This window comes from Neisseria dentiae (assembly GCF_014055005.1).
Lineage (GTDB): Bacteria > Pseudomonadota > Gammaproteobacteria > Burkholderiales > Neisseriaceae > Neisseria > Neisseria dentiae.
This window is the reverse complement of the sequence record NZ_CP059570.1, coordinates 461,373-1,384,118: the sequence shown is the minus strand read 5'-3', so window position 1 is coordinate 1,384,118 and position 922,746 is coordinate 461,373. Positions and strand designations below refer to the sequence as shown.

At 54.7% G+C, this 922,746-nt stretch carries 831 protein-coding genes, 15 tRNA genes, 66 pseudogenes and 1 CRISPR repeat array (2 of these 913 running past the window's edge); of the genes and pseudogenes, 520 read left to right on the top strand and 392 right to left on the bottom strand.

What is annotated here, in order from left to right:
• From H3L92_RS06560 to H3L92_RS06545, 4 genes are all read left to right on the top strand, one after another.
• Positions 1-420, top strand: the 3' end of a protein-coding gene (locus H3L92_RS06560; RefSeq protein WP_085366281.1) for a Na/Pi cotransporter family protein. It extends 1,368 nt beyond the left edge of the window; the window shows 420 of its 1,788 coding nt (coding positions 1,369-1,788); its start codon lies off the left edge, out of view; it ends in the stop codon at positions 418-420.
• 258 nt (positions 421-678) lie between these two features.
• The gene (gene tilS / locus H3L92_RS06555; protein ID WP_085366282.1) at positions 679-2,019 is read left to right on the top strand and encodes a tRNA lysidine(34) synthetase TilS; all 1,341 of its coding nucleotides are present in this window, start codon (positions 679-681) and stop codon (positions 2,017-2,019) included.
• A 76-nt stretch (positions 2,020-2,095) separates the two neighbouring features.
• Complete coding sequence (gene rpoE / locus H3L92_RS06550; RefSeq protein WP_085366283.1) at positions 2,096-2,695, top strand: RNA polymerase sigma factor RpoE; 600 nt, start codon at positions 2,096-2,098, stop codon at positions 2,693-2,695.
• A 4-nt stretch (positions 2,696-2,699) separates the two neighbouring features.
• Complete coding sequence (locus H3L92_RS06545) at positions 2,700-3,287, top strand: sigma-E factor negative regulatory protein (RefSeq protein WP_085366284.1); 588 nt, start codon at positions 2,700-2,702, stop codon at positions 3,285-3,287.
• A gap of 244 nt (positions 3,288-3,531) precedes the next feature.
• Here the strand turns inward: H3L92_RS06545 and iscA are convergent, their stop codons facing one another.
• The 5 genes from iscA to iscR form a co-directional block, all read right to left on the bottom strand.
• Positions 3,532-3,852 carry an iron-sulfur cluster assembly protein IscA gene (gene iscA, locus H3L92_RS06540; RefSeq protein ID WP_085366285.1) on the bottom strand — a complete coding sequence of 107 codons (321 nt, stop codon included), beginning with the start codon at positions 3,850-3,852 and terminating at the stop codon, positions 3,532-3,534.
• Between the two features lie 83 nt (positions 3,853-3,935).
• Positions 3,936-4,178, bottom strand: a complete 243-nt coding sequence (locus H3L92_RS06535) for a recombinase RecA (RefSeq protein ID WP_085366286.1) — start codon at positions 4,176-4,178, stop codon at positions 3,936-3,938.
• Between the two features lie 71 nt (positions 4,179-4,249).
• Entirely contained in the window at positions 4,250-4,633 is a 384-nt protein-coding gene (iscU, locus tag H3L92_RS06530; protein ID WP_085366287.1) for a Fe-S cluster assembly scaffold IscU, read from the bottom strand.
• 132 nt (positions 4,634-4,765) lie between these two features.
• Positions 4,766-5,980, bottom strand: a complete 1,215-nt coding sequence (locus H3L92_RS06525; protein ID WP_085366288.1) for an IscS subfamily cysteine desulfurase — start codon at positions 5,978-5,980, stop codon at positions 4,766-4,768.
• Positions 5,981-6,009: 29 nt separating this feature from the next.
• A complete protein-coding gene (gene iscR / locus H3L92_RS06520; RefSeq protein WP_085366289.1) occupies positions 6,010-6,459 on the bottom strand; it encodes a Fe-S cluster assembly transcriptional regulator IscR in 450 nt (149 codons plus the stop codon).
• A gap of 206 nt (positions 6,460-6,665) precedes the next feature.
• On the opposite strand from iscR, the gene H3L92_RS06515 reads away from it, so the two are divergent.
• From H3L92_RS06515 to hisB, 8 genes are all read left to right on the top strand, one after another.
• Entirely contained in the window at positions 6,666-7,835 is a 1,170-nt protein-coding gene (locus H3L92_RS06515; protein WP_085366290.1) for an alpha-hydroxy acid oxidase, read from the top strand.
• Positions 7,836-8,093: 258 nt separating this feature from the next.
• On the top strand, positions 8,094-10,295 hold the full coding sequence (locus H3L92_RS06510) for a TonB-dependent hemoglobin/transferrin/lactoferrin family receptor (RefSeq protein WP_085366291.1): 2,202 nt from the start codon (positions 8,094-8,096) through the stop codon (positions 10,293-10,295).
• A gap of 72 nt (positions 10,296-10,367) precedes the next feature.
• Positions 10,368-11,408 (top strand): ChuX/HutX family heme-like substrate-binding protein, encoded by a 1,041-nt coding sequence (locus H3L92_RS06505; RefSeq protein ID WP_085366292.1) that lies wholly within the window; start codon positions 10,368-10,370, stop codon positions 11,406-11,408.
• Between the two features lie 81 nt (positions 11,409-11,489).
• Positions 11,490-12,278 carry a heme/hemin ABC transporter substrate-binding protein gene (locus H3L92_RS06500; RefSeq protein WP_085366293.1) on the top strand — a complete coding sequence of 263 codons (789 nt, stop codon included), beginning with the start codon at positions 11,490-11,492 and terminating at the stop codon, positions 12,276-12,278.
• Positions 12,279-12,528: 250 nt separating this feature from the next.
• Positions 12,529-13,470, top strand: coding sequence for a FecCD family ABC transporter permease (locus H3L92_RS06495; RefSeq protein WP_085366294.1), 942 nt, complete (start codon positions 12,529-12,531; stop codon positions 13,468-13,470).
• A 111-nt stretch (positions 13,471-13,581) separates the two neighbouring features.
• On the top strand, positions 13,582-14,328 hold the full coding sequence (locus tag H3L92_RS06490) for an ABC transporter ATP-binding protein (RefSeq protein ID WP_085366295.1): 747 nt from the start codon (positions 13,582-13,584) through the stop codon (positions 14,326-14,328).
• A gap of 338 nt (positions 14,329-14,666) precedes the next feature.
• Positions 14,667-15,746 carry a histidinol-phosphate transaminase gene (gene hisC / locus H3L92_RS06485; RefSeq protein WP_085366296.1) on the top strand — a complete coding sequence of 360 codons (1,080 nt, stop codon included), beginning with the start codon at positions 14,667-14,669 and terminating at the stop codon, positions 15,744-15,746.
• Positions 15,747-15,846: 100 nt separating this feature from the next.
• Complete coding sequence (gene hisB / locus H3L92_RS06480; protein ID WP_085366297.1) at positions 15,847-16,788, top strand: imidazoleglycerol-phosphate dehydratase HisB; 942 nt, start codon at positions 15,847-15,849, stop codon at positions 16,786-16,788.
• Between the two features lie 259 nt (positions 16,789-17,047).
• On the opposite strand, the gene H3L92_RS06475 is transcribed toward hisB, so the two are convergent.
• Positions 17,048-17,569: a hypothetical protein gene (locus H3L92_RS06475; protein ID WP_245945478.1), complete on the bottom strand. Its 522-nt coding sequence runs from the start codon at positions 17,567-17,569 to the stop codon at positions 17,048-17,050.
• 166 nt (positions 17,570-17,735) lie between these two features.
• Positions 17,736-18,479, bottom strand: coding sequence for a pseudouridine synthase (locus tag H3L92_RS06470; RefSeq protein ID WP_085366298.1), 744 nt, complete (start codon positions 18,477-18,479; stop codon positions 17,736-17,738).
• A gap of 159 nt (positions 18,480-18,638) precedes the next feature.
• Here H3L92_RS06470 and H3L92_RS06465 point away from each other — a divergent pair, with 159 nt between their 5' ends.
• Both H3L92_RS06465 and H3L92_RS06460 read left to right on the top strand, forming a co-directional pair.
• Entirely contained in the window at positions 18,639-19,448 is an 810-nt protein-coding gene (locus H3L92_RS06465; RefSeq protein ID WP_085366299.1) for a DUF6683 family protein, read from the top strand.
• A 165-nt stretch (positions 19,449-19,613) separates the two neighbouring features.
• The gene (locus H3L92_RS06460; RefSeq protein WP_085366300.1) at positions 19,614-20,450 is read left to right on the top strand and encodes a phosphatidylserine decarboxylase; all 837 of its coding nucleotides are present in this window, start codon (positions 19,614-19,616) and stop codon (positions 20,448-20,450) included.
• Positions 20,451-20,535: 85 nt separating this feature from the next.
• On the opposite strand, the gene H3L92_RS06455 is transcribed toward H3L92_RS06460, so the two are convergent.
• The 4 genes from H3L92_RS06455 to ygfZ all read right to left on the bottom strand — a co-directional run bounded on the left by H3L92_RS06455 (position 20,536) and on the right by ygfZ (position 23,268).
• Positions 20,536-21,336, bottom strand: coding sequence for an IS3 family transposase (locus H3L92_RS06455; protein ID WP_085366301.1), 801 nt, complete (start codon positions 21,334-21,336; stop codon positions 20,536-20,538).
• Positions 21,333-21,689: a helix-turn-helix domain-containing protein gene (locus H3L92_RS06450; RefSeq protein WP_115336329.1), complete on the bottom strand. Its 357-nt coding sequence runs from the start codon at positions 21,687-21,689 to the stop codon at positions 21,333-21,335. Before H3L92_RS06450 ends, H3L92_RS06455 begins: the two co-directional genes overlap by 4 nt.
• A gap of 100 nt (positions 21,690-21,789) precedes the next feature.
• Complete coding sequence (locus H3L92_RS06445) at positions 21,790-22,386, bottom strand: DUF4442 domain-containing protein (RefSeq protein WP_245945477.1); 597 nt, start codon at positions 22,384-22,386, stop codon at positions 21,790-21,792.
• Between the two features lie 24 nt (positions 22,387-22,410).
• The gene (gene ygfZ, locus H3L92_RS06440; protein WP_085365977.1) at positions 22,411-23,268 is read right to left on the bottom strand and encodes a CAF17-like 4Fe-4S cluster assembly/insertion protein YgfZ; all 858 of its coding nucleotides are present in this window, start codon (positions 23,266-23,268) and stop codon (positions 22,411-22,413) included.
• A 398-nt stretch (positions 23,269-23,666) separates the two neighbouring features.
• On the opposite strand from ygfZ, the gene H3L92_RS06435 reads away from it, so the two are divergent.
• A complete protein-coding gene (locus tag H3L92_RS06435) occupies positions 23,667-24,590 on the top strand; it encodes an AEC family transporter (protein WP_085365976.1) in 924 nt (307 codons plus the stop codon).
• 447 nt (positions 24,591-25,037) lie between these two features.
• Here the strand turns inward: H3L92_RS06435 and H3L92_RS06430 are convergent, their stop codons facing one another.
• Entirely contained in the window at positions 25,038-25,598 is a 561-nt protein-coding gene (locus tag H3L92_RS06430) for a YagU family protein (protein ID WP_085365975.1), read from the bottom strand.
• A 301-nt stretch (positions 25,599-25,899) separates the two neighbouring features.
• Positions 25,900-26,466: a dCTP deaminase gene (dcd, locus tag H3L92_RS06425; RefSeq protein WP_085365974.1), complete on the bottom strand. Its 567-nt coding sequence runs from the start codon at positions 26,464-26,466 to the stop codon at positions 25,900-25,902.
• Between the two features lie 21 nt (positions 26,467-26,487).
• Here dcd and H3L92_RS13265 point away from each other — a divergent pair, with 21 nt between their 5' ends.
• On the top strand, positions 26,488-26,652 hold the full coding sequence (locus H3L92_RS13265; protein ID WP_115336328.1) for a lipoprotein signal peptidase: 165 nt from the start codon (positions 26,488-26,490) through the stop codon (positions 26,650-26,652).
• Positions 26,653-26,698: 46 nt separating this feature from the next.
• On the opposite strand, the gene H3L92_RS06420 is transcribed toward H3L92_RS13265, so the two are convergent.
• A complete protein-coding gene (locus H3L92_RS06420) occupies positions 26,699-27,598 on the bottom strand; it encodes a recombination-associated protein RdgC (RefSeq protein ID WP_085365972.1) in 900 nt (299 codons plus the stop codon).
• 120 nt (positions 27,599-27,718) lie between these two features.
• On the opposite strand from H3L92_RS06420, the gene H3L92_RS06415 reads away from it, so the two are divergent.
• Positions 27,719-27,794, top strand: a tRNA-Glu gene (locus H3L92_RS06415).
• A 314-nt stretch (positions 27,795-28,108) separates the two neighbouring features.
• Complete coding sequence (gene pnp / locus H3L92_RS06410; protein WP_085365971.1) at positions 28,109-30,232, top strand: polyribonucleotide nucleotidyltransferase; 2,124 nt, start codon at positions 28,109-28,111, stop codon at positions 30,230-30,232.
• A gap of 299 nt (positions 30,233-30,531) precedes the next feature.
• Here pnp and H3L92_RS06405 read toward each other — a convergent pair whose 3' ends face one another.
• Entirely contained in the window at positions 30,532-31,302 is a 771-nt protein-coding gene (locus tag H3L92_RS06405) for an MOSC domain-containing protein (protein ID WP_085365970.1), read from the bottom strand.
• A gap of 174 nt (positions 31,303-31,476) precedes the next feature.
• On the opposite strand from H3L92_RS06405, the gene H3L92_RS06400 reads away from it, so the two are divergent.
• The 6 genes from H3L92_RS06400 (at position 31,477) to H3L92_RS06375 (ending at position 35,462) form a co-directional block, all read left to right on the top strand.
• A tRNA-Thr gene (locus H3L92_RS06400) sits at positions 31,477-31,552 on the top strand.
• 106 nt (positions 31,553-31,658) lie between these two features.
• Positions 31,659-32,444, top strand: a complete 786-nt coding sequence (panB, locus tag H3L92_RS06395) for a 3-methyl-2-oxobutanoate hydroxymethyltransferase (protein WP_085365969.1) — start codon at positions 31,659-31,661, stop codon at positions 32,442-32,444.
• 60 nt (positions 32,445-32,504) lie between these two features.
• The gene (gene panC, locus H3L92_RS06390) at positions 32,505-33,341 is read left to right on the top strand and encodes a pantoate--beta-alanine ligase (protein ID WP_085365968.1); all 837 of its coding nucleotides are present in this window, start codon (positions 32,505-32,507) and stop codon (positions 33,339-33,341) included.
• A gap of 391 nt (positions 33,342-33,732) precedes the next feature.
• Complete coding sequence (locus H3L92_RS06385; protein WP_085365967.1) at positions 33,733-34,728, top strand: DnaJ C-terminal domain-containing protein; 996 nt, start codon at positions 33,733-33,735, stop codon at positions 34,726-34,728.
• A 3-nt stretch (positions 34,729-34,731) separates the two neighbouring features.
• Entirely contained in the window at positions 34,732-35,004 is a 273-nt protein-coding gene (locus tag H3L92_RS06380; RefSeq protein ID WP_085365966.1) for a chaperone modulator CbpM, read from the top strand.
• A gap of 182 nt (positions 35,005-35,186) precedes the next feature.
• The gene (locus H3L92_RS06375) at positions 35,187-35,462 is read left to right on the top strand and encodes a helix-turn-helix domain-containing protein (RefSeq protein WP_085365965.1); all 276 of its coding nucleotides are present in this window, start codon (positions 35,187-35,189) and stop codon (positions 35,460-35,462) included.
• A 285-nt stretch (positions 35,463-35,747) separates the two neighbouring features.
• On the opposite strand, the gene recX is transcribed toward H3L92_RS06375, so the two are convergent.
• From recX to H3L92_RS06360, 3 genes are all read right to left on the bottom strand, one after another.
• On the bottom strand, positions 35,748-36,206 hold the full coding sequence (gene recX / locus H3L92_RS06370) for a recombination regulator RecX (protein ID WP_085365964.1): 459 nt from the start codon (positions 36,204-36,206) through the stop codon (positions 35,748-35,750).
• A 238-nt stretch (positions 36,207-36,444) separates the two neighbouring features.
• Entirely contained in the window at positions 36,445-37,155 is a 711-nt protein-coding gene (locus H3L92_RS06365; RefSeq protein WP_085365963.1) for a phosphoglycolate phosphatase, read from the bottom strand.
• A 412-nt stretch (positions 37,156-37,567) separates the two neighbouring features.
• Positions 37,568-38,440, bottom strand: coding sequence for a YicC/YloC family endoribonuclease (locus H3L92_RS06360; RefSeq protein ID WP_085365962.1), 873 nt, complete (start codon positions 38,438-38,440; stop codon positions 37,568-37,570).
• A 101-nt stretch (positions 38,441-38,541) separates the two neighbouring features.
• Here H3L92_RS06360 and rph point away from each other — a divergent pair, with 101 nt between their 5' ends.
• From rph to H3L92_RS06345, 3 genes are all read left to right on the top strand, one after another.
• Positions 38,542-39,288 (top strand): ribonuclease PH, encoded by a 747-nt coding sequence (rph, locus tag H3L92_RS06355; protein WP_085365961.1) that lies wholly within the window; start codon positions 38,542-38,544, stop codon positions 39,286-39,288.
• A gap of 64 nt (positions 39,289-39,352) precedes the next feature.
• Positions 39,353-40,534, top strand: a complete 1,182-nt coding sequence (gene coaBC / locus H3L92_RS06350; protein ID WP_085365960.1) for a bifunctional phosphopantothenoylcysteine decarboxylase/phosphopantothenate--cysteine ligase CoaBC — start codon at positions 39,353-39,355, stop codon at positions 40,532-40,534.
• 208 nt (positions 40,535-40,742) lie between these two features.
• Positions 40,743-40,985, top strand: coding sequence for a hypothetical protein (locus tag H3L92_RS06345; RefSeq protein ID WP_143824337.1), 243 nt, complete (start codon positions 40,743-40,745; stop codon positions 40,983-40,985).
• A gap of 505 nt (positions 40,986-41,490) precedes the next feature.
• On the opposite strand, the gene H3L92_RS06340 is transcribed toward H3L92_RS06345, so the two are convergent.
• From H3L92_RS06340 to H3L92_RS06335, 3 genes are read right to left on the bottom strand one after another with little or no spacing between them, the layout of a single operon-like run.
• Entirely contained in the window at positions 41,491-42,303 is an 813-nt protein-coding gene (locus H3L92_RS06340; protein WP_211276415.1) for a LysR family transcriptional regulator, read from the bottom strand.
• Positions 42,304-42,414: a LysR family transcriptional regulator gene (locus H3L92_RS13020; RefSeq protein ID WP_211276414.1), complete on the bottom strand. Its 111-nt coding sequence runs from the start codon at positions 42,412-42,414 to the stop codon at positions 42,304-42,306. It lies immediately after the preceding gene.
• A 15-nt stretch (positions 42,415-42,429) separates the two neighbouring features.
• Positions 42,430-42,720: a YciI family protein gene (locus H3L92_RS06335; RefSeq protein ID WP_085365980.1), complete on the bottom strand. Its 291-nt coding sequence runs from the start codon at positions 42,718-42,720 to the stop codon at positions 42,430-42,432.
• Between the two features lie 215 nt (positions 42,721-42,935).
• Here H3L92_RS06335 and H3L92_RS06330 point away from each other — a divergent pair, with 215 nt between their 5' ends.
• From H3L92_RS06330 to H3L92_RS06305, 6 genes are all read left to right on the top strand, one after another.
• Positions 42,936-43,784, top strand: a complete 849-nt coding sequence (locus H3L92_RS06330; protein ID WP_085365959.1) for an aldo/keto reductase — start codon at positions 42,936-42,938, stop codon at positions 43,782-43,784.
• Between the two features lie 130 nt (positions 43,785-43,914).
• The gene (locus tag H3L92_RS06325) at positions 43,915-44,268 is read left to right on the top strand and encodes a nuclear transport factor 2 family protein (protein WP_158088149.1); all 354 of its coding nucleotides are present in this window, start codon (positions 43,915-43,917) and stop codon (positions 44,266-44,268) included.
• 26 nt (positions 44,269-44,294) lie between these two features.
• Complete coding sequence (locus tag H3L92_RS06320) at positions 44,295-44,876, top strand: NAD(P)H-binding protein (protein ID WP_085365957.1); 582 nt, start codon at positions 44,295-44,297, stop codon at positions 44,874-44,876.
• Between the two features lie 24 nt (positions 44,877-44,900).
• The gene (locus H3L92_RS06315; protein ID WP_085365956.1) at positions 44,901-45,341 is read left to right on the top strand and encodes a nuclear transport factor 2 family protein; all 441 of its coding nucleotides are present in this window, start codon (positions 44,901-44,903) and stop codon (positions 45,339-45,341) included.
• Between the two features lie 26 nt (positions 45,342-45,367).
• Positions 45,368-46,189, top strand: coding sequence for an SDR family oxidoreductase (locus H3L92_RS06310; protein WP_085365955.1), 822 nt, complete (start codon positions 45,368-45,370; stop codon positions 46,187-46,189).
• Positions 46,190-46,235: 46 nt separating this feature from the next.
• Entirely contained in the window at positions 46,236-47,342 is a 1,107-nt protein-coding gene (locus H3L92_RS06305) for an alpha/beta hydrolase (protein WP_085365954.1), read from the top strand.
• A 311-nt stretch (positions 47,343-47,653) separates the two neighbouring features.
• On the opposite strand, the gene H3L92_RS06300 is transcribed toward H3L92_RS06305, so the two are convergent.
• The 5 genes from H3L92_RS06300 to H3L92_RS06280 form a co-directional block, all read right to left on the bottom strand.
• A complete protein-coding gene (locus tag H3L92_RS06300; RefSeq protein ID WP_245945476.1) occupies positions 47,654-49,153 on the bottom strand; it encodes a class I SAM-dependent DNA methyltransferase in 1,500 nt (499 codons plus the stop codon).
• On the bottom strand, positions 49,153-50,700 hold the full coding sequence (locus H3L92_RS06295) for an RNA/DNA-binding domain-containing protein (RefSeq protein ID WP_085365953.1): 1,548 nt from the start codon (positions 50,698-50,700) through the stop codon (positions 49,153-49,155). Before H3L92_RS06295 ends, H3L92_RS06300 begins: the two co-directional genes overlap by 1 nt.
• Entirely contained in the window at positions 50,697-52,163 is a 1,467-nt protein-coding gene (locus tag H3L92_RS06290; protein ID WP_085365978.1) for a restriction endonuclease subunit S, read from the bottom strand. The genes H3L92_RS06295 and H3L92_RS06290 overlap by 4 nt, the downstream gene beginning before the upstream one ends.
• 2 nt (positions 52,164-52,165) lie before the next feature.
• Entirely contained in the window at positions 52,166-55,009 is a 2,844-nt protein-coding gene (locus H3L92_RS06285; protein WP_085365952.1) for a type I restriction endonuclease subunit R, read from the bottom strand.
• Positions 55,010-55,164: 155 nt separating this feature from the next.
• Positions 55,165-56,085, bottom strand: a complete 921-nt coding sequence (locus tag H3L92_RS06280) for a LysR family transcriptional regulator (protein WP_085365951.1) — start codon at positions 56,083-56,085, stop codon at positions 55,165-55,167.
• Positions 56,086-56,192: 107 nt separating this feature from the next.
• On the opposite strand from H3L92_RS06280, the gene H3L92_RS06275 reads away from it, so the two are divergent.
• From H3L92_RS06275 to H3L92_RS13260, 4 genes are all read left to right on the top strand, one after another.
• Positions 56,193-57,257, top strand: a complete 1,065-nt coding sequence (locus H3L92_RS06275) for an alpha/beta hydrolase (protein ID WP_085365950.1) — start codon at positions 56,193-56,195, stop codon at positions 57,255-57,257.
• Between the two features lie 103 nt (positions 57,258-57,360).
• Positions 57,361-58,335, top strand: a complete 975-nt coding sequence (locus H3L92_RS06270; RefSeq protein WP_245945475.1) for a cupin domain-containing carboxymuconolactone decarboxylase family protein — start codon at positions 57,361-57,363, stop codon at positions 58,333-58,335.
• Between the two features lie 163 nt (positions 58,336-58,498).
• Positions 58,499-58,888, top strand: a complete 390-nt coding sequence (locus H3L92_RS06265) for a transposase (protein WP_085365949.1) — start codon at positions 58,499-58,501, stop codon at positions 58,886-58,888.
• A 366-nt stretch (positions 58,889-59,254) separates the two neighbouring features.
• Entirely contained in the window at positions 59,255-59,695 is a 441-nt protein-coding gene (locus H3L92_RS13260; protein WP_245945474.1) for a hypothetical protein, read from the top strand.
• Between the two features lie 431 nt (positions 59,696-60,126).
• Here H3L92_RS13260 and H3L92_RS06255 read toward each other — a convergent pair whose 3' ends face one another.
• From H3L92_RS06255 to H3L92_RS06240, 4 genes are all read right to left on the bottom strand, one after another.
• The gene (locus H3L92_RS06255) at positions 60,127-60,990 is read right to left on the bottom strand and encodes a phosphoribosylaminoimidazolesuccinocarboxamide synthase (protein WP_085365948.1); all 864 of its coding nucleotides are present in this window, start codon (positions 60,988-60,990) and stop codon (positions 60,127-60,129) included.
• A gap of 374 nt (positions 60,991-61,364) precedes the next feature.
• The gene (locus H3L92_RS06250; protein ID WP_085365947.1) at positions 61,365-62,267 is read right to left on the bottom strand and encodes a metal ABC transporter solute-binding protein, Zn/Mn family; all 903 of its coding nucleotides are present in this window, start codon (positions 62,265-62,267) and stop codon (positions 61,365-61,367) included.
• 94 nt (positions 62,268-62,361) lie between these two features.
• The gene (locus H3L92_RS06245) at positions 62,362-63,237 is read right to left on the bottom strand and encodes a metal ABC transporter permease (RefSeq protein ID WP_085365946.1); all 876 of its coding nucleotides are present in this window, start codon (positions 63,235-63,237) and stop codon (positions 62,362-62,364) included.
• Positions 63,238-63,386: 149 nt separating this feature from the next.
• Positions 63,387-64,115 (bottom strand): metal ABC transporter ATP-binding protein, encoded by a 729-nt coding sequence (locus H3L92_RS06240; protein ID WP_085365945.1) that lies wholly within the window; start codon positions 64,113-64,115, stop codon positions 63,387-63,389.
• 308 nt (positions 64,116-64,423) lie between these two features.
• Between H3L92_RS06240 and H3L92_RS06235 the strand changes: the two genes are divergently transcribed.
• The 4 genes from H3L92_RS06235 to H3L92_RS06220 all read left to right on the top strand — a co-directional run bounded on the left by H3L92_RS06235 (position 64,424) and on the right by H3L92_RS06220 (position 67,652).
• Complete coding sequence (locus H3L92_RS06235) at positions 64,424-64,723, top strand: DUF2288 domain-containing protein (protein ID WP_085365944.1); 300 nt, start codon at positions 64,424-64,426, stop codon at positions 64,721-64,723.
• Between the two features lie 10 nt (positions 64,724-64,733).
• The gene (locus tag H3L92_RS06230) at positions 64,734-65,273 is read left to right on the top strand and encodes a glutathione peroxidase (protein ID WP_085365943.1); all 540 of its coding nucleotides are present in this window, start codon (positions 64,734-64,736) and stop codon (positions 65,271-65,273) included.
• A gap of 30 nt (positions 65,274-65,303) precedes the next feature.
• A complete protein-coding gene (locus H3L92_RS06225; protein WP_085365942.1) occupies positions 65,304-66,356 on the top strand; it encodes an NADP(H)-dependent aldo-keto reductase in 1,053 nt (350 codons plus the stop codon).
• A gap of 168 nt (positions 66,357-66,524) precedes the next feature.
• On the top strand, positions 66,525-67,652 hold the full coding sequence (locus H3L92_RS06220; protein ID WP_085365941.1) for a M14 family metallopeptidase: 1,128 nt from the start codon (positions 66,525-66,527) through the stop codon (positions 67,650-67,652).
• Positions 67,653-67,826: 174 nt separating this feature from the next.
• Here H3L92_RS06220 and serC read toward each other — a convergent pair whose 3' ends face one another.
• From serC to H3L92_RS06190, 7 genes and pseudogenes are all read right to left on the bottom strand, one after another.
• The gene (serC, locus tag H3L92_RS06215) at positions 67,827-68,930 is read right to left on the bottom strand and encodes a phosphoserine transaminase (RefSeq protein ID WP_085365940.1); all 1,104 of its coding nucleotides are present in this window, start codon (positions 68,928-68,930) and stop codon (positions 67,827-67,829) included.
• A gap of 238 nt (positions 68,931-69,168) precedes the next feature.
• A complete protein-coding gene (ubiA, locus tag H3L92_RS06210; RefSeq protein WP_085365939.1) occupies positions 69,169-70,086 on the bottom strand; it encodes a 4-hydroxybenzoate octaprenyltransferase in 918 nt (305 codons plus the stop codon).
• Positions 70,076-70,288: pseudogene (locus H3L92_RS13255) on the bottom strand (lipoprotein signal peptidase). The gene ubiA and the pseudogene H3L92_RS13255 overlap by 11 nt, the downstream one beginning before the upstream one ends.
• Positions 70,289-70,333: 45 nt before the next feature.
• Entirely contained in the window at positions 70,334-70,864 is a 531-nt protein-coding gene (locus H3L92_RS06200) for a chorismate--pyruvate lyase family protein (protein ID WP_085365938.1), read from the bottom strand.
• A 117-nt stretch (positions 70,865-70,981) separates the two neighbouring features.
• Positions 70,982-71,137: pseudogene (locus H3L92_RS13250) on the bottom strand (lipoprotein signal peptidase).
• Positions 71,138-71,170: 33 nt separating this feature from the next.
• Positions 71,171-71,848 (bottom strand): CPBP family intramembrane glutamic endopeptidase, encoded by a 678-nt coding sequence (locus tag H3L92_RS06195; protein WP_158088148.1) that lies wholly within the window; start codon positions 71,846-71,848, stop codon positions 71,171-71,173.
• Positions 71,849-72,171: 323 nt separating this feature from the next.
• Positions 72,172-74,409 (bottom strand): nitric-oxide reductase large subunit, encoded by a 2,238-nt coding sequence (locus tag H3L92_RS06190; protein WP_085365936.1) that lies wholly within the window; start codon positions 74,407-74,409, stop codon positions 72,172-72,174.
• Positions 74,410-74,788: 379 nt separating this feature from the next.
• On the opposite strand from H3L92_RS06190, the gene nirK reads away from it, so the two are divergent.
• The 5 genes and pseudogenes from nirK to H3L92_RS06165 all read left to right on the top strand — a co-directional run bounded on the left by nirK (position 74,789) and on the right by H3L92_RS06165 (position 80,368).
• Positions 74,789-76,285, top strand: a complete 1,497-nt coding sequence (gene nirK, locus H3L92_RS06185) for a copper-containing nitrite reductase (RefSeq protein ID WP_085365935.1) — start codon at positions 74,789-74,791, stop codon at positions 76,283-76,285.
• A gap of 247 nt (positions 76,286-76,532) precedes the next feature.
• Positions 76,533-77,285 (top strand): formylglycine-generating enzyme family protein, encoded by a 753-nt coding sequence (locus H3L92_RS06180; protein WP_085365934.1) that lies wholly within the window; start codon positions 76,533-76,535, stop codon positions 77,283-77,285.
• A 168-nt stretch (positions 77,286-77,453) separates the two neighbouring features.
• Positions 77,454-79,139 carry a choline/carnitine O-acyltransferase gene (locus H3L92_RS06175; protein ID WP_085365933.1) on the top strand — a complete coding sequence of 562 codons (1,686 nt, stop codon included), beginning with the start codon at positions 77,454-77,456 and terminating at the stop codon, positions 79,137-79,139.
• Positions 79,140-79,417: 278 nt separating this feature from the next.
• Positions 79,418-79,643, top strand: a pseudogene (locus tag H3L92_RS13710) (IS481 family transposase); the annotation flags it as partial.
• Between the two features lie 46 nt (positions 79,644-79,689).
• Positions 79,690-80,368, top strand: a pseudogene (locus H3L92_RS06165) (IS1595 family transposase).
• A 279-nt stretch (positions 80,369-80,647) separates the two neighbouring features.
• Here H3L92_RS06165 and H3L92_RS06160 read toward each other — a convergent pair.
• Positions 80,648-81,604, bottom strand: a complete 957-nt coding sequence (locus H3L92_RS06160) for a peptidylprolyl isomerase (RefSeq protein WP_085366712.1) — start codon at positions 81,602-81,604, stop codon at positions 80,648-80,650.
• The gene (locus H3L92_RS06155; RefSeq protein ID WP_085366711.1) at positions 81,601-83,928 is read right to left on the bottom strand and encodes an LPS-assembly protein LptD; all 2,328 of its coding nucleotides are present in this window, start codon (positions 83,926-83,928) and stop codon (positions 81,601-81,603) included. Before H3L92_RS06155 ends, H3L92_RS06160 begins: the two co-directional genes overlap by 4 nt.
• A gap of 71 nt (positions 83,929-83,999) precedes the next feature.
• On the opposite strand from H3L92_RS06155, the gene amgK reads away from it, so the two are divergent.
• The 26 genes and pseudogenes from amgK (at position 84,000) to H3L92_RS06030 (ending at position 107,641) form a co-directional block, all read left to right on the top strand.
• Positions 84,000-85,004, top strand: a complete 1,005-nt coding sequence (amgK, locus tag H3L92_RS06150; RefSeq protein WP_085366710.1) for an N-acetylmuramate/N-acetylglucosamine kinase AmgK — start codon at positions 84,000-84,002, stop codon at positions 85,002-85,004.
• 355 nt (positions 85,005-85,359) lie between these two features.
• On the top strand, positions 85,360-85,644 hold the full coding sequence (locus H3L92_RS06145; RefSeq protein WP_085366715.1) for a hypothetical protein: 285 nt from the start codon (positions 85,360-85,362) through the stop codon (positions 85,642-85,644).
• A gap of 245 nt (positions 85,645-85,889) precedes the next feature.
• Complete coding sequence (locus tag H3L92_RS06140; protein WP_085366709.1) at positions 85,890-86,936, top strand: ABC transporter permease subunit; 1,047 nt, start codon at positions 85,890-85,892, stop codon at positions 86,934-86,936.
• A 56-nt stretch (positions 86,937-86,992) separates the two neighbouring features.
• Positions 86,993-88,015: an ABC transporter permease gene (locus tag H3L92_RS06135; protein WP_085366708.1), complete on the top strand. Its 1,023-nt coding sequence runs from the start codon at positions 86,993-86,995 to the stop codon at positions 88,013-88,015.
• A gap of 97 nt (positions 88,016-88,112) precedes the next feature.
• Positions 88,113-88,511 carry a phosphoribosyl-AMP cyclohydrolase gene (hisI, locus tag H3L92_RS06130; protein ID WP_085366707.1) on the top strand — a complete coding sequence of 133 codons (399 nt, stop codon included), beginning with the start codon at positions 88,113-88,115 and terminating at the stop codon, positions 88,509-88,511.
• Positions 88,512-88,555: 44 nt separating this feature from the next.
• Positions 88,556-88,879 (top strand): phosphoribosyl-ATP diphosphatase, encoded by a 324-nt coding sequence (locus H3L92_RS06125; protein WP_085366706.1) that lies wholly within the window; start codon positions 88,556-88,558, stop codon positions 88,877-88,879.
• A 135-nt stretch (positions 88,880-89,014) separates the two neighbouring features.
• Positions 89,015-89,338 carry a histidine triad nucleotide-binding protein gene (locus H3L92_RS06120; RefSeq protein WP_085366705.1) on the top strand — a complete coding sequence of 108 codons (324 nt, stop codon included), beginning with the start codon at positions 89,015-89,017 and terminating at the stop codon, positions 89,336-89,338.
• A 55-nt stretch (positions 89,339-89,393) separates the two neighbouring features.
• Positions 89,394-89,600 (top strand): Sec-independent protein translocase subunit TatA, encoded by a 207-nt coding sequence (tatA, locus tag H3L92_RS06115; protein WP_085366704.1) that lies wholly within the window; start codon positions 89,394-89,396, stop codon positions 89,598-89,600.
• 3 nt (positions 89,601-89,603) lie between these two features.
• Positions 89,604-90,149, top strand: coding sequence for a Sec-independent protein translocase protein TatB (gene tatB / locus H3L92_RS06110; protein ID WP_085366703.1), 546 nt, complete (start codon positions 89,604-89,606; stop codon positions 90,147-90,149).
• A 7-nt stretch (positions 90,150-90,156) separates the two neighbouring features.
• Entirely contained in the window at positions 90,157-90,915 is a 759-nt protein-coding gene (tatC, locus tag H3L92_RS06105) for a twin-arginine translocase subunit TatC (RefSeq protein WP_085366702.1), read from the top strand.
• Positions 90,916-91,269: 354 nt separating this feature from the next.
• Positions 91,270-91,644 (top strand): DUF2069 domain-containing protein, encoded by a 375-nt coding sequence (locus H3L92_RS06100; protein ID WP_085366714.1) that lies wholly within the window; start codon positions 91,270-91,272, stop codon positions 91,642-91,644.
• Positions 91,637-93,466 (top strand): PglL family O-oligosaccharyltransferase, encoded by a 1,830-nt coding sequence (locus tag H3L92_RS06095; RefSeq protein ID WP_085366701.1) that lies wholly within the window; start codon positions 91,637-91,639, stop codon positions 93,464-93,466. Before H3L92_RS06100 ends, H3L92_RS06095 begins: the two co-directional genes overlap by 8 nt.
• Before the next feature lie 181 nt (positions 93,467-93,647).
• Positions 93,648-94,325 (top strand): two-component system response regulator MisR, encoded by a 678-nt coding sequence (gene misR / locus H3L92_RS06090; RefSeq protein WP_085366700.1) that lies wholly within the window; start codon positions 93,648-93,650, stop codon positions 94,323-94,325.
• A gap of 19 nt (positions 94,326-94,344) precedes the next feature.
• Entirely contained in the window at positions 94,345-95,721 is a 1,377-nt protein-coding gene (locus H3L92_RS06085) for a HAMP domain-containing sensor histidine kinase (protein WP_085366699.1), read from the top strand.
• Between the two features lie 458 nt (positions 95,722-96,179).
• Positions 96,180-96,443 carry a DUF4212 domain-containing protein gene (locus tag H3L92_RS06080; RefSeq protein WP_085366698.1) on the top strand — a complete coding sequence of 88 codons (264 nt, stop codon included), beginning with the start codon at positions 96,180-96,182 and terminating at the stop codon, positions 96,441-96,443.
• A gap of 4 nt (positions 96,444-96,447) precedes the next feature.
• Entirely contained in the window at positions 96,448-98,217 is a 1,770-nt protein-coding gene (locus H3L92_RS06075; RefSeq protein ID WP_085366697.1) for a sodium:solute symporter family protein, read from the top strand.
• 207 nt (positions 98,218-98,424) lie between these two features.
• Positions 98,425-98,955 carry a hypothetical protein gene (locus H3L92_RS06070; RefSeq protein WP_085366696.1) on the top strand — a complete coding sequence of 177 codons (531 nt, stop codon included), beginning with the start codon at positions 98,425-98,427 and terminating at the stop codon, positions 98,953-98,955.
• 110 nt (positions 98,956-99,065) lie between these two features.
• Positions 99,066-100,076: a tetraacyldisaccharide 4'-kinase gene (lpxK, locus tag H3L92_RS06065; protein ID WP_085366695.1), complete on the top strand. Its 1,011-nt coding sequence runs from the start codon at positions 99,066-99,068 to the stop codon at positions 100,074-100,076.
• Positions 100,077-100,098: 22 nt separating this feature from the next.
• Entirely contained in the window at positions 100,099-100,629 is a 531-nt protein-coding gene (locus H3L92_RS06060; RefSeq protein WP_158088170.1) for a DUF2059 domain-containing protein, read from the top strand.
• Between the two features lie 20 nt (positions 100,630-100,649).
• Complete coding sequence (locus H3L92_RS06055) at positions 100,650-100,832, top strand: Trm112 family protein (RefSeq protein ID WP_085366693.1); 183 nt, start codon at positions 100,650-100,652, stop codon at positions 100,830-100,832.
• Positions 100,829-101,593: a 3-deoxy-manno-octulosonate cytidylyltransferase gene (gene kdsB / locus H3L92_RS06050; protein ID WP_085366692.1), complete on the top strand. Its 765-nt coding sequence runs from the start codon at positions 100,829-100,831 to the stop codon at positions 101,591-101,593. Before H3L92_RS06055 ends, kdsB begins: the two co-directional genes overlap by 4 nt.
• 297 nt (positions 101,594-101,890) lie before the next feature.
• Positions 101,891-102,649, top strand: a complete 759-nt coding sequence (locus H3L92_RS06045; RefSeq protein ID WP_085366713.1) for a sulfite exporter TauE/SafE family protein — start codon at positions 101,891-101,893, stop codon at positions 102,647-102,649.
• A 188-nt stretch (positions 102,650-102,837) separates the two neighbouring features.
• Entirely contained in the window at positions 102,838-104,382 is a 1,545-nt protein-coding gene (locus H3L92_RS06040) for an ABC transporter ATP-binding protein (RefSeq protein ID WP_085366691.1), read from the top strand.
• Positions 104,383-104,461: 79 nt separating this feature from the next.
• Positions 104,462-104,791, top strand: coding sequence for a thioredoxin TrxA (trxA, locus tag H3L92_RS06035; protein ID WP_085366690.1), 330 nt, complete (start codon positions 104,462-104,464; stop codon positions 104,789-104,791).
• 410 nt (positions 104,792-105,201) lie between these two features.
• Positions 105,202-105,331: pseudogene (locus H3L92_RS13505) on the top strand (signal peptidase); the annotation flags it as partial.
• An 81-nt stretch (positions 105,332-105,412) separates the two neighbouring features.
• Entirely contained in the window at positions 105,413-107,641 is a 2,229-nt protein-coding gene (locus tag H3L92_RS06030; RefSeq protein WP_115336367.1) for a DNA internalization-related competence protein ComEC/Rec2, read from the top strand.
• A 70-nt stretch (positions 107,642-107,711) separates the two neighbouring features.
• Here H3L92_RS06030 and H3L92_RS06025 read toward each other — a convergent pair whose 3' ends face one another.
• Positions 107,712-107,918, bottom strand: a complete 207-nt coding sequence (locus H3L92_RS06025) for a hypothetical protein (protein ID WP_085367192.1) — start codon at positions 107,916-107,918, stop codon at positions 107,712-107,714.
• A gap of 338 nt (positions 107,919-108,256) precedes the next feature.
• On the opposite strand from H3L92_RS06025, the gene H3L92_RS06020 reads away from it, so the two are divergent.
• The 7 genes and pseudogenes from H3L92_RS06020 to H3L92_RS05995 all read left to right on the top strand — a co-directional run.
• A complete protein-coding gene (locus H3L92_RS06020; RefSeq protein ID WP_158088186.1) occupies positions 108,257-108,421 on the top strand; it encodes a helix-turn-helix domain-containing protein in 165 nt (54 codons plus the stop codon).
• Positions 108,385-109,266: pseudogene (locus H3L92_RS06015) on the top strand (ComEC/Rec2 family competence protein); the annotation flags it as partial. The gene H3L92_RS06020 and the pseudogene H3L92_RS06015, both read left to right, overlap by 37 nt.
• 161 nt (positions 109,267-109,427) lie before the next feature.
• Positions 109,428-110,546 carry an endonuclease/exonuclease/phosphatase family protein gene (locus H3L92_RS06010; protein ID WP_085367194.1) on the top strand — a complete coding sequence of 373 codons (1,119 nt, stop codon included), beginning with the start codon at positions 109,428-109,430 and terminating at the stop codon, positions 110,544-110,546.
• Between the two features lie 89 nt (positions 110,547-110,635).
• Positions 110,636-110,983, top strand: a complete 348-nt coding sequence (locus tag H3L92_RS06005) for a helix-turn-helix domain-containing protein (protein ID WP_085366539.1) — start codon at positions 110,636-110,638, stop codon at positions 110,981-110,983.
• A pseudogene (locus H3L92_RS06000) lies at positions 110,980-111,640 on the top strand (IS3 family transposase); the annotation flags it as partial. The gene H3L92_RS06005 and the pseudogene H3L92_RS06000, both read left to right, overlap by 4 nt.
• Positions 111,619-111,705, top strand: coding sequence for a hypothetical protein (locus tag H3L92_RS13705; RefSeq protein ID WP_372338528.1), 87 nt, complete (start codon positions 111,619-111,621; stop codon positions 111,703-111,705). The pseudogene H3L92_RS06000 and the gene H3L92_RS13705, both read left to right, overlap by 22 nt.
• A 97-nt stretch (positions 111,706-111,802) precedes the next feature.
• Positions 111,803-111,895, top strand: a pseudogene (locus H3L92_RS05995) (IS3 family transposase); the annotation flags it as partial.
• A 72-nt stretch (positions 111,896-111,967) separates the two neighbouring features.
• Here the strand turns inward: H3L92_RS05995 and grcA are convergent.
• A complete protein-coding gene (gene grcA, locus H3L92_RS05990) occupies positions 111,968-112,354 on the bottom strand; it encodes an autonomous glycyl radical cofactor GrcA (RefSeq protein ID WP_085364708.1) in 387 nt (128 codons plus the stop codon).
• A 277-nt stretch (positions 112,355-112,631) separates the two neighbouring features.
• Here grcA and H3L92_RS05985 point away from each other — a divergent pair, with 277 nt between their 5' ends.
• The gene (locus H3L92_RS05985; RefSeq protein ID WP_085364709.1) at positions 112,632-113,969 is read left to right on the top strand and encodes an anaerobic C4-dicarboxylate transporter; all 1,338 of its coding nucleotides are present in this window, start codon (positions 112,632-112,634) and stop codon (positions 113,967-113,969) included.
• Between the two features lie 227 nt (positions 113,970-114,196).
• On the opposite strand, the gene H3L92_RS05980 is transcribed toward H3L92_RS05985, so the two are convergent.
• From H3L92_RS05980 to H3L92_RS05965, 4 genes are all read right to left on the bottom strand, one after another.
• Entirely contained in the window at positions 114,197-115,414 is a 1,218-nt protein-coding gene (locus tag H3L92_RS05980) for an aspartate kinase (protein ID WP_085364710.1), read from the bottom strand.
• Positions 115,415-115,640: 226 nt separating this feature from the next.
• On the bottom strand, positions 115,641-117,644 hold the full coding sequence (rep, locus tag H3L92_RS05975) for a DNA helicase Rep (RefSeq protein WP_085364711.1): 2,004 nt from the start codon (positions 117,642-117,644) through the stop codon (positions 115,641-115,643).
• Between the two features lie 341 nt (positions 117,645-117,985).
• A complete protein-coding gene (locus H3L92_RS05970; RefSeq protein WP_085364712.1) occupies positions 117,986-118,924 on the bottom strand; it encodes a YheT family hydrolase in 939 nt (312 codons plus the stop codon).
• Positions 118,924-119,571, bottom strand: coding sequence for a phosphatase PAP2 family protein (locus H3L92_RS05965; RefSeq protein WP_085364713.1), 648 nt, complete (start codon positions 119,569-119,571; stop codon positions 118,924-118,926). The genes H3L92_RS05970 and H3L92_RS05965 overlap by 1 nt, the downstream gene beginning before the upstream one ends.
• Before the next feature lie 845 nt (positions 119,572-120,416).
• Here H3L92_RS05965 and fdnG point away from each other — a divergent pair.
• Genes fdnG through H3L92_RS05950 form a run of 3 tightly spaced genes read left to right on the top strand, consistent with a single transcriptional unit; the run spans position 120,417 to position 125,047 of the window.
• Positions 120,417-123,470, top strand: a complete 3,054-nt coding sequence (fdnG, locus tag H3L92_RS05960; protein WP_085364714.1) for a formate dehydrogenase-N subunit alpha — start codon at positions 120,417-120,419, stop codon at positions 123,468-123,470.
• Positions 123,471-123,482: 12 nt separating this feature from the next.
• A complete protein-coding gene (gene fdxH / locus H3L92_RS05955; protein ID WP_085364715.1) occupies positions 123,483-124,397 on the top strand; it encodes a formate dehydrogenase subunit beta in 915 nt (304 codons plus the stop codon).
• Positions 124,397-125,047, top strand: coding sequence for a formate dehydrogenase subunit gamma (locus tag H3L92_RS05950; RefSeq protein WP_174222540.1), 651 nt, complete (start codon positions 124,397-124,399; stop codon positions 125,045-125,047). The genes fdxH and H3L92_RS05950 overlap by 1 nt, the downstream gene beginning before the upstream one ends.
• Before the next feature lie 58 nt (positions 125,048-125,105).
• Here the strand turns inward: H3L92_RS05950 and H3L92_RS05945 are convergent, their stop codons facing one another.
• Positions 125,106-125,903 (bottom strand): 3-hydroxybutyrate dehydrogenase, encoded by a 798-nt coding sequence (locus H3L92_RS05945; protein WP_085364717.1) that lies wholly within the window; start codon positions 125,901-125,903, stop codon positions 125,106-125,108.
• Positions 125,904-126,025: 122 nt separating this feature from the next.
• Between H3L92_RS05945 and mmsB the strand changes: the two genes are divergently transcribed.
• Together mmsB and H3L92_RS05935 are read left to right on the top strand one after the other, a co-directional pair.
• Positions 126,026-126,949: a 3-hydroxyisobutyrate dehydrogenase gene (gene mmsB / locus H3L92_RS05940; protein WP_085364718.1), complete on the top strand. Its 924-nt coding sequence runs from the start codon at positions 126,026-126,028 to the stop codon at positions 126,947-126,949.
• Positions 126,946-127,095: pseudogene (locus H3L92_RS05935) on the top strand (lipoprotein signal peptidase); the annotation flags it as partial. The gene mmsB and the pseudogene H3L92_RS05935, both read left to right, overlap by 4 nt.
• Positions 127,096-127,747: 652 nt before the next feature.
• Here H3L92_RS05935 and H3L92_RS05930 read toward each other — a convergent pair.
• A complete protein-coding gene (locus tag H3L92_RS05930) occupies positions 127,748-128,539 on the bottom strand; it encodes an IclR family transcriptional regulator (RefSeq protein ID WP_085364719.1) in 792 nt (263 codons plus the stop codon).
• 207 nt (positions 128,540-128,746) lie between these two features.
• Between H3L92_RS05930 and H3L92_RS05925 the strand changes: the two genes are divergently transcribed.
• The 8 genes from H3L92_RS05925 to H3L92_RS05890 all read left to right on the top strand — a co-directional run bounded on the left by H3L92_RS05925 (position 128,747) and on the right by H3L92_RS05890 (position 138,147).
• Positions 128,747-130,138, top strand: a complete 1,392-nt coding sequence (locus tag H3L92_RS05925) for a GntP family permease (RefSeq protein ID WP_085364720.1) — start codon at positions 128,747-128,749, stop codon at positions 130,136-130,138.
• A 37-nt stretch (positions 130,139-130,175) separates the two neighbouring features.
• Complete coding sequence (locus tag H3L92_RS05920; protein WP_085364721.1) at positions 130,176-131,336, top strand: iron-containing alcohol dehydrogenase; 1,161 nt, start codon at positions 130,176-130,178, stop codon at positions 131,334-131,336.
• Positions 131,337-131,480: 144 nt separating this feature from the next.
• Positions 131,481-132,980, top strand: a complete 1,500-nt coding sequence (locus H3L92_RS05915) for a CoA-acylating methylmalonate-semialdehyde dehydrogenase (RefSeq protein WP_085364722.1) — start codon at positions 131,481-131,483, stop codon at positions 132,978-132,980.
• 231 nt (positions 132,981-133,211) lie between these two features.
• Positions 133,212-134,705, top strand: coding sequence for a DegQ family serine endoprotease (locus H3L92_RS05910; protein ID WP_085364723.1), 1,494 nt, complete (start codon positions 133,212-133,214; stop codon positions 134,703-134,705).
• A 180-nt stretch (positions 134,706-134,885) separates the two neighbouring features.
• On the top strand, positions 134,886-135,971 hold the full coding sequence (nagZ, locus tag H3L92_RS05905; RefSeq protein WP_085364724.1) for a beta-N-acetylhexosaminidase: 1,086 nt from the start codon (positions 134,886-134,888) through the stop codon (positions 135,969-135,971).
• A 294-nt stretch (positions 135,972-136,265) separates the two neighbouring features.
• The gene (locus H3L92_RS05900; RefSeq protein WP_085364725.1) at positions 136,266-137,057 is read left to right on the top strand and encodes a polyamine aminopropyltransferase; all 792 of its coding nucleotides are present in this window, start codon (positions 136,266-136,268) and stop codon (positions 137,055-137,057) included.
• A 43-nt stretch (positions 137,058-137,100) separates the two neighbouring features.
• On the top strand, positions 137,101-137,433 hold the full coding sequence (locus H3L92_RS05895; protein ID WP_085364726.1) for a (2Fe-2S) ferredoxin domain-containing protein: 333 nt from the start codon (positions 137,101-137,103) through the stop codon (positions 137,431-137,433).
• Between the two features lie 54 nt (positions 137,434-137,487).
• Positions 137,488-138,147, top strand: coding sequence for an alpha/beta hydrolase (locus tag H3L92_RS05890; protein WP_085364727.1), 660 nt, complete (start codon positions 137,488-137,490; stop codon positions 138,145-138,147).
• A 119-nt stretch (positions 138,148-138,266) separates the two neighbouring features.
• Here H3L92_RS05890 and H3L92_RS05885 read toward each other — a convergent pair whose 3' ends face one another.
• The gene (locus tag H3L92_RS05885) at positions 138,267-138,617 is read right to left on the bottom strand and encodes an energy transducer TonB (RefSeq protein ID WP_085364918.1); all 351 of its coding nucleotides are present in this window, start codon (positions 138,615-138,617) and stop codon (positions 138,267-138,269) included.
• 587 nt (positions 138,618-139,204) lie between these two features.
• Here H3L92_RS05885 and dapF point away from each other — a divergent pair.
• From dapF to H3L92_RS05860, 5 genes are all read left to right on the top strand, one after another.
• Positions 139,205-140,053, top strand: a complete 849-nt coding sequence (dapF, locus tag H3L92_RS05880) for a diaminopimelate epimerase (protein WP_085364728.1) — start codon at positions 139,205-139,207, stop codon at positions 140,051-140,053.
• Positions 140,053-140,709 (top strand): DUF484 family protein, encoded by a 657-nt coding sequence (locus tag H3L92_RS05875; protein WP_085364729.1) that lies wholly within the window; start codon positions 140,053-140,055, stop codon positions 140,707-140,709. Before dapF ends, H3L92_RS05875 begins: the two co-directional genes overlap by 1 nt.
• Positions 140,710-141,312, top strand: coding sequence for a hypothetical protein (locus H3L92_RS05870; RefSeq protein WP_085364730.1), 603 nt, complete (start codon positions 140,710-140,712; stop codon positions 141,310-141,312).
• 124 nt (positions 141,313-141,436) lie between these two features.
• Positions 141,437-142,369 (top strand): cysteine synthase A, encoded by a 933-nt coding sequence (cysK, locus tag H3L92_RS05865; RefSeq protein WP_115336325.1) that lies wholly within the window; start codon positions 141,437-141,439, stop codon positions 142,367-142,369.
• A 136-nt stretch (positions 142,370-142,505) separates the two neighbouring features.
• Complete coding sequence (locus tag H3L92_RS05860) at positions 142,506-143,015, top strand: prokaryotic membrane lipolipid attachment site family protein (protein WP_085364919.1); 510 nt, start codon at positions 142,506-142,508, stop codon at positions 143,013-143,015.
• A 72-nt stretch (positions 143,016-143,087) separates the two neighbouring features.
• Here the strand turns inward: H3L92_RS05860 and H3L92_RS05855 are convergent, their stop codons facing one another.
• Positions 143,088-143,453 (bottom strand): YkvA family protein, encoded by a 366-nt coding sequence (locus H3L92_RS05855; protein WP_085364732.1) that lies wholly within the window; start codon positions 143,451-143,453, stop codon positions 143,088-143,090.
• Between the two features lie 254 nt (positions 143,454-143,707).
• The gene (locus tag H3L92_RS05850) at positions 143,708-144,688 is read right to left on the bottom strand and encodes a malate dehydrogenase (RefSeq protein WP_085364733.1); all 981 of its coding nucleotides are present in this window, start codon (positions 144,686-144,688) and stop codon (positions 143,708-143,710) included.
• A gap of 575 nt (positions 144,689-145,263) precedes the next feature.
• On the opposite strand from H3L92_RS05850, the gene sdhC reads away from it, so the two are divergent.
• The 10 genes from sdhC (at position 145,264) to lpdA (ending at position 156,324) form a co-directional block, all read left to right on the top strand.
• Positions 145,264-145,641, top strand: coding sequence for a succinate dehydrogenase, cytochrome b556 subunit (gene sdhC, locus H3L92_RS05845; RefSeq protein WP_085364734.1), 378 nt, complete (start codon positions 145,264-145,266; stop codon positions 145,639-145,641).
• On the top strand, positions 145,635-145,982 hold the full coding sequence (gene sdhD / locus H3L92_RS05840) for a succinate dehydrogenase, hydrophobic membrane anchor protein (protein WP_085364735.1): 348 nt from the start codon (positions 145,635-145,637) through the stop codon (positions 145,980-145,982). Before sdhC ends, sdhD begins: the two co-directional genes overlap by 7 nt.
• Positions 145,979-147,742: a succinate dehydrogenase flavoprotein subunit gene (gene sdhA, locus H3L92_RS05835; protein ID WP_085364736.1), complete on the top strand. Its 1,764-nt coding sequence runs from the start codon at positions 145,979-145,981 to the stop codon at positions 147,740-147,742. The genes sdhD and sdhA overlap by 4 nt, the downstream gene beginning before the upstream one ends.
• A 23-nt stretch (positions 147,743-147,765) precedes the next feature.
• On the top strand, positions 147,766-148,470 hold the full coding sequence (locus tag H3L92_RS05830) for a succinate dehydrogenase iron-sulfur subunit (RefSeq protein ID WP_085364737.1): 705 nt from the start codon (positions 147,766-147,768) through the stop codon (positions 148,468-148,470).
• A gap of 1 nt (position 148,471) precedes the next feature.
• Entirely contained in the window at positions 148,472-148,720 is a 249-nt protein-coding gene (locus tag H3L92_RS05825; RefSeq protein WP_085364738.1) for an FAD assembly factor SdhE, read from the top strand.
• A 92-nt stretch (positions 148,721-148,812) separates the two neighbouring features.
• Positions 148,813-150,096 carry a citrate synthase gene (gltA, locus tag H3L92_RS05820; RefSeq protein ID WP_085364739.1) on the top strand — a complete coding sequence of 428 codons (1,284 nt, stop codon included), beginning with the start codon at positions 148,813-148,815 and terminating at the stop codon, positions 150,094-150,096.
• Positions 150,097-150,302: 206 nt separating this feature from the next.
• Positions 150,303-153,137 carry a 2-oxoglutarate dehydrogenase E1 component gene (locus H3L92_RS05815; protein WP_085364740.1) on the top strand — a complete coding sequence of 945 codons (2,835 nt, stop codon included), beginning with the start codon at positions 150,303-150,305 and terminating at the stop codon, positions 153,135-153,137.
• Positions 153,138-153,201: 64 nt separating this feature from the next.
• On the top strand, positions 153,202-154,395 hold the full coding sequence (gene odhB / locus H3L92_RS05810) for a 2-oxoglutarate dehydrogenase complex dihydrolipoyllysine-residue succinyltransferase (RefSeq protein ID WP_085364741.1): 1,194 nt from the start codon (positions 153,202-153,204) through the stop codon (positions 154,393-154,395).
• 79 nt (positions 154,396-154,474) lie between these two features.
• Complete coding sequence (locus H3L92_RS05805) at positions 154,475-154,744, top strand: hypothetical protein (protein ID WP_085364742.1); 270 nt, start codon at positions 154,475-154,477, stop codon at positions 154,742-154,744.
• 149 nt (positions 154,745-154,893) lie between these two features.
• Positions 154,894-156,324, top strand: a complete 1,431-nt coding sequence (gene lpdA, locus H3L92_RS05800) for a dihydrolipoyl dehydrogenase (RefSeq protein ID WP_085364743.1) — start codon at positions 154,894-154,896, stop codon at positions 156,322-156,324.
• Between the two features lie 130 nt (positions 156,325-156,454).
• On the opposite strand, the pseudogene H3L92_RS13595 reads toward lpdA, so the two are convergent.
• Positions 156,455-156,648: pseudogene (locus H3L92_RS13595) on the bottom strand (lipoprotein signal peptidase).
• Positions 156,649-157,128: 480 nt separating this feature from the next.
• Between H3L92_RS13595 and H3L92_RS05795 the strand changes: the two are divergent.
• The 7 genes from H3L92_RS05795 to H3L92_RS05765 all read left to right on the top strand — a co-directional run bounded on the left by H3L92_RS05795 (position 157,129) and on the right by H3L92_RS05765 (position 163,041).
• Complete coding sequence (locus tag H3L92_RS05795) at positions 157,129-158,565, top strand: circularly permuted type 2 ATP-grasp protein (protein WP_115336324.1); 1,437 nt, start codon at positions 157,129-157,131, stop codon at positions 158,563-158,565.
• Complete coding sequence (locus H3L92_RS05790; RefSeq protein ID WP_085364744.1) at positions 158,562-159,155, top strand: hypothetical protein; 594 nt, start codon at positions 158,562-158,564, stop codon at positions 159,153-159,155. The genes H3L92_RS05795 and H3L92_RS05790 overlap by 4 nt, the downstream gene beginning before the upstream one ends.
• Before the next feature lie 193 nt (positions 159,156-159,348).
• Positions 159,349-160,155, top strand: a complete 807-nt coding sequence (locus H3L92_RS05785) for a transglutaminase family protein (protein WP_085364921.1) — start codon at positions 159,349-159,351, stop codon at positions 160,153-160,155.
• 144 nt (positions 160,156-160,299) lie between these two features.
• Positions 160,300-161,034, top strand: a complete 735-nt coding sequence (locus H3L92_RS05780) for a proteasome-type protease (protein WP_085364745.1) — start codon at positions 160,300-160,302, stop codon at positions 161,032-161,034.
• A gap of 123 nt (positions 161,035-161,157) precedes the next feature.
• Entirely contained in the window at positions 161,158-161,622 is a 465-nt protein-coding gene (locus H3L92_RS05775) for a Fur family transcriptional regulator (RefSeq protein ID WP_085364746.1), read from the top strand.
• Positions 161,613-162,536, top strand: a complete 924-nt coding sequence (locus H3L92_RS05770) for a CobW family GTP-binding protein (protein WP_085364747.1) — start codon at positions 161,613-161,615, stop codon at positions 162,534-162,536. Before H3L92_RS05775 ends, H3L92_RS05770 begins: the two co-directional genes overlap by 10 nt.
• Before the next feature lie 178 nt (positions 162,537-162,714).
• Positions 162,715-163,041 carry a YegP family protein gene (locus H3L92_RS05765; RefSeq protein WP_085364748.1) on the top strand — a complete coding sequence of 109 codons (327 nt, stop codon included), beginning with the start codon at positions 162,715-162,717 and terminating at the stop codon, positions 163,039-163,041.
• 329 nt (positions 163,042-163,370) lie between these two features.
• Here the strand turns inward: H3L92_RS05765 and H3L92_RS05760 are convergent, their stop codons facing one another.
• The 6 genes from H3L92_RS05760 to hpnD form a co-directional block, all read right to left on the bottom strand.
• Positions 163,371-164,327 (bottom strand): hypothetical protein, encoded by a 957-nt coding sequence (locus H3L92_RS05760; RefSeq protein ID WP_143824296.1) that lies wholly within the window; start codon positions 164,325-164,327, stop codon positions 163,371-163,373.
• A complete protein-coding gene (locus tag H3L92_RS05755; RefSeq protein WP_085364750.1) occupies positions 164,308-164,871 on the bottom strand; it encodes a hypothetical protein in 564 nt (187 codons plus the stop codon). The genes H3L92_RS05760 and H3L92_RS05755 overlap by 20 nt, the downstream gene beginning before the upstream one ends.
• Positions 164,872-165,279: 408 nt before the next feature.
• On the bottom strand, positions 165,280-166,116 hold the full coding sequence (gene serB, locus H3L92_RS05750) for a phosphoserine phosphatase SerB (protein ID WP_085364922.1): 837 nt from the start codon (positions 166,114-166,116) through the stop codon (positions 165,280-165,282).
• Positions 166,117-166,255: 139 nt separating this feature from the next.
• Positions 166,256-166,975 carry an SDR family oxidoreductase gene (locus tag H3L92_RS05745; RefSeq protein WP_085364751.1) on the bottom strand — a complete coding sequence of 240 codons (720 nt, stop codon included), beginning with the start codon at positions 166,973-166,975 and terminating at the stop codon, positions 166,256-166,258.
• Positions 166,976-167,167: 192 nt separating this feature from the next.
• Complete coding sequence (gene hpnE / locus H3L92_RS05740) at positions 167,168-168,493, bottom strand: hydroxysqualene dehydroxylase HpnE (RefSeq protein WP_085364752.1); 1,326 nt, start codon at positions 168,491-168,493, stop codon at positions 167,168-167,170.
• Positions 168,490-169,341 (bottom strand): presqualene diphosphate synthase HpnD, encoded by an 852-nt coding sequence (hpnD, locus tag H3L92_RS05735; RefSeq protein WP_085364753.1) that lies wholly within the window; start codon positions 169,339-169,341, stop codon positions 168,490-168,492. Before hpnD ends, hpnE begins: the two co-directional genes overlap by 4 nt.
• A gap of 164 nt (positions 169,342-169,505) precedes the next feature.
• Between hpnD and hscA the strand changes: the two genes are divergently transcribed.
• The 10 genes and pseudogenes from hscA to H3L92_RS05685 all read left to right on the top strand — a co-directional run bounded on the left by hscA (position 169,506) and on the right by H3L92_RS05685 (position 177,039).
• Complete coding sequence (gene hscA / locus H3L92_RS05730) at positions 169,506-171,368, top strand: Fe-S protein assembly chaperone HscA (protein ID WP_085364754.1); 1,863 nt, start codon at positions 169,506-169,508, stop codon at positions 171,366-171,368.
• A 250-nt stretch (positions 171,369-171,618) separates the two neighbouring features.
• The gene (fdx, locus tag H3L92_RS05725; RefSeq protein ID WP_085364756.1) at positions 171,619-171,960 is read left to right on the top strand and encodes an ISC system 2Fe-2S type ferredoxin; all 342 of its coding nucleotides are present in this window, start codon (positions 171,619-171,621) and stop codon (positions 171,958-171,960) included.
• A 195-nt stretch (positions 171,961-172,155) separates the two neighbouring features.
• Positions 172,156-172,906 (top strand): annotated as a pseudogene (locus tag H3L92_RS05720) (IS5 family transposase).
• 95 nt (positions 172,907-173,001) lie between these two features.
• Positions 173,002-173,611, top strand: a pseudogene (locus tag H3L92_RS05715) (IS1595 family transposase).
• A gap of 37 nt (positions 173,612-173,648) precedes the next feature.
• Positions 173,649-174,554 (top strand): oxygen-dependent coproporphyrinogen oxidase, encoded by a 906-nt coding sequence (gene hemF, locus H3L92_RS05710; protein WP_115336321.1) that lies wholly within the window; start codon positions 173,649-173,651, stop codon positions 174,552-174,554.
• 178 nt (positions 174,555-174,732) lie between these two features.
• On the top strand, positions 174,733-174,957 hold the full coding sequence (locus H3L92_RS05705) for a sulfurtransferase TusA family protein (protein WP_085364758.1): 225 nt from the start codon (positions 174,733-174,735) through the stop codon (positions 174,955-174,957).
• Positions 174,958-174,968: 11 nt separating this feature from the next.
• The gene (locus tag H3L92_RS05700; protein WP_085364759.1) at positions 174,969-175,565 is read left to right on the top strand and encodes an NMCC_0638 family (lipo)protein; all 597 of its coding nucleotides are present in this window, start codon (positions 174,969-174,971) and stop codon (positions 175,563-175,565) included.
• Positions 175,566-175,652: 87 nt separating this feature from the next.
• Positions 175,653-176,690, top strand: coding sequence for a dihydroorotase (gene pyrC, locus H3L92_RS05695; RefSeq protein ID WP_085364760.1), 1,038 nt, complete (start codon positions 175,653-175,655; stop codon positions 176,688-176,690).
• A gap of 182 nt (positions 176,691-176,872) precedes the next feature.
• Positions 176,873-176,949 (top strand) — tRNA-Arg (locus H3L92_RS05690).
• A 15-nt stretch (positions 176,950-176,964) separates the two neighbouring features.
• Positions 176,965-177,039, top strand: a tRNA-Glu gene (locus H3L92_RS05685).
• A 163-nt stretch (positions 177,040-177,202) separates the two neighbouring features.
• On the opposite strand, the gene xseA is transcribed toward H3L92_RS05685, so the two are convergent.
• Positions 177,203-178,558: an exodeoxyribonuclease VII large subunit gene (gene xseA, locus H3L92_RS05680; protein ID WP_085364761.1), complete on the bottom strand. Its 1,356-nt coding sequence runs from the start codon at positions 178,556-178,558 to the stop codon at positions 177,203-177,205.
• A gap of 237 nt (positions 178,559-178,795) precedes the next feature.
• Between xseA and H3L92_RS05675 the strand changes: the two genes are divergently transcribed.
• From H3L92_RS05675 to lolD, 4 genes are all read left to right on the top strand, one after another.
• Positions 178,796-180,055, top strand: coding sequence for a glutamate-5-semialdehyde dehydrogenase (locus H3L92_RS05675; RefSeq protein ID WP_085364762.1), 1,260 nt, complete (start codon positions 178,796-178,798; stop codon positions 180,053-180,055).
• A 329-nt stretch (positions 180,056-180,384) separates the two neighbouring features.
• A complete protein-coding gene (gene greA, locus H3L92_RS05670; protein ID WP_085364923.1) occupies positions 180,385-180,861 on the top strand; it encodes a transcription elongation factor GreA in 477 nt (158 codons plus the stop codon).
• A gap of 483 nt (positions 180,862-181,344) precedes the next feature.
• Positions 181,345-182,595 (top strand): lipoprotein-releasing ABC transporter permease subunit, encoded by a 1,251-nt coding sequence (locus tag H3L92_RS05665; protein ID WP_085364763.1) that lies wholly within the window; start codon positions 181,345-181,347, stop codon positions 182,593-182,595.
• Positions 182,588-183,271 carry a lipoprotein-releasing ABC transporter ATP-binding protein LolD gene (gene lolD, locus H3L92_RS05660; RefSeq protein WP_085364764.1) on the top strand — a complete coding sequence of 228 codons (684 nt, stop codon included), beginning with the start codon at positions 182,588-182,590 and terminating at the stop codon, positions 183,269-183,271. The genes H3L92_RS05665 and lolD overlap by 8 nt, the downstream gene beginning before the upstream one ends.
• A 161-nt stretch (positions 183,272-183,432) precedes the next feature.
• On the opposite strand, the gene H3L92_RS05655 is transcribed toward lolD, so the two are convergent.
• Genes H3L92_RS05655 through H3L92_RS05645 form a run of 3 tightly spaced genes read right to left on the bottom strand, consistent with a single transcriptional unit; the run spans position 183,433 to position 185,936 of the window.
• The gene (locus tag H3L92_RS05655; RefSeq protein ID WP_085364765.1) at positions 183,433-184,662 is read right to left on the bottom strand and encodes a beta-ketoacyl-ACP synthase; all 1,230 of its coding nucleotides are present in this window, start codon (positions 184,660-184,662) and stop codon (positions 183,433-183,435) included.
• Positions 184,656-185,384, bottom strand: a complete 729-nt coding sequence (fabG, locus tag H3L92_RS05650) for a 3-oxoacyl-ACP reductase FabG (protein ID WP_085364766.1) — start codon at positions 185,382-185,384, stop codon at positions 184,656-184,658. Before fabG (H3L92_RS05650) ends, H3L92_RS05655 begins: the two co-directional genes overlap by 7 nt.
• Positions 185,385-185,435: 51 nt before the next feature.
• Positions 185,436-185,936 carry a hotdog family protein gene (locus tag H3L92_RS05645; protein WP_085364924.1) on the bottom strand — a complete coding sequence of 167 codons (501 nt, stop codon included), beginning with the start codon at positions 185,934-185,936 and terminating at the stop codon, positions 185,436-185,438.
• 116 nt (positions 185,937-186,052) lie between these two features.
• On the opposite strand from H3L92_RS05645, the gene H3L92_RS05640 reads away from it, so the two are divergent.
• The 36 genes and pseudogenes from H3L92_RS05640 to yfaE all read left to right on the top strand — a co-directional run bounded on the left by H3L92_RS05640 (position 186,053) and on the right by yfaE (position 222,015).
• On the top strand, positions 186,053-186,799 hold the full coding sequence (locus H3L92_RS05640) for a beta-ketoacyl synthase chain length factor (protein ID WP_085364767.1): 747 nt from the start codon (positions 186,053-186,055) through the stop codon (positions 186,797-186,799).
• A complete protein-coding gene (locus H3L92_RS05635; RefSeq protein ID WP_085364768.1) occupies positions 186,796-187,554 on the top strand; it encodes a lysophospholipid acyltransferase family protein in 759 nt (252 codons plus the stop codon). The genes H3L92_RS05640 and H3L92_RS05635 overlap by 4 nt, the downstream gene beginning before the upstream one ends.
• Complete coding sequence (locus H3L92_RS05630; RefSeq protein ID WP_085364769.1) at positions 187,551-187,808, top strand: phosphopantetheine-binding protein; 258 nt, start codon at positions 187,551-187,553, stop codon at positions 187,806-187,808. Before H3L92_RS05635 ends, H3L92_RS05630 begins: the two co-directional genes overlap by 4 nt.
• An 11-nt stretch (positions 187,809-187,819) precedes the next feature.
• Positions 187,820-188,077: an acyl carrier protein gene (locus H3L92_RS05625; protein ID WP_085364770.1), complete on the top strand. Its 258-nt coding sequence runs from the start codon at positions 187,820-187,822 to the stop codon at positions 188,075-188,077.
• A 73-nt stretch (positions 188,078-188,150) separates the two neighbouring features.
• Complete coding sequence (locus H3L92_RS05620) at positions 188,151-188,690, top strand: COG4648 family protein (protein ID WP_085364771.1); 540 nt, start codon at positions 188,151-188,153, stop codon at positions 188,688-188,690.
• A 42-nt stretch (positions 188,691-188,732) separates the two neighbouring features.
• Positions 188,733-190,451, top strand: coding sequence for an ApeI family dehydratase (locus H3L92_RS05615; protein WP_245945473.1), 1,719 nt, complete (start codon positions 188,733-188,735; stop codon positions 190,449-190,451).
• A gap of 320 nt (positions 190,452-190,771) precedes the next feature.
• A complete protein-coding gene (locus tag H3L92_RS05610) occupies positions 190,772-191,506 on the top strand; it encodes a glycosyltransferase family 2 protein (protein ID WP_085364926.1) in 735 nt (244 codons plus the stop codon).
• Positions 191,499-192,443 (top strand): lysophospholipid acyltransferase family protein, encoded by a 945-nt coding sequence (locus tag H3L92_RS05605; protein ID WP_085364772.1) that lies wholly within the window; start codon positions 191,499-191,501, stop codon positions 192,441-192,443. Before H3L92_RS05610 ends, H3L92_RS05605 begins: the two co-directional genes overlap by 8 nt.
• Complete coding sequence (locus tag H3L92_RS05600; protein WP_085364773.1) at positions 192,436-192,873, top strand: acyl-CoA thioesterase; 438 nt, start codon at positions 192,436-192,438, stop codon at positions 192,871-192,873. Before H3L92_RS05605 ends, H3L92_RS05600 begins: the two co-directional genes overlap by 8 nt.
• A gap of 27 nt (positions 192,874-192,900) precedes the next feature.
• Complete coding sequence (locus H3L92_RS05595) at positions 192,901-193,494, top strand: LolA family protein (RefSeq protein ID WP_085364927.1); 594 nt, start codon at positions 192,901-192,903, stop codon at positions 193,492-193,494.
• A 341-nt stretch (positions 193,495-193,835) separates the two neighbouring features.
• Entirely contained in the window at positions 193,836-194,747 is a 912-nt protein-coding gene (locus H3L92_RS05590) for a flavodoxin family protein (protein ID WP_085364928.1), read from the top strand.
• A 5-nt stretch (positions 194,748-194,752) separates the two neighbouring features.
• Positions 194,753-194,895: pseudogene (locus tag H3L92_RS13240) on the top strand (lipoprotein signal peptidase).
• Positions 194,896-194,921: 26 nt separating this feature from the next.
• On the top strand, positions 194,922-196,091 hold the full coding sequence (locus H3L92_RS05585) for a beta-ketoacyl-ACP synthase III (RefSeq protein WP_085364774.1): 1,170 nt from the start codon (positions 194,922-194,924) through the stop codon (positions 196,089-196,091).
• 2 nt (positions 196,092-196,093) lie between these two features.
• Positions 196,094-196,507, top strand: a complete 414-nt coding sequence (locus tag H3L92_RS05580; protein ID WP_085364775.1) for a DarG family dialkylresorcinol biosynthesis protein — start codon at positions 196,094-196,096, stop codon at positions 196,505-196,507.
• Positions 196,508-196,578: 71 nt separating this feature from the next.
• Complete coding sequence (gene darH / locus H3L92_RS05575; RefSeq protein ID WP_085364776.1) at positions 196,579-197,574, top strand: BtrH-related acyltransferase DarH; 996 nt, start codon at positions 196,579-196,581, stop codon at positions 197,572-197,574.
• A 4-nt stretch (positions 197,575-197,578) separates the two neighbouring features.
• Positions 197,579-198,469, top strand: a complete 891-nt coding sequence (locus tag H3L92_RS05570) for an ABC transporter ATP-binding protein (protein ID WP_085364777.1) — start codon at positions 197,579-197,581, stop codon at positions 198,467-198,469.
• Positions 198,466-199,719, top strand: a complete 1,254-nt coding sequence (locus H3L92_RS05565) for an ABC transporter permease (RefSeq protein WP_085364778.1) — start codon at positions 198,466-198,468, stop codon at positions 199,717-199,719. The genes H3L92_RS05570 and H3L92_RS05565 overlap by 4 nt, the downstream gene beginning before the upstream one ends.
• Positions 199,720-199,786: 67 nt before the next feature.
• Positions 199,787-200,077, top strand: a complete 291-nt coding sequence (locus H3L92_RS05560; RefSeq protein WP_085364779.1) for a phosphopantetheine-binding protein — start codon at positions 199,787-199,789, stop codon at positions 200,075-200,077.
• Entirely contained in the window at positions 200,074-201,108 is a 1,035-nt protein-coding gene (locus H3L92_RS05555) for a beta-ketoacyl synthase N-terminal-like domain-containing protein (RefSeq protein WP_085364780.1), read from the top strand. The genes H3L92_RS05560 and H3L92_RS05555 overlap by 4 nt, the downstream gene beginning before the upstream one ends.
• Complete coding sequence (locus H3L92_RS05550; RefSeq protein ID WP_372338532.1) at positions 201,096-201,737, top strand: hypothetical protein; 642 nt, start codon at positions 201,096-201,098, stop codon at positions 201,735-201,737. Before H3L92_RS05555 ends, H3L92_RS05550 begins: the two co-directional genes overlap by 13 nt.
• Before the next feature lie 16 nt (positions 201,738-201,753).
• Positions 201,754-204,096, top strand: a complete 2,343-nt coding sequence (locus tag H3L92_RS05545; RefSeq protein ID WP_085364782.1) for an MMPL family transporter — start codon at positions 201,754-201,756, stop codon at positions 204,094-204,096.
• A 53-nt stretch (positions 204,097-204,149) separates the two neighbouring features.
• A complete protein-coding gene (locus H3L92_RS05540; protein ID WP_085364929.1) occupies positions 204,150-205,388 on the top strand; it encodes an NAD(P)/FAD-dependent oxidoreductase in 1,239 nt (412 codons plus the stop codon).
• A 65-nt stretch (positions 205,389-205,453) separates the two neighbouring features.
• Positions 205,454-205,948 carry a hypothetical protein gene (locus H3L92_RS05535; protein WP_085364783.1) on the top strand — a complete coding sequence of 165 codons (495 nt, stop codon included), beginning with the start codon at positions 205,454-205,456 and terminating at the stop codon, positions 205,946-205,948.
• 73 nt (positions 205,949-206,021) lie between these two features.
• Positions 206,022-207,227 (top strand): beta-ketoacyl-ACP synthase, encoded by a 1,206-nt coding sequence (locus H3L92_RS05530; RefSeq protein WP_085364784.1) that lies wholly within the window; start codon positions 206,022-206,024, stop codon positions 207,225-207,227.
• 232 nt (positions 207,228-207,459) lie between these two features.
• Positions 207,460-209,538, top strand: coding sequence for a carbon starvation CstA family protein (locus H3L92_RS05525; protein ID WP_085364785.1), 2,079 nt, complete (start codon positions 207,460-207,462; stop codon positions 209,536-209,538).
• Positions 209,539-209,646: 108 nt separating this feature from the next.
• Positions 209,647-210,500 (top strand): IS630 family transposase gene (locus H3L92_RS05520; RefSeq protein ID WP_115336320.1). Its coding sequence is split into 2 segments (ribosomal slippage): positions 209,647-209,962 and positions 209,962-210,500, totalling 855 coding nucleotides; the frame shifts between segments, so codons are not numbered across the junction.
• 6 nt (positions 210,501-210,506) lie between these two features.
• Positions 210,507-210,635 (top strand): annotated as a pseudogene (locus H3L92_RS05515) (CstA-like transporter-associated (seleno)protein); the annotation flags it as partial.
• A gap of 361 nt (positions 210,636-210,996) precedes the next feature.
• Positions 210,997-213,069 carry a carbon starvation CstA family protein gene (locus H3L92_RS05510; RefSeq protein WP_085364787.1) on the top strand — a complete coding sequence of 691 codons (2,073 nt, stop codon included), beginning with the start codon at positions 210,997-210,999 and terminating at the stop codon, positions 213,067-213,069.
• A complete protein-coding gene (locus tag H3L92_RS05505; protein WP_085364788.1) occupies positions 213,059-213,265 on the top strand; it encodes a YbdD/YjiX family protein in 207 nt (68 codons plus the stop codon). The genes H3L92_RS05510 and H3L92_RS05505 overlap by 11 nt, the downstream gene beginning before the upstream one ends.
• A gap of 175 nt (positions 213,266-213,440) precedes the next feature.
• Positions 213,441-213,516, top strand: a tRNA-Asn gene (locus tag H3L92_RS05500).
• Between the two features lie 450 nt (positions 213,517-213,966).
• Complete coding sequence (gene ilvE / locus H3L92_RS05495; RefSeq protein WP_085364790.1) at positions 213,967-214,965, top strand: branched-chain-amino-acid transaminase; 999 nt, start codon at positions 213,967-213,969, stop codon at positions 214,963-214,965.
• A gap of 116 nt (positions 214,966-215,081) precedes the next feature.
• Entirely contained in the window at positions 215,082-216,572 is a 1,491-nt protein-coding gene (gene cls / locus H3L92_RS05490) for a cardiolipin synthase (protein WP_085364791.1), read from the top strand.
• 717 nt (positions 216,573-217,289) lie between these two features.
• A complete protein-coding gene (gene nrdA / locus H3L92_RS05485) occupies positions 217,290-219,569 on the top strand; it encodes a class 1a ribonucleoside-diphosphate reductase subunit alpha (RefSeq protein WP_085364792.1) in 2,280 nt (759 codons plus the stop codon).
• A 90-nt stretch (positions 219,570-219,659) separates the two neighbouring features.
• Entirely contained in the window at positions 219,660-220,334 is a 675-nt protein-coding gene (locus H3L92_RS05480) for a hypothetical protein (RefSeq protein ID WP_085364793.1), read from the top strand.
• A gap of 103 nt (positions 220,335-220,437) precedes the next feature.
• Positions 220,438-221,571, top strand: coding sequence for a class Ia ribonucleoside-diphosphate reductase subunit beta (nrdB, locus tag H3L92_RS05475; protein WP_085364794.1), 1,134 nt, complete (start codon positions 220,438-220,440; stop codon positions 221,569-221,571).
• Between the two features lie 147 nt (positions 221,572-221,718).
• Complete coding sequence (yfaE, locus tag H3L92_RS05470) at positions 221,719-222,015, top strand: class I ribonucleotide reductase maintenance protein YfaE (protein ID WP_085364795.1); 297 nt, start codon at positions 221,719-221,721, stop codon at positions 222,013-222,015.
• A 156-nt stretch (positions 222,016-222,171) separates the two neighbouring features.
• Here the strand turns inward: yfaE and H3L92_RS05465 are convergent, their stop codons facing one another.
• Positions 222,172-222,618 (bottom strand): hypothetical protein, encoded by a 447-nt coding sequence (locus tag H3L92_RS05465; protein WP_085364796.1) that lies wholly within the window; start codon positions 222,616-222,618, stop codon positions 222,172-222,174.
• A gap of 227 nt (positions 222,619-222,845) precedes the next feature.
• Positions 222,846-223,055 carry a hypothetical protein gene (locus H3L92_RS05460; RefSeq protein ID WP_085364797.1) on the bottom strand — a complete coding sequence of 70 codons (210 nt, stop codon included), beginning with the start codon at positions 223,053-223,055 and terminating at the stop codon, positions 222,846-222,848.
• 78 nt (positions 223,056-223,133) lie between these two features.
• Between H3L92_RS05460 and pepD the strand changes: the two genes are divergently transcribed.
• Entirely contained in the window at positions 223,134-224,582 is a 1,449-nt protein-coding gene (pepD, locus tag H3L92_RS05455) for a beta-Ala-His dipeptidase (RefSeq protein ID WP_085364798.1), read from the top strand.
• A 417-nt stretch (positions 224,583-224,999) separates the two neighbouring features.
• Here the strand turns inward: pepD and H3L92_RS05450 are convergent, their stop codons facing one another.
• The 10 genes and pseudogenes from H3L92_RS05450 to H3L92_RS05405 all read right to left on the bottom strand — a co-directional run bounded on the left by H3L92_RS05450 (position 225,000) and on the right by H3L92_RS05405 (position 237,992).
• Positions 225,000-226,436, bottom strand: a complete 1,437-nt coding sequence (locus H3L92_RS05450) for an acyl-CoA dehydrogenase family protein (protein WP_174222538.1) — start codon at positions 226,434-226,436, stop codon at positions 225,000-225,002.
• A 136-nt stretch (positions 226,437-226,572) separates the two neighbouring features.
• Complete coding sequence (gene dusA / locus H3L92_RS05445) at positions 226,573-227,571, bottom strand: tRNA dihydrouridine(20/20a) synthase DusA (RefSeq protein WP_085364800.1); 999 nt, start codon at positions 227,569-227,571, stop codon at positions 226,573-226,575.
• Positions 227,572-227,785: 214 nt separating this feature from the next.
• Positions 227,786-228,421: pseudogene (locus H3L92_RS05440) on the bottom strand (IS1595 family transposase).
• A gap of 126 nt (positions 228,422-228,547) precedes the next feature.
• Positions 228,548-231,280 (bottom strand): M16 family metallopeptidase, encoded by a 2,733-nt coding sequence (locus tag H3L92_RS05435; protein WP_158088133.1) that lies wholly within the window; start codon positions 231,278-231,280, stop codon positions 228,548-228,550.
• Between the two features lie 259 nt (positions 231,281-231,539).
• A complete protein-coding gene (locus H3L92_RS05430) occupies positions 231,540-232,199 on the bottom strand; it encodes a MarC family protein (RefSeq protein ID WP_169710481.1) in 660 nt (219 codons plus the stop codon).
• Between the two features lie 198 nt (positions 232,200-232,397).
• Positions 232,398-233,447, bottom strand: a complete 1,050-nt coding sequence (gene rodA, locus H3L92_RS05425) for a rod shape-determining protein RodA (protein ID WP_115336365.1) — start codon at positions 233,445-233,447, stop codon at positions 232,398-232,400.
• Positions 233,448-233,500: 53 nt separating this feature from the next.
• Positions 233,501-235,561 carry a penicillin-binding protein 2 gene (mrdA, locus tag H3L92_RS05420; protein WP_085364803.1) on the bottom strand — a complete coding sequence of 687 codons (2,061 nt, stop codon included), beginning with the start codon at positions 235,559-235,561 and terminating at the stop codon, positions 233,501-233,503.
• On the bottom strand, positions 235,561-236,061 hold the full coding sequence (mreD, locus tag H3L92_RS05415; protein WP_085364804.1) for a rod shape-determining protein MreD: 501 nt from the start codon (positions 236,059-236,061) through the stop codon (positions 235,561-235,563). Before mreD ends, mrdA begins: the two co-directional genes overlap by 1 nt.
• Positions 236,054-236,908: a rod shape-determining protein MreC gene (gene mreC, locus H3L92_RS05410; protein ID WP_085364805.1), complete on the bottom strand. Its 855-nt coding sequence runs from the start codon at positions 236,906-236,908 to the stop codon at positions 236,054-236,056. The genes mreD and mreC overlap by 8 nt, the downstream gene beginning before the upstream one ends.
• Positions 236,909-236,951: 43 nt before the next feature.
• On the bottom strand, positions 236,952-237,992 hold the full coding sequence (locus tag H3L92_RS05405; protein WP_085364806.1) for a rod shape-determining protein: 1,041 nt from the start codon (positions 237,990-237,992) through the stop codon (positions 236,952-236,954).
• A gap of 256 nt (positions 237,993-238,248) precedes the next feature.
• Here H3L92_RS05405 and gatC point away from each other — a divergent pair, with 256 nt between their 5' ends.
• The 3 genes from gatC (at position 238,249) to H3L92_RS05390 (ending at position 241,357) form a co-directional block, all read left to right on the top strand.
• Positions 238,249-238,539, top strand: a complete 291-nt coding sequence (gatC, locus tag H3L92_RS05400; RefSeq protein ID WP_085364807.1) for an Asp-tRNA(Asn)/Glu-tRNA(Gln) amidotransferase subunit GatC — start codon at positions 238,249-238,251, stop codon at positions 238,537-238,539.
• 71 nt (positions 238,540-238,610) lie between these two features.
• On the top strand, positions 238,611-240,059 hold the full coding sequence (gatA, locus tag H3L92_RS05395) for an Asp-tRNA(Asn)/Glu-tRNA(Gln) amidotransferase subunit GatA (protein WP_085364808.1): 1,449 nt from the start codon (positions 238,611-238,613) through the stop codon (positions 240,057-240,059).
• Between the two features lie 113 nt (positions 240,060-240,172).
• Positions 240,173-241,357: a PQQ-dependent sugar dehydrogenase gene (locus H3L92_RS05390; protein WP_085364809.1), complete on the top strand. Its 1,185-nt coding sequence runs from the start codon at positions 240,173-240,175 to the stop codon at positions 241,355-241,357.
• A gap of 1,186 nt (positions 241,358-242,543) precedes the next feature.
• On the opposite strand, the gene adhE is transcribed toward H3L92_RS05390, so the two are convergent.
• The 4 genes from adhE to mfd form a co-directional block, all read right to left on the bottom strand.
• Positions 242,544-245,159 (bottom strand): bifunctional acetaldehyde-CoA/alcohol dehydrogenase, encoded by a 2,616-nt coding sequence (gene adhE, locus H3L92_RS05385; protein ID WP_085364810.1) that lies wholly within the window; start codon positions 245,157-245,159, stop codon positions 242,544-242,546.
• A gap of 510 nt (positions 245,160-245,669) precedes the next feature.
• Complete coding sequence (locus H3L92_RS05380; protein ID WP_085364811.1) at positions 245,670-246,323, bottom strand: hypothetical protein; 654 nt, start codon at positions 246,321-246,323, stop codon at positions 245,670-245,672.
• 153 nt (positions 246,324-246,476) lie between these two features.
• Positions 246,477-247,181 (bottom strand): putative phage abortive infection protein, encoded by a 705-nt coding sequence (locus H3L92_RS05375; protein WP_245945472.1) that lies wholly within the window; start codon positions 247,179-247,181, stop codon positions 246,477-246,479.
• A gap of 106 nt (positions 247,182-247,287) precedes the next feature.
• Positions 247,288-250,758, bottom strand: a complete 3,471-nt coding sequence (gene mfd, locus H3L92_RS05370) for a transcription-repair coupling factor (protein WP_085364812.1) — start codon at positions 250,756-250,758, stop codon at positions 247,288-247,290.
• Positions 250,759-251,011: 253 nt separating this feature from the next.
• On the opposite strand from mfd, the gene cas10 reads away from it, so the two are divergent.
• The 14 genes from cas10 to aroD all read left to right on the top strand — a co-directional run bounded on the left by cas10 (position 251,012) and on the right by aroD (position 265,131).
• A complete protein-coding gene (gene cas10, locus H3L92_RS05365) occupies positions 251,012-253,690 on the top strand; it encodes a type III-A CRISPR-associated protein Cas10/Csm1 (protein WP_085364813.1) in 2,679 nt (892 codons plus the stop codon).
• Positions 253,690-254,100 carry a type III-A CRISPR-associated protein Csm2 gene (gene csm2 / locus H3L92_RS05360; RefSeq protein WP_211276401.1) on the top strand — a complete coding sequence of 137 codons (411 nt, stop codon included), beginning with the start codon at positions 253,690-253,692 and terminating at the stop codon, positions 254,098-254,100. The genes cas10 and csm2 overlap by 1 nt, the downstream gene beginning before the upstream one ends.
• A gap of 14 nt (positions 254,101-254,114) precedes the next feature.
• Positions 254,115-254,825, top strand: coding sequence for a type III-A CRISPR-associated RAMP protein Csm3 (gene csm3, locus H3L92_RS05355; RefSeq protein WP_085364815.1), 711 nt, complete (start codon positions 254,115-254,117; stop codon positions 254,823-254,825).
• A 5-nt stretch (positions 254,826-254,830) separates the two neighbouring features.
• Positions 254,831-255,772, top strand: a complete 942-nt coding sequence (gene csm4 / locus H3L92_RS05350) for a type III-A CRISPR-associated RAMP protein Csm4 (RefSeq protein ID WP_085364816.1) — start codon at positions 254,831-254,833, stop codon at positions 255,770-255,772.
• Between the two features lie 40 nt (positions 255,773-255,812).
• Entirely contained in the window at positions 255,813-257,474 is a 1,662-nt protein-coding gene (gene csm5, locus H3L92_RS05345) for a type III-A CRISPR-associated RAMP protein Csm5 (RefSeq protein ID WP_085364817.1), read from the top strand.
• An 82-nt stretch (positions 257,475-257,556) separates the two neighbouring features.
• A complete protein-coding gene (cas6, locus tag H3L92_RS05340; protein WP_115336319.1) occupies positions 257,557-258,504 on the top strand; it encodes a CRISPR system precrRNA processing endoribonuclease RAMP protein Cas6 in 948 nt (315 codons plus the stop codon).
• 82 nt (positions 258,505-258,586) lie between these two features.
• Positions 258,587-258,971: a CRISPR direct-repeat array (repeat unit 32 nt; unit sequence GACACAAAAAAGCCCCATCAACACGGGGATTG).
• Between the two features lie 440 nt (positions 258,972-259,411).
• A complete protein-coding gene (gene cas2 / locus H3L92_RS05335; RefSeq protein ID WP_085364819.1) occupies positions 259,412-259,735 on the top strand; it encodes a CRISPR-associated endonuclease Cas2 in 324 nt (107 codons plus the stop codon).
• A 58-nt stretch (positions 259,736-259,793) separates the two neighbouring features.
• Positions 259,794-260,480, top strand: coding sequence for a CRISPR-associated endonuclease Cas1 (gene cas1, locus H3L92_RS05330; protein ID WP_085364820.1), 687 nt, complete (start codon positions 259,794-259,796; stop codon positions 260,478-260,480).
• A gap of 85 nt (positions 260,481-260,565) precedes the next feature.
• Complete coding sequence (locus H3L92_RS05325) at positions 260,566-260,919, top strand: CRISPR-associated endonuclease Cas1 (RefSeq protein ID WP_158088134.1); 354 nt, start codon at positions 260,566-260,568, stop codon at positions 260,917-260,919.
• Complete coding sequence (cas2, locus tag H3L92_RS05320) at positions 260,894-261,169, top strand: CRISPR-associated endonuclease Cas2 (RefSeq protein WP_085364822.1); 276 nt, start codon at positions 260,894-260,896, stop codon at positions 261,167-261,169. Before H3L92_RS05325 ends, cas2 (H3L92_RS05320) begins: the two co-directional genes overlap by 26 nt.
• A 580-nt stretch (positions 261,170-261,749) precedes the next feature.
• Entirely contained in the window at positions 261,750-262,040 is a 291-nt protein-coding gene (gene csx16, locus H3L92_RS05315; protein ID WP_085364823.1) for a CRISPR-associated protein Csx16, read from the top strand.
• A gap of 26 nt (positions 262,041-262,066) precedes the next feature.
• Positions 262,067-263,182 (top strand): Card1-like endonuclease domain-containing protein, encoded by a 1,116-nt coding sequence (locus H3L92_RS05310; protein WP_085364824.1) that lies wholly within the window; start codon positions 262,067-262,069, stop codon positions 263,180-263,182.
• Positions 263,172-264,284, top strand: coding sequence for a CRISPR-associated ring nuclease Csm6 (gene csm6, locus H3L92_RS05305; protein WP_085364825.1), 1,113 nt, complete (start codon positions 263,172-263,174; stop codon positions 264,282-264,284). Before H3L92_RS05310 ends, csm6 begins: the two co-directional genes overlap by 11 nt.
• A gap of 91 nt (positions 264,285-264,375) precedes the next feature.
• Entirely contained in the window at positions 264,376-265,131 is a 756-nt protein-coding gene (gene aroD / locus H3L92_RS05300; RefSeq protein WP_085364826.1) for a type I 3-dehydroquinate dehydratase, read from the top strand.
• A 53-nt stretch (positions 265,132-265,184) separates the two neighbouring features.
• Here the strand turns inward: aroD and H3L92_RS05295 are convergent, their stop codons facing one another.
• From H3L92_RS05295 to H3L92_RS05285, 3 genes are all read right to left on the bottom strand, one after another.
• Complete coding sequence (locus tag H3L92_RS05295; RefSeq protein WP_085364827.1) at positions 265,185-265,865, bottom strand: TetR/AcrR family transcriptional regulator; 681 nt, start codon at positions 265,863-265,865, stop codon at positions 265,185-265,187.
• A gap of 111 nt (positions 265,866-265,976) precedes the next feature.
• Positions 265,977-267,014 carry a UDP-N-acetylmuramate dehydrogenase gene (gene murB / locus H3L92_RS05290; RefSeq protein WP_085364828.1) on the bottom strand — a complete coding sequence of 346 codons (1,038 nt, stop codon included), beginning with the start codon at positions 267,012-267,014 and terminating at the stop codon, positions 265,977-265,979.
• Entirely contained in the window at positions 267,014-268,393 is a 1,380-nt protein-coding gene (locus H3L92_RS05285; protein ID WP_085364829.1) for an MATE family efflux transporter, read from the bottom strand. Before H3L92_RS05285 ends, murB begins: the two co-directional genes overlap by 1 nt.
• A gap of 76 nt (positions 268,394-268,469) precedes the next feature.
• Between H3L92_RS05285 and H3L92_RS13235 the strand changes: the two are divergent.
• The 7 genes and pseudogenes from H3L92_RS13235 to H3L92_RS05255 all read left to right on the top strand — a co-directional run bounded on the left by H3L92_RS13235 (position 268,470) and on the right by H3L92_RS05255 (position 275,265).
• Positions 268,470-268,673: pseudogene (locus H3L92_RS13235) on the top strand (lipoprotein signal peptidase).
• Positions 268,674-268,770: 97 nt separating this feature from the next.
• Positions 268,771-269,928, top strand: coding sequence for an 8-amino-7-oxononanoate synthase (gene bioF / locus H3L92_RS05280; RefSeq protein ID WP_115336318.1), 1,158 nt, complete (start codon positions 268,771-268,773; stop codon positions 269,926-269,928).
• Positions 269,918-270,700 (top strand): malonyl-ACP O-methyltransferase BioC, encoded by a 783-nt coding sequence (bioC, locus tag H3L92_RS05275; RefSeq protein WP_085364831.1) that lies wholly within the window; start codon positions 269,918-269,920, stop codon positions 270,698-270,700. Before bioF ends, bioC begins: the two co-directional genes overlap by 11 nt.
• A 285-nt stretch (positions 270,701-270,985) precedes the next feature.
• Positions 270,986-272,434, top strand: a complete 1,449-nt coding sequence (gene gtfA / locus H3L92_RS05270) for a sucrose phosphorylase (RefSeq protein WP_085364832.1) — start codon at positions 270,986-270,988, stop codon at positions 272,432-272,434.
• A gap of 358 nt (positions 272,435-272,792) precedes the next feature.
• Positions 272,793-273,848: a sulfate ABC transporter substrate-binding protein gene (locus H3L92_RS05265; protein WP_372338540.1), complete on the top strand. Its 1,056-nt coding sequence runs from the start codon at positions 272,793-272,795 to the stop codon at positions 273,846-273,848.
• Positions 273,849-274,114: 266 nt separating this feature from the next.
• Positions 274,115-274,468, top strand: a complete 354-nt coding sequence (locus H3L92_RS05260) for a helix-turn-helix domain-containing protein (protein ID WP_115336317.1) — start codon at positions 274,115-274,117, stop codon at positions 274,466-274,468.
• Positions 274,465-275,265: an IS3 family transposase gene (locus H3L92_RS05255; protein ID WP_115336316.1), complete on the top strand. Its 801-nt coding sequence runs from the start codon at positions 274,465-274,467 to the stop codon at positions 275,263-275,265. The genes H3L92_RS05260 and H3L92_RS05255 overlap by 4 nt, the downstream gene beginning before the upstream one ends.
• A 79-nt stretch (positions 275,266-275,344) precedes the next feature.
• Here the strand turns inward: H3L92_RS05255 and H3L92_RS05250 are convergent, their stop codons facing one another.
• A complete protein-coding gene (locus H3L92_RS05250) occupies positions 275,345-276,709 on the bottom strand; it encodes an L-serine ammonia-lyase (protein WP_085364835.1) in 1,365 nt (454 codons plus the stop codon).
• 167 nt (positions 276,710-276,876) lie between these two features.
• Between H3L92_RS05250 and nth the strand changes: the two genes are divergently transcribed.
• From nth to H3L92_RS05230, 4 genes are all read left to right on the top strand, one after another.
• Entirely contained in the window at positions 276,877-277,512 is a 636-nt protein-coding gene (nth, locus tag H3L92_RS05245) for an endonuclease III (protein WP_085364836.1), read from the top strand.
• 367 nt (positions 277,513-277,879) lie between these two features.
• A complete protein-coding gene (locus H3L92_RS05240) occupies positions 277,880-278,503 on the top strand; it encodes a CDP-alcohol phosphatidyltransferase family protein (protein ID WP_085364837.1) in 624 nt (207 codons plus the stop codon).
• A 347-nt stretch (positions 278,504-278,850) separates the two neighbouring features.
• Positions 278,851-279,531 (top strand): lysophospholipid acyltransferase family protein, encoded by a 681-nt coding sequence (locus H3L92_RS05235; protein ID WP_085364838.1) that lies wholly within the window; start codon positions 278,851-278,853, stop codon positions 279,529-279,531.
• Positions 279,528-280,496 carry a phosphatidate cytidylyltransferase gene (locus H3L92_RS05230; RefSeq protein WP_085364839.1) on the top strand — a complete coding sequence of 323 codons (969 nt, stop codon included), beginning with the start codon at positions 279,528-279,530 and terminating at the stop codon, positions 280,494-280,496. Before H3L92_RS05235 ends, H3L92_RS05230 begins: the two co-directional genes overlap by 4 nt.
• A 247-nt stretch (positions 280,497-280,743) precedes the next feature.
• Here the strand turns inward: H3L92_RS05230 and mutL are convergent, their stop codons facing one another.
• Together mutL and lolA are read right to left on the bottom strand one after the other, a co-directional pair.
• Entirely contained in the window at positions 280,744-282,732 is a 1,989-nt protein-coding gene (mutL, locus tag H3L92_RS05225; protein WP_085364840.1) for a DNA mismatch repair endonuclease MutL, read from the bottom strand.
• Between the two features lie 97 nt (positions 282,733-282,829).
• The gene (gene lolA, locus H3L92_RS05220; RefSeq protein WP_085364841.1) at positions 282,830-283,447 is read right to left on the bottom strand and encodes an outer membrane lipoprotein periplasmic chaperone LolA; all 618 of its coding nucleotides are present in this window, start codon (positions 283,445-283,447) and stop codon (positions 282,830-282,832) included.
• Between the two features lie 220 nt (positions 283,448-283,667).
• Between lolA and H3L92_RS05215 the strand changes: the two genes are divergently transcribed.
• Positions 283,668-284,492: a ferritin-like domain-containing protein gene (locus H3L92_RS05215; RefSeq protein WP_085364842.1), complete on the top strand. Its 825-nt coding sequence runs from the start codon at positions 283,668-283,670 to the stop codon at positions 284,490-284,492.
• Positions 284,493-284,800: 308 nt separating this feature from the next.
• Here the strand turns inward: H3L92_RS05215 and H3L92_RS05210 are convergent, their stop codons facing one another.
• Entirely contained in the window at positions 284,801-286,183 is a 1,383-nt protein-coding gene (locus H3L92_RS05210; RefSeq protein ID WP_085364843.1) for a phosphomannomutase/phosphoglucomutase, read from the bottom strand.
• Positions 286,184-286,322: 139 nt separating this feature from the next.
• Entirely contained in the window at positions 286,323-287,168 is an 846-nt protein-coding gene (locus H3L92_RS05205) for a 23S rRNA (adenine(2030)-N(6))-methyltransferase RlmJ (protein WP_085364844.1), read from the bottom strand.
• A gap of 204 nt (positions 287,169-287,372) precedes the next feature.
• Here H3L92_RS05205 and alaS point away from each other — a divergent pair, with 204 nt between their 5' ends.
• Positions 287,373-289,997, top strand: coding sequence for an alanine--tRNA ligase (alaS, locus tag H3L92_RS05200; RefSeq protein WP_085364845.1), 2,625 nt, complete (start codon positions 287,373-287,375; stop codon positions 289,995-289,997).
• 83 nt (positions 289,998-290,080) lie between these two features.
• Positions 290,081-290,662 (top strand): hypothetical protein, encoded by a 582-nt coding sequence (locus H3L92_RS05195; RefSeq protein ID WP_085364846.1) that lies wholly within the window; start codon positions 290,081-290,083, stop codon positions 290,660-290,662.
• Positions 290,663-290,950: 288 nt separating this feature from the next.
• Here the strand turns inward: H3L92_RS05195 and H3L92_RS05190 are convergent, their stop codons facing one another.
• On the bottom strand, positions 290,951-291,226 hold the full coding sequence (locus H3L92_RS05190) for a hypothetical protein (protein ID WP_147286736.1): 276 nt from the start codon (positions 291,224-291,226) through the stop codon (positions 290,951-290,953).
• A gap of 475 nt (positions 291,227-291,701) precedes the next feature.
• Here H3L92_RS05190 and H3L92_RS05185 point away from each other — a divergent pair, with 475 nt between their 5' ends.
• Positions 291,702-292,712 carry a 2Fe-2S iron-sulfur cluster-binding protein gene (locus H3L92_RS05185; protein WP_085364848.1) on the top strand — a complete coding sequence of 337 codons (1,011 nt, stop codon included), beginning with the start codon at positions 291,702-291,704 and terminating at the stop codon, positions 292,710-292,712.
• A 155-nt stretch (positions 292,713-292,867) separates the two neighbouring features.
• Positions 292,868-294,064 (top strand): acetate kinase, encoded by a 1,197-nt coding sequence (locus tag H3L92_RS05180; RefSeq protein ID WP_085364849.1) that lies wholly within the window; start codon positions 292,868-292,870, stop codon positions 294,062-294,064.
• Positions 294,065-294,156: 92 nt separating this feature from the next.
• On the opposite strand, the gene pstS is transcribed toward H3L92_RS05180, so the two are convergent.
• From pstS to H3L92_RS05160, 4 genes are all read right to left on the bottom strand, one after another.
• Positions 294,157-295,254: a phosphate ABC transporter substrate-binding protein PstS gene (gene pstS, locus H3L92_RS05175; protein ID WP_085364850.1), complete on the bottom strand. Its 1,098-nt coding sequence runs from the start codon at positions 295,252-295,254 to the stop codon at positions 294,157-294,159.
• A gap of 384 nt (positions 295,255-295,638) precedes the next feature.
• A complete protein-coding gene (phoU, locus tag H3L92_RS05170) occupies positions 295,639-296,340 on the bottom strand; it encodes a phosphate signaling complex protein PhoU (RefSeq protein WP_085364851.1) in 702 nt (233 codons plus the stop codon).
• A gap of 125 nt (positions 296,341-296,465) precedes the next feature.
• Positions 296,466-297,338 (bottom strand): segregation and condensation protein A, encoded by an 873-nt coding sequence (locus tag H3L92_RS05165; RefSeq protein WP_085364852.1) that lies wholly within the window; start codon positions 297,336-297,338, stop codon positions 296,466-296,468.
• On the bottom strand, positions 297,335-298,126 hold the full coding sequence (locus H3L92_RS05160; RefSeq protein ID WP_085364853.1) for a tRNA threonylcarbamoyladenosine dehydratase: 792 nt from the start codon (positions 298,124-298,126) through the stop codon (positions 297,335-297,337). Before H3L92_RS05160 ends, H3L92_RS05165 begins: the two co-directional genes overlap by 4 nt.
• Before the next feature lie 136 nt (positions 298,127-298,262).
• On the opposite strand from H3L92_RS05160, the gene H3L92_RS05155 reads away from it, so the two are divergent.
• Positions 298,263-298,730 carry a universal stress protein gene (locus tag H3L92_RS05155; RefSeq protein ID WP_085364854.1) on the top strand — a complete coding sequence of 156 codons (468 nt, stop codon included), beginning with the start codon at positions 298,263-298,265 and terminating at the stop codon, positions 298,728-298,730.
• A 243-nt stretch (positions 298,731-298,973) separates the two neighbouring features.
• On the top strand, positions 298,974-300,038 hold the full coding sequence (locus H3L92_RS05150) for a 2,3-butanediol dehydrogenase (protein ID WP_085364855.1): 1,065 nt from the start codon (positions 298,974-298,976) through the stop codon (positions 300,036-300,038).
• Between the two features lie 565 nt (positions 300,039-300,603).
• Here the strand turns inward: H3L92_RS05150 and H3L92_RS05145 are convergent.
• The 4 genes and pseudogenes from H3L92_RS05145 to H3L92_RS05130 form a co-directional block, all read right to left on the bottom strand.
• A pseudogene (locus H3L92_RS05145) lies at positions 300,604-301,224 on the bottom strand (IS1595 family transposase).
• Between the two features lie 99 nt (positions 301,225-301,323).
• The gene (gene ribBA, locus H3L92_RS05140) at positions 301,324-302,415 is read right to left on the bottom strand and encodes a bifunctional 3,4-dihydroxy-2-butanone-4-phosphate synthase/GTP cyclohydrolase II (RefSeq protein WP_085364856.1); all 1,092 of its coding nucleotides are present in this window, start codon (positions 302,413-302,415) and stop codon (positions 301,324-301,326) included.
• Positions 302,416-302,425: 10 nt separating this feature from the next.
• Entirely contained in the window at positions 302,426-303,115 is a 690-nt protein-coding gene (pnuC, locus tag H3L92_RS05135; RefSeq protein ID WP_085364857.1) for a nicotinamide riboside transporter PnuC, read from the bottom strand.
• A gap of 454 nt (positions 303,116-303,569) precedes the next feature.
• Complete coding sequence (locus H3L92_RS05130) at positions 303,570-304,529, bottom strand: acetyl-CoA carboxylase carboxyltransferase subunit alpha (RefSeq protein ID WP_085364858.1); 960 nt, start codon at positions 304,527-304,529, stop codon at positions 303,570-303,572.
• 347 nt (positions 304,530-304,876) lie between these two features.
• On the opposite strand from H3L92_RS05130, the gene H3L92_RS05125 reads away from it, so the two are divergent.
• The 5 genes from H3L92_RS05125 (at position 304,877) to rplI (ending at position 306,871) form a co-directional block, all read left to right on the top strand.
• On the top strand, positions 304,877-305,278 hold the full coding sequence (locus H3L92_RS05125; protein WP_085364859.1) for an RNA-binding S4 domain-containing protein: 402 nt from the start codon (positions 304,877-304,879) through the stop codon (positions 305,276-305,278).
• Between the two features lie 203 nt (positions 305,279-305,481).
• The gene (gene rpsF / locus H3L92_RS05120) at positions 305,482-305,859 is read left to right on the top strand and encodes a 30S ribosomal protein S6 (protein ID WP_085364860.1); all 378 of its coding nucleotides are present in this window, start codon (positions 305,482-305,484) and stop codon (positions 305,857-305,859) included.
• An 8-nt stretch (positions 305,860-305,867) separates the two neighbouring features.
• Positions 305,868-306,164 carry a primosomal replication protein N gene (gene priB / locus H3L92_RS05115; RefSeq protein ID WP_085364861.1) on the top strand — a complete coding sequence of 99 codons (297 nt, stop codon included), beginning with the start codon at positions 305,868-305,870 and terminating at the stop codon, positions 306,162-306,164.
• A gap of 5 nt (positions 306,165-306,169) precedes the next feature.
• Positions 306,170-306,400 (top strand): 30S ribosomal protein S18, encoded by a 231-nt coding sequence (gene rpsR, locus H3L92_RS05110; protein WP_003678863.1) that lies wholly within the window; start codon positions 306,170-306,172, stop codon positions 306,398-306,400.
• An 18-nt stretch (positions 306,401-306,418) separates the two neighbouring features.
• Positions 306,419-306,871 (top strand): 50S ribosomal protein L9, encoded by a 453-nt coding sequence (gene rplI, locus H3L92_RS05105; protein WP_085364862.1) that lies wholly within the window; start codon positions 306,419-306,421, stop codon positions 306,869-306,871.
• Positions 306,872-307,217: 346 nt separating this feature from the next.
• On the opposite strand, the gene H3L92_RS05100 is transcribed toward rplI, so the two are convergent.
• Positions 307,218-307,781 (bottom strand): YceI family protein, encoded by a 564-nt coding sequence (locus tag H3L92_RS05100; RefSeq protein WP_085364864.1) that lies wholly within the window; start codon positions 307,779-307,781, stop codon positions 307,218-307,220.
• Between the two features lie 371 nt (positions 307,782-308,152).
• Here H3L92_RS05100 and H3L92_RS05095 point away from each other — a divergent pair, with 371 nt between their 5' ends.
• The 4 genes from H3L92_RS05095 (at position 308,153) to H3L92_RS05080 (ending at position 311,353) form a co-directional block, all read left to right on the top strand.
• Positions 308,153-309,112, top strand: coding sequence for a glutamate/aspartate ABC transporter substrate-binding protein (locus tag H3L92_RS05095; protein ID WP_085364865.1), 960 nt, complete (start codon positions 308,153-308,155; stop codon positions 309,110-309,112).
• Positions 309,113-309,189: 77 nt separating this feature from the next.
• Positions 309,190-309,936: an amino acid ABC transporter permease gene (locus H3L92_RS05090; RefSeq protein WP_085364866.1), complete on the top strand. Its 747-nt coding sequence runs from the start codon at positions 309,190-309,192 to the stop codon at positions 309,934-309,936.
• Between the two features lie 14 nt (positions 309,937-309,950).
• A complete protein-coding gene (locus tag H3L92_RS05085) occupies positions 309,951-310,613 on the top strand; it encodes an amino acid ABC transporter permease (RefSeq protein ID WP_245945471.1) in 663 nt (220 codons plus the stop codon).
• Positions 310,610-311,353 (top strand): amino acid ABC transporter ATP-binding protein, encoded by a 744-nt coding sequence (locus H3L92_RS05080; RefSeq protein ID WP_425451630.1) that lies wholly within the window; start codon positions 310,610-310,612, stop codon positions 311,351-311,353. Before H3L92_RS05085 ends, H3L92_RS05080 begins: the two co-directional genes overlap by 4 nt.
• 336 nt (positions 311,354-311,689) lie before the next feature.
• Here H3L92_RS05080 and H3L92_RS05075 read toward each other — a convergent pair whose 3' ends face one another.
• The gene (locus tag H3L92_RS05075; RefSeq protein ID WP_085364933.1) at positions 311,690-312,256 is read right to left on the bottom strand and encodes a peptidylprolyl isomerase; all 567 of its coding nucleotides are present in this window, start codon (positions 312,254-312,256) and stop codon (positions 311,690-311,692) included.
• A gap of 238 nt (positions 312,257-312,494) precedes the next feature.
• On the opposite strand from H3L92_RS05075, the gene argB reads away from it, so the two are divergent.
• Positions 312,495-313,391 carry an acetylglutamate kinase gene (argB, locus tag H3L92_RS05070; RefSeq protein ID WP_085364868.1) on the top strand — a complete coding sequence of 299 codons (897 nt, stop codon included), beginning with the start codon at positions 312,495-312,497 and terminating at the stop codon, positions 313,389-313,391.
• 288 nt (positions 313,392-313,679) lie between these two features.
• Here argB and H3L92_RS05065 read toward each other — a convergent pair whose 3' ends face one another.
• The gene (locus H3L92_RS05065; RefSeq protein WP_372338521.1) at positions 313,680-314,108 is read right to left on the bottom strand and encodes a Spy/CpxP family protein refolding chaperone; all 429 of its coding nucleotides are present in this window, start codon (positions 314,106-314,108) and stop codon (positions 313,680-313,682) included.
• 222 nt (positions 314,109-314,330) lie between these two features.
• Here H3L92_RS05065 and rpe point away from each other — a divergent pair, with 222 nt between their 5' ends.
• Positions 314,331-315,014 (top strand): ribulose-phosphate 3-epimerase, encoded by a 684-nt coding sequence (gene rpe / locus H3L92_RS05060; RefSeq protein ID WP_115336315.1) that lies wholly within the window; start codon positions 314,331-314,333, stop codon positions 315,012-315,014.
• A gap of 425 nt (positions 315,015-315,439) precedes the next feature.
• Here the strand turns inward: rpe and H3L92_RS05055 are convergent, their stop codons facing one another.
• Entirely contained in the window at positions 315,440-315,973 is a 534-nt protein-coding gene (locus H3L92_RS05055) for an inorganic diphosphatase (protein ID WP_085364870.1), read from the bottom strand.
• Positions 315,974-316,157: 184 nt separating this feature from the next.
• Here H3L92_RS05055 and dnaB point away from each other — a divergent pair, with 184 nt between their 5' ends.
• The 6 genes from dnaB (at position 316,158) to H3L92_RS05025 (ending at position 321,243) form a co-directional block, all read left to right on the top strand.
• Positions 316,158-317,567: a replicative DNA helicase gene (gene dnaB / locus H3L92_RS05050; protein ID WP_085364871.1), complete on the top strand. Its 1,410-nt coding sequence runs from the start codon at positions 316,158-316,160 to the stop codon at positions 317,565-317,567.
• 270 nt (positions 317,568-317,837) lie between these two features.
• Positions 317,838-318,509 carry a GspH/FimT family pseudopilin gene (locus H3L92_RS05045; RefSeq protein ID WP_085364872.1) on the top strand — a complete coding sequence of 224 codons (672 nt, stop codon included), beginning with the start codon at positions 317,838-317,840 and terminating at the stop codon, positions 318,507-318,509.
• A gap of 61 nt (positions 318,510-318,570) precedes the next feature.
• The gene (gene pilV / locus H3L92_RS05040; protein WP_115336314.1) at positions 318,571-319,302 is read left to right on the top strand and encodes a type IV pilus modification protein PilV; all 732 of its coding nucleotides are present in this window, start codon (positions 318,571-318,573) and stop codon (positions 319,300-319,302) included.
• 18 nt (positions 319,303-319,320) lie between these two features.
• On the top strand, positions 319,321-320,277 hold the full coding sequence (locus H3L92_RS05035) for a PilW family protein (protein WP_245945469.1): 957 nt from the start codon (positions 319,321-319,323) through the stop codon (positions 320,275-320,277).
• Complete coding sequence (locus tag H3L92_RS05030; RefSeq protein ID WP_085364874.1) at positions 320,253-320,771, top strand: pilus assembly PilX family protein; 519 nt, start codon at positions 320,253-320,255, stop codon at positions 320,769-320,771. Before H3L92_RS05035 ends, H3L92_RS05030 begins: the two co-directional genes overlap by 25 nt.
• Before the next feature lie 7 nt (positions 320,772-320,778).
• The gene (locus H3L92_RS05025) at positions 320,779-321,243 is read left to right on the top strand and encodes a PilX family type IV pilin (protein WP_085364875.1); all 465 of its coding nucleotides are present in this window, start codon (positions 320,779-320,781) and stop codon (positions 321,241-321,243) included.
• A 440-nt stretch (positions 321,244-321,683) separates the two neighbouring features.
• On the opposite strand, the gene leuD is transcribed toward H3L92_RS05025, so the two are convergent.
• The 3 genes from leuD to leuC form a co-directional block, all read right to left on the bottom strand.
• Positions 321,684-322,325: a 3-isopropylmalate dehydratase small subunit gene (gene leuD / locus H3L92_RS05020; protein ID WP_085364876.1), complete on the bottom strand. Its 642-nt coding sequence runs from the start codon at positions 322,323-322,325 to the stop codon at positions 321,684-321,686.
• Between the two features lie 75 nt (positions 322,326-322,400).
• On the bottom strand, positions 322,401-322,535 hold the full coding sequence (locus H3L92_RS05015; RefSeq protein ID WP_085364877.1) for an entericidin A/B family lipoprotein: 135 nt from the start codon (positions 322,533-322,535) through the stop codon (positions 322,401-322,403).
• Between the two features lie 129 nt (positions 322,536-322,664).
• On the bottom strand, positions 322,665-324,071 hold the full coding sequence (gene leuC, locus H3L92_RS05010) for a 3-isopropylmalate dehydratase large subunit (protein ID WP_085364878.1): 1,407 nt from the start codon (positions 324,069-324,071) through the stop codon (positions 322,665-322,667).
• A gap of 241 nt (positions 324,072-324,312) precedes the next feature.
• Between leuC and gshA the strand changes: the two genes are divergently transcribed.
• The 5 genes from gshA (at position 324,313) to mnmM (ending at position 328,787) form a co-directional block, all read left to right on the top strand.
• The gene (gene gshA, locus H3L92_RS05005) at positions 324,313-325,656 is read left to right on the top strand and encodes a glutamate--cysteine ligase (RefSeq protein ID WP_085364879.1); all 1,344 of its coding nucleotides are present in this window, start codon (positions 324,313-324,315) and stop codon (positions 325,654-325,656) included.
• A 294-nt stretch (positions 325,657-325,950) separates the two neighbouring features.
• Positions 325,951-326,991 carry a zinc-dependent alcohol dehydrogenase family protein gene (locus H3L92_RS05000; RefSeq protein ID WP_115336313.1) on the top strand — a complete coding sequence of 347 codons (1,041 nt, stop codon included), beginning with the start codon at positions 325,951-325,953 and terminating at the stop codon, positions 326,989-326,991.
• Between the two features lie 319 nt (positions 326,992-327,310).
• Positions 327,311-327,562, top strand: coding sequence for a hypothetical protein (locus H3L92_RS04995; protein ID WP_085364881.1), 252 nt, complete (start codon positions 327,311-327,313; stop codon positions 327,560-327,562).
• Positions 327,563-327,852: 290 nt separating this feature from the next.
• Positions 327,853-328,137, top strand: a complete 285-nt coding sequence (gene hfq, locus H3L92_RS04990) for an RNA chaperone Hfq (RefSeq protein ID WP_085364882.1) — start codon at positions 327,853-327,855, stop codon at positions 328,135-328,137.
• Positions 328,138-328,214: 77 nt separating this feature from the next.
• The gene (gene mnmM, locus H3L92_RS04985) at positions 328,215-328,787 is read left to right on the top strand and encodes a tRNA 5-(aminomethyl)-2-thiouridylate-methyltransferase MnmM (RefSeq protein ID WP_085364883.1); all 573 of its coding nucleotides are present in this window, start codon (positions 328,215-328,217) and stop codon (positions 328,785-328,787) included.
• A gap of 290 nt (positions 328,788-329,077) precedes the next feature.
• Here mnmM and H3L92_RS04980 read toward each other — a convergent pair whose 3' ends face one another.
• Entirely contained in the window at positions 329,078-329,335 is a 258-nt protein-coding gene (locus tag H3L92_RS04980; protein WP_085364884.1) for a hypothetical protein, read from the bottom strand.
• Positions 329,336-329,609: 274 nt separating this feature from the next.
• On the opposite strand from H3L92_RS04980, the gene azu reads away from it, so the two are divergent.
• Complete coding sequence (azu, locus tag H3L92_RS04975) at positions 329,610-330,176, top strand: azurin (protein ID WP_085364885.1); 567 nt, start codon at positions 329,610-329,612, stop codon at positions 330,174-330,176.
• A 129-nt stretch (positions 330,177-330,305) separates the two neighbouring features.
• A complete protein-coding gene (locus tag H3L92_RS04970; protein WP_085364886.1) occupies positions 330,306-331,343 on the top strand; it encodes a hypothetical protein in 1,038 nt (345 codons plus the stop codon).
• A gap of 31 nt (positions 331,344-331,374) precedes the next feature.
• Here H3L92_RS04970 and H3L92_RS04965 read toward each other — a convergent pair whose 3' ends face one another.
• The 3 genes from H3L92_RS04965 to H3L92_RS04955 all read right to left on the bottom strand — a co-directional run bounded on the left by H3L92_RS04965 (position 331,375) and on the right by H3L92_RS04955 (position 332,356).
• Positions 331,375-331,995 (bottom strand): NAD(P)H-hydrate epimerase, encoded by a 621-nt coding sequence (locus H3L92_RS04965; RefSeq protein WP_085364887.1) that lies wholly within the window; start codon positions 331,993-331,995, stop codon positions 331,375-331,377.
• Between the two features lie 148 nt (positions 331,996-332,143).
• Positions 332,144-332,230, bottom strand: a tRNA-Leu gene (locus tag H3L92_RS04960).
• 39 nt (positions 332,231-332,269) lie between these two features.
• Positions 332,270-332,356, bottom strand: a tRNA-Leu gene (locus tag H3L92_RS04955).
• A gap of 87 nt (positions 332,357-332,443) precedes the next feature.
• Between H3L92_RS04955 and rnr the strand changes: the two genes are divergently transcribed.
• The gene (gene rnr, locus H3L92_RS04950) at positions 332,444-334,837 is read left to right on the top strand and encodes a ribonuclease R (RefSeq protein ID WP_085364888.1); all 2,394 of its coding nucleotides are present in this window, start codon (positions 332,444-332,446) and stop codon (positions 334,835-334,837) included.
• An 87-nt stretch (positions 334,838-334,924) separates the two neighbouring features.
• Here the strand turns inward: rnr and H3L92_RS04945 are convergent, their stop codons facing one another.
• The gene (locus H3L92_RS04945; RefSeq protein WP_085364889.1) at positions 334,925-335,281 is read right to left on the bottom strand and encodes a helix-turn-helix domain-containing protein; all 357 of its coding nucleotides are present in this window, start codon (positions 335,279-335,281) and stop codon (positions 334,925-334,927) included.
• A 242-nt stretch (positions 335,282-335,523) separates the two neighbouring features.
• Here H3L92_RS04945 and H3L92_RS04940 point away from each other — a divergent pair.
• From H3L92_RS04940 to H3L92_RS04910, 7 genes and pseudogenes are all read left to right on the top strand, one after another.
• Positions 335,524-337,160 (top strand): annotated as a pseudogene (locus H3L92_RS04940) (NAD-dependent malic enzyme).
• A gap of 64 nt (positions 337,161-337,224) precedes the next feature.
• A complete protein-coding gene (locus H3L92_RS04935; RefSeq protein ID WP_085364890.1) occupies positions 337,225-337,482 on the top strand; it encodes an AEC family transporter in 258 nt (85 codons plus the stop codon).
• Positions 337,483-337,680: 198 nt separating this feature from the next.
• A complete protein-coding gene (locus tag H3L92_RS04930) occupies positions 337,681-338,295 on the top strand; it encodes an AEC family transporter (RefSeq protein ID WP_211276402.1) in 615 nt (204 codons plus the stop codon).
• A 178-nt stretch (positions 338,296-338,473) separates the two neighbouring features.
• Positions 338,474-339,499, top strand: coding sequence for an FUSC family protein (locus tag H3L92_RS04925; protein ID WP_085364891.1), 1,026 nt, complete (start codon positions 338,474-338,476; stop codon positions 339,497-339,499).
• A gap of 228 nt (positions 339,500-339,727) precedes the next feature.
• On the top strand, positions 339,728-340,963 hold the full coding sequence (locus H3L92_RS04920) for a chloride channel protein (RefSeq protein ID WP_115336312.1): 1,236 nt from the start codon (positions 339,728-339,730) through the stop codon (positions 340,961-340,963).
• A 233-nt stretch (positions 340,964-341,196) separates the two neighbouring features.
• Positions 341,197-343,041 carry a SurA N-terminal domain-containing protein gene (locus H3L92_RS04915; protein ID WP_085364893.1) on the top strand — a complete coding sequence of 615 codons (1,845 nt, stop codon included), beginning with the start codon at positions 341,197-341,199 and terminating at the stop codon, positions 343,039-343,041.
• Positions 343,042-343,444: 403 nt separating this feature from the next.
• Complete coding sequence (locus H3L92_RS04910; RefSeq protein ID WP_085364894.1) at positions 343,445-344,023, top strand: NAD(P)H-dependent oxidoreductase; 579 nt, start codon at positions 343,445-343,447, stop codon at positions 344,021-344,023.
• A 202-nt stretch (positions 344,024-344,225) separates the two neighbouring features.
• Here H3L92_RS04910 and H3L92_RS04905 read toward each other — a convergent pair whose 3' ends face one another.
• Complete coding sequence (locus H3L92_RS04905; protein WP_085364895.1) at positions 344,226-346,352, bottom strand: lytic transglycosylase; 2,127 nt, start codon at positions 346,350-346,352, stop codon at positions 344,226-344,228.
• Between the two features lie 211 nt (positions 346,353-346,563).
• Here H3L92_RS04905 and H3L92_RS04900 point away from each other — a divergent pair, with 211 nt between their 5' ends.
• The 5 genes from H3L92_RS04900 (at position 346,564) to H3L92_RS04880 (ending at position 352,183) form a co-directional block, all read left to right on the top strand.
• A complete protein-coding gene (locus tag H3L92_RS04900) occupies positions 346,564-347,244 on the top strand; it encodes a class I SAM-dependent methyltransferase (RefSeq protein ID WP_115336311.1) in 681 nt (226 codons plus the stop codon).
• A 320-nt stretch (positions 347,245-347,564) separates the two neighbouring features.
• Positions 347,565-348,152 (top strand): LemA family protein, encoded by a 588-nt coding sequence (locus H3L92_RS04895; protein ID WP_158088135.1) that lies wholly within the window; start codon positions 347,565-347,567, stop codon positions 348,150-348,152.
• Positions 348,153-348,690: 538 nt separating this feature from the next.
• Positions 348,691-350,016: a paraquat-inducible protein A gene (locus tag H3L92_RS04890; protein ID WP_085364898.1), complete on the top strand. Its 1,326-nt coding sequence runs from the start codon at positions 348,691-348,693 to the stop codon at positions 350,014-350,016.
• A complete protein-coding gene (gene pqiB, locus H3L92_RS04885) occupies positions 350,016-351,665 on the top strand; it encodes an intermembrane transport protein PqiB (RefSeq protein ID WP_372338520.1) in 1,650 nt (549 codons plus the stop codon). The genes H3L92_RS04890 and pqiB overlap by 1 nt, the downstream gene beginning before the upstream one ends.
• Positions 351,665-352,183: a PqiC family protein gene (locus H3L92_RS04880; RefSeq protein ID WP_085364900.1), complete on the top strand. Its 519-nt coding sequence runs from the start codon at positions 351,665-351,667 to the stop codon at positions 352,181-352,183. The genes pqiB and H3L92_RS04880 overlap by 1 nt, the downstream gene beginning before the upstream one ends.
• A gap of 644 nt (positions 352,184-352,827) precedes the next feature.
• Here H3L92_RS04880 and H3L92_RS13590 read toward each other — a convergent pair.
• The 9 genes from H3L92_RS13590 to H3L92_RS04835 form a co-directional block, all read right to left on the bottom strand.
• Positions 352,828-352,959, bottom strand: a complete 132-nt coding sequence (locus H3L92_RS13590) for a transposase-like zinc-binding domain-containing protein (RefSeq protein WP_372338519.1) — start codon at positions 352,957-352,959, stop codon at positions 352,828-352,830.
• A gap of 134 nt (positions 352,960-353,093) precedes the next feature.
• Positions 353,094-354,629 (bottom strand): amidophosphoribosyltransferase, encoded by a 1,536-nt coding sequence (gene purF, locus H3L92_RS04870; RefSeq protein WP_085364903.1) that lies wholly within the window; start codon positions 354,627-354,629, stop codon positions 353,094-353,096.
• Between the two features lie 16 nt (positions 354,630-354,645).
• A complete protein-coding gene (locus H3L92_RS04865) occupies positions 354,646-355,143 on the bottom strand; it encodes a CvpA family protein (RefSeq protein ID WP_085364904.1) in 498 nt (165 codons plus the stop codon).
• Entirely contained in the window at positions 355,143-356,363 is a 1,221-nt protein-coding gene (locus H3L92_RS04860) for an SPOR domain-containing protein (RefSeq protein ID WP_085364905.1), read from the bottom strand. Before H3L92_RS04860 ends, H3L92_RS04865 begins: the two co-directional genes overlap by 1 nt.
• A gap of 12 nt (positions 356,364-356,375) precedes the next feature.
• The gene (gene folC / locus H3L92_RS04855) at positions 356,376-357,662 is read right to left on the bottom strand and encodes a bifunctional tetrahydrofolate synthase/dihydrofolate synthase (protein ID WP_085364906.1); all 1,287 of its coding nucleotides are present in this window, start codon (positions 357,660-357,662) and stop codon (positions 356,376-356,378) included.
• 83 nt (positions 357,663-357,745) lie between these two features.
• Positions 357,746-358,168, bottom strand: a complete 423-nt coding sequence (locus H3L92_RS04850) for a protein YgfX (protein WP_085364907.1) — start codon at positions 358,166-358,168, stop codon at positions 357,746-357,748.
• A 1-nt stretch (position 358,169) separates the two neighbouring features.
• The gene (locus H3L92_RS04845) at positions 358,170-358,529 is read right to left on the bottom strand and encodes a hypothetical protein (protein ID WP_085364908.1); all 360 of its coding nucleotides are present in this window, start codon (positions 358,527-358,529) and stop codon (positions 358,170-358,172) included.
• Positions 358,530-358,647: 118 nt separating this feature from the next.
• Complete coding sequence (locus tag H3L92_RS04840; RefSeq protein ID WP_085364909.1) at positions 358,648-360,324, bottom strand: cation acetate symporter; 1,677 nt, start codon at positions 360,322-360,324, stop codon at positions 358,648-358,650.
• Positions 360,325-360,326: 2 nt separating this feature from the next.
• On the bottom strand, positions 360,327-360,644 hold the full coding sequence (locus H3L92_RS04835; protein WP_085364910.1) for a DUF485 domain-containing protein: 318 nt from the start codon (positions 360,642-360,644) through the stop codon (positions 360,327-360,329).
• A 310-nt stretch (positions 360,645-360,954) separates the two neighbouring features.
• Here H3L92_RS04835 and H3L92_RS04830 point away from each other — a divergent pair, with 310 nt between their 5' ends.
• On the top strand, positions 360,955-361,845 hold the full coding sequence (locus H3L92_RS04830; RefSeq protein WP_085364911.1) for a LysR family transcriptional regulator: 891 nt from the start codon (positions 360,955-360,957) through the stop codon (positions 361,843-361,845).
• A gap of 294 nt (positions 361,846-362,139) precedes the next feature.
• Positions 362,140-362,297, top strand: a pseudogene (locus H3L92_RS13230) (lipoprotein signal peptidase).
• Here H3L92_RS13230 and tadA read toward each other — a convergent pair.
• The gene (gene tadA / locus H3L92_RS04825; protein ID WP_085364936.1) at positions 362,281-362,997 is read right to left on the bottom strand and encodes a tRNA adenosine(34) deaminase TadA; all 717 of its coding nucleotides are present in this window, start codon (positions 362,995-362,997) and stop codon (positions 362,281-362,283) included. The pseudogene H3L92_RS13230 and the gene tadA sit on opposite strands and share 17 nt — an antisense overlap.
• 202 nt (positions 362,998-363,199) lie before the next feature.
• Between tadA and H3L92_RS04820 the strand changes: the two genes are divergently transcribed.
• The 8 genes and pseudogenes from H3L92_RS04820 (at position 363,200) to H3L92_RS04785 (ending at position 372,043) form a co-directional block, all read left to right on the top strand.
• On the top strand, positions 363,200-364,039 hold the full coding sequence (locus H3L92_RS04820) for an amino acid ABC transporter substrate-binding protein (RefSeq protein ID WP_085364937.1): 840 nt from the start codon (positions 363,200-363,202) through the stop codon (positions 364,037-364,039).
• Between the two features lie 22 nt (positions 364,040-364,061).
• Positions 364,062-364,745, top strand: coding sequence for an amino acid ABC transporter permease (locus H3L92_RS04815; protein WP_158088136.1), 684 nt, complete (start codon positions 364,062-364,064; stop codon positions 364,743-364,745).
• 8 nt (positions 364,746-364,753) lie between these two features.
• On the top strand, positions 364,754-365,509 hold the full coding sequence (locus H3L92_RS04810; RefSeq protein WP_085364913.1) for an amino acid ABC transporter ATP-binding protein: 756 nt from the start codon (positions 364,754-364,756) through the stop codon (positions 365,507-365,509).
• Between the two features lie 1,058 nt (positions 365,510-366,567).
• Positions 366,568-367,182: a DUF4230 domain-containing protein gene (locus tag H3L92_RS04805; RefSeq protein ID WP_085364914.1), complete on the top strand. Its 615-nt coding sequence runs from the start codon at positions 366,568-366,570 to the stop codon at positions 367,180-367,182.
• 24 nt (positions 367,183-367,206) lie between these two features.
• Positions 367,207-367,701, top strand: a complete 495-nt coding sequence (gene tpx / locus H3L92_RS04800; RefSeq protein WP_085364915.1) for a thiol peroxidase — start codon at positions 367,207-367,209, stop codon at positions 367,699-367,701.
• 103 nt (positions 367,702-367,804) lie between these two features.
• The gene (gene recD / locus H3L92_RS04795) at positions 367,805-369,574 is read left to right on the top strand and encodes an exodeoxyribonuclease V subunit alpha (RefSeq protein ID WP_085364916.1); all 1,770 of its coding nucleotides are present in this window, start codon (positions 367,805-367,807) and stop codon (positions 369,572-369,574) included.
• Between the two features lie 243 nt (positions 369,575-369,817).
• Complete coding sequence (locus tag H3L92_RS04790) at positions 369,818-370,999, top strand: acetylornithine/succinyldiaminopimelate transaminase (protein WP_085364917.1); 1,182 nt, start codon at positions 369,818-369,820, stop codon at positions 370,997-370,999.
• A 293-nt stretch (positions 371,000-371,292) separates the two neighbouring features.
• A pseudogene (locus H3L92_RS04785) lies at positions 371,293-372,043 on the top strand (IS5 family transposase).
• Positions 372,044-372,257: 214 nt separating this feature from the next.
• On the opposite strand, the gene H3L92_RS04780 reads toward H3L92_RS04785, so the two are convergent.
• From H3L92_RS04780 to H3L92_RS04775, 3 genes and pseudogenes are all read right to left on the bottom strand, one after another.
• Positions 372,258-372,503, bottom strand: a complete 246-nt coding sequence (locus tag H3L92_RS04780; protein WP_085365625.1) for a hypothetical protein — start codon at positions 372,501-372,503, stop codon at positions 372,258-372,260.
• Positions 372,488-372,634: pseudogene (locus H3L92_RS13585) on the bottom strand (IS5/IS1182 family transposase); the annotation flags it as partial. The pseudogene H3L92_RS13585 and the gene H3L92_RS04780, both read right to left, overlap by 16 nt.
• Positions 372,635-372,777: 143 nt before the next feature.
• Positions 372,778-374,697: a sigma-54-dependent Fis family transcriptional regulator gene (locus H3L92_RS04775; RefSeq protein ID WP_085365626.1), complete on the bottom strand. Its 1,920-nt coding sequence runs from the start codon at positions 374,695-374,697 to the stop codon at positions 372,778-372,780.
• A 284-nt stretch (positions 374,698-374,981) separates the two neighbouring features.
• Here H3L92_RS04775 and iscX point away from each other — a divergent pair, with 284 nt between their 5' ends.
• The 8 genes from iscX to H3L92_RS04735 all read left to right on the top strand — a co-directional run bounded on the left by iscX (position 374,982) and on the right by H3L92_RS04735 (position 384,096).
• A complete protein-coding gene (iscX, locus tag H3L92_RS04770; protein ID WP_085365627.1) occupies positions 374,982-375,176 on the top strand; it encodes a Fe-S cluster assembly protein IscX in 195 nt (64 codons plus the stop codon).
• A gap of 161 nt (positions 375,177-375,337) precedes the next feature.
• Positions 375,338-376,330, top strand: coding sequence for an asparaginase (locus H3L92_RS04765; protein WP_085365628.1), 993 nt, complete (start codon positions 375,338-375,340; stop codon positions 376,328-376,330).
• Between the two features lie 301 nt (positions 376,331-376,631).
• Positions 376,632-377,408, top strand: coding sequence for a (S)-ureidoglycine aminohydrolase (gene allE, locus H3L92_RS04760; RefSeq protein WP_085365629.1), 777 nt, complete (start codon positions 376,632-376,634; stop codon positions 377,406-377,408).
• A gap of 63 nt (positions 377,409-377,471) precedes the next feature.
• A complete protein-coding gene (locus H3L92_RS04755) occupies positions 377,472-378,500 on the top strand; it encodes an aspartate/ornithine carbamoyltransferase family protein (protein WP_085365630.1) in 1,029 nt (342 codons plus the stop codon).
• Positions 378,501-378,620: 120 nt separating this feature from the next.
• A complete protein-coding gene (locus tag H3L92_RS04750; RefSeq protein ID WP_085365631.1) occupies positions 378,621-380,045 on the top strand; it encodes a YfcC family protein in 1,425 nt (474 codons plus the stop codon).
• A gap of 74 nt (positions 380,046-380,119) precedes the next feature.
• Positions 380,120-381,484, top strand: coding sequence for an allantoinase AllB (gene allB, locus H3L92_RS04745; RefSeq protein WP_085365632.1), 1,365 nt, complete (start codon positions 380,120-380,122; stop codon positions 381,482-381,484).
• Positions 381,485-381,560: 76 nt separating this feature from the next.
• Positions 381,561-382,490 carry a carbamate kinase gene (gene arcC / locus H3L92_RS04740; RefSeq protein ID WP_085365633.1) on the top strand — a complete coding sequence of 310 codons (930 nt, stop codon included), beginning with the start codon at positions 381,561-381,563 and terminating at the stop codon, positions 382,488-382,490.
• Positions 382,491-383,040: 550 nt separating this feature from the next.
• Entirely contained in the window at positions 383,041-384,096 is a 1,056-nt protein-coding gene (locus tag H3L92_RS04735; RefSeq protein ID WP_085365634.1) for an AraC family transcriptional regulator, read from the top strand.
• Here the strand turns inward: H3L92_RS04735 and H3L92_RS04730 are convergent.
• Complete coding sequence (locus H3L92_RS04730; RefSeq protein ID WP_085365635.1) at positions 384,086-384,292, bottom strand: hypothetical protein; 207 nt, start codon at positions 384,290-384,292, stop codon at positions 384,086-384,088. The two genes, H3L92_RS04735 and H3L92_RS04730, sit on opposite strands and share 11 nt — an antisense overlap.
• A 45-nt stretch (positions 384,293-384,337) precedes the next feature.
• Here H3L92_RS04730 and H3L92_RS04725 point away from each other — a divergent pair, with 45 nt between their 5' ends.
• On the top strand, positions 384,338-385,801 hold the full coding sequence (locus tag H3L92_RS04725) for an NCS1 family nucleobase:cation symporter-1 (RefSeq protein ID WP_085365636.1): 1,464 nt from the start codon (positions 384,338-384,340) through the stop codon (positions 385,799-385,801).
• Positions 385,802-385,864: 63 nt separating this feature from the next.
• On the opposite strand, the gene H3L92_RS04720 is transcribed toward H3L92_RS04725, so the two are convergent.
• From H3L92_RS04720 to ccoG, 4 genes are all read right to left on the bottom strand, one after another.
• Positions 385,865-388,144 (bottom strand): NADP-dependent malic enzyme, encoded by a 2,280-nt coding sequence (locus tag H3L92_RS04720; protein WP_085365637.1) that lies wholly within the window; start codon positions 388,142-388,144, stop codon positions 385,865-385,867.
• A 364-nt stretch (positions 388,145-388,508) separates the two neighbouring features.
• Positions 388,509-390,377, bottom strand: a complete 1,869-nt coding sequence (locus H3L92_RS04715; protein WP_085365638.1) for an NAD(P)-binding protein — start codon at positions 390,375-390,377, stop codon at positions 388,509-388,511.
• Positions 390,378-390,681: 304 nt separating this feature from the next.
• Positions 390,682-391,248, bottom strand: a complete 567-nt coding sequence (locus H3L92_RS04710; protein WP_085365639.1) for a FixH family protein — start codon at positions 391,246-391,248, stop codon at positions 390,682-390,684.
• The gene (gene ccoG / locus H3L92_RS04705; RefSeq protein ID WP_085365640.1) at positions 391,245-392,669 is read right to left on the bottom strand and encodes a cytochrome c oxidase accessory protein CcoG; all 1,425 of its coding nucleotides are present in this window, start codon (positions 392,667-392,669) and stop codon (positions 391,245-391,247) included. The genes H3L92_RS04710 and ccoG overlap by 4 nt, the downstream gene beginning before the upstream one ends.
• Positions 392,670-392,856: 187 nt before the next feature.
• Here ccoG and H3L92_RS04700 point away from each other — a divergent pair, with 187 nt between their 5' ends.
• Positions 392,857-394,158: an aminotransferase class I/II-fold pyridoxal phosphate-dependent enzyme gene (locus H3L92_RS04700; RefSeq protein WP_245945468.1), complete on the top strand. Its 1,302-nt coding sequence runs from the start codon at positions 392,857-392,859 to the stop codon at positions 394,156-394,158.
• A 111-nt stretch (positions 394,159-394,269) separates the two neighbouring features.
• On the opposite strand, the pseudogene H3L92_RS04695 reads toward H3L92_RS04700, so the two are convergent.
• The 4 genes and pseudogenes from H3L92_RS04695 to gmk all read right to left on the bottom strand — a co-directional run bounded on the left by H3L92_RS04695 (position 394,270) and on the right by gmk (position 398,123).
• A pseudogene (locus H3L92_RS04695) lies at positions 394,270-394,914 on the bottom strand (IS1595 family transposase).
• A 148-nt stretch (positions 394,915-395,062) separates the two neighbouring features.
• The gene (locus H3L92_RS04690) at positions 395,063-397,216 is read right to left on the bottom strand and encodes a RelA/SpoT family protein (protein ID WP_085365642.1); all 2,154 of its coding nucleotides are present in this window, start codon (positions 397,214-397,216) and stop codon (positions 395,063-395,065) included.
• 18 nt (positions 397,217-397,234) lie between these two features.
• Positions 397,235-397,441: a DNA-directed RNA polymerase subunit omega gene (rpoZ, locus tag H3L92_RS04685; RefSeq protein WP_085365679.1), complete on the bottom strand. Its 207-nt coding sequence runs from the start codon at positions 397,439-397,441 to the stop codon at positions 397,235-397,237.
• A gap of 64 nt (positions 397,442-397,505) precedes the next feature.
• Positions 397,506-398,123 (bottom strand): guanylate kinase, encoded by a 618-nt coding sequence (gene gmk, locus H3L92_RS04680; RefSeq protein ID WP_085365643.1) that lies wholly within the window; start codon positions 398,121-398,123, stop codon positions 397,506-397,508.
• A gap of 124 nt (positions 398,124-398,247) precedes the next feature.
• Here gmk and H3L92_RS04675 point away from each other — a divergent pair, with 124 nt between their 5' ends.
• A complete protein-coding gene (locus H3L92_RS04675) occupies positions 398,248-398,814 on the top strand; it encodes an adenine phosphoribosyltransferase (protein ID WP_085365644.1) in 567 nt (188 codons plus the stop codon).
• Positions 398,815-398,903: 89 nt separating this feature from the next.
• Here H3L92_RS04675 and H3L92_RS04670 read toward each other — a convergent pair whose 3' ends face one another.
• The 4 genes from H3L92_RS04670 to rlmB all read right to left on the bottom strand — a co-directional run bounded on the left by H3L92_RS04670 (position 398,904) and on the right by rlmB (position 402,994).
• Positions 398,904-400,001 (bottom strand): hypothetical protein, encoded by a 1,098-nt coding sequence (locus H3L92_RS04670; RefSeq protein ID WP_085365645.1) that lies wholly within the window; start codon positions 399,999-400,001, stop codon positions 398,904-398,906.
• A gap of 489 nt (positions 400,002-400,490) precedes the next feature.
• Positions 400,491-401,441 (bottom strand): SPFH domain-containing protein, encoded by a 951-nt coding sequence (locus tag H3L92_RS04665; protein ID WP_115336363.1) that lies wholly within the window; start codon positions 401,439-401,441, stop codon positions 400,491-400,493.
• Positions 401,442-401,484: 43 nt separating this feature from the next.
• Positions 401,485-401,901: an NfeD family protein gene (locus H3L92_RS04660; RefSeq protein WP_085365647.1), complete on the bottom strand. Its 417-nt coding sequence runs from the start codon at positions 401,899-401,901 to the stop codon at positions 401,485-401,487.
• Positions 401,902-402,247: 346 nt separating this feature from the next.
• Positions 402,248-402,994: a 23S rRNA (guanosine(2251)-2'-O)-methyltransferase RlmB gene (gene rlmB, locus H3L92_RS04655; protein ID WP_085365648.1), complete on the bottom strand. Its 747-nt coding sequence runs from the start codon at positions 402,992-402,994 to the stop codon at positions 402,248-402,250.
• A gap of 320 nt (positions 402,995-403,314) precedes the next feature.
• Here rlmB and H3L92_RS04650 point away from each other — a divergent pair, with 320 nt between their 5' ends.
• Positions 403,315-404,574, top strand: coding sequence for a multifunctional CCA addition/repair protein (locus H3L92_RS04650; RefSeq protein ID WP_085365649.1), 1,260 nt, complete (start codon positions 403,315-403,317; stop codon positions 404,572-404,574).
• A 50-nt stretch (positions 404,575-404,624) separates the two neighbouring features.
• On the opposite strand, the gene H3L92_RS04645 is transcribed toward H3L92_RS04650, so the two are convergent.
• The 8 genes from H3L92_RS04645 to rluD form a co-directional block, all read right to left on the bottom strand.
• On the bottom strand, positions 404,625-405,107 hold the full coding sequence (locus H3L92_RS04645) for a GNAT family N-acetyltransferase (RefSeq protein ID WP_085365650.1): 483 nt from the start codon (positions 405,105-405,107) through the stop codon (positions 404,625-404,627).
• A gap of 177 nt (positions 405,108-405,284) precedes the next feature.
• Positions 405,285-405,890: a recombination mediator RecR gene (gene recR / locus H3L92_RS04640; protein WP_085365651.1), complete on the bottom strand. Its 606-nt coding sequence runs from the start codon at positions 405,888-405,890 to the stop codon at positions 405,285-405,287.
• A gap of 117 nt (positions 405,891-406,007) precedes the next feature.
• Complete coding sequence (locus H3L92_RS04635) at positions 406,008-406,961, bottom strand: nucleoside hydrolase (RefSeq protein ID WP_085365652.1); 954 nt, start codon at positions 406,959-406,961, stop codon at positions 406,008-406,010.
• 36 nt (positions 406,962-406,997) lie between these two features.
• Positions 406,998-407,693, bottom strand: coding sequence for a DUF6973 domain-containing protein (locus H3L92_RS04630; RefSeq protein ID WP_085365653.1), 696 nt, complete (start codon positions 407,691-407,693; stop codon positions 406,998-407,000).
• Between the two features lie 137 nt (positions 407,694-407,830).
• Positions 407,831-408,331, bottom strand: a complete 501-nt coding sequence (gene hscB / locus H3L92_RS04625) for a Fe-S protein assembly co-chaperone HscB (protein WP_085365654.1) — start codon at positions 408,329-408,331, stop codon at positions 407,831-407,833.
• Between the two features lie 82 nt (positions 408,332-408,413).
• Entirely contained in the window at positions 408,414-408,866 is a 453-nt protein-coding gene (nudB, locus tag H3L92_RS04620; RefSeq protein WP_174222549.1) for a dihydroneopterin triphosphate diphosphatase, read from the bottom strand.
• Positions 408,867-410,240: a mechanosensitive ion channel family protein gene (locus H3L92_RS04615; protein ID WP_372338525.1), complete on the bottom strand. Its 1,374-nt coding sequence runs from the start codon at positions 410,238-410,240 to the stop codon at positions 408,867-408,869.
• A 231-nt stretch (positions 410,241-410,471) separates the two neighbouring features.
• Positions 410,472-411,590 carry a 23S rRNA pseudouridine(1911/1915/1917) synthase RluD gene (gene rluD, locus H3L92_RS04610; RefSeq protein WP_085365656.1) on the bottom strand — a complete coding sequence of 373 codons (1,119 nt, stop codon included), beginning with the start codon at positions 411,588-411,590 and terminating at the stop codon, positions 410,472-410,474.
• Here rluD and H3L92_RS04605 point away from each other — a divergent pair.
• From H3L92_RS04605 to gatB, 4 genes and pseudogenes are all read left to right on the top strand, one after another.
• The gene (locus H3L92_RS04605; RefSeq protein ID WP_115336308.1) at positions 411,589-412,398 is read left to right on the top strand and encodes an outer membrane protein assembly factor BamD; all 810 of its coding nucleotides are present in this window, start codon (positions 411,589-411,591) and stop codon (positions 412,396-412,398) included. The genes rluD and H3L92_RS04605 overlap by 2 nt on opposite strands.
• 582 nt (positions 412,399-412,980) lie before the next feature.
• A pseudogene (locus H3L92_RS13745) lies at positions 412,981-413,034 on the top strand (hypothetical protein); the annotation flags it as partial.
• Positions 413,030-413,113, top strand: coding sequence for a hypothetical protein (locus H3L92_RS13740; RefSeq protein ID WP_500797078.1), 84 nt, complete (start codon positions 413,030-413,032; stop codon positions 413,111-413,113). The pseudogene H3L92_RS13745 and the gene H3L92_RS13740, both read left to right, overlap by 5 nt.
• 96 nt (positions 413,114-413,209) lie before the next feature.
• Positions 413,210-414,655, top strand: coding sequence for an Asp-tRNA(Asn)/Glu-tRNA(Gln) amidotransferase subunit GatB (gatB, locus tag H3L92_RS04600; protein WP_259345794.1), 1,446 nt, complete (start codon positions 413,210-413,212; stop codon positions 414,653-414,655).
• A 386-nt stretch (positions 414,656-415,041) separates the two neighbouring features.
• Here gatB and H3L92_RS04595 read toward each other — a convergent pair whose 3' ends face one another.
• The 3 genes from H3L92_RS04595 to H3L92_RS04585 all read right to left on the bottom strand — a co-directional run bounded on the left by H3L92_RS04595 (position 415,042) and on the right by H3L92_RS04585 (position 417,384).
• Complete coding sequence (locus H3L92_RS04595) at positions 415,042-415,533, bottom strand: peptidylprolyl isomerase (RefSeq protein WP_085365659.1); 492 nt, start codon at positions 415,531-415,533, stop codon at positions 415,042-415,044.
• Between the two features lie 153 nt (positions 415,534-415,686).
• The gene (gene trxB, locus H3L92_RS04590; protein ID WP_085365660.1) at positions 415,687-416,634 is read right to left on the bottom strand and encodes a thioredoxin-disulfide reductase; all 948 of its coding nucleotides are present in this window, start codon (positions 416,632-416,634) and stop codon (positions 415,687-415,689) included.
• A gap of 192 nt (positions 416,635-416,826) precedes the next feature.
• The gene (locus H3L92_RS04585; protein WP_085365661.1) at positions 416,827-417,384 is read right to left on the bottom strand and encodes a hypothetical protein; all 558 of its coding nucleotides are present in this window, start codon (positions 417,382-417,384) and stop codon (positions 416,827-416,829) included.
• A 140-nt stretch (positions 417,385-417,524) separates the two neighbouring features.
• On the opposite strand from H3L92_RS04585, the gene H3L92_RS04580 reads away from it, so the two are divergent.
• The 6 genes from H3L92_RS04580 (at position 417,525) to H3L92_RS04555 (ending at position 421,461) form a co-directional block, all read left to right on the top strand.
• On the top strand, positions 417,525-417,947 hold the full coding sequence (locus H3L92_RS04580) for a gamma-butyrobetaine hydroxylase family protein (protein WP_085365662.1): 423 nt from the start codon (positions 417,525-417,527) through the stop codon (positions 417,945-417,947).
• 14 nt (positions 417,948-417,961) lie between these two features.
• Positions 417,962-418,699 (top strand): bifunctional demethylmenaquinone methyltransferase/2-methoxy-6-polyprenyl-1,4-benzoquinol methylase UbiE, encoded by a 738-nt coding sequence (ubiE, locus tag H3L92_RS04575; protein ID WP_085365663.1) that lies wholly within the window; start codon positions 417,962-417,964, stop codon positions 418,697-418,699.
• 232 nt (positions 418,700-418,931) lie between these two features.
• The gene (gene pncB, locus H3L92_RS04570) at positions 418,932-420,149 is read left to right on the top strand and encodes a nicotinate phosphoribosyltransferase (protein WP_085365664.1); all 1,218 of its coding nucleotides are present in this window, start codon (positions 418,932-418,934) and stop codon (positions 420,147-420,149) included.
• Positions 420,150-420,354: 205 nt separating this feature from the next.
• Positions 420,355-421,101, top strand: coding sequence for a 3-oxoacyl-ACP reductase FabG (fabG, locus tag H3L92_RS04565; protein ID WP_085365665.1), 747 nt, complete (start codon positions 420,355-420,357; stop codon positions 421,099-421,101).
• 195 nt (positions 421,102-421,296) lie between these two features.
• Positions 421,297-421,372, top strand: a tRNA-Val gene (locus tag H3L92_RS04560).
• Positions 421,373-421,384: 12 nt separating this feature from the next.
• Positions 421,385-421,461 (top strand) — tRNA-Asp (locus H3L92_RS04555).
• 247 nt (positions 421,462-421,708) lie between these two features.
• Here H3L92_RS04555 and H3L92_RS04550 read toward each other — a convergent pair.
• The 3 genes from H3L92_RS04550 to dalD form a co-directional block, all read right to left on the bottom strand.
• A complete protein-coding gene (locus tag H3L92_RS04550; RefSeq protein WP_085365666.1) occupies positions 421,709-422,995 on the bottom strand; it encodes an MFS transporter in 1,287 nt (428 codons plus the stop codon).
• 127 nt (positions 422,996-423,122) lie between these two features.
• Positions 423,123-424,592: a xylulokinase gene (gene xylB, locus H3L92_RS04545; RefSeq protein WP_085365667.1), complete on the bottom strand. Its 1,470-nt coding sequence runs from the start codon at positions 424,590-424,592 to the stop codon at positions 423,123-423,125.
• 288 nt (positions 424,593-424,880) lie between these two features.
• A complete protein-coding gene (gene dalD / locus H3L92_RS04540; RefSeq protein WP_085365668.1) occupies positions 424,881-426,248 on the bottom strand; it encodes a D-arabinitol 4-dehydrogenase in 1,368 nt (455 codons plus the stop codon).
• Between the two features lie 400 nt (positions 426,249-426,648).
• On the opposite strand from dalD, the gene aroA reads away from it, so the two are divergent.
• From aroA to H3L92_RS04520, 5 genes and pseudogenes are all read left to right on the top strand, one after another.
• Positions 426,649-427,941 (top strand): 3-phosphoshikimate 1-carboxyvinyltransferase, encoded by a 1,293-nt coding sequence (gene aroA / locus H3L92_RS04535; RefSeq protein ID WP_085365669.1) that lies wholly within the window; start codon positions 426,649-426,651, stop codon positions 427,939-427,941.
• Positions 427,942-428,088: 147 nt separating this feature from the next.
• Entirely contained in the window at positions 428,089-428,856 is a 768-nt protein-coding gene (locus tag H3L92_RS04530) for an endonuclease/exonuclease/phosphatase family protein (RefSeq protein ID WP_085365670.1), read from the top strand.
• 119 nt (positions 428,857-428,975) lie between these two features.
• Positions 428,976-431,255, top strand: coding sequence for a Tex family protein (locus H3L92_RS04525; RefSeq protein WP_085365671.1), 2,280 nt, complete (start codon positions 428,976-428,978; stop codon positions 431,253-431,255).
• An 85-nt stretch (positions 431,256-431,340) separates the two neighbouring features.
• Positions 431,341-431,618 (top strand): annotated as a pseudogene (locus tag H3L92_RS13010) (IS1595 family transposase); the annotation flags it as partial.
• Positions 431,557-431,976: pseudogene (locus H3L92_RS04520) on the top strand (integrase core domain-containing protein); the annotation flags it as partial. The pseudogenes H3L92_RS13010 and H3L92_RS04520, both read left to right, overlap by 62 nt.
• A 116-nt stretch (positions 431,977-432,092) precedes the next feature.
• Here the strand turns inward: H3L92_RS04520 and H3L92_RS04515 are convergent.
• The gene (locus tag H3L92_RS04515) at positions 432,093-432,362 is read right to left on the bottom strand and encodes an HU family DNA-binding protein (protein ID WP_085365672.1); all 270 of its coding nucleotides are present in this window, start codon (positions 432,360-432,362) and stop codon (positions 432,093-432,095) included.
• 188 nt (positions 432,363-432,550) lie between these two features.
• A complete protein-coding gene (gene lon / locus H3L92_RS04510) occupies positions 432,551-434,998 on the bottom strand; it encodes an endopeptidase La (RefSeq protein ID WP_085365673.1) in 2,448 nt (815 codons plus the stop codon).
• Between the two features lie 404 nt (positions 434,999-435,402).
• Between lon and H3L92_RS04505 the strand changes: the two genes are divergently transcribed.
• From H3L92_RS04505 to H3L92_RS04485, 5 genes are all read left to right on the top strand, one after another.
• Positions 435,403-435,675: a YbeD family protein gene (locus H3L92_RS04505; RefSeq protein WP_085365674.1), complete on the top strand. Its 273-nt coding sequence runs from the start codon at positions 435,403-435,405 to the stop codon at positions 435,673-435,675.
• Between the two features lies 1 nt (position 435,676).
• Positions 435,677-436,300: a lipoyl(octanoyl) transferase LipB gene (gene lipB / locus H3L92_RS04500; RefSeq protein ID WP_085365675.1), complete on the top strand. Its 624-nt coding sequence runs from the start codon at positions 435,677-435,679 to the stop codon at positions 436,298-436,300.
• Between the two features lie 74 nt (positions 436,301-436,374).
• Positions 436,375-437,160 (top strand): metallophosphoesterase family protein, encoded by a 786-nt coding sequence (locus tag H3L92_RS04495; protein WP_085365676.1) that lies wholly within the window; start codon positions 436,375-436,377, stop codon positions 437,158-437,160.
• Positions 437,157-438,143, top strand: a complete 987-nt coding sequence (gene lipA / locus H3L92_RS04490) for a lipoyl synthase (RefSeq protein ID WP_085365677.1) — start codon at positions 437,157-437,159, stop codon at positions 438,141-438,143. The genes H3L92_RS04495 and lipA overlap by 4 nt, the downstream gene beginning before the upstream one ends.
• A gap of 47 nt (positions 438,144-438,190) precedes the next feature.
• Positions 438,191-439,156 (top strand): tRNA dihydrouridine synthase, encoded by a 966-nt coding sequence (locus H3L92_RS04485; RefSeq protein WP_085365678.1) that lies wholly within the window; start codon positions 438,191-438,193, stop codon positions 439,154-439,156.
• 177 nt (positions 439,157-439,333) lie between these two features.
• Here the strand turns inward: H3L92_RS04485 and H3L92_RS04480 are convergent.
• Positions 439,334-440,013: pseudogene (locus H3L92_RS04480) on the bottom strand (IS1595 family transposase).
• 176 nt (positions 440,014-440,189) lie between these two features.
• On the opposite strand from H3L92_RS04480, the gene dinB reads away from it, so the two are divergent.
• Together dinB and H3L92_RS04470 are read left to right on the top strand one after the other, a co-directional pair.
• Entirely contained in the window at positions 440,190-441,251 is a 1,062-nt protein-coding gene (gene dinB / locus H3L92_RS04475) for a DNA polymerase IV (protein ID WP_085366779.1), read from the top strand.
• A gap of 135 nt (positions 441,252-441,386) precedes the next feature.
• Positions 441,387-442,277, top strand: a complete 891-nt coding sequence (locus tag H3L92_RS04470; RefSeq protein WP_085366780.1) for an NAD(+) kinase — start codon at positions 441,387-441,389, stop codon at positions 442,275-442,277.
• Positions 442,278-442,347: 70 nt separating this feature from the next.
• On the opposite strand, the gene frdD is transcribed toward H3L92_RS04470, so the two are convergent.
• The 9 genes from frdD to folB all read right to left on the bottom strand — a co-directional run bounded on the left by frdD (position 442,348) and on the right by folB (position 449,694).
• On the bottom strand, positions 442,348-442,698 hold the full coding sequence (gene frdD / locus H3L92_RS04465; protein WP_085366781.1) for a fumarate reductase subunit FrdD: 351 nt from the start codon (positions 442,696-442,698) through the stop codon (positions 442,348-442,350).
• 12 nt (positions 442,699-442,710) lie between these two features.
• Entirely contained in the window at positions 442,711-443,103 is a 393-nt protein-coding gene (locus H3L92_RS04460; protein WP_085366782.1) for a fumarate reductase subunit C, read from the bottom strand.
• A 1-nt stretch (position 443,104) separates the two neighbouring features.
• Positions 443,105-443,848, bottom strand: coding sequence for a succinate dehydrogenase/fumarate reductase iron-sulfur subunit (locus tag H3L92_RS04455; protein ID WP_085366783.1), 744 nt, complete (start codon positions 443,846-443,848; stop codon positions 443,105-443,107).
• Positions 443,845-445,617 (bottom strand): fumarate reductase (quinol) flavoprotein subunit, encoded by a 1,773-nt coding sequence (gene frdA / locus H3L92_RS04450; protein ID WP_085366784.1) that lies wholly within the window; start codon positions 445,615-445,617, stop codon positions 443,845-443,847. The genes H3L92_RS04455 and frdA overlap by 4 nt, the downstream gene beginning before the upstream one ends.
• A gap of 402 nt (positions 445,618-446,019) precedes the next feature.
• On the bottom strand, positions 446,020-446,514 hold the full coding sequence (locus H3L92_RS04445; protein WP_085366785.1) for an acyl-CoA thioesterase: 495 nt from the start codon (positions 446,512-446,514) through the stop codon (positions 446,020-446,022).
• 37 nt (positions 446,515-446,551) lie between these two features.
• Positions 446,552-447,616, bottom strand: coding sequence for a magnesium/cobalt transporter CorA (gene corA / locus H3L92_RS04440; protein ID WP_085366797.1), 1,065 nt, complete (start codon positions 447,614-447,616; stop codon positions 446,552-446,554).
• Between the two features lie 131 nt (positions 447,617-447,747).
• On the bottom strand, positions 447,748-448,311 hold the full coding sequence (locus H3L92_RS04435; protein WP_372338534.1) for a hypothetical protein: 564 nt from the start codon (positions 448,309-448,311) through the stop codon (positions 447,748-447,750).
• Positions 448,312-448,578: 267 nt separating this feature from the next.
• On the bottom strand, positions 448,579-449,202 hold the full coding sequence (locus H3L92_RS04430; protein ID WP_085366786.1) for a flavin prenyltransferase UbiX: 624 nt from the start codon (positions 449,200-449,202) through the stop codon (positions 448,579-448,581).
• A 141-nt stretch (positions 449,203-449,343) separates the two neighbouring features.
• Positions 449,344-449,694 (bottom strand): dihydroneopterin aldolase, encoded by a 351-nt coding sequence (gene folB, locus H3L92_RS04425; RefSeq protein WP_085366787.1) that lies wholly within the window; start codon positions 449,692-449,694, stop codon positions 449,344-449,346.
• A 61-nt stretch (positions 449,695-449,755) separates the two neighbouring features.
• On the opposite strand from folB, the gene plsY reads away from it, so the two are divergent.
• The 4 genes from plsY to lepB all read left to right on the top strand — a co-directional run bounded on the left by plsY (position 449,756) and on the right by lepB (position 454,932).
• The gene (gene plsY / locus H3L92_RS04420; protein WP_085366788.1) at positions 449,756-450,388 is read left to right on the top strand and encodes a glycerol-3-phosphate 1-O-acyltransferase PlsY; all 633 of its coding nucleotides are present in this window, start codon (positions 449,756-449,758) and stop codon (positions 450,386-450,388) included.
• Between the two features lie 61 nt (positions 450,389-450,449).
• A complete protein-coding gene (locus tag H3L92_RS04415; RefSeq protein WP_085366789.1) occupies positions 450,450-451,955 on the top strand; it encodes a patatin-like phospholipase family protein in 1,506 nt (501 codons plus the stop codon).
• A gap of 200 nt (positions 451,956-452,155) precedes the next feature.
• Positions 452,156-453,949, top strand: a complete 1,794-nt coding sequence (gene lepA, locus H3L92_RS04410; RefSeq protein ID WP_085366790.1) for a translation elongation factor 4 — start codon at positions 452,156-452,158, stop codon at positions 453,947-453,949.
• Complete coding sequence (gene lepB / locus H3L92_RS04405; RefSeq protein WP_085366791.1) at positions 453,949-454,932, top strand: signal peptidase I; 984 nt, start codon at positions 453,949-453,951, stop codon at positions 454,930-454,932. Before lepA ends, lepB begins: the two co-directional genes overlap by 1 nt.
• A 99-nt stretch (positions 454,933-455,031) precedes the next feature.
• Here the strand turns inward: lepB and H3L92_RS13225 are convergent.
• The 5 genes and pseudogenes from H3L92_RS13225 to lptF all read right to left on the bottom strand — a co-directional run.
• A pseudogene (locus H3L92_RS13225) lies at positions 455,032-455,758 on the bottom strand (IS30 family transposase); the annotation flags it as partial.
• A 165-nt stretch (positions 455,759-455,923) separates the two neighbouring features.
• Positions 455,924-456,000 (bottom strand) — tRNA-Asp (locus tag H3L92_RS04395).
• A gap of 12 nt (positions 456,001-456,012) precedes the next feature.
• Positions 456,013-456,088, bottom strand: a tRNA-Val gene (locus H3L92_RS04390).
• A 144-nt stretch (positions 456,089-456,232) separates the two neighbouring features.
• On the bottom strand, positions 456,233-457,303 hold the full coding sequence (gene lptG / locus H3L92_RS04385) for an LPS export ABC transporter permease LptG (protein ID WP_085366792.1): 1,071 nt from the start codon (positions 457,301-457,303) through the stop codon (positions 456,233-456,235).
• Complete coding sequence (gene lptF, locus H3L92_RS04380; protein ID WP_085366793.1) at positions 457,300-458,412, bottom strand: LPS export ABC transporter permease LptF; 1,113 nt, start codon at positions 458,410-458,412, stop codon at positions 457,300-457,302. Before lptF ends, lptG begins: the two co-directional genes overlap by 4 nt.
• 238 nt (positions 458,413-458,650) lie before the next feature.
• Here lptF and H3L92_RS04375 point away from each other — a divergent pair, with 238 nt between their 5' ends.
• The 3 genes from H3L92_RS04375 to efp all read left to right on the top strand — a co-directional run bounded on the left by H3L92_RS04375 (position 458,651) and on the right by efp (position 462,248).
• Positions 458,651-460,075 (top strand): leucyl aminopeptidase, encoded by a 1,425-nt coding sequence (locus H3L92_RS04375; protein WP_085366794.1) that lies wholly within the window; start codon positions 458,651-458,653, stop codon positions 460,073-460,075.
• A gap of 393 nt (positions 460,076-460,468) precedes the next feature.
• Positions 460,469-461,644: an elongation factor P maturation arginine rhamnosyltransferase EarP gene (earP, locus tag H3L92_RS04370; RefSeq protein ID WP_085366795.1), complete on the top strand. Its 1,176-nt coding sequence runs from the start codon at positions 460,469-460,471 to the stop codon at positions 461,642-461,644.
• Between the two features lie 43 nt (positions 461,645-461,687).
• A complete protein-coding gene (gene efp / locus H3L92_RS04365; protein WP_085366796.1) occupies positions 461,688-462,248 on the top strand; it encodes an elongation factor P in 561 nt (186 codons plus the stop codon).
• A gap of 90 nt (positions 462,249-462,338) precedes the next feature.
• Here the strand turns inward: efp and H3L92_RS04360 are convergent, their stop codons facing one another.
• The 6 genes from H3L92_RS04360 to H3L92_RS04335 form a co-directional block, all read right to left on the bottom strand.
• Positions 462,339-463,139 carry an IS3 family transposase gene (locus H3L92_RS04360; protein WP_115336306.1) on the bottom strand — a complete coding sequence of 267 codons (801 nt, stop codon included), beginning with the start codon at positions 463,137-463,139 and terminating at the stop codon, positions 462,339-462,341.
• A 343-nt stretch (positions 463,140-463,482) separates the two neighbouring features.
• Entirely contained in the window at positions 463,483-465,201 is a 1,719-nt protein-coding gene (locus H3L92_RS04355) for a flotillin family protein (protein ID WP_085366838.1), read from the bottom strand.
• A 54-nt stretch (positions 465,202-465,255) separates the two neighbouring features.
• A complete protein-coding gene (locus H3L92_RS04350; protein ID WP_085366837.1) occupies positions 465,256-465,924 on the bottom strand; it encodes a YqiJ family protein in 669 nt (222 codons plus the stop codon).
• A 50-nt stretch (positions 465,925-465,974) separates the two neighbouring features.
• Positions 465,975-466,934, bottom strand: coding sequence for a tetratricopeptide repeat protein (locus tag H3L92_RS04345; RefSeq protein ID WP_085366836.1), 960 nt, complete (start codon positions 466,932-466,934; stop codon positions 465,975-465,977).
• 17 nt (positions 466,935-466,951) lie between these two features.
• Complete coding sequence (locus H3L92_RS04340) at positions 466,952-467,611, bottom strand: PspA/IM30 family protein (RefSeq protein ID WP_085366835.1); 660 nt, start codon at positions 467,609-467,611, stop codon at positions 466,952-466,954.
• 17 nt (positions 467,612-467,628) lie between these two features.
• Positions 467,629-468,132: a hypothetical protein gene (locus H3L92_RS04335; protein ID WP_085366834.1), complete on the bottom strand. Its 504-nt coding sequence runs from the start codon at positions 468,130-468,132 to the stop codon at positions 467,629-467,631.
• 124 nt (positions 468,133-468,256) lie between these two features.
• On the opposite strand from H3L92_RS04335, the pseudogene H3L92_RS04330 reads away from it, so the two are divergent.
• Positions 468,257-468,394, top strand: a pseudogene (locus H3L92_RS04330) (IS1595 family transposase); the annotation flags it as partial.
• Positions 468,395-468,518: 124 nt separating this feature from the next.
• On the opposite strand, the gene pth reads toward H3L92_RS04330, so the two are convergent.
• Positions 468,519-469,094 (bottom strand): aminoacyl-tRNA hydrolase, encoded by a 576-nt coding sequence (pth, locus tag H3L92_RS04325; protein ID WP_085366833.1) that lies wholly within the window; start codon positions 469,092-469,094, stop codon positions 468,519-468,521.
• A gap of 28 nt (positions 469,095-469,122) precedes the next feature.
• On the opposite strand from pth, the pseudogene H3L92_RS13220 reads away from it, so the two are divergent.
• Positions 469,123-469,263 (top strand): annotated as a pseudogene (locus H3L92_RS13220) (lipoprotein signal peptidase); the annotation flags it as partial.
• Positions 469,264-469,305: 42 nt separating this feature from the next.
• Here the strand turns inward: H3L92_RS13220 and H3L92_RS04320 are convergent.
• The 3 genes from H3L92_RS04320 to H3L92_RS04310 all read right to left on the bottom strand — a co-directional run bounded on the left by H3L92_RS04320 (position 469,306) and on the right by H3L92_RS04310 (position 470,750).
• On the bottom strand, positions 469,306-469,587 hold the full coding sequence (locus H3L92_RS04320) for an RnfH family protein (protein ID WP_085366832.1): 282 nt from the start codon (positions 469,585-469,587) through the stop codon (positions 469,306-469,308).
• Positions 469,580-470,011: a type II toxin-antitoxin system RatA family toxin gene (locus H3L92_RS04315; RefSeq protein WP_085366831.1), complete on the bottom strand. Its 432-nt coding sequence runs from the start codon at positions 470,009-470,011 to the stop codon at positions 469,580-469,582. Before H3L92_RS04315 ends, H3L92_RS04320 begins: the two co-directional genes overlap by 8 nt.
• A gap of 64 nt (positions 470,012-470,075) precedes the next feature.
• The gene (locus H3L92_RS04310) at positions 470,076-470,750 is read right to left on the bottom strand and encodes a sulfite exporter TauE/SafE family protein (RefSeq protein WP_085366830.1); all 675 of its coding nucleotides are present in this window, start codon (positions 470,748-470,750) and stop codon (positions 470,076-470,078) included.
• A gap of 185 nt (positions 470,751-470,935) precedes the next feature.
• Between H3L92_RS04310 and lysM the strand changes: the two genes are divergently transcribed.
• From lysM to H3L92_RS04280, 6 genes are all read left to right on the top strand, one after another.
• Positions 470,936-471,412 carry a peptidoglycan-binding protein LysM gene (lysM, locus tag H3L92_RS04305; protein WP_085366829.1) on the top strand — a complete coding sequence of 159 codons (477 nt, stop codon included), beginning with the start codon at positions 470,936-470,938 and terminating at the stop codon, positions 471,410-471,412.
• A 294-nt stretch (positions 471,413-471,706) separates the two neighbouring features.
• Positions 471,707-472,756, top strand: a complete 1,050-nt coding sequence (locus tag H3L92_RS04300) for an NAD(+)/NADH kinase (protein ID WP_158088175.1) — start codon at positions 471,707-471,709, stop codon at positions 472,754-472,756.
• Between the two features lie 405 nt (positions 472,757-473,161).
• A complete protein-coding gene (locus H3L92_RS04295; protein WP_085366827.1) occupies positions 473,162-474,142 on the top strand; it encodes a thiamine pyrophosphate-dependent dehydrogenase E1 component subunit alpha in 981 nt (326 codons plus the stop codon).
• 39 nt (positions 474,143-474,181) lie between these two features.
• Positions 474,182-475,201, top strand: a complete 1,020-nt coding sequence (locus H3L92_RS04290) for an alpha-ketoacid dehydrogenase subunit beta (RefSeq protein ID WP_085366826.1) — start codon at positions 474,182-474,184, stop codon at positions 475,199-475,201.
• 78 nt (positions 475,202-475,279) lie between these two features.
• Complete coding sequence (locus H3L92_RS04285; RefSeq protein WP_085366825.1) at positions 475,280-475,597, top strand: biotin/lipoyl-containing protein; 318 nt, start codon at positions 475,280-475,282, stop codon at positions 475,595-475,597.
• Positions 475,598-475,702: 105 nt separating this feature from the next.
• Positions 475,703-476,482: an acetoin reductase gene (locus H3L92_RS04280; protein WP_085366824.1), complete on the top strand. Its 780-nt coding sequence runs from the start codon at positions 475,703-475,705 to the stop codon at positions 476,480-476,482.
• 121 nt (positions 476,483-476,603) lie between these two features.
• Here the strand turns inward: H3L92_RS04280 and H3L92_RS04275 are convergent, their stop codons facing one another.
• Entirely contained in the window at positions 476,604-477,650 is a 1,047-nt protein-coding gene (locus H3L92_RS04275) for a Gfo/Idh/MocA family oxidoreductase (RefSeq protein WP_085366823.1), read from the bottom strand.
• A gap of 305 nt (positions 477,651-477,955) precedes the next feature.
• On the opposite strand from H3L92_RS04275, the gene rbfA reads away from it, so the two are divergent.
• Entirely contained in the window at positions 477,956-478,327 is a 372-nt protein-coding gene (gene rbfA, locus H3L92_RS04270) for a 30S ribosome-binding factor RbfA (protein ID WP_085366822.1), read from the top strand.
• A gap of 71 nt (positions 478,328-478,398) precedes the next feature.
• On the top strand, positions 478,399-479,298 hold the full coding sequence (gene truB, locus H3L92_RS04265) for a tRNA pseudouridine(55) synthase TruB (RefSeq protein ID WP_085366821.1): 900 nt from the start codon (positions 478,399-478,401) through the stop codon (positions 479,296-479,298).
• Positions 479,299-479,705: 407 nt separating this feature from the next.
• Here truB and H3L92_RS04260 read toward each other — a convergent pair whose 3' ends face one another.
• A complete protein-coding gene (locus tag H3L92_RS04260; protein ID WP_085366820.1) occupies positions 479,706-480,140 on the bottom strand; it encodes a hypothetical protein in 435 nt (144 codons plus the stop codon).
• Positions 480,124-481,440: a homoserine dehydrogenase gene (locus tag H3L92_RS04255; RefSeq protein WP_085366819.1), complete on the bottom strand. Its 1,317-nt coding sequence runs from the start codon at positions 481,438-481,440 to the stop codon at positions 480,124-480,126. Before H3L92_RS04255 ends, H3L92_RS04260 begins: the two co-directional genes overlap by 17 nt.
• A 120-nt stretch (positions 481,441-481,560) precedes the next feature.
• Here H3L92_RS04255 and H3L92_RS04250 point away from each other — a divergent pair, with 120 nt between their 5' ends.
• Positions 481,561-481,935: an Mth938-like domain-containing protein gene (locus tag H3L92_RS04250; protein ID WP_085366818.1), complete on the top strand. Its 375-nt coding sequence runs from the start codon at positions 481,561-481,563 to the stop codon at positions 481,933-481,935.
• A 42-nt stretch (positions 481,936-481,977) separates the two neighbouring features.
• Here H3L92_RS04250 and H3L92_RS04245 read toward each other — a convergent pair whose 3' ends face one another.
• Positions 481,978-482,667, bottom strand: coding sequence for an IS1595 family transposase (locus H3L92_RS04245; protein WP_115336305.1), 690 nt, complete (start codon positions 482,665-482,667; stop codon positions 481,978-481,980).
• A 168-nt stretch (positions 482,668-482,835) separates the two neighbouring features.
• Here H3L92_RS04245 and H3L92_RS04240 point away from each other — a divergent pair, with 168 nt between their 5' ends.
• Both H3L92_RS04240 and H3L92_RS04235 read left to right on the top strand, forming a co-directional pair.
• Positions 482,836-483,189, top strand: a complete 354-nt coding sequence (locus H3L92_RS04240) for a helix-turn-helix domain-containing protein (protein WP_115336199.1) — start codon at positions 482,836-482,838, stop codon at positions 483,187-483,189.
• Positions 483,087-483,986, top strand: coding sequence for an IS3 family transposase (locus H3L92_RS04235; protein ID WP_115336201.1), 900 nt, complete (start codon positions 483,087-483,089; stop codon positions 483,984-483,986). The genes H3L92_RS04240 and H3L92_RS04235 overlap by 103 nt, the downstream gene beginning before the upstream one ends.
• An 80-nt stretch (positions 483,987-484,066) precedes the next feature.
• Here the strand turns inward: H3L92_RS04235 and H3L92_RS04230 are convergent, their stop codons facing one another.
• From H3L92_RS04230 to H3L92_RS04215, 4 genes are all read right to left on the bottom strand, one after another.
• The gene (locus H3L92_RS04230; protein WP_085366916.1) at positions 484,067-484,402 is read right to left on the bottom strand and encodes a YbaB/EbfC family nucleoid-associated protein; all 336 of its coding nucleotides are present in this window, start codon (positions 484,400-484,402) and stop codon (positions 484,067-484,069) included.
• A 439-nt stretch (positions 484,403-484,841) separates the two neighbouring features.
• Positions 484,842-487,025, bottom strand: a complete 2,184-nt coding sequence (gene dnaX / locus H3L92_RS04225; protein ID WP_085366917.1) for a DNA polymerase III subunit gamma/tau — start codon at positions 487,023-487,025, stop codon at positions 484,842-484,844.
• A gap of 11 nt (positions 487,026-487,036) precedes the next feature.
• On the bottom strand, positions 487,037-488,116 hold the full coding sequence (gene mltB, locus H3L92_RS04220; protein WP_085366918.1) for a lytic murein transglycosylase B: 1,080 nt from the start codon (positions 488,114-488,116) through the stop codon (positions 487,037-487,039).
• A 139-nt stretch (positions 488,117-488,255) separates the two neighbouring features.
• Positions 488,256-488,816 carry a pseudouridine synthase gene (locus tag H3L92_RS04215; protein ID WP_085366919.1) on the bottom strand — a complete coding sequence of 187 codons (561 nt, stop codon included), beginning with the start codon at positions 488,814-488,816 and terminating at the stop codon, positions 488,256-488,258.
• 249 nt (positions 488,817-489,065) lie between these two features.
• On the opposite strand from H3L92_RS04215, the gene icd reads away from it, so the two are divergent.
• The 4 genes and pseudogenes from icd (at position 489,066) to H3L92_RS04195 (ending at position 491,842) form a co-directional block, all read left to right on the top strand.
• Entirely contained in the window at positions 489,066-490,304 is a 1,239-nt protein-coding gene (gene icd, locus H3L92_RS04210) for an NADP-dependent isocitrate dehydrogenase (protein ID WP_085366920.1), read from the top strand.
• A 79-nt stretch (positions 490,305-490,383) separates the two neighbouring features.
• Complete coding sequence (tam, locus tag H3L92_RS04205) at positions 490,384-491,154, top strand: trans-aconitate 2-methyltransferase (RefSeq protein ID WP_085366921.1); 771 nt, start codon at positions 490,384-490,386, stop codon at positions 491,152-491,154.
• Between the two features lie 18 nt (positions 491,155-491,172).
• A pseudogene (locus H3L92_RS04200) lies at positions 491,173-491,612 on the top strand (GNAT family N-acetyltransferase).
• 136 nt (positions 491,613-491,748) lie between these two features.
• A tRNA-Ser gene (locus tag H3L92_RS04195) sits at positions 491,749-491,842 on the top strand.
• Positions 491,843-491,872: 30 nt separating this feature from the next.
• Here the strand turns inward: H3L92_RS04195 and H3L92_RS13580 are convergent.
• Both H3L92_RS13580 and H3L92_RS04190 read right to left on the bottom strand, forming a co-directional pair.
• Positions 491,873-492,094 (bottom strand): annotated as a pseudogene (locus H3L92_RS13580) (IS1595 family transposase); the annotation flags it as partial.
• A gap of 49 nt (positions 492,095-492,143) precedes the next feature.
• Positions 492,144-492,362, bottom strand: a pseudogene (locus H3L92_RS04190) (IS481 family transposase); the annotation flags it as partial.
• A 122-nt stretch (positions 492,363-492,484) separates the two neighbouring features.
• On the opposite strand from H3L92_RS04190, the pseudogene H3L92_RS04185 reads away from it, so the two are divergent.
• Positions 492,485-492,930: pseudogene (locus H3L92_RS04185) on the top strand (transposase); the annotation flags it as partial.
• 199 nt (positions 492,931-493,129) lie between these two features.
• Here H3L92_RS04185 and H3L92_RS04180 read toward each other — a convergent pair.
• From H3L92_RS04180 to H3L92_RS04150, 7 genes and pseudogenes are all read right to left on the bottom strand, one after another.
• Positions 493,130-493,575: pseudogene (locus H3L92_RS04180) on the bottom strand (transposase); the annotation flags it as partial.
• A gap of 109 nt (positions 493,576-493,684) precedes the next feature.
• A complete protein-coding gene (locus H3L92_RS04175) occupies positions 493,685-494,425 on the bottom strand; it encodes a toxin-antitoxin system YwqK family antitoxin (RefSeq protein ID WP_085366923.1) in 741 nt (246 codons plus the stop codon).
• A 1-nt stretch (position 494,426) separates the two neighbouring features.
• On the bottom strand, positions 494,427-495,776 hold the full coding sequence (locus H3L92_RS04170; RefSeq protein ID WP_085366924.1) for an aldehyde dehydrogenase family protein: 1,350 nt from the start codon (positions 495,774-495,776) through the stop codon (positions 494,427-494,429).
• A gap of 377 nt (positions 495,777-496,153) precedes the next feature.
• Complete coding sequence (locus tag H3L92_RS04165) at positions 496,154-497,869, bottom strand: proline--tRNA ligase (RefSeq protein ID WP_085366928.1); 1,716 nt, start codon at positions 497,867-497,869, stop codon at positions 496,154-496,156.
• Between the two features lie 388 nt (positions 497,870-498,257).
• A complete protein-coding gene (gene pgeF / locus H3L92_RS04160) occupies positions 498,258-499,040 on the bottom strand; it encodes a peptidoglycan editing factor PgeF (protein WP_085366925.1) in 783 nt (260 codons plus the stop codon).
• Between the two features lie 184 nt (positions 499,041-499,224).
• Positions 499,225-499,878: a YecA family protein gene (locus H3L92_RS04155; RefSeq protein WP_085366926.1), complete on the bottom strand. Its 654-nt coding sequence runs from the start codon at positions 499,876-499,878 to the stop codon at positions 499,225-499,227.
• A gap of 76 nt (positions 499,879-499,954) precedes the next feature.
• Complete coding sequence (locus H3L92_RS04150; RefSeq protein WP_085366929.1) at positions 499,955-500,734, bottom strand: TrmH family RNA methyltransferase; 780 nt, start codon at positions 500,732-500,734, stop codon at positions 499,955-499,957.
• Positions 500,735-500,747: 13 nt separating this feature from the next.
• Here H3L92_RS04150 and H3L92_RS13215 point away from each other — a divergent pair.
• Both H3L92_RS13215 and leuB read left to right on the top strand, forming a co-directional pair.
• A pseudogene (locus H3L92_RS13215) lies at positions 500,748-500,915 on the top strand (lipoprotein signal peptidase).
• A gap of 112 nt (positions 500,916-501,027) precedes the next feature.
• Complete coding sequence (gene leuB / locus H3L92_RS04145) at positions 501,028-502,098, top strand: 3-isopropylmalate dehydrogenase (RefSeq protein WP_085366927.1); 1,071 nt, start codon at positions 501,028-501,030, stop codon at positions 502,096-502,098.
• Positions 502,099-502,137: 39 nt separating this feature from the next.
• Here the strand turns inward: leuB and H3L92_RS13210 are convergent.
• Positions 502,138-502,235 (bottom strand): annotated as a pseudogene (locus H3L92_RS13210) (lipoprotein signal peptidase); the annotation flags it as partial.
• A gap of 212 nt (positions 502,236-502,447) precedes the next feature.
• On the opposite strand from H3L92_RS13210, the pseudogene H3L92_RS04140 reads away from it, so the two are divergent.
• A pseudogene (locus tag H3L92_RS04140) lies at positions 502,448-503,311 on the top strand (integrase core domain-containing protein).
• Here the strand turns inward: H3L92_RS04140 and H3L92_RS04135 are convergent.
• From H3L92_RS04135 to H3L92_RS04125, 3 genes are all read right to left on the bottom strand, one after another.
• Positions 503,278-504,054 carry a ferredoxin--NADP reductase gene (locus tag H3L92_RS04135; protein ID WP_085365557.1) on the bottom strand — a complete coding sequence of 259 codons (777 nt, stop codon included), beginning with the start codon at positions 504,052-504,054 and terminating at the stop codon, positions 503,278-503,280. The pseudogene H3L92_RS04140 and the gene H3L92_RS04135 sit on opposite strands and share 34 nt — an antisense overlap.
• A gap of 310 nt (positions 504,055-504,364) precedes the next feature.
• Positions 504,365-505,783 carry a threonine synthase gene (thrC, locus tag H3L92_RS04130; RefSeq protein WP_085365556.1) on the bottom strand — a complete coding sequence of 473 codons (1,419 nt, stop codon included), beginning with the start codon at positions 505,781-505,783 and terminating at the stop codon, positions 504,365-504,367.
• Positions 505,784-505,873: 90 nt separating this feature from the next.
• Positions 505,874-506,230, bottom strand: a complete 357-nt coding sequence (locus tag H3L92_RS04125) for a hypothetical protein (protein WP_372338537.1) — start codon at positions 506,228-506,230, stop codon at positions 505,874-505,876.
• A 216-nt stretch (positions 506,231-506,446) separates the two neighbouring features.
• On the opposite strand from H3L92_RS04125, the gene H3L92_RS04120 reads away from it, so the two are divergent.
• Positions 506,447-507,757, top strand: a complete 1,311-nt coding sequence (locus H3L92_RS04120) for a replication-associated recombination protein A (protein ID WP_085365554.1) — start codon at positions 506,447-506,449, stop codon at positions 507,755-507,757.
• A gap of 164 nt (positions 507,758-507,921) precedes the next feature.
• On the opposite strand, the gene H3L92_RS04115 is transcribed toward H3L92_RS04120, so the two are convergent.
• The gene (locus H3L92_RS04115; RefSeq protein ID WP_085365553.1) at positions 507,922-509,154 is read right to left on the bottom strand and encodes an MFS transporter; all 1,233 of its coding nucleotides are present in this window, start codon (positions 509,152-509,154) and stop codon (positions 507,922-507,924) included.
• Positions 509,155-509,365: 211 nt separating this feature from the next.
• Between H3L92_RS04115 and H3L92_RS04110 the strand changes: the two genes are divergently transcribed.
• A complete protein-coding gene (locus H3L92_RS04110; protein WP_085365552.1) occupies positions 509,366-510,769 on the top strand; it encodes an SLC13 family permease in 1,404 nt (467 codons plus the stop codon).
• Positions 510,770-510,953: 184 nt separating this feature from the next.
• Here H3L92_RS04110 and H3L92_RS04105 read toward each other — a convergent pair whose 3' ends face one another.
• The 7 genes from H3L92_RS04105 to H3L92_RS04075 form a co-directional block, all read right to left on the bottom strand.
• Positions 510,954-511,703, bottom strand: coding sequence for an ABC transporter permease (locus H3L92_RS04105; protein WP_085365551.1), 750 nt, complete (start codon positions 511,701-511,703; stop codon positions 510,954-510,956).
• A 54-nt stretch (positions 511,704-511,757) separates the two neighbouring features.
• Entirely contained in the window at positions 511,758-512,216 is a 459-nt protein-coding gene (locus H3L92_RS04100) for a DMT family transporter (protein ID WP_085365550.1), read from the bottom strand.
• Positions 512,217-512,568: 352 nt separating this feature from the next.
• Positions 512,569-513,735: an ABC transporter substrate-binding protein gene (locus H3L92_RS04095; RefSeq protein WP_085365549.1), complete on the bottom strand. Its 1,167-nt coding sequence runs from the start codon at positions 513,733-513,735 to the stop codon at positions 512,569-512,571.
• 69 nt (positions 513,736-513,804) lie between these two features.
• Positions 513,805-514,644, bottom strand: a complete 840-nt coding sequence (locus tag H3L92_RS04090; protein ID WP_169710485.1) for an ABC transporter ATP-binding protein — start codon at positions 514,642-514,644, stop codon at positions 513,805-513,807.
• A gap of 140 nt (positions 514,645-514,784) precedes the next feature.
• Positions 514,785-515,888 carry an acyl-CoA dehydrogenase family protein gene (locus H3L92_RS04085; RefSeq protein WP_085365548.1) on the bottom strand — a complete coding sequence of 368 codons (1,104 nt, stop codon included), beginning with the start codon at positions 515,886-515,888 and terminating at the stop codon, positions 514,785-514,787.
• A 316-nt stretch (positions 515,889-516,204) separates the two neighbouring features.
• Entirely contained in the window at positions 516,205-516,753 is a 549-nt protein-coding gene (locus H3L92_RS04080; RefSeq protein WP_085365547.1) for a carboxymuconolactone decarboxylase family protein, read from the bottom strand.
• Positions 516,754-517,070: 317 nt separating this feature from the next.
• Positions 517,071-518,135, bottom strand: coding sequence for a histone deacetylase family protein (locus H3L92_RS04075; RefSeq protein WP_085365546.1), 1,065 nt, complete (start codon positions 518,133-518,135; stop codon positions 517,071-517,073).
• Positions 518,136-518,313: 178 nt separating this feature from the next.
• On the opposite strand from H3L92_RS04075, the gene yajC reads away from it, so the two are divergent.
• The 3 genes from yajC to secF all read left to right on the top strand — a co-directional run bounded on the left by yajC (position 518,314) and on the right by secF (position 521,466).
• Positions 518,314-518,607 carry a preprotein translocase subunit YajC gene (gene yajC / locus H3L92_RS04070; protein WP_085365561.1) on the top strand — a complete coding sequence of 98 codons (294 nt, stop codon included), beginning with the start codon at positions 518,314-518,316 and terminating at the stop codon, positions 518,605-518,607.
• Between the two features lie 67 nt (positions 518,608-518,674).
• Positions 518,675-520,525 (top strand): protein translocase subunit SecD, encoded by a 1,851-nt coding sequence (gene secD, locus H3L92_RS04065; protein WP_085365545.1) that lies wholly within the window; start codon positions 518,675-518,677, stop codon positions 520,523-520,525.
• Between the two features lie 5 nt (positions 520,526-520,530).
• Positions 520,531-521,466 (top strand): protein translocase subunit SecF, encoded by a 936-nt coding sequence (gene secF, locus H3L92_RS04060; protein WP_085365544.1) that lies wholly within the window; start codon positions 520,531-520,533, stop codon positions 521,464-521,466.
• A gap of 505 nt (positions 521,467-521,971) precedes the next feature.
• On the opposite strand, the gene H3L92_RS04055 is transcribed toward secF, so the two are convergent.
• Entirely contained in the window at positions 521,972-523,600 is a 1,629-nt protein-coding gene (locus tag H3L92_RS04055) for an ABC-F family ATPase (protein WP_085365543.1), read from the bottom strand.
• A gap of 216 nt (positions 523,601-523,816) precedes the next feature.
• On the opposite strand from H3L92_RS04055, the pseudogene H3L92_RS13575 reads away from it, so the two are divergent.
• Both H3L92_RS13575 and gap read left to right on the top strand, forming a co-directional pair.
• A pseudogene (locus H3L92_RS13575) lies at positions 523,817-524,011 on the top strand (transposase); the annotation flags it as partial.
• 439 nt (positions 524,012-524,450) lie between these two features.
• On the top strand, positions 524,451-525,479 hold the full coding sequence (gene gap / locus H3L92_RS04045) for a type I glyceraldehyde-3-phosphate dehydrogenase (protein WP_085365542.1): 1,029 nt from the start codon (positions 524,451-524,453) through the stop codon (positions 525,477-525,479).
• Positions 525,480-525,960: 481 nt separating this feature from the next.
• On the opposite strand, the gene H3L92_RS04040 is transcribed toward gap, so the two are convergent.
• From H3L92_RS04040 to H3L92_RS04030, 3 genes are all read right to left on the bottom strand, one after another.
• A complete protein-coding gene (locus H3L92_RS04040; protein WP_085365541.1) occupies positions 525,961-526,860 on the bottom strand; it encodes a pirin family protein in 900 nt (299 codons plus the stop codon).
• A 70-nt stretch (positions 526,861-526,930) separates the two neighbouring features.
• Complete coding sequence (locus tag H3L92_RS04035) at positions 526,931-528,799, bottom strand: monovalent cation:proton antiporter-2 (CPA2) family protein (protein ID WP_085365540.1); 1,869 nt, start codon at positions 528,797-528,799, stop codon at positions 526,931-526,933.
• A 279-nt stretch (positions 528,800-529,078) separates the two neighbouring features.
• Complete coding sequence (locus tag H3L92_RS04030; protein WP_085365539.1) at positions 529,079-531,352, bottom strand: TonB-dependent receptor; 2,274 nt, start codon at positions 531,350-531,352, stop codon at positions 529,079-529,081.
• 314 nt (positions 531,353-531,666) lie between these two features.
• On the opposite strand from H3L92_RS04030, the gene H3L92_RS04025 reads away from it, so the two are divergent.
• The 6 genes from H3L92_RS04025 (at position 531,667) to phoR (ending at position 538,388) form a co-directional block, all read left to right on the top strand.
• Positions 531,667-533,436, top strand: coding sequence for an ABC transporter ATP-binding protein/permease (locus H3L92_RS04025; RefSeq protein ID WP_085365538.1), 1,770 nt, complete (start codon positions 531,667-531,669; stop codon positions 533,434-533,436).
• A gap of 219 nt (positions 533,437-533,655) precedes the next feature.
• On the top strand, positions 533,656-534,612 hold the full coding sequence (pstC, locus tag H3L92_RS04020) for a phosphate ABC transporter permease subunit PstC (protein ID WP_085365537.1): 957 nt from the start codon (positions 533,656-533,658) through the stop codon (positions 534,610-534,612).
• 10 nt (positions 534,613-534,622) lie between these two features.
• A complete protein-coding gene (gene pstA, locus H3L92_RS04015) occupies positions 534,623-535,474 on the top strand; it encodes a phosphate ABC transporter permease PstA (RefSeq protein WP_085365560.1) in 852 nt (283 codons plus the stop codon).
• A gap of 94 nt (positions 535,475-535,568) precedes the next feature.
• Positions 535,569-536,324: a phosphate ABC transporter ATP-binding protein PstB gene (pstB, locus tag H3L92_RS04010; protein WP_085365536.1), complete on the top strand. Its 756-nt coding sequence runs from the start codon at positions 535,569-535,571 to the stop codon at positions 536,322-536,324.
• A 49-nt stretch (positions 536,325-536,373) separates the two neighbouring features.
• On the top strand, positions 536,374-537,078 hold the full coding sequence (gene phoB, locus H3L92_RS04005) for a phosphate regulon transcriptional regulator PhoB (RefSeq protein WP_085365535.1): 705 nt from the start codon (positions 536,374-536,376) through the stop codon (positions 537,076-537,078).
• Positions 537,075-538,388 carry a phosphate regulon sensor histidine kinase PhoR gene (gene phoR / locus H3L92_RS04000; protein WP_085365534.1) on the top strand — a complete coding sequence of 438 codons (1,314 nt, stop codon included), beginning with the start codon at positions 537,075-537,077 and terminating at the stop codon, positions 538,386-538,388. The genes phoB and phoR overlap by 4 nt, the downstream gene beginning before the upstream one ends.
• A gap of 96 nt (positions 538,389-538,484) precedes the next feature.
• On the opposite strand, the gene H3L92_RS03995 is transcribed toward phoR, so the two are convergent.
• The 3 genes from H3L92_RS03995 to H3L92_RS03985 all read right to left on the bottom strand — a co-directional run bounded on the left by H3L92_RS03995 (position 538,485) and on the right by H3L92_RS03985 (position 541,401).
• Positions 538,485-538,772 (bottom strand): hypothetical protein, encoded by a 288-nt coding sequence (locus tag H3L92_RS03995; RefSeq protein WP_085365533.1) that lies wholly within the window; start codon positions 538,770-538,772, stop codon positions 538,485-538,487.
• Positions 538,773-539,068: 296 nt separating this feature from the next.
• Positions 539,069-540,412 (bottom strand): AGE family epimerase/isomerase, encoded by a 1,344-nt coding sequence (locus H3L92_RS03990; RefSeq protein WP_085365532.1) that lies wholly within the window; start codon positions 540,410-540,412, stop codon positions 539,069-539,071.
• A 125-nt stretch (positions 540,413-540,537) separates the two neighbouring features.
• The gene (locus H3L92_RS03985; protein ID WP_085365531.1) at positions 540,538-541,401 is read right to left on the bottom strand and encodes a cation diffusion facilitator family transporter; all 864 of its coding nucleotides are present in this window, start codon (positions 541,399-541,401) and stop codon (positions 540,538-540,540) included.
• Between the two features lie 162 nt (positions 541,402-541,563).
• Between H3L92_RS03985 and H3L92_RS03980 the strand changes: the two genes are divergently transcribed.
• Both H3L92_RS03980 and H3L92_RS03975 read left to right on the top strand, forming a co-directional pair.
• A complete protein-coding gene (locus H3L92_RS03980; protein WP_085365530.1) occupies positions 541,564-542,190 on the top strand; it encodes a LysE/ArgO family amino acid transporter in 627 nt (208 codons plus the stop codon).
• A gap of 376 nt (positions 542,191-542,566) precedes the next feature.
• The gene (locus H3L92_RS03975; protein WP_085365528.1) at positions 542,567-543,055 is read left to right on the top strand and encodes a lipoprotein; all 489 of its coding nucleotides are present in this window, start codon (positions 542,567-542,569) and stop codon (positions 543,053-543,055) included.
• A gap of 470 nt (positions 543,056-543,525) precedes the next feature.
• On the opposite strand, the gene H3L92_RS03970 is transcribed toward H3L92_RS03975, so the two are convergent.
• Together H3L92_RS03970 and H3L92_RS03965 are read right to left on the bottom strand one after the other, a co-directional pair.
• On the bottom strand, positions 543,526-545,124 hold the full coding sequence (locus tag H3L92_RS03970; RefSeq protein ID WP_085365527.1) for a peptide chain release factor 3: 1,599 nt from the start codon (positions 545,122-545,124) through the stop codon (positions 543,526-543,528).
• Positions 545,125-545,352: 228 nt separating this feature from the next.
• Positions 545,353-546,012 (bottom strand): cytochrome b/b6 domain-containing protein, encoded by a 660-nt coding sequence (locus tag H3L92_RS03965; protein ID WP_085365526.1) that lies wholly within the window; start codon positions 546,010-546,012, stop codon positions 545,353-545,355.
• A gap of 112 nt (positions 546,013-546,124) precedes the next feature.
• Between H3L92_RS03965 and H3L92_RS03960 the strand changes: the two genes are divergently transcribed.
• The 4 genes from H3L92_RS03960 to H3L92_RS03945 all read left to right on the top strand — a co-directional run bounded on the left by H3L92_RS03960 (position 546,125) and on the right by H3L92_RS03945 (position 550,240).
• Positions 546,125-547,030, top strand: coding sequence for an NAD(P)H-hydrate dehydratase (locus H3L92_RS03960; protein WP_085365525.1), 906 nt, complete (start codon positions 546,125-546,127; stop codon positions 547,028-547,030).
• Between the two features lie 168 nt (positions 547,031-547,198).
• A complete protein-coding gene (locus H3L92_RS03955; protein WP_085365524.1) occupies positions 547,199-548,080 on the top strand; it encodes a cupin-like domain-containing protein in 882 nt (293 codons plus the stop codon).
• A 178-nt stretch (positions 548,081-548,258) separates the two neighbouring features.
• Complete coding sequence (locus tag H3L92_RS03950; protein ID WP_372338529.1) at positions 548,259-548,777, top strand: C40 family peptidase; 519 nt, start codon at positions 548,259-548,261, stop codon at positions 548,775-548,777.
• A 266-nt stretch (positions 548,778-549,043) separates the two neighbouring features.
• A complete protein-coding gene (locus H3L92_RS03945) occupies positions 549,044-550,240 on the top strand; it encodes an amino acid aminotransferase (RefSeq protein WP_085365522.1) in 1,197 nt (398 codons plus the stop codon).
• 230 nt (positions 550,241-550,470) lie between these two features.
• Here the strand turns inward: H3L92_RS03945 and H3L92_RS03940 are convergent, their stop codons facing one another.
• Positions 550,471-551,349 (bottom strand): LysR substrate-binding domain-containing protein, encoded by an 879-nt coding sequence (locus H3L92_RS03940; RefSeq protein ID WP_085365521.1) that lies wholly within the window; start codon positions 551,347-551,349, stop codon positions 550,471-550,473.
• Positions 551,350-551,602: 253 nt separating this feature from the next.
• Here H3L92_RS03940 and H3L92_RS03935 point away from each other — a divergent pair, with 253 nt between their 5' ends.
• Positions 551,603-552,274 carry an FMN-dependent NADH-azoreductase gene (locus H3L92_RS03935; protein ID WP_085365520.1) on the top strand — a complete coding sequence of 224 codons (672 nt, stop codon included), beginning with the start codon at positions 551,603-551,605 and terminating at the stop codon, positions 552,272-552,274.
• A gap of 579 nt (positions 552,275-552,853) precedes the next feature.
• Here the strand turns inward: H3L92_RS03935 and H3L92_RS03930 are convergent.
• The 3 genes and pseudogenes from H3L92_RS03930 to H3L92_RS03925 all read right to left on the bottom strand — a co-directional run bounded on the left by H3L92_RS03930 (position 552,854) and on the right by H3L92_RS03925 (position 555,234).
• Positions 552,854-554,098 carry a DUF1479 domain-containing protein gene (locus H3L92_RS03930; protein WP_085365519.1) on the bottom strand — a complete coding sequence of 415 codons (1,245 nt, stop codon included), beginning with the start codon at positions 554,096-554,098 and terminating at the stop codon, positions 552,854-552,856.
• A gap of 193 nt (positions 554,099-554,291) precedes the next feature.
• A pseudogene (locus tag H3L92_RS13195) lies at positions 554,292-554,456 on the bottom strand (lipoprotein signal peptidase).
• 64 nt (positions 554,457-554,520) lie between these two features.
• Complete coding sequence (locus tag H3L92_RS03925; RefSeq protein ID WP_085365518.1) at positions 554,521-555,234, bottom strand: IclR family transcriptional regulator; 714 nt, start codon at positions 555,232-555,234, stop codon at positions 554,521-554,523.
• A gap of 111 nt (positions 555,235-555,345) precedes the next feature.
• Between H3L92_RS03925 and H3L92_RS03920 the strand changes: the two genes are divergently transcribed.
• Complete coding sequence (locus H3L92_RS03920) at positions 555,346-556,254, top strand: AEC family transporter (RefSeq protein ID WP_085365517.1); 909 nt, start codon at positions 555,346-555,348, stop codon at positions 556,252-556,254.
• Positions 556,255-556,605: 351 nt separating this feature from the next.
• On the opposite strand, the gene gyrA is transcribed toward H3L92_RS03920, so the two are convergent.
• Complete coding sequence (gene gyrA / locus H3L92_RS03915; protein WP_085365516.1) at positions 556,606-559,404, bottom strand: DNA gyrase subunit A; 2,799 nt, start codon at positions 559,402-559,404, stop codon at positions 556,606-556,608.
• A 476-nt stretch (positions 559,405-559,880) separates the two neighbouring features.
• Here gyrA and H3L92_RS03910 point away from each other — a divergent pair, with 476 nt between their 5' ends.
• On the top strand, positions 559,881-560,483 hold the full coding sequence (locus H3L92_RS03910; RefSeq protein ID WP_085365515.1) for a CNP1-like family protein: 603 nt from the start codon (positions 559,881-559,883) through the stop codon (positions 560,481-560,483).
• A 70-nt stretch (positions 560,484-560,553) separates the two neighbouring features.
• Here H3L92_RS03910 and H3L92_RS03905 read toward each other — a convergent pair whose 3' ends face one another.
• Positions 560,554-560,928: a hypothetical protein gene (locus H3L92_RS03905; protein WP_218019564.1), complete on the bottom strand. Its 375-nt coding sequence runs from the start codon at positions 560,926-560,928 to the stop codon at positions 560,554-560,556.
• Positions 560,929-561,048: 120 nt separating this feature from the next.
• On the opposite strand from H3L92_RS03905, the gene H3L92_RS03900 reads away from it, so the two are divergent.
• The gene (locus H3L92_RS03900) at positions 561,049-561,819 is read left to right on the top strand and encodes a sulfite exporter TauE/SafE family protein (protein ID WP_085365514.1); all 771 of its coding nucleotides are present in this window, start codon (positions 561,049-561,051) and stop codon (positions 561,817-561,819) included.
• Between the two features lie 96 nt (positions 561,820-561,915).
• Here H3L92_RS03900 and H3L92_RS03895 read toward each other — a convergent pair whose 3' ends face one another.
• Both H3L92_RS03895 and H3L92_RS03890 read right to left on the bottom strand, forming a co-directional pair.
• On the bottom strand, positions 561,916-562,215 hold the full coding sequence (locus H3L92_RS03895) for an AzlD family protein (RefSeq protein ID WP_085365513.1): 300 nt from the start codon (positions 562,213-562,215) through the stop codon (positions 561,916-561,918).
• Entirely contained in the window at positions 562,212-562,934 is a 723-nt protein-coding gene (locus H3L92_RS03890) for an AzlC family ABC transporter permease (protein WP_085365558.1), read from the bottom strand. Before H3L92_RS03890 ends, H3L92_RS03895 begins: the two co-directional genes overlap by 4 nt.
• A 202-nt stretch (positions 562,935-563,136) precedes the next feature.
• Between H3L92_RS03890 and cysT the strand changes: the two genes are divergently transcribed.
• From cysT to H3L92_RS03875, 3 genes are all read left to right on the top strand, one after another.
• Positions 563,137-563,973 (top strand): sulfate ABC transporter permease subunit CysT, encoded by an 837-nt coding sequence (gene cysT / locus H3L92_RS03885; protein ID WP_085365512.1) that lies wholly within the window; start codon positions 563,137-563,139, stop codon positions 563,971-563,973.
• A 100-nt stretch (positions 563,974-564,073) separates the two neighbouring features.
• A complete protein-coding gene (gene cysW, locus H3L92_RS03880; RefSeq protein ID WP_085365511.1) occupies positions 564,074-564,934 on the top strand; it encodes a sulfate ABC transporter permease subunit CysW in 861 nt (286 codons plus the stop codon).
• Positions 564,931-566,004, top strand: a complete 1,074-nt coding sequence (locus H3L92_RS03875; RefSeq protein ID WP_085365510.1) for a sulfate/molybdate ABC transporter ATP-binding protein — start codon at positions 564,931-564,933, stop codon at positions 566,002-566,004. Before cysW ends, H3L92_RS03875 begins: the two co-directional genes overlap by 4 nt.
• 73 nt (positions 566,005-566,077) lie before the next feature.
• On the opposite strand, the pseudogene H3L92_RS13190 reads toward H3L92_RS03875, so the two are convergent.
• Positions 566,078-566,236, bottom strand: a pseudogene (locus H3L92_RS13190) (lipoprotein signal peptidase).
• A 258-nt stretch (positions 566,237-566,494) separates the two neighbouring features.
• Between H3L92_RS13190 and H3L92_RS03870 the strand changes: the two are divergent.
• From H3L92_RS03870 to H3L92_RS03850, 5 genes are all read left to right on the top strand, one after another.
• On the top strand, positions 566,495-568,126 hold the full coding sequence (locus H3L92_RS03870; RefSeq protein ID WP_085365509.1) for an ABC transporter substrate-binding protein: 1,632 nt from the start codon (positions 566,495-566,497) through the stop codon (positions 568,124-568,126).
• Positions 568,127-568,272: 146 nt separating this feature from the next.
• On the top strand, positions 568,273-569,286 hold the full coding sequence (locus H3L92_RS03865) for an ABC transporter permease (protein ID WP_085365508.1): 1,014 nt from the start codon (positions 568,273-568,275) through the stop codon (positions 569,284-569,286).
• Between the two features lie 102 nt (positions 569,287-569,388).
• Positions 569,389-570,297, top strand: a complete 909-nt coding sequence (locus H3L92_RS03860; RefSeq protein ID WP_085365507.1) for an ABC transporter permease — start codon at positions 569,389-569,391, stop codon at positions 570,295-570,297.
• Positions 570,297-571,292, top strand: a complete 996-nt coding sequence (locus H3L92_RS03855) for an ABC transporter ATP-binding protein (RefSeq protein ID WP_085365506.1) — start codon at positions 570,297-570,299, stop codon at positions 571,290-571,292. Before H3L92_RS03860 ends, H3L92_RS03855 begins: the two co-directional genes overlap by 1 nt.
• On the top strand, positions 571,292-572,281 hold the full coding sequence (locus H3L92_RS03850; RefSeq protein WP_085365505.1) for a peptide ABC transporter ATP-binding protein: 990 nt from the start codon (positions 571,292-571,294) through the stop codon (positions 572,279-572,281). The genes H3L92_RS03855 and H3L92_RS03850 overlap by 1 nt, the downstream gene beginning before the upstream one ends.
• Positions 572,282-572,427: 146 nt before the next feature.
• Here the strand turns inward: H3L92_RS03850 and waaF are convergent, their stop codons facing one another.
• A complete protein-coding gene (gene waaF / locus H3L92_RS03845; RefSeq protein ID WP_085365504.1) occupies positions 572,428-573,438 on the bottom strand; it encodes a lipopolysaccharide heptosyltransferase II in 1,011 nt (336 codons plus the stop codon).
• A 157-nt stretch (positions 573,439-573,595) separates the two neighbouring features.
• Between waaF and H3L92_RS03840 the strand changes: the two genes are divergently transcribed.
• Entirely contained in the window at positions 573,596-573,934 is a 339-nt protein-coding gene (locus H3L92_RS03840) for a cupin domain-containing protein (protein ID WP_085365503.1), read from the top strand.
• On the opposite strand, the pseudogene H3L92_RS13185 reads toward H3L92_RS03840, so the two are convergent.
• A pseudogene (locus H3L92_RS13185) lies at positions 573,897-574,091 on the bottom strand (lipoprotein signal peptidase). The gene H3L92_RS03840 and the pseudogene H3L92_RS13185 overlap by 38 nt on opposite strands.
• A 63-nt stretch (positions 574,092-574,154) precedes the next feature.
• Positions 574,155-574,379 (bottom strand): HP1242/YdcH family protein, encoded by a 225-nt coding sequence (locus tag H3L92_RS03835; protein WP_085365502.1) that lies wholly within the window; start codon positions 574,377-574,379, stop codon positions 574,155-574,157.
• A gap of 200 nt (positions 574,380-574,579) precedes the next feature.
• Between H3L92_RS03835 and H3L92_RS03830 the strand changes: the two genes are divergently transcribed.
• On the top strand, positions 574,580-575,320 hold the full coding sequence (locus tag H3L92_RS03830) for a nitroreductase family protein (protein WP_085365501.1): 741 nt from the start codon (positions 574,580-574,582) through the stop codon (positions 575,318-575,320).
• 86 nt (positions 575,321-575,406) lie between these two features.
• On the opposite strand, the gene H3L92_RS03825 is transcribed toward H3L92_RS03830, so the two are convergent.
• Together H3L92_RS03825 and H3L92_RS03820 are read right to left on the bottom strand one after the other, a co-directional pair.
• Positions 575,407-575,628 (bottom strand): hypothetical protein, encoded by a 222-nt coding sequence (locus H3L92_RS03825; RefSeq protein WP_143824321.1) that lies wholly within the window; start codon positions 575,626-575,628, stop codon positions 575,407-575,409.
• Between the two features lie 77 nt (positions 575,629-575,705).
• Positions 575,706-576,384 (bottom strand): annotated as a pseudogene (locus H3L92_RS03820) (IS1595 family transposase).
• Between the two features lie 526 nt (positions 576,385-576,910).
• Here H3L92_RS03820 and H3L92_RS03815 point away from each other — a divergent pair.
• Positions 576,911-577,662 (top strand): IS5 family transposase gene (locus tag H3L92_RS03815; RefSeq protein WP_115336360.1). Its coding sequence is split into 2 segments (ribosomal slippage): positions 576,911-577,244 and positions 577,244-577,662, totalling 753 coding nucleotides; the frame shifts between segments, so codons are not numbered across the junction.
• Between the two features lie 64 nt (positions 577,663-577,726).
• On the opposite strand, the gene H3L92_RS03810 is transcribed toward H3L92_RS03815, so the two are convergent.
• Positions 577,727-579,520 carry an assimilatory sulfite reductase (NADPH) flavoprotein subunit gene (locus H3L92_RS03810; protein ID WP_085366328.1) on the bottom strand — a complete coding sequence of 598 codons (1,794 nt, stop codon included), beginning with the start codon at positions 579,518-579,520 and terminating at the stop codon, positions 577,727-577,729.
• A gap of 411 nt (positions 579,521-579,931) precedes the next feature.
• Between H3L92_RS03810 and H3L92_RS03805 the strand changes: the two genes are divergently transcribed.
• From H3L92_RS03805 to H3L92_RS03790, 4 genes are all read left to right on the top strand, one after another.
• Positions 579,932-580,984: a sulfate ABC transporter substrate-binding protein gene (locus H3L92_RS03805; protein ID WP_085366327.1), complete on the top strand. Its 1,053-nt coding sequence runs from the start codon at positions 579,932-579,934 to the stop codon at positions 580,982-580,984.
• Positions 580,985-581,329: 345 nt separating this feature from the next.
• A complete protein-coding gene (gene cysD / locus H3L92_RS03800) occupies positions 581,330-582,244 on the top strand; it encodes a sulfate adenylyltransferase subunit CysD (RefSeq protein ID WP_085366326.1) in 915 nt (304 codons plus the stop codon).
• A gap of 350 nt (positions 582,245-582,594) precedes the next feature.
• Positions 582,595-585,462 carry an excinuclease ABC subunit UvrA gene (uvrA, locus tag H3L92_RS03795; protein WP_085366325.1) on the top strand — a complete coding sequence of 956 codons (2,868 nt, stop codon included), beginning with the start codon at positions 582,595-582,597 and terminating at the stop codon, positions 585,460-585,462.
• Positions 585,463-585,645: 183 nt separating this feature from the next.
• On the top strand, positions 585,646-587,337 hold the full coding sequence (locus tag H3L92_RS03790; RefSeq protein ID WP_085366324.1) for an AIPR family protein: 1,692 nt from the start codon (positions 585,646-585,648) through the stop codon (positions 587,335-587,337).
• A gap of 952 nt (positions 587,338-588,289) precedes the next feature.
• Here the strand turns inward: H3L92_RS03790 and infB are convergent.
• The 4 genes from infB to H3L92_RS03770 all read right to left on the bottom strand — a co-directional run bounded on the left by infB (position 588,290) and on the right by H3L92_RS03770 (position 593,332).
• Positions 588,290-591,079: a translation initiation factor IF-2 gene (gene infB, locus H3L92_RS03785; protein ID WP_085366323.1), complete on the bottom strand. Its 2,790-nt coding sequence runs from the start codon at positions 591,077-591,079 to the stop codon at positions 588,290-588,292.
• An 11-nt stretch (positions 591,080-591,090) separates the two neighbouring features.
• Positions 591,091-592,587 (bottom strand): transcription termination factor NusA, encoded by a 1,497-nt coding sequence (nusA, locus tag H3L92_RS03780; protein WP_085366322.1) that lies wholly within the window; start codon positions 592,585-592,587, stop codon positions 591,091-591,093.
• 30 nt (positions 592,588-592,617) lie between these two features.
• Complete coding sequence (gene rimP, locus H3L92_RS03775; RefSeq protein ID WP_085366321.1) at positions 592,618-593,049, bottom strand: ribosome maturation factor RimP; 432 nt, start codon at positions 593,047-593,049, stop codon at positions 592,618-592,620.
• A gap of 64 nt (positions 593,050-593,113) precedes the next feature.
• Positions 593,114-593,332 (bottom strand): hypothetical protein, encoded by a 219-nt coding sequence (locus tag H3L92_RS03770; RefSeq protein ID WP_143824353.1) that lies wholly within the window; start codon positions 593,330-593,332, stop codon positions 593,114-593,116.
• Positions 593,333-593,537: 205 nt separating this feature from the next.
• Between H3L92_RS03770 and H3L92_RS03765 the strand changes: the two genes are divergently transcribed.
• The gene (locus tag H3L92_RS03765; protein ID WP_085366319.1) at positions 593,538-594,884 is read left to right on the top strand and encodes a DEAD/DEAH box helicase; all 1,347 of its coding nucleotides are present in this window, start codon (positions 593,538-593,540) and stop codon (positions 594,882-594,884) included.
• 465 nt (positions 594,885-595,349) lie between these two features.
• Here H3L92_RS03765 and H3L92_RS03760 read toward each other — a convergent pair whose 3' ends face one another.
• Positions 595,350-596,312 carry a cation diffusion facilitator family transporter gene (locus H3L92_RS03760; RefSeq protein ID WP_085366318.1) on the bottom strand — a complete coding sequence of 321 codons (963 nt, stop codon included), beginning with the start codon at positions 596,310-596,312 and terminating at the stop codon, positions 595,350-595,352.
• A gap of 169 nt (positions 596,313-596,481) precedes the next feature.
• On the opposite strand from H3L92_RS03760, the gene cueR reads away from it, so the two are divergent.
• Positions 596,482-596,871, top strand: a complete 390-nt coding sequence (gene cueR, locus H3L92_RS03755; RefSeq protein WP_085366317.1) for a Cu(I)-responsive transcriptional regulator — start codon at positions 596,482-596,484, stop codon at positions 596,869-596,871.
• An 894-nt stretch (positions 596,872-597,765) separates the two neighbouring features.
• On the opposite strand, the gene H3L92_RS03745 is transcribed toward cueR, so the two are convergent.
• Positions 597,766-598,290: an RDD family protein gene (locus tag H3L92_RS03745; RefSeq protein ID WP_085366330.1), complete on the bottom strand. Its 525-nt coding sequence runs from the start codon at positions 598,288-598,290 to the stop codon at positions 597,766-597,768.
• A 144-nt stretch (positions 598,291-598,434) separates the two neighbouring features.
• On the opposite strand from H3L92_RS03745, the gene H3L92_RS03740 reads away from it, so the two are divergent.
• Positions 598,435-600,345, top strand: a complete 1,911-nt coding sequence (locus H3L92_RS03740) for an ATP-binding cassette domain-containing protein (RefSeq protein WP_085366316.1) — start codon at positions 598,435-598,437, stop codon at positions 600,343-600,345.
• 111 nt (positions 600,346-600,456) lie between these two features.
• A tRNA-Ser gene (locus tag H3L92_RS03735) sits at positions 600,457-600,547 on the top strand.
• Positions 600,548-600,759: 212 nt separating this feature from the next.
• Here the strand turns inward: H3L92_RS03735 and H3L92_RS03730 are convergent.
• Positions 600,760-601,290, bottom strand: a complete 531-nt coding sequence (locus H3L92_RS03730) for a pyridoxamine 5'-phosphate oxidase family protein (protein ID WP_085366315.1) — start codon at positions 601,288-601,290, stop codon at positions 600,760-600,762.
• Between the two features lie 192 nt (positions 601,291-601,482).
• Positions 601,483-603,003: an acetaldehyde dehydrogenase ExaC gene (gene exaC, locus H3L92_RS03725; protein WP_085366314.1), complete on the bottom strand. Its 1,521-nt coding sequence runs from the start codon at positions 603,001-603,003 to the stop codon at positions 601,483-601,485.
• A 915-nt stretch (positions 603,004-603,918) separates the two neighbouring features.
• Between exaC and H3L92_RS13700 the strand changes: the two are divergent.
• The 4 genes and pseudogenes from H3L92_RS13700 to H3L92_RS03710 all read left to right on the top strand — a co-directional run.
• A pseudogene (locus H3L92_RS13700) lies at positions 603,919-604,045 on the top strand (IS1595 family transposase); the annotation flags it as partial.
• A gap of 46 nt (positions 604,046-604,091) precedes the next feature.
• Positions 604,092-604,217: pseudogene (locus tag H3L92_RS13695) on the top strand (IS1595 family transposase); the annotation flags it as partial.
• Positions 604,218-604,413: 196 nt separating this feature from the next.
• Positions 604,414-604,716 (top strand): annotated as a pseudogene (locus tag H3L92_RS03715) (DUF2834 domain-containing protein); the annotation flags it as partial.
• Positions 604,717-604,773: 57 nt separating this feature from the next.
• Positions 604,774-604,956 carry a glutathione S-transferase family protein gene (locus H3L92_RS03710; RefSeq protein WP_085366312.1) on the top strand — a complete coding sequence of 61 codons (183 nt, stop codon included), beginning with the start codon at positions 604,774-604,776 and terminating at the stop codon, positions 604,954-604,956.
• A gap of 385 nt (positions 604,957-605,341) precedes the next feature.
• On the opposite strand, the gene H3L92_RS03705 is transcribed toward H3L92_RS03710, so the two are convergent.
• Positions 605,342-605,962 (bottom strand): bifunctional 4-hydroxy-2-oxoglutarate aldolase/2-dehydro-3-deoxy-phosphogluconate aldolase, encoded by a 621-nt coding sequence (locus tag H3L92_RS03705; protein ID WP_085366311.1) that lies wholly within the window; start codon positions 605,960-605,962, stop codon positions 605,342-605,344.
• 96 nt (positions 605,963-606,058) lie between these two features.
• The gene (gene edd / locus H3L92_RS03700; RefSeq protein ID WP_085366310.1) at positions 606,059-607,888 is read right to left on the bottom strand and encodes a phosphogluconate dehydratase; all 1,830 of its coding nucleotides are present in this window, start codon (positions 607,886-607,888) and stop codon (positions 606,059-606,061) included.
• 424 nt (positions 607,889-608,312) lie between these two features.
• On the opposite strand from edd, the gene zwf reads away from it, so the two are divergent.
• The 12 genes and pseudogenes from zwf to H3L92_RS03640 all read left to right on the top strand — a co-directional run.
• On the top strand, positions 608,313-609,758 hold the full coding sequence (gene zwf, locus H3L92_RS03695; protein WP_085366329.1) for a glucose-6-phosphate dehydrogenase: 1,446 nt from the start codon (positions 608,313-608,315) through the stop codon (positions 609,756-609,758).
• A gap of 87 nt (positions 609,759-609,845) precedes the next feature.
• Positions 609,846-610,544, top strand: a complete 699-nt coding sequence (gene pgl, locus H3L92_RS03690; protein WP_085366309.1) for a 6-phosphogluconolactonase — start codon at positions 609,846-609,848, stop codon at positions 610,542-610,544.
• A complete protein-coding gene (locus tag H3L92_RS03685; RefSeq protein ID WP_085366308.1) occupies positions 610,525-611,589 on the top strand; it encodes a glucokinase in 1,065 nt (354 codons plus the stop codon). The genes pgl and H3L92_RS03685 overlap by 20 nt, the downstream gene beginning before the upstream one ends.
• Before the next feature lie 159 nt (positions 611,590-611,748).
• Entirely contained in the window at positions 611,749-612,612 is an 864-nt protein-coding gene (locus H3L92_RS03680) for an SIS domain-containing protein (RefSeq protein WP_085366307.1), read from the top strand.
• Positions 612,609-614,270: a glucose-6-phosphate isomerase gene (gene pgi, locus H3L92_RS03675; RefSeq protein ID WP_085366306.1), complete on the top strand. Its 1,662-nt coding sequence runs from the start codon at positions 612,609-612,611 to the stop codon at positions 614,268-614,270. The genes H3L92_RS03680 and pgi overlap by 4 nt, the downstream gene beginning before the upstream one ends.
• A 192-nt stretch (positions 614,271-614,462) precedes the next feature.
• The gene (locus tag H3L92_RS03670) at positions 614,463-615,683 is read left to right on the top strand and encodes a sugar MFS transporter (protein WP_115336301.1); all 1,221 of its coding nucleotides are present in this window, start codon (positions 614,463-614,465) and stop codon (positions 615,681-615,683) included.
• Positions 615,684-616,004: 321 nt separating this feature from the next.
• Positions 616,005-616,148, top strand: coding sequence for a hypothetical protein (locus H3L92_RS13175; RefSeq protein ID WP_245945464.1), 144 nt, complete (start codon positions 616,005-616,007; stop codon positions 616,146-616,148).
• A gap of 245 nt (positions 616,149-616,393) precedes the next feature.
• A complete protein-coding gene (gene htpX, locus H3L92_RS03660) occupies positions 616,394-617,236 on the top strand; it encodes a protease HtpX (protein ID WP_085366304.1) in 843 nt (280 codons plus the stop codon).
• A 97-nt stretch (positions 617,237-617,333) separates the two neighbouring features.
• Positions 617,334-617,681 (top strand): helix-turn-helix domain-containing protein, encoded by a 348-nt coding sequence (locus H3L92_RS03655; RefSeq protein ID WP_085366303.1) that lies wholly within the window; start codon positions 617,334-617,336, stop codon positions 617,679-617,681.
• Positions 617,678-618,478: an IS3 family transposase gene (locus H3L92_RS03650; RefSeq protein ID WP_115336300.1), complete on the top strand. Its 801-nt coding sequence runs from the start codon at positions 617,678-617,680 to the stop codon at positions 618,476-618,478. Before H3L92_RS03655 ends, H3L92_RS03650 begins: the two co-directional genes overlap by 4 nt.
• A 207-nt stretch (positions 618,479-618,685) precedes the next feature.
• Positions 618,686-618,763: pseudogene (locus H3L92_RS03645) on the top strand (IS1595 family transposase); the annotation flags it as partial.
• 115 nt (positions 618,764-618,878) lie between these two features.
• A pseudogene (locus H3L92_RS03640) lies at positions 618,879-619,410 on the top strand (IS1595 family transposase); the annotation flags it as partial.
• Between the two features lie 146 nt (positions 619,411-619,556).
• On the opposite strand, the gene H3L92_RS03635 reads toward H3L92_RS03640, so the two are convergent.
• The 4 genes from H3L92_RS03635 to H3L92_RS03620 are packed head-to-tail and all read right to left on the bottom strand — an operon-like array spanning position 619,557 to position 622,049.
• On the bottom strand, positions 619,557-620,756 hold the full coding sequence (locus H3L92_RS03635) for a molybdopterin molybdotransferase MoeA (RefSeq protein WP_085366894.1): 1,200 nt from the start codon (positions 620,754-620,756) through the stop codon (positions 619,557-619,559).
• Positions 620,753-621,334, bottom strand: coding sequence for a molybdenum cofactor guanylyltransferase MobA (gene mobA / locus H3L92_RS03630; RefSeq protein WP_085366893.1), 582 nt, complete (start codon positions 621,332-621,334; stop codon positions 620,753-620,755). Before mobA ends, H3L92_RS03635 begins: the two co-directional genes overlap by 4 nt.
• 2 nt (positions 621,335-621,336) lie before the next feature.
• Complete coding sequence (locus tag H3L92_RS03625; protein ID WP_085366892.1) at positions 621,337-621,798, bottom strand: molybdenum cofactor biosynthesis protein MoaE; 462 nt, start codon at positions 621,796-621,798, stop codon at positions 621,337-621,339.
• Between the two features lie 2 nt (positions 621,799-621,800).
• Positions 621,801-622,049: a MoaD/ThiS family protein gene (locus tag H3L92_RS03620; RefSeq protein WP_085366891.1), complete on the bottom strand. Its 249-nt coding sequence runs from the start codon at positions 622,047-622,049 to the stop codon at positions 621,801-621,803.
• Between the two features lie 455 nt (positions 622,050-622,504).
• Between H3L92_RS03620 and modA the strand changes: the two genes are divergently transcribed.
• The 4 genes and pseudogenes from modA to H3L92_RS03605 all read left to right on the top strand — a co-directional run bounded on the left by modA (position 622,505) and on the right by H3L92_RS03605 (position 624,886).
• Positions 622,505-623,257 (top strand): molybdate ABC transporter substrate-binding protein, encoded by a 753-nt coding sequence (gene modA, locus H3L92_RS03615; RefSeq protein ID WP_085366890.1) that lies wholly within the window; start codon positions 622,505-622,507, stop codon positions 623,255-623,257.
• Positions 623,258-623,373: 116 nt separating this feature from the next.
• Positions 623,374-623,528 (top strand): annotated as a pseudogene (locus tag H3L92_RS13170) (lipoprotein signal peptidase).
• A gap of 36 nt (positions 623,529-623,564) precedes the next feature.
• Positions 623,565-624,239 carry a molybdate ABC transporter permease subunit gene (gene modB / locus H3L92_RS03610; RefSeq protein ID WP_085366889.1) on the top strand — a complete coding sequence of 225 codons (675 nt, stop codon included), beginning with the start codon at positions 623,565-623,567 and terminating at the stop codon, positions 624,237-624,239.
• Positions 624,239-624,886: a sulfate/molybdate ABC transporter ATP-binding protein gene (locus H3L92_RS03605; RefSeq protein WP_085366888.1), complete on the top strand. Its 648-nt coding sequence runs from the start codon at positions 624,239-624,241 to the stop codon at positions 624,884-624,886. Before modB ends, H3L92_RS03605 begins: the two co-directional genes overlap by 1 nt.
• A 145-nt stretch (positions 624,887-625,031) precedes the next feature.
• Here H3L92_RS03605 and H3L92_RS03600 read toward each other — a convergent pair whose 3' ends face one another.
• From H3L92_RS03600 to hda, 4 genes are all read right to left on the bottom strand, one after another.
• Positions 625,032-625,619, bottom strand: coding sequence for a uracil-DNA glycosylase family protein (locus H3L92_RS03600; RefSeq protein WP_085366897.1), 588 nt, complete (start codon positions 625,617-625,619; stop codon positions 625,032-625,034).
• An 85-nt stretch (positions 625,620-625,704) separates the two neighbouring features.
• Entirely contained in the window at positions 625,705-626,028 is a 324-nt protein-coding gene (gene cutA / locus H3L92_RS03595) for a divalent-cation tolerance protein CutA (RefSeq protein ID WP_085366887.1), read from the bottom strand.
• 15 nt (positions 626,029-626,043) lie between these two features.
• Positions 626,044-626,715 carry a histidinol-phosphatase gene (locus H3L92_RS03590; protein ID WP_085366886.1) on the bottom strand — a complete coding sequence of 224 codons (672 nt, stop codon included), beginning with the start codon at positions 626,713-626,715 and terminating at the stop codon, positions 626,044-626,046.
• Positions 626,712-627,374: a DnaA regulatory inactivator Hda gene (gene hda, locus H3L92_RS03585; protein WP_085366896.1), complete on the bottom strand. Its 663-nt coding sequence runs from the start codon at positions 627,372-627,374 to the stop codon at positions 626,712-626,714. The genes H3L92_RS03590 and hda overlap by 4 nt, the downstream gene beginning before the upstream one ends.
• Positions 627,375-627,570: 196 nt before the next feature.
• Between hda and H3L92_RS03580 the strand changes: the two genes are divergently transcribed.
• Complete coding sequence (locus tag H3L92_RS03580) at positions 627,571-628,221, top strand: DedA family protein (RefSeq protein WP_085366885.1); 651 nt, start codon at positions 627,571-627,573, stop codon at positions 628,219-628,221.
• A 113-nt stretch (positions 628,222-628,334) separates the two neighbouring features.
• Here the strand turns inward: H3L92_RS03580 and H3L92_RS13165 are convergent.
• From H3L92_RS13165 to H3L92_RS13570, 7 genes and pseudogenes are all read right to left on the bottom strand, one after another.
• Positions 628,335-628,528, bottom strand: a pseudogene (locus H3L92_RS13165) (lipoprotein signal peptidase).
• A gap of 41 nt (positions 628,529-628,569) precedes the next feature.
• Positions 628,570-630,330 (bottom strand): fructose-specific PTS transporter subunit EIIC, encoded by a 1,761-nt coding sequence (locus H3L92_RS03575; protein ID WP_085366884.1) that lies wholly within the window; start codon positions 630,328-630,330, stop codon positions 628,570-628,572.
• Between the two features lie 170 nt (positions 630,331-630,500).
• Positions 630,501-631,427 (bottom strand): 1-phosphofructokinase, encoded by a 927-nt coding sequence (gene pfkB / locus H3L92_RS03570; protein ID WP_085366883.1) that lies wholly within the window; start codon positions 631,425-631,427, stop codon positions 630,501-630,503.
• Positions 631,428-631,430: 3 nt separating this feature from the next.
• Positions 631,431-634,292, bottom strand: a complete 2,862-nt coding sequence (gene ptsP, locus H3L92_RS03565) for a phosphoenolpyruvate--protein phosphotransferase (protein WP_085366882.1) — start codon at positions 634,290-634,292, stop codon at positions 631,431-631,433.
• A 570-nt stretch (positions 634,293-634,862) separates the two neighbouring features.
• On the bottom strand, positions 634,863-636,122 hold the full coding sequence (locus H3L92_RS03560) for an RsmB/NOP family class I SAM-dependent RNA methyltransferase (RefSeq protein ID WP_085366881.1): 1,260 nt from the start codon (positions 636,120-636,122) through the stop codon (positions 634,863-634,865).
• A gap of 155 nt (positions 636,123-636,277) precedes the next feature.
• Positions 636,278-636,430: pseudogene (locus H3L92_RS03555) on the bottom strand (IS1595 family transposase); the annotation flags it as partial.
• Positions 636,423-636,494, bottom strand: a pseudogene (locus tag H3L92_RS13570) (IS1595 family transposase); the annotation flags it as partial. The pseudogenes H3L92_RS03555 and H3L92_RS13570, both read right to left, overlap by 8 nt.
• 104 nt (positions 636,495-636,598) lie before the next feature.
• Between H3L92_RS13570 and H3L92_RS03550 the strand changes: the two are divergent.
• A pseudogene (locus H3L92_RS03550) lies at positions 636,599-637,264 on the top strand (IS1595 family transposase).
• 38 nt (positions 637,265-637,302) lie between these two features.
• Here the strand turns inward: H3L92_RS03550 and H3L92_RS03545 are convergent.
• Positions 637,303-638,053, bottom strand: a pseudogene (locus tag H3L92_RS03545) (IS5 family transposase).
• 256 nt (positions 638,054-638,309) lie between these two features.
• Between H3L92_RS03545 and H3L92_RS03540 the strand changes: the two are divergent.
• The 4 genes and pseudogenes from H3L92_RS03540 (at position 638,310) to H3L92_RS03525 (ending at position 641,479) form a co-directional block, all read left to right on the top strand.
• Complete coding sequence (locus H3L92_RS03540; RefSeq protein ID WP_085367203.1) at positions 638,310-639,692, top strand: alpha/beta hydrolase family protein; 1,383 nt, start codon at positions 638,310-638,312, stop codon at positions 639,690-639,692.
• A gap of 322 nt (positions 639,693-640,014) precedes the next feature.
• Positions 640,015-640,167: a TetR/AcrR family transcriptional regulator gene (locus H3L92_RS03535; RefSeq protein ID WP_211276436.1), complete on the top strand. Its 153-nt coding sequence runs from the start codon at positions 640,015-640,017 to the stop codon at positions 640,165-640,167.
• Between the two features lie 39 nt (positions 640,168-640,206).
• Positions 640,207-641,059 (top strand): annotated as a pseudogene (locus H3L92_RS03530) (IS630 family transposase).
• A gap of 42 nt (positions 641,060-641,101) precedes the next feature.
• Positions 641,102-641,479 (top strand): hypothetical protein, encoded by a 378-nt coding sequence (locus tag H3L92_RS03525; protein WP_085367206.1) that lies wholly within the window; start codon positions 641,102-641,104, stop codon positions 641,477-641,479.
• A 101-nt stretch (positions 641,480-641,580) separates the two neighbouring features.
• On the opposite strand, the gene H3L92_RS03520 is transcribed toward H3L92_RS03525, so the two are convergent.
• The 3 genes from H3L92_RS03520 to H3L92_RS03510 are packed head-to-tail and all read right to left on the bottom strand — an operon-like array spanning position 641,581 to position 642,930.
• Positions 641,581-642,249 (bottom strand): HXXEE domain-containing protein, encoded by a 669-nt coding sequence (locus tag H3L92_RS03520; RefSeq protein ID WP_085367205.1) that lies wholly within the window; start codon positions 642,247-642,249, stop codon positions 641,581-641,583.
• Entirely contained in the window at positions 642,249-642,518 is a 270-nt protein-coding gene (locus tag H3L92_RS03515; RefSeq protein WP_143824385.1) for a hypothetical protein, read from the bottom strand. Before H3L92_RS03515 ends, H3L92_RS03520 begins: the two co-directional genes overlap by 1 nt.
• Positions 642,519-642,549: 31 nt before the next feature.
• On the bottom strand, positions 642,550-642,930 hold the full coding sequence (locus tag H3L92_RS03510) for an HXXEE domain-containing protein (RefSeq protein WP_147286735.1): 381 nt from the start codon (positions 642,928-642,930) through the stop codon (positions 642,550-642,552).
• Positions 642,931-642,961: 31 nt separating this feature from the next.
• Here H3L92_RS03510 and H3L92_RS03505 point away from each other — a divergent pair, with 31 nt between their 5' ends.
• Together H3L92_RS03505 and H3L92_RS13735 are read left to right on the top strand one after the other, a co-directional pair.
• Positions 642,962-643,318, top strand: coding sequence for a helix-turn-helix domain-containing protein (locus H3L92_RS03505; RefSeq protein ID WP_115336299.1), 357 nt, complete (start codon positions 642,962-642,964; stop codon positions 643,316-643,318).
• Between the two features lie 107 nt (positions 643,319-643,425).
• Positions 643,426-643,548 (top strand): annotated as a pseudogene (locus H3L92_RS13735) (IS3 family transposase); the annotation flags it as partial.
• Between the two features lie 115 nt (positions 643,549-643,663).
• On the opposite strand, the pseudogene H3L92_RS13155 reads toward H3L92_RS13735, so the two are convergent.
• Positions 643,664-643,842: pseudogene (locus tag H3L92_RS13155) on the bottom strand (lipoprotein signal peptidase).
• A gap of 11 nt (positions 643,843-643,853) precedes the next feature.
• Here H3L92_RS13155 and H3L92_RS03495 point away from each other — a divergent pair.
• Positions 643,854-644,261, top strand: a complete 408-nt coding sequence (locus tag H3L92_RS03495; protein ID WP_160149160.1) for an IS3 family transposase — start codon at positions 643,854-643,856, stop codon at positions 644,259-644,261.
• Between the two features lie 196 nt (positions 644,262-644,457).
• On the opposite strand, the gene H3L92_RS03490 is transcribed toward H3L92_RS03495, so the two are convergent.
• On the bottom strand, positions 644,458-645,357 hold the full coding sequence (locus tag H3L92_RS03490) for a LysR family transcriptional regulator (RefSeq protein WP_143824328.1): 900 nt from the start codon (positions 645,355-645,357) through the stop codon (positions 644,458-644,460).
• Positions 645,358-645,458: 101 nt separating this feature from the next.
• Between H3L92_RS03490 and H3L92_RS03485 the strand changes: the two genes are divergently transcribed.
• Both H3L92_RS03485 and ycaC read left to right on the top strand, forming a co-directional pair.
• Positions 645,459-646,139 (top strand): hydrolase, encoded by a 681-nt coding sequence (locus H3L92_RS03485; RefSeq protein WP_085365746.1) that lies wholly within the window; start codon positions 645,459-645,461, stop codon positions 646,137-646,139.
• An 88-nt stretch (positions 646,140-646,227) separates the two neighbouring features.
• A complete protein-coding gene (gene ycaC, locus H3L92_RS03480) occupies positions 646,228-646,860 on the top strand; it encodes an isochorismate family cysteine hydrolase YcaC (RefSeq protein ID WP_085365745.1) in 633 nt (210 codons plus the stop codon).
• A gap of 72 nt (positions 646,861-646,932) precedes the next feature.
• On the opposite strand, the gene H3L92_RS03475 is transcribed toward ycaC, so the two are convergent.
• A complete protein-coding gene (locus H3L92_RS03475; protein WP_085365744.1) occupies positions 646,933-647,364 on the bottom strand; it encodes an organic hydroperoxide resistance protein in 432 nt (143 codons plus the stop codon).
• A 127-nt stretch (positions 647,365-647,491) separates the two neighbouring features.
• On the opposite strand from H3L92_RS03475, the gene H3L92_RS03470 reads away from it, so the two are divergent.
• The 5 genes from H3L92_RS03470 to H3L92_RS03450 all read left to right on the top strand — a co-directional run bounded on the left by H3L92_RS03470 (position 647,492) and on the right by H3L92_RS03450 (position 650,953).
• Entirely contained in the window at positions 647,492-648,367 is an 876-nt protein-coding gene (locus H3L92_RS03470) for an AraC family transcriptional regulator (protein WP_085365754.1), read from the top strand.
• 67 nt (positions 648,368-648,434) lie between these two features.
• Positions 648,435-648,971, top strand: coding sequence for an NADPH-dependent FMN reductase (locus tag H3L92_RS03465; RefSeq protein ID WP_085365753.1), 537 nt, complete (start codon positions 648,435-648,437; stop codon positions 648,969-648,971).
• Between the two features lie 49 nt (positions 648,972-649,020).
• Positions 649,021-649,278 carry a DUF2789 family protein gene (locus H3L92_RS03460; protein WP_115336297.1) on the top strand — a complete coding sequence of 86 codons (258 nt, stop codon included), beginning with the start codon at positions 649,021-649,023 and terminating at the stop codon, positions 649,276-649,278.
• Positions 649,279-649,435: 157 nt separating this feature from the next.
• Complete coding sequence (locus tag H3L92_RS03455) at positions 649,436-650,056, top strand: glutathione S-transferase family protein (protein WP_085365743.1); 621 nt, start codon at positions 649,436-649,438, stop codon at positions 650,054-650,056.
• A gap of 240 nt (positions 650,057-650,296) precedes the next feature.
• Positions 650,297-650,953, top strand: coding sequence for a LysE family translocator (locus H3L92_RS03450; protein ID WP_085365742.1), 657 nt, complete (start codon positions 650,297-650,299; stop codon positions 650,951-650,953).
• 298 nt (positions 650,954-651,251) lie between these two features.
• Here H3L92_RS03450 and H3L92_RS03445 read toward each other — a convergent pair whose 3' ends face one another.
• Complete coding sequence (locus tag H3L92_RS03445; RefSeq protein WP_158088146.1) at positions 651,252-652,034, bottom strand: tetratricopeptide repeat protein; 783 nt, start codon at positions 652,032-652,034, stop codon at positions 651,252-651,254.
• A 181-nt stretch (positions 652,035-652,215) separates the two neighbouring features.
• On the opposite strand from H3L92_RS03445, the gene radA reads away from it, so the two are divergent.
• The gene (gene radA, locus H3L92_RS03440; RefSeq protein ID WP_085365740.1) at positions 652,216-653,595 is read left to right on the top strand and encodes a DNA repair protein RadA; all 1,380 of its coding nucleotides are present in this window, start codon (positions 652,216-652,218) and stop codon (positions 653,593-653,595) included.
• A gap of 115 nt (positions 653,596-653,710) precedes the next feature.
• Positions 653,711-654,100, top strand: a complete 390-nt coding sequence (locus H3L92_RS03435) for a hypothetical protein (RefSeq protein WP_147286734.1) — start codon at positions 653,711-653,713, stop codon at positions 654,098-654,100.
• 67 nt (positions 654,101-654,167) lie between these two features.
• On the opposite strand, the gene H3L92_RS03430 is transcribed toward H3L92_RS03435, so the two are convergent.
• From H3L92_RS03430 to H3L92_RS03420, 3 genes are all read right to left on the bottom strand, one after another.
• Positions 654,168-654,587 carry a hypothetical protein gene (locus tag H3L92_RS03430; protein WP_085365738.1) on the bottom strand — a complete coding sequence of 140 codons (420 nt, stop codon included), beginning with the start codon at positions 654,585-654,587 and terminating at the stop codon, positions 654,168-654,170.
• A gap of 109 nt (positions 654,588-654,696) precedes the next feature.
• Positions 654,697-655,698: a DNA polymerase III subunit delta gene (gene holA, locus H3L92_RS03425; protein ID WP_085365737.1), complete on the bottom strand. Its 1,002-nt coding sequence runs from the start codon at positions 655,696-655,698 to the stop codon at positions 654,697-654,699.
• Positions 655,698-656,177, bottom strand: a complete 480-nt coding sequence (locus H3L92_RS03420) for an LPS-assembly lipoprotein LptE (protein ID WP_085365736.1) — start codon at positions 656,175-656,177, stop codon at positions 655,698-655,700. Before H3L92_RS03420 ends, holA begins: the two co-directional genes overlap by 1 nt.
• Before the next feature lie 61 nt (positions 656,178-656,238).
• Between H3L92_RS03420 and H3L92_RS13150 the strand changes: the two genes are divergently transcribed.
• The 5 genes from H3L92_RS13150 to H3L92_RS03400 all read left to right on the top strand — a co-directional run bounded on the left by H3L92_RS13150 (position 656,239) and on the right by H3L92_RS03400 (position 659,498).
• Complete coding sequence (locus tag H3L92_RS13150) at positions 656,239-656,397, top strand: lipoprotein signal peptidase (RefSeq protein WP_085365735.1); 159 nt, start codon at positions 656,239-656,241, stop codon at positions 656,395-656,397.
• Positions 656,398-656,605: 208 nt separating this feature from the next.
• Positions 656,606-657,550: a tRNA 2-thiocytidine(32) synthetase TtcA gene (ttcA, locus tag H3L92_RS03415; protein WP_085365734.1), complete on the top strand. Its 945-nt coding sequence runs from the start codon at positions 656,606-656,608 to the stop codon at positions 657,548-657,550.
• 136 nt (positions 657,551-657,686) lie between these two features.
• Complete coding sequence (locus H3L92_RS03410; protein ID WP_085365751.1) at positions 657,687-658,007, top strand: HLGFF motif protein; 321 nt, start codon at positions 657,687-657,689, stop codon at positions 658,005-658,007.
• Entirely contained in the window at positions 658,007-658,201 is a 195-nt protein-coding gene (ccoS, locus tag H3L92_RS03405) for a cbb3-type cytochrome oxidase assembly protein CcoS (protein WP_085365733.1), read from the top strand. The genes H3L92_RS03410 and ccoS overlap by 1 nt, the downstream gene beginning before the upstream one ends.
• Positions 658,191-659,498 carry an MFS transporter gene (locus H3L92_RS03400; RefSeq protein WP_085365732.1) on the top strand — a complete coding sequence of 436 codons (1,308 nt, stop codon included), beginning with the start codon at positions 658,191-658,193 and terminating at the stop codon, positions 659,496-659,498. The genes ccoS and H3L92_RS03400 overlap by 11 nt, the downstream gene beginning before the upstream one ends.
• A 560-nt stretch (positions 659,499-660,058) precedes the next feature.
• Here H3L92_RS03400 and ppsA read toward each other — a convergent pair.
• A complete protein-coding gene (ppsA, locus tag H3L92_RS03395) occupies positions 660,059-662,446 on the bottom strand; it encodes a phosphoenolpyruvate synthase (protein WP_085365731.1) in 2,388 nt (795 codons plus the stop codon).
• A 529-nt stretch (positions 662,447-662,975) separates the two neighbouring features.
• Here ppsA and ppsR point away from each other — a divergent pair.
• The 3 genes from ppsR (at position 662,976) to H3L92_RS03380 (ending at position 664,871) form a co-directional block, all read left to right on the top strand.
• Positions 662,976-663,794 carry a posphoenolpyruvate synthetase regulatory kinase/phosphorylase PpsR gene (gene ppsR / locus H3L92_RS03390; protein WP_085365730.1) on the top strand — a complete coding sequence of 273 codons (819 nt, stop codon included), beginning with the start codon at positions 662,976-662,978 and terminating at the stop codon, positions 663,792-663,794.
• Between the two features lie 122 nt (positions 663,795-663,916).
• Complete coding sequence (locus H3L92_RS03385; protein ID WP_085365750.1) at positions 663,917-664,156, top strand: ribosome alternative rescue factor ArfA; 240 nt, start codon at positions 663,917-663,919, stop codon at positions 664,154-664,156.
• 76 nt (positions 664,157-664,232) lie between these two features.
• A complete protein-coding gene (locus H3L92_RS03380; protein ID WP_085365729.1) occupies positions 664,233-664,871 on the top strand; it encodes a tellurite resistance TerB family protein in 639 nt (212 codons plus the stop codon).
• 263 nt (positions 664,872-665,134) lie between these two features.
• Here the strand turns inward: H3L92_RS03380 and H3L92_RS03375 are convergent, their stop codons facing one another.
• A complete protein-coding gene (locus H3L92_RS03375; protein WP_085365728.1) occupies positions 665,135-666,091 on the bottom strand; it encodes a bile acid:sodium symporter family protein in 957 nt (318 codons plus the stop codon).
• A 155-nt stretch (positions 666,092-666,246) separates the two neighbouring features.
• On the opposite strand from H3L92_RS03375, the gene H3L92_RS03370 reads away from it, so the two are divergent.
• From H3L92_RS03370 to H3L92_RS03355, 4 genes are all read left to right on the top strand, one after another.
• The gene (locus tag H3L92_RS03370) at positions 666,247-666,564 is read left to right on the top strand and encodes a hypothetical protein (protein ID WP_085365727.1); all 318 of its coding nucleotides are present in this window, start codon (positions 666,247-666,249) and stop codon (positions 666,562-666,564) included.
• Positions 666,565-666,633: 69 nt separating this feature from the next.
• Positions 666,634-667,665 carry a Holliday junction branch migration DNA helicase RuvB gene (gene ruvB, locus H3L92_RS03365; RefSeq protein WP_085365726.1) on the top strand — a complete coding sequence of 344 codons (1,032 nt, stop codon included), beginning with the start codon at positions 666,634-666,636 and terminating at the stop codon, positions 667,663-667,665.
• 173 nt (positions 667,666-667,838) lie between these two features.
• Complete coding sequence (gene bioA, locus H3L92_RS03360) at positions 667,839-669,128, top strand: adenosylmethionine--8-amino-7-oxononanoate transaminase (RefSeq protein WP_085365725.1); 1,290 nt, start codon at positions 667,839-667,841, stop codon at positions 669,126-669,128.
• A gap of 13 nt (positions 669,129-669,141) precedes the next feature.
• A complete protein-coding gene (locus H3L92_RS03355; RefSeq protein ID WP_085365724.1) occupies positions 669,142-669,675 on the top strand; it encodes an NUDIX hydrolase in 534 nt (177 codons plus the stop codon).
• A gap of 428 nt (positions 669,676-670,103) precedes the next feature.
• Here H3L92_RS03355 and trmB read toward each other — a convergent pair whose 3' ends face one another.
• Both trmB and cysI read right to left on the bottom strand, forming a co-directional pair.
• A complete protein-coding gene (gene trmB / locus H3L92_RS03350; RefSeq protein WP_085365723.1) occupies positions 670,104-670,817 on the bottom strand; it encodes a tRNA (guanosine(46)-N7)-methyltransferase TrmB in 714 nt (237 codons plus the stop codon).
• 107 nt (positions 670,818-670,924) lie between these two features.
• Positions 670,925-672,694 (bottom strand): assimilatory sulfite reductase (NADPH) hemoprotein subunit, encoded by a 1,770-nt coding sequence (gene cysI / locus H3L92_RS03345; protein ID WP_085365722.1) that lies wholly within the window; start codon positions 672,692-672,694, stop codon positions 670,925-670,927.
• A gap of 226 nt (positions 672,695-672,920) precedes the next feature.
• On the opposite strand from cysI, the gene H3L92_RS03340 reads away from it, so the two are divergent.
• The 20 genes and pseudogenes from H3L92_RS03340 to H3L92_RS03250 all read left to right on the top strand — a co-directional run bounded on the left by H3L92_RS03340 (position 672,921) and on the right by H3L92_RS03250 (position 690,562).
• A complete protein-coding gene (locus tag H3L92_RS03340; RefSeq protein ID WP_085365721.1) occupies positions 672,921-673,901 on the top strand; it encodes a PhoH family protein in 981 nt (326 codons plus the stop codon).
• A 109-nt stretch (positions 673,902-674,010) separates the two neighbouring features.
• A complete protein-coding gene (locus H3L92_RS03335; RefSeq protein WP_085365720.1) occupies positions 674,011-674,607 on the top strand; it encodes an LURP-one-related family protein in 597 nt (198 codons plus the stop codon).
• Between the two features lie 391 nt (positions 674,608-674,998).
• Positions 674,999-676,327, top strand: a complete 1,329-nt coding sequence (urtA, locus tag H3L92_RS03330; protein WP_085365719.1) for an urea ABC transporter substrate-binding protein — start codon at positions 674,999-675,001, stop codon at positions 676,325-676,327.
• Positions 676,328-676,430: 103 nt separating this feature from the next.
• The gene (gene urtB, locus H3L92_RS03325; RefSeq protein ID WP_085365718.1) at positions 676,431-678,068 is read left to right on the top strand and encodes an urea ABC transporter permease subunit UrtB; all 1,638 of its coding nucleotides are present in this window, start codon (positions 676,431-676,433) and stop codon (positions 678,066-678,068) included.
• Complete coding sequence (urtC, locus tag H3L92_RS03320; protein ID WP_085365717.1) at positions 678,065-679,192, top strand: urea ABC transporter permease subunit UrtC; 1,128 nt, start codon at positions 678,065-678,067, stop codon at positions 679,190-679,192. Before urtB ends, urtC begins: the two co-directional genes overlap by 4 nt.
• A complete protein-coding gene (gene urtD, locus H3L92_RS03315) occupies positions 679,189-679,998 on the top strand; it encodes an urea ABC transporter ATP-binding protein UrtD (protein ID WP_085365716.1) in 810 nt (269 codons plus the stop codon). The genes urtC and urtD overlap by 4 nt, the downstream gene beginning before the upstream one ends.
• A 111-nt stretch (positions 679,999-680,109) precedes the next feature.
• A pseudogene (locus H3L92_RS13145) lies at positions 680,110-680,541 on the top strand (ATP-binding cassette domain-containing protein); the annotation flags it as partial.
• 136 nt (positions 680,542-680,677) lie between these two features.
• A complete protein-coding gene (locus H3L92_RS13140; protein WP_245945462.1) occupies positions 680,678-680,818 on the top strand; it encodes a hypothetical protein in 141 nt (46 codons plus the stop codon).
• Between the two features lie 69 nt (positions 680,819-680,887).
• On the top strand, positions 680,888-681,190 hold the full coding sequence (gene ureA, locus H3L92_RS03305) for an urease subunit gamma (RefSeq protein WP_085365715.1): 303 nt from the start codon (positions 680,888-680,890) through the stop codon (positions 681,188-681,190).
• Between the two features lie 13 nt (positions 681,191-681,203).
• Positions 681,204-681,902 (top strand): glutamine amidotransferase, encoded by a 699-nt coding sequence (locus H3L92_RS03300; protein WP_085365714.1) that lies wholly within the window; start codon positions 681,204-681,206, stop codon positions 681,900-681,902.
• Positions 681,903-681,971: 69 nt separating this feature from the next.
• Positions 681,972-682,796, top strand: a complete 825-nt coding sequence (locus tag H3L92_RS03295) for a PhzF family phenazine biosynthesis protein (protein ID WP_085365713.1) — start codon at positions 681,972-681,974, stop codon at positions 682,794-682,796.
• Positions 682,797-682,845: 49 nt separating this feature from the next.
• Positions 682,846-684,900, top strand: a pseudogene (gene ureC / locus H3L92_RS03290) (urease subunit alpha).
• Positions 684,901-684,979: 79 nt separating this feature from the next.
• Entirely contained in the window at positions 684,980-685,480 is a 501-nt protein-coding gene (ureE, locus tag H3L92_RS03285) for an urease accessory protein UreE (protein ID WP_085365712.1), read from the top strand.
• On the top strand, positions 685,470-686,156 hold the full coding sequence (locus tag H3L92_RS03280) for an urease accessory protein UreF (RefSeq protein ID WP_085365711.1): 687 nt from the start codon (positions 685,470-685,472) through the stop codon (positions 686,154-686,156). Before ureE ends, H3L92_RS03280 begins: the two co-directional genes overlap by 11 nt.
• A 174-nt stretch (positions 686,157-686,330) precedes the next feature.
• Positions 686,331-686,885 carry a HupE/UreJ family protein gene (locus H3L92_RS03275; protein WP_085365710.1) on the top strand — a complete coding sequence of 185 codons (555 nt, stop codon included), beginning with the start codon at positions 686,331-686,333 and terminating at the stop codon, positions 686,883-686,885.
• A 189-nt stretch (positions 686,886-687,074) separates the two neighbouring features.
• Positions 687,075-687,710 (top strand): urease accessory protein UreG, encoded by a 636-nt coding sequence (gene ureG / locus H3L92_RS03270; RefSeq protein WP_085365749.1) that lies wholly within the window; start codon positions 687,075-687,077, stop codon positions 687,708-687,710.
• Positions 687,711-688,072: 362 nt separating this feature from the next.
• The gene (locus tag H3L92_RS03265) at positions 688,073-688,591 is read left to right on the top strand and encodes an urease accessory protein UreD (RefSeq protein ID WP_085365709.1); all 519 of its coding nucleotides are present in this window, start codon (positions 688,073-688,075) and stop codon (positions 688,589-688,591) included.
• Positions 688,592-688,624: 33 nt separating this feature from the next.
• Positions 688,625-688,897, top strand: a complete 273-nt coding sequence (locus H3L92_RS03260; RefSeq protein ID WP_085365708.1) for a hypothetical protein — start codon at positions 688,625-688,627, stop codon at positions 688,895-688,897.
• 274 nt (positions 688,898-689,171) lie between these two features.
• Complete coding sequence (ridA, locus tag H3L92_RS03255) at positions 689,172-689,558, top strand: deaminase RidA (protein WP_085365706.1); 387 nt, start codon at positions 689,172-689,174, stop codon at positions 689,556-689,558.
• A gap of 173 nt (positions 689,559-689,731) precedes the next feature.
• Positions 689,732-690,562: a symmetrical bis(5'-nucleosyl)-tetraphosphatase gene (locus H3L92_RS03250; protein WP_085365705.1), complete on the top strand. Its 831-nt coding sequence runs from the start codon at positions 689,732-689,734 to the stop codon at positions 690,560-690,562.
• A 424-nt stretch (positions 690,563-690,986) separates the two neighbouring features.
• Here H3L92_RS03250 and H3L92_RS03245 read toward each other — a convergent pair whose 3' ends face one another.
• The 3 genes from H3L92_RS03245 to H3L92_RS03235 all read right to left on the bottom strand — a co-directional run bounded on the left by H3L92_RS03245 (position 690,987) and on the right by H3L92_RS03235 (position 693,069).
• Complete coding sequence (locus tag H3L92_RS03245) at positions 690,987-691,961, bottom strand: class 1 fructose-bisphosphatase (protein WP_085365704.1); 975 nt, start codon at positions 691,959-691,961, stop codon at positions 690,987-690,989.
• 216 nt (positions 691,962-692,177) lie between these two features.
• On the bottom strand, positions 692,178-692,543 hold the full coding sequence (locus tag H3L92_RS03240) for a hypothetical protein (RefSeq protein WP_085365702.1): 366 nt from the start codon (positions 692,541-692,543) through the stop codon (positions 692,178-692,180).
• A 205-nt stretch (positions 692,544-692,748) separates the two neighbouring features.
• Positions 692,749-693,069: a LysR substrate-binding domain-containing protein gene (locus H3L92_RS03235; RefSeq protein WP_085365701.1), complete on the bottom strand. Its 321-nt coding sequence runs from the start codon at positions 693,067-693,069 to the stop codon at positions 692,749-692,751.
• A gap of 8 nt (positions 693,070-693,077) precedes the next feature.
• Here H3L92_RS03235 and H3L92_RS13135 point away from each other — a divergent pair, with 8 nt between their 5' ends.
• Positions 693,078-693,209 carry a hypothetical protein gene (locus H3L92_RS13135; RefSeq protein ID WP_259345792.1) on the top strand — a complete coding sequence of 44 codons (132 nt, stop codon included), beginning with the start codon at positions 693,078-693,080 and terminating at the stop codon, positions 693,207-693,209.
• Positions 693,210-693,369: 160 nt separating this feature from the next.
• Here the strand turns inward: H3L92_RS13135 and H3L92_RS03230 are convergent, their stop codons facing one another.
• On the bottom strand, positions 693,370-694,278 hold the full coding sequence (locus tag H3L92_RS03230) for an NmrA/HSCARG family protein (RefSeq protein WP_085365700.1): 909 nt from the start codon (positions 694,276-694,278) through the stop codon (positions 693,370-693,372).
• Positions 694,279-694,368: 90 nt separating this feature from the next.
• Between H3L92_RS03230 and H3L92_RS03225 the strand changes: the two genes are divergently transcribed.
• Complete coding sequence (locus H3L92_RS03225) at positions 694,369-694,749, top strand: winged helix-turn-helix transcriptional regulator (RefSeq protein ID WP_085365699.1); 381 nt, start codon at positions 694,369-694,371, stop codon at positions 694,747-694,749.
• A gap of 113 nt (positions 694,750-694,862) precedes the next feature.
• Here the strand turns inward: H3L92_RS03225 and H3L92_RS03220 are convergent, their stop codons facing one another.
• The 3 genes from H3L92_RS03220 to H3L92_RS03210 all read right to left on the bottom strand — a co-directional run bounded on the left by H3L92_RS03220 (position 694,863) and on the right by H3L92_RS03210 (position 696,776).
• Positions 694,863-695,252 carry a VOC family protein gene (locus H3L92_RS03220; protein WP_085365698.1) on the bottom strand — a complete coding sequence of 130 codons (390 nt, stop codon included), beginning with the start codon at positions 695,250-695,252 and terminating at the stop codon, positions 694,863-694,865.
• 231 nt (positions 695,253-695,483) lie between these two features.
• Positions 695,484-695,759: a TfoX/Sxy family protein gene (locus H3L92_RS03215; RefSeq protein WP_085365697.1), complete on the bottom strand. Its 276-nt coding sequence runs from the start codon at positions 695,757-695,759 to the stop codon at positions 695,484-695,486.
• 156 nt (positions 695,760-695,915) lie between these two features.
• On the bottom strand, positions 695,916-696,776 hold the full coding sequence (locus H3L92_RS03210; protein WP_085365748.1) for a LysR family transcriptional regulator: 861 nt from the start codon (positions 696,774-696,776) through the stop codon (positions 695,916-695,918).
• Positions 696,777-697,001: 225 nt separating this feature from the next.
• Between H3L92_RS03210 and H3L92_RS03205 the strand changes: the two genes are divergently transcribed.
• Genes H3L92_RS03205 through H3L92_RS03195 form a run of 3 tightly spaced genes read left to right on the top strand, consistent with a single transcriptional unit; the run spans position 697,002 to position 698,648 of the window.
• The gene (locus tag H3L92_RS03205) at positions 697,002-697,232 is read left to right on the top strand and encodes a DUF2798 domain-containing protein (RefSeq protein ID WP_085365696.1); all 231 of its coding nucleotides are present in this window, start codon (positions 697,002-697,004) and stop codon (positions 697,230-697,232) included.
• Positions 697,229-698,218, top strand: coding sequence for a zinc-binding alcohol dehydrogenase family protein (locus H3L92_RS03200; protein ID WP_085365695.1), 990 nt, complete (start codon positions 697,229-697,231; stop codon positions 698,216-698,218). Before H3L92_RS03205 ends, H3L92_RS03200 begins: the two co-directional genes overlap by 4 nt.
• A gap of 19 nt (positions 698,219-698,237) precedes the next feature.
• Entirely contained in the window at positions 698,238-698,648 is a 411-nt protein-coding gene (locus H3L92_RS03195; protein ID WP_085365694.1) for a nuclear transport factor 2 family protein, read from the top strand.
• 155 nt (positions 698,649-698,803) lie between these two features.
• Here the strand turns inward: H3L92_RS03195 and H3L92_RS13130 are convergent, their stop codons facing one another.
• The 12 genes and pseudogenes from H3L92_RS13130 to H3L92_RS03135 form a co-directional block, all read right to left on the bottom strand.
• A complete protein-coding gene (locus H3L92_RS13130; protein ID WP_245945461.1) occupies positions 698,804-699,022 on the bottom strand; it encodes a carboxymuconolactone decarboxylase family protein in 219 nt (72 codons plus the stop codon).
• Between the two features lie 303 nt (positions 699,023-699,325).
• Positions 699,326-700,711: a Re/Si-specific NAD(P)(+) transhydrogenase subunit beta gene (gene pntB / locus H3L92_RS03185; protein WP_085365692.1), complete on the bottom strand. Its 1,386-nt coding sequence runs from the start codon at positions 700,709-700,711 to the stop codon at positions 699,326-699,328.
• 67 nt (positions 700,712-700,778) lie between these two features.
• On the bottom strand, positions 700,779-701,309 hold the full coding sequence (locus H3L92_RS03180) for a lytic enzyme (RefSeq protein WP_085365691.1): 531 nt from the start codon (positions 701,307-701,309) through the stop codon (positions 700,779-700,781).
• A 55-nt stretch (positions 701,310-701,364) separates the two neighbouring features.
• A complete protein-coding gene (locus H3L92_RS03175; protein ID WP_085365690.1) occupies positions 701,365-702,582 on the bottom strand; it encodes a Tle-like phospholipase domain-containing protein in 1,218 nt (405 codons plus the stop codon).
• Between the two features lies 1 nt (position 702,583).
• A complete protein-coding gene (locus tag H3L92_RS03170) occupies positions 702,584-703,261 on the bottom strand; it encodes a hypothetical protein (protein WP_085365689.1) in 678 nt (225 codons plus the stop codon).
• A gap of 75 nt (positions 703,262-703,336) precedes the next feature.
• A complete protein-coding gene (locus H3L92_RS03165) occupies positions 703,337-703,651 on the bottom strand; it encodes a hypothetical protein (protein WP_085365688.1) in 315 nt (104 codons plus the stop codon).
• Between the two features lie 2 nt (positions 703,652-703,653).
• The gene (locus H3L92_RS03160) at positions 703,654-704,331 is read right to left on the bottom strand and encodes a hypothetical protein (RefSeq protein ID WP_085365687.1); all 678 of its coding nucleotides are present in this window, start codon (positions 704,329-704,331) and stop codon (positions 703,654-703,656) included.
• Positions 704,332-704,693: 362 nt separating this feature from the next.
• On the bottom strand, positions 704,694-705,113 hold the full coding sequence (locus H3L92_RS03155) for a hypothetical protein (protein WP_085365686.1): 420 nt from the start codon (positions 705,111-705,113) through the stop codon (positions 704,694-704,696).
• 66 nt (positions 705,114-705,179) lie between these two features.
• Positions 705,180-705,371: pseudogene (locus tag H3L92_RS03150) on the bottom strand (proton-translocating transhydrogenase family protein); the annotation flags it as partial.
• An 11-nt stretch (positions 705,372-705,382) separates the two neighbouring features.
• The gene (locus H3L92_RS03145; protein WP_085365684.1) at positions 705,383-706,261 is read right to left on the bottom strand and encodes a hypothetical protein; all 879 of its coding nucleotides are present in this window, start codon (positions 706,259-706,261) and stop codon (positions 705,383-705,385) included.
• A 16-nt stretch (positions 706,262-706,277) separates the two neighbouring features.
• Positions 706,278-706,706 (bottom strand): hypothetical protein, encoded by a 429-nt coding sequence (locus H3L92_RS03140; RefSeq protein WP_085365683.1) that lies wholly within the window; start codon positions 706,704-706,706, stop codon positions 706,278-706,280.
• Between the two features lie 3 nt (positions 706,707-706,709).
• Positions 706,710-708,251 (bottom strand): Re/Si-specific NAD(P)(+) transhydrogenase subunit alpha, encoded by a 1,542-nt coding sequence (locus H3L92_RS03135; RefSeq protein ID WP_085365682.1) that lies wholly within the window; start codon positions 708,249-708,251, stop codon positions 706,710-706,712.
• Positions 708,252-708,499: 248 nt separating this feature from the next.
• Between H3L92_RS03135 and gloA the strand changes: the two genes are divergently transcribed.
• Complete coding sequence (gloA, locus tag H3L92_RS03130; RefSeq protein WP_085365681.1) at positions 708,500-708,910, top strand: lactoylglutathione lyase; 411 nt, start codon at positions 708,500-708,502, stop codon at positions 708,908-708,910.
• A gap of 104 nt (positions 708,911-709,014) precedes the next feature.
• Here gloA and H3L92_RS03125 read toward each other — a convergent pair whose 3' ends face one another.
• The gene (locus tag H3L92_RS03125; protein WP_158088145.1) at positions 709,015-709,191 is read right to left on the bottom strand and encodes a hypothetical protein; all 177 of its coding nucleotides are present in this window, start codon (positions 709,189-709,191) and stop codon (positions 709,015-709,017) included.
• Positions 709,192-709,248: 57 nt separating this feature from the next.
• Here H3L92_RS03125 and H3L92_RS03120 point away from each other — a divergent pair.
• A protein-coding gene (locus tag H3L92_RS03120; protein WP_115336200.1) for an IS630 family transposase occupies positions 709,249-710,102 on the top strand; the annotation gives its coding sequence in 2 pieces (ribosomal slippage) (positions 709,249-709,564 and positions 709,564-710,102; 855 coding nt in all).
• Here H3L92_RS03120 and H3L92_RS03115 read toward each other — a convergent pair.
• A complete protein-coding gene (locus H3L92_RS03115; protein ID WP_115336295.1) occupies positions 710,090-710,848 on the bottom strand; it encodes an EamA family transporter in 759 nt (252 codons plus the stop codon). The two genes, H3L92_RS03120 and H3L92_RS03115, sit on opposite strands and share 13 nt — an antisense overlap.
• Positions 710,849-710,992: 144 nt before the next feature.
• On the opposite strand from H3L92_RS03115, the gene H3L92_RS03110 reads away from it, so the two are divergent.
• A complete protein-coding gene (locus tag H3L92_RS03110; RefSeq protein WP_085367096.1) occupies positions 710,993-711,454 on the top strand; it encodes an Lrp/AsnC family transcriptional regulator in 462 nt (153 codons plus the stop codon).
• A gap of 72 nt (positions 711,455-711,526) precedes the next feature.
• Here H3L92_RS03110 and H3L92_RS03105 read toward each other — a convergent pair whose 3' ends face one another.
• Positions 711,527-711,727, bottom strand: coding sequence for a hypothetical protein (locus H3L92_RS03105; RefSeq protein ID WP_085367095.1), 201 nt, complete (start codon positions 711,725-711,727; stop codon positions 711,527-711,529).
• A gap of 309 nt (positions 711,728-712,036) precedes the next feature.
• Here H3L92_RS03105 and glyA point away from each other — a divergent pair, with 309 nt between their 5' ends.
• Complete coding sequence (gene glyA / locus H3L92_RS03100) at positions 712,037-713,287, top strand: serine hydroxymethyltransferase (protein ID WP_085367094.1); 1,251 nt, start codon at positions 712,037-712,039, stop codon at positions 713,285-713,287.
• Positions 713,288-713,391: 104 nt separating this feature from the next.
• Here glyA and H3L92_RS03095 read toward each other — a convergent pair whose 3' ends face one another.
• The 4 genes from H3L92_RS03095 to H3L92_RS03080 form a co-directional block, all read right to left on the bottom strand.
• Positions 713,392-714,558, bottom strand: a complete 1,167-nt coding sequence (locus H3L92_RS03095) for a sugar transporter (RefSeq protein WP_085367093.1) — start codon at positions 714,556-714,558, stop codon at positions 713,392-713,394.
• A 105-nt stretch (positions 714,559-714,663) separates the two neighbouring features.
• Positions 714,664-715,077, bottom strand: coding sequence for a YidB family protein (locus H3L92_RS03090; protein ID WP_115336294.1), 414 nt, complete (start codon positions 715,075-715,077; stop codon positions 714,664-714,666).
• A gap of 184 nt (positions 715,078-715,261) precedes the next feature.
• Positions 715,262-715,717, bottom strand: a complete 456-nt coding sequence (ruvX, locus tag H3L92_RS03085) for a Holliday junction resolvase RuvX (RefSeq protein ID WP_085367091.1) — start codon at positions 715,715-715,717, stop codon at positions 715,262-715,264.
• On the bottom strand, positions 715,710-716,258 hold the full coding sequence (locus H3L92_RS03080; protein WP_085367090.1) for a YqgE/AlgH family protein: 549 nt from the start codon (positions 716,256-716,258) through the stop codon (positions 715,710-715,712). Before H3L92_RS03080 ends, ruvX begins: the two co-directional genes overlap by 8 nt.
• 332 nt (positions 716,259-716,590) lie before the next feature.
• Between H3L92_RS03080 and nadE the strand changes: the two genes are divergently transcribed.
• From nadE to H3L92_RS03060, 4 genes are all read left to right on the top strand, one after another.
• Positions 716,591-717,388, top strand: coding sequence for an NAD(+) synthase (gene nadE, locus H3L92_RS03075; RefSeq protein WP_085367089.1), 798 nt, complete (start codon positions 716,591-716,593; stop codon positions 717,386-717,388).
• A gap of 160 nt (positions 717,389-717,548) precedes the next feature.
• Positions 717,549-718,328 carry a peroxide stress protein YaaA gene (yaaA, locus tag H3L92_RS03070; RefSeq protein WP_085367088.1) on the top strand — a complete coding sequence of 260 codons (780 nt, stop codon included), beginning with the start codon at positions 717,549-717,551 and terminating at the stop codon, positions 718,326-718,328.
• An 81-nt stretch (positions 718,329-718,409) separates the two neighbouring features.
• Positions 718,410-718,499, top strand: a tRNA-Ser gene (locus H3L92_RS03065).
• Between the two features lie 23 nt (positions 718,500-718,522).
• Positions 718,523-718,612 (top strand) — tRNA-Ser (locus tag H3L92_RS03060).
• Positions 718,613-719,025: 413 nt separating this feature from the next.
• On the opposite strand, the gene H3L92_RS03055 is transcribed toward H3L92_RS03060, so the two are convergent.
• Together H3L92_RS03055 and H3L92_RS03050 are read right to left on the bottom strand one after the other, a co-directional pair.
• The gene (locus H3L92_RS03055; protein WP_085367086.1) at positions 719,026-719,493 is read right to left on the bottom strand and encodes a DUF3465 domain-containing protein; all 468 of its coding nucleotides are present in this window, start codon (positions 719,491-719,493) and stop codon (positions 719,026-719,028) included.
• A gap of 181 nt (positions 719,494-719,674) precedes the next feature.
• Positions 719,675-720,484: a hypothetical protein gene (locus tag H3L92_RS03050; protein WP_085367085.1), complete on the bottom strand. Its 810-nt coding sequence runs from the start codon at positions 720,482-720,484 to the stop codon at positions 719,675-719,677.
• 255 nt (positions 720,485-720,739) lie between these two features.
• Here H3L92_RS03050 and H3L92_RS03045 point away from each other — a divergent pair, with 255 nt between their 5' ends.
• The gene (locus H3L92_RS03045; protein WP_085367084.1) at positions 720,740-720,991 is read left to right on the top strand and encodes an NGO1151 family protein; all 252 of its coding nucleotides are present in this window, start codon (positions 720,740-720,742) and stop codon (positions 720,989-720,991) included.
• A gap of 121 nt (positions 720,992-721,112) precedes the next feature.
• Positions 721,113-721,898: a basic amino acid ABC transporter substrate-binding protein gene (locus H3L92_RS03040; protein WP_085367083.1), complete on the top strand. Its 786-nt coding sequence runs from the start codon at positions 721,113-721,115 to the stop codon at positions 721,896-721,898.
• 531 nt (positions 721,899-722,429) lie between these two features.
• On the opposite strand, the gene H3L92_RS03035 is transcribed toward H3L92_RS03040, so the two are convergent.
• On the bottom strand, positions 722,430-722,603 hold the full coding sequence (locus tag H3L92_RS03035; protein ID WP_158088181.1) for a hypothetical protein: 174 nt from the start codon (positions 722,601-722,603) through the stop codon (positions 722,430-722,432).
• Between the two features lie 60 nt (positions 722,604-722,663).
• On the opposite strand from H3L92_RS03035, the gene H3L92_RS03030 reads away from it, so the two are divergent.
• Positions 722,664-723,415, top strand: a protein-coding gene (locus H3L92_RS03030) for an IS5 family transposase (protein WP_115336293.1) whose coding sequence is annotated in 2 segments (ribosomal slippage) — positions 722,664-722,997 and positions 722,997-723,415 — 753 coding nt in all. Because the reading frame shifts where the segments join, the coding sequence is not laid out codon by codon here.
• 364 nt (positions 723,416-723,779) lie between these two features.
• On the opposite strand, the gene H3L92_RS03025 is transcribed toward H3L92_RS03030, so the two are convergent.
• Positions 723,780-724,193, bottom strand: a complete 414-nt coding sequence (locus H3L92_RS03025) for a hypothetical protein (RefSeq protein WP_085366354.1) — start codon at positions 724,191-724,193, stop codon at positions 723,780-723,782.
• A gap of 33 nt (positions 724,194-724,226) precedes the next feature.
• Positions 724,227-726,254 (bottom strand): excinuclease ABC subunit UvrB, encoded by a 2,028-nt coding sequence (gene uvrB, locus H3L92_RS03020; RefSeq protein ID WP_085366355.1) that lies wholly within the window; start codon positions 726,252-726,254, stop codon positions 724,227-724,229.
• 125 nt (positions 726,255-726,379) lie between these two features.
• On the opposite strand from uvrB, the gene H3L92_RS03015 reads away from it, so the two are divergent.
• The gene (locus H3L92_RS03015; protein ID WP_085366356.1) at positions 726,380-726,715 is read left to right on the top strand and encodes a general secretion pathway protein GspG; all 336 of its coding nucleotides are present in this window, start codon (positions 726,380-726,382) and stop codon (positions 726,713-726,715) included.
• Between the two features lie 15 nt (positions 726,716-726,730).
• A complete protein-coding gene (locus H3L92_RS03010; RefSeq protein ID WP_085366357.1) occupies positions 726,731-726,991 on the top strand; it encodes an NF038104 family lipoprotein in 261 nt (86 codons plus the stop codon).
• A gap of 292 nt (positions 726,992-727,283) precedes the next feature.
• Here H3L92_RS03010 and H3L92_RS03005 read toward each other — a convergent pair whose 3' ends face one another.
• The 11 genes and pseudogenes from H3L92_RS03005 to H3L92_RS02945 all read right to left on the bottom strand — a co-directional run bounded on the left by H3L92_RS03005 (position 727,284) and on the right by H3L92_RS02945 (position 740,609).
• Complete coding sequence (locus H3L92_RS03005) at positions 727,284-727,814, bottom strand: hypothetical protein (RefSeq protein WP_085366384.1); 531 nt, start codon at positions 727,812-727,814, stop codon at positions 727,284-727,286.
• A gap of 97 nt (positions 727,815-727,911) precedes the next feature.
• Positions 727,912-728,076 (bottom strand): hypothetical protein, encoded by a 165-nt coding sequence (locus H3L92_RS03000; protein ID WP_158088159.1) that lies wholly within the window; start codon positions 728,074-728,076, stop codon positions 727,912-727,914.
• A gap of 58 nt (positions 728,077-728,134) precedes the next feature.
• The gene (locus H3L92_RS02995; protein ID WP_115336292.1) at positions 728,135-730,060 is read right to left on the bottom strand and encodes an ATP-binding cassette domain-containing protein; all 1,926 of its coding nucleotides are present in this window, start codon (positions 730,058-730,060) and stop codon (positions 728,135-728,137) included.
• Between the two features lie 125 nt (positions 730,061-730,185).
• Positions 730,186-731,667, bottom strand: coding sequence for an anion permease (locus H3L92_RS02990; protein ID WP_085366359.1), 1,482 nt, complete (start codon positions 731,665-731,667; stop codon positions 730,186-730,188).
• Positions 731,664-733,055: a citrate lyase holo-[acyl-carrier protein] synthase gene (gene citX, locus H3L92_RS02985; RefSeq protein WP_085366360.1), complete on the bottom strand. Its 1,392-nt coding sequence runs from the start codon at positions 733,053-733,055 to the stop codon at positions 731,664-731,666. The genes H3L92_RS02990 and citX overlap by 4 nt, the downstream gene beginning before the upstream one ends.
• A gap of 3 nt (positions 733,056-733,058) precedes the next feature.
• Positions 733,059-734,582 (bottom strand): annotated as a pseudogene (gene citF, locus H3L92_RS02980) (citrate lyase subunit alpha).
• A 3-nt stretch (positions 734,583-734,585) separates the two neighbouring features.
• The gene (locus H3L92_RS02975) at positions 734,586-735,464 is read right to left on the bottom strand and encodes an aldolase/citrate lyase family protein (RefSeq protein WP_085366361.1); all 879 of its coding nucleotides are present in this window, start codon (positions 735,462-735,464) and stop codon (positions 734,586-734,588) included.
• Positions 735,461-735,754 carry a citrate lyase acyl carrier protein gene (citD, locus tag H3L92_RS02970; RefSeq protein WP_085366362.1) on the bottom strand — a complete coding sequence of 98 codons (294 nt, stop codon included), beginning with the start codon at positions 735,752-735,754 and terminating at the stop codon, positions 735,461-735,463. Before citD ends, H3L92_RS02975 begins: the two co-directional genes overlap by 4 nt.
• Positions 735,751-736,785 (bottom strand): [citrate (pro-3S)-lyase] ligase, encoded by a 1,035-nt coding sequence (gene citC / locus H3L92_RS02965; RefSeq protein ID WP_085366386.1) that lies wholly within the window; start codon positions 736,783-736,785, stop codon positions 735,751-735,753. Before citC ends, citD begins: the two co-directional genes overlap by 4 nt.
• A gap of 1,136 nt (positions 736,786-737,921) precedes the next feature.
• Positions 737,922-739,925, bottom strand: coding sequence for an ATP-dependent zinc metalloprotease FtsH (ftsH, locus tag H3L92_RS02950; RefSeq protein WP_085366364.1), 2,004 nt, complete (start codon positions 739,923-739,925; stop codon positions 737,922-737,924).
• Positions 739,926-739,988: 63 nt separating this feature from the next.
• The gene (locus H3L92_RS02945) at positions 739,989-740,609 is read right to left on the bottom strand and encodes an RlmE family RNA methyltransferase (RefSeq protein ID WP_085366365.1); all 621 of its coding nucleotides are present in this window, start codon (positions 740,607-740,609) and stop codon (positions 739,989-739,991) included.
• Between the two features lie 110 nt (positions 740,610-740,719).
• Here H3L92_RS02945 and yhbY point away from each other — a divergent pair, with 110 nt between their 5' ends.
• Positions 740,720-741,001 carry a ribosome assembly RNA-binding protein YhbY gene (gene yhbY / locus H3L92_RS02940; RefSeq protein ID WP_085366366.1) on the top strand — a complete coding sequence of 94 codons (282 nt, stop codon included), beginning with the start codon at positions 740,720-740,722 and terminating at the stop codon, positions 740,999-741,001.
• A 112-nt stretch (positions 741,002-741,113) separates the two neighbouring features.
• On the opposite strand, the gene H3L92_RS02935 is transcribed toward yhbY, so the two are convergent.
• Complete coding sequence (locus H3L92_RS02935) at positions 741,114-741,557, bottom strand: DUF4149 domain-containing protein (RefSeq protein ID WP_085366367.1); 444 nt, start codon at positions 741,555-741,557, stop codon at positions 741,114-741,116.
• A gap of 158 nt (positions 741,558-741,715) precedes the next feature.
• Here H3L92_RS02935 and H3L92_RS02930 point away from each other — a divergent pair, with 158 nt between their 5' ends.
• Positions 741,716-743,296, top strand: coding sequence for a YdgA family protein (locus tag H3L92_RS02930; RefSeq protein ID WP_085366368.1), 1,581 nt, complete (start codon positions 741,716-741,718; stop codon positions 743,294-743,296).
• Positions 743,297-743,386: 90 nt separating this feature from the next.
• Here H3L92_RS02930 and folE2 read toward each other — a convergent pair whose 3' ends face one another.
• Positions 743,387-744,160 carry a GTP cyclohydrolase FolE2 gene (folE2, locus tag H3L92_RS02925; protein WP_085366369.1) on the bottom strand — a complete coding sequence of 258 codons (774 nt, stop codon included), beginning with the start codon at positions 744,158-744,160 and terminating at the stop codon, positions 743,387-743,389.
• Positions 744,161-744,393: 233 nt separating this feature from the next.
• On the opposite strand from folE2, the gene H3L92_RS02920 reads away from it, so the two are divergent.
• Positions 744,394-745,560: a trans-sulfuration enzyme family protein gene (locus H3L92_RS02920; RefSeq protein ID WP_085366370.1), complete on the top strand. Its 1,167-nt coding sequence runs from the start codon at positions 744,394-744,396 to the stop codon at positions 745,558-745,560.
• 190 nt (positions 745,561-745,750) lie between these two features.
• Here H3L92_RS02920 and H3L92_RS02915 read toward each other — a convergent pair whose 3' ends face one another.
• Positions 745,751-746,482, bottom strand: coding sequence for a phosphoadenylyl-sulfate reductase (locus tag H3L92_RS02915; RefSeq protein WP_085366371.1), 732 nt, complete (start codon positions 746,480-746,482; stop codon positions 745,751-745,753).
• On the opposite strand from H3L92_RS02915, the gene H3L92_RS02910 reads away from it, so the two are divergent.
• Entirely contained in the window at positions 746,481-746,681 is a 201-nt protein-coding gene (locus tag H3L92_RS02910) for a hypothetical protein (protein WP_085366372.1), read from the top strand. The two genes, H3L92_RS02915 and H3L92_RS02910, sit on opposite strands and share 2 nt — an antisense overlap.
• A gap of 163 nt (positions 746,682-746,844) precedes the next feature.
• On the opposite strand, the gene H3L92_RS02905 is transcribed toward H3L92_RS02910, so the two are convergent.
• The 5 genes from H3L92_RS02905 to gloB form a co-directional block, all read right to left on the bottom strand.
• A complete protein-coding gene (locus H3L92_RS02905) occupies positions 746,845-747,366 on the bottom strand; it encodes a single-stranded DNA-binding protein (protein ID WP_085366373.1) in 522 nt (173 codons plus the stop codon).
• Complete coding sequence (locus tag H3L92_RS02900) at positions 747,366-748,751, bottom strand: MFS transporter (protein ID WP_085366374.1); 1,386 nt, start codon at positions 748,749-748,751, stop codon at positions 747,366-747,368. Before H3L92_RS02900 ends, H3L92_RS02905 begins: the two co-directional genes overlap by 1 nt.
• Positions 748,752-748,826: 75 nt before the next feature.
• Entirely contained in the window at positions 748,827-749,453 is a 627-nt protein-coding gene (locus tag H3L92_RS02895; protein WP_085366375.1) for a lytic transglycosylase domain-containing protein, read from the bottom strand.
• Between the two features lie 71 nt (positions 749,454-749,524).
• Complete coding sequence (locus H3L92_RS02890; protein ID WP_372338522.1) at positions 749,525-752,809, bottom strand: DNA translocase FtsK; 3,285 nt, start codon at positions 752,807-752,809, stop codon at positions 749,525-749,527.
• Positions 752,810-752,985: 176 nt separating this feature from the next.
• Positions 752,986-753,744 carry a hydroxyacylglutathione hydrolase gene (gene gloB / locus H3L92_RS02885; protein ID WP_085366376.1) on the bottom strand — a complete coding sequence of 253 codons (759 nt, stop codon included), beginning with the start codon at positions 753,742-753,744 and terminating at the stop codon, positions 752,986-752,988.
• 95 nt (positions 753,745-753,839) lie between these two features.
• Here gloB and H3L92_RS02880 point away from each other — a divergent pair, with 95 nt between their 5' ends.
• From H3L92_RS02880 to H3L92_RS02845, 8 genes are all read left to right on the top strand, one after another.
• Positions 753,840-754,523 (top strand): energy-coupling factor ABC transporter permease, encoded by a 684-nt coding sequence (locus tag H3L92_RS02880; protein WP_085366377.1) that lies wholly within the window; start codon positions 753,840-753,842, stop codon positions 754,521-754,523.
• A gap of 433 nt (positions 754,524-754,956) precedes the next feature.
• Positions 754,957-756,459, top strand: coding sequence for an exopolyphosphatase (gene ppx / locus H3L92_RS02875; protein WP_372338523.1), 1,503 nt, complete (start codon positions 754,957-754,959; stop codon positions 756,457-756,459).
• A gap of 91 nt (positions 756,460-756,550) precedes the next feature.
• Positions 756,551-757,183, top strand: coding sequence for a pyridoxamine 5'-phosphate oxidase (gene pdxH / locus H3L92_RS02870; protein WP_085366380.1), 633 nt, complete (start codon positions 756,551-756,553; stop codon positions 757,181-757,183).
• Between the two features lie 238 nt (positions 757,184-757,421).
• A complete protein-coding gene (serS, locus tag H3L92_RS02865) occupies positions 757,422-758,717 on the top strand; it encodes a serine--tRNA ligase (RefSeq protein WP_085366382.1) in 1,296 nt (431 codons plus the stop codon).
• A 353-nt stretch (positions 758,718-759,070) separates the two neighbouring features.
• On the top strand, positions 759,071-759,511 hold the full coding sequence (locus H3L92_RS02860) for a DNA polymerase III subunit chi (protein WP_115336288.1): 441 nt from the start codon (positions 759,071-759,073) through the stop codon (positions 759,509-759,511).
• A 521-nt stretch (positions 759,512-760,032) separates the two neighbouring features.
• Positions 760,033-760,305 (top strand): FeoA family protein, encoded by a 273-nt coding sequence (locus H3L92_RS02855; RefSeq protein ID WP_085366915.1) that lies wholly within the window; start codon positions 760,033-760,035, stop codon positions 760,303-760,305.
• Between the two features lie 89 nt (positions 760,306-760,394).
• Positions 760,395-762,272, top strand: a complete 1,878-nt coding sequence (feoB, locus tag H3L92_RS02850; protein WP_085366914.1) for a ferrous iron transport protein B — start codon at positions 760,395-760,397, stop codon at positions 762,270-762,272.
• A complete protein-coding gene (locus H3L92_RS02845) occupies positions 762,272-762,415 on the top strand; it encodes a FeoB-associated Cys-rich membrane protein (RefSeq protein WP_085366913.1) in 144 nt (47 codons plus the stop codon). The genes feoB and H3L92_RS02845 overlap by 1 nt, the downstream gene beginning before the upstream one ends.
• Positions 762,416-762,624: 209 nt before the next feature.
• Here the strand turns inward: H3L92_RS02845 and aspA are convergent, their stop codons facing one another.
• The 6 genes from aspA to bamJ all read right to left on the bottom strand — a co-directional run bounded on the left by aspA (position 762,625) and on the right by bamJ (position 768,242).
• The gene (aspA, locus tag H3L92_RS02840; protein ID WP_085366912.1) at positions 762,625-764,043 is read right to left on the bottom strand and encodes an aspartate ammonia-lyase; all 1,419 of its coding nucleotides are present in this window, start codon (positions 764,041-764,043) and stop codon (positions 762,625-762,627) included.
• Positions 764,044-764,180: 137 nt separating this feature from the next.
• The gene (locus H3L92_RS02835) at positions 764,181-764,990 is read right to left on the bottom strand and encodes a sulfite exporter TauE/SafE family protein (RefSeq protein WP_085366911.1); all 810 of its coding nucleotides are present in this window, start codon (positions 764,988-764,990) and stop codon (positions 764,181-764,183) included.
• Between the two features lie 34 nt (positions 764,991-765,024).
• Positions 765,025-765,780: a CDP-diacylglycerol--serine O-phosphatidyltransferase gene (pssA, locus tag H3L92_RS02830; RefSeq protein WP_085366910.1), complete on the bottom strand. Its 756-nt coding sequence runs from the start codon at positions 765,778-765,780 to the stop codon at positions 765,025-765,027.
• A gap of 234 nt (positions 765,781-766,014) precedes the next feature.
• Positions 766,015-766,635 (bottom strand): thermonuclease family protein, encoded by a 621-nt coding sequence (locus H3L92_RS02825; RefSeq protein WP_085366908.1) that lies wholly within the window; start codon positions 766,633-766,635, stop codon positions 766,015-766,017.
• A gap of 13 nt (positions 766,636-766,648) precedes the next feature.
• Positions 766,649-767,338, bottom strand: a complete 690-nt coding sequence (locus tag H3L92_RS02820) for a Sir2 family NAD-dependent protein deacetylase (protein WP_085366907.1) — start codon at positions 767,336-767,338, stop codon at positions 766,649-766,651.
• Positions 767,339-767,453: 115 nt separating this feature from the next.
• Complete coding sequence (bamJ, locus tag H3L92_RS02815; RefSeq protein ID WP_085366906.1) at positions 767,454-768,242, bottom strand: BamJ family beta-barrel-assembly machinery protein; 789 nt, start codon at positions 768,240-768,242, stop codon at positions 767,454-767,456.
• A 345-nt stretch (positions 768,243-768,587) separates the two neighbouring features.
• Between bamJ and H3L92_RS02810 the strand changes: the two genes are divergently transcribed.
• The 4 genes from H3L92_RS02810 (at position 768,588) to nusB (ending at position 771,081) form a co-directional block, all read left to right on the top strand.
• The gene (locus H3L92_RS02810; RefSeq protein WP_085366905.1) at positions 768,588-769,457 is read left to right on the top strand and encodes a DMT family transporter; all 870 of its coding nucleotides are present in this window, start codon (positions 768,588-768,590) and stop codon (positions 769,455-769,457) included.
• 231 nt (positions 769,458-769,688) lie between these two features.
• Positions 769,689-770,012: a DUF2185 domain-containing protein gene (locus H3L92_RS02805; protein ID WP_085366904.1), complete on the top strand. Its 324-nt coding sequence runs from the start codon at positions 769,689-769,691 to the stop codon at positions 770,010-770,012.
• A 71-nt stretch (positions 770,013-770,083) separates the two neighbouring features.
• A complete protein-coding gene (gene ribH, locus H3L92_RS02800) occupies positions 770,084-770,560 on the top strand; it encodes a 6,7-dimethyl-8-ribityllumazine synthase (RefSeq protein WP_085366903.1) in 477 nt (158 codons plus the stop codon).
• 95 nt (positions 770,561-770,655) lie between these two features.
• Positions 770,656-771,081: a transcription antitermination factor NusB gene (gene nusB / locus H3L92_RS02795; protein WP_085366902.1), complete on the top strand. Its 426-nt coding sequence runs from the start codon at positions 770,656-770,658 to the stop codon at positions 771,079-771,081.
• Between the two features lie 282 nt (positions 771,082-771,363).
• On the opposite strand, the gene tkt is transcribed toward nusB, so the two are convergent.
• Positions 771,364-773,352 carry a transketolase gene (gene tkt, locus H3L92_RS02790; RefSeq protein ID WP_115336287.1) on the bottom strand — a complete coding sequence of 663 codons (1,989 nt, stop codon included), beginning with the start codon at positions 773,350-773,352 and terminating at the stop codon, positions 771,364-771,366.
• 249 nt (positions 773,353-773,601) lie between these two features.
• Positions 773,602-774,249, bottom strand: a complete 648-nt coding sequence (locus H3L92_RS02785; protein WP_085366900.1) for a fumarylacetoacetate hydrolase family protein — start codon at positions 774,247-774,249, stop codon at positions 773,602-773,604.
• A gap of 360 nt (positions 774,250-774,609) precedes the next feature.
• Here H3L92_RS02785 and cysG point away from each other — a divergent pair, with 360 nt between their 5' ends.
• From cysG to hemE, 5 genes are all read left to right on the top strand, one after another.
• Positions 774,610-776,013 (top strand): siroheme synthase CysG, encoded by a 1,404-nt coding sequence (cysG, locus tag H3L92_RS02780; RefSeq protein ID WP_115336285.1) that lies wholly within the window; start codon positions 774,610-774,612, stop codon positions 776,011-776,013.
• Positions 776,014-776,154: 141 nt separating this feature from the next.
• Entirely contained in the window at positions 776,155-776,868 is a 714-nt protein-coding gene (locus H3L92_RS02775) for a uroporphyrinogen-III synthase (protein WP_085366898.1), read from the top strand.
• A 281-nt stretch (positions 776,869-777,149) separates the two neighbouring features.
• Positions 777,150-778,427, top strand: a complete 1,278-nt coding sequence (locus H3L92_RS02770; protein WP_174222547.1) for a uroporphyrinogen-III C-methyltransferase — start codon at positions 777,150-777,152, stop codon at positions 778,425-778,427.
• Positions 778,424-779,650, top strand: coding sequence for a heme biosynthesis HemY N-terminal domain-containing protein (locus H3L92_RS02765; RefSeq protein ID WP_085365808.1), 1,227 nt, complete (start codon positions 778,424-778,426; stop codon positions 779,648-779,650). Before H3L92_RS02770 ends, H3L92_RS02765 begins: the two co-directional genes overlap by 4 nt.
• Before the next feature lie 96 nt (positions 779,651-779,746).
• Positions 779,747-780,808: a uroporphyrinogen decarboxylase gene (gene hemE / locus H3L92_RS02760; protein WP_085365807.1), complete on the top strand. Its 1,062-nt coding sequence runs from the start codon at positions 779,747-779,749 to the stop codon at positions 780,806-780,808.
• A 167-nt stretch (positions 780,809-780,975) separates the two neighbouring features.
• Here hemE and H3L92_RS02755 read toward each other — a convergent pair whose 3' ends face one another.
• Complete coding sequence (locus H3L92_RS02755; RefSeq protein ID WP_085365814.1) at positions 780,976-781,743, bottom strand: TatD family hydrolase; 768 nt, start codon at positions 781,741-781,743, stop codon at positions 780,976-780,978.
• A 716-nt stretch (positions 781,744-782,459) separates the two neighbouring features.
• Between H3L92_RS02755 and H3L92_RS02750 the strand changes: the two are divergent.
• Positions 782,460-782,582 (top strand): annotated as a pseudogene (locus H3L92_RS02750) (IS1595 family transposase); the annotation flags it as partial.
• 72 nt (positions 782,583-782,654) lie between these two features.
• A pseudogene (locus H3L92_RS02745) lies at positions 782,655-783,323 on the top strand (IS1595 family transposase).
• Positions 783,324-784,126: 803 nt separating this feature from the next.
• On the opposite strand, the gene H3L92_RS02740 reads toward H3L92_RS02745, so the two are convergent.
• The 7 genes from H3L92_RS02740 to metZ form a co-directional block, all read right to left on the bottom strand.
• Entirely contained in the window at positions 784,127-785,272 is a 1,146-nt protein-coding gene (locus H3L92_RS02740) for an iron-containing alcohol dehydrogenase (RefSeq protein WP_085365806.1), read from the bottom strand.
• A 287-nt stretch (positions 785,273-785,559) separates the two neighbouring features.
• The gene (locus H3L92_RS02735) at positions 785,560-786,813 is read right to left on the bottom strand and encodes an aminopeptidase P N-terminal domain-containing protein (protein ID WP_085365805.1); all 1,254 of its coding nucleotides are present in this window, start codon (positions 786,811-786,813) and stop codon (positions 785,560-785,562) included.
• Between the two features lie 70 nt (positions 786,814-786,883).
• On the bottom strand, positions 786,884-787,267 hold the full coding sequence (locus tag H3L92_RS02730) for a VanZ family protein (protein WP_085365804.1): 384 nt from the start codon (positions 787,265-787,267) through the stop codon (positions 786,884-786,886).
• Complete coding sequence (locus H3L92_RS02725) at positions 787,268-787,474, bottom strand: dioxygenase (protein ID WP_085365803.1); 207 nt, start codon at positions 787,472-787,474, stop codon at positions 787,268-787,270.
• Positions 787,475-788,190: 716 nt separating this feature from the next.
• Entirely contained in the window at positions 788,191-789,057 is an 867-nt protein-coding gene (gene folP, locus H3L92_RS02720; protein WP_085365802.1) for a dihydropteroate synthase, read from the bottom strand.
• A gap of 232 nt (positions 789,058-789,289) precedes the next feature.
• Entirely contained in the window at positions 789,290-789,496 is a 207-nt protein-coding gene (locus H3L92_RS02715; RefSeq protein WP_085365801.1) for a DUF2788 domain-containing protein, read from the bottom strand.
• A gap of 54 nt (positions 789,497-789,550) precedes the next feature.
• Complete coding sequence (gene metZ / locus H3L92_RS02710; RefSeq protein ID WP_085365813.1) at positions 789,551-790,720, bottom strand: O-succinylhomoserine sulfhydrylase; 1,170 nt, start codon at positions 790,718-790,720, stop codon at positions 789,551-789,553.
• Positions 790,721-791,029: 309 nt separating this feature from the next.
• Between metZ and H3L92_RS02705 the strand changes: the two genes are divergently transcribed.
• The 3 genes from H3L92_RS02705 to H3L92_RS02695 all read left to right on the top strand — a co-directional run bounded on the left by H3L92_RS02705 (position 791,030) and on the right by H3L92_RS02695 (position 792,736).
• A complete protein-coding gene (locus H3L92_RS02705; protein ID WP_085365800.1) occupies positions 791,030-791,632 on the top strand; it encodes a Slam-dependent surface lipoprotein in 603 nt (200 codons plus the stop codon).
• Positions 791,633-791,663: 31 nt separating this feature from the next.
• Positions 791,664-792,083 carry a DUF2846 domain-containing protein gene (locus tag H3L92_RS02700; RefSeq protein ID WP_085365799.1) on the top strand — a complete coding sequence of 140 codons (420 nt, stop codon included), beginning with the start codon at positions 791,664-791,666 and terminating at the stop codon, positions 792,081-792,083.
• 68 nt (positions 792,084-792,151) lie between these two features.
• Positions 792,152-792,736 (top strand): hypothetical protein, encoded by a 585-nt coding sequence (locus tag H3L92_RS02695; protein WP_085365798.1) that lies wholly within the window; start codon positions 792,152-792,154, stop codon positions 792,734-792,736.
• 86 nt (positions 792,737-792,822) lie between these two features.
• Here the strand turns inward: H3L92_RS02695 and H3L92_RS02690 are convergent, their stop codons facing one another.
• The 5 genes from H3L92_RS02690 to surE form a co-directional block, all read right to left on the bottom strand.
• Entirely contained in the window at positions 792,823-793,689 is an 867-nt protein-coding gene (locus H3L92_RS02690; RefSeq protein ID WP_085365797.1) for an ATP-binding protein, read from the bottom strand.
• A 54-nt stretch (positions 793,690-793,743) separates the two neighbouring features.
• A complete protein-coding gene (locus H3L92_RS02685) occupies positions 793,744-794,217 on the bottom strand; it encodes a carboxymuconolactone decarboxylase family protein (protein WP_085365796.1) in 474 nt (157 codons plus the stop codon).
• Between the two features lie 99 nt (positions 794,218-794,316).
• Complete coding sequence (locus H3L92_RS02680; protein ID WP_085365795.1) at positions 794,317-795,291, bottom strand: peptidoglycan DD-metalloendopeptidase family protein; 975 nt, start codon at positions 795,289-795,291, stop codon at positions 794,317-794,319.
• Between the two features lie 129 nt (positions 795,292-795,420).
• On the bottom strand, positions 795,421-796,080 hold the full coding sequence (locus H3L92_RS02675; RefSeq protein ID WP_085365794.1) for a protein-L-isoaspartate(D-aspartate) O-methyltransferase: 660 nt from the start codon (positions 796,078-796,080) through the stop codon (positions 795,421-795,423).
• On the bottom strand, positions 796,080-796,832 hold the full coding sequence (surE, locus tag H3L92_RS02670; protein WP_085365793.1) for a 5'/3'-nucleotidase SurE: 753 nt from the start codon (positions 796,830-796,832) through the stop codon (positions 796,080-796,082). The genes H3L92_RS02675 and surE overlap by 1 nt, the downstream gene beginning before the upstream one ends.
• A 49-nt stretch (positions 796,833-796,881) precedes the next feature.
• On the opposite strand from surE, the gene H3L92_RS02665 reads away from it, so the two are divergent.
• Positions 796,882-798,132, top strand: a complete 1,251-nt coding sequence (locus H3L92_RS02665; RefSeq protein ID WP_310648958.1) for an FAD-dependent monooxygenase — start codon at positions 796,882-796,884, stop codon at positions 798,130-798,132.
• A 374-nt stretch (positions 798,133-798,506) separates the two neighbouring features.
• Here H3L92_RS02665 and H3L92_RS02660 read toward each other — a convergent pair whose 3' ends face one another.
• Both H3L92_RS02660 and H3L92_RS02655 read right to left on the bottom strand, forming a co-directional pair.
• Positions 798,507-799,379, bottom strand: a complete 873-nt coding sequence (locus H3L92_RS02660; RefSeq protein ID WP_085365792.1) for a pirin family protein — start codon at positions 799,377-799,379, stop codon at positions 798,507-798,509.
• A gap of 51 nt (positions 799,380-799,430) precedes the next feature.
• Positions 799,431-799,664 carry a DUF896 domain-containing protein gene (locus H3L92_RS02655; RefSeq protein WP_085365791.1) on the bottom strand — a complete coding sequence of 78 codons (234 nt, stop codon included), beginning with the start codon at positions 799,662-799,664 and terminating at the stop codon, positions 799,431-799,433.
• Between the two features lie 287 nt (positions 799,665-799,951).
• Between H3L92_RS02655 and H3L92_RS02650 the strand changes: the two genes are divergently transcribed.
• Together H3L92_RS02650 and H3L92_RS02645 are read left to right on the top strand one after the other, a co-directional pair.
• Positions 799,952-800,314 (top strand): winged helix-turn-helix transcriptional regulator, encoded by a 363-nt coding sequence (locus H3L92_RS02650; protein ID WP_085365790.1) that lies wholly within the window; start codon positions 799,952-799,954, stop codon positions 800,312-800,314.
• A gap of 271 nt (positions 800,315-800,585) precedes the next feature.
• A complete protein-coding gene (locus tag H3L92_RS02645; protein ID WP_085365789.1) occupies positions 800,586-801,839 on the top strand; it encodes an acetate kinase in 1,254 nt (417 codons plus the stop codon).
• Between the two features lie 248 nt (positions 801,840-802,087).
• Here H3L92_RS02645 and H3L92_RS02640 read toward each other — a convergent pair whose 3' ends face one another.
• The 4 genes from H3L92_RS02640 to H3L92_RS02625 form a co-directional block, all read right to left on the bottom strand.
• Positions 802,088-803,080 (bottom strand): ornithine carbamoyltransferase, encoded by a 993-nt coding sequence (locus H3L92_RS02640; protein WP_085365788.1) that lies wholly within the window; start codon positions 803,078-803,080, stop codon positions 802,088-802,090.
• 269 nt (positions 803,081-803,349) lie between these two features.
• Entirely contained in the window at positions 803,350-804,459 is a 1,110-nt protein-coding gene (locus tag H3L92_RS02635) for a methyltransferase (protein WP_085365787.1), read from the bottom strand.
• Positions 804,460-804,846: 387 nt separating this feature from the next.
• Positions 804,847-805,641, bottom strand: coding sequence for an enoyl-ACP reductase FabI (gene fabI / locus H3L92_RS02630; RefSeq protein ID WP_085365785.1), 795 nt, complete (start codon positions 805,639-805,641; stop codon positions 804,847-804,849).
• Positions 805,642-805,751: 110 nt separating this feature from the next.
• Complete coding sequence (locus H3L92_RS02625) at positions 805,752-806,108, bottom strand: arsenate reductase (protein WP_085365784.1); 357 nt, start codon at positions 806,106-806,108, stop codon at positions 805,752-805,754.
• A gap of 115 nt (positions 806,109-806,223) precedes the next feature.
• Between H3L92_RS02625 and H3L92_RS02620 the strand changes: the two genes are divergently transcribed.
• Positions 806,224-806,859 carry an SEN1982 family lipoprotein gene (locus H3L92_RS02620; protein ID WP_143824331.1) on the top strand — a complete coding sequence of 212 codons (636 nt, stop codon included), beginning with the start codon at positions 806,224-806,226 and terminating at the stop codon, positions 806,857-806,859.
• Between the two features lie 143 nt (positions 806,860-807,002).
• On the opposite strand, the gene H3L92_RS02615 is transcribed toward H3L92_RS02620, so the two are convergent.
• From H3L92_RS02615 to H3L92_RS02600, 4 genes are all read right to left on the bottom strand, one after another.
• Entirely contained in the window at positions 807,003-807,650 is a 648-nt protein-coding gene (locus H3L92_RS02615) for an HAD family hydrolase (RefSeq protein WP_085365782.1), read from the bottom strand.
• Between the two features lie 252 nt (positions 807,651-807,902).
• Complete coding sequence (gene hemC, locus H3L92_RS02610; protein ID WP_085365781.1) at positions 807,903-808,847, bottom strand: hydroxymethylbilane synthase; 945 nt, start codon at positions 808,845-808,847, stop codon at positions 807,903-807,905.
• 39 nt (positions 808,848-808,886) lie between these two features.
• Entirely contained in the window at positions 808,887-809,312 is a 426-nt protein-coding gene (locus tag H3L92_RS02605) for a hypothetical protein (protein ID WP_085365780.1), read from the bottom strand.
• A gap of 99 nt (positions 809,313-809,411) precedes the next feature.
• On the bottom strand, positions 809,412-809,591 hold the full coding sequence (locus tag H3L92_RS02600) for a hypothetical protein (RefSeq protein WP_085365779.1): 180 nt from the start codon (positions 809,589-809,591) through the stop codon (positions 809,412-809,414).
• A gap of 190 nt (positions 809,592-809,781) precedes the next feature.
• Between H3L92_RS02600 and ybeY the strand changes: the two genes are divergently transcribed.
• Together ybeY and H3L92_RS02590 are read left to right on the top strand one after the other, a co-directional pair.
• Positions 809,782-810,285, top strand: coding sequence for an rRNA maturation RNase YbeY (gene ybeY / locus H3L92_RS02595; RefSeq protein WP_085365778.1), 504 nt, complete (start codon positions 809,782-809,784; stop codon positions 810,283-810,285).
• A gap of 18 nt (positions 810,286-810,303) precedes the next feature.
• Positions 810,304-811,134 (top strand): CorC family transporter, encoded by an 831-nt coding sequence (locus H3L92_RS02590; RefSeq protein WP_085365777.1) that lies wholly within the window; start codon positions 810,304-810,306, stop codon positions 811,132-811,134.
• Between the two features lie 170 nt (positions 811,135-811,304).
• Here H3L92_RS02590 and glyS read toward each other — a convergent pair whose 3' ends face one another.
• From glyS to glyQ, 5 genes are all read right to left on the bottom strand, one after another.
• Positions 811,305-813,365: a glycine--tRNA ligase subunit beta gene (gene glyS, locus H3L92_RS02585; protein WP_085365776.1), complete on the bottom strand. Its 2,061-nt coding sequence runs from the start codon at positions 813,363-813,365 to the stop codon at positions 811,305-811,307.
• Positions 813,366-813,416: 51 nt separating this feature from the next.
• On the bottom strand, positions 813,417-814,001 hold the full coding sequence (locus H3L92_RS02580; protein WP_085365775.1) for a virulence RhuM family protein: 585 nt from the start codon (positions 813,999-814,001) through the stop codon (positions 813,417-813,419).
• Between the two features lie 119 nt (positions 814,002-814,120).
• Positions 814,121-816,889, bottom strand: coding sequence for a glycosyltransferase (locus tag H3L92_RS02575; RefSeq protein WP_085365774.1), 2,769 nt, complete (start codon positions 816,887-816,889; stop codon positions 814,121-814,123).
• 95 nt (positions 816,890-816,984) lie between these two features.
• The gene (gene msbA, locus H3L92_RS02570) at positions 816,985-818,835 is read right to left on the bottom strand and encodes a lipid A export permease/ATP-binding protein MsbA (protein WP_085365773.1); all 1,851 of its coding nucleotides are present in this window, start codon (positions 818,833-818,835) and stop codon (positions 816,985-816,987) included.
• Positions 818,836-818,911: 76 nt separating this feature from the next.
• Complete coding sequence (glyQ, locus tag H3L92_RS02565; RefSeq protein WP_085365772.1) at positions 818,912-819,817, bottom strand: glycine--tRNA ligase subunit alpha; 906 nt, start codon at positions 819,815-819,817, stop codon at positions 818,912-818,914.
• A 270-nt stretch (positions 819,818-820,087) separates the two neighbouring features.
• Here glyQ and H3L92_RS02560 point away from each other — a divergent pair, with 270 nt between their 5' ends.
• Positions 820,088-820,744: an OmpA family protein gene (locus H3L92_RS02560; RefSeq protein ID WP_115336283.1), complete on the top strand. Its 657-nt coding sequence runs from the start codon at positions 820,088-820,090 to the stop codon at positions 820,742-820,744.
• 128 nt (positions 820,745-820,872) lie between these two features.
• On the opposite strand, the gene putP is transcribed toward H3L92_RS02560, so the two are convergent.
• Positions 820,873-822,369 (bottom strand): sodium/proline symporter PutP, encoded by a 1,497-nt coding sequence (putP, locus tag H3L92_RS02555; RefSeq protein ID WP_085365770.1) that lies wholly within the window; start codon positions 822,367-822,369, stop codon positions 820,873-820,875.
• 10 nt (positions 822,370-822,379) lie between these two features.
• Positions 822,380-822,547, bottom strand: a pseudogene (locus tag H3L92_RS13125) (lipoprotein signal peptidase).
• Positions 822,548-822,785: 238 nt separating this feature from the next.
• On the opposite strand from H3L92_RS13125, the gene lgt reads away from it, so the two are divergent.
• The 6 genes from lgt to H3L92_RS02525 all read left to right on the top strand — a co-directional run bounded on the left by lgt (position 822,786) and on the right by H3L92_RS02525 (position 828,982).
• Positions 822,786-823,643, top strand: coding sequence for a prolipoprotein diacylglyceryl transferase (gene lgt, locus H3L92_RS02550; protein ID WP_085365811.1), 858 nt, complete (start codon positions 822,786-822,788; stop codon positions 823,641-823,643).
• A 68-nt stretch (positions 823,644-823,711) separates the two neighbouring features.
• Positions 823,712-824,296 carry an aminodeoxychorismate/anthranilate synthase component II gene (locus H3L92_RS02545; protein WP_085365769.1) on the top strand — a complete coding sequence of 195 codons (585 nt, stop codon included), beginning with the start codon at positions 823,712-823,714 and terminating at the stop codon, positions 824,294-824,296.
• Between the two features lie 46 nt (positions 824,297-824,342).
• Positions 824,343-825,374, top strand: a complete 1,032-nt coding sequence (gene trpD / locus H3L92_RS02540; protein ID WP_085365768.1) for an anthranilate phosphoribosyltransferase — start codon at positions 824,343-824,345, stop codon at positions 825,372-825,374.
• A gap of 319 nt (positions 825,375-825,693) precedes the next feature.
• A complete protein-coding gene (gene trpA / locus H3L92_RS02535) occupies positions 825,694-826,488 on the top strand; it encodes a tryptophan synthase subunit alpha (protein WP_085365767.1) in 795 nt (264 codons plus the stop codon).
• Positions 826,489-826,514: 26 nt separating this feature from the next.
• A complete protein-coding gene (accD, locus tag H3L92_RS02530) occupies positions 826,515-827,384 on the top strand; it encodes an acetyl-CoA carboxylase, carboxyltransferase subunit beta (RefSeq protein WP_085365766.1) in 870 nt (289 codons plus the stop codon).
• Positions 827,385-827,608: 224 nt separating this feature from the next.
• Positions 827,609-828,982 (top strand): calcium-binding protein, encoded by a 1,374-nt coding sequence (locus H3L92_RS02525; RefSeq protein WP_085365765.1) that lies wholly within the window; start codon positions 827,609-827,611, stop codon positions 828,980-828,982.
• A 512-nt stretch (positions 828,983-829,494) separates the two neighbouring features.
• Here H3L92_RS02525 and H3L92_RS02520 read toward each other — a convergent pair.
• From H3L92_RS02520 to H3L92_RS02505, 4 genes are all read right to left on the bottom strand, one after another.
• Positions 829,495-830,826, bottom strand: a complete 1,332-nt coding sequence (locus H3L92_RS02520) for a DUF3482 domain-containing protein (protein ID WP_085365763.1) — start codon at positions 830,824-830,826, stop codon at positions 829,495-829,497.
• Positions 830,827-830,959: 133 nt separating this feature from the next.
• Positions 830,960-831,952: a restriction endonuclease gene (locus H3L92_RS02515; RefSeq protein WP_085365762.1), complete on the bottom strand. Its 993-nt coding sequence runs from the start codon at positions 831,950-831,952 to the stop codon at positions 830,960-830,962.
• 22 nt (positions 831,953-831,974) lie between these two features.
• Positions 831,975-832,316 (bottom strand): hypothetical protein, encoded by a 342-nt coding sequence (locus H3L92_RS02510; protein WP_085365761.1) that lies wholly within the window; start codon positions 832,314-832,316, stop codon positions 831,975-831,977.
• A gap of 47 nt (positions 832,317-832,363) precedes the next feature.
• Positions 832,364-833,719: a DUF2868 domain-containing protein gene (locus H3L92_RS02505; RefSeq protein ID WP_174222535.1), complete on the bottom strand. Its 1,356-nt coding sequence runs from the start codon at positions 833,717-833,719 to the stop codon at positions 832,364-832,366.
• A gap of 391 nt (positions 833,720-834,110) precedes the next feature.
• Between H3L92_RS02505 and H3L92_RS02500 the strand changes: the two genes are divergently transcribed.
• Complete coding sequence (locus tag H3L92_RS02500) at positions 834,111-835,115, top strand: hypothetical protein (RefSeq protein ID WP_245945460.1); 1,005 nt, start codon at positions 834,111-834,113, stop codon at positions 835,113-835,115.
• A 267-nt stretch (positions 835,116-835,382) separates the two neighbouring features.
• On the opposite strand, the gene H3L92_RS02495 is transcribed toward H3L92_RS02500, so the two are convergent.
• Positions 835,383-836,093, bottom strand: a complete 711-nt coding sequence (locus tag H3L92_RS02495; protein WP_085365760.1) for a M23 family metallopeptidase — start codon at positions 836,091-836,093, stop codon at positions 835,383-835,385.
• Positions 836,094-836,312: 219 nt separating this feature from the next.
• Between H3L92_RS02495 and H3L92_RS02490 the strand changes: the two genes are divergently transcribed.
• Together H3L92_RS02490 and H3L92_RS02485 are read left to right on the top strand one after the other, a co-directional pair.
• Positions 836,313-836,792 carry an FxsA family protein gene (locus H3L92_RS02490; RefSeq protein WP_085365759.1) on the top strand — a complete coding sequence of 160 codons (480 nt, stop codon included), beginning with the start codon at positions 836,313-836,315 and terminating at the stop codon, positions 836,790-836,792.
• A gap of 181 nt (positions 836,793-836,973) precedes the next feature.
• Positions 836,974-839,187, top strand: coding sequence for a RelA/SpoT family protein (locus tag H3L92_RS02485; protein WP_085365758.1), 2,214 nt, complete (start codon positions 836,974-836,976; stop codon positions 839,185-839,187).
• Positions 839,188-839,574: 387 nt separating this feature from the next.
• On the opposite strand, the gene murI is transcribed toward H3L92_RS02485, so the two are convergent.
• Positions 839,575-840,387 carry a glutamate racemase gene (murI, locus tag H3L92_RS02480; RefSeq protein WP_085365757.1) on the bottom strand — a complete coding sequence of 271 codons (813 nt, stop codon included), beginning with the start codon at positions 840,385-840,387 and terminating at the stop codon, positions 839,575-839,577.
• A 233-nt stretch (positions 840,388-840,620) separates the two neighbouring features.
• On the opposite strand from murI, the gene tsaE reads away from it, so the two are divergent.
• Together tsaE and H3L92_RS13500 are read left to right on the top strand one after the other, a co-directional pair.
• Positions 840,621-841,091 (top strand): tRNA (adenosine(37)-N6)-threonylcarbamoyltransferase complex ATPase subunit type 1 TsaE, encoded by a 471-nt coding sequence (gene tsaE, locus H3L92_RS02475; protein WP_085365756.1) that lies wholly within the window; start codon positions 840,621-840,623, stop codon positions 841,089-841,091.
• Positions 841,079-842,380, top strand: a complete 1,302-nt coding sequence (locus H3L92_RS13500) for an N-acetylmuramoyl-L-alanine amidase (protein ID WP_115336281.1) — start codon at positions 841,079-841,081, stop codon at positions 842,378-842,380. The genes tsaE and H3L92_RS13500 overlap by 13 nt, the downstream gene beginning before the upstream one ends.
• Positions 842,381-842,581: 201 nt before the next feature.
• On the opposite strand, the gene ftsB is transcribed toward H3L92_RS13500, so the two are convergent.
• From ftsB to guaB, 3 genes are all read right to left on the bottom strand, one after another.
• Positions 842,582-842,857, bottom strand: coding sequence for a cell division protein FtsB (gene ftsB / locus H3L92_RS02465; RefSeq protein ID WP_085367060.1), 276 nt, complete (start codon positions 842,855-842,857; stop codon positions 842,582-842,584).
• A gap of 10 nt (positions 842,858-842,867) precedes the next feature.
• Positions 842,868-844,154, bottom strand: coding sequence for a phosphopyruvate hydratase (eno, locus tag H3L92_RS02460; protein WP_085367059.1), 1,287 nt, complete (start codon positions 844,152-844,154; stop codon positions 842,868-842,870).
• 331 nt (positions 844,155-844,485) lie between these two features.
• Positions 844,486-845,949: an IMP dehydrogenase gene (gene guaB, locus H3L92_RS02455; RefSeq protein ID WP_085367058.1), complete on the bottom strand. Its 1,464-nt coding sequence runs from the start codon at positions 845,947-845,949 to the stop codon at positions 844,486-844,488.
• 263 nt (positions 845,950-846,212) lie between these two features.
• Here guaB and H3L92_RS02450 point away from each other — a divergent pair, with 263 nt between their 5' ends.
• The 8 genes from H3L92_RS02450 to H3L92_RS02415 all read left to right on the top strand — a co-directional run bounded on the left by H3L92_RS02450 (position 846,213) and on the right by H3L92_RS02415 (position 856,053).
• On the top strand, positions 846,213-846,653 hold the full coding sequence (locus H3L92_RS02450) for a DUF4124 domain-containing protein (protein WP_085367057.1): 441 nt from the start codon (positions 846,213-846,215) through the stop codon (positions 846,651-846,653).
• Positions 846,654-846,932: 279 nt separating this feature from the next.
• Positions 846,933-847,937 (top strand): S49 family peptidase, encoded by a 1,005-nt coding sequence (locus H3L92_RS02445; RefSeq protein ID WP_085367056.1) that lies wholly within the window; start codon positions 846,933-846,935, stop codon positions 847,935-847,937.
• Positions 847,938-848,037: 100 nt separating this feature from the next.
• On the top strand, positions 848,038-849,432 hold the full coding sequence (gene hrpA, locus H3L92_RS02440; protein WP_085367055.1) for an ATP-dependent RNA helicase HrpA: 1,395 nt from the start codon (positions 848,038-848,040) through the stop codon (positions 849,430-849,432).
• A 70-nt stretch (positions 849,433-849,502) separates the two neighbouring features.
• Positions 849,503-850,684, top strand: a complete 1,182-nt coding sequence (locus H3L92_RS02435; protein ID WP_245945459.1) for a PIN domain-containing protein — start codon at positions 849,503-849,505, stop codon at positions 850,682-850,684.
• Between the two features lie 229 nt (positions 850,685-850,913).
• Complete coding sequence (locus tag H3L92_RS02430; RefSeq protein WP_085367054.1) at positions 850,914-851,441, top strand: REP-associated tyrosine transposase; 528 nt, start codon at positions 850,914-850,916, stop codon at positions 851,439-851,441.
• A gap of 78 nt (positions 851,442-851,519) precedes the next feature.
• Positions 851,520-854,405, top strand: a complete 2,886-nt coding sequence (locus H3L92_RS02425; RefSeq protein ID WP_085367053.1) for a DUF3418 domain-containing protein — start codon at positions 851,520-851,522, stop codon at positions 854,403-854,405.
• A 271-nt stretch (positions 854,406-854,676) separates the two neighbouring features.
• The gene (gene vapB / locus H3L92_RS02420; RefSeq protein WP_085367052.1) at positions 854,677-854,871 is read left to right on the top strand and encodes a type II toxin-antitoxin system VapB family antitoxin; all 195 of its coding nucleotides are present in this window, start codon (positions 854,677-854,679) and stop codon (positions 854,869-854,871) included.
• Between the two features lie 81 nt (positions 854,872-854,952).
• A complete protein-coding gene (locus H3L92_RS02415; protein WP_085367051.1) occupies positions 854,953-856,053 on the top strand; it encodes a hypothetical protein in 1,101 nt (366 codons plus the stop codon).
• Here the strand turns inward: H3L92_RS02415 and H3L92_RS02410 are convergent.
• Positions 856,054-856,907, bottom strand: a protein-coding gene (locus H3L92_RS02410) for an IS630 family transposase (RefSeq protein WP_115336207.1) whose coding sequence is annotated in 2 segments (ribosomal slippage) — positions 856,054-856,592 and positions 856,592-856,907 — 855 coding nt in all. Because the reading frame shifts where the segments join, the coding sequence is not laid out codon by codon here. It lies immediately after the preceding gene.
• Between the two features lie 82 nt (positions 856,908-856,989).
• On the opposite strand from H3L92_RS02410, the gene H3L92_RS02405 reads away from it, so the two are divergent.
• The 3 genes from H3L92_RS02405 to H3L92_RS02395 all read left to right on the top strand — a co-directional run bounded on the left by H3L92_RS02405 (position 856,990) and on the right by H3L92_RS02395 (position 858,449).
• A complete protein-coding gene (locus H3L92_RS02405; protein WP_143824354.1) occupies positions 856,990-857,421 on the top strand; it encodes a hypothetical protein in 432 nt (143 codons plus the stop codon).
• On the top strand, positions 857,421-858,062 hold the full coding sequence (locus tag H3L92_RS02400) for a hypothetical protein (RefSeq protein WP_143824355.1): 642 nt from the start codon (positions 857,421-857,423) through the stop codon (positions 858,060-858,062). Before H3L92_RS02405 ends, H3L92_RS02400 begins: the two co-directional genes overlap by 1 nt.
• Before the next feature lie 150 nt (positions 858,063-858,212).
• Positions 858,213-858,449 (top strand): MGMT family protein, encoded by a 237-nt coding sequence (locus H3L92_RS02395; protein ID WP_115336280.1) that lies wholly within the window; start codon positions 858,213-858,215, stop codon positions 858,447-858,449.
• Between the two features lie 311 nt (positions 858,450-858,760).
• Here the strand turns inward: H3L92_RS02395 and H3L92_RS02390 are convergent, their stop codons facing one another.
• Positions 858,761-859,153: an MFS transporter gene (locus H3L92_RS02390; protein WP_143824356.1), complete on the bottom strand. Its 393-nt coding sequence runs from the start codon at positions 859,151-859,153 to the stop codon at positions 858,761-858,763.
• Between the two features lie 268 nt (positions 859,154-859,421).
• Here H3L92_RS02390 and H3L92_RS02385 point away from each other — a divergent pair, with 268 nt between their 5' ends.
• The gene (locus H3L92_RS02385) at positions 859,422-860,021 is read left to right on the top strand and encodes a plasmid pRiA4b ORF-3 family protein (RefSeq protein WP_085366333.1); all 600 of its coding nucleotides are present in this window, start codon (positions 859,422-859,424) and stop codon (positions 860,019-860,021) included.
• Positions 860,022-860,342: 321 nt separating this feature from the next.
• On the opposite strand, the gene ppc is transcribed toward H3L92_RS02385, so the two are convergent.
• Positions 860,343-863,048, bottom strand: a complete 2,706-nt coding sequence (gene ppc, locus H3L92_RS02380; RefSeq protein ID WP_085366334.1) for a phosphoenolpyruvate carboxylase — start codon at positions 863,046-863,048, stop codon at positions 860,343-860,345.
• A gap of 234 nt (positions 863,049-863,282) precedes the next feature.
• On the opposite strand from ppc, the gene H3L92_RS02375 reads away from it, so the two are divergent.
• The 6 genes from H3L92_RS02375 to prpC all read left to right on the top strand — a co-directional run bounded on the left by H3L92_RS02375 (position 863,283) and on the right by prpC (position 869,289).
• Complete coding sequence (locus tag H3L92_RS02375) at positions 863,283-864,254, top strand: IS30 family transposase (RefSeq protein WP_085366335.1); 972 nt, start codon at positions 863,283-863,285, stop codon at positions 864,252-864,254.
• 154 nt (positions 864,255-864,408) lie between these two features.
• Positions 864,409-864,909 (top strand): cyclic pyranopterin monophosphate synthase MoaC, encoded by a 501-nt coding sequence (moaC, locus tag H3L92_RS02370; protein ID WP_085366336.1) that lies wholly within the window; start codon positions 864,409-864,411, stop codon positions 864,907-864,909.
• A gap of 20 nt (positions 864,910-864,929) precedes the next feature.
• Positions 864,930-865,679 (top strand): HesA/MoeB/ThiF family protein, encoded by a 750-nt coding sequence (locus H3L92_RS02365; RefSeq protein WP_085366337.1) that lies wholly within the window; start codon positions 864,930-864,932, stop codon positions 865,677-865,679.
• A 438-nt stretch (positions 865,680-866,117) separates the two neighbouring features.
• On the top strand, positions 866,118-866,783 hold the full coding sequence (locus H3L92_RS02360; RefSeq protein ID WP_085366352.1) for an isochorismatase family protein: 666 nt from the start codon (positions 866,118-866,120) through the stop codon (positions 866,781-866,783).
• A 390-nt stretch (positions 866,784-867,173) separates the two neighbouring features.
• The gene (gene prpB, locus H3L92_RS02355) at positions 867,174-868,049 is read left to right on the top strand and encodes a methylisocitrate lyase (protein WP_085366338.1); all 876 of its coding nucleotides are present in this window, start codon (positions 867,174-867,176) and stop codon (positions 868,047-868,049) included.
• An 85-nt stretch (positions 868,050-868,134) separates the two neighbouring features.
• Positions 868,135-869,289: a bifunctional 2-methylcitrate synthase/citrate synthase gene (gene prpC / locus H3L92_RS02350; RefSeq protein WP_115336279.1), complete on the top strand. Its 1,155-nt coding sequence runs from the start codon at positions 868,135-868,137 to the stop codon at positions 869,287-869,289.
• A 111-nt stretch (positions 869,290-869,400) separates the two neighbouring features.
• Here prpC and ushA read toward each other — a convergent pair whose 3' ends face one another.
• Positions 869,401-870,999, bottom strand: a complete 1,599-nt coding sequence (ushA, locus tag H3L92_RS02345; protein ID WP_085366340.1) for a bifunctional UDP-sugar hydrolase/5'-nucleotidase UshA — start codon at positions 870,997-870,999, stop codon at positions 869,401-869,403.
• Between the two features lie 330 nt (positions 871,000-871,329).
• A complete protein-coding gene (locus tag H3L92_RS02340; protein WP_115336278.1) occupies positions 871,330-873,789 on the bottom strand; it encodes a Tle-like phospholipase domain-containing protein in 2,460 nt (819 codons plus the stop codon).
• A 236-nt stretch (positions 873,790-874,025) separates the two neighbouring features.
• On the opposite strand from H3L92_RS02340, the gene glgB reads away from it, so the two are divergent.
• From glgB to H3L92_RS02315, 5 genes are all read left to right on the top strand, one after another.
• Entirely contained in the window at positions 874,026-878,420 is a 4,395-nt protein-coding gene (glgB, locus tag H3L92_RS02335; protein ID WP_115336277.1) for a 1,4-alpha-glucan branching protein GlgB, read from the top strand.
• Positions 878,421-878,491: 71 nt separating this feature from the next.
• Positions 878,492-880,471: a glycogen debranching protein GlgX gene (glgX, locus tag H3L92_RS02330; RefSeq protein WP_259345791.1), complete on the top strand. Its 1,980-nt coding sequence runs from the start codon at positions 878,492-878,494 to the stop codon at positions 880,469-880,471.
• A complete protein-coding gene (glgC, locus tag H3L92_RS02325; RefSeq protein ID WP_085366344.1) occupies positions 880,468-881,829 on the top strand; it encodes a glucose-1-phosphate adenylyltransferase in 1,362 nt (453 codons plus the stop codon). The genes glgX and glgC overlap by 4 nt, the downstream gene beginning before the upstream one ends.
• Before the next feature lie 94 nt (positions 881,830-881,923).
• On the top strand, positions 881,924-883,366 hold the full coding sequence (glgA, locus tag H3L92_RS02320) for a glycogen synthase GlgA (protein ID WP_085366345.1): 1,443 nt from the start codon (positions 881,924-881,926) through the stop codon (positions 883,364-883,366).
• A gap of 246 nt (positions 883,367-883,612) precedes the next feature.
• Complete coding sequence (locus H3L92_RS02315) at positions 883,613-886,093, top strand: glycogen/starch/alpha-glucan phosphorylase (RefSeq protein ID WP_085366346.1); 2,481 nt, start codon at positions 883,613-883,615, stop codon at positions 886,091-886,093.
• Positions 886,094-886,557: 464 nt separating this feature from the next.
• Here the strand turns inward: H3L92_RS02315 and H3L92_RS02310 are convergent.
• From H3L92_RS02310 to adk, 4 genes and pseudogenes are all read right to left on the bottom strand, one after another.
• Positions 886,558-887,308, bottom strand: a pseudogene (locus H3L92_RS02310) (IS5 family transposase).
• 83 nt (positions 887,309-887,391) lie between these two features.
• On the bottom strand, positions 887,392-889,041 hold the full coding sequence (locus H3L92_RS02305) for a glycosyltransferase family 2 protein (protein ID WP_085364938.1): 1,650 nt from the start codon (positions 889,039-889,041) through the stop codon (positions 887,392-887,394).
• A gap of 107 nt (positions 889,042-889,148) precedes the next feature.
• A complete protein-coding gene (gene rnc / locus H3L92_RS02300; RefSeq protein ID WP_085364939.1) occupies positions 889,149-889,871 on the bottom strand; it encodes a ribonuclease III in 723 nt (240 codons plus the stop codon).
• 159 nt (positions 889,872-890,030) lie between these two features.
• The gene (adk, locus tag H3L92_RS02295; protein WP_085364940.1) at positions 890,031-890,678 is read right to left on the bottom strand and encodes an adenylate kinase; all 648 of its coding nucleotides are present in this window, start codon (positions 890,676-890,678) and stop codon (positions 890,031-890,033) included.
• A gap of 201 nt (positions 890,679-890,879) precedes the next feature.
• Here adk and recA point away from each other — a divergent pair, with 201 nt between their 5' ends.
• Positions 890,880-891,944, top strand: a complete 1,065-nt coding sequence (recA, locus tag H3L92_RS02290) for a recombinase RecA (protein WP_085364941.1) — start codon at positions 890,880-890,882, stop codon at positions 891,942-891,944.
• Positions 891,945-892,021: 77 nt separating this feature from the next.
• Here the strand turns inward: recA and H3L92_RS13110 are convergent, their stop codons facing one another.
• Positions 892,022-892,183 carry a lipoprotein signal peptidase gene (locus tag H3L92_RS13110; protein WP_085364942.1) on the bottom strand — a complete coding sequence of 54 codons (162 nt, stop codon included), beginning with the start codon at positions 892,181-892,183 and terminating at the stop codon, positions 892,022-892,024.
• Positions 892,184-892,216: 33 nt separating this feature from the next.
• Here H3L92_RS13110 and trpE point away from each other — a divergent pair, with 33 nt between their 5' ends.
• Together trpE and H3L92_RS02280 are read left to right on the top strand one after the other, a co-directional pair.
• Positions 892,217-893,692, top strand: a complete 1,476-nt coding sequence (gene trpE, locus H3L92_RS02285; protein ID WP_085364943.1) for an anthranilate synthase component I — start codon at positions 892,217-892,219, stop codon at positions 893,690-893,692.
• Positions 893,693-894,102: 410 nt separating this feature from the next.
• Positions 894,103-895,239: a 5-(carboxyamino)imidazole ribonucleotide synthase gene (locus H3L92_RS02280; protein WP_085364944.1), complete on the top strand. Its 1,137-nt coding sequence runs from the start codon at positions 894,103-894,105 to the stop codon at positions 895,237-895,239.
• Positions 895,240-895,362: 123 nt separating this feature from the next.
• Here the strand turns inward: H3L92_RS02280 and H3L92_RS13105 are convergent.
• From H3L92_RS13105 to argH, 3 genes and pseudogenes are all read right to left on the bottom strand, one after another.
• Positions 895,363-895,566 (bottom strand): annotated as a pseudogene (locus H3L92_RS13105) (lipoprotein signal peptidase).
• Between the two features lie 86 nt (positions 895,567-895,652).
• Positions 895,653-896,573: a GTPase Era gene (era, locus tag H3L92_RS02275; RefSeq protein WP_085364945.1), complete on the bottom strand. Its 921-nt coding sequence runs from the start codon at positions 896,571-896,573 to the stop codon at positions 895,653-895,655.
• Positions 896,574-896,638: 65 nt separating this feature from the next.
• The gene (gene argH, locus H3L92_RS02270; RefSeq protein ID WP_085364946.1) at positions 896,639-898,036 is read right to left on the bottom strand and encodes an argininosuccinate lyase; all 1,398 of its coding nucleotides are present in this window, start codon (positions 898,034-898,036) and stop codon (positions 896,639-896,641) included.
• Between the two features lie 45 nt (positions 898,037-898,081).
• Here argH and H3L92_RS02265 point away from each other — a divergent pair, with 45 nt between their 5' ends.
• Positions 898,082-899,119, top strand: a complete 1,038-nt coding sequence (locus tag H3L92_RS02265) for a sensor histidine kinase (RefSeq protein ID WP_085364947.1) — start codon at positions 898,082-898,084, stop codon at positions 899,117-899,119.
• Between the two features lie 149 nt (positions 899,120-899,268).
• The gene (gene ypfJ, locus H3L92_RS02260) at positions 899,269-900,105 is read left to right on the top strand and encodes a KPN_02809 family neutral zinc metallopeptidase (protein ID WP_085364948.1); all 837 of its coding nucleotides are present in this window, start codon (positions 899,269-899,271) and stop codon (positions 900,103-900,105) included.
• A gap of 419 nt (positions 900,106-900,524) precedes the next feature.
• On the opposite strand, the pseudogene proX reads toward ypfJ, so the two are convergent.
• The 8 genes and pseudogenes from proX to glmM all read right to left on the bottom strand — a co-directional run bounded on the left by proX (position 900,525) and on the right by glmM (position 908,725).
• Positions 900,525-901,372: pseudogene (gene proX / locus H3L92_RS02255) on the bottom strand (glycine betaine/L-proline ABC transporter substrate-binding protein ProX).
• Positions 901,373-901,482: 110 nt separating this feature from the next.
• Positions 901,483-901,680 (bottom strand): hypothetical protein, encoded by a 198-nt coding sequence (locus H3L92_RS02250; RefSeq protein ID WP_169710482.1) that lies wholly within the window; start codon positions 901,678-901,680, stop codon positions 901,483-901,485.
• A gap of 2 nt (positions 901,681-901,682) precedes the next feature.
• Positions 901,683-902,714 (bottom strand): glycine betaine/L-proline ABC transporter permease ProW, encoded by a 1,032-nt coding sequence (gene proW, locus H3L92_RS02245; RefSeq protein WP_085364949.1) that lies wholly within the window; start codon positions 902,712-902,714, stop codon positions 901,683-901,685.
• A gap of 183 nt (positions 902,715-902,897) precedes the next feature.
• The gene (gene proV, locus H3L92_RS02240; protein WP_085364950.1) at positions 902,898-904,103 is read right to left on the bottom strand and encodes a glycine betaine/L-proline ABC transporter ATP-binding protein ProV; all 1,206 of its coding nucleotides are present in this window, start codon (positions 904,101-904,103) and stop codon (positions 902,898-902,900) included.
• A 421-nt stretch (positions 904,104-904,524) separates the two neighbouring features.
• Positions 904,525-905,139, bottom strand: coding sequence for a hypothetical protein (locus tag H3L92_RS02235; protein ID WP_143824300.1), 615 nt, complete (start codon positions 905,137-905,139; stop codon positions 904,525-904,527).
• A 201-nt stretch (positions 905,140-905,340) separates the two neighbouring features.
• On the bottom strand, positions 905,341-906,309 hold the full coding sequence (gene speB / locus H3L92_RS02230) for an agmatinase (protein ID WP_085364952.1): 969 nt from the start codon (positions 906,307-906,309) through the stop codon (positions 905,341-905,343).
• Positions 906,310-906,519: 210 nt separating this feature from the next.
• Positions 906,520-907,206 carry a DedA family protein gene (locus tag H3L92_RS02225; RefSeq protein ID WP_085364953.1) on the bottom strand — a complete coding sequence of 229 codons (687 nt, stop codon included), beginning with the start codon at positions 907,204-907,206 and terminating at the stop codon, positions 906,520-906,522.
• Between the two features lie 157 nt (positions 907,207-907,363).
• The gene (gene glmM / locus H3L92_RS02220) at positions 907,364-908,725 is read right to left on the bottom strand and encodes a phosphoglucosamine mutase (protein WP_085364954.1); all 1,362 of its coding nucleotides are present in this window, start codon (positions 908,723-908,725) and stop codon (positions 907,364-907,366) included.
• Between the two features lie 144 nt (positions 908,726-908,869).
• Between glmM and prmB the strand changes: the two genes are divergently transcribed.
• From prmB to H3L92_RS02200, 4 genes are read left to right on the top strand one after another with little or no spacing between them, the layout of a single operon-like run.
• Positions 908,870-909,769: a 50S ribosomal protein L3 N(5)-glutamine methyltransferase gene (gene prmB / locus H3L92_RS02215; RefSeq protein ID WP_085364955.1), complete on the top strand. Its 900-nt coding sequence runs from the start codon at positions 908,870-908,872 to the stop codon at positions 909,767-909,769.
• 45 nt (positions 909,770-909,814) lie between these two features.
• Entirely contained in the window at positions 909,815-910,663 is an 849-nt protein-coding gene (locus tag H3L92_RS02210) for a hypothetical protein (protein ID WP_085364956.1), read from the top strand.
• Positions 910,664-910,679: 16 nt separating this feature from the next.
• Entirely contained in the window at positions 910,680-911,681 is a 1,002-nt protein-coding gene (locus H3L92_RS02205; protein WP_085364957.1) for a hypothetical protein, read from the top strand.
• 51 nt (positions 911,682-911,732) lie between these two features.
• Complete coding sequence (locus tag H3L92_RS02200) at positions 911,733-912,254, top strand: hypothetical protein (RefSeq protein ID WP_085364958.1); 522 nt, start codon at positions 911,733-911,735, stop codon at positions 912,252-912,254.
• Positions 912,255-912,540: 286 nt separating this feature from the next.
• Here H3L92_RS02200 and ppk1 read toward each other — a convergent pair whose 3' ends face one another.
• The 3 genes from ppk1 to H3L92_RS02185 form a co-directional block, all read right to left on the bottom strand.
• On the bottom strand, positions 912,541-914,598 hold the full coding sequence (gene ppk1 / locus H3L92_RS02195; protein WP_085364959.1) for a polyphosphate kinase 1: 2,058 nt from the start codon (positions 914,596-914,598) through the stop codon (positions 912,541-912,543).
• A 140-nt stretch (positions 914,599-914,738) separates the two neighbouring features.
• Positions 914,739-915,344 carry a nitroreductase family protein gene (locus tag H3L92_RS02190; RefSeq protein ID WP_085364960.1) on the bottom strand — a complete coding sequence of 202 codons (606 nt, stop codon included), beginning with the start codon at positions 915,342-915,344 and terminating at the stop codon, positions 914,739-914,741.
• Between the two features lie 58 nt (positions 915,345-915,402).
• Positions 915,403-915,801: a DoxX family protein gene (locus H3L92_RS02185; RefSeq protein ID WP_085364961.1), complete on the bottom strand. Its 399-nt coding sequence runs from the start codon at positions 915,799-915,801 to the stop codon at positions 915,403-915,405.
• 108 nt (positions 915,802-915,909) lie between these two features.
• Here H3L92_RS02185 and H3L92_RS02180 point away from each other — a divergent pair, with 108 nt between their 5' ends.
• Entirely contained in the window at positions 915,910-916,797 is an 888-nt protein-coding gene (locus tag H3L92_RS02180) for a LysR family transcriptional regulator (RefSeq protein WP_085364962.1), read from the top strand.
• A 280-nt stretch (positions 916,798-917,077) separates the two neighbouring features.
• Here H3L92_RS02180 and rpsO read toward each other — a convergent pair whose 3' ends face one another.
• From rpsO to H3L92_RS02160, 4 genes are all read right to left on the bottom strand, one after another.
• Positions 917,078-917,347: a 30S ribosomal protein S15 gene (gene rpsO / locus H3L92_RS02175; protein WP_085364963.1), complete on the bottom strand. Its 270-nt coding sequence runs from the start codon at positions 917,345-917,347 to the stop codon at positions 917,078-917,080.
• A 196-nt stretch (positions 917,348-917,543) separates the two neighbouring features.
• On the bottom strand, positions 917,544-917,945 hold the full coding sequence (locus tag H3L92_RS02170; protein WP_085364964.1) for a hypothetical protein: 402 nt from the start codon (positions 917,943-917,945) through the stop codon (positions 917,544-917,546).
• 68 nt (positions 917,946-918,013) lie between these two features.
• On the bottom strand, positions 918,014-918,886 hold the full coding sequence (locus H3L92_RS02165; protein ID WP_085364965.1) for a DUF1853 family protein: 873 nt from the start codon (positions 918,884-918,886) through the stop codon (positions 918,014-918,016).
• A 58-nt stretch (positions 918,887-918,944) separates the two neighbouring features.
• Positions 918,945-919,754 (bottom strand): RNA methyltransferase, encoded by an 810-nt coding sequence (locus H3L92_RS02160; protein ID WP_085364966.1) that lies wholly within the window; start codon positions 919,752-919,754, stop codon positions 918,945-918,947.
• A gap of 172 nt (positions 919,755-919,926) precedes the next feature.
• Here H3L92_RS02160 and H3L92_RS02155 point away from each other — a divergent pair, with 172 nt between their 5' ends.
• The 3 genes from H3L92_RS02155 to H3L92_RS02145 form a co-directional block, all read left to right on the top strand.
• Positions 919,927-920,715 carry an inositol monophosphatase family protein gene (locus H3L92_RS02155; protein ID WP_085364967.1) on the top strand — a complete coding sequence of 263 codons (789 nt, stop codon included), beginning with the start codon at positions 919,927-919,929 and terminating at the stop codon, positions 920,713-920,715.
• A 475-nt stretch (positions 920,716-921,190) separates the two neighbouring features.
• A complete protein-coding gene (adhP, locus tag H3L92_RS02150) occupies positions 921,191-922,234 on the top strand; it encodes an alcohol dehydrogenase AdhP (protein WP_085364968.1) in 1,044 nt (347 codons plus the stop codon).
• 97 nt (positions 922,235-922,331) lie between these two features.
• Positions 922,332-922,746 carry the 5' portion of an S-methyl-5'-thioinosine phosphorylase gene (locus tag H3L92_RS02145; RefSeq protein WP_085364969.1) on the top strand. 299 nt of this gene lie beyond the right edge of the window, so the window shows 415 of its 714 coding nt (coding positions 1-415); the start codon lies at positions 922,332-922,334; its stop codon lies off the right edge, out of view.

The window sequence follows — 922,746 nt, the reverse complement described above, 5'->3', positions numbered from 1 at the left end:
ACCGCTTATACGGCGGCGTTTCAAATGGTGGAAATTGTTAAAGAAAGCAAACACTTGCAGAAAAACATGCAGCTGCATCTGCAAAAGCCCGATTCGCCCGTGTTCCGCGACTATATGCGCCTGCGCCGCCATCTGTTTAAAACGCTGGTGCTCTTCCGCCGTATCAGCGCGCTGACTGCGTATTCCGAAGCCTGGTTCGAGCAGGCGGCGGTATTGGCAAAACATATCGACACATTGGAAAGTTTCCGCGCCCGCACGCTGGTAAAACTGCGTAAAAAAGAAATCGGCGGTTGGGAAACCTCATCACTGATGAACGACATCAACTATGCCCGCCGCATCGGTTTGGGTGTGCAGGAAATCATCAATATCATGGGTTCGGAAGCCGCCCCAAAAGAACAGAAAGAAGCGGCATTTGTGTAAAATACAGGCCGTCTGAAACGTTCAGACGGCCTGAGACCTTTGCAAAAATATCTTTAAGACCGTATGAAATGCTTAAATTCCGTCATTCCCGCGTAGGCGGGAATCCAGCGTTCAAGATATTAATTATTTTATTTCAATAACTTACAAAAAACGACTGGATTCCCGCCTATGCGGGAATGACGATAATCGGATGTTTCAGACGGCCTAAATGAATTTTGCAAAGGTTCCGGTCTTTTCTTTCCACCACAATTCCAACCCATGAGCAAACCCCTTCATCCCTTATTGCAGCGTCTGGCCGCCGCCTGGCCGCACGATTTCCCCGCCGGCATCCGCATCGAAGCAGGTTTGAGCGGCGGTCTGGATTCGGTGGTGCTGCTGCACGCCCTTTCCGCCCTGCAACAGCGTTTCGGCTTTGCCTTAACAGCCGTGCATGTGCATCACGGTTTGAGCGGGCGGGCCGACGAATGGGCAGACTTCTGCCGCAGCCTGTGCCGGCGGCTGAACGTGCCGTTGCGGGTGGAAAAAGTAACCGTGGCGGAGAACAGCCGCTTGGGCATCGAAGCAGAAGCGCGCAAGCAGCGTTACCGCGTGTTTTCAGACGGCCGCTGCGACGTGCTGGCATTGGCGCACCACCAAGACGACCAAGTGGAAACCTTTATGCTGGCCGCGTTGCGCGGCGGCGGCCTGCGCGCGCTGTCGGCCATGCCCGGGCGGCGGGCGCTGAACGGGCAGATTCAGGTTTGGCGGCCGCTCTTGGCAGAGCCGCGCGAAACGTTGGAAAACTATGCCGCCGAACACGGCTTGGCTTATGTGGAAGACGGCAGCAATCGCAACCCCGCGTTTTTGCGCAACTGGCTGAGGCACGAGGCGCTGCCGCAATGGCGCAGCCGCGTGCCGCATTTAGACCGCCACATCGTCGGCAGCATCCGCGCGCTGCAAAACGAGCTGGCCGTGTTAAACGAAATCGTGGCGCAGGATTACGCCTATGTTTGCGAAACGGGCGCATTCAGCATCGCGCGCTGGAAAACCCTGAGCGAAGCGCGCCGCCGCCAACAGCTTCTGCACTACGCCAAACAGCAGGGTTTGGGCGTGCCCGCGCCGGAGAGCCTCGCCGACTTTTCACGGGTGTTGGGCACGATGCAGGCCGCGTCGGCCGAATGGCCGCTGCCGCAGGGAAAAATCCACGCCTACCGCGACACCCTGTTTGCACAAAAAACAGGCTGGCAAAACGCGTTGCCGTGGCTGGCGCAGGAGGGTGTTTTGAGAGGCCGTCTGAAAAATATTCTGCCTGAAAACGGTTTTACCCTTAAACCGCATTCGTTCGGAATCCGTGAGGAATTGTTAAATGAAGAATGCATGATTCGGGCTGCAAGTGCCGATGATGTGATTCAAACTACCGTTGGTCGTAAAAATGTTTGGAAAATTTTACAAGAATACAAAGTTCCCCCGTTTGCAAGGCGCTGCTGGCCGGTGGTGGCCGATGCCGGCAACCGCTGCGCGGCTATTGCCAATATCCGGGTTAGCGTTCATCATGGCAGCCCGAACGGGGCTATCCCTGTTTTTGATAAATTTAATTGCTTTGTTTTGGAACCAAAGTGAAGGTAAAGTGTCTGAAGCTTACAACGCGCACGCTTTACCTTTTCTGTGTTTGTAATCTGGTTATTAAGGGTTGAGCATGAATGATCGTAAAATCGATCAGGCATTGGTAGAGCGGGCGCAAAAAGGCGAACATAAAGCGTTCGAACTCCTGGTGTCGAAATACCAGCGCCGTCTTACCCGTTTGTTGTCCCGCTTCATCAAGGACGAACACGAGGTGAACGATGTTGCGCAGGAAGCTTTGATAAAAGCCTACCGGGCATTGCCGAATTTCCGCGGCGAGAGCGCGTTTTACACGTGGCTTTACCGCATCGGCATCAACACCGCCAAAAACTACTTGGTTACTTCAGGCAAACGGCCTTTCGTGAGCGCCGATGTTGCCAACGATGAAGGGGATATTCTCGATTTGGCCGACCAGCTTGCCGACGACCATACGCCGGAAGCCGAGATGATGAATCGGGAAATATTGGAAACAGTAGAGGCGGCTATCTCCAAACTGCCCGACGATTTACGGAAAGCCATCTCCCTGCGGGAAATGGAAGGTTTGTCTTACGAGGAAATTGCTCAGATTATGGACTGTCCCATCGGAACCGTACGCTCGCGCATTTTCAGAGCACGCGAGGTAATCGCCAAAGATTTAAGGCCGTTGCTGGACACGTCTGAAGACCAAAGGTGGTAATAAAATGAACCAAAACAAAGACTATGAATTTGTCTCTGCCGCCATGGACGATGATGATTTGTCGGAAGAAGCACTAGATAAATTATTGTCTGACAGCGAAGCACAGCAAAAATGGCATGAATACCATTTGATCCGCGATTGCTTGCAGCGCGCGAAACCTGCCGTACACAAAGAGAACGTATTCGTTGCCGAAGAGAGCATCAAAGTTGCCGTACAAACGGTTGCCGCGAAGCAGCTCGACCGCAGCGCGGAGCATGCCCGCCGCCCTGCGGCCAACCATGCCTTTAAAGGCTTTGCCGTGGCAGCCAGCGTGCTGGCGGTAGCGGTGGGCGTGTGGCAGTTCTGGCCGCAAACCAACAGCGGTGCGGCGGCCGTGGCCGAAAAAGCCGAGCCTTCGGGACAGTCGGAAATCGTTTCGGTGGGCGGCAAAACCGCACCGGCCAAAAACGATGCGGTAGCCAACGCCGAAGCACAAGGCACGGTAGTGCCCAACGCAGCCCGCGCCAATCAGGCGGCCGGCGCCGCCGAAAAGCAAAGCGCCGTGAGGGTGGAAAAACTGCCCGAAACCGGAGCGGCCAGCGCAGCCAAATAATCCGCCCGGCAACAGGTAATCATACAGGCCGTCTGAAAAAGTTTTCAGACGGCCTGATGCTTTTCAAAAATCAAAAGTTTTAAATCTTTTGTTATTTGGCTTTAAACCGTGGTTTCCAACTGAAAGGCGGCAGGGCGTTTAGTGAAACCGCTCAAGTTTTTCATAACCGTTGCGTGATACCCGGGCAAGCCGGATTATGGCGCATGTTTTTTCTTGGGTTGGCTCGCTATACACCGCTTGCCTGCTAAACATGGAAGCTTTCGCCGCAGCCGCATTCGTCTTTCACGTTGGGGTTTTGGAACTTAAAGCCTTCCTGCAAGCCTTCTTTGGTGTAGTCGAGTTCGGTGCCGTCGAGGTAAACGTGGCTTTTGGGGTCGACAAACACTTTCACGCCGAAGCCTTCGAATACCAAGTCTTCGGGCTGCACGTCGTCAACAAATTCCAAAGTGTAAGCCATGCCGGAGCAGCCGCTGGTTTTCACGCCCAAGCGGATGCCTTCGCCTTTGCCGCGTTTGGTGAGAAAGGTTTGGATATGGTTGGCGGCTTTTTCGGTTAGGGTGATCATTGTCTTTATCCTTGTGATGCCAAAATATTGCAGGTTATGCGTCAGCCGGGCAACGGTTTAAACGGGCGGGTATATAGCAAGCCCTAGGCTTCGGTTTGCCGTTTCGCCCAAGCTACCGCGGCAGCGACGGCGGCTTTGGCCTGCGGGCTGTTTTTCCAGCAGCTCGAACCGGTTAGGGTCGCGCCTTGTTGCAAGATATCTTCAGGGTTGGCAGCGGCAAGGGCGGATACATCGTCCAAACCCATTTGCTGCAAACGCTGCAACACGGTTTTGCCTATGCCTTTTTCGGCCAATAGGGATTGGGTTTCCGTTTCGGTAAAGGGCATGGTGCTTCCTTTTTGAAACGTGTTTTCAGACGGCCTTGCGTGTTTTCAGCCGTTGCAGGCCGTCTGAACGGTTAAACGCCTTTTTTCTTTTTGTAGTCGGAAACGGCGGCTTTAATCGCGTCTTCGGCCAGAATCGAGCAGTGCACTTTCACGGGCGGCAGCTCCAGCTCTTCGGCGATTTCGCTGTTTTTGATGGACAGCGCTTCGTCGAGGCTTTTGCCTTTCACCCATTCGGTAATCAGCGAAGAAGAGGCGATGGCCGAGCCGCAGCCGTAGGTTTTGAACTTCGCGTCTTCGATAACGCCTTCGTCGTTCACTTTGATTTGCAGTTTCATCACGTCGCCGCAGGCGGGCGCGCCGACCATGCCGGTGCCGACCGATTCGTCGTTTTTGTCGAACGAGCCGACGTTGCGGGGGTTTTCGTAGTGATCGATCACTTTGTCGCTGTATGCCATGATGTGGGTTCCTTGTGTGGATTATCGGTTAGTCGGTTTCTTTTGCTTCATTTAAGGCCGTCTGAAAGGAATTCAAGACGGGAGCGGTTGGGTTGTTACGCCCAATGTTTCAGACGGCCTCGCGCATCAATCTCAATGTTCCGCCCATTCTACGGTATTCAAATCAATCCCTTCTTTAAACATTTCCCATAAAGGCGAGAGTTCGCGCAGTTTGCCGATTTTCGATTTGATCAGTTCGGCGGCGAATTTCACTTCTTCTTCGGTGGTCATGCGGCCGAAGGTGATGCGCAGGGAAGAGTGGGCGAGTTCGTCGTTGCGGCCGAGGGCGCGCAAAACGTAGCTGGGTTCCAATGAAGCGGAAGTACAGGCGGAGCCGCTGGATACGGCCAGCTCTTTCACGGCCATAATCAGGCTTTCACCTTCGACGAAGTTGAAGCTTACGTTGAGGTTGGTGGGCACGCGCCGTTCCAAATCACCGTTGATATACACTTCTTCGATGCCTTCGATGCCTTTTAGGAACAGCTCGCGCAGTTTGAGGGCATGGGCGCGGTCTTGTTCCAATTCTTCGCGGGCGAGACGGAAGGCTTCGCCCATGCCGACGATTTGGTGGGTGGGCAGGGTGCCCGAGCGGAAGCCGCGCTCGTGGCCGCCGCCGTGCATTTGGGCTTCGAGGCGCACGCGTGGTTTGCGGCGCACATACAGGGCGCCGATGCCTTTGGGGCCGTAGATTTTGTGGGCGGAAAGGCTGAGCAGGTCGACTTTGGCGGCTTCGACGTCAATCGGGGTTTTGCCGGCGGCTTGGGCGGCATCGACGTGGAAGATGATTTTGTTTTCGCGGCAGATTTCGCCGATGGCGGGAATATCTTGAATCACGCCGATTTCGTTGTTTACCCACATCACGGAAATCAGAATGGTGTCGTCGCGGATGGCGGCTTTGAGTTCGTTTAAATCAATCAGGCCGTTTTCCTGCACGCCCAGATAGGTTACTTCAAAGCCCTGACGTTCGAGTTCGCGCATGGTGTCGAGCACGGCTTTGTGTTCGGTTTTCACGGTGATGAGGTGTTTGCCTTTGCTTTTGTAAAACTGCGCCGCGCCTTTGATGGCGAGGTTGTTGGATTCGGTGGCGCCGCTGGTAAACACGATTTCTTTGGCGTCGGTGTTAATCAGTTTGGCGATTTCGGCGCGGGCGTTTTCTACGGCTTCTTCGGCCGTCCAGCCGAAGCTGTGGCTGTTGGAGGCGGGGTTGCCGAACTGTTCGGTTAAATAAGGAATCATTTTGGCGGCCACGCGCGGGTCGACGGGGGTGGTGGCGGCGTAATCGAGGTAAATCGGGGTTTTGATGGTCATGGTTGGGTTCTTTCTTGATTTATGGGTTTTTAATGAATGTGGGTGTGGGTGAAGTCCACCACTTGGGCATGGCCGGCGCTTTTGCGGTCGATAATGTGTTGCAGGGTAATGCTGCTGAGGTAGTTGTGGATGGTTTTGTTTAGGTTTTCCCACAGTTCGTGGGTGAGGCAGGGCGAGCCTTTGTGGCAGTCGGCCTTGCTGCTGCATTGGGTGGCGTCCAGGCAGTCTTCGGCGGCGGCGATGATTTGGGCGATGTTGATTTCGGTTGCGGGGGCGGCGAGAACATAGCCGCCGCCGGGGCCGCGCAGGCTTTCCACCAGCTCGGCGCGGCGCAGCTTGCTGAAAAGCTGTTCCAAATAGGAAAGGGAAATATGCTGCCGCTCGCTGATGGCGCTAAGCTTCACGGCGCCGTTTTGGGCGTTGAGCGCCAAATCTATCATGGCGGTAACGGCAAACCGCCCTTTTGTGGTGAGTCGCATGGCAGTTATTGGTATTGTGGTGGTTGTGTTTGGCGGATTGTCTAATATCTGAGTGTTTTAGTCAAGTATATGTTTTCAGACGGCCTCGGGCGTTTGATATATCCGGCAGCTTGGTGTAAATTGATAAAGGTTCTCAAATGGCGGTCGAGTTAAGGCCGTCTGAAAAGTATAAATAAATCAACATGGTTTTTAAGGTGGAGACTAAGATGAAACGTGATTTGAGCAAGATGACCTGCATCGAAGACCTGCGCCGCGTTGCCAAGCGCAAGGTGCCGAAAATGTTTTACGACTATGCCGATTCGGGTTCGTGGTCGGAAACCACTTACCGCGAAAACACTTCGGATTTCAAAAACATAAAGTTCCGCCAGCGCGTGCTGGTGGATATGGAAGGCCGCAGCTTGGCCACCAAAATGATCGGGCAGGAAGTGAAAATGCCGGTGGCCATCGCGCCGACGGGCTTTACCGGCATGCAGCATGCCGACGGCGAAATTCTGGCTGCCCGCGCCGCCGAAAAATTCGGCATACCGTTTTCGCTTTCCACCATGTCGATTTGTTCGATTGAGGATGTGGCCGAAAACACGAGTGCGCCGTTTTGGTTTCAGCTTTATGTGATGCGCGACCGCGAGTTTATGCAAAACCTGATTAAGCGCGCGCAGGCGGCGAATTGTTCGGCGCTGATTCTCACCGCCGATTTGCAGGTGCTCGGCCAGCGCCACAAAGACATCAAAAACGGCCTTTCGGCACCGCCGAAACCCACCCTCGCCAACTTAATCAATCTGGCCACCAAGCCCGAATGGTGCCTGAAAATGCTCAACACCGAGCGGCGCACGTTCCGCAACATCGTCGGCCATGCCAAAAACGTGGGCGATTTGTCGTCACTTTCTTCGTGGACTTCCGAGCAGTTCGAGCCGCGCTTAAGCTGGGACGACGTTGCCCGCATCAAAGATTTGTGGGGCGGCAAGCTGATTATCAAAGGTATTATGGAGCCGGAAGACGCCGAGCTGGCCGTGAAGAGCGGGGCAGACGCAATCGTGGTTTCCAACCACGGCGGCCGCCAGCTCGACGACACCGTTTCCACCATCAAAGCCCTGCCCGATATTGTGGGCGCGGTGGGCAGCAACATCGAAGTGTGGCTCGACAGCGGCATCCGCAGCGGGCAGGATATCCTCAAAGCATGGGCGCTCGGCGCGCGCGGCACCATGATAGGGCGGGCCTTCCTTTACGGCTTGGGCGCATACGGCGAAGAGGGCGTAACCCGCGCGCTGGAAATTTTATATAAAGAAATGGATATTTCGATGGCGTTTACCGGCCACCGCGATATTCATCATGTAAACAAAGATATTCTGGTAAAAGGCACTTATCCCGAAGCGGATTGAGTATCGGATAGTGAAGTTGCCGGGCAGGCCGTCTGAAAAGATTTTTTCAGACGGCCTGTTTGTTTGGCAAAGCGGCAAACGGCGATGTTTTAGGCTTTTTGATGCCGTATTTTTACATTACAAAACTTGTCTTTTTCATAAATTAAATATATAAATACGAACCATTATCACTTATTTTGATAGGAAGGCCGTCTGAAAAAGAGGTGGCGGCTACCAATCAGGCTGTTTTAAATTATTGATTTATCTTGAGGAAAAGACATGAAGTTAAAACCTGCCGCCTGCGCCGTGGTGCTGGCTTTTGCCGCGCCTGCGCTTTATGCCGAAAGCGTGCGGCCCGAAACCGCCGAATTGGAAACCATTACCGTAACCGCCGACCGCAACGCGCAGAAGCTCGACCTCGCCGCGCCGAATGTGGCGGTGGTGTCGCGGCAAACCCTGAATCAGGCTGCGGCTGCGAATCTGGATGATGTGTTTTTATACGAGCCGGGCGTGTGGGTGCCCTCCGACAACACCCGCCGCGGTAACGCGGGCGTAAATATCCGCGGCATCGACGGTAACCGCATCCTGATGATGGTGGACGGCGTGCGCCTGCCGGAGGCGTATGCGGGCGGCGGCAGCAACGGTGCGATTTCAGGCCGCGATCTGGTAGAACCCGATACGCTTAAGCAGGCGGACATTGTGAAAGGGCCGTATTCCGCGCTCTACGGCAGCGATGCGCTGGGCGGGGTGGTGAATCTGGCTACTTATTCGCCACGCGATTTCGTCGATGCCGACAAGCCTTATCACTTCGGCCTGAAATACGGCTACCGCAGCCGCGACAACAGCCATGGTGTAACCGCCACGGCGGCGGGCTACACCGAAAACGCCGAGGGCCTGCTGATGCTTACCCGCCGCCAAGGGCATGAAACCAAAAACAAAGGCAGCGTCGATACGCGCGACAGCCGCCGCACCAAAAACAATCCGCAAGACAACAACGGCTACAATATTTTGGCCAAAGGCAATATCGGCAACGAAAACCACCGTCTCGAAGCCGTGTTCGAGCAGTTTTACCGCAAAAACGAAACCGAGTTGCTCAACACGCTGGGCAGCAGCAGCGTGGTGCGCGGCCCGACCACGGTTACCACCACGCAGAGCCTGGCCGAAGCGTATGATTCCGCCCGCCGCCAACGCTTCGGCTTGGGCTACCGTTATATGGGCGGAGGCCGTCTGAAAGAAGCCGAAATCATGCTTTACCGCCAGCAGCTCAAAGCACAGGACGATGCGGTGAACACGAGCGAAACCGCGATTAACGGCCGCACCGTCGGCAGCGGCGTGCGCTATTCCGATTATGGTTTCGACCAAACCGCCAACGGCATCAGCAGCCGCGCGGTAGCGGAGTTCGATACAGGCCGTTTGAAACACACCGTGGTGGCGGGGGCGGAATTCAAACACGTCGACACCGAGCGCAGCCGCGACAGCACCACCGTCAACTCAGACGGCAGCACCAGCAAAAGCTATGCCGGCAGCCTCTATCCCAATAAAACCTTCCCCGACAGCAAACGACGCACCTTCAGCGTGTATGCGCAAGACAGCATCGCCTTTGCCAACGGCGTGGTGCTCACGCCCGCGTTGCGCTACGAATACGAAAAGCTGAAGCCGCAAATCGACCAAGCCTATCTGAACGCCAATCCCGAAAGCCTGCCGCAAAACTTCAGCGACAGCGCCATCACGCCCAGCCTGCGCTTAAGCTGGCCGATGGGCGACGCGTTTACCGGTTTCGCCACCTATTCGCAGGGCTTCCGCACGCCGCCGTTCGATTCGGCCACCATGTCGTTTTCCAACACCCAGCACGGCTACCAAATCGTGCCCAACAATAATCTGAAATCGGAGCGTTCCAACAGCTTTGAATTGGGTTTGAAATACAAAGGCGAAAACAGCAAGGCGCAAGTAACCGCGTTCTACAACCGCTACCGCGACTTCATCAACCGCCAACTCATCGGCACCGAAAACGGTGTGCTGGTGTATCAATACGGTAATCTCGACAAAGTGAAAACCTACGGTATCGAAGCGGCCGCTTCCCACCGTTTGAATGATGCCTGGCACCTCAACGGCAGCATCGCCTGGATGCGCGGCGAAGACGGCGAAGGCAAGCCGCTCGACACCGCCTATCCGCTCAACGGCGTGCTCGGCTTGGATTATGTGCAGGAAAAATGGGGCGCAGGCGCCAAACTGCGCTGGGCGGCCAAGCAGAAACGCGTGAGCGACGAAAGTTTCTTCAAAACGCCGGGCTACGGCGTGTGGGACATCGGCGCGTGGTACAAACCGGTAAAAAACGTCGAATTGGGGCTGAACCTCTACAACCTCGGCAACAAAAAATACTGGCAGCACGTTGACGTGGCCGGCATGGCCGATACCGGCGTGATGGATTTGTACAGCATGAGCGGCCGCAACGTGGCGGCCACGGTGCAGGTGAAGTTTTAACGGCAAACCGTTTTTTCAGACGGCCTTTGCGGTATGGAACAGGCCGTCTGAAAACATGAAAGGAAACAACTGATGAACCTCTGGCAACAATACCAAGCCAACAAAGCCGGCAAACAAGGCGTTTATTTTCCCCGCGAAGGCGCGGCCGAACTGGGCGTGAGCGAAGGCGCATTGATAGCCGACGCGCCCGAAAGCGTTTACCTCGGCGGCAAAGAAAACATCCGCGACATCGTATTGAAACTGCACACCTTGGGGCGGGTGCAGTGCGTGGTGCGCAACAGCGTGTGCGTACACGAAAAACAAGGCGTGTACGAAAACGTGAGCATGGCGCCCACTTCCGGCATCGCCCTCAATATCGGCGGCATCGACCTGCGCATCTTCCCCGCGCGCTGGCATCATACGCTGGCCGTTACCACCCGCGACGGCGGCAAGGTTTCGCGCTCGGTGCAGTTTTACGACGAATTCGGCGTGGCGGTGCAGAAAGTGTTTTTAAAAGAAGAGGGTAAAGAAGCCGAATGGCAGGCGCTGCTGGCCGCTTTCGGCCGCAGCGGCAAGCCCGCGTTCCAAAGCGGCGGGCTGCCGCCCGTGGAAGCCGCCGCCGCATTAACGCCCGAAAAAGAAGCCGCGTTTCAAGAGCGTTGGAACGAACTGAAAGACGTGCACCATTTCGGCGGCCTGCTCGAAACCTTCAATCTCGACCGCCAAACCGCCTACCGCCACGCCCCCGCCGGCACCACCCGTCTGCTCACGCAAGAAGCATGGCAGCAGGTGCTGGAGCAGGCGAAAGAGCAAGGCTTGGAAATCATGATTTTCGCCGGCAACCGCGGCATCGTGCAGATTCAAACCGGCAAAGTGCACAACCTCGTGCGCGCCCGCGGCTATCTGAACATTCTCGACGGCCAAGAAGAAGGCTTCAGCCTGCACCTGAAAGACGACGAAATCGCCGAAACCTGGGTGGTGCGCCGCCCGATACGCGACGGCTTCGTTACCTGCGTAGAAGGCTTCGACAGCCGCCGCAAAACCGTGATTCAGATTTTCGGCAGACGGCAGGAAGGCGAACCCGAGCTAGCCGCTTGGCGGGAAATTACCGACGGTTTGTTGCAGGCCGTCTGAACGGCACAACCCGAAACCAACTTTTCAGACAGGCCTTTGCACCGGACATGCCTGTCTGAAAAAGCAAAGGAAAGCATACCCATGAAAAAATACTTGTTCGCCGCCGTTTTACTTACCGCCCTGCAAACCGCGCAGGCACAGCGCATTGTGGTGCTGTCACCCGATGTGGCCGATATTGCCGTGGCGCTGGGCGCGGCCGGTGAAATTGTCGCCCGCGACCAAACCAATCAGAATCCCGCGCTGAAAAACAAACCGAACATAGGCATTTACCGCCAGCTCTCGGTCGAACCGATTATCGCCGCCAAACCCGATTTGGCGGTCGGCTCGTGGATGGTGCAGCCTGCCGCGATTTATGAGCGCCTGAAAAACGCCGGCATCCGCGCCGTCAACATTGCGCCAAACGACAGCATCGCCGCCTATCTGCAAAGCATCCGCACGCTGGGCAGGCTGGTTAACAAAACCGCCCAAGCCGATGCGCTGGCAAACAAATGGCAGGCCGAAATGAAACAGCAGCCCGCCAGCGGCAAGCGTTATCTGTTCAGCTACGACGGCCGCATCGCGGCGGGGCGCAACACCGCCGCCGACGAAATCATCCGCCGCGCCGGCGGCACCAACGCCGCCGCCCATATCGACGGCATGAAACCGCTCAACCGCGAAGCGTGGCTGGCCGCCAAACCCGATGTGATCGTGATTGCCGGCCACAACGCCAAAGTTATCGGCGGCGTGCAACAGTTTGCCGCGCGCCCCGAAGTGGCCGCCAGCCCCGCCGCCAAAAACGGCAGAATTTACCTGTGGCCGGCCAACGATATGTTCCGCTATGGTTTGGATACGCCGCAAGTGGTGAGAAAACTGCATGATTTGGCCAAATAACCATCAGGCCGGGAGCTTTATAAAAAGGCGCCTCCCCCCTGAAAATGTTTTTATCCCGTCATACTCGTGCCCAACCCGAGTATCTGTATATTTCTTTTGAAACCAAAAGATGCCCGGGTCAAGCCTGAGTATGACGTAGGGGTTTGAAGATGTTGCAAGGAATTTGGCAAAGGTTCCAGGCCGTCTGAAGACCCTGTCGAAGGTATTCAGACGGCCTGTTAATCCGCTATTTACCCATTATTTCAATATCATGAAACCCGTTCCCTTGATGCTCGCTTTAACCGCCACCGCCGCCTTAATCTGGTTCTGCGCCGGCATCGGTTTTGGCGAATGGCAAATGCCGCACCAAGCGGACGAAACCGTGCGCGCCATCCGCCTGCCGCGCGTGTGGGCGGCGTTGCTGGTCGGCGCGGCGCTGGCGGCGGCGGGGGCGGCTTTGCAGGCGCTGTTTGAAAACCCGCTGGCCGACCCCAGCCTGATCGGCACCTCCGGCGGCGCGGCCTTGGGCGTGATCTGCGTGCTGGCTTTCGGCATCGGCGGCATCGGCGTGCCGCTGGCGGCATTTGCCGGTGCGCTGGCGGTGTGCCTGCTGATTCTGGCGGCGCATAAGCTGCTGGGCGGCGGCACGCTGGGTTTGCTGGTGTTGGGTTTTGTGTTGAGCGCGTTTTCGGCGGCGCTGGTGAGCCTGATTCTGTTTTTGTCCGACGATTTGGTGTTGCGCAGCGCCACCGTTTGGTTGTCGGGCAGCTTGGCCGAAGCGGGTTTTACGCCACCCGCTTATGCCGCAGGCGCGATGCTGGCGGGTTTGGCGCTGCTGTTGGGTGCGGGCAGAAAGCTGGATATTCTGATGCTGGGCGAAGACACCGCCGTGAGCATGGGCATCTCTGTGGCGCGCGTGCGCCTGCAAACGGTGGCCGGCGCTGCCTTGCTCACCGGCGCGGCGGTGTCGCTGTCGGGCATAATCGGCTTTCTCGGCATGATGATTCCCAATGTGCTGGCGCAAACGGTGGGCGGGCGGCGCAGCAAGCTGATGGTGCTGTCGGCCTGGCTCGGCGCGGTATTCTTGTTGGCGGTGGACAGCGCCGCCCGCTGGTTTGCCTATCCGGTGGATTTGCCGGTGGGCATCGTGATTGCGCTGCTGGGCGGGCCGTTTTTTATGTGGCTGTTTCTGCGGCCGTTGCGCGGCAGTTGAGGCCGTCTGAAAAGATTCAGAATACCCGTCATACTCGGGCTTGACCCGAATATCTGTCTGTTTCTTATAGAAAAAGAAAATTTCATTATTTATTCCCCAATCCAACCGATTATGGACAACATCTCTTTCGCCATCCGCAACCTAACCGTTTCCGCGCGCGGCAAAACCCTGCTGTCGCTGGCCGGGCTGGACATTCCGCACGGCTGCCATACCGCCGTCATCGGCCCCAACGGCGCGGGCAAATCCACCTTGCTCAAAGCCTTGATCGGGCAAGCAGGGCAAGGGGAGATTACGTTGTTCGGCCAGGCCGTTGCCCCGCAGTTGAAACAGGGCAAGGTGGCCTGGGTGGGGCAACATGGCAGCTACCGGATGCCGCTTACCGTGCGCGAATACATCACCTTGGGGCAGAAAAACAGCGGCAAACTGTTTCAGACGGCCGCCACACTGCCGCCCGAAGCGCAGGCGCTGCTCGAAGATTTCGATCTTGCCGCGTTGGCCGGCAAACGCATCCACGACCTTTCCGGCGGTGAACAGCAGCGCGCCAACATCGTGCGCGCCCTGCTGCAAAACGCCCCCGTGCTGCTGCTCGACGAGCCGTGCAACCACCTCGATATCCGCCACCAACACAGCCTGATGCGCTATCTCAACCGCCACACGCAGCGTTTCAGCGCGCTGATGGTGCTGCACGATTTGAACCTGGCCGCGCAATATGCGCAGCACATCGTGTTGTTAAACCAAGGAAAACTGGTGGCGGCCGGCACGCCCGAAGCCGTGATGCGGCCGGAGTTGCTGGCCGAAGTGTATCAATGGCCGATACGGCGTGTTTGCGGCGGCGGGCAGGTTTATTTCGGCAGTTAAGGCAGCTGGAAAGCTATAAGCAGGCCGTCTGAAACTTTCAGACGGCCTGAAACCTTCACCAAACCTATATCAGTTTTTAAAAAAACCGCCCCACAACGGCAAACAAACATTTTTCAGCTTCAAACAGGTTTCGCCAAACCACCGTATTGTTAATGTTTGCGGCGGTTTTTGCCTGTTTTTAAAGGTTTCTTTAAGCAAACCTGTGCAAAAATCAAATAAAACATTAACTGTTGATAAATAAACCATGTTATATTTAGCGAAAATTTATGCAGAAAGCCTGAATATCTGCCGGACGCATATTGCTAAAGCTGCGCACCGGCTTACACAGAAGCCACGATATGACTGCCGTTTCCGATTTGATCCGTTCCGATATTAAAGCCTTAACCGCCTATCAGGTGGCCGATTTGCCCGAAGGTTTTATCAAACTCGATGCGATGGAAAGCCCTTACCATCCGTTTGCCGACGATGAAGCATTATTAAGCGAATGGTTATGTTTGCTGAAAAAAGCACCGATACATCTTTATCCCAATCCTGCAACCAGCGGCCTTCAGGCGGTTTTGCGCGAAGCGTTCGGTATTCCGCAGGCGGCCGAAATCGCGCTGGGTAACGGTTCCGACGAACTGATCCAGCTGATTACCATGCTGCTGGCCAAGCCCGGCGCAGCCATGCTGGCGGTGGAGCCGAGCTTCGTGATGTATAAACACAATGCCGCTTTGTTCGGCATGGATTATATCGGTGTGCCGTTGAACGAAGATTTCACGCTGAATCTGCCGGCGGTGCTGGATGCCGTTGAAACGCATAACCCCGCGCTGGTTTTTATCGCCTATCCGAACAACCCTACCGGAGTGGGTTTTAAGCGCGAGGAAGTGGAAGCCGTTATCCGCGCGGCCAAGGGTTTGGTGGTGGTGGACGAAGCTTACGGCGCGTTCAGCGGCGACAGCTTTCTGCCGCAGGCGGGCAGTATTGAAAATCTGGTGGTGATGCGCACCATCAGCAAAATCGGCTTTGCCGGCCTGCGCGTGGGCTATGCCTGCGGTTGTGCGGCGGTGATGCGCGAATTGGCGAAAATCGTGCCGCCCTACAATATGAACCAATTGTGTTTGGCAACGGCGAAATTCGCCCTGCAACATGCGGACAGAATCGTGCGCACCACCGCAGCCCTGAAAGCCGAGCGCGAGCGCCTGTTTCAGGCGTTATCCGCCATAGGCCGTCTGAAAGCCTTTCCGAGCGAAACCAATTTCATTACCGTGCGCGTGCCCGATGCCGACGGGGCGCACGAAACCTTAAAGCAAAATAAAATATTGGTGAAAAAACTGCACGGTTCCCACCCGCTGCTGGCCCAATGCCTGCGCCTTACCGTAGGCTCGCCGCAGCAGAACGATGCGGTTTTAAAAGTTATCCGCAGTTTATATGCTTAAAAAGCCGTTTGATAATGTTTTCAGACGGTATACCGGTTCGGCGTTAACGCGTTAACCCGATTTCGTTAAACAAATATTGTTTGAATAGAAGGTTTAAATGATGAACAAAACCCAACTCCACCTGCACAACCTGCAACTGCTGGTTAAAGAAGCCGGCTCCATGGCCGAATTGGCCCGCCGCTGCGGTTATGATAATTCCGCCTCGCTCTCGCAAATCAAACGCCGCTTGGAGCAGCAAATCGAAGACGAAAACGGCCGCGGCATCCGCCCCTCGCTGTTGGCGAAGCTCGAAGCCGGCATGGGCAAACGCAAAGGTTGGATGAACCGCGAACACGATCCCGAAGAAGAGCAACGCCGCAAAGAAGCCGCCGCCGCCCGTGCAGCGGCAGCCGAACAGGCGGCATTCTCCGCGCCTGCGCCCGCGCTTGATTTCAACCATGCCGAAGGCCGTGTGGCCGTGGTTAGCCGCAACACCTGCGAAACCCAAATTACCGTGGCAATCAATCTCGACGGAACGGGTAAAAGCCGCTTCGATACCGGCGTACCTTTTTTGGAGCATATGCTCGACCAAATCGCCCGCCACAGCCTGATCGATATCGACATCACCTGTAAAGGCGACCTGCATATCGACGACCACCACACCGTGGAAGACATCGGCATCACTTTCGGCCAGGCATTAAAACAGGCGTTGGGCAACAAAGCGGGCATCCGCCGCTACGGTCATGCCTATGTGCCGCTCGACGAAGCCTTGAGCCGTGTGGTCATCGATTTGTCCGGCCGCCCCGGCTTGGTTTACAACATCGAATTCACCCGCGCCTTGATCGGCAGGTTTGATGTGGATTTGTTCAGCGAGTTTTTCACCGGCCTGGTCAACCACAGCATGATGACGCTGCATATCGACAATTTAAGCGGCAAAAATGCCCACCACCAAGCCGAAACCGTGTTCAAAGCCTTCGGCCGTGCCTTGCGCGCAGCGGTAGAGTTCGACCCGCGCATGGCCGGGCAGATGCCTTCCACCAAGGGTACGCTCACCGAAGAATAAACGGCCTGAGATCTTTGCAAAATTCTTTTAGGCCGTCTGAAACACCCAATTATCGTCATTCCCGCCTGCGCGGGGGTAGCGTAGCGGACTTGCAAAGCTAATGACGAGATACGAATGTTTTCAGGTTTGAATTGGTTTTTTTGCAAAGGTCTCGGTTTGGCCTGCCGATGCGAAAGCATCGGGCAAGTTGCCGTTTGAATGAAACAAGGCCGTCTGAAAAAAATTTTTCAGACGGCCTTGTTGCCAACCAGAGCAACGGTTAGTGGATGCTGCCTTTCAGCACCACGCGGCTGTTCCAAGTGCCGATGTGGCATTCGTATTGGTTGCCGCCGACGGTTTGTTTGTCGAAGTAGCTGGTCACGCGCACGGATCTTTTACCCTCGCGGGCAGCGGTGGATTGGAAGCGTTTCACCGTGTTCAAAAACGCGCGCTGGCAGGTTTCTTCAGGGGTTTTGCCTACGGCGTTGGCCACTTGGCGGGATACCAGCGTTTTGCCGCCGGGGTTGCCGTAAGACACGGAAATATTGGCATCCAACACCTCTTTGGCTTCGGCGGAATTCAATGCGGCCGAAGCTGAGCACATATAACCGTCGTTTTTGCCTTTGTTATTGATTTTACGGCCTTCGCCGATGCTGCGGCAGTTGCTGCCCGCTGCGGCTTTTTCGGCTTTGGTTTGTTTCGGTTGGGTGGAAGCCTGTTGCGAAGTGCCGCTGCCGGAGCAGGCTGAAAGTGCCAAAGCTACGGAGCAGGCCAGCAACAGGGCGGAAAGATGTTTAGCCATAAAACGTTCCTTTTCGGTAAATGAAATGCTTTAGAAATGGGGTGTAACGGTGTAAAGCTGTGTAATTGTACTTTATATTGTTTGAATACACCAAGCTTTAACGGGTGGTTTTTCAGACGGCCGCGGGCGGGCGTGAAACGGCCTGATTATGTTTTCAGCATGATGATTAAAAGGTTTCGTCGTGCCGCAGATAGCGCCATTTGCCCGGCGGCAGCCTGCCCAGTTTCACTTTGCCCATGCGGATGCGCTTGAGACCGGTTACGCGCAGGCCGACCAGCTCGCACATACGGCGGATTTGGCGTTTTTTGCCCTGTTTTAGCACAAAGCGCAGCTGGTCTTCGTTTTGCCATTCCACCTTGGCGGGTTTGAGCTTTTCGCCGTCCAGGCTTAAGCCGTGGTTGAGCAGTTTTAAGCCTTCTTCGTCCAACTTGCCGCGCACGCGCACGAGGTATTCTTTTTCGCTGCCGCTGTTTTCACCGATAAGCTGTTTGGCGATGCGGCCGTCTTGCGTGAGCACCAACAGACCGACCGAGTCGATGTCCAAACGTCCGGCAGGGGCGAGGCCGAATTTGTGTTTCTCGCTGAATTCGATACGGCTGTCGTCGCCTTCCCAGCGGTTTTCGGGGGTAATCAGCTCGGCGGCGGATTTATAGCCTTTTTCGGCCTGCGCGCTTACATAGCCGACGGGTTTGTTGAGCAGTATCGTTACCCGCTGCGCCTGTTTTTCGTGTGCCTGTTTGTTGAGGTCGATGCGGTCGGCGCGGGAAACTTTCTGGCCGAGCACGGCGGTTTTTCCGTTTACTTTCACCCAGCCCTGCTCGATATAGCCGTCGGCTTCGCGGCGCGAGCAGAGGCCGAGTTCGGCCATGCGTTTGGAAAGGCGTAGGGTTTCTTGCGGGGAGTTGGGCATTTCGGACGGCCTGTTCGGTAAAAATGGTTATTTTATTATAGCCGAGAAGCAGTTGCCGTTTTTTGTTTTCAGACTGCTTGCTCTCTTTACACCCTGCGTAGGTTACGCTAGACTGAAAAAACTTCTTATTTTATAACATATTGTTTACAAGGAGTTTTTATGTCTTTCAGGCTCAAACCTTATTTGCTTGCCGCTGTTTTGGCTTTTGTGCCATTGGCGAGCATCCAGCCGGCGCATGCCTTTGATTATGGTTACATGGCAGACAACTATTTTGCCACTTACCATATAGATAATGCTTTTCAAAGAAATCTTTGGGAAAATCAAGAAAAATACGGCACAGGTTATAAAAACGCCAAAAAAAGCAGTAAAAAAACCACCCCAAGTTCCGGTAGCACCGGCAGTAAAAGTAGCAATAAGGCCGATAATAACAGCACCGCTCATCGCTATATGCACTCTTCCGGCATTAGCAACCAAGTTAATAACCAAATGATCGCAGCAATGAAAAGCGATTTACGATCTCAAGGCAAACTAAATAGCCAAACTGAAAGCCAGCTAAACCAGCTTGCTAAAGCCAATCTTATTGAAGGTGTAAAGAATTCATTAAAATCAGATAGTTATGAGCAAAATAGCCTTGCTACGGCGATGGCGTATTGGGTAGTAGTCAATTATGGTATCAGTCAGCAAAAAGACTTGGCAAAATTAAAAGCGCACGGCATGGTAGCACAGCTACAAAGCGCCATTGGGAGCGACTCTGGCTTATCTTCGCTCAATAATAGTGAAAAACAAAAAATGGCAGAAATGCTATATTGGGCAGGCAGCCTGCAAATGGCAATGTATCTGGAAGCTCTGCAATCAGGTAATCATAAATATATTAATCAAAGTGTTAATGGTGCAAAGCAGGCACTTGGCAAAATGGGTATTAGCGCCAGCCAGATTGGCCATGGTAGCAGAGGCCTTGAGTTTCGTTAAATTAAGAACCAAAAAGGACAAACTTGGCTTTGTCCTTTTTATTTTGTCAAAAATACATGTAAGTTTAATGGTAATCTTGGCGGTAATTTGAAAATTCACGTTCTATATACCGTTATCGGCTATAATCCGAAACCCTTTACAGACAGACAACACAGAGGAAGCGCTATGTCCCGTTTTTACCCGCACCCGATTATCGCCCGCGAAGGCTGGCCGTTTATCGGCGGCGGCCTGATTGCCAGTGTTTTGATAACTTTGTGGGCCGGTTGGTGGTCGCTGCCTTTCTGGCTGTTTACCGTGTTTGCGTTGCAGTTTTTCCGCGATCCGGCGCGCACTGCGCCGCAGGATGCGGATGCGGTGTTAAGCCCGGTTGACGGCCGCATTGTGGTGGTGGAGCGTGCACCCGATCCTTACCGCCAAGTGGAATCGCTGAAAATCAGCGTGTTTATGAACGTGTTTAACGTGCACTCGCAACGCTCGCCCATCGACGGCACGGTAACGGCGGTGGAATACACGCCGGGCAAGTTTGTAAACGCCGATTTGGACAAGGCCAGCACCGAAAACGAGCGCAATGCCGTTTTGGCCACCACCCGCAGCGGCCGCGAAGTAACCTTCGTGCAGGTGGCGGGCCTGGTGGCGCGGCGGATTCTGTGTTACACGCAGGCGGGCGACACCTTGCGCCGCGGCGAGCGTTACGGCTTTATCCGCTTCGGTTCGCGCGTCGACGTTTATCTGCCGGCCGACGCGCAGGCGCAGGTGGCCATCGGCGACAAAGTCTGCGCCACCGAAACCATCTTGGCGCGCCTGCCGTTAACCGCACCGGAAGCGGTTGAAACGCAGCCCGCCGCAGCAGCAGCAACGGTTGCGGCCGACATTGCGGACTATCGTGTGCAAGCGGAAGTTACTGCAACGGAAGCTTTGCCCCGCGCCGAAGTGGCGCAAACCGACATCGAAGCCTCTGACGAGAAAGTGCGTCAAGCGGTTGAGAAAGAGTTTGGCGCTTAACGCTTTAAAACAGGATTAAAATGTTCAACAGGCCGTCTGAAAGTGTGAACTGTCCCCCAATACTTGGACAAGTTAAGAATCTTTCTCAAACAGCCTTTTCAAGCTGGGTTCTGTAGCCGACAGGACTCAGCTTTTTCAAGTTTAAACTAATCCGTTCATGATTGTAGTAATGTATGTAATCATCTATTACCTCCGTCAGCTCCGCCACCGACAGCGCACCTTCCTGATAGAAACTCTCCGTTTTCAGTGTACCGAAAAAACTCTCCATCGGCGCATTGTCCCAGCAATTACCTTTGCGCGACATACTTTGCACAATCCCTTTCTCAGCCAATTTCGTTCGATAAGCCTCGGTGCGGTAAAGCACACCCTGGTCGGAATGCAGCAGCGGCGTTTGGCCTTTCAGACGGCCGAATGCTTGGTCCAACATTTGCGCCACCATTTTACTGTTTGCTCTGCGGCCTAAAGAATAGGCCACAATCTCCCGATTAAACACATCCAATATCGGCGATAAGTACAGCTTCCCGTCTGTGCATTTAAACTCCGTCACATCGGTCAGCCATTTGTCTGCCGGTTTGCCGGCGGTAAACTCTCGATTGAGAATATTGTCCGAAGCCTCTCCTACTGCTTGCGGACGGTAGGTTTTTTTACTGCGGACTTTGGCTTTTAGTCCCAACAAACCCATAATGCGCTGCACTTTCTTTTTGTTCCACGACAATACGGCGGCAATCCGCCGATGACCGTAACGGCCTTTGTGTCGGCGATAGACTTCACTCACTGCGGTTTTGGCCGCCGCATCGGGATCGGCTTTGCCGATATGGTAATGAAAGCTGCTTTTGGGAATGCCGGCACTGTGCAGCAGATATTTCAGCGGGTGTTTCGCCCTCAACGTTTGAACGGTTTCGCAGCTTTGGCGGCGTTCTTTTCGTTGAGGGCTTTCATGTGCTTTAGGTAGTCGTTCTCCGCCCTCATGTAACGTAACTCTTCAATCAGTTCCGTCTGGGTTTTTTCGTGGTCGGGTTTGTCGACGATAAACGGGTTTTTGCGTTTGGTCTTCATAGTCTTCATAAACGTAGCCTGCGGGTGTTGAAGTGCGGCAATACCGCCTTGCCGATAGGCGGCTATCCAACGGCGCAGGTGGGTGCGTGAGACGTTGAAGTGCTCTGCGGTGCGCTGTTGGCTGTGCACTTGGTGGTAATGGAGTACGGCTCGGTATTTGAAGTGTAGGTTATATTTGGACATAAGAAAACTGCACCTTTTAAAGTTGGAGGGGGTGTCCAATTTTTGGGGTGCAGTTCAGTATTTTTGCAAAGGTCTCGGCCTGAGTTTTTGTTCTGCCTGATCAGGCAGCTTCTTTTTTCGGCCTGAACGTGGGTTTCAAACGGATATAAAGCGTGCGCTTGGCAATGGCGACGGTTTCGCCGTTTTTATCGAATACGCGCACGGGGATTTCGGGCAGGTATTTTTCGCCGGTTTTGGTGTGTTCGTAAATATCGTGCAGCATTTCGTCGGTGATGCGGCATTCGATAAACACCGCGCCGCGGCCGGGTTTGATAAAGTCGATATGGGCGGATTTGTCCCACACATAATACCGTTTGCCTATCATGCCGTTGAGCATGGCCGAGTAGGATGCGTCGGTTAGGGCGAACAGGCTGCCGCCGAATTGCGCACCGTGTACGTTGCGGGTGCTCGACCAGTCTTTCAGGGTGGCCTTCATATAGCGGAAATCGTCGGAAAGCTCGGTGATGCGGATGCCGCTGAAAAAAAGCGGTGGCCAAAAGTTCAGCATCAGGCGCGTCCAGCGGGCGCTGTCGGTGCGTATTCTCATTTGAAACATGGTGATGGTGCGGTTGGGAGCGGGTTGCGGGTAGTTGGAACGGTTTGGGTTTTCAGACGGCTTGCGGATATGCGGGCATCGTTCCCGTTTTTTGAAATACAAAATACCCAAGCCGTCTGAAAAAACTTATTCGCTATCGGTTTTAAAAAATACTTTGCCGGTTTGCAGCGCGTTGCCGTCGGCATCGGTTAAAGGCGTTTTTGCGGCGGAGAATTTAATCACCGCCAAACTGATGCTGCCGCTTGCGGTTAAAGCGCTGTTGATGATGATGCCGGCCTCTTCGCCGCCGCTGTGTACCGCCACGCCGGCCGCTTCGAGCGAGGAGCTTTCGAGCACGGCCAAACCGCGCTTGACTTGGCCGCGGTATTGGGCGCGGGCGATGATTTCCTGCCCGGGGTAACAGCCTTTTTTGAAATGCACACCGCCGATGGTGTGCTGGTTGAGCATTTGGGCGACGCAGCTTTCGCTGGTGGCGGCGCTGATCCACGGATAACCGCTTTCGATTTCGTGCAGGTTCCAGACGTTTTCAGCGGCGGCGTCGTATGCGGGCAAATCTGCCGCCGCGCCGATTTTCAGACGGCCTTGATGGGGCAGCATAATAGTCCACACGCCGTTGTTTTCTTCTGCGGCAAATGAGAGGGAAGGGCCGGCGGCGGGGTGCGGCGGGGTTTGCGGCGGCAGTTCGCAGGCAGCGGCAAAATCCGGCAGCGGCTCGAACACGGCTTTGGCGCGCAAAACAAACATACGCAAGCGTTTGGTTACGGTTTCGGCCAAATCGGCAGCCGTGGCCAGCAGCAAATCGTCGCCGCGGTTGAGCACCAGCATATTGGCAATCACGCGGCCTTTTGGGGTGTTGTAGGTGGCGTAACAGGCCGAACCGGGTGGCAGATTGTTGATATCGTTGGAAAGCTGGCCGTGCAGAAAGGCGGCGCGGTCGTCGCCGGCAACGCGGATCAGGCTGAAAAACGGTAAGCGGGTTTGCATGGCGGAAATCCTTTGTGTGTGCAGCCTGTATTTTAACTGCTGCGCTGTGCGGCTTAAAGGGGGCGGGCTGTTTTATCGCCTGAGATCTTTGCAAAAAACCAATTTAAACTTGAATAGGTTTATGCCTCGTCATTCCCGCCTACGCGGGCATGACGATGGTTGAATATTTCAGACGGCCTAAACGACTTGCAAAGGCTCAGCCTTTCAAAATAAAAATGATACCGCGCTGTTCCGCCTTTCTGCTGCCGCGGCCTTGCCTGATTTTTATTTTGCAAGGCTGTATCACCGTGAGCGCGAAAAAATCTTTGTTTGCCGATGCCTTATTTAAACGACTGTCATAACCGCGCTCTGTTAAAATAGGGCAGATTTCCTGCGTTTTCAGACGGCCCGGTCAGCTTATGTTTGCCATTCTTTCTATCACCGCTCCGGTGTTCATTATTATCGGCATGGGTTATTTTGCCGCCCGTTTCGACTTTTTCACCCGCGAACAGTTTGCGGGCATGGGCAAGTTTGTCGTCCGCATCGGTATGCCGATGCTGGTGTTTTCGGCGATTGCCACGCGCCCGATTGCCGATGTGCTGAAAGCCGATTACCTCTACGGCTATGCGCTGGCATCGCTGCTGGCGTTTCTGGCGGGCTGGCTGGTGAGCCGCCGGCGCGGGCAGGATAAGGTGTTGGCGGTGCTCAACGGTTTGGGCACGGGTATGTCGAACACGGGCTTTATCGGCTACCCGCTGCTGCTGATGGCGGTGGGCGCACCCGCCGGTGTGTTTTTCGCCATGAATGCGCTGATTGAAAATATTCTGATTCTGCCGCTGATGTTTGTGTTGATCGATCTGGCTAAGGGCGGCCATGCCGATATTACCGCCACTTTGCTGCGCATTGCCAAAAACCTGCTGAAAAATCCGATTATTATGGCGCTGTTGATTGCGCTGGTGTTTGCCGTCGGCAATATCCATGTGCCGGCGGTGCTGGAAAAACTCAGCGCCATGCTGGCTTCAGCCACTTCGCCGCTGGCGCTGTTTGTGATCGGCAGCAGCCTGTATGGCTTGGAAATACGCGGCAATATCAAAGACATCAGCTTTATCGCGGCAGGCAAGCTGCTGCTGTTTCCCGCGTTGGTGGTGGTTTGTTTGCGGCTGTTCGGTGCCGATAAAGACACGCTGTTTGCCGGCGCATTGCTCGCCAGCGTGCCGATGGCCAGCATGTATGCCATTTTCGGCCAGCAATACGGTTTCGAGCGTCAAACCGCCGCCGCAATGCTGGCGGTAACGATTATTTCGTTTTTTTCGGTGTCGCTGGTTTTGCTGCTGGGGCATTGAAATATCCTCCCGGCTTTCTTTCAGACGGCATAAAATTGCGGTAAGCCTTTGGCAGATGTGGGTTTGCTGCTTTTGTCCGTTTTGTCAACCGGTTGGATTTCTTTATCCACACAGGCCGTATCGGATGAAACGACCGCTGCCGCCTGAATGCTTGACAACTTAAAAATCATCATAACTTTTTGATAAATATAAACTTTAAATTTGGGCTTAAATTTTGTGCAATCATGGCCGAAGCCCGATTTTTCGGGGAAAATAAGCTGATTTCACAAACTTTCCACAAAGTTATCCATAGCTTTTGTGGGCAAGCCGTAAAGGCTTGATTGGGTTTGTGTTTAAATTTTTGTCATAAAAAATCAAGGGGAAAAAGCAAAACCGTTTGTCTTGGGCGGGTGGCAAAAAAAGCGGGCTGAAGCCCCGCTTTTTTACATTAGCCTTAAACTGCCGGGGTTAACGTTCCGCCCAGTCGCCCTTAATCGGCCGCGCATAATAAGCCAGCACGGCAATCATGCACACTTCGATGGATACCGACCAATAAATATGGCCGAGAAATTCGCTGATGTGTTCGGCCGCGTTGAGGTTCCACATCCAGCCTACCGCGCCGTCGGCATAGGCGGGATTACGGAAGCCGAACATCGGAATCAGCAGCCCGTGCATCACCACGGTAATCAGAATGCCGTAAAACGCGCCGTACCACAGGCGGATTTTCGGCCAATACACCGAGCCCCACACGTAAACAAAGGCGAACACAAAGCTGAACAGCCAGTGGTAAAGCGTTACCGCACCCAATACGCTGTTGCCCTGATACACATAATCGAGCGAATGCTGGTTGAAACCGAGCCAGCCCAGCCATGCGTCGATATTGGCGCCCGGCGGCGAAATTTCGCCGGGCATGCGCGGCGGCATATTCACTTCGGAACCCCATTTCACCAGAGAGCTGAAAAAGCCGCCGATCAGGGTGGTCCAGAGAATCACTTTGCGGTTGGTTGGGGAAGCGCATAATTTGGTCATGTTGAAAGTCCTTTTTTGGTAATTATTCTCATTTGAGACTGTTCAAGAAAAATAAGTTTCCATGCGAGGCCGTCTGAAAGCGGGAAGATGCCGATTGTTTAATCTAAAGCAAACAGAAAAGCATGGCGGCCCGACAGCGGGATAAAAAAGCGGCGCCAACCGAAACACCGGTAGGCGCCGCTTTTGCGAAGGGTTATTGGGCAGCTTAAAACGCTTCGTTTACGCCCGAATCCAGATTGGGAGTGAAGCGGAATAACTATTTTCAAGTTGGGGCCGGGTTTGCGCAGGCTTTGGTGCGCGCTCAGGTTTTCGGCAGGGTAACGCCGGTTTGCCCCATATATTTGCCGTTGCGGTCTTTATAAGAGGTTTCGCACACTTCGTCGCTTTCGAAAAACAGCACCTGCGCCACGCCTTCGCCGGCGTAGATTTTGGCGGGCAGCGGGGTGGTGTTGGAAAACTCCAGCGTAACGTAGCCCTCCCATTCCGGCTCGAACGGGGTAACGTTTACGATGATGCCGCAGCGGGCGTAGGTGGATTTGCCCAAGCACACGGTTAACACGTTGCGGGGAATGCGGAAATATTCCACCGTGCGCGCCAAGGCGAAAGAGTTGGGCGGGATGATGCAGCAGTCGTCTTCTACCGTAACGAAGTTTTTCGGGTCGAAGTTTTTCGGGTCGACGATGGTGCTGTTGATGTTGGTGAAAATCTTGAATTCGTTGGCGCAGCGGATATCGTAGCCGTAGCTCGACGTGCCGTATGAAATGATTTTGCGGCCGTCGATTTCTTTCACCTGGTTAGGCTCGTAAGGTTCGATCATGCCGAACTCTTCGCTCATGCGGCGTATCCATTTGTCGGATTTGATGCTCATAAGTTCTCTCAATCTTGTTGGTTGCACAGGCCGAGACCTTTGCAAAGCCCCCATCTGTGGCGCATTTCTGCGTTGTGCGCTGCTCGCTCGCTTGCCTATCCACTTGATATGTCTGCGCTCGCTGTGCTGCTACGCCTTGAACTGCATCCACATCTGGGTTTTTTGCAAAGGTCTCGTGCCGTCTGAAAACGTATTCTACCGTTAAACGTGCGGTTTTTCAGACGGCCACGTTTTATTCCTGCCAGCCGCCCAAATAGCCCGCCAGCTCTTCCAGCATGGTACTTAACGATTCGGTCATCAGAATCTGCGAGGCGAAAGCCAGGCTGGCTGCGTCGTCGCCGTGGCCTTCGGCTTCTTCCTGCAATACGTCGAGATACTGGATGCGCTTGAGCGTGAAGTCCTGCGTGAACACGAATGCAATCTGTTCGCGCCACACCAAACCCAGTTGGGTAACGGTTTTGCCGTTTTTAACGTGTTGGACCACTTCGTCGGCGGTTAAATCCTGCTTCGACACTTTCACCACCGGCGCCACATCGCCGGTGCCTTTCAGCTCGCAGTCGCTGTCCAGCTCGAAACCGCCCTCGGCGGCACCCTGCAACAGCCAGCTTGTCATCAGGCTGCCCGGCGACTGTTTGGTGTTGGGCAGGTTCGCTTCCAAACCGCCCAGCGCTTCGCGCAGCTTGGTGAGCATGCCTTCGGCTTTGGTTGCGGAAGCGTTGTTCACAAACAGATAACCGTGCTTGGTATCGAAAACGGCCTGCGTGCGGCTGCTGCGGGTAAAGGCACGCGGCAGCAGATCATCGGTGATCTGTTCTTTTAATTCCTGTTTTTCCTTGCGGCCCACATTGCGGGCCTCGGCGTTTTGAATCTCGGCCACGCGTTCTTCCAAGATATCGCGGATCACGCCGGCAGGCAGCACTTTTTCTTCTTTTTTCAGCGCCACGCGCCACGTGTAATCGGCGGGAAACACTGTTTCGGGCGAAAATGAAACCGGCGCGGCAAAGCCCTCGCTGAACCAGTCCAAACCCGAGCAGGGAGCGAACTGCGCTTCGGCCAGTTTGTCCGCCAGCGTTTCAAGCTCGGGCAGTTTGTTTTTGTTTAAGGGGTAAAAGCTGATTTGTTTGAACCACATGGCATTTCTCTGAAGTGAAACCGCCGCATTATACAGCAGGCAAAGGCCGTCTGAAAGGTTGCGCCGGCCTGCCCGATTGACAAGCGCAAACGGCATCGGTATAGTGCGCGCTTCGGTTACGCGCCCATCGTCTAGAGGCCTAGGACACTGCCCTTTCACGGCGGCAACCGGGGTTCGAATCCCCGTGGGCGTGCCAGTCTGCCCAAATCCGCCAGGCACCGGATAGCGTTTTTTAAAAGCCCTGCAAACCATGCGGGGCTTTTATGCTTTTTACCGAATGTTCCGCCGCCTGAAAAAATACGGCGGCGCATCTTGTATCATCTTTATACTGTTTGGATTCCGAGCCTTTTAACGTTATAATCGCTTTTTTTCAGACGGCACCGGCAGGCCGTCTGAAAAAATTTCATAACCAAACCCGGCCGAAGCCCGCCTGAAACCCTAACCATGCACATATAAGATGTGTGCATCATTAGTGTTTTAGCGGCGGCGGCCCTAACCGAAAGGCATAGAATGTTTAACAAACACGTTAAAACCTTCCAATACGGCGAGCAAACCGTAACCATCGAAACCGGCGAAATCGCCCGCCAGGCCGCTGCGGCGGTAAAAGTGTCGATGGGCGACACCGTCGTGCTGGTGGCCGTTACCGCCAATAAAGACGTTAAAGAAGGCCAAGATTTCTTCCCCCTCACCGTAGATTATCTCGAGCGCACCTACGCCGCAGGCAAAATCCCCGGCGGTTTCTTCAAACGCGAAGGCAAACAGAGCGAAAAAGAAATCCTCACCAGCCGCCTGATCGACCGCCCCATCCGCCCGCTGTTCCCCGAAGGCTTCTACCACGACATCCAAGTGGTGGCGATGGTGGTTTCCGTTGACCCCGAAATCGATTCCGACATCCCCGCCATGATCGGCGCATCGGCCGCGCTCGTGTTGAGCGGCGTGCCGTTTGCCGGCCCCATCGGTGCCGCCCGTGTGGGTTATGTGAACAACGTTTACGTGCTCAACCCCACCAAAGCCCAGCTTGCCCGTTCGCAAATGGATTTGGTGGTGGCCGGCACGCAGAAAGCCGTGCTGATGGTGGAATCTGAAGCGCGCGAGCTGCCCGAGCACGTGATGCTGGGCGCGGTGGTGTACGGCCACGAGCAGATGCAGGCCGTGATTAACGCCATCAACGAGCTGGCCGACGAAGTGAACCCCGAAGTATGGGATTGGCAGGCTCCCGAAACCGATACCGCGCTGGTGGAAAAAATCCGCGAAATCGCCGGCGCCACCATTTCCGAAGCGTTCAAAATCCGCCAGAAACAAGCCCGTTCGGCCAAGCTCGACGAAGCATGGGCGGCAGTGAAAGACGCGCTGGTTACCGAAGAAACCGACACCTTGCGCGCCAACCAAATCAAAGGCATCTTCAAACAACTGGAAGCCGACGTGGTTCGCGGCCAGATTCTCGACGGCCAGCCGCGCATCGACGGCCGCGACACCCGCACCGTGCGCCCCATCAACATCCAAACCGGCGTGTTGCCGCGCACCCACGGCTCCGCCCTGTTTACCCGCGGCGAAACCCAGGCGCTGGCCGTTGCCACTTTGGGCACCTCGCGCGACGAGCAAATCATCGACGCCTTAAGCGGCGAATACACCGACCGCTTTATGCTGCACTACAACTTCCCGCCGTATTCCACCGGCGAAGTCGGCCGTATGGGCGCGCCCAAACGCCGCGAAATCGGCCACGGCCGCCTGGCCAAACGCGCGTTGGTGGCCGTGCTGCCTTCTCCCGAAGAGTTCAGCTACACCATGCGCGTGGTTTCCGAAATCACCGAGTCTAACGGCTCTTCTTCTATGGCTTCCGTGTGCGGCGGCTGCCTGAGCCTGCTCTCGGCCGGCGTGCCCCTGAAAGCACACGTTGCCGGCATCGCCATGGGCCTGATTCTCGAAAACAACAAGTTCGCCGTATTAACCGACATTTTGGGCGACGAAGACCACTTGGGCGATATGGATTTCAAAGTGGCCGGCACCACCAACGGCGTAACCGCGCTGCAAATGGACATCAAAATCCAGGGCATCACCAAAGAAATCATGCAGATTGCTCTGGAGCAGGCCAAAGAAGCGCGTATGCACATTCTGGCGCAGATGAAAGAAGCGGTTGACGGCCCGCAAGAGCTGTCCGCCCATGCCCCGCGCCTGTTTACCATGAAAATCCACCAAGACAAAATCCGCGACGTAATCGGCAAGGGCGGCGAAACCATCCGCGGCATCACCGCCGAAACCGGCACCGAGATCAACATCGCCGACGACGGCACCGTAACCATCGCCGCCACCACCGCCGAAGCGGGCGAAGCGGCGAAGAAACGTATCGAAGAAATCACCGCCGAAGTAGAGGTGGGCAAGGTGTACACCGGCACGGTGCTGAAACTGCTCGACAACAATGTCGGCGCCATCGTTTCGGTGATTCCCGGCAAAGACGGTTTGGTGCACATCAGCCAAATCGCCCACGAGCGCGTGCGCAACGTGAGCGACTACCTGCAAGTGGGCCAAACGGTAAACGTGAAAGCGGTGGAAGTGGACGACCGCGGCCGCGTGCGCCTGTCTATCAAAGCCCTGTTGGAAGCCCCAGCACAAGCGGCCGCCCCCGCCGAGGAATAACGGGTTAACCGCTTAAGTGTGGCTCAGGCCGTCTGAAAATGTTTTCAGACGGCCTGTTGTTTTGCAGAGCACTTATAGTAAAACCATTTGCTTGGCAACCGTTTCGTCATGCTCGGGCTTGTAAAGCTAATGACGAAATCAAACATTTCAAACGGCCTGAAGGCAGTTTTGCAAAGGTCTCAAAAAGCTATTCGGGTCAAACCCGGATACGGCGAAAGTGCTGTCAACGTATCGCACAGGTGCGGAGCATGCTGCACGGTTTCGGGCGCGGCGGCGGGTTTGCTAAGTTTTCAAACTGCCTACGCCAGCACTTCCACCTTGTCGCCCACGGTCACGCTGCCGGTGTCCAGCGCCACCATGTTCACGCCGAAAATGGCTTTGCGGGTTTTGGCCAACGTTTTCAGCGGTTGCTGTTGCGGATGTTTTTCGCCGCTGGCCAAATCCACCGTGGTCATCACGCAGCGGGTGCAGGGCTTGAACAGTTCGAATGCCACCGGGCCAACGGCGATGCGTTGCCAGCCTTCTTCTTCGTAAGCCTTCGTGCCGTCGAACACCAAGTTGGTGCGGAAGCGGCGCATTTCTACGGGCGTTTCCAAACTGCCGTTGAGTGCCTGCAACGAAGCCGTGTTAGCCAGCAGGTAAGGTGCGCCGTCGGCAAACGACAGCGGTGTTTGCGAATAGCCCAATATGCGTGCGCTGCTGCCGCCCAGCCAGTTCAAACGGCAGGGTGTGCCGATTTTGCCGCTCAGCCAGGCATCGGCGCGTTCGTCGCCGTGGTGTGCGGCAAAGGTGTCTTTCCAAACCGAAACTTCGCCGGTGCGGTTGAAATGGTTATGGTAAACGGTGAGGCTGCCGCCGTCGGGCGCGGTTAGTTTGAGGCCGTCTGAAACCGGCTCGGCCTGCCAAAGCAGCAGCTGCGGAAACTGCCGTGCGGTAATGAAGTGCCCGTCGGGCGAGCTGAGCAGCCATTCCCTGTCGTGCGGCAGCCCTTCGGGGCGGATTTCGGCGCGCTCCGTTGAAATGCCGCGCATCGATTTAACCGGATAATAAGTGATTTCGACCAGTTTCATAACGGTGCCTTTCAAATCGGAAATATTTGCCGCCAATCATACATGATTTGCAGCGCTTCAGGCCGCCTGAAAATAATTCACCAACAAAACAATATCTTTAAAAAGTTTTTTCAGAGCCGCTGCAAAAGCGCTTGCCAAAGCCAGAGAAGGCGGGCATAATACGCGCTTCTTTCAGCCGGTATAGCTCAGTTGGTAGAGCAGCTGACTTGTAATCAGAAGGTCCCGAGTTCGACTCTTGGTGCCGGCACCACATTAAAAACAGCCTGACCCCAGCGGTTGGGCTGTTTTGCTTTGGTTGCATTTTGCCGGAAAAACCCCATAATATGCCCCGTCTTAACCCAGAGGCCGTCTGAAACATGATTACCGTCAACACCCTGCAAAAAATGAAAGCCGAAGGCGAAAAAATCGCCATGCTCACTGCCTACGAAGCCAGCTTCGCCGCGCTGATGGATAATGCCGGCGTAGATGTTTTGCTGGTGGGTGATTCGCTCGGCATGACCGTGCAGGGGCAGCAATCCACTTTGCCCGTTAGCCTCGGCGATATGTGCTACCACACCGCCGCTGTGGCACGCGGCACAAAAAACGCTATGATTATCAGCGATTTGCCGTTCGGCACTTATCAACAGAGCAAAGAGCAGGCGTTTGCCGCCGCGGCAGAGCTGATGGCTGCCGGCGCGCATATGGTTAAGCTCGAAGGCGGCGTGTGGATGGCCGAAACCACCGAATTTTTGCAGTTGCGCGGCATTCCCGTGTGCGCCCATATCGGTTTAACGCCGCAGTCGGTGCACGCTTTCGGCGGCTATAAAGTGCAAGGCAAGGGCGACAAAGCCCAAGCCCTGCTCAACGATGCCGAAGCGCACGACAAGGCCGGTGCGGCGCTGGTTTTGATGGAATGCGTGCCCGCCGCTCTGGGCAAACAGGTAACCGAAAGCGTGCGCTGCCCCACCATCGGCATCGGCGCGGGCGCGGATTGCGACGGCCAAGTGCTGGTGATGCACGATATGCTGGGCGTGTTTCCTGGCAAAACCGCCCGTTTCGTGAAAAACTTTATGGAAGGGCAAACCAGCATCCAGGCAGCCGTGGCGGCTTATGTGGCGGCGGTGAAAAACAAAACCTTTCCCGCAGCCGAACATACGTTCTAATTTTTTCAGACGGCCTTTCTGAACGCTTCAGGCCGTCTGAAAGTTTTTCAGGAAAACCCTATGCAAATCATCCACACGATTCACGAATTGCGCGAGTGGCGCAAAAACGCCGGAACGGTTGCCTTCGTGCCGACCATGGGCAACCTGCACGAAGGCCATCTGGCATTGGTGCGCGAAGCCAAAAAACGCGCCGGCAACGTGGTGGTGAGCATTTTCGTCAACCGCCTGCAATTCGGCCAGGGTGAAGATTTCGACAAATACCCGCGCACCTTGCAGCAGGATGCCGCCAAACTGGAAAACGAAGGCGTAGCCGTGGTGTTCGCGCCCGACGAAAAAGAGCTGTATCCCAATGTGGAGCAGCGTTACAACGTGGAGCCGCCCAACCTGCAAAACGAATTGTGCGGCAAATTCCGCCCCGGCCATTTCCGCGGCGTGGCCACCGTGGTGACCAAACTGTTCAACATTGTGCAGCCCGATGCGGCCTGTTTCGGCAAGAAAGACTACCAGCAGCTGGCCGTGATTAAAGGCTTGGTGGAAGACCTCAACATCAACATCGACATCGTGCCGGTGGATACCGGCCGCGCTTCAGACGGCCTCGCCCTTTCCAGCCGCAACCAATATTTAAGCGAACAGGAACGCGCCGAAGCCCCCCGCCTTTACCGCGAACTGCGCGCCATCGCCGATGCCGTCCGCAGCGGCAACCTCGCTTATGCCGTGCTCGAACAGACCGCCGCGCAACGCCTCGGCGAAGCCGGCTGGACGGTCGATTACATCGAAGTGCGCCGCGCCGACGATTTGAGCGTTGCCCACGCGGGCGACAAAAACCTGGTGATACTCGCCGCCGCGCGTTTGGGCGGCACACGCCTGATCGACAACATCGAAGTGCATTTGGGCTGATTTATAGTGGCTTAAATTTAAAATAGTACAGCGTTGCCTCGCCTTGCCGTACTATCTGTACTGTCTTCGGCTCGGCGCCTTGTCCTATTCTGAATTTAAGCCACTAGATCCGCCCGCAATCGAAAGGCCGTCTGAAAACTTTTCAGACGGCCTTTCGATTATTTTTGTGCGCCCGCTCTTGATTTTCCGTTTAGTATCATTATAGTGGATTAAAATAAGAATGCCGAAGTAGGGTAAAACGATTCTTTAGCATATCGCCCAATTGCAAGTTTGAATGCAGTTATTTCATTTCGGAGTTTTTATTTGAATTCACTATACTTCAAAATCTATTAAAAGCACCGCCTTCCGGGGCGGGCGCGTGAACAACATTGACACTGAACAGAAAGCAATTATGGCAACCGAAAAAAATTATTACGAAATACTCGGCGTGTCTAAAGAAGCGGATATTGCCGAAATCAAAAAGGCCTACCGCAAACTGGTGCGCCGATACCACCCCGACGTCAGCAAAGACCCCGACGCCGACCAAAAAACCAGCGAAATCAACCTCGCCTACAACACCCTGAAAGACCCGGAAAAACGCGCCGAATACGACGAAATGCTCGCCAACCCGTTTAAAGCGCGCCAACAGGCCGGCGCGGGGCAGGGCGGGTTTGAAGGTTTCGGCGGATTCGAAGGCGGCTTCAACCCGGGTGCAGACGGCTATCAGTATTACCATTTCGACAGCAGCCGCTTCGGCGACGGCCAGCCTTTCGGCAGCGGCGACTTCCGCTTCGACGACATCTTTTCCGCTTTCGGCCAAGCACAGCAGCGCCGCGCGTCGCGCCCGAGCGGCCCCGTGCAGGGCGAAGACCAACACGCCGAACTCAGCATAGACATTGCCGCTGCCTATGCAGGCAGCGAGCGCAGTTTGAGCATTGATATGCCCACGCTCAACGCCGACGGCCAAATGGCCTACGAGCGCAAAGCCCTGCATGTGAAAATTCCCAAAGGTATCGGCGAAGGGCAGCAAATCCGCCTGCGCGGCCAGGGTTTGCCCGGATTTAACGGCGGTGCCAACGGCGATTTGTATTTGAAAGTGCGCTTTCACGAATCGGAAAACCTATATGTGAAAAACGGCAAAGACGTTTACCAGCGCATCGACGTGATGCCGTGGACGGCGGCAGCCGGCGGCAAAATGGAGGCGGCCACCCCCGCAGGCCGTTTGAACATCAATATTCCCGCCAACAGCCGCACCGGCCAAAACCTGCGCCTGAAAGGCAAAGGCATTCCGGCCAAAGAAGCGGGCGATTTGTATTTGACCGTCAATATCGTGCTGCCGCGCGCCGACAGCGAAGCCGACCGCGCCGCCTGGCAGAAACTGGCGGAACATTACGGAGTGAAAGGATAAACCATGAACCAAGAATACGATGTGCAACTCACCTTCAACGAAATCGTCCGCGCCTGCAACGACGACCGCGATTGGGTGGTGAGCGTGATTGAAGAAGAAATCATTTCCGTGAGCGGCCGCCCCGACGAAGCCTTGTTCAGCGGCTTCCAACTCGCCCGCCTGCGCCGCGCCCGCCGTATCAGCCGCGATTTTGAAGCCAGCATTCCCGCCACCGCGCTGATTATGCAGCTGTTAGACGAATTGGAAAGCCTGCGCAAAAACCGTTCCGGCCAATAAGCATTTGGCAGTAGAGGGCAAATATCGGGAAACTGATAAAAACTGCTGCAAGGCGGCGGGTTGTCGCGGTGGCGGTTTTTTTATCGGGCGTGCAGATGGGTTTGCCCGGTTTCAGGCGGGCGTATTGATTTTTTCTGATAGTGAAGTAAAATCCGTGAAAGCAAATTCACAAAGGAAACATCATGAGCAACAAACTGACCGCACCCGCCGAGCTGCCCGCAGAAGAAGATTTGCGCGCCGTGCTGGCCTACAATATGCGCCTTTTCCGCGTGAACAAAGGTTGGTCGCAAGAAGAGCTGGCGCGCCGGTGCGGGTTGGACCGCACTTATGTTTCGGCGGTGGAACGCAAACGCTGGAATATTGCGTTGTCTAACATCGAAAAAATGGCGCTCGCCCTCGGCGTGCCCGCCTACCAGTTGCTGCTGCCGCCGCAGGCGCGGCTGGATATGATGGGGTAGGGCGGCTGAGTGCGGTTGTCGGCTGTAAAGGCAATTCAGGCCGTCTGAAACATTTCAGACGGCCTAAACGACTTGCAAAGGTCTCGGCCTGTGGTTTTTACAAGCCGTTTCGGTATTTTAAAGTTTTGCGTCATGCTCGGGCTTGACCCGGGCATCTGTTATTTCTTTTGGAACAATAAGATACTCGGGGCAAGCCCGAGTATGGCGGCGGTTGGATGTTTCAGACGGCCTTAAGGCATTTTTGGCAAAGGTTTCGGCTTGAATAATATTTTGCAGGCGTTGGCGTTATTCCCATTCTTCGTCATCGTTCCAGCCGTTTTTCAAAGCGGTTTGAATGATGTCCGTATCGAAACCGCGATAGGCGAGAAAGCGCGCCTGTTTTTGTTTTTCTTTCAAATCGGCGGCGGGGGCTTTGAACTTTTTGCGCAGCACGGCCACGGCGGTTTGCAGTTCGCTGTCGCGGTCGGGCAGGAAACCGCGGGCGGTGTTTTCGCTCACGCCTTTGGCCTGCAAGGCCTGTTGCAGGCGCAGGCGGCCGTGTTGGCGGCTTTTGCTGTGCACGTAGGTTTCGGCGAAACGCTCGTCGGACTGCCAACGGCGTTCGGCCAGCTCGTTTAAAAGCTGCTCGAGTTCTTCTTCGCTTTCGGCGTGCGGGGCGAGCTTGCGTTTGAGTTCGGCGCGGCTGGTTTCCCGGCGGGAAAGAATGTCGAGGGCGCGGGCGCGCAGGGATTTTTGCGGTTTCATTGCTGGTTGGAAAAGGGTTTTTCAGGAATGTTTGAGGCCGTCTGAAAAGGATTTTTTCAGACGGCCTGAGGTTTTTGCAAGCAGTTTTGGCCGTCTGAAATACCCGGCCGCCGTGATATTCGGGCTTGACCCGGGTATCTCTATTTCTTTCGAAACAGCAAGATGATCGGGCCAAGCCCGAGTATGGCGCAGGGGTTTTAAAATGCCGGCATAACTTGCAAAGGTTTCGGCCTCAACGTTATTCGTCCTGCGCTTTTTGCGGTTGCAGGTTTTCGTAGATTTCGGGCAGCGAGCCGATCAGCCAGTCGGGTTTGGTGGCAGGCTCTTGCGAGAGCAGGGTCATGTCGCCGTAGCCGAAGGTTACGCCCACGCTCAGGCAGCCGGCGGCTTTGGCGGCGAGGATGTCGTTGGCGGAATCGCCCACCATCAGCATATCGGCGGGGGCGATGCCGAGCACTTCGGCGGCGTGCAGCAGCGGCAGCGGGCTGGGTTTTTTTTCGGGCAGGCTGTCGCCGCCGAGGATCAGGCTGAAATAATCGGCCAGGTGCAGCTGTTTCAGCAGCTCGGCGGCCAGCACTTCGTTTTTGTTGGTGATCACCACCAGCGGAATGCCCAGCGATTTGAGCAGGCTCAAGCCGGCTTCGGTTTCGGGATAGGGGCGGGTGAACACGCTCAGGTGTTCGCGGTAGTAGCGGATGAAAAAGGTAAATGCCTGCTCCCAGCGGTTTTGGTCTACTTGGCCGTCGCGGCTGTCGGTGAGCACGCGGTGGACGAGGTTGGCGAGGCCGTCGCCGACGTAGCTTTCCACGGTGTGTTCGGGCAGCGGCGGCAGCCCCATGTGTTCGCGGGTGGCGTTGGCAGCGGCGGCGAGGTCTTGCACGGAATCGCAGAGCGTGCCGTCCAAATCAAAGGCAACGGCTTGAACGTGTTCGATGGCGGGTGTGGTCATGGCGGTTTGCGGTGGAGTGGAAAAGGGAATGGAATTGTAGCACAGGGCGGGTAGGGCGGAACGGCTGCGGGCGGGTTGTTTTTGAAAGGTCTCAGGCCGTCTGAAAATGATTTTCAGACGGCCTGAGACCTTTGCAAAATTCTTTTAGGCACCTTAAAACACTTGCGTCATGCTCGGGCTTGACCCGAGCATCTGTTTGTTTTAGAAGCAAAAGAGATACTCGGGTCAAGCCCGAGTATGACGGAATATCATACATTCAGGATTAAAACGGCTTTTTTGCAAAGGTCTCGGCCTGTATGGGTTTGCAGAATCTCTGGTTTTATGTGGAAAACACAGCCGTCATGCTCGGGCTAAGCCCGGGCATGACGGCAAATAAATATGATAAAAAAAACAATGAATCAGGAGCAAGCGTTTATTCGATATTCTGCACCTGTTCGCGCATCTGCTCGATCAGCACTTTCAATTCCACCGATGCCTGCGTGCATTCGGCGGCGATGGTCTTGCTGCCCAGCGTGTTGGCTTCGCGGTTGAGTTCCTGCATCAGAAAATCCAAACGTTTGCCCACGCTGCCTTTGGCGGTGGTAACGATGCGGCGCACTTCGCCGATGTGGGTGCGCAGGCGGCTGAATTCTTCGTCGACGTCGGACTTTTGCATAAACAGGGTGAATTCCTGTTGCAGGCGGTCGTTGTCGATGGTTTCCACCGCTTCTTTCAGACGGCCTCTCACTTTTTCCATATGCGCTTCGAGCAGGTTGGGGAAAATGCCGCTTAAGTTGTTGATGATGTTTTCCATTTCGTCCAGGCGGCTCAGCAGGTGCTGCGCCAGTTTTTCGCCTTCGCGCCCGCGGGCGGCGGCAAAATCGTTTAAGGCTTGGTTTAACAGTTGCTGCACGGTTTGGGCGAAGGCTTCTTCGTCTTCGTTTTGGCTGGCGAGCACGCCGGGAAACTTCAAAATATCGGCCACGGTGAGCTTGCCCAAGCCTTCGTGTTTTTTGCGCCATTTTTTGTTGATCCCGGCCAGTTGCGCCACCAAATCCTGATTCACGCTCAGGCTTTGCGCGCCTGATGCGATGTCTTGAACCTGGATGCGGCACTCGAGCTTGCCCCGGGCGGCGCGGGCGGCGATGCTTTCGCGCAGGCTGCTTTCGAGATGGCGCAAATCGTCGGGCATACGGAACTGCACGTCGAGATAGCGGTGGTTGACGGCGCGCACTTCCAAGTTGATGCGTTTGGCGCCGCATTCGCCTGCGGCGTTGGCAAAGCCGGTCATGCTGTGGATGGTCATGGTGTTTTACTCCGTGTGGTGTTTGCGAGTGAAATCGGCCGAAATATACCATATCTGCGCATGTTATAATCCGCGCGTATCGAATTTGAGGAATAAAACCGATGACTGCCTACACCCGCACTTCGCGCGCAGCCGATGCTTTGCGCGAAATCCGCATCACCCCCGATTTTCTGCCCCATGCCGACGGCTCGGTGTTAATCGAATGCGGTAACACCAAAGTAATCTGCACCGCTTCGATTGACGAGAACGTGCCGCCGTTTCTGCGCGGCAAAGGGCAGGGCTGGGTAACGGCGGAATACGGTATGCTGCCCGCATCCACCGCTTCGCGTATGCGCCGCGAGGCTGCGGCGGGCAAACAGAGCGGGCGCACTCAGGAAATCCAGCGCCTGATCGGCCGCTCGCTGCGCGCGGTGGTGGATTTGGAAAGCCTGGGCGAGCGGCAGATTTTAATCGACTGCGACGTTATCCAAGCCGACGGCGGCACGCGCACCGCCAGCATCACGGGTGCGTTTGTGGCCTTGCAGATGGCGGTGGATAAACTATTGGCGGCGGATATGCTGCTGCACAACCCCGTGCGCGAAGCCGTGGCGGCTGTGTCGGCCGGCGTGGTCGGCGGCGTGCCGCTGCTGGATTTGGATTACCCCGAAGATTCCGGCTGCGAGAGCGATGTCAATATGGTGATGACGGCTTCGGGCAAAATCATCGAAATACAGGGCACGGCGGAAGGCGCGCCGTTCAGCATGGAAGAATTGGGCGAGCTGGTGCGGCTCGGGCAGAAAGGCGTGGCCGAACTCGTGCAGCACCAGCAGCAGGCTCTGGCGTCTGCCGCAGCCGCTTCCGAGCAATAAGGCCGTCTGAAAAAGTTACCGGCCGTTTTTCAGACGGCCTTTCACACCAAAACAAAACCCAATCATGAGCAAACACATCCTACTCGGCATCAGCGGCGGCATCGCCGCCTACAAATCCTGCGAACTCGTGCGCCTCTTGAAAAAACAAGGGCACAGCGTAACCGTGGCGATGAGCCGCGCGGCGGCGGAATTCGTATCGCCGCTCACTTTCCAAGCCTTGAGCGGCAACCCCGTGCTGGCCGAAACCCACGGCGGCGGGCAAGGCGGCAACGGCATGGCGCACATCAACCTCACCCGCGAAGCCGATGTATTTCTGATTGCGCCCGCCACCGCCAACACCATCGCCAAAATCGCAGGCGGCATTGCCGACAACCTGCTCACCAACCTGGCCGCCGCCCGCAAATGCCCGCTGGCCGTCGCCCCCGCCATGAATGTGGAAATGTGGTCCAACCCCGCCAACCAACGCAACATCGCCCGCCTGATTTCAGACGGCATCACCGTGTTCCAGCCCGCCGAAGGCGAGCAGGCCTGCGGCGAAACCGGCATCGGGCGCATGCCCGAAGCAGCCGAGCTTGCCGACCTGCTGCCCGATATGTGGACACCCAAATTATTGCAGGGCAAAAAAGTGTTGGTAACGGCGGGCGCAACCTTTGAAGCCATCGACCCCGTGCGCGGCATCACCAATATTTCCAGCGGCCGGATGGGCATGGCGCTCGCCCGCGCCTGCCGCGCCGCCGGGGCGGAAGTTACCCTGATTTACGGCCAGATTCAGACGGCCCTGCCCGCAGGTTTGGCGCACGCCGAACAGGCCGTCAGCGCTGAGGCCATGTACCGCGCGGTGATGAACCGCATCGGCGGCCAAAACGTTTTCATTTCGGTGGCGGCGGTAGCGGATTACAAAGTGAAAAACAGCAGCGCGCAGAAAATCAAAAAAAACACGGGCGGCGAACCGCCACTTATCGAGCTGGAAGAAAACCCCGACATCCTCGCATCGGTGGCGAAGCTGCCCGAACCGCCGTTTTGCGTGGGCTTTGCCGCCGAAAGCGAAAATGTGCTGGAACACGCCCGCGCCAAGCGGGTGAAAAAAGGCATTCCCATGCTGGTGGCCAACGATGTGGCAACGGCGATGGGCAAAACGGTCAACCGCATCACCATCATCACCGAAACGGGCGAAACCGCGTTTCCCGAAATCGGCAAACGGCAGGCGGCGCAAGCAGTTGTGGAACGGTTGGCAGGGCTGCTCTGAAGCCTGTTTCCAAACCCCGCAGGATCGGTGCTTAAGAATACTCTAGCATAAAAATATATTTAAAATCAATAATTAAAGTTTGTCAATATAAAGTATCGGAGAGTCAAAACGTTTAAATCTCAAAACTTTCCTATCATCGGCTTTGTCGGAAACAGTACCGTAAACGGAATTACGTTTTTCATTTGATTCACATGATTAAAGGAGTTTGATGATGAAAGCTTTGACAGAGCATAAATTGCAGTATGTTTCAGGTGGATTTTCAAGCCCTGGTTGGGGAGCTGCGGTCGGTGGAGCAATCGGTGGAGGTTTAGGAAGTTATGCGGGGCCTATTGGGTCTACAATAGGTGGTTTGACGGGAATGGCAATAGGTCATTGGTTTGAACACCCAGTAGAGTATATTGAGTATGTAGAAGGTTATCGTACTGGTGGTTATACTCCTATTGTTTATTAAGTGTTAGAAAAAAACATGATATTGACGGCATTTATAATATCGGGTTTTTTTGCCGAGTGTTCTGGCATACCGTGCGGTTTACAAGCTTACCGATTGACCTGATTTTATATATGTTGATACCTTTGCAAAACCTGAAAATATTCAGAAACCTTTCATCCGTCATTCCCGCGCAGGCAGGAATGACGGATTTAAACTTTCTGTCATTTCTAAATATTTCTGAAACCGATAGATCCAGATTCCCGCCTGCGCGGGAATGACGGAAATCAGGTTTTTCAGGTGGTGTTGAATTTTGCAAAGGCCTCAATCTTTAAAAAAGCCCCGGGCCGTCTGAAAAGTTTTTCAGACGGCCCGGGGCTTTTTTAACGTCGGTTCGCTCCTGAAAATATCTGTATCCCGTCAAGCTCGAGTATGACGCAGAGGTTTTAAGAGGCTGAAAGGATTTCTGTAAAGGCTTCGGCCTGAAGTCATTGCAAAATTCAAAAATACCGCCAAAAACTTCTTTTCGCTATTCCCGCAACGTCGCCACCAGCGCTTTGAGCAGCGGCGAATTCATACGGCGGTTGGGGTAATACAAGTAATAACCGTCGTAGCGCATCGCCCAATCGTCGAGTACGCTCACCAAGGCGCCGCTATCGAGTTCCTGCCGCACGATTTCGTCGAACAGCCAAACCAGCCCCTGTCCGGCCAAGGCCAGATTTTTCAGCACTTCGCTGCTGTTGGCCAGCACGCGCCCTTGCGGGGCAAACAGCACTTTCGCACCGCTTTCGGGGTGGCGGAACTCCCATGACAGCACGCCGCCGGAAGTGGGCAGGCGCGTGGAATGGCAGGCGTGGGCGGCCAAGTCATCCGGCTGTTGCGGCACGCCGTGGCGGGCAAAATAATCGGGGCTGCCGACCACGCGCAGGTACAGCGGGGGCGAAATGCGCACCGCCACCATATCTTTGGCCACATCGCCGTCAAGGCGGATGCCGGCATCGAAACGCTCGGCAACAATATCGACGAAGCGCAGCTCGCTGACCAACTCCATTTCCACTTCAGGATGCGCGCCGATAAATGCCTGCAATTTGTCGCGCAGCACATGGGCAAAGGCATGGCTGTTGCCGTTGATGCGCAGGCTGCCGCGCAGGGTGTTGCGGAAGCTGCCTAGATTGTCGATGCTGGCATCAACCGCTTCAAACAGCGGCGAGAGTTCGGCATAAAGCTGCTCGCCCGCGCCGGTAAGCGAAATGCTGCGCGTGGTGCGGTGAAAGAGCTTGATTTGCAGGCGCTCTTCAATCGCGCGGATGGCATGGCTTAACGCCGAGGCGGAAACGCCCATCTACGCGCCCGCTTTGGTAAAGCTGCCGGTTTGCGCCACCATTAAAAAGGCGCGCAGGTCGTTGAGGTTTTCTTTCATGGCGATTGGTAGTTTTTTGAGGTGATCGGGCATTTGGGGCAGCGGGATTTACAGCTCCCGATATTGCACCAAATCCGCCGCGGTTTTCGAGGGCAGGAATTCGGTGATTTCATATTCCGCCACGTTTGCCTGGTGGAAAGGATCTTCTTGAACAATTTTCTGCACTTCCGCCAAGCTGCCCGCTTTGGCAATGATGATGCCGCCGTTGCGCGGTTCTTTGCTGCCGGATAACAAGAACATGCCGTCTGCATAATACTTGTCCAGAAATTGGCGGTGTGCTTGCAGATTCGCTTCGATATCGGCTATCGGCCGGATGTAGGTTAAGGCAATAATAAACATTTGCGGGTGCTCGGAATGTTGTGAAAACATTGTTATTGTAAGGCGAAACTGCCGGTTTGCACTACCATCAGGAAGGCGCGCAGGCGGTTGAGGTTTTCTTTCATGGCGGTGGGATTACTGAAAAAAATTCACAAGGCCATGCGATTTTACCCCGCTAATCAACGCCGGAAAACAGGTTTACAATGCAATCTGTTTTTAGCAGAAAGGATAAGCCCATGAAAACCGCAACCCTCAACAACGGCATTACCATGCCCATGCTGGGCTTCGGTGTGTACCAAATCGCACCGGAGCAAACCGAAGCGGCCGTGGTCGGCGCATTGCAAAGCGGCTACCGCCTGATCGATACCGCCGCCGCTTATGGCAATGAAGAAGCCGTGGGCCGCGCCATCCGTGCCAGCGGTGTGCCGCGTGATGACGTGTTCATCACCACCAAGCTGTGGGTGCAGGATGCCGGTGAAGCCGCCGCCGCCAAAGCCATCGACACTTCGCTGCAAAAACTCGGCTTGGATTATCTGGATTTGTATCTTATCCACCAGCCGTATGGCGATGTACATGGCGCATGGCGGGCAATGGAGGCGGCAGTACAAGCCGGCAAAATCCGCGCCATCGGTGTTTCCAACTTCCACCCCGACCGTGTAATGGATCTGATGCTGCACAACCGCATCGTTCCGGCCGTTAATCAAATTGAAACGCACCCGTTTTACCAGCGCGAAAGCGAGCTGGCATTTCATCGCGAACACGGCATCCTTACCCAATCTTGGGCATCGTTTGCCGAAGGGCAGAACGATATTTTCAAGCATCCCGTGCTGTCGGCCATCGCCGCCAAACACGGCAAAAGCGTGGCGCAAGTGATTCTGCGCTGGCTCAACCAGCGCGGCATTGCCGTCATCCCCAAATCGGTTACTCCCGCCCGCGTGCTGGAAAATGCGCAGATTTTCGATTTCGAGCTGGATGCGCAAGATATGGCACAGATTGCCGCGCTCGACACCGGCAAAAGCCTGTTTCTGGATCACCGCGACCCCGAGCGGGTGAAATGGTTGAGCGGCATGAAGATTCACGATTAAGCGTATCAACCTTTCAGACGGCCTGAAGCGGTTTGAGGCCGTCTGAAAACAAGGAGGTCTCATGCGACATCTACTTATCAGCACAGCGCTCGTTTTATTCTCCCCAGCCGTTTTTTCCCAAGGAAACACCATGTCTGCCGAGCAGTTTTACCACGCCATGAACCACGCCATGCTGCAAGCGGACACCGCCGCCATTGCGCGCATGACCACCGCCGACTTCACCCTGACCCACATCACCGGCTACCGGCAATCCCGCGCCGAATGGTTGCAGCAGATTGAAAACGGCCAAATGCGCTATTTCAACATGGCAGAGGAAAGTGTTCAGGCTAACGTAAAGGGTGATACCGCCCGCGTTATCGGCCGCAGCCGCACCGCCGCCCATATCTGGGGCGCGCAAGGCACCTGGCCCTTGCAACTCGATTACCAACTGGTGCGGGAAAACGGCCAATGGAAAGCGCGCCAAGCCGTGGCCACCACTTATTGATTGATCATTGTCAACGGAAAAGCAAAATGAAAAATATCCTCATCCTGGGTGCCGGCGGCAGCCTTGCCAAACAGGTTATCCCGGTTTTATTGGCCAACCCGGAGCACCATTTAACGCTGTTTGTCCGCAATGCCGCCTCGGTGCGCCCATTTGCCGGCGAGCGCGTGCGCGTTGTGGAAGGCGATGTGCTGAACGCAGCGCAATTAAGCGCCGCAATGCAGGGGCAGCATGTGGTGTATGCCGGCCTTTCAGGCAACCTGAAAGCCATGGCGCAAAACATCGTGCAGGCGATGAAAGAAAACAGCGTCAAGCGCTTGATTTTTATCAGCTCAATGGGTATTTATGGCGAAACAGGCGAAGATCACGGCGCAGTTTTGGAGCCTTACCGCCAATCTGCCCAAGTGGTTGAGCAATCGGATCTGGACTTTACCCTTCTGCGCCCCGCCTGGTTTACCAACGATGCGGAAGTGGATTATGAGCTGACTTACAAAGGCGAAGCCTTCAAAGGCCACAGCGTTTCACGCAAAAGCATTGCCGATTTTATTGGCAAATTGGTGCAAAACGAGACATTGGGCATTCGCCAAAGCATCGGCATTGCCAAAGTTTGATTTTTTCAACAGAAAGGAAAAGCGATGAACACGAACCAACTGATTGAACGCCAAGCCCTGAAAGACTTGGTGGACACCTTCTCCAACCTGGCCGATGAAAAACGCGTGGCCGAGCAAATGCCCTTGTTCACCCCCGATGCCCAAGTCAACACCTATATCGGCGGCAAACTGTTTGCCGAAGCCAAAGGCAGGGAAGAAATCGAACAGGTTTTCAGCAGCTTTCTGGCGCAGTTTCACAGCGTTTACCACCTCAACGGCCAACACACCGTGACCTTCCGCAGCGAAACCGAAGCCGAGGCCATCAACTATTGCGCGGTAAAACTGGTGGGCGAGCAAGACGGCAAACAGGTTTTGCAAGACCACAGCGTGCGCTATCAAGATACTTATGTGAAGCAAGGCGGCCAATGGCTCATCAGCCAACGCATCGCCAATTTCATGATCAGCGAAACCCGTGTGATCGGCTGAACATCTCTGGCCGTTAGGAGAGCGCCATGAAACCTGTTAACGTCATCATCGGCAGCGGCGCGATTGCGCAAGCCATTGCCCGCCGCATCAGCATCGGCAAACATATCCTGTTGGCAGACATCAAACCGGAAAATGCCGAACAGGCTGCCAAAACCTTGCGCGAAGCAGGTTTTGAATGCAGCACCGCCGCGGTAAATGTGGCCGAGCGCGAATCGGTAGCCGCTTTGGCGCAAACCGCCCAAGCCTTGGGTGATGTGGCGGGTGTGGTGCATACGGCGGGGCTGTCGCCTTCGCAAGCCGCGCCGCAAGATATTTTGCGCGTGGATTTGTATGGCGCGGCGCTGGTGTTTGAATATTTCGGCGACATCATCGCGCCGCAAGGCGCCGCCGTTGTGATCGGCTCGCAATCTTCCCTCCGCTTGAAAGTGGACGAACTCACGCAACAGCAGGCCGACGATTTGGCCTTGCTGCCTGCCGAAGAGTTATTGAATCTGCCCTTTGTGCGCGCTATTGACGACAGCTTGCGCGCCTACCAAATCGCCAAGCGCGGCAACGCCCTGCGCGTGCAGGCCGAAGCCGTGCGCTGGGGCAAACGCGGCGCGCGCATCAACTGCATCAGCGCCGGCATCGTGTTCACACCCTTGGCCTATGACGAACTCACCAGCCCCGAACGCGGCGCGTTTTACCGCGACATGCTGGCCAAAGCCCCCGCCGGACGCGGCGGCACGCCCGACGAAATAGCCGCCTTGGCGGAATTGCTGTTTGGCCCCAGCGGCGGCTACATCACCGGCAGCGACATTCTCATCGACGGCGGCGCCACCGCGTTTTACAAATACGGCGGACAATAAAACCGAAGTTTAGGCCGTCTGAACAACCCGCAAAGGAAGAAAACCCATGAAAAAAACCTTATTGCTCGCCGCCTTATCCCTCGCGTTGGGCGCCTGTGCCCAAAGCGGCAACGGCCGCCTCACGCTGGCGGAACAAGGCAGTTTCGCCGTCGGCGGTACCGTAAAAACCAGCGAAGGCCGCTACGATGCCAACCCCGCCGCCTTAAAAGGCAACAACAACGACTTCTGGAACGTTTATCAGGCTTCCACCCAAGCCGGCGGCCAAACCCTGCACGGCGACCACGCCGCCGTGTTCTACCAAATCCCCGAACGCGCCCGCAGCCTGCCGCTGGTGTTCCTGCACGGCTACGGCGGCTCCATGCGCGCTTGGCAGACCACGCCCGACGGCCGCGAAGGCTTCCAAAACATCTTCCTGCGCAAACGCTACCCCGTGTATCTGGTTGACCAGCCGCGCCGCGGACAAGCCGTCCGCAGCACAGTTGGTTCTGAAATCAAAGCCACCCCCGACGATCAATTCTGGTTCGCCCAGTTCCGCATCGGCAGCTACCCGAACTTCAACCAAGGTGTAGCGTTTCCGCAAGATCAAGCCGCGCTGCAACAATTCTTCCGCACCATCACCCCCGACACCGGCCCCACCGATGCCGCCGCGATTACCGGCAGCATGGGCGCGCTGTTCGATAAAATCGGCGGCGGCATTCTGGTTACCCACTCCGCCGGCGGTGCGTTCGGCTGGCTGATTGCCGGCCAAAACCCCAACGTCAAAGCCGTGGTGGCCTACGAGCCGGGCAACTTCCCCTTCCCCGAAGGCGAAGTGCCGCCGGTGATGGAAAACCGCTTCGGCAACATCGCCCCGATGAAAACCGACGCCGACACCTTCCGCCGCCTCATACAAATCCCGATTGTGATCTACTTCGGCGACTTTATCCCCGACGCTCCCGATGGCACTCAAGGCGGCGACCAATGGTATATGCGCATGAAACTGGCGCAAGATTGGGTAAACACCGTCAACAAACACGGCGGCAAAGCCACGCTGGTGCACCTGCCCAAAGTGGGCATCAAAGGCAACACCCATTTTCCGTTCAGCGATTTGAACAACCAACAAGTGGCCGAACATCTGGCCGGCTGGTTGAAAGATCAGGGTTTGGACAAATAAGGCTTTCAGACAGGCCTATCCCATGCCTGTCTGAAAATATTCGGAACACACGTTATATCCGGGTTGAGAGCTTTGCAAAATTCTTTTCGATAACTTAAAACATTTGCGTCATACTCGGGCCTGACCCGAGTATCTGCTTTTCCTTCCAAAACCAAAAGATACTCGGGGCAAGCCCGAGTATGACGACGGTTGGGTATTTCAGACGGCCTTATTTTGATTTTGCCGATTGCGGGCAAACAGATTTGGCAAAACATCATGCCTGTCTGAAAACAGATGCTTTGTTTTCAGACAGGCATGTTCCATGAATTTCCTTATCCGCCCAACTGCGCCGCCACGCTGCGGAAATTCACCAAAGCCGCTTCGATATTTTCAATAATCTCATCGGCCAAAATATCAGGCTCGGGCAAATTATCCAAATCGGTTAGGGAATGGTCTTTGAGCCAGAAAATATCCAAGCTGGTTTTTTCGCGTTTATTGATTTCATCGATGCTGAATTTGCGCCAGCGCCCGTCAGGATTGGTTTCGGCGTGGTAGGTTTCCGTGCGTTGAAAGCGGTTTTCAGGGCAATAACAGGCGATAAAATCCTGCAAATCCGCCAGCTGCATCGGTTTTTTCTTCAAGGTGTGGTGCACATTGGTACGGTAGTCGTACACCCACACTGCTTGGGTAACCGCTTTTTCCTGAGCCGGGTGGTTATCAAAAAACAGCACATTCGCTTTCACGCCGTTGGCGTAGAAAATGCCGGTCGGCAAACGCAAAATGGTGTGCAAATCCGTCATCTGCAACAATTTCTTACGCACCGTCTCACCTGCGCCGCCTTCAAACAGCACATTATCGGGCACCACCACTGCCGCGCGTCCGTTGTTTTTGAGCATGGTGTAAATATGCTGCAAGAAATTCACCTGTTTGTTGGAAGTGGTGGCCCAAAAGTCTTGGCGGTTATAAACAAAATCTTCGCTTTCCGCTTCTCCCTCGGCATTGGTGACGGTTATGCTGCTTTTTTTGCCGAACGGCGGATTGGCCAACACCAAATCCGCTTTGCGCTCGCTTGGCGCCACCAAAGAATCATCGGAGCTGATCGGGCTTTCGCCATCCATTTCGCCGATGCCGTGCAAAAACAAATTCATCAGGCACAAACGGCGCGTATTGGCAACAATTTCATTGCCAAAGAAGGTGCCGTTTTTTAAGCGTGCTTTTTGTTCGGCATTTAAATCGCCGTGTTTTTCCAAATAGCCATATGCGGCTAACAAAAAACCGCCCGTGCCTGCGGCAGGATCGGCAATCACGGTGTCGGCTTGTGGGCGCACGCATTGCACAATGGCTTCAATCAATGCGCGCGGGGTAAAGTATTGTCCTGCACCTGATTTGGTATCTTCAGCGTTTTTTTCCAAAATGCCTTCGTAAATATCGCCCTTCACATCCACGCCCAAGCGTGTCCATTTGGTTTCGTCTATCATCGCTATCAGGCGGGATAGTTTGGCTGGGTCTTGGATTTTGTTTTGCGCCTTAGCAAAAATTTGCCCCAGCAAGCCTTTTTTCTGGCTTAAATCACGCAATAATGCAAGGTAATGGCTTTCCAGATCGGCGCCGGTGCGGCCGGTGAGGCTTTTCCAGTTGTATTCGGCGGGAATGCCGACATCACGGTTATAAGGGGGCTGGCTGTATTCAAATGCCATTTTCAAGAAAATCAGATAGGTAATCTGCTCCAGATAATCGCCGTAGCTTACGCCGTCGTCGCGCAGCATATGGCAAAAGCTCCATACTTTTTGCACAATGGCGTTTGGTGTTGGGTTGTGTGGTGTGGTCATCATCAGTTTCTCTTAAATGTTGCCAATAATTTTTTGCCTTGGTCAGTCAAGCGGTATTTTTGATTGCGGCTGTTGGGTTTGTCGGGAACCGTCATTTCAATCAGATTCAGCGATAAAGCAGGCTGTATGTATTTGTTCCTAAAATACGTTGAATGAGATATGGCTAATTTTTCTCTTAATGCTTTGGCACTGTCTTCACAATTTTCCAGACGTTCCAACATCAAAATAACTTGGTCACTAACTTGGTCACTAACTTGGTCACTAACTTGATCGGTTTTCGTTTCACCAGATAAAACAAAAGCCTCGTGAATCGGCAGCCGAATCATAAAATAAGTACGTTCTTCATCGGATTCAAAAACAGGCATGGGCGAGCCGTTTTCCTGCATCACCCGCAAAATGGTCGGAACACCAGTCGAACGGCCTTCGGTCAGTTCCAATTCTTTCAAAAATTCGCCGATTCTGCGGTTTCGATAACGGCGGCTGACCGCCCTGCCTGCCTGTAATGTTTCCATTCTGATGGAACGGTCGGGGCCGGGGTAGCTCAAAATCAGGATTTCGTGCGGATCGATGCGCACTTCTATCGGCTCGCGCAATTCATAAGAGCGGTGATACACCGCATTTACCAATGCCTCTTCAATGGCTTCAAAAGGAAAATTGAAAAAACGCCTTGCTTCGGCTTGATTGGGCAGCTTAACCACTTTTTCCTGCACATAATTGTTTTTAATAAAATTCAAAGCATCTTTGGTCATTTGCCCCAAAGGGCCTTGAAACACTTTTTCTTCAAAATGCCCGCCGCCTGCGCCTTGGGGAAAATACACCACATCAATTTGGCTGTAAGGAAAGAATTTTTCCGGCCGGCTGTTGAAAAACATCAGCCCGACATTTTTCGGAAACAGCGCCTCGGGCGTGCCGCCTGCGATATTCATCCGCACGGCAAGTTCTTCAATGCTCAAATTTTTGGCAATCGGCGCCAAATCGCTTTTCACGTCTTTGAGGAATTCGCGGATTAAATGCGGCTCCAAGTCATCCAAAGTTGCCGAAATATGCAAGCGGTCGTCAAAAGGCACTTTATTGGCCAGACCGATCAATTCCTGTTCATCCGCCCCGGTGGCCACAACCGTGCTGGTGTGCTTGCGGATATAGTAAGCCCATTCTTTATGGTCTTTTGCCAAACTTTTTTTGGCTTTGTAAGGGCGCACTTCGCCGCCTGCCGCCCACAAAACCAAAATGCTTTTGCCTTGGATTTCATAAACCGCAGTCAAGGTGTTGAACGCAGGCTGAATGGCACTGCGTTCAATATTCAAAAGCTCTTTTTGAATGCGGTCGATTTCATCCGCTGACAAACCCACGGGCGGCAGTTGCGGCATGCCGTTTTCTTCCCGCACACCGATGACCACATAACCGCCGCCCAAATTATGAAAATCGTTGGCAAAGGCGCAGAGGGTGTGCAAAACGCTTTCGGGATTCCAGCCCTCCTTATATTCCACCCGTTCGCTTTCGATGGTGCGTTTTCTCAGCAAATCATGGATATTGATCGGCAGTTTATTCATGATTTATTCCCGAAAAGGCTACCTGAAAGGCCGTCTGAAAAGTCATCCGAAAGCCTGCCTGAAAACGCTGCTTTCAATACCGCCTGTTTAAGCAGTTCGGCCTGTTTGAGTTGTGTGGCAAGCTCGGCGGCCAGTTGGTCGCAAGCGGTGAGTTTGCTTTCCAAGATGGCAACGATTTGGGTTTGTTCGGCTAATGAGCAAAGTGGAATATTTATGTCCTTAATACGTTCTTGACCAATATTTCTCATAGAATCCTGATTACCACTGCTTTTATCCATAATTTGTTTTCTTCCGTCAGAAGAACGTAAATAGTACAAAACATATTCTTTTAAAATTTCGGTAAAATCAATACGTAGAGTTTTATCGCTCAGCATGATGTTTTTGTTTGTTTTTTTAACAATTACACATGCACCAACTAGCTCAATAGTATTTGCTCGGCTAAATAAAAAATCTCCAGTTTTAATGAAAAAATCAGGGTTTATCATATTTTCATTGAAACAAGTTTTGGTTTCATTTTCATCATATTCCCCCCATGTAACAGCACTTACCTTGGCTACACCAATTTCGTTATCCGCTGGTGGTCTTTCTTCACATTTAAAACTTTTACCAGCCTGAATATCTTGAATAAAATTCCCCAGTTTTATCACACCCCACCCATTTGGCAAATCTGAAAAATTTCCTTCAAATTTAACCGCTTGTGTAGGTGCTTTGGGTTTACTCGGCTTTTTTCCTTGTGTGCCTGTTTGTTCCCATTGTTTAACGGCAGTTTGCCAATCGGCAAGCTGCCTGTCGTGGTGTTGTTGGCGGGCCGTCTGAATTTGGGCGAGCAGTTCTTTTTCGGACGGCAAGCTGTCGGCGTGTTCCAACCGCCATTGTTTGGTGAGTTCGCCGTTAAAGGCGTTTTTGAGCAGGGCTTGGCGATATTGTTTGAGCTGCTGCCCGGCGGTTTTCAGACAGGCTATGCCCGCATCGATTTCGGCAAACAGGCTTTCGATTTTATCGACGATGGTTTGTTGGGTTTCAAGTGGAGGAATATTGACTAATGTCGCTTCAAATTTCCCTTTTGTAACATGAACCATTCCTGAACCATGTGCTTTGGTATAAAGTTCATTGGTAATATTATTAAGTAAATAATAAACAAATGTTTTATCTACATTTTCTTTTGGCAATACTTTAAAGATATGCTGATTTAAGAAAGCATTCTCGCCTTTCCAAATATATGCTCCAAGCGATGCAGACCATGCAAAAAGCAAATCTCCATTTTCAATATGATATTTTTTCTCGATATTTCCAACATAGTAGTTATATTCGGCATTCGGGTTATTTAAATTTTGAATACGAATAATAGGTGTACCAGCCTTACTCCATTCGGTTGGTTTAAAGGCTCGACCATTAATATAAGTGGCAATTTCTCCTAAAGTTGATTTTTCCCACCCTTGCGGTAATGGTATTTCTGTTGTCATCTTTATGCTGTCCATTGTCGGTTAATCTCGTCTAACAGGGTGTCAAAATCCCGGTCGTTGGCGGCGATGGCGCTTAATACGTCATAGGCTTGCCCCAAGCCGCCGTGTTGGTTAAACGGGGTGAGTTCAAAGTCGTTTTCTTCAATGGCAAACGAGGTGATGAGGTGTTCCCGTATCATGGCCAGCCAGTGCATTTGTTCTTCGCTCAGCGGTTTGTCGGCGCGGGCGTTGTGCTCAAATGTCCATTTTTGGAAATTTTTGCGTACGGTTTTGGCAAACGGGGTGATGGTGTTATCGATGCCCGCCACGCGGCGGATCAAGCTCACCAAGGCGGTTAATTCGCTCTCCGCCTGCTCGTTTACTTTGTCCAGGCGGGCATAGGCCTGCCAAATATGGCTCAATGCCAGTTTCGGCTTGGCTTTTTTGATGGCGGTTGCCAGCTCTTTGATCATGGCCAGGCTTAAGGCCTGGCGTTGGTAGGGCTGGTTGTAAAAAATTTGCAGGGCGGTGATTTGGTCTTTGTGTTCGTCTATCCATTGGGCGAAGCTTTGGGTAAGGGCTTCGTCGTTATCCGCCCAGCCTGCGTGGGTGATTTCATCGATTTCGTGGTCAATTTTCTGCTCGTTTTGTTTGCGGATTTCATCCAGGGTGGTGATAAGTTCCATGGAAAGCGCTCGGGTGGCGGCTTTCACGCGTTGTTTCTGTATCTGCAAAACGGTTGGTTCAGACGGCGTTTCGTCAAGGGAAATGCCTTCTTGCTCGCAGGCTGCCTGATGGATTTCGTCGGCATTGATGGCGTGGAACAGGTCTTTGACCAGTTGTGATAAAGGAATGCCGCCGGTGATTTGGGCAATGTGTTGCTGCTGTTCGCTATCCAGCTGTTTGTTCAAACGGACCAGGCGTGCCGCCAGCGAGCTGATGCTGTCGCTGTCGAACGCGCCGCCGAACACCACGGCTTTGCCCAAATCGGAGAAGCTGACCGAACGCTTGGTGTCCAGTTGCTGGCTGGCGGTTTTTAAGGATTTGGTTACGCCGATGGCATCGACAATCACATAATGGGTTTTGGCCGTGCGGGCCGACGGGCTGACTTTTTGCAGGCCGTCTTTATCCAGCGTGCGGGTGCCGCGCCCTTTCATTTGCTCAAAATAGTTGCGGCTTTTCACATCGCGCATAAACAGCAGGCATTCGAGCGGGCGCACGTCGGTGCCGGTGGCGATCATGTCGACGGTAACGGCAATGCGCGGGTGGTAGCTGTTGCGGAAGTTGGCCAACACGGCTTTCGGCTCTTCGCCCTCTTCGATGATTTCGCCGTGTTCGTCCACAATATCGTCTTTGGCTTTATAGGTGATTTTTTTGCAGAATTCGTTGCCTTGTCCGAATTCTTCGCGCACCATTTTGATGATGTCGTCGGCGTGGCTGTCGTTTTTGGCAAAAATCAGGGTTTTGGGCACTTCTTGGCGGTTGGGGAAGATAACGGGCAAATGGTCGCGGAAAGTGCGGATAATGGTGCGGATTTGGCTGGGGTTGACAATGTCCCGATCCAGTTGTTTGGCGGTGTAGGTTTCGTCGGTGTCTTGCTGCTGCCAGCGTTTGCGACGGGTGGTGCGCTCGCGGTGCTCCACCAGTTCTTCGGCTTTGAATTTGCCGCCCTTCTCGCTGATTTTGGTGTTGATCAAATACACTTCGTTGCCCACATTCACGCCGTCGGCCACGGCTTGTTCGTGGCTGTATTCGCTCACTACGTTTTGGTTGAAAAAGCCGAAAGTTCGGTTATCGGGGGTGGCGGTTAAACCGATCAGATAGGCATCGAAATAATCCAAAACCTGCCGCCACAGGTTGTAAATGGAGCGGTGGCATTCGTCGATAAAGATAAAATCGAAAAATTCCGGCGGCAAATCGGGCTGATAGGCTACGGGTAACGGTTCTTTCAAGCGGTTTTCCCATTCTTCCAGCCCGATGCTGTCGTCGGGAATGTCCAGCTCTTTGCCTTTCAGCAGTGAATACAGGCGCTGAATGGTGCAGATGCACACTTCTACGCCTTTGGGAATATGCGGCGATTTGATGACTTGGGTGTTGTAGAGTTCGGTAAATTTGCGGTTGTCGCCGGGCGGGGTAAACACCAGCATTTCTTGCTCGGCCTGTTCGCCCAAGTTAACGGTGTCGACCAAAAACAAAATGCGCCGCTTGCCGGTGTATTTCAGCAGGCGGTGCATAATGCTGATGGCGGTATAGGTTTTGCCGGCGCCGGTGGCCATCTGAATCAGGGCGCGGGGCAAATCTTTTGCCAAAGAAGCCTGCATGTTTTCAATGGCGGTTAACTGGCAATCGCGCAGTCCCAGTTCTGATGCCGGCAAACGGTTGGGGTTGAGCGCGGGCATGGCTTTTAATTTGGCGCGCAGGGTGTTTTTGCCTTCATTCGCCCATTTTTGCAGGGTTTCGGGGCGGTGGAAGTGGAATACTTCGCGGGCGCGCGGGGCGGGGTCGTTGCGGTTGGTGAAATGGGTAACCACGCCGGTGCTTTCATATAAAAAGGCGATTTCGGCCTGAGAAATGTTTTTCAGTTCGCTATCGGCATAGCGTGCGCTCTGCTCTTCAACCGTGTTGAGCTTGTGGCCGAAGTTTTCCGGCTTGGCTTCAATCATGGCCACCGGCTCTCTGTCTACAAACAGCAGGTAATCCACCGGCCCGGTTGCGGTGGGATATTCGCGCACCGCCACCCCCAAACCGGCATTGGGGTTGTAGCTGTTTACCGTTTGAATCATCCAGCCTGCCTGCTCCAGCTTTTGGTCGATAATGTCGCGGGCTTGTTGTTCGGGATGCTGGTTGTAGAAAATTGGCCGGGTCATGAGTGTTTTCCTCAATGAGCAGTATGGTTATGAATTTCGTGAAAAAGCGGTGAAATTATATCGCAACATGAGTGGTTTAACGGAACGGTTTGTTATTCTTGCCCGGGTTTTCTATAACGGATGCCGGTTAGTGGTTTTATGCCTGTCTGAAACTTTCAGACAGGCATTTTGTTTTTAACCGCCGGGAAATAGCGCTGCAATATCTGTGTTAATAAATCGAACACCAGCAACACCCGTTGCGGCGTGATGCTGTGGTAGGGGCGGTAAAGATACAGTTGCCAAGTTTGGCGGGGAATGTCGGGCAGCAGCTCGATCAGCTTGCCGGCGGTTAATTCGCTCTGGCAGATGCCGTCTAAAATAAACGCGCACACCCTGCCCGATAAGGCGGCCAGCTCGCTGTAACCGTCGGTGGCGGCCAAGGCGGGGCGGCGGGGGATGAAGTTTTGCTGTTCGTTGAAATACCAGCCCCAAGGGCGGCCGGTTTCCTGATTGATTTGGCTGCTCAAAGGATAGCGCCGCTGCAAATCTTCCAGATTTTCAGGCAGCCCGCAGCGTGCGGCCAATTCGGGCGCGGCAACGATGCGCTGGCGCATTTCGGTAATCGGGCGCACCACCCAATCGGGTTCGGGCGAGAGGCCGACGCGCACGCCCATGTCAATTTGGTGTTCCGTGAGCTTTAGGCGCGCGCTGTCGGCATACCATTCCAGCACGATGTCGGGATAATCGCGCAATTGTTGGCACAGTTCGCCCAAAATTTCCGCGTAAAAAGGCAGCCTCGGCAGGGTAATGCGCACCACGCCGGCTAAATGGTCGTCGTTGCGGGCATGGTCGGTAAACAGCAGCTCGGCATCTTCCAGCAATTGTTTCGCCCGCGGCAGAAACTGTTCGCCAAACGCCGTTAAACGGATGGTGCGCGAATTACGTTTGAACAGCACTTCGCCGACGGCGCTTTCCAATTCGGCAATCATGCGCGACACCACTTGCGGCGAAACCGATAAGCGCACGGCCGTTTCGCGGAAATTCAGCGTTTCGGCGGCGACGCAGAAATGGCGCAGCGCTTCCAATTTATTTAACATTATTGTTACTGTTTTTGGAATGTTGCATTCCTTGATCGTTCATTGTATCAGAACGAACAGAGGGCTAGAATGACCCTATCTTTTTTACAACCATAGGAAACCCCATCATGAATTTCGCCAAATTATCTTCACCTTTCGTTTTAGCCGCCGCCCTTGCCGGCGTTTCAGGCAGCGTGGCCGCCGCCGATTACCGCAACAACCCGTTTACCTTGGTGTACGACGGCGCCATCCGCCAAAACGAAGCGGGCAAGGTCAATATCCGCCCCGTTTCCTACACCGTCAACGGCATCAAAATCGCCGCCAATGTGTATACGCCGGCCAATTTCAACCCGAATAAACAGTATCCTGCGATTGTGGTTGCCCATCCCAACGGCGGCGTGAAAGAACAGGTGGCGGGCTTGTACGCGCAAAAATTGGCGGAGCAAGGCTATATTACGATTGCCGCCAATGCCGCTTATCAAGGCGCGAGCGGTGGCGAGCCGCGCCAAACCGACAAACCGTTTAACCGCATTAACGATGTTCACGGCATGGTGGATTTCATTAGCCAATTCAAAGGTGTAGATACCAAGCGTATCGGTGCATTGGGCATTTGCGGCGGCGGCGGTTACACCTTTGCCACCGCGCAAAGCGACAAACGCATTAAAAGCGTGGCAACGGTTAGCCTGTTCAATACGGGCTTAATCCGCCGTAACGGTATGAATGACAGCGCGGTTGCCACCATTCAAGAGCGTTTGGCAAAAGCCAGCCAAGCACGCAATCTGCTGGCAAAGGGTGAAGTGCAATATGAAGCCAATGCCGATTTAACCAAAATCACCGATGAACAAATCGCCCAAATGCCCGCGGGATTATATCGTGATGGTGCAGAATATTATGGCAAAACCCATTTCCACCCCAATTCAACGCCACGCTACACCACAGAAAGCTTATTGGATTTGATGACATGGGATGCAACCGACCAAGCCGAATTGATTGACCAACCCTTATTGATGATTGCAGGTTCGGCAGCCGATACGCGCTACATGACGGAACAAGCTTTTGCCAAGGCCACCGGCACGAAAAACAAAGAGTTGGTTTTGATTGACGGCGCAAGCCATATCGAAACCTATTGGAAACCCGAATATGTGAAACAAATCAGCGCGAAATTAACGCAGTTCTTCGGCAAAACCTTATAGCTCTTTTTCAGACAGCCTAAACGCTGCCTGAAATTTTGGAGACAATCAAATGAAAAAAACGTTGTTATTTTCTACCGTACTTGTCTTAACCAGTTTGCCAGTCTTGGCGGAACAAACGGTTACATCTTATAACCAACATCAATGGACAGCCGCACCGCGCGAACATTTTTCAGGTGCGGCACGTTTTGCCAGGCTGCCTGAAATCCCGAATAGTCCAAATGCTTCAGCGATTGTAGAGTTTGAAGCGGGCGCCATCACCGATTGGCACACCCATTCGCACGGGCAGTATTTAATCGTTACCGAAGGCGAAGGGCGCACGCAGGAATGGGGCAAACCGGTTCGAATCATCAAAAAAGGCGACGTGGTGTGGTGTCCGCCCAATGTCAAACATTGGCACGGCGCGGGCGAGCACACCGCCATGAGCCATATCGCCGTCAGCCCGCAAGCTGCCGACAACAAACCCACTTGGCTGGAGCGCGTGCAACTGCCGCCCACCGCCGCACCCGATATGGCAAAACACCGGCAAACCACGCCGCTTTCCGCCAAACAGCTCGCCATCGTGCCGATTGCCGCCCTGTCTGCCGCAGGCGATAGCGGCCGTCTGAAAACCGCCATCGAACGCGGTTTGGAGCGGGGGCTGACGGTGAACGAGATTCAGGAAATCTTTACCCACCAATCCGCCTACGCCGGCTTTCCGCGCGCGCTCAACGGCATGAACACACTGCAAGCCGTGCTCAAAGAGCGGCAGGCGCGCGGCATCCGCGACCCGCAGGGCAAAGCCGCCGCTACACCGCCCGACAACACCGACTACTACGCACTCGGCCGGCAAACCCTGCAAACCTTGGGCTCGCCCGCCGCCGACAGCGTGATTGCCAGTCACGAAGGCATAGACCGCGCCCTCAAAGCGCATTTGTTCGGCTACCTGTTCGCCCGCGACAACCTGAATTACGTTAACCGCGAGCTGGGTTACCGTTTCCACCATCGCCGCGCTGGGCAAGGCAGACGCCCAACTACACTCACATTTGGGCATCACCCAACGCTTGGGCGTGAACAATCAACAATTGCAGCGCGTGTTTGATGTGTTGGCCAAAGAATACGACCCGCAAGCGGCCGAACAGGCGCGGCGGGTGTGGGCGGAGCGTGCAAAATAAAAGCGCGGTGCGAAAAATCAGGCCGTCTGAAAGTTAGGGTTGCTTTCAGACGGCCTGATACCTTTGTGAAATCCGAACCAAGCCGAGACCATTTCAGACGGCCTAAAAACCATTCCGGCAGTCGGCAGTCTGACCGCCGCTATACTCACAAACTACCTTTTAAGCGGCAAATTCAAAAACGCAAATCAATTTACCGCATTCGCCGGCTTGAATCCCCAAGCAAAAGAATTAGGCAAAAGCGTAAAAGGCAAGGTCAAACTAACCCGATACGGAAACAGGCGGCTGCGCTCCGCTCTCTTCATGCCCGCAATGGTAGCCTTAAGACGCGGCTATTTCTCCGCGCTCGTAAACCGTCTAAAAGCCAAAAACAAACCGCCGATGGTGATACTTGTTGCCATCATGCGCAAATTGGCCGTTATCGCATTTCACCTTTACAGAAAAGGCGAAAAGTTCGATTCCGAACGCTACAAAGCCGCGTAAAGCTAACGCAAAATAACAAAGCGGGTTTTGCTGGAAAGTCAAGCAAAACCCGCTTAATATCGTCATATCTGCGCAAAATGACACACTTAAGTATCAAGTAAAAACAAATACATACAAAAAATATGTAAAATGCTGATTGAATCTTAAAGTGTTATCTTTGCAACAATATCCTTTTGCACCTCCCAAAGCATCAAACGTAACGGCACCAGAAATGGCAAGCAGCATTATCAATACAAAGTTTGTCTGAAATTTTTTGATGGCGACAGATACTTCAATCCTGACGAATTATGGCGGCTCTACGGTAAACAGACCTCGTAACAACTTGCTGACTACTCCCATTACAGTAGCAAAACCATCAGTCGCCATTTGAAAAAAGTTGCCGCAAGAAAACCGGTTTGCCACCCTAAATACGTTACCATCTATTTCGGCAGAAGTTTTGGCATTACGGTTCTGTATGACAGAGCCAGTAATCAAGCCTTGTTGGTCGACGAAGTCAAATATGCAACCAACGCGTTATATCTCGAAGCAATTCATAGAATCAAGAGAAAAGGCATAACAATACAAAGTATTACCCATGATGGCGGACAGTGCTTGATGCAGATGTTTCCCAATATACCGATACAGTTGTGCCAGTTTCATCAACTGAAAACCATCAACAGCTATCTGACCCGCAAACTGAAACAAGCAGTACAAGATTTGAAAGCAACTGCATTGACTCTGAAAAGCAGTATCCGCACGCAATTTCAAAATGCACTAAGATGCTGTTTTGAGCAGTATAAAAACCTACTAAACGAGCGTACTGTATAACCCTGAACCGGGTAAATCTCATTACACTCACAAGCGGCTAAGAAGTACGTTTAACAGTCTGAAACGAAATATGGATTATCTGTTTACTTTCGAACAAGTTTGTCGAGCCGAACATCCCAAAAACAAGCAATTCGCTTGAGAGGGGACTTTAGTGATATGAAGCGGAAATTACGGTACTATCAAGGCATGAGAAAAGATAATAAAATTAGGTTCCTTAAAGATTATCTTCCTGTTAGATAAGCCTGAGTAACACCCAAAATGTCCCTTAGGAAGGTGTTACTCCAATAATAGCACCCATTTTGTCCCTTACGCCTGATTACACTATCTACATCAATCAGTATCAAAAATTTTGAGTTTTTGTTGAGATTAAAAGCCGTCTAGGTAGGGTTCCCTGACAGCTTTTTGTTGTTTGGTATTTTAAAATTGATATATTAATCCTGTGTGAGCAGGTTCAGCGCTTCGCGGTATTTTTCCACCGTTTTGCGGATGATTTCATCGGGCACTTTCGGTGCGGGTGCCTGTTTGTTCCAGCCGCTTTGCTCCAGCCAGTCGCGCACGAACTGTTTGTCGAACGAGGGCGGATTGGTGCCGACGCGGTATTGGCCGGCCGGCCAAAAGCGGCTCGAATCGGGCGTAAGCACTTCGTCCATCAGCGTCAGCGTGCCGTTTTCGTCGAGGCCGAACTCGAATTTGGTGTCGCAGATGATGATGCCGCGGGTTTCGGCGTATGTGGCGGCTTCGGTGTAGAGCTGAATGGCTTTGCGGCGCACTTCGGCGGCCAGCTCTTTGCCGATGATGGCTTCGCATTCTTCAAAGCTGATGTTTTCGTCGTGATCGCCCACGGCGGCTTTGGTGGAGGGGGTGAAAATCACTTCGGGCAGCCGCTGCGCCTCCTGAAGGCCTTCGGGCAGTTTGATGCCGCACACGGTGCCGGTTTGCCGGTAGTCTTTCCAGCCGCTGCCGGCCAGATAGCCGCGCACGATGGCTTCCACTTTAACCGGCGTGAGCTTTTTGGCGATCACGGCACGTTTTTCCAACGCACGCGCTTCGTCTTCCGGCAGCACGTCGTAAACAGTGTCGCCCGTGAAGTGGTTGGGCATGATGTGGGCGAGTTTGCCGAACCAGAAATTGGAAATCTGGGTGAGGATTTCGCCTTTGCCGGGAATCGGGTCGTCGAGAATCACATCGAAGGCGGAAAGGCGGTCGGAAGCGACCATAAGCATACGTTTTTCGTCGATTTCGTATAAGTCGCGGACTTTGCCGGAATAGATTTTTTTCAGGCTGATGGCAGACATGGCTTTTTCCAAGAATGAATGGCTTGCGGGGCAGCTATTTTAGCTTAAATCGGCAGGGCGGGGGGATTCCTGTTGGGAAGGTTAGGTTGTTTATACTTTTTATGTCGAACCGTTTTTATTTTTGCTGAAATGATTGTTTTGTGATTGTTGAGCATTCTCAATAGTCACACGGAATTACCGTGCTTATTGGCATTCTTGACAACTCTCAAAAATCCCAACATGGATTTTCATGCAAAAAATGAAAAGTGTAAGTAACGATAGAGTTTTCTATATAAAAACAATATATTATATATTTGAAAATAGAAGGCCGTCTGAAAACAAACAGTGCGGTATTTGTTTTCAGACGGCCTGAACGGTTGCCTACCAAACAAGGTTTATTTCATGGCATCGCTCAATGCGCGCACGTTGTAGCGGTACATATTCACATAGCTGTTGGCAGGGGCGTTTTTGCTCAGCGCGTCGGAGTAGAGCTTGCCGCTGGGCTTCACGCCGGTTTCTTTGGCGATGCGGTCAACCATGCGGGTGTCTTTGATGTTTTCGGCAAACACGGCTTTGATGCCTTCGCGTTTGATCTGGCGGATGATGGCCGCCACCTGTTTGGCCGACGGTTCGGCAGAGGTGTTCACACCCTGCGGGGCGATAAAGCGGATGTTGTAGCGTTTGCCCATATAGGCGAAAGCGTCGTGGCCGGTGAGCACTTTGCGTTGGTTTTGCGGGATGGCGGCAAACGATTTCTGTGCGTCGGCGTGGAGTTTTTTCAGTTCGCCCTGATAGGCGGTAAGGCGTTGGCGGTAATAGGCCGCGCCTTGCGGGTCGGCTTTGATCAGGGCGTTGGCAACGTTTTGGGCGTAGGTTTGCATCAGCACGGGGTCGGTCCAAACGTGGGGGTCGTATTCGCCGTGATCGTGGTCGTGGCCGTGATCATGGTCGTGCGCGTGGCCGCCTTCGGGGGCTTTGAGGGCGGAGATGCCTGCCGCTGCTTCGGCATAGGGCACTTTGCTTTGCTTCACGGCGCGTTGCACGTCGCCGCCCTCGAGGCCCAAACCGTTCATCAGCACCAGTTTGGCGCTGCGGATTTTTTTGATGTCGCCGCTGGTGATGTGGTAGGCGTGCGAATCTTGGTCGGGGCCGACCAAATTCTGCACGGCCACGCGCTCGCCGCCTACTTGTTTGGCAACGTCGCCCAAAATGCTGAAGCTGGCGACCACGTTCATGGGGGCGGCGTAGAGGCTGCCGGATACGAGTGCGGCAATCAGGCCGGTTTTCCAATGTTTCATCTTAAAACTCCTTTTGATATAACGTAACAAACAAAGCGGTGGTTAAAGCATTTTGAAAACAGCAGGTTGAGGCCGTCTGAAAACTATTTGGCCATCAAGCCCGGCGGTGTTTTTTGTGGCGCAGCCATTTCGGAATGATGCCGCCTTCCAAACCGAGCAGCACCGAAACCAGATAAAACGCGCCGCACCACAAAATAATCGCGGGGCCGGAAGGGATTTCGATGTAATACGAAAACAGCAGCCCGCCGAAGCCGCACACCAGAGCGGTTAATACCGCCAGCAGCAGAAGCATACCCATATTTTTCGCCCACAGGCGCGCGGTGATGGCGGGCAGCATCATCAGCCCCACCGACATCAGCGTGCCCAAAGCCTGAAACCCCGCCACCAGGTTCATCACCACCAGCACCAGAAACAAAACGTGCCAGAAGCCGCCTTTGCCGTTTACCGATTTTAAAAACAGCGGGTCTATGCTTTCGAGCACCAGCGGGCGGTAAATCACGGCCAATGCCACGATGGTAACGCTGGCGGCTGAGGCAATCAGTTGCAGCGCGGGCAAATCCACGGCCAGCACCGAGCCGAACAGCAGGTGCAGCAGATCGACGCTGCTGCCGTTTTTGCTTACCAGCACCACGCCGATGGCCAGGCTGCTCAAATAAAAGGCAGCGAAATTGGCGTCTTCTTTCAGCGAGGTGAAGCGGCTGGCCAAACCCGCAAGCAGCGCCATCAGCATACCCGCCGCAAAGCCGCCCGCACTCATAACGGGCATACTCAATCCGGCAAACATATAGCCGACGGCGGCACCGGGCAGCACGGCGTGGCTTAAGGCGTCGCCGATCAGGCTCATGCGGCGCATCACCAGAAACACGCCCACCGGCGCGGCGCTGAACGCGAGGCACACCACCGATGCGAGCGCATAGCGCATAAAGTCGAATTCGGCAAACGGCCCGATGATTAATTCGTAAAGATTCATGTTGGAAAGCAGAAGCCGTCTGAAATATCAGGTGGCGGTTTATCGGATATGGCGGGTGGTTTTCAGACGGCCTGAAGGCAGTTTTGCAAAGGTCTTGGCCCGAATTTGTTTGAGGCCGTCTGAAAGCAGGTTTTGCAAAAGCTTCGAAATCAGGCCGTTTCGCACCAATCTGCCGTTTCATGCCGCTGCATGGCGGCGTTGGCCTGTTGCAGAAAGGTGTCGGTTAACACTTTCTCGGTGGCGCCTTCGGCGATTTTGTCGCGGGCAATCAGCAGCGTTTCGGGAAAATACGCCCGCACCTGCTCGTAATCGTGCAGCACCGCCACAACAGACTGGCCGCTGCCGTGGCAGCGCCGCAAAACATCGAGCAGGGCATAAGTGGTTTTGGCGTCCACCGCGTTAAACGGTTCATCGAGCAGCAGAAATTTCGCATTCTGCGCCAACATACGCGCAAACAAAACGCGCTGGAACTGGCCGTTGGAAAGATGGGCAATCTGGCGGTCGGCAAAATCGGCCATTTCCACCCGTTCCAATGCTTCCGTCACCCGTTTGCGCTGCGCGGCGTTCACCCGTCCGAAAAAGCCGATTTCATACCACAGTCCCATTGCCGCCAGCTCAAACACGCTGATGGGCTGGCTGCGGTCGATATCCGACTGCTGCGGCAGATAGGCGATGTCTTGGCGGCGCAAACCGACATGGCGCACGGTGCCGGTGTCGGCTTTGAGCAAGCCCATCACCGCCTTGAGCAGAGTGGATTTGCCCGCACCGTTGGGGCCGAAAACGGCGCACATACAGCCGTCGGCGAACTCGGTGTTCAAATGGTGGACGGCCGGCCGGCGGCGGTAGCTTACGGTGAGGTTTTCAACCAGAATGCTCATGCCACCGCCCAGAAATAAGCGCCCCACAGCAGGGCGAGGGCGGCGGCGGCCAGCAGCAGGCGCTGGGCGAGGCCGGCGAGTAAAATGGAATTCATGCTTAACAATCTTTCAGACGGCCTTATCTTTATGCGCAAGGCTGAAAAGCGCAAATGATACTGTATAACATTCTATTTGTAAAACGCAGGCAACAAGTCTCTGCCGAAACGCCCTGTATTTTGCGAAGGCTTCAAAAGGCCGTCTGAAACAGAAAGGCGGCCGCAAATGGCGTACAATAGCCTCCAACCGTTTCAACATTCTCAGGGAAAAGCATGAACGACAACCTGCTCAACGACAAACTCAACCTCGAAACCGCCCGCATTTCATGGAACGAGCTGCAACCGCATTTCGCACGCGGCGCGGCGGTGTATGTGAGCGCCGATCTGGATCTGATTCAAACTGCCCGCCTGATGGCCGACGACGATGCCGCCGCATTGGGCGAACTGATGAAGCAGGGCAGGTTCGGTGTGGTTAGCGAAGAGCAGGCGCACCGCTTTCTGGCCGCCAACCAAGCCATGTGGGCGGTGGTGGTGGCGCCGTGGGTGCTGGTGCAGCCCTGCACCGGCGAATGAAAGGATAAACATGACCGCCCGACTCTATGATTTCGTGATGAAAGACGCACAAGGCAACAACGTGGCATTGTCTGCCTATGCCGGCAAAGTGCTGCTGATTGTCAACACCGCCACACGCTGCGGCCTCACCCCGCAATATAGCGAACTGCAAACCCTTTATGCCCGCTATGCCGGGCAGGGTTTGGAAATTCTCGATTTCCCCTGCAACCAGTTCCGCAATCAGGCGCCCGAGACCGGCAGCGAAATCGAGCAGGTGTGCCAAACCAAGTTCGGCACGCAGTTTAAGATTTTCGGCAAAATCGATGTGAACGGCGCCGATGCCCACCCGCTCTACCGCTACCTGAAAGCGCAGCAACCGCACGACAGCGGCGGGGGCGGCATAAAAGGCGCCCTGTTGAAGCTGGCCGCACTCGGCAGCAAGCGCGAAGCGGGCGATATCGAATGGAACTTCACCAAGTTTCTGGTTGACCGCAACGGCAGGGTTGTAAACCGCTTCGCGCCCGCAGTTGCCCCGCTTTCGATAGAAGGCGAAATCAAATCATTGCTTTAATTCACCATAAATCAAACGAAAGGAAACCCTATGGAAAAGCGCGAACTCGGCAAAAGCGGCATCATGGTCAGCAAAATCTGCTTGGGCACCATGACCTGGGGCGAGCAAAACACCGAAGCGCAGGCGCACGAACAGCTGGATTATGCGCTGGCCAACGGCGTAAACTTTATCGACACCGCCGAAATGTATCCCGTGCCGCCGTGCCAAGAAACCTACACCCGCACCGAACAATATATCGGTAACTGGATCAAGCGGCGGGGCAGGCGCGATGATTTCGTGCTGGCCAGCAAAGTCGCCGGCCCCACCGGAGCCAATAACCTCGACAGCTACATCCGCGGCGGCAACGATTTTTCGCGCGCGCAGATTATCGAAGCCTGCGAAGCCAGTCTCAAACGGCTCAACACCGATTATCTCGATTTATACCAGCTGCACTGGCCGGAGCGGCAGGTAAACTTTTTCGGCAAACTCGGCGTGTCGGCGCTGGCCGAAAACGAACGGTTCACGCCGATAAACGAAATTGTCGATACCTTGGGCGAACTGGTACGGCAGGGGAAAATCCGCGCGTTCGGATTATCCAACGAAACCCCGTGGGGCACGATGCGCTATCTGAACCGGCACGAAGCAAACCCCGAACTGCCGCGCGCCGTCTCGGTGCAAAACCCCTACAACCTGCTCAACCGCAGCTACGAAGTGGGCATGAGCGAAATTTCACTGCGCGAAAACATTCCGCTGCTGGCTTATTCGCCGCTGGCCTGCGGCGTGTTGAGCGGAAAATACCGCCACGGCGCCATGCCGGAAAACAGCCGTTTGGCCTTATTCGAGCGCTTCAAACGCTATACCAAGCCGCAAGGTTTCGCGGCGGTGGAACGCTACGCAAAAATCGCCGAAGACGCCGGTTTGAGCCTCACCGCCCTGTCGCTGGCCTTCGTAACCGGCAGGGCTTTTGTGGCCAGCAACATCATCGGCGCCACCACGTTGGAGCAATTGCGCGAAAACATCGCCAGCGCCGAAGTGGTATTGCCGGACGACGTGCTCGAAGCGGTGGATGCCGTACACGCCGAAATCAGCAATCCCTGTCCTTAAAACAAGCCCGGGTATGATTGGCAATAAGGCGGGGGAAACCTTTGCAAAATCCGTTCAGGCCGTCTGAAAAGGTTTCAGACGGCCTGTTTGCTTCTTAAAGACATCAAACACCAAACGGTTTAAAATAACCGCTTCGAGTCTGCCTACCAAGCCTAAACAGGAATCCACATGAAAATCAGCACCCAGTTCGATGCCGGCGCCGTAACCGTAATCGATGTGGAAAACCCCGCCGATATCCGCCTGCAACTGCGCCCCGACAACGCCTCCGATTTCGCCCAATGGTTTTATTTCCGCCTACAGGGCGCGGCTTATCAGAATTGCGTGATGCACTTTGAAAACGCCGCTTCCGCCGCCTATCCCGCCGGTTGGGAAGACTATCAGGCCGTGGCTTCCTACGACCGCCAAAACTGGTTCCGCGTGCCTACCCGCTACGAAAACGGCGTGCTTACCATCGAACACACGCCGCTGTCCAACAGCGTGTATTACGCCTATTTCGAACCGTATTCCTACGAGCAGCACCTCAACCTGCTCGGCGACGCGCAAGGCAGCGGGCTGTGCCAGATAGACGACTTGGGCAGCACCGTGGAGGGCCGCGACATCAACCTGCTCACCATCGGCAATCAGGCCGCCAGCGATTTGAAAGTGTGGGTAACCGCCCGCCAGCACCCCGGCGAAACCATGGCCGAATGGTTCGTAGAAGGCCTGCTCGCGCGCCTGCTCGACCCGCAAGACCCCACCGCCCGCGCGCTGCTCGACCAAGCCACGTTCTACATCGTGCCCAATATGAACCCCGACGGCTCCGTGCGCGGCAACCTGCGCACCAATGCCGCCGGCGCCAACCTCAACCGCGAATGGCAAAACCCGACTGTGGCGCGCAGCCCCGAAGTTTATTATGTGCGCGAAAAAATGCTAGAAACCGGCGTGGATTTGTTTTTAGACATCCATGGCGACGAAACCATACCTTTCGTGTTTGTGGCGGGCACCGAAGGCGTGCCCTCGTATAACGGCCGCATCGCCGAACTGGAAACCCGCTTCAAAAACGCCTTCGCCGCCGCCAGCCCCGATTTCCAAGACGAACACGGCTACGCGAAAGACGCGCCCGGCCAAGCCAATATGACCATGGCCACCGCCTGGGTGGGCGAACAGTTCAAATGCCTGGCCTACACGCTGGAGATGCCGTTTAAAGACAACGACAACCTGCCCGACGACGACTTCGGCTGGAACGGCCAACGTTCGCTGCGTTTGGGCGAAGCGGCGCTTTCCGCTATTTTGAGCGTGTTGCCGCAGCTGCGTTAACGGTATGGCGAACCAACTTAATAAAAAACACGCCCGTTATGCCCGGGTCAAACCCGCTAATGGCAAAGCTGTTATCAAACAAGTGGTTTTGTTATAGCAGTGTTTGGGCGTGATTCGCAAAACATCAGGCCGTCTGAAAACATTTCAGACGGCCTGAATCCATTTAAGGCTCAATCAGCCGTAGCGGCGTTGGAAATCCTGCATAAAGCCAACCAGCGCTTCCACGCCTTGCAGGGGCATGGCGTTGTAGATACTGGCGCGCATTCCGCCCACCGATTTATAACCCTGCAACAGTTTCAGGCCGGCGGCGTCGGCTTCCTGAACGAAGCGTTGGTCAAGATCGGGGCTTTGCGTGCCGAACACCACGTTCATTTTCGAGCGGGCGCCGGGGCGGATGTTGTTGATGTAGAAACCGCCGCTGCTGTCGATGGCGTTGTAGAGTTTGGCGGCCTTCAGCGCGTTTACCGTTTCTATCTGCGCCACGCCGCCTTGCGCCAGCAGCCAGCGGAACACCAGCCCGGCGATATAGATGGGATAAGTGGCGGGCGTGTTGTGCATACCCTGGCGGTTGATGTGGGTTTGGTAGTTCCACACGTCGGGCACGCGCTCGGAGCAGCGCTCGAGCAGGTCTTCGCGGATAATCACCACGGTTGCGCCTGCCGGGCCGATGTTTTTCTGCGCACCGGCGTAAATTACGCCGAAATCGCGCACGTTGATGCGGCGCGACAAAATATCGCTCGACATATCGCAAACCAGCGGCGGCATATCTGCACCCGGCCGGGGCAGTTCGCCGTATTGCAGGCCGTTTACGGTTTCGTTGCTCGCGAAATGCACGAAAGCCGAGTGCCGGTCGATATCCCAAGTGTTTTCGGGCGGCAGGTCAAGATAGTCGAGCGCCTTGCCGTCGGCCGCGAGATGGATTTCGGCGTCGGAAAGCTTGCCCATCTGTTTGTGTGCCACCGACGACCAATTGCCCGTTACCACCGAATCCACCCGTTTGAATCCGTTGGCGAAGTTCATCACCACCATATTGAACTGCGAGCTGGCGCCGCCTTGCAAAAACAGGATTTTATAGTTGTCGGGAATATCCAGCAGCGTGCGCAAATCCTGCTCGGCATGGTGGAGGATGCTCATGAACACATCGGAGCGGTGGCTCATGCTCATCACGGGAAAGCCGGTGCCGTTGTAATCGAGCATTTCATTTTGCGCGGTGCGCAGCACCGCATCGGGCAGCACGGCGGGGCCGGCGGAAAAATTATAAACGGGAGTGGGTAACATATTGATGTGCCTTGAAAAGAAAACCTAATCGGGTAATGCGGGCATGATGCGGCGCAATTGCCGGCTTTGGAAAACCTTCATGAGCGCCGCTTTCCGGCATACGGTTCCGCCGGCCGGAACGCCCGATTCTAGCCCGTGGCGGGGTGTTCCGCAAGGCAGGTTGAGACTTTTGCAAAATTACCTTCAGACGATCTGAACGAATTTTGTAAAGGTCTCAGGTTGGTTTTAGAAAGTGTTTTCAGACGGCCGAATAAAGCGACAGCCACAGATAATGCCCGGCAATGCCCAAAAACCAAGCCAGGCCGATGCGGTTGTTTTCTAAAAACGTGCGGAAACACACCCAGCGGTCGCGGGTTTTGATTTGGCGGTATTGCTGCATCTGCCAGTAAACCGTGAGCGGTAGCACGATCCAGAAAGGCCAGGTGGCGCCGATTTGCCAGCCCAGCACCGCCATCAGCGCGCTGAACCAGAAATGGCAGAGCATGATGGCCGACACGTCGTGGTCGCCGAAAGTGATGGCCGAGGTGCGGATGCCGAGCTTGAGGTCGTCTTCTTTATCGGCCATGGCGTAGATGGTGTCGTAGGCGAGCGTCCACAACACATTGGCGGTGAACAGCAGCCAGGCCAGCGGCGGAACGGTTTCGGTTACGGCGGCAAACGCCATCGGTATGCCGAACGAAAACGCCAGCCCCAGATAAAACTGCGGCAGCGGGAAAAAGCGTTTGGTGAAAGGGTAGCTCACTGCGAGAAACAGCGCGGGCAGGCTCATCAGCCAGGTCAGGCGGTTGAGCGGCAGCAGGCACAGGGCGGCCATCAGGCAGAGTATCAGCGCCAGCAGTATGGCTTCTTCGGTGGAAACCAAGCCGCGTGCGAAAGGCCGTGTTTTGGTGCGCTCTACCGCGCCGTCGATGCCGCGGTCGGCAAAATCGTTGACCACGCAGCCTGCGCTGCGCATCAGAAAGGTGCCGGCGGCGAAGGCCAGCAGAATGGTGAAATCGGGCATGCCCTGCGAGGCAATCCACAACGCCCAGAAAGTGGGCCACAGCAGCAGCAAAGTGCCGATGGGCTTTTCGATACGCATCAGCCGGCTGTAAATCACCAGCCTGCCGACCACATAGCGGGGCAGAAATTTCAGGAGCAACCGTTTAATGTTCATGTGTGATAGTAACTTTAATTATAAATTCAACCGATACAGATAAAGCCGCTTGTTTCCAAACGACCAGAGACCTTTGCAAAACCGTCAGATGTGGATGCAGTTCAAGGCGTAGCAGCGCAGCGAGCGCAGACATAACATGGAGTTAGGCAAGCGAGCGAGCAGCACACAACGCGGAAATGCGCCGCAGATGGCGGTTTTGCAAAGGTCTCAGCCTGTATCGTGGAGGCGATTATAGTCTAATTCTATCTCATTCATCAGCCGATTGAACAAAACTTTGCAGCGCGGGCAGAAAGCATTCGGCCAGCCCGAGCGTTTCGCCCTGCCAGTCAAACAACGAGCGGCGCGCCACTGCGGCATGGCCGTCGAAACCCGCCAGCGGATAGTGCGGCGGCAGGGCGGTATATTCAAACGGCGAACGCGTTAAAGGCAGCGAACCGTCGAACAGCCGCTCGCCGAGCGGGCGTGTGCCGCAGTCGAGCAGGCCGAGCCAGTTGGCCGACGTTTGCCGGCACAGGCTGCGCGCCCATACGACGGGTTCGCCGTCCAAACACAGCAATACGTCGCGGGCAAACCAGTTTTGTGCGGCACTGTTTTGCAGGCCGTCTGAAAAAAGGCGGTCGAAGCCGCTGCTTCCCAAATGCAGCAGGCGCACGGAGAAACCGGCATTCAAACCGCGCAAGGCGGCGGTGAGCGACTGCGCCTGCATCACGGCGGCTTGCGGCGGGAAAAGGGAAATATTTTCGGGCAGGCGGGGCTGCCATATCAGGTGGTTATCCATATCCGATATTATATAGCGGAAAAGTTTGTTTTTGGCACGGGCGGCAGGCTGTGGGCGGTATGCGCTTGCGGCCCGGGTTGGAGCCGGCAATCAGGCCGTCTGAAAGATTGGTTGCTTTCAGACGGCCTGATATTTGAGACTTTGCAAAAATCTCTGATACGGATGCAGTTCAAGGCGTAGCAGCGCAGCGAGCGCAGACATATCAAGCAGATAGGCAAACGAGCGGGCAGCGCCCTAAAGGGCATAAACACACAACGAAGAAATACGCCGCAGATGGGGAAGGTATCGGCTTGTTGCGCAAACCTGTCAGCCCCACAATGCCCACAACAGCCCCGATAAGCCCAAGCCGAACAGGTCGAAAACCGAATGCGCCAGCATAAACGGCACCAGGGTTTTGATTTTTCTTCGGAAGAGTATGTAAACCAAGCCCAACACGGTAACGGTGGCTGCACCTGCCAGCCCTTGATAGGTGTGGAAGGCGAAACGCACAAGCAGGCTGAAAGGCAGCGCGTAAATCAGGTTTTTGCGGGGAACGGCGTAAACCAGCCCCAGGAAAAACAGCTCTTCGTAAAAGCCGTTCAGCAGCGAAAAGGCCAAGAGCGGCAGGGAGAGATGCCACTGATGGTTAGCGGCTTGTGCGGCGGCTTCCGCCGTTTGGGGGAAATCGTAATGGTGGGGCAGAACGATGCTGTGCAGATATTGGTAAATATCGGCGGCCAGCCCCGCGCAAACAATCAGCAGCACAACAAGCGGCAGGGTGCGGCGGCCGGCGGAAAAATCCAAAGCTTTGAAATCAAACCGCCGCAGACGCAGATACAGCCAGGCGGCTGCCAGTAAAACCAGCTCGATAATGATGCTGTTGTAGTTGTCGCGGTCGCTGAAGGTGAGCGCGGCATAATCAGGCGCGGCGTAGCCGCTTTGCAGTATGCCCAGATAGCCGTAGAGCGAGGCGGCGGTGGCGTAGCCGAAAAAAATCAGGCTCAAAACGATAAGGTCGGCGAAGTTTATAGTGAATTCAAATAAAAACTCCGAAATGAAATAACTGCATTCAAACTTGCAATTGGGCGATATGCTAAAGAATCGTTTTACCCTACTTCGGCATTCTTATTTTAATCCACTATAAATGGAGTGTTTTGGGTTTTTCCGTCATTTTCTGTTTTCTTGATTGGGTTTCAAACGATCGTTTAACGTTTGATTAGACGGAGAGGCCGTCTGAAAACTTACGCGGGCATTTTCAGACGGCATCCTGCAAAAAAGGCCGTCTGAAAAAATTCAGACGGCCTTTGCGGGTGTTGGGGCGAAACGGTTTATTTGCTGCGGGCAAACACCATTTTCGTTGCCTGCCACGATACGCAACACGCGCCGCCGATAAAGATCAGGTCGGCAATGGTGCGCACCCAGCGCAGGGTGTCGAGCAGTTCCTGCTGCATAAAGCCTTCGCTGCGGGCATACCACAAGCCCTGCGTGATGCTGGCATAGGCCTGAATCACGCCCACCGGCAACAGGCTGATCACAATCATCAGCACCAGGCCGCTGTTTAAGAGCCAGAAGCCCCAAGTCATCAGGCTTTCGTTAAATTCGGCATTCGGCTTGATGTAGCTGGCCACCAACAGCACGAAGCCCAGCGCCAAGAAGCCGTACACCCCGAACAAGGCCGCGTGTGCGTGCACGGCGGTGGTGTTCAAACCTTGCAGGTAGTAGAGCGAAATCGGCGGATTAATCAGGAAGCCGAACACGCCCGCACCCACCATGTTCCAAAACGCCACGGCAACGAAGCACATCAGCGGCCAGCGCAGGCGTTTCGCCCACGGGGCGGCATTTTGGTAAGACCAATGCTCGTAAGCCTCGCGGCCGAGCAGAATCAGCGGCACAACTTCCAAAGCCGAAAACGATGCGCCCACCGCCATCACGGGCGTGGTGGTGCCTGAAAAATAAAGGTGGTGGAAAGTGCCGGGTACGCCGCCCACCATAAACAGGCTGGCGGAAACCAGGGCGGTAACGGTGGCGGTGCGTTGCGACACCAAACCCATATTGTAGAAAACGAAGGCCAGCGCGGCGGTGGCGAACACTTCAAAGAAGCCTTCCACCCACAGGTGCACCACCCACCAGCGCCAGTATTCCATAATGGTGAGGCTGGTGTGTTCGCCGTAAAACAGGCCGGGCGCATAGAACAGGCCCACGCCGGCCATCGAAGCCACGAAAATCGCGAGCATGTTTTTATCGGTTTTCTGTTTGAAGGCGTTTACGGTGCAGCGCAGCATCAGGAACAGCCACAGCAGCAGGCCCACCATCAGCAGAATCTGCCAGAAGCGGCCCAAATCGAGATATTCGTAGCCCTGATGGCCGAACCAGAAATTCAGGTGCGCGGGCAGCGCGTGGCTCAGTGCCAAAAAGTTGCCGCCGTATGAGCCGAGCACTACGATAAACAGGGCAATGTATAAGAAGTTTACGCCTGCACGTTGGAATTTCGGGTCTTTGCCGCCGTTGATAATCGGTGCCAGAAACAGGCCGGCGGTGAGAAAGCCGGTGGCAATCCAGAAAATCGCCGATTGGATGTGCCAAGTGCGCACCAGCGCATAGGGGAACCATTGCGAGATGTCGATGCCGTAAAACTGTTGGCCTTCAACGGTGTAGTGCGCGGTCAGGCCGCCCAGCAACACCTGCGCCACAAACAATGCCACGGTTAAAAACACATATTTGCCCAAGGCTTTTTGCGACGGGGTGAGCTGCACTTTAGACAAAGGGTCTTCAGACGGTGCGGCCGGTTCTTCGTCGTGCTTTTTCAAAAACGAGAAGCCCCAAACCAACAGGCCGATGCCCAGCAGCAGAAACACGATGCTGGCAAACGACCACATATAGTTTTCGGTGGTCGGCACATTGTTCACCAAAGGCTCGTGCGGCCAGTTGTTGGTGTAGGTGGCGTCGTGATCGGGGCGGTTGGTGGAAGATGCCCAAGCCGTCCAGAAGAAGAAGTTGGTGACTTTTTGGCGCGCTTCTTCGCTTGGCAGCGTGCCGTTTTTCATGGCAAACGCTTCGCGGGTTTTAATCATCGACGGGTCGTCGCCGTAGAGCGTGATGTAATAGGGCGCAACACGTTTAACCGCTTCGATACGCGTGTCGGAAAGCACCACCTGGTCCTGCGCGTTTACGCGGCCGCCGTTGCGGTATTCTTCGGCCATACGTGCTTGCAGGTTGGCTTGCATGCCTTTGTCCAAATCGGCATATTTTTTGCCGTGTTCTTTTTCGGCGGCGATGTCGAGCCAGGCTTCAAGTTCGCGGTGCAGCCAGTCGGCCGTCCAGTCGGGGGCTTGGTAAGCGCCGTGGCCGAGTATCGACCCCAGCTCCATGCCGCCCGTGCTCTGCCAGGCCGATTGGCCGGCCAACACGTCGTCTTTCGTGATCAGGGTTTGCCCCGATTCGCTCACATAAGCCTGCGGAATCGGCGGCACCTGCCGGTAAACCTCGACACCCAAATAGCCGAGTATGGAGAAAGTAACCGCCAGCACCGCAATCAGCGAATACCAGAGCTTTTTGTACTGTCCCATTTTTTGTGCTCCTTCTTCTGGTTGGAAGTGGTTTTTAAAAATTCATAAAATATGAATGTTAAAATTGTAGCACGGGTTGGTGAAAAATAAACACTATATCGCCGAAAGGAAACAGAGATTTTCACTAAATAAAAGATAAATATGGATATATGTCAAAAAAGCATGGGTGTTTTGCAGCTAGGGGAGGGGGATTTTCTAGTTATAAAGTATGATATTTTTTGAAAAACACTAGGTATAAAGCATGATTATGTTTTGTAATATTCATACAAATTGAATCAATTGATGTAAATCAACATCAAGCCGGCGGGCTTCTCACATAATTTCCCCAACCCTAAAACCGCTTGATAAAAAGCGGACATTTCTAAAAAAGGAACCCGCCATGAAACGCCACGCTTTAGCTGCTCTGATTGCATCATTGTTTGTTCTCGCCGCCTGCGGCCAGCAGGCAGCCGACCAATCTGCCGGCAAGCCCGCAGAGGCTTCTGCCGCTTCCGCCCAAAAAGCCGATGCCCAAACCCCACAGGGCGAGCTGCCGGTGATTGAGGCGGTGCTCACATCCGCCCCCAACGTGCCGCCGCCCGTTAACCGCGACTATCCCGCCAAAGTGGTGGTGAAAATGGAGGTGATCGAAAAAGTGATGCCCATGGCCGACGGCGTGGACTATAAATATTGGACGTTCGGCGGCGACGTGCCGGGGCAGTTTATCCGCGTGCGCGAGGGCGACACCGTGGAGGTGCAGTTTTCCAACCACCCCACCTCCACCGTGCCGCATAACGTAGATTTCCATGCCGTTACCGGCCCCGGCGGCGGTGCCGAAGCCACATTTACCGCACCCGGCCACACTTCCACGTTCAGTTTCAAAGCCCTGCAACCCGGCCTGTATATCTACCACTGCGCCACCGCGCCGGTGGGTATGCACATTGCCAACGGTATGTACGGCCTGATTTTGGTGGAGCCTAAAGAGGGCCTGCCGAAAGTGGATAAAGAGTTTTATGTGGTGCAGGGCGATTTCTACACCAAAGGCAAATACGGCGAAACCGGCCTGCAACCTTTCGATATGGAAAAAGCCATCAAAGAGCAGCCCGACTATGTGGTGTTTAACGGCCATGTGGGCGCGATTGCGGGCGACAAGGCTCTGAAAGCGAAAGTGGGCGAAACCGTGCGTATGTATGTGGGCAACGGCGGCCCCAATCTGGTGTCGTCGTTCCACGTTATCGGCGAGATTTTCGACAAAGTGTATGTGGAAGGCGGCAAGCTGATTAACGAAAACATCCAAACCACGCTGGTTCCCGCAGGCGGCTCGGCGATTGTGGATTTCAAATTAGATGTGCCCGGCAGCTTCACATTGGTCGACCATTCCATCTTCCGCGCATTCAACAAAGGCGCGCTCGGCCAGTTGAAAGTGGAAGGGCCTGAAAACAAGGAAATCTATTCAGGCAAAATCAGTGATGCCATCTACCAGCCTGAGGGCGGCGCCATCCAAACCGTGCCGTTAACGCCCGAAGAAGAGCAGAAAGTGAAAGCCGGCCCCGCCAAAGCTGCCGGTAAAGACGACCAAATCAAGCTCGGCAAAGCCGTGTATAACGCCAACTGCATGGCCTGCCACGGCGCGGAAGGCAAAGGCGTGGAAGGCGCGTTCCCGCCGGTGGCCAATTCCGACTATCTGAAAGCCGACCCCAAACGCGGCATACACGCCATACTCAAAGGCGTGAGCGGCAAAATCACCGTTAACGGCAAAGACTACAACAGCGTGATGCCCGCCGTGGCGCTGAACGACGAAGATGCCGCCAACGTGTTAACTTATATTCTCAACAGCTTCAACAACGGCGGCGGCCAAATCCATGCGGCCGATGTAGCCAAAGAGCGCGGCAAATAAACATCAAGGCCGTCTGAAACGGTTTCAGACGGCCTTTGCCGCCGATATCCGACAAACAGCCAAACCAATTGGCTTAATAACAGTTCGTCATACTCAGGCTTGGCCCGAGTATGACGTATATACGTTTCCTTAAGTTGTTAACTATAGTGAATGCACTATAAACCGATAACATTTCGTTTTCATGCTTTCAGACGGCCTTGTTAATTCTTAAAAGGCCGTCTGAAAAAAAACACCACGGAGCACTGCCATGAACACCGCACCACTGCTCGCCGCCATGCTGCTGATTGCCGCAGGCACGGCGGCCGCCGCCGAAATGGCCAAAGTGAACGGCGGCCGATACCGCCCGCTCTACCTGAAAAAAGAAACGCCCATGATCAGCGTGAAAGCGTTTCAGCTCGACACCCTGCCCGTTACCAATGCCCGATTCGCCGCCTTCGTGCAAAAACACCCGAAATGGCAGCGCGGCAGAGCAAGCAGCAAACAGGCCGAGCCGGGTTATCTGCGCCATTGGGTAAAAAGCGGCAACGGTTATGCGCCGCTCAAAAGCGATTTGAACAAACCCGTTACCAACGTTTCATGGTTTGCCGCCCACGCCTACTGCGCCGCCCAAGGCAAACGCCTGCCCACCATCGACGAATGGGAGTTTGCCGGCCAGGCTTCCCAAACCCGCATCAACGGCACGGCCGAACCGGGCTATAACCGCACCATTCTCGATTGGTATGCCGAAGGCAGCCGCAAAGGCTTGCGCGATGTCGGCCAAAGCAAACCCAATTATTGGGGTATTCACGATATGCACGGCCTGATTTGGGAATGGACTGAAGACTTCAACAGCAGCCTGCTCACTTCCGCCTCGGCGGCCGGCAGCAATATGTTTTGCAGCGGCGCATCGGCAGGCTCGGCCGACCCGAGCGACTACGCCGCCTTTATGCGCTACGGCATCCGCACGAGTTTGCAGGCCAAGTTTGTGCTGAACAATCTGGGTTTCCGCTGCGCCAAATAAAGCCAAACGGCGTATCACCCGATTCGTTTCTGCTTAAAGTTTCAGACGGCCTTTGAGGCCGTCTGAAAGCATTTGTAGGCTGTTTTTAATAAAAACCGGGCTTACCAATATAACTACTTTCCGCTACAATCCGTTCAATATCATGCATTTATGCCAAAGGAGAAAACCATGCCGCAACAGCCCGTGCTGCCCGTGCCCGACCTTGCCGAAACCTGCGCCCGCTACCTCAGGCAGGTGAAACCGCTGCTTAACGACGAAGCCTATGCCGCCGCAACCGCTTCCGTGCGGCAGTTCCAAGCCCGCAGCGCGCGCAGCCTTCAGGCCGCTTTGCAGGATTTTGCCGGGCAATCGGAAAAAAGCTGGCTGATTGACGCATGGCTGGAAAGCTATTTGAAAATCCGCACACCGCTGCCTTTGGCGAGCAATGTCGGCTTCAACATCCAAACCCTCGGCAAAGATTTGGGCGGATGGGTCGCCGCGCTGGCCGCCGTGTGCGCCGACTACCACCACGGCCGCATCAGCGCGCCCGTAACGCCGCAGGGCACGCCCGTGTGTATGGCGCAATGGCAGATTCTGCGCGGCGCGGCGCGGGTGCCGCAAAACGGTTGCGACACCTTCCGCATCGCCGACGCCCCGAGCCGGCATATCGGCGTGCTGCACAACGGCTTTTATTACCGCATTACCGCGCTCGACGACAACCACGAAGCCTACCACCCCGATACTTTCCAACAGGCAATCGCCCAAATTCTGGCCGACACCGCCGAAAACCCGTTCCCCGTGGCCGTGCCGTGTTATCTCGGCGGCAACCAAACCGCCCGCATCTATAAAGCCCTGCGCAGTAAAGACGACAACACCGAACTGGCTGATTACCTCGAAACCGACCTGTTCCACATCAGCATTTACCACGAAGAAAACCTGAGCGCCGACGAAGATTTGGCGCGCGCCACGTTTGCGCCGCAGCAAAACATCTGGTGCTACAAACCGACCACCTTCTGCTACAACACCGCCACTAACCGCCTGTTTCTGCATTGCGAACACACATGGGAAGACGGCGGTGCATTGAAAGGCATCGTTACGCTGGCGGCGGAAAAAACCGGCGCCAAAGGCCGCAAAACCGCCCCCGCCATCAGCCGCCACGCCTGGCATTTAACGCCCACCCAAAAGAAACGCTGGCCGCAATGGCAGCAGGATTACGCCGCCAAAGCCCGAAAAATGCGCGTAAAAAGCACCGTTATCCCGTTTAACGGCAACAGCGTGCCCAAAGGCGTGAGCCATGATGCGCTGATGCAGTTTCTGCTGCAATACGCCCAATTAACCACCTACGGCGACATCCGCAACACCTACGAAGCGGTGGACGCAAGCCATTTCGCCCACGGCCGCACCGAATGCGTGCGCCCCGTGTCGGAAGAATCGCTGGCGTTTGTGGCTTCGCTGTTGCAGGAAAAGCCCGCACAAACCCTGCTCGATGTCGCGCTGGCCGAACACAAAGCGCGGGTAAAGGCCGCCAAGATGGGGCAGGGTGCCAACCGCCACCTGCTCGGCCTGCAACTGACGGCCAAACGCAAAGGCAGCCGCCTGCCCGCCTTTTTCAAAAGCGCGGGTTATCAAACCTTCTGCACCGATTTCCTTTCCACTTCAACTTTGGGCGACGATGCCGTAACCGTCAACTTCGCCTTCGCCCCCACATCGCCGGGCGGCTTGGGCATCAACTACACGCTGATGCAGAAAGGCTGGCTGTTTACCGTGAGTTACCCCGAAGCGCAGGAACGCGAAGTGGCGATTTTTCTCGAAGCCCTGAAGCAGGGCGGCGGGCGGCTGCTGGCGTTTTTCAATCCGCCGCCGCAGGCAGAATGACGGCACCGGTTTGAAACAGGCCGCAACTTTTGCCGCATTCGTTCAGGCCGTCTGAAAAGTTTATGTACCGCCATGCGCGGACATCCACTACTTCTTTCGGGGCTTAGGAAGAAAATTTAACACGATGATATATTTCTCGATACGTATTATAGAAAATCTTAGGAACGTCGTCAGAAGATTTGTGAAGCGGATTTTTGAGGAAAAATCCGCAGATGCCAGGTAATAAAGGTGTCGCCAAGTTTCTGCTGCGCGATGTGGTTGGCTGCCGTCCGTAAACGATAGAGTATGTTTATCCCGATAATGGGGTTGAGTACAAAGGTAGTGCCAACCACCAGTTTGGCATCGCCTGTTATGCGAACAATATCGGGCAGAGGTTTACCCGTGTTGCTCTTCCACCAACCAACGGTGAGTCGGAATGGGTAATCCACACGCTGATGGGAATGTTGCACGATAAGGGAAGGATTTGGAACACTGGCAAAGGAGTTGTGCCGTTTTGTTAATTATGGGGCTTAGGAAGCAAAATCAGCAAAAATGATGATAAGCTTCTGATATGCCTATTAAAAACAAGTACCAAAAGTTCAGCAAAATTACCGAATCAAAATTCCGCCAAATCCTGCGCTTTTCGCACTTGATTTGACCGCTTCTGATACCGCCAGGCTCACCGGCATCAGTACCCGAAGTGTCAATAATCTGTTTCTCAAACTGCGTTGCCGTATGGCTGCTGAATGTGAACGGCAAACTCCCTTTGCCGGGGTGGTCGAACTGGACGAATCCTACTTCGGCGCCAAACGCATTCGCGGTAAACGCGGGCGGGGAGCGGGAGGCAAAACCATTGTTTTCGGCATCTTAAAACGGAACGACAAAGTCTATACCGAAATCGTGCCGAATACCTCGAAAGCTACGCTGCAACAGGCTATCCGAGGCGGGTTGCTGTTGAAAGTGTCATCAATACCGACGACTGGCGTGGCTATCACGGCTTGGTCGATATGGGCTATGAAAAGCACTTCCGGGTACATCATGGTGCAGACGAGTTCACCCGGGGTGCGCAATACATTAACGGCATCGAGTCGTTTTGGGGTTATGCCAAAAACCGCTTGGTTAAATTTAACGGTGTATCGAAACAGACTTTTTATTTACACTTAAAGGAAACCGAATTTCGCTTCAATCACAGGCATGATGATCTGTATAAAGTCTTGCTTAAAATACTGCGAAATCGACCCTTGGGCTAATTTTGCTTCCTAAGCCCCTAATTATACAATACGCTCAAACCGTATAGCAGTCTGAAAAAGGGGGACGCCTTTCGAGGTGTTGCAGACCTATTTTTTCCAACCTGTTGTGTAAACAACGCGGTTATTTATAAACACCTTCGAATGGTGCAGTACACCCCAATCGGAATGAATCAGTACCTCTCTTTAGACACTGTAGTTGAGCATAGCGACTACATTATCTTAGCGATAGGTATTTCAGACGGCCTTCATATATTGTGGTTGTTTCGGTATCAAGCCAGCTTAGCGGCGGATTTCTACATAAGAGGTTTCGTGCAGCTCTTTGAGCAGGTTAACGGTGGCCTGCTCGGCTTTTTGGCGGGCGATATACTGGCGCACGGCTTCGCGCTGGCGCTCTTCAGGCGTGCCAGCTTCGCGCACGTCGTTCAGCTTGATGATGTGCCACCCGAATTGGCTGCGCACGGGGCGGCTTACTTGGCCGGGTTTCAGGTTGTGCACGGCGTTTTCAAATTCGGGCACCATTTGGCCGTCTGAAAACCAGCCCAAATCGCCGCCGTTGGCCGCGCTGCTGTCTTGCGAATATTGGCGGGCGAGTGCCGAAAAGTCAGTGCCGCTGCGCGCTTGGTTGTAGATTTTGCGGATGCCGCTCTCGGCGGCTTTGGCGGCGTTGGCGTTTTCGGCTTTCAGCAGGATGTGCTGGGCGCGGTATTGGCGCAGCGGTTCGCCTTGCGGCAAGGGTGTGCCTTGCTGTTTGGCGTGGGCGATCATGCTGTCCACTTCGGCATCGCTCACGCGGCTTTGCTGCATCACGGCCTGCTGGCGTACTTTTTGGGTGATGATGCTGTCGGCAATGCTGCGGCGCATGGCTGCTTTGCTCACGCCGCTTTTGGCGGCTTGGGCATAGAGGCCTTCGACGGTGGTTTTGCGGGATTGGGCGATGTCGCTTAAGGCGGCGTCGATTTCGGCGTCGCCGGCGGTGATGTTGCGGCGTTTGCCGGCCTGCACGATCAGTGATTGGTTAATCAGCTGCTGCAACACTTGGGTGCGCAACTCGGTTTCGTTAACGTTTTTGCCCAAGCGGCTGCGGGCCTCGGCCATGCCTTGGCGCACGTCGCGCTGGGTAATCACTTCATTGCCGGCAACGGCGGCGATGCCGTCCACCTGTTTGACTTCGGCGGCTTGTGCGGTTTGCAGCGCCAAACCGAGGGCGGCAGCTAGCATCAGGGGTTTGAAATTCATTGGTTTACCTCGTTGGTTTTGCTGTAGCCGGGAACGGCCAAGCGCAGTTTTTCAAAGGGGTTGTTGCCGATATTGCTCAAGTCTTTCAATTGCAGGTTGAAGAATACGGCGTTTTTGGTGCTGTTGAGGCCGGTTACGTAACGTTGGCCGACGATGCTGGCGCCCCAGCAGCCGCAACCGCTTTTGTATTCGATGCCGGCGAGCATTTCAATCGGTTTTCTGCCTTGCAGCTCGTAGTTGTAGCGGGCGATGGCGTAAAGGTTTTTGGCAATCGGCCATTGGGCGGCCAAGTCGATTTGGCGGATTTTGTCGTAGAAATATACGCCGTCGTCTTGCAGGTAGATTTTTTCGTTGCGGCCGTATTTGTAGCGAGCACTCAACACTTTGCCGGGTTCGGGGTTGTAGAGCAGGGCGGTTGAATAGCTTTCGGCGCGGCTTTCGTTTTGGTTGTAGTGGATATCGACATCCATGCGGATGCTGTCGGTGATTTTGCCGTTGGCAAACGCTACCCAGTCGGAACGGTTGCGCGGGTAGCGGCCGATGCTGCCGTCGAGCTGCACGTTATCGTTTTTCAGGTAAAACTTCTGGCCGATACCGGCGCGGAACAGTTCTGCGCCGTTGCGGGGGTTGAGGAAGCGGGTTTGTACGGCGGTGGAAATGCTGTTGGCCGAGTTGACGCGGTCGTTGCCCGAATAGAGGTTTTCGCGGAAAAGCTGGTCGTAGCTGAAGCTGTTTTCGGAGGTGTCGAAATTGGGCAGGTCGTTTTGCGACTTGGTGGGGATATAGTTGTAAAACAGGCGCGGTTCCAGCGTTTGGATGTAGTCGCTGCCTAAAAACGAGGTTTTGCGCTCGAAGGTCATGCCGCTGTCAACGTTGAAAACCGGCAGGGTAAGGCTGGCGGTGCGGGAAGGGGTGTTGCCGAATTCTTCCAAATCGTAATAGGCCGAGTGCACGCCGATTTTCGGGCGGATATAGCCCCATGAGTTGTGGAAATCCCATTTTACGCTGGGTTTGACAACCACGCGTTTGCCCGATTGTTTGCTGTCGTGGTCGAAGCGCGTGAACTGGCCGAACAAATCTACCTGTGCGTTGCCGATGTTTTTGCTCCAAGTGCCTTGCAGGCGCGGCATGATGGCGTAGGGTTCGTCTTTATAGCCGTAGATGTTGGCCAGCGTTTGGTATTTCTGCACGGTGAAGTGGCCGTTGAGCGCGCCGCCCCACAGGGTGTCGTTGTAGTTCAGCCAAACTTGGCGGTTGAGGTTGACGTTGGCGGCGATGTCGTCTTGGCCGTAGAAATCGCGGTAGTAGTCGTTGTCGGAAACGCGGTTATAGTCGATGCCGCCGCTGAGCTTCGAAGTGAATTGCTGGTTGTGGTTGAACCTGAATTGGTAGCGGTTGTTGTGTTCGCTTTTGCGGTCGTCGGGCATCCAAGTGCCTTCAACCTGGCCGGCGTATTTCGGTTGCAGGTAGCGGAACTGGCCGCCGATGCGCGCGCCGCGGCTGCCGATAACGCCGGGGGTGATGGTGGCGTCGTAATTGGGCGCGAGGTTCATATAATAGGGCAAATCCAGCTCGAGGCCGTCTGAACCGAGGCCGACGGTGGGCACCAAAAGGCCGCTTTTGCGGTTGCCGTTAAGCGGAAAATCAGCCCACGGCGTGTAGAGAACCGGCACGCCGCCGAACACCAGCGAAGCGCCTTTGGCCACGCCGATGCCGGTGTTTTGGTCGGCTTCGATGCTTTTGGCTTTGATATACCAGCTTGCGTCGCCGGGTTCGCAGGTGTTGAATTTGGTGTTGATTAATTTGTAGCGGCCGTCGCCCTGCATTTCGGCCGATTCGCTCACGCTTTGCAGGCGGCGGCCGTTTTGCTCGCTTTCCAAACGGGTGTTGTGTGCGGTGCCGGTGCGTTCGGCCAGGTTATATTGCACGTTTTCGCCGGTAACGGTGGTGCCGTTTTGGTAGAGCACGAAGGTGTTACCGGCGGTAACGGTTCCGGCGGTTTGGTCGTAATCCACCCATTGCGCGTTTAATATCTGGTCGTTTCGCTCGATAATCACATCGCCTTCGGCACGCACTTTTACGTTGGTTTGGCCTTTTACCAAATCGGCGGTTACGCGGGTGTAGTCGGCGGGCAGCGGCTCGCCGCCGCTGCGTTTGATCTCGGGCACGGCGTGTGCCGCCGCTGTGTTTTTCAGTTTTTCGGGGATGCAGTTCAGGCAGGTGCTGCCCAGCGACAAGCCGTCGGCGGCCTGTGCCGAAGCCGCCGCGCCGAAGCCTACGCTCAGGGCGACCACCACCGGTTTTAATGAAAATAAACGAGCCAAAGTCTCACCTTAAATCGGTTTTGCCAGTTAGAATAGCGGCTATTCTAACCCGAAAAATCAAAAAAACCATCATGCAACGACAAACCGAACTGAAAAACTGGCTTGAAACGGTTTACCCGAACCGGATTTTTGAATTGAGTTTTGCCGCCGCCGATGCGGATTTCCGACGTTATTTCCGTGCCGCTTTTTCAGACGGCGGCACGGTTGTCTGCATGGACGCCCCTCCCGATAAAATGAGCGTGGCGCCTTATCTGAAAGTGCAAAAATTATTTGACATGATAAACGTGCCGCAGGTTCTGCATGTTGACGAAAAACTCGGCTTTATGGTGTTAAACGATTTGGGCAGCACCACTTTTTTAACGGCCATGCAGCAGGCGCGCAATGAAACGGCCGATAAGGCGCTGCTGCTCGAAGCCATCGACGAATTGGTGGTTTTGCAAAAAAACAGCTGCCCCGGCCTGCTGCCCGAATACGACCGCGAGGTGATGCTGCGCGAAATCAACCTGTTCCCCGAATGGTTTGTGGCCAAAGAGTTGGGCAAAACCCTGAATTTCAAGCAGCGCGAATGGTGGAACCAAACGGTTGAAACGCTGTTGCCGCCCCTGTTGGCGCAGCCGCAGGTGTATGTGCACCGCGACTATATCGTCCGCAACCTGATGCTGGCCGAAGGCCGCCCGGGCGTGCTGGATTTTCAAGACGCGCTCTACGGCCCGATTGCTTACGATTTGGTGTCGCTGCTGCGCGATGCCTTTATCGAGTGGGAAGAAGAATTCGTGTTGGATTTGGTAATCCGCTATTGGGAAAAGGCGCGCGCCGCCGGTTTGCCCGTGCCGGAGCAGTTCGACGAGTTTTACCGCTGGTTCGAATGGATGGGCGTGCAGCGCCACCTGAAAGTGGCGGGCATTTTCGCGCGCCTCTACTACCGCGACGGCAAAGACAAATACCGCCCCGAAATCCCGCGCTTTTTAAACTACCTGCGCCGTGCTTCGCGCCGCTATCACGACTTGGCGCCGCTGTATGCGCTGCTGGTGGATTTGGTGGGCGACGAAGAGTTGGAAACGGGCTTTACCTTCTGATTGCCTGAGACCTTTGCAAAAATACCTTAAGGCCGTCTGAAATGCTTGGATTTCGTCATTAGCTTCGCAAGTCCGCTGCGCGGAAATGACGGGAAATAAATTTTTTGTGATAGTTTTTTAATTTTGCAAAAGCCTCTGCCTGAAAATTGTTTTCAGACGGCCTTTACGAATATAAACGGGCCGTCTGAAATTTTTGTTTAAAATGAAAGCGGTATCCCGAAAACTTATGTAAACCTGCACCAGATTGCAACAGAGCAGCGTAAAAAACACCCCGCCGCTTGCCGCCGCCGCCGTTTGCCCCTATTCTGCATACACCGGCGTATGTATCGCGCCATTATCCAAAGGAAACACTTCCATGAACAAAACCAAATTCTTTGCCTTGTCTGCCGTTGCCGCGCTTGCCCTTAGCGCCAATGCTTATGCGGCCAAAGAAATCAAAGTAGCTTCTAACAACACACCTTACACTCAAGACAACGTGCAGAAACTCGCCGCCACCGCCGTGAGCATGGGGGTGAAAGAGCCGGTTAACCTGAATCTGGCCGGCGGCAGCCTCACCGTTTCCGGCAGCAGCGCCACCAAGTGCGTATTCAAGGTGGGCAACGGCGACAGCCCGAAAATCCAAGGCGTAAACTGCAAATAACGGCTTGCGGCTTTCGCACCGTTTGTTTTCAGAATCCGGCCGCAGCGTGTTCAAGCGCTGCGGTTTTCCGTTTTCAGACGGCCTTAATCTTGATAAGATGCCCGCATTTTCCAAACCGTTATAGCGGATTAACTTAAATTTCGCTACGGCGTTGCTGCGCCTTGCCGTACTACTTGTACTGTCTTCGGCTTGCTGCCTTGTATCGAAAATTAATTGAATCCGCTCTATTTATAAAGAGACGCGCGATGTGGCGTTATATTTTCCAGCGTTTGCTACTGCTGGTGCCCACACTGTTGGGCATTCTGGCGGTAACGTTTGCCGTTATCCAATTCGTGCCCGGCGGGCCAGTGGAGCAAATGGTGCAGCAGCTCACCCAAACCGGCGCGGGCGGCGAAACGGCTGCGGCGGGCGGCATGCTCAAAAGCGGCGGCCGCCTGAGCGCGGAGGATATGGCTGCGCTCAACGCCCTATACGGTTTCGACAAACCGCCGCTCACGCGCTTTATCGAGATGGTCGGCCGCTTCGTGCGTTTTGATTTGGGCGAGAGTTTTTTCCACCATCAAACCGTGTTCGAGCTGGTGAAAGAAAAAATGCCGGTGTCGATGAGCTTGGGTTTGTGGACGTTTTTTCTCACTTATTTCATCTGTATCCCCTTGGGCATTGCCAAAGCCGTGCGCGACGGTTCGCGGTTCGACGTTGTGTCGGGCGCGGTGGTGTTGGTCGGCTATACCGTGCCGCCGTTCGTGCTGGGTTTGGTGCTGCTGGTATTTTTCGGCGGCGGCAGCTTTTTCGCCTGGTTTCCGCAGGGCGGTTTGGTGGGCGACGATTGGGAAACGCTCGGCACGGCGGCCAAAATCAAAGACTATCTCTGGCATATGGCGCTGCCGGTTACCGCTTCGGTGGCGGGCAATCTGGCGGTGATGACGGTGCTCACCAAAAACGTGTTTCTCGAAGAAATCCGCCGCCAATATGTTTACACCGCCCGCGCCAAAGGCCTGCCCGAGCGGCAGATTTTGTGGAAACACGTTTTCCGCAACGCCATGATCCCGCTGGTTACCGGTTTTCCCGCCGCCTTTATCGGCGCGTTTTTCACCGGCAGCCTGCTGATAGAAACCCTGTTTTCGCTCGACGGCTTGGGGCTGCTTTCTTACGAAGCGGTGATGAAGCGCGATTATCCGGTGGTGATGGGCACGCTGTATGTGTTTACCCTGATGGGGCTGCTGGCGAAACTGCTGTCGGATATTTCATATTCCTGGGTTGACCCGCGCATCCATTTCGGCGGGCAGAAATAAACCGCAGGCCGTCTGAAACGCTTTCAGACGGCCTATCGCAACCATACCAACACACCATGCAGAAAATATTCTCTTCCCAAGTCTGGCAGGCATTCAAACAGCACAAGCGCGGCTGGCTGGCGTTGCGCCTGCTCTCGGTGCTGTTTGCCGTGGCGCTGCTGGCGCCCGTGTGGAGCAACGACAAGCCCTTATGGGTGAAATACGAGGGCCGCTATTATTTTCCGCTGGCCAACACCTATAACGAAACCGAGTTTGGCGGCGACTTCGACACCCCGGCCGATTATTTCGACCCGCTGGTGCGCCGCAACATCACCACCGGCGGCAATTATGCCGTGTATCTGCCCAACCCCTATGCCGCCAACACCTTAAACGAATTCGACACGCAGCCCGATCCGGCCGGGCCGTCTGAAAGGCATTGGCTCGGCACCGACGACCGCGGCCGCGATGTGCTGGCGCGGCTGGTGTACGGCTTTCGCGACTCGCTGCTGTTTGCGCTGGCGCTCACCGCCGTAACCACCCTGATCGGCGTGGCGGCTGGCGCGGTGCAGGGCTATTTCGGCGGACGGGTCGATTTGCTGATGCAGCGCTTTCTCGAAATCTGGGGCGGCCTGCCCGAGCTTTACCTGCTGATTATTTTGTCGTCGTTTTTCAACCCCGGCCTGCTGGTGCTGCTGGTGATTCTGTCGCTGTTCGGCTGGATGGGGCTTTCGGATTACGTGCGCGCCGAGTTTCTGAAAAACCGTCAGGCCGATTATGTTTTGGCCGCCAAAAGCATGGGCGTTTCCAACGGCCGCATCATGTGGCGGCACATCCTGCCCAACAGCCTCACGCCCGTGCTGGCGTTTCTGCCGTTCCGCATTTCCGGCGCGGTGCTGGCGCTCACCAGTTTGGACTTTTTAGGCTTGGGCGTGCCCGCTTCGCAAGCCAGCTTGGGCGAACTTTTGGCGCAGGGCAAAGACAATCTCGACGCCTGGTGGATAGGCTTATCCGCCGTGGGCGCGCTAACGGTGATGCTGCTGCTGTTGGTGATGATAGGCGAGGGGCTGCGCCATGCGTTTGATGTGCGGGCGAGGGCGTAGTTTTTCAGACGGCCTGAAGGCAGTTTTGCAAAGGTCTCGGCCTGAGAAAAAGCAAAATAATTCTGAAATATTGTGAAAAACGGAAGGAACATAAACTATGTCGCAAGCATTATTGGAGGGCGTGAAATTCGACGCCAACGGTTTGGTTTGCACCATCGCGCAAGACGCGCAAACCCTGCGCGTGCTGATGGTGGCGTGGATGAACGCCGAAGCCCTGCAAAAAACCGCCGAAACGGGTTTTGCCCATTATTACAGCCGTTCGCGCAAAAAACAGTGGATGAAAGGCGAAGAATCGGGGCATACACAAAAAGTTTGCGAACTTAGGTTAGACTGCGACGGCGATGCGGTGGTGATGCTGATCGAACAGGCGGGCGGCATTGCCTGCCACACCGGTCGCGAAAGCTGCTTCTATCGCGTGTGGCGCGACGGTGCATGGCAAACGGCGGATGCGGTGCTGAAAAGCGAAACGGAAATTTACGGCAAACCGCACGGTTGAGGCCGTCTGAAACATCAATATTTTCCTTGAAACGGAAGAGAGAAATGACCGAGCAAGTGCTGATTGAAATCCAAAACGTGATTGATTCGCGCAAGGGGCAAAACCCCGAAACATCTTATGTTGCCCAGCTTCTGCACAAAGGCGGCGACAAAATCCTGAAAAAAGTGATCGAAGAGGCGGGCGAAGTGCTGATGGCCTCGAAAGACGGCGGAGGCGAGCATTTGGTGTATGAAGTGGCCGATTTGTGGTTTCACACGCAGGTGCTGTTGGCGCACCACGGCCTGCGGGTGGAGGATGTGGTTAACGAGCTGGCGCGCCGGCAGGGCCTGTCGGGGCTGGCGGAGAAAGGCGCGCGGCAGGAAAGCTAACGCCGCGCGGCGGTTTAAAAATAGCTTCGGGTGTTGAAACTGTATTACAATCCGTATTCTTGTGAGATGCAGGCCGTCTGAAAGTCTGTTTTCAGACGGCCTGTAATTCTTTCAAAAATAATTGGAGTATCTCTGATGACAGACTGTATTTTCTGCAAAATCGCCGCCAAAGAAATCCCCGCATCGGTGGTGTATGAAGACGGCGAAATGTTGTGCTTCAAAGATATCAATCCCGCCGCCCCCGTGCATTTGCTGCTGATTCCGAAAGTGCATTTCGATTCGCTGGCACACGCGCAGCCGGAGCATGAGGCGCTGTTGGGCAGAATGATGATGAAAGTGCCGCAAATCGCCGAAGCGGCAGGTTTGACCAACGGTTTCAAAACCCAGGTCAACACCGGCAAAGGCGGCGGGCAGGAAGTGTTCCACCTGCATATCCATATTTTGGGGCGGCCTGCCTAAAGCGCGCGGGGCCGTCTGAAACATTATTGAAGCAATTGAAATTAAAGGATTAACAATGGGCAGCTTTTCTATTTGGCACTGGGTGATTGTGCTGGTGATCGTGGTTTTGGTGTTCGGCACCAAAAAACTGCGCAATGTCGGCAAAGATTTGGGCGGCGCGGTACACGATTTCAAACAGGGCCTGAACGAGGGCAACGAAGCCGGCCAAGCCAAAAAAGACGATGTGATCGAGCATCAAAAAGACGACAACAAATCGGCCTAAACCATGTTTGACTTCGGCTTTAGCGAGCTTTTGCTGATCGGTGCGGTGGCGTTGGTGGTGCTCGGCCCCGAGCGGCTGCCCAAGGCCGCGCGCATGGCGGGCAATCTGGTCGGCCGCGTTCAGCGCATGGTCGGCAGCGTGAAGCAGGAATTGAGCGCGCAGGTGGAAATGGAAGAGCTGCGCAAAGCCAAGCAGGAATTCGAATCGGCCGCCGAAAATATCCGCACCGAAATCGGCAGCGTGGGCGACAGCGCGCAAAGCAGCCTGAACGGGATTTCGAGCGGCCTCAAACCGTGGGAGCGCGTGCCCGAACAGCGCACGCCCGCCGATTTCGGCGTGGACGAACACGGCAGGCCGCTGGCCGGTGCGGATTCGCCCGAAGCGGGGCGGAAAGCGGCCTGGGCATCTTATCTAACGCCGTCTGAAAACCCCGCATCTGTCGGCGGCGGTTTTCAGACGGCCTCTCTGCATAAACAGGCGATGCGGCGCAAACGCGATATGCGCCCGCGCCACCGCCCCAAACCGCAGTTGCGCGTGCGCAAGAAGTGAGTGAACGGTGTCTGAAATCGAACAACCCACCCAACCGCTGGTTGAGCATCTGATCGAACTGCGCCGCCGCCTGATGTGGATTGCCGCAGTGATGTTGCTGTGCTTCTTCGGCCTGATGCCGTTTGCGCAGAAGCTCTATACCTTTGTGGCGCAGCCGCTGATGGCCACGCTGCCGGCCAACACCAGTATGATTGCCACCGATGTGATTGCGCCGTTTTTCGTGCCGGTGAAAGTAACGCTGATGGCGGCGTTTCTGCTGACGCTGCCGCACACGCTCTATCAGGTGTGGGCGTTTGTGGCGCCCGCGCTTTATCAAAACGAAAAGCGGCTGGTGATGCCGCTGGTGTTTTCCAGCGTGGTGCTGTTTTTCGGCGGCATGGCGTTCGCTTATTTTCTGGTGTTTCCGGTGGTGTTTAAATTTTTGGCGGGCGTAACGCCGTTGGGCGTGAGCATGGCCACCGATATCGACAAATACCTTTCTTTTGTGTTGGGGATGTTTGTGGCGTTCGGCACTACGTTTGAAGTGCCGGTGGTGGTGGTTTTGCTCAACCGTATGGGCGTGGTGTCGGTTACGCAATTGAAAGCCGTCCGCCCGTATGTGATTGTGGGGGCGTTTGTGGTGGCCGCCGTGATTACGCCGCCCGACGTGATTTCGCAGGTGTTGCTGGCTGTGCCGCTGATTCTGCTTTATGAGGCGGGATTGTGGTTCTGCCGCTTTGTGAAACCCGTGCAGTTGCGGCAGGAAGCGGAAACCGCCGCCGATTGATGTGTTTGGGGCCGTCTGAAAAGTTTTCAGGCGGTTTGGTTTATCGTGTTTTGTTTATGACATAAAACTAAAAACATAAGGTTTTTGGGCAGGCGGGAATTTTTCTGCCCGAAAGCAAACTAATCTGATTAGGCCGTCTGAAAATCAAACGAACCGGGACCTTTGCAAAACTTCTTAAGGCCGTCTGAAACGCTGTTTTTCGTCATTCCCGCCTGCGCGGGGGCGCAGCGGACTTGCGAAGCTAATAACGGTAAATAAACTTTTTGTGATGGGTTTTAATTTTGCAAAGGTTTCAAGCCACGAATTTTTCAGACGGCCCGACTGGAACGCCGAATGATGTTGGAAACTAAAATAATGAATGCACAACAATCCGCCGCCGGTAAAAGTTGGCCGCATAAGTTGGCCGTGGCCAGCCTGCTGGCGCTGGTTTTTATCAGCCTTGCCTGGGAATTGTGGCTGGCGCCGCTGCGGCCGGGCGGCTCTTGGCTGGCGGTGAAGGCACTGCCTTTGTGCCTGCCGCTGGCCGGTATTCTCAAGGGCAGGGTTTATACTTTTCAATACAGCAGCCTGCTGGTTTTGCCGTATTTTGCCGAAGCGGTGGTGCGCCTGTTTGATGCTTCGGCAGCCAGCCGCGCCTGTGCGGGGGCGGCGCTGCTGTGTTCGGCAGCGTTCTTCGTTGCCTGTTTGGCTTATGTGAAACAACAGCGTAAGGCGGTTGGGAATGTTTAGAGAGATTTCGTTTTCAGACGGCCGCGAAACGGTGTGGACCATGCGTTTGTGGCCGTTGTGGTTTTGCTTTGTTTGGATTTGCGTGGCGCCGTTTGTGTCGCTTTACCGCGTGGGGCCGCTGTCGAGCTTCTATCTCGAAGCCGGCTCGCTGGCCGGTGCGGTGATGTTGCTGCTGTTAACGGCATTGTCGGGCCGTTTGAACGTGAAAGTGCCGGCGGCGGGCGTGTATTTTCTGGCGCTGGCGGCGTTTTGGTGGTTACAGGCGCGGGTGATGGGGTTGCTTTACCCGGGCATGAACGACATGGTAACGGCATCGTTTGTGATTCTGGCGCTGGCGGCATGGGCCTGCCGGGGCTGGGTGGCCGCATTCGGCCAAGAGCGGGTGGTGTCGGTGTTGGCGTGGGTTTTGTTCGGCGGTGCGCTGGTGCAGGCGGCGGTGGTGCTGTTGCAGTTTACCGGCTGGGCATCGGCGGAAATGTTCCACGGCATAGTGGCCTACCGGGGCGTGCGCGAAATCAGCGGCCAGCTCGGGCAGCGCAACCATTTGGGGCATTATCTGATGTGGGGCACGCTGGCGGCGTCTTATCTGTGGGCGCAGCGCAGAATACCCGGCTGGCTGGGTTTTCTGGCGGTGTTGGTGCTAACCTCGGCTTTGGGTTTGGTGAACTCGCGCACGATTTTCACTTATGTTATCGGTGTGGGGCTGCTGCTGCCGTTTTGGCGGATATTGGCAGGGCGCGAAGCCAACCGCATCGTGTTGGTGATGCTGTTCACGCTGGTGATGACGGTGGCGGTGCAGTTCGGCATCAGCCCGCTGCTCGATTTGTTTTCGGGCGTGCAATACGACACGGCGCTGGAGCGTGTCGAAGGCAGCAGTTTCGGTGGTTCCGCCCGCGAGGTGGAGTGGCGTAAGGCTTGGGCGGTGTTTTTGTCGGCGCCGTTATGGGGGCGCGGTTGGGGCAGTTATGCGCTGCAAGGTTTTTTGGCACATGCCGAAACGGGGCAGTTTACGCCCAATCATCTGAACGTGCTGTTTACCCATTCGCACAACCTGTTTTTCCAATTGCTGGCCGAAACGGGTTTGCTTGGAACGCTGGCCGTGGCGCTCGGGTTTGCGGCGGTTGTGTGGCGTATGGTAAAGCGGCCTGCAAACGCTGCTTCGCTGCTGCTGCTGGCGATGATGACCGTATCGCTTTGCCACAGTATGCTGGAATACCCACTCTGGTATATTTATTTCCTCACCCCGTTCGCCTTAATGATGAGCTTGTCGCCCGCGCGCGAAAGCGATGTTTCAGACGGCCTGCAATCGGTTAAAAGACACAATATCGGCGGCGCGGTGCTGGCAGTGTTTTTGTTGGTGGGCATCGTCCGCCTGGGCTTCGTTTACACCGATCTGACGGCCTTCGACCGCCAGCCCAAAGGCGAAACCGTGGCGCAGGCGGCAGAAAAAATCAACGGCCTGAACCGGATTGCCGAAACCGAACCCATGCTGCGTTATTACGCCCAATTGTCGCTGATCCGCCGTGCCAACCCGGCCGACGAAGTTTTGCAGCCGTGGGCGGAAGAAGCCGCATCCGAAGCCCTGCTGTTCCGCCCGTATTCCAACGCTTATCAGGCGGGGCTGTACAGCTACCGTATGGGCAAAGAGGCTGAAGCGCGCGAATGGCTGCGCAAAGTTTATCTTTATTATCCGTTTATGATGCCGCATTATGCGGAAAAGATACGCAGCAACGGCATCCTGATGCCGCTGGAAGCGCAGATCAAAGCAGCCTGTAAAGAATTTAATGAAAAATATCCTAAAGAAAAACAATGTGATATTTAAAAATTTACTGCTCTGTAAACAGGCCGTCTGAAATGTAAAGGCCGTCGGCCGCATTGCAAAAAAGCGCAAAAGCATAGAAACACACGCTATCAACAAAGGCGATTTGCATGTTAAGATTCGCAGCATATCCAACGGCCGCCCGAGCAGGCGGCTGCCACAGCAACCATATAAAGGACAGACCATGAGTCGCGTATTATTGGTAGATGATGATGCTTTGTTAACCGAGCTGTTAACCGAATACCTAACGGCCGAAGGTTTGAGCGTACACAGCGTGCCCGACGGCGAAGCCGGCGTGCAGGAAATTTTATCCGGCCAATACGATGTTGTCGTGTTGGACTCTATGATGCCGAAAATGAACGGTTTGGACGTTTTGAAAAACGTGCGCAACCAAAGCACCGTTCCCGTGATTATGTTAACCGCCAAGGGCGACGATATCGACCGTATCATCGGTTTGGAAATGGGTGCCGACGATTATGTGCCCAAGCCCTGCACCCCGCGCGAACTGTTGGCCCGCATCAACGCCATTCTGCGCCGCGCACAGCAATCGGGCGAACAGACCAGCAGCCCCAACAGCATTTCGGTGAGTGATGTCGTGCTGTATCCGGCCAAGCGGCAGGCAACAATCAAAGACACGCCGCTGGAGCTGACCAGCACCGAATTCAACCTGCTCGAAGTGCTGATGCGCCACGCCGGCCAAGTGGTGAGCAAAGAAACCCTGTCGGTTGAAGCGCTCGACCGCAAACTGGCCAAGTTCGACCGCAGTATCGACGTGCACATTTCCAGCATCCGCCACAAATTGGGCGACGCCTCCCTGATTCAAACCGTGCGCGGCTTGGGTTACCTGTTTGTGAAAAACTGATGAAAAGATAAACAGCTAAATGAAACTGTTTCAACGCATATTCGCCACGTTTTGCGCAGTAATCATCTGCGCCATATTCGTGGCGAGTTTTTCGTTCTGGCTGGTTCAGAACACCATAGCCGAAAACCAATTCCAACAACGGCGCACCATTGAAACCACCCTGATGGGCAGCATTGTTTCCGCATTCAAAGTGCGCGGAGAACAGGGGGCGCGCGAAATTCTGAACGAGTGGAAAGAAAACCCCGTTGCGCACAATGTGTTTGTGATTACCGGCGACGAAGAAAAAGATATTCTGAACCGCCAGGTAGAAGAAAAAATGATTAAAGAGGCGCGCAAATTTGCCATCGACAACCCCAATTCGGAATTGGCACGCATCGAGTTTGACCGTTGGGGCGAAGAATATCTGTTTTTTATCCGCAACTGGGACAACCAGCAAATCCAGCGCCTGCCCAGCCCGCTGTTCATACCCGGCCTGCATCTGAAACCGATTTGGCACGAATTTATCATTCTTTCGTTTATCATTTTGGTAGGTTTGCTGTTGGCCTATATTCTCACCAACAACATCATCAAACCCATCCGTGTGTTGGGGTTCGGCATGAACCGCTTGGCTGCGGGCGATTTGGAAACCCGTATTGCCCAGCAGATGGACGACCGCGACGACGAGCTTTCGCAACTTGCCGGCCAGTTCGACAAAATGGCGGCCCAATTGCAGAAACTGGTTGCCAAAGAACGCCACTTGCTGCACCACGTTTCCCATGAAATGCGCTCGCCGCTTGCGCGTATGCAGGCGATTGTCGGCCTGATTCAGTCGCAGCCGCAAAAGCAGGAGCAGTATTTGAAGCGCTTGGAGGGCGAGCTGACCCGTATGGATACGCTGGTAGGCGAGTTGCTGACGCTTTCGCGTTTGGAAACATCGAATATGTCTTTAGAAAAAGACAATCTGGCACTGGTGCCGTTTTTCACGCAATTGGTGGAAGATAGCCAGGCTGTTGCAGAACAAAACGGCCAAAAAGTATTGCTTGAAATCGAAAAAGTGCCGGAAACCGCGCAGTTGCATGCCAATGAGGGTTTTCTCTACCGCGCTTTCGACAACGTTATCCGCAATGCCATGGCCTACAGCCCCGAAGGCAGCACGATTAAGGTGTTTTTGCATCAAGATGCCAAAAACTGGTTGGTGGACGTTACCGATAACGGCCCGGGCGTAGACGAAATGCAGCTGCCGCATATTTTTACTGCGTTTTACCGTGCCGACAGCAGCGCACACAAACCGGGCACCGGTTTGGGCTTGGCGATTACCCAGCACGTTATCCATCAGCACTGCGGTAAAATCATAGCCGAAAACATACGCCCCAACGGTTTGCGAATGCGTTTTATCTTGCCGAAGCAGGGTAAGTAAACACCGTTGGAATCCACACGTAAAAGGCCGTCTGAAAATATTTCAGACGGCCTTTTACGCAATATTATGCCGGAAGTGCCGCATCATGCCGGTTGTTGTGTTTTGTAATTTTTATGTAATTTTATTATTTTTTTAAATCAAGATGTTGTATCTGAATATCGAATTTATTTTTGGATTTGATAAATTTTGCTTATGCTTTTTTATTTATTCTTAATAAATTAATGATTTTAATATATATTATTTATTTAAAAATCAATAAATTAATATAAAAAATGAAGGATTTGTAAAGAAGTGTATTGCAATGGGTTTGATCTATGCTATTCTGCACCTGAAACTACATGGAGTAACAACTTGTGGTTTGTTTCAAATAGCTGATGTTGCCCGAAAATTTAAGCATTTTTCGTCATATCGGCTCTTTATCTAAGAAGAAATCTGAAAAAAGCAAGGAGGAAACAATCATGTCCACCGATAAACATGATGCCGCCGGTTACTGGAAAGCGAACGTCCGCATTATTATGACCTGCCTGATTGTTTGGGCTATATGTTCTTACGGGTTTGCCATTATATTGCGCCCCGCATTGGCAGGCATTCAGATAGGCGGTTCGGATTTGGGCTTCTGGTTCGGCCAGCAAGGCTCTATTCTCACCTTCATCGCCATTATTTTCTTTTATTCGTGGAGAATGAATAAGCTCGACGAAGAATACGGCGTACACGAGGAGTGAGACCATGAGCCAATTTGTGATTAACCTGATTTTCGTGGGTGCGTCTTTTGCGTTGTATTTCGGTATTGCGATTTGGGCGCGCGCCGGCTCGACCAAAGAGTTCTACGTTGCCGGCGGCGGCGTGCATCCCGTGTTAAACGGCATGGCAACCGCGGCCGACTGGATGAGCGCGGCTTCGTTTATTTCGATGGCAGGTTTGCTGGCGATGACCGGTTACGGCGCTTCGGCCTACCTGATGGGCTGGACGGGCGGTTATGTGCTGCTTGCCCTGCTGCTGGCTCCTTATCTGCGTAAATTCGGCAAATTTACCGTGCCCGATTTTATCGGCGACCGCTTCTACAGCCGCACCGCCCGTTTGGTGGCCGTTGCATGTTTGCTGATTGCTTCGACCACTTACGTTATCGGCCAGATGACCGGCGCCGGTGTAGCGTTTTCCCGCTTCTTGGAAGTAAGCAACACAACCGGCCTTTTGATTGCCGCAGTGGTGGTGTTGTTTTACGCCGTGTTGGGTGGTATGAAAGGGATTACTTATACGCAGGTTGCGCAATATGTGGTGTTGATTATTGCCTATACCATTCCTGCGGTATTCATCTCTTTCAATTTAACCGGTAATCCGATTCCGCCGTTGGGTTTGTTCGGCACAGACACCGCTTCGGGTGTGCCGCTGCTGCAAAAACTCGATTTGCTGGTAACCGATTTGGGCTTTGCGGCCTATACCGCAGATGTGCCCAATAAATTGAATATGTTCCTGTTCACTTTGTCGCTGATGATAGGTACCGCCGGTTTGCCGCACGTGATTATCCGTTTCTTTACCGTGCCGAAAGTATCCGATGCGCGTTCGTCTGCCGGTTGGGCGTTGGTGTTTATCGCGTTGCTTTATACTACCGCTCCCGCAGTAGGCTCGATGGCCCGCATCAATTTGATCAATACCGTGTATCCGAACGGCGTGAAAGAGCAGCCCCTGAGCTACGAAGCCCGCCCCGAATGGATGAAAAACTGGGAAACCACCGGTTTGCTGAAGTTTGAGGATAAAAACAGCGACGGCCATATCCAATACTACAACGACAAATCCGCAACTTTTGAAGCCACTGCTTCAGAGCGCGGCTGGCAGGGTAACGAGCTGACCGTGAATAACGACATTCTGGTATTGGCCAACCCTGAAATCGCCAACCTGCCGGGTTGGGTTGTCGGCCTGATTGCAGCGGGCGGTTTGGCGGCTGCACTTTCCACCGCAGCAGGCTTGCTGTTGGCAATTTCTTCAGCCGTGTCGCACGACCTGATTAAGAAAACCCTCAAACCCGATATTTCGGAAAAAGGCGAACTGATGGCAGCCCGCGTATCCATGACGCTGGCGATTGTGGTGGCCACCTGGTTGGGCATCAACCCGCCCGGATTTGCCGCACAAGTGGTGGCGCTGGCATTCGGTATTGCAGCCGCTTCTATCTTCCCCGCCTTGATGATGGGTATTTTCTCGAAACGCATCAACAGCGCGGGCGCAACCGCCGGTATGCTGGTAGGCTTGATTTCCACCTGCGTATATATCTTCCTGTATATGGGCTGGTTCTTTATCCCCGGCACCAACAACTTTGAAAATGTGGAAGCCAACTGGTTGTTCGGTATTTCACCCTTGTCGTTCGGTGCGGTAGGTGCGATTCTCAACTTTGTCGTGGCGTTTGTGGTTTCTTCCGCAGGCAAAGCGCCGCCGCAAGACGTACAGGATTTGGTGGAAAGCGTTCGCTATCCGCGCGGTGCCGGACAGGCCATCGACCACTAAATCTCGCTTTATCGGGCTTCTTTCGGGAAGCCCGAATTTTTCCTGATATGGCGAGGAAACCCGTTCCCGCACAAGGCGCAGCAACACTGGAGCAGAAATAAAGTTTTTTCACTATATAATATCGAAACATTTTCAGGCGGGGCTTTTGTATGGCCGCCAAGATTAAAAATACCGGGCGGAATATCCCGCCGAATTAGAGAGCACATCATGATTTGGGAACTCATTGCCACAGTTTTCGCAGGCTTGGGCGCCGCCGGCATCGTATTAGGCCTGCGTGTTCTGTTTAAAAAATTACCGAAATGGCTGGTGCCCGCCGGCGCAGGCTTGGGTATGCTGCTGTTTCAGATATACAGCGAATACACATGGTACGGCCACACCCGCTCGTTGCTGCCGCAAGGCACGGTTGTGGTGGCTGAAATAAAAGAAACCGCTCCCTACAAACCCTGGAGCTACTACAAACCGCAAATATTGCGCTTTGTGGCAGTGGACACCGGCAAACTGCTGGCGGTTAACGACGATAAAAATATCATACAGGCCAACCTGTATTTTTTCGAACGGCGCATGAGCGCCCACACCTGGCCCGTGCTGGTTGACTGCCAAAAACGCCTACAGGCCAATATCCGCACAACCCGCAACGGCATCCCCGAACCGGGCGAGTGGGGCAAAACGGAATATACTGAAAAAATTGCCCAAGCCGTATGCGGTAAAACAGTTTCGGCTGGTGGTGCGGTGTCTTAAAATGCAGGTTATGGTGTCTTGAAATGCAGGTTATTTAGAGAAACCGGCAAAATCATTTACCGTTATAGCGGCATATTTGTCTTTCAAATATATTCAACAAGGCCGTTTGAATGCCCAAACTCCATCAAATCATCGAACGCCACTGGCAGCAGCCCAATCCGGTTTTGAGCGTGCTGCTGTGGCCTTTTTCGCGCCTGTTTCAGACGGCCTCGGCCATACGCAGGCGGTTATATTCGGCGGGCCGTCTGAAAAGCGAAAAACTGCCCGTGCCGGTGGCGGTGGTGGGCAATATCCACGCAGGTGGGGCGGGTAAAACGCCGGTGGTGTCGGCGCTGGTAAAAGGCTTGCAGGCGCGCGGCATCAAGGCGGGCATTATCAGCCGCGGCTACGGGCGCGCGGGTAGTGGTGTTTATGTGTTGCAACCCGGCAGCACGGCGGCGGAAGCGGGCGACGAACCTTTGCTGCTCCACCGCCAAACCGGCGCACCCGTTGCGGTTGGCAGCAGCCGGGCGCAAGCGGGCAGGGCGCTGCTGGCGGCGCACCCCGACATCCAACTGATTATTACCGACGACGGCCTGCAACATTATGCTTTGCAGCGCGATTTGGAAATCGTGGTGTTTCCCGCCGCCGATGCGGGCCGGCGCAGTTTGGATCTGTTGCCCAACGGCGGCCTGCGCGAGCCTTTGGGCCGCCTGCAAACGGCGGATGCGGTGGTGTTGAGCGGCAGCACGGGCAGGGAAGAGGCGGCGCACCTGCATGAAAACATATTTTACAGCCGCTTGCAGGCAGGAAAAATCTACCGCTTCAACCGCCCGGGCGAATATCTGGATACAGGCCGTCTGAAACATCTGCGTGTGGCGGCGGTGGCGGGCATTGCCAAGCCCGAACGCTTTTTCAACACCCTGCGCGGCCTGGGTATCGCATTGGCCGAAACGCGCGCGCTGCCCGACCATGCCGCTTTGTCTGCCGCCGATCTGCCGCAGGCGGATGTGGTGCTGGTTACCGAAAAAGATGTGGTAAAACTTTCAGACGGCCGGTGGGAAAACGTGTGGGTGCTGCCTGTTTGTGCGATAATCGAGCCGGATTTGGCGGCTTTTGTTGCAGGCCGTCTGAAGATTTGAACTGGAAAAAAGGATGATAAACATGAAAACCCGATTGATGTGTGCGGCGGTATTGTGTGTGGCGGCAGGTTTGGCTCAAGCCGCGCCTGCCAGCAAGGCTTCGGTAGAAAAACTGTTTGACGTGCAGAATTTCGACAAAATGATGGACGACACCGCCAAGGCCATGCCGGCCGCCGCCGCTGCGTCGGTGCAGCAGTCTATGCCCGATGTTCCGGCAGATAAACGCCAAAAAGTGCAAAGCATCATCAACCGTTATATGAGCGACTATATGCGCGAAGTAGGCGAGAAAAGCACCCGTGCCGAAATCCGCCGTGTGGCGGTGGAAGGCGTGCAGAAAGTTTACACGCAGGAAGAAGTGGATGCGATGATTGCGTTTTACGGCTCTCCCGTAGGCCGCTCGATCACCGCCAAAATGCCTCAATACCTCGAAGCGACCATGACCCCGATGATGAACGTGATGCAGTCGAAAATGCAGGCGTTCCAGCAGAAAAACGGCGCGAAAATGCAGCGCGAAATCAATCAGGCCGTTTGCGGCAAAAACACTTGCCAATAAACAGGAAAGCCGACCCCGCTATGGAAAAGAAATTTCTAGATATTCTCGTGTGCCCCGTATGCAAAGGCAGCTTGGAATACAAACAAGACAAGCAGGAATTGTGGTGCCGCCAGAGCAAACTTGCCTATCCGATTAAAGACGGCATTCCTTTCATGCTCGAAAACGAAGCCCGCGAGCTAACCGAAGAAGAGCTGCACGCATGAGCGCGTTTACCGTTTTGATTCCCGCACGGCTGTCGTCGTCGCGCCTGCCCGAAAAAGCGCTGGCCGACATCCACGGCAAGCCCATGGTGGTGCGCGTGGCGGAGCAGGCGGCCAAAAGTGCCGCCGAACGCGTGATTGTGGCTACCGACCATGCCGACATCGAAGCCGCCTGCCAAACGCACGGCATCGCCAGCGTGATGACCGCCGCCACACACGAAAGCGGCACCACCCGTTTGGCCGAAGCCGCCGCCAAGCTCGGCCTGCCGCCGGATACCGTAGTGGTGAACGTGCAGGGCGACGAGCCGCTGATTAACCCGCAGTTAATCGACCGCACCGCCGCGTTGTTGGTGGAAAACCAAGTGCCGATGGCCACCGCTGCGCATCCCATTCGCGATTTGGCCGAATTTCTCAACCCCAACTGCGTGAAAGTGGTGTTGAACGCCGCCGGCAACGCGTTATATTTCAGCCGCGCGCCGGTTCCCTATCCGCGCGATGCGATGGCCGCTTCCTCCCAAGCCCTGCCTGCGGGCTTTTCCCCTTTGCGCCATATCGGCATTTATGCCTACCGCGCCGGCTTTTTGCAGCAATACGCCGGCCTGGCCGTGTCGCCGCACGAAACCGACGAATCGCTGGAGCAGTTGCGCGTGTTGTGGCACGGCTATCCGATTGCGGTGGAAATCACCGAAACCGCGCCCGCCGCAGGGGTGGACACCGCCGAAGACTTGGCGCGCGTGCGCTCGGTGTTTCAAGAATATGCCTGATGGCGCGGGTGCGGTTTGGATCGGGTAATCACCAATAACGGGTAAGGCCGTCTGAAAAGTTTTAACAACAGGCGGGATTTTTGCGGGTTATTCCGACACGCCCTAAAATACCCGCGTTATGCTCGGGCTTGGCCCGGGCATCTTTTGTTTTCCAGCCAATACCGGTAAGGCGGAATATCCGGGTCAAGCCCGGCCCAAACCAATTATGCAAAGGCCTCAGGATGGCGCGGCAGACTTTCAAGGCGGATGGCGGCAGATAAACTTCGGGTAATTATTTGGATTTTAAAAGTTTGCAATATGGATTTAACCCTGTGGCACTATCTGGCTGTTGCTGCGTTGGGCATCGTGGCCAGCATCATCAATATTTTGGCTGGCGGCGGTTCCAACCTGATTCTGCCTTTGCTGATGGCGTTCGGCTTGCCGCCCGATATCGCCAACGGCAGCAACCGCGTCGGCATATTTTTCCAATCGTTGGCCGGTATCCGCGGCTTCAGAAAAGCGGGCGCGCTGCCCACCCACGATTTGCGCGGGATTTTGCTGCCGATGGTTGCGGGCGGGCTGGCCGGCTCGGTGTTGGCTTCGGTGCTGCCCAATGAAATTTTGAAGCCGGCGCTGCTGGCCTGCATTCTCGGCGTGGCTACCTTAACCTTTCTCAAGCCGCAATTGTTGCTGCCGCCCAAAAACGCGCAAGAGAAAAAAGTGGCCGAAACGCGCGGAGCGTCGGCGTTGCTGTTTGCAGTCGGCATCTACGGCGGCTTCGTGCAGGCCAGCACCGCGTTTTTGCTGCTGCCCGTTTTGGCCGGCTTGCTGCACTACAACCTGCTGCGCGCCAATGCGTTGAAACTTGTGTGCACGCTGGCGTTTACCGTGGTGGCGCTGGCCGTGTTCATCGCCAGAGGGCAGATTTGGTGGGACGTCGGCCTGGTGTTGGCGGCAGGCAATGCCGCCGGCTCGATGATAGGCGTGAAGATTGCACTGAAACTCTCGCCCGACGTTTTGCGCAAGATTCTGTTTGCGATGACGGTGGTGGCGGTAGCGGCGGCTTTTTTGAAATAGCCCTTTGGACAGCCCGGCTTTTTCCGGCAAATAACACTTGAAACCTATAGTGAATCCAATTAATTTTCAGTACAAGGCAGCAAGCCGCAGACAGTACAGATAGTACGGCAAGGCGCAGCAACGCTGTAATGGAAATTCAGTGGATTCACTATATCCGGCACAAACGGCCGTCTGAAAAAATAATACTTATGAACCCAATTCTCGAAATCGACAACCTGAATGCGTTTTTCCCCGGCCGCCAAGTGCTGCACGGCATCAATCTGGCGGTTCGCGAGGGGCGCAAGCTGGCGCTGGTGGGGGAAAGCGGCAGCGGCAAAACCGTGCTGGCGCAGGGCATCATGCGGCTGAACCCCGCCGTGTCGTTAACAGGCCGTCTGAATTTCAACGGCGAAAACCTGCTCGATAAAAGCCCGCGCCAATTGCAGAAATTGCGCGGCAAAGAAATCGGCATGGTGTTCCAAGAGCCGATGACGGCGCTCAACCCGGTGATGCGCGTGGGCAAACAGATTGCCGAAGTGCTGTCGCTGCATCTGGGTTTGAACGCCAAACAGGCATGGGCGCGGGCGGTGGCGCTGCTGGCCGAAACAGGCATACAGCATCCCGAAGAAAAAGCCTCTGCCTACCCGTTTCAGCTTTCGGGCGGGCAGCGGCAGCGGGCGATGATTGCGATGGCGGTAGCAGCCGGGCCTAAGCTTTTGATTGCCGACGAGCCGACCACCGCGCTCGATGTGGCGGTGCAGGCGCAGATTCTCGATTTGCTCTCGCGCTTGCAGGCCGCCCATAACATGACGCTGGTTTACATCAGCCACGATTTGAACCTGGTGCGCCGCTTTGCCGACGACGTGGCAGTGATGCGCCATGGGCGGATTGTCGAGCAGGGGGCGGCCGCGGAAGTGTTCGCCAACCCGCAGCACGAATACACCAAAATGCTGCTTAACGCAGGTGCGGTGCGGCAGGTTCAAACGCTGCCGGCCGGCGCGCCGACGGTGTTGGAAGCCGAAAACATCAGCGTGGCCGTTCCCGAGCGCGCGGGCTGGTTTAAAAAGCGGCACAAAACCCTGCTGGCGCCCGTGTCGTTTGATTTGAAGGCAGGCGAAACGCTGGGTGTGATCGGTGAGAGCGGCAGCGGCAAAACCACGCTGGCCAAAGCCGTGATGCACTTAATGGAAAGAGAGGGCCGTCTGAAAATCAACGGCGAAACATGGAACAACCAATCGCGCAAAGCCGTGCAGATGGTGTTTCAAGACCCGTTCGGCGCGTTCAACCCGCGCATGAACGTGTTTGAAATCGTTTCGGAAGCCTTAAGCGTGCATGCGCCCGACACGGATAATGCCGAAATGCGCCGCCGTGTGGTGGAAGTGTTGCAGCAGGTGGGTTTGCCCGACGACATTCTCGAACGCTATCCGCACGCATTTTCCGGCGGGCAGCGGCAGCGGCTGGCGATTGCGCGCGCCATCATCGTGCGGCCGCAGGTGTTGGTGCTCGACGAGCCGACCAGCGCGCTCGATGTGCAGTGGCAGCAGCAGATTCTTGAATTATTGGCCGGTTTGCAGCGGCGGCACGGCTTGAGCCTGATAATCATCAGCCACGATCTGGCCGTGATACGCGCCCTGTCGCACCGCGTGATGGTGCTCAAAGACGGGCAGGTGGTGGAGCAGGGTGTGTTGGAGGAAGTGTTTGCCAAACCCGATGCCGACTATACACAAAAACTATTGGCGCACGCAGGCTCTTGAAATTTTGCCGTTCAGGCCATATGCTACACCACGTTAATTAACCGAATGAACCTTCATTCACCGTAAAGAGGAACACACTATGAGCAGCAACTTAATCGTACACGCTACCGATGCGAGCTTCGAGCAAGACGTATTGAAATCCGACGTGCCCGTATTGCTGGACTTTTGGGCGCCGTGGTGCGGCCCCTGCAAAATGATTGCACCGATTCTCGACGAAGTGGCCGCCGAATTCGAAGGCCGTCTGAAAGTGGTGAAAATCAACATCGACGAAAACGAGCAAACCCCGTCGCAATTCGGCGTGCGCGGCATCCCCACGCTGATGGTGTTTAAAAACGGCCAAAATGTTGCCACCAAAGTGGGTGCGCTGGCCAAAGGCCAACTGGTTGCGTTTGTAAACGCCTCGATTTAAAGCGGTTTAAACGTTTTAAATTTGTTTTTGACAAAAGGCCGTCTGAAAATTTTCAGACGGCCTTTGCCGTATAGCCGATCAGTTTAAGAAACGCACATACGTCATACTCGGTCTTGACCCGGGTATCTTTTTGGTTTTCAGAAATTGAGGTCTTTGCAAAGGTCTCAGGCCGTCTGAAAATGTTTAAATCCCGTCATTCCCGCGTAGGCGGGAATCCAGACGCTTGGCATTCAAATATTTGTTTAATCAACACTTTAATTCTTCCATCTGGATTCCAGCCTACGCGGGAATGACGGAAATCAGGTTTTCAGGTGGTGTTAAATTTTGCAAAGGTCTCAAATTTTCCAAGAAAGTGAGATGCTCGGGCTAAGCCCGAATATAACGGCCGGGACCTTTGCAAAACCCCCCATCTGCGGCGCATTTCCGCGTTGTGCGTTTACTGCCCGCTCGCTTAGCCTTGTATTTGATATGTCTGCACTCGCTGCACTGCTACGCCTTGAACTGTATCCACATCTGGAGGTTTTGCAAAAGTCTCGGTCATTGGTTTTTTCAGACGGCCGATTGCCGGCAGCCTGCACGGTTTATATAATACCTTTATTTATTATTTTATATGAAACCACTATGCCGAAACCGTGGCTGCCTTTATGGGCGGCGGGCGTTGCCGCTTCGTTCGCCCTGCCTGCCGTACCGTCGTGGACGGTATTGGCGGCGGCATGGCTGTGCCTGCTGGCGTTGGCTTGGCGGCTTCGGGCGGCGGCTTGGCTGCTGCTGTGCTTGAGCGGCGCTTTATACGGCATCTGGCGCACACAGTCGGCGCTTGATAAGCAATGGCCGCTGTTTCAGACGGCTTCGGTGCCGTTAACAATCGAAGTGGCGGATTTGCCGCAGCGCGACGACAAACGGGTGCGCTTTACCGCAAAAGCGGTGGACGGCGGCGGGCGGCATTACCGCTTGCAGTTATCCGACTACCAGTTGCGCGACTGGCCGGCAGGCAGCCGCTGGCGCGTGCAGGCGCGGGTGCGGCCGCCGGTGGGCGAGGTAAACCGCATCGGCTTCAACCGCGAAGCGTGGGCGTTGGCGGGCGGTATCGGCGGCGTGGGCACGCTCGGAAAAGAGCGGCGGGCGCTGGCAGGCGGCGGGCCGCCGTTGCTGCTGCGGTGGCGGGAACATATCAGCCACCGCTGGCAGAACACCGATACGCACGGGCGGGATTTTTCAGACGGCCTCGGCCTGATGCGGGCATTGAGCATAGGCGAGCAGTCGGCTTTGAGTGGGCAAGCGTGGCAGTCGTTCCGGCCGCTGGGATTGAACCATTTGGTGAGCATTTCCGGCCTGCATGTGAGCATGGTGGCGGTGTTGGCGGGCTGGCTGGTGAAACACGGGCTGCGCGTGTTGCCGTTCGTGCCGAAAACGCCGCGCCTTTGGGTGTTGGCGGCAGGCTTGTCGGCGGCGGTGTTTTATGCGGGTTTGGCGGGGTTTTCGGTGCCGACCCAACGCAGCGTGCTGATGCTGCTGGCGCTGGCGTGGGCGTGGTGGCGGGGCAGCGGTGCGTCGGTGTGGAGGGGCTGGTGGCAGGCGCTGGCGTTGGTGTTGCTGTTTGACCCGGCTGCGGTTTTGGGGGCGGGGTTTTGGCTGTCGTTCGGTTTGGTGGGGGCGTTGTTGTGGGCTTCGGCAGGCCGCCTGAGCGAGCGCGGCCTGCGGGTGGCGGTGCGCGCGCAATGGGCGGTAAAGGTGGTGTCGGTGGTGGCGCTGGGCAGCCTGTTCGCTTCGCTGCCGCTGTTGAGTCCGTTGGTGAACGCGGCGGCGATTCCGTGGTTTTCGTGGGTGCTGGTGCCGCTGGCGCTGGCCGCTTCGCTGCTGCCGTTTGCCCCTTTGCAGTGGCTGGCGGCTGCGGCGGGCGAATATACGCTGCGGCTGGTGCAATGGGTGGCGCAAAGCGCTCCCGAATATGCCGTGGCGGCCGCCCCGCCGCTGTTGCTGCCGCTGGCGGCGATGGCGGCGTTAATCGTGCTGCTGCCGCGCGGTTCGGGTTGGAAGCCGTTGGCGTGGCTGGTGTTGGCGGGTTTTGTGTTTTACCGCCCGAATGTGCCGCAACAAGGCCGCCTGAACGTTACCGTGTGGGATGCGGGGCAGGGTTTGTCGGTGTGGATGCAAACCCGCAACCGCAACCTGCTGTTCGACACCGGCACCGAAACGGCGGCGGCCGCACAGATTCTGCCCAATTTGAATGCCGCGGGCGTGCGCCGTTTGGATATGCTGGTGTTGTCGCACCACGATGCCGACCACGACGGCGGTTTCGCAGCCTTGGCGCAGGCCGGGAAGCCGCGTGAAATTCTGGCGGGGCAGCCGCAGTTTTACCCGCAGGCAGCGTTTTGCGAAGAAAAACAATGGCAATGGGACGGTGTGCATTTCGAGCTGTTGAGGCCGTCTGAAAACGAAACGGCGGAGGATAACGACCGAAGCTGCGTTCTGCGTGCGGTGGCGGGCGGGCAGGCTTTGCTGGTAACGGGCGATTTGGGGCGGCGCGGCGAGCTGGCGCTGGTGGAAAAATACGGTGCGGGTTTATACAGCCAAGTGCTGGTGCTGGGGCATCACGGCAGCGATTCTTCGTCGGCAGGCGCGTTTCTCAATGCCGTGTCGCCGCAATACGCCGTTGCTTCCAGCGGCTTTGCCAATGCCTACCGACACCCCGCCGCAGCCGTGCAAAACCGTGTGAAAGCACACGGCGCGGCATTGTTGCGAACGGATTTGTCGGGCGCGCTGGTGTTCGAGTTGGGCGGCGGGGAAGATGTGTTTCTAGGCCGTCTGAAAACAAGCAAGCCTTATTGGCAGAAGAAGCCGTTTGAATAAACAACCTGTATTTTCATCCTTTCGGGCAGGCCGCATAGGATGGAAATACTGGTTGTTTATTGCCGGTTGGTTACCGGTTTTTTTCTATGTAATCAGGGCTGTAAGGGCAGAACCTTAAAGGCATAAGGGGCGGGCATTTACTGAGCCACCAATCCCACCAAGATGGTTTCACGGTATTTTGGCTTTGGACGGCCGTGCTGCCGGAAGCAGCCGAACCGGCGGCATAAACATTAGCGGCCAACATCAGGCCCAATAAAAGGGCGGACAGTTTTTTCATCACTTATTCCTTTCGTTAAAACGATTAAACAAAAGCGCGGCTTCAAGCGGCGCGTACGGGTTAGTGCAAATACTTTATTGAAGAGTTCGGAGGTATGAAAGTATTTTTAGTATATGGGAATTATTTTATAGATAATAAATATCAATGATTTGTCTTGAAGTTAGGCTGTTTGGTATTTGTCGGAGTGAAAATGCCGAAGGAATGGCGTGAAAACTTAAAATGAAAATAAATGTAAAGTTGTAATGCTGTACTTTTAAAAGCAAACAAGAGCCGTCTGAAACTGAACTGCACTCCAAAAGTTGGACACCTCCTCCAACTTTAAAAGGTGCAGTTTTCTTATGTCCAAATATAACCTACACTTCAAATACCGAGCCGTACTCCATTACCACCAAGTGCACAGCCAACAGCGCACCGCAGAGCACTTCAACGTCTCACGCACTCACCTGCGCCGTTGGGCAGCCTGTTCGCTTCGCTGCCATTGTTGTTGCCGCTGGCGGCGTTAATCGTGCTGCTGCCGCGCGGTTCGGGTTGGAAGCCGTTGGCGTGGCTGGTGTTGGCGGGTTTTGTGTTTTACCGCCCGAATGTGCCGCAACAAGGCCGCCTGAACGTTACCGTGTGGGATGCGGGGCAGGGTTTGTCGGTGTGGATGCAAACCCGCAACCGCAACCTGCTGTTCGACACCGGCACCGAAACGGCGGCGGCCGCACAGATTCTGCCCAATTTGAATGCCGCGGGCGTGCGCCGTTTGGATATGCTGGTGTTGTCGCACCACGATGCCGACCACGACGGCGGTTTCGCAGCCTTGGCGCAGGCCGGGAAGCCGCGTGAAATTCTGGCGGGGCAGCCGCAGTTTTACCCGCAGGCAGCGTTTTGCGAAGAAAAACAATGGCAATGGGACGGTGTGCATTTCGAGCTGTTGAGGCCGTCTGAAAACGAAACGGCGGAGGATAACGACCGAAGCTGCGTTCTGCGTGCGGTGGCGGGCGGGCAGGCTTTGCTGGTAACGGGCGATTTGGGGCGGCGCGGCGAGCTGGCGCTGGTGGAGAAATACGGCGCGGGTTTATACAGCCAAGTGCTGGTGCTGGGGCATCACGGCAGCGATTCTTCGTCGGCAGGCGCGTTTCTCAACGCCGTGTCGCCGCAATACGCCGTTGCTTCCAGCGGCTTTGCCAATGCCTACCGACACCCCGCCGCGGCCGTGCAAAACCGTGTGAAAGCACACGGCGCGGCATTGTTGAGAACGGATTTGTCGGGCGCGCTGGTGTTTGAATTGGGCGGTGGGGAAGATGTGTTTCGAGGCCGTCTGAAAACAAGCAAGCCTTATTGGCAGAGGAAGCCGTTTGAGTGAAGGCAGCAAGGTGTTTCAGACGGCTTGAACGATTGGCAAAAGCCTTACAGTGCTGGCCTGTTTGGTTGCAGAATAAAAAAGCATTCGCTACTATCGGGTGAACTTGTTTGAGCGCCTACCGTTTTGAATCCTAAATTTTCATCCCGTTTTGGGTTAGGTTTATGCCCGAGTTTTCATTTACCGACTGGCTGCTGTTTGCCCTGTTGTGCGTGCCGGTTTTGGCCACGCTGCTGCCGCTGGTGAACCACAACCATTGGTCGTTCCGCATTTTTGATTTTCCGCGCCCGCAGATTGCCGCCGTGAGCCTGTTGTGCGTGGTGCTCAACTATGTTTGGCAGCAGCACGAGCATTGGCTGTTTGTGGTGTTTGAGATATTGAATCTGGGCTGTTTCGCCTACCAGCTGAAAGAAATATCCGCTTATACGCGGTTGTCGAAAACCGAGGTTTTGCGTTATCGCGGCGAAGACAACGGCCGCACCGTGTCGCTGATTACCGCCAATGTTTTAACCGGCAACCGCCGCTCCGACCTGCTGCTCGGGCAAATCAGCCGCTACCGCCCCGATGTGGTGCTGACGCTGGAGAGCGATGATTGGTGGGAGCGGCAGCTTGCCGTGTTGGAGCGGGAGCAGGGCTACGGCTACACGGTGAAGATTCCGCTCGACAATCTTTACGGTATGCACTTATACAGCCGCCTGCCTTTGCGGAATGTGGAAGTCCGCCATTGGGTTGCCGAAGACATTCCCTCGATTGCCGCCGAAATGCAGTTGCGTTCGGGCGAATGGATACGTATCTATTGCCTGCACCCGATGCCGCCCAGCCCCACCGAGGCAGACACTTCCACCGACCGCGATGCCGAGCTGCTGCTGGTGGGCAAGGAAATCGCGCAAAACAACCATTTGGTGCTGGTGTTCGGCGATTTGAACGATGTGGCTTGGTCGCGCACTTCGCGCCTGTTTCAAAAAATCAGCGGCTTGTTAGACCCGCGCAAAGGGCGTGGGCTGTTTAGCACGTTTCATGCCGGTTATCCGCTGTTCAGATGGCCGCTCGACCATATCTTCCACAGCAGCGATTTTATGATGGGCGAAATCAAAGTGCTGCCCCACATCGGCTCGGATCATTTTCCGGTGTACGGCAAGTTCCAATTTGCGCCGGAGGCCGAAGCCGTGCAGGAAAAAGAAGCGGCCGACGCCGAAGAAAAGCAGGAGGCGCGTGAAAAAATCGCCGAGGCGGAGCCGGTTAAGGAAGTTGTGCGGGAAAAATACACCGATAACGGCGGTTAGGTTTGCAAAGATAACAGGCCGTCTGAAAACGTTGAACTGCACCCCAAAAATTGGACACCCCCTCCAACTTTAAAAGGTGCAGTTTTCTTATGTCCAAATATAACCTACACTTCAAATACCGAGCCGTACCCCATTACCACCAAGTGCACAGCCAACAGCGCACCGCAGAGCACTTCAACGTCTCACGCACCCACCTGCGCCGTTGGATAGCCGCCTACCGGCAAGGCGGTATCGCCGCACTCCAACACCCGCAGGCTGCCTCTATGAAGACCAAACGCAAAAACCCGTTTATCGCCGACAAACCCGACCACGAAAAAACCCGGGCGGAACTGATTGAAGAGTTACGTTACATGAGGGCGGAGAACGACTACCTAAAGCACATGAAAGCCCTCAACGAAAAGAACGCCGCCAAAGCTGCGAAACCGTTCAAACGTTGAGGGCGAAGCACCCGCTGAAATATCTGCTGCATAGTGCCGGCATTCCCAAAAGCAGCTTTCATTACCATATCGGCAAAGCCGATCCCGATGCGGCGGCCAAAACCGCCGTGAGTGAAGTCTATCGCCGACACAAAGGCCGTTACGGTCATCGGCGGATTGCCGCCGTATTGTCGTGGAACAAAAAGAAAGTGCAGCGCATTATGGGTTTGTTGGGACTGAAAGCCAAAGTCCGCAGTAAAAAAGCCTACCGTCCGCAAGCAGTAGGAGAGGCTTCGGACAATATTCTCAATCGAGAGTTTACCGCTGGCAAACCGGCAGACAAATGGCCGACCGATGTGACGGAGTTTAAATGCACAGACGGGAAGCTGTACTTATCGCCGATATTGGATGTGTTTAATCGGGAGATTGTGGCCTATTCTTTAGGCCGCAGAGCAAACAGTAAAATGGTGGCGCAAATGTTGGACCAAGCATTCGGCCGTCTGAAAGGCCAAACGCCGCTGCTGCATTCCGACCAAGGTGTGCTTTACCGCACCGAGGCTTATCGAACGAAATTGGCTGAGAAAGGGATTGTGCAAAGTATGTCGCGCAAAGGCAATTGTTGGGACAATGCGCCGATGGAGAGTTTTTTCGGTACACTGAAAACGGAGAGTTTCTATCAGGAAGGTGCGCTGTCGGTGGCGGAGCTGACAGAGGTAATAGATGATTATAGTGAATTCAAATAAAAACTCCGAAATGAAATAACTGCATTCAAACTTGCAATTGGGCGATATGCTAAAGAATCGTTTTACCCTACTTCGGCATTCTTATTTTAATCCACTATACATACATTACTACAATCATGAACGGATTAGTTTAAACTTGAAAAAGCTGAGTCCTGTCGGCTACAGAACCCAGCTTGAAAAGGCTGTTTGAGAAAGATTCTTAACTTGTCCAAGTATTGGGGGACAGTTCACGTTTTCAGACGGCCTGTTTTGCTGTGTGAAATTACAGGCTGTTGGTGAAGGTGCGGGTAATCACGTCGCGTTGCTGCTCGGGTGTGAGCGAGTTGAAACGCACGGCATAGCCGGAAACACGGATGGTCAGCTGCGGATATTTGTCGGGGTTGGCAACGGCATCTTCCAAGGTTTCGCGGGTTAACACGTTCACGTTCAAGTGTTGGCCGCCTTCCACTTTCGGGCGGGCGGTGATGTCCACCGGCACTTCTTTGTAGGAAACTTCGCCCAAAGCAGACAAAGCCACTACGTCGTCTTCGCGGTATTTGCCGCCTTTAACGCACAGGCAGCGCACTTCTTGGGTTTCGTCGTCCAACAGCCAGAAAGAGTTGAGCAGGTCCGCATCGGTGCTGCGGGTGATTTGGATACCTTTGATCATGGTTTATCCTTTCGTTCAGGGTGGGTGTTGAAAAATTACGTTTAAGCATTGTATACCCCGTGTCTGAACGGATTTTGACTTAAGTCAACTTACAAAATACTACACCCGCTGAATTGAAATTATTTCAAGCAGGTGTTTAATGTATTGTTTTGCATATTTTATTTGAATTCCGTTCAGACGGCCTGCATAACCAACCCGCTTGATTAAAGCAGTTTCCAGCCGTTTGAAACTATGTTACAAATAAAGCTTAATATTTATCAGATTATTCAGGTGGATAATGGACATTTCTTTATTACTGCAACTGGCCGTTTTGCTGGGCGCGATTTTTCTCGGCGTGCGCTTGGGCGGCCTGGCTATCGGCTACACCGGCGGTTTGGGTGTGGCGGTGCTGGCGTTGGCCTTGGGCATGGATCCGGGCAAGGTTCCCTACGACGTGATTCTGATTATTATGGCGGTAATCTCCGCCATTGCCGCGCTGCAACTGGCGGGCGGTTTGGATTATCTGGTGCGCGCCGCCGAACGCCTGTTGCGCAGAAACCCGAAAAACATCAACTTCTTGGCACCCACGGTTACTTATTTTCTCACCATTCTCGCCGGCACGGGGCACACGGCGTTTTCGATGATGCCGGTGATTGTGGAAGTGGCCAAAAGCGAAAACATCCGCCCCAGCGCGCCGTTGAGCATCGCCGTGGTGGCTTCGCAGATTGCCATCACCGCTTCGCCCGTGAGCGCGGCGGTGGTGTTTATGAGCGGCGTGCTCGAGCCTTTGGGCGTGAGCTACCCCAAACTGCTGCTGGTGTGGCTGGTTACCACTTATGCGGCCTGTATGCTGGTGGCGCTGCTGATTAATTTGTTCGGCAATCTGGATTTGTCGAAAAGCAAGGCTTACCAACAGCGTTTGGCCGAAGGTTTGGTGCAGCCGCACAACGTGGGCGAGCGCGAAGCGCTGCCTGCGGGCGCGCGCAAGTCGGTGTGGATTTTCTTCGGCGGCGTGGTGGCGGTGGTGCTGTATGCCTGTGCGATTTCGCCTGCCGTGGGCTTGATTGAAAAACCTGTGCTGCCGCGCGACGGCGCGATTATCAGTTTTATGATGATTATCGCCAGCCTGATTGTGATGTGCTGCAAGCTCGATACCGGCAAACTGCTGGATATGAGCACGTTTAAATCGGGCATGGCCGCCTGCGTGTGCGTGCTGGGCGTGGCCTGGCTGGGCGACACGTTTGTGAGCGGCCATATCGATGCGGTTAAAGAAACCGCTTCGGCGCTGGTAGGCAATTATCCGTGGCTGTTGGCGGTGGCGCTGTTTTTCGCCAGCATGCTGCTGTATTCGCAGGCGGCAACGGCCAAAGCCATTATGCCCGCCGTGATTCTGGCGCTGGGCATCACGCCGGAAAACAATTCGCAAGTGTATATTCTGGTGGCCAGTTTCGCCGCCGTATCGGCTCTGTTTGTGTTGCCCACTTACCCGACCCTGCTCGGTGCGGTGCAGATGGACGACACCGGCAGCACGCGCATCGGCCGTTTCGTGTTCAACCACTCGTTTCTGATTCCCGGCGTATTGGCGATTGTGTTTGCCGTGGCTTTGGGTTTTGTGGTGGCGCCGTTGGTGCTGTAACCGGATAGGGTGGAAAGGTCGTCTGAAATACCGCTTCCGTCATGCCCGGGCTTGACCCGAGTATCTTCTTTTTGTGGCGGAAGAAATAACAGATGCCCGGGTCAAGCCCGGGCATGACGCAGATGTTTTAATATGTGGTATGAATTTTTCAAAGGGTTTAAGCACGAACAGAAAGGCCGTCTGAAAATATTTCAGACGGCCTTTTGACAGTAAAATCAAGCTGTAAATCAGGCCAGCTCGAATGCTTTGTGCAGCACGCGGGTGGCCAGTTCCATGTATTTTTCGTCGATCAACACGGAAACCTTGATTTCGGAAGTGGAAATCATCTGGATATTGATGCCTTCTTCGGCCAGCGTGCGGAACATTTTCGAGGCCACGCCCACATGCGAGCGCATGCCCAAGCCCACGATGGAAACTTTGCATACGGTGTCGTCGCCGTCAACCTCGGTGGCGCCGAGGCTGTCTTTGAGGCCGTTGAGGGATTCCAAAACGGGTTTGTAGTCGCCGCGCGGCACGGTGAACGAGAAATCGGTGGTGCCTTCGGCGCCTACATTTTGGATAATCATATCCACTTCTACGTTGGCGGCGGCCACCGCGCCTAAAATCTGATAGGCCACGCCGGGTTTGTCGGGCACGCCGCGCACGTTGATGCGGGCTTGGTTTTTATCGAATGCGATACCGGATACGGCAGCTCTTTCCATGTTGTTGTCCTCTTCAAAGGTAATTAATGTACCGTTGCCGCCTTCCTGAAGGCTGCTCAATACGCGCAGGCGCACTTTGTATTTGCCGGCGAATTCTACCGAACGGATTTGTAAAACTTTCGAGCCTAAGCTTGCCAGCTCGAGCATTTCTTCAAACGTGATGGTGTCGAGACGGCGGGCTTCGGGCACCACGCGCGGGTCGGTGGTGTAAACACCGTCGACGTCGGTGTAGATTTGGCATTCGTCGGCTTTGAGGGCGGCGGCCAGCGCAACGGCCGAGGTGTCGGAGCCGCCGCGGCCGAGGGTGGTGATGTCGCCTTTGCCGTTAATGCCTTGGAAACCAGCCACGATTACCACACGGCCTTCTTTCAAATCGGCGCGCATGGCGGCATCGTCGATATCTTCGATACGGGCTTTGGTGTGCGATGCGTCGGTTTTCACGGCCACCTGCCAGCCGGTGTAGCTCTTGGCCGGCACGCCGATGTCTTTTAAGGCCATGGCCAAAAGGCCGATGGTAACTTGTTCGCCGGTTGCCAGCACCACGTCGAGTTCGCGCGGGTCGGGCAGGTCTTGCATTTCGTGTGCCAATGCCACCAAACGGTTGGTTTCGCCGCTCATGGCGGACACCACCACAACAACGTCGTGCCCTTCGGCGCGGGTTTTGGCAACACGTTTGGCTACGTTTTTGATGCGTTCGGCGGAACCTACCGAGGTGCCGCCGTATTTTTGTACGATTAACGCCATTTTTTCGTGCTTTCTTGATTGGGATTTAGGGGTGCAACGGCAGAATCGTTGCGGCTTGGAAAATGTGTAACATTATTACCTATTTTTACGCCCGAAAACAAGGCTGCCGGCGGGATTAACCGGTGTTTTGTGGTGCGGCCGCCGCTTGTTTTGACACGCGTCAAAGCAGGGCAGGCCGTCTGAAATGTTTCAGACGGCCTGAACAACTTGCAAAGGTTTCGGCCAGTTATTCTTTTTTGGCTTTAGCCGCCAGCATGGCCTGCAATCCGGCCAGGTTGCTTCGGCCTTCTTCTTTGCTCACGATGGGTTCGCCGCCTTTTCGGCCCAAGATTTTCAAGTCTTCCTGCGGCATTTCGTCGATAAAGCGGCTGGGTTCGGGAAACTGCCAGGTGCCCTGGCGTTTGCGTTTGATGCAGTGGGTGAGCGTGAGCTGGCGTTTGGCGCGGGTGATGCCCACATACATCAGCCGCCGCTCTTCTTCAATGTTGCTCTCTTCGATGCTGTCGGCGTGCGGCAGCATGCCTTCTTCGCAGCCCACCAAAAAAACATACGGGTATTCCAGCCCTTTGGAGGCGTGCAGGGTAGAGAGTTTCACCGCGTCTGCTTCTTCTTCGTTTTTGCCTTCCAGCAAGGTCATCAGGGCGATGGTTTGGGCGATTTCGATGATGTTTTTGCCGTCTTGCTCGCCTTTTTTCGCGAGCCAGCCGGTTAAGTCGCACACGTTGCGCCATTTGATTTCGCCGGCTTTGCCTTCTTCGCTGTTTAATAGGTGCGCTTCGTAGCCGATGTCGGCGAGCAGGTTGTTGATGAGTTCGCCGGCATCGTCGTGTTCGGCGCGGGCGCGGTAGTTTTCCATCAGCGTCATAAACTGGTGCAGGTGTTCGCGGTTGGCGGCGGCGAGTGCGGACTGCGCCTCTTCGTTTAAGGCGGCCTCATAAAGGCTGCACCCGCGCTGTTGGGCATGGGCGTTGAGCTTGCCCAACGTGGCCTCGCCGATGCCGCGTTTGGGCGTGGTGGCGGCGCGCAGGAAGGCGGGGTCGTCGCTGGGGTTGGCCAAGAGGCGGATATAGGCGAGCACGTCTTTGATTTCGGCTTTGTCGAAAAAGCTCTGTCCGCCGGAAAGTTGGTAAGGCACGCGCGCGCTGCGCAGGGCTTCTTCAAACACGCGTGCCTGATGGTTGCCGCGGTAGAGCACGGCGAAATCGGCATAGCGGGTTTTGTCGCCGCCCACCAGCTTTTGTTTCACAATCTGCCCCACCACCCATTCGGCTTCGTGCTGTTCGTGCTGGCAGGCCACGATTTTGATGTGTTCGCCCATGCCGAACTGCGACCACAGGGTTTTTTTAAACAATTTGGGGTTGTTTTCGATCACTTTGTTGGCCACTTTGAGAATCCGCGCGGTGGAGCGGTAATTCTGCTCGAGCTTGATCACTTTCATCTGCGGATAGTCGGCCTGCATTTGGCGCAGGTTTTCCATGTTTGCGCCGCGCCAGGCGTAGATGGATTGGTCGTCGTCGCCCACGGCGGTAAACATGCCTTCGGCGCCGGTTAAGAGTTTCATCAGGGTGTATTGGCAGGCGTTGGTGTCTTGGCATTCGTCCACCAGCAGATAGCGCAACCGCAGCTGCCATTTGTGGCGCACTTCGCTGTTTTGCTGCAACAGCAGGGCGCTCAGGCGGATTAGGTCGTCGAAATCCACCGCCTGATAATGCTCCAGCGTGGCCTGATAGCCGGCGTAAACGGCGGCCATTTGCCTGTCCCATTCGTTTGAGGCCGTCTGAACAATGTCTTCGGGCGTTTTCAAATCGTTTTTCCACAACGAAATCTGGTGCTGGGTTTTGTATAAGGCTTCTTTGCCGGTGCCGCCCAATAATTCGTTGATGATTTTGGCGCTGTCGGTGCCGTCGAGTATCGAAAAATTCTTTTTATAGCCGATGTGCGGCGCTTCTTCGCGCAGAATGCGCATGCCGAGCGAGTGGAAGGTGCAGATGGTTAACCCGCGTGTGTGCTTTTTCGGCAGCATCTTGCCCACGCGCTCCTGCATTTCGCGGGCGGCTTTGTTGGTGAAGGTGATGGCCGCCACATGATGCGGCGCATAGCCTACGTCGGTAATCAGATGCTTGATTTTTTGGGTGATTACGCCGGTTTTGCCGCTGCCTGCACCCGCCAGCACAAGCAGCGGCCCGCCGAGATACTTTACTGCCTGAAGTTGCTGGGGGTTGAGTTTCATGGAAGATGGGCCGTCTGAAAAAAGAGGCGGGATTATAACATTGCACGGAAACCTTGAAGGCCGAGACCTTTGCAAAATTCTTTCAGGCACCTTAAAACACTTGCGTCATGCTCGGCCTGAGACCTTTGCAAAATTTGTTGGGATTGCCTGAAATGCCTTTTCTTCGTCATTCCCTCGTAGGGGGAATCCAGATGGTAAAGTTAAATTATTGATTAAACAAACACTTGAGTGTAAACGTCTGGATTTCCGCCTGCACTGGAATGACGGATTCAAACGTTTCAGACGGCCTTTTAAGGCATTTTTGCAAAGGTTGCGGCCTTTGTTTTTGTTTGGCATAACGGTTAGGCGTTTTGTTCGAAATAGCTTAAAACCGTTTGCGGCATCCAATCGAGGCTGCCTCTGCCGCGGCCGCTTACAAAGGCGCAATGTCCGCCGCAGGTGGGTTGCAGCAGGGTAACCTGCGGGGAAACCTGGGCGGTGTTTGGCAGGGCGATGCTCGGCAGGAAGGGATCGTTGACGGCGTTCAGCAGCAGGGTGGGCACGGTGATGTGCGGCAGCAGCGGTTTGCTGGAGGCGCGGCGGTAGTAGTCGTGGCGGTCGGCAAAGCCGTGAAGCGGGGCGGTGAAAGCGTCGTCGAAATCGCCAAGCGTTTTGCAGCGGTTTAACAGGTCGGCATGGAAGCCGGTGGCGCGTGCTTTGGGCAGCAGCGAGTCGAGAAAATAGCGGGTGTAGAGCAGGCGGGTTAGGCCGTGGTCGAAGCGGGCGCCGGCGGCGGTTAAATCGACGGGGGCGGAAACCACGGCGGCGGCCTGTGGTATGGCCGATCGCCCTTGTTCGCCCAGGTATTTGGCCAGCGCGTTGCCGCCGAGCGAAACGCCTGCGGCGTAGATACGGGGATAGCGTTCGGCCAGCGTTGCGAGCATAAAGCCGATTTCGGGGCTGTCGCCCGAGTGGTAAAACACGGGGGCGGTGTTGGGCACGCCGCCGCAGCTGCGGAAATGCGCCACCACGCCGTGCCAGCCTTTGGCCTGAACCGCCTGCATCAGCGCTACGGCGTAATGGCTGCGGCTGCTGCCTTCCAAACCGTGAAACAGCACCACCAGCGGGGCGTCGGGGTTGGGGCTGTCGATAAAGTCGTAGGCGGTTAGGGTTTGGCCGGTGCTGTCGGGCAAGAGTTCGCGGCGGTAGGCGGGCGGCGGCTGTTGCAGGGTTTTGGCATAAAGGGTTTCGATATTGCCGTTACGCAGCCAGCGGGGTGTGTGCAGCGGGGGCAGGTTCATTATGGTTTTCCGGGGAGTTTGCGGAATAAAACGAGATAGAGGCCGATAACGGTGCTGGTGCCGGTTATCCAGCCGACCAGCACGTCGGTGGGGTAGTGTACGCCTAAAACTATGCGCGACAAACCCATCAGCAGGGCAAAAGTTACGGCGGCGGCAATAATCGGCACGCGGCGGGGCGATTGCCAGTAAACCAGCACCAACATGGTGGCGAAGGCGGCGGCGAAGGTGCTGTGGCCGCTGGGGAAGGAGGCGTTGGTTTCTTCGATAATGCGCGGCCAAAATTCGGGGCGGGGACGGTTGAAAAACTGTTTGGCGGCAAACATCAGGGCGGTGGGCAGGGCGGCCGCGAGCAGGGCGAACACGGCATAGCCGCACTGTTTTCGCAAAAACAGCCAAACCGCAAACACTATTACCAGCGGCGCGGCAACGGTGGTTTTGCCGATATGGTGCAGCACAACCGCCACGGGCGTAAATGCGCTGCCGATGTTGTGGTGCAGCCACAGCATAAATGGCTGTTCGAAATAGAAGCGGTCTTTATCCCAAACGTCTTCGGCGATGAATCCGGCAATCACCAGCGGAATCAGTATGCCGAAGAAGAGCAGCAGCAATAAGGGAAGGGAGGGGCGGTAGGCGCGTAATGGCAGCATGGTGGGCAGAGGCCGTCTGAAAAAGGCTGTATTGTATAGATTGGCTGCGGTTTCAGGCAAACCGCGGTTGCGGGCGGGATAGGGCTAAGCGATAAACGGTTGGCGGCTTTGCGGGAGGTTAAATGTGAATATGGGTTAAATTTGGTTTACCCTTCTAATTATATTGATTTATTTTCTTGTTTATTGATGATAACTATTGTAATTTTCAGAGTGGAAAGTTAAGTAAAGGTAAAGAAATGTTATGAATTTGTTGGTATGATAGGCATACGGTTTTTACAACAACGATAAGCCGCCGTTGGCAGCAGACACGGCGGTTCACAATTATACGGAGGTTTTTATGTCTGTTTTCTTTCTGCAAATCATCATTCTGATAGGCTGCGCATCACTAGTTACTTTGGCTGCGTTGTGGCTGGCCGAGCGGGATTCTTTTTAGGGCGCGTCGCGACAGGCTTGTAAAGTGGTTTTCGAGGAAAAACCCGCAGATGCCGGGCAAAAAGCACAGCAGGATTGAACATCTTGCGCGCATTTTAGCTTCGCAAGTCCGCTGCGCTGCCTAACGCCGCAGATGCGGGTTTTAACCAAAATACCGCCGCAATGCTGTCGGCGATACGACCTAATTAAACTGTTAATGTTTTTTCGAGGCCGTCTGAACAATCCGTTTCAGACGGCTTCTGCCGTTGCAGACGTTCAAAATAAAATAGACGGTTGTGATTCAAATGGCTTACAATCCGCTACATCAAACCACACAACAAAACACTACAACCAAAGTAGTAGATAACGAAAGCAGTAGCAAAATAAAAAAGGCCGTCTGAAAAAAAACGGCGGCCGGCCAAAAGGAACACAACATGAAAGTAACCAGACGGCAGTTTTTCAAGGTAACCGCTGCCGGCGCAGGTGCGTCGGGTTTGGCGGTAATGGGCATGATGCCCGCAAACGCATGGGCGGAAGTGCGCCAGTATAAGCTGACCCGCGCCACCGAAACCCGCAACAACTGCACTTATTGCTCGGTGGGCTGCGGCACGCTGCTTTACAGCTTGGGTGACGGCGCCAAAAACGCCAAAAAGAAAATTTTCCACATCGAAGGCGACCCCGACCATCCGGTCAGCCGCGGTTCGCTCTGCCCCAAAGGTGCATCGCTGGTGGATTTCGTCAACAGCCCCAACCGTGTGCTTTACCCCGAGGTGCGCGAGCCGGGCACCAACGAATGGAAACGCATTTCCTGGCACGACGCGCTCACCCGCATCGCCCGCCACATCAAGGCCGACCGTGATGCCAACCTGATTGTGCAAAACGAAAACGGCGTTCCCGTACACCGTCTGCCCACATTGGGCATGCTGACGGCTTCCGCCTCTTCCAACGAAACCGGTATTCTCACGCAAAAATGGATGCGCTCGCTGGGCATCGTCGCCACCGACGCTCAGGCCCGCGTTTGCCACGGCCCCACCGTGTCCGCGCTGGCCTCCACTTTCGGCCGCGGCGCGATGACCAACACTTTCGTCGATATCCAGCACGCCGATTTCATTATGGTGATGGGCGGTAATGCCGCTGAAGCCCACCCCGTCGGCTTCAAATGGGTAATCGAGGCGAAAAAGAAAAAAGGCACCAAGCTGTTTGTGGTCGACCCGCGCTTCAACCGTACCGCCGCCGTAGCCGATTTCTACGCCCCCATACGTTCGGGTAGCGACATTGCCTTTTTGGGTGCATTAATCAACTGGCTGATTGAAAACAATAAAATCCAGTGGGAATATGTGAAAGCCTATACCAATGCCAGCTTTATCGTGGCCGAAGGCTTCGATTTCGACGAAGGTATGTTTTCAGGCTATGAAGAGTCTAAGAAAAAATACGACAACGAAACCTGGTATTACGAGTTGGACGCCAACGGTTACGCCAAAACCGATCCCACGTTGGAGCACCCCCGCAGCGTGTGGCAGCTGCTGAAAAAGCATTATTCGCGCTACACGCTCGATATGATGACCACCATCTGCGGCACCACCAAAGAAGATTTTCTCAAAGTAGCCGAAGCATGGGGCGAAATGGCGGCACCGAACAAGGCCGGCACCATTCTCTATGCGCTGGGCTGGACGCAACACACCACCGGCAGCCAGATTATCCGCACCATGGCGATGGTTCAATTATTACTGGGCAATATCGGTATGTCGGGCGGCGGTGTGAACGCTCTGCGCGGCCACTCCAATATCCAAGGTTTGTCGGATTTGGGCCTGCTCTCCACCATGCTGCCGGGCTATCTGGTTCTGCCCAACGAAACCAACCACCCCACCTTTGCCGATTATTTGGAAAAGCAAACCCCCAAAGCGCTGCAACCCGGCCAGATGAACTACTGGCAGAACACGCCCGCATTTTTCGTGAGCTTTTTGAAGTGGATGTACGGCGACAACGCCACCAAAGAAAACAACTGGGGCTACGATTGGCTGCCCAAGTGGGACAAGATGTACGACATCCTGCAAATGATTGATTTGATGTATCAGGGCAAGGTAAACGGCCTGTTGGTGCAGGGTTTCAACGCGCAGGGTTCGTTCCCCGACGCGCACCGCGTAACCGAAGCGTTTTCCAAGTTGAAATTCATGGTGGTGATGGATCCGCTCGACACCGAAACCGCCACTTTCTGGCAAAACCACGGCGAAGCGCACGATGTCGATCCCGCCAAAATCCAAACCGAAGTGTTCCGCCTGCCTACGCCGTGCTTTGCCGAAGAATCGGGTTCGATTGTGAACTCTTCGCGCTGGCTGCAATGGCACCACCCGGGTGCCGAACCGCCCGGCGAAGCGCTGCCCGACTTGGACATTTTGGGCGAACTGCACCTGTTGCTCAAAGAAATGTATGAAAAAGAAGGCGGCACCGCGCCCGAGCCGATTACCAAACTCTCTTGGAAATACGCCAAGCCGCACGCGCCTACGCCCGAAGAAATGGCAAAAGAATCCAACGGCTATGCGCTGGCAGACATCAAAGACAAAGACGGCAACGTTATCCGCAAAAAAGGCGAGCTGCTCGACGGTTTCGCCCAACTGCGCGACGACGGCACCACCGAGTGCGCCACCTGGATTTTCTCAGGCTCGTGGACGCAGCAGGGCAACCAGATGGACCGCCGCGACAACACCGATTCAGGATTGGGCAACACGCCCAAATGGGCATGGGCTTGGCCCGCCAACCGCCGCATTCTCTACAACCGCGCTTCATGCGATCCCAGCGGTAAACCGTGGGATCCGAACCGCGTGCTGATTCATTGGGACGGCAGCAAATGGACGGGTGCCGACGTGGCCGATTTCAAAGCCGATGCCGCGCCGGACTCCGGCATGAACCCGTTTATCATGAACGAAGAGGGCGTGGGCCGTTTATTCTGCGCCCGCAAATTGGTGGACGGCCCGTTCCCCGAACACTACGAGCCGCTCGAATCGCCCATCGGCACCAACCCCTTGCACCCGAAAGTGGTGCAGGCACCCGCCATGCGCCTGTTCGACAGCGTGAAAGACCGTATCGGCACGCATGAAGAATTCCCTTATGTCGGCACCACCTACCGCCTGACCGAGCATTTCCAATTCTGGACCAAATCGGTGAAGCTGCTGATGATTGCCCAACCCCAGCAGTTTATCGAAATCAGCGAAGAGCTGGCGAAAGAGAAAGGCATTCAGAAGGGCGATTGGGTAAAAGTCAGCTCTAAACGCGCATGGATTAAAGCCAAAGCCGTGGTAACCAAACGCATGAAACCGCTTACCATCAACGGCAAAACCGTGTATCAGGTGGGTATTCCGCTGCACGGCGGCTGGGTGAATGTGTCGGGTGAAAAGCAGTTTTTGGTGAATTCGCTCACGCCTTTCGTCGGCGACTGCAACACCCAAACGCCCGAATACAAAACCTTTTTGGTTAACATCGAAAAAGCATAAGGAACGGAAAACATGGCTCTGCAATCATTAGACATCAAACGCCGTTCCGCCACGGCCGAAATCACGCCGCCGCCGGGCGTGCGCCGCCCGACGGAGGTGGCCAAGCTGATTGACGTAACCACCTGCATCGGCTGTAAAGCCTGCCAAGTGGCCTGTTCGGAATGGAACGATATCCGCGACGACATCGGCACCAACCACGGCGTGTACGACAACCCGATCGATCTGACCGCCAAAAGCTGGACGGTGATGCGTTTTTCGGAAGTGGAACAAAACGGCAAGTTGGAATGGCTGATCCGCAAAGACGGCTGCATGCACTGCGCCGACCCCGGCTGCCTGAAAGCCTGCCCGTCGCCCGGCGCGATTATCCAGTATCACAACGGTATCGTGGATTTTCACGAAGAAAACTGCATCGGCTGCGGCTACTGCATTTCGGGTTGCCCGTTTAACATTCCGCGCATCAACAAGCAGGACAACCGCGCCTATAAGTGCACACTGTGTTCCGACCGCGTGGCCGTCGGCCAAGAGCCGGCCTGCGTGAAAACCTGCCCCACTGGTGCGATTCAGTTCGGTGCCAAGGAAGACATGAAACAGGTGGCGCAGGAGCGCATCAAAGATTTGAACAACCGCGGTTATAAAAACGCCGGCCTGTACGATCCCGAAGGCGTAGGCGGCACACATGTGATGTATGTGCTGCACCATGCCGACAAACCCGAGCTTTACCACGGCCTGCCGAATAATCCGGCTATCAGCACCACCGTAAAACTGTGGAAAGGCCTGCTCAAGCCGTTGGCCACCATCGGCATTGCCGCCGCCACCTTAACCGGATTCTTCCACTACATTACCGTAGGCCCCAGCAAAGCCGAGGAAGAAGGCACCGAGGTAATCGGCAAAGACGGTAAAACCCTGCATGGCGAGGAGGATGCATAATGAAAGAAAAACTGATTCAGCGCTATAACCGCAGCGAGCGCATCAACCACTGGATTGTGGCCATCTGCTTCGTGCTGCTGGCGATTTCCGGTTTGGCGTTTTTCTATCCCGCCTTTTTCTGGCTGACCGGCGTATTCGGCACCCCTCAATTGGCGCGGATTATCCATCCATTTGTAGGCGTGGTAATGTTTATCGGCTTTTTCGTGCAGTTTTTCCGCTATTGGAAATACAACTTTATCGATAAAGAAGACGTAAAGTGGATGAAATCTGTAGGCACCGTGCTCAAAGGGCATGAAGTGGGCGATACGGGTAAATACAACGGCGGCCAAAAAGGCATGTTTTGGCTGATGACCGGCTGCATGATTGTTTTACTGTGCACCGGTATCATCGCATGGCGGCCCTATTTCGCCGAATTGTTCCCGATTCCGGTTATCCGTTTGGCTTTGCTGTTTCACGCATGGGCGGCCTTGATTCTGATTGCCGGCATCATCGTGCACGTTTACGCCGCTTTCTGGGTAAAAGGCACGATACGGGCGATGGTGGAAGGCGTGGTTACCCAAACGTGGGCGAAAAAGCACCACCCGCGCTGGTATCGCGAAGTGATGGTAAAAAACGAACAAGCACAAAAAGCGGGTAAAAAACCGGAGTAACTTCCCGTTGAGTTTGGGTTTCGGTGAAACAAAGCCTTCCTGTGTCGGAAGGCTTTGTTTATTTCATCCCCCAACCGTGGCTGGCAATAAAAGATTGTCCGGTAAAAACATTGGTCGGGAATGACGCGAGAAATAAAGCGAGCTGGGCGATATCGGCAGTAGTGGTGAATTCGCCGTCAACCGTGCTGCCCAGCATGATGTTTTTAATCACCTCTTCTTCACTGATTCCTTTGGCCTGGGCCTGTTCCGGAATCTGTTTTTCTACTAGGGGTGTTTTGACAAAGCCCGGGCAAATCGCATGGGCGCGGACGCCGTGTTGCGCTCCCTCTTTCGCCAATGCGCGGGTTAAGCCTAATAGGCCGTGTTTGGCGGTGATGTAAGGCGCTTTGTAGAGACTGGCTTCGTGGGAGTGTACCGAACCCATATAAATCACGGTGCCGCTACCTTGCGGATACATATATTTCAAGGCAGACCGGGTTGTGAGGAAAGCGCCGTTCAAGTGGATATCGAGCATGCGCTGCCAATCGGAAAAAGACAGTTGGTCGATAGGTGCAATAATTTGGATGCCGGCATTGGAAATCAAAATATCCAAACGGCCTGTGGCAGACACCAGCCGGTCGGTAGTTTGTTGTACATCGGATTCGCTGCATACATCCGTTTCTAATGCAATAGCCCGCCCTCCCTGCGATTGGATAGCCTCAACCGTTTGTTGGGCGGCTGCCAAATTGATATCGGACACGCCCACATATGCACCTGCACGGGCATATTGTTCGGCAATGGCGCGCCCGATACCGCCTCCTGCGCCGGTAATTAAAGCTGTTTTGCCTTGTAGGCAATAGGTTTTATTAGAATTCATGGCGGTTCTCCTTCGTGTTATTCAAAATTTGTGATTTTAATCATAAAGTAATACAATTTGTATCATTTAGCAATTATTGTAGGATTGCTATGTAGTAATTTAAATATACAGGAGAAACAGAAATGAATACGAAAGCCAAACACATTGCTTTTATCGGATTGGGCAATATGGGAGCGCCGATGGCGGTTAATTTGTTGAAACACGGTTATATTGTCAGCGTGGTGGATTTGAATGCAGACGCAGTGGCTGCTTTGGTTGAGGCAGGTGCACGGGACGGCGGTTCTGCTCAAGAAGCGGCTGCTGTGGCGGATATCGTGTTAACAATGCTTCCTGCCGGCGAACATGTGAAAAGTGTGTATTTGGGCGCCGAAGGGCGGCAGGGGGTGTTGGCAGTTTTGCCGGAAGGTGCTTTTGCCATCGATTGCAGCACGATTGCCGCCGAAGATGCCCGTTTAGTGGCAGCCGAAGCTGCCAAGCGCGGTATTGCTTTTGCTGATGCGCCGGTATCGGGCGGTATAGCCGGGGCGGCGGCAGGCACGCTTAGTTTTATGGTGGGGGCGGAAAGAGAGCATTTCGAACGCATATTGCCGCTGTTGCAGGCGATGGGGAAAAATATTTTCCATGCCGGCGGGCACGGGGCCGGCCAGGTGGCTAAAATCTGCAACAATATGCTGTTGGGTGTGTTGATGGCGGGTACGGCCGAAGCGGTGGCATTGGGGGTGCAAAACGGGCTGGATCCGGCGGTATTGTCGGACATTATGGCGAAAAGCTCCGGGGGCAACTGGGTGTTAAACGGTTATAACCCCTATCCGGGCGTGATGCCGAATGCACCGGCTGGTAGGGCCTACCGCAATGGGTTTATGAGTAAACTGATGCTGAAAGACTTGCGTTTGGCAGAAGAGTTGGCGCGGCATACGCCGCAAGATACGCCGATGGGCGGGCAAGCACGTTTGCTGTATGAACGGTTTGCCGCCGAAGAGGGTAACGCAGATTTGGATTTTTCAGCCGTGCTGGGGTTGTATCTGCCTCAGGTGTTGCCTGAATGATATGGAGACCTTTGCAAAACCCCCATCTGCGGCGCATTTCTGCGTTGTGCGCTGCTCGCTCGCTTGCCTATCTATCTGATATGTCTGCGCTCGTTGCGCTGCTACGCCTTGAACTGCATCCTCATCTGGGGGTTTTGCAAAGGTCTCATATGGCGAAAACTTTATTTTCAGACGGCCTCATATCGCGGATTAGCTTAACTTTCGCTACGGCGTTCATCCATTCCAGCAACTGTGCGCCGGTGAATTATCCCGCGCGTATGGATGGAAGCGCCCGGATGCCGGCGAAACCAGCAAACGGGTGTTATGGGGGCGGAGGAAAAAGCCATTGCTGTAAGGAAATGGCAAAAACAAGAAAATGCCTGTCTGAAAATATTGGTTTATATATTTTCAGACAGGCATTTTATATCGCACCTAACTTGCTAAGGCGCTGATTCAATAGTAGAGTTTTTTGCCGATGTGGAATTTTGTTTGAACCAATAATATCACCGGGGATTTACCATGTTTTTCGGTTTTGAAACATTTGATGTAACAGTTTCAGGAGCAACAATCCATGCATCCCTGCCTGCGTGGGTATGACGGTGGTTGGGTATTTCAGACGGCCTAGGGTCTGTCGACAATTAACGCAACGGCGGTGTTTTTGGCCAAAAAAAACCGTCTGCGGCGTTAAAAATGCTCGCAAGGCGTTCAACCTTGCTGTGCTTTTTGCCTTGCATACGCGGTTTTTGCCTTAAAAAACCGCTTCGCCGGTTAATTGTCGGCAGACCCTAGACAATTTGTAAAAAGGCATCGGGCTTTGATTCAGATTGATTTTTTCAGGCTGTTATGTGTTTCAGACAGTAGGGCGCTGATTTCTTTGGCCGCCTGCTGCATATCAGGCAGGAAGGCAAGCAAATCGGGCAGGCTTTTGCGGATAGTGGGTGCGTGCGTATAGAGTCCGCCGACAAACTGGCCGCCTTCATCGTAAATAGGCACGGCGAAACCCACCATGCCGGCGATGAATTCTTCGTTATCCGTGCCGTAGCCGCGCTGTTCGGTTACTTTGACGTCCTGCTCCAGTTCGGATGCGCCTGATAAGGTGTTTTTTGTCATGCGCGTCAGTGGAATATGGGTTAATAGCTGGCGGCGTTTGCTTGTGGGCAGCGTGCTGAGATAGAGCTTGCCGCCTGCGGTGCAGTAGAGCGGGACTTGGGTACCGCTGGGCAGATAAACCTGTAAAGGCCAGTTGGTTTGCACGCGGTCGGTGTAGGACATCATGCTGCCGTTTGGCACGGTAATACCGCAGGTTTCGCCTATTTTGGCCGACAACGAAGACAATACCGCTTCGCGGCTCAATTTATAGTGTTTGTTTTGCCAAATGTTTACGCTTAAACGCAGCGCACGGATACCGGGAACGATACCGCCTTGAATATCTTGTTGGATGAATTGCTCGCTTTCCAAAAGCTGTAACAGGCGGTGCAGGCTGGGTTTGGGGATATGCAAATCACGGATTAAATCCTGCGGCACCGGCGGTCTGCCGGCAGAGGCCACCGCTTCGATAATTTCTAATACGCGGGTGATGGACGAACCGCGGTCACGGTTGCTTTCAGACATATTTTCAGTATTCCAATCAATGATATAAGTAAAAACAATATGCTTAAATTGTATATTTTTAGCCTTATAAATCAATTATATAACAAATAATTTGATTGAAGCCATCAGAAAATTCCATTTCATTTTTCCGTTTTGTTGAATTAATTTATAAAACGATACAATTTGTATCAAAATACAAATAATATTAATATACAGAGGAGATGTGATATGTTGAGTTTGACAGGCATCATATTATCGCTGCTTTTGCTGATGTATCTGGCCTACCGCGGTGTCAGCGTGTTGATTCTGGCGCCTATCCTTGCCATGTTGGCGGTATTGTTCAGTGCGCCGAGTAATGAACTTTTAGGCACTTACACGCAGGTTTTCATGCAGGGCATGGGCGGATTTGCGATTAAGTTTTTCCCTATTTTTTTGTTGGGCGCAGTATTCGGCAAGCTGATGGAAGATTCGGGTGCGGCGCACAGCATTGCTTATGCGCTGGTTGAGAAGTTTGGCAAGCAGAAGGCTTTGCTTTCGATTATCGTGGCTTCGGCGGTGCTCACTTACGGCGGTGTGTCGGTGTTTGTGGTGACCTTTGCCGTGTATCCGATTGCGGCTGCGCTGTTTCGCGAAATCAATATTCCGAAGCGATTGATTCCCGGGGCGATTGCCGTGGGGGCGCTCACGTTCACTATGACGGCGATGCCGGGCACGCCTTCGATTCAGAATGCGATTCCGATGCCTTATTTTGAAACCGATGCTTTTGCCGCACCGGGCTTGGGCTTGATTGCCGGTGTGATTATGTTTGCCGGCGGGGTATGGTGGATGCAGCGCCGTCTGAAAACCGCGTTATCGGCGGGTGAGGGTTACGGCGAGCATCATGATGCCAATATCAAAGAGCAGGATTTCAAACATTTGCCGACTCTGCTTCAGGCTTTGGCACCGATTGTAGTGGTTATCGTGTTGAATTATGTGTTGAGCAAATTTTTATTCCCCGTTATGGATACGGCTTATCTGGCCGATAAGAAGTTTGGTGGTACGTCGCTGAGCGCGGTATCGGGTTTGTGGGCGATTATCGTGGCCTTGCTGGCAGGTTGTTTGATGTTGGTGTTTGCCAACATGAAATATTGGCGCAACCTGAAAAAATCGGTGAACGACGGTGCGATGGGTTCGCTCCTGCCGATTTTCAACACCGCATCCGAAGTGGGTTACGGTTCGGTCATTGCCACTTTGGCCGGTTTTGTGATTTTGCGCGATTTTATGGTCGGTTTGTCGCCGAACAATCCGCTGGTTTCCGAAGCGATTGTGATTAACGTGATGGCGGGGATTACCGGTTCGGCCTCGGGCGGCATGAGTATCGTGTTGAACGTGATGGGCGAAACCTATATGCAGATGGCGCAGCAATTCGGTATTTCGCCCGAGTTGATGCACCGTGTGGCATCGATTGCTTCCGGCGGATTGGATGCGCTGCCCCATAACGGCGCGGTGATTACCATGTTGGCGATCTGCGGTTTAACCCATAAAGAATCTTATCTGGATATCTTCATTGTTGCCGTGGTGGTACCGCTATTGGCTTTAGTGGCGGTGATTACGTTCGGTACGATGTTCGGCTCGTTTTGAAGGCTTTCAGACGGCCTAAATTAAGAAGGAGAAACAAATGAGCATTCAATCCATTGTTTTGCCCCGCATGATGCAGATCGGCAGTGGGGCTTGCGAGAAACTGCCGGAATTTGTGCGTGCGGTGGGCGGCAGCAAACCGCTGCTGGTTACCGACAAAATGATGGTGCAGTTGGGTTATGCGGAGCAAGTGCTCTCTGTACTGCGTGAGGCGGGTATTGAGGCAGACGTGTATGACGATACTGTTCCCGAGCCGACGGCATCGTCGATTATGGGCGGCGTGGTGATGGTGCAAAACGGCAGTTACGACGTGGTGATTGCATTGGGCGGCGGCAGCCCGATAGACAGTGCCAAAGCGATTGCCGTGATGGGCAAATTCGGCGGCACGATACGCGATTATTGCTTTCCGCGTTTGGTCAGCGAAAAAGGCTTGCCGCTGATTGCCATACCCACCACGGCGGGTACCGGCTCGGAATGCACCAAAGTGACGGTGATCACCGACGAAGCCAACAGCGAAAAATTATTGTGCGTCGGCACCGCTTTTATGCCCACGGCAGCCATTATCGATTACACCTTAAGCCTCAGCGTGCCGCCGCGTACCACCGCCGACACCGGTATCGATGCGCTCACCCATGCCATCGAGGCGTATGTCAGCCGCAAAGCGGGTTTATACAGCGACAGCCAGGCCTTGGCGGCCATGAGCCTGATCGGCCCCAATCTGCGCACGGTGTATCACGACGGTGGCAACCGTGCCGCACGCGAGGCCATGATGTTGGGTTCGACGCTGGCAGGCATTGCGTTTAATAACGCATCCGTGGCGTTGGTGCACGGCATGAGCCGCCCGATCGGCGCGTTTTTCCATGTGCCGCACGGCTTGTCGAACGCGATGCTGCTGCCCGCCGTAACCGCTTATTCCATTCCGGCGGCGGCCGAGCGTTACGCCGACTGCGCCCGAGCCATCGGCGTGGCCGCTGCCGGCGACGACACCGATACCGCCAACGGCAAGCTGCTCGATGAATTGGTTGCCTTGAACCGCGAATTGAAAGTGCCGACTTTGGCCGAATTCGGCGTGCAGAAAGCCGATTTCGATGCGGTGGTGGAAACCATGGCCGAGCAGGCACTGGCTTCAGGTTCGCCCGGCAACAATCCGCGCATTCCCGCTAAAGAAGAAATCGTTGCCATTTACCGCGAGCTTTGGTAGCTACAGTTTAATGCAAGCTGCCGAAAGTAGGTTTCCGGTTCAGACAGGCATTTCGTTTGTTCAGACGGCCTTCATCAATATCAGGCCGTCTGAAAAGAACAAGCATTTCGATTTATATATTTTGATTTTTAAAGGAGAAATATCATGACACACATTGTCGGCCACTTTATCAACGGCAAAATCATCAACGATACCGCCCACACGCAAGATGTTTACAATCCTTCCACCGGCGAAGTCAGCAAGCAAGTGGCGTTGGCGGGCAAAGCCACGGTAGAAGAAGCCGTTGCCGCCGCGCAGGCCGCGTTTCCCGAGTGGCGCAAAACACCGGTGATGAAACGCGCGCGCATCATGTTCCGCTATAAAGAGCTGCTGGAGCAGAACCGCGACAAAATCTGCGAATTAATCGGTTCGGAACACGGCAAAATCGTACACGATGCCGCCGGCGAATTACAGCGCGGCATCGAAAATGTGGAATTCGCCTGCGGCGCACCCGAAATGCTCAAAGGCGAATACAGTAAAAATGTCGGCCCCGACATCGATTCTTGGAGCGACTTCCAACCCTTGGGCGTGGTGGCCGGCATCACCCCGTTCAACTTCCCGGCGATGGTGCCGCTGTGGATGTTTCCGCTGGCCATCGTCTGCGGCAATACTTTCGTGTTGAAGCCGTCCGAGCGCGATCCGAGCGTATGCCTGTTTTTGGCGCAACTGATGCAGGAAGCCGGTTTGCCCGACGGCGTGTTGAACGTGGTGAACGGCGGCAAAGAAGCGGTGGATACCCTGCTGACCGACAACCGCGTACAGGCCGTCAGCTTTGTCGGTTCCACCCCGATCGCCAAATACATCTACGCCACCGCCACCGCCAACGGCAAGCGCTGCCAAGCGCTCGGCGGCGCGAAAAACCATGCCATCGTGTTGCCGGATGCCGATTTGGACAATGTGGTCAATTCCCTGTTGGGCGCAGCATTCGGTTCTTCCGGCGAGCGCTGCATGGCCTTGTCGGTAGCGGTGGCCGTGGGTGACGAAATCGCCGAACGCATGGTGGCCGGTATCAAAGAAGGCATGAAAACCATGAAAGTCGGCCCGTTTTCCGACAAATCCAACCATTTCGGCCCGCTGATTACCGCCGCGCACAAAGCCAAAGTGGAAGGTTACATTGCCAGCGCCGAAGAGCAGGGCGCCACCATCGTGGTGGACGGCCGCAACCCCAGCGTACCCGGCTATGAAAACGGCTTCTACCTCGGCGGCACGTTGATCGATCACGTTACCCCCGATATGGTGAGCTATCAGGAAGAAATCTTCGGCCCGGTGTTGCAGGTAGTGCGCGTGAAGACCATGCAAGAGGCGATGGATCTGATCAACAACCACATCTACGGCAACGGCACCTGCATCTATACCCGCGACGGCGAAGCCGCCCGCTATTTCGCCGACAATATCCTGGTGGGCATGGTCGGCGTCAACATCCCGCTGCCCGTGCCGGTGGCTTACCACAGTTTCGGCGGCTGGAAGCAATCGATGTTCGGCGATTTGGGCACATACGGCCCCGACGGCACCCGTTTTTACACCCGCCGCAAAACCGTTACCCAACGCTGGCCGACTTCCGAAGTACGCGAAGGCGCGGTGTTCTCCATGCCCACTTTAGGCTGAGCCGCTGCCACGTGGCCGTAGGCCGCAATTAATATAATGTAACAGGCCGTCTGAAAAAACGGGTTCTGCACAACAAACGCAGCTGCCGTTGTTTTCAGACGGCCTTCCGATAAGGCTGTTTCGGGCAGGTAAAATAAAGGGGGCTGCATCGCAACCGCCGTGCAGAAGCGGCCGTTTTCGTTTACAATCCGCCTATCCAAACCCAACGGAACAGTTTTAAGAGGAAACGCCGTGAACACAACGCCAAAATACATCGCCTTGCTGACGGCTTCGGCCTTGGCTTTGAGCGGCTGCGACAAAATCGACAGCTTTTTCGGTAGAGACGGAAAGCCGCAAGACGATTTGGTGCAGAAAGTAGAAACCAAAACCGATGACGGCAAGGTGCAGATGCTGTTGCCCGACTTTACCAAGCTGGTGGAGCAGGAAGGGCAGACAGTTGTCAATATCCAAGCCACCAAAGCGCCGGCGAGCAGGCAAAACAGCGATAACGGTATGGATTTGAACCAGTTTCCCGACAATGATCCGTTTTACGAGTTTTTCAAACGCCTCGTGCCCAATATGCCCGAAATGCCGGAGCAAGACGACGAGGGCGAGCTGAATTTCGGTTCAGGCTTCATCATCAGCCCCGACGGCTATATCCTCACCAATACCCATGTGGTGGGCGGCATGGCCAATATCAAAGTGGTGTTGAACGACAAACGCGAATATTCGGCCAAATTAATCGGTTCCGACCAGCAGTCTGATGTGGCGCTCTTGAAAATCGATGCCGCCGATTTGCCGGTGATTAAAGTGGGCAACGCCAAAGATTTGAAACCGGGCGAATGGGTGGCCGCCATCGGTGCGCCGTTCGGCTTCGACAACAGCGTTACCGCAGGCATTGTGTCGGCCAAAGGCCGCAGCCTGCCCAACGAAAACTACACGCCGTTTATCCAAACCGATGTGGCCATCAACCCCGGCAATTCGGGCGGCCCGCTGTTTAACCTGCGTGGGCAGGTGGTGGGCATCAACTCGCAGATTTACAGCCGCAGCGGCGGTTTTATGGGCATTTCGTTCGCTATTCCGATTGATGTGGCCATGAACGTGGCCGAGCAGCTGAAAACCACCGGCAAAGTGCAGCGCGGCCAATTGGGCGTGATTATTCAGGAAGTTTCCTATGATTTGGCCAAATCGTTCGGCCTCGACAAGGCTTCCGGCGCCCTGATTGCCCGTGTGCTGCCCGGCAGCCCGGCGCAACGTGCGGGCTTGCAGGTGGGCGACATCGTGCGCAGCGTGAACGGTGAAGAAGTGCGCCAATCAAGCGATTTGCCCGTGATGGTGGGTGCGATGCCGCCTGGCAAAGAAGTTACTCTCGGCGTGTGGCGCAAGGGCAAAGAAAGCACGGTGAAAGTGCAGCTCGGTGCCAACGGCCAGGATACCGAAATGAGCGAGGAGCAGGCGTCCGACCCCTCATACACGCCGGAAGGCCAAACCTTTACCATTGAAAACACGGGCTTAACCCTGCAAACGCGCTCGGCCAACAACGGCAAACGGCTGGTGGTGGTGAAAGCCGAAGGTGCCGCCCAGCGTGCCGGCCTGAAGCGTGGTGACGAAATTCTGGCGGTGAGCCAAATCAATGTGGAAGACGAATCCACATTCCGCAGCGCGCTGGAGAGCACCGGCAAAACCGTGCCCCTGCTGGTGCAGCGCGACGGCAGCACGCTGTTTTTGGCGTTAAACCTGCAATAAGCCTGCACATTTGTTTTCAGACGGCCTCAATGCAGCAGGCCGTCTGAAACGTTTCCGGCCGTCAGGCATATTTCTGCGGCCTTAAACCACATCTGCCCGCGGCGGCTTTACCAAAACTTTGAGGCCGTCTGAAAACTGCGGCAGCCCGAACCGATTTACCTTATCTTTTATGAGATTAGTATGACCCAACCCGTTATTCCGCGCGGCCCGGTGATGGCCGATGTGCACGCTTTCCGCCTTAGCGAAGAAGAAAAGCAACGCCTGCTCGACCCGGCTGTGGGCGGTGTGATTCTGTTCCGCCGGAATTTTGAAAATATCGAACAGCTCAAAGCCTTGGTCGGCGAAATCAAGGCCCTGCGTTCGCCCGAGCTGGTAATTGCCGTCGATCACGAAGGCGGGCGCGTGCAGCGTTTTATCAACGGCTTTACCCGCCTGCCCGCGATGGACGCGCTCGGTGCGGTTTGGGACAGCGAAGGCCCCGAAGCGGCCAAAGCGCGCGCGGAGCAGGTGGGTTGGGTGTTGGCTGCCGAATTGAGCGCGTGCGGCATAGACTTATCGTTTACACCCGTACTTGATTTGAACTGGGGACAGTGCGCCGTTATCGGCAACCGCAGCTTCCACTGTGATGCCGGAGTGGTGGCCGAACTGGCGCTGGCGCTGCAAAAAGGCTTGAACCGCGGCGGCATGAAATCGTGCGGCAAACATTTTCCCGGCCACGGCTTCGTAGAAGGCGACAGCCACCATGTGCTGCCGCAAGACGACCGCACGCTGGCAGACTTGGAAGCCGCCGATATATTGCCGTTTAGAAAAATGAGCGCCGCCGGCATGGCCGCCGTGATGCCCGCGCACGTGGTGTATCCGCAGGTTGACAGCCTGCCCGCAGGTTTTTCCGCCAAATGGCTGAAAGAAATCCTGCGGCGGGAAATCGGCTTTAACGGCGTGATTTTTTCAGACGACCTCACAATGGAAGGCGCAGTGGGCGCAGGCGGTATCAAAGACCGCGCCCGTTTGTCGTTTGAAGCGGGGTGCGACATCGTGCTGGTGTGTAACCGCCCCGATTTGGTTGACGAATTGCGCGAGGATTTCGTTATCTCCGCCAACCCCGATTTGGCTGCCCGCTGGCAATATATGGCGAACACTTTGAGCGCCGGCGAGGCTGCTGCTATGATGCAGACGCCCGAATTTAAAGCTGCCCAACTGGCTACCGCACAACTGGCCACGCCGAAAGACACGGAAGGCGGCGTGAAAGTGGGCGAGGCGTTTTAGGACGTGTTGTCAGAAGGCTTGTAAAGCGGATTTTTGAGAAAAAATCCGCAGATACTGCTAAGGCGCACTTTAGTTTTAAGGCATTGTTATCCGCCGGTTGGCATATGTTTGAGGCCGTCTGAATCTTTTCAGACGGCCTCAAACAATCAACCTGATATAAATCCCGCCTCTTTCCGAATAATCATAACCTTAAGGATTAATTGCCCACATTTACCGTTGTGGCCGTCTGAAACACCGTTCCAACGCGTCCGAACTGTATTAAAATAACGCTCTTTTCCTACATTCCACCGCTTTATGGCACACCACCCTTACCGCCGCCTGCGTGCGCAGCAATCCGAACTGCCGGAGGTGGGTATTTCCGAATCCGGCAACATCCGCTCGCTGCATTTGGGCAGCGCCACCGTGCAAAGCTCGATGAACCTTGATCATCCCGCCGAGCTGGTGCTTTCATACAGCCGCGCCATGATGGGCTGGCTGCTGTTTGTCGAACAGGCGCCTGCACACATCACCCAAATCGGCTTGGGCGGCGGCTCGTTTGCACGCTGGATAGATGCCTACCTGCCCGATACGCGCCAAACCGCCGTCGACATCAACCCGCAGGTTATCAATGTGGCGCGCAGCCTGTTCGAGCTGCCGTTTGAAGACGAACGTTTCGAAATCATCGAAGCCGACGGCGCCGAATACATCAAAACCCTGCGCGGCGGCACCGATGTGGTGCTGGTGGACGGCTTCGACGGCCTGCAAATCGTTGATGCGCTGGTGGAAGAGCCGTTTTTTGAAAACTGCCGCCAAGCATTGTCGGCAAACGGCATCTTCGTAACCAACTGGTGGAGCGGCGACCGCCGCTACCGCCGCTTCGTCGAACGCCTGCTGGGCGTGTTTGAAGGCCGCGTGTTGGAGCTGCCCGCAGAAAGCCACGGCAATGTTGCCGTGATGGCATTCCAAAGCAGCCCGAAAGAGCAAAACCTCGACAAACTGAAAAAGCGCGCCGACAAACTCAGCACGCAATACGGTTTGGATTTCAAACGGATGTTGTCCGAATTGAAAGCCAACAATCAAAACAACGGCAAGCATTTTTATCTGTAAGGCCGTCTGAAAACTTTCAGACGGCCTCCGAAGAAAGACACCCATGAGCTATTTCCAACGCCACCTGTTTATCTGCACCAACGCCCGCCGCGACCCGTGCAAACAAAGCTGCAACGATAACGGCGAAGCCGACGCCGCCGTCGATTTTATCAAGGGCAACGCCAAAAAAATGGATCTGATCGGCCCCGGCAAACTGCGCATCAGCAGCACAAGCTGCCTGGGGCGCTGCGAATCCGGCCCGGTGATGGTGATTTATCCAGAAGCCCGCTGGTACACTTATGTGGACGAAGAAGATTTGCAGGAAATTCTCGAACAAGATTTGGCAGGCGGCAAAGCCGTTAACCGCCTACTGGTCGATCAACCGGAAAACGGCTGATTGCGCCCGGATTTTCAGACGGCCAATACACGATAGAGATTACCAGACATCATTATGCTGAAACCCATTAACCAACTGCATATCCCCGGCCCTGCGGGCATACTCGAAACCATTTACCTGCCGGCGCAAGGGCAGGGGCGCGGCGTAGCCGTAATCAACCATCCCAACCCGCTGCAAGGCGGCACCAACACCAACAAAGTGATACAGACCGTGGCAAAAGCTTTGAGCATGCTCGGTTTCCACTGCTATCTGCCCAACCTGCGCGGCGTAGGTAACAGCGAAGGCAGCCACGACTACGGACGGGGCGAAGCCGACGACTGCGTCGCCGTTATCGACTATGCCCGTGCCAAACACCCCGAAGCCGCGCTGTTGGCCATCAGCGGTTTTTCGTTCGGCGGTTATGTTTCACTGTTTGCGGCGCAACGGCGCGAGCCGAATTTGCTGTTATTGGTTGCCCCTGCCGTCAACCATTATGAAAACCGCGAACCTGCTGCTCCCGATGCGTCCAAAACCTTGTTGGTTCATGGTGAAACCGATGAAATCGTGGGTTTGGAAAAGGCTTTCAAATGGGCGGCACCGCAGGATATTCCCGTGTTGGTTTTGCCCGAGTCTTCACACTTTTTTCACGGAAAACTGATTGTTTTGCGCGAAACCCTGCTGCGTTTTGTGCCTGTGGTTGTGGGCGGCAGGCAGGCCGATGGTGTTGCCGGCTAACGGTCGGAGGCCGGTTTGGAGAGATTTCTAAAAGGTTTCTGCTATTGGATTGCAGCAACAACGGAAAAGGCGCGCCTGTTTTGAAGGCGCGCCTTTTAAGGGGATACGGAACCCATACTTTATTTGGTTAAACCTGCGTGTTGCACCGGTGCGTTTTTGCTGAAGTTGATTTCTTTAATCACGCTCAGGTCGATCGAATCGCCGTTCATGGTTGCGGGGCGCAAATATTGCGTTTCCATCCAGTCGACTGCTGCGGCATCGATGCTGGCGGAACCGCTGCTGCGCACCACGCGGGCGTCGCTCACATTGCCTTCGGCATTGATGGTGATGCGCATGGCTAAGTTGCCGCTGATCGGCGCGGCGGCGTCGGAAGCTTTGTGATGGAAAGTAACGCCTTGGGCGAAAGCGGCTTGGGCGCCGGCCAGCATGGCGAAAGCAGCCACGGTAGAAAGAGCACGTTGGATTTTCATAATTTTGTCCTTGTTGTAATACGTTTCGTAATGTGTTTGGCCATCTTGCAGCATAAAATGGTGGTTGGCTGGCCTTTTTGATGGGAAAAGCATTGAGAAATATAATATTGCAATATTTTCTGCTTTTCTTGTTATGTATTTTGCATGCTTGAAAAAAATAATGCAATAAGAAAATGCAAGATGAATGGAAAATTTTTTAGATAATCGGTTTGTTTGAGATGGTGGTGATAGTTTTATCCGGGTTTGATTGATGGTGTGGCGATAAGGCCGATAACGATGAATCTTATTAAAATTATTTAAAAACAGTATGATATGAAAATGGTTGTTGCAGTATGCCATTTTTTTGTGCCTGTAAACTTAGCACTACCGTTTATCTGAATAAAATTCCGATTGTCTCTTATATGCAACTGTCAATTTTTATTTTCGGTTGAAAACAACGGCCGGAAACCGAAAAAACGTTGATATGAGCCCTATTTCGTTTACGCATCTGTTTTTGTGGTTGCAGGTAACAGCAAAAGCAGATGGTTTGGTGTAGAATCGTCGCCTACGCTTTCAGACGGCCTGAAACAGGGCAGGGAAGGATAATGATGAAAACGCTGAAATTTACCAAAATGCACGGTTTGGGCAATGATTTTATGGTTATCGACGGCATCAGCCAGCCGTTTGAGCCGGAAAACGCACCGCTGACCAAATGGGCCGACCGCCACACGGGCGTGGGTTTCGACCAGCTGTTGCTGGTGGAGAAAGCGCATTCCGATGCGGTGGACTTCCGTTACCGTATCTTTAATGCCGACGGTAGCGAAGTCGAGCAGTGCGGCAACGGCGCGCGCTGCTTTGTGCGCTTTGTGGTAGATAAGGGCTTGACCGATAAGCAGGAAATTGTGGTGGAAACTGCGCGCGGCATTATTCTGCCCCGTTTGGCAGAAAACGGCTTGGTCAGTGTGAATATGGGCAAGCCCCATTTCATGCCGTCTGAAATTCCTTTTATACCGGCGGCGGGAGAGGCTGCCGATGCGTTAACGCATATTATTTTAGTGGGGCTGGAGTCGGTTCCCGTCAGCTGTGTCAGCATGGGCAATCCTCATGCCGTGATTGTGGTGGACAGCGTGGAAACCGCACCGGTAGAGCAATGGGGTGAAGCGATTGAGTCGCACGAACAATTTCCCGAACGGGTGAATGTGGGCTTTATGGAAGTGGTTGACAGCGGCCACATCCGTTTGCGCGTGTATGAGCGCGGTGCAGGGGAAACACAGGCCTGCGGCACCGGCGCATGTGCGGCGGCGGTGGCGGGCGTGAGGCTCGGCCTGCTGGAGGCAGGCAAGCAGGTGCGTGTGAGCCTGCCGGGCGGCGATTTATATATTTCTTGGCAAAACGGCGCCGATGTGATGATGACCGGCCCGGTGGAAACCGTGTTTGAAGGCGAGTTGCAATACTGATGAATAAAGAAAATGTTTTGGCGTTTTTAAGGGAGCATCCGGATTTTTTGGCAGAACATGCCGACGAACTGGGTGTACGCCTGCGTGATGAAAAAGTCCGCTCTTTTGCCCAAGCGCAAGTGGCGGCTTCGCAACTGAAAATCGAAAAAATGGCTTCCCAGCTGAGAACCATGCTGGCCGATTCAGAGGCAAACCGCACGACCATGCTGCGCCAGTTGGCATTGGATGTGCAATTGCTGGGGGCAAATACGGCCGGCCAATTGATTCATGCCTTATACCGTTCGTTGCAGGAAGATTTCGGCCTGCAACAGTTTGTGCTGAAAATTGCCGTCAAACCGAAAAACAAAGCGCGTATTCCCGATGAGGCCGCCGTGTCCGGTAACACCAAAGTAAGCGCGGAAATCGTCGGGCTTAAAAAGCCGTTGTTAGGCAATAAGATAAGCAAAGAAATGCAGGCATTGCTGCCTGATGATTGCAATACGGTTGCGGAAAGTTTTTTGCAGTTGCCTATTCCGATAGGCGGCGGAACAGGTGCGGTGCTGCTGGCGGCTGATGCCGACGTTAACCGTTTTGCCGAAGGTTTGGCTACCGAATCTGTCGAATATATGGCGGCGGCCGTGGGTGCGGCGCTGTCGCGGATTATGGGTTATCGTTAAATGGCCGGTTGGGATGTGTGGATTTCGGCCGTTTATATCGCCGTGTTTTTCACCGCTGTTTTTAAAGCGGGAGAATTCCAATGGTTGTGGGGCAGCGTGTTGTTGTGGATAGGGTTCGGTGTTGCTGGCGCACGCCTTCTGCCGGGCGTGTGGGGTATCACCCATTTGGCTCCGCTTTATATCCCCCATTTCTATATTACGCTGGCCAGCCTGTTTTTCTTTGTGAACCATTGGAAAAGGGCGCCCGAAAAAAAGATGTGGCAGGCCGAAAATGCCAACGGCTTTATCAGTTTGTTTGCGGTGAGCGGTATGCTGATGAGCATCGTATTCACCGCATTGGTTTTGATGGTGTACAGCCGCTTTCCGGGAGGTATCACACCTTATGTGCTGCCCGCACTGTTGCAGCTTTACGCACTCAAACCGGCCTATTGGTTCGGCATGCAGGGGGTGATTATGGTGGTTTTCTACCTGCACCGCAAAGTTATAGCGGGCGAAGCGGCAAACCGTTTCAGCAGCCGCCAGCTGCAACTGGGTTTGTTGCTGGCATTATTGTGTCAGACGGCCTGTGTAGTTGCCGCATTGTCGGATATCCGCTACGGCTAAGCGCTGCACGGCTCAGCTTACAACCAAAAGTTATAAATTAAGAAAGATATGGTATTGGTTTTTCAGACGGCCTGAATTTAATATGCCGGTTGTCAATATCCCCCAATCTATCAGGAGCAGAATGATGAACATTGCACACAGCATTACCGACTTAATCGGCAACACCCCGCTGGTTGAGCTGAACCGCCTCACCGAAGGCTTGCCCGGCCGCGTTGTGGCCAAGCTGGAGTTTTTCAACCCCGGCAGCAGCGTAAAAGACCGTATTGCCGCCTCAATGATCGATGCGGCCGAAAAAGCCGGCAAAATCAATAAAGACACGGTTATCGTAGAAGCCACCAGCGGCAATACCGGTATCGGTTTGGCTATGGTGTGCGCCGCCCGCGGCTACAAACTGGCCATCACCATGCCCGAGAGCATGAGTAAAGAGCGCCGTATGCTGTTGCGCGCATTCGGTGCCGAACTGATTCTGACCCCTGCCGCAGAAGGCATGGGCGGTGCGATTGCCAAAGCTCAGGCTTTGGTCGACGAAAACCCCAATACTTACTTTATGCCGCGCCAATTCGATAATGAAGCCAACCCGCAGATCCACCGCGAAACCACCGCCGAAGAAATTTGGCGCGATACCGACGGTAAAGTGGATATTTTCGTGGCCGGTGTAGGCACGGGCGGTACGATTACCGGCGTGGGCGAAGTATTGAAAGCGCGCAAACCCGAAGTGGAAATCGTTGCGGTGGAGCCGGAAGCTTCGCCCGTATTGAGCGGTGGTGAAAAAGGCCCGCACCCGATTCAGGGTATCGGTGCAGGTTTTGTGCCCAGCATTCTGAACACCGGCATCTACGACAGCATTATTAAAGCATCCAACGAAGCTGCATTTGCAACAGCCCGAGCCATGGCCGAGAAAGAAGGCATTTTGGTTGGTATTTCTTCGGGTGCAGCCGTGGCGGCCGCGTTGGAGCTGGCTAAAAAGCCTGAAAATAAAGACAAACTGATTGTGGTGCTGATTCCTTCTTACGGCGAGCGTTATCTTTCTACCCCGCTGTTTGCCGACTTGGCATAAAAACCACAGTAAATTCATATCAAAAGGCCGTTCAGACGGCCTTTTTTACAGCTTTCGTTTGATACTCCGGATGGGGGCGGAAAAAATAACGACCGCTTGTCATTCATTATTGGATTATCTGTTAAATCTGATTATAATGTGCCGCATGAAAAAGCATATCCCCCTCCTATTCGTATTGGCTGCATTGGCAGGTTGTGAAACCATTTACCTTCCTTCTTTAAAAGAAGTGCCGGTTAAACCCACCAATGTTAAAAAAGAGCCTGCTAAAAAACAAACGGCAAAAGCCCCGTACCGTTTGGCGGAAAGCCATTGGACGGATGTGTCGAAAATCCGCGACGAGGCAACACGTTTGAGTTATCAGGTCAGCCAGGGCCAGATTACCAAAGTTCAGGCGGCGCAGTATCTCAACCGCTTCCGCATCCAGCAGGTCGGCAGAAACTCTGTGGATGACAGCATGTATGAGGTTTACCTGCGTTCGGCCGTGGATAGCCAGCGCGGAGCCATCAGCAGCCAGCAATCCAAGCTGTATGTTCAGAATGCGTTGAGAGGCTGGCAACAACGCTGGCCGAATATGAGCAATAAACCTTCCAATCCCGCATTTACCAACTTCCTGATGGAAGTGATGGATATGCGCCCATTGGAGTAATTCAATAAAAATACCTTACAAGGCCGTCTGAAAAAATTTTCAGACGGCCTTTAAGCTTTTCAAAATCACATATCAGCGCAACAACAGTTTTTCGGTTGCCAAGCGCGCTTTTTCACGGATTTCATCGGTGAGATGGCTTTTCATCTGCGCATACACTAAGGTAATCACCGCAATATCGTCACTAAACCCCAAAGGGCCGAGCAAATCGGGAATACTGTCTATCGGGCTGAAAAAATAAACTAATGCGCCGAGAATAATCATTTTCGTCCGCTTGGGCGTGGCAGGATCTTTAAACAGAAAATAAAGAGCGTAAAGCTGTCTAACTGCCGGAGCTCCCAGTCTGCCTGCAAAGCGTGCGAGTTTTCTCAGAAAACCCGGTTCGTCTAATTTTTTTCGGCGGAACTTGGGAATAAACTCTTCAGGGGAGGGGCGGTTCATATTTAACATCCTCTATACACGATAAGGGTTTTGCCAAGGCGGCTTTGCGGCCTCAACAAAATACTAAATGGTGGAAGTTACGCTGATTACAAGGGTTGGGGCAGGTGAAGTACATGTAAAATATTGAAATATGGTTGTTCGGCACACGATACGGTATGGTTTCGTTATATTTCTAAAAGTTTGGTTTATAAAAAAGCCGTCTGAAAATATTTCAGACGGCTTTTTTGGTAGAGAGGAAAATAAACTGGTAAGGATTAAGACAGCAAATGGGCAACGCCGGCTTTTTCTTCTTCCAGTTCTTTCAGGGTGATGTTGATGCGCTCACGGCTGAAATCGTCGATATCCAAACCTTCAACTAATTTGTATTCGCCGTTTTCGCAAGTTACGGGGAAGCCGAACATGGTGCCTTCGGGAATACCGTAAGAGCCGTCAGACGGAATGCCCATAGTTACCCATTTGCCGTTGGTACCCAACACCCAATCGCGGATGTGGTCGATGGCAGCATTGGCGGCCGAAGCGGCGGAAGAAAGGCCGCGTGCTTCGATAATGGCTGCACCGCGCTTGCCCACGGTAGGCAGGAACACATCGGCATTCCAGGCTTGGTCGTTAATCATATTCTTAACGCTGTCGCCATTGATGGTGGCGAAACGGTAATCGGCATACATGGTGGGCGAGTGGTTGCCCCATACGCACAATTTTTCAATGGCCGAAACCGGTTTGCCGGTTTTTTCTGCGATTTGGCTCAAGGCGCGGTTATGGTCGAGGCGCAGCATGGCGGTAAAGTTTTTGGCGGGCAGATCGGGTGCCGATTTCATGGCGATATAGGCATTGGTGTTGGCCGGATTGCCTACAACCAATACTTTAACGTTGCGGTCGGCCACTTTATTCAAAGCAGCGCCTTGCTTGGTAAAGATTTCGGCGTTCGCCAGCAGCAAATCGGCACGTTCCATGCCTTTGCTGCGGGGGCGCGAACCAACCAGAATGGCAACTTGGGCATCTTTAAACGCAACCTCAGGATCATCGGTAGTGAACATGTCGGCCAAGAGCGGGAATGCGCAATCTTGCAGTTCCATCATCACGCCTTTCACGGCGTTTTGGGCTTGCGGCAAGTCCAGCAATTGCAGAATGACGGGCTGGTCTTTGCCCAGCATTTCGCCGCTGGCGATGCGGAACAGTAAAGCATAACCGATTTGGCCGGCAGCGCCGGTTACGGCAACACGAACGGGTGACTTCATACCAAAACTCTCCTGAGTGATTTGTGATTGTAAAAAACAACGTTTGGCAAGTGGTTTTCAGACGGCCTTTATTGTTTGAGACCGTCTGAAAACGGTTTGGGATGCCGAAACGCAGGTTGGCGGATATGCCGGAAATATCTTCATGGCTGAAAACGCAAGCAGCTCCTTCCGGCCTCGAGGCTATTATATTCCGTTATCCGATTCAGGCGGTATCATACCAAAATTATCTAACGGGGCAATAGAATTTTGTAATCGGATGAAATTATTTTGTTATCAGGTGAAACAACTGCCGTTTTATGTCTGATTGTCGGCCGTTGCAGGGGAGTGGGAAGCATTTTAATGCAGATAAAAATAAGAAAGAAATGAAATTTTCTCTGCCAAAACCGCTTTAAAACAGATGTTTGTTAAACAGGTTGTTAAATTTTATTAAAAAACTGTCTTTCGGGGCTAGCCAACTGTGGGCAAACCATGTAAATTACGCCGTGACGTAGTTTCATGTAGCCGATTTCAGCAAAAAGCTGAGGGCTGCTTCAGGTTTTGAGTTTTTGAGAAATTCTGTGAAAGAGGATATTGAAATGCAGACGAAACAGCGCCCTGTATTCCTAGAAATCCCCAATATCAGGTTGCCGATACCCGGGATCGTTTCCATTCTGCACCGCATCAGCGGGGTCATTCTTTTTGTGAGCCTGCCTTTGCTGTTGTGTTTCTTGGCCGGCACGCTGAGTCGCGAAGCCGCATTTGAAACCTACCGCTCCGTGGTGTCCAATCCTTTGGTTAAACTGATGCTGATCGGCTTGTTGTGGGCATATCTGCACCACTCTTTGGCCGGTATCCGTTTCTTGTTGTTGGATGCGCATAAAGGTTTGGAACTTCAAACCGCCCGTGCGACTGCAAAAGCCGTTTTCGTGGCGGCTTTGGTATTAACTGTGGTAATAGGAGCATGGTTATGGTAGACCGCAAACTGGCCGGTGCCCATTACGGCTTGCGCGATTGGGCAATGCAGCGTGCTACGGCTGTTATTATGCTGATTTATACCGTTGCATTCATTATCTTCTTGTTGGCATTGCCCGGTGATTATGAGTCGTGGCAGGCATTTTTTGCACAAACATGGGTGAAGGTGTTTGCCCAAGTTACTTTTGTTGCATTATTTCTGCATGCTTGGGTAGGTATCCGCGACTTGTGGATGGACTATATCAAGTCTTTCGGCCTGCGTCTGTTTTTGCAGATTGCCACCATCGTGTGGTTGGTCGGTTGCTTGGTTTATTCGGTTAAAGTAATTTGGGGTATCGTATGAGTTTTCCTGTTCGCAAATTTGATGCTGTTATTGTCGGTGGCGGGGGTGCCGGTTTGCGCGCTGCACTGCAACTGTCTAAATCGGGCTTGAATACCGCTGTTTTGTCTAAAGTATTCCCCACACGTTCGCATACGGTTGCTGCACAAGGCGGTATCTCGGCTTCTTTGGGTAATGTGCAGGAAGACCGCTGGGACTGGCATATGTATGACACCGTAAAAGGTTCCGATTGGTTGGGTGACCAAGATGCCATTGAATTTATGTGCCGCCGCGCCCCCGAAGCCGTTATTGAATTGGAGCATATGGGTATGCCGTTTGATCGCGTGGAAAGCGGCAAAATCTATCAGCGTCCTTTCGGCGGCCATACTGCCGAGCACGGTAAGCGCGCGGTAGAGCGTGCCTGCGCCGTAGCAGACCGTACCGGCCATGCCATGCTGCATACGCTCTATCAGCAAAACGTGCGCGCCAATACCCAATTCTTTGTGGAGTGGACCGCGCTGGATTTGATTCGCGACGATAACGGTGATGTGGTTGGTGTAACCGCGATGGAAATGGAAAGCGGCGACGTTTATATTTTCCATGCGAAAGCCGTGCTGTTTGCCACCGGCGGGGCCGGCCGCATCTATGCCTCTTCAACAAATGCCTTTATGAATACCGGCGACGGTTTAGGTATTTGCGCGCGCGCAGGTATTCCGTTGGAAGATATGGAGTTTTGGCAATTCCACCCCACCGGCGTAGCCGGGGCGGGTGTGCTGATTACCGAGGGCGTGCGCGGTGAGGGTGGCATTCTGCTGAATGCAGACGGCGAGCGCTTTATGGAACGTTATGCGCCGACTGTAAAAGACTTGGCTTCGCGCGATGTGGTTTCGCGTGCGATGGCGATGGAAATTTATGAAGGCCGCGGCTGCGGTAAAAATAAAGACCACGTACTCTTGAAAATCGACCATATCGGTGCAGAGAAAATCATGGAAAAACTGCCGGGTATCCGTGAGATTTCCATTCAGTTTGCCGGCATCGATCCTATCAAAGACCCGATTCCCGTTGTGCCGACTACGCACTATATGATGGGCGGTATTCCCACTAACTATTTGGGTGAAGTAGTCGTACCTAAAGACGGTAACCCCGAAACAGTAGTAAACGGCCTGTACGCAGCCGGGGAGTGTGCCTGTGCATCGGTTCACGGTGCTAACCGCTTGGGCACCAACTCGTTACTGGACTTGGTGGTATTCGGTAAATCCGCCGGCGACAGTATGATTGAATACATCAATCAGCAAAACGGTTGGAAAGAATTGCCCGCCGATGCAGGGCAACTGACCAAACAACGTTTGGATCGTCTGAACAATCAAACCGGCGGCGAAAATGTGGATGCCTTGCGCAACGAGCTGCAACGTACCGTTCAACTGCACGCCGGCGTATTCCGAACCGATGCCATTTTGAAAGAAGGCGTTGAAAAAGTTTTGAAAATTGCCGAACGCGTAAAAAACACCGAAATCAAAGACAAGAGCCAAGTTTGGAATACGGCGCGTATCGAAGCTTTGGAGCTGGATAACCTTATCGAAGTAGCCAAAGCCACTTTGGTTGCTGCCGAAGCCCGCAAGGAGTCGCGCGGCGCCCATGCTTCGGACGACCATCCTGATCGTGATGACGAAAACTGGATGAAACACTCTCTGTTTTACACGGCAGACAACAGTTTGGCCTACAAACCGGTTCACACCAAACCATTAACCGTTGACTATATCGAACCGGCCAAGCGCGTTTACTAAAAAGAACATAAGGAACACAGCACATGGAAAAAGTACGTTTTCAGGTGTACCGCTACAATCCTGATGTAGATGCTAAGCCGTACATGAAAGATTATGAGCTTGAAATCGAACCTACCGACGTAAAACTGCTGGATGCTCTCGTGAAGCTGAAAGCAATGGACGATAGTTTGTCGTTCCGCCGTTCTTGCCGCGAAGGTATTTGCGGTTCAGACGGCATGAATATCAACGGTAAGAACGGTTTGGCCTGCTTAACGGATATCCGCAGTTTGAAACAGCCTATCAAACTCCGCCCGTTGCCAGGTTTGCCGGTAATCCGAGACTTAATTGTTGATATGACGCAGTTTTTCAAACAATACCATTCTATCAAGCCGTATGTGGTCAATGATACGCCGGCCCCTGACCGCGAACGCCTGCAAACCCAAGAGGAGCGTAAAGAGCTGGACGGCTTATATGAATGTATTTTGTGTGCCTGTTGTTCAACGGCGTGTCCGTCTTTCTGGTGGAACCCCGATAAATTCGTAGGACCGTCAGGCTTGCTGAATGCTTACCGCTTTATTGCGGACAGCCGTGACACGATTACCAATGAACGTTTGGATAATTTGAACGATCCCTACCGGTTGTTCCGTTGCCACACGATTATGAACTGCGTTGACGTATGCCCGAAACACTTGAATCCGACTAGGGCTATCGGTAAGATTAAAGAAATTATGTTGAAGCGAGCGGTTTAATATGCCTGTTTTCGACGAAGCTGCCAAACGCAGAATCCGTTATCAAACCCGTCGTGGGCTGCTTGAGCTCGATATTGTGCTTGGGCGGTTCATGGATAAAGAATTCCAGAATCTCAGCGATGAGGAACTGGCGGTATTTGTGGATATTTTGGAATTACCCGACCAAGAGTTTTTGGCTCTGGTTAACCAAAAAGAAGAAACAACCGATGCCCGTTTTCTTCCTCTTCTGGAAAAAATCAGGGGAGCCTGAGTGTTATCGGGCCGTCTGAAAACCGCAGGACCGGGTTGCGTAAATTCAATGCGCCGAGTCTGATCCCAATAGAAAAATATAAGGAGTAAGAGATGTCCAAAACAGTAAAATTGCAGGCCGAAGGTAAAGATACGCTGGAATTGCCGGTGTTGGAAGGTACTTTAGGCCCGGATGTGGTCGATATCCGTACCTTCACCAAAGGTACCGGCATGTTTACGTTTGACCCCGGTTTTGTGTCTACTGCCAGCTGCGAATCGAAAATCACGTTTATTGATGGCGATAAAGGCCAGCTCTATTACCGCGGTTATCCGATTGAACAGTTGGCTGAAAGCAGCGACTATTTGGAAACCTGTTACCTGCTGATTTACGGCGAGTTGCCGACAGCGGAGCAAAAAGCTAAGTTTGAAGATACCGTTATGCACCACACTATGGTGCACGAACAGTTAACGTGGTTCTTCCGCGGTTTCCGCCGCGATGCCCACCCGATGGCCATGATGGTAGGTGTAGTGGGGGCTTTGTCGGCATTCTATCAGGACAGCTTGGAAATTTCAGATCCCGAGCATCGCAAGATTGCCATTTACCGCCTGATTTCAAAAATTCCGACAATTGCGGCCATGTGCTACCGTTATTCAAACGGTCTGCCGTTTAATTATCCACGCAACGACCTTTCTTACACGGCAAACTTTATGCACATGATGTTTGCCACCCCGTGTGAGAGCTACACGCCGAATCCGGTATTGGTTCGTGCACTTGACCGCATCTTTATTTTGCATGCTGATCACGAACAAAACGCCTCCACCTCTACCGTGCGTTTGGCCGGTTCTTCAGGTGCCAATCCGTTTGCGTGTATCGCTGCCGGTATTGCCAGCTTGTGGGGACCTGCCCACGGCGGTGCAAACGAAGCTGTGCTGAAAATGCTTGATGAAATCGGCGATGTATCCAATGTTGCGGCCTTCATGGAAGGTGTGAAAGAGCGTAAATACCGCTTGATGGGTTTCGGCCACCGCGTTTACCGCAATATGGATCCGCGTGCGAGCATTATGCGCGAAACGTGTTATGAAGTGCTGAAAGAGCTTGGTTTGGAGGACGATCCGCAATTCAAGCTGGCTATGGAATTGGAACAAATCGCGCTGAACGATCCTTATTTTGTTGAGCGCAAACTGTATCCGAATGTAGACTTCTATTCAGGTATCGTGTTGTCTGCATTAGGTATTCCGGTTTCTATGTTCACTGTTATTTTTGCGTTGGCGCGCACCGTCGGCTGGATTTCCCATTGGCATGAAATGATTAGTGATCCGAATCAGAAAATCGGCCGCCCGCGCCAGTTGTATACAGGTGCAGCACGCCGCGACTTCGTTCCTGTTGATAAGCGTTAATAACGGTGTGTCCCGTAAATTTAAATATGAACGGTTTAGGTTTTCGGGATATGCTTTGTAATTAAATTACTTGAAAATCAACATAGAAAACATTAGCAAACTTAAAATGCAAAGAGTAGAATAAACGTATTTTCAGACGGCCTTGGGCTATGTTTTGAAAATAAGAAATTCTACTCTTTATTTTATACAGGCAAAGGGCAATCCCCATGATGGAAGACAAGCTCAATTTTTCATATTTATTTGGTTCAAACGCACCTTATATTGAAGAGTTATACGAAAATTTCCTAAATGATCCGAATTCTGTGGATGATAAATGGAAACAATATTTTAGCGACCTTGCTGCACAACCGGGAGCGGCAGAGCGCGATGTTCCGCACCGCCCGATTCAGGAATCATTCGCCAATCTGGCTAAAAACAGGGCAACCGCTGCCATTTCGGGCGGTTTGGATGAAAGCATGATGAAAAAGCAGGTCGGCGTTTTGCGCATGATGTCTGCTTACCGTATCCAAGGCGTAGGCGCGGCACAGCTTGATCCGCTCCAGCGTATGCCTCCCAGAAATATTGACGCCTTAGATCCCAAGTTCCACGGTTTGGATGCTGCCGATATGGCGGTACAGTTCAGCGTGGGTGAAGGAGACTTTGCCGGCAGCGATAAAATGACCCTGTCTGATATTGTCAGCAAGCTGAAACAGACTTATTGCGGCCATATCGGTATTGAATATATGTATATCGCCAATACCGAAGAGCGCCGTTGGATTCGCAATTATTTTGAAGGTTCTTTATCCGCGCCCAAATTTGATGTCGATGAGAAGCGTTATATTCTCAAACAATTAACTGCGGCAGAAACTTTGGAGCGTTATCTCCATACCAAATATGTCGGCCAAAAACGCTTTTCGGTTGAGGGCGGTGAAAGCTCGATCGTAGGTTTGAACTACCTGATTCAGAATGCCGGAAAAGACGGCATCGAAGAAGTGATTATCGGTATGGCACACAGGGGCCGTCTGAATGTGTTGGTGAACACATTGGGCAAAAAACCCGGAGATTTGTTTGCGGAATTCGAAGGCCGTGCGGCAGCCACACTACCCAGCGGCGACGTAAAATACCACATGGGCTTCAGTTCGGATATCGCTACGCCCAACGGCGCAGTACATGTTACGTTGGCATTCAACCCTTCTCACCTTGAAATCGTTAATCCGGTGGTAGAGGGTTCTACGCGGGCGAAACAGCGCCGTCGCGGTGAAGGCGGCCAAAACCAAGTGTTGCCGGTATTGATTCACGGTGACTCTGCCTTTATCGGCTTGGGAGTCAACCAAGCAACGTTCAATCTCTCCAAAACACGCGGCTATACCACCGGCGGCACCATCCACTTGGTTATCAACAACCAAATCGGCTTTACCACATCCGATACCCGCGATGTGCGATCTACCGTGTATTGCACAGATATTGCCAAAATGGTGGAAGCCCCCGTATTCCATGTGAACGGCGACGATCCGGAAGCCGTATGCTTCGTGGTGCAGGCGGCCTTGGATTACCGCAAGCAATTCAATAAAGACGTTGTGATCGATTTGGTTTGTTACCGCAAGCTCGGCCATAACGAGGGCGACGATCCCACGCTGACCCAGCCGATGATGTATAAAAAGGTTGCCAAGCATCCCGGCACGCGCGCGCTGTATGCCGATAAACTGCTGGCTGAAGGCGTGATTAAGGCGGAAGAGGCCGAAGGATTTATCCAAGCCTATCGTGATGCTTTGGACAAAGGCGAGCATGTCGAGCAGACACGCCTCACCGACTATGAAAGCAAACACCGTGTAGATTGGTCAAAATACCAAGGCCAAGACTGGCGCGAGCAAGTGGAAAGCGGCTTGTCGGCGGCGGATATCCAACGCTTGACTGACAAATTTACCGAAGTGCCCGAAGGCTTCGCCTTGCACAACACCGCAAAACGCGTATTGGAAGCGCGTAAATCAATGGCGGCGGGCGAACAACCGATAGATTGGGGTATGTCGGAAACGCTGGCATATGCGGCGCTGGTAACCAACGGCACGGGCGTGCGTATTTCCGGTGAAGATTCGGGGCGCGGCACATTCTCACACCGCCACGCGGTATTGCACGACCAAAACCGCGAAAGAAGCGATGCCGGCGCTTATATTCCGCTGCGACATATGGCGGAAAACCAAGCGGATTTCTTGGTGATCGATTCTATTTTGAACGAAGAAGCCGTTATGGCCTACGAATATGGCTTTGCCTGCTCGGCACCCGATAAACTCACCATTTGGGAAGCGCAGTTCGGCGACTTTGCCAACGGTGCGCAAGTGGTTATCGACCAATTTATTTCTTCAGGCGAAACCAAATGGGGCCGCTTGTGCGGGTTGACCACCATTCTGCCGCACGGCTATGACGGACAAGGCCCAGAGCACTCTTCGGCACGTTTGGAGCGTTGGCTGCAATTGTGTTCCGAGCAGAACATGCAGATTGTGATGCCGTCTGAAGCATCGCAGATGTTCCATATTTTACGCCGCCAAGCTTTGCGTTCATACCGTAAGCCTCTGGTAATCTTCTTATCTAAACGCTTGTTGCGTTTCAAAGATTCGATGAGTCCGCTGGAAAACTTCGCCGAAGGTTCGACCTTCCGTCCGGTTATCGGCGACACGGTCGAGCGCGCCGACAACGGCAGCGTGAAACGCGTTATTCTGTGTGCCGGCCAAGTTTATTACGATTTGGCGGCAGGCCGTGCGGAGCGCGGGCTGGAAAACGATGTTGCCATCGTGCGTGTGGAACAGCTGTATCCGTTCCCGTATGAAGAGGTTCAGGCAGAGCTGGCAAAATACCCCAACGCCAAAGATGTGGTGTGGGCGCAGGAAGAGCCGCGCAACCAGGGTGCTTTCCACCAATTGCGCCACCGTATCGAAAAAATCTTGGACGAACAGCAGAAGCTGGGTTATGCAGGCCGCCCGGCCAGCGCGTCGCCGGCAGTCGGCTATATGAGCAAACACGTTGCCCAGTTGAAACAGCTGGTTGAAGATGCAATGACTTTAAACTAAACCATTTAAGGCCGTCTGAAACCGATTCGATTATTCAGACGGCCTCACACCACCGGAGAATAAAATGATTGTTGAAGTAAAAGTACCCGTTTTGTCTGAAAGCGTATCCGAAGGCACTTTGATGTCTTGGCATAAAAAAGTGGGCGAATACGTTGAACGCGACGAAATCCTGATTGATGTCGAAACCGATAAAGTCGTATTGGAAGTGCCGTCGCCGCAAGCGGGTGTTTTGGTTGAAATTGTTGCCCAAGACGGCGAAACCGTTGTGGCCGAGCAGCTGCTGGCCAAAATCGATACCGAAGCCAAAGCCGAAGCCGGTGCTTCCGCACCGGCAGTAGAGCAAGCCGCCGCTCCCGCCGCACAAGCTCCTGCTTCCAATACGCAAGCCGGCGTAGCGATGCCGGCGGCTGCCAAACTTGCTGCCGAAAAAGGCGTGGATATCGGCAGCGTGCAAGGCTCCGGCCGTGACGGCCGGGTGTTGAAAGAAGACGTGCAGAATGCCGCTGCCGCTCCCAAAGCCGCAGCAGCAGCCCCTGCCGCTCCGGTGCCCGCCGGAGTGCGCCCTGAGCAGCGTGTACCGATGAGCCGCCTGCGCACCCGCGTAGCCGAGCGTTTGCTGGCTTCCCAGCAAGAAAACGCGATCCTTACCACTTTCAATGAAGTAAACATGAAGCCGGTAATGGATTTACGCAATAAATACAAAGAAAAATTTGAGAAAGAACACGGCGTTAAGCTGGGCTTTATGTCGTTTTTTGTAAAAGCCGCCGTGGCCGCGCTGAAAAAATATCCGGTTGTCAACGCTTCTGTAGACGGCAACGATATCGTTTACCACGGGTATTTCGATATCGGCATCGCCATCGGCAGCCCACGCGGTTTGGTTGTGCCGATTCTGCGTGATGCCGACCAAATGAGCATTGCCGACATTGAAAAAGCCATCGTTGATTACGCCGTAAAAGCCAAAGACGGCAAAATCGCATTGGAAGATTTAACCGGCGGCACATTCAGCATCACCAACGGTGGTACATTCGGTTCAATGATGTCCACGCCCATCATCAACCCGCCGCAGTCTGCCATTCTGGGTATGCATGCCACCAAAGAGCGTGCCGTGGTAGAAAACGGCCAAGTGGTGGTGCGTCCGATGATGTATTTGGCGCTTTCTTACGACCACCGCATCATCGACGGCCGTGAAGCCGTGCTGACTTTGGTAACCATTAAAGACTTGTTGGAAGATCCCGCACGCCTGTTGCTTGATCTGTAATTCGCAAAACCTACGGTTTTCAGACGGCCGGATGCGAAAGGCCGTCTGAAAACCGTTACAGCTGAATATTGAAAGAAAGATGAAATATCTGTTTCTTTTATCCGCATTGGCTTTAAGCGCCTGTGCGGCAACCCATCAGGAAGAATACTTGGTATCGGCCTATGACGGTAAAGGGCGCTTGCTCAGCAAGCGTGTACAATTAGGCAGCAACAAAGCAGGCGTGCCGTTGGCGCGCGACACTTTGTGCAAAATACACCCGAGAGCCGTTATCCGCGTGCATACAAAAGGTAGCAAACAGCTTGCCGGAGATTTCAAACCTTATTCGTGCAGTTTGAGGAAAGAAATTTGAAAACATACGGCAATTTCCCGGAAATATCCGGTTTGTTTGGCCGGTTTGCACCATTGGTTTTGGTTTTCGGAAACTTCTTCGATAATCAGGCCGTCTGAAAGCCTATGGTTTCAGACGGCACCATACAGATAAAGAGAAAGGGATTAAACATGTCTCAGTTTGACGTAGTCGTTATCGGCGCAGGCCCCGGCGGTTATATCGCCGCAATCCGTGCTGCGCAACTCGGTTTCAAAACCGCCTGTATCGATGCGGGCGTAAACAAAGCGGGCGATGCGCCGGCTTTGGGCGGCACCTGCCTGAATGTGGGCTGTATTCCCTCCAAAGCTTTGTTGCAGTCTTCAGAGCATTACCATGCCGCGCAACATGATTTTGCCGAGCACGGCATCACCGTCGGCAACGTGAAATTCAATGCTGCCAAAATGATCGAGCGCAAAGATGCCATTGTTACCAAACTTACCGGCGGTATTAAGTTTCTGTTTCAAAAAAACAAAGTGGAAAGCCTGTTTGGTAAGGGCTCGTTGAAGGGCCGTAACGGCGATTTATGGCAGGTTGAAGTCGATAACAAGGGTGAAAAAACCGTGGTGGAAGCCAAAAACGTGATTATCGCCACCGGTTCCGTGCCGCGCCCGCTGCCGTTGATTGACATTGACAACGTTAACGTGCTGGATAACGAAGGTGCATTGAACCTGACTGCCGTGCCGAAAAAACTGGGTGTAATCGGTTCAGGCGTAATCGGTTTGGAAATGGGTTCGGTTTGGAAGCGCGTAGGCTCCGAAGTAACGATTCTCGAAGCCATGCCCACGTTTTTGGCTGCGGCCGACCAGCAAATCGCCAAAGAAGCCTTCAAAATTTTCACCAAAGAGCAGGGCTTGGTTATCGAGCTGGGCGTGAAGCTAAATGAAATCAAAAACAACAAAAAAGGCGTAACCGTTGCTTATGAAGTTGGCGGCCAGGCCAAAGAAGAAACGTTCGACAAACTGATTGTTTCCATCGGTCGCATCCCGAACACCGAGGGCTTGAATGCCGAGGCCGTGGGTTTGGAAAAAGACGAGCGCGGCTTCATTAAAGTGGACGATGAATGCCGCACCAATCTGCCCAATGTTTGGGCAATCGGCGACGTGGTACGCGGCCCGATGCTGGCGCACAAAGCCAGTGATGAGGGTGTGGCCGTGGCCGAGCGCATCGCCGGCCAGAAGCCGCATTTGGATTTCAACACCATTCCGTTCGTTATCTACACCGACCCTGAAATCGCGTGGGTCGGTAAAACCGAAGAGCAGTTGAAAGCGGAGGGCGTAGACTATAAAAAAGGCACTTCGGGTTTTGCCGCCAACGGCCGCGCTTTAGGTTTGGGCAAGGCCAAGGGCACGGTGAAAGTGTTGGCCGATGCCAAAACCGACCGTATTCTCGGTGTACACATGATTGGCCCGATGGTGAGCGAGTTGGTTGCCGAGGGCGTAACCAGCCTCGAGTTTAAAGCCAGCAGCGAAGATATCGCCCGCATCGTTCACGCCCACCCGACTTTGTCGGAAGTGCTGCACGAAGCTTCTTTGGCGGTGGACAAACGCGCTTTGCACGGTTGATATACGGTTGAGGCCGTCTGAATCTTTCAAGTTAGGGTGTAAATTCTTACGGAAGCCCTATTTTTAAAACACACCATACTCGGGCATTGCCCGAGTATTTTTATAGCCAGAAAGAATATAGCGGATTAACTTAACGTTCGCTGTATCGTTGCTGCGCCTTAGCCAAAGAGAACGATTTTGTAAGCCGAGACCTTTGCAAAACCCCCGATGTGGATGCAGTTCAAGGCGTAGAAGAGCAGCGAGTGCAGACATATCAAATACAAGGCTAAGCGAGCGGGCAGTACCCCAAAGGGTATAAACGAACAACGCAGAAATGCGCCGCAGATGGAGGCAAAGGTCTCAAGCCGCTAAAGTGGTAACAGAATCGGTTTCTTACTACTTGTACTGTCTGCGGCTTGTTGATTTGTATCTAAGTAATTGAATCTGCTATATAAAGAGAAGATTGGTTCAACTAACTGTGAATAAACCGATGTTCCAAGCATGGGTACAGCTGGCGGCAGCATATGATTATCAAGATATTATTGTTAACAATTTTACCTTAAATTGTGAACAATTTAATAAAGAAACTATATTTCAATTATATTTATATTAATTTATTTATATTGCTTAATTTTATTAAAAAATAGAATAAAATTAAATAAAATCAAAAATAAAGATATTATATTATTAATATAATATTTATTTAAGTTTGAAAAAATTTATACAAATCAAAGTATATTCATTTTAAATGTTAAAAAAATATATTTAATTTTTACAAAAATAAACAGCAGAATAAGCAAACAGCCTAATCACTAAAGGTGAAATATGAATACATTGTCTTCTGCTCTTTATGATGAATTATTCTCTTCAGACGGCACTGCCCGCCGAGGCTGCGAGCATGTGGCGGAGTGGCTGGCAGGTAATAAGCCGGGTGATATTGCCACCTTAAACCAGCAGGCGCTCACGATGTTTTACCGCAAAGGCGTAACGTTTACCGTTTATAGCGAAGCGAGCAATATCGAGCGCGTTATTCCTTTCGATATTATTCCCCGCATCATTGCCGCCGACGAATGGCGTGCGCTTGAAGCAGGCTGTGCCCAGCGCATCCGTGCGTTGAATATGTTTATTCACGATATTTACCACGAGCGCCATATTATCCGCGCGGGTTTGGTGCCGGCCGCCCAAATTATGGTTAATGATTGTTACCAGCCGTGGATGTACGGTATCAATTTACCCCATCCGATTTATGCGCACATCAGCGGTATTGATTTAATCCGCCACGGCGACGGCCAGTATTACGTTTTAGAAGACAACCTGCGCACGCCGTCGGGCGTATCGTATATGCTCGAAGGCCGCAAAATCAGCGAGAGCCTGCTGCCCGATGTGTTCGGCGCCCAAAAGGTGCTGCCGGTGGATCATTATCCGCAAATGCTGAAAGAAAATCTGGTTGCGTGCAGCGGCAAAGACGACCCGAATATCGTGGTGCTTACCCCGGGTCGCTATAACAGCGCATATTACGAACACGCTTTTCTGGCACGCGAAATGGGTGTGCCGTTGGTTCACGGTTACGACTTGCTGGTGGAAGATAATTATGTGTATATCAAAACCGTTACCGGGCGGCAGCGTGTCGATGTGATTTACCGCCGTTTGGACGACCCTTTCTTAGACCCTCTGGCATTCCGTCCTGATTCTATTTTAGGTGTTCCCGCGCTGATGTCGGCCTATCGTGCCGGCAATGTGGTGATTTGCAATGCGCCGGGCACGGGTGTTGCCGACGATAAATCGGTTTACCCCTATGTGGGCGATATGATTCGCTTTTATCTTTCCGAAGAGCCGATTCTGCATAATGTGCCCACTTACCAGTGCCGTAAAAAAGAAGATTTAAGCTATGTGTTGTCGCACTTGCACGAATTAGTGGTAAAAGAAACCCAAGGTTCGGGCGGTTACGGTATGTTGGTCGGCCCAAAATCCAGCAAGCAGGAAATCGCCGATTACCGCAAGCGCATAGAAGCAGACCCCGACGGTTTTATCGCGCAGCCGACTTTGGCGCTTTCCACCTGTCCGACCTGTGTGGAAGAAGGTATCGCACCGAGGCATATCGACTTGCGCCCGTTTGTGTTGAGCGGCCCCGACAAAGTGCGTATCGTGCCCGGCGGCCTGACGCGCGTGGCATTGCACGAAGGCTCGCTGGTGGTCAACTCCTCGCAGGGAGGCGGGGTGAAAGATACCTGGATTGTTGAAACGGAAGGAGAACCGTTATGACCTTGCTGCTTTCTACCGCACACAATCTCTATTGGCTGGGCCGCTATATGCGCCGCGCACAAGAATTGCCCAATCTGGTTTTGAAACACCGCAATCCCGGCCAGATGAACCTGCTGGGGTGGCCGGTGGACGATGAAAACGAAGCACAGGTGTGCGAATACTTATATGAACAGGCTCTGCCCGAATTGTTTAACCGCATCAATGATAACGTTCAGGCCGTGCGCGCCGTGGTTGACGGTGATGCTTCCGAGCTGTTTAACCAAGCGCGCCGTTTACAGCAGGCGGGCAGCGTCCGCGCGGCCGGTTTCCAATTGTGGGCATGCAGCAGCGTGATGATGGAACAAAGCCCGCTGGTTACCCAATTTTGGCAATTGGGCGATTATGTGGAAATGCTCGACCAGCGGATCCGCATGGAAACCGCCGAAAGCCGCCATTACCGCTATTTGGCGCAAGTGGTTACCAATCTGCCCGACGGCACGGCGTGGGACAAAATCAAACAGCAGATTCAGGCATTGGTGTTCACCACCAACGGCAGCCAGTTTTACCTTTGGCGCGACCGCTTGGATCAAATGTTTGAAGACGGTGTGTGATTCAGACGGTCTCAGGTGTACGCACTGGGATAAAAAAGAAGAATAAGCGGTTTGTTTGAATTTATATAGCGGAAACCGCCGGAACGGAAGGAACAAAGCATGAAGCTGGAAATCGACCACAGCACACAATATAGTGAATTCAAATAAAAACTCCGAAATGAAATAACTGCATTCAAACTTGCAATTGGGCGATATGCTAAAGAATCGTTTTACCCTACTTCGGCATTCTTATTTTAATCCACTATATTTTTACGAAACGCCGGTGAAAAAAAGCATACAGATGCTGCGCGTTACCCCGCAAACCCTTGCGCACCAGCGGGTATTGTCGTGGCAGCTTACCCTGCCGCGTTACGGCCAAGAAATTTTCGACGGCTTCGGAAACTTCTGCACCGTGTTAAACGTTAACCAGCCGCACCAAGTGCTGAACATACACGCACAAGGCGTGGTGGAAATCGACGACACCAGCGAATACAACAGCGACACCCGTATTCCGGTTGATATTTTCATCAACAGCACCGATTTAACACGCATCAACCCCGAAATGCTGGAATTCGCACACAAACACACCAACGGGCAGGCCAACCGCACCGCACTCAGCCGCTTGAGCTTGGCGGTATTGGAGCATATGCCATACACACCCGGCAGCACCCATGTCGCCACCAGCGCCGCAGAAGCCTTTGAAAAGCGCTTGGGCGTTTGCCAAGACCATACCCATGTGTTTTTAAGCTGTGCCCGCGCATTGGGCGTACCCGCACGCTATGTTTCCGGCTATCTCTACACCGCAGAAGACGGCCACCTGGCCAGCCACGCATGGGCGGAAGCCTGCTTGAACAACCACTGGTTTGTGTTTGATATCAGCAACCAGCTCTACCAACCCATACAGCACGTTCAGCTTGCCGTGGGGTTGGATTACAACGACGCCGCCCCTTTGCGCGGCATGCGTCAGGGCGGCGGGCAGGAACACATGGAATGCCTGGTTCGCGTGCGCATAATGGAATAAAAGTAGAATGCCGGCACGCAACACGCCAACATACAGGCTTGTTTTTTGCTGTTTTTTCAGACGGCCTTATATTAAAATAACGCGCTTTATCACGCCGCCGAGCCCGAGGCCGGCGGCATTGTTTCACCGCAACACGGAATCATCATGACTTACTGCGTCGCCTTACGCCTGCAAGACGGAATGGTTTTTGCAGGCGATACCCGCACCAACGCCGGTATCGACCACATTTCCACCTTTAAAAAGCTCTACACCTTCGGCAAAGACGGCGAGCGCAGCATCATGCTGCTCACTTCCGGCAATCTGGCCACGTCGCAGGCCGTTGTGAAAATGCTCGAAAACGGCATTTTGCAAGGAACCGAGCCCAACCTGCTCGATGTGCCGACCTTATTCGATGCCGCACAACTGGTGGGCGATTTGGTCAGCAAAGTCGCCCGCACCACCCAAACGCGTGCCTACACCCAAGAAGGATTCGGCAGCAATTTTCTGCTGGGCGGGCAGATTAAAGGGCAGCAAACCGAGCTTTATCATATTTATTCGGAAGGAAACTGCATCAACGCCACCGAAGACACCCCCTACCTGCAAATCGGCGAAGCCAAATACGGCAAACCCATACTCGACCGCTCGCTCAACTACCGCAGCAGCCTCGAAGATGCCGTGCGCGCGGTGTTGGTGTCGTTTGATTCCACCATCCGTTCCAACCTTTCGGTGGGTTTTCCCATCGATCTGATTGTTTACCGCAACGACACCTACACCATGCCCGCAGGAATCCGCGTTACGGAAAACGAACCCTATATGAATAACATCCGCAGCCAATGGTCGGCCGGCCTGAAAGCCATTTTGCAGCAGTTTGAAGAACCGCCTGCCGATTATTTCCGCTAACGTGGCGGCAAAGGCAAAAGGCCGTCTGAAACGCAAGTTTTCAGACGGCCTTTCACTTCTAACGGATAACGCAGTTATAATATAACCTATCCCCTTAAGATTAAGGCCGTCTGAAAGCCGCTTATGACCACGAAACAGAAAATCCTTGCCCAAGCCAAGCACGACGGCGTGCAGGTAACCGCATTGCGCGAACAGGTGCTGGATATTATTTTGCAGCAAACCGGCGTGATTAAAGCCTATAACGTGCTCTCGCAAATGCAGCAGCAGAGCGAAAGCGTGGTCGCCCCGCCCACCGCCTACCGCGCCTTGGATTTTTGGGCGGAGCAGGGCGTTTTGCACAAAGTGGCGGCGGTAAACGGTTATGTATTGTGCAGCCACGCGCAGCACGATTGCAGCGACCACTGCCACGGGCACGGCGAAGCCGCCCACCACAGCGCCTTTATTTTGGTGTGCACCGAATGCGGCGCAGTCGACGAACAAACCCTCAGCCAAGAATGGGCGGCTTTGCGGGCAGGCGTGGCCGCCAGCGGCTTTGTGCTGAAAGAAGAACACGTTGTTTTAACAGGAACCTGCAAAAAATGTCAGTAAACAAAACCAAAGTGCACCTGATTTCGGGCTTCTTGGGCACCGGCAAAACCACCGCCCTCAAAAGCCTGATGGAGCAAAAAGACCCTAACGAAAAATGGGTGATTATCGTGAACGAGTTCGGCGAAATCGGCATCGACGGCGCCGTATTGAGCGATAACGGCATTCCCGTAGCCGAAATCGCCGGCGGCTGCTTATGCTGCACCGCCGGCGCACAATTGGGCACCACCGTGCAGAAAATGCTGCGCGACGCCCAACCCGCCCGCCTGATGATAGAAGCCAGCGGCCTGGCACACGCCGCCAGCGTGATTGACGATTTGAAAGTCAAACCCCTGCAAGACCAGCTCGAAATCGCCACCGTGTTTACTGTGGTCGATCCGCGCCAGTTCATCAATCCCGATTATGCGCAACAGGCGCTTTATAAAGACCAAATCGGTGTGTGCGACGTTTTGGTGGCGAGCAAAACCGATTTGTGCACCCCCGAAGAGCTGGAGCAGTTCCGCGAAAATGCCGCCAAGCTGTTCCCACCCAAAGCCAAGGTGGTGGAAGTGGAAAACGCCCGCATGGATATCGCCTGGCTCGATATTCCCGTTATCGAAAAACCTCGCTACCGCATCAAAGCGCTACCCGACAATACAATGGGTTTTCAGTCGCAAGGCTTTACCTTTCCCGCCGGAAAAGATTTCGACGGCGAGAGGCTCACCAATTTCTTCAACGACTTACCCAAGTTTACCGAAGGTTTGGTGCGCGCCAAAGGCGTGTTTCAGGTGATGGGCACCTGGGTGTGGCTCAACTGGGTGGACGGCAAATGGGGCGCCAGCCAGGTTTCGTGGCGGCGCGACAGCCGTTTCGAGCTGATTGCCAAATCATTTGATGCCGATTTAATCGAAAAAAAACTGAACGAAGCGCTCGAATAATTTTTCAGACGGCCTCTCGAAAAACCGGCAGAGGCCGTCTGAAAGAAGCGGCCCGAATTCCCCGCAGCGCGGGGCGCGGCAAGCGTATTGACAAGCGGGCAGGGCGGTAATTATAGTAAGCGCCTAAGAGCATTTACCCTAAACCAAACTGTTGATCTAAATAGAAAAGGAGACTGCAATGGCAACTTTTGAGTTGAAAAAAAGCGATTCCGGCGAATTCCACTTCAATTTTGTGGACGGCGACGACAAAACCATTCTGCGCAGCGAGCAATACGGCAGCAAGGCTTCGGCGCAAAACGGTATCGAATCAGTGCGCAACAACGCAGGCAACGATGCCCGCTACGAGCTGAAAACCAGCGCCTCGGGCAAACTTTATTTCAACCTGAAAGCCGCCAACGGCCAGGTTATCGGCACCAGCATGATGTATGCCGACGAAGCCGGCCGCGAAGCAGCCATTGCCGGCCTGAAAAGCAGCGCCGCCCAAGCAAGCGTGGTGGAGGGCTAACGAACCGGCGGCGTTTTTAAAAGCCGAATAATAGAAAAACCGCACTTTTTCCGAATCGGATGAAAGTGCGGTTTTTCTTTCAGACGGCCTGTATGTAGAAAATTCTAGCGTTGTTTATACTTTTCGTTTTTTGCTTGAAGACCCATTTGGGGATTTTTGAGGGTTGTCAAGAATGCCGAAAGGCACGGCGAAGCCGCGTAGTTCTTGATAGTCCTTAAAAAGCACGAAACAATCATTTCGGCAAAAAAATAAAAGCCGATTGGCAGAAAAAGTGTAAATAACCCGACCTTTTCTAACAGTTTCTTTGATTCATTATCACTCCTTATCCATCACATCGACATACCGCGGCCCCGGGACTGCTGCATGGCCATCATCATTTCCTGCTCCCTAAGCTCATTATCGTAATCTTGAACCGACTGCATAAACCGTTCGGCATCTTCAGCCGTAACGGGATTATTTTCGAGATAGGCCAGAAACGGGTTATATTCTTCGGCGGTTTGCAAAGGCTTTTCCTGATCCGGCGCATTGTGCGCATATAGTGTTTCCTGCGCTGGTTGGGGTTCGTTCTGCATGTAGTAGGGCACATCGTGCCGATTCGGCGCAACCTTATCCCAAAATTTCTCCAAGTTTTCGCCGTCTTTCAATATATGCGTTTTACCCTCGAATCTGACGCTGATATCGCTGCGGCTGTGTTTGGCCATTTGTTCCAAAAAATCTTCGATTTGCTTGTCGGGCATCAGCAGCGGGTTGCCGTCGAAACTTTTCCCGGCCAAACCGATATGTGCCAACCCCTGGCCGGCGAAATCGATGCAGCTGTTGGTAAAAACATTGTAGTGGGTATCATGGTTTCTCGGCGGTTTGCCCGGATAATCGATACCGCCCAAACCCAAAAAACCGTTCTGGGGCGCTTCGGTCGAACGGAAGCCTGCGATTTTTCCAGTGGCGGCCAGTTTGGGATAGGCTTGCAGCCTTTCAAACTGTTCTTTGGTAATCTTTACGGTAATCGAGTGGATATAATGGCCGTTGTCTTCTTTGTAGTCGTTCCAGTCGGTTAAGCTGAGATTGTCTTTTCCTGCTATTTTTTTATCTCTCCCTGGTGACCAGCCTGCACTAAACAGTTCTTTCTGTCCAGATTCTCTCGCTTCCAGCCATACATGGCCGACTGAAGAAGTGCCGATTTTTCCAGTCTTTGGGTCAACATAAGTTGTTCCAGGCGGAGCAAATTTAACAGTTACAGTATATTCCGACATTTCTGTTTCCTTTCGGTTAGTAAATAAATGGCTCATAAGGCCAAATAACAATAAATGTTCTTACCACTCCGGCCTTTTTTAAATAATCTTTAATTTCAGGGGTGCTGGTATCTTTAAAATCGCAGCGATAGGTGCCGTAAGGCAGTCTAAAGCCCCCCAGTCCACTACTCCATGTCATAGAATCAGGACTATGGGGTTTATGCTCGTGAAGTGCCCACCCGCCTCCTAAATACAACTCATCTTTTTTAGAATATTTTCGTTGAAAAAATACGGTTTCTTTACCGTTTTCAATACGGTAACAGGTTGTTGAGAATGAGAAAGGAATTTCTTTGTTTGTTTTATAATCAATCGATTTGGCGTAATTGATATATTCAATAATCAAAAACATTGCGTAAGGCTTATCAATCCAAGAGCGGACGGGATAGCTGATCTGTTTACCCTCTCCCATAGGAAAATCGATTTCGGGATGGTGGCCGATGTCTTGCGACCCCCAAACCCGAAGCAAATCACATTGGGCTAGGGCAAGCACTGCGGCAATGGCAAGAACGAATGCAATCCGTTTTTTGGTGAAGAGTTTCATAAGCTGATTTTTCCTGATTTCGGATGAACATAAGCTGTCCCCGATGAGGCAAATCTAACGGTTACGGTATATTCGGGGCTGTCCTAGATAACTAGGGACATTCGAATTCAATCTGTAGAAAATTCTAGCGTTGTTTACACTTTTCGTTTTTTGCTTGAAGACCCATTTGGGGATTTTTGAGGGTTGTCAAGGATGCCGAAAGGCACGGCGAAGCCGCGTAGTTCTTGATAGTCCTCAAAAAGCACGAAACAATCATTTCGGCAAAAAATAAAAGCCTATTGGCATAAAAAGTGTAAACAACCCGACCTTTTCCAACATTTTCAGGCCGTCTGAAAAACCAACCGTCGTCAAGCACGGGCATGACGATTCAGATTGAAAATACGGGCTTTAACCCACCGTCCGCACCCGTCAGCGGAACCAGCCGCGAACGGCTTCGAGGCCGCCGAAATTGATGCAGGCGTCGGCGTGTTGCTGTGCTTTCGGTTTGGCGTGGTAGGCAATGCCCGTGCCGGCCTCGAGCAGCATGGGAATATCGTTGGCACCGTCGCCCACCGCAACCACCTGGTGCGCGGCCAGCCCCAGTTTTTCGCGGTATTCGGCCAACAGTTCGGCTTTGGCTTGGGCATCAATGATTCTGCCGGTGAGTTTGCCGGTTAAGAGGCCGTCTGAAATTTCCAATACGTTGGCGTGCTGGTATTCGAAACCCAGCCGCTGTTGCAGGCGTTCGGTGAAAAACGTGAAGCCGCCCGACACCAGCAAAAACGCCACGCCGTGCTTTTTGCATTCGGCCAGCAGGTATCCGGCTCCGGGCGAAAGTTGCAGTATCTGCTCGTAAACCTGCTGCAAAACCTGTTCGTTCAAACCTTCCAGCAAGGCAACGCGGCGGCGCAGCGACTGCTCGAAATCCAATTCGCCGCGCATGGCCTGCTCGGTGATTTCGGCCACCTGCGTTTTGAGGCCGACTCCGGCGGCGATTTCGTCCACGCATTCGATGGTAATCAGGGTGGAATCCATATCGCTCACAATCAGCCCCAAATCGGCAAAGGCCAAATCGGGCAGGACGGCATGGTCGATGCGTTGGCGGTTCAGCTCTGCGGCGGCGGTTTCGGGCAGCCGGAAAGTTTCGGAAACGGGAATACGCAAAACGCTGCCGTTTGCGGCGGCAGGCGGCAGCCCCAAGGTGTTTAAAACGCTTAAATCGCATTGCGAAAGGGCGGAGTGCTGAAGAACGAGTACGCGCGGCATCATGGTTCGGAGAAGTGGTTGGTGGAAAGCGGGATTATAAAAGAAATCGCTGCGGCCGTCTGAAAAGCGGGCGGCGTTCAGACGGCCTCAAGATAGTTTTGCAAAGGCCGCGGCCTGTGTTGCAGCAAGCCCGGCACGGCTACAGATACACGATTTCGCCGCTGCGGCCTTTGCTCTCTTCGCTGCTCCACCACACAAACTGCGGCATGATGTCTTCGTAGTTTTTGCGCTCGCTGCGGGCTTCGCCGGGGTGGGTTTTCATGCGCTGGGGCGAGTTGACGGCGCCGGGCACCAACACGTTGGCGCGAAGGTTGGGAAAGCGCGACCATTCGTCGGCGGCCACTTTGCACAAATAGTTCAGCGCGGCTTTCGACGCGCCGAAACCGCCCCAATAGGCTTTCGGGTCTTCGCCGTGGCTTTCGCCCACGAAAATCACCGAAGCGTCGGGCGATTCTTTCAACAGCGGGAGAAAGGCGCGGGTCAGCCCCATCGGGGCGACGGTGTTGATGCGGTATTGGTTTACCCATTCGGCCACGGTTTGGAAGTCGAGCGGCGAGAGGGCGTAGAAATAGCTGGCGCAATGCACGATGCCGTCGAGGCGGTTGCCGGTGGCCTCGGCAATGGTGGCGGCGAAGCGGTCGAACTCGGCTTCTTCGGCGGTGAGCAGGTCGAAGCAGATGGCAAACGGCTCGGGGCCGCCGGCGGCTACGATGTCGTCGTATACTTTTTCGAGCTTTTTCTGGTGACGCGCCACCAGCACGACGGTGGCGCCGGCGGCGGCATAGGCTTTGGCCACCTGCTCGCCTATGCCTTGCGATGCGCCGGTTACCAGAATGATTTTGTTTTGCAAGGGGTTCATGCGGAATCCTTTTTTGTTTGGGTGTTGCGGTATTTTTCAGACGGCCTGTGTTGGTTTGGACAGTTGAGCGTTTCAAAGGGGGCAAACCGCAGGTTTGCACACCGGTTATGTGTTTGGTTTGTTTAGTGTAGCTGCTGCAACACGCCCGCACAATTATCAAATTCGTTAAGGCCGTCTGAAAACAAACAGGCGTTAAAAAGCGTTTTTGATGCCGCAGCAATCGTTGTGGCACACATCCGCCGCGCTCAAGCCCGATTGCACGGCGGCTTCGAGGGTGGAAGGGTAGCGCGGGTGCAGGTAGTCGCCTGCGGGGTAGATGCGGCGGCGGTGCAGCCACGATAAATCGGGCAGGGTGCGGGCAACGGTTGCGGCGGCGGTGGCGCGCTGTTCGGTAATCACGCGGGCGGCCAGCGGTTCGCCGAGATAGGGGCAGAGCGTTTTCAAATCGGCGTGCACGCGCGCTGCCCATTCTTCGGGTTTCAGACGGCCGATAAGGTCGGACAAGCTGATAACGGCGGCGGTTTCGTTGGCGGGCAGGCCGAGTGCGCCGCGGTGGATAAACCATTGCGCCGTGCCTTCGGCCAGGCCGGTAAGCGGGGCGGGCAGGTGCACGGTTTCGGCGTAGCGCAGGTAAACGGTGGTGATGGCGTGGTAGCGGATGGCGTTGAAAGCCGACAGCACGGCAGCGGGCGTTTCAGACGGCATCAGCGCGGCCGCATGGTAGGGGGCGACGGCGAGCACGGCGGCATCGAAGGATTGGCCGTTTACCGCCACACGGCCGTCCGGCAGATTGGCCAGCCGCGCCACCCGCGCTTCCAAATGCACGGTTGCGCCGTGTTCGGCAAGGAATGCCAGCGCGGGTTCGGCGATGATGCTGCCCAAATCCTGCTTGGGCAGCAGATAATCGCTGCCTTCCTTGCTTGACCATACGCCGTCTTGCAGCACGTTGCACAGCGTGCGCAGGCCGGCGTGTTCGAGCGGTGTGTTGAGTGCGCCCCACACCAAAGGCTGCCAGAAGTTGCCGGTAAGTTTGCGCGAAACGTTGCGTTCGCGCAGCCACTCGGCCGTGCTGATGTCGGGCAGCGGCGAGGCGTGGTATTGCTGCAAGGCGTGCATATCGTTGAGCAGCCTGATTTTTTCGCCGAAAAGCAGGTTGCGGGCTTTGAGCAGGCCGAAGGCGATATGCAGCGGCGCGGGCAGGGAGGCCGCCTGAAACTGCAAGCCGTCGGCCAGATGCCATTGCAGCGGCAACCGCAAAAAGGCATCTTGTTCGCGCACGCCGATCAGCTGCATCAGCGAGAGCAGGCCGTGGTAAGCGCCGATCATGATGTGCTGGCCGTTGTCGAGAAAGCTGAACCCGGCTTGGTTGCCCGCGAGCATACGCGCCCGCCCGCCCGCCTGCTTGCCCGCTTCAAACAGGCTCACGTCGGCACGGCCGGCCAGCCGGGCGGCGGCGGAAAGGCCGGCCCAGCCTGCGCCGATCACGGCGATTTTCGGGCGGTGTGCGGTGGGTTTCATGGGTTAAATCCGAACAGCCAGGTTTTCAGGGCAATGCGCTTTTTGCGCGGCGAAGGGATGGAGATTTTGTATTGCAACACATGTTGGGCACCGTCGCGCTCGATTTCGTTCAGTAAAGCAAAGTAAATGCTGCCCATCACCAGGCCGACCTTTTGGTTTTTGCGCTCTTCGCGCGGCAGCAGCGCCACGGCTTCGCGGTAGGTTTGGCGGGCGCGTTCGATTTGAAACGCCATCAGCTCGGCAAATTCGGGCGTGGGCGTGCCTTGCAGAACGGTTTGCGCGGGCACGTTGAAGTGCTGCAATTCTTCGGTGGGCAGATAAATGCGGCCGTTGCGCGCGTCTTCGCCCACATCGCGGATGATGTTGGTTAATTGCAGGGCAAGGCCCATTTTGTCGGCATAATCCAGCGTTTCGGGGCGGGAAAAGCCGAGTATGCGCGTAATCAGCCGCCCCACCACGCCCGCCACGCGGTAGCAGTAAAGCTGTAAATCTTCAAAGCGACCGTAGCGCGCCTGCTCCAAATCCATCTGCATGCCGTTGATGATTTCTTCTAATTCGTTGTGCGGCAGCGAAAAATCGCGCACAATGGTTTTCAGTGCCCGGCAGACGGGGTGTTCGGGCGTTTGGCCGTCTGAAAAAACTTTTTTTAAATCGGCCCGCCACCAGTTGAGCGTGGTTTGGGCAACGTGCGGCTCGGAGCAGCCGTCCACCACATCGTCAAGCTCGCGGCAGTAGGCGTATAAAACCGTCATCGCGTTTTGCTTGGGCTGCGGCAGAAAACGGAAACCCGCCAAAAAGCTGGATTTACTTTCGGCGGCTTTTTGGCGGCAATATTCAAGCGGCTGCACGGCGGTTCCTGATTGGTTATTCGAATAAGGCGGGATTGTAGCGGGAAACAGGGGGGAGAACAATTTAAGCACCCGTATTCCCGACAAAATCACTCAACTACCCGCGCCAAATCTGCTAAAATACGCGCCGATTAAAAATAGATTACTCAAAAGGCACACAAAACATGGCACTTCTGCAAATCGCCGAACCCGGAATGTCGGCCGCACCGCACCAGCACCGTTTGGCCGTGGGCATCGATTTGGGCACCACCAACAGCCTGGTCGCCACGGTAAAAAGCGGCAGCGCCGCGTGCATTGCCGACGAACAAGGCCGCGTAACCCTGCCTTCGGTGGTGCGCTATTGCGAAGAAGCGCGCACCGAAACCGGCTACGACGCGCTCAAAGCCCAAAAAATCGACCCGCTCAACACCATTTCGTCGGCCAAACGCCTAATCGGCCGCACGCTGGCCGACCTGAAGCAAGACAGCCATTATCTGCCTTACCGCTTCGGCAGCAACGAACGCATTATCGAAATGCAAACCCGCCAGGGCGCGAAAACGCCGATAGACGTTTCCGCCGAAATTCTGCGCGCCCTCAAAACACGCGCCGAAAATGCCCTCGGCGGCGAGCTTACCGGCGCGGTGATTACCGTGCCCGCCTATTTCGACGACGCCCAGCGCCAAGCCACCAAAGATGCCGCGCGCCTGGCCGGTTTGAACGTTTTGCGCCTGCTCAACGAGCCGACCGCCGCCGCCATCGCCTACGGTTTGGACAACGCCTCCGAAGGCACGTTTGTGGTGTACGACCTCGGCGGCGGCACGTTCGACGTATCCGTGCTGCAATTGTCGAAAGGGTTGTTCGAAGTGAAAGCCACCGGCGGCAACAGTGCGCTGGGCGGCGATGATTTCGACCACCGCCTGTTCTGCCACCTGCTCGAGCAAAACAAGCTCTCACAGCTTAACGAGCAAGACAGCCAACTGCTGTTAAGCCTCGCCCGCGCCGCCAAAGAAGCCCTAACCACCGACAACAGCACCACCATTCAGGCAGCACTTTCAGACGGCCGCAAGGTCGACAGCACCATTACCCGCCAAGAATTCCAAAACCTTACCCAACACTTGGTGGCCAAAACCATCGAGCCGGTAAAACAGGCGCTGAAAGACGCCGGCGTAACCAAAGCCGCCATCAAAGGCGTGATTATGGTGGGCGGCGCCACCCGTATGCCCCATGTGCAGCAGGCCGTCGCCACCTATTTCGGCCAAACCCCGCTCAACAATCTCAACCCCGACGAAGTGGTGGCGCTGGGCGCCGCCATGCAGGCCAACGTGCTGGCGGGCAACAAAAACGACGGCGAATGGCTGCTGCTCGACGTTACCCCCTTGTCGCTCGGCCTCGAAACCTACGGCGGATTGGTTGAAAAAATCATTCCCCGCAACAGCACCCTGCCCACCGCCCGCGCACAGGAATTCACCACCTTTAAAGACGGCCAAACCGCCATGACCATCCACGTGGTGCAGGGCGAGCGCGAGCTGGTGGCCGACTGCCGCAGCCTCGCCAAATTTACCCTGCGCGGCATTCCGCCGATGGTGGCGGGCGCCGCGCGTATCCGTGTAACCTTCCAAGTGGACGCCGACGGCCTGCTTTCCGTGTCTGCCCGCGAACAATCCACCGGCGTGCAGGCGCAAATCGAAGTGAAACCTTCCTACGGGCTGGACGACGAAACCATCACCCGTATGCTGAAAGAGAGCATGGCCAACGCTTCCGACGACATGGCCGCCCGCGCCCGCGCCGAAGCCGTGGTGGAAGCCGAAGGCTTAACCGCAGCGGTGAAAGCCGCGCTCGAACTCGACGGCGACCTGCTCGACGAAAACGGCCTGCACGCCGTTCAGACGGCCGTTGCCGAGCTGGAAAACCAAATGCAGACCGGCAGCGCCGAAGCCATCCGCGCCGCCGTATCCGCCCTCGGCCACGCCACCGACGATTTCGCCGCCAAGCGCATGAACCGCAATATCCAGCGCGCGCTGGCGGGTAAAAACGTGGAAGAACTTTGACGGTTTCAGACGGCCCCGAAAGAAATATAGTGAATCCACTTACTCCGTTACGGCGTTGCCGCGCCTTAGCTCAAAGAGAACGATTTTGTAAGCCGCTGAAGCGGCAACAGAATCGGTTCCGTACTATCTGTACTGTCTTCGGCTTGCTGCCTTGTACCGAAGTAAGTGGATTCACTATATCATTAAGCCTTTACAGGCCGTCTGAAAACCTTATTCAATCAAAAATATCACCAGAAAGAACCGACACACCATGCCGAAAGTAACCGTACTCCCCCATGCCGAACTTTGCCCAGAAGGCAAAACCATAGAAAACGCCCCGCAAGGGCAAACCATCTGCGACCTGCTGCTCGACAACGACATCGAAATCGACCACGCCTGCGAAAAATCCTGCGCCTGCACCACCTGCCACGTTATCGTGCGCAAAGGCTTCGACAGCTTGGAGGAGCCGAGCGAAATCGAAGAAGACCTGCTCGATCAGGCATGGGGCTTGGAGGCCGAATCGCGTCTGAGCTGCCAGGCCAAAGTGGCGGATGAAGATTTGGTGGTGGAAATCCCGAAATACACCATCAACCATGCCCGCGAACACCATTAACCGAGGGCATCAACTGTTCATGGTATTGTGGAAATAGGTTAAGAAGAAACATGAGTGAAAGTATCAAGTGCCTATTATTTTTGAAATGGTGAAAAGGTGATCGAATGAAGTTCAGGTATAATGCAATATCGCGGATACATATATTATAGGCTCTAGGGTCTGTCGACATTCAAGTTTTCAGTGTATCCTATCCTCATGACCAGATATATTCTGACCGATGCACAGTGGGCAAAAATTGAGCCTTTATGCCAAGGAAAAGTTGGCGATGCCGGCCGAACCGCTGTCGATAACCGATTATTTATAGAAGCCATACTATGGATTATCCGTACCGGCAGTCCTTGGCGCGATCTGCCCGAAGAGTTCGGTAATTGGAAAAGTATCCACAAACGCTACCGCAGATGGGTCTTGGCCGACCGTTTTCATGATATTTTTGAAGAACTGAACCGTGATCTCGATATGGAGTATGTCATGATTGACGGCACAATTGTCAAAGTTCACCGCCACGGTCAGGGTGCAAAAGGGGGACTCTAAATCAGGCCATCGGCCAATCCAAAGGCGGGATGACGACCAAGATTTTGGCTATGGTGGATGCTTTGGGGAACCTGATTGACTTCAAACTGATGCCTGGTCAGCGCAATGACATTTGCGGCGTAGAACCGCTGATTAAAGAAAAGGAATTTGATGCTTTATTGGCGGATAAAGCCTTTGATGCCGACTGGCTGGTCGAAGAGTTGACCGAAAGGGGGAGTAAGGTGGTTATTCCGCCGCGTAACAACCGCAAATTGCAGCGGGAACACGACAAGATGATGTATTGCTGGCGACATTTGATTGAGAACTTTTTTGCAAACTCAAAGAATTCAAAAAGATTGCGATGCGCGCAGAAAAAACCGACCAATCTTTTGCTGCCAATATTTACCTTGCTGCTGCCGTATTGAAATTAAGGTAAACTTGAATGTCGACAAACCCTAGGGAAATTCAAATTCAGTTAGAATAATCCCTATGAGAAAAAGCCGTTGAAGCCACTACAAACAAAACAAACTCATCGAACTATTTGTAGCAGGCGTTACAGCACGGACAGCTGCCGAACTGGTTGGTGTAAACAAAAATACTGCCGCCTATTATTTTCATCGTCTGTGATTACTCATCTATCAAAACAGCCCGCATTTGGAAATGTTTGATGGCGAATGTAGAAATTGATGAAAGTTATTTTGGCGGGCAACGCAAAGGCAAACGCGGACGCGGTGCTGTCGGCAAAGTCGCTGTATTCGGTCTTTTGAAACGCAAAGGCAAAGTTTATACGGTTACCGTGCCGAATACACAAACAGCTACGTTACTGCCGATTATCCGCGAACAAATAAAGCCGGATAGCATTGTTTATACTGATTGCTACAAAAGTTATGATGTACTTGATGTGGGTGAATTCCGCCACTTTCGTATCAATCACAGTATACATTTTACAGAACGACAAAATCACATTAATGGGATTGAGAACTTTTGGAATCAGGCAAAACGACATTTACGTAAGTTTAACGGTATTCCCAAAGAGTATTTTGAGCTGTATTTAAAGGAGTGCGAATGGCGTTTCAACAACAGTGAAATAAAGTCTCAAATTTTTATTTTAAAACAATTAGTAAAGAACGATTTATCCTAGTTATCTAGGACAGCCACAAATAATTTAAGGAACCATCATGCACACGGAATCGGTATTGCCCTTGTTGCAAAACCTGCAACACCAAATCTGCGCGGCGCTCGAAGAAGAAGACGGCGGGGCGCGTTTTATTGCCGATTGCTGGCAGAGCAAGCTCGGCACGGGCGAGAGCAGGGTGATGAAAAACGGCGCGGTATTCGAGCAGGCGGGGGTGAATTTTTCGCATGTGAAAGGCGGCGCCATGCCTGCTTCGGCCACCGCGCACCGCCCCGAGCTGGCGGGTGCGCCGTTTGAGGCGGGGGGCGTGTCGCTGGTGATTCACCCGAAAAACCCCTATGTGCCCACCAGCCATGCCAACGTGCGCTTTTTTATTGCTTATCCTGAAGGCAGGGAGCCGGTGTGGTGGTTCGGCGGCGGCTTCGATTTAACGCCGTTTTATCCGTTTGAAGAGGATATTCTGCATTGGCACCGAACCGCAGCCGCCGTGTGCGCCCCGTTCGGCGGCGAAGTTTATCCGCAATACAAACAATGGTGCGACGAATATTTTTATCTGAAACACCGGGGCGAAACACGCGGTGTGGGCGGCTTGTTTTTCGACGATTTGAACCGCTGGCCGTTCGACACCTGCCTGAACTTTATCCGCGCCGTCGGCGAAGGCTACATCGAAGCTTATCTGCCGATTGTGGCGCGCCGCAAACATACGGTATTCGGTGAGCGCGAGCGCAATTTCCAGCTTTACCGCCGGGGCCGTTATGTGGAGTTTAATCTGGTGTGGGACAGGGGCACGCTGTTCGGCCTGCAAAGCGGCGGGCGCACGGAGAGCATTTTGATGTCGATGCCGCCGCTGGTGCGTTTCGAATATGCCTATACGCCTGAAGCAGGCTCGCCCGAAGCGCGTTTGAACGACTTTTTAAAGCCGCGCAACTGGCTGGCCGAGCTGGCTTAAATCCGATATTTATAGTGGCTTAAATTCAACACGTGCAGCGTTGCTCCGCCTTGCCGTACCGCCTGTACCGCCTGCGGCTTGGCGCCTTGTCCTATTTTGAATTTAAGCCGCTATAAAGTTTAAGCAAACGCCTTGTGCAGCGTATAATAATGCCCGACCCGAAAACGAGCTTCCCATTATGAACGCACAAACTTTAGACGTAACCGGATTGAAATGCCCGCTGCCGATTCTGCGCGCCAAAAAAGCGCTGGCGCAGATGCAGGCCGAAGATATTCTTACCGTATTGGCCACCGACGGCGGCGCGCCCGACGATTTCGCCGCCTTTTGCCGCCAAACCGGCCATGTGCTGTTGGAATCTTCCGAATCCGGCGGCGTGTTCAAGCTGGTTGTCAAACACAAATAAGGCCGTCTGAAATGAACACCGTTGTTTTCCGCCTGCTGCCGCCCGTGTTTGCGGTTTTGCTGGCTGCCTGCGGGCAGAGCGGCGTTGCGCCGGAGCAGGCGGCCGCTTATTCCGCCGAAGCCGTGCGGCTGTTCGCACAAGGTTGTGTCGCGCACGGCGGCAATGCGCAGCGCACGGCAGCATGGGCGCGGCAGCACAACTTGCAGCCTTTAAGTGCCGAAGCCGTGAAAAAACTGCCGGCGGGCATGATGGAGCCGGACGCGCAAGCCGTGTGGCAAACAGAGCGCAACGGTGCTGTGTTTTACCTCAGCACCGCGCCCGCTTCGTGCAGCGTTAAAACCGCCGTTGCCGACGAAGCCGCCGCCCGCCGCGATGTTGTGGCGATGGCCGAACAGGGCGGGGAAGGGGCGGCGGCGCGGTTCCGTTCGGAAAACAGCGTTTCCTCGCCGTTTCCTTTCCGTCAATTGGTTTATACCCGTTTGGATTCCGGCAGCAGCGAAGAAATCCTGCTGACCGCCAACACGTCGCCTTCCGGGCATGTGCCCGCGCAACTGGCGCTCCATCTCAGCCGCCGGCCGCTGGGGTTAAACCCGGTTGTGAATCCGTAACGGCATCAGGCCGTCTGAAAAAGTTTCAGACGGCCTAATGCAATCAAAGTATCTAAATATTATTGAATACAGAAACAAAGGAATATCATGCAAACCTTAACCATTATCCAGCCCGACGATATGCACCTGCACCTGCGCGACGGCGAAGCCCTCAAAGCCGTGCTGCCGTTTACCGCCCGCCAGATGGGGCGCGCCGTGATTATGCCCAACCTGAAACCGCCGGTGGTCAGCGTGGCCGACGCGCTGGCCTATAAACAGCGCATTTTGGCCGCCCTGCCCGAAGGCAGCACTTTCGAGCCGCTGATGACGCTCTACCTCACCGACAAATCCACGCCTGAGCTTGTGCGCGAAGCCAAAGCCGCCGGTATTGTCGCGTTCAAACTCTATCCCGCAGGCGCAACCACCAATTCCGATTCGGGCGTAACCGACTTGTTCAAACTGATTCCCGTTTTGGAAGAAATGGCTGCGCAGAACATTCTGTTTTTGGTGCACGGCGAAGTTACCGACCCCGAAATCGACATTTTCGACCGCGAAGCCGTGTTTATCGAGCGCGTGATGAAGCCTGTGTTAGAAAAAGTGCCCGGCCTGAAAGTGGTGTTCGAGCATATCACCACCGCCGACGCCGCCCGCTTGGTTATGGAGGCGGGCGACAACGTAGCCGCCAGCGTTACCCCGCAGCACCTGCTGCTCAACCGCAACGACTTGCTGGTGGGCGGCGTGCGCCCGCACCATTACTGCCTGCCCGTGCTCAAGCGCGAAAGCCACCGCAAGGTATTGGTGGCGGCCGTAACCGGCGAAAAATCGCACAAATTCTTTTTGGGCACCGATTCCGCGCCGCACGCCCAATCCGCCAAAGAAAATGCCTGCGGTTGCGCGGGCATGTTCAGCGCCGCCACCGCCATCGAGCTATACGCCGAAATTTTTGAAAACGCCGGTGCGTTAAACAAACTCGAAGCCTTCGCCTCGAAAAACGGCGCCCGCTTCTACGGCCTGCCCGAAAACCCGCGCACCATCACACTGGTGAAACGCCCCCAGCAGGTTGCACCCAAAGTGCCGTTCGGCAACGGTGATGCGCTGGTGCCGATGCGGGGCGGAGAAAGCGTAAGCTGGACGGTGGAATATTAAAAAGTTTTCAGACGGCCTCAAGCCACAGTTTGGGCTGTCTAAAAAACTTTTATTGAGGCAAATTAAATTCGATATAAAATCAAAAAAATAGATTTTTTTTTAGAAAAACCGCTGGACAAACAAACCGTGTTGCCATATTATTCGCGTTCTTGATTCACGGCAAACACGAAGCGGTGAAGCACGCACCCGTAGCTCAGTTGGATAGAGTATCTGGCTACGAACCAGAGGGTCGGGCGTTCGAATCGCTCCGGGTGCGCCACAAATTATTTTATCCGCGCCCATCGTCTAGCGGTTAGGACATCGCCCTTTCACGGCGGTAACCGGGGTTCGATTCCCCGTGGGCGTGCCATATTTTCCAAGCCCTTCGGGATATCCGAAGGGCTTGGTTTTTGCTTTTCCGTTGTGCCGCGCAACGACAGTAATGGGATGTTTCAGGCCGTCTGAAACATCCCATTACCGTCATACCCGGGCTTGGCCCGGGTATCTCTGTTTTTTCAAAACAATGAACGGATTTACGAATAATCAAACAAATCAGGCTGTGCCGTTTCGCCGGTAACGCGCACATCGGTTGCGCCGTCGGCAAATGTGATGTGCAGCTTCTGCCCTTGTTTCAAGGCCGCCGCGCTGCGGATGACTTGGCCGCGGCTGTTTTTCACCACCGAAAAGCCGCGTTCGAGAATATGCTGCGGCGACACCGCTTCGAGCAAGGCGGCCTGTTTTTCCAACAGTTGCCGGCGGTTGGCGAGCAGGTTGTGCCAATGCTGCTTTAAGGCCGTCTGAAAACTTTGCACATCGCGCGCAGCGCCGGAAACATCGGGGCACAGGTGGGCCAGCTGCTGTTGTTGGCGGGCAAACCGTTGTGCGTGGAAACGGTGGTTGTTTTGCATGGCAAAGCGCAGCGATTGCGCCAGCGTGTGCAGTTGAGCGCGCTGCTCGTTTAGTTTCTGCTGCGGGTGGCGGATTTGGCGGGCGAACCAGTCGGTTTTCTGGCTGGCATCGTAATAACGCTGCTGCAAAGCGGTTTTCAGACGGCCTTGCGCCTGCGCCAGTTTGTGCAGCGATTCCAAGCGGTTGGGGCTGACCAGCTCGGCTGCGCCGGTGGGTGTGGGTGCGCGCACGTCGGCAACGAAGTCGGCCAGCGTGAAGTCGGTTTCATGTCCGACACCGCTGACCACCGGAATCGGGCAGGCCTCGATGGCGCGCACGACGATTTCTTCGTTAAACGACCACAAATCTTCAATGCTGCCGCCGCCGCGGCACACAATCAACACATCGGCTTCATTGCGTTGGCCGGCCGCTTGAATGGCTTGGGCAATCTGCAATTCGCTGCCTGAGCCTTGTACGGCGGTAGGATAAATAATAACGGGGATTTCCGGCGCGCGCCGTTTCAGGGTGGACACCACGTCGCGCAGAGCCGCGGCCGCCAAGCTGGTTACAATGCCGATAACACGCGGATGGGCGGGCAGCGGCTTTTTGCGTTCTGCCGCAAACACACCTTCTGCTTGCAGCTTGGCTTTCAGCTTTTCATAGGCTTCGTAAAGCTGCCCCAAGCCTTTGAGCCGCACTTCGTTCACGGTAATCTGAAATTCGCCGCGTGCTTCGTAAATGCCGATTCTGCCGGTCAGTTCGATGTGGTCGCCTTCTTTCAGCGGGGCGGGCAGTTTCGCCGCCGTGCCTTTAAACATGGCGCAACGCACCTGTGCGCGGCTGTCTTTCAGCGAGAAATAATAATGCCCGCTGGCGGCGCGGGTGAGGTTGGATACTTCGCCCGCCACCCACAGGCCGAACAGGTTTTCTTCCAGCAGGCTTTTGGCTAAGGCGTTCAGTTCGGATACGGAAACGGCGGCAGGGGCGAATAGTTCGGACATGGCGGGGCGTTTTGAAAAAGTTAGGGCGGCATTATATAGCGAATCGGTTTTTTTCTATACCGCAAGGCAGATGCGGCGGCGCGGCAAAAAATAATACCGCTTGAAATCGCGTTCAGACGGCCTTATAGTGAAACCCCGCCAAACTGCCGTTTGCATCCGGTTTGGCAAAGATTCGGGCCTGCCGACGATGCGCCCGAAGCCGTGCCACCGCAACTTTACCGTTAACGCCGAGCCATTATGCAGAACATTCACGATTACGTCCGCCAAACCGCCGCCGCCGCCAAACAGGCTTTTTATGACATGGGCGCTGCCACTACGGCGCAGAAAAACGCCGCGCTGCTACGCATGGCCGAATTGATCCGGCAGCACAGCGCGGAAATTATCACCGCCAACGCGCAAGATATGGAGCAGGCCGCCGCCAAAGGCTTGGAGCCGTCGATGCTCGACCGTTTGAAGCTGACCGAAAACGCGGTTGAAAATATGTGCGAAGGCTTGCGCCAAGTGGCTGCTTTGCCCGACCCCGTGGGCGAGATGGACGAATTCCGCCTGCGCCCCAACGGCCTGCAAATCGGCAAAATGCGCGTGCCTTTGGGCGTGATCGGCATGATTTACGAATCGCGCCCCAACGTTACCATCGACGCCGCCGCCTTATGCCTGAAGTCGGGCAACGCCTGCGTGTTGCGCGGCGGCAGCGAGGCTTTTCACAGCAATATGGCCATTGCCAAACTGATCACCCAAGCCCTGCGTGAAAACGGCCTGCCCGCCGATGCCGTGCGCCTGATTGAAAACACCAGCCGCGAAAGCGTGGGCGCGATGCTGCAAAGCCCCGACTTAATCGACGTGATTATCCCGCGCGGCGGCAAATCGCTGGTGGCGCGCATCAGCGCGGAGGCACGCGTGCCCGTGATCAAACATCTCGACGGCATCTGCCATGTGTATATCGACCGCGCCGCCGACGTGCAAAAAGCGCTGGACATTGCCTTTAACGCCAAAACCTCGCGCTACGGCACCTGCAACACCATGGAAACGCTGCTGGTGCACGAAAGCCGCGCCGCCGAAATCCTGCCGCCGCTGGCCGAAAAATATGCTGAAAAAGGTGTGGAGTTGCGCGGCTGTACCCGCACGAGGGCCATTCTGCCCGGTATTCAGACGGCCTCAAGCGAAGACTGGGACACCGAATATCTCGCCCCCATACTGGCGGTTAAAGTGGTGGACAGCCTGGCCGAAGCCATTGCCCACATCAATACCCACGGCAGCCACCACACCGACAGCATCGTTACCGAATCCTACACCGATGCGCAAACCTTCCTGCGCACGGTTGACAGCGCCAGCGTGATGGTAAACGCCAGCACCCGCTTTGCCGACGGTTTCGAATACGGCTTGGGCGCGGAAATCGGCATTTCCACCGATAAAATCCACGTGCGCGGCCCCGTCGGCCTGCACGGGCTGACCTCGCAGAAATGGGTGGTGCTGGGCAACGGCCAGGTTCGCGGATAAAGCATAACGGGCCGCCGCGCAGGTTTCAGACGGCCGGTTCGGCCTAAACCCTTGCCGGCTTTAAAACGCTTGCGCCGTATTTCGGAAATGCCTTTTTGCGCGGGCGTTTCAAACCGTGCAACACATTTTCCCGACAAACGCGGAAAACTTTGCCCGCGCGGTTGTTTTTAGATACAATCACGCTTTCACAAATGATTTTCGAGCAAGCCGCCGTTTTTTGGCGGCTTGTATTTTTATTTGCGGAAACAGCGGTTATGTTGAAAGGTTATGCCGCTGTTTTCCGGCCAGTATTTCTACGGCTGAACAGCCGTTTTACGGAGAATAGATCCATGCAGAAAATTCCGTTAACCGTGCGCGGTGCAGAATTGTTAAAAGCAGAGTTGCAACATCTGAAAAGCGTTGCCCGCCCCGAAGTGATTGAAGCGATTGCCGAGGCGCGCTCGCACGGCGATTTGTCGGAAAACGCCGAATACGAAGCGGCCAAAGAACGCCAAGGCTTTATCGAAGGCCGTATTTCGGAAGTGGAACACAAACTTTCCATCGCCCACATCATCAACCCCGCAGAAATCCATGCCGAAGGCAAAGTGGTGTTCGGCGCGACGGTAACGCTGGAAGATTTGGACACCGAAGAGCGCGTGCGCTACCAAATCGTCGGTGAAGACGAGGCCGACATCAAAGAAAACAAAATCTATGTAGGCTCGCCCATCGCCCGCGCCCTGATTGGAAAGGAAGAGGGCGACGTGGCCGAAGTGCAGGCCCCGGGCGGCGTGCGCGAGTATGATATTGTGCAGGTGGAGTATATCTGAGTCGATAGAAACCTTCGGGTTGCATTCAGGCCGTCTGAAAACCACGCCGCTCCGAAACCGGGCCGCGGTTGTTTTCAGACGGCCTGAAGCCTTTGCAAGTTTGCAGCATGGAATCTTTGCAAAATTCAAATGACCATCTGATAAAGCTAATGGCGGGTTTTAAGTATTTCAGACGGCCTTAGGGCAGGCCGTCTGAAATATCCAACCGTCGTCATACTCGGGCTTGACCCGAGTATCTGGTATTTCTTTTGAAACAAAAAGATGCCCGGGTCAAGCCCGGGCATGACGCAAGTGTTTTCGTGAGCTGAGGCCTTTGCAAAAATATCTTCCAGGCTTTTGAGCGGCATTCGGTCGGGGTTTGCAGCCCCCGCTTTAGCGCAATCGTGCGTTTATTGGCAAAGCGGCTACCCTTCTTAAAGAAGTTTAGCGGTAAATAAGGTACAATGCGCGCTTATTTTAATTGGATAAAGGGTGCTTTTGCACATGGCTTCTTTAGAAACTTGGATCGGTTTGCGTTACCTCAGGGCCAAAAAGCGCAACGGTTTTATGTCGTTTATTACCATGATTTCGATTGCGGGCATTGCGTTGGGCGTAACCGCGCTGATCGTGGTGCTGTCGGTGATGAACGGCTTTCAGAAAGAAATCCGCGGCCAGCTTCTGAACGTGGCGCCGCACGCCGAAATCGGCTATTACGACACCGGCAACGGCGAGAGCTGGCAGAGTTTGCGCGGCTTTGTGAAAGGGCGCAAAGAAGTTTTGGCAACCGCCCCTTATGTTGCCGATCAGGCGTTGCTGGCCAACTCGGGCGAAGTACGCGGCGTGCAGCTTCGCGGCGTGTTGCCCGAGGAAGAAAAAAACGTGGTGGATTACGGCAAAGATATGCCGGTGGGCAGCTTCAACGATTTGAAGCCCGGTGAATTCGATATTATTCTCGGCGAAGGTTTGGCCGAGGCGCTCGGCGCGGAAAAAGGCGGCAAAGTTACCGTGATTACGCCGGAAGGCAACGTTACCCCCGCCGGCGTGGTGCCGCGCCTGAAGCAGTTCAACGTGGTGGGTATCGTGAAAACGGGCGTGTACGAAGTGGATAACTCGCTGGCGATGACGCACATCAAAGACGCCCAAGTACTCTACCGTTTGGGCGACGGCGTGGGCGGTTTGCGCATCAAACTTGCCGATCCGCAGAATGCGCCCGCGTTTACCCGCGATTTGGTTCCGCAGGCGCAGAAAGACAAAGTGTGGGCGCGCGACTGGACGTTTTCCAACCGCAGCTATTTTGAAGCGGTGGAGCTGGAAAAACGTATGATGTTCATCATCTTAACGCTGATTATCGCCGTGGCGGCGTTTAATTTGGTGTCGTCGCTGGTGATGGCCGTTACCGAAAAACAGGCCGATATCGCCATTTTGCGCACGCTGGGCCTGCCGCCTGCGGGTGTGATGAAAATCTTTATGGTGCAGGGTGCGTTTGCCGGCTTTTTCGGCACCCTGATCGGCGTGGTTTGCGGCGTGCTGCTGGGTATGAACGTGGGGCGTATCGTGGCGTTTTTTGAAGATTTGTTCGGTATGCAGCTGATTAACTCGCAGATTTACTTTATCGACTACCTGCCCAGCGACGTGAATCCCGACGATGTGCTGGTGATTGCCGCCATCTCGCTGGCGCTGGCCTTTATCGCCACGCTGTATCCGAGTTGGCGGGCGGCGAAAACCCAACCTGCGGAGGCTTTGCGTTATGAATAATATTGTGTTGGGCTGCAACGGGGTGGCTAAAAGCTATAACGACGGCGCGTTAAACGTGCAGGTGCTCAACGGCCTTAATCTGCAAGTGGCCGAGGGCCAAAGCGTGAGTATTATCGGTGCTTCGGGCAGCGGCAAATCGACGCTGCTGCACATACTCGGCGGCTTGGATATGCCCACTTCGGGCAGCGTGAACCTGATGGGCAACGATTTGGGCAAGCTGAACCAGAAACAGTTGGGCGATTTGCGCAACCGTTATTTGGGTTTTGTGTATCAGTTCCATCATCTGTTGCCCGAGTTTTCGGCGTTGGAAAACGTGATGATGCCGCTTTTAATCGGCAAAAAAATAAAAGCCGAAGCCGAAGCGCAGGCAGCGGAAATGTTGGAAAAAGTCGGCTTGAAAGCGCGTATGCTGCACCGTCCGAGCGAACTTTCCGGCGGCGAACGCCAGCGCGCCGCCATTGCCCGTGCGCTGGTTACCCGCCCCAAATGCCTACTGGCCGACGAGCCGACCGGCAACCTCGACCGCAAAAACGCACAAAACGTGCTGGATATGATGTTGGCGCTGAAAAGCGAGTTGGGCACCAGCTTGGTTGTGGTTACCCACGACGACGAATTGGCCGCCCGCTTCGACCGTGTGATGACCATGACCGACGGCCGTTTGGCGGATAAGTTGTAACGGCGCGGCAAAACGGCCAATGATTCCGCCCTGCTTGAAACGGCTTCAGGCAGGGCGGATTTTTTGGATGTTGCAAAAGTTTTAGCTTGAGACCTTTGCAAAAATACCCTGAAGGCCGTCTGAAATAATTTTTCAGACGGCCTGCAACCTTTGTATAACAATCAGCCGCGCCAGCGTTTGAACACCAGCGAAGTGTTCACGCCGCCGAAAGCGAAGTTGTTGTTGACCACATAATCGGTGCGGATTTCGCGCCCTTCGCCGCGGATGTAGTCCACACCGCCGCATAACGGGTCGATGTTGTCGAGGTTGACGGTGGGGGCGAACCAGCCACTGTTCATCATTTCGATGGAAAACCATGATTCGAGTGCGCCGCAGGCGCCGAGGGTGTGGCCGAAGTAGCTTTTTTGCGAACTGAGCGGGATTTGGCCGAACAAGGCGGCGGTGGCTTGGGTTTCGGCGATGTCGCCCTTTTCGGTGGCGGTGCCGTGGCCGTTGACGTAGCCGACTTGGTCGGGCGTGATGTTTGCGTCTTTGAGCGCCATTTCCATACAGCGCTGCATGGTGGCTTGTTGCGGTTGGGTGATGTGGGCACCGTCGCTGTTGGCACCGTAGCCGACGATTTCGGCGTAGATTTCGGCACCGCGCGCAAGGGCGTGTTGCAGCTCTTCCAATACCAACATGCCTGCCCCTTCGCCGATAACCAAGCCGTCGCGGGCGGTGTCGTAAGGGCGCGGGGTCAGTTCGGGTTCGTTGTTGCGGCGGCTGGCGGCATAGAGCGAGTCGAACACATAGACTTCAGAGGGGCAGAATTCTTCGCTGCCGCCGCCCAGCATCATATCGATCAGGCCGTATTTGATGGCTTCATAAGCGTAGCCTATGCCTTGGCTGCCCGAAGAGCAGGCGCTGGAGGTGGGGATGATGCGGCCGGTGAGGCCGAAAAAGATGCCGATATTGGCGGCGATGGTGTGCGGCATCATGCGCACATAGGTGTTGGCGTTGAAGTTGCGCGAGTTGCCGTGCAACACCAAATCGCCCATCACGCCCACGTCTTTGGTGCTGCCTACCGACGAGCCGGCGGCAACGCCCATGCGGCCGTCTTGGATGCGCCCGTCGCCCAACAAGCCGGCATCGGCCAGCGCCTGTTCGGCTGCATCGACGGCCATTTGGGTGCCGCGGCCCATGCCGCGCAGTTGTTTGCGCGTCCAATGTTCGGGGGCGCGGTAGCTTTCTACCGGCGCGCCCAGCCGTGCTTCCAGTTCGGGAAACTGTTCCGCCCAATCCATGATTTTTACGGCATTGCGGCCGCGCTCGAAGCCTGAACGGACGCTTTCCCAATCGCGCCCGAAGGCGGTGACGGCTCCTATGCCTGTTACCACTACCCGTCTCAACACAAACCTCCGTTCACCGCAATCACCTGCCGCGTGATATAGGCGGCTTTTTCGTCCATCAGAAACCGTACCGCGTGCGCCACTTCTTCGGGCGTGCCCATGCGGGCGGCGGGCGTGGCTTTTAAAATTTCTTCTACCGGCACGTTGCCGTCAACGATTTCGGTGCCGATCAGGCCGGGCGCCACGCAGTTGACGGTGATTTTACGCTTGGCAAGCTCCACCGCCAGCGCTTTGGCCGCGCCGATAAGGCCGGCCTTCGAGGCGCTGTAATTCACTTGGCCGCGGTTGCCGGTCAGGCCGGAAACCGATGCCATACACACGATGCGGCCGGCTTTGCGGCGGCGTATCATCGGCATCACCACCGGATGCAGTACGTTATAAAAGCCGTCGAGGTTGGTGCGCAACACGGTGTCCCAATCGTCGTCTTCAAAGGCGGGGAAGGCGTTGTCGCGGGTGAGGCCGGCGTTGAGTACCACGCCGTAATAGGCACCGTGCCGTTCGATGTCGGCGGCCAATACTTCGCGGCAGGCGGCGCGGTCGGCGATGTCGAACTGCAACACGCGCGCCTGCCTGCCCTGTTGGCGGACGGCTTCGGCCACGGTTTCGGCTTCGCTGCGGCGGCTGCGGCAATGTACAACGATATCGTAGCCGTCGGCCGCCAGCGCCAGCGCGATGGCTTTGCCTATGCCGCGGTTGGAGCCGGTTATCAGAATGGTTTCGTTCATGCGTTTTCTTTCGGTTGTGTTTGAGGCCGTCTGAAAAAAGTGCAACCGTTTTCAGACGGCCTGATTGTCTTGATTATTTTGATGCGGGCTGTAAACGTTCAGCGAAGCCTGCGCCAGCAGCCCGTCGGCCGGCAGCGTGTGTTTTTCGTTTTCGGGTGCGTCGGTCCAGTAGAGCGAGCAGTCGAACACGCCGAAGCCGGTGGCATCCATCACCGATTCCCGCACTTTGACCAGCAGCCGGGTGTGTACGGGAATGCTGTCGGCAAACAAATCCAACTTGCGCGTGCCCAACAGAAAGCCCAGCCTAACCGGCCTGCCGGCGTTACGGGCGTGGCAGCCGGTTAGCGCGCCTATGCCTTGCGCCATGATTTCCATGCCCAAAAAGCAGGGCAGGCGGTTGTTTTGCAGCAGGATATGATCCGGGCCTACCGTGGCGGTTGCGGTTAAGTGTTGTTCGCCGTAATCGGTGATGCTGTCGAGCAGCACCATGCGGCCGCTGTGCGGCAACAGTGGGGCGACGGCGGTAATGGGGCAGGTGAGGGGCACATTCATAAGCATATTTAAGACAACATCATTTCAGGACTGGATAAAGCCGATTATATTGCATTGCTGTTTTTTGGTAATCCCTTAGGTTAAAATGGGCGGAATTTTATTTGTCGGAAATCGTGATGAGCCTCACCGAACACTGCCGTTTTTCTTTCGATATCGCCGCATGGCAGGCTTCGTCGGACCGTGTGGCGGGTTTGGATGCCTGGCGGCAGTGGGCGGCAGACGCTTCTTTTTCAGACGGCCTGCCCGATTATAAACCCGAGCTGGCTTTTTTGCCTGCTATGCAGCGCCGGCGTTTGGGCAAGGCCGCGCGCTTGGTGTGCGATGCGGCATGGAATCTGGCCGAACAATACCCGGCCGCCCCGCTGGTGTTCGCTTCGCACGACGGCGAATTGAACCGCAGTTTCGAATTGTGGCTGGAATTGATGAAAACCCAAACCGTATCGCCCACGTCGTTCGGTTTGTCGGTGCATAACGCCCAAGCGGGGCAGTGGTCTATGCTGCGCAAGGATATGGCCGAAAGCACCGCGCTGGCAACAGGCGGCGACGGCTTGGAAACCGCGCTGGCCGAAGCCTGCGCCCTGCTGCAAGAAGGTAGGGAGCAGGTTTTAGTGGTGTTGGCCGACGACCCGCTGCTCGAAGAATACGCCGTAACCGCCGAGCGGGCGCCCATGACTTATGCGCTGGCTATGGTGGTGCAGCCCGGAAGGCAATACACGCTGTCGCTTTTTTCCGACAACACGCCTGAAGCCGGCAGCATGCCGTATTGGGGCGCATTAGACTGGATACGCTTTATGCTTTCAAACAGCACGCAAGAAACCAGGCATTTCGGAACACGCCGCTGGCTGTGGCAGAAAACCTCATGAAAACATTAGATTATTACCGCCGTTTTTTCGCCACGCTGTTCGGGTTTGTGCTGTTCGGCGTGGTGGGCGTGCTGTTTAAAATCGTGTTGCTGCCCTACACCTTGAAAAGCACGCGCAACGACATACCCCGCCAAATGCAGGCGCGGCGGCTGATCGGCGGCGTTTGGAAATGGTTTGTCGGTTATCTAACGTGGTCGCGCGTGTTGAGCGTGAACTTCAACGGCTTGGAAAAACTCGGCAGGCCGGGGCAACTGGTGTTGGCCAACCACCCCTCTCTGCTGGATGTGGTGCTGCTGGTCAGCCATGTGCCCGAAATCAACTGCATCGTGAAAAAAGATTTATTGGGCAACCCGGCCATGAAAAGCCAGATTCTCGCTACGGGTTATATTCCCAACGACGAATCGCTGGAAATGATGGAAGAGGTTGACGCAGTATTGAAAAGCGGCCAGAGCCTGCTGATTTTCCCGGAGGGTACGCGCACGGGCTGGGACGGCCAGATCAAGTTACACCGCGGCGCCGTTTCCATCGGGTTGCGTAGTGCCGACACCATTACCCCCGTGTGTATCAAAATGAATCCGCCCAATTTTAAAAAAAGCCAGCCGTGGTATAAAATCCCACCCCGTACCATTCATTACGAAATCACGGTAGGCGACGACATCAACCCGCAGGAGTGGCTGGCCGAAAAACCGCTGCCCATCGCCGCACGGCGGTTAAACGCTTATTTACAAGATTATTTTATGCGAGAAACGACATGACTTTAGAAACCCAAATAAAACAAATGATTATCGACAGCTTAGGCTTGGAAGACATCACCGCCGACGACATCGAAACCGATGCCCCCCTGTTTGGCGACGAAGGCTTGGGTCTGGATTCGGTAGATGCCTTGGAGCTTGGCCTGGCCGTTCAGAAAACTTTCGGTTTCCAGCTCGACGGCGAAAAAGACAATCTGCGCGACCATTTCGCCAGCGTGCAAACCTTGGCCGACTTTATCCGCAGCCGCCAAGTGTGAAGGAGCCGGCAATGACCGAACAAGAAATCCGCACCATCCTCACCGATGCCCTTGTCAACCTGTTTGAAATCGAATCCGAGCGCATCATGCCCGAAACCAATCTTTATGAAGATTTGGAAATCGACAGCATCGACGCCATCGATTTAATCGACCACATCAAGCGCGAAACCGGCCGCAAGCTGCAAGCAGAAGATTTCCGCAGCGTGCGCACCGTTGAAGACGTGGTGCAGGCCGTGCTGCGCAAAGACGCAGGTTCGGCACAACAGTAACACCCGCGGCCGTTTGAACCTGCCTGCATTTTCAGACGGCCTGATTCCTGCCTTTTTATAAGGCCGTCTGAAAATGAAAACCTCCGGCCGGATTTTTTTGGCGCTTATCAGCATTTTCTACCCGTTGTTGTGGTATTGCGGCCGCGACAACGGTATCTTTTTATGGCTGGCCGCCGCCATGTGCGGCCTGTGGCTGATACGTGCCGCCGTGCAGAAAACCCGCGCCCAGCGTGCCGTTTCGCTGCTGTTGGCTGCCTTTTTCGCCGCCGTTATCGTTTTCAGACGGCCTGATTCGATGTATTGGTATCCCGTTGCCGTTTCCCTGCTGATGCTCGCCGTGTTCGGCGCGAGCCTGTTTGCCGAACAAACCCTGATCGAACGCCTCGCCCGCCTGCAACACCCGAACCTGCCGCCCGAAGGCGTGCGCCACACCCGCCGCGTTACCCGAATCTGGTGCGGATTTTTCATTTTCAACGCCGCCGCCGCTGCGCTGTTGGCATGGTCGGGCAAACACGACTGGTGGGCGCTTTATACCGGAATCATCTCGTATGTTTTGATGGGCGCATTATTTGCGGGGGAATGGGTGTATCGGAAAACGGTGTTGAAAGTTTGAGGCCGTCTGAAAAAAACACATTACCCAATAACGAAAATTTAAATGATGAAATCCCCACTCACCCAAACCCTATCCCCAAACCTGTCGCAACACGTTTTAATTGCCGCTAACCCCGATTGGACGCGCGCTTATTTTCAGCGTGCCGTTTTCCATCTTTCAGGCCGTCTGAAAGCGCACAACGTGCAAACCGCCGCGTTGTGGTTTGAAGACGCCGCGCTGTTCGCCTGCGCGGTGCTGGCCGCATGGCACGCGGGGGCGCGGGTGTTGCTGCCGCCGAATCTGGCGCGGGAAAACGCACAATGGGGCGGTAAGGCAGACGTTTGGCTGACCGATGCGCCGCATGAAAAAGCGTTTTCAGACGGCCTCGGAAACCAGGTTTGGGATATCCGCACCTTGTTGGAAGCCGTGCCGCCCGAAACCGGAACGCCGGCCGATTGGCAGATTGCCGCAGATTCGGAAGCCTGTCTGAAAACATCCGGCTCCAGCGGAGAAGCGCAGATTATGGTGAAAACCGCCGCGCAGATGGAGGCCGAGGCGGTTGCGCTGGCCGAGGCCGTGCCGTTTGCGTGCGAAAACCCCGTTGTTGTCGGCAGCGTCAGCCCGCAGCATATGTATGGCTTCACTTTCCGTTTCGCGCTGCCGCTCACGATGGGCTGGACGCTCGATAGGCCGCAGAATGTGTATCCCGAAACCCTGCTGGCCGCGGCCGCTGCTTATGAAAAAACGCTGTGGATTGCCAGCCCGGCGGTGCTGAACCGTTTGGGCGAAGCGCGCAACTGGCAGGCCTTGCAGGGCAGAGTGGCGGGCATCGTGTCGGCCGGCGGCGTGCTGCCCGAAGCCACTGCCGATTTGTTGGAACAACACGCCGTGCGGCCTTTTGAAATCTACGGCAGCACCGAAACCGGCGTGATCGCCTCGCGCCGGTTGGGGCGGGCATGGCAGCCGTTTGCCGCCGTTGCCGTCGGCCAAAGCGAAGAAGGCGCCTTGTGGGCTGAATCGCCGTGGACGGCGGGCCGCTTCCAAACCGCCGATTTAATCGAGCCGCAGGCGGAGGGCTTTTTATTGCTCGGCCGCCGCGACCGCATCATCAAATTCGAAGACAAACGCGTGTCGCTCAACCAAATCGAACACGACCTGCTCGCCCACGAATGGGTGGCCGATGCTTTCTGCGCCCCGCACCCGCAGCATAAGCGGGTGGCCGTGTGGGCGGCGCTGAATGCCGCAGGCATCGAAGCCTTGCGGGACAAGGGCCGGGCACAGGTGGCCGCCGCGCTGAAAACGCACTTGGCCGCCACACAGGACACCGTTGCCCTGCCGCGCTACTGGCGGTTTGCCGCAGAGCTGCCGCGCAACGCACAATCGAAAATCACCGCCGCCGATTTTCAGACGGCCTTCACGCAGGCGCAAACCGCGCCCGAATGGCGGGAATGCCTGTCTGAAAACCCCGCTGTTTACTGCTTCGAAGGCCGCGTGCCGCTAGATTTGGCGTATTTCGGCGGCCACTTCGCCAATTTTCCGCTGGTGCCCGGCGTAATCGAATTGCAGTGGGTGCGTGATTTGGCCGCGCGCTTCGACTGGGGCCGCCGCAGCATCGTGCGCGTGGAAAACCTGAAATACCAGCAGTTCGTGCGCCCGAACGACACCGTGTCTGCCGAGCTGAAATACGATGCCGAAAAAGGCAAACTGACGTTTAAGCTGGAAAACGGCGAAGCGGCATGCGCTTCGGGGCGGATTGTGTTTGGGGCGTTTGAGGCCGTCTGAACAATATAATGTTCTGCAAATCTACTCTCTCCCTTGTGGGGGAGGGTTGGGGAGAGGGCAAAACGGTAGCTGTTTTGATCATACCGTTTCCGATTATCGAGCAAGCGCAGTAGGTCGGGCATTTATGCCCGACACAACCCGCAGTCAAGCAAAAGTCGGGCATAAATGCCCGACCTACGGAAACTGTGGGGGAGGGTTGGGGAGAGGGCAAAACGGTAGCTGTTTTGATCATGCCGTTTCCGACTGTCGGTAAGCCTTTCTCATAACCCTATAAATAATGTATTTTTCAGACAGGCATTGTAGATAAACAAAAAATGGATATAAAAACCCTGGCGCTTATCCCCCACTACAACCACCCGGCCACCATCGTCCGGGTGGCCGAAGCGGTGCGCGCTTTCGGTTTGGACGTATTGATCGTTGACGACGGTTCGCGTGCGGACTGCAAGCCGGTGTTGGAAGAAACAGCGCGGCGGCAAGGCGTGGCGGTGCTGTACCGCGCGGCCAACGGCGGCAAGGGTGCGGCGGTGAAAGACGGTTTGGCTTATGCCGAACAACACGGCTACACCCATGTGTTGCAGGTGGATGCCGATGCGCAGCATTGTTTGGACGACACCGCCAAGCTGCTGGCCGCCGCCGCGCAAAACCCCGAAGCGGTGGTGTGCGGCTGGCCGCAATACGGCGCCGATGCGCCCAAAGCACGGCTTTACGGCCGCAAAATCACCGATTTTTGGAATATGGTGCACACTTGGTCAACCGACATCAAAGACGGCATGTGCGGTTTCCGCCTCTATCCGCTCGCCGTCGCGCTGGCCGTGGTGCGCGAAGAGCATGTGGGCGAGCGCATGGATTTCGACACCGAAATCTTAATCCGCCTCTATTGGCGCGGGGTGAAACCGGTGTGGGTGAAAACGCCGGTGCAATACGCCGAGGGCGGCGTGTCGCATTTCCGCGCTTTTGAAGACAATGTGTTAATCAGCAAAATGCATGCCCGCCTGTTTTGCGAAATGGTGTGGCGGCGCACTTTCGGCAAAAGGCCGTCTGAAAACCATGAATAAACCGACTTCCGATTCCGAACACTGGGCGGCGCAAAACGAACGCGGCAACCGTTTGTTTTTGGGCATCACCACGCTGATGGTACGCCATCTGCCCGCGTGGCTGATGAACCCGTGCATCTGGTTTGTGGTGCTGTATTTTTACGCCACTGCGCCCAAGCAGCGGCGCAATATCGCGCGCTATCAGGCAAGGCTTCAGACGGCCTTTCCCGATGCCGTGCTGCCGCAGCGGCTGCCCGTGTTCCAACAGTTTGTGGCGTTCGGCGGGGCGGTGTGCGACCGCTTCGCCGTGTGGCAGCGCAAAATCCGCTACGAAGATTTGGTATTGGAAGACCCGGACGACGTGTATGCGCTGGTGGGCGACCGCAGCCTGCGCGGGCAGATTTTCGTTTGCTCGCACGTAGGCAATGTGGAAGTGTGCCGCGCGCTGGTGTCGCACCATCAGGGTTTCAAGCTCAACGTGCTGGTGCACAGCCGCCATGCCGAAGCCTTTAACGAAGCGCTGCAAAAAGCCGGTGCCGACCGTATCCAGACGATACAGGTAACCGATTTGGACGCGGCGCTGATGATGGAGTTGCACCGCCGCATCGATGCGGGCGAATGGCTGGCGGTGGCCGCCGACCGCGTGCCGGTGCGCGGCGAAAAAACCGTGCCGGTATCCTTTCTCGGCAGCCCCGCCGATATGCCGCAGGGTGCCTGGCTTTTGGCGGGGCTGCTGAAAACCCGCGTGCACACGCTGTTCTGCATCAAGCAAAACGGCCGCTACCATCTGAAACTGGGCCGTTTTTTAGACGCAACCGACTGGAAGCGGGGCGGGCGCAACGCCGCCGTGGCCGCCGCCGCACAGCGTTTTGCCGATGTTTTGGCGCAGGAATGTGCGCGAAACCCGCTGCAATGGTTTAATTTTTACGATTTTTGGAACGACGCAAACAATGGCTAAACATATTTATTGCCGCCACAGTATAGAATTGGAAGTGCCTTTTTTCGATGTTGACGCGATGTACATCGTGTGGCACGGCCATTATGTGAAATACCTCGAAGTGGCGCGCTGCGCCTTCTTGAGCGCCATCGGCTACGACTACAACGAAATGGGCAGGCAGGGTTTCAGCTGGCCGGTGGTGCAGATGAACCTGAAATATGTGAAACCCGCGCGCTTCGGCCAGCATATCCGCGTGGAAGCGGCGGTGGTGGAAATCGAAAGCTGCCTGCGTATCGACTACACCATTTCCGACAGCGAAAGCGGCGCGAAACTCACCAAAGCCTCCACCACCCAAGTGGCGGTGTCGCTCGAAAACGGCGAAATGCAGTTTCAAACGCCGGAAAGCTGGCTCTCCGCCGTGCAACGCCATCCCACGTTTGAGGCCGTCTGAAAAACCAACGGAAAGATACACATGATGATCAAAAAATGGCTGCTTGCCGCAGCACTCACGCTTACCAGCCCGCTTTTGTGGGCGTTTTCCACCGCCGAGTTGTCGCAAACCCTGCAAAAACCCGCCAACGTGCAGGGTGCGTTTACTCAGGAGCGCCATCTGAAATCGCTTACCAAGCCGATGACCACCACCGGCCAATTCGTGCTGGTGCCCAAAAAAGGGCTGTTGTGGCATATGCAGAAACCGTTCGACAACCGCCTGCGCGTGCGTGCCGACGGCATTATGCAGTGGAACGGCAAAAGCTGGGTTCAACCCAACCAGAGCAAAATGAGCGGCCAAAACCGCCAAATCAGCCTGTTTCTCGACCTGCTCGGCGGCAATACGCAGGGCTTGGAAAAGCAGTTTGACTTGCAGCTCTCCGGCAGCCAGCAAAAATGGACGCTGCGCCTGAACCCGAAAACCGCGCTGATGAAGCAGATTTTCAACCACATCGACATCAGCGGCGACAGCGTGGTGCGCCGCATCGAATTGAGCGAAAAACAGGGCGACCGCACCGTGATGCGCTTCAACCAGGTTCAAACAGGCCAAGAGTTGGATGCGTTTGCCAAGCAGGCGCTGTGAAGCGGTCGGCAACACCGCGCCGTTAGTTTTTCTGATTATTGAAATGTGAAAATGTTGTTTTGCCATTGTCGGATGCCGTCTGAAAAAATAGTTTTTCAGACGGCATGATTGCGTTAATTCGGTTAAAATAAGTTTCTAAATTTTAGAGCGTGTAGTCAGAAAGCGTTGCGGCGGTGTTTTTGGTTAAAACCCGCAACTGCTGCGTTAAAAATGCTCGCAAGATGTCCAATCTTGCTGTGCTTTTTGCCTTGCATCTGCGGATTTTCCCTCAAACAACCGCTTCGCAAGCTTTCTGACTACACGCTAAGAAAATACCTGAAAAAGTTGAGATGGAAGCCGACGTGAAAAAAGTTTTGCTGGTGTATTATTCGCAAACCGGCCAACTGGGCCGCTTGGCGCAATCTTTTGCCGAACCGTTGCGGCAAAGCGCGGGCATCCGTTTGGACTGCGTCAATCTCCGGCCGCAGCGGCCTTATCCGTTTCCGTGGCCGTTTTGGCGGTTTTTCAACACCTTTCCCGAAACCGTGCACTTGCAGCCCGAGCCGATCGAAGCGCCGGACATTCCCGGTGAAGATTACGATGTGGTGGTGGTGGCCTATACCGTGTGGTTTCTGTCGCCCGCGCAGCCGGTTACCGCCTTTTTGCAGCGTGCCGAAACGAAAAAGCTGTTGGACGGCAAACCCGTGGCCACCTTAATCGGCTGCCGCAATATGTGGCTGACGGCGCAGGAAAAAATGAAAACCCTGCTGGCGCAAAACGGCGCCAAACTAATCGGCAATATTGTGAAAATCGATGCCTGTAACAGCGCGGCCAGCTTTATCACCACGCCCGCGTGGCTGTTAACGGGCAACAAACAATATTTCCGCGCGCTGCCGGCGGCGGGCATTGCCCCCGAAGAATTGGCCGATGGCGCGCGTTTCGGAGCCAAGCTGCGCGATGCGCTGGTTTCGGGCCGGGCCTTAGACGAAACCGTGTTTCAGAATATGGGTGCCGCCAGGGTAAACGAAAAACTGATTTTCAGCGAAAAAGCGGCCGGCCGCAGTTTTTATCTGTGGGGCAAACTGCTGATGGCGGCCGGGCGGGTGTCGCCGCTGCTGCGCCGCGCACTGCTGGCGTTTTATATCGTTTTTCTGATTACGCTGATTTTAACCGTGATACCCGTGAGCGCCGTTGTCAAACAATTGCTCAAACCGTGGCTGCGCGGCTGGTTGGGCAGGCAGAAACGGTATTACAACTTGCCTTCGGGAGAATGAAACCTTTGCAAAAAAGCCATCTGCGGCGCATTTCTGCGTTGTGTGCTGCTCGCTTGCCTAACTTCAAGTTATGTCTGCGCTCGCTGCGCTGCTACGCCTTGAACTGCATCCACATCTGACTCTTTTGCAAAGGTCTCTGGCCGTCTGAAACCCTATTGATTTTAAAGATAAAATATGAATCCAAACCACACACTGCGAAACGTTTATATCAACCGTGCCGCTGCCTTTCTGCCCAATGCGGCGGTGGGCAACGACGAGATGGAAGCCGTGCTCGGTATGGCCGGCGGGCTGCCTTCGCGCGTGCGCAAAATGATTTTGCGTTCCAACGCCATCGAAACGCGCCATTACGCCATCGACCCGGTTACACGCGAAGCCACGCACAGTTGCGCCGAGCTGGCGGCGGAGGCGGTGAAACAACTCTTTGCGCAAGGCACCGATCCCGCCCGGGTAGGCAGTTTGGCCTGCGCCACCTCTTACCCCGACCAAACCATGCCCGGCCACGGCGTGATGGTGCACGGCCTGCTGCCCGAAACGGGCGCCTGCGAGGTGGTGAGCGCGGCGGGCGTGTGCGTGGCGGGCATGGCGGCGATGAAACACGCCTACCATGCCGTGCGCACCGGCGAACACGCCCATGCCGTGGCCGCCGCTTCCGAAGCCGCTTCGGCCATTATGCGCGGCGAAGTATTCCAAAGCGAAACCGACTATCAAAAGCTGGCCGATGCCAAACCCGAAATCGGTTTTGAAAAAGACTTTTTGCGCTGGATGCTTTCCGACGGCGCCGGCGCGGTGCATTTGAGCAGCCGCCCCAACGAAACCGGCATAAGTTTGAAAATCCATTGGATCGAGCTGCTTTCCTACGCCCACGAAATGCCTGCCTGCATGTATGCCGGCGCCGAAATTTCAGACGGCCTCTTTAAGGGCTGGAAAACGTTTGATAGCGATTATTGCCGCCGGCACAGCCTGATGGCGGTGAAGCAGGACGTGAAGCTGCTCAACGAAAACATTATCCGCTACACGGTGGAAAAACCGCTTGCGCAAATCGCCGCCAAACACAGCTTGAAAGCAGAGGATATCGACTGGTTTCTGCCGCATTATTCGTCGGGCTTTTTCCGCGACAAGCTGGCTGCCGGGCTGGAAAACATCGGTTTCGGCATCGGGCAGGAAAAATGGTTTACCAACCTGGCCAGCAAAGGCAACACCGGTTCGGCATCGATTTATATTATTTTAGAAGAGTTTATGCGCACGTTTAAGTTGGAAAACGGCCAGAAAATCTTATGCTACATTCCCGAGAGCGGGCGCTTTTCCACCTGTTTTATGCTTTTGGAAGCAGTAGAGGCCGTCTGAAAATGGACGTAAAAGACATTCCGCAAGACAACAGCAAGTCTTACCACGGGCAGCGAAAAATCATCTACGGCACGCGCGACGGGCATTACGAAGCCGCCACCAGCACCGGCTGGCAAGACGAATTCTACGCCACCGAAATGGCCGTGGCTGAGCTGGACGGGCAAACCCGCGCCGCCCGCGAAGCCGTGGCAGCCGGCGCTTATTCGCCGCTGTATTACCATATGTTCCGCTTCCGCCACGACGAAACCAGCCTGGCAATGGCCGCCGGCGTATGGAAATGGCAGCTGCGCCGCCACCTGCGCCCCGAAATATTCGCCAAGCTGCCCGAAAAAACCTTGCAGAAATACGCCGGTGCGCTGCGCATCAGCATAAGCGAACTCAAGCGCACCGATGCCGGCTCGCCGATTGAAGAATAACAAACAGGCCGTCTGAAAACCGGTAAACAATATTCCGCTTTCAGACAGGCCTCAAGGCTTTAACCAATATTATGAACGACTTCCCCCACCAACACACCGCCCATTGCGAAAGCGGCGTGATGTCCGCCCTGTTGAACTACCACGGGCATGCGCTCAACGAAGCCTTGATTTTCGGGTTGGCCCGCGGGCTGACTTTTGTGTATATGCCGCTGATCAAGCTCGCCGGTATGCCGTTGGTGTCTTACCGCATTGCGCCGCGCGGCATCATCAAAAACACCTGCAAAACGCTCGGCCTGAAACTCGATATCCGCAAATTCGCCGACGAGCATTCGGGGCAGGTGGCGCTGGACGAAGCGATTGCGGCGGGGCAGCCCGCAGGCTTGCAGGCTTCGGTGTTTTGGCTGCCTTATTTTCCGCCGCATATGCGCTTTCATTTCAATGCCCACAATCTGGTGGTGTACGGCAAAGAAGGCGGCGACTACCTGCTCAGCGACCCCGTGTTTGAAACCGTGCAGCGCTGCGCCGCCGAAGATTTGCAGCGGGCGCGCTTTGCCAAAGGCGCGCTGGCGGCCAAAGGCATGATGTACACGCTCTCGGGCAACAGGCCGTCTGAAAGCATTGCCGCCGAACTGCCCGCCCTCATCCGCACCGCCGTGCGCAAAAACGCCAAGCATATGCTCGCACCGGTGTTTTTCGTGGGCGTGAAAGGCATACGCACGGTGGCGGCGAAAATCGAATCGCTGCCCGAAAAGCAATCCGCCAAATATCAGAAACTGTTTCTCGGCCATCTGGTGCGCATGCAGGAAGAAATTGGCACCGGCGGCGCGGGCTTCCGCTATATCTACGCCTACTTTCTCGAACAGGCCGCTGAAATCTGCCGCGAACCGCGCTTTCAGACGGCCTCCGAACAAATGACCGCCATCGGCGACGAATGGCGCACCTTCGCCAGCCTGTGCGTGAAACAGTGCAAACAGCCGTCTGAAAACGGCTGCCGCGAAACCGCGGCCTTTTTGCGCACGATTGCCGATAAAGAAGAAGCGCTGTGGAAAAGTTTGAAGGCCGTCTGAAACCATGATTCAAATCCAATCACTCTCCCACCGCTATCCCGGAGCAGATGCCGATGCGTTAAGCGGCGTGTCGCTAGATATCGGAAAAGGCGAATGCTGGGGGCTGCTCGGCCACAACGGCGCGGGCAAAACCACGCTGATGTCGCTGTTGGCCGGTTTGCAGGAAGTGCAGCGCGGCAATATTCTGTTTAACGGCAAACCCATGCGGCGCATGAGCCGCGCCGAGCGGCAGAAAATCGGCCTCGTGCCGCAGGATTTTGCGTTTTACCCGCAGTTGAGCGTGTGGGACAACCTGCTGTTTTTCGCCTCGCTCTACAAAATGCGCGACAAAGGCCGCCTGAACGCCTTGCTGGCGCAAACCGATTTAACCGCGCACAAACACAAAGCCGCCAAACACCTTTCCGGCGGCCTCAAGCGCCGCCTGAATTTCGCCATCGGCCTGATTAACGCGCCCGAATTGGTGTTTCTCGACGAAATCACCGTGGGCATCGACCCGCAGTCGCGCCGCTTTATTCTCGACAGCGTGGAAGCGCTCACCCGCAGCGGCGTTACCGTGGTTTACACCTCGCACTATCTGCCCGAAATCGAGCAGCTTTGCAGCAAAATCGCCCTGTTGCAGCAGGGGCGGTTGGTTTATCAGGGCGGTTTGGGCGAACTCTTGGCCTCGCAAACGCAGCGCGTGCGCTTTATCACCGACCCCGCGCTGCCGCCTGGGCAGCTGGCCGCATTGCAGGCACAACCGGCCGACGGCCGCGGCATGATGGAAACCGCACTCGATGCGGCCGAAGTGTATGCCGCGTTGCAGCAAAGCGGCGTGCAGATACGTTATTTCCAACAGGGGCACGGCACGCTGGAAGCCTTTTATCTCGACTTTTTGCGTCGGGAGGCCGCATGATCGCCGCCTCGCTGTTGAAAGAAATCAAGCTGTTAAGCCGCGATCTGCATGGGTTGGCGGTGTTGTTTGTGATGCCCATCGCCTTTATGCTGATTATGTCGCTGGCGTTGAGCCGCGACGAAGACCCGCAAAGCGGCAGCCGCATCGCGCTGGTGGGCAAAGCGGGCGACAGCGTCAACACCGCTTTTGCCGCCGCCCTGCAAAAAGAGCAGATGGCAGTGAGCCTGATGCCGTCTGAAAAACTCAAAGAAGCGCAGCAGGGGCTGCACGAAAAGCGTTTCCAGCTGGTGCTGCACAACCCCAACCGGGCAGATGGAAAACTGGCCGAGAGCCTGCCGCTGGAGATTTATGTGCCGCCCGATACCGAGCCTTCCTGGCTGGCGGCGGTAAAAGGCGTGCTGCGGCAGCACTACACCGAAACGCGCCTGAACGCCTACTTCGACGACAACAGTGGCATCAGCATCGACAATAAGCAGCTGCCTAAACGGGTGCGCGACGATATTCAGAAAAAAGTCGATGAAAAAAACGCCGGGCAGTTCGATGCCGTGTCGGCCTTTTTGAAGCAGACCATGCTGCGGGAGCATTATCTGAGCGCGGCGGGCGCGGCGGTGGCCAAACCGAACGCCGTGCAGCACAGTGTGCCGGCCTGGCTGATTTTCGGTATGTTTTTCATTATGATACCGTTATCGAACGTGATGGCGCTGGAGCGGCAGACCAACACCATCACCCGCCTGCGCCTTGCCCGTGCCGGTGCGGCGGGCTTGGTGGCCGCCAAACTGCTACCCTATTTTCTGATTAACCAGTTGCAGTTTGCCGGCATGCTGCTGCTCGGCCGCTACCTGTTGCCCGAAATCGGCGTGCCGGCGCTGCTGTTAAACGGCAGCTGGCCGCTTTACGCGCTGCTTTCCGCCGCCGTGAGCGCCGCTGCTTTGGGCTATGCGCTGTTGGTGAGCGTGGCGGCGAAATCCACCGAACACGCCGTGGTGCTGGGCGGCGGCGGCGTGATTCTGATGGCGGCCGTCGGCGGCATTATGGTGCCCGCCCATGTGATGCCCGAGGTTATGCAGCAGGCTACCTGGTTTTCGCCGATGTCGTGGGGGCTGAAAGCCTTTCAGGAACTACTGCTCAACCGCAGCGGTTTAACCGGCATCGCGCTTTATCTGCAATTATTGGCGGGGTTTGCCGCCGCAACGCTGCTGTTGGCGGTGTGGCTGTATCGGCGGCAGTTGCAGACGCAGGTGCGGTTTTAAACTAAAAAGGCCGTCTGAAAACAGGCGCAGTATGTTTTCAGACAGGCTCTAAAAAACGGAAAACATTATGTCGTACACCTTTACGCTGGCGCCCGAAGCGCTGGAAACCGAATTGAAAAAGCTGATTTTGGAAACCTCGGGCAAAGCCGACGAAATCGACTTGGCCGATTTTGCCGACGATGCGGTTTTGTTCGGCGACGGCAGCCCAGTCGGCTTGGATTCGCTCGATGCGCTGCAAATCGCCGTGGCCTTGCAGCAGTATTTCCAAGTGCGGCTTCAGGGCGACCGCATGGTGCGCAAACACATGACGACGGTGCGTGATTTGGCCGCCTTCGTGCGTTCGGAGCACGGCGCATGACTTATCTTTGCGGGCAGGCGGTTACGTGCGCGCTCAATCCGCAAAGCGGCTGTGCACGGCAACAGCCAGAAACGCTTGGCTTCACCTTTCTGCATCAGGCGCAGCAGGCGAAATATTACCGTGCCTTTGCCGAAACCAGCCTGAGCCGCGCCGACGTTGCCGATTTGGCCGAAGCGCATTTGCGCCGCGCCGCAGAGAGTGCCGGCTGGCCGTCTGAAAGCTGGCACCATGCGCCGGTGTTTATCGGATCGAGTTCGTATTTGATGTCGGAGTGCGAAAACCTTTATTCCGACCAAAACGCATCCGGCCATAATCTGCTTTATCTTGCCCGCGATTTGCAGGCGCGCAGCGGCAACCCCGATATTTTCAGCATCGCCACCGCCTGCACATCGTCGGCGCACGCCCTGATTCAGGCGCATAACCAACTCTCGGCGCCCGGCTCTCGGCGCGTGTTCGTGCTCGGCTTGGAAAGCCTCAACCGCCTCACCCTGCTGCATTTTCACAGCCTGAACCTGTTTGCCGAACACTACCGGCCCTTCGGCGGCAACGGCCTGATTTTGGGCGAAGGCATGGCCGCGCTGGCGTTGTGTGCCGACAAGCCCGCCGGTTCCAACCTGCGCCTGCGCTCCTGCGCCGCCAACACCGGCAGCGGCAGTTTGGTGCAGAGCGACGGCGGGGCGCAGGAAGCGCTGATCCGGCGGGTGTTGGCTGCCGCGCAAACCGATGCCGCCGCCGTGCGCGCCGTCAAAACCCACGGCATCGGCACCGCCGACAGCGACGCGGCCGAATGGCAAGCCCTACATAATGTGTTCGGCACCCCGCCGCCCCTGTTGGCGTTCAAACCCCAAACCGGCCACACCCTTGGTGCCGCCGCCGCAATCGAAACCGCCTTGCTGGCCGAAGCCCTGCATAAGGGTGAAGGTGCAGACAGCAACGGGCGGCGCATTGGGTTTTCAGACGGCCTTTATTTAAGCAACCACTTCGGCTTCGGCGGCAGCAACACCGCCATGGTATGGCAATGGACACGGTAACCCGCAATATAAACATCACCGCCGCCGCCCGTTTCGACAGCGATCCGTCGGTTAGCGGCAAAACGCTCAAACAAGCCTTGCAGCAGCAAACCGGCATCGATGGCCGCCGTTTCAGCCGCTTAAGCCTGCTCGCCGCGCTCGGTGCCTGCAACCTGCGCAGCCGTGCCGCCGTGTGCGAAGACTGTGCGGTTTATGTGGCTACGCCGTTTTCGTCGCCGTCGCTGTTTGAAAAAATGACCGATAACGTGCTCAACCACCATGCCGCCATGCCGTTCGATTTTATTGCCAACCTGCATAACGCCCCCGCTTTCCACGCCGCCCAGGCGCTCGGCAGCCGCGGCGCATCGCTGGTGCTGGCGGCAGACAACCGCCCCGAATCATGGACGCAGATTCTGCGCCTTGCCGCCGCCAGCCTGCACGCAGAACGCCGGATTGCCGTGGGCTGGTGTTACGAACAGCCCAAAGGGCAGGGCGGCTGGGAGGGCAGCATATGGGTTTTGTTGGAATATGCCCGCGGGCAGGGGCAACAAGGGATTGCCGACCCGTTAAACATCACGCAAACCCCGGGCGCAAACAGCACATACTGGCAAGGCGTTGCCGATTGGCTGCAACGGCTTGAGGCCGTCTGAAAACAGGAGGAAGCCCATGCACCTTACCATACGCCGTATTTACACCGCATTGATGGTATTACTGCTTGGTTTTGCGGTTTACAGCGTGGCCGCCACGCAATGGCTGCAAACCGACCTCACCGCTTTACTGCCGCAGGAAGAGCGGCCGGATGTGTTGTTGCAGGCGGCGGATAAGGCGGTGGAGGCGCAGTTGAATTCGCAGGTGGTGTTGCTCGCGGGCAGCACCGATGCGGAAAAAGCGTTTCAGACGGCCTCGGAAATCGCCGCTTTATGGCGCAAAAGCCAAGTGTTTGCCGCGGTGGACAGCAGCGTTTCGCCCGATTTGGAAGCGGTACGCGCCGACGTGCGGCGTTTGGGGCTGGCGGTGCTGCCGCCCGAGCAGCGGCGGCTGTTGTTTGAAGAGCCGAAGCGTTATTTTCAGGAACGCGCCGAAGCGGCGGTCAACCCGTTTGCCGCCCCTTCGCCTTTGCCGCTGGAGCAGGATTGGCTGGGTTTCGGCCGTTTCGTCACCGAACGCGCCCAACCGCAGAGCCGTTTGCAGTGGAACGCCGACAACGGCATGCTGTTCACCGAAGACGATAGCGGCAAAACTTGGGTGTGGTTGCGCGGCAAACTGCCCGAAGCCAACAACCTCGCCAACGGCAGCGATAATCTGTTGCCGCTGTTGCAGCAAAGCCGCGGGCTGGCCGCGAAAAACGGGGTGGAAACGTTAAGCGCGGGCGGGGCGGTGTTTGCCGCCGCCTCGAAAGCGGCCGCCGAGCGCGAAAGCCGGCTGATGAGTGCGGCCGGTTTGCTGCTTACCTTTGCGCTGTTGTGGTGGGTGTTCCGCAGCGTGCGCGTGTTTTGGCTGGCGCTGCCGCTGGCGGCGGGTATGCTCGCCGGGCTGGCGGCGGCTTTACTGATGTTCGGCCAAGTGCATATCCTCACCATCGTGATCGGCACCAGTTTGGTGGGGATGTTGGTGGATTTTCCGCTGCATTGGCTGGCGCCTTCGGTGTTCGGCACGGTGGCACACCGTTATGCGCGTTCAGACGGCCACGATTGGCAGGCCGAACCTGCCATGCGCCATGTGCTGCCCACGTTTGCCGTGAGCCTGCTGATAACGGTGGCGGGTTATGCGTTTCTGTGGTTCACGCCCTTGCCGGTGTTGCGGCAGACGGCGGTGTTTTCCGGTTTTGCGCTGTTGGGCGCGTTCGGCGCCACCGTGTTGTGGCTGCCGCCGCTGTTTGCGCGCTACCAAGCTAAAAGCGTGCCGTTTACCGACCTGGTGGAACGGCTGTATGCCTTGTCGGCGCGCATGAAAATCCGCCTGCACCGCCGCGGCTGGTGGCTGGTGGGCGGCATACTGCTGGCGGTGGGGCTGTGGCGCAGCAACTGGCACGACGATATCCGCCAATGGGTGAATATGCCGCCGGCGATGCTGGCCGAAGCGCAGAAAATCGGCGAGCTTTCCGGCACCGATTTCGGCAGCCGTTATCTGGTGGTGGAAGCCGGCAGCGAAGATGAATTGTTGCAGAAAAACGCCGAAGTCGGCCGCGTTTTGCAGCCGTTGGCGGCGCAGCAGAAACTGGCCGGCATCCAGTCGCTCGACCAATGGCTGCTGCCGGCGGCAGAGCAGCAGAAACTGCAAAACCGCCTGCGCGAATTGGCGAAGCTGCCGGAAAACTGGCAGCCGATGCGCGAAATCGGCGTGCCTCGCCAAGCCGTGCGCAATGCTTTGAACCAAGCCGCCGCCTTGCAGCCGCTCACACTTTCAGACGGCCTCAAACCCGCGCTGGCCGAAGCCTGGCGGCCGCTTTATTTGGGTGAGGCCGCCCCCGGCCGTTTCGCCTCGGTTATCCGCCTGAACGGCTTAAACGATGGGGCGGCGGTTCAGGCGGGCATCAAAGGCTTGGCAGGCGTGCATTGGGCAGACAAGCGCAGCCATCTGAACGAATTGTTCCACCACACCCGCAATCAGGCGGCCTGGCTGAAACTGGCTTCTTATGCCCTGGCCTTGCTGCTGTTGTGGTGTATGTTCGGCATCAGGCGAGGCATCACGGTGCTGGCGGTGCCGCTGGCCGCCGCCGTGGCCACGGTGGCGGTGCTGGGCTGGGCGGGCATTCCCGTCAGTCTGTTCGCCATGTTCGGCCTGCTGCTGGTTTCCGCCATCGGCGTCGATTATGCGGTTTATGCCGTCGCCGCCAAACATATCGCTCCCGCACGTTTGGGCGGTATGCTGCTGGCGGCGCTCACCACCGGCATTTCGTTCGTGCTGCTGGGCATGAGCAGCACGCCCGCCGTAGCGGCCTTCGGCATCACCGTGGCGGTGGGCACGGTGTTGAACCTGTGGCTGGCGGGTTGGCTGTTGAAAGATTAATTTGAAGAATGTTTTTAAAATTAAAATGTTGTATTGTTAATTGGGAATCAAAAATGAATCATCAATTCGATATCGCCGTGATCGGCGCAGGCCCTTCCGGCTCGGTGGCGGCGGCCTTGCTCAACAAAAAAGGCTTCAAAGTGTGCGTGCTGGAAAAGCAGCATTTTCCGCGCTTCGTTATCGGCGAGAGCCTGTTGCCGCACTGTATGGAAATGCTTGAAGAAGCGGGCTTTTTAGCAGCGGTAGAAGCCGAGCCTTCATTTCAGTTTAAAAACGGCGCGGCGTTCACTTGGGGCAGCCGCTACACTTATTTCGATTTCACCGATAAGTTTTCAGACGGCCCGGGCACCACGTTTCAAGTACGCCGCGCGTTGTTTGACAAGATTCTGATCGACGAAGCGGCCAAACAGGGTGTGGAAGTGCGTTTCGGCCACGGCGTCACCGCGTTTGACGGCAGCGGCGAGGAGGCGGTGTTAAGCGTGGAAACCGACGGTGGCGAAACCTATCGCCTGAACGCCCGTTTCGTGCTCGATGCCAGCGGCTATGGCCGCGTGCTGCCGCGCCTGTTGGACTTGGAAACGCCTTCCGACCTGCCGCCGCGCATCGCCCACTTCACCCACATCGAAGACAACATCACCAACCCGAAATTCGACCGCAACAAAATCCTGATCACCACCCACCCGCAGCACCGCGACGTGTGGTTGTGGACGATTCCGTTCGGCGACAACCGCTGTTCCATCGGCGTGGTCGGCACGCTCGACAAACTGGCCGGCGATTCGGAAACCGTGCTGAAAAAATTTGCGCTCGAATGCCCGATGCTGGCCGAAGTGCTGGAAAACGCGGTGTGGGAAAACGAATTCCCGTTCCGCAGCATACAAGGCTATTCGGCCAACGTGAAATCTTTATACGACAAGCGTTTTGCGCTGTTGGGCAATGCTTCCGAGTTTCTCGATCCGGTGTTTTCGTCGGGCGTAACCATCGCCATGCACTCGGCCAAACTGGCGGCCGACCTGCTGGCCAAACAGCTGAGAGGCGGCGAAGCCGACTGGCAGCGCGAGTTTGCCGAACCACTGATGCAGGGCGTGGATACGTTCCGCACTTATGTAACGGGCTGGTATGATACCCGCTTCCAGGACGCCATTTACGCGCCCGACCGCAGCGCCGACATCAGCCGCATGATTTCGTCGATTCTGGCGGGCTATGCGTGGGATACGGCCAACCCGTTCGTGGAAAAACACGCCCGCCGCTTAGACGCGCTTGCCGCGATGGTGGGCAGGCAGGCGCTGGTTTGATGCGTTTTGTTTAACCGGCCTGCGGCCTGAAAACCGTTTCAGGCCGTCTGAAAGAGGAGTTGGATATGAACAAACACCTGATTGCCTTAACCGCCGCATTCGTGCTCGCCGCGTGCAGTAGCGGCGTGCCCAAACCGCAAACGCTGCCGCAGTTTCAAAGCGGCGGCGGCTGGTTCCAGCTCGAGCAGCGCGATGCCGCAGGCAATGTTGTTCAAAGCAGCCTGCTGGCGGTAGAGCAGGGGGCAGACGGCGTGCGCTTCGTGCAAACCGATCCGCTGGGCGCGCCGCTGTCGCGGCAGGTGTTAAGCAAAAAAGGCTGGCGCAACGACGGCTTCGTGATGCCCAACGCCTCCGCCCGCCGCCTGTTTGCCGCCATGCTGCCGCTGTTTGCCGCCGACGGCGCGGCGGTTTACCTGGGCTTGCAGCGCAGCCGTGCCGAAAACGGCGAATGTTTCAGCCAAAAGGGCCGCACATTGTGGTGTAGCGCGCAAACCGGGAACGGCTGGTTGGTAACGTTTCCCGACCAAACGAAATGGTCGGTGGTGCCGATTCGGGACTAATCCGCCGTTTGCACGGCGGCCGTTATGCGCCGCACCGTGCCGGACGATTATCTGACCAATTAAAAATATATATATGAACACACCCGTTTATCTTTCACCTCCCGCCGTCACCAGCGCATTGGGCGACGGCTTGGCCGGGCATATCGATGCCCTGTTGAACCCTGCCGCCGGTTCGCCGTTAACGTTTTCCGACCGATGGGTTAACGGCAAAACCTATGCTTTCGGGGCGGTTCAACACGGGCTGCGGCCGTTTCCGCAAGATTTGCCCGCCTTGTTTTGCAGCCGCAACAACCAGTTGCTTTGGCACGCGCTGGCGCAAATCGAACCGCAAATCGAGGCAGCCAAAGCACGTTTCGGTGCGGGGCGGGTAGCCGTTGTGTTGGGCACTTCAACCAGCGGCGTAGATGAAAACATCGAAATGTTCCGGCAGGTGTCGCAGGGTGCGGCGTGGCAGGAAGTAACGTTCAAGCAGGCGCAGCAGCGAATGGATGCGCCTGCGGAATTCGTGGCCGAAGTGTACGGCCTGAAAAACCTGAATTATGTGGTTTCCACAGCCTGCACATCGGGGGCGCGTGCCCTGATCAGCGCCGCCCGCCTGCTGCGCGCGGGTTTGTGCGATGCCGTGGTGTGCGGCGGGGCGGATACGCTGTCGCCGTTAACCATCAACGGCTTCGCTTCGCTGGAAGTGCTCTCGGACGGGCTGGCCAATCCGTTTTCGGCCAACCGCGACGGTATCAATATCGGCGAAGCCGCCGCCGTATTCGTGATGACGCGCGAAGCAGGTTTTTCTAACGGCCTGCCGCTGCTCGGTTACGGCGCCAGCAGCGATGCCTATCATATGTCGTCGCCCCGTCCCGACGGTTTGGGCGCGGTGCAGGCATTTCAAACGGCCTTAACTCATGCCGGCGTGCGTGCGGTCGACATCGGTTGGATCAACCTGCACGGCACCGGCACGCAGCATAACGACAGCATGGAAAGCATCGCCGTGAACGAAGTGTTCGGCAGCACCACGCCTTGCACCTCCACCAAACCGCTTACCGGCCACACCCTAGGCGCCGCCGGCGCGATTGAGGCCGCCTTTCTCTGGGGTATGGTCAGCCGCGAATACAACCCCGAGGGCAGGCTGCCGCCGCAATTGTGGGACGGCACGGCCGACGAAGCCCTGCTGCGCATCGGCCTGACCGGCCGCGAAAGCCGCTGGCCGCACGGCCGCCGCATAGGCGCCAGCTCGTCGTTTGCTTTCGGCGGCAGTAATGCGGTAGTTATCATCAGTGAATAATATTTGACGGATAATTAAAAGTAGAAAAAAGTGTTTTGTTAAGATTTCAACCTGTTTGATATAAAGCAACAACCTGCAACATAGTGCGGAAAAGCGCGCATCCTTATTTTATGAATATGTTAATATTTCGCGTAATTTAAAAAACAGTTAAATAAATTTTCATTTTTATCTGATTGAATTTTTTATTTAGTTTTATTTTATGTTGAAATTGTTAATCTAGTAAGGAAGCGCCATGAAACAGCTGAAAACGTTTCTAATTTGGGGCTTGGTGGTATTGGTTGGCGTTGCAGCCTTTACCACACTGGCCCTGCATCGCGGCGAACATGTGAATGTGGTGTGGATGATTGTTGCCGCTGTGTCTGTATATTGTATTGCTTACCGGTTTTACAGCCTTTACATCGCAAAAAACATCCTTGAGCTGGACAGCGAGCGTATGACGCCGGCAGAGCGCCATAACAACGGTGTGGATTATGTGCCTACCCGTAAGGGCGTATTGTTCGGCCACCACTTTGCCGCCATCGCCGGCGCGGGGCCGCTGGTCGGCCCGGTGCTTGCCGCGCAAATGGGTTACCTGCCCGGCACGTTGTGGATTATCTTCGGCGTGGTATTGGCCGGTGCGGTGCAGGATATGATGGTGCTGTTTGTGTCGATGCGCCGCGACGGTAAATCGCTCGGCGACATTGTGAAGCAGGAACTCGGCACCACTGCCGGTATTATTGCCTCTATCGGTATTTTGATGATTATGATCATCATCACTTCCGTGCTGGCGCTGATTGTGGTGAAGGCACTAACCCACAGCCCGTGGGGCACGTTCACCATTGTCGTTACCGTGCCGATTGCGCTGACCATGGGCATTTACAGCCGCTATATCCGCCCCGGCAAAATCGGTGAAATCGCTATTGTCGGCTTTATCGCCCTGATGCTGGCGGTGATTTACGGCGATGTGGTGGCGCAAAGCTCTATCGGGCACTGGTTTGACCTCAATGGCGTGCAACTGGCTATTTTTATGATGGCCTACGGCACCATTTCTTCTTTGCTGCCGGTATTGCTGTTGATGACCCCGCGCGACTTTCTTTCTACTTTCCTGAAAATCGGCACGATTATGGTGCTGGCGTTTGGCATTATCATAGTAGGGCCTGAGCTGCGTATGCCTGCCGTAACGCACTTCATCGACGGCTCCGGCCCGGTGTTTTCCGGCAAGCTGTTTCCTTTTCTGTTTATCACCATCGCCTGCGGTGCCGTTTCCGGTTTCCATGCCCTGATTTCTTCAGGCACCACGCCGAAAATGGTTGAAAACGAAACCCATGTGCGCATGATCGGTTACGGCGGCATGTTGATGGAAAGCTTTGTGGCGATTATGGCGCTGGCCGCTGCCGCTTCGCTCGACCCCGGCGTATATTTCGCCATGAACAGCCCCACCGCGCTGATCGGAACCGACCCGGCCACGGCGGCGCAAGCCATCACCACCCATTTGCAGATTCCGGTTGATGCTGCCACGCTGGCCAATACGGCACGCGAAGTGGGCGAGCATACCATTCTTTCCCGTGCGGGTGGTGCTCCTACGCTGGCGGTGGGCATGGCACATATCATGAGCCGTTTGATTCCCGGCGAAACCATGATGGCTTTCTGGTATCACTTTGCGCTGTTGTTCGAAGCATTATTCATTCTTACCGCCGTTGATGCCGGTACCCGCGTATCACGCTTTATGTATCAGGATTTGCTCGGTATTTTTATCAAACCGTTGGGTAATTCCGGCAATATTCCCGCCAACTTGGTTGCTACCGTGCTGGCCGTGGGTTCGTGGGGTTATTTTCTCTACACAGGCGTAACCGATCCGTTGGGCGGCATCAACTCATTATGGCCTCTGTTCGGCATCGGTAACCAGATGCTTGCCGGTATTGCTTTGATTATGGTGAGCGTGGTGTTGGTGAAAATGAAAAAAGACCGTTTTGTGTGGGTATCGCTTATCCCGGCTCTCGGCCTTTTGGTAGTTACCACCGTGGCGTGCCTGCAAAAACTGTTTGAATCTGATACGCGCGTGAGCTTTATCGCCCATGCGGCGCAATATCGCGAAGCCGCCGCAGCCGGAAAAATTTTGGCGCCGGCCAAAGATCTGGCGCAGATGAATCAGATTGTGCTTAACGATTATGTCAATTCCGGCCTGGCGGTGGCGTTTCTCGCCGTGGTGCTTTTTATCGCGGTTTACGGTTTGAGAGTGGCCTTGAAAGCGCGGAAAGTTGCCTGGCCTACCGCTAAGGAGGTTCCCGCAGTTTACCGCAACGAGGTGCAAACCCATGAAGCACAAAGCTGATAATGCAGGCCGTCTGAAAGCCTTTTGTAAAAAGATTCGTATTTTCGCCTACTATAGTGAATTAAAATAAGAATTCCGAACTTTACTCCCCCTTACCAGCAGAAAAAAATGGCCTACCCGATAGAACTCCGACAAAAAGCAATCGAATATTACCGGCAATGCCAAAATGCAAGCCAAGTCTGCCGTGTATATGGTATCAGCGACAAAACGCTGAGCAGTTGGCTGCGACTCTATGAACAAACAGGTTCACTGGCGCATCAAGTCAAAGGTGGTAATGCCACAAAAATAGACAGGCAACAGCTTTCAGACTATCTCGAACAGCATCCTGATGCCTACCTGCACGAAATCGCAGAACATTTAGGGTGCAGCGCCCCAAATGTCAGCTACCTGCTCAAAGTCATGGGCATCACACGAAAAAAAAGACCACCACATACAAAGAACAAAAACCCGAACAAGTAGCCGCTTATCAACAAGCATTGAGCCAATATACTGACTATCAAGCAGTTTTTCTTGATGAAACAGGGTTCGACACCTTTTTTTACCGCCCTTACGCTTACTCGAAAAAAGGCGTACCCGTCAAAGCACAAATCAGCGGCAGAAAATACCAACGTATTTCATTGGTTGCGGCACAAATCCAAGGTAAAGGCAGCCTGATTGCCCCCATGACCTATTGTGGCACCATGGACGGCAGCCTGTTCGAAGCATGGTTTGAGCAAATGCTGCTGCCCGAACTGACGGAGAGATCCGTCATCATTATGGACAATGCCCGTTTCCACCGTATGGCGGTTTTGACTGAAATGGCGCAGAAGCAGGGACATAAAGTATTGCCCCTTGCTCCTTATTCACCCGAGCTTAATCCGATTGAAAAGGTATGGGCGAATATTAAAAAGCATTTGCGGAAAGTTTTACCTGCCGTGGGAGATTTTATGACTGCACTGCTACGTAGTTCTTATTTTAATTGACTATATATGGCAGGCATTCCGGATTACGATTATTACGTTATGCAGCAGCGTAGGCATAACTCCGCCGCTCCGGTGATGACCGAATCCGAGTTTCTCGACTATTGCCACAACAGGCGTAACGGCCGCTGCTGTTAATGCTGGTTCATGCCGAACAAACACCTCGCTGGATGCGGGGTGTTTTTTTGCCGCGTATTTTTCATTGCTGCTTTATGAAACCGTCGGCTGCGGATACTGTTTTCAGACGGCCTCGGCAAACATCAAATTATTGTCTCGCAATATTTCTGTGGCATTTTAGTTTTAGCAGGGTTTTATTCATTTCGATTTTGACCTGACTCAAACAGGCTACATTTCTTTTTGTTAAAACCCCACATCATTTTGTACAAATATGTTAGTCTTGCGCTGCTTCATAAAATATTACATCACATTACATTTTTATTAACGAGCTTCCAAGTTTTAAATTTATTTTATCCACTCTCAACAACCCCGTGAGGTCTTTATGAAACAGCTTAAATCGTTTCTACTGTGGGGCATTGTGGTATTGGTCGGTTTAGCCGCATTTACCACATTAGCCCTGAGTCGCGGCGAGCAGGTTAATGCGGTATGGATGGTTATCGCCGCCGTTTCCGTTTACTGCATCGCCTACCGTTTTTACAGCCTGTATATTGCCAAAAACGTAGCGCAACTCGATGCCAACCGGCTTACCCCTGCCGAGCGGCATAACGACGGTTTGGACTATGTGCCCACCCATAGAGGCGTATTGTTCGGCCACCACTTCGCCGCCATCGCCGGTGCGGGACCGCTGGTCGGTCCGGTGCTTGCCGCACAAATGGGTTATCTGCCCGGCACGCTGTGGATTATCTTCGGCGTGGTATTCGCCGGTGCCGTTCAAGATATGATGGTGCTATTCGTGTCGATGCGCCGTGACGGCAAATCGCTGGGCGATATCGTAAAACAGGAGCTGGGCACGGTGGCCGGCGTGATTGCATCCATCGGTATTCTGATGATTATGGTTATCATCATGGCCGTGTTGGCGCTGATTGTGGTCAAAGCGCTGGTACACAGCCCGTGGGGCACATTTACCATCGCCGCCACCATTCCGATTGCACTGTTTATGGGTATCTACACCCGTTACATCCGCCCCGGCAAAATCGGCGAGATTTCGATTGTCGGCTTTATCCTGCTGATGTGCGCGATTGTGTTCGGTGAAGACGTGGCGCAAAGCTCGTTTGCCCATATTTTCGATATGGACGGCGTGCAGCTCACTTGGGCCATTATGATTTACGGCTTCGTAGCCGCCGTATTGCCGGTTTGGCTGCTGCTGACCCCGCGTGATTATCTTTCCACCTTCCTGAAAATCGGCACGATTATCGCATTGGCTATCGGTATCGTGATTGTCGGCCCCGCTTTGCAGATGCCGGCGGTAACCAAGTTCATCGACGGCACCGGCCCCGTATTCTCGGGCGACCTGTTTCCCTTCCTGTTTATCACCATCGCCTGTGGTGCCGTTTCCGGTTTCCATGCCCTGATTTCTTCAGGCACCACGCCGAAAATGGTTGAAAACGAAACCCATGTGCGCATGATCGGTTACGGCGGCATGTTGATGGAAAGCTTTGTGGCGATTATGGCGCTGGCCGCTGCCGCTTCGCTCGACCCCGGCGTATATTTCGCCATGAACAGCCCCACCGCGCTGATCGGCACCGATGCCGCCAATGCCGCACAAGTGATTACCAACCAGTTGGGCTTCCCCGTGCAAGAAGCCACCTTGCTGCAAATGGCGAAAGACGTGGGCGAGCATACTATTCTTTCCCGCGCAGGCGGTGCCCCCACATTGGCGGTCGGCATGGCCAATATCATGAGCCAGCTGATTTCCGGCCCCGGCATGATGGCTTTCTGGTATCACTTCGCACTCTTGTTTGAAGCGCTGTTCATCTTAACCGCCGTTGATGCGGGCACCCGCGTGGCGCGCTTTATGATTCAAGATTTAGGCGGCATTTTCATCAAACCTTTCGGTAATACCGACAGCCTGCCTGCCAACCTGATTGCCACCTTGATGGCCGTAGGCTTGTGGGGATACTTCCTTTACACCGGCGTAACCGATCCCTTGGGCGGCATCAACTCTTTATGGCCGCTGTTCGGTATCGGCAACCAAATGCTGGCCGGCGTGGCGTTGATTATGGTGAGTGTGGTGTTGGTGAAAATGAAGCGCGAACGCTATGTATGGGTGTCGTTGGTGCCCGCACTGCTGCTGCTGTTTGTAACCTGCTATGCCAGCTTGCAAAAACTGTTCCACAGCGATCCGAAAATCGGTTTCTTGTCGCACGCGGCCAAATTCAACGAAGCCGCTTCGCGCGGCGAAGTGCTGGCTCCCGCCAAAGATCTCGCCCAAATGAGCCGCATCGCCTTCAACGACTATGTAAACTCAGGTTTGACCGTGATTTTCCTGTCGGTAGTGGTAATCGTGGCCGTATACGGATTGCGTGTTGCCCTGAAAGCGCGTAAAGTGGCTTGGCCCACCGCCAAAGAAGTTCCGCCTGTTTACCGTAACGAGGTTCAGCAAAATGAATCCTAACCTGTTGCAACGCATCAAGCGTGCTTGGAAAACCGCCCGCCTTACCGCCGGCCTGATGGCCGGAATGCCGGACTATCAAAACTATGTGGCCCGGCAACGCAAGCATAACCCCAATGCACCGGTGATGACTGAGTTGCAGTTTCAAGATTATTGCAGCAAGCGCCGCAGCGGTGCTTCCGGCGGTCGTTGTTGCTGAATAATCTTTGGTTGGAAAAACACCCCGCACGGTTTTGTTCGGGGTGTTTTTTTCAGACGGCCTGCAACTGGCATCGTTTAAATGTTTTTACAATTCAATTTATTGATATTTTCAGTGAAAAAAACGGCGTAAAAATATTGACACTTTCCAAAGTCGCGCTATAATGCACGCTTCTTCCCCGATAGCTCAGTCGGTAGAGCGACGGACTGTTAATCCGCAGGTCCCTGGTTCGAGCCCAGGTCGGGGAGCCAAATAAAAAACCGCCCAAGTGATTTAAACTTGGGCGGTTTTGCTTCATCTGCTTTTGGCAAAAGTATTAGAGCGTGTTGTCGAGGGCGTTGCGGTGGTGTTTTGGTTGGAATCCGCATCTGCGGCATTAAAAATACGCACAAGATGTCCAATCTTGCTGTGCTTTTTGCCCGGTATCTGCAGATTTTTCCTCAAAAATCCGCTTCACAAGCCTGTCGGTGGTTTAACCTAATCGTTGCCTGTTTTGAGATACTCGGATCAAACCGGAGAATGACTTATGGTTTTTCTTGGGTTGGCTGACTATACTTGAAATTTCGTTTGTTTCGTTTTCAGACGGCCTTTTTCTCAGCGTGTCTGCAATATCATGCTTACGGGGCTTGCCAAGCGGGCAGCCAAAGAGTATTTTTCATATTTTTTCATATATAACCATCAACCACCCGAAAGTATCCATCATGGCAAGAGAAGTTCCCGCCGTATTCGGCAGCGTTTTCCATAAAGATATGCCGGTATTGGCTTTTGAAAACGGCGCATGGCAGGGCGTGCGCTGGCAGCCTTCCGATAATTTGCAACTGACCCCCGGTGCGCACTGCCTGCATTACGGCAGCGAATGCTTCGAGGGTTTGAAGGCCTTCCGCCAGCAAGACGGCAGTATTGTGTTGTTCCGTCCCGATGCGAATATCGCCCGTATGCAGCAGAGTGCGAAACTGTTGAGTCTGCCCGTGCCTGAAACCGAGGCTTTTCGCAATGCCTTGATCGAACTGGTGGCGCGCGCCGCTGATGAAATCCCCGATGCACCCGCTTCGTTGTATTTGCGCCCGACTTTAATCGGCACCGATCCGGTTATCGGTAAGGCGGCGGCCGGTTCGGACAATGCCGTTCTATATATTTTGGCCTCTCCGGTGGGCGATTATTTTAAAGCCGGTTCGCCGATGAAGCTTTTGGTGGAAACGGAGCATATGCGCTGTGCCCCGCATATGGGCCGTGTGAAATGCGGCGGCAACTATGCTTCGGCGTTGCCGTGGGTAACCAAAGCACGCGAAGAACACGGTGCGCACCAAGTGCTGTTCTGCCCGAACGGCGACGTGCAGGAAACGGCGGCGGCAAATTTTGCTTTGATTAAGGGCGATGAAATCATCACCAAGCCGTTAACCAGCGAATTTTTGCACGGTGTAACCCGCGATTCGGTGTTGAAAGTGGCGCGCGACATGGGCTATCAAATCAGCGAGCGCAATTTCACCGTAGAAGAGCTGCGTGAAGCTGTGGAAAACGGTGCGGAAGCGATTCTAACCGGCACGGCGGCGGTGATCTCTCCGGTTACTTCTTTTGTGATAGGCGGCAAAGAAATCGCCGTTGCCGGCCAAGAGCGCGGCACCGCCATCCGTAAAGCGGTTACCGATATCCAATACGGCCTGGCCGAAGACCGTTACGGTTGGTTGGTTAAAGTGGCATAAGGTTTGTTGGCATAAAGCGGCCGTCTGAAAAATACCAAACTTTCAGACGGCCTTTTGGTCTGTGTAGCAGGCATCAGGCCGTCTGAAACCATCAACGCAACCCGAATGATTAATTAATGAATAATATTCAAATTCCCTGGGGGCAGATTCTGCTCTATCTGCACACCGCCGCCGCATTGGCCTGCGTGGTGCGCGTGCTTTACAAACAACGCAACACCGGCACGGCGTTTGCGTGGCTGATTATCCTGTTTATGTTTCCGCTGTTCGGTGTGATTGCCTATCTGATGTTGGGCGAACCGCGCCTCGGTTTGGCGCGTGCCAAGCGGGCGGCTGAGATGAACCGCTTCTACGGCGAGTTTGCCGAGCGTTATCTGGCCGATATCGATTTAGACGTTACCAACGACATCCGCCCGCGTTACCGGGGTATTGCCAAAGTGGCTGCGGATGCCACCGGCTTGGGTGCCACCCGCAACAACGCCATGACGCTGCTTTCCACCACCGACGAAATCGTTGATGCCATGTTGGCCGATATACGCGCGGCCGAACAGTCGTGCCTGTTGGCGTTTTACATCATCGACCCGCAGGGCAGAATCGAAACGCTGCTCAATACGGTAATCGAAGCGGCAGAGCGGGGGGTGGATTGTGCGGTGTTGGCCGATGCGGTGGGCAGCCACGGATTTTTCAACAGCGGCTGGGTAGAAAAACTGCGTGCTGCCGGCATCGAAGTACACGCTGCGCTGCCGGTGGGGCCGATGCACACGCTGTTTACCCGCAGCGATTTGCGCAACCACCGCAAGATTTTGATTGTCGATAAAAAAATCGGTTACACCGGCAGCTATAATCTGGTTGATCCGCGTTTTTTCAAACAAAACTCGGGTGTGGGCGAATGGGTGGACGTGATGATGCGCTGCACCGGCCCGATGGTGCTGGAAATGACGGCCGTGTTTTATGCCGACTTGGCGGTAGAAAATGATGGCAATCTGGCCAGCGTGCAGCAATATTTGAGCGGTTACACCGAGATTATCCCCGCCATGCTGCCCGACAAAATGCGCGCAGGCAATGTTGCCGCCCAAGTGATACCATCGGCGCCGGACCAGGGTGAACGGGTAATCTACGAGACCATTATCAGCGCCATTTATTCCGCCACCCGCAAAATCGTCATCACCACGCCGTATTTCGTGCCCGACGATCCGCTGCTGATGGCGCTCACCACCGCCGCCAAGCGCGGGGTGGACGTTACCCTGATATTGCCGGCCAAAGTAGATTCGCTGATGGTGCGCTACGCATCGCGCGCCTATTACCCCATGTTGTTGAAAGCGGGGGTGAAAATCGCCCTGTTTGAAGGCGGGCTGCTGCACGCCAAAACCATGACCATCGACGAGGGCTACACGCTCTTCGGCACGGTGAATATGGATATGCGCAGCTTCTTTCTGAACCTTGAAATCAGCCTGGCGGTTTACGATAAAACCATCACCGGCCAGGTGATTGATTTGCAGCAGCAATATCTGGGCAGCAGCCGTTATGTGAGCATAAAAGGCTGGCAGCAGCGCGCCAGATGGTGGGGGCTGGTGGAAAACACCGTGCGCCTGATGAGTCCGTTGTTGTGATGCAGAAATGATATTGAGGGTGAGACCTTTGCAAAATTTGTTTGGGTCATTTGAAACACCCGATTATCGTCATTCCCGCGTAGGCGGGAATCCGGTCTTTTAAAATTAACTGATTTTGGATTTCAATGGCTTGTGAAAACTACACTGGATTCCCGCCTACGCGGGAATGACGAGATACACACGTTTTCAAGTTTAAATTGGTTTTTTGCAAAGGTCTCAGGCCGTCTGAAAACACGTTGCGCAGAAACTACGCAACGTGTTTTCAGACGGCCTCAAGTTTGGTTAACAAGTGCAACACTGATGCTATATAAAGTGTAAATTAACATTTATTTACAAACTGGCGCCCTGTATAGATAGCATGAAACCGATTCTGTTGCTGCCGTAGCAGCTTACAAAATCGTTCTCTTCGAGTTAATCATTTTGTTTCGTTATATACTTTTGCACGGCCGGTTTGCAGCAGGGCAGGGGGCTTGTTGCGAGACATTCTTATCGCCAGGCAAGATATTGTTTTGCGGCGGCAAACTGTTTTTGAGGGGGCTTCAAGCACAAACCGACAAGCGGATTCGTTCTCGGCGTGTGCGGTTGTAATGGGTGGGCAGAACGTCATCGCAAGCGGCTTGTCAAGACTGGTAGTGTTTTTTGAAATACAGTATATTGTGTCTCTCTCAACGCAACACTACCGTATCTTGTGTTTTTGCCCAATTTTAGGATAAGCCGATGAACGCACCCACCAACCTGAAAGTAACCAAGCGCGACGGGCGTTTGGAAGAAATAGACCTGTATAAAATCCACCGCGTGATCAACTGGGCGGCGGAAGGGTTGAATAATGTTTCCGTATCGCAGGTGGAGCTGAAATCGCATATCCAGTTTTACAACGGCATCCGCACCGACGACATCCACGAAACCATCATCAAGGCCGCAGCCGACCTGATTTCTCAGGAAACGCCCGATTACCAATACCTGGCCGCCCGCTTGGCGATTTTCCACCTGCGCAAAATCGCCTACGGCCAATTCGAGCCGCCCCACCTTTACGACCATGTTGCCAAGCTCACCGAAGCAGGCAAATACGACCGCCACCTGCTGGCCGATTACAGCCGCGAAGAGTTCGACGAACTGAATGCCTATATCGACCACGATCGCGATATGGCCTTTTCTTACGGCGCAGTCAAGCAGCTCGAAGGCAAATATCTGGTGCAAAACCGCGTTACCCGCCAAATCTACGAAACCCCGCAGTTTCTGTATGTATTGGTGGCGATGTGCCTGTTTGCCAAATACCCGAAAGCCACCCGCCTCGATTATGTGAAACGCTTTTACGATGCCGTTTCCACCTTCAAAATTTCCCTGCCCACGCCGATTATGAGCGGCGTGCGCACGCCCACGCGCCAATTTTCGAGCTGCGTGTTGATCGAGTGCGACGACAGCCTCGATTCCATCAACGCCACCACCAGCGCCATTGTGAAATACGTTTCCCAACGCGCGGGCATCGGCATCAACGCCGGCCGCATCCGCGGTTTGGGCAGCGAAATCCGCGGCGGCGAGGCGCAGCACACCGGCTGCATCCCGTTCTTCAAAATGTTCCAGGCCGCCGTTAAATCCTGCTCGCAAGGCGGCGTGCGCGGCGGTGCGGCCACCTTGTTTTACCCCTTGTGGCATATCGAAGTGGAAAGCCTGCTGGTGCTGAAAAACAACCGCGGCGTAGAAGACAACCGCGTGCGCCATCTCGATTACGGCGTGCAGATTAACCGTCTGCTCTATACCCGCCTGATTAAAGGCGGCGACATCGCTCTGTTTTCACCGCACGAAGTGCCCGGCCTGTATGACGCCTTTTTCGCCGACCAAGACGAGTTCGAGCGCCTCTATACCCAATACGAGCAAGACCCCGCCGTCCGCAAGCGCGTGGTGCCCGCCACCGAGCTGTTTTCGTTGTTGATGCAGGAACGCGCCGGCACCGGCCGCATCTACATCCAAAACGTCGACCACTGCAACACCCACAGCCCGTTCGACCCGAAAGTGGCACCGGTGCGCCAGTCCAACCTGTGTTTGGAAATCGCGTTGCCGACCAAGCCCTTAAACGACATCAACGACGAAAACGGTGAAATCGCCCTGTGCACCCTGTCGGCCTTCAACCTCGGCGCGCTGGAAAACCTGAACGAACTCGAAGGCTTGGCCGATTTGGCCGTGCGCGCGCTGGATGCCTTGCTCGATTATCAAGACTATCCCGTCAAAGCCGCCTACCACGCCACCATGAACCGCCGCACGTTAGGCATCGGCGTGATCAACTACGCCTATTATCTGGCCAAAAACGGCGTGAAATACAGCGACGACTCCGCCATCGCCTTAACCCACCGCACTTTTGAGGCGATTCAGTATTACCTGCTCAAAGCTTCGGTGCAACTTGCCCAAGAATTCGGCGCCTGCCCGGCGTTTAACGAAACCACCTACGCACAAGGCAAACTGCCCGTCGACACCTACAAAAAGGATTTGGACACCATCTGCCAAGAGCAGCTGCATCTCGATTGGGAGGGTTTGCGTGCCGACATTGTCAAACACGGCCTGCGCAACTCCACCCTAACCGCACTGATGCCGTCTGAAACCAGCTCGCAAATCGCCAACGCCACCAACGGCATCGAGCCGCCGCGCGGACTGGTTTCGGTAAAAGCCTCGAAAGACGGCATTTTGAAACAGGTGGTGCCCGAATTCGAGCGCCTGAAAAACCAATACGAATTGTTGTGGCAGATGCCTTCCAACGACGGCTACCTGAAACTCGTGGGCGTGATGCAGAAGTTTGTCGATCAGGCCATTTCCGCCAATACCAGCTACGACCCGCAACGCTTCGAAGGCGGCCGCGTGCCGATGAAGCAGCTGCTGAAAGACCTGCTCACCGCCTACAAATTCGGCCTGAAAACCCTGTATTACCATAATACCCGCGACGGTGCCGACGATACTCAGACCGATATCCAAGATGACGGCTGCGTGGGCGGAGCATGTAAGATTTAAGCAAAGGGAAAGATTTCAGACGGCCTTTGAAATTGAGAGGCTGTTTAAAAGGAAAATTTAATTATTTCAACAATTTAAAAAGATAGAAAAATGTCGAAGCCAAAGATTAGTTTAAATAAACTAGGTGAGTATTTAGATGCTACGCCATCTCGCCGTAGAAGAATAATTCAAGACCAACAAAATCCAGAGCCATTTATTACCACTCGTTATCAAGATGCAAGAGAGGGTATCATTAATTTTATTGCTGGGGGAATGGTTGATGACGCAAAATTATTAGAATCTGCACAGGAGTTAAGAGAAAATCACTACCCCACTCCTTTTGTTCAGCAAGATAAGAGAGCCTCGGCAGAAGCAATGGAGCAATTCTTAGATATTGCAGACAATATTGATATAGATGGATTAAGAGTTGAGAGAATAGACAAAACACAATCATCCATTATGGAAGTGGCAGGAGTAGATGTTTCTATTCGTCCCGATGCTATCTTAAAAGATGAAAAAACAGGTCGAATAAAGGGGGCGATTAAACTTCATTTTTCTAAAACACATCCCTTGAATGAAAAGTCAGCAGGCTATGTTGCAACTACGCTGAAAGTATATTTAGAAAATGAAAATAAGGAATCAACTATTGATCCCAAAAAATGTTATTTAATTGATATTCCTACTGCTAAAGCTACAACTGCTTCCAAAGCTCATAAGAAAAAGATGAATGATGTCGAAGCTGCTTGTGAAGAAATTGATGCTAGATGGAAAAAAGAAGAGGCATAAATATTGGAAGTTATCTTTAAAATGAATGTAAGTTCAATTTATTTTTTAGATAATGTTACTTTGTTTTAAAGAGAATCCTATCATGTCCTGCGAACACCTAATTATGTCATACAGCACATTCAGCAAAGAAAAAAACAACGCTTTAACCGAGCCGATGTTTTTCGGCAAGCCGGTGAATGTGGCGCGTTATGACCAGCAGAAATATGAAATTTTTGAAAAGCTGATTGAAAAGCAGCTGTCGTTTTTCTGGCGGCCGGAAGAAATCGATGTGTCGCGCGACCGTATCGATTACCAAAACCTGCCCGAGCATGAAAAGCATATTTTTATCAGCAACTTAAAATACCAAACCCTGCTCGATTCGATTCAGGGGCGCAGCCCCAATGTGGCGCTGCTGCCGTTGGTGTCGATTCCCGAACTGGAAACGTGGATTGAAACCTGGAGCTTCAGCGAAACCATCCACTCGCGCAGCTATACCCATATTATCCGCAATATCGTCAACGACCCGTCGGTGGTGTTCGACGATATCGTCGATAACGAATACATCATCGCCCGCGCCGAAGATATTGCCTGTTACTACGATGATTTGATCGAATACACGCAGTATTACAACCTGTTCGGCGAAGGCGAGCACCGTTTCGACGGCAAAACCGTGCGCGTGAGCCTGCGCGAGTTGAAGAAAAAATTGTATTTGTGCCTGATGTGCGTCAACGTGCTGGAGGCCATCCGCTTTTATGTGTCGTTTGCCTGCTCGTTCGCTTTTGCCGAGCGCGAGCTGATGGAGGGCAACGCCAAAATCATCAAACTGATTGCGCGCGACGAAGCCCTGCACCTTACCGGCACACAGCATATGCTGAACCTGATGCGCAGCGGCGCAGACGATGCGGAGATGGCGGAAATCGCTGCCGAGCTGGAGCAGGAATGTTTCGAGCTGTTTAAAAAAGCCGCCTTGCAAGAGAAAGAATGGGCGGAATATCTGTTTAAAGACGGCTCGATGATCGGCCTGAACAAGGAAATTCTCAGCCAATACGTTGATTACATTACCAATCTGCGTATGCAGGCGGTAGGTTTGAAACCGGCGTTTGAAAACGCCACCCAAAACCCGATTCCGTGGATTAACGCGTGGCTGTCGTCCGACAACGTGCAGGTAGCGCCGCAGGAAGTGGAAATTTCGTCTTACCTGATCGGGCAGATTGATGCCGAGGTGAATGCCGACGATTTGGGCGATTTCGAGCTTTAACTTCCACCACAACAAACAGGCCGTCTGAAAACCTGCGGATTGTGCCGTGGATGTTCAGACGGCCTGAAACCTTTTTCAACTTTTTCAAATTGATTGAGGCCGTCTGAAAACAATGCGGCAAACAGGCCACACACAAACGGATTTTTTATGGTTTTAATCACCACACGCGATAAGAGTTTCGAGCTTCGGCAGGGTGAAACCCTGCTGGAGGGGCTGGAGCGTACCGGCCACGAGGTCGAATACCAATGCCGCAGCGGCTATTGCGGCTCTTGCCGCATGAAAATCGTGTCTGGCAGGGTGGAATACGATAACTTTCCGCTGGCGTTTGTCGCGCCGGGCGAAATCCTGCCGTGCTGTTGCCGCGTAACCGAAGCGGTGGAAGTGGACTGCGGTATGCGCGTGCAGGAACCGGATTTGTTTGATGTGGATTTGTTTGAGGAATAGTTACAGGCACGGGGCTTTGCAAAACCCGAAACTTTTGCCGAATCTGTTTGATATGCCGCTGCCTTTCCTGCTATCTTTTTGTTTCTAAAAAAATTTAAGCGGCGCTTTGCAGCACCGCTTAAATTTGCAGCCTTTCAAGAGCCGGCCGGTTTGCCTTTAGCGAGAGGCCTCGGGGGTGGATTCGTCGGTTTTATCCAGTGCATCAAGTTTTTGCTGCGCTTCGCTAACCGCCGCTTCAAGGCTTTGGATGCGTTGTTGGTAGCGCACATAATTCCGTTCGTTGCCGTAGCGCACCTGTTTGCCGTCTTCCAGCGCTTTTTGTGCTTGTTCGAGCTGCCGTTGAGCGGCTTGGCGCTGTACTTGGCCGGCAGGGCGGTTCTCGGGGCGGCTTTCCTGTGCGGGCGCTTGCGGTTGGACGGCGGGTGCAGGTGAGGCCGAATAAAGGCCGACTCTGCCGATGTCTGCTTTTTGGCAGTTGCCGCCGGGGTTTTGCGTGTAAACGCGCTGACCATTTTGAATGCACTCGTAAACCGTGGCGGCTTGTGCAGATAATGCGCCGGCAAAGAGCAGGGCGGCGGCAAGCAGGCGGGTAATATTGTTCATGGTTTGTTTTCCGTAACGTGAAGTGTGCAGTATGCCGTCTGAAAATCAAACGGGCAAGACCGGCGCGCGTTATATGGCGGCTTAAATTTAAAATAGGACAAGGCGACGAAGCCGCCGCAGACAGTACAGATAGTACGGAACCGATTCTGTTGCCGCTTCAGCGGCTTACAAAATCGTTCTCTTTGAGCTAAGGCGAGGCAACGCTGTACTATTGTAAATTTAAGCCACTATAATGCCTGCCGCAGCCAAAACCACCACACAGCCAGCAACGCCAGCACCATCAATATATTGCCGGCAATCACCGCGCGCCAGCGGCGTTCAGCGGGGCGCCCGTTTTGCGGCCTGCGTGTGCGGCGTACATAAAAAAACGGGCTGAGCAGAATGGAAACCGCCGAAATCAAAATCACTGCCGCATAATAAATTTTTTCACGTTCCATTATCGTCCTCCGTTTTCAGCTCATTATACGGCAGGGCCGTCTGAAACCCACTTTGTTTCGCTATAGAAGGATTGATTGATGCCTATCCGACAACTTTCCCCGCAACCTGTTTGGCAATGGTTTGCCGATATCTGCACCGTGCCGCATCCCACCTACCAAGAAGCCGCGCTGGCCGCTTTGATTATGGAGCGCGCACGGGCCAAAGGGCTGGGGGCGCGCCAAGACGAAAAAGGCAATATTTATTTGCGCAAACCGGCCTGCGGTGAGGGCATGGCTGCAAAAAGCGGGGTGATTTTGCAGGCGCACATCGACATGGTGGCGCAGAAAACACCCGAGTCGGCACACGATTTCAGCCGCGACCCTATCCGACCCCGCATAGAAGGCGGTTGGGTATATGCCGACCAAACCACGCTCGGTGCCGACAACGGCATCGGTGCGGCCATGGCGTTGGCGGTGGCCTTCGCTGATGATATTCTCCACCCGCCGCTGGAAGTGTTGCTGACGGTGGAAGAAGAAACCGGCATGGGCGGCGTGCGCGCCGTGCGTGCCGATTATTTGCAGGGGTGCTATCTGCTCAATCTCGACAGCGAAGAACACGGCAGCATTTATCTGGGTTGCGCCGGCGGCCGCGATGCCGAGTTGACGCTGCCGTTGATGCAGCAGGCTGCGGCGGGGCAACGCTGGCGCATCACCGTGGGCGGCATGCTCGGTGGCCATTCGGGCATCGATATCCACCGCGGCCGCGGCAATGCCGTCAAACTGTTGGCCGACACGCTCAAACGCCTTTCAGACGGCCTTGACGACTGGCAGTTGGCCGCATTGCACGGCGGCCGCCTGCGCAATGTGATTCCGCGCGAAGCCTGCGCCGAAATCGTGCTGCCGCCGCAACAGGCCGGTGCGATGCATACATTGCTGGCCGAAGCCGAGCAGCAGGCGCGCGCAGAATTGGGCGCACACGGCGGCAAGCTGTTTATCCGTGCCGAAAACATTGCGCATGACGGCTTTGCGTTCAGCACCGAAAGCGGCCGCCGTGCCGTGGATTTACTGTGCGCCTTGCCCGACGGCGTTATCCGCTGGAGCGACGATTTCGCAGGCGTGGTCGAAACCTCGATCTGCCTGAGCGTGGCCGGCACCAACGCAGAGCAGCTGCACGTTTGCCTGCTGATGCGTTCGTTGTTGGAAACACCGAAAAACGCCCTGAGCCGCCAACTGGCCGCCATTGCGGCTTTAAGCGGCGCCGGGCTGCTGCTCGGCGGCGATTACCCCGGCTGGAAGCCCGATGCTTCGTCGAAACTGTTAGCCGCCGCCCAGCCCGTGTTTGCCGCCCGTTTGGGGCACGAGCCGAAAACCGAGGTGCTGCACGCCGGTTTGGAATGCGGCCTGATGCAGCAGCGCCTGCCCGATGTGGAAATGATTTCTTTCGGCCCCACCATAGAAGGCGCACACACACCGTGGGAACGTGTGGAAACCGCCACGGTGGGTGAATGCTGGGAAATTTTGTTGGGCATATTGGCAAAAGGCGTTTGATGCCGATAGAAACAGTGTGATAAGCATCGAGGCCGTCTGAAAGGGTTTTTCAGACGGCCTCGGTGCTTTTGATGTATGTTTCGCTATATAGTGAATTCAAATAAAAACTCCGAAATGAAATAACTGCATTCAAACTTGCAATTGGGCGATATGCTAAAGAATCGTTTTACCCTACTTCGGCATTCTTATTTTAATCCACTATATATGGAGACTTTTGCAAAAATACCGTAAGGCCGTCTGAAATGCTTAGATTTCGTCATTCCCGCGTAGGGGGGGAATCCAGCTTTAAAACTATCAAGTATTTTATTTCAATAACTTATGAAAAAAAACGCCTGGATTCCCGCCTACGCGGGAATAACGGCAGGGAAGTATTTGCCGCATATTGGAAAAATTTTGCAAAGTGGTTCCGCCACCGTTTTACACGCCAAGCTCTTGGCAATCCAGCATATCTTTGCGCACGTCGGTTAACAGCAGGGCGGTGGCATCTTGGCTGTCGGCCTGCGCCCACACAAACAGCCGGGCGATGATTTTGCCGAGGAATACTTTTTCGGCGGCGTCGGCCTCGCCCAAGCGGTGTTGTTGCAGAAAACCGGCAATGTCGGCAGGCACTTCGCTGCGTTCGGGCAGGCGCACGGCGGTGAAGCGGTGGTCCGACAGCAGGCGTTGCAGCAGGGTTTGGTTTTTATCGGGTTTGATGCCTTGCGCTTTTTCCTGATGGGTGGCGCGGACGAACTGATCGTAGATTTCGGCATACAGCATATCGTTCGGCCCTTCGAAAATGGTGAAGGGGCGGATGTCGATGGCGATATTGCTGGCAGGGTGGCCGCTCTCGAAGCCTTTGGCGCCGAGCAGTTTCTGCAAAATCTGCGCCGCGCCGTAGGTGTATTCGGTGGCCAGCGTTTTGATGATGTTGGCTTCCATCAGCTGATGGGCAACGGCCTGATCAGGGGCGACGTGGCGGCAGGTGAAGCGGTAGAGCAGTTGCGAAACGGCGTGGCGTTTCATGATTTGGCGGCGCTCGTGATCAACGAATTTAATATCGTTCACCACGAAGCGGCGCAGGTTTTCGATGATGTATTCCATCACGCCGTGGGTCATGCCCACCAGTTGCAGGCGGCTGCGGATAAAGATGTTTTGAAAGGCGCGCAGGCCGGCGGCTTCGTTTTCCGAGAGTTTCATCACGCAACCGGCGGGTATGGCCGCATCAATGCGGTTGACCGCATAGCGCACCGCGCGCAAGCCTTCCGATTTCAGGGTTTCATAATCGATATATTGCTTGGGAACCAGCAACAGATTGATGGTTTTCGATAATTTTCCGTTTTTGCGCTCTTTGGCGGCCACCAGCAGAAAGTCGCTTTGCGAGTTGCCCTGCCAATATTTGACGGCGTGCACATAAACGGTGCCGTTATCCTGATATTCGTAATAAGACTGCATTTCGCGCGCAATGGCAGCGCCTGATGTTTCAGGCTCGGTGATGGCCAGGCCGCCGCCTTCGCCGTTGAAAATCAAATCAAGGCCGGTTTCGATTTGCTGCGGGTTGCCGAACTCGATTAAAGGCTGCAAAACCAGCGCGCCTTCGATGCCGGTGCGCAGGGTAACGGGCACGCCGTAATGCCCGGCGATGCGCAACACTTCTTGAATTTCAAACTGGTTGCTTTTTCTGCCGCCGTGCCGCTCGGCCAAAAACGGCAGCAACAACCCCGCACGTTTCAGCTCGAGCCATTTGTTTTCGGGCAGATAGTGCATCAGGTTAAGGCCGTCTGAAAAAATGCGTTTGAAAGCCGCTTCGATATGTCGTAAAAAATCAGCCGTATCCATATGAACCGGCTGGTTTGCCAATGTGCTGTGTGCCATATATCCTCTTAGTGCGATATTTTTTTAGAGTAAATCACCTAAGATTTATAACATATTCTCAGGTGGTTGACAATCATCAGCGTGTTTGTCGGCGGCATCCGGCTGTAAAAATTATGGCAGGCGCAGGGCAGGGCGGTTAATCCAACCCGTTGGCTTTCGCCACCTCCCGCCACGCTTCGAGAATCAGGCTGCCGTCGTTGTTTTTCAACAGCGAAGCATCGGAAAGCATACGCCGCCACACGCGTGCGTTTTTCAGGCCGTGCATCAGGCCGAGATAATGGCGGGCGGTGTGGCGGAGCGTGGCGCCGTTGCCGGATCGGATATGCGCGCGGCTGTAACGGAACAGCTTTTCCACCAAATCGGCATAGCCAACGGGTGCCTCGCTGCCGCCGTAAAACAGCCTGTCCCATTCGCGCATCACCATCGGGTTATGATAGGCTTCGCGGCCGACCATCACGCCGTCAACGTGTTCCAAATGCGCGGCGATTGCTTCGTTGGCGGTGATGCCGCCGTTGATGATGATTTCCAAATCGGGAAAATCGCGTTTGAGGCGGTAAACATAGTCGTATTTCAGCGGCGGCACTTCGCGGTTTTCTTTCGGCGAAAGGCCGTCGAGCCAAGCGTTGCGGGCATGGACGATAAAAGTGGTGCAGGCCGTCTGAACGGAAAGCGTGCCCACAAAATCACGCACGACGGCATATTCGTTTTGGCGGTCGATACCGATACGGTGCTTAACGGTTACGGGAATCCGCACCGCATCCTGCATGGCGTTAAGGCAGTCGGCCACCAGTGAGGTTTCGTTCATCAAGCAGGCGCCGAACGCGCCTTTCTGCACGCGCGGGCTGGGGCAGCCGCAATTGAGGTTGATTTCGTTGTAGCCGTAAGCCTCGCCCGCTTTGGCCGCTTGCGCCAAATCGGCCGGCTCGCTGCCGCCCAATTGCAGGGCAACCGGCTGCTCGCCTTCGTTAAACTTTAAAAAATGATCTTTATCACCGTGGATAATGGCGCCGGCATTGATCATTTCGCTGTAAAGCCAAGTGTGGCGCGTGATCTGGCGGGCCATATAGCGGTAGTGGGTATCGGTCCAATCGAGCATGGGCGCGACGGAAAGGCGGCGGGGCGGTAGGGCGGTCATGGTGGGAGAGTGGGTTTAAAGTGCGGCATTATAAGGGTTTTTGGGATATTTGAGGCCGTCTGAAAGGCAAGAGCAGAAAAATCGAGCTAATCCTTGAAAGGCTTAGATAGCTAACAGTTGTTTTAAATGTTTTTTGAATGGACCTACCCACCCAAGATAGTCTCTATTTTTATTTAGGAATTGACGTAGACTAGCCCTAAATACCACATCAAGTTCACAGAATTTTTAACTGTTCTTTTGGTATACCGAAGGTTAAAACGAAATTCATATTCTTTCAAGAATAACGGAAAAGATTGACGATCAATTCCATTATATTTTCGTAGAACGCGCTTTGCCTGATTCCAGAAATTTTCAATGTCGTTAATATGGTTTTGACGGTCTGCGACGCTCTGTGAATGATTGATACGATGATGGGTAAACTCACTCACATCAAGCACATCATAGCTTTTATAACAGCCCGTATAGACAATTCTATCAGGCATGATTTTTCGTTTAATAACAGGAAGCAAAGTGTCTTTCTTGGTGTTTTCAACTGCGATAGTAAAGACTTTGCCATTACGTTTTAGAATACCAAAGACAGCAACTTTACCCGTAGCTCCGCGACCGCGTTTGCCTTTACGTTGTTCGCCAAAATAACTTTCATCCAGCTCAACGGAACCATCAAAAACTTCGTCTGCTTGAAGCTCCAGATAGTAGGCGATAACTTGGCGGATTTTTCGGTAAAATAGCATGGCTGAGTTGGCTTGAATACCAAGTATATTGGCTGCTGTACGTGCTGTAACTTCCAATACAAAAAATTGGATCAATTTTCGCTGTGTAGATTTACTATGTTGCAATGGGTTATCTTCATTTTCTGAGCGTAACCTAATTGCTAATCTATGCCAGTCCCTTTATTCATTTTGCGTAAAATGCTTGGGTAGGCTATTTGCAATTATTACATCATTCAAAATTTTTATGCTTTTTTATAAAATTATAACTATTCTATTTGTACCGGGTCCACCAGCAGCACGCGTGCGTTCGGGGTGTGCCACAGCAGTTTGGCGGTTTGGCGCAGGCGGGTTTGGATGATGGTCCGGTGCAGTTCGGGCAAGCGGCTGAGGTAGCGGGCATCACCATAGCGGCGGTGGCTGGCGGCCAGCCTTTCCAGCCAGATTTCGGGGTTTTGCTGCCGCTTCGCTTCTTGTTCGATAAACAGTTGTTGCAGGTTGTCGGCTTCGTTTTTGCTGATGTTTTCGGGCAGACGTTCCAACACCTGCTGGGCGGTTTGCCATGCTTCGGCCGCTTGGGCAGGGGGCGTGCTGAAAAACAGGTTGCTTTCTACGCGGTTATAAACGGGCTGCGGCAGGGCGGTGAACTTTACGCCGTAGGTGCTTTGGTTGCGGCTGCGCAGCTCGTCTTTCAGGCGGGCGTTGGCGAGGTTGACCAGCAGCGGAATCTGCTCGGAAGTATCGGGTGTCCAGTCGTAGAAGGGCTGCCAAGACCAAGCGTTGATGTCGGTGCCGCCGGTGTCGTTGATGGCGGCGCGGCGCAAAGTGGCGCCTGTTAAAAGTTCGGTCGGGCGGTTTTCGGCGGCGCGGCGCGGAATATCGGCCAGATATTGCACCAGCAGCGGTTTGATTTTTTCAGACGGCATATTGCTGACAACATAATACGTTGCGGGGGCCGAGGCCAGTTGCCGCCATTGTTGCAGCAGGGCGGTTTGGGTGAGCGCGCGGATTTCCCCGCTGTTTTGCGCGCGGCTTTCGGGGCGGCCGTAGCGCAGCAGTTCCAATTCCTGCTCTTGCCGCCCGGGCACGGATTGCAGGTAAACGGGGTGGCGCAGGGCGGCGGTTTCGAGCGTGCTTTGCCAGTGTTCGGCGGCAGGGTCGGTTTGGCGGCTGCGGTAAAGTTGCAGCAGGGCTTCGAACGTTTGCTGCGGCGCTTGGATATCGGTGGTTTGGCGGTCGCTTTCAAGGCGGTAGCGGTAAGCGATGCCTTGCTGTTGCTGCCATTGTTTGAGAGATTGGCCGCCGAAGTTGGCGGGGGAGGAATGGGAAACCACATCGGCCGCCAACTGTGCCTGCCACGCGCCGAGGCTGCTTTGTTGGTAGCCGCCGTCGGCCACGGCTCTGAAATAGATTTTGCCGCCCGCCACGGCTTTTTGCAGTAGCACGGCTTTGTCGCCGTTGCTAAATTGCAGGTAGCTGACTTTATTGTGGTTGTCGAAACCTTCCGACATCAGCCTGCCTTGCCCTTTGTGTTGCGGGAAAGCAGTTGTTGCGGTTACGGCGGTGTTTGCGGCGGTTGGGGCTGTTTCCGGCCGGTTGCGTTTGGATTCGGCTGCCGCCGGGGCAGGCCGGGGCGGTTGGCCGGCAAGGGCGGGAACGCCTTCGGGGGCTTGGATGATGGTGAGGCGGTCGGGTGCGTTCAGCCATTCGGCGATGCGTTTGTTAACGGCGGCGGCACTGATGCGGTAAAGCTGGCCGCGCTCGACGGCCTGGTTGTCGGGCGTGGGCACGGGCTTGCCGGCCAACACGGTGTCGTCGGCCAGTTGCACGATTTGCGGTAAGTCGTCGGGCAGTGCGGGCACGGTGCGCATATGGTTGTGCAGCACTTTGCGGTAGGCGGCGGTTTCTTCGTCGCCGGCGGGCTGCTGCCGGACGGCTTCGACGGCTTGGTGGAGCAGGTTGAGTGTTTCTTGCTGTGTATCTGCGGCGGCATCGGCATAAAAACCCAGCGAACCGGTTTGTTTGCCGATGTTGCCAAGTTTGAAAGAGACGGGCTGCCCCATGTTTTGCAGGCGGCGGCTGATGGTGTGGGCGGCGAAGTTGTCCAGCAGGCGGTGGTAATGGGCTAGGCTGCCGCTGCTTTGCGAGGGGGCGTTGTTGAAGCGGTAAACCAATGCTAGTTTGGTTTCGGTGTTGTCTTTATCGTGCACGCGGGCGGTGTGCGGTGCATCGGTGAGTTTGGGTTCGTATTCGCCGGCGGTGCGCTCGGGCAGGGTTGTGGGTTTCAGACGGCCTAAGTGCTCTTCGATGGCGGCTGCTGCTTTTTTAGGGTTGATGTCGCCAACCACCACCAACACGGCGTTGTTACTGCCATACCATGTGTTGTGGAAGCGGTTGGCTGTTTCTGCCTGCGCGTTTTCGATGGCGGTTTTGCTGCCGATGGGGGCATAGCGCGCGCTGCGCGAGCCGCTGTACAGCAGGGCGTGGTGTTGCCGGCTTAAGCGGTGTTGAAGGGTTTGCTGGCCGCGCCATTCGCTCAGCACCACTTGTTGTTCTTTGGCCCAATCGGCGGCGGAAAAGGTTTGCGGGGTGAGAATCTGCCGGTAAACGGCTAAAGCGTCTTTAAGCTGCCGCCTGCCGTAGGGCGGCGTGAGCATGTAGCGGGTGTGGTGGTAGCCGGTTTGGGCATTGTAGTGCCGCCCCATCTGCCAGCCTTCGGCATTGAGGTAACTGCCCAAGCCTTGCGGAAACGCGGGAGAGCTTTGGAACACCATGTGTTCGGTGATATGGGCGATGCCTTCTTCGCCGTCGTTTTCGTCGGCGGTGCCTGCGTTGATTTGCAGGCGCAGCACCAGGCGGCGGTCGGCGGAAGGCACTTTGAAAATATGGTAGGCCAAGCCGTTGCCGAGCCTGCCTTCGATATATTCGGCCCGGCCTGCGCACGCAGCGGCGGCTGTGAAGAGTGCTGCGGCGAACAGCAGCAAACGCGAAAGTAAGAGCATATTGTAATGTGTCGGTTTAAAGCCCGGCGGCATACGGCGGGGCGGTATTTTTATAGGTTTGCGCGGCACGGATGGATTGCCGATGGCAAATATGGTTGCTTTGAACTGCCTTAAACTGCATCTACATCCGGCTTTTTTGCAAAGACCTCATTATGCCTGTTTTTAATTATATTGAATACACAAGGCCGTCTGAAAACAAGAAATTGCAGTTTTCAGACGGCCTGATACAACCAATTAACCAACATTTCTGCCTGCAGCATCAGGCACTCAGCTGCGGAAACAGGGCTTTCAGGCCGGCCACGATGATTTCCACCGATACCGCGGCCAGCAGCATCCCCATGATGCGGTTGAGAATGGTGAGGCCGGTGTCGCCCAGTTTTTTGCTCACACGGGCGGCGGCCATCAGCACGATATAGCAGATCAGGCTGATAATCAGGCCGGCCGCCAAAATAGACAGGGTGTCTTTATAGTGTTTGGCGGCCGAAGCATAAATAATCACGGTGGAAATGCCGCCCGGGCCTATCATCATGGGAATCGCCAGCGGCACCACGGCGATGGCGCCGATATTCTGCATTTGTTTGGGGCGGATGGTGATGTCGTTGTTCTCATCGGTGCCGACATCGGGTTTGGCAGGGTTGTTGCCCTGATTCATCATCGAAATGGCAATGAGCAGCACCAAAATGCCGCCGCCCACCTGAAACGCGCCGACGCTGATGCCGAACAGCCGCAGCATCACGCCGCCGGTGAGGGTGAAGGCGGTGATGGCGATCAGCACGGTGAGCGAAGCCATCTGCGCCACTTTGCGCCGCTCGCGCGTGCTCAGGTTGCGGGTGAGGTCGAGATAGATCGACAGCGCGCCGAAGGGGTTGATCAGCACCATAAATGCCAGAATCAGTTTGCCGATTTCCATGCCTATCATGGGGTTTTCCTTCTATTTGTTGGGTGGCTTAAAAATTTGACAAAGCAAGGCGGCAAGCCGCAGATGGCACAGATACGGCAATGCGAACCAATGCAGTGTCAGTTTGAATTTAAGCCGCTATATCGGGTGGAAACGCTTTCAGACGGCCTCCGGAATGCAGAGGCCGTCTGAAAAATATTTAAACGGGTTTGTTGTTTGTCAGCGCCGCTGGTTGCTGATGCCCATCAGCAAAGCCAGCACCACCATAATCGACAGCGTGGCGGTGCCGCCGTAGCTCACCAGCGGCAGCGGCACGCCCACCACGGGCAGAATGCCGCTGACCATGCCCATGTTGACGAAAGCATAGCAGAAAAACGTCATCGTGAGTGCGCCTGCCAGCGTGCGGCTGTATAGCGTGGGGGCTTTGGCGGCGATATAGAGGCCGCGCCCGAGTATCAGCAGATAAATCACCAGCAGCAGGATATTGCCGATTAGGCCGAATTCTTCGCCGTAAACGGCGAAAATAAAGTCGGTGGTGGCTTCGGGGATATAGTCGAGATGGGTTTGCGTGCCGTTGAGCCAGCCCTTGCCCCAAACGCCGCCCGAGCCGATGGCTATCATCGACTGCAAAATATGGTAGCCCGCGCCGAGCGGGTCTTTGGTGGGGTCGAGCAGGGTGAGCACGCGCGTTTTCTGATAATCGTGCATGCCGTAGTTCCAAATCAGCGGCAGCGCGGCCACAAAACCGATAACGGCGGCAAAAATCACTTTCCACGGCAGCCCGGCAAAAAACACCACAAACAGCCCCGAAGCCATAATCAGAATGGCGGTGCCGAGGTCGGGCTGTTTCAGAATCAGCGCGCCCGGCACCAGCACCAGCGCGATGGCGGCCAGATAGTGATACCAGCGCAGCGACATTTCATAACGCTGGAAAAACCACGCCACCATCATCGGCAGGCCGATTTTCATGATTTCAGACGGCTGGATGCGCACCACGCCGATATCGAGCCAGCGTTGCGCGCCGTTGACGGTAACGCCGAAAAAATGCACGCCCAAAAGCAGCACCACGCCGGCGATATACATGGGCGGGGCGAACACCGCCAGCGTTTGCGGGTGGGTTCGGGCGATAAACCACAGCAAAACGAAACCCAATACGGTGTGCAGGGTTTTGCTTTCGAGTTGGCCGATGTCTTGGCCGTCGGCGGAATAAAGCAGAAACAGGCTCATGATGTAAACCGCCAGCATGGCGTAAAACAGCCACGGATCCATGGGCTGCCATATGGCGCGTTTGATTCTGCCGGGCAAGGTGTCTTCGTTGATATTCAAGGTGCTGCTCCTGAGGCCGTCTGAACGCTGCCGGCAACGCCGTAGGCTTGTTGGAACACCGATGCCGCAGGCAAAGAGGCGGGGGCACCGGTTACGGTTTGCGGGGTGTTTTCCTGCTGCACGGCGGAAGCGTCGGCGGGTTGGACGGCGCCGGCCGGGGCTTGGCCTGCCTTCAGGGTGAGCAGGTAATAGTCGGTTAAGCTGCGCGCCAACGGTGCGGCGCTGGCGCCCCAGCCACCGTTTTCCAGCAGCACGGCAATGGCGATTTGCGGTTTTTCCACCGGCGCGAACGAAATAAACCAAGCGTGGTCGCGGTGTTGTTCGGCCAGCGCGGCGGCGTTGTAGCGCGCGCCCTGTTTGATCTGCACCACTTGTGCGGTGCCGGTTTTGCCGCCCATGGTGTATGGCAGGCCGTGGCCGATGCGGTAGGCGGTTCCGCCCGGTTGCAGCACTTTGGCCATCGCTTGCTTAACGTATTCGAAATTGCTCTGTTTGAACGGAATGCTGCGTTCGGGTTTGGGGTCGATCAGCGTGATCTCGCGCCGCTCGTGGTTGAGCAGCTCTTTAACCAGATGCGGGCGGTACACCACGCCGTCGTTGGCGAGCGAAGCGGTGGCGTGCGCCATTTGCAGGGGCGTGTAGGCGTTATAGCCCTGGCCTATGCTCACCGAAACCATTTCGGAAGGATGCCACTCGCGCGCTTTCGGGTCTTTCGATTTGGCGAAACGTTTGGCTTTCCATTCGCGCGAGGGCAGAATGCCTTTGTATTCGTTGGGCAAATCAATGCCGGTGGGCGAACCCAAACCGAATTCGGCCAGATAAGGGTCGGTTTTGTCGATACCCAGCTCGTAGCCCAAGCGGTAGAAAAACGTGTCGGACGACACTTGAATCGCTTTGCTCAGGTTGGCCGAGCCGTGGCCGCGGCGCACCGAATCGCGGAACAGGTGGCGCGAGCCGGGAATGCTCCACGCACCGGGCGCGGGCACCACCGTGGTTTGGGTGATTTTGCCGCTTTCGAGCAAGGCCATGCCCATAAACGGTTTGAAGGTGGAGCCGGGCGGATACAAACCCTGCGTAACACGGTTGATGAGCGGGCGCTGCCAGTCTTCGTTGAGCGCTTTCCAGGTGTCGCTGTCGATACCGTCGATAAACAGATTGGGGTCGAACGAGGGTTTGGACACAAACGCCAGCACGCCGCCCGTTTGCGGATTGAGGGCGACAATCGCACCGCGCCGGCCGTTCATCAGGCGGTCGGCTTCTTGCTGGAGGCGGATATCCATGGCCAGCCGCAGCGTTTGCCCGGTTTTGGCGGGCACGGTTTTCAACACACGCACCACATGGCCGTAAGCATCTTTTTCCACTTCCTGATAACCGGGCGCACCGTGAAGCTGGCGTTCGTAAAAACTTTCCAAGCCCGACTTGCCGATGTGGGTGCTGCCGCGATAGAGCGAAACAAGGTCTTCTTCTTCAAGCTTTTTCTGGTCGCGGTCGCTGATGCGGCCGATGTAGCCGAGAAAGTGCGCCGTTAATTCGGGATAACGGTAGTTGCGGAACGTGCGCGCGTTGATTTCCACCCCTTTGAAACGGTAGAGCTGGGCGGAAAGGCGGGCGGCTTCGTCGGGTTGCAGTTTGAGCTTGAGCGGAATGTTTTCAAAAGAGCGGTATTCGGCGCGGAATTTTTTAAAGCGTTTCAAATCGCCGGCGGTGATGTCTACATATGCCCGCAAAGCTTCGATGGTTTCGTCTATTTTGCCTTCGATTTCGCCGGGCACGATTTCGAGCGAATAGGCGGGATAATTGCTGGCCAGCACCACACCGTTTGCATCGACGATTTCCCCACGTATCGGCGGGGTGGGCACCAAAGAAATGCGGTTGGTGTTGGCTTGTGCCACATATTCGTGATGTTTGAACACTTGCAGATACACAAACCTGCCCAAAAGCACCGCAAACAAAACCACCATCAAGGCAAACGCCAAGGCCAGCCGCAACACAAAATCGCGTTGCCGGCTGGCCACATCGTGATCGTGGCCGGTGTATTGGTAGAGGTTGTTATCCATCAGCGTAAACGGCGGGAATTAAGCAGACCGAGCATGATTTTGCTCAACAAAGGCCACAGCAGCGCACCGACGAACGGTGCGGCAAAGCCCTGCCAGTCGGCAAAGCGGTGATCGTGCATCAGGCGCACCAAGGCCATCACCGCCTGATTGCAGAGCAGGGCGCCCAACACCGCTATTGCCTGTATGCCGTGGCTGTGTACCATAATCTGCCGTTGCCGCTGCTGCACCAAAAACACCATCACCATATATGACAAAGCATGCTGGCCGAGCGGCGCAGCGGTGCCGACATCGGCCAGCAGCCCCACGGCAAACGCCGTGCCCACACCAACCGATTGGGGTTTGTATAAAGCCCAATAAAGCAGCACCAGCGCGGTAAACTCGGGCAGCCAGAAAAATGTTTCAAACGGAAACGGCATAAAATCCAGCAACATGGCAAGCACGAAGCCGGATACGATAATGCGTTTGGGCACGCGGTTGTGGAACTCTTCGAAATCAGTCATGGCCGGGATTAAGGGCAGGGGGCTGTTGTTGCGGCAGCACCAACACATATTTGCTGCTTCTGAACCCCGAAAGCGGTTTCAGGCCGACGCGGTAATAAGGTGTGCCCGCTGCGCGGGAAACCTGTTCCACTTTGGCCACGGGAATGCCTTCGGGATAAACGCTGTCGAGGCCGGAGGTGAGCAGAAAGTCGCCGGGGCGCAAATCGGCATCGGCGGGAAAATAGCGCAGGCTGACTGCACCGCCGCTGCCGTAAAGCAGGCTGCGCACGCCCGTGCGCGCCACCATCACGGGCACGATGGTTTTGCTGTTGGTCAGCAGCGTTAACTCGGCGCTCAAAGGCTGCACCTGTGTAATCTGGCCGATTAAACCGTTTTGGTCGATAACCGCGTCGCCTTCTTTCAAGCCGCTGCGGCTGCCTTTGTTAACGATTAATTTGTCGGATAGCGGGTCTTTGCTGTTTGAAATCACTTCTGCGCCGCCGGTGATGCGGATGCCGCTTTGTTGCAGGCCGTAGAGTTTCTTCATTTCGGCCAGTTCGCGCGCTTGCAGCTCGGAACGGGCGGCCAGCAGTTTCAGACGGCCGTTTTCTTCGTTCAGGCGTTTGTTGTCGGCCACCAGCTCCGCCTGCGACTGCATAAACCCGCTCACATAACGGTAAAGGTTTACCGGCTGGTTGGCCAGCCATTGCAGCGGGTAAAGCGCCGTAGCCGCATAGCCTTTGGCGTGCTGCACGGCGGCATAGCGGTTGTCGAGCAGCATCAGCGCCACGCTGGCAATCGCCAGCACGATCAGCTTGCTTGCGGGTCTGACGCCTTTTTTGGCAAAGTTTAATGAAGGTTCGGACATATTTTCAGACGGCCTGCCTGCGGTTTGCAAAATCGGTATTGTATTAGGGATTGACCACAAAAATCGAATTCAGTTTGCCGATCATATCCAAAGCCTTGCCCGAACCGCGCGCCACGCAGGTGAGCGGGTCTTCGGCAATCATCACCGGCAGGCCGGTTTCTTCGGCCAGCAGACGGTCCAGCCCTTTGAGCAGCGCACCGCCGCCGGTGAGCACCAGCCCGCGCTCGGCGATATCGGCCCCCAGCTCGGGCGGCGTTTGTTCCAAAGCATTTTTCACCGATTGCACGATTTGGTTGAGCGGCTCGGTTAAAGCTTCCAGCACTTCGTTTGAGCTGATGGTAAACGCGCGCGGGATGCCTTCGGCCAAGTTGCGGCCTTTCACTTCGATTTCGTTCACCTCCATGCCGGGGAAGGCGGAGCCGATTTTGGTTTTGATTTCTTCGGCGGTAGCCTCGCCGATCAACATACCGTAGTTGCGGCGCACATAATTGATGATGCTCTCGTCAAACGCATCGCCGCCCACACGGATAGAGTGCGAATACACCACGCCGGAAAGCGAAATCACGCCCACTTCGGTGGTGCCGCCGCCGATATCCACCACCATGCAGCCGGTAGGCTCTTCAATCGGCAGGCCCGCGCCGATGGCCGCCGCCATCGGCTCTTCAATCAGGTTCACGCTCGATGCGCCCGCCGCCAAGGCCGAATCTCGGATGGCTTTGCGCTCCACCTGTGTCGAACCGCAGGGCACGCAAATCACGATGCGCGGTGCGGCGGCGAAGCGGCTGTTGTTCACCTTTTTGATAAACTGCTTGAGCATTTTTTCGGTAACGTTGAAATCGGCAATCACCCCGTCTTTCATCGGGCGTATCGCTTGGATGCTGCCCGGCGTGCGCCCCAGCATTTTCTTGGCTTCGGTGCCCACGGCCAAAATCGCGCTTTTGCCGTGCGCGGCATCGTTCTGCATGGCCACCACCGAAGGCTCGTCCAGCACGATTCCCTTGTTTCGGATATAAATCAAAGTGTTGGCCGTGCCCAAATCAATAGCCAGATCGTTGGAGAAATAGCGGGTGAGAAAGCGAAACATAGACATTTCCTGATGCAGATATATTTGTTAACGATAAAAGAGAATGGCGGCACGGCTTTTTCAGACGGCCTTTTATTATTAAAATGCCTGGGGAGTGTAGTCGACCTCACAAGCCTTCTGACTGTACGCCCTAGAAATCACCATGCCGAAAGATTGGGTTTCGGTTATAATCGCCTGCTAAGCGGAGCAATAACCGGATAAACGCGTAATAATACCCCAGTTTCGGTATTTGCAGAATTAATTTTAAGGATTTTTTATGGCACTCACCCTGAGCGATGTAGAGAAAATCGCCCATCTTTCCCGCCTGAGCCTTACCGAAGCGGAAAAAGCACAAAACCTGAAAGAATTGAATGACATATTTTCGTTAGTGGAAAAAATGCAAACGGTAGATACCGACGGCATAGAGCCGATGGCGCACCCGCACGAAGTTGCCTTGCGCCTGCGCGAAGATGCCGTAACCGAAACCGACCGCGCCGCCGAATACCAAGCCGTTGCCCCTGAAGTGCGCAACCGTTTGTATATCGTACCGCAGGTAATTGAAGAATAAATAGTTTTAATCTTTCAGACGGCCTTTCGTATCAAGGTTGAGGCCGTCTGAAAAAGTTTGGAAACAGCGAAATGACCGCCTACACCCTCAAACAAGCCAGCGAACTGCTGCAAGCCAAAAAAATCTCCGCCGTTGAGCTGGCGCAGGAATATCTGGCCGCCATCGATGCCAAAAACCCCGCCATCAACGGCTACATCACCTTAGACAAAGAAAAAACCTTGGCCGAAGCGAAAGCCGCCGATGCGCGCATTGCCGCCGGTAACGCCACCGCGCTGACCGGCGTGCCGGTTGCCTATAAAGACATTTTCTGCCAAACCGGCTGGCGCAGCGCCTGTTCCAGCAAAATGCTCGATAACTTTGTGTCGCCGTACACCGCCACCGTGGTGCAAAACCTGCTCGATGCCGGCATGGTAACGCTCGGCCGCACCAATATGGACGAATTCGCCATGGGCTCCACCAACGAAACCTCGTTTTACGGCGCCACCAAAAACCCGTGGAATTTGGCAAACGTGCCCGGCGGCTCGTCCGGCGGTTCCGCTGCCGTGGTCGCCGCCCGCTTGGCGCCCGCCGCGCTCGGTTCCGACACCGGCGGCTCCATCCGCCAGCCCGCCTCGCACTGCGGCATTACCGGCATCAAACCCACCTACGGCATTGTTTCCCGCTTCGGCATGGTCGCCTATGCCTCCAGCTTCGACCAAGCCGGCCCGATGGCGCAAACCGCCGAAGACTGCGCGATTTTGTTAAACAGCATGGCCGGTTTCGATACGCACGATTCCACCAGTTTGGAGCGCGAAAAAGAAGACTATACCCGCGATTTAAACCAACCGCTCAAAGGCCTGAAAGTCGGCCTGCCGAAAGAATATTTCGGCGCGGGCAACAGCGCAGATGTTCAGACGGCCCTGCAAAACACGATTGATTTGCTCAAGGCACAAGGCGCCGAAATGGTGGATGTGAGCCTGCCGCAAACCGAGTTATCGATTCCCGCCTATTATGTGCTTGCATCAGCCGAAGCCAGCACCAACCTCTCCCGCTACGACGGCGTGCGCTACGGCCACCGCGCCGCCCAGTTCGGTGATTTGGAAGAAATGTACAGCAACACCCGCGCCGAAGGCTTCGGCAGCGAAGTGAAGCGCCGCATCATGATCGGCACTTATGTGTTGAGCCACGGCTATTACGACGCTTATTACCTGAAAGCGCAAAAACTGCGCCGCTTGGTGGCCAACGATTTTCAGACGGCCTTACAGCAATGCGACGTGATTCTTGCCCCCGCTGCGCCGACCACCGCGCCCAAACTCGGCAGCGATATCCACGACCCGGTGCAAATGTATTTGAGCGACATCTACACCATCGCCGTCAACCTCGCCGGCCTGCCCGCACTGGCCCTGCCTGCCGGCTTCGGCTCGGACGGTCTGCCCGTTGGCGTGCAGTTAATCGGCAATTATTTTGCCGAAGCCAAGATTTTGGGCGTAGCGCATCAGATGCAGCTGAATAGCGATTGGCATAGCAAAATGCCTGTCTGAAACAATGTAAACAGTCTGAAAAAACAGTTAATTGAAGTTGGATTAGCTGCGAGCCGTAGGCATAATCCAATAAAATATTTTTCAGACGGCCAACGTTGAAGAAAGGAAACGCCATGTTTGCCCCGAAACGCTTGGGTTTGCCCCTTTGCTTATTATTGAGCGCAACTGCCTGCGCCGAATCGGCCAGCAGTCAGCAAAGCGCCTCAAACACCGCGCCTGCGGCAATATCGGCCACGCAAGCGGTAAAAGCCAACCCGCAGCCAAGCGGTAAAAAGTGGCAATGGCAAACCGTGGCACAGGGGTTGAACCATCCGTGGGCATTGGCCTTTTTGCCGGACGGCCGTTTTTTGGTGAGTGAGCGCAGCGGCAATCTACGCATCATCGGCGCACAAGGGCAAATCGGTGCACCCATTGCCGGCTTGCCGAATATCGACGTCGGCGGGCAGGGCGGTTTGCTGGATGTGGTGTTAGACGAACAATTCGCCCAAAACCGCCGCCTGTATTTTTGCTTCAGCGAAGCAGGTGGCAGCGGCAACAGCACTGCCTTGGCGGAGGCCAAATTATCCGCCGACAACCGCCGCTTGGAACAAGTGAAAACCCTGTTTAGCCAGCGGCCGAAAATCGACAGCAGCGCCCATTTCGGCTGCCGCATCGTGCTCACACCGCAGCATATTTATTTAGGGCTGGGCGACCGTTACAGCCAAAAAGATCAGGCGCAAAAACTCGATAACCACATTGGCAAAATCGTGCGCTTAAACCGTAACGGCGGCACGCCGTCGGATAATCCGTTTGCCAAACAAAATGCCGCTGCCGAAATCTGGAGCTACGGCCACCGCAATATCCAAGGCATGACTGCCGACGCCCGCGGCCGCTTGTGGACCAGCGAACACGGCGCACAAGGCGGCGACGAAATCAATCTGATTGAAGGCGGTAAAAACTACGGCTGGCCGGTGATTACATACGGCACCGATTACGGCGGCGGCAAAATCGGCGAGGGCATCACCGCTAAAGCCGGTATGGAGCAACCGCTGTATTACTGGAATCCGTCTATCGCCCCGTCCGGTCTGACCTTTGTCGGCAGTAACCCCTACGGCAGCGACTGGCAGGGCAATCTGTTGGCAGGTTCCCTGAAATTCGGCTACGTCGCCCGCCTGAAACTCGATAACACCCGCGTGTCGGGTGAAGAAAAAATCGAAGTCGGCGAACGTGTACGCGACGTGCGCCAGGCACCGGACGGCTTTGTGTACGTGTTAACCGACAGTGGCAATGGCAAATTGTTAAAATTGCTGCCGCAATAAATTATTTCAAATAGACATTGATTAATTATAGGAGCTTAGACGGAATTTGGGCTCGGTAATTTTGCTAAATTTTTGATGCTTGTTTTTTTTATTTCATTTCAGAAGCTTATCACTATATTGGGTAATTTGCTTCCTAATCCCCTAGCTAAATATATTGACAGCTATCCCTTGATTAAACTTCAGTCAAATATTGAGTTGGCAGCCCATCTAACAATTCATTGACCAGCAAAAGACCCATCATATTTATGATTGTGGCATCCTCCCCGCTTATCCGCTGCTGGCCATGTTAAAATCCGTATTGCTCAGGTAGTACGGCACAGTTTCTTCGATCCTAAATTAGAACGATGTTTGACTACCCGAGACTTTTGCAAAAAACCAATTCAAACCTGAAAACATTTGTGTTTCATCATTCCCGCACAGGCGGGAATCCAGTCTTAAAACCATCAAGTGCTTTATTTCAATAGCTTACAAAAAACGACTGGATTTTAACCTACGTGGGAATGACGATAATTAGATAATTAGATAATTAGATGTTTCAGACGGCCTAAACGAATTTTGCAAAGGTCTCCACCCGTTTAGATTTTTACTGCTTCTGTGATTTTGATGACATCAACTTACCCATCAACAGCATTCTTTGCCGCTTCAGTAACTGGCTAGCATAAGACAATACCTTAGCCCTATTATCGGATCTGATTAAATACCGACTCGCCGAAAAAGGCCTGAAAGTTAAGAAAGCTTCGGCAGCGGTGAATGATACAATCATTATTCAAACTACAGGAGCAAACAACGTCATGCTGTCGAGGTGAATGAAAGCGAGAAACCACACCGAGCAAAAATAAAGATGCACGTTGGATCCAGAAAAACAACAAGCTCACCATCGATTACAAGAAGTATAACCAGTACTAATGCGGAAGGCTACATAGTGGAAAAGTTATATGTTATTTCAACGAACGTTTACGAATGCCATTATTCTTGAAATGGGAATAGCCGTTGTAGTTGGCGAAACAGTTTGTATAAAGGTTATGGTCGTCTGAAATGCCCGGTTGACGTCATACTCAGGTCAAGCCCGAGTATGACATGGACCTCTCTTTAAGTTGATAGGCTATAAAACGCATCACCATGCATTAAACAACAGGCCGTCTGAAAAGATTTTTTCAGACGGCCTGTTGTTTAATGCGTTAACGCATTATTCGCCGTAATAAGCCTTGGTGAGGATTTCTTCCATATCGGCCACCATGGGCAGGCGCGGGTTGGCGGGTGAGCATTGGTCTTCGTAGGCCATGAGCGCCAGCTCTTTGCGGGCGGCGATAAAGGCTTTTTCGTCAATGCCTTGCTCTTTGAACGACATTTTAATACCTACTTTGCGTGCCAGCTCGTCGCAGGCTTTGGCAAACGATTCCACGCCTTCGGCCGGTGTGCTGCACGGCAGGCCGAGGGTGCGGGCGATTTCCTGGTATTTCACGTCGGCTTTGTAGTAGTTGTATTTCGGCCATGTGGCGGTTTTCTGTGGGCGCGTGCCGTTGTAGCGGATAACGTGCGGCAGGAAAATCGCGTTGGTGCGGCCGTGGGTGGTGTGGAATTTGCCGCCCACTTTGTGCGACAGCGAGTGGTTGATGCCCAAAAACGAGTTGGCAAAAGCCATGCCGGCGATGGTGGAGGCGTTGTGCATACGTTCGCGGGCTTCGGGGTCGTCGGCGCCGTATTTGTAGGAGCGTTCCAAAAATTCAAACACGAGCTTGATGGCTTGCAGCGCCAAACCGTCGGTGAAGTCGTTGGCGAGCACCGAAACATAGGCTTCCACCGCGTGGGTGAGCACGTCCATACCGGTGTCGGCAGTAACGCTGGCCGGCACGGTCATGGTGAACGAGGGGTCGACGATGGCGATGGTGGGCGTGAGCGAGTAGTCGGCAATCGGGTATTTTTTGTCGCCGTCGCTGATCACGGTGAACGGCGTTACTTCGGAGCCGGTGCCCGAGGTGGTGGGAATGCCGATAAATTTGGCTTTACGGCCCAATTCGGGGAAGCGGAACGCGCGTTTGCGGATATCCATAAACTTCTGAACCAAATCTTCGAAATCAACCTGCGGTTGTTCGTAGAAGAGCCACATGGCTTTGGCCGCATCCATCGGCGAGCCGCCGCCCAGCGCGATAATGGTGTCGGGCTGGAAGCTGCGCATCAGGTCGGTGCCTTTATACACGGTTTGCACGCTGGGGTCGGCTTCCACGTCGGTAAACAGCTGCACGGTAACTTTGTTTTTGCGCAGATTGAGCTGGCGGGTGATTTTATCGACAAAACCCAAATCCACCATGGAGCGGTCGGTAACGATCATCACTTTTTCGCAATCTTTCATGTCTTGCAGATATTGGATGGAATCGCGTTCGAAATAGATTTTGGCGGGCACTTTAAACCATTGCATGTTGTTTCTCCGACGGCCTACTTTTTTGATATTTAACAGATTTACGGCGTTAACGTTGCCGCCCACGGAGTTTTTGCCGTAAGAGCCGCAGCCTAAGGTCAGAGAGGGCAGAAACGCGTTATAAACATCGCCGATGCCGCCGAACGAAGAGGGTGAGTTCCAAATCACGCGCAGGGCTTTCACGCGCTCGCCGAAGGTTTTCACCAGCTCTTTGTCGGCGGTGTGGATGGCGGCGGAGTGGCCGAGGCCGTCGAATTCCACCATTTCTTCGGAGAATTTCAAACCTTCTTCGGTGGTTTCGGCTTTGAGCATGGCCAGCACGGGTGAGAGTTTTTCGCGGGTTAACGGCTCTTTGGGGCCGACTTCGCGGCATTCCACCATAATGATGTTGGTTTTTTCGGGCACTTTGAAGCCGGCCTGTTCGGCAATCCAGGCGGCCGATTTGCCCACCACGGCCGCATTGAGTTTGGCACCGCCGCAGTTGGCACTGTTGGCTTTCACGCCGAAGATGAACTCTTCGAGCAGCGCTTTTTCTTTTTTGTTGGCGAAATACACGCCGTATGATTTGAATTCGTCGGCCAGCTCGTTATAAATTTCTTTATCGGCAATCACGGCCTGTTCGCTGGCGCAGATCATGCCGTTGTCGAATGCTTTCGACATCACGATATCGTGGGCGGCCTGTTTGATGTTGGCGGATTTTTCCACATAGGCCGGAACGTTGCCCGCCCCCACGCCGAGCGCGGGTTTGCCGCAGGAATAGGCCGCTTCCACCATCGCGTTGCCGCCGGTGGCCAAAATGGTGGCCACGCCGGGGTGTTTCATCAGCGAAGATGTGCCTTCCATCGAGGGTTTTTCAATCCATTGCACACAGTTTTCCGGCGCGCCTGCGGTGATGGCGGCATCACGCACGATTTGCGCGGCGTGGGCGGAACATTGCTGGGCGGAAGGGTGGAAAGAGAAAATAATCGGATTGCGGGTTTTCAGCGCAATCAGGGCTTTGAAAATCGTGGTAGAAGTGGGGTTGGTGGTGGGGATGATGCCGCAGATAACGCCCACCGGGTCGGCGATTTCGGTGATGCCGGTTACGTCGTCTTCGCTAATCACGCCCACGGTTTTCAAATCGCGCAGGCGGCGCACCACGTTTTCGCAGGCAAACAGGTTTTTGGTGGCTTTGTCTTCAAACACGCCGCGGCCGGTTTCTTCCACCGCGTGCATGGCCAGCACGCCGTGTTTGTCGAGCGCGGCAATCGAGGCTTTGGCCACGATATAGTCGATTTGTTCTTGATTGAGCGTGCGGAACTGCTCCAGCGCAACCAAACCTTTCTCAACCAAACGGTTGACCTCGGCTACGGCGGGGCTGACAGTGTTATCGGCAGGTGCGTTCATTATGTCTCTCCTGAAAAGAAGTAAGGGTAAAGTAATAAATTTTCATTGAGAGCAGTATAAGTAATATTGTTACAAATATTCTTGACTTACATCATGAAACACCATGCTTTGCGGCAGGGCTGGTTTTGATTGGTTTTTATGGTTTAAGCTGTTGAAATAAAAAATATTTGTTAATATATTTAAGAATAGGGGCGTATCGTTGGTTTTACCCTATAATCCGCGCTGCCGCCGATGGTTTATTCGGATTGAAATGAAATATGGCTGGCGTGTATCATAATTACATTTTGCTGAAGCAATCAGGACGAGACCTTTGCAAAATTTGTTGTGGCCGTCTGAAATGTCTATTTGCCGTGATACTTTTTGAATGTTGCAAAGGTTTCAGGCCGTCTGAAAGCTGTTTTCAGACGGCCCGGGCAGATTTTGGCGTGATGTTTGATTGCGGATTACGTTATTCCCGCCGGAGCAAACCGATGTGCGGGGCAGGTTCCGCCCGCTTTGCCGCCATGCGGCTTATGCGAAATCATCGGGATCCAAATTGATCGAAGCCGCATACTTTTGCAGCACCGCTTCCAAAACCTGCCGGTCGGCAGGGCGCAGTTCGCTGCGCTTGACGATATGCTCTTCGCGGTCGGTTTTCAGCGTAAGGCGTTTTTCCCGCGCCTTGAAACACAACTGCGCATAGGGCAGGCGGGCGGCTTTGCCGTTGGCGGCGGTTAGGGTGCAGCCTTCTTCGTCTAAAAAAATATGGCGGTAGTGCCGTTGCCCGGCAAACGTGATCAGCAGCGGAAACTCACTTTTTTCAAATGCTTGGAAATAAAGCGCATAGCCGAATTGCGGCTGCCGGCCGGCTTCGGCCGACAAGTATTTCTGCCTGCGCGAAATCAGATGGCTTTCGCCGTTGAACGACAACATTCCGCCCACCGGATATTGCGCTTCAAATGCCGCATCGTTCAGGTTTCCCTGCCGCGAAAACACGCCGGCGCAGCCGCTCGTGTCGGCGAAAAGCTGGGGTGCCAGCGGGTGGTTGTCGCTGTGGAACGACAGGCTGTAAGCCCCGCTGCCGCGCGTTTTTTTGCGGCTGCCGGAAACGGTTCGGAAAACCAGGAATGCGGAAACGGAAAGGATAACTGCGAGAAATACCGGATTGCCCCAAATGCCGCTCATATCGACGTTTCACCTTAAATATACGGACGGCGGCATTATAATAACGGCATTTTTATATCTCAACGGCATTGGTGCGAACGGATTTTCAGACGGCCTGAGCGGGTGGGGCAGGCTGTCTGAAAAAAGAAGAACAGTTAATGTTAAGAAAAATGGTTATGGCAAAACATTTTTTGCAGTTGTTTGGTATTTTTTTAGATAAATGCTTTTTCCGAATGCTTCTAGATTTATAAGCTCCCCTGAAAAAATATATTCTATCAATTTGCGTAATTCTATTGCTTTAAATATTAATTTTGGAAGGTTTTCTTCTGAATTGGAAATATATTGTTTATAAATCCATTCTTCGGTTATGGGTAAATGTTCGAAGAGTTTTGCCTCAATTATCAAGTTCGTATAATTAGGATAGTCGTTTTCATCTCTGAAACTGAGAGAATTAAATAAAACAAGAAAGAGAATCTCAGAAGAAATCAGACCGCGAACTAGCCCATAATATTCTTTTTTATCTGCATGGTGGATTTTTTCACTCAAACTAATCAGTTTCAATAACCGAAATAAGGTGATTAGGTATGGTTTAAATTGACTGTAACTATCAATTTTTTCTTCTACCTTATTGTTAAACTGGATATTATTTTCATGTGATATGCAACATTCAGATTCAGAGAAAATATCGATAATACTTTCATTTACTTCCTTCAATTCTGTAATCTCCAAGAGATTAAGCAATCTATTATGCTCATCTAATAACACTTTGAATAAGCTGTGAAACTCATTATTTTTCTGATTTTTATAGGTTAGAAAACTAAAGTAAATCAAACCTATGGCGGATGCAATTGTGCCTAAGGCAATCAACCAGTTTATCAAGTCATTTTCCTTTTAAATTAAAGTGTTGAAAAATTCAGCGTCATTTGTTTTTTGAAAAGTGGTAGTGAGTAATATCTACTTTGCTTTTTCAGACGGCCTTGCCGCTTTATTCCCCCGCCAGTTTCTTCAACACCGCTTTGACGGTGTGAATCCGCGTTTCCACATCGTCCGACACTGCGCCCACGCGCAGTTTGTCGGCGCCGGCCATGCGCCAGTTTTTGTTGCTCTGCATCAGCATGATGATGTCGGCGGGGTCGAGGTTGTGGTGTTTGCCGAAGGTGAGGGTAACGGCTTCGCCGGTGGCATCGATCGCATCAATGCCCATCGCTTTGGCGCTTAGGCGGATGCGGTGGCTTTCAATCAGGGTTTTTACCGGTTGCTCGGGCAGGCCGAAGCGGTCGACCAGCTCTTCGTGCACGGCGTTGATTTGGGCTTCGGTTTCGCAGGTGGCGAGGCGTTTGTATAAAACCAGCCGTTCGTGAATATCGGGGCAGTAGCTTTCGGGCAGCAGCGCGGGGCTGTGCAGTTTGATTTCGGTGGTTACGCCCAAGGGCGCGTCCAAATCGGGCTGGCGGCCTTTTTTGAGGTCGCGCACGGCCTGTTTGAGCATTTCGGTGTAGAGCGTAAAGCCGACCTGCATCATCTCGCCGCTCTGGCCTTCGCCGAGGATTTCGCCCGCGCCGCGGATTTCCAAATCCTGCATGGCCAGCGTGAAGCCTGCGCCCAGTTCGTCGGCGGCGGCGATGGCGTCGAGCCGTTTTTCCGCGTCTTTGGTGATGTATTCGGGCGTGAGCAGGTAGGCGTAGGCTTGGTGGTGGCTGCGGCCGACGCGTCCGCGCAGTTGGTGCAGTTGCGCCAAGCCGAATTTATCGGCGCGGTTGATGATGATGGTGTTGGCATTGGGAATATCGATGCCGGTTTCGATGATGGTGGAACAAAGCAACACATTGAATTTTTGCTGTAAAAAGTCGCGCATCACTTGTTCCAGCTCGCGTTCGCGCAACTGGCCGTGCGCCACGCCGATGCGGGCTTCGGGCAGCAGGGTTTCCAGCCGTTCGCGCATGTTTGCTATGGTTTCCACTTCGTTGTGCAGGAAAAAAACCTGCCCGCCGCGTTTGAGTTCGCGCAACACGGCTTCCTGCACGCTGCCTTCGCTGAACGGCTTCACGAAGGTTTTCACGGCCAAACGGCGGCTGGGCGCGGTGGTAATCAGCGAGAAATCGCGCAGGCCTTCCAGCGCCATGCTGAGCGTGCGCGGAATCGGCGTGGCGGTCATCGTGAGAATATCCACGTTGGCGCGCAGGCGTTTGAGCTGCTCTTTCTGGCGCACGCCGAAACGGTGTTCTTCGTCGATGATGACCAGGCCTAAGTTTTTGAATTGAATGTCGTCCTGCACCAGTTTGTGCGTGCCGATAACGATGTCCACCGTGCCGTCGGCCATGCCTTTGAGCGTTTCAGTGGTGGCTTTGCCGCTGTTGAAACGCGACAGACTGGCCACTTTGACAGGGAAATCGGCGAAGCGGTCGGCGAAATTCTGCGCATGTTGCTCCACCAAAAGCGTGGTCGGCGCGAGCACGGCCACCTGTTTGCCGCCCATCACGGCCACAAACGCCGCCCGCAGCGCGACTTCGGTTTTGCCGAAACCCACGTCGCCGCAAATCAGCCTGTCCATCGGCTTGCCCTGCGTCAAATCCTTGATGGTGGCGGCGATGGCGGCGGCTTGGTCTTCGGTTTCCTCGTACTCGAAGCCGTCTGAAAACGCCTGATAATCCGCTTCGTTGAACGCGAATTTGAAGCCCTCCTGCGCCGCGCGTTGGGCATACAGGTTCAGGAGTTCCGCCGCCGTGTCGCGCGCTTTTTCGGCGGCTTTGCGTTTGGCTTTCGTCCACGCGCCGCTGCCGAGTTTGTGCAGTTGTACATTTTCGTGTGCCTGACCCGAGTAGCGGCTGATTAAATGCAGCTGCGAAACCGGCACATACAATTGCGCCTCGCCCGCGTATTCGAGCAGCATCATTTCGGCAGGTTCGCCGCCCAAATCCAGCGTAACCAAACCCAAATAGCGGCCGATGCCGTGTTCTTCGTGGACGACGGGATCGCCGATGTTGATTTCGGCCAAATCGCGCAACAGGCCGTCTGAAACCTGCGCGTGTTTTTTGCGGCGCACATTGCGGCTTTTGGCGACGTATTGGTAGAGGTCGGATTCGGTGATAACGGCAATCGGTGATGTAGGTCGGGCATTGATGCCCGACGGGGTTGAGTGATCGGCATGGCCGGTGTCGTCGGGCATAAATGCCCGACCTACTGTGCCTGTCTGAAAGCCATACGCCAGCGGCGTCACCGTAATCGCCAGCGGCGCATCACTGCTTAAAAACGCCTGCCAGCCATCCACGCTTTTCGGTTTCAGGCCGTGTTGGGCGAAAAAACCGAGCATGGTTTCGCGCCGCCCCGCGCTTTCGGCGGTGAGCAGAATGCGGCCGTTAAAGGCCGTCTGAAAGTTTTGCAGCGCGGCAAGCGGCGTTTCGGACTGGCGGTTCACCGCCACATCGGGCAGCGCGTGGCGCTTGCCGTTCAAATCCGGCAGGATTTGGCCGTAGGCTTTCAGACGGCCTGCGAATTGGTCTTCGCTCAGATACAAATGCTGCGGCGGCAAAGGCGGGTAGGTTTCGTCGCCCTGCGCCATCGCAAAGCGCGATTTCACGTCCGCCCAAAAGCGCGAGGCTTCGGCGTGCACGTCGCCGATGCAGACAAACAGCGCCTCATCGCCGATATAGTCGAACACGCTGGCCAATTCGTTTTCAAAAAACAGCGGCAGATAATATTCCACCCCCGCGCCGAAATGGCCGTTGCTCACCGCCTTATACACGGCGGCGGCGTGGTGGTCGGCGTTGATTTCCTCGCGGAAACGGGCGCGGAAGATTTTTTGCGCGTCGTCGTCGGTGGGGAACTCATGCGCCGGCAACAGGCGGATTTCGGAAACCGGCGCGATGGTGCGCTGCGTATCGGGGTCGAAAGTTTTGATGCTGTCGATTTCGTCGCCGAACAAATCCAAGCGGTAGGGCAGCTCCGAACCCATCGGGAAAATATCCAAAATACCGCCGCGCATGGCGAATTCGCCCGAAGCCACCACGTTGGAAACATGGCTGTAACCCGCATCGACCAGATTGCCGCGCAAGGATTCGGCATCCAGCGTCTGCCCCGTTTTCAGCCAAAACGTGCGCCCGAGCAGAAACGACACCGGCGCGAGCTTCTGCATGGCAGTGGCCACCGGCACAATCAACACGTCGGCCAAACCGCTTTTCACCTGCCACAAGGCGGCCAAACGCTCCGACACCAAATCCTGATGCGGCGAAAAACGCTCATAGGGCAGCGTTTCCCAATCGGGCAGAAACACGGCGTTATCCTGCGGGCGGAAAAACTGCCACGCAATCTGCAGGCGCAACGCCTGCTCGACATCTTGCGTGAGAATCACTTTGAGCGGTTGTTCAGGCAGGCTTTGCGTTAACGCCCACGGCAGGCTGCCGCGGGTTAAATCCAGCCAGCGGGATTTTTGCGAAGGGGCGGGGACGGGGTGGTTCATGGTGGTATCGGCAGCAGTTTAGGCCGTCTGAAAGGTTTTCAGACGGCCTGTGGTTGAAAAGGATAGGGGGTGATTTTAACAGAACAAATAGGTAGTTAAGAAATTGAAATAAATACAAAGAATTATGTATTTGTTCACACAAATTTGTGCCTATACACAGAGCCCATAATCCTTGCTACAATTGCTTACAATGCATGACGAAAGTAAAAAGTTTGTTTAATAAAACAACCTGATTTAACAATAGGAAACATTTATGTTGAATTCAACCGCAAAAGTGGCTTTTGCTGCCTATTTGCACGATTTGGGCAAATTTGCAGAACGGGCGCGCTTGGATGTGCCGGCTGACAAGCTGCAAACCCATGTCCAACTTTATTGTCCCCGTTTGTTTGTTGACGGCAAACCGAGCCTGCAATATACGCACAAACATGCAGCCTATACCGCCTTGGCTTGGGATATTTTGGAACAGCACGTGCCGGATTTGGTTTGCGGCGATATGTATCCGTTTGCCGACAGGGTGCAAGGGGCGGATAAAACCGACTCCCTGCTCAATGCCTCCGCCATGCACCACAAGCCGGAAACCTTTCTGCAATGGATTATTGCCACTGCCGACCGGGTGGCTTCGGGCTTTGAACGGGAAACGTTCGAACGCTACAACCAAAGCGACGATACCGCACCGGACAACGGTAACCGGCAAACCGGTAAAAACCACTATCAGGCGCGCCTGTTAACATTGTTTGAACAAATCGCCGTTCACAGGCCGGCCAAGCCTTTGGGTAATGCCGATTTGGATTATTGCTATCCGCTCAAAGCCTTGTCGCCCGAATCAATTTTTCCGCAAAAGCGCGAAACGGGCGAGCCGGGCGACAACCAACGGGCGCAGGCAGAATATCAGGATTTGTGGCAAGAATTTTTGCAGGCATTGGAGGCCATCCCGGCTTCACACCGCCAAAACTGGGATTTATGGCTGGATCATTTCGATACCCTGTGGCAAACCTTCACCCATGCCATTCCTGCCGTAACCGCTTTCGATGTGAAGCCCGAAGTGTCTTTATACGACCACAGCAAAACCACGGCCGCACTGGCCGCCGCTTTGTGGCGCTGGCATGAAGCAAACGGGCAAACCGGTGATGAGGCAGCGCAGGCATTGAAAAGCCGCAGCGATTGGGATGAGCAGAAAATCCTGCTGATTCAGGGCGATTTTTTCGGCATTCAGAATTTTATTTTTGCTTCAGGCAGCCAAACCAACAAACGCGCCGCCAAGTTATTGCGCGGCCGCTCGTTTCAAGTGTCGCTGTTTGCCGAATTGGCGGCATTAAAAGTGTTGCGTGCCTGCGGCTTGCCGTCGGTTTCGCAGATTTTAAATGCCGCCGGCAAATTCATGATTGTGGCCCCCAATACCGCAGACGTACGCGCAGCGGTGGAAGCGGTGAAAGCCGAAATCAACGATTGGTTTATCCGGCACAGCTTCGGTCAAGTGGCCATGGGCTTATCGGCGCAGGCAGCAAGCTGTAACGATTTCACCGATAAAGAACGTTTTGCCGCGTTGGTCAAACAATCGTTTGCGGTGTTGGAACGAGCTAAGCTGCAACGCTTTAACCTGACCGCAGGCGCTCCGACCGTGTTAAACGCGGATTACGGCCAATGCGCCGCCGGCAGCGTGTGCAGCTACAACCAGCAGTTGCCCGCAGAAATCGAGGCAGACGGCAGGGCGGCGGCACGCTTGTCGCAAGACCAGATTACCTTGGGCAATCTGCTGGCCAAGCAAAACCGCATTCTTATTTTGCAAGACGGGGCAAGCGTCTATTCCGGCAGCGATACCGTCAAGCTGCGCCTGCCTGTGTTCGGTTTGCACATCGCCTTTACTGACGAAGAAGACATTAGTGGCAAATTCGGCACGCAGGCGGCCGACGGCACTTTATGGCGTTTTTGGGATTTCAGCCTGCCCAAGCAGCTTGGCGGCAGCGTTTGGAACGGCTATGCCCGTCGTTACATCAATGCTTATGTGCCCCATTTCAGCAACGGCGATGAATGGATGCAGGAAAAATACAGCCCTGTGCGTGAGGAAGAAGACCCAAACGAAATCCAAACCGGACAGCCGAAGACCTTTAACCATTTGGCCTGTGAAGACAGAACCGGTAAAGACGGGCGGCAGTTTATCGGCAAAGTAGCCATCGCCGCCTTAAAAGGCGATGTCGATAATCTCGGCACCATCTTCCAGAAAGGTTTGCAGGCACCTACTTTTGCCAAGATGGCGGCACTTTCCCGCCAGATGAACCACTTTTTCAGCTTATGGCTGCCTGCTTATTGTGCCGGACATTATCCGAACACCTATACCGTATTTGCCGGCGGCGATGATTTCTTTCTCATCGGCCCGTGGTTGCAAACGCAAAAATTGGCTGCCGATATGCGGGAGGCGTTTGGCCGTTATGTGGCCGGCAATGAGGAAATCAGCTTCAGCGCCGGTATTTACATCACCAAGCCCGGCCTGCCTTTGGGCAGATTATCTGCCGGAGCTGAAGAAGCTTTGGACGCAGCCAAAGGCGTATCCCACCCGCAATACGGGCAGAAAAACAGCCTCTGCGTTTACGGCACCAGTGTTTCATGGCATGAATGGTCCGCGATTGAAGCCGCAGCGGTAAGAATCGGTGAATTAAAAGATGCTTACGGATTAAGTACCGGTTTTATCTACGATATGTTGCAGTTCTGCGAAGCAGCGGGCCGGGAGCGAAACGGCGATATTGCCGCCGGTATGTGGCGCAGCCGCATGGCCTACCGCATCCGCCGTTATGTGAACGACAACAAAAAAATCAGCAGCAAAAACAATGCTTACGCCCAATTGACCGAAGCATTTTATCAAAACGGCATCGAGCGTTTGGAAGCGAAATACCGTATTCCTTTGTTTAATCATTTCTACTTGTTAAGGGCAAAATAATGGACTTGAACCGAATCAAATTAAATACCGAGCAGTTGCCGGTGGATATTTTCAGTACCGTGGCGCAAGAGGCGGCGGAGCATATCCAGCCGCAGCCCAATGAAAGAGGGCGGACAGCCGATACCAATAAATCCACCCAATTGCGCAAGTTTTACGACGAATTGGCCATGTGGCACGACAAGGTTTTTCAGGCAGCCGACCGTGCGGGCGAATACCAAAAAGCCGCACCGTTTATCCAGATGCTGAAAGCCAAGGCTGCTTATGCCCAAGGGCGTGGTCATGTTGATAAACATTTTGTCGAAATGTTCAACCGCATCATCGGCGAGATCAACAGCGCAGACAGCTTAAAAAACGCCAAACTCTTTTTCGAAGCCGTATTGGGTTTCCGCAAAGCCCACGAAGCCAAATAATTCAGGAGAACAACATGAAATTAGCAAACATTCATATTTTGGAAGCCAAGCTGGTGTTGCAAACCGGTTTGCATATCGGCGCGGGCGACAGCGAAATCCATATCGGCGGCATCGACAACAGCGTGATCAAACATCCGGTGAGCGGCGAGCCGTATATTCCCGGCAGCAGCATCAAAGGCAAAATCCGCAGCCTTTTGGAATGGAAAAGCGGTGTGGTGCAGGAAGCACCGCTGGGCAAGCGTGAATACGAAACCGCACAAGGGGCGGAGAAAACCGCCGTCAAACACATTTTGCAGCTGTTCGGCATCAGCGGCGACAGCCAAAGCGAAGCCTTGCAACAGGAAATCGGCCACACCCGGGTTTCATTTTGGGATTGCAGCCTGAATCAAGACTATGCAAAACGTTTGCGCAACGACAATCTGCTGTTTACTGAAGTGAAAAGCGAAAACCGTATTAACCGCATTGCCGGCACGGCAGAACATCCCCGCCAAACCGAACGCGTGCCCGCCGGTGCCGAATTCGATTTCAAATTAACGGTAAAAGAATTCGACGGTGACGAAAAAGCCCTGTTGGATACCCTGCTGCAAGGCTTAAAACTGCTCGAGTGGGACAGCCTCGGCGGCTCCGGCTCACGCGGTTACGGCAAAGTGAAATTCGAAGCCGTGTGCCTGAACGGAGAATCGATAGACGATCGTTTCAACACCATCCAACCCTTTGCGAAATAACGCCTATGCAAGCCTATAAACTGATCCTGCGCCCCGAAACCGCTTTCGGCACACCCTTGGTGGGCGACACACTGTTCGGCCAAATCTGCTGGGGCATCGTCGAGCAATACGGCACGGAAACACTAAAAAACTGCCTGCAAGGCTACACCGAAAACCGCCCCTTCCTGGTGGTTTCCGATGCCTTCCCCGAAGGCTTCCTGCCCTTGCCTGCATTGCCGTCCGACTATTGGCAGGAAGGAGCGGAAACCGACCGCAAAAAGCTGAAGAAAAAACAATGGCTGCCTGAAAGCGCATTGGGCAGCGACAGCCGCCTGTGGCAGCAGCAAGCCCTCAGCAGCGCCGACATCAGCCCGAATCTGGTGGGCAGCCACCGCCAGCCGCACAACAGCCTCAACCGCCAAACCCACACCACCGGTGCCGGCGGCCAGTTTGCACCGCACGAAAGCGAACAGATTTGGTATGGCAGCGGCAGCCTTTGGACGGTTTACTGCCTGTTGGATGAAGGCCGTCTGAAAAAAGAGCAGTTGCAGCAGGTTCTAGAAAATACCGGCCGAAGCGGTTACGGGCGCGACGCTTCAGCCGGTTTGGGAAAATTCAGCCTTGAAGCCTTTGAAGAGAGCGATTTGTTCCAATGCCATGCGGCCGGCAACGCCGTGTTCACCTTGGCCGCCTCTTGCCCGCAAGGCTTGGGCTACAACCCTGAGCGCAGCTACTACCACACCCAAACCCGCTTCGGTCGGCACGGCAATATCCAGGCACGCAGCAGCCGGCCGTTTAAACAGCCGGTGCTGATGGCGCAAACCGGCGCTGTGTTCAGCGGCACTGCGGCGGGCAGCCCCTATATCGGGCAGGGCATCGGCGGTGTTTCTCTCAGCCAGCCGCAAGCCGTGCACCAAGGTTATGCCCCCGCCTTGTTTTTTGATTTGAATACCGAAGCATTGAATTAAACCCCGCCGCCGTTTTCAGACGGCCGAAACGGAGCGCAGCATGAGCCAAGCTTTTTTAACCCCTTACCGCCTGTTTCTTACCCCGCTCTCGCCCATCCATTTGGGCAGCGGGGAAGACTACGAGCCGACCAACTATGTGATTTCAGACGGCGTACTCTACGCCTTTGATCCAGCCCAAGCTGCGTTAAACCCGCAGCAGCGCAGCGAATTGCAGGAAGCCGCCCAATCGGGAAAAATCGACCGCATCCAGCAATATTTCGACAAACACGCCCAAACCTTTGCCGACAGCGCCTATAAAGCCGTAGCGGTCAGCACAGCATTGGAAAACGAATATAAAGAGCGCATCGGTAAGGTAGCCAATCGTGAAACCGGCGGCAAAAATGTGTATAACCGTTTGGATATCGAGCGCACCATCGTCAACCCGATTACCCACCAGCCCTATATCCCCGGCAGCGCCTTCAAAGGCTGTTTGCGCACCGCTCTGTTGGAGCGCATGGTAGGCAAACACGCTCCGCAGCCGAAACCGACTTCACGCGATGCCGGCCGTTTTGAAAGCAACTATTTGGGCAGCTTCGCTTCAGACGGCCTGCGTCTGTTGAAAACCGCCGATTTTATGCCCGCCGGTGATGTGGCCACCCAAATCCAATACGCCACCAACCACAAAAAGAAAAGAGTAGTGAAAGACGGCAACACCGTTGAAGCCAAAGGCGCAACCGGACGGCGGGAAACCATCCAGCACGGCCAATACCGCGCCTTTGCCGCCACCTGCACCATCCAGCATTTATTGCTGCAACACCATCCGCATATCAAGCAGCCGCAAAAAAGCCTGCCTGAAAACCGCGTACAGCCCGAAAACCTGCAACAACTCGCCATCGATGCCAACCGCTACCACATCAAGCGCTTTGAGCAGGAATGCAGCCAATTAGAAGAACGCAACCTGATTGCCCCCGATTGGCTCCGGCATACCCGCAACCTGCTGGCGCAATTAACACCGCAACTGCAAAAAGGCAGCATGATGCTGGTGCGTTTGGGCAAACACGGCGGTGCCGAAAGCAAAACCATTGATGGTTTGGCACAGATCAAAATCATGCAGGGCAAAGGGCAGAAACCCGTTTTCGAACCCAAAACCAAAACCGTGTGGCTGGCCGCCCAATCCGCAGCCGAAACCCACGGCCTGCTGCCTTTCGGCTGGGCATTAATCGAAATCGACCCGCCAAGCGACAACCACGCCCTGCAACAATGGTGCGAACACAACAGCAGCCATTTGGCCGCCATCCGCGGCACCCAAGCCGCATTGGCCGAACGCAGGCAACAGGCCGCCGCCGCTGCTGCCGAGCTTCAGGCACAAGCACAGGCCGCCGAGCAGGAACGCATCGCCCAAGAGCAGCGCGAAGCCGCCGAGGCCGAGCGCCGCCAAACCGAGCTGGCCGCCATGAGCCCCGCCGAACGGCTGATTGCAGAATGGCTGGAACAATTGGCTGCCTTTGTTTACGACCCACGCAACCAGCAGGCTCACACCGAGCTCTATCAAAGCCTGTTGGCCGCGCTAAAGCAAGCCGCCGAAACCTTCGTCGCCGCCGAGCAGAAAACAGTTGCCGAAGCACTCAGCTTCAAAACCATGCAGGAAGTCCAGCCCAGCCTATTTGTCGGCAAGCGCGAAAAAGAAATCAAAGCCGTATTGCGCCGCTTGCGCGGCGAATAAAGCAAGCTCGGTTCTCGTTGGGAGAATGGGACGCAAGGCTACCTGAAACCTGATAGATAAACCAAATAAGGAACTGAACACCATGCACCACCAAGCCCTCAAGCTGCCCGCCGAGCTGCCCATCGCGCGCTACCGCCTCGACTTCACCCTCGAGAGCGAATTGCGGCTGCCCGAATATGCAGGCTCCACCCTGCGCGGCGTGTTCGGCCATGCCCTGCGCCGCGCCGCCTGCATGACCCGGCAGAAAGAATGCGGCGGTTGCCCCCTGCAAGAAAGCTGCCCTTACACCCGCCTGTTCGCCCCGGCCGCCGACGAACGGCTCAGCAGCAGCTTCAGGCAAACCCCGCCGCAGCCCTATATCATCGAAGCACCCGAAAACAAACAAACCGGTTACGATAAAGGCGAAACCTTTTCATTCGAAATGGTGCTGCTAGGCCGCGCCCGCCACCAGCTGCCGCTGATTGCCCATAGTTTCAAGCAGGCGTTCCAACACGGCGTAGGCCCCGCCAAAGGGCAGGGCATATTAAGCAATATCGCCGTCGAAACCCCGCATGGCTGGCAGAATATCTTTTCAGACGGCCATATCCAACCCCACCCGAACACCCTGATACTGCCCAAGAGCTATCCCGAAGCCTGCACCCTGCATATCCGCACCCCGCTCAGGCTGCAAAGCCAAGGCAGCGTGCTGGGCATCCACCGCATACAGGCAGGCATACTGCTGCGCCAACTGATGCGCCGCACCTCGGCTATCGCCACCCGCCATTGGGAAGCCCCCATCGAAGCCGATTTCGGCAAACTGGCCGCCGCCGCCGACCGCATACCCAACCATGCCAAGCTGCAATGGCAGGATTGGACGCGCTATTCCAACCGCCAGCAGCAGAAAATGACCTTGGGCGGCATTACCGGCACTTGGCGGTTCGACCATTTGCCTTTATCATTTGCCCAATTGCTGCATATCGGCCAATGGCTGCATATCGGCAAAGAAACCGTATTCGGCTTAGGCCGTTACACGTTGGCAGAGGTTAAATAATGATTAGCTTTGTAAAGAAGAGATTTGTTGGAAAACCCCTTTTCAACCGATTGATTTTGAAAGTGAAAGTTGCTGTCTGCTGGACACAAAAAAGCCCCATCAACACGGGGATTGAGAGTTACGAATAGTCAGTAATTGTTCAACTTGCTGCAGGACACAAAAAAGCCCCATCAACACGGGGATTGAGAGTTCTGCCTGCAAAGACAATTCTTCGAGAATTTCTGGACACAAAAAAGCCCCATCAACACGGGGATTGAGACCTTTGGCCACTTCCAGCATATCGTTGACGGTCTGTGGACACAAAAAAGCCCCATCAACACGGGGATTGAGACTTTTTTGCCTTTGTTTTTACTGCGCTTTTTTCGGACACAAAAAAGCCCCATCAACACGGGGATTGAGACTGATGTAGTTCGGTCGGGTGAGCAGCGCCCATTTGACACAAAAAAGCCCCATCAACACGGGGATTGGTTTTTCAAACAGGTGTTACTGTGTGTCTGAAATCTTTGCAAACATACTTTAAGGCCGAGACCTTTGCAAAATTCAAATTGCTATCTAAAAAATCTGAACTCCGTCATTCCCGCGTAGGCGGGAATCCAGACGCTTGGCATCTAAGTATTTGTTTAATCAATGCTTCAATATTTCCATCTGGATTCCCGCCTACGCGGGAATGACGGGATTTAAGCATTTCAGACGGCCTTAAGGTATTTTTGCAAAGGTCTCAGGCCGTCTGAAATGCTCCTTCGTTTGCCCGGGCTTGAGCCGGGCATCTTGTTGCTTTGAAAGAAATAGAGCTACCCGGGTCAAGCCCGGGTATGATGATGGCCGGGGGTGTTTCAGACGGCCTTCGGGTGTTTTGCATAGGTTTCAAGCTGATTAACGATGGCTTAAAATTCAAGGGGAATCGAAGATGGCGAAAAGGCATCTTTATCTGTTTGCCTACGATATTGCCGACATCCGCACGCAAAACCGGGTGCGGCGCATGCTCCGCGCTTATGCGGTGGGCGGGCAGAAATCTTTATTCGAATGCTGGTTAACGGCGGGCGAGTTGCGCATGTTGTGTGCAACGCTGCCGGCTATGCTGGCTGAAAACGACCGGCTGCATGTGTTCCGTTTAAACGAAACCGTGCCGCCGTTTTTTTTTCGGCTGTGCGAAAAGTTTGGCATTCGAGCCGTTTGTGATCGGTTGAGGGCGGTTTTGCAAAGGTCTCAAGGTCTCAATCAGAGAAAATAAAACTATTACTTAGGTAATCAATTGGTTGTAATATATAACGCATAAGGAGAACGGAAAAATGGTTACTTTGTTTGTTGATCGCAAGGGCTTGACGTTGCGTGCCGATAGCAGTGCGCTGGCTTTTTATGACGGGAATGAGCGGATGGGCACGGTGCCGCTCAAGCTGCTGGAGCGGGTGTGTATCCGGGGAGATTTGCAGCTTTCGGCCTCGGTGTTGGGCAAATTGGGCGAACACGGAGCAGGTGTGGTGGTGTTGAGCGGCAGAAAGCGGCAGCCGGTGTTGCTGATGCCGAATTTGAAGGTGGATGCGCAACGGCGGATGGCGCAGTTTAATCTGGCGCAGAATGCGGATTTTTGTTTGCGGCAGGCTAAAGGCTGGGTGGGCGGAAAAGTGGCTTCGCAAGCGGCTCTGCTGGAACGGTTTTCAACGAAAAGCGATGTGTTGCGGGCGCGTTTGCACCAACCGTGTTCGGTGTTGGCGGATGTGGCGGGAGAGATCGGCGCGGCGGCGGATACGGCCCGGTTGCGCGGCTTGGAGGGGGCGGCGGCCGCCCGTTATTTTGCGGCGCTGGCTTATGTGTTGCCGGATTCTTTGAATTTCAACGGCCGCAACCGCAGGCCGCCGGCCGATGCGTTTAATGCGGTTTTATCGCTGGGTTATACGCTCTTGCATTTCGAATTGGTGCGGCAGGTGTATTTAACGGGGTTGGATCCGTTTGTGGGGTTTTATAGTGGATTAAAATAAGAATGCCGAAGTAGGGTAAAACGATTCTTTAGCATATCGCCCAATTGCAAGTTTGAATGCAGTTATTTCATTTCGGAGTTTTTATTTGAATTCACTATATCATGGTATCGAACACGGGCGGGAATCGTTGGCTTGCGATTTGGTGGAGCCGATACGCCCGCTTTACGACGAATGGGCGGTTGCTTTGTTTGCCGACGGGGTGCTGCGTGCGGAGGATTTTTCGATGCGCGGCGGTGCGTGCGAAATGGGTAAGGCCGGCAGAATGCGCTTTTATGCGGCTTTTGAAACGGCGGCAAAATCATGGCGGCCGCAAATGCGCCGTTTATGCATGGATTTGCTTTCGGCCTTGGGTGGTGAGCTGGGGGATGAAAGCGGATGTTTTGCCGAATCCGAAATGGTGGCGGCGGAGGAAGATGATGCGCTGGCTGATTGCTTATGATATTGCCGACACCGCCCGCTTGCAGCGGGCATACCGTATTTTGTGCAACCATGCGCTGCCTTTGCAGAACAGTGTGTTTTTGTTGGCGGGCAGCGCAGAGGATTACCGGCAATGCTTGGATGAGCTGCTGCCGAAGCTGCATTCGAAACAAGATGATTTGCGCATTTATCCGTTGCCGGGCGGCGGTTTTTCCCGTTCTCTGGGCAAGGACGGTATGCCGGAAGGGGTTTATCTGGCTTTGCCGGAATAAGGCTTTTCCTTTTTTGTTGTTTCTATACAAATTTGTGCCTGATGAAATAGGCGCCAGGATTGGGAATAATACGCTCATTCGGATAAATGACTAAAAACCGAACCAAGTTATAGAGATGTGGTTGGTTATTTATAAGGAGGTGAACTCAAAAATGGATTGGGCAAAATTAGCACTTGAAGTGATCAAGGTCATTCTTGACCACACCACGCGCAAATAAGCGGGGCGCGGGCAGCCGGTGTTAAGGGCTGTAAGGCGCAGTAGTTTTGCTGCTGTGATTGGATTGTTGCAACAATAGAAAGGAGCATTATATGCATCCTATATTGGTAACGCTGCTAACCGCAGTTGCGGTTGCGGTGGCAGAAGCCGCTGTTGAGGCGGTAAAAGAAGCCTTAGAATAGTGGGGCTTCGCGGTAGGAGCGCCGTTAAGCTCCGCGCTCTATCAAGTAAAACGGATGGAGCGGTTAAAGCGGCAGGCGGGCAGTAGCCCGCCTGCTAAATTACAAGCGGTTTTTGTGATGTTTTAAATTTTACCAACCCCTTGGTTTGCGGGCCGGTTGGAAGCAATTGCAGAAATAGTTTTATGATATATTTTGTTTCGCGCCATGCGGGGGCGTTAGAGTGGATTTTGCAGCAGCCGCAATGGCGGGTAGACTGCTTTTTGTGCCATTTGGATCCGCAGGATATTCAGGCGGGTGATGTGGTGCTGGGCACGCTGCCGCTGCATCTGGCGGCGGAGGTTTGCGCGCGCGGCGGTATTTTTTATTTTTTAACACTGCCGCAGGAAGAGGCAGGGCGCGGTTCGGAATATTCGGCTGAGGATATGTCGGCGATGGGCTGCACTTTGCGCCGTTTCGAGGTGCGGGCGTTGTAATTTTGATCAATAAAAAGGGTGAATCGATGAAAAAATTTGATGTGCATGTGTGTTTGGTTTCGGATCAGGCGGTGCCGAATTTTTTGCCGGTGCTGGATAAGGATTTCCGCCCGCAGGAAGTGGTGCTGCTGGTAACGGAGCAGATGCAGGCCGGAGCGGATGCTTTGGCTGATGTGATGCGCAAAAGTTGCGGGGTAAAGGTGCGGCAACTGGCGGTGGCTGATGCTTATGATATGGCGCAGGTGGGTGAACGGGTGTTTGCGTTGTTGTGCGATATGGATAAGGATCAGGTGGCGCTGAATGTAACCGGCGGCACCAAGCTGATGGCAATTGCGGCGTTTGCGATGTTTAAAGAGGCGGGCTATCCGTCGTTTTATTTCACGGCAGACAGCAATGAAGTGCTGCTGCTGGATAATAACGAGCGTTTGTTGCTGCAACCGCCTAAAATCAAAATCGAAGATTATTTGACGCTGCACGGCTATCCGGCGCGGCATAAGCTGCAAAAGCAGCTGGCGCATCCTGAGTGGCTGCCGTTTGCGGAAGAGTTGGTGCGTGCACATGGCAGCTTGGGACCGGAGTTGGGTCGGCTCAATTTTGAAATTTCACAAACGGATAAGCGGGCATTGAAATGTAAAGTGCCTGCGCACAATATGCAGAATTTGCTGGATTTATTGGCAAAAAACGATTTGGCGCGGCAGCAAGGCGATTGCTTGGTGTTCGTTGATGAAGAGGCCAAACAATATGTGGCGGGCGGCTGGTTTGAGGATTATGTGTTTCAGACGGCCAAATCTTTGCCGGGTGTGCAGGATGTGGCGCTGAACGTGCAGATTGAAAATGCCAAAGAGCAGGTGTTCCAACACAATGAATTGGATGTGCTGCTGCTGGTGGATAATGTGTTGCATGTGTTGGAGTGTAAAACAGCCAATTTTGCCAAGCATGAGGATAAAGCCGAGGAGGCGCTGTATAAGCTGGAATCGTTGAAAAAACTCGGCGGCCTGAGAACAAAAGCGATGCTGCTGTCGTATCGGGAATTGACCGGAAAAATCCGTAACCGGGCGATGGGGGCGCAAATCGGGGTTATCGAACAAAAGGATTTGAGCGGCATGAAAACACTGCTGGAGAAATGGGCGAATGGCCGCTAAAAAAAGAATCTTGGTGGCAGTTACCGGTATGTCGCCGCAGATTGTGACGGAAACGCTGTATGCGCTCCATACGCAGCAGCAATGGCTGCCGCAGGAAGTGCACGTGTTAACCACGCAAACCGGTGCCGATAATATCGCCGCCTCTCTCTTGGGAGAGTGCGGTTTTTTCCGGCGTTTGTGCGAAGAATATGAATTGCAGGATATTGCTTTCGATAAGGATTTTATCCATGTGATACGCGATGAGAACGGGCAGCCGCTGGCCGATATCCGTTCGCCGCAGGAAAACAATCTGGCGGCGGATCAGATTGTACGCTTTATTCATGATTTGTGTGCCGACAGGCAAACCGAATTGCATGTGTCGATTGCGGGCGGGCGCAAATCGATGGGGTTTTACATCGGTTACGCGTTGTCGCTCTTCGGCCGCCGGCAGGATAAATTGTCGCATGTGCTGGTGGAAGAGGCTTTCGAACAGCACCGCGAATTTTTTTATCCGCCGCGCCAAAGCGTGTGGCTGGATACGGCCAAAGGCCGTTTGGATGCCTCGCAGGCGCAGGTGATGTTGGCCGATATTCCTTTTGTTCGTATGCGCGAAGGAATGCCGAAACTGCGGCTGGCCGATAACTGGAGTTTTTCTCAGGCGGTGGAATTAACGCAAAAGGGTTTGGGTGATTTTAATTTGCTGATCGACTGTCCGAGCATGAGCATTGTTTGCGGCAATATGGAGCCGATCAAGCTGGTGGAACGCGAATTCAGTTTTTATTTGGCGATGGCCGAATTCAAACGGGAAGGCGTTGTGTTGTGCAGGCAGAGAAACAGCCCCGATTACCAACGTTTGAAAGAGCGTTATTGGCAGCATTACTGCCGGTTTAAAAAAGAGCTGCAAGGAAGCGGCCCTCAGGCAAAGCGCCATCAGCAAGAGGTTTATCAAAATTTGGATATCGATGAAATCTGGAAAGAAGTGCCGACGCGGATTAAAAAGGTGTTGGTGCGTCATTTGGACGATTATGCCAAGTATTATCTGATTGCCAGCTCGGGATCGAGAAACTGCTTGAGCTATCAACTGGTAACAGATAAAAACAGAATCGAAATCCGGTATGGTTAGCGCGGATTATCAATGGTAGCCTTGGATTTATCGGGCTTTGCAAGGTTTGATACCGTTTGAAAACCGTTGTTTTATCATTTTAAGGAATAACATGAACACCGTAAAAATCAAAAATACCGTTTTGGGCGAGGGCAGCCCGAAAATCGCCGTGCCGCTGGTGGCAAAAGATTCAGACGGCCTGCAAGCGGCTTTGCAGGATTTGCAGGGTTTGAGTTTCGATGTGGTGGAGTTCCGCGCGGATTTTCTCGAGCGGGCGGCCGATGCGGGTTATGTGATGGATTGTTTGCGGCAGGTGCGCGAAGCGCTGCCCGATACGCCGCTGCTGTTTACGTTCAGGCGGGCGGAAGAGGGGGGCGAATGCCCGGTTTCTCAAGAGGTTTATTTTGCGCTGGTGCAGGCGGCCATACGTTCGGGCTTGGCGGATATCGTCGATATCGAGCTGTTTGCGGGCGATGCAGAGGTGAAGGAAACGGTGGCGCTGGCTAAGGCGCAGGGTGTGGCGGCGCTGCTGTGCAACCATGATTTTTATGAAACGCCGCCGAAAGAAGACATTATCGCGCGCCTGCAAACCATGCAGGATTGGGGGGCGGATATCTGCAAAATCGCTGTGATGCCGCAGTCGCCCGCCGATGTGCTGGTGCTGCTCGATGCCACGCAAACGATGTTCGGCCGATATGCGAAGCAGCCGCTGGTTACGATGGCGATGGGCAAAATCGGTGTGATCAGCCGTTTGGCGGGGGAAACGTTCGGTTCGGCGATGACGTTCGGCGCGGCGAAAAAGGCGTCGGCGCCGGGGCAGATAAATGCCAATGATTTGCGTGTGATTTTGAATATTTTGGCGGGCTGAGCCGCCGGTGGAAAGTTTGAGGCCGTCTGAAAAGGTTCAGACGGCCTTGTTATTTAATGCGCCAGCGCGTTTTGCTGCACGCATTCCGATTCGGGGGTGAGGTTTTTGATGGTTTGGTCGAATTCGGCCACATATTGTTCCAGCAGGTAGGGGCGCAGCAGGCTGAGGGTGCGGCCGATGCCGCGCACTTTGGAATCTTCGCTCAGTTTGGCGCGGCCGCGGATGGAGCCGTCGAAGTCGAACCAGTATTTGGTTACTATCCACATATTCACCGCCAGATCGTTCATGGCGGTTTCGTCGGCCTTGATGATGTTGAGGCCGTTGAGGCGGGTGAGCAGGTTGACCAGCAGCGGCGACACTTTGGCTTGGGTGAAGTTGTTGTGTTCGCCCAAAAGCTCGGCGCTGCGGGCGAGCAGGGTGTTGACATCGCTGAAGAGGAAGCGGTAGCGCCACATCACGTCGTAAATGCCCGACATATACCCCACGGCTTCGCAAACGCCTGCGGGCAGTTCGGCGTTTTGCAGGTAGCCGAGCAAATCGTCGCTGTAGCGTTTGAAAAGCTGCACGATGATTTCGTCTTTGTTGCGGAAGTGGTAGTAGAGGTTGCCGGGGCTGATGCTCAGGTGGGCGGCGATGTGGTTGGTGCTGATGTTGCGCTCGCCTTCTTCGTTGAAGAGAACGAGCGCGGATTCGATAATGCGCTGATATGTGTTTTGTTTGCTGTCTTTCGCCATGAGAAAACTCCTTATTACGGCGTTTTTATTAATTATATCGGCGGTGATTATATCAATAAAAAGTATTTATGCTCTAAAACTTCTTGTTTTTCAGACGGCCTGTGTGTGGTTTCACACATGAAAATCTGCCGGCAGCCAGTTGGGTTCCGCCTGCAAAGCCACGCCGAAGGCTTGCTGCACGGTGCGGCAGATGTGTTGCGCCAATGCGTAAACATCTTGTGCCTCTGCCTGTTGTTTGTTTACCAACACCAGCGCCTGTTTGTTGTGAACGGCCGCGCCGCCGATTTGGAACCCTTTGAGGTTGCAGCGGTCGATCAGCCAGCCTGCGGCCAGCTTGACGGAGCCGTCGGCCTGCGGGTAGTGCGGCATGGCGGGGTGCTGCGCCAGCAGTTTCTGCGCCGTTTCTGCATCTACCACGGGGTTTTTGAAAAAGCTGCCCACATTGCCCAGCGTTGCGGGGTCGGGCAGTTTGCCCGAGCGGATAAAGCACACGGCGTCGGACACGTCTTTAGCCGTGATTTTACGCCCCGCGCAGGCTTGTTCCACCACTGCGGCCAAGTCGCCGTAGCGCACATTGGGGCGGAAGGTTTCGCTTAGGGCGAACACCACGGCGGTAATCACATACCGCCCTTTGCCCGCTTGTTTGAACAGGCTTTCGCGGTAGGAAAAGCGGCAGTCGGCGTTATTAAGCGTAACAAACGTGCGGGTATCCAAATCGAAGCAGCGCACGCTGTGTATCACGTCTTTCACTTCCACGCCGTAGGCACCGATGTTCTGCACGGGCGACGCGCCCACGCTGCCGGGAATCAGGCTCAGGTTTTCCAGCCCGCTCAAGCCCGCTTCGAGCGTGTGCAGCACGAAATCGTGCCACACTTCGCCCGCCTGCGCTTCTATATAAACGAGGCCGTCTGAACGGGAAAGTTCGCGGATTCCCTTGTTTTTTACATGAACTACCAAACCTTGATAATCACGCATCAGCAGAATATTGCTGCCGCCGCCCAGCCACAGCACGCTTTCGCGGTCAAATGCGGGCAGTTTCACGATTTCGTATAGGTCGTTTTCATGTTCCAGCACCGCAAAATCACGCGCGCGGGCTTTGAGGCCGAACGTGTTGAGCGGGGTTAAATCCACATCGTGCATCACTTGCATCACAACATCCTTTTGCGCGCCGCTTCTCTGCGGCTGCACCATTCCAAATACCAAACCAGCAGCACCGCCGCCACCGAAAGCGACAGCACCAGCGCCGTCCAGAAACCATAAATGCCCATATCCAAGCCGTAGGCAAGCGCATAGCCGGGCAGCAGGCCGAAGCCCCAAAACGCCAGCGCGTGTATCAGCATGGGCACTTTGGTCATTTTATAGCCGCGCAGCGCATAAGAAGCCACGCATTGGGTGCTGTCGGCAAGCTGGAACACCGCCGCAAACAGCAGCACGGCGGCAGCAATGCCCAACACGGCGGCATCATCGGTGTACATACCCGCCAGCGGGTAGCGCAGCAGCACCAGCAGCACGGCGGTCAGCACGGCCAGCACCAAACCCAACACCAGCGACACGCCCGAAATATAACGCGCCCGCGCATATTCGCCGCGCCCGAGCGAATAACCCACCCGCACCGTGCCCGCCGCGCCCACGCTTTGCGGAATCATATAAATCACGCCGGTGAGGCTGATCACCACCTGCTGCGCGGCGATATAGTCTTCGCCCAACGGGGCAATCAGAAACACGATAAACGAAAACAGGCTCGCCTCGAGAAAAAACGACAAACCGATGGGCGCGCCCAGTTTCCAGATTCTGCCGAAAGCGCCGGCATTGGGGCGGCTGAAACGGGCGGTTAAACCGAAGCTGCGGAAATAAGGCTGTTTGGCCACATAAAGCCACAACACCGCTGCATTAAACCAAAACACCAGCGCCGTGGCCAAGCCGCAGCCCGCGCCGCCCAACGCCGGCATACCGAATTTGCCGTACACAAACATATAGTTGAGCGGAATATTCAGCAGAAACGCCAAAAAACTCACCACCATAATCGCGCGCGGGCGGTTGAGGCTGGAAGCATAAGCGTGCAGGGCGCGGTGCACCATCGCGGCAGGCATGGCCAAGCCCACAAACAGCAGATAATGCCCCATCATCCGCTCCACCTTGTCGCTCAGGCTCAGAAAATGCTGGAACAGCGGCACCGCCGCCCACAGCAGCAGCATGCCGATAACCCCCAGCATGATGCCGAACCAGATGCCCTGCCGCCCCGTTTCGCCCACTTCGGCGGTTTTGCCCGCGCCGAACAGATGGGCGATCATCGGGTTGAGTGCCGTCATCACCCCCAAAAAGGTGATATACACGGTGGCAAATGCGCTGCTGCCCAACGCCACCGCCGCCAAGTCGTCTTTACCCGCACCGCCGGCCATCACCGTATCGACGAAACCGATGCCCACCTGCGCCACCTGCGCCAGCAGCATGGGCAGGGCCAGCAGGGAGAGTTTTTTGATTTCTTTGTTGAAAACGGGAAAAGAATAGCGGTTTAAATCGAGAAGCATAGGTTCGGTTGTGTATAGGGCAGGGCGTGGCCGGAAATTTTAAGCGTTGTTAAAGTTTTCAGACGGCCTGAGACCTTTGCAAAAACCCCATCTGCGGCGCATTTCTGCGTTGTGCGTTTATGCCCTTTAGGGTACTGCTCGCTCGCTTGCCTATCTATCTGATATGTCTGCGCTCGCTGCGCTGCTACGCCTTGAACTGCATCCACATCCGGGGGTTTTGCAAAGGTCTCGGCCTTTACCCCATCGGACCGGCCGTCTGAAAATGCGGCGTGTAGTGTAACAAAAAAAGCCTCGTTTCGGGCGGATTTGCAATTGACAGGCCGTCTGAAACATTACACACTTTGCCGCTTTAAAACCGCCCGCAACGTTTGCCCGCAATGAACTGGAACACTCACCTGCAAGCCGCATTGGCAGCGCGCGCGCAAGCGCAGGCCTACCGCCGCCGCACCGTGCGCCGCGCCGGCACGCCGCCGCCTTATCTGGAGAGCGGCGGCGTGCGTTATCTGAACTTTGCGGGCAACGATTATCTCGGCCTCAGCCGCGATGCCGCCGTGATTGCCGCCTGGCAGCAGGCGCTGGCGGATTACGGCTGCGGCAGCGGCGGCTCGCCGTTGGTTTGCGGCCACACCGATGCCCACGAATATTTGGAAACGCAGCTTGCCGGCTGGCTCGGTTACGAACGCGCCTTGCTGTTTCCCAGCGGTTATGCCGCCAATCAGGCCGTGCTGCTCGGCCTGTTGGGCAAAGATGATGTGTTGCTGGCCGACAAATTCTGCCACGCCTCGATGCAGGAGGCCGCCGCCCTTTCCCCCGCCGTTTACCGCCGTTTCGCCCACCAACGCTACGAAGTGCTGGAGCAGCAGTTGGCCGCCGCACAGGGCAGGCGCGTGCTGGTGGCAAGCGAAGGCGTGTTCAGCATGGACGGCGACAAGGCCGACATAGGCCGTCTGAAAACCCTGTGCCGCCGATACGGTGCCTGGCTGCTGATCGACGATGCCCACGGCTTCGGCGTGTGCGGCCCGCAGGGGCGGGGCAGCGCGGCGGAAGCGGGCGAACAGCCCGATATTCTGGTGGTAACTTTCGGCAAAGCCGCCGGGCTGATGGGTGCGGCGGTATTGTGCAGCCACACCGTGGCCGAATATCTCGTTCAATTCGCCCGCCACCTGGTTTACAGCACCGCCTTTCCGCCCGCGCAGGCCGCCGCCTTATCCGCCGCCATCGGGCGCATTCAAGCTGCCGACGATTTGCGCGCCAAGCTGCAACGGCATATCCGTTTTTTTCAGACGGCCTTGGCGCAGGGCGGTTTGGCAGAACGCCTACTGCCGTCTGAAACCGCTATCCAGCCGTTTGTGTGCGGCAGCAACGAAAGTGCATTAGCCGCCGCCGAAGCATTGCGCAGCCGAGGTTTATATGTGCCGGCCATCCGCCCGCCCACCGTGCCGGCAGGGCGGGCGCAGCTGCGCATCACCCTCAGCGCCGCCCACGAAACCCGGCATATCGAAGCATTAGTAAAAGGTTTGCAAGATGCCGTCTGAAACCCCGCACAAACAGCAAATCGCCCGCGCATTCAGCCAGGCCGCCGCCACCTACGACACAGCGGCCGTCTTGCAGCGCGAAGTGGGCAGCCGCCTGCTCGCCATGCTCGAAGCGCGCTTTTCAGACGGCCTGCGCGGCAAAACCATACTCGACATCGGCGCGGGTAGCGGCTGGTTCGGCAAAGAGATGCAGGCGCGCGGCGCAACCGTTATCGCCCTTGATTTGGCCGAAGGCATGCTGCGCCACACCGCCCGCCACCGCCGCGCCGCTTTCTGCCTGTTGGCCGATGCCGAACGGCTGCCGCTGGCCGACAACAGCGTCGATGCCTGCTTCAGCAGTCTGGCCGTGCAATGGTGTGATCTTTCCGCCGCCGCCGCCGAGATGCGGCGCGTAACCCGCAACGGCGGCACGGTTGCCGCCGCCACCGTCGTCGAGGGCAGCCTGCACCAGTTGGGCGGCGCCTGGCGGGCGGCCGACAGCGACGCGCACACCAACCCGTTTCTCGGCGAGGCCGAAATCCGCCGCGCTTTCGGCTGCTTTGCGCACACCCAAACCGAAACCCGCACCCACACCCAAACCTTTGCCGATCTGCAAGACTTGCTTGGCAGCTTGAAAAACATCGGCGCCAATCACGTCGGCAACCGCGAAAACAAGGGGCTGACAGGTAAACGGCGTTGGCAGCGGTTTTGCGCGGCCTATGAAGCCCTGCGCCGCCCCGACGGCCTGCTGCCTTTGGATTACCGGATTGCTTATATATTGGCGGGCGACTGAAACCGTGCGGCAAACGGCAGGCCGTCTGAAAGAATATTTCAGACGGCCTGCCGCCATATCGGGGAATGAAACTACATATCAAGCCTTCGCCGCACCATGCGGATACGGCCGAAGTTTGTTTTACATCAATTAGTCTTGCCGGCTAACGTTTTCATTAAACTAAACTAATTGATTTCTGCCGAGAGTTTGATATGATGTGCCACAAAACTGACATCGGTGTCATACCCGCCGGGCGTGATGCGATAAAAGCGCAACCCAACGACATTTAACTACAGGAAGAAAATCATGCAAGTGAAAAACGAAGCCATGTTGATTACCTATGCCGACAGCCTGGGTAACAATCTGAAAGATTTGAAAAACGTGTTGGAAAAACACATGAAGGGCGTGATCGGCGGCGTGCACATCCTGCCGTTTTTCCCGTCTTCCGGCGACCGCGGTTTCGCACCGATGGACTACACCAAAGTCGACCCCGCATTCGGCGGCTGGGAAGACGTGAACGCACTGGCGAAAGATTACTACCTGATGTTCGACTTTATGGTAAACCACATTTCCGCCCAATCGCCTTATTTCCAAGACTTCCAACAGAAAAAAGACGATTCCGAATGGCGCAACCTGTTTATCCGCTATAAAGAATTCTGGCCGGGCGGCGAGCCGACCGAAGAGCAGGTGGATTTGATTTACAAACGCAAACCCCGCGCGCCTTACCGCATGGCCGAATTTGCCGACGGCACCAGCGAAAAAGTGTGGTGTACCTTCGATGAGCAACAGGTAGATTTGGACGTTACCCACCCCGTTACCAAAAAATTTATCAAAGACAACCTCGAATTTCTGAGCAAACAGGGCGCGGCGATTATCCGCCTTGACGCATTCGCCTATGCCAACAAAAAAATCGGCACCAACTGCTTCTTCGTGGAGCCGGAAATTTGGGAAACCCTGAAAGAATGCACCGATGTGCTCGACGCGCACAACGTTACCGTGCTGCCGGAAATCCACGAGCACTACACCATCCAGCTCAAAATCGCCGAGCATGATTATTACGTTTACGATTTCGCCCTGCCCATGCTGGTGCTGCACACCCTGTTCAGCGGCAATGTCGACCGCCTCGTGCATTGGATGGAAATCTGCCCGCGCAAACAGTTCACCACCCTCGACACCCACGACGGCATCGGCGTGGTGGACGTGAAAGACCTGATGACCGACGAAGAGTGCGAAGCCACCCGCGAAGCCCTCTACGCACAAGGCGCCAACGTGAAGAAAAAATATTCCAGCGCCGAATACAATAATCTCGACATCTACCAAATCAACTGCACCTACTATTCGGCTTTGGGCAACAACGACCAAGCCTATATTCTGGCGCGCGTGCTGCAATGTTTCGCCCCCGGCATCCCGCAAATCTATTACGTGGGCCTGCTCGCCGGCGAAAACGACATCGAATTGCTGGAAAAAACCAAAGAAGGCCGCAACATCAACCGCCACTACTATTCTTTGGAAGAAATCGACGAAACCGTGAAACGCCCCGTAGTGCAGCAGCTTTTCAACCTGCTGAAATTCCGCAACACCTCCAAAGCCTTCGACGGCGAGTTCTCCGTGAAAGCGTTGGGCGAAAAAGAGCTGGAAATCGTGTGGAACAATGCCGCCGAAGGCGTGTCGGCCAAACTGGTTGCCAACACCGGCGATAAAACCTTCACCATCACCGAAACCGTGAACGGCGAAAGCAAAGAAATCACGCTGTAAGCAGCACGGCAAACGTAAGGTAAAGGCCGTCTGAAAGCATTTCAGACGGCCTGAGGCCTTTGCAAAAAAGCCGCTTTAATCCTGAATATATTATATTTCGTCATACCCGGGCTTGACCCGAGTATCTCTTTTTCTTCTAAAACAAAAAGATGCTCGGGTCAAGCTCGAGCATGACGCAAGTGTTTTAAGGTGCTTAAAAGAATTTTGCAAAGGCCTCGGCCTTTTTATGTTTTCTGTGTTAGCTATATAACCAAATACAACAAGCATAAAACCAAGCATTCTTTCCTTTTTTCAGACGGCCTGTATAAAGTAGCGCCGTTAATATTCCCGCTAAGGAACCATCATGACCGCAACCCGCCTGTTTTCTTTCTCCGCACTGTTCGGAACCGCCCTGGCCCTGTCGGCCTGTTCGCCGAAAGCCGAAGAAAAGCCCGCCGCATCCGCTTCCGCCGCTGAAAACCAAAGCGCAACCGGCAACGGCATCAAGCTTCTGAACGTGTCTTACGATGTGGCGCGCGATTTTTATAAAGAATACAACCCGCTGTTTATCAAAGAATATCAAGCCAAACATCCGGGTGCCGAAATCAGCGTGCAGCAGTCGCACGGCGGCTCGAGCAAACAGGCGCTGGCCGTAGCCAACGGCTTGCAGGCCGATGTGGTTACCATGAACCAAACTTCCGATATCGAGCTTTTAGAGAAAAAAGGGCTGGTGAAGGCCGACTGGCGCAGCCGCCTGCCCGATAACGCCGTGCCGTTCACCAGCACCACCGTGTTCCTCGTGCGCAAAGGCAACCCCAAACAAGTGCGCGATTGGGCGGATTTGGCCAAAGACAACCTGCAAATCGTGATTGCCAACCCGAAAACCACCGGCAACGGCCGCTATGCCTTTCTCGGCGCGTTCGGTTACGCGCTCAAAGCCAATAACGGCGACGAAGCCAAAGCCAAAGAATTTACCGCCAAACTGCTGAAAAACGCCCCCGTGTTTGAAAACGGCGGCCGTGCCGCCACCACCACGTTCACCCAGCGCAACATCGGCGACGTGCTGATCACCTTTGAAAACGAAGCCAACCACGTGAGCCGCGTGCTGGCGCCCAACCAGTTTGAAATCGTGTATCCGAGCTACACCATTCTGTCGGAAAGCCCCGTGGCAGTAGTGGACGGCGTGGCGGAGAAAAAAGGCACCGAAGCGGCGGCGGCCGAATACCTGAACTATTTGTGGAGCGAACCGGCGCAGGAATTGGCCGCCAAACTCTACCTGCGCCCGCGCAATGCGGCGGTGCTCGAAAAGCATAAGGCCGACTTCCCCGCCATCGAAACCTTCAAACCCAACGATGTGTTCGGTTCGTGGGAGGAAATCATGAAGAAATACTTTGCCGACGGCGGTGTGGTTGATCAATTGTCGGCCAAGAAATAACAGAATTTTTATCGTAACCCAGAAAATAAAACAGGCCGCCTGAAACGTTTCAGACGGCCTAAACGACTTGTAAAGGTTTCGGCCTGATATTTTATGAAATTCAAATTGGCTTTAAAACAGTATGCCATACCCAGTTTGATTTTTCTTAAGTTGCTTGATTATATACAGGGTTCCAAGTCTTGGCTAAATAATAAGGCCGTCTGAAAAGGTGAACTGCACCCCAAAAATTGGACACCCCCTCCAACTTTAAAAGGTGCAGTTTTCTTATGTCCAAATATAACCTACACTTCAAATACCGAGCCGTACCCCATTACCACCAAGTGCACAGCCAACAGCGCACCGCAGAGCACTTCAACGTCTCACGCACCCACCTGCGCCGTTGGATAGCCGCCTACCGGCAAGGCGGTATCGCCGCACTCCAACACCCGCAGGCTGCCTCTATGAAGACCAAACGCAAAAACCCGTTTATCGCCGACAAACCCGACCACGAAAAAACCCGGGCGGAACTGATTGAAGAGTTACGTTACATGAGGGCGGAGAACGACTACCTAAAGCACATGAAAACCCTCAACGAAAAGGAAGCGGCCGCCGCCAAAGCTGCGAAACCGTCCAAACGCTGAGGGCAAAGCACCCGCTGAAATACCTGCTGCACAGTGCCGGCATTCCCAAAAGCAGTTTCTACTACCACACCGGCAAAACCGATCCCGATACGGCGGCCAAAACCGCAGTGAGCGAAGTCTACCGCCGACACAAAGGCCGTTACGGCCACCGGCGGATTGCCGCCGTATTGTCGTGGAACAAAAAGAAAGTACAGCGCATTATGGGTTTGTTGGGACTGAAAGCCAAAGTCCGCAGTAAAAAAACCTACCGTCCGCAAACAGTGGGAGAGGCTTCGGACAATATTCTCAATCGTGAGTTTACCGCCGGCAAACCGGCAGACAAATGGCTGACCGATGTGACGGAGTTCAAATGCACAGACGGGAAGCTGTACTTATCGCCGATATTGGATGTGTTTAATCGGGAGATTGTGGCCTATTCTTTAGGCCGCAGAGCAAACAGTAAAATGGTGGCGCAAATGTTGGACCAAGCATTCGGCCGTCTGAAAGGCCAAACGCCGCTGCTGCATTCCGACCAGGGTGTGCTTTACCGCACCGAGGCTTATCGAACGAAATTGGCTGAGAAAGGGATTGTGCAAAGTATGTCGCGCAAAGGCAATTGTTGGGACAATGCGCCGATGGAGAGTTTTTTCGGTACACTGAAAACGGAGAGTTTCTATCAGGAAGGTGCGCTGTCGGTGGCGGAGCTGACAGAGGTAATAGATGATTACATACATTACTACAATCATGAACGGATTAGTTTAAACTTGAAAAAGCTGAGTCCTGTCGGCTACAGAACCCAGCTTGAAAAGGCTGTTTGATAAAGATTCTTAACTTGTCCAAGTATTGGGGGACAGTTCACTTTCAGACGGCCTTTGGCTTGATAGGGGCGCGGCGCGTTCAGTTGCAGACTATCTTAACCGCCAGCCCGCCTTTCGAGGTTTCGCGGTATTTCGCGTTCATGTCTTTGCCGGTTTCATACATGGTTTCGATAACTTTATCCAAATCCACGCGCGGAGTGCCGGTGCGGCGCAAGGCCATTCTGGCGGCGTTGATGGCTTTTACCGAGCCGATGGCGTTGCGCTCGATGCAGGGCACTTGCACTTGCCCGCCCACGGGGTCGCAGGTTAAGCCCAGATTGTGTTCCATGGCGATTTCTGCGGCGCAGCATACTTGCTGGGGTGTTCCGCCGAAGATTTCGGCCAAGCCGGCGGCGGCCATGGAGCAGGCGACGCCCACTTCCCCTTGGCAACCGACTTCGGCGCCGGATATGGAAGCGTTCATTTTGTAGAGCGAGCCGATAATGCCGGCGGTAAGCAGATAGCGGTTGACCGTGTCTTGCGTAAGCGGGGCGACGAATTTGTGGTAATACATCAATACGGCGGGCACGATGCCGCATGCGCCGTTGGTGGGTGCGGTTACCACCCGCCCGCCGGCGGCGTTTTCCTCGTTGACGGCGAGGGCATACATATTGACCCAGTCGATAATCTGCATGGGGTCGTTTTGGAGCGATTGGTTGGCCGAAAGCCAGCGGTGCAGGCTGTTGGCGCGGCGAACGACTTTCAGCGGCCCGGGCAGCACGCCTTCGGCGGATAAGCCGCGTTCGATGCAGTCGGACATCGTTTGCCAGATGTATTGCAAATAGGCGTTCACTTCGTCTTTGCCGCGCAGGGCGGCTTCGTTGCGGAACATCAGGCTGGAAACCGAAATGTCGTGGTCGTTGCAGTGTTTTAAAATATCCGCCGCGCTGCGGTAAGGGTAAGGCACGTTAGGCGGTTCTTCTTGGGCCGAGTTAAAGCCGTTTTCGTTCACGATAAAACCGCCGCCGATGGAATAATAGGTTTGGCGGCAGATTTCGCGGTCGTCTGAAAAAGCGGTAAGGGTCATGCCGTTTTCGTGCAGCGGCAGAAATTCGTTGTGGAACACCATATCTTCTTGGTAGTGGAAGCGTATGCTCTGTTTGCCCAATGCGATTGCCAACCTGCCGCTTTCTTTGACTTCGGCGATAAATTTCGGAATCAAATCAATATCTACGTTGTCGGGCAGATAGCCTGCCAGCCCCATGATAATGGCGGTGTCGGTGCCGTGCCCGCGGCCGGTTAGCGAGAGCGAGCCGTACACTTCGGCACGGATGCGGTCGGTTTCGTGCAAAAGGTTTTGCGTGATCAATTCGTCGGCAAACTGTTTTCCGGCCTTCATCGGGCCTACCGTATGCGAGCTTGAAGGGCCGATGCCCACTTTAAACATATCGAAGATGCTGATCATGGTGTTTTGGGTTTCCGTATGTGTGTGTTATGTTTTTCAGACGGCCTCATGGCGCAATCATGGCGCGTTTCGCGGATTCTATCAAGCACGGCATAAGCAGATCGGATACGGCGCCGTTCCGATATATAATACCGCACCGCAATATCCCCGTAAGCCGCAGGCCGAACATGAACAAACTGATCCGCCAAGAAATTTTCGAGCGTTTCCGCACCGCCAATCCTCACCCCACCACCGAGTTAAACTTTAACAGCCCGTTCGAGTTGCTGATTGCCGTGCTGCTTTCGGCGCAGGCCACCGATGTGGGCGTGAACAAAGCCACGGCGAAACTTTTCCCCGTTGCCACCACGCCGCAGGCCATGCTGGATTTGGGTTTGGAAGGCGTGATGGAATACACCAAAACCATCGGCCTTTATAAAACCAAATCTAAACACATCATCGAAACCTGCCGCATTCTGCTGGATAAATACAACGGCGAAGTGCCGCAAACCCGTGAAGAGTTGGAAGCCTTGCCCGGCGTGGGGCGCAAAACCGCCAACGTGGTGCTGAACACGGCTTTCGGCCAGTTGGCGATGGCGGTGGACACGCATATTTTCCGCGTTGCCAACCGCACCAGAATCGCGCCGGGCAAAAACGTGCGCGAAGTGGAAGACAAACTGATGAAGTTGGTGCCGAAAGAATTTCTGCTCGATGCCCACCACTGGCTGATTCTGCACGGCCGCTACACCTGCAAGGCGCAAAAACCTTTGTGCGAACGCTGCATTATCAACGATTTGTGCGAATATCCGGCTAAAACCGTGCCGTAGCGTTTTATTGCCCGCAGGCCGTCTGAAAAATATTTTCAGACGGCCTGAGGCCTTTGTAAGTCGTTTAGGCCGTCTGAAACATCCGATTATCGTTATTCCTGCCTATGCAGGAATGACGGGACACAAACGTTTTCAGGTTTAAATTGGTTTTTTTGCAAAGGTTCCGGCCTGTTTGCCGCCGCAGAATTATAGGCGCGAACGGGTAGAATATGAAACATAGTGGCTTAAATTCAACACATACAGCGTTGCCTCGCCTTGCCGTACTTAATCTGTACTGTCTTCGGCTCGGCGCCTTGTCTGTGTTGAATTTAAGCCACTATAAAATAGCTTTCGCCCAAACCGCTTTTCTTTTTGAAAAACTTAATCTATGACTACCGAAAACCGCCGCCCGCTTTCTTCCCGCAACAGCCGTTTCGCCCAATCGTTTGCCCATTGGCTGGCGGCAAACAAAGTGCTCACGCCCAACCAGATTTCCTGCTTGGGCATGGTGTTTGCCGCCATCGGCGCGCTGCTGTTGGGTTTCAGCGCACAGCCGCTTGCCTGGGTTATTACGGCGGTGATGGTTCAGTTGCGTTTGTTGTGCAACCTGTTTGACGGCATGGTGGCGGTGGAGGGCGGTTTGAAAACGCCTGCGGGCGATTTGTTTAACGAACTGCCCGACCGTTTTTCAGACAGCGTGCTGCTGATTGCGCTGGGCTATGCGGCTGGCTGGCCGGCATGGGGTTGGCTGGCGGCGCTGCTGGCGGCGGGCACGGCTTATATCCGCGTGTTCGGCGGCAGTTTGGGGCTGCCGCAGAGTTTTCGCGGGCCGATGGCCAAGCAGCACCGCATGGCCGTGCTCACCGCCGCCTGCCTGCTAGGCACGCTGGAAATGTATTATTGGCAAAGCGTTTATGTGTTGCGTGTTGCTTTGTTGGCGGTGGCCGCAGGCAGTGCGCTGACGTGTTGTTACCGTATCCGCGATATGGTCGGATTGTTGAAAAACCGCTGACATCAGGCCGTCTGAAAGAAGCGGCGGCCGATTGTGTGTTCAGACGGCCTGAGACCTTTGCAAAACCCAAAAAAGTTTATCTGCCGTCATTAGCTTCGCAAGTCCGCTGCGCTATCCCCGTATAGGCGGAAATCCAGACGCTTGGAACCCAAGTATTTGTTTAATCGATACTTAAATTTTTCTATCTGGATTCCCGCCTGCGCGGGAATGACGAAATCAAACATTTCAGACGGCCCGAAGGCAGTTTGCAAAGGTCTCGGCCTTTAATTTCTGTATAACGGCATACGCGCCGATGCCGCAGCGGTAAAACGAAGATTTTGTATAGCGGGAATCCAAAAGGGAGAAACATGGAATTTCTGAAAAAACATCTTGCCTGGTTAACCGACCAGGGTTTGTGCCTGTTTGTGTCGTTTTTAACCGGCGTGAGGCCGAAAGCGGCAGGCAGCCTGGCTTTCAACCCCGAGAAAAAAGTGTATTACGCCAACCACGGCAGCCACGGCGATTTCGTGTTGGTGTGGATTTCGCTGCCGCGCCGCTGGCGTATGCGCGTGCGGCCGGTGGCCGGTGCCGACTATTGGCTGACCAACCGCCTGAAGCGTTTCATTATCAGGCGCGTATTCAACGCTCTGTTGATTCCGCGCAACGGCGGCAACCCGCAGGCGGTTACCGAACAGATGACCGAAGCGCTGCAAAACGGCGATTCGCTGATTATTTTCCCCGAAGGCACGCGCAACACCGATGACGATGTGGTGCTGTTGCCGTTTAAAAGCGGCATCTACCACTTGGCGGCGGCCAATCCCGATGTATGTTTTGTACCGATGTGGATCAACAACATCAACCATGTGCTGCCCAAAGGCACGTTTCTGCCCGTGCCGCTGCTGTGCGACGTGAACATAGGCGAAGCCGTGCGCCTGCATGAGGGCGAGGGCAAAGAAGCCTTTTTGAAACGCAGCCGTAATGCTTTGCTCTCGCTGGCGCCGCCCGAAAAACAGCAGGCGTGCCGACAACAAGAGGAGGGCGCGGTATGAATCCGTTTGTTTCCACCGTTTCGCCGCATATTCCGCCGCAGGCCGGCTGGATTTTCACGGGCATATTCGCCGTGCTGGTGTTGGCCAGCGTTATCGGGCAGTGGCTGAAACGCAAAAAAGGCACGGGCAACGCCACCATCGCCAACCTCAACGCCCGCGTGTATGCGTGGTGGGTGATGACGCTGGTGCTGCTGCTGGCTTTCTGGTTCGGCAAAACCGGCACCGTGATTCTGTTTTTTCTGATTTCGTTTGCGGCGCTGCGCGAGTTTCTCACGCTGGTTTATAAACGCCGCAGCGACTACAACGTGATGCTGGTGTGTTTTTATGTGTTGCTGCCCGTGCAATATTATTTCGTTTACACCGAATGGTACGGCATGTTTTCAATTTTTATTCCGGTTTACGGCTTTTTGCTGCTGCCGATTATCGCCAGCCTGAGCGGCAAAACCGAAGACTTTCTGCAACGCACCGCCAAAACACAATGGGCGGCGATGATTGCCGTTTTCTGCCTCTCGCACGTTCCGGCGTTGATGAACCTGCGCTTGGAGGGCTTTGCGCCCGGGCAAAACGTGTTGCTGCTGATTTTTATGATAGGCGTGGTGCAGTCGAGCGACGTTTTGCAATATATTTGGGGCAAAACCATAGGCAGGCGCAAAATCATGCCCGCTCTCTCGCCTTCCAAAACCGTGGCGGGCACGGTGGGCGGGATTGCCTCGGCCACGCTGCTGGCCGTGCTGATGGCGCCGATTACCCCGTTCACAGCCTGGCAGGCCGGCTTAATCGGTTTGATTATCTGCCTGATGGGCTTTTTCGGCGGCCTGGTGATGTCGGCCATCAAGCGCGACCACGGTGTAAAAGACTGGGGCAATATGATTCAAGGCCACGGCGGTATGCTCGACCGTGTGGATTCCATCTGTTTTGCCGCACCGGTGTTTTTTCATATCGTGCGGTATTTTTGGAACGGTTAGCGGACGTTATAAAAATGCGTTCAGGCCGTCTGAAAAGGTGATTTGAAGCTTTTCAGACGGCCTGAACGCATTTTGTATGGCGAATCCACACTTCGGCACAAGGCAGCAAGCCACCGGCAGTACAGATATAGTTAAACCACTTGTTTAGTAACAGTTTCGTCATACTCGGGCCAAGCCCGAGTATTGCGCGTGTGCTTTTTCTTAAGTGGATTAGATATAAAGACTGTTTCACAATTGCCGCTGCGGTTCATTGCCCGCGCAAAAACAACGCGTCCAATTCTTTCAGCGTAAGTTTCACCCAAGTGGGGCGGCCGTGGTTGCACTGGTTGCTGCGGGGGGTGTTTTCCATATCGCGCAACAGGGCGTTCATTTCGGGCAGGGTCAGGCGGCGGCCGGCGCGGATGGATCCGTGGCAGGCCATGGTGGAGAGGATTTGGTTTTCGCGCGCTTCGACTGCGCGGCTGCTGCCGACTTGGGCGATTTCGCGCAGCATGTCGCGGGCGAGGGCTGCCACGTCGCTTTTGCCGAGCATGGCGGGCACGGCGCGCACGGCGATGGTGTTGCCCCCCATGTCGGACAGCTCCAATCCGAACGGGCGCAGGGCTTCGCCGTGGTCGGCGAGGGCGGCGGTTTCTTCGTGGCTGGCCTGAAAGGTTACGGGCAGCAGCAGCCGCTGGCTTTGCAGGCTGCCGAGTTTTTCGCGCTGGGCTTTCATTTTTTCGTAGTTCACGCGCTCGGCGGCGGCGTGCATATCGATGAGCAGCAGGCTGTCTTCGGCTTGGGCGAGAATATAGATGCCCAGCAGTTGGGCGATGGCGAAACCCAAAGGGGGGCTGTTTCCGGCCTGCGCTGCTTCGCCGTTGCCGGTGTCGCGGGCGGTTTGGTGGCCGTCTGAAAAAGCAGGCGGCGCATTACCGCCGAAGCGCGCCTGCTCGAATTGGCTTAATTCGATGTCGTCGTCGGTTTCGGTGCGGCGGTAGAGTTCGGCATAGGTGTCGAGTGCGGCGCGGCTTTCCTGTAACGACAAGCCGCGCTGCGCGGGCGCACGGGCGGCGGAATAGGGTGCGGGTGCGGATTTTGCGCCGCCGAAGCCGCCAAAGGTTTGCTGTTGCGGTGCGGCTTGCAGGCCGCTTGGGGATGAACCGTGCGGGAACGATGTTTCCGAAAGGTTTTCCGGGCTTTCAGACGGCCTTTGGGTTGCCAGCCCCAAAATGCTGCCTGCGTTGCCGACGCTTTCGGTTTGGTCGGCGCGGGTGGCGGCCAGCGCTTTATCGAGCGTGTGGAACACGAGCTGGTGCACGGCCTGGCTGTCGCGGAAGCGGATTTCGGTTTTGGTGGGGTGCACGTTTACATCAACCGCTTCGGGCGGCAGGTCGAGAAACAGCACGAATGAAGGGGTAACGGCGTTGTGCAGCACGTCGCGGTAGGCTTGTTTGACGGCGTGCAGCATCACTTTGTCGCGCACGAAGCGGCGGTTGACGAAGCAGTATTGTTTGTCGGCACGGCCTTTGGCAAAAGTGGGTTTGGCGATGGCGCCGTAGAGGTGCATGGTGCCTGCGCCGCTGTCGATTTCGATGGAGGCCGTCTGAAAATCTTGGCCGACAATGGCGGCAATGCGCTCGTTTTGGCTCTGCACGGGGTATTTGAATACCTGTTTGCCGTCGCGCTTGAGCGAAAAGGCGATGTACGGGTGCGCCAGCGCGAGGCGCTCGAGCATGGTGGCGCAGTGGGCGTATTCGGTGTTTTCCGATTTCAAAAACTTGCGCCGCGCGGGGGTGTTGAAAAACAGTTCGGCCACTTCCACGGTGGTGCCGACGGGGTGGGCGGCGGCGGCGGGGCTGCTGAGTTTGCCGTCTTCGGCTTTCACTTGGTTGGCGTGTGCGCTATCGGGCGTGCGGCTGGTAAGTGTGAGGCGGCTCACCGAGGCGATGCTGGCCAGGCCTTCGCCGCGGAAACCCATGCTGGCAACGTGTTCCAAATCGCTGAGGGTTTGGATTTTGCTGGTGGCGTGGCGGTGCAGGGCGAGGGCGATATCGTCGGCGTGGATGCCGCTGCCGTTGTCGCTCACGCGGATTTGGCGTATGCCGCCGCCGGAAAGCTCCACTTCTACCGCCGTGGCGCCTGCGTCGATGCTGTTTTCAACGATTTCTTTCAGCGCGTTGGCGGGGCGTTCCACCACTTCGCCGGCGGCGATTTGGTTGACAAGATGATCGGGCAGGGCGGCGATGCGTTTCATGTGCGGCTTTCTGTTGCAAAGTTGGAACGGGTGGGCGGATTATAGCGCAAAGGCCGTCTGAAAACTTTCAGACGGCCTGAGAGGCGGTTGTTTGCGCTTAATTGCTCAACACGTCCACGCCTTTGGGTGGCGTGAAAGAGAACGCGCTGCGCGCGAGGTTGGGTTTCATGTTGACGTTGTTGAAGCGGATGGTGGTTTCGTTGCCGAAGCTGTCTTTCAACTGCATGGCGGCCAGCGCGTCGCCTTTGAAGCCGATGCGGATATATTGGTAGCCCGCGTTGTTTTTCTTGGGCAGCGCGCGCACATAATCGATGCCGCCGGCAGAGCCGTCTTCTTTCAGCGAATAGCTGCTGTCGAGCGCGGATTTGTTAGACAGAATCGCGGCGGGGCTGTCGCCTATGGTTTGGTCTTGCGATGATTTGGTTACCTGTGCCAGATCGACATCATAAAGCCAGATGGTTTTGCCGTCGCCCACAATGGTTTGCTTGTAGGGGCTGGTATATTGCCATTTGAACAGGCCGGGGCGCAGAATCTGGAACGTGCCGTTGGTGGTTTGGGTTTTCTTTTTGCTCTTTACGGTTTGGGTAAAGCTGCCGCTGATACCGTCGGCATCGGCGTTGAATTTTTTCAGCGCATCGATTGCGCCTGCGTGCGCGCTGCCGATGCCTAAGGCAAGCATAGCGGCGAAAGTGGCGAACATTTGTTTTTTCTGCATAGTGAAATATTCCTTTCAGGAAGAAAATCAATCTGATTCCCGCAGATTGGTAAGGCGTATCTTAAGCCTTCGGGCGGGAAATACAATACTTTGGTGTGCCGCAAAACGCGGCTTGTTCCTGTGTAAAGGCCGTCTGAAAACCTAAATGCTTATAGGCAGGCGCAAAACGGCCCGCTGTTTAACCTGAATTTAAAGCCCGTTTACCGTTATAATGTATCACATGAATACAACACAATCCGTTTTTCCCGCGCTTTTATCTGCGTTAAACGAATGCGATCCTGAAGCAAAATGCCGTTTAACCGATGAAATATCCGCCGCTTTTTCAGACGGCCTGCTGGATAACGCGCCCGCAGAAGCCCCCGAAGATTTCCGTTTCGCCGGACGACCGGCCAAGCCCCGGCTGGTGCCGGCCAATGCCGTGCGCCCGCGCAAAATGAATACGCCCGAAGGCTACGCGGCGATGCTGCACGCAATCTGCCACATCGAATTCAACGCCGTGAATCTGGCGCTCGATGCGGCCTACCGCTTCCGCACCCTGCCCGCAGCATTTACCGCCGACTGGATACGCGTGGCTCAAGAAGAGGCCGGCCATTTCAGGCTGATGCGCGCGCGCTTGCAGGCGCATGGTTTTGATTACGGCGATTTCGAGGCACACAACCATTTGTGGGACATGGCCTATAAAACCGCATTCGACCCGCTGCTGCGCATGGCCTTGGTGCCCCGTGTGCTCGAAGCGCGCGGGCTGGACGTTACCCCCGCCATCCGCGCCAAAGTGGAGCAGAAAGGCGATGCCGAAACCTGCGCCGTGCTGGATATTATCTACCGCGACGAAGTGGGCCATGTGCAAATCGGCAATCATTGGTATCAATATCTGTGCGCCGAGCGCGGTTTGGAACCGGTGGCATTGTTCCGCATGCTGATTTCGCGCTACGACCTGTTTATTTTCAGGGGTTATGTGAATATCGAAGCGCGCGAACGGGCGGGCTTCAGCCGTTTCGAGCTGGATATGCTGGAAGATTTCGAGCGCGGATTGGGGCGGGGATAAACGGAAACCGGCGGGTTTTGCATGATATTTTGAAAGCTTTGGAACCTTTGCAAAATTGTTCAGATATGCAGTAAATATTTCCCTGTCGTCATTCCCGCGCAGGCGGGAATCCAGACTTCAGATTTTCAGGAATATTTTGAGATTACAGCAACCCCAAACCTTTGGATTCACGCCTGAGCGGGAATGACGGCATGGGGTTTCTTAGTTGAATTCACTATAAAAATATTCAGGCCGTCTGAAAACTGCGCTTCGCTTGTTTTCAGACGGCCTGAAAGCCATATCAAACCGGTTATCGGTTTAAAACGGTTTTACAGCGGCCAATGCAGCGCGGGGTTGCTTTCGATCACGGCTTTAAACTGGTTTTGAATGCGGCCGATGGCTTCTTCGCTGTCGGCTTCGAAACGCAGCACCAACACGGGCGTGGTATTGGAGGCGCGCATCAGGCCGAAGCCGTCGGCGAACTCTACGCGCAGGCCGTCGATGGTGATGATTTCGGCGGCACCGTCGAATTTTGCGGTTTTCGCCAATTCTTCAATCACTTGGTGGCCGTTGCTGCCTTCGGGCAGGTCGATGTTGATTTCGGGGGTGGAAATGCTTTGCGGCAGGGCGTTGAGCACGGCGGAGGGGTTGTCGGAAGCGGATAGGATTTCCAACATGCGGCAGCCTGCATAAAGGCCGTCGTCGAAGCCGAACCAGCGCTCTTTAAAGAAGGTGTGGCCGCTCATTTCGCCCGCCACCAGCGCGCCGTTTTTCTTCATCGAAGATTTGATGAAGCTGTGGCCGGTTTTTTCCATAACCGGTTCGCCGCCGTGTTCGCGTATCCACGGTGCCAAGAGGCGGGTGGATTTTACGTCGAAAATCACTTTCGCGCCGGGGTTGCGGCTTAAGACGTCTTGGGCGAACAGCATCAGTTGGCGGTCGGGGTAGATGATGTTGCCTTCTTTGGTTACCAGGCCCAGGCGGTCGCCGTCGCCGTCGAAAGCCAGGCCGATTTCGGCATCGCTGTTTTTCAGCTCGTTAATCACGTCTTGCAGGTTTTTGGGCTTGGCGGGGTCGGGGTGGTGGTTGGGGAAGTTGCCGTCAACATCGCAGAAGAGTTCGGTTACTTCGCAGCCGAGCGCGCGGTAGAGCGTGCCTGCGAATGCGCCGGCCACGCCGTTGCCTGCGTCGGCAACGATTTTCATCGGGCGTTTGAGCTTGATGTGGCCGACGATGGTTTCGAGATATTGCGGGAAAATGTCTTTTCCGCTCACGCTGCCTGCCGCTGCGCCGCTGACGAAGCGGTCGTTTTCGATGGCGGCGAGCAGTTCCTGAATGGCTTCGCCCGCCAGCGTGTCGCCGCCGAGCATCATTTTGAAGCCGTTGTAGTCGGGCGGGTTGTGGCTGCCGGTAATCATCACGCCGCTGCCGCCGCATTCCTGAATGGCGGCGAAATAGAGCATGGGCGTGGCAACCATGCCGACGTTGAGTACGTCGATGCCGCTTTCGGTGAAGCCGCGCGAGATGTTTTCCATCAGCTCGGGGCCGCTGAGGCGGCCGTCGCGGCCGAGGGCGATTTTTTTGATACCTTGTGCGGCGGCGCGGGCGGCGATGGCCTTGCCGATTAGGTAGGCGGCTTCGTTGGTGAGGGTTTTGCCGACGATGCCGCGGATATCGTAGGCTTTGAAGATGTCGCGGGCGATGGTTGCCATGATTTTTCCTTTGTTGAGTTTTATAAACAGAAGCTTGGCCGATTGTAGCACAGCACGCTGAGGCCGTCTGAACGCATTTGGGCTTTGCTGCGTTTGTTTTCAGACGGCCTTTGATGTAGCTTAAGTTATCGGGCTGCGTTTATTTAACCGCATAATCCAGCACGAAGCGTGCGCTTTCGTCTTGCGCGAGCAGGGTGGTGAGGGCGGGCAGGGTTTCCTGCAACTGCTGTGCCAGCAGGTAGGGCGGGTTGATAACGAACATGCCGCTGCCGTGCATGCCGAAGCCGTCGGCGCGCGGCGCGTGCACATAAAGCTCGGCCTGCAAATAGTTTTCGGGCGAAAGTTTGCTTAGCTGCTGCGGCAGTTTGCGGCTCTCTTCGCGGCTCAGGCAGGGATACCACACTAAATAGCAGCCTGATTCGAAACGTTTTTGCGCTTCTTTTAAAGTGTGCGCCACGCGCGCGTAATCCTGTTTTTCTTCGTAGGGCGGGTCGATAAGCACCACGGCACGGCGGGTCGGGGGCGGCAGCAGGGAAATCAAACCCTGATAGCCGTCGGCCTGCATGATTTGGCCGCGCCTGCCCAAGCGGGCTTCCTGCATATTGTGCTGCAAATGTTTGAAATCGGCCGGATGCAGCTCAAACAGGCGCAGCTTGTCGGCAGGGCGGGTTAATGCCTGCGCTAGCCACGGCGAGCCGCAATAAAGGCCGGGCTGCGGCAGAATGCTTTTCAGACGGCCTGCAAACGCTTGCAGCGGCTCGGGCAGTTGCCGCGCCTGCTGCAAACGCCCGATGCCTTGTTTGTATTCGCCCACTTTCTGCGCTTCGCTGCCGCCCAAATCATACAAACCCGCGCCGCTGTGGGTGTCGATATACCAATAAGGCTTGTCTTTGCGGTTGAAATATTCGAGCGTGAGGTAGAGCACGAAATGTTTAAGCATATCGGCATGGTTGCCGGCGTGGAAAGCGTGGCGGTAGCTGAGCATGAAGAGGCCGTCTGAAAAGGTGGGAAAACGCGATTTTAAATGAAGCGGCCGCCAAGGGGTAGGCTCGGCGCGCGCCGTGCGTTTGAGTAGGCGCAGGGGCAAATCTGCGGTAAGATACGCAGGATTTTTTATTCAGTTTTTCAGACGGCCTGATGTTTCGTTTCGAGGCCGTCTGAAACCGTTTAACCCATTGCAGAAACCACTATGAAAACCGCAGAACTCCGCCAAAAATTCTTAAAATTCTTTGAAAGCAAAGGCCACCAGATTGTGCCTTCCTCTTCGCTGGTGCCGCACGACGACCCGACGCTGCTGTTCACCAACGCCGGCATGAACCAATTTAAAGACGTGTTTCTCGGCTTCGACAAACGCCCCTACAACCGCGCTACCACCGCGCAAAAATGCGTGCGTGCCGGCGGCAAACACAACGACCTTGAAAACGTCGGCTACACCGCCCGCCACCACACCTTCTTTGAAATGATGGGCAACTTCTCGTTCGGCGACTATTTCAAGCACGACGCCATCAAATTCGCTTGGGAATTCCTCACCAGCCCCGAATGGCTGAACCTGCCCAAAGAAAAACTGTTGGCCACCGTTTACGCCGAAGACGACGAAGCCTACAACATCTGGCTCAACGAAATCGGCCTGCCCGCCGAAAAAATCATCCGCATCGGCGACAACAAAGGCGGCCGCTACACCTCCGACAACTTCTGGCAGATGGGCGACACCGGCCCCTGCGGCCCCTGCACCGAGATTTTCTACGACCACGGCGAGCATATCTGGGGCGGCCCTCCGGGAAGCGCCGAAGAAGACGGCGACCGCTTTATCGAAATCTGGAACAACGTATTCATGCAGTTCAACCGCGACGAGGCGGGCAATATGAACCCGCTGCCCAAACCCTCGGTGGATACCGGCATGGGCTTGGAGCGCATGGCCGCCGTGATGCAGCATGTGAACAGCAACTACGAAATCGATTTGTTTGAAAACCTGCTCAAAGCCGCCGCCCGCGAAACCGGTGTGGCCTTCAGCATGGATATTCCCAGCCTGAAAGTGATTGCCGACCACATCCGCGCCTGCTCCTTCCTGATAGCCGACGGCGTGATGCCAAGCAACGAAGGCCGCGGCTATGTGTTGCGCCGCATCATCCGCCGCGCCGTGCGCCATGGCTACAAACTCGGCCAGAAAAACGCCTTCTTCTACAAACTGGTGCCTGATTTGGTCAAAGAAATGGGCGATGCCTACCCCGAGTTGAAAGAGCGTCAGGCGCAAATCGAAGAAGCATTGAAAAACGAAGAAACCCGTTTCGCCCAAACATTGGAAACCGGCATGGCTTTGCTGGAAAACGCGCTGGCCGATGACACCAAAACACTGGGCGGCGAGGTTATTTTCAAACTTTACGACACCTACGGTTTTCCCTACGACCTGACCGCCGACATCTGCCGCGAGCGCAATATCGATATGGACGAAGAAGGCTTCAACCGCGAAATGGAAGCCCAGCGCGCCCGCGCCCGCGCCGCGCAAAACTTCAAAGCCGACACCCAACTGGCCTACGAAGGGCAGGACACCGAATTCACCGGCTACACCGAACGCCAAACCGAAGCCAAAATCCTCGCCCTCTATAAAGGCAGCGAGCCGGTGGAAGAATTGGCCGAAGGCGACAGCGGCGCCGTGGTGCTCGACCGCACCCCGTTCTACGCCGAAAGCGGCGGCCAAATCGGCGATGTCGGCTATATTTCCGCCGGCGGCAACCGTTTCGAAGTGCGCGACACACAAAAAATCAAAGCCGCCGTACACGGCCAGTTCGGCATCGTGGTTTCAGGCCGTCTGAAAGTGGGCGACAGCATCACCGCCGAAATCGACAACGACATCCGCAACGCCAATATGCGCAACCACAGCGCCACCCACCTGATGCACCAAGCCCTGCGCGACGTGCTCGGCAGCCATGTCGAACAAAAAGGCTCGCTGGTAACCGCCGAAGTAACCCGCTTCGATATTTCACACCCGCAGGCTGTTAGTGCCGAAGAAATCGCCGAAGTCGAGCGCCGCGTGAACGCCGCCATTCTCGCCAACGTCGAAGTGAAAGCCGCGCTGATGAGCATGGAAGAGGCACAAAAAACCGGCGCCATGATGCTGTTCGGCGAAAAATACGGCGACGAAGTGCGCGTGTTGCAGATGGGCGATTTTTCCACCGAATTGTGCGGCGGCACCCACGTTTCCCGCACCGGCGACATCGGCCTCTTCAAAATCATCAGCGAAGGCGGCATCGCTGCCGGCATCCGCCGCATCGAAGCCATCACCGGCCTGAACGCCCTCAAATGGGCGCAAAGCCAAGAGCGCTTGGTGTGCGACATCATCGGCGAAGTGAAAGCGCAAACCGAAAAAGACGTGTTGGCCAAAATCCAAGCCCATGCCGCGCAAAGCAAAGCATTGGAAAAAGAATTGGCCAAAGCCAAAGCCGAACTGGCGGTACACGCCGGCGCCAAACTGCTGGACAACGCACGCGATTTAGGCGCAGCCAAACTGGTGGTTGCCCAAATCGACGCTGAAGCAGGCGCCCTGCGCGACATCGTTACCGACCTTGCAGGCAAATCCGACAACGCCGTGATCCTGCTGGCAGCGGTAAACGACGGCAAAGCATCGCTGTGCGCGGGCGTGTCCAAGCCGTTGACGGCAAAAGTGAAAGCCGGCGACTTGGTGAAATTCGTTGCCGAACAAATCGGCGGCAAAGGCGGCGGCCGGCCGGATTTGGCACAGGCAGGCGGAACCGAAGTGGGTAAACTGCCCGAAGCGCTGGATAGCGTAGCAGATTGGGTCGGCGGCAAGCTGGCTTGAATAGGAGGGTAATTGAATAGGCCGTCTGAAACTTTTCAGACGGCCTAATAGCTGTTTATTAAAAAATTTTATGGAGATAAACGATGGATCCCCTAGCTATTGCTGGTGCATTCGCTAATATCATTAGTTTAATTGGAATGTTTAAAGCTGAAAGACACCAGGCATCAGAAAATGAATATGAAGAATTTTTAGAATGGTTAGAGACTAATAGGCATACTGAAATTTTAGAGGCTATAAGTTCTAATAAAAATTTAGTTTCAGGTCTGGGAGAACTTCTAAATCAGAATCATCAAGAGTTACTGAACAAAATTTTGCAATTGGATAGTCTATTATTGCATTTAGCTTCCCATATAAATGGGTTTTCTCAACTCGCTAATGCTTTTCCTAGAAATAACTCAATTTCAAATCAAGCGATGTCTATCCTAAGGCAATTACATGAATCGGGAGGTAGTTTTTTCCTTGAGATTAAAACGATGGGAGGGCACCATTTTCAAATAATGGATAGGCAAGGAAATGGTAGAATTAAACTTGAGGAACCTAGATTTATTGAAGATGATTTGCGCCAATTATGTTCATTAGGGCTTCTTCACAAAGATTATAATGGGAAAGGAGCAAGACTATTTTACATCACAAGGTCGGCTGCTGAATTGTTTCCGGAAAGTTAATATCAAACCATTTTTATGAAAGCTTTTAAGTATCAGAATATTATAATAACTTTCTGTCTGAAAATAATTTCAATCATAAAGAGTAGATATTTTGTCGGGTTAGGCTTTTACCTTAACCCGACTTGCGGTGATTCTACTGTAACCCAACGCTAAACAGCCTCCGTCATACTCGGGCTTGACCCGAGTATCTTTATTGTTTCAAAGGAAATAGCAGATACTCGGGTCAAGCCCGAGTATGACGAAGAAGACATTTAAAAATATTTGTTGTAAAGCTTTCGGGTGTTTCAGCTAGCGTTTATCGCCATCATCGCCGTTATCGTCCTGATTATCGTCGCTGCGGTTGTTATCGTCGTCATCGCGGCCGTTATCCCGATTATCTCCGTTCCCATCATCATCGCGGTTGTCGTTGTTGCGATTCTCATCTCCATCATCGCGCTCGTCACGATCGTCGCTTTGCTGATACTGCGAGCCGTTGTCGCGGTCGGTTTCGTTATCGCCGCCGCAGGCGCCGAGGCTGAATAGGGCGGCAAGGCAGAGCAGCCAGAGTTTTTTGCTTGGGGTCATTTCGTTTCCTTTGTGTTTGTTGAAGGCAAGTTTTAACTGTGATAAAGGCGGTTTGGAAAAGTTCATTTTCCGTGGTTTGCTATCGGGCAGCAGTCTGAGACCTTTGCAAAAAAGCCAATTCAAACCTGAAAACGTTTGTATCTCGTCATTCCCGTGCAGGCGGGAATCCAGCCTTAAAACCATCAAGTGTTTTATTTCAATAGCTTATGAAAAAAACTGACTGAATTCCCGCCTGCGCGGGAATGACGATAATCGGATGTTTCAGAAGGCTCAAACGAATTTACAAAGGTCTCAGCCTGCCTGAACAGGTTGGCGGCAGATGTGGCTTGGGTGTTTTTTATAAAAGCAACCCCGCTCATGGTTTGTGTTTTATAATTCAGGCCGTCTGAAAACAAGCGAAGCGCAGTTTCTGCGATGTTCTAAAAGGTTTCAGACGGCCTGAGCCTTTTAAATTGATTTAATTTGATAAACGTTTATGTCTTATACCATTACCCTTGCTCCCGATAATGCCGCTTTTACCGCAGAAGCGGGGGAGCCCATTCTCAATGCCGCCAAGCGGCAGGGTTTGAATCTGCCGCATTCGTGCCAAAGCGGCATTTGCGGGCAGTGCAAAGCCGAGCTTGCCGGCGGCGAAGTGGCGCAGGGCGCGCATGCCGAGTTGGCGTTGAGCGCCGAAGAGGCGGCGCAAGGCAAGATTTTGATGTGTTGCGCGGTGCCGCAAAGCGATATTGTGCTGAAAGTGCCGGGCTATAACGGTGCGGCCATGCCGCCGGTTAAAACTTTCCCCGCGCGGGTGGCGTCGGTGGTTTACGGGCACGATGTGGCGGTGTTGACGCTGGCGCTGCCCAAAGCGCCGCCATTTGCGTTTTTGGCGGGGCAGTATATCGATATTTTGCTGAAAAACGGCCAAGTGCGCAGTTATTCGATTGCCAACAGCCCGGCGCAGCCCGAAAGTTTGGAGCTGCATATCCGCAAGCGCGAGGGCGGTTTGTTTTCGGGGATGCTGTTCGGCGAGGATGCGTTGGTTAAGGAAAAGGCGATTTTGCGCGTACGCGGCCCGTTGGGTACGTTTACGCTGCAAGAGGGCGGCAAACCGGCGATTCTGATGGCCACGGGCACGGGCTTTGCGCCTATCCGCAGCATTTTGCAGCAGATGGCGGAAAACGGCGACACGCGCGCGGTGCATCTTTATTGGGGCGCGCGGCACGAGGCCGATTTATACCGTTTGCAGGAAGCGGCGGATTTGGTTGCGCAGTTGCCCAACGCCCGCTTTACGCCGGTGCTTTCCCGTGCTGATGCGGGCTGGCAGGGGGCAACGGGGTATATCCAAGCCCATGTTGCGGCCGATTATCCCGATTTGTCGGGTTATGAGGTGTATGCCTGCGGTTCGTTGGCTATGATCGAAGGGGCGCGGCAACAGCTTGTGGCACAATGCGGCCTGCCTGCCGGCGCGTTTTTTTCGGACGCGTTTTCACCTGCGGTTTAACGGCTTCTGTTTTTGATATAGGTTATTTATTGTTTAATAAATACCGGCAAACCGCTTGGCGGCCGGCAAATTTTGGTAGAATGCAGCGTTTTATTTTCAAATGTTTCTTTAGCGGCGGCAGAGGCCGTCTAAAAACAGTGATTTAGGAGCGTAGTATGTCAGACAAACTGATTTTGGTATTGAACTGCGGCAGTTCTTCTTTGAAAGGCGCGGTATTGGATAACGACAGCGGCGAGGTTTTGCTGAGCTGCCTGGCCGAAAAACTGAACCTGCCCGATGCGTATATCACGTTTAAATCCAACGGCGAAAAGCGCAAAGTGGATTTAACCCGCCACCCCGACCACACCGGTGCGGTGGAAGCGCTGATGGAAGAATTGAAAGCCCACGGCCTCGACAGCCGCATCGCGGCGGTCGGCCACCGTGTGGTCAGCGGCGGCGAGCTTTACAGCGAATCTATCGTGATTACGCCCGAAGTGGTGGACGGCATTGAAAAATGTATTCCGCTGGCTCCGCTGCACAACCCTGCCAACTTATTGGGTATCCGCGCTGCGCAAAGCATCTTCAAAGGCCTGCCGAATGTGGCCGTGTTCGACACCGCTTTCCACCAAAGCATTCCCGAACACGCCTACACCTATGCCGTGCCGCGCGAGTTTTACCGCAAATACGGCCTGCGCCGCTACGGCTTCCACGGCACCAGCTACCGCTTTGTGGCCGACGAAACCGCCTGTTTCCTGGGTAAAGACAAAAACAGCCTGCGCATGGTGATTGCCCACTTGGGCAACGGTGCGTCGATTGCCGCCGTTGCCAACGGCGAGTGCCAGGACACCAGCATGGGCTTAACCCCGCTGGAGGGTTTGGTAATGGGCACCCGCAGCGGCGACGTTGACCCGAGCGTGTTCTCGTTTTTGGCCGAAAACGCCAATATGAGCATCACCCAGATTACCGATATGTTGAACAAAAAATCGGGCCTGCTGGGTATTTCGGAATTGTCTAACGACTGCCGCACCATCGAAGAAGAAGCGGGCAAAGGCCACGAAGGCGCGAAACTGGCGCTGGAAGTATTTGCCTACCGCTTGGCCAAATACGTTGCCTCTATGGCGGTTGCCGCCGGCGGTTTGGACGCTTTGGTGTTTACCGGCGGCATTGGCGAAAACTCCAATCTGGTCCGCAGCAAAGTGTTGGGCTATTTGGGCTTCTTGGGTTTGACCGAAGACAAACAGGCCAACGAAAACGCCCGTTTCGGCAATGCCGGCGTGATTACCGCTGCCGACAGCAAAGCGCTGGCGGTGGTGATTCCCACCAACGAAGAGTTGATGATCGCCCACGACACCGCCCGTTTGAGCGGCCTGTAATAAATACCCGGCGGCATCCGCCGGTAATAAAAAACCCTGCGTTAAGCAGGGTTTTTTATTGGCGTTGTGTTGCGTAAACCTGAATCCGGCCATCAATAAACAGCTTTGCCTTGGTTGTCGGTGATGGTTTTCCACTCGGCGCGCACCAACTCTTTTACGTTGTCGGGCAGCGGCACATAATCGAGTTTGGCGGCAGCTTCGTTGCCGTTTTTGTAAGACCAGTCGAAGAAGTCGAGCACGGCTTTTGCCTGCGCGGGGTTGTCGGCTTTTTTATGCACCAGAATAAAGGTGGCGGCAGCCAGCGGCCAGGCTTTTTCGGCGGGCTGGTTGGTTAGCACGAGGCTGAAACCGGGAATGCTTTTCCAATCCACGTCGGCCGCTGCGGCAAAGCTTTCCTGCGAAGGCTGCACAAATTTGCCGGCCGCGTTCTGCATTTGCACATGCGCCATATTGTTTTGTTTGGCGTAGGCATATTCCACATAGCCGATGGAGTTTTTCACACGGTTCACATAAGTGGACACACCTTCGTTACCCTTGCCTGCGGTGCCCGAATCCGAAGTGGGCCACTTCACGGTGTTGGCCGCGCCCACCGTGTCTTTCCATTTGGGCGACACTTGGCTCAGATAAGTGGTGAAGATAAAGCTGGTGCCCGAGCCGTCTGAACGGAATACGGTGGTAATCGGCGCGTCGGGCAACACCAGAGAGGGGTTTAAGGCTTTGATTTTCGGGTCGTTCCATTTTTTGATGTCGCCCAAATAGATGCCGGCCAGCACTTCGCCGGTGAGCTTCAGGTCACCCGCCACGATGCCGTCCACATTCACCACCGGCACCACACCGCCGATTACGGTGGGAAACTGCACCAAACCCTGTTTTTCCAACTCTTCGGCTTTCAAGGGAGAATCGGAAGCGCCGAACTGAACGGTTTTGGCGCTAATCTGTTTCACGCCGCCGGAAGAGCCGATAGACTGATAATTCACCTTGCCGCCGGTGGCCGCTTGGAAAGCCTGCGCCCATTGCACATAAACCGGCTGCGGAAACGATGCACCCGCGCCGGTAATGTTGAGCACGGCGTTTTCGGCGTTTGCCGCCGCGTTTTGCTGCTTGGCCTGCGGCGGGGTGGAATCGCTGCCGCCGCAGGCGGTCAGAACCAAGGCGGTGGCAGCGGCAACAGCTAGAATGCGGATTTTCATGCTTCTCTCTCTTTCTTTTGTTTAAAAGGTAAAGGTGTTGGTGTTTAACCGATGCGGGCAGTTTAAACCGCTTTTGTTTCAGCTTTATGACAGCGGCGGGCGGTTTTGTAAAAAAACCATTTTATAGCGGATAGATAAAGAGGCCGGGGCCTTTGCAAAACTTATTGAGGCCGTCTGAAATATTCAACCATCGTCATTCCCGCGTAGGCGGGAATCCAGTCGTTTTCGTAAACTATTGAAATAAAATACTTAATGGTTTAAAGGCTGGATTCCCGCCTACGCGGGAATGACGAGGCACAAACCTTTTCAGGGTTGAATTGGTTTTTTTGCAAAGGTCTCGGCCTGTTTGTGCATAAAGAAAAAGAAAATGAAAACCGTGCCGCATCAGCCCTGCAAATCGGCCTGAACCTGTTCGGGTGGGGTGTGGCGCACATAAATGCCGCGCACCAGATAAACCACGTGCTCGGCAATGTTTTTCGCATGGTCGCCCACGCGCTCGATGGCTTTGTTCATCATCATCACATCCATAAACGTGCCGATATTGCGCGGCTCTTCCATCATATAGGTGGCGAGCATACGCGATTGGTTGCGGTAGTCGGTGTCGAGTTTGCGGTCGGTATCGTTCAATTCGATTAAAGCCGCCGAGTCGAGGCGGGCGAATGCGTCGAGGGCGCGGCGTATCATCGGTGCCGTCATCGCAGCCAAACGGTGGGTATCGTAAAGCTGGTTTGGGGTGATGCGGCTGTGCGAAAACAATTCGTGCGCCAGCAGGGCGGTTTTTTTCAGCTCGTCGCCGATGCGTTCCAAATCCACAATCACGCGGATCACCGCCAAAACGAAGCGCAAATCGCCCGCGGCAGGCTGGCGGCGTGCAATGATGGTTTGGCAGTCGTCGTCGATGGAAACTTCCAGTGCGTTGATGGCGCTGTCGCAGTCTATCGCTTCGGTGAGCGCTTCCGTGTCGCCGCTCTCCAGCGCACCCAGCACTTTTTGCAGTTGCTGCTCCACCAGGCCGCCCATACGCATCACTTCGCTGCGCACGTTTTCCAGCTCTTGGTTGAAGTGTGAAGAAATATGCTCGCTCATGGTGTTCTCCAGAATAATAGGGTTTGCCGCGCAGGATAAAGCATTTTGATGACAGAATTTTTACAGCCGGTTTTCAGACGGCCTCGGGAGCAGCGTTATAAAACGGTATCGTTGTTTACAGCGGGTCAGTTTTCCGCTTTTTCAAACAGGCCGTCTGAAAGCGTTTCGCCGTTTTCCGGCTCTTGTGTGCCGCCGTCTTTCACATGGATTTCGATTTCGGTAAAGTTTTCGGGCTGCACGATACGCACCAAGCCTTCTTTGGCCAGCTCAAGGAGGGCGATGAAGTTCACCACCACATACACCGCGCCTTGCTCGGGCCTGAACAGCTCCGAAAAGCGGCAGGCGCCTTGGGTGTTGAGGCGGCGCAGAATGGCCGACATCTGCGCGCGCACGGATACGGCGTCTTGCACCACGGCGTGGCTTTTGGTGTGTTTGGCGCGGGAAAGTATGCCCAGCCACGCCTGGGTAAGGTCGGCGATGTGCACGTCGGGCAGTTTGGCTTCAACGGCGATTTCCAGCGGCAGGTAGGCCCAGGCAAAATCGCGGCCGGCGCGGGGCAGGGCGTCGAGGCCGGCGGCGGCGAGCTTCATCTGCTCGTAGGCCAGCAGGCGGCGCACCAGTTCGGCACGCGGGTCGGCTTCTTCGCCTTCTTCCGTGTTGTCGGGCTGCGGCAGCAGCAGGCGCGATTTGATTTCTATCAGCACCGCCGCCATCAATAAATATTCGGCAGCCAAATCAAACTGATAGGCTTCCATTTGGGCGATATAGTGCAGATATTGCTCGGTGATTTTAATCATTGGAATATCGAGCACGTCGATATTCTGCTTGCGGATCAAATAAAGCAGTAAATCCAGCGGCCCTTGAAAGCTGTGCAACACTACTTTCAGGGCATCGGGCGGGATAAACAAATCCTGCGGCACATCGGTAACGGGTTGGCCGAAAATCCACGCCACGGCGTTTTCAGACGGCCTTTGCAGGTTTTCTGCGGCGGCGGTCATTTTTTCGCTCCTATGTGTTCGATGGCGGCCTGCGCGCAATAAAGGCCGAACGGCGCGGTAACAAGCATGCTCGCGCCGTAGCCCGCGCACGACAAACCTTGCGGGGAGTTGCGGCCGTCTGAAAGATTATCGGTCGAACACGCTTCGGCCGTTTGCGGCGGGGTGATGTTTTCGGTGGAAAACACGCACGGCACGCGCATTTTTTCGCCGCCGCGCGGAAAGCCGTAGCGTTTGCGCAGGGTGTAGCGCAGGTTGGCCAGCAGCGGGTCGTGGGTGGCGCGGCTCAAATCGCCGGTTTGGATTAAAGCCGGGTTTTTCTGGCCGCCGGCGCCGCCGCTTACCACAAACGGCCGGCGGTTTTGCACGAAATAAGCCGCCATCGCCGCTTTCACGCGCACTTGGTCGATGGCGTCGATAACAAAATCGAAAGGCCGTCTGAAAATTTCGGTCAGGTTTTCTTCGGTAACAAAGTCTTCGATTTCGGTTACGCGGCAGGCGGGGTTGATTTGCAGAATGCGTTCGTGCAGCGCCGTTACCTTGGCCTTGCCGAATTCGGCCGTGAGCGCGGGCAGCTGGCGGTTGACGTTGGATTCGGCCACGTTGTCCAAATCCACCAGCGTTAATGCGCCGATGCCGCTGCGTGCGAGCGCTTCCACCGCCCACGAGCCGACGCCGCCCACGCCCACCACACAAACGTGCGCGGCGGCAAAGCGCTGCAATGCGGCTTCGCCGTAAAGGCGGGCGATGCCGCCGAAACGGCGGGAAGAAACGGAAGCGGTGTCTAGCATGATTCTGCCTTGTGATAAGTCAAACACAATAAAAAAAACGCTGCCAAAACGGCGCAGCGGTATTATACTTCAACGAAGCCGGCAAAAGTTGTGCTGAAATCCGGCGGGTTAACACCACCTCAACAAGGAGAAGACGATGTATAAACATTTGGTTGTTGCCGTTGACGGCAGTGCGACTTCCCTCAACGCTTTGAAGCACGCCGCCGACTTGGCAAGTTTCGGCAATGCGCGGCTGACTTTGGTTCACGTTGCCAACCCCGCCGAATATATGGCGCTGGCACCTGAATTTTTGCAGCATGAAAGCTACGAAGCCGCCGCGGTGGCACAGGGCAACGAAGTGCTGGATTTTGCCGAAAACAGCGCCAAAGAGCAGGGTGTGGCCAATGTGGTGAAACATCTGCTGGTGGCCAACAAAGGCGCGCGCGAAATGGCGCAGGAGCTGGTGGATTACGCCGATGCGCAAGGTGCCGACCTGCTGGTTTTGGGCACCCACGGCCGCAGCGGCCTGATGCACCTGCTGATGGGCAGCTTTGCCGAAACCGTGATGCGCCAAAGCCATCTGCCGCTGCTGATTATCCGCAGCACGGAAGACGAAGCGGAATAAGCCGCCCGATAATTCAGATTGAAAAACCGGAATCTGCCGCTTGCAAAGGCGCGGGTTCCGGTTTTTATTTCAGGCCGTCTGAAAAATATTCTTCAGACGGCCTGAAACCTTAACAAAATATAATCCGAATCAGCCAAAGTTAACAAAGCGGCGGGTGTGAGTGTTTCAAGTTAAAGGCGTATAATCTTCATCAGCCCTTGCGGCATACGATTAATCTTCTTCGCAAACAAAAGGAGTCCACCCATGAAAGCAGCCCGTTTTTACGATAAAGGCGATATCCGCATCGAAGATATTCCCGAGCCGACCGTCGAACCCGGCACGGTAGGCATCAAAGTGGCGTGGTGCGGCATTTGCGGCACCGACTTGCACGAATTTATGGAGGGGCCGATTTTCATCCCGCCCTGCGGCCATCCGCACCCGATTTCCGGCGAATCGGCCCCCGTTACCATGGGCCACGAATTTTCCGGCGTGGTGTATGCCGTGGGCGAGGGTGTGGACGATATCAAGGTAGGCCAGCATGTGGTGGTCGAGCCTTACATCGTGGCCGACGATGTGCCCACCGGCCCCGGCAGCAACTATCATTTGTCTAAAAACATGAACTTCATCGGCTTGGGCGGACGCGGCGGCGGCCTGTCTGAAAAAATCGCCGTCAAACGCCGTTGGGTACACCCGATTTCCGACAAAATCCCGTTGGATCAAGCGGCTTTGATCGAACCTTTGTCGGTAGGCCACCATGCGTTTGTGCGCAGCGGTGCCAAAGCGGGTGATGTCGCCTTGGTGGGCGGCGCAGGCCCCATCGGTTTGCTGTTGGCTGCGATTCTGAAAGCCAAAGGCTTGAAAGTGATTATCACCGAGCTGAGCGCGGCGCGTAAAGACAAAGCCCGCGAATCGGGCGTGGCCGATTATATTCTCGACCCCTCCCAAGTGGATGTGGTGGAAGAAGTGAAAAAACTCACCAACGGCGAAGGCGTGGACGTGGCTTTCGAGTGCTCCAGCGTGAATAAAGTGCTGGATACGCTGGTTGAAGCGTGCAAACCCACCGCAGTGGTGGTGATTGTGTCGATTTGGAGCCACCCGGCCACCGTCAGCGTGCACAGCGTGGTAATGAAAGAGCTGGATATCCGCGGCACGATTGCTTATTGCAACGACCATCAGGAAACCATCAAGCTGGTGGAAGAGGGCAAAATCAACCTCGAGCCGTTCATTACCCAGCGCATCAAACTCGACGAGCTGATTTCCGAAGGATTCGAGCGTTTGATTCACAACAACGAATCGGCGGTTAAGATTATCGTGAACCCGAATCTGTAAGCAGTTTGTACCTGAACAGGCGGGGGGTGGTAAATCCCCCGCGTCCTCTAAATTCCCATTCGCGGCTGATGCGGGAATTTAGAGGATTTATGAGTGATGTTTGTTGGAAATAGCCGCGTTGTTTACACAACAGATTGGGAAACATAGGTCTGTAATACCTCGGAAGGCATCCCCTCTTTCAGATCGCCATAAAGTGACAAATCTTACCTGTAGAAAATATTACCTTTTAGCGTTGCACTCTGTGTCCTAACTTAATCGGTGTTAGGTGGTAAAATTTGTTGGAAATCATCAACCTCGGGTTCATTGGTGATACAGATTTGCTGATGGTGTGGTTCGATGTTATTTTTATGGGTAAGCCTCCATATTTGTAGAAATTGACGGGGCAGTCGGTATTGGCGTTCATTTGCTATGTGTTATGCCGCTGTCTGTCGACATCAACTAGATATTGGCTTGCGAGATTTATATAGTTAAGACTCTAAATTAGCAGCTTTATGTAAATTTACTTTAAAATCATATAAATTTACTTTAAAAGCCTCCAAAGTTCGTGACTCAGTTCATCAGAGTTTCAGTTCCATCGCCATTCACATTCCTTCAGGTGCAAATCAAAGTTTTTGGTTAGGCCGTTGAATTTGGCGAGCCTTCGTTTGGTAAAACTCCAGAAGCTTTCAATACCATTGATGTGCCTGGTACTATCTGCAAACTCATTTTGTCCGTGATTGACGCGCAAATGTTTAGAGTAGCCGACATCGACCAAGCCGCCATAACCGCGCCAGCTATCAGAATAAATAACACTCTCCAGAGAGACCTTTCCCAATATAACAGCTTGAAGTGTTTGCTTTTTACAATCAGAAACGATTTCGGTATAAACCCTGCCGTCTCTTTCGAAAATACCAAAGACGGGTTGTTTAAGCGTTCCTCTGCCACGCTTTAACTTGCCATGGAAACCGCGCTGCCGTTTGGCACCAAAATAGCTTTCATCAATCTCTATGCTGCCGTATAACAGGTCTGTTTGCTCGCTTTGGTAGCGGTAAGCGGTATATTTCGTGCCTGAAAATGCTATACCAGTAGTTAATGGTATTGCGGTTGAAGCCTGTCAGCAAAGCGGTTTTTGAAGCTTCTATATCGACACAAAAATGCTTGATAATTTTTTGAGCTGATAGTCACTTAACTTGGTGTTATATTTCATTTTTCTAGTCTAACAGAGTTATTCTGCTAGGCTAGAGCCTAGTTAAAAAAGGCATAAGCTTGTACCTTATGGTAGTATGGGCCTTACTCTTTAATTTATTTATGCGTTTGCGGCTTCTTCAAAACCCGTTACTTCCAGCCCGAAGCCGGTTAACCCGTTCATGGAAGAGGGTTTGCCCATCACGCGCATTTTCTGCACGTTGAGGCCGGCGAGAATCTGCGCGCCGATGCCGTAGGTTTTTTTGTCCCATTTTTTCACTTGGAAGCTGTTTTTCGGCAGCGTGCGGTCGAGCAGGGCGCTGCCGTCTTCGGTGCGGTGCAGCAGGATAATCACGCCGCTTTCGGCCTGCCGGATGCGTTGCAGCGCGGCGGGCAGCGGCCAGGAGTGGTTGGGGTCGGCCTGAAGGAAGTCCATCACCGAAAACGGTTCGTGCACGCGCACGAGGGTTTCTTTTTCGGGGTGGATTTCGCCTTTCACCAGCGCCAGATGGGTTTCGCCCGACAGTTTGTCGACATAAACGTGTTGCTGGAATTCGCCCCACGGGGTTTGCACGGCGGTGTCGCCCATTTCTTCGAGCAGGCTTTCGGTGCGGCTGCGGTATTCGATTAAGTCGGCGATGGTGCCGATTTTGAGGTTGTGCTCTTCGGCGAACTTCATCAGTTCGGGCATGCGCGCCATGGTGCCGTCGTCGTTGAGGATTTCGCAAATCACGCCGGCGGGAATCAGGCCGCTCATCTGCGCCAGATCGACGGCGGCTTCGGTGTGCCCGGCGCGCACGAGCACGCCGCCTTTTTGCGAGCGCAGGGGGAAGATGTGGCCGGGCTGGACGATGTCTTCGGGTTTGACGGTAGGCGACACGGCCGTCTGAATGGTAAGCGCGCGGTCGGCGGCGGAAATGCCGGTGGAAATGCCGTGGGCGGCTTCGATGGACACGGTAAAGTTGGTGCCGTATTGGGCGCCGTTTTTCTGCGTCATCTGCGGCAGCTTGAGGCGGTCGACCAGCTCGTCGTTCATCGGCAGGCAAACGAGGCCGCGGGCGTGCTTAATCATGAAGTTGACGGCCTGCGGGGTAACGAATTGGGCGGCCATCACCAAATCGCCTTCGTTTTCGCGGTCTTCGGCGTCGGTGATAATCACCATTTTGCCGGCTTTGATGTCGGCGAGGATTTCGGAAATAGGGGAGATGTTCATTGGGTAACCTTTAGCGTTGCAGTTGCTGTAACCGGGACCAGTTGTAATAGCCGTAGAGCGAATTGAGCAGATACGCGCCGTACATCAGATACATGGAAGGGTTTTCCGCCCATAAAACGATAGACAAGATATTGAGCACAATCCATAAAGCCCATTGTTCGCGGTAGCGCAGAATCATCAGAAGCTGGGCGGCCACCACCAGCACGGTGGTTAACCCGTCCAAGCCCGCCGAGCTGCCCTGGTGGGCTTTGAGCACCTGCACGAAAGCGGCGGTGCCCAGCGCGATGGCGGAGAGCAGCACAACCCAGCCTTTGGCGCTGAGTTTTTTGGCGATAACCGCCTCGCCGCCGGCTTCCTGCTGCATATTGCTTTTCCACAGGAAGTAGCCGATAAACTGCGCGGGCAGGTAAACATAGAGCACGGTGTTCATTTCGCCGAGAAAGTTGGCTTTCCAGGCAACGTAGAAATAGCTGTAAGCGAAAATCAGGCCGAAGAAGTAGTTGCTGATTTTGCCTTTGCTCACGAATACCACGCAGATGATGCCGGAGATGCCGGCAATCATGGCCAGCCACGATTCAGGCTGTTGGGTGTAGGCCCAAATCTGGGCGATGAGAAAGGCGGCCAGCCAAAGCACTTCAAAGGGTTTCCAGCCGCCGAACAGCTCTTGCTTCAGCCCGCGGCAGATTGCGGCGTAATCCATTGCGTTATCCTCGTTGTGATTGATTTATAGGTGGTAAGTGGCCGTTATTGTAGCATTATTGCCCGGGAAAAGCGTTGGTCGGTAGGGTTTCAGACGGCCTGTTTTTATGGATGCAAATACTGTGATAGCAAATAATTCAATAAAGTGATCACAAGGCCGAGGCTTTTGCAAAAAAACCAATTCAAACCTGCAAATGTTTGCGTCTCGTCATTCCCCCGCAGGCGGGAACCTAGTCTTAATACAATTAATTATTTTATTTCAATATCTTATAAAAAAGCAACTGGATTCCCGCCTGCGCGGGAATGACGATAATCGGATGTTTCAGACGGCCTAGATGGCTTGTAATGTTTTAGTAAGGCAAATGCTGTGAATGCAAATACCGCTAAAAAGCAATCGAGGCCGTCTGAAAAATAAAGAGCAGGCATCGGGCCTGCTCTTGTTTTTATCGGGCGGTTTATTTTTCGGTAAACTGGCCGTAGGCCATGATGCGGTCGAAACGGCGGGTGAGCAGGTCGGCCATCGGCATATCTTGCGCGGTACGCAATTGTTCGGTGAGCACGTCTTTCACGCGTTTAGTGATTTCCGCGTGGTCGCGGTGCGCGCCGCCCAACGGCTCTTCGATGATGCGGTCGATCAGGTTCAGTTCGGCCAGGCGTTTGGCGGTGATGCCCAAAGCCTGTGCGGCATCGGGGGCTTTTTCGGCGGTTTTCCACAGAATAGACGCGCAGCCTTCGGGCGAAATCACCGAATAGGTGGAATATTGCAGCATGTTCACAAAATCGCCCACGGCAATCGCCAACGCGCCGCCGGAACCGCCTTCGCCGATGATGGTGCACAGAACGGGCACACGCAGTTTGGTTAATTCATACAGATTGCGGCCGATGGCTTCGGATTGGTTGCGCTCTTCGGCACCGATGCCGGGGTAGGCGCCCGGGGTGTCGATAAACGTCATCACGGGCAGGTGGAATTTTTCGGCCAGCTGCATCAGGCGCAGGGCTTTGCGGTAGCCTTCGGGGCGCGGCATACCGAAATTGCGGCGGATTTTTTCTTTGGTGTCGCGGCCTTTCTGGTGGCCGATCACCACGACGCTTTGGCCGTTGAAACGCGCCAGGCCGCCGATAATGGCATGGTCGTCGGCAAAATGGCGGTCGCCGTGCAGCTCTTCAAAATCGGTGAAAATGGCGTCGATATAGTCTTGGGTGTAGGGCCGTTGCGGGTGGCGCGATACTTGCGACACCTGTGCGGGGGTGAGTTTGTTGAAAATCGATTTGGTAAGGTCGGCGCTTTTCTTTTGCAGGCGGGTGATTTCTTCGGAAATATCCACGGCGGATTCGCCCTGCACAAAACGCAATTCGTCGATTTTTTTGGTTAATTCGGCGATAGGTTGTTCAAAATCCAGAAAAACGGGTTTCATAATTATGCTCTTGATTCAGTAGGATTCAAACGTAATGATACGCTAAGGAAAGGGCTTTGGCAGCATCTATCGTGAATCCGCTTACTCCGTTACGTCGTTGCTGCGCCTTGCCGTACTGGCTGCGGCTTGCTGCCTTGTACCGAAGTAATTGGATTCGCTATATCGTGAAATCTCCGAAGCTTTCGCGCTCCGGTTATACCGCGATATTCCGGCCGCCGCGCTTTCAGACGGCATCTGCTTTAGAAATTCCTGTTTATCGGCGGGAACCTGATTTAGTGCAAAAGCTCCCGATAGGATTGCGTATCTTATGCTAAACTCGGCCGCACATCAATCAATACGGCACTATTATGGACAATGCTCACGACAAAGCCGCCATGCGCCTCGATAAGTGGCTGTGGGCGGCACGCTTTTTCAAAACCCGCGCGCTGGCGCAGAAACACATCGAGCTGGGGCGGGTGCAGGTTAACGGGGCGAAGGTGAAAAACAGCAAAAACATCAGCGCGGGCGACGTGTTGGATTTAACGCTCAATTCGCTGCCTTATAAAATCAAGGTGTTGGCGCTCAACCACCAACGCAGGCCCGCGCCCGAAGCGCGTATGCTGTATGAAGAAGATCAGGAAACCGCCCGCCGCCGCGAAGAGCAGAAGCTGCTCGACCAGGCAAGCCGCGTCAGTGCGGCTTATCCCGACGGCCGCCCAACCAAGCGCGACCGCCGCCGGATCGACAAAATCAAACGCGGCGAATGGTAACTTTTTAGATGCATCTCAAATTATAGCCTGTTTTTAGCTAGTTTTTCCGTATGCACCGAGGCCGTCTGCGAAATGGAAATGCTATGTGTACTTTTTACGGCGGCTTGCTTTATCTTTGCAAGCCCGTTATAATCTCGCGCTTTCCAACCTTGCCTTCTGCTTTTCGCATGGCCGAAGGCTGTTTTAAACCGTAAGGAGATAACATGCGTCATTATGAGGTTGTGTTTATCGTTCACCCTGACCAAAGCGAGCAAGTGCCCGCCATGGTTGAACGTTATAAAACCATGATTACCGAAGCCGGCGGCAAAATCCACCGCCTTGAAGATTGGGGCCGCCGCCAACTGGCTTACCCGATCAACAAAATCCACAAAGCACACTATGTTTTGATGAACATCGAAACTTCGCCCGAAGTGGTTGATGAGCTGGAAACCGCTTTCCGCTTCAACGATGCCGTTCTGCGCCATCTGACCATCAAAACCAAACACGCCGTAACCGAAGCCTCTCCGATGCTGAAAGACGAGAAGTCTAAAAACCTGCTCGAAGGCGGCAGCGCGGCTAAAGAAGAAACCGCCGAAGCGTAATTTAAAGATTGGATAATCTTTTTACCCTTACCGCACAAATTGCCCGATGCGGCGAACTGCGATATACGCCCGCCGGCATTCCTGTTTTAGACATCGTGCTGGTGCACGAATCCTGGCAACGGGAAAACGGGCAGCAATGTTTGGTGAAGCTCGAAATGCCCGCCAAAATCATCGGTAAGGATGCGCCCAGTTGGCAGTACCGCGAACAAACCGTAGTCGAAGTAAGCGGTTTTCTGGCACAAAAAAGCCAGCGTTACAACAAACCGGTGCTGCGGATACAAAACATTAAAGAATATAAAGGTTAAACGACATGGCTCGTCAATCATTCAAACGTAGAAAATTCTGCCGTTTTACGGCTGAAAAAATCCAAGAAGTCGATTACAAACAAGTTGATCTGCTGAAAGACTTCATTTCCGAAAACGGCAAAATCATTCCGGCCCGCATCACCGGCACCAAGGCGCACTACCAGCGCCAATTGGCTACCGCTGTGAAACGCGCCCGTTTCCTGGCTTTGCTGCCTTACACCGACCAACATAAATAATTTACGGAGATTCACACCATGCAAATTATTCTGTTAGAAAAAATCGGTGGCTTGGGCAATCTGGGTGATGTTGTAACCGTGAAAAACGGTTATGCCCGCAACTTCCTGATTCCTTCGGGCAAAGCTAAACGCGCTACCGAAGCCAATATGAAAGAATTCGAAGCGCGCCGCGCCGAGCTGGAAGCCAAACAAGCCGAAATTTTGGCCGATGCCAAAGCCCGTCAGGAAAAACTCGACGGCCAAACCGTTACCATCGCCCAAAAAGCCGGTGTTGACGGCCGTCTGTTCGGTTCCGTTACCAATGCCGACATCGCCGCCGCCATCGTTGCTTCAGGTGTCGAAGCCGCCAAATCCAACGTACGCCTGCCCAACGGCCCGCTGAAAGCCGTAGGCGAATACGAAGTTGAAGTGGCGTTGCACACCGATGCCGTTGCAACCATCAACGTTACCGTAGTGGCTGCTGCCGAGTAAAAGGCTGTTTGATCACATATTATCGAGGCCGTCTGAAAAGTTTTCAGACGGCCTTTTATATTGTGTTGCGTGATTTCAAAAAATTACCGAAGCGGTATGGAAAACGATAGTGCTCCGAATATCATTGATCCGAAGCTTTTCAAAACTCATGCCGGTATTTTAAAGCCTTCGTGTTATGGCTGGGCTTGCCCCGAAATCTTTGTGTTGCAAAAGAATTTGATTTCGCAAAGATTTCTATCCGTGATGATTTTCATGTTATCAAAAACACGTCGGAATACCATGAATATTCCGACGTGTTTCACTTTTAAATCCGGCAGTGAAGAGGCCGTCTGAAAAGAGGCAACCGTTACTGCTTGGCTGCTTCGATTTGGATATTCAGCTTCACGTTTTTGCTCACGCCTGCCGAAACCAAATAATCCATACCCCATTTGGTGCGGTCGATAACGGCTTCGAAGTCGCCGCCGCATACTTCGGTTTTCAGCATGGGGCTTTGATAGCAGTTGAACTTCGTGGCTTTCAATGTAACGGGTGCGGTTTTACCCAAAAGCGTGAGGTTGCCGGTTACCGAACTGACTTTGTCGCCCTTGAAATTGAAGCGGGTGGATTGGAAGCGGATTTCCGGGTATTGGGCAACATTGAATAAATCGGCGCTTTTCAGGTGGTTGTCGAACTGGGTGTTGTTCGAGCTGATGGTATTGGCCGGAATTTTAATGTCGATGGAGCCGGTTTTCGCTTTGCGGTCAAACTGCATATCGCCGCTTAGATTATAGAAACCGGCGGTGTTGGTGCTGGTGCCGAAGTGGTCGATAGCGAAGCGGGCGTTGGCGTGGTTGCTGTCGATTTTATAGGCGGCAGCGGCGGCGGTGGCGGTTGCAACAGTTAAACAAAGAGCCAGCAGGGCTTTTTTCATGGCGGTCTCCAAAAAAAAAGGAAGTTTAAATGGGAACGGTTATCGTAACATAAAAAGGTTTGGGAAACGTTTCGTGTGGCTTGAGGCTCTGTTAACGCCTGTTTGATGATGGCCGGGGTTTAAAAGCGGCCGGTTGAGGTGGGTTATGGCCTATTAAAATTAATATTTTTATAAGTGTTTGTTATTAATTGAAATATTTAAATTTAAATTGGAATTCAAAAATTTTCTGGAAATTTATTTTTGTTAATAAGTGTATGATTGTTGACAATCGTTCGGGTGGTGTGAAACTATAGCTAAGGCTGCAAAGGCAGTAAAAGCCGCTGCGGATATTAACATTCTATTTTTATCTGAGTTTTCCAAGGAGTCACAACATGGCAACCAATACACTTAAACCGCTGGGCTTGGCTTGTTTGCTCGCATTGTCGCTGGCAGCCTGCGGCGGCGGTGACAAAACGGCTGGAGCCGCCCAAGAAGGTTCGTCGGCGCCGGATCAAGCAGCGGCAGGCAGCACGATCGATAAAATCAAGAAATCAGGCACCATTGTTTTGGGGCACCGCGATGCGTCGATTCCGTTTTCTTACATTGCAGACAATCCCAACCAACCCATCGGTTATGCCCACGATTTGCAGTTGAAAGTGGTTGAGGCGCTGAAAAAGAACCTTAACCTGCCTGATTTGAAAGTGCGCTACAACTTGGTTACCTCGCAAAACCGCATTCCTTTGGTGGTAAACGGCACGGTGGATTTGGAGTGCGGTTCGACCACCAACAATCTCGAGCGCCAAAAGCAGGTTCAATTTTCCAACAACTTCTTCGTAGTGGGAACCCGCTTGCTGACCGATAAAGCCACGGGCATCAAGGATTATGCCGATTTGAAAGGCAAAACCGTGGTAACCACGTCGGGCACCACTTCCGAGCGCCTGTTGAAGGAATACAACGATAAAAACAAAGCGGGCATCAATGTGATTTCGGCCAAAGACCACGGCGAATCGTTTTTGATGCTGCAAAACGGCCGTGCCCAAGCCTTTATGATGGATGATGTGCTGCTGGCCGGTGCGCGTGCGAAATCGGCTGATCCTGCCAAATGGGAAATCGTCGGCACGCCGATGTCGTATGAGAATTACGGCTGCATGATGCGCAAAGGCGATGCCGAGTTCCAAAAAGTGGTTAACGATACGCTCTCGGAAATGTTCAAATCGGGCGAAGTAAACAAGATGTATGCTCAGTGGTTCGAGCAGCCGATTCCGCCGAAAAACGTGAATATGGAATTCCCGATGTCGGATAAGATGAAAGAGATCATCGCCAATCCGAACGACAAAGCGGCCGACGAATAATCATGGCCGGTATCGTGTGAAACAGAAGAGGCCGTCTGAAACTGTTTTCAGACGGCCTCTCTCGGTAGGAACGTATTATGAATTATGTTTGGAACTGGGGCGTTTTGTGGGACAAAACGGGCATCGGTAATGAAATCTACCTCAACTGGGTGGTTACCGGCCTGCTGTGGCTGTTTGCCATCGGCGCGGTGGCTTGGACGATTGCGATGGTGTTGGGCACGCTCTTGGGCATTATGCGCACGCTGCCGCATAAAGGTCTCAACCGTATCGCTTCGGCTTACGTTACGCTTTTTCGCAATGTGCCTTTGCTGATCCAGCTTTTTATCTGGTATTACGTTATCCCCAACTTTTTCCCCGAAGGTTTGAAGCAATGGTGGTTTTTCGGTTTGGCGCCGAACACTTCGGCCATGATTTCGGCCAGCGTGGGTTTGGGCTTGTTTACCGCCGCGCGGATTTGCGAACAGGTGCGCACCGGTATTCAGGCCTTGCCCAAAGAGCAGGCGCAGGCGGCTTATGCTTTAGGTTTCCGCACCAAGCAGGTGTATCGGGAAATTTTGCTGCCGCAGGCATTTCGAACCATTCTGCCGCCGCTGGGTTCGGAGCTGACCAACTGCTTCAAAAACGCCTCGATTGCCTCGCTGGTGGGCGTTTCGGAATTGATTTCGCAAGTTAAAACCATTGCCGAATACACTCAGAGCAACCTAGAAATCTACACTTACGCCACTTTGATCTATATGGCGGTCAACGTCACGCTGCTGATGCTGATGACCCGTTTGGAACGCCGTCTGCGTGTGCCCGGTTTGATGTCGGAGGGTAATAAATAATGTTCGGATTGAGTATGAGCGAATTATCCGCCGCCATGCCCGGCCTGATGCAGGGCTTGGGCGTAACTTTGAAACTGCTGGCCTTCGGTGTGGTGGGCGGTATCGTTATCGGCACGCTTCTGGCTTTGGCGCGGCTGTCTAAATTCGGCTGGTTGTCGTTTCTGGCCAAAACCTATGTTAACTATTTCCGCTCCGTGCCGCTTCTGCTGGTGCTGATTTGGTTTTATTATGCCGTGCCGATGATATACAGCCTGATTACCGGCGATTATCTAACCATCGATGTGGCTTTCGCTTCCTGTGCGGTGGCATTTATGCTGTTTGAGGCCGCCTATTTTTCGGAAGTGGTGCGCGCCGGTATCCAGTCGATTTCCAAGGGCCAGTTTAACGCCGCCTATGCGCTGGGCATGACCTACGGCCAAACCATGCGCCTGGTGATCCTGCCGCAGGCATTCCGCAAAATGCTGCCGCTGATTTTGCAGCAGAGCATTATTCTGTTTCAAGACACCACACTGGTGGCGGCTATCGGCCTGGTGGATTTCTTCCGTGCCAATTATGTGCGTGGTGACCTGATGAACCTGCTGACCCCTTATATTCTGTTGGCCGGAGCCGTTTATTTCGTGATTAGCGCAGTGGCCATGTTCGGCGTGAAAAAACTGCAACAAAGGTTAAAAGTATGAGCAACAAACCCATGATTGATATTCAAGGCGTCAACAAATGGTATGGCGATTTCCAAGTGCTGACCGATTGTTCGACGTCGATTCAGAAAGGCGACGTGGTGGTGGTGTGCGGCCCTTCGGGCAGCGGCAAATCCACTCTGATCAAATGTGTGAACGGGCTGGAGCCGTTTCAGAAAGGCGATATCGTGGTGGACGGCACGTCGCTGGCCGACCCAAAAACCCATTTGCCCAAGCTGCGCAGCCGCGTCGGCATGGTGTTCCAGCATTTCGAGCTGTTTCCCCATCTTTCGATTAAAGACAATTTAACCGTGGCGCAAATCAAAGTGCTCGGGCGCAGCAAAGAAGAAGCCGAAAAGAAAGGTTTGGCCTATCTCGACCGCGTGGGCTTGAGTGCCCACGCACACAAGTTTCCCGCACAGCTTTCAGGCGGCCAGCAGCAGCGTGTGGCGATTGCCCGCGCACTGAGCATGGATCCGATTGTGATGCTGTTTGACGAGCCCACTTCCGCACTCGACCCCGAAATGGTGCAGGAAGTGCTGGACGTAATGGTGGGTTTGGCCAAAGAAGGCATGACCATGATGTGTGTTACCCACGAAATGGGCTTCGCCCGCCAAGTGGCCAGCCGCGTGATTTTCATGGATCAGGGCCGCATTGAAGAAGACACCACGTCCGAAGCCTTCTTCACCACCCCGCGCGGCGAGCGTGCGCAGCAGTTTTTATCGAAAATTCTGCACCACTGAGAGAATAGGCGTTTTCAGACGGCCTGAGATCTTTGCAAAATTGAAAAAACATTACAAAAAATTTATTTCCCGTCATTCCCGCCTACGCGGGAATCCAGTCGTTTTTTCATAAGTTATTGAAATAAAATACTTGATAGTTTAAAAGCTGGATTCCCGCGTAGGCGGGAATGACGGGAAATAAGCATTTCAGACGGCCTCAAGGTATTTTTGCAAAGGTCTCGGCCTGAACGACTTGCAAAGGGCAAGGCCGTCTGAAGTATCTACGCAAAACGAAAAGCGGGCAAAAAGCCCGCTTTTCGTTTTGCATGGGAAACGGCGCAATAAGCCGGAGTATGCCTATTTCACAATCGTTACGTTGCGGATAACCACGGGCTGCACGGGAATATTTTGATGGTAGGCTTGATCGGTGGTTTTCACTTTGGCGATTTTGTTGACCACGTCCATGCCCGAAACCACTTTGCCGAATACGGTGTAGCCGTAACCTTGAGTGGTTTTGCTTTTGAAATTTAAAAAGTCGTTGTCGGCCAAATTGATGAAAAACTGGCTGGTGGCGGAATTCGGATTGGCCGTGCGCGCCATGGCGATGGTGCCGACGGTGTTTTTCAGGCCGTTGTCGGCTTCGTTGGCGATGGCTTTTTCGGTGGCTTTTTGAGTCATGTCGGGCGTAAAGCCGCCGCCCTGAATCATAAAGCCGTCAATCACACGGTGGAAAATAGTGCCGTTGTAAAAGCCTTTATTGGCATAGTTGCTGAAGTTGGCCACGGTTTTCGGGGCTTTTTTTTCGTCCAGCGCCAGCTCGATTTTGCCCATATTGGTGTCGATAACCGCGCGGGTTTCGGCCTGTGCGGAAAAGGCGGCGGCCAAGGCCAGGCCGGCGAAGATGAGTTTGGATAATTTTTTCATAAGGCTTCCAAAAAAAATCAGATTGTTTGCGAACGGCGGCATTATCGTGGTTTTCTATGCAATTTGCAGTAACCGAAATGTAAAAAGGCCGTCTGAAAACGTGAATTGCCCCGTCTATTGGCCGGAATGCAACAGTACTTTTTTATTTTGAAAACAGGCCGGTTTTCGGGCCGTTAGCTTATTTTTTCGGATTGGTATAACATAGGCCGTCTGAAACCAATGATTCAAAGGGAAAATCATGAGTGATACGCAGCATATCAGCGCGGCGCAAAAGGCCGAAATCTTATCGGAAGCCCTGCCGTATATCCGCCGTTTTTCCGGCAAAACCATCGTTATCAAATACGGCGGCAATGCCATGACCGACCCGCAGCTGAAAGAAGGGTTTGCCAAAGATGTGGTGCTGCTGAAACTGGTGGGCATCAACCCGGTGATCGTGCACGGCGGCGGCCCGCAGATTAACGATATGCTCAACAAAGTGGGCAAAGAAGGCACGTTTGTGCAGGGTATGCGCGTTACCGACAGCGAAACCATGGATATTGTGGAAATGGTGCTGGGCGGCCATGTAAACAAAGAAATCGTGTCGCTGCTCAACCAGCACGGCGGCAAAGCCGTGGGCGTTACCGGCCGCGACAGCCATTTTATCCGCGCCAAAAAACTGTTTATCAACACGCCCGAGCGCAACGGTGTGGACATCGGCCAAGTGGGCGTGGTGGAAAGCATCGACTGCTCGCTGATTAAAAGCATCATCGCTTACGGCCATATTCCCGTGGTGGCCCCCATCGGGGTGGGCCGTAACGGCGAAGCCTTCAACATCAATGCCGATTTGGTGGCAGGCAAGCTGGCCGAAGAGCTGAATGCCGAAAAACTTTTAATGATGACCAATATCACCGGTGTGCTCGACAAAAACGGCAACCTGCTCACCAACCTTACCCCGAAACGTATCGACGATTTGATTGCCGACGGCACGCTCTACGGCGGTATGCTGCCGAAAATCAGCTCGGCGGTGGAAGCGGCGGTAAACGGCGTGAAAGCCACCCACATCATCGACGGGCGCGTGCCGAATGCGCTGCTGTTGGAAATCTTCACCGATTCGGGCATCGGCTCGATGATTTTGGGTGCGGAGCGGGAAGAATAGGGCAGTTGTGCTGAAAAAAGGCCGAGACCTTTGCAAAAATACCTTAAGGCCGTCTGAAATGCTTAGATTCCGTCATTCCCGCGTAGGCGGGAATCCAGATGGAAATATTGAAGCATTGATTAAACAAATACTTAGATGCCAAGCGTCTGGATTCCCGCCTACGCGGGAATGACGGAGTTCAGATTTTTTAGATAGTAATTTGAATTTTGCAAAGGTCTCAGGCCGTCTGAAAATTTTCAGACGGCCTTTTGCTCATTTGGGAAACAGTTTGATAGAAAAGGCGGTAAATTACCGCAGGCAGGCATTCAGCCAGTATTGCCGTTGCGACGGCGTGAGCAGTTTGTAAAAACGGTGTTGGATGGATAATTCGTCAACCGCAAAATCCATACCGGAAAGATAACGGTTTTCTACATAATCGCGCGCATCGTCGGCATTGAATTTGTCGCTGGAAAGGATTTTGATAATATCGCGGCGGCGGTTTTTGTTCACCCGTTCGTCTTTCCGCAAGGCTTTTTCGATGGCTTTTTTGTATTCTTTGCGGATACTGCGCAATTCGTTGGTTTGGGCATAGCTCAAACCCAACGGGCGCACATCGCAATTGGGGTGGAAATCGTCAAGGCGGGTCATCGGAGAGGCTTGGGCATAGGTTGCGCCCAAAAACAGCAGATAGCCGCCGAGCGCGGCAGCTTGCAGCAGAAGGTTAAACTTTATTGTGATAAGCATATTGTTTTCCCAAATTTCAATATTCGCAAAATATTAGCGGATATGTATGTGAAGCGCGGTATAATCACAGTTAACATTCGTTAATGACAAAGAAATTTTATTTAAAATTTGTTTTGAAAACAGTATATTGTAATTGCTGATATTGTAATCGGCGTGATTTGAACTTTTCAAATCAGAGGCCGTCTGAAACAAAAAACACTTGAAGGAAAACCAATCGTGCAACAGTTCCGTATCGCTCCGAGTATCTTATCGGCTGATTTCGCCCGTTTGGGCGAGGAAGTTACACGCGTTATCGAAGCGGGTGCCGACCTTATCCATTTCGATGTGATGGATAACCATTATGTGCCCAACCTTACTTTCGGCCCGATGGTGTGTGCCGCCCTCAAACCTTACAGCACCGTGCCGATAGACGTGCACCTGATGGTGGAGCCGGTGGACGATTTGATATTGTCGTTTGCCAAGGCCGGAGCCGACATTATCACGTTCCACCCCGAAGCAAGCCGCCACATCGACCGCAGCCTGAGCCTGATTAAAGATTCCGGCTGCCGGGCAGGGCTGGTATTGAACCCGGCCACGCCGGTTTATGTGTTGGAAAATGTACTCGACAGGTTGGATATGGTGCTGCTGATGTCGGTTAACCCCGGTTTCGGCGGGCAGAGCTTTATTCCGCAAACGTTGGTGAAAATCCGCCAAGTGCGTGATTTGCTCGATATGTATGAAGGTGAAAGCGGCAGAAAAATTGCGATCGAAGTGGACGGCGGCATTAAAACCGACAACATCGCCGCCGTTGCGGCGGCAGGCGCAGATACGTTTGTGGCCGGCTCGGCGATTTTCGGCCAGGCCGACTATAAAGCCGTTATCGATAAAATGCGGCAGGAATTAGCCTCGGCGTTTTCTTGAAGGTGTTGCGGAGTTATTCTTTCAGACGGCCTAAATCTGTTTGGGTATTTTGAGAGTGAGATCTTTGCAAAATACCTTAAAGGCCGTCTGAAATGCTTAAATTCCGTGATTCCCGCGTTGGCAGGAATCCAGATGGAAACATTAAAGTATCAATTAAACAAATGCTTGAATGCCTGGCGCCTGGATTTCTGCCTACGCGGGAATGACGGAGCAGGTTTTGTTAGTTGGCAGTGAATTTTGCAAAGGTCTCAGACTTTAAAAACCAAGCGATTTTTGCAGAGCTTCAGGCTGTTTAAATCCCAGTCGCGATGGGGCGCAAACGCTTGCAGGTTTGGTAATTCAATAAACAAAAAGATACCCGGATAATCCGGGTATCTTTCTTTAAGATTAAGGTTTGTTTTGCGGAGCCTGCCGCAGCATGGGTTTTAAGCCTGTTTGTTCCAACGTTCGATAGATTCTTTGATCACCGCTTTGGCTTCTTCCACGTCGCCCCAGTGCTCCACTTTGGTGGAGCCGGGTTTTTTCAGGGCTTTATAATTGTTGAAGTGGAACTCGATTTGCTTGATCAACTGCTGCGGCAGGTCGGCCAAGCTGTTGTAGGCGTTGCCGTTGTTGCGGTCGTCGGCGGGCACGCACACGATTTTATCGTCCACTTCGCCATCATCGACAAACTTCATCACGCCGATAATTTTCGCTTCTAAAAACACGCCGGTGGCCAAAGGCTGCTCGGTAACCAGCAAAACATCCAACTCATCGCCGTCTTCGTCGAGAGTTTGCGGGATAAAGCCGTAATTGGTGGGTTTGGCAAAGATCGCGGGTTCCACGCGGTCGAGCTGGAAAGCCGCCAGTTTGCGGTTCCATTCGATTTTATGGTTGCTGCCTGCGGGAATTTCGTTTACAACATTGATGATGCCGCCGTCCACATCGCCGGGGGTGAGGATTTTGTTGAAATCAGCCATGATGTTTCCTTTTTCAAATCGGTTAAAACGGGCGTGAGTATAGCACCGCTTGGCTGTTTATAGCGAAGAAACCTTGCTGCTTTAACCGCCGTTTGCCGCTTTTTTATTTTGAATAACTATCCAAACCGCCGCGCCGCGCCTTCGGCTATAATAAACGGCTTCCCCAAACGCTAAGGCCAAACCTATGAACGATTACACCGATATGATGCCGTCTGAAGACCGCGAAGTGAGCGCATTGTCGCTGCCGCCGCATTCTATGGAGGCGGAGCAATCGGTGTTGGGCGGCCTGCTGCTCGAAAACGCCGCGTGGGACAGAATCGCCGATGTGGTCGGCCCCGAAGATTTTTACCGCCACGAACACCGCCTGATTTTCCGCAGCATCGCCAACCTGATTAACGAAAGCCGACCCGCCGACGTGATTACCGTGCAGGAGGCTTTGGAGCGCAGCGAAGAGCTGGAGGCTGCGGGCGGGTTCAACTATCTGATTACCTTGGCGCAAAACACCCCTTCGGCCGCTAATATCCGCCGTTATGCCGAAATCGTACGCGAACGTTCGATTATGCGCCAGCTGGCCGAGGTGGGCACCGAAATCGCCCGCAGCGCCTACAACCCGCAAGGCCGCGATGCGGGGCAGCTTCTCGACGAAGCCGAAAACAAGGTTTTCCAGATTGCCGAGAGCACGGCCAAATCCAAGCAGGGCTTTTTGGAGATGCCTGCACTTTTGAAAGAAGTGGTCGAACGCATCGATATGCTTTATTCGCGCGACAACCCCGACGAAGTAACCGGCATTGCCACCGGTTTTATCGATTTGGACAAAAAAACCTCCGGCCTGCAGCCGGGCGACCTGATTATCGTGGCCGGCCGGCCGTCTATGGGTAAAACCGCGTTTTCCATCAATATCGCCGAGCACGTTGCGGTGGAATCCAAACTGCCCGTGGCCGTGTTTTCTATGGAAATGGGCGGCGCACAGCTGGTAATGCGTATGCTCGGCTCGGTGGGCAGGCTCGACCAGCACGTTCTCAAAACCGGCCGTTTGGAAGACGAACACTGGGGCCGTCTGAACGATGCCGTGGTCAAACTTTCCGATGCCCCCATGTTTATCGACGAAACCCCGGGCTTAACCGCGCTCGAACTGCGCGCCCGCGCCCGCCGCCTTGCCCGCCAGTTTAACGGCAAGCTCGGCCTGATAGTTATCGACTACCTGCAACTGATGGCAGGCTCCGGCCGCAGCGACAACCGCGCATCCGAGCTGGGCGAAATTTCCCGCTCCCTCAAAGCTTTGGCCAAAGAGCTGCAAGTGCCCGTTATCGCCTTATCGCAATTGAGCCGCACGGTGGAACAGCGCACCGACAAACGGCCGATGATGTCCGACCTGCGCGAATCCGGCGCCATTGAGCAAGACGCCGACCTGATTATGTTTATGTACCGCGACGAATACTACAATGCCGAAACCCAGTTTAAAGGTTTGGCAGAATGTATCATCGGCAAACACCGCAACGGCCCCACGGGCAAAGTGTTTCTCACCTTTATCGGCCAGTTCACCAAATTTGAAAATGCCGCCTATGTACCCGATGCTGCAATGATGGAAGATTGATACAGATTTCCGCCGCCAAGTAGGCGGATTTCATATTTTATTAGGTATGCCGCCGCGTTATCGTTTACAATAAGCAACGAAAATAAACAAAACTGCCAAAGAGCAGGGCCGAATAAACGGGGGCATGATTGCACAATCGCAGATTAAACACCCGTGGCTGGCCGCGGGTGTTTTTTATGGCATTACCGCTTAAATATTAACCGGCCTGTATCAGGCCGTCTGAAAAACTTAAAAAAACACATTACCCAAACAACGTCGTCAGGTTTGCTCATGCGTTCAAAATACCAAGGTTTCACCTTAACCGAGCTGTTGATCGTGATTGCTATCGTGGCAATTATGGCCGCAATAGCCTTTCCCAATATGAGCCAATGGATAGCCTCCCGCCGAGCCGCCAGCCAGGCGGAGCAGGTGGCCAATCTCCTGCGCTTCGCCCGCGGCGAAGCCGTCCGTTTGAATCTGCCGGTTTATGTTTGCCCCGCACAAATTAAAGTGGACGGCAATCCCGATCTCTACTGCAACACAGCCCATGCAGGCAAAGGCATGGTGGCATTTGCCGACACCAACAAAGACGGAAGTTATACGCGTAACACCGATATTGATTTGCGCACCGTTATTTTGAACGCACAAAACGAAGAGCGCACCAGCTATCAGTTCAATACCTACAACTTCAGCGGCACAAAACAAAACAGCAATACCGTGTGGGCATTTTACCCTAATGGAACATTCGGCCACGCCGCCGCCACAGACGGCACATTCACCATAGGCGGCGGTTTTGTCAAAATTGCCGTTACCGATGCCGCCGCAAAAGACGACAACACCAAAGCATCACGGGCTTCGATTTTGCTGATAGACAGCAGCGGCAGGGTGCGAAAATGCGAAAGCGGCGCAACAGAAACGATTGCCAAGCTGTGCAAATATAAAGATGAACAGCCGTCGCCTTAAACACAAAAGATACGGTTTCACCCAAGCCTTAACCCTTAAATAAAAACCGCATGGGGAAAATATGCGCAAAACCTTATACCCGAACCATTCACACGCAAACGCCGCAATCCGCACAGCAGCGGGCAGCAAAGGCCGTCTGAAACAAAACCAAAGCGGCATGACGCTGGTTGAAGTGCTGGTGGCCATGTTCGCATTGGCCGTCGGTGTGCTGGCATTGCTCGCCACCCAATTGCGCACCGTATCCAGCGTGCGCGAAGCCGAAAGCCAAACCGTTGTCGCCCAAGCCGTGCAGAACCTGATGGAAGGGATGCAGATTAACCCGACTTTGTCGGTAGAAGTAGGAGTAAATGGGGAGGAAACGGGCTGGGTTAGAAAAAGATATGATGCAATTATTACTGGAGCAAGGGCATTAAGTTATAGAAATTCGAGAATCAATAATAACACAGTGCGCAAATGTGCAACCAGTGGATGGTGCCAGCAAGATACGGCTACAAATATGGATAAAAGGGATTTGTTATTAGATCAATTGGGGCGTTTTGAAGATGCGTTAGCTCGAGCTTTGCCAAATGCGGATATTAAATACACCATTTGTAACGACACAACAGGTAGGGCGATGGCGATAGCGGCTAATGGTAGCACACAAACCAATTGTACAGGCGGGGATGGTGATCCTTTATTCATTAAAGTGCTTTGGCAGGTCGATACGGAAAAAGCAAATGAAAACACGTTAAACAGTAATGCAAGTAATAACAATAAGTTGGTCTATACTTATGAAGCACGTATGCCAAATTAATCGGATAAAAGAGTGAATATGAAAAACAAAAAATATTACCTACTGATTACGGGCACACAAAATATCAAGGGTTTCAGCCTGATAGAATTTTTGGTGGCCAGCGCATTAAGCATGATTGTATTGGTGGCCGTGAGCAAAGGTTATTTTACCGCCCGCCAATTAAATAATGCCGCCGACAGCCGTATGAACATACAGCAGGATTTGCGTAATGCTGCCAATATGGTGGTGCGCGATGCCCGCATGGCAGGTGGCTTCGGTTGCTTCAATATGATGGCCGATATTGAGAAACATACCGAAACTATAGGTAGCGGAAGTGCGGTAGTAGTAAAAGCCAAAAAGGGCAGCAGAACCATTAGTGATAAAAATACAAATACCTCCGGTAGTGAAGCTTTCAGATTGGAGAACGATGCCGATAACCTGATGCCTGTCCGCAGTATTGCTAGAGCTGATTTTAGTCCGGCAGGTTTTGCAGCTTCTTCTGATGCTTTGGTCTTTATCTATGGCAGTGAAAATCCTTCGGTAGGTGAACCTTTGGTGTTTAGCACATGCAACGCTTTGGTTCGACCGGCAGATGATAACCGGCCTGCGACAGCAACCATTAAGAGCGAATTGGGCGGAGCAACGGTAAACGATAGTGAAATTTCCGTTTTGCGTTATGCCGTACATGCGTACGCAACCGGCTCTATCGGCGGACAAACAGGTTTCTTCCGTTTCCAGTTGAATGGGGATTCATGGGGTAACCCCCAATTGTTGGTAAGTGGTGTTACAGGGGCAACTTTCAGATATCTCTATGTTAATAATTGTCCTGATGGGGCAGGGCATACTGAAACTTTCCAATACTCAACCGAGTTGAATAGGGTTCCTGCTTTTGTGCGCATCAATCTGAACGGGGGCGCAGCGAATGCCAATCAAATCTACACTATCGACGCAACAATAAGGGGAGGAAACACATGCGCCAACCGCAGCCTTTCATAACTTCTACACCCAAATCGGCACAGCAGGGTTTTTCACTGTTTATTGTGTTGATGGTGATGATCGTGGTGGCCTTTTTGGTAGTGAGTGTAACGCAATCGTATAACACTGAGCAGCGTATCAGCACCAACGATGCCGATCATAAATATGCCACGGCATTGGCTGAGGCCGCATTACGAACAGGTGAGAAGAAAATTGCTGACGATGATCTCGAGGCAAGCCAGTTCACGGAAGAGTGTGGAGAAGCTTTATGTAGTGTTGGTACAAAACCCGCTTGGGAGCGTGCTACCTGTGGAACTTCTAAAACTGAGTCATGCATAGATAATAGCAGCGGAACATTAGCAGCAAGAGAAGCTGCAAAATCTCCTCGTTACATTATTGAATATATTAGTCAGCAACCTGATGGTTCGGAAATCTACCGTGTAACTGCCAAGGCGTGGGGTAAAAACAGTAACACAGTTGTGATGTTGCAGTCTTATGTAGAAGCGGAGAAATAGGCGAAATATGAAATTAAAACGGCAAACACAAGGCTTTACCTTGGTTGAATTGATGATTGTGGTGGCCATTATCGGTATTCTCGCTGCAATCGCTTACCCGTCGTATAACCACTATATCGAACGCGGACATTTAACCGATGCTCACGCGGAATTGGTGGATATCAATAACAATATTAAAACCAAGCGGGTAAGTGAACCCGGTTCGCTATCTTCGCAAACCGATTTGGAAAGCCACATATCCGGATTATTTAAAGAACCGGATTTGGTTGCCCGCTACGATATAACCGTGGCTATGCCTGACGCAACCAAAAGTTCGCGCTACAGCTTGGTGGTTACGCCAAAAGCAAATAGCGGTTATACCTTGGCGTTGTGGATGAATAGTGTCGGTGAGGCTTACCGATGCCAAGATGCGGCCTCCGCACAAGCTTATCTCACCACAGGGAAATGTGAGCAGATTGGCGGTAAAAAATAGGGATAGATATTGAGTTAGGCCGAGACCTTTGCCAAATACGTTTTAATCCTGAATTTATTTATGTTTTGTCATACTCGGGCTTGACCCGAGTATCTGTTATTTCCTTTGAAACAACAAAGATGATCGAGTTGAGCACGAGCATGACGCAGAGGTTTTAAGATACTGAAAGGAATTTTGAAAAGGTCTCAGGCCGTCTGAAATATCAAGTTTTCAGACGGCCTGAAACTTTTACAACAATACCTTAAAATCATCTGAAATGCTTAAACCCCGTCATTCCCGCGTAGGCGGGAATCCAGTCGTTTTACATAAGTAATTGAAATAAAATACTTGATGGTTTTAAGGCTGGATTCCCGCCTACGCGGGAATGACGATAACTGGATACTTCAGACGGCCTCAAAGAGTTTTGTAAAGGTCTTGTTCTGCGTGTTTTATCTTAACAATCAAGCATTAAACAGCCATGGCTGTGAGGCTTTGCGTTTTTCTTCAAATGCTTTGATTTCATCGGCGTGTTGCAGGGTTAAGCCGATTTCGTCGAGGCCGTTTAACAGGCAGTGTTTGCGGTGTTCGGTAATGTCGAAAGTAAATGTTTGGCCGCTTGGGGTGGTAAGGGTTTGCTTTTCCAAATCGATAGCTAACCGATAGCCTTCGTTGGCTTCCACTTCTTTAAACAGTTGGTCGACTTCTTCTTCGCTCAACACAATCGGCAGCAAGCCGTTTTTGTAGCAGTTGTTGAAGAAAATATCGGCAAAGCTGGGGGCGATTACGGCGCGGAAACCGTAGTCGTCGAGTGCCCACGGGGCGTGCTCGCGCGAGGAGCCGCAGCCGAAGTTTTTACGGGTAAGCAGAATCTGTGCACCTTGGTAACGCGGTTGGTTGAGCGAAAAATCGGGGTTGAGCGGGCGTTTGCTGTTGTCCATGCCCGGCTCGCCGTGATCGAGATAGCGCCATTCGTCGAAGGCATTGGGGCCGAAGCCGCTGCGTTTAATGGATTTTAAGAATTGTTTGGGAATAATGGCGTCGGTATCGACGTTGGCGCGGTCAAGCGGGGCAACCAGTGCGGTGATTTGCGTGAATGCTTTCATGTTCGTACTTTCGGTTTGAAAAATACCCCCGCAGTAACAGCGGTTGCGGGGGTGAAGATATTTGATGCTGTTGAATTAGTGGGCGTGGCGGTCGGCGGATTGCTCAAGCTTGTCGCCGGCTTTGGATACGTCTTTACCGAAGCCTGATACAGTGTTACAGGCAGATAATAAAGCCATGGCGGCCAATGCGGCTAATACGAGTTTTTTCATGTTTTAAGCTCCTAATGGTTTGAAAGTACAATATGCATTACTGCACTTTATTATCATGCCAAAGTTTGTTCTAAAAAACAATTTTCCGAAACAGGCCGTCTGAAAGTTTTTCAGACGGCCTGCATATCTTTACAAACTGCGCACATCGGTAAAATGGCCGGCAACTGCGGCGGCGGCGGCCATTGCCGGGCTAACTAAATGGGTGCGCCCGCCATTGCCTTGGCGGCCTTCGAAGTTGCGGTTGGAAGTGGAGGCGCAACGTTCCTGCGGCGCGAGGCGGTCGGCATTCATGGCCAGGCACATCGAGCAGCCCGGTTCACGCCATTCGAAGCCGGCTTCGGTAAAGATTTTGTCCAAGCCTTCGCGCTCGGCCTGCTCTTTTACCAAGCCGGAGCCGGGCACCACCAATACGCGGCTGACGTTGGCGGCTTTTTGGCGGCCTTTGGCTACGGCGGCGGCTTCGCGCAAGTCTTCAATGCGGCTGTTGGTGCAGGAGCCGATAAACACCACGTCAACGGGGATTTGATTGAGCGGGGTGTCGGCGGCCAAGCCCATGTATTCCAGCGCACGCTCCATGCCGCTGCGTTTGACCGGGTCGGCTTCGTTGGCGGGGTTGGGTACTTTGCCGTTGATGTCGAGCACCATTTCGGGCGAAGTGCCCCAAGTTACTTGCGGTTCGATATCGGCAGCGTCGAACTCGTAAACTTTATCGAAAACCGCGCCTTCGTCGGACACCAGCGTTTGCCAGTAGGCCACGGCTTTTTCCCAATCTTCGCCTTTGGGGGCGAGCGGTTTGTTTTTCACATAATCGATGGTGGTTTGGTCGACCGCCACGATGCCGCTGCGCGCGCCGGCTTCGATGGCCATGTTGCACAGGGTCATGCGGCCTTCCATCGACAGGCTGCGGATGGCTTCGCCGCCGAATTCAACCGCATAACCGGTACCGCCGGCGGTGCCGATTTGGCCGATGATGTATAAAGCCACGTCTTTGGCGGTTACGCCGGGTTTCAGACGGCCGTTCACTTTAATCAGCATGGATTTGGATTTCTTGGCGGTAATGCATTGGGTGGCCATGGTGTGCTCGACTTCGGAAGTGCCGATGCCGTGCGCCAGCGCGCCGAATGCGCCGTGGGTGGAAGTGTGCGAGTCGCCGCACACCACGGTCATGCCGGGCAGGGTGGCGCCCTGTTCGGGGCCCATCACGTGCACGATGCCCTGGCCTTTGTCTTTAAACGGAAAATAAGCCAGTGCGCCGAATTCTTTGATATTGCTGTCTAGCGTATCGACTTGCAGTTTGGAAATCGGGTCTTGGATGCCTTTGTCCCAATCGTTGGTGGGGGTGTTGTGGTCGGCGGTGGAAACCACGCTGTCGATGCGCCACAGTTTGCGGCCGGCCATTTTCAGGCCTTCGAAAGCCTGCGGGCTGGTAACTTCGTGCACAAGGTGGCGGTCGATATAGAGCAGGACGGTGCCGTCTTCTTCTTCGCGCACAACGTGGCTGTTCCAGAGTTTGTCGTAAAGGGTTTGCGGTTTCATGGTTTGTGCTTTTGTTATCAAAGAAAATATCGCATGATGGTAGCGATTTGCGGGGCGGAATGCAAGCAAAATGTCTAAAAAAATTGTTTGGCGTGATTTTTGCCTAAATCGGTTAAAATTTTTAGACATTTTGTCTTGTTTATAACTTCGTATGCTATCGATAAACCATCTTGGTGCTTGTATAGGCCGTCTGAAAAACCTATCATGCGGGGGTTAATGATTTTTAATTTAGGTGGAAACCATGTCGCTGCCCGTGATGTCTAGCGCTTATATTGCACAACTTCAAGAATTTGAAAGAAAAATCTTAAGCAACCAAACCAAAATCGAAGCTTGGTTCCGCCAGCAGTGGGCGCAGCACAAGCCGCCGTTTTACGGGTCGGTCGATATCCGCAACGCCGGCTATAAAATGGCTTCGATTGATATGAACCTGTTTCCGGGCGGTTTCAACAACCTGAATCCGAATTTCATCCAACTGGCGGCGCACGCCGCGCAAGACGCGGTCGAGCGTTCCTGTCCGCAGGCCAAGTCGGTGCTGATTGTGCCCGAAAACCATACCCGCAATACGTTTTATCTGCAAAATGTGTATGCCTTGGCCAATATTCTGCGCTCGGCGGGCTTTGAAGTGCGCTTGGGCAGCCTGAACCCCGAAATTACCGAAGCCACCGAGTTTGAAACCGCATTGGGTGATAAAATTTTGCTCGAACCTTTGCAGCGCACCCGCGAACGCGTGCATCTGGCCGACGGCTTTTCGCCCTGTTTGGTGTTGTTAAACAACGATTTATCAGCCGGTGTGCCGGAAATTTTACAGGGTATCGCACAAACCGTGCTGCCGCCCCTGCACGGCGGTTGGACCACCCGCCGCAAAACCGCACACTTTGCCGCCTACGACCAAGTGGCCGCCGAATTTGCCGAACTGCTGGGCATAGACGTGTGGCACATCAACCCGTATTTCGAGCAAATCGGCGGCCTGGACTTTCAGGAACGCGAAGGTGAAGACGCGCTGGCCGCAGCGGTGGAGCGTATGTTGGCGAAAATCCAAGCCAAATATGATGAAAAAGGCATTACCGACAAGCCTTTTGTGATTGTGAAAGCCGATGCGGGCACATACGGCATGGGCGTGATGAGCGTGAAATCGGCCGACGAAGTGCGCGGCTTGAACCGTAAAAACCGCAATAAAATGGCCAAAATCAAAGAAGGCTTGGAAGTGAGCGAAGTGATTGTGCAGGAAGGCATCTACACTTATGAAACACTCGACGGTGCGGTTTCCGAACCGGTGGTGTATATGATGGACCGTTTCGTGATCGGCGGCTTTTTCCGCGTGCACGAAGGGCGCGCCAACGATGAAAACCTGAATGCGGGCGGTATGGTGTTTGTGCCGCTGAACCAGGCGATTCCGGTGGCGGGCGCGGAAGAGGGTAGCGAAGAGCGCTGCAAACGCGTGTTTGCCCAATGGGATTCGTTGGGCGTGCCGCAAACCAATTCCGCCAACCCGGATTGCGAGTGCAACCGCCTGTATGTGTACGGCGTGATGGCGCGCCTGTCGTTGCTGGCCGCTTCGCTGGAATTGGTGCAAACGGCCGGGTAGGGCAGTTTGATTAAAGCATTGTTGTATTGTTTTGTATTGTTTTAGGGGGCGTGTGGTCAGAAGGCTTGTGAAGCGGGCTTTAACCAAAAATACCGCCGCAACGCGGTCGACTACACTCCCAAATACTATGGGCAGGCCGTCTGAAATGTTCAGACGGCCTGTTTTATTATGTCGATTTTTTCTTGTTATAACATAACATATTGAATCTTTTATGATAAACTTGACGTATAGGCAAGTTTGCTCTATAAACGGAAGTGCAGTAACGTCCAATAAACAACTTTGAGAGGATAAAACATGAAAGCAATGGCTTATTACGGCGCGGGCGACATCCGTTTTGAAGAAAAACCCAAACCGCAAATCATCGACCCCACCGATGCAGTGGTGAAAATCGTGAAAACCACTATTTGCGGCACCGACTTGGGCATTTGGAAAGGCAAAAATCCCGAAATCGAACCGGGGCGCATTCTCGGCCACGAAGGCATCGGCATCGTTGAAGAAGTGGGTTCGGCGGTAAAAAATATTAAAAAAGGCGACAAAGTTATCATTTCGTGCGTGAGCAAATGCTGCACCTGCGACAACTGTAAAGTCCAGCTGTATTCGCACTGCCGCAACGGCGGCTGGATTCTCGGCTATATGATCGACGGCACGCAGGCAGAATATGTGCGCACGCCTTATGCCGACAACAGCCTGATCCCGCTGCCCGATAATGTGAACGAAGAAGTGGCGCTGCTGTTGAGCGATGCGTTGCCCACCGCCCACGAAATCGGCGTGCAATACGGCGATGTGAAGCCGGGCGACACCGTATTTATCGCCGGCGCAGGCCCCGTGGGTATGTCTGCATTATTGACCGCGCAGTTATACAGCCCCTCGGTGCTGATTGTGTGCGATATGGACGAAAACCGCCTGAAACTGGCTAAAGAATTGGGTGCCACCCACACCATCAACCCGGCCTCCGGAGATGTGGCCAAACAGGTTATCGATATCGTCGGCGAAGACGGAGTGGATGTAGCTATCGAAGCGGTGGGCATTCCCGCTACCTGGAATATGTGCCAAGATATTGTGAAACCCGGCGGTAATCTGGCTGTGGTGGGCGTGCACGGAGTGCCGGTTGATTTCAAACTGGAAAAACTGTGGATCAAAAACCTCACCATCACCACCGGTTTGGTTAACGCCAACACCACCGAAATGCTGATGAAAGCGATTTCGGCCAGTTCGGTGGACTATACCAAAATGCTCACCCACCGTTTTAAATTCAGCGAGCTGGAAAAGGCCTATGATGTGTTCAAACACGCTGCCGAAAACGGCGCGATGAAAGTGGTGCTGGTTGCAGACTAAGCTCTGCCCATCATAATGTGAAATCTGCTTGAGAGGCCGTCTGAAAATAAGGTTTCAGACGGCCTCGATTGTTTGCGCGGCTTGAATAAAGTTCACTGCCAAAACATTTTATTGTAAATAATTTGTTTTTTTAACACGCGACCGGCTTTGCGTAAAAAAATATTAGCATTTCCTTTCGATTTTTTGGAAACTTAATAAGGCGAAGCCACTCTGACTACACAATGCAGCTCATTCTGCATCTTTATGGCTTTATGCCGTTCATGCCTGCCCGTCCCTTCACGGGCGGCTGAAAACCATTTCAATTGAAAGGATTTGATTCATGAAAAAAGTATTAATCGCTGCCGCTTTTGCAACCCTGGCTCTGACCGCTTGTTCCAGCAACAAAGACAAAGCGCCCGAAACCGCTAACATCACCGTTGAGCAAGCTCTGCAAGAGTGCCAGCAAACCGTGGGCAACACCCAAGACCGCGCTGCTTTCGATGCCTGCATGAAAGACAAAGGCTTCGAGCGTCCGGCTGCTGCCGCTTCTGCACCTGCGGCTCCCGAAGCTCCTGCTAAACCTGCCAAATAAGAAGCACGTTTACGCTTAGGTTGAAAACGGCTGCCCGGGCAGCCGTTTGCTTTTGTGCCGGCGGCATAAAACAGGTTTGCCTGTTTAGACCGTCGGCATTTTATCGGAATATCTGCGTAACCGACTGAACTTTACCGCAGTATTGCTATCCTAACTAAAGGCTTTTCGGAAAAGGGCCGAAAACGTTTGCATATTCTTACCGAAATAAGGTTGGTAAAAAAACGCATTCAAGGCTACAATCGGCAGGTGTTTTCCCGAATATTTCAAAACCATAATAACGGAGTATAAAAATGACCGCTAAAGGGCAAATGTTACAAGATCCTTTTTTGAACGCTTTGCGTAAAGAGCACGTGCCGGTTTCCATTTATCTGGTAAACGGCATCAAACTTCAGGGGCAGGTTGAATCGTTCGACCAATATGTTGTGTTGTTGCGCAACACCTCGGTAACGCAAATGGTTTACAAACACGCCATTTCCACCATTGTTCCGGCACGCGCGGTGAGCTTGCAGCACGAACACAAACAATCTCAGGCCGCAGCCCCCGTTCAAGTGGAAACCCAACAGGCTGCCGAATAAGGCAGGCACAAAAAATACCTTACCGAATCCTACACGGTAAGGTATTTTTTATCACGCTGTTTTCAGACGGCCATTCGATGCTGTTAAACAATATTCTGCCTTTCACCCACGATTTGCTGCGCCGCAGTATCCGCCCCAGCGAAAGCGTGCTCGACGGAACCGCCGGCAACGGCCACGATACCTTGCTGCTGGCCGAGTGCGTCGGTGCGGAAGGCAAAGTGTGGGCGTTTGACGTGCAGCGGCAGGCATTGGTGCAAACCGCCGCCCGCTTGGCGGATGCCGGCATACAGGCGCAGGTGGAGTATGTGTGTGCGGGGCATGAAACATTGGCGGAATATATCGGCGAACCGTTGGCGGCGGCGGTGTTTAATTTCGGCTGGCTGCCCGGCGGCGATAAAACGTTAACCACCCAAGCCGACACCAGCATACGCGCCTTGAATGCCGCATTGGCGCTGTTGAAGCCGGGCGGCTTGCTGGCGGCGGTGCTCTATCCCGGCCACGATGCCGGATATAGAGAGGCAAATGCCGTGGAAGCATGGGCGGCAGATTTGCCACAACGGCAATATGCCGTGTTGAAATACGGTTTTATCAACCGCAAAAACCGGCCGCCTTATTTGTTGGCGGTCGAAAAATTGCAGACCGGAGTGTGAGCGGTATATATAGCCAGTTGATTTAAGAAAAATGACATACGCTATACTCAGTCTTGACCCGAGTATCTTGAGTTTCAGCAACATTGAGATACTCGGGTCAAGTCCGGGTATGACTGAACTGTTATGAAGTAAGTGGTTTTGCGATATACCCGTAAAGCCTTTCCGGCACCAAGAGGCCGTCTGAAGCGATTTTCAGACGGCCTTTGCTTTTATTTTGGAAGTTATTAAGGTTGCGTTAATTTAACTGCGGTTAAATGGTGCAACATTCAAGCCGTTTTGATTGAAAGCGGTTACAAACGGTTTTGGTGGTAGCGGTCGATCAGCTGTTTGGCCTGTGTTTGCGCTATGCCGAAATGTTTGGCCGTTTTGCGGATATTGTCCAACTCGGTTTCGGAGAGATTGGCTTCGAGCCACGGTTTGGTGGCGGCATGGCGGCATATCTGCTCGAAATAGGCTTTGCTGCGCGCTTTGCCGCGCGACCAAGCGAGCAGCGCCAGAAAAATGCAGAATGCGATTAAAACGGTGTTGGTAACGGCAAATGCAGACATGGATTTCTCGTGTGGGTTCAGACGGCCTCTTCGCGAATTATATAGCGGATCAACATTTTCCGGTATGCGGGAAACCGGTTCGTTATATAGCCGCTCTAAATATAGCCGGGCCGGCCGTTGCGGGCGTAAAACCACCGCCGTTAGGGAACTTGGTGCGTTTTCATTTGCCATATGCAAATAAACCCTGCCCGGCGGTACAAACAACGAAATATAGTGCGTCAACGGCAGTTTGCTGTTGGGGCGGAATAATGTGGATTTAACCAAAGGAACCATAATGAAAATTTATTTAGCTTTAATTTCTGCTGCTGCTTTAACTTTGTCGGCCTGTTCGCAAGAGCCGGCCGCGCCCGCCGCATCTGCTCCGGCCGGTTCGGCCGCTTCCGCCGAAGCGTCTGCGGCATCTTCACCGGCTGCATCTGATGCTGCGCCTGCCGCAGCTTCTTCTGCCGACACGGCCTGTCAAACGGTGATTGAGGCCGGCGACGATATGAAATACAACAAAACCGAAATCAACATCAGCAAAAGCTGCAAGGAATACACCATCACCCTGAAGCATATGGGCACCATGCCCAAAGCGGCCATGGGGCATGACCTTGTGATTGCGAAATCCGAAGATGTGGACGGCGTGGCCAAAGACGGTGCAACCGCAGGCGCTGAAAACGACTTCATCAAAGCAGGCGACGAGCGCATTATTGCCCACACCAAGCTGATCGGCGGCGGCGAAGAGGTCACGGTTAAAGTGGACACCGGCAAATTTTCAGCCGGCAACAAATATGAGTTTTTCTGCACCTTCCCCGGCCATTTGGCGATGATGCGCGGCACGGTGAACTTGGTTGATTAACCTGCGGAATACAAAACGGCCTGAGATTTTCGCAAGTTGCTCAGGCCGTTTTTTTGTGCCGGATATTTGCAGATTATTGCCGTGCGGTTATTATGGGGTACATCTTGCCGACCGAGGCCGTCTGAAAACATGAAAAGAGCGTTTATTTTAAGCGACTGCGAGCCGCCGCAATGCGAAGAAAAGCCTTATGCGCTGCTTACCGCCAACGTTACCAAAGGCCACCACTTCATCGCGCAGACCGAGCAGCGCCAGCATGCGTTCAACCGTCATGTTAACCCGCAAAACCAAAACGTTTACCGCTTCGCGCTTTCTATGTTTCAAAAGCCCTATAAAGGCTCGGCAGAAAGCGTGAACATCGAAAACAATCTCGAAGCCAACAATCTTTACACGCTGTCGTTTGTGGAAGGCAACGGCGGCAGCCAATACAATCTGGAAAACTGGTTCAGCCGCCACGAAAGCGGCTATGAAGACGCCTGCAACTTTCTGCGCACCGTGCGCAGCGGCAGGCAGCCGGCGCCGCAAGCATTATGGCGGGTGTTGCAGCTGAAATTGTTGGGTATTTTCCGCAACCCCTACAACCACAACACCCTGTTCGCCCACGGCCTGCACCAAGCCGTGTTGTCGCAACTGCCCGAAGTGGGCAGCGAGTTTGTTACCCTGATTGCGCAGCGGCCGCAGCCGAGGTTGGCGCGTATATTGAGCACGTTTGCATTTTCGCCCGAAGGCTACACCCGTTGGCTGGCCAATCTCTACGGCATGCTTAGCGACGGCGTGATGCAGCCTTCTTTGTTTGAACGGCTGTTCGGCGCATTGTTTACCGATCCGAATGCCGTGAAAATCGAGCTGTTCCGCTACGACGGCGAGCATGAATGCTGTTTCTTTGCCGACACCGGTTTCTGCCGGCAAATATCCGGCCAAACATTCACCGTGGGGGTGAGCATCGCCGCCGATATGTTTGCGGTGGTGCACATAGCCAGGCAGCATTGGCAGGCAGTAGCACAAAATTTCGCCGCCGATATTCCGCCGCCGCCGGCCGCCGAAATCTCGGTGTTCGACGGCAACCAGCACCAGCGAGTTACCTACAACCGCTTGTGCGTGCGGCAGGCGCGCGAAGCGGTGTACGGCAGAAGCAGCCGCAAAGAGGATTATTTGCGCGAATCAGCCTGAAACCGCAGGCAGGAAAACTTTTTCAGACGGCCTAAACAATATCTACGCACACAATTTCACCACATAATGCCTTGCCTGTTTCGCTGATGTGTGCGGGTTTGAAAGCGGCAAACGTATAAGTGATATCGGCGCGGAATGCCGAAGCATCTGCTTCGCCCGTGTCGCCGTTCAGGCCGGTAGGTATGTCCAACGCCACTTTCAGGCCGTCTGAAAGATTGAGCAGGCGGCAGACTGCGGCAACGGAATCGGGCAGGGTGCCGGCAAAGCCTGTGCCGAAAATGCCTTCGATAACCACATCGTAGGCCGTGTTCAGACGGCCTGCCGATATTTCGGCATCAACCAATCCGATACCGCTCAAACCGGCCAAGCGTTTGAGATTGAGTTCGGCCAGCGGCGATAAATTTCTGCCCAGCGCAAACGCAACGTCAACCTGCCAGCCGTGCTGCTGCAACACGCGCGCCATCACCAAACCGTCGCCGCCGTTATTGCCTTTGCCGCACACCACCAGCGCACGGCCGGCTTTCGGCAGGCGGCGCAGTAAATCGGCGGCGGCGCGCTGGCCGGCGTTTTCCATCAGTTGCTCGAAACTCGTGCCCGCATCCACGGCGGCCTGTTCGTAGCGGCGCATTTCGGCGGCGGTATAAACTTTCATGGCGTTGCTCCCTGTGAAAATAACCGAGGCCGTCTGAAAACGTTCAGACGGCCTCGGTATTGTAATATACGGTCAAGCGGTGTGTCGCAACCTTTGCGAACTGCGGGCAATAAAAAACCGGCATCAAGCCGGAGATTTTTTATTCGGATGGTGCCCAGGAGAAGACTCGAACTTCCACACCCGTGAGGATACTAGCACCTGAAGCTAGCGCGTCTACCAATTCCGCCACCTGGGCCAATCTGTTGTTGTAAAGCAAAGCAGGGTTGAAAACCTATGGTGCCCAGGAGAAGACTCGAACTTCCACGCCCGTAAGGACACTAGCACCTGAAGCTAGCGCGTCTACCAATTCCGCCACCTGGGCTTTGCTTTAATCTTTGCTTTCGGTTAAAGTGCTACCTGCAAAGAGATGTGCATTATATATTCAAATGAAAGATTGTCAATCATCAACATGAAGAAAAATACTAAGTTACTCAGTTTACGTGAGAAAGACCCGTTTTTGGCGCGCGAGCGCCAACGTTACGAGCACCCGCTGCCCAGCCGCGAGTGGGTTATCGAATTATTGGAAAGCGAAGGCGTGCCGCTGCAAATTGCCGCATTGGCGGGAAAACTGTCGATAACCGACGAAGAATACGAATTTTTCGAGCGCCGCATCAAAGCGATGGCGCGCGACGGCCAAGTGCTGATCAACCGCCGCGGCGCGGTGTGTGTGGCCGACAAATTGGCGCTGGTGAAATGCCGTGTCGAAGCGCATAAAGACGGCTTCGGTTTCGCCGTGCCGCTGGTTCCCACCGGAGAAGGCGACTTCGTGCTCTACGAGCGCCAGATGCGCGGGCTGATGCACGGCGATATCGTTACCGTGCGCCCCGCCGGCACCGACCGCCGCGGCCGCCGTGAAGGGCAGGTGCTGGATATCGTAGAGCGTGCCCAAAAACAAGTGGTGGGCCGTTTTTATGTGGAACGCGGCATTGCCATTTTAGAGCCGGAAGACCGCCGCCTCACCCAAAGCATCGTGCTCGAGCCTGAAGGTCTGGCCGAAATGAAGCCCGAATCGGGGCAGGTGGTGGTGGCCGAAATCGAGAGCTATCCCGACGGCCACCGCCCGGCCGTGGCCAAATTAATCGAAGTGTTGGGCGATTATGCCGACAGCGGCATGGAAATCGAAATCGCCGTGCGCAAGCACCAATTGCCGCACATTTTCAGCGAAGCCTGCCAACAGGCGGCCGCCAAGATTCCCGACCGCGTCCGCCCGCAGGATACCAAAGACCGTGTCGATTTGCGCAGCCTGCCGCTGGTAACGATAGACGGCGAAACCGCACGCGACTTCGACGATGCCGTTTATGCCGAAAAGCAAGGCCGCAATTTCCGTTTGGTGGTGGCGATTGCCGACGTGAGCCATTATGTGCGCCCCGACGACGCCATCGACAAAGATGCGCGCGAGCGCGCCACCAGCGTGTATTTTCCGCGCCGCGTGATTCCCATGCTGCCTGAAAACCTGTCGAACGGTATCTGCTCGCTCAACCCCGATGTGGAGCGTTTGTGTATGGTGTGCGATATGGTGGTAACGTATGCGGGCAACATCAAAGAATATAAGTTTTACCCCGCCGTGATGAAATCGCACGCGCGCCTCACCTACAACCAAGTTTGGAATTGGATAGAACAAGGCGGCGATTACCCGCACAAGGCGCAAATCGACACCCTATACAAACTGTTTAAGATTTTGCAGAAAAAACGCCATCAGCGCGGCGCAGTCGAATTCGAAAGCATCGAAACACAGATGATTTTCAACGATAACGGCAAAATCGAACGCATCGTGCCGGTTGTCCGCAACGATGCCCATAAACTGATTGAAGAGTGTATGCTGGCGGCCAACGTGTGCGCGGCAGAATTTCTATTGAAAAACAAACACGCTTCGCTGTTCCGCAACCATTTGGGCCCCACGCCCGAAAAACTTACCACCCTGCGCGAACAGCTCGGCCTGCTCGGCCTGCATCTGGGCGGCAGTGACAACCCCGCTCCCAAAGACTACGCCAAACTGGCCGAACAATTCAAAAACCGCCCCGATGCCGAACTCTTGCAAGTGATGATGCTGCGCTCGATGCAGCAGGCCGTTTACGAGCCGGACAACCACGGCCACTTCGGCCTGGCCTATGAAGCCTACACCCATTTTACTTCGCCCATCCGCCGCTATCCCGATTTAACCGTCCACCGTGCCATCAAAGCCGTGTTGAAGCAGGAAAAATATAAACCCGAATCATGGCAGGCGTTGGGTGTGCACACATCGTTTTGCGAGCGCCGCGCCGACGACGCCAGCCGTGATGTGGAAAATTGGCTGAAAACCTACTATATGCGCGACAAAGTGGGGGAAGTGTTCGAAGGCCGCATTTCAGGCATGGCGAACTTCGGTATTTTCGTTACGCTCGAAGGCATCCATATCGAAGGCATGGTGCACATCAGCGATTTGGGCGAAGACTATTTCAATTTCCGCCCCGAAATCATGGCCATGGAGGGCGAACGCAGCGGCGTGCGCTTCAATATGGGCGACCGCATAACCGTTAAAGTGGCGCGTGCCGATTTGGATACCAGCAAAATCGATCTCGCGCTGATCAGCGGTGGCGAAGTGCCGAAAAAACGTGGAAAAAGCAAAAAAACCGCCTTTCAGACGGCCCCGGCCAAAGAAGCCGCCAAAAGCCGCGGCAAAAGCGTAACCATTAAACCGAAAGCGGAAAAAAACGCCAAAACCGCCGCTAAAAATACTTCTAAAAATACTTCGGGCAGGAAAAAAACGGTGGCAACGAAAAGCAGCAAAGCAGACACCAAACGCAGCAGCAAAAATAAGGAATAGATTAGCGGTGTAGTATTAGAGGCCGTCTGAAAAACAAGCGTTGTTCTTGTTTTTCAGACGGCCTTCTGACAGGTATTCCTAACGTCATTACATCTGTGCCTGTTTGAGCCGCAGGGTAAAGCGTTCCAGAAAGTGCAGCATCAGTTCACGGTCGTGTTCGGCCAATTCCGACATCATCAGATGCAGATGATGGGTTTTGTCGAACAGGCGCGGGCTGCCGTCGGCGATGAGGTCGGCGGCGGTGCATTGGAAAATCTCCGCCAACTCCATTAGCCGCGCAACATTGGGCATAATCAGGCCGCGTTCCATGCGCGATACGGCTTCGTTGCCGATTTGCAGGATTTCGGCTACTTGCTCTTGCGTGTAGCCGCTTTGCTGGCGGTATTTGGCGATGGTTTTGCCGATGCGGCGGTTGATTTCGCTGTGGTTCAGATTGAGTTTCATGGCTCTGTCTCGTTCAACGTGAAAAGTTGGATATTCAACTCTCATGATTACCGGGTTAAGAACTTTAAAATACGTTTAACCACCTTTTAAGTTTGACTTGGCAAGCCTATAATCAATCGCGCCATATCGGTTCGGATTCGGCCAATCTTTTTTAAGATGGTGGAAATTTCTTTACGACATTGTTCTAGATTGTTCTAGCTCAACAATCTCTCTTAATCTCCAAATCTCAAAGGAGCTGCACCATGAGCAAAACCCCCGACATTCTCAAAAACCCCCTCACCAACCGCGGTACGGCATTCACTCAGGAAGAACGCGCCAAACTCGGCCTAACCGGACGGCTGCCCGCTGCGGTGGAAACACTGGATCAACAGGCGGCGCGCACTTACCGCCAGTTTTCCGAATACGAAAAGAATATTGAAAAATACATTTTTCTCGACCAGCTGCACAACCGCAACGAGGTGCTGTATTACAAGCTGATCACCGACCATCTGGCCGAAATGCTGCCCATCGTCTATGACCCGACCGTGGGCGAAGCGATCGCAGTCGCGCGGTGTATATCGACATCAACCACCCGGAAAACATCCGCGCCTCGTTTGAAACCTTGGGTTTGGGCGCGGACGATGTGGATTTGATCGTGGTTTCCGATGCCGAAGAAATCCTGGGTATCGGCGACTGGGGCGTGAACGGCACCGATATTTCCGTCGGCAAACTGGCCGTTTACACCGCCGCCGCCGGCATCGACCCCTCGCGCGTGATTGCGGTGAATCTGGACGTGGGCACCGACAACGAAGCGCTGCTCAATGATCCGGCCTATCTTGGCAACCGTCATGCCCGCGTGCGCGGCGAGCGCTACGACGCGATGATCGATGCCTATCTGAAAACCGCTTCCGAGCTGTTCCCCGATGCGCTGCTGCATTTCGAGGACTTCGGCCCCTCCAACGCGCGCCGCATTCTGATGCAAAACCGCGATCAGTATCGGATTTTCAACGATGATATGCAGGGCACCGGCGCGATTGTGATGGCCGCCGTCATTTCCGGTTTGAAAGTCACCAAACAGACATTTGCCGAACAGCGCCTGCTGGTGTACGGCGCCGGCACGGCAGGCACCGGCATGGCGGATCAGATCAGCGCGGCGATGGAGCGCGAAGGTTTGAGCCGCGAAGAAGCGAAAAAACGCGTGTGGCTGATCGATATCAACGGCCTGGTGACCGACGACATGCAGGATTTGCCCGACTACCAACAGGAATACGCACGCCCCGCCGCCGAAGTGGCCGCCTGGGCGCGTGAAAAAGGCAAGAACGGCGACAAAATCGGCCTGCTGGAAGCCGTGAAGCAAATCAAGCCCACCATTCTGATTGGCACCTCCACCGACCACGGCGCATTCAACGAAGCGGTGGTGAAAGCCCTGGCCGCCGGCGTGGAGCGGCCGATTCTGCTGCCGCTGTCCAACCCCACCGAGCGCATCGAAGTGATGCCGGAGGATGCGGTGCGCTGGTCGGACGGCAAGGCACTGATCGCTACCGGCATTCCCGTGCCGCCCGTGGCGTACAACGGCGTCAATTACCAGATCGGCCAAGGTAATAACGCCTTGCTCTATCCCGGCTTGGGCCTCGGGATCATTGTTTCCGGCGCCAAGCACGTGACCGACGGCATGCTGCTGGCCGCCGCCGAAGCGGTGGCCTCGCAAGTGAACCCCACCGATTTGGGGGCATCGCTGCTGCCGCCGGTCGATAACCTGCGCGCTTCTTCCGCCACCGTGGCGGTGGCGGTGGCCAAACAGGCGGTTAAAGACGGCGTGGCAAGCAAACAGTCCGACAACTGGGTGCAGGCCGTACAGGATGCCATGTGGCAGCCGGTGTATCCGAAACTGGATATTTAACACGCATCGAGGCCGTCTGAAACCTTTTCAGACGGCCTTATGGTTTGAGAGAAAGGAGACGGTCATGGCTTTTCTGACTTCCGTCGAAAGCATCCTCGCCATCGTGCTGGTGATCGCGCTGGGTTTTCTGCTGCGGCAGCAAGGCTGGTTTGCCGACAGCTTTGCCGGCAATATTTCCAAACTGATCATGAATGTGGCACTGCCAGCATCGATTTTTGTGTCGGTGCTCACTTATCTTAGCCGCGACAAATTGATGTCGCTCTCCGGCAGCTTGGTGTACGGTTTGATTTCCGTGATCATCGGTTATAGTGGATTAAAATAAGAATGCCGAAGTAGGGTAAAACGATTCTTTAGCATATCGCCCAATTGCAAGTTTGAATGCAGTTATTTCATTTCGGAGTTTTTATTTGAATTCACTATATCTTGCCGCCTGGCTGATGGTGAAGGTACTCAAAGTGCGGCGCGGGCGGCGCGGTGTATTCATCAACACGGTGGTCAACGCCAACACCATTTTATCGGCTTGCCGCTCAATATTGCCTTGTTCGGCAACGACAGCCTGCCGTATTTTTTGGTGTATTACGTGTTGAATACGGTGTCCACTTGGGCGTTCGGCGTGTTCCTGATTGCCCATGACAGCAGCGAGCCGCAGGCTGCGCAGCATAAGGCGTTTGACTGGAAAAAACTGCCGCCGCCGCCCTTGGCCGGTTTTCTGGTAGCGCTGGTGTTTTTGCTGCTGGAGATTCCGGTGCCCTCATTTGTACACAGCGCCTTATCCTATCTCGGCGGCGTGGTAACTCCCTTGTCGCTGATCTATATCGGCATCACGCTGTGCGATGCGGGCTTGCGCAGCATCCGTTTCGACCGCGACACCGTTGCCGCGCTGCTCGGCCGCTTCGTACTGGCACCGGTGGTGATGATTGCCCTGATTATCCTCGGTAAAGACTACGCGCCGCTGCCTGCCATGGAAGCACATACCTTAATTATCCAATCCGCCGTACCAGCCTTGGCGGTATTGCCGATTCTCGCCAACGAGGCCAAGGGCGATGTGGAATACGCCACCAATGTGGTTACCACCAGTACGCTGCTGTTTATGGCGGTGATCCCGCTGGTGGATTGGCTGTTGCGTTTTGTGTGAGTGCTTCGGGCATTCCGGTTTGGCGTGAGATTGGTTATACGATTCCATTAGTATCGCTATGGCTGTTTTTTCAGACAGGCATATATGCATATGTAATGCCTGTCTGAAAAAACGGCGTGTTCTGCCTTATGGCAGAAACCATCAAAACATATTCGAAATACGGTAGGCAACCCGAATCATGTGGACTTTTTTACGGCAGCGTTTGCAGCAGCACGGCTGGCCCGGGCAGATTTACTATCAGCAGGCATGGCTGGGTGCGCCTGCGCTGCTACTGGTATTGCTGCTGGCGGCGGAGTGGGACGACAAGGCGGTGATGGTGATGGCCGGTGCGGCGTTTTCCACCGCTTTCGGTGCAGCACACGCGCTGGGCCGTTTCCGCTGGGGCGCCATGGCGGCTGCCTGCGCCGGTATGGCGCTGGCGGGTGTCATCGGTTCGCTTATCGGCGGACACGGTTTGCCGGCGTTTGCCGTGGTGGCGCTGCTGACGGCGGTTTGCGCCGCCTTGAGTAGCTACAACAGCAGCTGGTGGTGGGTGACGCTGCAAACCGTCTGCGCCTATCTGATTGCGGGCTATTACCCGAGCGACTGGCAAGCTGCCTTGCAGCGCGGCGGTTTGATGTTGGCCGGCGGCGGCATACAGATTCTGTTTACCGCGCTGACGGCCCGATTTTTCACCCGCCATTCTCCGCCGCTGCCGGCCAAACCTGCGCAGCGGCTGCCGGCGAATATGTTGTGGCGTTTTTCGCTGGCTGCGGCCGTGGCGGTAACCGCCGCTTTGTGGATGGCGCGCCATATCGGTTTAAGCAACGATTATTGGGCGGCGATAGCCGCCGTGATGATTTTGCGTCCGGAAGCGGCTGCCACCGTCTCCCGCAGCCTGCACCGTATGATCGGCACCGTAGCGGGCTGCTCCTTGGCCACGCTCACGGTGTACCTGCTGCACGACAGCCTGCCGTTGATGATGCTGGCCACGACAGTGTCCGCCGCCACGGCCTTGGCCGTGCAGCGTGCCCAATACGCCTTGCTGACCGCCGCCATTTCCGCCACCATCGTGTTTCTGTTCGCCATCGGCCATGGCGATCCGTTGGCCGCCACCGAACACCGCATCGAAGCCACCCTGCTCGGCGGTGCGACGGCGCTGGTGTCAGGCTGGCTGTTCGGTATTCTGGGCCATAACGAAAAAGACAGGGACAGCGGCCAATAGCCGAACGGAACCGGTTTTACTCGGCAGCAATATCGGCCAGATAAAGAAACGGGTACTATGCTGAGGCCTCTGCAAACCGCCATCTGCGGCACATGGCTGTTGTGCGCCGCTACACCTTGAACGGCATCCGTATCTGGAGGTTTTGCAAAGGTTTCAGGCCGTCTGAAATGCCTGTCTGAACACGATTACCGAATATTGACAGCCCGTATCTCAAAGCGAAAGCCATTCATGACACTCAAACACCTGCCGCTGTTTTGTGCCGTTATTCTTACCGGCATCGCCGCCGGCTTGGGCGCTGCGGCACTGACCTGGTTGATCCACGGCATCGAATATCTGGCGTTCGGCCACAGCGAAGCACAATTGCGCATCGTTACCGAAGGCACCACGCCGCAACAGCGCATAATCGCCATGCTGGCGGGCGGCGTATTGGCGGGGGCCGGTTGGGCGCTGCTGCAAAGCAAAGGCCGCCCGCTGGCGGCAATCAGTGCCATGGTGGCGGGCAGCGGCAATGGCCGACGTCCCCCGCTGCCGGAAAGTATCGCACACGCCGTATTGCAGATTGCAGCGGTCGGCTGCGGCGCACCGGTCGGGCGCGAGGTGGCGCCGCGCGAACTGGGGGCGCTGTTCGCCACCCGTATTGCCGAACGCGCCGGTTTGGACGGCGAAACGCGGCGGGTGCTGGTGGCCTGCGGTGCGGCGGCCGGGCTGGCGGCGGTGTATCATGTACCGTTTGCGGGTGCCTTGTTTGCATTGGAAATTTTGCTGGGGGTGTTTTCCGCCTATTATGCCGCCATCGCGCTGGCGGTTTCCGCCGTTGCCGTATGGGTGGTGCGCATCGCGGTATCTTCCGAAACCTTTTACGAAGTCGGGCAAATGGGCGGTGGCAGCACCGAAATCGTGCTCGCCATCGTGATCGGTGCGGCTGTGGCGGCACCCGCCGAATGGTTCCGGCGTTCGGTCAAGCGTGCCGAACAGCGGCGATGCAGCGGCAAACGGCTATTGTGGACGCTGCCGGCGGCGTTTCTGCTGACCGCCGTAATCGCTATTTGGCTGCCGCAGATTTTGGGCAACGGCCGCTCCGCCGCGCAAACCGCCTACTGGGGAACCGGCTTGGGCGTTGCCGCCGCTTTGCTCATCGCCAAAACCGGCGTAGTTTTGCTCTGCCTGCGCAGCGGTGCCTACGGCGGCACGCTTACCCCGGGCTTGGCCATCGGTGCGCTCGCCGGCTTGTGCCTCGGCCTGTTGGGGCAGATGATTTGGCCAACGCTTGACCCGACCGCCGCCGCACTGGCCGGCTCGGCGGCATTTCTGGCGGTGTCGATGAACGCCCCGCTGACCGCGTTCGCACTGGTGGTCGGCTTTACCGGCCAAAATTTCGACGCCTATCTGCCGCTTTCCTTCGCCGTAGCCGCCGCGATGGGCGTTGCCCGTTGGATGCCGTCTGAAACGGTGCGGCAATGTTAAATATTGCGACAATTTCCAACATAATTAAGTAATTCAAAAAATATTCATTTTGTATTTTTAAGTTACATGTTTCTTGAAACTGGCATGTAAGGTTTATTTGCTCTTGAACATGGTGGTGTCGTCAATACATACACCGTTGGGGAGATTGCAGACTGCCGGGCGTTCTTTAAGCTGCACAGTACTTGCAAACGCTGTTACAATGCGCCTTTGCCTTATTATCTTGATTAAATGCCATGTTTGTAGCCGTAGAAAAATACAAAACACCCGCTAAAATTTTATTGGGCTTGATTGCACTGACTTTTGTTGGATTCGGTGTCAGCACCGTGGCCGCACCCGGCTCGGATTATATTGTTAAAGTTGGCGGCCAAAAGGTTAGCGAACACCAACTGAACACGGCCATGCAGAATATGCAGGCTGCCGGCGGCAGCGAATCGCGCGATGCGGTATTCAATGCGTTGGTGCAGCGTGCCTTGCTCACCGAGGGCGCGCGTGAAATGGGTATTTCCGTTTCGCAGGAGCAGCTTAAGCAGATTATTGTGGACGAACCCAGTTTTCACGACCAAAACGGTAAATTCAGTCAAAATATCTTCAACCAATATCTGAACCAGCGTCAAATGTCGGAAGACCAGCTGATTGAAGAAATCCGCAACGAATTTGCGGTAAACAATCTGATCAGCTTGGTTAATAACGGCAATCTGGTTAGCGATGCACAGGCCAAGCAGCTGATTATGGCCACGCAGGCCGAGCGTACCGTGCGTTCGGTATCATTCAGCTCCGAAGCGTTTGTGCAGCAAGTGAAAACAGACGATGCCGTGCTGAAAAAATATTATGATGCCAATAAAAAAGACTATGTGATTCCGCAAGCGGTCAAAGTGGAGCATGTGGCTTTGAATATTCAAGATGTGGCCAAACAGCAAACCGTGAGTGAAGAAGAGTTGAAAAAAGCTTTCGAGCAGGAAAGTGCATCAGCCAAACCCAAGCGCGAAATCGCCCATATTCTGTTTACCGTGCCTCAAGATGCACCTGAAAACGTGAGGGCAGCCGCTAAAGCAGAGGCCGAAAAAGTATTGGCCCAGCTTAAAGCCAACCCGTCTAAATTCGCCGCGCTGGCCAAACAGTATTCACGTGACGAGGCATCCGCCGCCAACGGTGGTAATCTGGGCTACTTGCCTCAAGACGGCGGGTTGCTGAAAGAATTTGAAGACCGTGCCTTTTCGCTCAAAAAAGGTGAGATCAGCGAAGTGGTTCAGACGGCCGCCGGCTACCATATCATCACCATTCTGAATATTCAGGACAAACCTTCATTCGAGCAGGAAAAAGCCCGTTTGGAAGCGGAGTTGAAACAGAAAAAAGCCGCAACAGCCTTTAACGAAGCCAAAGAAAAATTGGCCGAAGAAGCATTCAACAACCCCGGCAGCTTGGCGGAAGTGGCCAAGAAAACCGGCCTGAAGCTGCAAGCTCCCGCAGATTGGCTCACCAAAGAAAACGGTAAGGCCGCCGGCATGCCCGATAATCTGATTAATGCCATTTTCAGTGATGATGTGATGAAGAAAAAGCATAACTCGGAGCCGGTTACCGTTAATGAAGGTTTGGTGTGGGTGGTGCGTGCGAAAGAAGTTCGCGAGCAAAAAATACAGCCGTTTGAAGAGGCGAAAAATTTCGTGAAGGCAGACTACCTGCGCACAGAAGCCACCCGCTTAGCGGAAGCCAAAGCCAAACAGGTGCTGGCAGATGTACAAAAAGGTAAAGCCGCTGATTTGAAATGGTCACCGATTTCACAGTTGACTGCCGAACAGGCGCGCCAGTCTATGCCGCCAGAGGCTTATGCACAGCTGATTAAAGCCCGACCCGAAAACGGCAAGCCGGCTTATGTGTTGTTGTCGAACCTGCCTGCGCCGGTGTTGGTGGAGGTACAGGCTGTTAAAACACCTGAAAACATAACGGAACAATTAAAACCCGCCAAGCTGGCGTTGGCAGAAAGCCAAAGCAATGCTTCTTTCAGCGCATTGGTAAGTTATTTGGGCAGCACCATCAAGCAAACCCAAGGGGCGCAAAAAGTGAACCCCGAGCAACAATAAAAGAGGTATAAAGAGGTTGCAACGGTGCAACAAAGAGGCGGTAGTCAAACCGTCTCTTTTTTTGCCAAGAGTTTTCAGACGGCCTGAGCCTTTGCAAAAATATTTTCAGGCCGTCTGAAATGCTTATCCCGCGGTAATCCAGATGGAAATATTGAAGCATTGATTAAACAAATATTTGGATGCCAAGCGTCTGGATTCCCGCCTACGCGGGCATGACGGAAAATAAACTTTTTGGGGTTTTGCAAAGGTCTCAGCCTTAATATCGTTTCGCATAATACGGTTTATTGTCAAACACGATTAGCCAACTCGGAAAAATATTTTCATAATAACGACAGAATAAGCCGGCAGAAGTATTTGTTCAGACAGCCAAACGATTTACTTTAACTAGAAGGAGGGTTGAAATATGAATATCTTATTGTTAAATGGTGGTAAAGCGTTTGCCCATAGCCACGGCGAACTTAACCGAACCCTGCACGAAACTGCCTGTGCAACATTGGCTGCTATGGGGCATCAAGTGCGCGAAACCGTTATCGACCAAGGTTACGATATCGAAACCGAAGTTGAAAACTTTTTGTGGATGGATGCCGTTATCTGGCAGATGCCCGGCTGGTGGATGGGCGAACCGTGGATTGTTAAAAAATATATCGATGAAGTATTTACCGCCGGGCATGGCAAACTGTATGCCAGCGATGGGCGCCACCGCACCGACCCCACTAAAAACTACGGCAAAGGCGGTTTGCTGCAAGGTAAAAAACATATGTTGTCGCTCACTTGGAATGCACCCATTGAGGCTTTCAACGAACCTGCTGAATTTTTTGGCGGTGTTGGCGTGGACGGTGCTTATCTGCATTTCCATAAGGCTAACGAATTTCTCGGCGTCGAACCGCTGCCCACTTTCATCTGCAATGATGTGATGAAGGCACCGGATGTGCCGAAATTTATTGCCGATTACCAGGCACACCTGCATCAAGTGTTTTCTTGAAAACAGCTTTGTCCCGAATATCTGCTATTTTTGAAACAATGAAGATACTCGAATTGAGCCGTAGTATGGTATAGGGATTTTGTATGTCGGCATGAGTTTTAAAAAGGATTCAAGGTCTTATATGATGGGTCGTCTGAAAATAAAATACCCGATGAAAACCATCGGGTATTGTTTTGATTGTATGAGTTTATGTTAGCAGTAATCAGCTGCCCATCAGTTTCAACCGTTGACCCGGCGTAACCGTGCGGGTGTTGCGGTTCCAGCGGCGGATGTCGTTCACATCAACATTAAAGCGGCTGGCAATCGTGTTGAGCGTATCGCCTTTGCGCACGGTATAAGAAACGTTACGCACGGCGTTGCGCTGTGTGGAGGCGGCGGTTACTTTCAACACTTGGCCTTTGCGGATACTGTTGCCTTTGATATTGTTAACAGTAATCAAATCGGCTACGCTTAAGTTATAACGCTGGGAAATATTAAACAAGGTGTCGCCGGTTTCTACGCGGTGGGTGTTATTGGCCTGTTGCGCAGCTGCATTGGCTCGGGCCAATCGGGCTTCAGTGCGTTGTTGTTGTTTGGCGCGGCTGACAACAATACGGTCGACACGGGCTTTGTTGGCGGTTTCGTCGGCTTCCAGTTGGGCGAGTGTGTTTTTAATGCTGTTTGCAGCATTCAAACGCTGTTGCTCTGCATCATTAACCAGCGCCAGCAAAGGATCTTCGGATTGGGCTGCCTGAGGTGCGCGGTTGGGCAGGGTGGTGCCGTTTACTGCAACATCAGCAGGTTCGTCGGAAGGTGCCGGTTGCTCGGGTGCCGGTGTTGCGGAGGTTTGCGTGGGTAAGGGAAGCGGTTCTGCAATAGCTACTGTTGCGGTTTCAGGTGATTGAACGGCGGCAAGATCAACTTTTTCTATTTTAACGGAATCAGCTTTTGCAATTGCGGTATCCGCTTTTTCCGGAAGCTGGTTGGGCGCAACCAGTGAGGCTGCGATAGAAATCGGTGCGGGTGAGGCATTGCGTTTTTCTACGGCGGGTTTTGTTTGGTCTGTCAAAATGGCAATCGGAGCCGAGTTGGATTCGGCCACCTTGATATCCGAGCCGTTAATTTGTTTCAGCGAGGCCACGTTGGTGTTGTAGCTGTTCGGCAGCGGGCTGCTTTCGGTTTCGGCACGCACATAGTTGAATTCGTTACCGCCTTTAATGCTGTTTTTTGCCACCAAAAGATTACGGCCCGAATTGAGCGAATCGCTGTTGGTGTTGTTCAGGCGTTTGAGTTCGGCTACGCTCATGCCGGCTTCGGCGGCAATGCGGTTCAGGCTGGTTTTGCCGCCTGCGGTGTAAACATTCCAAGAAAGCAGCTCGTCGGATTTGGCATTGCGGTAATTTTTCTCGAATGTGGAAGTGGCGTGAGCCGGCAACAGCAGTTTGCGGTTGGCTTTCGGTACGAACACGGGGGCGTTAAATGCCGGATTCAGTGCCAAAAATTCACTTTCACTAATGTTTGCCAAGCGTGCGATAGCACTGGTGTCGATGGGTTTGTCGACATCTACGGCCTTGAAATAAGGTTTGTTTTCGATATCGCTCAAGCCCATGCCGAAAGCCTGAGGGTTTTTCACAATATTGCGCACGGCAAGAAGTTTGGGTACATAATTGCGGGTTTCGGCAGGCATCCGCAGGTTTTCATATACCGGTTTCAAGCCTTGCGCGCGTGCGCGGTTGATGGCGCGGCTGACGTTGCCTTCGCCCCAGTTGTAAGCAGCCAGTGCCAACGACCAGTCGCCGAACATACCGTGCAGATATTCGAGATAGTTTAATGCGGCATTGGTGGCGGCATAAACATCATGGCGGCCGTCATACAAGGCTGTGCGCTCCAAGCCGAAGTGGCGGCCGGTGGCAGGCATAAACTGCCATAAGCCCGATGCGCCGACATGGGATTTGGCTTTGGTAACGAACGCGCTTTCGATAAAGGGAAGCAGGGCGATTTCGGCGGGCATATTGCGCTTTTTCACTTCGTTCGCAATATGGTACATATAGGGTTTGCTGCGGTTGATGGTGCGGTCGAAATAGGCACGGCTGGCAGAAAATTTGTTTTCGTGGCTGCGCACCAAATCGGAATTGACTTCGGCCATACGGAAATCTTTGCGCATAGCATTCCACAAGCTGCCTGATGCAAGGTTGTTTTGGTTTCTTTGCTCTTGATCGAGTAGTGACGAATTCAAACGCATCATTGCCATACCTGCTATTTGACTGGAGGGGGCTGCGTGGGTGTATGCTGCACCTGAAACTGCCGATACGCCGGTAACGGCTAAGGCTATAGATTTTAGTTTGGCCATAGTCTTTATAAATTCCGGGATAGTGATTTTGAATGTAAGGGATAGTAATATTTTAAAGGCATGAAGTCAAGAAATTATCAGGAAATATCTGAAGTAATTGAAATGCTTACTGAATGAATCATATCGAGTGAAAGAATTTTTTCAGGTATATTTTATGTGCTGTTATGATTGTTTATCAATAAAATAAGGTTCGGACTGCGTGAATTTCGAAATGTTTGACAATTGGTTTTCAGAAACGGCTGCGGGCTGTTATATTGCTGATTGGGAAAGAGCTTTTTTTGATCGGTTTCCAGTCTGCAATGGTGTGCAGGTGGCTGTTCAGGCAGGCATGGGCGGTTGGCTGAAACCGCCCGGTGCATGGCTTTGCAACGCCCGTGATTTTCATATGGAGGCGGGTGTGTGGGCATGGGCCGATGAGTCGGTAGATATATTACTAATGCCGCACACGTTGGAATGCAGCGGTGTTCCCCATATTGCGCTTGCCGAGGCTTTCCGCGTGCTGAAACCGGAAGGGAGGATAGTGTTGACGGGGTTTAATCCTTATTCGCTATGGGGATACAGCAAATGGTTCGACGGCAGGTTGCTGCCTGCTAAAAAGTATTGCCTGCCTCTGCCGACTCTGAAAGAAAATGCAAAAGCGTTAGGTTTTGAAATCGCTTTCGGCCAGTTTATGGTTTATGTTCCGCCTTTTGAGCATGAACGGCTGCTACGGTTTTGCCGTTTTATGGAAACGGCAGGCAACCGTTGGTGGCCGCATGCCGCAGCGGTATATGGGTTGGTGTTGCATAAACATATGGCAGGAATGCATATATTGCCGGAATACGGACAAGCCCTTCAGGGTGGGCGCGAAATGATACTGGGGATGGCGAGAATAAAAAACCGCGCAGGATAACTTAAATAATATGCCGACCGGCCGTTGGTGTTGCCTGCATGCCGGTTTGGCGGCGTTGCAGCGTGAGGCCGTCTGAAAGTGTGGGCAGCCGTTTCATTGTTGTGCAGTAAAGGCATTATGGAAAACATAAGGGTAACCTGCAAACGGCTTAATGGTGTAAGAATACAACATTATCCGCCAAATTTATCCTTGCATAACTTAACATATGGATACATTTCTTTTGATTGGTTATAATTACAACGTTGATACTAAGAACAAATAAACAATAAAAAAGCCCGGTAATTACGCGGGGGGATAACCGATTAACAAGGATGTTTGTCATGGAACCGCTTCTCACTTTGCTTCTGATTGTTTTCTGCATGTTGCTGCCGATAATGGTTTATAAACGGTTGTTGGCCGGAAAAAGGCAATATCTCAAGGCTTTTTCACAAATTCAAATCCAGCTCAAACGCCGCCACGATATTATTCCTTCTTTGGTGGATGTTTCTAAAGATTATCTCAACCACACGCCTGCCGTTTTAAAGGCGGTAACTTCTGCCCGTGCCCGTGCAGAAGTGGTTTTGCTGGCTGCATCAGCCAATATTGATGAAAGCTCGCTTTCTTCTTTGGGGGCGGTGGAAACCGAGTTGAATGCGGCATTGCGCCATTTGCAGAGTGTGATTGAAAACTACCCCGAATTGAAGTCGGAGCCGGATATCCGCCGCTTAATCGAGGCGTTGGATAATGCCGAAAGCCGGGTGGCGGCGGCACGCCAAACCTATAATGATTCGGCCGCCTCCTACAACACCATGCGCCAATCGTTTCCGGCCAATGTGCTGGCCGGATTTCTCGGGCACAACAGAAACGCTGCTTTATTGAAATTTGAAGACAATACCGCTATCGGCATCAGCCCGCGTGTTTTGATGTAGTTTGCGACAACCGATTATCAAAGATAAAGCAAACCGCCGGTTTCATCTCAATATTAGGATGCCCGGCGGTTTTTGTTTGTATGGTGCGATTTCAGACGGCCTGATACCCCTAAGGAAGGCCGAGACATTTGCAAAACCCAAAAAAGTTTATTTTCCGTCATTCCCGCGCAGGCGGGAATCCAGATGATTGACATCCAAGTATTTGTTTAATAAATACTTAAAATTTTTCTCTCTGGATTTCCGCCTGCGCAGAAATGACGAAATCAAGCATTTCAGACGGCCTGAAAGCAGTTTTACAAAGGTCTCAGGCCGTCTGAAATGCTTAGATTTTCGCAAGCCCGTTACTCCATCCAAGTGTAGCGGACTTGCGAAGCTGATAACGGTAACCAAACTTTTGAGAGAACGGTGGCTGAGCCGGAATGCGAAGCCGATATGATTGTGCCCTTTTACACCCGTTATCCGAAAACACCGCACTTTATCGGCTATAATACGCGTTTCATTTTATTGTCGGCCGACGGAAAAGGCCGTCTGAAAAGCCGTGAAATTTGTTCGAAACTACCGCCGCTGGTGGCGTTATCACACGCTGCAACGTGATTCGGCACTGCCCGCGCATACGCTCGATTGCCCCGAGTGCGGGCAGCGTATGGCGCTGCCACGCTTGTGGCAGGGGCAGGAAGCGCATTGCCCGAACTGCGGTTACGAAGTGGTGGAGGTGGAGAAAAACCCCTATATCGCACCCTTGGCTTATGCAAGCGCTTCGTTGGTGCTGATGGCTTTTGTGTACAGCATGATGTTTGTTACGGTAACGATGGCGGGGGTAACTTCGATTCTGTCGCTGCCTGCTATGATGAAGCGCTTGGTGTTGCTGGATTTCGGTTTTCTGGCCGAAGTGATGTTCGTGCTGACTTTCGGTATGCCGCTGCTGTTTTTGTTGTTGTGTATCTATGTTTATTCGGCACTGTGGCGCGAAAAAGTGTATCCCGGCCTGCTGTATGCCACGCGCACGCTGGTTCGGCTGCGCCATTGGATTATGGTTGACGTGTTTTTTATTTCGACGCTGGTAGCCTATATCAAGCTCTCTTCCGTGGCGAAAGTGGAATTTGGGGCGGCGTTTTATCTGATGTTTGTGCTGGCAGTGATGTTGATCCGCACGTCGGTTTCGATTCCGCAACATTGGGTGTATTACAAAATCCACCGTATGTTGGGCAGGGATGCGGTTCAGACGGCCTCGGAAGACCGCATCTGTTGCAGCCGCTGCCTGTATTTCCGCGGGCGTGAAGAAGCAACCTGCGGGGTGTGCGGGGCGGACCTGTATGACCGCCGCCCGAAAAGTTTGAGCGTTTCCACTGCTTTTCTGATTGCGGCGATGTTGTTGTATGTTCCGGCAAACGTGTTGCCGATTATGATTTCCTCCAACCCGACCACGGTGCAGATCAACACGATTTTCAACGGTATCGTGTATATGTGGAACGACGGCGACAAGCTGATTGCGGTGATTATTTTCAGCGCCAGCATTCTGGTGCCGGGCGCGAAAATCGTGCTGCTGCTGGTGCTCAATATCAGCGCGCGCTACGGCCTGCCCGCCGGTGCGCGCACCATGCAGCGGCTCTACCGTTTCACAGAATCCATCGGCAAATGGTCGATGATCGATATTTTTGTGATTATCATCTTGATGAGTGCGTTCCATACCTATGTGGCACGGGTGGTGCCGGGGCAGGCAGCGGTGTATTTCTGCCTGGTGGTGCTGTTAACCATGCTGTCCGCCTATTTTTTCGACCCGCGCCTTTTGTGGGACAAAGCGCATTCTTTTGAACAATCTGCAAACAGGCCGTCTGAAAAGGTGCCGGCAAACCAACCTGAATGATGAGTAACGACAACAATAAACAACCTGCCCATCAGCCTGTTCCGGCTGTGGTGCGCAAAACCAACGTATTTACCTCGGTTATCTGGCTAATCCCGCTGATCGCCCTGATTGCGGGCGGCTGGCTGCTGATGAAGGACATCCGCAACCGCGGGCCGGAAATCACCTTGCTGATGGACAGCGCCGACGGTATCGAAGTGAACAACACCGTGGTGAAAGTGTTGAGCGTGGAAGTAGGGCGCGTAACCCGCATCCGCCTGCGCAGCGACCAAAAAGGCGTGGAAGTTACCGCCCGCCTGACCGCCGATGCGAAAGACATGATGCGTAAAGACACCCAGTTTTGGGTGGTGAAACCGCGTATCGACCAAAGCGGGATTTCCGGCCTCAATACACTGGTTTCCGGCTCGTATATCGCTTTCACACCCGGCAAAAGCGAAGAAACCGAAGAGCGTTTCGAAGTGCTCGATATCCCGCCGATCGCCGCCATCGGGCAAAACGGCCTGCGCCTGAAACTCATCGGCCTCAACGATAAAATGATAGGCGCCGGCAGCCCCGTGCTGTATGAAGATTTCAGCGTGGGGGTGGTGGAGAGCGCCGAATTCAACCCGCAAGACCAAACCGTTAACTACACTGTGTTTATTCAAAGCCCCAACGACAAACTGGTGGGCGAAAACAGCCAATTCTGGCTGCAAAGCGGCATCAATATCGAAACCACCGGCAACGGCATACGGGTAGATTCCGCGCCTATTCCCGCCTTGCTTTCGGGCGCCATCTCGTTTGCCGCGCCCACCGGCGGCGACAAAGGCAAACCCGCCGTAAATGACGACACCTTCGAGCTTTACAACAACCGCAGCGAAATCGACAACCTGCCGACCGAACGCTCCCTTTATTACACCGCCTTTTTCAAACAAAGCGTGCGCGGCCTGGTGAGCGGCGCGCCCGTGGAATACAAAGGCATCAATATCGGCGCCGTGGCCGACGTGCCTTATTTTGCCCAAAACGACAGCCTCAAACTGTTTGAAAACGGCTGGATTCCCGTGCGCATCCGCATCGAGCCCGAACGCATGGAGCTTAATGCCGATGCCCAAAGCCGCGAATATTGGCAAAACCAGTTTCAGACGGCCTTAAGCAAAGGCTTAACCGCCACTATTGCCAGCAACAACCTGTTAACCGGCAGCAAAATGATAGAGCTGGACGACAGGCCGTCTGAAAGCGCCAAACTCAAACCGTTTGCCGACTATAACGGCAACGTCGTTATCGCCACCCGCGGCGGCGGCCTCGACGATTTGCAGGCGCAACTGGGCAGCCTACTTGAAAAATTCAACAAACTGCCGCTGGAAAAAACCGTGGGCGAGTTGAACGGATCGCTGCGCGAGCTGAAGGCCACCCTGAATTCCGCCAACGCCTTAATCAGCAAGCCGCAAACGCAGAATATCCCCAACGAGCTGAACCAAACCCTGCGCGAGCTGCGCCAAACCCTGCAAGGCGTGTCGCCGCAATCGCCGCTTTACGGCGACGTGCAGAGCACTTTGCAGAGCATCGATAAAACCCTGAAAGATGCGCAGCCCGTAATCAACACTTTGAAAGAAAAACCCAATTCGCTGATTTTCAACAGCAACACCAAAGACCCGATACCGAAAGGAAGCCGCTGATGCGCAAATGGATAATGATAGGCGCGCTGGCCGCCCTGGGCGCGTGCAGCACCCCCGCAACCCAATATTTCACGCTGCCCGACAGCCAATACAGCCTCCCCGCCAAAAGCGGCAGCGAAATCGCCGTGCGTGTGTATCTGGCCGAGCCGCTCAATAACGGCGGGTTGGTTTATCAAACCGATGCCTATCATGTGAACTTCGCCCGCAACCATTTATGGGCAGGCTCGCTGGATAATGCGCTGGCATCCGGTTTCAGCAACAAACTCAACCGCCTCGGCGGCCGCCATATCTTCGTGCCGGCCGCAAGAAGCAGCAGTACGCAAATACTGAAAATTTATGTGGAAGCGTTTCAGGGCAGTTACCAGGGCAAAACATTGGTAAGCGGCTATGCCTTGTGGCCGAACGGACAAAGCCGCCCCTTCCATGTTGAAACACCACAAAACGGCGACGGTTACGCAGCCATGGTCGAATCGTTGAATCAGGGCTTGGAAAAGGCGGCTGCGGCGGTGGTTGATTGATAATAATTATGTGGGGCTGCTCTAAATTATCTAACCCACACCCGCATGGCAGCGTTTTTGGGTCTTCAATTCGCCAAATCTACCTTCTGGTATATTGGTCGTGTTCGGTGTATCTAATTCCCTATTTTGTTCAAAAATAAACAGATAAGCTAGGTTACATTTTAGGCTGCTATACGTGCCCCTTAATCTTTTGTGGGTACTATTTTTGTGTGCCGTCTTCATTGGAACTGATTTCGTTCAAGTAGTTTGTATGAGCGCCATATTATCGGCATGATTGGAAGGGGATATCGGAAAAGAGTTGGGCGATGTCTTTGAAGCCGTCTGCGGTCATGCTTTGAATACGTATGCTTTTTTCATGACGACGATTAAACCTGCTTCGTAAAGGGCAACTGTTTTATTGATGACGTGTTGTTTGTGGATTATGCTGCCGTTTAGTTGGCTCATGAAAATCATAACGCCGAATAATCTGCCGAAATAGGGGATTCATGATAAGGTTGGCAACGGACTTAAGGGGTTTGTCGGCAATTTAAGCTGCCTTGTTTGATACGCCGGTGGATTGTTTTGGTGCTGCATTGATAGCGTTTTGTGATTTGTGCACAGATTTGTTTGAGGTGGATGTATTCGTGCGGCAGAGATGGTTATTATCAAGCGGTTTGAGTGTGAAGGAATTTATGGCAGGCAGAACATTTATATCTTTGTCGACTGTTTTTACGGCCATATTTGATTAGGGTGTTTTGGTGGCAAAATGGGCATTTTGTGTTCATTGGCAAAAAAATCGCTGAAAGCCTTACATGGTAATGCTTTCAGCGATTTTTACCAACCCAAATGCCCATTTAATTCGAATGTTGCCAAAGGCCGTCTGAATGATATTTTTCAGACGGCCTTTTACCGCTTCTATATCGGCCAAAGGTTATTCATCGTCTTCCGAATGGTTGTTGATGCGTATCGCGGTGTGGACGGTGCCGGTGAGTGCGGCGGGCAGGGATTTGTCGGCGGAGAGTTTTTGCAGGTAGGCTTCGTCGATATCGCCGGTGGGGTAGCGGCCGCTGAAGCAGGAAGTGTCGAACGAATCGATGGCGGGGTTGAGTGATTTCACCACTTGTTCCAGCTCGGCCAAATCTTGGAAAACGCAGCCGTCGGCACCGATTTCGCGGGCGATTTCGTCTTTATCGCGGCCGTTGGCTATCAGCTCTTCGCGGGTCGGCATATCGATGCCGTACACGTTGGGGTAGCGCACTTCGGGGGCGGCAGAGGCGAAATAGACTTTGCGGGCGCCGGATGCGCGCACCATTTCGACGATTTCGCGGCTGGTGGTGCCGCGTACAATGGAATCATCTACCAGCAGCACGCTTTTGCCTTTGAACTCGGATTCCATCGGGCTGAGTTTCTGGCGCACCGATTTTTTGCGGGTGGCCTGGCCGGGCATGATGAAGGTGCGGCCGATATAGCGGTTTTTAATCAGCCCTTCGCGGTAAAGTTTGCCCAGATGATGGGCAAGCTCCATTGCGCTGGGGCGGCTGGTATCGGGAATCGGCATGATCACGTCGATATCGTCGATGGGCAGTTCACGCTTCACTTTTTCGGCCAGTGTTACGCCCATGCCCAAACGGGCGCGGTAAACGGAAACGTTGTCGATTACCGAATCGGGGCGGGCGAAGTAAACGTATTCGAACAGGCAGGGGCTGAGGCTGGGGTTTTCGGCGCATTGGCGGGAGAAAAACTGCCCGTCTAAAGAAATGAACACGGCTTCGCCGGGGGCGATGTCGCGCGCCAAATCGAATTCGATGGCATTAAAGGCAACCGATTCGGAAGCCACGGCATAGGCGGTGCGGCCGTCTGAAGCGGCTTGCGTGCCCAGCACCAGCGGGCGGATGCCGAGCGGGTCGCGGAAAGCCACCATGCCGTAGCCGGCTATCATGGCCACTACGCCGTATGCGCCGCGCACGCGTTTGTGAAGTTTGGCGACGGCGTCGAAAATATTATCGACGCTGAGCTGCGAAGCGCCGGAATCGGTTACTTCGCGGCGCAGTTCGTGGGCGAACACGTTGAGCAGCACTTCCGAATCAGAGCGGGTGTTGATGTGGCGCAAGTGTTTGTGGCACACGTTTTCATACAGCTCTTCGGTGTTGGTGAGGTTGCCGTTGTGCCCCAGCACGATGCCGAACGGCGAGCTGACGTAAAACGGTTGCGCTTCGGCGGTGCTGTCGGCATTGCCTGCGGTGGGATAGCGCACATGGGCGATGCCGGCGTTGCCTGTCAGGTCGCGCATATTGCGGGTGCGGAATACGTCGCGCACCATGCCTTTGCCTTTGTGCATATGAAAAATGCTGCCTTCCACGGTAACGATGCCGGCGGCATCCTGACCACGGTGTTGCAGCATTTGCAGGCCGTCATAAAGGCTTTGGTTTACAGGTTGGTAGGCTACCATGCCCAATACGCCACACATTTTTCTCTCCGAACATTTAAAGGGGTTGATACTGTATTTTATCTGCAACGGCACCCGGCAGATAGGGTACCGCGAACTGGGCCAGCGACTCGAAATAGCGGGCGCTGAGCGATTGGCGCCAGCCGTCGGTTTGCGGCAGGTCGGTAAACGAGCAGGCGATTACCGCCAGCGTAACCAGCAAAACACCTTTGAGCGCGCCGAATGCACCGCCGAGCAGGCGGTTGACGCCGCCCAAGCCCGCGGCTTGCGCGGCACCGGTGAGCAGCGAACGTAAAAAACGCTGCACCAGCCATGCAGCGGCAAACAGAACGATAAATGACAAAGCCACAGCCACAGGGCGCGACTCGAACGAGCGGAAAGCGATTTCCGAAAACGGCACGGCAAACATTTTGGCTGCGATAAACGCCACAATCCAAGTGATTAAAGAGGCCACTTCGGCGATCATGCCGCGCATCATCGAAACGATAATGCACAGGCCGATCAGGCCGAAGGCGAGCAGGTCGAAAGTTGCCATCAGGGTTGTCCGATTACGATGCCGTCGGCACCTTTTTTACGCAGCCGTTCCAAAGCCTTGCCGGCGGTTTCCCGGTCGGGGTAGTGGCCGGTGCGCACGCGGTAAACTTTGCCTTTGCTGGTTTCCACTTCGGTGATGTAGGCGCTCACGCCCGCATCGGCCAGCTTCTGCTGCATTTGTTTGGCTTGGTCGCGGTTGCTGTATGCGCCGGCTTGGATAATGGCTTTTTTGGAGGCGGGCTTGCCTTCTAAAATGGTTTTGGGATCACTTTTTTCAACCGATGTCTGCGCGGATTTGTTGTTTAAGGCGTCTTGTGCGGCTTTGCGGTTGGTTTCCTGCTGTTTTTTCTTGGCGGCTTCGGCGGCGCGTTTTTCAGCTTCGGCTTTGGCGCGGGCTTCTTTTTGCGCTTTCAGACGGCCTGCTTCCTGCTCGGCCAAACGGGCGGCTTTCTGGCGTTCGGCCTCTTTGGCTGCGGCCTGCTCGCGCGCTTTGCGTGCCTGCGCTTCCTGTTGGGCCTGCTGTGCCGCTGCTTTTTGCTGCTCTTGCTGTTTCAAACGTTCGGCGGCGGCTTTTTGCTGTGCCTGCCGTTTCAGGCGCTCGGCTTCGGCTTTTTTGGCGGCGGCTTTGCGTTCGGCTTCGGCATCGGGTTCGACGCGGTTGTTAATCACCACCACCGGCGGCGGGGCGGTTTCTTCGGGTTTGGGCTGCGGCTTGGGTTGTGGTTTAGGTTGGGGTTTGGGCGCTTCGGCCTGCACGGGTTTGGCGGCGGGTTTGGTTTCCGCCGCTTTTTTCTCGGCCGCTGCTTTTGCGGCTGCGGTTGCCGCGGCGGTTTGGGCGGCGGGTTCGGATACCGTTTGTTCTGCGGGTGCGGGTTGTGCCGGCGTTTGCGCGGGCGGGTTGGCAAGCGGGTTGTTCAGTTCGGTGGTTTCGGTGTCGGCCGGAGCGGGTTCCAACACGGCGGCGGGCGACAAATCGGAAGCATCGTCGGAAGAAGCGGCCTGATTGGCCAGCTCTACCTGCGGCGCAGTTTCCGATGCGGCTGAAGCGGCTTTTTCGATGCTGATGTTTTCGGCGGCTTCGTCTCCGCCGCCCCGGTTCAGAACATTGGCCAGCAGAATGCCTGCAAATATCACCAGCGCGGATGCGCCGACTAAGCGGCGGCGGTTTTTACGCTTCAGTTTTTCGTATTCGTTGAGTGAATGGAAACGGTTGTTTGACATGAATCTGCCTTGTTACAAAATGGCCATGACTTCGGCAACGGTGTGGAAAGAACCGAAAACGGTAATTCTATCATTTTCCCCGGCCTGCGCCAAAGCGGCTTGATAGGCCGCTTGAATATTTTCAAAGCTTTGCACGGCATCGATGCCGCAGCGGTTGAGTTTTTGCGCTATTTCTTCGCCACTCATGCCGCGCGGCAGATGCAGCGGGGCGATATACCATTGGTCGAACTGGTCTTTCACGATGTCGATAACGCCGTCTGAATCTTTGTCGGCCAGAATGCTGAACACGGCGGTGCGCTTTTCGGCGAAAGGTAGGGCAATCAGCCCCTGGCGCAGGGCACGCGCGGCGTGCGGGTTGTGGGCGACGTCGAGTATGGTGAGCGGCCGGCCGGGCAGCACTTGGAAGCGGCCGGGGTTGTGAACCAGCAGCAGCCCGCGCTTGATGGAGCCGATGTCGATGGGCAGGCGCGGGTTGAGGCATTCGATAACGGCCAGCGCGCAGGCGGCGTTGCCCAGTTGGTAGGCGCCGCGCAGGGCGGGCACGGGCAGGGCGTTGCGGTTGCGTTTGAGGCCGTCTGAAAGCCCCGATGCGGCGGTGGGATGGAAGTGGAACGACCATTGCTGCTGTTCCATGCGGCTGAAATCGAAATCGCGTTTGGCCAAGAGCAGGTTGGCTCCTATGCTTTCGGCGTGCCGGCGCAGCGATTCGGGCGGCGGGTTTTGGCCGCAAACGGCGGGTTTGCCGCTGCGGAACACGCCGGCTTTTTCGTAGCCGACAGCTTCGACGGTGTCGCCCAGAAACGATTGGTGGTCGAGATCGACGCTGGTTACGACGGCGCAGTCGGCATCGAAAACGTTTACCGCATCCAAACGCCCGCCGAGGCCGACTTCGAGCACCATCACATCAACGTTTTCGCGCATAAAAATATCGACGGCGGCCAGCGTGTTGAACTCGAAATAAGTGAGGGAAACACCGCCGCGCGCTGCTTCGATGCGCTCGAACGAGGCCGTAATCGTTTCGTCGCTTACAGGCCCGCCGTTGATGCAGATGCGTTCGTTGTATTTGAGCAGGTGCGGGCTGGTGAGCGTGCCGACTTTAAAACCGGCCTGCTTGTAAATCTGGGTGAGGAATGCGCACACCGAGCCTTTGCCGTTGGTGCCCGCCACCACCACCACGGGGCATTGCGGTTCGAGCCGCATGGTGTTTTTCACTTTGCCCACGCGCGCCAGACCCATGTCAATCAGCCCTGCGCTGTGGGCGGTTTCGAGATGCGATAACCAGTCGTTTAATGTTTTCATTTTGAAGGTGGTAAATGTGTGTGGAGGCCGTCTGAAAACAGGGAATGCGGAAACGATGTTTCAGACGGCCTTGAAAGGAAAGGTTAATCTTTAGGCTGCCCCCAGCGCGCCCAAACCAACAGGCGGCGGAAGCTTTCGCGCTCCGCCATGTCGGGCAGCACAAACTGCCACACCGTGCGGCCGCCCAAATCCCATCTCAAAAACAAGGCATAGGGCGAAACCAAGCTGCCCGGGCACAACACGGCTTCGAAAGCGGTTTGCGGCCTGCCGACAAACACCACCGCCCGCCCTTGCGGGCTGACGGCGATTTTGTGCACGGCATCGGCACGGCGCAGGCTTTGGTTGTGCCACGCCCAGCAAAAAGCGGCGGCCAGCAACAGCAAACCGATGATACGCACCGCGCCGTGAAACGCGCTAAGGCAGAGATAGGCCGCCCAAAGATGCAAAAACACCGTTAGGGTTTTGCCGGTGCGCGAAGGTTTGAAGGCCGTCTGAAAAGGGCGCATCTTACATCATATTGTCGAATACGGGGGTGATGTTCAGCTCGGCTTCTTCCATATCGAGCACCATGTCGTGAATTTCCACTTCGAAGTATTCCCAAAAGGCTTTCAGGCTCATATCGGTCGGCCATTGGCTGCGGGGGATGTCCCAACCGGAAATTTCGGCTTCGAAAATGGTTTGGTAGCGCTCGTCGAAATAGGAAACCACCGCTTCGGGTTCGTCGAACTGCGGCACGAGAAACACCGAGCAGTTGCTGCGGATTTGTTCCAGCGTTAAATCGGGCATATTTTCATCGGCCTGTTTGAGCCAGGCGAGAAAGTTTGCGGTGGGTTTCAGCACCACGGCGGTGCGGTCAACAAAATACATGGTGCGTCCTTACGGGTAAATTTCAGACGGCATTGTACTGAATATCGGCGGCAAACCGAAAGGCCGTCTGAAAAAATCTTTTCAGACGGCCTGTTGTATGCTTTGCAGCGGTTCGGGTTTAGTGGTCGCTGGCTTCCGCCGCGCCGATACCGGTCATGGAGCGCACGTATTGTGCTTCAAAACCTGCTTTATCAATCTCAGCCTGTTTCGATTTGTCGGTAACCGAGAAGAACCAAGCGGCGATAAAGGCTAACGGTATGGTAAACAGGGCGGGGTTGCTGTATGGGAAGATGGCTTCTTTGTTGTGGAGGACTTTTACCCATACGGTCGGGCCGAGGATAATCAGCACGAAGGCTACCAGCAGGCCTAAGAAGCCGCCGATAACCGCGCCGCGGGTGGTCAGGCCTTTCCAGAACATCGACAGGGCGAGAATCGGGAAATTGGCCGAGGCCGCCAGTGCGAACGCCAAGCCTACCATAAAGGCGACGTTTTGGTTTTCGAAGGCGATGCCCAACACGATGGCCATCACGCCCAAGCCCAAGGTGGCCAAGCGCGATACGCGCATTTCTTCTTCCTGCGTGGCTTTACCTTGGCGGATAACCGAAGAATATAGGTCGTGGCTTACGGCGGAGGCGCCGGAGAGGGTCAGGCCGGCCACCACGGCCAGAATGGTGGCGAACGCTACCGCGGAAATAAAGCCCAAGAAGAGGTTGCCGCCGAGTGCGCCGGACAAGTGAACCGCCGCCATATTGGTGCCGCCGATCATTTCGGCAACGGATTTGCCGTCTTGGATCATGGTGGTGAAGAACTGCGGGTTATCTTTGGTAACGAAGATAATCGCACCAAAACCGATGATGAAGGTTAAGAGGTAGAAATAACCGATAAAACCTGTGGCCACAAACACCGATTTGCGTGCTTCTTTGGCATCGGGCACGGTGAAGAAGCGCATCAGGATATGCGGCAGGCCGGCGGTGCCGAACATCAATGCCAAGCCCAGCGAGAGCGCATCAATCGGGTTGGAAACCAAGCCCCCGGGCGACATGATGGTGGTGCCTTTTTCGTGGATTTCGGTGGCTTTTAAAAACATGCCTTCGAGGCTGAAACCGGAGGCTTTCAAAATCATAAAGGCCATAAACGAAGCGCCCGAAAGCAACATCACGGCTTTGATGATCTGCACCCAAGTGGTGGCCAGCATACCGCCGAACAACACATAGGCCACCATCAGCGCGCCTACGATAACCACGGCGGAAGTGTAGCTCATGCCGAACAGCAGCTGGATCAGTTTGCCTGCGCCCACAACTTGGGCAATCAGGTAGAGAATCACCACCAACAGGGAGCCGCTGGCTGCAAACACGCGCACGGGGCCTTGTTTGAGGCGGTAGGCCACCACGTCGGAAAAGGTGAATTTGCCGAGGTTGCGCAAACGTTCGGCAACCAGAAACAACACGATGGGCCAGCCCACCAAGAAGCCGGTGGAGTAGATCAGGCCGTCGTAGCCGGTGGTGTAAACCATGGCCGAAATGCCTAAAAACGAAGCGGCAGACATATAATCGCCCGCAATCGCCAAGCCGTTTTGGAAGCCGGAAATACCGCCGCCGGCGGTGTAGAAATCTTTGGTGGACTTATTCTGCTTGGCCGCCCATTTGGTGATGAACAGCGTTGCGCCCACGAAAATCAGAAACATCACAATCGCCGAAATATTCAGCGGCTGTTTTTCCACATCGCCGGTTAAGGCGTCTGCCCAAACGCTGCCCGAAGCGAGCAGGGCTAAGGTGCCGGTTAAAAATTTATTCATGTTTATTCTTCTCCCTGAACTTCGCGGACAACTTCTTTGGTCATTTCTTCGAATTTACCGTTGGCGATGCTTACATAAATGCCGGTGGTGATAAATGAAAACACAATCACGAAAATGCCGGCGTAAATGCCCCAAGTGGTGATGCTGCCTTCGGACACGGGCTTGCCGAACATTTCGGGCGCGGTGCCGATCAGCCAGATGTAGGCCACATACATCACAAAAACAACAGCCGAAAAGCTCCAGCCTATCAATGCCTTCTGCTGCGCCATCTGTTTGAACTTCGGGTGAGAGAGCACTTGCTGTGCGGTTTGTTTATCCATTACTTTCTCCTTATACAGAACGCTTGTCGGTAAACGGGGGGGATTAGAAATGAAAAAACATTGCTATGGCTAATATTATTTTCTGATAGTATCAATCCGTCAGGCTGATAATGTGCCGGACAGAATTGATTTTAAAAGCAATAGCCTTGTCAGAAAAACCTTTCAGACGGCCTGCAAATATGCTAAAACATCATAATCAATGCATGATGCGGCGCAACGTCAGGCGGCGGTTATTTACAAAGTAATAAAGTAACGGCCGGAGAGGGGCGGGCGCCGGCAACGATTCCACCGACTTGTGCAGAAGAGAAATATGGACTACACCCAGCTTAAAACCTTTACCGAAGTTGCCCACATCGGCAACCTGACCCAGGCGGCGGAGCGTTTGCACCTGTCGCAGCCTGCGGTTTCCGCGCAAATCAAGTCGCTCGAAAAACGCTTGGACGTTACCCTGTTCAAGCGCACCACCAACGGCATGGCGCTCACCCCCGCAGGCGAAGTGTTCCTGCCCGAGGCAGAAGCCCTGCTGCAACACCACCACAAACTCGACTGTTTTGCCAAAACCCTTTCGGAACATTATGTTACCCATGCCGATTTAGGCCTTATCCACCCCGTTGCCCCCGATAAAATCACCGGCCTGACACAAAGCATTCTGAAGCAGGATCCGGATATCATGCTGCATATCCAATACGGCATGAGCGGCGAAATCGAGCAGCGCGTGTTAGACAAACAACTGCACGGCGGCTTTTTTCTCGGTCCCGTAACCCGCCGCAGCCTGCGCAGCCTGTTTCTCGGCGACATCCAATACTCGCTGGTCTGCCATGCGGGCGAAACCGGCCGCATCCGGGCCAACCTGCCCGGAAGTTTGGAAGAATATGCGTGGATTGAAATGTCGGTGGTGTCGAGCAGCCGCAAGCATATGCAGCAGTTTTGGCGCAAACACAAAATTTCGCCCAAGCAGCAGATTATCTGCGACTACCCGCAAACCATCATCGATTTGGTTTGCGAAGGCACGGGGCTGGCGATGATACCCGCGCAGAAAGCCGAAGCCGCACGTGCGGCGGGCAAGCCCATCGACATACTCGACGAATACCGCCAAACCCTGCCGCTGCACTTTATTTATCTCGACGAATTTGAAGAAGACCCCGTATTGAATCTGCTCAAAGGCTGTGTGGAAGAGGTTTGGGCGGATACGGTTGTCTGATACCGGAGCGGATATTTTTCAGACGGCCTGATTTAAGGCAGGCCGTCTGAAAAATGTTTCAATACTGCCCCGGGCTTAACCCCGGTAGCTATTTATAGTGGATTAAAATAAGAATGCCGAAGTAGGGTAAAACGATTCTTTAGCATATCGCCCAATTGCAAGTTTGAATGCAGTTATTTCATTTCGGAGTTTTTATTTGAATTCACTATATTCTTCAAGAAACAGTAATAAAAAACAGCAATACCCGGCTTGGTGCCGGGTATTTTATGTGAACGAAAGCGTAGGCTGAGACCTTTGCAAATCCCCCATCTGCGGTGCATTTCTGCGTTGTGTGCTGCTCGTAACTCCATGTTATGTCTGCGCTTGCTGCGCTGCTACGCCTTGAACTGCATCCACATCTGGGGGTTTTGCAAAAGGTCTCAGGCCGGCCTTTACCTACCGCCGGGCATTGAAAAACCGTTGCAGCAGTGCGCCGCACTCATCGGCCAGCACGCCGCCGGCAACCGCCGTGTGGCGGTTTAAGCGGATATCGCCGAACAAGTCCACCACGCTGCCGGCCGCGCCTGTTTTCGGCTCTTTCGCGCCGTAAACCACGCGGGCAACACGGGCTTGGATTAATGCGCCCGCGCACATGCAGCAAGGTTCGAGCGTAACATAAACATCGCAACCGTCGAGGCGGTAGTTTTGCAGCGCTTTTCCGGCGGCTTCCAACACACCGATTTCGGCGTGGCGGCTGATGTTGCAGCTGCCCACGCAGGTGTTGTGCGCCGCCGCAATGATTTCCCCGTTTTTCACCGCCACCGCGCCCACCGGGATTTCGCCCGCTGCGGCCGACTGCTCTGCCTGCGCCAAGGCAGCGCGCATAAAATCTTCCATTTCTGTTTGAGACGGAAACACCGCCACCGGCGGATGCCGCCGCACCGCTTCGAGCAAGGCCGCTTTTTCAGACGGCCCCAAGTCGTGCACACCGATGTCGCGTTCGGCGGCGGCGAGCTGCCATAACGTGCTGCGGGTAACAGTTAACCCGGCCGCTTTCAGCAACAGAAACGCACCGGCCGCGCCACGCGCCCGTATATCCGCCTGAGTGCGGATGCCGAGCGATTGCAGCGTTTGCAAAACTTTAGGGGCAAAGGGGGGATGGGTGAGCTGCATCATGGTTAAACCGTGGCCGTCTGAAAACAACGGCGATTGTACAACAGATGGCTGCGGGGATTGTGAACCGCCTTTTCAGACGGCCTGCCGCATATATAACGTTTGAGCCCGAAAAGCCTGACGGCATAGAAGCAAGCATTCTTTGTATTGGCACGGCGATTACCGTACAATGCGCGTTTTTACCAGCTTTTCAGGAAACATCATGTTGAAAAAATTCGTTCTCGGCAGCATGGCTGCATTTGTTTTGGCGGCCTGCGGCAACGAAGGCGCAAGCTCTTCCGCTTCGGCTCCCGCCGCGTCTGCCCCGCAAACCCAAGCGGCCGCCGGTTCGCTGTTGGAGCGCATCAATAACAAAGGCACGGTAACCGTGGGCACCGAAGGCACTTATGCGCCGTTTACCTATCACGACGAAAGCGGCAAATTAACCGGTTACGATGTGGAAGTTACCCGCGCCGTGGCCGAAAAACTGGGCATTCAAATCGAGTTTAAAGAAACCCAATGGGATGCCATGCTGGCCGGTTTGAAAGCAGGCCGATTCGATATGGTGGCCAACCAGGTGAGTCTGACCACGCCCGAGCGCCGCGCCACTTTCGACAAATCCGCCGATTACAGCTATTCCGGCCCGATGGCGGTCGACCGCAAAGACGACAACCGCATCAAAACGCTGGCCGACGTTAAAGGCTTGTCTGCCGCGCAAACCCTGAGCAGCAACTACGGCGAAATGGCGCAGAAAGCCGGAGCCAAAATTGTTCCGGTTGACGGCATGGCGCAAGCGCTGACGCTGGTGCAGCAGAAACGTGCCGACTTCACTTTCAACGATTCGCTGGCCCTGCTCGACTATATGAAGAAAAACCCCGATTCCGGCCTGAAAACCGCTTGGACGGCTTCTGCCGAAGAAAAACTGGGTGCAGGCTTTATCGTGAATAAAAACAACGACGAAGCATTGGCGAAAATCAGCGGTGCGGTGGAAGAGTTGCGCCAAGACGGCACGCTGAAAAAACTGGGCGAGCAATTCTTTGGTGAAGATGTAAGTGTTAAGTGATTTTTTAAGCGCCCTGCCGTTTATGACCGAAGAGCGCGCGGTTTTGGTCATAAACGCATTCTGGCCGATGGTGAAAGCGGGGTTTCTGTATTCGATTCCGCTGGCCGTCGTTTCTTTTGTCTGCGGCATATTGATTGCCCTCGGCGTGGCGTTGGTGCGGGTAGTGCCCGTGGGCGGCCTGTTTCACCGCCTGCTTTTGGGCGTGGTGCAGTTTTATGTTTCCGCCATACGCGGCACGCCCATGCTGGTGCAGCTGATGGTGGTGTTTTACGGCCTGCCCGCCATCGGCATCACCCTTGATCCGCTGCCCACCGCCGTTATCGGCTTTTCGCTCAATATCGGCGCCTATGCTTCCGAAACCATACGCGCGGCAATTTTGTCGGTGCCCAAAGGCCAATGGGAAGCCGGTTTTTCCATCGGCATGACCTATATGCAAACCTTCCGCCGCATCATCATGCCGCAGGCATTCCGCGTGTCTGTTCCGCCCTTGAGCAACACCTTCATCAGCCTGTTTAAAGACACTTCGCTGGCTTCGGTGGTGACCATCACCGAGCTGTTCCGCGTGGCGCAGCAGATTGCCAACGCCAGCTATGATTTCCTGCCCGTTTACATCGAAGCCGGCCTGATTTACTGGGTGTTCTGCTTCTTCCTCTTTATCGGCCAGACCAAACTCGAAAAACGGCTCGACCGTTACGTTGCCAAGTGAGCAAGCCCATGATCGAAATACGCAATATCCACAAATCGTTCGGCAGCAACGCCATTTTGCGCGGCATCGATTTGGATGTGGCCAAAGGCAGCGTGGTGGTGATACTCGGCCCTTCCGGTTCGGGCAAAACCACGTTCCTGCGCTGCCTCAACGCCTTGGAAATGCCGCAACAGGGCACGGTGGCTTTCGGCGGCAGCGAACCCCTGAAGATTGATTTCGCCCGTCATCCGTCGAAAAAAGACATTCTCGCCCTGCGCCGCAAATCAGGCATGGTGTTCCAGCAATACAATCTGTTTCCGCACAAAACCGCGTTGGAAAACGTGATGGAAGGCCCTGTGGCCGTTCAGGGCAAACCCGCCGCACAAGCCAGGCAGGCCGCTATGGTGCTGCTGGAAAAAGTGGGGCTGGGCGATAAAGCCGATCTTTATCCCTATCAGCTTTCAGGCGGCCAGCAGCAGCGTGTGGGCATCGCCCGCGCGCTGGCCATCCAGCCCGAACTGATGCTGTTCGACGAACCCACGTCCGCACTCGACCCCGAATTGGTGCAAGATGTGCTGAACACCATGAAAGAGCTGGCCAAAGAAGGCTGGACCATGGTGGTGGTAACCCACGAAATCAAATTCGCCATGGAAGTGGCCGACACCGTGGTGGTGATGGATAACGGCTTGATTGTGGAGCAAGGCTCGCCCGAAACTTTGTTCCGCCACCCGCAGCACGAACGCACCAAACGGTTTTTGCAGCAGATTAGGGTGGAAACCGAATAAGCCGCTTGTTTGATTGGAAAGGCCCTCTGAAAGATTATGAGCTTGTCCCTCCACACAAAATTTTAGGCACTGTTTTAAATTATTTCAGATGGCCTCAAAACTGCACCACTCACCGTTGTAATACCAGATATACTCCCGAAGTGGTTTGCCCAACTGCCTAACCGGAGGCAGTGCCTCCAAATCAAACACCCCCGTCTTCAGCACCGCACAGAAACCTCCATCGGTGCATTGTTCCTACAGTTTCCCCTACGCAGTATGCTTTGCGTCATCTGTGGTTTGGCCAAACTACCTCGATAATCGTGTATACGGTACAGTAGCCTTAGTCGGAGTGCGGTAGCAATTTCTCTCCGTTTAACTTGTGCACAGTTCAGTTGAGCATTTTCGTCATCATCTTGCTGTCGGACCATCGCGATAGTGAGAAGGCTCTCTGGTATTTTTCCATTACATGGCGACAAGCCTTTTCTAACGCGCTTTGGCCTTTAAACCCAACAGTTTCGTAATTCTTGCCGCTTTCTTCTCATTCCAGGATGAAACTGTAGTGATACGCCGGTTGTCGTAGTGGTTTTATTTCATTTGTATAATTTTACGCAGCTACTTTGTCGGCTTCGCCTTTGTTCAGACAATTCAAATTGTCGTAGAAACGGTTTTTGGGCAGCAGGGCAATGTGTAAAAGGTGCTTCAAGTAATGGTCGTTTCTCAGCTTTTGGGTGTTTTTGCTTTTTTTAAGGAATGGTTATTTTGTCTTTATTCAGCTTACGAGTATCCGATCGCTTCAATGCTACCTTTTTATAGGCGGTAATCCCACGTTAGAACTGAGTTCGGGAGATGTTGAAAAGATCGGCAGTACGCTGTTGACTTTTGAGTACGTTACTGCCCGACGACTTGGTATTGAAGCGGGGGCTATATTTATTTGCCCATAAGAAAACTACACCTTGGTTAGTTTGGAATTTGCCCTACTTTTTGGTGCGTGTTCATTTTCAGATGGCTCTAATATTGAAAATCCGATTGGAAACATTATATTGGGCGCTGTCAGCAAGTTTGATTAAGGTTTGGAACACATGAAAACGTTTTTCCGCACCGCCGCTGCGGTGTTGTTATTGCTGCTGGCCGTTGCCGCCGGCGTTTGGTACGGGGTTCGCAAACAGCCGCAGCAGGCGGCGCAGCAGCAGGTGCTCACGCGCGAGGGCGTGCTCACGCAAATCCAAAACCTCAACCGCTTGGAGAGCACGGCCTTCCACATCGACACCATTGTGAAAACCGAAAAGAAAGGCAACTGGTATGCGCTCTGGCAAGACGCGCAAACCGGCCTGTTTATGGCGCAAGGCAGGGTGCTGGCGGGTTTGGATTTAAGCAAACTCACCGCCGACAATGTGAACGTGGTTGACGGCAAAGTGATTATCAGCCTGCCGCCGGTGGAAGTTTTAGACGTCAACCTCGACAACATCGAAGTGTACGACATCAAAACCGGTTCGCTCGGCCTGCACCCCATCGATAAAAGCGTGTTTGCCGCCGTGCAGGAGCAGGCGAAAAAACAAGTGTTGGCAAGCGCCTGCAAAGCAGATATTCTTGAACACGCGCAGATTCAGGCGCAGCGCCAGCTTGAAACGCTGTTTGCACTCACGCAAACCAACGTGTCAATCTACCCCTCCGCTTTGCCGCCGTGCAAAGTTTGACTCTTCAAATACGAAAGGAAAGTTATGGCACAAGTAACCCTGCAAGGTAACCCCGTCGAAGTGGGCGGCGTGTTTTTACAACAAGGGCAAAGCGCGCCCGATTTCAGCCTGACCGCAGGCGATTTATCGGAAAAAGCATTGGCCGACTTTGCCGGCAAGCGCAAAATCCTCAATATTTTCCCCAGCGTCGATACCGGCGTGTGTGCGAAATCCGTGCGCACTTTCAACGAAAAAGCAGCCGGTTTGGATAATGCCGTGGTGTTGTGTGTTTCCGCCGACCTGCCGTTTGCCCAAGCGCGTTTCTGCGGCGCGGAAGGCATCGACAACGTGGTGATGCTGTCCACTTTCCGCAGCGGCTTCGCCCGCGATTACGGCGTGGCCATCGACAGCGGCGCACTCAAAGGGCTGACCGCCCGTTCGGTGGCGGTGCTGGACGAAAACAACCGGGTTCTGCACAGCGAACTGGTGGGCGAAATCGCCAACGAACCGGATTACGCCGCCGCTTTGGCCGTGTTGTGATGCGGTTTTAGATTCAGATGTAACAAGCAGGCCGTCTGAAAATTTCAGACGGCCTGAAATCTTCATTAAAATCCAATTGTTTATTTAATGCCGGAAGATTTTCATGCCGCAAGAAACCGCCGCCGATTTAAACCAAGCCGCCGCCGATGCCGCGATTGAACTATTGCAGCGGCACGCACCCGAAGAGGCCGCCACCGCCGTACCGTATGTGCGCAAACTGTTTGAAGCACTTTCAGACGGCCACGCCTTTATTTGGTTAAACGATGCCGACGTGGCGGCTTTGCGGCAGATTCCCGGCGTGGCGGGCGGCAGCGGTATGCCGCTGATACTCTCGGGCAAGCGGCTGTTTCTCGGCAGAGTGTGGCAGCTTGAGCGCGACTTGGCGCAGGAAATCGTGCGCTTGGCTGCGGCAAAAACCGAACCCGTCGACTGGATGCAGGCCGGGCAGAATCTGGCGCAATGGTTTGCCGGCGCAAACAGCGAAGGCCAGCGCGATGCCGCTGCACTGGCTCTGCGGCAACCGTTTATCTTAATCAGCGGCGGGCCGGGCACGGGCAAAACCACCACCGTGGCCAAACTGCTTGGGCTGTTGTGCAGCAACGGCGGCAGGCTGCCGCGCATCGCGCTGGCCGCACCCACGGGCAAGGCCGCCGCCCATATGGCGCGGGCGCTGCACCATGCTGCCGGCACTTTCGGGCTGCCCGACACCGTTCGCCGCCACCTGCTGCAACTCGAAGGCCAAACCGTACACCGCCTGTTGAAACTGCGTCCGCCGCAGATGCAGCCCGCCTTCCACCGCGAACAGCCGCTGCCGCTGGACGTGCTGGTTATCGATGAGGCTTCGATGCTCGACCTTGCCCTGATGCTGCAACTGCTGCGCGCCGTGCCTTCGGGTTGCCGCGTTATTCTGCTGGGCGACGAAAACCAACTGCCCTCGGTGGGTGCGGGCGCGGTTTTGGCCGAACTGGCGCAAGAAACCCTGTTAAACACGGCAACCGCGCAAGAGCTGTCGGCCATGCTGCCCCGGCACGGCTTTAAAGTTTCCGGCAACCCGCCGCCCTTGTCGGCAAATACTGCCCGCCTGCATTTCAGCCACCGCTTCGGCGACAACAGCGGTATCGGCTGCTTGGCACGCGCCATTGCGGCGGGAGACGCAGAAAACGCATGGGCGCAGTTCGCCTGCTTCCCCGACACGCTCGGCGTGCGCGAAGGCAGCCTCAAACAACAGGCCGAAGCCTTTTACGAACAACAGGCCGCTTATTGGCAGGCGGTGGTTTCTGGTGATGTTGAACAGGCATTCCGCCGCCAAACCGACACCGTGGTGCTGGCGGCTTGGCGCGAAGATGCCGCCGCATTCAACGAAGCCTACCGCCGCTGCCTGCATCGGCACGGCTTGGCGCGCGCCGACGCACCGTGGTTCGCCGGGCAGGTGGTGATGGTGTCGCGCAACGATTACGCGCTCGATTTATTTAACGGCGACATCGGCCTGATTCTGCCCGACCCCAGCCGCCCCGGCACGCTGGCCGCCTATTTTCCCGCCGCCGGCGGGCAGCGCACCGTGCCGTTAAGCCGCCTGCCCGCCCACGAAACCGCATTCGCCATCACCGTACACAAAAGCCAAGGGTCGGAATACGGCGAAGTGTGGCTGCTGCCGCCTTCCGCCCCGGACGGCAGCCCGCACGGCCTTAACCGCGCCCTGCTCTACACCGCCGTTACCCGCGCCCGCGAAAGGTTTGTATTCTGGGGCGGCCGCACCGCTTTTAAGACGGCCTGCGCCACACAGGAAAACCGCCGCAGCGCATTACGGGAAATGATTGCCAGAGAAACGGAAAAACAGGTCGGAACTTTGGTGCAATCCATGCCGTCGTTTTAAAACCTCTGCCTCATGCCCGCGCATGACGTCAGCCTGGCATTTCAGACGGCCTGAGCTGATTTTTCAAAGGTTTCAGGCCGTCTGAAAACAAAAAAGGCAGTTCGGACAACCCCAAAACCACGGCTTTTTTACCTGTACACATTCCGTTTTCGGCACGATTGCGGTAAGGTTACGGCTTCAATCAAATGACCGTGCAAACCGGCGTTTCAGGCCGTCTGAAACCCCCTCCGAAAGAACATCATCATGCAAAACTATCTCACGCCCAATTTCGCTTTTGCCCCGATTATCCCCGACCACGCCGCCGGAAGCCGCGTGTGGGATACCGAAGGGCGCGAATATATCGATCTGGCAGGCGGCATCGCCGTTAACGCGCTCGGGCACTGCCACCCGCAACTGGTTGACGCCCTCGCCCGCCAAGCCGCGAAGCTGTGGCATATTTCCAATATCTACACCACCGCACCGGCGCAAATGCTGGCGAAAAAACTCACCGAACACACATTTGCCGACAAAGTGTTTTTCTGCAATTCCGGTGCCGAAGCCAACGAAGCCGCCCTGAAACTGGCCCGCAAATACGCACGCGACCATTTCGGCGAAAGCAAAACCGAAATCATCGCCTGCGTAAACGCCTTTCACGGGCGCACGCTGTTCACCGTGTCGGTGGGCGGCCAGCCCAAATACAGCCGCGATTTCGCCCCGCTGCCGGGCGGCATCACCCATATCCCCTACAATGATGCCGATGCGCTTGCCGCCGCCATATCGGAAAAAACCTGCGCCGTGATTATCGAACCGGTTCAGGGAGAAAGCGGCGTTTTGCCTGCCGATGCCGCGTTTCTGCAAGCCGCACGCCGCCTGTGCGATGAAAACCACGCCCTGCTGGTGTTCGACGAAGTGCAAACCGGCATGGGGCGCACCGGCAAACTGTTTGCCTATGAACATTACGGCGTGCGCCCCGATATTCTCACCAGCGCCAAAGCCCTGGGCTGCGGCTTTCCCATCGGCGCCATGCTGACCACCGATGCCGTCGCCCCCAGCTTCGCCCCCGGCACGCACGGTTCCACCTTCGGCGGCAACCCGTTGGCGTGCGCCGTCGGCAATTGCGCCTTCGACATCATCAGCACGCCCGAAACCCTGCAAAACGCAGTCAACCAAGGGAAAAAGTTGCAAACGGCGCTGGCTCTGTTGGGAGAAGAAACCGGCGTGTTCAAAGAAGTGCGCGGCATGGGGCTGTTGATCGGCTGTGTGCTGGCCGACGGCTATACCGACCGCGCGGGCGAATTAACCCAAGCCGCGCTGAAACACGGCCTGATGATTCTGGTGGCCGGCAGCAACGTCATCCGCCTCGCCCCCAGCCTGCTGTTGAACGACGAAGACCTGCAAGAAGGCATGAAACGCCTGCGTGCGGCAGTCGCGTCGTGGCTGGGCTAACTGTTTTTTCAGTAATATCAGCCTATTGATTTTTTAAAATTTTCATGACTTTATTAAAAATTACTGGAAAAGGCTGGGTTGAGTATGCTTTTTATGCTGAATAACTTTTATTTTTACTGAAAAGATTATTGTGTGACTTTTGAGTATTTTCAAGAATTACGCAGCTTCACCGTACCTTTTGGCATGGTTTGACAATTCTCAAAAAGCCCCCAATTGGGCCTTTAAGCAAAAATAAAAAGTGTAAATAACGCTAGGGTCTGTCGACATTCAAGTTTTCAGTGTATCCTATCCTCATGACCAGATATATTCTTACCGATGCACAGTGGGCAAAAATTGAGCCTTTATGCCAAGGAAAAGTTGGCGATGCCGGCCGAACCGCTGTCGATAACCGATTATTTATAGAAGCCATACTATGGATTATCCGTACCGGCAGTCCTTGGCGCGATCTGCCCGAAGAGTTCGGTAATTGGAAAAGTATCCACAAACGCTACCGCAGATGGGTCTTGGCCGACCGTTTTCATGATATTTTTGAAGAACTGAACCGTGATCTCGATATGGAGTATGTCATGATTGACGGCACAATTGTCAAAGTTCACCGCCACGGTCAGGGTGCAAAAGGGGGACTCTAAATCAGGCCATCGGCCAATCCAAAGGCGGGATGACGACCAAGATTTTGGCTATGGTGGATGCTTTGGGGAACCTGATTGACTTCAAACTGATGCCTGGTCAGCGCAATGACATTTGCGGCGTAGAACCGCTGATTAAAGAAAAGGAATTTGATGCTTTATTGGCGGATAAAGCCTTTGATGCCGACTGGCTGGTCGAAGAGTTGACCGAAAGGGGGAGTAAGGTGGTTATTCCGCCGCGTAACAACCGCAAATTGCAGCGGGAACACGACAAGATGATGTATTGCTGGCGACATTTGATTGAGAACTTTTTTGCAAACTCAAAGAATTCAAAAAGATTGCGATGCGCGCAGAAAAAACCGACCAATCTTTTGCTGCCAATATTTACCTTGTTGCTGCCGTATTGAAATTAAGGTAAACTTGAATGTCGACAGACCCTAGGATTTTCCATAGCTTATTTAACCGATAGTTATGCCGTTACAGGCACTTGTTATGGAACCGTTTTCTGGATTTCAAACATTGGTGGGGTATCGCGACACGTTACGCCAAATGCTTCAGTTCTATTACCACCGCAAATGAAGCCAATCTCTTCGAGCCCCACTAATGTTCGAAATCCAAAAAACAGTTTTCTACTAAATGATGGTAACGGTACCGATAACGGTGGTCAAGAAACAGTTGTTCCTCTGATTAATTTTTAGCAGGACAACAGTGTCTATTTCCAAAGAAACCGCCAAATTCCTGATCGCATCAGTATCATAGGCCTTATCGGCCAACAGCTTGTCGGCTGCCGTATCTGCAATCAGTGCTTCGGCAAACAGACAATCTGCAACACTACCTTCGCTTAACACGAATTTTACCGCTATCCCGTGGGCACCCACTGCTAAATGCAGCTTGGTATTCAGCTCTCTTTTGTGCGGCTCATGCCTTCATTGCCGCCTTTGACTCCCACCACATGGGGATGAACTTTGATATGGGTGGCATCCAACATCAGCCACTCCATATCTTTTTCTCTCGAAAGGATGAGCATCTGTTTCGTTCAAATGCCTTGTTGCACTAACGGGTAAATGAGTGTGAATGGTGCTTTTAACCATAGTAAAATAAAGTCTCAATTAACTTGTTTTAAAACAATTGGTAAGAAAGGTTTTAGCTTGGTTATCTAGGGCAACTTTTTTTCAAATAGCGGTAAACGGTCATCCTGCTCACGCCTAAATCGCGGGCGAGGCGCGACACGCAGCCACCGGCGGCTTGCAAGGCGTTTTGCAGCGATGGGGGGTCTTGCAATATGGCTTTGCTGTTTTGCGTTTGTTCGGTTAGTGCCGACGGGTTTTCAGACGGCCTGTTCTGCGCATAGAGATAGTCGGGCAGGTCTTCGGGCTGAATCTGCGCGCCTTTGGCGCTGTGCAGGGCTACTTCCAAGGCGTTGGCCAGTTGGCGGATATTACCCGGCCAGCGGTGGCGGCGCATAACGTTCATGGCTTCGGCCGACACCGGTTTGGGCGTCAGGCCGTTATTGCGGGCAACGTGCCGCAACACCGTTTGCAGGGCGTAGTCGAAATCGTCGCGCTCGCGCAGGCTGGGCAGCACCACGTTGAGGCCGTTGAGGCGGTAATAGAGATCTTCGCGGAATTTTCCGGCGGCGATGTTTGCCTGCAAATCGTGGTGGGTGGCGGCGATGATGCGGATATCGACTTTTACCGCGTGAATCGAACCTACGGGCATCACTTCGCGTTCCGACAACACCCGCAGCAGGCGGGATTGCAGGTAAAGCGGCATATCGCCGATTTCGTCGAGAAACAGCGTGCCGCCGTCGGCAGCCTGAATCAGGCCGGTTTTGCCTTTGCGGTCGGCGCCGGAAAAGCTGCCGGGCGCGTAGCCGTAGAGTTCGCTTTCTATCAGGTTTTCGGGGATGGCGGCGCAATTGACGGCGATAAAGGGCTTGTCGGCACGGTTGCCGGAAAGATGGATGGCGCGTGCGAGCAGCTCTTTGCCGGAACCGGTTTCGCCGTTAATCAGCACCGGCACTTGGGTGTCGGCCAAGCCGGCCACACGTTGCAGGGTTTGGTTGAAACGGCTGTCGGGGCTGCACAGTTTGGCCAATTCGGGCGGCAGGGGCGTGCTGTTGCGGGATGGGGCGGCAGGTTTGCGCGGCGGCGGGGTGATGCCCACAAACAGGGTGAGTCCGTCGAAGCAGAGGGTGGGGCGCCGGTTTTGAATGCCGCACAGTTCGGGCAGGCTTTGGCCGAACAGCCGCTCGAAACCGTTGCCGATTAATGTTTGTCCGGATTTGCCGGCGTGGCGGGCAAACCATTGGTGGAAGGCGTGGTTGGCGCCGGTGATATTGCCTTCGTCGTTCACCGCCAGCAGGTATTCGGGGGTAACGTCGAGAAACTCGGCGGCATGGCCGAGGCGTATCAGCCAATCTTGCTTGTGGTTGCGGATAAAGGCGGCGGTTTCAATCAGTGCGGCAAAGTGTTTCACCAACTGCAACACCCAATATTGGCTCTGCTTGGCGGCCACGGGGGTGAGTGCCGACACATCCAGCACGGCGCGCAGGCGGTTTTGAGAGTCGAACACGGGTGCTGCGGTGCAGCTCAAACCGATATGGGTGGCATCGAAATGGTCGTTGCGGTGCACCACGGCAGGTTCGCCGGTTTCCAATACCATGCCCACCGCGCTGGTGCCGTTTTGCCGTTCGTGCCAGAGTGCGCCCAAATACAGGCCGGCCTGCTTCCAGGCCAAGCGGCCGCTGTCGCTGCTCAGCGAGTCGACCACCACGCCGTCGGCATCGGCCACCAGCACCACATAACCCATATCGCGGATTTGTTTCCACAGCGCTTGCAGGCCGTAACGGGCGATGTCGGTAAAATCGCCGATGGCTTCCTGATGCTCGCGCAAACGGCTGTCGGGCAGAATCAGCGCTTCTTTCATTTCTTCGGGGTTCAACCCGTGGCGGTGCACGCAGCGGCGCCACGATTCGGCGATACAGGTGTCGACACCCGAAAGCCGCAGCGGTTCGGTGCCGTACACATAATTGAGCACATCATTGATATGGCGGACTTGTTTGGCCAGCATCGGGCTTCTCCTCGGTTTGCAAAACTTCCTCTCAAGCCTGTGTTTTTATTATTTATCATGGTATTGTGCAATTATACTAAAACGAAAGTGTGCAGCCGTCTAGGGTGCGGAGGCACAGATTGGGTAAGGTTTGTGTAAGAATTGGCTGCGGTTGTGGAAACGGTAAGGCAGGTAACTTTATTCTGGCCAAAAAATCAGGCAAACGGTTGCAGGTGTGTATAAAATACAGCTTAACGCCGTTTTCAGACGGCCGCGCAGGTTAACGATAAAAAGGAACAAACAAGATGAAATGGACCGACACCCAACGCATAGCCGAAGAACTCTACGACAACCATCCCGACATCGACCCGAAAACCATACGTTTCACCCAATTGCGCGAGTTGATTCTCAACCTGCCCGATTTCGACGACGACCCCGCGCGCAGCGGCGAAAAAATCCTCGAAGCCGTGCAGCAGGCGTGGATAAATGAGGCCGAATGATTTTATCGGGGCCGTCTGAAACGCAGAAATGCTTTTTCAGACGGCCTGCACCGTTTCGATGCAAAATTTTGAAAAAACAACCGGTCTGGGGAACGTTTGCCGGCCAAAATTTTCAGCCGACTATGGCCGGCCGTTCCGGCACCGGACAAACAGGAAAACATATGCAGAATTTAAAATCCATTTTCGTGCTCTACACCGGCGGCACCATCGGCATGAGCCAAAGCGAGCAAGGCCTGCGCCCCGATACCGCGCTGGCCGGCAAAGCGTTGGTGCCGTTTGCCGACCGCTTCCGTTTCGACTGGCACTTATGCGATCCGTTAATCGACTCTTCGGCGGTTACGCTTGCCGATTGGCAAGGCTGGCTGCAACTTGCGGCAGAAAAAATCCCGCAATACGACGGCGTGCTGGTGCTGCACGGCACCGACACGCTGGCCTATGCGGCTAACCTGTTCGCACTCGCCTTGCAGGGTTTGGACAAACCCGTGGTGCTGACCGGATCGCAATGGCCTTACGATGCCGAAAACAGTGATGCACCGCTGAACCTCGCCACCGCCGTGGCCGCTTTCGAGCTGGATTTGCGCGAAACCGTGATTGCCTTCAACGGCAAACTGTTCCCCGCCGTGGGCAGCAGCAAAATCAGCACCGAAAGTGCGGCGGGTTTCGGCAACCCGCATTTCGGCGTGTTGGCGGAATGGTCGCCCGAACAAAATTGGCACAACGTGCGCATCAGGCCGTCTGAAAAAACAGCACAGGCTTTGCAGGTGCGCCCGTTGAGCGCGCAGGCCAAAGTGGTTTGCACCACCCTGATTCCCGGTTTTGCCGCACAAGCCTTTGCAAACGGCCTCGGCAGCAGCGGTGCAGATGCCGTGGTGCTGCAAAGCTACGGCCACGGCAACGCGCCCGCAGATGCCGGTTTTATCGAAGTCGTGCGGCAGTTCACCGCCAAAGGCGGCCTGCTGCTCAACATCAGCCAAGTGCAGCAAGGCAACGCCGCCGCCGTATATGCGCAGGGCAGCGCGCTGCGCCAAGCGGGCGTGGTGAACGGCGGCAAAGCCAATTTGGAAACCGCCGCCGTTTTACTGACGCTGGCGGTGAGCGGCGGCTGGCAGGCCGAACGCTTGCAGCAGGAACTGGTTGGTTTGGGGCTGGTGTAGTTTAATCAATATCTTGAGATAAGGCTGCCTTAAAAGGCCGTCTGAAAACAGGTATCCGCATGGCGGTGCGTCTGTTTTCAGACGGCCTTTTTGCGTGTGCGGGAATGACGGGGAATAAACTTTTGTGATGATTTTTAATTTTGCAAAGGTCTCGGCTTTGCTGCTTTTATTTGGTTTGATTGGGTTTGGCGCGCAAAGACAGTGGTTTGTCACGGCAAACTGAAGCCTGCGGGGAAGCAGGGGGCTATATTGGCGGCAACAATCATGTGATTGCCGTTTGTTATGAGTCAGGAGAACGAAAATGCCGGGTTATCCACAAGATATTTTACAAAACCGTTCGGTAGTCAAACACGGAAATTATGCGGTGATTACACCGCAGGGTCGGGTAATCAATGTGATTCCGGGAATCGAAGACTGCCAGATGACAATTTTGGCCACGCCGAAAATGGGTGCGAGTTTCGTCCAGTTAATCGGCCAATTGGGGGCAAATGCGAAAACCACACTGGCCTACGGCGCCAAGCCGCATGAAGAGGCCTTTATTTACCTGCTCGACGGCGAGGCCGAGCTGAAGGTAACGGTTGGCGGCGAAAGCCGCGCGCTGAAGCAGGGCGGTTATGCCTACGCGCCGCCCGGTGCAGGCATCGGTTTTGAAAACATCAATCATCAGGCGGGCCGCATTTTGCTCTACAAACAGCGCTACGTCGAACACCCGGTAGGGCTGAAGCCTTATACGGTGTTCGGCAACGTGCATGAGATGGAATGGGCCGACTACGACGGCATGGCCAATGTGCACATCAAAGACCTGCTGCCGGTCGAGCAGAATTTCGATATGAACATGCACATTTTGAGTTTCGACCCGGGTGCCAGCCACAACATCATCGAAACCCATGTGCAGGAGCACGGCGCTTATGTTTATGAAGGACAGGGCTGTTATCTGCTTGATGAAAATTGGTATCTGATTAAAGAGGAGGACTTTATCTGGTTCGGCCCTTATTGCAAGCAGGCATCTTATGCCGCCGGACGCGGCCCGTTTACCTATATCTACTCAAAAGACTGCCACCGCGATGTGGAAATTTGAAACAGACAGCAAGGCCGTTTGTAAAAACTTTCAGACGGCCGCCAACCTAAAGGAGCGTTTATCATGGCTTTAAATAAAGATTTCAAAACCCTGGATATTCGGGAGGCTCTTGCCGCAACCAATATGCGCGGTAAAAACATCACGTTTTTAGATGACTTCAAGCGCGAAGAAATTCTGTCGCTGTTTAAAGCGGCCGAAATGATGGAGCCGTTTTTGCGCACGGGGCTTAACCTGCTGAAGGGCAAGGTGCTCTATACCCTGTTTTTCCAACCTTCCACCCGCACCCGTTGCAGCCACGAAGACGCCATGCTGCGCTTGGGCGGCGGCGTGATTACCGAATCCGACCCGCAGCACAATGCCGCCGTGGCGAAAAACGAAAGTCTCTACGACACGCTGCGGGTAACGTCGGAATACGCCGATGTGATTGTGATGCGCCACCCCGACGATAAAGAAGCCTTAGGCGCATTAGACGAGTTGGGCGGCTATGTTTCGCCGGTGATTTCGGGCGGCTACGGCCACGTTACCCACCCGACGCAGGGTTTGCTCGACTGCTACACCTGCTGGCGCGCGTTCGGCGATTTGAGCAATGCCACGGTTGCCATTGCCACCCCCGATCTTTCGCGCGCGCGTTCCGGCCAATCGTTTGCGCTGGCGCTGGCTTCGATGGGAGCCAAGATTATCTACACCGGCACCAGCGAATTGCGCACGCCCGAAGTGGTGCGCAACAAACTCAAAGCGATGGGGGCGCATTTCGAGGAGCATTTCGACTTAACCGAAAAGCAAAACGAAGAGCTTTATGCGGAAAATGCGGTGGATTTGATTTATCTGCCGGGCTGTTCGGTGAAAAAAGACGACCCCAACCGCGAAGACTTCATGAAGAAAATGATGAATTATTATATTTCGCTCGATATGTTGCAGCGTATCAAAGCGAAAAGCGGCAAGGTAGTCGGCGTGCACCATTCTTTGCCGCGCAACCCGGGTGAATTTGATTTCAGCATCGACAACACCGAACACCAGTTGTATTTCCGCGCAATCGGTTTCTCGGTGGCGGTGCGGATGGCACTCTTGAGCGCGGTTGTGGGCGTGGATTAAAGGCTTTTCAGACGGCCTGAATGCCGGCGGAAGGCCGTCTGAAAACCGGATACCCAAACACCGGATCGGGGCAGCCCGAGAAGCGTGCTGTCTTTTCTATAAGATTGGAGGAGTTGTGTGATGGATACGCAAAAACCGAAAAAATCTTTCAAAATGCCCGATATTTATATCGTATTGGCGGTGTTTATTTTAGTGGTTGCCGCGCTGACCTATATTGTTCCGGCGGGCGAGTATGAACGGCAGACCATCGAAACTTCCCACGGTGTGCAAAACTTGGTGGTGGCGGGAACCTATCACCAAATCGAACAGCATCCTGTGGGGTTTATGGATTTGGTAACGGCCATTCCCGACGGTTTGAAGCGGGCGGCAGGCATCGTGTTTCTCACATTTATGGTGGGCGGCTGCATGGGTTTGATCAAACGCGCCGGCCTGATTGACATGGGTGTGCAGAAACTGAGCCGTGCCGTGGGCAACAAAGATATTCTGGTGATTCCGATTTTGATCACTATTTTTGCCGGTTTGGCTGCGTTTATCGGCGTGCCTGAGCTGTCGTTGGCTTATCTGCCGGTGTTGCTGCCGCTGTTTTACCGCTTGGGGTATGACGGCATGACTGCAACGGCGGTGGCGCTCTTGGGGCCGTGCATGGGCTTCACTTTCGGCCTGACCATTCCCGGCTCTGTCGGGGTGGGGCAGCAAATCGCCCAATTGCCGATTTTCTCCGGCTCGGCTTTCCGTGCGGTGGTGTTGGTATGCGTGGTGCTGATTGCCATTCTGTATGTGATGCGTTATGCCGTTAAAGTGAAGCGCAACCCCGAGTCGAGCCTCACTTATGAAAGCGACCGCGCCATCCGCGCCGCGATAGCGGAAGAAGAGGCTGAAAAAGGCGAGATGGTGTTCAGCGCAAGGCAGAAATATGCCGGTATTACCTGTATGGTGCTGTTTCCGATTGCCATTGCCATGATTTTGAAAAACAATTTGGGTTTCGAGGCCATCGGCGGGTTGTTTCTCTTTATCGGCATCGCCGCGGCCGCCGTTGCCGGCAAGTCGGCACAGCAGATTTGCGATGATGTGAATGCGGGTATGCGCGATATGATGGTGGCGGCGCTGTTGTGCGGTGTGGCCTCGGCCATTGCCGTGGTGATGGATAAAGGCGTGATTACCGATACTTTGGTGTTTTGGCTCGAAAGCATGATGCGTTCGGTGCCGCCTGAGCTTACCGCTATTGCGATTTTCTGGGAGCAGTCGCTGTTTAACTTTCTGATTCCCGGGGCCACCGCATTAACCGTGCTGACTATGCCGATTATTTCGCCCTTGGCCAGTTTGCTTGATATTTCGCAACAGGCGGTGGTGTCGGCCAACGCATGGGGCGGGCAGCTTACCGATATTTTCTTCCCCACTTCAGGTTTCTTTGTGGCCACTCTGGTGATTGCCAAGGTGGAATACGGCAAATGGCTGCGCTTCTATGCCCCGCTGATGCTGATACTCGGCCTGCTTGCCAGCGTTGCACTCTATTTCATGCAGTCTGCCGGTATTGGTGCGATGTAGGTTTTTGACCCGACAATCGAGTTTTCAGACGGCCTTGAAGCAATATCGGGCCGTCTGAAAAAAAGGAGATCGAAATGTATGATTTATTGATTAAAAACGGCTTGTTGGTTTTGCCGGAGCAAATGCTGCACGGCGATATCGCGGTGAAAGACGGAAAAATCGCCGCCATTGCGCCCAGGCTTGAGGGCGGCGCCGCAAAAACCGTCGATGCCCGCCACTGTTATGTGTTGCCCGGTATGGTCGATGTGCACATGCATATTTCCGAGCCGGGCCGGACCGAATGGGAAGGCTACGCCACCGGCACGCAGGCGATGGCGGCGGGCGGCACGACTTCCTATGTGGAAATGCCGCTCAATACCCTGCCGGCCACCATAGATTTGGCAAGCTTGGAAATCAAACGCCAAGCCGCAAAAGATCAGAATTATGTGGACTATGTGTTTTTCGGCGGGCTGGTGCCGCACAACCTCAACGATTTGAAAGCCCTGTCGCAGGCCGGCGTGGCGGCATTCAAAGCATTCGTTGCCACCTGCGGCTCCAACAAGCCCGGCGATTTTAAAGATGTGAACGACTACGAACTCTATACCGGTATGCAGATTCTGGCCGAAACCGGAGATTTGCTGGTGGTGCACTGTGAAAATGCCGCAATCACCGACGAATTGGGCAGAAAAGCCAAAGCAGAAGGCAAAACGCTGGTGTCGGACTATGTGGCCAGCAGGCCGATTTTCACCGAAGTCGAAGCTGTCCGCCGCGTGCTCTATTTTGCCGAACAAACCGGCTGCCGCGTGCATATTGCCCATTGCAGCTGCCACGAAGCCGTCGAAGCCGTGTTGGAAGCGCAGGCGCGCGGGGTGGATGCCAGCTTTGAAAGCTGCCCGCATTATTTATTGCTGGCCACCGAAGATTTGGATGCCATCGGCGCCAAGGCCAAATGCTCGCCGCCGATACGCGACAGGGCGCACCAGCAGAAAATGTGGCAATTGCTGGAAGCAGGTGTGCTCGACATCATCGGCTCCGACCATTCGCCGTGCACGCCCGATTTGAAAGCCGATCCGAACGCGTTTAAAGCCTGGGGCGGCATCAGCGGTTGCCAAAACAGCGTGGATGCCATGTTTGATGCGGCTGTGAAACAGCGCAACATCAGCCCCGTTACGCTGATGAACGCATTGGCTACCCGGCCCGCCAACCGTTTCGGTTTGATAGACAAAGGCGCACTCAGTTTGGGCAAAGACGGTGATATTGTGATTTTAGACCCCAATCAGTCTTACACGGTTACTGCCGACAAACTCTTGTATAAAAACAAAATCAGCGCCTATGAAGGTTGGGAAATCGGCTGCCGCATCACCCACACCTTTTTGCGCGGGCGGGAAATCTATACGCTGGAAGGCGGCATCGCCGGCGGCGCACAAGGCAAACCGGCGCGCCTGCTCAAACAGCTTTAACCTGTTCAGACGGCCTTTGGGCGTATGAAAGAACAAGAGAAAGGCCGTCTGAAATATTTTATGCAAAGGATTAACCATGAGAATCGTTATTGCATTGGGCGGCAATGCCCTGCTCAAACGCGGAGAGCCGTTAACTTCCGCCAACCAGCGCGCCAACGTGCGAACCGCCTGCGAACAAATCGCCAAAATCTATCCGGGCAACCAACTTATCATTACCCACGGCAACGGGCCGCAAGTCGGCCTGATGGCTTTGCAGAGCAATGCCTATAAAGATGTGCCCATGTATCCGCTTGATGTTTTGGGTGCGGAATCGGTCGGCATGATCGGCTATATGATCCAGCAGGAGCTGGTCAATTTCGTGCCCAAAGAGGCTTCGCTGACCACCGTATTAACCCAAACCGAAGTGGATCCCAAAGACCCTGCCTTCCAAAAGCCGAGCAAGCCCGTCGGCCCCGTCTACAGCAAAGAAGAGGCCGATGCTGTCGCCGCCGAAAAAGGCTGGACGATGGCCCAAGACAACGATAAATACCGCCGCGTTGTTCCCAGCCCGCTGCCCACGCGTATTTTCGGGCTTAAGCCGTTGAAAACCCTTATCGAGCACAACTATATATTGATTTGTGCGGGCGGCGGCGGGATTCCCACCTATTACGACGAATCGGGAAGATTGTGCGGTGCCGAGGCCGTGATCGACAAAGACTTGGCCACAGCTTTGCTGGCCGCTTCGGTAGAAGCCGATATGTTGGTTATCGCCACCGACATTGATGGTGTTTATCTTGACTGGGGCACGGAAAAACAGCGCCTTGTGCAGGCGGCAAACCCCGATGAAATCGAAAAAATCGATTTTGCCGCAGGCTCGATGGGGCCGAAAGTTCAGGCGGCGGTCAATTTTGCCCGTTCAACCGGCAAAACCGCGGTAATCGGTGCTTTGCGCGATATCGAACGTATTGCGGCGGGGGAGGCAGGTACGCGTATCAGTATGGCCGTAAACGGCATAGAATGTGTGTGATATAAGCGCTGGGTATAAAAGGGATATTTATTCAAGCATTAACGGCACATTACGGCAGGCCGTCTGAAGATATTTTCAGACGGCCTGAGACATTTGCAAAATTCAGTGCCAACTAACAAAACCTGCTCCGTCATTCCCGCGTAGGCGGGAATCCAGGTGTCTGGCATTCAAGTATTTGTTTGATTGATACTTTAATATTTCCATTTGGATTCCCGCCTACGCGGGAATGACGGTATTTAAGCATTTCAGACGGCCTTAAGGTATTTTTACAAAGGTTTCAACCGGAATAAATTTTGAAAGGTTGCGGCATAAGGTTTTAAACCTGCTTGGGAGAGGTTGTTTGGGATTTTTTTCTTTTGCGATTATTTTGTCATTTATTGTAAATAGGTAGCATAGTATGCTATTAATTTGCTAATTTTTATATATATTTTTTAATTTTTAAGCATATTTCGAATATTCGGCAAGGGTTTGCGCATATAATCGGTTAAAACGGAATATCGGATTTACATTTGTTTGGAAGGCTGGTACGGCAACCCGAAAAGGAGGGGCTATGGCTGCTGAAGCAAGTGAAACGGTGTGTACCAAAGTTACCGGGCACAGCGTTTTGGTGAGTTGGGTATCGTCTGTTTGCCAGACTGCGCGGGGTTACGGTGTCGATCCCGTTCCTTTGCTGATTGCTTCGGGATTGGATGCCAGGCTGCTACATATACCGGATGCGCGTTATCCCGTAGCAGGCGTGCGCCGCCTGTGGGACGGGTTGATTCAGGCTACCGGAGATCCTTTGTTCGGTTTGACCGTGGGCAAAGAAATCCAAGCGCCGGCATTGCAAGGCCTCGGGCTGGCCATGATTTCATGCGGTTCGCTGTCTGATCTGATGATGATTATGGTGCGCTATTGCAAGATTATTTCCACCACGATGAACATCAGTTTCGACCACCCGCCCGATCTGAAGGGAACCAAGCTGGTGTTGCGTTCCGACGGAGGCGCAGAGCCGATGAACTCGGCACGCTTGGCGGTGTTGGCGTTTATTTACCGGCAGGCGTGCAGTTTGTCGCAGCATTTGGTGCGGCCGCTGTCGGTTACTTTGTCTTTGGGCGTAAACAGTGATGCGGCCCGGCTCGATGATTATTTCCGCGTTCCCGTAAATTTGGGGTGTGAGAAAGATTCGATTTCATTTGCCTATGAAGACACCATCGAGCCTTATGCCGGCGCCAACCGCCAGCTGATGGATATCAATGCGGCGGTAGTGGGCCGTTATCTCAACCGCCTGAACAATATGGATATTGCCGACAGGGTGGATATGCTGATCAGGGAAGAGCTGCAAACCGGCGAGCCGAGGTTGTGCACGGTGGCAGACTTGCTCCATTTGTCGCCCCGCACGCTGCAACGGCGGCTGCGGGAAGAAGGCCATTCGTTTAACGGTTTGCTGGACAAGGCCCGCTATGAAATGGCTCACGATCTGTTGATGCACAGTGATTTGAGTATTACCGAAATCGGCTTCAGATTGGGCTTTTCCGATTTGAGCAATTTTATCCGTGCCTGCCACCGCTGGTTTGGCTGTTCGCCTGTAAAACATAGGGAAAACAGCCTGTTAATCAGCGTATAAAGCTCACTGAAGCTGCAAACGGCAAGAGCGGGATTGTTTTTTCAGAAACAATCCCGCTCTTGCCGTTTTGATATTGAAAGGCATACGGGGTGGCGCGGATTAACAGGTTGTTGTCGCAAGCTGACAGGGTGTAAGCCGCCCCGCTTTTATATAGTACAGGTAAGCGCATTTTAGCTGCAACGGTGGCTTTATCCATGCCGTTCGTGTTTTATTTGTGTATCGCTTTTGAAAAGGAATTGGTATGCCAGCCTACATCAAGAAGCTGAAATCGATAAAGCCGGATAACCCCAGGTTGTGTAACGATGATTTGCTGCCGGCCAAGCAAAATTGGAACTGGTATAACATTTTTGCGTTTTGGATGTCGGATGTGCACAGCGTGGGCGGTTATATTTTCGCCGGCACGCTGTTCGCGCTGGGTTTGACGTCATGGCAGATTTTGATCACGCTCGTTGCCGGTATTTCTATCGTGATGGTGCTTGCCAACTTGCTGGCCAAACCGAGCCAGTCGGCAGGTGTGCCTTACCCCGTGATTGCACGGATGTCGTTCGGCGTTTACGGTGCCAATATTCCGGCACTGTTGCGCGGCATTATCGCTATTGTTTGGTACGGCATACAGACTTACCTGGCATCGGTTGCCTTAACTATTATTCTGCTTAAGTTTTTCCCGCATTTGGCGGCGTGGCAGGAACCTTTGTTTTTAAATCTTTCCTATTTGGGATGGTTCAGCTTTTTCATTATGTGGACGGCGCAAACGGCTTTGTTTTTAATGAAAATGGAAGCCATCCGGGTGTTTTTGGATTATTCCGGCCCTGCTGTTTACATCGTGATGTTTCTGTTGATGCTGTGGATTGTGTATAAGGCCGGTTGGGAGAACATCAGTTTTTCGCTTTCTTCCGAAAAGCTCGACTTTTGGCGCACTATCGGCGCGATGCTGGTTGGTATGTCGCTGATTGTTAACTATTTTGCCGGGCCGACCTTGAATTTCGGCGACTTTTCGCGTTACTGCCGCAGTATGAAAGATGTGAGAATCGGTAATATATGGGGGCTGCCGGTTAACTTCACTGCTTTTGCTCTCACGGTAATCATCACCATAACGGGAACGCCTGTTATTTTCGGCCAAATGATTATCGACCCGCTGGGCATCGTAGCCAAAATGGATAATATCGGCATTGTGCTGTTGCTGGCGTTCACTTTTGTTACCGCAACGGTGGGCACCAATATTGTGGCGAATTTCGTTTCGGCCGCCAATGATATTTCCAACCTTTATCCCGGTCGCATCAGCTGGCGTATCGGGGGAATGATTGCCGCCGTTTTGTCTGTGATAATCACACCGTGGAATCTCTACAACTCGCCCGAAGTTATCCACTACACCATCGACCTTTTGGCCGGCACGCTCGGGCCGATGTACGGCATCATTTTGGTGGATTATTACCTGCTGAGGAAACGGGTGATCCAAGTTGATGATTTATTCGACGATTCACCCAAAGGCATTTATTGGTATCAAAACGGCTATAACCGTGCAGCGGTTAAATCCATGATTCCTGCGTCATGTCTCAGCATAGGCATCGTGCTGCTTGCCGATTTCGGGCAAGGCAACCCGATAATGCGTGCCATAGGCAGCTTGGCGCCTTTTTCGCTGGTGATCAGTGCCATAGTAGGCGGGGTTCTTTATTATCACCTCAGTATAAGAAACATATCTGAATAAAATATATAAACGGGGCCGTCTGAAAAATATTTTTCAGACGGCCCCGTTTATATCGGCAGCGGTTTACTGGCGTTGGGCATCTACCGCAGTCAGCGCAATCATGTTGACGATACGGCGCACGGTGGAAATCGGCGTAACGATATTCACCGGTTTGTTCATGCCCATCAGAATCGGGCCGACGGTGATGCCGTTGGTGGCGTTAACGCGCAGCAGGTTGTAGCTGATGTTGGCCGCTTCCACGTTGGGCATCACCAACAGGTTGGCCGAGCCGGTGAGCGTGGTTTCGGGGAAGATGCTCTTGCGCATTTCTTCGTCCATCGCCACGTCGGCCTGCATTTCGCCGTCGATTTCCAGTTCGGGGTCGGCCTGGCGGATAAGTTCGAGCGCGCGTTGCATTTTAACGGCGTCTTTATCGCGGCGGGAGCCGTAGTTTGAGTTGGAAACCAGCGCGGCTTTGGGTTTGATGCCGAAGCGTTTTATTTCGTTGGCGCACATCAGCGTGCCTTTGGCGAGTTGTTCCGCGTCGGGGTCTTCGTTGATGTAGGTGTCGGCGATGAAGAAATTGCCTTTGTTGGAAATCAGCGCGTTCATGGCAAAGGCGTGTTTTTCGGGGTTGTTGTAGCCGATAACTTCTTCAAAAATGCCGAAGTGGTCGTAGAAGCGGCCCATGGTGCCGCACAGCATACCGTCGGCATGGCCCAGGCGCACCATCAGCGCGCCGATGAGGGTGCTGTTGGCGCGCACGCGGCGGCGTGCCATTTCTTCGGTAACGCCTTGGCGTTTGCGCAGTTGGTAGTATTCTTTCCAGCTTTCTTCGAAATGCGGGTTTTCGATGATGTCGATAAGCTCGAAATCTTTACCCGGCTGAATCGTTAAACCTTGCGTCTGAATGCGCTCTTCTATGGTTTGGCGGTGGCCGACCAGAATGGGAAACGCCAGTTTTTGCGACACAACCTGCTGGGCGGCGTGCAAAATGCGCTCGTCTTCGCCTTCGGTGAGCACAATGCGCTTGATCTGTTTGCGTGCCTGGTTAAACACGGGGCGCATAAACAGGCTGGTTTTATACACGAACTGGGTGAGTTTTTCGATATAGGCTTCCATATCGGTAATCGGGCGGGTGGCTACGCCCGAATCCATGGCGGCCTGCGCCACGGCGGGGGCGATTTTGGCAATCAGGCGCGGATCGAAGGGTTTGGGAATCAGGTATTCGGGGCCGAAAGTCAGGTCGGCGTCGCCGTAGGCGCCGGCCACCTCGGCGCTGGATTCGGCCATGGCCAAATCGGCAATCGCGCGCACGCAGGCGAGCTTCATTTCTTCGTTGATGGTGGTGGCGCCCACGTCAAGCGCGCCGCGGAAGATGAAGGGGAAGCACAATACGTTGTTGACTTGGTTGGGGAAGTCGGAACGGCCGGTGCCGATAATGACATCGGGGCGGGCTTCCTTGGCTTCGGGCGGCCAGATTTCGGGGGTGGGGTTGGCCAGGGCGAACACGATGGGCTGTTCGTTCATGGTTTTGAGCATATCGGTGCTCAAAACGTTGGGGCCTGAGAGGCCGAGGAAGATGTCTTTGCCGGAAACGGCATCGCCGAGCGCGCGCTGGCCGTTGTCTTTAACGGCATAGCGCAGTTTGCTTTCGTCCATGCGTTCGCGGTCTTCGCGGGTGGCGAAAATCACGCCTTTTGAGTCGCACACGGTGATGTTTTCGCGTTTCATGCCGAGTGCCACCAGCAAGTCGAGGCAGGCAATCGCGGCGGCGCCGGCGCCGGAGCACACCAGGGAAACTTCTTCGATTTTTTTGCCGGTAACGCGCAGGGCGTTCAACACGGCGGCGGCGGTGATGATGGCGGTGCCGTGCTGGTCGTCGTGGAACACGGGGATATTGCAGCGTTCGCGCAGTTTTTTCTCGATATAGAAGCACTCGGGGGCTTTGATGTCTTCGAGGTTGATGCCGCCGAAAGTAGGCTCGAGCGAAGCGATGATTTCAACCAGTTTGTCGGGGTCGGTTTCGTTGACTTCGATGTCGAACACGTCGATGCCGGCGAATTTTTTAAACAATACGCCTTTGCCTTCCATTACGGGTTTGCCCGCCAGCGCGCCGATGTTGCCCAAGCCCAAAACAGCAGTGCCGTTGGAGATAACGGCCACGAGATTGCCGCGGGCGGTGTATTTGTAGGATGCGAGCGGGTCGTTGTAGATTTCCATACAGGGTGCGGCTACGCCCGGGGAGTAGGCCAGCGACAGGTCGTATTGGGTGGCCAGCGGTTTGGTGGGGGCGACTTGGATTTTACCGGGTGTGGGAAATTCGTGGAAATGAAGGGCGGCTTCTTTGATTAGTTCATCCATAATGTATCCTGACTGGGCTTGATAGGCCGTCTGAAAAAGGTTTTGCGGCTTTCAGACGGCCTGTTGTTCGAAAACGCAATGTTATCATGTTGCCGCGTGTAGCGCACCGTTTGTGTGGTTTGCGGCTTTGCCCGGTTTTCAACGGCAGCGGGAGCGGATAAAGATAAAGGCCGTCTGAAAGTTCAGACGGCCTGAGACCTTTGCAAAAATACGTTTTAACCCTGAATTTATTTAACCCGGGCTTGATACGGGTATCTGTTTTTTCTTTTGAAACAAAAGATGCTCGGGTCAAGCCCGAGCATGACGCAGAGGTTGTTAAGATGCTGAAAAGAATTTTGCAAAGGTCCCAGCCTTTGTAAAGCGGTTAACCTTTCAATACTTCGTTAACGGCGCGGTAGGCTTGGTCGACAGCGCCGTGCACATAGGGCATCCATGCGGCGTCGGAGCCGGCGATGAAGATGTTGCCCACGCGTTTCTGCATGGTTTCGGTGGCCTTCTCGGCGCTGCTGTCCGAATCGTACAGGCCGACCTGTTCGTAGCTGTAACCGTGCGCCCAGCGGTTGAGGGTAACGGCAACCAGCACGTCGTCGAGCTTTTCGCCTGCCACCGCGTAAATGCTGCGCAATTGGTCGAGCATTTCTTTTTCGAGTGCTTCGTAGTTTTGGGCAGCCAGATGGCGGCGGCCGGCTTTATACATTTCACGGGCGGTTTTGCCTGCGAAATCGGTTGCGATTTTCACCATGTGGATAATCATGGGTTCGTCGGCGGTTTGCGGGAATTGGTAGCCGCCCATGCTGACCGGATAGTCGAGCTTGATCAAACAGTAGGGCGCATCGGGAGCATAGAGCGAGTGCACGCCGAGTTTTTGGAATGCCTGCGAGTTTTTCACGGCCACTTTGCCGTAAATCATCGGCACTTTCACGTTGGTTTGGGCGGCGTTTTTTTGCGCTTCGGGCATTTGCGGAATCACGCGGGCGGCCAGTGCGCTGTGTCCGGCGAAAACGGCCTGTTTGGCCTGAACTTGTTTGAGGCTTCCGCCGCCGTGGGGCATATAGGCCACGGCCACGCCGTCGTTGTTGTTTTCCAGCAGCAGGGCGGTGCTGTTGAGGCGCAGGCGCACTTTGTTTTCGGGCGCATCGAGCTTGCTGTAGTCGAATTTGGCCAAAACGATGTCTTCCATGGTGTTGCCGGCGGCAACGGCGGGAATCATTTTGCGCACGAGCATACGGGCAATCGAGGCATTGCCGTCGGGAAAGTGGTAGATATACGGCTCTTCTTCGTGGCTGTCTTCTTCCAAGCCCAGATTCTGCACGCCGGGGTAGCCGTCGTCTAAGGCTTCCTGCACGGAAATGGCGTTAATCGCATGGCCCCAGTATTCGGAGCTGAGGTTTTTCAGGTATTTGAGCGCGCCTTCGGGCAGTTTGGCGTAGTTTTTCAGAAAGTCGTAATAGCTGGTTTCTTCGGCGGCTTCGGTGCGCTGGCGTTTGTTTTTGCCTTTGAAGTAATCGGCCGGGTCGGTGTAGAGCAGGGTGAGTGCTTGTTTGTCGGCATCGGTGAGTGGAAATTTTGCGATGATTTCTGCCGCGCTTTCTTCACCGGCTTCGGGCAGGCCGGCCACAACGGCATCTTTGCCGAAGGCGTCTTTGCCGAAAAATACGCCTTCTTTCAGCTGGCGGGTTTTTTCGTATAAATCTTGGTGGAAATAGGTTTCGAATTTGGTGTAGTCGATGCCTAAGTCTTTCAGCAGGGCGAGCGACTCTTCGGAATATTCGGATTTGGGCGAATCGATGGATTCGCTGCCTGCGTATGAAATCAGCAGGCGGCCGTCGACGGTGAACTCGTTGCGCTGGGCATGGCCGCCGAAATCGTCGTGGTTGTCGATTAACAGGATTTTGGCTTCGGGGCGCTGTTTTTGGTAGAGATAGGCTGCGGTCAGCCCGCTGAGGCCGGCGCCGACCACAACCAAATCGTATTGTTCGTCGGCTTTGCCGGGCAGGGTGTAGGTTTTCCCTTGCAGTGCCATGCTGTGGGCGGCGGTTTGCACGCCTTCGGAATCGCCGCGCAGGCCGAGCAGGGCGGGCGGATAGTAGGCGGCATTGACGGCACGGCCTGCGGTGGATGCGGATTCGGGAGAAAAAATGCGGTAGATTTTTTCGCAGCCGCCGAGCATCAGCGTGGAGGTAACGGCAGCGGAGCCGCCGAGAAAGGTGCGGCGGGAAATTTTGCGTTTCATAAAAAGTCCTGGTTGGTATGGCTGGTGTTGCAGAAAGAACGGTTAAGGCCGTCTGAAAACGGCTGGCGGTTGTTTACTTTTCAGACGGCCCAAGCGGCATGATTTGATTGCCAAGCGGTAGTGATTTTATCAAAGTTAGCCTTGATTGTGGATAATCTGTAAAAATAGCATTATCTTTGTTAAATATATGGCATAAAAATGTAAATGGAACATGAACCGAAAGGCCGTCTGAAAAATGTTTCAGACGGCCTTTCGGGGCGGGGATGAATTTGTTTTGATGCGGGCCGGAGCGGCCGTTGCGGGTTTATTGCGCGGCCGAAGCGGAAAGCAGTTTTTCCATCGGTTTCAGGTTGACGGCATTGCCTTGGCTCACCAGCCATTTGTCTTCCACGCGCCATTTTCCGCCGGCGTCTTCCACGCGCACATACCAGTGGTGGGTGGCGGGAAGGGGTTTGAAAACGGCGTTGTATTCGGCTTTGTCGCCCGATAGTGCGCCTCCTTGGGCGGGTTGCAGTTTCACGGTTTGGTCGTCGGCTTTTTTGGCCGGGTGCATCAGCACCAGGTTGAGCGGTTCCTGCGGGTTGAAGTTGCCGTTCACCAGTACTTTGGCGGCGTTTTTGTCGGGATTGATCAGCACTTGCGCGTGAATATTGCGTTTGAAGGCTTCTTCGTCGCGGTGCAGTTGCAGGTCGATGTGTTTGCCGTCTTTGTAGTAGTCGTCGCTTACCAAGTCGGCCGAATTGCTTTTGGCCAGATAAAAGGTGTAGATGGCGGCGAACACCACAATCACCGGTCCCGCCATCAGGAGCCACGGCCAGGGTTCTTTATACCAAACTTTTGATTTCTGCGATTGTTGGGGCACTTTGGTCATTCTCCGATAAACGATGCTTTTTCTGTGAGGGTGTGCGTGTCGCCATCAGCTTCCCGGTAGGTGAATTCGAATTCGATGGGGTGGCTGCCTTTGTCGGCGTATTCGGGTATGGTCGAAACCTGAACGGGCACGGTAATGGTTTCTTTGGGCGGCACTTTGATGCCGCCTGAAGGCAGGCCGGTGAGGGCGATTTCGTCGAAGCCGCTCACTTTGGCGGTTAGCACCTGTTCGTTTTCGCTGTCGTTGATGATGCGCAGGTTGTAGGCGTTTTCAAGCCAGCCTTGGTTGTTTTCGCGAACCATCACGCCGCGGTCTTTGATGATGTCCACGCTTAGGGTTTCGCGGGTGGAAATGCCGGTAATCATGGCAATCACGGCGGCGAACAATACGGTGCCGTAGCCGATAACGCGCGGGCGCAGCAGGCGTTTTTTGATGTCTTTGTCGGCATATTCGTGTGCGAGCACACTTTCGGTGGTGTAGCGTATCAGGCCGCGCGGGTAGTTCATTTTATCCATGATTTCGTCGCAGGCGTCGATGCAGGCGGCGCAGCCTATGCATTGGTATTGCAGGCCGTCGCGGATGTCGATGCCCACGGGGCACACCTGCACGCACATGGTGCAGTTGATGCAGTCGCCGAGGTTGGTTTCTTCTTTGCTGGCGGTTTTCTTGCGGGCGCCGCGCGGTTCGCCGCGCTCGGTGTCGTAAGAGATAATCAGCGTGTCTTTATCGAACATCGCGCTTTGGAAGCGGGCGTAGGGGCACATGTGCAGGCACACTTGTTCGCGCATTTGATGGGCAAACAACCAAGTCATGAAGCCGTAGAACGCGGCGGCAAACAGCGCGCCGCCGCTTGCTGTGAAGGTGAACACGGCGGGAACCAGCTCGCGTATCGGTGTGAACCAGCCGGCGAAGGTGATGCCCGTCCAGGCGCACACAGCGAAAATCAGCAGGTATTTGGTGGTTTTGATGCGGATTTTGCGGAAGTTCCATGGCTCTTTGTCGAGCTTCAAGCGTTTGTTGCGGTCGCCCTCAACAAGGTGGTCTATCCACAGCATGATTTCGGTGTAAACCGTTTGCGGGCAGGCGTAGCCGCACCACAAGCGGCCGGCGATGGTGGTCCACCAAAACAGGCCGAAGGCCGAAATAATCAGCAGCAGGGCCAGATAAATCAAATCGCCCATGCCGAGCGAAAGGCCGAAAATATAGAAATGGCGCTCGGGTATGTCAAACAAAACGGCTTGGCGGCCGCTCCAGTTGAACCACGGCACCACATAAAACACGAACTGGGTGGCCAGAATCATCAACAGGCGCAAATTGGCAAAACGCCCTTTGGCCATTTTCGGGTGGATGCGTTTCGCACTTTGGTAAAGTTGGATAACTTGTTCTTTAGGTTGGTTTGGGCCTTTGGGTGCGCTCGGCATGGCGGAGTTCCTCAGCTTGGTAATGGCTTGCGTTATTTTCGTTATGGCGCGGCATTATAACAGTTTCCGGTTTTCAGACGGCCTGAAAATAAGAAGAGGCCGTCTGAAAAAACTACCAATAAATGCTTGCCAACTTTCTGAAAATCCTTTAGATTAGTTTGAACTAGAACAAAAAGGATTTTGTATTGTGGAATTAAAACCCAAAGGCGGCACCGCTGTCAATATCGCCCAATCCATTGCGGGGCTTATCCGCGAAGAAGTGTGGCCTGCCGGCTACCGGCTGCCCACCGTGCGCAGCCTCGCGCAAGAGTTGGGGGTGAATCCCAACACCGTATCGGCGGCCTACAAACAATTGCGCGATGCAGGCATTATCGACACCGACGGCAGGCGTGGCAGTTTCGTGCCTGAAAAAACCGAAATCCTGCATACCGAAAGCGCCGTTCCCCAGGGCTTGGTGGATTTGGCCTCGGGCAATGTCGACCGCCGCCTGCTGCCCGAACTGCCCCTCGACCTGCTCAACGGCTACCATTTGGCCGCCGATGTGGGCAGCCACGGCGACAGCCCCGAGCTGATGGCGTTCATACGCAACTGGTTGCGGCAAAACACCGGCATCGAAGCCGATCTCATGCTGCTGTCAGGCAGTTTGGACATCATCGAACGCGCGCTCAGCCAGCGCTGTATGCCCGGCGCCAAAGTGTTGGTGGAAACCCCGTGCTGGCTGCCCCTGCTGCCCCTGCTCGCCAACTTGCGCCTTGAGGCCGTGCCGGCCGAAATGGATGAAGAAGGCGCAAAAATTCCCGAACACACAGATTTCAGCCAGATTTCAGCCGTTATCCTCACCGCCCGCGCACACAGCCCCACCGGTGTCTGTTACAGCCGCGAACGCTGGCAGGCATGGCAGCGTGTGCTGGCGCCGCACAAAACACTGGTGATTATCGACGACCATTGGGCGGCGCTCAGCTTGAAACCTTTCCACGGCATGGAAGGGTTTGCCAACGAATGGATATACAGCACCTCGACCAGCAAATTCCTCGGCACCGATATGCGCACCGCCGTTGCAGCAGGCAACGGCAACACCTTAAAAGCCATGAAAAAACGCTTTTCGCTGGGGCCGCGCTGGATCAGCAAACTGTTGCAGCATATCACGCTGCAATTGTGGCAGCGGCTGGGCGAGCGCGGGTTGGCCGGTATCGCCGCAAGCTACCAAACCCGCCGCCAAAAACTGATTGGCCGCCTGCAACGGCACGGCATCCATGTGCCCGGCCAACACGGCGAAGGCCAGCATATCTGGCTGCCGGTTCATAACGAAGCGCAGGTGATCCAGTTTCTTGCCGCCAAAGGCTGGGCGGTGCAAAGCGGTGCGACTTTCAATTTATCGAAACAAAGCGCGGTCCGGATTACGATAGGCAACCTGAGCGAGCATGATTGCGAAACGCTGGCAGACGACATTGCCGAAACCTTGTCGGCAAGCGGCAAGGCGGTTTATTGAGCGTGTAATGCAAAGTATTGAGAAAGGTCTTCTGAAATTAGTTTGTTTGAATCTGCTGTAAGCAGCAAATAGGCTAAATATGTATTTGTTATGGGGCTTAGGAAGCAAAATTCATTTTAAAGGGTCTTGCCGCAACATTTTCAATAGTACTTTATACAGATCATCATGTCGGTGGTTGAAGCGAAACTCGGTTTCTTTTAATGCAGGTAAAAGGTATGTTTCGGCACTCCATTAAACTGTACCAAGCGATGCTTGGCATAGCTCTAAAAGGATTCGATACCGTTGATATGTTGCATACCTCGAACAAACTCATTGTCGCCGCGATGCACTCTGAGAAATGTTTCGCAAAACCCATGTAGACCAATCCATGACAGCCCCGCCAGCCATCTGTATTGTTCACATTCTCGACCGTGATACGGCCTCTGATAACCTTTTGCAGCATTGCTTTGGAAGCATCGGGAACGATTTCGGTATAAACCTTGTCGCCTCATTTGAGGATGCCGAAAACGATGGTTTTACCGCCCGTTCTGCGTTCGCGTTTACTCGGGTGTGCTTTGCACCGAAATAGGATTTGTCTAATTCTGCGATGCCGTAGAAAGGCGTGTGCTGTTCGCATTCGTCAGCTAAGCGCCGGCGCAACTTCAGGTACAGGCTGTTGATGCTTCTGACACTGATTCCTGTCAGTTTGGCGGTATCGGAAGCGGTCAAATAGAAGGCGAAAAGCCGCAGGATCAGACGGAATTTGGGCTCGGTAATTTTGCTGAACTTTTGATACTTGTTTTTTTAATTTCATTTCAGAAGCTTATCACTATATTTGGTGATTTTGCTTCCTAAGTCCCAAATATATTAAGGCCGTCTGAAATCGATTTCAGACGGCCTAAGCAGTATATGCGGTATGGTGCCGTTAAACCCGCACGATGCGCTGCACCTGCGGGATGGCGTGCAGGGCACGGATAATATCGTTGAGCTGCTCGGTGTTTTTCACTTTCAGGAAGAATTTGAACTCGATAAATCCTTCCGTGCCGGGTTGTTTCTGCGGTGTTTCCACCGATTCGATATCGGCACCCGATGATGAAATCGCCTGAGCCATCGAGGCCAGCAGGCCGCGGGTATCGCGGGAGCCGACTACCAAAGTGGTGCGGAAACTTTGGTCGGTGATGCTTTCCCAATCGGCGTCGAGTTGTTGGTCCGGGTCGGCTTTCAGCATATTGGGGCAGGTGTCGCGGTGGATAACCAGCCCTTGGTCTTTGATCAGCAGGGCGCGGATGGCGTCGCCGGGCAGGGGTTGGCAGCATTGTGCCAAATGCACGCGGCCGGTTTCGGCACCGTTGATTTTAATCGGGCTTAAACGCACTTCGCCGCCGAAATGTTCGCCGGCCAGCTCGGCAATGTGCATGGCTACGGTAACGGGCAAGGTGTGGCCCATGCCGACGTTATAAAGCACGTCTTCAAATGTGGTTTGCTTGTTGTTGAGGTCTTCCAGATATTTTTCTTTAAGGCCGTCTGAAAGCAGGATATTTTGCGGCAGCAGGCTGGAAAGGGCTTTTTGCAGCAGGTTTTCGCCAAGCGTTACCGCATCTTTGCGGTTCATGTTTTTGATGTAGTTGCGGATGGCGCTGCGGGCGCGGCTGGAAACGGCGAAATTGAGCCAGGCCGGGTTGGGTTTGGCTTGTTCGGAAGTGATGATTTCCACCGAATCGCCGGTTTTGAGTTTGGTGCGCAGCGGCATCATGGTGTTGTTGATGCGGGCTGCCACGGTGCGGTGGCCGACGTCGGTGTGCACGGCATAGGCAAAGTCGATGGGGGTGGCGCCTTTGGGGAGTGCCAGAATTTTCCCTTTCGGTGTAAGGATATACACTTCGTTGGGGAATAAATCGACTTTAACGGCTTCAAAAAATTCCATGGCGTTGGCACTGCCGGCCTGTAGGTCGAGAATGTTTTTCAGCCAGCGGTTGGTGTGCAGTGTGGCTTGATCGACGGTGCTTTCGCCGGATTTGTAGATCCAGTGCCCGGCCACACCGCCTTCGGCCACGGCGTCCATTTCCCAAGTACGTATCTGCACTTCGATGGGCAGGCCGTAGGGGCCGACCAGTGTGGTGTGCAGGCTTTGGTAGCCGTTGCTTTTGGGGATGGCGATATAGTCTTTGAAACGGCCGGGCTTGGGTTGATACAGGCTGTGCAGGGCACCGAGTGCGGCATAACAGGCGGGAATGCTGTTCACAATCACGCGAAAGCCGTAAATATCCATCACATCGGCGAAACGCAGGTTTTTGGCCTGCATTTTCTGGTGGATGCTGTAAAGGTTTTTTTCGCGGCCTTTGATTTTGGCTTCGATGTTGGCATCAACCAAACGCACGCTGAAGGCACGCAATACTTTGCCGACCACGTCGCGGCGGTTGCGGCGGCTGGCCTTCATGGCTTTTTGCAGGGTTTCGTAGCGGCGCGGGTGCAGGTTTTGGAAAGATAAATCCTGCAATTCCTGATAGGCGTTGTTCAGGCCGATGCGGTTGGCGATTTGGGCATAGATTTCCAGCGTTTCCTGCGCGATGCGGCGGCGCTTTTCGGGGCGCATCGAGCCGAGCGTGCGCATATTGTGCAGGCGGTCGGCGAGTTTTACCACAATCACGCGCACGTCTTTGGTCATGGCCAGAATCAGCTTGCGGAAACTTTCGGCCTGATGCTCGGCTTGGCTGTTGTATTCGAGTTTTTCGAGTTTGGAAAGACCATCGACCATTTCGGCAATGGTTTCGCCGAATTCGGCGGCCATTTCGAGCTTGGTGACGCCGGTGTCTTCAAGCACGTCGTGCATCACGCCGGCGCACAGGCCCTGTATGTCCATATGCCACACGGCCAGTTGCGTGGCAACCGCCAGCGGGTGGGTGATGTAGGGTTCGCCGCTTTTGCGGGTTTGGCCGTCGTGGGCGTGAAAAGCGAAGGCGCAGGCTTTTTCAAGCTGTTCCTGCTCTTTGCCGTTCAGGTAGGAAGCCGTGCGGAACAGCAGGTTGCGGGCTTCGGCCGTTAACGGGTCGTATGGGGCGGTGGGTTGCGGCGCACGCATTCAGACGGCCTTGTGCGGTTATTTGCTGCGCTTGAGCAGCTCTACGCCGATTTCGCCGGCGGCGATTTCGCGCAGGGCGGTAACGGTGGGTTTGTTGTTGCGCACGTCGTCAACCAGCGGCGCGGTGCCGTTTTCAAGCTGGCGGGCGCGGCGTGCGGCGGTGAGGGTGAGGTCGAAGTGATTGGGGATTTTGGTAACGCAGTCTTCTACGGTGATTCGTGCCATTTTGTCGGATGCTTTCTCGTTATGAACGGTTAAAAAGAAAATAAGGGCATATTGTCGCTGTTTTTTAAGAATTTTCCAACAGGTTTTCAACAAACAGCCGTTGTGAGGATTGTTTGAGGCGGTGCGATTTGATGATGGAAAGCAAATCGGCTTCGGCCTCGGCCAAATCGTTGTTTACGACAACATAATCAAACAGAAACGCCTGCTCGATTTCGCGGCGGGCTTTGCTCAAACGTTTGGCCACCACTTCGGGGCTGTCGGTGCCGCGGCCGGTTAACCGTTCGGCCAAAACTTTAAACGAAGGCGGCAGAATAAAAATGCTGCACACATCGGGCCACACGCGGCGCACCTGTTCGGCGCCTTGGATGTCGATTTCCAAAATCACGTCGTAGCCCTGTTCGCGCAGCAGGTTCACACCTTCCACGCTGGTGCCGTAATAATTGTCGAACACTTTGGCGTGTTCGAGAAAGGCGCTTTCGCCGATTAATTTTTCAAACTCTGCGGTATCGACAAAATAATAATGGCGGCCGTGTTCTTCGCCCGTTCGGGGCGCGCGGGTGGTGTGGGAAACCGATACGCGGATATCGTCGTGGTGTTGGGTAAGGCGGGAAACCAGTGTGGTTTTGCCGGTGCCTGAAGCGGCGGAGATAATGAAAATATTGCCTTTGGAAGATGCTTGCATGGTAACGGGCCGAAAGGAAAAATTGCCGCTTATTATGCCACAGCGGCAGACGGGGCGACAACGGGCGCCAAGCTTTGCTACAATTATCGGTTTGTTGGTTACCGAAATTGAGGACAAGGTTGATATGTTGATTCATCCCGATGTGATGGGCGTGGGCAAGCTGTATGAAAAAATCCGCAAAGTGCCCGATTGGCCTAAAAAAGGCATTTTGTTTCATGATATTACGCCCGTATTGCAAAGCCCCGAATATTTCCGCCTGTTGGTGGACTTGTTGGTTTACCGCTATATGGGGCAGAAAATCGATGTGGTGGCCGGCTTGGATGCGCGCGGGTTTATCATCGGGGCGGCTTTGGCCTACCAGTTGAATGTGGGCTTTGTGCCTATCCGCAAGAAAGGCAAGCTGCCGTTTGAAACGCTGTCGCAAAGCTATGCGTTGGAATACGGTGAGGCAACGGTGGAAATCCATACCGATGCCGTTCAGAAAGGCGCGCGCGTGTTATTGGTGGACGATTTGGTGGCCACCGGCGGCACCATGCAGGCGGGCATTGAATTAATCCGCAAACTCGGCGGCGAAATCATCGAGGCGGCGGCGATTTTGGAATTTACCGACCTGCCCGGCGGCGCCAATATCCGCAACCGCGGTGTGCCGCTGTTTACGCTTTATCAAAACGAAGGTTCTATGCCTGCTTGATAACCTTGTTCCGGTATAAGTTTTTGAATGAAGTTAAGGCCGTCTGAAAATTTTTCAGACGGCCTTTGTTTGCAAAGCGTTATGCGGGCTTAGAATTTGTATTCGATTTGGCCGCGCACCACGTTTACGTCTTGCTTGTTGCTGCCGACGGTGGCGTTAACCTGTTTGCCGTGCAGGTAGAAAGCGTTGAGTTTGAAGTTTTTGTAGGGAACGTAGTTGAAGCCGATTTGCGCGCCTTGTACGTTTTTGCTGTAGTCCTCAACCGAAGAAATGCCCGACATCGCACCGACGCGGCGCAGATTGAAGAACACGTCGTAAGAGTTGCGGACTTCCCACTCGGCTTTTTTGAATCTCACGCCGGTAAAGATACCGTCGGGCGATACTTTTTTGCCCGCGCTGTCTTTCACGCCGGTGAGGTTGGAACGGCTGTAGGCGGCCATTGCGCTCCAGTCGTCGTTGATTTTCACATCGGCGCCGATTTCGCCGAAGATAGCGTTTTTACGGCTGTTATCAGGCTGTTTCACGTCGTTCAGGTAAACCGCAGTAGCGCCCACATTCACTTTGTCGGTTACGGGAATCATGGTTTGTGCAGACACCATCATTTCGCGGCGCACTTCCACGCCCCACGGGTTGTCGTTCAAGTGTTTGGTTACGCGGGCAACGGCCACTTTGGTGGGGTATTTGTAGTCGAAAAACAATTCCGCGCCGGTTACTTCGTTGTCTAACACGCGGCCGTATGAAGAGAATGCGCCGAATTTACCCACGCGGGCTTTGATTTTGTCGTGCACCGTGCCTTCGGCGTAGAGCTTGTTCATGGGCACATCGTGGTCGCCGTTGAACTTGCCGGTTTCCAAGTCGATTTGCGGCTCGATTTGGGTAACGATTTTCCAGTCTTTATAAACGCGGGCGGAAAACCACAAGTCGGCATTGAGATGGCTGGCGGTGTTGTTTTTGGCGTTGTCTTCAGTTGCATAGTTGGTGGCGGTGTCGCCGGAGTCGGCACGGACGCGGATGGTGCCGTGAATGCCGAAGCGGTCGGGGATAACGTTGTAATCGCTTGAGGCGCGTTTTGCACCGGCGTTCACATAATCATCGGTAGTGGCCAATGCGGCCGAAGTGTTTGCCGCCAAAGCAGGGGCGGCGAAGAGGGAAGCGCATACGAAAGGCAGGATTTTTTGGGGTTTCATATCATTTATTCTCCAAAGGTTGGGTAAACGGCTGCATCAGAATTATTAACAGGTGAAACACTTCCCCCGAAGTATTCCGAGCCTTGTTTATCAAGGCTTTTTACAGTGTGCAGTTGCTGTTTTTTGTTAAATGACATCGGTGTCATTTTTATAATTTAAAAAACGGTTGCGTTTTTAAACCGTTTTTTTAACTTTTTTATGGCGGCTATCGTATTGAAAACAACTGTCGCCCGTCAAGCGGTTTAACGGTTGGCAAAGCGGGATAGGGCGGCTTTATTGACTTGAATCAATGTAAAAAATTTTTCAATGTTATTTGCATATAAATATTGTTAAAAAAGACATAAAATTATTTTTAACTATTACAATACAGTTAAGTTGTATTGCAAAAATTGGTTGATAAGCAGTGCAATGATTTCTAGTACAAGGGGACATCGCCCCTGCTTTTTGGTTTGTTTCTTCAACCGATTGCTGTTTCCACAGCGCGGTGTTTTATTTGGCGGCTGTTTTGTTGCCCTCAACGATTTTCAAACCGGCGGCAACCAAACCGCCGATGTCGGCAATATTGGCGGGCATAATCAAGGTGTTGTTTTCTTTAGCCAGCTTGCCGAAGGCTTCTACATATTGTTCGGCCACTTTCAAGTTCACAGCTTCGCTGCCGCCGGGGTTTTGCAGGGCTGCGGCCACCGCGCGGATGGCGTCGGCATTGGCTTCGGCCACCAGCCGCAGGGCTTCGGCCTCGCCTTGGGCGCGGTTGATTTGGGCGATTTTTTGGCCGTTTGATTCGTTGATGGCGGCCTGCATTTCGCCTTCGGATTGTTGGATTTCCGCTTCGCGCTGGCCGCTGGCAAGGTTGATTTGTTCGATTTTGCGGCCTTCGGATTCGGCGATACGGGCGCGCTTTTCACGTTCGGCGGTGATTTGCGCCTGCATCGCGCGCAGAATTTCCTGCGGCGGCACGAGGTCTTTGATTTCGTAGCGCAATACTTTCACACCCCAAGATACGGCGGCTTCGTCGAGTGCGGATACAACGATGCTGTTGATTTCGTCGCGTTCTTCAAAAGTGCGGTCCAGTTCCATACGGCCGATAACCGAACGCAGGGTGGTTTGCGCCAGTTGGGTGATGGCGGAAATATAATTGCTGGAGCCGTATGAAGCGAGCTTGGGGTCGGTTACTTGGAAGTAGATGATGCCGTCAACGGTGAGCTGGGTGTTGTCGCGGGTGATACACACTTGGCTGGGCACGTCGAGAGGGATTTCTTTTAATGTGTGGCGGTAGGCCACGCGGTCGACAAAGGGTATCAGAATATTCAGGCCGGGGTTTAAGATTTTGTGGAAACGACCCAACCGTTCGACCACATAGGCTTCTTGTTGCGGCACCACGGTAAAGGCTTTGAAGCCGAACACGACAACGGCGATAAAAATCAGGATGGGAAAGCTGATGAAGATGTTGAAATCCATGGTTTTTCCTTTGGCTTAAGTTGGGTTAATGCAGGTTAATCAGCAGGATATTGCCGTTTTTGCCGGTGATGACGGCGGTTTGCGGTTGGGAAGCGGTTTGGGCATTGGCGGCTTCGGCCTGCCAAACGGAGCCGCGGTAGTGCACTTCATACATATTGCCGTGCAGGTGGCGGTTGATGTGCACGGTTTGGCCGATGTCCAAATCATTAAGCGATGCGTCGCCGTTTCCGGGGCGGCGGTGGCGTTTGATCCAGCGGTTTGCCCAAGCGATACCCACGGAGGCCAGCACGGCGGCGGTGATGATGCTGACGGTCAGGTTGTCAAACAGAAGGGCCGCCAAGCCCGCGCCGAATAGGGCGGCGCTGACCACCAGCAGGTAAATCGTGCTGACGAACAGTTCGAAAATCAGCACCAATGCCGCAGCAATAAACCAATATGTCATGGGGTTGCCTTTCTGTGGTTGGGATTTTTGTTGAACATAAGCCTGCCTGCCATAAAAATCAATGCTTTTGCAGCGGGAGGGCGAGTGATTCGTTAAAAGTTTACTTGGCTATCGCCCGGGCGTAAATATAACAAAACCATTTGTTTCAAACCGTTTCGTCATATTCGGGCTTAACCCGAGTGAAATTCAGGATACTCGGTTCAAGCCCGAGTATGACGTGTGTGCTTTTTATTAAGTTTATTCACGATAAGGTTTTCAGACGGCCTAAAGGCAAATACAAGGCCGTCTGAAAACAAAACGGCTTTCAGACGGCCTTGTATTCGGTTGGCAAACGCAACAGGCCGGTTTATCCGGCGGCCAACACGCGGCGGCGGCGGGTTTCGCTCAACACCATACCGGCGGTTACCGACACGTTCATGCTTTCCACCGTGCCGAACATGGGCACGGAAACCAGCATATCGCAATGCTCGCGGGTAAGGCGGCGCATGCCTTCGCCTTCGTTGCCCATCACCCAGGCGATGCTTTCGGGCAGCTCGGCGTGATACAGATCGGCCTCGCCGCCCATATCGGTGCCGACCACCCAGATGCCGTATTCCTTCAGCTCGCGCAGGGTGCGGGCGAGGTTGGTAACGGTGATGTAGGGTACGGTTTCGGCCGAGCCGCAGGCCACTTTGCTTACGGTGGCGTTCAGCCCTGCGCTTTTGTCTTTCGGCGCGATTACGGCGTGCACGCCCATGGCATCGGCGGTGCGCAGGCAGGCGCCGAGGTTGTGCGGATCGGTGATGCCGTCGAGCACCAGCAGCAGGGCGGGTTCGCGCAGGTTTTCCAAAACGTCTTCCAGATGAACGTGGTTTTTGGATGCGTCGATAAAGCCGGCCACTCCTTGATGGCGCGCGCCTTTGGCGATGGTGTTGAGGCGCTCGGCGGCGGCGAAGTGCACACGCACGTTTTCGGCGGCGGCTTTTTCCAACACTTCGCGCGTGCGCGCGTCTTGCCGGCCTTCCTGTATATAAAGTTCGGTGATGCTTTTGGGGTTTTGCCACAAACGGGCGTTGACGGCGTGAAAACCGTAGATAAGTCGCTGGTTGGCCATGGCTTTGCTTCTGCTAAAGATTAGATGCGGCATTATACAGGGTTTGCACACAGGCCGAGACCTTTACAAGTCGTTTAGGCCGTCTGAAATATCCGATTATCGTCATTCCCGCGCAGGCGGGAATCCAGTTTTTTAAAATTGACTGATGTTTGATTTCAATGGCTTGTGAAAATTACACTGGATTCCCGCCTGCGCGGGAATGACGAGATACAAACGTTTTCAGGTTTAAATGGGTTTTTTGCAAAGGTCTCAGGCCGTCTGAAAAGCAGGGCGGATTGTTATACAATCGGTTTTATTTTTTAGACGGCCTCACAAACACCATGCAGATTTACCTTGTCGGCGGCGCAGTCCGCGATACTTTGCTCAACCTGCCCGTTACTGACCGCGATTGGGTGGTGGTGGGGGCGGATGCCGAAACTATGATCAAGCGCGGTTTCCAGCCTGTGGGCAAAGATTTTCCCGTGTTCCTGCACCCCGAAACCCACGAAGAATACGCACTGGCGCGCACCGAGCGCAAAACCGCCAAAGGCTACGCGGGCTTTGCCTTTTATGCCGACAAAAACGTTACGCTGGAGCAGGATTTGCAGCGCCGCGATTTAACCATCAACGCCATGGCGCAAGATTCAGACGGCCTGATTATCGACCCTTTCGGCGGACGGCAGGATTTGCACGATAAAATCCTGCGCCACGTTTCGCCCGCTTTTGCCGAAGACCCCGTGCGGATTTTGCGCACCGCCCGCTTTGCCGCCCGCTACGGCTTCGAGGTTGCGCCCGAAACCATGACGCTGATGCAACAAATGGTGGAAAACGGCGAAGCCGACGCACTGGTGGCCGAACGGGTGTGGCAGGAACTGGCGAAAGGGTTGATGGAGCCGCAGCCGCGCCGCATGATGGAAATCCTGCGCGAATGCGGCGCTTTGAAAGTGTTGCTGCCCGAAGTGGATGCGCTGTTCGGTGTGCCGCAGCGCGCCGACTACCACCCCGAAATCGACAGCGGCATCCACACGCTGATGGTGCTGCAACGCGCCGCCGATATGGGGCTGACGCTGCCGGAGCGCTACGCTGCGCTGCTTCACGACTTGGGCAAGGCGCTCACGCCGGCCGACATCCTGCCCAAACACCACGGCCACGACCTTGCCGGCGTGGTGCCCGTGCGCACCGTCAACGCCCGCTGGAAAGTGCCGAAAGCCTGCGCCGAGCTGGCCGAGTTGGTTTGCCGCTGGCACATCATGTTTCACAGCGTCGGCGAGCTGAGGCCAAAAACCGCGCTGGATACCTTGAAAAAAGCCGACGCATTCCGCCGCCCCGAACGCTTTCAGACGGCCTTAAACGTATGCGTGGCCGACACGCAGGGCCGCCTGCACCGCGAAAACGAACCGTATCCGCAGCGCGCGCACTGGCTGGCCCTGCTTGCCGCCGCCAATGAAACGGACACCGCCGCCATCGCCGCCGCCTGCGCGGATAATCCGCAGAAAACCGCCGAAGCCATCGACAAGGCGCGTTTGGAAAAAATCACACCGCTTCAGACGGCCTATAAGCAGGCTTTGAGCCGGAACGGAAACAACGGCTCAGCGGTGTGAAAACGGTACGGTGGATTTTATAAATTTTGGATATGGTGCAGTAAAGCGGTTTAGAGATATTTGCGCATCAGTTCGCACTCAACCGTTACTTCGCGGTTTAGGGGTAAAACCGCGGAACCGAGCGATTCGTAGCCGTTGAGTTTGTAGAACGCTACTGAGTTGAGCGAAGCGTAGAGTTTGATGAAGCTCAGCCCTTCGCTTGCTGCCAGTGCTTCGGCGCGTTGCAGTAGAGCGGTGCCTAAGCCGTGGTTGTGCACGAAGGGGTGGACGTAAAGAGCGTCTAACTGTGCTTCTTTGAAATCGAGTTGGAAAAAGCCTTGAATGTGTCCGCGGTATTCCACTACCCATAAGGCTTTGTTGGGGTCGGCCATGGTGTCGAGATAGCCTTCGGGGTTGAGCAGCCGGCTCCATGCTTCGAGCACGCGGTTGTTGTAGCTGCGGGTGCAGGTGTATTGCACGGAATAACGGTGGGCGTTGTAGATATGTTCGCAGTCGTGCGGGGCGGCAGGGCGGAGTACGGTAATCAGGCTCATGGCGTATCGGGCGGTGGGTTTCAAACGGCCTGACGGTTGCGTTTGGGAGGCCGTTTGAACAGTCGGACAAAATGTGGGTTGCTGTGTGCGAACATACGGGATTTTTAACGGGAGATAAAGCGGTTTGTGCCGAACGCGGTATTTTTTGCACAAGCGGAAGGGCAAACGGTTTGTGGTTTACTCTTTGAGCATTTTCCGTTCGTAAACCGCTTGTGCAAGCGTGCCGGCATCGACATATTCCAGTTCGCCGCCCAGCGGGATGCCGCGTGCAAGGCGGCTGACTTTATAAGGCAGGTTTTTGAACAGTTCCGACAATACATAGGCGGTGGCGTCGCCCTCGGCGGTGAAGTTGGTGGCGATGATGATTTCTTCCACTTCGCTGTTTTGCAGCCTTTCTACCAGTTTGTCGAGGGCGATGTGGCTCAAATCCATGCCTTGTGCGGGGTTGACTTGGCCCATTAACACGAAATACAGCCCGTCGTGGCAGTTGGCGGCTTCCATGCCGGAAACGTCGGCAGGCATGTGCACAATCATCAGGCGGCGCGGGTCGCGGTTTTGGTCGGCGCAGATATCGCATAAGCCGCCTTCGCAAAAGGTGTTGCAGCGGGTGCAGTGGTGTACTTGTTTTAAGGCGTGTTGCAGGGCTTCGGCCAATTCTTGCGCGCCGCTTCTGCTGTGCTGCAACAGTTGGTAGGCCATGCGCTGGGCGGATTTGGGGCCGACATTGGGCAGAATTTTTAAGGCGTTGATCAGGCGGGTGAAAGCATCGGGGTTTTGGGGCATGGCTTTGTTATTGGCTGTGATCTGTTTTAAGGCCGTCTGAAAAAAGTTTTTCGCTCCGCACAAATCGCGTTTTGCTTGTTTTCAGACGGCCTACATTTTGATGTGTAAAAGAAAAGATTAAGGCAGTTCGCGGATGGAGTCGGCCAGTTCGCGGAACATTGCATCGGCATCAACATCGGTTACCCAATAGGCGTTGGCCGGTTTGCCGGTGGAGCCCCACCAGTCGACTACGCAGGCACCCATGGTCAGCTCACTCTGGGTTTCGACATCGACACGGCATGATTTGCCGCTGAAGAGTTCGGGGAATACGGCGCAGGCAATGGCGCAGGGATCATGTAACGGGCCGCCTTCGAGGCCGAACTTTTGGGTGTCGAAACGTTCGTAGCTTTGCAGGATGTTGGCCAAACGTTTGCCGTTGGTGTTGTTTTGCTTGCGCAAAACGTCCATACGCGGAGTGGTGATGCAGGCTTTGTGAGTAACGTCGAGCGGCAAAACAGTTATCGGTGCGCCGCTTTGCAATACAATCTGCGCGGCATGGGGATCAACATAGAAATTGAATTCGGCGGCAGGAGTAACGTTGCCTGCCTCGAAATAGTTGCCGCCCATCAGCACGATGTTTTTGATGCCGCGCACGATATCGGGAGCAAGGCTGATGGCTTGGGCGATATTGGTTAGCGGGCCGATGGGACAGAGGGTGATGCTGGCTTCTTCGGCCTTGCGCAGGGTGTCGATGAGATAGGGCACGGCGTGCACGGGTTGCAACGGGCATTGCGGGTCGTGCAGTTCGGCTCCGTCCAGCCCGGTTTTGCCGTGCACTTCTTCGGCGGTAACCAGCGGCCGCAGCAAGGGTTTGCCTGCGCCGGCATAAACGGGAAAACCGGTTTCGCCGGCCCAGTCGCAGATAATTCTGGCGTTGGTGGCGGTGTGGTGCAGGCTTACGTTGCCGGCTACAACGGTGAGCGCCATGAAATCTATCAGCCCGCGTTTGGCCAGCCCGTGCGCCATCAGAATGGCTGCGGCATCGTCTTGGCCGGGGTCGGTGTCGATAATCAGGCGGATTTTTTCGTTCATGGTCTGCTCCGTTGTTTTTTCGCCGCCCGCAGGTGTTTATCTGCTTTCTTGCTTGTTGCCGGCGGTTTGTGTTGCGAGGGTTTTGTCGTATTCCTGCTGTTCTTCGGCAGAGAATCCGTTTTCATTCAATATCTTCAGGCGGTTGGCCGCTGCCTGCTGCTCGGCGCGGCTGATCTTGGTTCGGCTGATGCGCCAAGAGGTGCGGCCTTTTTCGGTAACCGAGCGTGCCGTCCACAAGCCTTCTTTTTGGTAATGGTTGAGAACGGTTTGCGCCAGCGTTTTCATATCGGTATCGGGGTTGGCGGCACCTATGGTACGCCCGATGCGGTTGTTACGCAAATCGGCGGCTTGGTCGGCGGCTGCACGGCTGAAATATTGGATTTTGTTTTCGCGTATGGCGGTGTCGTCTTCATAGGCATTACCGATTTTTTCGGCAATTTCGGTGCCGAAGCGGGCGGTAATGGCGGCTTGCCAAAGTGTGTTGCGCACGGCATTAACCTGCGTGCCCAAACCTTCGCCGCCGTTGGCCCGGTTGTCGAGCCCGGTTTTGAGGGCGAAGCGGGCGGCATTGCCGGTGATATTGACGGCGTTTTCACCGGGCAGGCCGATGGCTTGCGCCGCTACCGGGTGGTTGGCCGCAAATTTGAGGATTTTGTTGCGGCGGCTCTCGTCGCTGTGAATCTGGCAGGCGGAGAGCAATAACACACTAATCAGTAAGCTAATCCGTTTCATGTTGTTTCTTTTATCAAAAAGGTTTAAGTGAGTAATGGGTAGGTTTAAGGTTGCGGCGGGTAAAGAGTTGCGCCGCAAAATCTGCATCTAAATCTACATCGTAGCGTTTTTTGTTTTTATGGTTTTCAGACGGCCTGTTAAGAGGCTGCCTGTATTTCTTGACGGAGTTTGTCGAGAAAGCGGCTTTGGCGGACCAAAGCGGCTGCTTCGTCGTGATTCTGCCGTGAAAAAGCAGCACGCAGGTGCTGTTGCAGGTTTTGCTGTTCGGCGGCAATTTCTTCATCAAGCTCTGCGAGTGCGGCTGTATTGCCGCCGGCACGAGCCTCTTCTAAGGTTTCGCGCCATTCCATCTGCTGCATCAGAAATTCGGGGGCGAAAGCGGTGTGTTCGGGAGCGTCGGCCTCGATGCCGTGTTGCTGTAGCAGATAGGCGGCGCGCTCGGTGGGGTTTTTTAAAACGCGGTAGGCTTCGTTTACGGCCGAAGCCATCATCACGGCCTGTTTTTGCTCGAATGCGGAGGCTGCCGCGTATTTGTCGGGGTGGAACCGGGCAGCCAGCGAGCGGTAGGTTTGCTCCAGCGTTTCGATGTCGATATCGAAAGAGGGTTCCAATTTAAATAAAGCAAAATGTTGGGTCATGAAAACTTTCAATTGAATCAAGCTTGTTTACAAACAAGTGCACCTTGATTTACATAACTTAAATTATCCCATAAAACCGATATTAAAACAAATGCTTATGCAGGTTTAAAATAGCAGCTCTATTTGAGGGCGAAAATACCTTTTCGGCTGCTTCGGCCAGCGGCAGCCAGGCATAGGCAGTATGCTCGGAAAGGCTGATTTTTATTGGGGTCTGCCGGCTTATTTCGGCGGAGAATATGTGCTCGGTATTATGCGTAACGCCTGCGGGGTAGCGGTGGCGCCAGTGGGGGTAGATTTCGTATTCGGTGCTTTCGTGCCAGTTGCACAATTGGCCGTCTGAAAGGTAAATTCCTGTTTCTTCTAAAACTTCTCGATTTGCGGCGGCTTCGGGCGTTTCGTTTGGCTCGAGGCTGCCGGTTACGGACTGCCAGAAATTTTTACAATCGGCGCGTTCGATAAGCAGCACGTTACCGTTGCCGTCGTGCAACACCACCAATACGGAAACGGGTATTTTGGGCGGTTTGGCTGTCATGATTCAGTCTCCATTGTCGAATGCCGCATCGGAGCGGGTGTCGGTTTGTGCTTTCAACGAGGCTTTCAAGATGGCGATATCGCTGGGGGTTTGTGCTTCGTTGAGAATGCGTACTTCGCGTTGCGGGTAGGGGAATTCTATGCCTTGTTCGTTAAAGCGTTGCCAGATGTCGAGCAAAATGGCTGAAAACAATACGGAAAAGCCGTTTTCCGGGTCTTTCACCCAAAAGCCGATGCGCAGATCGATGCCGTTTTCGCCGAAGCCGAGAATCACGGCGGTGGGGGCGGGAGAGGTGTCGACGCGCTCTTGTGCCGCGGCGGCTTCTTCCAAAACGGAGAGCGCTTTAGCCAAATCGGTATGGTAGGCCACCTGAATATTGAGGCTCTGCCATAAGGCCTTGCTGGTGTAGGATTCGTTGATAACGGTGGAGGTAACGAAGGTTTCGTTGGGAATCAGTGCTTCCGAGCCGTTGGCATTTTTAAGCACCACGAAGCGCGAGGTGATTTTGGTAACGTAACCGGTGAAGTTGTTAACCGTTAAGCGGTCGCCGGGGCGTATGGAGCGGTCGCCCAAAATAATGAAGCCGGAAATATAATTGCTGGCAACTTTTTGCAGGCCGAAACCGATGCCCACGCCCAATGCGCCGCCGAACACCGACAGCACCGTCAAATCTATGCCCACCAACGGTAACGCGATTAAGAAGGAAAGCACGATCATTACCGTGCTGATGATTTTGGTGAGCACGATGCGCAGGTTGATGTCGAGCCGCTGGCTTTCCATCAGCTTATTGTTGATGAAGCGCGCCAGCCACAGGGCGAACACCATAATTACGGCCACCCACAAGAGGCCGGTCAGCACGGTGTAGAGATTGAGTTTGGTTGAGCCTATGGGCAGTTCGACGGTTTTCATGGCGTCGATAATGATGTCTTCGATGCCTGAAACCCATAATACGAATGCCACCCACAATGCGGCGGAAAGAGAGCGTTCCAGCCAGTCGGTTACTTTGCTGGCGGGCAGGGCGGCGTGGACCACGGCCAATGCGAAGCGGATCAGAATCATCCAACGGGCGGCCATGGCTAAAAGTTGCAGCCACAGCGTGGTTTTGCCGGAAAGGCTCCAGAAATAAACGGCGCTGATGGCGCCTATCAGCATCAATACGGGCCACAGGATGCGTTGGCCGATATGGCGGATAACGCCCCAGCGCCTGCCGGCAACGGGGTGTTTTTTAATCCAATAGGCAGAGAGCCAGAATGTTGCCGCCATCACGGACAGCGTGATGCCGATTTCGAGCCAGCCTTCGGGGCGGTTGAAACTGCGTTCCAGCAATTGCGAGGTGAACTGATGGCGGGCAAACAGGCCGGAGATGAAGTGTGAAATCCCGCTGTTTTCCAGAAATTGCAGGCTGGTGTCGGACAGATTCGGCATGGCTTTTGAAGCGTGTAATGTTATGTGTATGAAAAAACGGTAGGTGGATTATAGCCTAAATTGTTGCGGCGGTTGCGGGTTGGAACGGATTCGCACCGACACTTTTTATTGTTAGAAAAACGTTCAGACGGCCTGAAGCTGCTGTATCAGGCCGTCTGAACGTTATGGGGGCGGTTATTTTATTTAATCGCGCACATAAACCACTTCAACATCATAATCGTCGTCGTTCCAATCATCGTTATCATTGCCGAGTTTTTCCTGCCATTCGGCTTCGTGGCTGAGCGAAGAATCCAACCCCGCTTCCAAACGCAATACCGACAACAGGTGGTACATATCTTTCGGAATCGGTGCTTCAAACGATACGGTTTCACCCGTGGCGGGGTGCTCGAAACTCAAACGGTAGGCGTGCAGAGCTTGGCGCGCCAAGCCTTTCACGGCTTCTTTGGCGGTGTCGGAGCAGGCGTGTCGCAGGTTGCCGTAAACGGGGTCGCCCGCCAGCGGGTGGTTGGCTTCGCGCATATGCACGCGGATTTGGTGGGTGCGGCCGGTTTCGAGCGAACATTCTATATAGCTGTGCGCCAGATAACGCTCCAGCACTTTCACATGGGTAACCGCCGGTTTGCCGCCGAATTTCACCACCGCCATTTTCAGGCGGTTGTGCGGGTCGCGGCCGATTAAAGTGTCGATTTTGCCGTCGAACGGCACGATGCCGTTGGCCACCGCGCGGTAAATGCGTTTGACCGTGCGTGCCTGCAACTGGCGCACCAGATGGTTTTGCGCAGGCAGCGTTTTGGCCACCACCATCAGGCCGCTGGTGTCTTTGTCCAAACGGTGCACGATGCCGGCACGCGGAATCTGACCCAGCTCGGGGCAGTGCGCCAGCAGGCCGTTGAGCAGCGTGCCCGTCCAGTTGCCGGCGGCGGGGTGTACCACCAAACCTGCGGGTTTGTTTAATACGATAACGGCAGCATCTTCATAAACGATGTCCAAATCCATGGGTTCGGGTGTAAACGCCAGGTTTTCTTCGCTCGGGCGCACCGTTACCGCGATATATTCGCCGCCTATCATTTTGTCTTTGGGTTGGGCCGGCTTTTCGTTTACCGTTACCGCGCCTTCTTTTATCCAAGCGGTCAGGCGGCTGCGCGAATAATCCGGCAGCAGTTTGGCCAATACCGCATCGAGGCGCATACCCGCCAAATCGAGGGGAACGGTTAAATTAATGCAAGTTTCTGCATCGGGGGCTGCCGTAAACCCCAAATCATCGTTATAATCGGCTTCATTTTCAAAGGAAGAGTTCTGCATGAAAAAAATTCTTTTAGTTGTTGCTTTAGGTTTGGCCTTGGGCGGCTGCGCCGGCACCAAAGGCACTATTGATAAAGATGCCCAAATCACTCAGGATTGGACGGTTGAAAAACTGTATGCCGAGGCTCACGACGAGTTAAACAGCAATAATTATACGCGAGCCATCAAGTTATATGAAATTTTGGAATCGCGCTTCCCCAACGGCCGTTATGCCCAGCAGGCGCAGTTAGACACGGCTTATGCTTATTATAAAGACGACGAGCCGGAAAAAGCGCTGGCTGCCGTCGAGCGTTTCCAACGCAACCACCCCCAGCATCCGAATATGGATTATGCCTTATATCTCAAAGGCTTGGTGTTGTTTAACGAAGACCAGTCGTTTTTAAACAAATTAGCTTCGCAAGACTGGTCTGACCGCGATCCGAAAGCCAACCGCGATGCCTACCAAGCGTTTGCCGAGCTGGTGGAACGCTATCCCAACAGCAAATACGCGCCCGATGCCACCGAGCGTATGGCGAAACTGGTGGATGCTTTGGGCGGCAACGAAATTGCCGTGGCCCGTTACTATATGAAGCGCGGCGCGTATTTGGCCGCAGCCAACCGTGCGCAGAAAATCGTCGAGCGTTATCAAAACACCCGCTTTGTGGAAGAATCGCTGGCGATTATGGAATCTTCTTACCGCAAAATGAACAAAACGCAATTGGCCGACGATACCCGCCGCATTTTGGCGCAAAACTTCCCCAACAGCCCTTATCTGCAAAAACCGTGGCATGAAAGCACCAGCATCCCGTGGTGGCGCTATTGGCGTTAAGTTTTGATTTAAAATATAGTAAAATTAAGAGAAGACAAGGAACAGAGCTGCAAACTGTAGATATAGAATAGTAAAGAAGTGGTTCTGTTGTCACTTTAGCAGCTTGAAAAATCGTTTTCTTTTACTATATTTATCAGACCACCTGAAAGTATAAGCTGCACCTTTATCCTGTTGAATCTTATCGTAACTGGATTAAAGATGCAGCTTTGTTTGTGCATGAATATAGTCTACTAGTTGATAATTTTATATTGGGAGCTTTGGAGTCATTTGCTTGAATACCCATTTGGGTATTTTGAGGGTTATCAAGAATGCCGAAAGGCACGGTGAAGCTCGTAGTTCTTGAGAATATTCAAAAATCACGAAACAATCATTTCAGCAAAAAATACAAGCCTTTTGACATGGAAAGTAGCTTGTATGAAAAGTATAAGCAACTCGACTTTTTCAACATCTCAGTGTAGCTGAATAACGCTTGGTATAAAAATACCGGTCTGATTGGATTTTTCAGCTAGCTTGAAAGAATTACTGTGAACAAACGCGAGCAGTTATTGGAACAGCAGCACACAATTACATCTATTACATCTTCTGTTTTCCGCATGGTTTGCCGACAAAAAACAGCGTGAAATTTTAATGTATCACAAACCAAGCGGGGGATTTGATAGAACATCATCCTGACGGTACTGAAAAAGTTATCAAATATGCAAAATATACAAAATAACTTGGCGATTTTTTTATTCATGCAAACTGAAGGGTGTCAAACGCTGCAAAAAAACTTGCGAAACACTTTTCAGACGGCCTGAACATTAACTTAATAATAGAAAGACCCACTATGACTTGGGAAACCGTAATCGGACTGGAAATCCACGTCCAACTGAACACGCAATCGAAAATTTTCAGCGGCGCATCGACCGCTTTCGGTGCCGAGCCGAACGCGCACGCCAGCGTGGTGGAGTGTGCACTGCCTGGTGTGCTGCCGGTGATGAACCGCGAAGTCGTTGAAAAAGCGATTAAACTGGGTTTGGCCTTGGATGCCAAAATCAATCAGAAAAACGTGTTCGACCGCAAAAACTATTTTTACCCCGATTTGCCGAAAGGCTATCAAATCAGCCAGTTGGATTTGCCGATTGTGGAACACGGCAAGCTGGAAATCGTGGTGGGCGACGAGGTGAAAACCATTAACGTTACCCGCGCGCATATGGAGGAAGATGCCGGCAAATCGGTGCACGAAGGCTTGAACGGTGCTACCGGCATCGACCTGAACCGCGCCGGCACGCCGCTGTTGGAAGTGGTGTCCGAGCCGGAAATGCGTTCCGCCGCCGAAGCGGTGGCCTATGCCAAAGCTTTGCACGGTTTGGTTACTTGGTTGGACATTTGCGACGGCAATATGGCCGAAGGTTCGTTCCGCATCGATGCCAACGTATCGGTGCGCCCCAAAGGCCAGTCTGAATTCGGTACGCGCCGCGAGATTAAAAACCTCAATTCGTTCCGCTTTTTGGAGCAGGCGATTAATTACGAGGTGGAAAGCCAGATCGAAATCATCGAAGACGGCGGTAAAGTACAGCAGGCTACCATGCTGTTCGACCCTGATAAAGGCGAAACCCGCGTGATGCGCCTGAAAGAAGACGCGCACGATTACCGCTATTTCCCCGATCCCGACCTGTTGCCGGTGATGATTTCAGACGGCCAGATGCAGGCGGCCAAAGCAGCGATGCCCGAATTGCCGAAAGAAATGGCCGCCCGTTTCGTGGCCGATTACGGCGTAAGCGACTACGACGCCCGCTTGCTGACCGCCACCCGCGCCCAAGCCGCTTTTTTCGAGCAGGCGGCGCAACAAAGCGGGCAGGGCAAATTAACCGCCAACTGGATGAACGGCGAGCTGGCGGCCACCCTAAACAAAGAAGGTTTAAGCCTGTCTGAAAGCCCGATTCAAGCCGACCGCTTGGCCGGCTTGGTGGCGAAAATCGCCGACGGAACCTTGAGCAGCAAACTGGCCAAGCAGGTGTTCGAAGCGATGTGGGGCAGCAATTTAAGCGCGGAAGCCATTATCGAACGCGACGGCCTGAAACAGATGACCGACACCAGCACCATCGAGAAAATCATCGACGAAGTGTTGGCCAACAACGCCAAGTCGGTAGAAGAGTATAAGGCGGGCAAAGAAAAAGCGTTTAACGCACTGGTCGGCCAGGTGATGAAAGCCAGCAAAGGCAAGGCCAACCCGCAACAGGTGCAGGAATTGATGAAGGCGAAATTGGCCGGTTAGCAGTTGGTAGGCTGTCTAAAAGATAAACTACTCTCCAAACAATTCCGGACACTGTTTCGAATTATTTCAAACGGTATCAAAACCTGATCCCAGTAGGCAGCTGGATCTTGCCAAATGCTTCATAAATTTTGTCTTGGGTGTAAGCGAGCCAAATGGCTTGGCGGTTATGCGATTCGTACCGCTTTTTCGTAGGTGATAATCCGGAGGTAGAGTTGTGTTCGGAAGATATTGAAAAGATCAACAGCATGCTGTTTGTCTTCGAGTGTAGCTCATATTGGCTAATGTAAGAAACTGCACCTCGGTTGGGTTGAAATTTGCTCAACTTCCGTGGTGCAGCGCAATCATTTCAGACGGCCTGTAGTTTTGCTCAAAGCCTTTCGGTTTATTTATACGATTTCCGCTTTAGTAATCACAACGCTGTCCACCGGCACATCGTCGTGGTAACCGTGGCGTTTGGTGGCCACGCCTTCGATGGCGTCCACAACGTCTTGGCCTTCAACCACTTTGCCGAACACGGCATAGCCCCAGCCGTGCAGGCTCGGTTCGGTGTGGTTGAGGAAAGTGTTGTCTTTGGTGTTGATGAAAAACTGCGAAGAAGCGGAGTGGGGCGCTTGGGTGCGAGCCATGGCGATGGTGTATTTGTCGTTTTTTAGGCCGTTCTGGGCTTCGTTTTGAATCGGATCGCGGCCGGGTTTTTCGTTCATGTTTTCGTCCATGCCGCCGCCTTGAATCATAAAGCCTTTAATCACACGGTGGAAAATCAGGCCGTCGTAAAAACCGTCTTTCACATATTGCTCGAAGTTGGCGGCGGTAACGGGGGCTTTTTCGTGGTCGAGTTCGATGCCGATGGTGCCGAAATTGGTATGCAGTTTGATCATGGGAAATCCTTTCAATCGATGATAGGCCGGGCTATTGGAAACATAATCCGGCAAAGCAAAGTGCCGGGTTGTCAACCCAACCTGTAAAATTTTGTGGCGAATGTCTAAACGGCGCGGGAACCGTCTGTTTCATTCAGACGGCCCGCAGGTTATTTAGTTCTGGCGGTCGAGCCAGCGTTCGGCATCCAATGCGGCTTGGCAGCCCGAGGCAGCGCTGGTGATGGCTTGGCGGTAGGTGTGGTCTTTCACGTCGCCGGCGGCCCATACGCCGTCGATATTGGTGAGACCGACGTTGTCGCCGCTGCCGCCTTTGGTCTTCAGATAGCCGGTTTCGTCCATGTCGAGCTGGCCTTTGAAAATATCGGTGTTAGGCTTGTGGCCGATGGCGATAAACACGCCTTGTACGGCGATTTCTTCGCTGCTGCCGTCGTTATATTTCAAACGTGCGCCGTTCACGCCCATATCGTCGCCGGTAATGTCTTCGAGCACGGCGTTCAATTTCAAGATGATTTTGCCTTCTGCAACGCGCTGCATCAGTTTGTCGACCATGATTTTTTCGGCGCGGAAGGTATCGCGGCGGTGGATCAGGGTAACAGTGTTGGCGATATTGGCCAGATAAAGCGCTTCTTCTACTGCGGTGTTGCCGCCGCCAACCACGGCGACGTCTTGTTTTTTATAGAAAAAGCCGTCGCAGGTGGCGCAAGCCGACACGCCCTTGCCCGCGAATTTTTCTTCGCAGGGCAGGCCGAGGTATTTGGCCGAAGCACCAGTGGCGATAATCAGTGCGTCGCAGGTGTATTCGCCCATATCGCCTTTCAGGGTGAACGGGCGGTTTTGCAGATCGACTGTGTGGATTTGGTCGAAAATCAATTCGGTGCCGAAACGCTCGGCATGCGCTTGGAAACGTGCCATCAGTTCCGGGCCTTGCACGCCGTCGGCATCGGCGGGCCAGTTGTCGACTTCGGTGGTGGTCATCAGTTGGCCGCCTTGGGCGATGCCGGTGATAATCACGGGTTGCAGGTTGGCGCGCGCGGCGTAAACGGCGGCGGTGTAGCCTGCGGGACCGGAACCTAAAATAATCAGTTTGTGGTGCTTGCTCATGGGTTTTCCTTACTTGAAAACGGTTGTGTAAACGGCTGGAATTGTACTATGAAACCGGTGCGGGGCAAGTGTGTGCCGTCTGAAAATGATTTGGTTAATCAATAGAATCCATAAATATAAAGTATCCGGATTGGAACGCAGCCGAATAAATATAGGCAAGGCCGTCTGAAACTTTTTCAGACGGCCTGTTGCTCAACGCCTGCGGAAACCGCCGCGGCGCACGGGCTGGCGGTGATTAGACGGTGCTTTGGTGGTTTGGCGGTAATTAGGCTGCGCGGCTTTGTTTTGCGCGGGTACCGACTTGGTGTTCAACTGCTGGCTGGTGCGTTGCTGCGCTTGGGCCGACTGGTAATAATTGGCTTGCGCACGCCGCACCGCAGGCGTGTCGGCACGGGCTTTTTGGAACTTGTTGGCCAATGCGTTGCCGATAAATGCGCCCGCAGCCGCGCCTACCAAACTTTGCAGCAGCCAGCTTCCGGTTGATTGGTCGTAAATATACTGCTGGCCGTCGGTGCCCGTTACCGGCTCGCCGTTGTTGCCGTTGGCCTGATATTCGGCGGGAATGGTGTCTTTTACCGCGCTGGCCGTCAGCTCGTAAACCGTGTTGTCTTGTTGCGCGTTTTGCTGGGCAAGCTGCTGTTGCAGCGCCTCGATTTGTTTTTGCTGCTGCTCCAATTGGGCTTGCGTATTGTCTTTGCAGGCGGCCAGCACCAGCGCGGAAATTACAGATAAGGCAATGATTCGTTTCATTATTCTTCCATTTAAAAAGAAAACAGGATAATGCAGGGGTTGCAGAATGTTAATATAGGGCAGGGCGGTACTTATTCAAGGCCGTCTGAAAGGTTTTATTTTACTGTTAAAATAGCGTTTTTCCACACCGAATCCAGCATATGAAACACGAAGCCCCCGAAGAAATCCGCCTGCAAAACAGCCGCGCCGCGCTCACCCTGGTTTATCGGGGCAACGCCAAAAGTCTGCCTGCCGAATTTCTACGCGTTTATTCGCCCAGCGCCGAAGTGCGCGGCCACGGCCCCGGCCAGGAAACGCTGCAAACAGGCAAAGCCTACGTAACCATTGCCGGTTTGGAGCCGGTCGGGCAATATGCCCTGAAAATCACCTTTTCAGACGGCCACGACAGCGGGCTTTACGACTGGGATTATTTATATAAATTAGCGCACGAATACGATACAATGTGGGCCGACTATCTGCGCCTTATCGAAGTGGCCGGCGCATCGCGCATACCCACCACCGCCGATGGAGCAGCGCCCGCACCGCAACACGGCTGCGGCAGCGGCGGTTGCGGCAAACACTAAAACAGGAATCTATAATGAGCGACAACAAAACCCACTTCGGCTACCAAACCGTAAACGAAAGCGAAAAAGCCGGAAAAGTAGCCGAAGTGTTCCATTCGGTAGCCAAAAACTACGACATTATGAACGATGTCATGTCCGGCGGCCTGCACCGCGTTTGGAAACACTTCACCATCAACACCGCCCGCCTCAACAAAGGCGACAAAGTGCTCGACATCGCCGGTGGCACGGGCGACTTATCGCGCGGCTGGGCGAAGAGGGTGGGGAAAGAGGGCGAAGTATGGCTTACCGACATCAATTCCTCCATGCTCTCGGTAGGCCGCGACCGCCTGCTCAACGAAGGCCTGATTCTGCCCGTATCGCTTGCCGACGCCGAAAAACTGCCGTTTCCCGACAATTATTTCAACCTGGTATCCGTAGCCTTCGGCTTGCGTAACATGACCCATAAAGACGCGGCCCTAAAAGAAATGTACCGTGTATTAAAGCCCGGCGGCACCTTGTTGGTTTTGGAATTTTCAAAAGTATTCAAACCTTTGGAACCGGCCTACGACTTATATTCGTTCAAACTGCTGCCGCTGATGGGCAAAATGATTGCCAAAGATGCCGACAGCTACCAATATTTGGCCGAATCCATCAGAATGCACCCCGACCAAGAAACCCTCAAACAAATGATGCTCGACGCAGGTTTCGACACCGTGGATTACCACAACATGACCACAGGCGTCGTGGCCTTGCACAAAGGTGTGAAATACTGATTTTTTTGAAATCCCAAATGAGCGGTTTGTTTGCAATTAAGGCCGTCTGAAAGCCCGAAGCAGGGTATTCAGACGGCCTTGTTATTTATTGCTACAACCGTACTATCTATAAAATTTAACATAATTACGATTATGAGAAATTATTTGGTGTTTGTGTAGAAAGCATGAATCCCCACAAAACCCTAAAAACATGATTTAATGGCAACCTGCCAACCAAACGGGAACCGTTCTCATGGCCCAACACACACCCATCATCCAATCGCTGCTCGACACCGATTTATACAAATTCACCATGTTGCAGGTGATTTTGCACCAATTTCCGCAAGCCCACGGCGTGTATGAATTCCGCTGCCGCAACAACGACCAAACCGTTTACCCGCTGGCCGAAATCCAAGCCGAGTTAGAGCAGGAGCTCGATTCGTTGTGCCGGCTGCAATTCAGCCAGTGCGAGTTAGACTATCTGCGCAGCCTGCGCTTTATCAAAAGCGATTTCGTCGATTATCTCGAACTGTTCCAGCTCAAACGCCGCTTCGTGCAGGTAGGCACCGACGATGAAGGCCGTTTGAATATCCGCGTCGAAGGGCCGATGATACAGGCAATGTTTTTCGAGATTTATATTCTCGCCATCGTTAACGAACTCTATTTCCGACGCCTCGAAACCCCCGAAGTTTTGGCCGAAGGCGAACGCCGCCTGCAAGCTAAAGCCGCCCTGCTTCAAGAGCTGGCCGCTTCGCAGAATCCTGCCGATCCGCCGTTTTTGATTTCCGACTTCGGTACCCGCCGCCGCTACACGCTCGCCTGGCAGGAACACGTTATCAAAACCCTTTACGCCGCTGTGCCCGAAGTGATGCGCGGCACCAGCAACGTCTATTTGGCAAAAAAACTCGGCATCACCCCTATCGGCACCATGGCGCACGAATTTTTACAAGCCTTTCAAGCGCTTGATGTGCGATTGCGTGATTTTCAGAAAGCCGCCCTTGAGAGCTGGGTGCGCGAATACCGCGGCGACCTCGGTATCGCCCTTACCGATGTGGTGGGCATGGATGCCTTTTTACGCGATTTCGATCTCTATTTTGCCAAACTCTTCGACGGCCTGCGCCACGACAGCGGCGACCCCTACGTTTGGGGCGACAAAGCCTACGCGCACTACAAAAAACTCAAAATCGACAGCCGCACCAAAATGCTCACTTTTTCAGACGGCCTCGATATCGAGAAATCATGGGCGCTGCACCAATACTTCAAAAACCGCTTCAAAACCAGTTTCGGCATCGGCACCAACCTTACCAACGATTTGGGGCATACCACGCTCAACATCGTATTGAAACTGGTCGAGTGTAACGGCCAGTCGGTGGCCAAACTTTCCGACAGCCCCGGCAAAACCATGACCGACAACGACACCTTCCTTGCTTATTTGCGCCAAGTATTCCAAGTGCCCGCGCCCGAACAATGAAAACGGCAAACCGGCCGTCTGAAAGATTTCAGGCGGTTTTTGCGTCTATACAGCCGGCAAACTTATTTTCGGCACCAAGCCAGAAACCCGCTGGCAGTTACGTAAATGAAAATAAGTTCACCGGCAGGCGGTCTCAAATAGATAAACCAATCTATTTATGATATAAGGCCGTCTGAAATCTCAAACCGACCACAAAGGAAACCACATGAGTTCACAAGATTTAAGTGGCAAAACCGCCCTCGTTACCGGCGCATCCCGCGGTATCGGCGCTGCGATTGCCGACACGTTGGCCGCAGCCGGCGCCACCGTTATCGGCACCGCTACCAGCGAAAGCGGCGCCCAAGTCATCAGCGAACGCCTCGCACAATGGGGTGGGCAAGGCCGCGCACTTAATGCCGCCGAACCCGAAAGCATCGAAAACCTGATTGCCGGCATCGAAAAAGAATTCGGCAAACTCGACATTCTCGTCAACAACGCCGGCATCACCCGCGACAACCTGTTGATGCGTATGAAAGAAGAAGAGTGGGACGACATCATGCAGGTTAACCTCAAATCCGTGTTCCGAGCCAGCAAAGCCGTGCTGCGCGGCATGATGAAACAGCGCAGCGGCCGCGTGATCAACATCACTTCCGTCGTAGGCGCCATGGGCAACGCCGGACAGGCCAACTATGCCGCTGCCAAAGCAGGCCTGATCGGTTTTTCCAAATCTATGGCACGCGAAGTCGGCAGCCGCGGAATTACCGTCAACTGTATTGCCCCCGGTTTTATCGACACCGACATGACCCGCGCCCTGCCCGAAGAAACCCGCAAAATGTTTGAAGCGCAAACCTCGTTGGGCAAATTCGGCGACGCGCAAGATATTGCCGATGCCGTGCTGTTTTTAGCCAGTGACCAGGCCAAATACATTACCGGCCAAACCCTGCATGTAAACGGCGGCATGCTGATGCCCTAACCCCACGCATGGCGGTTTGCCGCCGCCCTGCCCCGCACGTTTGGCGCGGCGGCAAGTTTGCAAAAAGCAAAATAAAATTGTTAAAAGTAATTTCTTTTAATTTTAACAATTTGCCTGAAAACACAAAAAAACGGCACTAAAACGCTTGCGCTGCGTACTGAATTTTGGTTTAATCACGTCTTCGCAACGCGACACGGGTGATTAGCTCAGTTGGTAGAGCGTCTGCCTTACAAGCAGAATGTCGGCGGTTCGACTCCGTCATCACCCACCAAGTTTCTTGCGCGGAGTGGTAGTTCAGTTGGTTAGAATACCGGCCTGTCACGCCGGGGGTCGCGGGTTCGAGCCCCGTCCACTCCGCCAAACCTATTCAGAAAAAAGCACCGATTTAATCGGTGCTTTTTCTTTGTATGGAATCTTTGCAAAATTCGCTCAGGCAAAAAAACATTTCCTAATAAAACCTGAATCCCGCCATTCCCGATTACGCGGGAAGGACGGGATTTAAGCATGTTCAGACGGCCTTAAGATATTTTTGCAAAAGTCTCATGCCGTTTGAAAAACTGCGGTGTGTGCTTCCGTATCAGGCTTTCTGCTCTGCGCCCTGCCCTATTTACGTATCGAACCCGGGCTGCTTCACTTTGATGAAATAAGTTACCGCAAAGGCAAACAGATACAGCGCGGTATAGGCGTAAACCACTCCGATAAAGCTGAAATACGGCAGCAAAACGGTGGCGATTGCGGGTGCGAGAAAGTTCGACAAACCGGCCGACAGGTTATACACCGAAATCGCCGCGCCTTGGTGCTTGGGTTCCAGGGTGGTGAAAATGGCGGTCATCGGCACGAATGCGGCCACAAACCAGCCCAGCAGGATGGCGGGAATCCAAGCCACCATAAATTCGGCGGTGCCGGCACCGTTTACGCCCGCTTCGGCGATGGTGTTGTAATACTGCGGGATATAGTAAAAACTCAGCGTCGAGAGTGCCATGCCGATGCAGCCGAACCAGCGCACCACTTTAATCCACCCCAATTTTTCGCCCACAATCCCCCAAAACACATTGGAAACCAGCGTGGTGGCGAAAAACACCGTCCAGATTTGCAGCCATTGCGAAGTGGTGAAGCCCAGCTCTTTGGTGAACATCATCGGCATAATCACGGCGAAGCCGAACAGCGAGAGCGTGTTGATAATCCGCACCCAGCTTGAAAACAGAATATTGCGGTTGGTAACCAGCAGGGTGATGGCGCGGCTGAGTTCGGAAAACTTCTGTTGGCGCGACAAACCGTGCATGGGCGAATAAGAGTTGACGTTACGCAGCATCACCAACGCCACCAAGCCGCCGGCAAAGCAAAACGCCAGCGCCAGCCACAGCGTACCCATTTCGCCCATCGCGGGAATGGTGAGGCTGGGGATAAAGCTGCCGAACACGCCGATACCCACCGAATAAGTGGTCCAAAACCAACCCATCGAGGGGCTGATTTGCGTGCTTTTCACGTTTTGAACGATCATCACGATAAACGAATACAGAAACAGCGGGTAGGCAAAACCGCGAATACCGTAAAACAGCATGATGAAAAAGTAGTTTTTACCGCCCAAGCCGAACACCAAAAACAGCACATGAAACACGCACCACATCACAAAACCCGCCAGCATGGCTTTGCGCGGGGTGACAATCTCGGCGAACACGCCGGAAATCCACGCGGCCAGTGCGGCGGCAAAACCGTAAACGGCGAAAGCCGAAGACGATTGCGCCTCGGTGAAGCCCAAATCGGTGATGTATTTCGACAAAAACGCCAGCTCGAAGCCGTCGCCCGTCATAAACAGCGCGATGGCCACATAGCCCCACAGCAGGTTTAGGGGCAGCCCCAGCCATTGCTTGGTTTCGTTTTCCAAATTGTTCATAAAAACCTCTTTTCTCTGAATGGGTGTAGGTAGTTAATACCTGTCTGAATGTTTCAGACAGGCTTTGTTGACGTTATTGTTGTAATGTGTTTCTTCAAGATTAAACGTATTTTCAGACAGGCATTGTTCAAGCGCCATGCGGTCTGAACGACAACTCGTTTCGGTATAAGGCTCCGAACTGCCGGTAGCGCGCAGCGAGATAATCCGCCTGCGCTGCATCGGGCGTATAGACACGGTCGGTTTCGGGCTTCAAGCACACTTCGGCTTCGCTTTTGCCGCACGCCAAAGCGGCCAGCCGCGCCGCACCGAGGGCGCCGCCGGTGGCGCCGCCTTTGTGGGTGATGATGTTTATTTTCAGAATATCGGCCAGAAGCTGCGCCCAAAACGGGCTGCGTGCGCCGCCGCCGAGCAGCGAGGCTGTTTGAATCCGGGTGCCGCTTTCCCGCAGCACGCGCACGCCGTCGGCGATGCCGAAAGCCACGCCTTCCACCACGGCATAACCCATAACCGCGCGGTTTGCGCTATGGCGTATGCCGTGGAAACTGCCACTGGCACCGGCATCGTTGTGCGGCGTGCGCTCGCCCGAAAGATAAGGCAGAAAAACCGGCGCGGAGGCTTTTTCTTCTGCGCTCAAGGCGGCGATTTCTTCCATCAGTTGCGCTTCCGGTACGCCGATAAGCCGGCAATACCAGCCCAGGCAGGCGGCGGCGCTGAGCATTACGCTCATTTGGTGCCAACGTTCGGGCAAGGCATGGCAGAAGCAGTGCACGGCGTTTTCGGGTGCGGGGCGGTAACTGTCGTTCACCACAAACACCACGCCGGACGTGCCCAAAGAAACAAACGCATCGCCCGCGTTCACCGCGCCCACGCCGACGGCGCTGGCGGCATTGTCGCCCCCGCCGCCCGCCACGATAACGTTTGCGGGCAAGCCCCATTGCGCCGCCACTTCGGGCAGCAGCGTGCCGCTGTTATGGCTGCCTTCGATAAGCTCGGGCATATGGTTGCGGCTGAGTTTGCAGGCGGCCAATACTTCGTCTGACCAATCGCGTTTGGCGGTGTCGAGCCACAGCGTGCCTGCCGCGTCGGACATTTCCGATATTTTCCTGCCCGTCATGCGCAGGCGGATATAGTCTTTCGGCAGCAGCACGGTTGCGGTTCGGGCGAAGATTTCCGGCTCGTGCTTCGCCACCCACAAAAGTTTGGGCGCGGTAAACCCGGGCATGGCCAGATTGCCGGTAATCGCGTGCAGGCCGGGCACGGCGGCTTCCAGCTCGGCGCATTCGGCTTCGCTGCGGGTGTCGTTCCACAAAATCACGGGGCGCAGCGCTTGGTTGTTTTCATCGAGCAGCACCGCGCCGTGCATCTGCCCCGATAAGCCGACGGCTTTTATCTGCCCCCAGGCAGCGCCGCTTTTTTCGCGCATGGCCGCCATCAAATCGTGTGTGGCCCGCCACCATTCATCGGCGCCCTGCTCCGACCAATGCGGCTGCGGGCGTTGAATGCTTAAGGATACGCCGTGGGTTTGCACGATATTGCCCGCTTCGTCGGTGAGCAGGGCTTTGATTTCGGACGTGCCGTAGTCGATACCGAGATACATATTTGCTCCTTTGTTTGTTTTTTTCAGACAGGCCTTAAACCTTTTCGAGTTACTCAAATGCCTTAAAAACACCTGCGTCATGCTCGGGCTTGACCCGGGCATCTTTGTTATTTTTCAATCACATCCAGCAAATCGCGATATTCGGGTCAAGCCCGAGTATGACGCAATCAGGCATTTCAGAATGCCTTATTAGTCTGAAAAAGTTTCGGCCTTCAGGCATAAAACAGGCCGTCTGAAAATGGTTTTTTACCGCTTAACCGGTAAAGTTTTTTCAGACGGCCTGTGCCGTTAAGCGATCAGTTTGCGCACTTCTTCCACCTGTTCGCGCAGCAGGGCTTCAAACTCGGGCTTGCCTGCCAATTCGCCGAACAGGGCTTGGTCGGCGGCAAAGGTTTTCACGGGGTCGGCCGACTCATACATCGCGTGTACGGCGGCTTCGTCGAGAATACCGTCTTGATAAGCAAAGGGCAGTTTGCCTTCGTGCCAGCGCTCCATAAACACGAAAAACAGCGCCGGCAGTTTGGCGGTAGCCGCGGGGCGTGCGCCCTGTTTGAAACGCTCGATCAGCGTGGGCTGGATTTGGGCGGGAATTTTGGAAAAACCGTCGGCGGCCACGCGCTGGTTGGTATCTTTGATATGGGGGTTGGTGAAACGGTCCAACACCACATCGCGGTATTTACCCAAGTCGATCAAATCGTTGCCGAGGCTGGTGATAACGTCTTCGGTAACGTAGTCGTGGGCGATTTTGCGCGCGGTTTCGAGATTGGTGCTGTCGTGGATATAGAGTTCGCCCAGCAGCGTGCCCATCCAGGCGATGGCGGCGTGCGGCACGTTGAGCACGCGGATTTTGGCTTCTTCGTAGGGAATCACCGATTCAACCAACTCCACGCCCACTTTTTCTAGCGCGGGGCGCACGTTGTCTTTGAAATTGTCTTCAATCACCCATTGGATAAAGGTTTCGCCCATCACCGGCGCTTGGTCGGCTATGCCCGTTTGCGCCTGAATGCGCGCGGGCAAATCTTCGGCCGGGCGCGGCACGATGCGGTCGACCATGGTGTTGGGGGTGGTTACGTTGTTTTTCATCCATTCGATGATGTCGTTTTGGCCGGTTAAACCGAGAAATTCGACCAAACCGTCGTGGAAGCGCTCGCCGTTGTGGCGCACGTTGTCGCAGCAGAGCAAGGTAACGGCGCCGTTTTCAAGCTGCATTCTTTTTTTGAGGATTTTGGCGATGATGCCGTAAATGGTTTGGTTGCCGCCTGCCAAATCGGCTTTCAGCGCAGGATCGGTTTGCACCAGTTTGAAATTGCTGTCGAGATAATAGCCCGCCTCGGTTACGGTGAAGGCAATCACTTTAACGGCTTCCTGAGCGCCCTCTTCGATCAGCGGCGCCAAATCGGCCTGCCACGGAATCAGCTTGCGGATCGACTTAATCACCTCATATTCGCGCTCGCCGCGCGGGCTGACGGTTTCGAGCACATATTCGCCGTTTTGCGCGGTGAGCGCTTCGATGGTGTGTTCGCTGTCGTTGCGGATATTGCCGGCCGCAATCGTCCAACTGTCGTCGCCCTGCTTGATTAATTCGTTGAGATACCATGCCTGATGGGCGCGGTGGAAACTGCCCAAGCCGATGTGAAGCCAAGTGTTTTTGCTCATGCCGCGTACTCCTTGTATAAATCGTATAAATATTCTAAACAAATAAAATGTTATTTACATCAATATGTTACAAATGCGTAACCATTGTTGCACGATTTGAAAACAAAAAACAAGCATTCTGCAAAATAAAGCGGGCACCCATGTTTGCGGCCGTCTGAAACGCCGCTTAGGCGGTTTGAGACCTTTGCAAAAACCTCAGATGCGGATGCAGTTCAAAGCATAGCAGCGCAGCGGGCGCAGACATAACATGGAGTTAGGCAAGCGGGCGGGTAGTGCCTTAAAGGGCATAAAGGCCTAACGCAGAAATGCGCCGCAGATGGTGCAAAGGCCTCAGGTTTTCCAACGGCCGCGATTCTTGGCATAATACGGCTTTCCCGTTTTCCCCGAAAAAGAACGCCCGATGACCGAATCCATCCGCCTGCCCGCCGCCGCCCTGAAACCCTCCACCGTTGCCCTGCCCGGCTCGAAAAGCATCAGCAACCGCACGCTGCTTTTGGCCGCCCTCTCCGACAACACCTGCGAAATCCACTCGCTGCTCAAATCCGACGACACCGACCGTATGCTCGAAGCACTGCAAGCGCTCGGCGTGAAGCTCGAATTTCTTTCAGACGGCCGTCTGAAAGTGCACGGCTGCGGCGGGCGTTTTCCCAACCAAAGCGCCGATTTGTTTTTGGGCAACGCCGGCACCGCCTTCCGCCCGCTTACCGCCGTTTTGGCCGTGCTCGGCGGCGACTACCACCTGCACGGCGTGCCGCGTATGCACGAGCGCCCCATCGGCGATCTGGTCGATGCCCTGCGCATTGCCGGTGCCGACGTGCGCTATCTGGGCAACGAAAACTACCCGCCGCTGCAAATCAACCGGCGCGCCGACAACGGCGTGCGCACGATTCCGATTAAAGGCAACGTGTCGAGCCAGTTTCTCACCGCGCTCTTGATGGCGCTGCCGCTCACCGGCGAGGCGTTTACCATAGAAATGGTGGGCGAGCTGATTTCCAAACCCTATATCGACATCACCCTCAAACTGATGGCGCAGTTCGGCGTAAACGTGGAAAACCGCGGCTACCGCGTGTTTAACATTCCCGCCGGCGCGCGCTACCATGCGCCGGAAAACGTTTATGTGGAAGGCGACGCTTCGAGTGCGTCTTACTTTCTCGCCGCCGGGCTGCTTTCCGGCCAACCCGTGCGCGTTACCGGCATCGGCAGAAACAGCATTCAGGGCGACGTGGCCTTCGCGCACGAGCTTGAAAAAATCGGCGCCGCCGTGGTTTGGGGCGACAACTTTATCGAGGTTTCCCGCCCCGCCGGCCAAGCCGTGCTGCCGTTCGATTTAGACGCCAACCATATCCCCGATGCCGCCATGACGCTGGCCGTGGTCGCCCTTGCCACGGGCGCGCCCTGCTCGCTGCGCAACATCGGCTCGTGGCGCGTAAAAGAAACCGACCGCATCGCCGCAATGGCGGCCGAGCTGCGCAAAGTGGGCGCCACCGTGGTTGAAGAGCCGGAAGCCATCCGCATCACCCCGCCCGCCGCGCTCACGCCGAATGCCGAAATCGACACCTACGACGACCACCGCATGGCGATGTGTTTTTCACTGGTGTCGCTGCTGGGCGTGCCGGTTGTTATCAACGACCCGAAATGCACGCACAAAACTTTCCCCACCTATTTCGATGTGTTCGCTTCGCTAAGAAAATAAACCGTTCAGCAAAAAGCAAAGGCCGTCTGAAAACCGTTTCAGACGGCCTTTGGCCCGCCTGCATTATGTAAAATCGGGTTTTTCAGACGGCCTGCTGATATATAATCAAATAATCAGACAAAACAACAAAAAAACGGAACACACATTATGACCCCCGCCCCCGTAACCATTACTTCTTACAATATGCACAAAGGCATGTCGGCGCTTAACCGCAAGGTTCAGGTCGGCAGCATGGCCGAAGCCCTGCAAAGCCTCAATTCCGACATTCTGTTTTTGCAGGAAGTGCAAGGCGAACACCAAAGCCGCCGCGCCAAACTGCCCGATTTCCCCCACCTGCCGCACTACGACATCATCAGCGAGCACCTTTCGTTTAACAGCAGTTACGGCAAAAACGCCATCTTTCCCGAGCGGCACCACGGCAACGCGATTCTCAGCCATATGCCCATCGACACCCGCCACAACCTCAACATCAGCGTCAACAAACTCGAGCAGCGCGGCGTTTTGCACTGCGAAATCCTGCCCGAAAACTGGAGCGTGCCGCTGGTTTGCCTGTGCGCCCACCTCAACCTGCGCGAACCCGACCGCTTAAAGCAATACCAAGCGATTTTCGACTACGTTACCCGCCAGGTCGACCCCGAAAGCCCGCTGATTATCGCCGGCGACTTCAACGACTGGCGCTACAAATCCGCCGTCTCGCTCGGCAACGCCCTGAATTTGCAGGAAGTGTTTGTCGACGAAAACGGCAAACGCCCCAAAACCTTCCCATCGCGCCTGCCGATTTTAAGCCTCGACCGCATCTACACCCGCAACCTCGAAGTGGTGGAAGCACAAATCCACCGCAGCAAACAATGGCAGCGCCTGTCCGACCACCTGCCCTTAAGCGTGAAAGTGCTGCCGCGCATCAAACAGCCGTAGCCTAAGCCCGCATCAAACCGAGGCCGTCTGAAATACTTTTTTCAGACGGCCTTTCCCTTTGCCAACCACCCTCAAAACCGCTATCCTTTCCCCTTTTTTTGCATTCCTGAAAAACCGCCATGAACATCATCCAAGCCATCGCTCAAGAACTCTCCGCCACCGCCGCCCAAATCACCGCCGCCGTAGAGCTGTTGGACGACGGCGCCACCGTGCCCTTTATCGCCCGCTACCGCAAAGAAGCCACCGGCGGCTTGGACGACAGCCAGCTGCGCACCCTCGCAGAGCGACTCACCTACCTGCGCGAACTCGAAGAGCGCAAACAAACCGTATTAAAAAGCATCGAAGAGCAAGGCAAGCTCACGCCCGAATTGCAGGCGGCCATCGAAGCGGCCGACAACAAAACCGCGCTCGAAGACCTCTATCTGCCCTACAAACCCAAGCGTCGCACCAAAGCGCAAATCGCCCGCGAAAACGGCCTGCAACCCTTGGCCGATTCATTATTGGCCGACCAAAACCAAGACCCCGAAGCCGCCGCGCAAGGCTATCTCAACGAACAAGTGCCCGACAGCAAAGCCGCGCTCGACGGCGCGCGCGCCATTTTGATGGAACAATTCGCCGAAGACGCCGAACTGATCGGCACTTTGCGCGAAAAACTGTGGAACGAAGCCGAAATCCACGCCCAAGTGATTGAAGGCAAAGAAACCGAAGGCGAAAAGTTCGCCGACTATTTCGACCACCGCGAAGCCGTGCGCAGCATGCCCAGCCACCGCGCGCTGGCCGTATTGCGCGGCCGCAACGAAGGCATTCTTCAGACGGCCTTAAAATACCAGCCCGACGAAACCCCGATTACCGAACAGAGCGACTACGAAAAAATCATCACCCGACATTTTCATATCAACAATAAAAACAAATGGCTGCGCGACACCGTGCGCCTCACTTGGCGTGCCAAAATCTTTCTCTCGCTCGAGCTGGAAGCCTTAGGCCGTCTGAAAGAAAACGCCGACACCGATGCGATTACCGTGTTCGCCCGCAATCTCAAAGACCTGCTGCTGGCCGCCCCCGCCGGCCGCCTCACCACCTTGGGGCTAGACCCCGGCTACCGCAACGGCGTGAAATGCGCCGTGGTCAGCGACACCGGCAAACTGTTGGACACCGTGATTGTGTATCTGCATCAAGAAAACAATATGCTCGCCACCCTGGCCAAACTCATCAAACAGCACGGCGTGAAGCTGATTGCCATCGGCAACGGCACCGCCAGCCGCGAAACCGACAAAATAGCCGGCGAATTGGTGAAAGCCATGCCGGAAATGAAGCTGCACAAAATCGTTGTCAGCGAGGCCGGCGCGTCGATTTATTCCGCCAGCGAACTGGCCGCCAAAGAATTCCCCGATCTCGACGTTTCCCTGCGCGGCGCCGTCTCCATCGCCCGCCGCCTGCAAGATCCGCTGGCCGAATTGGTGAAAATCGACCCGAAATCCATCGGCGTCGGCCAATACCAGCACGACGTCAACCAATCGCAACTGGCCAAATCGCTCGATGCCGTGGTGGAAGACTGCGTGAACGCCGTGGGGGTGGATGTGAACACCGCCTCCGCGCCGCTGTTGGCACGAATTTCCGGCCTCAACCAAACGCTGGCGCACAACATCGTCGCCTACCGCGATGAAAACGGCGCATTCGACAGCCGCAAAAAACTCTTAAAAGTGCCGCGCTTGGGCGAAAAAACTTACGAGCAGGCCGCAGGCTTTTTGCGCATCAACGGCGGCAAAGAGCCGCTCGACGCTTCCGCCGTCCATCCCGAAGCCTACCCCGTCGTCGCCAAAATGCTCGACGACTTGCACATCAAAGCCGCCGATTTAATCGGCAACCGCGAAAAAATCAAACAAATCAAACCCGCCGCCTACACCACCGAACAATTCGGCCTGCCCACCATCCTAGACATCCTCGCCGAACTCGAAAAACCCGGCCGCGACCCGCGCGGCGAGTTTCAGACAGCCACCTTTGCCGAAGGCATCAACGAAATCAGCGATTTGCAAACCGGCATGATTTTGGAAGGCGTGGTGAGCAACGTTGCCAACTTCGGCGCGTTTGTGGATATCGGCGTACACCAAGACGGCTTGGTGCACATCTCCGCCCTGTCGAACAAATTCGTACAAGACCCGCGCGAAGTGGTCAAAGCCGGCGACGTGGTGAAAGTGAAAGTGCTGGAAGTCGATGCCGCACGCAAACGCATCGCCTTAACCATGCGTTTGGACGACGAACCCGGCACGCAAGCCAAACGCAGCGACAGGCCGTCTGAAAACAACCGCAGAGGCGATAGCCGCAGCGCCAAACCGCAACGGCAGGAAAAAGCCCCCGCCAATTCGGCGATGGCGGATGCGTTTGCGAAGTTGAAACGGTAAGATATTAAAAAGGCTACCTGAAACAGTGGATAACGGTGTTTTTATTGAAGCTGACGTAGATTAGTAGTTAGGTTACGCTCAGAAAATGAAGATAACCCATTGCAACACAGTAAATCTACACAGCGAAAATTGCTCCAATTTTTTGTATTGGAAGTTACAGCACGTACAGCAGCCAATATACTCGGTATTCAGGCCAACTCAGCCATGCTGTTTTACCGAAAAATCCGCCAAGTTATCGCCTACCATCTGGAGCTTCAGTCAGACGAAGTTTTTGATGGTTCCGTTGAGCTGGATGAAAGTTATTTTGGCGGACAACGTAAAGGCAAACGCGGTCACGGAGCTGCGGGTAAAGTTGCTGTCTTTATTGCCACGATATTCCGACAACGGTGTGGAATATCATGGCAATGCGGAGCACCCGTTTGGCATTGCCTGTGTGCAAAACAACATAAGCCAAAAATTCACCCGTGTTACCCGGCCGCAAACCAATGGTAAAGCCGAGCGGGTTATCCGTACCTTAATGGAAATGTGGCATGACAAGCATCCGTTTAAGGATTCGGCACACCGGCAAAAAGAGTTATGTCGTTTTGTTAACTTTTATAACACCGTCAAGCCCCACAAGAGCCTGAAAGGCGACATCCCTTTTGAGGTTTTACAGGCTTCATTCCCAACCTGTTGTGTAAACAACCCGACCATTTCCTACACTGAAATCTTTTCAGGATAAGGTTTTCAAGGATTTTTAGCCCCCATTTTGTCTCTTACGCCAGATTTTGCTTTCGTTTAGCCTCTCCAAATAAAAAAGCAGGCATATGCCTGCTTTTGTTTTATATCCGCCGAATCTTACAGCGCGTCTTTCAGGGCTTTGCCTGCGCGGAATTTCGGGGTTTTGGCAGCGGCAATGGTCAGCGGCTCGCCGGTTTTCGGGTTGCGGCCTTGACGCTCGGCGCGCTCGCCAACGTAGAAAGTACCGAAACCTACTAAAGTTACGGTATCGCCTTTTTTCAGCGCGCGGGTTACGGCATTGGTCATACCGTCCAAAGCTTTGGCGGCGGCTGCTTTGGAAATATCTGCCTCTTGGGCGATGGCTTCAATCAGTTCAGACTTGTTCACAATAAGTCCCTTTCTATCGTTTGAAATAATGAAAGCCCCGATAATCGGGCGTTTGGGTACAGTTTTGTACATCTGGCGACTTTATAACAAGCCTAAAATCGCCGTGTCAAGCGAAAAGATGCGGAAGATTGCGCTTTTGCAGGCTTTCTTTACAACAACCGCATCTTTTACAACACATTCCTACAAATTCAATGTTTGGTTGCTTTTACGCTTGACTTGCTTTCAGGGTTCGACAATGCGGCCTCGGCGGTAGTTCCTTCGTTTTTCCACGGTTCGGGCTGGCGTTCCAAACCCAAGGCCAAAACTTCGTCTATCCATTTTACGGGGTGGATGGTCAGACCCTCTTTCACATTGTCGGGAATTTCTTCCAAGTCTTTCACGTTGTCTTTCGGAATCAGCACATGCTTGATGCCGCCGCGCAGCGCCGCCAGCAGTTTTTCTTTCAAACCGCCGATGGGCAGCACTTCGCCGCGCAGGGTAATCTCGCCGGTCATCGCCACATCGGCGCGCACGGGAATCTGCGTGAATGCCGATACCATCGCCAGCGTCATGGCGATGCCTGCGCTGGGGCCGTCTTTGGGCGTGGCGCCTTCGGGAACGTGCACATGGATGTCTTTTTTCTCGTAGAAATCCGGTGCCAGCCCGACGGTTTCGGCGCGCGAGCGTACCACGCTCCAAGCGGCGGAAACCGATTCTTTCATCACGTCGCCCAGTTGGCCGGTGCGGATGATGTTGCCTTTGCCGGGCAAGGCAACGGCTTCGATAGTGAGCAGTTCGCCGCCCACTTCCGTCCACGCCAGGCCGGTAACTTGGCCGATACGGTTTTCGTCTTCGGCCACGCCGTAGTCGAAGCGGCGCACGCCCAAGTAATCGTGGAGGTTTTTCTCGGTTACCTTCACGGTTTTGGTTTTCAGACGGCCTTTGGCGGCAGTGGTTTTCTTATCGGCGGCCAACGTAATCTGCATCACCACTTTGCGGCAGATTTTGGCGATTTCGCGGTCAAGCGAGCGCACGCCGGCTTCGCGGGTGTAGTAGCGGATAATATCGCGCACCGCACTTTCGGCGATTTCCAGCTCGCCCTCTTTCACACCGTTGCGCTTCATCTGCTTGGGCACCAGATACTGCATGGCGATGTTGATTTTTTCGTCTTCGGTGTAGCCGGACAAGCGGATGATTTCCATGCGGTCGAGCAGAGCCGGCGGAATGTTGAGGCTGTTGGACGTGGCGATAAACATCACGTCGCTCAAATCGTAATCCACTTCTGCGTAGTGGTCGGCGAACTTGTTGTTTTGTTCGGGGTCGAGCACTTCGAGCAGGGCGCTGGCGGGATCGCCGCGGAAGTCGCTGCCGAGTTTGTCGATTTCGTCGAGCAGGAACAGCGGGTTTTTTACGCCGGCTTTGGCCATGTTTTGCAGGATTTTACCGGGCATCGAGCCGATATAGGTGCGGCGGTGGCCGCGGATTTCGCTTTCGTCGCGCACGCCGCCCAAGGCCATGCGCACATATTGGCGGCCGGTGGCTTTGGCGATGGATTCGCCCAGCGAGGTTTTACCCACGCCCGGCGGGCCGACCAAACACAGAATCGGGCCTTTGATTTTGTCCATGCGTTTTTGCACGGCCAAATATTCCAAAATGCGCTCTTTGACTTTTTCCAAGCCGTAGTGGTCGGCATTGAGCACCAAATCGGCCTTGGCCAAATCTTTGCTCACGCGCGATTTTTTCTTCCACGGCAATTCCAGCAGGGTGTCGATGTAGTTGCGCACCACAGTCGATTCTGCCGACATCGGCGGCATCATTTTCAGTTTTTTCAGCTCGGAAAGGCATTTTTCTTCGGCCTCTTTGCTCATGCCGGCTTCTTTAATCTGCTTTTCCAACGCTTCGAGTTCGCCGCGTTCGTCTTCCTCGCCCAATTCTTTCTGAATCGCTTTTACCTGCTCGTTGAGGTAATACTCGCGCTGTGATTTTTCCATTTGGCGTTTCACGCGGCCGCGGATGCGTTTTTCCACCTGCATGATGTCGAGTTCGGCTTCAAGCTGGCCGAGCAGGTATTCCATGCGTTCGGCGATGCTGACCATGCCCAAAACATCTTGGCGCTGCTCGAGTTTGAGTTGCAGGTGGGCGGCAACAGTGTCGACCAGGCGGCTGTTGTCGGAAATGCCGTGAATGGTGCCGATAACTTCGGCGGGGATTTTTTTGTTCAGCTTGGCGAACTGGTCGAACTGCGACAGCAGGGTGCGGCGCAGGGCTTCCATATCGGGGTTGTCGGTGTCGGTGTCGTCGGCGAATTCCACATGCGAAACAAACAGTTCGCCGTTGTCTTCCACGCGCAGGGCGCGGCCGCGGCGTATGCCTTCCACCAGCACTTTCACGGTGCCGTCGGGCAGTTTCAACACTTGCAAAACTTGGGCCACCGTGCCCATTTCGTGCAAATCTTCGGCGCGCGGCTCTTCTTCGTTGGGGTCGCGCTGGGCCAACAGAAATACCGGCTCGTCGTTGGCCATGGCCAAATCGAGTGCGGCAATGGATTTTTCGCGCCCCACAAACAGGGGCAGCACCATGTGCGGGTAAACCACCACGTCGCGCAGCGGCAGGGTTGCCAGTGCGGCGTATTCCTCAAAATGTTTGTCTGTTGCCATATCTTTTCTCTATTCAAGTTGTTACTGCTATTTGTCGGATTGCCGCCCACATGGGGTTGGCGGCCCGCTATTTCAAGCCTTGAAAAAACAGCAAACGCTTATATCTTCAAAACACCTTTTCAGACGGCAGTATAATGGATTGCAAACAGTGGTTGCGTTAAAATATTGCCAGGGTCTGCTGATCATTAACCATCGAAGCGGTTTTTGAGGCAAAAACCGCGTATGCAAGGAGAAAAACGCAGCAAGGTTAGACACCTTGCGAGTATTTTCGACGCAGCAGACGTGGATTTCTGACCAAAAACCGACGATGTGTTAACTGTCAGCAGACCCTGGAAACGTATCAGGCCGTCTGAAAAGCGAAAAATTTTTTCAGACGGCCTGATTAGCCTTTTTAAGGAAACACCATGTCCGAACAAAACACTTCTTTAATCGAATTTCCCTGCAACTTCACCATTAAAGTGATGGGGGTTCAGCACCCCGAATTCGCTTCGTTGGTGCTTGCCTGCGTGCAAAAGCACGCGCCTGAAACCCAGGCGCACCACATCAGCGTGCGCCCGAGCAGCAAAGGCAATTATCTGGGCGCCACCGTGGAAGCAGCCAATGTGCAGAACCAAGAACAGCTCAACAATATCTACCGCGAACTCACCGGCCACGAGCTGGTGAAAATGGTGCTGTAACATGAAGACCGTGCACTTCGGCCTGGCTGACTACCAACCCGTGTTCGAGGCCATGAAAACCTTTAACGCCGAACGCACCGACCACACCGAAGACGAACTGTGGGTGGTCGAACACCCGCCCGTATTTACGCAAGGCTTGGCGGGCAAACCCGAACACCTGCTGCTGCACAGCAGCATACCCGTGGTGCAGATCGACCGCGGCGGCCAAATCACTTACCACGGCCCTGGCCAGCTGGTGGTTTACACGCTAATCGACTTCAAACGCCGCAAAACCAGTGTGCGCAATATCGTGAGCGCCCTTGAAAACAGCATTATCGCCACGCTGGCCGAATACGGCATCGCCGCCTCCGCCGACCCGCAACGCCCCGGCGTTTATGTAAACGGGCGCAAAATCGCCTCTTTGGGGTTACGTATTAAAAACGGCTCGGTGTATCATGGCCTGGCATTAAACGTTGATATGGATTTATCGCCCTTTTTGCAAATCAACCCCTGCGGCTACGCAGGCATGGAAATGGTGCAGATGGCCGACTTTCTCACCCCCTGCCCGCCGCTTGCCGAGGTGGCCGAAAAACTGACCGCCCATTTGCAGCAAAAATTGGAACCGCCGCCGGCAGAGGCCGTCTGAAAACCATCGCCTATAACAGTAACAGGCATATCCGGCCTCTTCCCGCCGCTGCTCCGAATATTGTTGAACCCGCCATGCGTTTAGCCCTGATTTCCGACATACACGGCAACCTGCCGGCCTTGGAAGCCGTTGCCGCCGACATCCGCCGGCGCGGCTGCGATGCCGTGGCCAATTTGGGCGACTGCCTTTCCGGCCCGTTGTGGCCGAAGGAAACGGCACAATTTCTCATGGCCGAAAACTGGCCGACGGTTGCAGGCAACCACGAACGCCAGCTGCTCACCCAGTCTGCCGCCAAACAAAGCCTGTCCGACCGTTTCGCCTCCCTGCAACTGGGGCAGCCGGAATGGGCGTGGCTGGCCGCCCTGCCCGCCATTATGCCGTTAGCCGAAGATATCCTGCTCTGCCACGGCAGCCCGCACGGCGATAAGGTTTATTTGATGGAATCCATCGTTAACGGCCGGACGGTTTTGTCTGCCGAAAAAGAAATCCGCCAACGCTTGGGCGATACCCGTGCCGCCGTTATCGCTTGCGGCCACACCCACATACCGCGCAGCCTCCATATCGACGATATGTTGCTGATTAACCCCGGCAGCGTCGGCCTGCAAGCCTATGAGGACGACCAACCGCCCCATGTGGTGGAAAACGGCTCGCCCCACGCGCGCTACGCCGTGATTGAAAAGCGGCAAAACACTTGGATAACCGAACATTTCACCATACCCTACCCCCACGGCGCGGCAGTTGCCAAAGCGCAAAAAGAACACCGCACCGATTGGGCTTATGCTTTACAATACGGCCGTACACCGCCGGCGCACACCCTGCCGGCCGGCACCCTAACCGTTAACCCGGAATATCAGCCATGAACAACGAAACCGTCAAATCAAACAACGCCCAAGGCGTCAAGCACAAAGGCGCCGCCAAAACCGCGCGCATCCCCATCAAAGTGGTGCCGCTGGAAGAAAAGCTCAAAAAGCCCGAATGGATACGCGCCAAACTGCCCACCGGCAAGAAATTTTTTGAAATCAAAAACATTCTGCGCGATCAAAAAATGCACACCGTGTGTGAAGAAGCCAGCTGCCCCAATATCGGCGAATGCTTCAGCAAAGGCACCGCCACCTTCATGATTATGGGCGACATCTGCACCCGCCGCTGCCCCTTCTGCGATGTGGGTCACGGCCGCCCCAACCCGCTCGACCCCGACGAACCGAAAAACCTGGCCGAAAGCGTGGCCGCCATGAAACTGCGCTATGTGGTCATCACTTCGGTTGACCGCGACGACTTGCGCGACGGCGGCGCCCGGCATTTCGCCGACTGCATCAGCGCCATCCGCGAAAAAAGCCCGCAAACCAAAATCGAAATCCTTGTGCCCGACTTCCGCGGCCGCCTCGACATCGCCTTGGACATTCTTTCCCGAACCCCGCCCGACGTAATGAACCACAACCTCGAAACCCACCCGCGTCTCTACAAACAGGCGCGCCCCGGTTCCGATTACCGACACTCGCTCGAACTCTTGCGCCGCTATAAAGAAATGCAGCCCGACATTCCCACCAAATCAGGCATCATGGTCGGCTTGGGCGAAACCGACGAAGAAGTGCGCGAAATCATGCGCGATATGCGCGCGCACAACATCGAAATGATTACCGTCGGCCAATACCTGCAACCTTCAGACGGCCACCTGCCCGTGTTGCGCTACGTTACGCCCGAGCAGTTCAAAGCCTTCGAACAGGAAGCCTACGAAATGGGCTTTACCAACGCCGCCATCGGCGCAATGGTCAGAAGCTCTTACCACGCCGACGAGCAGGCTTCGCAGGCTTTGCAGGAAGACGTTTTAAACGTTAATCTTTAAATCAAGCCGTTTAAAACATACGCTTTTTTCAGACGGCTTCTTCCGATATGCAGCTTATTCTCGCGCCCATGCAGGGCTTGGTTGACGATGTGATGCGCGACCTGCTAACCCGCATCGGCGGCTTCGACGAATGCGTGAGCGAGTTCGTGCGCATCACGCACACCGTGCATTCCCGCCCCACCTGGCTGAAATACGCCCCCGAAATCGCCAACCGCAACCTCACCCCCGCTGGCGTGCCCTGCACGGTGCAGCTTTTGGGCAGCGATGCGGCCAATATGGCGGCCAACGCGCTGGAAGCGGTGCGTTTCGGCGCCGGTAAAATCGACCTCAATTTCGGCTGCCCCGCCCCCACTGTCAACAAGCACAAAGGCGGCGCGGTATTGCTGAAAGAGCCGGAGCTGATTCACCGCATCGTGCGCACCCTGCGCGGCAGCCTGCCCGCACACATTCCCCTCACCGCCAAAATGCGCTTGGGGTTTGAAGACAAAACCCTCGCCCTCGAATGCGCCACAGCCATTGCCGAAGGCGGCGCCTGCGGCCTGACCGTACACGCCCGCACCAAAGTGGAAGGTTATGAGCCGCCCGCACATTGGGAATGGGTGAGAAAAATCCGCGATGCCGTTAACGTGTCCGTTACCGCCAACGGCGACGTGTTTACCCTGCAAGACTATCTCGACATCAAAACCGTGAGCGGCTGCAACAGCGTGATGCTCGGCCGCGGAGCGGTGATGCGCCCCGATTTGGCGCGGCAGATTAAGCAATACGAGCAAAGCGGCAGCGTGCGGGAAGCGGATTTTGCCGAAATCGCCGGCTGGATTAATCTGTTTTTCGATTTATGCACCGCCAAAGAAGCCAACAACAAATACCCCGCCGCCCGCCTGAAGCAATGGCTGGGCATGATGAAGCGCGCCTATCCGCAGGCGGAGGATTTGTTCGCACGCATCCGCACGCTGAAAGAAGCCGCCGACGTGAAACAGGTTTTGGAAGCATTCGAGTGGGAGCAGAAAGGTTGAAATTACTATTAAGATGAGAATTCAACATATCGAAAAACTGCTCTAGATAGTGTAGTAACAATATTTTTAACCACATCGCAATAATCTGGATTTCTATTGCCGCAGCAAATGAAGCCAATCTCTGCGCATAACGCAGCGATACCCTCACTAATATTTAAGGTGGCTTAGGAAGCAAAATTAGCCCAAGGGTCGATTTCGCAGTATTTTAAGCAAGACTTTATACAGATCATCATGTCTGTGATTGAAGCGAAATTCGGTTTTCTTTAAGTGTAAATAAAAAGTCTGTTTCGATACACCGTTAAATTTAACCAAGCGGTTTTTGGCATAACCCCAAAACGACTCGATGCCGTTAATGTGTTGTGCACCCCGGGCGAACTCGTCTGCACCATGATGTACCCTGAGGTGCTTTTCATAGCCCATATCAACCAAGCCGTGATAGCCGCGCCAGCCGTCGGTATTGATGACACTTTCAACAGCAATCCGCCCTCGAATAACCTGTTACAGTGTAGCTTTCGAGGTATCCGGCACGATTTCGGTATAGACTTTGTCATCCCGTTTTAAAATGCCGAAAACAATGGTTTTGCCTCCCGCTCCCCGCCCGCGTTTACCTCGGATGCGTTTGGCGCCGAAGTAGGATTCGTCCAGTTCGACCACCCCGGCAAAAGGAGTTTGCCGTTCACATTCAGCGGCCATACGGCAACGCAGTTTGAGAAACAGATTATTGACACTTCGGGTACTGATGCCGGTGAGTCTGGCGGTATCGGAAGCGGTCAAATCAAGTGCGAAAAGCGCAGGATTTGGCGGAATTTTGATTCGGTAATTTTACTGAACTTTTGGTACTTGTTTTTAATAGACATATCAGAAGCTTATCATCATTTTTGCTGATTTTTCTTCCTAAGCCCCTTATTTATATTTCGTCATATTCAGGTTTGGATCGAATATTTTGGGTTTCAGCAAATTTTAGGATACTCAAGTCAAGTCTGAGTATGATGCGTGTACTTGCTTGATTGACTATAGCTACATTTATTGACTCATGGAAACCCGCAAAATCATCCATATCGATATGGACGCGTTCTATGCTTCGGTAGAGTTGCGCGAACAGCCGCACCTGCGCGGCAAGCCTGTAGTGGTGGCGTGGGAGGGGCCGCGCTCGGTGATTTGCGCAGCTTCTTATGAGGCGCGGCAGTTCGGCCTGCGTTCGGCGATGGCGGTGGCGACGGCCAAGCGGCTTTGCCCGCAGGCGGTGTATATTCCGCCGCATTTCGATTTATACCGCCGCATTTCGCAGCAGATTCATGCGATTTTTGCGCGCCATACCGATTTAATCGAGCCGTTGTCGCTCGACGAAGCCTATCTTGACGTTACCCGGAATTTCCAAAATATCCCTTATGCCGGCGAAGTGGCGCGCATGATCCGTGCCGAAATCAGGCGGGAAACGGGGTTGACGGCTTCTGCGGGTGTGGCGCCGAACAAATTTCTGGCCAAAATCGCTTCCGACTGGCGCAAACCCGACGGCCAGTTTGTGCTGCCGCCGCAGAAGGTGGCGGCGTTTTTGGAAACGCTGCCGTTGGAAAAAATTCCGGGCGTGGGCAAGGTAACGCTGCATAAAATGCACGGGCTGGGTATGCGCACCGCCGGTGATTTGCGCCGCTTCGAGCGCGGCGAACTGCTGCACCATTTCGGCCGCTACGGCTACCGTTTATACGATTTGGCGCGCGGAAACGACAACCGCGAAGTCAAGCCCGGCCGCGAGCGTTTGCAGATTTCCACCGAAATCACGCTGCCCGAAGATTTGCCGCTGATTGAAGCGGCCGGGCATTTGCCGCATTTGGCCGAAGATTTGTGGCGGCAGATTGTTCGCAAAAAAGTGGCGGCCCGCAGCGTAACGCTCAAACTGAAAACGGCGGATTTCCGCATCATTACCCGTTCGCTGACTTATTCTTCCGCCCTGCCCGACCCTGCCGCGCTGTTGCAGGCGGCACACACCTTGCTGGCGCGGGTGCCGCCCCAAGCCGATGATGCGTTCCGCCTGATCGGTATCGGTGTCGGCCATTTGACGCCCGAGGGGCAGCAACGGCAGCTTTGGAACGATTAAGGCACGATTGAACCTTTTCAGACGGCCTTTGGCCGACCTGCCGCAGCGCAGATTGCCGTTTGAAACTACACGCACTTTCAGCGCGGCGGCAAAACCCGCTATAATCCGAAGTTCTTACTCAGTCCGCACTGTGCCATGATCAGCCAATTCAAACATATAGGCATCGTTACCCGCCCCCAAACGCCGCATATTCAGGAAACCCTGCACACGCTGGTGGATTTTCTGCACGAAAAAAAACTGGATATTTATCTCGACGAAGCCAGCCTGCGCGACGGCTCTGCCTGCACCGAAGATGCCGAACGCTGCCATATTCTCGACAAGGGCAGCCTCGGTAAAAAATGCGACTTGGTGGTGGTATTGGGCGGCGACGGCACGTTTCTGTCGGTGGCACGCATCATCGCCCCTTTCCGTGTGCCGGTTATCGGTGTCAACCAAGGGCATTTGGGGTTTCTCACCCAAGTGCCGCGCGAAAATATGACCCCGATACTCAACGGCATGCTCTCGGGAAAATATCTGCCCGAAGAACGTATTCTGCTCGAAACCACCCTGATACGCGACGGCGAGGCCGTTACCACTTCGCTGGCTTTGAACGATGTGGTGCTATCGCGCGGCGGCGCGGGCCAGATGATTGAATTCGAAGTGTTTATCAATAAAGAATTCGTTTACACCCAACGCTCGGACGGCCTGATTGTTTCCACCCCCACCGGCTCCACCGCCTATGCGCTTGCTGCCGGCGGCCCGATTATGCAGGCCAGCCTGCGCGCGTTCACACTGGTGCCCATCTGCCCGCAATCCATGACCAACCGCCCGATTGCCGTCGCCGACACTTGCGAAATCGAAATATTGGTTACCAAAGGCGGCGACGCCCGCGCCCATTTCGACGGCCAGTCGTTTATCGATATCCATACTTTCGACCGCATCAAAATCCACCGCTACCGCCATCCGCTGCGCGTATTGCACCCCACCGATTACCAATACTACAAAACCCTGCGCCAGAAACTGCATTGGGGCGAACAGTTGGTTTAACACACCATTAAACAAGCAGGCCGTCTGAAAATTTCAGACGGCCTGCTGCATTGCTTTTAGTCAAAAGGCCTTAAAACCAACCTTTGAATAAAGTAAACACAAACATCACCACGGCAAAGGCGTAAAAACCCAAACGGGTGCGGTTGCCCACATGAACATGCATATCATGCAGAATATAGTAGAAACGGTGTACGCCGTGCCACAAAATGGTAAATACCACGGCACACAACACCAGATACACCAATTTGTTGCTCACAAAACCGTGCACGCTGTCGTAAAAATCGGCTGGGCTGCCCAATATGCCGAACGGCAGCAGCAAGCACAGCACCACCAGCACCGGTGCGAGGATGAGGGCGGCAACGGTGCCGCCGGCGGAGAAAATGCCCCAATACAAAGGCTTCATGTGTTTGTTGCTCATCATTCTGCTCCTCTGTCAGGCCAATACGGCAACCAGTAACACCAACACCACGAACACGGCGGCAAACGCACCCCAACTGGCTTTCACCAGCACTGCGGCAGGCACGAATTTTTCGCCTTTCTGTATCGGCATCGCTTTGGGCACGGCTTCAAACCAGGTTTTGCTGTTGAAACAGGCGGCGGCAACGGCCAACAGGTTAAACAGCACCACCAGCGGGTTTGTCTGCATTTCCACCCAGCCAGCCCACGCATCAAAGCTGCCGGCCAACGAAGCCAAGCCGCAAAACAGGTTGAGGGCGGCAAATGCCACCGGCACGCTGGTCAGCTCGCGCAGCATATAGAGTTTGAAAAAGCGGTTTTGCATATACCAATTGGCCGGCTGCTTGGCGGTATAAGGTTTGCGGCTCATATTATGCCTCCTCTTTTTTCAGGTTGGACAACGCCCAAAACGGCACGGCGGCGGCTTTGGCCTGTTGGATGGCACCGGCGGGATCGACGTGTTTCGGGCACACTTCCGAGCAGTAACCCACAAACGTGCACGGCCAGATGCCGTTTTCGTTGTTCATCACTTTAAAACGTTCGACTTTGCCGGTATCGCGGTTGTCGAGGTTGTAGCGGTGCGCCAGCGCGGTGGCGGCAGGGCCGAGAAAATCGGCGTTCAAACCCACCTGCGGGCAGGCCTGATAACACAGCATACAATTGATACACATGGTGTATTGCTTGAATTTGGCCAGCTCGGCAGGCGTTTGGCGGTATTCCTTATCGGCCAGCGCACGCGGGTTTTTGTTGATGATATAGGGTTTGACCGACTCGAGTTTTTCGATAAACGGGTCGGCATCCACAATCAAATCTTTTTCGATGGTAAACTGATCGAGCGCACCCACGGTGATTTTGCCCGCCGAAGCATATTCGCGCACGAAAGTGGAGCAGGCAAGTTTGGGTTCGCCGTTGACCACCATGCCGCACGAGCCGCACACTTCCATGCGGCACGACCAGCGGTAGGCCAACTCCGGCTCGAAATCGTCTTTCACCAGCGCGAGTGCGTCCAGAATCGACATATCCTGCGTCCATTCGATATCGAACACCTGCGGCCACGGTTTTTCGTCGACACCGGGGCGGTAGCGCATCACTTCCAGTTTGATGGTATTGCTCATGATTTTTTCTCCCCTTCTGCACCGTAAACCCGTTTGGCAGGCTGCGATTTGGTGATTAACACGCTGCTGTATTCAATCTGCGGGGGTTCTTGGCCGCCGCGGTAGAAACTCAGGGTGTGTTTGAGGAAGTTTTCGTCGTCGCGCTCGGGGAAATCCAAACGCTGGTGCGCACCGCGCGACTCGGTGCGGGCATCGGCCGAATAAATCATCGCCTCGGCCACATCCAACAGATAACCCAGCTCGATGGTAGTGAGCCAGTCGGTGTTGTAGGTGTCGGAATGGTCGGTTACGCGCACATTCTGATAACGCGCTTTCAAATCGCGGATGGCGGCTTTGGCGCGTGCGCCGTTTTCGGCGCTGCGGTAAATGCCCACTTCGGCTTCCATCATCGTACCTAGCTCGCGGCGGATGTCGGCCGGTTTCTCGGTGCCGCCGGTGCGGTTTTTCAATTCGGCAAACGGTTGGTAAGCCTGCTCAGCCAACGCGGCGAACGCTTCGCGGCTCAAGCCGCTGCCGGCGGTTTGCGCGTGTTTCAGCGCGTCTTCACCCGCCACTTTGCCGAATACGCACAGCTCGGCCAGCGAATTGGAACCCAAACGGTTGGCACCGTGCAGGCCCACCGAAGAGCATTCGCCTACGGCAAACAGCCCTTTGATGCGGGTTTCGCAACGCTGGTTGGTTTCGATGCCGCCCATGGTGTAGTGCGCGGTCGGGCGCACCGGAATCGGCTCGTGCACGGGATCGACACCCACGAATTTCTGCGCCAGCGAGCGGATAAACGGCAGCCGCTCGTTGATGAAGTCTTCGCCCAGATGGCGCAAATCCAAATGCACCGCATCGCCGCGCGGCGTGCTGATGGTGCGGCCGGCTTTCCATTCGTGGTAGAACGCCTGCGACAGGCGGTCGCGCGGCCCCAGCTCCATATATTTGTTTTTCGGCTCGCCGATGGGCGTTTCCGGGCCTAAGCCGTAATCCTGCAAATAGCGGTAGCCGTCTTTGTTCACCAGAATACCGCCTTCGCCGCGGCAGCCTTCGGTCATCAGAATGCCCGAACCGGGCAGGCCGGTGGGGTGGTATTGAACAAACTCCATATCGCGCAGCGGCACACCGTGGCGGTAGGCCATCGCCATGCCGTCGCCGGTAACGATGCCGCCGTTGGTGTTGAAAGCAAACACGCGCCCCGCGCCGCCGGTGGCGATGATCACGCTTTTCGCCTGCACCGCGCGCACCACGCCTTCTTGCAGGCCGTAGCACAACACACCGGCCAATTCGCCGTTATTAATTAACAAATCAAGCGCAAAATGTTCGTCCAAGCGTTTGATGTTGGGATACTGCATCGAAGTTTGGAACAAAGTGTGCAGCATATGGAAGCCGGTTTTGTCGGCGGCAAACCAAGTGCGCGGAATCTTCATGCCGCCGAAACGGCGCACGTTGGCGCGCCCGTCCGGCAGGCGCGACCACGGGCAGCCCCAGTGTTCCATTTGAATCATTTCTTCGGTGGCGTGTTCCACAAAATACTGCACCACGTCCTGCTCGCACAGCCAGTCGCCGCCCGAAACGGTGTCGTTGAAGTGGTTTTCGAGCGAATCGTCGTCGCGCACCACCCCGGCCGAACCGCCTTCCGCCGCCACGGTGTGGCTGCGCATCGGATAAACTTTGGAAATCAGGTGAACGGTTTTGTCGGGTGCGGCGCGCGCGATTTCAATCGCCGCCCGCAAACCCGCACCACCTGCGCCCACAATCGCCACATCGGTTTGAATGATGTCCATATTGTCTGCCTTTTTTGTTGGTAGTCGGTTGTGTTATTAAACAACATTGTAAACAAATCCTGTAACCGCCTTTTGACAAAAGGCAAATTTAGCCGAATCTCGCCGGTTTTAACCGTAAAAAAGGCCGTCTGAAAAAACGGCCCTGTCAAAAAAGAAATAAAAATACGCACCAACCGGCGCCCTATAGCCAAACCAATTTAAAACAAGCACAAGGCGGCTGGCCGCAGCAGCACAAGCAATGCCGCAAGGTTAGCCAACGTTGCCATTATAGTGAATTCAAATAAAAACTCCGAAATGAAATAACTGCATTCAAACTTGCAATTGGGCGATATGCTAAAGAATCGTTTTACCCTACTTCGGCATTCTTATTTTAATCCACTATATTTTAAAGCGGGGCGGCTATTACTCCCCGCAGGCGTTGCAACCGGGCATACTGCCCGCTTGAAGGCGCAGGGCTTTGCGCTGTTCGGCCGCCTCGAAACGGCAGCGCTGCTGCTCGGTTTTCAATTCCAACGGCGGCACGGGCACGGGCTTGCCGTCTTCCACCGCCACCATGGTGAAATAACAGCTGTTGGTGTGGCGCACGGTGCGTTCGCGGATATTCTGCGCTTCCACACGTATGCCCACTTCCATCGAGGTGCGGCCGACATGGTTGACGCTGGCTAAAAAAGTAACCAGTTCGCCCACATAAATCGGCTCTTTGAAGGTAACTTTGTCCACCGAAAGGGTTACGCAGTAGTGGCCGCTGTAGCGGCTGGCGCAGGCATAGGCCACTTGGTCGAGCAGTTTGAGCAGGTCGCCGCCGTGCACGTTGCCGCTGAAATTTGCCATGTCGGGCGTCATCAATACCGACATCTGTAATTCATGTTGGAATTCTGTTGCAGAGTGTGTGTTCATATTGTGCTTTCTTGTATCTGAGGCCGTCTGAAAAAACCTACAGCCATTTTTTGCGTGAGAAAAAGGTTAACAGGCCCACAATCACCAAGGCCATCAGGCCGAGCACCATAAAATAGCCGTAACGCCAATGCAGTTCGGGCATATTGTCGAAATTCATACCGTAAATACCGGTGATCACGGTTAGCGGCATAAACAGAATGGTAATCACGGTCAACACGCGCATCTGCTGGTTCAAACGGTTGGATTGAAACGACAAATGCACGTCCATCATGCCCACAACGGTATCGCGCGAGGCATCCAAAGATTCGGTTAACTGCACGGTGTGGTCATACACATCGCGCAAATAAATGCCCGCTTCGCCCTGAAAAATGGTGAAATCGCCGTGTGCCAAACGGTAAAGTACATCGCGCAGCGGTTGCAGGGTGCGGCGCAGGCGCACGGCATCGCGCTTGAGGCGGTGGATGCGTCCGAGCAGCTCGTTGTTGTCGATGTTGGCGTTAAACAGGGTTTTGTCTATGGCTTCGACGCGGTGGTCGTATTGGTTGAGCGTGATGAAATAATCGTCTATCAGGCGGTCGATAATGCGGTAGGCGAGAAAAGCGGCGGGCTTGTTGCGGATATCGCAGCGGCTGTCGGCCATCTGCTTGCGGATGCTGCCAAACAACCCCAGCGGACGCTGTTGAAAGGTGAACACGAAATCTTGGCCTGCAATCAGGTAAACCTGATCCGATTGCAGCTTGCCTGCGGTGTATTGGTACACCCGCGCGGCAATAAAAACATAGTGGCCGTAATCCTCGATTTTAGGGCGCTGTTTGCGGCTGAGAATGTCTTCCAGCACCAAATCGTGAATCTCGTAAGGTGCCAGCAGCGGCTTGAGCACATTGATATCGTTGATGCCGACAAAATGCAGCCAGTTGGTTTCGCCGGCTGCGGGAACATGCAGCCCGGCCGCATCTTCCTGAGGCAGAAAATCTGCTTGGAAAAAACTGCCGGCCGAATAAACGGTTTGGTGCAGCGCGTGTTGCGGCACGTCGGAAATATCGCTGCGCGGCACCGCGCCTTCGGCGGGCGGAAAAAGTGTGGAAACGGTGGTATCGGTCATAATCGGTTGCATCATCAAAGGCCGTCTGAAAAACCGCGTGTTACGCCGTTACGGCAAAGCGGCTGTTTTATGCCTTTATACCCGCCCGGCCGGAAGATGTCGATTCCGATTAACTGCGGCTATGGTGCCTATCAAACACCGCCGCTTTTCAGGTGCGGCATGCCAAAAGCAGGCAGGCGGTTTTTCAATGCCAAACTGTTGGCAACGATGTTGCCGCAATCGCTCATGCTCAATTCGGTTTCGGCAATCAGCAGGTTGGCGGGGCGGCCTGCGTGCAAACTCATACGGATTTCGGCGGGAACAAACGGCAGTTTGTGGCGGGCGGCAAAAGCGGTGGCGCGGCGGTTGGCCAGTTTGAGCATAGGCGTGAGGGTAACGTCGAGATGAAAGCGGCGCACGCCCAAAACAATGATGCGGGCAGCGAACCAATCGGCTTCTTCGGTAAACACGTCCGGGCTGCGGCTGTCGAAATCATGGCGCATGGCGGCAATCAGTGTGGCAACGGTGCGGATTTGCGGCAACAATGCCTCGCTCACTTGGATACCGTCGGTTTGCGGCAGCCCGGTGGCGCATAAATCGCTGCGGTGGGTGTTGCCGTCAACAATCAGATGGCAGCGGTGCAAGGCGGCAGGTTGTGTTTGGGCGGTGTGTAAGGCGGCGGTTTTCATGTTTTGCTCCTGTTCGGTGTTTTTCATCTGTTTACAGGCGGCGGATTTTCAAAACCAACAAAAAGCCGCCTGAAAATTCGGGCGGCTCTGTTTCGCGTTTGCTTAAAGTTTATCTGGCATTTCAGACAAGCGCAAAAAAGTACCGCACGTTTGTGTGGTACCAATAAAAATAAGCAAAGGGGCGAATGTTTGAAGTGTTCATGGGCGGCAATTTAAAACAAAGCGTCGAGAATTGTCAATATCCATTGCGCAAATGCAGCAATCATGGCGATAAGTTGTTGTAATGCTTCCATTTTATTTTTCTCCCCATTTCGGCATCAGTGTATGCGGTATGCGCAACTGGTCGAGAATGCGCGCCACCACAAAATCCACCAAATCGGCAACCGACTGCGGGTGGTGGTAAAACCCGGGCGAAGGCGGCAGGATAACCGCGCCCAAACGGGCAAGGGCGAGCAGGTTTTCAAGATGCAGGGCCGACAGCGGCGCTTCGCGCGGCACCACCACCAGCGGGCGGCGCTCTTTCAGGCACACATCCGCGGCGCGTTCGATCAAATGGTCGGAAGTGCCGTGCGCCACCGCCGCCACAACACCCATGCTGGCCGGGCAGATAATCATGGCATCGGCAGGGTTGGTGCCCGAAGCCGGCGGCGCAAACCATTCGTCTTTGCCGAACACCCGCAATTGCTGCGCCGAAACGCCGTATTTTTCGCACAACAACGCCTGACAGGCGGCAGGCGACGAAGGCAGGGCAAGGTTCGCCTCCTGCTGCGCCACCACCTGCGCGGCTTGGGAATACAGCAACCACACGGTTTTACCGCTTTGCAGCAGGCACTCGAGCAGGCGGATGCCGTAGGGCATGCCCGATGCGCCGGTAAAGGCCAAGGTAACGGTTTGTATCGGATGCGGCTGGGTATTCATAGGCAGGAGAATCTGTAAAAGCGGTAAGTATAATTATAATACGGTGTTGTTTTCAGACGGCCGGCAAACTTAAAGAGCAGCCCGAGTATGGCGCACCGTGAAAATCGAGCAAAGGCCGTCTGAAAAACGGTTATTTTGTTTTCAATCGACGCTGCGTTCGATTTCCACACCCACTTCGCGCACATCGGGCAGAATGCCGGGTTTCACAATCTTCACCTTCACCCATTGTGCGCCGAAGTCGGACAACACCAAATCGGCAACGTGCTCCGCCAATGCTTCGAGCAGTAAAAAACGCTGGTTTTTCAGGCTGGCGCGCACGGCTTCGCACACGTCGGCATAATGCACGGTGTTGCTGATGTCGTCGCCGGCACCCGATTTTTCGGGCACACCGACAACCAGATCCAACAGCAGGGTTTGCGGCTGCTCGCGCTCCCAGTCATACACGCCGATCAAGGTTTCGGCTTTCATGCCGTGTAAAAAAATTTTATCCATTTTCAGTTGCGCTGTTTTCACGTTAAAATCAGTTTTCCATTCTAAAACAAAAGTTGCTGTAATGTTTAATTTCTTGGTTGTAACAGCCGGTTATGTAATCGGCTCGCTTTCTTTTGCGGTGATTGTGTCAAAATTTTACGGCATGGCCGACCCGCGCACCTACGGCTCGGGCAACCCCGGCGCCACCAATGTTTTACGCAGCGGCAAGAAAAAAGCGGCGGCCTTAACCCTGTTGGGCGATGCACTCAAAGGCTTGGTTGCCGTGCTGCTGGCAAAATGGCTGCAAGAGCCGCTCGGGCTGGACTCCGCTACCATTGCTTTGGTTGCCGTGGCCGCGCTGGTGGGGCATATGTGGCCGGTGTTTTTCAACTTCAAAGGCGGCAAAGGCGTGGCCACCGCTTTGGGTGTGCTGCTCGCATTATCATGGCCGACCGCTTTGGTTTGCGCCGCCGTGTGGCTGGTGATGGCTTTCGGCTTTAAAGTGTCTTCACTGGCGGCGCTGGCGGCCACCGTTATCAGCCCGCTGGCGGCTTATTTCTTTATGCCCTACCCTTCGTGGGTTTTGTCGACGGTTGTTATCGCCCTTTTGGTGCTTTACCGGCATAAAAGCAACATCAGCAACCTGTTGGGCGGAAAAGAAGGAAAAATCGGTGAAAAAGCAGCCGGGCAACAACCGGATAAAGAAAGCGAATAAAACCAAGTACAAAGCAGCCCGGGCTGCTTTTTTATATTTGATTCAAAGGATACGGAACGAAATGACGGGCAAGCATATGCGCTTTTCAGACGGCCTGAAAAAATATCTGGCCGCATCGGCCGCTTTTTTGATGTCGTCGTGCGCACTGGTGCAATACCAACCCCTGCAAACCATTCAAACCGTCGACACCGAAAAAGGCTACCGCCTCGAAAAAAACTTCGACAGCGCCAGAGCCGACGATACTTTCGTGGTGCTGATGTTTTCCGGCGGCGGCACGCGGGCGGCGGCTTTGGGCTATGGCGTGTTGGAAGAGTTGAACCGCCAGAAAATCAATTTCGGCGGCAAAGAGCAAAGCCTGCTCGAAAGCGTCGATTTGGTTTACGGCGTTTCGGGCGGTTCGGTGCTGGCGGCTTATTTTTCGCTGCACGGCAAAGAAACCGTTCCCGCGTTTGAACGCCGCTTCTTAAAGCAGAATTTCCAGCGCCAGTTTACCAAACAGGTATTTTCGTTTGCCAACCTGCCCCGCCTCACCTCGCCCGAATACGGCCGCGGCGACCTGCTGCAAGAACAGTTTGAAAACACCCTCTTTCGCGACGCCACGTTCGACGATCTCGACAAACGCCGCAAAGGCCCGTTTGCCGTTATTTCCGCCACCGATATGGCGGCGGGCAGCCGCTTGGATTTTATTCAGGAACACTTCGACGCCATGTGCCTGAACCTGTCCGATTTGCGCATCGCCCGCGCCGTGGCCGCCTCCAGCGCCGTGCCGCTGATTTTCAGCCCGATTACGCTCAACAACAACGGCGGCAACTGCGGCTATGTGTTGCCCGAACGCCTGCGATACACGTTAACCAACGACAAAGTGGGCAAATTGCAGCAGCAAACCCTCCAAGAGCTTACCCGCACTTACCACAGCCAATATAACGACAGCACCAAACGCCCGTATATCCACCTGCTCGACGGCGGCCTCACCGACAACCTCGGCCTGCGCGGCGTGTTGGATATCGTTGACACACGCTCCAGCGAAGCCCTGCAAAAACAAGTAACCGCAGAAAATATCCGCCGCATCGTGATTATCAACGTAAACGCGCAAAACCAGATTGCCAGCCGTATCGATCAATCGCCCGCCATCCCGGGCTTTGCCGACGTGGTGGCCGCCATCGTCGATATTCCCATCGACAAATATTCGCAGGAATCGCTGCGGCGCTTCCGCGCTTTTGCCGACCAATGGAACGAAAACGCCGCCAAACAGCCCGACGGCAAAAAGCGCAGTATGTATTTCGTGAGCCTCAATCTGCGCGATCTGCCCGAATCGCAGCTGCGTAAAAACGTGTTGAACATCCCCACCACGTTTTACCTGCCCCACAACGACATCAACGATTTGAAATCCGCCGCACGCGCCCTGTTGCAGCAATCCGGCGAATACAAGCGCCTGCTGGAAGACTTTTCGGCACAACCGGCACAGCCCGCCGAAAAAGTTTATCCGCCCGTGTGGTTTGTGGGCGAAGGGCCGCAACTGCCCGACAAAAACGCCAAAACCGATTATGACGCCCCGTGGGTACAATAACAACTGCTACCAATAAACAAGTTTAGTTTAGATCAAAAATAACTACTTCCATTTAAGCTACTTCCACTTAACATATAGCAAAATTAGCCGAAACCGTATTTTTCGGCTAAAATACGCAGCTATTTGATTTTCGTTTTGCCCGGTTGGACAAACCCTTTTCAGACGGCCTTCCAAGAATAACGAGCAGTATGTCTAACTCAATGAAAAACATCAGAAACTTTTCTATTATTGCCCACATCGACCACGGAAAATCCACGCTGGCCGACCGCTTTATCCAATATTGCGGCGGTTTGGAAATGCGCGAAATGAGTACGCAGGTGCTTGATTCGATGGACATCGAAAAAGAGCGCGGCATCACCATCAAGGCGCAAACCGCCGCCCTCAACTACAAAGCGCGCGACGGGCAAACTTATCTGCTCAACTTAATCGACACGCCCGGACACGTTGATTTTTCTTACGAAGTTTCCCGTTCGCTTTCCGCCTGCGAAGGCGCGCTGTTGGTGGTGGACGCTTCGCAGGGAGTGGAGGCGCAAACCGTGGCCAACTGCTACACCGCCATTGATTTGGGCGTGGAAGTGGTGCCCGTTTTAAACAAAATCGACCTGCCCGCCGCCGACCCCGACCGCGTGTCGCAGGAAATCGAAGACATCATCGGCATCGATGCCGTGGGCGCGGTGCAATGCTCGGCCAAAAGCGGCTTGGGCGTGGAAGACGTGCTGGAAGAAATCGTGGCCAAAATCCCTGCGCCGGAGGGCGACGAAGATGCGCCGCTGCAAGCCATGATCATCGATTCGTGGTTCGACAACTATGTAGGCGTGGTGATGCTGATCCGCGTGAAGCAGGGCCGTCTGAAACTGAAAGACAAAGTGCTGTTTATGAGCACCAAAGCCGAAACGCAGGTGGAGCAGTTGGGTGTGTTTACCCCCAAATCGGTGCCGAAATCCGAGCTGAAGGCCGGCGAAGTGGGCTTTCTGATTACCGGCATCAAGGAATTGCACGCCGCCAAAGTGGGCGACACCATCACGTTGTCGGCCAACCCTGCCGAGAAAGCGCTGCCGGGCTTCCAAGAAGTGCAGTCGCAGGTGTTTGCGGGGCTTTATCCGGTGGAAAGCCACGACTACGAAGCCCTGCGCGATGCGCTGGAAAAACTGCAATTAAACGATGCTTCGCTGAAATTCGAGCCGGAGGTGTCGCAGGCATTGGGCTTCGGTTTCCGCTGCGGCTTTTTGGGGCTGCTGCACTTGGAAATCGTGCAGGAGCGTTTGGAGCGCGAGTTCGATATGGACTTAATCACCACCGCGCCGACGGTGGTGTATGAGGTGCTGCTGAAAAACGGCGAAAAAATCGAAGTGGAAAACCCGTCGAAACTGCCTGATGTGGGCAGCATCGACACCATTTTCGAGCCGATTATCACCGCCACCATTCTGGTGCCGCAGGAATATGTGGGCGCGGTGATGACCCTGTGCAACCAAAAGCGCGGCGTGCAGAAGAATATGCAGTATATGGGCCGGCAGGTGATGCTCACCTACGATTTGCCCATGAACGAAGTGGTAATGGACTTTTTCGACAAACTCAAATCCACCTCGCGCGGCTATGCTTCGCTGGATTACGAGTTTAAAGAATTCCAGGCCGCCGATTTAATCAAACTCGACATTATGGTCAACGGCGAAAAAGTCGATGCCTTAAGCCTGATCGTGCACCGCTCCAACGCCGTGTTCCGCGGCCGCGAGCTGGCGGCGAAAATGCGCGAGCTGATTCCGCGCCAAATGTTCGATATTGCCGTGCAGGCCGCCATCGGCAGCCAGATTATCGCCCGCGAAACCGTAAAAGCCCTGCGCAAAAACGTACTGGCGAAATGCTACGGCGGCGACATTACCCGTAAGAAAAAACTCTTGGAAAAACAAAAAGCCGGTAAACGCCGTATGAAACAGGTGGGCAATGTGGAAATTCCGCAGAGCGCGTTTTTGGCGATTCTGCAAGTTGGGGACAAATAATGAGCAATACTTTGGTTTGGGGCGCGCTGGCCGCTTTGGTTTTGGGCCTGGTGCTGTATGCGACAAGCAGCAAATCGCGCGAAGAGGGCGGCGAGTGGAGCGGCGGCCTGCAATGGGGCTACCTGCTGATGATGGTGGGCGTGTTCGGCGTGTTGTCGGCATTTATGAGTTTCACCGCCGTGCTGCTGGTTTTCGTGTTGTTTACCGGCATTGTGTGGTTTATCCACAAAGGCCGTCTGAAAAAAAATCCGGCCGGCGACAGCAACCACTTCACCGATTATATGAGCGGGTTTTTCCCGATTATTCTGGTGGTGTTCGTGTTGCGCACTTTTGTGGCCGAACCGTTCCAAATTCCTTCCAGCTCCATGCGCCCAGGCCTGGTGGTGGGCGATTTTATTCTGGTTAATAAATTTTCCTACGGCATCCGCACGCCGATTATCAATAACGTGCTGGTTCCCACCGGCCAAGTGGAGCGCGGCGACGTGGTGGTGTTTAACTACCCCGAAGACACCAAAATCAACTACATCAAACGCGCCGTCGGCCTGCCCGGCGACGTTATCGAATATAAAGACAAGGTGTTGAGCATCAACGGCCAAACCGTCGAAGACCGTTCGACCGGCATTCAGAGCTATCAGGAAAACACGCCGCAATACGGCATGATTACCATCGAAGCCCAAGCCTTTCAGGAAACCATCGGCACACATCATTTCGAAGTGCTGAAAATCGCCGGCCAGCCGAGCTTTCTGCCGCAAGGCGTGCGCCCCGATTTCCCGCACCGCCAAAGCTGCGAATATGCCGAAGACGGCTCGTGGTTCCGCTGCACCGTGCCCGAAGGCCATTATTTTATGATGGGCGACAACCGCGACAACAGCGAAGATTCCCGTTATTGGGGTTTTGTGAGCGACAAGCTGATTGTGGGCAAAGCGTTCTTTATCTGGATGAACTTCGGCGACATCGGCCGCGTGGGCACCAGCATACACTAATTCTGAAAGAGATGATTACGCAAAGAGGTGTCTTTGATTAAATTTCAAGTATAACACTCAGGTAAGTCCGTTGGTATTTTCATTCAGTCCTTTCTCTCAAGAATGGTAAGGACAACAAAAATAAGTTTCCGCCGCCTATGCTTTGGCTATTTGGGTGTGCCTGTAAAATTCTTTGCCGTTATCCATAGTGATAATATGCTCCCCAGCTTTATATACCCTAACAGCATTGGCAGTATCTTGGCTTTGAAATTCTTCAATTTGCAGATGATGGTGTAGCGGGTGACCCGCTTAGCCAAGGTCAATAATGTGTTTTGTTGATCTTTGCCGATAATGGCGTCGCTCCCCCAATCGCCAATGCGAGATTTTTTGTCAATGATAGCCGGGTGCTTTTCTATACTGATGCTGTCAGGCATTTTTCCCTTGATCAATTTGCTGCCGTACTTTTTACGGTAAGGTTTGCCGCCTATTCTGAGATATTGCCACAGAGTTCCGCCATTGCTGTTGTCTTGGTGCAGACGGCGGTAAACAGTGCTGCGATAGAGCGTGATTGGGTGGTGTGTGTGAAGAATAAGATGTCGATGTTGTCGAATCAGCCAGGAATGGAGCTTATAGAGTTTCCGTTTGCTCTGTTTGTTTTGGCGGCTTCGCTGTTGGGTATTTTCAGCGTTGTATTACCCCTTTGAGACCAATGTTGTCTGATTTCGCGGCTGATGGTGCCTTTACGGCGGTCAAACTATTTGGTAATTTCGGTGATGGTGTGATGACGATAGAAGTAGAAGTATTGGATGTGGCATTCTTCATCTTGGTTCAGTTGTGTGTAGCTCATGGTAATCTTTCTTGTCAGGAAGCGGATATGCTACCCCGCATACTGGCTTTTTCTGTTGTGGAAAGTTGCACTTCACATCTAAATCCACTGCCGTCTGAAAGCGGATTCTAAAAACAGGCAAAGAAAAAAGCACCGATTAAATCGGTGCTTTTTTCTGAATAGGTTTGGCGGAGTGGACGGGGCTCGAACCCGCGACCCCCGGCGTGACAGGCCGGTATTCTAACCAACTGAACTACCACTCCGCGCAAGAAACTTGGTGGGTGATGACGGAGTCGAACCGCCGACATTCTGCTTGTAAGGCAGACGCTCTACCAACTGAGCTAATCACCCGTGTCGCGTTGCGAAGACGTGATTAAACCAAAATCCCGAAGCTTGTGCAAGCATTTTTTCGGCCTGACAAACCACTTTTTAACAAACCCATGAAATATAAAAAAATTACTTTTCAGACGGCCCGAACTTTACGGCCAACAATGTTTAACGCTTTTCCTGCCTGCGTATCAGATACACGCCCAAAACGGCAAACAGCATCGTCGGCAGCACGGCGGCGATAAACGGCGGGATACCGTAAAGCTGGCCGGTAAAGCCGAACAGCCGTCCGGCAAAGTGGAATGCTAAGCCTAAGCAGATGCCGCCGAACAGTTTCAGGCCCATATTGCCGCGGCGGGTGTTTTGCGGGGTAAACGCCAGCGCCACCAAAGCCATCACCAGTGCGGCGACGGGATACATCAGCTTGCGCCACCAGGCGATTTCGTAGAGCTTGGTTTGCTGCCGGTTGTTTTTCAGATGGCCTATATAAGTGGTTAATTCCGACACCGACATTTGCTCGGGTTTCACCAGCAACACGTCCAGCAGGCCGCGTTGCAGCCTGACCGGCCAGTTTTGTTCGGCCTGTGTTTCGGTGCGGACGGCTTCGCCGTCAAGCAGGCTGCGGCGCACGTTTTTCAGCTGCCAGCTGTTGTCCGGGTTGAGTGTTGCGGATTCAGCCTCCACCGCCTCGGCCAGTTGGAAGGCTTCGTTGTGCCGCCACACTTTCACGCCCAACAGGGTATGGTCGGGCAGCATTTCGCGCACGTTGATAATGTTGTTCTGCTCTTTCAGCCACAAACCCTGCGCGCCCGTGCTGATGCGGCCGCTGGTGGCGGTGGCTTTCATGTTTTCGGCGCTTTGACTCAGCGACGGCGCCAGCCATTCGCCCAAGGCGGCGGTGGCGACGGCGAAAATCAGGCCGAAGCGCAGCAAAACGGCAATCAGTTTCTTAGTGCTCATGCCGCTGGTTTTCATAACCGTGATTTCGCTGCCCGAAGCGAGCTGGCTCAGGGCAATCAGGCCGCCGATCAGCACCGCCAGCGGCATCAGGTCGTAAGCGTGGGCGGGCATCTGCATCAGCACATACTGCATCATTTTGGCGCCGTTATAGCTGCCTTTGCCGAGGTCGCCCACTTCGTTGATGATGTCGAAAAAACTGTAAAGCGCCAAAAAGGCCAGCAGCGCGTAAACCGTCATCACGCTGAGTTGGCGGATAAGGTAGCGGGTAATCAGCTTCATTTGGCACCGCCTTTCAAACTGAGTTTCACTGCGCGCCAGAAAGGCTGTGCGGGCATACTGCGCACGCGCAGCAGGATAACGGCGACGGCGGCAATCAATATGTGCATGGGCAGCATGCCGAGCCAGAAATTGAGTTTGCCGTCTTCCACCGCATTGCGCAGAAAGGTAAGGCCGTTTTGGTAAACCAGATACAGGCCGATGGCGATGAGGATGTTATAAGTGTGGCCCGTGCGCGGGTTGAAATAGGAAAGCGGCACGGCGAGTATGCTCAACAGCAGCACGCTGATGGGCAGCGACAGCCGCCACATCAGCTCGGCTTGGTATTGCGGGTTGCTGCTGCCGAATAGTTTTTCGGTGGGGATGGTGCGGCGGTGCGAAATCGGGTCGACGATTTTCGGCGTGGTGCTGATAATCAGGCTCAGATGCTCGAACGACACTTGGTTGTAGTCGGCCCGGCCGGGCGTGCCGCTGTAACGGTAGCCGTTGCTCAGCTCCAGCGTGCGTTTATTGTCTTTCAGGGAAAACGTGCCTTCTTTGGCGAAAACGATGTTGTCGTTGCCTTTATCGTCGGTTTCGCGCAAAAACAGGTTTTTCATGATGCCCGAATCGGTGTCGAAGGTTTCCACGAAATACACGCGCCCGTTGCGCTTACCCAGCGCGCGGAATTCGCCCGCCTCCACCAACGAAAGCTCTTGTTTCTGCTTTAGGATTTCGGCGTATTCGCGGCTGCGCAGCTCCGCCCACGGCATCACGAAAAGCTGCATCACCGCAATCAGCAGGGCGAACGGTACGGCAAACTGCAACACGGGGCGTATCCACTGTTTCAGCGCCAGCCCGCACGAGAGCCAAACCGACATTTCGCTGTCGCGCCAATAACGGGTCAGCACGGTGAGCGTGCTGATATAGGCGGTGAGCACCAGCAAGAGCGGCGTCATGCCGATAACCCAAAAGCCCACCAGCGCGGCCACGGCATCAATCGCCACGCGGCCGTCGGCGGCACGCCCCAGCAGGTTGATGGCCTGCGTGGACACCAGCACCGCCAGCAGCACCACGAAAATGCCCACGGCGGTGAAAGAAAGTTCTTTGATAAAATTTCGTTGATAAATCATAAAATAACCGCTTCGAATGGCGGGGTTGGGGGATATGGCGGAAAACCAAACGCAAACAACGGCGGCATGGGCTGCCGCACCGGCGGCAATTAAGTTTGCCGCCGCGGGGTTTCCCGAGGTTTCGGGCAGACCGATGATAGAGTACAATCAGGCCGATATGTTTCAGACGGCCTGTAAATATAAGTAAGGCCGTCTGAAAAAATTCTTTAGGGATAACCGCTCATCTAGGAGAATCAGCGTGGAATTTAGCACAAAAGCCGAAAAATTGCAGCCGGACACCGCCGGCGCCCTGCTTTATATTTGCGAAGAAGCCTGCCCGTGCAGCGAAAACAGCGATAACGAAACCGCCGCCCTGCTCTGCGGTTCGTTAGAAAAAGACCAGGCCTTTGCCGAAACCAAAGTTTCCGAAAACGGCGGCCTGAAAGCCGTGGCCGTGGTGCGCCTGCAAGACACCAAGCGCGAAACCGTGGCCAAAGCCGCCGCCGAAGCCGCCGCGTGGGCGCAGAAGCAGGAGCTGGTAAACGTTTGTCTCGCGCCGTTTAATCAAGAAGCCGCTGCTTTGGTTGCCGAAGTGTTCGCGCTGGCATTCGGCAACGCCGCCTACCGCTTCGACCGCTACAAAAAAGAAGCCAAACCGGCCAAGCTCGCTCGGGCGGAATTTTTCAGCGGGCAGCACAGCCAAGCCGTTCAGACGGCCTTAACCTTGGCCGACGCCCAATTATACGGCATGGCGCTCTGCAAAGATTTGGGCAACGCCGCACCCAATGAGTGCACGCCCGAATTCTTGGCCGAAACTGCCCGCAAACAAGCCAAAAAACTCGGCGTTACCGCTAAAATTCTCGGCAAAGACTACATTAAAAAACACATGGGTTCGTTTTGGTCGGTGGCCAAAGGCAGCAAACAGAAACCCTATTTAATCGAACTTTCCTATTTCGGCGCCGAAAACAAAGAAACCGCCCCGGTGGTATTGGTCGGCAAGGGCATCACTTTCGACACCGGCGGCATTTCGCTCAAGCCCGGCCTGAATATGGACGAAATGAAATACGATATGTGCGGCGCGGCCAGCGTTATCGGCACGTTTTGCGCCGCCGTCAAGCTCAAGCTGCCGGTCAACCTGATCGCCATCGTACCCACCTGCGAAAACATGCCTTCCGGCAAGGCCAACAAGCCCGGCGACATCGTCAAAAGCATGAAGGGTCTCACCATCGAAGTGCTCAACACCGATGCCGAAGGCCGCCTGATTCTGTGCGACGCGCTTACCTATGCCGAACAGTTCAAACCCAAAGCCGTGATTGACGTCGCCACCCTTACCGGCGCCTGTATCGTCGCCCTCGGCCATGGTGTCAGCGGCCTGATGGGCAACAATCAGGAGCTGGTGGACAGCCTGCTGGCCGCCTCGCGCGAAAGCGGCGACCAAGCCTGGCAGCTGCCGCTGTTCGACACCTATAAAGAGCAGCTCAAATCGAACTTTGCCGACCTGCCCAACATCGGCAGCCCCGGCGCAGGCACGATTACCGCAGGCACGTTTTTGTCGTATTTCACCGAAAGCTACCCGTGGGCGCACCTCGATATCGCCGGCACCGCGTGGAAATCAGGCAAAGACAAAGGCGCCACCGGCCGCCCCGTGCCGCTGTTGCTGAACTATCTCCGCCAGGTGAAGTAAACACCGTTAAATCAAACACAGCACAGGCCGTCTGAAAACAAAATGCAGTTTCCGTTTTCAGACGGCCTGTTTATATATGACAATAATATAAACCCAATCCCAATCAAGCCCTTAAAGCTTACTCACAAAAGCTGTGGATAACTGTGTGGAAAGTTTGTGAAATCCCCGCGTTTTCCCCGAAAAATCAAGCTTTGCATATTGCTGCACAAAAATTAAGCCCAAACAAAAAACGTTTATATATCAAATAAATAACCAATTCAAACAGTTGTCAAGCCCCTTATTCCGCATACTTGTCAATGCCGTAACTATTAATGTGGATAAAGAAAATATTTTCTTGACAAAACACCCCGAAGCGATAACCTCACGCCACGCAAAGATTTATCAAAACCCATCATGCCTTCCGAACACCAAACCTGCCCGCCTCCGAAAACCGAATCCGCACCCGTTTGCTGGATTTTCTGCACCGTTATCGACAACTTCGGCGACATCGGCGTGTCGTGGCGGCTTGCACAAATGCTCCGCAACGAGCTGGGCTGGCAGGTGCACTTATGGACAGACGACGCCGAAGCCCTGCGCGCACTCTGCCCCGATTTACCCGCCCCGCCCTGCGCGCACCAAAACATCTCCGTCCGCCTATGGAACCGCCGCCGCGCCGAACAGCTCGAATCCGCCCCGCCGCCCGACACCGTTATCGAAACCTTCGCCTGCGACCTGCCGCCAAACGTAACAACCGCAATAGCCGCAACCCGGCCGCTGTGGCTGAATTGGGAATACCTGAGCGCCGAAGCCAGCAACGAACGCCTGCACGCCCTCCCCTCGCCGCAGGCAAACGGCCTGCAAAAATATTTCTGGTTTATGGGCTTTACCGAAAAAAGCGGCGGCCTGCTGCGCGAGCGGGATTACGCCGAACGCAGCCAATTCGACACTGCCCAATGGCGCGCCCGCCTGATGCTGCCCGAAAAAACCGCCCCCGAATGGCTGCTGTTCGGCTACGAAAGCCCCGTTTGGGCCGAATGGCTGGATATGTGGCGGCAAAACGGCGAACCCGTCACCCTGCTGCTGGCCGGCGGGCAAATCACCGACAGCCTGAAAGCAGCCGCAGCCATTCCGCACCATGCCCTGCAACAGGCGGGCGATACGTTTCAGACGGCCTGCGTAACCCTAATCCGCATCCCCTTCGTGCCGCAACACGATTTCGACCGCCTGCTGCACCTTGCCGACGGCCTGATCGTGCGCGGCGAAGACAGCTTCGTGCGCGCCCAGTTGGCCGCCAAGCCCTTTTTCTGGCACATCTACCCGCAAGAAGAAGCGGTACATATCGAAAAACTGCACGCATTTTGGGATAGGGCCTACGCGTACTACCCCGAAGCCGTCCGCACCGCCCACCGGACGCTCTCAAACGAACTCAACGCTGCCGCCGCCCTTACCCCCGCGCAACGCCTGGCCGCCTGGCAAGCGCTGCAAAGCCACGCCACAAACTGGCAAAAAAGCGTGGCAGATTGGCAAAAACACCTGTTTTCACAGCCAAGCGCCATAGAAAAACTAGCCAAATTCAACCGACACCGCTAAAATAACGCGTTTTATTTTTCACTGAATACCGATTGGAAACACTATGAAAACCGCACAAGAACTGCGCGCCGGCAACGTATTTATGGTCGGCAACGACCCGATGGTGGTGCAAAAAACCGAATACATCAAAGGCGGCCGCTCTTCCGCCAAAGTGAGCATGAAACTGAAAAACCTGCTCACCGGCGCCGCCACCGAAACCATCTACAAAGCCGACGACAAATTCGACGTTGTCGTGTTAGCGCGCAAAAACTGCACCTACAGCTACTTCGCCGACCCCATGTATGTTTTCATGGACGAAGAATTCAACCAATACGAAGTTGAAGCCGAAAACATCGGCGACGCCCTGAAATTCATCGTCGACGGCATGGAAGACGTGTGCGAAGTAACTTTCTACGAAGGCAACCCGATTTCCGTGGAGCTGCCTACCATCATCGTGCGCGAAGTGGAATACACCGAACCGGCCGTTAAAGGCGACACTTCGGGCAAAGTCATGAAAACCGCCCGTTTGGTCGGCGGCACCGAAATCCAAGTGATGGCCTACGTTGAAAACGGCGACAAAGTGGAAATCGACACCCGCACCGGCGAATTCCGCAAACGTGCCTAAGGCTTGATTACCCCGGCCTGAAACAAGAGGTTTGGCCGTCTGAAAACATATGAACTGTCCCCCAATACTTGGACAAGTTAAGAATCTTTATCAAACAGCCTTTTCAAGCTGGGTTCTGTAGCCGACAGGACTCAGCTTTTTCAAGTTTAAACTAATCCGTTCATGATTGTAGTAATGTATGTAATCATCTATTACCTCTGTCAGCTCCGCCACCGACAGCGCACCTTCCTGATAGAAACTCTCCGTTTTCAGTGTACCGAAAAAACTCTCCATCGGCGCATTGTCCCAGCAATTACCTTTGCGCGACATACTTTGCACAATCCCTTTCTCAGCCAATTTCGTTCGATAAGCCTCGGTGCGGTAAAGCACACCCTGGTCGGAATGCAGCAGCGGCGTTTGGCCTTTCAGACGGCCGAATGCTTGGTCCAACATTTGCGCCACCATTTTACTGTTTGCTCTGCGGCCTAAAGAATAGGCCACAATCTCCCGATTAAACACATCCAATATCGGCGATAAGTACAGCTTCCCGTCTGTGCATTTAAACTCCGTCACATCGGTCGGCCATTTGTCTGCCGGTTTGCCAGCGGTAAACTCACGATTGAGAATATTGTCCGAAGCCTCTCCTACTGCTTGCGGACGGTAGGCTTTTTTACTGCGGACTTTGGCTTTTAGTCCCAACAAACCCATAATGCGCTGCACTTTCTTTTTGTTCCACGACAATACGGCGGCAATCCGCCGATGACCGTAACGGCCTTTGTGTCGGCGATAGACTTCACTCACGGCGGTTTTGGCCGCCGCATCGGGATCGGCTTTGCCGATATGGTAATGAAAGCTGCTTTTGGGAATGCCGGTACTGTGCAGCAGATATTTCAGCGGGTGTTTCGCCCTCAACGTTTGAACGGTTTCGCAGCTTTGGCGGCGTTCTTTTCGTTGAGGGCTTTCATGTGCTTTAGGTAGTCGTTCTCCGCCCTCATGTAACGTAACTCTTCAATCAGTTCCGCCTGGGTTTTTTCGTGGTCGGGTTTGTCGGCGATAAACGGGTTTTTGCGTTGGTCTTCATAGTCTTCATAAACGTAGCCTGCGGGTGTTGGAGTACGGCTCGGTATTTGAAGTGTAGGTTATATTTGGACATAAGAAAACTGCACCTTTTAAAGTTGAAGGGGGTGTCCAACTTTTGGGGTGCAGTTCAGTTTTTTTTCAGACGGCCTTTTATCGTTTTCAATCGAACAAGGCTTTATTCTCCCGCTTTCTTAGCAGATACACCCTGATTCAAAGCCTGCGTCAACCCGTTGATGTCGCCGCCGTTCAAGCCGAGCTCTTTCATCAAACCGTCCACCAGCGGCGCTTGGCTGCGGTAGCGCAAGGCGCTGTTAACCAATTGGTCGGATAAGCTGGCCTGCGCATTTTGGCCGTCTGAAACCTGTCCGTCGGCATTGCCGCCGAAGCCGCCCAAACCGTTGACTTGCAGGATTTTGATGTCATCGATATTTTCCATCGGGCGCACCGATTCGCGGATGATGTCCGGCAAGTGCTTCAGCAAAGCCAAGCGTACCTGCATTTCCACCTGCTCCACGCTCAATACGTTGGCCGCTTCGTTCACGGCGCGCGTACCCTCCGCATCCACCTTGTATTGCTGCTCCTGCGCTTGGGCCAGCAGCATTTTGGCATCGGCCTCGCCTTTGGCCTGCAAACGCTGTTTCTCCGCTTCGGCTTCGGCGGCAATGCGCACGGCTTCGGCCCGGTCTTGCGCCGCCAGTTTTTCGGCATCTGCGGCTACGGTCAACGCAATGGCGTCTTTTTGCGCGGCTTCCTGCGCGGCAATCAGTTCCACCGCTTTGGCACGCTCGGCACGCTCGGTTTCGCGTACGGTAATCACGCTTTCTTCTTCGCGGACGGCGGCGGCGCGGGCTTTGTCGGCTTCGGCTTTGGCTTCCGATTCGGCGCGGGATTTTTCGGCTACGGCGATGGCGCGGTCTTGCTCGGCCAACTCAATCGCTTTGCGGCGCTCCACTTCGGCCTGTTCGATGGCTTGGGCTTTGCGGATGTCTTCGTTTTTAATGTCGCGCTCGGCGAGGATGCGTTTCAAATCCACTTCGCGCTCGGCGGCGATTTTCGCTTCTTCGGCTTCGCGTTTTTTCGCCGCTTCCTGTTCGGCGATGCTGGCTTCCTGCTCGGCACGGCGCACGGCGATTTCGCGCTCTTGTTCCAATTTGGCGTATTCTTCTTCGCGCAAGATGTTCAGGCGGGTGCGCTCGGCCTCCAGGTTTTTGGTTTTAATCGCCAAATCGGTATCCTGCTCGATGTCGTTGCGCTTTTTACGGCGTACTTCGATGGTTTCTGTAAGGCGGGTCAGACCTTCCGCGTCAAACGCGTTTTGCGGGTTGAAGAATTTGAAATCGGTTTGGTCTAGGCCGGTAAGCGACACGGACTCCAACTCCAAGCCGTTTTTATACAAATCTTCGGAAACGAACTGCTGTACTTTCTGCACAAAATCCACGCGCTTCTCATGCAGCTCTTCCATCGCCATTTCCGCCGCCACCGCGCGCAGTGCGTCAACAAATTTGCCTTCTACCAGTTCTTTCAACTGCTCGGGCGACATGGTTTTCATGCCCAGAGTCTGCGCGGCCGTGGCAATGCTCTCGCCGGTGGGCTTCACGCGCACATAAAACTCGGCCATCACGTCTACGCGCATACGGTCGCGGGTAATCAAAGCCTGCTCGGCGGCACGGCGCACTTCCAGACGCAGGGTGTTCATATTGACCGGAATCACTTCGTGCAATACCGGCAACACCAATGCGCCGCCGTTCATAATTACTTTCTCGCCGCCGAAGCCCGTGCGCACGAACGACACTTCTTTGGTGGCGCGCCGGTAAAGGCGCGTGAGAATCAGGCCGAGGATAATCAAAACGACTAAGACGATGCCGGCAATGCTGGCGATGGTAATCAAACCCATGGTGTTTTCCTTATTGTATAAAAGTTGAAGAAAATAAAAATTTTTCAAACGGCCTCAATCCACCAGGCTGCCGCTGGGATTGTGAATCGCTTTGAACGTATTGCCCGACAGCGACACCAACAGCACCGCTTCGCCCTGTTTCAACACCGGGCCGTCTGAATCAGGCTCGGCCATCACATAATGCTGTTGGCCGTGGCCGTCTTTCACACGCACTTGGGCGGGGCTTCCCGCGCGCGCTTCTCCCAACACCACCACGCCGACGCGGCCGATCAGGCTGCTTTGCGTAACGGCAGTGGTTTCGTCTTTCGGCATGATTTGATACAGCCCCGCCGCCGCGGTACGTACTGCGGGCAGGCAAGCAAACCACACGGCCGCAGCCGCCGCCCAACCGTTCAGATAGCTGCCGAACACGGCATAAAAGGCCGTCTGAAAAAAATAGCCCAGCAAGCCAAACACAGCCAGAAACACCACCATCAACATCAGCAAAGGCACTTTGCCCACATACAGCCAGCTTAAAAAGCGGATAAATGCGCCCGCATCGGCGGCTTCCAGCCCCACTTCTGCGTGTGCGGTTTCGGTGAGGCTCTCGGGCAGCAGGTTGTCCACCCAATCGTTAATGCCGCCCATCAGCAGCGATGCAATTTCCAAAATGCCCAACATCAACATCAACATCAGGGCGATGCCGAAAATGCGGGTTTCAAGGGCGTTAATCAAATCCCACATGATTATTCCTTTTTTTGCTCCAAATAACGTTTCAGACGGCCTGTCCATTACTACAAATCCGCACCGGCTCCTTCCCCGACTACGGCCTCCGCCAAGCGGCGGTTATCGAGATGCCGCCATTCGCGGATATATTGCTCGGCTTCCCGTTTTTCGGCGTCACTTAAATAAGCTGCGTTCGGACGTTTCCCGAGCTTTGCCGCCAACCGCTGCCACCAGCCTGCCGCATCCCGCTCTCTCAACACCGCATCCAACGCTGCGCTGACGGCGGGATTGTAATATTCGTGTGCGCAGGAGCGCAGGCCGAAGCATGCCGCCAACTGTTTCATCGCCGCCGCTTCATACCGCGCGGCACGCCCCAGCCACCGAATGCCGGAACGGTGGTCCTGCGGCACATCGCCCCGGCTGTATAGCAACACGTTGGCCAACGCCCATTGCGCATAAACATGGCCTTGTTCGGCCCAAGGCTGCAAGGCCAGCCAAGTTTGCCGGTAATCGCCGCCGAAAGTTTCGGCCAAACACATGCGCAAATTCTCCGCCATATGGAAATCTACATATTGCGCGGCGGCACGCCCCATCCATTCGCAGCCGGTTTCATCATCGCGCCGCCCGCCTTTGCCCTCCAAATAAGCCACACCCAAATTGTTTTGGGCCCTCCAATATCCGGCTCGGGCCGCCGCTTCCAAAAAAGGCACGGCTTGCGGCCAGTCGCCGGCCCGGATATGGCTGCGTGCTGCGGCGTATTGCCCGGCTACTTCCGCCGATGCCGGTTGCGGTTCCTTTAAAACAACCGTTTGTCGGGAAGGTGCTGCTGTCTGCCGGCGTATTTCAGACAGCCTTTCCGTTTTCCAACCTTTATCCGCCGCCGCGGCCTGCCGCCGTTGGGGCGGCTCTTCGCGTTTGTGGTTACCGTAAATCAGGCCGGCGACGCTCAACACCAGCAAGATAATGGCGGCCGCCAGCCATTTACCCGCCGATTCCGGCATGGGGTTGTGATAAGGCGCATGCTGCATAGGAACGGCCTGCCCGCTTATTTCTGCTGCGCCTTCAAGGCGGCCAGCCTCTCGGCAATACGGTTGTTGCGGCTCAAATCCTCCAGCTCTTTCAGTTTCGCCAGTTGCGCCGCATCGCTGCTGCCGTGCACGGCATTCTGCCGGCCCATGATGCGGTCGAACGCATTACCGCTTTTTTCGGCGTCGCGGGCAATACGGCTCAAACCGCCCGCTTCCGCCGTCCCGCCCGTGCCCTGACGCGCAGCACGCCATTCCTGCAACTGCTGCTGCATCTCGCGCTTTTTAGCCTGCAAAGCAGCAATAAAACCTTCCAGCTCTTTTTCCTGCGCCGCACAATCTGCAATAGTGTTTTCCAACACCGGCAAACGCGCTTCGATGTCCATCTGCTCGGCGATGCCCGCTTCAGCCAAGTCATCGCGTCCGGCATTTACGGCAGCTTGCAGGTTGGCACCCAAAGCTTCGTGGCGGTTGCTTTCGTCGGCCATCTTTTTGGCAGCCAGATGTTTTTGCGCCAGCACCCTGCCCAATTCGGCGCGCACTTCGTCCACCGCCCGCTCGATTTCCCGAATGTTCTCATCCATCACCGCCTCCGGCGCCAAATTTTCCGCCGCATCCACAAGGGCGTGGAAACCGCCGCTCACCAAACGGCCAACCCTGCGTGATAATGTTTCGCTCATTTTTATTCCTTTCTTTTTCAGACGGCCTCATTGGCCTGTTTCACAATCTGCGCCAACCTCAAAGTGTTTTCCAACTGCTGCAATACGGTATCGTCGTAGGCCGCGCCCTTGCCCGTTACCGCCAGCTGCAACACGCTGTCGGCCAGCCGTACAATCCGCCGCATGGTTTCGCGCTCATATTGTTTTAGTGCTTCCAAATCGGCTTCCGCTGGCAAGTCCGCCGCCAATGTTGCCGCCAAATCCGGCAACAGCTCGAACAAACGCGCCAAAATATGGGAATGCACACCGTATTGTTTCTCGGCATACAGTACGCCGTGTTTGGCATTTTGAAAAAACTGTTCCATCGCATGCAAAGCCGCACCGTAATCGCGGGTCTGCGTATGGACCAACCGCGCCTGCCGCAACAATTCGCGGATTTTTTCAGACGGCGTATGCGCCCCTTCTATGTCCAATGCCGAAATAAAATCAGCATCTTCCTGAGAAATTCTTACGCTAACGGGAATTCGGTTGCCTGCATTCATTTTCGTTCAAATACTTTTGTATTCATTTGAATACAAATATACAATATAAATTTTAAAATGACAATAAATTTTTGAGGTTTAGGAAGCAAAATCACCAAATATAGTGATAAGCTTTTGAAATGAAATTAAAAAAAAGTATCAAAAGTTCAGCAAAATTACCGAGCCCAAATGCCGTCAGATCCTGCAGCTTTTCGCCTTCAATTTGACCGCTTCCGATACCGCCAAACTGACAGGAATCAGTGTCAGAAGCATCAACAGCCTTAGACCTTTGCAAAATACCGGCTACCCCTTCCGAATGGTTACCTGAACAATCAAGTAACCATTCGGAAGGGGTAGCCGGTATTTCGCAAAGGTCTCGGCCTGCTTTATCCGTCCAAACAAAACACTCACTTGCTGTGCAGAAACCGCACCGCTTCTTCCCACTCGCCCGACAAAACCAACGGCAGCCCTTGCAGGGATTTGGCGATGGCTTCTTCGATTGACTGCCTGTCTTCCGCACTGGGTTTGTTGAGCACATAGCCCACCACCAAATTGCGGTCGCCGGGGTGGTCGATGCCCAAACGCAGGCGGTAGAAATTCGGGGTGCCAAGCCTGGCTTGGATGTCTTTCAAACCGTTGTGGCCGCCGTTGCCGCCGCCGAGTTTGAAGCGGATGCGCCCGCAAGGGATGTCAAGCTCGTCGTGTACCACCAAGATTTCTTCGGGCTTGATTTTGTAAAAAGAGGCCAATGCGGCCACGGCTTGGCCCGAGCGGTTCATAAAAGTGTTGGGTTTCAAGAGCCATACGTCGCCTTCGGGGCGTGCCACTCTGGCGGTTTCGCCGAAGAATTTTTTTTCTTCTTTCAGCGCGGCCTTCCAAGCCCAAGCCAACTCGTCGATAAACCAAAAGCCCGCGTTATGGCGGGTTTGGGCATATTCGGCACCGGGGTTGCCCAGCCCTGCGATTAATTTGATTTGCGGCATATTTTATTGTTAAGGCCGTCTGAAACCTTTGCAAAACCGCCATCTGCGGCGCATTTCTGCGTTGTGTGCTGCTCGCTCGCTTGCCTAACTCCATGTTATGTCTGCGCTCGCTGCGCTGCTACACCTTGAACTGCATCCGCATCTGGCGGTTTTGCAAAGGTCTCTGCCTGAAAGAAACATTTCAGACGGCCTTTGTTTCCTATATAAAAAATCAGTTTTCTTTTTCTGCTTCCACCCGTTTGCGGCGGGCTTCTTTGGGATCGATAAGCAGGGGGCGGTAAACTTCTACGCGGTCTTTATCGCGCAGCACGGTGTGGTCTTTCACCGCTTTGCCGAAAATGCCCAACGGTGCGTTTTGCACGTCGGCTTCGGGAAATTCTTGTGCGATGCGGCTTTGCAGCACGGCTTCGCGGGCGGTTGTGCCCGCCGGCACGCGCAGGGTTTGGAGCAGTTGCTTTTCCGCCGTGCCGTAAGCGATTTCGATTTCAACCATAGCGGCGGTTGGCCTCTTTCACAAACGCGTCCACCAACGTGCCCGAAAGGTGGCTGAACACGGGTGAAATCAGGGTGGAAAGCAACGCGCTCGAAAAATCGTATTGCAGCTTGAATTCGATTTTGCAGCAGTCGTCGCCCAGCGGAATGAATTTCCATGTGCCGTGCAGGGCTTTAAACGGCCCTTCGAGCAGATTAATGTGGATTTCGCGGCCGGGCACATTGTGGTTGTGGGTGGCAAACGATTGCTGCACGCCCATATAATCCATAAACAGCCGCGCTTTCAGCTCGTTGCCGCTGCGCTCGATGATTTCGGTTTTGCTGTACCACGGCAGAAACTGCGGATAATCTTCCGCCCTGTCGACCAGCTCGAACATTTGTTCGGCGCTGTGCAGCACCAGCATATTTTTTTCTACGGTTTTCATGGTTTTTTAAGCGCGGGAAAAGTACGCATTATAATATAAATGAAATCTCAAAACGGCACACGTTTCAGACGGCCCGGAAAAACACCGCCAACTGCCACACCGCCCAAGCGGCCACCAGCAAGCCTGCCGCCAAACGCAGCGGCTTTTGCTGCAACACGTTTTTTAACTGCGCGGCAAACCAGCCCATCGCCAGCAGGTTGGGCAGCGTGCCCAGCGCAAAAGCCAGCATATACAAACCGCCCCGCCCCGCACTGCCGCTGCCCAGAGCATAGAGCGACGCGCTGTATACCAAACCGCACGGCAGCCAGCCCCACAGCATACCCGCGCCGAAACAGGCCGGCACGCTGCGTATCGGCAGAAGCCTGTTCAGCAGCGGGTTGAGCCGCTTCCACACCGGTTTGCCCAGCGATTCGACCCTCACCGCCCACGAAGACAAACCCGCCAGATAAAGCCCCAGCAGCAGCAGCAAAACATTGGCCGCCACAAACAGGCCGTTTTGCAGCCAGCGGGTTTGGTCGAGCGAAATCCCGATTTGGCCGAGCAGGCCCACCAGCACGCCGATCAGCACATAGCTGGAAATACGGCCGGCATTCAAGAGCACAATCAGCCAAAAACGGTTGATATGCGGCGGCAGTTGCAGGGCAAACGCGCTGCTTAATCCGCCGCACATGCCCACGCAGTGGCCGCCGCCGAAAAAGCCGAGCAGAAATAAGGTTAACAGGGTGATGTCGCCGTTCATGGCCGTTGGTTGGGGATAAAACACGCGCTATTGTAACAATATTGCCAAGAGGCCGTCTGAATTTGTAAAAGCGGGTAATATCTGCAACGGTTGGGCAGCAACTTTATCTTAAGCACGGCAATAATGCAGTATCATACTGCCGCCCGTTTACACGGATTTTCCAACCATATTTTTAGGAGCAAAACATGGGCTTATTCAGCTTCATTAAAAACGCCGGCGAAAAACTGTTCGGCAAAGACGAGCAGGAAGTAGCGGCAGCCGCTGCGGCCAATGTGGACGACCTCAACGCCAAAGCGGCGGCGGCCATCCAAAGCTATATCGAAAAACAGAATCTGGGCTTGAGCGGCTTGAGCGTAGCCTTCGACGGCGCCAGCGGCCAAGTAACCCTGAGTGGCAGCGCACCTTCGCAAGAATCCGCCGAAAAAGCCGTTTTGGCGGCAGGCAACGTAACCGGCGTTGCGGGCGTGCAAAACAACCTGCAATTCCCCGCCGCAGCCGAAGCGCAATATCACGACGTGGTGAAAGGCGACACGTTGTCGGCCATTTCTAAAAAATACTACGGCGATGCCAACAAATATATGAAAATCTTCGAAGCCAACAAACCCATGTTGAGCCACCCCGATAAAATCTACCCGGGCCAAAAACTGCGCATTCCTGAATAATCCGGTTTTACCCTGTCTCGTAAACAGGCCGTCTGAAACGTTCAGACGGCCTGAAATTTTGGAAACTGCAGTTTGGTCTCATTAATGCTTTCTTTGATAAGAATATCCATACATTTCACTGTCACACCTGTATCACCCCACCCTGTTACACCCTCGATTGTTACAGTAACACCTCCCTACCCCGCCACTGCCTAAATAATTATTTTCTATTTAAATTCAATAATATAATAAAATTTTAGCGTTATGGCACGCCGTTTGCTAAGAATCTGGCAAACCCTGTCAAAGGAGCGCGCCATGACCGTCCGAATCGGCATTATCGCCAACCCCGTATCCGCCCGCGACATCCGCCGTGTGATTTCCCATGCGGCGGGGCTGACGCTGGGCGAACGCGCCAATATGCTGCTGCGGATTTTGCAGGCACTTGCCGCCTGCAAAGTGGATGAAGTGCTGCTCATGCCCGAAATGGAAGGGCTGCGCCTGCATTTGGAACGGCAGCTGCCGGCAGCGGCGGAGGAGTCGCGCTACCCGCTGCCGCGCCTGCGCTGGCTGGATATGCCGGTGCGCACCAAAACCGAAGATTCGGTGCGGGCGGCGGAAATCATGCGGCGCGAAGGTGTGGCGGCTTTGCTGGTGCTCGGCGGCGACGGCACCCACCGTGCGGTGGTGAAAGGCTGCCGCGACATCCCCATCGCCGGCATTTCCACCGGCACCAACAATGCTTTCCCGCCGATGCGCGAAGTAACCGTAACGGCATGGGCGGCAGGGCTGTATGCCGCCGGCCGCGTACCCGACGAACACGCGCTGCGGCCCAACAAATGCCTGCATATCCGCACATTCGGTTCAGACGGCCTCGAAAAGCAAAACGATGTGGCGCTGATTGATGCGGCGGTGTTGAACGAGGCGATACTTGGTGCCAAAGCCATCAGCCAAACCGATACGCTGCGCACGGTGATTTCTACGCAGGCATCGATTGAAGCCGTGGGCTTGTCGGCGGTGGCGGCGGCTTTGCAGCCCGTAGGCCGCCATGACGCGGGCGGCCTGCTGATCGAGCTGGTGCCGGCCTACGGCACGCACGAACCGGCCGCCAAAACGTTCACCATTCAGGCGGTGCTGTCGCCCGGCAAGGTGGAAGACATCGAAATCGCTTCTTTCCGCCGTTTCAAAGCCGGCGAAGAATACCGCGTGAGCGGCCAAAACTGCCTGATTGCGCTGGACGGCGAACGCGAAATCGCCCTGCGCGAGCATGAATATGCCTTGATTTCGTTGCAGGAAAACGCGTTCTACACGCTGGATGTTCCTGCGATTTTGAAATATGTGTGCGCGCAAAAACTGCACGAGGTTTGAGGTTTTCAGACGGCCTGAGGCCTTTGTAAGCCGTTTAGGCCGTCTGAAAAAATAATGTTTAGAGAAGCAGCCGTTCCAACCGTTTTTATATTTTCAGGCTCTGCCGGGATAAAGCCCGATGGCTGCCCGGTTAAAACAACTGCCGCCCAACACGATATTTTTACACAAGGGAATCCAGCTAGGGCGTGTCGTCAGAAGGCTTGTGAAGCGGTTTTTTGAGGAAAAATCCGCAGATGCAAGGCAAAAAGCACAGCAAGATTGGACATCTTGCGAGCATTTTGAACGCCGCAGATGCGGATTTTAACCAAAAATACCGCCGCAACGCTTTTTGACTACACGCTCTAGGCCGTCTGAAGCCTTTTCAGACGGCCTCAAACAAAACCCCGTTGAACAAGGAGAAACACCATGAGCACCAAATTGCCTTTGGACAAAAACCAACTGCTCGACGTTTACCGCCGTATGAAAACCATACGCGATTTCGAAGAGCGGCTGCACGTTGACTTCGCGCGCGGCGACATTCCCGGCTTCGTGCACCTTTACGCCGGCGAAGAAGCCACCGGCACCGGCGTACTCTACCACCTGAACGATGAAGACCGCATCACCAGCACCCACCGCGGCCACGGCCACTGTATCGCCAAAGGGGTGGACGTAATCGGCATGATGAAAGAAATCTACGGCAAGCGCGACGGCGTGTGCCGCGGCAAAGGCGGCTCGATGCACATCGCCGATTTGTCGAAAGGCATGATGGGCGCCAACGGCATCGTGGGCGCGGGCGCACCGCTGGCCTGCGGCGCGGCGCTGGCGGCCAAATTCAAAGGCAACGGCGGCGTGGCGGTAACGTTCTGCGGCGACGGCGCGGCCAACCAGGGCACGGTTTTGGAAAGCATGAATCTGGCGGCCGTGTGGAACCTGCCGGTGATTTTCGTGGTGGAAAACAACGGCTATGCCGAATCCACCTCGCGCGACTACGGCACCGCCTCCAACAGCTTTGCCGACCGCGGCGTAGGCTTCGGCATCCCCGGCGTGGTGGTGGACGGCAACGACTTTTTCGCCGTGTATGAAGCTGCAGGCGAAGTTATCCGCCGTGCCCGCAACGGCGGCGGCCCGGCCCTGCTTGAGTGCAAAACCAACCGCTTCTACGGCCACTTCGAGGGCGACGCGCAAACCTACCGCCCCAAGGGCGAAGTGGAAGAATTGCGCGCCAACCACGACTGTATCAAGATTTTCCGCCAACGCGTTACCGAGGCGGGCGTGATTACCGATGCCGAACTCGACGCGGTAGATCAAGAAGTAGCCGCGCTGATCGAACGCTCGGTGCAGGAAGCCAAAGCCGCGCCGCCCTGCGAGCCGGAAGACCTGCTCACCGATGTTTACGTTTCGTACTAAGCGCAGCGTGTAAAAATTTCAAAATAGGAGAAACACATCATGTCCCGCCAATTAACCATGAAATTAGCGATTAACGAAGCCATCGACCAAGAGATGACCCGCGACCCCACCGTGATTATGATGGGTGAAGACATTGTCGGCGGCGCCGGCGCCAGCGGCGAACGCGACGCCTGGGGCGGCGTGCTCGGCCTGTCGAAAGGCCTGTATGCCAAACACGGCGACCGCCTGATCGACACCCCGCTTTCCGAAGCAGCCTACGTCGGCGCCGCCATCGGTGCCGCCACCTGCGGCCTGCGTCCGGTTGCCGAGTTGATGTTTATCGACTTTATGGGCGTGTGCTTCGACCAAATCCTCAACCAGGCCGCCAAGTTCCGCTATATGTTCGGCGGCAAGGCCGAAACGCCCGTGGTAATCCGCGCCATGGTCGGCGGCGGCTTCAGCGCGGCGGCGCAACACAGCCAGATGCTCACGCCCATGTTTACCCATGTGCCCGGCCTGAAAGTGGTGTGCCCTTCCAACGCCTACGATGCCAAAGGTTTGCTGGTGCAGGCCATCCGCGACAACGACCCGGTAATTTTCTGCGAACACAAGAGCCTTTACGCCTCTAAATCCGAAGTGCCCGAAGAGCTGTATGCCATCCCCTTCGGCCAGGCCAATATCGTGCGCGAAGGCAAAGACGCCACCATCGTTACCTACGGCATGATGGTGCCGCGCAGCCTCGAAGCCGCCCGCGCGCTCGAAAAAGAAGGCGTGGAAGCGGAAGTGATCGACCTGCGCACACTCTCGCCGCTCGATATCGACACCGTACTCAAATCGGTGGAAAAAACCGGCCGCCTGGTGGTGGTGGACGAAGCCAGCCCGCGCTGCAACATCGCCACCGATATTTCCGCCCAAGTGTGCCAGCAGATTTTCGGCGCGCTCAAATCGGGCATCCAGATGGTATCGCCGCCGCACGTGCCCGTGCCGTTCTCAAACGTGCTGGAAAAAATCTACCTCCCCGGCGGCAAGCAGATCGCCGATGCCGTGCGTAAAACCATGAATGCCGCCGCAACGGCATAACAACACTGCACAGGCCGTCTGAACACGGTTTCAGACGGCCTGCCGCAAATACACAACCCAGACCAGAAGGAGAATATTATGAGCAATATCAAACCCGTGATCATCCCCAAATGGGGCTTAACCATGGAAGAAGGCACCATCAGCGAATGGCTGGTCGATGTGGGCACGCCCGTTACCGTGGGCATGGAAATCCTGAACATCGAAACCGACAAACTCACCAACGCGGTCGAAGCCGCCGATGCCGGCGTGCTGCGCCGCATTCTGCACGGCGGCGGCGAAACCCTGCCCGTGAAAACCCTGATCGGCATTTTGGCCGACGCCGACACCAGTGAGGCCGAAATCGACGCCTTTATCGCCTCATGGGTGCCGCCCTCTGCCGACGAAGTCGACGAATAAGCCCGCACACCGCTTTCACAAACACAGGCCGTCTGAAAAACACCGGCGATATGCAGCATTTTCAGACGGCCTGAAATCTTTGCAAACCCAACAAGGAGAAACATCATGGCACAAAAAACCGCCGTTATCACAGGCTCGGCCGACGGCCTCGGCAAAGGCATTGCCGAACGCCTCGCCCAAGACGGTTTCAACATCGTTTTGTCCGACATCAACGCCGAAAAACTCGCCCAAACCGAGCAGGAATTCAAAAGCCGCAACCAGCCCGTTACCGCTTTTCATGGCAATGTGGCCAAGCGCGAAGACCAGTTTGCCCTCGTGCAGCACGCCGTTGCCGCTTTCAGCAGCATTGATGTGTTTATCAACAACGCCGGCATCGAAGAAGTGATGCCGCTCGAAAACGTAACCGAAGCCGATTTCGACCGCGTGTTCGACATCAACGTCAAAGGCGTGCTCTACGGCATTCAGGCCGCCGCCGAGCAGATGAAGAAACAGGGCGGCGACAAGGTTTACAAAATCATCAACGCGTGCAGCATCGCCGGCCACGAATCGTTCGACCTTTTAGGCGTTTACTGCGCCAGCAAATTTTCCGTGCGCGCACTCACCATCGCCGCCGCCAAAGAGCTGGCCAAATACAAAATCACCGTCAACGGCTACTGCCCCGGCGTGGCCGGCACCAAAATGTGGGAGCGCATCGACGCCGAAATGGGCAAACACCTCGGTCTGAAACCCGGCGAAGCCTTCGCCAAATTCTCGGCAGGCATTCTGATGGGCCGCACCCAAGTGCCGCAAGACGTGGCCGCGCTGGTGCATTATCTGGCATCGCCCGATTCCGACTACATGACCGGCCAATCGGTGATTATCGACGGCGGCATGGTTTACCGTTAAACCTGCGGTTTGCCTGTTGTTTGAACACGTTTGACACTTGCGTCATACTCGGGCTTGACCCGAGTATGGCGGAGCCAGATATTTCAGACGGCCTGCAAACCAAGCATCGATACAAACCAAATCAAACCTTCACCCGCGCCTTGCCTGCCGCACTCTGATAAGCCTTTTCCAGCAAATCCAAAACCTGCGCCACCTGCTGCGGTTTCACCGCCAATCCGGCGCCGTTAACCAGCACATCGTAAAGGTTGCGGTAAAACGCGCCGTAGTCGCCGCGTGCACCTTCAAAGCGTTGGCGGATCACGTTTCCTTCGGCGGTTTTCGTGTGCAGAATGCCCCATTGCTCTTCGGGTTCTCGGTTCCAATCACCCTCGGGCACCGCGCCCGCGCCCAGCAGGGTTTCCTGATTGTCGGCGTTCTGTTTCACATAAGAGCCGCGCTTGCCGTGCAACGCCATAAACGGCAGCGGTTCGCGCATATATTTGCCCGCCGTCAGCGAAACTTTTTTACCGTCGGGGTAATAAAACAGCATTTGAAAATTATCGTCGCTCACCGCGCCTTCGTGCTGGTAGCGCACGTCGGCATAGATTTCCTGCGGCAGGCCGAACAAATCCACCGCCATATCGGCCAGATGCGAGCCTAAGTCGTACACCAAACCCACGCCCGCCTCGCCGGTTTCTTTCCAGCCTTTTTGGTTTAAGCCCTCGGCGTAACGCTCGAAACGGATTTCGCAATCAACAATATCGCCCAACAGGCCGTCTGAAAGCAGCTGCTTGGCGGTTAGCGGCGCGGCGTCCCAGCGGCGGTTTTGATACACCGCCAGCACCACGCCCTGCTTATCGGCCAGCGCCGCCAGTTCGCGCGCTTCGGCTGCGGTGGCGCACAGCGGCTTTTCCACCACCACGTGCTTGCCCGCCAGCATGGCTTGTTTGGCAAACTCGAAATGAGTTTGGTTGGGCGTGGTAATCACGATTAAATCCGTATCGTCTGCCAATAAGCCGCTAAAATCGCGCACGATTTCGGCTTCGGGCAGCACTTCCTGCGCCGAGTTACCCGAACGCTGCAACACGCGCACCACTTCAAACCGCCCGTCCGCCCGCCAAAACGGCAGGTGGAACACTTTGGCGGAAAGGCCGAAACCGGCCAGGCCGATTCTGATGGGTTGATTCATGGCGAAGCTCCTGTTTTGTTGTTGAGTGTTATCCTAAGCCTACCGCTTTTTCAGGCCGTCTGAAAGAGAAACATAGTGGATCACATTTAAACTGATACGGCGTTGGCTCGCCTTAGCTCAAAGAGAACGATTTTGTAAGCCGCTGAAGCGGCAACAGAATCGGTTCCGTACTACCTGTACTGTCTGCGGCTCGCCGCCTTGTCTCAATTTAAATTTAATCCACTATAAGCTATAATGGCGCCGGTTGAATATCAGGCCGTCTGAAACTTTTTTCAGACGGCATCATTGATTTAAAGGATAAGTCCATGAGAAAACCCCAACGGGGCTACGCCCGCCAAGACCGCGTAAAAGAACAGATTATGCGCGAGCTGGCCGAGCTGGTGCGCAAAGGTTTGAAAGACCCGCGCGCCGGTTTCATCACCATCAACGATGTGGAAGTTACCCGCGATTACAGCCACGCCACCGTTTACTACACCGTGCTCGACGATGCCACCCGCGAAATCACCGAAGACGCGCTCGAACACGCCAAAGGCTATCTGCGCAGCGAATTGGGCAAACGCATCAAGCTGTTCCGCATACCCGAGCTGCATTTCAAATACGACGAATCGCTGGAACGCGGCATGAGCATCTCGCACCTGATCGATCAGGTTGCGGCGGAAAAACCGGTGGAAGACTGAACGGAAACCGCAACCGCCCCCAGGCCGTCTGAAACACCGCCCTTTCTCCGCAACACACACTAAAACCCCGTATGCACAAACCGCCCAAACGCCCCGTAAACGGCGTGCTGCTGCTCGACAAACCGCAAGGGCTGTCGAGCAACACCGCCCTGCAAAAAGCCCGCCGCCTCTACCGCGCCGAAAAAGCGGGGCACACCGGCGTGCTCGATCCGCTCGCCACCGGCCTCTTGCCCGTGTGTTTCGGCGAAGCCGCCAAATTCGCCCAATACCTGCTCGATGCCGACAAAGCCTACACCGCCACGCTGAAGCTAGGCGAAGCCACCGCCACGGGCGATGCCGAAGGCGAAACCGTTGCCACCGCGCCCGCAAATATCAGCCCGGCCGCTTTTCAGACGGCCTGCCGCGCGCTAACGGGCAAAATCCGCCAAGTGCCGCCGATGTTTTCGGCGCTGAAACACGAAGGCAAACCGCTCTACGAATACGCCCGCAAAGGCATCACCATCGAGCGCAAAGCGCGCGACATCGAAATCTATTCGATCAACATCCGCTCGTTCGCCCCGCCCGCCGCCGTGATTGACGTGCGTTGCAGCAAAGGCACCTACATCCGCACCCTCAGCGAAGACATCGCCAAACACACCGGCACCTTCGCCCACCTCACCGCCCTGCGCCGCACCGAAACCGCAGGCTTCACCATCGCCCAAAGCCACACCCTCGAAGCGCTCGAAGCCTTAAGCGAAGGCGAACGCGACACGCTGCTGCTGCCGTGCGACGCGCTGGTGCAACACCTGCCCGCAGCCGTTATCAGCGAACAAGCCGCCGATATGCTGCAAAAAGGCCAGCGCCCGCAGTTCGACGGCCAAACCGCCGCCCTGCCCTTGCGTATCTATCGCGAAAACGGCGCCTTCATCGGGCTGGCCGAACCGCACGAAGGCCGTCTGAAAGCGGTACGGCTGATGAATACGGCGCAATAGTTCGCCCTAAAACCGTTGAAAAATCCCAAAAAACGCCACAAAAGTTTATGTGCCGTTATCGCCGACCCGCTTACTTGGTAACCGTTTCTTCATGCCCGGGCTTGACCCGGGTATCTCCGCTCCTTTTCAAACAATAAGATGAACCGGTCAAGCCCGTGCATGATGCAGAGACTTCAAAAACCGACATAACTTGTAAAAGTTACAAGCCGCAACCTTTGCAAAAATACCTTCAGGCCGTCTGAAATGCTTAAATCCCGTTATTCCCGCACGGGCGGGGAATAACGGGATTCAGGTTTTAATTTGATTTTTAAATGTTCAGGCCGTCTGAAAGGTTTCAGACGGCCTGAGTGGGTTTTACAAAGGCTTCGGTTTCAAATTCCAGCCGGTTAAAGCCTCCGGTTTCCGCGTTATTTCGCCAATCCCGCCACGCACTGTTTGTCGCGTGCTTCAAAGGCTTCCGCACCGCCGAGCAGTTCGAGCTGTTCCTGCGGGCTGATTTTGCTGAGCGACTGAATCTGCTTGTCGCTCAGTTTTTCCAGCGGTTCGTCCCACATACAGACACAGTAGCTTTCGATAAGCTGTTCCGACTTTCCTTCCAAACCCGCGGCTTTCAAATCGGCCTGCCATTTTTCGGAAAAAGGCACGTTTTTCACGCACGAATCCACAATCGCCTGCTTGGCTTTGGGCTTCGACAGCGCGCAGTTGGAAAGCAGGCCGAAGCCGGCAAACAGCCCCAGCACCACAAACGCCCAAATGCGTATGGTGCGGATTTTGGCGCGGGCTTTGCGGCGCTGCTCGTCAGGCGTCGGTTCGCGCGCTGCGGGTTTATCCGTTGCGGCCATGCAGGCTCTCCATGCGGATCATCACCACCGGCGCATACACCACATCGAGCGCTTCAATGGCGGCAATGGCGGTTTTGATGTTTTTCTCAACCGTGCTGTGGGTCAGAATCACGATTTCGGCCAAGCTGCCGTCGAGCACGCCTTTTTGAATCAGCGCCTCGATGGAAACGTTTTCTTTGGCCAATAGGTTGGCGATCTGGCCGAGCACGCCCGGCTGGTCTTTGGCCTGCACGCGCAGATAATAGCTGCTGGTGATTTCGTCCATCGGCAGCATGGGTTGCGCTTTGACCTGGCTGGGCTGGAAAGCCAGATGCGGCACGCGGTTGCCGGGGTCGGCGGTAATCAGGCGGCAGATATCGATAATGTCGGCCACCACCGCGCTGGCGGTCGGCAGCGCGCCTGCGCCCGCACCGTAATACAGGGTTTCGCCCACCATATCGGCATCAACGCGCACGGCGTTCATCACGCCGTTTACATTGGCCAGCAGGCGGCATTCGGGAATCAGGGTGGGATGCACGCGCAATTCCACGCCTTTGTCGGTTTTGCGGGTGATGCCCAAAAGTTTCACGCGGTAGCCCAGCTCTTCGGCGTATTTGATGTCGCGGCTGTCGAGCTTGCTGATGCCTTCGAGATAGCAGGCGTTGAAGTTGACGGGCGTGCCGAACGCCAGCGCGCTCATAATGGTGATTTTGTGGCCGGCATCGTGGCCTTCGATATCGAAAGTCGGGTCGGCTTCGGCGTAGCCCAATTCCTGCGCTTTTTTCAGCACTTCGGCAAACGCGCTGCCTTTTTCGCGCATTTCGGTGAGGATGAAATTGCTGGTGCCGTTGATGATGCCCGCAATCGATTGGATATGGTTGGCCGCCAAGCCTTCGCGCAAGGCTTTGATAATCGGAATACCGCCCGCAACGGCCGCTTCAAACTGCACCATCACGTTTTTCTGCTCGGCCAGCGAAAAGATTTCGTTGCCGTATTCGGCCAAAAGTTTTTTATTGGCGGTAACGATGTGCTTGCCGTTTTCGATGGCTTTGAGCACCGCGTCTTTGGCCGCGCCGGTGCCGCCGAACAGCTCCACCACCACATCGACGTCGGTGCGCTGCACCAGCTCGAACGGGTCTTTCACAAAAGCGGCTGCGGGGCAGACGGTGCGGGCTTTTTCTTCGCTCGAATCGCACACGGCCGAAATATTGACTTCGCGCCCCAGGCGGCGGCTGATTTCTGCGGCGTTATCCTGCAACACGCGGGCGGTGCCGCTGCCCACGGTGCCCAAACCCAGAATCCCGATATTCACTGGCTTCATTCTGTCTCCTTAAGCCGTTGTATGTTAGTATTTTACAAAGCGCCAATGCTTGGCGAAAAGACCGTAATCCTACCTGAAAACGGCCTTTTCTGCATCTTTTTAACGGATTGGAGTTGCTCTATGCTGATTGAAGAAACACGCCCCGAAGGGCAGGCTGCGGTTACGGCTTATGCGCCGGGCAGAATCGAAATCGACGGACAGGTTTATACGCAGGCCGTCGTGCTCGCCGGCGGGCACATCGGCAGCCCCGCCAAAGCCGAACCCGCCGGCCTTTCGGCGGAAGATTTTTTTCAGACGGCCTCCGAACACGGCGGCCTGCCCGAAGTAGTGTTGGTGGGCACGGGCGAAAAACAGGTGTTTCTGCACCCGAAAACCGCCGCCCGATTGGCCGCCGAAGGCGTGGGTTTGGAATGTATGTCCACCGCCTCCGCCTGCCGCACGTTTATGATCCTGCAAAGCGAAGGCCGCAAAGTGTGGGCTTGGCTGTGGCCGTAATCGGTATATTCTATATAGTAGAAAAACTTATAGTAGAAAAACTTAGGGGCTTAAGCCCAAGGGTCGATTTCGCAATATTTTAAGCAAGACTTTATACAGATCATCATGCCTGTGATTGAAGTGAAATTCGGTTTCCTTTAAGTGTAAATAGAAAGTCTGTTTCGATACACCGTTAAATTTAACCAAGCGGTTTTTGGCATAACCCCAAAACGACTCGATGCCGTTAATGTGTTGTGCACCCCGGGCGAACTCGTCTGCACCATGATGTACCCGGAAGTGCTTTTCATAGCCCATATCGACCAAACCGTGATAGCCGCGCCAGCCGTCGGTATTGATGACACTTTCAACAGCAACCCGCCCTCGAATAACCTGTTGCAGTGTAGCTTTCGAGGTATCCGGCACGATTTCGGTATAGACTTTGTCGTCCCGTTTTAAGATGCCGAAAACAATGGTTTTGCCTCCCGCTCCCCGCCCGCGTTTACCTCGGATGCGTTTGGCGCCAAAGTAGGATTCGTCCAGTTCGACCACACCGGCAAAGGGAGTTTGCCGTTCACATTCAGCAGCCATACGGCAACGCAGTTTGAGAAACAGATTATTAACACTTCGGGTACTGATGCCGGTGAGTCTGGCGGTATCGGAAGCGGTCAAATCAAGTGCGAAAAGACGCAGGATTTGACGGAATTTTGATTCGGTAATTTTACTGAACTTTTGGTACTTGTTTTTAATAGGCATATCAGAAGCTTACCATCATTTTTGCTGATTTTGCTTCCTAAAACCCCTTTTCTCAACCTGTTGTGTAAACAACCCGACCATTTCCTACATCTCAGGCCGTCTGAAAAAGATTGAACTGCACCCCAAAAGTTGGACACCCCCTTCAACTTTAAAAGGTGCAGTTTTCTTATGTCCAAATATAACCTACACTTCAAATACCGAGCCGTACTCCATTACCACCAAGTGCACAGCCAACAGCGCACCGCAGAGCACTTCAACGTCTCACGCACCCACCTGCGCCGTTGGATTGCCGCCTACCGGCAAGGCGGCATCGCCGCACTCCGGCACCCGCAGGCTAACCCCATGAAGACCAAACGCAAAAACCCGTTTACCGCCGACAAACCCGACCACGAAAAAACACAGGCCGAACTGATTGAAGAATTGCGATACATGAGGGCGGAGAACGACTACCTAAAGCACATGAAAACCCTCAACGAAAAGGAAGCGGCCGCCGCCAAAGCTGCGAAACCGTCCAAACGCTGAGGGCAAAGCACCCGCTGAAATACCTGCTGCACAGTGCCGGCATTCCCAAAAGCAGTTTCTACTACCACACCGGCAAAACCGATCCCGATACGGCGGCCAAAACCGCAGTGAGCGAAGTCTACCGCCGACACAAAGGCCGTTACGGCCACCGGCGGATTGCCGCCGTATTGTCGTGGAACAAAAAGAAAGTACAGCGCATTATGGGTTTGTTGGGACTGAAAGCCAAAGTCCGCAGTAAAAAAACCTACCGTCCGCAAACAGTGGGAGAGGCTTCGGACAATATTCTCAATCGTGAGTTTACCGCCGGCAAACCGGCAGACAAATGGCTGACCGATGTGACGGAGTTCAAATGCACAGACGGGAAGCTGTACTTATCGCCGATATTGGATGTGTTTAATCGGGAGATTGTGGCCTATTCTTTAGGCCGCAGAGCAAACAGTAAAATGGTGGCGCAAATGTTGGACCAAGCATTCGGCCGTCTGAAAGGCCAAACGCCGCTGCTGCATTCCGACCAGGGTGTGCTTTACCGCACCGAGGCTTATCGAACGAAATTGGCTGAGAAAGGGATTGTGCAAAGTATGTCGCGCAAAGGCAATTGTTGGGACAATGCGCCGATGGAGAGTTTTTTCGGTACACTGAAAACGGAGAGTTTCTATCAGGAAGGTGCGCTGTCGGTGGCGGAGCTGACAGAGGTAATAGATGATTACATACATTACTACAATCATGAACGGATTAGTTTAAACTTGAAAAAGCTGAGTCCTGTCGGCTACAGAACCCAGCTTGAAAAGGCTGTTTGAGAAAGATTCTTAAATTGTCCAAGTATTGGGGGACAGTTCATATTTTTTCAGACGGCCTGTTTCCAAGCAAACCACCGCGCTTAACGGAAGAAATCGCCCATACCTGCGGGCAGGCCCTGGGTAAACACGCCCATGGTTTTGTTGGTGGTTTCTTCGGCCTTGTTGCCCGCATCGTTGATGGCGGCCAGAATCAGGTCTTCCAGCATTTCTTTATCGTCGGCGGCTTCCTGAATCAAATCCTGGCTGATGTCGATTTTGCGCACAACGTGGTTGCAGGTCATCACCACTTTCACCAAACCGTTGCCGGCTTCGCCGTCCACTTCGGTTTCGGCCAGCTTGGCCTGCGCTTTTTTCATGTTTTCCTGCATTTGCTGGGCCTGTTTCATCAGGCCGCCCAATCCGGCTTTTCCGAACATGGTGTGTACTCCTGTTTTAAAGTTTGGGATTAAAAAGTAAGTTTAAGTTTATAGTTAAACTACTTAATTCGGTAACAGTTGCGTCATATTTGGGTTTGACCCGGGTATCTTGCGTTTCATCAAGTTTTGAGATACCCGGGTCAAGCCCGGGTATGACGTCCGTTATTTTTCTTAAGTTGATTAACTATAGTTGTTTGCCAACTCAATTAAGGCCGTCTGAACGGTTTGGCAAGGCTTTCAGACGGCCTGATACCTTGGCAAAACCCGCAAAAGTCTTGACCGTCATTCCCGCGCAGGCGGGAATCCAGGCGTTTGGCATCCAAGTATTGGTTTAATCAATACGCCAATATTTTCATCTGGATTCCCGCCTGCGCGGGAATGACGGAATTTAAGCATTTCAGATGGCCTTAAGGTAGTTTTGCAAAAGCCTCAGCCTGCGTTATTCCTGCGCCTGTTTTAGTTCCAGCGTTTCCGGCAGCCATTGTGCCTCGAAAAGCTGCAAAATCTGCCGGGCGGCGGGGTCGGCTTCGAGCAGTTGCTGTGCTTGTTGGCGGCCTTCGATTTGCAGGCGGTTGCGGCGCATCACGGGGGTTTCCCAGCCTGCATCGTCGCGCCAGGCTTCGGTTTGCAGTTTCAGGGTTAAACCGTAGGCTTCGGCCAGCGTGTTTTGGATTTTATCCAGCCGCTCTTTGTTGGTGGTGGCGCGGGCCTCTTGGGTGAGGGCAAACACCAGCAGGCCGTTTTCGGCGTCGTAGCGGGTAAAGGCGGCGTTTTGGGCGATCATTTGCGCGGCGCCGAGTTTGACGGCCAGGCGTTTGGCAATCTGCGGCCAGTTTTCGGGTGCCAAATCGGGCAGTGCGGCAAAGGCGGCTTCGGCTTCCGTCTCTCCGTCCGCACCGCCGTCCTCCGCCGCTTCTTCCGTCTGCCCGGCTTCCGCGCCGAACATATCTTCTACTGGCAAATCGACGGGCGGCAGGGGGTAAGCATCGTCTTCGGGGAAATACGGCGGCTCGTCGGGATAATCCGCGCCGTTATCGTAAAAGCCGTGTCCGAAACCGGTTTCTTCAACAGAGGCCGTCTGAAAGGTGTTGTCGCCTGCACCAACCGCTTCTTCTGCAAAAACGGGTTCGGCGGCGGCGGCGGTGTCCTCCGACGGCAATGTTTCGTTTGTTGCGGAAACGGTGGAGAGCGGCCCGGCTGCTAGGGTGTCCGGTGTGGCAGGTGTTGCCGTTGCGGGTTCGGCCGTTTGCGTGTTTTCGGCAGCCGCAGCGGGCGGTTCGGATAATCCGGCGGATTCCGCCGTATCTTCCCACTGCGGCGTGTCTTCTGCCGGATAACCGCCGCTGCTTTCAGACGGCCTGTTTGCGTGGTGTGAGGCCGTCTGAACGGTTTCTTGAACAACATCGGCGGCCGTGTTTGAAACCGGGGTTTCAGACGGCCTGTCCGGCAGAATCAGGGGCTTTTTTGCGGCGGGTTCCGCGTATTCGGGGTTGTGCAGCTGCGTGCCTTCGATTACGCCGCCGGCATCGTGGGCTTTGGCGGCAATCGGGGCGAAGGCGAGCATACGCAAAAGCGTCATCACGAAGCCTGCGTATTCGTCGGGCGCGAGGCTCAAATCGTGTTTGCCGTGGATGGCGCATTGGTAATAAAGCTGAATCTGCTCGCCGCTCAGGTATTGCGACAGGCGCAGCAGGGTTTCGTGTTCGGGGTCGCCGGCAACGGCGGCGGGCACGGTTTTCGCCAGCGCCAAACGTTGCAGCAGCATGGCCAGCTCGCTTAAGGCGTTGTCGAAGCCGATGGCGCGTGCGGCCATTTCCTGCGCTTTCAGCAGCAGCGCTTCGCCGTCTTGGTTAACGATGCCTTGCAGCAGTTCGTAAAGATAGCGTTTGTCCACCGCGCCTATCATCTGGCGCACGTCGTGCTCGGTTACGCTGCCCGAACCCATGGCAATCGCTTGGTCGAGCAGGCTTAACGCATCGCGCATCGAACCCATGGCCGCACGCCCCAACAGTTGCAGGGCGGGCGCTTCGTAGGCAATCTGCTCCACCGTGAGCACGTGCGCCAAATGGTCGGCCACCTGCTGGGTGGTCATGTTGCGCAGCACAAATTGCAAACAGCGGCTCAGCACGGTAATCGGCACTTTGTGCGGGTCGGTGGTGGCAAGAATAAACTTCACATGCTCGGGCGGCTCTTCCAGCGTTTTGAGCATGGCGTTGAACGCGCTTTTCGAGAGCATGTGCACTTCGTCGATGATATAGACTTTGTATTTGCCGGCGGTGGGCGCGTATTGGGCGTTTTCGAGCACTTCGCGGATGTTGTCGATGCCGGTGTTGGAAGCAGCGTCGATTTCCAAAAGATCGACATAACGCCCCGCGTCAATCTGCGTGCAGCTTTGGCACACGCCGCAAGGCTCGCCGTGCGACGGCGTTTCGCAGTTCAGGCTTTTGGCGAGAATGCGCGCAATGGTGGTTTTGCCCACCCCGCGCGTGCCGGTAAGCAGATAGGCATGGTGCAGACGGCCTTCGTCGAGCGCGTTACGCAAGGCTTTGACAACGTGCTCCTGCCCGACCAGATCGGCGAAAGTTTTGGGCCGCCACTTACGGGCGAGAACTTGATAGGCCATAAATGATTGCTTTACAAACGGTAATTGTCGCTCACACCGTTGGCGATGTCGCGCACGGCGGTTACATACATGCGGCTGTGGTTATACTGCCAAACGGTGTAGAAATTATTCAAACCGATATAGTATTCATACACGCCCGGGGCGGTTTCGAGGCGGTAGAGCACGGCTTTTTCGTTGTCGTCCACCACTTCCTGCGGGGTAACGCCCAAGCGTTTCAAATCGCCCACGGTGCGGGTGAGCGCGGTTTTTTCGTCGATGATGTTTTGCAGCTCTTGGGTGATGGTGAGCGTAACCGGCACCACCATTTTGCCGTTGGTCTGCCAGCCGTGGGCTTTCATATAGTTGGCCACCGATGCGGCCACGTCGCCGATGTTGTTCCAGATGTCGCGGCGGCCGTCGCCGTCGTAATCGACCGCATATTTGCGGAAGCTCGAAGGCATAAACTGCGGCATACCCATCGCACCGGCATAGCTGCCTTGAAAGCCGAACACGTCGCGCCTTTCTTCTTTGGCCATCAGCAGAAATTCGTGCAGCTCTTTCTGAAAAAATTCGGCGCGGCGCGGGTAATCGAACGCCAGCGTGCTCAGCGAATCGGCCAGGCGGAAGCTGCCCATATTGGTGCCGTAATTGGTTTCGATGCCGATAATGGCCACGATGATTTCGGCGGGCACGCCGTAGCTTTTGGCCACGGCGTCAAGGGTTGCCTGATGCCGGGCGTAAAAACGCTTGCCGCCCGCAATTCTGGCCGCGCCCGAATTGCCGGTACGGAATTCATACCACGGGCGTGAGGTGCCGGGGCGGTTCATAATATTGATGATGTTGCCCTTGTAAATCACGCCGTCGAAAAAACTTTGCAGCTCGCCCGCCGAAAATTTGCCGCCGGCGGTTTCGTGGGATATAAATTTCTGCACGTTGGCATTGGCGTTAAACCCGCCCACAGCTACCGAATCGGCGGAATGGTCGAATACGGGGCGTTTGCCGACAGGCGGAACCGGTGTTTCTTTGGCGGAACCGGCGCGGCCGGTTTGAGTGTCGCTGCTGCATGATGCCAAAACCAATGCAGAAAGTGCGATCAGGGCGGTTTTTTTCATGAGTAATTCATTTTCTGTGTGTGAAAAATCAGGCGTGCAGTGTATCAAATTTACTGTGGCGGTTAAAGACAGAGCGGTTTTAGCACCCGTCTTTTTTTCAGACGGCCTTGATATGTGCCGGAGGCCGTCTGAAAAACATTCAAGGCATAGTTTTGCAAAACGCCCAAACGCCCTGCTCTATGCCCAGCTCGAACAGGTTCAGCCGCCCCACGGCCACCCGCACCAAACGCAGACAGGGATAACCCGCTTTAGCCGTCATCCGCCGCACTTGGCGGTTTTTGCCTTCGCTGATGGTGATTTCAAGCCAGAAATCAGGCACGGTTTTGCGTTCGCGCACGGGCGGGTTGCGCGGCCACAAACGGGCGGTTTCTTCAGGCTGCAAAATCCTGACTTTGGCAGGACGGGTAACGAACCCGCCCAAATCTATTCCTTTCTGCAGCATATCGAGCCGGGCTTCGTCGGGGCTGCCTTCCACCTGTGCCCAGTAGGTTTTTTCTTTGCCGTGCTTAGGTTCGGCAATCTGCGCCTGCAGACGGCCGTTATCGGTTAACAGCAATAAGCCTTCGCTGTCGGTGTCTAAACGCCCTGCGGGGTAAAAACCCGGCGCATCAATATAATCTTTCAGGCTCTTATGTGTTTCGTGCGGCGAAAACTGGCAGATTACGCCGTAGGGTTTGTTAAAGGCTATCAGGTTTTTCATGATTGTCGGCACCGTATTTGTCTGCAACCTTATTCTACCCGCTGCCGTGCCTTATCCGAAACCAATTGTTAACAGCCACTAGCACAAGAAGCAAAAATCAAGCATAATTCCCAAGCATTATGTGTGCGGAACCGTTTATATTTCCGTAGGCTTCCGAGGCATTGTGCCTGCTATGCTCCGCCAAACCGCAAGCGCAATGTCTCAAAACAAAACCGTCAAGAAAAAAACCCGTAAAAAACAGGAGACACCATGAGTCATATCAAAGTACCCGCCGAAGGCCAGAAAATCGTTCCCGGCCAAGCCATTCCCAACAACCCGATTATCCCCTTCATCGAAGGCGACGGCATCGGCGTAGACATCACCCCCGTTATGATTAACGTAATCGATGCGGCCGTAGCCAAGGCTTATGGTGGCGAGAAAAAAATCCACTGGATGGAAGTTTATGCCGGCGAGAAAGCCACCCGTGTTTACGGCGACAACGTATGGCTGCCCGAAGAAACGCTGGAAGCCCTGAAAGAATATTCCGTATCCATCAAAGGCCCGATGACCACCCCCGTAGGCGGCGGCATCCGCTCGCTCAACGTGGCGCTGCGCCAAGAGCTGGATTTATACCAATGCGTGCGCCCCGTGCGCTATTTCAACGGCGTGCCTTCTCCGCTGAAAGACCCGAGCAAAACCGATATGGTGATTTTCCGTGAAAACACCGAAGATATTTATGCCGGTATCGAATGGGAAGCCGAAAGCGAAGCCGCTAAAAAAGTGATCGCTTTCCTGCAAAACGAAATGGGCGTGAAAAAAATCCGCTTCCCCGCCACTTCAGGCATCGGCATCAAGCCCGTATCTAAAGAAGGCACCACCCGCCTGGTGCGCGCCGCCATCCAATACGCCATCGACAACGACCGCGACAGCGTAACTTTGGTACACAAAGGCAACATCATGAAGTTTACCGAAGGCGGCTTCCGCGACTGGGGCTACGAGCTGGCTCAAAAAGAATTCGGCGCCGAGCTGATCGACGGCGGCCCGTGGTGCAAATTCAAAAACCCGAAAACCGGCAAAGAAATCATCGTTAAAGACGCCATTGCCGACGCCTTCCTGCAACAAATCGTATTGCGCCCCGCAGAATACGACGTAATCGCCACCCTCAACCTCAACGGCGACTACATCTCCGACGCGCTGGCAGCCCAAGTAGGCGGCATCGGTATCGCCCCGGGCGCCAATATTTCCGACCAATACGCCGTATTCGAAGCCACCCACGGCACCGCGCCGAAATACGCCGGCCAAGATAAAGTGAACCCCGGTTCGCTGATTCTGTCTGCCGAAATGATGCTGCGCCATCTGGGCTGGAAAGAAGCCGCCGATTTGGTTATCGAATCCATGGAAAAAGCCATCGGCGACAAACAGGTTACCTACGACTTCGCCCGCCTGATGGACGGTGCCAACGAAGTATCCTGCTCCGCTTTCGGCAAAGCCATGATCGAACGCATGTAATCAAGCCGTCTGAAAAAGCCGTGCAGCATTTTCTGCACGGCTTTTTCTTTCACAATCACGCCACATAAAGGAAACGCCAATGGCCGATTGGAACCCCGAACTCTACCGCCGCTTCGAAGCCGAGCGCACCCGCCCGGCCGCCGAACTGCTGGCACGCATTGCCAACCGCCCCGTACGCCGTGCCGCAGATTTGGGTTGCGGATCAGGCAACAGCACCGACTTGCTGCTGCAAACATGGCCGCAGGCCGATATCTGCGGCATCGACAACTCGCCCGCCATGATAGCCGCAGCACAGCAACGCCTGCCCCAATGCCGCTTTGTCGAAGCCGACCTTATCCGGTGGCAAGCCGATGCCCCGCCCGACCTTATCTTCGCCAACGCCTCGCTGCAATGGACGGGCAACCACGAACGCCTGCTGCCCAGGCTCTTAGCGCAACTTGCCCCGAACGGCGTGCTGGCCGTGCAAATGCCCGACAACTTGGAAGAACCCGCACACCGCCTGATGCGCGAAACCGCCGCCCAACCCCGTTGGCGGCAAGCCATGGCTGCCCTGCAAAACCGCGATGCCCTACCCGATGTTTCCGCCTATTACGATATCCTCACCCGTTCCGGCTGCCGTGCCGATATCTGGCGCACCACCTATTACCATGTTATGCCGAGCGTGAAACACATCACCGAATGGTTTCAATCCACCGCCCTGCGGCCGTTTCTAAACCTGCTCGAGCCACACGACCAACAATATTTTTTAGCAGACTACACCGACGCCCTGCACCAAGCCTATCCCGTTCAGGCTGATGGCTGCGTGCTGCTGCCGTTTCCGCGTTTGTTTATCGTGGCCGAAAAAATATAATCTTTTCATTTAAAAACCATGACCGCTGCTGTTTTCCCTTTATCTCGCTACCCCCAACATATCGAGCCGCTGGCAAACGCTCTGTTCGCCGAGTGGCACGGCTTCGCCCCGTGGTCGTCGCTTGAAAAAATCCGTGCCTACTATCAAAAATGCCTGCGCGGCAACGATTTGCCGCAAGCATTCGTAGCAGTCGGCCCAAGCGGCGCCCTGCTCGGCAGCGCGGCCCTGAAACGCCATGACATCGCTTCGCTGCCGCAATACGAATACTGGCTGGGCGATGTGTTTGTGCTGCCCGAATACCGCGGCAAACCGGCATTCGCGAACTGTATCTCTACACGCCGGATATGCAGCCTTTATACGCCCGCCACGGCTGGCGCGAAATTGAAAAACGGCCGTATAATGGCGAAACCGTGAGCGTGATGAAACAGGCTCTATCCGGCCATACTGAGCTTAAATAAAGCCGGCTGCAACACGGCCAAAGCCCAATTAAAATGAATTTAAATGAAATTCAAAAACTTAATTTTCAGACGGCCTAAAAACCACCAACCTGCTTGACACCCCAAACAGACTTGTTTATAGTTCACGCTTCTTTACGGAGTAGTGGCTGAGAGGCTGAAGGCACACCCCTGCTAAGGGTGCATCTGGGCTAAAACCTGGATCGAGGGTTCGAATCCCTCCTACTCCGCCAAACAATTAGGCTCAACTCTCTCTTACCCAGTTATTTTAAAACACCTAATTGGGAATTTATTTCATTTGGTTAAAGCACCACTCATTCTTCTTCAAATGCAACTCGAAATAGACTCTCGAGAATGCCGTTCAATTTACACAAATGATATTTCGCCTGGCGTCCAAAGTTCTCAATCCCATTAATATGGTTTGGCCTGTCTGCAAAACTCATACTGCGATTGATACGAAAATAGGCAAATTCGCTGACATTTGGCATATTATATGTTGGAAATAGCCGCGTTGTTTACACAACAGGGTTTCGCATGACAGACGATGCCGAACGAATGGTTGACACTACCTTTGTACTCAGCTCCATTGTCGGAATAAACGCACTCTATCGTATACGGACAGCAGTCAACCATATCGCGCAGCAGAAGCTTGGCTGCACTGATTGCGATACGGTCAGAAAAAATGACTACATACAATTCGTGCGAAAAATCGTCAATGGCAACAAACAGATAATTCCGCTGATCGGTTACTTTGGTGTGTGTAGCAAAATCTAGCGTTGTTTACACTTTCATTTTTTTACTTGAATGCCCATTTGGTTTTTTTTGAGAAGGAGCTTAGGAAGCAAAATCAGCAAAAATGATGATAAGCTTCTGATATGCCTATTAAAAACAAGTACCAAAAGTTCAGTAAAATTACCGAGCCCAAATTCCGTCAGATCCTGCGGCTTTTCGCCTTCAATTTGGACCACTTCCGATACCGCCAAACTGACAGAAATCAGTGCCAGAAGCATCAACAAGCCTGTACCTGAAATTGTGCCGGCGCTTAACTGACGAATACAAACAGCACACGCCTTTCTGCGGCACCGTAGAATTAGACGAATCCTATTTCGGTGCAAAGCGCATCCGAGGTAAACTCGGGCGCGGAGCGGGCGGTAAAACCATCGCTTTCGGCATCCTCAAACGAGGCGACAAAGTCTATACCGAAATCGTGCCGGATACTTCGAAAGCTACACTGCAAAAGGTTATCAGAGGCCGTATCATGGTCGAGAGTATGATCAATATCGATGGCTGGCGGGACTATCATGGATTGGTCGACATGGGTTGAGACCTTTGCAAAATTCATTTAGGCCGTCTGAAACATCAGATTATCGTCATTCCCGCGTAGGCGGGAATCCAGTCGTTTTTTCGTAAGCTATTGAAATAAAATACTTTATGGTTTAAAGGCTGGATTCCCGCCTACGCGGGAATGACGGAATTTAAGCATTTCAGACGGCACTCAGGGTATTTTTGCAAAGGTCTCAACCCATGTCGACCAATCCATGATAGTCCCGCCAGCCATCGATATTGATCATACTCTCGACCATGATACGGCCTCTGATAACCTTTTGCAGTGTAGCTTTCGAAGTATCCGGCACGATTTCGGTATAGACTTTGTCGCCTCGTTTGAGGATGCCGAAAGCGATGGTTTTACCGCCCGCTCCGCGCCCGAGTTTACCTCGGATGCGCTTTGCACCGAAATAGGATTCGTCTAATTCTACGGTGCCGCAGAAAGGCGTGTGCTGTTTGTATTCGTCAGTTAAGCGCCGGCACAATTTCAGGTACAGGCTTGTTGATGCTTCTGGCACTGATTTCTGTCAGTTTGGCGGTATCGGAAGTGGTCCAAATTGAAGGCGAAAAGCCGCAGGATCTGACGGAATTTGGGCTCGGTAATTTTACTGAACTTTTGGTACTTGTTTTTAATAGGCATATCAGAAGCTTATCATCATTTTTGCTGATTTTGCTTCCTAAGCCCCTCCTTTAAAATGAATTTTTCTTCCTAAACCCCTTATTTTAATCAATTTTTATGTTTTCAAAGATTATTCAGAAAGCACATAACCGTCTTCATCCCAAACGGTTTTTTTAACCAGGCTGCCGTCTTGGTAAACTGCTTCTGATTTTTTCGCCCCGTTCGGATGCCAGTCGAGCATAATTCCGTTACGGCGGCCGTCGTCTAACGTGATTTCCGAAAGCAGCAGGCCGTCTTCGTTCCAGCTTACGATGTTAACGGGTTTATCGTCCTGCATCATCATTTCGGTTTTTGGTTTGCCGCTGGCATACCATTGTTTCCAAAAGCCGTTGGCCTTGTTGTTTTTAAATTGGATTTCGCTCTCTTTATTGCCGTTGCGGTAATAGCGTGCGCCTGTGCCTTCGCTTTTGCCTGCCACATACGGCATCACGGCTGATTTTTTGCCGTTGGGATACCAATTGGTCCAAACGCCGTCGGGCTTGCCGTTTTTATAGGCACCGCTCATTTTTTTCCGACCGTTGAAATGCCAAAGGGTCAGCGTGCCGTTATTGAGGGTGGGCACGAATATTTTGATTTGCGAGGCTGGCACTTGGTAGGGATCGGAATATTTTTTCATCGACGGGTAATAAAAATCCTGCGCCTGCGCCGTGCCGTCTTTGATTTCGTATTGGCGCACATAGGCTACCGCCGACATGGTGGCGGTAAGCTGCCCTTGTTGGTTGAAATAAATTTCGTGCATTTGCGCCGATACGGCCAGCGGAACGCCCGCTAACGCCAATGCCGTTAATCCTGTATGCCAAAACCGTTTCATATCATTTTTGCCAGTAAGATTTCACGTTTACAAATTCATATAAGCCGAATTCGGATAATTCCCTGCCGTAGCCCGAGGCTTTGACGCCGCCGAACGGCAGGCGCAAGTCGCTGCTGGTGTGCCGGTTGATGTAAACCGCGCCGGTTTGCAGCTTGGATGCAAACTGCCATGCTTTGGCGGTGTCTTTCGCATAAATGCTGGCGCCAAGCCCGAAAGGGGTGTCGTTTGCCAGCGCAATGGCGTGTTCTTCGCCTAAAGCGCGCAGAATAACGGCCACAGGGCCGAAAACTTCTTCGTGATATACGCGGCAGTTGTGGTTGACATGATCCAGCACGGTTGCCGGGTAAAACCAGCCTTTTTCGGTGCACTCGGGAATTTGGCCGCCGCATAAAACGCTGGCGCCGTTTACCAGCGCATCAAGCACTTGGCAGTGGATTTTTTCGCGCAAATCGCGGCGGTGCAGCGGCGCCAATGTGGTTTGCGGATCCATCGGATCGCCGATTTTCAATTTGGCGCATTCTTCGAGAAACAGCGGGATAAATTCGTCGGCCACCGCCTCGGTAACGATGATGCGTTTGGCTGCATTGCACGATTGCCCTGCATCGCGGAAACGCGAATAGCAGGCATCTTTTGCGGCTTGCGCCAAATCCGCATCGTTCATCACGATAAATGCGTTGCTGCCGCCCAGCTCCAATACGGTTTTTTTCATATACAGGCCGGCTTGTGCGGCCAAACGGCGGCCGATGTCGGTGGAGCCGGTAAAGGCCAGCGCATCGGTGCGGGCAACGGCATGGCGCACATCAGGTTCAGCCAGCCAGGCCACATCCAGCGGCAGATCTTTGCCCACCAGTTCAAACAGCGCTTCGGTTACCCTGCCGACGCTGGAGGCGGGTTTGACCATGCAGCCGTTGCCGGCGCACAGGGCGGGAACGGCAAAGCGCAACACCTGCCAAATGGGATAGTTCCACGGCATTACGGCCAGCACGATGCCCAAAGGCTCGAAACGCACCTGGCTCAAGGTGGCTTGCGTGGCAATCGTTTTGTGCGCCAGCAGCTCGGGGGCGAGATGGGCGTAATAGCGGACAAGCTCTACCGATTTGTCTAACTCGGCCTCGCATTCGCGCAGGCAGCGGCCGACTTCTTCGCAAATCATCACGGCCAGGCGGTCGCGGTTGGCGGCCAGTTTGTCGGCAAAATCCTGCAACAGCGCCGTGCGTTCGGTTACCATTAAGGCGGCGAATTCGCGCTGGCGGTGCTGTAGGCGGCGCAACTCGTATTCGAACTCTTCCATAGGCTGGGCGGATCGTTCGTATAGGGTTTTGCCACTGAGGATATGTGTGCTGCGAAACACGGTTTGCTCCGGAAAAATGCTGCTGCGCCCATGCGTTATATTGCCGCTGCGCAGCCTGTTGGTATTATATATTATAGTGGTGGACTTCGTATTTTAAAGGCATTTTCCGCAACGGCCCGGAAAATGTGTTTTAACGGTGTTTTGCGGATACAACCGGCGATTTGGTTACTTTCAAAACCATATAATGCAGGCAGAAATAGCGGATTAATTTAACTTTCGCGACGGCGCTGCCGCGCCCGGGCGCAGTGCTTGTGCTGCCTTGTATCGAAGCAACTCAAGCCACTATAAGTTTGCCCGCGATGGTGCCGCTGTGCATTGACATAGAATCTAGGCCGTCTGAAAATATTCAGACGGCCTAGCTTTAAACAACGGTGTTATCAGGCGTTCAGCGCAGCCAACACTTTGGCGGCGGCTTCTTTCACCGCTACGCTTTGCGCTTCGCCGTCGGTGCGGCGGGCGTATTCGACGGTGCCTTCCTTCAGGCCGCGGTCGCCGATAACGATGCGGTGGGGAATGCCGAGCAGCTCGGAATCGTTAAGCAATACGCCGGCGCGCTCGTCGCGGTCGTCGAGCAATACGTCGGTGCCTTGCGCCAGCAGTTCGGCGTAAAGATAATCGGCGGCTTCTTTCACGGCGTCGGATTTTTTATAGTTCATCGGCACGATCACCACTTGGAACGGCGCCATCGCGTCGGTCCAGATGATGCCGCGTTCGTCGTGGTTCTGCTCGATGGCGGCGGCCACGATGCGGGTGATGCCGATGCCGTAGCAGCCCATTTCCATGATTTGCGCTTTGCCGTTGTTGTCGAGAAAGCCGGCGTTCATGGCTTGGGAGTATTTGTCGCGCAATTGGAATACATGGCCGACTTCGATACCGCGCGCCAGTTTCAGACGGCCTTGTCCGCAGGGGCTGGGGTCGCCTTCCACCACGTTGCGCAAATCGACAAATTCCGGCTCGGGGCAGTCGCGGCCGAAGTTGAAGCCGGTGTAGTGGTAGTCGTCTTCGTTCGCGCCGATAATGGTGTCGGCCAGTTTTTCGCAGGCATAGTCGGCATAGACTTTACCTTTGAAACCGACGGGGCCGAGCGAGCCGCCGTTGGCACCGAAGGCCGTCTGAATGGCTTCGGGCGCGGCCATGGTTAACGGGGATTTCACGGCAGGCAGTTTTTCGGCTTTGATGTCGTTAAACTCATGATCGCCGCGCAACAGCAGCAGCACGAGTTCGCCCTCTTCTTCGCCTTCCACTACGATGGATTTCAGCGTGCGCTCAATGGGGATATTCAAAAATTCCACCAATGCGGCGATGGTTTTCACGTTGGGCGTGTGCACTTTGGTGAGGGTTTCTGCGGCGGCGGCGCGTTCGCCCGTTTGCGGCAGGGTTTGTGCCAGCTCCACGTTGGCGGCGTAATCGGAAGCGTCGCTGTAGGCAATCACGTCTTCACCGCTTTCGGCCAGCACTTGGAATTCGTGCGAGCCGGTGCCGCCGATGCTGCCGGTGTCGGCGGCAACGGGGCGGTAGTTCAGGCCCAGGCGGTCGAAAATACGGCAATAGGCATCATACATGGGCTGGTAGCCGTCGTTAACCAGCGATTCGTAATCGGTGTGGAACGAATAGGCATCTTTCATCACGAATTCGCGCGCGCGCATCACGCCGAAACGGGGGCGGACTTCGTCGCGGAATTTGGTTTGGATGTGGTAGAAGTTTTTCGGCAGTTGCTTATAGCTGGTGATTTCTTTGCGCACGATGTCGGTAATCACTTCTTCGCAGGTCGGCCCCATGCAGAAATCGCGCTCGTGGCGGTCTTTGATGCGCAGCAGCTCTTTGCCGTAAAACTCCCAGCGGCCGGATTCCTGCCACAATTCGGCGGGCTGCACCACGGGCATCAGCAATTCTACGCTGCCGGCGCGGTTCATTTCTTCGCGCACGATGTTTTCCACTTTGCGCAAAACGCGCAAGCCCATCGGCATCCAAGTATACAAACCCGAAGCGGCGGCTTTAATCAGACCGGCGCGTATCATCAATTGGTGGCTGGGCAACACGGCTTCGGCGGGGGCTTCTTTTAAGGTGGAAATGAAAAATCGGCTGGCTTTCATGATGTTTCGGCAGTTGGTTGGATAAAGAAAGCGGCATTGTACCGCAATGCCTGCGTTTTCGGCAGGCATTCGGCGGTTTTTCGCGTTAAACCGCAGGGCTGAAACCTTTGCAAAAATACCTTAAAGCCGTCTGAAAGCGAACAACCTTTTCAGACGGCCTAAGACCTTTGCAAAATTCAAATTGCTATCTAAAAAATCCGAACTCCGTCATTCCCGCGTAGGCGGGAATCCAGACGCTTGGCATCCAAGTATTTGTTTAATCAATGCTTCAATATTTCTATCTGGATTCCCGCCTACGCGGGAATGACGGGATTTAAGCATTTCAGACGGCTTTAAGGTATTTTTGCAAAGGTCTCGGCCTGTTATTGAAATATCCGCGCTTTTAAAACTACCGTTTTTCCAGCCAGATTACGCTGACCATGCGGCCGGTTTGGCCGTCGCGGCGGTAAGAGAAGAAGGTGTCGCGCTCCAGCACGGTGCAGCGGTTGCCGCCGTAAACCATGCCCACGCCTTCGTTTTGCAACACCAGGCGGGCAAGGCGGTAAATATCGGCCAGGTATTTACCGCCGCCGATCGGTTCGAAGGCTTGGCCGGCGGCGGGGTTTTGCGCGCAGAAAGCGTCGTAAACATCCTGCCCCACCTCGAAGGCTTCGGGGCCGATGGCGGGGCCGAGATAGGCCATGATTTCAACGGGCGGCACGTTCATGGCGGCAATGGTGTTTTGCAGCACGCCGCCTGCCAGGCCGCGCCAGCCTGCATGTGCGGCGGCCACCACCGTGCCTGCGCGGTCGCAAAACAGCACGGGCAGGCAGTCGGCGGTCATGCTGGCGCAGGCGGCGGTGCCGGTGGTGTCGAACGAGGCATCGGCATCGGGCGGTGAGCCTCCGATATGGTCGGCGGCGTTGACCACAACAGTGCTGTGGATTTGGTTGAGATACACCACCGGTACGCCGGTTTGCCGCCCGACTATTTCGCGGTTTTTCTGCACATGATCAGGGTTGTCGCCCACATGCGCGCCCACGTTCAGGCTGCGGTATATGCCTTCGCTTACGCCGCTGTTGCGGGTGGTGATCAGGGTTTTCACATTGGCGGGCGCCGGCCATTCGGCTTGGAAAAACGGGGCATCGCTGCGGTTGATGCCGATGGCGGCGTTTAAATCGAATCGGTTCATTAATGAAAGTCCGCTTGGTGGTGGGTTGGGCCGTCTGAAATGTTTTCAGACGGCCTGAGGCCTTTGTAAAATTCTTTCCGACACCTTAAAACACTTACGTCATACTCGGGCTTGACCCGAGTATGACGAAATATAAATAAATTCAGCATTAAAACGGATTTTTGCAAAAGTCTCGGCCTGATGTTTACTGCTCTTTGCCGCAGCAGGTTTTGTATTTTTTGCCGCTGCCGCACGGGCAGGGGTCGTTGCGGCCTATTTTGGCACCTTCGCGGCGCACGGTTTGCGGTTTGTTTTTCACGCTCTGCCAGTAGTAGTAAATATCCAGCAGCACATGGGGCAGCTCCGATTCGAGCTGGGTTAACTCGCGGTTGGTTAAGTGCAGCACCATTTCGCCGTTTTCGTCTTCGTCGTAGATGCCGCCCAAGGCCATGATGGGGTAGAACAAATCTTCGAATTCTTCGTCGTTGGCGGCCTCGAACCAGTCGGTGGGCACCACGTCGAGCGCATACAGATAAGCGTTGCACCAGGTGTGGAAATCGGGGTTGCCCGCTTCGTCGTCATACAGCCATAAGTCGGGCAGCATTCTGCCGTCGAGCTTCATGCGCATATCGAGCACCATCTCCAGCACCAGCGATTCGATTTCCTGCTCTTCGGCCGGGGTGAAAAGGTGTTCGCCGCCCATCACTTCGGGCAGCCATTCGCCGGTGTTCAGCTCGTCGGGGCCGGTTAACAGCGCCAACATATACGCCTGCACTTCGTCGCAGCGCATGGTGGCGCCGGTTTCCGCTTTGGGGTCGAGCAGCTGTGCGAGCCGTTGTTGTGAAGATTCGTCAAACATTATCAAGTATTCCTTGTGGGTGGTCCGGTTGTTCAGACGGCCTTTCTTCGGCGGGCAGGCCGTCTGAAAAATATAACTAAAGCCGTTGGCGCATCTGCTCAAACAAACACACTGTTGCCGCCATCGCCACGTTGAGCGATTCGGTTTGCCCCGCCATGGGTATTTTCACACAGCCGGTTACGCGCGCCAGCAATTCCGCGTTCACGCCGCTGCCTTCGTTGCCGAACACCCAGGCGGCGGGGAGGGTTAAATCCATGCCGTAAAGGTTGCGCTCGTTTGTTTCGGATAAAGCGGTTGCCCAAACGTTGCCGGCGTAGCCCGCGCACCATTGCGCCAAATCGGCGCGGTCAAACACATTCAGCAGAAAGTGCGCCCCCATGCCGGCGCGCAAAACTTTCGGCGACCACACATCGGCGCAGTCTTTGCCCAAAACCAGCTGCTTCACGCCGGCCGCCGCCGCGCTGCGCATGATGGTGCCGACGTTGCCCGGGTCTTGCACGCGGTCGAGCACCACGCAGTCGCCCTGCTGCGGCAATGCGCCGGATGCGGGAATTTCGATTAACGCCAGCACTTCTTCGGCTTCGGCAAGCCCGCTGATTTTCGAGAGCACGCCCGCCGATGCCAGCGTAATCCGGTTTTCGGGCAGCTGCGCCAGCAACGCCGCCACTTCGCTCAGATGCCGTTTGTTTTCAGGCACATAAACCTGAAGCGGCTCCCCGCCCGCCTGCAAATAAACCTGTAAAAGATGCACGCCTTCGATCACGGTTTGGCCGTGTTCGCGGCGGGTTTTGCCGTGCGCAAGCAGTTTTGCCGCGTGTTTGAGCTGTTCGTTGCGGGCGGAGGTAATCTGTTTCATAAGCGGCATTATAATGAGACCTTTGCAAAACCGCCATCTGCGGCGCATTTCTGCGTTGTGCGCTGCTCGCTCGCTTGCCTAACTTCATGTTATGTCTGCGCTCGCTGCGCTGCTACGCCTTGAACTGCATCCACATCTGACGGTTTTGCAAAGGCCTCATAATGTTTTTCAGACGGCATGAGGGTTTATCGGCACAAAGGCCGTCTGAAAACCTTGCGAACGGCAACATCTTTCCAATGAAAAACGGTACAATCAGGCCCGTTCAGCTAACCGATCGACAAAGGAAACCCGAAATGAGCAAACAAATCGTCATTCTGCCCGGCGACGGCATCGGCTCCGAAATCACCGCCCAAGCCGTGCGCGTGCTAGACAAACTGATTTCAGACGGCCTCGACGTGCAATACCAATACGCCCCCATCGGCGGCGCAGGCTACGACGAATACGGCCACCCCTACCCCGAATTCACCCAAAACCTGTGCCGCGCCGCCGATGCGGTGCTGCTGGGCGCGGTGGGCGGCCCGCAATACGACAACCTCGACCGGCCGCTGCGCCCCGAGCGCGGCCTGTTGGCCATCCGCAAAGACCTGAACCTGTTTGCCAACCTGCGCCCCGCCATTCTTTATAAAGAACTGGCCAACGCCTCCACCCTGAAACCCGAAGTGGTGGCCGGTTTGGATATTCTGATTGTGCGCGAACTCACCGGCGACATTTATTTCGGCGAACCGCGCGGCATCCGCACGCTGGAAAACGGCGAGCGCGAAGGTTTCAACACCATGAAATACAGCGAGGGCGAAATCCGCCGCATCGCCAAAGTCGCCTTTGAAGCCGCACAGAAACGTGGCAAGAAACTGTGTTCGGTGGATAAAGCCAACGTTTTGGAAACCACCGAGCTGTGGAAAGAGATTTTCAACCAAACCGCCAAAGACTACCCCGACGTGGAATTAAGCCATATGTATGTCGATAACGCCGCCATGCAGCTCGTGCGCGCGCCCAAACAGTTCGACGTGATCGCCACCGGCAATATTTTCGGCGACATTCTTTCCGACCAAGCCTCGATGCTCACCGGCTCCATCGGTATGCTGCCCTCGGCCTCCCTCAACGAAACCGGCAAAGGTTTATACGAACCTTCGCACGGCTCCGCGCCCGACATCGCCGGCCAAAACAAAGCCAACCCGCTGGCCACGATTCTGTCGCTCGCCATGCTGGTGCGCTACAGCCTGAACGACGAAGCACGCGCGCAGCAAATCGAACAGGCCGTGCAGAAAGTGTTGGAACAAGGCTGCCGCACCGGCGACATCTACGAAGAAGGCACGCGTTTGGTTTCCTGCTCCGAAATGGGCGATGCCGTGCTGGCGGCGTTGTAAGTTGATACGGCAAGATACCTCTGCCCCCCCCGGATGTGGGCGTAGCAGCGCAGCGAGTGCAGACATATCACACGATAGGCAAGCGAGCGAGCAGCACACAACGCAGAAATGCGCCGCAGATGGGGTTTTGCAAAGATCTCGGTAAATCAATTATTGTTTAGATACAATACAAAATAACAGGCCGTCTGAAAAACTTTTTCAGACGGCCTGTAAGCTTTGCAAAATTCCTTTCAACATCTTCAAATCTCTGCGTCATGCCCGGGCTTGACCCGGGCATCTTTTTGTTTCAACAGAGATAACATGTAGGAAAAGCTAGCGTTGTTTACAGTATTTGTAAAGACAATACTGCATGAACATCCATAAAAATACCCGGCTAACCCCGCATAACCGCCAGGCCATTTGGCGCGCTTATACACAAGACAAAATCAGTGTAACTTCGTTGGCACAACAATACCGTGTCAGCAGAGTAACGATTTACCGCATACTCAAAGCAGCCCGGTTGCGGCTGCTCACCCCGCAAAAAAGCACCAACAACCGCTTTAAACAAGCCAAATACGGCATGAAACGCCTGGCTAAAGTTGAGCGGGAAATCGAAGAGAAACTCAAAAAACAGGCAAAGCGTTACAACCAATCCTATCCCGGCGAAATGGTTCATTTCGATACCAAACGGCTGCCTTTGCTACAAAACCAAAAAGCAACCGACCCTCGGGATTATCTGTTTGTTGCCATTGATGATTTTTCCCGCGAGCTGTATGCTGCAATATTGCCGGACCGTACAGCAGCCAGCGCAGCCAAATTTCTTTTGCGCGATGTGATAGATTGTTGTCCCTATACCATCGAATGCGCCTATTCCGACAACGGTGTGGAAATCGTGGCAATGCGGAGCACCCGTTTGGCATTGCCTGTGTGCAAAACAACATAAGCCAAAAATTCACCCGTGTTGCCCGGCCGCAAACCAATGGTAAAGCCGAGCGGGTTATCCGTACCTTAATGGAAATGTGGCATGACAAGCATCCGTTTAAGGATTCGGCGCTCCGGCAAAAAGAGTTATGTCGTTTTGTTAACTTTTATAACACCGTCAAGCCCCACAAGAGCCTGAAAGGCGACCCCCCTTTTTGAGGTTTTACAGGCTTCATTCCCAACCTGTTGTGTAAACAACCCGATCATTTCCTACACGGATTATTGGTCCACAAATGCGCGTTCGATCAGATAATCGCCGCGTTGGCCCATTTTCGGCGAAACTTTCATGCCGAATTCGTCCAGCACTGCGCTGATGTCTTTCAGCATGGCGGGGCTGCCGCACAGCATGGCGCGGTCGTGTTCGGGGTTCATCATCGGCAGGCCGATGTCTGCGAACATTTTGCCGCTTTTCATTAAGTCGGTGATGTGGCCGCGGTGCGGGTATTCTTCGCGCGATACCACGGGGTAGTAAATCAGTTTTTCTTTGACCAGCTCGCCCAGGTATTCGTGTTCGGGCAGCTCTTTGGTGAAGCGGTCGTAATAAGCCAAATCTTTTTTGTAGCGCACGCCGTGCACCAGAATCACTTTTTCAAACTGGTCGTAAACTTCCGGGTCTTTGGTGATGCTCAAAAACGGGGCGATGCCGGTGCCGGTAGAGAGCAGGTAGAGGTTTTTGCCGGGGTTCAGGTCGCCGCAGATCAGGGTGCCGGTGGGCTTTTTGCTCACCAACACTTCGTCGCCCACTTTCAGGTGTTGCAGGCGGCTGGTCAAGGGGCCGTCGGGCACTTTGATGCTGAAGAATTCGAGGTGTTCTTCCCAGTTGGCGCTGGCCACGCTGTATGCGCGCATCAGCGGTTTGCCGTCCACCATCAGGCCCACCATCACGAACTGGCCGTTTTCAAAACGCAGCGAATCGTCGCGGGTGCAAGTGAAGGTAAAGTAGGAATCCGTCCAATGGTGTACGGAAAGAACGGTTTGGGTGTTGAACGCTGCCATTCGGATACTTTCTTTTGAGAACGATAAAAATGAAATACGGTTTCAGACGGCCTCAAGGCCGTCTGAAAAATCATTGTTTGAGACCTATGCAACCCCCCATCTGCGGCGCACTTCTTCGTTGTGTGTTTATGCCCTTTAGGGTACTGCTCGCTCGCTTGCCTAACTCTATGTTATGTCTGCGCTCGCTGCGCTGCTACGCCTTGAACTGCATCCATATCTGGGGGTTTTGCAAAGGTCTCTGTTTGATTAAAAATACGGCATTCTAAACAAAAACATTTCTCATCACAATGTTTGCCCGGCAGGGCGTTTTTCAGACGGCCTGATCCAAGGTTGTGCGGATAATGTTTTTCACCGCCTGCGCATCATTGGGCACCACGGTTACGCGCTGGGGCAGCTGCTCCAAGCCTGCAAGCGCGGCTGGGCGCGGCACGGCTACGCGGCCTACGGCTTCGTGTATGGTGTCTTCAAATTTGGCAGCCAGGGCGGTTTCGAGGCAGACGATGGTTTCGCCCGCTTCGCGTACTTCGCGCGCCACTTTCACGCCGTCGGCGGTGTGCGGGTCGATTAATTCGCCGTCGGTGCGGTAAACTTCGGCGATGGTCTCCAAGCGGTCGCGGTGGCTGCTTTTACCGGAGACAAAGCCGTATTTTTCGTGCGCTTCTTGCAGTTTCGCCGCCAAGTCGAAACCTTTGCCGCTGCCGACTTCTGCCCATAATGTTTGGATTTCCGCTGCGTTTCTGCCCATCAGGTCGAACACGAAACGCTCGAAGTTGGAGGCTTTGGAAATGTCCATCGAGGGGCTGGAGGTAACGTGGGTGTGTTCGGCGGTGCGCGGGCGGTAGGCGCCGGTTTTGAAAAATTCGTCGAGCACGTCGTTTTCGTTGGTGGCGACAATCAGGCGGCGGATGGGCAGGCCCATTTGGCGGGCGATGTGGCCGGCGCAGATGTTGCCGAAGTTACCGCTGGGCACGCAGAAGCTCACTTTTTGCGCGTTGTTTTCGGTGGCTTTGAAATAGCCGGCGAAGTAATACACCACTTGCGCCACGATGCGCCCCCAGTTGATGGAGTTGACGGTGCCGATGTGGTATTGCGCTTTGAAGCCGGCATCGTTTTGCACGGCTTTTACGATGTCTTGGCAGTCGTCGAACATGCCGTCAACGGCGATGTTGTGGATGTTTCCGTCTTGCAGGCTGAACATCTGCGCGCGCTGGAAGCTGCTCATTTTGCCGTTTGGCGAGAGCATGAACACATTAACGCCTTTTTTGCCGCGCAGGGCGTATTCGGCGGCGGAGCCGGTGTCGCCGCTGGTGGCGCCGAGAATGTTGAGCTGTTTGCCTTCTTTGGCCAGCACGTATTCAAACGCGTTGCCCAAAAACTGCATGGCCATGTCTTTAAACGCCAGCGTGGGGCCGTTGGAAAGCGCTTGGATTTTGATGCCGTCCGAAAGTGTGCGCACGGGCGTGATTTCGGCGCTGCCGAAAGTTTCGGCGGTGTAGGTGCGGTTGACGATATCGCGCAAGTCGGCGGCGGGAATATCGGTAACAAACAGGCTCATGATTTCAAACGCCAGTTCGGGATAGCTCAGGCCGCGCCATTTTTGCAGGGTCGCCCCGTCGATTTGCGGGTAGTGTTCGGGCAGCATCAGGCCGCCGTCGGGCGCAAGCCCCATCAATAATACTTCGCTGAACGGTTTGGGTGCGGTGGCTCCGCGGGTGCTGATATATTTCATGGTTCGGTTTCTTAAATAATCGGGTAAACGCCAAACGGCATCAAATGTTTTCAGACGGCCTGCTGCATATAAACAGGCCGTCTGAAAAGGTTAACGGTATAAACGTTTCATGCAGGCGGTTACGGTTTTGGCGGTTACCGAGGCCACGGCCTGCGTGCGGGTGGCGGGGTTGACGATCTGCACCATTTCGTTGGCGGTCATCTGGTTGGGGGCTTCTTCGCTGGCGCAGCCGCAGATTTTGTCTTCCCATTCCTGCTGCTTTTCGGCCGTCATCGCCAGCGCGATCATGCGCCATTCGTTGCGTTTGTTCAGTTCGGCGCGGCATTGGCTGTCCACCGCCGCCGTTATCAAAGAGTTGCCTACGCCCAAACCGCTGTTCATATTGCCGCCGGCGGTGCAGGCGGCGAGCAGTAAGGCAAACGGCAGTGCAATGATTTTTTTCATGATTTCCCTTTTTCAAACAAGTGGTAAAAATTCTTATCCGGCCGTTGATTTTCCCACACTCCGGGGCGAAACTGCCCATTGCAAAACATTGGGGGGAATATCTTCTGCGTTCGGTTTTCATCATCCGAAGGCCGTCTGAAACAAAACAGGTGTTATTGTACCGCATCGGGCTGCTGCTTACACGTTATAATGCGGGGAAACTTCGCAACGGAAACCGCCATGCTAGACCTGTTCTCCCGCCAGCCCGACGCCCCGCTCGCCGAACGCCTGCGCCCGCACTCGCTCGACGACGTTATCGGCCAGCAGCACTTAATCGGCGAAGGCAAGCCGCTGCGGGTGGCGGTGGAAGGCGGCAAGCCGCATTCCATGCTGCTGTGGGGGCCGCCGGGCGTGGGCAAAACCACGCTGGCGCGAATTCTGGCGCAGAGTTTCAATGCCCAGTTTCTGCCCGTGTCTGCCGTGTTTTCGGGCGTGAAAGACATCCGCGAAGCCATTCTGAAAGCCGAAACCGCTCTGCAACAGGGGCGCGCAACGATTTTGTTTGTCGACGAAGTGCACCGCTTCAACAAAGCCCAGCAGGATGCGTTTCTGCCCCATGTGGAAAGTGGCCTGCTTACCTTTATCGGCGCCACCACCGAAAACCCTTCGTTCGAAGTCAACCCCGCCCTGTTAAGCCGCGCGCAGGTGTATGTGTTGCAGCCGCTCTCGGCGCAGGATTTGCAGCAACTGATTGATAAAGTGCTCGCCCTGCCCGATTACCGAGGCTTTGCCATAAACGATGAAGCCCGCGAACTGTTGTGCAACACCGCCGACGGCGACGCGCGCCGGCTGCTGAATCTGTTGGAACAACTGCTGCGCGCCGCCGCCACCCGCCGCCTGAACGAACTCACTCCCGAGTTTCTCGCCGAAAGCCTGGGCGCGCAAATCCGCCGCTTCGACAAAGGCGGCGAGAGCTTTTACAACCAGATTTCCGCCCTGCACAAATCCGTGCGCGGCTCCCACCCCAACGCCGCGCTGTATTGGTTTTGCCGTATGCTCGACGGCGGCACCGACCCGCGCTACCTCGCCCGCCGCATCGTGCGCATGGCTTGGGAAGATATCGGCCTGGCCGACCCGCGCGCCATGCAGATTGCCAACGAAGCCGCCGCCACTTATGAGCGCTTGGGTTCGCCCGAAGGCGAACTCGCGCTGGCGCAGGCCGTGCTCTATCTGGCCGCCGCCGCCAAATCCAACGCCGGCTACACGGCCTACAACCAAATGCGCGATTTCGTGAAAAACAACGCCAGCGACGAAGTACCCGTGCATCTGCGCAACGCCCCCACCAAAATGATGAAAGAGCTGGGCTACGGCCGCGAATACCGCTACGCCCACGACGAGCCGCACGCCTATGCCGCAGGCGAAAGCTATATGCCCGACGGCCTGGCCGAGCCAGATTTCTACCAACCCGTGCCGCGCGGCCTCGAAATCAAAATCGGCGAAAAACTCGCCTGGCTCAAACAGCTTGATGACGAGGCAGGCAGTGGGCAGTGATGTTGGAATCCGGTCGGCATTCGAAGCCGAATATGATTCAAGTGTTTAAAAAACGATAAGGCTTTCAAAGGCTTCAGGCCGTCTGAAATAATATTTTCAGACGGCCTGAAGCCTTTATATGCCAATAATTTAAATTTCAGTTTATCCGGCACAACCGCTTATTGCTATGCACGCTGTACTTTGCTTTCGCGAATCGGCAGGTTCAATAACGCTGCCGCAGCGGCCAGCGCCATGTCGGCATACCACATCCAGCCGTAATCACCGAATGCCGTGATGGCCCAGCCGCCCAGATAGGCGCCGAAAAAGCCGCCGATTTGGTGCGACAACAGGGTTAAGCCGAACAAAGTGGCCAAATAGCGCACGCCGAAGAGTTTGCCGACGATGGCGGCGGTGGGTGGTACGGTGGCCAGCCATGTTAACCCCAGCCCTGCGGCGAACAGGTAAAACGTTACATCGGTGCGCGGCATGGCCAGATATGCCGCAATCAGCAGCGCGCGCGAGGCATACATCCAAAACAGCAGATATTTGCTGCGCCAGCGGCCGACCGCCCACCCCACCATCAGGCTGCCGACAACGTTGGCAAGGCCGATAATCGCCAACGACCACGAAGCCACGGCGGGCGGCAGGCCGCACAGCGCCACTTCGGAAGGCAGGTGCGTAACCAGAAAGGCGATATGAAAACCGCAGGTGAAAAAGCCCAAGTGCAGCAGGATATAACTGCGGTCTTTAAACGACTGCGCCAAAGCCTGTTTTAAGGTTTGGCCGCCGCTTGCCGCAGCAGCCGTCTGAACCGCAACCTCGGCATCGCCGCGCGTGAGCCAGCGCGAAACGGGAATCACCAGCAGGCTGATGGCCGCCAGCGCATACATCGCGCCGCGCCAGCCTGCGGCAGGCAGAAAAATCAGCCCCTGCACTATCGGTGCGAACAGAAACTGCCCGAACGATCCGCCCGCGTTCACAATGCCCGAAGCCGTGCCGCGCATCTGCGGCGGCACTTTGTTGGCCACTTGGCTCATCAAAATCGAAAAACTGCCCGCCCCGGCTCCAAACGCAACCATCACGCCCACCGTTAAAGTCAGCCCCCAAGTGGTGGGCAGCCACGGCACCAGCGCGCAACCGGCAGCCAGCAGCAGCGTTCCCCAAAAAATCACCGGCCACGCGCCGAAGCGGTCGGCGAGCGCGCCGGTCAGCGGCTGCGATACGCCCCACATCAGCTGCGTTACCGCCATCGCAAAGCTGATGCCGGTGATGCTCAAAGCGGTATCGCGCACCATGGGCTGCACAAACAGCCCCAGCGACATCCTGATGCCCATGGTAATCATCAGCACCGAAGCCGCCGCCAAAACCAGCAGCCACAAATAACGCAGGGTGTGCGGATGAGATTGGGTTGAATCCATGCTTTACACTTTCTGTCTGCCGCCGCAATATTGCGAAATAAGGGCGGTTATAGCGAAGGCCGTCTGAAAAAGCAAGGGCGCCGGCGTTTTGCCGGAAAGGTTTGTTTACAGATTCTTTACAGCTACATCGGCTTACACTTATACTGCCCTTCCAATCTCAACGCCCGGCAGGCACCCGCCGCCGATTTTCCAACAAACAGGAAACTACACCATGACTCCTGATAAAAACCGACCCGAAAATATCGAGTTGCTCAGCGCGCAGGCGCCGATAACCGATTTCAAAGGCCTGTTCACCGCCATTATCGCAGCCATCGTCAGCTTCGGTATCTACCATATCCTGCCCTACGACACCAACGCCAACAAAGGCATTGCCGTGTTGGTGTTTGTGGCGATTATGTGGTTTACCGAAGCGGTGCACATCACCGTAACCGCGCTGATGGTGCCGCTGCTGGCCGTGTTGTTGGGCTTTCCCGACATGGACATCAAAAAGGCCATGAGCAGCTTTTCCGACCCGATTATCTATATCTTTTTCGGCGGCTTCGCACTCGCCGCCGCCCTGCATATGCAGCGGCTCGACCGCAAAATCGCTGTGTGGCTGATTTCGCTTTCGCGCGGCAATATGAAAGTGGCGGTGCTGATGTTGTTTGTTGTAACCGCGTTCTTATCGATGTGGATCAGCAACACCGCCACCGCCGCCATGATGCTGCCGCTGGCCATGGGCATGATGGACCACCTGGATAAAGAAAAAGAGCGCAAAACCTTCGTGTTCGTGCTGCTCGGCATCGCCTACTGCGCCAGCATCGGCGGTTTGGGCACCATTGTGGGTTCGCCGCCCAACGCCATCGCCGCCAAAGCGCTGGACCTGGACTTTATGGGCTGGATGAAAATGGGCTTGCCCATGATGCTGCTGATGCTGCCGCTGATGCTGTTTTCGCTCTACATCATTTTGCGCCCCAATCTGAGTGAGCGCGTGGAAGTGAAAGCCGAACATATTCCGTGGACGCTGCACCGCGTGCTGGCCATGCTGATTTTCATCGCCACCGCCACCGCGTGGATATTCGGCTCTAAAATCAAAGACGTGTTCGGCATTTCCAACCCCGACACCGTTGTTGCGCTGACTGCCGCCGTTACCGTGGTGGTGTTGGGCGTGGCGCGCTGGAAAGAAGTGGCCCGCAACACCGACTGGGGCGTGCTGATGCTCTTCGGCGGCGGCATCTGCCTGAGCAACCTGATGCAGGTTTCCGGCGCCTCCGAAGCCATCGGCCAACAGGTTGCCACCACTTTTGCTTTGGCCCATCCGCTGATTGTGATTTTCATCGTGGCCACTTTCATCATCTTCTTAACCGAATTCACCAGCAACACCGCCTCTGCCGCGCTGTTGGTGCCGATTTTCGCCGGCGTGGCCACCCAGATGGGGCTGCCGAAAGAAGTGATGGTGTTTGTGATCGGCGTCGGCGCCTCTTGTGCCTTTATGCTGCCGGTTGCCACCCCGCCCAACGCCATCGTGTTCGGCACGGGGTTGGTGAAACAGAAAGATATGATGCGCGTGGGTTTGCTGCTGAATATTCTCTGTATATTCCTCGTTGCTTTGTGGGCCTACGCGTTCTACGCTTAATCCCTTGAAGTGATAACGAACAGGCCGTCTGAAGTGTTTTCAGACGGCCTGTTTGTTTTGTTGAAACCCCCGTATTGTTACTGTGCAAACCCGAAATCAAGTGCTTTTGCACAAACGGGATTCTTGAAGCCGGTAAGCCGCCATATTCCCGCCGATATCAGGGGCAGCCGACCGGCAGGTGCCGCTAACCGTGCTTCCACCAGTTGCCCAGTTTGCGCGAACCGCTGTCGAGCGCCCAGCCGATTAAGCCGATTAACACGATGGCGGCCATCAACTCCGAATAAGCCAAACGGTCGCGGGTATCGAGAATAAAATAACCCAACCCCTCGTTTACGCCCAGCATTTCGCACGGCACCAACACCACCCACACGATGCCGATGGCCAGCCGCAGGCCGTTCAGAATATCGCCGGTTACTGCGGGCAACATGATTTTAAACAGCATTTCGCCCTTGGTGGCCGAAAGCGAGCGGCCCAGCTCCAGCCACTGTTTGTTGATATTTTTCACGCCCGATGCGGTGTTGAGGATAATCGGCCACACAGCTGCAAAGGCAAGCAGGAAATAAATCGGCGCATCGCCGATACCGAACAGCATCACCACCACCGGCATCCACGAAAGCGGCGAAATCATGCGCAGAAACTGAAAAGCGGGGCTGGCGGCCTGCTCGGTTTTAGGCGACAGCCCCAATGCAAACCCCACCGGCACGCCGATTAGCAGCGCGAAAAACAAGCCCACAAACACGCGCTGCAAACTTGCCCAGATATGCGGCCACAACTGGCCGTCTGAAAGCAGAACGCCGAGATTGCCCAACGCCGGCGCGGGTGCGAGCAGGTTGGCCAGCGGCATATTCTGCGCCAACAGCACGGCGCCGGCCTGCCAAACGGCCAGCAAAGCCAGCAGCCCCAAGCCGCCGAGCAGATAGTTGTTTGACTTCATGGTTTTCCTTTTTTTCTAATGATATGTGTTCAGACGGCCTGCACGGCAGACTTTTCAGCCAAACAGCCGCCGGCCGAAGAAAAACAGCACCAACCCTGCCGCCATCACCAACAACCCTAAAAGCTGCCACACCTGCACCGGCCTGACAGCCATGCCGATTAAGCCGAAATGGTCGATTACTGCGGCCGTGAGCAGTTGGCCGACAATAATGAAAAACAGCATATTGGTAATGCCGAGCTTGGGGGCGAGAAACACGGTGGTAAACACAAACCCCGCACCCAGCACGCCGCCCAAATATTTCCATGCGGGCTGCTGCGGCATCTGCTGCCACGCGCCTGCCAAATCCGCTTTCAAGAAACACAAAGCCAGCAGCACAACCGTGCCTACCGCAAACGATATCATTGCGGCCACCAACGGCTGCATCAGCAAGCCTTTAGCCAATTGGCTGTTAATTGCGGCCTGCGAAGCCAAAGCCGCACCGGCGGCCAAGGCCATTAAAATAAAAACCGACATAACACTCCGATGTTGTAACCGAGCTTTGCAAAACTCATTAAGGCCGTCTGAAATATTTTATGCCGTCATTATCGGGCTTTACCCGATAATCCAGTATTTGCCACTCAGATAAAAAGCGGATATTTCAGAAATATCCGGTGCCGGATTGCCGGGTCAAGCCCGGCAATGACAGGCGAGTGTTACCGGAAGCCGTGTATTCGGGTTAAATTTTCAGACGGCTTTAATAAATTTTTCAAAGGTTTCAGATTAGGGCGTGTAGTCAGAAAACTTGTGAAGCGGATTTTTAAACAAAAACACCGCCGCAACGCGGCCGACTACGCGCCCTACCCTCAAGGCTTGCTGATTGCCCGCATCAAATCTCAAACACTTCTTTTCTGGCCAAACCCTGCAAGCCGAACGCCTGCATCATTTCAGACGGCCTTAGCGCCGCTTCCACAAAGCGCGTGTCAAACAGCTCTTTCGCCGCTTCGGCGGGGTTTAACGCCTGCAAAAACGTGTTCACGCCCGCCAAATGGGTTTGCTGCAACAGCGTAACCAGCATTTCGCTATACGATTGAAACGGGTAAGGCTGAAAATCGATGCGCTTCTGGTGCCAATCAAGATGCCTCACCGCGCCGTCGCGCTCATATCTGCCCCATGCCACCGGCTCGGGCTGTAACACGCTGCGCAACACATTTGCATCGTGCGGGGTGTATTTCTGCACACCCTGTTTGGCCAGCAGGTTGGCGGTTTCGACGCGGTGGTTTTTCGCCCATGCGGCGGCCTGCACCAGCGAAGTAACCACTTTTTGCACCCATTCGGGGCGGTTTTGGATATCGTGGTCGTGCATCATCGAAAGGCAGCAGGCGTGGTCTTTCCAAATATCGCCCGAAAAGCGCAGCACCCTGCCCACGCCTTTGGCTTCGGCCAGCGCGTTAAACGGCTCGGCCACGATAAAGCCCGCAATCTGCTTGGAAGCCAGCCCCGGCACCATATCCGAAGGCGGCATCACCGTCAGCCGCACCTGCCCTTGGCGCGGGTTTTTCTCCACCACCTGCAAACCGGCCTGCCGTATCATCTGCTGCACAATCACGTTGTGTATCGAATACCAAAACGGTATCGCCACCGTTTGCCCCTGCAAATCCTGCACGCTCCGGATATCGGGGCGCACGGTCAGCGCCGAGCCGCAGGTGTGGTTCCACATCAGCGCGCGCACGGGGGCGCGGCTGCCGTAGCGCATCCACACGCTCATCGGCGAGAGCACATGAATCAGGTTGACCTGCCCGCTTAAAAACGCTTCCACCAGGCTTGCCCAAGAGCGGAACAAAACGGGCTTCACGGTTTCCACGCCGTTTTGCCGGAACAGCCCCGTGCCGTGCGCCACCAACAGCGGCGTGGCATCGAGAATCGGCAGATAGCCGATGGTGAGCGGTGCGTCGGGGTCGGCGGAGGCACGTTTGGAACAGGCTTGCAGCAGCGGCAGGGCGGCAGCGGCGCCGAACAAGGCGGAAAGTTTGAGAAAATCGCGGCGGGTGTGCATAGGGTGTTCTTCACAAAAGCAGGTTGCGGTTTGATCGGGTTGGTGCGTTTTCAGACGGCCTTGCGGCGTTTAAATCACAAAATCCACCGTTTTCGCCTGCATGCTGTATTGCTGCGCGTGGTGCAGCGACTGCAAAATCTCACCGCGCATGGCGTTCATCTCCCACAGCTTGTCGTGGCGCGGGAAAGCGTGCTGCGGCTGCCAGGTACCGAGGATGCGGCCGGGGGTTTGGCCGATCAGCACAATGCGGTCGGATACCAGCAGGGCTTCATCGATGTCGTGCGTTACCATCACGGCGGCGGTTTGGTGGCGGCTCACGATTTCGCGCAGCAAATCCTGCATTTGCGCGCGGATCACTTCGTCAAGTGCGGAAAAAGGTTCGTCGAGCAGCAGCACCTGCGGCTGGCGCGCCAGCGCGCGGGCAAGGGATACGCGCTGCGCCATGCCGCCCGAAAGCGCGGCCGGAAACTGGTCGGCCGCATGGCTCAGGCCCACTTCGGCCAGCGCGTCTTCCACGCGGCTTTTCAGCTCGGCTTTGCCGATATGCGGCTGTTTTTTGAAGTCCAAGCCAAAAGCGACATTGTCGCGCACGTTCAGCCACGGCAGCAAAGAGGCCGTCTGAAACACAAAGCCTACGCGCGGGTGCGGTTTTTCTACGTTTTCGCCCAACAGCGAAACGCGGCCTTGCAGCGGGCGGTTCAGCCCCGCCAGCACGCGCAGCAGCGAAGATTTGCCCACGCCGCTGGGGCCGAGCAGGCTCACCAGCTCGCCCTGTGCCACGGTTAGGGAAAAATCTTGCAGAATGGTTTTCAGACGGCCCTGTTCTTGGTAGCCGAGGGAAAGGTTGTCAACGGAAAGTGCGGCGGTCATGGTTTTGCCTTGTGTGGTGTCGGGGGGCAGTTCGGTCATACTCGGATTTGGTCCGAGTATGACGTGTGTGCTTTATCAAACTAATTGACTTTATCTCTGCTTTGCAGGAAAGGAGTTTTGCCGGCCAGGCCGTCTGAAAAACATGGTTGATTGTTTTCAGACGGCCTGTTTGGATTGGTTCAAATCGAAAATTCGTCGCCGCCCATAAACTCCAAATCGCTGATTTCTTTGCGCAGGTGTTTCAATGCGGGGGTAACGATGGCAACGAACATGGCTTCGCGCAGGCGGCGCTGTACGGGGCTGGACATCAAATAGCCTTTTGCGCCGGCATGCAGGGCGGCCGATTGCGATGCGTCGAGGCACAGTTGCGAAGCATCGGCGCGGGTTTGCAGGGTTTCGAGCATATTGGCCTGGTTGAGGTAGGCTTCGTCGGCCAGTTTCATGGTTTTCGCCAGCAGGGCCTGATGGCGCTTTTGCAGCGCGTCGCGGCCGTGGTCTAAGAAATAATTGGTTTCGCTGCCCACGTCGGCCAGCGCGATTTCGTGCAGGCAGCCGTCGATAATGCCCGCACCGATGCCGATTTGCAGCAGGATAAAGCCCGCTTTGATGGTTTTGATAAAGTCGGCGAACTGTTCGGGCGCGGCCAAAACGTCTTCATGCGGCACGAAAACGTTGTCGAACTTAATCGCAAACGTGCGCGTGCCTTCCAGCGCGCAGAATTCGGGGCAGGCAATCAGCGACACGCCTTCGCGCGCGGCACCGGTGATAAACATCACATAGCCGCCGCCGGTTTGCGCGGTGTTCGCCCAGATATGGTCTTCGCCGAGATTGGACACCCACGGCAGCATGCCGTTTACAATGTAGCCGCCTTCGGTTTCCGCCGCCTGAAGCAGGTGTTCTTCGATGCCCGCCAAGTGTTTGACGGTGTTCGACATTCCTGTTCCCGCCAGCACCTTGCCGCTTAACACGTCGGGCAGGTAGCGTTTTACCGCCTGATTGGGCGTTTGGTGCAGATACCAGGCGCAGGCGGCCTGGCACCATGCCGAAAAGGCGGTGGCGCCGCAAGCCTTGCCGATTTCGCGCAACACGGCAATCTGCGCGCCCAAACCCAAACCGCTGCCACCTTCGGCCTCGCTACCCACGCAGGCAAAACCGCCCAGCCCGCCCGCTTTGCGCAGAAAGTCTTCGGGGTAAAGCCCTTTGCGGTCGATATCTTCCACCAAAGGAACAAGGTCGGTTTGCACGAGGTCGGCGATGTTTTGCAGCAGGGTTTCGCGGGACATGGGGTTCTCCGAAAAAGGAAATATGGGGGATAAGATAAGCCGGTGGGCAGGGTTTTGGCATTATCCGCCCGGGCCGTCTGAAAATACTTACAGCCAATCAGCTTGATAACAAGCATGCACGTCATACTCGGGCTTGACCCGGGTATCTCATGCCGCTGAAATCCAAGATACCCGGGTCAAGCCCGAGTATGACGAAACCGTTAGCAAACGGTTCGACTATAACAATAGATTTTTCAAAGCTTTCAGGCCGGGAACTTTGCAAAACTACCTTGAGGCCGTCTGAAAAGCTTTTCAGACGGCCTATCGTGCCTGCTTTTTAAGCGAAATCTTTCAACTCGGGATTGATTTCGGTTTTGGCCAGATTGTTGGTGTAGTTGCACAAAGTGGCCAGCGCCACACCCAACACCACTTCCACCGCCTGCTGCTGGTTGTAGCCTGCATCGAAAAAGGCTTGCAGCTCGGCATCGGAAACCGCGCCTTTGTTGGCCATCACGGCCACGGTAAACGCGGCCAGCGCGGAAAGTTTGGCATCGTCAAACGCGGCGGGGTCAACCGCGCGGCTGGCAGCAATCGCGTTTTCGGAAAGCAGTTTTTTCAAAGTGGCCAGTTTGGTGTGGCCTGCCACGCAGAAACCGCACTCGTTGGTTTTGGCGGCGATAATCTGCACCACCTCCACTTCGCCCGCACTCAGGCTGGTGGCGGCGTTGAGTTTGCCCACTTCCTGATAAAACGCCAGCGCCTCGGGCGAATTGGCCAAAACGCCGATTAAGTTCGGCAGAAAGCCGTTGTTTTTCAGCGCGGCTTCCACGCGCGGTTTGGCGGCTTCGGGAGCGGTTTCGACGGTGTGTACGGTTAAACGTGCCATGATTTTTTCCTTTTTGATATTGAAAATCAGGGCAGCACGGTAACAGAAAGTAACGGCAAAGGGAAATAAGTAGAAAAGCTTTAGATATAACGAAAAGTTATAAATTTATGCAATACCGGGCAATGCAATAAATATGATTAAAAATCAAACAGTAACTTCAGACGGCCTTAAGGTATTTTTGCAAAGGCCTCGGCCTGTATGCCGGGCTGGCCGTCTGAAAATACTAACGAGGCAAAGCCAATAAACGAAGGCAAAACGTTTAGCCCAAGCCGGCAAACAACAGAAATAAGCCAAAATGCAGCAACACCGCATCCGTTTTATTTTGTTTCGCCGTGTTTCTGCTTTTTCTCTTTCGAGCCGCGCTTCAAATGCCGGTCGTATTTAACCGCGCACTCAGGTTTACCCAGCCCCGCCAAAACATAAAGATGCGCGGCAGCCGACGCAGCCAGACTTTCCAGCGTGTAGCCGCCTTCAAGCACCGATACCACGCGGCCTTTGGCGCTCTCGGCAGACTGGATGATTTTGTGGGTCAGCCAGGCGAAATCGGCTTCATGCAGGTTCAAACGACCCGTTTCGTCTTGCTTGTGGGCATCGAAACCCGCCGACAGCAACACCAGCTCGGGCTTGAAGGCCTGCAAACGGGGCAGCCATTGTTCTCGAATCCTTGTGCGGAACACGCGGCTGCCGGTGTTCGGCGCGAAAGCAATGTTCACGCTGTTCGCTGCCGCTTCGCAACCGGCTTCTGGAAACGGATATAGCCCCTGGCCGAAGCTGTTTAAAAACAAAATGCGCGAGTCGTTTTTAAAGATTTCCGCCGTGCCGTTGCCGTGGTGCACATCGAAATCGATAATCGCGATACGTTGCAGGCGGAAATTGGCGATGGCGTGCATGGCGCCCACCGCTGTGTTATTAATCAGGCAGAAACCGCCGGCTTTGTCGGTTTGGGCGTGATGGCCGGGCGGGCGCGCGGCGCAGAAAGCGTTAAACGCCTCCCCTTTCATCACCATCTCCACGGCCTTCACCACCGAGCCGGCCGCATAACGTGCGGCGTGCAGCGATTCGTGGCTCATCACCGTATCATCGTCGAGGCGGTAGATTTTTCCGGCCGGCGGCTGCACCGATTCTAAAAAGCGCAGATACTTGCGCGGGTGAACCAAAGCCAACTGTTTGTCGGCCACCTCTGGCGCCTGCACGGCCTGCATCGCGCTTAAAATACCCTGTTTCTCAAGCTCCGCCTCGATGGCCGCTATACGCTGCGGCGATTCGGGATGGCTCGTGCCCGGCTCGTGCAGCAGAAACAGCGGATGGCTGATCCATGCCGTTTTGGCCTTGCGGCCGAACAGGCGGCGCAACTTGGTGCGTATGTGTTTGACGATATTCATTGCCGTGTTTCCCGTTATTCAATGCCGCAGCGTAGTTTTTCAGACGGCCTTTTGAGCAATTTATGGTTAATCCATACGGAAACTTCTTGGAAAAATCCGCCCTGCCCTTTAGAATAGCCTATTTCCGACGGCAATCCAAACGGTTTGCCGCCCGCCAACAATTTAAGGAATGGACAACATGATTGATTTTGCTTATGCCGCCGATGCCGCCCAACCCAATATGCTGATGCAGTTCGCCCCGCTGGTGCTGATTCTGGTGGTGTTCTACTTTCTGATTATGCGCCCGCAGCAAAAGAAATTCAAAGCCCACCAAGCGATGATTGCCGAGTTGAAACGCGGCGACAAAGTGATTTTGGCTTCGGGCTTCAAAGGCACGGTCAACAAAGTGGGCGAGCAGTTTTTCACCGTGGAAATCGCGCGCGGCGTGGAAGTTGAAGTGGAACGCAACGCCATCGCCAGCAAAGTCGAGTAAGCCCGCCGCCTTAAAAGCCGCCGCCTTCGTGCTGCGGCTGTTTGTATTTATAAAATAAAGGTTTAACATGAACCGTTATCCGCTTTGGAAATACCTGCTGATTGCCGCCACGATCATTTTGGGCATCATCTACACCCTGCCCAACCTGTTCGGCGAAACCCCGGCGGTGCAGGTATCCACCAACCGACAATCCATCATCATCAACGACCAAACCGAAGCGCGCGTGGCCGCCGCCCTCAAGGCCGCCAACATTCAAACCGACGGCATGTTTGTGGCCGACAATTCGCTGAAAGTGCGCTTCAAAGACACCGAAACCCAGCTCAAAGCCCGCGACGTAATCGAAAACACCATGGGCGAAGGCTACATTACCGCGCTCAACCTCTTGGCCGACAGCCCCGAATGGATGGCCAAAATCAAAGCCAACCCGATGTTTTTGGGTTTGGATTTGCGCGGCGGCGTACACTTTACCATGCAGGTGGACATGAAAGCCGCCATGCAGAAAACTTTCGAGCGTTATTCGGGCGACATCCGCCGCGAACTGCGCCGCCAGAAAATCCGCATCGGCACCGTGCGCCAAACCGAAAACAGCCTGATTGTGCCGTTTCAAGACAGCGCTGATTTACAGAAGGCGCTGCCGCAGCTGCGCAATTATTTCCCCGAAGCCACGCTGACCCCGCAGGGCAACAACTTAGTGTTGTCGCTTTCGCAGGAAGTGCTCAACAAAGTGCGCACCGACGCGCTCAGGCAAAACATTACCACCCTGCACAACCGCGTTAACGAATTGGGCGTGGCCGAGCCGGTGATTCAGCAGTCGGGTGCGGAACGCATCGTGGTGCAGCTGCCCGGCGTGCAGGACACCGCCAAAGCCAAAGACATTATCGGCCGCACCGCCACCTTGGAAGTACGCATGGTTTCCGACGATCCCGCCCAAGTTCAGGCGGCCTTGGCGGGCAACGTGCCGGCGGGTTACGAATTGCTTTACAGCGCAGGCGAGCAACCGCAGCCCACGTTGGTAAACAAACAGGTTGAGCTGACCGGCGACAACATCAACGATGCCCAACCCGGTTTCGACGAAATGGGCGCGCCCGCCGTCAACATTAACCTCGACAGCACCGGCGGCAATATTTTTGCCGACCTCACCGCTCAAAACGTGGGCAAACGCATGGCGATGGTGTTAATCGACCAAGGTAAAGCCGAAGTGGTTACCGCCCCCGTTATCCGCTCCGCCATCACCGGCGGCCGCGTACAGATTTCCGGCAGCATGAGTACCGCCGAAGCCAACGACACTTCGCTGCTGCTGCGCGCCGGCTCGCTGGCCGCGCCGATGGAAATCGTGGAAGAGCGCACCATCGGCCCTTCTTTGGGTAAAGAAAATATCTCCAAAGGCTTTAATTCAACATTGTGGGGCTTTGCCGTGGTGGCCGCCTTTATGGTGGTGTATTACCGCCTGATGGGCGTGTTTTCCACCATCGCGCTCACCACCAACATTCTCTTTCTGATTGCGATTCTGTCGGCGCTGCAAGCCACCTTGACGCTGCCCGGTATCGCCGCACTGGCTTTAACGCTGGGTATGGCGATCGACTCTAACGTGTTGATTAACGAGCGTATCCGCGAAGAGTTGCGTGCGGGCGTGCCGCCGCAGCAGGCAATCAACCTCGGCTATCAGCACGCTTGGGCAACCATTGTCGATTCCAATATCACTTCGCTGATTGCCGGTATCGCCCTGCTGATTTTCGGTTCCGGCCCCGTGCGCGGCTTCGCCGTGGTGCACTGTCTGGGCATTCTCACCTCGATGTATTCGTCGGTGGTGGTATCGCGCGCGCTGGTTAACCTGTGGTACGGCCGCCGCCGCAAACTGCAAAGCATTTCTATCGGCTCGGTGTGGAAACCCGAAACCGAAACGGCCGGTAAGGAGTAAGCAATATGGAATTATTCAAAATCAAACGCGACATCCCGTTTATGAGCTACGGCAAGCTCACCACGTTTATTTCGCTGGTAACCTTTATCGCGGCCGTATTCTTTCTGGTTACCAAAGGTTTGAACTTCTCGGTTGAGTTTACCGGCGGCACGGTGATGGAAGTGCAATACCAGCAAGGTGCCGACGTTAACAAGATGCGCGAACGGCTCGACACGCTCAAGCTGGGCGACGTTCAGGTGCAGGCATTGGGCACCAACCGGCATATTATGATCCGCCTGCCCAACAAAGAAGGCGTGCCTTCGGCCCAGTTGTCTAACAACGTGATGAACCTGCTCAAACAGGACAGCCCCGACGTTACCTTGCGCCAAGTCGAATTTATCGGCCCGCAGGTGGGCGACGAATTGGTAACCAACGGCCTGCTGGCATTGGGCATGGTGGTTGTCGGCATCATCATCTATCTTTCCATGCGCTTCGAGTGGCGTTTTGCCGTGTCGGCGATTATCGCCAATATGCACGACGTGGTCATTATTCTCGGCTGCTTCGCCTTCTTCCAATGGGAATTCTCGCTAACCGTGCTGGCGGGTATCCTTGCGGTGTTGGGCTACTCGGTAAACGAATCGGTGGTGGTGTTCGACCGTATCCGCGAAAACTTCCGCAAACCGCAGATGCGCAATAAAACCGTGCCGCAGATTATCGACAATGCCATCACCGCCACCATGAGCCGCACCATCATCACCCACGGCTCCACCGAGGCGATGGTGCTTTCGATGCTGATTTTCGGCGGCGCCGCATTGCACGGCTTTGCCATGGCCTTAACCATCGGCATCGTGTTCGGTATCTACTCTTCAGTGCTGGTGGCCAGCCCGCTGCTGCTGATGTTCGGCTTGAGCCGCGAAAATCTGGCCAAACCGCAGAAGCAGAAAGAAGAAGCCGTGGTTTAACGGTTTTCCAGTGTAAACCACAAAGGCCGTCTGAAAATATTTCAGACGGCCTTTTATTCTTTCTACAACCGAGACCTTTGCAAAATTCCTTTCGGCATCTTAAAACCTCTGCGTCATGCTCGGGCTTGACCCGGGCATCTTTTTTTTCAAAAAAATAACAGATACCCGGGTCAGGCCCGGGTATGACGAAACATAAATAAATTCAGGATTAAAACGTATTTTGCAAAGGTTTCAGGCCGTTTGAAATGCTTAAATCCCGTCATTCCTGCGTAGGCGGAAATCCAGATGGAAATATTAAAGCATCAATTAAACAAATGTTTGAATGCCCGGCACCTAGATTCCCGCCTACGCGGGAATGACGATAATCGGATGTTTCAGACGGCCTAAATGAATTTTGCAAAGGCCTCAATCCGCATCATTTTTCCAAACACTCATACCGCAGCCGGGCTTGGCCGAAGCATAGCGCAAGCGTTTAAAAGACCGGCACGGGCATTCGGCACAGGCGTTACACCAAGCCTTTTTTCTCCAGATAGCTTTCGTAGTCGCCCAGATAATGTTCGTAGCCGCCTTTGCCGTCCAGCTCGATAATCTGGGTGGCGAGCGAGGATACAAACTGGCGGTCGTGCGACACGAAAATCAGCGTGCCTTTGTATTTTTCCAGCGCCATGTTCAGCGATTCGATGCTTTCCATGTCCATGTGGTTGGTCGGCTCGTCCATAATCAGCACGTTGGGTTTCAGCAGAATCAGCTTGCCGTAGAGCATGCGGCCTTTTTCGCCGCCCGAAAGCACCTGCACCTGTTTCACCACATCGTTGCTGCCGAACAGCAAACGGCCGAGCGTGCCGCGGATAACCTGTTCGTCGTCGCCTTCCTGGCCCCATTGGCGCATCCATTCGGTCAGGTTCATGTCCACGTCGAAATCGTTTTCGTGGTCTTGCGGGTAATAGCCTACATTGGCTTTTTCCGCCCATTTGATGCTGCCCGCATCGGCGGTGAGGCCGTCTGAATATTGGCTGTCGAACGCGCCGGCCAACAGTTTCAGCAAGGTGGACTTACCCGCGCCGTTGGGACCGATAACCGCCAGACGCTCGCCGGCTTCGAGAATGAAATTGAGGTTTTTGAACAACGGGTTTTCAAAACGTTTGGTCAAACCTTCCACTTCCACGGCTTGGCGGTGCAGCTTGGATTTTTCGTCGGTTTCAAAGCGGATATACGGGTTTTGGCGGGTGGAGGGCTTCACTTCCACCATTTCGGCTTTGATTTTGTCGGCCTGTTTCAGACGGCTGGTGGCCTGGCGGGCTTTGGATTTGTTGGCCGAGAAGCGCGCCACGAATTCTTGCAGCTCTTGCAGTTTCTCTTTGGCCTTGGCGTTGTCGCGCATGGCGCGCTCGCGCGATTGGGCCGAAGCCAGCATATAGTCGTCGTAATTGCCCGGGTAGATGGTGATGCTGTTGTAGTCAACGTCGGCCATATGGGTGCACACTTCGTTTAAAAAGTGGCGGTCGTGCGAGATGATGATCATGGTCGAATCGTATTCGTTGAGCACGCCTTCGAGCCAGCGGATGGTGTTGATGTCGAGGTTGTTGGTCGGCTCGTCCAAGAGCAAAACGTCGGGTTTGGAAAACAGCGCCTGCGCCAGCAGCACGCGCAGTTTGAAACCGGGAGCGACTTCGCTCATTTGGGCGTTGTGCAGCGCCTCTTCGATGCCCACGCCGCTCAACAGCTCGGCGGCACGTGCTTCGGCGGTGTAGCCGTCGTATTCGGCGAACTTGGCTTCCAGCTCGGCCGCTTTCATGTAGTCGTCTTCGGTGGCCTCGAGGTTGGCGTAAATCGCATCGCGTTCGGTCATCGCCGCCCACATTTCGGTGTGCCCCATCATCACCACATCGAGCACGCGCATATCTTCGTAGGCGAATTGGTCTTGGCGCAGCTTGCCCAAACGCACGCCGTTTTCGATGGCCACTTCGCCGCTGGTCGGCTCCAAGTCGCCGCCGAGGATTTTCATAAAAGTAGATTTGCCCGAACCGTTGGCACCGATCAGGCCGTAGCGGTTGCCTTCGCCGAACTTCACAGACACGTTTTCAAACAGCGGCTTGGCGCCGAACTGCATGGTAATGCCGTTGGTAGAAATCATTTGATGTAAACCTTATTGCAAATGAAATGTAGAATTATAACACGAGACGTTCACAAAACTATTACTTGCCCTGTATTTTCAAATTGTAGATAATTAAAACATTTGTACTGTCGAGATTAGATAGCGTAGTCACAATCCGCACAACATGAGACTATCCTGCCCTCATCACCCTAAACAAGTACCTACCCACCAACATCAGACCATTAATGGTGCCTTATCGAAGCCCATTTACCCGGGTGCAAAGACAGCCGGGGCGATCAGGCAAGAGATAACAAGCAATTCATCAATGCCGTTTTCTGAATACTGCATACCGGCGTACCCTCGCGTGACCTGCCGCCCAATTACGGCGGCTGGAGTAACACTCAGTGCTGCTTCATCCGTTGGCGCAACAAAGGCATTTGGACGAAACTAGCGCTCAAAGGAGTAGCTGTTTTTTGTCCGCTATCTGTATGTTACCACCTGCTTGGTAGAAAACCACTTTTTGGATTTTAAGCGTTGGCGGAGTATTACCATGAGTTACGCGAAGAGATTGGCTTCATTTGTTGCGGCAATAGAAATCCGAATTATTGCGATGTGGTTGAAAATACTGTGACTACACTATCTAGATGTATTGAAGTTAAAACTAATCTCCCATCATTTCAGAAATAAAACAAACGATTTTTAATTGATTTCTAATGTAAGTTAAGCTGTTCTATCTAACTCTCAGGAAGCCCATTTTATTTCTTGTAATGATCTGTAACTTTACCTTGACTACACCGCACTACAACGCGGTATAATCCGCGTTTTCCGCAGCAGCGTTTCAGACGGCCTGCATATTTTCCAACACCGCTATTCACAAAAGGACTAAAAAATGGGCATTAAGATTGCCATCAACGGCTACGGCCGCATCGGACGACAAGTATTGCGCGCAATCTATGATTACAAACTGGAAAAACAACTCGAAGTCGTGGCGGTAAACGCCAGCGGCAGCCTCGAAACCAATGCCCATCTCACCAAGTTCGACACCGTTCACGGCCGCTTTGCCGCCGATGTTTCCTACGATGAAAACCACCTGATTATCAACGGCCGCAAAATCCCATTCTTTTCCACCCGCAACCCCGCCGAACTGCCGTGGGAACTCTTGGGTGTGGATTTGGTGATGGAATGCACCGGCGCGTTTACCAGCAAAGCCGCCGCCAAAGTCCATCTCGAATCGGGTGCCAAAAAAGTGCTGATTTCGGCACCTGCCGACGAAGACGTTGACGCCACCGTGGTTTACGGCGTAAACCATGATGTGCTCACGCCCGAAATGACCGTGGTTTCCAACGCATCGTGCACCACCAACTGCCTGGCTCCCGTTGCCAAAGCCCTGCACGAAGGCATCGGCATCAACAAAGGCCTGATGACCACCATCCACGCCCTCACCAACGACCAAACCGTTACCGACGTGCGCCACAAAGACCTGCGCCGCGCCCGTAGCGGCGTGGAAAACATGATTCCCACCAAAACCGGCGCGGCCAAAGCGGTGGGCTTGGTGCTGCCCGAATTGAAAGGCCGTTTGGACGGCCTGGCCATCCGCGTGCCCACGGTAAACGTTTCTTTGGTTGATTTGAGTTTCGAAGCGGGCCGCGACACCAGCGTGGCGGAAATCAACAGCATCGTGAAAGCCGCCTCCGAAGGCGCGATGAAAGGCGTGCTCGGTTACAACACCCTGCCGCTGGTTTCTATGGATTTCAACCACACCACCCAAGCCAGCAATTTCGACAGCACGCTCACCAAAGTAACGGCGGGCAATATGGTGAAAGTGTTCTCGTGGTATGACAACGAATGGGGCTTCAGCTGCCAGATGCTCAACACCGCCCGCGCGATGTTCGGTTTGGAAGTAACCCCTTTCGAGTGAACGCATTTCTCAGCCACTATAAAAAAACCTTGCGGTATTTCCGCAAGGTTTTTTTATTTGAAGGTTGAGGCCTTTGAACATCCGCAATGTTTTTTTCAGACGGCCAAAAACCTTTACAAGCTGAGACCTTTGCAAAATTCAAATTACTATCTGAAAAAACCTGAATTCCGTCATTCCCGCGTAGGCGGGAATCCAGACACTTGGCATCCAAGTATTTGTTTAATCAATACTTCAATATTTCCATCTGGATTCCCGCCTACGCGGGAATGACGGGATTTAAGCATTTCAGACGGCCTTAAGGTATTTTTGCAAAGGTCTCAAGCTATTTCGGCATCTTAAAACCTCTGCGTCATGCTCAGGCTTGACCCGGGCATCTTGTTGTTTTAAAGGGAATAACAGATGTTTGGGTCAAGCCTGAGCATGACGACAGTCGGATATTTCAGACGGCCTGAACGGCTTGCAAAAATTCCGTCCGCTTTGTTTAACGCAAACCTTGCGGCACTTCCGGTGCAACCAAACGTTTCAGCTTGGTGCCGCCCAAATCGATTTCCGCACCGAAACGGCTGCTGCCGCCGTTCCAGTCGGCCACGGCCTGTTGCAGGGCTTCGCGGCTGTCGGCAACGAAATTCCACCAAATCACGGTGGGGTGCGGCAGCGGCTCGCCGCCCAAGAGCATGATGTGGCTGCCGGCTTCGCCTTCGAGCGTAAACGATTCAGCACCGCCGGCTTCGATAAAGGCCAGCTCGTCAGCAGCAAAGGTCTGCCCGCCCACGCTGATGCTGCCGGCAATCACCAACACGCCGTATTCCCAACCGGCTTGTGCGGGAATGCTGATGCGTGCGGATTGGTCGAACTGCATATCCACGCCCACCAGCGGGCTGTGTTGGGCAGTGGGCGCGGTATGGCCGCCGAAGCTGCCGGTGGTGAGCACATGGTGCACGCCGTTTTCCTGCCATTCGGGCAGCTCGGGATAATGTTGGAAACCGGGTTCGATTTCTTGGTTCATCGGCAGCGCAATCCACAATTGCACGGCGTGTAATTCCTTGATGCCGTCGGGCGTTTGTTCGGTATGGGCGATGCCGCGCGCGCTGCCGGTGCCGGCGGTCATCAGGTTGACCTGCTTGGGGCGGATCAGTTGGCGGAAACCCAGGCTGTCCTGATGCCACACTTCGCCTGCCAGCATCCAAGTGAAGGTTTGCAGATTGGTGTGGGGGTGGGAGCCGACCTGAAGGCCGTCTGAATCTGCCGCGAATTCGGCGGGGCCTGCGTGGTCGAGAAAGCACCATGCACCGATGGTGCGGCGGCTGCCCTGCGGCAGCAGGCGGGCGACAGGGATACCGCCCACGTCTTTGGTTGCGGCGGTGAATTTTTCGATGTTCATCAATATTCCTTTCATATTTTCCGATGGCGTCAGGCCATGCGCGTATTGCCCGAGACCTTTATTTCAACGTTTATTTCAATGACGAGATTTTGTCGCTGTCCGTCATCTCGTCGGGCCATTCCACCACTTCGCCGCGCATCAGCGCCTGAATCATGGCGGCGGTTTCGGCGTCTTCCCGCTTCGATACCCTGAGCATATCCTCGTTTTGGAAGATGGCTTTTGCCGGATCATATATCGCTGCCGTTCTCGCCAAATGGGCGCGGTCGCGGTGGAAATAAAAGCGGCTGATTTCGTCGGCCTTGCCTTTTTCCATGCCCAACACTTCGAGCGCGGTGCGGCCGGTGCGCACGGCGGAATCGAAGGTTTCGCGCACGGCAACATCCACGCCGGCACGATGGAGCTTGAAGGTGTGGATACGGTCATAAGCGCGGGCGATGATTTTGAGGCCGGGATTGACCTTGCGGGCGAATTCGACAATATGCAGCGCCTGTTCTTTATCGTCTATCGCCACCACCAGCAATTGCGCCTTTTCGATGCCGGCGGTATACAGCAGCTCCGGCCGCGAAGCATCGCCGAAATAGGTTTTGACACCGTATTTGTTCATGCCGTCCACCATTACCGGGTCTTTGTCGATAATGGTCAGCGGGTAGCCGCACATATTCAAAATATCGCTGGTGATTTGGCCGAAACGCCCCATGCCGACCACAATCACCGCTTTTTGCTCGTGAATTTCATCGTTTTCGCGTTCCGCACCTTGCTGCTTCAGGCGCGGGGCGAGGTATTTGCCGTGCAGAATCAGAAACAGCGGCGTCAGCGCCATCGACAGCACCACAATCGCCGTCATATTGGCATTCACGGTGGCATCAATCACTTTCTGCGAAAACGCCGCCGAAAACAGCACAAAGGCAAATTCGCCGCCCTGCGCCATCATCACCGCACGCTCCGCCGCTTCGGCACGGCTGCTTTTCGCCGCCCGCGCCACAAAGTAAATCACCGCCGCCTTGGCCGCCATCAGAGCCAGCACGCCCGACACGATAATCTGCCAGTTTTGCGCCACCACATTTAAATCCAGCGCCATGCCCACGCCGAGGAAAAACAGACCGAGCAGCAGGCCGCGGAAAGGTTCGATGTCTGCCTCGAGCTGGTGGCGGAAACTGGATTCCGACAGCAGCACGCCGGCCACAAACGCCCCCATCGCCATCGACAGGCCGCCTTCTTCCATCAGCAAGGCCGCGCCCAGCACCACCAGCAGCGCCGCCGCCGTCATCACTTCGCGCGCCTTGGATTTGGCCAACACGCGGAACAGCGGGTTCAGCAACCACAAACCGGCCGCCACCAGCACCGCCACCGATAATGCCGCTGTGCCCAGCTTCAGCCACACCGAGCCGGTTTCGGCGGCCTGCGCCGGATCATGCGGCGCAAGGAAAGACACAATCGCCAGCAGCGGCACAATCAGCAAATCTTCAAACAGCAGAATCGACACCATGCGCTGCCCGCCGCGGCTGGCCAGCTCGTTGCGCTCGCCCAATACCTGCATCACAATCGCCGTAGAAGTGAGCACGAAACCCGAAGCGCAAACGAACGCCACCTGCCAGGGTGCATCGAAACCGAAAATGCCCACCAGCGTGAGCATAAAGGCGGCCAACACCACCTGCAAACTGCCCAAACCGAAAATCTGGCGGCGCAAGGCCCACAGATGCGAGGGGTTCATTTCGAGGCCGATAATAAACAGAAACATCACCACGCCCAATTCGGCAATATGGATAATCGCCTGCGGGTCGTCGAACAGTTTCAGGCCGAACGGGCCGATAACCAAACCCGCCGCCAGATAACCGAGTACCGAACCCAGCCCCAAGCGTTTGAACAAAGGCACGGCCACCACCGCCGAGCCGAGCAGGGCAACCATTTTAACCAGTTCGCCCGCACCTTCTGCTGCCATAAAATAGTCCGGAAAATAAAGAGATTGTTGAGATTGTTGGAATAAAAAAGCTGCATTTTACCCGACTTTGGCACGAATCGGCCGAAGCTTTTGCAAAACCTCAGGCCGTCTGAAATATCCAAACTGCCGTCATGCTCGGGCTTGACCCGAGCATGACGTGTATCCTGATTATTAAGTTAATTCACTATATGCGTTTCAGACGGCCTTTAAGATAGCTTTGCAAAAGTTACAGGCCGTCTGAAAAGATTTCAGACGGCCTGTCGGTTAATGCCGGTTAAATTAAAACTCCAGCTCGGCTTTCAGCCAATAGGTGCGCGGCATACCCAGCACGGCGAAGCTGCGGTCGTATTGGCCGCGCTGAACCTGCCAGTAGTTTTTGTTGAACAGGTTTTCCACCGCACCGCTAACCGTTAAAGCGTTTTTGCCGCCCAGTTTGGTTTTGTAGCGTGCGCCCACGTCCACCAGCGTGTACGACGGGAACGCGTAAGCCTTATCGGTGCGCTGGTAGGATTTGCCGAAATATTGGACATTGCTGCTCAAAGTCAAGCCCTTAACAAACGGCGTATCCCATTCGATGCCTGCTTTGGCGATTACGCGCGGATTAGCCACCTGCACGCCGCTCACCAGATTGTCGGCAGCATTCGGATAATCTTTCACACGCGATTGCAGATACATAATGCCGAAGCTCGGGCGCAAAGTTTGGTTTAACAGATTGGCATAAGCGTTGAACTCGATACCGCGGTTGCGCTCTTTACCCTGCTCTTTGCCGCTGTAAGCCAAACCTGCGGCACTCAAGGCGGCAAAATCGGTGCCGGTGGTGGTGGTGCCGCGCCAATAACCCGGGCGGGTGATTTGGAAAGCATTCAGCGTGGTAACGAAATCGCCCCAGTTTTTGCGCACGCCGATTTCAAACTGGCGGCTGACGCGCGGGTCGGCCATGGTTGCGTTGCCGTCATCATCTATGCGTAGTTCGGAAGGCTCCAAATCTTCCATATAGTTGCCGTAAACCACTAAATCAGGCGAAGGCACCCAAGCGGCCATGGCCATGGGGCTGAAGCGTGCGGCATCAACACTTCGCCCTTCTATTTTGTCTTCTTGGTCAACCATTTGATAGCGGCCGCCCAAAGTCAGGCGGTATTTGTTGCCGGCAAAGCCCAAGGTGTCGGATAAAGCAAAGCTGTTAACCTTGGTGCCGGTATCCAAGCTGGTGCTCATCGCTGTCGGGATAGTGGGGCTGTATGCCGCCAACTGCTCTTCAATACTGGTTGCGCCGTAAGGCGTAATCACGCGGCTGCTGCTGGCTGCACTTTGCGCGCTTTGCAGCGTGGTGCGGTTGCGGATGATGCGGTCGAATGCCGCACTCCAGTTGTGGCTTACCGGCCCGGTTTCAAATTCGCCGCGCGCTGCCAGATTCATGCTCAGGGTGCGGAAATATTGGTCGGTCATGCGGGCGCGGCCGGTGGTGTATTGCGTACCGTCGCAATTGTTTCCGCTCTGCGCACTTGTTGCCGTCGCGCTTGCGCAGGCGGTCGGCGAAATCAGTGTGCCGTAATAACGCGCTTTGTTGTAACCGATGCCGCCGGTGATTTGCACCGGTGCGTCAAGGTCATATTCAAACGTCAGCATATTGGTTTGGCCGACGGTATTCTGCCAGTTCCAGCTTGGTAACAGATTGGTTTTGCCGTCGGGCGCGTCAAACAGGCGGCCGTTGGCGTTTTGGATATCTTGAATACGGGCGCGGCCGCCGTTAACTTTGCGTTTGGAATAAATGGAATCGAACGCCACGCGCAGTTTTTCGCCACGGTAATCGGCATTGAGCGCGAATTCTTTGTTGTCTTCGCTAAAGCCGTCGCGCGGGGTGTCGCCGTGGCGCAGCTTGCCGTTCGCGCGCACGCCGAACTGCTTGTCGCTGCCGAAACGTTGGCCCAAATCGAATGTGCCTTGTGCGCGGCTGTCGCTGAACCAGCCCAAACCGATTTTGCGGTTGCCTTCGTCGGCGGCTTTTTTGGTTTCGATATTTACCGCGCCGGATACCGCGCCTTCGGGGTCCATGCCGTTTACGGCGGTGGACGCGCCTTTAATCAGCTGCGCCGAAGCCACCTGCACGCTGGACGTGCCCTGCGTGCCGTACATACCGGCCAGGCCGTTTACGCTGAATTGGCGCGCGTCTAACTGATAGCCGCGGAAATACAGGCCGGTGAGCGTGTTGCTCTCGCCGCCGAACTGCCATGTGGAAGCATCGTTTTTGGCGACGGCATCCACCAAAGTGCGCGCTTCGGTGTTGTTGAGGGCTTTTTCATCGTAGTTCACCACGGTAATCGGCGCGGTAAAAGCGTTGGCTTTGCCGAGCAGGCCCAAGTTCACGCGGTCGCGCAGGTCGCCGTCGCTGGCGATGGAATAAGATTTCGCCGCCCTGCCCTTTACCACCACGGTTTCGATTTCGGCATTTTCGGCTGCCGCCGGCGCAGCGGTCGCAGCGGTTGTATCGGCATAAGCCCATGCCTGCAAAACCAGCAAAGGCAGCAAGGCGATTTTATGTGTTTGTTTTTTCATGCGCATACTCTGTTAGGTTAGATAAAATTAAACAATAGATAAATCAATTTTGAGAATTATCTTCACTTGCATCATTTCGGCGTATTATAATTCGAAGTTATCGGAATATTAAAAAAACGGCTTTGTAAAATTTTTCAATCCGTTGTTTTTACTTCACAAATATTCTCGTTTATATTTACATTGTTTATCTTTTCAAACCTTATGACCGCCCACTTTCCCGCCACGGCATTACCTTGCGGCGGAAAATGTTTGCCGGCTATATAAAGGCCGTCTGAAACGTTTCAGACGGCCTTTCACGGTGCGCTTCAATCAATATGGAAAAATGGCAAATCGAACTCAACGACAGCCCGATGTGGCTGCTGCAAACCCTCGGCGGCGTGATGGCCTCTTTGGTGCTGATTGTTTTTCTGGCGGGCAAAACCCGTTTCGGCAAACAGTTTTGGTATATCCTGCGCCCCTGCATCGATAAAAAAAGCGGCGCCAAAACCGCGCTGACGGTTACGCTGATGGTGCTGCTGCTGCTCACCGAAATCCGCCTGAACGTTTTAAACACCTTTTTCTACAACGGCCTATACAGCGCCCTGCAAGATGCGAAAGCGCAGGCGTTTTGGTTTTTCGCGCTGATTAATGCGGGCGTGGTGCTGATGCGCACGTTCAACGGCATCGTGAACGATTTTCTCGATCAGGCGCTGGCGATTAAGTGGTCGGAAAAATTAAACGCCGTGCTCACCGAACGCTGGCTGGCCGATAAAAACTATTACCGCCTGCAAATGCGCCGCCACGCGCCCGACAATATCGACCAGCGTATCCAGCAGGATGCGCAGGAATTTATCGCTTCCACCATCGAATTTATCCGCGGCATGCTCAATTCGGTGATTTCGGCAATTGAATTCACCATCGTTTTATGGGGGCTGTCGGGCATTTTGAGCCTGTTCGGCTTTGAAATTCCGCGCGGCATGGTGTTTTTCGTGTTTGTATTCGTGCTGCTTTCCACCGTGGCGGCAATGTGGATAGGCAAACCGCTGATCCGCTACAACTACGACAACGAAAAACTCAACGGCGACTACCGCTATTCGCTGATCCGCGTGCGCGACCATGCCGAGAGCGTGGCGTTTTACAACGGCGAATGGCGCGAACGGCAGCAGCTTGGCGAACGTTTTGCCGCCATTATCCGTAACCGCTGGAAAATCGCCCGCCAAAGCGTTACTTTGAACGGTTTCAACGACCTGCTCACGCAAGGCGTGCAGCTTTTGCCGCTGATGCTGCAAGCCCCGCGCTTTTTTGCCGGGCAAATCAAAATCGGCGATATGCACCAAACCGTGCAGGCATTCAACCGCCTGCAACGCGCCTTATCGTTTTTCCGCAATTTCTACGAAGAATTCACCGCCTACCGCGCCCGTTTGGAGCGTTTGAGCGGTTTTCTCACCAGCGCCAACCAAATCAAACAAACCGGCACGCCGCAGGTTAACGAGGTTTCAGACGGCCTCTCGCTCGAAAACGTAACGCTCTACCGCCACAACGGCGGCGTGCTGCTGAACAACTTGAACGTGAATGTTAAAAGCGGCGACGCACTCTTGATACAAGGCCCCAGCGGCTGCGGCAAAACCTCGCTGCTGCGCACGCTGGCGGGCTTGTGGCCGTTCGGCAGCAGCGGCACCATCGGCCGCCCCGCGCACCGCGATATTCTGTTTGTGCCGCAACGCCCCTACACACCGCAAGGCAGCCTGCGCCAAGCCGTGTGCTACCCCGATATCGATCCGCACCACCCCGAACTGGCCGCCGCCATGCAGGCCTGCTGTCTCGGCCACCTCGCCGACAAGCTCGACAAGCCCGACGATTGGCAAAACCGGCTCTCGCCGGGCGAATTGCAGCGTGTGGCGTTTGTGCGCATTCTGCTCACGAAGCCGAAAATGGTGCTGCTCGACGAAGCCACCGCCGCGCTCGACGAACCGACCGAAGCCGCGCTTTACACGCTCATCCGCGAGCGCCTGCCCGAGAGCATTATCGTGAGCATCGGCCACCGCGGCACGCTGGCCGCCTTTCACAACCGCCGTATGTTTGTGGGCGAAGCGGCCTGCGGTTAAGGCCGTCTGAAATGCTTAAATCCCGTCATTAGCTTCGCAAGTCCGCTGCGCTGCCCCCCGCGCAGGCGGGAATAACGGGAAAAGTGTTACCGGACATTGAAACAGTTTTGCACAAGCCACAGGCCGTCTGAAACTTTCAGACGGCCTGTATTGTAATATTGCTGAAACATTACACCGCTATACTGCCTTTCATTCGTTAACTTCCTATGAAAACGCGTTATGGACGGGCTTCACCAAAAACTGAAACGCCAGCACCTGCTCGACACGCTGTTTGTGGGCACCACCCGCTTTTTCGCCCTGCTGGTTCTGGCGAGTTTGGGCGGCATTCTGATTTCGCTGGTTGTCGGTGCGCTGCCGAGTATGCGCGAATTCGGCTTCGGTTTTTTCACCTCGTCGGAATGGGATGCGGTTCAGGGGCACTACGGTGCGTTGGCGCCGGTGTACGGCACGCTGGTTACTTCGGCGATTGCGCTCTTGATTGCGGTTCCGGTCAGCTTCGGCATCGCCGTTTTCCTCACCGAACTCTGCCCCGCCTGGCTGCGCCGCCCGCTGGGCATCTGCGTGGAACTGCTGGCGGGCATTCCTTCGATTATCTACGGCATGTGGGGCTTGTTTGTGTTCGCCCCCGTGTTTTCCGAACATATCCAACCGTTTTTTATCGAAACCGTCGGCAGGCTGCCGGTGGTGGGCGCGCTGTTTCAGGGAGCGCCCATGGGCATCGGCCTGTTTGCGGCCGGGTTGATTCTGGCGATTATGATTATCCCGTTTATCGCTTCGGTGATGCGCGACGTGTTTGAAATCACGCCCACCATGCTGAAAGAATCGGCTTACGGTCTGGGCAGCACCAAATGGGAAGTGGTGCGCCACGTGGTGCTGCCCTACACCAAAACCGGTGTGGTCGGCGGCATTATCTTGGGTTTGGGGCGCGCGCTGGGCGAAACGATGGCGGTAACTTTCGTTATCGGCAACACCTTCAATATCAGCAGCAGCCTGTATAACTCGGGCGTGTCGATTACTTCCGCGCTGGCCAACGAATTTGCCGAAGCGGTTGATCCGCTGCATCTCTCTTCACTGCTCTATCTGGGTTTGATTCTGTTTGTGATCACCTTTGTGGTGCTGTGTATTTCCAAACTGATGCTGCTGCATATGCAGCGCAACGAAGGCAGCAAACACTAGGAGCATGGTTATGGAAAAATCCGCCAACAACCCCGTTTACCGCCGCCGCAGGCTGCTCAACCGCTTCAATCTAACCATGGCCTGGCTCACTATGGCGTTCGGCCTGTTTTGGCTGGGTTGGATTTTCTACACGCTGTTCTACGAAGGCTTCAACGGCTTGGGCACCGGCATTTTCCAACTCGACACGCCGCCGCCGGGCATGGCAGGCGGCCTGCGCAACGCCATCTGGGGCAGCCTGCTGATTACCTTAAGCGGCCTGTTTATCGGCACGCCGGTGGGGATTTTGTGCGGCATTTTTCTGGCCGAATTCGGCCGGCGCAGCAAACTGGCGGCAGCCACCCGTTTTATGAACGATATTCTGCTCTCTGCGCCTTCTATCGTAATCGGTTTGTTTGTGTACGGCCTGATTGTGGTGCCGCAGGGCCGTTTTTCGGGCTGGGCCGGTTCGGTTGCCTTGTCGCTGCTGGTGATACCCGTGGTGGTGCGCACCACCGAAAACATGCTGCGGCTGGTGCCCGACAGCCTGCGCGAAGCCGCTTATGCGCTGGGCACGCCGAAATGGAAGCTCGTGGGCATGGTTACGCTGCGCGCGGCCAAAGCCGGCGTATTAACCGGCGTGCTGCTGGCTTTCGCGCGGATTGCCGGCGAAACCGCGCCGCTGCTGTTTACCGCGCTGAACAACCAGTTTTTCAGCACCGACATGAGCCAGCCCATGGCCAACCTGCCCAACGTGATTTACCAGTTTGCCATGTCGCCCTACCAAGACTGGCACGAGCTGGCCTGGGCCGCCGCCCTGTTAATCGCCTTAACCGTGCTGGCCGCCAACATCGGTGCCAGAATATTGAGCGCCCGCAAACATTAAACCGGCTTTTCAGACGGCCTCTGCCTGCAACCGGCATTAAGGCCGTCTGAAAAAGCAAACACAGTTTTTAAAGATTAACAATAAGGATTCCGCCATGCAGGCCAAAATCACCGTGCGCAATTTCAACTTCCGCTACGGCAGCTTCCACGCCCTGAAAAACATCAATATCGACATCCCCGCCAACCGGGTAACCGCCTTCATCGGCCCTTCCGGCTGCGGCAAATCCACCTTGTTGCGCACCTTCAACCGAATGTATGATTTATACCCCGATATGCACGCCGAGGGCGAACTGCTGCTCGACGGCCGCAGCATCTTGGGCAAAGAAACCGATTTGAACCTGCTGCGCGCCAAAGTGGGCATGGTGTTTCAAAAACCCACGCCGTTTCCCATGAGCATCTACGACAACGTAACCTTCGGCGTGAAGCTGTATGAAAAATTAAGCCGCAGCGAATTGGACGACCGCGTAGAATGGGCGCTGAAAAAAGCCGCCCTGTGGAACGAAGTGAAAGACAAACTCAAACAAAGCGGCAACTCGCTTTCGGGCGGGCAGCAGCAGCGCCTGTGCATCGCCCGCGCCGTGGCCTGCAAACCCGAAGTGCTGCTGCTCGACGAACCCACTTCCGCGCTCGACCCGATTTCCACCGCCCACATCGAAGAGCTGGTCGGCGAGCTGAAAAACGACTACACCATCGCCATCGTTACCCACAATATGCAGCAGGCGGCGCGGGTGTCGGACTTCACCGCCTATATGTATTTGGGCGAAATGATCGAAGTGGGCGACACCAAACAGATATTCACCAAACCCGCCCGCAAAGAAACCGAAGACTACATCACCGGCAAATTCGGCTGATTGCGGCTTTCAGACGGCCGCCCGACCAAGTAAAACGAGGAGAAGCATCATGCCCCAAGTGAATATTCTGGCAATCGAAGACGAAGAAGCCATCGGCAGGCTGATCGGTTTCGTGCTGGAGCAGGCAGGCTTTCAAGTAACGGTGGTGCCCAGCGTAGAAAAAGCCCTGCCCCTTTTGGCCGCCGAACTGCCCGACATGGTGCTGGTCGACTGGATGCTGCCGGGCGCATCCGGCCTGCAACTGATCAAACAACTGCGCCAAAACACCCGCACGCGCGATTTGCCGATTATCCTGCTCACCGCCCGCGGCACCGAGTCCGACAAAGAACAAGGCCTGAACCTCGGCGCCGACGACTACGTTACCAAACCGTTTTCACCGCGCGAACTGATAGCCCGCGTCAACGCCCTGCTGCGCCGCCGCGCCCCGCAGAAAACCGAACAAACCATCGAAGCGGGCGGCTTAACGGTCAACCCCTCCGAACAAACCGCCAGCGCCAACGGCACCCCCGTTGCACTCGGCCCCAGCGAATTCAAACTGCTGCACTTTTTCATCACCCACCCCAACCGCGCCTACAACCGCCGCCAACTGCTCGATTTAGTGTGGGGCGACCATGTATTTGTCGAAGAGCGCACCGTTGATGTGCACATCAGCCGCCTGCGCCGCGCACTCGAAGAAGGCGGCGCAGGAAACTGCATACAAACCGTGCGCGGTCTCGGCTACCGCTTCTACACCGAAAGCGGCGAAACGCCATGAACCTGATACGCCGCCACCTGCTCGGCTTTGCCGCCCTGCTGCTGGCAGCCGCCATACCCGCCTATTTACTGGGCGGATTTGCCGCCGTCGGCGGCGTGTGGAGCCTGCTGCTGTTTGCCTACCTGCTGCTGCACTGGTTCCATTTGGTGCGCCTGATCCGCTGGCTCGCCAACCCCAAGCTGCGGCTGGTGCCGCGCGGCTACGGCATTTGGGACGACATCTTCAACACCCTGCTGTTGCAGGCCAAAAGCCGCAAAAAACGCAAACAGCAGCTCGGCCGCTCGCTGCAACGCTTCAACCGCGTTATCGACGCCATGCCCGACGGCGTGATTATTCTCGATCAGGAAGGCCGTATCGAGTGGATGAACCGCCTGGCCGCCGTACATCTGGATTTGGATTTTGAAAAAGACCAAAACGGCATCTTAAAAAACCTCATACGCACACCCGAATTCCACAGCTTTCTGCAACAACCGCTCGACGATACCCCGCCCACGCTGAAAATCCGCCTTTCAGACGGCCTCAAACCCCGCAGCGTGATGCTCACCCGCACCACCTTCGAAACCCGCCTCGAACTCTTGGTTACGCAAGACATCAGCGCCGCCGAACAACTTAACGAAACCCGTTCGGCCTTTATCGCCAACGTATCGCACGAACTGCGCACCCCGCTCACCGTTATCAGCGGCTTTCTCGAAACCCTCGCCGACCTGCCCGACCTGCCGCCCGGCGAGCGCGCCGAATTCATCGGCCTGATGCAGCAGGAAAGCAACCGGATGCTCAACCTGATTACCGACCTGCTCACCCTCGCCCGCCTCGAAAACAGCGGCGGCGGCGAAACACACAAACAAACCTTCAGCCTCTCGGAGCTGGCCGAACAAATCTGCGCCGAAGGCCGCGCCCTTTCAGACGGCCGCCACCAATTCCAAAGCCAGATAGCCGAAAACATTCTCGTTCACGGCACCGAAAGCGAACTGCACAGCGCACTAGGCAACCTGGTGGCCAACGCCGTGCGCTACACCCCGGAAGGCGGCAGCATCACCGTTTCGCTGCACGACAACGGCAGCAACGCCGAATTTTCCGTGCGCGACACCGGCCCCGGCATCACCCCCGAACACCTGCCCCACTTAACCGAACGTTTCTACCGCGCCGATGCCGGCCGCAACCGCAAAAACGGCGGCACCGGCCTCGGCCTCGCCATCGCCAAACACGCCCTCGCCAACCACCATGCCGTGTTAAACATCAGCAGCAGCGTGGGCGAAGGCAGCACGTTTTCAACAAAACTGGAAAAAGCCGAAGCAGTTGGAGAGCCGTAACGGTGTGGTTACTTTAAAAACCGATAAAAGGTTTGGCAAAATAACAGGCCGTCTGAAAATTTCAAACGGCCTGCCGGATTCCGCCTTTATCTTTAATTATTTGCCAAACGGCAGCCATATTCTGGCCAACACATACATCACCGCGCCGCCCCCGCCCAGCAGCACAAACAAAATGCCTTTCTTGCGCGCGTTCGGGCAAAACCAGTAAACGGCGAGGCTGAAGCTGAAAAACAGGGCGGCCACCACCCACACCAGCTGTTTGTCTTTGAAGCGGTTGAGCGTGTAGCTTTCGGTGATCATCACATACATCTGCCACAAAGCCGCCATACACATGCTGATCACGCCTGCGGGCAGAAAAATGATACCGAGCAGTTCTTTATTCATGATGCGGCCGTCTGAAATCTGAGAAATAAAGGCAGGATTATAAACCCTGCCGCAAACAAACCGGAAGCGGCCTGTTTTCAGACGGCCTGAAGGTGTTTTTGCAAAGGCCTCGGCCTGAGACTTTTGCAAGCCATGCCGCCATTTTAAAACCTCTGCGTCATGCTCGGGCTTGACCCGAGCATCTCTTTATTTCAAAAGAAATCTTTAGATACTCGGGTCAAGCCCGAGTATGACGGAACGGTTATCAAGTAAGTCGTCCGACTATACGGCTTCGGCAATAAACAACCGGCAACCCCTTATTTCACACTGTCGGGATGCTGCTTCACCGCTGCGGTGATGAAATGGCCGAACGGCAGCAGCGGCAGCAGCAGGCATTGGAAGGCGTGGTAAATATCGGGTTTGCCCGACCAAACGCTTTCGTCGGGCCGGTTTTCGGTGTCGAGCTGGTGATACCAGCGGCCATCGCCCTCCAGCAGATATTGCGCGGCATAGGCGGTGAAGGTTTCGTACCAATAAGAAAATTCACTGCCGAGTTCGGCTTCCACATAACCTTGCGCCGCGCCCAAACCGCCGATTGGGGCGTGGCCTGCGTTGATGCCCTCCAGCGCCACGCACGCGCCTATGCCTTCGCACAACACCCAGTGCATACGGTCGCGCACAATCGGGTTGCCTTCGAAATCGGTGGTGTAAACAAAGCCCGCCGCGCCGTCGCCGTGCCAGTTGTTGAGCGCCTGGCGGAACAGGCCGAAGGCGGTGGCGGAATAATCCGACGGGGTTTTCACGCCGTATTTGCGGTTCATCACCAGAACATGGCAGCCCAGGCGCGCCCACTCGAGCGCATGGCCGACCGTGGCGCCGTAGGGGCGGAACTGGTGCGCTTTGTCGTTTTCGTTGTAATCCCAAACCACGTTCCAGTTTTCGTCGAAATGCTCGGGAATGCGGTAGGCGTTTTGTTCGCAAAGGCCGAACACGAATTGCAGAATCGAATTGGCGCGCCCGAGCCAGCGTGCCGCACGTTCGTCGTCGGCGGCGATGCCCTGCGCCAGTTGCGCGTCGAATGCCGCCAGGCTGGCTTCGACGGTGTGCATATTGGCGTTTACGCCGCGATAGGGTTCGCTTTCGGAAAAGTCGCGTGAAAACGATTCGCGCATTTTGCCGGCGGCTTCGTCCCAAAAATAACGGTCGTGAACCGCGCTGATGGCGTCGAACAGCTCGTCTGCCCGCCTGATGCCCGCCAGCAGGCCGCTGGATGCGGCCAGCAGCACGAAAGCGTGGGCATAGGCGGTTTTCTGCGTGCCGGCTTCGGTGGGCACGGCCTGCCCGCCTGCACCGGGCTGATGCTCGAGCGCTTCGAAAAAGCCACCGTGTTTGCGGTCTTGAAAATGCTCGAGCAGCGCGTTGATGCCGTGTTCGGCCAACTCGCGGCAGCCTTCGATGCCCATCAGCGCGCCGATGCTGTAAATATGCGTCATGCGGCAGCTGATCCAGGTTTGCACGGGCTGCGACAAATCGACTTCGCCGTGTTTGTCGAGATAGCCGAAGCCGAACGGCACTTTCGATTTACGGGCAAATTCCAGCAGCGCCCTGCTTTGGCCGAGCAGCCATTGTTGGTGTTGCGGGTTGTGAAGCGGGGTAATCATGCGGTTTCTCCTGTTTGAGATAACGGTTGCGGGTTTTCGATTTTTCCTCTGATTATAAATAGGCCGTCTGAAAAGCGATAAGTTCACCCTTTTTCAGACGGCCTTGATGCTGCGCACAATCCGCTTCACACCGGGTCGGTGTGCACCAGCACTTCTGCGTTTTCAAACAGGGCGCGGATATTGGCCGCCACCGTTTTGGCCGTTTCGTGCGCCTCTTCGAGGCTGGCGGCGGCGCTCACGTCGATATGCAGCTGCACAAACACCTGCGCGCCCGACTGGCGGGTTTTCAAATCGTGCACCCCCCGCACCTGCGGCACCTTCAGTGCGGCCTCCCTGACGGCCTCGGTTTGTTCGCGCGACAGGGCTTTGTCCATCAGGGTGTTGACTGCTTCTTTGCCGATATCGAAGGCGCTTTTCAGAATCCAGGCCACCAAACCCAGCGCCAGCCAGGCGTCGGCCGAATGCCAGCCGTAAGACGCCATCAGCAGCGCCGCCAACACCACCGAATTGGACAGCAGATCGGTAACATAGTGCAGCCGGTCGGCGGCGATGGCCTGCGACGCCGTGCGTTTGAGCACATAGCGCTGAAACGCTACCAGCGCCAGCGTCATCACCACCGACACCACCATCACCGCAACGCCCCAGCCGGTGTGTTGCAAAGGCTCGGGCTTCATCAGGCGGCCGAAGGCGTTTAAAAACAGAAACACCGCCGAGCCGCCGATAAATGCCGACTGTGCCAATGCCGACAAGCCCTCGGCCTTGCCGTGGCCGAACGGGTGGTTTTCGTCGGCGGGCTGCAAGGCCAGACGCACCGCCAACAGATTAAGCGCGCTGGCGGCAAGGTCGGTGAGCGAATCGGTAAAACTCGCCAAAATGCTCACCGACCCGCTCAACAGCCAGGCGGCGGCTTTCAGCCCGACCAGCAGCAAAGCCGTGGCGGTGGAAGCATAAGTGGCGAGCTTCAACAAGCGTTCGCGCGAAAGTTCCATACAGCATCCCTTTGTTTCAAAACCGTGATGAAAGATTTTACACGCTTTGCGCTTAAGGTTTTCTGAATACGCGCAAGGCCGTCTGAAAACCGGCTGCACAATAGCCTGCCAACGGCGTTTCGGCGATAATGGCGCACTTTTTCCACCTTCTCAAAAAACCTTATGCACCCCTTTCTCACCGGACTGATGATCACCGGCGGCCTGATTGTCGCCATCGGCGCACAAAATGCGTTTGTTTTGAAACAAGGTTTGCTCAAACAACACGTAGCCTTGGTAGTATTTTTGTGCTGGCTGTGCGACGTGGTGCTGATTGCACTGGGCGTGTTCGGCACCGCCGCCCTGCTCTCGGGCAGCCCCACCGCTTCGGCGCTGCTGGCGCTGGCCGGCGGCCTGTTTCTGCTGGCCTACGGCGCAATGAACGTCAAGCGTGCCTGGCAGGGCGGCGGGCATCTGGCGGTCAACACCGGCAAACCGGCCGCCGTTTCCGCCCTGAAAACCGCCACCGCCACGCTCGCCCTCACCCTGCTCAACCCCCATGTGTATATCGACACGGTGGTATTAATCGGCGGCGCGGCTTCGCCTTTCGGCCAAACCGGCAAAATGCTGTTTCTGCTCGGCTCGGTAACCGCTTCGGCGCTGTGGTTTGTTTCGATCGGCTTCGGCGCGCGCCTGTTGCTGCCGCTGTTTCGCCGCGAACGCGTGTGGCAGATTCTCGACAGCCTGATTGCCGCCATGATGTTTTATCTGGCCTGGGGCCTGCTGCAACAGGCTCTGCCGCTGTTGTTTTGATGCGGCATATCCAAAAAAACCGAGGCCGTCTGAAATAAATGTTTCAGACGGCCTCGGGGCGTGTAGTCATAATGCTTGCGAAACGGTTTTTTGAGGAAAAATCCGCAGATGCAAGGCAAAAAGCGCAGAAGATTGAACATCTTTCGAGCATTTCAAACGCCGCAGATGCGGATTTTAACCAAAAATACCGCCGCAATGCGGTCGACTACATGCCCTAAAATATAAAAACCATATAAAATCAATATAATGAATTTATCCAAAGGTATGCTGAACCCTCATACTTTACCAACCATAACAATCCTATCGGGCAGAACCCGATATACTTACTGCCGTTCAACCGTCTGCCGCATTAACCGGTTTATTAAAGGATAAAACCATGAAACACATTCTGTTTGCCGCCACCCTCGCCGCCGCCCTGAGCGCCTGCACCGTAGGCACGCCCGGTATGTCGGTGGGCTTGGGCGTGGGCACCAGCATAGGCCGCCATGTCGGCTTGGGCACTTCCATCAATATCCCCGTCGGGCTGGACCGCACCCGCTCCGGCGGCAACACCAAAGACGGCGTAAACGTGGTGGAAGAGCAAATCGTTACCTATTTCGACGCCCAAGGCAACGCCCGCAACCAATCGGTTAAAGGCGGCTTTCACCGCCAGCTGATCAGCAAACGCAGCAACGAATACATCGTGCAGGATTTCTACAGCGACAACAACCAAAAACGCACCGACCCCTACACCCTGCCCCGTAACCGCCTGATGGATTTCCGCGCCCATCCCGAAGACGGCACGCTGACCACTTATGCCTACAACGGCAACGTGATGCAGCAGCAGGTTTTCAAAAACGGCAAGCTGGTGAACGCGAAATATTAATCCGGCGGCTTTTGCCCAACAGCAAGAGCATCAATGAAACAGGCCGTCTGAAAGCATTATCTTTCAGACGGCCTGAAACCTTTGCAAAAAACCAATTCAACCCTGAAAAGGTTTATACCTCGTCATTCCCGCGTAGGCGGGAATCCAGCCTTTAAACCATTAAGTATTTTATTTCAATAGCTTATGAAAAACGACTGGATTCCCGCCTACGCGGGAATGACAATGGTTGAATATTTCAGACGGCCTAAATGAATTTTGCAAAGGTCTCGGCCTGAAACCTTTGCAAAATTCTCCGGCATTTTAAAATCCTACGTCATGCTCGGGCTTGACCCGAGCATCTCATTGTTTCGAAGGGAAATACAGACACTTGGGTTGAGCACGAGCATGACGGCATTTGGATATTTCAGACGGCCTCAATGAATTTTGCACTTAAGGTATCTTTGCAAAAACCTCAGTCCGCCCCGTTAAACTCAAGCGTTCAGATTCACCGAATGCTCGCGCGTTTCGTGGAACACAATATCCGGCCAGCGTTCCTGCGTTAAATTCAGGTTCACACGGTTGGGCGCGAGATAGGCCAGATTGCCGCCCGCGTCCACCGACAAATTGGCCGCATTGGCTTTTTCAAACTCGGCCAGCTTCTTCTTATCGGCGCAAGACACCCAGCGCGCCGACCAGATCGAAGCGTTGTCGAACACCGCTTCCACGCCGTATTCGGCGGCCAAGCGCGAAGTCACCACCTCAAACTGCAACACGCCCACCGCGCCCAAAATCAAATCACCGCCGGAATGCGGTTTGAACACCTGCACTGCGCCCTCTTCGCCGAGCTGTTGCAAGCCTTTTTGCAGCTGTTTGATTTTCAGCGGGTTTTTAATGCGCACGCTGCGGAACAGCTCGGGCGCGAAAAACGGGATGCCGGTAAACGAGAGCTGCTCGCCTTCCGAAAAACTGTCGCCGATTTGGATATTGCCGTGGTTGGGAATACCGATGATGTCGCCCGCGTAGGCTTCTTCCACCAGCTCGCGGTCGTGCGACATAAACGTTACCACGCTGGAAGCGGCGATTTCGCGGTTGATGCGCAGGTGCTTCATTTTCATGCCGCGCTCGAATTTGCCGGAACACACGCGCAAAAAGGCGATGCGGTCGCGGTGTTTCGGATCCATATTCGCTTGGATTTTAAACACAAACCCCGAGAATTTTTCTTCAGACGGCTGCACCATGCGCACGGTGGCATCGCGCTCTTTCGGCGCCGGCGCCCAGTCAATCAGGGAATTCAAAATCTCTTGGATACCGAAATTGTTAATCGCCGAACCGAAAAACACCGGCGTGAGTCCGCCCGCCAGAAACTCTTCCAAATCAAACTCGTTCGAGGCGGCCTGCACCAATTCGATTTCGTCGCGCAACTGCTGGATTTCCAGCGGAAAGCGTTCGCTCAAAACCGGATTGTCGATGCCCTTGATAATGTCGAACTCGTGCGGCAGCCGCTCGCCGCCGGCCTCGAAGAGATAAATTTCGTCGTTCAGAATGTGATACACACCCTTGAAGTTTTTGCCCATGCCGATCGGCCAGGTAACCGGCGCGCAGCGGATTTTCAAAATATTCTCCACTTCGTCGAGCAGTTCCAGCGAATCGCGCACTTCGCGGTCGTATTTGTTCATAAAGGTAACGATGGGCGTGTTGCGCAGGCGGCAAACGTTTAAGAGTTTAATCGTTTGCGCCTCCACGCCTTTGGCCGCGTCAATCACCATCAAGGCGCTGTCCACCGCCGTTAACACGCGGTAGGTGTCTTCCGAAAAGTCTTGGTGGCCGGGGGTGTCCAAGAGATTGACGGTGTGGTCGCGATAGTCGAACTGCATCACCGAAGAAGCCACCGAAATGCCGCGCTGCTTCTCGATTTCCATCCAGTCGGAAGTGGCGAACTTGCCGCTTTTCTTGCCCTTCACCGTGCCCGCGCTCTGAATCGCACCCGAAAACAGCAGCAGCTTTTCGGTGAGCGTGGTTTTACCCGCATCGGGGTGGGAAATGATGGCGAAAGTGCGGCGGCGGCGCACTTCTTGTGGAATATTCGACATGGTTTCTTCTTACATACTAACAAAAAATTCAGGCCGCATGTTTCAGACGGCCTGTTCAGATAGGTTTAAAAAATAATAAATTGTACAAAAAAATATTTAATGCTTCAATGTTTGGAAACATAAAAGCAAATCCGCTCAAGAATCGCAGTATGAATACCAAATACACCTCGAGAAATATTACTGTTTTTGATTAGGATACTATTCCACATCACTGCATACACTTAACTATCAACCGATAAACAACACACACGCCACAACGGCGGCGGCAACAGCCAAAGCCGCCGCCAGTTTACCGCCGCCGGCAAACGCCAGCGCAGGCAGTTTGCCCTCGATTGATTTGTAGCCGGTGATCATGGGCTTAATCAAATCGTGTTTTTTCAGAAATTTATAAATGAAAATCGTGGCAACGTGTATGCCGATTAACCCCAGCAGCACATTGAAAAAGGTAACGTGCAGGGTTCGGAACGTGCCGCCCAAATCATCGCCTGCCAGGCTGTTCAGATAACCGCTGTTGGTAAACGTGTTTTCATCGTTGGCAAACAGACCCGTTGTTACCTGAAACAGCAGCGCCGCCAGCAGGGCCAGCACCATCAGCGCGCCCAGCGGGTTGTGGCCGGGTTGTTCGTTTTCGCTGATTTCACCTTTGAGATAGCGCACAATCTGCCCCGGAGCGCGCACGAAGTTGGCGAAGCGCGAGGTGTCGCTGCCCCACAAACCCCAGCAGATGCGGAACACAATCAGCCCCAATATCAGCAGCCCCACGCGCAAATGCCATATTAAAAGGTTGCCGCCCGTTTCTGCGCTATACCACATAAAGGCAACGGCCAACACCAGCGTCCAATGGAAAAGCCGCGTGGGCAAATCCCAAACTTTCAGTTTTTGCTTCATAATCTGCTTTCGTTTTTAGTATGATGGTTCGTGCCGTTTTCAGACGGCCCCGCGCGTTGCACAGGCCGTCTGAAAACTTTTTGCGATTGTAATAGATTTACGCACAGGAATCATGATGTTTTCCAGCCCTTACCAAAGTAAACGTTTCGACGCCCAGTTGGAAGCCGCCGCCCGCTTCCCGCAGCTTTTCGTGCCGCGCACGGCCGAGAGCCATAAAGGCACGCACGGCACGCTGGCGGTTATCGGCGGCGCGGCGGGCATGAGCGGCGCCGTGATTCTGGCCGCCGTGGCCGCCATTTATAACGGCTGCGGCAAAGTGTGGGCGGGTTTCAACCAAAACGCCCTGCCGCTGCCCGTTATTCCCGAGCGCCCCGAAATCATGCTTTCAACCGCGCCCGAGCTGCAAAAACGCGGCGACATCAGCGCCTGGGTGCTTGGCTGCGGTTTGGATTTGTGTGCAAACGCCCTCGCCGTGCTGCACACCCAGCTAATGCTTGCCGACGGCAACCCGCTGCTGCTCGATGCCGACGCCCTCACCCTGCTGGCCCGCCACCCCGAAGCAGCCGGGCAGGCCGCCCGCCGCGGCAACCTGATTCTCACGCCCCACCCCGCCGAAGCCGCCCGCCTGCTCGGCACCGCCACCGCCGAAGTGCAGGCAGACCGCGAACACGCCGCCGCCCGCATCAGCCGCCGGTTTAACGCCTACACCGTGCTCAAAGGCCCCCACACGCTGGTGTGCGCCCCAAACGGCAGCCTGCTCCACACCAACCGCAGCGGCAACCCCGGCTTGGCGGCTGCCGGCAGCGGCGATGTGTTGAGCGGCATCATCGGCAGCCTGCTGGCGCAAGGCATCGCGCCCGAGCAAGCCGTTTGCGGGGGTGTGTGGCTGCACGGTGCCGCCGCCGATGTGTTGAAAGACTCCGAAACCGGCGAAACCGGCATGCTTTCCGGCGAACTCGCACCCGCCGCCCGCTGGCTGCGCAACCGCATCACCGAAGCCTTACACCCCAACGGCTGAAGCCGCATGATGCTCATGCCGTCTGAAAATATTTTCAGACGGCCTCAAAGCCCTTCATCTTGATCTTAGGTAAAAACAACCGTTTTTTACCGTACCGGCAGTTTGCGCTGCCGTAAAATTTTAATAAAATCGCGGTTTTGATATTTTCAAGCAACCGAAAACAACAACATGGGCTTCAAACTCACCCCGATCGATGTGGTCGACACCATCAGCCGCGAAGAATTCCGCGAAAAATACCTCAAACCGCGCCGCCCGCTCGTAATCAGAAACATGAGCAAAAGCTGGCCGGCTTATGAAAAATGGTCGCTCGACTACATGAAAGAAGCCGTCGGCGACATCACCGTGCCGCTTTACGACAGCAGCAAAGCCGACCCCGCCGCGCCGATTAACGCCGCCAGCGCCGAAATGAAGTTCGGCGACTATATCGACTTAATCAAACGCGAGCCTACCGACCTGCGCATTTTCCTGTTCGACCCCATCAAACACGCCCCCTCGCTGCTCAACGATTACGTGTTCCCCAAAGACCTGATGGGCGGCTTTCTCGACAAATATCCCACCATGTTTTTCGGCGGCATAGGCTCCGAAACCTTTCTGCACTACGATATCGACATGGCGCACATCTTCCACACCCATTTCGGCCGCAAACACATTATTCTGTTTGACTACAAATGGAAAGAGCGGCTCTACCAAATCCCGTTCGCCACTTACGCGCTCGAAGACTACAGCGTAGAAGCCCCCGACACCGCCCGCTTTCCCGCACTCGAAGGCGTGGAAGGCATAGAATGCCATCTAGAATACGGCGACACCCTGTTTATGCCCACCGGCTGGTGGCACTGGATGAAATACCTCGACGGCTCGTTTTCCCTTTCGCTGCGCGCATGGGACGAAAGCTGGTCGGTCAAAGCCCACAGCGTGTGGAACCTCACCGTGCAGCGCAAATTCGACAACTTCATGAAAGCGCGCTACCGCCAACGCTATATGGGCTGGAAAGAGCAGCTCGCCGTCAAACGTGCCAACAAAGCCCTGGCAAAAGGGCTGCCGCGCCGCTGACAACATTGCGGCCTGCGCAATGCAATATCAGGCCGTCTGAAAACCCCGCCGGCAACTTTTCAGACGGCCTGCCGCTTATTAATCACTTATTGCACAGAAAAACATTTCCACACAAACCCAAACGCGCCGGCAGGCACTAAATCAAGTTACCACAGGCTAAGGAACCTTCATGCCCGATATCCGCCCTATTCTGCGCGCCGCCGCACTCGCCGCCGCCGCTTTCGCCCTCGCCTCGTGCGGCAGCACCTCCTCGCCGCGCAAACCCAAAACCCACGCCGCCAAAAGCGTGCAGCCCGTGCGCATCAAACACATCAGCCAAGAAGACGGCGGCCGCGAGCTGATTCTGCAAAGCATGGATTTGGTCGGCACACCCTATCGCTGGGGCGGTGCCACCGACAGCGGCTTCGATTGCAGCGGCATGATCCAATACCTCTACAAAAACGCCCTCAACGTCAACATCCCCCGCACCTCTCGCCAAATGGCCGAAGCCAGCAAAAAAATCAGCCCGGGCAAGCTCAAAAGCGGCGACTTGGTGTTTTTCAACACCTCCGGCCGCGGCATCTCCCATGTGGGGCTGTATATCGGCAACGGCGAATTCATCCACGCCCCGCGCTCGGGCAGCACCGTGCGCACCGAGCGGCTCGACAAACCCTATTACGCCCAGCGCTTTGTAAAAGCCGGCACGTTTTTCGATTAAGCGCGGCAGCAAAAAAGCAGGCCGTCTGAAACGTTTCAGACGGCCTGATGCTTTAGTTGATTGACTACAGCCACTCAAACCCAAGAAAAAATACACACGCCATACTCTGGCTTCGCCTAGGTATCTCATGTTGCTGAACTCAAGATACTCGGATCAAGCCCGGATATGACAGAACGGTTGCCAAACAAGTGGTTTAATTATATACAATTGTAAACCTCTGTCTCTTGTGCCAAAATCTTTGCCATTCACTCTGCAAAGGAAAAACCATGTTCCGACACATCGATTTCTACCCCGGCGATCCGATTCTGAGCCTGGTCGAAACCTATAACAACGACCCGCGCGGCCACAAAGTAAACCTCGGCATCGGCATTTATTTCGATGAAAACGGCAAACTGCCGCTGCTGGATTCTGTGCGGGCCGCCGAAACGAAACGTGCCGCCGCTGCGCAGCCGCGCCCCTATCTGCCGATGGAGGGTTTGGACAGCTACCGCCGGGCGGTACAGAAACTGCTGTTCGGCGACAACTGCACGGCATTGAAAGAAAACCGCATCGCCACCATCCAAACCCTCGGCGGCTCGGGCGCGCTCAAAGTGGGCGCCGATTTTCTGCACCGCTGGTTTCCCAAAGCCAAAGCCTATGTGAGCGACCCCACTTGGGACAACCACAAAGGCATTTTCGAGGGCGCGGGTTTTGAAGTCGGCACTTATCCTTACTACGATTATGAAACCGGCGGCGTAAAATTCGAGGAAATGCTGGCCTTTTTCTTAAGCCTGCCCGAGCACAGCGTGCTGGTGCTGCACCCCTGCTGCCACAACCCCACCGGCGTGGACCTGACACCCGCACAATGGGACGCGGTGCTCGAAATCGTGCAAACCCGCAAACTGATTCCGTTTATGGACATCGCCTACCAAGGTTTCGGCGAAAACTTCGACAGCGACGCCTACGCCATCCGCAAAGCCGTTATGATGGGGCTGCCGCTGTTTGTCAGCAATTCTTTCTCTAAAAACCTGTCGCTCTACGGCGAACGCGTCGGCGGCCTGAGCGTGGTATGCCCCAGCGAAGAAGAAGCCGCCTTGGTGTTCGGCCAGCTTAAGTTTACCGTGCGCCGCATCTATTCCAGCCCGCCCGCACACGGCGGCTATATCGCGGCAGACGTGATGAACACGCCCGAGCTGTTCGCGCAATGGGAAAGCGAGGTTTACGCCATGCGCGACCGCATCCGCGCCATGCGGCAGAAATTGTATGAAGTGCTCTCTGAAAAAGTGCCGGGCAGAAATTTCGACTATTTCATCACCCAACGCGGCATGTTCAGCTACACCGGACTTTCTCCCGAACAAGTGCAGCGCCTGCAAAGCGAATTTGCGGTTTATCTGGTCGCCTCCGGCCGCATGTGTGTAGCGGGGCTGAACGAAGGCAATGCAGGCTATGTGGCCGATGCGTTTGCCGCCGTATTGAACGGGTAAAATTCTGTTTGTCTGATGTGTAGAAAAATCTAGCGTTGTTTACACTTTTCATTTTTTGTTTGAAGACTCATTTGGGGATCTTGAGGGTTGTCAAGAACGCCAAAAGGCTCGGTGAAACCGCGTAGTTCTTGAGAATATTCAAAAATCACGAAACAATCATTTCAGCAAAAATAAAAGCTTTTGGGCATAAAAGTGTAAACAAACCGACCTTTTCCAACACCTAAAGCCTTTCAAACAACCGACTTCAGCAACCAGTTTTTCACTGTCTGCACCGCCGCGCCAACCTGCCGTTTGTCGGGCATACACACATAATAAAAGCGGCCGTGCAAAACCGGCTCCGCAACCACTTCCAACAAATTCAAACGCAATTCTTCGGCCAGCAGCGGCAGGCCGAGCAAGGCCACGCCATGCCCGGCCACCGCTGCCTGCACGGCATGCGTGCCGTCGGAATAACGGGTGCCGTGACGGAACAGCACCGGCGGCAATCCCGCCTGCTCCGCCCATGCCGGCCAATCGAACGCCTGCTGCTGCGGCAGATACCAGTTCATATGGATCAGCGGCCATTGCGCGGCATCTGCCGGCAGCTTCCGCTTCAGCCACGGCGCAGCCACCGGTGCGAAGCGTTCCTGAAACAGCGGCTCGGCCGTTGCGCCCGCAAACGTGCCGCCACCGTAGCGCACCGCCAAATCCGCCGTGCCGCCGTTCAAATCTGCCGCGGCATATGAGGCGTGAACGTGCAAATCGATTCCCGGGCAGGCCGTCTGAAAATCCGCCAGCTTCGGCACCAGCCATTTGGCGGCGAATTCCGGCGTTACCGACACCGTAACTTTGCTGCGGCCGCCGCTGCGGATGCGCTCGATGGCGGCGGAAATGCCGTCCAAACCTTCCGTTACCGCCGCCAGCAGCAGCTCTCCCTCGGCAGTCAATGCCACCGCGCGCACCCTGCGTACAAACAACGCACACCCCAAAGCCTCTTCCAGCGCACGGATACGGTGGCTGACCGCGGTAGCGCTCACCGATAAGGATTCGGCCGCCGCTTTGAAACTGCCCGAGCGTGCGGCAGCCTCGAATACATAAAGGGCATCGAGCGAAGGTAGGATTCTGGCCATCTATTTGATCAACTTAAGAAAAAGTACACACGTCATACTCGGGCTTGACCCGAGCATCTCAAGTTTCAGACAAGTTCGGGATACTCGGGTCAAGCCCGAGCATGACGGAACTGTTACGAAAATTTAATGGTTCTGCCATCACAACAGATGAATATAAGTTATTTATCGCTTGAGAATATATCGTTTGTTTGCCTGTTTGGCAAACCGGATAATACCCAAACAATCAAGTTATATTCATTTGAAAGGATTCATCATGACCACCCTGCTCCATCTTGATGCCAGCGCCCGCAGCGGCCTTTGCGGCACCGATGCACACGGCTCGCACACCCGCCGCCTGAGTGCGCGTTTTGTGCGGCAATGGCTGCAACACCGCCCCGACACCCGCGTGATTTACCGCGATGTCGGCCAAAACCCGCCTTCTCCCGTTAGCGGCGAATGGATACGCGCCGCATTCACGCCCGAAAACCGCCGCGATCAAACGATGCGCGAAGCTTTGCGCGAAAGCGATACCTTGGTTGACGAACTTTTGACCGCCGATTTGATTGTAGCCGGGGTGCCGATGTATAACTTCGGCCCGCCCGCCCAGTTCAAAGCATGGATAGACAACATCGTGCGCGTGGGCCGTACTTTCGGCTTCGACCGCAACCGCTCCGGCGATCCCTACTGGCCGCTGCTGGCGGGCATGGGCAAACGCGCGGTGCTACTGAGCGCACGCGGCGACTACGGTTACGACGGCGGCAAAATGTATGGCAAAAACCATGTCGAGCCTTCGGTATTCACCGCTTTAAGTTATTTGGGCATTACCGAACAGCACAGTATCGCCGTCGAATACGACGAATTTGCCGACGGGCGGCTGGCGCAATCGTTGGCAGACGCCGAAGCGGCAACCGACCGTTTGGCGGCCTTATTGGCGGCGGCAGTTTGAAAACTCCGGGCAGATTATTTGGCACGTTGTGAGCAGAATTTAAACCGGCAATCAAAAATAGCCCGGCCGGTAATTTTGTAAGCGTTTGATGTATTGATACCGTCTGAGCGGTTGCGGCCAAACGATCGGGGCTATATTTTTTTCAGACAGGCATTCTTTCAGACGGCCTATTCTTTCAGACAGGCATCCTAAAACCTTTGCAAAATTCCTGCCAACATCTTTAAACCTTTGCGTCATACTCGGGCTTGGCCCGAGCATCTCTCTGTTTCACAAGCAATAACAGATACTCGGGTCAAGCCCGAGTATGACGGAATCAAACATTTCAGACGGCCCAATGAGTTTTGCAAAAATATCAGGCCTGTCTGAAAACCAGAAAAACCGGTTTTCAGACAGGCCTGACACTTAGGGTCTGTCGACAATTAACGCAACGGCGGTATTTTTGGTCAAAATCCCCCGTCTGCGGCGTTAAAAATGCTCGCAAGGTGTTCAACCTTGCTGCGCTTTTTGCCTTGCATACGCGGTTTTTGCCTCAAAAAACCGCTTCGCCGGTCACGTCGACAGACCCTAGTTTCTACACCGCTATCTTTGCAGCTGCGCCCTACCCAACTCGGTTAAATCCGCCTCGGTGGCACGGCCTTTGAAAGTGGTTTCGAAGTCATCAGCAGCGAAATCCGGCGGTGATTTGCCCTCCACAAACGCGGCCCACTGACCGTCCAGATAGGCTTCGTTTTTCGGGCAGCGCGGCGCTACGCCGATATACATCACATTGCTGTCGAATTCGCCGTTATGCTCCGCTTTGACGGAATGCACCAGATCGCAATGCCAAAACACGCAATCGCCGGCTTCCATATCGGGAATCGGGCATTCGGCTTCCAACAAGAGGCCGTGCCATTGCTCGAAAACACCTAAGGCACGCTTGGGCTGCGCGCCGCAAAAATCGTCTTCGGCCACATCGTCCTGCAAGGCGCGCAGCAAGATATACGCCATGCCGTTGGCCACCGGCACCAGTTTCAGGGTTCCGCCGTGCGTGCGCTGCGGCGACAGCGAGGTCCAGCCTTGGAAGGTGCGGAAAATCGAGGCGTTGGCGGGCGATGGGATTTCGCGCACTTCGGTGCGGCCGTCGCCGTCGAACGGGTCGTATTCGCGCCAGTTGCCGTTGAACACGTTGCGGTAAACGTAGCGGAAATTTTCATCGAGCCAGCGTTCGATGGTGCCGCTGTCCACATGGGGCGACAGGCCCAGCGGTTTGGAACGCGGCGGGCGGCGGCGCACGCGGTCGGCATAAGAGATGATGTTGTCGGGGTCGAAATGCTGTTTGCCGCCGGATTCGGTTTTCCACAAGCCGTTGAGAAAGCATTGCACTTTCTTCATGCGCTCGTCCTGCCGCGCCAGCACCTGCGGTTTGCTCCAATAAACGCCGTAAATCTGCGGTTTGCCTTCGTTAAGCGTGCCGAAATAGTTGTCTTCGGCGGCGTTTTTCAGCGCTTCTTCAAAATTATTGCCGTCGAGATATTCGCCGATGTCGCGGTTCCATTGCTCGGTGGCGGCGCGGTCGAACACGCCGTGAACCACCACGCAGCCGCGCTTGCGGATATCGCTGATTTGTTCGGCGGTAATCTTGCCGTTAACAATATCGTCGGCCTGAAGCCGGGGAATCGGGTTGCCGCCTGCGGCCCGTATGGCTTTGATTTCCTCCACTTGCGCGCGGATGTCGGCTTCCACTTCGTCGAACACCCGTTTGTAATCGGGCAATGCGGCTTTCAATTGCTGTTTGGTTGCTTTGATGGTGGCGCCTACGTCGGCGGGCATTTCCATATGTGCCATCGGTTTTCTCCTTTAAAGATGGTTTTGGGTTTGTGTGTTTATATCAACAGCTCCGTCATACCCGGGTGAAGCCCGAGGATGACGCGAATGCTTTTTAATTGACCATATGCGTGTCGCACACGGCTTCAGATTACCGAAAAAGGCCGTCTGAAAAAACAGGCCTGTCTGAAAAACCGCTTAAAATTCGACATGGTCAAACTTTATGAGACCTTTGCAAAACCCTCAGATGTGGATGCAGTTCAAGGCATAGCAGCGCAGCGAGCGCAGACATAACATAGAGTTAGGCAAGCGAGCGAGCAGTACCCTAAAGGGCATAAACACACAACGCAGAAATGCGCCGCAGATGGGGGTTTTGCAAAGGTCTCTTATGTTTTCAGACAGGCTTATTCTTTCAGACGGCCAAATCCCTAACTGTTCGGGTTCTATTGGAAAGCCGCCACCCAACGCATGGCCTCTTCCGCCAAAGCAACCAAGCGCTTTTGAGGCAGGTTTTCCGCCGGCCCGGCCACCGAAACGCCCGCCACCGTTCTGCCGTTGCGCCGCAAGGGAAGCGCAAATGCGTTCAGCCCTGCTTCCGCCACTTCCAAATCCAAGGCGTAGCCGCATGCCGATATTTGCTGTAATTCCGCGCCTATTTGCGGCGGCAGCTTTTCCGCCCTTCTCAGGCTGTGGGCCATTTCGGGGATATTGGCCAGAAAAACCTTGCCCATGGCCGAAGTGGTCAAGCCTTCCCGCCGCCCGCGCGGGCTGACGCCTTTGAAATAATCGCCGCTGCCTAAAAAATCGATATACAGATAACCGCGGGTGCCGCAGGGCACGGCCAAATAAACATTTTCGCCGCTGCTCTGGTGCAGTTTTTCAACCAAAGCCCGAAAATGCAAACGCAGTTTTTCGTCTTCGTCCGACAAAAACTGGGCGATTTCGCGCAAACGCAGCCCCAATACATAATATTTGCCTTCCCGCCCGATGTAGCCGAGGGCGCAAAGCGTGTTCAGCAGACCGTGCAGCGTGGTTTTGTTCACCCCCGATTGTTCGGCCAAATCATTCAGGCGCACGCGCCCGCCCGCAGCGGCCACTTGTTCCAGCAGATACATCGCCCGTTCGACCGATTGGATATTGCGCGTTTCGTTTACCATTTTCCATCTCTTGCAAAAATTTATCCGGCATAGTCGGCTGTATTGTCCGCCCCCGCCGATTTGATTATAGTGGCTTAAATTCAAAAAACCTTATTCCCGGGAGAAACCGCCATGACCGCCTTAATCGCTACCGGCCTGATACCGCTGATTTTGTGCATCATCAGCGGTGTTTTGCTCAACCGCTACCGGTTTATCCCCCGTGAAACGTGGCTTTTCATCGACAAGCTGAATTATTATTTTCTGTTTCCCGCGCTGCTGTTTTCCAGCTTATCCGGCGCCGATATCGGGTTGGGCGTGTTTGAAAGCAGCCTGTTCGCCGCGCTCGCCATCGTCAGCCTGTTGGTTGCGGCGGTTTATCTTTGCAAATTTATTTTTAAAATCAATGAGAAAAATTTAGGCGTGTATGTTCAGAGCCTGATCCGCTTCAACACCTACATCGGGCTGGCCTTGAGCGCGGCGGCATTCCAAGAGCAGGGGCTGGCGCTGTTTTCGCTGATTATCGCGTTTTCGATTCCGCTGATAAACGTGTTTTCGGTATTGTCGCTCAGCCATCACCAACACGTTTCCGCCCGGATTATGGTGCTGAACATCATCAAAAACCCGCTGATTATCAGCTGCGTGGCGGCGCTGGCGTTTAACCTGCTGTCGCTGCCACTTTGGCAGGGGCTGCAAGACTTTATCAAACTGTTGGCCTCGGCCAGTTTGCCGCTGGGTTTGCTGTGTATCGGCGCCGGCCTGACTTTTATGGCCGATGAGAAAGACTATGCCCTAATCGCCGCCAACAGCCTGCTGCGCCTGACCGCCGCGCCGGCGGCGGCTTATCTGCTGTGCACATTCGCCGGTTTGGACGGTTTGGAACAACAGATTATCACACTGTTTTTCGCCCTACCCACCGCACCGAGCGCTTATGCGCTCACCAAAATGCTCGGCGGCAACCATGCTTTGATGGCCAGCATCATCAGCCTGCAAACCCTGTTGGCCATGGTAACGCTGCCGGTGGTGTTGTGGCTGGTTATTTGAGTAAAAACAAGACACATCAGCAACGTTAATATTGTGCAGACCTTTGCAAGCCGTTTAGGCCGTCTGAAAAACGATTTTCAGACGGCCTGGATACTGGCTGCCAGCCATCATTGAACTACTTACTTAGCAACCGTTAAACTGCTTACTTAGCAACCGTTCCGTTATACCCGAGCCTGACCCGAGTATCTCACTTTTTAAAAACTACTGAAAACCAACAAAATACTCGGGTCAAGCCCGAGTATGACGTGCATTACTTTTTCTTAGCTTGATTGACTGTAATAGTTATTGACATAAAAGGCCGTCTGAAAAACAAGTTTTCAGACGGCCTTGATTATCACTTCTGCTTACCGCTTACGCTTGCCCGTCATCACTGGCAACATCTTCGGCGGCAGATTCGGTTTCGGCGTTTTCACCATCGTTTTCCGCGCCTTCGCCTGCTGCCGGTACGTCTTCGTCTTCTTCCGGCTCGGCAATCCGCTCCAGGCTCACCAGCGTTTCGCCTTCGTCGAGGTTAATCAGGCGCACGCCTTGGGCGGCGCGGCCGGTTTCGCGGATTTGCTCGACTTTGGTGCGGATGAGCACGCCGCCGCTGGTAATCAGCATCAAATCGTCGCTTTCGTTTACCAACGTTGCGGCCACCAGTTCGCCGTTGCGCTCGCCGGTGTCGATGGCGATGATGCCCTGCCCGCCTTTGCCTTTGCGGCTGTAATCTTCAATCGGCGTGCGTTTGCCGTAGCCGTTTTGCGTGGCGGTGAGCACCTGCTGCTCGGTGTTGTCGGGCGCGGAAACCAGCAGGCTGACGATGCGGCCGCCTTTGGGCAGGCGCATACCGCGCAGGCCGCCGCTGCCGCGGCCGGACGGGCGCACGCCGTTGCCTTTCAGCACGGGCGCATCGGCGCCATCCGTTTCGTCGTGTTCGGTTTCGGCTTCCGCATCGAGGCCGTCTGAATCTTCGTTTTCCAAATCGTCGGCCTCGCCGTTGCGCTCGTAATATTCGTTAAAGCGGATGGCTTTGCCGAGGTTGGAGAACAGCATGATGTCGCTGGTGCCGGAGGTTTTGGCCACGCCCACCAGCGAATCGCCGTCTTTGAGGGCGATGGCCTTGATGCCTTGCGCGCGCACGTTTTTGAAGGCGGAAAGCTGCACTTTTTTCACCATGCCCTGCGCGGTGGCGAAGAATACGTATTCGTCTTCGGGGAACTCGCGAACGGCCATGATGGCGCTCACTTTTTCGCCTTCGTCCAATTGGATGACGTTGTTAATCGGGCGGCCACGGCTGTTGCGCCCGCCTTCGGGCAGTTTGTACACTTTAATCCAGTGGCATTTGCCGAAATTGGTGAAACACATCAGGTAATCGTGGGTGTTGGCCACAAACAGGGTTTCGATAAAGTCTTCGTCTTTGGTGGCGGCGGCCTGTTTGCCGCGACCGCCGCGGCGCTGCGCCTGATAATCGGTGGTGGGCTGGGTTTTGATGTAGCCGCCGTGGGTGAGCGTCACCACCATTTCGCGCGGCGGAATCAGGTCTTCGTCGGCAATGTCGCCGCCGAAGGGGTTGATTTCGCTGCGGCGCTCATCGCCGAAGTTGGTTTTGATTTCTTCCAGTTCTTCGTGAATGATGGCGGTGATGCGCTCGGGCTTGGCTAAAATATCCAGAAAATCAATAATCTGCCCCATGATGGTTTTGTAGTCGGCCACGATGGTGTCTTGGTCGAGGCCGGTGAGGTTGCGCAGGCTCATGCGCAAAATGGCGTCGGCCTGAATGTCACTCAGAAAATAGCCGCCGCTTTGCAAGCCGAGTCCGGCGGGCAAACCTTCGGGGCGCGCCATCTGCATATCCAAATCGGTGCGGGAGAGCATTTCGCCCACTAAGCCCGACTGCCACGGGCGCGACAACAGTTTTTCTTTGGCTTCGGGTGCATCGGCGGATTCTTTGATGAGCTGAATCATCTCGTCGATGTTCGACAAGGCCACCGCTTTGCCTTCGGCGATATGGCCTTCGTGGCGCGCTTTTTTCAGGCGGAACAGAGTGCGGCGGGTAACGACTTCGCGGCGGTGGCGCAGAAACTCGCTCAAAATCTGCTTCAGGTTCAACAGGCGCGGCTGGCCATCAACCAGAGCCACCATATTGATGCCGAAGCTGTCTTGCAGCTGGGTGAGTTTGTAGAGCTGGTTGAGCACCACTTCGGCGTTTTCGTTGCGCTTGAGTTCAATCACCACGCGCATGCCCGATTTGTCGGATTCGTCGCGCAAATCGGAAATGCCTTCCAGCACCTTGTCGCGCACCAGTTCGCCGATTTTTTCCACCAGTTTGGCTTTGTTCACCTGATAGGGGATTTCGTCGATGATGATGGCTTCGCGCTCGCCGTTTTTGCCGATAGGCTCGATGTGGGTTTTGCCGCGCATCACCACGCGGCCGCGGCCGGTTTTATAACCTTCGCGCACGCCGGAGAGGCCGTAGATGGTGGCGCCGGTGGGGAAATCGGGGGCTTTGATGATGTTGATGAGTTCGTCGATCTCGGTTTGCGGCTCGGCCAAGAGTTTCAGACAGGCATCGATGGTGTCGGGCAGATTATGCGGCGGAATATTGGTGGCCATGCCCACGGCGATGCCGGAAGAGCCGTTAACCAGCAAGGCGGGGAAACGGGTGGGCAACACCAGCGGCTCGCTTTCGCTGCCGTCGTAGTTGGGGCCGAAGTTAACGGTTTCTTCTTCGATGTCGGCCAGCATTTCGTGGGCGATTTTCGCCATGCGGATTTCGGTGTAACGCATCGCCGCCGCGCCGTCGCCGTCAACCGAGCCGAAGTTGCCCTGGCCGTCGACCAACACATAGCGCATCGAGAAATCCTGCGCCATGCGTACGATGGTGTCGTAAACCGCACTGTCGCCGTGCGGGTGGTATTTACCGATGACGTCGCCGACGATACGGGCAGACTTTTTATAAGCGCTGTTCCAGTTGTTTTTCAGCTCGTGCATCGCGTACAGAACGCGGCGGTGCACGGGCTTCAAGCCGTCGCGCACATCCGGCAGCGCGCGCCCCACAATCACGCTCATGGCGTAATCGAGGTAGCTTCTGCGCATTTCTTCTTCAAGGCTGATGGGGAGGGTTTCGAGGGCAAAATGATGGTCGTTGCGTGTGGTTGCGTCGGTCATGGCGGAATAGTGATTTCATAGAAAAAATTTTGCGGCATTTTAGCATAAAACACGCCTGAATTGGCGCGTTCGGGATATTTTGTATAACGCCGCTAGGGTCTGTCGACGTGACCGGCGAAGCGGTTTTTTGAGGCAAAAACCGCGTATGCAAGGCAAAAAGCGCAGCAAGGTTGAACACCTTGCGAGCATTTTAGCTTCGCAAGTCCGCTTCGCTACCTAACGCGCAGACGGGGGATTTTGACCAAAAATACCGCCGTTGCGTTAATTGTCGACAGACCCTAGGGCCGTCTGAAAAATTCCGCCTTTTCCGTGCGGATAACCTGCCCGCGCCTTTCAGACGGCCTTTTTCAAACGGCCTTCGCGGTCTGCAAGCATATGCTAAGCTGCGTAAAAAACGCCCGCCGCCGCCTGCCGCCGTTGCACCCGCCTGCCCTCCACCTTACAATGGCGGCTGTTTCCAACCCACGGAGAGCCTTATGCGCCGTATCCTGCTGCTTGCGCTGGCCGCAACCGCCCTGCAAGTTTCCGCTGCCCCGCGCCACGATAAAGACACCCTCGAAAACACCCGCTACCAAGAAAGCGAAGCCGACAAAGCGGCGCGCGAATTCAAAGAAGCCGATGTTGCCCTGCCCGCTTTTCCCGACACGAAAAGCAGCGGCTGGTTTGATATTTATGTGGGCAACGATTTCGGCAAACAGCCCAAAATCCTGCTCGACAGCATCAGCCGTGCGCCCGACGGCACTATCCGTTATGTGTTGAACGTGCAGTCGCAACAAGGGCACGACAATTTAACCGCCGAAGGCATCTACTGCTCGCCCACTTCTTTCGGCGGCGAGAGCAAACGTTCGTCGTATAAAGTGTTCGGTTACGGCGACCCGGTTAACAAACGCTGGATTGCACCGCGCAAAGGCGGCTGGAAAAACATCGGCTCGATTCTCAGCGGCGCCGACCCCGTCCGCGGCCCCCTGTTCCGCGCTTTCTGCGAAGACGGCACACCCGGCAGCCAACAGGCTTTGCAGCAGCGGGTTAGCGAGCGGGCGGGCAAATACTCGCCTTCTATGATTAACCGCAGCAAATAATCTGCAAAATTGCTCAGGCCGTCTGAAAACATTTTCAGACGGCCTGAGCAATTACCCGGGGTTTCAGCCGTCAATACGCTGTACACTTAATGTCGCTATCTCGGCAAAACATCTCGTTAAACTCTGCCAAACATTGCTTTTTAACGGATAATTTGGCTTTACCGCGATTTGTGCTTTCAGCTTTATAGGTTTCGGTAAAGGCGTTTAGCGTACAAACATAAACGGCGGATTCTTGGGATTTTTCTACCTGCGGAGCAATGATAACGGGAACGGAAACTTGGGCGGGCAGGCCGGACACCTGACTATTCCCAGGCAGCACCGCACACGAACTTAATGCCAAAATCAAACCCGAAACCAACGGAAAACGCAACATAGTTTGCTCCAAAATAAAAAAGATAGCCCGATATGAGAAATTATTGGAATTGTATAATAATCGAATTTTCATGACATAAAAATGACTCTTATCAAGAAAACTTGCACGGCATAAATAAAAAACCACCGAAAGCCTTTAGAATATCCTTTCTGCCAAATTCAAATAAATTCCATAAAAAGCATTGAAAACATCATGGATTTCCACCTTATCCCGCTTCTCGCCATCGGCTTTCTGGCCGGTCTGATGGATGCCGCGGTGGGCGGCGGCGGTTTGTTGCAGATTCCCGCCCTGTTCAACACCCTGCCCAACAGCGTGCCGGTTACTTCGGTGATGGGTATCAACAAATTCGCCTCGTTCAGCGGCACCTTCACCGCCTCGATACAGTTCGTGCGCAAAATCCGCGTGCCGTGGAAAATGCTGCTGCCCGCCGCCGTGCTGGCTTTTTTGGCTTCCTACAGCGGCGCCAAGCTGGTGGCCTATCTGCCCGTACACTACATCAAGCCGGCCATGCTGGCGATTATGGCGGTGATGTTCGTTTACACGTTTTTCAAAAAAGATTTGGGGCAGATTGCCCGCACCACGCAGCTTAGCCGCAAAGAAACCGCATGGGGGCTGTTTTTCGGCGCACTTATCGGTTTTTACGACGGCCTGTTCGGCCCCGGCACCGGCAGCCTGCTGGCGTTTGTGTTCGTGCGCTTTTTCGCCTACGACTTTCTCACCGCCACCGCCTCGGCCAAAGTGATCAACCTCACCACCAATCTGGCCGCCCTTACGTTTTTCGTGCCCAACGGCCATATCGTTTGGGCATGGGCGCTGCCGCTGGCCGCCGCCAACCTGTGCGGCGGGCTGGTGGGCACACATCTGGCGATACGCGGCGGCAGCCGTTTTCTGCGCTACGGCTTTATGGTGCTGCTGCTGGTGCTTATCGGCAGGTTCGGCTGGGATTTGCTGCATACGGTATAAATTCTTTATAAAACAAACGCTTTTTTATAAAAGGCCGTCTGAAAACACTCTCGGTTTTCAGACGGCCTGATAGTCGGTGGCTTTGTTTTCTTGAGCTTATTTCATCAAATAACCCAACCCCCCCGAAGAAACCACTGCAATCAGCACGGTGGGCAGCATGCCCCAGCGGCTGGCGGCAAACAGCGTGATGGCGAGCGCAACCAGCTCGTGCGGTTTGTCGGACACGAAATGCGGGGCAATCACGGCAATCAGCACGCAGCCGGGCGCGGCTTCCATCACCGCCGCCGCCCGCTTGCCCAGCGTGCGGTTGCGCAGGGCGAAAAATCCGATCAGGCGGGTGGAATAAGTAACCGCCAGCATGCCCATGATAGTGAGGAACGAAGCCCACGAAATCATGCTTTATCCCCTACTTTGTCCCCTAAAAAATAAGCGGTGAGCAAACCTGCCGCCGCACCGGCGGGCACATACCACGCGCCGTCAACGGTGAGATACACCGCCGCAGCCACCGCCAAACTCACCAGCCACGGCCGGGCGGCGGCAAAGCCTTTCCACAAACCGCGCAGCAGCACCAGAAACACGGCGGGGAAAGCCATGCCGAAGCCCCAGGCTTCCACATCGCCGAATCGGGGGCCGACCGCCGCGCCGATGCCGGTAAACGCCACCCACACCACATAAAGCGTCAGGCTCACGCCCATATAATAAGGCAGGCTGAACAGCGGCAGGCCGAGCTGCTTGCGTTTGTGGATGTCGGCCAGGCTCATCGCCCAGCTCTCGTCGGTCATAAAAAACAGCGCGGGCAGGGCTTTTTTCAGCGGCAGGTCTTTCAGATAGGGCGTAAGTGCCGCACCCATCAGGATATGGCGGCTGTTAATCATAAAGGTTACGGTGATAATCAGCAGCACCGGCAGCGGGCTGCCCCACAGCCCCACGGCGGCAAACTCGGAGCCGCCGGCGAAATTCAGCCCGGTCATCATCGACATTTCCAGCGCGCTCATGCCCTTCTGCCCGCCCTGTACGCCCAAAATCAGGGCAAACGGCAACATGCCGATAATCACCGGCAGGCAATCTTTCACCCCGCGTTTGAATTCGGCCCGGGGCGGCGGGCTGTTCATCATCATAACCGTATCCGAATCGGAAAAAAGCCGCCATTATAGACCAAGCGGCCGTCTGAAAACATCATCTGCGTGTTGCGGGGCAAGCGCGTCGGCCTGTTATAACGAAATCATCTTTTATTAAAACCAACCATTCTTTCCCTTTTTCAGACGGCCTCGATAAAGTAGCGCCGTTTCCCTTATTGCGCTTGTTTGCCGCCCGATTATGCTATTACTCAAAACCCCCAGCGTGTTACCCGGTTTCAAAACCAGCCTCGGCCTGACCGTGCTGTGCCTGTCGCTTCTGGTTGTGCTGCCGTTTGCAATGATGGCCGTGAAGGCGGGCGAAATCGGCTGGACGGCGTTTTGGCAAACCATTTCCGAGCCTAACGTTTTGGCCGCGGTGTGGCTGAGTTTGCGGATGTCGTTTTACGCCATGCTCACCAATATCGTGTTCGGCACGCTGGTGGCGTGGGTGTTGGTGCGTTATGAGTTTCCCGGCAAAAGCCTGGTGAACGCGCTGGTTGATCTGCCGTTTGCGCTGCCCACCGCCGTAACCGGCATCGCGCTGGCCACGCTGTATGCGCCGCAGGGTTGGATCGGCAGCCTGTTTGCGCCCTTGGGCATCAAAATCGCTTTCACCCCCGTCGGCATCTGGATTGCGCTGGTGGTGGTGAGCCTGCCGTTTATCGTGCGCTCGGTGCAGCCGGTTTTGGAAGAATTGTCGGCCGAATACGAAGAAGCCGCCGCCACGTTGGGCGCCAACCGCCTCACCGTGTTCCGCCGCGTGCTGCTGCCCGAAATCACCCCCGCCCTGCTCACCGGCGCCGGCATGATGTTCGCCCGCGCCACCGGCGAATACGGCTCGGTGATTTTTATCGCGGGCAATATCCCGATGGTTTCCGAAATTCTGCCGCTGATTATCACCGGCAAGCTCGAGCAGTTCGACGTGCAGGGGGCATCGGCGGTGGCGCTGTTTATGCTGATGATTTCGTTTGCGATTCTGTTTCTTTTAAACGCAGGCCAATGGGCTTTGAGCAAACGGGCGGGAGCGAAGGCTTAACCGACACCGAGGCCGTCTGAAAAACCGCAAATTATTTTTCAGACGGCCTTTTACCCAAACGGCCTTACCGGCACACAAACCATAAAAAAACACCTGAATCATGAAAACCTACACCTCCAACCCCAACCTTACCGAACCGCGCTGGCTGCGTTTCACGCTCACCGCCGCCGCACTGGTGTTTCTGCTGCTGATGCTGGTGGTGCCGTTAACGGCGGTGTTTTACGAAGCCTTGAAAGGCGGCTGGGATTTATACGTCCAATCGGTAACCGACCCCGAAGCCTGGTCTGCCATCAAGCTCACGCTGATTACCGCCGCCATCGTCGTGCCCGTTAACGCCGTGCTCGGCATTGCCATGGCCTGGCTGCTCACCCGTTTCGATTTTCGCGGCAAACAGTTTCTCACCACCCTGCTCGACCTGCCTTTTTCCGTGTCGCCCGTGGTGGCCGGTTTGATGTTCGTGTTGCTGTTCGGCGCGCACACCGCCCTCGGCGGCTGGCTCGAAGCGCAGGGCATACAGATTATCTTCGCCATTCCCGGCATTATTTTGGCCACGCTGTTCGTTACCTTTCCCTTCGTGGCCCGCGAGCTGATTCCGCTGATGCAGGCGCAGGGCGACAGCGAAGAGCAGGCCGCACTGATTTTGGGCGCAAGCGGCTGGCAGATGTTTTGGCGCGTTACCCTGCCCAACATCAAATGGGCGCTGCTCTACGGCATCATTCTCACCAACGCGCGCGCCATGGGCGAATTCGGCGCCGTGAGCGTGGTTTCCGGCCATATCCGCGGCGAAACCAACACCATTCCGCTGTTGGTGGAAATTTTCTATAACGAATACAACTTCACCGGCGCTTTCGCCCTTTCCGGCGTGCTCGCCCTGCTCGCCCTGGCCACGCTGGCGCTGCAAAACATCATCACCCGCATTCAAGAACGCAAACTTGCCGCCGCCGAAAGGAGCCGCGCATGAGCATTACCATTCAAAAATTAAACAAACATTTCGGCAGTTTCCACGCCCTCAAAAACATCAACCTCGAAGTGCCCACCGGCAAGCTGGTTTCCCTGCTCGGCCCTTCCGGCTGCGGCAAAACCACCCTCCTGCGCATCATCGCCGGTTTGGAAAACGCCGATAACGGCGCCATTCTGTTCGACGGCCAAGACGTTACCCGCAAACACGTGCGCGAACGCAAAGTGGGGTTTATGTTCCAGCACTACGCCCTTTTCCGCCATATGAACGTGTTCGACAACGTTGCCTTCGGCCTCACCGTATTGCCGCGCAGCGAACGCCCCTCGAAAGAGCAAATCCGCGCCAAAGTCGAAGAGCTGCTGCAACTCGTGCAGCTTGCCCATCTGGCCAAAGCCTACCCGCACCAACTTTCGGGCGGCCAGCGCCAACGCATCGCACTTGCCCGCGCACTCGCCGTTTCCCCCAAACTGCTGCTGCTCGACGAACCTTTCGGCGCGCTCGATGCCAAAGTGCGCAAAGAACTGCGCACCTGGCTGCGCGACATCCACCACGAATTGGGCATCACCAGCATACTCGTTACCCACGATCAGGAAGAAGCGCTGGAAGTGTCTGACGAAATCGTGGTGATGAACCACGGCAGAATCGAGCAGATCGGCACCGCCGAAAACCTTTACCGCAAACCCGAAAACGCCTTCGTAACCGAATTTCTGGGCGAAACCGACGCATTCGAAGGCCGCATCGAAAAAGGCGCGTGGCACTACAACGGCTACCGCTGGCCGCTCGATACCGCGCGCAAATGGCAGGAACAAACCGCCATAGGCTACGTGCGCCCCCACGAATGGACGGTGGCCGCCGCAGGCACCGCCCCCATGCTCAACGCCCGCATCGAAAAAATCCACCCCGCCGGTGCGCTCACCCACCTCACCGTGAAAGAAGGCAGGCAAGACGTGCACATCACTTTCGCCGACAGCGACGCCGTGCGCCTCGGCCTGGCCGAAGGCCAAAACATCGCGCTTTCGCCCAAGCAGATTTATATCTTCTCGCAAAACGAGCTGATTGATTTTGCGATTTAAGTTGGCTGCCGCAACGGCATTCGGAGGCCGTCTGAAAGCGTTTGCTCGTTTTTTCAGACGGCCTCAAACTTTTTTATAGAGACCTTTGCAAAACCCCCAGATGTGGATGCAGTTCAAGGCGTAGCAGCGCAGCGAGCGCAGACATAACATGGAGTTAGGCAAGCGAGCGAGCAGCACACAACGCAGAAATGCGCCGCAGATGGGGGTTTTGCAAAGGTCTCTTATAGTCAATCCGCTTACTTAAACGACCATTCCGTCATGCTCGGGCTTGACCCGAGCATGACGCACGTACTTTTCTTTAAGTTGGTTAACCATATCCCCGCAGCCGTTTGTCGCATTCGCTCCCTCTTGATAAAAAACACTTGCCTAAACAATAGTTCATAGCTATATTCCAAAGCGTTTGTTTTGTTAACAAATGTACTGTTTTGTTATGCTGCGGCCGTTTCCCAGCCGCCTGCGCTTTTATTTCCAAAGGATGAAAGGACACATTATGCAGAAACCGTTATTCAAACTGACTGCGCTGGCCGCGCTTGTTTTAGGGCTGGCGGCTTGCGGCTCCGAGAACAAATCAGGCGGTTCCGCCGACAGCGGCGGCAACGCTACCCTCGTTTATTGCTCGGAAGGCAGCCCCAGCGGTTTCGACCCCGGCCAATACACCGACGGCGCCACTTTCGATGCTTCCGCCCACACTCTCTACAACGGCCTGGTTGAATTCAAAATCGGCACCACCGACATCGAACCGGCGCTGGCCGAAAAATGGGATGTTTCCGAAGACGGCAAAACCTATACCTTCCATCTTCGCAAAGGCGTGAAATTCCACACCACCGAATATTTCACCCCCACCCGCGACTTCAATGCCGACGACGTTGTGTTCACCTTCCAGCGCATGCTGAACAAAGACTTCCCCTACAACAAAGCCTATCCCGCCGAATTTCCCTATGCCGCCGATATGGGCCTGACCGAAGACGTGGCATCGGTTGAAAAAGTGGACGACGCCACCGTTAAAATCACCCTGAAAAACATCAACGCCCCCTTCCTGCAAAACTTGGGCATGCCCTTTGCCTACATTCTTTCCGCCGAATACGCCGCCCAACTGGAAAAAGCGGGCAAAGCGGCCGACATCAACACCAAACCTATCGGCACCGGCCCGTTTGTGTTGAAGTCTTACCAGAAAGACCAACAGATCCGCTATGCGAAAAACCCCGAATATTGGAACAAAGACAACGTGAAAATCGACAACCTGATTTTCGCCATCACCAAAGATTCCGGCGTGCGCGCGCAGAAAGTGGAAGCGGGCGAATGCAGCCTGTCGCGCTATAACAAAGTGGCCGAAGTGGAAGCCGCCAAAAAATCCGGCAAAGTAAACGTGGAATCGCGCGAAGGCTACAACACCGGCTATCTGGCCTTTAACACGCGCGAGGGCAAATTGGGTGCCGACCCGAAAGTGCGCGAAGCGCTGGATTTGGCCATCGATAAAGACGCCATCATCAAAGCCGTGTTCGCCGGCACCGGAAAACGTGCCGCCGGCCTGCTGCCGCCGAGCCAATGGGGCGTGGACACCAACCTCAAACCCTCGGCCTATGATCCCGAAAAAGCCAAAGCGCTGCTGAAAGAAGCCGGTGCGGAAAACAAAGAAATCGCCCTGTGGTATATGCCGGTCCAACGCCCGTATAACCCCAACGCCAAACTGATGGCCGAAATGATCCAGGCCGACTGGGCCAAAGTGGGCATCAAAGCCAAACTCGTTACCTACGAATGGGGCGAATATCTCAGCCGCGGTAAAAAAGGCGAAGCCGACAGCATGCTGATCGGTTGGACCGGCGACAACGGCGACCCCGACAACTGGTTCGGCAACCTCTTCAGCTGTGCGGCGGTAGGCGGCAGCAACTACGGCGGGTTCTGCGATAAAGAGTTCGACAAAACCGTAGCCGAAGGCCGCGCCATCACCGACAAAGAAAAACGCACCGCCATCTATATGCAGTCGCAAAAACTGCTGGCCGAGAAAAAACCGGCCGTGTTTGTCGCCCACTCGATTACCGATGCGCTGTTGGCGAAAAACGTGAAAGGTTATGTGCTCGAGCCTTTGGGCAGCACCCGCTTTGAAGGCGTAAGCGTGGAATAAGCACGAAAAACACCGTTCGGCCTGCACCATAGGCCAAGCGGTGTTTTCTTTTCAGACGGCCTTTCGTGAAATGCCGGGCCGTCTGAAAAGAAAACACCCGAAAAAAGAAAATACCGAAACACCAACCCCAACCAAGAGCAACGCCGATGCTTTCTTATATTCTGCGACGTATTTTACTGATGATACCGATCTATATCGGTTTGACGATTTCCACCTTCACCCTGATACGGCTGGTGCCCGGCGACGTGGTTACCGTGATGATGGGCGAACGCAATGTCGATCCCGCCGTGCGCGAAGCCATGATGCAGCGGCTGGGTTTGGACAAACCGATTATCGTGCAATATTGGGATTATCTGACCAAAGTGCTCAGCGGCGATTTCGGCGAAACTTTCCGCACCCGCACACCGGTGCTGCAAGACTTCTTTTCCCACTTCGTTCCCACGCTTGAGCTGGCATTCTGCGCGATGGTGATTGCCACCGTGGCCGGCGTGTCGCTCGGCATCATCGCCGCCCTCAAGCGCGGCAGCTGGCTCGATTATCTGCTGATGAGCGGTGCGCTGGCCGGTTATTCGATGCCGATTTACCTGCTCGGCCCGATTCTCACCGGCATTTTCGCCCACTATTTGGGCTGGCTGCCGGTTTCGGGCGTAATCAACGTGATTAAATTCATCGACGTGCAGCCGGTGGGCGGATCATGGCTGTTGGGCGCGCTGTTGTCCGGCAACTCCGCCGCCCTGTGGGACGTCATCAAACACTTCATTTTGCCTTCCGTTGCGCTTTCCACCATTCCGCTGGCGATGATCGCCCGCATGACGCGCTCGGCCATGCTCGAAGTGTTGGGCGAAGATTATGTGCGCACCGCCAAAGCCAAAGGCTTGTCGCCCGCCCGCATCATCTTCGTTCACGTTTTGCGCAACACCATGATTACCGTGGTTACCGTGGTCGGCCTGCAAATGGCCACGCTGATGGCCGGTGCGATTCTCACCGAAACCATCTTCAGCTGGCCGGGTGTGGGCACCTGGCTGCTCGACGGCTTCTTCAGCCGCGATTACCCCATCGTGCAAAACGGTATTTTGCTGGTAGCCACCATGCTGATGTTTATCAGCCTGCTGGTCGATATCACCTACGGGCTGATTAACCCGCGCATCCGCCACGCCTGACCATAGCGGATTAAATTTAACTGCGTTGACTCGCCTCGCTGTGCTGCTTGTACTGTTCGATTTAAATTTAATCCGCCACAACAACCAATAAGAAAGATAGCTATGTCTCCGCAAACCACTTCCACCGCTGCTGCCGCGCAGGTTACGCCGCCCTCCGAATGGCAGCAGTTTGTTTCCGCATTCTTAAAAAACAAAGGCGCAACGGCCGGGCTGCTGATTCTGCTTCTGATGGTGCTCTCCTCCGCGCTGGCACCGTGGATCGCCCCTTATGATCCCAATATCCTGCACTCCGGCAAAGAACAGCTTCCGCCCATGCTCTTCGGCGGCACTTCCGAATTTATTTTCGGCACCGACGATGCGGGCCGCGATACTTTGTCGCGCATTCTGCACGGCAGCCGCTATTCGCTGCTGATCGGCCTGGCCGCCACCCTCACCGCCATGGTGTGCGGCGTGGTGTTGGGCCTGATGGCGGCATTTTGGCCGAAAACGCTGGGCAAAATCATCATGCTCGGCAACGATATTCTGATGTCTTACCCCGGCCTGCTGCTGGCGATTATTATCGCCGCCATTCTCGGCCCCTCAATGACCAACACCGTACTGGCGATTTCGCTGGTGTGTATGCCGCCGTTTATCCGCATCACCCGCGCCACCGCGCTGGTGGAATTGCAAAAAGACTACGTTACCGCCGCCCGCGTAATGGGCGCCGGCCTGCCGCGCCTGATGCTGATTACCGTGCTGCCCAACTGCATGGGGCCGCTGATAGTGCAGGCCACCATGATTTTTTCCACCGCCATTCTCGAAGCGGGCGCCATCGGCTTTTTGGGCTTGGGCGTGCAGCCGCCTTCGGCCGAATGGGGCGCGATGCTGGGCAATGCGCGGCAATATATCCAAAGCAATGTGTGGATGGCCGTGTTCCCCGGCTTGGCGATTTTCATCGCCGCCTTGTCGATTAACCTTACGGGCGACGGCCTGCGCGACGCGCTCGATCCGAAACTGAAACAGGTGTCGTGATGGAAGCGAAACAACCTTTATTAACCATCGAAAACCTGCAAGTGGTTTTCGGGCAGGGCGCGCGCGCTTTCCGCGCGGTCGATTCGGTGAGCCTCGAAGTATCGTCGGGCGAAGTGCTGGCGGTGGTGGGCGAATCCGGCTCCGGCAAATCGGTGTCGATGATGGCGCTGATGGGGCTGCTGCCCAATACCGCCGCCATAAAAGCCAGCAAAATGCTGTTCGACGGCAAAGATATGCTGAAACTTTCCGCCAAAGAAAAGCGCAAGATCATCGGCAAAGATATTTCAATGATTTTCCAAGACGCCATGACCAGCCTCAACCCCAGCTTCACCATCGAAATGCAGATTACCGAAGTGCTCAAGGCGCATTTGGGGCTGAAAGGCGCGGCGGCCAGAGCGCGGGCGGTCGAGCTGCTCGAACTGGTGGAAATCCCCGATGCCAAAGGCCGTCTGAAAGCCTATCCGCACCAATTGTCGGGCGGCATGAGCCAGCGCGTGATGATTGCGATGGCGCTGGCCTGCGAGCCGAAGCTGCTGATTGCCGACGAGCCGACCACCGCGCTCGATGTTACCGTGCAGGCGCAAATCATGGATCTGCTCCACCGCCTGCAACAAGAGCGCAAGATGGCGATGATTCTGATTACCCACGATTTGGGCTTGGTGGCGCAACACGCCGAGCATGTGGCGGTGATGTATGCCGGCCAAGTGGTCGAGCAAAGCAGCGTGCCGCATATATTCGACACCCCCGCCCATCCTTACACCGAAGCCTTATTGCAGTCGATTCCCGAGTTTTCGCAGGGGAAAGGCCGTCTGAAATCGCTGCCGGGCGTAGTGCCCAGCCAATACGACCGCCCGGCCGGCTGTCTGCTCTTGCCGCGCTGCCCCTATGCCCGCGAAGCCTGCCAAACCCCGCCGCCCGTGTTAAAAAGCCGCTACGGTAAAGTACGCTGCATCAGCAGCAGCCTAACCGAACTGCAAGCCAAGGGAGCCGCCTGATGAGTGAAGTAAAAACCGTTGAAGCAAAAACCGTTTTGGAAGCCCGCGATTTAGCCCGCCACTATCCGGTCGGCGGCGGCTTGGGCAAAGAGAAAAAAGTGGTGAAAGCCCTAAACGGCGTATCGTTCGAGCTTCGGGCAGGCAAAACGCTGGCGGTGGTGGGCGAATCCGGCTGCGGCAAATCCACGCTGGCCCGCCAGCTCACCCTGATTGAAACGCCCACTTCCGGCAGCCTGGCCATCAACGGCTCCGAAACCGCCAACTTGGGTTCAGGCCGTCTGAAAGCAATGCGCACCGAAATCCAAATGGTGTTCCAAAACCCGTATGCCAGCCTGAATCCGCGCCAAACCATCGCCTTCCAACTGATGGAACCGCTCGCCATCCACACCAAACTGAGCAAAAAAGAGCGTTACGAGCGGGCGGTGGAAATGATGAAAACCGTCGGCCTGCGACCCGAGCATTCCTCGCGCTATCCGCATATGTTTTCAGGCGGCCAGCGCCAGCGCATCGCCCTTGCCCGCGCCATGATGCTCAACCCCAAAATCGTGGTGGCCGACGAGCCGACTTCGGCGCTCGACGTTTCCATTCAGGCGCAGGTGCTCAACCTGTTTATGGATTTGCAGGAGCAATACGGCACGGCTTATGTGTTTATCTCGCATAATTTATCGGTGGTCGAGCATGTGGCCGACGACATCATGGTGATGTATCTTGGCCGCGTGGTGGAACACGGCAACAGCGAAACCGTATTCGCCAAGCCGTTGCACCCCTATACCCAGGCGCTGCTTTCCGCCGCACCAAGCTTGAAAGAGCAGAAAGTGCAGCTCAAACTCGCCGGCGAACTACCCAGCCCGCTCAATCCGCCTAGCGGCTGCGCCCTACACCAGCGCTGCCCGCACGCCCAAGCTCGCTGCGCGCAGGAAGTGCCCGAACTGCGCGAATGGCAGGGGCGCAAAGTGGCCTGTTTGCGGCTGGAAGAAATCGCCGCCTGAGGTTTCCCACCAATAACAATGAGGCCGTCTGAAAGTTTCAGACGGCCTAAATAAATTTTGCAAAGGTCTCAAACCTTCATTGCAGATTCAAACCGTTAAAGCGGATCAACTTAATAAAAAGTACATACGTCATACAAAAAACCGGCCTACCCCAGCGATTTTACCGCCTGCTCCACCAAATCAGGCGTGAGTTTGTTCAAACAATCGGTGTGCCCCAACGGGCATTCGCGTTTGAAACAGGGCGAGCAGTCCAAATTCAGGCTCACAATGGCGGCGCGTTCGCTTAACGGCGGTGTGTGGTCGGCGCTGGACGAGCCGTACACCGCCACCAGTTTGCGCCCCAGCGCGGCCGCAAGATGCATCAGTCCGCTGTCGTTGCAGACCACGGTTTCGGCGCAGGCCAATAAATCGATGGCTTCCGAAAGGCTGGTTTTGCCGCACAGATTCACGCAAAGGCCGTCTGAAAGTGTGTTGATTTCTTCTGCAATATCAAAATCTTTCTGCGAGCCGAACAGCCAAATTTGGCGGCCTTGCGCGGCATGGCGGCGGGCCAGTTCGGCGAAGTGGCGCGCGGGCCAGCGTTTAGCAGGGCCGTATTCCGCGCCCGGGCAGAACGCCGAAACGGGCTTGACGGTATCCAAACCGTGTTTGGCCAGCGTGGCCTGCTGGCTCTCTGCATTGATTTTAAACTGCGGATTGCCGGAATGGCCGTTGAATGCGGCTTGGGAGGGATAGGCCAGCGCGGTATAGCGGTCAACCATCAGCGGCAGCGCGGCCTTATCGAGTTTGCGGATGTCGTTGAGCAGCAGATAGCGCGATTCGCCCACATAGCCCGTGCGCTGTTTGATGCCGGTGGCCGCCGCAATCAGAGCTGATTTAAGCGAGCCGGGCAGCACGATAACCTGATCGTACCCGCGCCGCCCCAACTGCCGCCCCGTCTGCCAGCGTTTTTTCAGCTCCAGCGCACCGTGGCCGAACGGGTTTTCGATGATTTCGTTAATTTCGGGCATACGCTCGAACACGGCCATCGACCATTTGGGGGCGAACACGTCGATGATGGCGCCGGGGTGCAGCTCGTGCAGGCGGCGGTAGAGCGGCTGCGTCATCACGCAGTCGCCTATCCAGCTGGGGGAAATAATCAGGATTTTTTTCGGCATGGTTATCGGTGTGGTTCGGTGTTTTGAATATGGCGCGTATTGTACTGCAAAGCCGTGCCTTTGCCTTATATCAAAAGGCCGTCTGAAAAAACACGCCCGCCGTTTGCGGCGGTTTTATAATGGGCGGCGTAATTAAATTTCACAGAGAACTTACGCCATGAAACAATATACTCTAGACCCCCAAGCCCTTATCGGCGGCGTAATCGCCGAAGACAACGACCAACAGCTCGTGCAGCTTTCGCTGCAACGCGACAACGAAATTCCCGTTTACGAAACCGACGCCATCGTGCTGCTGATTGTGCTCAACGGCAGCGCGCAAATCACCACCGAAAAAGAAACCATCGACACCCGCGGGCTTCAGGTGGTGCGTTTGGAACCGCACGAGGCCCACAGCATCCGCGCGCTCGAAAACCACACCAACATTCTGGTGGTGAAACAACTCACGCATGAATTGGTGTTCAGCAAAAAACTGCGTTTCGGCAGCTGCTGCCTGTAAACGGAGACCTTTGCAAAACCGTCAGATACGGATGCAGTTCAAGGCGTAGCAGCGCAGCGAGCGCAGACATATCAAATACAAGGCTAAGCGAGCGGGCAGTACCCTAAAGGGCATAAGCGCACAACGCAGAAATGCGCCGCAGATGGCGGTTTTGCAAAGGTCTCAAACGGCAAAAGGCCGTCTGAAAAACATATTTCAGACGGCCTCGTTTGATAACGGTTTATTTCGCTTCTTTATCGGCTTTCAGCAAAATCGCATACAGTTGGTCTTTCAGATGCAGCTTCTGTTTTTTCAGCTCTTCGATTTCGTTCAAGCCGCCGGTTACCGGGTTATTGGTTAAGCCGGTGATTTTGTCGTCCAGCTCGTTATGCTCGTCAAACAAACGGGCGAAGTGGGCATCTTCTTGTTTTAATTTAGAAATCAAATCGCGGTATTCGGGGAACATTTCGTTTTCCTCTTAACATACAAATTAAAAAACAAGCAATTTCTTGCTTACCTGAGTTCCACTACATTTTATAACAAAGCAGCCTTGCTTATCCAGCCCATTTTCTGATTGCGCCCCGCCCTGCCGCAACCCTGCCACAGAGTGGACGTTTCCCGCAGCCGCGCATACAATCCCCCCCACTCCCCACACAGGAAACCGCCATGAACCACGCCATTGCCACCCTATTGAACCACCGCACCTACCGCCATTTCAAAACCGGCCTCACCCTGCCGCCGGAACACCTGCAAACCATTATTAACTGCGCCCGCCAAGCCCCTTCGTGGATGAACGGCCAGCACTACACCATCATCAACATCACCTCGCCCGAATTGCGCGCGCAAATCACCGCCCTGCAACCGGCCAACCCGCAAATCGGCACATGCAGCACCTATCTGGTTTTCGTGGCCGACCTGCACCGCGCCGGCTTGTGCAGCCGCGCCTATAACGGCACGTTCAGCGCCGCAGGCGAACCCGACAGCCTGATTACCGCCGTTACCGACACCGCCCTGGCCGCCCAAAACGCCGCAGTGGCCGCCGAAAGCCTGGGTTACGCCACCTGCTACACCGGCGGCATCCGCAACATCGCCGCCGAGTTGGTTGCCCTGCTCGGTCTGCCCGAAAACACCTTCCCCGTTTTCGGACTCTGCATCGGCACGCCCGATATCGAAATGCAGCTCAAACCGCGTCTGCCCGAAAACACCGTTTACGCCGAAAACCGCTATCCCGAAGAACAAACCCTTTCAGACGGCCTCGAGCAATACGAACGCACCATGACCGCTTTCGGCGAAGCGCGCGAAAAATTCCCCTACCGCGAAAAATTCGCCCGCTACTACAGCAGCACCTACGCCCCTAAAAATATCCCCCTGCTGCAAACGCAAGGCTGGCTGACCAAAACTACGTAAAAAATGATGTACAATAAAATATACTAAATAGATTGCCATAAATGAATATTAAACTTTCTCAATTCTGAGCGCTGTTTCAAATCATTTCAGACGGCCTCAAAGCCTGATTCCGGTAAGTAACCGAAATCAGGCTTTTCTACACCAATAGTCCGGTTGAGTATTTTTGCCATCATCTTGCTGTCGGACCATTGCGACAGTGAGAAGACTCTCTGGTATTTTTCCATTACATAGCAACAAGCCTTTTCTACCGCGCTTTGGCCTTTAAACCCAACAGCTTCGTAATTCTTGCCGCTTTCTTCTTGTTCCACGATGAAGCTATAGCGATACGCCGGTAGTCGCAGCGATCTTTATTCCATTTATATAATTTGGGGCTTAGGAAGCAAAATTAGCCCAAGGGTCGATTTCGCAGTATTTTAAGCAAGACTTTATACAGATCATCATGCCTGTGATTGAAGCGAAATTCGGTTTCCTTTAAGTGTAAATAAAAAGTCTGTTTCGGTACACCGTTAAATTTAACCAAGCGGTTTTTAGCATAACCCCAAAACGATTCGATGCCGTTAATGTGTTGCACACCCCGGGCAAACTCGTCTGCACCATGATGTACCCTGAAGTGTTTCTCATAGCCCATATCGACCAAACCGTGATAGCCGCGCCAGCCGTCGGTATTGATGACTTTCAACAGCAACCCGCCCTCGAATAACCTGTTGCAGTGTAGCTTTCGAGGTATCCGGCACGATTTCGGTATAGACTTTGTCGTCCCGTTTTAAGATGCCGAAAACAATGGTTTTGCCTCCCGCTCCTCGCCCGCGTTTACCGCGAATGCGTTTGGAGCCGAAGTAGGATTCGTCCAGTTCGACCACACCGGCAAAGGGAGTTTGCCGTTCACATTCAGCGGCCATACGGCAACGCAGTTTGAGAAACAGATTATTGACACTTCGGGTACTGATGCCGGTGAGTCTGGCGGTATCGGAAGCGGTCAAATCAAGTGCGAAAAGCGCAGGATTTGGCGGAATTTTGATTCGGTAATATTTGCTGAACTTTTGGTACTTGTTTTTAATAGGTATATCAGAAGCTTATCATCATTTTTGCTGATTTTGCTCCCTAAGCCCCATAATTTTTGCATGACTGCTTTGTCGGCTTCGCCTTTGTCCGGACGGTTCAAATTGTCGTAGAAACTGTTTTGGGTAGCAGAGCAATGTGTAAAAGGTGTTTCAAGTAATGGCCATCCCTCAGCTTTTGGGTGTTTTTGCTTTTTCGCAGTTCATTGACTGCTAAAGGAGTGGTTACTTTGTATTTTATTCAGCCTACGAGTATCCGATCGCTTCAATGCTACCTTTTTATAGACGGCAATCCCACGTCGGAACTGAATTCGAGAGATATTGAAAAGATGGGCAGTGCGCTGTTGGCTTTTGAGTACGTTACTGCCCGACGACTTAGTATTGAAGCGGGGGCTATATTTATTTGTCCATTAAGAAAAACTGCACCTTGGTTGGGTTGGAATTTGCCCAACTTTTTGTGGAGATGCAGCCAAAATATTTTCAAACGGCCTAGGGTCTGTCGACATTCAAGTTTTCAGTGTATCCTATCCTCATGACCAGATATATTCTTACCGATGCACAGTGGGCAAAAATTGAGCCTTTATGCCAAGGAAAAGTTGGCGATGCCGGCCGAACCGCTGTCGATAACCGATTATTTATAGAAGCCATACTATGGATTATCCGTACCGGCAGTCCTTGGCGCGATCTGCCCGAAGAGTTCGGTAATTGGAAAAGTATCCACAAACGCTACCGCAGATGGGTCTTGGCCGACCGTTTTCATGATATTTTTGAAGAACTGAACCGTGATCTCGATATGGAGTATGTCATGATTGACGGCACAATTGTCAAAGTTCACCGCCACGGTCAGGGTGCAAAAGGGGGACTCTAAATCAGGCCATCGGCCAATCCAAAGGCGGGATGACGACCAAGATTTTGGCTATGGTGGATGCTTTGGGAAACCTGATTGACTTCAAACTGATGCCTGGTCAGCGCAATGACATTTGCGGCGTAGAACCGCTGATTAAAGAAAAGGAATTTGATGCTTTATTGGCGGATAAAGCCTTTGATGCCGACTGGCTGGTCGAAGAGTTGACCGAAAGGGGGAGTAAGGTGGTTATTCCGCTGCGTAACAACCGCAAATTGCAGCGGGAACACGACAAGATGATGTATTGCTGGCGACATTTGATTGAGAACTTTTTTTGCAAACTCAAAGAATTCAAAAAGATTGCGATGCGCGCAGAAAAAACCGACCAATCTTTTGCTGCCAATATTTACCTTGCTGCTGCCGTATTGAAATTAAGGTAAACTTGAATGTCGACAGACCCTAGGCGGATTTCACCCCCGGGCCGTTTGAAACACTGCGCCGCGGTCAGTAAACATCGCGCTGGTAGCGTTTCTCTTCGCGCAAATCGTTCAGATAATCTTCGGCATCGTCGCGGCTGAGTTTGCCTTGCGCGGCGATGATGTCCAAGAGCGTGTTTTCCACGTCGCGCGCCATGCGGGTGGCATCGCCGCACACATAAATATGCGCGCCCTGTTGCAGCCAGGCCCACACTTCGGCGGCGTTTTCGGCCAGCTTGTGCTGCACATACACTTTTTCTTTGCCCTGCCTGCTCCACGCCAGATCGGCGCGTGTGAGCAGGCCGGATTTGCGGTATTGCAGCCATTCGGCCTGATAGAGGAAATCGTCGGTAAAGCGCTGGTTGCCGAACACCAACCAGTTTTTGCCGCCGCTGCCGTCGGCTTCGCGCTGCTGCATAAAGGCGCGGAACGGGGCGATGCCGGTGCCTGCGCCTATCATAATCACGGGCGCGTCGCCGTTTTCGGGCAGGCGGAAATGCGGGTTGGGTTCGACAAACACGCGCACGCTGCCGCCTTCTTCGAGCTGCGCGCCGATAAAGCCCGAGGCGGCGCCGGTGTAGGTGTTGCCGTGGTGTTCGTAGCGCACCATGCCCACGGTGAGGTGCACTTCATCGCCCACTTCGTCTTGCGCCGAGGCGATGGAATACAGGCGCGGGGTTTGGGCGCGGAACAGGCCGAACAGGGTTTGCGCGTCGAGCGGGTGTGGAAACGCGGCCAACACGCCCACGGGCGGCGTGGCGGCAAGATAGGTGTCGAGCGCTTCGGGGTTTTCAACCGTGCGCTGCAATTCTTCGCTGTCGCTCAAAACGGCATACTGCTGCACAAATGCGGGGGTGTTTTGGGTGATGTCGGCGTGTTCGGTCAAGGCCGTTTGGATATCGGTTTCGCCGCCGTCGGCCAGCACCACGGTTTCGCTGCCGCTCAAGCCGGTTAAGGCCAGAATTTCCGCCACCAGCCCGGGCGCATTGAGCGGCCAGATGCCCAGTGCGTCGCCGGTTTGGTAGCGGATGCCGGAGCCGGTTAAGTCGATTTCGATATGTTCCACATCTTTTTCGGCATTGCGGGCGGTGATTTTCTGGCGCACGGAAAGTGTGGCGGTGAAAGGCTGCTCTTTGCTGTAAAGCTGTGCGGCGGGCGCGGCGGCGGCTTTGGGGCCGTCTGAAACCGGCGCGGCGGCCTGCGCGCACAGTTCGGCCACTTTGGCGGCGGTGGTTTCAATCCACGCAGCCGCTGCCGCCTGAAAATCCAGATCGCATTCGCCGAACGCGCTCAAACGGGTGGCGCCCAGCTCGGCCAGCCTGCCGTCGAAATCTTTGCCGGCCTGGCAGAACTTCGGATAAGAAGAATCGCCCAAGCCCAACACGGCAAAGCTCAGTTTGCTCAGATCAGGGGCTTTTTTGCCGAACAGCAGCTTGTAGAGCGGCACGGCTTCTTCGGGCGGCTCGCCCTCGCCCTGGGTGGACGTTACCATCAAAACAATATCTTCTTCGGGCAGCGTTTTGCTCTTGAAATCGGCCGCCGCCACCAACCGCGCGTTCACGCCTGCCGATTCGAGTTTCACCAGCAGATCGGCGGCCACGCGGCGGGCGTTGCCGGTTTGCGAGGCCGACAGCACGGTAACGCGGCGCGGCGCGGCGGCAGGTGCGGCGGCGGTTTCGGCCGGGCCGGCAAAGGCCGCTTGAACGGCATTGCCCTGCTGGCTTTGCGCCCAACAATAACCCGACAGCCACGCCAACTGGGTGGGCGAAAGTGCGGCTAACTGGGCGGGAAGTTCGGGAGGCAGCGGATTGGCTTGGCTCATGCAAAGGTTTCCTTTTTTTATTGTTTGATGCCGCTGCGAAAAAGTGAGCGGCGTTTTTTTTAGGGCGTGTCGGCAGAAAGCTTGCGAAGCGGTTTTTTGAGGAAAAATCCGCAGATGCAAGGCAAAAAGCGCAGCAAGATTGAACATCTTGCGAGCAGTTTTAACGCCGCAGATGCGGGTTTTAACCAAAAATACCGCCGCAATCTTTCCGGCGGCACGCCCTAAGCCGCCACACTTTAAACAGGCCGTCTGAAAAAAGGAAAGAATGGTTTGTTTTAACAAAATGCGTTTTCGTTATATCGGCGCTTGGTGCGGTTTTGGTTATAAACACATGAAAAAACGGTATTTCGTGCGGCACAGACGAATGGTTATATTGCGCAAACCAAAACTACCAACCCGGAATCAAGCACCATGAAGATCAAATCACTATTAGCCGCCCTGCCCCTCGCCCTCGCCTTGGCCGCCTGCGGCGGCAACGGCGGCGCCGAATCGTCGGCCGCCTCTTCCGGCGGCGGCAGCGCGTCTAAAATCAGCATCTTAAACGTATCCTACGACCCTACCCGCGAGCTTTACCGCGAATACAACGCCACCTTCCAACAGCATTGGAAACAGAAAACCGGCCAAGAGCTTGAAATCAAACAGTCTAACGGCGGCTCGGGCAAACAGTCGCTGATGGTGCAAAACGGCCTGAAAGCCGACGTGGTTACCCTTGCGCTGGCAGGCGACATCGATTCGCTCAACAACGGCGGCAAAAAGCTGATCAACCCAAACTGGCAGAAAGCCCTGCCCGACAACAGCACGCCCTACACCTCCACCATCGTGTTTCTGGTGCGCAAGGGCAACCCCAAAAACATTAAAGACTGGGGCGACTTGGTAAAAGGCGATGTGCAGGTGATTACCCCCAACCCCAAAACCTCGGGCGGCGCGCGCTGGAACTTTCTTGCCGCCTGGGCCTACGCCGCCAAACAGCCCAACGCCACCGACGAAACCGCCAAGCAGTTTGTGGCCGAACTCTTCAAGCGCGTGCCCGTGATGGACCCCGGCGCCCGCGCCTCCACCATTTCGTTCACCCAGCGCAACCTCGGCGACGTGCTGTTGGCGTGGGAAAACGAAGCCTATCTGGCCGTGCAGGAATCACCCGACCAGTTTGAAATCGTTACCCCCTCCGTTTCGATGCTGTGCGAACCTTCGGTGGCCGTGGTCGACAGCGTGGCCGATGCACGCGGCACGCGCGAAGTGGCCACCGAATACCTGAAACAGCTCTACACCGAAGATTCGCAGCGCATGATTGCCAAATATTTCTACCGCCCGTCCAACCCGAAAATCCAAGCCGAATTCAAAGACCGCTTCCCCGCGCTCGATTTGGTGAAAATCAACGATGCTTTCGGCGGCTGGCATCAGGCACACCAACGCTTCTTCGCCGACGGCGCGCTGTTTGACCAGATTTACAAGCCGCAGAAATAAACGTTTTTATGCAAACAGGCCGTCTGAAACCCTTCAGACGGCCTGAGATTTGCAAAATTTCTTTTAACATCTTCAAACCTCTGCGTCATGCTCGGGCTTGACCCGAACATCTTTTGTTTCAAAAGAAATAACAGATACTCGGGTCAAGCCCGAGTATGACGGAAAATATTCAGGCCGTCTGAAAATATTGTTTTCAGACGGCCTGCTATTGCCGCCGGCATTCCGGCAAACAACCAACCCGATATAACGAAAACATCTTAAATTAAAACCAACCATTCTTTCCCTTTTTCAGACGGCCTCATTAAAGTGGCGCCTGAAAATCCGTATTCCGTACAAGAGAAAAACATGTCTATCCAAAACCACCACCTCGACTGGCTGGAAGCCGAATCCATCTACATCATCCGCGAAGTGATCGCAGAAGCCAAAAACCCCGCGCTGCTGTTTTCGGGCGGCAAAGATTCCGTGGTATTGCTGGCGCTGGCGGTAAAAGCCTTCCAAATCGAAGGCCGGCCACTGAAGCTGCCGTTCAAACTGCTGCACGTCGACACCGGCCACAACTACCCCGAAGTGATTGCGTTCCGCGACCAAACCGTAGCGCGCACCGGCGTGCAGTTGGTGGTGGGCCATGTTGAAGACTCCATCAAACGCGGCACGGTGGTGCTGCGCCGCGAAACCGATTCGCGCAACGCCGCCCAAGCCATCACACTGGTGGAAACCATCGAAGAACAAGGCTTCGACGCGCTGATGGGCGGCGCGCGCCGCGACGAAGAAAAAGCCCGCGCCAAAGAGCGCATTTTCTCGTTCCGCGACGAATTCGGCCAATGGGATCCGAAAAACCAGCGCCCCGAACTCTGGAGCCTCTACAACACCCGCCTGTTCCCCGGCGAAAACATGCGCGTGTTCCCGATTTCCAACTGGACGGAATTGGACATTTGGCAATACATCGCCCGCGAAAACCTCGCGCTGCCGCCGATTTACTACGCCCATGAGCGCGAAGTGGTGGAACGCGGCGGCCTGCTCGTTCCCGTTACCCCGCTCACGCCCAAGCGCGAAGGCGACGTTTCCGAAATCCGCAGCGTGCGCTTCCGCACTGTGGGCGACATTTCGTGCACCTGCCCCGTGGCCAGCACCGCCGCCAACGCCGAAGAAATCATCGCCGAAACCGCCGCCGCCACCATTTCCGAGCGCAGCGCCACCCGTATGGACGACCGTGTTTCGGAAGCAGCGATGGAAGAGCGCAAAAAGCAGGGTTATTTTTAACAGCAGATTAAAAAAACCTACGTCATACCCGGGCTTGGCCCGGGTATCTTTATTGCTTCATAAGAAACAGCAGATACCCGGGTCAAGCCCGGGTATGACGAAAATGTTTTAAATCTGCCGATAACTTTCCCAAACAGCAGGCCGAGGCCTTTGCAAAAAAACCAATTCGAACCTGAAAACGTTTGTGTCTCGTCATTCCCGCGCAGCGGGCTTGAAAAGCTAATGACGGTAATTGGATATTTCAGATGGCCTAAACAACTTGCAAAGATCTCAAGCCGTCTGAAAACATTTTTCAGACGGCCTGCCCTTTCGCCCCGCCCTTCACCCAACCCCGCGATTTTCTTTGAAAAATGCTACAATACGCAGTTCCATTTTTCAGACGGCCTCAAGCAGACATGAGCAACAACGACACCATCCGCATCCGCGGCGCCCGCACCCACAATTTGAAAAACATCGACCTCGACATCCCCCGCCACAAACTCGTGGTGGTAACCGGCCTGTCGGGCAGCGGCAAATCGAGCCTGGCCTTCGACACCCTTTATGCCGAAGGCCAGCGCCGCTATGTGGAAAGCCTTTCGGCCTATGCGCGCCAGTTTTTGCAGATGATGGACAAACCCGACGTCGACCTTATCGAGGGCCTCTCGCCCGCCATTTCCATCGAGCAGAAATCCACCAGCCACAACCCGCGCTCCACCGTCGGCACCGTAACCGAAATCCACGATTATTTGCGCCTCTTGTATGCCCGCGTCGGCACGCCTTATTGCCCCGAGCACAACCTGCCTTTGGCGAGCCAAACCGTGTCGCAGATGGTGGATGCCGTGCTGAAACTGCCGGAAGACAGCCGCGTGATGATTCTCGCCCCCGCCGTGCGCGAGCGCAAAGGCGAGTTTGTCGAATTTTTCGCCGACTTGCAGGCGCAGGGCTTTGCCCGCGTGCGCGTGGACGGCGAAGTCTATCAGCTCGACGAAGTGCCGAAGCTGGAAAAAAACATCAAACACAATATCGACGTGGTGATCGATCGCGTTAAGGTCAAAGCCGACATCAAACAGCGCTTGGCCGAAAGCTTCGAAACCGCCCTGCGCCACGGCGGCGAGCGCGCGCTGGCCTTGGAAATGGACAGCGGCGAAGAACACTGGTTTTCCGCCCAATTCGCCTGCCCCGTCTGCTCATACAGCCTGCCCGAGCTGGAGCCGCGCCTGTTTTCCTTCAACAACCCCGTCGGCGCCTGCCCCACCTGCGACGGCTTGGGCAATATGAATTTTTTCGACCCCGAACGCGTGGTGCTGCACCCCGAATTGTCGCTGGCCGCCGGCGCGATTAAGGGCTGGGACAAGCGCAACCAGTTTTATTTCCAAATGATTCAGTCGCTGGCCGTCCATTACGGCTTCGACGTGGATACGCCGTTTGAAAGCCTGTCTGAAAAAGTGAAAAAAGTGGTGCTGCACGGCTCGGGCAAAGAAGTGATCGACTTCCGCTACCTTTCCGAAAAAGGCACCACCTTCAACCGCAGCCACGCCTTCGAAGGTATTATCCCCAACCTCGAGCGCCGTTTCCGCGAAACCGATTCCGCCACCGTGCGCGAAGAGCTGCTGCAATACCAAAGCCACAAAGCCTGCCCGAGCTGCGGCGGCGCGCGCCTGCGCAAAGAAGCGCGCTATGTTTATGTGGGCAAACAGCCGCTGCACGAGCTTTCCGCCTGGCCGCTCACCAAAACCCACGAATTCTTTGAACAACTCGATTTGGAAGGCAACAAAAAACAGATTGCCGAAAAAATCCTCAAAGAAATCACCGAGCGCTTGGGCTTTCTGATTAACGTCGGCCTCGACTACCTCAACCTCGCCCGCTCCGCCGAAACCCTCTCCGGCGGCGAAGCCCAGCGCATCCGGCTCGCCAGCCAAATCGGCAGCGGTTTAACCGGCGTGATGTATGTGCTCGACGAACCCTCCATCGGCCTGCACCAGCGCGACAACGACCGCCTGCTGGCCACCCTCAAACGCCTGCGCGACTTGGGCAACAGCGTGATTGTGGTCGAACACGACGAAGACGCCATCCGCGAAGCCGATTTCGTCATCGACATGGGCCCCGGCGCCGGCGAACACGGCGGCACCGTGCTGGTTGCCGACACCCCCGCCAAAGTCGCCGCCTGCAAAGAATCCGTTACCGGCCAATACCTTAGCGGCAAAAAGAAAATCGAAGTACCCTCTGTTAGAACGCCCGTTAACCCCGAAAGAATGCTGGTATTAAAAGGCGCACGCGGCAACAACCTGAAAAACGTTACTTTAGAATTACCGCTCGGCCTGATTACCTGCATCACCGGCGTTTCAGGCAGCGGCAAATCCACCCTGATTAACGACACCCTCGCCAAAATCACCGCGCGCGAACTCAACCGTGCCCATGAAGAACCCGCCCCGTATGACGACATCACAGGCTTGGAACATTTAGATAAAGTCATCAACGTTGACCAATCCCCCATCGGCCGCACCCCGCGCTCCAACCCCGCCACCTACACCGGCCTGTTCACGCCCATCCGCGAACTCTTCGCTGGCGTCCCCCTATCGCGCGAACGCGGCTACAACGTCGGCCGCTTCTCGTTTAACGTCAAAGGCGGCCGCTGCGAAGCCTGCCAAGGCGACGGCGTGATTAAAGTGGAAATGCACTTCCTGCCCGACGTATACGTCCCCTGCGAAGTCTGCCACGGCAAACGCTACAACCGCGAAACGCTGGAAGTGCAATACAAAGGCAAAAACATCAGCCAAGTGCTGGATATGACCGTGGAAGAAGCCCGCCAATTCTTCGACGCCGTGCCCACCGTATCACGCAAACTGCAAACCCTGATGGACGTCGGCCTCGGTTACATCCGCCTCGGCCAATCCGCCACCACCCTCTCCGGCGGCGAAGCCCAACGCGTCAAACTCGCTTTGGAATTATCCAAACGCGACACCGGCCGCACCTTATATATTCTCGACGAACCCACCACAGGTTTACACTTCGCCGATATTGCCTTGTTATTAGAGGTAATAGGCCGTCTGAAAGGCAAAGGCAACTCGATTGTGATTATCGAGCATAATTTGGATGTGATTAAAACGGCAGATTATATTGTCGACTTAGGGCCGGAAGGCGGCGATGGAGGGGGGAGGATTATTGCTTCAGGTAGCCCTGAGCAGGTGGCGAAGGTTAAGGGGAGTTATACGGGGAAGTATTTGAAGGTGGTTTTGTAACTTATAGTTTTTTGCATAGAAAGGGTCAATTAATGAGTACCTTACATATTATAGTGGATTAAAATAAGAATGCCGAAGTAGGGTAAAACGATTCTTTAGCATATCGCCCAATTGCAAGTTTGAATGCAGTTATTTCATTTCGGAGTTTTTATTTGAATTCACTATAATCAGATTGCCAACAAGATGAAAGCACTATTTGAAGATAAACTTCAATTAGACGATATCTCTCCAACAGATAAAGAACGAGATGTAAAAATCTTATCAAGATGTTTAGCTGCATACGCCATATATTATTTTTCACAATGCTCTATTGAAGAAGCAGCACTATCTGTAGTGGATGCTGCAGATGATAATGGTATTGATGGTATTTACTATTCTGAAAAATTAAAAAAACTATTTATAGTTCAGTCTAAATGGAGCAAAAATGGCAAAGGAGAACCATCAAAAGGTGATTTATTAAAATTTAACCAAGGAATAAAAGATTTATTTGACTTAAATTTTGATAAATTTAATGACAAAATTAAACAACGAAGCTCAACAATTAGTTCTGCTTTTGATGCTTATGATACAAAATTTGAAATAATTTTAATTGATACTTATGAAAACCCAAGTCTGGTTAATAAAAATTTAAGACCAATTGAAGATTTCATTATAGAAATGAATAATAATGGCGATGATGATGCAGAAAGATTAATTAACTTTTCACGAATGAATCAAAGTGAAATCCATACATCGATAAGACAGGAAAATCAAGAACAATTAAATATAGAAATGGGATTATCAAACTGGGGGGTTATTTCAACTGATCTTGCTACCGATAATCAAGAGATATTCTCATGTAAAGCATACTATGGAAGTATTTCTGCAAATGAAATTTCAGATTGGTGGATTAAATTTAAGGATAAAATTTTTGAAAAAAATATTAGAAAGGTATTAGGTAGAACTGATGTAAATGAGGAGATTGAAAACACCCTTAAAGATAATCCTGATCTATTTTGGTATTTAAATAATGGCATAACGGTTATTGCTGATAAAATTTCAAAAACGGCAGTTGGGGGAAACTCTAGAGATATTGGTACATTCAAATTAGAAAATTTTTCAGTAATTAATGGGGCACAAACTATTAGTAGTATTGGTAGATTTAAAGAGTTTCACCCCGATCACGACTTAAGCTGTGTATCTATCAATATTAGAATTATTGAAATTTCAGATAACCTACATTTTGCTAAATTAATTACAAGGGCTAATAATAGACAAAATCGTATTGATGGTATGGATTTTGCATCTCAAGATCCTGAACAACTACGCATTAAAAATGAACTTATCCTTGAAGATGTTGAATATAGTATTATGCGTTCAGATACATTTAAATCAACTGATAAATCATTTAACTTACAGGAAGCAACAGTTAGCTTGGCATCAATAAATAAAAATGTTGTTTTAGCTGTTCAGGTTAAAAGTGCTATAGGTAAATTTTTTGAAAATCTAGAAAGAGGAATTTACAAGGAAATATTTAATCCAAATATCAGCGGATACTATGTTTATAATTCCGTTCTATTCAATAGGGCAGTTAGTAAAATATTAACTAACAAAACAAATAATATAAAAAAGAAAACTGGCAAACTTTACGGCATTCTTGTTCATGGAAACAGGATGATTGCACATCTTCTAGCTAAAAAAATGAATATTCACAACCACTTATCTTCAAATAATTTTAACATTGATGAAATGACTCTAGAAGCTGAAGCTACAAAATTGATTTCAGATATTAATGATTTTATTGAAGAAAATTATCCTGATAATTTTTTAGCAACTTTTTTCAAAAACAGTACCAAATGCAAACATTTAGTTGACGAAATGTTGAGCAAGCCGTAGCCTGCACACCCAACCGACCGCGTGCGTGGCTACGCCACACACCCTTGTATGTTGAAACCAATGTACCATAGCAATCAAACAGGTTATCTGCCTCTGTACACGCCCTTGATTAACCGTGTTTGATGTTGCTGACTGACGAGTCGGTAACACAGTTGCTTGCATGACCGGGCATCCGATTACGGCGGCTGGATCAACACCTACCGTCGCTTCATCCGTTGGTGCAACAAAGGCATTTGGACGAAACTAGTGCTCATCCTTTCGGGAGAACAAGATATGGAGTGTTTGATGATTGATGTCACTCATATCTAAATTCATCCCTATGCGGCGGGGCCAAAGTTGGCCGATAAGGCCTATTATGCTGATACGATCAGGAATTTGACGGTTTCTTTGGAAATGGACGCTGTTATTCCCCCAAAGATTAACCGTAAGGAGCAGCTGTTTTTTTGACCGCTATCTGTACCGTTACCGTCACTCGGTAGAAAACTGCTTTTTGGATTTTAAACATTGGCGGAGCATTGTCTCGCGTTATGTTAAGAGATTAGCTTCATTTGCTGCGGCAATAGAAATCCAGATTATTACGATACTATCTAGGGTTTTCTACAGCTCAGACGTGCTATACCGGACGAATAAATGACGGTAAAAGTTGGTCAAGATTGAGAATCGTGTAGAGTATGCCGCACAGAAAAAATTATTGTGACAATGCACAGATAGGGAGTCTCTTTGAGGTATTGGAGACAAATATCTCCAAGATAGTCTACCAGTTTCGGCTGGGAATTAAAGGGGGTAAGGAAATATATCTGTTATTACAATTTGAAATCGAAAAACCTGAATCTTGTAGAATACAGGACTCAGGTTCAAGCGATTATCTTAAAATAGTTAACTTAAATCATGCCCAAGATTGGGGAGTATCATTCAATGTTTCAGACGGCCTTTTGTCGTTGTCAAACAACTGTTACAGCGAACGTGCCACTTCAACGATTTCAAACACTTCCAGTGTATCGCCTTCCATGATTTCGTTATAGTTTTTCAGCATCAGGCCGCATTCGTAGCCCATGCGCACTTCTTTAACGTCGTCTTTGAAGCGCTTGAGCGAAGCAAGTTCGCCGGTGTGGATGACCACGTTGTTGCGGATGAGGCGGATATGGGCGTCGCGCTTCACGATACCGTCGGTAACCATACAGCCGGCAATGTTGCCCACTTTCGATACGCTGATAACCTGGCGGATTTCCACCGAGCCGATAACCTGTTCTTTCTGCTCCGGCGCCAGCATACCGCTCATGGCGGCTTTTACGTCGTCGATGGCATCATAAATGATGTTGTAGTAGCGGATTTCCACATTTTCGGTTTCGGCGAGCTTGCGGGCGGAGCCGTCGGCGCGCACGTTAAAGCCGATGATGAAGGCACCCGAGGCAATCGCCAGGTTGACGTCGCTCTCGGTAATGCCGCCTACGCCGCTGTGCAGCACGTTGACTTTCACTTCGTCGGTGGAAAGTTTTTTCAGACTGCCCGACAAGGCTTCGTAAGAGCCTTGAACGTCGGCCTTGATAATCACCGACAGTGATTGTGCCTGGCCCTCGCCCATGTTGCTGAACATGTTTTCCAGCTTGGCCGCCTGTTGTTTGGCCAAACGCACGTCGCGGTATTTGCCTTGGCGGAACAAGGCGATTTCGCGGGCTTTTTTCTCGTCGGCCAGCACCATCGCATCTTCGCCGGCGTTGGGCACGTCCGACAAACCCAGAATTTCAACAGGGATAGACGGGCCTGCTTCGTCGATAGGTTTGCCGTTTTCGTCCATCATCGCACGCACTTTGCCGAAGGCCGTGCCTGCCAGCAGCATATCGCCTTTTTTCAGCGTGCCGCTCTGCACCAGCAAGGTGGCAACCGCGCCGCGGCCTTTGTCGAGACGCGCTTCCACGATGATGCCTTTGGCGGGTGCATCTACGGGGGCGGTCAGCTCCAGCACTTCGGCTTCGAGCAACACGGCTTCGAGCAGAGCGTCGATATTGATGCCTTGTTTGGCCGATACGTTGACAAACTGGGTATCGCCGCCCCATTCGTCGGGCACCACTTCGTGTGCGGTCAGCTCTTGGCGGATGCGCTCGGGGTTGGCGGCCTCTTTGTCGATTTTGTTCACCGCCACCACAATCGGCACGCCCGCCGCTTTGGCGTGGGCGATAGCTTCGATGGTTTGCGGCATCACGCCGTCGTCGGCGGCCACCACCAGAATCACGATGTCGGTGGCTTTGGCTCCGCGGGCACGCATGGCGGTAAACGCTTCGTGGCCGGGCGTATCGAGGAAGGTAATCACGCCGCGCGGGGTTTCCACGTGGTAGGCACCGATGTGCTGGGTGATGCCGCCCGCTTCGCCCTGCACCACTTTGGCACGGCGGATATAGTCGAGCAGCGAGGTTTTGCCATGGTCAACGTGGCCCATCACGGTAACCACCGGCGGACGCGGCAGTTGTTCGGCTTCCGCCTGTTCGGCATTATCGTCCAAGAAGGCTTCGGGGTCGTCGGCGGCTGCGGGTTTGCCGATGTGGCCAAGCTCTTCCACCACAATCAGGGCGGTGTCTTGGTCGATGGATTGGTTGATGGTAACCATCATGCCCATTTTCATCAGGGCTTTCACCACTTCCACGCCCTTCACCGCCATTTTGTGCGCCAAATCGGCTACGGTAATGGTTTCGGGCACCAGCACTTCATACACCACCGGCTCGGTCGGTGCTTGGAAGGCGTGTTGGTTCGGCTCCAGCTTGAGCTGTTTTTTGCCTTTTTTACCGCCGCCGCGCACGCGCTCTTCCTGAGCGGCATTTTGGCTGCGGCCTTTGCCGCCTTTACCGCCGCGCGGACGGCTTTCCACGTCGTCGCGGTTGTGGCGTTCGTCTTTTTTCGAGCGCGCCGAAGATTCGGATTTGCCCGACGATACAGCCGAAAGCGGTGCTTTTTCAGACGGCTTGGCAGAACGCTGTTCGGCCGCTTTGCCTTCTTTGGCCGCTTTCGCCTCCTGCTGTGCTTGCAGCTTGGCCGCTTCGCGGCGGGCTTGCCGTTCCTGCTTTTCTTTCAGCAATGCTTCCTGATGGGCACGCATAGCGGCGGCGCGGCGGGCTTCTTCGTCGCGCTGCGCCTGCTCCTCTGCACTCACCACAGGGCGGACGGCGGCAGGCTGCTGTTGTTTTTGCTCTTTGTTTTTGCCTTTGGCCGGTTTTTCTTCTTCCGAAATTGTTTCTGTTTCGGTCGTCTGAACCGGTTTTTCTTCCTGCTCGGTTTGTTGCGCCTGTTGCGCTGCCTGGGCTTCTTGCTCGGCTTGCAGGCGGGCGGCCTCGGCTTGAGCCTGCGCTTCGGCGGCCGCTTTTTCGGCTTCTGCACGTTCGGCCGCTTCGCGTTCGGCCTGCGCCGCCGCTTCGACGGTTTGCTTCTCCTGCGCCGCTTGCTCTGCTTTGGCTTTCGCTTCAGCCGCCAGATCGTCGGCCGACGGAATCACCACTTTGCGGCTGCGGCGGCGGGTTTCCACCTGCACGCCGCCCACGGTGCTGACTTCGGCTTTTTTACGGCTGATGCTGATGGTGCCGCTGTCACTGCCGTGCGATTTTTTCAGGTAGGCCAGCAACTGCTGTTTGTCTTCGGAAGTGATGCTGTCGCCGCCGCTGCTTTTGTTTACGCCGGCACTGGCAAGCTGCTTCAGTAAGTCTTCCACGGGTTTTTTAAGTTCGGCGGCAAATTGTTCTACGGTTGTGTTACTCATACTTTACCCCCTCAGTTTTCTTCGGTGAACCAGTGTTCGCGGGCGGCCATAATCACTTGTTTGGCCTCTTCCTCGCTCACGCCGGTAATTTCGATCAGCTCGTCAACGGCCAGCTCCGCCAAATCGTCGCGGGTGGTAATGCCTGCCTGCGCAAGGTCGCGCAGCATTTCCTGGTCGATGCCTTCGAGGTTGCGCATATCTTCGTCGATATCGTCGAGCTTTTCTTCTGAAGCGATGGCCAGCGTGAGAATGGCATCGCGGGCGCGGTTGCGCAGCGTTTCTACGGTAGCTTCGTCGAAACCTTCGATTTCCAGCAACTCGGCAGCGGGCACATAAGCCACTTCTTCCAAGGTGGCGAAACCTTCCTGAAGCAGCACATCGGCGGTTTCTTCGTCAACATTCAGGTGTTCGGTGAACAGCTTGCGGATGGCTTCGTCTTCGGCCGCATTGCGTTCTTCGGCTTCGGCCACGGTCATGATGTTCAGCTGCCAGCCGGTCAAATCGGCCGCCAAACGCACGTTTTGGCCGCCGCGGCCGATGGCCAGCGCCAGCTGGTCTTCAGCCACAATCACATCAACGGCGTGTTTGTCTTCATCAATCAAGATGCGGGTTACTTCGGCGGGCGAAAGGGCGTTGATCACGAACTGCGCGGTTTCGGGCGACCACAACACAACGTCGATGCGCTCGCCTGCCAGCTCGTTGGTTACGGCGTTCACACGCGAACCGCGCACGCCGATACAGGTGCCTTGCGGGTCGATGCGCTGGTCGTTGGCTTTCACGGCGATTTTGGCGCGGTGGCCGGGATCGCGGGCCGCTTCTTTGATTTCAAGCAGACCGTCTTCGATTTCGGGCACTTCCATCGCAAACAATTTCACCAGAAAATCGCGCGAAGTGCGGCTCAGAATCACCTGCTTGCGGCCGGAATTGCCGATTTCGTCCACCCGTAGGAACAGCGCGCGCACGCGGTCGCCGTTGCGGAAGTTTTCGCGCGGAATCATTTGGTCGCGCGGCAGCAGCGCGTCGAGTTTGCCGATTTCGATAATGGTGCCGTGGCGCTCCACGCGTTTCACGGTGCCCATCACGATGTCTTCCTTACGCGCTAAAAATTCTTCGAGAATCTGTTCGCGCTCGGCATCGCGGATGCGTTGCAGGATAATCTGTTTGGCGGTTTGCGCGGCTTGGCGGCCGAAACCTTCGTTTTCCAGCTGTTCTTCGTAGTATTCGCCGATTTGGATAGTGGTTCCGGGGATTTCTTCTTGGATTTCTTCGATGGTTTTTTCTACGTCCGGATAGGTATAGTCTTCGTCGGCCACAATCAGCCAGCGGCGGAAGGTTTTGTATTCGCCGGTGTCGCGGTTGATTTCCACGCGCACGTCCATGTGCTCGCGGCTGGCTTTTTTCTTGGCGGCGGTGCTCAGCGCGAACTCCAACGCGTTAAACACCACTTCGGAATCTACGTTTTTCTCGCTGGCCAGCGCTTCGGCCAGTTGTAACATTTCACGACTCATTTTTTTTAATTCTCCGTTATAACGATATTTTTAAAAGTTAAATTCGGGGCGCAGGCGGGCTTTGTCGATATTGTCCAACCCGATTTCGGCGGTTTTGCCGTCGAACGAAATGCGCACGGTATTGTTTTCGCAGGCTTCGATGCGGCCGATAAAGTTTTTTTGGCCGTCTATCGGCAGGCGCGTTTTGATTTTGGCCTGCTGCCCGGCAAAGCGCACGAAGTCGGCGGCTTTTTTCAGCGGACGGTCGAGGCCCGGGCTGGAAATTTCCAAGCGTTTGTAGTCGATGTCTTCCACCATAAACAGGCGGCTCAAATGGTTGCTCACGGTGGCGCAGTCTTCTACAGTGATGCCGCCTTCTTTATCGATAAACACACGCAAATCGCCTTGCGCGGTCAATTCGAAATCCACCAGCTCGTAACCCAGGCCTGGCAGGGTTTTATCGAGAATTGTTTGAATATCCATAGTGCTCCGAAAACAAAAAAATGGCCGCGGGGCCATTTTTCGTGAAAACTGAAAAATTTGCTTATTATAACCGCTCCGCCTGCAAAAGCAAAGTAAAGATATTGGCTAACGGAGATTTAAAACCTGAAGCGGCGTTTCGGCGGAACACCGCCCGCCTCATCCGCCCTTGCGGCAAAACCATACCGTATCCAATATTTTCTTGACCAAACCCGGCGGCTTCTATATTATCCGCCTTTCGTCTTTTTGAAGCCATCGTCTTCAGCCAACTTCGTATATCTTTCAAGCTTTCCGTTACAAAGCTTTCTTACATGATTTGCTCCGTTTAAGGGCATATTTGCAGGTTGTCGCCGATGTTAACCACAAGCCGTAGGGCTTGCGACAACCTTGCGTACATCTTTTTTCATTAGTAAATAAATACGTTATCCCATGCTTCAAGGCCGTCTGAAAACGTTCGGACGGAATGCGTTGTTGTTCCTTTCAGGAAAACCATGTCTGTAAAATTCGCTGACTTAAACCTCGATAAAAACATCTTGTCCGCCCTTTCGAGCGCTGGCTACGAATCGCCCACCCCCGTGCAGGCGCAATCTATTCCCCATGCTTTGGAAGGCCGCGACATCATGGCCTCGGCGCAAACCGGCTCCGGTAAAACCGCCGCTTTTCTGCTGCCCACCCTGCAACGCTTAACCCGCCGCAGCGACAAACCCGGCAAAGGCCCGCGGGCGCTGGTGCTCACGCCCACCCGCGAGTTGGCGGCACAGGTGGAAAAAAACGCCCTCACTTATGCCCAAAATATGAAATGGTTCCGCACCGTGAGCATTGTGGGCGGCTCTTCGTTCGGCTATCAAATCCGCGCCCTTTCCAAACCTATTGATTTGATTGTGGCCACCCCGGGCCGCCTGATGGATTTGATGAGCAGCGGCAAAGTGGATTTCAGCCGCCTCGAAGTGCTGATTCTCGACGAAGCCGACCGTATGCTCGATATGGGCTTTATCGACGACATCGAAACCATCGTCGCCGCCACCCCCGAAGCCCGCCAAACCCTGCTGTTTTCCGCCACCTGGGACGGCGCGGTGGGCAAACTCGCCCGCAAACTCACCAAAAACCCCGAAGTGGTGGAAGTGGAACGGGTTGACGAGCAAGGAAAAATCGAAGAGCAGCTTTTGTATTGCGACGATATGCGCCATAAAAACCGCCTGCTCGACCATATTTTGCGCGATGCCAATATCGACCAGGCCGTGATTTTCACCTCCACCAAGGCCATGACCGAAGTGTTGGCCGACGAACTGTATGAAAAAGGCTTTGCCGCCAACTGCCTGCACGGCGATATGCCGCAAGGCTGGCGCAACCGCACGCTGATGGATTTGCGCAAAGGCCGCTGCAAAATCCTGGTGGCCACCGATGTGGCCGCGCGCGGCATCGACGTGCCAACCATCACCCACGTTATCAACTACGACCTGCCCAAACAGGCCGAAGATTATGTGCACCGCATCGGCCGCACCGGCCGCGCCGGACGCACCGGCTTGGCGATTACGTTTGCCGAAGTAAACGAATATGTGAAAGTGCACAAAATCGAAAAATACATCGCCCGCAAACTGCCCGAAATGACCATCGAAGGCATGGAACCCACCCGCAGGCGTGCCAAACCCGCCGGCAAGCCCAAAGGCAAAGGCGGCTGGGGCGAGCGCAGGTTCGGTGACAAAAAAACCGGTGAGAAAAAATTCGACGGTAAAAAGCACGGCGACAAAAAATTCGCAGCGAAAAAAACCGGCAGCGGCACTTTCGGTAAGAAAAAACCGGCAGGCGGTGCAGGCAAAAGTGTCCGCCCTTCACGATAATTTTACCGGCACTTTCATTTAAGGCTTTGCAAAAACAGGCCGTCTGAAAACCGCAGCAGCATAATTTCTTTGCTGTTAAAGGTTTTCAGACGGCCTTTGTCATTTTTAAAATATGGCAGACAAACTCTTTTTTTGTTTTATAGTGGATTAAAATAAGAATGCCGAAGTAGGGTAAAACGATTCTTTAGCATATCGCCCAATTGCAAGTTTGAATGCAGTTATTTCATTTCGGAGTTTTTATTTGAATTCACTATAACTCTTTCATTGCACAAACAGACCGAGACCTTTGCAAATCGTTCAGGCCGTCTGAAATATCCGATTATCGTCATTCCCGCGTAGGCGGGAATCCAGTTGTTCTTTCTTAAGTTATTGAAATAAAATACTTAATGTTCTTAACGCCTACGCAGGAATGACGGTAAATAAACTTTTTTCGGGTTTTGCAAAGGTCTCCGGCTATATTTAAATTTAATGCGAATGCCCGTGATGATGGTGGTGATCATGATGGTGCATATCACCGCTTTCCGCAGCCGAACAGCCGTGCTCTTCATGCCCGTGCTGTGGCGGTTCGGTTTGCACGGTAACATGGGTGATGCCGTGCCGCTGCACGGCTGCCTCCACCGCTTGGGTAATTTGGTAGGCCTCAGCCACGTTTAAAGCACCGTCAACCACAATATGGCACGAGAGCGCGTGCTTGCGGCTGGTGATCGTCCAAGCATGGATATCGTGTACGCCCGCTACGCCTTCGATATTGCGGATATCGGCGGCCACCTGTTTCATATCCGCACCCGACGGCGTGCCTTCCATCAAAATATGCAGGCTGTTTTTGGTTACGCCCCAACCGCTTCTGCCGATTAACAGCGCAATCAATACGCTGACGGCAGGGTCGGCCCATGTCCAGCCGAATGCCAGCACCAACACACCCGCCACTATTGCGCCGATCGAACCGAGCAAATCACCCAACACGTGCAGATAGGCGGCGCGCATATTGATGTTGCCTTCGGTATCCGAATTTTTCAGCATATACCAAGCCACCACGATATTAACGGCCAAACCGAGCGCAGCCACCGCAAGCATGGAAGCACCGGCGATTTCAGACGGGTTTAGCAGACGGCTTGCCGCCTCGGCCACAATCCACGCGGCAATCAGCAGCAAAGTGATGCCGTTTGCCGCAGCGGCGATAATTTCAAAACGCTGATACCCGAAACTGCGTTTGCTGTCGGCCGGCCGCTCGCCGAAGCGGAAAGCCGCCAAAGAAAGCGCAATGGCGGCGGCATCGGAAAACATATGCCCGGCATCGGAAAGCAGCGCCAAACTATTGGCCAGCCACCCTGCCGCCGCCTCCACCAGCATAAACGAACCGATCAGCAGCAGCGAAACCCGCAGCACTTTCTTGTTTGATGTGTGGGAATGATCGTGATGGTCGGACATAGTTTTTTCTCTTTAATGTTTAAGGTGTCGGGAAATGCCGAGGTCGGCAGCAGGCAACCAACTTCGAAAACCGACAGGCCGTCTGAAAACATTCGGGTTTTGTTTGGCTTGCCCTGCCAAGCAGATAATGGCACTATAAACCTTTACCAATAGTCAAGGTCAAGCCGGAATGAACATCAGCCAAGCGGCCAAAGCCACCGGTTTATCCGCCAAACAAATACGCGACTATGAAAAAAACGGCCTGCTGCCGCCCGCCCGCCGCACCGAATCGGGCTACCGCCACTATTCCCCCGTCGATTTAGACCGCCTGCGCTTCATCGGCCATGCCCGCGAAGTGGGCTTTTCTCTGGCGCAAACCGCCGAACTGCTGCGCCTACAGGCCGACCCGCACCGCACCAGTTGCGAAGTAAAAGCCTTAACCGCGCAACATATCGCCGAACTCACCGAAAAAATCGCCACCCTGCAAACCATGCTCGCCACCCTGCAAGGCTGGCACGATGCCTGCGGGGGTAACGACAGCCCCGAATGCAGCATCCTGCGCGGGCTGGAACAGGCTTAACCGCCGAAAAGCAACAGGCAAGCGAGCTAAGCCGTTGCAAAACCCACTTAGGCGCTCATCTAAAGAACTGATTACCATCATTCTCGTGTAAGCGAGAATCTAGGCTTAGAAAATTAACTAATTTTTAATTTCAATCACTTATAAAAACCATACTGGACCCTCGCCTATGCGGAAATGACAGGGTTAAGCATTCCAGATCTTGGAAATAGCCTCGTTGTTTACACAACAGGTTGAGAAAAATAAGTCTGCAATACCTCAAAAGGTGTTTCTCCTTTCAGGCCACTATGCGGTTTGACCGTATTGTAATCATTCACAAAACGGCGCAGCTCTTTTTGCTGTGGTCCGAGTCCTCACACCGTCCCTTATCGTGCCACATCTCCATCAACGTGCGGAATCACCTGCTCCGCCTTACCCTTGGTTTACTGACGGGCGACACGGGTGAGCTTCTGACCGATGTTGTTTGTACAGTAGGCAATGGCAAAATAGATGGTTGGCATTGTCTTTGCACTCCACATGGTTGTCGGAATACACGTACTCTATCGTGTACAGACAACAGTCAGCCACATCGCACAGCAGAAACTTGGTGGCACCGGTTGCGGTACGGTCAGGCAAAATGGCTGCATGCTATTCGCTCGAGAAATCATCAATGGTAACAAATAGATAATCCCGTCGGTCGGTTACTTTTTGATTTTGCAGCAACGGCAGCCGTTTGATATCGACATGTACCATTTCGCCAGGATAAGACTTGTTGTGCGCTTGGCTTTTCCTTGAGTTTTTCCTCGATTTCCCGCTCCACCTTGACCAAACGCTTCAAATGGTGACGCTAGGATTTTCTACATTTCAGGTCCTAAATTTAAGAACAGAGTTTCCTGCAACATGGGGTATCTCTTTCATTCACTTCTCACCCTTGCGCTTCTCCCGCACATCCACCAAACGGGTTCCCGCCAGATAATCGTATAAAAACTGGCGATCCGGATTCAATAAAGCAAAGCCCCACGGCAGTATCCACCAAACCAGCGCCGCGCCGAAAGCCGGCCGCGGGGGGATTTGACCGAAGTGGCGCAAAGCCGAATAAGCCAGCATAGGCACAAAAATAACCAACACACACGCCCACATAAAGCGCAGGCGCAACTGCCGCAGCGGCGGGCGCGCACCCGACGCGTCGGCCAACCCTATGCCCCACACCCGCATCGGCAGCGTTTGCCCTTTTTTATACCAGTTGGCCTTGAAATAAAACCACCACACCGCCAGCGGAATCAGCGTGGCCGCCAGGCTGGACAAAATATGGGAAACGGTGTTGAGCAGCGTGGCGGCCACACCGGCAAGCAGCGCGGCCACCGCGCCGACGGCACCCGCAAGCAGCGCTTCATACAGCAGCGCAATCAGGCGGCGTTTTAGAGAAACGGCAGGCAGGGTCATAAAATAAAAAGCGGCACGATAATCAAGGCGGCTATTATAGCGGATAACGGCACAGCGTATAGCGGCGCGGCGGCAGGCCGTCTGAAACACTTTGTTCAGACGGCCTCATCCATTAAAATACACGCTTTTTACGCGCCCGAAACCATGAATATCCTGCAAGCAGAAAACCTCTCGTTCGCCGTCGGCCATGTCGCCCTGCTCGACAAAGCCTCGTTCCAGCTTAACAGCGGCGAAAAAGTCGGCCTGATCGGCCGCAACGGCGCGGGCAAATCATCTTTGCTGAAAATTCTGGCGGGCGTGCAAAAAGCCGACGACGGCCAGCTGATTCTGCAAAACGGCCTGAAAACCGTGTATGTGCCGCAAGAATCGTTTTTCAATCCCGAAGAGAGTGTGTTTGACGTAGTGGCCGAAGGTTTGGGCGGCCTGCGCGACATCCTGCGCCGCTACCACCGCATCAGCCGCGAGCTGGAAAACGGCACCGACGATGCCTTATTGAAAGCGCTGCACGAGGTGCAAACCGAATTGGAAGCGCAAAACGGCTGGCAGTTCGACGCCGCCATCAAGCAGGCCGTCAGCGAACTGGGCCTGCCTGAAAACGAATTGATCGGCAACCTTTCCGGCGGCCAGAAAAAACGCGTGGCGCTGGCGCAGGCGTGGGTGCAGAAGCCCGATATCCTGCTGCTCGACGAACCCACCAACCACCTCGACATCGACGCCATCATCTGGCTGGAAAACCTGCTCAAAGCCTTTGAAGGCAGCATCGTGGTCATCACCCACGACCGCCGCTTTCTCGACAACATCGCCGGCCGCATCGTCGAACTCGACCGCGGCACGCTGCGCTCCTACCCCGGCAGTTTTTCCAAATACAGCGAGAAAAAAGCACAGGAGTTGGCCGTTGAAGCCGAACACAACCGCCTGTTCGACAAATTCCACGCCCAAGAAGAAGCCTGGATACGCAAAGGCATCGAAGCGCGCCGCACCCGCAACGAAGGCCGCGTGCGCCGTTTGGAAGAATTGCGCCGCCAACGCGCCGAGCGCCGCAACGTGCAGGGACAGGTGAATTTCAAGCTCGACAGCGGCGAGAAAAGCGGCAAAATCATCGCCGAGTTGGAACACGCCTCGTTCCAATACGGCGACAAAGTCATCATCGATAAATTCTCCGCCGTAATCCAGCGCGGCGACAAAATCGGCTTAATCGGCCCCAACGGCATCGGCAAAACCACTTTCTTAAAACTGATTTTGGGCGAATTGCAGCCCACCTACGGCCGCATCCGCATCGGCAGCAAACAGGAAGTGGCCTATTTCGACCAGTTCCGCAGCGCGCTCAACGAAAACGACACCGTGTTCTACACGCTCGGGCAAGGCAACGATTATGTGGAAATCGGCGGCAAGAAAAAGCACGTGATGAGCTATCTGGAAGACTTTTTATTCCACCCCGCCCGCGCGCAAAGCCCCGTTTCCTCGCTCTCCGGCGGCGAACGCAACCGCCTGCTGCTGGCCAAGCTGTTCACCAAGCCCGCCAATATTCTGGTGCTCGACGAACCGACCAACGATTTGGACATCGACACGCAAGAGCTTTTGGAAGAGCTGTTGCGCGATTATCAGGGCACGGTGTTTCTGGTCAGCCACGACCGGATGTTTTTGGATAACGTGATTACGCAAAGCATTGTGTTTGAAGGCGAAGGCCGTCTGAAAGAATACATCGGCGGCTATGAAGACTATCTCGATGCCAAAAAACGCGAACAGGCTTTTCAGACGGCCTCAGCGCCCAAAACCGACAAACCTTCCGAAAACGAAAAAACCGAGCGCAAAGCCAACCGCACGGTCAAACTTTCCTACAAAGAACAGCGCGAACTCGACGCCCTGCCCGAAGAAATCACCGCCCTGGAAAACGAACAGGCCGAACTCAACACGCAGCTTTCCGACCCCGAAATTTTCAAAGACTACGAAAAAGCCGGTGCCCTGCAAACGCGCGCGGAGGAAATCGAAATGCTGCTGTTGGAAAAACTGGAACGCTGGGAAATATTGGAAAACAAGAAAAACGGCGCGGGTTGAACCGGCCGCAGTTTCAGACGGCCGCCTGAAAAATATTACCGCCCGCAAGTGCAAAGTATTCTTCAGAATATTGCCAGCGCAGCACAAACCCCGTATAATCCTGTTTCCCTTAGAGAGGTGGATGAGTGGTTGAAGTCGCACGCCTGGAAAGCGTGTATACGTGAATAGCGTATCGAGGGTTCGAATCCCTTCCTCTCTGCCAAATGCCAAACCCGAGCCGTTGAAGCTCGGGTTTATTTATTTCAGGCCGTCTGAAAAGCAGTTCGAAACCTTTTCATTATTCAAGCCGTATTGTTAATTTTCCGGCATATACCGTGCTTGGCCCGGGTGTTTTAAATTCCAGCAACTTAGGATACCCAAACCCGGCCCGAATATGACGGAACGTTTATCAAACAACCGATTTAACTATCATCTTCAATCTTCATTTTCTGCAACAATCCGCATTTTGGGTATTCTGGCGGGGCAGTTGCTGTAAACCTGCTCCACCGTTACCTTTACTGCGGCCTGCGCCAGCGGCCATAAATTACGGATATCTTCATCGGCCTCCAAAATCCGGGCACTGCCGTTCACCCGCAAGCGGCGGCGGCATTCGAAATCGATAAACAGCATGCCGATATGCGGGTTAACCAAAATATTGCCCAAGCTGTTGTAGAAACCGTTGCCTTTGTAATCGGGAAACCAAAGTTCGGTTTTGCCGACAACGGCACAAACGGGCAACGGTTCGCCGGATGCGTTGTATTCCTGCGCCCTGAAACTGGCGTCACAGTGGCCTTTTTCATCGGCCGTTGCAATAAAAAAGAAAGGCTGCCGGTGAATAAACGCGGCCATCGGGGGTGTGATAAAAGGCTGTATGATGCTGTTTAAATCACTCTCGTCAAACTGGTAACGGCTGCCGAAGCGCTTGCGGATTTCCCGCTCGCCATCGTGGCTGTATGGGCTTTTCATGATGCTCTCACTTAAATCAAGGAAAAATATAGCCGCGGAGTATAATCAGAAAGCGTTGCGGCGGTATTTTTGGTTAAAATCCGCTTTTCACAAGCCTTCTGACTACGCTCCCTAAAAAAACCAGGCCGTCTGAAAAAGCGGGGCAGGAATTTACGCTTCGCTTTTCAGACGGCCTTTATACGAACGGGTTTATCAGAAGAAGCCCAATGCTTTGGGTGAGTAGCTCACCAACAGGCACTTGGTTTGCTGGTAGTGCTCAAGCATCATTTTGTGGTTTTCACGGCCGATACCCGAGCGTTTGTAGCCGCCGAAAGCTGCGTGTGCGGGATAGAGGTGGTAGCAGTTGGTCCACACGCGGCCTGCCTGGATGCCGCGCCCCATGCGGTAGCAGATATTGGCGTTGCGGCTCCACACGCCTGCCCCGAGGCCGAACATAGTGTCGTTGGCGATGGCCAATGCTTCTTCTGCATCTTTGAAAGTGGTTACCGCCAACACCGGGCCGAAGATTTCTTCGCGGAAAATCTGCATTCCGTTATTGCCTTGGAATATGGTGGGTTCGATATAAAAACCGTTGGCGCGGTCGCCGTCTTCATTGCGGATGCCGCCGCCGGTGAGCAATTTGGCGCCTTCTTTTTTGCCGATGTCCAGATATTTGGTGATTTTATCGAACTGCTCTTGGCTGGCCTGCGCGCCCACCATGGTTTCGGTGTCGAGCGGGTCGCCCACTTTGATTTTCTTCACCCGTTCTACGGCGCGCTCCATGAATTTTTCAAAAATAGACTCCTGCACCAACACGCGCGAGGGGCAGGTGCAGATTTCACCTTGGTTGAGAGCAAACATGGCGAAACCTTCGAGGCATTTGTCGAGGAATTCGTCGTCTTTATCCATCACGTCTTCAAAGAAAACGCTCGGGCTTTTACCGCCCAGTTCCAAGGTAACCGGAATCAGGTTTTCGGTGGCGTAGCCCATGATCAAGCGGCCGGTACCGGTTTCGCCCGTAAAGGCGATTTTGGCAATGCGCGGGTTTTGCGCCAGCGGTTTGCCGCACTCCACGCCGAAGCCGTTCACCACGTTGAGCACGCCCGGAGGCAGCAGGTCGCCGATGATTTCGAGCAGGAACAGAATCGATGCGGGTGTCTGTTCGGCGGGCTTAAGCACGATGCAGTTGCCTGCGGCCAGCGCAGGCGCGATTTTCCAGGCAGCCATCAAAATGGGAAAGTTCCACGGGATAATTTGGCCGACCACGCCCAAAGGTTCGTGGAAATGATAGGCAACAGTGTCGTGGTCGATTTCGGAAATGCCGCCTTCCTGCGCACGGATAACGCCGGCGAAATAGCGGAAGTGGTCAATCACCAGCGGGATATCGGCGGCCAGCGTTTCGCGCACGGGTTTGCCGTTGTCCCACGTTTCGGCCACGGCGATTTTTTCGAGGTTGGCTTCGATACGGTCGGCGATTTTCAGGAGGATGTTGCTGCGTTCGGTTACGCTGGTTTTGCCCCAAGCGTCTTTGGCGGCATGTGCGGCATCCAGTGCTTTTTCAACGTCTTCTGCCTGCGAACGCGGAATGCGCGTGAAGGGTTTGCCGGTAACGGGGCTGACGTTGTCGAAATATTCGCCGCCGACGGGAGCAACCCATTTGCCGCCGATATAGTTTTCATATTGCTCTTTGAATTGAACGATGCTGCCTTCTGTGTTCGGTGCTGCGTATTTCATTTTATATCTCCTAAGTAAACAAATTATTTTATAGGTATGGCAGCGTGTGGATACAGATTGCTTTACTAAATTTTATGCGGAAATCATTTTTTGAACATGATAAAACCCATAAATATCAATAAACTACCTAATCCACATGCTGTTTGTTCAGACCCCAAAAAACTTCTTCGAGCCTGTGCGGCCGAGTATAGATGATGTTTTTTTAGAAAACAACCTGTTATTTTGCAGGGGAATTCAACCATGCCGCTGCCTGACGGCAAAAACCACCTGTAAAAAATCCCAGTATTCAAAGGACAATACTGTATGAACATCCACAAAAACACCTAGGGCACGCCACATAACCACTAAGCTATCCAGCGTGCTTATCCCCAAGACAAAACCAACATGACCTTGCCTGCCGGACAATACAACGTCGGTAGAGTAACCATTTACTACATATTGAAAGCCGCCAGGTTACAACTAACTGTTCCGCAGAAGAGTACCAAAACTATTTTAACCAGACCAAATACGGCATGAAACGCTTGACCTAGGTGAAACGGAAATCAAGGAGAAACTCAAGAAAGAAAAAAGCCAAATACTACGACAAGCCTTATCCCTGCGAAATGGAGCATGTTGATACTAAAACGGTTGTCGTTGCTGCAAAACCAAAAGTAACCGACGGAATTATCTGTTTGTTGTCATTGATGATTTTTTCCGTGATTTGTACGCTGTGATATTACCGTACCGCGGTCAACACTGTCGAGTTTCTGTTGTGCGATGTGGTTAACTGCTGCCCCTATACGATAAAGTATGTGTATTCTGATAACGAGGTTGAGTACAAAGGTAGCACCAACCACCCTTTAGACATCGTTTTTTATGCAAAAAAATATGTTAATTGGGAAGCAAAATCACCAAATATAGTGATAAGCTTCTGAAATGAAATTAAAGAACAAGTATCAAAAGTGCAGTAAAATTACCGAGCCCAAATTCCGTCAGATCCTGCGGCTTTTCGCCTTCGATTTGTCCGCTCCCGATACCGCCAAACTGACAGGAATCAATATCAAAAGCATTGACAATCTATACCTGAAGTTGAGTTTGTTCGAGATATGCAACATATCAACGGTATCGAATCCTTTTGGAGCTGTGCCAAGCATCGCTTGGTACAATTTAACAGGATACCGAAGCATACCTTTTACCTGCATTTAAAAGAAACCGGGGTTCACTTCAACCACTGACATAATGATCTGTATAAAGTACTATTGAAAATGTTGCGGAAAGACTCTTTAATATTGACGATTTTCTGTAATGTTGGGTTTTAACCCAACTTACTTACTTGTTCCGCGTAGCACTGCGTGAATTAAAATGGAATGACAGGATACGACAACCGATTAAGAGTACCGTCATGCAAGCCATTTATATTATGTCACCCTTTGCATTCTCGACACCATACTGCCGCTAACCCAGTTTGTGCCGTGGTTTACCGATTACGATATGAATATGCTAGTACTGATACAGCAAATTGCCGCCGACCGCTTGTCTGCTTTCGCGTGGCTGGATGTATTGGTATCTGGGGAGAAGGGTGTTTTTGTTGCAATTGAAAGCAGGCGACTGAAAATGCGCCACGGCCCTTGGGCAGCCATGAGCGCGGCAGTTATTACCACTGGATCAGCTTTATGGCACTTTTATGGCACTCTTGGAACAATTGACGGTGGGCTTTATCCTGTCCAAGCCTGAGATGGCAGGTTTCGGCGCCGAGCAAGACCTGCTCGGCACACTGGAGACCGCGAATATTTGGCAGGCGACAGCTTCACCAGCACCGATTTGTTAGTACCCTCTTATGTCAGCTGGTATCTGAAGTTCAAACTATTGGAGCCGCACCCGGCCTTTACCACCTTCACCGAACGCCACCAACAGCACCCTGCCGCCCGGCGTGCCGATGAAATCGACGATGCCATGCTGGCACAGCAAAAGTAGAATTGGATAAAAGTTACTTTGGCGAACAACGTAAGGAAACGCAGCAGCCCCCCCGGAAACGTAGTGGTGTAGAAAAATCTAGCGTTGTTTACACTTTTCACTTCCTGCTTAAATACCCATTTTGGGATTTTTGAAGATTGTCAAGAATGCCGAAAACACGGCGAAACTACGTAATTCTTGAGAATACTCAAAAATCACGAAACAATCATTTCAGCAAAAAATAAAAGCCTTTTAGCATAAAAAGTATAAGCAACCCGAATTTTTCAACAAGATATTGTTGAAGCTTAGCCATAAAAAAACTGCTCCTGTCTAAGTTGGTTAAGGAGTCTAACTTCTAGAGAGCAGTTTAGATCTTCAGACGGCCTTTCCATATAGAAACCGGTGCTTATTTCAATGCCGCGGCTTCTTTTGCCAAACGGGTAATGGTTGCCCAATCTTTGTTTTGCACGGCTTCTTTAGGGGTGAGCCATGTGCCGCCCACGCATAATACGTTGGGCAGTTTGAGGTATTCGGGGGCGCTTTCGAGGGTGATGCCGCCAGTGGGGCAGAAACGCACGTGGGCATAGGGGCCGTAGAGGGCTTTGAGCATGGCTTTGCCGCCCACCACTTCGGCGGGGAACAGTTTCAAAGTGTCGATGCCGTGCTCGAGCGCAAGTTGCACTTCGCCGGGGGTGGCTACGCCGGGAATCAGCGGGATGCCGCTGTTATGGCTGGCTTTTGCCAGCGACTCGTGCAGGCCGGGGCTGATGGCAAACACGGCGCCTGCGTCTTCAACTGCTTTGAGCTGGTCGGGGTTGGTAACGGTGCCCGCGCCCACAATCGCGCCTTTCACTTCTTTTTTAATCAGTTCAATGGCTTTGATGCCGTGTTCGGTGCGCAAGGTGATTTCGAGGGTGGGAATGCCGCCTTCAACCAAAGCGTGCGCCAGATCAACGGCGGTGTTGATGTCGTCGATCGCCATCACGGGGACAACGGCGCCTGCGGAAAGGATGTCGCGTGGATTCATGTGGTTGCTCCAATCAGAACAGTTAGGTAGATATCGGTTTCAGACGGCCTGAATATATAGCGTCAGGCCGTCTGAAAATTTTTTCGGGCTTGTTATTTAAGAAAAATCGCCGCCCAAGCTCATGGCACCGGTTTCGGCGCTGCTGGTGATGCTGCGGAAACCTGCGAACAGTTCGCGGCCGATGCCGTGGGTGTTTTTGCTCAAATCCGGCTCGGGGGTTTCGCGCGCGGCCCACTCTTTTTCGTCGACCAGCGCGGCCAACTCGCCGGTAACGGAATCGAAGCGGATCATATCGCCGGTGCGGATTTTGCCGATGCCGCCGCCGAGCAGCGCTTCGGGACTCATGTGGATGGCGGCGGGCACTTTGCCGGATGCGCCCGACATGCGGCCGTCGGTAAGCAGCGCCACTTTAAAGCCGCGGTCGAGCAGAATCGCCAAGGGCGGCGTGAGTTTGTGCAGTTCGGGCATGCCGTTGGCGCGCGGGCCTTGGAAGCGCACCACGCACACGAAGTCGCGCTCCAGCTCGCCGCGCTCGAATGCGGCCAACACTTCTTTTTGGTCGTTAAACACGATGGCGGGCGCTTCGATAACGCGCTGGCTGTCTTTCACGGCGGATACTTTGATCACGCCGCGGCCGATGTTGCCTTTCATCAGGCGCAGGCCGCCGTCGGGTGAGAACGGGCGTGAGAACGGGCGCAGGATGTCTTCGTCGCGGCTTTCGGCCACGGCGTCGCGCCATTCGAGTTTGCCGTCGATCAGGAACGGCTCTTTGGTGTAGGCTTCCATGCCGTGCCCCATCACGGTTTCCACGTCGTCGTGCAAGAGGCCGTTGTTGCGCAGCTCGCGGATCACAAACGGCAGGCCGCCGGTGGCAGCGAAGTGGTTAACATCGGCTTGGCCGTTGGGGTAAACGCGGATCAGCAGCGGCACGATCGAAGAGATTTCGTCAAAGTCGTCCCAATTGAGAATGATGCCTGCGGCGCGCGCCATCGCCACCAAGTGCATGGTGTGGTTGGTGGAACCGCCGGTGGCCATCAGGCCGATAATGGCGTTGATAAACGATTTTTCGTCGAGCATTTCGCCGATGGGTTTGGCGGTTTGGTTTCTGATGCCTTCGGCCAAATGGGCGGCGGCATGGCGGGTGAGCGCTTCGCGTATCGGGGTGTAGGGGTTGAAGAATGCGGCGGCGGGCAGGTGCACGCCCATCATCTCCATCATCATTTGGTTGGAGTTGGCGGTGCCGTAGAAGGTGCAGGTGCCGGGACTGTGGTAGGAACCCATTTCGCTCTCGAGCAGCGCGTCGCGGCCGACTTTGCCTTCGGCAAACAGCTGGCGGGTGCGCGCTTTTTCTTTGTTGCCGATGCCGCTGGTCATCGGGCCGGCCGGCACGAAAATTCCGGGGATATGGCCGCAGCTCAACGCGCCTATCATCAGGCCGGGCACGATTTTGTCGCACACGCCGAAAAACAGTGCGCCGTCGAACATTTGGTGCGACAGGCCGACTGCGGTGCTCATGGCAATCACGTCGCGCGAAAACAGCGAAAGCTCCATGCCTTCGTAGCCCTGCGTGATGCCGTCGCACATGGCGGGCGTGCCGCCGGCCACTTGGGCGGTGGCGCCGTGTTTTTGCGCTTCGTCTTTAATCCAGTCGGGAAAATCTTTGAACGGCTGGTGGGCGGAAACCATATCGTTATAAGCGGTAATCATGCCGAGATTGGGCACGTTGTGCTTGAGCATTTCGATTTTGATGGTTTTGGGCATGGCGGCATAGCCGTGCGCCAGATTGGAACAACCCAGTTGGTCGCGCTCGACGCGCCCCTGCTGTTTGAATGCGCGGATGCGCGCCAGATAGGCTTCGCGCGTGGGGCGGCTGCGTTCGATGATGCGCTCGGTGATGGCGGCAAGTTTGGGGTGGAGGGTGGTCATGATGGCCTGCCTTTCGTGGTGGTGGTCGGCGGTGTTTCTTCAACTCGGATGTGCTGCTTTGTTGTGTATTTGGCTCTTGATTTCAAACGCTTGAGGCCGTCTGAAAGCCTTTGCAGGCATTATAATATAGTTTTGTAGTTAAGTTACAAAATAATGCTTGAACTAAGTCAAACTTTGTTTCGTAGTTTTGTAACAAAATGGCGCGTGAAATCGGGCTATATGTTTTACTTAGGTCAACTTTTATCCAAAACAACATAGACAAAACGTGTAGTGCTGTGTAGGATTGCTACCCAATTTCAGTGCGATTGTGCTGTATTTTATCCGGATTACAGCCGAAGGCGCGGGATTGTGTAATTCTGCGTACATATTTTCCGCACAGGCAGCAGATGATTTTCAAAGATAAACCTTGATGAAAGAAGAAATGATGAATACTCAAACAAACTTCGATTTGGTGTTATTTGGTGCAACCGGCGATTTGGCCATGCGTAAACTGCTGCCCTGCCTTTATCAGGCACACGTTGCCGGGCTGCTCCACCCCGCAGGCCGAATTTTGGGGGTGAGCCGCAGCGAGCTGGACACCGCAGGGTTTCTCGCCAAAGTGGAAACCAATTCCAAAATCCACATCAAGCAGAATTTCAGCGAAGAAGCGTGGGCTTCTTTTATCAAGCGCATCCACTATCTAACCGTTGACGTAACCAACCCCGACGATTTCAAAACGCTGGCCGACACGGTAAAAGCGCGCAAAGAAACCGACAACGTGGTGGTTTACCTTTCCACCGCGCCGAAGTTTTTCGCCCCCGCCTGCGCCGAGCTGGCCAATGTGGGCTTAAACGGCGGCAACGTGCGCATCGTGCTCGAAAAACCGCTGGGTACCGATTTGAAGTCTTCCCAAGAAATCAACACCGATGTGGCCCGCTATTTCAAAGAAGAGCAGGTTTACCGCATCGACCACTATTTGGGCAAAGAAGCGCTGCAAAACCTGCTGGCCTTGCGTTTCGCCAACCTCGTGTTCGAGCCGCTGTGGAACAACAAATATGTGAAAAGCGTGCAGCTTACCATCGCCGAGCAGTTGGGCGTTGAAGAGCGCGGCGAGTTTTACGACATCACCGGCGCCTTGCGCGACATGGTGCAGAACCACCTGATGCAGATGCTGTGCATGACGGCGATGGAAGCGCCCAAAAGCCTCGATGCCGACGACGTGCGCGACGAAAAACTGAAAGTAATCAAATCACTCAAACCGCTCACCTCCGCCGATGTGGATGCCGACGTGGTGCGCGCCCAATACACCGAAAACAAAGGCATGAACGGCTATCTGCAAGAACACAACGTGCCCGCCGGCAGCCGCACCGAAACTTATGTGGCCGTGAAAGCCGAAATCAACAACGAGCGCTGGGCCGGCGTGCCGTTTTATCTGCGCACCGGTAAGCGTATGGCCGGCAAAGTGGCCGAAATCGTGTTGAATTTCCGCGACCTGCCCAACCATATTTTTGAAAACAGCCAACCTGCGCCCAACCGTTTGGTCATCGAATTGCAGCCCACCGAATCGGTGCGCCTCTACACGCAGGTAAAAACCCCCGGCGCGGGCAACAAAGTGGAGCTTACCGCCCTGAGCGTGGACATGGGCAAAGCAATCCAAGGCCGCCGCGCCGAAGCCTACGAGCGCCTGCTGCTTGATGTGATCAACGGCAAGCTGGCGCTGTTCAACCGCCGCGACGAGTTGGAAGCCGCTTGGGAATGGGTGATGCCGATTATGGAAAACTGGGAAAACAGCCCCACCCCGCCGCACGGCTACGCTGCCGATTCATGGGGCCCCGAAGCCGCCCGCGAGCTGTTGGCGCGCAACGGCGACAAATGGCACGAAGAGCAGTAAACGTTTTTTCAGACGGCCTTCCGGTTTGATCAGCCCCGATTCGATTGAGGCCGTCTGAAAACCATATTGAAAAAGCAGGAGAAAATTATGGCTTACCAATGGCACTCATTCGACAATGCCGCCGCCGCTTCCACCGCATTGGCCGACGCCGTGGCCGATGCCTTGCAGCAGGCGCTCGACAAAAAAGGCAGCGCCGTTCTCGCCGTGTCGGGCGGGCGTTCGCCCATTGCCTTTTTCGAGGCTTTGTCGCAAAAAAAACTGGCTTGGCAAAACATCGGCGTTACACTGGTAGACGAGCGCATCGTGCCCACCACCCATGCCGACAGCAACACCGGTCTGGTGCACGAATACCTGCTGCAAAACCAAGCCGCCGCCGCACAATGGATTCCCGTGGTGGAGGCAGGCAAAACCGAAACCGATTTGCAGCCCGAAACCGTGGTTCAGACGGCCTTGCAGCACTACCGCCAGCCCGATGTGCTGGTGCTGGGCATGGGTGGCGACGGCCACACCGCCTCGCTGTTTCCGCAAGCGCCGCAGCTCGACAAAGGTTTGGACGAAGCCAACCCCGTGCCGCTTCTGCACACCACGCCGGTTACCGCCCCGCACGAGCGCGTGAGCATGACGCTGGCAGCCATCGCGAAAACCCCCGCCGTGTTTCTGGCCATCGGCGGCGCAGAGAAAAAAGCGGTGTTCGACCAAGCCGCCGCCGCACCCAGCAAAACCTACCCCACCAGTTATATACTCAACCACGAAAAGGTAAACTGCCATGTCTACTACGCAGAATAAAACCGCCGCCAAGCAGCCTCAAACCGCAACCGTCGAATGGCCGCGGCTGGTGGCCGATATCGGCGGCACCAACGCCCGCTTCGCATTGGAAACCGCACCGCAGCAAATCGAAAAAGTGGAAGTGCTGCCGTGCAACGATTACGACACCATTGTCGATGCCGCACGCGAATACCTGAAACGCGCAGGCAGCCCCAAAATCAGCCATGCCGCCATCGCCATTGCCAACCCCATCATGGGCGACTGGGTGCAGATGACCAACCACCATTGGGCGTTTTCCATCGAAACCACCCGCCAGTCGCTCGGTTTGGAAACCCTGATTCTGCTCAACGACTTCACCGCACAGGCATTGGCGATTACACAGGTGGCGCCCGAAGAATTGGTGCAGGTGGGCGGCTCGAGACCCGTTGCCAACGCCCCCAAAGCCGTTATCGGCCCCGGCACCGGCTTGGGCGTGAGCGGCCTGATTCCGAGCAATGCCGGCTGGGTGCCGCTGGCGGGCGAAGGCGGCCACGTGAGCTTTCCGCCGTTTGACGATGCCGAAGTGATGATTTGGCAGTTTGCCAAGAAAAAATACGGCCACGTTTCCGCCGAACGCTTTTTGAGCGGCGCCGGCCTGACCCTGATTTACGAAGCACTGGCTATTAAAGAAGGCGTGAAACCGCAAAAACTCACCCCCGCCGAAATCAGCGAGCAAGCATTGAGCGGCTCTTCGCCCTTGTGCAGGCTGGCCTTGGATATTTTCTGCGCCATGCTCGGCACGGTGGCTTCCAATCTGGCCCTAACGCTGGGCGCCAGCGGCGGCGTGTATTTGTGCGGCGGCATCATTCCGCGCTTTATCGATTATTTCAAATATTCGCCGTTCCGCAGCCGCTTTGAAAACAAAGGCCGTTTCGATGCCTATCTGGCGGCGATTCCCGTGTATGTGGTGCTGAGCAAATTCCCCGGCATCCACGGCGCGGCGGTGGCCCTGTCCAACCACCTGCAAGGGCGCTGCAACAACACCGTGGCGCTGGGCGGTGCGGCCGAACCAACCAAAAAAGCCTAAAAGCATATAAATAAAGAAACGCAATCAGCAAAGCAAACAAGAAAAACATACGGTGTTTTTCAGACGGCCTAAATTAAACCGCAGAGGCCGTCTGAAAAAAACCAACTGCCTCAATAAGAACAATTATCCGGAAAACAACATTTATTTGGAAAACACACTATGTTAAGCAAAATCAGCGAATCACTAACCGACTTATCAGGTGCCGAACGCAAAGTGGCCGAATCGGCGCTGGCCGAACCGAAATGGTTCGTGCACGCCGCCGTGGCCGAAATCGCCGAACGCGCCTCGGTGAGCCAGCCCACCGTTATCCGCTTCTGCCGCAGCCTGGGCTATAAAGGGCTGCCCGAATTCAAACTGGCGCTGTCGGCCAGCATCGGCCACGAAGGCATGCCTTATGTGCACGAAGAGTTGAACGCCGACGACGACATGGCCAGCGTGGTGGAAAAAGTGTTGAGCAATGCCGCCGCCTCGATACTCGGCGCGCGCCGCTTTTTGAAAGAAACCGAGCTGGAAACCGCCATCGCCATGCTCACCCACGCCCGCCGCATCGAATTTTACGGCGTAGGCAACTCGGGCATCGTGGCGCAAGACGCGCAACATAAGTTTTTCCGTTTCGGCATTTCCACCGTGGCCTATGTGGACACCCACATCCAACTAATGGCCGCCTCGGTGTTGAGCAACCACGACGTATTGGTGGTGATTTCCAACTCAGGCTCTTCCATCGAGCTGCTCGACGCGGTGAGCATCGCCAAAGAAAACGGCGCGGCGGTGATTGCGATCACCCGTTCCGGCTCGCCGCTGGCGCAACTGGCCGACTGCGTGTTGAGCATCGCCTCGCAGGAAAACGTAGAACTCTACACACCGATGGTTTCGCGGCTGCTGCAATTGGCCGTTATCGACATCCTCGCCATCGGCCTGGCCCTGCGTTTGGGCGAAACCGCCAGCCTGCAACTGCAAAAGAGCAAACGCAGCATTCACAGCAAACATTTGGAATACGATAAAGACAAGGACTCAGAATCATGAAACATTTACAGGATTTGCCTTCTTGGCGGGAACTCTGGAAACATTTCGACGCCACCAAAGGCCTGCATATGCGCGAAATGTTCGAGCAAGACCCCGAACGCGCCCAACGCTACTGGCTCGAAGTGGGCGGCATCACGCTGGATTATTCCAAAAACCGCATCACCGACGAAACGCTGGGCCTGCTGTTCAAACTGGCGCGTGAAGCAGGCCTGCCCGAACGCATCAAGCAGATGTTCCACGGCGAAAAAATCAACGAAACCGAAAACCGCGCCGTGCTCCACATCGCCTTGCGCAACCGCACCAATTCGCCCATCGAAGTCGACGGCGAAGACGTGATGCCCAAAGTGAACCATGTGTTACACCGCATGGGCGAATTCACCCACGAAGTGCGCAGCGGCGAATGGCTGGGCTACACCAACCAAGTGATTACCGACGTGGTCAACATCGGCATCGGCGGCTCCGATTTAGGCCCGCTGATGATGTGCACCGCACTCAAACCCTTCGGCCACCCACGTATGCGTATGCACTTTGTTTCCAACGTCGACGGCTCGCAACTGCGCGACGTACTCGAAAAAGTGCACCCCGAAACCACGCTGTTCATCATCGCCTCCAAAACCTTCACCACCCAAGAAACGCTCACCAACGCCCTGACCGCGCGCGAATGGTTTTTGAAACACGCCGGCGACGAAACCGCGATTGCCAAACATTTCGTCGCCGTTTCCACCAACAAAAAAGCCGTGGCCGAATTCGGCATCGACACCGCCAATATGTTTGAATTCTGGGATTGGGTGGGCGGCCGCTACAGCCTGTGGTCGGCCATCGGCCTGCCGATTATGCTGTTTTTGGGCGAAGAAAACTTTATCGAAATGCTCAACGGCGCCCACCTGATGGACCAGCACTTCGCCAACGCCCCGCTGGAGCAGAATATGCCCGTGCTGCTGGCGCTGATCGGCATCTGGTATATCAACTACTACGGCGGCGGCAGCCACGTTATCGCCCCCTACGACCAACACCTGCACCGCCTGCCCAAGTTTATCCAGCAACTCGACATGGAAAGCAACGGCAAACAGGTAACGCTCGACGGCCAGCCCGTGGCGCACGAAACCGCACCGATTATCTGGGGCGAAACCGGCATCAATGGCCAGCACGCTTTCTTCCAGCTGCTGCATCAGGGCACGCACATCACCCCCATCGACCTGATTGCCTCACTCGAAAAACGCAGCAACCTGCCCGGCCACCACGAAATCCTGCTGGCCAACGTGTTTGCGCAGGCCGAAGCCTTCATGCGCGGTAAAACCCCCGAAGAAGCGCGCGCCGAACTCGAAGCGCAAGGCTTGGATCAGGCGAAGATTGAAGCACTGGTGCCGCACAAAACCTTTTCGGGCAACCGCCCCAGCAACATCATTCTGATGACCAAAATCAACCCCCGCAACATGGGCAGCCTGATTGCGCTCTACGAACACAAAACCTTCGTGCAGGGCGTGATTTGGGGCATCAACAGTTTCGACCAATGGGGCGTCGAGCTGGGCAAACAGCTGGCCAAAACCATTTTGGGCGAATTAACGGGCAAAACCGACGTGCAGCGGCACGACAGTTCGACCGAGCGTCTAATCCGCCTCTACCGCAACGCCAATTGCGACAAAGCGGGAGAGTGCTGAAGAATCAGGCCGTCTGAAAAAACGTCTTTCAGACGGCCTGTTTGCAAGGTGGTAAATGTAGCAAAATAACAGTATTCATAATATTGGAATATCGGTATTATCTGCCGCTTTCTTTTAAGATGGATCATCAATAAAACTGCTGAATATCTTAAAGAAATTATCACCATTTTAAATCTCAATGAGGATATTGATATGTCTGCGCAATCACAACAAAACAACAACTTCGCGTTGTCGGTGTTGACCACGTTGTTTTTCATGATGGGTTTCATCACCTGCATGAACGACATCCTGATTCCCCACCTGAAAGAAATTTTCAAGCTTTCCTACACTCAGGCGATGCTGGTTCAGTTCTGCTTCTTCACCGCCTATGCCGTGATGTCGATTCCGATGGGCAAACTGGTGGAAAAAGTGGGCTATAAAAACGGCGTTATCGGCGGTTTTCTGATTGCCGCCGTGGGCTGCCTGCTGTTTTACCCCGCCGCTGGCAGCCACTCTTACCCGATTTTCTTGGGCGCGCTGTTTATCTTGGCTTCGGGCATCGTGCTGTTGCAGGTTGCAGGCAACCCCTATGTAACCCTGCTGGCCAAACCGGGCAAAGAATCCGCCACGCTCACGCTGATTCAGGCGTTTAACTCGCTGGCCACCATGATTGCCCCGCCGCTGGGCGCGATGCTGATTTTCGTGGACGCCACCGCCAGCGAAGCCGAGCGTATTTCTTCGGTGCAGATTCCCTATTTGGGCTTGGCCGGCTTTCTGATTCTGCTGGCCGTGGTGGTGAAAATGCTCCACCTGCCCGACGCGCGCAAAATCGCCGAAGAAGAAACCGAACACAACCACGACGGTAAAACCAGCGTTTGGCAATACAAACACATGGTGCTCGGTGCCGCCGCCATCTTCTGTTATGTGGGCGCCGAAGTGGCCATCGGCTCGCTGATGATTAACGTGCTGGAAGTGGCCGCCGGCCTCAACCACACCACCGGCGCGTTCTACCTGTCGGTTTATTGGGGCGGCGCGATGGTAGGCCGTTTCATCGGCTCGGCCATGATGAACAAAATCGCACCCAACAAATATCTGGCGTTCAACGCCATTGCCACCATCACACTGACCGTTGTTGCCATCTTGGCCGGCGGCGGTTTTGTTACCATGTGGTCGCTGCTGCTGATCGGTTTCTTCAACTCGATTATGTTCCCGACCATCTTCTCGCTGGCCACCAAAGGCTTGGGCAAATTTACCGGCGCGGCTTCGGGCATTATCTGTACCGCAATTGTAGGTGGCGCGATTGTTCCGGTTGTTCAGGGTTTCTTTGCCGACCACATCGGCCTGTTGGTATCGTTCTTCGTGCCCACCCTGTGCTATCTGTATATCCTGTTCTTTGCTACCAAAGGCTATAAGGCCGACGAGCAAACCGCTTGATTTCAAATAGCGTTTATTTGAAACCGATGATGCCGTCTGAAATTTCAGACGGCATTTTCATTATCTCAACAGACAGCAGCCCATCCATTCCCTCCGGCCAGCCGGTGTAACTGACTATGCCGCATACCTTGCAGGAATCCGCCTGCTTGGCTACCTTTTCCGACTTTTCAGGCTTCGGCAGCAGCTATCAGTATCACCATCGCTGTCCCGATTGAAACGCTGCCGTGCAAGGCCACAATCAAGAAAACCCTGAAAAACGTCCGCCCGCACTCGCAAATCACCATCAACGCCGAACGCTCTTCCTACATCGCCAGCGACGTTTTGGAGCTGATTGAAGACTTTGCCAACATCTTCGCCAAAGAACACAACATCAACGTGATTCTGAAAGGTTTCAAACCCCAATACGACGAAGAAGGCAACAACTACAACACCCATGTGCGCGTTGCCCACAGAAGCACGATTTAAAAAGGCCCTGCCGCCGTTGACAGGCCGTCTGAACAACCCGAAACAGGCGTTCAGACGGCCTTGTTCCGTCCGGCCTCACGAATACCTTTTATCTGTTAATCAAACCGTTTAAAATTATTCACAAATTTGCATACCTTTGCCATACCGTATCTTTGCGGCATCAAGGCTTTTTGAGACAATAACCGCGTTCTTCGGAACGAAAACCGAAAAACAACAACACAAACCGCACTATCAAAGGAAAACCTGTGAAACGCATCTTTCTGTTTTTGCTAACCAACATCGCCGTTTTGGCCGTTATCAGCATCATTCTGAGCATACTCGGGGTAAGCGCCAACCCCAACGACATGGCCAGCCTGCTGATTTATTCGGCGGTTGTCGGCTTCACCGGCTCCATCATTTCGCTGCTGATGTCCAAAACCATCGCCAAACGATCGGTCGGCGCAGAAGTGATTACCCAGCCGCACAATGAAACCGAAGCGTGGCTGCTGCAAACCGTTGAAAACCAAGCCCGCCAGTGGAACCTGAAAACGCCCGAAGTAGCGATTTACCACTCGCCCGAGCCGAACGCTTTCGCCACCGGCGCCAGCAAAAACAACTCTTTGGTGGCCGTGAGCACCGGCCTGCTCGACAGCATGACCCGCGACGAAGTGGAAGCCGTGCTTGCACACGAAATGGCCCACGTCGGCAACGGCGATATGGTTACGCTCACGCTGATTCAAGGCGTGGTCAACACTTTCGTCGTGTTTCTCGCCCGCGTGGTTTCCGGCATCGTGGCCCGCAGCGGCAACGGCGAAACCTCGCAAGGCACTTATTTTCTCGTGAGCATGGTTCTGCAAATCGTGTTCGGCTTTTTGGCCAACTTCATCGTGATGTGGTTCAGCCGCCAGCGCGAATACCGTGCCGATGCAGGTGCCGCCCGCCTGGTGGGCGCACCCAAAATGATTGCCGCCCTGCAACGGCTCAAAGGCAACGCCAGCGACCTGCCCAAAGAAATGACCGCCATGGGCATCGCCAGCGAAGCACGCGATTCTTTAATGAGCACGCACCCCACCTTAGACAACCGCATCGCCCGCTTGAAGCAGCTGTAACCGGGCAACCGTTATCATCAATCAAAGGCCGTCTGAAACGTGAACTGCACCCCAAAAGTTGGACACCCCCTTCAACTTTAAAAGGTGCAGTTTTCTTATGTCCAAATATAACCTACACTTCAAATACCGAGCCGTACTCCATTACCACCAAGTGCACAGCCAACAGCGCACCGCAGAGCACTTCAACGTCTCACGCACCCACCTGCGCCGTTGGATTGCCGCCTACCGGCAAGGCGGCATCGCCGCACTTCAACACCCGCAGGCTGCCTCTATGAAGACCAAACGCAAAAACCCGTTTATCGCCGACAAACCCGACCACGAAAAAAACCAGGCGGAACTGATTGAAGAGTTACGTTACATGAGGGCGGAGAACGACTACCTAAAGCACATGAAAGCCCTCAACGAAAAGAACGCCGCCAAAGCTGCGAAACCGTTCAAACGTTGAGGGCGAAGCACCCGCTGAAATATCTGCTGCACAGTGCCGGCATTCCCAAAAGCAGCTTTCATTACCATATCGGCAAAGCCGATCCCGATGCGGCGGCCAAAACCGCAGTGGGTGAAGTCTATCGCCGACACAAAGGCCGTTACGGTCATCGGCGGATTGCCGCCGTATTGTCGTGGAACAAAAAGAAAGTGCAGCGCATTATGGGTTTGTTGGGACTGAAAGCCAAAGTCCGCAGTAAAAAAACCTACCGTCCGCAAGCAGTAGGAGAGGCTTCGGACAATATTCTCAATCGAGAGTTTACCGCCGGCAAACCGGCAGACAAATGGCTGACCGATGTGACGGAGTTCAAATGCACAGACGGGAAGCTGTACTTATCGCCGATATTGGATGTGTTTAATCGGGAGATTGTGGCCTATTCTTTAGGCCGCAGAGCAAACAGTAAAATGGTGGCGCAAATGTTGGACCAAGCATTCGGCCGTCTGAAAGGCCAAACGCCGCTGCTGCATTCCGACCAGGGTGTGCTTTACCGCACCGAGGCTTATCGAACGAAATTGGCTGAGAAAGGGATTGTGCAAAGTATGTCGCGCAAAGGCAATTGTTGGGACAATGCGCCGATGGAGAGTTTCTTCGGTATACTGAAAACGGAGAGCTTCTATCAGGAAGGTGCGCTGTCGGTGGCGGAGCTGACAAAGGTAATAGATGATTACATACATTACTACAATCATGAACGGATTAGTTTAAACTTGAAAAAGCTGAGTCCTGTCGGCTACAGAACCCAGCTTGAAAAGGCTGTTTGAGAAAGATTCTTAACTTGTCCAAGTATTGGGGGACAGTTCAACGTTTCAGACGGCCTTTCGCATTATTTGAAACCTTTGATTTTGGGGCTGTCCTAGATAACTAGGGAAATTCGAATTCAGTTAAAATAATCTCTATGAGAAAACGAAGTTTCAGCGCAGCTAAAAAGCCGTTAAAGCCGTTGAAGCCACTACAAACAAAACAAACTCATCGAACTATTTGTAGCAGGCGTTACAGCACGGACAGCTGCCGAACTGGTTGGTGTAAACAAAAATACTGCCGCCTATTATAGTGGATTAAAATAAGAATGCCGAAGTAGGGTAAAACGATTCTTTAGCATATCGCCCAATTGCAAGTTTGAATGCAGTTATTTCATTTCGGAGTTTTTATTTGAATTCACTATATTTTCATCGTCTGTGATTACTCATCTATCAAAACAGCCCGCATTTGGAAATGTTTGATGGCGAATGTAGAAATTGATGAAAGTTATTTTGGCGGGCAACGCAAAGGCAAACGCGGACGCGGTGCTGCCGGCAAAGTCGCTGTATTTGGTCTTTTGAAACGCAATGGCAAAGTTTATACGGTTACCGTGCCGAATACACAAACAGCTACGTTACTGCCGATTATCCGCGAACAAGTAAAGCCGGATAGTATTGTTTATACTGATTGCTACAAAAGTTATGATGTACTTGATGTGGGTGAATTCCGCCACTTTCGTATCAATCACAGTATACATTTTACAGAACGACAAAATCACATTAATGGGATTGAGAACTTTTGGAATCAGGCAAAACGGCATTTACGCAAGTTTAACAGCATTCCCAAAGAGTATTTTGAGCTGTATTTAAAGGAGTGCGAATGGCGTTTCAACAACAGTGAAATAAAGTCTCAAATTTTTATTTTAAAACAATTAGTAAAGAACGACTTATCCTAGTTATCTAGGGCAACCCCTAAAATAATTACGGCGTTGGCTTGACTGACCGGTTTTTCAAATATTTCAGGCCGTCTGAACAAATCAGGCGGCAAATAAATCAAAACAAAACTGCAGTTTATCCTACCGTTTTGTTTTGATATGTCGGTTCAACCTGGCAGCAGATAAAGCGTTACCGTATCGCCCTCGCCCACGGTTTGGCCGGCGGGTATTTCGCACAGGGCTTCGGCGGTTACGCAGGTGCCGAGCATGGCGGAGCCTTGGTTGGGCAGCAACACGGCCTGTGTTTCGCCTTTATCGTTGATTTGAATGCGCACACGCAGAAATTCTCGGCGTTTGATGGCTTTGCGGGTGGAAAACACGGCTTTGGCGGTGATTTTCGGCAGCGTCCAATTGCGTTCCTGTTTGCCCATCAGTTTGTTGAGCACGGGCAGCAGCAGCAGGTGGGCGGTAACGAAAGCGGCCACGGGGTTGCCGGGCAGAACAAACACTTTGGCGTTGCCGATGTGCCCCCAGGCAAAAGGCTTGCCGGGTTTGATGGCGAGCGTGTGGGTGGTGAGCGAGCCGGTGTTTTCTATGGCCTGTTTCAGATAATCGGCCTCGCCAACCGATGCGCCGCCGCTGGTGATAATCACGTCGAATTTTTTGGCCGCGTAGGCCAGTGCGGTTTCGGTGCGGTTCAAATCGTCGGGCAGAATGCCGCCGTCCATCACTTGCGCGCCGCGCGTTTGCAGCCACGAAATCAACAGATAGCGGTTGGCATCGTAGATTCTGCCGTTTTCCAGCGGCATGCCCGGCTCGGTAATTTCGTTGCCGCTGGAAAACACGATTACGCTGAGTTTGTCGTACACGGGCACGCGGTCGTAGCCTTGCGAGGCGGCAAGGCCGAGGGCGGCGGCGTTGAGCTTGCTGCCTTTAACCAACAGCTCTTGGCCGACGCTGATTTCTTCGGCCTGCCGCCGTATGTGCTGGCCAGGTTTGACGGCGGCGGTTACGGCCAGCGTGCCGCCGTCGGTTTCGGTTTCTTCCTGCGGCACCACGGCGGTGGCGTTGGCGGGCAGCGGTGCGCCGGTGAAAATGCGCACGGCTTCTCCGGCCTGCAACGGGGCGGCCGCAGCATCGCCCGCCTGCGTGCGGCCGGTAACGGTAAAGGTTTTCAGACGGCCTTCGGGATCGCACACGGCGTAACCGTCCATGGCGCTGTTGTCGAACAGCGGCGAGGGATAGCGTGCGGCCAGCGGGGCGGCTAATACACGGTTGGCGGCTTCGCACAACGTGAGGTTAACGCTGCCGAGCGTGCAGGTATGGCTGTCGAGCAGGCTGCTGCGGGCGGTGTCGAAATCTATCATGATGTCGGTTCCATATCTTGCGGTGAGTTGTAGTTGGCGAAGGCGGTCTCGTCGGGAAAATGCACGGGGCGGGCGTGCTGCTGTTCGAGCCAGCCGCGCAGGGTACGCATGCCGGTGTAGAGGTAATCAACGGTGCTTTGCAGCAGCTGCGGGCGCACGAACATGATGCTGTAATGCGCCTGTGTGTCGGTTTCGGCATAGAAGGCGGCGGTGGCGGGATAATCTTGCGCATCCATCAGAAAGGTAACCACCAAATCGTCGGGCAGATTGGGGGTGTCGCAGGGCACGATCAGCAGCCAGTCTGCCGTGGTCAGGCGCACGTCGCTGGCGGCGGTGCTAAGGGCGGCCAGCGGCCCCAGCCCCTGCCATTGGCGGGCATCGGCAAACACATGGGGCGTGCGCTCGGCATAGGCTTCGATATTGCGGTTAACGCTCACGGCTATGTGGCTCACTTGGTTTTGCAGGTTGCCGATAACGTGGTCGATAAAGGCTTTTCCCTGCCATTTAACCAAGCCTTTGTCTTGCCCGCCCATGCGGCGGCCTTCTCCGCCCGCCATGATGAGTGCGCTGATTTTCATGTTTATTCCTCCCATTTCTCTTTGGCGAGTGTGTCGCTCTGCTTGGCTTCTACCCAGCGTTCGAGGCCGTCTGAAAAAGTTTCTTTTTTCCAAAACGGCGCTTCGGTTTTTAAATAGTCCATAATGAATTCAGCGGCGGCAAACGCGGCTTTGCGGTGTGCCGACGCGACCAGCACCAGCACAATCTGTTCGTCTGCCGCCAGCCCGCCCACGCGGTGGATAACGGTGCAGGCGGCCAGCGGCCAGCGTTGCGAGGCCGTTTCAACGATGCGCGCGATTTCGTTTTCGGTTACTTCGGGGTAATGTTCCAAAAACAGGTGCGCCAGGGGCGTGGCGGTGTCGCGGTCCCGCACCAGCCCCACAAAGGCGGCCACCGCACCGATGTTGCCGCCGCCGTCGAGCAGGGCGCGGTATTCTTGTTGCAGGCTGAAATCTTCATGCTGGATGCGGATAACGGGCTGCATCGTCAGCCCCCCGTTACCGGCGGCAGCAGGCCGATTTCGGCTCCGTCGGGCACGGCATCGCCCCAGCCGCTGATTTTTTTGTTGATAACCAGGCGGAAAATCCGCCCGGGTGCCAGCGCGCTCTCCCATTCGCTGCCGCGCGCCCTCAACAATGCCAGCAAATCTTCGCCCGTGCCGCCCTGCCATTCGATGGATTCTTGCGCGGTTTGCAGCTGCTGTTTCAATACGCCGAAATACAAAATCGTAATCATGTGGAAAAGGCCGTCTGAAACGGCAAACAAAACGGTAACGGTTCGGATTCTACACGAAAACCCGCGGCCGCAATGATTGCCCGATAGGATTAGCAGACGGTTGCCGTTTATGCTGATTAAGGCCGCCGCAGCCGCCCTAGGGTCTGTCGACGTGACCGGCGAAGCGGTTTTTTGAGGCAAAAACCGCGTATGCAAGGCAAAAAGCGCAGCAAGGTTGAACACCTTGCGAGCATTTTAGCTTCGCAAGTCCGCTACGCTACCTAACGCCGCAGACGGGGGATTTTGACCAAAAATACCGCCGTTGCGTTAATTGTCGACAGACCCTATGCTAAAATCGCAGCCTTTTTGAATAGTTCTTTAGCAGTAGTTACCGAGAACACTTATACCGGCCCGCAAACGGTGCTAAAAACCCCGTTGTTATTCCGATTGCCACCGTTTATAAAGGTTTAAACCGCATGATAAAAGCCCGCTCCACCTTTTTGGCCGCGTTGCTGGCCGTTGCCGCCCCCTACGCTTCGGCCGCCGAAATCACCGTTTCCGCCGCCGCCAGCCTGGGCAACGCTTTTAAAGAAATCGCCGCCCAATACGAAAAGCAGTATCCGCAAGACAAAATCCGGCTGAACACCGCCGGTTCGGGCACGCTGCTGCAACAGGTGTTACAGGGCGCGCCGGTGGATGTTTTGGCGTTTGCCGATCAGGAAACCATGGATAAGGCCGCCGGAAAAGGCGTTATTGACACCCAAACCCGCCGCGATTTTGCGCTCAATTCATTGGTGATTGCCGCGCCGCTTAACAGCAAACTGCGTATCGGCAAACTGAGCGATTTGGAAAGCGAGCGTTTTGGCCGCATCGCCGTGAGCAACCCCGCCGGCGTGCCGGTGGGCCGTTACAGCAAGGCCGTTTTGGAAAAAGCCGGTTTGTGGCAGACCCTGCAACCGAAAATCATCAACACCCAGCATGTGCGCCAGTCGCTCGATTATGTGGCGCGCGGCGAAGTGGATGCGGGTTTCGTGTATCACACTGATGCGGCGCTGATGAAAAACAAGGTGAAAGTGCTGAAAACCGTGCCCACCGAAAAACCGGTTTCCTACCCGATTGCCGTTACCAAACAGAGCAAGGCAGCGGCGGAAGCCAAACGCTTTACGGCTTATGTGCTCTCGCCCAAAGGGCGCGCGGTATTGGAAAAATACGGGTTTAAAAAACCTTAAGCAAATACCATAGCGAACAAACTTGATAAAAAGTGATACGTCATACCCGGGACTGCCCCGAATATGACGGAGCTGTTTTGATACTATAAAACGGCGGGCAGCAATGCCCGAGACCTTTGCAAAACCCCCATCTGCGGCGCATTTCTGCGTTGTGCGCTGCTCGCTCGTTTGCCTATCGTGTGATATGTCTGCACTCGCTGCGCTGCTACGCCTTGAACTGCATCCACATCTAGGGGTTTTGCAAAGGTCTCTGCCCGCCTTGTATGTCTGATTTTTTCAGACGGCCACGATAACCCGAATCTTAAAAATGACCGAATCCCTAACCGTTACGCTGCTGCTTTCGCTGAAAGTGGCCGGGTTGGCAACTGCCTTGAATGTTGTGCTCGGCACCGCCACGGGCTTTGCGCTGGCGCGTTGGCGTTTTGCCGGCCGCAACCTGCTCGACACCCTGCTCACGCTGCCGATGGTGATGCCGCCCACCGTGCTCGGCTATTATTTATTGGTGCTTTTGGGGCGCAACAGCGCTTTCGGCGGTTGGCTGCGCGAAACGTTCGGCATCAATCTGATTTTCACTTGGCAGGGGGCGGTGATTGCGGCGGCGGCGGTAACGTTTCCGCTGGTATTCAAACCCGCGCGGGCGGCGTTTGAAAGCGTGAACCCGCAGCTCGAGCAGGCTGCGGGCGTGTTGGGGTTGGGCGCGTGGGCGGTGTTTTTCCGCGTGAGCCTGCCGCTGGCCTGGCGCGGCATACTCGCCGGCGTGCTGCTGGCTTTTGCCCGCGCCTTGGGCGAATTCGGCGCCACGCTGATGATTGCGGGCAGCATTCCGGGGCAGACGCAAACGCTTTCCATCGCCGTTTACGAGGCCGTGCAGGCGGGCGACGATGCGCTGGCCAACGGCTTGGTGGTGCTGGTTTCGGCGGTGTGCATCGTGATTCTGCTGGCGGTCGGCCGGCTGGCGCGCGCGCGCGACGGGAGGGGCTGATGCTGTTCGACATCAATATCCGCAAACAACTGCCGTCGTTTTCGCTCGATATCCGCCTGCAATCCGATGCGCAAAAACTGGTACTGCTGGGGGCTTCGGGTTCGGGCAAAAGCCTCACGCTGCAACTGATTGCCGGGCTGCTGAAGCCCGACGGCGGGCATATCCGCATCGGCGGCGAAACCTGGTTCGGCAACGGCTGCAACCTGCCCGCGCGCCGCCGCCGCGCCGGGCTGATGTTTCAAGACTACGCCCTGTTCCCGCACCTGACCGTGAGCCAGAACATCGCTTTCGGCGTGCAGGCGGGCTGGCGCAATCCGGCCAAAAGGCCGTCTGAAAACGTGCGCCGCTGGCTCGATTTATTACAGCTTGAGCACGTTGCCGACCGCTATCCGCACGAAATTTCAGGCGGCCAGAAACAGCGCACCGCATTGGCGCGCACCCTAATTGTGCAGCCGAAACTGCTGCTGCTCGACGAGCCTTTTTCCGCGCTCGATGCCGACTTGCGCCGCCACACCCGCCGGGAACTGCTGCAACTGCAACAACAAAGCGGCATTCCGATGATACTGATTACCCACGATGCCACCGATGCCGAGGCGCTGGGCGACGAAATCCGGCGGATAGAAAACGGGCGGCTGCATGGCGGCTGAAGCAAATGCCGGCGTTTTCAGACGGCCTGATAGCTTTGCAAGTTATTTCAACACCTAAAAAAACCTGCGTCATGCTCGGGCTTGACCCGAGTATGACGATGATTGGGCATTGCACGGACATGATGCAGGTTTCCAACCGCCCGCTTCACAACAAGCCGATTTCCCTGAAAAAACGCCCGTAGGCTTCCGCCTTTTTCTCCAGCGCCAGCGGATACGCACGCGACGACGACGGCAGGCGGTACAAACGCAGATTCCGCCCGCCGAACACCGTTTCGGCATATTCCCCGATTTTCGGCTTGGCGGTTTCAGACGGCATCAAAGCAAGCAGGGTATCCGTGGCCAATTCGCCCGTGGTCATCACGGTTTGGCACAGCGGAATGCGCGCCAGCAGGCCCGCCAGATCCACCGGCTCGACAATTTCTAAAAACTTATCCGCCGCATTGCCCTGCAAACGCCGCACCTTATGCGCCGTGTCGCTGATGGCAACGCCCTTATCGGCCAAAAACTCCCGCAGCAAACCTTCTTTAAACGCCTTGCCGCCCGCCTCAACGAAATAATCTTTATCGCCGAAAAACACCAATCCGAACACCCGCCACATATCGTTTTGAAAATTCGGATAATAAAAATCCATTTTCCAGCGCGCACGCGGCGGCGGAAACGAGCCGAGCATCAACAGCCGGGCATTGGCCGGCAGAAACGGCGGCAGGGGGTGGGTTTCGACGGTGGCGTTCATATCGGAAAGACAAGCGGAAACAGGCGGCATACGCGGCCCGGGGTCTGTTGACACAAGGGTTCGGATAAAAATCGGGAAAACGCGCCTATAACCCCAGCTGCGCCTTCATCCATTTCAAATACGGCAGAAAACCGCCCTGCACGGGCTGCATCAGCACTTGCGGGCAATCGTAGCTGTGGTTGCGCACAATGGTTTTTTCCACCGCCCTGTAATGGCAGCGGGCGGTTTTAATCACGATGCGGATTTCTTCTTCGCCGCACAACTCACCGTTCCACACATATCGGCTGAATATGTTTTCATATTGCACGCAGGCGGCAAGGCCGTTTTCGAGCAACAGGCGGCCGATGCGTTCGGCTTCTTCGCGGTTCGGCGCGGTGGCGGTGATGATAACGGGCTTGAAGCGGGGCATTTTTCAGACGGCCTTTTAAAGTTTGAAGTTCAACACAGGCCAGCCTTTTGCTCCGGCTTCCTGCTGCAACACTTCGTCGGGGTTGACGGCCACCGGGTCGCTCACCAGCCGCAGCAGCGGCAGGTCGTTTTTGGAATCGCTGTAAAAATAGGTTTTGCCGTAGCTCGCGAGCGTTTCGCCGCGTGCGGCCAGCCATTCGTTAAGGCGGGTGATTTTGCCTTCTTTCAGGCTGGGCGTGCCGACGTAATTGCCGGTGTAGCGGCCGTTATCGCCGGTTTCCAGCTGCGTGCCGATGATGTTTTCGATGCCGAACAGATGGCAGATAGGGGTGATGATGAATTCGTTGGTGGAGGAAATTACCAACAGTTCGTCGCCCGCGTTGCGGTGGCTTTCCACCAGCATTTTCTGCATGGGCGAAATATGCGGGGCGATAAACTCTGCCACAAATTCGCGGTGCATTTCAGCCAGCTCTTCTTTGCTGAAACGGCTGAGCGGCTCCAGATGGAACTTCAGAAACTCGTCGATGTTCAGGCAGCCGTTTTGGTAGTCGCGGTAGAATTTGTCGTTTTGGGCGCGGGTGTATTCGGCATCGACCACGCCTTTCTGAATCAGGTATTGCGGCCACGAGTGGTCGGAATCGGTGTTGATTAAGGTGTTGTCCAAATCGAAAATGGCGAGGTTTTTCATGCTTGTTCCTTGAGAAGCTGCCGCAGCAGCGGCAGGGTGATGCGTTTGCCCACCGTAACGGCGTAGCGGTCTAAGGTGTCGAGCATCTGCATCAGGCTGTCGGTGTCGCGCCGCCAATGGTTGAGCAGATAATGGAAGATTTCGGGTTCGACCACCATCTGGCGGGCGGCGGCCATGCTCATCAATGCGTCGATTTTTTCTTGGTCGCTCAACGGTTTGACATCATAAACCAAGCAATAGCCCATGCGGGTGCGCAAATCTTCGCGCACCGTCAGCCCGTGCGGCGGCACGTCGGCGCTGAGCAGCAAAAAACCGCGCCCGCTGTTGCGGAAGCGGTTGAAAATTTCAAACAGCACGGCCTGCTCGCCGGCATCGAGCCTGTCTATCTGATCCACCGCCAGATATTCGGCTTCGAGCGCCGTTTCGTTCAGCGGAGTGTTTGCGGCATCGACATACAAGGCGGTTTTGCCCGCCTGCAAAGCCTGCGCCACCCACGCCTGCAAAAGATGGCTCTTGCCCGAACCCTGCTGCCCCCACACATAAACAAACTGCCCGTGCGCCTGTTGCAGCATATACAGCAGCTCGGCGTTAGACGTGCCCAGAAATTTGTCGAACGACGGATAATCGCGGGCGGCAAAGTCAAAAATCAGCTGGTTCACGGTGTGTTTTCGCGCGGCTTTCAAAACACCGCATTGTACGTTGTTTCAACAAACGGCAGCAAGCGGCGGCGTTTGGCAGAGTGCGGCGTTTTCACTTAAAATAACGAACTTTATGCCCACTTATGCCGTCTGAAACGCAGCCCTGCGGTTTTCAGACGGCCTGTCTTTCAAAACAACTCCGAAAGCACTCTTCAACATGGAATTTATTTCAGCGGTTATCGACTTTATCCTGCATATCGACCAGCACCTCACCCAACTGGCCGCCCAATACGGCGCGTGGATCTACGGCATTTTGTTTCTGATTATCTTCTGCGAAACCGGGCTGGTGGTTACGCCGTTTCTGCCGGGCGATTCGCTGCTGTTCGCCGCAGGCGGTATCGCCGCCATCGGTGAAATGAACATTCATATGATGGTGCTGCTGCTGATTACTGCGGCGATTATCGGCGACGCGGTCAACTTCGCCGTCGGCAAATATTTCGGCGCCAAGCTCTTCGCCAACCCCGATTCCAAAATCTTCAAACGCAGCTATCTCGACAAAACCCACCAGTTTTACGAAAAATACGGCGGCAAAACCATCATCATCGCCCGCTTCGTGCCCATCGTGCGCACGTTTGCGCCGTTTGTGGCGGGCATGGCGAATATGCACTACGGCCGCTTTATCCGCTATAACGTTATCGGCGCGGTGTTATGGGTGGTGCTGTTTTCTTATGCGGGCTACTTCTTCGCCAATATCCCCGTGGTGAAAAACAATCTCGGCCTGGTGCTGGGCGCGATTATCGTGATTTCGGTGCTGCCCGGCGTGATCGAAGTTATCCGCGCCAAGCGTGCGGGCAAACGCGGGGCATAAACCGCCGATGGCGGATTAAACGTATAGTAAATTAACATCAAAAATACCCGATATTCGATATTAGTTTAGACAGGGTTTGACAAAATTTGAGGCCGTCTGAAAAGCAAACGTTTTCAGACGGCCTCAATAAATTCTGCAAAGCTCCCGGTTTGCAAATCGCTTTCTTCAAGCAGAGACCTTTGCAAAACCCTCAGATGCGGATGCAGTTCAAGGCGTAGCAGCGCAGCGAGCGCAGACATATCACACGATAGGCAAGCGAGCGGGCAGCACACAACGCAGAAATGCGCCGCAGATGGGGGGTTTGCAAAGGTCTCAAGCAATGTGCAAACCCGCCCACAGAAACAACACTTAACCGGCTGCCGTTCCGGCAGCGGGCGCTGCGGCGGCAGCTTGGTCTTTGCGCTTCAATACCGCATACAGCACGCCCGTGAGCAGGCTGCCGGCAGCGATGGCGAGCAGATACATAACGGGTTTGTTGATGGCGTTCGGAATCAGCAACACGAAAATGCCGCCGTGCGGGGCGTGCAATTCGTTTTGAAACAAGGCCACCAGTGCGCCGGTAAGTGCGCCGCCGGCGATACAGCAGGGAATCACGCGCATCGGGTCGCGAGCGGCAAACGGAATCGCACCTTCCGAAATAAAGCACAAGCCGAGCACGAAAGAGGCTTTGCCGGCGCTCACTTCGCTTTCGGTGAACTTGCGTTTGGCCAGCATGGTGGCAATCGCGATGCCGATGGCGGGCACCATGCCGCCGGCCATGGCGGTGGCCATCGGGAAGTAGTTTTGCGTGGTCAGCAGGCCTACCGAGAAAGTGTAGGCCGCTTTGTTGATGGGGCCGCCCAAGTCTACGCACATCATCGCGCCGATAATCACACCGAGCAGAACCGCATTGGCCGTGCCCATGCTGGTGAGGAAGTTATTCATGGCGGCAAACAGTTGCGCCACCGGCTCTCCGACGATGTAGAACATAATCAGGCCGACCGCCAACGAGCTGATCAGGGGAACAATCAGAATCGGTTTCAAGGCTTCCATGGTTACAGGCAGCTTGATGTGTTTGACCAGCAGCAGCGCCAGATAACCGGCAAGGAAACCGGCAACGATGCCGCCCAAAAAGCCCGATTGCAGTTGCACCGCCAGCGCACCGCCGATTAAGCCGGGCGCAAGGCCCGGGCGGTCGGCAATCGAATAGGCGATATAACCCGCCAGAATCGGCACCATCAGGCCGAAGGCGGCTTTGCCGGTTTCCATCAACACGGCGGCCAGCGAGCCTTTTTCTTCAAAGGCGTTGATGCCGAAGATAAACGACATGGCAATCAGCAAACCGCCGGCCACCACCAGCGGCAGCATAAACGATACGCCGGTGAGCAGGTGTTTGTAGAATCCGGATTTTTCTTTGGCCGGAGCGGCAGCCGTTTGGCCGGACGCTGCGGCTCCGCCTTGAATACGGGCGTTGGCAACGGCTTCGGCAAACGCTTTGTCGGTTTGCTTCAAGGCAAAACCGGTGGGGCAGCGGTAGACTTTTTTGCCGGCAAAACGCGAGGTATCCACTTCGATATCGGTAGCCAGAATCACATAATCGGCACGCGCAATCGATTCCTCGCTCAAAATGCTTTTGGCACCGACCGAACCTTGGGTTTCCACATCGATGGTGTAGCCCAATTTGGCCGCACCTTGTTTGAGCGCGTCGGCGGCCATAAAAGTATGCGCCACACCGGTGGGACAGGCGGTGATGGCAACGAAATGCAGCGGCTTACCGGCAGCGGAAACTGCGGTAGCGCCGGCAGCAGGGGCTGCGGCAGGTGCGGCGGCGGAAGATTGGGCAGCGCTGCCGCTTTCGTCCAACACGCGCTGCAATGCAGCGGCGGCGTTTTCGCTGACTTCCTGCAAACCGGCCACGGCGATGCGGTCGGCCGGAAATGCGCCTATCTGTTCCGGCAGTTGGCCGACAAATACGATGCGGGAAAAATCACCGGCGGCGGCGTCAGACAAAGCCGCCACTTCGGCGCGCAAGCCTTTTTCCTGCGCCAGCGAAGCCAGTTTGCGCGCCAGAATCAGCGCGTTGGCAGCCTTGGCCGGGTGGTTGGGAATGAATAAAACTGAGGTGCTCATGATGCGAAATCCTTCTCTTGAGTGGATTCCCTTAACTTTCGCTACGGCGTTGCTGCGCCTTAGCTCAAAGAGAACGATTTTGTAGGCCGCTAAAGCGGCAACAGAATCGGTTCCGTACTACCTGTACTGTCTGCGGCTTGCTGCCTTGTATCGAAAATTAATTGAATCCACTATTTTTGAATAGAAATATGTTGTTTTAATGCCGATAAACGCTCTTGATCAGGTATGCCGAAACCGATTTGGCTGACCGCATGGGCAGCCAGCGCGGCGGCGGTTTGCAGGGTTTCTTCGGGGCTGTGGCCCGAAGCGAGGCCGTGCAATATACCGGCGAGCAGCGTATCGCCGGCGCCGACCGTGCTTTTTACCTCAACCGGTGCGGCACCGGCGTGCAGGCAGCGGCCTTGATGCCACCAATTCACGCCGTTTTCACCCATCGAGAGCACCAAATGCTCTACCGGCTGCGGCAAGTTGGCCAAGGCTTGCGCCTGCTCCTCTGTGGTGCCGGCCGCAAGCCCGAAGCTCTCTTGCAGCTCTTCACTGTTGGGTTTGATTAAAAACGGCGAACACGCCACTGCCGCCGCCAATGCCGCGCCGCTGGTATCGATGGCCAGCTTAGGATTGGCTTTTTTCAGACAGGCCAATAAGTCTTGCAAGTCTTCAGGCGAAAACTGTTGCGGCAGGCTGCCGCACACCGCTACGTAGTCCGCTTCTGTCGCCAAGGGCGCGATTTTGGCCGACAAGGCTGCTTTATCGGCATCGCCCACAATAAAGCCTTTGCCGTTGATGTCGGTCATACGGCCGCTTGCTTCGGCGATTTTGACGTTGAGACGGGTTTCGCCGCCTACATAAACAAATTCGTCGCGAAAACCCTGGCTCTCGAAATGTTGCCGGAACAACCCGGCATTATCGTTGCCGAGAAAACCGGATACGGTTACTTCGTGGCCCAAATCGCGCAGAATCTGCGCCACATTCAAGCCTTTGCCGGCGGCATGCTGTTCCGCCGCCTGCTGGCGGTTGACCGCGCCTATTTGCAGAACATCAAGCGAAACGGTGAAATCAATCGCCGGATTAAGCGTAATGCATAAAAATTTAGCCATGATTTATCCGTTTCTGCTGCTCAAAGAACGCACTTCGGCGGCCGTGGCGCAAGTGAGTGCCTCGGCAGCCAATTCTTTGCATTCCCGTGTGTTCAGACGGCGTATTTGGGCTTTAACCAGGGGAATGCTGCCGGCGGAAACGCTTAATTCGTCCACACCCAAGCCCAGCAGAATCGGCACCGCTTTGCTGTCTGCCGCCAATTCGCCGCACACGCCCACCCATTTGCCGTGGCGGTGCGCCGCCGCAACGGTTTGACTGATCAGCTGCAAAATGCTCGGGTGCAGGCCGTCGGCTTCGGCGGAAAGAATCGGATGGCCGCGGTCGATGGCCAGAACGTATTGGGTAAGATCGTTGGTGCCGATGCTGAAGAAATCGACTTCTTTGGCCAAATGCCCGGCAATCAGCGCAACAGAGGGAACTTCCACCATAATGCCCACCTGCAAATCCGGGCAGGGCGTTTCGGCCAGCGCATCATCGAGTATCGCTTTGGCTGCGTGCCACTCTTCCAGGCGGCCGACCATGGGGAACATAATGCGCAGCGGGCGGCCGTCGGCAGCTTTCAGCAGCGCCGAGAGTTGCTGGCGCAGCAATTGCGGGCGGCGCAGCGTCATCCGCAGGCCGCGCTCGCCGAGAAACGGGTTGTCCTCTTTCGGCAGCGGCAGATAAGGCAGCGGTTTGTCGCCGCCGACATCCAAGGTGCGCACCACCACCGGGCGGCTGCCCATCGCATCGAATACCACGCGGTAGTCTTTTTCCTGCTGCGCCTCATCGGGCGCGCTGGCGTGCGACATAAACACCAGCTCGGTACGCAGCAGGCCGACCGCTTCGGCACCGCGCTGCACCGCGCCGGCCGCATCGGCTACCTTGCCGAGATTGGCGGCCACTTCCACCCTGTGGCCGTCGGTTGTTACCGCCGCTTCCATACAGTGCGCCTCGGCCAGTTTGCGTTGTTCCTGCATCAAGGCGCGCTGCTGCATGGCTTCGTCGATACGGCTTTGCGCCGGATTCAGATAAAACGCCCCGTCTTCGCCGTTAATCAGCAGCGTGCTGCCTTCGGGCAACGACAATACCGCTTCGCCGGCACCCACCACCGCAGCAATGCCCAACGCACGCGCCACAATCGCGCTGTGCGAGCTGGCGCCGCCGGCGGCGGTGAGAATACCCGCCACTTTTTGCTGATCCAAACGCGCCACCACGCTGGGCACCACGTCTTCCATCACCAAAATATAAGGCTCTTGCGGCTCTTCCGCCGCTTTTACGCCGCACAACAGCGCCATCACTTTATTGCCCACATCGCGCAAATCGGCCGCACGCCCGGCCAGCAGCGGGTTGTTCAACGCTTCCTGCTCTTTGGCCAGCGCTTCGATATGGCTGTGCCAAGCGGCGGCGGCACTCAGTTGCCGGCGGATGCCGGCATCAACCTGTTGCAGCAAATCGGGATCATCCAACAAAGCGGCATGGGCGGTGAAAATCTGGCGGATATCTTTCGACTTGGCCTGAGCCACCATTTGCGCCAACTCCGCTTTCACATCGGCTACCGCCTGTTGCAGTTTGCCGCGTTCGGCTTCGCTGTCTTCAGCGGTATGCGGATAGTGGAAATCCACCTCTTTCATCAGATAAGCTTTGCCGGCGGCCAACCCGGGCGATGCGGCCACGCCTTGGTTACGCACATCGTCTTGCAAGGCGGCCACTTCTACGGCGAAGGCATCGTTGCCGCCTGCTTCCGGTGCGGCATGGGCGGCTTCTCCAACGGCTTCCACTTCTTCGCCCAAGCCGCTGCGCACCGCTTGGATGATTTGCGGCAAACCGGCTTCAGCCTCGCTGCCCGGCTCGGCGATAAAGGTTAGGGTTTGGCCGCGCTCGGCACCCAGCGACAATAATTTGGTCAGGCTTTTAGCCGAAACATAGCTGCCGCCGTCCAGCGATACTTTCACTTCGCCGTCAAACTCTTTACACACATTGGCAAGCGCCGTGGCCGGGCGGGCGTGCAGGCCGTGGGCGTTGGCCAATACCACGCCGGCCGACTGCCAATCGGGCACGGTTTCCGCGCCCACCGCCAGCGCCAATTCGCGGCGTGATTCGCTGTTTTGCAGCGCTTCGGGCTGAAACAGCATATCCATCAAACGCGAGAGGCGTTGCAAATCAAGCTTATCGTTGGAGGCAACACATACCAGCGCCGACAAACTGCCGTCGCGAAACGGTATCGGCTCTTTCAGCTTAACAATCGCCACCGCCGGCTGTAACACCGCATCTTCCGCAGTCAAACACCATAAGCCGTCTTGCAGCTGCACCGCATCTTGCGGTTTCAGGGCGCTGAGAAAGCCCGGCGCCACCACTTTTTGTTTCTTCAACAAAACAGCAGCCTGATACAGCACATCATCGATGTCGGCGGCATCGGCACCGGCGCTCATCAGGTTTTCGTGCAGCAGCAGGCTGTCGGGTTCGGCATTGAGCAGGCTCAGAATCTGTTCGGGCGTTTCTGCGGTGCGCAAAGCCTGTTCGATATTTTCAGACAGGGCGCGGGTAAGCAGTTGCAGAATTTGCAGGTGTTCGTCGGACTTGGCCGCAATCACCACCGCCAGATAGGCTTGATTTTCGCCGTCCCACAACACGCCGTCGGGGAAATGCACCAGCCGCACGCCGGTGTTGAGAATGGAAGTGCGCGACTCGGGCGTGCCGTGCGGAATGGCGATGCCCTGCCCCAAATAAGTGCTGGTTTGCGCTTCACGCGCTTTGAGGCCGTTGAGATATGCGGGGATGGCCAGGCCGTCGGCCACCAGAATATCAGCCAGTATCTGCAAAGCTTCTTCTTTATTTGCCGCTTGCTGCCGCATACGGATATGCTCGGTTGAGAGGGTCAGCATAGCGCTCCTTTCTGAGTATGGGCGAACTATTCCGATCTGCGGAATACCCGCTGTTGTTATCAGGAAATGTTGTTTTGAAGTTGGGCTGCAAACCGTTGCCGGCATGCAGCGGTTTCCGGAAGGAACCGTTGGCTTGTACACTATTTTTCGGTTTTGCGGGGTGAATTTACAATCCGAAACCTTTGTAAAATTCACTCAGGACGCTACCTTTGCAAAATTCAAATCACCACCTGAAAAATCTGAATCCCGTCATTCCGGCCTGCGCGGGAATGACGGGATTCAAGCATTTCAGACGGCCTGAGACCTTTGCAAAAAAACCAATTCAACCCTGAAAAGGTTTGTGCCTCGTCATTCCCGCGTAGGCGGGAATCCAGCCTTTAAACCATTAAGCATTTTATTTCAATAGCTTACGAAAAACGACTGGATTCCCGCCTACGCGGGAATGACGATGGTTGAATATTTCAGACGGCCTAAATGAATTTTGCAAAGGTCTCGGCCTTAAAATATTTTTGCAAAGGTTTCAGGCCGTCTGAAAAGTTTCTTTTATATTTCTCTTTGTAAAAAACCGCCCTACCCTTTGCGCTGCATCACCGCAGCGAAAAAACCGTCGGTTTGGTGCGCGGCGGTATCCAAACGCAGATACACGCCCGTATCCAAATCCACTTTTGCCGCAGCCAGCAAAGCGGCGCAATCCACCGGCTCGAATTCGGGGTGTTCGGCCAGAAAACGCTCCACCTGCCGCTCGTTTTCTTCGGGCAGAATACTGCAAGTGGCATACACCAAGCGGCCCTGCTCTTTTACCAGCGCGGCGGCGGCATCGAGAATGCTGTGCTGCTGCGCCAGCAGCTTGGCCACGGTTTCGGGCGACTGGCGGTATTTCAAATCGGGATTGCGGCGCAGCGTGCCCAAGCCGGAACACGGCGCATCCACCAACACGCGGTCGGCCTTGCCGTTCAGACGGCCTATGCGCGGGTCGGTTTCGCTGCCGATGCGCTCGGGGTGGATATTGGTCAAACCCGCGCGCACCATGCGCGGCTTAAGGTTGGCCAGGCGTTTTTCGGCAATATCAAACGCATAAATGCGGCCTTTGTTGGCCATCATCGCGCCGACGGCCAGCGTTTTGCCGCCCGCGCCGGCGCAGAAATCCACCACGATTTCACCGCGCTTGGCGCCGACCAGCAATGCCAGCAACTGGCTGCCTTCGTCCTGCACCTCCAGCGTGCCGTCGAGAAACAGCGGGTGCTTGTTGAGCGCGGTTTTGTCGTGCAGACGGATGCCCCACGGCGAATAAGGCGCGGCTTCGGCATTCAGGCCTTCTTGCTGAAGCGCGGCCAGCACTTTGTCGCGCCGGCCTTTGAGCGTGTTAACACGCAAATCGAGCGGCGCGGGGCGGTTGACGCTGCGCCCGAACACAAGCAGCGCTTCGTCGCCGTAATGCGGGCGCATTTGGCCAATCAGCCATTCGGGCAGTTCGGCGGCGGTGTTGAGGCCGTCTGAAAACTCGTTTTTACGGCTTTTCAGACGGCCTAAAAATTCGCTTTCCTCTTCATTGAGAAAATCCGCCAATTGGCTGATGTTCATGCCCCTGCCGAGCACCAGCGCCGCCAGCGCGGCCTTGCGCGGCTGTGTGTGCGGGCGGCTTAGGGCGGCCGAGATTTTCTGATAATGGCGCAAGGCGGCAAACGCGGTTTCGGCGATTTCGTGGCGGTCTTGGCGGCCGAGCTTTTTGTGGTCGCGGAAATAGGCTGAAAGCACGGCATCGGCCGGCTGTTTGAACGTGAGCATACCGGCCAATACGGCGGCGGTGTGTTCGAGTTGGGCTGGAGTCATGGCGGTTTTAATGTGGGGATAACATCAGCGGCGGATTATACGTGAATATCCGCCCCTGCCGGCGCAGGGAAACAGAAATGCTTTATGGTTTCAGACGGCCTTTAAGTTTGTATCCCCATAATTATCCGACCACCGCTTCAATAAAATAGGGGCTTAAAGGTATGCTTCGGTATCCTGTTAAATTGTACCAAGCGATGTTGGCATAGCTCCAAAAGGATTCGATACCGTTGATTATGTTGCATACCTCGAACAAACTCATTGTCGCCGTGATGCACTCTGAAATGTTTCGCAAAACCCATGCCGACCAGTCTCGGAAGCAGTCAAATCGAAGGCGAAAAGCCGCAGGATCTGACGGAATTTGGGCCCGGTAATTTTACTGCACTTTTGATACTTGTTTTTTTAATTTCATTTCAGAAGCTCATCACTATATTTGGTAAGGCTCTAGCCTAGCAGAATAACTCTGTTAGACTAGAAAAATGAAATATAACACCAAGTTAAGTGACTATCAGCTCAAAAAATTATCAAGCATTTTTGTGTCGATATAGAAGCTTCAAAAACCGCTTTGCTGACAGGCTTCAACCGCAATACCATTAACCACTGGTATAGCATTTTCAGGCACGAAATATACCGCTTACCGCTACCAAAGCGAGCAAAAAGACCTGTTATACGGCAGCATAGAGATTGATGAAAGCTATTTTGGTGCCAAACGGCAGCGCGGTTTCCATGGCAAGTTAAAGCGTGGCAGAAGAACGCTTTAACAACCCGTCTTTGGTATTTTTGAAAGAGACGGCAGGGTTTATACCGAAATCGTTCCTGATTGTAAAAAGCAAACACTTCAAGCTGTTATATTGGGAAAGGTCTCTCTGGAGAGTGTTATTTATTCTGATAGCTGGCGCGGTTATGGCGGCTTGGTCGATGTCGGCTACTCTAAACATTTATGTGTTAATCACGGACAAAATGAGTTTGCAGATGGTACCAGGCACATCAATGGTATTGAAAGCTTCTGGAGTTTTACCAAACGAAGGCTCGCCAAATTCAACGGCCTAACCAAAAACTTTGATTTGCACCTGAAGGAATGTGAATGGCGATGGAACCGAAACTCTGATGAACTGAGTCACGAACTTTGGAGGCTTTTAAAGTAAATTTATATAAAGCTGCTAGGGTCTGTCGACATTCAAGTTTACCTTAATTTCAATACGGCAGCAACAAGGTAAATATTGGCAGCAAAAGATTGGTCGGTTTTTTCTGCGCGCATCGCAATCTTTTTGAATTCTTTGAGTTTGCAAAAAAGTTCTCAATCAAATGTCGCCAGCAATACATCATCTTGTCGTGTTCCCGCTGCAATTTGCGGTTGTTACGCGGCGGAATAACCACCTTACTCCCCCTTTCGGTCAACTCTTCGACCAGCCAGTCGGCATCAAAGGCTTTATCCGCCAATAAAGCATCAAATTCCTTTTCTTTAATCAGCGGTTCTACGCCGCAAATGTCATTGCGCTGACCAGGCATCAGTTTGAAGTCAATCAGGTTCCCCAAAGCATCCACCATAGCCAAAATCTTGGTCGTCATCCCGCCTTTGGATTGGCCGATGGCCTGATTTAGAGTCCCCCTTTTGCACCCTGACCGTGGCGGTGAACTTTGACAATTGTGCCGTCAATCATGACATACTCCATATCGAGATCACGGTTCAGTTCTTCAAAAATATCATGAAAACGGTCGGCCAAGACCCATCTGCGGTAGCGTTTGTGGATACTTTTCCAATTACCGAACTCTTCGGGCAGATCGCGCCAAGGACTGCCGGTACGGATAATCCATAGTATGGCTTCTATAAATAATCGGTTATCGACAGCGGTTCGGCCGGCATCGCCAACTTTTCCTTGGCATAAAGGCTCAATTTTTGCCCACTGTGCATCGGTCAGAATATATCTGGTCATGAGGATAGGATACACTGAAAACTTGAATGTCGACAGACCCTAGTCTAGAGCCTTGGTAATTAAACCCCATATTTAAATGATTGAAGCGCCACATTCTGCCAATCTTGATTGTGCCGGATTTCAAAAATGGTTGGACGGCATAATCAACAGAATATTGGCTAATGATGATGACTAGGCAGCTTGAAAATCAGATAATGGGTTCTCAGGCTGCCGCAGCCATTTTTGTTTCCTTAATTATCTGAAGGATAGATCAATCATGTTCCGCACACTGATGCTGACTACGCTGCTGACCGTTGCGGGTATGGCTGTTGCCGCACCCAATGCAACCTCCTCAAATCTCGAACAACGTGCCGCCCAACGCGCGCCATTGGGCTATGGGCAAACGCTTGATTCTGCCGTGCAACGCGAATATGTCCGTGCAGGCGGTGCATCGGGTTATCTTTATCGCCCTGCTGCTGCCAATCCCAAAAGCCGTACCGCCATTTTGATTATGCACTACGCAATGGATTATTCCGAATTGCCGATTTGCAGTGTCATGGCAAAACACGGCTATTCCGTACTATGCGTTGCCAACGGCAGCGGTACTTTGGACGACAAATTGGTGGACGTGTATGCTGTCATGCGTTATCTGCGCCAACGTGACGATATTGATAAAATTATTTTGTGGGGACACAGCGGCGGCGCAACCTTATTGAGCGCCTATCAAATGATTGCCGAAAATGGCGTACAGGTTTGCCAAGGTGCCGACAAAATCCACCGCTGCCCCGATTATCTGAACGGTATGCCCAAAGCCGACGGCGTGATTTGGGCGGATTCCAATTGGGGCAATGCCACCATGACCGTATTGAGTTTAGACCCTGCCGTGAAACAGCAAAATAATGGTTTAAACATTCAGCCTAAGCTGAATTTATACAGCGCCGCCAACGGTTTTAACTCGCAAGGTAATTCTAATTATTCGCCTGATTTTATCCGCCGTTTCCAACACGCCGTTGCACAACGCAATCAAACCTTATTAAACGAAGCACAAAATCGCTTAAAACGCATTGAAGCCGGCAAAGGTGCATTCAGCGATGATGAACCTTTCGTTGTGGCGGGAGCAGGCAGTGTCGGCCCAAATAACAAAATGATTGTTCAAGACAACCGCCTGTTATCCCGCACTCGGCAAGCATGGCCTTTGGTTCATCCCGACGGCAGCGAAACCGTGCAAATCATTCACTCCGTCCGACAGCCCAAAGCGATGAGCGGCTTAACCGCCCGTTTGGAAATGGGCGCATCGGACACCACCGTGCGCGGCTGGCTAACCGACAACGCCATCCGCCTGCAACCCGATTTCCGCTATGACGGCTGCGGTGTGTACGGCGTGGAGTGGACATCGACTTACGCCAGTACGGCCGGCAATGTTACCCAAATCCGCGTGCCGTCGTTGATATTGGGCATGACGGGCAATTATGAATTTTTGGCTGCCGAATTGCTGTATAACCAAAGCCCTGCCGGCGACAAGCAATTGGCGTTTATTGAAGGCGCAAGCCATATGTACGACACTTGCACCGCTTGCGAATCCTATGCAGGACAATACGGCAATACGCTCAACACTTTGGCAGCGTATGCGGATAAGTGGTTGCAGCAAAGAAAATTCTAAATGCCCCAAAAACACCGATGGCCCGACAAAAGGTTCAGGCTATTTTGAATTTGTGCACGGTGCGCCCGTATTCGTCACGTTGCAGCCGTGCATCGGTGTAGGTGTAGATTCCGCCGTTGATACGGAGGGTGTGTTTGAAAGCGTTCATTGCAAGTTTACTTGGTGCGTTGTGAATCAATGGCCGCCGGTATAAGTGGTTTTCAGACGGCCCGAATAAATGAATCTTCTCTGTTTATCCGAATAAGCATACAGATGGGCAGAATTTTCTGCTTATCGGTGCGCCGGCAAGTTAGAATGCTCGTTTTTCCAAGCGGTACATGCCATGACTGATTTGCGCGTATTGAAAACCCAAAAAGCCGTTCAGACGGCCTTTGTCGATTTGCTGTATGAAAAGGAATTCAAGGATATTTCGGTGCAGGAAATCTGCGACAAGGCCTTGGTGAACCGCAATACGTTCTATAGTGAATTAAAATAAGAATTCCAAACTTTACTCCCCCCTTACCAGCAGAAAAAAATGGCCTACCCGATAGAACTCCGACAAAAAGCAATCGAATATTACCGGCAATGCCAAAATGCAAGCCAAGTCTGCCGTGTATACGGTATCAGCGACAAAACGCTGAGCAGTTGGCTGCGACTCTATGAACAAACAGGTTCACTGGCGCATCAAGTCAAAGGTGGTAATGCCACAAAAATAGACAGGCAACAGCTTTCAGACTATCTCGAACAGCATCCTGATGCCTACCTGCACGAAATCGCAGAACATTTAGGGTGCAGCGCCCCAAATGTCAGCTACCTGCTCAAAGTCATGGGCATCACACGAAAAAAAAGACCACCACATACAAAGAACAAAAGCCCGAACAAGTAGCCGCTTATCAACAAGCATTGAGCCAATATACTGACTATCAAGCAGTTTTTCTTGATGAAACAGGGTTCGACACCTTTTTTACCGCCCTTACGCTTACTCGAAAAAAGGCGTACCCGTCAAAGCACAAATCAGCGGCAGAAAATACCAACGTATTTCATTGGTTGCGGCACAAATCCAAGGTAAAGGCAGCCTGATTGCACCCATGACCTATTGTGGCACCATGGACGGCAGCCTGTTCGAAGCATGGTTTGAGCAAATGCTGCTGCCCGAACTGACGGAGAGATCCGTCATCATTATGGACAATGCCCGTTTCCACCGTATGGCGGTTTTGACTGAAATGGCGCAGAAGCAGGGACATAAAGTATTGCCCCTTGCTCCTTATTCACCCGAGCTTAATCCGATTGAAAAGGTATGGGCGAATATTAAAAAGCATTTGCGGAAAGTTTTACCTGCCGTGGGAGATTTTATGACTGCACTGCTACGCAGTTCTTATTTTAATTGACTATACAAATACTATTCCGGCAAAAGCGGTCTGGCGGGCAAGATGATTGCCGAATTCAGACAGGACTATGCCGCACTGCTGAACAAACGCTTGGCAGCGCGCGATGTGCGTGCGGTGATGCGCGAAATCATGCCCAAGTTGTATGAGAAGCGCCGTATCCTGCTGGCGCTTTGGCAAATCGAAACCCGCCGCCACCGCCTGTTTCAGGAAATGCAGGGCCTGCTGCGGCAGGAGTTTCTGGCACAGGCAGCCGCCAAGTTTCCCGGTCGCGACAAAAACTGGGAGTTTCAGGCCACGCTGTTCGCTACCTGCGTGCTGACCACGCTGCGCTTTTATTTCGAGCAAAACATCCTGCCGCCTGTGGAACAAGTGATGAGCGACTGGCGGGAAATGTTCGACATCATGCACGGCAATCTTTAAGCCGCCGGCAATCCGGTACGGTATGGGTTATGGCTTTCGATATTCAGGCCGTCTGAAAGGATTGTTCTTTCAGACGGCCTGAATCCACCATAAACCGCTTATCACACGCCGCTCCGTTTGCCATATAACTTGCCGAATTTTTCCATCGGCGCGGGTGAAAACGGATAAGGCGAATCTTTGCGTTCCCACAGTTTGGGAATCAGAATGCGGATCACGCCCACATACCACACCGCCATCAGCACCACGGCGATAACATAATCCCACCAGGCCGCCAGACCGTGCCGCTCGATGTAAGCGATGTAGGCCACCATCAGCGGCAGATGGCCGAACACCACCACAAACAGCCCCGAGTTGTACCAAGTGTTCAGCATCTTGTTGTTCACGATGCCGTGCACGATCAGTTGCACCACGCCACCGAACAGCATCGGCACCAGGCCCAGCCAAATCACATCGGGGAAAAACACCGGCGTGAGATACATCACCAGCGCCGTGCCCCAGTTTACCCACAATGCCGACATATTGTTCAGTGGATAGCGGTTGGCAATATCGGGCGTGCTGTCTTTGGGCGCGAACAAGGTGTTGGAAAAAGTGGGAAAGCCGCCGGGAAACTCGAATTCCTCGAAAAAGTGGAAGAAAATCACCGCCAGATTAAGCAGCGCCAATGCTTGTAGATAATGCCAGTGCGGCCAGGTCGCCAGCGTGAACACCAATACCGCCGCGCCGATTACCGCGCTAAGTTTGACCCAATGCGCCAGAATAAATTTCATCATCAGCCTTTCCTGATTTGGCACAAGGCCGTTATTTTTTTGAATTTTTCAACCTGTTCATCCGGCATTGCATAAGGCGAATCGGGGTTTTTCAACCATTGCACCGGCAGAATAATGGTAAACAGCATCAAGCCGGCGAAACCGGCGGCACCGCCCAGCCAAGTTGCCCATGCAACCAAACCGTTGGCCGAAACAAAATAAAAGTATAGTGGATTAAAATAAGAATGCCGAAGTAGGGTAAAACGATTCTTTAGCATATCGCCCAATTGCAAGTTTGAATGCAGTTATTTCATTTCGGAGTTTTTATTTGAATTCACTATAATACGCGGCAATCGGCACAAACAAAAACACCACCGAAGCCAAACCGGGGTTATACCAAGTGTTCAGCGCCTTATTCATCTGCCAGCCGTGGCCATAGAGCTGGAACAGATTGAAAAACATGGTGGCCAGCCCCAGCCACACCCACTCGGGAAACACAACGGCAAGCGCATAGAAAATATAGGCCACATTGTTGACCAACATGGAAGAATGCATATTGCCCGGATAACGCAGATAGTTTTCGCGTTCGCCAAACGTGCCGATGTTCACAATCACCGGCCCGCCACCGGGCAACACATACTCTTCAAACTGGTGGATCAGCAAGGCCATCAGGCTGGCCTGAACTGCACCCCAAAAGTTGGACACCCCCTTCAACTTTAAAAGGTGCAGTTTTCTTATGTCCAAATATAACCTACACTTCAAATACCGAGCCGTACTCCATTACCACCAAGTGCACAGCCAACAGCGCACCGCAGAGCACTTCAACGTCTCACGCACCCACCTGCGCCGTTGGATAGCCGCCTATCGGCAAGGCGGTATTGCCGCACTTCAACACCCGCAGGCTACGTTTATGAAGACTATGAAGACCAAACGCAAAAACCCGTTTATCGCCGACAAACCCGACCACAAAAAAACCCAGGCGGAACTGATTGAAGAGTTACGTTACATGAGGGCGGAGAACGACTACCTAAAGCACATGAAAGCCCTCAACGAAAAGAACGCCGCCAAAGCTGCGAAACCGTTCAAACGTTGAGGGCGAAGCACCCGCTGAAATATCTGCTGCATAGTGCCGGCATTCCCAAAAGCAGCTTTCATTACCATATCGGCAAAGCCGATCCCGATGCGGCGGCCAAAACCGCAGTGGGTGAAGTCTATCGCCGACACAAAGGCCGTTACGGTCATCGGCGGATTGCCGCCGTATTGTCGTGGAACAAAAAGAAAGTGCGGCGCATTATGGGTTTGTTGGGACTAAAAGCCAAAGTCCGCAGTAAAAAAACCTACCGTCCGCAAGCAGTAGGAGAGGCTTCGGACAATATTCTCAATCGAGAGTTTACCGCTGGCAAACCGGCAGACAAATGGCCGACCGATGTGACGGAGTTTAAATGCACAGACGGGAAGCTGTACTTATCGCCGATATTGGATGAGGCCTTTGTAAAACCGCCGGATGTGGATGCAGTTCAAGGCGTAGCAGCGCAGCGAGTGCAGACATATCACACGATAGGCAAGCGAGCGAGCAGCGCACAACACAGAAATGCGCCGCAGATGGCGGTTTTGCAAAGGTCTCCGATGTGTTTAATCGGGAAATTGTGGCCTATTCTTTAGGCCGCAGAGCAAACAGTAAAATGGTGGCGCAAATGTTGGACCAAGCATTCGGCCGTCTGAAAGGCCAAACGCCGCTGCTGCATTCCGACCAGGGTGTGCTTTACCGCACCGAGGCTTATCGAACGAAATTGGCTGAGAAAGGGATTGTGCAAAGTATGTCGCGCAAAGGTAATTGCTGGGACAATGCGCCGATGGAGAGTTTTTTCGGTACACTGAAAACGGAGAGTTTCTATCAGGAAGGTGCGCTGTCGGTGGCGGAGCTGACAGAGGTAATAGATGATTACATACATTACTACAATCATGAACGGATTAGTTTAAACTTGAAAAAGCTGAGTCCTGTCGGCTACAGAACCCAGCTTGAAAAGGCTGTTTGATAAAGATTCTTAACTTGTCCAAGTATTGGGGGACAGTTCACTTTTTCAGACGGCCTGAATTTATCTATGGCAAAACCACTTATTTAATAACCGTTCCGTTATACTCGGGCTTGCACCGAGTATAACGTGTATGCTTTTTATTAAGTTAATTCACCATATCCTATTATTTCTTCTGATATTTTTAAAAATCACCTTGTTACCGCCGGCCGAATTTTTCCAGCAGAAAATCCGCCATGCTGCGCACGGTGGGGACAGAGCCGCGGTTTTTGTAATACACGAGATACAGCGGCACGGTATCGACCGCCCATTCGGGCATGAGGCGCACCCAGCCTTCGCGCAGCATGTTGTCGAAACAGGGCAGCAGCGCGATGCCGGCGCCGTCGGAAACCATTTGGCCGAGCAGGTTGGCATCGTTGCTGTTGAGTTTGTTGCCGCCCTGTATGTGCACGCTGTGCTGTTTGCAGGTAAAGCGCCATTCGGGGCCGTCGTATTTGTTTAAAAGCGCGTGGCCGTGCAATTCGTGCGGGCTTTTGGGGCGGCCGGCGCGTTGCAGGTAGCTTTCGGCGGCAAACAGCCCCAGTTCGATGTCGGTGAGTTTGCGGGCGACGACGTTGTCGCCTTCGGGCAGGCCGAGGCGCAGGGCGATATCGATGCCGTCTTGAATCATATTCACTTTTTTATTGTTGATTTCGATTTCCAGCAGCACGTCGGGATAGCGGCGCATGTATTCGGCCAGATGCAGCATCAGAAAGCCGCGCCCCACTTCGGTGGATACCGACAGCCGCAGCAGGCCGCCCGGCGTGTCGAGCTTGCCCTGCACGCTGTTTACGGCGGTTTGCGCCGCCTGCATCATTTCCTGCGCGCGCTGATAAAACTGCTCGCCCACTTCATTGAGCAGCACACCGCGCTTGCTTCTGTCCATCAGCGCGGTGCCCAGCTCGGCCTCCAAACGGCTGATGCGGCGGCTCAGGCGCGATTTGGGGATATTCGCCAAATCCGCCGCCTTGCTGAAACTGCCCGCCTGCACCACCGCCACAAACAGGCGGATATCGTTTAAATCCACATTGCCCATTTTTTTCTTGTTCTGTTTTTGCAACTTAAAGTTTGATTTTTGTAGCTTGTTGCAAAATTATGCGTATCTATAATGCGCCCTGTCAATAAGACGCTTTTGAATAAACACTCAATAAGGAAACTGTAATGAGCCAACCTGCAAACTTCAACGGCGCCGCGCCGAAAATCGACCCCGCCAACGCCGCGATGCTGTTAATCGACCACCAAAGCGGCCTTTTCAACACCGTGCGCGATTTAAACGTGCGCGAGCTGCGCGCCAACGCCGTTACGCTGGCGAAAGTAGCGGCTTTGGCCAAAATGCCGGTAATTACCACCGCTTCGGTGCCGCAAGGCCCCAACGGCCCCCTGATTCCCGAAATCCACGAAGCTGCGCCGCACGCGCAATACGTTGCCCGCAAAGGCCAGATTAACTCTTGGGACAACCCCGATTTCGTCGCCGCCGTGAAAGCCACCGGCAAAAAGCAGCTCATTATCGCCGGCACCATCACCAGCGTATGCATGGCCTTCCCCGCCATCTCCGCGATTGCCGAGGGCTATCAGGTGTTCTGCGTGATTGACGCTTCCGGCACCTACAGCAAAATGGCGCAGGAAATCACGCTGGCGCGCATCGTGCAGGCAGGCGCCGTGCCGATGGACACCGCCGCCGTGTGCTCGGAAATCCAGCAAACCTGGAACCGAGACGACGCCGCCGAATGGGCCAAGGCTTACGAGCTGATTTTCCCCGAATACCAATTGCTGATTGAGAGCTATCTGAAAGCCCGCCAAGTGGAGCACGACGGCGAGCAACTCGATTCGGAACGCGCTTGATTATTTTTTGATTAACCCGTTTCAGACGGCCAGCTCTTCCCGATAAGGCCGTCTGAAAAAAACACCACCTCAAACAAGGAAACCCGAAATGGCAAACAAAAAACCCTATATCCGCTTAGACAAAAACGATGCCGCCATGCTGCTGGTCGACCACCAAACCGGCCTGCTCTCGCTGGTGCGCGACATCGAACCCGACAAATTCAAAAACAACGTGCTGGCCACCGCCGATTTGGCCAAATACTTCGGCCTGCCCACCATCCTCACCACCAGTTTTGAAAACGGCCCCAACGGCCCCTTGGTGCCCGAACTGAAAGAAATCTTCCCCGACGCGCCCTACATCGCCCGCCCCGGCAACATCAACGCTTGGGACAACGAAGACTTCGTCAAAGCCGTCAAAGCCACCGGCAAGAAGCAGCTCATCATCGCCGGCGTGGTTACCGAAGTGTGCGTGGCCTTCCCCGCCCTTTCTGCCATTGAAGAAGGTTTCGACGTATTCGTAATTACCGACGCCTCAGGCACCTTCAACCAAATGACCCGCGACGCCGCATGGGACCGCATGAGCCAAGCCGGCGTGCAACTGATGACCTGGTTCGGCGCCGCCTGCGAACTGCACCGCGACTGGCGCAACGACATCGAGGGCTTGGGCGCGCTGTTTAGCAACCATATCCCCGACTACCGTAACCTGATGACCAACCACAACACGCTCACTCAGAGTAAATAAACGCATTGAGGCCGTCTGAAAACTTTTCAGACGGCCTCAATGCCACGATGTATTAAAAACTCCGGTAGTGGTTTACAAATCAAACGACTGCACCACGTTCACATGCAAACGCGCATCGACATTGCCGCGCGTGGCGTTGGAATACGGGCATACGGTGTGCGCTTTTTCAATCAGTTTCTTCGCATCTTCCAAGCTCAAACCTTCCACCGTAATCGTAATATCCAAATCCAAAGCAAACGCGCCGTCGGCTTTTTGACCAATGCCCACGCCCACGGTGGTGCTGGATTTGGTTGGTTTCAAACCCAAGCTCGGGGCAACGTGGTTCATCGCGCTGTCGAAACACGCCGCGTAGCCCATGGCAAACAATTGCTCGGGGTTGGTGCCCTGTTTGCCGCTTTGGTTTTGAAAACCGACCAAATCAAAGCCGATTGAGCCGTCGTCTACTTGCGTATGGCCGTCGCGGCCGCCGGTAGCGGTTGCTGAAGTATGGTAAAAAATTTTCATTTTAAGCTCCTTTTAAATGAGTTAATCCGTCGGTTGGTGCCGTTTCGGGATGTGTTCATTATATTGATTGATGGGAATAAACGGCATATCATTCCTGCAAATCACTTGCCTGTTTCTCCAAAAAACCATGCTTTCAAACAAAAACCTTGAGCGGCTGCTCAAGCTTATCCCGCACAACCAAACCTACCGCTCCCCGATTGACGGTTTGATTATCCACCACAGCGACCGGCCGTTTGCTTATGAAAACGTGATTCAGGAGCCGAGCATTTGCATTGTGGTCAGGGGCGAGCGGGAAATACGGCTGGGGGCGCAACACTTGCTGTTTGACAGCCGCCATTTCATGTTTTGCCCGGTGGATGTTCCGATGTGCGGCAAGATTGCCCGCGCCACGCCGGCCGAGCCGTTTGTGGTGCTGTCGATGAAAATCGATTTGCAGGCGGTCGGCAGAATCCTGCTGGATCAGGCCGTATCGGCTCGGGACGACGAAGCCGATGCAATCGCTTTTGCGCAATGGCATTTAAGCGCCCATCTGGCCGACGCTTTCGAGCGCTTATTGCTCTTGCACGAAAATCCAAACGACATTGCCTTTCTGGCGCCGCTGATCCAGCAGGAAATCTACTACCGCCTGCTCACGGGCGAACAGGGCGGCAAGCTCAAACACATGGCGAGCTTCGGCTCGAACACGCAGAAAATCACTAAAGCCACCGATTACCTGCAAGCGCACTTTTGCGACGCCATACGGGTGGAAACGCTGGCCGGATTGTGCGGCATGTCGTTATCAGGCTTTCACCACCACTTTAAGCAACTCACCACGCTCTCGCCCCTGCAATACCAAAAATCGCTGCGCTTGATAGAAGCCAAGCGGCTGATTTGCCAAGAACATCTATCCGTTTCCGGCGCCGCCTACCAAGTGGGCTACGAAAGCCCCAGCCAGTTCAGCCGCGAATACAAACGCTATTTCGGCACGGCTCCGGCGGCCGATAAAAGCAGTTTGGCCGTCTGAAATGTTTCAGACGGCCAAATTAGGTTTAGAATGGCAACCGTTTAACCGCATCAAAAAAGGAATAAAAATGACCAAAATCGCCCTCGTTATCGGCAGCTTGAGCCGCCAATCCATCAACCGCACCGTGGCCGGACACATCGCCGCGCAAGCGCCCGCAGGCGTGGAAATCGAAGAAGTGCAAATCAGCGACTTGCCGCTCTACACGCAAGACCTCGATGCCGAAAACGTGCCGCCCTACGAACGCGTGCGCGCGCAGCTCAAAGCCGCAGATACCGTGCTGATTGTCAGCCCCGAACACAACCGCGCCATGCCCGCCGCCGTGAAAAACATCATCGACATCGCCTCGCGCCCCTACGGCCAAAACGTGTGGCAGGGCAAAAAAGTCGCCGCCGTTACCGCCTCGCCCGGCAGCTACGGCGGCATCAACAGCGGCCTGCAAATCCGCCAAAGCCTGCAATCGCTGGGTACAAACGTGTTAATCGCCCCCGAAGTGTTCCTGAGCCGCGCCAACGCCGCGCTGGAAAACGGCAAAGTGGCCGACGAGCGCACCGCCGGTTTTTTAAACAAATTCGCCGCCGCCTTTTACGCTTGGGCGGCACAATAACGCGAAAGGCCGTCTGAAAAACATTTTTTGTCAAACAAAGGAGTTCGCCATGTCCGCACATAACCCCGAATTTATCGAACAATGCGCCAGCTTTACCGACCTGTTTCTGCAACTCGGTTTGTCTGCCGAGCCGCAGCAGATTGCCGACTTCATCACCCGGCACCGCCCGCTGCCCGACACGGTTTTGCTGCCCGACGCACCGTTTTGGAGCACCGCACAAGCGCAGTTTTTGCAGGAACAGCGCCAACTCGACGAACCACCTTTCAATATACTGATTGACCAACTCAGCGAAGCACTGCGTGCTTAATCCCTTGGTTGCAGGCATCACAGGCCTAAAAAGGCCGTCTGAACAATGCCTGTCTGAAAACAATGCCTGTCTGAAAACAATGCCTGTCTGAAACTTAGCGTGATTTTTCATGGTCTTTCAGACAGGCATTTGTTTACAACACCCGAAAGGAACCCTGATGACCGCCCAACTCACCTTCTACACCAACCCCATGTCGCGCGGCCGTGTTGCCCGCTGGATGCTGGAAGAAACCGGCCTGCCCTACGACACGGTGCTGCTCGATTACGGCACCACCATGAAAGCGCCCGAATACCGTGCCGTCAACCCGATGGGCAAAGTGCCCGCACTCAAGCACGGTGATACCGTGATTACCGAAACCGCCGCCATCTGCCTGTATCTGGCCGACCTCGTGCCCGAGAAAAAACTCGCCCCGCCCGTGGGCAGCCCCGAGCGCGGCAGCTATTACCGCTGGATCAGCTTTATGGCCCCGCTGGAGCAATTGATGACGGCCAAGGCCGGCGGTTCTGCCCTGCCCAAGCAGGAAATGGCCGGTTTCGGCACCGAGCAAGACCTGCTCGACACGCTGGAAGCCGCGTTGAAAGACCGCGAATATTTGGCCGGCAGCAGCTTCACCGCCGCCGATTTGCTGGTGGCCGCTTATGTCGGTTGGTATTTGCAGTTCAAACTATTGGAGCCGCGCCCGGCCTTTGCGGCTTTTGCCGAACGCCACCAACAGCGCCCTGCCGCCCGACGCGCCGATGAAATCGACGAAGCCTTGCTGGCGCAGCAACCGTCTTGAATAGGTCGGGCATTGATGCCCGACAAAAACCGGCAAACGATAAAACCGTGCCGAACTATAAAATAAAGCAAGCGTAGCTTGGGTTGTTAAACCCAACGCATAGATGGTTTCCAGTAATATTGGGATTCAATCCAACCTACCGTGTTGTGCTTGCAGGATACGCAACTTCTACAGGTTCCTTTTCCCTCGAGATCAACAAGCGTAATATTTACAATTGCTTGAAAACTCCGGAGAACCAACATGAACGAGAGCGCCGTCATTATCGCCACTGTGGTCGCCGCACATTTCTTGGCCTTAATCAGCCCCGGGCCGGATTTTTTACTCGTCATCCGCAGCGCCCTGCGCAACAACCGCCGCCGTGCAGTCGGTGTGGCCCTGGGTATCGCCTTGGCAAACGGCATCTATATTGTTTTGTGCATGGTCAGTGTGGGTGCAGTAATTGCCCATTCCATATGGCTGATGTTTCTCTTGAAAATCATAGGCGGCGCTTTTTTGCTCTATGTGGCATACGGCGCATTGCGCGCCAAACGCAGCGATTACGCCTTTATCACGCAAACACCGCAGAATGCCGGGCAAAAAGCAGCGCCGTCTTTTTGGGCGGAGTTTTTTCTCGGCATCGCCTCGGGCTTGTCCAATCCGAAAAACATTGTCTTCTATTTAAGCTTGTTTTCGGTGGTGCTGACCCCGCAAATCAGCATGGGGCTTACCGTTGCCTTGGGCGTATGGATGGTGTTGTTGGTTTTCGTATGGGATGCGATGATTATATTCGTGCTCTCGCAACACAAAGTGCGCCGCGCCTTCGGCAAAGTCGCTTTTTATGTGGATAAAACCGCAGGCATTCTGCTTGGCTTGATGGGCGGGAAATTGCTGCACAGTGCGGTGAAAGAAACGGTTTGAATGCGCCAACACCGCGCCTTACCCTTAAGCGGCGGCAAACCGATCCGCCTGCCTTTGCAAGCCATACCGGCACCTCAATGACATACGTCATACCCGGGCTTGACCCGAGTATCTTTTTATTGCGAAAGAAACAGCAGATGCCCGGAGCAAGCCAAAGTATGACGCAAGTGTTTTAAAGTATCGAAAAGAATTTTGCAAAGGTTTCAAGCCGTCTGAAAATGGTTTTCAGACGGCTTGAATATATTCTGCAAAAACTCCGAACGGATGCTTTGGCTGCGGCTGCCGCCAAGCTCACCGTTCAACTGCCGCCCTGCGCGGCCTGTGATACCAGTTTGCACGCGTCTTCGTCGCCGCCGCTGCACGACTGCTGGAACAGCGCATGGGCTTTCTCAACGTTTTTCACCACGCCGCGGCCTTCCAAATACATATGCCCCAAATTATATTGGGCCACCGCGCTGCCTCGGTCGGCAGCCTGCGTGTACCATAGGGCGGCTTTCTGCGCATCGGCTTCCACGCCGCGGCCTTCGTCGTAGAGAAAGCCGATTTCCGCCTGCGCTTCCGCCAGCCCTTGCTTGGCGGCCTGTTCATACCAATGGGCGGCCTGTTTCATGTCCTGTTCCACCCCCGTGCCGTGCGCATACATATAGGCAAGGTTTTTCTGGGCGGTGTCGTCGCCGCTTTCGGCCGCCTGTTTAAACCATTCGAACGCCTGTTTGTAATCCTGCGCCACGCCGTAACCGTAAAAATACATACGGCCGAGGTTGTTTTGGGCATGGCCGTTGCCCTGCGAGGCGGCTTTGCGGTACCACGACACCGCCGTTTTGGCGTTTTCTTTCACGCCGCGGCCTTCGTGGTACATGGTGCCCAAATGCGCCTGCGCACCGGCATGGCCTTTTCTGGCGGCCTTGAGATACAGTTTGGCGGCGCGTTCGTGGTTCTGTTCGACACCGCTGCCGGTTTCATAGGCCTGCGCCAGCTCGTATTGCGCCTGTTGGTCGGGCACGCGGGTATCGGCGGAAACCGGCAGGGCGAAAACAGCGAAAACGGCGGCGGCCAAATGGGAATATGCGGCTTTTTTCATGGTTTCAACACGGGTAACATTATCCTGTTGAAATAATAACAAACGCATATTATGTGTGTTTGAAATAAAGATATGCGGATATTTTTTGGCGCTTAAGGGTATATCCGGCGCGGTTTTGCGCTTACAATCGGCTTTTTTGCGCCGCCGTTCAGACGGCCTCCACCATCCAGCAGGAACCTCTATGGCAAAAGCCCCGAAAACCGTTTACCAATGCAGCGAATGCGGCGGCACCGCGCCCAAATGGCAGGGCAAATGCCCGCATTGCGGCGAGTGGAACACGCTGCAAGAGAGCCTCGCCGCGCCCGAGCCGAAAAACGCGCGTTTCCAATCGTGGGCGGCGGATACGGCGCAGGTGCAGGATTTGTCAAAAGTTACCGCCGTCGAAGTGCCGCGCGAGCCGACCGGCATCGGCGAACTCGACCGCGTGCTCGGCGGCGGCCTGGTCGGCGGGGCGGTGATTCTGCTCGGCGGCGACCCCGGCATCGGCAAATCGACGCTGCTGCTGCAAACCGTGGCGGTGATGGCACAAAGCCGCAAAGTGCTGTATGTGTCGGGCGAAGAATCGGCGCAGCAGGTGGCGCTGCGCGCGCAGCGTTTGGGCTTGAAAAGCGAAGGCGTGAACCTGTTGGCCGAAATCCGCATGGAAGCGATTCAGACGGCCTTAAAACAGCACGAGCCTGCCGTTGTTGTTATCGATTCGATTCAAACCATGTATTCCGACCAAATCACTTCCGCGCCCGGCTCGGTGTCGCAGGTGCGCGAATGCGCCGCCCAGCTTACCCGCATGGCCAAGCAGATGGGCATTGCCATGATTTTGGTCGGCCACGTTACCAAAGACGGCGCCATCGCCGGCCCGCGCGTGCTGGAGCACATGGTCGATACCGTGCTGTATTTCGAGGGCGACCAGCATTCCAACTACCGCATGATACGCGCCATCAAAAACCGCTTCGGCGCGGCCAACGAATTGGGCGTGTTCGCCATGACCGAACACGGCTTGAAAGGCGTGTCCAACCCCTCGGCCATCTTTCTGGCCAGCTACCGCGACGATGTGCCCGGCTCGTGTGTGTTGGTTACGCAGGAAGGCAGCCGCCCGCTGTTGGTGGAAATTCAGGCGCTGGTGGACGACGCGCACGGCTTCACGCCCAAGCGGCTCACCGTCGGACTCGAACAAAACCGCCTCGCCATGCTGTTGGCCGTTTTAAACCGCCACGCGGGCATCGCCTGCTTCGACCAAGACGTGTTTTTAAATGCGGTGGGCGGCGTGAAAATCAACGAACCGGCCGCCGACTTGGCGATTATCCTCGCCATGTTATCCAGCTTCCGCAACCGCCCGCTGCCCGAAAAAATGGTGGCCTTCGGCGAAATCGGTTTGAGCGGCGAAGTGCGCCCCGTTGCGCGCGGGCAGGAGCGGCTGAAAGAAGCCGAGAAACTGGGGTTCAAACGCGCGGTGGTGCCGAAAGCGAATATGCCGCGCAATCCGAAAGAGTTTCCCGGATTGCAGATTTTCGGCGTAGCCAGTTTGCAGGAAGCGGTGGATGTGTGCAGAAATGCGGCGGAATAACAATAAGGTAGATTCTTTTTGGTTGGGTGCCGGCGCTTGGGGGACGGCATTCGCATTTATTGTTTATCTTTTTTACCAACCATTCGATTTAAAGGAAGGTGTTTTCCACCTCACCTTGGCAGCAGCAGCTTTGGCCGCCTTGCCCGTGTTTATTGCCAACAAAAAGAAACAGAAACCGCCTGCCAAAACCAAACTGCGGAGCAGGAATCTGCACACGGCAAAGAGCTTGTTTAGGGCATGGTCGGATATGGCCGCCATGTTTTTTGTGGTTGTTTTGGCCGCCGATTGGCTGAGCTTGCGCTTTGCACAAGAACACACCATACAGGCCAGAATCGACGGTATTCATTACCGGCGCAAAAGCTGCGACAAATGGCGGCTCGTTTTAGAAACCGGCATTAGGGTTTCGGTGTGCCGGCAAGGCAGCGGCTCGGTCGGCGACGCCATCACAGTTAAGGTGCGCGAAACCTTTCTGGGTTATGAAGTAAAGAAAGTGCGAACCGAATAATCCAAATTATAAACAAGGCCGTCTGAAAAATTTTCAGACGGCCTGCCGTTATCTGCACCCTGCCCCATCAGCGGTGCGGGCGGCGCTGGCCTTTCATCTGCTGCTGCGCCATTTGGTTCATCTGCTGGCGGGTCGGGCGGTTTTTCATCATGGCGTGCGCTTCTTCCACCGAGCATTTCTGCGACAGGCAGATGATGGTAACCGCATCTTTCTGCGCCTGCCCGCCGGTGTGGTACATACGGCGCAGGTTGGCTTCGTTGACGCGGCCTTTTTCGGGGTCGATGTCGAACTTTTTCAGGCGTTCGAGAAACTGGCGCTGCTGGCGGCGCGTTGTCCAGATCATGCCGCCGATAACGCCCGCCATCACGGCAACGGCCAGCAAAATGGCCACCGGCCACGAATCGGTGAATAAAACGAATATCAGGCTCAGCACAGCCGTGGCCAAAACGGCCAAGCCGCCCAAGCGGAGTTTGGTTTTGTTATCCATGTGGGTGTTCCTTACAGTCTTCACGGTTCGATACAGGCCGTCTGAAAACAGTTGCCGCGCGGCGGAAAGGTTTCAGACGGCCTTCTTGAAAAACAGGCGCATTATAGCCTTATCCCGCCAATCCCGTAACCAGATGTTTGAATTCGGCCCATGCGTTGCCCTCTTCTGCGCCTTTGATGATGCGGTCGATACGGGCGCAGTCTTGCAGGGCGGTAAGCAAGCGGTTGATGCTGATGCGTTTGACCGCTGCCGGCGCGAGCGTTTGCTTGTCGCCCCACAGGCGCAGGCTGTTGCGCACGGCCTGCACGCTCTGCCCTTGCTTCAGGGCGGCGGTTAAGCGGATAAGGGTGCGGATGTCTTCGGCCACCGCCCACAGCAGTAGCACAGGTTCTTCGCCTTCGGCTTCCAAACCCTCGAGCAGGCGCGCCACACGGGGGGCGTCGCCGCCCATCCATGCGCCGGCGAGCTGGAACACGTCGAAACGGGCCACGTTGGCAATGGCGGCTTCGGCATCGGCCATGTTAACCAGATGCCCTGCGGGGTGCAGCAGGGCGAGTTTGTCGATTTCCTGTTTGGCGGCCAGCAGGTTGCCTTCTACGCGCTCGGCAAACAGCGCCAGCGCGTCGGCTTCGATATCGAGGTTGAGACGGTTCAGACGGCCGCGTATCCATTGCGGCAGCGCTGCGCCGGTAACGGCTTTGGCTTCCAGCACCACGCCGTGCGCCGCCAGCGAGGTAAACCATTTGGCCTGCATTTGGGCGCGCTCGAGCTTGGGCAGCATCACCACGGTTACCGTGTCTTCGGGCAGGCGCTCGGCCAGCGTTTGCAGCGCATCGCCGCCGTTTTTGCCGGGCTTGCCGCCGGGAATGTGGATTTCCAAAAGTTTCAAATCGGCAAACAGCCCCATGCTGCCTGCCGATTGCAGAAGTTCGTTCCAATCGAACGCGTTGTCGGCGGTATAGACTTCGCGGTTGAGGTAGCCCTGCTTTTTGGCGGCAGCGCGCAGGCTGTCCAAAGCTTCCACACGCAGCAAATCTTCTTCGCCGTGTATCACATACAGGGGCTTGAGCGGCAGATCGGGCGACAACTCGCCGATGTTCATCACCGGCATTACTGCGCTTTCAGAAAGGTGAGGCGGCGCACGATCTGATCGGCGGCATCGGCGCGCATTTCCGACCAAATGGTGCCTTCTTCTTCGGCCTTGCCCAACACTTCGCTGTCGGCATAATCCATTTTGCGCTCAACCTGCACCGTTATCGGTTCGCCCACGGGTTGGCCGTTTACGCTGGCCTGCGCTTCCACCTGCAACACCAGCAGGTATTCGTTGATGACGGCGGCGCGGGTAACGGTGAACACATCGCGGCGGGTGCCGATACGGTTTACGGTTACCGTGGCCTGCGCTTCGGCTGCGCCCACCGGTTTGCCGCTGGCGCGGCGCAAGGCGTTTTCGAGCGGCTGCTGCATGGATTGGCCGTTGGCAACGTGCCACGACTGATAAGGCAGCGCGCCGGATATACCGCCCGTGCCTTTCAAGTGGAAACCGCAGGCGGCCACCATCAGCACGGCGGCGGCTAACAAAATCTTTTTCATAAAGCTCTTCCGTAGGATACAGAAACAGATCGGAACCGATTATAGCCCAGCGGCGGAAAGTTTGTCAGGCCGAGACCTTTGTCCCCATCTGCGGCGCATTTCTGCGTTGTGCGTTTATGCCCTTGAGGGTACTGCCCGCTCGCTTGCCTATCTGCTTGATATGTCTGCGCCTGCTGCGCTGCTGCGCCTTGAACTATATTCACATCTAGGGGTTTTATAAAGGCCTCTGGCCGTCTGAAAAACGGTTCGCCGCCGCTTGCCCCGCCGGTTCGGCAGCTATCTAATTTGTGATGCAAACACCGTGAAAACAAACACGGTTTTATTTTTAACGCTGAAAAACTGTGCCGCGTTTGTTTTCACGGCTCGTTTTCAGACGGCCTAACCGGTTTTGGGGTACAATTACGGCTTTTGTCCGCCCGCTTTTTGCCATGTCTAAAAAACCCAAACACGAACTCGAAAACAACAAACTCAACAAACGCCTGCGCCATGCCGTGGGCGATGCCGTCAACGATTTCAACATGATTGAAAACGGCGACAAAATCATGGTGTGCCTCTCGGGCGGCAAAGACAGCTATGCGCTTTTGGACATCCTGCGCCAATTGCAGGCCTCCGCACCGGTGGATTTCGAACTGGTGGCCGTCAACCTCGACCAAAAGCAGCCCGGCTTTCCCGAACACGTTTTGCCCGAATATCTCGAAAGCATCGGTGTGCCGTATAAAATCATCGAAGAAGACACTTATTCGGTGGTCAAGCGCGTGATCGAAGAAGGCAAAACCACCTGTTCGCTGTGCAGCCGCCTGCGCCGCGGCGTGCTCTACCGCGTGGCCAAAGAGTTGGGCTGCACCAAAATCGCGCTGGGCCACCACCGCGACGATATTCTCGAAACCCTGTTTCTGAATATGTTTTACGGCGGCAAACTCAAAGCCATGCCGCCGAAACTCGTGAGCGACAACGGTGAACACATCGTTATCCGCCCGCTTGCGTATGTGAAAGAAAAAGATTTGGCACGCTATGCCGAGCTTAAACAGTTTCCGATTATCCCCTGCAATTTGTGCGGCTCGCAGCCCAACCTGCAACGGCAGGTGATTAAAGAAATGCTGCAAGATTGGGACAAACGCTTTCCCGGCCGCATCGAAAGCATGTTTTCCGCCCTGCAAAACGTGGTGCCTTCCCATCTGGCCGATACCGAGCTGTTCGACTTTGCCGGTTTGCAGCGCGGCCAAAAACTGAAACACGGCGGCGATTTGGCTTTCGATAAAGAAAGCGTGCCGCAGCGGTTTTCAGACGGCCTCGAAGCGGAAGAAGGCGAAATCAGGCTGCCCGCCGCCGCGCCGAAAAAAGTGATCAATATTCTGGCGAGCAAACCCAAATAGCGCCGTACCGCGTTTCAGACGGCCAAAACCATTCAGGCCGTCTGAAAAACAAAACACCTTGTTTCTGCGTATTTTTCCCTTTTTATCCCGCGCGCAAACTGTTACATTAACCCACCTGAAAGGCCGTCTGAAAACCATGCACTATTTCAGCATCCACACTCAAGAAGGCGATCATTTAGGCTTTTTCATCATGCTGCCCGACAACGAATCCGAAAACCCGCCGCAAAGCGGGCGTTTCGCCGTGAAGCTGCAAAGCGAAAACCCACCGCAGGAAACCGCCGCCGTGCGCGCGCTCGCCGCCTGCCAACATGCCGAAACACCACTTTATTGGGCACTCGAAAAAGACCATGTCGCCCTGTTTGACGACAACGCCGCCCTCGGCCGCATACGCGGCGAATACCTGACCCTTGCCGCCGGCCAAACGCTGCTGCTCAACGATTTAACGGGAACCCTCTAATGGAAAGCGTGTTTATCCTGATACCCATCAGCATCATTCTGGCGTTTCTGATTGCCTATTTTTTCTGGTGGTCGGGCAAAAACGGCCAGTTCGACGATTTGGAAGGTCCCGCACACCGCATTCTGATGGACGACGATTCCACCGACAAACAAGCCGCCGGCAAACCGCAAGAAAAACAACAAAATGAGCCTTAAAGATAACCTCAACTTCTCCACCAGCCGCCGCTTCGCCCCGCTTTTCGGCACACAGTTTCTCGGCGCTTTCAACGATAACCTGTTTAAAACCGCGCTGTTTGTGATGATCAGCTTCTACGGCCTGGGGCAGAACGATTTCCTGCCCGCCAGCCAGATGCTCAACCTCGGCGCGCTGCTGTTTATCCTGCCTTATTTTCTGTTTTCCGCAATTTCGGGGCAGTTGAGCACCAAGTTCGACAAAGCCAAGCTCGCGCGCGCGGTCAAGCTGCTGGAAATCGTGGTGATGGCGGCGGCGGCTTTCGGTTTTTACATACAGTCCGCCCCCCTGCTGCTGTTCTGCCTGTTTTGCATGGGCGCGCAATCCACGCTGTTCGGCCCGCTGAAATACGCCATCCTGCCCGATTATCTTAACGATAAAGAGCTGATTATGGGCAACAGCCTGATCGAATCGGGCACATTTCTGGCGATTCTGTTCGGCCAGATTCTCGGCACGGCGGTGGCGGGCATTCCGCCCCATATCGTCGGCATCATGGTGGTGGCGGTGGCGGCGGCAGGCACGGTTACCAGCCTGTTTATGCCGTCTGTTCCCGCCAAAGACCCTGCCGCCCGCCTCGAACCGAACATCGCCAAAGGCACTTGGGTGCTGCTGAAAGAAACCTTCGCCCAACGCGAACTCTACGCCGCCATCATCGGCATTTCGTGGTTTTGGTTCGTCGGCTCGGTTTACACCACCCAGCTGCCCACGTTCACGCAAATCCACCTCGGCGGCAACGACAACGTGTTTAACCTGATGCTGGCGCTGTTTTCCGTCGGCATCGCCGCCGGCTCGGTTTTGTGCGCCAAAGTCAGCCACCAGCGGCTGCACTTGGGTTTGGTGGCCGTGGGTGCGCTCGGCTTAACCGCCAGCGGCCTTTTGCTGGTTTGGCTCACGCACGGCCAACGCTTTACCGAGCTGCAAGGCTTGGGCTGGTTTTTGTCGCAGGCCAACGCCTACCCCGTTATCCTCACCATGATTGCCATCGGCTTTTTCGGCGGCTTTTTCTCTGTGCCGCTCTACACTTGGCTGCAAACCGCCAGCAGCGACGCCTTCCGCGCCCACGCCGTGGCCGCCAACAATATCGTCAACGGCCTGTTTATAGTAACCGCCGCCCTCTTGAGCGCCGCCCTGCTGTGGCTGTTCGACAGCATCACCCTGCTTTATCTGGCGGTGGCGGCGGGCAATTTGCCGCTGATTGCCTATCTGATCAAACTCGAACCGCAGTTTCTGAGCGATTTGAAAGGTTATCTGAAGAAATAGCACGCTTAAACACAAGGCCGTCTGAAACGTTTTCAGACGGCCTGAGACCTTTGCAAAATTCAAATTGCTATCTAAAAAATCTGAACTCCGTCATTCCCGCGTAGGCGGGAATCCAGACGCTTGGCATCTAAGTATTTGTTTAATCAATGCTTCAATATTTCCATCTGGATTCCCGCCTACGCGGGAATGACGGAATCTAAGCATTTCAGACGGCCTTAAGGTATTTTTGCAAAGGTCTCGGCCTGAGACCTTTACAAAAATGCGTTTTAATCCTGAATTTATTTATGTTTCTTCATACCCGGGCTTGATCCGGGTATCTGTTATTTCTTTTGAAACAAAAGATGCCCTGGGCAAGCCCGGGTATGACACAGAGGGTTTAAGATGCCGCAAAGAATTTTGCAGAGGTCTCGGCCTTAAGGGTATTTTTGCAAAGTTCTCAGGCTTAATCCGAATATGACGCAACGGTTGCCAAGTAAGCAGTTTAACCCCAGCCGCCGACCACAAAGCAAAAACCGCCGCATCTTTCATCACAGATGCGGCGGTTCGGTTTTCAGACGGCCTTATTTGTTCAGCTCTTTAGCCAGATACAGCCAAGTTTCGATTACTGTGTCGGGGTTGAGCGACACGGTTTCGATGCCTTCTTCCACCAGCCATTTGGCGAAATCGGGGTGGTCCGAAGGGCCTTGGCCGCAGATGCCGACATATTTGTTGTGCTTGCGGCAGGCGGAAATCGCCAGATGCAGCATCACTTTCACGGCGGGGTTGCGCTCGTCGAACGTGCCGGCAATCGGGCCGCCGCTGTCGCGGTCCACGCCCAAAGTAAGCTGGGTCATATCGTTGGAGCCGATGGAGAAGCCGTCGAAATATTGCAGGAACTGCTCGGCCAAGAGGGCGTTGCTCGGCAGTTCGCACATCATAATCAGGCGCAGGCCGTTTTTGCCGCGTTCCAAACCGTTTTCTTTCAAGGCTTTAATCACCGCTTCGGCTTCGCTTAACGTGCGCACGAACGGAATCATGATTTCCACATTGGTCAGCCCCATTTCGTCGCGCACGCGTTTGAGCGCCTGACATTCCAACGCAAAGCATTCTTTGAAATCATCGGAAACATAGCGCGCCGCGCCGCGGAAGCCGAGCATGGGGTTTTCTTCGTGCGGCTCGTAAATGCTGCCGCCCAACAGATTGGCGTATTCGTTGGATTTGAAGTCGGACATACGCACGATTACTTTGCGCGGGTAAACCGATGCGGCCAACGTGGCCACGCCCTCGGCGATTTTGTCCACATAGAAAGCCACCGGCGAGGCATAACCGGCGATGCGGTCGTTGATTTCGGCTTTCAAACCGGCATCTTGGCTGTCAAACTCAAGCAGCGCTTTGGGGTGGATGCCGATTTGGCGGTTGATGATGAATTCCATACGCGCCAAGCCGATGCCTTCGTTGGGCAGGCCCGAGAAGCTGAAAGCCAGCTCGGGATTGCCCACGTTCATCATGATTTTCACCGGCGATTTGGGCATATTGTCCAAAGCGATATCGGTTACTTCCACATTCAGCAGGCCCTCATAGATAAAGCCGGTGTCGCCTTCGGCGCAGGATACGGTAACTTCTTGGCCGTCGGTAAGGGTTGAAGTGGCGTCGCCGCTGCCCACAACGGCGGGAATGCCCAGCTCGCGGGCGATAATGGCGGCGTGGCAGGTGCGGCCGCCGCGGTTGGTTACGATGGCCGAAGCGCGTTTCATCACCGGCTCCCAATCGGGGTCGGTCATGTCGGTAACAAGCACGTCGCCCGCCTGCACGCTGTCCATCTGCGAAATGTCTTTCACCAGGCGCACTTTGCCCTGGCCCACTTTCTGGCCGATGGCGCGGCCTTCGCAAAGGATTTTCTTGTCGCCGCTGATGCTGTACCGGCGCAGGCTGCGGGTGCTGTCTTCCTGCGATTTAACGGTTTCGGGGCGGGCTTGCAGGATATAGAGCTTGCCGTCCACGCCGTCGCGGCCCCATTCGATGTCCATCGGGCGGCCGTAGTGTTCTTCGATAATCAGCGCGTATTTGGCCAATTCGGTGATTTCTTCGTCGGAAATCGAGAAGGCTTTGCGGTCGGCTTCGGGCACGTCCACCACCTGCACCGATTTGCCGGCCTGCGCCTGGCCGGTGAAAGTCATCTTGATGAGTTTGGAACCCATGGTTTTGCGCAAAATGGCGGGTTTGCCTGCTTTCAGCGTGGGTTTGTGCACATAGAATTCGTCGGGGTTGACCGCGCCCTGCACCACGGTTTCGCCGAGGCCGTATGAAGAGGTAACGAACACCACTTGGTCGAAGCCGCTTTCGGTGTCGATAGAGAACATCACGCCGGCCGCACCGCTGTCGGAGCGCACCATGCGCTGCACGCCGGCCGACAAGGCCACGATATCGTGGGCGAAACCTTTGTGCACGCGGTAAGAAATGGCACGGTCGTTATACAGTGAGGCGAAAACGTGTTTCATGGCTTCTTTAACGTTTTCCAGCCCGTTGATATTCAAGAAAGTTTCCTGCTGGCCGGCAAACGAGGCGTCGGGCAGGTCTTCTGCCGTGGCCGAAGAGCGCACCGCCACCGAAATCTGATCGGTGCCCGCATCGGCCACCATTTTGTTCCATGCTTCTTCAACGGCTGCGTCGAGCTCTTCGGGGAACGGCGTGTCTAAAATCCACTGGCGGATTTCTTTGCCCACGCGGGCAAGCTCGGTAACGTCTTCCACGTCCAGGGCAGCCAGGGCTGCGGAAATACGTTCGTTCAGGCCGTTGTGCGCCAGAAAAGCGCGGTAGGCTTCGGCGGTGGTGGCGAAACCGCCCGGCACGCGCACGCCTTTTTCGGTAAGCTGGCTAATCATTTCGCCCAAAGAGGCGTTTTTACCGCCCACGCTTTCCACATCGGTCATGCGCAGGTTTTCAAACCAAATCACGTAATTTGCAGCCATGTTTTCAGTCCATTAAACAAGTTAAAAAAGAAATGAATTCGCGGGGTATTCTAACCACTCGGGCGGGCAGTGTCATGTGTTTTTATGCAGAAAAACACAGAGGCCGTCTGAAAAAATTGCCGACATTGCGCCGTGTAGTGGCGTGAAGCAATATGATAATCCGCTTTCGTTTTTTTGTTAACCCTTGTTAAACATAGAATTTGAAATAAGTTAACAAAATCTTCCGGCTGTTTAACGGCTGAATAATTGGCACAAAATGCCAACAAAAAGTTATTTTATTAAATTAAATGTGTATTTAAAAATATGGTTGTTTTGATGTAACGGTTTGTAGTGAAAGCCGCCGCCGTTGCCGCCCCGCCCTGTGCAAACACCGGGCCGGCTGAAACGCATGATGCGGAAACACGCCGCAGATGCGTCGTTTGCACCGCGCCCGAACAGTTTGTCGGCGGGGCATTGTGTAGTATGATGGCGGATATTTTTGCACCGCAATCCAACCCACCGCATATCAGCAGCTTTTGAGAGGAAAACTATGGCGCGCCGTTCTGCTTTTTTTATTTCCGACCGCACCGGCATCACATCGGAGAGTATGGGCGAGGCTTTGCTCGACCAGTTTGAAGGCGTGAATTTCAAACGCGCCACCTATCCGTTTATCGACACGCCCGAAAAAGCCCGCGCGATGGTGCAGATTATCAATGCCGCCGCGGCCGACAGCGGCCTGCGCCCGCTGGTGTTCACCAGCATCATCAACGATGAAATCCGCAGCATCATCAAAAATTGCGACGGCCTGCATTTGAGCTTTTTCGATGCGTTTCTCGGCACCATCGAGCGCGAGCTGGGTTTAACCGCACGCCATTCGGTGGGCCGCACCCACGGCATCGGCGATACGCAGCGTTATGATGCGCGCATGGAGGCGGTGAATTTTTCGCTCAACCACGACGACGGCATCAGCGGCAAAGATTTGAAAGACGCCGATGTGATTCTGATGGGCGTTTCGCGCTCGGGCAAAACCCCCACCTGCCTGTATCTTGCGCTGCAATACGGCATCCGCGCCGCCAACTACCCGCTCACGCCCGACGATTTGGAAAGCAGCGACCTGCCGCGCATGGTCAAACCCTACAAACACAAGCTCTACGGCCTCACCATTTTGCCCGAACGCCTGCAAGCCATCCGCCACGAACGCCGCCCCGACTCCACCTATTCGCAGCTGAACACCTGCCGCCGCGAAGTTTCCGACGCGCAAGCCATGTTCCGCGCCCACGGCATCCCGTTTACCAACACCACCGACAAATCGGTGGAAGAGCTGGCCGTGAGCATCATGCAGGCCTGCCAGCTGAAACGGCGTTTCTGAAAACAAACGCCTTTCAAACCGTTTTACAACACAATTTCCTTTTCAAACATAATGTTATATCTTTTCAGACGGCCTATATGCTAAAATTCGGGCCGTCTGAAAACATTTATAGCGAAACAGATATGAGCAAACGCAAAATCGAAATCAACAAAGGCAAAATTCAAGATAATGCCTTGAAAGCCCTGGTAAAATCCAATCTATTCCGCCACAAGGCGTTTAAAAACAAGAAAGGCAAAGGCGCATACAGCCGCAAAGGCCGCAACAACAACCCGTCAGGTTTTCCCTTTGGAAAACCTGATTTTTTTATGCCGCTGCAAACCGCTGCCGGGCAAAATTCTTTTATCTTTTCCAACAATTTCTAACACAATATCCGCTTGCAGCCCGCAAACAATGCCTTATATTAAAAGCTCTCCACCGTTAACGCATAAAAGGAAAACCATGAACTTCAACAACCTGCTCAACCAAGTTTTAGGCACCGTTCAAAAAACCGGCAGCAGCGTCGGCAAAAACTCCGACCTGATTGCAAAAATCGGCGGCGGCGCGGCGGTGGCCGGGCTGGCCTCTATGTTTCTGAAAAAGAAAAACACCAAAAAAATCGTTACCGCCGGCTCCGTGGCCGCATTGGGCGCTTTGGCCTACCATGCCTACCAAAACTGGCAGCGCAACAATAACAACAACGGCGGCACGCAGCAAACCGTGTTGGATCAAGCCGCTTTCGAGCCTTCCGGCCAGGCCGCCGAAAACGCAGGGCGCATCATTTTGCGCACCATGATTGCCGCCGCAGCCGCCGACGGCTTGATCGAAGACGAAGAGCGCCGCCTGATTCAGGCCGAAACCGGCAACGATCCCGAAACCGCGCAATGGGTCGACAACGAAGTGCAGCGCCCCGCCCTGCCCGCCGACATCGCCCGCGAAATCGGCGGCAACCAGGCGCTGGCCGCCGAGGCCTATCTGGCCGCCCGCTTGGTTTGCGGCGATTTGGCGCGCAAGGAAATCGTGTTTTTGTCGCAACTCTCGCAAGCCCTTAATCTCGACGACAAACTGGTCGAAGCCTTAGAAAAACAGGCAGGTTTCTGATTTTCCGTTTACCACTCAAACCAAAGGCCGTCTGAAAATTTTTTCAGACGGCCTTTGGCCTTTGCAAAAATACGTTTCCACACCGAATTCATTTATGCTTCGCTACACCCGGGCTTTACCCGGGTATCCGGTATTTCTTTTGAAACAAAAAGATGCTCGGGTCAAGCCCGAGCATGACGCAAGTGTTTCATGACGCAAGTGTTTTGAGATATCGAAAAGAATTTTGCAAAGGCCTCGGCCTGCTTATATCCGTCAATACCCCGTCACACCGAATTTCCGCGGTTTTCTTTTTCCCTGCCGGCCTTGGCCGCCCAATAAGAAGCCAGCAGCGAGCCGGAAATATTGTGCCACACGCTGAATATCGCGCTGGGCACGGCGGCCAGCGGCGTGAAATAGGCCGAAGCCAGCGCCGCACCCAAGCCGGAATTCTGCATACCCACTTCGATGGCCAGCGTTTTTTGCGCGTCGAAAGGCAGTTTGCACAGCTTGGCTGCCAAGAAGCCGAGCAGATAGCCGATGCCGTTGTGCAGAATCACCACCCCCAAAATCAACAGCCCGCTTTCGAGGATTTTCAGTTTGCTCGCGCCCACCACCGCACCGATAATCAGCACAATCGCCACCACCGATACCAGCGGTAACACGCCGACGGCGGCTTCAGTTTGTTTTCTGAACAGCAGGTGTGCGGCCACGCCCAGCACAATCGGCAGCAGCACCATTTTAGCAATCGAGCCGAACATCGCCCCGGCGGAAATATCCAGCCACTGGTTGGCCAGCAGGTAGAAAACCGCAGGCGTGAGCACGGGCGCCAGCAGCGTGCTGATAGACGTTACCGCCACCGAAAGCGCCACATTGCCGCGCGCCAGATAAGTCATTACGTTCGAAGCCGTGCCGCCCGGGCAGGCACCCACCAAAATCACGCCAACGGCGATTTCGGGCGGCAGGTTGAAACCCACCGCCAGCGCATAAGCGGTGAGCGGCATAATCACAAACTGCGCCGCCACGCCCACCAACACGGCTTTCGGATGACGGCCGAGAATTTTAAAATCGGCGGGCGAGAGCGTCAGCCCCATACCGAACATCACGATACCCAACAGCAGCGGAATATGCGGCAGCACCCATTTGAATGTTTCCGGCGCGGCAAAAGCAATGCCTGCAAACAGGCCCGCCCACAAGGCGAAAGTTTGGCCGACAAAGCGGCTGAAACGGCTTAAAGCTTCCATAAAGTTTTCCGATAGGATAAAAAGCGCAGAATACGCGAATTTTCAGGCAGATAAAAGATGCACGGGCGCACGCAAACGCCGTAAGCGTTTAAATTTCGGCTATAATCCCAACCTGCCGTTATATTTCAGACGGCCTTTCGAACACACCCGACACCATGAACAACCACACCGATTTACTGCACAGCAAAATCAGCAACGGCGACTATATCCGCCTGATCAGCGACAACAGCCGCAACTTCAGCGCCGCAGAACACGAACTGCTGCGTGAAATCCTCAACGGTTTCGAGTTTGACGTGGTGCAGGCGCAGGCTTTAGCGCAGGCAGTGATGCAGCAGGCGCGTTTCGACCCCAACGCGCTGCATATCGAAAGCGACGACGACGAAGACATCACCGGCGTCTGCCCCCACTGCATCAACCCGCCCATGCCGCCGCTGCGGGATTATCTGGTTTGGCGGCAGCGCGCCGCCGCATAAGCCGCCGAACAAACCCGAAGGCCGTCTGAAAATATTTTCAAACGGCCTCCACACAACACACAAACAATTATGCTGCAAACCGACAACCTTTCCGCCGCCCAACCGCAGCGCATCATCACCGCACAAAGCATCTCCGCCCAAGAAGAGCTGCTCGAGCGCGCCCTGCGCCCGAAAACGCTGGCCGACTATATCGGCCAGCCCAAAGCCAAAGAACAGCTGGCGATTTTCATCGCTGCGGCCAAAAAACGCGGCGAGGCGCTCGACCACACCTTATTGTTCGGCCCGCCGGGGCTGGGCAAAACCACGCTGGCGCACATCATCGCCAAAGAGCTGGGCGTGAACCTGCGCCAAACCAGCGGCCCCGTGCTCGAACGCGCCGGCGACTTGGCCGCGCTGCTCACCAACCTCGAACCGCACGACGTTTTGTTTATCGATGAAATCCACCGCCTAAGCCCCGTGGTGGAAGAAATCCTCTACCCCGCGCTGGAAGACTACCAGCTCGACATCATGATAGGCGAAGGCCCCGCCGCCCGTTCGGTTAAAATCGACCTGCCGCCGTTTACGCTGGTGGGCGCCACCACCCGCGCCGGTATGCTTACCAACCCGCTGCGCGACCGCTTCGGCATCGTGTCGCGGCTGGAATTTTACGAAACGCCCGACTTAGCCACCATCGTTACCCGCTCCGCCCAGCTTCTGCAACTGGATATGGGCGAAGAAGGCGCACTGGAAGTTGCCCGCCGCAGCAGGGGCACGCCGCGCATCGCCAACCGCCTGCTGCGGCGCGTGCGCGACTATGCCGAAGTGAAAAACGGCGGCCTGATCGACGCGGCCACCGCCGATGCGGCGCTGGGTATGCTTGACGTGGATTCGGAAGGCCTCGACGTGATGGACAGAAAATTTCTCGAAGCCGTTATCGGCAAATTCGGCGGCGGCCCCGTGGGGCTGGAAAACATCGCCGCCGCCATCGGCGAATCCACCGACACCATCGAAGACGTTATCGAACCCTATCTGATCCAACAGGGTTTTCTGCAACGCACCCCGCGCGGGCGCATGGCCACCGAACGCAGCTATCTGCATTTCGGGCTGAAAACCGAAAAGTAAAACCGGGCGGGTATAGCCGTTCAGCTTAAGAAAAGCACACAGGCCATAGCCGGGCTTGGACCGGGTATGACGAAACGGTTACCGAGCAATTGATTTAACAATACCAACAACCGCCCGCCATCAAGTTTTCAGACGGCCGGAACACGCTTTTTCCATCTCTCACGCAAACCGCCATGTTCACACCCGCCGATTCCGATTTCGACCGCCGCCACATCTGGCACCCCTATACCTCGGTGATCGATCCGCTGCCCGTTTACCCCGCCGCCCGCACCGAAGGCGTGTATATCGAACTGGCCGACGGCCGCAGGCTGGTGGACGGCATGTCGTCATGGTGGTGCGCGCAACACGGCTACAACCACCCCGAGCTGGTTGCGGCCGCACGCCGGCAGCTCGAAACCATGCCGCACGTTATGTTCGGCGGCCTCACCCACGAACCCGCCGTGCGCCTGTGCCGCAGCCTGAAAACCATGCTGCCCGCCAACCTCGACTGCATTTTCTTGGCCGACTCCGGCTCGGTGGCGGTGGAAGTGTCGCTGAAAATGGCACTGCAATACTGGCACGCGCGCGGCGAAGCGCGCAGCAAATTCCTCACCATCGAGCGCGGCTACCACGGCGACACTTTCGGCGCCATGAGCGTGTGCGACCCCGTCAATTCGATGCACCGCCTCTACCGCAGCTTTCTGCCCGAACACATTTTCACGCCCGCCCCGCAAAGCCGTTTTAACGGCGAATGGCTGCCCGGCGACATCATTCCGTTTCAGACGGCCTTAGCGAAAAACCACCGCGACATTGCCGCCGTGATTCTCGAACCCATCGTGCAGGGCGCGGGCGGTATGCGCGTGTATCACCCCGAATTTCTGCGCCAAGTACGCGCCCTGTGCGACGAATACGGCATCCTGCTGATTTTAGACGAAATCGCCACCGGTTTCGGCCGCACCGGCAAACTGTTTGCCTGCGAACACGCCCAAGTGCAGCCCGACATCATGTGCATCGGCAAAGCCCTCACCGGCGGCATGATGACGCTCTCCGCCGCCGCCGCCAGCCGCCATGTGGCCGAAACCGTGTGCAGCGGCGAAGCCGGCGTGTTTATGCACGGCCCCACCTTTATGGGCAACCCGCTGGCCTGCGCCGTGGCCGAAGCCAATATGCAGATATTGCAGCGCAACCAATGGCAGCAGCAGGTGGCCGCCATCGAGCGGCATTTTCAGACGGCCTTAACCCCGCTTTCCGGCCACCCCGGCGTGGCCGACGTGCGCATCATCGGCGCTATCGGCGTGGTCGAAACCCACCGCCCCGCCAACATGGCCGCCATGCAGAAATTTTTTGTGGAACAAGGCGTGTGGATCAGGCCGTTCGGCAAACTGATCTATCTGATGCCGCCCTACACCGTTACCCCGCACGAAGCCGGCAAACTCACCGCCGCCGTGGCCGAAGCCGTTGGCCGCAGCGCACTTTTCGACTGAACAAGGAAACACAATGGACTTAAAAGAAACCCGCATCAGCTCCCAACCGATTTTCGAAGGCTCATTCATCAACATCGCCCGCGACACCGTGCGCCTGCCCAACGGCAACGAAAGCACCCGCGTGGTTATCCGCCACCCCGGCGCAGCCTGCGTGCTGGCCGTAACCGGCAGCGACGAAGTGGTTTTGGTGCGCCAGTGGCGCTACGCCTGCGGCCGGGCACTGCTCGAGCTGCCCGCCGGCAAACTCGACGCGGGCGAAGACCCCGCCGTCTGCGCCCTGCGCGAGCTGGCCGAAGAAACGCCCTACACCGCCGAGAGCGTGAAACTGCTGCACACTTTCTACACCGCCCCGGGCTTTTGCGACGAAGTGATGTATCTCTATCAGGCCGAAAACGTGCGCGAAGGCAGCACCCTGAAAAACGATGAAGACGAATTCACCGAAACCGTGCTGATGAGCCGCGACGCCGTCAAAGCCGCCCTGAAAAACAACGAAGTTGCCGACGCCAAAACGCTGGCGGGCTTGCAGTATTGGCTGCTGAACGGCTAACCGCGCCTTGCGGTTGGCGCAAAAAAGGTCTCAGGCCGAGACCCTTGCAAAATTAAAAAGCCATCACAAAAATTTATTTCCCGTCATTCCCGCGTAGGCGGGAATCCAGTCGTTTTTTCATAAGTTATTGAAATAAAATACTTGATGGTTTTAAGGCTGGATTCCCGCCTACGCGGGAATGACGGAATCTAAGCATTTCAGACGGCCTCAAGGTATTTTTGCAAAGGTCTCAGGCCGTCTGAAATATCCAACCGTCGTCATACTCGGGCTTGACCCGAGTATCTTGAGTTTCAGCAACATGAGATACCCGGGTCAAGCCCGGGTATGACGTATGTGCTTTTTCTCAAATTGATTGACGATAAACTTGAGGCCGTCTGAAAACTTTCAGACGGCCTCACAACATTCTGCAACGATCTCAAGCTTGCCGCTCAATCTTTGCGCACGAACACCAAATCCCAAACGCCGTGCCCCAGCCGCTTGCCGCGCGCCTCGAACTTGGTTTCGGGGCGGTAGTCGGGCGTGGGCGCGTAAGCGGCGGCGGTGTTTTGCAGGCTGTCGAAACCGCTTAACACTTCGAGCATCTGCGCGGCGTATTCCTCCCAGTCGGTCGCCAGATGGATATAGCCGCCGGCTTTCAGTTTGGGCAGCAGCTTGGCCACAAACGGGGTTTGGATCAGGCGGCGTTTGTTGTGGCGTTTTTTGTGCCACGGGTCGGGAAAGAAAATATGGATACCGTTAAGCGAGCCGTCGGCGAGCATGTTTTCCACCACTTCCACCGCATCGTGGCGCATCACGCGGATATTGGCCACGTTTTCTTCTCCGATCAGCTTCAAAATATTGCCGACACCCGGGCCGTGCACGTCGATGGCCAGAAAATCGGTTTGCGGCAGCCGCTTGGCGATTTCCACGGTTGCCACACCCATGCCGAAGCCGATTTCCAGCACTTTCGGGTTGTTGCGGCCGAACGCGGCGTTCAAATCGACAGGTTCGGTTTGATAGTCGAGGCCGAACTGCGGCCACAAGGTGTCGATGGCGCGCTGCTGTGCGGCGGTCATATGGCCTTGGCGCAGCACGAAGCTGCGGATGCTGCGTTTGTGTTGCTCTGCCGTTTCGGCATCGCGGGGCGGTTGCTGGTTGGTCATGGCGGATTGCGGAAAATTGGAAAACCGCGATTTTACAAAAATATCAGGCCGTCTGAAAACTTTTTCAGACGGCCTGTTGCTTTTGCTGCGGCGAAACCAAACTGCGCTTACGCCGCCCAGAAATCGCGCGGGGCGTCGAGCACGGGCTTGACGATGCCGGTTCGCACGGCGAAATCGCCGAAGCCTTCGTTTTCTTCGCGGTTGGCCGCCCAATCGGCCAGCCAGCCGTCGATGATTTCCAAGATTTCCGGCTCGGTGATGTTTTCTTTAAACAGGCGCGGAATGCGGGTGCCTTCGCGGTTGCCGCCTGTGTAAAGGTTGTAGCGGCCCACCGCTTTGCCCACCAGGCCGATTTCGGCCAGCATGGCGCGGCCGCAGCCGTTGGGGCAGCCGGTGATGCGCAGCACGATGTGTTCTTGGCTCAAGCCGTGTTTGGCAAACAGCGCGTCGATTTTGTCGGTAAACTGCGGCAGGAAGCGCTCGGCTTCGGCCATTGCCAGCGGGCAGGTGGGCAGCGACACGCAGGCCATGCTGTTTTCGCGCTGCGGGGTAACGGCATCGCTGATTAGGCCGTGTTCGCGGGCGATTTGCTCGATTTTGGCTTTGTCGCGCGACGATACGCCCGCCACAATCAGGTTTTGGTTGGCGGTAAGGCGGAAGTCGCCTTTGTGCACTTTGGCGATTTCGCGCATACCGGTTTTCAGCGGCCGGCCGGGGTAATCGAGCAGGCGGCCGTTTTCGATAAACAGCGTGAGGTGCCATTTTTTGTCTTCGCCCTGCACCCAGCCGATGCGGTCGCCGCGCGAGGTGAAGGCGTAGGGGCGGATAGGCTCGAATTTCGCGCCCATGCGGTTTTCCACTTCTTCGATAAACACATCTTTGCCCACGCGCTCGATGGTATAGCGGGTTTTGGCGTTTTTGCGGTCGCTGCGGTTGCCCCAGTCGCGCTGAACGGAAACCACGGCGGCGGCGGCATCCAGCGTTTTTTCGAGCGGCACGAAGCCGAATTCGACGGCGGTGTTGGGATAGGTTTTGGTGTTGCCGTGCTCCATCGACAGGCCGCCGCCCACCAGCACGTTAAAGCCGATGAGTTTGCCGTTTTCGCCGATGGCCACGAAGTTCAAATCGTTGGCGTGCAAATCCACATCGTTGTGCGGCGGAATCACCACCGTGGTTTTGAATTTGCGCGGCAGGTAGTTTTTGCCCAGCACCGGCTCGGTGGCGTCGCCGCTTTTCACGGCGTCGGCCAGCGGCGTGGCTTCGGCAAAGTTTTCGGTGGAATGCAGTTTTTCGCCGTCGAGCCAGATTTCGGCGTAGGCGCGGGTTTTGGGCAGCAGGTGTTCGCTGATTTTTTTCGCCCATTCGTAGGCTTCTTGGTGCAGGCTGCTTTCCACGGGATTGCTGGTGCACAACACGTTGCGGTTCACGTCGCCGGCGGTGGCGATGGAATCGAGGCCCAGCTCGTTGAGCCATTGGTGCATGGGTTTGATGTCGTCTTTCAACACGCCGTGAAATTGGAAGGTTTGGCGGTTGGTGAGCCTGATGGAGCCGTACATGGTGCGCTCGCTGGCGAATTGGTCGATGCCCAGCCATTGTTTGGGCTGGATGATGCCGCCGGGCAGGCGGCAGCGCAACATCACGTTTTTCAGCGGCTCCAATTTCTGCTCGACGCGCTCGGCGCGGATGTCGCGGTCGTCTTGTTCATACATGCCGTGAAAGCGGATTAATTGGAAGTTGTCGCCGTTGAAGCCGCCGGTAAGGCCGTCTGAAAGGTCGCTTTTGATGGTGCCTTCGAGATAATGGCTTTGGTCTTTCAGGCGCTCGTTGTCGGCTAAAGGCGCATCGGGCAGTTTGGCGCGCGGGTCGTTGGTGCTCATAAGTGTTCCTTGTTGTTTTTTCAGACGGCCTCGGCCGCACTTTGACGGCGTTACTTTATCGGCGCCGTCTGAAAAAAGGAAAGAATGGTTGGTTTTAATATAAGTGTTTTTCGTTATATATGGCGGACTAACTTACCCCGCTGTGCGGTTGCGGCCTTGATTTTTTACCGTTTAAACCTTATAACCCCATCATCTCCAAACCCTTTCGCGAAAGCCGCCCCCACACATGAGCCACACCGTTCACCTGCAATTCGAAAACATCGACAACGCCGTGCTGCAACGCCTCTGCGGCGCACTCGATGCCAACCTGAACACCCTTGCCCGCGCACTCGATATCCAGATCAGCCGCCGCTTTTCCGACTTCACCTTTTTGGGCGAACTCGCCCATGCCGGCCGCCGCGCGCTGCTCTCGCTGGCAGACACCGCCGAAAGCCGCGATTTGGAAGACAGCGATATCCAGCTTGCCGCCGTCGAAGCCAAAACCGCCGATGCCGGCCACCAAGAAAAACACCACGACCAACAATACTATCTGCGCACCAAGCGCGGCAGCATAGGCGGGCGCACGCCGCGCCAAAACGGCTATATCCGCGCCCTGCTCAATCACGATGTGGTGTTCGGCTTAGGCCCTGCCGGCACCGGCAAAACCTATCTGGCCGTGGCCGCCGCCGTCGATGCGATGGAAAAACACCAAATCGAGCGCATCGTTTTGGTGCGCCCGGCGGTGGAAGCCGGCGAAAAACTCGGCTTTCTGCCCGGCGATTTGGCGCAGAAAGTCGACCCCTACCTGCGCCCGCTCTACGACGCGCTCTATGATCTGATGGGTTTCGACCGCGTAACCAAACTCTTGGAAAAAGGCCTAATCGAAATCGCCCCGCTGGCCTATATGCGCGGGCGCACGCTCAACGGCGCCTATGTGATTCTCGACGAAGCGCAAAACACCACGCCCGAGCAGATGAAAATGTTTTTAACCCGCATCGGTTTCGGCGCCAAAGCCGTGATCACCGGCGACTTGAGCCAGATCGATCTGCCGCGCAACATCAAATCGGGCCTGAAAGACGCCAAAGAGAAACTTGCGGGCATCGAGGGCCTGTATTTCCACACCTTTACCAGCGAAGACGTGGTGCGCCACCCGCTGGTGCAGAAAATCGTGGAAGCCTACGATGCGGCAGACGAGCGGGAAGAAAAAGCCGCAAAAGCCGGATACTGATGCCGCAAACAACAACGCTTCCCTCCCGCGTTTTAATAAACCATATCCTTGCGTTTTCAGACGGCCTGACGCCGTCTGAAAAGATAAAGGCAAACCGACACGACACACCATGCAAAACCTACATTTCCCCCTGAATTTCACCTTTAAAATCCTCACCCCGTCCAACGATTTCTCGGTGTTGAACGCGCAAGGCGAAACAGTGGCCTACACCCGCCAGAAGATTTTCAAAATCAAAGAATCCATCGAAATCTTCCGCAACAGCAGCCGCAGCGAGCGGCTCTACACCATCAAAGCCGACCGCATCATCGACTTCAACGCCAACTACACCGTGCGCAACGCGCAAGACCAGGTTATCGGCCAAATCAAACGCTCGGGCATGAAATCGCTGTGGCAAACCAGCTTCACCATCATGGACGCACAAGGCCAAACGCTTTACACCATGCGCGAAAAGAACCCGTGGGTGGCCGTGCTCGACGGCATCGTCGGCGAAATCCCGGTTATCGGCATGCTCACCGGCTACTTCTTCAACCCCGGCTACGGCGTTACCGCGCCCGACGGACGCGAAGTGTTTCTGCTGCGCAAACAGCCATCGTTTTTCGAGCGCAAATTCAGCCTGGAAAAAACCGGCCCGGCAAGCGCGGAAGACGACGTTTTGGTGTTGAACGCCGCCATGATGCTGATGCTGCTGGAGCGCGGCGACGGTTAAACTTACCGCGAAACAAGCTGCGCCTGAACAGGCCGTCTGAAAACTTTTCAGACGGCCTGTAATCTTTTCATGTCCGCACCGGTTGGTATTTCGTAAAACATCACGCCTGTTTCCTTTTAAAGTTTCTTTTTTTTCAAACCGTTATTTCCGCTTTCTGCGCCAAATCGTTTTGTCTCACCCTTTTTTCAGCCAAATATTGTCAACAATTTTGAAATAAATTGTTGACAATATTTTTTTAATTGTTTACAATTTAACAAAACAATACATTAGAAATTTCAGCAGTATGGATTTTTTTGATTGTTTTTCAAAGTATTAAAAGCCGGATTATTTCCAAAACATAAACGCAGCGCGGTCAAACACCGCCGCATCCGAAACCCAACCGGAGAGATTTATGAAAACACTCCCCTGCTTTATTTTGTCTTCCCTCTGCTCGGCGCTGCTGCTGGGCGGCTGCGGCCCGCAAGCAAAAGAGCAGCCCGCCGCCGCTTCGGGTGCCGCTATTGCGCAAAACACGGGCGGCACGATTAAGGTCGGGGTGTTGCACTCTTTGAGCGGCACGATGGCGATTTCGGAATCGGTGTTGAAAGACACGGTGCTGATGCTGGTTGCCGAGCAAAACGCCAAAGGCGGCCTGCTGGGCAAAAAACTGGTGCCGGTGGTGGAAGACCCGGCTTCCAACTGGCCGCTGTTTGCCGAAAAAGCGCGCAAGCTGCTGGCGCAAGACAAGGTGGCGGTGGTGTTCGGCGGCTGGACATCGGTTTCGCGCAAGTCTATGCTGCCGGTGTTTGAAGAATTAAACGGCATTCTGTTTTACCCCGTGCAATGGGAGGGGCAGGAAAGCAGCAAAAACATTTTCTACACGGGCGCAACGCCCAACCAGCAGGCTTTGCCGGCGGTGGATTACCTGCTGGCCAAAGGGGTGAAGCGTTTCGCGCTCTTGGGCACCGATTATGTGTATCCGCGCACGGCCAACAAAATCCTTGCGGCCTATCTGAAATCGAAAGGCGTGGCTGAAGCCGACATCATGGTCAACTACACGCCGTTCGGCCAGTCCGACTGGCAGTCTATCGTTTCCGACGTGAAAAAATTCGGCAGCACCGGCAAGAAAACGGCGGTGGTGTCCACCGTTAACGGTGATGCCAACGTGCCTTTCTATAAAGAGCTGACCAACCAGCGCATCACGCCCGACTTTATTCCGGTGGTGGCGTTTTCGGTGGGCGAACAAGAGCTGACCGGCATCGACACCAAACCCTTAATCGGCCATTTGGCGGCATGGAACTATTTCGAAAGCGTGGATACGCCCGCCAACGCAGCGTTTATCAAATCTTGGCGCGACTTCAAAGGCGACAAAAACGCCGTTACCAACGACCCGATGGAAGCCACCAAAATCGGTTTCGATATGTGGGTGAAAGCGGTGGAAAAAGCCGGCACCACCGACAGCGAAGCGGTGCAGCGCGCCTTAATCGGCGTGGAAGTGCCCAATCTCACCGGCGGCAAAGCCAAAATGCTGGCTAACCACATGATTGCCAAACCCGTGTTAATCGGCGAAATCCACACCGACGACCAATTCGACGTGGTGGCGCAAACGCCCGAAGTGAACGGCGAGGCGTGGTCGGGGCTGCTGCCCGAATCGAAAAACCTGATTGCCGACTGGACGCCGCCGATCAACTGCGGTGCCTACGACAAACTTGCAAAAAAATGCCTGTCGGGCGCGCGCTAAACACTCTGCGCCGTTTTGCCCGCGCAGGCCGTCTGAACGCCCTGCCGCATTTTCAGACGGCCCAACCGAAAACCCATTCCGTTTAAAAAAGGAACCACCCGCCATGAAGCCTTTGATTTTCATCAAACAACTATTGGCAGCCGCCATATTGGGCGCATCGCTGCTGCCCCATGCCATGGCCGAACCCGCCCCGCCGGCAACCGCCGCCGCGCCCGTGCAGGCGGAAAATCTCAACGATGCCTTAAACCGCCTCGCCGCTGCGGATTTCAACGGCAAACTTGCCGCCATGCAACAGGTGGTGCGCTTCCAACACTCCCGTCAGGCGCAGATTCTGCAAGCCTTAACCGAAGGCCGTCTGTATGTGGCCGGCGGTGCGTTTTACGAAAAAACGCTTAACGGCGGCGAAGAGCGTTTCGCCCCCATCGAGCGTCCCGAAGCGGCGGGCACACGTCCGGCCGGTGCCAAACGGGTGGTTATCGACAACGATGTGCGCCTGTGGATCAGAACCTACAACGCCGAAAACGCACTGCGCTCGCCCGATGCCGACATCCGCGAAGCGGCCATGAAAACCCTGCTGCAAACCAGCGGTACGCCCGCGCTCGACAAAGTGAAAAGCGCGCTGCCCAACGAAACCTCGGCCACGGTGCGCAGCATGATGGAAAGCTACATCGCCCGCGCCGATTTGGAAAGCGGTGATTTGATCCGCCATGTGCATGCCGTCGAGCTACTGCGGCAGCACGCTTCGCCCGACAATCTGGCGGTGCTGGAGCAATACGCCGCCCGCGCGCCCACGCCCGCGCTCAAAGAGCAGGCCGTACAGGCCGCCGCTTCGGTGGAAACCAAGCTCTCGCTGCTGCAAGGCGCCGAAACCTTCAGCTTTGGTTTGAGTCTCGGCTCGGTGTTGGTGTTAACCGCCATCGGCTTAGCGATTACCTTCGGCGTGATGGGCGTGATCAATATGGCGCACGGCGAATTGATGATGATCGGGGCTTACTGCGCCTATGTGGTGCAGCTGCTGATGCCCAACCATATCGGCGCTTCGGTGTTGGTGGCCATACCGGTGGCGTTTGCGGTAAGCGGTTTGGTGGGGATTCTGATCGAGCGGCTGGTGGTGCGCCATCTGTATGGCCGCCCGCTGGAAACGCTGCTGGCCACATTCGGTATCAGCCTGATTCTGCAACAGGCGGTACGCAGCATTTTCTCGCCGCTCAACCGCATGGTGCAAACGCCCGATTGGATGAGCGGCTCGCTCGAAATCGTTAACGGCCTCTCCATCACTTGGAACCGCATCTATATCTTCTTTTTCTGCCTCGCCTGCTTTTTGGCGCTGTGGGCGGTGATGAAACGCACCCGCTTGGGCTTGGAAGTGCGCGCGGTGTCGATGAACCGCAATATGGCGCGCGCGGTGGGTATCAGCGACCGCAAAGTGGATATGCTCACTTTCGGCTTAGGCTCGGGCATCGCCGGTGTGGCTGGCGTGGCGCTGTCGCAACTGGCCAACGTCGGCCCCAACCTCGGCCAGCAATACATCGTCGACTCGTTTATGGTGGTGGTGGTCGGCGGCGTGAGCAACCTGTGGGGCACGCTGGTTTCCGGCCTGATGCTGGGCGTGTTGAACAAAATGACGGAGCCGTGGCTCGGCGCGGTATTGGCCAAAGCCGTGATGCTGGTGGTGATTATCCTGTTTATCCAAAAATTTCCGCGCGGCCTGTTTCCGCAGAAAGGCAGAGGTGTCGAATGAATTCCGTCATCTTAAACACATTCCGGCGCGAGCCGTTGCTGGGCAGGCTGACGCTGGGTTTTCTGGTGCTGCTGCTGATTATTGTGCCCATCGGCAACCTGTTGATGCCGTCTGAAAGCCTGCTGCACATTTCCACCTACACCGTAACCCTGCTGGGCAAATACCTGTGCTACGCGCTGCTGGCGCTGGCCTTGGATCTGGCTTGGGGCTATCTGGGCATACTCAGTCTCGGCCACGGTGCGTTTTTCGCCTTGGGCGGCTACGCGATGGGTATGTATCTCACCCGCGCCGGCAGTGCGCCCGGCAGCCTGCCCGATTTTATGGTGTTTCTCGGCTGGAACGGATTGCCGTGGTTTTGGAGCGGCTCGGAATATTTCGCCTGGGCATTCGTGATGATGCTGTTCGCGCCCGGCCTGCTAGCATTCGTTATCGGCGGCCTGTGTTTCCGCTCGCGCGTTTCCGGCGTTTACCTTTCCATCATCACCCAAGCCATGACTTATGCGCTGATGCTGGCGTTTTACCTGAACGAAACCGGCTTCGGCGGCAACAACGGCCTTACCGGCTTCAAAACCCTGCTCGGCTTCAACCTCACCGCCGATGCCACCCGCGTGGCCCTGTTCGCCATCACCGGTATCACCATTCTGGCCGTTTACGCCTTCTTGCGCAGCGTGATGAACACGCGCTTGGGCAAGCTGATTATTGCCACCCGCGATGCCGAAATGCGCGTGCGCTTTGTGGGCTTCCGCGTCGAACACATCAAACTCGCGGTATTCGTGTTTTCCGCCATGCTCGCCGGCGTGGCAGGCGCCCTGTATGTGCCGCAGGTGGGCATCATCAACCCGGGCGAATTTGCACCGCTGATGTCGATCGAAATCATCGTTTGGGTGGCTTTGGGCGGCCGCGCCACGCTCTACGGCGCGATTATCGGCGCGTTTGCGGTGAACTATGCCAAAACCTGGCTCACCGCCGCCCTGCCCGACGCCTGGCTGTTTTTCTTGGGCGCGCTGTTCGTGCTGGTTACCATTTTCCTGAAAGACGGCATCGCCGGCCTGGTTGCCCGCAAACGGGCCGACCAACCCGAAGAACCCGACCAACCCGCCGCCGCACAGGAGGGCGCCGCATGAAAGCCAAAGCCAACCGCAACCGTTTCGACAACCTGCACATCGACAACAAATACATTCTCTATATGGAAGACGTGTCGGTGAGTTTCGACGGCTTCAAAGCCATCAACAACCTCAACCTCTATATCGACAAAGGCGAATTGCGCTGCATCATCGGCCCCAACGGCGCGGGCAAATCGACCATGATGGACATCATCACCGGCAAAACCCGCCCCGACACGGGCGACGTGTGGCTCGGCCAGCGCTACAACCTGTTGGCCATGAGCGAAGCCGAAATCGCCCGCGCGGGCGTGGGGCGCAAATTCCAAACGCCCACCGTGTTCGAATCGCTCAGCGTGTACGACAACCTGTCGCTGGCCGCCGCCGGCAGCAAAAGCGTGTTCGGCGCGCTGTTCGGCAAAGGCCGCAAGCTCAGCGGCGAACAGAACGACCTGCTCGATAACGTGCTGCAAACCATCGGCCTCACCGCCACCCGCAGCCGCGACGCCGGCGTGTTGTCGCACGGCCAGAAACAATGGCTGGAAATCGGCATGCTGCTGATGCAGAAGCCCAAGCTGCTGTTAATCGACGAACCCGTTACCGGCATGACCCACGGCGAAATCGAGCGCACCGCCGAACTGCTCACCTCGCTGGCGGGCGAGCAGGCCATCGCCGTGATTGAGCACGATATGGAATTCGTGCGCAAAATCGCCCGCAAAGTCACCGTGCTGCATCAGGGCAGCATCCTCGCCGAAGGCAGCTTAAGCGAAGTGCAAAACAACCAACAAGTGATTGATGTGTATCTGGGCGGCGGCCAAAAAGCAGCTTAAACAATGCCTGTCTGAAAAAAATATTTCAGACAGGCATCGGCAGGCTGCAAACCGCAAACCAAACCGTCAGGCCGTCTGAAAACCTTTCAGACGGCCTCCGAAAGGAAAACCATGTTAAGCGTAAAAAACCTCAACCAATACTACGGCCAAAGCCACATCCTGCACGACATCAGCTTTACCGCGCCCGAAAAACAATGCACCTGCATCATCGGCCGCAACGGCGTGGGCAAAACCACCCTGCTCAAAGCCATCATGGGGCAGGTGGCCGCCAAAGCCGAACAACTTTCCTACGGCGGCACCGACCTGCTCAAACAGCGCCCCGAAAAACGCCCCTATCTGGGCATCGCCTATGTGCCGCAGGGGCGGCAGATATTTTCCCAACTCAGCGTGGAAGACAACCTCAGAATCAGCCTGCCGGTTTACCGCAAACGCACGGGCGAGCGCAGCGCCGGCGTGCCCGAGATGATTTACGAGCTGTTTCCCGTGCTCTACGACATGAAACAGCGGCGCGGCGGCGACCTCTCCGGCGGCCAGCAGCAACAGCTCGCCATCGGCCGCGCGCTGATACTCAACCCCAGCCTGCTGATTCTCGACGAACCCACCGAAGGCATCCAGCCCAATATCGTCGACGACATCACCCGCGTGATCCGCCGCCTCAATCAAGAATGGGGGGCTGACCGTGTTAATCGTCGAGCAGAAACTCAACCTGATCAAACTGCTGGCCGACCACTTCGTGCTGCTCGAGCGCGGCCATTGCGTGGCGCAGGGCGGGGGCGGCGAACTCACCGAAGAGCTGATCCAGCAATATTTGAGCGTATAAACCGCACCCGAATCATTTTTTCAGACAGGCATAGGCCGTCTGAAAACCAACCACCACAAGGAACCCCCCATGCACCTCACCAGCCGCGAACAAGAAAAACTGATGCTGTTTCTCGCCGGCGAGTTGGCCGCCAAACGCCGCGCGCGCGGCCTGAAGCTCAACTATCCCGAAGCCGTGGCCTATATTTCCAGCCACCTTCAAGAAGCCGCCCGCGACGGCATGAGCGTGGCCGAACTGATGAACTACGGCGCCACCCTGTTGGGCATGAACGACGTGATGGAAGGCGTGGCCGACATGGTGCACGAAGTGCAGATCGAAGCCACCTTCCCCGACGGCACCAAACTCGTTACCGTACACCAGCCCATCCGTTAAAGGCCGTCTGAACATGAAACCCATCCTTATCATCCAAACCGGACACACCTTCCCCGAAATCGCCGCCGCCCACGGAGATTTCGACGACATGGTCTACCGCGCCTTAAACGGCAAGCAGCGCAAAACCCGCGTGGTCGACGTTTCGCGCGCAGCCGCCCTGCCCGCCCCGTCAAACTGCGCCGCCGCCGTCATCACCGGCTCGCACGACATGGTGAGCGACAAAGCCGATTGGAGCGAGCGCACCGCCCGCTGGCTCTCGCAAGCCCACGGACACGGCCTGCCGCTGTTCGGACTGTGCTACGGCCACCAACTGCTGGCGCACGCACTCGGCGGCGAAGCAGGCGACAACCCCAACGGCCTCGAAATCGGCACCCAAACCATCGAACGCCTGCCCGCCTGCGACGACGACCCGCTGTTCGCCCCGCTGGGCAGCCGCTTTCCCGCCCACACCGTCCACCGCCAAAGCGCGCTGAAACTGCCGCCGCAAGCCGTTTTGCTGTGCCGCAACCCGCACGAAGCGCATCACGCCTTCCGCCTGGGCAAACACACCTGGGGCGTGCAGTTCCACCCCGAATTCAGCGCCGGCGTGATGAGCGGCTACCTGCGCCGCCACCACGGCAGGCAACACGCCGAACCCGCGCAAAACACCCCCGAAGCCGCCGCCCTGCTGCAACGCTTCGCGAGCTACGTTTCGAGTTTGCAGGCCGTCTGAAAAAATGGCTGTTAGAATCATCAAACCATAAACCTTTCAGACAGGCATTACCCTGCCCCGGAGAAAACCATGAACCGAAACTACCCCTTTGTATTGGCCAACGTCTTTGCCGAAACCCATTTCGGCGGCAATCCGCTGGCCGTGTTTCCCGAAGCCTGCGGCTTGGACGACGCGCAAATGCAGGCCGTTGCCAAACAGTTTAATTTGAGCGAAACCGTGTTCGTGTTCGGCGACCAACTGCGCATCTTCACCCCCGATTACGAGCTGCCGCTGGCCGGCCATCCCGTGATCGGCACCGCCGCCCTCTTGCAAAAGCTGCGCGGCCTGCCCGAACGCTTTACCCTGCACACCCGCGCCAAACCGGTCGACATCCGCTGCGCCGACGGCCGCGCCGTGATGCGGATAGCGGGTTACACCTGCGAAACCGCCGCTGCCACCGCCGGTGAATTTGCCCGAATGCTGGGTTTGCACACCGCCGATTTGGCCGAACACGCCTACCGCGTGAACAGCGGTTCCGAGCAATTATTGATGCAGGTGATGAGCTTGGCTGCGCTGCAAGCAGCTGCGCCGGATGCCGAGGGCCTGCGCACACTCTGCCGCGATTGCCCGCGCGACGTGCTGTATCTGTGGTACGAAGCAGGCGACACCGTGTACAGCCGCCTGTTTTTCACCTCAGGCCAAGTGGTGTTGGAAGACAGCGGCACCGGCTCCGCCTGCGCCAATCTCGGCGCGTATTACGCCCATTGCGGCCGAGCCCCACTGACGCGCACCATTTTCCAAGGCGACAGCATGGGCCGCCCCAACCGCTTGTCGCTGGCGGTGGACGACCAAGGCATCGAAGTCGGCGGACGTGTAATCGAAGTCGGCCGCGGCGAATTTTACCTGCACGAATAATGCAAGCCGGCCCCAAACAGGCCGTCTGAAAACCTCAAAAGGACACCCCATGATTCCCGGAGAATACCGCACCGCCGAAGGCGGCATCGCCGCCAACCGCAACCGCGCCGTGCGCACACTAACCGTTACCAACCTCGGCGACCGCCCGATACAGGTCGGCTCGCATTACCATTTTTACGAAACCAACCCCGCGCTGTCGTTCGATCGCGAAGCGGCCAAGGGTTTCCGCCTGAATATTCCCAGCGGCAACGCCGTGCGCTTCGAGCCGGGCGAAGAGAAAACGGTGGAATTGGTGTCTTTCGGCGGCCGCCGCGTGTTGAAAGGCTTGCGCAACGAAACCCGGGGCGCCAGCCTGCCGCCGCTTTCAGACGGCCTCAAAGATGCCGCGCTCAATATTCCGCGCGCACAATATCTGGCCACCTACGGCCCGACCGTGGGCGACAAAATCCGCTTGGGCGATACGCAGCTCTTTGCCGAAATCGAGCGCGACCTGCTCACCTATGGCGACTAATGCAAATTCGGCGGCGGCAAATCGGTGCGCGACGGCATGGCGCAGTCGGCCGATGCCTGCCGCAGCGATGAAAACGTGCTGGATTTCGTGATTACCAACGTGGTCATCATCGACCATTGGGGCATCGTGAAAGCCGACATCGGCATCCGCGACGGCCGCATCGTCGGCATCGGCCAAGCGGGCAACCCCGACACCATGGACGGTGTTACCCCCGATATGATCATCGGCGCGGCCACCGAAGTGCACAACGGCGCACACCTGATCGCCACCGCCGGCGGCATCGACACTCATATCCACTATATCTGCCCGCAGCAGATTGCCCACGCGATTGAGAGCGGCATCACCACCATGATCGGCGGCGGCACCGGCCCCGCCGACGGCACCAACGCCACCACCGTTACCCCCGGCGCGTGGAATATGCGCCGCATGTTGCAGGCCGCCGAAGCCTTTCCGGTGAACCTCGGCTTTTTCGGCAAGGGCAACTGCGCCGACACCGAGCCTTTGCGCGAACAAATCCGCGCCGGCGCTCTGGGCTTGAAAATCCACGAAGACTGGGGCGCCCCCCCCGCCGTGATCGATGCCGCCCTGACCGTGGCCGACGAAATGGACGTACAAGTCGCCATCCACACCGACACCCTCAACGAAAGCGGCTTTCTCGAAGACACCATGCAGGCGGTAAACGGCCGCGTGATCCACACCTTCCACACCGAAGGCGCGGGCGGCGGCCATGCCCCCGACATCATCAAGGCCGCCATGTATCCCAACGTGCTGCCCGCCTCCACCAACCCCACCCGCCCGTTTACCGTCAACACCATCGCCGAACACCTCGATATGCTGATGGTGTGCCACCACCTCGACAAGCGCGTGGCCGAAGACGTGGCCTTCGCCGATTCGCGCATCCGCCCCGAAACCATCGCCGCCGAAGACATTCTGCACGACATGGGCGTGTTTTCGATTATGAGTTCCGACTCGCAAGCCATGGGGCGCGTGGCCGAAGTGGTCATCCGCACCTGGCAGACCGCCGACAAAATGAAACAGCAGCGCGGCCAACTGCCCGAAGAGCGCGGCGACAACGACAATTTCCGCATCAAACGCTATATCGCCAAATACACCGTCAACCCCGCCATCGCCCACGGCATCAGCCGCCACGTCGGCTCGATCGAAGCGGGCAAACTGGCCGACATCGTATTGTGGAAACCCGCCTTCTTCGGCGTGAAACCCGAAATCATCATCAAAAACGGCTTCATCAGCTACGCCCGCATGGGCGACCCCAACGCCAGCATCTCCACCCCGCAGCCCGTGGTGTACCGCCCGATGTTCGGCGCGCACGGCAAAGCCGCCGCCGAAACCGCCGTGCTGTTCGTGTCGCAAGCCGCTGCCGAGGCCGACATCCGCACGCAATACGGTTTAAACAAAGCCACTCTGGCGGTGGAAAACTGCCGCAACATCGGCAAAAAAGACTTGATCCACAACAACGGCACGCCAAACATCACGGTCGACCCCGAACGCTACGAAGTGCGCGTCAACGGCGAACACATCACCTGCGAACCGGCACAAAGCGTGCCCTTGGGGCAGCGGTATTTTCTGTTTTAAGCGCGCGCCGAATATCCGTTTTTCAGACGGCCTGTTGCAGCCAAAAAGGCCGTCTGAAAAGCAGCCTGAAAGCCCAATCATGAACCTATTGATCCAAAACATCCTGCCGCCGCAAACCCTGCCCGACGGCATCGAACGCGACCGCGTTTCCCTGCAATGGTACGAAGCCGACCGCCGCATCCTGCGTAAAACCAGCAACGGTGGGCGCGACATCGCTTTCCGCCTGCTCAAAGAAGGCCAGCGCCTGCACCACGGCGACTTGGTGTTTCTTAACGACAAACTGGCGGTTACCATCGAAATCGAACCTTCCGAAGTGATGGTGCTCTCCCCGCAAACCCTGCCCGAAATGGCGCGCGCCTGTTACGAAATCGGCAACAAACACACACCGCTGTTTCTCGACGGCAACGAACTGTTGCTGCCTTTCGACAAGCCGCTGTTCGAATGGCTCGCCGCCGCCGGTTTTGCGCCCAAGCGCGACACGCGCCGCTTAAACGAACAATTGCGCGCCAATTCCGCACAAGGCCACGGCCACCACCATCATCATCACGACCACCCGCACGGCCACCATCATGAACACTAAACTGACCACGCTGTTGCAACTGGCCGACCCCGCCCTGCCCATCGGCGGCTTCAACCATTCGGGCGGCCTCGAAACCTTCGTGCAGCAAGGCGTGGTCGACAATGCAGGCCGTCTGAAAGAATATGTGGCCGTGCAGCTCGAACAAAACTGGGCCTATAACGACGGCGCTTACGTTTCGCTGGCATACGACGCCGCACAGGCCGGCGACTTTGAACGGCTGGCCGAAATCGACCGCCACGCCGTCGCCGCCAAAGCCCCGCGCGAAATCCGCGAAGCCTCGCTCAAACTCGGCGTGCGGCTGCTGAAAATCTTCGCCCGCCGCGAAACCGCCGCCATCGTGCAGCGTTTTCAGACAGGCATGGCGCACCAGGAAGCGCACGGCTGCTACCCCGTCACCTTCGGCCTGATTGCCGCCGTATTGCAGCAAAACAAAGCCGACGCGCTCGCCGCGTTCTACTACAACGCCGCCGCCGGCGCAGTTACCAACGGCGTGAAACTGATTCCGTTAAGCCAGATGGACGGGCAGGATATTCTCTTCGACCTGCACGAAGCCATCGCGCGCGCCGTCGCCGCCAGCCTGAATCCCGACCCCGAATGGCTGGGCGCCGCCTGCGCCGCCGCCGACATCCGCGCCATGCAGCACGAACGGCTGTACACGCGGCTGTATATGAGTTAAGGCCGGCAAACCGCGCCACAGGCAGAAGCAAGCCTGCGGCTTGCCGCCCTTTCCCACGGGAGAGGGCTAGGGAGAGGGCAATAACGCGCAGCGTTATCCCAAACCACCCATAAACTTTCAGACAGGCATACCTGCCTGTAAACACGTTTTCAAACCAACCGAAAGGAAAGCATCATGAAAAAACTGTTTGCCCTGCTCACCCTTGCCGCCCCGGCTCTGGCATCCGCCCACCCCGGCCACGGCGACAGCGGCCTGCTCAACGGCATGCTGCACCCGATAACCGGCCCCGACCACATTCTCGCCATGCTCGCCGTCGGCCTGTGGGCGGCTTCGTTCTGCGGTAAAGCGCGCTGGGCGATTCCCGCCGCCTTTGTCGCCATGATGGCCGCCGGCTTCGCCTTCGGCGCAAACGGCGGTGAGATGCCGCTGCTGGAACAAGGCATCGCCGCTTCGGTGTTGGTGATCGGCCTGGCCGCCGCTTGGGCGCAGCGCATTCCCGCCGCCGCCGCCGCCGCGGTTGTCGGCGCGTTCGCCCTGTTTCACGGCATGGCGCACGGCGCGGAGATGCACGGCCACGCCGCTTGGTTTGCGCTCGGCTTTGTCTTGAGCACCGCCGCCCTGCACGCCGCCGGTTTCTTTATCGGCACGGCCTTGCAGAAAAACCTGTGGATCAACCGCGCGGTCGGCACCGCCATCGGCGCAGTCGGTTTGAGCCTGCTGCTGGCTTGATTTCGTTATCGTGAAAAATATAGTGGCTTAAATTCAGCATAAGACAAGGCGACGAAGCCGCAGACAGTACAGGTAGTACGGAACCGATTCTGTTGCCGCTTCAGCGGCTTACAAAATCGTTCTCTTTGAGCTAAGGCGAGGCAACGCTGTATTATGCTGAATTTAAGCCACTATAAAAAAGGAAACCCCATGCGCAACTACATCAAAATCGGCGTGGCCGGCCCGGTGGGCGCGGGCAAAACCGCCTTAATCGAGCGGCTCACCCGCAAAATGGCCGCCGATTACAGCATCGCCGTAATCACCAACGACATCTACACCCGCGAAGACGCCGAATTCCTCACCAAAAACAGCCTGCTGCCGCCCGAACGCATCATGGGCGTGGAAACCGGCGGCTGCCCGCACACCGCCATCCGCGAAGACGCTTCGATGAATCTGGAAGCAGTCGACGAAATGGCGGCGCGTTTCCCCGATGTGGAAATTATCTTTATCGAATCGGGCGGCGACAACCTTTCCGCCACTTTCAGCCCCGATTTGGCCGACGTTACCCTTTTCGTGATCGACGTGGCGCAAGGCGAAAAAATCCCGCGCAAAGGCGGCCCCGGCATCACCCGCTCCGACCTGCTCGTCATCAACAAAACCGACCTCGCCCCCCATGTGGGCGCCAGCCTCGAAGTGATGGAGCGCGACGCCCGCAAAATGCGCGGCGGCCAGCCTTTCGTGTTCACCAACCTGATGAAAGACGAAAATCTCGATGCCGTAATCGGCTGGATTCGGAAATATGCGCTGTTGGAAAATACCGCCGAACCGGCGCAGCTGGTCCGTTAACGGCAAACCGCCCTCAGGTGAGAAAGAATAAGCGGCGGATGAAATCACTTTTCAGACGGCCTAAACGACTTGCAAAAATCTCAGGCCTGATATGGGCAACGCCAACAAACCCAATCGCACGGCGTTACCTGTCATTTGAAACCCAACGGCAACCGCACGCCCTCCCCCGCGGGAGAGGCTATAAGCGGCTCAGGCCGTCTGAAACCTTTCAGACGGCCTGAAAAACCCTTTCTTTCACAAGGTATAGTGAATTCAAATAAAAACTCCGAAATGAAATAACTGCATTCAAACTTGCAATTGGGCGATATGCTAAAGAATCGTTTTACCCTACTTCGGCATTCTTATTTTAATCCACTATAATTATGCACGCCACACTGTCCCTATCCACCCAATCGCGCAACGGCCGGACCGTGCTGAAAGAATGCTACGCCACCCCGCCGCTGAAGCTGATCGCGCTGCCGCCGCACAAGCACACGCTGCACGCCGTGCAGATGTCGTCTTCGCCCGGCCTGCTGGCAGGCGACGTTATCGACACCAGCATCACGCTGGCCGCGCACACCTCGCTCGCACTCTACACCCAAGCCTTCACCCGCGTGCTGTCGATGAACGCAGGCGGCGCGCCGCGGCAGCATACCCGCATCCGCTTGGCCGAAGGCAGCAGCCTCACCTTTCTGCCGCACCCCTTAGTGCTGCACACCGGCAGCACCCTGCACCAAACCACCGAAATCACATTGGACAACAACACCGAACTGCTCTACGGCGAAATCCTTGCCGCCGGCCGCGTGCGCAACGGCGAAGCGTTCGCGTTCGAGCGGTTGTCGTCCCGCCTCAACATCCGCCACCAAAACCGCCTGCTGCTCACCGACAACATCCAATGGTAGCCCGGCCTCTACCCGCCCGCGCGTATCGGGCAAATGGAACACTACACCCACCAGCTCAACCTGTTTTATGTGCACACCGGCGATGCGGATTTATCGGCACCACTGGAAAACCTGCACCAATGCCTGTCTGAAAACCATGCAGAACACAGCCCCAATTTACTGTGGGGTGTCAGCCGCAGCGCCCCCCGCGCCCTATGCCTGCGCGCACTGGCCGCCGACGCCCAAACCCTGCAAAACCTGCTGCACCTCGCCGTTACCCTGCTTTCACCCCGGCAGGCTCCGCCGTCTTCCGTGTTTTTCCGCTAGGGCGTGTCGTCGACAGGCTTGTGAAGCGGTTTTTTGAGGAAAAATCCGCAGATGCAAGGCAAAAAGCACAGCAAGATTGGATATCTTGCGAGCATTTTTAACGCCGCAGATGCGGATTTTTACCAAAAATACCGCCGCAACGCGGTCGACTACACGTCCTAAAACCGGCCGTGCTTTTTTTGCATAAGGTCTTGGGCCGTCTGAAAAGGCGGCTGGAAAAACAGGCCGATTTATCAGATAATCCGTGTTTTCTTTACACCGCAAAGGCACCCGCATGAAAGCCATTATCCACACCGACAACGCCCCCGCCGCCATCGGCGCATACAGCCAGGCCGTGCGCGCGGGCGACACCGTTTACATGAGCGGCCAGATTCCGCTCGACCCCGCCACCATGACCGTGGCCGGCAACGGCGACTTCCGTGCCGAAGCACACCAAGTGTTCAAAAACCTGCAAGCCGTGGCGCAGGCCGCAGGCGGCACGCTCGACGACATCGTCAAAGTCAACGCCTACCTCACCGACTTAAACAATTTTGCCGTTTTCAACGAAGTGATGGCGGAATACTTCAGCCAGCCCTACCCCGCCCGCGCCGCCGTCGGCGTTGCCGCCCTGCCCAAAGGCGTACAGGTTGAGGCCGAAGCCGTGCTGGTATTGAACGACTAGGGGCATGTGGTCGGAAAGCTTGTTAAGCGGGCTTTAACCAAAAATACCGCCGTAACGCTTTCTAACGGCACGCCCTCCTGATTAACGAATAAAAAATTATCACGCAGCATAAAGGCCGTCTGAATGTTTCAGACGGCCTCACGCGCCATAAAAACAAAACGGATCCACACACAATGGCACACTACGCAATCGGCGACATCCAAGGCTGTTACGACGAATTCACCGCCCTGCTCGCCACCATCGGCTTCAACCACGGCACCGACACCCTCTGGCTCACCGGCGACATCGTCAACCGCGGCCCCAAATCGCTCGAAGCCCTGCAATTTGCCATGAAGCACGAAAGCAGCATCCAAACCGTGCTCGGCAACCACGATCTGCACCTGCTGGCCGTATCCTACGGTTTCGGCAGAATCAAACGCGGCGACACCATCGCCCCCGTGCTCGAACATCCCGACAGCAAAAAAATGCTCGGCTGGCTGCAAGCCCAACCCCTGCTGGTGCAAAACGACACCCATGTTTTGGTGCATGCCGGCCTTCTGCCCGAATGGAGCGTCGAAAAAGCCGCCGAACTCGCCCGCGAAGTGGAAACCGAACTGCAAAGCGGCGATGCGCGCGGCTATTTCGCCAATATGTACGGCGACCGGCCGCGCCGCTGGAAAAACAAAATCGAAGGCTACGACCGCCTGCGCATGATCACCAACGTGTTCACCAGAATGCGCGCCGTTACCCGCAAAAAAAACAAACTCGACTACGAATTCAAAGGCCGCCCCGACGAAATGCCCGAAAACCTGATTCCCTGGTTTGAGGCTGCCGACCGCCGCCACCTGAGCCACATCACCGTGTTCGGCCATTGGTCGGCACTCGGCTACGTTAACGACCACCGCGTAATCGCACTCGACACCGGCGCCCTGTGGGGCGGCCAGCTCACCTCGGTCAACCTCGCCACCAACGAAATCGCCCAAGTGTTCTCAAAAAGCGGGCTGCATTGGGAAACGGCTTTATAAGCCCGAAAATTTTGTAAAGCCCGTTCAGGCCGTCTGAAACATCCGATTACAGTCAAACCACTTGTTTAGTAACAGTTTCGTCATACTCGGGCTTGACCCGAGTATCTTTTTGGGTTTCAGAAATTTTTAGGAAAGGAGATACTCGGGTCAAGCCCGGGTATGACTTGTGTACTTTTTCTTAAGTGGATTTACCATTATATATATCGTCATTGATTCGCAAGCCCGCTGCGCTGTCCATGCAGACAGGAACGGCGGGATACTAACGTTTTCAGAGCAGTAGGCCAGACTCTCGAATCCGACATTTTGCTCTTCTTCACCGCTCAAAAGAATCTGTCAAACAACAAAACAGGCCGTCTGAAAGATTGTTCCTTTCAGACGGCCTGTTGTTTTAACGCCCATTCACAGCATTACGATTCACGCAGGCTTAAGCCCGATGCAGCCTGCCCACATACTCCACTTCTTCGCGGCTGCCCATCACTACCGCAACACGCTGGTGCAAACCTTCCGGCTGAATATCGAGCATGGCCTGCACGGTATTGCCGGACGCGCCGCCCGCCTGTTCCAACACCAGGCTCAAGGGGTTGGCTTCATACATCAGGCGCAGCTTGCCGGGCTTGGACGGATCGCGCGCGTCTTGCGGATACATAAACACGCCGCCGCGCATCAGAATACGGTGGATTTCGGCCACCATCGAAGCCACCCAGCGCATATTGTAGTTTTTGCCGCGCACACCGGTGTCGCCCGCCAGCAGTTCGGCGATATATTGCTGCATGGGCGCAAACCAATGGCGCTGGTTCGACATATTAATCGCAAACTCTTTGGTTTGCGCCGGCACCTGCGGGTTGGCCAGGGTTTGCACGAAATTGCCTGCTTCATCGAGCGTAAACACAAACACCCCGTGCTTCAGGGTAAACACCAGCTGGGTTTGCGGGCCGTAGAGCACATAGCCGCTGCCGGCCTGATCGCGGCCTTTTTGCAGAAACGATTCGGTTGTCAAACCGCCTTCGGGCTTGGCCAAAATCGAAAAAATCGTACCCACCGAAATGTTCACGTCGATGTTAGACGAACCGTCGAGCGGGTCGAACAACACCAAATAACCGCCGTTTTCGTTGCAGGCTACGAAAGTGTCTTCTTCTTCGCTGGCCAAACCCGCCACATTCGGGTTGGTTTTGAGCGTGTTAATCAGCAATTGGTTGGCAATCACATCGAGCTTTTTCTGGTCTTCGCCCTGCACGTTACCCGTGCCGGCTTCGCCGAGAATACCCGCCAGCGCACCCTGCCGCACTTGGCCGTTAATCTGTACGCAGGCGGCCACTATCGCTTCGAGCACGCTGCCCAAACCTTCGGGCAGGTGGTGGTTTTCAAGGTGCTGCGGAATAAATTGGGATAAGGTAGTCATCGTTTTTCTCACTCCGGTTGGTGTTGTCAGGCTGCATAGGGAGTGTAGTCAGAAAGCGTTGCGGCGGTATTTTTGGTTAAAATCCGCAGCGGCTGCGTTAAAAATGCTCGCAAGATACCCAATCTTGCTGTGCTTTTTGCTTTGCATCTGCGGATTTTTCCTCAAAAAACCGCTTCGCAAGCCTTCCGACTACACTCCCTAAACCGCCCGCACATCTCAATTTGCGCCCGAAGCCGCAGAAGCGGCCTTGGTGCCGAACACTTCGTCTTTGCACGCTTTGGCAGCTTCCATCGCCTTGCGGGTTAATTCGGCATCGCCCTGAATCAGCTTGGGCATATCGGCAACCGAAACCGTTTCCACCGCTTTCTCTGCACTGCAAGAGCAGACTTTCTGCGCCAGCTCGGCGGAAAGGCCTGCTTCTTGGGGAATACGCTCCAAGCAGGCTTGGGTAAACGCGGCGGTAAATTCGTTGCGGAAAGAATCGGCAGCCGTTTGTTTAACGGCTTCCTGCTGCTGTTCGCTGCAAGCGGCAAGCAAACCGGCACACAGCAATACGGCGGCGCAACGGGCGGTAATGTTCATAATAAAAACCTATTCTGGCTTGAAATAAAAACACCGACGATTGTAATTCAATTCGCCCCCGCTTTCTATAAAAGCGTCGAGCCGTAACTCTTACAAAATTCATACTGGTATTTTAGCCCCTGCGTCATGCCCGAACTTGTTCCGGGCACAATGCAGCAGGTATTTCAGACGGCCTGAAACAGTAAAAACTGTTATAGGCATATTCTCAGACAGGTAACGGATAACGCAGCATTTCAATCAGCGCGCGCAGGGCAGCCGAAGTGCGGCGGCTGGGGTAATACAGAAAAAAACCGGGATAGGGTGTGCACCAATCTGCCAGTACGCGTATCAATTGCCCGCTTTCAAAATATTGACTGCACTGCGTGACTTCCGAATAGGCCAGCCCCACGCCATCCAGCGCCGCCTGCTGCATCAATTCGAAATCATCCGGCATCAGCGGGCCGTTCACCGCCACATTGATTTTCTGCCCGTCTTTGGCAAACTCCCAGCGATAAGGTTTGCCAGCGCTGTTCTGCCGCCAGCCGATGCAGCGGTGTGCAAGGCGCCGCCACCGCCACCTTACGCAACGGGCAAATCTGGGTGGTCAACTCCCGCTTTCCGCAACTGTTCGGCAACCCGCAAGCCCACACCGTTACCGGCTTTGAACTCTTGCGTTTGGCCGAATAAAAGGCTTGCCTGCTAAAGATTGGCAACGTGGGCGTTTCCCCTTCTCCTCCTCCCTACCGGAAAAACCACGCTGGCAGCCAGCAGGTCGGGCATTGATGCCCGACAGAATTTGTTGACTACCTTTGTCGGGCATCAATGCCCGACCTGCGGAACTGCGAACTCAAAATTCGGCTTTTTCTCCTTTCCATCCGGTTCGCCGCAGGAAGGCTTCCCAGTTCAAAGCATCCGGGGTGATGTGTTCCGGGCGGTTGGCCGGACTGAAATAGCCGTATTCCACTGCATATTGCACCATCCCCAACAACTCTTGCACCAGTAATTCGTTAGCGGCAAACTCGGGAAAATAATGTAGCAACCCTTCGCGGGTATAAGCATTGCGGTATTCGGCGGGAATGCCTGTTAAGCGGGTAAAGGTTTCCACCATTTCGCGCGGGCTTATCCAATCGCCCACCAACGGTACGGTTACGCCGTCGTAGTCTTGCGGCCGTTTGAAAATGTCCAACACTGCAGGGCCGGTGATGCTTAACGGATCGGCGAAAGGAGCTCGGAAGTCTTCGGGCAAATAAATCGGAATCAGCAGTTTGTCATTCTCCCAACGCGGCAGGTAGTATTCCATCAGATTGGTGAAGAAAAAAGCGATCATCACGAAACTGCTCTGTACGGGCAGGCGGCGAATGTAATCGGCAATGCGGGCTTTGTCGGTAAAATGTGGTGCAAACTTCATACCCTTGGTACGTTCGTCCACATTTTCCAAGGTGCTGAACACAATGTGCCGCACCCCGGCGGCTACTGCTGCATCCGCCATCAAACAACCGGTTGCATATTCCTGCGAGTTGTTCGGCGGCGTAGGCGGCGTCATTAAAAATACGCCGTTTGCTCCGTGGAATGCGGCAGCCAAATCATCGGCGGATACCACTTCCGCACCCCGTTTGACCCATGACTGGGCCAATTCGGATTGCGGGCTTCGGGTTAACGCACGCACTCGGAATCCGCCGTCTGCCAATAGGGAATCCACCACGCTGCGTCCTTGCTTGCTGGCGGCACCTGCCACCGCGATTAAAGGTTGTGTCATACTTGCTCTCCTAATAAGGGTTGGAGAAGACGAGTATAACGATGGCAATACAATCGGGAAATAACTATCCTTTTGAATAGGTTAAAACGTATGAGAACAGAATGCCAAACCGATTTTGTGCAACTAAACGGCAAACGTTACCCTTGTACCGTCAGTCTGGCGATGGATTTAATCGGTGGAAAATATAAGGCTACGATTTTGTACCACCTGCAAGATGGGGGGAAACGCTTCGGCGAACTGTATGCCTGTCTGAATGCGGCCACCGAAGCGGTGTTGAGCAAGCAATTGAAAGAATTGGAGCGTGACGGCTTGGTATCGCGCACTCAATACGGTACCAAACCGCCTGTGAAAACGGAATATGCGCTTACTGATTTCGGGCGCACGGCCATTCCGGTATTGCAAGCCGTTACGCAATGGGGTAACCGGGTTGCATTGGAAAAGGGAGTGTGGGAAGAATGCTTGCATGAGTAGGCTGGCTCGGGCAAGCGATAAAATATGACATTTTAGGTGTAAACCAGTAGGTCGGGCACTGATGCCCGACAGAATTTGTTCACTACCTTTGTCTGGCATCAATGCCCAACCTACTAGCCTTCGTAGTGATGGCTTTCTGTGACGGTAATGAAATAGCCGTCGGGATCCCGGAAAGAAAATTCCTGTTTGCGCGAATTGGGATTCTGATGCACATCTTCTTCAATGGCCCAGCCGATGCGATCAAGACGGTTCCGGATGGTTTGCCAGTCATTCGTTCTGAAATACAGAAGCAATCCGTTTCCCGTCGGGATATCCTGATCGACCATGGTTGGATGCTCATCCGCGCCCCAAGCGTGCAAGCACAATACGGTTTCGTTCTCCGGCGAATTCAAAACCGCAAAATGATCACCGCCGTGCACGTTGTGGAAACCAAACAGGCCGCAATACCAGTCGGCACTGGCCGCAACATTTTTGACGGCAATCAAGGGATCGAGCTTGGTCATTTTTCGTCTCCAGTTTTTCTATTTGACAGTCCGCGGGACGGGCATGACCGACCTACGGTACGGGTTTCTGCGCATCTTCTACCGCCAATAGTAAGGGCAATGCTTCATCTTGTACAATGTCGCGCCAGTCGCGGTCAGTCAAGGCGCCTTCAATGGCCCATAAGCCAGTAGGTCGGGCATTCATGCCCGACAGAATTTGTTCGCTACCTTTGTCGGGCATGAATGCCCGACCTACGATATAGGTTTCTGCGCATCTTCCACCGCCAATAGCAAGGGTAATGCTTCATCTTGTGCAATGTCGCGCCAGTCGCGGTCAGTCAAGGCGCCTTCAATGGCCCACAGCAGATTCAAAGAGGGCTTGCTGCCGCTTTCGATAACCCGTAAGTAAGCCTGAACGGCACCCAATTGCCGTAAATCCTGTGCAGTACAAATGCCCACTTTGGCCAGCATTTCGGCAGATTTGGCACCAAGATTGCGCAGTTGGCTTAAATCGTTCACGGGTTTCATGGCGGGTCGAATCCTTGTGTTTGGGCAAATATTTTGATGGCCTTATCGCAATATCTTTTACAAACGGCCTTTCAGGTAGCCTTCGAGCAAGCATCGCTTGAATCGAATATCGAATAAAACTTTACCCAAAAAATCATCTTGGGTTCTCAACCCAAGCTACGCTTCTTGCGCCAACACCTCCACCAGAAAATCCGCCACTGCGCGCACGGCTGGCGAGCGGCGCACGTCTTCGTGCATCACCAGATACAAGGTTTCTTCGTGCACCTGTGGTGCTGTGCCCTGCAATGCCACCGGCTGCAAGCCGTCGGCCGCTTGCACGCTGTCGGCAGGCAAAAAGCCGATGCCAAGCCCGGCGCATACGCCTTGTTTGATCAGTGCGAAATCGTTGCAGGCCAGCGCCACTGCGCCGCTGCCAATCATTTCTTGTGCCCAGCGGCTTAACGGGTTTTGCGTGGACAGGGTTAAAAATTGCCAATCAGCACGCGCGCTGCGGCGCAGATAGCCGCTGTCGGCATAAAAACCAAAACGCAGGCTGCGCAAGCGGCGCACCACCAAATCCGGCGCTTGCGGGCGCAACAGGCGCAAGGCGATATCGGCTTGGCGCTGGTGCAGATTGCGCACTTCGGCACTGCTTTGCAGCAGCAAACGCACCCTGGGCACCCGGGCATAAAGCAGCGGCAAATGCGGCAGCAACAAGGCCTGCAATACCACCGGCGGTGCCGTGATCGCCACTTCTGCCACTGCTTGCCGCTGTTCACACGCCAGATGTTGTAACACCTTCACATCCTTGGCCAACTCGCGCGCGTGGGCATACAGGCGCTCACCGTCTTCGGTAAGCAGATAGCGCTTTCCGATGCGGTCGAACAAGCGCAGCCCGAGCGCCGCTTCCAACTGCGCCACGCGGCGCGACACCGTGCTGTGCTGTACATCCAACGCTTCTGCTGCCGCAGTCAATGTTTCCTGTTCCACCAAAATCACGAAATGTTGAATGTCGTTCCAATCCAGAGCGGCTGCCATATCTTTCTCTTTGTGCATAAATCATCAATGATTGACAATTTATCTTATTTTATTTGATTTTAAAACAATTCATACTGCGACCATTCCACCGGCACACAGGAATAATGTGATGAAAAAAACCTTGTCTTCCCACCGCACCGGCTTGTCGCCTGCTTGCCATGCGGCAATGAATACGTTGCCCAAGCTTGCCAATAACGGTTGGCCGGTGCAGCAAACGGCGCAACCATGAAAAAGCTCCCCAAAAAATACGCCGGCATCGCCTTTGCCTTCTACGCCTCGGCCATCATGGTGTTGATCGTAAGCGGCGTGCTGGTGGCGCTCAACACGGGGGTGGACGCTGGCTACCCGGCGCGGCTGGCGCGTGCCTACCTCATCACCTGGCCGGTGGCTTTTGCCAGTTTACTGGCCGTGCGCCCGCTGGTCGTCAAGCTGGTGGGCTGGAGCACGGGGGAATGACAATGTCCGCTGCGATGCACGCGGTAGTGATTGACCGCGACGACGGCTTTGCCCTCAAAGATGCACAAGTACCGCTGCCGGCGGTGGGCGAGCAGGATGTGCTGGTGCGGGTAGACGCCGCCGCCATCAACCCGGCCGACCAGCGTCTGTTGGCGCGTGCGCGGGAAAACCCGGCCATTTCCATTCTGGGCTTTGATGCCTGCGGCACGGTGGTACAAACCGGCGCAGCGGTGCAGCACATTGCCGTGGGCGATGCGGTGTATTACGCGGGCGATGTCTCCCGCGCCGGATGTTTTGCCCAATACCAAGCCGTGCACGCCGATCTGGTTGGCATCAAACCTGCGCGTTTGAGCGCCGCAGAGGCCGCCGCGATGCCGTTGACGGCGCTGACTGCGTGGGAGCTGCTGCACGAGCACTTTTGCCTTGAGCGTGGCAGGCTGCTGGTGCTGGGTGGTGCCGGCGGGGTGGGGTCGCAGCTGATCCAGCTGGCGGCACGCTTGCCGGATGTGGAAATCATCGCCAGCGCCTCGCGCCCTGAATCACGCGACTGGTGCCTGCAACTGGGCGCGCACCGAGTGATCGACCACAGCCGCCCGCTTGCCGCGCAACTGCCCGAGGCCGTCAGCCACGCCGTGCTGGCCCACCACCCCGATGCCTATCTGAAAACCCTGCCTCCCTTGATGCAGCCGTTTGGCCACATCGCCTGCATCGTGCCCTTGGCCGCGGCGGCAGACCTCAACCCGCTGATGCAAAAAAGCCTGTCCTTTCATTGGGAATACATGTTCACCAAGCCGCTGTTTCAGCCTTCAGACAGGCCGACGCAAGGGCACATCCTCAACCAAATCAGCCGCTGGCTGGACGAAGGGCTTTTGCGCAGCACGCAAACCTGCTGCCTCGGCCCGGTATGCGCACAGAACGTGCAGCACGCATTGGCGCTGCTGGCAAGTAGCCAAACCATCGGCAAGCTCACGTTTTCCAACCTTTAACTAACCTTAGGGAACCCTCATGACCTACCAAGCCCAAGCCCAACAATTTCTTGCCGACGTGTTCGCCGGCAAACTGCCCCAAGCCCTGGCCGCCTGTGCCGAAGATGTGGTGTTCATCAGCACCCGGCCCGAGCCGTCGGCCCAGGTGCGCGCCTACGGCCGCCATCGCGGCCACGCAGGCGCTGCCGCTTTCTTTCAGACATTTGCCGACATGCTGACGCCGGGCGAATTCGAAATCCACGACACCATCGCCCAAGGCCAGCACGTGGTGATGTATGGCCGTCTGAAACACACCGCCCGCGCCACCGGCCGCCCCTTTGCCAGCGACTGGGCGCTGGTGATGAAGTTTGACGAGGCCGGCAAGCTGGCGCTGTACCACTTTTACGAAGACACCGCCGCGCTGGAATGGGCGCTGGGGGTGAACGGATGAAGCCCGCCCTGCTGCTGTGCGGCTATGGCTGGCTGCCGATCATGGCATAGTGCTGCCCACCAACAACTGTATGAGCCTAGTGGAAGTTACTATCAGTACCTTATTGCTACTCATTTTCAAGCGGCCGGTCGGCAGCAGGCAACAAATCGATACTGTTATGGCTTGTCTTCTTCGCCACTTGCGGCCAACACTTCTTCGGCGGCATAAACGGTGTTCAACGCCTTGGGAAAGCCCACATAAGGAATGCACTGCATAAAGGTTTCGATAACCTGCTGTTTCGACCAGCCCACGTTCAATGAAGTATAAATGTGCACGCAAAGCTGTTTTTCGCAGCCGCCCAATGCCGCCAGAGTGATGAGTTCGCGTTGTTGCAAATGCGGGCGTATATATCGGCGCGTCTTGCACCACGATGAGCTTACCGAAGCTTTTGAACAAACCCGCCAAACAGGTTTGTCGCGCAGCTGGCTTTTTCCATGCCGATAATGGATTTGCAAAAACGGTGATGATATAGTGAATTCAAATAAAAACTCCGAAATGAAATAACTGTATTCAAACTTGCAATTGGGCGATATGCTAAAGAATCGTTTTACCCTACTTCGGCATTCTTATTTTAATCCACTATAAAAATACCTGTCTGAAAACTTTTCAGACAGGCATTGCTGCTTTTCAGACGGCCTTTATTTCTTCAACTCAGCCAGAATCTCATCTACCGTGGCTTTGGCATCGCCGAAGCACATCACGCTGTTTTCGTTGAAAAAGAGCGGGTTTTGCACGCCTGCGTAGCCGGTATTCATCGAGCGTTTGAACACCACCACTTCTTTGGCCTTCCACACCTCCAACACCGGCATGCCGGCAATCGGCGAGTTGGGGTCGGTTTGTGCGGCGGGGTTGACCGTATCGTTGGCGCCGATTACCAGCACCACGTCGGTGTTGGGGAAATCGTCGTTGATTTCGTCCATCTCCAATACGATGTCGTAAGGCACTTTGGCCTCGGCCAGCAACACGTTCATATGGCCGGGCAGGCGGCCGGCGACGGGGTGGATGCCGAAGCGCACCTCGGTGCCGTTTTTACGCAAAAGCTCGGTGATTTCGGCCACCGGATATTGCGCCTGCGCCACCGCCATGCCGTAGCCCGGGGTGATGATGACGCTCGAGGCGTTTTTCAGCATTTCTGCCACTTCGGCAGGCTTGGCTTCACGGTATTCGCCCACTTCTTCGCTGCCTGCGGCGGCAGAGGTGCCGTCGGTGCCGAAGCCGCCGGCAATCACCGAAATAAACGAGCGGTTCATGGCCTTACACATGATATACGACAGAATCGCGCCGCTCGATCCTACCAGCGCGCCGGTAACAATCAGCAAATCATTGCCGAGCATGAAACCCGCCGCCGCAGCCGCCCAACCCGAATAAGAGTTGAGCATGGACACCACCACCGGCATATCGGCACCGCCGATAGAAGCCACCAAATGCCAACCGAACGCCAGCGCGATTAAGGTCATCAGAATCAGGGCGAACCAGCTGCCGTCTGCGCCGACAAACAGCAGCAGCAACAGAAACGACACCACAATCGAAGCCAGATTCAGCTTGTGTTTGTGCGGCAGTTGCAGCGGTGCGCTGCTGATTTTGCCGTTGAGTTTGCCGAAGGCCACAATCGAGCCGGTAAACGTTACCGCGCCGATAAACACGCCTAAAAACACTTCGATCAAGTGGATGGTGTGCATTTCCGGATCGACACTACCTGCTTCGATAAAGCTGTTGAAGCCTACCAACACGGCGGCCAGGCCGACGAAACTGTGCAGCAGCGCAATCAGCTCCGGCATCTCGGTCATTTCGACTTTTTGCGCTTTATAAATACCGATTGCCGCGCCGATGGCCATGGCGATGATAATCCAGCCCAAACCGGCAGTGTTTTCGCTGAAAATCGTGGCGAACAGCGCAATCGCCATACCGGCGATGCCGTAATAGCAGCCGTTTTTGGCGGTTTCCTGCTTGGAAAGCCCCGCCAGCGAGAAAATAAACAGAATGGCGGCAACGATGTATGCCGCGGTTACCAATCCTTGAGACATCTTGGTTCTCCTAAGGGATCATGAAATTTAAAATTTAAGCCGTCTGAAAATTTCAGGATAGATATTTTTACTGGCGGTTTTGGATAATTCTATAACCGTTCGCCCCTGCCTTCCCCGTTTTAGCGCACAGGTTATTGCCGCATTGCACAATATCCGCATTATTAATACGGGTAAGCATATCCGCCTCTAATTTCTTTTGCGAAATAATATTTGTATAAAAGAAAACCAACGCAATACCGCCGATAGTCAAAGCAGCAAGCGTAATGGCAGCACCCAACACGGTTTGCCTGAATATCTTTTGGTTCTCACTTTTTACGCTATGCAGATATGTGTTAAATTCAGCCACTTGCCGGATCATTTGATTCCGTGCTTCTTCCATATCTTCCGCATAGCTTTGCACTTGGCTTGCTGCCTTTTGCATCAAATCTTCTTTTACCATTGCCACCATCATTTTTCGTTGTTGGCCTAAGGATTTATCCAACTCTTTTTGCAGGTTGCCGACAATTTTCTCACTATCGTTTTGATATTTGGTCATCAATTTGACCATATCGACAATAAGATCCTCCAAACGTTCGGAAGCGTGATCCAACTCATTCATTGATTAAATTCCTCGTTTAAATAGAAACCCGTTTATCAAACAGATTATTAAAAAATCAGCCGAACGACCGTGAAAAACCTCTCTGCTGCGTTTCCTGCTGGATTTGGCTCTCCCGCGCCGCCAGCTCTATCTGTTTATCCTGTTCCATACTCAGGCGGACTTTTTCATCAAAGCGCGCAACCTGTTCGGGGTGTTCCGCAAGCACCTTTTGCGCGTAGGAACCGTCGGTATCGTTAAGCAGCCCTTTCAGCATGGCTCTGACTTCGTCGTATTTGGATTGCGGTGCCTGCGCCGTCTGCACTGCGGCGGGTGCGGCGGCAAGATAGTCGGTGTGCCGCGCTTCCTGCGCAAACCGATCACCGCCTCCGGCATCGGCAACAAGCCGGGCAAGCCGGGTTTCGGGCGTATCCGAATCGGCGGAAATCTTCAAGAAGTCTTTGCTCTGCCGGATTGATTCGTTAACTTTATCCTGAATATATTTGATGTTTTGCCCCGCCTTTTCCGCTTCCTTCTGAAACTCCGAACGGAATTCCCTAAGCAATTCCCTGTTTTCTGCGGCAAACCCGCGGTCCCGTGCCGAAAGCCCGCCTTGTTGGAAGTTGTCGATCCCGTGATCCATAATCACGCCGCCTACCGCAGCCTGCCAGGGGGAATTGGGCAGGATATTCAATTTGCCGTAACCGCTGCCATACAGAACCAAACGTTCGGTATTGTTCAGATAATGTTCCACTTTTCCCAAATGCGGGCTGGCCGCGCTGACGGGGTCGGTGCCGCGGACATGGTTGGTAATCAGCATGGTATTGTTTTGCCTGCCGTGCAGTTTTTCTTTCAAATCGGCGGCACCGTAGGCATTGAATGTTTCGGTTTGCTGGGCATAGTTGTAGCCGCACAGCTGCGCCAGCGTGCCGCCGAGCGAATGCCCCGCTTGGCGGACGGCTGCGCCTTGGTATCTTATATTTTCTTGACTGTATTTGATGGCCATTTCCGTCAGCCTTTTGGCATCGGGGTATTGGTTGTTGATTTGATTGACCGCCATACCCAAATCGGTCAGCACATCGGCGGTCAATGCCCCTTTTTCGGGCCAGGTGCCGCGGTGGGCGACAACCAGTTCGTTAGTGTCTTTGCGGTGCAAGATATAGCCGTCGTAACCTGATTTCGTGTGCAGTGCTTTGACGACTTCATACTTAACACCGTCAATACCGTCTACTTCTGTATCAACTTTCAAATTTTTATAAGCCAAATCAGATACAGCCAAATAATTTTGCGTATTCATTTCAGATTCTCCGGATTTCTACTTCAACACGGAATGTGTCTTTCAAATCAATATTTCTTTGTTGTGCTTCTTCGGTTGAAATCCCTAACGAAACAAAACCGGTTTCATCGTCAAGCCAAGTGGCGACTGGGTAATTTCTCTTTTGATGATAAAAAACCAGTTTCGCTGTCGCCCCTTTTTCGGATAGCTTTTGCAAGATCTCTTGATCAATACTCTCTGAAAAATAGGTACTTTTTTTATTGTCATTTGCACGAAAACTCAAACGGATACTGAACATTTCCCACAAGCAAACACCCTGTCCGTAATAATCTTCGTTTAACGGGCGGTCTGTATAAAACTCGCCACGGTAAACCGTATCGCTGATTTTTTGCAAGGCAAATTCAGGCTGGTAATGCGCCAACATGGTCGCCCCCGCCATGCGGTTGGTGGTATATCTGCAATTACGCGCAGAATAGTTTTCCACCAGTTTGGCAATTTCAAATTTGCCCGGCGCGTCTTTAAACGTAACCGTTACTTCGTATTTCTGACGCTTTTGCGGGTTTTCCGTTACCACAGGATCGCTCTCCGCTTTCGGCAGTCCGCGGAAATCATAAGCCGGATCAAACATTTTTCCATCCTCCAAGTTGCAGGCCGTCAGCAAAAGTGCTGAACAGCCGATTAGGGTTAACAGTTTTTTCATTCCGAATCCTTTCCTGAATTGCAGAACCGTAAAGGGAAAATCGCTTTTTCAGACGGCATGGATATTGCAAAGGTTTCAGGCCGTCTGAAAAAGTAATCTTTCCGTCAGTCTTTTGGCATCGGGATACTGGTTGTTGACTTGGTTAACCGCCATACCCAAATCGGTCAGCGCATCGGCGGTTAACGCGCCTTTTTCGGGCCAGGTACCGCGGTGGGCGACAATCAGTTCGTTGGTGTCTTCGCGGTGCAGGATATAGCCGTCGTAGCCCGATTGGGTGTGCAGGGCTTTGACGACTTTGTATCGGATACCATCAGTACCATCAACCAACGTTTCTTCTTTTAAATTTTTATAAGCCAAATCGGATGCGGCCAGATAATTTTGCGTATTCATATTCAGATCCTCTTAATCTTGATTTCAACACTGAATGTATCGTTTAAATCGATGTCCCATTTCTGTGCATGTTCGGGTGTAAAACCTAATGAAACATAACCGGTTTCGCTATCAGCCCAAGTGGCAATTGGGTAATTCTTTTTTTGATGATAAAAAACCAATTTTTCTGTTGCTCCTTTTTCAGATAACTTTTTCAGCACCTCTGCATCAATATCTTCTGAAAAATAAGTGCTTTTTGCATCACTATCGGCACGGAAACTCATAGAAATGGCGAAATTCTGCCATTGGCACACACCTTGCCCATAATAATCCTCGTTCAACGGCCTGTCGGTATAGAACTCGCCACGGTAAACCGTATCGCTGATTTTTTGCAGCGCAAACTCGGGCTGGTAATGCACCAATGCGGTCGCGCCCGCCATGCGGTTGGTGGTAATCATACAGTTGCGTGCGGAATAATTTTCCACCAGCTTGGCAATTTCAAATTTACCCGGCGCGTCTTTAAACGTAACCGTTACTTCGTATTTCTGGTGCTTTTGCGGGTTTTCCGTTACCACGGGATCGCTCTCCGCTTTCGGCAGTCCGCGGAAATCATAAGCCGAATCAAACATTTTGCCGCTCTCCAAGTCGCAGGCCGACAGCAGCATTGCCGAACAGCCTATCAGGGTTAACAGTTTTTTCATTCCGAAATCCTTTCCCGATTACAGAATTTTTGATGGAAGTTATTTTTTCAGACGGCCTGATAAAACACACAGGCCGTCTGAAAAAATAACTTCGCTATCGGCCGGGTAATTTTGCGTATTCATTTCAGATTCTCCGAATTTCCAACTCAACTGAAAACAGTTCGTTTAAGTTAAAGTTTTTATCTTGAACTTCTTGTGGTGCCATGCCTAATGATGATAACCGTTTTCAGACGGCCAATTTTTTACAAATGGATATTCGTCTTCTCCATAATAAAAAACCAGTTGTGTTTTTGTTCCTTTTTCGGATAGTCTTTGTGGGAGTTGTGATTTGACAATTTTATAATTTCCCGTATTTGCCATTTTCAAGTACCTTTCTCTGTGTCTTCTACAATTTTCTCATCAACTCTTAAAGAATTTACTCCTGCATTTGGAAAAATAATAATGCGGTAAATGTGTTTTGCCCGACCACTACCAGAATATCCTCCAGTAGCTCGTGTCCGTATATATCCGTTATATTCGCAAAAATCTTTTTCTGTTTGACAAATCATGCCTATTCTTGAAGCGGCATTTCTGATATTTTCAGCACTATTATTACCACTTAGGTGAAGCTGGATAAGATTGCCCAACTCGTTGCTTTCAAGATCATTAGGAAAGGTTTTGATGATAAATTCCTTTATCTCTCCTTCAGGTAAATGATCATAGTTCACATATATTCTTGGAAAACCCAAATCGCAGCCGGCAGAGAACAGCAATACCATAGAAACAAAAAGTTTTTTCTTCATATCTTTGGATTCCTTATTCAATTACTCCATATGGGGTTTTCTCTTTCCCCATATGGAGTAATTTGCTCAACCCTTTCTAAACATATTCAACATACGGCGGGTAACGTAAAAACCACCAAAGATATTCACGCTGGCAATCAGCACCGCGATAAAGGCGAGAAGCGACACAAAACCGTTGCCCTGGCCGATTTGCAAAAGCGCGCCGACCACGATGATGCCCGAAATCGCATTGGTTACCGACATCAGCGGCGTGTGCAGACGGCATATCTTTAACCGAACGAGTGTGAAAGCCCTCTTTGTTGTGCTTCCTGTTGAATTTGGCTCTCTCTATCCGCCAATGCCTGCTGTTTGCTTTGCTCTTCTTCCATACTCTGACGAACTTTTTCATCAAAACGTGCAACTTGTTCAGAGTGTTCTGCAAGCACTTTTTGGGCATACGAGCCGTCGGTATCGTTTAACAATCCTTGCAACATCGCCATAGTTTCTTCGTATTTGGATTGGGGTTTGGGATTATCAACAGTTTCTGCCTGCGTCTGCATGGCATATTGAGGATTTTCTTTGAGTTTTTCTTCTTCAAGATAACTCAAGTCCTTCAGGTCGGAAATGCCCGCATCGTCAGGATGTTGCGGTACAATACCTTTATCCAGCTTATTTCCTGAACCCGGGGCAAGATGTCGGAATATGCCGTCTTTTTCAGGCTCAGGAAATCCTGCCTCGCGCAATAAGGTATCGGCAAGGGTATTGGAATTTTGCCTCAAGAAATCGTAAGGATAGATATTGTCCTTACTTTGGGCATTGCGTACCATTTCCGCCCATTTGGTAGACAAATCGGGGGCTTGGGCGATTAGTTCGCGGTATTGTTTTTGTGGGCTAATAGGATTGTCATATTCGTCTTTATACCAAGCATTTCTATTATTGATATTATCTGGATTTTCAGCATCATATGGCAGTCCTATGTGTTCAGGTAAGCCTGTCTCGATATGAATTTTTCCTAGAGGGAGTTGAGGTGTAGTTTCTTCCCCTGTCCATCCACTGATGGTATATTGCCCTCCTGTTTTATCAGTATAGAGCAAAAACTTATGATGATAATCCACTCCCGCAAATGTACCGATATGCCGATAGCCGACTTCTATTTTTTCGTTTGCCATTTATATTCTCCTATTGTTATTGAGCATAAGAAAATTCACTATCAATATTTTCTAAATAACTAAAATTATTGAATTTCAAAGTAATTCTAACTCCTGCTTGTGGAGTCATAGGAGGTGTCTTTTTTCTATATCCTGCATGGATAATGTTACCCTCTTCTTTATAATTCTGATTCATTTCATTTAATTTATTAATTACTTCCTCTTTAGAAGAGCCAATTGGGAGATATTTAGAAACAATATGGTTTACATCTTTGGACTGACCGGGGCGGATGTATTTTTCGCTAGAGAAAATTTCGTTCAGCATAGGGCTTTGGGGTTGCATATTGTCTTTTCCTTTTAAGGTTGATTGTTGAACTTTAGAATTTTCATGATTACTTACTTCGCAAGCTGATAAAAATGTAACTGATAAAGCAGCAGACAGTATCAATAGTTTTGAATGTTTCATAATTTACCCTTTCCTAAACATATTCAACATACGGCGGGTAACGTAAAAACCGCCGAAGATATTCACGCTGGCAATCAGCACCGCGATAAAGGCGAGCAGCGACACAAAACCGTTGCCCTGGCCGATTTGCAAAAGCGCGCCGACCACGATGATGCCCGAAATCGCATTGGTTACCGACATCAGCGGCGTGTGCAGCGAATGGCTCACGTTCCACACCACGTAATAACCGATCACGCAAGAGAGCACGAACACGATAAAGTGGTTCAGAAAAGCGGCAGGCGCCACTGCACCCACCCATAAAACCAACACTGCGCCGATTACGGCAGGCGCCAGTTTTTTCCAAGCGGGAACGGGTTTCGGCTCGGGTTTGGCTGCGGGCGCGGCTTTTTCAGACGGCGCTTGCTGCGGTGCGGCGGAAACCTGGATGGCGGGCGGCGGGAACGTGATTTCGCCCTCGCGGGTAACGGTCATGTTGCGGATAATCACGTCTTCGAAATCCAGCGCGATTTCACCGTCTTTATTGGGGCTTAACAGCTTGGTTAAATTGACCAGATTGGTGGCGTAAAGCTGGGAAGACTGCCCCGCCAGGCGGTTGGCCATATCGGTGTAACCAATGATTTTCACGCCGTTGTTAGTGATGAACAATTCACCCGGTTTGGTCAATTCGCAGTTGCCGCCGGTGGCCGCGGCCAAATCCACAATCACGCTGCCCGCCTTCATGCTTTCCACCATTTCTTTGGTAATCAGCTTGGGCGCGGGTTTGCCGGGAATGGCGGCGGTGGTGATGATGATGTCCACCTCTTTGGCCTGCTCGGCAAACAGCTTCATTTCGGCGGCGATGAATTCGTCGCTCATCACTTTGGCGTAGCCGTCGCCGCTGCCGCCCGCTTCCTGCGGAAAATCGAGTTTTAAGAACTGGCCGCCCATCGATTCGATCTGCTCAGCCACTTCCAAGCGCGTATCGAACGCTTTTACAACGGCGCCCAAAGAGTTTGCCGTGCCGATGGCGGCCAAACCGGCCACGCCCGCACCGATAATCAGCACTTGTGCGGGCGGCACTTTGCCTGCGGCGGTAATCTGGCCGGTGAAGAAACGGCCGAACGCGTTGGCCGCTTCAATCACGGCGCGGTAGCCGCTGATGTTGGCCATAGAAGAGAGCGCATCCAAAGCCTGCGCACGCGAAATGCGCGGCACCATATCCATCGCCAGCACATTCACTTTTTTATCGGCAAGTTTTTGCACCAGTTCAGGATTTTGCGCCGGCCACAAAAAGCTCACCAGCGTTTGGCCGGCGTTCAGACGGCCTATTTCCACATCGTTGGGTGCGTTCACTTTATAAATCAGCGGGCTGGCCCACACGTTTTCGGCGTTCGCCAGCGATGCGCCGGCCGCTTCGTAAGCCGCATCCACCAACCCGGCAGCCGTGCCCGCGCCGCTTTCCACCACCACTTCGAAGCCCAGTTTCTGCAACTGCGCAACGGTGGTCGGCGTACAAGCCACGCGCGTTTCGCCTGCCAGAGATTCTCTTGGGATACCAATTCTCATCTCTTCGTTCCTTCATTCAAACTCGGTTAATCGGAAAAACATAACTTAACGCTTGCTTTATAACGAATTTCAGCGCGAAAAACAACATTAAAATGTCAACAATTGCACGATTTGCCGCTGCATGAAGGCCCAAACCGCAAAGGCCGTCTGAAAGCGGCCGGCACAACCGCACCGCCCGCGGCGCACCGTGCTAAAATCAAGCTTGGGCCGCGCCCCGGGGCGGCAAACCGTTTAAGAAAGGATTAACCATGAGAATGCTCCACACCATGCTGCGCGTCGGTAACCTCGACAAATCATTAGCATTTTATCAAGATGTATTGGGCATGAAGCTGCTGCGCAAACACGACTACCCCGAAGGCCGCTTCACACTGGCGTTTGTGGGCTACGGCAGCGAAGCGGACCACACCGTTTTGGAACTCACCCACAACTGGGACACCGAAGAATATGATTTGGGCACAGGCTACGGCCATATCGCCATCGAAGTGGACGACGCCTACGCCGCCTGCGATGCCGTGCGCGCCAAAGGCGGCAAGGTTACCCGCGAAGCCGGCCCGATGAAGCACGGCACCACCGTGATTGCGTTTGTGGAAGACCCCGACGGCTATAAAATCGAGTTTATCCAAAAAGGCAGCGGCAACGATTCGGTGAAATACGGCTAAACATTGCCGGTTTTATCGCGAGTCAAAAAACAAGCATGCCGTCTGAAAACATTTTTCAGACGGCATGAAACATTTGCCCGCGGCACACAAACACATCTAAAGCCCTAACCCTGCTGCAAAGCCCTGTTCCGCGCCAGCCGCTGCACGCCGACTGCGCGCAGGCCGTCGAGCAGCACCAGCCCCAAACCCAGCCAAATCAGCGAATAACAGGCCAGCGAAACCATTGAAACCTGCTCGCCCAACACCAACACCGAAGCCACAAACAGCAAAGCAGGCTCCAAATATAGTGAATTAAAATAAGAATTCCGAACTTTACTCCCCCTTACCAGCAGAAAAAAATGGCCTACCCGATAGAACTCCGACAAAAAGCAATCGAATATTACCGGCAATGCCAAAATGCAAGCCAAGTCTGCCGTGTATATGGTATCAGCGACAAAACGCTGAGCAGTTGGCTGCGACTCTATGAACAAACAGGTTCACTGGCGCATCAAGTCAAAGGTGGTAATGCCACAAAAATAGACAGGCAACAGCTTTCAGACTATCTCGAACAGCATCCTGATGCCTACCTGCACGAAATCGCAGAACATTTAGGGTGCAGCGCCCCAAATGTCAGCTACCTGCTCAAAGTCATGGGCATCACACGAAAAAAAAGACCACCACATACAAAGAACAAAAACCCGAACAAGTAGCCGCTTATCAACAAGCATTGAGCCAATATACTGACTATCAAGCAGTTTTTCTTGATGAAACAGGGTTCGACACCTTTTTTTACCGCCCTTACGCTTACTCGAAAAAAGGCGTACCCGTCAAAGCACAAATCAGCGGCAGAAAATACCAACGTATTTCATTGGTTGCGGCACAAATCCAAGGTAAAGGCAGCCTGATTGCCCCCATGACCTATTGCGGCACCATGGACGGCAGCCTGTTCGAAGCATGGTTTGAGCAAATGCTGCTGCCCGAACTGACGGAGAAATCCGTCATCATTATGGACAATGCCCGTTTCCACCGTATGGCGGTTTTGACTGAAATGGCGCAGAAGCAGGGACATAAAGTATTGCCCCTTGCTCCTTATTCACCCGAGCTTAATCCGATTGAAAAGGTATGGGCGAATATTAAAAAGCATTTGCGGAAAGTTTTACCTGCCGTGGGAGATTTTATGACTGCACTGCTACGTAGTTCTTATTTTAATTGACTATAACTCAACATACCGAACAACACCACCGGCAGCGTACCGCCGGCATACAGATTGAACTGCATCGCCAATGCGCTGCCCGCGCCCAGCAGCACGATAAACCCCACCAGCGAAGGCTGCGCGGCAATCATCGCCAAACTATCGGAAGCGGTGAAAATATACAGCAGCGCAAACGGCGTAATCAGCAGCAAATCAATCAGCAGGCCGGTGAGCGCAGGCACTTGCAAACGCCGGCGCATAAGGTAATACACGGGGTAAGTGCCGAACACCCACACCGTTGCCGACGAAAATGCGCCCGTATGCCACAGCTCGGCGCCTACGCCCGCGCAGGCCGCCCCCACGGCGGCTTTCTGCAAAGGCGTGAGTTTTTCGCCGAACAGCACGCTGCCCCCCAACACCATCATCAGCGGAAACAAAAAGTAGCCCATCGCCACGCCGACGCCTTCGCCGTTTACCGGCGCCCACATAAACAGCCAAAGCTGGCTGGCGATAATCGGCGTGGGCAGCAGAATCAAAAACCAACGCTTCCAATCGCGCCCCACCCCGCGCACGAAGCCCGCCGTCCTGCCCCAGCTGCGCGTTACCGTAACCAGCACCAGCAACCCGGCCAGCATCGCCACCATGCGCCAGGCAAACACATCGGTGCCGCTCATCGGCTTCATCCAGCCGCTGTGCAGAAACAGCAGAATAAACAGCAAATTGGAGCAAACGGCGGCGGACACGCCTTTCAGGTTGTGCGGCATCATTTCAGACGGCCTTCAATAGGTTAAACAGATGCAGAATTGTAATGCATACCGCTTGAAAAAATTTTTCATAATTTTTAGAAAATCAGTTTAAAAAATCATTTTTTCAAGCATAATCCCGGTTCTTTCTCAAAAAACGGCAGAAGTATGTACGAACTCGACAAACTCGACAAAAACATTCTCAATATCCTGCAAGACAACGCCGCCACCCCGCTGAAAGAGCTGGCCGCCGCCGTGCATTCCTCACCCGCCACCTGCCAGCGGCGCATTGCCAAAATGCTGGAAACCGGCATTATCCGCAGGCAGGCCGCGCTGGTATCGCCGCAGGCCGTGGGGCGCGGCATCAGCGTGTTCATACAGGTTGAGCTGGAAAGGCAGCACCACAATATTCAAGAAGCATTCGAGCGTGCCATTTTGAAAGAGCCTGATGTATCGGGCTGTTATGAAGTTTCGGGAGATTACGATTTTCTGATTCTGGTACACTGCACCGATATGGCCGCCTACCACGCCTTCACCCGCCGCGTGCTTACGGGCGAAAACCATGTGCGCAATTTCAACAGCCAGTTTGTGATGAACTTTACCAAAGTGGAAAATAAAATCGTGTTGTGAATGCGGCGGCAGCGTTGCAAAAGGCCGTCTGAAACATTTCAGACGGCCTTTGCACATTCAAACCCGGTCGGATCAAGATTGCGAATCAGGATAAAACAGCGAAGTTTTGTGTTCTTCGTATTGTTTCTGCTTTTCAGCATCTTTGAATTTAACTTCAAACAGGTTTTCGCGGCTGAACGTTTGCTTAACCTGCTTGGTGATTTGGGGGTTTTCCTGAATATAGTATAAGCCGCCGACCAAAGCCGCAGCCAATACAAAAACTTTGATATTCATAAGCCGTCTCCTTTCATGCTTCTTTTGGTGAAAGCAGCATAAGCTAAAACGTCATACGCATATCAAATATTTGTCCGGCGGTAGAATTTAAAGCTAAAAGGTTGTCAAACTGCTTATTAAATAACTTAAGAAACTAATTCAAAAGAAATTATTTACCAAAATTAAAAAATATACACATATTTTCAAAAAACCATGAGCAGCGTTTGTTTACAAAATCGGATTTTTCATACGGCGCAAAAGCAAATTCAGTTACAATAGCCGCAATTTTATTTCCCCCTTCCCGCAACCCTATCCCGAGGATTCCGAATAATGTTTTCCAAAAGCGTAACCGTTGAAAAATACGATCCCGAACTGGCCGCGGCCATTGCCAAAGAAGTTGGGCGCCAGCAAGACCACATCGAACTGATTGCCTCTGAAAACTATGTAAGCTGCGCCGTTATGGAAGCCCAAGGCAGCCAGTTAACCAACAAATACGCCGAAGGCTACCCCGCCAAACGCTACTACGGCGGCTGCGAATACGTCGATATCGTCGAGCAGTTGGCCATCGACCGCGTGAAAAAACTGTTCGGCGCCGAATACGCCAACGTGCAGCCCCACTCCGGCTCGCAGGCCAACCAAGCCGTTTACGCTTCGGTTTTGAAACCCGGCGACACCATCTTGGGCATGAGCCTTGCCCACGGCGGCCACCTCACCCACGGCGCGAGCGTGAACATTTCCGGCAAACTCTACAACGCCATCACCTACGGTTTGGACGAAAACGAAGTGCTGGATTACGCCGAAGTGGAACGCTTGGCGCTGGAACACAAACCCAAAATGATCGTGGCCGGTGCATCTGCCTATGCCCTGCAAATCGACTGGGCGAAGTTCCGCGAAATCGCCGACAAAGTGGGCGCGTATCTGTTTGTCGATATGGCGCACTACGCCGGCCTGGTGGCGGGCGGCGAATACCCCAACCCCGTGCCGTTTGCCGATTTCGTAACCACCACCACCCACAAAACCCTGCGCGGCCCGCGCGGCGGCGTGATTCTGTGCCGCGACAACACCCACGAAAAAGCCCTCAACTCTGCGATTTTCCCCAGCCTGCAAGGCGGCCCGCTGATGCACGTGATTGCGGCCAAAGCCGTGGCATTCAAAGAAGCGCTCGAACCCGAGTTCAAGCAATACGCCAAACAGGTGAAAATCAACGCCGCAGCGATGGCCGAAGAATTGGTGAAACGCGGTTTGCGCATCGTTTCCGGCCGCACCGAAAGCCACGTTTTCCTGGTTGACCTGCGCGCGAAAAACATCACCGGCAAAGCCGCCGAAGAAGCCTTGGGCAAAGCGCACATCACCATCAACAAAAACGCCATCCCCAACGACCCTGAAAAACCGTTTGTTACTTCAGGCATCCGCGTCGGCGCTTCCGCCATCACCACCCGCGGTTTCAGCGAAGCCGATTCGCGCGAGCTGGCCAATCTGGTGGCCGACGTGCTGGAAAACCCGGAAGACGAAGCCACCCTCGCCCGCGTGGCCGCCGCCGCCAAAGCCTTGTGCGATAAAAACCCGGTTTACGGCGCTTAACAGCGGATACGTTTAAAAACATTAACAGGCCGTCTGAACATTTTCAGACGGCCTGTTTGTTTAAGCGTTTTATTTTTCACGCAAACCGGAGCAGAGGGATTTATTTAACCCGCAAAATCACGGCGGTTCGCCAGAAAATACGCCAGCAGCAAAGCAGCCGCCGCCAGCGCCGCGCCGGTAAAGCCGATATATTTCATGCCGAACCAGCCCTCCGCATAGTGGCCAAACAGCGCGCCGCCGCCGATGCCCACATTAAACAGCGCCGAATAAATCGAAGTGGCCACATCGGTGGCGTCGGAAGCAAAATGCAACACCCGCGACACCATCGCCAATCCGAGCGCGGAAATCCCCGTTCCCCATAAAAAACACAAAACATATACCGCCAACGGCGAAGCGGAAAGCGGATACAGCAACAACATCGACACCGCCATCACCGCACAGCAGCTTAAGAAAAACACCTTGCTGTGTTTGGCAAACCATTTGCCGAACAGAAACGATCCGATAAACCCCGCCACACCGTATATCACCAGCAACACCGTTACCTGATCGGGTGCAAAACCGCCCACCTGCGACACAAACGGTTCGATATAGCTGTATGCCGTAAAATGCGCGGTAATCATCAGCACGGTAAACGCATAAAGCTGCAACAAACCGCCGCGCTTCACCAGCAGCGGCAAACTGGCCAGCGAGCCGCTGTTCACGCTCGGCAGTTTGGGCAGGTTTTTCGCCAGCACGGCGGCGGTCAGCACCGCTACCGCACCGATCAGCAAAAAACTCAAACGCCAGCCGTAGGCATTGCCGATAACGCGCCCGATCGGAATCCCCAAAACCATCGCCAACACCGTGCCCATGCTGAGAAAACTCAAAGCCTGGTTGCCTTTGCCCTGCGGCGCAATCCGCACCGCCAAAGCCGCCGTTATCGACCAGAACACCGCATGGGTGAGCGCAATGCCTATACGCCCGGCCAGCAACACTTGGAAATTCCAAGCGAAAAAAGACAACACATGGCCTGCGGCAAACAGCCCGAACAAGGCCAGCAGCAGCATGCGCCGTTCCAGATTGCGGGTAAGCAGCATCAGCGGCAGCGACAACAAAGCCACCACCCACGCATACACCGTAATCATAATACCCGCTTCGGTGGGCGGCACCGCGAAACTGCGGCCGATATCGCTTAACAAAGCAATCGGAATAAATTCGGTTGTGTTGAAAATAAACGCGCCGAAGGCCAGCGCAAACACGCTGAGCCAGCGCGAAGCATCGTTTTGAGACATGAAACGTATTTCTTTCTGATTGGTTGTTTTTATTTGGCAAAAGCTGCAAAAACAATCAGGCCGTCTGAAAACAGACGGCCTCTGCTGCTCATTAAATATAATTTCTTATTTCACCAGATTTTTCAGCACCAGCGACGCGATGTCGTCCAAGCCGAAGCCGTCGGCATCTTGCGCCGAGCCGTTGGGCGTGGCACCGTCTACCAAATTGGGCAGGTATTGCGCCAGCAAATCGCCGGCCTGTTGGCCGTCCATACCGAACTTGGCCGCCACCTGCTCGATCAGGCCGCTGCCCAGCGCAGACTGCAAATCACTGCCCGATACGCTTTGATTGCTGCCGGTGGAAATCCAGCTTTCCAGCGCGCCGCCCAAACCGCCTTGCTGCAACTGATTAATCAGGTTGCCCACGCCGCCGCTCTGCTGCACCAAATCCATCACCATCTGCACCGCCGTGCCCTGTTGGCCGTTGGCGCCGCCGATGGCCGATGCGGCCGCGTTGAGTAAAGAATCCATTAAAGCCATGAGTATGCTCTTTCTTTATACAGAATAAGATAGTGTATTCTAACAAATTTCCACAGGCGGGCAGATGTTTTTCACCGCAGGCCGGTGTAGGTGTCGGTAATCTGCATCGTTGCGGCATTCAGATTGTGCAAACAAATGAGGCCGTCTGAAACGGTTTCAGACGGCCTTATCCGGTTTTATGCTGTCAATCTTCCCTGCCGTTAAAAAACTCCGCAGCTCCCCCTTCGAAAAAACCCTGCAAAATCGCCTGCGCGGCCACTTGGTCGAGCACGGCTTTCTGCTTTCTGCCGAACACCTGCGCTTCGGCCAGAAGGCTTTCGGCATACAGCGACGACATCCGCTCGTCCACCCAATACACCGGCAGCTTGAAACGCCCGTTGAGGCGGCGGCCGAACTTGCGGCTCAGGCGGGTCAGTTCGTGTTCGCTGCCGTCGGCATGCACGGGCAGGCCGACCACCAGCTGCCGGGGCTGCCATTCGCGCACCAATTTATCGATGGCGGCAAACTTGGCCTCGTTGCCCTCCCCCGTTACCGTGGCAATCGGGTGCGCCGTGCCCACTTCGGCATCGCCTTCGGCCACGCCGATACGCGCTTCGCCGAAATCAAACGCCAGCGTGGTGCCGCGCGGAGCTTCAAGCATGACCCGCCCCGCTCATCATCATGCCGGGATTCACGCCAATTTTGGCAAAAGCCGCTTCATAACGGTCGCCATAGGGCAAATCAAACAAAATATGCGTGTCGGCAGGCACGGTCAGCCATGCGTTTTCCGCCAGCTCTCGCTCAAGCTGCCCGGCCTCCCAGCTCGAATAACCTATGCTGACCACCGCCTTCTCCACCGCACCCGGCTGGGCAAGGTTTTCGATGATGTCGCGCGAAGTGGTCAGCGCAACCCTGTCGTTCACCGTCAAACTGTTCTGCCAGTTGCCAACGGGGGTGTGCACCACATAACCGCGGTCGATCTGCACGGGGCCGCCCATCATCACCCATTCGTTTTGAAAACGTTCGGGAATGGCACTGTCGGCAGCGGCAAAAATCAAATCCATGGTAACGGGCGAAGGTTTGTTGATCACAATGCCCATCGCCCCCTCTTCGCCGTGCTGGCACAAATAAACCACGCTGCCCTCGAAAAACGGATCGTCCATCGAAGGCATGGCCACCAAGAAATGGTCTGCTAAATTCATGATCCCAAGCTCGTTTGAGTAATGATTCGAATTCCCGCCAACATGGGGGTAAGCCCGGATTTTTACAAGGCGCACCGTAAAAATCCAAACCATGCCGTGCTTTTTTCAGACGGCCTCGGGTTTGATTTTACATTAACAAAAATAAACATTAACTATGCCGTCTGAAACTTATACAATATCGCTCTGTCTCAATAAACCGGCAAGCTGTGGCTTTATTTCCATACCGGCCGCATCTCGGACGCTTAATTACAACCTTTACTTTAACAATCATTAAAATAACGATATATTACATTTATCGGTTTTCAACCCGTTTCTGCCCGAAAGGATACCCTATGCAAACCCAAGCCGTAATCGACCATATTGTCGGCTGGCTCCAAGATTACGCCGCCACCGCCCGCGCCAAAGGCTTTGTTGTCGGCGTGTCGGGCGGCGTGGATTCCGCCGTGGTATCCGTTTTGGCCGCCCGCACCGGCCTGAATACCCTGCTGCTCGAAATGCCCATCCGCCAAAAAGCCGACCAAGCCGGCCGTGCACAGGCGCATATCGAAGATTTGAAAAAACGCTTTCCCGACAACGTGAAAGGCATGAGCATCGACCTCACCCCCACTTTCGACACCTTCGCCGCCACGGTTGACGTTAACGAAGCCGACTATCCTGCCAAACAACTCGCCCTGGCCAACGCCCGTTCGCGCCTGCGCATGGTAACGCTTTATTATTACGGCCAAATCAACGGCCTGCTCGTTACCGGAACCGGCAACAAAGTAGAAGATTTCGGCGTGGGTTTTTTCACCAAATACGGCGACGGCGGCGTGGACATCAGCCCCATAGCCGGCCTGCTGAAAACCCAAGTTTACCAACTGGCCGCCGCCCTCGGCGTGTCGGAGTCCATCCGAACCGCCCCGCCCACCGACGGCCTGTGGGACACCGACCGAACCGACGAACAGCAAATGGGCGCCACTTATCCCGAGCTGGAATGGGCAATGGAAGTTTACGGTTGGAACGCGCCCGAAGATTTCACCGGCCGCCAACGCGAAGTTTTGGAGATCTACACCCGCCTGCACCAAGCCATGCAGCATAAAGTCAAACCGATTCCCGTATGCGAGATTCCCGCCGCGCTGTTGGCACCGTAAACGGCGGAAATATCTTAACAGGCCGTCTGAAACACTTTCAGACGGCCTGTTCCCATTCAAACAATCGCAGCCATAAAATATCGCAACACCGCCGAACTTGCCAAACCGCAGCGCCGCCACTAAAGTTAAGGCCGTCTGAAAACCACCGAAGCCCACCGATATGCTATTCGTTCTCTCCCCCGCCAAAAACCTCAACGAAAAAGACCCCGCGCCGGTTGCCGAACACACCCAGCCCGCGCTGCTTGCCGAAGCCGAAAAACTGATGGCCGAAGTGCGCCTGCTCGCACCGCAGCAAATCGCCGAACTGATGCACGTTTCCGACAAAATCGCCCTGCTCAACGCCGAACGCAACGCCGCCTGGCACACACCATTCACCCCGCAAAACGCCAAACAGGCCGTGTATATGTTCAACGGCGACGTGTATGAAGGCTTAGACGCACCTTCGCTCAACAGCCAATCGGTAACCTACCTGCAAAACCATGTACGCCTGCTTTCCGGCCTCTACGGCCTGCTGCGCCCGCTCGACCTGATGCAGCCCTACCGTTTGGAAATGGGCACGCCGTTTGCCAACGCACGCGGCAAAAACCTCTATGAATTCTGGGGCGGCCGCATCACCGACCTGCTCAACCAAACGCTGGCGGAAAGCGGCGGCAACACGCTGGTCAATCTCGCCTCGCAGGAATACTTCAAAGCCGTCGATACCGCCAAACTCAACGCCCGCCTGATTACGCCTGTGTTTAAAGACGAAAAAAACGGCCAATATAAAATCATCAGCTTCTACGCCAAGCGCGCCCGCGGCCTGATGGTGCGCTACGCCGCCGAACACGGCATCACCGAGCCGGAAGCCTTGAAAAATTTCGACTACGAAGGCTACGCATTCAACGCCGCCTCATCCGGCGAAAACGAATGGGTGTTTTTAAGAAAGGAACAATCCAAATAAAAACAAAAAACTAATCCCCCAACACCGCAAAATGCTTGGCAGACACATTATTTTGCGCTAATATTTCCGCTTTCAAGAAACGGAAGCGTGGCAGAGCGGTTTAATGCAACGGTCTTGAAAACCGTCGAGGGTTTGCGCCCTCCGTGAGTTCGAATCTCACCGCTTCCGCCAATCTTGAAATCCACTGAAAGACCGGAGGTGTGGCAGAGCGGTTTAATGCAACGGTCTTGAAAACCGTCGAGGGTTTGCGCCCTCCGTGAGTTCGAATCTCACCGCCTCCGCCAAATTAAAAAACAACCCGTCGGAATCCGGCGGGTTGTTTTTATTTTTAAAGCAAGGTACACACATCATTCTCGAGCCTCTCCCGATTATCTTTTTGTTTTTCATAAACTTTTTAAAGAATAAGAAGTACAATACTCAGGCTTTGCCCGAGTATGACGGAACGGTTACTAACAAGTAAGCAGTTTAACTATAAAGGTTGAGACTCTTGCAAAAATACCTTAAGGGCGTCTGAAATGCTTAAATCCCGTCATTCCCGCGTAGGCGGGAATCCAGTTGTTTTTTTCATAAGTTATTGAAATAAAATGCTTGATAGTTTTAAGGCTGGACTCCCGCCTACGCGGGAATGACGATAATCGGATATTTCAGACGCCCTTAAGGTATTTTTGAAAGGTCTCAGGTCTTCAGACTTTCAAACTTATTGATACGTTACGCCGTTATGCTTCAACCAGCCGTCGGCATGGCGGCCTTGAGGGTCGTGGTGCGTCCAATGAATCACGCCGCCCTGCTGCGACCATTCGTATTCACCGTAAAACTCCACCGTATCGCCTTTTTTCAACCCTTTGATTTTCTGGGCCAAGTCGATATTGTGCGCCACCAGCAGGGTTTGCCCGCCGGCAAGTTTGAGAATAAAGCGCTGATGCCGCGAACCTTTGTTGTCGTCCGGCAGGGTTTTCACCACCACCCCGCTGCCTTCCACCTGGATATTGCTCTGTTTTTGCTCGTAGGCCGTCTGAAGGATTTGCACGGCCGACTGCCGCTGCCCCTCTGTCTGCACCGCCTGCGGCAGCGGTTGCTGCATCGGTTGCTGCGGCTGCTTTTGCCAATATTGGTAGCCGAACCATACGGCGGCGGCCACCGCCGCCCAAATCAGGTTTTTCTTCATCTTGAATTTTTCTATCGATACAACATTTGTTCGGTTTCTTTTCAGACGGCCTCAATAACAAGCCGGCAAAGGCCGTCTGAAAAACCGGAACCTTTGCAAAACCGCCTGCGCAAAATATATTTTCCTGAGGCGGCTTCGCCCAAGCCCGGTAGTTTTCAGACGGCCCGGCCGATACGGCGTATCAGCGTTTGTATTTCAGGCTGTATTTGATTTCCGACATGGCGGCTTTCAGATTGTAATCGAGGATTTCCTCCACCACGGCGGGTGTTTGCTCGTTCAGAATCTGCTGGAGCTGGTAGGTGAGCGCGGCAGTTTGTTTCTGCACCGCCACGCGCACCATGCCGGCCACCGCATCGGTAAGGTGCGGACGCAGCCGGCGGGTCAGGCGTTCCAGCAGCTCTTGTTCCGACAAACACATCACCGGCTTGCGCGGATCGACCTGCGGGTTGATTACCTTCACCGTAACCGGCAGCCATTCTTCGGCCTGCACGGCTTCTTCAAACACATTGCCGTCTGCTTCCTGCGCCGCTTCGCGCTCCTGCCGCTGTGCGGAAGGGTCGGTAAACGAAACGCTTTGCCGTTTAGGGTTCAACCATACCGTGCGCGTGCTTTCCAATTTGCTGTCGTCCACCCGCGCCGACTGCAAAGCCGTTTGCGCGGCCAGCCAGTCTTCCTGCAACAACACGGTGGTGTCGGTTTCGGCGGTGATGGTGTCGGCCAGGGGGTCGTTGTGCTCCTGCTGCCATTGCTGCAAATATTCGCGCAGCATCCGTTCGGCAGCCTTGGCGTTCAATTGCGCTTCTTCCGGCGTGGGTTTGACCCGCTGCGGTGCAGCTTGGGGAGAGGGCACCGGGCGTTGCGCTTGCGGCCTTACCGCTTCGCCGCGCCCCGAATGGCGCTGCTCGCGCAATTTTTCCAAACCTTTTTCCCAGTCGAATTCTTCTTGTCCGTTATCGTTGCCGGAAGATTCCGGCGTGTTGCGGTTAGTCATGTGTTTATCCTTATTGCCTGCGGCCCGTTTACGCCGCCTTTGTCGTGAACCGGTTTGGTTTCCGCGCCACTGCCGTGTTTTTCATACGGCCGGCAGCCCGTGCGGGCATCGGAAAGCACCGGTTCGCTCAATCATACCGACCCTGTTTTCAGGGCAAAGAAAAATGCCGGCAGCCTGCTTAGGGCGTGTCGTCAAAGTTTAAATCCGAGTTTGCGCTATAATGTTGCATTCTAACAGATTCCCGAAAGAAAAATCATGAACAGCATAGAACAGCGCTTGGAATATCTCGAAGAAGCCTGCGACGTTTTGCGCATGCAAAATCATGTGCTGGCCACCGCTTTCAAAGGCATGGTGCGCGCCCTGCCCGCCGATATCGCGCAAGACGTGATCGAGTCGGTGCAGCTTGCCTTTGAAGACGCCTTGGCCGAACTTAATTATGAAGACAGCCCGCACGCGGATTTGTTTCACGACGTCACTTATGCCTTTTTCCGCGAAAAAGAGCGCTAATTATCTGCAACCGTATGATTTTCACACTCAAACAACAACCCAGCCCAAGCTGTGTTAAAGATGTGTATTTTTGTTAGCTTATGCTAAAATAACCGCTTTAATTTGCCAGGAACACTCAAAAATGAACATGAAAAAATGGATTGCCGCCGCCATCGCCTGCTCCGCACTGGCCTTAGGCGCCTGCGGCGGCCAGAGCGGCGGTTCCGCTTCAACAGGTGCGGGTGCCGACAAAGTGTACCGCGTTGCCACCAATGCCGAATTTGCTCCGTTTGAATCGATGAACGCCAGCAACCAAATCGAAGGCTTCGATATCGACCTGCTCAATGCCATGTCTAAAGCCGGCAATTTCAAAGTGGAATACAAACACCAGCCGTGGGACAGCATTTTCCCCGCGTTAACCAACGGCGACGTCGATATCCTGCTCTCGGCCATCACCATCACCGACGAGCGCAAACAAACCATGGACTTCACCAACCCCTACTTTGAAATCACGCAAGTGATTCTGGTGCAGAAGGGTAAAAACATCAATTCGGTCGAAGACCTGAAAAAAGCACAGAAAGTGGGCGTGGTAACCGGCCAAACCGGCGATTTTGCCGCTTCTAAAATCTTAGGCAGCAACAGTCCCAAAATCGCCCGTTTCGAAAGCCTGCCGCTGGTGATTAAAGAGCTGGAAAACGGCGGCCTCGACGCGGTGATTTCCGACAGCGCCGTTGTGGGTAACTATGTGAAAAACAACGGCGACAAAGGCTTCAGCATGGTTGCCGTGCCTGATTTCGAAGTGGAAAACTACGGCATGGCGGTGCGCAAAGGCGATACGGCTACGCTGAACATGCTGAATGATGCTCTGGCCAAAGTTCGTGAAAACGGCGAATATGAAAAAATCCAAAGCAAATATTTCGCCAAATGACTGTAGTAGCAGCTTACTTTAAACGAAACAAAAGCCTCTTAGAGATTAAGAGGCTTTTGTTTCGTTTAAAGTAAATTGAAATGTTAGAAATCGTTACTTTGCTTACACAACAGACTAGATAGTGTAGTCACAATATTTTCAACCACATCGCAATAATTCAGATTTCTATTGCCGTAACAAATAAGCCAATCTTTTCGCATAACGCGTGGCAATGCTCCACCGACGTTTGAAATCCCAAAAACAACAGTTTTCTACCAAGTGACTGTAACGGTACAGATAGCAGTCAATAAACAGCGGCTCCCTGCGGTTAATTTTTGGCGGAATAAGGATATCCATCTCCAAAGCAACTGCCAAGTTCCTAATCGCATCAGTATCATAGCGTGAGATCTTTGCAGGCTACTCTTGCTTGCATGTAGGTATGTGGTTCAAGACACGCACGCAATTTGAAAAAATCTGGCAACTCCATGTTCATGTGTAGCAACTGTGTTGCCGACTCGTCAGTCAGCAACACAGTTGCTACGCTTGCTACGCTTATTTATTTTTTTTAATTGGAGGTGGTGGCGGCGGCATATTTTTTCCAGTAGGTAACGTCTTTTTAATACCTGCCGTTGTAGCATCTTTTCTGTTTGCAACATAACCTTCTTGAGCAATGGTTAATCCACGAATATTTCTTCGTTCAATTCCTTCATTAATTTTCTTTGTCATTTTGTTCCTCACATACTCTAGGGTCTGTCGACATTCAAGTTTTCAGTGTATCCTATCCTCATGACCAGATATATTCTTACCGATGCACAGTGGGCAAAAATTGAGCCTTTATGCCAAGGAAAAGTTGGCGATGCCGGCCGAACCGCTGTCGATAACCGATTATTTATAGAAGCCATACTATGGATTATCCGTACCGGCAGTCCTTGGCGCGATCTGCCCGAAGAGTTCGGTAATTGGAAAAGTATCCACAAACGCTACCGCAGATGGGTCTTGGCCGACCGTTTTCATGATATTTTTGAAGAACTGAACCGTGATCTCGATATGGAGTATGTCATGATTGACGGCACAATCGTCAAAGTTCACCGCCACGGTCAGGGTGCAAAAGGGGGACTCTAAATCAGGCCATCGGCCAATCCAAAGGCGGGATGACGACCAAGATTTTGGCTATGGTGGATGCTTTGGGGAACCTGATTGACTTCAAACTGATGCCTGGTCAGCGCAATGACATTTGCGGCGTAGAACCGCTGATTAAAGAAAAGGAATTTGATGCTTTATTGGCGGATAAAGCCTTTGATGCCGACTGGCTGGTCGAAGAGTTGACCGAAAGGGGGAGTAAGGTGGTTATTCCGCCGCGTAACAACCGCAAATTGCAGCGGGAACACGACAAGATGATGTATTGCTGGCGACATTTGATTGAGAACTTTTTTTGCAAACTCAAAGAATTCAAAAAGATTGCGATGCGCGCAGAAAAAACCGACCAATCTTTTGCTGCCAATATTTACCTTGCTGCTGCCGTATTGAAATTAAGGTAAACTTGAATGTCGACAGACCCTAGGGTTAATTTCAATACTTAACGTTCCTTGCGGTCTAGAAAGATAAATTGAATCAGCCATATATAATAAATCTGACTCCTCAAACGTATATACATAAACATCTTCAAGAGCTACTTCTTGAAACATGTCATTTTCTGAATAAGCTGACAGAATTCCCACATAAATCATTCCAGAAGGTTTATCTCTAATGTAGATATTATCTATATTCTCTTGATTTAAATAGTAAGAATATATAGTGAATTCAAATAAAAACTCCGAAATAAAATAACTGCATTCAAACTTGCAATTGGGTGATATGCTAAAGAATCGTTTTACCCTACTTCGGCATTCTTATTTTAATCCACTATAAATTTTCATCTCCATACTTTGAAGATAATCCAATTAACTGAGCATATTTATGTATTTTTTTCTTATTAACAACATAGGTTGCAAAAATAGCTAGTAATGGGGCTATTACTGTTGCGAATGCAATTTCCTTTAAATTAAGTGGTGCTTTTTCATTCTGAATAATACTCCATATATCTAAACTATTAGACTGGAATCTTGGCAATGGCGTTACAATATATACAAAAATCTCATTGTAAATAAATTTAAGTAATTGTAAGCAAACATAGCTTAATATCCCAAACAAAAAAGAGTAAATTGCATATTTAAAAATCTCCCATTTATTTTGATGAACAATTAATTTATCACACATAATTGTTGCAATTAATCCAGGGAATAAAATTATTGAAATAATAATTGATAAAGAATTCATATACTATCCTTCATGGGAATAACACAATTAACTTTACTCCGCCCCAAACAATAACCCTTCCTTAATCCCCCGAATCTTATCCCGTAACACCGCCGCTTCTTCAAACTGCAAATCGCGGGCGGCTGCCTGCATGGCTTTTTCCAATCGGGCGATTTCTTTAATCGCGTCTTCTTCGGTGTGGATTTCGCCCACTTTCACCTTACCCTTGCCTTTTTTGCCTTTCAGGCTACCTGAATCATCGTGATACACGCCGTCGATGATGTCTTTGACTTTTTTATTGATCTGCTGCGGCACGATGCCGTGTTCCTGGTTGAATTTCATCTGTTTTTCGCGGCGGCGTTCGGTTTCGTCGATGGCGGCTTTCATCGAGTCGGTGATTTTGTCGGCGTAGAGTATGGCGACGCCGTTGACGTTGCGGGCGGCGCGGCCTATGGTTTGGATTAGGCTGCGGTGGCTGCGCAGGAAGCCTTCTTTGTCGGCATCGAGTATGGCCACCAGCGACACTTCGGGGATGTCCAAACCTTCGCGCAACAGGTTGATGCCGACCAACACGTCAAATAATCCCAAGCGCAAATCGCGGATGATTTCGACGCGCTCGACGGTATCGATGTCGCTGTGCAGGTAGCGCACTTTGATGCCCAGTTCGCTGTAATAGTCGGTGAGCTGTTCGGCCATGCGTTTGGTGAGAGTGGTTACCAGCACGCGCTCGCCTTTGCCGATGCGTTCGTTGATTTCGCTTAATAAGTCGTCCACTTGGGTGGCGACGGGGCGGATGATGATTTGCGGGTCGACCAGGCCGGTGGGACGGACGACTTGCTCGACCACTTGGCCGGCGTGTTCTTCTTCGTATTTGGCGGGGGTGGCGGAAACGAAGATGGTTTGCGGCATGATTTTTTCAAATTCGTGGAATTTGAGCGGGCGGTTGTCGCGGGCGGAAGGCAGGCGGAAGCCGTAGTCGACCAGATTTTGTTTGCGGCTGGCGTCGCCTTTATACATACCGCCGATTTGGGTAACGGTAACGTGGCTCTCGTCGATAAACATGATGGCGTTATCGGGCAGATAATCCATCAGGGTAGGCGGCGGTTCGCCTTCTTTTTTGCCGGAAAAGTGGCGCGAGTAGTTTTCGATGCCTTTGCAGAAGCCCATTTCGTAGAGCATTTCCAAATCGAAGCGGGTGCGCTGCTCGATGCGTTGGGTTTCTACGGGGCGGTTTTCTTGGGTAAAAAAAGCGATGCGTTCGCGCAGTTCTTCTTTAATCGATTCGCAGGCGCGCAACACGGTGTCGCGCGGGGTAACGTAGTGGCTGCCGGGGAACACGGTGTAGCGGCCGACGCGTTGCAGGCTGCCGCCGGTAAGCGGGTCGAAGAGGTCGAGGCGGTCGATTTCGTCGTCGAACAGGCTGATGCGCAGGGCGTTATCGGAGCTTTCGGCGGGGTAAACATCGATTACGTCGCCGCGCACGCGGAACGAGCCGCGCTTGAAATCCATTTCGCCGCGCTCGTATTGCATGGAAACGAGGGTGGAAATGATGTCGCGCTGGCTGAGGGTGTCGCCTTCTTTTACCGACAGCACCATTTGTTGGTATTCGGTGGGGTCGCCGATGCCGTAAATGGCGGAAACGGTGGCGACGATAATCACGTCGTTGCGCGTCATCAGGTTTTTGGTGGCGGAAAGGCGCATCTGCTCGATGTGTTCGTTAATCGCCGAATCTTTTTCGATAAACAGATCGCGGCTGGGCACATAGGCCTCGGGCTGGTAGTAATCGTAGTAAGACACGAAATATTCCACCGCGTTTTCGGGGAAAAACTCGCGCATCTCGGCATAAAGCTGCGCCGCCAGCGTTTTATTGTGCGCCATGATGATGGCGGGGCGGCCGCTCTGCGCAATCACATTGGCCATCGTATAAGTTTTGCCGGAGCCGGTTACGCCCAACAGGGTTTGGTAGGAAAGGCCGTCTGAAAGCCCTTCGAGCAGGCCGGCGATGGCGGTGGGCTGGTCGCCGGCGGGCGGGAAAGGCTGGTGCAGTTTGAAAGGGGAATTTTCGTATTGGATGATTTGCATTTCAGACGGCCTTAAGGTTCGGGAAACAAAAGAGTTATTATAGCAAAGGCCGTCTGAAAGACGTTTTTCTGGTTTCAGACGGCCTTTGCTATAATGCGTGCCGATATTGTTTTAAGGTTACGCAAATGAACACCCTGCCCTTTCAAGCCGAAATCGCCGAGCGCATGCTGGTGAACACCGAAAACGAAAGCATCCACCCCGATGCCCGCTTTCTGCAAACCGCCAACGGCTATTGGCTCGCCTGGCACAACGGCACCGCTGCCCTGCTCGCCCCAAACACCCCGCCCGACATCCCCTGCTTTTGGGTGGAAGGCGCGCATGATTTGGAAGAACTGGTTGCGATGGTAGAAAACGGCGACTTCGACGAAGTGGAAGAATTCGACGGCGACGACGAAGCCTGGCACCAAGCCGCCGCCGCTTGCCGCGAAGCGCACGAACACGATGAAAACTGCACCCACTAACAACAGGACAGCGCAATGAACCCCATCAAACTCACCGCCCTGGCCGCCTGCTGCCTGCTGCTTAACGGCTGCGTGGTTGCCGCAGCCGCCGATTTGGCCGCCACCACCGTTTTAACCGTGGGCAAAGTGGCCGTAAAAGGCACCGGCGCCGTGGTGCGCGCGGCCATCCCCGACGGCGACAGCGACGAAGAAAAAGCACAAAAAGAAAAGAAAAAACAGCAGCAGGAATTGGAAAAAGCAGGCTACCGCGCCGAAGATTACCAACGGGTAGAATAGATCCGGCGGTTTGCAAAATCCGATTCGGGCTGAGACCTTTGCAAAATTCGTTTAGGCCCTCTGAAATATTCAGCCATCGTCATTCCCGCGTAGGCGGGAACCCAGATGATTACCATCTAAGCACTTGTTTAATCAATGCTTAAATATTTACAACTGGATTCCCGCCTACGCGGGAATGACGGGATTTAAACATTTCAGACAGTCTCAAGGTAGTTTTGCAACGATCTCTACCCGACCAAAAATATTTCAGACGGCCTTTTCAGGCCGTCTGAAATGTTTTCTAACACACAACCTACATACGCCCCAGCTCGCGCTGCAAGGCCTGGATATTCTGCTGGCGGTCGAGCACATGGCCTTGCAGTTGGGTAATCTGCTGCTGGTTGATGGTGCCGCCTTTGGCCGCGCGGGCGGAAGTGAGCGACTGTTGCGCTTCGGAAAGCGCTTTGCGTTCGTTGGCCAACTCTTGTTCGAGTATGCTGCGGCGGCTGTTGCTGCCGGAAAGTTTGGGTGCGGCGGCTGCCGGCGGCGGCGTATATTTCGCCGGCACGGCGGCGGCCTGATTGGGTTTGGGCGCGCGTTTGACCGCAGCCTGTTTTTTCACTTCGGGCTTCGGCGCGCTCGGCGTGTAAGCCTGCGGCTCGTCGTAGCGGGTGCTGCTGTAACGCCCGATGGGTGGCAGGTCGGCAGCCTGGCAGTTGCCTGTGTGGCGCGAGGTGTAGGTTACTTCGCCGTTAATCACGCAGGTGTAGATTTTGGCCGCGGCCGTTTGGATATTGATGGTGTTCAACCCGATTAATGCGACTATCCCGATGATTTTTTTCATATTGTGTTTCATATTGAGAAAAGACCGACAAGCCCGCAAAAGCGTGCTGAAATGATATTGGGGCAAGCGGCCTGCCGGGCTGCGGCAGGCCGGTGTGTTAGTGTGCTTCGGCAGCGGCCAGCGATGCGGCATCGGCGGCGGGCAAATCGGCGGGCTGCGCCGATGCGCTCTCGGTGCTGATTTGCGCTTTGGCTTGTGTGCTCAGCAAGAGTTCGCTGGCGGCAAGCAGCAGGATGGCCTGTTTGAATGATGAATAAGACATATTGAATCCCCGTATTTTAATGAAGTTATGAAAACAGTAAACCTGTTAAACCCGAAGGCTAGGGCATATCGGCGAACTGCGCTTCGATTTCGCGCCCGATTTGTTCGAGCGTTTCCTGCCAGCCCAACCAATCCTCTTCAAGTTTACTTAATTTTACCTTAGTTTCCGCCAAATTAGCGAGTGTTTTCTGAAGCTTTACTTTATTTACATCCGAATAGGCATCTTCCTGTGCCAAAAATGTTTCACAGGCCGTCTGAATATCGTTTAAGGCGGCCATTTCTTTTTCGGCGTGTTCGATTTTCTGCTGTATCGGCTTCATGCGGCGGGCTTTTTCCTGCCGCATCTGCGCTTCCTGCCGTTTGGTGTCTTTGCGGCTTTGCGCCTGCGCGGAAACGGCGGGTGCGGCGGCGGTGTTTTCCTGCGCCAGCCGCCACAGGCGGTAATCGTTCAAATCGCCGTCAAAAGGTTTCAGACGGCCTTTATCGATGAGCAGGAAGTTGTCGGTGGTGGCTTCCAGCAGGCTGCGGTCGTGCGACACCACAATCAGCGCGCCCTGAAAGCTCTGCAAGGCCAGCGTGAGGGCGTGGCGCATATCCAGATCGAGGTGGTTGGTCGGCTCGTCGAGCAGCAGCAGGTTGGGCTTCTGCCACACAATCATCGCCAGCGCCAGCCGCGATTTTTCGCCGCCGGAAAAAGGCGCGATTTTTTGCAGGGCGGTATCGCCGACAAAGTTGAAACCGCCGAGAAAGTTGCGGATTTCCTGCTCGCGCACCTCGGGCGAAAGCTGCTGGATGTGCCACAGCGGGCTTTGGTCTTCGCGCAGGGTGTCGAGCTGGTGTTGGGCGAAATAGCCGATATTGAGTTTGTCGGACTTCACCATCTGCCCGCCCTGCAAAGCCAGTTCGCCCGCCAAGGCTTTGATGAAGGTGGATTTGCCGCTGCCGTTCACGCCCAACAAGCCGTAGCGCGCGCCGCTTTCGAGCGAGAGGCTGATGCCGTGCAAAACGGTGGTGCCGCCGTAGCCCAAGTCGGCCTGATCGAGTTTTAACAAGGGGTTGGGCAGGTGTGCGGGGCTTTCGAATTCGAAGCTGAATTCGCTGTCGAGATGTGCGGGGGCGATGCGCTCCAGCTTGGCCAAGGCTTTCATGCGGCTTTGCGCCTGCACGGCTTTGGTGGCTTTGGCTTTGAAGCGGTCGATAAACGATTGCAAGTGTTTGATGTGTGCCTGCTGTTTGGTATAGGCGGCCTGTTGTTGCGCCAGGCGTTGGGCGCGCTCGTTTTGATAGAAATCGTAGTTGCCGCCGTAGAGCGTGAGTTTTTGGCCGGACAATTCAACCGTGTGACTGGCGGCGGCATTGAGAAAATCGCGGTCGTGGGAAATGATAATCTGCGTGCACGGCAGGCTTGCCAAGTGGTTTTCGAGCCACAGTACGGTTTCCAAATCGAGGTGGTTGGTCGGCTCGTCGAGCAGCAGCAAATCGGCGCGGCACATCAGCGCCTGCGCGAGGTTCAGTCGCATCCGCCAGCCGCCGGAAAAGGCTTTGACGCTTTTGCCGTGTTCTTCTTGGGCAAAACCCAAGCCGTTGAGCAGCTTGGCGGCGCGTGCGGGCGCGGTATAGGCGTCGATTTCTTCCAGTTTGGCGTGGTATTCGGCGATGTTCATGCCGTCGTTTTGCGCTTCGGCTTGCGCCAAGGCCGTCTGAAAAGCCTGCAATTCGGCATCGCCCTGCAACACATAATCGAGTGCGGAAATATCCAGCGCGGGCGTTTCCTGCGCCACCGCCGCCGTTTTCCAATGTTTGGGCACCAGCATGTCGCCGCCGTCCTGCGTGATTTCGCCTTTAATCAGGGCAAACAGGCTGGATTTGCCGGTGCCGTTTTTGCCGATCAGGCCGACGCGCCAGCCGGGGTTGACGGTGAGGTTGGCTTTGTCGAGCAGCACTTTCAGGCCGCGTTGCAAGGTGAGGTTTTTCAGTTCGATCATGGGGGAAGCGGTGGGGCAAAAGGCGGTATTGTAGCGGAAATATCGTGAAACAAACGGCAAACCATACAGGCCGTCTGAAACATTTTTTCAGACGGCCTGTATATACGGTTAACAAATCAGGCGGTTTATCCGATCAGCCCCATGCCGTTAAGCAGTTTCCACCAGGTTACGCCGAGGGTGAGGTGCACAATCAGCGAGCCGAAAGCGATAACCGCGCCTGCCGTCCACCATTGTTTGGTGGTGGCGTAGCCGGTGCCGTAGATAATCGGGGCGAGGCCGGAGCCGTAGTGGGTGAGCATGCCGCCGTAAGAGTTGGAAAACAGCAGGCCGAAGGTGAGCAGCATCGGATCGACGTTGGTTACCGCGCCCACGGTGGCGAACACGGGCATCATCGCGGCGATGTAGGCGCCGCCCGAAGCAAACATATAACGGATGGCCACGCTCACGGTGAGAATCAGCGCCAGCATGCCGTAGCCGCCCTGCAATTGGCCGCCGCCGAGCATATTGGAGAAGAATTCCGCCATCCATTTGAAGAAGTCTGCCTTGGTAAGGGCGGACGACAAGCCGATGATGCCGCCGTACCAAATCAGGGTGTTCCAGCCGCCTTTGTTTTGCAGGATGTTGTCCCAGTTGATCACGTTAACGATGATACAGCCCACCATCGCGGCCAGCGCCACGGCGGCATCGTCGATGCCGGTAAAGTCGCCGGTTACCCAGCCCAACAGCGCGCAGATGAAAATCACCAGCAGCCATTTTTCGCTCTTCTTCATCGGCCCCATTTCTTCCAAGCCTTTTACGGCGATGCCTTCGCGGTCGACTTTGGTTACTTCGGGTTTGTAGAGAAAATACAGCACCAGCGGGGTGGCAAAAGTTACCAGCAGGCCGGGCACGGCGGCGGCGAGGAACCATTGCGTCCAGCTCACGTCAACGCCCAAAATCGGCAGAATCAGGCTTAAGGCCAGCGCGTTCGGCGCCATGGCGGTTAAGAATATCAGGCCGGTGTTTTTCACCGTGAAATAGGTGTTCAGCAGTAGAAACAGGCCGCCTTTTTTCGGGCTGGTTTCGGGGTCGGAGCCGATGGCCTTGGCCACGCTGTTCATAATCGGCATCATGATGCCGCCGCCGCGTGCGGTAACCGAGGGCATACCCGGGGCAATCAGCAGGTCGAGTACGGTGTTGATATAGCCCAGCCGCAAGGTGGTGCCGCCGAAGCTGCGTATCATCAGATAGGCGATGCGCTTGCCCAATCCGGTGGACACAAAGGCCGTGCTCAACGCAAAGGCGGTGAACACCAGCCAAGTGGTGGTGGACGAATAACCGGCCAGCACGTTTTTCATTTCCAGCTCTTGCGTGTTGGGGGTAAAGCCGACGGCAACCGCCGAGCCGGTTACGGCGGCCAGCAATACAATCGGCATGCCCCACGGTTTGGCCACCAAACCGAAAATGGCGGAGATATACCAGCCGAACAGGCGCCAGCCCACCACCGACAACCCTTCGGGCGGCGGGTAGTAGAAAATCAAAACGGGAATCGCGAAAAACACGATCTGCTTCCAATATTTTTTCCAAGCGGGAGCCGGAGCGGCCGCGCCGCCGTCAGAGCGGTTCATGATGTTACTCCTGTTTCATTGAGATATAGGGTCAGCCAAATGGTTAGCGCCAATAAATCCGCGCTGCCGCCGGTGCTGAGGTTGCGCGCCGTGCACCAGCCGTCAAACCGTTTCAAAGCCGCGCACAAGGCTTGCGGCCGTCTGAAAACCTGCGCGTCGGCCAAAATTTCATGTGCTTTTGCCTGCAACAGGCCGAGCGCTTCGATGCCGCCGCGTTTCACCACGTTGGTGTCGCGGTTGTGCGCCAGCAGTTTGAGCAGCGCATAACGCAGGGCATGGTCGCGGTTGCCGGTGGCGGCAAAGGCTTGCCGGTAGGCGGGCAGCGCAACGTCGGTTACGGTGGCAAAGCCGGAGAGTGCTTCGCCGCGTGCGCCGCCCAGGCCGTATTCGCGGTAGAAGCGCGCGCCGGCGGTGTCGCCCTGCCCCTGCTCCTGCCGCAAGCCGGCGCAAACGGCCTGGATATCGCCGGAAAGCGCCGCCCAGCCGGGCCGTTCGCCGCGCGCTATCCGCCGCCCCAGCACCGCCGCCAGAATGCCGAAGGCAAACAGCGCGCCTTTGTGGGTGTTGACTCCGCCGGTGGCGTTCAGCATGGCTTGTTCGGCCTGCAAACCGACGGGGCGCACGGCGGCCAGCATGGCTTCGTCGGGCGGCTGCTGAGCGAAACCGCTGCCGGTAAGGGCGCAGCGGGTAAGAAACGGTGCCAAAGCGTGTGCGCTGGCGCGGAACATGGGCAGGGTCATATCGGGGTGCGGCCCCTGATTGTCTGCATCGACCAACCCGGGCTTGGGGGTCAGCTCGGCTTCGGCGCACAAGGCGGCGCTCATGCTGCCGCCCAGCGCAACGATTTCGCGGTAGCGGCGGTAGTGGCCGCGCATGGCCGTCTGAAGCTCGTCCAAACTGTGGCGGCGGCTGCGGGCGCATGCTTTGGCGGGTTCGCCGCAACACAGGCAGGCGCGCGGCGGCAGGCCGAAACCGCTGCGCGACAGCGGTTTGCCGTCGCCGCCGATGATGTCGATGTCCCACAAACGGCCCAGCGGGTGCCGGTGTTCCAGCTCCATTACCAGCGGCTTCAAGGCATCGGCAGCGCAATCGGCCGCCAGCAGCAGGCTCTCGCCGCCTTTCAAATCCAGATGTTGTTCGGCGTTAATGGCGATATGCCGTTCGGTCAGCATTTGTTTCAGACAGGCACGGCCTGTCTGAAAGATTTCGTCCAAAAACGGGCTGCGTTTCACCCCGCCCGGCGCCAATACGCTGAAACTCACCAAAGAGGCCGCCCCGCCCGCCAGCAGCGCCTGCTGCGCGGCATAGCGCAAATCGCGCGCGGCCAGCACGCTTTCGAGCGGGGCTTCGCTGCCGATGAGCGGCGGGAAATCGGGGGCGGAATACATGGTTTAACCTTCCGTGGCGGCGGCGATTTGGTAAACGGTGTCGATCACACTGCCGTCGCGGTAGCGGATCATCGCCACCGGGCGGTCGGTAAAGCGGATGGCGTCGGGTTCGCCCGTCAGCATTACGGCGCGTTGGTAGAGTGCTTCGATCGGCACGGTTTCGATGCCGGCTTATTGCAGCCGCGCCGCCAGTTTGGGGCGTTTGGGGTTGACGGCGATACCGTGGTCGGTAACCAGAATATCGATGTGTTCGCCGGGTGTTACCGTGGTCAGCACGTCTTTCACCACGGTGGGAATGCGGCCGCGCACCAGCGGCGCCACAATCATCGCCAAACGCGCGCCCGATGCGGTGTCGCTGTGGCCGCCCGATGCGCCGCGGATGATGCCGTCTGAACCGGTGATAACGTTAACGTTGAATTCGGTGTCGATTTCGAGCGCGCTCAACACCACCACGTCCAGCCTCTCCACCGATGCGCCTTTGGAGCCGAAATTGGCGTATTGGTTGGCGCTGATTTCGATATGGCCGGGATTGCGCTCAAGCGAAGCGGCGGCCACGCTGTCGAAGCTTTGTACGTCGATCAGTTTTTCAATCAGCCCTTTTTCGTGCAAATCCACCATGCTGGCGGTGATGCCGCCGAGTGCGAACGAGGCGCGGATGTTTTGGCGGCGCATTTTGTCTTCCAAAAAGCGGGTAACCTCCAGCGAAGCGCCGCCCGAGCCGGTTTGCAGCGAAAAACCGTCGTGGAAATAACCTGATTTTTCAATCACGTCGGCGGCGCGGCGCGCAATCAGCAGCTCGCGCGGGTTGGTGGTCATGCGGGTGGAGCCGGCGCCGATTTTGCTGGAATCACCCACCGCGTCCACCGCCACGATGTAGTCCACCTGATCTTGGTAAATGCCGGCGGGGCTGTGCGGATAGGGTTTCAGCGCTTCGGTTACCAACACCACTTTGCGGGCAAACTGCGCGTCGGCTTTGGCATAACCGAGCGAGCCGCAGATGTTGTTGCCGATATAGCCGCAGGCATTGCCGAAGCTGTCGCAGCTGGGCACAGCCAGAAACGCCACGTCGGGCACCAGCTCGCCGCTCTGCATCAGTTGCACGCGGCCGCCGTGCGAGTGAATCTGCACCGGCTCCGCCATATGCCCTTGCGAAATAAATTCACCGAGCTTGCCGCGCAGGCCGGAGGTGTAGATTTTGCGCACCACGCCGTTGCGGATATGGGCGATCATCGGATCGTGGCAGCCCGAAAGCGAACTGGCGGCCACGGTGAGGTTGTGAAAGCCCATGCCGGCCAGCACGTCCATCACCATATTCAACACGAAATCGCCGCCGCGGTAGGAGTGGTGAAACGAAACCGTCATGCCGTCTTCCAAGCCGCAGGCTCTGACGGCGGCTTCGATGCTGGGGCAGATTTTGCGCGACAGGTATTCGTCGGAAAGTTTCACTTTTTTCACCACCGGCTCGAAAGCGCGGTATTGGCTGTTGGCGGTGCCTTTGGCAACGCGTTGTTCTCTGCTTTTGCTCATGATTTATTCCTCGCGTATGCCTGAAGTTTGCGCGCGCTGCAAAATCAGGCGCGAACGTTCGATAATCGGGGTATCGACCATTTTGCCGTTGAGCGACACCACGCCGATGCCCGCCTGCGCGGCTTCTTCGGCGGCGCGGATAATGCGCTCGGCCTGCTCGACTTCTTTCTGCGTGGGGGCGAACAGGTTGTGGATCAGGGCGATTTGCGAAGGATTGATCAGCGATTTGCCGTCGAAACCCATCTGCTTGATTAAGGCGGCTTCGCGCAAAAAGCCCTCTTCGTTGCGCACGTCGGAATACACCGTATCAAACGCCATCAGGCCGTTGGCGCGGGCGGCGTGCAGAATGGTTGAGCGGGCGAACATTAGCTCGATGCCTTCGGGCGAGCGCTCGGTTTTCATGGCGCGCACATAGTCTTCCGCCCCCAAGGCGATGCCGATTAAGCGTTTCGAGGCTTTGGCGATTTCGTTGGCGGCCAAAATCCCCTGCGGTGATTCGATGGCGGCCAGCATCAGCGTGCTGCCTACCTCGCGCCCGCAGGCCCGTTCGATTTTTTCGATTTCGGCTTCCATATCGGTAATATCCTGCGGGCCGTCGGTTTTGGGCAGGCGTATGCCGCTGGCGCCGCCGCGCACCGCCGCATTCAAATCGGCCAGGCCGTATTCGGAAGAGAGCGGGTTCACGCGCACCAGCGTTTCCATTTCACGGTAGAGCGGGTGTTGCAGCGCGTGCGCCACCAGCATGCGGGCGGTGTCTTTTTCAGACAGGGCCACAGAATCTTCCAAGTCAAACATAATGGTGTCGGGCCGATAGATAAACGATGTGCTGACCATCGCGGCGTTGGCGCCCGGCACAAACAGCATAGAACGGCGCAATTTCATAGCAACTCCTCCCAATCCGCCTGCGCGCCGGCACGCAGCAGCGCGGCTTTCACCCGCGCCTGCAACACGCAGTCGAGCGCGCCTTTGTCTTCGATTTGCAGCGCGGCTTCTTCGATATTCAAACGGTTCAGCACCGCCTCCACACTCGCCCTGATCTGCGGGGCAAACTGCTGGCCGACCGAGCTGTTGATGGTAATCAGCCTGCCGCCGCCGGGATTGGGGCTGGCATAAACCATCACGTCGCTCGATTCCAACGTGCCGGCCACGCTGTCTTTGGTAATCGCGTTCATACACTGGCCTTTTCATATTTGTTGATTAAAAAACGGTAGGTGCTGTCGGGCACATAATGCCGCAGCGTCTCAAAATCGCCCTCGCCCAACCATTTGCGCACTTTGGTGGCCGAAATCACGTCGTTTTGGTATTCCAAACGCTGAATCTGCACCACTTCTATCGGCGGCGCGTTGATTTCGGGGGATTTCAGCCAGATGCGCATCTGTTTGTTGTAGTAATTGGTAATCACGCAATTGGGCTCGTTGCCCACGAAACGGTGGGTGATGCCCAGCGGCGGCGCGATATAAATGCGGAAAATGCTTAAGTCCAATTCCATATGGCATTGGTGGACGATGCTTTCCTGCTTCAGGAAATAACAGGGGAAGGTAGCGCGGGAAATGATATAGGGAGAGCCTTCGTGCACCGTTAAGCGCGAAAGGTGGGCCGTGCCCGCCTTAATCAGCGCCAAACGGTCGGCGTAGGAAAACTGCGATTTGTCTTCACCCACCACAAACAGGTGCAGCCAGTCGCATTGCGCCAACGCGTTTTCGATCAGATAAAGATGGCTGTTGGTAAACGGGTTGGCGTTCATCACGATGGAGCCGATACGCCCGCCGGGCTGCTTGAGCGCCGCCAACCGGGCCTGATACTGCTTTAGGCGGACTGGGCTGTTTTCCAGCAGCACCACACGGCCCGGCACGGCGGCAATCGGATAGAAACCGCAGTCGGTAAAAAACGGCTCATTTTCGGGTTTGGTGTAGATAAAGAGATGATGGTAGCCGAGTTCGGCGGCCAGTTGGATCAGCGAAGAGGCCAACGTGAGCGCAATGCCCTGCCCGCGGCAGCTGTCGTCTATCGCCACACACTTAATCACCCCCGGTGCAATGCCGCCGCAGGCGATGATTTCGCCTTTGCCGTTACGCAGCACCAGAAACACTTCGATAAAATCGTCTATATTGAGATCGTTGCGGTGTAAAAAATCCGTAACTTCGCGGATACCTTCAAGGTTGCCGGCATAAATCCGCTCGAAGTCGTATTGTGCCGAATCCATAACCTGCCCCATATCTTGTTAGTAAATTACAAATTTCAGGCAGATTTTAGGCTCGACACACACACCGTTATGACTTTAATCAATAAAAATGTAGTTTATTGAAAGATATAAAAATATCTTGTAGTTAAATTACCATCTTACCCAAAGTAAGCTTCAATTTTGTTTAAAAAAACGGCCCTGATAACTAGATAATGTAGTCACAATATTTTTAACCACATCTCAATAATCCGGATTTCTATTGCTGCCACAAATAAAGCCAATCTCTTCGCATAACACGTGGCAATGCTCCACCGGCGTTTGAAATCTAAAAAACAGTTTTCTACCAAGTGGCGGTGACGATACAGATAGCAGTCAACAAACAGCAGATCCCTGCAGTTAATCTTTGGCGAGATAAGGGTATCCATCCCCAAAGCAGCTGCCAAGTTCCTGATCGCATCAGTATCATAGGCCTTTGGTCAGCTGCCGTATCTGCAATCAGTGCTTCGGCAAACAGGCAATCTACCGCACTGCCTTCGCTTAAATACGAATTTTACCGGCATCCTATGGGCATTCACCGCTAAATGTAACTTGGTATTCAGCCTCTTTTGTGCGGCTCATATCTTCATTGCTACCTTTAGCTCCCGTCACATGGGGATGAGCTTTAGATATGGGTTGCATCCATCATCAACCACTCCATGTCTTTTTCTCCCGAAAGGATAGGCATCTGTTTCGTCCAAATGCTTTTGTTACGCCAGCGGATGAAGGACAGTGGACCTTGTATTCCCGCCACTGTAATCAGGCGATAGATCGTACGAGGGTGCGCCGGTGCATAGTATAGTGAATTCAAATAAAAACTCCGAAATGAAATAACTGCATTCAAACTTGCAATTGGGCGATATGCTAAAGAATCGTTTTACCCTACTTCGGCATTCTTATTTTAATCCACTATATTTAGAAAACGGCATTGATGAATCTCCTGTTATCCACCGCCTGACCACCTCGACTACCTTCACGCCCGGGTAGATGGTTTTCAATAAGACTTCATTAATGGTCGGCGAGGCTGTTGCAAATGACAAAACATAATTTTTTTCCAGCATCCTGAATTTCAGCTTTACACAAAAAAGCGGCCTTAACGGCCGCTTTCAATCAGTTAGGTTCTATACTTTATCCGCAGGATTGCGTGTTTCTTCCGATGCGCCGGCTTCCGCCGCAACTGCTTGGCTGTTTGCATCACCTTCAGAAGAAGCGCCGCTACTTTGGGCTCCTGCCGCATCGGCATATCCGGCCTGCGGTTGGGTCGTAACATCGCTTTCTTTACGGATATTGTGGCTGTAATCTTTCGGCGGGCTGGGTTGTTTGCCCTCCATGATTTCCAACACTTGGTCGCGGTCGATGGTTTCCCATTCCATCAGCGCTTTGCACATGGTTTCCATCTTATCGCGGTTTTCATCCAAGATTTTATAGGCCACGGCATATTGCTCGTCAAGAATACGGCGGATTTCCGCATCTACTTCCTGCTGGGTTTTCTCGGAAATATGCTGCGAACGGGTTACGCTGCGGCCGAGAAACACTTCGCCTTCGTTTTCGGCATAAACCATCTGCCCCATTTTGTCGCTCATGCCGAAACGGGTAACCATTTCGCGGGCGATTTGGGTGGCGCGCTCGAAATCGTTGGAGGCACCGGTGGAAATACGGCCCACAAACAAATCTTCGGCAATACGGCCGCCGTAGAGAATCGAAATCTGGCTCAGCATTTGGTCTTTATACATGCTGATACGGTCGCGCTCGGGAAGCTGCCAAGTCAGACCCAGCGCACGGCCGCGCGGCATGATGGTTACTTTGTGAACGGGATCCGTGTATTCCAAACTTTCCGCCACAATCGCATGGCCGGCTTCGTGGTAAGCGGTGGCGCGTTTTTCGTCTTCGTGCATCACCATCGAGCGGCGCTCGGGGCCCATATAGATTTTGTCTTTAGCGTCTTCAAAGTCGCTTTGATCCACTTTCACTTTGTTGCGGCGGCCTGCAAACAGAGCGGCTTCGTTCACCAGGTTGGCCAAGTCCGCGCCTGAAAAACCGGGCGTGCCGCGTGCCAGCGAAACCAAATCCACCGATTCGTCGAGCGGCACTTTTTTGGCGTGCACTTTCAAAATCTGCTCGCGGCCGCGGATATCGGGCAGCGGCACCACTACTTGGCGGTCGAAACGGCCGGGGCGCTGCAAAGCGGGGTCGAGCACGTCGGGGCGGTTGGTGGCGGCAATCACGATAACGGTTTGGTTGCTCTCGAAACCGTCCATTTCAACCAGTAATTGGTTGAGGGTTTGTTCGCGCTCGTCATTGCCGCCGCCCAAACCCGCACCACGCTGGCGGCCCACGGCGTCGATTTCGTCGATAAAGATAATGCAGGGGGCGTTTTTCTTGGCCTGCTCGAACATATCGCGCACGCGGCTGGCGCCCACGCCGACGAACATTTCAACGAAATCGGAACCGGAAATGCTGAAAAACGGCACTTGCGCTTCTCCTGCGATGGCTTTGGCCAGCAGGGTTTTACCCGTACCGGGGCTGCCTGCCAGCAGGATGCCGCGCGGCACGCGCCCGCCTAAGCTCTGATAGCGGTTGGGTGCTTTCAGATAATCGACGATTTCCTGCACTTCTTCTTTGGCTTCGTCGCAACCCGCCACATCGGCGAAGGTTACTTTGTTGGTGTCTTTATCCAAGAGTTTGGCGCGGCTTTTGCCGAACGAAAACGCACCGCCTTTGCCGCCGCCGCCCGACTGCATACGCATGAAATAAAACCAGGCGCCGATCAGAAGCATCACCGGTAGCAGGCTGAACAGCAGGCTGGTGAGCATGCTCGGTTTCTCTTCGGGCGTAACTTTCACGCGCACTTTTTTATCCAACAGCGTCGGAACCAGTTTTTCGTCTAACGGCGCATTGGTGAAGAATTCGGTTTTGTCGGTGCGTGTGCCTTTAATCAGGTAGCCGCTGACCACCGAGCCTTCAATGTTCACATTGGCGATTTCGCCTTTGTTCACTTGTTCGATAAACTGCGAATATTCGATCTGCTGTTTGTTTTCTTTGCTGTCGCTGATGGCGTTGAACGCCATCAGCATGGCAACAATCAACACCAGCCAAACCAACACATTTTTTAACATATTCCCCACTGAAACAGGCTCCATATAAGGGTCAAAAATAAGAACGGATTGTAAATCAGGCTATACGCATTGTCAGCGTTTATTTTTGCCCAATAAATAAATCTCACTGGAACGATTGCGGGAGGCATTCGGCTTTCTGGTCTGCACCGAAGCGAACACTTCGCGCATAGCGGCGGCATATTCTTGATACCCCGCCCCCTGAAATACTTTAACCAGAAAATTACCGCCTGTTTTCAAATGGTTGGCAGCAAAATCCAAAGCCAGCTCACACAAATAAAAGCTGCGTGCCTGATCCGTTACGGCATTGCCCGACATATTGGGTGCCATATCGCAAATTACAAGGTCTAACGGGCGGCCGCCCAGCAGCCGCTCGAATTCGGCCAATACGGCCTCTTCGCGGAAGTCGCCCTGAATAAACGATACGCCTTCTACCGCATCCATCGGCAGAATATCCAAGGCAAACACCTGCCCGCTGCTGCCGGCCAGTTGCGCCGCCACCTGCGACCAACTGCCGGGGGCGCTGCCCAAATCGGCCAACACGGTGCCGGGGCGGATAAGTTTGTCTTTTTCGTTGATTTCCAAAAGCTTGTAGGCCGCGCGCGCGCGGTAACCTTCTTTTTGCGCCAGATGCACATAATGGTCGTTAACATGCTCGTTAAGCCATGCTTTGGAAGATTTTGAACGCACCGACATACCGTAACCACACAACAATAAAGCCGCTATTGTACGTTATTTTCTCCCTTAAAGGCGCCGCTTCGCGTAGAATAACGCATTTAACCGATTTTGATATTTAAGCAGAGAATATGGCCGACAAACTCACCACCCGAGAAATTTTAGAACTCAAAGCCCGCGCCCATCATTTAAACCCCGTTGTGATGGTAGGCCAGCACGGCTTAACCGAATCCGTTATCAAAGAAACCGATGCGGCGCTGACGGCGCACGAGCTGATTAAGGTGCGCGTATTGGGCGACGACCGCGCCGAACGCATCGCCATTTGCGAAGCCTTATGCGAAGCGGTGGACGCGCAATTGGTGCAGCATATCGGCAAGCTGTTGGTTTTGTGGCGTGAAAATAACGAAAAATAAACAGGGCGGCAAAACAATCGAACAGGCCGTCTGAAAAAGTTTTGCCCCACCGCAAACTTTTTCAGACGGTCTGAATGCATTTTGCAGAGGTTTCGGCCTGTTTCATAACCGGTTAGCGCCACTCCAGTTTAACCAAACGGAACACCAAACCCAGCCCCAGCACGCTGCACACCATATAAATAATGGTTGAAGCGCCGTGCCATCTGCCGAACGAGCCGCCCAAGAGCGTTAACAGCCAGTTGGCCGTTCCCGTTTTATGGGCCTCGATCACGGGGGTAACCAGAAACTGGTTAGCCGCCAGCAAAGCCAGCAGCAGCAACACCCATTTGCCTGTGTGCGGGCGCGCATAAGCCCGCTTTTCTTCCGATCTGCCCGTGAAATAAACCAGCAGCCAAACAGCCAGGCCGATATAGGCCGTTACGGTGAACAACACACCGGCCAACTCGCCCGCCTGCGTCCGTTCCAAATTTTGAAACAACAGAGGCGCAACCAAATAACCCACGCCCAACTGCAAACCCAGCCACGCTCCGGCCAATACGCCGGCCAATTTTTTCATTATCTGCCCCTCGCGTTAAAATTCACGCACGATACCATTTTCTGCACGCCGCCATCAAGCGCGGGAAAAGCCCCGGGCCATCTGAATGCCCCGTTCAATCAAAGACAAGCACCGCAAAAAATGCTATGCTTCGCGCTTTCCGTTTATTGTGTGATGCAATGAAAAAGCTACTGATTTCCCTGTCGCTCGCCCTTGCCGCCGTTTTGGCCCTTGTGTTCGGCGCACTGCCTTATTATCTCGGCATCAAGGCCGAAGAAAGCCTGGCCGCCCAGCAGAAACTGCTGTCGCAATCCGGCTTTCTCACCGTTGAGTCGCACCAATACCAACGCGGCTGGTTCGGCGCCACCGAAACCACCGTTGTGCGACTGAAACCCACCCTGCTCCACAACACCGGAAAATACCTGCCCGACAACCTCAAAACCGTTTTGAAAGAACCGATTACGGTTATCAACCATGTTAAACACGGCCCGTTTGCCGGCGGTTTTACGCCCGTGCGCGCCCATGTGGAAACCGAATTCAAATACCACCCCGAAGTGGCCAAAGTGCTGGCCCGCTTTTTCGGCACACAAGCACCCGTGAGCCTTACCAACACCGTTAACCTCGGCGGCAGCGGCGAGCTGGCCTTAAGCGTGCCCGCATTCGATTACGAAGAGCTTTCGGGTATCAAGCTCAACTGGAAAGGCTTGAGCGGCATCACTGTTTACCAACCCGAATTCACTGCCTACACCCACGATTACACCGCTCCTTCGCTGCAAGCCAAGCTGGCCGACAAAGGTGATGTTGCGCTGGAAAACCTGCATATCCGCACCGAAACCACCGACGGCAGCAACCAACTGGCACTGGGCAGCAGCAGCTTTAAACTCGATAAATTTTCGATGCAGTGGAAAGAAGGTTTCGACTACAACATCAAAATCAACGAGCTGGTGAATTTGGTTACCGATTTGCAGATCGGCGCGTTTATCAACCCCACCGGCACCGTCGCCCCTTCCAAAATCGCCGTTGAAAAACTCAGCTTCGACACCCGAACCGGTGAAAACGGCGAATGGGTAAACAGCGAAGGCCGCTTCCGCTTCGAAACCCTTGCCTACGGCGACGAGCATTACGGCCCGCTCGACATCAACGTGGCTGCCGAGCATCTGCACGCCAAGAGCCTTTTGGCCATTAAAAACAAAATGGCCGAACTCTCGTCGAAACAAATGACCGAAGAGCAGATTCAAAGCGAGCTGTTGAAAACCGCCCGCAACGAAGCCGCCGGCCTGTTCACCCAGAATCCCGTGCTGAACGTCAAAACCTTCACCTTCAAAATGCCGCAAGGTTTGGTTGATGTGAAAGGCCGCCTCAGTTTCAACGGCCTCACCCGGGCCGAGATGAACGACTTTAGCGCCATGCTCAAAAAAACCCATGCCCGTTTCGATATGCAGGTGCCGCAGAAACTGCTCGAGCAGCTGGCCGTCAACCAGGCCGACAATATCTTCAGCGTTAACCCTGAAGACCTTGCCGAGGGCCGCGCCAGCCTCGACGACATCAACGAAACCCTGCGCCTGATGGTGGAAAGCACCGTCAACTCGATGGCGCGCGAGCAATACCTCACCGTTGACAACGGCAACATCAAAACGCTGGTCGAGCTGGACAACAGCCGTCTGAAACTCAACGGCAAAATATTCGAAACCGCGCCCGAGCCGGAATTCACCGAGGCGGATATGCTGCCCGAGGGCGAAGCCGCAGCTTCCGCGCCTTAAGGCCGCCGGTTGAAACCCGAACGCCGTTAATGCAACAGGCCGTCTGAAAACGTTTCAGACGGCCTGTTTCAATTTGAAACCGCGATGCAGTTAAGGATAGGCGATATAGGCATAAGCCGAATGGTTATGTATCGACTCGAAATTTTCGCTTTCAACCACAAAACCGCAGATGCGACCGTCGGCGATTAGGCGGGTGGCAACGTCGCGCACCATGTCTTCGACGAATTTCGGGTTTTCATATGCCTGCTCGGTAACGAATTTTTCGTCCGGCCGCTTGAGCAGGCCGTAGAGCTGGCACGATGCCTGCGATTCCACGCAGTCGATAACTTCTTCTATGCCCACTTCGCTGCCGCAGGTGATGGTTACGGTAACGTGCGAGCGTTGGTTGTGGGCACCGTATTGCGAAATTTCTTTCGAACAGGGACACAGGCTGGTTACCGGCACCAGCACTTTGAGCGTGTGGCTGTATTCGCCGTTTTTGATTTCGCCCGTTAGCGTTACGTCGTAATCGAGCAGCGACTGTATGCCCGACACCGGCGCGCTTTTTTTGCGGAAAAACGGAAACGACACGCTGATTTTGCCCGAATGCGAATCCAACAGCGACACCATTTCTTCGGTAAGCGTTTTCAGGCGCTCGAAACCCAGTGCTTTGGTTTGGCGCTCCATCAGGGCGACGAAGCGCGACATATGCGTGCCTTTTTGGTCGGCGGGCAGAAAAACCGTCATGGTCAGGCGGGCAACGGTGGCCTGCGTGCCTTCGGCGGTGTTGAGTGTAATGGGGAAACGTAAGTCTTTGATGCCGACCTGGTTAATCGGCAGGTTGCGTAAATCGCGGGTGGATTGCACGTCTGCAATGGCGTTCATGCGTCGGATTTCCTTAGAATCTGAAGAGGGCTTGAAGCCCCTATGTGTGTGCAGGCGGCGCAAAATGCAAGGCCGTCTGAAATAAAGTTTCAGACGGCCTTGCAGCATATCCGAACAGGCCGCCCGAATTTTCAAATGCGAGATTATATCACTTAGCGCCCCGCCGGGCATTGATTGTTTCTATTTTTCGGATAGTGCTAAAATCCCAGTCTCTCCAACCGAAAGGCCACGCCATGAAATTCGCCACCGAAGCCATCCACAGCAGCTACGACCCCGACGACCACAACCGCGCCATCATGCCGCCGATTTATCAGAATAGTATGTTTCAAATGAAGGAAATCGGCGAACAGATTCCGTTCCGCTACGCCCGCGCGAGCAACCCCACCCGCAAAGTGCTGGAAGACACCGTTGCCGCACTGGAACACGGCGCGGCAGGCTTCGCCTTCGGCAGCGGCATGGCCGGCATCGACTGCGTGTACCGCGCCTTTCTGCGCCCCGGCGACACCATCATCGCCGTGAGCGACATCTACGGCGGCAGCTACGACCTGCTCACCGAAGTGTATGCGCTGTGGGGCGTAAACGTGGTGTTCGCCGATTTAACCGACCCCGCCTACCTCGATAAAGCGCTGGCCGAACACGCAAACGTGAAGATGGTGTGGCTGGAAACCCCGTCCAACCCGCTTCTGCGGCTGGTGGATATCGAAACGCTGGCCGCCAAAGCCAAAGCCGCCGGTGCGCTGGTGGGCATCGACAACACCTTCGCCACCCCCTATCTGCAAAATCCGCTCGATATGGGCTGCGACATCGTGTTCCATTCCGCCACCAAATACCTGTGCGGCCATTCCGACGTGCTGATGGGCGTGGTGGCGGTGAAAACCGAAGAATTGGCGCGCCCAATGCGCGCCATGATGATGAACACCGGCGGTGTGGCCGGGCCGATGGACTGCGCGCTGGTGCTGCGCGGCATCAAAACGCTGGCCCTGCGTATGCAGCGCCATTGCGAAAACGCGCTGGAAATCGCCCGCCGTTTGGAAGCGCATCCTGCGGTTGAAAAAGTGTTCTACCCCGGCCTGCCTTCACACGAACATCACAATCTGGCGAAACGGCAAATGAGGGATTTCGGCGGCGTGGTAAGCATTTGGCTGAAAAACGACAGCAAAGAAGCCGCCAACAGCGTGATTAAAAACCTGCAAATGGTTCAGATGGCCTCCAGCTTGGGTGGCGTGGAAAGCCTGATTAACCACTGCTATTCGCAATCGCACAGCGGCGTGCCGCACGAAATCAAAACCGCCGCCGGCATCAAAATCGGCCTGCTGCGCTTTTCCATCGGCGTGGAAGATGTGGAAGACATTTGGGCGGATATTTCCGCCGCGCTGGATACGGCGCGAACCGGCCAATAGTTAAACCACTTACTTGGCAACCATTCCGTTATGCTCGGGCTTGCCCCGAGCATCTTACATTGTTTCAAAAAATAGCAGATACTCGGGGCAAGCACGAGCATGATGCAGAGCTTTAAAATACCGAAATGACTTGCAACGGCCTCAGGCCGTCTGAAAAATGCTTACCACCGTCATTGGCTGCGCAAGTCCGCTATTTATGCAGGCCGCACTCTTTAGTGTCTTTATTTTCCCACCACCAGCGTCCGGCACGGATGCTTTCGCCCTCTTTCACCGGGCGCGTGCAGGGTTCGCAGCCTATGCTGGGATAACCTTGGCGGTATAAAGCGTTGAGCGGCACTTGGTGTGCTTGGGCATAAGCCCACACGTCGCCGTCTTCCCAATCGAAAATCGGATTGAATTTGGTGATGCCGCGCGCACCGTCGTGCTCTTCGAAATCCAGGCCGCTGCGGGTTTCCGACTGGCTTTGGCGCTGCCCGGTCAGCCAGGCGGGTGCACCGGCAAGGGCGCGGTTGAGCGGTTCGATTTTGCGGATATGGCAACAGCGGCGGCGCAATTCCACGCTTTCATACATGGCGGCACTGCCGTATTCCTGCTCGAACGCATCTGCCGCTTGCGCATCGGGGCGGAACACTTCGATGCGGATGCGGTAACGGCTGTCGGTTTCGTCGATCAGGGCGGCGGTTTCGGGATTGAGTTTGCCGGTGTTAAGCGTGATGATGCGCAGCGGCAGCTTCAGGCGGGCGATTTGGTCGGTGATAATCATATCTTCCACCGCCAGACTGGAAGCGAAAACGGCTTGGGGAAAGCGTTCGGCGATTTCCTGCAAACGCGCGGCCAAAACCTGTTCTTTAGCGGGCTGTTGTGCGGCTTCGGCTTCTGAAACGGCGGGAATCTGCCAAAGTTTAGGGGCGTATAGCGACATGGTAGGGTTCCGTATTCTGTTTTTCTGCCGCATTGTGCGCCCGCCCCTGCTGCATTGGGAAAGAATGGTTTTTTATTTGGTTATAACCAAAGGCCGTCTGAAAACATCAATCAAAATGTTTTCAGACGGCCTTGATTTCGTTTTGTCCTACTGCGCCAACCATGCGGGCAGGGAAAACTGCCCGACCGGTTTGGACTAGGGTCTGTTGACACAACGCAACGGCGGTATTTTTGGTCAACAACCCCACCCACGGCGTTAGGTAGCGTAGCGGACTTGCGAAGCTAAAATACCCGCAAGGTGTTTAACCTTGCTGCGCTTTATTGCCTCAAAAAACCGCTTCGCCGGCCAATTGTCAACAGGCTCTAGAACGGAATATCGTCGTCGATATCGTCCACCGGCGCGGCGGGGGCGGCAGGGGCTTGGCGGCGCGGAGCGGCGGGCGGTGCGCTCGGGGCTTCCTGCTGGTAAGCGGGGGCGTTTTGGTAATGCTGCTGCGGCGCAGACTGCTGGTAGCCGCCTTGTGCATCGCCGTATTCGGCAGAGCCGCCGCTGCGCGAGCCGAGCATTTTCATTTCGCTGCCGATAATGTCGTAGGCGGTGCGCTCGATGCCGTCTTTACCCATGTATTTGCGGCTTTGGATGCGGCCTTCGATATAAACCGAGCTGCCTTTGCGCAGATATTGGCCGGCCACTTCGGCCAAGCGGCGGTAGAGGGTGATGTTGTGCCATTCGGTGCGTTCCTGACGCTGGCCGGTTTGGCGGTCGTTCCAAGTTTCGCTGGTGGCGATGCTGAAATTGCAGACAGCCTCGCCGTTGGGCATATAGCGCACTTCGGGGTCGCGGCCGAGATTGCCGATAAGGATGACTTTGTTTAACGATGACATCAGTTTGCTCCTGAAATGATTTGTTCGGCGGCATTGGGGTCGAAACCTTTTTGCAATGCCTTGATAAAAACGGTTTTTTTGTCGGCGCTGAAGCTGACGGCCTCCACGCCTTCCAATGCGGTTAAGGCAGAGTGTAATTGCTCCTCTCTGCCGCGCCAAGTTTCCGGCACCGAAAAAGTGAGGTTTTTAACCGGTTTGGGGGCAGGCGAGCACACGGCAACCGCCAGCCACAGCAGAACCAGGCCGCTGCAAAAAGCGAACACGCCGTTGAAGCCGTAGTGCTGGAACAACACGCCGCCGGCCGCGCCGCCGGCAAACAGGCCGACCGACTGCATGGTGTTGTACACCCCCATAGCGGTGCCTTTCAAATCGGACGGGGCGATTTTCGACACCATCGAAGGCAGGCTGGCTTCCAACACGTTGAAGCCGATAAAGTAAACCGTTAAAAAAACGGCCACCGACCAAACGGAATGCAGCCCGAACAGCAGGCCGGCCTGGGCGGCGGCGATGCAGGCAATGCCGCACACAAACACCGCTTTGAGTTTGTTGCGCGTTTCGCCGACGATAATCAACGGCACCATCGCAACCAGGCCGACAAGCGTGGCAGGCAGGTAGATTTTCCAATGCTGCTCTTTAAGCAGCCCCAACTCCACCAAGGCGAAAGGCAGCGCGGTAAACAATGCCATTTGCGCGGCGTGCAGGGCGAAAATGCCGAAATCGAGTGCAAGCAGCCTGCCGTCTTTCATCACTTCGCCCAAACGCGAGGGCTGCGCCTGAGCGTCTTCATGCAGCTTCGACTCGGAAGGGTTGGGCGTAAACCAAGCCACAACGGCAATGCTGATCACGGTTAACACGCCTGTTAAAACAAACAACCCTCTAACGCCTATCCATGCGGCCAGCGCGGGCGCCAGCGCCAGGCTGGCCGAGAAAGTCAGCCCTATGCTCAAACCGATCATGGCCATGGCGCGGGTGCGCACTTCGTCGCGTGTGAGGTCGGCCAACAAGGCGGTAACCGCCGCACTCACGGCGCCCGCACCCTGCACCGCCCGTGCCAGCACCAGCATTTCGAGCGTGTCGGCGGCGGCTGCCATAAAGCTGCCGGCGGCAAACACGATCAAGCCGAAATAAATCACTTTTTTGCGGCCGAATTTATCGGAGGCCATGCCCAGCGGCAGTTGCAGCACGGCCTGCGTCAAACCGTACATACCCATCGCCATGCCGACCAGCGCTTTGTTGTTTTCTGCGCCGGGCAAAGTGGCGGCATAGAGCGCCAGCACGGGCAGCACCAAAAACATGCCGAGCATACGCAGCGCATACACGCCTGCCAGCGAAGTGCCCGCGCGCCATTCGTGCGGATACATCTGTGTGCGGTTTTCTTTTGCCATAATTCGGTTAAGTGTTTTCAGACGGCCTGCAACAGGCCGTCTGAAAAAGGTAATCGGTTAAAAACCCTTGGCCGTTCAGCCCCACTGCCAGCGGTTGCGCCATGCGCCGAGCACGGCATCGGGGTATTTGCTGCTGCCGAGGCTGCCGTTGAAACGCGCCAGCGCGCGCACCAAATTGCCGCGCTCCACATTGTTGTAGTGGCGCAGAATGGTGCAGCCGTAGCGCAGGTTGGTGCGGATATCGAACAGGTTGTGCGAAGGTTTGCCGATATAGTTTTTCCAAAACGGCATCACCTGCATCAGCCCGCGCGCACCCACGTTGCTGATAGCGTATTGGCGGAACGCGCTTTCCACTTCTATCAGGCCGAGCACCACCTGCGTGTCTAACCCGGCGCGGCTGGATTCGTATTGGATGTTGACCAGCAGCCGTTTGCGCTCGCCCTCGTCGGCCACATAACGCGCCAGCCGTGCCGACATATCGCGCAGCCAGCGTTCGCCCTCGTCGGCGCGGTTGAACACCAGCCGCGCGGGGTTGACGTTGTTGATGGAGCTGCGCATCACCGAAGCCACATCGTCGGACAGGGTTTCTTCGCGCTGCGCGCCCGCCCGCGCCAGAACGGGGCTGAGCAGTAATGCACCGCCCGCCGCCAGCAGGCGGCGGCGCAGCAGAAATTCGGCGGGAATAAGGTTTTCCGGTTTCATAATGTAGGGTTTTAAAATTATTATTTATGGTTTCAGACGGCCTGCATACTGCATCAGGCCGTCTGAAAAACTTAATCCAAATGTTCGCTGCTTTGCGCCAACACCGTGCGGTTGCCGTTGGCCTCGGGGGCAGACACGATGCCGTCGGCTTCCATTTGGTCGATCAGGCGGGCGGCTCGGTTGTAGCCGATGCGCAAATAACGCTGCACCGAAGAAATGGTGGCCTTGCGGGTTTTAATCACACAGGCAACGGCATCGTCGTACATCGGGTCTTGCTCTTCATCGCCGCTGCGCTGGCCGTTGGCGTTGCTGAACAAATCGTCGCCGCCCACGCCTGCGGTGAGGATGTCGTCGATATAGTTCGGCTCGCCGAATTGCTTCAGATATTCAACCACATGGTGAACTTCTTCGTCGGCCACAAACGCGCCGTGCACGCGCCGCGGATAGCCCGTGCCGGGCGGCAGAAACAGCATATCGCCCTGCCCGAGCAGATTTTCCGCGCCCATCTGGTCGAGAATGGTACGGCTGTCAACCTTGCTCGACACTTGGAACGCTATGCGCGTGGGAATATTGGCTTTAATCAGGCCGGTAATCACGTCCACGCTGGGGCGCTGGGTAGCGAGAATCAGGTGGATGCCGGCGGCGCGGGCTTTTTGCGCCAAACGGGCTATCAGCTCTTCGATTTTCTTGCCCGCCGTCATCATCAGATCGGCGAACTCGTCCACCACCACCACGATAAACGGCAGTTTTTCCAGCGGTTCGGGGTCTTCAGGCGTAAGCGTGAACGGGTTCACCAGTTTTTCCCCGCGCGCCGCCGCTTCGGCCACTTTCTGGTTGAAACCCGCCACGTTGCGCACGCCCATGTGGCTCATCAGGCGGTAGCGTTTTTCCATCTCGTTCACGCACCAGGTAAGCGCGTTGGCGGCCAGCTTCATATCAGTTACCACAGGCGCAAGCAGGTGCGGAATGCCTTCGTAAATCGACAGCTCCAGCATTTTCGGGTCGATCATAATCATGCGCACTTCGTCGGGCGTGGCCTTGAACAGCATCGACAGAATCATCGAGTTCACCCCCACCGATTTGCCCGAGCCGGTGGTGCCCGCCACCAGAAGGTGCGGCGCTTTGGCCAAATCGGTTACCACCGGCTCGCCGGTGATGTCCTGCCCCAAGGCCAGCGTAAGTTTGGATTTGGATTCCTGAAACGCCGGCGAATTGAAGATTTCGCTCAGGCGTATCATCTGCCGTTTGGGGTTGGGCAGCTCCAAACCCATGCAGGTTTTGCCCGGAATGGTTTCCACCACGCGGATAGACGCCACGCCGAGCGAGCGGGCCAAATCTTTTTCGAGGTTCATCACCGCGTTGCCGCGCACGCCCACATCGGGTTCGATTTCGTAGCGCGTGATAACGGGGCCGGCATAGGCATCCATCACTTTTACCTTCACCTTGAATTCGGCCAGCTTCTCTTCGATGGTGATGCTGTTTTCGAGCAGGGCTTCTTCGGTTTGGGTGGCGCTGGGATCGAACTGCGGCGGTTGCAGCAGGGCCACGGTGGGCAGGTGCGGTTCGCCTGCACCCGCCTGGCTTTGCACAACCCCCGCTATTCCCGCCGGCACCGCTTCAGACGGCCTGAAAATTTCGGCAGCCGGTTTGGGCGCATTGTGTTCGAATACTGCCGCCGTGGTTTCGTCGGCACGGTTCAGCACCGTATCGGCAGCCGTCTGAAAGGCGGGCGGCTGTTCCGATTCGGGGGCGGACTCCTGCAACAGGCGGTCGGTAATCGACCAGCTCGGGCGGCTGCTGATGTGCGCGCTGGCCTGCTCGGCATATTCGGCGGCACGCGGCGCAACGGTTTGCAGCGGTGGCGGATTATGCTGGAACACGGGCGGCTCGGGAATATCGATTACCTGCCGTTCCACTTCGGGCACGGGCGGCGGCTCCACCACGGTGGCGTGTGCGTCCGGCACCGTGGCAAAAGGCGTAAAGCGGGTGGAAATCGGCGGTGTGGCGGCAGCGGGCTTGGCCGGCTGCAACTGCACCGAATGGCTCTGCTCCACCCGCGCGGCATCGGGAATCACGCTTTCGCGCATCGCGATGTTGACGCGGCGGATGCGCTGGCGGTTAACCGGCGAATCGGTTTTGGCAAGGTTGGCGAACACTTCGCCTTCGGGAATCACTTTGGGCTGCAAAACCTGCACCGGCGCCTGCGCCGACACTTGGCGGCGGCGCGCCAAACGCTGCCGCAGCAGGTTGGAACGGATATCGTCTTCGCCTATGGTTTCGGGGTTGTCCAACGCCTGCGCCACCGACTGCGTCATCTCGGTGCGCGGCACGGAATGCGACAGCTGGCGCACTTCCGAAAGCACCCGTTCGCGGGTGCGCACCAGCGCGGGGTCGTCCAAACCGATAACTTTCGGTTCGATAACCGGCTTGGGCGGTGCGGCTTCTTCGAGGGCGGGTCTGAATTGCCAGTTGAGTTCCACCACTTCCATATCGGGAGAGGGGTTGGAAAACGGTTTCGGGGCGGGCGGCTCGGCCTCGCTTTGGGCGCGGTCGGCAAGATGGGTTTCGTGCAGCGAGCGGGTGGCTTCTTCCAGCGTGATCACGGGCAGCGAGGCATCGACGGGCTTGCCCGACGGGCGGTATTCGTTTTCATCGAAAGACACATAAGGCGCGATGTCGATGGCCTTGCCGGTGATGCCGCGGCTTTTCGGCGCCGTGGTTTGTGCGGTTTCAGGCTCTTCGGGCAGCACGGCGCCGAACATGGGTATGCTGCCGCCTTCTTCCGCCGGGATGTTTTCGTTTTCAGACGGCCCCTGCGCCGCTTCGTCCTGCCCGGCCGCATGTTCGGGCAGCGGTTCGGCTTTCAGCGCACGGATGGGGGCTTCGGCGTTTCCTGCGTCGCTGCCCGCTTCGGCAAATTCGGGATCGGGGGCTGCTTCGATTTTCGGTGCAGCGGCGAAAATCGGCAGCTCGTTGAAGTCGTCTTCCTGCTGCGTTTCGCGTTTGGCTCCCGAAGTGGCATCGAGTTTGCGGCTGTGTTTGGGCGAGAGTGCGCGGAATTTTTCAACGGTTTTGTCGTAAACCGCTTTGGCTTCTTCCGCCGCACGATAGCTCTGGCGGGTGTTTTGCAGGTTGGGATCGACGCCGCGCAAGGCTTTGGGCGGCTTGCCGCCGCCTGCTTCGGGCGCAGGCTCCGCTTCTGCCTCCGCCTCGTGGCGGCTCAGGTAAGTCAGCTCGCGCAGCCATTCCTGCTCTTGGCGGTGGCGCACCCATAATACGCCCGCAATCGCACACAGCAACACAATCAGTAAAAATGTCCACAACATAAATACAAACAGCCCGGTTGATTTCGGCAAAGGCGCTATTCTAACGTGTTTCGGCCTTTAAAAGAATAATTTTCACGCTTGCTGGCGGCTTTTGGCGACAAAAGGATTCGGGCGGCGCGCAACAGGCGCGGGAAGGTGTTGAATCTGCTGGAGAGTTGCCGCCAGAAGCATCAGGCCGTCTGAAAACGGGCTGCGGAACAACCTGCTCAGAAACGGTTTTTCCATTCTCTCAAAGCAATAAACACGTCGGCACCGTCTGCCGGTTTTCTGCCGCTCTCTTCCGCTGCCTTCTGCGCCACCTGCGCACAATCCGTGCGCAGAAACGGATTAATCTGCCGCTCGTGCGCAAGGCTCACCGGCAGCGTGGGCGTGCGTGCGGCGGCGGCTTGGGCGGCGCGCACGGCGGCATTATCCGGCTCGACACGGGCGGCAAAGCGCAGGTTGGCGGCGGTGTATTCGTGCGCGGGGTAAAACAACGTATTTCCGGGCAGGCCGGCGTAGCGTTGCAGCGAGGCGTAAAGCTGCCGGGGCGTGCCGGTGAACACGCGCCCGCAGCCTGCCGAAAACAGGGTGTCGCCGCAGAAAACGTGCAGCCCGCCGGGGCCGTGCAGCAGATAACCCAAATGGGTGTCGGTGTGGCCGGGGGTGTGCCATACTTCTATATCGCAGCCGCCGAACGCCAGCCGTGCGCCTTCGTTTATATGCCGGTCGGCCGCTGCGATGTCGCGGTTGCCGTATATCGTGCACTGCGGATACGCCTGCTTCAGCCCGGCAATGCCGCCGGTATGGTCGTGATGATGGTGGGTAATCCATATCTGCGCCAGCTCCAGCCGCTGCCATTGCAGATAATCGAGCACGGGCGCGGCCTCGCCCGGGTCTATGCACGCGGCGCGGCCGTTGTGCGAAACTATCCAGATATAGTTGTCGGATAATGCGGCGACGGGGGTGATGTTTAAAGCTTCCATAAAACCATCCTGCAACCTTTTTTCAGACGGCCTTGATTATATCGCAGCACGGGGGTATAAATCAGGCCGTTCAAACACCTTTGCCCCGCAACCGAATGTATTTTCTGGCCGAATGGTTTACTCCCGCCCTGCTGTCTGCCGCCCTGCTGTTGTGGGCGGCGGTTTTGCTGGCTGCGGCCAAACCGGCTTTTTCGGCGCTGCGCCGCCGCAACGGGGCGGCTGTGGCGGCGGCGGCTTATCTGGCCGTGCTGTGGGGTTTGAACGCAGGCTTGGGCGGCGGCCAATTGGCGGGCATGAGCTACCATCTGCTCGGCATCAATCTGGTGACGCTGATGCTCGGCCTGCCTGCGGCACTGTGGCTTGGCACTTTGCTGCTGGTGCCTTATCTCGGTTTGCACGGTGCGGAAAATCTATATGCCGCCGGGCTGAACGCGCTGTTTGTGCTGCTGCCCGCCGCAGCCGCCAATCTTTTGTTCCGCCGCCTGTCGTCCAAACTGCCCGACAACCTGTTTGTTTATATTTTTCTGAACGGCTTTCTTGCCGCTGCGGCGGGTATGCTGCTGACGGGGCTGTCGGTGGTGGCGCTGTTGCAGTTTGCGGGCGTGTTTGCCGCCGAAGCGCTTTGGCAGTCGGCATTTCCGGTGTTTTTCCTGCTCGCTTGGGGCGAAGCGTTTTTAAGTGGCATTTTTACGGCGGTTTTCGTGGCGCTGCGGCCGCAATGGCTGGCCACTTTCGACGATACGCGTTTTTTGCGCGCCGAAAACAGCATTTGGAAATAGCGGCAACCCGGGCGGGCGGCTTCAGGCCGTCTGAAACGCTTTGTTCATCCCGTTGTTTTAGGGAGTGTAGCCAGAAAGCGTTGCGGCGGTATTTTTGGTTAAAATCCGCATCTGCGGCGTTAAAAATGCTCGCAAGGTGTTCAACCTTGCTGCGCTTTTTGCCTTGCATCTGCAGATTTTTCCTCAAAAAACCGCTTCGCAAGCCTTCTGACTACACTCCCTAATTGATGTGAAACAAAACCTTATTTTATAGTGAATTCAAATAAAAACTCCGAAATGAAATAACTGCATTCAAACTTGCAATTGGGCGATATACTAAAGAATCGTTTTACCCTACTTCGGCATTCTTATTTTAATCCACTATAAAAGCAGATGACAACCCGCCCGCCGAGGGGTAACATTTGCGCTCCTTATACGTTCCTTACTCCGTATCATGACTGCTCCCAATCTTCTTGCTTCCGTCGATTTAGGCTCCAACAGTTTCCGGCTGCAAATCTGCGAAATTCACAACGGCCAGTTAAAAGTTATTGATTCGTTTAAACAAATGGTGCGCTTTGCCGCAGGTTTGGACAGCCAGAAAAATCTCGACGAAGCCTCGCAGGAAAGGGCGCTGGAATGCCTGGCCAAATTCGGCGAGCGCTTGCAGGGCTTCAAGCCCGAGCAGGTTCGGGCGGTGGCCACCAACACTTTCCGCGTGGCGAAAAATATCGCCCAATTCGTGCCCAAAGCCGAAGCCGCGCTGGGCTTTCCCATCGAAATCATCGCAGGCCGCGAAGAAGCGCGCCTGATTTACACCGGCGTGGTGCACACCCTGCCGCCCAACGGCGACAGAATGCTGGTTATCGACATCGGCGGCGGCTCCACCGAATTCGTTATCGGTTCCGATCTCAAGCCCACTTCCACCGAAAGCCTGCCGCTGGGCTGCGTAACCTACAGCATCCGTTTCTTTCAAAACAAAATCACCCAAAAAGATTTTCAGGCCGCCATTACCGCCGCGCGCAACGAAATCCAGCGCATCAGCAAACTGATGAAACGCAACGGCTGGGATTTCGCCGTGGGCACGTCCGGCTCGGCCAAATCCATCCGCGACGTGATCGCCGCCGAAAACCCGCAGGAACACGACATCACCTATGCCGGCATGAAAAAGCTCGCCGACAAAATCGTTGCCGCAGGCAGCGTGAAAAAAGCGCGCCTGGAAGGCATGAAGCCCGACCGCATCGAAGTGTTCGCAGGCGGCCTGGCCGTGATGATGGCCGCGTTTGAAGAGCTGGAAATCGAAAAAATGATGGTAACCGAGGCCGCCTTGCGCGACGGCGTGTTCTACGACCTGATCGGCCGCCAGCTCAACGAAGACATGCGCGACCAAACCACCGCCGAATTCCAAGAACGCTACCACGTGAGCAAAAACCAGGCCGCCCGCGTGGCTGCTGCCGCGCAGAAGTTTATGGAAAGCATAGGCCACGCCCAAAACATGCCCGTGCAGGAATTGGCCTATTGGCAGCAATACCTCAACTGGGCGGGGCTGTTGCATGAAATCGGCATCGACATCGCCCACACCGGCTACCACAAACATTCGGCCTATATTCTCGAAAATGCCGATATGCCCGGTTTTTCGCGCAAAGAGCAGAATATTTTGTCGCTGCTGGTGCTCGGCCACCGCGGCGACGTGCGCAAAATGACCGAGCTTGTCAACGGCAACCGCGCCATGTGGCCGGCCATACTTTCGCTGCGTTTGGCCGCCCTGTTCTGCCGCGCCCGCCTGCCGCTGGAGCTGCCGCCGTTTACCCAGCTGCGCAGCAGCGACGACGGCCGCGGCTTCGTGCTGCGCATCAGCCAAAGCTGGCTCGACGAACACCCGCTGGTGGCCGGCGCGCTCGAATACGAAAGCGAACAATGGCAGAAAGTGGATATGCCGTTTACCGTTCAGGCGCAGTGATGCCTGCCGTTTCGGCCGTCTGAAACACCCCGAACCTTTTCAGACGGCCTCCAACCCGCCCGCCTTTACGCCAACCGTTTAGGAAACCGCAATGGATCTGCACAATATCCGCGAAGATTACAGCAAGCAGGAACTCTCGGAAGCCGAATGCGACGATAACCCGATTGTCCAATTCGAGCGCTGGCTCAACGAAGCAATCCGCGCCGAAGCAAACGAACCCACCGCCATGAACGTTGCCACCGTCAATTCAGACGGCCGCCCCGAAGGCCGGCAGGTGCTGCTCAAAGAAGTCAACCGGCAGGGGTTTGTGTTTTTCACCAACTATAAAAGCCGCAAAGGCCGCGCATTGGCCGCTGTGCCGTTTGCCGCCCTCACCTTTTTCTGGCCCGAGCTGGAACGGCAGGTGCGTGTGGAAGGCAGGGTCGAAAAACTCGACGGCGCCGCGTCGGACGAATATTTCGAAAGCCGCCCCTACACCAGCCGCATCGGTGCCTGGGCGAGCGAGCAGAGCGAGGTGATTTCCGGCAAATCGGTGCTGGTTACACGCGCCGCCGCCGTCGGCCTGAAACACCCGCTGCACGTGCCGCGCCCGCCGCACTGGGGCGGTTACTTAATCGTGCCCGACCGCGTGGAATTCTGGCAGGGCCGCCCCAGCCGCCTGCACGACCGCATCCAATACCGTTTGGAAAACGGCGTTTGGCGCAAAGAAAGGCTGTCGCCGTAACTGCCGCACCGTTCGCAGCAAACACATCAGGCCGTCTGAAACCATCCGCCGCTTTTCAGACGGCCTCTCTTAACCGGATTGGTTTACAATAATGCTTATAGTGAATCCACTTACTCCGTTACGGCGTTGCTGCGCCTTGCCGTACTAGCTGTACTGTCTTCGGCTTACTGCCTTGTACCGAAGTAAGTGGATTCACTATATCCGCCATATCCGACATTCAGACTCACAGAGAAAAACCATGTTAGACATCCAACAACTCCGCAACAACACCGCCGCCGTGGCTGCACGCTTGGCCGCACGCGGCTACGAACTCGACACCGTGCGCTTCGAAGCGCTGGAAAACAAACGCAAGCAACTGCAAGTGCGCACCGAAGAGCTGCAAGCCGCACGCAACAGCGAGTCGAAAAAAATCGGCGCCTTGAAAGGCCAAGGCAAGCACGAAGAAGCGGAGCAAACGATGGCGCAGGTGGCGCAGATTAAAGCGGATTTGGAACAGGCAGCCGCCGACTACGAAGCCGTGCAGGCCGAGCTGGACGCATGGCTCGCCACCATTCCCAACCTGCCGCACGAAAGCGTGCCGGTGGGTGCCGACGAAACCGAAAACGTAGAAGTGCGCCGCCACGGCACACCGCGCACCTTTGACTTCGACATCAAAGACCACGTTGATTTGGGCGCGCCGTTGGGTTTGGATTTTGAAACCGGCGCACGGCTTTCCGGCGCCCGTTTTACCGTGATGAAAGGCCAAATCGCCCGCCTGCACCGCGCGCTGGCGCAGTTTATGCTCGACACCCACACCCTGCGGCACGGCTACACCGAACACTACACGCCCTATATTGTGAACGACGGCACCTTGTTCGGCACCGGCCAGCTGCCCAAATTCGGCGAAGACCTGTTCCACGTTACCCGCGGCGGCGACGAAACCAAGCTCACGCAATATCTGATTCCCACCGCCGAAGTAACCCTCACCAACACCGTGGCCGACACCATCGTGCCGTCTGAAAAACTGCCGCTGAAACTCACCGCCCATTCCCCCTGCTTCCGCTCCGAAGCCGGCGCCTACGGCAAAGACGTGCGCGGCCTGATCCGCCAGCACCAGTTCGACAAAGTGGAAATGGTGCAGATTACCCATCCCGAACAATCCTACGACGCGCTCGAAGAAATGGTGGGCCATGCCGAAAAAATCCTGCAGCTGCTCGAGCTGCCCTACCGCGTGATTGTGCTGTGCACCGGCGACATGGGCTTCGGCGCCGCCAAAACCTACGATTTGGAAGTGTGGGTGCCCGCGCAAAACACCTACCGCGAAATTTCGAGCTGTTCCAACTGCGAAGACTTCCAAGCCCGCCGCATGAAAGCGCGCTTTAAAGACGAAAACGGCAAAAACCGCCTGCTGCACACCCTCAACGGCTCCGGCCTCGCCGTCGGCCGCACGCTGGTGGCCGTGCTCGAAAACCACCAAAACGCCGACGGCAGCATCAACATTCCCGCCGCACTGCAACCCTATATGGGCGGCATTGCCAAGTTGGAAGCGGAATAAGCGGTGCAACGTTACCGCTGCCTGCTTTCCGCTTTAATCCCAATAATTTTAAAGAAGCCATTTTAGCTTCGCAGAAACTTGTTTCCTTTCGGAAACTGCGTTTTCAGACGGCCTACAACCTTTGCAAAAATATTTTCAGGCTGTCTGAAATGCTTAAACCCCGCCATTCCCGCGTAGGCGGGAATCCAGATGGAAATATTGAAGTATTGATTAAACAAATACTTAGATGCCAAGTGTCTGGATTCCCGCCTACGCGGGAATGACGGAAATCAGATTTTTTCAGATAGTAATTTGGATTTTGCAAAGGTCTCGGCCTGCCGCATCCCGAGGCCGTCTGAAACCCGGATACCGCCATGCCCAAAGCCACTTTCTATACCCACGTCGGCAACCTCGCCGCCTTTGTCTGCCGCCTGGCCGAGCGCGCCGTGAAAAGCGGCGGCAAAGTGCTGCTGTGGGCGGATTCGCCCGAAACGGCCGAGCGGCTGGACAGGCAATTGTGGCAGTTTGAGCCGGAAAGTTTCCTGCCCCACGAGCTGTGGGCGCACGGCCAAGCGTTTCCGCAAAACGTGCCGCTGGCGGTGGGCTGCGGCAGTGAGTTGCCCGACGTGCCCCCCGATACGGTGGTGTTGAACGCCTCTCCCGATTTTTGGTGCGACGCCCCTTCCCCGCCCGCCCGCGTGCTGGAAATCGTCGGCACCGGTTTGGAAGAGCTGGCCGACGCCCGCGAACGCTTCAAAGCCTACCGCAAACAAGGCTTTGAAATCGAGCATCATAATATGCAGGGCAAGGCGTAAATTCCGTCAATATATTCAAATCAATGGCTTAATAACAGCTCCGTCAAACCCGGGCCAAGCCCGGGTATGACGTATGTACTTTCTTCCGCAACGGCCTTTCTACCCCCAAAACCCAACCAACCCGAGACCTTTGCAAGTCGTTTAGGCCGTCTGAAATATTCAACCATCGTCATTCCCGCGCAGGCGGGAATCCAGCCCTAAAATCATCAAGTATTTTATTTCAATAGCTTACAAAAAAACGACTGGATTCCCGCCTGCGCGGGAATGACGAGACACAAACGTTTTCAAGTTTGAATTGTTTTTTTGCAAAGGCCCCAACCCACCTTTCTTCCTGATTCAGGTCAACAAACCCAAAACTATCGTTCATTAGTTAACAGATAGAATTGAGTATTTGCCTAAAAAGTATTAACATGACCTTGAAAGTAAATAAAAACCAATACCAATATTAAATCGTTTATCTTTGATATTCCGTCTTACCGCTTTCCGATTGTTTAACCATCAAAAAAGAAAGTAGGTTCCTTATGTCTGCTGTTCCGCTCTCTTCCCTAAGCAAAGGCACTTATGCCCACATCGATTCCATTCAGCCCCAAGCCGTGTTCGGCGAGTTGGACGAACTCGTCGGCCGCCGTTTGGCCGATTTGGGCTTTTCCAACGGTATGCCGCTGGTGGTGGTTGCCGTGGGGGCGCTCGGCAAAGGGCCGTTTGCCGTGCGTTTGGGCAACCAGTCGCAGTTCGCCCTACGCGCGCCCGAAGCGGCCAAAATCATGTGCCGCGTGGTAACCGAACATTTCTAAACTGCTTTCAGACGGCCTCAATTTCCCACAACCTTTCAGGCCGTCTGAAAAAGTGAAAACAATTCAAATAACCTGCAAGAGGATACGATATGCAAGCCGATGCCGTTTCTTTAAGCTATTTTGCGCTTTTGGGCGCGCCCAACTGCGGTAAAACCGTTTTATTCAACGGGTTGACCGGCTCCAATGCCAAAGTGGCCAACTATCCGGGCGTAACGGTTGATAAGCGCGAGGGCGTGTTTATCGACGATGCTTCCATCCACATCATCGACCTGCCCGGCACTTACAGCCTGCGCACCACCAGCCCCGACGAGGCGGTGGCGCGCGATATGGTGCTGGGCAAACTCGACCGGCAACCCGATGCGATTATCGCCGTGGCCGACGCCACCAACCTGCGTATGACCCTGCGCATGATGCTGGAGCTGAAAATGCTGGGGCTGCCGATGGCGGTGTCGCTCAACTTAAGCGATGTCGCCCGTTCGCGCGGCCTGCAAATCGACGCGGCCAAACTCAGTAAGCTGCTGGGCGTACCGGTGTTGGAAACCGTGGCGGTGAGCAAAGACGGCATCCGCGGCGTGCGCGAGGCGGTGGCGAAACTGCCGCGCCGCTTAAACACACCCGTTGATACGGCCACCGCCGAACGCCTGCTCAACAACCTCGACAGCAACGCGCTTTACGAGCAGGTGGAAGATATTCTGCGCCAAGTAGTGCGCACCGAAATGAAGCTGCCCGAATGGCACCGCCGCTTGGATTCGCTGGTGCTGCACCCTGTTTGGGGCTTTGCCATTCTGGCGGTGATTCTGTTGCTGGTATTCCAAGCCGTTTATTCGTGGTCGGCGCCGCTGATGGATGCCATCGAAGGCGGTTTCGGCGCATTGGGCGAGTGGGTAACAACCGTGATGCCGGCCGGCGTATTGCAGGATTTGATTGTGAACGGCGTGATTGCCGGCATGGGCAGCGTGCTGGTGTTTCTGCCGCAGATTACCATTCTGTTTGCGTTTATCCTGCTGCTCGAAGATTCGGGCTATCTGCCGCGCGCGGCTTTTCTGCTCGACAACCTTCTCTCGAAAAGCGGGCTTTCCGGCCGCTCTTTCATTCCGCTGCTTTCCGGCTTCGCCTGCGCCGTGCCTGCCGTGATGTCGGCCCGCACCATTCAAGACCCGCGCGAACGTTTGGTAACGATTCTGATTGCGCCCATGCTCACCTGTTCGGCACGGCTGCCGGTTTATGCGCTGATTATCGCCGCCGTGATTCCGCAGCAAACCGTGTGGGGCGTGTTTAACCTGCAAGGCTTAACCCTGTTTGCCCTGTATGCGGCAGGTATCGCTTCGGCGGCGCTGACGGCTTTCGTGATGAAACGCCTCGCCCGCAAACAATCGGGTATCCGCCAGTTTCCGCTGCTGATGGAGCTGCCCACTTTCCGTATGCCCAACTTCAAACACATCATCACCAGCCTGTGGGATCGTGTGAAAGCGTTTTTAAAACGCGCCGGCACGGTGATTTTTGCCTTAAGTGTGGTGTTGTGGGCACTGGTGAGCTTTCCCGCCCCGCCGGCAGGCGCAACGGGCGCGGCCATCGACTACAGTTTCGCCGGCACCATCGGCCATTTGATCGAGCCGCTGTTCGCGCCGCTGGGCTTCACTTGGCAGATGTGCATCGCCATGATTCCCGGCATCGCCGCCCGCGAAGTGGTGGTGGCCGCTTTGGGCACGGTTTATGCCGTGGGCGCCGGCTCGGAAGATGCGGTGCAAAACGCCCTGATTCCGATCGTGAGCAGCAACTGGGGCCTACCGACGGCGTTTGCCTTTTTGGCTTGGTATATCTATGCGCCGATGTGCCTGGCAACTTTGGCCGTTATCCGGCGCGAAACCAAATCGGCCCGCCACACTTGGGCAATCACCGCGTTTCTGTTTGTGCTGGCTTATCTGGCGGCTTTCTTGGTTTATCAAATCAGTTCGAGGATTTTGTGATGGAACAATATATTATCGTCGGCATCATTGTGGTTTTGTGCGTGCTGTATATGCTGCGCAAGTTTGTGTTCAAACCCAAAAACAGCAATTCCGCATGCGGCGGTTGCGACCGCTGCGGCGGCAGTAAGGGCGGCTGCCATTAGCGGCGGGTTCCGCCTGCATGGTGCCTTGCAAAAAGCCGCTTATCCACCCCCGTTATACTCGGGCTTGACCCGGGTATGAAGCACGCAATTTTTCTTAAGTTTATTGACTATCTAGCCAAAGACCTTTGCAAAAAAGCCTTGAGGCCGTCTGAAAACTTTTCAGACGGCCTCAAGGCTTTTTAATCGAATATCTGCCTATCAAACGATATTCAAGATTTAAACCGCTTCGCCTTGTATTGCGGCTTCATCAGGTTTTGCGGCGATAAAATATCGTCCAACTCTTCCGCGCTCAACAAACCTTTTTCCAGCACCACTTCGCGCACGCTCTTGCCGGTTTTGGCGCAGATTTTGCCCACCAAATCACCGTTGTGGTGGCCGATAAACGGGTTCAGATAAGTTACCAATCCAATCGAATTGAACACATATTGTTCGCACACTTCGCGGTTGGCGGTAATGCCTTCCACACATTTTTCGGCGAGGTTGGTGCAGGCGTTGCTCAAAAGCGAAATGCTTTCAAACAGGCATTGGCCGATTACGGGTTCCATCACGTTCAGCTGCAACTGCCCGGCTTCGGCGGCAAAGGTAACGGCGGTGTCGTTGCCGATCACTTTGAAACACACCTGATTGACCACTTCGGGAATCACGGGATTGACTTTGGCGGGCATAATCGAAGAGCCGGCCTGCATTTCGGGCAGGTTGATTTCGTTCAGCCCTGCGCGCGGGCCGGACGAGAGCAGGCGCAGGTCGTTGCAGATTTTCGAGAGCTTCACCGCCGTGCGCTTCAAGGCGCCGTGCACCATCACATAATCGCCGCAGTCTGAAGTGGCTTCGATCAGGTTGTGCGCCGGCGTGCAGGGCAGGCCGCTCACTTCGGCCAGTTTCGCCACCGCCAGATGGGCGTAGCCTTCGGGCGTGTTCACACCCGTTCCGATGGCGGTTGCGCCGAGGTTCACTTCCAATAGCAGGGCGGCGGTGCGCAGCAGGTTGCGCTCTTCTTCTTCGAGCAAAACGGCAAAGGCGGTAAATTCCTGCCCCAGCGTCATCGGCACCGCATCCTGCAACTGCGTGCGCCCCATTTTCAGAATATCTTGAAACTCAGCCGCTTTTTGCTCAAATGCCTGTTTCAGACGGCCTATTTTATCCAGCAGCGCGCCGATGCTGTTATATACGGCGATGCGCAAACCCGTAGGATACGCATCGTTGGTGGATTGGCTGGCGTTAACGTGGTCGTTGGGGTTGATGATGTCGTAGCGGCCTTTTTCGTAACCCAAAGCCTCCAGCGCCAGGTTGGCAATCACTTCGTTGGTGTTCATGTTTACCGAAGTGCCCGCCCCGCCCTGATACACGTCGGAAGGAAACTGGTCGAGGCAGCGGCCTTTTTCGAGCACCTCGTTGCAGGCGGCTTCGATGGCTTGGGCGGTTTCCATGGCAATCACGCCCAAATAGCCGTTGGCGCGGGCGGCGGCTTTTTTCACCATCACCATGCCGCGCACCAATTCGGGAATATCGGAAATCCTTTGGGTGGAAATATTGAAGTTTTCTTTCGCCCGCAAAGTGTGTATGCCCCAATACACTTCGTTCGGAATTTTGCGCTCGCCGAGCAGGTCGGTTTCAATGCGTTTTTTCATCTTTACATTCTCCGTTGTTTTTCAAAATTTACAGCCGTTTCCGGCCGCATGGCCGCTTTGTTTATTTTACCATTTTACGGGCATAAAAAGGCCGTCCGAACGGTTTCAGACGGCCTTTCCAATCCTATTTCAAACCCTTATGCCAGCAAACGCCACAGCATTCTGCCCGCAATCGCCAGCAGCAGCAGCCCGAACGCCAGCTTCAGCTTTTCGGGCGGCAGTTTGTGGGCGGTTTTCACGCCGATGGGCGCAAACACCACCGTTGCCACGCTCAGCACCACCACCGCCGGCAGATACCAAAACCCGAACGAGCCTTCGGGCAGGCCGCCCACATTCCAGCCCGAGTAAAGATAACCTGCCGCACCCGCCACCGCAATCGGCCACGCCAGCCCTGCCGATGTGCCCACGGCGCGGTGCACCGGCACGTTGCAATACATCAGAAACGGCACCGACAGCGAGCCGCCGCCTATACCCACCCAGCTCGACGCCATGCCGAACAGCGTGCCCACGCCGTTCAACCCCGCCAAACCGGGCAGCGAACGCGAAGGCTTGGGTTTGGCATCGGCCAGGGTTTTCAGCGCCACCAAAACGGTGAACACAATAAAGAAAACTTGCAAAGCCGTGTTGGAAATGTGTTTGGCCAGAAACGAACCGATCAGCACGCCGGCGATCATGCCCGGCACCATGCGCCGCACCACCTGCCAATCCACCGCGCCTTTCCGGTTTTGCGCCATCACGCTCGAAAACGTGGTGAACACCATAATCGCAAACGATGTGCCCACCGCCAAATGCTGCGCGTGCGGGATATTGTCCAAGCCCTGCATCTGCAACACCCACAATACCACCGGCACGATAATCATGCCGCCGCCCACGCCGAGCAGCCCCGCGATAAAGCCCGCAAACGCGCCCACCGCCAGCATAACCGACACCAACTGTATATCCAACATGGCTTGTTCTTCTTCTCAAATTTCCAAACGTTTTTCAGACGGCCTTTTTGCGCTTTTTCAACCACCGCCAAACAAACATCACATAGCCCGACAGGCTGTATCCCAAGAAAAACAGAAACAGCACCAGCGAAGGCTCCCATGCCGCCACCGCCAACACCAGCATAAACACAATCATCATGAAAAACGGCACTTTGCGGCGCACGTTGATTTCTTTGAAGCTCCAAAACGGAATCTGCACCACCATCGAAAGCCCCGCGAACAGCGTGATAATCAGGCACACCCACGCCACATGAGAAAACCGCTCGTAGCTGTGATTCACCCAGATCATGCCCACAATCAGCGCCGCCGCCGTCGGGCTGGGAATACCGATAAACCAGCGTTTGTCCACCTTGCCGATTAATGTGTTGAACAGCGCCAAACGCAGCGCGGCGCAGGCGCAATAGATAAACGCCACCGAATAGCCGATTTTGCCGAACTGCCACAGCTGCCATTTATAGGCGATTAGGGCGGGGGCGACGCCGAAGCTGACCATATCGGCCAAACTGTCGAGCTGCTCGCCGAAGGCGCTCTGGCTGTTGGTCCAGCGCGCCACCCGGCCGTCCATGCCGTCGAGCAGCATCGAAACAAACACGGCGATTGCCGCCGTTTCGTAACGCCCGTGCATGGCCTGCGTGATGGCGAAAAACGCGGCGAACAGCGCGGCGATGGTGAAAGAATTGGGCAGCAGGTAAATACTGTTCTGCCGCAGCAGCGCCCTGAAGCGCGGCGTGGGGTTTTGTGGTGTCGTCATCGTTTTTCCGTAACAGCCGTGCGGCCTGTTATGTGGTTTGTATGGATTATACCGCAAGCCCCGTGCGGTGTGTTTCAGACGGCCTTTGGCAGGCGGTGCGCGGTTTTTTATGCGGAATCTGCCCTATCGAACGCCGCAGGCCGAGCCTTTGCAAAAATTCTTTCAACAAGATTTCTTTCAATATGAAACTTTTGCAAAATTCGTTTAGGCCGTCTGAAAACCGGTTGCGGCACATCACCACCAGCCCTGTTGCGTGCCGCCTGCGCCCGGGTTTTGCTTTTCGCGTTCCTGCCTGCGGAAATCCCACGGCGCTTGGGCGTTTTTGCCGCGCCAAAGCCCCGCAGCCGACTGCCGGGCTTTGGCTTCAGCATAAGCATAGGCGGCATAATCGGCTTTGTTCTGCCTGCGTTTGGCAATCGACACATAATGCCACGCATGTCCCCGGCCGATCTGGCTCAGGTTCAAATCCCTGCCGTTGATGCTCACTTTGGCCACTTCGCGCTTGTAGCGGTCGGTTTCAAACACTTCCACACTCACGGTCTGCCCCAATGCCTCGGCGCTCAACGCCTGTTGCGCCGAACGGCCGTGCGCCTGCTGCAATTCGGGCGCGTCGATATAAGCCAGGCGGATTTTATGTTTGGCTCCGTGGCTGTCGGTAACGCGCAGCGTGTCGCCGTCGGCAACGGCGGTTACGCGGCCCGTGTATTGCTTGCCGGCGCGCACCTGCGACCAAATCCGGCCGGCCTGCTGCGCCGCCTTGCTGCCCTGCTCCAGCCACTGCGCCAACACGTCTGCCTGTGCGGGCGCGCTAAGCGGCAGCAGCGCAATCAAGATGGGTAATATGATGTTTTTCATGAATTTTCTACGGTTAAGTGGCGGATGCGCGGCGGATTAATTCGTTTACCAGCGCGGGCACGCCGTCTTTGGCTTTTTGCGCGATGATTTCCACCGCCCTGCCCGCCTGCTGCGGTTTGGGGTCAACCAGAAAACATTCGGCCTGCGGCGGAGCGAAATGCAGCAGCGAAGCGGCGGGATAAACTTGAAGCGACGTGCCCACCACCATCACGATGTCGGCATCGCGCATTTCTTCCACCGCCTGCGCAAACAGCGGTACTTCTTCGCCGAACCACACGATATGCGGCCTGAGCTGGCGGCCTTTGCCGTCGGTGTGGTTGAGGTTCAGGTCGCCCGTCCAATCTAAAATCTCGCGCCCGTCGGCACAGCTTCGCACTTTGTTCAGCTCGCCGTGCAGGTGCAGCACGCGGCGGCTGCCCGCGCGCTCGTGCAGGTTATCGACGTTTTGGGTGATAATTTGCACGCGGTAGTGCGCTTCCAGCCGCACCAGAGCCTGGTGGGCGGCATTAGGCTGCGCTTCGTTGGCCTGCCTGCGGCGCATATTGTAGAAATCGAGCACCAGCTGCGGGTTGCGCGCAAAGGCTTCGGGCGTGCACACATCGGTTACTTTATGCCCCTCCCACAAACCGCCGGCATCGCGGAACGTGTTCAGGCCGCTGTCGGCGCTGATGCCTGCGCCGGTTAAAACCACACATTTTTTCATCGGAATCCGCTCCTTTGTGCAGCGGCGGCAGGGCACGGAACCGCACCGCCGCTTTTCATGCAAAAACAGCAGGCCGTCTGAAAGGTTTTTCAGACGGCCTGTCCAACTGCCCGGCTTATTTGCCTTGCGCGGGCGCTTTTTCTACTTTCAACAGTTTCACGTCGAACACCAAAGTGGCGTTCGGGCCGATTTTGTCGCTCACGGCATTTTCGCCGTAGGCCAGCGCAGCGGGAATAAACAGGGTGTATTCGCCGCCTTCTTTCATCAGCTGGATGCCTTCCGTCCAACCTTTAATCACTTGGTTGAGCGGGAAGGTGGCGGTGCCGCCGTGCTGTTTGCTGCTGTCGAACACCGTGCCGTCGGTCAAGCGGCCTTCGTATTCAACGGTTACCACGTCGGTGGCTTTGGGTTGCGCGCCCGTGCCTTCGGTTTTCACTTTGTATTGCAGGCCGGATGCGGTGGTTTTCACGCCTTCTTTGGCACCGTTCTCTTTCAAAAACGCCTGGCCTTTTTCGAGGTTGGCTTTGGCATCTTCGGCCGCTTTGGCCTGCGCTTTCTGCTGCTGCTCGGCCATAAACGCCATCAGCACTTCCTGCGCCTGCTGGTCGTTCAGCTTGGGTTCTTTGCCGTCGAGCATGGTTTGCACGGCTTCGTTAAACACTTTCAGATCCACTTCGGTGCCCTGGTCTTTCATGCGCTTCAATGTTGCGCCGATATCCATACCCATGGCGTAGCTGGCACGCTGGGCGGGGCTGCTGAAATCGCCCGCCGCTGCTGCGGAAGCTGCCGAGGCGGGTTTTTCGCCGGATGCGGCACCGGCCGCGCTGCCGCCTTCCTGTTTGCAGGCGGCCAATGCCAATGCGGCGGTGGCGGCCAATACGGCGGTTTTAAGGGTTTTATTCATTATGTGCGTCCTGAGTAACATATTAACGGGAGCGTGAATTATAGCGGAGTTTGGGTTAAGTGGAATTAAGGCCGTCTGAAAAATATAGTGGATTAAATTTAAATTGAGACAAGACGGCGAGCCGCAGACAGTACAAATAGTACGGAACCGATTCTGTTGCCGCTTCAGCAGCTTACAAAATCGTTCTCTTTGAGCTAAGGCGAGCCAACGCGGTATCAGTTTGAATTTAATCCGCTATAACCAGTTTCAGACGGCCTTGTGTTAAGAAACGCACATTAACCTTTCTTCTCTTTTCAAACGGCCTGCTATACAATCCTAAGCCTTTCTTTATGCAGGCATTCAAAAATGCGCGAACCCAACCGCCGTGCGGCACCCATGCTGATTGTGGGCTGTGTGATTTTCGGCCTCGGCAGCCTGATTGTGAAATTCGTGCCGGTGGGCGCGTATGCCATCGCTTTTTGGCGTTTGGCGGTGGCGGCGGTGATTTTTTGGGCGTTGTCGCGCTTTTTCGGGCAGAAACTGCCGAAAAGCCGGCAGGCGCTGCGCTGCGCCCTGCTTTCGGGTGCGTTTCTCGGCTTCGACCTGGCTTTGTGGCACGAAAGCATTTACGCCGTCGGCCCCGGCATTTCCACCCTGCTCAACAGCCTGCAAATCTTTTTTCTTTCGGCCATCGGCTTTTTCTTTTTCGGCGAGCGTTTGGGCAAAATGCAACTGCTGAGCCTGGTGATGGCGGTGGCCGGCGTGGCGCTGATTGCCAGCCCCGAATTCGGCAACAACCAAAACGCGGGCTGGGGGTTTGCCAGCGGGATTGTGTCGGGCGCGATGCTGGCGTTGTCGATGGTGTTCGTGCGCAAAACCCATCAGGCCGAAGCCACGGCGCTGTTTCCGATGATGCTGCTGGTGAGCTTGGGCGGCATGGTTGCGCTGGTGCTGCCCATGCTGCTGCTCGATTCGGGCAACCTCTATCCGACCACCCTGCGCGATGCCGGCCTGATTCTGGTTTACGGCGCGGTGATGCAGTGTTTCGCGTGGGGGCTGATTGCCTATGCGATTCCGCTGCTTTCCCTGTCGTTAACCGGCCTCTTGCTGCTGAGCGAACCGGTGGCGGCCCTGGTTATCGACTATTTTTGGCTCGACAAACCCATCAACGGCCTGCAATGGGGCGGTGCGCTCTTAACGCTGGCGGCGATTTACCTAGGGTCTGTTGACAATTGACCAACGCAGCGGTTTTTTGAGGCAAAAACCGCGTATGCAAGGCAAAAAGCGCAGCAAGGTTGAACACCTTGCGAGCATTTTTAACGCCGCAGACGCGCGATTTTGACCAAAAATACCGCCGTTGCGTCATGTCAACAGACCCTAGGTTCGCAGTCTGAAAACCACCATGCGTAAGGGCGGCGAATCGTGTAAAATAACCGCATTTGCAACCTTTATCCGGCCGCTTTAACCATGAACCTGTTTGCCAACGCCCTCGCCGCCGCGCTCGGCCGCTGCATCGTTTCCAAAGCCGTGAGCGAAGGCGGCGCGCCTATCGGCTTTATGTACCGCGAAGAGCCGGTGTTCGAGCAAGACAGCGGCTGGCGTTTTTTCAGCGGCGACGAAACCGACGAATTTGCCGCAAACCCCGAAAATTTCGGCGTGTACGACATCGGCGGCATCACCCGCAACCACCCCGCCGTATCCGAATGGCTGAGCCAACCCGCCGGCACGGCGTGGGAGCTTGACGAAAACGGCGTGTTCCAACCCGCAGCCGATTGGCAGCCGCAAGATTAGTTTCAAAATTAGTTTTCAGACGGCCTGAAGCTATTTTCTCTATCGTTTACCACTCAAACACGGAAAACCCTATGAACACCATCCAGCCCGACCACGACGGCACCAACCTGCGCATCGGTATCGTACAAGCCCGTTTCAGCAACGAAATCGGCAGCGCCATGCTCAAAGTGTGCACCGACAAACTGGCCGCCCTCGGCGTCCACACCGACGACATCACCGTCGCCACCGTTCCCGGCGCGCTCGAAGTGCCGCTGGTGCTGCAAAACATGGCTGCCACCCAACAATATGACGCGCTGATTGCCATCGGCGCCGTTATCCGCGGCGAAACCTACCATTTCGAGCTGGTGGCCAACGAATCCGGCGCCGGCGTTACCCGGGTGGGTTTGGACTACAACATCCCCATCGCCAACGCCATCCTCACCACCGAAAACGACGAACAGGCGCACGCGCGCATCGAAGAAAAAGCCGCCGACGCCGCCATCGTGGCCGTGGAATGCGCCAACCTCGTGAACCTGCTGTTGGAAGAGCAGCTCGACGACGAAGCCTGATATTGTTCAAATATTATTTCAGACGGCCTGATTGCACCGCTTGCCCGAATGCATCAGGCCGTCTGAAACCCTACTGCAAAACGCAAGGAAACACCATGAAAACACCCCGCCGCCGTGCCCGCGAATTTACCGTGCAGGCACTTTACCAATCGGCGCTCACCGACGCCCCCGCCGCCGAAACCGCCAAAAACATCCGCGAAAGCAGCGATTTCAAAAAAGCCGACGGCGAATTGTTTACCGCACTCTTTTTCGGCGCACACGCCAACCGGCGCGAATATATGCAGCAAATCCGCCCCCTGCTCGACCGCGACGAAAACGACCTCAGCCCCATCGAACGCGCCGTGCTGCTGATGGCCTGCCACGAGCTTGCCGCCATGCCCGAAACGCCCTACCCCGTGATTATCAACGAAGCCATCGAGGTAACCAAAACCTTCGGCGGCACCGACGGCCACAAGTTTGTCAACGGCATTCTCGACAAACTCGCCGCACAGTTGCGCCCGAACGATCCCAAACGCGGCTGACACAACCGTTCCGTCATACCCAAGCTTGGCCCGGGTATGACGGAATACAAAACCTGATACCTTTGCAAAATAGCTTAAGGCCGTCTGAAAACCCAAACGCCGTCATACTCGGGCTTGACCCGAGTACCTACTATTTCTTTCCAAACGATAAGATGCTCGGGTCAAGCCCGAGCATGACGCAGAAATTTTAAAATACCAACAAATTTTGCAAAGGTCTCAACCCGAAACAAACTTGAGGCCGTCTGAAACTTTTCAGACGGCCTCAAGTTTATTCAAACAGGCTTACTGCAAAACCGCTTTCACAGTATTGACCACGTTATCCACGGTAAAGCCGAATTCTTGGAACAGCTGCTCGGCGGGGGCGGATTCGCCGAAGCAGTCGAGGCCGACCACGGCGCCGTTCAAGCCCGTATATTTATACCAGCCGCCGGTAACGCCCGCTTCCACGGCGATGCGCGGCAGGCCGGCCGGCAGCACGCTGTTGCGGTAGGCTTCGTCTTGCTTGTCGAACACGTTGGTCGAAGGCATGGACACCACATTCACAAACACGCCCTGCTCGGCCAGCACGGTTTGCGCGTTCAACGCCAGCTCGACTTCGGAGCCTGTTGCGATAACCACCGCCTGCGCCGCGCCTTCTCTGGCTTCGCTGATCACATAACCGCCGCGCTTGATGTTGCCCAACTGCTCGTCGCTGCGCGGGATGAACGGCAGGTTTTGGCGGCTGAAAATCAGGCTGCTGGGGTGGTCTGCGGCTTTGGCTGCCTCGGCCCACGCCACCAGGCTCTCGGCGGTGTCGCAGGGGCGCCATACGGCCATATTGGGAATCAGGCGCAGGGTGGCGGTTTGCTCTACGGGCTGGTGGGTGGGGCCGTCTTCACCCAAACCGATGGAGTCGTGGGTAAACACGAAAATCGGGTTGATTTTCATCAGCGAGGCCATGCGTAGGGCATTGCGGGCGTATTCGCTGAACATCAGGAAGGTGGCGCCGAAGGGTTTCACGCCGCCGTGCAGCGCCATGCCGTTCATGATGGCGGCCATGCCGAATTCGCGCACGCCGTAGTGGATGTAGTTGCCGCCTTTTTCGCGCGTAACCGATACGCTGTTTGACCAGTCGGTGAGGTTGGACGGGGTTAAATCCGCCGAGCCGCCCACCAGCTCGGGCAGCACTTTGGCCAGAATTTCGATGCTGTTTTGGCTGGCTTTGCGGGTGGCGATTTTTTCGGCCTTGTCGCACACTTCTTTCAAGGCCGTCTGAACGTAAGCATCGAAACCGGCGGGCAGTTCATGGTTCATGCGGCGCACGAATTCGGCGGCTTTTTCGGGAAACTTGGCCTGATATTCGGCAAACAGCGCGTTCCAGCCGTTTTCCAGCTCCACACCTTTTTCTTTGGCGTTCCAGCCGTCGTACACTTCCTGCGGGATTTCAAACGCGCCGTAATGCCAGCCCAAATGTTTGCGGGTGGCTTCGATTTCTTCCGCGCCCAGCGGTGCGCCGTGGGTTTTGTGGCTGCCTTCTTTGGTGGCCGCGCCTTTGCCGATAAGGGTTTTGCAGCAGATGATGGAGGGTTTGCCGGTTTCGGCCTTGGCTTGCGCAATGGCGGCTTCAAGGGCGGCGGTGTCGTGGCCGTTAACGTTCGGCACCACGTGCCAGCCGTAGCTTTCGAAGCGTTGCGGAATGTTTTCGGTAAACCAGCCGTCCACTTTGCCGTCGATGGAGATGTTGTTGTCGTCGTACAAAACAATCAGCTTGCCCAAGCCCAGTGTGCCGGCCAGTGAGCAGGCTTCGTGCGACACGCCTTCCATCAGGCAGCCGTCGCCCAAAAACACATAGGTGTGGTGGTCAACAATGTTCAGGCCGTCTTGGTTGAATTCGGCCGCCAGGATTTTTTCGGCCAGCGCCATGCCCACGGCGTTGGCGATGCCCTGACCCAGCGGGCCGGTGGTGGTTTCCACGCCGTCGGTGTAGCCGTATTCGGGGTGGCCGGGGGTTTTGCTGTGCAGCTGGCGGAAGTTTTTCAGGTCGTCAATCGAAACGTTGTAGCCCGTGAGATGCAGCAGGCTGTAAAGAATCATCGAAGCGTGGCCGTTGGATAAAACGAAACGGTCGCGGTTGTAAAATTTGGGGTTGGCGGGGTTGTGGTTTAAGAATTTCGTCCACAAAACTTCGGCCATTTCGGCCATGCCCATCGGCGCACCGGGGTGGCCGGAATTGGCTTTCTGCACCGCGTCGGCAGATAAAAAACGGATGGCGTTTGCCAGTTGTGAAGCCATTTGGATACCTTTTCTGATGTGGGGTAAAAACGGCTTCGATTATCGCCTGATTCGCGGGGGCTTTCAAGGTGGGTACTATAGTGAATCCACACTTCGGTACAAGGCAGCAAGCCGCAGACAGTACAGATAGTACGGAACCGATTCTGTTGCCGCTTTAGCGGCTTACAAAATCGTTCTCTTTGAGCTAAGGCGCAGCAACGCCGTAACGAAGTAAGTGGATTCACTATAGCGGGAAACGGAAGCGGCTGCTCAAGCCACAGTAAATTCGGCCTGCACCAGCCCGCCCAAATCCAGCTTTGCCTTGTCGCCGGAATGCAGTTCGCCCACGCCTGCGGGCGTGCCGGTAAACACCAGATCGCCGGCCTTCAGGCCGTAGGTGGCGGCCAGCTCCTGCAAAACCGCGGCAATCGGGTAAATCATCAATGCGGTTTGCCCCTGCTGGCGGCGCACGCCGTTGATGTCCAGCGTGAATGTGCAGTCTTGCGGGTTGGCCAGCCGGCCGGCCGCCGCAAAATCCGACACGCACGCCGCGCCCCGGAAGCCTTTGGCTTTCGTCCACGGCAGCCCTTTTTCTTTCAAACGGTTCTGGATGTCGCGGGCGGTTAAATCCAGGCCGACACCGTAGCCTGCCACGATGTTGTCCAAGCCGCCGTCGGGGCCGTCTGAATCTTTTCCGATCAGCAACACCAGTTCGCATTCGTAATGCACCGAAGCGCTGTATGCGGGCAGCCTGACGGTGCCGCCGCTGCGCAGAATGCTGTTGTTCGGTTTCATAAACACCACCGGCTCGGCCGGGGTTTCGTTTTTCAGTTCGGCGATATGGTCAACATAATTGCGGCCGATGCAGTAGATGTTGTTCACACGCACGGCTTGGTTTTCCAAATAAATCTGCGTCATGGCGGTTTCCTTGTGGTTTCAGACGGCCCAGGGAGTGTAGTCAGAAAACGTTGCGGCGGTATTTTTGGTCAAAATCCGCATCTGCTGCGTTAGGTAGCGTAGCGGACTTGCGAAGCTAAAATGCTCGCAAGATGTCCAATCTTGCTGCGCTTTTTGCCTTGCATCTGCGGATTTTTCCTCAAAAAACCGCTTCACAAGTAATTCTGACTACACCCCCTAGCGCGATTATAGGCTTAGCCGCGCCTTCCCGCACCAATCCGGCACATATAACGAAACACCATAAACAAAGCAAAAACCGTTCCTTTGGTTTCTTTTCAGACGGCCTTATGATGCGCGCACGATAAAACAGAAAGCACAACCATGAGCCACTATCCGATTTTTGCCGATTTAAACCGCCGCGCCGTTTTGCTGGTGGGCGCGGGGCACATCGCCGAACGCAAGGCCGAAAGCCTGCTGGCGGCGGGCGCGCAGGTGCGGGTGGCGGCAGAAAAACTCAGCCCGCGTTTTGAAGAATGGCAGCGGCAGCAGCGCATTATCTGGTTGGGCAAAACTTTTCAGACGGCCTTTTTAGACGACGTTTTCCTAGCGGTGGCCGCCACCGACGACCACGAACTCAACCGGCAGGTTTTCCAAGCCGCCGAAGCGCGCGGCAAGTTTTGCAACACCGTCGACAACCTCGATTTGTGTTCGTTTATCGTGCCCGCCGTGATTGACCGCAGCCCGATTAAAATCGCCGTGTCCAGCGGCGGCACTTCGCCCGTGCTGGCGCGGCAGTGGCGGCAGGCCATCGAAACACTGGTGCCGCTGCACACCGGCAAAATGGCCGCCATCGCAGGCGCATGGCGCACGCGCGTGAAACAGGCCATCGGCAGCACGGCCGAACGCCGCCGCTTTTGGGAAAACCTGTTTGCAGGCCGTTTCAGCACCTTTGCCGCCCAAGGCGACCAAGCCGCCGCCGAAGCCGAATTGCAGGCGCAGCTCAACCATTGGCAGCCCAACCGCGGCGAAGTGGTGCTGGTGGGCGCAGGCCCCGGCGACGCCGGCCTGTTAACCCTGCACGCCTTGCAGGCCATACAGGCCGCCGACGTGGTGCTGTATGACGCGCTGGTTTCCGACGAAATCATGGCGATGGTGCGCAAAGACGCCGATAAAATCAGCGTCGGCAAACGCGCGGGCGCACACCATGTGCAACAGGAAGCCACCAACCGCCTGCTGGTGGAATACGCCAACGAAGGCAAGCGCGTGGTGCGCCTCAAAGGCGGCGACCCCTTCGTGTTCGGGCGCGGCGGCGAAGAAGCGCAAGTGCTGGCCGAAGCCGGTATCCCCTACCGCATCGTGCCGGGCGTAACCGCCGCGCTGGGCGCCACCGCCTATGCAGGCATTCCGCTCACCCACCGCGACTCGGCCCAAAGCGCGCTGTTTATCACCGGCCATTGCCGCCGCAACGGCGAAGAACCCGATTGGCGCACGCTCGCGCTCAGCAACCAAACGCTGGTGGTGTATATGGGCACGCTCAAAGCCGCCGACATCACCGCCAAACTCATCGAACACGGCCGCAGCGCCGACACCCCCGTGGCCGTGGTTTCCAACGGCACCCTGCCCAACCAAAGCGTGCAGACAGGCCGTCTGAAAGATTTGCCCGCCATGGCCGCGCAAGCCGAACGCCCCGCCCTGATGGTTATCGGCGAAGTCGTATCCCTGCGCGGCAGCCTGCGCTGGTATGGCGACCGCGAGCTTCCCACCCAACCCGAGCAAGCCGCCTGAACACCGCCGGTTTTCATCTATCGGTTGAGGCCGTCCGAAAAATATCTGTTTTTCAGACGGCCTCAACCGATATATCATTTATATCATTTGATATATCATCTGAAACCTTTGCAAAAATCCGTTTAGGCCGTCTGAAAAACCATGCCGACCATTTTGATTGTGCGCCCCGAAGCACAAGCCGCCGCCGACATCGCCGCTTGCGAAGCCGCAGGCTGGCGCGCGCTGCCGTTCAGCCCGATAAGCCTCGAGCCGGACAACCACGCCCTGAGCCGCCTCAACGCGCAATTCCAAACCGCACAAGCCGTGTTTTGGGTCAGCCCCGGCGCAGTCGGCACCGCCGCCCCGCATATCGACTTTTCAAACGGCCGCATCGTGCAGATTACCGTCGGGCAGGCCAGCCGCAACGCCCTGGCAAAATTCTGCCCCCACCCCGTTATCAGCCCCAAAACCGGCAACGACAGCGAAGCCGTGCTGGCGCTGCCGGTTTGGGCGGGCCTGCCCGCAGGGGCGCAGGTGTTGATTATCCGCGGCCACGGCGGGCGGAATCTGCTGGCAAACGAACTGCGCCGGCGCGGTTTTGCCGTTAACATAGCCGAAGTGTATTTCAGACGGCCCAAGCCTTTGGATTGGCAGGTTTTCGAAGCCGAAAAGCCCCAAGCCGCCTACATCACTTCCGCCGAAATGGTGCGCGAACTGTTCGCCCGGGCGCCGGATAGAATCACCCAAGTTTTAAGAACCTTGTTATACTTCACCCATCACCCGCGTATCGCCGATGCCCTCCGCAGCGCCGGAGCACAACGAATCGAGCTGGTCGAGCGGTTAAACCCGCATTCACTCGTGTCTGTTGCCATTTAATTGCCGACAGGCTTTAAACCATGCGCCTCACGGAGCAGCGAATGAACGAACCCAACGGAAACACCCCCGAAAACCACCCGCCCGAAAGCACACCGGAGCAGTCGAAACAACTGCTGGTGGTTTCTTCAGACGGCACCGTCAGGCCGTCTGAAAACCCCGCAAACGGCGAGCCTACCGAAAGCGGCAGCCTCAAAAAAACCAAAGCTCCGAAATATTCCGACAACACCAAAGGCTTCGCCGCCGCCGCACCCAACAACCCCGAACCCGCAGGAAACCTTCTTATGTCTGAATCGAAAAACCCCCAGCCCCTCGTTACCCCCGTGGTAATCAAGCAATCATCGGGCCGGGCCGTTGCCGTTGTGGCGCTGGCTCTGTCGGTATTGGCTTTGGGCGCCGGCGGCTTTCTGTTCGTGCAGGGCCAAAACCTTCTGAAAGCCCAAGAACTCGACTTCAACCAAAAAATCGACAAAGCCGCGCTGGGCGAATCGGGCAACGCCTCCATGCTGCAAGACGCCCTGCGCAGGCAAAACGAAAGCCAGGCGGTGTTAGACCAGATTATCAGCAACCAAAAGCAAAACACCGATAAAATCGCCGCCGCCAACCGCGCCTACCAAGAGCTGCTCAAAGGCCGTGCCGACTGGCTGGTCGATGAAACCGAAACCATGCTCAACCTGGCTTCGCAGCAGCTGCTGCTCACCGGCAACGTGCCCGCCGCCGTTACCGTGCTCGAAAACATCGAAAGCCGCCTAAGCCGTTTCGACCACCCCGAGCTGCTGCCCATCAAACAAGCCGTAGCCAACGATTTAACCGCGTTGAAAAACCGCCCCTATCTCGACGTTTCGGCCACCTCGCTGCGCCTCGACCGTTTGGAAGCCGCCGTAGCCGGCCTGCCGCTCACCGTTGACGGCACCCTAAAACCCGGCCAAGCCGCACTGCAGGCCGCCGCACCCGCCGCCAACCTTTCGTGGTGGGAAAACGCCTGGCAGAAATCGCTCGCCGCCCTGAAAGGCATGGTGGAAGTGCGCCGCCTGAACAATAACGACGCCATGCTGATGGCGCCCGACCAAGCCTATTTCGTGCGCGAAAACCTGCGCCTGCGCCTGCTCGACGCGCGCACCGCCCTGCTGCAACACAACGGCGAGGTGTATCTCAACGATTTGAACAGCGCCGAAGCCGCCGTAAAACAGTATTTCGACGCTTCTTCGCCCGCCACCCAATCCTGGCTACGCGAAGTGGGCGATTTGAAAGCGCTCGATTTGCGTGCCGTGGCCGACGATGCGCTGAAAAGCAGCCTGAACGCCGTGCGCAACTATCAGGAAACCGTGCGCCCCAGCCGCCCCGCCGTGCTGCCTGAAGCCGCATCCGCCCCTGCCGCCGCAGCGGCTTCCGCCCCCGCCGCACCGGCACAGGCATCCGCCCCTGCTCCCGTTGCCCCTGCCTCGCCCTCCACCATTACCCCCAAACCCGAAGAAGCATCCAAACCCGTGAAACCGACCACCGTGCCGGGCGAGCGCAAACCCGCCGCCAATCAGGCTGAAGTGAAAGGGGAACGCGCATGAGAGGGCTGATTTGGATTATCGTATTGTTCGCCGTGGCCGTGGGCTTGGCGGTTGCCGCCGGCTCTTATAACGGCAACGTGTATGTGGTGGTGGAGCAAACCCTGCTGCGCATTAACCTGCACGCCTTTATTCTCGGCCTGATTGCGCTGGTGGTGGTGCTGTATCTGCTGGTGCGCCTGATTGCCGCCATTCTCAACGTGCCGGGCCGTATGCAGCGTTTCGGTACCGCGCGCAAAGGCCGTCAGGCCGCCCACGCGCTCAACAACGCCGGTTTGGCGTATTTCGAAGGCAAATTCCAAAAAGCCGAACAAGAAGCCGCCAAAGTGCTGGCCAACAAAGAAGCGGGCGACAACCGCACGCTGGCGCTGATGCTGGGCGCGCACGCCGCCGACCAGATGGACGACACCGCCCTGCGCGACCGTTATCTGAAAGACATCGAATCGCTGCCCGCCAAACAGCAGCTTTCGCGCCATCTGCTGCTGGCCGAATCCGCACTCGGCCGCCGCGACTACCCCGCCGCCGAAAACCACCTTGCCGCCGCCGCGCAAATCAACCCCAGCCTCACCCGTCTGGTGCGCCTGCAATTGCGCTATGCGTTTGATAAGGGCAATGCGCTCGATGTGCTCGACAAGGCCGACAAACTGGTTAAAGCCGGCGCAATCAGCGATTACGAAGCCGAACAATACCAAGGCTGGGCCTACCGCCGCCTGCTGGCGCTGGCCTCCGATGCGGGTGGTTTGAAAGCCTGCCTGAAGCGTATTCCCGAAAGCCTCAAAGCAGGCGATTTGTGCGTGCCGGTTGCCGAAAAATACCAACGTTTGGGCATGTATGCCCAAGCCGTGAAATGGGTGAACGAGTATTACCCGAAAACGCAGCAAACCGAGCTTTTGGAACCGCTGGTTGAAAGCGTGCGCTTTTTGGGCGACAAAGAACAGCGCCGCGCCATCGACACCGCCGACGGCTGGCTGCAAGCCCACCCCGACAATGCCCGCCTGCTGATGTATCTCGGCCGGCTTGCCTACGACAAACAGTTGTGGGGCAAAGCGCAGGGCTACCTCGAAGCCAGCATCGCCCTAAAACCCGAAGTGCCCGCCCGCTTGGCGCTGGCCAAAGTGTTCGACGCCACCGAAGAGCCTGAAAAAGCCGAAACGCAGCGCAAACTGGCGCTGGAAAGCGTGGTGCACGAAGAAGGCGAAACCGCACTTCTGCCCGCACACAAATAAACCCGGCACCGTTTGAAGCCCCAAACCTTTCAACAAGCAAACAGGCCGTCTGAAACCTTTTCAGACGGCCTTATCCCGAACAACCGAAAGATAAATATGACCACTTTGAAAAACGACACCTTCCTGCGCGCGCTGCTCAAACAACCCGTCGAATACACCCCCGTGTGGATGATGCGCCAGGCCGGCCGCTACCTGCCCGAATACAAAGCCACCCGCGCGCGCGCCGGCAGCTTTCTCGACTTGTGCAAAAACACCGATCTGGCCACCGAAGTAACCATACAGCCGCTCGAACGTTTCGATTTGGACGCCGCGATTCTGTTTTCCGACATCCTCACCGTGCCCGACGCCATGGGCTTGGGCCTGTATTTTGCCGAAGGCGAAGGCCCGAAATTCGAGCGGCCGCTGCAACACGAAGCCGACATCGCCAAACTTGCCGTGCCCGACATGGCCAAGCTGCAATATGTGTTTGACGCCGTCGCTTCCATCCGCCGCGCCCTAAACGGCCGCGTGCCCCTAATCGGCTTTTCCGGCAGCCCGTTCACGCTGGCCTGCTATATGGTGGAAGGCGGCGGCGGCAAAGAATTCCGCACCGTCAAAACCATGATGTATTCGCGCCCCGAGCTGCTGCACAAAATCTTAGACACCAACGCGCAGGCCGTTACCGCCTACCTGAACGCCCAAATCGACGCCGGCGCGCAAGCCGTGCAGATTTTCGACACTTGGGGCGGCGTATTGAGCGACGCGGCCTTTGAAGCATTCAGCCTGCGCTATATGAAGCAGATTTCAGACGGCCTCAAGCGCGAAAGCGAAGGCCGCCGCGTGCCGCTGATTGTGTTCACCAAAGGCGGCGGCCTGTGGCTGGAAAAAATGGCCGCCATCGGCGCCGACGCACTGGGCCTCGATTGGACGTGCAACATCGGCGAAGCCCGCAGGCGCGTGGGCAGCCAAGTTGCCCTGCAAGGCAATTTCGACCCCTTCGCCCTCTTCGGCACGCCCGAGGGCATCCGCGCCGAAGCCGCGCGCATTCTGGCCGCCTACGGCAGCGGCAGCGGCCATGTGTTCAACCTCGGCCACGGCATCAACCAACACGCCAACCCCGAACACGCCAAGATACTGGTGGACGCCGTGCACGAATTATCGCGCCCCTATCACGGCTAAACCGTAAGAAAACTTAACCACCTGCAAAACAAAACACCTGCGTCATACTCGGGCTTGACCCGAGTATCTTTTTGTTTTCCAAAAACTTTCGGCAGAATGAGATACTCGGATCAAGCCCGAGTATGACGTATGTGATTTTTCTTAAGTTGGTTAGCTATCCAACCCCGTCAAAACCCGCCGACTTTTTCCAGCAAAGCATGAACATTCCGTTCGGTTTGCACCGCCACTTCTTCCGGCGCGATGCCCCGCAGCTGCGCGGTAACGGCCGCGATTTCACGCACGTTGGCCGGTGTGTTGACCGCGTTTTTCAACATAAACGGGCTGTCCGTTTCCAACACGATGTCTTCCAGCGGCAGTTCCGCCACCGCCCGGCGGGCTTTGCGCGCAGCCGGATTGAGCAGCAGCGAGCCTATGCCGATTTTGAACCCGCAGCCCGTGAGTGCCCGCGCCTCTTCCAAACTGCCGGAAAACGCATGGGCGATACCGCCCTGCGTGAAACGGCAGCGTTTCACCGACTGCACCACGGCAGCCGTGGCTTTCAGATTATGAACAATCACCGGACGGCGCAGCCGTTGCGCCAAAACAAGCTGCCTCTCGAACACCTCAACCTGCCACAGCCGCTCTTCCTGCGTTTGCGCCCCGCCGTAATCCAAACCGATTTCACCCGCCAACGCCTGCGGGTGTTGCGCCAACTGCTGTTCAAGGCAGGCAAAATCGGCTTCTGTTGCCGCGTCGGCAAACCACGGATGGATACCGAACGCGATATAAACCGACGGCGGGGCCGACAAAGCCGCCACATCGGCAAAATCCCCGCGCTGCGTAGCGGGCACGATAAAGCGGTACACACCGGCCGCGCGCGCGGCGGCCAAAACCTGCGGCAAGCTGCCGAGCAAGGCGGGATCGGCAAGGTGGCAATGGGTGTCGGTTAACTGCATGGCAACAACTTTCAAATAACTGCGGCAATCATATCAGGCCGTCTGAAAGCGGCAAAATCTTTCAGACGGCCTGTAACGTTTACTGCAGCTACCAAAATCATGGATTGTAGCCGAATTCCCCTACTTCGCTTGAGACTTTATACAACGATACCAAGCCGGTGTGTAGACGGGCGGTGGCCTCGTTCAGACAGCGTCCCCATCCCACAAGTCGAACTCCCATGCAGCGTCGAGATCTGCCTGATAAAACGAGCACGGCTCGCTCTCACCAGCTTGGTCAGCGATTCGTTACCGCGTTGATCATGTGGGTTTTGCGGCCGTATTCGCTTACACGGCGGCAGCCGGCCTGTGTACTTGCCTCCACCTGCGACCCGCTTTGGGTGGCGGTGATACCTTGATCAGGCTCAACTTTTGGCAAAGCACAGTGTTGTGGTTTGTAGGTCGCGGCTGCCTACTGTCAATACTGGGTCAGCTTTCAAATGTCACCCTAATACACGCACATTTCCACCACTCGATAGCAGCCCTCGAACGTTAGCGAAAGCTGACAGATATGACTTTACCTTAAAACGTCAGGTAGTTATCAGCATCGTTAGCCTGCCAATACGGTAGGCCAAATCACACGCCCACTGCCACCAAAGTCAGCATACCCAAGACCAAGGCCGTTTTTTTGATATGGTGCTCAGGAAACAAAATCAGCAAAATGATGATAAGCTTCTGATATGCCTATTAAAAATAAGTACCAAAAGTTCAGTAAAATTACCGAATCAAAATTCCGTCAGATCCTGCGCCTTTTCGCACTTGATTTGACCGCTTCCGATACCGCCAGACTCACCGGCATCAGTACCTGAAGTGTCAATAATCTGGGGGCTTAGGAAGCAAAATCACTAAATATAATGACAACCTTCTGAAATGAAATTAAAAACAAGTATCAAAAGTTCAGTAAAATTACCGAACCAAATTCCGTCAGATCCTGCAGCTTTTCGCCTTGGATTTAACCGCTTCCGATACCGTCAAACTGACAGGAATCAGTATCAGAAGCATCAACGTCTCCTCGTTTGAGGATGCCGAAACGATGGTTTTACCGCCCGCTCCGCGTCTGCGTTTATCTCGGATGCTCTTTGAACCAAAATAGGATTCGTCTAATTCTACGATGTCGGGCGTAGCCGTTCGTATTCGTCAGCCAAACGCCAGCGCAACTTCAAGTACAGGCCAAGGTTTATACCGAAATCGTTCCCGATGCTTCCAAAGCAACGCTGCAAAAGGGTTATCAGAGGCCATATCACGATCAAGAGTGTGATTCAATACCGATGGCTGGCGGGGCTATCATAGATTGGTCGGCATGGGTTTTGCGAAACATTTCAGAGTGCATCACGGCGGCAATGAGTTTGTTCAAGATACGCAACATATCAACGGTATTGAATCCTTTTGAAGCTATTCCAAGCATCGCTTGGTACAATTTAACGGGGGTGCCGAAGCATACCTTTTACCTGCATTTAAAAGAAACCGGGTTTCGCTTCAACCACCGACATAATGATCTGTATAAAGTACTATTGAAAATGTTTCGGGAAGACCCTTTAAAATAAATCTTGCCTCCTAAGCCTCTTAGTAAAAGATTGATTTTTCAAATCTAAATTTAAAAACAATATACACTCTAGTAAGTAACCTGTGTGCTATGGCTGCTTTACGCAATATAGCCTTTTGCTACACAAACAGCCAAAATAAAATCAAGAGAGGAACAATAATTGGGGAAGCTACAATCAAAAAACAGGAAAATCTGGCATACCGTTTTCTATCACGAACATGACGAATTGCTATAAATAGACATAAAGATGATATCGCAGCCAATCCTGCACAAAGTAGTAGCATCATTGGGATTAAATTATCTTCAGCTCGTATCCCACCTGTTTGCTGTAAACTGATATAGGGAATATATAAACAAACAATGAACAAGGCAGGAATGTAAACTATTATCGCTGCTAAAATCCATAAGGCACGATGATTTACCATAAAATTTTTCTTTATGTAAGATATACGCAGTTAACCAACTTAAAAAATACATTTAGCATAATTAGGCTTAAATTCAAGTATTCCAAAATCTGCTGAAACCCCAAGATACTCGGGGTAATCCCGATTATGGCGGAACTGTTACTAAAATTAAGTGGTTTAACTATAGCATAAAATATATAGTGAATTCAAATAAAAACTCCGAAATGAAATAACTGCATTCAAACTTGCAATTGGGCGATATGCTAAAGAATCGTTTTACCCTACTTCGGCATTCTTATTTTAATCCACTATAAAATCTTAATTTTCCTATATAACAGGCCGTCTGAAACGTTTCAGACGGCCTGTATTGTCTAGAAGCTTAAACAATCGGTCCGGTTAATCAAGCCGGGTCGAAAGCGGCGCGGAAGATGCCGATAATCTGCTCTTTGTTGGCTTGAATCGGGTTGGTGAAACCGCAAACGTCTTTCAGCGAGTTTTCGGCCAATACGTCGAAATCTTCTTCTTTCACACCCAATTCTTTCAGCGATTTCGGGATGCCGACGATGCGCGCCAGTTTGGTGATGGCGTCGATAACATCCAGCCCGGCCAAATCGGGGTTGTTTTTGCCCAAAATCGCACCGATTTCATCCAAGCGCGCTTTGGCGGCCTGTTGGTTGAAGCGTTCTACGTGGGGCAGCAGCAAGGCGTTGCAGACACCGTGCGGCAGATCGTAGAAACCGCCCAATTGGTGCGCCATGGCGTGTACATAGCCGAGCGAGGCGTTGTTGAATGCCATGCCCGCCATAAACTGCGCATACGCCATTTGCTCGCGCGCCTCTTTGTTTTTCGGGTCGCTCACGGCGGTGGGCAGGTAACGGGCAATCAACTCGATGGCTTTAACGGCCACGGCATCGGTAATCGGCGAAGCGGCGGTGGAAACATAGGCTTCCACGGCGTGGGTAAGCGCGTCCATACCGGTGGCGGCGGTGAGGGGGGCGGGCATACCTTCCATCAGGGCGGGTTCGTTTACCGACAACAGCGGGGTAACGTGTTTATCGACGATGGCCATTTTCACATGGCGGGTTTCGTCGGTGATGATGGTGAAACGTGTCATTTCCGAAGCCGTGCCGGCGGTGGTGTTGATGGCCACTAGCGGGATTTGCGGTTTTTTGGATTTATCCAAACCTTCGTAGTCTTCGATTTTGCCGCCGTTGGCCGCCACGATGGCGATGGCTTTGGCTGCATCGTGAGAAGAACCGCCGCCCAGAGAAATCACGCAGTCGGCGCTGCTTTCTTTCAGTTTCGCCAAACCGGCATTAACATTGTTTACGGTGGGGTTGGGTTGCACTTGGTCGAATACGGCATAATCGATGCCTTTTTCTTTCAGCAAGCCGCCGATTTGGTCGGCCACGCCCATTTTGCTCAAACCGCCGTCGGTTACGATCAAGGCTTTTTTCAGGCCGAGCGCGGCAATCGCGTCCATCGCCTGAGCCAGCGCACCGGCGCCGATAATGTTTTGAACGGGCATGAAGAATTGTGTTGCCATGGTAGTGCTCCTTATGTAGTTTGCAGAAATGAATCCGCCGATGTTTTATTTTTCTTAAACTGCCTGTACACCGACGCTGTCAAAATTGCCACAAGGTGCCGGCGGCTGCAAGCCGCAAAACCACCTGCGCTTGTTTTTTAGCGTTATTTTGCATATGTTAAATATTTAAAACATATTTTCACTTTAATTACTTTACCCGTCAAAAAGGCCGTCTGAAAAAATTCCAACCGCATCGTTGTGCGTTGCTGAATCTTTTCAGACGGCCTCAGGCAAACCGGAACCGCGCCTTATCCGCGCATGGTTTCTTCGATGGCAGCCACGCTTTTCGGCGCGGCGGCGGTGTAGTTTTCGCAGCCGCTTTCCGTAACCAGCACATTATCTTCGACGCGGATGCCGATATTGTGGAAGCAGGCGGGGATATCGGCGGCGGCGGCGATATAAATGCCCGGCTCCACGGTGGTGCACATACCTGCTTGCAACACTGCCGGCCGGCCGCCGGTATCGTGCACATCCAAGCCCACCCAATGCCCCAAGCCGTGCATATAGTAGCGTTTGAATGCGCCCGACTCGATATTGCCCTCCACCGTGCCCGCCAGCAGTTTGAAATCGACCATGCCGCGCGCGAGAATATTAAGGGCGGTTTGTTGGATACCGGCCCAAGCGGCTCCCGGCTTCACCGCGGCGATGGCGGCTTCGTTGGCCGCCAGCACCACTTCGTAAAGGTCTTTCTGCGCGCCGCCGAATCTGCCGTTTACGGGAAAGGTGCGGGTAATATCGCCCGCATAGCCCTGATATTCGGCACCCGCGTCAACCAGCAGCAAATCACCGTTTCGCAGTGTGTCATTGTTGGCGGTATAGTGCAGGCAGCAGGCGTTTTTACCGCCCGCCACAATGCTGGGATAGGCGGGAAACCGCGCACCGCGGCGCATGAATTCGTGCAGCAATTCGGCCTCTATATGCAGCTCGCTGATGTCGGGCCGGGTTTTCTGCATCGCGCGGATATGTGCGGCCGCGCTGATTTCACCCGCCGTTTTCAGCAGGTCGGTTTCGTGCCTGTCTTTAATCAGGCGCATTCCGTCCAAACACGCTGCCAGATTTTCAACCGCCGCACCGTTTTTTATTTTCTGCCAATGCCTAACCAATGCCTGCCCCGCTGCGCCGCCCTCTTCCGGCAGCACCAACAGCCGTTGCGCATTTTGCAGGATTTTAGGCATCTGTTCCCGCCAGCTTGCGATGCTGTACGCCGCATCCATGCCGAATGCTTCGCGCGCGGCGTCCGCCCCGTAGCGGAAGCCTTCCCATATTTCGCTCACATCGTCTTTATCACGGCAGAACAACACGGCGGCTTGCGCCGAACCGTCGAGCACCAGCACCGATTCCGGCTCGGGAAAGCCGGTGAGGTAATGGAAATAGCTGTTTTGGCGGTAGGGGAAAAACGTATCGTTGCTGCGGCGCTGCTCGGGGGCGGCAAACAACACCGCCACGCTGCCGCTGCCGATTTGCCCAAGCAAACGGCGACGGCGTTCGACAAACGGGGTCATGTTTGGCTCTCTGTCAAAATAAAACATCGGTTAATATTGCGGCCTGTTTTTTCAGACGGCCTTATTGATGTTAAGCGGTTTTTTTAACCGCCCGTTTGGCTGCGGAAACCTTGTACGCCAACCACAATGCCACAGCCGCGCCGAACACATCGGCCAAACCGTCGGCAATGCTGCCTTCGCGCGTTCGGGTAAACAACGCCTGCGCCATTTCACTACCTGCTGCAACCAGCACGGCCGACACAAACAATAGCCGGTAAGGCACGGCGAGGCGGTCTTGCATAAAGGCTTTGGCCAACAACCAAAACTGGGCGAAAAACAGCGCAAAGTGCGCCACTTTGTCGAAATGGGCAAATGGCGGCGCGCCGCCGTCGGACTCTCTGAACAGCAGCGAATACACCGCGGCCATAAACCACAATACGGCAAACAGCACGAAACGGTTATTGGGCATCCGCATCTAAAGCGCCTCCTCTTCCAGCCAGGTTCGGCAGGTTTGCGCCAAGCGCTCGAATTTGCCGCCGCGTGCTTGCAGAATATCGCGCCACAAGGCCACATCGCCGCGCGAAGGCGCTTCGTCCAAACTGCATTCGTAAAGCAGAAAATCCAGCGTTTCGGCCACCACGGCGGCGGGTTCGGTGCGGATTAAATCTAAAACTGCTTGCATAACAACCAACTTAACCAAGTTAAATAAAATATGATTATAACGCTTCGGCCGGCATCCGCCAGCGCAAACCGAAGCCTTTGCAAAACCCGCCTTAGCCGTTTGAAATACCCGAACACACCCGCTTCAGTTTCACAATAGAACACAAACGAACAAAACCGAACCGCCAATCAACGGGTAAAAAAATGCACACATTCGCAAGAATGTGTGCCAAGTCTACAAAGGAGAAATAGAGGAGAAACTATCAACTGACTACTGAAATCAGTCAACGGGGCGAATTATGCCGAAACGCTGCACCCGAGTCAATTATTCCGCTTATTTTATTTTGCAATCCGGGCATTTTATTTTCACTATGCGACCTCGCCGCCACAACGGCCAAAACCCCAGCCAAACCGCTATCTGTTAGAAACCGCATCATATTACCGCCCGATACGAACCTTTTCGAAACCGCTTCCGGCCGGTTTGGTTTCGCAAGCGAATCTTACAGACAAAAAAATGCGCATATCCGGTTAAGGTATGCGCCAAGTCTACAAAGGAGAAATAGAGGAGAAAACATCAAGCTGCGCATTGCAACCTGATGTGCGTATTATGCTGATTTACAGTAAGGCAGTCAAATATTTTTTCGGATTCTGTTCGTTTGATGTTGCAAAGGCAACACAAAACCCGAATTTTCTGCCTGCAATGTTCGGTTTGTTTTCGGTTGGATGCCATCCGTTTTTTCAGACGGCCTGCCCGCCGTCTTCAAACACGCCCAATGCCTGCCAGACTTTTACCGCATCGGCGGTGGCTTTTACATCGTGCACACGCAGAATCTGCGCACCGCGCGCCACCGCTGCCAATGCCGCCGCCACGCTGCCGTGTATGCGTGCCGCAGCGTCGGCTTCGCCCGTCAGCTCGCCTATCATGCGCTTGCGCGACACGCCGATCAGCAGCGGCAGGCCGGTTTGCTGCATCAGGCTGCGCAAATGCCGCATCAGCGCGGTGTTGTGTTGCAGGTTTTTGCCGAAACCGAAACCCGGGTCGAGGGTGATGCGCCTGCGCGCGATGCCTGCTGCGGTGCAAACTGCTGCGCGCCCGTTGAGATAGCGGGCAACTTCAGCCACAACATCTTGATATTGCGGATTGTTTTGCATGGTAGCGGGCAGGCCCCGCATGTGCATCAGGCAGATACCTGTGGCAGGCTGCTGCGCCAGCAATTCTACTGCGCCGTCGTCGCTCAGGGCGGATACATCGTTGATGATGTCCACCCCGCCCTGCTCCAGCGCCCGCTGCATCACTGTCGTGCGGCGGGTGTCCAAACTCACAGGCACATTCCACGAAGCCAGCTCTTTGAGCACCGGCGCCACGCGCGCCCATTCGGTTTCGGGCGGCACATAATCCGCCCCGGGGCGGGTGGATTCGCCGCCGATGTCGAGAATGTCGGCACCTTCCTGCAACAGCCGCTCCGCGTGGTTTAATGCGGTGCGGGCGTTTTGCGAATAGGCGCCGCCGTCGGAAAACGAATCGGGCGTCAGGTTGACGATGCCCATGATTTTCGGCTGCGACAAATCAATGTTGAAGCGGCCGCTCTGCCAGTGTGTGTTCATCGGTTGTTGTCTCGGTGAAAGCGGCGGCTTGCCGCACGAAATGTTTTCAGACGGCCTAGGGAGTGTAGTCAGAAGGCTTGTGAAGCGGTTTTTTGAGGAAAAATCCGCAGGTGCAAGGCAAAAAGCACAGCAAGATTGGACATCTTGCGAGCATTTTTAACGCCGCAGGTGCGGATTTTAACCAAAAATACCGCCGCAACGCTTTCTGACTACACTCCCTAACCCGTCTGTTTTATTTCGATAATACGAAAAATTCGATCAATACGTTTTTGAAAATAAAGCCGAACACGCCCAGCCCCAAAACCAAAAACAGAATAAACATGCCGAATTTGCCGGCTTTCGATTCTTTACCCAAGTTCCAAACGATGAAACCGAGAAACACCACCAAACCGGTCAGGCAGATTTTCAGCGCCCAATCGGCAAATACTGCTTCATCCATATTTTTACCTTTTTGTTTTTTCAGACGGCCTTTATAAACAGGCCGTCTGAAAACTTATGCCAGCGCCTGTTTCAAATCGGCAATCAAATCCTGCACGTTTTCCAACCCCACCGACAAGCGCAGCAGGCCGGGCTGTATGCCGGATTCGAGTTTCGTTTCGGGCGCCATTCTGCCGTGGGTGGTTGTCCACGGATGGGTGATGGTGGAACGCACGTCGCCCAAGTTGGCGGTTTTCGAGAACACTTTGGCCGAATCGATTACTTTCCAGGCCGCTTCTTGGCCGCCTTCCACTTCAAAGGCCACCACGATGCCGCCGCTGCTTTGCTGTTTGCGCGCCAATTGCGCCTGCGGGTGGTCGTCGAAACCCGCATAATGCACCGCCTTCACCTGCGGCCGGGTGCGCAGCCACGCCGCCACCTGCGCCGCGTTGGCCGCCTGTTTTTCCATACGCACAAACAGGGTTTCCACGCCGCTGAGCAACACCCATGCGTTAAACGGCGACAGCGATACGCCCGCCGAATTCACATACAGGGCGATTTCTTTAACCAGCTCGTTCCGGCCCGCGATGATGCCGCCGAGCACCCTGCCCTGGCCGTCTATGCCTTTGGTGGCCGACTGTACCGACAAATCGGCGCCGAAGCGCAAAGGCTGCTGGATGGCGGGCGTGCAGAAACTGTTGTCCACCACCAAAAGCGCGCCCGCTTCATGGGCAATGGCGGCCAAAGCTTCGAGATCGGCCACTTCGTTCAGGGGGTTGGACGGCGTTTCAAGAAACAGCATTTTGGTGTTCGGTTTCACCGCTGCACGCCATTGCGCCACATCGGTTTGCGACACCAGCGTAACTTCGATGCCGAATTTCGACACGATGCCGCTGATAAAGCCCGCCGTGGTGCCGAACAGGCTGCGGCTGGCAATCAGATGGTCGCCCGCTTTCATAAAGGTGAAAAACGCCGCCTGAATCGCCGCCATGCCCGTGGCGGTGGCAATGCCGCTCTCGCCCGCTTCCAAAACGGCCACACGCTGCTGGAACGCCGACACGGTGGGGTTGGCGGTGCGCGAATAGGTGTAGCCTTCCACTTCTTTGGCAAACAGCGCCGCACCGTGCGCTGCGCTGTCGAACTTGAAGCTGCTGGTTAAAAACAGGGCCTGGTTGTGTTCGTTATATTCGGTTTGGCTTTTCGCGCCGCGTATCGCCAGCGTTTCGGGGTGTAGTTTATCGCTCATCGGTATACTTTCTCTGCTTGAAATAAAACCGCCCCGGAACGTGTGCACCGCCGGGCGGGAAACGGCAAACATTTTGCGCCTATTTAACGCGGGTTTCAACCTTAAGGCCGTCTGAAAGAATATAAATTTCCGGTGGGGAAAAAACAAAATTTACAACAACCCATTTGATTATTTTTCATAACAAAATCATGCATATATTTTACAAACATAAAAATAAAAATATAACACATTGAAAAAAAAAAAAAAAAAATGAAATAATTTTTACACAGCAACAGTATATGAATATTTCATCAACAAAGGACTTCGAATATGAAAAAACTTTTTATTATCGGTATTTCTTCTCTCTTGCTTGCAGCCTGCGGAAGCGGCGGCGGCGGTTCCGGCGTTGCCGAAACACCTGACGGCACCCGTATTAATTTGAATCTGAGTGATAACGGCTTAGTGGGCGGACAAACTGAAGACGGCAAGTTAGTGGGTTGGAATCAAGATTCATCTTTTTACGGCGCGTGGGTTAACAACAGTAACCAAGTTCAAGAGTTACGTTATCAAGGTACTTTAACCCCCGAAAAAGATATTCCCAACTCAGGAAAAGCCACCTACTACGGCAATGCCGTGCGCAACGACAGCCTTACCGGAGATATCATCACCGACGGCACCAGCCGTGTTACGGTTGACTTCGGCAACAAAACAGTCAGCGGCGAAATCACCATGCCGGGTCTGCGCCGCGACATCACCCTTCATGAAGGCCGCTTAAGCGGTGCCCAATATTCAGGAAACGCAAGCGTTTTAGGCAATAGCAGCGGACGTTACGAAGGTGGTTTGTTTGGAGCAAACGCTGCCGAAACTGCAGGCGTAGTTAAATTCGACAACAATTCAAGCTTGGACACCGCATTCGGCGGAAAACGTTATTGATAAATAAAACCAACCCAAAGGGAATTGATAAATGAAACTCAAACAAATCTTCGCCGCTGGTGCGGCATCTTTAGTGTTGGCTGCCTGCGGCGCAACCGGTGCGGCCTTTTCAGGCCTGGAAAAACCCGCAGAAGGCCAAAGCAAACTATATGTTTACCGCACAAAAGCACTCAAAGGCGGCGGTGTGCATTTTGACGTAAACGCCAACGATACCCGTATCGGCCATTTGCGCAACGGCGGCTATATCAGCACGGAATTGCCGCCCGGAAACTATGAAGTGTGGGCAAAAACCGAAGTGCGCCGCGGTGTTACCGTTCCGCTGCAAGCCAATGAAATCCAATGCGTTAAAGCCTCCATTGGTTTCGGCGCATTTGTCGGCAGACCGAAGTTCCAACATGTTCCCTTAGAGCAATGTAAAGCCGAAATCGCAGGAACGGTACGCAGCTTTTAATTTTTGATTTTTGAAAAAGGCCGTCTGAAAAATAGTTTTCAGACGGCCTTCAATAAAAAAGGAATACCATGAAAATAACTTCACTCTTTATTCTGCCTTTTGTTTTGTTAACCAGCGCCTGTATTAGTGTTCAAACTTATACCTCACCTGAACACCAAAAGTATCATAATAGTGATTTGAAAGTGCCCGATTCTCCTTATCCGATTCAGCTTGAAACCGAATTTTTCCGCAACGGTAAGCCTATCCCGGCTGCTTCCGCCGAATTATCAAAGGCTGTAAAAACCGTTTTACAAAATACCAAAATAGCCATTCCCCAACATCAGGCAGAAAATACCCTGAAAATTTCCGGAAATAATATTGCCGACATCGGCCAAGCAGCCGGACAAGGGTTTAAAACGGGATTAACATTAGGCTTATCAGGCAGCACCGTGCAGGACAACTATCAATTTACCTGCAGTTATCTGAATAAAAAAGAAGTATTGCTTTCTGAAACTTATCCCCATGCCATTGTTTCCAATATCGGCAATAAAGCTCCGCCTCCGGGTTTAACCTATCGGGGTAACATACCCGCCGCTTTCAACACCGTTGTGTCCGACATTGTTACCAACTGTTTGGGCGATATTCAAAAAAACGGTTATTTGGTCGAAAAATAATACGGTTGAAAAACCAACAGGCCGTCTGAAAATGCTCTTTGTTTTCAGACGGCCTTTATCCCTTTATCAATAATATAAACGTCTGCTCAATCCGAAACCCGCTCATGCGGCAGCCTGCCCGCCCAATCGACGGCAAACTGCCACGCGGTGCGGCCGGATCGGCTGCCGCGCGTGAGCGACCAGTTGAGTGCGGCTTTGCGGGCGGTTTCGTCAAAGGGCAGGCCGAAATCGGCCAACCAGTTTTCCGCGGCTTGCAGGTAGTCGTTTTGATCGAACGGGTAAAAGCTCAGCCACAGGCCGAAGCGGTCGGAAAGCGACACTTTTTCTTCCACCGCCTCTTTCGGGTGCACTTCGCCGCGGCTGCCCGTGGTGGCGAGGTTTTCGTCCATATATTCGGGCATCAGGTGGCGGCGGTTGGAGGTGGCATACACCAACACGTTGGCGCAGCGTTGCGACAGGCCGCCGTCGAGCGCGGTTTTGAGGGCTTTATAGGTTTCGTCGCCGCTTTCAAACGATAAATCATCGCAGAACACGATGAATTTTTCGGGGCGCTTTTCCAGCACACCCAACAGCGCGGGCAGCGTAACCAAATCGGTTTTGTCCACTTCGATCAGGCGCAGGCCGTCTGAAGCGTATTCGTGCAGCAGCGCTTTCACCAGTGAAGATTTGCCCGTGCCGCGCGCGCCCGTCATTAGCACGTTGTTGGCGGGGCGGCCTGCCAGAAACTGCTCGGTGTTGCGCACCAGCCGCCGCATCTGCGTATCCACCGCCGCCAAACGACCGAGCGGAAAAGTGTGCGGCTCGGGCAGGCTTTCGAGCACGCCCCTCCTGCCTATGCTCTGCCAGCGGTAAGCCAGCGCGCGCCAATCGGGTTCGGCGGCTTCGGGCGGCAGCAGGGTATCGAGGCGGCGCAACACCGAAGCGGCGAGTTTGAAGAATTTTGCGGGTTTCATAAATATGCTTTCAGATGGCCTTAACGGTTTTCGCAAACCGCTTGCTTTCGGGGTTTACAATTCCAGCTTATCCAGGCCCATGGCTTTGTCCATCGAGCCGATTTCGGTGTGGAAAGCCACGCCCAAGCGGTTCCATGCGTTGATTTGGGCGATGGAAAACACGATGTCGCACAGCTCCTGCTCGCTCAACACGGTCAGCGCGCGGCGGTAAAGTTCGTCGCTCAAACCTTCGGGGCTGAGTTTGGTTAACGCCTCGGTCAGCTCCAGCGCCATCCGTTCTTTTTCGGAAAACAGATTGCTTTCGCGCCAAACGGCAACATGGTGCAGGCGCATTTCGCGCTCGCCGTGTTTGCGGGCGGTTTTCACGTGCATATCCAAACAAAACGAGCAGCCGTTCAGCTGCGACGCGCGAATTTTGATGATTTCCTTCATCAGGACATCAATCGATAAATCGCCCAGCGCGGCTTCCACTTTCAACATTTCGTTAAATACTTTCGCGCCTTTGGCGGGGTAGTCCAGTCTTTGCATTTTTAAGCTCCGTTCGTTTCAATGGGTTTCTGATGGTTGTGAAGTATAACAAAAGGCCGTCTGAAAATTCAGACGGCCTCGTTAGAAAACACGGTTGTATCAGAACGCAACAAACTGGGTCGGGTTAACCGGTTTGCCGTTTTGGCGCACCTCGAAATGCAGCTTGGTGCGGTCGGCATCGCTGTTACCCATGCGGGCGATGGTTTGGCCGCGTTTCACGGTTTGGCCTTCTTTCACCAACAGGTTTTGGTTGTGGCCGTAGGCAGTTAAGAAGGTTTGGTTGTGCTGCACAATCACCAAATTGCCGTAACCGCGCAAGCCCGAGCCGGCATACACCACTTTGCCGTCGGCCGCAGAAACCACCGCCTGGCCGGCTTGGCCGGCGATATCTACGCCTTTGCTGTTGCCGCCGAACTGGGTGATGATGTTACCCGCCGTGGGGCGCTGCCAAGTGATGCCGGAAATCGTGCGCACGCCGCCGGTTGATACCGTGGGGGTTTTGGCGGGGCCGCTGGCCTGCGGGCGCTGCTGTGTCCGGGCATAATCGGTATTAGAGGGCGCTGAAGGCGTTGAAGATGCGGGCGGTGTGGCGGGTTTGGACGCCGTGGCGGCAGGTGCGGAGTAGCCGGCCGGTTTCACGCGCAGGTTTTGGCCTACGCTGATGGTGTTGTCGGGGCCGAGGTTGTTCCACTCGCGCAGGTTGTCTTGGGTGATGTTGTAGCGTTTGGCGATGTTGTAAACGGTGTCGCCGCGCACCACGGTGTGCGTGGCGGCATTGATGTCAACGGGTGCGTTGGAAGGAATATACGCACCGCCGCCGCTCACGGGGGCGGCGGGAGCCGCCGGTGCGGCTGTCTGCGGGTTGTAGGGTTCGGGTGCCGCGCTGGCCCCTGCCGCATTCGGGTCGTAAGGTGTGGCACCGTAGGGGTTGCTCTGCGCCGATGTGCCGGAAGCAGCGCCACCGGATGCCGTGCCTGCGGTTACGGGGGCGGCAGGCTGTTGGAACCATGAACACGCGCCCAGCATCAATACCAAAGCTGCCGAGCCGGTGCGGAATGCGGTTTTTTTCAACATAATCTGTATTACCTTCTGTTTTGTTTGGTTTAAGTTCGGAATCGGGGCATATCATAATCAAATTATGCCCCTTTCTACAAGTTTTTGCGTGTTAAGAAGTATTCGGATGCCATCCGGCGCAAGGCCGGTTCAAACGTCCATACCGCTGACCAGCGGCACGAAATTGGCTTCCTGCACGCAGGTTTCGCGGTAGCCTTGCGGTGTTTTTTCAATCAGCCACAGATATTGGATGCCGCCCTCGTCGAGCGGCAGCACCATGCGCCCGCCGATGGCGAGCTGCTGCAACAGCGCCAGCGGGATTTCGGTGGGGGCGGCGGTAACGAGAATGCCGTCGAACGGCGCCACTTCGGGCAACCCCAGATAACCGTCGCCGCACACCAGCCGCGCTTTGGCCAGCAAACCGGCCGCGCGCAGGTGCTGTTTGGCGCGCTCGTGCAGCGGGCGCAGGCGCTCCACCGAGAAGATTTCCGGCAATTCCAACGCCAGCAGCACGGCCGTCTGATAACCGCAGCCGGTGCCGATTTCCAGCACGCGACGCATGTTTTGTGGGGTGTTTCCCAATAATAGTTCCGTCATCTTGGCAACGGTGTAGGGTTGGGAAATGGTTTGCCCCAAGCCCAGCGGCAGCGACATTTCGTCGTAGGCGCGGGTTTGCAGGGCTTCTTCTACGAACAGGTGGCGCGGCACCCTGCCCATGGCCTGCAACACCAGCGGCCCGATGCCCATTTGCGCGAGGCGGTCGGTCATGCGGCGGCGGCGGTTTTCAAAGCCTGTCCAGTTGGTGTGCATCAGGGCATCACTCCCTGCCAAAACCCTGCCACGCCCGCCATGGTGTCGTAGTCGGTCAGGTCGATTTGCAGCGGCGTAACCGTGATATAGCCCGCTTCGCTCTCGGCGAAATCGGTGCCGTTTTCGCGGTCGGAAATATCGCCGACCGGGCCTATCCAATAAACCGCTTCGCCGCGCGGGTTGCGCGCGGGCACCACGCTCTGCACATGGTGGCGGCGGCCCAAACGGGTGATTTTGCAGCCCTGGATATCTTCGGGGGCAACGGCGGGAATGTTCACATTCCATAAAACCGGCTGTTCGGGCGGGTTTTTCAATAAGTGTGACAACATAATCCAAGCGGCTTTTTCAGCGGTTTCCCAATAGCGGCCGCTGAAATCGTTAAGCGAAAAGGCCACGGCGGGAATACCGAGCAGATAGGCTTCGGTTGCCGCCGCCACGGTGCCCGAATAGAGCGTGTCGTCGCCCATATTGGCGCCGTTGTTGATGCCCGACAAAACCAGATCGGGCTTGAACTCGGGCAGCGCGTGCAGGGCGAGGTGGATGCAGTCGGTGGGGGTGCCGCTCACATAATAAAAGCCGTTGTCGGCTTCGCGCATATGCAGCGGGCGGTCGAGCGTGAGCGAGTTGCTCACGCCGCTGCGGTCGCGCTCGGGCGCCACCACGCGCACATTGGCGAATTCCGCCGCCACCCGCGCCAGAATGGCAATGCCGGGGGCGAGATAGCCGTCGTCGTTACAAATCAGAATATTCATGGTTAACCTTATTTTCAGACGGCCTCAATTTTACTGGCAGGCTTGGGGGTTGTCTATTTCGCCGGCATCGCCCGCCGGTGTTTACGGCAAACCCGACAGGCCGTCTGAAACGGGTATAATCGGGCAACTTCACTATCTGCACCCGTCTTCAATGAACTACGAAATCCTGATTATCGGCGGCGGTTTGGTCGGCGCGGCCGCCGCCGTTGCGCTCAAGCGGCAGGGGCGCAATGTGGCGCTGGTTGAAATCCGCCCGCCCGAAACCGCTTGCGCCTTTCTCGAAAACGGCTGGGACGCGCGTATTTATGCCGTCAGCCCCGCCAACCAGGCCTTTCTGCAATCGCTGGATGCGTGGCCGTCTGAAAGCCGCGTGCAGGCGGTGCGCCGTATGGATGTGCGCGGCGACAACGGCGGCCGCATCGAATTTAACGCCGCCGATGCCGGTGTGCCGCGCCTTACCTCGATTATCGAAAACCGCTGGCTGCTGGCGGCGTTGTGGCGGCAGATACGCGCGCTAGGCATTCCCGTGATTACCGAAGCCGCCGCGTCGCTCGCCACCGACATTCAGACGGCCTCGCTCACGCTGCAAAGCGGTGCAAAGCTCACGGCCAAACTGGTGATTGGTGCCGACGGCGCCGCTTCGTGGGTGCGCGCGCAGGCCGGCATTGCGGTTAAAGAAACGCCTTACGCCCAGCACGGCGTGGTGGCGAACTTCCGCACCGAACTCGACCACGGCGGCACGGCCTTCCAATGGTTTGCAGGTGGCGACGTGCTGGCCTACCTGCCCCTGCCCGGCCGCAAAATCTCTATCGTTTGGAGCACCGGCGAACCCGAACGGCTAACCGCGCTCGCTCCCGAAGATTTGGCCGCCGCCGTTACCGAAAAAGGCGGCGGCGTGCTCGGCACACTCTCGCCGCTCTCGCCCGCGTTTGCCTTCAATTTGGTGTTGCGCCGCCCCGAAACCACCGTGGCGCAGCGGGTGATGCTGATCGGCGACGCCGCCCACACCATCCACCCGCTGGCCGGGCAAGGCGTAAACTTGGGTTTCGGCGACGTGATTGAGTTTGCGCGCATCAGCCGCCACGCGCCCGACGCAGGCGCGCACCAACTGCTGAAACGTTATGCGCAAAACCGTTTGGAGCCGGTGCGCACCATGCAGCTCGGCTGCGACGGCCTGTTCCGCCTGTTCGGCACGCAAACCCTGCCCGCCCTGCCCTGGCTGCGCAATGCGGGGCTGAATCTGGTTAACGCCGCGCCGCTGCTGAAACACCGCCTGATCAAACACGCGATGGGTTTGTAAGGCCGGCAACCTTTGCAAAATTCAACACCGGCTGCAAAACCTGTTCCGCCATACTCGGGCTTGACCCGAGTATGACGCAGATTTTTTAAGAGGCTGAGGCCTTTGCAAAAAAGCCGTTTTAATCCTGAATGTATTATATTTCGTCATACTCGGGCTTGACCCGAGTATCTGTTATTTCTTTTGAAACAAAAAGATGCTCGGGTCAAGCCCGAGCATGACGCAAGTGTTTTAAGGTGCCTAAACAAATTTTGCAAAGGTCTCAGGCTGAAATTGAGCGGCTTAAAAAATCTCGGTTGATATAAAAAGGCCGTCTGAAAACACACAATTCGTTTTCAGACGGCCTTGATGATTAAATATTCCTTGATGATTAAATATTAATGAATGCTGCCGAACCTGCCGCTGTTGAAATCGTTGATGGCTTCGCGGATTTCTTCGGCGGTGTTCATCACAAACGGGCCGTAACCCACCACCGGCTCGGCAATCGGCACGCCGGAGAGCAGCAGGATTTTCACTTCTTCGCTGCCTGCGGCGATGCGCACTTCGCCGCCGCCGTTTTCAAAGCCGACCAACTGGCCTGCGCCCGCTTGGTCTTTGCCGTTGAAAGTTACGTTGCCGCGCAGCACCACCAGCGAGAGGCTGTGGTTTGCAGGCACGCTGATAACGGCTTCTTTGCCGGCGTTCACCACCATATCCCACACGTTCATTTCGGTGAACGTTTCGGCCGCGCCTTTCACGCCTTCGTAATCACCGGCAATCAGGCGCAGGTGGCCGGCGTTGTCGGGCAGCGCCACCACGGGGATATTTTCTTTGGCCAGATGCTGGTAGCGGGCGGGGGTGTTTTTATCTTTGGCAGGCAGGTTTACCCACAATTGCACCATTTCAAACACACCGCCGTTTTTGCTGAATGCTTCGGAATGGAACTCTTCGTGAATAATGCCTGCGCCGGCGGTCATCCATTGCACGTCGCCTTCTTTGATTACACCGCCGCCGCCGCTGGAATCGCGGTGCGCCACCTCGCCCTGATAGGCGATGGTTACGGTTTCAAAGCCTTTGTGCGGGTGCTGGCCGACGCCGCGCGGGCTGGAAATCCTGCCCGGCTCGAACACACGCGGGGCGGCGTAGTCGAGCATCAGAAACGGATCGGTGCCGCGGTCTTCGCCCATATGGGAAAACAGGGGCTGCACCAGAAAGCCGTCGCCCACCCAGTGTTGGCTGTTGGCACGGTAGATTTGTTTGACGTTACGCATTTTGCTTCCTTTCGATGTTTAATAATCAATGATTTGTTATTCGGGCGGCGGTTACCGAACCTGCATGCCGGCGGCCTGTGCTTCGCGCAGCTTGGCGGGGGTAACGTCGTTGCCTTCGGTGTCGATAACGGTTAGTGTGGACAGCATATTGGTGAGCTGGCCGCACACTTTGCCGATATAGGCTTGGCGCAAAACCGCGCGCTCGGCCAGCTCCGCTTCGGTCAAGCCGGCGGCTTTGGCTTTGCGGGCCAGTTCGTTGATGCGGTCTAATTCTGCGATACGCATGATGCGCTCCTTTCGTTTGGTTTGGCCGTCTGAAACCGTTTCAGACGGCCTTTTGTTTATCATTTGTGCCTACAGATTTTTATTAGCAGAAAAAACTTATTTTCGGAACGAAGCAGCAAGCCGCAGACAGTAAATTAGTACGACAAGGCGCAGCAACGAAGTGCCGGAAATAAAGTTTTTTTGCTATAGGCTTTTTGTTTCGTTAGGCGTATTATACGCAGTACAAATCTTTCTACAAGTACGCACATTTTTTATACTGTAAAACCCGAGAGAAAAAAGGACGTGATATGCAACAGCCAACCCGCGAATACGAAACCTGCTGCCCTGTGGTGGCCACGCTCGACATTATCGGCGGAAAATGGAAGGTGTTGATTTTATACCATTTAAACACCCAAACCCGCCGCTTCAACGAATTACAGCGGCTGATGCCCGCCATAACCCAGCGTATGCTCACGCTGCAATTGCGCGAACTCGAAAGCGACGGCATCGTCCACCGCGAAGTGTATCCGCAAGTGCCGCCGAAGGTGGAATACTCGCTCACCGAATTCGGCCTCACGCTGATGCCCGTTATCGAAGCCATGCACCGTTGGGGGCTGGAATATGCCGCCGAATGCGTGAAACATCAAAAAACAACCGGCCGGGCCGTCTGAAAACGGCTTGGTCATCAGCTTTTCTGATGAAAGCCATTAAAATAAATAATTTTACAGAAAACAGCATCTTACAATAAATTCGGCAGGCTTTTTTACTGCGGATGCGCCGCCTGGTGCGGCCATATGGTGAATTCAATTAATTTTCAGTACAAGGCAGCAAGCCGAAGACAGTACAAATAGTACGACAAGGCGCAGCAACGCCGTAATGGAGTAAGTGGATTCACTATAGCGCGCAGCCGGCACACCACAATAACATACCAAAGGAGAAACCATGTCCGACAAGCTGATTCTGGTCTTAAACTGCGGCAGCTCTTCATTGAAAGGCGCGTTAATCGACAACCACAGCGGCGAAGTGATTTTAAGCTGCCTGGCCGAAAAACTGACCACGCCCGATGCCTACATCACCTTCAAATATTTCGAGCACCCCAACGTCAAACCCGCCGACCGCGCTTCATGGTTTAACGGCCGCGCCGACGGCGACAAACACGAAGTAAGCCTTTCGGGCAACCACGACCACACCGGCGCGGTGCAGGCCCTGCTGGACGAACTCACAACCCACAACCTGCAAAACCTAGTGAAAGCCATCGGCCACCGCGTGGTGCACGGCGGCGAAAAATACAGCGGCTCGGTGGTGATTACCGACGACGTTATCGCCACCCTCGAAGAATGTATCCCGCTCGCCCCGCTGCACAACCCCGCCAACCTCACCGGCATCCGCGCCGCACAAAGCATCTTCCCCGAACTCACCAACGTGGGCGTGTTCGACACCGCCTTCCACCAAACCATGCCCGAGCACGCCTACACCTATGCCGTGCCGCGCGAGCTTTACCGCAAATACGGCTTCCGCCGCTACGGTTTCCACGGCACCAGCTTCCGCTACGTCGCTCCCGCCGCCGCACAGATTCTCGGCAAAAACGTGGAAGACTGCGCCCTGGTAATTGCCCACTTGGGCAACGGTGCCTCGGTTTGCGCCGTGAAAAACGGCGAATCGAAAGACACCAGTATGGGCGTTACCCCGCTGGAAGGCTTGGTGATGGGCACGCGCAGCGGCGACATCGACCCCAGCACCTGCTCGTTTCTCGCTGAAAACGCCGGCATGGACGTGAAAGCCGTAACCGACCTCTTAAACAAAAAATCCGGCCTGCTCGGCATTTCGGAGCTTTCCAACGACTGCCGCACCATTCAGGAAGCCGCCGACGAAGGCCACGCCGGCGCCAAACTCGCGCTGGAAGTGATGACCTACCGTTTGGCAAAATACATCGCCTCCATGGCCGTGGCCACCGACGGCATCGATGCCCTCGTGTTCACCGGCGGCATCGGCGAAAACTCCAACGTGGTGCGCAGCAAAACCGTGGGCTACTTGGGCTTTTTGGGCTTGACCATCGATGAAAAAGCCAACGATGCCACCCGCTTCGGTGCCGCAGGCATCATCAGCGAAGCCGGCAAAACCCCCGCCGTGCTGGTTGTGCCCACCAACGAAGAGCGCATGATTGCAATGGACACCGGCCGGCTGGCAGGTTTGTAAAACGGGCGGTTTACCGTTTGAGCCGTAAAAACAAGTTTTGTAAAAACACAGGCCGTCTGAAAAAATCTTTTCAGACGGCCTGATATCTTTGTGAAATTCGTTTCGGCACCTTAAAACCCCTGCGTCATACTCGGGCTTGACCCGAGCATCTTTTTGTTTCAAAAGAAATAACAGATACCCGGGTCAAGCCCGGGTATGACATATGTACTTTTATCAAGGCGATCGGCTATAACGAATTACACCCCCTACTACGCCAGCGTAGCCACCAACACGGCCTTGATGGTGTGCATACGGTTTTCGGCTTGGTCGAACACCACCGATGCCGGGCCTTCAAACACTTCTTCGGTTACTTCCACGCCGTCCATGCCGAAGGTTTGGTTGATCCAACCGCCGATTTTGGTTTCGCTGTTGTGGAATGCGGGCAGGCAGTGCATGAATTTCACATCGGGGTTCCCCGCCGCCGCCATCAACGCGGCGTTCACCTGGTAAGGCGCCAACAGCTCGATACGCTCTTTCCACACGCTTTCCGGCTCGCCCATCGACACCCACACATCGGTGTGGATATAGTCGACGCCGTTAACCGCTTCCTGCGGGTCTTCGGTTAACAGCAGGCGCGCACCGCTTTTTTCGGCGGTTTCGCGGGCTTTGGCGATGAGTTCTTCAGACGGCCACAGATGGCGGGGCGCGCCGATGCGCACGTCCATGCCGAGAATGGCGCCGCCCAAAAGCAGCGAATTGCCCATGTTGTAGCGCGCGTCGCCCACATAGGCATAGGCGATTTGGCGCAGGGGTTTGCGGGAATGTTCGCGCATGGTGAGCATATCGGCGAGAATCTGGGTGGGGTGGAATTCGTTGGTGAGGCCGTTATACACGGGCACGCCGGCATATTTGGCCAGCTCTTCCACAATTTCCTGGCCGAAGCCGCGGTATTCGATGGCGTCATACATGCGCCCCAACACGCGGGCGGTATCTTTGATGCTTTCTTTGTGGCCGATTTGGCTGCCGCCCGGTTCGAGATAGGTTACGTTCGCGCCTTGGTCGTAGGCGGCCACTTCAAACGCGCAGCGGGTGCGGGTGGAGGTTTTCTCAAAAATCAGCGCGATATTCCTGCCCCTCAGCCTGCGCTCTTCGCGGCCGCTTTTTTTGGCGGCCTTCAATTCGGCGGCAAGGTCGAGCAGGTATTCGATTTCTTCGGGGGTGTAATCCAACAGTTTCAGAAAATGGCGGTTTTTGAGGTTCATGGCGGTTGCTTTCTTGGTGGGTTTCAGACGGCCTTCTGAACGGCAACGGTTTGCTTGGGATAGTAATGGATTTCTGCCGTTCCTACAAACCGTTGCGCAACGGTTTTTGATGGAAATTCAATAGTGGCTGAAATTTAACACGGACAAGGCGACGAAGCCGCAGACAGTACAGGTAGTACGGAACCGATTCTGTTGCCGCTTCAGCGGCTTACAAAATCGTTCTCTTTGAGCTAAGGCGAGGCAACGCTGTACATGTTAAATCTAAGCCACTATAAAACTGCTTTCAAACGGTAAAGGCAGGTGGTTTCCCTGCTGCGCGCGAATGCCAGCGGGTCGTCGGCATCGGCGGCCTTGCGGTGCGCGGGTGCCGTTTGCAGAACGCCCGCCACGGTCAGCGAGGCCGCTTGAAAACATTGCCGCAGAAAATCCGGCTCGCGCAGGTGCAGGTGTTCGGCCAAATCCGACATCACCAGCCATGCCTCGCCGTTGGGGTTCAACCGTTCGCGCACGCCGTTTAAAAAGCCTTTCAGCATGGCGTGGCCGGGATCGTAAAGCGCGGTTTCAACGGCGGAAGTGGGTTTGGCGGGCAGCCACGGCGGATTGCAGACAATCAAATCGGCGCGGCCCTGCGGGAACAAATCGGTTTCTTCAACCTGCACGCGCCCGCCAAACCCCAAACGCCCGATATTGGCACGGGCGCAGGCGGCGGCTCGCGGGTTGGTGTCGGTGGCGGTGATGCTGGGAATGCCGCGCGCGGCCAGCAGGGCGGCAATCACGCCCGAACCCGTGCCGATATCGAACGCGCTTTCGCAAGGTTCGGGCAATGGTGCGCGGGCAATCAGGCCGAGGTATTCGCCGCGCAAAGGAGAAAACACGCCGAAAGGCACATGAACGGCGGCATCCAGCTCCGGCACGAACACGCCTTTTTTGTGCCATTCGTGCGCGCCGATAAAGCCCAGCAACTGATTGAGCGGCAGCAGGAAAGGCTCGTTGTTCGGTTCGCCGTACACATCGGCCAGCGCACCGCGCACATCCGGCGCGCGCGGCAGATCAAGGGCAAAACCTGCGCCGATTTCCACCGCCAGCATATTCAGCACTCGGCTGGTTTGCGCCTGCCGCATACGGTGGTTGTGAAAGGCCGTCTGAACATCCGCCTGCTTGGCTGCGGGCTTGCGCACGCGCTTCTTCATTGCCGCCAGCACCTGCTTGGCATTGTGGAAATCGCCCGCCCACACCGTGGCGGTGTGCGCATACGCCTGCTTCAAAACCGCATCGGCGCCGCATTCGTGCAGATAAACCGCCCGCTGCGGCGGCTTTTGCGTGCTCTCGTTGCGCCATTCTGCGGCGGTTTCGCGGTTGGTGGGAATCAAAACAGGCATGGCGGTCGGGGCGGAAAGTAACAATTAAAGAAACGGAGTTTACTATATTTGGCCGGCGGTGTCGGGGTTTCAAGCGCTATGCGCCTTTTGCCGGGCCAAACAATCAAAACCGGGGTATTTGAAAAGTATGAGGCCGTCTGAAAACACGGCGGCAATGCGAATCTGCACTGCTGCGGTTTTCAGACGGCCTCAGACCTTTGCAAAAAACTTTTTAATTCTGAATTTGTTTATATCTCGTCATACCCGGGCTTGAGCCGAGTATCTGCTTTTTCTTCCAAAACAAAAAGATGCCCGGGTCAAGCCCGAGCATGACGCAGGTGTTGTCAGGTATCGAAAAGAATTTTGCAAATGTCCCAACCTTTACCGATGCTTGCAACAACTGCCGGATCAAGCCTTTTCTTCGGGGTCGTTAAGCGCGTTGATGCTGTAACCGCCGTCAACATAAGTGATTTCGCCGGTGATGCCGGAAGAGAGGTCGGACAACAGGAAGGCGGCGGTATTGCCCACTTCTTCGATGGTTACGTTGCGGCCGAGCGGGTTGTGCGAGGCCACATGGTTGAGCAGTTTGCTGAAATCGGCAATGCCCGAAGCGGCCAGCGTTTTGATCGGGCCGGCAGAAATGCCGTTGCAGCGGATGCCTTCTTTGCCCAGGCAGGCGGCGGTGAAGCGGATGCCGGCTTCGAGGCTGGCTTTGGCCATACCCATCACGTTGTAGTGCGGAATCGCGCGCACTGCGCCCAGATAGGTGAGCGCAACAATCGAGCCGTTGCGGCCCTGCATCATCGGGCGGGCGGCTTTGGCCAGCGCGGGCAGGCTGTAGGCGGAAACTTCGTGGGCGATTTTAAAGGCTTCACGGCTGATGCTGTCTAAAAAGTCGCCGTCGAGCGCTTCGCGCGGGGCGAAACCGATGGAATGCACCAAACCGTCGAGGCCGTCCCACGTTTTGCCCAAGTCGGCAAAAGTTTGCGCGATTTCTTCGTCGCTCTGCACGTCGCAGCGGAACACCAGCTCCGAACCCAGCTCGGCGGCCATTTTGCGCACGCGCTCTTCCAGTTTGTCGACAACATAAGTAAACGCCAAATCCGCGCCTTGTTCGCGGCAGGCTTTGGCAATGCCGTAAGCGATGGAACGCTCGGAAATCATGCCGGTGATGAGGATTTTCTTACCTTGCAAAAAGCCCATGTTGATTATCCTTAAGTAGAGGTTTTGCGGTTTGCTTAAAACGGCGCATTATATCAAAACACGCGCTTTCGGCATAGAAAACAAATGTTTTGGGCGGACGGGGCCGCTTTTCAGGCCGGCTTGCCGAACACCTGCCCGTATTCGGCCGCCTGAAACCCTGCATAGCAGCGGCCGTTGCGGCACAAAACCGGCCTTTTGATCAGGCTGGGGTGAGCGGCCATCAGCTTCACCGCGCCCGCCTGCGTATCTGCCTCGGCCTGCTCGGCGCCGCTGAGTTTGCGCCAAGTGGTACCGCGCTTGTTCAGCAGGGTTTCGAGCGGAATGTGTTGCAGCCAGCTTTCAATCAGCGCTTCGTCGGGCGGCGTTTTTTTGAAATCGGAAAATTGGTAATCCACACCGTTTTCGGCCAGCCACGCGCGGGCTTTTTTCACGGTGTCGCAGTTGGGAATGCCGTAAACCACAGTCATCGTTTTTCCTTCGATACGTTCAGACGGCCTGATTGTAAAACCGCTGCGGGGGTTTGTCATGCGGCAAAAAAAAGACTATGCTTTTTTAACCGCATTATCGATATGGAGCCATACTATGTATAAAACCGCTTTTGCCGCCTCCGCCGCCCTGCTGCTGGCCGCCTGCTCGGGATCGCAGCCCGATAAGGCCGTGTTTGAAAAAGCCATCAACCAATATTCGGCCGCGCAAGGCGTGTGTATGCCTTTGGTTTTGGACGTGGAAAACAGCCTGTTAACGGGTGCGGCCGTGGTGGGCGATCCGCTGGTGAAAATCGCCGAGCGCGATTCGGAAGGCCGCAAAATCAACGAATCCGCCCTCAAACAAATGCGCCTGCTCGATAAGGAAGGCTTCTACAAACAGGCGCGCGCCGAAACCGTGCCCTCGCCCGAAAACGGCCGTGAAATCAAGGTGCAGGTTTACGAGTTAACCGACAAAGGCAAGGCACAGGCCCGCCCCGGCCCCGACGGCGCGCGCTTCTGCATCGGCTCGCTGAAAGTGGAAAAAATCAACTGGTTCACCGAGCCTACGCCCGCCGACGGCGTAACCGTGTCGAAAGTGTCTTACGAGGCGCGGCTGGAAACCGCCAAATGGGCCGAGCAGTTTATGCGCGAAGGCGGCAGCAACTGGCAACACCCCGACGCCACGCGCACGTTGGTGGCAACGATGGTGAAAACCAACGACGGCTGGCGCGATATCCGCGAACTGCGCTGAACACCCGCCAATTCGCTGCTTGGTAGATTTTGGCTTAAGCAGGTGTGCATATTGATAAAGGCCGTCTGAAATAAAGGCCGTCTGAAAAACTGTATTAAACTGTTTTTCAGACGGCCTGAAGTTTTTGCAAAATATCCGGCTTGCTAAATATATTTCAGTAAATCCAAAGGCTTATCAATCACCACATCACACGGCCATTGGGTGGTGTCGTCGTCGGCCGCGATATAGCCCCAGTTGGCGAGCACGGTTTTCATACCGGCGTTTCTGCCCGCCTGCATATCGCGTTCGGCATCGCCCACATAAATGCAGTTGCCGGGCTTCACACCGATTTGTTCGCAGGCATAAAACATGGGCAGGGTGCTGGGTTTGGCTTCGGCGCAGGTGTCGCCGCTTACCACCACGGCGGGCGGCACGGTGAAGCCGAGTTTGGGCACTAGGCGGTGGGTGAAGGTGTGCGGTTTGTTGGTAATGATGCCCCAGCGGATATTGCGCCCGCTTAATTCTTCTATCAGCTCATTGATTCCGTTAAACAAAACGGTTTCTTTATCGAAGCAGCGTTCGTATTCGGCCAAATATTCCTGCCGCCATGCGCCGTATTCGGGATGGGTTTTGCCGATGCCTGCGCCCATGAAAATCAGGCCGGCGGCGCCGTGGCTGGCAACGGGGCGGATTTCGGCCATGCTTTTTTCGGGCAGGCCGCGGCGGCGCAGCAGGGTGTTGAGCGCGCCGCCCAAATCGAGCGCGGTGTCGGCAAGCGTACCGTCCAAATCGAATAATACGGCTTCGGTCATGATGAATGATTCCTTTATGAGTGTAAGCGGCAGGCCGGAGCCTTTGCAAAAATACTGAAGGCCGTCTGAAATATTTCAGACGGCCTAGGGAGTGTACTCAGAAGGCTTGTGGAGCGGTTTTTTGAGGAAAAATCCGCAGATGCCAGGCAAAAAGCGCAGCAAGATTGAACATCTTGCGAGCACTTTTAACGCCGCAGATGCGGATTTTAACCAAAAATACCGCCGCAACGCCTTCTGACTACACTCCCTAGTTTATTCAGGCATATCCTGTTCGTTCAAAATCGCCCGAATCAGCGCCACGGCGCCGTCGTCGGCCAGTTTTTTGGCGACGGCGCGGCCAAGCGCGGCGGCATAGGCCAGCGGGGCTTCGGCTTGTGCCTGCAACACCACCGAGCCGTCGGGATGGCCGACCAGTGCGCGCAGGGTCAGCAGGCCGTTCTCTTCGGTGCAATAGGCGGCCAGCGGCACTTGGCAGCTGCCGTCCAACGCACGGGCAAGCGCGCGTTCGGCGGTAACGCAGGCATTGGTAACGGGGTGGTTGAGCGGGTTGAGCACTTCGAGCAAATCGTAGCGGTGTGCGGCGATTTCTATGCCCAATGCGCCCTGCCCTGCGGCGGGCAGGCTTTCGGAGGGCGGCAGAATCAGGCGGATGCGTTCGTTTAAACCCAAGCGCTGCAAACCGGCGGCGGCAAGGATAATGGCATCGTATTCGCCGTTATCCAGCTTGGCCAAACGGGTTTGCACGTTGCCGCGCAGGGGTTTGACGGTTAAATGCGGAAAACGGGCGCGCAGTTGCGCTTCGCGGCGCAGGCTCGATGTGCCGACCACCGCACCCGCGGGCAGGTCTTCCAATCGCCCGAAGCGGTTGGAAACAAACGCATCAAACGGGTTGGCGCGCTCGCCGATGGCCGCCAGCGCAAAACCGGGCGGCAGCTCCATCGGCACGTCTTTAATCGAATGCACGGCCAAATCGGCGCGGCCGTCTTGCAGGGCCTGCTCCAACTCTTTGATAAACAGCCCTTTGCCGCCGATTTTCGACAGGGTTTTATCGAGAATCTGGTCGCCGCGCGTGGTCATGCCGAGAATTTCCACTTCGCAATCGGGATAAAGCTGTTTCAGACGGCCTTGGATATGCTCGGCCTGCCACATGGCCAGCGCACTTTCGCGGCTGGCGATAACGAGTTTTTTCGGGGTCATGGTTTGTTTTGAAAAACGGGTGAAACGGGGCGCATAAGTCTAACACAAACTTTCTACCACCACCGCCTGATTGTAGCGCCCCAACGGCCCGAAACCGTTGCCGTTGTTTTGGGCTTTGGTGAGAATGCGGCCGTTGATGCACACATTGTGCAAAGTAACGTTATATGCACCTGAATGTTCGCGTTTAGCTTCCACATTTCTAATCAAACTGTAACCGCTGATAATGAAAAAAGTTTTTTCAGACGTGGTAAATTCCGCCTGTTCAAAGGAAAAATGGACTTTCCCTATCATTTTAACTGTGCCGCTGCCATTCTCTTCTATTTGGTGTGGAGTTGGGGCAGATGCAGAAATTGTAGTATCTGTTTGCTTTTTTGCTACTTTCTTATTATCTACCTCAGTTTCCGTTTTATTGTGTGGAGAACAGGCTGCCAAGATAATCAGTGCAGAATAAAGAATTTTTTTCATTTTAAATTACCATCAATAATTAATAAAAAATATCCCGTTGCAAATCAATTAATCAATTTATTTGATTTACTACGGGATAAGCTTTGCAGTTACTATCGATTATTGATAAATATTCGGAAGGTTCTCACCAAATTTAGGGAAAATGCCTCTAAAACTATTCCAAAATGAACTTTTTCCCCACCCCGCACTCATGTCGACCACATTAGAGCTTACCGGTCTCATACGATAGAGATAACCGCCTGAAATTTTTTTCATATCAAAAATATTTAATTCTTTCATAACTATGAATCCTTTATCTGAAGCAAGATTTATTTCAAAAACAAAACATCATGAAAAATACATGATATTTTATATTTCATATGCTTTATCTAGTTAAAGCATACTTAAAATAAGGACAAATCTAAGTTCTCAAAGTTTCAAAAAAAAATTAAAATACCAAATAATTATTGCCGATTTTTTATCAATCATCATGAAACGCGCCAAAAAATACCCTTTTCTCAAATTGCAGCGGCAACGCTTTTCGCTGCATTTCAGCAACCAAAGCAGCATAAACGGCCTGCCCGCCGAACATGATTTCTACCGCTGGATGTGGCATGCGCTGCAACACCGCTTCCGCCGTGCCGAAATCAGCCTGATCCTGCTTGACGAAGAAGCCGCCCGCGCCTATAACCGCGACTACCGCGGCAAAGACTACGCCACCAATGTGTTGAGCTTTGCCTTCAACGAAGGCGAAATCTTTCCCGATCAGTTTTCAGACGGCCTTTACGGCGATTTGGTTATCTGCCCGCAAGTGGTGCTCAAAGAAGCCGCCGAACAAGGCAAAACGCCCGAACAGCATTTCGCCCACCTCACCCTGCACGGCACGCTGCACCTGATGGGCTACGACCACATCGACGAAGCCGAAGCCGAAATCATGGAAACACTTGAAACCCGCCTGCTGAATCAGTTAGGATACCCCAACCCGTATGTTTGATTAGGATTGAACAACAAAATGGACGACAGCCAGTCGAAACCTTCTTTTTTCGAACGCATCATCTCCCGCATCTCGGGCGATGCCCCCGATTCCGCCGAAGACGTCGTCAGCCTGCTGCGCCAAGCGCACGAGCAGGAAGTGTTTGATAGCGAAACCCTGCAATACCTTGAAAAAATGCTGGATTTCGCCGAACTCGAAGTGCGCGACGCCATGATCACCCGCAGCCAGATGGATGTGATTAAAGCCGGCGAGAGCATGGAGCGCATCATCGCCTACATCATCGAAACCGCCCACTCGCGTTTTCCCGTTATCGGCGAAGACAAAGACAACGTGCTGGGCATCCTGCACGCCAAAGACCTGCTCAAATACGCCCTCAGCCCCGAACAGTTCAACCTGCAAAGCATCTTGCGCCCAGCCGTGTTCGTACCCGAAAGCAAACCGCTCAACGCCCTGTTGAAAGAATTCCGCGAGCAACGCAACCACATGGCGGTGGTGGTGGACGAATACGGCGGTATTTCCGGCCTGGTTACGTTTGAAGACATCATCGAACAGATTATCGGCGACATCGAAGACGAGTTCGACGAAGACGAAAGCGCCGACAACATCTTCCCCGTTTCCGCCGAACGCTTCCGCATCAACGCCGTTACCGAAATCGAAGACATCAACGAATATTTCGGCACCGACTACAGCGACGAAGAAGCCGACACCATAGGCGGGCTGGTGATTCAGGAAATCGGCCACCTGCCCGTTCGCGGCGAAAAAGTGGTGATCGGCCCCCTGCAATTCACCGTTGCCCGCGCCGACAACCGCAGGCTGCACACGCTGATGGCGATTCGGGTGAAAGAATAGTTGTTTAAGTTGCTGCCGTTAACATCCGAGGCCGTCTGAAACGATTTTTCAGACGGCCTCGAACTTTTTTAATATACGGCTTTCATTGAAGTTAAAGATATGGGTTTTCCGTCATGCCCGGGCATGACGTACATATGTTCTTTTTCTTCAATTGATTAACTAAAAGCGCATTAATCGCCCAACAGCGCGATATCGGCCACCGCGTTCATCTGCCCCGCCAACTGGTTGAGCAGGTTGAGGCGGTTTTGTTTTACTGCGGCATCGTCGGCCATCACCATCACGCCATCGAAAAAGGCATCGACTTGCGGTTTGATGGCGGCCAGCTCGGTTAAGGCCGTCTGAAAATCCTGCGCGGCCAGCGCGGCGGCGATTTTCGGCTGCAAGGCTTGCGAAGCGGCAAACAGCGCCTGCTCTTCGGCCTGCTGCAACAGGTTTTCGTTGACTGCACCCAGTTCGGCATCGGCTTTTTTCAGCAGGTTTTGCACGCGTTTGTTGGCAGCGGCCAGCGCGGCGGCTTCGGGCAGCTTTTTAAATGCTTCTACCGCTTGCAGCTTGGCAGGCAGATCGTTGAGGCGGTCGGGGTGCTTGGCCAGCACGGCGGCCACCACGTCTTGCGGGTAGTCGTTTTGCAGCAGCACCGCCAGCCGCGCCTGCATAAATTCGGCCACTTCGGCGAGCGTGTTACCGGCCAGCTTGCCGGCGGGGAAAGTGGCATAAGCGGCTTGCAGCACGTTGCTGATGCTCAAATCGCTGTTCATCAGCATGCGCAGAATGCCCAAAGCGGAGCGGCGCAGGGCGTAGGGGTCTTTGTCGCCGGTGGGAATCAGGCCGATGCCCCAAATGCCGACCAGCGTTTCCAGTTTGTCGGCCAGCGCGGCGGCGGTGGCTATCTTGCCTTCGGGCAGTTTGTCGCCGGCAAAGCGCGGCCAGTAATGCTGCTCGATGGCGTTGGCGATTTCTTCGCGCTCGCCGTCCAAGCGGGCGTAGTATTTGCCCATAACTCCTTGCAGCTCGGGGAATTCGCCCACCATTTCGGTTACCAAATCGGCTTTGGACAAGCGGGTGGCGCGCTCGGCGGTACCGGCATCGGTGCCCAAGGCGGCGGCAATGTGGCGGCTGATGGCGGCCAACCGTTCGATGCGCTCGGCCTGATTGCCCAGTTTGTTGTGGTAAACCACTTGCGAGAGTTTCGGCAAACGGCTCTCAAGCGTGGCTTTTTGGTCTTGCTTGTAGAAAAACTCGGCATCGGCCAACCGCGCGCGCAACACGCGCTCGTTGCCGTGAATAATGTGCGACGGGTCTTCGGCCTGCAAATTGGACACCAGCAGGAAGCGGTTGATGAGCTTGCCCGAAGCATCCAGCAGCGGGAAATATTTCTGGTTTTGCTGCATGGTGAGAATCAGGCATTCCTGCGGCACGGCGAGGAAGTGCTCTTCAAAACCGGCTTCCAGCACCACCGGCCATTCCACCAGCGCGGTGACTTCGTCGAGCAGCGCTTCGTCGGCAGCCACCGTGGCGTTCAAGCGGCCTGCCTGTTGGTTTAAGGCCGTCTGAATGGCGGCTTTGCGCTCGGCAAACGAAGCGATGACCTTGCCTTCGTTTTTCAGTTGTCCGGCATAAGAGTCGGCGTTGGCCAATACGATTTGGCCGTCTGAAAGAAAACGGTGGCCGAGGGTGAAGTTGCGGCTCTGCAAACCCAATACGTTCACCGGCACCACTTCGCTGCCGTGCAGCGCCACCAAGCCGTGCACGGGGCGCACGAAGGTGTGGGTGCTGCTGCCCCAGCGCATCACTTTCGGAATCGGCAGTTTTTTTACCGCCTGATTGAGAATGTCTTCCAGCAGTTCGCCCAAAGGCTTGCCGGTTTGGGTGTATTCATAGGCAAACACGTCCTGCTTGCCGTCGTGGATGATTTTCAAATCTTCGATTTTGGCACCGGCGCCGCGGGCGAAACCTTCCAAGGCCTTGGTGGGCGCGCCGTCTTTCATACCGCTTGCTGCCGACGGGCCTTTTTTCACCACCTGCTGGTCGGCCTGCACGGGCTTCACGTTTTTTACCTGCACCGCCAAACGGCGCGGTGAGGCATAGGCGGTGTAGTCGGTTTCGCCGTCGGTTAACTGCGCTTTTTCCAGCCCTTCGGCAATGGCGGCGGCAAAATGGTTGCCGAGATTATTCAGGGCTTTGGGGGGCAGCTCTTCGGTTAAGAGTTCGATTAACAGGGTTTGGGTCATTGTTGTTGCTTTCTGTGGCATTTGTTTGGTTAAGATTGTTTTAACAGGCTTTCAGACGGCCTGATTGAGCATATGCATCATCAGGCGGATTAAAATGTCTTTTTGTTTGGCATATTGTTGCAACCGCAAAAACGTTTGCGTGTAGCGGCTGACAATATCCACCAGCCCACGCCCGCTTTGTATGGTTAACTCGGGCGAAGCGGCGGTTTTTTGAATCAGCGCCAAGGCCTGATGCAGCTCGTCGGCATTCTGTTGCAAACGCTTTTGATTGAGTGCGTAGCCTTTGAGCAGATAGTCTTTCAAACGGCCGGTTGCCCAAATACGGAATTGTGTTGCATATTTGGATTTGACGCGGTAACCCACCGAAATAACGGCATCCAAACTGTAATATTTCAGCTTACGGGTAACTTGGCGCGTACCTTCTTGGCGAACTACCGATAAATCCTCGGTAGTTGCCGCTTCATCCAATTCCTGCTCTGCATAAATATTTTTTAAGTGCTGGCTGATGTTGTCACTACTGGTATCAAACAGTTGCGCCATCTGCGCCTGCGACAGCCAAACGGTCTGCTGCCCGAAGCGCACTTCCACTTGGGTTTGCCCGTCGGCGGTTTGGTAAATTTCGATGGGGTTGTTCATAAGCGTTTTCTTTTTACTTTGCTTTATAGCTTCATCCGGTTATTTACAAAGCATATATTTATCAATTGCAAATAACATTGAGATAAAAAAACATCTGAACAATATATTATTAGTTTCCATCAATCTTGATTCAATTCAGCTATTTTTTTATCCAACAAGTTTTGGCTTCGGGCAATCGTTTCCTTGTAAGCAGTATTTTGCGTTCCCCATAAAGTGGAAAACAAATCCTCTTTATGGCCAACCAAAAACGGAGAAGTAATCACACCCTGAATACCTCCGTGCTGTTCAATATAGCGGTCTATCGTATTATGGAATAAACGGTCGTTCTCATTCCAAGAATAGATTTTAGAATATACAGAATGGTTGTAGATATTAAACACCATGCTAACCAACCGGTTGATACCGTAGAAATTTTCCTTATCGCTATGAATAGCAGATTGGGAAATATCGGTTTTTTCCGACAAATCTGCAATCAATCCGGAATAAACATCCCATGGTTCGTTTGTAGCGGACAGAGTTTGTTTAATATGGGTATAACGCTGCTCGAATGTATTGTTAAATAAAACATCGTCTTCACAAATAGTAACATGGGGGAGGCCTAAATCTTCGGCTACGCGCATCATGAATTTGTAGCTTAAACCACAACCAACCCAGCCGATATTATGCCGCAGGCCGGGAAACACCCAAATATCGTAATGATTGTCTCGGTCGAAATCTTGCCTTCTGCTGATGGATTCCGGCAGGCTCAGACACCAAAAGTTGCCTTGGGGCTTAATATAATTGCTACACAGGCGGTAAAAAGTTTCAAAATCAATCAAATCTTGGGAGAGCAAAAAGCGGTAGAAATAAAACTGGAATTTATCCGGCTGCTGTTGAAAGTCGGCAATGGCTTGCAAGCGGGTGTCAAACTGATCGGCATGATTCAGCCAATAGCCGATACGCGCTATCATTGCTTCGATATCGTCGATTTCCACAAAATCTACAATGTTTTCCAGCTCTGAATGTTCATGCTGGTCGCTGCCTTGCTCCGACACAACTAATTTATTCAAAGACAAACATTCATAAATACGGGTGGTTTCTAATAAAGCATTTTCATAATAATGAATGTTGACCACGATTTTTGCTTTTTTCAATAAATCGTGCAGTTCGTCCCCAAATACTTCAGAAATAACTTTAACAGAAAATTTTTCACTCAATTTTTGAAGAAACAATTGCCGGCGCTCGCAACTGGGGTCGCCGTAAAAAGCAACGTCAAATTCGAAGTCTTGGCTTTGGTTTTGACTAAGCGGAGGCAGCATACCCACCGGCAGATAATGTAGTTTTTTGAAAGGAAGCCGGTGTTCTTGTAAGTAGGCAATGTTCGTAATGGAATAATCGAAAACGTGTGCTGCGCGGTGTAAACGTTGGAAATATGCCTCGGTAAACCATCTGCTGGAAACCGATTGTTCCATTTGAAAGGCCAGATAATGCGGCGGCAAGGTTTCAAACATCTGCGGGCAGATAACTATGTGCCATTTGTTTGAATACCCTTCTTTGGGCATATCGAAGAGAATAGTCGATTGAATATCAACTTTTTTCAGGGCACTACCAACCAGTTGTGCAATATAACGGGTGTGTTTGGTGGCTAAAATAACAAAACCATCCCTTGCATTGTCGATTGACAATGCTTCAACTGCTTGCAAATCCAAGTTTTGCTGGCGCAACAAGGCCTTAACTGCACGAATACCCGAGGCTTTATAGGTATGGCGGCAGGTTTGGTAAGCTTTGCCGATGCTGCCTTTTTCTTTAATCAGATCCCTAAACAGTTTACGGTAACGGTTAGCCGAGCTGATGGCCTGCTCGGTTTTGATAAGAGGCTTGAACGTTTTAACGGTTAATAAACCTTTATATTTGCCAAAAATTCGAACTTCATGTTGGATGCGGTTGTTTAGTTCGGCAACAGTTTGTTCCAGCTTGTGTTTTTCTTGCCGAAAACTGTCAAGCTGTTGGCGTAAGTCTGTTGATTGCTGCTGTAAGGTATCGGTCTGCTGCAAAGCTTGGGATAAATCGGCCTGCAATTGCCGGTTGTGTTTTTGATCTGCTGCGCTTTGTTCTTGCAATTTTTTGTTGTCGGCAGCAAGCTGCCAATTTTGTGCCAATGTTTGAAGATGATTCCAATAGCCCAATTCGTGTTGCAGAAACAGGCTGCTGTGCTTTTCGTAAACACGTTGCAAGTCTTCCTGCTTTTGTTTGCGGTTATGTTCCAAACTGTCGATAAGCGACGAGCCGTCGCGGCGTTTGCGGTAGCGGAACAGCACTTCGGGTATTTGATAAACCTTGCCCCCGCCGCTTAACAGGCGGATCCAGAAATCCCAGTCTTCATGGGTAGTGAAGTTTTCGTCGAACCCGCCTAAAGCCTTGAAATCGGCGGCCCGGTGCATGGAAACGGATGAAGGGAAACAGTTGCCGGTTAGCAGGCTTTTGATGCCTTCGTAAGGCGGCAGCTGCCAAAAACCTTCTTTGGAGTCGAAAAACTCCGCCTGCGGATACACCAGCTTGCAATCGGGATTGCTTTCCAGTATTTCCACACTTTTTTGAATATAGTCGGGCAGGATTTGGTCGTCGGCGTCGAGAAACAGAAAATATTCGCCTTTGGCCAAGCGGGCGGCGTGGTTGCGGGCGGCGGCGACGCCGCGGTTGTTTTGGGCGGCCAGACGTATGGCGGGTTTGCTCTTCAGCAATTCGGCCAAGAATGCCGCACTTTCTTCGCGCGAACCGTCGTCTACGATAATGATTTCGATATTGGGATAGTGCTGCGCTTCCACCGATGCGATGGTTTCGGCGATGTATTGCTCGCAGTTGTAATAAGGAATCATCACGGAAACGAGCGGGTGTCGGATAGCGTTCATGGTATTCTTTCGGTTATGGTTCAGACGGCCTGGCAGGCAACCTTAAGGCCGTCTGAAACCCATAAAAACAATATGGCGGTTAAAACCAAGAGGGCTTACCCGCCCACTTTCGGCATATTGCTCAATGCGGCATAGTAGCCGCCTTTGTTTATCAGCTCTTGATGTGAGCCTTGCTCGATGATATGGCCGTCGTCCATCACGATGATGCGGTCAGCCTGCTCGATGGTGCTCAAACGGTGGGCGACGATGATGCTGGTGCGGCCGTGCATCAGGTTTTCCAAGGCTTGCTGGACGAGGCGTTCGGATTCGTTGTCAAGCGCGCTGGTGGCTTCGTCCAAGAGCAGTATCGGGGCGTTTTTCAAGATGGCGCGGGCGATGGATACGCGCTGGCGCTGGCCGCCCGAGAGTTGGTTGCCGTTGGCGCCGATGGGTTGGTGCAAGCCGTGCGGTGAGTTCCCTACCAAGTCTTGCAGGTTGGCGGCTTTAAGCGCGGCCAGCACTTCTTCTTCACTCGCTTCGGGGCGGCTGTAACGCACGTTGGCCAGCAGGGTGTCGTCAAACAGGAATACGTCTTGCGACACCAGCGCAAACTGTTCGCGCAGATTGGCCAGGGTGAGGTCGGCGATATTGGTGCCGTCGAGATAAACCGTGCCGGCGCTGGGTTCGACAAAACGCGGCAACAGGTTTACCACGGTGGTTTTGCCGCTGCCGGAGCGGCCCACCAAAGCCACGCGCTCGCCGGGGCTGATTTCCAGATTGAAGTTATCCAAGGCTTTTTTGCCGTCTTCACGGTAGCGCACATCAATATTTTCAAATTTCAGACGGCCTGAAACGTTTTGCAGGGTTTGGGTGCCGGTGTCTTTTTCCGGCTCGGTGTCTAAAAACTGGCAAACGCCGTCTGAAGCCAGAAACATGGTTTGCATGGGGATGCTGATGTTGGCGAGGTTTTTAATCGGGCTGAGCATTTGCAGCATGGCCACGATAAAGGCCATAAATTCGCCGATGGTGGTGTAGCCTTGCTGGCTTTGCCAAAGGGCGATGAAAATCACCACCGCCAAAGCGAAAGAGGCGATTAATTCGCTGAACGGCGAGCGGGCGGCGGTGGCCTGGGTGATTTTTTTGCCCAGGCGCACGATGGTGTTGTTCACTTCGGCAAAGCGGTCGGCCGCCTGCTTTTGGCCGCCGAACAGTTTTACCACACGGTGCCCCTGATGGACTTCGTTGACTACGTTGTTGAGCGTGCCGATACTTTGCTGCGAGCTGGCGATGATGTTTTTGAGGCGGTTGCGGTAATAGCGCGACAGCAGCGACAGCAGCGGGAACATCAACGCCACAATCAGGCTGAGCTGCCAGTTGAGATACAGCAGCACGCACACCAAGCCGATAACGATCAAGGTGTCGCGCGTAAGGGTGATAAACACGTTGCTGGCGTTGCTGATGGATTGTTCGGCCATCTGAACCATATTCATCAACACATGGCCCGACGGTGTTTCCTGATGGAATTTCGACGACAGCAACAGCATTTTGTCAAACATATCGCGGCGCACATGGCTGATGGCCATTACCGAAACCCAAGTCATCAGATAAGTGCTGGCGAAGCGGCAAACGCCGCGTATCATCACCAAAATGATGAAAAACACCGGCACCACCCAAACTTTTTCGGGCGTGCCCCAAATCATATAGGTGAACTGCGCTTTCCAGTTTTGCAGGGTGGCGATGATGCCGGTGGCGGTGTTGAGTTCCGGCGGCGCGCTGGGCGGTGCGAAGCCCTGATTGACCAAAGGCGCGATAAAGGCGGCCAGATAGCTTTCGGTGGCGGCCACGCCGAAGATGGCGATTAATGCCCAAATGATGCGGCCTTTATACGGGCGCACATATTTCATCAGCCGCATAAAGTTATGCGAATCTTCTTTGGTAAAGAGGCCGAAGGTGAGTTTTTCTATCATAAAGTCCGAGCCGTGTGGGAATGTTGCAAGGCGTTTTCAGACGGCCTCAAAAGGGTTGGCCGTCTGAAACCTTGTTTTAAGCGGCTTGCTGCTTCAGCAGCGGGAAACCCAGCTTCTCGCGGCTTTCCACAAACTTCTGCGCCACGATGCGGCTTAAGGCGCGGATGCGGCCGATATAGGCGGCGCGTTCGGTAACGGAAATCGCGCCGCGGGCGTCCAGCAGGTTGAAGGTGTGGCCGGCCTTGAGCACCAATTCGTAAGCGGGCAGCGCCAGGCTTGCGTCTTCCACCTCAAGCAAACGTTTGGCTTGGGCTTCGTAGTCGTTAAACTGGCGCAGCAGCCATTCAGCATCGCTGTATTCGAAATTGTAGGTTGACTGTTCCACTTCGTTTTGGTGGTAAACGTCGCCGTAGGTAACGGTTTGGCCGTCGGGCGTGCGGCTCCACACCAAGTCATACACGTTTTCCACGCCTTGCAGATACATCGCCAAACGCTCGATGCCGTAGGTGATTTCGCCGAGCACGGGCGAGCAGTCGATGCCGCCCACCTGCTGGAAATAGGTAAACTGGGTAACTTCCATACCGTTGAGCCACACTTCCCAGCCCAAGCCCCATGCGCCGAGGGTGGGGTTTTCCCAGTCGTCTTCCACAAAGCGGATGTCGTGCACTTTGGGGTCGATGCCCAATTCGCGCAGCGAATCCAGATATAAATCCTGAATATCGGCCGGCGCGGGCTTCAAGGCCACCTGAAATTGGTAATAGTGTTGCAGGCGGTTGGGGTTGTCGCCGTAGCGGCCGTCTTTGGGGCGGCGGGAAGGCTGCACATAAGCGGCGAACCACGGCTCGGGGCCGAGTGCGCGCAGGCAGGTGGCCGGGTGGCTGGTGCCCGCGCCCACTTCCATATCGAAAGGTTGGATGATGGTGCAGCCTTTGTCGGCCCAGAACGTTTGCAGTTTGAAAATGATTTGTTGGAAGGTGAGCATGATGGTTGCCGGAGTTCAGATAATCAAGAAAAGCCTGCATTTTACTGTTTCGGCGGTTTTTTGGATAGGTTTGTGCCACAGCCCGGCCTGCCGCCCGATGCGGCGGGCACGGGCGCAGACATATCCAATAGAAGGCCAAACGGGTGGGCAGTACCCTAAAATACGCCGCAGATGCGGGTTTGCAAAGGCCTCATACTTTCTTTGCACGGATTTTTGGGTATAATGCGGCAGGTTTTTCATCTATTCATAATCTATTCAAAGGAAAAGGAAATGTCGGACAACAACGACCACAAAGAACAGCGCATCGGTTTATGGATTGCCGGCGGCGCAGCGGCGCTGTCGGTATTGTCGATTCTTTTTTATGCCGTTTGGGGTTGGGAAAACGGCAAAATCGAAGGCTCGCCCGGCTACGGCCAAGAGGCTTCGGCGGTGGTGGTTGAAGAAACCGTTGCCGTGGCTTCCGCACCCGAAATACAGGCCTCTGCACCTTCAGAGGCTTCGGCTGCCGCACCTGCCGCCGCATCCGCTGCCGAATCTTCCGCCTCCGGTGCCGCCGCCGAACAGATTCTGGCCGACACCCAAACCGCCGCTGCCGGCGACGGCGCGCAAGCAGTGGTTGAAAACGGTGTGGTGAAATTCTACTTCGCCACCGGCAAAGCCGATTTGGCCGCCAATGCCGAAGAAGCCCTGAAAGACGTGCTGGCCGGCGCGAAAGAAGGCAAAAAAGCCGTGGTTTCGGGCTTCCACGATGCCACCGGCAACCGCACGAAAAACGAAGAGCTGTCGAAAAAACGCGCTTTTGCCGTGCGCGATGCCCTGTTGGGTTTGGGTGTGCCCGAATCGCAAATCGAGCTGCGCAAACCTGAAAATGCCGAAGGCAGCGGCAACAACGCCGAAGCCCGCCGTGTGGAAGTGGTTCTGGAATAAGCTGTTGTTTGCTTAATGGAAAAAGCCCGGTTGTTATACCCGGGCTTTTTCTATTTTATTTTTCAGACGGCTTGAGACCTTTGCAAGTCGCTCAGGCCGTCTGAACTTCAAACAGCCTGCCAATCCGCTTATTTTGCGGCCTGATAAGCCTTGTCGGCTTCTTCGAATTTGTTTTCCACTTCTTTGGAAACCTTGCCCATCAGCGACACCGCCACGATGGCGATAAAGCAGGCGATAAAGCCGGGCACGATTTCATAGAGGCTGCTGCCGGTTAAGGGCTTCCACGCCACCACGGTAACGGCACCGGCAATCATGCCGGCCAGTGCGCCGGCGGCGGTCATGCGTTTCCAGAATACCGACAAAATCACCACCGGGCCGAATGCGGCGCCGAAACCCGCCCAAGCGTAAGACACCAAGCCCAACACTTTGCTTTCGGGGTCGGCGGCGATGATGATGGCGATCACGGCCACGGCCAGCACCATAATGCGGCCTATCCACACCAATTCCTGCTGCGGCGCATTGGGGCGCAGAAAGCCTTTGTAGAAGTCTTCGGTGATGGCACTCGAACACACCAGCAACTGGCACGACAGGGTGGACATCACGGCGGCGAGAATGGCGGAAAGAATCACGCCGGCAATCCACGGGTTAAACAAAAGCGTGGTCAGCGCGATAAAGATGCGCTCGTTGTTGCCCGCCATCGCGCCCGCCTGCTCGGGGTTGCCGCCGAAATAGGCGATGCCGAAATAACCCACGGCACACGCGCCCGCGAGGCACAGAATCATCCAAGTCATGCCGATGCGGCGTGCGGACACCAGCGATTTCACGTTTTCGGCCGCCATAAAGCGCGCGAGAATGTGCGGCTGGCCGAAATAGCCCAAGCCCCATGCGGCGGTGGAAATAATGCCCATCAGGGTGGTGCCGGCCAGCAGGCTGCCGTATTCTTTGCCGGTGGCGGCGGCCACGCTCTGGATGGCGGCGTTCATTTCATCGGCGCCGCCCAAAGCCAGATACACCATAATAGGGGTAACGATCAGGGCAAAAATCATCAGCGTAGCCTGCACGGTATCCGTCCAGCTTACGGCCAGAAAGCCGCCGATAAAGGTATAGGCGATGGTTGCGCCCGCGCCCAGCCACATGGCCTGGGTGTAGGTTACGTCGAACAGGCTTTCAAACAGGCGTGCGCCCGCCACAATGCCGGAAGCGCAGTAAATCGTGAAGAAAAACAGAATGATGGAGGCGGAAATCACTTTCATGGCCCGACCGCCCGCACCGAAGCGGTGGAAGAAATAATCGGGCAGCGTGAGCGCGTTGTTGTTGTATTCGGTGTGCACGCGCAGGCGGCCCGCCACCAAGAGCCAGTTGAAATACGCGCCCACGGTCAGGCCGATGGCAATCCACGCTTCGCTCAGGCCGGAGGCGTAAATCGCGCCGGGCAGGCCCATCAGCAGCCAGCCCGACATATCGGAAGCGCCCGCCGACATCGCGGTAACGAAGCTGCCCAAACTGCGGCCGCCGAGGATATAGTCGTCGAAATTGCGGGTAGAAAAGTACGCTGCCAAACCAATCAGCAACACGGCAACCAGATAGATGCCGAAAGTAACGTACATCGGATTGAATGCACCCATAAAAACCTCTTTAACTCTCAAATATATTTTTCTGAAAAGGCCGAGACCTTTGCAAAACCCCCAGATGTGGATGCAGTTCAAGGCGTAGCAGCGCAGCGAGCGCAGACATAACATGGAGTTAGGCAAGCGAGCGAGCAGCGCACAACGCAGAAATGCGCCGCAGATGGGGGTTTTGCAAAGGTCTCAGGCCGTCTGAAACGGCGGTTAATACCTGCCCGATATGTTGCGGCGGGTATTGCTGCGGCATTTAACCCGAAGCGCCACTATCCGTCAAGATTGGTTAGACGAAGTTAACCGCTTGAAAACATACCGTTCGGCCAAAGCACAAGCCCGCACGTTTTAAACCGCTTCCTGCGTTTCAGACGGCCTCTGTTATAATGGCTGCCCGCAAACGCACCCGCACAAGGTATTCCGTTATGATGATACACCCAGAGTTCAGCCCCGAATTAATCAGCATCGGCCCGTTGGCGATACGCTGGTATGCGCTCAGCTACATCGTCAGCTTCGTTCTGTTTATCTGGCTGGGCCGGCGCCGCATCGACCGCGGCGGCCAAGTGTTTACCAAAGAAATGCTCGACAACTTCCTCACTTGGGGCGTGCTCGGCGTGATTTTGGGCGGCCGCTTGGGCTATGTTTTGTTTTACAAGTTTTCCTACTATATGGAAAACCCCGCCGATATTTTGAAAGTTTGGGAAGGCGGCATGTCGTTCCACGGCGGTTTTTTGGGCGTGTTGGCTGCCATGTGGCTGTTCGGCCGCAAATATAAAACCGGCTTCTGGCGCGTGGCCGATTTCGTTGCCCCGCTGGTGCCTTTGGGCTTGGCTTCCGGCCGCATCGGCAACTTTATCAACGGCGAACTGTGGGGCCGCGTAACCGACATCAACGCCTTTTGGGCGATGGGCTTCCCACAGGCCGCTTATGAAGACGCAGCCGCCGCAGCCCACAACCCGCAATGGGCGGCCTGGCTGGCGCAATACGGCATGCTGCCGCGCCATCCTTCGCAGCTTTACCAGTTTGCGCTCGAAGGCATCTGCCTGTTTGTGATTGTGTGGCTGTTTTCCAGCAAACCGCGCCCCGTCGGGCAGGTGTCTATGGTGTTTTTGGCAGGCTACGGCGTGTTCCGCTTTATCGCCGAATTCGCCCGCCAGCCCGACGACTATCTCGGCCTGCTCACGCTGGGCCTGTCGATGGGCCAATGGCTGAGCCTGCCGATGATTATTCTCGGCATCATCGGCTTTATCTATTTCGGCAAACGCAACGAGAAGGCCGTCTGAAAGCCGCTTTATCAAACGCCGCGCCGTTTCAGACGGCATCTTTGAAAACAATAACAGGCTGAAACATCATGCTTCTAATGATCGACAACTACGACAGCTTCACCTACAACATCGTGCAGTATTTCGCCGAACTCGGCCAAGAAGTGGAAGTGCGCCGCAACGACGACATCACGCTCGAAGAAATCGCCGCGCTCAAGCCGCAATACCTGGTTATCGGCCCCGGCCCCTGCACGCCCAAAGAAGCGGGCATTTCCATAGCCGCCATGCAGCATTTCGCCGGCAAACTGCCGATTATGGGCATCTGTTTGGGGCACCAAACCATAGGCGAAGCCTTCGGCGGCAACGTTGTGCGCGCAAAAACGCTGATGCACGGCAAAGTGTCGCCCGTGCACCACTTAAACAAAGGTATGTTTCACAACCTGCCCAACCCCGTAACCTGCACCCGCTACCACAGCCTCGTTATCGACCGCCCCACCCTGCCAAGCTGCCTCGAAATCACGGCTTGGACCGACGACGGCGAAATCATGGGCGTGCGCCACAAAACGCTGCCCATCGAAGGCGTACAGTTCCACCCCGAAGCCCTGCTCACCGAACACGGCCATGAAATGTTGGCTAATTTCTTAAAAGAATTCGCAGGCTTTCAGACGGCCTAAACACTCAAACAGGCCGTCTGAAACGCCCCGCCCTCAAGGAAAACCGATGATTACCCCCCAACAGGCCATCGCCCGCCTGATCGACAACAACGAACTTTTCTACGACGAAATGACCGCCCTGATGCGCCAAATCATGAGCGGCCAAGTGCCGCCCGAACAACTGGCCGCCATTCTGACCGGCCTGCGCATCAAAGTGGAAACCGTATCCGAAATCAGCGCCGCCGCCGCCGTGATGCGCGAGTTCGCCACCCCCGTGCCCGTTATCGACAAAACGCACTTGGTCGATATCGTCGGCACCGGCGGCGACGGCGCCAAAACGTTCAACATCTCCACCACCGCCATGTTTGTAGCCGCCGCCGCAGGCGCAAAAGTGGCCAAACACGGCGGCCGTTCGGTGTCGTCGTCGAGCGGTGCCGCCGACGTGCTCGAACAAATGGGCGTTAATCTCGAGCTGACGCCCGAGCAAGTCGGCCGCAGCATCGACGGCATCGGCATCGGCTTTATGTTCGCCCCCAACCACCACAGCGCCATGCGCCACGTCGCCCCCGTGCGCCGATCGCTGGGCTTCAGAAGCATTTTCAATGTGTTAGGCCCCCTCACCAACCCCGCAGGCGCACCGAACCAACTGCTCGGCGTGTTCCACATCGACTTGTGCGGCATACTCTCGCGCGTGCTGCAACAGCTCGGCTCGCAGCACGTTTTAGTGGTGCACGGCAGCGACGGCCTCGACGAAATCACCGTTACCGGCCCCACCCGCGTGGCCGAGCTGCATAACGGCACCATCAGCGAATATGATATTTCCCCCGAGCAGTTCGGCTTAACCACCCGCCCCAACCTCGACGGCATACGCGTAGGCAACAGCGCCGAATCGCTCGCCCTGATGAACCGTATTTTGGCCGGCGAACCCGGCGCCGCGCGCGACATCGTGCTGCTCAACGCCGCCGCCTGCCTGTATGCGGGCAACGTTGTCCCTTCGCTGGCAAGCGGCGTTCAGGCCGCCGCCGAAGCCATCGATTCGGGCAAGGCCAAAGCCAAGCAGGCCGAATTTACGGCCTATACGCAAAACTGCCCGTCCTAACCGCTGCCCCGCCCTGCCTTTGCCTCTCAAAATTAAAAGCTGCCTGCCGTTATGCACAAACATAACGGCAGGCAGCTTTCAGACGGCCCAAACAAATTTTGCAAAAACTTCACCATCGTTTCCTGCCAAACGCGTTTGCCCGCAACCGTCTGAAAAAATTAACAATATCCATAACAAAACACCGCAACGGCGGCATTTTCAACACGCGTGCGGATTGTGTAAATTATCGTTCAGGCAAAATCAAAGCAATGTTATACTTGCCGCTTTCTTATTCCATATCTTCAGGCCGTCTGAAACACAGGCCGCCGCACCTTGAACCATGAGCAGAATCCAGCAAACCTTCAACGCGCTGGGCGGTAACAAAGCCCTGATTCCGTATATCACCGTCGGCGACCCCGACACCCGCACCACACTCGCACTCATGCACAGCATGGCTGCCAACGGTGCCGATTTAATCGAACTGGGCGTGCCGTTTTCCGACCCGATGGCCGACGGTCCCACCATCCAGCGCGCCGCCGAACGTGCCTTGGCGCAAGGCGTTTCGTTGAAAGACGTGTTGGCCGTGGTGCGCGAATTCCGCCAAACCGACCAAACCACCCCCGTAGTATTGATGGGCTATCTCAACCCCGTGCATAAAATGGGCTATGCCGAATTCGCCCGCGCCGCCGCCGAAGCAGGCGTTGACGGCGTGTTAACCGTAGATTCGCCCGTCGAAACCATCGCCCCGCTGCATGATGCCCTGCGCCAAAACGGCTTGGACTGCATTTTTCTGGTCGCCCCCACCACCGGCGAAGCGCGCATGGCCGCCATCGGCAAGCTCGCCAGCGGTTTCGTATATTATGTGTCGCTCAAAGGCGTAACCGGTTCCGCACAGTTGGATACCGAAGCCGTTTCGCGTAAAATCGAGCTTTTACGCAAATATACTGCCCTGCCCATCGGCGTAGGTTTCGGCATCAGCAATGCCGAAAGCGCCCGCAAAATCGCCGCCGTTGCCGATGCCGCCATCGTCGGCAGCCGCATCGTGCAAGAAATCGAAAACAACGCAGGCCGCGAAGCAGAAGCCGTCGGCGCGTTGGTGAAACAACTAAAAGACGCCGTTGCACAGGCCGTCTGAAAACATCTTCTAGCTAAGGAGCAAACATGAGCTGGTTAGACAAAATCCTCCCCCCGAAAATCAAGCGCGCCGACAAAAGCGAATCTACCGTACCCGAAGGCTTGTGGCACAAATGCCCTTCGTGCGCCGCCACCCTCTACTCGACCGATTTGCAGCAAAACCTGCAAGTGTGCCCCAAATGCGGCCACCACAACGCCCTTTCCGCCCGCGAACGTCTCAATATCCTTTTAGATGAAAACGGCCGCGAAGAAATCGGCGCCAACGTCAAACCCGTCGATATGCTGAAATTCAAAGACAGCAAAAAATACCCCGAACGCCTCACCGCCGCACGCAAATCCACCGGCGAAGACGATGCCTTAGTGGTGATGAAAGGCACCATGAACGGCCTGCCCGTTGTGGTGGCCGCCTTCGAATTCCGCTTTATCGGCGGCTCGATGGGTTCGGTGGTGGGCGAGCGCTTCGTTCAGGGCGTGCGCCGCGCCGTAGCCGACCGCTGCACCTTCATCTGCGTGGCCGCATCCGGCGGCGCGCGTATGCAGGAAGGCCTCAACTCGCTGATGCAGATGACCAAAACCAGCGCCGCCCTGCACCTGCTTTCCGAAAAAAGCCTGCCGTTTATTTCGGTGCTCACCGATCCGACCATGGGCGGCGTATCCGCCAGCTTCGCCTTTTTGGGCGACATCGTTATGGCCGAACCCAATGCCCTAATCGGCTTTGCCGGCCCCCGCGTGATTGAGCAGACTGTGCGCGAAACCCTGCCCGAAGGCTTCCAGCGCGCCGAATTCCTGCTCGAAAAAGGCGCCATCGACCAAATCGTCGACCGCCGAGAAATGAAGCAGCGCATCACCGACCTGATTACTCTGCTGCGCCGCGAAGAACCTGTTCACGCCGCCTGATTTTTAACCGGAACATCATATCGAAAAATCAACGTCATAAAATAAATAGCATAATATTCATATACGTTAATACATTGCCATTTATTCCCAAAATAAGCCATTAAATCGGAATACCCCTAAATCATATAATGATGGAATAGAATAAAAGTTCAAGCTACACCGCCCGCAAGGCTCCGGCTCTGCGGGCATTTTTATAACAAAACTTACATTTTGGGAGTGTTATTATGAACTACGGCTATTCTTCATACGGCTATAAAGGTTACAGCGCCGCATTCTGCGCACCGTCGGCCAAAAGCTATTACCAAGGCGGCAGCTACGGCAGCTACTTCGGCCACGGCTATCAGCAGCACGGCGGTAAAGGCGGCAAGGGAGGCAAAAAAGGCGGCAAAGGCGGTTGGGACATTTTCTGCTTTCCCAAAGACTATATCCCCTACTGCCCGCCTGTAAAACCCAAACCCCAACCGAAACCGGAGCCTAAACCGGAACCCAAGCCCGAGCCGAAACCGGAGCCCAAGCCCGAGCCGAAACCGGAGCCCAAGCCCGAGCCGAAACCGGAACCCAAGCCCGAGCCGAAACCGAATCCGAATCCCGATTCCAAAGATAACTGCGTAGACTGCAAAGACAACAACGACAACCCCACCAACAGCTTCGGCAGCATCGATAAAAACCCGGGCAACGTGTTCAACGGCATTCCCAACGAAATCGGCCAAATCCACGGCACCGATCAAAAAGACACCATTTACGGCACCAACCAAGCCGATGAAATCTTCGGCCACACGGGCCCCGACGTGATTTACGGCGGCGCGGGTGACGACACCCTCCACGGAGACAACAACGGCGACACCCTCTACGGCCAAGCCGGTAACGACACCCTCTACGGCGGCAACGGCAACGATTACCTCAACGGCGGCGCAGGCGACGACATCATGCGCGGCGGTTTGGGTAACGACGTTTACATGGTCGAGCAAACAGGCGACTGCGTTATCGAAAACGCCGGCGAAGGCACCGACACCGTGCGCACCTACATCGATTACGAACTGCCCGACAACGTTGAAAACCTGATTCTGATGGAATGGGCCAACCTCAACGGCACCGGCAACAGCCTCGACAACGAAATCCTCGGCAACGGCGGCAACAACGAATTGCGCGGCATGGACGGCAACGACCGCCTCATCGGCAAAGGCGGCAACGACTGGCTCGACGGCGGCGAAGGCAACGACTATCTCGAAGGCGGCGAAGGCAACGACACCTATGTGTTCAACAAAGGTTACGGCCACGACACCATCTGCGATTTCGACACCGACCCGTGCAACCACGACGTCATCGAATTCTGGCACGGCCTGCAAGCCTCTGATTTGAGCTTCTCGCGCACAGGCAACGATTTGACCATCTCTGCCAACAGCCAGGATATTTTAACGGTGAGCAACTGGTTTGAAAGCGCAGCCTACCGTATCGAAGAATTTAACTTCGACGACGGCACCGTGTGGAACAGCGCCGCCATCGACAAAGCCATCGGCAGCTACGGCATCGACACCGGCTACGCTGCGGTAAGCCAGGAGCAGATCGCCCAGCAAACCCAAACCCAAGGCATTATTTAAGTTTGAAACAGCTTAAACAAACAGGCCGTCTGAATTTTTCAGACGGCCTGAGACCTTTGCAAAAAAGTCGTTTTAATCCTGAATGTATGATATTTCGTCATACTCGGGCTTGACCCGAGTATCTCTTTGTCTTCTAAAACAAACAGATACTCGGGGCAAGCCAGAGCATGACGCAAGTGTTTTAGGTGCCTAAAATAATTTTGCAAAGGTCTCGGCCTGATTTTTATAAACCCCAAAACCGTTATAACACTCAATCGGACCGATGCCTTTGCAAAATTTATTCAGGCCGTCTGAAACATCCAACTTCGTTATACCCGGGCTTGACCCGGGTATCTTGTCATCAAATTGGAAACAACCTGCGGCCTTTGCAAAAATCAAACCGTTTCTTCAAAAAACCTCATCCTTAGAAGCAGCCAAAACAAGGCGTAAAAGGAAAAAAGATACTCGGGTCAAGCCCGAGTATGACGATATATAACAACGAAACATAAAACCCGGCCAACGCCCTACGCCGTTTATAGCTTCGCCGCCAGCCCTTTTGCCGCATCCGCACGCTCGCGGCGGCTCAGTTCGGGCAGGTGGGTGTTGAGCGACGACCATTTCGGCTGGCTGCGGGCCTTATTCAGCTCGGACGGCAGTTTCGCGGCCTGCCACGGGGTTTTGCCGCTCTGCATCCTGATTTCGGCCTGCGCCGCATGGCCGCGCGTTTGCAGGGCGGCCAGCAGATCGAGGGCGCGGGCGGCCAGCAGGGTGAGGGTTTCCGGATCGATATGCAGGGTTTGTTTGCCCGACAGTTTGTCGGTAATCGTCTGCATATTCGGCAGCACACCGCCAAGCACGCCGCCGATGGCGGTGCCCAAACCGAGCGAGCCGCCGAGCGTAACCATGTCCACGCCCAAGCCGATTAATGCGCCGGTAGCGGCGCCGGTGCCGGTACGGATGCCGTATTCTTTCAGCAAATCAGCGTCGAACGGGTCTTGGCGGAACGCCTTAAGCGCCCATTCGCCGGTGTCGATTTCGTTATGGTAGAAACGGTAGGTTTGGAACAGTTGCTGCTGAAGCTGCCGCTCGAGCTGGCGTACGGCCGCCTGCATGGTTTGCAGCACCGGCTCGGGATTGTCTTCTTCATCGATTTCCTGCTTGTAGGCCGCCACATCGAGCAGAAAATGGGCGATTTCGCTGCGCGCCTCGCGGTCGAGCTGCTGCCATTCGCGGCGGCGCATCGCAATCAGGCGGTCGATAATACCGCGCTCGGGCAGCATGGTGGCCAGGTTGTCCCACAGGCGGATTTCGCCTTCGAAATCAAAGGCCACGGTGTCGAAACCGCTGTAAACGTGCAGCGTGCGCCGCGCCAGCATCGTCGTCCACCCGCTCAAATCCTGCCCGCCGATAAAGTTGAACACCGGCATCACCGGCTTGGCGCACCACGACAAAACCGTTAGTTCGTCTTTGTATTTGTTCAGCACCGGCTCGCGCGCGTCCACCACATACAGCGCCATATCGCTTTGCAGCAGCTGGCGCAGCACTTTGGCTTCCTGATTGAAATCGCCCGCCGCTTCCGGGCTTTCGAGAAACTGCTGCAAACGCTCGATGCCGTCTGAACGGCTAGAAGTGTTTGCTTCCAGCCAGTCGAGCACGCCGCCCGCATCTTCCAGCCCGGGCGTGTCGTAGAGATACACCAGCGTCTCGCCGCCGTCGTTAATCGCCGCCTGCTCCACATGGCGGGTGGTGGCGGGCGCGTTTTTCACTTCGCCGAAACGGCTGTCGCGCAGCAGCGTGCGCAGCAGCGAGGTTTTGCCGGTGTTGGTGTGGCCGACCACGGCTAGGGATAGGGGTTTGTTTTGCATAACTATAGGTTATTCTGAATTTATATCTGAACAGGCAAGTTTTTATGATTGGAACAGCCGGGTTAAAGCCCAGCCTACGGATTTTTCAGACGGCCTTAATGGCGGGCATTCGCCCGCCATATCCTCAAACCGACTACTGTTTCAATAATGACGGAATTTCCACAATACCCAATGCTTGTTTGGTTTTTTCTGATAGGTAGGGAAGGCTTTCATATATCCAACCTACCAACTCTTCGCCTTCCATAATTTCAATATTGTTTTGCTTGGCCAATTGTTTATTTTCATCTGAAACTGCTGCCGTTGTAATCAACCATTTCTGGTAGGCTACATCATTATTTTTTTTGTAGGCAATCAGTTGTTTCAAACCGTGCCCGTTGGTTTCGCCTCTATGGTGTTTGGCCTGTATTAACAAATAGGTTGCAGAAAATCTATCTACCTTTTCGGCTTCAATATCTATATCTGAAATATCGGGAGATTGTTTTTTCGATTTAATTTCGGCCTTATACCCATCAAGCTCAAGCATTTCCTTAATCAGATTTTCCAAGCCCATTCCACCGGGCTTTAACCATGTTGTGCCTTTACAAATAGATTGGTGCAACTCTTTTCTAAACTTTTGCTCTGCTAATTCAATTTGCTCTGAAAAATAACTGGAATGTCGGTAAGCCTCCCCTGTCTTCTGGATTGAATCAATCACCCTACTGATTTCGGGTTCAAATTCATTCAAGTCTGCAATTGCGGATCTAAGCTTTAATCTGCTTCCCAATTGCTGTTTTAACTGGTCACGGCCTATTTTTAAAATACGCCCCCCAATTTTATAAAATTCCACCTGCACCAAATTACAAGCATCATCTTTTGCCCATTCCGGTTTAAATGCTTTCTCACCCTTAACAACACCGATGCTGACCGATTTGCTGGACGGAACAATCACAATATCCCCTTCCTTCAAATTAAAAAACCGCTGGATGTTATTTTTTTGCCTGCCAATACCATTCGGGTAGTGTTGTTTAAATGCTTCAAACAAAGCTTCGGTATCTTGATATTGGGAAAAATCCACTTTCGACCAGCCATATCCTACATAGCCTTCGTTAACTGCAAGCAAAGGGCTGCGTACCATCAAAATATTCATTTTTTCATTATCCGTGAGTAAGTTACGTTTGATAATGCGGGTCTTTCTTAAAAAGCACTTTGTTTATATCTGCCCCCGCATCAAAAAAATCGCAGATTTTTCGTGCTTGTTCTTGAAAGTATAGCTTTTCATCAAGATAAACCAAGAAACTATCTCTATTTTTATCATAAACAATCCAGCCACGGGGAATATGCTCATATTCTATTTCTGCTAATTCCGGAATGCGCTTTTGTATAGTCGGCCAGTAATCGACATGGGTAAACGGGCTATCCACCAACCCCAATGAATCAACCTGCCCAAAATCAACATCATGAGCAATCCCCAAAACTTGGTTTTTATAAAACCAAAAAATACCGATTTGCATATTTCACCCTTATCAAAAATCCGGATAACCAACTGATTTTATTTTTATCATTCCTGCTTTACTGCCTCCTGCCCCAGCCTTTCCCTTTGGCTGACTCGCGGCGGGTCCAGCCACGGCAGGCGGCGTTCTGCCAGTGCGGCGTGCCATTGGTTCAAATAGTCTTCAAGGCCGTCTGAAACGTTTTTTTCGGCCAAAAGCTGTACCACCGCCCCGCCCTGCGCGGCTTCGGCCAGGGCGGTGAGTTGGCGCAAGATGCCGCGGTCGGGCATGCTGCGGGCGCGCACGCCGATCAGCAGTTGGGCCGGATTGGCCTGCAAATCGGCTTTCAGCGCGGCGACGGCATCGCGGCCGGCAGCGGTGCCTTTATCGAGCCACTCTTGCCCTAAAACGTGTTGGAACCAGGTTTTATCCACCCATTCGGCATCGAGCATCACCGCCCATTTGGGGGCGTTGCTGAGGCTGATTTGCGGGGCGGCGGCAACGGTTTCGCTTTGGTTATCGGCATCGACCACGCGCTGCTGCCATTGCTGGATGATTTGCTGGTAATAAGGTTTTTCGAGCGGCAGCGTGCTCATGCTGCGGCGTGAAAGGATGTGGCAGGCAAGCCAGGCGGCGAAGCGGGGCAGCAGGCCGTAGCAGACGATGCTGCCGATTAGCAGCCCGCCCCATTGGCGGGAGGCGGCAAGGTCGTTGTTCAGACGGCTGTTTAACACGGCCTCGGCATCGGGCACGGGAAAGCCGAGTTGCGCGGGCAGCCAGCCGAGCGCCTGCACGGCCTGCACGAAAACGGCGTCGCTCAAAATGGTGCTTTCCCAGTTGAAGGTGTATTGGCGCACGGCCAGCAGCAGCACCACGGCGGCCAGCATGCCGGTTAAGGCGGAAAGCCACAGGCGGTGGCTGGTGCGGCCGATCAGCCAGCGGGTGGCGGGCTTGCCCCATTCGTCGCTATACAGGCGCAAGATGGCTTGGTTGACCGGGTCTTTGCCACGTATCCATAACGCGGGGTTGGCGAACAAGCCGTGCGGTTTGAAGCGCGGCAGCAGCACGCTGCCCAACCATAACAGCAGCATCAGGGTGTGCACGCCGAGCACGCCGGCCAACACGAAGAAAAAGTTCAGCCCCGACTGCTGCATCAGCGTTGCGGTGCCGGCAAAGCCGCTTACCAGCCAAAACAAGGTGGCGGCCAGCAGCAGCCAGGCAAACAGGCTTTGCACGCGCCCGAGGCTGTCGTGCAGTTTGCGGTCGCTGTCTATCATTTCGGCGCGGCGGCAGAGTTTGGCTTCGGCGTTGCCTTCGGTGTGGCGCAGGGCTTCGGTGAGCGGCTGCGGATCGGCGGCGAAAATATAGCCGCGTTCCTGCAAAAGGCGCACCAGTTCGGTGAGCTGGCGGGGCGGTGTGAGCATGGTTTCGAGAGATAAGGCCGTCTGAAAAAAGTTGTTTATTCTAACACAGCGCCATGCGCTTTCAGACGGCCTGAGACCCTTGCAAAATTCATTTAGGCCGTCTGAAACATCAGATTATCGTCATTCCCGCGTAGGCGGGAATCCAGTCGTTTTTTTCGTAAGCTATTGAAATAAAATACTTGATGGTTTAAAGGCTGGATTCCCGCCTACGCGGGAATGACGGAATTTAAGCATTTCAGACGGCACTCAGGGTATTTTTGCAAAGGTCTCGGCCTGTGCGGCAGTTTTCAAGCGGCCCGATGGCATATTGCCGGCAAATGCAGTATGCTTTCACTGTTAAAAGCATTAAAGTTTATCTGCCGCCACATTAAAACCTGTAAAGGAGCGCAACATGAACACCCGCCGCCTGCTTATCCCGCTGCTGCTTGCCGCGCCTTGTGCCGCATGGGCTTATGAAGCCGCCGAATATGTGCCCGTTAACCCCGCCCCCGCCGCAGAAGCCGCGCCTGCTCCCGAAAACAACACTTGGGTCGACCGCCAACACGGTGCGGTGAGAAGCCGTTTGAAATCTTGGGCGCACAGCATGGACGATTGGTTCGGCGAGCCTGATCCCGACAACCCCGCCGATGCCAACCTGCGCGTGATGCTCGACACCGAGTGGAACAAATATGACAACTTTTCGGTAAAACCGCGCATACGCGGCCGGGTGAAACTGCCCGTGTTGCAGCAAAAATTAAACGTGGTGTTCGGCGACGATTCGCTGGATAACGAACCGCGCAACAACGCCCACCTCTACGAAGAAAACATCCACCCCGAAGGCAAAACCTTCGATAAAACCCAAAGCCGGGAAAGCAACTCGTCGCTGGCGCTGCGCTGGTCCGACATAAGCAAACGCACCGGCATCGACACCGATGCCGACATCGGCATACGCTCCGGCGACGACATCTACCTGCGCCTCAAAGGCAGCAAAGACTGGCAGCTCGGCGGCGATTTCAGCACCCGCCTCGAACAAATCTACCGCTACGGCATCGACAGCAAACATTATGTGCGCACCAACTGGGAAGTGCGCCGCTTTCCCGAAGGCAACACTTTCACCGCCAACCAGCTCCACCTGCAATACACCCACGACGACGAGGAAGAATGGACTTGGGGCAACAGCCTCTACCGCCAACACAACCTGCCCGGCCACAAACGGTTAACCTACGGCATTTACACGGGCGGCAACATCGAAGCCAAAAAGGCCAAACTCAACAGCTACGGCCCGTTTGCAGGCTGGCGCCAGCCCGTTTGGCGCGACTGGCTGTTTGTGCAAACCGAAGTCAATTATCTGAACAACCGCGAAGAAAACCGCAGCCACCACATCGGCACGCTGCTGCGGGTGGAAGCCTTGTTTTAACCCGCCCAAACAGCCCGGTTATGCCGGAAGGCAAAATTCATTCAGGCCGGGGCCTTTGCAAAATTCGTTTAGGCCGTCTGAAATGCTTAAATCCCGTCATACTCGGGCTTGACCCGAGTATCTTTTGTTAAAAAAGAAACAGCAGATACTCGCATCAAGCCCGAGTATGACGCAGATTTTTAAAGTGTCCATGAATTTTATAAAAGCCTCAGGCCGTCTGAAACGTTTCAGACGGCCTGTTTGAAATTGAAAGATATTTGGAAAAGGCTAGTTCAGATAAGGCATCGGGTTGACTGCTTTGCCGTTAATCCGCACCTCGAAGTGCAGCTTCACGCGGTCGGCATCGGTGTCGCCCATCGTGCCGATAACCTGCCCCGCCTGCACGGTTTGGTCTTTCTGCACCGAAATGCTCTGGTTGTGGGCATAGGCCGTCAGCGTGCTGCTGTTGTGGCTGATTAAAATCAGCTTGCCGTAGCCGCGCAAACCCTCGCCGGCATACAGCACCTTGCCTGCCGCCGCCGATTTCACCGGCGTGCCGGCTTCGCCTCCGATGTCGATACCTTTGTTGGAGCCGCCGTTATAAGGCGTGATAACGTTGGCGCTGCCGTTATCCACCGGCCATTGCAGGGTCAGGCGGTTGGTGGGGGCGACGGTGGTTTCCCTTGCAGGAGCGCCTGCCGATGCGCGCGCCGAAGTTGAAGCGGAACCGGAGCCGCCTTTCGGGCGCACGCGCAACACTTGGCCGACTTCGATTTTGGTGGGGTCGCTCAGATTGTTCCAAGTCGCCAGCGTTTGCGCGCTTTGGCCGAAACGCAGGCCGATGCGGTAAAGGTTGTCGCCGCTTTGCACGCGGTAATGCCCTTCGGGAACGGGGCCGGTGGCGGTTGAAGAAGTGCCTGCGCAGGCTGCCAAAACCGACACGGCAGCGGCAAGCAGGAGGGTTTTCAATTTAGACGGGTAAGCTGTTTGTGTATTCATGGGGCGTAAGGATAGCAAATTTCGGCGGCCGCCCGAATGCCCGCGCGGCCTTTTGTTTGAGGCTTTACTTGTTTTTACCGCGCGTATTTTACCCGTTTTCACATCAAAAATGCTTGAAAGCGCGCCTTTCAGGCTTTATTTTACCGAAAGCGGCACCCCGGCCGCGCCGCCGTTTTGCTTTTTGCGCGGCAAAACAATAAATAACAAGGAGTTTGCACAATGCGATTTTTCGGTATCGGTTTTCTGGTGCTGTTGTTTTTGGAAATCATGTCTATCGTATGGGTGGCCGACTGGCTGGGCGGCGGCGCCACACTTGCGCTGATGGTGTTGAGCTTTATCGCAGGCGTAATGATGCTGCGCCACACCGGCCTCTCGGGCGTGCTGCTGGCCGGTGCCGCCATGAAAAACGGCGGTGAAATCTCGCTCTACCAGATGCTGTGGCCCATCCGTTATGCGGTTGCCGCGCTGCTGCTGATGAGCCCCGGCTTCGTGTCGCTGGTTATCGCCCTGGTTCTGCTGCTGCCGATCAAAGGCAAGCCGATTGCCCAAATGAATACTATGGGCGGCACCTTCGGCAACGCCGACAACCCTTTCCGCCGCGCCCCGGGCGGCAGCGGCGACATCATCGAAGGCGAATACACCGTTACCACGCCGTCTGAAAAGCAAAAACAGGATTACATCGAACACAAACCCGATTGATTCCCGGTTGATTGTTGCACCGCATTTGAAACAACACACACAGGCCGTCTGAAAACTTTTTCAGACGGCCTGCAACTTTTAGCCATGCGGCGCCATCGGGCTATTTCAGACGGCCTCGGTTTAAAACCCGCCGCCTATGCTATACAATAGCCGCTCCATATCAGCTTTATCGGGGAATTCTATGAATAACGTCAAACAAGCACCCAGCAGCATCGCGCCGGATCTCGATAATTACCACAAATGGCTCGGCGGCTACATCGCCGGATTAAACGACAACGATGCCCAAATTCTGCTCAACGCCCGCAAACTGGCCGAAGCGCATTACCCCGTCGATGCCCTCACCCCCAACGGCGAACCGCTGTTAAGCAACGTGCTGGGCGCGGCGCAGATGGTGGCCGATATGGATTTGCTGCCCGAAGCGGTGGCCGCCACCATACTCACCGATATTTCTTCGTTCGCCGCCAACTGGCAGGAAACGGTTACCGAAAAATGCGGCGCCACCGTGTGCGGCCTGGTGAAGGGCATCGACGAAGTGCAGAAACTCACCCACTTCGCCCGCGTCGACAGCCTCGCCACGCCGGAAGAGCGCGCCCAGCAGGCCGAAACCATGCGCAAAATGCTGCTGGCGATGGTGAGCGACATCCGCGTGGTGCTTATCAAACTTGCGCTGCGCACCCGCACCATGCAGTTTATCGGCACGCTGCCCGACAGCGAAGACAAACGCGCGCTGGCCAAAGAAACGCTGGATATTTTCGCCCCGCTCGCCAACCGCTTGGGCGTGTGGCAGCTCAAATGGCAGCTCGAAGATTTGGGCTTCCGCCACCAAAACCCCGAAAAATACAAAGAAATCGCCCGCCTGCTCGACGAAAAACGCACCGAGCGGCTCGAATATATCGAACATTTTCTGAAAACCCTGCGCACCGAGCTTGATAAATACCAAATCCACTACGACGTGGCCGGCCGCCCCAAGCACATTTATTCCATTTATAAAAAAATGGTGAAGAAAAAGCTCGGCTTCGACGGGCTTTACGACATCCGCGCCGTGCGCATTCTGGTGGACACCATCCCCGAATGCTACACCACGCTCGGCATCGTCCACAGCCTGTGGCAGCCCGTGCCCGGCGAGTTCGACGACTACATCGCCCAACCCAAAGGCAACGGCTACAAAAGCCTGCACACGGTGGTGGTCGGCCCCGAAGACAAAGGCGTGGAAGTGCAAATCCGCACCTTCGATATGCACCAGTTCAACGAATTCGGCGTGGCCGCCCACTGGCGCTATAAAGAAGGCGGCAGGGGCGACAGCGCCTACGAACAGAAAATCGCCTGGCTGCGCCAACTGCTCGAATGGCGCGAAAACATGGCCGACAACGACCGCGAAGATTTGGCCGGCGCTTTCCGCACCGAACTTTTCAACGACACCATCTATGTGCTCACGCCGCACGGCAAGGTATTGTCGCTGCCCACCGGCTCCACCCCCATCGACTTCGCCTACGCCCTGCACAGCAGCGTCGGCGACCGCTGCCGCGGCGCCAAAGTCGACGGCCAGATCGTGCCGCTTTCCACCCCGCTCGAAAACGGCCAGCGCGTAGAAATCATCACCGCCAAAGAAGGCTCGCCCTCGGTAAACTGGCTTTACGAAGGCTGGGTGAAATCCAACAAAGCCATCAGCAAAATCCGCGCCTTCATCCGCCAGCAAAATGCCGACGCGGTGCGCGAAAACGGCCGCAACCAGCTTGAAAAACAACTGGTTAAAGTGTCTCCCAAACCCAATCTGCAAGATTTGGCCGAAAAGCTGGGCTTTAAGAAAATCGACGACCTCTACACCGCCGTCGGCCAGGGCGAAGTGTCGCCGCGCGCCATTCAGAAAGCCTGCGGCACACTGGTCGAGCCGCCCCCGCCGCCCCTGAACGAAACCACCATCGTCAAACAGTCGAAAATCAAAAAAGGCGGCAAAAACGGCGTGCTGATCGACGGCGAAGACGGCCTGATGACCACGCTGGCCAAATGCTGCAAACCTGCCCCGCCCGACGATATCGTCGGCTTCGTTACCCGCGAACGGGGTATTTCGGTGCACCGCAGCAACTGCCCTTCGTTCAAACACCTGGCCGAACAGTCGCCCGACAAAGTGCTTACCGCCGCTTGGGCGCAGGCGCAGGAAGGGCAGGTTTTCGCCGTGGATGTGGAAATCCGCGCCCAAGACCGCAGCGGCCTGCTGCGCGACGTTTCCGACACACTCGCCCGCCACAAACTCAACGTTACCGCCGTGCAAACCCAAAGCCGCGATTTGGAAGCGAGTATGCGTTTCACGCTGGAAGTGCGCCAAGTAGGCGACCTGCCGCGCGTGCTGGCCAGCCTGGCCGAGGTAAAGGGCGTGTTGAGCGTTACGCGACTGTGATTTGCGGGCAACAGGCCGATACCTTTGCAAAAAACAATTCAAACTTGAAAACATTTATGTATCGTCATTCCCGCGCAGGCGGGAATCCAGCCTTGAAACCATCAAGTGTTTTATTTCAATAGCTTGCGAAAAATCGACTGGATTCCCGCCTGCGCGGGAATGACGGTAATTGGATATTCTCAGACGGCCTAAACGACTTGCAAAGGTCTCAGGCCGTCTGAAATGCCCAACCGAATCTCCACCCGCCGTCATACTCGGGCTTGACCCGGGTATGACAGAGAAGCTATTAAGTAATTGGTTTTACTATATTAAATATAACAGGATTAAATGCAACAGGCCGTCTGAAAATATTTCAGACGGCCTGTTGCCAATCAAAATCCAAATGCCCTAGCCCAACGAAACCATTTCAATCTGATCCATGCTGCGCCCCAAAAAACGCTCGCCTATCGTGCGGAAGCGCAAGGGAATGTCGCTCACATAAAAGCGGTAGTCGGGCGCGGTATTACAGGTGTTGAGCAAGTCGGCCTCCGCCAGTGCTTTGGCGGCGGCTTCGGCGGTGGTGAGTGCGGAATCCACCAGCGTTACCCCCGGTGCTTCTTCGCGCAGCAGCGGTTTTAACAGCGGATAGTGGGTGCAGCCCAACACCAGCGTGTCTATATCGTCAGCCAGCAGGGGTTTCAGATATTCGCGGGCGGTCAAACGGGTAACTTCGTGATCGAGCCAGCCCTCTTCCACCAGCGGCACCAGCAGCGGGCAGGCCTGCGACTGTACGCGCGCATTGGGGTTGCGGCTGTGGATGGCGCGGGCGTAGGCGTTGCTGTTAACGGTGGTGCTGGTGGCGATGATGCCGATGTGGCCGTTGCGGGTGGTTTGCAGCGCCGCTTCGGCTCCGGCGGTGATCACGTCGAGCACAGGCATATTGCCCGCCGCCGAACGCACTTTCTGCCCGGCAACAGCGGCGATGGTGTTGCAGGCAATCACCAATGCCTTCACCTCGTTTTGCAGCAGAAAATCAACGATTTGCGAAGTGAAGGTTTCAATGGTGGCGCGCGATTTCACGCCGTAGGGCACGCGGGCGGTGTCGCCGAAATAAACGATGTTTTCCATCGGCAGCCGCTCCATCAGCGCGCGCACGTTGGTTAAGCCGCCCACGCCGGAATCGAATACCCCGATGGGGCGTTGTTTGGTGGTGTTGTTCATATTTGCGGTTTGGCCGTCTGAAAACTTTTCAGACGGCCTTTCTGTGATTAATTTATGGTGTGCGATTGTACACCGTTTCCGCCCCCCGCCATACCTGCTTCGATTAGCGCCGAGGGCCGCCGTAACGGCTTCTTAATCCAATTTATCGTTTTTTACGGTTTCCAAGCCATCTGAATTGGCGGATAATTCGGCCTGATATTTTCATCAATACTGACCGCAAGCGAGAAACCGATATGGATTTGGCAACGATTACCCGTTTCCTGCCCGACGAAGATGCCACGCTGCAACTGGGCGAAAGCTGGGCCGCCACCGTTATGCCGCCTTTGGTGGTGTATCTGCAAGGCGATTTGGGCGCAGGCAAAACCACTTTCACCCGCGGCCTGCTGCGCGGCGCCGGTTACAAAGGCGCTGTAAAAAGCCCCACCTACACCATCGTCGAATCCTACCCCCTGCCCCGCTTCACCCTGCTGCACCATTTCGACCTCTACCGCTTCGCTTCTCCCGAAGAATGGCAGGATGCTGGCTTGGACGACTTATTCGCCTCCAATTGCCTGTGTCTGATCGAATGGCCGCAACAGGGCGGAACTTTCGTACCTGCCGCCGACCTTACGGTTATGCTCGAACACGACGGCACGGGCCGCAAATGCACGCTGACCGCACACACCGAAAAAGGCAAGAAAAGTTTAGAAACATGGTTAAATTAACACGCCGCCAAATCGTCCGCCGCGCCGCGGCGGGCTTATTGTTTACCCTCACCCCTATCGGCGCGCTCGCCAAAGCCGCCGCCCCGCAGTTCGTAGCCGTGCGCATCTGGCCCGCCAGCGCCTACACCCGCATCACGCTCGAATCTTCGCAATCGCTCAAATACAAACACTTCGCGCTCGACAACCCCGCCCGTTTGGTCGTCGACATCGAAGGCGCCACACTCAACAACGTATTGCAGGGCATGGCCGCCAAAGTGCAGCGCAACGACCCCTACATCCGCAGCATACGTGTCGGCCAAAACACCGCCACCACCGTGCGCGTGGTTATCGACCTCAAACAACCTGCCAACCCGCAGGTGTTCACACTCGCCCCCGTGGCCAACTTCCGCCACCGCCTGGTGATGGATTTATATCCCTCCGCCGCCACCGCGCTGGCAGCCGAAGCCGACGACCCCCTGATGGCGCTCTTAAACGATTATTCGCAAGGCAAAATCCGCAGCGACGGCACCGGCAGCACCCCGCCCGTGCGTGAGCGGCAGCCCGTTATCATCGACGACACCCCGCCGCCTTCCACGCCCTCCTCCCCGCGCCGCCACGACCGCCGCCCCGTTATCGTAATCGACCCCGGCCACGGCGGCGAAGACCCGGGCGCCATCGGCGGCAGCGGCCTGCGCGAAAAAGACGTGGTGCTTTCCATCGCCCGCGAAACCAAAAAACGCCTCGATGCCATGGGCTACCGCACCTACATGACCCGCAACGAAGACATCTTTATCCCGCTGGGTGTGCGCGTGGCCAAAGCCCGCCAGCTTAAGGCCGACGTGTTCGTATCCATCCATGCCGACGCCTTCACCAGCCCCAGCGCACGCGGCACCGGCGTTTACGCACTCAGCACCAAAGGCGCCACCAGCGCCGCCGCCCGCTTTCTCGCCCAAACCCAAAACAGCGCCGACTTGATCGGCGGCGTGCAAAAAGTGGGCAACCGCCAAGTGGACAGCGCCCTGCTCGACATGACCCAAACCGCCACCATCAAAGACAGCATGGTGCTCGGCCGCAACGTGTTGGGCGAATTGGGCAAACTCAACAAACTGCACAAAGGCCATGTCGATCAGGCCAACTTCGCCGTTTTGCGCGCGCCCGACATCCCTTCGATTCTGGTGGAAACCGCCTTTATCTCCAACCCCACCGAAGAGCGCCTGCTGGCCAGCTCTTCATTCCGCCAGAAAAGCGCCCAAGCCATCGCCGACGGCGTGAAAACCTATTTGAACAAAGCCGTTTTGGCCCGCAGGTAACTCCGTCGAAGTACGTTTATAAGCCATGCTACGATACAGGTTGTCTGAAAGATTAATTTGCTTTCAGACGACCTAAAACCTTATAGTTAAGCCAATGAATTTTAATAACAGTTCATATAAACAAGTGGTTTAACTATACAAAAATTGAGGCCGTCTGAAAGCAAACTTATCTTTCAGACGGCCTTTTCCAACCAAAACAAATCAGCGGCGGTACACCAAACGGTAATAAGTTTCTCCGTTTTGGATATAGCCCAAATCCACGCGGGCAATTTCGGCGATGGCGTCCTGCCCTTTGGCGAGGTCGTCCACTTCCGCCTGCAAGGCGTTGTTGCGCAAGGTGAGTGCCTGGTTTTTCTCTCCTTGTTCGGCTACTTTATCCTGCAAGCGCCACATATCGCGCCAGCCGCCTTTGGAAATCCAAAGGCTGTACTGGAACCATGTGATGGCGGCGATTAAAACCAGTGTTACCCACTTCATGCGTTACGCCTTATTTGCCCAGTTGGTAAAACGCGGCGCGGCCGGGGTAGTAAGCGGCTTCGGCCAGCTCTTCTTCGATACGCAGCAGCTGGTTGTATTTGGCCATGCGGTCGGAACGGCTCAGGGAACCGGTTTTAATCTGCATGCAGTTGGTGGCCACGGCCAAATCGGCGATGGTGGAATCTTCGGTTTCGCCCGAACGGTGGCTCATCACGCTGGCGTAGCGGTTGCGTTTGGCCAAGTCAACGGCTTTGAGGGTTTCGCTCAGGGTGCCGATTTGGTTCACTTTAACCAAAAGTGCGTTGGCGATGCCTTGTTCGATGCCTTCGGCCAGGATTTTGGGGTTGGTTACGAAAAGGTCGTCACCCACGAGCTGCACGCGTTTGCCGAGTTTTTCGGTGAGGTGTTTCCAGCCTGCCCAGTCGTTTTCGTCCATGCCGTCTTCGATGGAGATGATGGGATAGGTGTCGGCCAGTCTGGCGAGGTAGTCGGCGAACTCTTCGCTGCTCAGGGCCAAGCCTTCGGCGCTCAGGTGGTATTTGCCGTCTTTATAGAATTCGCTGGAAGCGCAGTCTAAGGCAAACAACACGTCTTCGCCGGGCGTGTAGCCTGCGGCGCTCACGGCCTCCTGCATCAGTTGCAGGGCTTCTTCGTGGCTGCCCAGGTTGGGTGCGAAGCCGCCTTCGTCGCCCACGGTGGTGGGGAAGCCTTTGCTGTCGCACAGTTTTTTCAGGGCGTGGAAAATCTCGGCACCGCAGCGCAGGGCTTCGCGGAAGCTTTTTGCGCCCACGGGCATAATCATGAATTCTTGGATATCGAGGCTGTTGTTGGCGTGTGCACCGCCGTTGATCACGTTCATCATCGGCACGGGCATGGCCATCGGGCCGGCACCGCCCAAGTAGCGGTAAAGCGGCAGGCCGGCGTCTTCGGCGGCGGCGCGGGCAACGGCCATCGAAACGGCCAAGGTGGCATTGGCGCCCAAGCGGCCTTTGTTGTCGGTGCCGTCCAATTCGATCATCACTTGGTCGATATAGCTTTGTTCGGAAGCGTCCAAACCGATCAGGGCTTGGGCGATTTCGTTGTTAACATGCTCCACCGCCTGCAATACGCCTTTGCCCAGATAGCGGCTTTTGTCGCCGTCGCGCAGCTCCAGGGCTTCTTTTTGGCCGGTGGAGGCGCCGCTGGGCACGGCGGCGCGGCCCATTACGCCGCTTTCCAGCAATACGTCGCACTCAACGGTGGGGTTGCCGCGTGAATCCAGAATTTCGCGGGCGAAAATATCAACAATTGCGCTCATTAAAGTCTCCTGAAAGTTAAGCTGTTACATTTGAAAAATCTTTTTCAGACGGCTTTGTAACCGAACCTGAAGCCGCTCTGCTGAAATATAGTAAAACAAAATAAGAACGATACCGCGTTGCCTCGCCTTGCCGTACTGCCTGTACTGTCTTCGGCTTCGTCGCCTTGTCTCGCTCTTATTTTGTTTCACTATAAATATTACGGCGCCGATTATACCGATTCGCGCTTCCCGAAACGAGTGTTTGCGCGGCAAATCGGGTAAAACTTGTTTGATGTCAAGCCGCAGCCTGACACGAGGCCGTCTGAAACGTTTCAGACGGCCTCGATACCGGTTAACGGTGGTAGTTCGGTGCTTCTTTGGTAATCTGCACATCGTGAACGTGCGATTCGCTCATGCCGGCGGCGGTGATTTCCACAAACTCGGCTTTTTCGTGCATTTCGGCAATGGTTTTGCAGCCCAGATAGCCCATGCTCGAACGCAGGCCGCCAACCAGTTGGTGGATAATCTGCACAATCGGGCCTTTATAGGGCACACGGCCTTCGATACCTTCGGGCACGTATTTGTCGGCGCTGTCTTCCTTATCTTGGAAGTAGCGGTCGCTCGAACCCTGGCTCATCGCGCCCAGCGAACCCATGCCGCGGTAAGACTTATACGAACGGCCCTGATACAGCTCGATTTCGCCCGGCGCTTCTTCGGTGCCGGCAAACATACCGCCCAACATCACGCAGTGCGCACCGGCGGCCAGCGCTTTGGCGATGTCGCCCGAAAAACGGATGCCGCCGTCGGCAATCAGCGGCACGCCCGTGCCTTTTAAGGCTTCGGCCACATTGTGGATAGCGGTCAGCTGCGGCACGCCCACGCCCGCCACGATACGGGTGGTGCAGATGGAGCCGGGGCCGATGCCCACTTTCACCGCATCCGCGCCGGCTGCCACCAAATCGCGCGCGGCTTGCGCGGTGGCGATGTTGCCGCCGATTACCTGCACCTGCGGGTAATTTTGTTTCACCCACTTCACGCGATCCAGCACACCTTGGCTGTGGCCGTGGGCGGTATCGACCACAATCACGTCCACACCCGCTTCAACCAGCGCTTTCACGCGCTCGTCGGTATCCGCGCCCACGCCCACCGCCGCGCCCACGCGCAGGCGGCCGTCTGAATCTTTGTTGGCGTTGGGAAACTCGGTGGTTTTGAGAATATCTTTCACGGTAATCAGGCCCTTAAGCTCCCAATCGCCGTTCACCACCAATACGCGCTCCACCTTATGCTCGTGCATCACGTCGCGCGCATCTTCGATAGACGTGCCTTCCGGCACGGTAACCAGACGCTCGCGCGGGGTCATAATCGCCGAAACGGGCTGGTCGAGGCGTTTTTCAAAACGCAGGTCGCGGTTGGTTACCAAGCCCACCACTTTGCCGTTTTCCACCACCGGCAGGCCCGACATTTTACGCTTGCGTTTCGAGAGCATTTCCACCAACTCGCGGATCAGCATTTCGGGCTTGATGGTTACCGGGTCTTTCACGATGCCGCTTTCGTGGCGCTTCACTTTGGCCACGGCATTGGCCTGGCGCTCGGGCGTCATGTTTTTGTGGATGATGCCGATGCCGCCTTCCTGCGCCATCGAAATGGCCAGGCGGGCTTCGGTTACGGTATCCATCGCGGCGGAGAGCAAGGGGGTGTTGAGCGTGATTCCGCGTGTGAGCGGGGTTTGGAGTTTAACGTCGCGCGGCAGCACTTGGGAATGTGCGGGAACCAGCAAAACGTCATCAAAGGTATAGGCTTTTTCAACGATACGCATGATGCTCAGGCTTTCAGTTTGTGCAAGATGCACGGCATTGTACCAAATCCGCCGCCCGCTTAACAGCCGTTTGCCGCTGCAAAACACCTAAAATTTAAGAAAATTACACCGCCGCCGCCAAGCCGCCACCGTTGTAACCATACAAACAGTAACGGCCTTTATATCGCCAAATAATGTACTTGTTATGACACTTACCTGATTTAACAATATAATAAAGGCCGTCTGAAAACCTATTCCGAAAACATACCAAAGAAAGAAAAACCATGCACATTACCCGCACCGTCTGCACCGCCGTTCTCGCCTGCCTGCTGCTGCCGGCGCAGTTTTCCGCCGCCCAGGTTTACACATGGAAAAACAAAAACGGCAGCACCAGCTATTCCGATGTGCCGCAAAACCTGAAAGTTTCCAACGCATCAACCGTTAACGTGCGCACCCGCACCGTTACCCCGCCGCCCGCCCCCCAAGCCGCCGAAGGCGAAGGCTCGCTGGCCGACAAACAAAAACAGCTCAACGACGCCATCAGCCAAGAAAACAAAAAAATCGAAGAGCAAAACAAGAAAATCGAAGAGCAAAACCGCCAGCAGAAAGAAGACAACTGCAAAACCGCCCGTCTCAACCGCCAGTTTGCCGAAACCGCCCGCGTGGCCAACCGCGACGAATTCATCAAACGTTATGATGCCGATATCGGCAAATTCTGCAACTAAAGCAAACAAACCGAAAAATACAGGCCGTCTGAAAGCCGCACTAGGGAGTGTAGTCAGAAGGCTTGCGAAGCGGTTTTTTGAGGGAAAATCCGCAGATGCAAGGCAAAAAGCGCAGCAAGGTTGAACACCTTGCGAGCATTTTTAACGCCGCAGACGGGGGATTTTGACCAAAAATACCGCCGTTGCGTTAATTGTCGACAGACCCTAGCAACGCTCGGTTTTCAGACGGTCTCGATTCGCCTACAATAAACGGCATTTCATTATCAGAAAGCCCGTTTTATGCAATACCGCATCCGTAATAACAACAACGACACACCGCCCGCCAACCCCGGCGCAGGCGAAAGCTGGGAGCGCAACACCCTGCGCGACGTTTTGCTCGAAGCCTATAAAGAGCAGCGCCGCGCCCGCTTCTGGCGCAACCTTTGGCGCGCCCTGTGGGTGCTGGTATTTCTGGCCATCGCCGCCAACTCGTGCAGCAGCAGCCAAAGCACCCCCGCCAACCAACTGGTTAACATATCCGAAGAACACACCGCCGTCATTTCCCTCACCGGCGCCATCGGCGACGAATATGAAGACCAAACCGCCATGCTGCGCGACAGCCTCGAAGCAGCCTATAAAAACAACAAAGTCAAAGGCATCATCATCCGCGCCAACAGCCCCGGCGGCTCACCCGTGGTGTCCAACACCGCCTTTAACGAAATACGCCGCCTGAAAAGCGAATATAAAAGCCGCAACATCCCGCTTTATGTGGTTGCCGAAGACGTTTGCGCATCAGGCTGCTACTACATCGCCGCCGCCGCCGACAAAATCTACGCCGACCCCTCCAGCATGATCGGCAGCATCGGCGTAATCGGCGGCGGTTTCGACCTCACCGGCCTGATGGACAAACTCGGCGTGAAACGCCGCCTCAAAACCGCAGGCAGCAACAAAGGCATGGGCGACCCGTTCTCTCCCGAAACGCCCGAACAAACCCGCATTTGGGAGCAGATGCTCGCCGACATTCATCAGGAATTCATCAAAGCCGTCAAACTCGGCCGCGGCAACCGCCTGAAAGAAAAAGAAAACCCTGATATTTTCAGCGGCCGCATCTACACTGGCAACGAAGCCAAAGCCGCCGGCCTGATCGACGGCTACGGCAGCATCTACAGCGTGTCGCGCGATGTGATCAAAGCCCCGAAAATCGTCGACTACACCCCCGAAGACAGCCTCAGCCAACTCTTCGGCCGCCACCTGCGCGCCGGCATTTCAGCAGGATTGGAAGCCGCAGGCAGCAAAATCTGGTAAACCGCCCTGCTGCAAACAGAAGGCCGTCTGAAAACTTTTCAGACGGCCTTCTGTTATAATCTACACCCTTTGTTTTAGCAGAACTTTCCACCTTTACTCCATGCAGCCCGATTTATCCCAAACCCTCGCCCGCGACCGCCATTTCCTGCAAAACGCCTTCAAAAACCCGAAACGTTTCGGCGGCTTGGAAGCGGTGCAGCAAAAATACCAAAAATCGCACGCGGCGTTTCTCAAACGCCAAGCCGCGCTGCCCAAGCCGCAGTACGACGGCACGCTGCCGGTGCACGAGCGGTTGGACGACATCAAAAACGCCATTGCAAACAACCAAGTAACCATCATCTGCGGTGAAACCGGTTCGGGCAAAACCACACAGCTGCCGAAAATCTGCTTGGAACTCGGGCGCGGCGCCGCAGGCTTAATCGGCCACACCCAACCGCGCCGCCTGGCCGCACGTTCCGTTGCCGAGCGGATTGCCGAAGAATTGGGCAGCAACATCGGCGAAACGGTCGGCTACAAAGTGCGCTTTAACGACAACACCTCGCGCGATGCCTATGTGAAACTGATGACCGACGGCATTTTGCTCGCCGAAACGCAAACCGACCGCTACCTCACCGCCTACGACACCATCATCATCGACGAAGCGCACGAACGCAGCCTGAACATCGATTTTCTGCTGGGCTACCTGAAACAACTGCTGCCGCGCCGCCCCGATTTAAAAATCATCATCACCTCGGCCACCATCGATGCCGAGCGTTTTTCCAAGCACTTCGACAACGCCCCCGTGCTGGAAGTGAGCGGGCGCACCTATCCCGTCGAAATCCTTTACCGGCCGCTGCACGCGGCAGACGAAGACGAAGCGGAAATCGAAATCGCAGATGCCATCGTCGATGCCGCCGACGAGTTGGCGCATTTGGGTAGCGGCGATATTCTGGTATTCCTGCCTGGAGAACGTGAAATCCGCGAAGCCGCCGAAGCCCTGCGCAAATCACCGCTGCGCCGCCACGACGAAATCCTGCCGCTGTTCGCCCGTTTGTCGAATGCCGAACAGCACAAAATCTTCCACCCCAACGGCAGCAAACGCCGCATCGTGCTGGCTACCAACGTCGCCGAAACCTCGCTCACCGTGCCGGGCATCAAATATGTGATCGACACCGGCCTGGCGCGGGTAAAACGCTATTCCGCCCGCGCCAAAGTGGAGCAGCTGCATGTGGAAAAAATCTCCCAGGCCGCCGCCCGCCAGCGTTCCGGCCGCTGCGGCCGCGTCTCCGCCGGCGTGTGTATCCGCTTGTATTCGGAAGAAGATTTTGAACAACGCAGCGCGTTTACCGACCCCGAAATCATCCGCAGCAATCTGGCGGCAGTAATCCTGCGCATGGCCGCGCTGAACCTGGGCGATGTGGCGGCGTTCCCGTTTCTCGAAGCACCCGACCAGCGGTATATCAATGACGGGTTTCAGGTGTTGTTGGAACTGGGAGCGGTGGAGGAGGCCGTCTGAAAAATGCCTGTCTGAAAATATGTAGGTCGGGCATTTATGCCCGACGAAAACCAATACGTAATGCAAAATAATGTCGGGCATCAATGCCCGACCTACTGATTTGCTCACAATAAAATTTAAATTTATGAAACACTTACTAATTGATTTTGAAAACGTCCAACCGCAAAACTTAGATAAATTACCGCCTGATGATACGCATATTTGGTTGTTTTTAGGTGTCGTACATAAAATGTTGCCGGTTAGCTTAGTGAAATCGCTATTGCGCTTTGGCGAACGTACCCATCTCGTTCATTTGCAGAAAACAGGCAAGAACGCATTGGATTTCTACTTAAGCTACTATCTCGGGCAGATTACCGCTTCCGACCCCAATGCCCAAATCGGCATACTCTCGCGCGACGGCGGCTACGACATTTTGGTAGAACACATTTTAGAAAGCCAACACGCACAAGGCATTGTCCGCTTGGCAAATATAGATGAAGTGCAGTATGAAAAAATCACTGCCACACCGCCAACGCCGCAGATAGCCGGCAATCAGCAGCCTGAAACTGCACCTAAGCCGCATCAATCTTTATCCCCTTATTTTCAGGCGGCCTTAACCGCTTTACGCCAACCTGATGCTTTCCGCCCCAGCCGCCTGCATAATTTGCAGCAAAATCTACGTAAGCATATTTTGTGTGATTTACTGACAGGCAAAATAGACGAAGAGTGTATGAAGATTGTTGTTGCCATTACCAACAAACTCAAAGCACAAAACCTGATTAGTATTAATGAACAAGATGTTGTGTCTTACCATATCGGTGATACCGATTTGCTGCAAAAAATCCAACGCTATATTTTGCAGATAAAACCGAAAAACTACGCCGATTTTCAGGCAGCCGTACAAAGTCGGGCGGATGCATTTTGTTTACGCATTAATCAAGGCGATATTCAAGCATTTGCACGGCATTTGCGCGAACAGAATTTAATCCGGCAAGAGAGCGGTAAAATTGAATATGGCCCCTTTCCCGGACCCAAACCGAAACCGGCCGTAAAGCAGCCTGAAAATTATCAACCTGATGAAACCATGTGGAAAAAAGTCATTGCCGCATTATCTGTTGCTAAAGGTAAACGCCCGAGTAAAGTAAGCGCATTGAGTAACACAATCAAAGCGCATACCAGATGCAGCGACGAAGAAACCGAAAAACTATTTCAACATTTGCAAGACACCGAAACTCTACGTGTTGACGGTACGAAAATCGTATATCTCAAGTAGGTCGGGCATTTATGCCCGACAAAAACCAACCAACAAAACAACAATGTCGGGCATAAATGCCCGACCTACAAAATGATTCACATATATAGTGAATTCAAATAAAAACTCCGAAATGAAATAACTGCATTCAAACTTGCAATTGGGCGATATGCTAAAGAATCGTTTTACCCTACTTCGGCATTCTTATTTTAATCCACTATAAATCAAAATAAATAACGGGAAAACCACAATGCAATACCGCCGATTTTACCGACAAGGTTCGCTCTATTTTTTCACGGTGGTCACTTACCAACGCCGCCCGATATTGACTCATCCCGACGTGATGCCGGTTTTAAAAACGGCGTTGAAAACGGTGCGGCAAAAATACCCGTTTAAAACCGAAGCCTTGGTTATTTTGCCCGACCACCTGCACACCATTTGGCAAATGCCTGAAAACGATGCCGATTTTTCAACGCGCTGGAACCAAATCAAGCGTTATGTCAGCCATCATTGCAAGCATTACGATAATCTGGCAAAAACCGCAAACGAAGTCAAAAAACGCCAAAGCAGCATTTGGCAACAGCGCTTCTGGGAGCATTGCATACGAAATGATGAAGATTTTGCCAATTGCATGGATTACATTCATTTCAACCCGGTGAAACACGGTTATGTGCAGGCGGCAAAAGATTGGCCGTTTTCCACTTTTCACAAATATGTGAAACAAGGTGTTTACCCCGAAGATTGGGGCGGCGTCAGCCGAGATTTTGATTACGAGTAGGTCGGGCATTGATGCCCGACGAAAAACCAAGAAACAACCCAAAATGTCGGGCATCAATGCCCGACCTACCAATCCGTTATGCAAAACATGAAAAGCAATACGAATATGCCGTCTGAAAATCTTTCAGGCAGCCTGAAAACACCCACCAAACCCCGCTACCGCCTAACCAAACTCGGCGAACAAATGGCGCGGTTGCCCATTGATCCGAAAATCGCCCGCATTTTGTTGGCGGCGAAAAAGCACGACTGTATGGCGGAAATCTTGGTGATTGCCTCCGCACTCTCCATTCAAGACCCGCGCGAGCGGCCGCTTGAGGCGCGCGAAGCGGCTGCCAAGGCGCACGAGCGGTTTACCGACAAGCAGTCCGACTTTCTGGCCTATCTGAATATTTGGGACAGCTTCCAGCGCGAGCGCGACAAAGGCTTGTCGAACAAACAGTTGGTGCAGTGGTGCCACCAATATTTCTTATCGCACCTGCGGATGCGCGAATGGCGAGAGCTGCACCGCCAATTGGCCGAAATCGCCATTGAAATGGGTTTGACCAGCAAAGAGCAGGCATTCAGACGGCCGCCCGTGCAAGAGCAGTTGAGGCCGTCTGAACAGGCAGGCGACCAAGATTTATCCGCCAAACTCAAACAAAAACAACTGGATAAAAAACAGCACCGCGCCCACATCCGCGCCGCCAAAGAAGCGGGCTACGAACAAATCCACCGCGCCCTGCTCACCGGCCTGATCGCCAACGTGGGCATGAAATCGCCCGACGGCCACGATTACACCGGCGCGCGCGGTTCGCACTTTCATTTATTCCCCGCTTCCGCCCTGTTCAAATCCAAGCCCAAATGGGTGATGGCCGCCGAACTCACCGAAACCACGCGGCTGTATGCCCGCGATGTGGCCGCCATCCAGCCCGAATGGATCGAGCAGGAAGCGCCGCATTTGGTGAAATATCATTATTTCGAGCCGCATTGGGAGCAGAAGCGCGGCGAAGTGGTGGCCAGCGAGCGGGTAACCCTTTACGGTTTAACGGTTTTGCCGCGCCGCCCCGTTGCCTACGGCCGCGTCGCCCCCGAAGAAGCGCGAGAAATCTTTATCCGCGGCGCGCTGGTGGCGCAGGAATGCGATTTGAAAGCCGATTTTTTTGTCCACAACAAAAAGCTGATCCGCGAAATCGCCGAGCTGGAACACAAATCGCGCAAGCAGGATGTGTTGGTGGACGAAGAAGCGCTGTTTGATTTTTACCATCAACGGCTGCCTGAAATGTATAGACCGTCTGAAACCGTAGGTCGGGCATTTATGCCCGACACCGCCAACGCAAGCGCACAAACCCCGTCGGGCATAAATGCCCGACCTACGCCTATGCCGTCTGAAAACCCGCGTAGGGTTGGTGTCAACCCACCATCCCAAAACGCGGCGGAAAAGACAGAAACGGCAAATTCAAATCCGCCTCGTCAAAGGCCGTCTGAAACCTCTAAACCCCTTGCCGATATCCGCACCTTCCAAAGCTGGTTGAAACAAGCCGAGCAGGAAAACCCGCGCCTGTTGTTTCTCAGCAAAGAAGATCTGATGCAGCACGCCGCCGCGCACATCACCGAAGAACAATTCCCCAAGTTTTATAAAACACCCGACGGCAAATTCAAACTGGCCTACCGCTTCGAGCCGCACCACCCGCTCGACGGCGTAACTCTCACCGTGCCGCTTACCGTGCTCAACCGCCTCTCCGCCCCCGCGCTCGAATGGCTGGTGCCCGGTATGCTGCGCGAAAAACTGCAACTGCTGATCAAAGCCCTGCCCAAACAAATCCGCCGCATCTGCGTGCCCGTGCCCGAATTCATCACCAAATTTTTAGAAAGCAGCCCCAACCGCCAAGAGCCGGTTATTCCTCAGCTTGCCCGTTTTATCGCCAAAACCGCCGGCGATATGCGCCTGCTCGAACAAATCAATCTCGACGACTGGCAAGCCTTCAAACTGCCCGAACACTGCTATTTCAACCTGCGCATCATCGACGACGGCGGGCAGGAGCTGGCCATAGGCCGCAACCTGGCCGGGCTGCAACAAGAGTTAGGCCAAGCCGCCGCCGTAACCTTCCGCGACAACACCCAAGAATTCGAGCGCGACAACGTAAGCAACTGGGACATCGGCACCCTGCCCGAATCCATCAAATTCGCCCGCGGCAAACAGCAGCTCACCGGCTTTTTGGGTTTGCAAAAAGAAAAAAACGGCAACATCGCCCTGCGCCTGTTTGACACAGCCGAAGCCGCCCAAGCCGCCCACCGCCAAGGCGTGATCGCCCTGATGCAGCTCCAGCTCAAAGAGCATATGAAAGACCTCAACAAAGGCATTCAAGGGTTTACCCAAGCAGCCATGCTGCTCAAACATATCCCCGCCGACGTCCTGCGCGACGACCTTACCGCCGCCGTGTGCGACCGCGCCTTTATCGGCGACGACGAACCGCCCCGCAGCGAAAAAGCGTTCAAAGAACAAATCAAACGCGCCCGCAGCCGCCTGCCCGCCGTCAAAGAAGCCGTCAGCCGCTACCTGCAAGACACCGCCACCGCCTACGCCGAACTCAACGGCAAACTCGCCAGCGGCAAACACCCGCTCGCCCCCCTGCTGCGCGAACGCGTGCAAACCCTGCTCGGCGCAGGTTTCGCCGTCCGCACCCCGTGGCCGAAATGGCCGCGCCTGCCCGTTTACATCCGCGCCATGACCCTGCGCATGGAAAAATACAGCGGCAACCCCGCCCGCGACCAAACGCGCGAAGCCGAAATCCAAGAGCTGGAACAGATGTGGCAGGAAAAAACAAACAGTCTCACGCGGCAAAACCAACCCGTTTCAGACGGCCTTGCTGGGTTTAGATGGCAGATAGAAGAATTAAGAGTGTCGCTGTTCGCGCAGGAGTTGAAAACGCCGTATCCGGTGTCGGTGAAGCGGTTGGGTAAGGAGTGGGAAAGTTTGAATAAGTAGGTCGGGCATTCATGCCCGACACCACCGTGTCCCGTATGTTGATTTTTGTCGGGCATGAATGCCCGACCTACTCATATGGATAAGCCCACCCGCAAAGCCTGTCTGAAAAAGCCCGAACAGATGCAGCCATAAGAAAACGATGCCTTGCAGAAACCAAGCCCTTTCAGACGGCCTTAAAGATGTTTTAAGCGCAACAGTCAAATAAATAGTTTTTCAGGCCGTCTGAAAACCATGCTACACTTTTCCAAAGTATCTACAAGGAGCATATCCCATGACCCAAGCCACTATTTTTAAAAGCAATCAAAGCCAAGCCGTGCGTCTGCCCAAAGCCGTAGCCTTTCCCGACGATGTGAAAAAAGTTTCCGTCATCGTCGTCGGCAAATCCCGCCTGCTTACGCCCAGCGAAAACCTGTGGGACGACTGGTTCGACCAGCTCCCGCAAACCGATTTTCCCGAACGGGAGTGATGATGTGTCTGTTGTTAAAACAACTGATGTAGAAGTAGAAAAAATTTAATTACAGTAACTTTAAACAATTAAGAGTAAATTATGAATGAATTAAAAAAAGAAACACTTGCGCTAATTAATTATTTGCAAGAGCGTGATTATTCTATTCGTAAGTTAAGCCGAATTTTATTTTCGAGAGGTATTTTTAGAGTTCAGTCTTGGCTAAGCTTAAAGGAAAAAGTTAATGAATTAGGCGGCGAAAACGATCTTATTAATAAAATTAATAAAGTATTGTCTGACGAGTATGATAGAAGTTTGGAGTATGGTAAAAAAGCGATTTGTTTCTTTGATATTTCAGATTTAACAGAAACTAATTTACAAGAATTGGAAGATAAATTGGGTAAATTAATTGAGGAAAATAAGATAACAGAATACTCAAAATATTTTCCAAAACTAATTCCAAGAGATATTTTAGAAAATCAAAGTACTGATTTATTTTGTATTTCAAAAGATACAAGAGATGAAAATATTAATAGATTTTGGGTATGTGGTCGTAAATCTTTCCGAAAGCGTAGGGAGTTTACTTTAGGAGAGGCTCCTGATGAAGTGCAAGATTATTTTCGTGGATTTGATGTTGGTTTATACGATGAGTTAATTGCTATTCGCCAAGATTTTAAACAATTAATAAGTTATTTTACAATTAATAGAAAAGATAGATTAATTACTTTGTATAGTGATACTACTGCCATTACAAGTCAAAGTGATATGGATTATTTATCAGAAACATTTTTTGCATATCTTGTAAAAATTTATCCTGTATTATCTAGTGCAAAAAGGAAAAATATTGGCAATGCAATCCGTGCATTATATGACGAAAGTCTTGGCAGGGTTACCAGTTTTAGCCACTACACTGACTCGGGGTCTGTAAAACATGAAAGATTGGATAGACGTAGTGCCAGAGAAGATTTAAGGTTAGAAACATATCATGTCAGTGGTATGGATGCAATTGAATCAAAAACTGAATTTCATGCTATTGAAAAAAAATGGGCTTCAGTTTCAGGAAATGATTTGTTTGAACCAACTATTTCTCTAAGTTACAAAAGTTTCTTAGATGGAACTACAAAGATTTCTGCTTGTTACATTGCAGAAATTGATGATTGTGCCTGTCAAGAAGATTTAGATAGTTTAACTAATAAAATATAGTCAATTAAAATAAGAACTACGTAGCAGTGCAGTCATAAAATCTCCCACGGCAGGTAAAACTTTCCGCAAATGCTTTTTAATATTCGCCCATACCTTTTCAATCGGATTAAGCTCGGGTGAATAAGGAGCAAGGGGCAATACTTTATGTCCCTGCTTCTGCGCCATTTCAGTCAAAACCGCCATACGGTGGAAACGGGCATTGTCCATAATGATGACGGATTTCTCCGTCAGTTCGGGCAGCAGCATTTGCTCAAACCATGCTTCGAACAGGCTGCCGTCCATGGTGCCGCAATAGGTCATGGGGGCAATCAGGCTGCCTTTACCTTGGATTTGTGCCGCAACCAATGAAATACGTTGGTATTTTCTGCCGCTGATTTGTGCTTTGACGGGTACGCCTTTTTTCGAGTAAGCGTAAGGGCGGTAAAAAAAGGTGTCGAACCCTGTTTCATCAAGAAAAACTGCTTGATAGTCAGTATATTGGCTCAATGCTTGTTGATAAGCGGCTACTTGTTCGGGTTTTTGTTCTTTGTATGTGGTGGTCTTTTTTTTCGTGTGATGCCCATGACTTTGAGCAGGTAGCTGACATTTGGGGGGCTGCACCCTAAATGTTCTGCGATTTCGTGCAGGTAGGCATCAGGATGCTGTTCGAGATAGTCTGAAAGCTGTTGCCTGTCTATTTTTGTGGCATTACCACCTTTGACTTGATGCGCCAGTGAACCTGTTTGTTCATAGAGTCGCAGCCAACTGCTCAGCGTTTTGTCGCTGATACCGTATACACGGCAGACTTGGCTTGCATTTTGGCATTGCCGGTAATATTCGATTGCTTTTTGTCGGAGTTCTATCGGGTAGGCCATTTTTTTCTGCTGGTAAGGGGGAGTAAAGTTCGGAATTCTTATTTTAATTCACTATATTTAGTTTTTCATTGTAATTTAAAAAATGAAAACACCTACTTTTGCATCTATTTGTCAAGAAATTCAGTACGCCGATTCTTTAAGCCAAAAGCAAAGGAATCGGCTGGTTTTGCTTGTTAATTATCTGCAAAGTACAAAAATTGAATTATTAAAAAATATAACACCTAAACGCATATCAGAAGTAACTAAAGATACTGAAAAAGATGTTTTGATAGACATATTTTATTATTTATGTGGGAATAAATGGCATTTATTGGAACCTATTTATCGTTATATTGATGAATATACTAAAGAGCCTATTGAACTTGATGAAAATGAGTTAGCAGAGATAAGGGAGGCTGGTTATATTTATTTAGATAATGGAAAGATACAAGCTAAATTTGACCCGCATAAGTTATTTATTACATTTACTTTAAGTGAGTTAGCAAAAGAATTAAAAAGTGAGAATGTTATTTAATGGAAAATACATTAACTCTTGGTGATATAAATAGAGGAAATTCATTTGAAGCACAATGCCTAGATGCAAAAACAGATATAACTGTTTTTTATCAATTAATTAATAATGAAATTATTAATTGGATAATTTGGGCTGAACAGCATAAAGATATGCTATGCAACTGTGGAGAAGATTTAATCTCTTTCAATCTTGTTACACATTTTCAAGCACGATTTCAACATACATTTTACGTTACACATGATAATCATGCAGGTGGGCATGTTGATATTCATATTAAATCAAATCGGTATTTATGGTTAGGTGAAGCAAAATTAAGCGATGGCTCTGCATATTCATTAAAAGGTTTCCAACAATTAGTTGATAGATATACGAGTGGTAGCCCAACTTGCAAAGAAGGTGGACTTTTTATTTACATTATTAATAAATCAGCAAAGAAAAAAGCCACTATTGTGTTAAAAGAGTGGAAGGCAAAACTTGAAACAGAAATTGATGATATAGAAAATTTAGTTTTTTTAGAACCCCATGAAGATAGAGCTGGATTGAGTTTGATAACACAACATACTCATAATACATCAGGTTTACCTTATAAAGTTCATCATTATATTGTACAACTTCAACATTTTCCGACAGATGGACAGTAACCATACCTGAACTCTCCGAAGTAGAAACCACCCTGCACGGTATTGTACGACATATCATGACAAAACCATATTGCACGTTACCATACGTCAGCCAAAATTGCGTTGGAACATACCTACTAACCCATTATATATCCCCAAAGGCCGTCTGAAATGCCCAACCCCAAATCTCGTCCCCGCCCCAAAAACGACTGCCTTGCATTCGAAATCCTATCGGTAGTCGAAGAAATCCCTGCGGGGCGGGTGGCGACTTACGGGCAGGTTGCGCGTTTGATCGGGCGGGAGAAAAACGCGCGTCTGGTGGGGAGCGTGTTGGCGAATGCGGCATTCTACGGGCGTTATCCCTGCCATCGGGTGGTGAACGCGTCGGGCAGGCTGGTGCCGGGTTGAGCGGAACAGGCCGGGTTGCTGCGTGTGGAAGGGGTGGAGTTGAAAGACGAAAATCATGTCTGCCTGAAACGGTATCTTTGGGATTATTAGGCAAGTCGGGAAAACGGATATTGGAGGAATGAAGTCAGCAGGCCGTCTGAAATTTGTTTTCAGTTTTGCTTTTATGGTGCGTAACAAGTCGTAGCCTGCACGAATCTCCAAACCCATAGATAGGGTACATACCTAAAGTATGCACGCGTTCGATGGGGTTTTATACCCAAAGGCCGTCTGAAAACTTTTTCAGACGGCCTTTGCTTGCTTTGTTAAATCAGTTAATCGGTTTTACGGGCTGCTTCATCTTCATTGCTGCTGTTTCGCGCCGCGTCTGCCCCACTCTGCTCATTCGGATAGCGCGGATCCAAATCGGCAGACATGGCGGCGGTGTTGCCGGGCATATTCACAAACACGCTACGCTCTTCTTCCGGCACGATGCTTTGGGTGTAGGCGAAGGCAGCCAGGCCCGCGGCCATCAGGGCATAGAAACCGTAAAAGCCATAGTTGGGCGCAAACTGGGTAACCACGCCGAGCAAGAGTGGAGCAACCAAGGAACCTAAACCGAAGCCAGCGTAGCCCGCATGTGTAGGGTGTGCGCCCTCGGCGCGCACGCGTTGTTTGAGTTTCCACCCACCGCGTGCGTGGCTTACGCCATACACTCTACCGCTCACAATACGAATCAGCCTGCAAATCCGACAAAGCCTGTCTGAGATTCTGCCGAGCAGTTTTTCAGACGGCCTTTTTTCACTCAGCCAACCTTAGCCGGTATTGCGCAAGCCTTGTGTCACGCCGTTGAGGGTGGGGTGTGCCATTTGCTGCGGGTGGGCGTTGCCGCGTGTTTGCGCGGGCGTTTGGGCAGGTTTATATCGGCATAGCGGTTTACAGCCCGCCCGAACCGGTTTACCCTACTGTTTTATTTCAATATGTGTACAGGTGATTATGATGGCCAAACCGGTTTTATGTTTCCAGCTTCGCGTGCATCTGGCGGGTTCCGAGCCTGAGATATGGCGGCGGTTGTTGGTGCCTGCCGAGGCAACGCTTTATGATTTGCACTGGATTTTGCAAGCCGCTTTCGGTTGGGAGGCTTGCCATTTGTATCAATTCGGTATGGAAAACGGCGGTGCTGCCGGGCGGGTTTATCCGGATTTTGAAGACTTTGATTTTGACGACCCCGAAGATTGCGAGCGCCGGGCTATGGAAACGGCACCTAAGTTGCGTGATGTTTTGCCGGTGGGCGAACGCATGATCTATACCTATGATATGGGCGATGATTGGGAGCATGTGATTCTGTGCGAAGCATTGATGATCAAGCCGCCGCGCCTGCGCCTGCCTGCTTGCACCGACGGGGCGATGAACCATGCGCTGGAGGATGTGGGCGGCATTTGGGGCTACCAAGAGATTGTGGATGTGATTGCCAACCAGCACCACCCGGATTACCAACAGGCCGTGGCCGATTTGCAGGAATCTTTCGGCAAGCGGATTTTAAAATACGATGCTGCGGCTTTTGATCCGAAGAAAATCAAATTTCCCCGCGTGTAGCTAAAAAAGTCGGGCATAAATGCCCGACCTACGGTTGCTATTGGGCTATTTCGGTTTGTTGGTTAACTGCCGCTCTGTTTATTCAATGCTTCAAAAAGTGCCTGCCTGAAAACTTTTCAGACAGGCAAATATTTTTGCAAAAAGGCGTTTTACTTCTGAATTTATTTATATTTTATGTTTCGTTATACTCGGGCTTGACCGGGTATCTCTTTTTCTGCTTAAACCAAAAGATGCTCGGGTCAAGCCCGAGCATGACGCAAGTGTTTTAAGGTGCCTAAAAAAATTTTGCAAAGGTCTCGGCCTTTTTTCACCCAGCCGACCTTAACCGGTATTGCGCAAGCCTTGTGCCACGCCGTTGATGGTGAGGTGCACCATTTGCAGCAGGTGGGCGTTGCCCGGGTCTTTGCGCAGGCGTTTGAGCAGGGCTACCTGTAGGCCGCCGAGGGCGTTCAGGTAGGGGATGCGCAGGGCGAGCGAGCGGGCGAGGCTGCGGTTGTCGCTGAGCAGCTCGTCGGTTTGCAATATATCGAGCAGGGCTTGGCGGCTTTTGAGGTATTCGTTTTTAATCAGGGCGAAGATTTCGGCGGCGCGCTCGGGTGATTCGCTCAGGGCGGCATAGTTTTCGGCCAGGGTTAAATCGGCTTTGGCCATCACTTGTTCCATATTGGAAAGCATGGCTTGGAAGAAGGGGTTGTTTTGGGCGTGTTCCTGCAAGGCTTTCAGACGGCCTGTGTCTTGGCTGCACAATTCTTCCACGGCGCTGCCGAAGCCGTACCATGCGGGCAGCATGAGGCGGTTTTGCGTCCATGAAAACACCCACGGAATCGCGCGCAAATCTTGAATCCGTGCGAGTGTTTTGCGGCTGGCGGGGCGGCTGCCGAGGTTGAGGGTGGCGATTTCCTGAATGGGGCTGGTTTGCAGGAAATAGTCGATAAAGCCGTCGGCGGTAATCAGGGCACGGTAGTCTTTGAAGGCACTGTCGGAAAGGGCCTGCATCAGTTTGCCGTCGGGGGTTTGGCTCTGCGGCAGCAGGCTGGCTTCGAGTGTGGCGGCCACCAGGGTTTCAAGGTTGCGGCGGGCGTTGCCTGCGTCGGCATATTTGGCGGTAATCACTTCGCCTTGCTCGGTGATGCGTATCTGGCCGGCCACGCTGTGTTCGGGTTGGGCGAGAATGGCTTGGTAAGAGGGGCCGCCGCCGCGCCCTACGCTGCCGCCGCGGCCGTGGAAGAGGCGCATACGCACGTTGTAGCGGCCAAACAGTTCCACCAGCCCCAATTCGGCCTGATAAAGCCCCCACGAGCTGCTCACATAGCCGCCGTCTTTGTTGCTGTCGGAATAGCCGAGCATGATTTCTTGGATATTGCCGCGGCTTTCGAGCAAGTCGCGGTACCAAGGCAGGGCAAACATAGTATCCATCACGTTGCAGGCGTTTTCGAGTGCTTCGATGGTTTCAAACAGCGGCACGATGTTGATGCGGCTTTGGGGTTTGCCGTTTTCCTGCAACACCAAGAGGCCGCTTTCTTTCAGCAGCAGGGCCAAGGCTAAAAGGTCGCTGGGCTGTTCGCAGTTGGAAATGATGCTTTGGTTGATGGCTTTTTCGCCCAATTCGTTTTTCACGCGGCGGGCTTCGTGAAAAATCGCCAGTTCGTGCTGGGTGTGTTGGCTGTAAACCACATAGGGGCTGTAGAGCGGGCGCCGGTTTTGCAGTTCGCGCAGCAGCACGGTTTGCTTTTCTTTTTCGGTGAGGACGTTGTAGTTTTCCAAACCGGCGTGGGCAAACAGTTCGGCCACCACTTCGCTGTGTTTGTCGGCGTGTTGGCGCAAGTCGAGCGGCATCATATAGAAGCCGAACACGGATACAGTGCGGATTAAGTCGGCCAGGCGGGCTTCGGCCAAGAGGCCGCTGCGGTTGTTGCGCAGCGATTGCTGCATGGTTTTCAGGTCGGCCATAAATTCATCGGCATCGGCATAAGGTTCGAGCAGGCCGAAATGGCAACCGAGGGTGAGGCCGAGCTGGTGGCCGCGCGCAATCAGCCGCGCCATGATGTAGGCGATGGCGCGGCGGTAGGGTTCTTCTTCGTGGGCGATTTCGGTGTCGGGCGATTGTGCGGCCAATGCCAGCACGCCTTCGCTCACGCTGACTCGGCGCACCGAAAGCGGCAGGTCGTCGTAAAGTTCGCTCAGTTGGCGGCGGTAGTAATGGAACACGGTGTCGGCGTGGCGGGTGAAGGCGTGGCGCAGGGTGTCGGCGGAAACAAAGGGGTTGCCGTCGCGGTCGCCGCCTATCCAGCCACCGATTTGCAGAATATCGGGCACTTTGATGCCGGGATAGGCCGTCTGAAAGGTTTTTTCCATGCTGCGGTAAAGTTTGGGCAGGGCTTGGAAAAAGCTGAGCGGAAAAATCGACACGCCATTGTTGATTTCGTTGTTGACGGTGATTTTGAAATGGCGGGTTTCGCTGGTTTGCCACAAGGCCAGCAAGGTGGCGTCCACCTCGCTTTGCAGCTCTTCCAGCGCTTCGGCGCTGTTGCAGTGTTCGCGCTTGGGCAGCAGGGCGCGGATGCGGCGGTGGAAATTCAATGTGGCCTGCCGCTGCACTTCGGTGGGGTGGGCGGTGAGCACGGCGGCGATATAGGTGTTGTCGAGTTGGTGCTGCACGGTTTGCGCGTCGATTTGGTGTTCGCGCAGTTTGTTTACGGTGTCGGCCACGCTGCCGGCGGCGGCGGCGCTGCCGGCCTGCTCGTGCGCCAAACGGCGGCGTTCGTGGTGCACGTCTTCGGCGATATTGAGCATTTGCGCAAACAGGCCGCAGGCCAGAATCAGGTTTTGGGTTTGCCGCTCGTTGAGCTGCGGCAGCACTTCTTCGATAACTGCGCTGCTGTCTTCGCAATCGGCCAGCTTTTTCACGGTGTTGAGCACGATTTCGGTGGTTTCGCTGTGCAGCAGCCTGAACAACGCTTGGGTGAGAAACTCGGCATCGGCGGCCAATGGAGCGTCTTTGGGATTATTGAGAATGTGGAGGCGCATAAGGTTTCTTTCTTAACGTTATCGATGCAAGCCATTGTATAGCAAGGTATAACAAGAAACCATCATTGTTAGCAATGTAGTCAAATGTAATTTGATATAAGTGGGTGGCGGGTTAGGGTTTGTTGACAATCGCTTTTCAAACTTGAATTGACAATCTAAGTGCAACAAATGCGAAGAGGTGCCCATAAAGCAGTATGATTTTGTTACCACACAAAAAGCATACAAGGAGGCTTTATGAACACCTACCGGCATCTTACACCATTGGAGCGCGAAAGTATCATGCTGATGCTCAACCAAGGCGTCAGCATCAGCCACATGGCACGGGTGCTTAACCGCAACAAATCCACCATTTCACGCGAGTTGCGGCGCAATGCAGCTGCCCGGCCATACAGTGCCTGCGAGGCAGAAGAACACTATCGGCAACGGCGAACCCGTTGCCGTCCCAAACCCAAGTTCGCCTGTACACTTCGCTTGGCCTGCGTACAGGAAATGCTGCTGGACCGGCAATGGTCACCCGAGCAGATTGAGGCGCGCATGAAACAGGAAAACAGTGCCCTCAGTGTGAGCTATGCCACCATTTACCGCGCCATCCGACAAGGTCGCCTGGATCGGGACGGGCAACAAGCCCGATGGCATCTGCGCCACAAAGGCAAACGGCGGCGCAAGTCTGCAGAGGTGGAGAAACGGGGCAAAATCGCCATCAGCCATCCATTGGCAAAACGCCCGGTTTCGGCACACAACCGTTCGCGCTTTGGCCATTGGGAAGCGGATACCGTAGCCGGCAAACAAGGAGGAGCGGTCTTGTTAACCCTGGTGGAACGCAAAAGCCGGTATTTGATGACGGTTTGGCTGCCCAAGAAAAATGCACAAGCGCTCAAAGCAGGAATGCTCGACGTACTGCGTGATATGCCATTGCGCTCGATTACGCCGGACAGGGGTAAGGAGTTTGCCTCGCATGCACAGCTGAGTGACGAATTGCAGGTACCGTTTTATTTTCCGGAGCCTGGCCAGCCGTGGCAGCGGGGCAGCAATGAAAACACCAACGGTTTGCTGCGTCAGTATTTTCCCAAGCGTCAGGACTTGGGCCAATACAGCGCAGCGCAGATTCAAGCGGTTACCGACAAAATCAACCTTCGCCCCAGAAAATGTTTGGGGTGGAAATGTGCTTATGAGGTGCTGTTTCGAAAAACGTTGCGCTTGGTTTGACAATTCAAGAACAATAAAGATGCAAAAGGCCGTCTGAAAATAATTCAGCGGGTAACCATAGCCCACACTGCGAAAATCCATTAAAATAAACCGCTATGCCGTTGTGTTCCGGCAGCCTTAACAACTTAATTTAAAACACATTCAGGAAACGACTATGATCGACTTAACCCATTTCAACGAAAACAACGAAGCCCATATGGTCGATATCGGCGAAAAAGCCCCCACCAAACGCGTGGCGCGCGCCAGCGGCTATATCAACATGGGCCCCGATGCCATCAAATATATTGTGGACGGCTCCGCCAATAAGGGCGACGTGCTCGGCATCGCCCGCGTGGCCGGCATTCAGGCCGCCAAGCAAACCGGCTTTCTGATTCCGTTGTGCCACCCCGTCGCCCTTACCCATGTGCGTGTGGATTTCAACGTTGATGTGCAGCTTGCCCGCGTAAAAGCCGTGGTTACCGCCAGCACCGAAGGCAAAACCGGCGTGGAAATGGAAGCCTTAACCGGCGTTAACATCGCGCTGCTCACCATCTACGATATGCTCAAAGCCGTGGATAAAAGCATGGTGATTTCGCAAATCCACCTTGAAGAGAAAACCGGCGGCAAAAGCGGCACATTCACATTCGACACCAGCCTCGAAAACCTCAACTACTAACCCCAACTTATTATATATAGATGGACGACCGCGACCTCTTGCGTTACAGCCGCCACATACTGCTCGAAGAAATCGGCATCGAAGGCCAGCAGAAGCTGCTCGATGCCTCGGCATTGGTGGTGGGCTGCGGCGGGCTGGGTGCGGCCGTTTTGCCTTATCTGGCCGCCGCCGGTGTCGGCCGCCTGATTATCGCCGACAGCGACACGGTTGACGAAACCAACCTGCAACGCCAAACCGCTTTTTCGGAAGCCGATCTCGGCAGCAGCAAAGCCGAAGCCATGAAAGGCCGTCTGAACGCCATCAACAGCCGCACGCACATCACCGCTTTAAACGAACGTCTAAACGAACCCCGCCTGCACGATCTGATGCAGCAATGCGATATCGCCATCGACTGCTGCGATAATTTTCCTACCCGCCGGGCAATCAACCGCGCATCCGTCGCCACCCGCACGCCGCTGGTATCCGGCGCCGCCGCACGTTTCGAAGGCCAGCTTGCCGTTTACCGCCCCGATCTGCCCGATTCGCCCTGCTATGCCTGCCTGTTCGACGGTGATCAGGCAGACGACGGCGCCTGTGCCGTATTCGGCGTATTCGCCCCGCTGGTCGGCATCATCGGCACCAGCCAAGCTGTAGAAACGCTGAAAATATTAACGGGCGCGGGCAGCAGCCGCTGCGGCGTGCTGAATATTTATGATGCACTAAACAACGAATGGCAGCAGATCGAATTCGCCCGTAATCCGCAATGCACCGTTTGCGGCCGTCCGCACTAACCGCTGAAATTCACCGTTTATCTGAAAAATATGCCGACGGTAAAATTATTCTGACAGCAAAAATCAAGTTATCTGATTGTTTCACAAAGAAAACAAACACCAAAATATTCTTTTATGCCGATAAAATTATTTTCTTGTCGCATAAAAGCAACTCCATCTCTGCCCATCTATTGTTTGGCTTTATCACACCAAAAACAATTTTATTAAAATAAATCAAATAATTAAATTATTTGTTTTAAATAAACACCGATTATCAGGCCGTCTGAAAAAGCAGCCCATAAATATTAACCAAAAAAAATAATTTCACTATTTGAAAATAATTACTGGCACAAATGCGTTTGTCTTGATAATATGCCGTTCATCGGAAAACAAACCGATTATCCAAAATTTTTTCCGTTTATCAGAGCGCAGCAGCAAACTTTTCAAGGGGCAAACATCATGACTACCATCGCTATCGACATCCAACCGCAATGCCGTTTTTCCTGCTTTGCAGCAAACGACCAGCAATGTGTCCACCAGCCTGAAAACATCGTGCCCGAATTAAACCGCCAGGCACGTTTCGCCCAAAAACGCGTTTTGGTAGAAAACACCTCAACCGCCAAAGAAACCCTGTGCGCCAGCCTGTGCGGCGGTCAAGAACACGCTGCGCGCAACCTCTTCACCTTCAGCTTGGAAAACCATTTCCCCCATGCCGCAAGCTGCCGCGGAACCCACCTGCTCAAAGGACTGCCCTGCCCCGCCGATTACGACCACGCCGTCGAAACCGAAGGCGACAAAGCCGCCAGCGCCTGTTTTCACGACAGCAAAGAAAGCCGCAGCACCGGCCTGATCGAATGGCTCTATGCCCAAAACGCCCAAACCATTATTCTCGGCGGCCTGGCAACCGAACACGCCGTTTTGGAAACCGCGCAACACTTGGCTTGGTATAACGACAACTGGCACATCATTGTCAACCTTGCCGCCTGCCGCGGTTACACGCCCGAGGCCACGCTCAAAGCCGTTTTCGCTTTGCGCCAGGCCGGTATCACCGTGGTAACCGACACCGACGAAATCCCCGCAGCCATCGCTGCCGGCGCACCTTTACTGATGAGCAAGGCTTCTTAAGCAGCATCCTTGCCCGTTTGAAAGTTTCTCCAGCTTAAATTTATCGGAATCTCTTAGCAGACACTCCCATCTGTAAGAGCACTTTTCAGGCCGTCTTTTCAGACGGCCTCTTTTTATACCCGCCTGTTTCGTTTCAATCATATCAATTTAAAATTTCCTGATTTTCCAAATAAATTTCATTTAAAAATAATCAATTCAAGCATATATTATCAATGGTTTCAGACGGCCTGAAAAAGCGTAAAATCCCCTTGCGCCTTATGCAGCAAAGCTCTGTTGCCAAGCCATCAAAATTTTTAATGGATTCCATCAGAATTTTGAGTTTTACAGTAATTTTAAAAATTACTACATTCGCCTACACAAGAAAAAAAGATTACACAAGGAGCATTACAAATGAGTAAGCACTCTGCCGGCCTGCGCTTTCGCCAAGCCGTTCAAACCGAAAACCCTTTAGCCGTTGTCGGCTGCATCAATGCCTATTTTGCCCGCCTTGCCACCCACAGCGGCTTCAAAGCCATCTACTTGTCGGGCGGCGGTGTTGCGGCCTGCTCTTGCGGCATTCCCGACTTGGGCATCACCACCATGGAAGACGTGTTGATCGACGCGCGCCGCATCACCGACAACGTCGACACCCCCCTGCTGGTGGACATCGACGTAGGCTGGGGCGGCGCTTTCAACATCGCCCGCACCATCCGCAACTTCGAGCGCGCCGGCGTTGCCGCCGTGCATATCGAAGACCAAGTGGCGCAGAAACGCTGCGGCCACCGCCCCAACAAAGCCATTGTTCCGCAAAGCGAAATGGTTGACCGCATCAAAGCAGCCGTAGATGCCCGTGTCGACGAAAACTTCGTGATTATGGCACGCACCGACGCACTGGCGGTGGAAGGTTTGGATGCCGCCATCGAACGCGCCCAAGCCTGCGTGGAAGCCGGCGCCGACATGATTTTCCCCGAAGCCATGACCGAGTTGGGCATGTATAAAAAATTCGCCGAGGCCGTGAAAGTGCCGGTGCTCGCCAACATCACCGAATTCGGCGCCACCCCGCTCTATACGCAGCAGGAGCTGGCCGAAAACGGCGTGAAACTCGTGCTCTACCCGCTCTCGACTTTCCGCGCCGCCAGCAAAGCCGCCCTGAACGTTTACGAAGCGATTATGCGCGACGGCACGCAGGCCAACGTGGTCGACACCATGCAAACCCGCGCCGAACTCTACGAACACCTGAACTACCACGATTTCGAGCAGAAATTGGACGCCCTGTTCAGCAAATAACAACAACCGTTTGCCAAAACCTTTCAGACGGCCCGCCTTATTGCAGGCCGTCTGAAAAACAACGCCAAACCCACAACAAAGGAGAATCCGAATGACTACCGAAACCCCGACTTTCAAACCTAAAAAATCCGTAGCCCTCTCAGGCGTGCCCGCAGGCAACACCGCACTGTGCACCGTAGGCCGCAGCGGCAACGACCTAAGCTACCGCGGTTACGACATTCTCGATCTGGCCGAACACTGCGAATTCGAAGAAGTCGCCCACCTTTTGATTCACGACCATCTGCCCAACAAATTCGAGCTGGCCGCCTATAAGAAAAAACTGCAATCCCTGCGCGGCCTGCCCATCCGCGTGATCCAAGTGCTCGAAAGCCTGCCCGCACACACCCATCCGATGGACGTTTTACGCACCGGCGTATCCATGCTCGGCTGCGTACACCCCGAGCGCGAAAGCCAACCCGCCAGCGAAGCCCGCGACATCGCCGACAAATTAATCGCCTGCCTGGGCAGCATGCTGCTTTATTGGTATCAGTTTTCACACAACGGCAAGCGCATCAAAGTAGAAAGCAAAGAAGACAGCATCGGCGGCCACTTCCTGCACCTGTTGCACGGCAAACGCCCCAGCAAATCGCATATTAAAGCCATGCATGTTTCGCTGATTCTCTATGCCGAGCACGAATTCAACGCCTCCACCTTCACCTCGCGCGTGATTGCCGGCACAGGCTCCGATATTTACTCGTGCATCACCGGTGCCATCGGCGCGCTCAAAGGCCCCAAACACGGCGGTGCCAACGAAGTGGCTTACGATATCCAAAAACGCTACCGCAGCGCCGACGAAGCCGAGGCCGACATCCGCGAACGCATCGGCCGCAAAGAAATCGTTATCGGCTTCGGCCACCCCGTTTACACCGTATCCGACCCGCGCAACGTGGTGATTAAAGAAGTGGCGCGCGAACTGAGCGCCGAAACCGGCGATATGCGCCTCTTTGACATTGCCGAGCGCTTGGAAACCCTGATGTGGAACGAGAAAAAAATGTTCCCCAATCTCGACTGGTTCTCTGCCGTTTCCTACCAAAAACTCGGCGTGCCGACCGCCATGTTTACCCCGCTGTTCGTGATTTCACGCACCACAGGCTGGAGCGCGCACGTTTTGGAACAACGCCAAGACGGCAAAATCATCCGCCCCAGCGCCAACTACACCGGCCCCGACGACCTGCCGTTTGTGCCGATGGAAGAGCGTTAACCCTGCCCTGCCGCAGATAACGGAACACAACAGCTAAAAATTTCAAAGATTAAGGGCGGTTGGCGAAATGTAGCCGGCTGCCCTTGCAATTTTCATCAAGTCTATCTTATCTCACGGCCGCGCGTTTGGTGCGAACCGGGCCGCATCAATCGGGGAATGCTGCTCGAAATACTGCTTCAACACGTCGGCATCGACAAAGCCCGTGTTCACATAAGAAGGCTTGTCCGACAGCACCGGATAGCCGTCGCCGCCGTTGGCCAGATAATCCGACACGCTCAGGCGGTAAGTTTTGCCGTTTTCCAAAGGCTTGCCGTTAACCAGAATATTGCTTACCCGCTGCTTATCGTAGTCTGCCTGCAAGGTTACGCCGTCAAACTGCGGAAAGCCGCCGTCTTCGGGGCGGATCAGCGCAACGGTGTGCAGATAGCGGGCCAGCTCTTCACCGCTCAAATCCACATAAGCGATTAAATTGCCGAAAGGCTGCGCGCGCAGAATATCTTTGTAGGTTACCCGCCCGGCCCGAATCGAATCGCGTATGCCGCCGCTGTTCATCACCGCCAGATCCGCACCGGTGCGCAGGCGCTGGGCATGTGCAATCAGGCGGCCAAGATTGGTGGGTTGGCGGCGCACCACCGCGCGGTCGCCTTCGAGTTTGGCGTTCACCGAGCCGACGGCAACATTGAGTTTGCCGTCGGCTTGTTCTTGATAGGTTTTCAGCTTGGCGGCCAGTTGTTTGTCGGGGCGGATTGCGCTTTGATACAGGGTGCGCACGGTTTGGCCGTCGGCGGTTTCGGTTTCGTATTTAAGGTTAACGGGAATCAGCCGGTAGGATTGCAGGGCGAGTTTGCCGTTTCTAAAGGTGAAATCGGCGCGGCCGAGATATTTGCCCCATTCGCCCGCCTGCATAATCCAAGTGCCGTTTTGAAAATCGGGGCGGCAGGCATCGCCGGGGCGGTGGTTGTTTTTCAGACGGCCTGCGTTATCCATGCACACGGTGTGGTGGCTGTGGCCGCCGACAATAATGTCGAACGATTTGGTCGGCAGCGTGCGGGCAAGGGCGGCATCGCTGTGGTAGCCCAAGTGGGTGAGGGCGATGGTTATATCGGGCTTTTTCTTGCGTTGCTTCAGGGTTTGCAGCGCTTTGCGGGCGGAATCGGCGGCCGGGCCGATAATCAGGTTGCGGGTGTAGGCAGTGTTGGCCGACGTGGCGGTTTCTTCGGTGGTGAGGCCCACCACGGCGATATCCAGCCCCTGTTTGCGCAAAACGGTATAAGGCTTAACCAAATGCCTGCCGCTGTTTTTCTGGCGGATATTGGCCGACAAAAACGGAAAGCGCGCCCATTTTTCCTGCATGGCGAGCATTTGCAGCGGGTTGTCGAACTCGTGGTTGCCCAGCGTCATCGCTTCGTAGCCGATGGCATTCATGGCTTCGATGTCGGGCCGCGCATTGTGAACGTCCGACTCGGGCACGCCCGTGTTAACGTCGCCTGCGTTAAGCAGCACCACCGAGCCGCCGTTGCGCGCCACTTCGTTTTTAATCTGTTTCACCAGGGTTTGATGCGCCGCCAAACCGTATTCGCCGTGCTCGTTCGGCCAAAAACGGCCGTGCAGGTCGTTGGTGTGCAGCACGGTGAGGCGGTAGGTTTTGCCGGGCTGGTAGGCTTGGGCGAGGGCGGGCAGGATCAGGGCGGCGAGCAGGGCTTTTTTCATGGTGGGCCTCTTTTGTTCGTTATCGAAAGAAAGCTTTCGGTATCCGGTTTATATCACGGTAATCGGATTATATAGTGGATTAACTTAACTTTCGCTACGGCGTTGCTGCGCCTTAGTTCAAAGAGAATGATTTTGTAAGCAGCTGAAGTTGCAGCAGAATCGGTTCCGTACTTGTACTGTCTGTGGCTGCTGCCTTGTATCGAAGTAATTCGATCCACCATGGAAACAACAAATATCTATATTTAAATTACTGTAATTAAAAGATAAAAAGGCCGTCTGAAATGTTTCAGACGGCCTTTTTGGTTTGGACAACATATATTTGAACAAGCGTCAGCCAATCAGGTTGGCACTGCTGAGGCTGACGGCCTGCTCATTATCGAAGCGGGCGAATACCGTGCTGCTGTCGGCGCCTGCCGCGCGGTAGGCAAGGGTTTGCTCGGAGGGGTTGAAATGCAGGTAGGCACGGTCGGAGGCAAACAGCGCGGTGTCGTTTACCAGCAGGTCGGACCATTTCAATTGGCTGTCGCCGCCTGAGAGCAGGGAACGCATACCGCTCAAATCCAACACATCTTCGGCAGGGTTGAAATCAACCAAGCGGTCGGCTTTACCTTCGCGGATATCCCACGCCGTGAAGACAACGGTATCGCGCCCCGCGCCGCCGATAATGGTGTCGCTACCCAAGCCGCCCAGCAGATAATCGCTGCCGCTGCCGCCTTTGAGTACATCGTTGCCTGTCGTGCCTTGCAGGGCTGCCGTGCCCTTGGCAGGAGACGGGTTTTCAAAGGCAGACCAGTCAAAGCCGCTGCCCAAATCGGTTTCCTTGCCCGTCGGTGTGTACACCACCTGATTGCCCAGCTGCTTGGCCTGCATTTCCACGCCTTTGACGCTGATAACGTTGCCTGATGCGTCTTCAGTTTGAACAATGGCCGTAATGGGGCGTTCGTCGGCATGGGTAACGGAAGTGCCTGTTGCGTAAGGGGTTTGCCAGCTGCTATATATGCTGCTGCCTACTTTCGCTTCGATGCCGTCTGAAAAACCGTCGCTGTCGGTGTCTTTCAGATAAGGGTTGTATTGGCCTTTGTCGGTACGGGTGCCTTGGGAGAAGTATTTTTGGATTTCGGTGTTGGTTTCGTAGAAATTGGCCAAGGCGTGTCTATCCCAGCTACTACCATCTAATGCTGTTTTGTTTAAGATAATGGAGTTTGGATAAATACCTAATCCATCAAATACTAAGCCAGCTGCTTTATCGCGAAGCCACCCTATCAAACTACCAAGTACCCCGTCTTTTTTATCCGATTCTTTAAAACCGTAAGCTACCCATTCATTATGAATGACATAGGAATTGGTTTTATAGGTGATTCCCGATTCGTTGGCAAAACGGTCATCGGTAATCCGGGTTTGTGTAAACTGCTCGGTTCGCTCTTTGGCAATTTTTAAGTCGCTTCCCGAGCCGCCGTCTGTGTTCAGGGCAGCAGGATTAAACAATACACTGCGGACAAACTCGTCTTTAAACTCGGAATTCTGCACGGTATAAGTTGCAAAATATTGTGCCAGATAACCGCCTAAAGAATGGCCTGTTGAGTAAATATGATCGGGTTTGTATTTTTGTAGCGCTGTAATAATTTCAGCCATTTCTTTGGCTTGCGTAGGCGTGCTGCCTAAAGCAAGTTTTAGATCGGCAATGCCGTCTTGCAAACCTTTTGTGCCGCGAAATGCCACTACAACGTTGGTATATGTTCCATCGGCTTTTTTACCGTTGCCGAAAATGGTGTAATCCAAACCGCTGCCTATCCATTCCCCTTTGCTGGTAACGTCCAGCACATCCCAATGTTTTTGATATTCACTGATATCTACTTGGCCTTTTAAATCGGCTTTAATCGAATTGATTTCAATACGGCTGTTTGATGAATCGTCAAATGCCTTTTGTAGTGCCGCTTTGCCTTCGGTTGCATAAGCCAAGGTTGAAAACATCCGCAAATCACGGTCGGAAACTTTCCATTCGTTCGGGTAATTGTCAACCGCATCTATCAAACCGTCGCCGTCGCTGTCTTCGGCATAATCTTTGGTATAAGCAGAATAGGCGGAAGGTGGGATTATTGCTTGTTGTTTGGTTTGAATTTCGCGCTCTTCCGAATAGCGTAATGTGGCCGTCTGAAAAGGGTTATCTGCGCTGCCTGTATGTGTAACGATGCTGCCGTCTTTATAGTGGATTCGGGTGGTTAAAATTTGGGGCAGCGGTTCTTGTGTCGGGGCGGTTTCTTCGACGGGTTTTGAATTGGCAGGTGTTTTTTCAACAGATTGGTCGGTATTTTTATCTGTTGTAACAGGGGTGGTATCGGTTGATGGAATAATGGTGGTATTGGGAGTGGCTGCAGGTTGGTTTTTGGTATCGTTGTTTGTTTTATCTTTTTCGGAGCTGCTGTTTTTAGAATCACTTCCGCTGCTGCCGCCTGCTGCTGCGAAAATCACAGGCACACCGATGGCAGCTAAAGAGCCGGCAATCCACTTCAGGCTTGAGCTTTTGCCGATAGATGCTGCTTCTACTTCGGTGGCTTGGATTGCGGGTTCATGGGTTTCGCTGATGGCTTCCGAATCAATTGCTTTATGGGGTACCGTGTAGGGCTGTTCCAAAGGAAGCGTAGTGGTTTCGGGCGTAGGTGTGTTGACAGGGGCAACTTCAACAGTGGTTAATTCGGGTATTTTATTTTTTTCGGGGGGCAGCTGTTCAAGTTGTAGGTCTATTGTTGTTGGGTTGGACAGGTTGGTTGGTACTAAAACAGTTTCATTCATTGGGATTCTCCTTGTTTGGTTAAAATTTTTATTAGTTTATCATTTTTTGTAAAAATGTAAATTAAGTTGTAGTAACCTAAGGTCTTATTGTTTACATAATCATACAGAGTGGATTTGGCCTATATCAGTTAATCAGCTTTCTACACGAAATTACCTACGACAAAACCGCAGATTTATATTACTATTGCCCAACCTGCGCCAAAATTAAAAAAATCAACTTCACAAACAATATATTAATGAATATGAGTAATCACTCGGTTTTTGAACGCGCCGCGTGTTCGGGGGTGGCTGCCGGCTACCACGATATCGACGGTGTTTACCATCCTGCCAAAGAAGCCGTGCTGGAGGCTTTGCTCGCGCGTTTGGAGGCAGGTGTGCCGGAAGGGGAGTTTGACGATGTGGCGGCCATAACGGCACAGCGGCCTGCCGAGCTGGCCGTGCCGCCCGATTTCGAGGGTTACGACGGCTACTCTTTAACGAACGAATATGATGAGCAGCAGACGGTTTTGTCGTCGGATTCAGACGGCCTCCGCTCTGCTGTTTTTTTATCTGCGTTAAACAGCGGCTATTACCGTTTAACTGTTAACAAAGGCCGTCTGAAACACCGCGTTTTGGTGGTGGTTGCGCCCGAACATGCTTACCAGCCGCCCGAAATAGCGGGCGGCGGGCGCATGAACGGGTTGGCCGTGCAGCTTTACAGCCTGCGTTCGGCGCAAAACTGGGGCATGGGCGATTTCGGCGATTTGGCGCGGCTGGCGGCATTTTGCGGCGGCAGGGGTGTGGATTTTATCGGTATCAACCCGCTGCACGCGCTGTTTACTTCGCGGCCGGATTTTGCCAGCCCGTACAGCCCGTCGTCGCGCCTGTGGCTGAATGCCGTGTATCTCGACGCGGGCGGCATGATCGCCGGATACGGTTTTGCCGCCAAGGCGCGCAAGTGGCTGGCAAGCGAAGCGGTGCAGGCGCGGCTGGCTGCGGTGCGTTCGGCGGAAACGGTGGATTATGCTGCGGTGTGGGCGTTGAAGAAAGAAGCCCTGCTGCTGGTGTTTGCTGATTTTGAGAAAAGCAGCAGCCGTGCCGCGCAGCCTTTGCAAGCGGCCTTTCGGCAGTTTGAAGAGGAAAAGGGCAGTGAGCTTGACGGCTTCGCCCTGTTTGAGGTTTTAGACCAGCACTACGGCGGTGCAGGCGGGGAGAGCGGTTGGACGGCATGGCCGTCTGAATTCCACCATCCGCAAAGCCCGGCGGTGCAGGCGTTTGCAAAAGCGCACGAGGGCGAAATCCGTTTTTACAAGTGGCTGCAATGGTTGTGCGCCGTGCAGCTGCGGCAGGCGGAAGAGGCGGCGGCGCGGCACGGTGTGCGGCTCGGCCTTTACGGCGACTTGGCCGTGGGCGTGGCGCGCGGCGGAGCCGACACTTGGCTCAAGCGCAACCAATACTGCATGGAAATGTCGGTGGGCGCCCCGCCCGACCCGCTCGGCCCGGCGGGGCAAAACTGGAACCTGCCGCCGTGGCACCCCGTGGCCATGCGCCGCACCGGCTGTCGCGAGTTTATCGCCACCTTGCGCGAGAATATGCGCTGTTACGGCGTGCTGCGCATAGACCATGTGATGTCGCTGAACCGTTTGTGGTGGGTGGTGTCGGAACAGGCCGCCGCCGAGATTCTAAGCCGTTCAAGGCGCGGCAACGCAGACAGTACGAAAGAGTACGGCCAGGAGCCGCAACGCGGAACGGCTTGGAAGATGGGCGGCGGAACCGCTGATAACGGCGCTTATGTGCACTACCCCCAAGAAGTTTTGTTTGCCATTCTCGCCTTGGAAAGCCACCGCAACCGCTGCGTGGTGGTGGGCGAAGACTTGGGCACCGTGCCCGACGACACCCGCCGCCTGCTCGACCGCTACCGCATTTTTTCCTACAAAGTGATGTATTTCAGCCGCCACGCCCACGGCTACGAACTGCCCGAACATTACCCCCGGCAGGCGCTGTGCGTAACCAGCACCCACGACGTTGCGCCGTTGGCGGGCTGGTGGGCGGGCAGCGATTTGCAAACCATGTATGCTTTGGGTTCGCTGCCGGGCGAAACGGCTTTTCAGACGGCCTTGCAGCAGCGCGGGCGCGATAAAGAAGATTTGGTTCGCGCATTGAAAGAAACACATTGCCTGCCCCACGGATACAGGCCGTCTGAAAACTTAGACGCCGCCCTGCTCAACGCCGTGCACCGTTTCGGCGCCGAGAGCCGCTGCGCGCTTTATGCGGTGCAAATCGAAAACCTGCTGGGCATGACCGAAAATTTCAACGTGCCGGGCATCGCCGAAGGCTACCCCAACTGGGCGCGCAAACTGCCGCAGCCTGTGGAGGCGTTTGCCGCCAACCCTTTAATCGAGCAACAACTCGCCATGCTAAACGAGGTCCGTATGAGAAAGAACAGCCAAACCCAACCCTATCCGCCGCTCGACGATCAAGAGCGCGGCACCATCGACAGCCTGTTTTTCGCAACCCACGGCAACCCGTTTGCCTACTTGGGCCGGCATGAGCTGGCCGGCACCGGCGAAGTGGTGCGCTGCCTTGTGCCCGATGCCTTGGCGGTGGATATTGTGGAGCGCGGCAGCGGCAAACTGATTGCGGCGGCCGAAAAACTCGACAGCCGCGGCTTTTTCGCCGCCGTGCTGCCTGAAGGCGCGCCCGATTACGCCTTGAGCGTGCAATACAGTGCAGACGGGCCGTCTGAAAAAATCGAAGACCCCTACCGCTACGGCTCGCATTTGCAGGAAATGGACGAATGGCTGCTCACCGAAGGCACCCACCTGCGCCCCTACGAAGCCTTGGGCGCGCATCCGGCCGAGTTCGACGGCGTTGCCGGCGTGAATTTCGCCGTGTGGGCGCCCAACGCGCAGCGCGTTTCGGTGATTGGCGAGTTCAACAACTGGGACGGCCGCCGCCACGTGATGCGCCGCCATGCCGCCAGCGGCATTTGGGAAATCTTTATCCCCGCCGTGCCGTTCAACGCCCTGTATAAATTCGAAATACGCGACGCCGCCGGCAACGTGCGCCAAAAGGCCGACCCGTTCGCCTTCGCCTCGGAGCTGCGCCCCACCACCGCCTCTGTGGTGCGCGGCCTGCCCGAAAAAATGCCCGAGCCTGCGTTCCGCCGCCAAGCCAACGCCATCGACAGCCCCATCAGCATTTACGAAGTGCATTTAGGCTCGTGGCGGCGCAACCTCGAAAACAATTTCTGGCTCACTTATGAAGACCTGGCCACCGAGCTGGTGGCCTATGTGAAAGATATGGGCTTCACCCATATCGAGCTTCTGCCCGTGTCGGAATACCCGTTCGACGGCTCTTGGGGCTACCAGGCCACCGGCCTTTATTCGCCCACCAGCCGCTTCGGCTCGCCGCAGCAGCTTCAGGCGCTGGTGCAGGCCGCCCACAACGAAGGCATAGGCGTGATACTCGACTGGGTGGTCGGCCACTTTCCCGTTGACGACCACGGCCTCAACCACTTCGACGGCACGCCGCTGTATGAACACGCCGACCCGCGCGAAGGCTACCACCAAGACTGGAACACCCTGATTTACAACTTCGGCCGCACCGAAGTGAAAAACTACCTGCAAGGCAACGCCTTATACTGGATCGAGCGTTTCGGCTTCGACGGCCTGCGCGTGGATGCGGTGGCCTCGATGATTTACCGCGATTATTCGCGCAAAGAAGGCGAGTGGATACCCAACCGATACGGCGGCCGCGAAAACCTCGAAGCCATCAACTTTCTGCGCGACACCAACACCATGTTGCAGCAGGAAGTACCCGCCGCCACCGAAATCGCCGAAGAATCCACCTCGTTTGCCAACGTTACCCGCGCCGAAGGGCTGAACTTCCAATACAAATGGAACATGGGCTGGATGAACGACACTCTGCGCTATATGAAGGAAGACCCGATAAACCGCAAATACCACCACAACCTGATGACCTTCGGCATGATGTACCAATACAGCGAAAACTTCGTGCTGCCGATCTCGCACGACGAAGTGGTGCACGGCAAAGGCTCGCTGCTGGCCAAAATGCCCGGCGACGCCTGGCAGAAGTTTGCCAACCTGCGCGCCTATTACGGCTTTATGTGGGGCTATCCCGGCAAGAAACTGCTGTTTATGGGCTGCGAATTCGCCCAGGGCCGCGAATGGAACTACAACGAAGCGCTTGATTGGTTTCTGCTCGAAGAAGCGCACGGCGGCCTGTGGCATAAAGGCGTGCAGGATTACGTGCGCGACCTCAATAAAACCTACCGCAGCCACGCGCCGCTCTACCAGCTCGACCAATGGCCCGAAGGCTTCGAGTGGCTGGTGGCCGACGACGGCAACAATTCCGTGTTTGCCTTCGAGCGCCGCGACCGCGAAGACAACCGCCTGATTGTGGTGAGCAACTTCACCCCCGTGGTGCGCGAAAACTACCGCATCGGCGTAAACGCCGCAGGCACCTACCGCGAAGTGATGAATTCAGACGGCCTGCAATATCAGGGCAGCGGCGTTTCATCGGGCGCTACCGTCGCCACCGAGGCGGTGGAATCGCACGGCAGGCCGCAGTCGCTCAACTTAACCCTGCCGCCGCTGGCCACGGTTTGGCTGTATTTGGAGAAGGAATAAGGTTTTCAGACGGCCTGTGAAGCAAAATCAGATAAAAAATCAGATAAATAGATATTGAAGAGTTAAACCCAGTGAAAACCCTTTCAGACGGCCTGCCATACCCGATGGGCGCCACCGTTCAAGCAAACGGCACCAATTTCGCGCTGTTTTCTTCGCACGCCGATAAGGTGGAACTGTGCCTGTTCGACGAAAACGGCGGCGAAACCCGCCTGCCCCTGCCGGCGCGCAGCGGCCATATCTGGCACGGTTTTGCCGAAGGCGTGGGGGCGGGGCAGCATTACGGTTATCGGGTGTACGGCACCGGCCACGCCGCATCGGGGCTGTTTTTCAACCCGCAGAAACTGCTGCTCGACCCCTATGCGAAAGCGGTGGCGGGCACGGCGCATTACCGCAATGAGGCCGAGCTGGCGTGGTTCCGCTACGACGATATGCGCGACAATGCCGCCGCCGCCCCCAAAAGCGTGGTAACGGTTGAGGGCGGGTTCGACTGGCAGGGCGATGTGCGCCCTAACGTGCCGTGGGCCAAAACCGTGATTTACGAAGCCCATGTAAAAGGGCTGACCAAACTGGTGCCCGGTTTGCCGGATGCCGGCACCTATGCCGCGCTGGCCGACAAACAAGTGATAGGCCGTCTGAAAGATTTGGGCGTTACCGCGGTGGAGCTGCTGCCCGTGCACCTGCACCTCGACGAATACCACCTGCAAAAACGCGGTTTGGTCAATTATTGGGGCTACAACACCTATTCGCATTTCGCCGTCGAGCCGCGCTACGCTGCCAATCCGCAAGATGCGGCAAACGAATTGCGCCGCGCCGTCAAAGCCCTGCACGCGGCGGGCATCGAAGTGATTTTAGACGTGGTGTACAACCACACCGCCGAGCAGGATTTGGAAACGGGGCTGATGCTGTGCCAGCGCGGCATCGACAATCCGGCGTGGTATTGGATGAGCTGCAACGGCTACTGCAACTGGACGGGCTGCGGCAACACCCTGCAAGTGTCGCAAACCCACGTTACCCGCTGGGTGATGGACAGTCTGCGTTATTGGGTGGAAGAATTCCATATCGACGGCTTCCGCTTCGATTTGGGCGCGGTGCTGGGGCGCGAGCCTGATTTCCACACCTGCGGGCGGTTTTTCCAGGCCGTGGCGCAAGACCCGCTTCTGGCGGGGTGCAAACTGATTGCCGAGCCGTGGGACATCGGCGGCGAAGGCTACCGGCTGGGGCAGTTTCCCTATCCGTTTGCCGAATGGAACGACCGCTTCCGCGACGATATGCGCGCGTTTTGGGTGCACGAGAGCGGCAACCTCGGCGCGTTTGCCGAGCGGCTGGCCGGCTCTTCCGACATTTTCAGGCACAGCGGCAAACGCCCCTCTGCAGGCGTGAACTTCATCACCGCCCACGACGGTTTTACCCTGCGCGATTTGCTCAGCTACAACCACAAACACAACGAAGCCAACGGCGAAGGCAACCGCGACGGCCACAGCCATAATTTGAGCTGGAACCACGGCGTCGAAGGCGAAACCCTGCAAGCGCAGGTGATCGAAGCGCGCACCTATGCCGCCAAAGCCCTGCTTGCCTCGCTGCTGCTGGCCAACGGCACGCCCATGCTGCTGGGCGGCGACGAGTTCGGCAACAGCCAGCGGGGCAACAACAACGGCTATTGCCAAGACAACGAAACCACCTGGCTCGATTGGGTCGGGCACGATGAAGATTTGCAACGCTACGTGCAAAGCCTGCTGGCGCTGCGCCGCGAAATCGGCCTGTTGGGCAAAGACGCATGGTGGGACACGGAACGCGTGCGCTGGCTGGTTTCAGACGGCCGCGAAATGAACAGCCGCGATTGGGAAAACCGTGAAACCAAGTCGTTGCAGGTATTAATCGATAATAAGTGGCTGTTGGCGGTAAACGCCAAACGCAGCCCGCAAACATACGTCTTGCCGCAAGGAGAATGGGTTTGCCGCCTCGCACCGGCGCAGGCCCGCACCGACCACGCCAAATGCACCGTGCCGAATATGGGCATTTGGATTTTTTCACAAATTGGAGAAGCTTTATGAACGCCCACAAAGAGAAACCCCTGTCTTATGAGCCTGAACGTATGCTGCACAACACCGACATCGCCAAAAACACCCTCGTGCTGATTCTGGCCGGCGGCCGCGGTTCGCGACTGTACGAAATGACTGACCGCCGCTCCAAACCTGCCGTTTATTTCGGCGGCAACTGGCGTATCATCGACTTTACCCTGTCGAACTGCCTCAATTCCAACCTGCTCAAAATCGGCGTGATTACCCAATACGAAGCCCACTCGCTGCTGCGCCACCTCCAGCATGCCTGGTCGTTTATGCCGCGCGAACGCGGCCAGTTCGTCGATATGCTGCCCGCACGCCAGCAGATTGACGAAAGCATGTGGTACCGCGGCACCGCCGATGCCGTTTGGCAGAACGTGCCGATTATGAAAGAGCACTACAAGCCCAAATACGTGCTGATTCTCGCCGGCGACCACATCTATAAAATGGACTATATGCAGATGCTGCGCGACCACATTTACAGCGGCGCCAAATGCACCGTGGGCTGCATCGAAGTGAAGCGCAGCGAGGCCAAAGAGTTCGGCATCATGGCCGTGAACGAAAACCTCAAAGTGCAGGAATTCGTTGAGAAACCGGCCGACCCGCCCGCCATGCGCGAAAAACCTGACCATTCGCTCGCCTCGATGGGTATTTATGTGTTTGATGCCGACTATCTCTATCAGGCGCTGGAAGAAGAAGTGGTGAGCGAAAACACCCACCACGATTTCGGCAAAGACGTGATTCCGCGCGCGCTCGAAGACGGCGTGCTCTATGCCCACCCGTTCGAGCGTTCGTGCATGGGGCGCAACGCCGAGGGCAGCATCTACTGGCGCGACGTCGGCACGCTCGACAGCTACTGGCGCGCCCATATGGACTTGGTTACCGAACACCCGCAGCTCAACCTGTTCGACCGCAACTGGCCGGTTATCGGCCTGCCCACCCAGCCGATGCCGGCCAAGTTTTTCTATAAAGACCGCAACTGCCGCACGCTCGACAACTCGCTGGTCAGCGGCGGCTGCCTGATTACCGATGCCCAAATCAGCTCGTCGGTGCTGTTCGACCGCGTTACCGTCAACGAAGATTCGGTGATTGACTCGGCCGTGATTCTGCCGGGCGTGTATATCGGCAGAAACTGCCATCTGAAAAACTGCATCATCGAACGCAACTGCGTGATTCCCGACGGCATGAAAATCGGCATCAATCCCGAAGAAGACGCCAAACGCTTCCGCACCAGCTCCAGCGGCGAAGTGGTGCTGGTTACCCCCGCGATGCTGGAAAGGCTGGCGCTGGAAGAAAAAACCAAAGCCGCCGTGCAGGAACAGGTGGAAAAAGGCGATTATTTGATTTAAACGGTTTTTCAGACGGCCTTACCGTATAAGAGGCCGTCTGAAACAAACGGCCGTTGCACCGATTCGTTATTTACCGTTAACAGGACCCGTTAATATGAAAATCCTCCACGCAACTTCCGAGTTGTATCCCCTGATTAAAACCGGCGGGCTGGCCGATGTGCTGGGTTCGCTGCCGTTCGCGCAAAAAGCGCTGGGGCACGATGCGCGCGCAGTGCTGCCGTATTACCGCCATGTGCGCGATTTGCTGCCCGATGCCGCATTGGTGGCCGAGCGCGACACCTTCGGCGGCCATATCGCCGTGCGTTACGCCGAATACAATGGCTTGGGGCTGTATCTCATCGACGCCCCCCACCTTTACGACCGCCCCGGCAACCCCTACCACAACGAGCATTATTTCGACTATGCCGACAACGTGATCCGTTTCGCCGTTTTGGGCTGGACCGCCGCCGCGCTGGCCACCGGCCTCGACGAAGTATGGGGCAAGGCCGACATTCTGCATGCGCACGACTGGCAGGCCGGCCTGGCGCCCGCCTACCTCAACGCGTGGAACGCCTATATCAAAAGCGTGTTCACCATCCACAACATCGCCTATCAGGGCATATTCCAATCGAAACACTTGGGCGAAGTCGGGCTGCCGTGGGAAATGTTCCATGTGGACGGCGTGGAGTTCCACGGTCAGATTTCGTTTTTGAAAGCCGGCCTGTTTTACGCCGACCACATCACCACCGTCAGCCCCACCTATGCCGACGAAATCACCCGCGAGCCGGCGGCCAACGGCATGTCGGGCCTGCTCTATACCCGCAAACAGGAAGGCCGTTTGAGCGGCGTGCTCAACGGTGTGGACGATAAGGTTTGGAACCCGCAAACCGATGCCGCGCTGGCCAAAACCTTCCACCCCAAAGCCATGCAGGGCAAAAAAGCCGATAAAAAGGCCGTTCAGGCGTTTTTCGGTTTGAATGACGACGATAAAGCCATGCTCACCGTGATGGTTTCGCGCCTCACGCCGCAGAAGGGCGCCGATTTCCTGCTCGAATCGCTGCACGAAAAACTGCCCGCCAACCCCGATTTGCAGTTCGCCCTCTTGGGTAGCGGCGCGCCCGAGATGGAGCAGGCGTTTGTGCGGCTGGCCGAGCAATATCCGCAGCAGGTCGGCGTGTATATCGGCTATAACGAAGAGCTGGCGCACCAGCTTATCGGCGGCGGCGACGTGATTGTGATTCCCAGCCGTTTCGAGCCTTGCGGCCTCACCCAGCTCTACGGCCTGAAATACGGCACGCTGCCTTTGGTGCGCCGCACCGGCGGGCTGGCCGACACCGTGGTGCAAACCGATGAAGAAACGCTGAAAAACAAAACCGCCACCGGCTTCGTGTTCGATGAGCCGACCGCAGGCGCATTGGGCGGTGCGCTCGAAAATGCACTTTCGCTGTGGCGCAAACCGCGCGCCTGGTCGCCGGTGCGCCAGCACGCGATGGCGCAGGATTTCGGCTGGCACAAAGCCGCCGAAAGCTACGATGCCTGCTACCGCAGCCTGTTATAGCGAATCCGCCCAATCTTCCGCGACGGCGCCGCTGTGCCCCGTGCCGAAGCAATTGGATTCACTGTAAATTGATTTTTCAGAAGAAAACAAAAACAGCGCGCCGGTTGCCCGCTACCAACAGTTTCAATGTGAGATGGGTAGAATCGGCGCTTTAATAAAGGAAAACTTGTTTGAACGTTTCAGACGGCCTTACAATAATTCCGATACAACAATGATTTAAGTTTTAGTACCCAAAAGGTTTGATTTATGATTTCCAAACTCCCCTTGCCCGAATACGAATATGCCATGCCGAAACCCGACGCCGACTTCGTGCGCCGCGCCATTGTGTACAAACTGATTTTCATCTTAGGCGTTGATCCGCGCAACGCCACACCGCAAGAATGGCTCAACGCCGCCATGTTCGCCGCCCGCGACCTGGTTACCGAAAGTTTCCTGAAAACCCGCCGCAGCCACGAAGACCACGGCAAACGCACCGTTTACTATCTCTCGATGGAATTTCTGATGGGCCGTTCGTTCGTGAACTCGCTGATTAACGAGGGCGTTTACGACGTGTTTAACGAAGCCTTCGAACAGTTGGGCTTGGATTTCGCCGATGTGTGCGAGCAGGAAGAAGACCCCGGTCTCGGCAACGGCGGCCTCGGCCGCTTGGCCGCCTGCTTCCTCGATTCGATGGCCACCCTGCGCATTCCCGCCGTCGGCTACGGCATCCGCTACCAATACGGTATGTTCAAGCAGGAAATCGTTGACGGTCAGCAGGTCGAAAAACCCGATTTGTGGCTGGACCACGATATGCAGTGGCAGTTTGCCCGCCCGGCCAAACGCTATCCCGTATCGTTCGGCGGCAGGGTGTGCGGCAGCGGCAGCATCAAATATTGGGAGCCTGCCGAACACATCACCGCGCTGGCCTACGACGAAGTGATTCCCGGCTACGGCGGCAGCGTCGCCAACCCCCTGCGCCTGTGGACGGCGCACGCGGGCGACACCTTCGATTTGGCCAACTTCAACCAGGGCGACTATTTCGCCGCCATGCGCGAACAAACCCAAGACGAAAACATCTCGCGCGTGCTTTACCCCAACGATTCCACCGACACCGGCCGCGAGCTGCGCCTGAAACAGGAATATTTCTTGGTGTCGGCTTCGATTCAAGACATCATCGCCCGCCACAAATGCCGCTTCCACAGCATCAAAAACCTGGCCGATAAAGTGGTGATCCACCTTAACGACACCCACCCCGTGCTGGCGATTCCCGAGCTGATGCGCATTCTGATCGACGAAGAAAGCATGGATTGGGAAGAAGCCTGGGGCATCAGCTGCCGCGTATTCTCCTACACCAACCACACGCTGATGAGCGAAGCGCTGGAAACTTGGCCGGTGGATTTGATGGGACGCCTGCTGCCGCGCCATCTCGACATCATCTTTGAAATCAACGAACATTTCTTGGATGCCCTGCGCGCCATCGGCAAAACCGATCCCGACTTTATCCGCCGCGTTTCCATCATCGACGAAGAAAACGGCCGCCGCGTGCGCATGGCTTGGCTGGCAGTGGTGGGTTCGCACCGCGTTAACGGCGTGGCCAAAATCCACTCCGATTTGATGAAAACCTCGATTTTCGCCGACTTCGCCAAAATCTTCCCCGACCGCTTCACCAACGTAACCAACGGCGTTACCCCGCGCCGCTGGATTGCCGTGGCCAACCGCCCGCTGACCAAGTTTTTAGACAAAAACCTCGGCGAGCAGGATTGGCGGCTGCATCTCGACCACCTTTCCAAACTCAACGATTTGGTGGACGACCCCAAAGTGCAGGCCGAGTTTGCCGAAGTGAAGCAGGCCAACAAGCAGCGCCTGGCCGACTACATCGAAAAAGAACTGGGCATCAAGGTTAACCCGCAGGCCATGTTCGACGTGCAGATCAAACGCATCCACGAATACAAGCGCCAAGCCCTCAACGTGATGCACATCATCGACCGCTACAACAAAATCCTCGAAAACCCCGATGCCAACTGGCAGCCGCGCGTGTTTATTTTTGCGGGTAAAGCCGCTTCGGCCTATGTGGCCGCCAAGCGCATCATCCGCCTGATTAACGACGTGGCCAAAGTGATCAACAACGACAAACGCATCCGCGACCTGATCAAAGTGGTGTTTATCCCCAATTACAGCGTGAGCCTGGCGCAGATTATCATCCCCGCCGCCGACCTGTCGGAGCAAATCTCGCTGGCGGGCACCGAGGCTTCGGGCACCGGCAACATGAAGTTCGCCCTCAACGGCGCGCTTACCATCGGCACGCTCGACGGCGCCAACGTGGAAATTCTCGAAAAAGTGGGCGAAGACAACATCTTTATCTTCGGCAACACCGTCGAGCAGGTGGAAGCCCTGCGCCGCGAAGGCTACGATCCGTTTGTTTACCTCGAGCAAGACGGCGATCTGCGCCGCGTGATCAAACAAGTGTCCACCGGCACCTTCTCGCCCGAAGAACACGGCCGCTACAGCAATGTGATGCACGGTTTCGGCGACTACTACCAACTCGCCGCCGATTTCCGCAGTTATATCGAAGCGCAGGCGCGCGCCGACAAACATTACAGCGACCCCGTCAAATGGCGCCGCTCGGCTCTGATCAACATTGCCAATATGGGTTATTTCTCTTCCGACCGTTCGATTCAGGATTATTGCGAAAAAATCTGGTTTATCGAGCCGCTCAGCGAAGAAGAACTGCCGAGCGAAAACCCGTAAGGCAGGTTGGTTTGCAAACGAAAGGCCGAGACCTTTGCAAAAATACCTTGAGGCCGTCTGAAATGCTTAGATTCCGTCATTCCCGCGTAGGCGGGAATCCAGCCTTAAAATTATCAAGTATTTTATTTCAATAACTTATGAAAAAAACGACTGGATTCCCACCTACGCGGGAATGACGGGAAAGATGGTTTTTTAATTTTGCAAAGGCCTCAGGCCGTCTGAAAAATTTCAGACGGCCTTTTTATGTAAGCCGAGTTTTTTGCAAGCCGCTATTCAAATTACCGTCACAAAAATTTTCGAGACTTTACAAGTCGTTCCGGCCGTCTGAAAACTTAACGGGAATACGCAATTTTCAGAAACACCCGCCGTTCACCCGAACGGCAAATGCCGGATTATCTAGTCAAGCCCGATAATGACGGAAAAAGAAATATTTCAGACGGCCTAGGGTCTGTCGACATTCAAGTTTACCTTAATTTCAATACGGCAGCAACAAGGTAAATATTGGCAGCAAAAGATTGGTCGGTTTTTTCTGCGCGCATCGCAATCTTTTTGAATTCTTTGAGTTTGCAAAAAAGTTCTCAATCAAATGTCGCCAGCAATACATCATCTTGTCGTGTTCCCGCTGCAATTTGCGGTTGTTACGCGGCGGAATAACCACCTTACTCCCCCTTTCGGTCAACTCTTCGACCAGCCAGTCGGCATCAAAGGCTTTATCCGCCAATAAAGCATCAAATTCCTTTTCTTTAATCAGCGGTTCTACGCCGCAAATGTCATTGCGCTGACCAGGCATCAGTTTGAAGTCAATCAGGTTCCCCAAAGCATCCACCATAGCCAAAATCTTGGTCGTCATCCCGCCTTTGGATTGGCCGATGGCCTGATTTAGAGTCCCCCTTTTGCACCCTGACCGTGGCGGTGAACTTTGACAATTGTGCCGTCAATCATGACATACTCCATATCGAGATCACGGTTCAGTTCTTCAAAAATATCATGAAAACGGTCGGCCAAGACCCATCTGCGGTAGCGTTTGTGGATACTTTTCCAATTACCGAACTCTTCGGGCAGATCGCGCCAAGGACTGCCGGTACGGATAATCCATAGTATGGCTTCTATAAATAATCGGTTATCGACAGCGGTTCGGCCGGCATCGCCAACTTTTCCTTGGCATAAAGGCTCAATTTTTGCCCACTGTGCATCGGTCAGAATATATCTGGTCATGAGGATAGGATACACTGAAAACTTGAATGTCGACAGACCCTAGATAGCGTAGTCACAATCTACAAAGCATGAAACTACGCTATCTAGAGTTCTCTACAAAAGATATTTCTAGTACCCAGGTCGTGTGAAACCCTCGATAGCTTTGGCGCATCCCCGCCCTGCTCTGCGGCCGTTTCCAAAAACTCGTCCACCCCGCGCTCGCAGCGGGTTTTCTTTTCGTTTAACGTGGCTTCCAGCAAAGCATCGTTTTGCGGCAGCGCGGCGCGTTCGGCTTCGTTGTGCCACAGGTGGTAGGCTACGCCGGCGAATTTGAGGTTGTGCCGCTTCATGCCGTTGTGGTAGCAGCGGGCGGCAAATTCGCTGTCTTCCCGCCCCCAGCCGACGAAATCGTTGTTGAAGCCGTTAACGGCCAGCGCATCATCGCGGAAAAAACCCATATTGCAGCTTTTGATGCCTTTGTGTTTGCGGTTGCCGCGCTTGGCAATCAGTTTCGACAGTTTGGTTAGCCGCAGCGCGGAAAGGCGTTTTTTGATGCCGCCGCTGTAAAACGACAAATCGGGCAGCGGCAGCAGGCGGTCGGCGAGAATTTCTTCGGTGCGCGTTTGGCTGATCAGCACGCGCGTGCCCTGAATCAGGCGGCCTTTGCGGGCAACGGCGATATGGTCGGCGATAAAAGAGGGGTCGAGCACCATATCGCCGTCGATGATAATCAGATAATCGGAAGAAGCGGCGGCAATGGCGCGGTTGCGCGACTGGGCGGCGCGGAAGCCTTCGTCTTTCTGCCAGGTGTGTTTCACCGTTACGGGGCTGACCCGGGCGAATTTGCCCACCACTTCGGTGGTGCGGCGGTCGGAGCCGTCGTCGGCGATGATGATTTCCTGCGGCAGGCGGGTTTGTGCGAGGGCGGATTTCAACACCAGTGCCAGCGCGTCGGGGCGGTTGTAGGTGGTGATAATCAGCGACACGCTCATATTGCGGTTGTGTTCGTAGAGCTTTATATATTTGTAATACGAACCCTGGGCATTGGCGGTGGAAATTATCAGGCCGTCGGCGCCGTAAAAAATGCCCCGTTTCAGAAAATAGTTTTTCAGAAACGACGTGCCGCCGTGCAGCACGGCTTTGAACACGGAAGAAGTTTTGCGGTAGCGGTTTTCTTCGGCATAGAGCGTGCTGTATTGCTGCATTTTCTGAATCAGCCCTTCGGCGTTTTGAAACGAATAATGTTTCAGATGGCCTTTGAGCGAGCGCACATGGTTTTTCGGCCCCAATTGCAGCGATTCGTGTACGCGCCGGTTGTTGAAGCCGGCATAGTTGCGGTGGTAGAGGCGCGGCAGTATATCGGGATACCAGCCGCAGGCTTTGATAAAGCGGCCGTTATAATGGTTGAGGCGCGAGAGGGTGTAAACGGTGTTGGGGTCGTTGTGCTCCACCGCCGCGCGTATGCTTGCGATTAATTCGGCATCGGGCACTTCGTCGCTGTCGATGCTGAAAATCCAGGGGTGTTTGGCCATGGAGGCGGCAAGGTTTTTCATGGGGCCGAAGCCGGTGAACCCGTGTTTGCACACGCGCACGTTGGCAAACCCTGCGGCGATTTCGAGCGTGCGGTCGGTGGAGCCGTTGTCGAGCAGCAGCACTTCGTCGAAATCGGCCAGCGCGGCGAGCACTTCGGCCAGATAGCGTTCGGAATTCTTAACCAGCATGGCGGCGCTGGCGGGTATTTTTTTTGTTGGCATAGTCAAACCGTTGCAGGCCGTCTGAAAAATATTGTTCAGACGGCGTTTGTTTTGTTATTGGTTTTTCGGCAAAAGCCGTTTTACTGCGGCACTCCGGCGGCAAAGCCTTATCCGTTTGCCCGCGCACGGGGCGGGTATTTTTCTGCCAGCCACGCCAGCGCCTGCTTGGCGGCTTCCTGTTCGGCCGCGCGGCGGCTGTTGGCTTTGGCGGTGGTGATAAAGCCCAGCTCGCCCAAATCGCAGGCGATGGTGAATTCGGCGTTGCAGCCTTCGCCGTGCTGCGCTTCGATGCGGTATTTGGGCAATGCCAAGCGGCGCGCCTGCAAGGTTTCCTGCAACAGGGTTTTGGCGTCTTTGCCCTGCCCTGCGGCATCGGCGCCGGCCACCCGCTGCGCAAACAGGCGGCGCACGGTTTTCTCGGCAGTGTTGAAATCGGCATCGAAACTGATGGCGGCGAAAACGGCTTCCATGGCGTCGGCCAGAATCGAAGGCCGGTTGAAACCGCCGCTTTTGAGTTCGCCCGGCCCTAAAAACAGCGCGTCGCCCACATTCAGCGAAACGGCGATGGCAGCCAGCGTGTCTTGGTTGACCAAGTTGGCGCGCATACGCGAAAGGCGGCCTTCGGGCAGCTCGGTAAAGGTTTCGAACAGCATTTTGGCAACGGTGTAGTTGAGTATGGCATCGCCCACAAACTCGAAACGTTCGTTGTTGCGTGAGGAAAAACTGCGGTGGGTGAGCGCCTGCTCCAAGAGTTCGGGGCGTTTGAAGATGTGGTCGAGCCGCTGCTGGATTTGTTGCAGCGCGCGCTGTTTGACGGGGTTGGGCTTCATGCGGGTTCTTTCGTTTTCATTCAGCCCGAATGCTTTTCAACACTTTTAAAAAAGCGCAAATGCAGAAAAGGTTTAAGGCTGGTTGATTATTAAAATTTGCAAATGTCTCAGGCCGTCTGAAAAATATTTTCAGACGGCCTGCTATTGTATAACAAATGTTTATTTGCCCAAAGCGGCCAATACTTCCGCTTTCACGGCTTCAACGGCCTGCGTGCCGTCCACCTTGATGTATTTGGGCGCATGCTCGCCGGTGAGTTTGCTGTAAAAACCGATTAACACGGCGGTTTGGTCGTGATACACCTCGAGGCGTTTTTTCACGGTTTCTTCTTTATCGTCGTCGCGCTGGATCAAATCCTCGCCGGTTACGTCGTCTTTGCCCTCGGTTTTCGGCGGGTTGAACGTAACGTGGTAGGTGCGGCCCGAAGGCAGGTGCACGCGGCGGCCGCTCATGCGGTTCACGATCACCGCATCGGGCACGTCGATTTCCACAACCGCGTCCAAATCCACGCCCGCCTCCACCATCGCTTCGGCCTGCGCCAGCGTGCGCGGGAAACCGTCGAACAGAAAACCGTTTTTGCAGTCGCTCTGCGCGATGCGTTCTTTCACCATGCCGATGATGATGTCGTCGCGCACCAGGCCGCCTTCGTCGATGATTTTTTTCGCTTCCAAACCCAAAGGCGTGCCGGCCTTAATCGCCGCGCGCAGCATATCGCCGGTGGAAATTTGCGGAATGCCGAAAGCGGCGGTGATAAATTGCGCCTGCGTGCCTTTGCCCGCACCCGGTGCGCCGAGCAGTAATACTTTCATGTGTGTTCCTTCAAACGAGTTGATAGAGGCAGAAATATTCCGGCGCTTATCTTAATATGGTTGGGCGGTTGTGAAAAGGCCGGGGCCTTTGCAAAAATATTTTCAGGCCGTCTGAAAAGCGGACGAAAACTTTTTCGGGCAAGGGCGATTTGTGCGATAATCTGCCCGAAATTTCCAACCGACATTCCACACGAGAACATCATGGCAGACGAAAAAAACAAATCCGACGATAAAAGCAAAGCCCTCGCCGCCGCACTGGCGCAAATCGAAAAAAACTTCGGCAAAGGCTCCATCATGAAGATGGACGGCAGCCAGCAAGACGAAAATCTGGAAGTGATTTCCACCGGCTCGCTCGGTTTGGATTTGGCGCTGGGCGTGGGCGGCCTGCCGCGCGGCCGCATCGTTGAAATTTTCGGCCCCGAATCTTCGGGCAAAACCACCCTGTGTTTGGAAGCCATCGCCCAATGCCAGAAAAACGGCGGCATCTGTGCCTTTATCGACGCCGAACACGCCTTCGATCCGGTTTACGCCCGCAAACTCGGCGTGAAAGTGGAAGAGCTGTATCTCTCGCAGCCCGACACCGGCGAGCAGGCGCTGGAAATCTGCGACACGCTGGTGCGCAGCGGCGGCCTGGATATGGTGGTGGTCGATTCCGTTGCCGCGCTGGTGCCCAAAGCCGAAATCGAAGGCGAAATGGGCGACAGCCACGTCGGCCTGCAAGCCCGCCTGATGAGCCAGGCGCTGCGCAAACTTACCGGCCACATTAAAAAAACCAACACCTTAGTGGTGTTCATCAACCAAATCCGCATGAAAATCGGCGTGATGTTCGGCAGCCCCGAAACCACCACCGGCGGCAACGCGCTCAAATTCTACGCCTCCGTGCGCCTCGATATCCGCCGCACCGGCCAAATCAAAAAAGGCGACGACATTTTGGGCAACGAAACCAAAGTGAAAGTGATTAAAAACAAAGTCGCCCCGCCCTTCCGCCAAGCCGAATTCGACATCCTCTACGGCGAAGGCATCAGCTGGGAAGGCGAGCTGGTGGATTTGGGCGTAAAATACGACATCGTCGAAAAATCCGGCGCATGGTATGCCTATAACGGCGCCAAAATCGGCCAAGGCAAAGACAACGTGCGCGTGTGGCTGAAAGAAAACCCCGAAGTGGCCGACGAAATCGACGCCAAAATCCGCGCCAAAGCCGGCACCAACGTGCAGATTACCGAAGGCAGGCTCGACGAAACCGACGGCGAAGCGCCCGAAGAATAAGCCGCCTCCGCCCCGTCCGACAGGCCGTCTGAAAGCGTTTTCAGACGGCCTTTCTCCACTCTGCACCCCGAAAACTGCTATACTTTGCGCATTTCCCCAACCTGAGACCTTTGCAAAACCTCCAGATGTGGATGCAGTTCAAGGCGTAGCAGCGCAGCGAGCGCAGACATATCAAGTAGATAGGCAAGCAAGTGAGCAGCACACAACGTAGAAATGCGCCGCAGATGGGGGTTTTGCAAAGGTCTCAACCTGTTTTTCAGGCCGTCTGAAACATGATTACCAAACAAGAATACCAAGCCCAAGCCGCCGCAGGCTACAACCGCATCCCGTTGGTGCAGGAGTTGTTGGCCGACCTCGACACTCCGCTGTCGCTCTACCTCAAACTGGCCAACCGGCCCTACACCTACCTGCTCGAATCAGTGGTGGGCGGCGAACGTTTCGGCCGCTATTCCTTTATCGGCCTGCCCTGCCGCACCTATCTCAAAGCATCGGGCAAACATGTCGACGTGTATTGCAACGGCGAAATCACCGAACAGTTCGACGGCAACCCGCTTACTTTCATCGAAGCCTTCCACCAACGTTTCAAAACACCCGAAATCCCCAACCTGCCCCGCTTCACCGGCGGCCTGGTCGGCTATTTCGGCTACGAAACCATCTACAACTTCGAACATTTCGCCCACCGCTTCCAAAACAGCGGCAAGCCCGACACCATCGGCACGCCCGATATTTTCTTGATGCTCTCGCAAGAGCTGGCCGTGGTCGACAACCTTTCCGGCAAAATCTACTTAATCGTGTATGCCGACCCCGCCGAAAGCAACGGTTACGAAGCCGCGCGCGAACGGTTGGAAGACCTGCGCACCCGCCTGCGCCAAAGCTGCGCCATCCCGCTCTCGCTCGGCAGCAGAAAAACCGAACCGCAGCACGAAACCGGCGAAGCGCGCTATAAAGAATACGTGCGCAAAATCCGCCAATATATTCTCGACGGCGACTGCATGCAGGTGGTGCCCAGCCAGCGCATGAAGCTCGAATTCGCCGACCACCCGCTCTCGCTCTACCGCGCCCTGCGCACGCTCAACCCCTCGCCCTATATGTTTTACTACGATTTCGGCGACTTCCACATCGTCGGCTCGTCGCCCGAAATCCTCGTGCGCCGCGAACGCGACACCATCATCGTGCGCCCCATCGCCGGCACCCGCCTGCGCGGCAAAACTCCCGCCGAAGACCTGGCCAACGAGCAAGACCTGCTCGGCGATGCCAAAGAAATCGCCGAACACGTGATGCTGATTGATTTGGGCCGCAACGACGTCGGCCGCGTCAGCAACACCGGCGAAGTGAAAGTAACCGACAAAATGGTGATCGAGCGCTATTCGCACGTGATGCACATCGTATCCAACGTGGAAGGCCGTCTGAAAGACAACACCAACAATATGGAAATCCTCGCCGCCACCTTCCCCGCCGGCACCCTTTCCGGCGCCCCCAAAGTGCGCGCGCTCGAAATCATCGAAGAGCTGGAGCCGGCCAAACGCTGCATCTACGGCGGCGCCGTCGGCTGCTGGAGCTTCAACAACGATATGGACCTGGCCATCGCCATCCGCACCGCCGTGATTAAAAACGGCACGCTCTATGTGCAAAGCGGCGGCGGCATCGTTGCCGATTCGGAAGAAGAAGCCGAATGGCAGGAAACCCAAAACAAAGCCCGCGCAGTGCTGCGGGCGGCGCAGATGGTGCAGGAAGGGTTGGATAAGTAGGGTTGGCAGAAATTATCTAGGAAGGTGGAAGTTTTCAGACGGCCTTTTGATTTTAAAGACAATGCTGTCTGAAAGAAATGTTCCGAATATTGTTGTTGCAGTTTAGATGCCACCCGTTCAGGCCGTCTGAAAACTCTAACTCCCAGACCTAAAGAATTTGCCAGGCCGAAAGAATATTTAGAAACATAAACCCCGTCATTCCCGCGCAGGCGGGAATCTAGAACGCTGATTTTCCTAAACCTGTAAAAATAACAGGAGCCCCAAGGTCTGGATTCCCGCCTGCGCGGGAATGACGGGTTCATATAACAAAGGAATCCGAAATCTATAACCAAAACAAATAACTGTAATTCAGGCTGTCTGAAAAATTTTTCAGACAGCCACCTAACCAAAATCCTAAAAGAAACAAAACCATGCAAAACACCCCCATTCTCCCCCCCGCCATGCTCGGCATTCTCGGCGGCGGCCAGCTCGGCCGTATGTTTGCCGTGGCCGCCAAAACCATGGGCTACCGCGTAACCGTGCTCGACCCCGACCCCAACGCCCCGGCCGCGGAATTTGCCGACCGCCATTTGTGCGCGCCGTTCGATGATGAAACGGCCTTGAGCGAGCTGGCGCAGTGCGCCGCCGTAACCACCGAATTTGAAAACGTAAATGCCGATGCGATGCACTTTTTGGCGCAACACACCCGCGTGTCGCCGAGCGGCGATTGCGTGGCCGTTGCCCAAAACCGTATTCAGGAAAAGGCGTGGATTCAAAAAGCCGGCCTGCAAACCGCGCCGTATCAGGCCGTCTGCAAGCCCGAAGACATCGGCGAAGCGAGCGCGGCGCTGCTGCCGGGCATTCTGAAAACCGCCACGCTGGGCTACGACGGCAAGGGCCAAATCCGCGTGAAAACCCCGGCCGAACTGAAAGCCGCATTTGCCGAACTGGGCGGCGTGGCCTGCGTGCTGGAAAAAATGGTGGATTTGCGCGGTGAGATTTCGGTGGTGGTATGCCGTCTGAACAGCGAAAACGTGCAAACTTTCGACCCTGCCGAAAACATTCACGAAAACGGCATTCTCGCCTATTCCATCGTGCCGGCGCGCTTAAGTGCGGATATTCAGCAGCAGGCGCGGCAGATGGCGCGCCGCCTGGCCGACGAGCTGGATTATGTGGGCGTGTTGGCGGTGGAAATGTTTGTGGTCGGCGACACGCACGAATTGGTGGTAAACGAAATCGCCCCGCGCCCGCACAACAGCGGCCACCACACCATTGATGCCTGCGCCGCGAACCAGTTCCAACAGCAGGTGCGCCTGATGTGCGGCCTGCCGCCTGCCGACACCCGCCTGCTTTCGGCCTGCTGCATGGCCAATATTTTGAGCGACGTGTGGGGCGCAAACGGCGAAGAGCCGAACTGGCTGCCGCTGCAAAACCACCCTGCCGCCCACCTGCACCAATACGGCAAAAAAGCCGCCCGCAAAGGCCGCAAAATGGGGCACTTCACGGTGTTGGCCGCCGATGCGGATGCGGCGTTTGAAAGCGCAAAAATGCTGCACGGCAGTTTGTAAAGCGCGTGTATGAAAAGCCGAAGGCCGTCTGAAATATATTTTTCAGACGGCCTTAAGGTATTTTGCCAAGGTATCGGCCTGAGACCTTGGCAAAATACTTTTCAACATCTTTAAACCTCTGCGTCATGCCCGGGCTTGACCCGAGCATCTTTTTGTTCCAAAAGAAATAACAGGAGACCTTTGCAAAACCCTCAGATGCGGATGCAGTTCAAGGCGTAGCTGCACAGCGAGCGCAGACATATCAAGTAGATAGGCAAGCGAGCGGGCAGTACCCTAAAGGGCATAAACGCACAACGCAGAAATGCACCGCAGATGGGGGTTTTGCAAAGGTCTCAACAGATACTCGGGCCAAGCCCGAGTATGACGGAGTGGTTATTAAGTAAACAGTTTAACTATATCGCCTTTATTCAAACTCACAAGCCCAATTCGTTTAAAAAGCGCACGTCGTCGGCCCAACCCGATTTCACTTTCACCCACACTTTTAAAAACACTTTGCAGTCGAACAGTTTTTCCATATCCAACCTGGCTTCGGTGGATATTTTTTTCAGCTTTTCGCCGCCTTTGCCGATCACGATGGGCTTTTGGTTTTCTTTATCCACCAGCACCGCGATGTAGATATGGCAGATGCCGTTTTCTTCTTTAAACTGTTCGATTTCCACGTTCATGGCATACGGCAGCTCTTCGCCCAAATAGCGGAACAGTTTTTCGCGCACGATTTCGGTGGCGAGAAAACGGCTTGATTTGTCGGTAACCATGTCTTCGGGATAGAGCGGTATCCCTTCGGGCAGAAAAGGCTTGAGCGCGTGCAGCAGTTGGGCGATACCCAACCCGTGTTTGGCGCTGACGGTTTCCACGCCGGAAAAATCGAATTCGGCACGCACTTTTTCGATAAAGGCGGCCAGCTCGGGCGCTGATTTGGCTTTCGACAAATCGATTTTGTTCACCACCAGCAGCACGGGAATATGCTTGGGCAGCAGGCGCATCACGCGGCGGTCGGCCTCGGTGAAACGCATGGCTTCGACAACGAACACCACCGCATCCACGCCGCCCATGGCTTCGGTAACGTTTTGGTTGAGGCGGTCGTTCAGGGCGTTGCGGTGTTCGGTTTGAAAGCCCGGGGTATCCACGAAAACAAACTGTGCGGTGTCGTCGGTGTAGATGCCGGTTACTTTGTGGCGGGTGGTTTGCGCTTTTTTGCTGGTGATGCTGATTTTCTGGCCGATTAAGTGGTTCATCAGCGTGGATTTGCCCACGTTGGGGCGGCCCACTATCGCCACGAAACCGCAACGGTATCCGTTTGCGCCGGGCGGGTTTTCGGAAAGGTTTTCGTTCATAGCTTGTCTTTCATGCTTTTTTCAGACGGCCTGTTTTATTTTAGGCCGTCTGAAACGGCGGCGGCCTACCCTGCGTTTTGCGCATCCGCCAGCAGGCCGCGCCAGCGTTTTACCTGCAAACGCACCTGCTCGGGCGCGGTGCCGCCCAAATGGTTGCGGGCGTTGAGGCTGCCTTCGGGGGTGAGCACTTCATACACATCTTCGCCCACCAAATCCGAAAAACCTTGCAGCACGCTCAGCGGCAGCTCGCTCAAATCCACGCCCTGCGTGTCGGCATGGCGCACGGCCAGGGCAACCACTTCGTGCGAATCGCGGAACGGCATGCCTTTTTTCACCAGATAGTCGGCCAAATCGGTGGCGGTGGCGAAACCCTGCATCACGGCGGCGCGCATGTTTTCGGGCTTCACGGTTACGCCGCGCATCATGTCGGCATAGATGCGCAGGGTGTCGATTAAGGTATCGGCGGTATCGAACAGCGGTTCTTTGTCTTCCTGATTGTCTTTGTTATACGCCAAGGGCTGTGATTTCATCAGCATAATCAGGCCGGTGAGATGGCCGATTACGCGGCCGGATTTGCCGCGCACGAGTTCGGGCACGTCGGGGTTTTTCTTCTGCGGCATGATGGAGGAGCCGGTGCAGAAGCGGTCGGCGATGTCGATAAAGCCGAAACGGGGCGACATCCACAAAATCAGCTCTTCGGAAAGACGGCTCAAATGCACCATAATCAGGCTGGCCGCAGCGGTGAATTCGATGGCGAAATCGCGGTCGGATACGGCATCGAGCGAGTTTTGGCAGATTTGCTCGAAACCCAGCAGTTCGGCGGTGGTTTCGCGGCGGACGGGATAAGTGGTGCCGGCCAGCGCCGCCGCGCCCAAAGGCATACGGTTGACACGCTTGCGGCAGTCGGCCATACGCTCGAAATCGCGGCCGAGCATTTCCACATAGGCCAGCATATGGTGGCCGAAGCTCACGGGCTGCGCCACTTGCAGGTGGGTGAAACCGGGCATCACCACTTCGGCGTTTTGTTCGGCCAAATCGATTAATGCGCTTTGCAGATCGCGGATCAGGCCCTGGATATCGGTGATTTGGTCGCGCAGCCACAGGCGGATGTCGGTGGCGACTTGGTCGTTGCGGCTGCGGCCGGTGTGCAGGCGTTTGCCGGCGTCGCCGATTTTATCGGTGAGGCGGCGCTCGATGTTCATGTGCACGTCTTCCAAATCCAATGACCAAGTCATCTGGCCCGATTCGATTTCTGCTATAATATCGGCCATTCCTTTGCGGATAGCGGCAAGGTCTTCCGCGCCCAACACGCCTGCCTCGTGAAGCATCTGCGCGTGTGCCAGCGAGCCTTGTATATCCCACTTCGCCAGGCGTTTGTCGAAACCGACGGAGCCGGTGTATTTTTTTACCAACTCGGATACAGGCTCGTTAAAACGGCCCGACCAGGTTTTGTTATCGTTCATCATTCGTCCGCTCGCTTATCGCATTATTAGGGTTTTGTTGTAAAGATGCCTATTATACGTCAAATACACTCTTGGTTTGCAGTTCCCGATTTACGCAATTTCGGCACCATCTCGCGCCTGATGCTGACGAGCATGCTGGGGCTGCTGCTGTTTCCGCTGATCAATAACTCTTCGGAAAGCTATCTCAGGCAGGTTTACGACAATGCGGCATGGGCGGCGCCCACGCTGCTGCTGATTCTGGTGAAAGGCTATGTGCTGGCGAGCGCGCTACCGCGCATTACCGAATCCAGATTCGCCGTGCCCATCGTGCACCTCTCCAACCTTTTGGTGTTTGTGGCGGTGGATTATGTGGTATTGGGCGAGCGTATGTCGTTTTGGCAGCATTTTTTCCTGTTTAATTTCTTTGCGTTGGGGTTTATGTACACCGAAGCCTCGCGCCGTTACAGCCTGGCACCCTCGCTTTCCGAAGCACGTTTGAGCGCGCTGACCGCCCGCATCCGCCCGCACTTTCTGTTTAACAGCCTCAACGCCGCCATCAGCCTGATCCGCCTGCGCCCCTATGATGCGGAAACCCTACTCGAAAACCTGGCCAACCTGTTCCGCGCCCAACTGCGCGACGGCAGCCAAAACAGCACGCTGGGGCAGGAAATCGAATGGGCGCAGGAATACATCGCCATCGAGCAAATCCGCATGGGCCACACGCGCGTGCAAGTGATGTGGCAGCACCACGCGCCCGACGATGCCGAAACGCCGCACCTTCTGTTGCAGCCCCTGCTGGAAAACGCCGTGTTCCACGGCATCGAATCCACCCACCGCCCCGGCTGCATTTCGGTGCTGACCACGCGCCAGAAACATTGGATCTATATCCGCATCGAAAACCCCTATGTGCCTACCGACAGCCAGGAAAACGCCAAGCCCCACAAAGGCAATTCTATGGCGCTGCGCAACCTGAAAGAGCGCCTGGCGCTGATGTACGACAACGATGCGGTGATTAAAAGCCGCCAGCTCGACGGTATTTTCCGCGTCGATATCCGCCTGCCTTACCGCAGAAAATCTTCCGATTTGAAGCAGTTGTTCGGTTAAAAGCCGAACCGCATCGAGGCCGTCTGAAAAGTTGTTTTTCAGACGGCCTTTTGTGTAAAAATCCCGCCGTCCTTCCCGCTGCCGCTTTAAGCCCCGCAAAGCTGGCGTATAATGCCGCCATATTTTTTATCCGACTAAGGAATCAGGCCATGCGCTGGCAAGGAAGAAAACAAAGCTCTAACGTAGAAGACCGCCGCGGCCAGGGCAGCCGCATCGGCGGCAAAGGCACCGGCATCATCGGCATCATCATTTTGCTGGTGGGTGCTTATTACGGCGTGGATTTATCCGGCGTTGTCGGCACGCCGCAAATCGGCACCGCCGCACAACAGTCTTCACTCAGCAGCGAGCAGGAAGCCCAACTGAACGAGCTTTCGCGCGTGGTGCTGGCCGACACCGAAGCCGTGTGGGCCGATTATTTCAGCAAACGCGGCAGCCGCTACACACCCGCCACGCTGGTGCTCTACACCGCCGGCACCCAAACCGCCTGCGGCACCGGCCAAGCGGCGATGGGGCCGTTTTACTGCCCTGCCGACCGCAAAGTGTATTTGGATTTATCGTTCTATGAAGATATGCGCAAAAAACTCGGTGCAGCGGGTGATGCAGCGTTTGCCTATGTGATCGCCCACGAAGTCGGCCACCATGTGCAAAACCTGCTCGGCATTCTGCCGCAGGTGAACCAGGCACAGCAGAGCGTGGGCAAAACGCAGGCCAACGCGCTTTCGGTGAAGCTCGAATTGCAGGCCGACTGCTTTGCCGGCATTTGGGCGCATTACGCCGTTAACCAGAAACTGTTTGAAGAGGGCGACATCGAAGAAGCCGTGGCCGCCGCCGAAGCAGTGGGCGACGACCGCCTGCAACAACAGGCGCAAGGCTATGCCGTGCCCGACAGTTTCACCCACGGCTCGTCTGCCCAGCGCATGGAATGGTTCAAGCGCGGTATGCAGGGCGGCGACATCAACCAATGCAATACGTTTGCTTCCAACTAAAATATTTGCTTTCAAAAAAAGAAAACAGGCCGTCTGAAATGTTTAAATCCCGTCATTAGCTTCGCAAGTCCGCTGTGCTCCCCCCGCGCAGGCGGGAATCCAGATGGAAATATTGAAGTATTGATTAAACAAATACTTGAATGCCAAGCGTCTGGATTCCCGCCTGCGCGGGGGGAGCACAGCGGACTTGCGAAGCTAATGACGGAAATCAGATTTTTCAGGGGGGTGTTGAATTTTGCAAAGGTCTCGGCCTGAGACCTTTGCAAAATTTTTTTTCAATACCTTAAAACACTTGCGTCATGCTCGGGCTTGACCCGAGCATCTGTTTGTTTTAGAAAAAAAAGAGATACTCGGGTCAAGCCCGAGTATGACGTGTACTTTCTTAAGTTGATCGACGCTATATTAATGCGGCCGAACCGTTATTTCGCAGCGGCGCGCGCTTCTTCCAGCCATTTGTCGACGGTGGTGCGGTTGGCTTTGATCCAGTTGTCGGCGTGCCGCTGGATTTGTTCGGGTTTGCTTTCGCCGTCGCTGATCAGGGTGTTTTCGGCGTTCACGTCGGCAATCGGCAGTTGCGCCACGGCAAACAGTTTGGCGGCGGCGGGGTTGGCCTCGGCGAAGGCTTTGTTGGCAACGATACGCTCGTTGTTGACGGCAAAACCGTAGTTTTTACCGTCGGGCGCGGTGGTGTCCTGGTTTTCGGGGTTGGCGCTGGAAGGCACTTGCAGCCACACAACGTCTTTGCCGGGCACGAGTTTGCCGGACACCCAATACGGCGTCCAAGTGTAGTAAAACACGGGCTTGCCTTCTTTATAACGGGCGATGGTGTCGGAAATAATCGCGGCGTATTGACCCTGTTTGTGGGTGATGCGGTCGCGCAGTTTATAGGCGTCGAGCTGGTATTCGATGGCCGCTTCGCAGCCCCAGCCTGCCTGGCAGCCGGTGAGGTCGGCTTTGCCGTCGCCGTCGGTGTCGAACAGTTTGGCGATGGCGGGGTCTTTAAATTGCCCAAGGTTGGTGATTTTGTGTTGGTCGGCAGTTTTTTGTCGATTAAATAACCTTGTGCGGCGCCGGTGATGTAGTTGCCTTCGCGGTAAAACTTGCCGTCGCCGCCGGCGTTTTTATACATTTCGTTGTGCAGCGGATCCCAGTTGACCGCCAAAAACGTGCCGTCGCCGTTGGCCACGGCGGTGTAGGCGGCGCTGTAATCCACTTCTTTCACGGGCTTCACGTCGTAGCCTAGCTCTTTGAGCAGGCTGTTGACCACCAGCGTTTGGAAGCTTTCTTCGGAAAGCGGGCTTTGCAGCGCCTGCACGCTCACGCCTTTGCCGGGCTGGCTTTGGCCGCCGGCGCGGCCGGTGCGGATGCGGTTGCCGCCTACTCTGCGCTTTGCTGCTGCCCGCAGGCGGCCAGCGCGAGGGTGAGCAGAACGGCGGGAAGGATGCGGTTGGAACGGGGGGTCATGGCGTACTCCTTTGGGTTGGTTGAACGGTTGCAAACAGCGGGCAAAACTCTTTTTTCAGACGGCCTGAGCGGTGTCGGCGGCGTAAGGCCGTCTGAAAAGAAAATATTCACGGTTAAGCGGTTTTGCCTTTAAACAGGCCGACGGGGCCGGTGCGGTACCAACGCTCGCCCCTGCTGCGGCTGCTCTGCCCCAGCGATTGTGTCATGCGGTCGAGCACAATCGCCATAATCACTATACCCAAGCCGCCGATGGAAGCTAAGCCGATGTCCAAGCGGCCGATGCCGCGCAGCACCATCAGCCCCAAGCCGCCCACCGAAATCATCGAGGCGATCACTACCATCGACAGGCTGAGCATCAGCGTTTGGTTCACGCCCGCCATGATGGTGGGCATGGCCAGCGGTAGTTGCACTTTAAACAGCATTTGTTTGGCATCGGCGCCGAACGAATGTGCGGCTTCGATTAAGTCTTCCGGCACTTGGCGTATACCTAGGTTGGTGAGGCGGATAACCGGCGGCACGGCGAAAATAATCGTTACAACCACCCCGGGCACGTTGCCGATGCCGAACAGCATCACAATCGGCACCAGATACACAAACGCGGGCGTGGTCTGCATCGCGTCCAGCAGCGGCCGCAGTACCCTGGCGATTTTTTCGCTGCGCGCCATCGCAATGCCGGCGGGAATGCCGATCAACATGCAGAACAGCACGGCGGTCAGCACCAGCGACAAAGTGGTAACGGTTTCTTGCCACGCGCCGATCAGGCCGATAAACAGCATGCCCGCCAAGGTGCCTAGCGCCAGCTTTTTGCCGGCAAGCTGCCACGCCAAGAGCGCCAGCACGGCAATCAACACCAGCGGCGGCACGGCCTGCAACGCCCCTTCGATGGTGGTTAAAGTCCAATCGATCGGTGCTTTGACGGCGGTGAAAAAGCCGCGGAAATGCTGCACTACCCACGCGATCAGCTGTTCCACCCAACGGTCGAGCGGAATGCGTGCATGGTCGAACGGCTGCAACCACGAAAACGGCTGGCCGTCGGCTTGGCCGGCGGAAAGCGCGGCGGCCGTGTCGGTGGCGGGGGCCGAAGCGGCTGAGGCGCTTTCGGCGGCGGTTTGCGGGGCGGTGCCCCAAGGATTGTCGGCCGGCATGGCGGTATCCTTTCTGAACGGGGTTGTTATTGTGCGGGATAAATGTGGTAAGACGCGCCCTGAGGGCAGATACGGACCGGATGTTTGTTGTTAGAAAAGGCCGTCTGAAAAGTCCGGTTCAGGCGGCCTGAAAACCTGCCGCCTTAACGGTATATCTGTATTGAGCCGCTGCAAGCCGCCCGCCTACTCTTCCGGCGGGCTTAGCGTTTCCAGCAGCGCCACCTTGCTCACCGAGCCGATGTGGCGGCCTTGCGCGTCCACTACCGGCACCGGGCAGGGAAACTGGGCGGCGGTATTGAGCATATCGCGTATCGGCGTGTCGGCCTTCACGGCGGCTAAATCCGGCAGTACGGCGGCGCGGATAGGCTCCTGCCGGCTGATGGCCTCTTTCAGCGAATCGGCGGAAATCACGCCGACAAAATGCTTTTCATCGTCGAGCAGGAAACCGTATTCGCGGTCGTGATCGCGCATGCGCTTCAAAAAGCTGCGCATATTGTCCTGCCCTGCACGGTGCGGAAAGGTCAACTGCGTGCGCCGCGCCAAATCGCCTGCGGTATAAACCTGCGACACGTTCACTTCTTTGAAAAACGAGCGCACATAATCGTTGGCGGGTTGGCGCAGGATTTCGTCGGGCGTGCCCACCTGCACCACGCTGCCGCCCTGCATGATGGCGATACGGTTGCCGATGCGCATCGCTTCGTCGAGATCGTGCGAAATAAACACGATGGTGCGCTTTTCATGCGCCTGAAGGTTAATCAGCTCGTCCTGCATTTCGGTGCGTATCAGCGGGTCGAGCGCCGAAAACGCCTCGTCCATCAGCAAAATGGCCGGATTGTTCGCCAGCGCGCGCGCCAAGCCCACCCGCTGGCACATACCGCCCGACAATTCGTCGGGGTAGCTGTCGCCGTAGGCACCCAAGCCCACCTGCTCCAAAGCCGCCTGCGCCCGCCCGTTGCGTTCGGCCTCCGCCACGCCCGCCATCTCCAACCCGAACGCCACGTTGCGGCGGTTGGTCAGATGCGGCATCAGCGCAAACGATTGGAACACCATGCTGATTTTTTCGCGGCGCACTTGGCGCAACCGCGCGTCGTCCATCGCCACCACATCTTCACCGTCGATCAGCACCTGGCCGCCGCTGGGTTCGATTAAGCGGTTGAACAGGCGCACCAGCGTGGATTTGCCGGAGCCGGACAAACCCATAATCACGAAAATCTCGCCTTCGTAGATTTCCAGATTCACATCGGCCACCGCCACCGTGCTGCCGGTTTCGGCAAAAATTTCCTCTTTCGACAAACCCTTGCCGTGCAGCTTGAGTGCCGCTTTCGGATGCGGGCCGAAAATCTTGTAAAGATTTCTAACCGTGAGTTTGGCCGTGGATTTTTCAGTCATTTCAATCTTCTAGCGGGTTAACTGTTTTTTACCCTAACAGAAACTGCCGCCAAGGTTCAAGTTTGAAAATTGAAATTAGCAATTCATTTCCCCATGTTTGAAAGTGAAAAGCTATTGAATATGACGAACACTACCCTACTCTGACAAACAAAAAGCATAGAAAATTTTCAAAAATTTCTTTTTAAAATGATTTTGTTAGATAGATTAATTTATTTATTAAATAGATTTTTAAATTTTAATACTTATTTTAAAATGATTATTTTTCATTCATATTTAAATATAATGAATTTATGAATTTAAAAGATGCCGTTAAAACAGATTATTATGATTATTTAGAACTCAAAGCTTAACCAAGCTGTTTTTAAAAAAGCACAGGCTGTCTGAAACATATTCAGACGGCCTGTGCTTTCAAAAGCGGTTTTTATTGAATCTGGTTCGACACCATAATATTTACGGTGGACAACAGCGACATCATCACCGCCAGCGTGCCGGATATATCCGTGAAATAAGCCGTTTTTCTCAATTTCACGCCCAAACCGAGCTGGATAATCAGAATCGCGGGCAGCGGCAGGCTCAGATAATGAAAGGCGTTCATAGCCAACACACCCGAAAGCCCCAGCGACATCATGGCCAGCGAATACACCGCCGCCCAAAAAATATAAACCAGCGCATAGATTTTGATGATGTTTTGCACGGGGTTGCCGCCCGTTTGGTCTTTTTTATACGCATAAAGCGCAAAGCCCGCGGCCACATAGAACACGGTGCAAGACAGCACAAACAGGGCAAAAGAAATAAACGCCACCATGCCCGCAAACGTGGGCAGCTTGGCCAGATAGTAAAGCGGCATCATCCAGAAACTGCCCGCCAAAAGGCAGAGAATGCCCGATGCAAAAATATTTTTGTCGGGCGTGTTGGCAATCACATTATCTTTGCTCTGCCACGGGTTGCGGCGGTCGCGCCCCGAAAACAGCAGCACGCCCGCATACATATGAATCAGCCCCGATGCCAAAATCATTACCGCCATTGATAAATCCATACTCACTCCCGCTTATTAAAAATATGAGACTTTTGCAAAACTGCCTTCAGGCCGTCTGAAATGTTTGATTTTTGCAAAAGCCTCTGTCTGCATTGCTTTTGCAACCAAAAGATACTCGGGTCAAGCCCGAGTATGACGGAATCAGGTGTTTTCAGACGGCCTCAAACGCCTTTTGCCAAGCCTGCCCGAAAAACGGCACGGTTACAGCATGCCCGCCACTTTCTTATTGCGCATCAGGCACAGCATATCGGCGGCAACGTGGGCGGCGGCGATGGCGGTGATTTCGGCGTTGTCGTAGGCCGGTGAAACTTCCACCACGTCCATACCGACGATATTCAAATTGCCCAGCGCGCGGATTATGCCCAGTGCGGTATGCGAATTGAGGCCGCCGGGAACGGGGGTGCCGGTACCGGGGGCGAACGCGGGGTCGAGGCAGTCGATATCGAAGGTGATGTAAACGGGGTGGTTGCCGATGATGTCGTAGATGCGTTTGACGGTGGCTTCGATGCCGTTTTCGTTCACCCACGGCGCAAACAGCATATTCATACCCATAAAGTCGCTATTCCAGGTGCGGATGCCGACTTGCGCGGAAGTGTGCGGATTGATCAGGCCGTCTTTAATGGCTTTGTAAAACATGGTGCCGTGGTTGAGCGATTCGGGCGCGTCGTCGGGCCAAGTGTCGCAGTGGGCGTCGAAATGCAAAAGGCTCAAGGGCTTGCCGTATTTTTCGGCGTGCGCCTGCAATAAGGGATAGGTGATGAAGTGGTCGCCGCCGAAAGTGAGCATTTTGGCATTGCTGTTGATGATGATGTCGAGCGCGTGCTGTTTGATGGTTTCGCGTATCGTCCACGGTTGGTGGGCATCGAACCAGCAGTCGCCGTAATCGATAACGGCCAAATCGTCGAACGGGTCGAAACCCCACGGAAACAGGTTTAGTTCGGCCAGTTGCACGCTGGCGGCACGGATGGCGGCGGGGCCTAAACGTGCGCCGGGGCGGAAGGTGGTGGCCAGGTCGAGCGGCACGCCCGACACCACCACATCGACACCGGCCAAATCGCGGGTGTAACGGCGGCGCATAAACGATAAGGCGCCGGCATAGGTGTTTTCGATGGTGGAGCCTTGCAGCGTTTCGCGGCGGAACGCGCCGTCGCCGTAGATTTTTCCGTTCATATTGTCTGCCCTCTTGCAAAAATAAATATGTTTTGGCCGTCTGAAAAAGAGAAAAAGGCTTTCAGACGGCCTGAAAGCCCTTTTTATAGTGGATTAAAATAAGAATGCCGAAGTAGGGTAAAACGATTCTTTAGCATATCGCCCAATTGCAAGTTTGAATGCAGTTATTTCATTTCGGAGTTTTTATTTGAATTCACTATAAATATGCTGTCAATCGGCCTGCTTTTCCGCCGCTTTGCGCGCAGCCTTGCGCTCTTTGCGTTTGGCACGGATGCTGCGGATATGCTCGCGAAAAAAGCGTTGGCGTTGGCGTTTCTTCCACCAGAAATACAGCAACACCACCGCGCCGATGCCGATTAAAACGAACAGCCCCGATTGGAACTGGTGCACTTTGTGCATCAGCCATTCGCGGTTTTCGGCTCCGTATGAGCCGAGATACACCCACACCGGCACCGAAATCAGCGCGGCCAGGCCGTCCATAATCAAAAAGCGCAGGTAAGAAACTTTGCGGCTGATGCCGGCGGTGATAAAAATCGGCGTGCGCAGGCCGGGCAGGAAGCGGGCGACAAACAGCACGCGGTTGCCGTATTTATCGAATTTTTCCTGCACTTGCGCATAGCGTTTCGGCGTCATCACGCGGGCGATAAAGCGCACTTTCAAGATTTTATGGCCGAACACTCGGCCTGCAACAAACATCAGGCCGTCGCCCGCCAACACGCCGAGCATGCCCACCGCCACCATGATATGCACGTTGGTATAGCCCAGGCCGGAAATCACGCCGCCGGCCACCAAGGTAACGTCTTCGGGTATCGGCACGCCGAACCCGCACGCCAGCAGCACCAAAAACACCGCCGCGTAACCGTATTGGATAAAAAACGCTTCTAAAATCGCAAGCATAATGCTTGTGTTCCTTATTGGTTTGATTGTATGGAATCCGCTATACCGCTTCCCGTCTTTACTGTTTTTTCAGACGGCCGCGCCGCATTTTCGGGCAACCGCGGTTTGAAAACAATCTTGCCGAACTTTTCCCGCAGGCCGTCTGAAAACAACCTGCTTATTTCTTGGCTTTTGCCGCAGATTCCGCCGTGCCCTGAATGGCGGCGGCGATGCGTTCCGCCCCTTTTTTGGCCTGATCGATCTGGCGGGCTTCCACCATCACGCGCACCACAGGCTCGGTGCCCGAAGCGCGCAACACCACGCGGCCTTTGCCTTCAAGCTCTTTTTCCACTTCGGCCAGCACGTCTTTCGAGGCGCTCTGCCAATCCTGCCCTTTTTGAATACGCACGTTGATCATGGTTTGCGGAAACGCCTGCCAGTCGGAACACACGGTCATCAGGTCCTGCTTCAGAATGCGCAGAGCGGCCAACACTTGCAGGGCCGAAATGATGCCGTCGCCGGTGTTGTGTTTGTCCATACACAGAATATGGCCGCTGGCTTCGCCGCCGATTAACCAGCCGCGCTGATGCAGCTGCTCGAGCACATAGCGGTCGCCCACTTTGGCGCGGCAGAAGGCAACCCCTTGCTCTTTCAAGGCCAGCTCCATCGCCATATTGGTCATCACGGTGCCGACCACGCCGCCGATTTCCACGCCTTCTTTGGCGCGGGCTTTGGCAATCACGTAAATCAGGCTGTCGCCGTCGTAAACCTTGCCGTTTTTATCCACCATAATCAGGCGGTCGCCGTCGCCGTCGAGCGCGATGCCGTAGTCGGCTTCGTTTTGCAGCACCGCCGCCTGCAAGGCTTTCGGATGGGTGGCGCCGCATTTTTCGTTGATGTTGTAGCCGTCGGGTTCGTTGCCGATGGCCACCACTTTCGCACCCAGCTCGTGAAACACTTTGGGCGCAACGTCGTAACCTGCGCCGTTGGCGGTGTCCACCACCAGCTTCAGGCCGCGCAGATCGAGGTTGGCGGGGAAAGTGGATTTGCAGAATTCGATATAGCGGTCGTCGGCACCGTTCACGCGGCGGGCGCGGCCGAGTTTGTCGGAAGGCAGGGTTTTCATTTCTTCGTCGAGTTTGGCTTCGATTTCCAACTCGATTTCGTCGGAAAGCTTCACGCCGCCTTCGGCGAAAAATTTGATGCCGTTGTCGGAATAAACATTGTGTGATGCGGAAATCATCACGCCGGCCGACAGGCGCAGCGCGCGCGTGAGATAGGCCACGCCGGGCGTGGGCAGCGGGCCGGTTTGGATAACGTTGACGCCGGCGGCGGTAAAACCGGCCACCAATGCGGCTTCGAGCATATAACCTGAAATACGGGTGTCTTTACCGATAATCACGGTAGGCTTGTGTTCGCTGTCGTGCTGAACCAGCACCTGGCCTGCGGCATAACCGAGCTTCAATACAAAATCGGGGGTAATCGGAAACTGACCCACTTCACCGCGCACGCCGTCGGTGCCGAAATATTTCTTTGCCATATAAAAACACTCCGTTAAATTGAAGCTGCTATTGTAAAGCAGCCCTGCCGCCGTATCCAGCGGTTTACAAGGTTTTGCTGTTTGCAGGCCGTCTGAAACCGAATCGGCTATAATCGCGTTTTCTTCCAACCCACGGATTGCCCCATGTTTTCCGAAGCCGCCAAACACCTCTCCACCGTGCGCGATATTTTGCGCTTTGCCGTAAGCCGTTTCAACGAAGCCGGGCTGCATTTCGGCCACGGCAGCGACAACGCCCACGACGAAGCCGCCTATCTGATACTGCACACCCTCAACCTGCCGTTAGACACGCTCGAACCCTATCTCGATGCCAAGCTGCTGAGCGCCGAAAAAGAAGAAGTGCTCGGCCTGATCGAGCGGCGCGTAACCGAACGCATTCCTGTGGCCTACCTCACCCATCAGGCCTGGCAGGGCGAGTTTGATTTTTATGTCGACGAGCGCGTGATTGTGCCCCGTTCGTTTGTTTACGAGCTGTTAGGCGAACCGCTGCTGCCGTGGATAGAACATGAAGAGCTGGTACACCGCGCACTGGATTTGTGCACCGGCAGCGGCTGTTTGGCCATCCAAATGGCGCACCACTACCCCGCCGCCGAAATCGATGCCGTCGATTTAAGCCTCGATGCCTTGGAAGTGGCCGCCGTCAACATCGAAAGCTACGGCCTCGAAGAGCGCATCAACCTGATCCACACCGATTTGTTCGAAGGGTTGGAAGGCACATACGATTTAATCGTTTCCAACCCGCCTTACGTCGATGCCGAATCAGTGGCCGAACTGCCCGAAGAATACCTGCACGAGCCGGAGCTGGCCCTGGGCAGCGGTTCGGACGGTCTCGACGCCACCCGCGAAATCATCTTGCAGGCCGCCAAGTTCTTAAACCCAAAAGGTGTGCTGCTGGTTGAAATCGGCCATAACCGCGACGTGCTGGAAGCCGCTTATCCCGAACTGCCGTTCACTTGGCTGGAAACCAGCGGCGGCGACGGCTTCGTGTTTCTGCTCACGCGCGAACAGCTTCTGGGCGGGGAATAATCAGGCCGTCTGAAAAAACCGTTTCCGCTTTTGAAAGGCAATCCCATGAAAAAGCATTTCCACCACTCCCTGCTGTGCCTTGCCGCCGCCGCACTGCTCTTATGCGGCTGCAATCCGCCCGAAAAACAGCGCCCCGCAACACAGGCGGCGCAGGGCAACCGCATAAAAACGTTCGGCGACGACCTGAGCGACTACAAAGCCCCCGATGTGGTTGGCAATATGGGCGGCAGGCCGATCAGGGTTTCCTCCTATGTGGCCATCTTCCCTTCTTGGGAAGATACGCCCACCGCCTTTTCTCCCGAATGGGAAACCTATAAAGCCCCGCCGCGCAACTACCAATCAAAAATGAAGAGATTTTCTTTCGAGCTGAATTTCGAGACCGGGGAAATAAGGGACGACCGCTTTACCGACAGTTTGGCTCTTAGGGAACAGCGCAAACAGTCGGGGCATCCGTGGGTGAGCGTCGGCGTAACCAATGGTGTGGATTTTCTAGGGCGAAAAGATTTGTTTGACCGCTATCTGCAAAACGATTTGGACATCAAACCCATCCGCCCCGAAGATACCTATCATAAAACCGATCAAGTTTTGTATGGGTTGGAAGTTTACGCCGCCCCAAAAATCAAAACTGTGGTTGGCGGCTACCCCGATGACGTGTTTGTTGCCCGCTACCCTGACGGCCATGTACGCACCTATATCAAATGCAGCACCAACCAAGTGCCGACACCGCCCTGCAAGCATCACTTTGCAGCAACAGATAACATGATGATTGAATTTAGTTTATTATACGACCGGCACCGGCTGGCCGACTGGCAGAAAATTGAAGCGGCCGCCAAGCGGGCGTTTTTAAGCTTTATCGTCGACCCCGCAACGGGCAGGTATATCAATAGGGAATAAACATTAAGGAGACATAATGGCACAACCGATTAACCAGGCAATGATTAAAGATTACCAAGACCGGATAGCGACAAAGAAAGTAGAAGGCGTTATTGAGGTTTACAACGATTTGCTGAACAAGGGCTATAACTATGCCGGCTGGGCAAAAGGCGTGGCCGAGGCCAACGGCTGGAACAGCAGCCAGCCCGAAATCCGCGGCTCGATAACCGGCCGGGCGGCGGTGATGTTTATGAAAGACTCTTCGGGGCGCGATTTCAGCGACCGCGAGCTGAATGAAATCCGCATTGATATGGCGCGCGGCTATCTGGCGGCTTTAAGTCAAAATATTGACAAGGGAAATGGCAAGACACAGGCAGATATTGAATTTGACCAGATGCGTGAGTTCCATAAGGCGGTATTCGAACGGCACAACCTCAGCATAGACAACTGGACACTGGAAACACCGATGAAGTTTATCGGTGCCTACAACGGCGGCGAAGCGGCGCAGGAGAAAAAATGGCAGGAGCTGGCCAAAACGCAGGGCGACGGGGCGGACGCACTGATTGCCAGCGCGGCACTCTACAATTATGTGCAGGATTTTGCCAGAGGCTATATCTACGTTGACGACAAAGGGTTGAAAATCGACACCGCCATGGCAGAACAGATTCAGGCGCAAACATTCAAGGTGTTTGAAATGAAGCGCGTCCCCGAACGCGACCGCAAAGAGGCGGAGCAGTGGCTGGAAAACGCCAGCCGCATCAAACCGCTGCTGTTCAGCCGTTTGGAAGAGCAGGAGCAGGAACGGCACTACGGCTACAGCCGCGAACAAAACCCTGCCGAAGGGCCTCTGCCGCAACAACACGCCCATTCGCAGGAAAAAAACCCGTTTTTGGAATTTGCAGAAAAAAACGTTACCGAAAAAGACGTGGAGCAGTTTTTGGCCCGTGTGGAAGAATACGGCAAAGAACAGGAAATGCTGGAAAGGCAGCAGGCACTCGAAAACCAAAGGGTGTCCATGTCGCGTTCTTTTTTCAGCTGAAATGCAGCAGCACTGACAACTCCCGTTTAACAGTATTGTGAAAGAAAGATCGTGAACCAAGATAATTTGACCAACATGCAAAAAGAAATGTCGGCCTTTTTCTATGCGTTTCAGAAAGAATGCAGCGGCTTGGCCAAAAAGGTAGACAGCAGCCTTCAGCAGTCTTTGCAGATGCAGCGCAAAGAATTGGCAGATATTGCGGCAGGCAGTGTGGAAAAAGGGCTGGAAAAGGCTATCAGCCGCTATAATCAAACGCTGTATGAATCAAATAAATCTTTAGGTTTTAAAATACAGCAGCTTGAAAACAGCCTCGAAGCAGTAAACCGCAAACACAAACAGCTTGTGTTCAAATACTGGCTGGGGGCGGTAATCTGCCTGGCAACCATTGTTATCAGCGCCTCTTATCTGCTTTACCACTATAAATCGGCAATCGACCAAAACAAACTGACTGCGGAATTAACGCAAAAAGTTAACGAAGCCGATTTAAGAATATGCGGCGAAAATCTTTGCGCGGCGGTTTCTTCGCAGAAATACGGAAAGTATTATTTGGTTAAAAAACGCAGTGCCGAGTGATGCTTCTGCTCAAACAGAAACAAGTTAAAGGCCGTCTGAAAACAGTTTTCAGACGGCCTGAGACCTTTGCAAAATAACCAATTCAAACCTGAAAACGTTCGTATCCCGTCATTCCCGCGCAGGCGGGAATCCAGCCTTAAAACCATCAAGTATTTTATTTCAATAACTTATAAAAAATGACTGGATTCCCGCCTACGCGGGAATGACGATGGTTGAATATTTCAGACGGCCTAAACGAATTTTGCAAAGGTCTCAACCTGTATCTGTTTCCCAAACAGCCGCTCCGTTAAGCGCCGTATTCCGCCCACAGTTGGTCTTGCAGGCTGGCCTCTTCTCCGCCTTCGGCAGGCTCGGCGCGCGCGTAGCTGCCGTCGGGGCGCATCAGCCATGCCTGCCGGTTGTCTTGCAGGGCAAGGGTGAGGCCTTCGCGTATCACGCGGGCTTTCAGGGCGGCGTCTTCGATGGGCGTGCAGGTTTCGATGCGGCGGAAGAAGTTGCGGCCCATCCAATCGGCGCTGGAAATATAGGTGTTTTCTTCGCCGTCGTTATAAAAATAATACACGCGCGAGTGTTCGAGCTGGCGGCCGATGATGGAGCGCACGCGGATGTTGTCGGACAGGCCGGGCACTTCGGGGCGCAGGGCGCACATGCCGCGCACAATCAGGTCGATTTGCACGCCGGCGGCGCTGGCGGCGTATAGGGCTTCGATGATGCCGGGTTCGATCAGCGAATTCATCTTGGCGATAATCCATGCGGGGCGGCCGTCTTGGGCGTGGCGCATTTCGCGCGCTATGCTTTCCATCAGCATAGTGTGCAGGGTAAACGGGCTTTGGTAGAGTTTGTTCAGACGGCCCGGCTGCCCTAATCCGGTGATTTCCATAAACAGGGTGTTCACATCGGCGGTGAGGTCTTCGTCGGCGGTAATCAGGCCGAAATCGGTGTAGATGCGCGAGGTGCCCTGGTGGTAGTTGCCGGTGCCCAAGTGGGCGTAGCGTTTGAGCACGCCTTCTTCGCGGCGGATAACCAGCGCCATTTTGGCGTGCACTTTGTAGCCGAACACGCCGTACACCACGTGCGCACCAGCGTTTTCAAGCTGCTGCGCCCAGTTGACGTTGTTAGCTTCATCGAAACGCGCCATCAGCTCCACCACCACGGTTACGATTTTGCCCGCCTGCGTGGCGCGCAGCAGGGCTTTCACCAGCTCGGAGCTGCTGCCGGTGCGGTAAATCGTCATTTTGATGGCCACCACGTCGGGGTCAGCGGCGGCTTCCTGAATAAAGCGCACCACCGGCTCGAACGATTGGTAGGGATGGTGCAGCAGCACGGGGGCGGCTGCGGCGGCGTCAATCACCGATTTGCCTTTGGTCAGGCTTTTGGGCAGCCCCGCCGTGCGAGGCGGAAACTTTAAATCGGGGCGTTCTACCATGTCGGGCACGGCCATCAGGCGCACAAGGTTGACGGGGCCTTTCACTTGATAGAGTTCGTCGATATCGAGTTTGAAATGGCCGAGCAGGAATTCGTAGATATGGGCGGGGCAGGTTTCGGCCACTTCGAGGCGCACGCCGTCGCCGTATTCCCTGTCTTGCAGTTCGCTTTGGATGGCGGTGCGCAGGTTTTTGAGGTCTTCTTCGTCAACGGTCAGGTCGCTGTCGCGCGTGAGGCGGAACTGGTGGCAGCCTTTGACTTCCATGCCGGGGAAGAGTTTGCCGACGTATTCGTGCAGAATCGACGATAAAAACACGAAGCCGTTGTCGCCGTTGCAGATTTCGGGCGGCAGTTTGAGCACGCGCGGCAGAATGCGCGGCGCCTGCACGATGGCCATGCCCGAGGCGCGGCCGAATGCGTCGGTGCCCACCAATTCGACGGCGAAGTTGAGCGATTTGTTGAGCGGACGCGGGAACGGGTGCGAAGGGTCGAGGCCGATGGGGGTGAGGATTTGCAGCAGCTCGCGGTCGAAATAATCTTGAATCCACGCACGCTGTTCGGGTGTCCAGTTGCGGCGGCGGTAGAAGTGTATGCCTTCTTTGCTCAAGGCCGGTTGCAGCTCTTCGTTAAACAGGGCGTATTGTTCGCGTATCAGCGCGCGGGCTTCTTCGCGGGCCGCGGCGATGGTTTCGGCGGGGGTTTTGCCGCTGTCGAGAATCAGGTTGGGGCGCTGCTTCTGCTCGCGCTTGAGATAGGCCATGCGCACTTCGAAAAATTCGTCGAGGTTCGACGATACGATGCACAAAAAGCGCAGGCGCTCCAACAGCGGCACGCGCGTATCCTGCGCTTGCGCCAACACACGGCGGTTGAAGGCCAGAAGGCTGAGTTCGCGGCAGAGTAATCGGTTGGTTTCAGACATTATTTGCTCCGTAATCCGGCAGTATGGGTATTAGCCGCAAAGTATAGCATTTTCGGCAATACTTTCATCATCATAACGACAGGCCGTCTGAAAAACATTCAGACGGCCTAACTATCGGTTAATCAACCACTAAAAGCAAATTATGCGCCGAACACTTTGAAACGGCCTTCCAACGGAGCAAACGTTTTTTCGCCTGCGGGGGCTGCAATGCCGCCGAACACCATTTGCGCGCGCAGAGTCCACGAAGCGGGAATATCCCACTCTTTGGCCACGGCCGCGTCAATCAGCGGATTGTAGTGTTGCAGGTTGGCACCGATGCCGGCTGCGGCCAGCGTGGTCCACACGGCATATTGGTGCATGGCGTTGGTGTGCTCGGCCCACACGGGGAAGTTGTCGGCATAAGTGGGGAATTGCGCCTGCAAACCTTTCACTACCTCTTGATCTTCAAAAAACAGCACCGAGCCTGCGGCGGCTTTAAACATATCGAGTTTTTGTCGGGTAGGCTCGAATTTGTCGGCAGGAACGATGGCGCGCAACGCATCTTCGGCAAACTGCCACAATTTTTCATGCTCGGCACCGAACAGCACCACCACGCGGGTAGATTGCGAATTAAACGAAGAAGGCGTGTGCAGCACGGCGTGCTCAACGATGCCCGCCACTTCCGATGCCGGCAGCGGCAGGTTTTTGTTTAACGCATAAACCGAACGGCGGGTTTGCGCCGTTTGTTGGATATTTTGGTAAGTCATAATATTTCCTTAATAAAATCAGCTGGTTTTAATAAAATATTCAAACAGGGCAAAGCGCTTATGCCGCTTTTTTGAATGCGTTGTCCAAGGCCCACGCGCCGCCGCCGGCAGAAGCCAAATAGAGAAAAACGAAGCAGTATAACGCAGCCAGCTCACCGTCGTTAATCAGCGGCAACAAAGGCGCGGCAGAAGCGTGTGCAATAAAATAAGCCGAAGCCATCAAACCGGAAAGCACGAATGCAACGGGGCGGGTAAACAAACCGAGCAACAGCAGCAAGCCGCCGAAGGCCTCGAAAACACCCGCAATGCCGGAAAGAGACATCAACTGCAAATTATCGAATCTTTCGATATGCGGCAAGGCAAACAGCTTCGCCGTGCCGTGCAGCATAAACATATAGGCTGCGGTAATGCGCAGAATAGAAAGAATAACAGGCTGAAAACGCGATAAAACGCCCATAAAAAAATCCTCAGGAGTGTGTGTTTGTTAAGATGTGCGCAGTATAGCCGTTTAATTTTTATTGATATACAATCCTTTTATTGAAACAACGTTTACTGATAAGAAATCATGGACACCCTGTTCAGCCTCAAAGTATTCCGCCAAGTGGTGCAAAACGGCAGTTTCACCCGCGCCGCCGAACAGCTCGGCATTTCCACCGCCATGGCCAGCAAACACGTGAGCCATCTCGAAAACACCATACAGGCCAAACTGCTGCACCGCAACAGCCGCAACCTGCACTTAACCGAAACGGGCGAAGAATATTTCCGCCAATGCAGCTACGCGCTCGAAACGCTGGAAACCGCCGCCCGCAAAGCCGCCAACGGCACCGACAAACCGCAGGGCGTGTTGCGCATCACCATGCCGCGCTGGTTTGCCAACCCGCGTTTCAGCGGCTGGCTGGCCGAATACGCCGCACGTTACCCCGACGTGTCGCTCTATCTTGATCTGAGCAACCGCCACGTTGATCTGATTGCCGAAGGTTACGACCTGGCCTTGCGCGTATCCGACACGCCCAACCCTTCGCTGATTGTGAAGCCGCTGGCCGATATCGAATTTCTGCTGCTCGCCTCGCCGGATTATCTGCGCCGCAACGGTGTGCCGCAAACCCCCGAAGAGCTTGGCAACCATCCGGCGGTGCTGGCTTCTTATGTGGATATGAGCGGCATCGAAATACGCCACAACGGCAGCGGCAAGCGCACCAAACTGGCCTTGAACCCCGTTGCCCACTCCAACAGCGCGCTGATGACAGGCAGCCTGATCCGCGCAGGCGCCGGCATCGGCTACCAGCCTGCATGGTGCGTGGACGAAGATTTGGCTTCGGGCAGACTGGTGCAGCTGCTGCCGGATTACCATATTTTCACCACCAAACTATATGCGGCCTATATAGACCGCACGTTTTTAAGCGCGAAAGTACGCAGCTTTATCGATTTTTTAAGCGAGAAAACCGCCGGTTGAACGCAGCGGAATATGCCGGGTAAGGCTGAGACCTTTGCAAGTTGTTTAGGCCGTCTGAAACGCCCAAGTATCGTCATGCTCGGGCTTGACCCGAGCATCTTTTGGTTTAAGCAGAAAAAGAGAGACTCGGGTCAAGCCCGAGTATGACGAAATATAAATAAGTTCAGGATTAAAACGGTTTTTTTCAAAGGCCTCGGCCTAAAACCTTTGCAAGCCCACCCTGCAATAAAAAACGCCGCTTCTTTATAAAACGAAGCGGCGTTTGCCATCAGAATCAAGATTATTTACGCAGGCCCAAACGGGTAATCAGGTTACGGTAGGTATCGGGCTGGGTGCGGCGCAGATAGGCCAGCAGGCGGCGGCGTTGGCTCACCATTTTCAACAGGCCGCGGCGGCTGTGGTGGTCTTTGGGGTTGGCTTTGAAGTGGGGGGTCAGGTCGTTGATGCGGAAAGTCAACAATGCAACCTGCACTTCAGAAGAGCCGGTATCGCCTTCTTTGCGTTGGAAATCTTTAACGATTTGTGCTTTTTGTTCTACGGTCAATGCCATGATGGATAAACTCCGAAAAATAATGAACCTTGCGGTTCGGACAAGTTTGCCAAGCCGAAACCCGTGCAAACTCCTGAAATCCGTTTCAAACGGAAAGCGGGATTATGCCACAGTTTGCAACGGTTTGCACGGGTTTGTGAAAACCGTACCGAAGAAGCCGTTTGTTCAGACGGCCCCTGTTTAAAAAAGCTGCGGCCTACCAGCAATAATGGCAGAACGGCCGCCGGAACGGCCCGCGGAACGGATAGTAGAAATCGTCCCAATCGTCGTAATAGCGCATACGCTCAAGCTCTTGGCGGGCAAGGTAGTTCTGCCATGCCATTTTGTAGCAGGCTTGGAACATCGGGTCGGAAACCTTATCCACATAGCGCAGGCGGAACGATTTTTGCACGGACGCATCCGGGTTTGCCGACAATTCGAACTGCTGCCGCATCAGTTGTGCGGTTTCTTTGTCGCACTGCGCCGCCAGCGCCACCTGCAAATCCTGCTCGCGTTTTTTCTGCGCCGCTTCGCGCGCGGCGCGCTGTTCGGGGGTAACGGCACAGGCGGCCAGCAGCAGGGCGGCGGCTAAGGCAATCAAGGTGCGGGTTTTGTTCATAACGCTCTCCTTTCGGGCGGATACCCCTCAAAACGGAATTTACGCTTTTTTCGGGAAAATTGCACGGCTTACGCGCCGGCTCGGTCTGCCTTCATCAGGCGGCGGGCTTCATGCCAATAGCCGTCGGGGCGGCGTTCGAGTTCGGCAACCAGGCCGCTTTCCAAACTGCGGATATCGTCTGCACCCTGCGTTTCGTTTCCGGCGATGCGCGCGGGGGCTAAAAAATCCATACGCGGCAAAGCGTAATAACGCTTGAGGCCGTCTGAAAAATCATATTCCGCCCAGTCTTCTATATAGAGACCGTGCCAGCAATAGGGGTTTAACGGCGCTTGGCTGCCGGGCTGCGCGGCGGCCGAAAAACCGATGCCGCGCACCACCGTAACGGCGCGCACCTGCTGCGGTTGCAGCCCCAACCCGTGCAACACGCCCTGCCCTGCTTCGGTTTGCAGCAGGGCGGTTTGCTGCGTGAGCTTGGCGGCTTTATCGGCCAAACGGTCGCGCGGGTTCAAACCGGCCATTTCAGACGGCCTGCCGTTTCGGCTGCCGTAGTATTTGCAGGTTAGTTCGATGTGGCACGGCTGCCCGTTAATTCGAGCGATGAAGTCGGCCGCACCTGCGGTTTGGCCTTGTGTGTTTTGCACCACGGCATTTTGCGCCAACAGCACGGTATGCGGCGCGGTTTCCAACCAAAATGCCAGCAGGCTTTCGGCATACCAACCCAAACGGTTGCCGAACGGACGGCGCGCTTGCAGATATTGCCGCAGGTTTTCGGGGTTGCCGTCCAAATCGAGCAGATAACGGAAGCCTTTGTCGCCCAACAGTTCGCACACGCCCAATTCGGCACCGCTGTGCCAGAGGGCGGGCGCGGTGAGAACCGAGGCGAGCGCGCGCACGTCGGGGTCGGTCAAACGCCACCACAGGGCGTCGAGGGAATAATTCATAGCTGTTTATGATTCATGGGATACAGGCCGTCTGAAACGGTTTCAGACGGCCTCAAACTCAATCTTTCAAATTGCGTTTAACGGTGTTTAAAAACCCGCGCAAGATATCGATGTCTTCGGTTTGCGTGCCTGCCCGCATAAACAGGCTCTGCATACGGCGCATCAGGCGCTCGCTGTTGCGGCGGTTGAAAAAGCCCACACTTTCCATCACGCTTTGCATATGGGCAACCATACCGGCGATTTGTTCGTGGGTGGCGGGGCGGGTTTCCTGCGCCAGATGCGTCATCGGCACATCGGTTTGGCTGAACAGCTCGTAGCACACCACCTGCACGGCCTGCGCGAGGTTGAGCGAGAAATAGCCGGGGTTGCCGTTGATGGTCATCAAGCGGTTGCAGCTTTGCACTTCTTCGATGCTCAAACCGAAAGTTTCGTTGCCGAACACCAGCGCCACCTGCTGCCCCTGCGCGGCGGCCTGCAACAGCTCGGGAACCAGCTTGCGCGGGGTTTGCAGCGGTGCGGTCAGCTCGCGTTTGCGGCTGGTGAGGGCGCAGCTTAAGGCGGTGCCGGCCAGCGCTTCATCCAACGTGGCGGTGATGCGGGCGTTTTCGAGCACGTCTGCCGCGCCCGAAGCCAGCACGAAACTTTCTTCGGGCAGCCTGAACGACTGCGGGTTGGCGGCATCGAACACGGGCGGCACTTCCGTTACCGGCGTGGCGATAAGCTGCGGGGCCACCAGCGTCAAGCGGTGCAGCCCCATGGTTTTCATGGCGCGGGCGGCCGAGCCGATATTGGCCGGATGGCTGGTGCGCGCGAGCACGATGCGGATATTGCCGAGATAATCCGGCAGCGCGGGTTTGGGATTGTTCATGTTTTATTTTCGTAACAGGGGTATAATACGGGCTTCGATTTCACTGTTCAGACGGCCTGCAACCAAATTGCAAAGGCCGTCTGAAACGTTCTTTAAAAAACATTGGAAACCGCAAAACGCCGAGTTGGTTTGCGCATTATTGTACCCGATTAGCCCGATTGGAAAAGCCACCATGAACCCGATTTTGAACACCGCCCTCAAAGCCGCGCGCAAAGCAGGCGATATGATGATACGCGCCTCGCGCGATTTGGACGCCGTAAAAACCGACAGCAAAGCGTTTAACGATTTCGTTTCCGATGTCGACCGCACTTCCGAAGCCATTCTGGCCGACGCCCTCAAAGAAGCCTACCCCCACCACAAAATCACCGCCGAAGAAGGCGGTACGCAAGGCAAAGCCACCGCCGAATACGAGTGGATTATCGACCCGCTCGACGGCACCACCAACTATCTGCACGGCCATCCGCAATATGCAATCTCGATGGCGCTGCTGCACAAAGGCGTGTTGCAGGAAGCCTTGGTTTACGCCCCCGAACGCAACGATTTATACATGGCCTCGCGCGGCAAAGGCGCGCTGCTCAACGACCGCCGCATCCGCGTATCCAACCGCATCGAGCTGAACCGCTGCCTGATCGGCACCGGCTTTCCCGTGGTTGACCAAAGCATGATGGACACCTACCTCGCCATTCTGAAAGACATTCTCGCCAAAACCGCAGGCGGCCGCCGCGAAGGCTCGGCCGCACTCGATTTGTGCGCCGTGGCCTGCGGCCGTTTGGACGGCTTTTTCGAATTCAACCTCAAACCGTGGGACATCGCCGCCGGCGCCTTAATCGTGCAGGAAGCGGGCGGCATCGTTACCGATATGCAGGGCAACGAAGGCTGGCTGGAAAGCGGCGACACGGTGGCCGGCAACCCGAAAGTGCTGGCGCAGATGCTGCAAATCATCGCGCCGCACGTGAAATAAACGTTTGCGGCTTTCGCCGCCCCGCCGAAACCGGCACCGGCTCGGTAAAATTTCCGTTTTGGTTTGAAGCGGCAAGGCAAATATCGGCAGGCCGTCTGAAATATTTCAGACGGCCTGTTCTGCCTTTTTATCGAAGATGTTATAACGTAACATTAAATATTTTTAATTTCAATGACTTATATCAAAAATAAGTTTGATTCCTATTTGAAAAAAGCGCATACTCCGCTTCAGCAGCAGATGCGGATTATGCCGGCCTAGGGTCTGTCGACGCGACCGGCGAAGCGGTTTTTGAGGCAAAAAGCGCAGCAAGGTTGAACACCTTGCGAGCATTTTAGCTTCGCAAGTCCGCTACGCTACCTAACGCCGCAGACGGAGGATTTTGACCAAAAATACCGCCGTTGCGTTGTGTCGACAGACCCTAGCGGCCGCGCAACCGCCGTTTCTGCATTTATCACTTGAATCAGGAGAATGCACCATGAAAATGAAAGCAGCAGTGGTTACCCAAAACAGCGACGGCAACGTGGATATTATCGAACGCGAAATCCGCCCGCTCGAAACCAACGAAGCACTGGTAGAGGTGGAATATTGCGGCGTATGCCATACCGACCTGCACGTTGCCGCCGGCGATTACGGCCAAAAACCCGGCCGCGTGCTCGGCCACGAAGGCATCGGCATCGTTACCGAAGTGGCGCCCGGCGTAACCCGCCTGAAAAAAGGCGACCGCGTCAGCATCGCCTGGCTGTTTAAAAGCTGCGGCGCCTGCGAATACTGCAACACCGGCCGCGAAACCCTTTGCCGCACCGTTTTAAACGCCGGCTACACCGCCGACGGCGGTATGGCCACCCACTGCATCGTTGATGCCGACTACGCCGTAAAAGTGCCCGACGGCCTCGACCCCGCGCAAGCCAGCTCTATTACCTGCGCGGGCGTAACCACCTATAAAGGCATCAAAGTTTCCGGCGTGCGCCCCGGCCAATGGATTGCCATATACGGCGCGGGCGGCTTGGGCAACCTGGGCGTGCAGTATGCGAAAAAAGTGTTCGGCGCGCACGTTATCGCCATCGACATCAACGACGACAAACTGGCTTTAGCCAAAGAAGTGGGCGCCGATTTCACCATCAACGCCGCCAAAGAAGACGTGGCCAAAGTGATTCAGGAAAAAGTGGGCGGCGCGCACGCGGCCGTGGTTACCGCCGTTTCGCGCAACGCCTTTAATTCCGCCGTGGATGCCGTGCGCGCCGGCGGCCGCGTGGTTGCCATCGGCCTGCCGCCCGAAACCATGGATTTGTCTATCCCGCGCATCGTGCTCGACGGCATCGAAGTTGTCGGCTCGCTGGTGGGCACCCGCAAAGACTTGGAAGAAGCCTTCCAATTCGGCGCCGAAGGCATCGTGGTGCCGGTGGTGCAGAAACGCACGCTCGACGAAACCAACGCCATTTTCCAAGAAATGCGCGACGGCAAAATCCAAGGCCGCATGGTTATCGACATGAAAGCAAGCTGCGGCTGCGGTAATCACTAAACCCTGATGGCAGCATCAAACACAGGCCGTCTGAAATATTTCAGACGGCCTGTTTATCCATTACAATAGCCCTCCACCGTCAAGAAGAAAGCAGCCCATGATAGCCGTTATCGGCGGCAGCGGCCTCACCCGCCTGCCCGAACTCAACATTACCCAACGCCGCATCGTGCGCACCCCCTACGGCCTCACCAGCAGCCCGCTGCTGTTCGGCACGCTCGGCAGCCGCAGCATCGTGTTTCTCGCCCGCCACGGCCTCAACCATTCGCTCGCCCCGCACGAAATCAACTACCGCGCCAATATTTGGGCGCTGCATTCCGTAGAAGCCGAAGCCGTGGTTTCCGTGTCTTCCGTGGCCGCATTGAGCGATGCCTACGAACCCGGCTCGCTGGTGGTACCCGACGACTTGGTCGATTACACTTTCGGCCGCCACAGCACGTTTTTCGAAGGCCAGCAGCACGAAGTGGTGCATACCGATTTTTCCGACCCCTACGACAACGCCCTGCGCCGCGCCC

Coding starts and splice junctions, on each gene's coding strand:
- tilS (WP_085366282.1), top strand. CDS start 679: ATGAGCAAACCCCTTCATCCCTTATTGCAGCGTCTGGCCGCCGCCTGG.
- rpoE (WP_085366283.1), top strand. CDS start 2,096: ATGAATGATCGTAAAATCGATCAGGCATTGGTAGAGCGGGCGCAAAAA.
- H3L92_RS06545 (WP_085366284.1), top strand. CDS start 2,700: ATGAACCAAAACAAAGACTATGAATTTGTCTCTGCCGCCATGGACGAT.
- iscA (WP_085366285.1), bottom strand. CDS start 3,852: ATGATCACCCTAACCGAAAAAGCCGCCAACCATATCCAAACCTTTCTC.
- H3L92_RS06535 (WP_085366286.1), bottom strand. CDS start 4,178: ATGCCCTTTACCGAAACGGAAACCCAATCCCTATTGGCCGAAAAAGGC.
- iscU (WP_085366287.1), bottom strand. CDS start 4,633: ATGGCATACAGCGACAAAGTGATCGATCACTACGAAAACCCCCGCAAC.
- H3L92_RS06525 (WP_085366288.1), bottom strand. CDS start 5,980: ATGACCATCAAAACCCCGATTTACCTCGATTACGCCGCCACCACCCCC.
- iscR (WP_085366289.1), bottom strand. CDS start 6,459: ATGCGACTCACCACAAAAGGGCGGTTTGCCGTTACCGCCATGATAGAT.
- H3L92_RS06515 (WP_085366290.1), top strand. CDS start 6,666: ATGAAACGTGATTTGAGCAAGATGACCTGCATCGAAGACCTGCGCCGC.
- H3L92_RS06510 (WP_085366291.1), top strand. CDS start 8,094: ATGAAGTTAAAACCTGCCGCCTGCGCCGTGGTGCTGGCTTTTGCCGCG.
- H3L92_RS06505 (WP_085366292.1), top strand. CDS start 10,368: ATGAACCTCTGGCAACAATACCAAGCCAACAAAGCCGGCAAACAAGGC.
- H3L92_RS06500 (WP_085366293.1), top strand. CDS start 11,490: ATGAAAAAATACTTGTTCGCCGCCGTTTTACTTACCGCCCTGCAAACC.
- H3L92_RS06495 (WP_085366294.1), top strand. CDS start 12,529: ATGAAACCCGTTCCCTTGATGCTCGCTTTAACCGCCACCGCCGCCTTA.
- H3L92_RS06490 (WP_085366295.1), top strand. CDS start 13,582: ATGGACAACATCTCTTTCGCCATCCGCAACCTAACCGTTTCCGCGCGC.
- hisC (WP_085366296.1), top strand. CDS start 14,667: ATGACTGCCGTTTCCGATTTGATCCGTTCCGATATTAAAGCCTTAACC.
- hisB (WP_085366297.1), top strand. CDS start 15,847: ATGAACAAAACCCAACTCCACCTGCACAACCTGCAACTGCTGGTTAAA.
- H3L92_RS06475 (WP_245945478.1), bottom strand. CDS start 17,569: ATGGCTAAACATCTTTCCGCCCTGTTGCTGGCCTGCTCCGTAGCTTTG.
- H3L92_RS06470 (WP_085366298.1), bottom strand. CDS start 18,479: ATGCCCAACTCCCCGCAAGAAACCCTACGCCTTTCCAAACGCATGGCC.
- H3L92_RS06465 (WP_085366299.1), top strand. CDS start 18,639: ATGTCTTTCAGGCTCAAACCTTATTTGCTTGCCGCTGTTTTGGCTTTT.
- H3L92_RS06460 (WP_085366300.1), top strand. CDS start 19,614: ATGTCCCGTTTTTACCCGCACCCGATTATCGCCCGCGAAGGCTGGCCG.
- H3L92_RS06450 (WP_115336329.1), bottom strand. CDS start 21,689: ATGTCCAAATATAACCTACACTTCAAATACCGAGCCGTACTCCATTAC.
- ygfZ (WP_085365977.1), bottom strand. CDS start 23,268: ATGCAAACCCGCTTACCGTTTTTCAGCCTGATCCGCGTTGCCGGCGAC.
- H3L92_RS06435 (WP_085365976.1), top strand. CDS start 23,667: ATGTTTGCCATTCTTTCTATCACCGCTCCGGTGTTCATTATTATCGGC.
- H3L92_RS06430 (WP_085365975.1), bottom strand. CDS start 25,598: ATGACCAAATTATGCGCTTCCCCAACCAACCGCAAAGTGATTCTCTGG.
- dcd (WP_085365974.1), bottom strand. CDS start 26,466: ATGAGCATCAAATCCGACAAATGGATACGCCGCATGAGCGAAGAGTTC.
- H3L92_RS06420 (WP_085365972.1), bottom strand. CDS start 27,598: ATGTGGTTCAAACAAATCAGCTTTTACCCCTTAAACAAAAACAAACTG.
- pnp (WP_085365971.1), top strand. CDS start 28,109: ATGTTTAACAAACACGTTAAAACCTTCCAATACGGCGAGCAAACCGTA.
- H3L92_RS06405 (WP_085365970.1), bottom strand. CDS start 31,302: ATGAAACTGGTCGAAATCACTTATTATCCGGTTAAATCGATGCGCGGC.
- panB (WP_085365969.1), top strand. CDS start 31,659: ATGATTACCGTCAACACCCTGCAAAAAATGAAAGCCGAAGGCGAAAAA.
- panC (WP_085365968.1), top strand. CDS start 32,505: ATGCAAATCATCCACACGATTCACGAATTGCGCGAGTGGCGCAAAAAC.
- H3L92_RS06385 (WP_085365967.1), top strand. CDS start 33,733: ATGGCAACCGAAAAAAATTATTACGAAATACTCGGCGTGTCTAAAGAA.
- H3L92_RS06380 (WP_085365966.1), top strand. CDS start 34,732: ATGAACCAAGAATACGATGTGCAACTCACCTTCAACGAAATCGTCCGC.
- H3L92_RS06375 (WP_085365965.1), top strand. CDS start 35,187: ATGAGCAACAAACTGACCGCACCCGCCGAGCTGCCCGCAGAAGAAGAT.
- recX (WP_085365964.1), bottom strand. CDS start 36,206: ATGAAACCGCAAAAATCCCTGCGCGCCCGCGCCCTCGACATTCTTTCC.
- H3L92_RS06365 (WP_085365963.1), bottom strand. CDS start 37,155: ATGACCACACCCGCCATCGAACACGTTCAAGCCGTTGCCTTTGATTTG.
- H3L92_RS06360 (WP_085365962.1), bottom strand. CDS start 38,440: ATGACCATCCACAGCATGACCGGCTTTGCCAACGCCGCAGGCGAATGC.
- rph (WP_085365961.1), top strand. CDS start 38,542: ATGACTGCCTACACCCGCACTTCGCGCGCAGCCGATGCTTTGCGCGAA.
- coaBC (WP_085365960.1), top strand. CDS start 39,353: ATGAGCAAACACATCCTACTCGGCATCAGCGGCGGCATCGCCGCCTAC.
- H3L92_RS06345 (WP_143824337.1), top strand. CDS start 40,743: ATGATGAAAGCTTTGACAGAGCATAAATTGCAGTATGTTTCAGGTGGA.
- H3L92_RS06340 (WP_211276415.1), bottom strand. CDS start 42,303: ATGGGCGTTTCCGCCTCGGCGTTAAGCCATGCCATCCGCGCGATTGAA.
- H3L92_RS13020 (WP_211276414.1), bottom strand. CDS start 42,414: ATGCCCGATCACCTCAAAAAACTACCAATCGCCATGAAAGAAAACCTC.
- H3L92_RS06335 (WP_085365980.1), bottom strand. CDS start 42,720: ATGTTTATTATTGCCTTAACCTACATCCGGCCGATAGCCGATATCGAA.
- H3L92_RS06330 (WP_085365959.1), top strand. CDS start 42,936: ATGAAAACCGCAACCCTCAACAACGGCATTACCATGCCCATGCTGGGC.
- H3L92_RS06325 (WP_158088149.1), top strand. CDS start 43,915: ATGTCTGCCGAGCAGTTTTACCACGCCATGAACCACGCCATGCTGCAA.
- H3L92_RS06320 (WP_085365957.1), top strand. CDS start 44,295: ATGAAAAATATCCTCATCCTGGGTGCCGGCGGCAGCCTTGCCAAACAG.
- H3L92_RS06315 (WP_085365956.1), top strand. CDS start 44,901: ATGAACACGAACCAACTGATTGAACGCCAAGCCCTGAAAGACTTGGTG.
- H3L92_RS06310 (WP_085365955.1), top strand. CDS start 45,368: ATGAAACCTGTTAACGTCATCATCGGCAGCGGCGCGATTGCGCAAGCC.
- H3L92_RS06305 (WP_085365954.1), top strand. CDS start 46,236: ATGAAAAAAACCTTATTGCTCGCCGCCTTATCCCTCGCGTTGGGCGCC.
- H3L92_RS06300 (WP_245945476.1), bottom strand. CDS start 49,153: ATGATGACCACACCACACAACCCAACACCAAACGCCATTGTGCAAAAA.
- H3L92_RS06295 (WP_085365953.1), bottom strand. CDS start 50,700: ATGAATAAACTGCCGATCAATATCCATGATTTGCTGAGAAAACGCACC.
- H3L92_RS06290 (WP_085365978.1), bottom strand. CDS start 52,163: ATGACAACAGAAATACCATTACCGCAAGGGTGGGAAAAATCAACTTTA.
- H3L92_RS06285 (WP_085365952.1), bottom strand. CDS start 55,009: ATGACCCGGCCAATTTTCTACAACCAGCATCCCGAACAACAAGCCCGC.
- H3L92_RS06280 (WP_085365951.1), bottom strand. CDS start 56,085: ATGTTAAATAAATTGGAAGCGCTGCGCCATTTCTGCGTCGCCGCCGAA.
- H3L92_RS06275 (WP_085365950.1), top strand. CDS start 56,193: ATGAATTTCGCCAAATTATCTTCACCTTTCGTTTTAGCCGCCGCCCTT.
- H3L92_RS06255 (WP_085365948.1), bottom strand. CDS start 60,990: ATGTCTGCCATCAGCCTGAAAAAAATCTATTCCGGCAAAGTCCGCGAC.
- H3L92_RS06250 (WP_085365947.1), bottom strand. CDS start 62,267: ATGAAACATTGGAAAACCGGCCTGATTGCCGCACTCGTATCCGGCAGC.
- H3L92_RS06245 (WP_085365946.1), bottom strand. CDS start 63,237: ATGAATCTTTACGAATTAATCATCGGGCCGTTTGCCGAATTCGACTTT.
- H3L92_RS06240 (WP_085365945.1), bottom strand. CDS start 64,115: ATGAGCATTCTGGTTGAAAACCTCACCGTAAGCTACCGCCGCCGGCCG.
- H3L92_RS06235 (WP_085365944.1), top strand. CDS start 64,424: ATGAACGACAACCTGCTCAACGACAAACTCAACCTCGAAACCGCCCGC.
- H3L92_RS06230 (WP_085365943.1), top strand. CDS start 64,734: ATGACCGCCCGACTCTATGATTTCGTGATGAAAGACGCACAAGGCAAC.
- H3L92_RS06225 (WP_085365942.1), top strand. CDS start 65,304: ATGGAAAAGCGCGAACTCGGCAAAAGCGGCATCATGGTCAGCAAAATC.
- H3L92_RS06220 (WP_085365941.1), top strand. CDS start 66,525: ATGAAAATCAGCACCCAGTTCGATGCCGGCGCCGTAACCGTAATCGAT.
- serC (WP_085365940.1), bottom strand. CDS start 68,930: ATGTTACCCACTCCCGTTTATAATTTTTCCGCCGGCCCCGCCGTGCTG.
- ubiA (WP_085365939.1), bottom strand. CDS start 70,086: ATGAACATTAAACGGTTGCTCCTGAAATTTCTGCCCCGCTATGTGGTC.
- H3L92_RS06200 (WP_085365938.1), bottom strand. CDS start 70,864: ATGGATAACCACCTGATATGGCAGCCCCGCCTGCCCGAAAATATTTCC.
- H3L92_RS06190 (WP_085365936.1), bottom strand. CDS start 74,409: ATGGGACAGTACAAAAAGCTCTGGTATTCGCTGATTGCGGTGCTGGCG.
- nirK (WP_085365935.1), top strand. CDS start 74,789: ATGAAACGCCACGCTTTAGCTGCTCTGATTGCATCATTGTTTGTTCTC.
- H3L92_RS06180 (WP_085365934.1), top strand. CDS start 76,533: ATGAACACCGCACCACTGCTCGCCGCCATGCTGCTGATTGCCGCAGGC.
- H3L92_RS06175 (WP_085365933.1), top strand. CDS start 77,454: ATGCCGCAACAGCCCGTGCTGCCCGTGCCCGACCTTGCCGAAACCTGC.
- H3L92_RS06160 (WP_085366712.1), bottom strand. CDS start 81,604: ATGAATTTCAAACCCCTGATGCTAGCTGCCGCCCTCGGTTTGGCGCTG.
- amgK (WP_085366710.1), top strand. CDS start 84,000: ATGCAACGACAAACCGAACTGAAAAACTGGCTTGAAACGGTTTACCCG.
- H3L92_RS06145 (WP_085366715.1), top strand. CDS start 85,360: ATGAACAAAACCAAATTCTTTGCCTTGTCTGCCGTTGCCGCGCTTGCC.
- H3L92_RS06140 (WP_085366709.1), top strand. CDS start 85,890: ATGTGGCGTTATATTTTCCAGCGTTTGCTACTGCTGGTGCCCACACTG.
- H3L92_RS06135 (WP_085366708.1), top strand. CDS start 86,993: ATGCAGAAAATATTCTCTTCCCAAGTCTGGCAGGCATTCAAACAGCAC.
- hisI (WP_085366707.1), top strand. CDS start 88,113: ATGTCGCAAGCATTATTGGAGGGCGTGAAATTCGACGCCAACGGTTTG.
- H3L92_RS06125 (WP_085366706.1), top strand. CDS start 88,556: ATGACCGAGCAAGTGCTGATTGAAATCCAAAACGTGATTGATTCGCGC.
- H3L92_RS06120 (WP_085366705.1), top strand. CDS start 89,015: ATGACAGACTGTATTTTCTGCAAAATCGCCGCCAAAGAAATCCCCGCA.
- tatA (WP_085366704.1), top strand. CDS start 89,394: ATGGGCAGCTTTTCTATTTGGCACTGGGTGATTGTGCTGGTGATCGTG.
- tatB (WP_085366703.1), top strand. CDS start 89,604: ATGTTTGACTTCGGCTTTAGCGAGCTTTTGCTGATCGGTGCGGTGGCG.
- H3L92_RS06100 (WP_085366714.1), top strand. CDS start 91,270: ATGAATGCACAACAATCCGCCGCCGGTAAAAGTTGGCCGCATAAGTTG.
- H3L92_RS06095 (WP_085366701.1), top strand. CDS start 91,637: ATGTTTAGAGAGATTTCGTTTTCAGACGGCCGCGAAACGGTGTGGACC.
- misR (WP_085366700.1), top strand. CDS start 93,648: ATGAGTCGCGTATTATTGGTAGATGATGATGCTTTGTTAACCGAGCTG.
- H3L92_RS06085 (WP_085366699.1), top strand. CDS start 94,345: ATGAAACTGTTTCAACGCATATTCGCCACGTTTTGCGCAGTAATCATC.
- H3L92_RS06080 (WP_085366698.1), top strand. CDS start 96,180: ATGTCCACCGATAAACATGATGCCGCCGGTTACTGGAAAGCGAACGTC.
- H3L92_RS06075 (WP_085366697.1), top strand. CDS start 96,448: ATGAGCCAATTTGTGATTAACCTGATTTTCGTGGGTGCGTCTTTTGCG.
- H3L92_RS06070 (WP_085366696.1), top strand. CDS start 98,425: ATGATTTGGGAACTCATTGCCACAGTTTTCGCAGGCTTGGGCGCCGCC.
- lpxK (WP_085366695.1), top strand. CDS start 99,066: ATGCCCAAACTCCATCAAATCATCGAACGCCACTGGCAGCAGCCCAAT.
- H3L92_RS06060 (WP_158088170.1), top strand. CDS start 100,099: ATGAAAACCCGATTGATGTGTGCGGCGGTATTGTGTGTGGCGGCAGGT.
- H3L92_RS06055 (WP_085366693.1), top strand. CDS start 100,650: ATGGAAAAGAAATTTCTAGATATTCTCGTGTGCCCCGTATGCAAAGGC.
- kdsB (WP_085366692.1), top strand. CDS start 100,829: ATGAGCGCGTTTACCGTTTTGATTCCCGCACGGCTGTCGTCGTCGCGC.
- H3L92_RS06045 (WP_085366713.1), top strand. CDS start 101,891: ATGGATTTAACCCTGTGGCACTATCTGGCTGTTGCTGCGTTGGGCATC.
- H3L92_RS06040 (WP_085366691.1), top strand. CDS start 102,838: ATGAACCCAATTCTCGAAATCGACAACCTGAATGCGTTTTTCCCCGGC.
- trxA (WP_085366690.1), top strand. CDS start 104,462: ATGAGCAGCAACTTAATCGTACACGCTACCGATGCGAGCTTCGAGCAA.
- H3L92_RS06030 (WP_115336367.1), top strand. CDS start 105,413: ATGCCGAAACCGTGGCTGCCTTTATGGGCGGCGGGCGTTGCCGCTTCG.
- H3L92_RS06025 (WP_085367192.1), bottom strand. CDS start 107,918: ATGAAAAAACTGTCCGCCCTTTTATTGGGCCTGATGTTGGCCGCTAAT.
- H3L92_RS06020 (WP_158088186.1), top strand. CDS start 108,257: ATGTCCAAATATAACCTACACTTCAAATACCGAGCCGTACTCCATTAC.
- H3L92_RS06010 (WP_085367194.1), top strand. CDS start 109,428: ATGCCCGAGTTTTCATTTACCGACTGGCTGCTGTTTGCCCTGTTGTGC.
- H3L92_RS06005 (WP_085366539.1), top strand. CDS start 110,636: ATGTCCAAATATAACCTACACTTCAAATACCGAGCCGTACCCCATTAC.
- grcA (WP_085364708.1), bottom strand. CDS start 112,354: ATGATCAAAGGTATCCAAATCACCCGCAGCACCGATGCGGACCTGCTC.
- H3L92_RS05985 (WP_085364709.1), top strand. CDS start 112,632: ATGGACATTTCTTTATTACTGCAACTGGCCGTTTTGCTGGGCGCGATT.
- H3L92_RS05980 (WP_085364710.1), bottom strand. CDS start 115,414: ATGGCGTTAATCGTACAAAAATACGGCGGCACCTCGGTAGGTTCCGCC.
- rep (WP_085364711.1), bottom strand. CDS start 117,644: ATGAAACTCAACCCCCAGCAACTTCAGGCAGTAAAGTATCTCGGCGGG.
- H3L92_RS05970 (WP_085364712.1), bottom strand. CDS start 118,924: ATGAACCTGCCCCCGCTGCACACACCCCGCTGGCTGCGTAACGGCAAT.
- H3L92_RS05965 (WP_085364713.1), bottom strand. CDS start 119,571: ATGCTGCCATTACGCGCCTACCGCCCCTCCCTTCCCTTATTGCTGCTG.
- fdnG (WP_085364714.1), top strand. CDS start 120,417: ATGAAAGTAACCAGACGGCAGTTTTTCAAGGTAACCGCTGCCGGCGCA.
- fdxH (WP_085364715.1), top strand. CDS start 123,483: ATGGCTCTGCAATCATTAGACATCAAACGCCGTTCCGCCACGGCCGAA.
- H3L92_RS05950 (WP_174222540.1), top strand. CDS start 124,397: ATGAAAGAAAAACTGATTCAGCGCTATAACCGCAGCGAGCGCATCAAC.
- H3L92_RS05945 (WP_085364717.1), bottom strand. CDS start 125,903: ATGAATTCTAATAAAACCTATTGCCTACAAGGCAAAACAGCTTTAATT.
- mmsB (WP_085364718.1), top strand. CDS start 126,026: ATGAATACGAAAGCCAAACACATTGCTTTTATCGGATTGGGCAATATG.
- H3L92_RS05930 (WP_085364719.1), bottom strand. CDS start 128,539: ATGTCTGAAAGCAACCGTGACCGCGGTTCGTCCATCACCCGCGTATTA.
- H3L92_RS05925 (WP_085364720.1), top strand. CDS start 128,747: ATGTTGAGTTTGACAGGCATCATATTATCGCTGCTTTTGCTGATGTAT.
- H3L92_RS05920 (WP_085364721.1), top strand. CDS start 130,176: ATGAGCATTCAATCCATTGTTTTGCCCCGCATGATGCAGATCGGCAGT.
- H3L92_RS05915 (WP_085364722.1), top strand. CDS start 131,481: ATGACACACATTGTCGGCCACTTTATCAACGGCAAAATCATCAACGAT.
- nagZ (WP_085364724.1), top strand. CDS start 134,886: ATGACCCAACCCGTTATTCCGCGCGGCCCGGTGATGGCCGATGTGCAC.
- H3L92_RS05900 (WP_085364725.1), top strand. CDS start 136,266: ATGGCACACCACCCTTACCGCCGCCTGCGTGCGCAGCAATCCGAACTG.
- H3L92_RS05895 (WP_085364726.1), top strand. CDS start 137,101: ATGAGCTATTTCCAACGCCACCTGTTTATCTGCACCAACGCCCGCCGC.
- H3L92_RS05890 (WP_085364727.1), top strand. CDS start 137,488: ATGCTGAAACCCATTAACCAACTGCATATCCCCGGCCCTGCGGGCATA.
- H3L92_RS05885 (WP_085364918.1), bottom strand. CDS start 138,617: ATGAAAATCCAACGTGCTCTTTCTACCGTGGCTGCTTTCGCCATGCTG.
- dapF (WP_085364728.1), top strand. CDS start 139,205: ATGAAAACGCTGAAATTTACCAAAATGCACGGTTTGGGCAATGATTTT.
- H3L92_RS05875 (WP_085364729.1), top strand. CDS start 140,053: ATGAATAAAGAAAATGTTTTGGCGTTTTTAAGGGAGCATCCGGATTTT.
- H3L92_RS05870 (WP_085364730.1), top strand. CDS start 140,710: ATGGCCGGTTGGGATGTGTGGATTTCGGCCGTTTATATCGCCGTGTTT.
- cysK (WP_115336325.1), top strand. CDS start 141,437: ATGAACATTGCACACAGCATTACCGACTTAATCGGCAACACCCCGCTG.
- H3L92_RS05860 (WP_085364919.1), top strand. CDS start 142,506: ATGTGCCGCATGAAAAAGCATATCCCCCTCCTATTCGTATTGGCTGCA.
- H3L92_RS05855 (WP_085364732.1), bottom strand. CDS start 143,453: ATGAACCGCCCCTCCCCTGAAGAGTTTATTCCCAAGTTCCGCCGAAAA.
- H3L92_RS05850 (WP_085364733.1), bottom strand. CDS start 144,688: ATGAAGTCACCCGTTCGTGTTGCCGTAACCGGCGCTGCCGGCCAAATC.
- sdhC (WP_085364734.1), top strand. CDS start 145,264: ATGCAGACGAAACAGCGCCCTGTATTCCTAGAAATCCCCAATATCAGG.
- sdhD (WP_085364735.1), top strand. CDS start 145,635: ATGGTAGACCGCAAACTGGCCGGTGCCCATTACGGCTTGCGCGATTGG.
- sdhA (WP_085364736.1), top strand. CDS start 145,979: ATGAGTTTTCCTGTTCGCAAATTTGATGCTGTTATTGTCGGTGGCGGG.
- H3L92_RS05830 (WP_085364737.1), top strand. CDS start 147,766: ATGGAAAAAGTACGTTTTCAGGTGTACCGCTACAATCCTGATGTAGAT.
- H3L92_RS05825 (WP_085364738.1), top strand. CDS start 148,472: ATGCCTGTTTTCGACGAAGCTGCCAAACGCAGAATCCGTTATCAAACC.
- gltA (WP_085364739.1), top strand. CDS start 148,813: ATGTCCAAAACAGTAAAATTGCAGGCCGAAGGTAAAGATACGCTGGAA.
- H3L92_RS05815 (WP_085364740.1), top strand. CDS start 150,303: ATGATGGAAGACAAGCTCAATTTTTCATATTTATTTGGTTCAAACGCA.
- odhB (WP_085364741.1), top strand. CDS start 153,202: ATGATTGTTGAAGTAAAAGTACCCGTTTTGTCTGAAAGCGTATCCGAA.
- H3L92_RS05805 (WP_085364742.1), top strand. CDS start 154,475: ATGAAATATCTGTTTCTTTTATCCGCATTGGCTTTAAGCGCCTGTGCG.
- lpdA (WP_085364743.1), top strand. CDS start 154,894: ATGTCTCAGTTTGACGTAGTCGTTATCGGCGCAGGCCCCGGCGGTTAT.
- H3L92_RS05795 (WP_115336324.1), top strand. CDS start 157,129: ATGAATACATTGTCTTCTGCTCTTTATGATGAATTATTCTCTTCAGAC.
- H3L92_RS05790 (WP_085364744.1), top strand. CDS start 158,562: ATGACCTTGCTGCTTTCTACCGCACACAATCTCTATTGGCTGGGCCGC.
- H3L92_RS05785 (WP_085364921.1), top strand. CDS start 159,349: ATGCTAAAGAATCGTTTTACCCTACTTCGGCATTCTTATTTTAATCCA.
- H3L92_RS05780 (WP_085364745.1), top strand. CDS start 160,300: ATGACTTACTGCGTCGCCTTACGCCTGCAAGACGGAATGGTTTTTGCA.
- H3L92_RS05775 (WP_085364746.1), top strand. CDS start 161,158: ATGACCACGAAACAGAAAATCCTTGCCCAAGCCAAGCACGACGGCGTG.
- H3L92_RS05770 (WP_085364747.1), top strand. CDS start 161,613: ATGTCAGTAAACAAAACCAAAGTGCACCTGATTTCGGGCTTCTTGGGC.
- H3L92_RS05765 (WP_085364748.1), top strand. CDS start 162,715: ATGGCAACTTTTGAGTTGAAAAAAAGCGATTCCGGCGAATTCCACTTC.
- H3L92_RS05760 (WP_143824296.1), bottom strand. CDS start 164,327: ATGAGCCATTTATTTACTAACCGAAAGGAAACAGAAATGTCGGAATAT.
- H3L92_RS05755 (WP_085364750.1), bottom strand. CDS start 164,871: ATGAAACTCTTCACCAAAAAACGGATTGCATTCGTTCTTGCCATTGCC.
- serB (WP_085364922.1), bottom strand. CDS start 166,116: ATGCCGCGCGTACTCGTTCTTCAGCACTCCGCCCTTTCGCAATGCGAT.
- H3L92_RS05745 (WP_085364751.1), bottom strand. CDS start 166,975: ATGAACCCCTTGCAAAACAAAATCATTCTGGTAACCGGCGCATCGCAA.
- hpnE (WP_085364752.1), bottom strand. CDS start 168,493: ATGAAACCCACCGCACACCGCCCGAAAATCGCCGTGATCGGCGCAGGC.
- hscA (WP_085364754.1), top strand. CDS start 169,506: ATGGCACTTCTGCAAATCGCCGAACCCGGAATGTCGGCCGCACCGCAC.
- fdx (WP_085364756.1), top strand. CDS start 171,619: ATGCCGAAAGTAACCGTACTCCCCCATGCCGAACTTTGCCCAGAAGGC.
- hemF (WP_115336321.1), top strand. CDS start 173,649: ATGCACACGGAATCGGTATTGCCCTTGTTGCAAAACCTGCAACACCAA.
- H3L92_RS05705 (WP_085364758.1), top strand. CDS start 174,733: ATGAACGCACAAACTTTAGACGTAACCGGATTGAAATGCCCGCTGCCG.
- H3L92_RS05700 (WP_085364759.1), top strand. CDS start 174,969: ATGAACACCGTTGTTTTCCGCCTGCTGCCGCCCGTGTTTGCGGTTTTG.
- pyrC (WP_085364760.1), top strand. CDS start 175,653: ATGCAAACCTTAACCATTATCCAGCCCGACGATATGCACCTGCACCTG.
- xseA (WP_085364761.1), bottom strand. CDS start 178,558: ATGTCCGAACTATTCGCCCCTGCCGCCGTTTCCGTATCCGAACTGAAC.
- H3L92_RS05675 (WP_085364762.1), top strand. CDS start 178,796: ATGCAGAACATTCACGATTACGTCCGCCAAACCGCCGCCGCCGCCAAA.
- greA (WP_085364923.1), top strand. CDS start 180,385: ATGCAGAAAATTCCGTTAACCGTGCGCGGTGCAGAATTGTTAAAAGCA.
- H3L92_RS05665 (WP_085364763.1), top strand. CDS start 181,345: ATGGCTTCTTTAGAAACTTGGATCGGTTTGCGTTACCTCAGGGCCAAA.
- lolD (WP_085364764.1), top strand. CDS start 182,588: ATGAATAATATTGTGTTGGGCTGCAACGGGGTGGCTAAAAGCTATAAC.
- fabG (WP_085364766.1), bottom strand. CDS start 185,384: ATGAACGAAACCATTCTGATAACCGGCTCCAACCGCGGCATAGGCAAA.
- H3L92_RS05645 (WP_085364924.1), bottom strand. CDS start 185,936: ATGAATGTGCCCCTCACCTGCCCCATTACCGCCGTCGCCCCACTGTTG.
- H3L92_RS05640 (WP_085364767.1), top strand. CDS start 186,053: ATGAGCCTCACCGAACACTGCCGTTTTTCTTTCGATATCGCCGCATGG.
- H3L92_RS05635 (WP_085364768.1), top strand. CDS start 186,796: ATGAAAACATTAGATTATTACCGCCGTTTTTTCGCCACGCTGTTCGGG.
- H3L92_RS05630 (WP_085364769.1), top strand. CDS start 187,551: ATGACTTTAGAAACCCAAATAAAACAAATGATTATCGACAGCTTAGGC.
- H3L92_RS05625 (WP_085364770.1), top strand. CDS start 187,820: ATGACCGAACAAGAAATCCGCACCATCCTCACCGATGCCCTTGTCAAC.
- H3L92_RS05620 (WP_085364771.1), top strand. CDS start 188,151: ATGAAAACCTCCGGCCGGATTTTTTTGGCGCTTATCAGCATTTTCTAC.
- H3L92_RS05615 (WP_245945473.1), top strand. CDS start 188,733: ATGATGAAATCCCCACTCACCCAAACCCTATCCCCAAACCTGTCGCAA.
- H3L92_RS05605 (WP_085364772.1), top strand. CDS start 191,499: ATGAATAAACCGACTTCCGATTCCGAACACTGGGCGGCGCAAAACGAA.
- H3L92_RS05600 (WP_085364773.1), top strand. CDS start 192,436: ATGGCTAAACATATTTATTGCCGCCACAGTATAGAATTGGAAGTGCCT.
- H3L92_RS05585 (WP_085364774.1), top strand. CDS start 194,922: ATGAATCCAAACCACACACTGCGAAACGTTTATATCAACCGTGCCGCT.
- H3L92_RS05580 (WP_085364775.1), top strand. CDS start 196,094: ATGGACGTAAAAGACATTCCGCAAGACAACAGCAAGTCTTACCACGGG.
- darH (WP_085364776.1), top strand. CDS start 196,579: ATGAACGACTTCCCCCACCAACACACCGCCCATTGCGAAAGCGGCGTG.
- H3L92_RS05570 (WP_085364777.1), top strand. CDS start 197,579: ATGATTCAAATCCAATCACTCTCCCACCGCTATCCCGGAGCAGATGCC.
- H3L92_RS05565 (WP_085364778.1), top strand. CDS start 198,466: ATGATCGCCGCCTCGCTGTTGAAAGAAATCAAGCTGTTAAGCCGCGAT.
- H3L92_RS05560 (WP_085364779.1), top strand. CDS start 199,787: ATGTCGTACACCTTTACGCTGGCGCCCGAAGCGCTGGAAACCGAATTG.
- H3L92_RS05555 (WP_085364780.1), top strand. CDS start 200,074: ATGACTTATCTTTGCGGGCAGGCGGTTACGTGCGCGCTCAATCCGCAA.
- H3L92_RS05550 (WP_372338532.1), top strand. CDS start 201,096: ATGGACACGGTAACCCGCAATATAAACATCACCGCCGCCGCCCGTTTC.
- H3L92_RS05545 (WP_085364782.1), top strand. CDS start 201,754: ATGCACCTTACCATACGCCGTATTTACACCGCATTGATGGTATTACTG.
- H3L92_RS05540 (WP_085364929.1), top strand. CDS start 204,150: ATGAATCATCAATTCGATATCGCCGTGATCGGCGCAGGCCCTTCCGGC.
- H3L92_RS05535 (WP_085364783.1), top strand. CDS start 205,454: ATGAACAAACACCTGATTGCCTTAACCGCCGCATTCGTGCTCGCCGCG.
- H3L92_RS05530 (WP_085364784.1), top strand. CDS start 206,022: ATGAACACACCCGTTTATCTTTCACCTCCCGCCGTCACCAGCGCATTG.
- H3L92_RS05525 (WP_085364785.1), top strand. CDS start 207,460: ATGAAACAGCTGAAAACGTTTCTAATTTGGGGCTTGGTGGTATTGGTT.
- H3L92_RS05510 (WP_085364787.1), top strand. CDS start 210,997: ATGAAACAGCTTAAATCGTTTCTACTGTGGGGCATTGTGGTATTGGTC.
- H3L92_RS05505 (WP_085364788.1), top strand. CDS start 213,059: ATGAATCCTAACCTGTTGCAACGCATCAAGCGTGCTTGGAAAACCGCC.
- ilvE (WP_085364790.1), top strand. CDS start 213,967: ATGGCAAGAGAAGTTCCCGCCGTATTCGGCAGCGTTTTCCATAAAGAT.
- cls (WP_085364791.1), top strand. CDS start 215,082: ATGAATAATATTCAAATTCCCTGGGGGCAGATTCTGCTCTATCTGCAC.
- nrdA (WP_085364792.1), top strand. CDS start 217,290: ATGAACGCACCCACCAACCTGAAAGTAACCAAGCGCGACGGGCGTTTG.
- H3L92_RS05480 (WP_085364793.1), top strand. CDS start 219,660: ATGTCGAAGCCAAAGATTAGTTTAAATAAACTAGGTGAGTATTTAGAT.
- nrdB (WP_085364794.1), top strand. CDS start 220,438: ATGTCATACAGCACATTCAGCAAAGAAAAAAACAACGCTTTAACCGAG.
- yfaE (WP_085364795.1), top strand. CDS start 221,719: ATGGTTTTAATCACCACACGCGATAAGAGTTTCGAGCTTCGGCAGGGT.
- H3L92_RS05465 (WP_085364796.1), bottom strand. CDS start 222,618: ATGAACAATATTACCCGCCTGCTTGCCGCCGCCCTGCTCTTTGCCGGC.
- H3L92_RS05460 (WP_085364797.1), bottom strand. CDS start 223,055: ATGGAACGTGAAAAAATTTATTATGCGGCAGTGATTTTGATTTCGGCG.
- pepD (WP_085364798.1), top strand. CDS start 223,134: ATGCCTATCCGACAACTTTCCCCGCAACCTGTTTGGCAATGGTTTGCC.
- H3L92_RS05450 (WP_174222538.1), bottom strand. CDS start 226,436: ATGGCACACAGCACATTGGCAAACCAGCCGGTTCATATGGATACGGCT.
- dusA (WP_085364800.1), bottom strand. CDS start 227,571: ATGACCGCCCTACCGCCCCGCCGCCTTTCCGTCGCGCCCATGCTCGAT.
- H3L92_RS05435 (WP_158088133.1), bottom strand. CDS start 231,280: ATGCTCTTACTTTCGCGTTTGCTGCTGTTCGCCGCAGCACTCTTCACA.
- H3L92_RS05430 (WP_169710481.1), bottom strand. CDS start 232,199: ATGATAGGCATGGAAATCGGCAAACTGATTCTGGCATTTATGGTGCTG.
- rodA (WP_115336365.1), bottom strand. CDS start 233,447: ATGGATCCGTGGCTGTTTTACGCCATGCTGGCGGTTTACATCATGAGC.
- mrdA (WP_085364803.1), bottom strand. CDS start 235,561: ATGGATAACAACCTCTACCAATACACCGGCCACGATCACGATGTGGCC.
- mreD (WP_085364804.1), bottom strand. CDS start 236,061: ATGACTGATTTCGAAGAGTTCCACAACCGCGTGCCCAAACGCATTATC.
- mreC (WP_085364805.1), bottom strand. CDS start 236,908: ATGTCCGAACCTTCATTAAACTTTGCCAAAAAAGGCGTCAGACCCGCA.
- H3L92_RS05405 (WP_085364806.1), bottom strand. CDS start 237,992: ATGTTTCGCTTTCTCACCCGCTATTTCTCCAACGATCTGGCTATTGAT.
- gatC (WP_085364807.1), top strand. CDS start 238,249: ATGGCACTCACCCTGAGCGATGTAGAGAAAATCGCCCATCTTTCCCGC.
- gatA (WP_085364808.1), top strand. CDS start 238,611: ATGACCGCCTACACCCTCAAACAAGCCAGCGAACTGCTGCAAGCCAAA.
- H3L92_RS05390 (WP_085364809.1), top strand. CDS start 240,173: ATGTTTGCCCCGAAACGCTTGGGTTTGCCCCTTTGCTTATTATTGAGC.
- adhE (WP_085364810.1), bottom strand. CDS start 245,159: ATGAACGCACCTGCCGATAACACTGTCAGCCCCGCCGTAGCCGAGGTC.
- H3L92_RS05380 (WP_085364811.1), bottom strand. CDS start 246,323: ATGAGCGGCATTTGGGGCAATCCGGTATTTCTCGCAGTTATCCTTTCC.
- mfd (WP_085364812.1), bottom strand. CDS start 250,758: ATGAACCACCCCGTCCCCGCCCCTTCGCAAAAATCCCGCTGGCTGGAT.
- cas10 (WP_085364813.1), top strand. CDS start 251,012: ATGTTGAATTCAACCGCAAAAGTGGCTTTTGCTGCCTATTTGCACGAT.
- csm2 (WP_211276401.1), top strand. CDS start 253,690: ATGGACTTGAACCGAATCAAATTAAATACCGAGCAGTTGCCGGTGGAT.
- csm3 (WP_085364815.1), top strand. CDS start 254,115: ATGAAATTAGCAAACATTCATATTTTGGAAGCCAAGCTGGTGTTGCAA.
- csm4 (WP_085364816.1), top strand. CDS start 254,831: ATGCAAGCCTATAAACTGATCCTGCGCCCCGAAACCGCTTTCGGCACA.
- csm5 (WP_085364817.1), top strand. CDS start 255,813: ATGAGCCAAGCTTTTTTAACCCCTTACCGCCTGTTTCTTACCCCGCTC.
- cas6 (WP_115336319.1), top strand. CDS start 257,557: ATGCACCACCAAGCCCTCAAGCTGCCCGCCGAGCTGCCCATCGCGCGC.
- cas2 (WP_085364819.1), top strand. CDS start 259,412: ATGGCGAAAAGGCATCTTTATCTGTTTGCCTACGATATTGCCGACATC.
- cas1 (WP_085364820.1), top strand. CDS start 259,794: ATGGTTACTTTGTTTGTTGATCGCAAGGGCTTGACGTTGCGTGCCGAT.
- cas2 (WP_085364822.1), top strand. CDS start 260,894: ATGATGCGCTGGCTGATTGCTTATGATATTGCCGACACCGCCCGCTTG.
- csx16 (WP_085364823.1), top strand. CDS start 261,750: ATGATATATTTTGTTTCGCGCCATGCGGGGGCGTTAGAGTGGATTTTG.
- H3L92_RS05310 (WP_085364824.1), top strand. CDS start 262,067: ATGAAAAAATTTGATGTGCATGTGTGTTTGGTTTCGGATCAGGCGGTG.
- csm6 (WP_085364825.1), top strand. CDS start 263,172: ATGGCCGCTAAAAAAAGAATCTTGGTGGCAGTTACCGGTATGTCGCCG.
- aroD (WP_085364826.1), top strand. CDS start 264,376: ATGAACACCGTAAAAATCAAAAATACCGTTTTGGGCGAGGGCAGCCCG.
- H3L92_RS05295 (WP_085364827.1), bottom strand. CDS start 265,865: ATGGCGAAAGACAGCAAACAAAACACATATCAGCGCATTATCGAATCC.
- murB (WP_085364828.1), bottom strand. CDS start 267,014: ATGCAAGTGATGCACGATGTGGATTTAACCCCGCTCAACACGTTCGGC.
- H3L92_RS05285 (WP_085364829.1), bottom strand. CDS start 268,393: ATGCTTCTCGATTTAAACCGCTATTCTTTTCCCGTTTTCAACAAAGAA.
- bioF (WP_115336318.1), top strand. CDS start 268,771: ATGAACTGGAACACTCACCTGCAAGCCGCATTGGCAGCGCGCGCGCAA.
- bioC (WP_085364831.1), top strand. CDS start 269,918: ATGCCGTCTGAAACCCCGCACAAACAGCAAATCGCCCGCGCATTCAGC.
- gtfA (WP_085364832.1), top strand. CDS start 270,986: ATGCAAGTGAAAAACGAAGCCATGTTGATTACCTATGCCGACAGCCTG.
- H3L92_RS05260 (WP_115336317.1), top strand. CDS start 274,115: ATGTCCAAATATAACCTACACTTCAAATACCGAGCCGTACCCCATTAC.
- H3L92_RS05250 (WP_085364835.1), bottom strand. CDS start 276,709: ATGATCAGCATCTTCGATATGTTTAAAGTGGGCATCGGCCCTTCAAGC.
- nth (WP_085364836.1), top strand. CDS start 276,877: ATGAACAAACTGATCCGCCAAGAAATTTTCGAGCGTTTCCGCACCGCC.
- H3L92_RS05240 (WP_085364837.1), top strand. CDS start 277,880: ATGACTACCGAAAACCGCCGCCCGCTTTCTTCCCGCAACAGCCGTTTC.
- H3L92_RS05235 (WP_085364838.1), top strand. CDS start 278,851: ATGGAATTTCTGAAAAAACATCTTGCCTGGTTAACCGACCAGGGTTTG.
- H3L92_RS05230 (WP_085364839.1), top strand. CDS start 279,528: ATGAATCCGTTTGTTTCCACCGTTTCGCCGCATATTCCGCCGCAGGCC.
- mutL (WP_085364840.1), bottom strand. CDS start 282,732: ATGAAACGCATCGCCGCCCTGCCCGATCATCTTGTCAACCAAATCGCC.
- lolA (WP_085364841.1), bottom strand. CDS start 283,447: ATGCAGAAAAAACAAATGTTCGCCACTTTCGCCGCTATGCTTGCCTTA.
- H3L92_RS05215 (WP_085364842.1), top strand. CDS start 283,668: ATGAATACAACACAATCCGTTTTTCCCGCGCTTTTATCTGCGTTAAAC.
- H3L92_RS05210 (WP_085364843.1), bottom strand. CDS start 286,183: ATGGCAACCATCGCCCGCGACATCTTCAAAGCCTACGATATCCGCGGC.
- H3L92_RS05205 (WP_085364844.1), bottom strand. CDS start 287,168: ATGCTCAGCTACCGCCACGCTTTCCACGCCGGCAACCATGCCGATATG.
- alaS (WP_085364845.1), top strand. CDS start 287,373: ATGAAAACCGCAGAACTCCGCCAAAAATTCTTAAAATTCTTTGAAAGC.
- H3L92_RS05195 (WP_085364846.1), top strand. CDS start 290,081: ATGGATCCCCTAGCTATTGCTGGTGCATTCGCTAATATCATTAGTTTA.
- H3L92_RS05190 (WP_147286736.1), bottom strand. CDS start 291,226: ATGACCCCAAGCAAAAAACTCTGGCTGCTCTGCCTTGCCGCCCTATTC.
- H3L92_RS05185 (WP_085364848.1), top strand. CDS start 291,702: ATGTCTTATACCATTACCCTTGCTCCCGATAATGCCGCTTTTACCGCA.
- H3L92_RS05180 (WP_085364849.1), top strand. CDS start 292,868: ATGTCAGACAAACTGATTTTGGTATTGAACTGCGGCAGTTCTTCTTTG.
- pstS (WP_085364850.1), bottom strand. CDS start 295,254: ATGAAAATCCGCATTCTAGCTGTTGCCGCTGCCACCGCCTTGGTTCTG.
- phoU (WP_085364851.1), bottom strand. CDS start 296,340: ATGAGCGAGCATATTTCTTCACACTTCAACCAAGAGCTGGAAAACGTG.
- H3L92_RS05165 (WP_085364852.1), bottom strand. CDS start 297,338: ATGACCGCCGCCGCAGAAAACCTGCAAAGGCCGTCTGAAAACGCCGTG.
- H3L92_RS05160 (WP_085364853.1), bottom strand. CDS start 298,126: ATGCTAGACACCGCTTCCGTTTCTTCCCGCCGTTTCGGCGGCATCGCC.
- H3L92_RS05155 (WP_085364854.1), top strand. CDS start 298,263: ATGTATAAACATTTGGTTGTTGCCGTTGACGGCAGTGCGACTTCCCTC.
- H3L92_RS05150 (WP_085364855.1), top strand. CDS start 298,974: ATGAAAGCAGCCCGTTTTTACGATAAAGGCGATATCCGCATCGAAGAT.
- ribBA (WP_085364856.1), bottom strand. CDS start 302,415: ATGAACATCTCCCCTATTTCCGAAATCCTCGCCGACATCAAAGCCGGC.
- pnuC (WP_085364857.1), bottom strand. CDS start 303,115: ATGGATTACGCCGCAATCTGCCGCGGGCTGAAGCAAGAGCTGTTCGGC.
- H3L92_RS05130 (WP_085364858.1), bottom strand. CDS start 304,529: ATGAAACCCGTTTTTCTGGATTTTGAACAACCTATCGCCGAATTAACC.
- H3L92_RS05125 (WP_085364859.1), top strand. CDS start 304,877: ATGGACAATGCTCACGACAAAGCCGCCATGCGCCTCGATAAGTGGCTG.
- rpsF (WP_085364860.1), top strand. CDS start 305,482: ATGCGTCATTATGAGGTTGTGTTTATCGTTCACCCTGACCAAAGCGAG.
- rpsR (WP_003678863.1), top strand. CDS start 306,170: ATGGCTCGTCAATCATTCAAACGTAGAAAATTCTGCCGTTTTACGGCT.
- rplI (WP_085364862.1), top strand. CDS start 306,419: ATGCAAATTATTCTGTTAGAAAAAATCGGTGGCTTGGGCAATCTGGGT.
- H3L92_RS05100 (WP_085364864.1), bottom strand. CDS start 307,781: ATGAAAAAAGCCCTGCTGGCTCTTTGTTTAACTGTTGCAACCGCCACC.
- H3L92_RS05095 (WP_085364865.1), top strand. CDS start 308,153: ATGGCAACCAATACACTTAAACCGCTGGGCTTGGCTTGTTTGCTCGCA.
- H3L92_RS05090 (WP_085364866.1), top strand. CDS start 309,190: ATGAATTATGTTTGGAACTGGGGCGTTTTGTGGGACAAAACGGGCATC.
- H3L92_RS05085 (WP_245945471.1), top strand. CDS start 309,951: ATGAGCGAATTATCCGCCGCCATGCCCGGCCTGATGCAGGGCTTGGGC.
- H3L92_RS05080 (WP_425451630.1), top strand. CDS start 310,610: ATGAGCAACAAACCCATGATTGATATTCAAGGCGTCAACAAATGGTAT.
- H3L92_RS05075 (WP_085364933.1), bottom strand. CDS start 312,256: ATGAAAAAATTATCCAAACTCATCTTCGCCGGCCTGGCCTTGGCCGCC.
- argB (WP_085364868.1), top strand. CDS start 312,495: ATGAGTGATACGCAGCATATCAGCGCGGCGCAAAAGGCCGAAATCTTA.
- H3L92_RS05055 (WP_085364870.1), bottom strand. CDS start 315,973: ATGGCTGATTTCAACAAAATCCTCACCCCCGGCGATGTGGACGGCGGC.
- dnaB (WP_085364871.1), top strand. CDS start 316,158: ATGAACGATTACACCGATATGATGCCGTCTGAAGACCGCGAAGTGAGC.
- H3L92_RS05045 (WP_085364872.1), top strand. CDS start 317,838: ATGCGTTCAAAATACCAAGGTTTCACCTTAACCGAGCTGTTGATCGTG.
- pilV (WP_115336314.1), top strand. CDS start 318,571: ATGCGCAAAACCTTATACCCGAACCATTCACACGCAAACGCCGCAATC.
- H3L92_RS05035 (WP_245945469.1), top strand. CDS start 319,321: ATGAAAAACAAAAAATATTACCTACTGATTACGGGCACACAAAATATC.
- H3L92_RS05030 (WP_085364874.1), top strand. CDS start 320,253: ATGCGCCAACCGCAGCCTTTCATAACTTCTACACCCAAATCGGCACAG.
- H3L92_RS05025 (WP_085364875.1), top strand. CDS start 320,779: ATGAAATTAAAACGGCAAACACAAGGCTTTACCTTGGTTGAATTGATG.
- leuD (WP_085364876.1), bottom strand. CDS start 322,325: ATGAAAGCATTCACGCAAATCACCGCACTGGTTGCCCCGCTTGACCGC.
- H3L92_RS05015 (WP_085364877.1), bottom strand. CDS start 322,535: ATGAAAAAACTCGTATTAGCCGCATTGGCCGCCATGGCTTTATTATCT.
- leuC (WP_085364878.1), bottom strand. CDS start 324,071: ATGAAACCGCAAACCCTTTACGACAAACTCTGGAACAGCCACGTTGTG.
- gshA (WP_085364879.1), top strand. CDS start 324,313: ATGTCGCTGCCCGTGATGTCTAGCGCTTATATTGCACAACTTCAAGAA.
- H3L92_RS05000 (WP_115336313.1), top strand. CDS start 325,951: ATGAAAGCAATGGCTTATTACGGCGCGGGCGACATCCGTTTTGAAGAA.
- H3L92_RS04995 (WP_085364881.1), top strand. CDS start 327,311: ATGAAAAAAGTATTAATCGCTGCCGCTTTTGCAACCCTGGCTCTGACC.
- hfq (WP_085364882.1), top strand. CDS start 327,853: ATGACCGCTAAAGGGCAAATGTTACAAGATCCTTTTTTGAACGCTTTG.
- mnmM (WP_085364883.1), top strand. CDS start 328,215: ATGCTGTTAAACAATATTCTGCCTTTCACCCACGATTTGCTGCGCCGC.
- H3L92_RS04980 (WP_085364884.1), bottom strand. CDS start 329,335: ATGTCTGCATTTGCCGTTACCAACACCGTTTTAATCGCATTCTGCATT.
- azu (WP_085364885.1), top strand. CDS start 329,610: ATGAAAATTTATTTAGCTTTAATTTCTGCTGCTGCTTTAACTTTGTCG.
- H3L92_RS04970 (WP_085364886.1), top strand. CDS start 330,306: ATGAAAAGAGCGTTTATTTTAAGCGACTGCGAGCCGCCGCAATGCGAA.
- H3L92_RS04965 (WP_085364887.1), bottom strand. CDS start 331,995: ATGAAAGTTTATACCGCCGCCGAAATGCGCCGCTACGAACAGGCCGCC.
- rnr (WP_085364888.1), top strand. CDS start 332,444: ATGAAGAAAAATACTAAGTTACTCAGTTTACGTGAGAAAGACCCGTTT.
- H3L92_RS04945 (WP_085364889.1), bottom strand. CDS start 335,281: ATGAAACTCAATCTGAACCACAGCGAAATCAACCGCCGCATCGGCAAA.
- H3L92_RS04935 (WP_085364890.1), top strand. CDS start 337,225: ATGGCTTTTCTGACTTCCGTCGAAAGCATCCTCGCCATCGTGCTGGTG.
- H3L92_RS04925 (WP_085364891.1), top strand. CDS start 338,474: ATGTGGACTTTTTTACGGCAGCGTTTGCAGCAGCACGGCTGGCCCGGG.
- H3L92_RS04920 (WP_115336312.1), top strand. CDS start 339,728: ATGACACTCAAACACCTGCCGCTGTTTTGTGCCGTTATTCTTACCGGC.
- H3L92_RS04915 (WP_085364893.1), top strand. CDS start 341,197: ATGTTTGTAGCCGTAGAAAAATACAAAACACCCGCTAAAATTTTATTG.
- H3L92_RS04910 (WP_085364894.1), top strand. CDS start 343,445: ATGAATATCTTATTGTTAAATGGTGGTAAAGCGTTTGCCCATAGCCAC.
- H3L92_RS04905 (WP_085364895.1), bottom strand. CDS start 346,352: ATGGCCAAACTAAAATCTATAGCCTTAGCCGTTACCGGCGTATCGGCA.
- H3L92_RS04900 (WP_115336311.1), top strand. CDS start 346,564: ATGTTTGACAATTGGTTTTCAGAAACGGCTGCGGGCTGTTATATTGCT.
- H3L92_RS04895 (WP_158088135.1), top strand. CDS start 347,565: ATGGAACCGCTTCTCACTTTGCTTCTGATTGTTTTCTGCATGTTGCTG.
- pqiB (WP_372338520.1), top strand. CDS start 350,016: ATGAGTAACGACAACAATAAACAACCTGCCCATCAGCCTGTTCCGGCT.
- H3L92_RS04880 (WP_085364900.1), top strand. CDS start 351,665: ATGCGCAAATGGATAATGATAGGCGCGCTGGCCGCCCTGGGCGCGTGC.
- purF (WP_085364903.1), bottom strand. CDS start 354,629: ATGTGTGGCGTATTGGGCATGGTAGCCTACCAACCTGTAAACCAAAGC.
- H3L92_RS04865 (WP_085364904.1), bottom strand. CDS start 355,143: ATGGCAACTTTCGACCTGCTCGCCTTCGGCCTGATCGGCCTGTGCATT.
- H3L92_RS04860 (WP_085364905.1), bottom strand. CDS start 356,363: ATGTCAAACAACCGTTTCCATTCACTCAACGAATACGAAAAACTGAAG.
- folC (WP_085364906.1), bottom strand. CDS start 357,662: ATGAAAACATTAAACGACTGGTTATCGCATCTCGAAACCGCCCACAGC.
- H3L92_RS04850 (WP_085364907.1), bottom strand. CDS start 358,168: ATGCGCCCTTTTCAGACGGCCTTCAAACCTTCGCGCACCGGCAAAACC.
- H3L92_RS04845 (WP_085364908.1), bottom strand. CDS start 358,529: ATGTATTTTGTTGACCGCACCGCCGTGGTGCTGAAACCCACCGCAAAC.
- H3L92_RS04840 (WP_085364909.1), bottom strand. CDS start 360,324: ATGAATAAATTTTTAACCGGCACCTTAGCCCTGCTCGCTTCGGGCAGC.
- H3L92_RS04835 (WP_085364910.1), bottom strand. CDS start 360,644: ATGGATAAACAAACCGCACAGCAAGTGCTCTCTCACCCGAAGTTCAAA.
- H3L92_RS04830 (WP_085364911.1), top strand. CDS start 360,955: ATGGACTACACCCAGCTTAAAACCTTTACCGAAGTTGCCCACATCGGC.
- tadA (WP_085364936.1), bottom strand. CDS start 362,997: ATGCAGCTCACCCATCCCCCCTTTGCCCCTAAAGTTTTGCAAACGCTG.
- H3L92_RS04820 (WP_085364937.1), top strand. CDS start 363,200: ATGTTGAAAAAATTCGTTCTCGGCAGCATGGCTGCATTTGTTTTGGCG.
- H3L92_RS04815 (WP_158088136.1), top strand. CDS start 364,062: ATGACCGAAGAGCGCGCGGTTTTGGTCATAAACGCATTCTGGCCGATG.
- H3L92_RS04810 (WP_085364913.1), top strand. CDS start 364,754: ATGATCGAAATACGCAATATCCACAAATCGTTCGGCAGCAACGCCATT.
- H3L92_RS04805 (WP_085364914.1), top strand. CDS start 366,568: ATGAAAACGTTTTTCCGCACCGCCGCTGCGGTGTTGTTATTGCTGCTG.
- tpx (WP_085364915.1), top strand. CDS start 367,207: ATGGCACAAGTAACCCTGCAAGGTAACCCCGTCGAAGTGGGCGGCGTG.
- recD (WP_085364916.1), top strand. CDS start 367,805: ATGCCGCAAGAAACCGCCGCCGATTTAAACCAAGCCGCCGCCGATGCC.
- H3L92_RS04790 (WP_085364917.1), top strand. CDS start 369,818: ATGCAAAACTATCTCACGCCCAATTTCGCTTTTGCCCCGATTATCCCC.
- H3L92_RS04775 (WP_085365626.1), bottom strand. CDS start 374,697: ATGCTGGCCAAACAAGTCCGCCATATCAATGATGTGCTCAATTATGTG.
- iscX (WP_085365627.1), top strand. CDS start 374,982: ATGAAATGGACCGACACCCAACGCATAGCCGAAGAACTCTACGACAAC.
- H3L92_RS04765 (WP_085365628.1), top strand. CDS start 375,338: ATGCAGAATTTAAAATCCATTTTCGTGCTCTACACCGGCGGCACCATC.
- allE (WP_085365629.1), top strand. CDS start 376,632: ATGCCGGGTTATCCACAAGATATTTTACAAAACCGTTCGGTAGTCAAA.
- H3L92_RS04755 (WP_085365630.1), top strand. CDS start 377,472: ATGGCTTTAAATAAAGATTTCAAAACCCTGGATATTCGGGAGGCTCTT.
- H3L92_RS04750 (WP_085365631.1), top strand. CDS start 378,621: ATGGATACGCAAAAACCGAAAAAATCTTTCAAAATGCCCGATATTTAT.
- allB (WP_085365632.1), top strand. CDS start 380,120: ATGTATGATTTATTGATTAAAAACGGCTTGTTGGTTTTGCCGGAGCAA.
- arcC (WP_085365633.1), top strand. CDS start 381,561: ATGAGAATCGTTATTGCATTGGGCGGCAATGCCCTGCTCAAACGCGGA.
- H3L92_RS04735 (WP_085365634.1), top strand. CDS start 383,041: ATGGCTGCTGAAGCAAGTGAAACGGTGTGTACCAAAGTTACCGGGCAC.
- H3L92_RS04730 (WP_085365635.1), bottom strand. CDS start 384,292: ATGGATAAAGCCACCGTTGCAGCTAAAATGCGCTTACCTGTACTATAT.
- H3L92_RS04725 (WP_085365636.1), top strand. CDS start 384,338: ATGCCAGCCTACATCAAGAAGCTGAAATCGATAAAGCCGGATAACCCC.
- H3L92_RS04720 (WP_085365637.1), bottom strand. CDS start 388,144: ATGGATGAACTAATCAAAGAAGCCGCCCTTCATTTCCACGAATTTCCC.
- H3L92_RS04715 (WP_085365638.1), bottom strand. CDS start 390,377: ATGAAACGCAAAATTTCCCGCCGCACCTTTCTCGGCGGCTCCGCTGCC.
- H3L92_RS04710 (WP_085365639.1), bottom strand. CDS start 391,248: ATGACCAAAGTGCCCCAACAATCGCAGAAATCAAAAGTTTGGTATAAA.
- ccoG (WP_085365640.1), bottom strand. CDS start 392,669: ATGCCGAGCGCACCCAAAGGCCCAAACCAACCTAAAGAACAAGTTATC.
- H3L92_RS04690 (WP_085365642.1), bottom strand. CDS start 397,216: ATGCGTGCGCCGCAACCCACCGCCCCATACGACCCGTTAACGGCCGAA.
- rpoZ (WP_085365679.1), bottom strand. CDS start 397,441: ATGGCACGAATCACCGTAGAAGACTGCGTTACCAAAATCCCCAATCAC.
- gmk (WP_085365643.1), bottom strand. CDS start 398,123: ATGCAAGCATCTTCCAAAGGCAATATTTTCATTATCTCCGCCGCTTCA.
- H3L92_RS04675 (WP_085365644.1), top strand. CDS start 398,248: ATGTTGATTCATCCCGATGTGATGGGCGTGGGCAAGCTGTATGAAAAA.
- H3L92_RS04670 (WP_085365645.1), bottom strand. CDS start 400,001: ATGAAACCCCAAAAAATCCTGCCTTTCGTATGCGCTTCCCTCTTCGCC.
- H3L92_RS04660 (WP_085365647.1), bottom strand. CDS start 401,901: ATGACATATTGGTTTATTGCTGCGGCATTGGTGCTGATTTTCGAACTG.
- rlmB (WP_085365648.1), bottom strand. CDS start 402,994: ATGGCCAACCAGCGACTTATCTACGGTTTTCACGCCGTCAACGCCCGT.
- H3L92_RS04650 (WP_085365649.1), top strand. CDS start 403,315: ATGCAGATTTACCTTGTCGGCGGCGCAGTCCGCGATACTTTGCTCAAC.
- H3L92_RS04645 (WP_085365650.1), bottom strand. CDS start 405,107: ATGAGCCTGATTACCGTACTCCGCCCTGCCGCCCCGCACGACTGCGAA.
- recR (WP_085365651.1), bottom strand. CDS start 405,890: ATGCCCCAAAACCCCGATGCTTTCACCCGCCTGATCAACGCCTTAAAA.
- H3L92_RS04635 (WP_085365652.1), bottom strand. CDS start 406,961: ATGAACGAAAAAATCCGCCTGATTATCGACACCGACCCCGGCCAAGAC.
- H3L92_RS04630 (WP_085365653.1), bottom strand. CDS start 407,693: ATGAAACGGATTAGCTTACTGATTAGTGTGTTATTGCTCTCCGCCTGC.
- hscB (WP_085365654.1), bottom strand. CDS start 408,331: ATGACCCAACATTTTGCTTTATTTAAATTGGAACCCTCTTTCGATATC.
- H3L92_RS04605 (WP_115336308.1), top strand. CDS start 411,589: ATGAAAAAAATTCTTTTAGTTGTTGCTTTAGGTTTGGCCTTGGGCGGC.
- rluD (WP_085365656.1), bottom strand. CDS start 411,590: ATGCAGAACTCTTCCTTTGAAAATGAAGCCGATTATAACGATGATTTG.
- H3L92_RS04595 (WP_085365659.1), bottom strand. CDS start 415,533: ATGATCAAACTGCATACCAATTTCGGCACCATCGGCATCGAACTCGAC.
- trxB (WP_085365660.1), bottom strand. CDS start 416,634: ATGAGCAAGCACCACAAACTGATTATTTTAGGTTCCGGTCCCGCAGGC.
- H3L92_RS04585 (WP_085365661.1), bottom strand. CDS start 417,384: ATGAAACGAATCATTGCCTTATCTGTAATTTCCGCGCTGGTGCTGGCC.
- H3L92_RS04580 (WP_085365662.1), top strand. CDS start 417,525: ATGAAACACGAAGCCCCCGAAGAAATCCGCCTGCAAAACAGCCGCGCC.
- ubiE (WP_085365663.1), top strand. CDS start 417,962: ATGAGCGACAACAAAACCCACTTCGGCTACCAAACCGTAAACGAAAGC.
- pncB (WP_085365664.1), top strand. CDS start 418,932: ATGGCCCAACACACACCCATCATCCAATCGCTGCTCGACACCGATTTA.
- fabG (WP_085365665.1), top strand. CDS start 420,355: ATGAGTTCACAAGATTTAAGTGGCAAAACCGCCCTCGTTACCGGCGCA.
- H3L92_RS04550 (WP_085365666.1), bottom strand. CDS start 422,995: ATGAACAATTTGGAAAACGAAACCAAGCAATGGCTGGGGCTGCCCCTA.
- xylB (WP_085365667.1), bottom strand. CDS start 424,592: ATGTATCTCGGTATCGACTACGGCACGTCCGAAATCAAAGCCCTGCTC.
- dalD (WP_085365668.1), bottom strand. CDS start 426,248: ATGAGCAAAAACACTTGGCTTCACATCGGCTTGGGCAGTTTCCACCGC.
- aroA (WP_085365669.1), top strand. CDS start 426,649: ATGACCGAATCCATCCGCCTGCCCGCCGCCGCCCTGAAACCCTCCACC.
- H3L92_RS04530 (WP_085365670.1), top strand. CDS start 428,089: ATGACCCCCGCCCCCGTAACCATTACTTCTTACAATATGCACAAAGGC.
- H3L92_RS04525 (WP_085365671.1), top strand. CDS start 428,976: ATGAACATCATCCAAGCCATCGCTCAAGAACTCTCCGCCACCGCCGCC.
- lon (WP_085365673.1), bottom strand. CDS start 434,998: ATGGCAACAGACAAACATTTTGAGGAATACGCCGCACTGGCAACCCTG.
- H3L92_RS04505 (WP_085365674.1), top strand. CDS start 435,403: ATGTCCGAACAAAACACTTCTTTAATCGAATTTCCCTGCAACTTCACC.
- lipB (WP_085365675.1), top strand. CDS start 435,677: ATGAAGACCGTGCACTTCGGCCTGGCTGACTACCAACCCGTGTTCGAG.
- H3L92_RS04495 (WP_085365676.1), top strand. CDS start 436,375: ATGCGTTTAGCCCTGATTTCCGACATACACGGCAACCTGCCGGCCTTG.
- lipA (WP_085365677.1), top strand. CDS start 437,157: ATGAACAACGAAACCGTCAAATCAAACAACGCCCAAGGCGTCAAGCAC.
- H3L92_RS04485 (WP_085365678.1), top strand. CDS start 438,191: ATGCAGCTTATTCTCGCGCCCATGCAGGGCTTGGTTGACGATGTGATG.
- dinB (WP_085366779.1), top strand. CDS start 440,190: ATGGAAACCCGCAAAATCATCCATATCGATATGGACGCGTTCTATGCT.
- H3L92_RS04470 (WP_085366780.1), top strand. CDS start 441,387: ATGATCAGCCAATTCAAACATATAGGCATCGTTACCCGCCCCCAAACG.
- frdD (WP_085366781.1), bottom strand. CDS start 442,698: ATGATGAGCAACAAACACATGAAGCCTTTGTATTGGGGCATTTTCTCC.
- H3L92_RS04460 (WP_085366782.1), bottom strand. CDS start 443,103: ATGAGCCGCAAACCTTATACCGCCAAGCAGCCGGCCAATTGGTATATG.
- H3L92_RS04455 (WP_085366783.1), bottom strand. CDS start 443,848: ATGAGCAATACCATCAAACTGGAAGTGATGCGCTACCGCCCCGGTGTC.
- frdA (WP_085366784.1), bottom strand. CDS start 445,617: ATGGACATCATTCAAACCGATGTGGCGATTGTGGGCGCAGGTGGTGCG.
- H3L92_RS04445 (WP_085366785.1), bottom strand. CDS start 446,514: ATGAACACACACTCTGCAACAGAATTCCAACATGAATTACAGATGTCG.
- corA (WP_085366797.1), bottom strand. CDS start 447,616: ATGACCGATACCACCGTTTCCACACTTTTTCCGCCCGCCGAAGGCGCG.
- H3L92_RS04435 (WP_372338534.1), bottom strand. CDS start 448,311: ATGAAAAACACCGAACAGGAGCAAAACATGAAAACCGCCGCCTTACAC.
- H3L92_RS04430 (WP_085366786.1), bottom strand. CDS start 449,202: ATGAATACCCAGCCGCATCCGATACAAACCGTTACCTTGGCCTTTACC.
- folB (WP_085366787.1), bottom strand. CDS start 449,694: ATGGATAAAATTTTTTTACACGGCATGAAAGCCGAAACCTTGATCGGC.
- plsY (WP_085366788.1), top strand. CDS start 449,756: ATGTTTAATTTCTTGGTTGTAACAGCCGGTTATGTAATCGGCTCGCTT.
- H3L92_RS04415 (WP_085366789.1), top strand. CDS start 450,450: ATGACGGGCAAGCATATGCGCTTTTCAGACGGCCTGAAAAAATATCTG.
- lepA (WP_085366790.1), top strand. CDS start 452,156: ATGAAAAACATCAGAAACTTTTCTATTATTGCCCACATCGACCACGGA.
- lepB (WP_085366791.1), top strand. CDS start 453,949: ATGAGCAATACTTTGGTTTGGGGCGCGCTGGCCGCTTTGGTTTTGGGC.
- lptG (WP_085366792.1), bottom strand. CDS start 457,303: ATGAAGCTGATTACCCGCTACCTTATCCGCCAACTCAGCGTGATGACG.
- lptF (WP_085366793.1), bottom strand. CDS start 458,412: ATGATTTATCAACGAAATTTTATCAAAGAACTTTCTTTCACCGCCGTG.
- earP (WP_085366795.1), top strand. CDS start 460,469: ATGCCTTCCGAACACCAAACCTGCCCGCCTCCGAAAACCGAATCCGCA.
- efp (WP_085366796.1), top strand. CDS start 461,688: ATGAAAACCGCACAAGAACTGCGCGCCGGCAACGTATTTATGGTCGGC.
- H3L92_RS04355 (WP_085366838.1), bottom strand. CDS start 465,201: ATGGGTTTGATTACCATCGCCAGCATTGCCGGCATCGTCTTAGTCGTT.
- H3L92_RS04350 (WP_085366837.1), bottom strand. CDS start 465,924: ATGTGGGATTTGATTAACGCCCTTGAAACCCGCATTTTCGGCATCGCC.
- H3L92_RS04345 (WP_085366836.1), bottom strand. CDS start 466,934: ATGCAGCATGCGCCTTATCACAACCCCATGCCGGAATCGGCGGGTAAA.
- H3L92_RS04340 (WP_085366835.1), bottom strand. CDS start 467,611: ATGAGCGAAACATTATCACGCAGGGTTGGCCGTTTGGTGAGCGGCGGT.
- H3L92_RS04335 (WP_085366834.1), bottom strand. CDS start 468,132: ATGAATGCAGGCAACCGAATTCCCGTTAGCGTAAGAATTTCTCAGGAA.
- pth (WP_085366833.1), bottom strand. CDS start 469,094: ATGCCGCAAATCAAATTAATCGCAGGGCTGGGCAACCCCGGTGCCGAA.
- H3L92_RS04320 (WP_085366832.1), bottom strand. CDS start 469,587: ATGGTTGAAATCGAAATCGCTTACGGCACGGCGGAAAAGCAACTGCTC.
- H3L92_RS04315 (WP_085366831.1), bottom strand. CDS start 470,011: ATGAAAACCGTAGAAAAAAATATGCTGGTGCTGCACAGCGCCGAACAA.
- H3L92_RS04310 (WP_085366830.1), bottom strand. CDS start 470,750: ATGAACGGCGACATCACCCTGTTAACCTTATTTCTGCTCGGCTTTTTC.
- lysM (WP_085366829.1), top strand. CDS start 470,936: ATGGGCTTATTCAGCTTCATTAAAAACGCCGGCGAAAAACTGTTCGGC.
- H3L92_RS04300 (WP_158088175.1), top strand. CDS start 471,707: ATGACCGTCCGAATCGGCATTATCGCCAACCCCGTATCCGCCCGCGAC.
- H3L92_RS04295 (WP_085366827.1), top strand. CDS start 473,162: ATGAGCACCAAATTGCCTTTGGACAAAAACCAACTGCTCGACGTTTAC.
- H3L92_RS04290 (WP_085366826.1), top strand. CDS start 474,182: ATGTCCCGCCAATTAACCATGAAATTAGCGATTAACGAAGCCATCGAC.
- H3L92_RS04285 (WP_085366825.1), top strand. CDS start 475,280: ATGAGCAATATCAAACCCGTGATCATCCCCAAATGGGGCTTAACCATG.
- H3L92_RS04280 (WP_085366824.1), top strand. CDS start 475,703: ATGGCACAAAAAACCGCCGTTATCACAGGCTCGGCCGACGGCCTCGGC.
- H3L92_RS04275 (WP_085366823.1), bottom strand. CDS start 477,650: ATGAATCAACCCATCAGAATCGGCCTGGCCGGTTTCGGCCTTTCCGCC.
- rbfA (WP_085366822.1), top strand. CDS start 477,956: ATGAGAAAACCCCAACGGGGCTACGCCCGCCAAGACCGCGTAAAAGAA.
- truB (WP_085366821.1), top strand. CDS start 478,399: ATGCACAAACCGCCCAAACGCCCCGTAAACGGCGTGCTGCTGCTCGAC.
- H3L92_RS04260 (WP_085366820.1), bottom strand. CDS start 480,140: ATGGCCGCAACGGATAAACCCGCAGCGCGCGAACCGACGCCTGACGAG.
- H3L92_RS04255 (WP_085366819.1), bottom strand. CDS start 481,440: ATGAAGCCAGTGAATATCGGGATTCTGGGTTTGGGCACCGTGGGCAGC.
- H3L92_RS04250 (WP_085366818.1), top strand. CDS start 481,561: ATGCTGATTGAAGAAACACGCCCCGAAGGGCAGGCTGCGGTTACGGCT.
- H3L92_RS04245 (WP_115336305.1), bottom strand. CDS start 482,667: ATGCCTATTAAAAACAAGTACCAAAAGTTCAGTAAAATTACCGAATCA.
- H3L92_RS04240 (WP_115336199.1), top strand. CDS start 482,836: ATGTCCAAATATAACCTACACTTCAAATACCGAGCCGTACTCCATTAC.
- H3L92_RS04230 (WP_085366916.1), bottom strand. CDS start 484,402: ATGTTCGGAAAAGCCGGATTGGGCGGCCTGATGAAACAGGCCCAGCAA.
- dnaX (WP_085366917.1), bottom strand. CDS start 487,025: ATGGCCTATCAAGTTCTCGCCCGTAAGTGGCGGCCCAAAACTTTCGCC.
- mltB (WP_085366918.1), bottom strand. CDS start 488,116: ATGAAAAAAACCGCCCTGATCGCACTTTCTGCATTGGTTTTGGCATCA.
- H3L92_RS04215 (WP_085366919.1), bottom strand. CDS start 488,816: ATGAAAAACCTGATAGCCTTTAACAAACCCTACGGCGTAATCTGCCAG.
- icd (WP_085366920.1), top strand. CDS start 489,066: ATGAGTCATATCAAAGTACCCGCCGAAGGCCAGAAAATCGTTCCCGGC.
- tam (WP_085366921.1), top strand. CDS start 490,384: ATGGCCGATTGGAACCCCGAACTCTACCGCCGCTTCGAAGCCGAGCGC.
- H3L92_RS04175 (WP_085366923.1), bottom strand. CDS start 494,425: ATGAAACGGTTTTGGCATACAGGATTAACGGCATTGGCGTTAGCGGGC.
- H3L92_RS04165 (WP_085366928.1), bottom strand. CDS start 497,869: ATGAAAGCCAGCCGATTTTTCATTTCCACCTTAAAAGAAGCCCCCGCC.
- pgeF (WP_085366925.1), bottom strand. CDS start 499,040: ATGAACCGATTCGATTTAAACGCCGCCATCGGCATCAACCGCAGCGAT.
- H3L92_RS04155 (WP_085366926.1), bottom strand. CDS start 499,878: ATGTTTGACGAATCTTCACAACAACGGCTCGCACAGCTGCTCGACCCC.
- H3L92_RS04150 (WP_085366929.1), bottom strand. CDS start 500,734: ATGAAACAGATTACCTCCGCCCGCAACGAACAGCTCAAACACGCGGCA.
- leuB (WP_085366927.1), top strand. CDS start 501,028: ATGAGCAAACAAATCGTCATTCTGCCCGGCGACGGCATCGGCTCCGAA.
- H3L92_RS04135 (WP_085365557.1), bottom strand. CDS start 504,054: ATGGCAGCGTTCAACACCCAAACCGTTCTTTCCGTACACCATTGGACG.
- thrC (WP_085365556.1), bottom strand. CDS start 505,783: ATGAAATATATCAGCACCCGCGGAGCCACCGCACCCAAACCGTTCAGC.
- H3L92_RS04120 (WP_085365554.1), top strand. CDS start 506,447: ATGCTAGACCTGTTCTCCCGCCAGCCCGACGCCCCGCTCGCCGAACGC.
- H3L92_RS04115 (WP_085365553.1), bottom strand. CDS start 509,154: ATGGATTCAACCCAATCTCATCCGCACACCCTGCGTTATTTGTGGCTG.
- H3L92_RS04110 (WP_085365552.1), top strand. CDS start 509,366: ATGACTCCTGATAAAAACCGACCCGAAAATATCGAGTTGCTCAGCGCG.
- H3L92_RS04105 (WP_085365551.1), bottom strand. CDS start 511,703: ATGAAGTCAAACAACTATCTGCTCGGCGGCTTGGGGCTGCTGGCTTTG.
- H3L92_RS04100 (WP_085365550.1), bottom strand. CDS start 512,216: ATGTCGGTTTTTATTTTAATGGCCTTGGCCGCCGGTGCGGCTTTGGCT.
- H3L92_RS04095 (WP_085365549.1), bottom strand. CDS start 513,735: ATGCACACCCGCCGCGATTTTCTCAAACTTTCCGCCTTGTTCGGCGCC.
- H3L92_RS04090 (WP_169710485.1), bottom strand. CDS start 514,644: ATGACCGAACTGCCCCCCGACACCACACAAGGCAAAACCATGACCGCC.
- H3L92_RS04085 (WP_085365548.1), bottom strand. CDS start 515,888: ATGTCCCGCGAAACCCTGCTGCAAAACATCGCCGACCTCGTGCAAACC.
- H3L92_RS04080 (WP_085365547.1), bottom strand. CDS start 516,753: ATGGCACGTTTAACCGTACACACCGTCGAAACCGCTCCCGAAGCCGCC.
- H3L92_RS04075 (WP_085365546.1), bottom strand. CDS start 518,135: ATGAATATCGTCAAACACATACGCACCAAGTTGCGCCGCCTGTTCGGC.
- yajC (WP_085365561.1), top strand. CDS start 518,314: ATGATTGATTTTGCTTATGCCGCCGATGCCGCCCAACCCAATATGCTG.
- secD (WP_085365545.1), top strand. CDS start 518,675: ATGAACCGTTATCCGCTTTGGAAATACCTGCTGATTGCCGCCACGATC.
- secF (WP_085365544.1), top strand. CDS start 520,531: ATGGAATTATTCAAAATCAAACGCGACATCCCGTTTATGAGCTACGGC.
- H3L92_RS04055 (WP_085365543.1), bottom strand. CDS start 523,600: ATGATTTCTACCAACGGCATTACCATGCAGTTCGGCGCCAAGCCGCTG.
- gap (WP_085365542.1), top strand. CDS start 524,451: ATGGGCATTAAGATTGCCATCAACGGCTACGGCCGCATCGGACGACAA.
- H3L92_RS04040 (WP_085365541.1), bottom strand. CDS start 526,860: ATGAACATCGAAAAATTCACCGCCGCAACCAAAGACGTGGGCGGTATC.
- H3L92_RS04035 (WP_085365540.1), bottom strand. CDS start 528,799: ATGGCAGCAGAAGGTGCGGGCGAACTGGTTAAAATGGTTGCCCTGCTC.
- H3L92_RS04030 (WP_085365539.1), bottom strand. CDS start 531,352: ATGAAAAAACAAACACATAAAATCGCCTTGCTGCCTTTGCTGGTTTTG.
- H3L92_RS04025 (WP_085365538.1), top strand. CDS start 531,667: ATGGAAAAATGGCAAATCGAACTCAACGACAGCCCGATGTGGCTGCTG.
- pstC (WP_085365537.1), top strand. CDS start 533,656: ATGGACGGGCTTCACCAAAAACTGAAACGCCAGCACCTGCTCGACACG.
- pstA (WP_085365560.1), top strand. CDS start 534,623: ATGGAAAAATCCGCCAACAACCCCGTTTACCGCCGCCGCAGGCTGCTC.
- pstB (WP_085365536.1), top strand. CDS start 535,569: ATGCAGGCCAAAATCACCGTGCGCAATTTCAACTTCCGCTACGGCAGC.
- phoB (WP_085365535.1), top strand. CDS start 536,374: ATGCCCCAAGTGAATATTCTGGCAATCGAAGACGAAGAAGCCATCGGC.
- phoR (WP_085365534.1), top strand. CDS start 537,075: ATGAACCTGATACGCCGCCACCTGCTCGGCTTTGCCGCCCTGCTGCTG.
- H3L92_RS03995 (WP_085365533.1), bottom strand. CDS start 538,772: ATGAATAAAGAACTGCTCGGTATCATTTTTCTGCCCGCAGGCGTGATC.
- H3L92_RS03990 (WP_085365532.1), bottom strand. CDS start 540,412: ATGATTACCCCGCTTCACAACCCGCAACACCAACAATGGCTGCTCGGC.
- H3L92_RS03985 (WP_085365531.1), bottom strand. CDS start 541,401: ATGGAACTTTCGCGCGAACGCTTGTTGAAGCTCGCCACTTATGCTTCC.
- H3L92_RS03980 (WP_085365530.1), top strand. CDS start 541,564: ATGCACCCCTTTCTCACCGGACTGATGATCACCGGCGGCCTGATTGTC.
- H3L92_RS03975 (WP_085365528.1), top strand. CDS start 542,567: ATGAAACACATTCTGTTTGCCGCCACCCTCGCCGCCGCCCTGAGCGCC.
- H3L92_RS03970 (WP_085365527.1), bottom strand. CDS start 545,124: ATGTCGAATATTCCACAAGAAGTGCGCCGCCGCCGCACTTTCGCCATC.
- H3L92_RS03965 (WP_085365526.1), bottom strand. CDS start 546,012: ATGAAGCAAAAACTGAAAGTTTGGGATTTGCCCACGCGGCTTTTCCAT.
- H3L92_RS03960 (WP_085365525.1), top strand. CDS start 546,125: ATGATGTTTTCCAGCCCTTACCAAAGTAAACGTTTCGACGCCCAGTTG.
- H3L92_RS03955 (WP_085365524.1), top strand. CDS start 547,199: ATGGGCTTCAAACTCACCCCGATCGATGTGGTCGACACCATCAGCCGC.
- H3L92_RS03945 (WP_085365522.1), top strand. CDS start 549,044: ATGTTCCGACACATCGATTTCTACCCCGGCGATCCGATTCTGAGCCTG.
- H3L92_RS03940 (WP_085365521.1), bottom strand. CDS start 551,349: ATGGCCAGAATCCTACCTTCGCTCGATGCCCTTTATGTATTCGAGGCT.
- H3L92_RS03935 (WP_085365520.1), top strand. CDS start 551,603: ATGACCACCCTGCTCCATCTTGATGCCAGCGCCCGCAGCGGCCTTTGC.
- H3L92_RS03930 (WP_085365519.1), bottom strand. CDS start 554,098: ATGGCACATATGGAAATGCCCGCCGACGTAGGCGCCACCATCAAAGCA.
- H3L92_RS03925 (WP_085365518.1), bottom strand. CDS start 555,234: ATGGTAAACGAAACGCGCAATATCCAATCGGTCGAACGGGCGATGTAT.
- H3L92_RS03920 (WP_085365517.1), top strand. CDS start 555,346: ATGACCGCCTTAATCGCTACCGGCCTGATACCGCTGATTTTGTGCATC.
- gyrA (WP_085365516.1), bottom strand. CDS start 559,404: ATGACCGACGCAACCACACGCAACGACCATCATTTTGCCCTCGAAACC.
- H3L92_RS03910 (WP_085365515.1), top strand. CDS start 559,881: ATGCGCCGTATCCTGCTGCTTGCGCTGGCCGCAACCGCCCTGCAAGTT.
- H3L92_RS03905 (WP_218019564.1), bottom strand. CDS start 560,928: ATGAAAATTCGATTATTATACAATTCCAATAATTTCTCATATCGGGCT.
- H3L92_RS03900 (WP_085365514.1), top strand. CDS start 561,049: ATGGATTTCCACCTTATCCCGCTTCTCGCCATCGGCTTTCTGGCCGGT.
- H3L92_RS03895 (WP_085365513.1), bottom strand. CDS start 562,215: ATGATTTCGTGGGCTTCGTTCCTCACTATCATGGGCATGCTGGCGGTT.
- H3L92_RS03890 (WP_085365558.1), bottom strand. CDS start 562,934: ATGATGAACAGCCCGCCGCCCCGGGCCGAATTCAAACGCGGGGTGAAA.
- cysT (WP_085365512.1), top strand. CDS start 563,137: ATGCTATTACTCAAAACCCCCAGCGTGTTACCCGGTTTCAAAACCAGC.
- cysW (WP_085365511.1), top strand. CDS start 564,074: ATGAAAACCTACACCTCCAACCCCAACCTTACCGAACCGCGCTGGCTG.
- H3L92_RS03875 (WP_085365510.1), top strand. CDS start 564,931: ATGAGCATTACCATTCAAAAATTAAACAAACATTTCGGCAGTTTCCAC.
- H3L92_RS03870 (WP_085365509.1), top strand. CDS start 566,495: ATGCAGAAACCGTTATTCAAACTGACTGCGCTGGCCGCGCTTGTTTTA.
- H3L92_RS03865 (WP_085365508.1), top strand. CDS start 568,273: ATGCTTTCTTATATTCTGCGACGTATTTTACTGATGATACCGATCTAT.
- H3L92_RS03860 (WP_085365507.1), top strand. CDS start 569,389: ATGTCTCCGCAAACCACTTCCACCGCTGCTGCCGCGCAGGTTACGCCG.
- H3L92_RS03855 (WP_085365506.1), top strand. CDS start 570,297: ATGGAAGCGAAACAACCTTTATTAACCATCGAAAACCTGCAAGTGGTT.
- H3L92_RS03850 (WP_085365505.1), top strand. CDS start 571,292: ATGAGTGAAGTAAAAACCGTTGAAGCAAAAACCGTTTTGGAAGCCCGC.
- waaF (WP_085365504.1), bottom strand. CDS start 573,438: ATGCCGAAAAAAATCCTGATTATTTCCCCCAGCTGGATAGGCGACTGC.
- H3L92_RS03840 (WP_085365503.1), top strand. CDS start 573,596: ATGAAACAATATACTCTAGACCCCCAAGCCCTTATCGGCGGCGTAATC.
- H3L92_RS03835 (WP_085365502.1), bottom strand. CDS start 574,379: ATGTTCCCCGAATACCGCGATTTGATTTCTAAATTAAAACAAGAAGAT.
- H3L92_RS03830 (WP_085365501.1), top strand. CDS start 574,580: ATGAACCACGCCATTGCCACCCTATTGAACCACCGCACCTACCGCCAT.
- H3L92_RS03810 (WP_085366328.1), bottom strand. CDS start 579,520: ATGAGCCAAGCCAATCCGCTGCCTCCCGAACTTCCCGCCCAGTTAGCC.
- H3L92_RS03805 (WP_085366327.1), top strand. CDS start 579,932: ATGAAGATCAAATCACTATTAGCCGCCCTGCCCCTCGCCCTCGCCTTG.
- cysD (WP_085366326.1), top strand. CDS start 581,330: ATGTCTATCCAAAACCACCACCTCGACTGGCTGGAAGCCGAATCCATC.
- uvrA (WP_085366325.1), top strand. CDS start 582,595: ATGCTACAATACGCAGTTCCATTTTTCAGACGGCCTCAAGCAGACATG.
- H3L92_RS03790 (WP_085366324.1), top strand. CDS start 585,646: ATGAAAGCACTATTTGAAGATAAACTTCAATTAGACGATATCTCTCCA.
- infB (WP_085366323.1), bottom strand. CDS start 591,079: ATGAGTAACACAACCGTAGAACAATTTGCCGCCGAACTTAAAAAACCC.
- nusA (WP_085366322.1), bottom strand. CDS start 592,587: ATGAGTCGTGAAATGTTACAACTGGCCGAAGCGCTGGCCAGCGAGAAA.
- rimP (WP_085366321.1), bottom strand. CDS start 593,049: ATGGATATTCAAACAATTCTCGATAAAACCCTGCCAGGCCTGGGTTAC.
- H3L92_RS03765 (WP_085366319.1), top strand. CDS start 593,538: ATGTCTGTAAAATTCGCTGACTTAAACCTCGATAAAAACATCTTGTCC.
- H3L92_RS03760 (WP_085366318.1), bottom strand. CDS start 596,312: ATGTCCGACCATCACGATCATTCCCACACATCAAACAAGAAAGTGCTG.
- cueR (WP_085366317.1), top strand. CDS start 596,482: ATGAACATCAGCCAAGCGGCCAAAGCCACCGGTTTATCCGCCAAACAA.
- H3L92_RS03745 (WP_085366330.1), bottom strand. CDS start 598,290: ATGACCCTGCCTGCCGTTTCTCTAAAACGCCGCCTGATTGCGCTGCTG.
- H3L92_RS03740 (WP_085366316.1), top strand. CDS start 598,435: ATGAATATCCTGCAAGCAGAAAACCTCTCGTTCGCCGTCGGCCATGTC.
- H3L92_RS03730 (WP_085366315.1), bottom strand. CDS start 601,290: ATGAAAAGCCCATACAGCCACGATGGCGAGCGGGAAATCCGCAAGCGC.
- exaC (WP_085366314.1), bottom strand. CDS start 603,003: ATGAAATACGCAGCACCGAACACAGAAGGCAGCATCGTTCAATTCAAA.
- H3L92_RS03705 (WP_085366311.1), bottom strand. CDS start 605,962: ATGAATCCACGCGACATCCTTTCCGCAGGCGCCGTTGTCCCCGTGATG.
- edd (WP_085366310.1), bottom strand. CDS start 607,888: ATGACCACCCTCCACCCCAAACTTGCCGCCATCACCGAGCGCATCATC.
- zwf (WP_085366329.1), top strand. CDS start 608,313: ATGAATACTCAAACAAACTTCGATTTGGTGTTATTTGGTGCAACCGGC.
- pgl (WP_085366309.1), top strand. CDS start 609,846: ATGGCTTACCAATGGCACTCATTCGACAATGCCGCCGCCGCTTCCACC.
- H3L92_RS03685 (WP_085366308.1), top strand. CDS start 610,525: ATGTCTACTACGCAGAATAAAACCGCCGCCAAGCAGCCTCAAACCGCA.
- H3L92_RS03680 (WP_085366307.1), top strand. CDS start 611,749: ATGTTAAGCAAAATCAGCGAATCACTAACCGACTTATCAGGTGCCGAA.
- pgi (WP_085366306.1), top strand. CDS start 612,609: ATGAAACATTTACAGGATTTGCCTTCTTGGCGGGAACTCTGGAAACAT.
- H3L92_RS03670 (WP_115336301.1), top strand. CDS start 614,463: ATGTCTGCGCAATCACAACAAAACAACAACTTCGCGTTGTCGGTGTTG.
- H3L92_RS03655 (WP_085366303.1), top strand. CDS start 617,334: ATGTCCAAATATAACCTACACTTCAAATACCGAGCCGTACTCCATTAC.
- H3L92_RS03635 (WP_085366894.1), bottom strand. CDS start 620,756: ATGATAGATTTCGACACCGCCCGCAGCAGCCTGCTCGACAGCCATACC.
- mobA (WP_085366893.1), bottom strand. CDS start 621,334: ATGAAAATCAGCGCACTCATCATGGCGGGCGGAGAAGGCCGCCGCATG.
- H3L92_RS03625 (WP_085366892.1), bottom strand. CDS start 621,798: ATGCAGCCCGTTATCCGCATCCAGCATGAAGATTTCAGCCTGCAACAA.
- H3L92_RS03620 (WP_085366891.1), bottom strand. CDS start 622,049: ATGATTACGATTTTGTATTTCGGCGTATTGAAACAGCAGCTGCAAACC.
- modA (WP_085366890.1), top strand. CDS start 622,505: ATGATAAAAGCCCGCTCCACCTTTTTGGCCGCGTTGCTGGCCGTTGCC.
- modB (WP_085366889.1), top strand. CDS start 623,565: ATGACCGAATCCCTAACCGTTACGCTGCTGCTTTCGCTGAAAGTGGCC.
- H3L92_RS03605 (WP_085366888.1), top strand. CDS start 624,239: ATGCTGTTCGACATCAATATCCGCAAACAACTGCCGTCGTTTTCGCTC.
- H3L92_RS03600 (WP_085366897.1), bottom strand. CDS start 625,619: ATGAACGCCACCGTCGAAACCCACCCCCTGCCGCCGTTTCTGCCGGCC.
- cutA (WP_085366887.1), bottom strand. CDS start 626,028: ATGCCCCGCTTCAAGCCCGTTATCATCACCGCCACCGCGCCGAACCGC.
- H3L92_RS03590 (WP_085366886.1), bottom strand. CDS start 626,715: ATGAAAAACCTCGCCATTTTCGATTTGGACAACACCTTAATCAACACC.
- H3L92_RS03580 (WP_085366885.1), top strand. CDS start 627,571: ATGGAATTTATTTCAGCGGTTATCGACTTTATCCTGCATATCGACCAG.
- H3L92_RS03575 (WP_085366884.1), bottom strand. CDS start 630,330: ATGAGCACCTCAGTTTTATTCATTCCCAACCACCCGGCCAAGGCTGCC.
- pfkB (WP_085366883.1), bottom strand. CDS start 631,427: ATGGCTAAATTTTTATGCATTACGCTTAATCCGGCGATTGATTTCACC.
- ptsP (WP_085366882.1), bottom strand. CDS start 634,292: ATGCTGACCCTCTCAACCGAGCATATCCGTATGCGGCAGCAAGCGGCA.
- H3L92_RS03560 (WP_085366881.1), bottom strand. CDS start 636,122: ATGACTCCAGCCCAACTCGAACACACCGCCGCCGTATTGGCCGGTATG.
- H3L92_RS03540 (WP_085367203.1), top strand. CDS start 638,310: ATGTTCCGCACACTGATGCTGACTACGCTGCTGACCGTTGCGGGTATG.
- H3L92_RS03535 (WP_211276436.1), top strand. CDS start 640,015: ATGACTGATTTGCGCGTATTGAAAACCCAAAAAGCCGTTCAGACGGCC.
- H3L92_RS03525 (WP_085367206.1), top strand. CDS start 641,102: ATGATTGCCGAATTCAGACAGGACTATGCCGCACTGCTGAACAAACGC.
- H3L92_RS03520 (WP_085367205.1), bottom strand. CDS start 642,249: ATGATGAAATTTATTCTGGCGCATTGGGTCAAACTTAGCGCGGTAATC.
- H3L92_RS03505 (WP_115336299.1), top strand. CDS start 642,962: ATGTCCAAATATAACCTACACTTCAAATACCGAGCCGTACTCCATTAC.
- H3L92_RS03485 (WP_085365746.1), top strand. CDS start 645,459: ATGAGCCAACCTGCAAACTTCAACGGCGCCGCGCCGAAAATCGACCCC.
- ycaC (WP_085365745.1), top strand. CDS start 646,228: ATGGCAAACAAAAAACCCTATATCCGCTTAGACAAAAACGATGCCGCC.
- H3L92_RS03475 (WP_085365744.1), bottom strand. CDS start 647,364: ATGAAAATTTTTTACCATACTTCAGCAACCGCTACCGGCGGCCGCGAC.
- H3L92_RS03470 (WP_085365754.1), top strand. CDS start 647,492: ATGCTTTCAAACAAAAACCTTGAGCGGCTGCTCAAGCTTATCCCGCAC.
- H3L92_RS03465 (WP_085365753.1), top strand. CDS start 648,435: ATGACCAAAATCGCCCTCGTTATCGGCAGCTTGAGCCGCCAATCCATC.
- H3L92_RS03460 (WP_115336297.1), top strand. CDS start 649,021: ATGTCCGCACATAACCCCGAATTTATCGAACAATGCGCCAGCTTTACC.
- H3L92_RS03455 (WP_085365743.1), top strand. CDS start 649,436: ATGACCGCCCAACTCACCTTCTACACCAACCCCATGTCGCGCGGCCGT.
- H3L92_RS03450 (WP_085365742.1), top strand. CDS start 650,297: ATGAACGAGAGCGCCGTCATTATCGCCACTGTGGTCGCCGCACATTTC.
- H3L92_RS03445 (WP_158088146.1), bottom strand. CDS start 652,034: ATGAAAAAAGCCGCATATTCCCATTTGGCCGCCGCCGTTTTCGCTGTT.
- radA (WP_085365740.1), top strand. CDS start 652,216: ATGGCAAAAGCCCCGAAAACCGTTTACCAATGCAGCGAATGCGGCGGC.
- H3L92_RS03430 (WP_085365738.1), bottom strand. CDS start 654,587: ATGGATAACAAAACCAAACTCCGCTTGGGCGGCTTGGCCGTTTTGGCC.
- holA (WP_085365737.1), bottom strand. CDS start 655,698: ATGCCGGTGATGAACATCGGCGAGTTGTCGCCCGATCTGCCGCTCAAG.
- H3L92_RS03420 (WP_085365736.1), bottom strand. CDS start 656,177: ATGAAAAAGATTTTGTTAGCCGCCGCCGTGCTGATGGTGGCCGCCTGC.
- ttcA (WP_085365734.1), top strand. CDS start 656,606: ATGTCTAAAAAACCCAAACACGAACTCGAAAACAACAAACTCAACAAA.
- H3L92_RS03410 (WP_085365751.1), top strand. CDS start 657,687: ATGCACTATTTCAGCATCCACACTCAAGAAGGCGATCATTTAGGCTTT.
- ccoS (WP_085365733.1), top strand. CDS start 658,007: ATGGAAAGCGTGTTTATCCTGATACCCATCAGCATCATTCTGGCGTTT.
- H3L92_RS03400 (WP_085365732.1), top strand. CDS start 658,191: ATGAGCCTTAAAGATAACCTCAACTTCTCCACCAGCCGCCGCTTCGCC.
- ppsA (WP_085365731.1), bottom strand. CDS start 662,446: ATGGCTGCAAATTACGTGATTTGGTTTGAAAACCTGCGCATGACCGAT.
- ppsR (WP_085365730.1), top strand. CDS start 662,976: ATGGCGCGCCGTTCTGCTTTTTTTATTTCCGACCGCACCGGCATCACA.
- H3L92_RS03385 (WP_085365750.1), top strand. CDS start 663,917: ATGAGCAAACGCAAAATCGAAATCAACAAAGGCAAAATTCAAGATAAT.
- H3L92_RS03380 (WP_085365729.1), top strand. CDS start 664,233: ATGAACTTCAACAACCTGCTCAACCAAGTTTTAGGCACCGTTCAAAAA.
- H3L92_RS03375 (WP_085365728.1), bottom strand. CDS start 666,091: ATGGAAGCTTTAAGCCGTTTCAGCCGCTTTGTCGGCCAAACTTTCGCC.
- H3L92_RS03370 (WP_085365727.1), top strand. CDS start 666,247: ATGAACAACCACACCGATTTACTGCACAGCAAAATCAGCAACGGCGAC.
- ruvB (WP_085365726.1), top strand. CDS start 666,634: ATGCTGCAAACCGACAACCTTTCCGCCGCCCAACCGCAGCGCATCATC.
- bioA (WP_085365725.1), top strand. CDS start 667,839: ATGTTCACACCCGCCGATTCCGATTTCGACCGCCGCCACATCTGGCAC.
- H3L92_RS03355 (WP_085365724.1), top strand. CDS start 669,142: ATGGACTTAAAAGAAACCCGCATCAGCTCCCAACCGATTTTCGAAGGC.
- trmB (WP_085365723.1), bottom strand. CDS start 670,817: ATGACCAACCAGCAACCGCCCCGCGATGCCGAAACGGCAGAGCAACAC.
- cysI (WP_085365722.1), bottom strand. CDS start 672,694: ATGAGCACCAACGACCCGCGCGCCAAACTGCCCGATGCGCCTTTAGCC.
- H3L92_RS03340 (WP_085365721.1), top strand. CDS start 672,921: ATGAGCCACACCGTTCACCTGCAATTCGAAAACATCGACAACGCCGTG.
- H3L92_RS03335 (WP_085365720.1), top strand. CDS start 674,011: ATGCAAAACCTACATTTCCCCCTGAATTTCACCTTTAAAATCCTCACC.
- urtA (WP_085365719.1), top strand. CDS start 674,999: ATGAAAACACTCCCCTGCTTTATTTTGTCTTCCCTCTGCTCGGCGCTG.
- urtB (WP_085365718.1), top strand. CDS start 676,431: ATGAAGCCTTTGATTTTCATCAAACAACTATTGGCAGCCGCCATATTG.
- urtC (WP_085365717.1), top strand. CDS start 678,065: ATGAATTCCGTCATCTTAAACACATTCCGGCGCGAGCCGTTGCTGGGC.
- urtD (WP_085365716.1), top strand. CDS start 679,189: ATGAAAGCCAAAGCCAACCGCAACCGTTTCGACAACCTGCACATCGAC.
- ureA (WP_085365715.1), top strand. CDS start 680,888: ATGCACCTCACCAGCCGCGAACAAGAAAAACTGATGCTGTTTCTCGCC.
- H3L92_RS03300 (WP_085365714.1), top strand. CDS start 681,204: ATGAAACCCATCCTTATCATCCAAACCGGACACACCTTCCCCGAAATC.
- H3L92_RS03295 (WP_085365713.1), top strand. CDS start 681,972: ATGAACCGAAACTACCCCTTTGTATTGGCCAACGTCTTTGCCGAAACC.
- ureE (WP_085365712.1), top strand. CDS start 684,980: ATGAACCTATTGATCCAAAACATCCTGCCGCCGCAAACCCTGCCCGAC.
- H3L92_RS03280 (WP_085365711.1), top strand. CDS start 685,470: ATGAACACTAAACTGACCACGCTGTTGCAACTGGCCGACCCCGCCCTG.
- H3L92_RS03275 (WP_085365710.1), top strand. CDS start 686,331: ATGAAAAAACTGTTTGCCCTGCTCACCCTTGCCGCCCCGGCTCTGGCA.
- ureG (WP_085365749.1), top strand. CDS start 687,075: ATGCGCAACTACATCAAAATCGGCGTGGCCGGCCCGGTGGGCGCGGGC.
- H3L92_RS03265 (WP_085365709.1), top strand. CDS start 688,073: ATGCACGCCACACTGTCCCTATCCACCCAATCGCGCAACGGCCGGACC.
- H3L92_RS03260 (WP_085365708.1), top strand. CDS start 688,625: ATGGAACACTACACCCACCAGCTCAACCTGTTTTATGTGCACACCGGC.
- ridA (WP_085365706.1), top strand. CDS start 689,172: ATGAAAGCCATTATCCACACCGACAACGCCCCCGCCGCCATCGGCGCA.
- H3L92_RS03250 (WP_085365705.1), top strand. CDS start 689,732: ATGGCACACTACGCAATCGGCGACATCCAAGGCTGTTACGACGAATTC.
- H3L92_RS03245 (WP_085365704.1), bottom strand. CDS start 691,961: ATGACTACCTTATCCCAATTTATTCCGCAGCACCTTGAAAACCACCAC.
- H3L92_RS03240 (WP_085365702.1), bottom strand. CDS start 692,543: ATGAACATTACCGCCCGTTGCGCCGCCGTATTGCTGTGTGCCGGTTTG.
- H3L92_RS03230 (WP_085365700.1), bottom strand. CDS start 694,278: ATGACACAACCTTTAATCGCGGTGGCAGGTGCCGCCAGCAAGCAAGGA.
- H3L92_RS03225 (WP_085365699.1), top strand. CDS start 694,369: ATGAGAACAGAATGCCAAACCGATTTTGTGCAACTAAACGGCAAACGT.
- H3L92_RS03220 (WP_085365698.1), bottom strand. CDS start 695,252: ATGACCAAGCTCGATCCCTTGATTGCCGTCAAAAATGTTGCGGCCAGT.
- H3L92_RS03215 (WP_085365697.1), bottom strand. CDS start 695,759: ATGAAACCCGTGAACGATTTAAGCCAACTGCGCAATCTTGGTGCCAAA.
- H3L92_RS03210 (WP_085365748.1), bottom strand. CDS start 696,776: ATGGCAGCCGCTCTGGATTGGAACGACATTCAACATTTCGTGATTTTG.
- H3L92_RS03205 (WP_085365696.1), top strand. CDS start 697,002: ATGAAAAAGCTCCCCAAAAAATACGCCGGCATCGCCTTTGCCTTCTAC.
- H3L92_RS03200 (WP_085365695.1), top strand. CDS start 697,229: ATGACAATGTCCGCTGCGATGCACGCGGTAGTGATTGACCGCGACGAC.
- H3L92_RS03195 (WP_085365694.1), top strand. CDS start 698,238: ATGACCTACCAAGCCCAAGCCCAACAATTTCTTGCCGACGTGTTCGCC.
- pntB (WP_085365692.1), bottom strand. CDS start 700,711: ATGTCTCAAGGATTGGTAACCGCGGCATACATCGTTGCCGCCATTCTG.
- H3L92_RS03180 (WP_085365691.1), bottom strand. CDS start 701,309: ATGAATGAGTTGGATCACGCTTCCGAACGTTTGGAGGATCTTATTGTC.
- H3L92_RS03175 (WP_085365690.1), bottom strand. CDS start 702,582: ATGAATACGCAAAATTATTTGGCTGTATCTGATTTGGCTTATAAAAAT.
- H3L92_RS03170 (WP_085365689.1), bottom strand. CDS start 703,261: ATGAAAAAACTGTTAACCCTAATCGGCTGTTCAGCACTTTTGCTGACG.
- H3L92_RS03165 (WP_085365688.1), bottom strand. CDS start 703,651: ATGAATACGCAAAATTATCTGGCCGCATCCGATTTGGCTTATAAAAAT.
- H3L92_RS03160 (WP_085365687.1), bottom strand. CDS start 704,331: ATGAAAAAACTGTTAACCCTGATAGGCTGTTCGGCAATGCTGCTGTCG.
- H3L92_RS03155 (WP_085365686.1), bottom strand. CDS start 705,113: ATGAAGAAAAAACTTTTTGTTTCTATGGTATTGCTGTTCTCTGCCGGC.
- H3L92_RS03145 (WP_085365684.1), bottom strand. CDS start 706,261: ATGGCAAACGAAAAAATAGAAGTCGGCTATCGGCATATCGGTACATTT.
- H3L92_RS03140 (WP_085365683.1), bottom strand. CDS start 706,706: ATGAAACATTCAAAACTATTGATACTGTCTGCTGCTTTATCAGTTACA.
- H3L92_RS03135 (WP_085365682.1), bottom strand. CDS start 708,251: ATGAGAATTGGTATCCCAAGAGAATCTCTGGCAGGCGAAACGCGCGTG.
- gloA (WP_085365681.1), top strand. CDS start 708,500: ATGAGAATGCTCCACACCATGCTGCGCGTCGGTAACCTCGACAAATCA.
- H3L92_RS03115 (WP_115336295.1), bottom strand. CDS start 710,848: ATGATGCCGCACAACCTGAAAGGCGTGTCCGCCGCCGTTTGCTCCAAT.
- H3L92_RS03110 (WP_085367096.1), top strand. CDS start 710,993: ATGTACGAACTCGACAAACTCGACAAAAACATTCTCAATATCCTGCAA.
- H3L92_RS03105 (WP_085367095.1), bottom strand. CDS start 711,727: ATGAATATCAAAGTTTTTGTATTGGCTGCGGCTTTGGTCGGCGGCTTA.
- glyA (WP_085367094.1), top strand. CDS start 712,037: ATGTTTTCCAAAAGCGTAACCGTTGAAAAATACGATCCCGAACTGGCC.
- H3L92_RS03095 (WP_085367093.1), bottom strand. CDS start 714,558: ATGTCTCAAAACGATGCTTCGCGCTGGCTCAGCGTGTTTGCGCTGGCC.
- H3L92_RS03090 (WP_115336294.1), bottom strand. CDS start 715,077: ATGGCTTTAATGGATTCTTTACTCAACGCGGCCGCATCGGCCATCGGC.
- ruvX (WP_085367091.1), bottom strand. CDS start 715,717: ATGCTTGAAGCTCCGCGCGGCACCACGCTGGCGTTTGATTTCGGCGAA.
- H3L92_RS03080 (WP_085367090.1), bottom strand. CDS start 716,258: ATGAATTTAGCAGACCATTTCTTGGTGGCCATGCCTTCGATGGACGAT.
- nadE (WP_085367089.1), top strand. CDS start 716,591: ATGCAAACCCAAGCCGTAATCGACCATATTGTCGGCTGGCTCCAAGAT.
- yaaA (WP_085367088.1), top strand. CDS start 717,549: ATGCTATTCGTTCTCTCCCCCGCCAAAAACCTCAACGAAAAAGACCCC.
- H3L92_RS03055 (WP_085367086.1), bottom strand. CDS start 719,493: ATGAAGAAAAACCTGATTTGGGCGGCGGTGGCCGCCGCCGTATGGTTC.
- H3L92_RS03050 (WP_085367085.1), bottom strand. CDS start 720,484: ATGACTAACCGCAACACGCCGGAATCTTCCGGCAACGATAACGGACAA.
- H3L92_RS03045 (WP_085367084.1), top strand. CDS start 720,740: ATGAACAGCATAGAACAGCGCTTGGAATATCTCGAAGAAGCCTGCGAC.
- H3L92_RS03040 (WP_085367083.1), top strand. CDS start 721,113: ATGAACATGAAAAAATGGATTGCCGCCGCCATCGCCTGCTCCGCACTG.
- H3L92_RS03035 (WP_158088181.1), bottom strand. CDS start 722,603: ATGACAAAGAAAATTAATGAAGGAATTGAACGAAGAAATATTCGTGGA.
- H3L92_RS03025 (WP_085366354.1), bottom strand. CDS start 724,193: ATGAATTCTTTATCAATTATTATTTCAATAATTTTATTCCCTGGATTA.
- uvrB (WP_085366355.1), bottom strand. CDS start 726,254: ATGCAAATCATCCAATACGAAAATTCCCCTTTCAAACTGCACCAGCCT.
- H3L92_RS03015 (WP_085366356.1), top strand. CDS start 726,380: ATGAACACCCTGCCCTTTCAAGCCGAAATCGCCGAGCGCATGCTGGTG.
- H3L92_RS03010 (WP_085366357.1), top strand. CDS start 726,731: ATGAACCCCATCAAACTCACCGCCCTGGCCGCCTGCTGCCTGCTGCTT.
- H3L92_RS03005 (WP_085366384.1), bottom strand. CDS start 727,814: ATGAAAAAAATCATCGGGATAGTCGCATTAATCGGGTTGAACACCATC.
- H3L92_RS03000 (WP_158088159.1), bottom strand. CDS start 728,076: ATGTCTTATTCATCATTCAAACAGGCCATCCTGCTGCTTGCCGCCAGC.
- H3L92_RS02995 (WP_115336292.1), bottom strand. CDS start 730,060: ATGATCGAACTGAAAAACCTCACCTTGCAACGCGGCCTGAAAGTGCTG.
- H3L92_RS02990 (WP_085366359.1), bottom strand. CDS start 731,667: ATGAACCGCTCTGACGGCGGCGCGGCCGCTCCGGCTCCCGCTTGGAAA.
- citX (WP_085366360.1), bottom strand. CDS start 733,055: ATGTATTCCGCCCCCGATTTCCCGCCGCTCATCGGCAGCGAAGCCCCG.
- H3L92_RS02975 (WP_085366361.1), bottom strand. CDS start 735,464: ATGAAATTGCGCCGTTCTATGCTGTTTGTGCCGGGCGCCAACGCCGCG.
- citD (WP_085366362.1), bottom strand. CDS start 735,754: ATGAACGCGATTACCAAAGACAGCGTGGCCGGCACGTTGGAATCGAGC.
- citC (WP_085366386.1), bottom strand. CDS start 736,785: ATGGATTCGGCACAATACGACTTCGAGCGGATTTATGCCGGCAACCTT.
- H3L92_RS02945 (WP_085366365.1), bottom strand. CDS start 740,609: ATGTCGGTGCGTTCAAAATCTTCCAAAGCATGGCTTAACGAGCATGTT.
- yhbY (WP_085366366.1), top strand. CDS start 740,720: ATGGCCGACAAACTCACCACCCGAGAAATTTTAGAACTCAAAGCCCGC.
- H3L92_RS02935 (WP_085366367.1), bottom strand. CDS start 741,557: ATGAAAAAATTGGCCGGCGTATTGGCCGGAGCGTGGCTGGGTTTGCAG.
- H3L92_RS02930 (WP_085366368.1), top strand. CDS start 741,716: ATGAAAAAGCTACTGATTTCCCTGTCGCTCGCCCTTGCCGCCGTTTTG.
- folE2 (WP_085366369.1), bottom strand. CDS start 744,160: ATGAACGCCATTGCAGACGTGCAATCCACCCGCGATTTACGCAACCTG.
- H3L92_RS02920 (WP_085366370.1), top strand. CDS start 744,394: ATGAAATTCGCCACCGAAGCCATCCACAGCAGCTACGACCCCGACGAC.
- H3L92_RS02910 (WP_085366372.1), top strand. CDS start 746,481: ATGGTAGGGTTCCGTATTCTGTTTTTCTGCCGCATTGTGCGCCCGCCC.
- H3L92_RS02915 (WP_085366371.1), bottom strand. CDS start 746,482: ATGTCGCTATACGCCCCTAAACTTTGGCAGATTCCCGCCGTTTCAGAA.
- H3L92_RS02905 (WP_085366373.1), bottom strand. CDS start 747,366: ATGTCATCGTTAAACAAAGTCATCCTTATCGGCAATCTCGGCCGCGAC.
- H3L92_RS02900 (WP_085366374.1), bottom strand. CDS start 748,751: ATGGCAAAAGAAAACCGCACACAGATGTATCCGCACGAATGGCGCGCG.
- H3L92_RS02895 (WP_085366375.1), bottom strand. CDS start 749,453: ATGAAACCGGAAAACCTTATTCCCGCCGAATTTCTGCTGCGCCGCCGC.
- gloB (WP_085366376.1), bottom strand. CDS start 753,744: ATGGAAGCTTTAAACATCACCCCCGTCGCCGCATTATCCGACAACTAT.
- H3L92_RS02880 (WP_085366377.1), top strand. CDS start 753,840: ATGTATTTTCTGGCCGAATGGTTTACTCCCGCCCTGCTGTCTGCCGCC.
- ppx (WP_372338523.1), top strand. CDS start 754,957: ATGACTGCTCCCAATCTTCTTGCTTCCGTCGATTTAGGCTCCAACAGT.
- pdxH (WP_085366380.1), top strand. CDS start 756,551: ATGGATCTGCACAATATCCGCGAAGATTACAGCAAGCAGGAACTCTCG.
- serS (WP_085366382.1), top strand. CDS start 757,422: ATGTTAGACATCCAACAACTCCGCAACAACACCGCCGCCGTGGCTGCA.
- H3L92_RS02860 (WP_115336288.1), top strand. CDS start 759,071: ATGCCCAAAGCCACTTTCTATACCCACGTCGGCAACCTCGCCGCCTTT.
- H3L92_RS02855 (WP_085366915.1), top strand. CDS start 760,033: ATGTCTGCTGTTCCGCTCTCTTCCCTAAGCAAAGGCACTTATGCCCAC.
- feoB (WP_085366914.1), top strand. CDS start 760,395: ATGCAAGCCGATGCCGTTTCTTTAAGCTATTTTGCGCTTTTGGGCGCG.
- H3L92_RS02845 (WP_085366913.1), top strand. CDS start 762,272: ATGGAACAATATATTATCGTCGGCATCATTGTGGTTTTGTGCGTGCTG.
- aspA (WP_085366912.1), bottom strand. CDS start 764,043: ATGAAAAAACGCATTGAAACCGACCTGCTCGGCGAGCGCAAAATTCCG.
- H3L92_RS02835 (WP_085366911.1), bottom strand. CDS start 764,990: ATGTTGGATATACAGTTGGTGTCGGTTATGCTGGCGGTGGGCGCGTTT.
- pssA (WP_085366910.1), bottom strand. CDS start 765,780: ATGACGACACCACAAAACCCCACGCCGCGCTTCAGGGCGCTGCTGCGG.
- H3L92_RS02825 (WP_085366908.1), bottom strand. CDS start 766,635: ATGAAAAACATCATATTACCCATCTTGATTGCGCTGCTGCCGCTTAGC.
- H3L92_RS02820 (WP_085366907.1), bottom strand. CDS start 767,338: ATGAAAAAATGTGTGGTTTTAACCGGCGCAGGCATCAGCGCCGACAGC.
- bamJ (WP_085366906.1), bottom strand. CDS start 768,242: ATGAATAAAACCCTTAAAACCGCCGTATTGGCCGCCACCGCCGCATTG.
- H3L92_RS02810 (WP_085366905.1), top strand. CDS start 768,588: ATGCGCGAACCCAACCGCCGTGCGGCACCCATGCTGATTGTGGGCTGT.
- H3L92_RS02805 (WP_085366904.1), top strand. CDS start 769,689: ATGAACCTGTTTGCCAACGCCCTCGCCGCCGCGCTCGGCCGCTGCATC.
- ribH (WP_085366903.1), top strand. CDS start 770,084: ATGAACACCATCCAGCCCGACCACGACGGCACCAACCTGCGCATCGGT.
- nusB (WP_085366902.1), top strand. CDS start 770,656: ATGAAAACACCCCGCCGCCGTGCCCGCGAATTTACCGTGCAGGCACTT.
- tkt (WP_115336287.1), bottom strand. CDS start 773,352: ATGGCTTCACAACTGGCAAACGCCATCCGTTTTTTATCTGCCGACGCG.
- H3L92_RS02785 (WP_085366900.1), bottom strand. CDS start 774,249: ATGACGCAGATTTATTTGGAAAACCAAGCCGTGCGTGTGAACAACATC.
- cysG (WP_115336285.1), top strand. CDS start 774,610: ATGAGCCACTATCCGATTTTTGCCGATTTAAACCGCCGCGCCGTTTTG.
- H3L92_RS02775 (WP_085366898.1), top strand. CDS start 776,155: ATGCCGACCATTTTGATTGTGCGCCCCGAAGCACAAGCCGCCGCCGAC.
- H3L92_RS02770 (WP_174222547.1), top strand. CDS start 777,150: ATGTCTGAATCGAAAAACCCCCAGCCCCTCGTTACCCCCGTGGTAATC.
- H3L92_RS02765 (WP_085365808.1), top strand. CDS start 778,424: ATGAGAGGGCTGATTTGGATTATCGTATTGTTCGCCGTGGCCGTGGGC.
- hemE (WP_085365807.1), top strand. CDS start 779,747: ATGACCACTTTGAAAAACGACACCTTCCTGCGCGCGCTGCTCAAACAA.
- H3L92_RS02755 (WP_085365814.1), bottom strand. CDS start 781,743: ATGCAGTTAACCGACACCCATTGCCACCTTGCCGATCCCGCCTTGCTC.
- H3L92_RS02740 (WP_085365806.1), bottom strand. CDS start 785,272: ATGGCAACACAATTCTTCATGCCCGTTCAAAACATTATCGGCGCCGGT.
- H3L92_RS02735 (WP_085365805.1), bottom strand. CDS start 786,813: ATGACCCCGTTTGTCGAACGCCGTCGCCGTTTGCTTGGGCAAATCGGC.
- H3L92_RS02730 (WP_085365804.1), bottom strand. CDS start 787,267: ATGCGGATGCCCAATAACCGTTTCGTGCTGTTTGCCGTATTGTGGTTT.
- H3L92_RS02725 (WP_085365803.1), bottom strand. CDS start 787,474: ATGCAAGCAGTTTTAGATTTAATCCGCACCGAACCCGCCGCCGTGGTG.
- folP (WP_085365802.1), bottom strand. CDS start 789,057: ATGAACACACACTGGCAGAGCGGCCGCTTCAACATTGATTTGTCGCAG.
- H3L92_RS02715 (WP_085365801.1), bottom strand. CDS start 789,496: ATGGATGAAGCAGTATTTGCCGATTGGGCGCTGAAAATCTGCCTGACC.
- metZ (WP_085365813.1), bottom strand. CDS start 790,720: ATGAGCGATAAACTACACCCCGAAACGCTGGCGATACGCGGCGCGAAA.
- H3L92_RS02705 (WP_085365800.1), top strand. CDS start 791,030: ATGAAAAAACTTTTTATTATCGGTATTTCTTCTCTCTTGCTTGCAGCC.
- H3L92_RS02700 (WP_085365799.1), top strand. CDS start 791,664: ATGAAACTCAAACAAATCTTCGCCGCTGGTGCGGCATCTTTAGTGTTG.
- H3L92_RS02695 (WP_085365798.1), top strand. CDS start 792,152: ATGAAAATAACTTCACTCTTTATTCTGCCTTTTGTTTTGTTAACCAGC.
- H3L92_RS02690 (WP_085365797.1), bottom strand. CDS start 793,689: ATGAAACCCGCAAAATTCTTCAAACTCGCCGCTTCGGTGTTGCGCCGC.
- H3L92_RS02685 (WP_085365796.1), bottom strand. CDS start 794,217: ATGCAAAGACTGGACTACCCCGCCAAAGGCGCGAAAGTATTTAACGAA.
- H3L92_RS02680 (WP_085365795.1), bottom strand. CDS start 795,291: ATGTTGAAAAAAACCGCATTCCGCACCGGCTCGGCAGCTTTGGTATTG.
- H3L92_RS02675 (WP_085365794.1), bottom strand. CDS start 796,080: ATGCACACCAACTGGACAGGCTTTGAAAACCGCCGCCGCCGCATGACC.
- surE (WP_085365793.1), bottom strand. CDS start 796,832: ATGAATATTCTGATTTGTAACGACGACGGCTATCTCGCCCCCGGCATT.
- H3L92_RS02660 (WP_085365792.1), bottom strand. CDS start 799,379: ATGCGTAACGTCAAACAAATCTACCGTGCCAACAGCCAACACTGGGTG.
- H3L92_RS02655 (WP_085365791.1), bottom strand. CDS start 799,664: ATGCGTATCGCAGAATTAGACCGCATCAACGAACTGGCCCGCAAAGCC.
- H3L92_RS02650 (WP_085365790.1), top strand. CDS start 799,952: ATGCAACAGCCAACCCGCGAATACGAAACCTGCTGCCCTGTGGTGGCC.
- H3L92_RS02645 (WP_085365789.1), top strand. CDS start 800,586: ATGTCCGACAAGCTGATTCTGGTCTTAAACTGCGGCAGCTCTTCATTG.
- H3L92_RS02640 (WP_085365788.1), bottom strand. CDS start 803,080: ATGAACCTCAAAAACCGCCATTTTCTGAAACTGTTGGATTACACCCCC.
- H3L92_RS02635 (WP_085365787.1), bottom strand. CDS start 804,459: ATGCCTGTTTTGATTCCCACCAACCGCGAAACCGCCGCAGAATGGCGC.
- fabI (WP_085365785.1), bottom strand. CDS start 805,641: ATGGGCTTTTTGCAAGGTAAGAAAATCCTCATCACCGGCATGATTTCC.
- H3L92_RS02625 (WP_085365784.1), bottom strand. CDS start 806,108: ATGACTGTGGTTTACGGCATTCCCAACTGCGACACCGTGAAAAAAGCC.
- H3L92_RS02620 (WP_143824331.1), top strand. CDS start 806,224: ATGTATAAAACCGCTTTTGCCGCCTCCGCCGCCCTGCTGCTGGCCGCC.
- H3L92_RS02615 (WP_085365782.1), bottom strand. CDS start 807,650: ATGACCGAAGCCGTATTATTCGATTTGGACGGTACGCTTGCCGACACC.
- hemC (WP_085365781.1), bottom strand. CDS start 808,847: ATGACCCCGAAAAAACTCGTTATCGCCAGCCGCGAAAGTGCGCTGGCC.
- H3L92_RS02605 (WP_085365780.1), bottom strand. CDS start 809,312: ATGAAAAAAATTCTTTATTCTGCACTGATTATCTTGGCAGCCTGTTCT.
- H3L92_RS02600 (WP_085365779.1), bottom strand. CDS start 809,591: ATGAAAGAATTAAATATTTTTGATATGAAAAAAATTTCAGGCGGTTAT.
- ybeY (WP_085365778.1), top strand. CDS start 809,782: ATGAAACGCGCCAAAAAATACCCTTTTCTCAAATTGCAGCGGCAACGC.
- H3L92_RS02590 (WP_085365777.1), top strand. CDS start 810,304: ATGGACGACAGCCAGTCGAAACCTTCTTTTTTCGAACGCATCATCTCC.
- glyS (WP_085365776.1), bottom strand. CDS start 813,365: ATGACCCAAACCCTGTTAATCGAACTCTTAACCGAAGAGCTGCCCCCC.
- H3L92_RS02580 (WP_085365775.1), bottom strand. CDS start 814,001: ATGAACAACCCCATCGAAATTTACCAAACCGCCGACGGGCAAACCCAA.
- H3L92_RS02575 (WP_085365774.1), bottom strand. CDS start 816,889: ATGAACGCTATCCGACACCCGCTCGTTTCCGTGATGATTCCTTATTAC.
- msbA (WP_085365773.1), bottom strand. CDS start 818,835: ATGATAGAAAAACTCACCTTCGGCCTCTTTACCAAAGAAGATTCGCAT.
- glyQ (WP_085365772.1), bottom strand. CDS start 819,817: ATGCTCACCTTCCAACAAATCATTTTCAAACTGCAAACGTTCTGGGCC.
- H3L92_RS02560 (WP_115336283.1), top strand. CDS start 820,088: ATGTCGGACAACAACGACCACAAAGAACAGCGCATCGGTTTATGGATT.
- putP (WP_085365770.1), bottom strand. CDS start 822,369: ATGGGTGCATTCAATCCGATGTACGTTACTTTCGGCATCTATCTGGTT.
- lgt (WP_085365811.1), top strand. CDS start 822,786: ATGATGATACACCCAGAGTTCAGCCCCGAATTAATCAGCATCGGCCCG.
- H3L92_RS02545 (WP_085365769.1), top strand. CDS start 823,712: ATGCTTCTAATGATCGACAACTACGACAGCTTCACCTACAACATCGTG.
- trpD (WP_085365768.1), top strand. CDS start 824,343: ATGATTACCCCCCAACAGGCCATCGCCCGCCTGATCGACAACAACGAA.
- trpA (WP_085365767.1), top strand. CDS start 825,694: ATGAGCAGAATCCAGCAAACCTTCAACGCGCTGGGCGGTAACAAAGCC.
- accD (WP_085365766.1), top strand. CDS start 826,515: ATGAGCTGGTTAGACAAAATCCTCCCCCCGAAAATCAAGCGCGCCGAC.
- H3L92_RS02525 (WP_085365765.1), top strand. CDS start 827,609: ATGAACTACGGCTATTCTTCATACGGCTATAAAGGTTACAGCGCCGCA.
- H3L92_RS02520 (WP_085365763.1), bottom strand. CDS start 830,826: ATGCAAAACAAACCCCTATCCCTAGCCGTGGTCGGCCACACCAACACC.
- H3L92_RS02515 (WP_085365762.1), bottom strand. CDS start 831,952: ATGAATATTTTGATGGTACGCAGCCCTTTGCTTGCAGTTAACGAAGGC.
- H3L92_RS02510 (WP_085365761.1), bottom strand. CDS start 832,316: ATGCAAATCGGTATTTTTTGGTTTTATAAAAACCAAGTTTTGGGGATT.
- H3L92_RS02505 (WP_174222535.1), bottom strand. CDS start 833,719: ATGCTCACACCGCCCCGCCAGCTCACCGAACTGGTGCGCCTTTTGCAG.
- H3L92_RS02500 (WP_245945460.1), top strand. CDS start 834,111: ATGAACACCCGCCGCCTGCTTATCCCGCTGCTGCTTGCCGCGCCTTGT.
- H3L92_RS02495 (WP_085365760.1), bottom strand. CDS start 836,093: ATGAATACACAAACAGCTTACCCGTCTAAATTGAAAACCCTCCTGCTT.
- H3L92_RS02490 (WP_085365759.1), top strand. CDS start 836,313: ATGCGATTTTTCGGTATCGGTTTTCTGGTGCTGTTGTTTTTGGAAATC.
- H3L92_RS02485 (WP_085365758.1), top strand. CDS start 836,974: ATGAATAACGTCAAACAAGCACCCAGCAGCATCGCGCCGGATCTCGAT.
- murI (WP_085365757.1), bottom strand. CDS start 840,387: ATGAACAACACCACCAAACAACGCCCCATCGGGGTATTCGATTCCGGC.
- tsaE (WP_085365756.1), top strand. CDS start 840,621: ATGGATTTGGCAACGATTACCCGTTTCCTGCCCGACGAAGATGCCACG.
- H3L92_RS13500 (WP_115336281.1), top strand. CDS start 841,079: ATGGTTAAATTAACACGCCGCCAAATCGTCCGCCGCGCCGCGGCGGGC.
- ftsB (WP_085367060.1), bottom strand. CDS start 842,857: ATGAAGTGGGTAACACTGGTTTTAATCGCCGCCATCACATGGTTCCAG.
- eno (WP_085367059.1), bottom strand. CDS start 844,154: ATGAGCGCAATTGTTGATATTTTCGCCCGCGAAATTCTGGATTCACGC.
- guaB (WP_085367058.1), bottom strand. CDS start 845,949: ATGCGTATCGTTGAAAAAGCCTATACCTTTGATGACGTTTTGCTGGTT.
- H3L92_RS02450 (WP_085367057.1), top strand. CDS start 846,213: ATGCACATTACCCGCACCGTCTGCACCGCCGTTCTCGCCTGCCTGCTG.
- H3L92_RS02445 (WP_085367056.1), top strand. CDS start 846,933: ATGCAATACCGCATCCGTAATAACAACAACGACACACCGCCCGCCAAC.
- hrpA (WP_085367055.1), top strand. CDS start 848,038: ATGCAGCCCGATTTATCCCAAACCCTCGCCCGCGACCGCCATTTCCTG.
- H3L92_RS02435 (WP_245945459.1), top strand. CDS start 849,503: ATGTCGGGCATCAATGCCCGACCTACTGATTTGCTCACAATAAAATTT.
- H3L92_RS02430 (WP_085367054.1), top strand. CDS start 850,914: ATGCAATACCGCCGATTTTACCGACAAGGTTCGCTCTATTTTTTCACG.
- H3L92_RS02425 (WP_085367053.1), top strand. CDS start 851,520: ATGCAAAACATGAAAAGCAATACGAATATGCCGTCTGAAAATCTTTCA.
- vapB (WP_085367052.1), top strand. CDS start 854,677: ATGACCCAAGCCACTATTTTTAAAAGCAATCAAAGCCAAGCCGTGCGT.
- H3L92_RS02415 (WP_085367051.1), top strand. CDS start 854,953: ATGAATGAATTAAAAAAAGAAACACTTGCGCTAATTAATTATTTGCAA.
- H3L92_RS02405 (WP_143824354.1), top strand. CDS start 856,990: ATGAAAACACCTACTTTTGCATCTATTTGTCAAGAAATTCAGTACGCC.
- H3L92_RS02400 (WP_143824355.1), top strand. CDS start 857,421: ATGGAAAATACATTAACTCTTGGTGATATAAATAGAGGAAATTCATTT.
- H3L92_RS02395 (WP_115336280.1), top strand. CDS start 858,213: ATGCCCAACCCCAAATCTCGTCCCCGCCCCAAAAACGACTGCCTTGCA.
- H3L92_RS02385 (WP_085366333.1), top strand. CDS start 859,422: ATGATGGCCAAACCGGTTTTATGTTTCCAGCTTCGCGTGCATCTGGCG.
- ppc (WP_085366334.1), bottom strand. CDS start 863,048: ATGCGCCTCCACATTCTCAATAATCCCAAAGACGCTCCATTGGCCGCC.
- H3L92_RS02375 (WP_085366335.1), top strand. CDS start 863,283: ATGAACACCTACCGGCATCTTACACCATTGGAGCGCGAAAGTATCATG.
- moaC (WP_085366336.1), top strand. CDS start 864,409: ATGATCGACTTAACCCATTTCAACGAAAACAACGAAGCCCATATGGTC.
- H3L92_RS02365 (WP_085366337.1), top strand. CDS start 864,930: ATGGACGACCGCGACCTCTTGCGTTACAGCCGCCACATACTGCTCGAA.
- H3L92_RS02360 (WP_085366352.1), top strand. CDS start 866,118: ATGACTACCATCGCTATCGACATCCAACCGCAATGCCGTTTTTCCTGC.
- prpB (WP_085366338.1), top strand. CDS start 867,174: ATGAGTAAGCACTCTGCCGGCCTGCGCTTTCGCCAAGCCGTTCAAACC.
- ushA (WP_085366340.1), bottom strand. CDS start 870,999: ATGAAAAAAGCCCTGCTCGCCGCCCTGATCCTGCCCGCCCTCGCCCAA.
- H3L92_RS02340 (WP_115336278.1), bottom strand. CDS start 873,789: ATGAATGAAACTGTTTTAGTACCAACCAACCTGTCCAACCCAACAACA.
- glgB (WP_115336277.1), top strand. CDS start 874,026: ATGAATATGAGTAATCACTCGGTTTTTGAACGCGCCGCGTGTTCGGGG.
- glgC (WP_085366344.1), top strand. CDS start 880,468: ATGAACGCCCACAAAGAGAAACCCCTGTCTTATGAGCCTGAACGTATG.
- glgA (WP_085366345.1), top strand. CDS start 881,924: ATGAAAATCCTCCACGCAACTTCCGAGTTGTATCCCCTGATTAAAACC.
- H3L92_RS02315 (WP_085366346.1), top strand. CDS start 883,613: ATGATTTCCAAACTCCCCTTGCCCGAATACGAATATGCCATGCCGAAA.
- H3L92_RS02305 (WP_085364938.1), bottom strand. CDS start 889,041: ATGCCAACAAAAAAAATACCCGCCAGCGCCGCCATGCTGGTTAAGAAT.
- rnc (WP_085364939.1), bottom strand. CDS start 889,871: ATGAAGCCCAACCCCGTCAAACAGCGCGCGCTGCAACAAATCCAGCAG.
- adk (WP_085364940.1), bottom strand. CDS start 890,678: ATGAAAGTATTACTGCTCGGCGCACCGGGTGCGGGCAAAGGCACGCAG.
- recA (WP_085364941.1), top strand. CDS start 890,880: ATGGCAGACGAAAAAAACAAATCCGACGATAAAAGCAAAGCCCTCGCC.
- trpE (WP_085364943.1), top strand. CDS start 892,217: ATGATTACCAAACAAGAATACCAAGCCCAAGCCGCCGCAGGCTACAAC.
- H3L92_RS02280 (WP_085364944.1), top strand. CDS start 894,103: ATGCAAAACACCCCCATTCTCCCCCCCGCCATGCTCGGCATTCTCGGC.
- era (WP_085364945.1), bottom strand. CDS start 896,573: ATGAACGAAAACCTTTCCGAAAACCCGCCCGGCGCAAACGGATACCGT.
- argH (WP_085364946.1), bottom strand. CDS start 898,036: ATGAACGATAACAAAACCTGGTCGGGCCGTTTTAACGAGCCTGTATCC.
- H3L92_RS02265 (WP_085364947.1), top strand. CDS start 898,082: ATGCCTATTATACGTCAAATACACTCTTGGTTTGCAGTTCCCGATTTA.
- ypfJ (WP_085364948.1), top strand. CDS start 899,269: ATGCGCTGGCAAGGAAGAAAACAAAGCTCTAACGTAGAAGACCGCCGC.
- proW (WP_085364949.1), bottom strand. CDS start 902,714: ATGCCGGCCGACAATCCTTGGGGCACCGCCCCGCAAACCGCCGCCGAA.
- proV (WP_085364950.1), bottom strand. CDS start 904,103: ATGACTGAAAAATCCACGGCCAAACTCACGGTTAGAAATCTTTACAAG.
- H3L92_RS02235 (WP_143824300.1), bottom strand. CDS start 905,139: ATGGATTTATCAATGGCGGTAATGATTTTGGCATCGGGGCTGATTCAT.
- speB (WP_085364952.1), bottom strand. CDS start 906,309: ATGAACGGAAAAATCTACGGCGACGGCGCGTTCCGCCGCGAAACGCTG.
- H3L92_RS02225 (WP_085364953.1), bottom strand. CDS start 907,206: ATGCTTGCGATTTTAGAAGCGTTTTTTATCCAATACGGTTACGCGGCG.
- glmM (WP_085364954.1), bottom strand. CDS start 908,725: ATGGCAAAGAAATATTTCGGCACCGACGGCGTGCGCGGTGAAGTGGGT.
- prmB (WP_085364955.1), top strand. CDS start 908,870: ATGTTTTCCGAAGCCGCCAAACACCTCTCCACCGTGCGCGATATTTTG.
- H3L92_RS02210 (WP_085364956.1), top strand. CDS start 909,815: ATGAAAAAGCATTTCCACCACTCCCTGCTGTGCCTTGCCGCCGCCGCA.
- H3L92_RS02205 (WP_085364957.1), top strand. CDS start 910,680: ATGGCACAACCGATTAACCAGGCAATGATTAAAGATTACCAAGACCGG.
- ppk1 (WP_085364959.1), bottom strand. CDS start 914,598: ATGTCTGAAACCAACCGATTACTCTGCCGCGAACTCAGCCTTCTGGCC.
- H3L92_RS02190 (WP_085364960.1), bottom strand. CDS start 915,344: ATGACTTACCAAAATATCCAACAAACGGCGCAAACCCGCCGTTCGGTT.
- H3L92_RS02185 (WP_085364961.1), bottom strand. CDS start 915,801: ATGGGCGTTTTATCGCGTTTTCAGCCTGTTATTCTTTCTATTCTGCGC.
- H3L92_RS02180 (WP_085364962.1), top strand. CDS start 915,910: ATGGACACCCTGTTCAGCCTCAAAGTATTCCGCCAAGTGGTGCAAAAC.
- rpsO (WP_085364963.1), bottom strand. CDS start 917,347: ATGGCATTGACCGTAGAACAAAAAGCACAAATCGTTAAAGATTTCCAA.
- H3L92_RS02170 (WP_085364964.1), bottom strand. CDS start 917,945: ATGAACAAAACCCGCACCTTGATTGCCTTAGCCGCCGCCCTGCTGCTG.
- H3L92_RS02165 (WP_085364965.1), bottom strand. CDS start 918,886: ATGAATTATTCCCTCGACGCCCTGTGGTGGCGTTTGACCGACCCCGAC.
- H3L92_RS02160 (WP_085364966.1), bottom strand. CDS start 919,754: ATGAACAATCCCAAACCCGCGCTGCCGGATTATCTCGGCAATATCCGC.
- H3L92_RS02155 (WP_085364967.1), top strand. CDS start 919,927: ATGAACCCGATTTTGAACACCGCCCTCAAAGCCGCGCGCAAAGCAGGC.
- adhP (WP_085364968.1), top strand. CDS start 921,191: ATGAAAATGAAAGCAGCAGTGGTTACCCAAAACAGCGACGGCAACGTG.